Below are 922,746 nucleotides of genomic sequence, written 5' to 3'. Positions count from 1 at the left end.
CTGGGTGACGCACGAGGCGCCGCAGGGCGTCGCGGTCACGCACGACGACGGTCGGGGCGTCGGCGGTGCCGTCCGTCGGGCCGGCGGTCGTGCCGTCCCACGCCCGGATGCGGATCGGCAGCTTGCCACCGAAGAACGGCGAGACGAGGTCGGCGAGCTGGGGAGCGATGGCTCCGGTGCGTTCCGGAGCGACCGCTCGGGGGGTGGCGGCAGGACGGTCGTCGGTCGTGGTCATCGCGATGGCCTCTCAGCGGGGTCGGCTGGTGTGCGTCGTTCCCCGGAGGTTCGGTGCCGGGCCCGCCGCGGATGGGTGGCGCGACCCGGACAGGACGGCCGCTAGGCAGATACCCCGACCGCGGCCTCGCGTCGCGCGTCACCGGCGGCGATGAGCCCCTGGGGCCCGAGCTCGGCCGCACCGACGCCGCCGAAGTACATGTGGGGGCCGGGGTACTCGTGGGAGTCGAGACCGAGCTGCGCGATCCCCTCGGAGATCGTGGCGGACGGTTCGTGGTCGACGCGGACCCTGCCGTCGGGCATGAAGCGGACGTGGGCTCGCGGCTCGTCGATGGCCTCCTGCAGGGTGTCGCCCCCCAGCATCGTGTGCCCGAGCACCTGGAGCAGGGCCGTCGTGATGCGATCGGCACCGGGCGAGCCGACCGCGAGAGCGGACCCGGCCGCGCCCCGGGCGGTCGTCGGCGCCATGTTGGAGGCGAGGCGGGTGCCCGTGGCGACGGCGTGCAGGCCGAGCCGGTTGAGCTCCGGCTCACCGAGGGCGTTGTTGAGCAGGATTCCGGTTCCGGGGATCACCATGCCGGCGCCGTAGCCCGACGACATCGTGATCGCGCACGCGTTGCCCTGCTCGTCGACCGCCGAGATGTGGGCGGTCGACGCCGACGTCGGCAGGCCGACGAGCCCGTGCCGCTCGACCGCGGCCAGTAGGGCGTGCCCGTCGTGGTCGAGGTCGCGCGACTGGTCGTGCACCGTGAGGCGGTAGGAGAGGACGCGCCGCTGGATGTCGAGGACGTCCGCCCAGGACCGGTGGTCTCGGCGGGCCAGCTCGCCGAGCATGACCGCGAGCATCGGGCCACCGACCGACGGGGGCGGGTTGAGCGCGACGGTCCAGCCGCCGACGGCCCGCATCGTCGGCGTGCGCAGCGCGGGCTCGTAGGCCTCGAGGTCGGCACGGGTGATGAGACCGCCGTTGGCGGCCATGTCATCGACGAGCACCCGCCCGACCGCGCCCGTGGTGAACAGCGAGGGGCCCTGCACGGCGAGGAGCTCGAGGATGTCGGCGAGGTCGGGGTTGGTCGAGGTCTCGCCGGGCTGGATCGCCCCGCCGTCGGCTCCCGTGACGAGGGCGTGGGCCTCGGGGTCCGTGCCGAAGAGCGTGTCGCGCACGATGCCGAGGTAGAGCGCCGCCGAGGCACCGATGGGGTAGCCCTCGCGGCAGATGCGGGCGGTCGGCTCGACGAGGCGCCGCCAGGGGAGGTGGCCGTAGCGGTCGCGCGCGACCGCAAGCGCGTGGACGGCCCCGGAGTTGGCGACCGAGCCGTGCCCCGCGCCCATCGTGACGCCGCCTCCGTAGTCGGCGCGCACCTCGCGCACGCCGTGGCCGAAGGCGGACTCCGGCAGCCCGCGACCCGGCATCTCGACGTTGCCGTCGATGACGACCGGGTGCTCGCCCACCGGCCAGACGTTGACGAAGGCGCCGCCCATGAGGCTGACGACGCCCGGTTCGGTGCACATGGCCGCGAGGGCGGCCGCGATGGCGACGTCGACCGCACCACCGCCCTCGGCCGCGCACTCGAGGCCGGCTTCGAGCGCGGCGGGTCCGGTGGCGGCGAGGGCGACACGCGTCATGACGGCATTGTGTCGTCCGGGCGAGGCAGCGGCATACCGTCTCGCCTCACGGGCGACCCATCTGGTGGTACTCGGGGTTGGGCACGAAGCCCAGGGCGGTCGAGACGCGGTTGGTGAGGTTGAACATCCCGACCACCTGGACGAGCTCGACGATCTGGTGGTCGTCGAGCCCGACGGCCCGCAGCGGCTCGAGGTCGCCCTCGGTGACCTCGGCCGGGTGGAGCGTCAGCTTCTCGGCGTAGGCGCACATCGCGGCCTCACGGTCCGGCAGGTCGGCCTGGCGCCAGTTCGAGGCGACGAGGTCGGCGCGCACGGCGTCATCGGTGAAGGCGCGCAGGGCCGCGCCGTGGCTGATCTCGCAGTAGGTGCAGCGGTTGACGCTGCTGACGACGACGGCAAGCAGCTCGCGGTCGGCGTTGCTGAGGTGGCCTTCCTTGTTGACGAGGAGGTTGAAGTAGCCCCACCACGCGAGGAACTGCTCACCGTTGACGGCTTGCGCGCGAAAGACGTTGGGCACGAAGCCGAAGGCCTCCTGCGACTTCTCCCAGAGCCTCGCCACCCCGTCGGGCACGTCGTCGCGGTCGGGCAGGGGCAGGTAGGAGATGCGCGTCGGGTCACCCATGACGCCACCGTATGCCGGGTGGGCGGAGTCCGGCGCGTCAGGCGGGCGACGCGGCGAGCTCGGCGGGCGAGGTCGACGGGTCGGCGCCGGCCGCGGCGCAGAGCGCGTCCAGGGCTGCCGCCACGGCGGGCACCCGCAGCAGGTCGGGCGTCGTCACCGCGAGGATCTGGCGCTGCGAGACGGGCGAGAGCGAGAGCGTCGCGACGTCGTCGTGCTTGGCGGCGTTGAGGATGATGTCGGGCACGAGTGCGACCCCGAGGCCCGCGGTCACCAGGCCGAGCTGCGCGACGTAGTCCTCGATCTCGAAGGAGACGGTGGGCCGGAAGCCGGCCTTGTCGGCGAGGCCGACGAGGTGGGCGCGGCAGCGCGGACAGCCGGCGATCCAGTCCTCCGACGCGAAGTCCGAGAGGCTGGCGGTTCCGGTCTGTGCGAGGGGGTGGTCCTTGGGCGTGGCGAGGCGCAGCTCGTCGTCGAGCAGGTGGCGGGTGACGAGGAGCGACAGGTCCTCCACGAGCTCGCCGGCATCGACGTCCTTGGTGGCGAAGATGACTGCGACGTCGCAGTCACCGGCTCGCAGGGCCGCGAGCGACTGCGGGGGCTCCGCCTCGGTGAAGGTCATCGTGATGTCGGGGTGCCGGGAGCGCAGGATCGCCAGCGCCTTGGGCACGAGTGTCGCCGACGAGCTCGGGAAGGCCTGGAGGCGCACGCGACCTGCGCGGAGGCCGGCGATCGCGGTGATCTCCTCCTCGGCCGCGTCGAGAGCCGCGAGCACGCCGACGGCGTGGCGAGCGAGGACCTGACCGGCCTCGGTGAGTCGGACCTGACGGCCGTAGCGCTCGACGAGCACCGTGCCGGTGCGCTGTTCGAGGCGGCGCACCATCTGCGAGATGGCCGGCTGGGTGAAGCCGAGCGCGTTGGCGGCGCTCGTGAAGCTCCCCTCGTCGGCGATCGCCTTCATGACTCGGAGGCCGGCAGCATCGATCATGGCCTCATCATAACCGACACTTATGCATTACCGGCGGATCGAGCGCCGGAGTCATGGGTGGCGTGCGCGACGTAGGCTGGCGGCGTGCATCAGGCGGACGGCATACCCCCGCGGGGGCCGGGCGGGTCGACCCGGCTCGCCACCTCTCGCACCCTGCCACTCGAGACGCACGACCTCGGCACGTTCGACGACCTCGTCGACCTCGTGAGCGGGGGAGGAGTCGTCGTGCTGAGCGGCGCCGGCCTCTCGACGGAGTCGGGCATCCCCGACTACCGCGGGCCCGACGGCACGCGCCGCGTCGAGCCGATGACCTACGGCGAGTTCGCCGGCTCGAGCGACGCCCGACGGCGCTACTGGGCGCGCAGCTACATCGGCTGGCAGCGCTTCAACGCCGCGGAGCCCAACGAGGGTCACCGCGTCGTGACGGAGCTGCAGAGGAGCGGCTACGTCGACTCGGTCATCACGCAGAACGTCGACGGGCTGCACCAGGCCGCGGGAGCGAGTGACGTCGTCGAGCTGCACGGCTCGCTCGACCGGGCCGTGTGCCTGACCTGTGGTGAGGTGACCTCGCGGCTCGGGCTGCACGAGCGGATGACCGAGGCCAACCCCGGCTTCATGGAGCGCTTCGCCGAGGCGGCGGCAGCCGTGGGGTCCCAGTGGGGCGAGCAGGTGCGCCCCGACGGCGACATCGTCCTGCAGGACTCCCTCGTGGAGTCCTTCCACACGCCGCGCTGCCTCGTGTGCGGTCACGACACCGTCAAGCCCGACGTGGTCTTCTTCGGGGAGTCCGTGCCGAAGACCGTTGTGGAGCAGTGCTTCTCGCTCGTCGAGGCGGCGGGGGCCGTGCTCGTGCTCGGGTCGTCGCTCGCCGTGATGAGCGGCTACCGCTTCGTGCGCCGGGCCCACCAGCGTGGGGTGCCCGTCGCCATCGTCACGCGCTCGGCGACGCGCGGTGACGCCGAAGCGACCGTCCGGCTGCACGCGCCCCTGGGCTCCACCCTGACGCAGCTGCGCGGCGCTCTCGGTCACTGAGCCGCGCCTGCACGCCTCACGTGCGTCGGCGTGCCGCCGCCCACGGCCTGACGCCCGCGACCTCGCGTGCCTCGGGGTGCTGCTCGTCGCCGAGACCCCACAGCTCGACGGTCTGCACGACCCAGTACGCGCCGAAGAGCACGAGGATCACGACCTCGGCCACGAGGATTGTGAGTCCGAACCCGGCCACGGTCAGGTGCAGGACCACGGTGAGCGCCAGCAACACGCCGAGGACCACGGCGAGGGTGAGGTACGTGCGCCGGTAGGCGGTTGCCGTGGCCTGCTCGGCGGGGCTCTTGCCGTGCCGCTCGTCGACGCGCACGGCGCTGGACACCATGACCGCGATGGCCCCCGCCACCATGGTCGAGGCGGCGACGCCGTGGGCGACCGCGACGAGCGGTCCGCGCAGCACGGCCACGAGGACGAGCTCGACGACGACGACACCGACGAGGACCAGGGAGAGCGCCACGAGCCGTGACGACGGGGGCGCCTGCTGCCCGCCCCGAACCGCGCGCACCCGGATCGCGGCGATCACCACGAGGGCGACGATCGCGACGAGCACGAGCGTCGGCACGCTGACGCCGATGCCGGCCGCGATCTCGTCGGTGGACTCCTCGAAGGCGCTCGGTCCGCACCGCGCGTCCGGAAGGGTGGGCACGGCGGCGACGAGCAGCGCCATGAAGCCGGAGAAGTCGAGCAGGACGTTCTCCTCGGGGGAGTGCCCCTCGTAGGCGAGCAGGGTGATGCCCAGCGCGCACAGAGTGCCGACGAACGCCGTGCGTGCAGGGGTGAAGTAGTAGGCGCTGATCGAGCCGAGCCAGCACGAGCCGCCGGTGCCGAGCCACCACTGGAGCACGACGGAGACGAGCAGGGCGAGGAGCAGACCCACCATGGCGCCGCGCAGGTAGCGGTAGGTCTGCACCACGTCACGAGTCGGCGTCACGGAGGGCACCCGCGACGTCAGAGGCGGCGCAGGACGGCGGTCACCTTGCCGAGGATCGTCGCGTGGTCGCCGTCGATCGGGTCGAACGCCGGGTTGTGCGGCAGGAGCCAGACGTGGCCGTCCTTGCGCTTGAACGTCTTGACGGTGGCCTCGTTGTCGAGCAGGGCGGCGACGATCTCGCCGTTCTCGGCCGTCTGCGACCGGGAGACGACGACCCAGTCGCCGTCGCAGATCGCGGCGTCGATCATCGAGTCGCCGACGACCTTGAGGAGGAAGAGCTCGCCCTCGCCGACGAGCTGCTTGGGCAGGGGGAAGACGTCGTCGACGACCTCCTCGGCCGTGATCGGCACGCCGGCGGCGATGCGGCCGAGGACGGGCACGTAGGCCGCCTGCGGGCGGGCGTCGCCGGAGTCGGTTTCGAGATCGTGACGGCCGGCGTGCTCGGCGCTCGTGGAGGCGATGTCGATGACGTCGCCCCCGCGGTGGCGCAGCTCGGCAGCGGTGGCGTCGGGCGAGACGATCTCGAGGGCGCGGGGCCGGTTGGGGTCGCGGCGCAGGTAGCCCTTGGAGACGAGGGCGTTGAGCTGGTGGGAGACGCTCGAGGGGCTCGCCAGGCCGACGGCGTTACCGATCTCGCGCATGCTCGGCGGGTAGCCCCGGCGGTCGACCGAGTTGCGGATGACCTCCAGCACACGCCGCTGGCGGACGGTCAGGCCATCGCCCTTGTCGCGGTCGGGAAACTCGGTCACGCCCATGAACGTCCCCTTGCGGTGTGTGACGCCAGGCCTGAAACCGGCGGTGTGAGGCCAGTGTCAGTGGTGGCTGGTGAGGTGTGTGGTGTGAGGAAAGACTATGAGATTCGAACAGAGTTGCCAAACATCTGTTCGACGCGTGTCTCGACTTCCTCGAACAGGCGTGCTACAAATCGTACAGACGTTCGATCGAACACCCGTTCTCCGCAGCTCGCCGCTCCACCGCACAGGTCACACCACCGGGAGGTCACCATGAGCGCCATCGCACACCACGCACCGACCATCGAGCAGGGCGAGCGCCGTGCGCACCTCGTGCTGCTGCCCACCGGTCGCGACGCCGTGCGGGCTGCTCGGTCGGCTCGAGCGGCTCGGTCGGCTCGGTCGGTGCGCACGGCCCGAGCGGTCGGCCTGACGGACCCGCCGTTGCGGCTCACCCGCCTCGGGCGGCTCGTCGTGACGCTGCTCGTCGCGACCGCCGTCGCGGTGCTCGGTGTCGGCCTCGCCGGCCAGCTGGCGACGGCCAGTTCTGCGCCCCGCCCCGTGACCGTCGTGTCGGGCGACACCCTCTCCGAGATCGCTGCCCGCGAGCTCCCCGGTCTTCCGATCGCCGACGCCGTCATCGAGATCCAGCTTGCCAACGGGCTCTCCTCCAGCCAGGTCCACGCCGGTCAGACGCTGCTCGTCCCGACCCCGTGACCGGCTGACCCCCCCAACGGCCGCGTTGGCTCCACCATCAGCGGCTGGTGTGCGACGGCGATTCGACCCCGCCTCAGCGCGCCCGGGACGCCGCACCCTCCCCGGAGGGTGCGGCGTTCTGCTGTCCGTGTCCCGCTCGCCGAGAGGGTCAGCCTGTGGACGAGGTATGCCGTCCGCTCGAGTGCTGTGGACGAGGCTGAGCGCCGATTCCCTTGCCTCCCTAGCCTGCTCGCAAGTGGAAGGAGCAGGAGATGCAGTTCAGGGTGGAGACGGGCGGCCTTCGTGAGAGTGCGGCCGCCCTCGAGGAGGTGCTGGCCCGGCTCGAACGGGTGAGGGTCGTTGACGAGATCGCACCCGTGGGTTCGGCGTTCCGCGGCGGCGAGACCGCCGTTGCCTCTGGGCGGGCCTGCGCCGGGTGGAGCGCGCGTCTGTCGGCGCTGCGCTCGAGGGTGCGCGCCACGGGCGCGGCCGTCGACGTCGCGGCCGCCGGCTACGAGGCCGTCGAGGAGGTCGCCCGGCGAGCGATCGCGTCACCGTGACGGGGCTGGGGGTCGCGGCCCTCCGTGCCGCACGCCCGGAGCTCCTCTCGGCCGCCGCCAGGGGCATCGAGGAGCACCGGCGGACGGTGACGGGGGGCATCGAGACCGTGCTGCGCGGACGGTCGACGGCGCTGTCGGACGCAGGTGGCTCGCTCTCCCGGTGGTCCGGGCCGGCCTCGACCGCGGCCGCCGGCCGGTTCAGTGCCCTCGCCGCCGAGCTGACCCACGTCGGCCGAGACCTCGCCGTCTGCTCGCAGGCGCTGAGCCACGCGGGGCTGCGTCTGCGTTCCGCCCTCGGCCTGCTCACCCGGGCCGAGGCGAGGGCGCAGGAGCGGGGTGCTCGGGTCACGCAGGCCGGAGTCCTCGTCGTGCCAGCCCGGGTGCCCCGGGGTGACCCGGTGCTCGATGCCCATGAGGTGCGCGAGGACGCGCTGATGCGGGAGGAGGTGACCGCATACCTCCGCCAGGCCGGCCGAGTGGCGACTGAGACGGACGCCGACCTCGCGCGGCACCTCGTCGAGGCAGCCGGCGGCTGCCTCGCACCGGGGGAGCGAGGCGTCCTCACGTCGCTCCCGCCTCCGCCTGTCTCGGGGCCGGGCCACCCCTCGGCAGATGTCTTCGCCAACGCGGCGTGGTGGCGCAGCCTGACGAGCGAGGAGCGACGGCAGCTGGTGCAGGAGCGTCCGGAGTCGGTGGGGCCCCGCGACGGGCTGCCCGGGGCCGACCGTGACCAGGCGAACCGCATCCTCCTCGACCGGGTCGAGCGAGCGGCACGCGGCCGCCTCGCCGTTCTCGAGGCCGGTGGGGAGCCACTTCCCGAGGAGGTCGGGGCCGGGGGGTCGGCCGTGCTCGCGCTCGGACTGTCCGAACGCGCCGGGGCGCTCGAGCTCGTCAGGGGGCGGCTCGATGCGCTGCGTGCCGTGCGGGCCGTCCTGGGCCGTCAGGACGGCGCTCGCCGCCGGCTGCTGCTGCTCGACGTCGCGGGGCGACACCCGAAGGCTGCCGTCGCGATCGGCGAGGTCGACACCGCTCCACACGTCGCCACCTTCGTGGGGGGTTTCACGACGACCGTCGGCGGCGACCTCGACCGCTACGACCGCGAGCTCGCACGGCTGCGGTCGAGCTCGTCGGGGATGGCGCACGGAGACGTGGCGGTGGTGACCTGGCTCGGCTACGCGGCGCCTCAGGCCGACGAGGTGCTCACCCCGTCACGCACGGTCATGTCCTCAGGCGTGGCTGCCCGTGGGGGCGAGGAGCTCGCTGCGTTCGTGACGGGGTTGGACGCCTCTCGTGAGGTGCCCGCCGACCAGAGCGTCCTCGCTCACTCCTACGGGTCCGTCGTGCTCTCCTTCGCCCTGCGCCGCCCGACGGGCATCGACCGGGCAGCGCTCTTCGGGTCCCCGGGCACAGGCGGCGCCGTGCGCTCCGTCGTCGACACGGGGCTCAAGCCGGGCGCCTTCAACGTGCTCGGCTCCATCGACGACCCCGTCGTCGCGGGCGGGCGCGTCGTCCTCGGGCCGAGTGCCGCGTCGGTCGTGGGCGCGCGCACGCTGTCGACCTACGCACCCGGGGCCGAGGGTTCACCAGGGGCTCGCCGCACGTCGCGCGGTCACTCCGACTACCTCAAGGCCGGCAGTGACAGCGCCTTCAACCTCGCAGCCGTCGTCGCCGGGCGCGGGGATGCGACGGTCGCCGAGTCGGCGGCGGAGCGGGCCCGCAAGGCCTGGCGCTGACGCCAGATGAGGGGCGGCGTGGGCGGACGCACCCCTAGATGTTGTGGCGACACGCCGTGACGCCTGTGACTGCTGGTGCGTTTGTGCAGGTCAGCGACCCGACGCGCCGAATCGCTCGCGCGTGCTTGCGGTCTCGGTCACACCGCGCCTACAGTTACCCCTACATCTAGTAGTTGCACAGATGTAAGACGTCCACATGTAGTCCCCAGGTAGATGGGGGTTACCCACACGTCGTCCCCAGCTCATCCCCAGCACGACCCTCGATCTGTCCACAGGCCCGCGCCGGGCCCACGAACACCGGCGCGGGCCTGCGGGCCCGATCAGGAGCCGGGCGGGCGGCATACGGGGCGAGGTGAGGACGTTTCCACGAATGCACCACGGGGAAGGGAAGGTGGCCGACGTGCACTGCCCGTTCTGTCGCCACACCGACTCGCGAGTCATCGACTCGCGCACCACGGACGACGGCGCGGCGATCCGCCGCCGGCGTCAGTGCCCGGAGTGCAACCGCCGCTTCACGACGCTCGAGACCTCGAGCCTCAGCGTCATGAAGCGGTCGGGGGCGTCCGAGCCGTTCAGCCGGGCCAAGGTGCTCTCCGGCGTCCGCAAGGCCTGCCAGGGCCGACCGGTGACGGAGGACGACCTGGCGCTGCTCGCCCAGAAGGTCGAGGAGACCATCCGGGCGCAGGGCAACGCCGAGATCGAGGCGCACGAGGTGGGCATGGCCGTCCTCGAGCCGCTTCGCGAGCTCGACGAGGTCGCCTTCCTCAGGTTCGCCAGCGTGTACCAGGGCTGGGAGAGCCTCGAGGACTTCGAAGGGGCGATCGCCCTCCTTCGGGCCGAGCGTGACGCGGTGGGGGAGGAGCCCACGGGCTCTGCCCCGCTCGGCGCGCCACGGTAGCCGCTGCGACAGCGGGAGCACGCGCACCACCACCCTCCACGAACACAGCGCCGAACGGCCAAGGGGACTGTCAGACCCCGGCGAGACACTGGCATGGACGAGACGAGCACGAAGCCCATCGGGCCCCGGCGGGGGGCCCACCACGGTCAGGGAGGCCGCAGGACATGACGGAGATCGGTAACCGGAGCTCACGCTCGAAGGCAGGCGCCAAGGGCGTCAAGGTCGAGCGCATCTACACCACCCCCGGGGTTCACCCGTACGACGAGGTGACCTGGGAGAAGCGCGACGTCGTCCAGCAGAACTGGAAGACCGGCGTCACGATCTTCGAGCAGCGCGGCGTCGAGTTCCCCGACTTCTGGTCGGTCAACGCGAGCACCATCGTCACGACCAAGTACTTCCGCGGCGCCGTCGGCACCCCGGCCCGCGAGAGCTCGCTCAAGCAGCTCATCGACCGGGTCGTGCTGACCTACGTCGCCGCCGGCAAGAGCAACGGCTACTTCTCCTCGGCGGAGGACGCCGAGATCTTCGAGCACGAGCTGACGTGGGCGCTGCTGCACCAGGTCTTCTCGTTCAACTCCCCGGTGTGGTTCAACGTCGGCACCAAGAGCCCGCAGCAGGTCTCGGCGTGCTTCATCCTCTCGGTCGACGACTCGATGGACTCGATCCTCAACTGGTACAAGGAAGAGGGGAAGATCTTCCAGGGCGGCTCCGGCGCCGGCCTCAACCTCTCGCGGATCCGCTCCTCCAAGGAGCTGCTGAGCAGCGGTGGCACGGCCTCGGGCCCGGTCTCCTTCATGCGCGGCGCCGACGCCTCCGCGGGCACCATCAAGTCCGGCGGCGCCACGCGTCGCGCGGCCAAGATGGTCGTGCTCGACGTCGACCACCCCGACATCGAGGAGTTCGTCGAGACCAAGGCGCGCGAGGAGGACAAGATCCGTGCGCTGCGCGACGCCGGGTTCGACATGGACCTCGGCGGCAAGGACATCGTGTCCGTGCAGTACCAGAACGCCAACAACTCGGTGCGCGTCAACGACGAGTTCATGAAGGCGGTCGAGGAGGGCACCGAGTTCGGTCTGCGCTCGCGTCTCGACGGCTCGGTCATCGACACCGTCGACGCCCGTGAGCTCTTCGGCAAGATCGCCAAGGCTGCGTGGGAGTGCGCCGACCCCGGCATCCAGTACGACGACACGATCAACGCCTGGCACACGAACCCCGAGACGGGCCGCATCACGGCCTCCAACCCGTGCTCGGAGTACATGTCGCTCGACAACTCCTCGTGCAACCTTGCCTCGCTCAACCTGCTGAAGTTCCTGCGCGACGACGACACGTTCGACGCGGTGACCTTCCAGAAGGTCGTCGAGCTCGTCATCACGGCGATGGACATCTCGATCTGCTTCGCCGACTTCCCGACCGAGCCGATCGGCGAGACGACGCGCAACTACCGTCAGCTCGGCATCGGCTACGCCAACCTCGGCGCGCTGCTCATGGCGACCGGCCACGGCTACGACTCCGAGGGTGGCCGCTCGCTCGCCGCCTCCATCACGTCTCTGCTCACCGGCGCCGCCTACAAGCGCTCGGCCGAGATGGCCGCGGTCGTCGGGGCGTATGCCGGATACGCCCGCAACGCCGACGCCCACAAGCGCGTCATGCGCAAGCACCAGGCCGCCAACGACAACATCAAGACGCTCGACGCGATGGACTCCGACATCCACAAGCTCGCGACGAAGGCGTGGGACGACGTCATCAAGCTCGGTGAGAAGAGCGGCTACCGCAACGCCCAGGCGTCGGTGCTCGCCCCGACCGGCACCATCGGCTTCATGATGGACTGCGACACCACCGGCATCGAGCCCGACTTCTCACTCGTGAAGTTCAAGAAGCTCGTCGGCGGCGGTTCGATGCAGATCGTCAACCTGACGATCCCGCGTGCACTCAAGAAGCTCGGCTACCAGCAGGAGTCGATCGAGGCGATCGTCGAGTACATCGCTGACAAGGGCCACGTCATCGACGCGCCCGGCCTCAAGCCGGAGCACTACGAGGTCTTCGACACCGCCATGGGCGCACGCTCGATCTCGGCCATGGGCCATGTGCGCATGATGGCCGCGACGCAGCCCTTCCTCTCGGGCGCGATCAGCAAGACGGTCAACCTGCCCGAGGACGCCACGGTCGAGGAGATCGAGGACGTCTACCTTCAGGGGTGGAAGCTCGGCCTCAAGGCGCTCGCGGTCTACCGCGACAACTGCAAGGTCGGCCAGCCCCTGTCCGACGGTGGCTCGACCGCCAAGGACAAGAAGGACGCCTCCGACGCAGCGGCCGCCGAGGTCAAGGTCGAGAAGGTCATCGAGTACCGCCCGGTCCGTCGCCGTCTGCCCAAGCGCCGCACGTCGCAGACGACGTCGTTCTCCGTCGGTGGCGCCGAGGGGTACCTCACGGCCGGCACCTACGACGACGCCCAGCTCGGTGAGATCTTCCTGAAGTTCGGCAAGCAGGGCTCGACCCTCGCCGGCGTGATGGACGCCTTCTCGATCGCCGTCTCCATCGGCCTGCAGTACGGCGTGCCGCTCGAGACCTTCGTCGAGAAGTTCACCAACCTGCGCTTCGAGCCCGCCGGCCTCACCGATGACCCCGACGTGCGGATGGCTCAGTCGATCATGGACTACGTCTTCCGCCGCCTGGCTCTCGACTACCTCGACTTCGACACCCGCTCCTTCATGGGCATCCACACGGCCGCCGAGCGGGCCCGTCAGGTCGAGACCGGCTCCTACGAGGCCGAGGCCGACGACTCCGACGAGGACCTCGAGGACGAGCTGGAGACCCTCCAGCAGTCGGCTCCCGTCGCGAGGAAGGCGCCTGAGGCAAAGCCTGAGGACAAGGGAGAGCTCAAGGCTTCCGAGGTGAAGTCGGGGGCGGGTGCGGCCTCCGCTCGCGAGATCTCGAGCGAGGTGCACAGCTCGGCGGAGCTGCTCGAGAAGTTCGGCGGCATCACCGCCGACGCCCCGATCTGCATGACCTGCGGCACGAAGATGCGTCCCGCCGGCTCCTGCTACGTCTGCGAGGGCTGCGGAAGCACCAGCGGCTGCAGCTGATCAGGCCGGACCGGTGGTGAGGGGGTGGCCCGACAGGGCCACCCCCTCATGCGGTCGTCCGAGTACGTGTCCACGTGGCGCGAGGTCAGGACCGGCTCAGCTCAGGCGTGTGGGATGTCGAGGGCTCGCACGTCGTTCTTCGCAGCCGCGAGCATCTCGGCGAAGCTGCCCCGTCGTTTGGGTGCGGCTGCCTCCTGGGCCGCGAGGGCGCTGAGGACGAGCGCCGCGTCCGCCTCGCTGAGGGCGCCCGCCAACCGCGGGAGCTCCTCGGCCTCCTCGGCCCTGGCGTGATGCATGATCGCGTCCTCGATGAGGTCGAACTGCGTGCTGAAGGACGGCGAGGCCGGATCGAGCTGCTCGAGGTGCTCCAGCTGCTGCCCGACCCCTTCCTCCTCGAGCACGCGCTGCTGCGCGACCTCGTGGGCGTTCCCGACGCGAAGGAGGGGGTGGAGGAGTTCCTCCTCGACTGCCTCGTGCCCGGCCAGGTATCCCAAGAGGTCTCGAAGCCTCGCCGGCCGGTCGTCAGGTCCAGCGGTGCCCACCTGCGTGATGAGGGTGGTGATCCTCGCGTGCTGCGCTGCGATGGCGCCGATGACCTCGTCCGGCGTGGCGCGGCGGCGCGCGACAGGAGTGCCCGACGCTGCCGACGACACCGCGCTCGAGCCGGCCGTCGCCTTGGTGTCGTCGCTCCCACCGTGAGCTCGGCCTTCCATCGCGGCGAAGGCAGGGTGTCGGCTCGACACCTTGCGGACGGCTGTGAGGTGACCGCCGAGATAACCGGCGGCGCCAGCGGCGCCTGCTCCCGCGAGGGCCAGAACGGCACCCACCCGGTGTCGGTCACGGCGACGCGCCGACCACGACCCGGCATACAGCACGGCAGCGGTGGCGTTGAGGGCGGCGTGGGCCACTCCGACGCGCTGCGACCGGCGGTCGGCGCGACGCCACTCGGCCCACCCCGAAAGGGCCGTGGGTGCGGCGGCGAGCAGTCCCATGCCGACGAGACGGCGGGCTGCGTCCCTCGAGCCGGTGCCTCCGAAGAGGTCCAGGGCGGTGGTCGCGGTCCACATCCCGAGGGGCAGGTCGCTCAGTGAAGGGTGCAGCGCATGGCCCAGCCACTCACCTCGGAGCACCGCCCCGAGGGGCGAGGTGTCGAGGGGCGCTGTGACACTGCGCAGCGTGTCGACGGCGGGGTCGAGGCCGCCGTTGTCTTCCAGTGCCACCGCCGCCCGGGCGGGGGCCGGTAGCCGATGGGCGTGCTCGTCCGAGGAGGTCATGTGGGGGCCTTACCCAGCGCGCGTCACTCGATGCGTGCGATGGGCGCCCCCTGGGTGACGACGGCCTCCTCGGCCACGAGCAGGTGGATGGTGCCCGCCACGGGCGCTGCCACGTCGGCCGACACCTTGTCGACCTGCACCTCCGCGATGAGCTGGTCGGCGGCGACGACAGCACCGTCGCTGACGAACCAGGTGGCGAGGATGCCCTCGGTGTCGGGCTTCTCCACCGACAGCGGCGGGAAGAGAACGTCGGTCACAGCGCCAGCGACCTCCGGATCGCAGCCTCGATCCGATCGGGGCGGGGGAGCACGGCGTACTCCAGCCCGTGGGCGTAGGGGATCGGGACGTCGGGCACGGCGACCCGGTGGACGGGTGCCTTGAGCATCGTCGGGTCGTGGTCGGTCACCGTCGCGACGACCTCGCCGGACAGGCCGAAGGACAGGTAGTCCTCGTCGACGACAACGAGGTGACCGGTCTTCGCCACGGAGGTGAGGATGGCCTCCCGTTCGAGCGGCACGAGGCTTCGCAGGTCGATGACCTCGACCTCGACGCCTTCGCCCGAGAGCTTCTCGGCGACATCGAGGGCGTGGTGCACCGACAGCGAGAGCGTCACGACAGTGACGTCCGTGCCGGGCCGCGCCACCGCAGCCTTGCCGATCGGAACGAGGTGCTCGCCGTCCGGCACGTCGCCGACGGACCGCGCGTTCTTCGCCATCCAGGCGAGGCCCATCACGCCCTTGTGGAACATGTAGACGACGGGGTTGTCGTCGCGGATCGCGGAGGTCATGAGGCCCTTGGCGTCGGCCGGGTTGCTCGGCACGACGACCTTCATCCCGGGCAGGTGGGCAAACGTGCCCCAGAGGCACTGCGAGTGCTGCGCACCGTCGGAGTAGCCGCCGCCGACGGCGGTGGTCAGCACCATGGGCACCCTGACGTTGCCGCCGGACTCGAAGTGGATCTTGGCCATGTGGTTGTAGATCTGGTCGAGGCACACGCCCATGAAGTCGGCGAACATCAGCTCCACGATCGGTCGCATCCCCTCGACGGCCGCCCCGATGCCGAGGCCGATGAAGGCCGTCTCCGAGATGGGCGTGTCGATGATGCGTTCCGGGCCGAAGCGGGCGAGCAGGTCCGTGGTCGAGCTGAAGATCCCGCCGTAGGCGCCGACGTCCTCGCCGAGGTAGACGACCGCCGGGTCGCGCTCCATCTCCTGGGCGATCGCCTCGACCATGGCCTTCGACGTCGTGAGCCGGCGGCTGGCCTGGGGGGCGGGTGCGGTGGGGGTGTCTGTGATGGTCATCGTCGTCTCCTCAGGCGAACACGTAGGAGGTCGCCGACGCAGGGTCGGGCAAGGGGCTGGACTTCGCATAGGCGATCGCGTCCTCGACGCGCTCGGCAGCCGCGGCGCGGATGCGCTGCACGGCGTCGTCATCGAGCACGCCTGCCTCGCGAAGCGCCTTCTCGTAGCGGGGAATCGGGTCGTGGGAGGGCACTTCTGCCAGCTCCGGGCGGTAGCCCTGGGCATCGCCCTCGAAGTGTCCCCAGAGCCGCAGGGTGTGGATCTCGATGAGTGACGGGCCGGCGCCCGACCTCGCACGTTCGACGGCACGGGCCGCCGCGGCATACACCGCCTCGACGTCGTTGTCCTCGACGCGCTCACCTGGAATGCCATACGCCGCAGCGCGATCCGCGTTGGACGGGACCGCGGTCGCAGCGTCACGCGGCACCGAGATCGCCCAGTCGTTGTCCTCGACGACGAAGACGACCGGTAGCGACCAGCGGGCCGCGAGGTTGAGCGACTCGTGGAAGGCGCCCTGGTTGGCGGCTCCCTCGCCGGTCACCGCGACGGCCACGCGGTCGGTCTGCTTGCGCTGGAAGGCGAACGCCTGCCCGAGGGCCGGTGGGTAGCCCTCGGCGATGATCCCGGAGCAGGAGAAGTGGGTGGCGGGGTCGAAGAGGTGCATGTGGCCCCCACGTCCGCGCCCGAGACCCGTCTCGCGACCGAAGATCTCGGCCGTCATCGCGCGCAGGTCCATCCCGTGCGCGATCGCGAGGTGGTGCGGACGGTGCGTCGCCGTCACCGCGTCGTCGGTCGTGAGGTGCGCGCACACCCCCGCAGCCACGGGCTCCTGCCCGGCCGAGAGGTGCATCTCGCCGGGCACGAGACCCTTGCCGATGTCGAAGCCCGGCCCCTTGTCGGCGTGGTACTCCCGAAGGATCGCCTCCTCGTACGTTCGACAGAGCACCATCGTCTCGAAGAGGGCGGTGCGGGTGGGGGCGTCGAGGGCGCTCGCGGCTGTCTCCGCAGCCGGCGAGGTCGAGGGTTCGGCGTGCATCGTCATGACGTTCTCCAGATCCCCGGGGCTGGGGCTGGACGGCGTCGCTGTGCGAGGGGGAGCGACTCTCATCCACAACCAGCGCGGGCGTCCCGGAGGGCCGACTGGCCACCTCCCACACTAGGCACCACCTCGCGCGTGGTCCTCGAAACCGCAGACCGCGCCCCCTTTGTGGCGTATGCCGCAACGATCGTCGTGTTGCAGCGCGACGGTGCCGCCGTGGGTGGAGGATGAAGGTCCCGGGTCACTGTCGCCCGGGCGCCCCGCTGCAGGAGGACTGCTCATGGCCATGCCGAGTCCCGGCTACTCGATCACCGTCCGTGTGGAGCTGCCTGCAGGTGCCACCGCCACCGCCGCACTCACCACGGCCGTCGCTTCGGCCGGAGGAGCCCTGACGGCGCTCGACGTAGCGGAGAGCCGCACCGACCGGCTCGTCGTCGACGTCACGTGCGACACGCGCGACGAGGAGCACGGCGAGGGAATCACCGAGGCGATCGCGGGCATCCCGGGTGCGGTCGTGCGCAAGGTCAGCGACCAGACCTTCCTGCTCCACCTCGGCGGCAAGATCGAGGTCAACCCCAAGGTGCCGCTCAAGCACCGCGACGACCTGTCGCGCGCCTACACGCCCGGCGTCGCGCGCATCTGCCTCGCGATCGCCCGGCACCCCGAGGATGCGCGACGCCTCACGATCAAGCGCAACACCGTCGCCGTGCTGACGGACGGGTCCGCAGTGCTGGGGCTCGGCAACATCGGCCCCTTGGCGGCCCTGCCGGTGATGGAGGGCAAGGCCGCCCTCTTCAAGCAGTTCGGCGGGGTGGATGCCTGGCCGGTGTGCCTCGACACCCAGGACACCGACGAGATCGTCGAGATCGCGCGGGCCATCGCCCCGGTCTACGGCGGCATCAACCTCGAGGACATCTCTGCCCCAAGGTGTTTCGAGATCGAGGCGCGCCTGCGCGAGATGCTCGACATCCCGGTGTTCCACGACGACCAGCACGGCACAGCCATCGTCGTGCTCGCCGCCCTGACCAACGCCCTGCGGGTCGTCGGCAAGTCGATCGCGGACGTCCGGATCGTCGTCTCCGGAGTGGGGGCGGCGGGCCACGCCATCATCCGGCTGCTCCTCACCCAGGGAGCGCGCGACATCATCGGCTGCGGCCGAGACGGCGCGGTCCACAACGGCCACGAGGGCATGGAGCCCTTCCGCCAGTGGATCGCCGACCACACCAACTCTCGCCACGAGGCGGGCTCCCTCAAGGAGGTGCTCGCCGGTGCGGACGTCTTCATCGGGGTCTCCGCACCCGACCTGCTCACCGGCGACGACATCGCGACGATGGCACCCGACGCCATCGTCTTCGCCATGGCCAACCCGGTCCCCGAGGTCGACCCCATCGCGGCGAGCGAGCACGCGAAGGTCGTCGCGACCGGCCGCTCCGACTACCCGAACCAGATCAACAACGTGCTCGTCTTCCCGGGCTTCTTCCGTGGCCTGCTCGATGCCGGCGTCTCCGACATCACCGACACGATGATGGTTGCGGCGGCCACCGCCATCGCCGACTGCGTCGAGCCGGAGGAGCTCAACCCGAGCTACATCATCCCCAGTGTCTTCGACGCGTCGGTCGCTCCGGCCGTCGCCGCTGCCGTCCACGCCGCCGCACACGCGTCGTAGGGTCGAGGTCATGCAGACACGTCAGCTCGGTCGCACCGGTCGTCAGGTCTCCGTCGTCGGGCTGGGCTGCTGGCAGCTCGGTGGGGACTGGGGCGACGTTGACGACTCGGACGCCATGGCGGTGCTGCACGCTGCGGTCGACGCAGGCGTGACCTTCCTCGACACGGCGGACGTCTACGGTGACGGGCGCTCCGAGACCCTCATCGGGCGGCTGCTCGCAGAGCGGCGCGACGCAGGGCTCACCGTCGCCACCAAGATCGGTCGCCGCGCCGACCCCCATGTGCCGGGGGCGTTCACGCTCGAGGCCTTCCGTGGCTGGACGGACCGCAGCCGGCGCAACCTCGGGGTGGACCGGCTCGACCTCGTCCAGCTGCACTGTCCTCCCACACCGGTCTACTCCGACGATCGGGTCTACGACGCGCTCGACACGCTCGTCGACGAGGGAGCCGTCGCGGCATACGGCGTCTCGGTGGAGACCTGTGACGAGGCGCTCGTCGCGATCGCCCGCCCCAACGTGGCCACGGTCCAGATCATCCTCAACGCCTTCCGACGCAAGCCGCTCGAGCGCGTGCTGCCCGCAGCCGAGGCTGCCGGGGTGGGCATCATCGCGCGGGTGCCGCTGGCGAGTGGCCTGCTGTCGGGCAGGTACGACGAGACGACGACCTTCGCGGCGAGCGACCACCGCACCTACAACCGGGGTGGAGAGGCCTTCGACGTGGGGGAGACCTTCGCCGGGGTGCCCTTCGAGGTGGGGGTGCGCGCTGCGCGCCGCGTGAGCGAGCTCGCGGCGCCGCTGCCTGCCGCCCAGGTGGCGTTGCGCTGGATCCTCGACCAGCCCGGCGTCAGCACGGTCATCCCCGGCGCGCGCAACGAGAGCCAGGTGCGGGGGAACGTCGCTGCCGCCGCGCTGGATCCGCTGTCCGGCGACGTGCTCGACGGCCTTCGGGCGATCTATGACGACGAGATCCGCCGGCACGTGCACGACCGGTGGTAACGAGCGATCACGCTCTCAGGCGGCTCGCCGTCCGCGCCCGCCGGCGCGCACCACTGCTGCCGCCGGGATGATCTCGTCGCTCTCGACCCGCGCGCCGTCCCAGATGTGGGCGTCGGCGCCGATCTTGACGCGTGAGCCGATCTTGGCGCCACGACCGACCACGGCGCCCGGCCCGACGTGGGCACCGCTGCCGATGATCGCGCCCTCGTGCACCATGGCACCGCCGTCGATCCACGCACCGGACCCGATGCGCGCGTAGGCGCCGACGATGGCTCCCCGGTCGACGTAGGCCGACGGGCCGACATGCGCCGTCCTGGCGACGCGGGCGCGCGACTCGACGAAACCGCCGCCGTCGTCGTGGCGGCTGTAACGCAGCGCGATGCCGTTGTCGGCCTCGAACTCCTCGTACTTCCTCTGCCTCACGATGCCCCCTTCAGGCCGGTGGTGGACCTGGGGGTCCACATTCCTCACACGCCGTGAACGAGCAAGGACGCACGAAGATTCCGGGGCCGGAAAGCAACCTCGAGGGGCGTGGAACTCGTGGATCAGGAGGTCGATCAAGCACGTGCCGGCGCGCCACCCCCATGCCGCTCAGGATGCCCCTCACGACGCCGCCCACCACGTCGCCCGCCACGTCGCCCGCCACGTCGCCCACGTATGCCGTCCGCCACCTCGCGACCACGGCGCGCGCACCCGCTCCGGCTCAGAAGGGTGGAGGGTCGTCGGCGAGCGGCACGACGACCGCCTGCCTCGTCGTCTGCTCCCGCACCCCGTCGAGCCAGTCCTTGGGTCGGGTCTCGTAGGTGCGTCCCGCCTTGGTGCGCCAGCGGACGAGTCCCTCCGAGTCGCGGTCGACGCGCCAATGCCCGTGGGTGTGAGCGTTGTGGTGCTGTCGGTGCTTGCTCGTGAGGTTGGCGACGTCCGTTGGGCCGTGGGGCCACGGGATGTCGTGATCGAGGTCGCAGCGCGCCGCGGGCACCGTGCACCCCGGCGCGCGGCACGTGCCGTCCACGGCCTCGACGTGGGCGCGCATCGCGGCGGTGGGTCGGTAGGAGGTCGTCTCGAGCCGCACGGCGGCCCCGGTCTCGGCATCGACGGAGAGTCGGTGCCACGTCGACCCGGAGTTGAGGATGATCTTGCGGGCGTGGTCGGCCACGACCCAGCCGTAGCCCGGAACCTCGCACGGGCCATCAGTGACTCCGACCGCCGTCGTGAAGGGGACGACGATGCAGACCTTGGCCGCGGGCCGCTGACCGAGCCGGGTGAACCAGTCCTCGACGACCCGAGGCTGATCGAATCGGCCTGCAGGGCGGTTGGCCCGCGCAGCTGTAGCGGGTCCTGCGGCCGCTCCTGCTCCTCCGGCCGTGGCTTGCGGAGCCGTGGCCTCTCCGGCTACCCGTGATTCTCCGGTCGCCGCTGCATCTCCGGCTGGCCCTACGGGGGCCACTGCCTCTCCGCTCACCCTTGCTTCTCCGGCCGCCTCGGCTTCTCCGGCTGCTCGTTCAGCTGGGACCGGCCCCGTGGTTTCGGAAGGCACCGAGTCATCGTGGGACGCGGGCATCTCGGCGGTGCTCGGCCATCCGAACATGAGGATGTCGGTGATCACGTCGGCCCGCAGGCTGTCGAGGTCGCGGGAGTCCCCACCGTTGCGGGCGGCCCTCGCGATGGCATCGACCCGCTCCATGGCGCCGATGATCTTGTCGGCGTCGTTGGTGACGTGGAGTGCACCCAACCCGTCGGGCTCGATGAGAGCGAAGGCGCCGCGGCGCCTTCGCCGCGCCTCCCGGCGACGCTCGCCGGCCTCTCGGTCGGCTGCGAGACAGGCGCGACTGAGCCGCTGACGGAAGAGGGAGGGTGACGGGGGTGCGCCGTCCTTCTCGCGCAGAACGGTGTCGATGATCTCGAGCCCGACGTCGTCGGGCAGCCGGCGCGTCTCAGCATGGATCGTGCACGCTCGGTGCAGGCTCAGCGCTCCGGACTGCAGCCGCGAGCGGAGCTCTCTTGCGATGACGGTGCGGCAGGTGGCGAGTCCGAGGCGGGAGTGGATGTCGTGCGTGCCCAAGCCGGTCGCGGTGGTTACCTCCATCGCCGTGAGCTCGGCGGCGTCCAGCCAGCCCGGAGCCTCGCGACGACCGAGGTCGACGCTGCGGAGCTGCTCGCTCGACTCGATGTCGCCCTGGAGCCGGGCGAGAGCCTCGAGACCCACGGCGTCGAGGACGGCCTTGCACCGCTCGACCGCCTCGACCACTCTGAGGTCGGCGTTGACCTGCTGCTCGAGATCGGTCGAGCGCCTGGCAGCGACGTCGTCGGAGGCCGCCTCGACGAGCTCGGCGACGAGCACAGGCAGCCGTGCGCTGATCACGTGCTGGGCGACTCCGGTGCGAACCACCCGCTCGGCGAGCGACAGGTCCTGCTGGCGCAGGGCGACGCGATCGGCATCGCGCCGCCGGTAGAGGCCGACGAGGTCCTCGAGGTCGATCACGGCGTCGCAGGCCCGGTCCGACGACAGCTCGGCACCGGACGTCGCCCTTGCGCTCCGGAATGAGTGCACCCCCATCCCCTGACACCCCCTTGGTGAGAACCACTGACTCCATTCGAACACGTGTGCTACTCCTCACCTTCGTGTGGGCAGGGTGACGGTGATGCCACCGCAGCAGAGGTAGATGGTGGCGGCGAGGGCGTTGGGGTGGTGGTAGCCGTAGCCGCGGCGTTGGATGACGCGGATCTTGGCGTTGGTGCCTTCCAGGCGTGAGTTGGACAGGCCGAGCTCGATGCCGGCGATGATGCGGTCGGTGTGGGCCTCGAGGCGTTTGGCGAGGTTGATCATCGGGGTGATGCCGGAGCGTCGGGCGCGGGTGATCCAGCGGCGCAGGTAGGCGCTGGCCTTGGCCGGCTCGATGACGCGGAACAGGTCGCGCAGCTCCTCCTTCAGCAGCCAGGCGCGGTGGACGTTGAGGCGTTCGCGTCGCATCGCGGCGAGCATCTTCTGGTCGGCAGGGGTCAGCTTCTCCTTCGCGCGGCGCAACGCGAACCGGGCCGCGGTCCAGGGCGCGTTGGAGCGGGCGGCGAGGTTGGCGTGGGTGAGGAACTCGAAGCGTTCGGCGCGGAAGACCAGGTCCAGGGCCTCGCTGGCCCACTTGATGATGTGGAACGGGTCGAGGCAGATCTTCGCGTTCGGGGCTGCTTTCGCGGTGGCGCCGCGGAACGCCTTGGACCCGTCCATGGTGACCGCCTCCAGCTGCGAAGCGCGTTCTGGGCCAAGCAGATCGAAGAAACTGGCCAAGGATTCCTCGGACTTGCCCGTCGCCACCCAGACGACGTCGCCGGTGTCGTGGTCGGCGACCACGGTCAAGAACTTGCGGCCCTTGCGGTAGGAGATCTCATCGACCCCGATGCGGTACAGATGATCCAGTCGTGCCGTGTCCAGATGTTCGTCCACGACCCGGGTGATGGCCCGGTCCACCGACTTCCACGAGGTCCGCAGCAGCCGCGCCACGCTCGTCTTGTCCATCCGCTGGGCCAGCCAGGCGATCATGTCCTCGAAGTCCCGCGTGAACCTGGCCCCGTCCCGCGCCCACGGCACGGCCTCGGTGCGCACCCGCCGACACCGGGGGCACGCGACCCGCGCGATGCTCGCCTCGAGCAGGACCCGGCAGGTGCCGAAGTCCAGATGTCGCCACCGGCGGGTGCTGGCGTCATAGCGGCCACGGACACGGCGCCCGCACGGGCAGCGGTGCGTCCGCGCCCGGCGTCTGACCGTCAGGACCAGCCCCTCGTCGGTGAAGGCGACCGAGTCGACCAACGTTCCCTCGATCGCCAGGATCCGGTTGAATGCTGTGTTGACGCGCACGCGGATGGACCTCCCAGGTTCGGGCTTCGACACCACGAACCTAGGGGCCACACCGCGTGCGCGTCCCGCGTCCCCTGCCCCCTCGTCAAACCCGTTAAACCCGAATGCTCCCCGCCCTCAACGACGCCCAGCCTCGCCCACACGAAGGTGAGGAGTAGCACACGTGTTCGAATCGGCGTCAAGGACTGCGGGTGTCGAATGTGTCTACGTGTCAAAGCATTTCGTCTCAGGTTGTCCACAGGTCCGCCAGCCTGGGGACAACGCAGGAGCCGGATCGACGGCGACCGGGACGATGCCATGCATGACCTTCGAGGACCTGCCCCTGGACGTGAAGAAGATCCCGCTGACCGACCGCCGCGTCGCGGCCGACGTCATCGATCTCATCATCGGTGACGAGGCCCGGGCGGACGGGTGCGTCGGCCTCATGGTGTGCGATGAGCAGCATCGCGGCATCGTGCCCATCGTCCTGTCGGATGTGCCGCCCGACGCCGACGTCGGTGCACTGACCGCAGTGCTCGACATGATCCTGCCGCTCGTCGTCGCCCGAGGTGGCTCCCTCCTTGTGGGCCGCGGCCGACCCGGCGGCGGTGTGCCGACCGACACCGACCGGGCATGGCACCAGCAGACCATCGACTCGTGCCGGGCTCACGGTGTCCGGCTGCTCGGCTTCCACGTCGCGACGCGCGACGGGGTCACGGCCTTGCCGGAGCCGCTCACGGCAGCTCCGTGACGGCCGGCAGCGTGCCTTGCCGCGTCACCCTGCCCTCGTGTCCCGCGCACACGCAGCGCACAGGATGCACCCGGCATACCGCGGTTGGCTTGGTTGGGTACGTGCAGCACACGCGTTCGCCACTCGCCCCCAGGAGGATCCATGCGCATCGCCGTCACCGGCGGCACCGGCAAGCTCGGTCGCCACGTCGTCCGCCGTCTGACCGACAGCGGCCACACCGTCGTCAACCTCGACCGTGAGGGGGAGCGGGCCGACGGCTTCGTGCGGGTCGACCTCACGGACTACGGCCAGGTGATCGACGCCCTGAGCGGTGCGCGTGACGGCGACCAGCCTCCGGCCGTCGACGCGCTCGTGCACCTCGCGGCCATCCCTGCCCCGGGCTTGTCTGCCGACATCGAGACGTTCCGCAACAACATCGTCACGACGTTCGGCGTCTTCTACGCCGCGATCCGTCTCGGCATCCGCAACGTCGTCTACGCGTCGTCGGAGACCGTGCTCGGGTTGCCCTTCGACACGCCCCCGCCCTACGTTCCCGTCGACGAGGAGTATGCCGCGCGGCCCGAGTCCGTCTACTCCCTCGTCAAGCACCTCGAGGAGCAGCTCGCGATCGAGCTGTGCCGCTGGCACCCCGACCTCAAGATCATCGGTTTGCGCTTCTCCAACGTCATGGACGTCGAGGACTACCGAGCCTTCCCGTTCGACGCGGACGCCCGGGAGCGCAAGTGGAACCTCTGGGCCTACATCGACGGACGCGACGGCGCCCAAGCCGTCGAGAAGGCGCTGGAGCTCGACACTCCAGGCTTCGACCGCTTCATCATCGCCTCACCTGACTCGGTGATGACCCGGTCGAACGCCGAGCTGCTCGACGAGGTGTTCCCGGAGGTCGAGCGCAGAGGCGAGATCGGCGAGCACTCGACCCTGCTCTCCATCGACAAGGCACGGCGAGTGCTCGGCTACGAGCCCGAGTTCTCCTGGCGCGACACGCCTACGGTCAACGCCTGACGACGGTCGACGCCGGACGACGGGCGAGCACGACGGGTCGCGCCAGCGCACCTCAGCCGTCGGCGAGCTGGCGCCCTCGCTCCAGCTCGTCGGCGCGCTTCTGCTCCTCCTTCTCGATCTTCGTCGTGTCGCGAGGCGGCAGCTGGATCGACTCCTCGGCGGGCAGTCCGGCCTGAAGCTCGCGCGCCCGCTCCAGCTCCGCGTCGAGCTCGGCGCCGAAGAGCATGGCGAGGTTCGTGATCCACAGCCAGAGGAGGAAGACGACGACGCCCGCGAGAGTGCCGTAGGTCTTGTTGTAGTTGGAGAAGTTGGCGACGTAGACGCCGAAGATCGCGGAGGCGATGACCCAGGTGATGATGGCGACGAGCGCTCCGACACTGATCCAGCGGAACTTCGGCTGCTTGACGTTCGGTGCGGCGTAGTAGAGCAGCGCGACGATGAGCGCCACCGCGACCACCATCACCGGCCACTTGACGATGCCCCACACGGTCACCGCCATGCTGCCGAGACCGATGGCGTCGCCGATCGCCTGGGCAACGGGTCCGCTCACGACCAGGGCCAGAGCCACGGCCGCGGCGAGGACGACGGCCACCAGCGTGAGGAGCAGCATGAGGGGTCGCAGCTTCCAGAACGGCCGCCCCTCGGGAATCTCGTAGACGCGGTTCATCGCCCGCCCGAACGATGACACGTAGCCGGAGGCCGACCACAGTGCCGTCAGGAGTCCGAGGACGAAGGCGAGGCCCGCGCCGGACGAGCTGCTCAGCGACTCGAGAATGGGCTGCACCGTCTGCGCGACGCTGCCTGCCCCGACCTGCTCGAGCACCGAGGTGATCGTGGACACCGTCTGGGAGGACTGCCCGACGAGGCCGACGACCGAGAGCAGCGCGATCGCGGCCGGGAAGATCGCGAGCACGGAGTAGTAGACGAGGGCCGCGGCGAGGTCGGTGCACTGGTCCTTGGAGAACTCGCGCACGGTCCGCCGCGCCACGTAGCGCCACGAGTCCCGCCGGAGGTCGCGCAACGAGTCCGGCTTGGCACCCGCCTCAGGGTCGGCGGTCGGGTCCCGGTCGACCCGGCGCGAGCGACGGTCGTGCTCGTCTCGCGTGTCTTGGGCGTCCTGAGGTGGCTGAGGCTGGGGCGTAGTGCGCGTCTGCTCGTCCATGGGCCCGGAGTACCCGTTGTGACCCCGGGGGAACCACCCGATCCGTCACGGGGCAGGGCCGATGACGGCCCCGAGGGTGACGAAGGAGTAGCCGCGGGCTCGCAGCTCGCCGATCATGCGCGGGAGGGCGTCGGCGTCGAGCGTGGAGTGGTCGGTCGGATGCGCGCCCACGTGCATGAGCACGATCTGGCCCGGCACGAGCCGCGAGACCACCCGATCGACGACCGTCGACACGGACTGGCCGCCGGAGGTGCCCTTCCAGCCCAGGGTGTCGACCGTCCAGCGGAACGGCACGTAGCACTCGGCGTTGACGACGTCGATGGTGCGGGCGTCGACCGCGCCGAGCGGGAAGCGGAACCACGGCCGTGGATCCTGACCGGTGACGGCCTTGATGCGGGTGGCGGCCGAGCGCACCTCCGTGCGGATCGCTGCCGAGGAGAGCGTCGTCAGGTCGGGGTGGTGGTAGCTGTGGTTGCCCACGGGGTGGCGCGCCGCGATCGCCTGGGCGCTCGCGGGGAAGTCGTCGACGAACTCGCCGGTGAGGAAGAAGGAGGCCGGCACGCCCTGGGTCGACAGCGTGCGCAGGATCGAGGCGACGCCTTGGTCATCGCCACCGCCGTCGAAGGTCAGGGCCACGACCTTGCGTGTCGTGCCGAGCCTCTCGAGGTCGCGTCCCAGCAGCCGGGACGGGATGGAGCATGTCGACGGCGCAGTCGTCGGCGCCCTGGTGGTGACGCGGGGGCTGGCGCTCGGGCTGGAGCTGGGGCTCGGTCTGGGACTCGTGGACGTGGGCGCCGGCGTCACGGGTCTCCGGCCCGACGACGTGACGGCAGGCCGCGTGCTCGTGCCGGCCGTGCTCACCGCGGTCGTGGGCCGGGCGGTGCCCGTGGGGTTGGGCGTCGGCGTCGAGACGGTGGCGGTCGGTGACGTCAGTGAGGGCGTGGTCTGCGGTTCCGATCCCTGGCAGGCAGCGAGGGCCAGCACGATGGCGACGGCCACCGCGCCGGCACCTGCTCGTGTCCTCATGCATCCTCGGCGACCCACGACCCCTCCCACCTCCATGGAACACCCGTGACGGCGGCGCGGCGGCCGATTGTGCACGACGAGACAGCCGGTCAGAACGTTGTCAGCGCCGCGGCATACGGTGGGCAGCATGGAATTCCGATACCTCGGCAACAGCGGACTCAAGATCTCCGAGATCACCTACGGCAACTGGCTCACCCACGGCTCACAGGTCGAGAACGACGTCGCCACCCAGTGCGTGCAGGCAGCGCTCGACGCCGGCATCAGCACCTTCGACACGGCCGACGTCTACGCCAACACCAAGGCCGAGACCGTCCTCGGCGACGCCCTCAAGGGCGAGCGGCGCGAGAGCCTCGAGATCTTCACGAAGGTCTACTGGCCCACCGGCCCGGGCGGCAAGAACGACACCGGTCTGTCGCGCAAGCACATCATGGAGTCGATCAACGGCTCGCTGAAGCGCCTCCAGACCGACTACGTCGACCTCTACCAGGCCCACCGCTACGACACCGAGACGCCCCTCGAGGAGACGATGCAGGCCTTCGCCGACATCGTCCGCCAGGGCAAGGCGCTCTACATCGGCGTCAGCGAGTGGACCGCCGAGCAGATCCGCGAGGGCGTCAAGCTCTCCAAGGAGCTCGGCTTCCAGCTCATCTCGAGCCAGCCGCAGTACTCCATGCTCTGGCGCGTCATCGAGGGTGAGGTCGTGCCGACGTGCGAGGAGCTCGGCGTCAGCCAGATCGTGTGGAGCCCCATCGCGCAGGGTGTGCTGACCGGCAAGTACCAGCCGGGCCAGCAGGCGCCGGAGGGATCGCGGGCCGCCGACGAGAAGGGCGGCGCCGACATGATCAAGCGCTTCATGAACGACGACGTGCTGACGCGGGTGCAGAACCTCAAGCCGATCGCGGACGAGGCCGGTCTCACGATGGCGCAGCTCGCCGTCGCGTGGGTCCTCCAGAACCCCAACGTCGCCGCAGCGCTCGTCGGCGCCTCGCGTCCCGAGCAGGTCTCCGAGAACGTCAAGGCGGCCGGCGTGAAGCTCGAGCCCGAGCTCATGACGCGCATCGACGACGTGCTCGGTGACATCGTCGAGAAGGACCCCGGCAAGACGAAGGAGACTGCGCCGCAGCAGCGGGTCGCCTGATCCTCCGCCTGACCCTTCGCACGACACCGACGATGGGGGCCGTATGCCGTGCGGCCCCCGTCGTCTCTTGCGCTCCCCGTGCGACCCGGAGGAGCGTGCCTCCCATGGACGTCGACCTGCAGCAGCTCCTCACCAGCGCGGCCGAGGTGGGGGCGAGGCATCGCGCCACGGTGGGCAACCGGCCGGTCCAGCCGGTCACCGACAGGGACACGCTGACCTCGGCCCTCGGCGGCGACGGTGACCTGCAGGCAGGGCCGACCCCGCCCGCCGAGGTGGTCCGTCAGCTCGTGGAGGCAGCAGAGCCCGGGCTCGTGGGCACGGTCGGGCCACGCTTCTTCGGCTTCGTCATCGGCGGGTCCTCACCCGCGGCGACGGCGGCAGACATCCTCGCCACCGGGTGGGACCAGTGCGCCTACAACGAGGTGCTCTCGCCCGCCGCGGCGGCAGCCGAGCGCGCGGCCGGCAGCTGGGCCAAGCAGCTGCTGGGCCTTCCGGCGCAGGCATCCGTCGGCTTCGTCACGGGAGCCCAGGCGGCCAACACCGTCGGGCTCGCCGTCGGCCGTCACCGCGTGCTCGCCGATGTCGGCTGGGACGTCGAGCGCGAGGGCCTCTTCGGTGCGCCGCGTGTCGCGATCGTCGCGAGCGAGGAGCGGCACGCCACGATCGACCGCGCGGCACGGCTGCTCGGCTTCGGCACCTCGGTCATTCACCCCGTCCCGGCGACGAGCCAGGGGGCCATCGACGTCGAGGCTCTCGGCCGCGCCCTCGACGTTCTCGCGGGCGAGCCGGTGATCGTCTGCCTCCAGGCGGGAAACGTCAACACGGGCGCCTGCGACAACCTCAGCGCGGCGATCCCGCTGGCCCGTCGCGTCGGCGGCTGGGTGCACGTCGACGGGGCCTTCGGCCTCTGGGCCGCTGCCAGCCCGCGCACCGCTCACCTGCTCGACGGGGTAGAGGCCGCCGACTCGTGGGGCACCGACGCCCACAAGTGGCTCAACGTGCCCTATGACAGCGGTCTGGCCTTCTGCGCCGATGCCGCGCTCCACGCAGCCACGATGTCGTATGCCGCGTCCTACCTCACGGGGTCGGGCGCCGGCTCGGACTTCGTGCTCGGCGACCTCACCCCCGAGTCCTCCCGCCGGGCACGGGGGTTCGCGGTCTGGGCCGCCCTGCGCGAGCTCGGGCGAGACGGCGTTGCCGACCTCGTCGACCGGTCGTGCGCCCTGACGCGCCGGATGGCGGCGCGGCTCGAGGCCGGGGGCGCGACCATCCACAACGATGTCGTGCTCAACCAGCTGCTCGTGAGCGTCGGCGACACCGCCCACACCGACGCCGTCATCGCCGAGGTGCAGCGCGATGGCACGTGCTGGGTCGGGGGCACGACGTGGCACGGCCAGCGCCTCATCCGCGTCTCGGTGTCCAACGCGACGACGACCGAGGACGACATCGACCTGTCTGCGGACGCCATCCTCCGGGCCGCCGCCGTGGTGGGCGCCCGCGCCCCGTCCGCGACGTGACCGGAAGCACGAGGGGTGGGTAGCGAGCAGGAGGAAGCCAACGGCATACGGCAGGAGCAGTGTCATGCCCACGAAGCGCAGAGGTGACGACGACATGCCCTCGACGATCCAGCGGTCGTCGACCAAGGCTCAGGACACGTGGCGCGCGACGCACGACGCCGCGGTGGAGCAGTACGGCGAGGGCGAGCGGGCGCACCGCACCGCTTTCGCGTCGCTCAAGCACAGCTTCGAGAAGGTGGGCGACCACTGGGAGGAGAAGGCGCACAAGGGGCCGAGCGACGCGCAGGCCGCCCGGCGCGGCGCGGCCGCGCGAGCCCACCGCGACGACGGTGACTCCCAGGGCGGGGTCGATGCCTTTGCGAGCAAGGCCCACCTCTACGACATCGCCAAGCGGCTCGACGTCAAGGGACGCTCGTCGATGAGCAAGGACGAGCTCGTCGAGGCCATCCAGAAGGCGAACGACCGAGCGACGGCGGCAGCTCGCGACTCCTGAGGCTCACCGTGTCTGGCTCGTCACCACTTGCCCCACGCGGGTGCCGGACGCGCCATGATGGAGGTGGCCGGGAGCACGGTCCCGGCTCTCGCGAGGAGGCGTGCTCACCATGAACGGCCAGGAAGCGGACCGCACCACGGTCACCACCGATCACCCCACCGATGCTGCTGACACGACGTCCACCGACGAGTTCGGCGGCCACCACGTCCGCACGGCGGGCGTCGTCATCGGCTATGACGGCTCACCGGAGTCGCGGCTCGCTCTCAGCTGGGCCGCAGCCACGGCGCGACGGCGCGGGAGCCGCCTGACCCTCTTGCACAGCGTCAACCTCAGCTTCATCCCGGGCTTCCCGGCATTCGACACCTCGCAGGTGGAGCCCGAGCTCCAGGACGCGGCCAAGCGGCTCGTCGACGACGGCGCCATGCGTGCCGGCGACACGCTCGACGCGTCGCGGATCCAGACGCAGTACTGGCTCGGCAGCCCGGCTGCCCAGATCGTCGAGGCCTCCAATGACGCCGACCTCGTCGTGATGGGCAGCCGCGGACGCGGTCGCATCACGGGTGGGCTGCTCGGGTCGACGTCGTATGCCGTCGCCGCCCACGCGCACTGCCCCGTCGTCGTCGTCCGGCCGAACCACGAGCTCTCGCCGCCGGCGGACACCGAGAAGAGCGAGGTCGCCTCGATCAACGACGGCCTACCGGAGGTCGTCCGGCCGGATGCCTCGCATCCGGTGGTCGTCGGGTTCGACGACTCGGAGCCAGCCATGCGCGCCGTGCAGGCCGCCGCCGACATCGCGATGGAGGAGGGCGCCGAGCTGCGCATCGCCCACGTCGTGCAGGTGCCGTCGATCGACAGCTGGGCCTACGAGGAGACGGCCCACGCGGGCACGGTGCACGCGCACAGTCTTCGCGAGCACGCCGACGACGCGCTGGCAGCGGCGGTCCGCCTCGCCAAGGCGAAGCACCCCGATCTCGAGGTGTCGACGGAGGTGCTCTATGGGAACCCCGGGCGGGCCATCGCCGACCTCGGCTCGACCGCTGGTCTGGTCGTCGTCGGCTCGCGGGGCCGGGGAGGCTTCAAGGGCCTGCTGCTCGGCTCGGTCAGTCACAACGTCATCCACAATGCCGAGTGCCCGGTGATGATCGTCCGCTGAGGCGGTCTCGACCGGCTGCTCCCGATCGACCCGCGAGTCCGTCAGCTCCCGACGGGCTCGCGGCTCACGGCCTGCGGGTGCCTCGCTCGTGGGTGTCGTGCTCGGGGGTGTCGTGCTCGCCCATGACGGGATGGCCGGCGACCCAGACCCCGGCGACGTCGGCCGGACCGGCCAGGGCGAACACCCGGGCGACGGCCTCCGTTGCCGATCCTGCGTGCCGCAGCGCAAGGGCGAGGGGCGACGTCGCTGACGGCCGGAGCCAGAGCGCGTCGAATGCCTTGCCGACCGACAGGTCACCCACCTCACCATCGAGGCCGAGGGCGAGCGCGCCGGAGCGGGTCACGAGGTGCAGCAGGTCTGCCGGTGCGAGCGGCTGGCCCGCGTCACCGAGGAGCTGCTGCGTGAAGTACGCCTGCAGGCCCTCCTTGAAGAGCGAGAAGCCCGTGCCGGCCCCGACATCCGACCCGAGCGAGACGCGCACCCCGTGCCGCACGTGGTCGCCCAGCGGGAAGGGCCCACTGCCGAGGGCGGCATTGCTCGTGGGGCAGTGGGCGACCGTCGCACCCTGCCCCGCGAGGACGCGCAGCTCGCGGTCGGTCGGGTGCACGTCATGAGCCAGCACCGATGACGGTCCGATCACGCCGTGCCGGTCGTAGGTGTCGACGTAGTCGATGGCGTCTGGGAAAAGCGTTGCGACAGAGGCGATCTCGGCTTGGCTCTCATTGACGTGGGACGTGAACCGCGAGCCGGGCACATCCTTGAGCACCGCTTGGCACGACTCGAGCAGCTCGTCGCTCGCGCCGTACGAGAAGCGCGGTGTCACGGCATACCTCGTGCGGCCGGCGCGGCCCGGGCTCACGGGGCGGTGCCACCGTCGCGCGAGCGCGATCGACTCGTCGTAGGCGCGCTCGGGCGTCGTGAGCAGCGGCTCCGGGAGGCCGCGGTCGCTGACGACGAGCCCGGCCGTGACGCGAAGGCCGACGCGCTCCACCTCCTCGAAGAGCACGTCGACGGCGCTCGCGAAGTGCGCGCCGAAGACGAGTGCGGTCGTGGTGCCGGACGCCGCGAGCCCACTGACGAACTCGGTCGCGACGGCCCGGGCGTGGTCGGTCGACGCGAGGCGCGCCTCCTCGGGCAGGGCGACGGCGTCGAGCCACTCGAGCAGGGGCAGGCCGAGGCCGCCGATGACGCGCACCTGCGGGTAGTGGACGTGGGTGTCGACGAGACCCGGAAGCACGAGGCCCTCGCGCAGGTCGAGCACGTCGTCCGCATGCCGGCCGCTGAGCTCGGCCCACGAGCCACGTTCGACGATGGTGCCCTCGACGACGCGCAGCGCGGCGTCGGTCGCGACGCGCAGCTCGGCCCCCACGGCGCTCTCGCCCGTCGGGGTGTCGAGGAAGGTGCCCCTCACGATGGTCACGACGGGAGCACCGATCCGCCGGCGTGCGCGCCGCGTTGGCTCCGCAGCAGGAGGTCGGCGGCAACCGAGAGGGCCACGGTGGCGGGATCCTTGCCCGTCATGCCGGCCAACCCGATCGGGCTCTGGATGCGGCGCACCGCGTCGTCGTCGTGGCCCTCGCGGCGCAGGAGCGCCTCGAAGCGGGCCCACTTCGCCGTGGAGCCGATGAGGCCGATCGAGCCGAGGTGCCCACAACGGAGTGCGGCGTCGCAGAGGGCGGCGTCCTCGGCATGGTCGTGCGTCATGACGAGCACATGGGTGCCGGCCGGCACCTGGCCGAGCACGACCTCGGGCACGGGGGAGTGGTGGAGGTGGACCTGAGCCACGGCATCGTCGAGAACCGCGAGACGAGCGGGCTCGAGTGCTGCGGCGCGCGAGTCCACGAGGTGGAGGTCGAGGTCGTGCCGCGCGAGGATGCGGGCGAGCTCCAGCCCGACGTGCCCGACGCCGAAGACCGCCACCGCGGGCACGACGGGCAGCGGCTCCAGCAGGAGTGAGACCTCGCCACCGCAACACTGCTGGCCGTGCTCGCTCGGCGCCTTGTCGCTGAGCGACACGGTGAGGGTGACCGGCGCGGCGGTGGCGGCCTCGAGCATCGCGCGTGCCCGGGCCAGCGCCGTCGCCTCGAGGTTGCCCCCGCCGATCGTGCCCCACGCCTCGGCGGCGGATACGACCATCTTGGCGCCGGAGTCACGCGGGGCGTGACCTCGCACGTCGGCGACGGTCACGAGGACTCCGGGGTGGCGCTGGTCGCGCAGGGCCTGGACCGCCCGGAGCCAGCTCATCGGGGGCTCCCCGAGTCGGCGAGCCGCTCGGTCTCGGGGGCGATCGGCGGCGCGTCGGGCTCTGGTTGGTCCGGCGCGTGTGGGTCCTGACCGCCCACCTCTGCGCTGACGACAGTCACCCCTGCCCGCTCGGCGCGGCGGCCTGGGGAGTCATCGTCGCGCTGGGAGCGAGCCGACTCGATCGCCCACCAGACCGACTCGGGGGTCGCCGGTGTGGCGAGGTGGACGGCCGCACGCTCGGGCCCGAAGGCGGCGGCGGCCTGCCGCAGCGCCTCGCGCACCGAGAAGGCGAGCATGAGCGGTGGCTCGCCGACGGCCTTGGAGCCATACACGACGCCGTCCTCGTGGGCGTGCTCGAGCAAGGCGACGGTGAAGACCTCGGGCATCTCGGAGAGCGACGGCAGCTTGTACGTGCTTGCCGACTGCGTGGCGAGCCGGCCCCGGTTCGGGCCGTCACCCTCCTCCCAACGGAGGTCCTCGAGAGTGAGCCAGCCTGCGCCCTGGACGAATCCGCCTTCGATCTGGCCGATGTCGACCAGCGGCGAGAGGCTGTCGCCGACGTCGTGGACGATGTCGACGCGCCGGGTCCGGTAGGCGCCGGTGAAGCCGTCGACCTCGACCTCGCACGCGGCGACCCCGTAGGAGAAGTACTTGAAGGGCGAGCCCTGCATCGCGGTCGAGTCCCACTGCAGACCCTCGGTGCGGTAGAAGCCCGAGGCCCAGAGCTGGACGCGCTGCGCGTAGGCGAGCGCGACGACCTCCTCCCACGTGAGGGAGCCGCCGCCGCCCGAGACGACGCCCCCGGCGAAGGTGACCTCTGACGGGTCGACCGAGAGCTCGGCGGCAGCCACCTCGGCGAGCCGAGCGGTGATCTGCTCGCACGCGTGCTTGACGGCCCCGCCGTTGAGGTCGGCGCCAGAGCTCGCTGCCGTCGCAGAGGCGTTCGGCACCTTGTCGGTGCGGGTGGGCGCCAGCCGGACCCGCTCGAGGGGGAGCCCCAGGCTCGTGGCAGCCACCTGGAGCATCTTCGTGTGCAGGCCCTGGCCCATCTCGGTGCCCCCGTGGTTGATGAGGACGGAGCCGTCCGTGTAGACGTGGACGAGGGCGCCCGCCTGGTTGAACGTCGTGAAGTTGAACGAGATCCCGAACTTCACCGGAGTGATGGCAAGACCTCGCTTGGCATGGGGGTGCTCGGCGTTGAACGCCGCGACCTCCTCGCGGCGCTGCACGAGGTCGGCGCGAGCCGTGAGGTCGTCCCACGCGTGGACGAGGCGCTCGGGGTGGCGGACCGGCTGGCCGTAGGGGGTGGCCTGGCCGTCGACGTAGAAGTTGCGCCGTCGCAGCTCGGCCGGGTCGATGCCGAGCAGTGGGGCGCAGCGGCCGAGGATGTCCTCGATGACGAGCATCCCCTGCGGGCCGCCGAATCCGCGGAAGGCAGTCTGCGAGGTCTTGTTGGTTCGCGCGATCCGGCCGTTGACCCGCACGTCGGGGATCCAGTAGGCGTTGTCGACGTGGCACAGCGCCCGCGCGAGCACCGGCTCGGAGAGGTCCAAGCTCCAGCCGCCGTCGGACGTGAGGGTCGCGTCGAGCGCCGTGAGGTGGCCGTCGGCGTCGAAGCCCACTCGCCACTGCGCGTGGAAGCCGTGCCGCTTGCCCGTCATCGTCATGTCCTGCGTGCGGTTGAGCCGGAGCCGGACCGGCCGCCCCGTGAGGGTCGCCCCCAGTGCTGCCACGGCGGCGAGGCCGTGCGGCTGCATCTCCTTGCCGCCGAAGCCGCCTCCCATGCGCAGGGACTGGACCGTCACGGCGTTGCTCGGCAGGGCGAGCACCTGGGCGACCATGGCCTGGGTCTCGCTCGGGTGCTGGGTGCTCGACTGGACGAACACCTGCCCGGCCTCGTCGACGAGCGCGATGGAGACGTGCGTCTCGAGATAGAAGTGCTCTTGCCCGGCGATGTCGAGCTCGCCGGCGAAAACGACTGCCGCGTGGGCGAGCCCGCTCTCCACGTCGCCGCGCAGGAGGGTTGGCTGGCAGCCTTGGAACGCCTCGGCAGCGATCGCCTCGCGGAGCGTGATGATGGCGGGCAGCGGTGCGTAGTCCACCTCGACCGCAGCGGCCCCGAGCCGAGCCGCCTCGAGCGTCTCGCCGAGCACCCAGCAGATCGCATGGCCGACATGGCGGGCCTCGGCCGGGAAGAGTGGCTCGTCGCCCTTGACGCCGGCGTCGTTGAGCCCCGGCACATCAGCCGCCGAGAGCACCCGCACCACGCCGTCGATGCCGTATGCCGCCTCGACGCGGAGCGCTGTCACCGTCGCCCGGGCGTGCGGTGACTGGACCGGCCACGCGTGCAGCACGCCGGCAGTCCGGCCGACGAGGTCGTCGGTGTAGAGAGCGGAGCCGGTGACGTGCAGTGCTGCTGACTCGTGCGGGATCGCCTGACCGACAACGGCGTTCGCCGGGCGCTGCGAGAGACTGCTCATGCGCGAGCCCCCTCGGTGCGCCCCGGGTGCCCCTGCTCGGCATGCAGCCGCAGCAGGGAGGTGCCGAGCATGGCCCGGCGGTAGGCGGCCGAGGCGCGGAGGTCGTCGATCGGCGTGCCCTCGCCACGCAGCACCTCGGCGGCCGCCTCCACGGTCGACTCCGACCACGCGTGACCTTCGAGGGACCGCTCGGTCGCGAGAGCGCGGAGCGGAGTGGCGGCCACCCCACCGAGGCCGATGCGGGCCCGGGCGACCGTGCCGTCGCGAACGTCGAGGGCGAAGGCGATGGCGACGCCGCTGATGTCGTCGAATCGTCGCTTCGCGATCTTGTGAAAGGCGCTGATCGGGCTGAGCGGCAAGGGAATCCGCACGGCACGGATGAGCTCGTCCGCGCGGCGCACCGTCTGGCGATAGCCCGTGAAGAACTCGCTGATCGGGAGCGTTCGCTCCCCGCTCGAGGAGGTGAGGATCACCTCGGCCTCCAGGGCAAGCAGAACCGGTGCGGCGTCGCCGATCGGTGACGCCGTCGCGAGGTTGCCGCCGAGGGTCGCGCCGTTGCGGATGAGGCGCGAGGCGAACTGGGGCAGCAGCTCGGCCAGCAGGGGGACTCGCCCGCCGAGTCGCCGCTCGATCTCCGACAGGGTGAGGCCCGCACCGATGGTGATCGCGTCACCGTCCTCGTCGAGGTCGCGCAGCTCCGGCACGCGGTCGATGCCGATGACGAAGGCTGAGCGGGCCGCCCGCAGGTTGACCTCGACGCCCCAGTCGGTCGACCCCGCGACGAGCACCGCCTCGGGGTGCTCGGCCAGGAGCGTGCAGGCGTCGGTCAGGTCGGCGGCCCGGGCGTACGTGCCGGCCGCACCCACGAGCCGGGTCGGCACCGCACCGGGGGCCGGAGCCTCACGACGGCGGCCGAGCGGGTCGTCACCGGAAGGCATACCGAGGGCGTCTGCGGCGTCCTGGATCGGCCGGTAGCCCGTGCACCGGCAGAGGTTGCCGGACAGGGCATGGGCATCGCAGCCGGCGTCGGCGCGGTCGGCCCGGTAGAACTCTGCCGCGAGGCTGCACACGAAACCGGGGGTGCAGAAGCCGCACTGCGATCCGCCCCGAACTGCCAGCTCGCGCTGCACGGGATGCAGGTCATCGGGGGAGCCGAGGCCCTCGACGGTCACGACCTCCTGCCCGTCGAGGGAGGCCGCGGGCATGAGGCAGGAGTTGACGGCGGTCCACTCCGTGGTGCTGTCGCCGGAGCGACCGGGGCGTGCGACGAGCACGGCGCACGCTCCACACTCGCCCTCGGCGCAACCCTCCTTGGCGCCTGTGAGGCCGCGGGAGCGCAGCCAGTCGAGGGCGTTCGTCGTCGGGGACACCCCCTCGAGGCCGAGCGGGATCCCGTTGACGGTGGCGGACGGCATACGCGACGACATGTCGGGAGACGTACCCGATCGGGGCTCTGGACCGCGAGCGGCGCGCCCCGCGTGTGCGGGGGTCAGGGGAGCGTCGAGACGAACCGGCCCAGGGCGTCGTCCCAGCGTCGCTTGTCGCCCGCGCCGTCGTCGGCGATGCCCTCACCCTCGTGGTAGAGGTCGAGGCGGGTGCTGTCGCCGTCGCCCTTGAGCTGGAGGTCGACGATGCTGAGGGGGCCGTCCTCGTGCGGGTGCCAGGACACGCGGATCTGCTCCAGCGGGTGGAAGCTGCGCACGACGCCGTGAGGGCCGTCTGCGCTGTGCCACGACTCGCCCTTGCTGCCGAGCGTCACGCCGGGGCCGAGGAGGGCCTCGGTGCCTCGCGCGCTGATGAGGTGCTGCCACACCTCGTCGACGGGCTTGGCGACGGTCGTGGTGGCGTGCACGCCTGCGGGCGACCCCTCGAGCTCGGCGTCCTCTGCCTGCTCGGGGACCGACTGCGTTGAACTGCTCATGGGCACCTCCGGTTCGCTCGGACCGGCCCCGGATGGGCCGGACCCACCACCCACAGTCGATCAAAGGATGGCCCCGAGCACAATGCCTCGTGAGGGTGATCTCCGTCAGACCCGGAGTGTCGGTGGGCGGGGCTACGGTGCGGTCATGATCGATCATTTCGGCATCAACTGCTCGGACCTCGAGGCCAGCGCCAGGTTCTACGACGCGGTGCTCGGGGTGCTGGGCTACTCACGGCAGATGGACGTGGGCGTCGCCATCGGCTACGGCAGTGAGGGCCACCCGGAGTTCTGGATCTCGTCGTGGAGCGGCGAGGAGCCGAACCGCGAGATGCACTGCGCGTTCTCGGCCGAGAGCGTCGATGCGGTCCGAGCGTTCCACGAGGCGGCCGTGGGGGCGGGCGCCGAGTCCCTGCACGAGCCGCGCCTGTGGCCGGAGTACCACCCCGGCTATTTCGGCGCCTTCGTGCGCGACCCCGACGGCAACAACGTCGAGGCTGTCTGCCACCGAGGCGTGCCTCAGGGCTGACCGCGCCCGGGTGGGATCGGCCATGCCGGCCGCGCGGCTGCCGGTCCGTGCTGCTCGAACCAGTGCAGTGCCTCGAGCACGCCGACGTCGTCGAACCGGCGACCGGAGACCTGGAGCCCGACGGTGCGACCGTCCGCCGTGAAGCCCGCGTTGACCGTGCCGGCCGGCTGGCCCGAGAGGTTGAACGGCGCGGTGAAGCCGATATGGGGCATCGCCTCGTCGCCGTCTCCCCATGGCATGGGCCATTCCGCGGGAAAGGCCGCCATCGGTGCCACGGGGGAGAGGACGAGGTCGAAGGGCTCGGTCGCCGCGACCGTGGCCTGCTGGATGGCCATGGTCGCGGCGTAGTCGCGCATCAGCTGCCGGCCGTCGACGTCTCGGGCGGTCTCGGCCCACCGCCGGACGAAGGGCAGCACGCGATCCTGGGCCTCTGCGCTGAGGGCTTCGAGCTCGACGAGTGAGCGGACCCGCCAGAACTCGTCGAGCCGGGTGAGCCACTCGGGCGTCATGAACGGCTCGACGGGCACAACTTCGGCGCCGGCGGCGGCGAACACGGATGCTGCGGTCTCGACGACGGCCCGCACCTCCGGGTCGACCGCTGTGCCGCACCCGGCGTCGAGGAGCAGGCCGATGCGGGCGGTCTGCAGGCGGGGGCTGCCCAGGACGAAGGGTTCGGGCAGGGGCAGGCCCGGTGGTAGGGCGGTCCAGTCGCGGGGGTCCGGCCGGCTGATGACGGACAGGAGCAGGGCGGCGTCGGCGGCCGTGCGGGTCATGGGTCCGGCCACCCTGCCGAGGTAGGGCGTGTCGAGCGGCACGCGCCCGGCGCTGGGCTTGAGGGTGGTGAGCCCCAGCCAGGTGCCGGGGAGGCGGACCGAGCCACCGATGTCGGTGCCGACGTGGAGTGGGCCGTAGCCCGAGGCGGCCGCCGCGCCTGCGCCGGAAGAGGATCCACCGGTGGTCAGCCGCTCGTCCCAGGGGGAGCGGGTGCAGCCGTGCAGGCTGGAGACGCCGGAGCTGAGCATCCCTCAGTCGGGCATGACCGTCGAGCCGATGATGATGCCGCCGGCGTCCTCGATCGCCTCGACCACGGGTGAGCTGCGGGTGGGCACCGACGGTGTCGTGCCGGCGTTGCCCGCGGGCATGGGGACACCTGCCCGGGCGAGATTTTCCTTGACGGTGACGGGGATGCCGTCGAGCGCTCCGCTGGGCCCGCCCGCGGCCCAGCGACGCTCGCTCGCCCTGGCTGCTTCGAGCAGCTCCTCGCGGCGCGTCTCGAGGTCGTTGACCCACAGGGCGTTGAGGCCCGGCTCGCGCTCGCCGACGACGTCGGCCACGTCGAGGAGCACCTCGACGGGAGAGAGCCTCCGCTCGGCGTATGCCGCCAGCAGCTCGGTCGCGCACAGGGCGGCTGGGCGGCTCGGGGTCGTCACGAGGGGCCTCCTTCCACAGCGTGCCGACGGCAGGCTGTCCTCACGATAACCGTGTGGATATCTTCGACCGACTGTCACCGGCTCCCGGCATGCTCAAGGACATGAGCTTCGAGGACCTGCCCGCCGACTGGGCCCAGCGACCGATCACCGACCCCGACGTCTTCGAGGGCGTCATCGACCTCATCGTCACCGACCAGGCCCGGTGCGAGGGGTCGACATACGTCCTGCTGTGCCACGAGGGGGGCCGGCTCATGCAGCCGATCTGCCTGCCCGACGAGCCGCACACGGTCGACGTGGTGCGCGTGCAGAGCGGCCTGACGCGCCTGTTCACCGAGGCTGCCGGTGAGGGGGTGCACGACGTCGTCATGGCCATCGCGCGGCCTGGGCGTCCGGAGCCCACGCCGCGTGACCGCGACCTGCGGGCCGCCTTCGAGGGCGCGTGCAGCGTTGCTGGGGTGCGGCTGCTCGGGGTGGCCATCGCGGCTCCCACCGGCGTGACGGCCTTCCCGGCCGATGGTTCGGTCGCAGCCTGAGGCTGGCAAGGGCTGAACGTGTCACCGGGTGGCTCCCGTCTGTCCCACCCCGCGCTACCCCCGCCGCTGGAGCGGCGGGGGTAGCGTCGCTGGATCTGGCGCCGGTCGGCGTCGATGAGGACACGGGAGGCACTCATGGTCGCGAAACGGGATGACGTGGCGGACTCGGGAATGGGCTCGAACCCGGACGCCGGCAACGGCGAGGGCTTGACGGAGGGCTTCGGCGGCGAGGCGACGCGTGTGGTGCCCGACGATGCCCCGTCGTCCCGGTGGGACCGGAACGCCCAGGACGAGGACGCCCTCGTCGCCGACGGGCCGGAGGAGTCCTAGCCGCGCGGAGGCTGCGTGCTCGTCAACGGCTGACGAGCACGCCCTTGGCTTCTCGCACCGTGACCGTTGTCGCTGGCCCGGGCACGGTCACGGTCGACGGGATCTCGTCCCAGGCCGCCCCGTCGAGGCTGAAGTCGGCGCCGAACGTCGTGTCGACGCGGACCGGGAACTCGCCCTTGGCCCGGTAGACGTGCTTGACGTCGCCGTCGGGATAGACGCCCCCGGTCGAGGGGGTGGGTCCATAGCTCGTGCCGTCGCCGAAGACGTAGGTGAAGCCGATGAGCTTCGGTCGGATGCGGACCGGGATGCCCCGGAGAACGGACCGGTCGACCTCTCCGGGCGCAAAGCCGGCGGGAGCCCAGCTCACCTTGTAGAACGTCGTGAGGTTGACGAGAGTCGTGTTGCCCGCCGGCTGGCTCGAGATCTGCGGCTTCGCCCACGGCGTGCGCATGAACTGGGCCTTGATGTCAGCCATCGACAACGTCGGCCGCGCCCCCGGAGCCACATCAGCCGCACAGGTCAGACCACGGATGCTCCACGGTTCCGTGACCGCGTCTCCCTCCAACGTCCTGCGCCAGATGCGCAGAAGCGGGCCCACTTCACCTTCCGGGCAGTCTCTCAACGCATGCGCGCACGACACCTGCTCCGTCGGTGTGTCCGGACGGGCCGGTGCGCAGTCATTCAGAGACCGGTACTCATACCTCGGCGCGTCTGGCGACCTTTCGTCAACGAGCGCACCCCCGGAGTCCGCCGGGAATTTCTCTAAGGCGAGCACTTCGCTACGACTGAGCAGGCCGGCAGTGACCACCACCTGGTCCGTCTCACAGACGTCAAGTTGCGTGCAGCCTCCGCTGGCCCGCGCGACCGGGACCCCAAGACTCAACACAGCGAGGCTCATGCCAATGGCAGGTGTCCATCGCCGACGCAATGTCACGATGTTGCTTTCTGAAGGCGGGCGACGATCCAACGCTTGTCGAACGTCAATGTGGCGACGAAGGACAAGCTTGCTGCCCGGGTCTTGTCAACGGTCTTGCCTGCGGAGTTGACGATCGGCACACTCAATTGATCAAGACTTACCAGTACTTTTCGTGAGGACGGGGTGAATTCGCTCGCAGTCGCATAGTTGATCTGCGCCAGATCGCCTCCGTAATGGTTTCCGGCCGCGCGCACTTCCGACACGCCCTCGGCCAGAGAGTTGCACATCGCGCAGGAAGGACTTGAGAGCCCTTTCAACACCGATGGATCTGCCTTGCGGAACGCTTCATTGAGCGTGTCGAAGTAGAACTTGGAGAAGGCAGCGGCGCCCTCGATCGTCTCGGGGCGGGCGGCGGCGGGGATCTTGGCGATGACCGGATCCACCGACGGGGTGGGCGTCGCTGTCGTCGGTGTCGTCGTGGCGCTGGTCGACGTCGTCGTGAGCGCCGCGCTCGTGGGCGGGCTTTGAGCCGACCCGGACGTGCACCCGGCGGCCACGAGCAGCGCTACGACGCTGGCGACATACGGGAGGACTCGTCGTGCTCGCCCCTTCGGGACGAAACCACGGTCGGCGGAGGTCATCGGCATCCCCTCGTGCAGATCTCTGAGCCGTTCGGCATGACTCGGTGTCGGTGCTGGCCTGCGTGTTGGTGCTTCGGTGATGGTGCGTCCCGATTCGTTCCGCACGGTCTCATGATCTTGACGCAGTCGCACCCCGAGCCTCCGCCGCTGTCCACAGGCTCAGACCCGCCCCGGAACCCGTCCACAGCCACGCAGCGCCCCAACGCCCGAGTTCGGAGCATGGACGACTGGCAGGTAACCTTTGGGCCGGTCCTGCGCGGCCTCCACACGCGCAGCAACTGAGAACGCCCGAGACAGTGGCGTGTGCAAGGGAGCCCCATGACCCGCAGCGACAGCGTCGACGTCAAGCGTTGGCGTGCGAAGTATGCGCTCATCGAGCGTGCAGCAGAGTCGGACAAGGACGCCCAGGCCCTCTTCGCTGAGCTCGACTCCGAGCGCGCCGCCCGCAACGGCGAGCTGCGCGAGATCCTCGCCGACCTCGTCGCGAGCAGCGACCTGCTCGCCTTCAAGGAGGCGATGAACCACTGGGCGCGCAAGGACGGGCCCTATGTCGGCTTCGGCACCATCGGCAGCCCCTGGCTCGCGGCCCTCGTGCGGCGGGCGGAGGAGGAGTACGCCGAGGTCGTCGACCTGCTCAAGGCGACTCTCCAGACCCCGGCGTCGCCCCAGGACGCCGCCGACAAGCTCCAGTCGGTCGACGCCTTCCTCGCCCGGGGCGGCTCGCGCGGCCAGCGTGCCCCGGCACCCGGCCACACGGCATACGTGCTCTCCCTCTTCTGGTCGACCGACGATGCCGGCCACTGGCCGCTGATGTGGGAGAACGCCCCCCACATGCTCCAGCGGCTCGGCTGGCTCGAGCGCGGTCTCAGCCACGCCGAGCGCTACGTCGCCTTCGCCGACCTCTGCCACGCCCTGCGCCCCGACGACCCGCGGTATGCCGCCAGGATCCTCTGGCACTTCAAGGAGACCGAGGGTTTCGTCGGGATCGCCCCCAAGGTGCTCGACGTCTGTGTCGAGGCGGCCGAGCTCGCGTCGGAGTTCCGCCCTTCCTCCGGCTACGCGAAGCCGGCGCAGGAGGAGCGCGCCGCCGACCTCGCCCGTCAGCTGCGCGGCGAGGCCGACCACATCAGCGACAGCCTCATCGAGCGCCTCTCGACCGAGACCGGCCTGTACCTCGAGGCCCCCACTCTCGCGCTGCAGCAGCACGCGGGCGAGGAGAGCGCCTACCGCTCCGACCTGTATGCCGCGTGGATCCTCGTCGGCGGCGCGGGCGCTCCCGGCTTCCGGCTCTGGGTGACGCCCTCGGGGGTGGCGTTCGGGCTGCACGGTGGCTGGGAGGGTGAGAGCGAGCAGCAGCACCGCGAGGTGGGTGCCCTCGTGCAGGAGCACCTGCCGCGGGGACTGACCTTCTTCCGCGTCCACGAGGACGGCCGCGCCGACCGGCTCGAGCCGGCGGGGCGCGAGTACCCCAGTGGCGAGACCTTCGTCGGTCGCTGGTGGAAGGACGAGGAGGCCCTCGGCAGAGCTGATTTCGCCGACGACATCATCTCCACGGCACGCGCGCTGACGCCCCTGCTGCGCTTCATGAGCTCGAGCCAGCGCGGTGACGACCCCTCGCTCGAGCTCGCCTCGATGGTCGATCTTGGTGCCGAGGTCGAGATCTTCCGCACCGAGCGGCCCTATCCGACCGAGCGCGACGCCTGGCACCAGGAGCAGCGCCGGGTCTTCGCCGCGTGCCTCTCGCGCGAGGGTCTCGAGGACTTCGACCTGCCGACCTTCAAGCGCATCGTCTCGACCCGAGGCTACGGCGACATCGGCGCCCAGTCCGTGCTCATCAGCTCCATCAACGCGCTCGACGCCAGCGGCATCGAGCAGCTGCGCAACACGGTGCGCGAGCTGCTCTGGGGTGAGGGGCGCGACGAGGAGCGCATCAACCGCGTTCTGTCGACCGACGACGTGCCGGTGCAGGGCTTCGGTGAGACGGTCGTGCTCAAGCTCTTCGCGATCGCCCACCCCGAGCACTGGCTGCCGCTCTTCTCGCTCGGCGGCGACTCCGGCAAGGTGGCGATGCTGGCGCGCCTCGGCGGCCCGGCCCGCTGGACGGAGGGCAAGTCGCGCGGCCGCATGCACGTCGAGACGAACGCCCTGCTGCGCCAGACCCTCGACCCGCTGCTGCCCGACGACCCCTGGGGCCAGGGGCAGCTCGCCCACTGGCTCATGCGGCGCTCCGACAAGGCGCTCACGCCCGACAAGGACGCCCTCGGCGACGCTGCGGCCGACCTGCTCATCGAGGAGTCCTTCCTCCGCGAGATCAAGGGCTTGCTCGAGGAGAAGAAGCAGGTCATCTTCTACGGGCCCCCCGGCACCGGAAAGACCTACCTGGCACAGAGGTTCGCCTCGGCCCTCCAACCGGACCCGGCGAAGCGCGACATCGTCCAGTTCCACCCGAGCAGCAGCTACGAGGACTTCTTCGAGGGCTTCCGCCCGCAGATCGACCACCAGGGCCAGATGGTCTACGAGCTGCGCAAGGGTCCCCTCGCGCTGCTGGCCGAGGCGGCCGAGGCCGACCCCCTGACGCCGCACATCATGATCATCGACGAGATCAACCGCGCGAACCTCCCGCGGGTCTTCGGTGAGCTGCTCTTCCTGCTCGAGTACCGGTCGCACTCGGTGAAGACGTCCTACCGCCCCGACGAGGGCTTCGAGCTGCCCCCGAACCTCTACTTCATCGGCACGATGAACACGGCCGACCGCTCGATCGCGCTCGTCGATGCGGCGCTGCGCCGACGGTTCGACTTCGTGCCCTTCATGCCCCACGACGGGCCGATGCAGGGCCTGCTGCGCCGGTGGCTCGAGGCGCACGACGGACCGGTGTGGGTCGCCGACCTCGTCGACCGGGTGAACGAGGACCTGAGGCGCGCGCTGCGCGGTCCGCACCTGCAGATCGGGCACTCGTATTTCATGCGCCCCGGACTCGACGACGACGAGGCGACGTTGCGCCGCATCTGGGACTACAACGTCTACCCGTTCATCGAGGACCAGCTCTACGGGCGGGAGCATGAGCTCGCCCAGTTCCGTTGGGAGAACGTGCGATCCCGTTACGGCCAGATCGACCTTGCTCGCCCGTAGGCGTCACACAGGAGGCGTCACGCAGGAGGCCTCACGCCGTAAGGGTGGCACCGAAGGGGGGCGGCCTGCCGGCCCACCCGTCCTGGGCGTCTGGTCGACTGGGCGGTGGGCGAAGCCCCTCCCCGTCAGTCGGGACAGGGCGGGCAGTTCGGCGGCGTGTCGACCACATTCACCCGCGTGGTGATCGCCGGGTGGTTGTCCGGGTCGGGAGGCGTCGGGTTGTGCCCCCACGTGATGGTGATGTCGGCCGAGAACCCTTGCTGGGCACTGTTACCCGACGAGGCGACGAACTCCGTCGAGACGCTGCCATTGGCCGGCACGGTGATGGGCACCGGTGGCACGGAGAACTGGAACGACAGCGCCGAGCCGCTGAGGTTGGCGATGCTGACCGTGTAGACGTAGATCGTCTTCGAGGTCGGGTTCGCGATCTGGAAGTAGAGCGAGTAGCCCTTCGGGCGCGTGCTGCAGCTGTTGCCCGGGTACTTGCAGGCCGAGATGAAGGTCGGCACCGGTGCGGCGCCCGAGGCTGCCAGGGCCGGCGCCGCCGAGGCGACGGCGACCGCCGGCACGGACCAGGCGATGCCCTTGGCGACCGACCGGCGGGACACGCCCGAAGGTGGGCGTGACGGATCGTCATTCATGGTGTTGCCCCCGAGAAGTAGTCATCAGCACCAGGTGGTGCCACGCGCCACTCTAGTTGACAGGGGTTGCGCCCCGGGCCGGGCTATGCTCGACCCCGTCCCTCCACCCCTGCCGGATCGCCGTCGATGCCACCTGCCACGAGCACCACGCCCCCGTCCACCATCGAGCTTCCCGCCATCCCCGAGCACGGCCGCTCGGGGCCCGTGCGTCTTCCTCGTGACACCCGTGCCGCGCTCGTCGCGGCGGCGGGAGAGCGCCTCGTCATCCACGCCACCGCCGACCCCGACGTCGTCACGATCGGCGCGACGAGCTGGGTCGGCGCACTTGCCGTGCCCGGCCTCGTGGTGCGGGTCATGCCGCGCGTCTCGGTCACCAACTTCTTCGCGATGCTCGGTGCCGGCGTGTCCCCCGAGGCCTTCGAGCACGAGCACGTCACGTGGAGCGACACCGACGAGCTCATCGACGGGGTGGCCTACTTCGCGATCCGGCTCATCGACAGCGCCACGATGCGCGGGCTCGTCCACGGCTATGTCGCCCGCGACGAGCGGATGCGCACGATCCGAGGCCGGCTCATCGTCGAGGAGTTCGCTCGCCGTCCGTGGGCGGCTGCCGAGCCCCAGTGCCGCTACGACGAGTTCACGGCTGACATCGTCGAGAACCAGCTCTTCCGCTGCACCCTCCAGGCCATGCTCTCGTGGCCGCAGCTCGCGCCCCAGGTGCGCCGCGAGGCGCTTCGCGTCATGGGCCGGTTCGAGGGCGTCTCCGACACCCCGGCCACGAAGCACACGACCCCGGTCGCCGTGACGCGTCTCAACGAGCACTACGAGGACGCGATGCGGCTCTCGAGGCTTGTCCTGCAGGCGATGTCGCTCAGCCACGAGGCCGGTGACCAGCAGGCCAACAGCCTCATGGTCGACATGGACGACCTCTTCCGGCGCTGGATCGTCCAGGAGCTCGACCTGCGTCTCGCCCCGGACCTGCGCATCGACGGTGACGAGGACGTGTGGCTCGACGAGGGTCGCGCGGTCACGATGGCTCCCGACCTCGTCGTGCGGCGGGGGAGCGAAGTCGTGCTCGTCGGTGACGCGAAGTACTCCGTCGGTGCCGACGGATACCTCGCGTCCCGCGACTACCTCGAGCTCATCGCCTACACGACGGCGATGGGCCAGTCGACCGGACTGCTCGTGCACTGCAACAGCGACCGGTCGCCGGAGTCCGAGATCGTCATCCGCAACGCGGGCACGCGCATCCTGTGCCGTCCGATCCGTCTCGACGGGTCGTATGCCGCCGTGTGCCGTTCGCTCGACGGGCTGGCCGATCTCGTGCGTGAACTCGCCGACACGCCAACGGAATTCGAGGTTCCCGTCCTCGTCCGGGCTCGTCGCTGAACGCCGGCCGCCTGCTGGCGCATGAATACCTACGTGGCTCAACGGGTTTGATCCGTGACAGCGAGTGACCTCCGGTTCTACATTGGTGAGTACCGACAGGGATCTGCCGGAACGCCTTCGAGTTCTGGAGTTGATCGCATGAGCACGACCCATCGAGACGTCGCCGAACCCGTCGGCAGCTCTGCTGCCGACGGTGTCATCTACCAGGAGGACGTCGTCCGCTCCGTGTGGGCGCGCAGGCTCCTCGCGGGCCTCCGGCTCGTCCTCGGCTTCACCTTCTTCTGGCCCTTCCTCGACAAGCTCTTCGGCCTCGGCTACGCCACGCCGAGTGCGCGCGCCTGGGTCAACGGCGGCACCCCCGCCCAGGGCTTCATGAAGAACGCCGAGGGTCCGTTCGCCGGCCTCTTCAAGAGCATTGCCGGCCCTTGGGCCGACTGGCTCTTCATGCTGGGGCTGCTCGGGATCGGTGTGGCGCTGCTCGCCGGTGCGGGCCTCAAGCTCGCAGCCTGGACGGGAGCGCTGCTGCTGCTCATGATGTACCTCGCCGAGTTCCCGCTCGGTCAGGAGGGCATGACCAACCCGCTCGTCGACAGCCACTGGATCGAGGCGCTCGGCATCGCCGTGTGCGCCGCGACCTACTCCGGCGACACCTGGGGTCTCGGCAGGTGGTGGGGCCGCATCGTCGGCAACGGCATCCTGCGCTGAGGTCCGAGCTCACCGCACATCACACAGACCGCACATCCCCGGGCTCCGACAGCCCGGGGATGTGCCATGTTGGCGCCGCCAGCAGCCAGCTGCGCCGCGTGGCCGGGTGAATGACTGCCAGATCACACCCGGACGGGTCGCGCCCCTCACCCACCCACTACTACGCTGTGTAGTACCGACAGAGTAGCTGCCGGAACCACCCGAGTTCTGGAGTTGATCACCATGACCACCCACGACAACCGCCCAGGCACCACCGCCAGCGCCGACCTGCACGACCCCGCCAAGGGCGTCGTCACCTTCCAGGAGGAGGTCGTCCGCTCGAGCATCGCCCGCAAGTTCCTCGCCGGCCTGCGCATCGTGCTGGGCTTCACCTTCTTCTGGGCCTTCATCGACAAGATGTTCGGCCTCGGCTACGCCACCCCGTCCGCCCGCGCCTGGATCAACGGCGGCACCCCCGCCCAGGGCTTCATGAAGAACGCCGAAGGCCCCTTCGGCTCCTTCTTCAACAACATCGCCGGCACCTGGGCCGACTGGCTCTTCATGGCCGGCCTCCTCGGCATCGGCGTGGCCCTGCTCGCCGGCGCCGGCCTGAAGATCGCCGCCTGGACCGGCGGCCTGCTGCTGGCCCTGATGTACCTGGCCGAGTTCCCCCTCGGCGCCGAGGGCATGACCAACCCGCTCACCGACAGCCACTGGATCGAGGCCCTCGGCATCGCCGTCGTGGCCACGACCCTCGCCGGAGACACCTGGGGTCTCGGCAAGTGGTGGGGCCGCCATGTCGGTAACGGCTTCCTGAGGTGAGCGGGCCGGTGGCCGGGCCGTCCCTGACCCGGTCGCCTCGCGGGGAAGAGCACCCCGCAAGCGAGGCGGTCCTCTGGACCGCCTCGCTCCCTGCATGCCAGGAGCGAGTCCTCGTCAGCTCTCGGGGGTGAAGGCGCAGAACTCGTTGCCGGCAGGGTCGACCATCACGGTCCAGCCGATGCCGTCGTCGCCCTTCTCGCGCAACGGCATCGCGCCCTCTGACACGAGCGCGCCGAGGTCGTCGGTGACGACGTCGATGTGGATGCGGTTCTTGGCTGTCTTGTCCTCGGGCACCGGCTGGAAGACGATCGACTCGAAGGGCGCGCCGTCGATGTCCTCGACGCTGCTCCATCCCTCCTCACGCACGACTCTCCCGCCGAGGACCGCCGCCCACCACTGCGCGACGCGGTGGGCTTCCGCGACATCGCCCGTGACGTCCCACACGAGCTCGTAGAAGGGGTCGTCGACAGGGGCATCGCGCACGAAGACGCAGAACTCCTGGCCGTCGGGGTCTCCCAGCACGGTCCAGCGGGGCTGCTCGTCGACCACGTGCGCTCCCGCCGCCAAGGCCGCATCGAGCGACTCGGCGCGCACATCGAGGTGGAGGCGGTTCTTGACGGTCTTGGGCTCGCTCACCTCGTTGATCCACACGAGCACGTCGCCCCCGCGACGCAAGCTGGCGTCGCCGTCGTCGTGCAGGTGGGCGTCGAGCCCGAGCACCCCCGACCAGAAGCCGGCGAGCGCGTGGGCGTCGGAGGCGTCGATGCACAGGTCCTTGTACGTCGCGAGGGGCATGGCCCGACGGTAGCGCGGTCGTGCCGCGGTCGTGCCGCGGTCACTGTCGGAGCCGGACGGCATACTCGCTGGCATGCAGCGCATCGACGGCCACCTCGTGCTCAGTCCGACCGACCTGACCAAGCACGTGGCCTGCGCGCACATCACGACGCTCGACCTCGAGGCCCTCGACGCCGGGCACGCCCGGGCCACGGGCGTCGACGACTCGCTCAACCTCGTCTTCACCAAGGGGCTGGCGCACGAGCGCGACTACCTCGTTCGGCTGCGCTCCGAGGGCCGTCACGTCGAGGACATCGCGGCGCTCGGGCTCAAGGGTGGCGCTGCCGAGGCTGCGACGGTTGACGCGATGCGCCGCGGCGTCGACGTGGTCTACCAAGCGACCTTCTACGACGGTCACTGGGTCGGGCTCGCCGACTTCCTCCTGCGCGTCGACCTCCCCGCGGGCGAGCGCAGCCTCTTCGGCCCCTGGCGCTACGACATCGCCGACACCAAGCTCGCGCGCCGCCTCAAGGTCCCCGCCCTTCTCCAGATGGCCACGTATGCCGCCCGCCTCGAGACGCTCCAAGGCGTGCCGCCGCAGTGGCTGACCGTCGTCACGGGAGACCAGGAGCAGCACCCGTGGCGACTCGTCGACGTCGCGCCCTACGCGAGGCGGCGTCGGGCCGATCTGCTCGACGCGATCGCGAGTCCGCGCGCGACGGAGTCGGCGCGGGTCCAGCACTGTGGCCAGTGCCGATGGAAGGAGCGCTGCGCGCAGGAGTGGCTCGACCGTGACGACCTCATCCAGGTGGCCGGCATGCGACCGGACCACCGGGCGGCGCTCATCGACCTCGGTATCCCGACCCTGCGCGCGCTGGCTGAGTCCGATGACGACCAGCTCGCCGGCGCGCTGTCGGTGGCCACGCGCCGCCGGCTGCTCCAGCAGGCCCGACTCCAGCTCGCCGAGCGCGAGACCGGTGCTCCCCGGTTCGAGCTGCTGGAGCCGTTCTCGATCATCCATCAGCACGATGGGACGGAGCGACGCGTTCCACGAGGACTGGCCCTGCTGCCCGAGCCGCACGAGGGCGACGTCTACCTCGACTTCGAGGGCGACCCGTGGGCCGAGGGTGGTGCTGGCCGCGAGTACCTCGCCGGCATCTGGACCCGGCAGGGCGAGTTCGTCGAGTTCTGGGCCCACGACTTCGCGCAGGAGGGGCGCCTGACGACAGAACTTCTCGACTGGCTCACCGAGCGCTGGACCCGCTTCCCCGGCATGCACGTCTACCACTACGCGCCCTACGAGACGACGGCGCTCAAGCGCCTCGTCGGGCAGCACGCCACGCGAGAGGCGGAGCTCGACCAGCTCCTGCGCCACGAGGTGTTCATCGACCTCTACGCCGTCGTGCGCCAGGGCGTGCGCATCAGCAAGGGCTCCTACTCGATCAAGAAGCTCGAGGAGTTCTACTGGGGCCACGCGAGATCGAGCGACGGCGAGGGCGTGGCCGACGGTCTCTCGTCGGTGGTCGAGTACGAACGCTGGCTCGCCGGCCGCGACGACGGTGATCCCGACCAGTCGATCCTCGACGACATCCGTCGCTACAACGAGGAGGACGTCCGCTCGACCCTTGCGTTGCACGAGTGGCTCGAGAGCCGTCGCGCCGATCTCGAGGCCGCCGGCCACGTGCTGTCACGGCCGACACCGCAGGAGCCCAAGGAGATCGGCGAGGCGGAGCGAGCCGAGATCGAGCTCGCCGAGCGGCTCGTCGACAGCGGCCACGAGCTGCTCGCCGGTCTCGTCGGTTGGCACCGGCGCGAGAAGCGACCCGAGTGGTGGGACTACTTCCGCTACCGGGAGCTCGAGACCGGTGAGCTCGTCGAGGACCCGATCGCCATCGGTGGCCTCACGGGCGTGGAGCTCGTCGAGAAGGTGAAGCGCTCCAACGTCTGGCGGTACACCTTCCCTCCCCAGGACTGCCGACCGTCGCTCGGCCAGTACATCTCCGACGTCGACACGCACGAGACCGTCGGCAAGGCCCTCGACGTCGACGCGGAGGCCGGCTGGATCACCGTCTCGATGGGCGCAGCCAAGGAGCCGCCCATGCCCCGCGGCCTCGGCAAGCCGGGCCCGATCATGGACCAGGTCCTGCGCGAGAGCATCGCGCGCACCGGGCAGCTTGGTCTCTCCGGCGGCAGCTCCATGGCGACGCGGCTCGTCGACCGGGTCGTCCCGTCGGCGGCGGAGCTCCGGGCCCGCCCCGGTGAGACGCCGAAGGACGTCGTGGTGAGGGTGGGGCGCCACCTCGACGGAGAGGTGCTCGCCGTCCAGGGGCCTCCGGGCACCGGCAAGACGTTCGCCGGGTCGGCACTGATCCGCGAGCTGCTCGACGAGGGCCTGCGCGTCGGGGTGACCGCCCAGTCGCACGCCGTCGTGCTCAACCTGCTCGACGAGGTGGCCCGGCCGGCCTGGCACAAGGACGGCACCAACGTCGAGGACGGCGGCGACGAGCCGGACGACCCCAACGCCCTCATCCGCCACACGAGCGACAACGCCGCTGTCGCAGAAGCGCTCGCCTCCGGGGCAGCCACGCTCGTGGGAGGCACGGCCTGGCTCTGGTCGCGTGAGGACATGGTCGACTCCGTCGACGTCCTCGTCATCGACGAGGCGGGGCAGTTCTCGCTCGCTAACGCCGTCGCCGTGGCACCGGCCGCGAGATCCCTTGTCCTGCTGGGCGATCCGCAGCAGCTGACGCAGCCCACCAAGGCAGTCCACCCCTACGGCTCCGGCGTCTCGGCCCTCGACCACCTGCGCGTCACGGTAGAGAACGGGCACGAGGTCGTCCACGACGTCATCCCCGCCGACCGTGGTGTCTTCCTCGACTCCACCTACCGCATGCACCCGAGCCTCACCGTCTTCGTCTCGGAGCTCGCCTACGAGGGCCGCCTCGAGTCGGCAGCCGGTCGCGAGCACCTGTCGATCGATGCTCCGGGGTCGCTGTCGGGCGACGGGTTGCGCTGGGTCCCGGTCGAGCACACCGTGCTCTGCGACCAGTCGAGCACCGAGGAGGCCGAGGTCGTCCGCGACCTCGTCGTCGACATGCTGCAGGGGCAGTGGACCGATGCGTCTGGAGCCACGGCCCCGATGACGCTCGCAGACATCCTCGTCGTCGCCCCCTACAACGCGCACGTAGCTGCGCTGCGCGAGGCCCTTCCAATCGGTGCGCGGGTCGGCACCGTCGACAAGTTCCAGGGCCAGCAGGGAGCGGTCGTCATCTACACGATGGGCAGCACGAGCGCGGCTCTCGCGCCACGGGGCGTCGGCTTCCTCTACGACCTCCACCGCCTCAACGTCGCCGTCTCACGGGCGAAGGCGCTCGCCGTCATCGTCGGCAGCCCACTGCTGCTCGACGCCGAGGTGCACACGCCCGACGACCTCCGCGCGGTCAACGCACTGTGCCGCTACGTCGACGAGGCGAAGACGGTCCAGACGGTCTAGGGGCGGTGCGGCACCGTCTCGAGATCCTTCTCGATGACCTCGCGGTCCTCATCCGCGGCGATGGACCCGCACGCGGCGCGAGCACGGGCGACGAAGTCCTCGGCGGCGTCCCAGTCGCCCGCCACCGCGCACGCTCGAGCCGACGCCTCGTAGGCCGCGGCGAGGTCCCAGTCCGCAAGGGGGTGCGACTCGGCGATGGTGACGTAGCGGTCAGCGTGGTAGGCCGCCGCGTCGGGCTGGGCCATCACGGCATGGACCCGTGAGCAGAGCCAGTGCCCGCGGCCGAGGTTCTCCGGCTGCACGTCCGCAGCCTGGCTCCAGTGGTGCATCGAGGCGTGGGCGGCGGCGATCATCGCGTCGTCCTCCTCGGGCGTTCGATCGTCGCGGTCGAGCAGGGCCCACGTCGCGTTGTAGAGGTCGACACCCAGCCGACGGTGGTCGACCTGACTCGTCTCGGTCTCACTCATGGAGGGCACGCTAGTCCGTCGCCCGACCGACCCGCCCCACCCGCCCGGTTGGAGGTGATACCGAGACCGGGGTGGGGCCCGGAATCACCTCGAATCAGAGAGAGTGGTGCGCGGGTCGGGGACGGTCAGGCGCCGTGGGCGGCGACGTGCCAGAGCCGGCCCTCCCCGCGGATGTGGGGCATCGCCTGACGGATGGAGCGCTCGGCCAGCTCGGGAGCGACGCCCAGGTCGACGGCATACCGCAGCGCCACGGCGGGAGTGCGCTGACCGCCCTGGCGGCAGTGGACGAGCACCCGCTTGCCCTCGGCGCGGAACTGGCGCAGCGCCGACGACACGTCGTCGAGCACGAAGTCGAGGTGGGGGTTCGACTCCTCCTCGTCGTCGTCGTTGATCCAGAACTCGATGTGGTCGCGCGCGCTCATGCCATCGGCCGGGATGTCGTGCAGGCCGAGCGGGCAGAGGGAGACCACCGCGTGCACACCGAGCTCTCGCACGCGCGACAGGTCCGACATGGTGCCGAGCACGATGTCGGGGTCGATCGGGTGGGCCAGACCGAGCATCGGGATCCCGGGATCGCTCATCGAGGGCACTGACGGCCACTGTCCGTGCCGGCGGCCCCCGAGGGAGGTCGAGACGGCGAGCTCGACGAGGTCGTGCGCGCGAAGGCCTGGCCAGCCGTGGACCATGCGGCGCCACTGCGTGGGCACCGCCGACGCGCCGTAACGGGCCCCGAGCAGCGAGCCGGCGATGGCCGCGACCGTGTCGGTGTCGTGCCCGGCCCGCACGGCCGCCTGCAGGCCTCGCTGCAGGTGCATGGCCGACGCGTCACCGCGGTCGGTCGAGGTGATCGCGGCCCAGGCGGCCTGCAGGGCGGTGACGGTGTAGCCGTTGTTGGGGAACTGCCCCGGATCGGCCGCGGTCGCCTCCTCGATCCAGTCGCCCCAGCGGCCGGCATACGCGGGAGTGACGAGATCGAGCCCGGCTGCGAGATCGAGGCGCCCTTCGGTGACGGCGAGGCGGATGGCCTCGGACCAGAGCACCGACGAGTCACCGGCGAGCGGGTCTGCATGGGTGAGCTGCGCGACCGCCCGCGCCGCATCGGCCGTCGCCTGCCGGTCGTGGACGCGCGCCAGCCCGACGATAGACGTGCGCATCAGGGCGCCGTTGCCGGCCGTGCGGCCCGTGCGCTCGTGGAGCTGCTCGCTGGCCCGCGTGAGCCGTTCGTGCGGGCGCCCGGGCAGCTCGTGGGCTTCGGTGAGCACGGCCCGGGTCTGCGTGCCGATGTCGGTGGCACCCCCGGCGAGCCACGACGTGAACGCCTCCGCGATGTCGTCGAGGGCGTCCGGCGAGGTGAGATCGCCGCCCTGCGCCGCGACCTGGGCGACGCACAGTGTCATCTGCGTGTCATCGCTCCACTCGCCGGGGTCGTAGGGCCCGAGTCCGCCGCCCTTCATGACCGCCTCGCCGACGGGGGGAGCGGCCATCTCGTAGGGGACGCCGAGGGCGTCGCCACACGCCTGACCGAGCAGGACCCCGGCTGCGCGGTCGACGGTGATCGGGCGGATCGGCACTGCGGCTCCTGCGTGGTCGTTGCGGTCTGGTGGCGCGGTCGGCGCGGCTCTCGACCGTCCCGCTGCAAAATACCGCGTGCGGTCGGGCCGTCCGAGGCAGCGTCCGGCGCGCAGGTCCACGACGTAGGATTCCCGCGTGCTCCAACCGCTCACCGTGGTCGTCCTCGTGGCGACCGGCCTCCTCGCGATCCTGGCGGCCCACCACCTGCTGCGCCGCCGTCTCGTCGATGACCCCATCGTGCTCACGGGCGCGGCCATCGAGGTGGCGCTGCTCGTGCAGCTGGTCGTCGGTCTCGCCAATGCGTCGGCGATCGCCGACGGAGCGGAGCGGGCGACGTTCATCGCCTACCTCTTCACCGTCCTCGTCGTCATCCCGGTCACCGTCGTCATCGCCATCAAGGAGAAGACGCAGTGGGCCATGGCGGTGGTGCTCGGTGGCGCGGTCGTCGTCGCCATCCTCGTCGCCCGTCTCCAGCAGGTCTGGAGCCTCCATGGCTGAGCAGCCGGACACCGGGCAGTCGAACACCGGGCAGTCGAACACCGGGCAGTCGAACACCGGGCAGTCGAACACCGAGCAGCAGACCACCGAGCAACCGCCGCACACCGGGCACGGCTTCGGTCGTGTCCTCGTCGCCGTCTACGGGCTGCTGGCGCTCGCAGCGACCGGCCGCTCCATCCTGCAGATCACCGAGTACTTCGACCGGGCCCCCGTGCCCTACCTGCTCTCGGCGCTCGCCGCCGTCATCTACATCGTCGCGACGATCGGCCTCGCGCGGGGCGACCGCACCTCCGTGCGCCTCGCCACCATCGCACTCACCGTCGAGCTCGTCGGCGTGCTCGTCGTCGGCGCCATCTCGTATGCCGCCCGGTCGGCCTTCCCCGACAAGACCGTCTGGTCGCACTTCGGCCAGGGCTACGGCTACGTGCCGCTCGTGCTGCCGCTCGTCGGGCTGTGGTGGATCCACCGGACGAACCGCGCGTCCGAGGCGGCCTCACGGGAACCCGCGGCGGCGGCCGAGTCGGAGTCCTGAGCCCGCGTCGATAGGGTGGCGGCCATGACTGAGCAGACCCCGGCCCCGGGGGCCGGCGAAGCGACGGACCCGTCGGCGACGCCCGCCCGCCTCCCGTTGACGGTGCGACCCGTGACCGCCGACGAGGCCACCGAGACGCTGCTCGAGCTGGGTGGCAGCTTCCTGCAGACGCCCAACTGGGCGCGGGCCAAGCAGGGGTGGCGGCGCACGCACCTCGGGTGGTTCGACGCCGACGGACGCAGGGTCGGTGCCGGCCTCGTGCTCTCGCGCGCCATCCCTCGCCTCAAGCGGTCCTATGCCTACCTGCCGGAGGGTCCTGCCCTCCCGTGGGCGGCCGTCGCCGACGATCCTGCTGCCTGGCTCGACCCGCTCGTCGCCTGGGCGAGGAATGACGGCGCCTTCGCGCTCCGTCTCGGCTTCCCGGTGGTGTCACGGATCTGGGACCGGGAGCCGGTGAAGAAGCAGGTCGCCGAGGGCGGCCTGCTGAGCTTCACCACGATGCCGAGCGCCGTGGACAGTGCCGTGGCGAGACGCCTGGAGGTCTGGCTCGACGCCAACGAGTGGCTGTCGATCGGAGGCGACGGGGTGGCCGTCGGCCAGCCGCGCCTGCTCTGCATCGTCGATCTGCGCGGCCGGACCGTTCCCGAGCTGCTGAAGTCGATGAACCAGCAGTGGCGCCGCAACGTCAAGAAGGCCGAGAAGTCCGGTGTGGAGGTGCGCACCGCGCTCGCCGAGGGGCTCGACACCTTCTACGAGCTCTATGTCGAGTCCGCCGACCGCGACAACTTCCTGCCGCGACCGAAGGCCTACTTCGACCTCATGGCGCGCTCCTTCATGAGCGAGGGCGCCGGCAGCCCCGTCCAGGCGTGCTTCTACGAGGCCCACGTCGACGGCGACGTGCTCGCGTCGGCGCTGATGATCCGCTTCGGCCGCACGTTCTCCTACCTCTACGGCGGCTCCACCGAGCGCAACCGCGACGCCCGGGCCTCCAACGCGCTGCAGTGGCAGGCCATGCAGGACGCCGTGGCGGCGGGGTGCGACGCCTACGACTTCCGGGGGTTCAACACCTCGCTCGGCGCGACGAGCCCGCTGACCGGCCTGCTGCTCTTCAAGCTCGGTGCCGGTGCGGATGTCGTCGAGATGGTCGGGGAGCGCGAGCTCGTCATCAGCCGCTTCTGGCACTTCGCCTTCGAGAAGGCGATGGCCGCGCGGATCGCGATCAACAAGCGCCGCAAGGCATCTCGCGCCGCGGAGGATGGCGCTGACATCTGATGGCGAGGGCGCCTCGAGACCATCGAGGCACCCTCACCACGTGAGCTCGCAGCTGACCGACCCGGTGTCCATGGTGTGGATGGCAACGAGGTCCGTGCCCGCATAGACGCGGCACTGCAGGACGTCACCGGACCCGTCGGTGCTCGATGCCGCGACGGAGACGGAGCTCGGCACCGACCCCAGGTGGATCTCCCTCGCTAGCGGGGTGCGCTCCGAGCTCTCCTCGTGCAGCCCGGACGATGTGGAGACCGTCAACGAGACGTCCTGCGCAGAGGTGGACACGACCTCGACCCGGAGCATGGTGGTGTCCGGGGGGACCGGCGAGACGGGGGAGTCGAGGGGGAGAGGGTCGGTGGTGAGGCTCGGGTCCTCGACCGTGGTGACCCAGCCCGCCATCGACGGGTCCGGCGCCTGCTCACCCCACGGGTCTGACGAGCCACCCCACACCTGCTCGGAGGAACCGCTACCGGCGTCGACCACCACGTCGTGGCCGCCGGAGTTTCCCATCACCATGAAGATCCCGATGACGGCGGCATACGGGAGCCATGCCGGACGCCGGCCTCGCGTGACGGGCTCCGGCCTCGTGGGTGGGGTGCGGCGGACCGTCGGGTCGGGCTGCCAGCCGGTCGAGGGGGGAGGACCCGCGGGTGAGGCGTGGTCGGCCCAGGCGTCGGGCGGCGGACCGGGCGCAGGGGTCGACGGTGCGTCGACCGGTCCCTCGCTGGGCGACTCGGCGGGTGCGGCGGGAGTCAGGTCCGGGAAGGCGACGTGCCGGTCGTGCTGCGGGTCGGGCAGCTCGGGCCGCGACGTGGCGTCGTTCACATGTCCCCCTGAGTCCGTGCGGTGCGCCCATCCAACCACCGTCGTCGTCGACGGGCGCGGCGTCGCGACCCCGCTCTGAGCGATCGCGGAGCGTATCGGTTCCACCCGTCGAGCGGTCCGTGCAGACCCCGGGCCCAAACCCCCGCGACCGGCGCTGCGCCGCCCACATATCCTGACGGGCATGCCCGACGAGACCTCGACCTCCCGCGCCCGCGGGGGCGGTCGTCGCTCGCGCGGCAGACGCCCCGCGGCCGGTGCGCCCGGCACCCCACCGCGCCAGCAGCGAAGGCGGGCCGAGCCCACCGCCGACCAGCGGGCCGCCCGCAGGGCCGCCCGCGCGGCGACGGTGCCGCCCATCACCTACCCCGAGCACCTGCCCGTCGTCGAGCGCCGCGACGACATCGCCGCGGCGATCCGCGACCACCAGGTCGTCGTCATCGCCGGTGAGACCGGCTCGGGCAAGACGACCCAGATCCCGAAGATCTGCCTCGAGCTCGGTCGCGGGCTCGACGCCGTCATCGGGCACACCCAGCCGCGGCGCATCGCGGCCCGCGCCGTCGCCGAGCGGCTCTCCGAGGAGCTCGCGGTCGAGCTCGGCACGGCCGTCGGCTACCAGGTGCGCTTCACCGACCAGAGCAGCCGCGACACCCTCGTCAAGGTCATGACCGACGGCATCCTGCTCGCCGAGATGCAGCGGGACCGCGAGCTGCGCCGCTACGACACGATCATCATCGACGAGGCGCACGAGCGCAGCCTCAACATCGACTTCATCCTCGGCTACCTCAAGCAGCTCCTGCCGCGCCGCCCCGACCTCAAGGTCATCATCACCTCGGCGACGATCGACCCGCAGCGCTTCGCCGAGCACTTCGCCGATCCGGCCACGGGACACCCCGCCCCGATCATCGAGGTCTCGGGCCGCACCTTCCCCGTCGAGATCCGCTACCGCCCGCTCGTCGACCCCGACCGCCCGGAGGCGGAGGAGCGCGACATGGTGACCGGCGTGTGCGAGGCCGTCGAGGAGCTGTGGACCGAGCGGCACTCGGGCACGAGCAGCGACATCCTCGTCTTCTTCTCCGGTGAGCGCGAGATCCGTGACGCTGCCGATGCCCTGAACGGGATGAAGCTGCCGGTGACCGAGGTGGTCCCGCTCTACGGCCGGCTGTCTGCGGCCGAGCAGCACAGGGTGTTCTCGTCGCACACCGGACGCCGGATCGTCCTTGCCACCAACGTCGCGGAGACCTCGCTCACGGTCCCCGGCATCCGCTACGTCATCGACACCGGCACGGCCCGCATCAGCCGCTACAGCCAGCGCACCAAGGTGCAGCGCCTGCCCATCGAGCCGGTGAGCCAGGCGTCCGCCAACCAGCGCAGCGGCCGCTGCGGCCGCGTCTCCGACGGCATCGCCATCCGGCTCTACTCCGAGGACGACTACGACAGCCGCCCGGAGTTCACCGACCCCGAGATCCTGCGCACCAACCTCGCCTCGGTCATCCTCCAGATGACGAGTCTCGGCCTCGGCGACATCGCCCGCTTCCCCTTCGTCGACCCACCGGACTCGCGTCAGATCGCCGACGGGGTGCGGCTCCTCGAGGAGCTGCAGGCCTTCGCGCCCGAGGAGGAGACCCCGCCCAGCGGACGAGGGCAGCGCCGTGCGGGACGCCGCCTCACGGCATACGGCCGGACGATCGCGCTGCTGCCCATCGACCCGCGGCACGCCCGCATGGTCATCGAGGCGGACAAGCGCGGCGTGCTGCGCGAGGTGCTCGTCATCGTCTCTGCGCTGTCGATCCAGGACCCGCGCGAGCGGCCGCAGGACAAGCAGGAGCTCGCGAACGCCGCGCACAAGCGCTTCGCCGACGAGACGAGCGACTTCCTCACGTGGCTGAACCTCTGGGCCTACCTCAAGGAGCAGCAGGCGGAGCTGAGCAGCAGCGCGTTCCGCCGGATGTGCAAGGCCGAGTTCCTCCACTACCTGCGCATCCGCGAGTGGCAGGACCTCCACGGCCAGGTGAGGCAGGCGGCGAAGCAGGCGGGCCTCGACGTCAGCCGCGGCACCGTCAAGGTCGGGGAGGGCGAGGTCGACGCGGACGCGATCCACCAGTCGCTGCTCGCCGGGCTCCTCTCGCACGTGGGTGTCCGCGACGAGCAGAAGCGGGAGTATGCCGGTGCGCGGGGCACGCGCTTCGGCATCAGTCCCGGGTCCGCGCTCTTTCGCAAGCAACCGCAGTTCGTCATGGCCGAGGAGCTCGTCGAGACCAGCCGCCTGTGGGCGCGGGTCAACGCGCGCATCGACCCCGTGTGGGCTGAGCAGCTCGGCGAGCACCTTGTGAAGCGGCAGTACTCCGAGCCGCGCTGGTCGGGCAAGCGCGGCTCGGCCGTGGCGACCGAGCGGGTCACCCTCTACGGGGTGCCCCTCGTCGTCGGGCGGGTCGTCGGGCTCGGACGCATCGACCCAGAGCTGGCTCGCGACCTCTTCATCCGGCACGCCCTCGTCGAGGGTGACTGGCACACCGAGCACGCCTTCCTGCGCGACAACGCCGCCCTCGTCGAGCGCCTCGGCGAGCTCGAGGCGCGCACGCGCCGCCGCGACATCGTCGTCGACGACAGCACACTGATCGCCTTCTACGACAAGCGGATTCCGGCCGACGTCGTGTCGGGCCGGCACTTCGACACGTGGTGGAAGAAGGCTCGACGGCAGACCCCAGAGCTGCTGACCTTCACCGAGGAGCTGCTGCTGCGCGAGAGCACGGGGAGCATCGCCGACGAGGACCATCCGACGACCTGGACGCAGGGCGAGAACGTCCTGCCCGTCACCTACCAGTTCGAGCCCGGGTCGGCGCAGGACGGCGTGACGGTGCACATCCCGGTCGACCGGCTCAACCAGGTGACGCCGGAGGGCTTCGACTGGCAGGTGCCCGGCTTCCGTGAGGAGCTCGTGACGGCTCTGATCCGCTCACTGCCCAAGGGGATTCGCCGCAACCTCGTGCCGGCACCCGACCACGCCCGCGCCGTGCTGCCCGAGCTCGACCCGACGAGCGGGCCGCTGCTGCCTGCCCTGGCCGCCGTCCTGCAGCGCAAGGCCGGCGCGCCCGTCTCGCCGGCGGACTTCGAGGTCGAGCGGGTGCCGCCGCACCTGTTGGTCACCTTCAGCGTCGACGGGCCGAACGGGCAGCCGGTCGCGACGGGCAAGGACCTCGAGGCGGTCCGGGAGGCGGCCGCGCCACAGCTGCGGCGACAGGTGAGCCGCGCCGGGGCCCGCGTCGAGCGGGCCGGTCTCACGGCCTTCCCCGACGACGGGGTGCCCGAGACGTTCGAGAGCTCCGAGGGCGTCCAGGGCTACCCCGCGCTCGTCGACACGGGGTCGGGTGTCGACCTCCGCGTCCTGCCGACGCGGGCCGAGGCCGACGCCGAGCACCGCCTCGGTGTGCGACGGCTGCTCCTGCTCGGCATCACGCCGCCGTGGAAGCAGATCCTCTCGCGCCTCACGAACGCCCAGAAGCTGGCTCTCGGCCACAACCCGCACGGGAGCGTCCCCGCCCTGCTCGACGACTGCCTCGCGGCAGCCATCGACGCGATCCGCGACGACGCCGTCACCGACCGGAGCTCGGGTGGCGACCACGCCGTGCGCACCCGCGAGGACTTCGAGTGGGCGCTGTCAGCGGTGCGCACGCACACGACGGCGAAGGTGGTCCAGGTGGTCGGCCTCGTCGAGCCGATCCTCGCAAAGGACCTCGCCCTCACCAACCGGCTCGCCGACCTCGACCGCTCGAGCAGCCCGGCGATCCGCCCGATGCTCGCCGACGTGCGGGCCCAGCTGCGCGAGCTCGTGCGTCCTGGCTTCGTCGCGGACACAGGTCTGCGCCGCCTGCCCGACCTCGACCGCTACCTCCGGGCGATCGCCCACCGCCTCGACAAGGGGCCGGCCAACCTCGCCCGCGACACCGTGGCACTCGAGCAGGTCGACCTCGTCGAGGGCCGGTATGCCGACCTGCTCGACTCGCTGCGTCCCGCGCAGCGGGGCGCGGCCGAGGTCGCCGAGATCGGCTGGATGATCGAGGAGCTGCGGGTCTCGCTCTTCGCGCAGACGATCGGGACGGCATACAGCGTCTCGCCGCAGCGGGTGCTCAAGGCGATCGCCAAGGTGCGCGCCTGACCTGCTGACACGGCCCGCTGCAACCGTGGACGTGGGAATCTTGGGAACGGGCGGAGCGTTGCACGAGACGATCCCGGACGACGAAAGGCCAGACCCGTGCAGGACCCGACCGAGCTCTTCCAGTTCGAGAGCGACACCTCACCGAGCATGCTGCAGGAGCTGCAGGCCTCGGTGCTCATCGTCGCCCTCGGCGGATTCATCGACGCCGGCAACACCCAGCGCCTCATGGCGGACCACCTGCTCGAGGCGCACGAGTCGCGCGTCATCGCCTCCTTCGACGTCGACCAGCTCCTCGACTACCGAGGCCGCCGGCCCGTCATGGTCTTCGACCGCGACCACTGGAGCAGCTACGACGACCCGAGCCTGCTGCTGCACCGCGTCGTCGACAAGGAGGGCGTGCCCTTCCTGCTCCTCGTCGGGCCCGAGCCCGACTACCAGTGGGCGCGCATGGTCGAGGCGACGACGCAGCTCGTGCGCGCCTTCGGCGTGGGCCTCACCGTCAGCATCCACGGCATCCCCATGGCCGTGCCGCACACGCGCCCGCTCGGCGTGACCGCGCACGGCACCAACCCGCGCCTCATCTCCGGCAACGACCCGGCGTTCGGCACCGTCCAGGTGCCGGCCAGCTTCTCGTCGCTGCTCGAGCTGCGGCTCGGCGAGGCAGGCCACGACGCCATCGGCTTCGCCGTCCACGTGCCGCACTACCTCGGCCAGACGGAGTTCGGCGATGCTGCCGTCGTCGGGCTCGAGCGGGTGCGGGCCGCCACGGGGCTCGACCTCGACATCAGCGCCCTCGTCGCGACGGCGGGGCTCAACCGGGCCGAGATCACCCGGCAGATGGAGGAGTCCGACGAGATCACGGCTGTCGTGCATGCCCTCGAGCAGCAGTACGACACCTTCCTCGAGGGCCGTCAGCAGCGCAACCTCCTGGCCACGGACCTGTCCGACCTGCCGACCGCCGACGAGATCGGTGCGGAGTTCGAGGCCTTCCTCAAGGACGTCACCGAGGACGACGACCAGTCGTAGCGGCCCTCTCAGCCCGGGGCGCTGCGCCCCCAGCACGTCGAGTGCCCACTTTCCGACGCGGAAAGTGGGCACTCGTTGCGTCGGCCGGTCGAGTGCTCAGTTCCTGACGTGCCCCCTCGATCGAGTGCTCGTTTCCCCGCGCGGGAAAGTGGGCTCTCGACGGGGCGGGACGGGCGTCAGGGCTTGGCGTCGCTCCAGCGCCGGATGATCGACGTGTCGGCGACGAAGCGGACCTGGTCGGTGCCGGCCCACGTGCGGGCGGCGCCCGTCAGGGCGGCCTCGACCGCCTCGGCGGCGGCAGCCGCCTGCTGCTCCGGCACGTGCACGATGAGCTCGTCGTGGAGGCACAGCACGATCTGCCCGCCGAGCGGCCGCACCGCGTGACGCACGGTGGCGGCCCAGGCCTTGAAGAGCTCTGCGGCTGACCCCTGGATGATCGCGTTGCGCGCGTAGCGCCCTCGGGATGCGTCGGCTCCGGCCGAGGCGTCGGTCAGGGTGGTGCTCCCGCCCGGTGCCTCAGCTCCCTCACCCTGGCGAGGGGGACCCTCTCCGAAACGGATGAGACGGCCTCCCCACGTGCGTACGGACCGGCGGGCCACGCCGTCGTCGTAAGCCCGGTCGAGCAGGCCCATGGCCACCGGGTAGGCCCGCTCGAGATCCTTGAGGGCCTCACCGGCAGCGCCCGAGCGCTGGCCGTACATCGCCGCGAGGACGGCGATCTTGGCGATGGGCCGGTCGGCGCCCAGCTTGGCGGCGACGGGGGCGTAGAGGTCGTCACTGCGCGTCGCCTCCGCGAAGGCGCGGTCGCCGCTCACGACGGCGAGCACCCGCGGCTCGATCTGGCCGAGATCGGCGCGCACGAAGACGTGTCCGGGCGCGGCGGCGATCGCGGGCCGCAGGGGAGCGGGCAGGTTGTGCAGCCCGTTCTGGGCGGTCATGCGCCCGGCGGCGCCGTCACAGGCGGTCCAGCCCCCGCGGAGCCGGTCGTCGGGGCCGACGTGCTCGTCGAGCCACCGGTAGCCGTAGGTCGTGGCGATGCGCTCGTCCTTGCGCCACCGCAACAGGGCGTCGACGAGCGGGTGGGTGACGCGGTAGGGCTCGAGCATCCAGGCGCGGGTGTTGGGCACGTCGACCCCGACCGACGCGAGCAGCTCGCGCACCTGGGTCGGGTTGCGCAGGTCGGTCCGCTCGCGGCCAGGCGCGTGCCGCAGCACGGCGCGGTCGCGCTCGGAGCGGATGCGGGCGGCGTCGGCCTCGTCGCGGGCGCGCGGCCCGGCGGAGGCGGCGATGAGGTCCTCGGCGGCGAGCCGGTCGACGGGCAGGCCATCGCGCTCGAGCTCGAGACAGAGCACGGCCGCCGCCGACTCGGACCACACCGTGCGCTCCAGCCGGGCGAGGTGGCCGCCGCCGATGCGCCCGAGCGCGGCGAGCTGCGCCGCTTGGCACTCGAGCGCGAGCACCGCGAGCTCGCGCAGCTGCCGCTGGTCGAGGGCACGCGAGAGCGCATCGGCGCGGAGGTGCCCCTCGGCTGTGAGGAGCGGCCGGTCACCGGCATCGGCGAGGTCGAAGAGGTCGCCGTCGAAGCCGCTCAACCGCTGCGTGCGGGGGAGGGGCACAGCCGCCTCGTCTAGCCCCCGGCAAGCAGCGAGCACGTGACCGGGTGACGCCGCCCAGCCGCCGTGGAGGAGGCGGTGCGTCTCGGCGAGGTCCCACGTGCGCGCGACGTCGATGCCGGCGCCGACGACCTCGCGCAACGTTGAAGCGGCGGACCAGAGCACCCAGCGCGGTCCGAGTCGGGACGCGGCGGCGACGAACCGCCGGCCCACCTCCGCGAGCGGCCACGACTCGTCGATGCCCGGCCCCACGGCATACGCCCCCTGGGGGCCCACGACGAGGGCGACGAGGGGAGCACCGGCTGCCTTGTCAGCCAATGCAGCCCGCGATGCGTGCCACGGCTTCTCGCAGCACGTCGGGCGACGTGGCGAAGTTGATGCGCACGTGCCCTGCGCCGGCCGCGCCGAACATCGTGCCCTCCGAGACAGCGACCCGACCTCGCTCGAGCAGGGTGGCGGCCGGACGGTCGCCGAGCCCGAGTGGGCGCAGGTCGAGCCACGCGAGGTAGGTCGAGTCCGGCACGAGGAGGTGCGCCCCAGTGAGGTGCTCACGGACGAGCTCGCCGAGCAGAGCGCGGTTGGCGTCGAGCTCGCCGACGAGCTCGTGGACCCACTCGCGCCCGTGGCGGTAGGCGGCCGTCTGGGCGATGACGCCGAAGTGGCTCGCGCCGAAGGTGACGAAGGGATGCAGCCGCGCGACGTCAGCCCGCGCGTCCTCACCGGGCACGACGAGCGCAGCCTTGAGGCCGGCGAGGTTCCAGGCCTTGGAGGCGGACGTGACGGTGATGCCGCGCTCGCTGCCGGGCACCGTGAGGTAGGGGGTGAAGCGGTGCGGCGCGAAGACGAGGGGAGCGTGGATCTCGTCGGACAGCACGCGCACCCCGTGGCGCTCCGCGACGGCGGCGAGGCCCTCGAGCTCCGCGGCGCTGTGCACCGTGCCCGTCGGATTGTGCGGGTTGGAGAGGAGGTATGCCGCCCTCCCGCCCTGCGCCGTGACCTCGCCGAAGGTGGTGTCGAGCAGGTCGAGGTCGAGCCGGCCGTCCGCTGTCAGCGGCGCCTCCACGACCCGACGGCCGATCGAGGAGATGACGTCGTAGAACGCGTTGTAGACCGGGGGGCTGACGATGACCGGCCCGAGCGGATCGGTGAGCAGCCCGAGGAGGTGGGCGACCCCGGTCAGCACGTCGGTGACGCGGACCATCGCGCCGGGATCGGTCGTCCAGGCCCACTCGGCCTCGGCGAGCTCGGCGAGGGCTGCGGCATACCCCTCGTCGCCGGCGTAGCCGGTGTCTCCGCGCGTCATGGCCGCCGTGACGGCATCGACGACCGCGGGGCAGGGGCGGGCATCCATCTCGGCGATCCAGAGCGGCAGCACGTCGGCGGGGTAGCGGCGCCACTTGATGCTCGTCCGGTCGCGCCGCAGGACGTCGAGCGGCACGTCGAGGAGGTGCGTGGGCATGGCCCGACCCTACGAGACCACGCCGACAGGGAATCGCACCAGGACGACTGCCCCGCTCGGCATACGCTGACGACGACCGGCTGGGTATGGTCTGGGCGAACGCGACACCATCGGCAAGGGACGGCACCACGTGGGACTCCTGGGCATTGACAGCGACGAGGCGACGAAGGCGGCGGACGCCACCGCCACGCAGGTCCGCGCTGCGGCGAACGGCGGCGCGCTCGAGCGCGCCAAGCTGCCCGACGAGGGCGGGCTGACCGGAGCAGCGACCCGGCTGGTCGAGCGCCTGCTCGACATCGGCATCGACGGTCGGGGCCCCTTCGACTCAGCGGAGAAGGTCGCCGAGACGGCGCTCAAGCACGCGCGCGGCGACGTCGAGCAGGCGATCCGGATCATCCGCCGCGACCACCGTCAGATCGGGGCCGTGGGTGGCTTCGTGACCGGGCTCGGCGGCTTCTTCACGATGCCCCTCTCGCTGCCCGCCAACGTGCTCGAGTTCTATCTCGTCGGCACCCGCATGACCGCGGCGACCGCTAAGGTGCGCGGCTACGACCTCAGCCAGCCAGAGATCCGCTCGGCCGTGCTGCTCACCCTCATCGGCGCCGACAGCGACGACCTCCTCAAGAAGGCCGGCGTCGTCGCCTCGGGCGGCAAGTGGTCGAGCCTCGCCGCCGGACGCCTCCCGGCGCCCGCTCTCATGGTGCTCAACAAGGCGATCGGCTTCCGGCTGCTCGGTCGCATCGGAGGCAGCACCTTCGCCCGCTTCGGGCGCGCCGTGCCCATCCTGGGTGGCGCGCTGGGCGCTGTCATCGACGTCTACATGCTGGGTCGCATCGGCGCCCAGGCCGCCAAGGAGTTCCCACCGGTGGCCACCTACGGCAGGTGACGGCCGGTGAGCCACAGGTGACGACTCTGCAACGGCTCGGTGTGCCCGGAATCGTCGTGGCGGCCCGCTCGTTGGTGAGGGCATGAAGTCGGCATCCCGCATCAAGCTCGCAGCCACGGCTGCGTCGGTCGTCCGCGCGTCCATGCGGCCGGGGGGTCCTTCGGTCATGGAGCGCGTCCACGCGGTGCCGCGGCTCGTGCGTGCCACCCTCGACGGCACGTATGCCGGCACGACCGTCGCGCGCCTCGGGCTCGTCGCCGCTGCGGTGGCCTACGTCGCCTCGCCGATCGACCTGCTGCCCGAGGCCTTCCTGCCCGTGGTGGGCGCTGCCGACGACGCCGTCGTCATCGGGTGGGCGATCAAGGCCTTCATCGAGGAGACGGACCGCTTCGTCGCCTGGGAGCTCGGTCAGGGTGCGCGCCGGGGCCAGACGGTGCGGGGCGAGGCCACGTGGTCGACCCCTGCCGGTGGCGGGTGGGAAGGCGGGGCGAGCGACGGAGCCGCTCCGCGAGCCGACCGCGACACGACGGGCGCTGCTGCGCCACGCGCTGACGAGGACAGGACCGGGGCGGCTGCGCCGGGCGCCGCTCGCGCGACGCAGGGCAAGGTCGTGCTGCCCGAGGGTGTGCGCCAGGCGGCGACCGACTACGTGATGGAGACGGTCCGCAAGCGTCTCGAGCGCTGAGGCTCGGCGTCCCGCCGGGGGCCGGGTTCCTGCGCGCCGGCGTCGCCGCGCGCGCCGGACTTGTCCACACCTCCCTGCGACGGGCCTCCGTCGTCCACAGATGTCCTGCGCCCCCTCCCTGCGGCTCGAGCGGGAGACGAGGGTCGGGTCATGCCGAAGATCTCCCTGTCGGGGCCTGCCGACCTGCTGACCATCCTTCCCTTCCACCTCGGCTTCCAGCCGACCCGCAGCGTCGTCGTCGTGTGCTTCCACGGCAAGCGCATCGGCCTCGTCGCGCGTTTCGACATCGCCCCCGACCACCTTGCCGCGGACGCCGCGGCTGCGGGACTGCCCACGCTCGTGCGCGACCGGCCCTCGTCGGTGTGCCTCGTCGGCTTCGAGGAGGAGCCGGGGGAGTCCGACGCCCTGAGTGCCGCCCTGCGCGCCGGTCTCGAGCAGGAACGTGTCGTCGTCCAGGACCGCCTCGTCGTGCGCAACGGTCGGTGGTTCACCGTCGACTGCGACTGCTGCCCGCCGGGAGGCCGGCCGATGCCCCAGCCCGCCGACGTGCCCGCGGTGGCCGGCTACATCGCCCTCGGGCACTCGGTGCTGGAGGACCGCGACTCCCTCGCCGGGCTCGTGCAACCGCTGGCTGTCGACGACCCCCGGCATGACGACGTCGAAGCGGCCATCGACATCTGGCAGGCCCGCTACACCGTCTCGGTCGCCATCGACCGGATTCGGGCCGGAACGCTGCCCGTCGACGGCGACCTCGGGGATCTGGACCGGCTGCGAGAGCTCGAGCGGCTCGCCGCCGACCTGGACGATCTCACGGCCGATCTCACGGACGAGCTGGGGGAGGACCTCGCCGCGTTCGAGGACGAGGACGACGACGACGACGGGCTGGGCCACCTGGGTGACTTCGGTGACTTCGGTGACCTGGGCGAGGTCGGTGACAACGCCGACGGTGCCGTTGTCATCGACCTCGAGACCGGGCGGCGTCGTGCGGCGTCGTGGGGGAGCGCCGACGTCGACGACGACGTCGACGATGAGGATGACGATGCGGGTGCCGGAGTTTCCCCCGTATCGGTGCTCCTGCAGGCGGAGTCCCTCGCGGCGTGGAGCGAGGTCCTGCACGGAGAGGTCGGTGGCGAGAGGCTCGTCGAGCGGGTGCCGGCGCTCGTCGGACCGCTGCGCGACGTCGTCTTCCGCGACGCCCTCATCGCCTGGCTGTGCCCGGGTGCGGTTCCCCTCAGCGACTTCCCGCCGGGGCTCGTCGCGCTGTTCGAGGCCCTCGTGGGAACCGATGTCCGCTCGGCGGCTGCGGCAGAGTCCGTGCCGCCGCAGCCTCGCCCGCGCCGCGGACGGCGCAAGCGCGGCCGCCGTCTCGAGCGCCGTCTCGACCGCCACCGCGGTCGCCCGGACGACATCCGCATAGAGGGCCGCATCGACGGGCACGGGTCTGCGTGGGAGGACTGGCGAGCATGGGAGGAGGCGAGTGCGCCGCACCACGTCCACGCGCGCCTCGAGAGCGTCTGCCGGGTCGTTCCTGCCCCCCACGCCGCCCCGTTGCTCGCGGTCGTCGGCAACTACGCGTGGTGGAGAGGCGACGGCGCGCGCGCCGGCGTGGCCATCGACGCGGCGCTCGACCTCGAGCCCGACCACCGTCTCGCGGGGCTGCTGCGCGACGCGCTCGACCACGGGTTGCGCGGTCGGGGTGCGGACAATGCCCCCGTCGACGACCTCGCAGCGCACGGCCCGTCCGGCTCGTGGAACAGCCCATCGAGTGCGTGAGCGGTCTCGCGTATGGTGGTGCCTAGGTCATGAGTGCCAGCGACAAGCCCCGGCTCGCTGGCCGGCAACCCTCCTTCGCGGTGGGGTGCCCCGGGTGAGGACCTGGCATCCCTCAGACCGTGTGGGTGCAAGCGCGAGCCGAGGAGCATCCTCCATGACCGTCACCGACCGACACCCGGCCCGACCCGACGGCGCCGCCGACACCCACGGCGCGGTCGTGCCGGGACAGGCATCCGGCCAGACGACCTCGGGGTACGGCCCGACCTCGCGGCTGCGCTCGGTCCCGACCGGCACGGCCTCTCGTGGAGAGGAGGTCCCGCGGTCCAGCGGGGCCTGGCACGAGGGCGACCCCGTCGGCCAGCGTCGCTTCGTCGACATCGGCGGCCTCGACCTCGAGCGCGGCGGTCGGCTCTCGCAGGTCCGCATCGCCTACGAGACCTGGGGCACCCTCAACGCCAGCCGCGACAACGTCATCCTCGTCGAGCACGCGCTCACCGGTGACAGCCACGTCTCGGGCGAGGCGGGCCCAGGACACCCCTCACCCGGCTGGTGGAACGCGCTCATCGGCGCCGGACGTCCGGTCGACCCCGACGAGTGGTTCGTCGTCGCCTCGAACGTGCTCGGCGGTTGCCAGGGCAGCACCGGACCCTCGAGCCTGGCCCCCGACGGGCGCCCGTGGGGGAGTCGCTTCCCCTACGTGACGGTGCGCGACCAGGTCGCAGCGGAGGCGGCGCTGCTCGACGCCCTGGGCATCGACCGGCTCGCGGCCGTCGTCGGCGGGTCCATGGGCGGCATGCGGGCGCTCGAGTGGGCGGTGACCGAGCCCGAGCGCGTCGACCGGTGCCTCGTGCTCGCCTCGACGGCATATGCCACCGCCGACCAGATCGCGTGGTGCCAGCCCCAGCTCCTTGCCATCCGCCAGGACCCCGACTTCGCCGGCGGCGACTACTACGAGACCGGCCGCTCGCCCGAGAACGGTCTCGGACTCGCCCGACGGATCGCGCACATCACCTACCGCACCGAGACCGAGCTGAGCGAGCGCTTCGGACGGGAGGCCCAGCTCGGTGAGGACCCGCTGCGTGCGGGCGACCGAGGCCGCTTCGCGGTGGAGAGCTACCTCGACCACCACGCCGGCAAGCTGGCCCGTCGCTTCGATGCCAACTCCTACCTGCGCCTGACCGAGGCCATGAACTCCCACGACGTCGGGCGCGACCGCGGCGGGGTCGAGGCAGCGCTCTCGCGAGTGAGCGCCGACTGCACGGTCGTGTCGGTCGACACGGACCGTCTCTACCCGCCCCGTCTGTCCGACGAGCTGCACCGCGCCCTCCCGCGCTCGACACGCGCCCACATCACCTCCGACTACGGTCACGACGGCTTCCTCATCGAAGAGGACCAGGTCGGCGAGATCATCAGCGAGGCGCTGGCGCGCTGACGTCCACCCCGGCCCTCCGGGCCGGTCCTCGGCGACTCGCTTGCGAGAGTTCGCTGGTCGCGCCCTGGGGCGGGCTTTTCCGGTAGCGTGCGAGCAGGGGTATCACCGCACCAAGGAGGTCCGGACAAAGTGGCCATTGTCGTTGGTTACGTCGCAACGAAGGAAGGCCGCGCCGCCCTCAAGCGCGCAGCTGAGGAGTGCATGCTCCGGGGGACGCGGCTGATCGTCATCAGCTCGCACCGCGGAGGCAAGGACTTCGACCCCGACGAGGCCATCCAGTTCGAGAAGGAGCTCACCCGGGTGGGCGACCTGCTCGAGGAGAAGGGGCTCGAGCACGAGGTGCGTCAGCTCGTGCGCGGCAACGATCCCGCCGAGGACCTCATCAGTGTCGCCGACGAGGAGTCCGCTGACTTCATCGTCATCGGCCTGCGGCGCCGGAGCCCGGTCGGCAAGCTCATCCTCGGCTCGAACGCGCAGCGCATCCTGCTCGACGCCAGCTGCCCCGTGCTCGCCGTCAAGGCGGACTGAGAGCCCTCCGGCCAGGCGCCGTTCGTCGGGGGTCGGCACGCGCGGGCGGCTCGAGCCGGTCCGGGATATCACACCGGCGCGCCCGAAAGGGCGTTCTGTTCGCGGGCATCGCCGTTCGCGTTTTATAATGGTCGAGTACCGGATTGCACGAGGCGCACCGCGAGATCGCTCAGGGACCGACTCCACCAGGCCAAGCACATTCGGCACGAACCCCCACTCTCGTTCGTTGTGCTGGTGCATGCCCGGATCTGGTGCGCCCATCACGACGCACACAGCGACGAAAGGCGACTGCTTCCGTGCCGAAGGCAACAACCGCTGGAGCCCCCAAGACCCTGCCGAAGGTGTTCCAGCACGAGGCAATCATGCAGCTTCTCGTGAAGGGGAGCTCGAACGGGAGCATCACCGGCACCGAGATCGCCCGGGCCCAGGCCGAGGCCGCCCTCGACCTCAAGCAGATGAAGCCCGTGCTCACGACTCTCGAGGCCCACGACATCGAGATCGTTGTCGACGCGCCGCACACGAGCACCAACAAGACCCGCTCAGGGACCAAGGGAGGCACTGTGGCCACCGCTCGTAGCACCACGGCCGCGGCGACGAAGACCGCCGCCAGGACCACCACCTCGACCACGCGAAAGGCGCCGGCGAAGCGCGCCGCCGCAGCTCCGGCTGCCGCCGAGACCGACGCCGCAGCAGCTGCCCCCGAGGCGACGGTCCGCAAGACCGCCGCCAAGAAGGCCGCCACCACCGCTGGTGTCGCCAAGGCCGCCGCCGCAGCCCCCGCCAAGACGGCTGCCAAGAAGACCACGGCCCGCAAGGCCACGGCCAAGAAGGCCGTCGCCGGCGTGGACGACGCGGACGCGATCACCGAGGGCGACGACATCGTCGAGCCCGACGAGGCCGTCGAGACCGAGCTCGAGGAGGTCGACGTCGTCGCCGTCGCGGCCGAGGTGGCCGACGACGCCGACGCCGATGACACCGACGAGGACGGCGAGCCCAAGCCGAAGCCCGCGGCCGTGGCCGAGGAGACCGAGGAGTCCGGGTTCGTCATCCGCGACGACGACGAGGACGACGCCCCTGCGCAGCAGGTCGTCACCGCCGGCGCCACGGCCGACCCCGTCAAGGACTACCTCAAGCAGATCGGCAAGGTCGCACTCCTCAACGCCGAGCAGGAGGTCGAGCTCGCCAAGCGCATCGAGGCCGGCCTCTTCGCCGAGGAGAAGCTCAATGCCGAGGGCAAGATCGACATGAAGCTCAAGCGTGAGCTCTGGTGGATCGCCCAGGACGGCAAGAAGGCCAAGAACCACCTGCTCGAGGCCAACCTGCGTCTCGTCGTCTCGCTCGCCAAGCGCTACACCGGTCGCGGCATGCTCTTCCTCGACCTCATCCAGGAAGGCAACCTGGGCCTCATCCGTGCGGTCGAGAAGTTCGACTACACCAAGGGCTACAAGTTCTCGACCTACGCGACGTGGTGGATCCGGCAGGCGATCACGCGTGCGATGGCCGACCAGGCGCGCACCATCCGCATCCCGGTGCACATGGTCGAGGTCATCAACAAGCTCGCCCGCGTGCAGCGTCAGATGCTCCAGGACCTGGGCCGCGAGCCCACCCCGGAGGAGCTCGCCAAGGAGCTCGACATGACGCCAGAGAAGGTCGTCGAGGTCCAGAAGTACGGCCGCGAGCCGATCTCGCTGCACACGCCCCTCGGCGAGGACGGCGACAGCGAGTTCGGTGACCTCATCGAGGACTCCGAAGCCGTCGTCCCGGCCGACGCCGTGAGCTTCACGCTCCTGCAGGAGCAGCTGCACTCGGTCCTCGACACGCTCTCCGAGCGTGAGGCCGGCGTCGTCTCGATGCGCTTCGGCCTGACCGACGGCCAGCCGAAGACCCTCGACGAGATCGGCAAGGTCTACGGCGTGACCCGCGAGCGGATCCGCCAGATCGAGTCCAAGACGATGAGCAAGCTGCGCCACCCGAGCCGCAGCCAGGTCCTGCGCGACTACCTGGACTGACGGACTCGGCAGACATCGACGGGCCGCCTCGCTGGAGCGAGGCGGCCCGTCGGTCGTCCAGTGAGGCGAACGGCCGCGTCCAGTTTTCCCACGGAGTCCGCGCAGGGACCTTGTCCTCTGGCGGCCCGCGGTCCCCGCCACCCAGCATGGTGGGGAGGGATGGCCGGTCCACCTCGGGCTCGGCACCTCCGCGTGAAAGGAGAAGGCGATGCCCAAGCTGTCCAAGGCCAGCGCGTCGTCCCCCCAAGGTTTCCCGGGCTTCACGGAGTCATACGAGCAGGAGTTCGGCGACTGGACCGTGAGCATCGAGCGCGACTTCGTCGACATGGACCTCGCACCGTTCTTCAAGGGTGCACCCGACGACGAGTGCCAGGCGCACCACCTCGGCTACGTCGTGACCGGCACGTTCTCCATCCGCCGCCACGACGGCGTCATGGAGACATTCGAGGCCGGTGACGCCTTCGTCATCGAGCCGGGTCACGTGCCGGTGATGTCCGCCGGTGGTGAGTTCGTGGCCTTCACCCCGACCGCCGAGGCGAAGGAGCAGACCGCGGTGATGATGCCCAACATCCTCGCGTACGCGAAGGAGCACGGGATCGAGCTACCGGGGCTCACGACGCCTGCGTAGTCTTCGCCTGAGGCGGCGCGCCCGGGTGCCACCGCGAGCCGGCGACGGAGGAGTCTGGACGTGAGCGACACCGTGTTCGTGCTGCACACCGGTGGGACCATCGGCATGGTCGACACGGCTCAGGGCTCCGCGCCGGTCGCCGGGGCGCTCGCCCCCTACCTCGACTGGATCGTCGAGAACTCGAACGGTGAGCTGCCACCCATCGAGTTCCTCGAGCTGGACCCCCCGATCGACTCCGCCAACGCCACCCCCGAGGACTGGTGCGCGATCGCCCGGGTGCTGCACGAGCGCCGCGACGACCACCGCGGGTTCGTCGTCCTGCACGGCACCGACACGATGGCCTACACCGCGTCAGCGCTGTCCTTCCTGCTGCCCTCCTTCGGCAAGCCCGTCGTCGTCACCGGCTCGCAGATCCCCATCTCGCGCACTCGCAGCGACGGCCGGCAGAACTTCATCGGCGCCCTGCAGGTCGCCGCCCGCGGGGACATCCGTGAGGTGTCGCTCCTCTTCGGCGAGGTGGTGCTGCGCGGCAACCGCGCGACCAAGATCGACGCCTCGGGGCTCGACGCCTTCGACTCGCCGCGCCTGGCGGCCCTCGCCGACATCGGCATCGACATCGTCGTCAACTCCTCGATCGCACCCGCCGAGCAGGGTGAGGCGCGGCTCGTCGCGGGCCCGCTGGGCAAGGTCGCGGCGATGCGCCTCTTCCCCGGGTTCTCCGCGTCGATCCTCGCCAACCTCTGCCAGCCGCCCCTGCAGGGTCTCGTGCTCGAGGCCTACGGGGCCGGCAACGGGCCCGCCAATGACCGCGACTTCCTCGCGGCCGTCGAGGCTGCGACCGCGGCCGGCATCGTCGTCGTCGTCGTCACCCAGTGCGTGCGCGGGTCCGTCCAGCCAGGGGCGTATGCGACTGGCTCGGCCCTCCTGCGCGCGGGCGCGGTGCCGGGCTACGACCTCACGTCCGAGGCCGCCCTGAGCAAGCTCGCCGTCCTGCTCGGCGAGGGCCACGACGCCCCGACGGTCCGCGAGCTGATGCAACGCAACATCGCCGGCGAGCTCACGCGCTGACGCGCTCAGGCTTCGGGGGGCAGCTGGACCCCGAAGCCTGCGACGGCGAGGCGGAGCAGGACCTGTCCGGGCGCGAGCAGGTCGGCGATGCGAGCGGCGCTCAGCACCTCGAGCTCCGCCAGCCGGGCGGCATACGCCTCGGGGCCGCGCAGCCGGGCCTGCTGGAGCTCGAGGGTGTTGTGCCAGACCTTGCGCCTCGCCTCGCGCAGAAAGCGGGTCGAGGCGCGCCGGTTGAGCGGGGTGAGGACGCGGTCGAGGAGGCTCTTCGCCTGCTGCGACGCGAGCTCCGCGTCCTCCGCCGCGACGCGGCCCGAGAGCACCCCGTCGATCCGCTCGTGGTCGCGTGCCCGACCGGCCAGCACGACGGGGTCGGCGAACTCCGCGTCGCTGATCACGCCGAGGAGGGCCTGCGGGAGGTCGTAGTTGATGTGCGCGTTGATGCCGAGCAGCACGTGGCGCAGGGGCGCCAGCTCCTCCGGCGCACCGAAGGCGAGCCGCCACGGCCGCGGCGCGCTCCGGCCCGGGTCGCTCGACAGGTCGTTCTCGAGCGCGTCGAGGTAGAGGTCGGCGAAGACGACGTCCCACGCCTCGACCCAGACCGGGTCCTCGAACTCGCCGTCCCTGATGGCGGCGTCCACCGCGCGCGTCGTGCGCAGGTAGGTGGCGAGGAAGGAGCGTCGCGACTCCAGCGACTGCGGCATCGTGTCGAGCAGGCCCGTCATCCGGTCGATGACGTCGGCGATGCTGCGCTTGCCCTGCTGCGTCCCCACCGTCGGACCCCGCCCGCTGTCGGTCATGGTCGTTCTCCTCACGCCCGCGCCCCGCCGCTTCTAGTGTGGTGTGAGCTCCGCCCCGGTGTCCGTCGAATCCGACCGGACCAGGCGGCGCGTCGGGGCCGTCGGGCGCCCTCGGGCGCAGGAGGCGAGGCGCACATGGCGCAGGTGCGTGACGACCGAGTGCTGCCGGCCACGCGCGTGCTCGCCGTGGTGCTCGTCCCGATCCTCGTGGCCGCCTTCGTCATCCTCTACGGCTTCCCCGCGGACACCCGTCGCCTCTTCGCGTGGACGATCTCCCCGCAGCTGACGCCGATGGTGCTCGCCTCGGCCTATCTCGGTGGGGCCTGGTTCTTCGTGCGGGTGGCGCGTGAGCGGCGCTGGGCCGCGGTCGGCGCCGGCTTCCTCGCCGTCTGCCTCTTCGCCACGCTGCTCGGCATCGCGACCGTGCTGCACTGGGACCGCTTCAACCACGGGCACCCTGCGTTCTGGCTCTGGGCCACCCTCTACTTCGTGGCGCCGGTGCTCGTGCTCGGTGCGTGGCTGGCCAACTCCCGCGTGGCTGCGCCGCCCCGGCCGGACGAGCGCAGGATCGGGCCGGTTGCCCGAGCGGTCATCGCCACCGGCGGTGGGCTGGCGCTGCTCCAGGGTCTCGTGCTCTTCGCCGCGCCGTCCCTCATGATCCCGCTCTGGCCCTGGCAGCTCACCCCGCTGACGTGTCGCGTCGTCGGGGCGATCTTCTGCCTCGGCAGTGCGGGCCTCGTCGTCATCGGTGACCCGCGGTGGGAGAGGCTGCGGCTGCTCGTCGAGGTCGCGACCGTGATGCTCACGCTGATGCTCGTCGGCGCACTCCGCGCCCGGGGCGACCTGCACGGCGACCGGATGCTCACCTGGCTGCTCGCCGTCGGCTTCATCGGCGCCCTCCTCGGCGCGGTCTACCTCTGGTGGTCGATGCGCCGGCCGTCCGGCGCACCCCTCACGACCGGCGGCGACTGAGAACCTCCGAGAGGCGGTCGGGCAGGCTGCGCCAGTAGGCGACCCCGGTCTGTGGCCAGAGGAAGGAGCGCACCCGCGTCTTCCAGGCCCGCGTGCCGCCGACCTGCCGCCGGATCGAGCGGATGTCGTGGTGGAGGCGGACCGCCTCCTGCGGTGTCGTGCGCTCCGGCCGGTCGTAGCGCGACCTCTCGAGGGTCGCGGTGACGCGACGCATCGCCGACGCGCTCTCGGTGTCGAGGTGTCCCTGGGTGACGTAGCGCTCACGCAGCTGACGCAGGGTCGCCCCGGCGGGCGCCTCGAGGCCGAGGTCGCCGAGGTGGGCGGTGAGGTCGTCCCACTCGGCTTCGATGAGGTCCTGCTGCGTGACCGCGGCCCGCCGTCGTCGCACGCGCAGCGCCCAGGCCGTGATCGGCATGACGAGGACGGCGAGGACGATGACGAGCAGCGTCAGCATGATGACGAGGTTGCGCAGGGTGAAGGCCGAGGAGACCCGGTCGAGCACGCCCGTCGGCTCCGGCTCGGCGGCGGCGACCGCGGTCCGCGTCGGGGCGGCGCTGGTCGTCGCCCTGCCGGTCGACCCGCTCTCGGTGACCGAGCGGCCACCTCCCGTGGCGCCGGCGTCGCTGCCGAGCACGGCATACGGCGGCGGGGAGCCGGACCGCCCGCCCGGCGTGGGTTCGAAGCGCAGCCAGCCGTAGCCCTGGAAGAAGAGCTCGGGCCACGCGTGCGCGTCCGAGGCCTTGACGATGTACGTATCGGTGCCCACGGCCTCGCCCGGCAGGAAGCCGATCGCCATGCGGGCCGGGATGCCCTGGGCCCGCGCCATCATGATCATCGCCGTGGCGAACTGGACGCAGTAGCCCCGGCGCGTCTCGTAGAAGTTGCGGATCGGCTCCATGATGCGCCCGGTCTCGTCCCTCAGCGGCTCGCCGAGGTCGAGGCTGTAGGTGTAAGCCGGACCGCGCAGATGGTCCTGGATCGCGATGGCCCGGTCGAGCGGGTTGTCCTTGCCCGCTGTCACCTCGTCGGACCAGCGCTGTACGAGCGAACGCACCGTGTCGGGCAGCCTGAGGTCGTCCTCGGTGACGTCGGGGGAGTCCGGTGGCCCAGACTCGCGCAGCTGAGGCGGAGAGGGTGCGAGGTCGGCATACGTCACGCGGTAGGAGCTGACGGCCCGCCCGACCCGCACGTCGCGCGTCACGGGGTCGATCGCCCACGGCGTGCCCTCCATCGCGACGGCCACGACGGGGTAGGGCACCGCGATGCGCGGCGCCGCGAGGGTGTTGTCGGTGACGTCGATGACGTAGTCGCGTCGCTGCGACGCGGGGGGTAGGGGCTGCGGCTGGCCCGACCCGTTGCCGCCTCCGAGCTGGAGCCACTGTCCGCGGGAGTAGTAGGACGTGGCGAGCACTCGGAGCGGGGCCTTCGTGAAGGCCGTCGTCGTGTAGCTGAGGACCGGCGTCTGATCGCTGTTGTTGAGGCTCCGGCTGAGGTCGAGGGTGTCGTTGAAGCCCACCGACCCCTGTCCGCCGCCACCTTCCGAGCGTCCGAGCCCCTCGGTGAGGTAGCGCGGCGGGAAGTGGGGCACGACGAGGGGCACGGCGATCGCGAGCACGACGCCGAGGGCGCCGAGCTTGAGGGCGCCCGCGGAGAAGGAGCGCAGCGCCTCGCGGTCGTGCGCGGCCTCGTCGATCTCGCTCTCCTCGGCGGGGTTCGCGGTGCTCCATCGGGAGAAGGCGGCCCGGGCCGTCGTGTGCAGCATGAGCAGCCACAGCGCGGCGGGCACGACGAAGAAGCGCAGGGCAAGCGCAGCCTGACCGTTGGCCGCGGTGATGAGGTATGCCGTCAGGAGCGGGAGCCCCGCAGCCGCGGGGCTGCGCCAGGTGGCCGCCATGGCGTCGACGCAGATCGCGATGAGGCCGATCGCGACGAGGAGGCAGAAGGTGACGCCGTCGTTGAGGGGGGCGGGGGCGGTGTAGCGCTGGACCGTGTCGAGCGCCTGCAGGCCGAGGGAGTTGGCGACCTCGAGGCTGGCCGGCGTCGGTAGGAACCACGCGAAGGTGTCACCCGCGTAGCGGAAGAGCAGCACGTAGCCGACGACGAGCACCTGGGTGAGGACGACGAGCGCCTTGGACCGGGTCAGCCCTCGGGCCACGAGCCCCACGCCGGCGCAGAGGGCGATGACGACGACGGCCTGGGGGAGCCACGCGGAGTCGCGGAAGAGGCTCGTGATCGGGTAGACGGCAGCGAGCGTCGCGAGGGCCGCGAGGATCGTGATCCTCCAGCGTCGGCGGGTCATCGGCTTCCTCCGACTGCTGCGGCCGTGAGGACCGCCCACGCGTGGGCGACGTCGTCGTCGCGTCGCACCGCGACGGCCCGCCACCCGGCGAGCCGCAGGGCGTCGACGTGGGAGTCGACCGGGTCGGCCACCGAGTCGCCGAAGCTGTGGGCGTCGAGCACGAAGGCGATGCCGGTGGTGCCGGGCTGGCGCAGGCTCGCGAGACGCAGGGTGACGTCCTGCTCGTGCGGGCCGACGAGTGCCACGACGAGCCCACCCGAGGAGGCGAGCGCCTGGGCCGCGCGCAGGATCTCGTCCTCACCGCTGTCGTCGCGCAGCCTCGTGACGGCGAGGACGTCGAGGATCTCGTCGACGGTCAGGGTGTCGGCGGCGCGGGCGCTCTCGACGGTCTCGGCGCAGACGACGTGGACGGCATACCCCGACTCGAGCAGGTGCACGGCGACCGACGCGGCTGCGGTGACGGCCCACTCGAAGGACGACGAGGCGCCGCTGCCGCCGTGGGCGGTGGGGCGAGGGTCGAGCACGACGAGCGCGCGGCGCTGGGCGGGTCGGTCCTCCTGGCGGACCATGAGGTCTCCGGTGCGGGCGGTGGCGGGCCAGTGGATGTGGCGCAGGTCGTCGCCGTCGCGGTACTCGCGGATCGTGACGTCGTCCTCGCCGTGCAGGGCAATGAGGTGTGCATGCTCTCCCTCGGAGCCCACCCCTGCGCTCGGGTGCCTGCTCGAGGAGAGCGGGTGCACCGCGGGCAGGACGACGAGATCGGTCGTGCCCTCGAGCACGGCGTTGCGGTTGGCGAGGCCGAAGGGATCCTGCACCTGCACGCCGAGCGGGCCGAGCCGGTGCCGCCCGCGCAGGTGGGAGCGCACCTGGTAGTCGATGGCCCGCACCCGGCCGGGCGGGATGCGGCCGACGACGAAGCGCGGCCGGTCACCGAGCACGTAGTCGAGCCGCTCCTCGGCGAGGAAGATCGGGGTGGTCGAGGACGAGACGTTCTCGAAGGACAGTGTCACCGCGGCGTCCTGCCCGACGCTGATGCGCTCGGGCCGGGTGTGCCGCTCGATGCGCATGCGGGTCTTGCGGGTGCGCACGAGCGTCGCCGAGATGATAGGCAGCCCGATGAGCAGCACGCTGACCCGCGTGAGGTCGGGGAAGCCGAGAATGATGCCCGCGAGCAGCAGCAGGATGCCGGAGAGGAAGAAGGCGAGGCCGCGGGTGGTTAGGACGGCGCGAAGAGCGCGCATACCGGCGCCGCCTCAGCGGGAGGTCGCCGGCACCGGCACCTGGCGCAGCAGGTCGGCGACGACCTCGGCGGTCGTGCGGCGGGCGAGCTGGGTCTCGCTCGACGGTATGAGCCGGTGGGCGAGCACCGCCGACGCCAGCACCTGCACGTCGTCGGGGATGACGTGGTCGCGCCCCTCGAGCGCGGCGTGGGCCCGTGCGGCGCGCAGCAGGTGCAGGGCCGAGCGCGGCGACGCGCCGAGCCGCAGGGCCGTGGTCGAACGCGAGCGGGTGACGAGGTCGACGATGTACTGGCGCACGGCGGGGCTCGCGTGGACGCGTGACACGTGCTGCACGACGAGGTTGATCGTCTCGGCGTCGGTGACGGGCACGAGGTCGTCGAGCGGGTCGTGGGCCCCGTGGCTCTCGAGGAGGTCGAGCTCGGCGCGGGGGCTCGGGTAGCCCATGGAGATCCGCGCCATGAAGCGGTCGCGCTGGGCCTCGGGGAGGGGGTAGGTGCCCTCCATCTCGATGGGGTTCTGCGTCGCCATGACGATGAACGGCGCCTGCAGCGGGTAGGTCGTGCCGTCGACGGTGACCTGGTGCTCCTCCATCGACTCGAGCAGCGCCGACTGGGTCTTGGGCGAGGCGCGGTTGATCTCGTCACCGACGACGACGTTGGCGAAGATCGCCCCGGGGCGGAACTCGAAGCGGCGGGCGTCCTGGTTGAAGATGCTGACGCCCGTGACGTCGCTCGGCAGCAGGTCGGGCGTGAACTGGATGCGCCGGACCGTCGCGTCGATCGAGCGGGCGAGGGCCTTGGCGAGCATCGTCTTGCCGACCCCGGGCACGTCCTCGATGAGCAGGTGGCCCCCGGCGAAGAGGACCGTGACGGTCGTGCGCACGACGTCGGCCTTGCCCTCGATGACGCTCGTCATCGCGCCCGCCAGACGGTCGGCGACCCCGTGGACGAGGTCGAGGTCGGCGGTCTGCGACGCCGCGCTCGGGTCGAGGCCGGTCTCGGTCATGGTCACGCTGTCCTCCGATGGTTCGGTTGCCCCATGTCAGCGCGCGCCCGCTCATGACAGGCGCGCGTCCTCCCGTGATCTTCTCCCATGGACCCGTGCTTCGGAAGATCTCGTACAGCCCGGGCGGCACCGGCTGACGACCCGGAACCGCCTCACTCCACTTTCCTCCACGGTGAACGTGCGCGGGCGGCAATGAGTTCGCGCGCGGGTCAGATCCGCGCAGATTCGTGCATACGCGTCCCGTTTCGTCCCCTTCCGGTATGCCGTCCGGCGCAGTTGCGGACGGATGGCAGGCACGGGTGCCCCTCGGCACCCGCGCGAGCACTCGCCGAGCCCTCCACTTCACTCCACCGCCGATGACCTGCGCAAACGTGTGAGAGAAGTGCTCGATGTGGGTAATAGATCGTTGACGGTGGAGCAAAGTGGAGTACTGTGGGGAGCCAAGGAAGTGAGTGGTTTTCGCCAAGGGGTCGAGCTAGGGGAGGTGGCGAACCGTGTTCCTGGGGACGCACACACCTCGTCTCGACGAGAAGGGTCGGCTCTTCCTGCCGGCGAAGTTCCGCGAGCGCATGGCGTCCGGCCTCGTCGTCACGCGCGGCCAGGAGCGCAGCCTCTTCATCTACCCGATGGACGAGTTCGTCAAGGTGGCCGACCAGATGCGTCAGGCGCCGACGACGAGCAAGGCCGCCCGCGACTACATGCGCGTCTTCCTCTCGGGTGCCTCCGACGAGATCCCCGACAAGCAGGGCCGCTTCACCATCCCGGCCAACCTGCGGCAGTACGCCGGGCTCGACCGTGACGTCACCGTCATCGGTGCCGGGTCGCGCCTCGAGGTCTGGGACAGCGCGGTGTGGGACGCCTACCTCGAGCAGACCGAGCAGAGCTTCGCCGAGACGGCCGAGGAGGTCATCCCCGGACTCTTCTGAGCAGGACCAGCGAGCCCCGCAGTCACCCCGCAACGACCTGCACCGACCGCACGGCCACCGAGAACAGCCAGACCTGAGAGCCGGCCTCCAGCCGCTTCGCACCCGAGACGACTTCCCCCGTCGCGGGCGCCGCAGCGGATGGGGACCCGCCCGCAGGTCCGACCGCCACGAGAGCGCGACCGCCACCCCTCCACCTTCACACCGGCAGCGCACCTCCCTCACCGCATTCAAGTCACACCAGTCACACCAGCTCCACTGACAACACTTGCATCACCCGCCACACCAGCCGATCGTGAGGGACGCGCCATGACAGACCGAGGGGACCAGCCGGACGCGGCTGACCGCACGGCATCGGCTGACCGCGGTCCCGCGCGCGACCGGCACGTGCCCGTCATGCGCGACCGCATCCTCGACCTGCTGGCACCCGCCCTGGACCGGGAGGGCAGCGTGCACGTCGATGCGACGCTCGGCATGGGCGGGCACGCCGAGGGCGTGCTCGACCGCTTCCCGGGGGCGACGGTCATCGGCATCGACCGCGACCGCGAGGCCCTCGCCCTCTCCGGCGAGCGGCTCGCCCGCTTCGGCGACCGCTTCCGGCCGGTGCACGCCGTCTACGACGAGATCGCGGCTGTCGTCGCCGGCCTGGGACTGACCGCCGTCGACGGCATCCTCTTCGACCTCGGCGTCAGCTCGCTCCAGCTGGACGAGACCGACCGCGGCTTCGCCTACCGGGTCGACGCGCCGCTCGACATGCGGATGGACCAGTCGACGGGAATGACCGCGGCCGACGTCCTCAACACCTACGACGCTGCCGACCTCGCGCGCGTGCTGCGGGACTACGGCGAGGAGCGCTTCGCGCGCAAGATCGCCTCCGCCATCGTGCGCGAGCGGCAGATCGAGCTGTTCACCACCTCCGGGCGGCTCGTCGAGCTGCTCCGACGGGCCATCCCGATGGCGTCACAGCGTCAGGGCGGCCACCCGGCCAAGCGCACCTTCCAGGCCCTGCGCATCGAGGTCAACGACGAGCTCGAGGTGTGGCGTCGGGCCATCACCGGCGCGATCGACGTCCTCGCCGTCGGCGGGCGCATCGCGGTGCTGTCCTACCACTCCCTCGAGGACCGCACGACGAAGCAGGCCTTCGTCGCGGGCGCGACCTCGAGCACGCCGCCGGGGCTGCCCGTCGAGCTCCCCGAGCACGCGGCATACCTCTCACTGGTCACTCGCGGAGGTGAGGAGCCGCCCGACGCGGAGGTCGCCCTCAACCCGCGCGCCGCCTCGGCGCACCTTCGGGTCGCCGAACGGGTCCGGGCGACGCCACCCACCAGCGCCACGACGAGCGCCACCAAGAGCACGAAGAGCACGAAGAGCCGGAAGGGATCCACCCGATGAGCCAGATGACCGCCACAGCGCGCCCCCTGCGGGCCCCGCGTCGAGGGCCGGCCCCGGTCTCGTCCCTGCGGGTGCTGCCGGCTCGGATCGGCAGCACGGGCAGCGGGGCGTTCGCTGCCCTCTGCATCGTGCTGCTCACCGCCGGCCTCATCGCGCTGCTGCTGCTCAACACCGCGCTGGCCCAGGGCTCGCTCACGCTGGGGCAGCTCCAGCGCGACTCGGCCCGCCTCACCGACACCGCGAGCAACCTCCAGGAGGAGATCGACGCGGCCTCCGCGAGCGGGTCGCTCGCCAGGCGCGCCACCCAGCTCGGCATGGTGCGCATGAGCGAGCGCGCCTACATCGACCTCGCGAGCGGCACGGTCAGCGGCGAGGCCAAGGCGGCGACGAAGGACCTCGCGGTCCCGATCGTCACGAGCCCCACACCGCTCGCGGTGACCACGAAGGTCAAGGGCGTGCTGTCGTCGGCAACCTCGGTCGCGACCAAGGCCCAGACCTCGGCGCAGAAGGCGGCCGCGGCCGCCAAGGCCGCGGCAGCCGGCCAGGCCGCTGCGGGCACCACGCCGACGGGCGCCTCCACCGCGAACGCCACGCCGAGCGCGCCGGGTGCCGCGGCGACGCCGGCTGCGACGCCCACACTGGGAACGAGCGCCGGACCCTCCGCCCAACCAGCCCAGCCCACCAAGCCGGCGCCGACGACTGCGAGGTGAGAGCGTGACGCCGACTCGAGGCTCCGAGCCCGGCCGCTCGGGCGGACCGGGTTCCTCGGGCGCACGGCGGCCCTCGGGCGCCTCCGGCCGGTCCGGTACGACTGCCCGTCCGCCGCGGCCGGCAGCGTCCCCCGGCGGTCGGCCCAAGCCGGCTGGCACCGCCAAGCCCGGCGGCACCGCCAAGCCGGGCGCGAACGCCACGGCATCGAGGGGGCGCGGGGCCAGCGCAGCAGGTGCGTCGCGCTCCACCACAGCGCGGTCCACTGCGGCGCGGTCCACCGCGGCGCGTTCCACCTCGGGCGCCACCCCGCGCTCGGCCCCGCGCGGCCCGGCCCGAGCCTCGCAGCGGTCCGGCGCGGGCGCGTCACCGGCAGGCCGGGGTCGCGGCCCGGCTCCGAAGCGCGGGTCGACGCCCCGTCCACCGCGGCGGCCCCGTCGCGCGCTGCGCATCTCGACGGCGAACCCGCGCCGCCGGGCCCGGGTGATGTTCGCGACGATCCTCGTCGTCTTCACCGTCTTCGCCGGCCAGCTGCTGCGGATCCAGGCCTTCGACGCCTCGGCGACCCAGGAGGCGGCCCTCAACAAGCGCCTCGTGAAGACCCTCACCCCCGCCATGCGTGGCCAGATCCTCGACACGAACGGCCAGGTGCTCGCCACCTCCGTCGAGCGCTACACCGTCGCCGCCAACCCCAAGGCTGTCCCGGAGTACCAGGTCAGGGTCGACGGCACCCTGACGAAGGTCGGCGTCGCCGGGGCTGTGGCGGCGCTCGCGCCCCTGCTCGACATGAGCGCCCCCGACCTGACGGCGATCCTCACCCGCCCCAACACGCTCTACGCGATCGTCAAGAAGGAGGTCAACCCGGCCGTCTACCGCGAGGTGCGCGCCCTCGGCATCCCCGGCATCAGCGGCGAGAAGACGGCCGAGCGCATCTACCCGACCGGCATGGCGGCCGGTGAGATCGTCGGCTTCGTCAACCAGTCCGACCAGGCGGCAGCCGGTGGCGTGGAGCGCATGCTCGACAAGACCCTCGCCGGCACGCCCGGTCGCACCGTGGCCGAGCGCGCCCGCGACGGCTACATCATCCCCGGGTCACAGCGCGTCGACACCCCGGTCGTCAACGGGCGTGACGTCAAGCTGACGATCGACGCCGACCTGCAGTGGTATGCGCAGAACGCCCTCGCCAAGCAGGTCACCGGCGTCGGCGCCCAGTCGGGCACGGCCGTCGTCATCGAGGCGGCGACCGGAAAGATCCGGGCCGCTGCCAGCTATCCGACCTACGACTCCAACGACCCTGCCGCCTCGAAGAGCAACCTCGCGAACCGCGCGTTCTGGGAGGCCTTCGAGCCGGGGTCGACCGGCAAGCTCATGACGATGGCCGCGGCGCTCGAGCAGAAGGTCGTCACGCCCGACACCGGCGTCATCGTGCCGGTGCGGCTGCCACGAGCCGGAATCCGCTTCAAGGACAACGAGCCCCACGGCGTCGAGAACATGACGGCCACCGGGGTCATCGCCAAGTCGTCCAACATGGGCACGATGCTCATCGGCGAGCGCATCGCCCCGGACATCATGGAGGCCTACTACCGCAAGTTCGGTATCGGGCAGAAGACCCCCGTCAACTTCCCCGGCGAGTCGGCGGGCCAGCTCGCCAAGGCCAAGGACCTCAACGCCGCTCAGCGCTACACGATGCTCTTCGGCCAGGGCTACTCCCTCACCGCCGTGCAGGCGACGAGCGTCTTCGCGACCATCGCCAACAAGGGCGTGCGCGTGCCGCCGTCGCTCATCGAGGGGACCGTCGACGACAGCGGAAACCTCCTGCCGGCGCAGCCGACGACCCCGACCCGAGTCGTCTCCGAGGACACCGCCGTCAAGCTCTCGCGGATGATGGAGGAGGTCACCGGCGAGAACGGCACCGCGAGCGCAGCCCGCATCAAGGGCTACCGGGTCGCGGGCAAGACCGGCACCGCTGACCGCTACGACGAGAAGCTGGGCCGTTACAACGGCTTCACCGCCTCCTTCATCGGCTACGCGCCCGCCGACAAACCCAAGTACGTCGTCGGCGTCTTCATCCAGAAGCCCAGCGCGGGCATGTTCGGTGGCATGCTGGCGGGGCCGGTCTTCAACCAGGTCATGACCTACCTCATCGAGCGCACCGGAGCCCCGCCCAGCACGAAGTCCGACCTCGACTACCACGTGTGGGCCACCAAGCCGCTGTCCGAGAACGACCCGAACGTCATCAGCAATGCGCGGGCGAAGCGGGATGGCCTGTAAGTTGGGATGACGTGTCACCTTCCCCCCTCCGCCCCGCCACGTCGGGTGTGCCGCTCCGCGACCTGACGTCGAGGACCAGGGCCGGCGACCGGCTGCGGATCGATGCACCGGACCCCGCCTCCGGCGACGTCGTCGTGACCGGGGTCAGCCTCGACAGCCGGTCCGTCGTGCCCGGTGACCTGTATGCCGCACTGCCCGGCTTCCACGCGCACGGCGCCGACTTCGCGGCCGACGCCCTCGCTGCCGGCGCCGTGGCGGTGCTCACCGACCCGGCGGGTCGAACGCGGCTGCGTGCGCTCGACGAGCGCGCGCCATCGGCCTCCGTCGTGCCGGTGCTCCTCGCGGACCACCCGCGGGAGGTCCTCGGTGAGGTGGCGGCAACGGTCTACGGCCACCCGTCCGAGGCGCTCACCGTGCTGGGAGTGACGGGCACCAACGGCAAGACGACGACGGCATACCTCATCGAGTCGGCCCTGCGCGCCCGCGGACAGCGCACCGGCCTGATCGGAACCGTCGAGACCCGCATCGGCGACGAGCGGCTCGACTCCGAGCGCACCACCCCCGAGGCGACCGACCTGCACGCGCTCCTCGGCGTCATGCGCGAGCGGGGGATCGACGCGTGCGTCATGGAGGTCTCGAGCCACGCGCTCGCGCTGCACCGCGTCGACGGGGTCGTCTACGACGTCGCCCTCTTCACCAACCTCTCGCAGGACCATCTCGACTTCCACGCCACGATGGAGGACTACTTCGCCGCCAAGGCGTCGCTCTTCACGCCGGCCCGCTCCCGCGCCGCCGTCGTCTGCGTCGACGACGCGTGGGGAGCCCGGCTCGCCCGCGAGTCGAGCGTGCCGACGGTGACCTTCGCCTCCGCCCCGGCACGCGGTGTCGACTGGGTCGTCGACGAGGGAGAGGGCGGCGCCTTCGACCTGCGCGAGGTCGCCGGGGCGCGCGTCGTGTCGCTCGTGTCGCACCTGCCGGGTCACTTCAACATCGCCAACACGGCCCTCGCTGCCCTCGCCCTGCTGACGCTCGGCCTCGACGTCACCCAGGTCGAGGAGGCCCTCGCCGTGCCACCCGACGTGCCCGGCCGCATGGAGGTCGTGGCCCCCGGAGGGCCGGAGGGCCCCCGGTGCATCGTCGACTTCGCGCACACACCCGACGCCGTCGACGCCGCCCTCAGAGCGCTCCGGCCGTCGACGCGGGGCCGGCTCATCGCCGTGCTCGGTGCGGGTGGCGACCGCGACCGCAGCAAGCGGCCGGCCATGGGCGCTGCCGCGGCGCGGCAGGCCGACATCGTCGTCGTCACCGACGACAACCCGCGCAGCGAGGAACCGGCCGACATCCGCGCGGCCGTCGTCGCGGGAGCGCGAGAGACCGTGGCGTCGGGGGACGCCCGGGCGACTGAGATCATCGACGGCGGGTCGCGCTCCAGCGCGATCGCCGAGGCCGTCGCCATCGCCGTCCTCGGAGCCGGCTCGGGCGACGGTGTCGACACCGTCGTCGTGCTCGGCAAGGGACACGAGAAGGGTCAGGAGATCCACGGAGTGAAGCACCCGTTCGACGACCGCGAGGCCGTGCGCGCAGCACTAGGCGCCGCTCTCGGAGCCGCGACGAGCCCGGGCGTGGGATCGTGATCGCCCTCACCCTGGCGGAGATCCGCGACCTCACGGGCGGTCGCGTCACCGGCACCGACACCCCGGACGACATCGTCGTCGACGGCGTCGTCACCACCGACTCGCGCGACTGCACCCCGGGAAGCCTCTACGTCGCTCGCGTCGGTGAGCTCGCCGACGGCCATGACTACGTCGGCGCCGCCGTCGAGGCAGGGGCGGTCGCCGCACTCACCTCGCGCGAGGTCGAGGGAGTCGCGCAGGTCGTCGTCGACGATGTGCAGACCGCCTTCGGGGCCGTGGCACGCGGCGTCGTCGACCGCGCGCCCGAGCTGCGCATCGTCGGCATCACGGGCAGCTCGGGCAAGACGTCGACCAAGGACCTGCTCGCCGCCGTGCTCGAGTCGGTCGCGGAGACGGTCGCCCCCGTCAACTCCCTCAACGGCGAGATCGGCGTGCCGCTCACGGTGTGCCGGGTCACCCCGACGACGCGCTTCCTCGTCGCCGAGATGGGCGCCCGCGGCGTCGGCCACATCGAGTACCTCACCCGCATCGCCCCGCCCCAGGTCGCCGTCGTGCTCAACGTCGGCACGGCCCACCTCGGCGAGTTCGGCTCGCGCGAGAACATCGCCCTCGCGAAGTCCGAGCTGCCGCGGGCCGTCCCCGCCGAAGGCCTCGCCGTCCTCAACGCCGACGATCCGCTCGTGCTCGGCATGCGCGAGGGGCGCACGTGCCGCGTGCAGCTCGTCGGTGTCTCGCCCGAGGCGGATGTGCGCGCCGAGGACGTCGTGCTCGACGACCGCGGCAGGGCGGCATACACCCTCGTCTCGCCCGCTGGAACCGCACGGATCACGTTGCGCCAGAGCGGTGCCCACCACGTCGGCAACTCGCTCGCCGTCGCGGCGGCTGCGCTGGAGCTCGGGTTGTCGCTCGACCAGGTCGTCGCGGGGCTGTCCGTCGCCGAGGCCGTGAGCCGCTGGCGCATGGAGCTGACCGAGCGCCCCGACGGCGTCCTCGTCGTCAACGACGCCTACAACGCCAACCCCGACTCCATGCGTGCCGCCCTCGACGCGGTGGCCGCGATGGCCGTCGCCGGCCGTCGCTGGGCCGTGCTCGGCGGCATGCTCGAGCTCGGCGACGACAGCGAGGCCGAGCACGCAGCCGTCGGGGCGTATGCCGCGGGCCTGGGCATCGACCACCTCGTCGCCGTGGGGGAGGGGGCGAGGCCCGTCGCCGCGGCCTTCCCCGGAGCCGAGTGGGTGCCCGACACCGACGCGGCCCACGACCTGCTCGAGGGGCGGCTCGCCGCGGGCGACGTCGTCCTGCTCAAGTCCAGCCGCGACAGCGGGCTGCGGTGGCTCGGAGACCGCCTCGCGGGCCGGGACGTCGCGGTGATCGACGACGACAAGGTGGTCACCCCGTGAAGGGCGTTCTGCTCGCGGCATCCTTCTCGCTGCTGATCTCGCTGTTCGGCACGCCGCTCTTCATCAAGTTCCTCGTCAAGCGCGGCTACGGCCAGTTCATCCGTGACGACGGCCCGACATCGCACCACACGAAGCGTGGCACCCCGACGATGGGCGGCGCCGTCATCCTCGCGGCCACCCTCGGCGCCTACTTCCTCGCGCACCTGTTCACCCTCAACCCGCCGACGGCGAGCGGCCTGCTCGTGCTCTTCCTCATGGCGGGGCTGGGCTTCATCGGCTTCCTCGACGACTTCATCAAGATCAGCAAGCAGCGCAGCCTGGGCCTGCGCTCCAAGGAGAAGCTCATCGGGCAGACCCTCGTCGGTGTCGTCTTCGCGGGTCTCGCGCTGCAGTTCCCCAACGAGCAGTTCCGCACTCCCGCCTCGCTGCTCGTCTCCTTCGTGCGAGACACGAACATCAGCCTCGCGCTCGGGGGCAGCACCGTCGTCGGTGTCATCCTCTTCGTCATCTTCGCCAACCTCATGATCGCCGGGGCGTCCAACGGGGTGAACCTCACCGACGGCCTCGACGGCCTCGCGACCGGCGTCTGCACGATGGTCTTCGGCGCCTACGTGCTCATCGCCATCTGGACCTACAACCAGAACTGCCAGACCAACCCGGGCATCAAGTGCTACGAGGTGCGCGACTCCCACGACCTCGCGCTCGTCGCGGCAGCCGGCATGGGCGCCTGCTTCGGCTTCCTGTGGTGGAACGCGACCCCGGCCAAGATCTTCATGGGCGACACCGGCTCGCTCGCCCTCGGCGGCGCGCTCGCCGGCCTCGCGATCACGACGCACACCGAGCTGCTGCTCATCATCCTCGGCGGCCTCTTCGTCCTCGAGACGCTCTCGGTCGTCGCGCAGGTCGCGTCGTTCAAGACCACCGGTAAACGGGTGCTGAGGATGGCACCGCTCCATCACCACTTCGAGATGGTGGGGTGGAACGAGGTGACGGTCGTCGTCCGCTTCTGGATCATCGCCGGGCTCTTCGTCGCCTTCGGCCTCGGGGTGTTCTACGCCGAGTGGGTGGTGGGGTCCCAGTGAGCTTCGACCCGACGTACGAGCCCCGCGAGGGGCTGACCCACCGCGACGCCGACTGGTCCGGCATCGACGTGCTCGTCGTCGGCCTCGGGGTGTCGGGGTTCGCGGCTGCCGACGCGCTCGCCGAGCGTGGGGCCCGGGTCACCGCCGTCTCGCGCGATGTCACCGACGCGATTGCCGAACGGGCCACGATCCTCGAGATCCTCGACGTCGACGTGCGGCTCGGTCCCGAGCACGTGCACGAGCCGCCGGCAGGAACCCAGCTCGTCGTCACCTCTCCCGGCGTGCCCCCGCACGACCCGCTGATGCTCGCCGCCGCGACCTCCGGCATCCCCGTCTGGGGCGAGGTCGAGCTCGCGTGGCGCATGCGAGCGGCCGAGGGCGCCGCGCCGTGGCTCACGGTGACCGGCACCAACGGCAAGACGACGACCGTGGGCATGCTCGCCTCGATCCTGCGCGCCGGAGGCCTGCGGGCCACGAGCGCCGGCAACATCGGCACGCCACTGCTCGAGGCGGTCCTCCACCCCGAGCCCTACGACGTGCTGGCGGTCGAGCTCTCGAGCTTCCAGCTGCACTGGCAGCGCTCGATCTCGGCTGTCGCCTCGGCGGTGCTCAACGTCGCGCCCGACCACCTCGACTGGCACGGTGGCTACGCCGAGTACCTGCAGGCCAAGGGCAAGATCTACGAGAACACCCACCTCGCCTGCATCTACAACGTCGCCGACATCCAGACCGAGCAGCTCGTCATGGAGGCCGACGTCGTCGAGGGCTGCCGGGCCGTGGGATTCACGACCGGCATCCCGGCACCGTCGATGATCGGCATCGTCGAGGACGTGCTGGCCGACCGCGCCTTCGTCGAGCAGCGGCAGCGCTCCGCCGCCGAGCTGTGCACGCTCGCCGACCTGCAGGGCGACGGTCCTCCGCCGGCGCCGCACTACATCGCCAACGCCCTCGCGGCCGCGGCCCTGGCGCGCGCCTACGGGGTCGGGCCCATCGCGGTGCGCGACGGGCTGCGCGCCTTCCGGCCCGACCGGCACCGCATCGCCGAGGTGGCGACCGTGCGCGGGGTGCGTTTCGTCAACGACTCCAAGGCGACCAACCCCCACGCCGCCGCTGCAGCGATCCGCTCCTTCGACTCCGTCGTGTGGATCGCAGGCGGGCTGCTCAAGGGCGCCGACGTCGACAGCCTCGTCGAGGAGATGGCCTCCCGGCTGCGTGGGGTCGTGCTCATCGGGGCCGACCGGGCGCAGATCGCAGCCGCCCTCGCCCGACACGCGCCGGATGTCCGCGTCATCGACGTGCCCGACACCGACACTGGGGTCATGGACCGTGTCGTCTCGCAGGCAGCGCGACTCGCCCAGCCGGGTGACGTCGTGCTTCTCGCACCGGCAGCAGCGTCGATGGACATGTTCACCAACTACGGTGCGCGCGGCGATGCCTTCGAAGAGGCGGTGCGCAGGCACGAGGCTGCCGCCGGAGGGCTCGAGTGAGCACGACGACGGACAAGCCGGCGGCCAAGGCGCCGGCGGCCACGAAGGCTGTGGCGACGAAGGCTGCGGCCACGGCGAGCCCGGGCCTGCAGTCGCTGCCCGTCATCGGCAAGCTCGAGTCGCCCATCACGACGTACTACCTGCTCCTCGGCGCGACCGGGGCCCTCGTCGTCATCGGCCTCATCATGGTCTTCTCGGCCTCGAGCGTGGAGTCGCTGCTCGCCGACCAGGCGTCCTACGCGATCTTCGTGCGCCAGCTCGCCTTCGCGATCGTCGGAGGGCTCCTCGCGGCTGTCGCGAGCCGGCTCGACGTGCGGTGGTGGAAGCGCCTGGCGTTCCCCGTCCTCATCCTCTCGATCGTCCTGCTCGCGGCCGTCATCCCGTTCGGCAAGATGATCAACGGCAACCGCAACTGGCTGGCTCTCGGGCCGGTCCAGTTCCAGCCGTCGGAGTTCGCCAAGCTCGCGCTCGTGCTCGTCGGAGCCCTCATCTTCGCCAACAAGTCGGCCCGGATGGCGAGCACCCTGCATGTCGTGCTGCCCTACCTCGTGCCGATCTCCACCGTCGTGCTCGCGCTCGTGCTCGCCGGCCACGACCTCGGCACCGCCATGGTCTTCCTCGTCATCATCGCGGCGGTGCTCGCCGTCGCCGGTGCGAGCAAGCGCCTCTTCGCGATCGGCGGCCTCCTCGGCGCGGCGGGTGTGGCGGTCATGGTCTACACGAGCAGCAACCGCATGGGCCGCATCGCCGACTTCTTCGACCCGGCCTGCCAGTCCGACCCCAACGGCATGTGCGGCCAGTCGGTCCACGGCATGTACGCCCTCGCCGACGGCGGCTGGTGGGGCGTCGGGCTCGGCGCCTCCAAGGAGAAGTGGGCCTGGTTGTCTGAGGCCCACAACGACTTCATCTTCGCCATCATCGGCGAGGAGCTCGGCCTGCCGGGCACGCTCATGATCCTCGCGCTGTTCGCCGTGCTGGCCTGGGCCTGCTTCCGGCTCGTGAGCCGCACCCAGGACCGCTTCGTGCGCATCGCGGGCACCGGCATCATGGCGTGGCTCATCGGCCAGGCCATCATCAACATCGGCGCCGTCATCGGGCTCTTCCCCGTCATCGGCGTCCCGCTGCCCCTCGTCTCGGCCGGGGGGTCGTCTCTCGTGACGACCCTGCTCGGCCTCGGCATCCTGCTGTCCTTTGCACGCAACGAGCCCGGCTGCAGGGCTGTGCTCGATGCGCGTCCGAGCATGATCCGCCGGTCGCTCGCCGTGCTCCCGTCACGGCCCCTGTCGATCGCGTCCCGTCGCAGAAGTCGGTGATCCCGCTGTCCACCCCCACCTCCGTCCTGCTCGCGGGAGGGGGCAGCGCCGGCCACGTGTCGCCGCTGCTCTCGCTCGCCGACGCCCTGCGACGGCGCCACCCCGACGTGCGCCTCACCGCGCTCGGCACCCGTGAGGGGCTCGAGGCCCGACTCGTGCCCGCCCGGGGGATCGACCTGCGTTTCGTGCCGAAGGTGCCGCTGCCGCGCCGCCCGAGCGGTGACCTGCTCCGGCTGCCCGCCAACCTCAAGGCCGCGGTCGCCGCTGCGGGCGCCGCGATCGACGAGACCTCGGCGCAGGTCGTCGTCGGTTTCGGTGGCTACGTCAGCACGCCCGCCTACCTCGCGGCCCGCCGTCGGGGCGTTCCGATCGTCGTGCACGAGCAGAACGCCCGCCCCGGCATCGCCAACCGTCTCGGCGCCCGGTGGAGCACCCACGTGGCGACGACCTTCTCGGGCACGGCGCTGGCCCACTCCCGCCGCATCGGGATGCCGCTGCGCCGCGAGGTCGCCACGCTCGACCGGGCGGCGCTGCGATCCGAGGCGGCCGCGGCGTTCGGACTCGACCCGAGCCGCACCACGCTGCTCGTCACCGGCGGGTCGCTCGGCGCGCAGCGCCTCAACGACGCCTTCCGCGCCCGTGCGGCCCGGCTCGGCGACGTCGGCATCCAGGTGCTGCACGTGACCGGGCTCGGCAAGGAGTTCGACCCGGACCGGTCGCCGACGGGAGCGCGCTACGTCGTCGTGCCCTACGCGGACCGCATGGAGCTCGCGTATGCCGCCGCCGACCTCGTCGTCGCCCGCTCCGGTGCCAACACGGTGTGCGAGCTGACCGCCGTGGGGCTGCCGGCCGTCTACGTGCCGCTGCCGGTCGGCAACGGGGAGCAGCGGCTCAACGCGGCCGACGTCGTGGCTGCCGGCGGGGGGCTGCTCGTCGACGACGCAGACTTCACGCCGGCGTGGATCGACGCCCATCTGCTCGACCTCGTGGCCGACTCCGAGCGGCTCGCCGAGATGGGTCGCCGGGCCCGCGAGCTCGGCGAGCCTCGCGCCGACGAGCTGCTCGCCGACATGGTCGACGACGCGGCGCAGGGGACGGCATCGTGACCGCGACACCGACCGTCGAGCACCCCTTCGCGGGCGCCCGCTTCGACTTCGCCGCACCGGTGCCCGACGCGGCCGGCCTCGGACGGGTCCACTTCCTCGCGATCGGGGGAGCGGGCATGTCGGGCGTGGCCCGCATCATGCTCGCCCGCGGCATCGCCGTCACGGGCAGCGACGCCAAGGACGTGCCGGTGCTGCGCGCCCTCGAGGCCGAGGGCGCCTCGGTCTGGGTGGGATTCCACGAGGGTCACCAGGAGCGGGCCGACGCCGTCGTCATGAGCTCCTCGATCCGTGACGACAACGTCGAGCTCGTCGCGGCGCGCGAGCGGGGCGTGCCGGTGCTCCACCGCGCGCAGGGCCTCGCCGCGCTCATGGGCGATCGGCGCCCCGTCGCCGTCGCCGGCGCCAACGGCAAGACGACGACGACCTCGCTGCTCACCGTGGCCCTGCAGGGCTGCGGCCTCGACCCGTCCTTCGCCGTCGGGGGCGAGCTCGCCAAGCACGGCACGAACGCCCACGACGGCAGCGACGACATCTTCGTCGTCGAGGCGGACGAGAGCGACGGCTCGTTCGTCGTCTACCACCCCGAGGTGGCGATCGTGACGAACGTGCAGCCAGATCACCTCGACTTCTACCTCAACTTCACAGTTGTGGAGGCTGCCTACGACGCCTTCGTCGCGACGATCCGCCCCGGCGGCCTGCTCGTGACGTGCGCCGACGACGCCGGCTCCCGTGCCCTCGCCGACCGGGCGCGGACACGCGGCACCCGGGTCATCACCTACGGCTTCGACGCCGGAGCCGACATCGTCCTGGCCGACCACCGGGCCGACGGACTCACCTCGTCGGTGATCCTGACCGACGGCGGCGCCACGCGGCGGATGTCGCTCGGCGTGCCCGGGAGGCACAACGCGCTCAACGCAGCCGCCGCCTACGCCGCCGCCGTCCACGGGCTCGGGCAGGATCCTGAGTGCATCCTCGCGGGCCTCGCCTCCTTCACCGGCACGCGGCGCCGCTTCGAGCCCAAGGGCGAGGCGGGCGGTGTCGTCGTCATCGACGACTACGCCCACAACGCGGGCAAGGTCGCGGCGGTCGTCGAGACCGCCAAGGCCCTCGTCGGTGACACGGGCCGCCTCGTCGTCGTCTTCCAGCCGCACCTCTACAGCCGTACCCGTGACTTCGCGGCCGAGCTCGGAGCGGGCCTCGCGCCCGCCGACGAGGTCGTCGTGATGGACGTCTACGCCGCCCGTGAGGACCCCGTGCCGGGGGTGTCCGGCGAGCTCGTCGCGGACGCTGTGCGCCGGGCCCGCCCCGGCGCCGGGGTGCGCTACGTGCCGTCATGGTCCGACGTCGCCGCAGTCGTGGCCGACCTCGCGCGGCCCGGTGACCTCGTCCTGACAGTCGGGGCAGGCGACGTCACGATGATCGGCCCTGAGGTGCTCCGTTTGCTGCGGGGTGAGCCGTGATGCTCGACCGCTCCACCCGCGCGCCACGACCAACGACCGCCGCGCCCGCGTCGCGGACCTCCCGGGCGAGCGCCGTCGCCGGGCGGGGTCTCGCCTCCTCGCGACGTCGCTTCGAGCGGCGCGCCGCCGCCGCTCGCCGTCGTCCCCGGCTGCTCGCCGGCATCGGCGTGGGCCTGCTGCTCGTGCTGGGACTCGTGGCCTGGCTCGGGTGGTTCAGCACCGTCCTGACCGCGACGACGGTTGAGGTGCGAGGGGCCGCGGGCGCCGCAGCCGCCCAGGTGCGACAGGTCGCCGCGGTGCCCCTCGGCGGCCCCCTCATGCGTGTCGACACCGACGCTGCGCAGGAGCGGCTCGTGGCGGGCAAGGCGTGGCGCGAGGTGTCCGTCTCGCGCAGCCTGCCCCACACGGTCGTGCTCGAGGTGACGCCCCGCGTCGCGGTGCTCGCCGTGCGTGCGGCGGGCGGGCGCATCGACGTCGTCGACCGCGACGGCATGGTCTTCGCGACCGTGGCGGCACCTCCCGCCGGGGTGCCGATCGTGTCCTCCGGCGCCGCCACCGTGACCAAGGCCGGCGTCACCGCGGCCCTCCAGGCGCTCGGTTCGCTCGACCCGGCCCTGCGCCGCAACGTCTCGGGGGTCAGCGTCTCGGAGGCCGACCAGGTGAGCTTCCGCCTCAAGGTCAAGGACGCCACCAAGACGGTCGTCTGGGGCGGTCCGGGCGACGGTGCGACGAAGGCCAGGCTCGTCGGCATCCTTGTGTCGCAACCTGGTTCGACGATCGACGTGAGCGTTCCGTCCTCGCCGGTCACGCGGTGACGCGGGCTCCGAGCGGGCTCGGGCCCCGTGCCCCGGGCACGCGCCGGTCGGGTGCCGTGCGTCGGGGTGACCGGTGGCGGGCTAGGCTCGCCGCTGTGGCGAACGGGGTTTGAGGGGCTGGAGTGGCACCGCCTCTCGAAATGGGGCGATCCGCCCGGCGACACGCCGCACGGTGGGTTGATCGACGCCTCGCCCACGGCATACCGTCGGGGCACTGGTTCGTGACCAAACTGTAACTCTCACCTCCACGTTTAAGGTTTGGGTCGGCGTCCATCGAGGCCCGAGCGCCACGGCGGCGCAAACCAGCACGACCGACGCAGGCAGGACCGGCACCACCAGTCAGGAAGGCCCACTCCCGTGGCAGCAGCACCGCAGAACTACTTGGCCGTCATCAAGGTCGTCGGCATCGGCGGCGGCGGCGTCAACGCGATCAACCGCATGATCGAGGTTGGCCTCAAGGGCGTCGAGTTCATCGCCATCAACACCGACGCGCAGGCCCTGCTCATGAGCGACGCCGACGTCAAGCTCGACGTCGGCCGCGAGCTGACCCGCGGTCTCGGCGCCGGCGCCGACCCCGAGGTCGGCAAGAAGGCCGCCGAGGACCACGCCGAGGAGATCGAGGAGGTGCTCCGCGGCGCCGACATGGTCTTCGTGACCGCGGGTGAGGGCGGCGGCACCGGCACCGGCGGCGCTCCCGTCGTGGCCCGCATCGCCCGGGGCATCGGCGCCCTGACGATCGGCGTCGTCACGCGCCCGTTCACCTTCGAGGGCCGCCGCCGCGCCAACCAGGCCGACTCCGGCATCGGAAGTCTGCGCGAAGAGGTCGACACCCTCATCGTCATCCCCAACGACCGGCTGCTGTCGATCAGCGACCGCAACGTCTCGATGATGGACGCCTTCCGCTCCGCCGACCAGGTGCTCCTCTCCGGCGTGCAGGGCATCACCGACCTCATCACGACCCCCGGCCTCATCAACCTCGACTTCGCCGACGTCAAGTCGGTCATGCAGGGCGCCGGCTCTGCTCTCATGGGCATCGGCTCGGCGCGCGGTGAGGACCGCGCCGTCCAGGCCGCCGAGCTCGCGATCAGCTCGCCCCTGCTCGAGGCGTCCATCGACGGCGCGCACGGCGTGCTCCTGTCGGTGCAGGGCGGCTCCGACCTCGGCCTCTTCGAGATCAACGAGGCCGCGCGCCTCGTCCAGGAGGCCGCGCACCCCGAGGCCAACATCATCTTCGGTGCCGTCATCGACGACGCTCTCGGCGACGAGGTCCGCGTCACGGTCATCGCCGCCGGCTTCGACTCCGGGGGCCCGACCCACCGCGACGACGACCGCGCCCTCGGCCAGGTCATGGGGCGCACGGCCCCGCCGGCTCCTTCCGCCGCTACGCAGCGGCAGGCGCCGCAGCCGCCCCCGCAGCAGGCGCCCGCTCCGCAGCAGGCGGCGGCGCCCCAGCACCAGGGCGCACCGCAGCACCAGGGCGCGCCTCAGCCGGCCCAGGCGCACGCGGCGCCCGACGGGCGTCCGATGCAGCCGGAGCCGCCACGCCAGCAGCAGCCGCCGGTCCAGCAGCCGCCGCGTCAGGTCACCTTCGAGGAGGGCGACGACCTCGACGTGCCCGACTTCCTCAAGTAGGTCGCCGGTCCCGTCGTCCCCGGGTCGGGGTAGGGGGTCGGCACCGAGGTCACCGCGGCGTGCTCGGTAGGTTGGTCGTCGTGTTCCACTGGCGCTCGTCCGTCCTTCCGGCTCCGCACCCGCACCCCTCCTCGTCGTCGGTGTCGAGTCGCTCCGTCGACCTCGGGTTCACCGACCGCTCGGCCGGGCGGGGCACCGGGCCGTATGCCGGCCTCAACCTCGGTGGCCACGTGGGCGACGACCCGGCGGACGTCGAGGCCAACCGTGAGGCCCTCGCGACCGCGGTCGGGGTGCCGCGCGACCGCCTCGTCCTCATGAACCAGGTGCACGGTCGCGATGTCGTCGAGGTCCGGGGGCCGTGGGTCGGGGAGCCTCCGGAGGCCGACGCCGTCGTCACCCGCACGCCCGGTCTCGCCCTCGGCGTGCTCGTCGCAGACTGCGTGCCCCTGCTGCTGCACGACCCTGCGGCCGGGGTCGTCGGTGCCGTCCACGCAGGGCGCCCCGGCATGACCTCGGGCATCGTGGGTCGGGCCGTCGAGGCGATGCGAGACCTCGGAGCCGGCGCCATCAGCGCGACGGTCGGGCCCTCCGTGTGCGGGCGCTGCTACGAGGTGCCGCCGCAGATGGCGGCCGAGGCGGCCGGCGTCGCAGCCTCCGCCGCCGCCCGGTCGTGGACCGGCACGTCGGCGATCGACGTCGCCTCCGGTGTCGTCGAGCAGCTGGCGGCCGAATCCGTTGCCGTGCAGTGGATTCCCGGTTGTACCCGCGAGTCCGAGAGTCTCTACTCCTACCGCCGCGACGGCGTCACGGGCCGCTTCGCCGGCGTCGTGACCATGACCGAGGAGCACCCCCGATGAGCGACGACCAGCCCCGGCGCGACCAGCTGGCAGCCGGACTCGGCGAGGTCCGGGCCAGGATCGCCGCGGCGTGCGCCGACGCGGGGCGTGAGCCCGCCGAGGTGACCCTCATCGTCGTCACGAAGTACTTCCCCGCCTCGGACGTCCTGCTCCTCCACGACCTCGGCGTGCGCGACTTCGGCGAGAACCGCGACCAGGAGGCGGGGGAGAAGTTCGCCGAGGTGCGCGCAGCGCTGGGCGACGGGCCGGACGGCGTCGTGCTCCACTTCATCGGGCAGCTGCAGACCAACAAGGCGGGCCACGTCGCCGCCTACGCCGACGTCGTCCAGTCGGTCGACCGGCCCCGGCTCGTCAGCGCCCTCGACCGGGGCGCCCACCTGGCGAACCGTCGCCTCGACGTGCTCCTGCAGGTCGACCTCGACACGAGCCCGCAGGACGCGGCAGGGGGCGCCGGGCGAGGCGGGGTGCGCCCTGAGCAGGTCGGCGAGCTGGCCGACGCCGTCGCGGTGCGCGACCTCCTGCGCCTGCGCGGCGTCATGGCGGTCGCACCGCTCGGCGCCGACCCCGACGCTGCGTTCGCCCGGCTGCGCGAGGTCGCGGACGGCATACGCCGGCGCCACCCCGGGGCCGACTGGATGTCGGCGGGCATGAGCGGTGACCTCGAGGCCGCGGTGCGGCACGGGGCGACACACCTGCGTGTCGGAACCGCAATCCTCGGATCACGGCCGTCACTTCTGTAACGTCGAACCCACTGGATTCCGATCGGTTTGGGGAGTTGGCATGGCAGGGGCACTGCGCAAGACGATGGTGTACCTCGGACTCAGCGAGGAGGACCAGCGTCGTGACCGTGAGCGCTATGACGACTACGAGTCCTACGACGACTCCGACCACTACGACGACGAGTCCGACCGGTCCGGGGGGTCCGACCATGCCGACCACGGCGTGCACACCGCTGCCGTGACGCAGCTGCCGACCCGCCGCCCCGTCGCGGCTGTCGTGCGCGACCCCGAGGTGGGCTCGCTCAACCGGATCACGACGATCCACCCGCGCACCTACAACGAGGCCAAGAACATCGGCGAGTGGTTCCGTGACAGCGTGCCGGTCATCATGAACCTCAGCGACATGGACGACGCCGACGCCAAGCGCCTCGTCGACTTCGCCGCAGGGCTCGTGTTCGGCCTCCACGGCACGATCGAGCGGGTCACCTCCAAGGTGTTCCTCCTCTCGCCGTCGCACGTCGAGATCGCCGCCGATGAGCCCGAGACGCCCGCCGTCTCGACGCGCGGCTTCTTCAACCAGAGCTGACCCGGCCGCCCCCCGCCGTCGACTCGCCAAGATTCATCAGCGACACTGACGGGCATGGACGTGTTCTGGGCGATCTACGGCGTGGTCGTCTTCTCTTTCTTCATCGCCCTCATCGGCCGCTTCATCATCGACTGGGTGCAGGTGCTCGCGCGCTCCTGGCGTCCCAGCGGCCTCGTGCTCGTCCTCGCCGAGGCGATCTACACGGTCACCGACCCGCCGCTGCGGGCGCTGCGCAAGGTGATCCCCTCGCCCACCATCGGGGGAGTGCGCCTCGACCTCAGCTTCCTCGTCCTCATGCTCCTGACCTCGCTCGCCCTCAACGTGCCCAGCATCTTCTGATCGAGTTGTCCTGTCCGTATGGTGGATCGCGTGTCCGAGGCGTGGACGCCACAGGGTCACCGAGCCCCGAAGAAGGGTGCGGCTTTGGTTCGTGACCTGAACGTTAGATACCGTTGACCTGATCCACTCCGTCTGTATCGAGGTGACACATGGCGCTTACGCCGGAACAGGTGCTGAACAAGCACTTCCAAACCACGCAGTTCCGTCGTGGCTACGAGGAGAGGGATGTCGATGACTTCCTCGACGAGATCGTGGCCGAGATGCGCTCGCTCATCGAGCAGCGTGACGACTACCTGAAGCAGCTCAACGACTGCCGCGCGAGCAAGAACCAGGGCGCGGTTCGCGCCGATGGCGCGACTGCCGCGATGCCGGTCGTGGGTCGCCCCGGCGACGACGCGAAGCTCGGTGGCCTGACGGCGAAGATCCAGGACGCCGAGCGCGCCTTCAAGGCCGCCTCGGACCGCGCCGCCAAGGCGAAGGCCGACGCCGACAACGCCGAGCGCGCTGCCCGGGAGCGCATCGAGCGCGCCAAGGCCGAGGCCGAGCGCGCCGAGGCCGCAGCCAAGTCGGCGGTGGACAACACCGCCCTCGACGAGGCCCAGGCCAAGCTCACGCAGCTCAACACCCAGGTGGCCGACGCGGAGGCCAAGCTCACCAAGGCCCAGGAGAGCGCCCGCGCTGCCGAGGCCGAGGCCCGTGCCGCCGAGGAGCGCGCGTCGCGTGCTGCCACGAACGCCCAGGCCGCCGCCGCCTCGCCGGCCGCCGCGGCAACGTCGACCGGCACGGCCAACCTCGATGCCGCCGGCGTCATCGCGCTGGCCCAGCGCCTGCACGACGAGCACGTCGCAGCGGGAGAGTCCCGCCGCAACGAGCTCATCTCCGAGGCGGAGGGTCGCCACGCAGAGCTGCTCTCGACCGGGCAGGCGAAGCACGACGAGCTCGTCTCCACCGCCCAGGCGCGTCACGACGAGGTCACCCGACAGGCCGAGCAGATCGCCGCGGAGGCCGCGGCCAAGCGCGATCAGATGCTGTCGGAGGCCACCGCGCAGCGTGACCAGATGCTGACCGAGGCTGCCGCACAGCGCGACCAGATGCTGACGGAGGCGCGCGAGCGCTCCACCGGGATGGTCGCCGAGGCCCAGCAGAAGAAGGCCGCCCTCCTCGAGGAGCTCGACAAGCAGAAGGGGCTGCTCGACCGCAAGATCGAGGAGCTGCGCGGCTTCGAGAAGAACTACCGCAGCAACCTCAAGTCCTACATCGAGGGTCAGCTGCACGACCTCGACGGCAGCATGCAGGAGCCGGCCCACGCAGGCAACCAGAGCTGAGCCGTCGGGCTCAGTGCCCGAGCCGCACTGCGGCTCAGAGAGACAGCGATCACACCGACCGCCCGGAAACCCTCCGGGCGGTCGGTGTTTGTCCGTCACATGGCGAACTGTTCCGTCACTGCTGGCGTTTCACGTTTGTGCGGGGCGCGCTGGGGCCTTATTGTCGGCCCCACTTGTCAACGTCGACGGCGTGAGCGACGAAGGGGCTGTGGTCCGATGGTGGCTGAGAACGCAGGGTCCGGCACTACAACCGCACGGGGCGGGGCAGCCAGGAAGGCTCCCGCTCGGAAGACGACCGCGCCCTCCTCCGACAGCGCGCCCGCTCGGTCCACGACCTCTCGAGTCGGGTCGGCGGTGCGCTCCACCGTCAAGTCCGTCAAGGACGCGGTGACCCGGGCGACGACCTCGGGGGGCAGGCCGACCGCCCCGTCGGCGGCCCCGGCCAAGAAGGCGAGCGCGTCCAAGACCGCCACGACGAAGGCTGCGCCCGCGAAGACCACTGCGGCGAAGACCACTGCGGCGAAGACCACTGCGGCGAAGAAGGCGCCGGCCGCCAAGACGACCGCAGCGAAGAAGGCACCGGCCGCGAAGAAGGCGCCAGCCTCGAAGACGCCGGCCACGACATCGACCGCGAAGAAGCCCGCCGCCAAGAAGTCCCCGGCCAAGAAGGCCCCGGCCAAGGCCCCGGCGGCGTCATCGACCGCGAAGGCTGCGGCGAAGACGGCCCCCTCCACGTCTGCGGCCAAGACGGCCTCCAAGACGGCCTCCAAGACCGGCTCCAAGACCGCGACGAAGGCCGCGACGACTCGACCCGCACGACCTGCGGCGACGAAGGCCGCGAAAACGCCTGCGGCGCAGGCAGCGACGCCGGCCGCCCCCTCACCCGCCAAGACGGCCACGCGGGCGACGAAGACCTCCACGACGACGTCTGCTGCTCCGGCAGCGGAACGCCCGGCAACGGGTAAGAAGACCGCAGCCCCGTCCGCGGCATCGCCGCGAACCACCCGAACCACCAAGAAGGCATCCGTGACCACGAGCTCGACCGCAGCGCCCCGAGGCGCCAGCAGCACCGCCACGAAGACGACCGCCAAGACGGCCGGAACCGCGGCCAAGACGCCGACGAAGCGAGTCGCGTCGCGACTGCGGGTCAAGGACGACGAGTCACCGTGGAGCGAGGCAGAGATCGCCGAGGTGCGACAGATCCTCATCGACGAGATCGAGGAGCACCGCGCCGAGGTCGAGGTCGCCGAGCGCGAGCTCGACGAGGTCCTGCGGGCCAGCGGCGACGGCGCGGGCGACGACCAGGCCGATGCCGGGTCCAAGACCGCGGAGCGCGCCCATGAGATCTCCGTGGCCGCCAACGCCCGCGCCGGCCTGCTCCAGGCCGAGCACGCTCTCGAGCAGCTCGAGGCCGGCACGTACGGGATCTGCGAGAACTGCGGCAACCCGATCGGCAAACTTCGACTTCAGGCCCGTCCTCGTGCGACCCTGTGCATGCCATGCCAGGAGAAGCACGCTCGCCACTGACCCCGGACCACGCCACGTCGACGCCCCCCGAGGGCGTCGATGGCGCGTCCAGCCCCGACGACCAGCCCGCTGACGCGCCCGAGCGCGCCAGGCGGCATACCCCCGTGGAGGCCGGGCCGGCCCCCGACGACGCTCGCCCCTCGAGCCGCAGGCGGCGACGCCTCTTCGCGTTGCTCGCGATCGTCGCCGTGACCGCCTACGTCACCGACCAGGTGAGCAAGGCCGTCGCGCTGAACGCGCTCGCGGACGGCCTGCCCCGACCCTTCATCGGTGACTTCATCCGGCTCAAGCTGATCGGCAACCCGGGCGCAGCGCTCTCGCTCGGCGCCGGCAACACGTGGGTCATGACGGCGATCGCGGTGGGGGTGCTCGTCGCCATCGTGTTCGTCGCCAAGGGTCTCGGCTCGCGCGCGTGGGCGATCGCCCTCGGCCTGCTGCTCGGCGCGGCCCTGGGCAACCTCACCGACCGCTTCGTGCGTCCGCCGGGTGGTGGCCAGGGGCACGTCGTCGACTTCCTCGACTACAACCGGTGGTTCATCGGCAACGTCGCCGACATCTGGATCGTCAGCGCAGCCGTCCTCATCGTGCTGCTCGCCCTGCTCGGCATCGGGGTCGACGGCCGCCGCGACCGCGACGTGCGCGCTGCCAAGGCCGAGGCCGAGGCCGAGCGTGCCGAGGCACGCGCGGCCTCCGACGAGGGCTCCGAGGACGGTGGTGACCGTGCCTGACGTGCGCACCGTTCTCGTGCCCGACGGACTCGAGGGTGAGCGCGTCGACGCCGGCGTCGCCCGCCTCTTCGGGGTCTCCCGCACCAAGGCGGCAGACCTCGCCGCCGACGGGCACATCTACCTCGACGGCAAGAGCGTCAACAAGTCCGAGCGGCTCGTCGCCGGCTCCATGCTCGAGGTGTCGTTGCCCCGGGCCGAGGAGCGGCCCGGACTCGAGGTCGTCGCCCAACCGGTGCCCGGCATGACGATCGTCCACGACGACGACGACATCGTCGTGGTCGACAAGCCCGTCGGCGTCGCAGCCCACCCGAGCGTCGGCTGGGTCGGCCCCGACGTCGTCTCGGGCCTCGCCGCCGCGGGCTACCGCATCTCGACCTCCGGCGCGCCGGAGCGCCAGGGGATCGTGAGCCGGCTCGACGTCGGCACGTCGGGCCTCATGGTCGTCGCGAAGAGCGAGTCCGCCTACTCCCGCCTCAAGCAGGCGTTCCGCAGCCGCACCGTCGACAAGACCTACCACGCCCTCGTCCAGGGGCTGCCCGACCCCGTGGTCGGCACGATCGACGCGCCGATCGGCCGCCACCCCGGCCACGACTACAAGTTCGCGGTCATGAAGAACGGCAAGCCGTCGGTCACGCACTACGAGGTGATCGAGGCCTTCCGCCACGCGAGCCTGCTCGACATCCACCTCGAGACCGGCCGCACCCACCAGATCCGGGTGCACTTCGCGGCCCTGCACCACCCGTGCTGCGGCGACCTCATGTACGGCGCCGACCCCAAGCTCGCCGCGCGGCTGAAGCTCGAGCGCCAGTGGCTGCACGCCGTCGGCCTCGGTTTCGAGCACCCCGGCACGGGGGAGTACGTCCACTTCGAGAGCCCCTACCCGGAGGATCTCCAGCGGGCCCTCGACATCGTCGCGACCTTCTGATTCCTTCACCTTCGACCTCACCGTGAAGCCTGCCGGCGTATGCCGTCCGGTGACCGCGGTGGGGTCGACGCGCGTGGCGTCGCGGCGGGCCACGACACCCGGTCACGACACGCCGAAGGGTGTCCTCGGCGAGGCTTAGACTCATCCACGATGTCGACCCACGCAGCCCCGAAGCCCGACCAGAACTTCGTGCACCTGCACGTGCACACGGAGTACTCCATGCTGGACGGTGCGGCCCGCATCGGCGACCTCTTCAGCGAGGCGGCGCAGATGGGCATGCCGGCCCTCGCGACCACCGACCACGGCTACGTCTTCGGCGCCTACGAGTTCTGGAAGAAGTCGCAGGGCACAGGGGTCAAGCCGATCATCGGCGTCGAGGCCTACATCACGCCCGGCACACACCGCACCGACCGCACCAAGGTCAGCTGGGGCGACGGCGGCCGCGACGACATCTCCGGTGGCGGCGCCTACACCCACATGACGATGCTCGCCCAGAACAACGAGGGCATGCACAACCTCTTCCGCATGAGCTCGATCGCCTCGCTCGACCAGGTGTACACCAAGTGGCCCCGCATCGACCGAGAGCTGCTCTCCACCTACGGCAAGGGGCTCATCGTCACGACCGGGTGCCCGTCGAGCGAGATCCAGACCAAGCTGCGCTTCGGGATGTACGACGAGGCCCGCGAGGTGGCCGGCGAGCTGCGCGACATCTTCGGTCCGGAGAACGTCTACGTCGAGCTCATGGACCACGGCCTCGAGATCGAGCGGCGCACCCAGCGCGACCTCATCCGCCTCGCCCGCGACCTCGGCCTGCCGCTCGTCGCCACCAACGACCTGCACTACACCCGGGCCGAGGACGCCAAGGCCCACGCCGCCCTGCTCTGCGTCCAGTCGGGCTCGACCCTGATGGACCCCAACCGGTTCAAGTTCGACGCCGACGACTTCTACCTCAAGTCCGCCGCCGAGATGCGCCACCTCTGGCGCGAGCTGCCCGAGGCCTGCGACAACACGCTGCTCATCGCCGAGCGCTGCGAGGTCTCCTTCGAGGAGGGCGAGGGGCGCTACATGCCGCGCTTCCCCTGCCCTCCCGGCGAGGACGAGACGTCGTGGTTCATCAAGGAGGTCGAGACCGGGCTGCAGCGCCGGTTCCCCGAGGGGGTGCCCGACTACGCGCGCAAGCAGGCGGCCTTCGAGGAGGACGTCATCGTCTCCAAGGGCTACCCGGGCTACTTCCTCGTCGTCGCCGACTTCATCAACTGGGCCAAGCGCAACGGCATCCGCGTCGGGCCGGGCCGCGGCTCCGGTGCCGGCTCGATGTGCGCCTACGCCATGGGCATCACCGACCTCGACCCGGTGCCGCATGGCCTCATCTTCGAGCGGTTCCTCAACCCGGAGCGCATGTCGATGCCCGACTTCGACGTCGACTTCGACGAGCGCCGGCGCGGCGAGGTCATCCGCTACGTCACCGAGAAGTACGGCGAGGAGCGCGTCGCCCAGATCGTCACCTACGGCACGATCAAGGCCAAGCAGGCGGTCAAGGACGCGAGCCGCGTGCTCGGCCACCCCTTCTCCATGGGTGAGAAGCTCACCAAGGCGATGCCCCCCGCGATCATGGGCAAGGACATCCCGCTCGCCGGCATCTTCGACCCACAGCACAAGCGCTACAACGAGGCCGCCGACTTCCGTGCCGTGCACGACGAGGACCCCGCCGCCCAGGAGGTCGTCGCGACCGCCCTCGGCCTCGAGGGCCTGAAGCGCCAGTGGGGCGTCCACGCCGCCGGCGTCATCATGAGCAGCGAGCCGCTCATCGACGTCATCCCGATCATGCGCCGCCTGCAGGACGGCCAGATGATCACGCAGTTCGACTACCCGAGCTGCGAGTCGCTCGGCCTCGTCAAGATGGACTTCCTCGGCCTGCGCAACCTCACGATCCTCGACGACGCCCTCGAGAACATCAGGCTCAACCGCGACGAGGTCATCGACCTCGACGCGCTCTCCAAGGACATGTCCGACCCGGCGACCTACGCCCTGCTCGGTCGGGGCGACACCCTCGGCGTGTTCCAGCTCGACGGCGGCGGCATGCGCGCCCTGCTGCGCCTCATGCAGCCCGACAACTTCGAGGACATCTCGGCCGCGCTCGCGCTCTACCGACCGGGGCCGATGGGTGTCAACGCCCACACGAACTTCGCGCTGCGCAAGAACGGCAAGCAGGAGCTCATCCCGCTCGACCCGCAGCTGAAGGGCAAGCTCCAGCAGGAGATGATCGACGCCCTCGACCCCATCCTCGGCATGACCTACGGCCTGGTGATCTACCAGGAGCAGGTCATGGAGATCGCGCAGAAGCTCGCCGGCTACACGCTCGGCAACGCCGACCTCCTGCGTCGGGCCATGGGCAAGAAGAAGAAGGAGGTCCTCGACGCCGAGTACGTCCCGTTCAGCGAGGGCATGAAGGCACAGGGCTTCAACGAGGCCTCGATCGCCGCGCTCTGGGGCGTCCTCGTGCCGTTCTCGGACTACGCCTTCAACAAGGCGCACACGGCGGCATACGGCCTCGTCTCCTACTGGACGGCCTACCTCAAGGCCAACTACCCGGCCGAGTACATGGCGGCGCTGCTGACGAGCGTGCGCGACGACAAGGACAAGTCGGCGCTCTACCTCAACGAGTGCCGGCACATGGGCATCAAGGTGCTGCCCCCCGACGTCAACGAGTCGATCGCGAACTTCGCTGCCGTCGGCACCGACATCCGCTTCGGGCTCGCCGCGATCCGCAACGTCGGCCTGCCCGTCGTCGAGGCGATCATCCGCACCCGTGAGGAGAAGGGCGCATTCGCCTCCTTCAAGGACTTCCTCTCCAAGGTGCCGGCCGTCGTCTGCAACAAGCGCACGATCGAGTCGCTCATCAAGGGCGGCGCCTTCGACTCGCTCGGCGAGAGCCGCCGTGGCCAGGTCGAGGTGCACGAGCGCTACATCGACGCGCTCGTCGAGGTGAAGAAGCAGGAGGCGATCGGCCAGGACAGCCTCTTCGGCTCCTTCGGCATGGACGAGACCACCGACGCCGGTGGCCCCGGCGCCTTCGACGGCCTGCCCCCGGTGCCGTCCCTCGAGTGGGACAAGGCGACGCTGCTGTCGTTCGAGCGCGAGATGCTCGGCCTCTACGTCTCCGACCACCCGCTCTTCGGCATCGAGCACATCCTCGCGACGCACGCCGACACCCCGATCGCCTCCCTGCTCGGTGACGAGGGCAAGCCGGACGGCACCCCCGTGACGGTGGCGGGGCTCATCACGAGCCTCCAGCTCAAGCGCACGAAGAAGGGCGACCTCTGGGCGATCGCCACGGTCGAGGACCTCGACGGCGCCATCGAGTGCCTCTTCTTCCCGTCGGCCTACATGACCTACTCGACGATGCTCGCCCAGGACACCGTCTGTGCCATCAAGGGCCGGGTCAGCGCCCGCGACGACTCGATCTCGATCTTCGCCCAGGAGCTGACGATCCCCGACATCAAGGAAGGCCCGCGCGGTCCCGTCGTGCTGACGTTGCCGCTCAGCCGCGTCACGCCGCCGGTCGCCGAGAGCCTCAAGCGGGTGCTCGGCGAGCACCCCGGTGCCACGGAGGTGCAGGTGCGCCTGACCCAGCCCGGCCGGTCGGTGCTCATGTCGCTCGACGACTCGCTCCGCGTCAACGCGACCTCGGCCCTCTTCGGCGACCTCAAGGCCCTGCTCGGTCCGGCCTGCCTCACCTGATGACAGGGGACGAGCGGCGGCGCCTGCGTCGGGCGAGGATGGCCGCCCTCGGCCTCGCCCCCGCCCTCGGCTCGCCGCAGGCGCCGACCTCGGCCCTTGCCGTTGCCCGCGCCCTCGGCGCCCTGCAGGCGCAGGACTACGCGAGCGGCGCGTGGTCGCTCGGGGTGCGCTCCGGGCTCACGGCCGCGCAGGTCGAGGACGCGGTGCGGGCGCGGGAGGTCGTGCGCACCTGGCCGATGCGCGGCACGATCCACTGGGTGCCCGCCGAGGACGCCCGCTGGATGTGTCGCCTCCTCGCGGCTCCCACCGGCACGGCCCTCGCCACCCGCTACCGCCAGCTCGGCATCGCCGACACGCACGTCGAGCTCGCGGGGCGCATCTTCGAGGAGCACCTGGGCGAGCCGATGAGCCGGCCCGACGTCATCGCGCTCCTCGCCGAGCACGGCATCGACCCGAGCGACCAGCGCGCCTACCACCTCGTCGGCCACCACTGCATGACCGGCCTCATCTGCCAGGGCCCCCTCGTCGGCAAGCAGCCGAGCTTCGTGCTCATCGACGCCTGGGTGCCCCACTCGCGCACCCCCTCGCGCGAGGAGGCCCTCGCGACGGTGGCCGAGCGCTACGTGCGCAGCCACGGCCCGGTGACCGAGAAGGACCTCGCGGGCTGGGTACGAGGGCCGCTCCGTCTCATCCGTGAGGCGCTCGCACTCATCGCCGACCGGATCGTGCGCGAGGAGGTCGACGGCACAGAGTGGCTGACGCACGTCGACGCGCGCCCCGCGCCCGAGGGTCCGACGGGGGTGCAGCTGCTCCCGCAGTGGGACGAGCTGCTCCTCGGCTACCGGTCGCGCGACGTCAGCCTGCCGCCCGAGCACCTCGTCACGGTCGTCCCGGGCCGCAACATGGTCTTCGCTCCGACGCTCGTCGTCGACGGCGAGGTCGCGGGCACGTGGCGCAGGCAGGCTCGCTCTGCGCGCGTCGAGGTGCGGGTGACGCCGTTCGCCCCGCTCACGGCGGCACGGTGGCGCGAGGTCGAGACGGCGGCGGCGGCATACGGCCGCTTCGTGGGTCAGCCGGTCGAGGTCGTCCGCGTCGAGGAGCGCTGAGTGGCGCGCGGCGGCGTGCCCGCCTCTCCGCTCCCACCGCGCCACGGGGTCGACGCCCAACGCTTCCGTATGCCGCAGGGCGGGCCCTGGGAGTCCCTGCGCGACCACCTCGTGGAGCGGCTCGCGGTCGGCCTCACGGCGCAGGAGGTCGACCGCATGCTCGCGGCAGGCGAGTTCGTGGACTCGGCCGGTCGGCCGGTGCCTGCCGACGCGCCCTTCGTGCCGCGCTCGGTGGTGTGGGCTCATCGCGACCTCCCCGAGGAGCATCCGCCCCCCAGCGACGTCGAGGTGCTGCACCGCGACGAGCGCATCGTCGTCGTCGACAAGCCGCACCACATGTCGACGATGCCGCGCGGTCGCCACGTCGTCCACAGTGCGCTGGCGCGCACGCGGGTGCTGACCGGCCTGCCCCGGCTCGCGCCGGCGCACCGCCTCGACCGGCCGACCGCCGGGGTGCTCCTGCTGACGACCGAGCAGCGGTGGCGCGGCGCCTACCAGCAGCTCTTCGCTGCGGGGCTCGTCCACAAGACGTACCTCGCCGTCGCTCCGGTCCGCGCCGATCTCGACCTGCCGCTCGTGCGTCGCACGCACCTCGTCAAGGAGCACGGCGCCCACCAGGCTCGCGAGGTGGCGGGGGAGGAGCCCAACGCCGAGACCCTCGTCGAGCTCGTCGACACGGCAGGCGGGCTCGGCCTCTACCGCCTGACTCCGCGCACAGGACGCACGCACCAGCTGCGCTGCCAGCTCAGCGGTCTCGGCATCCCCATCACCGGCGATCCGCTCTATCCGCTCGACCGCGCCGTCGCCGACGACGACTTCAGCGATCCGCTCCAGCTGCTGGCGGCCGAGCTCGCGTTCGACGACCCCGTCGACGGACGCCCACGACGCTTCGTGAGCCAGCTGCGGCTCAAGGCGTGGCCGGGGCCCTGGCCCTCGCCCTCTCCCGTCACGTGACGTTCACCCACCGGTGCCGAAGTCACCCACTGCTCCGACGCGCGCACGTCTCCGCACCGGTCTAGGGTGACCGGCAGACCGTGCCGAGGAGCCGGTCACCAGGGAGGAAACCACATGCTCTTGTCACGTCCTGTCCTGCGTCGGGTCGCGGGGGCCACCGCCGCCGCGCTCGCCGTCGGGATCGTCCCCCTCGTCGCGGCCGCGCCGACCGCGTCGGCTGCCCCGAGCGAGCTGTTCATCAGCGAGTACGTCGAGGGCTCGAGCAACAACAAGGCGATCGAGATCTACAACGGCACCGGCGCGCCCATCGACCTCGCCGCCGGTGGCTACCGCGTCCAGATGTTCTTCAACGGCGGCACCGCTCCCGGCCTCACGATCAACCTGACCGGCACCGTGCTCAGCGGCGATGTCTTCGTCGTGGCCCCCACCAACGCCAACGCGACGATTCTCTCCGCGGCCGACCAGACCTTCGGCACCGCGTGGTTCAACGGAGACGACGCCGTCTCCCTGCAGAAGAACGGTGTCTCGGTCGACGTCATCGGGCAGATCGGGTTCGATCCCGGCACCGAGTGGGGCACCGGCCTCACTTCCACGGCCGACAACACGCTGCGCCGGAAGGCGTCGGTCACGGCCGGCGACCCGAACGGCGCCGACGCCTTCGACCCGGTTGCGCAGTGGGACGGCTACGCCGCCGACACGTTCGACGGCCTCGGCAGCCACACGGTCGACAGCGGCTCGTCCGAGGATCTCGCCCCCCGGGTCTCCGCGAGCTCGCCCGCGAGTGGGGCCACGGGTGTCGCGGTGACCTCGTCCGTGAGCGTCACCTTCTCCGAGCCCGTCACGGCGCCGCAGGAGGCCTTCGGCCTCTACTGCGCCGCACTGGGTGACGTGGACGCCGTGGTCTCTGGCGGCCCCACGACCTTCACCGTCGACCCGGCTGCCGACCTGGTTCCCGGCGACCGCTGCTTCCTCACGGTCTCTGCCGCGCAGGTGCGCGACGTCGACACCATCGACCCGCCCGACACCATGTCGGACGACGCGGTCATCTCCTTCACCACCACCCCTGCCGGCGACCCGTGCACGCTTCCCTACCAGCGCATTCCGGCCGTGCAGGGTGCTGGCGCGTCCGTGACCACGACGAACACCGTGACCACCCAGGGCGTGGTCGTCGCCGACTACGAGGGTCCCTCGCCGGCCCTGCGTGGCTTCTACATCCAGGACCCCACGGGTGACGGCGACCCCCAGACCTCCGACGGCATCTTCGTCTTCGAGGGCAGCAACGCCGACACGGTCAAGCCCGGCGACGTGGTTCGCGTGACGGGTCGAGCCTCCGAGAACCAGGAGCAGTCGCAGATCTCGGTCGGCACCGTCGTCGCCTGCGGCACCGGTTCCGTCGCCCCGACCGACGTCGTCTTCCCGGTCGAGAGCAAGACCTTCCTCGAGCGCTACGAAGGCATGCTCGTCCGGCTGCCCCAGACGATGTCCGTCACCGAGCACTTCCAGCTGGGCCGCTTCGGCCAGGTGACCCTCTCGCAGGGCGGCCGTCTCCAGCAGCCGACCAACGTCGTCTCCCCTGGCGCGCCCGCACTGGCGCTGCAGGCAGCGAACGACCTGCGCAAGATCATCGTCGACGACGGGTCGCAGGCGCAGAACCCCGATCCGATCCTGTTCGCCCGGGACGGAGCTCCCCTCACGGCGAGCAACACCCTTCGCGGTGGCGACACGGCGACCGGTGTCGTCGGCGTCATGACGTACACGTGGGGTGGAGCCTCGGCCAGCCCCAACGCCTACCGCGTGCGGCCCGTGGGCGCCCTCGGCGGCACGATCGACTTCGAGCCGGCCAACCCGCGCCCGACGAGCGTCCCCGACGTCGGCGGCACCACCCGCGTCGCCGGGATGAACCTGCTCAACTTCTTCAACACCTTCTCCGGCTGCCGCAGCGGCGTCGAGGGTGGCGCCACCGACTGCCGCGGCGCAGAGAATGCGACGGAGTTCGACCGGCAGTGGCGCAAGACCGTTGCTGCCGTCTCCGGCACCAAGGCCGACGTCGTCGCCTTCATGGAGATGGAGAACGACGGCTACGGCCCGGGCAGCGCCGTGCAGTTCCTCGTCGACAGGCTCAACGAGAAGGACGGCGCGGGCACGTGGGCGTTCATCGACGCCGACAAGGCCACCGGCCAGACCGACGCCCTCGGCGACGACGCCATCAAGGTGGGCATGCTCTACAAGCCCGGCGGGGTGACGCCGATCGGCCGCACGGCCGTGCTCAACACCGTGGCCTTCGTCAACGGTGGCGACCAGGCCCCACGCAACCGGCCCGCGCTCGCGCAGGCCTTCCGCGACAACGTCACGGGCGGCGTCTTCGTCGGGGTGGCCAACCACCTCAAGAGCAAGGGCAGCGCCTGCGACGAGCCCGACCAGAACGACGGGCAGGCCAACTGCAGCGCGGTGCGCACGCGATCGGCCGCCCTGCTGGCCGACTGGCTGGCCGGCGACCCGACGGGCACCGGTGACCCCGACGTCCTCATCCTCGGCGACCTCAACTCCTATGCCAAGGAGGACCCGATCACGATGCTCGAGTCGAAGGGCTTCACGAACCTCATCGAGAAGTTCAACGGCGCGGAGGCCTACTCCTACGCCTTCGACGGGCAGTGGGGCTACCTCGACCACGCCCTCGGCTCGGCATCGATCACCGCCCAGACCACGGCCGTGCGCGACTGGCACATCAACGCCGACGAGCCCAACGTCCTCGACTACAACACCAACTTCAAGTCGGCGGGACAGGTCTCCTCGCTCTACGCACCCGACGAGTTCCGGATCTCCGACCACGACCCCGTGGTCGTCGGGCTGGACCTCGCCGACGACGCCGCGGGCTTCGTCACGGGTGGCGGCTTCATCCAGTCGCCGGCCGGCGCGCTCGTCGCCGACCCGACCAGGATGGGCAAGGGCGCCTTCCAGATCGACCTCGACTACGCCGTCGGGGCAACGCATCCCACCGGCTCGTTCGTCTACAGCCTCGGTGGCGCCGGCTCGGCGTTCAGCCTCGCGGCCACGTCGTTCGACTTCCTCACCATCCGGGGTGACGCGGCCCGCTTCTCAGGGGCGGCGACGGTGAACGGCGCCGCCGGCTTCACCTACACCGCCGACGTCGTCGACCGGGGTAAGGCGGACACGTTCCGCCTCGTCGTGAGGGCGGCGGGCGGGTCGCTCGTCTACGACAGCGGCGTGCAGACGGCGCAGGGCCAGATCACGATCCACCCCTGACGGTCCCCGCCGCCGTGCTGCGTGGGGGAACCTAGACTGCGCGCATGCAGCCTCCGATCGCCCGCCGCTCCCCGGTCGCCCGTGTCCACCATGGCGACCGCTTCGAGGACCCCTACACGTGGATGGCGGACCGAGAGTCACCCGAGCTGCTCGAGCTGCTCGCGGCCGAGAACGCCTACGCGACCGAGCAGACCGAGCGGCTGAAGCCGCTGGCGGAGGAGATCTTCGAGGAGTTCCGCTCGCGCATCGAGGAGACCGACCTCTCGGTTCCCGTGCGCCACGATCGCTGGTGGTACTACTCGCGCACCATCGAGGGCGAGCAGTATGCCGTCGAGGGCCGGGTGGCTCTCGCCGACCATCCTGCGCGGCCGGCCCTCTCCGACGGCCGTCCGCCCGCCGGGGAGGAGGTGCTGCTCGACCAGAACGCCGCCGCCGCCGGTCACGACTTCTTCGGCGTGGGCGCCTCCGAGGTGTCGCCTGCCGGCGACCTGCTCGCGTATGCCGTCGACCTCGCCGGCGACGAACGCTACGACGTGCGCGTGCGGAGCATCGCGACGGGCGAGACCCTCGACGAGGCCGTGCGGTCGACGGGAGGCTCGCTCGCCTGGTCGCTCGACGGGCGACACCTCTTCTACACGCGGGTCGACGACGCCTGGCGCCCCTACCAGGTGTGGCGCCACGAGCTGGGCACCGCGGTGGAGGCTGATGCCCTCGTGCACGAGGAGAGCGACGAGCGCTTCTTCGTCGGGGTCGGATCCTCGCGCGACGACCACCACGTCATCATCGCGATCAGCTCGAAGACGACGTCGGAGTTCCGCCTGCTCGACGCCGCAGACCCGCTCGGGACGCCCCGCGTCGTCGCCGAGCGTCGCGCGGGCGTCGAGTACGACATCGAGCCGATGGGCGACCAGCTCCTCGTCACCCACAACGCGAACCGCACGAACTTCGAGCTCGCGATCGCGCCGGTGACCTGCACGTCGGCGCAGGAGTGGGTCGCTCTCGACCTGACCGCTGAGGACGAGTTCGTCACCGGGGCGGAGGGATTCGACGACTTCATCGCCATCTCGCTCCGGCGTGAGGGCGGCACCGGGGTGCGCATCGTGCTGCGTGACCCCGCCGCGCCGCACGGACTCGGCGCGGCGCACGACATCTCGGTCGGCGAGCCGATCGGCACGATCCACGTCGGGGTCAACCCGGAGTCGTCCACCCCGACGCTGCAGGTCGTGCACGAGTCGCTCGTCACACCTCGCACCGTCGAGGACTACGACGTGCGGGCCCGCACCTTCACCCTGCTCAAGGCTCAACGCGTGCGCGACGGCCACGACCTCGCCCAGTACCGCCAGCGCCGGGAGTGGGCCACCGCACCCGACGGCACCCGCGTGCCGATCTCGATCGTGCACCGGGCCGACGTCGTGGCCGACGGCACCGCGCCCGCCCTGTTGCACGGCTACGGCGCCTACGGCATCCCCAGTGACCCGTGGTTCTCCGTGCTGCGCCTCTCCCTGCTCCAACGCGGCTGGGTCTTCGCCATCGCCCACGTGCGAGGCGGCTCCGAGATGGGACGCTCCTGGTACGACGACGGCAAGCTCACCGCGAAGCCACACACGTTCTCCGACTTCGTCGCCTGCGCCGACCATCTCCGTGACACCGGCATCGTCGCCCCGGATCGCCTCGCAGCAGAGGGCGGCTCAGCCGGCGGGCTTCTCATGGGGGTCGTTGCCAACCAGGCTCCCGACCGCTTCCGCTTCATCCACGCGTCCGTGCCGTTCGTCGACGCGCTGACGACGATCCTCGACCCGTCGATGCCGTTGACCGTCGTCGAGTGGGAGGAGTGGGGCAACCCGCTCGAGGACCCTGCGGCATACGCCCTCATGAAGTCCTACACCCCCTACGAGAACGTCTGCGCCCAGCGCTACCCGGCGCTGCTCGTCACGACGAGCCTGCACGATACGCGGGTCTACGTCACCGAGCCGGCCAAGTGGGTGGCCGCCCTGCGTCACGAGACGCGTGACGTCGAGGGGGCGGCGCCGATCCTCTTCCGCACCGAGATGGCGGGTGGCCACGGAGGGCAGTCGGGTCGCTACGACACGTGGCGCCAGTGGGCGTGGGAGACCTCCGTGCTGCTCGGCGCCGTCACCTGAGGTGTCCAGAGCGGGTGCCGCACCCTGAGACGTGCACGGGGGCGCCCCCGGGGCCTTTTAGACTCGTACCCATGATGTCAACCCTCGACCTGCGCGGCCGCACGCTCGACGTGCGCTTCCTGCGTGGGGCCCTGCCCCGAGCCGAGTTCGATGTCACGGCCGCCCTCGAGCAGGTGCGGCCGATCTGTGAGGACGTGGCACATCGGGGCGCCGAGGCGCTGCGCGACCTCGGCGAGCGCTTCGACGGGGTGCGTCCGACCCACCTGCGGGTGCCCGCAGAGGTGCTCCGGGCCGCCCTCGAGGGTCTCGACCCCGACCTGCGTGCAGCCCTCGAGGAGTCGATCCGCAGGGCGCGGCTCGTGCACGCCGACCAGCGGCGCACCGACACGACGACCCAGGTCGTGCCCGGCGGCACCGTCACGGAGCGCTGGGTGCCGGTCGACCGGGTCGGGCTCTACGTGCCCGGCGGTCTCGCCGTCTACCCGAGCAGCGTCATCATGAACGTCGTCCCCGCCCAGCTCGCCGAGGTCGGCTCCCTCGCCGTCGCGTCGCCCCCGCAACGCGAGAACACCGGCCCCTTTACCGGCTACCCCAACCCCACGATCCTCGCGACGTGCGCGCTGCTCGGGGTCGAGGAGGTGTATGCCGTCGGCGGCGCCCAGGCGGTCGCGATGTTCGCCTACGGCTTCGTCGATGACACCCGGCTCGTCGACGGCGAGCCGGTCGTGTGCGACCCCGTCTCGCTCGTCACCGGGCCGGGCAACATCTGGGTGGTCGCGGCCAAGCGCCTCCTCAAGGGACTCATCGGCATCGACGCGGAGGCGGGCCCCACCGAGATCGCCGTGCTCGCCGACGACTCCGCCGACCCGGAGCACGTCGCGGCCGACCTCATCAGCCAGGCCGAGCACGACCCGCTCGCGGCGTCGGTGCTCGTCACCGACAGCGAGGAGCTCGCCGAGGGCACCCGCGCGGCCTTGCGCCGCCGCGTCCCCGCCACGAAGCACTCCGAGCGCGTCGTCGAGGCGCTCGAGGGCACGCAGTCGCGCATCGTCCTCGTCGACCACGTCGACGCCGGCCTCGACGTCGTCAACGCGTATGCCGCAGAGCACCTCGAGATCCAGACGCGCGACGCCGCCGCGGTGGCGGCGCGCGTACGCAACGCCGGTGCCATCTTCGTCGGACCGCACGCACCCGTGAGCCTCGGCGACTACGCCGCCGGCTCCAACCACGTGCTTCCCACCGCGGGCTGCGCCTGCCACTCCAGCGGGCTGTCGGTGCAGTCCTTCCTGCGCGGCATCCACGTCGTCGACTACGACGAGGCGGCGCTGCGCGGCGTGGCGCGCCACGTCGTCACCCTCGCCCAGGCCGAGGACCTGCCCGCCCACGGCGAGGCCGTGACCGCACGCTTCGGCGACGAGGTGCCGCGGTGAGCGGGGACGGCGCGCAGGCCGAGCAGCCCGAGACGGCCGAGCCCACCGAGCCCACCGAGCCCACCGAGCCCACCGAGCAGCAGAGCGAGGTGCAGAGCGAGGTGCAGCGGCTGCTGCGGCCCGACCTGCGTGGCCGCACCGCCTACGGTGCGCCGCAGCTCGACGTGGCCGTCTGCCTCAACACCAACGAGAACAGCTACCCCGTGCCGGCGCACGTCGTCGAGGCCATCCTCGCGGCGCTCGCGGAGGAGATGGCGGGTCTGAACCGCTACCCCGACCGCGACTTCACCGAGCTGCGCAAGGCGCTGACGGCATACCTCGAGAAGCAGTCGGGCGTGTCGGTGACGCCCGACCAGGTGTGGGCGGGCAACGGCTCCAACGAGGTCCTGTCGCACATCGTCCAGGCCTTCGGCGGGCCGGGGCGCACGGCGCTCGGCTTCACCCCGAGCTACTCGATGCACCCGATCATCAGCGAGACCCTCGGCACGACCTGGGTCGACGGACTGCGGGGCACGGGCGAGCCGGACACCTTCGACCTCAGTGCCGAGTCGGCGGTCGAGCAGGCGCGCCTGCACCGGCCCTCGATCGTCTTCCTCTGCTCGCCGAACAACCCGACGGGCACGGCGCTGCCGTTCGAGGTCATCGGAGCGGTGCTCGATGCCGCCCCGGACGCGATCGTCGTCGTCGACGAGGCGTATGCCGAGTTCGCGCGGCCGGGCACGCGGAGCGCGCTCACACTGCTCGCCGACCACCCGCGGCTCGTCGTGACCCGGACGATGAGCAAGGCCTTCGCCTTCGCCGGTGGGCGGCTCGGCTACCTCGTCGCCTCCGCCGAGCTCGTCGACGCGCTCCGCCTCGTGCGCCTGCCCTACCACCTGTCGAGCCCGACGCAGACGATCGCCCGGGTCGCGCTCGAGCACGCCGACGACATGCTCGGCACCGTCGAGGTCATCAAGCACCAGCGCGACCGCATCGTCGAGGTGCTCGCGCAGCTCGGCGCGACGCCGGTGGCGAGTGACAGCAACTTCGTGCTCTTCGGCGGCCTCGCGGACGAGAAGGCCACGTGGCAGGCTCTGCTCGATGCCGGCGTGCTCGTCAGGGACGTCGGCATCGCCCACCACCTGCGGGTGACCGCCGGAGACCCCGACGAGACCACCGCCTTCCTCGAGGCGATGACACGCCTGGCCCCCGACCACCTCCGGGTCGCCACCCACCTCCCCGCCGAAGGGACGCAGCCATGAGCCGCACCGCCACCATCACGCGGGCCACCTCCGAGTCGTCGGTCGAGCTGAGCCTCGACCTCGACGGCACCGGTGTCTCCGACGTCTCGACGGGCGTCCCGTTCTACGACCACATGCTCGCCTCGCTGGCGAAGCACTCGCTCATCGACCTCACCGTCAAGGCCACCGGCGACACCCACGTCGACGTGCACCACACCGTCGAGGACACCGCCATCGTCCTCGGGCAGGCGCTGCGGGAGGCGCTCGGCGACAAGAGCGGCATCTCGCGCTTCGGCGATGCCACCGTGCCGCTCGACGAGGCACTGGCGCACGCGGTGGTCGACGTGGCTGGCCGTCCCTACGTCGTGCACGAGGGGGAGCCCGAGGGCCAGCAGTACGCCCTCATCGGTGGCCACTTCACGGGGTCGATGACCCGTCACGTCTTCGAGTCCTTCGCCTCCAACGCCGGGCTGTGCCTCCACGTCCGCGTCCTCGCGGGCAGGGACCCCCACCACATCGTCGAGGCGCAGTTCAAGGCGGTCGCCCGCGCCCTGCGCGCGGCGGTCGCCCTCGACCCGCGCGTCGTCGGCATCCCGAGCGCGAAGGGCGCCCTGTGACCAAGGACGTCGTCGTCCTCGACTACGGCAGCGGCAACGTGCGCTCGGCCGTGCGCGCGCTCGAGCGCGTCGGCGCGTCCGTGACCCTGACGGCCGACCCCGCCGCGGCCCTCGCGTGCGACGGCCTCTTCGTGCCCGGGGTCGGCAACTTCCACGCCTGCATGGCAGGCCTTGCCGCAGCCCACGGGCCGCGCATCATCGACCGGCGTCTCAGCGGAGGGCGACCCGTGCTCGGAGTCTGCGTCGGCATGCAGGTGCTCTTCGAGGGCTCCACCGAGCCGTCGGCCACACCGGTCGAGGGGCTGGGGGAGTGGCCCGGCACCGTCGAGCGCCTCCCGGCCGCCGTCGTCCCCCACATGGGCTGGTCCGAGGTCGAGGTCCCGTCCGGGTCCGGCCTCTTCCGTGGCGTCGAGCACGAGCGCTTCTACTTCGTGCACTCGTATGCCGTGCAGCACTGGACGCTCGAGCCCTCGGGCGCGTTCGTCCGCGTCGCGCCCAAGGTCACGTGGGCGCGGCACGGCGCCCCGTTCGTCGCGGCGGTCGAGAACGGCGCCCTGGCCGCGACCCAGTTCCACCCGGAGAAGTCCGGTGACGCGGGCGCCACCTTGCTCGAGAACTGGGTCCGCAGCCTCTGACGGACGTGTGTGTGAGACCCGATCCGTCTGTCGCACAGGCGGATCGGCCGACGAGGGAGCAGCCGATGGCGACGAAGAAGACGCCCCGCAGCACGATGGGATCGAGCTCGCGGGCGACCAGCAGCACGGCACGCCGCACGAAGCGGCGCACCGCGACGACGAGGCGCCGGACGAGCAGCGCCCTCCAGCCGCGCCGACGCGCGAGCAGGCCCGGGCTGCCGACCACGGTGGGCACCGCCCTCGGCACGCTCGTCGTGACGACGCTGCTCGACCTGTCGTGGCCGGTCCGCATCGGCCTCATCGTCCTCGTCCTCGTCGTGGGCCTCGCCTACGTCGTGTGGAAGAACCGCGCGGAGATCACTGCAGGAGCCGCGGCTCAGACGGCGAGCCAGACGGGCACCGCCGACCCTGCGAGCGCGGTCGACCCGGGCGATCCAGTCAACCCGGTCAGCCCGGACGCCCCGGCGTAGACAAAGCAGGCAGCTTCCCTCCGCCCCCCGTCAATCGAAAGAGCAGTTCGTCAGGTGCGTCGCCGCCCGGCCGCAGCGTGCTCACCGGGCAGGCGGTTCGAAGAGCTCGACCGGGTTTCCCGCAGGGTCCTCCGCGAGGATCTGGCGGCCTCCGGCACCCGACGCGACGCCGCCTCGGAAGGTCACCCCGGCAGCCCGGAGGGTCTCGACGGTCTCATCGAGATCCGTGACCTCGATCTGAAAGCGGTTCCAGCCCCCCGGCGCAGGGGGTGACCCGGTGTCTTCGCCGGCATGACCGGCGCTGCCTGCTCCGGGCTCGTTGAGCAACAGGCGGAGATCCCCCCGAGTCAGGATGGCGAATCCCGGGAGGGGCCCCATCGTGATCCCGAAGCCGAGGTGTTCGGTGTAGAACGCCACCGCTGCGTTGACGTCGTCGACGATGTAGCGAACGGCCATGGCGACCAGCTCTCCTCGTGGCAAGGGGTGGGACTCTCGACGGTACGCCGCATCACCGACGCCCTGGGGCTGTCGCAGGCAGGTTCGTGGCAGCAGGCGGACCGCTATGACATGCGCCGACGCGGGGCTGCTGCGGTATGCCGGTTGATGGCGGTCCATCTCCCCTGGGGCAGCCGCCCCCACCCAATCGAAAGAGCAGTTCGTCGGGTGCGTGACCGCCTGACGGACTGCTCTTTCGATCGGGGTGGGTCAGGGGGTGTACGGGACTCGCTCCCACGCGAGCGCGGGACCGGTGGCGCGTACCGTCATCCGGAGCCAGTCGGTGTTGTTGGCCGACCCGTCGACGGTGATTCGCTGGAGGTTGTCGGCCGAGCCCGCGACGCCGTACGTCGTGAGCCAGGCCGAGCCGGCCGCCAGCGGACGGTCGGCGTTGTAGACGTGGCTGTCTCCGTTCAGCAGGTAGACGTCGCCGTCGAACGTCGATGACTCCTCCACGAGGGTCCGCACCAGGGGAGTGAACGCCGAGATGTCGCTCGAGGTCGGCGTGTAGGTCGGGTCGAACATGTCGGCCTGCTGGAGGATGACCACGGCCCGGTCGTGGTGCTCGCGCGCCGCGGCGAAGCTCGAGCGCACCACCGCGAGGGCGTTGTCCATGCGGGCCTGCTCGGCTGCGAGCTGCTCCGGGGTCGCCGTCGTCAGGCCCAGGCCGGTCCACGGCTGGAGCCCGTCGTTGCTCCCGACGACGTGGATCGCAGCGAACTGCACGCCGGCGCGGCGTAGCTGGACGTTCTCCGGGAAGCCGGCAGCCGCCTGGGAGGTGACCGGCGCGGGCGCCTGTCCGAGGGTCCGGCCGGGCCGGTCGAAGAAGACCGAGCGGTCGAAGGCGAGACGCTCGAGCGGGTGGTAGGCGCCGTTGTTGGGCCGGTGGCAGTCGGTCCACTCGTTGTCGCCCGGGGTGTAGATCAGCGGCTTCTCGAAGCGGTCGAAGTCGGCGCGGATCATCCGGTAGTAGGCGTCGTCGCACCGGCTGGAGCCGTTCTTGATGTCTCCGACGTGGAAGGTCAGCGACGGCTTGGCTGCGTTGATCTGGTCGATCCAGCCCGGGAAGGCCTCGATCTGGGGGGCGCCGTAGGGCACGTCGCCGATGACGGCGAACGAGAAGCCGCCGTTCGATCCGGACGGCGGCGGGGCGGCCGGGGCGGCCGAGGCTGCGGCGAGAGGGGCGACAGCGGCGGTCAGCGCTGCGACGACGAGGGCGAGCGTCGACGCGGCACGCCTCTGGGGACGGGTCACGAGTTCTCCTGGGGTTGCGCTGGTGTCGGTGTTTCGAGGGTCGGTCCCGAGCCTTGCGACAGCGGCCCGGCGCCGGGTGCCGACGGGGCCCCGCTCCGGTGGACGGATGGTGAACTCTCGGTGCACGCGGGCACCTCAGGCGCGGCGGCGCGCCACACGGCATACTCGGGGGTTGCTGCCCGACCTGCGCTGGGCGGCTGCCGATGCCACGACGACCGAACATCCAGACCGAGGAACCGAGGAGCCGTCCCGATGACCGGCCAGCAAAACGACCAGTCGACCGACGAGCAGGCCGCCGTGCCACGGCTCGAGCTGCTGCCGGCGGTGGACATCTCCGAGGGCCAGGCGGTGCAGCTCGTCCAGGGTGTCGCCGGCAGCGGTGGACGGTTCGGCGACCCGTGGGAGGCCGCGAAGGCCTGGCAGGACGCCGGAGCGGAGTGGATCCACCTCGTCGACCTCGACGCGGCCTTCGGCCGGGGGAGCAACCGCGAGCTCATCTCCTCGATCGTCGGACGCCTCGACCTCCAGGTCGAGCTCTCGGGTGGCATCCGCGACGCGCACTCGCTCGAGGCGGCGCTCGCGACCGGCTGCCGCCGGGTCAACATCGGCACGGCAGCGCTCGAGGACCCGGAGTGGACGGCCTCGATCATCGCCGAGCACGGCGACCGCGTCGCGATCGGCCTCGACGTGCGCGGGACCACCCTCGCGGCCCGTGGCTGGACGCGTGAGGGCGGAGACCTGTGGGAGACGCTGGCGCGACTCGACGCCGAGGGCTGCGCGCGCTACGTCGTGACCGACGTCAACAAGGACGGCATGCTCCAGGGCCCCAACGTGCAGCTACTCCGCGACGTCTGCGCGAGGACCGACCGTCCGGTCATCGCGAGCGGAGGTGTCTCCACCCTCGAGGACATCGCGACGATCCGCACCCTCGTGGGCGAGGGCGTCGAGGGAGCCATCGTCGGGTCGGCCCTCTACCGGGGCGCCTTCACCCTGCCGGAGGCGCTCGACGTCGCCGGCAGGCCCGGCCGATGAGCGACCTGCCCACCGACTCCGCCGGTCAGGCCTGGGCGGGCAAGTCGATCCCGTCGCACGGCTTCGCGGGCGACACCGGGGGCGCCGATCCCGCCCTCATGGCGACGCTCGCGGCCGTCCACGAGCACCCCGACGCCGACGCGGAGGTCGAGCTGCTCGGCCGTGCGGCCTCGGCGCGGTGGCTCGTGCCTGTCGTCGCGGTGGCCGACGAGGTGGACGAGTCGGGTGCCCACGTCGTCGAGACCCGCAGCGACATGGCCGCCGTCACGCTCACCTCACCAGACGGCGCGCGGGCGCTGCCGGTCTTCACCTCGCTCGAGAGCCTCGCTGCCTGGGACGCTCATGCGCGGCCCGTGCCGGTCACCGCCTCGGCCGCGGCCCAGGCCGCGATCTCGGAGGAGTGCCAGGTGCTCGTCGTCGACGTGGCCTCCCCACACGCGACCGTGCTGCGCCCGAGCATGCTCTGGGCACTCGCGCAGCAACGGCCCTGGCTGCCGAGCCACCGCGACGACCACGTGGCCGCCGCGGTGCGCACCGCCGTGGCGACGGAGCCCCAAGTCAACGGGCACCGGGTGGAGGCGGGGGAGCCGGTCGGCGCCGGGGTGCTGCGCATCGTGCTGCGCCTGCGGCCCGGGCTGGGCGCCGACGAGGTGGGGGCGATCGCCACCCGCATCGGGGAGCGGATCGCGACTGACGGCGAGACCCGTGCGAGGATCGATGCGCTGACCTTCGCGCTGGAGGCAGCGACCTGAGCACGACCCGCGACTGACACGAGAGGTGCCGCCCGTGACTACCGCCCCATCGGCAACCGATGTGCCGGCCGCTGCCCGGACCTCCGTGCCCAGCGGTCCGCTCGGCTTCATGGTCGACCCGGCGCTCGACGCCCAGCGACGTCGCGACCTCAGGAGGATGCGGCTCGTCGCCACCGGTCTGCTCGTCCTCGCCGCCATCGTCTACGTCCTGACCCGCGGCCACGACGAAGGGCTGCTCGGCTTCGTCAACGCCGGGGCCGAGGCGTCCATGGTCGGCGCCTGCGCCGACTGGTTCGCCGTGACGGCGATCTTCCGCCACCCGCTCGGCCTGCCGATCCCGCACACCGCCCTCATCCCGCGCAAGAAGGAGATGATCGGCAAGAGCCTCGAGGAGTTCGTCGGCGAGAACTTCATGCGCGAGGACATCATCCGCGAGCGCGTCCTCGATGCCGAGCCGACCCGACGGGCGGCGGAGTGGGCCCTCGCCCCCGGGCACGCCAAGCGCCTCGTCGACGAGGTCGCCACCGTCACCGTTCACGCCCTGCACCGCATCCCTGACGAGGACGTGCGGGCCGTCATCGAGCAGGCGGTGCTGCCCCGGCTCGTCCAGGAGCCGGTCAGCTCGCTCGCGGGAGGACTGCTCGACCAGGTCGTGCGCGACCAGGCCCACGTCGGCCTCGTCGACCTCGCCCTCGACGAGATGCGGGCCTGGCTCGTCGACAACGAGGACCTCTTCGAGTCCCTCATCACCCAGCGGGCCCCGACGTGGGTGCCGACGGCGGTCAACGACCTCGTCGCCCGCAAGATCCACACCGAGGCCCTCAAGTGGCTCGCCGACATCCGCCGTGACCCGGAGCACGACGTGCGCCGGGCTCTCGACAAGCTGCTCGTCGACCTCGCCGCAGACCTCCAGCACGACCCGGTGACGCAGGAGAAGGCCGAGCGGCTCAAGGAGCGGCTCCTCACCCACCCCCAGGTCGTCGACACGGCGATGTCGCTCTGGGGCTCGCTCCGGGCCGTCGCCATCTCTGCCCTCGAGGACGAGGCTGGCCCGGTGCGCACCCGCGCGGTGGAGGAGGTCACGGGTCTCGCGGAGCGGCTGCTCGCCGACCGCACGCTGCGCGACCGCATCGACACGCGCATCTGCGACGCGACGGTGTATGCCGTGGAGCGCTACGGCACGGAGCTGACGAAGATCATCAGCCACACCGTGGACCGCTGGGACGGCAAGGAGACCGCAGAGCGCGTCGAGCTGCAGGTCGGCCGCGACCTGCAGTTCATCCGGATCAACGGCACGCTCGTCGGCGGCCTCATCGGCATGCTCATCCACGCCGTGTCGATCCTGCTGCCCTCCTGAGGCGTCAGCGACGCGTGTCGATGTTGTAGCCGCGGATCTTGCGATAGATCGTCGCGCGCGACATGCCGAGGTGCTCGGCGGCCTTGCCCTTGTTGCCGCCGTGGTCGGCGAGGGCCCGGGTGATGGCGTCGCGCTCGAGCGACTCGAGCGGCGTCAGGGTGCGCCGCCCCACGGCCATGCACTCCGGCGGCAGGTCGGCGAGCTCGATCGTGCCGGTGCGCTTGGCGGCGAGCACGCGGCGCAGCACGTCACGCAGCTGGGTCGCGTTGCCCGGCCACGGGTGCCGGGCCAGCTGGTTGACCGCCCGCGGCGAGATCTGCAGGTCGCGTGACGGCGAGAGCGTGCGCAGCATCGCCGGGATCATCGCCCGGATGTCGTCCGGGCGGTGGCGCAGGGGCTCGACGTTGATCGTGCGGTCGAAGCACGGCACGATCTGCGACTCGAGGGCGTCGTCGACGACGGACGCCTCGCGGGTCGCGACGACCCACCGGGCCGGGGCGGAGTGCGACCGGTCCGACTCCTCGAGGAGGCGGCTCGACACCGACCCGACGAGCGAGGCCGGCAGCCGGTCGATGTGCCGGATGATGAGGGTGCCCTCCTCGCTCACGAGCTCGTCCTCGAGGTGCTGGAACCACTCGTCGGGGTCCAGGGCCGCCGTCTCGGCATCGAGCACCCGCAGGTGCCGGGCCGGTGACTCCGCCACGTGGACCGCACGGGCGAGGGCATGCTTGCCGACGCCCCGCTCTCCGACGAGGAGCACCCAGGTGCCGGCGCGATGCGACTCGCGCAGCTGGGCGCCCGCCCTCGTCCACTCCGGGCTCGTGCCCGCGACGCCGGGCAGCTGCGCCGACAGGGCACGCGAGTCGGACGAGCGAAGCGGCCGCGACGAGGCTTCCTGGATCTGCACCCGGAAGACGCCGCCGACGACGGCGGACCCGACCGAGGTCGGCCGGTAGTCGAGGCGGGCGATCGCACCGCTCGGCAGGTCGGCCACGAGGGTGCGGGGCAGCACCTCACCGACGGCATCGTCGGTGCGGGCGACGAGGGCAGTCCGGTCGGCGGCGTCGAGACGCTGCTGGGCGAGGTGGTTCATCATGACGATGTCCTCGCTGAGAGCGAGGACGGGGCCCGTCGCGTGCCGGCACGCCGCGAGGTAGTCGCGCAGGAGCGTCATCTCGCTGACCGACACCGTGGCGAGGATCTCGTCCTCGATGCGCTCGGCGATCGAGCGCGCGTAGGTCAGCAGCAGGGCGTTCGAGACCCCGGCCTCGCAGGTGAGGTCGAGCACCCCGACGAGACCGCCGCTGATCGGGTGGTGGACCGGTGCTCCGGCGCAGGCGAAGGCCATGAGCGGCTCGGTGAAGTGCTCGCTGCCGACGATGAGCGTCGGGGTGCGCGTCAGGAGCGCGGTCCCGATGCCGTTCGTGCCGACGCTGTCCTCGGCGTAGGTGAAGCCGGGCGCCAGGCTGACCTTCTCGAGCCGGCGGCCGAAGGTGGTGTCGGGGCAGATGCGATGGATGACGCGCCCGGTCGGGTCGGCGAAGATCATGCTCACCGGCTCGCCCGCGAGGCCGTCGGCCATCCGGTGCATGACCCGGCTCACAAGGGCGTTGAGCTGCTGCGACTTACCCAGCGCGCCGGCATACGACGGCTCGACGAGCGTGGGGCTCACCCCGGCCTGGGTGCTGCGCTTCCACGAGCTCCCGACGACGTCTCGCACCGACCGGTCGAGCACCCCGGACGCGATGAACGCGTCGCGAGCGCGGGGTCCCTCGTGGCTGTGCGTCATCGACACGCCTCCTCTCAGGTGAGCACGTCCCGCGCCAGTGCGGGCCGGTCGTCTCCCCTGAAGAGTCTCAGGTTCGACAGCCCCACGGTGCAATGCCCTGCTGTGGATAGCAGGGGACCGTCTCAAAGTGAGACGCACCCGGTGCGCACCGGCCCCACCTCTCACATTGAGACAGTCGCGCCGGCGGGGGGCTGTGAGTCTCCTCTCACACGGCGAGCGTCCTCGTCGTGACGGCTCGGTCAATGCCGACCGACCCGACACCCAGGAGGCAAGAGTGAGCAGACAGAGTCTGACGAAGGCCCACGCGAAGATCTCCGAGCTGACGTGGGAGCCGACCTTCGCGACACCCGCGACCCGCTTCGGCACGGACTACACGTTCGAGAAGGCCCCGAAGAAGGACCCGCTCAAGCAGATCATGCGGTCCTACTTCCCGATGGAGGAGGAGAAGGACAACCGCGTCTTCGGCGCGATGGACGGCGCGGTCCGCGGCAACATGTTCCGCCAGGTCCAGCAGCGCTGGCTCGAGTGGCAGAAGCTGTTCCTGTCGATCATCCCGTTCCCTGAGATCTCGGCTGCCCGCGCCATGCCGATGGCGATCGACGCGGTGCCGAACCCGGAGATCCACAACGGGCTCGCGGTCCAGATGATCGACGAGGTTCGTCACTCGACGATCCAGATGAACCTCAAGAAGCTCTACATGAACCAGTACATCGACCCCGCCGGCTTCGACATGACGGAGAAGGCGTTCGCGAACAACTACGCGGGCACCATCGGCCGGCAGTTCGGTGAGGGCTTCATCACCGGCGACGCGATCACCGCCGCCAACGTCTACCTCACGGTGGTCGCCGAGACGGCCTTCACCAACACGCTCTTCGTGGCGATGCCCGACGAGGCTGCGGCCAACGGCGACTACCTGCTGCCGACGGTCTTCCACTCGGTCCAGTCGGACGAGTCGCGGCACATCTCCAACGGCTACTCGATCCTGCTCATGGCCCTCGCCGACGAGCGCAACCGCCCGCTCCTCGAGCGCGACCTGCGCTACGCGTGGTGGAACAACCACTGCGTCGTCGACGCGGCCATCGGCACCTTCATCGAGTACGGCACGAAGGACCGTCGCAAGGACCGCGAGAGCTACGCGGAGATGTGGCGTCGGTGGATCTACGACGACTACTACCGCAGCTACCTGCTCCCGCTCGAGAAGTACGGCCTCACCATCCCCCACGACCTCGTCGAGGAGGCCTGGAACCGGATCACGAACAAGGGCTACGTCCACGAGGTCGCCCGCTTCTTCGCCACCGGATGGCCCGTCAACTACTGGCGCATCGACACCATGACGGACACCGACTTCGAGTGGTTCGAGGAGAAGTACCCCGGGTGGTACAGCAAGTACGGCAAGTGGTGGGAGAACTACAACCGGCTCGCCTACCCCGGCCGCAACAAGCCGATCGCCTTCGAGGACGTGGGCTACCAGTACCCCCACCGGTGCTGGACCTGCATGGTGCCGGCCCTCATCCGTGAGGACATGGTGGTCGAGAAGGTCGACGACCAGTGGAGGACCTACTGCTCGGAGACGTGCTACTGGACGGACGCCAAGGCGTTCCGGTCGGAGTACGAGGGTCGCGAGACGCCCAACATGGGCCGCCTCACCGGCTTCCGCGAGTGGGAGACGCTGCACCACGACAAGGACCTCGCCGACATCGTCAAGGACCTGGGTTACGTCCGCGACGACGGCAAGACCCTCATCGGGCAGCCGCACCTCGACCTCGACCCCAAGAAGATGTGGACCCTCGACGACGTCCGCGGCAACCGGTTCATGAGCCCCAACGTGCTCCTCAACCAGATGTCCGACGCCGAGCGCGAGGCCCACGTCGCGGAGTACCGGGCGAACGGCACGAAGGTCGCCTGAGCGACCTCGTCGACCGGGGCCGTCCGGCTCCACCGCCAGATCGGGTTGGCGGCGCTACCAGGGATGAGTGGCGCCGCCAACCCCCGGACCCCGAGCCGCCAGCAGCACCTGCACACCCACACCACCCGCACTCGAGAGGAGGCCCACCATGGCCGACACCCACAAGATCTACTTCGAACCCGTCGACATCGAGATGGAGGTCGGCGAGGACGAGAAGATCCTCGACGCCGCGTTCCGTCAGGGCATCCACCTCATGCATGGTTGCCGCGAGGGACAGTGCTCGGCCTGCAAGAGCTACATCCTCGAGGGCGAGATCCAGATGGAGCGCTACTCGACGTTCGCCTGCAACGACGCCGAGGTCGACGAGGGATACGTCCTGCTCTGCCGGGCCCACGCCTTCAGCGACTGCACGATCGAGCTGCTCAACTTCGACGAGGACGAGCTGCTCGGCGGCGTGCCGATCCAGGACGTGCGCACGAGGGTCACCGCCATCGAGCCGATGACCCGCGACATCGTGTCGCTCCGCCTGACGGCGATCGAGCCGGCGACCTACGAGTTCAAGCCCGGGCAGTACAGCGACATCTTCATCCCCGGGACGGACGAGCACCGCTCGTTCTCCATGGCGACGACGCAGTCCACACCCGGTGAGGTCGAGTTCCTCATCAAGAAGTACCCGGGTGGCCGGTTCTCGGCGCTGCTCGACGACGGCCTCGCGGTCGGCGACGAGCTGCACGTCAACGGTCCGTACGGCTCGTTCACGATCAAGGAGGGGCACGCCCTTCCCGTCGTGTGCATCGGGGGAGGGGCGGGGATGGCTCCCATCCTCTCGCTCCTGCGACACCTCAACGAGACCGAGAGCACCCGCCCGGTCCGCTTCTACTACGGCGCACGCACGGCGGCCGACCTCTTCTACGTCGACGAGATCCTCGCCCTCGGCGAGGGCCTTCGCGACTTCGAGTTCGTCGCCTGCCTGTCGGAGCCCCTCCCGGAGGCGCCCTCGCCAGACGGGGGCGGTATGCCGTCCGGCCTCCGTCCGGAGCTCGGCAACGTCACCGACGTGGTGGCGCGACGTGAGGAGGCGCTCGCCAGGTGCGAGGTCTACCTCTGCGGTCCGCCGCCCATGGTCGACGCCGCGCTGCTCTTCCTCGAGCAGCAGGGCGTGCCCAACGACCAGGTCTTCCACGACTCGTTCACGAGCCCCGTGACCGTCGTGACGACCTGAGCGCACCTGCACGGCACATCCACGAATCACCAACATCAACAACGGAGTTGACTGACATGGCGGACATCACCGACCAGAAGACGCGCAGCTTCCCCAAGATCGAGTTCACCGATTCCGAGGCCGGCGCCCTGGACTTCCCGAGCTCGAAGAGCCGCACGTACAACTACTACAAGCCGGCCAAGCTGCGGGCGACGATGTACGAGGACGTCACCGTCGACGTGCAGCCGGACCCCGACCGGCACCTCACCCAGGGCTGGATCTACGGCTTCGGCGACGGCCCCGGCGGCTACCCGAAGGAGTGGACGAAGGCCCAGTCCTCCAACTGGCACACCTTCCTCGATCCCAACGAGGAGTGGGAGCAGACGATCTACCGCAACAACTCGGCGGTCGTCCGCCAGGTGAGCCTCTGCCTGGAGAACGCGAAGCGAGCCGGCGCCTACAAGAACTGGAACCACGCCTGGGTGGTCTTCATCCAGCGCAACCTCGGCGCCTGGATGCACGCGGAGAACGGCATAGCGCTGCACGTCTTCACCTCGATCCAGCGGTCCGCGCCGACGAACATGATCAACAACGCGGTGGCGGTGGCCGCGGCGCACAAGATGCGCTTCGCCCAGGACCTCGCCCTCTTCAACCTCGACCTCTCCGAGGCCGACATCGACTTCGACGGCCCGGCCCACCGCGACGTCTGGCAGAACGCGCCCGAGTGGCAGCCCACCCGCCAGACGGTGGAGGAGCTGACGGCGGTCGGGGACTGGGGTGAGCTCCTCTTCGCGACGAACATCGTCTTCGAGCAGCTCGTCGGCCAGCTCTTCCGGAGCGAGCTCGTCATGCAGATCGCCGCCCGCAACGGCGACTACATCACCCCGACGATCGTCGGCACGGGAGAGAACGACTACGCCCGCGACCTCGCCGCCTCGCGCAGCCTCTTCCAGCTGCTCGTTCGCGACGAGGAGCACGGCGCGGCCAACAAGGAGCTCTTCGGTCAGTGGCTGTCCGTGTGGGTCCCGAAGTGCCTCGCCGCGGCCAAGGCCCTCCAGCCGATCTGGTCGCAGCCGGCCGAGAAGCCGATCACCTTCGCGACGTCCCTTGACGCGGCGAAGGACAAGTTCCGCAGCCTGCTCGAGGACCTCGAGCTCGACATCCCGAAGGAGTTGGACCAGTGAGCATGACATTCGGTTCGGAGGCCTCGTTCTCCAACATGTGCGGCGTCACGCTGATGAACACCCCGGTCGGCCGCGTCGTGGCCGAGGTCATGGGTCGCAAGGAGGGCGTCGAGCTCACCGAGTACCCGTCGATGATCCGGGTCGACGGGCCCAAGCTGCTCGACTTCGACTACGAGGAGCTGAGCGACGCCCTCGGCATCGACTTCGACGGGTCCGTCTTCGAGGAGATCAGCTCGACGCACTACGGCCGCATGGTCCACCTCGACGACAAGACGATCCTCTTCGCCAGTCCCGAGGACGCCGCGGAGTACATCGGCTTCGACCTCGTCGCCAACTGAGGCACGCACCACCTGAAGAAGACCGACGAGAACCGTTGGCGCACCAAGGCGTTCGTATGCCGCTGGGCCGGCACCCAGCCCGGCTCCACCACTGGCTCCGGCCCAGCGGCACACGCCTGCGTTTCATCCCGACACAACGAAGTGAGGAAGCCATGTACGAGAAGAACGGCGAGAAGTACTACGTCGTCGATGCGCACGTCGCCCTGTGGGACGGCCGTGAGTCGAACCTCAGGAACATCCACGGCAAGCAGTTCATCGACTGCTTCTACGACTACCACAAGAACCTCAGCCCCGAGGAGGTCGTCTGGGACTACGACACCTACACGTACTACGGCGGCGAGCGGCTCATGAGGGACCTCTTCGACGAGGGCTACGTCGACCACGCGATCTTCCAGCCGGCCTTCCTCGGCGACTTCTACGAGAACGGTTTCGGGCAGACCGAGGAGGCGTGGGCCCTGACCCAGGCCCACTCCGACAAGCTGACCTACAACCACAACTTCGACCCACGCAACGAGCAGGCCGGTCTCGACCAGCTGCGGCGGGACGCGGAGCGCTTCGGCCTCAAGGGTGTCAAGCTCTACACCGCTGAGTGGCACGGCCGCTCTCGCGGCTACAAGCTGACCGACCCGTGGACCTACAGGTACCTCGAGGCCTGCGAGGAGCTCGGGGTGAAGAACATCCACATCCACAAGGGCCCGACGATCATCCCGCTCGACCGCGACGCGTTCGACGTCGCCGACGTCGATGCGGTCGCGACCGACTTCCAGGGCCTCAACTTCGTCGTCGAGCACGTCGGCCTGCCGCGCCTCGAGGACTTCTGCTGGATCGCCACCCAGGAGACCAACGTGCACGCCGGCCTCGCCGTGGCGATGCCCTTCATCCACACCCGCCCGCGCTACTTCGCTCAGATCATCGGCGAGCTCCTCTACTGGGTCGGCGAGGACAAGATCCAGTTCTCCAGCGACTACGCCATCTGGACGCCGAAGTGGCTCATCGAGAAGTTCGTCGACTTCCAGATCCCCGAGGACATGACGGAGTACGCGCCGCTCACGGTCGCCCAGAAGAAGAAGATCCTCGGCCTCAACGCCGCGAAGATGTATGACCTCGACGTTCCCGCGCAGCTGCGGCTGCCCGAGGCCGAGATGGCCGAGCCCGGCCTCGAGGTCGCGGCGGGGGCGAAGGAGAGCGTGTTCTCATGAGCGCCGTCGCCACTCCGGCCGCGTCCCCGACGACCCGGACACGGGGAGCGGGGCCGCGGCAGGGGGCATCCCTCGCGCACGAGGTGCTCGAGGCGCTCGCCACCGTCATGGACCCCGAGCTGGACGAGCCGATCACCGGCCTCGGCTTCGTCCGGTCGGTGGCCCTTCACCCTGCCGGTGTCACGGTCCACCTGCGGCTGCCGACGTCGTTCTGCTCGCCGAACTTCGCCTATCTCATGGTCTCGGACGCCCAGGACGCGCTGCGCCGCGTGCGCGGCATCGGCAGGGTCACGGTCCTGCTCGACGACCACCACGACTCCGACAAGATCAACGCCGGGATCGCGGCCGACGCGGGCTACCTCGGCACCTTCGGGGCCGAGGCGGAGGTGGGCCTGGACGAGCTCCGGCGCACCTTCCAGCGCAAGGCCCACACGGCCGCGATGGAGCGATGCGTCATGGCAGCGCTGACGGCCGGGTCCGTGCGGGTCGAGGACCTCGGGCGACTGACGCTCGCCGACCTCCCGGCGGGTCGTACCAAGGAGGCCCTCCTGCGCCGCCGCACCGACATCGGCCTCGGTGTGGCACCGGGGGAGCGGGTGCTCGTGGACGACCACGGCGAAGCGGTGCCGGACGAGGAGCTGCCGCTCCGGCTCCGGCTCGCGACCTCGGTGCGCATCTCCATCGAGGGCAACGCCCACTTCTGCCGGGGCCTGCTCGCCACCCGCTACGCGGGCGGCGACGAGACCGCCATCACCACCGAGATCACCGAGATCACCGAGATCACCGACACGACCAGCCCGACCAGCACGACCCGCACCACCAGCACCGCACCGAGCGTTTCTCATCCCCGGGCGACTCGCCGTCCGAAACTCGATCCGAAGGACTGACAGACATGGCAAAGGAACTGCGCTTCAACGAAGAGGCCCGTCGCCTGCTCGAGGTCGGCGTCAACGCGCTCGCCGACGCCGTTAAGGTGACGCTCGGTCCGAAGGGACGCAACGCCGTCCTCGAGAAGCTCACCGGACCACCGACGATCACGAACGACGGCGTCACCATCGCCAAGGAGATCCAGCTGCGCGAGCCGTTCGCCAACATGGGCGCCCAGCTCGTCAAGGAAGTCGCGATGAAGACGAACGGTGTCGTCGGCGACGGCACGACCACCGCGACCGTCCTCGCCCAGGCGATGGTCCGTGAGGGCCTGCGCGCCGTCGACGCCGGCGCGAACCCGATGCGCGTGCGCCGCGGCATCGAGCAGACCGTGCCGGTGGTCGTCGACACGCTTCGCCGTCTCGCCACCGAGGTGACCGGCCAGGCCGCCCTCGAGCGGATCGCCACGCTTGCTGCGAACGACGACGACGCCATCGGCTCGGCCGTCGCCGAGGCCGTGACCCGCGTCGGCAAGAACGGCATCGTCGCCACGGAGGAGTCGGAGACCCTTGGCCTCTCGGTCGACGTCGTCGACGGCATCGAGTTCGACCACGGCTACATCTCGCCCTACATGGTCACCGACCGCGAGCGGATGGAGGCGGTCTACGACAACCCTGTCATCCTGCTGACGAACAAGAAGATCACGCAGGTGCAGGACATCATGCCGACGGTCGAGGCCGCCAAGCGTGCCGACCGGCCACTCGTCGTCCTCGCCGAGGACGTCGACGGGCCGGCGCTGCAGCTGCTCGTCGGGGGCAACATGCACGGCACGATGCAGTCGGTCGTCGTGCGGGCCCCGGGCTTCGGTCACCGCCGGCTCGCAGAGCTCGAGGACCTCGCCATCGCGCTCGGTGGGCGGGTCGTGGCCAACGACACCGGCATCGAGCTGCACGAGATCAGCGCCACCGACCTCGGCACCTGCGACCGCATCACGATCACCGAGAACGACACGACGATCGTCGGCGCCCATGGCGACCCGGCTCTCGTCGACGCGCGAATCTCGCAGTTGGAGAAGCAGTTCGAGCGCTCGAAGATCGAGGGTGACCAGGACAGCCTGCAGATGCGGCTTGCCCGCATGACCGGCCGAGTCGCCGTGATCAATGTCGGAGGAGCCACGAGCGTCGAGCTCAAGGAGCGCATGCTGCGCGTCGAGGACTCCCTGGCCGCCGCTCGCGCGGCGCTCCAGGAGGGCATCGTGGCCGGCGGGGGCACCGCCCTCACCCAGGCCCAGGATGCCGTGTCGCGCATCGAGCTGACCGGCGACGACGCCGTGGGTCGCGAGATCGTGCGCCGCGCCCTCGTCGAGCCGCTGCGGTGGATCGCCATCAACGCGGGCTACGACGGCGACGAGGTGGTGTCCCGCGTCGCGAGCCTGCCGATCGGGCACGGGTTCAACGCCGTGACCGGGGCCTACGGCGACATGCTCGAGGCCGGAGTGATGGACCCGCTCAAGGTGACCCGGGCGGCCCTCGAGGCCTCCGCATCCATCGCGGCGCTCATCATCACGACGGAGACCGCGATCGTCGAGGAGGTCATGGGCAACCCCGGCGCCATCTACGCGCCCGGGTTCGGCGACCTCGCCGAGGGCCTCGTCCGTCCGAGCAACATCTACTGACCGGCGGTCGGCCGATGATCATGCTCCTCGAGGTCACCGCCGCCCTGGCGCCTGTCGTCGTGCCCCGGATGGTGCTCGGGCGCAAGCAGCTGAGGCAACGTCTCGACGTGCTGCTCTATCGCTGCGAGTCCCCCACCTGACCCGACGACCCGTCACCCGATGCCGCTCCGCCACTCGCGGGGCGGCATCGTCGTGTCAGGGCCGTGCCGTCTCGAGCGTCGCGGTCAGCCGCTCGAGCGTGCTGCGCAGCTCGGCGAGCTGCGACAGGGTGAGGCCGCTGCGCGCCGCGATCGCGCGCGGCACCTCCGAGACGCCGGCGAGGCGGTCGCGCCCCAGGTCGGTGAGCGCCACGAGCACCCGGCGCTCGTCGGCGCGGTCGCGTGTGCGCCCCACGAGGCCCGCTGCCTCCATGCGCTTGAGCAGGGGCGAGAGGGTGCCGGAGTCGAGGCGCATGAGCTCGCCGAGGGCCCCGACCGTCAGCGGACCGTGCTCGCCGATGGCCATGAGGGCGATGTACTGCGGGTAGGACAGCCCGTGCTCCGCGAGCAGCTCCCGGTAGACGGCGTCGAAGGCGCGCACGGTGGTGTGCATCGCGTAGCAGATCTGCTGCTCGATCGTCAGGGCGTCGGCCGGTTTGGACGAGGTCATACCCCAAGCGTACTATCAAATTGTGCACAACAGAATTGTGCGCAACGAAACTGAACGACCACCCACCGAGGAGCAGCATGAGCACCGCCACCCAGACCGCCCAGTACGTCGCATCGGCTACGGCCTCCGGTCGCGAGGGCCGCGCCGTCACCTCCGACGGTCGCCTCGACGTCACGCTCGCCGCCCCGCGCGAGCTCGGTGGCAGCGGTGAGGGCACCAACCCGGAGCAGCTCTTCGCAGCCGGGTATGCCGCGTGCTTCGCGAGCGCTCTCGGGCTCGTCGCGCGCCAGCGCAGGGTCGACGACTTCGACGTCGCGGTCACCGCCGACGTCAGCCTGAGCGGCAACGGCCGGCAGGGCTTCGGCCTCGCGGTCGTGCTCCACGTCGAGCTGCCCGACGGGTTCGACGAGGCACTCGGCCGTGTGCTCGTCGACACCGCGCACCAGGTGTGCCCCTACTCCAACGCGACGCGCGGCAACATCCCCGTCGAGCTCGTCGTCGAGTGACCGGAGCATCCCCAGCGCACCACCCGACGCCCGTGCGACCCTGATCGTCGAACCGTGAAAAGCACTGCCACAGAAGGAGAACCGATGTCCAAACCCCGTGAGGTCCAGCTCGTGTCCCGCCCCGTCGGCTGGCCGACGCCCGAGAACTTCGCGCTCGTCGAGAGCGCCCCGACGCAGCTCGCCGAGGGCCAGATCCGTGTGCGCAACGAGGTCATGTCGGTCGACCCCTACATGCGCGGTCGCATGAGCGACGCCAAGTCCTACGCCGAGCCGTATGCGCTCGGCGAGGCGATGCACGGCGGCGCGGTGGGCGAGGTCGTCGAGTCCCGAGCCGAGGGCGTGTCGGTGGGCGACCACGTGCTCCACGGCCTCGGCTGGCGCGAGGAGGCCGTGCTCGACGCGGCGTCCGCCCGCGTCGTCGACACGTCGGTGGCCCCGGCCTCCGCCTACCTCGGCGTCCTCGGCATGACGGGCCTCACGGCATACGCCGGACTGACGCGGGTCGCGAAGCTCAAGGAGGGTGACGTCGTCTTCGTCTCGGGCGCGGCAGGCGCCGTCGGCAGCGCGGTCGGCCAGATCGCCAAGGCGCTGGGTGCGAGCCGCGTCATCGGCAGCGCGGGCTCGCAGGAGAAGGTCGACCACCTCCTCGGTGACCTCGGCTTCGACGCGGCCTTCAACTACAAGGACGGCCGCGTCTCCGACCTGCTGCGCGAGGCCGCGCCCGATGGCATCGACGTCTACTTCGACAACGTCGGGGGCGACCATCTCGAGGCGGCCATCGGCTCGCTGCGCCTCGGCGGCCGCATCGCGATCTGCGGCGCCATCTCCGTCTACAACAACACCGAGGCGGCGCCCGGACCGCGCAACCTCGCCCGGCTCATCCAGACCCGCGGCACGATCCAGGGCTTCCTCGTCGGCGACCACTACGACCTCGCGGGGGAGTACGCCGCCAAGGCCGCCGCCTGGATCGCCGACGGCTCGCTCACCTCGCGCGAGACCTTCGTCGACGGCATCGACCACGCCGTCGACGGCTTCCTCGGCGTCCTGCGCGGGCAGAACGTCGGCAAGATGCTCGTCCGTCTCTGACCGAGAGGCGCACCCCCGATCGAGAGAGCAGTTCGTCGGCTCGGCCCTGAGCGGCCTCCCCGACGAACTGCTCTGTCGATCGGTCAGGTCTTGAGGAGCTCCTTGACCTTGTCGGCGGGCAGCAGGTCGTGGCGCAGCGGCTCGCGCACGAAGGACCCGGTGCCGTGCGAGACCGACCGGAGGTCGATCGGGTAGCGCGACAGCTCGGCCTGCGGCACCTCCGCGTGCACGACGGTCCAGCCGCCCTCGGGACCCATCCCGTCGGCCGGCTCGGTGCCGACGACCTGCCCGCGCCGGCCCCGCAGGTCCGACATGACCGCGCCGAGGTAGTCGTCGGCGACGGTGATGTGGACCCGGTCGATCGGCTCGAGCAGCGCCATCGTCGACTCGTTCGCGGCCTCCTTGAGCGCGAGGGCCGCCGCGGTCTGGAAGGCGACGTCAGAGGAGTCCACCGAGTGGGCCTTGCCGTCGGTCAGGGTCACCCGCACGTCGACGACGGGATGCCCGGTGAGCAGCCCCTTCTCGAGCTGCATGCGGGCGCCCTTCTCGACCGACGGGATGAACTGCCGCGGCACGGCGCCGCCGACGACCTTGTCGACGAACTCGAACCCCGCGCCGCGGGGGAGCGGCTCGATCTCGAGGGAGCACACGGCATACTGCCCGTGGCCGCCGGACTGCTTGACGTGCCGGCCCTGCACCTGGCAGCGACGCACGAACGTCTCGCGCAGCGCGGTGCGGTAGGGCTCCGCGGTGACCGTGACGCCGTAGCGGTCGGCGAGCTGGCCGATGAGGTCGTCGACGTGGGCCTGGCCCATCGTCCAGAGCACGACCTGGTCGGTCTCGCTCGAGTGCTCCATGCGCATCGTGACGTCCTCTGCGACGAGTCGCTGCAGGGCGCCGCCGAGCTTGTCGTCGTCGGACTTCGTCGCCGCGCGGATCGCGACCGGCAGCTGCGGCTCGGGCAGCACCCACGGCGCGACGACGGCCGGGCGGTCGAGCGATGACAGCGTGTCGGAGGTCTCGGCACGGGTCAGCTTGGAGACGAGCGCGATGTCGCCGGCGATCGCCGTGCCGCGCGGACGGTGGGTGTCGACGAAGGGCGACGCGAGCGGCCCCACGCGCTCGTCGTCGTCGTGCGCGGGATGACCCGCGACCTCGTGCCCGACGAAGTCGCTGAGGTGCCCGGAGACGTGGACGGTCTCGTCGACCCGCAGCGTGCCGGCGAAGACCCGCACGAGCGAGAGGCGCCCGACGTAGGGGTCCGTGGTCGTGCGGACCACCTCGGCGACGAGCGGTTGCGAGGGGTCGCAGGCCACCCCGGTGACCACGCCGCCGACGGGCGTCGTGACCGCGGGGAGCGGGTGCACGGTGGGGTCCGGGAAGGCCCGTTCGATGATGCCGAGCAGCTCCTCGACGCCGGCTCCCGTGAGCGGCGCGACGGGCAGGATGGGGAAGAAGGTGCCCTGGGCGATCGCGGTGCGCAGGTCGGCGAGCAGGACCTCCGTGTCGATCGTCTCGCCCTCGAGGTAGCGGTCGAGCAGCGTCGCGTCCTCCGACTCCTCGATGACCGACTCGATGAGGGCGCTGCGCGCGTCGTCGTGCTCGGGTGACGTCTCACCGGTGAGCAGCCCGACGACACCGGTCACCTCACCGTCCTCGACGACCGGCCAGTGGGTCGCACGGGCGTCGCCGAAGGTGCGCCGGCAGGTCTCCACCGTGGTGGCGAAGTCGGCGCGCGGCTGGTCGAGGTGTGTGACGACCACGGCTCGCGGCATACCGACCGCGGAGCACTCGCGCCACAGCAGCGACACGGGCCGGTCGATGTCGTCGGCGCCCGAGACGACGAAGACGGCGGCGTCGGCGGCACGCAGTCCTGCGCGCAGGTCGCCGACGAAGTCGGGGTAGCCGGGGGTGTCGAGCACGTTGAGCGTCACGGCTCCGGTGTCGAACGAGGCCACCGTGAGGCCGGTCGTGCGCACGTGCTCGGTCGGTGCCGCCCGCTGGCCCGCGACGCGGGCCGCGAGGAGCGCGTCGAAGAGGGCGGTCTTGCCGGCCCCGCCTGGACCGACCAGGACGACGTTGCGGATGTCCTGCGGCGAGGCGGGGTTGGGGGCCGCAGGAAGGTCATTTCTGCCGGGCGTCTTTGCCATGCCCCCAGCCTTGTCCTCCGACACCACCGTCCACAAGAGCCCGTATGCCGCCCGCCCTGTCTCGCTGGTCACGTCAGGTCGCGTCGGGTCGCGTCGGGTCGCGTCGGGTGGGGTCGGGTGGGTCGAGCGGCTGCACGTCGGGGTGGGCGGGTCTACCGTTGATGCGACGGATCCGAGGGGGCGCCATGGCGGGCGAGACGGGAAAGTGGCTGGCCGGACTGCGACAGGTCTGCGCCGACGTGGCGGCGGGCCGGGCCAGCGTGGACGACGTCGACGCCGTGGCGCGCGGGGTGACCGTCGACGACGTCGTCGTCGCGGCCAACGTTTTCGGCGCCTACGACGTCCTCCTCTGGCTTGCCGGCGAGGTGTGGGACGACTCGGACCCCGATGCCGGGCTCGCCGTGCTCGCGATCGGCGGCAACCTCGCGTTGCTCGCGCAGCAGGTCACGGGTGAGCCTGCGGCGGCACTCACCTATGCCCGGCGCCTCGGGCGCCACGGCATGCAGGTCGCCGCGACGAACCTTCTCCGGGCGGCTGTCGAGGTGGGCGGCCCGCCCCTGCAAGGACGCCCACCGTTGCGACCCCAGTTGCTCAACCTCCTCGGGGACATGCTGCGCCAGCTGGGTGATCTCCGCGGGGCCGAGGAGGCGCTGGTCGACGGCCTCGACGACGTGCCCGCGGGTGTGTCCGACGGCGACGACGAGCGTCTGCGTGCCGCCCTGCTCAACAACCTCGCTCTCGTGCTGCAGTCACGGGGGGAGTTGACGCGGGCGGCCGAGCTGCTGCGTGAGGTGGTCGACATCGACCACCGACTCGGCGTGCCGGCGGCCGAGCTGGCGGTCTCCGTCGACAACCTCGGCAGCGTCCACCGCGAGATCGCCGACACCCACGGACCCCTCTGGCTCTCCGACGAGTACGTCAACGAGCCGACCTCGTCCGAGCTGCGCGTGGCGGAGACCTACTTCGAGCAGGCCCAGGAGCTCTTCCGCGCGGCGCTGCCCGACTCGGCTGACGACTACGCGATCTCCCTGATCAACTCGGCCGAGATCGCCGTCCTGCGCAAGGACGCCGCCGCCCTCGATCGGCTGAGCGCCGAGGCCGAGCGCATCGACGGCGAGCACCCGCTCACGCGGTCGACGAGCTGGCTCGTCCGGTCGATGCGGGGTCGGGCCCTGGCCGATGCGGGACGACACGGCGACGCCGTCGACCTCCTCCGTCCCTGGTTCGACGAGACCGAGGGCACGGCCGCCGCGCACGAGGTGCCCGAGCGCGCCCTCACCGTCCTGCTCGAGTCCGCGGCGGCCATCGGCGACGGTGCCCTCCTCGAGCGCGTCGCGCACGAGATCCTCGAGGTCGACGACGAGATGCTCGATCGCGCTCTTGTCGGGTCGACGAGCCGGTCAGCCCGCCATCAGCTGCGTCCGGTCCACCACCGCACCGAAGCCGTGCTCGGGGCCTGCCTGCCCGCGGGGAGCGGGGGTGTGCTTCCGGACTGGCTCTACGACGCGCTGCTCTCGCGCAAAGGGGTCCTGCAGGAGCGCGCGGGGAGCGCCTGGCTACGAGGCCTGGACGCGGGCTCCGTCGTCGACGAGGTGCGAGCGCCGCGCAGCGAGCTCGCGACGCTCGACCTCGACGGTGCCGAGGTGCGCACCGTGCGGGAGGCTCGGCGCCGGCGCGTCGAGGCGGCCGAGCGCCTCGAGGCCGCCGAGCGGGCGCTGCAACGCTCGCTGCCGGGGGGAGCCGTCGAGCGGGTCCGGTTGGGGGACGTGCAGGCCACCCTCGACGAGGGCACCCTGCTCGTCGACATCGTGCGCGAGCGGCCACCGGGCCCGAGGTCGGCGGCAGGCTACGTCGCCGTCCTCGTCAGGCGGCAGGGCCCGGCGCGCTTCATCCGCCTGGGAGGGGTGTCCGAGCTGGACGACCGGCTCGGTCGGGCTGCGCTCGTGCATGCCGCTCGTCTCCCCGCCGGCTCGCGCGACCCGGGGGCCGCGCGCCGGCTCACCCCGGTGGGACGCGGGGCCGAGTCTTCGCCGCCCACCTTCGCCGACCTCACCGAGGGGCTGCTGCCGCTCGCCGCCCACCTCGATGGGGTCTCGCGCGTCGTGGTCGCTCCGCACGGCCAGTGGGCGCGCGTCCCCGTCGCGCTGTTGCCGGGTGCGGACGGCGCGCCCCTCGTCACCGGCCTCGAGGTCACGCTCGTGCCGAGCGCACGATGGCTCGTCACCCGTCCGGCCGGGCCGGCGCAGCGAGACCCCGGTCCCGCTGTCGTCATGGGCGACGCCGACTTCGACCTCGGAGTCGCGCTCGCTCCCGGCGTGCTGCTCGAGATGCGTCCCGCCCCGCTGCCGTGGACGCGTGCCGAGGCGGAGGAGGTCGGTCGCGTGCTCGGGGTGGCGCCCCGACTCGGGGCTGAGGCCAGCAGGGGAGCGTTCCTCGCCGCGGACGGACCCGTCATCCTGCACGTGGCCAGCCACGGCACGTTCATCGACGCGTACGCGAGCGAGCGGGAGCAGCGCGAGCCCCGCACGCAGGTCGTGGAGGCGCGGGGCGACATCGTCGTGACCCGCGAGCCCGACGACGACGAGGGCATCGGCTGGTCGCCGATGGGCGAGGCGACGCCGGACGACCCGGCAGCGCGCCACCGGCGACGGGTGCAGTGGCTGCGCGAGGTCGGCCCGAGCGAGCCCTCGACCCGGTCCGCCCTGCTGCTGGCCGGCTTCAACGGGTGGCTCGCGGGAGCGGAGACCTCGCCCGACATCGGCACCGGGGTCGTCACCGCCGCCGAGCTCGCGCTGCTCGACCTCGAGGCAACCGAGCTCGTCGTGCTCTCCGCCTGCGAGACCGGGGTGAGCGCCGTCGACGACGTCGACGGCACCGTGCTCGGCCTGCGCACCGCGGCGCTCGCGGCCGGTGCCGACTGCTGCATCGCCAGCCTGTGGTCGGTGGACGACCGGGTGACGGCCGAGCTCATGACGAGGATGTATGCCGCCCGCGCCGACGGACACTCCTGGCCCGCCGCGCTGCGCGCCGCCCAGCTCGCCGTCCGCCGGCACCATCCGGATCCCTTCTACTGGGCGGCGTGGGTCGCCGAGGGCGGGAGCTGACCAACGCCGACTCCGCCCCCGCCCCGACCGCAACCCCGGTGCCGGCTGTCGGCGGCAGGTGAGACGCTTCTCTGATGGATGTGGGGCAGTACCGTCACGTGCTCGCGATCCGTGACACGCGCAACGCGCTGGCACTGGGTCTGCTCATCCGCATCCCGATGTTCGCCGGCACGGTGCTGCTCACGCTCCACGTCGTCACGGCGCTCGGGCGCAGCTACGGCGCTGCGGGCCTCGTCAGCGCCGCGGCCACCGTCGCGATCGCGATCTCGGGGCCCTGGCGCGGTCGGCTGCTCGACCGGCTGGGGCTGCGCCGCACCGTCGCGCCGTCGCTGCTCATCCAGCTCGTCTGCTGGTCGATCGCCCCGTGGGTCGGCTACGCGCCCCTCATGGCGCTCGCCGCGCTCGCCGGCCTCTTCGTCGTGCCGACCTTCTCGATCCTGCGGCAGGTCATCATCCGCTCGGTCCCGGAGCACCAGCGGCGTACGGCGCTCTCGCTCGACTCGGCCGCGACAGAGCTGTCCTTCATGGCAGGTCCGGCGCTCGGGGTCTGGCTCGCGACGACGTGGGACACCGGCTGGGCCCTCTTCACGGTCGAGATGGCCGCGGTCCTCGCCGGGTGCGTCCTCTGGGTCGCCAACCCCGCGATCAAGGGCGCCCCTGACACGACCGACGCGGCCGACAGGACCGACACGGCCGACGCGACCGATGCGAGCGGTGCCGCCGCTGCCTCGCCCGGGGTCGCTCCGGGCACCTCGCCGGAGCCCGTCCCCGGGGCCTGGCGCGGCTTCATCACGGTCCGTGTCGCCGCCGTCTACCTCGCCGCCGCGTGCACGACCCTGGTGCTCAGCGGCACCGACGTCTCCATCGTCGCTGCCCTGCGCTCCTTCGAGGCCACGGCAGCCATCGGCTGGATCCTCGCGCTCTGGGGTGCGGGCTCGCTCGTCGGCGGTCTCGTCTACGGCGCCTGGCACCGCTCGTTCTCCGTCTTCTGGCTGCTCGGTGGCCTCGCCGCGACGACCGCGCCCGTCGCGCTCGCGGTGGGCGTGCCGAGCTTCGCGGTGCTCGTCACGCTGTCCGGCTTCCTCTGCGCCCCGACGATCACTGCCACGGTCGAGCAGCTGAGCCGGGTCGTGCCCGAGCGCTTCCGCGGCGAGATGATGGGCTGGCACGGGTCCGCGATGACTGCCGGCTCGGCCGTCGGTGCACCGCTTGCCGGCTTCGCCATCGACCACGGCGGCTGGCGGTGGGGCTTCCTCGTCGTCTCGGCCCTCGGCGTGCTGGTCGCCGGTGCCGGCATGCTCGGCGGGGCCCGCGGTCGGGCGGCAGGTGCCGCCGCCGCCGCCTCGACCTCTGCGCAGGCGTCCCCGCCTGTCGCCGATTCGGAGCCTGGCGTGCCGGCTGCTAGAGTTGAGCACTGACCAGTCCTTCTCCTGCCACCGCTTCGGCGATGACGAGAGATCGACGTGCAAGAGAAGCTCGCTTCCACCCGCGCCGACCGTCAGGTCGCCGGGTCCAAGGTCGCACAGATCGACGGCTCCTCCGGGTGTCCTGCGGACTGTGCCGTACGCCGCGAAGGCCACCTTCCGGCATACGTCAACCTGGGCTCCTCGTGCACTCACGGGGAGCCTTTTCTCATGATGGTCGCGAGTAGCACCAGCACGGGAGCAGGACCCGCAGGTCACCCATTCACCGAACTTAGGAGCACCACATCAGCGAGCCTCGCATCAACGAGCGCATCCGGGTCCCGGAAGTGCGCTTGGTTGGCCCCAACGGCGAGCAGGTCGGCATCGTGCGCGTCGAGGACGCGCTTCGTCTGGCAGAGGAGGCGAACCTCGACCTCGTCGAGGTGGCGCCCATGGCCAAGCCGCCGGTCGCCAAGCTCATGGACTTCGGCAAGTTCAAGTACGAAGCCGCCATGAAGGCACGGGAAGCGCGCAAGAACCAGGTCAACACCGTCATCAAGGAGATCAAGCTCCGACCGAAGATCGACCCGCACGACTACGGCACCAAGAAGGGCCACGTCGAGCGGTTCCTCAAGGCCGGTGACAAGGTCAAGGTGACGATCATGTTCCGCGGCCGCGAGCAGAGCCGGCCGGAGCTCGGTCGCCGCCTGCTCGAGCGCCTCGCCGAGGACATCGTCGAGCTCGGCTACGTCGAGTCGGCTCCGAAGCAGGACGGTCGCAACATGATCATGGTGATCGGCCCGACGAAGAAGAAGGCCGAGGCCAAGGCGGAGCAGCGCCGCTCCCGCGAGCAGCGCGGAGCTGCCGGCGCCCACGGCGACGCTGCGCAGGCCGAGCACGCCGAGCAGACCGAGCAGACCGAGCAGATCGACGAGACCCCGCAGGCCGACCAGGCCCAGCAGGTCCCGACCGAGCAGGCCGCCGCCGAGTGACCGGCCGGCAGTGAGCACCGGGGGCGAGAGCCCCCGGGCCTGACAGACCACGTGCGCCCACCGGCGCACGCAACACGAAGGAGATCGGCCCCCATGCCGAAGATGAAGACGCACAGTGGTGCGAAGAAGCGTTTCCGCCTCACCGGCACCGGCAAGGTGATGCGCGAGCAGGCCGGCGGCCGTCACCTGCTCGAGCACAAGTCGAGCAAGAAGATGCGTTCCATCGCGAACGACGTCGAGCTCGCCAAGCCGGACGCCAAGAAGGTCAAGAAGCTCCTCGGCAAGTGAGCCGAAACCCCTACCCAGCATTCCGCTGAGCAGCCGGGTCCTCTCGGTTCCGCCAGCAGCACCACCTCGGTGCTTCGTACAGAAGGAGTATTCACGTGGCACGCGTGAAGCGGGCGGTCAACGCCCAGAAGAAGCGTCGCGTCGTTCTCGAGCGCGCAAGCGGCTACCGCGGTCAGCGGTCGCGTCTCTACCGCAAGGCCAAGGAGCAGGTCACCCACTCGCTCGGCTACGCCTACCGTGACCGTCGCGCCAAGAAGGGCGACTTCCGTCGCCTCTGGATCCAGCGCATCAACGCTGCGGCCCGCGCCAACGGCATGACCTACAACCGGTTCATGCAGGGCCTCAAGCTCGCCGGTGTCGAGGTCGATCGCAAGATCCTCGCCGACCTCGCCGTCAACGACGCCGCGGCCTTCACCGCGCTCGTCGAGGTGTCGCGCGCCAACGTCCCCGCCGCCGCGGAGGCCAAGGTGTCCGGCGACGCCGCCTGAGCGAGCCCACGCGACGCCCACGACGCGCAGCGACGCAGACCGAGCGCCGGGACCCCCCGTGCTGACCAACACCCGATCGGATCGGGTCAAGGCGGTGCGGGCGCTGTCCCGGCGCTCGGCGCGTTCGCGCACCGGAGAGTTCGTCGCCGAGGGCCCGCAGGCCGTCCGCGAGGCGATCGCCTTCCGTCCCGACCTCGTCCGTGACGTCTACGTGACGCCCGAGGCGGCGGCACGGCACACGGCCATCGTCGACGCGGCTCGCGCCGCTGCGCTGTGGGTCCACGAGGTGAGCCCCGAGGTGCTGGCCGCGATGGTCGACACCGAGTCCCCCCAGGGCATCGCTGCCGTATGCCGCGTGCTCGACGTCCCGCTGACCCGCGTGGTCGCGGGCCTCCCGCCGGACGCTCTGGTCTGCGTGCTCACCAACGTGCGCGACCCCGGCAACGCGGGCACGGTCATCCGCGGCGCCGACGCCGCGGGCGCCGACGCCGTGATCGTCAGCGACGCCAGCGTCGACGTCTACAACAGCAAGGTCGTGCGCTCGACCGTCGGCTCGCTGTGGCACCTGCCGATCAGCGTCGGCGCGACCGTTCCCGAGATCTTCGCCGCCCTGCGCGGGCACGGCCTGCGCCTGCTTGCCGCCGACGGCGCCGGCACGACCCTGCTCCACGAGCTCGACCTCGGGCGCGGCAGCCCCGGCAACGCCTGGGTCATGGGCAACGAGGCCTGGGGCCTGCCGCCGGAGATCAGGGACGCCTGCGACGAGGTCGTGCGGGTTCCCATCTACGGTCACGCCGAGTCGCTCAACCTCGCGATGGCGGCCACCGTCTGCCTCTACGCGTCCGCGGAGGCTCGCCGCGTCACGGGCTGACTCCCCGGGGCACGGTCGGGCGTGGTTATCCTTCCGAGCATGAGCACCGACGACGGTGAGCGCGTGCCGGCCACCCCGGGCTCCGTCGCGCCGGTCGCGTCGATGGCCGAGCTGCTGCCCGACGGGCTCGTCGTCATCGGTGCCGACCGTCGGGTGCGCCTCGTCAACGCCGAGGCACTGCGCGTGCTCGAGATCCCACGCGCCGACGACCTCGTCGGCCGGCTCGTCGACGACGTGCTGCCCCTCACCGACAAGTACGGCCGCGACTGGTGGGCCCACGTCGACCCGTGGCACGGAGCGCCGAGCCGCACCGGCCACCTGGAGAAGCTCCTCGTGGGTCCGCGTGGCAACGAGGTGCTCGTCACCGCACGCTATGTGCGCGCCGGCCAGGACGGCGACGACCACGTCGAGCGGGTGCTGCTGGGGCTGCGCGACGCCGAGGCGCGCCAGCGGGCCGAGCGAGACCAGGCCACGGTCCTGTCGACCGTCGCCCACGAGCTGCGCGCGCCCCTCACCTCGGTGACCGGCTTCACGAGCAGCCTGCTGCGACGCTGGGACCGCTTCTCCGACGAGCAGAAGCGCCTCATGATCGAGACGATCGAGGCGGATGCCAACCGTCTGACACGGCTCATCACCGAGCTGCTCGACATCTCGCGCCTCGACTCCGACAGCCTCAACCTGCGGCTCGGCCCCGTCGACCTCCACGACCTGCTGCGCACGCACGTCGTGCGTCACGAGCTCGGTCGCGCGCCGGGGGCCGTGCGCCTCGAGCTCGGTGAGACCGCGGCGGCCGACGGGCTGCCGGAGATGTGGGCGGATGCCGACCGCCTCGAGCAGATCTTCTTCAACCTCATCGAGAACGCGCTGCGCCACGGCGACGGCGTCGTCACGGTGACCCTCGACCGTCACGGCGAGTGGGTCGTCGTCCACGTCGACGACGAGGGCGACGGCATCCCGCCGTCCGACCGCGAGAAGATCTTCGGCCGTTTCTGGCACGGCCCGGGCAACGCGAGCACCGGCCTCGGGCTCTATGTCGTGCGGGGTCTCGTCGAGGCGCACGGCGGCACCGTGACGGTCGAGGACAACGCGGCCCGCGGTGCCCGCTTCACCGTGCGGCTGCCGTCCGGGCTGCCCGACGTCGTGGCCTCGTGACCGCCACATGACCGCCTCGTGACGGCCTCCTGACGACCTCGTGACGACCGGCTGCCACCGAGCAGCACCGTCACCGGTTCGACCCCGCCCCTAGACTGGGCCACGCTCGCACGAGCAGGAACGCGCGCGCCCGCGAGGCGCCCCAGCCAACGACCGACGAGAGCAGCGAACGCACCCCGATGTCCGGACCCAACACGAACTACGACCCCGTCGAGGTCGCGGCGCTCGACCCCGCGCAGATCGACGCCGCCGTCGAGCAGGCCCTCGCCGCGGCCGCGGCCGCCGGCTCCCTCGAGGAGCTCAAGGCGGTGCGCACCGCCCACCAGGGGGAGAAGAGCGCGCTCGCCCTGGCGAACCGCGAGATCGGCGCCCTGCCCCCGAGCGCGAAGGCCGAGGCCGGCAAGCGGGTCGGCCAGGCCCGCGGCCGGGTGGCGCAGGCGTTCGCCGCGCGTCAGGCCGAGCTCGAGGTGGAGCGCGACGAGCGCATCCTCGTCGAGGAGCGGGTCGATGTCACCGTGCCCGCGCTGCGTCGCCGGCCCGGTGCCCGGCACCCCATCGAGCTCACGGCCCAGCGGCTCGTCGACGCCTTCGTCGGCATGGGCTGGGAGGTCGCCGAGGGCCCGGAGCTCGAGAGCGAGTGGCTCAACTTCGATGCCCTCAACCTCGGCCCCGACCATCCTGCTCGGCAGATGCAGGACACCTTCTTCCTCGACCCCGTCGACTCCGGTCTCGTGCTGCGCACCCAGACCTCCCCGGTGCAGATCCGCACGATGCTCGAGCAGGAGCCGCCGATCTACGTCGTGGCCCCCGGCAAGGTGTTCCGCACCGACGACCTCGACGCGACGCACACCCCGGTCTTCCACCAGATCGAGTGCCTCGCCATCGACAAGGGCCTGACGATGGCCCACCTGCGCGGGGCGCTCGACGCCTTCGTGCGCATCATGTTCGGCGAGGAGACGCGCACGCGGGTGCGCGCCAACTACTTCCCGTTCACCGAGCCGAGCATGGAGACCGACTTCCTCTGCTTCGCCTGTCACGGCGCCGAGACCTGGGGCACGCCCGAGCAGTGCCGCACCTGCGGCGGGTCCGGGTGGATCGAGCTCGGCGGCTCCGGCATGGTCAACCGCAAGGTGCTGCGCACGTGCGGCATCGACCCCGACATCTACTCCGGGTTCGCCTTCGGGCTCGGCATCGAGAGGGCACTGATGCTGCGACACGGCGTCCAGGGCATGCACGACATGGTCGAGGGCGACCTTCGCTTCTCGCAGCAGTTCGGGATGGGGGCCTGACATGCGGATGCCGCTCAGCTGGCTCGCCGAGGTCACCGACCTGCCGCCCGGCGCCCGGGGCGCCGACGTCGCCGCCGGGCTCGTCTCGGTCGGCCTCGAGGAGGAGGACCTCCACGGCGGCGACCTCACCGGTCCGCTCGTCGTCGGTCGCGTCCTCGACTTCACGCCGGAGCCGCAGAAGAACGGCAAGACGATCCGCTGGTGCACGGTCGACGTCGGCCAGAACGGTCAGATGCTCACCGAGGGCAAGCACCAGGAGATCGTCTGCGGCGCCCACAACTTCGAGGTCGGTGACCTCGTCGTCGTCGTGCTGCCCGGTGCCGTCCTGCCCGGCAACTTCGCCATCGCCGCGCGCAAGACCTACGGCCACGTGTCCAACGGCATGATCTGCGCCGAGGACGAGATCGGCCTCGGTCACGACCACGAGGGCATCATCGTGCTCGAGCGGCTGCTCGGGGCCGAGAAGGCCGCGACGCTCCAGCCGGGTGACGATGCCATCGCCCTGCTCGGCCTCGCCGAGGAGACCGTCGAGACCAACGTGACGCCCGACCGGGGCTACTGCTTCTCCGTGCGCGGCCTCGCCCGCGAGTACTGGCACTCGCAGGGCAGCCCGGCCGGCGGCTACCGCGACCCGGCCGACGTCGCCACCCCGCAGGCCAACGACTCCGGCCACCCGATCCGTCTCGACGACGACACGCCGCTCGACGGCAACGTCGGCTGCGACCGGTTCGTCGCCCGCGTCGTGCGCGGCATCGACCCGACGCGCCCGTCACCCGCGTGGATGCAGAAGCGCCTGACCCAGATGGGGATGCGCCCGATCAGCCTCGCCGTCGACGTGACGAACTACGTCATGCTCGCCGTCGGCCAGCCGCTGCACGCCTACGACCTCGCCAAGCTCGACGGCCCGATCGTCGTCCGTCGCGCCCGCGCCGGCGAGGCCCTGACGACGCTCGACGACGTCGAGCGCACGCTGAGCCCCGAGGACCTGCTCATCACCGACTCCGGCGAGCGGCCGCTCGCCATCGCCGGCGTCATGGGTGGCTCCTCCTCCGAGGTCGACGACTCGACGACCGACGTGCTGATCGAGGCGGCCCACTTCGACCCCACGACGGTGGCTCGCTCCTCGCGCCGCCACCGCCTCGTCACCGAGGCGTCCAAGCGGTTCGAGCGCGGCGTCGACCCGCAGGTGACCGCGGCTGCCGCGCAGCTCGCCGTCGACCTCCTCGTCGAGCACGGCGGCGGCACGGCCGACCCGGGCGTGACCGACGTCGACCACACGACGCAGCGCACGGCATACCTCCTCGACGTCACGGAGCCGAGCCGCATCGTCGGCGTCGACTACCCCCGGGAGAGGGTGCTGTCGATCCTGCGCGACCTCGGCTGCGCCGTCGCCGAGTCGGGCGAGGGCACCGACGACGCCCACGTGCTCGTGACCCCACCGTCCTGGCGCCCCGACCTCGTCGACGCGCCCGACTACGCGGAGGAGGTCGCCCGGATCGACGGCTACAACAACATCCCGTCGATCACGCCGACCCCGAGCGAGGGGCGCGGGCTCACCCACGGCCAGAAGGCGCGGCGGATCGTCGCCGACGCTCTCGCCGGGGCGGGTTTCACCGAGGTGCTGAGCTACCCGTTCGTCGCCGCCGAGCTCGCCGACCAGCTGGGGTTCGCGCCCGACGACGACCGTCGCCAGGCCGTTCGCGTCGCCAACCCCCTGTCGGAGGAGCGTCCGCTGCTGCGCACCATGGTGCTCTCGAGCCTCGTCGACGTGTTGCGGCGCAACCTCGCCCGCGGTCACAAGGACGTCGCGATCTCGGAGATCGGGCTCGTCTTCCGGCCCGGTGGCCCACTCGGCAAGGCGCCGATCCCGAGCGTCGCGTCGCGCCCCGACGATGCCACCCTCGAGCAGCTGTATGCCGCCGTGCCCGACCAGCCGCGCCGCGCCGCGGTCGTCGCGTCCGGCCAGATCGAGCAGGCGGGGTGGTGGGGTCCCGGCCGCGCCGCCGACTGGAGCGACATGGTGGCTGCGGTGCAGTCCGTCGCCGCCGCGCTCGCCGTGCCGGTCGTCGTCGCCAACGACCCCGACCACGCGCCCTGGCACCCAGGCCGGTGCGCCCGGATCACCCTGGCCGACGGCACCCTCGTCGGGCACGCCGGCGAGCTCCACCCGAAGGCGCTCGCCGCCCTCGACCTGCCGCCGCGCACGGTCGCGGCGGAGTTCGACGTCGACGTGCTGACGGCTGCGAGCGAGGAGCCGGTGCAGGCGAGGGAGTTCTCGTCCTTCCCTCCCGCACTGACCGATGTGGCGCTGCTCGTGCGCTCGGAGGTCGCGGCCGGCGAGGTCGAGGCGGCACTGCGTCGGGGCGCGGGGGAGTCGCTCGAGTCGATCGTGCTCTTCGACGTCTACGAGGGGGAGCGGGTCGAGGCGGGTCACCGCTCGCTGGCCTACCGGCTCACCTTCCGGGCGCTCGACCGCACCCTGACGACCGACGAGGTCAACGACTTCCGCGACGCGGCCGTCGCCGCGGCCGCCCGGGCGACGGGAGCCGTCCAGCGCTGAGGCTTCGGCCAGAGACTTTCGGGTGAAGTGCATCCAGGAGCGGTGGGACGACGGAAGAAGTGGTGTCAGACCGACCACCACTTCCTAAGGACTCCGACATGCGACGCATTCTTCCCGTGGCCGCCGTACTGGCCCTCGCTCTCACCACCGCCGCCTGTGGCAGCGACAGCACCACGACCGCCACCCCCGCGGCGCCGGCCGCCACCTCGATGGCCTCCTCGCCATCGCCATCCGCGTCGACGAGCGAGGCCATGGCCTCGGCCGACATCGTCGACACCGCCGTGGCAGCCGGCGACTTCACCACCCTGGCGGCTGCGCTGACCGCCGCCGAGCTCGTCCCCACGCTCAAGGGCGACGGCCCCTTCACGGTGTTCGCCCCGACGGACGCCGCCTTCGCGAAGCTGCCGGCCGGGACCGTCGACACCCTGCTCAAGGACCCCAAGGGCGACCTCACCCAGATCCTCACCTACCACGTCGTGCCGGGGAAGGTGATGGCTGCCGACGTGCTGAAGATGGACGGCCAGAAGGTCAAGACGGTTCAGGGTGGCGAGCTGACGATCAACGTCGACGGTGACAAGGTCTCGCTCACCGACGCTGCCGGCGGCACGGTGAACGTGACGGCGACCGACGTGGAGTCCAGCAACGGTGTCATCCACGTCGTCGACTCGGTGCTCATGCCCAAGTGACCTGCGTGCCTTCCGCCCCGGTCTGAGGGCCCACCACGCGTACCCGCCCGGCACGGCCACCCGTGCCGGGCGGCCGCGCCTGCAGGAGCCTGGGTCCGGCAGTCGTCTGCACAAGTATTCATTCCTGTGTATACTCATGCATTGTGATCAGGGCAGCAGTGGCGGGGGCGAGCGGCTACGCCGGAGGCGAGATCCTCCGGCTGCTGCTCGCCCACCCGCAGATCGAGGTCGGGGCCGTCACGGCGGCGAGCAGTGCGGGTGAACGGCTCGGGGGCGTCCACCCGCACCTCGTCCCCCTGGCCGACCGCGTCATCGAGGACACCAGCCTCGAGACGCTGGCAGGTCACGACGTCGTCTTCCTCGCGCTGCCGCACGGCCACTCGGCCCGGCTCGCGGCGCAGCTGCCGGAGTCCGTCGTCGTCATCGACTGCGGTGCCGACTTCCGGCTCGAGGACGAGCAGGCGTGGACCGACTTCTACGACACGCCGTATGCCGGGTCGTGGCCCTACGGCATGCCCGAGCTCCCCGGCCCGGCCGGCACGGTCCAGCGCGAGCGGCTCACGGGGGAGCGCCGCATCGCCGTCCCCGGCTGCTACCCGACCGCGGTGTCGCTCGCTCTCGCGCCGGGCTTCGCCGCGGGGCTGCTCGAGGGCGACGACGTCGTCGTCGTCGCGGCCTCGGGCACGTCGGGCGCCGGCAAGGGACTCAAGCCGCACCTGCTCGGCAGCGAGGTGATGGGCTCGATGTCGCCCTACGGCGTGGGTGGCGTGCACCGGCACACACCCGAGATCGAGCAGAACCTCTCCCGCGCCGCGAGCGAGACGGTCACGGTGTCGTTCACGCCGACCCTCGCGCCCATGCCCCGGGGAATCCTCGCCACCTGCACCGCCCGGCTGCGCCCCGGCGTCGATCCCGCCGCGGTGCGCGCCGAGTGGCAGCAGGCGTATGCCGCCGAGCCCTTCGTGCACCTCCTTCCCGAGGGCGTGTGGCCGGCCACCGGCTCCGTCATCGGGAGCAACCACGTGCAGCTCCAGGTCGCCGTCGACGAGCGGCTCGGTCGCGTCGTCGTGGTCGCGGCCGTCGACAACCTCACCAAGGGCACAGCCGGCGCCGCCGTCCAGTGCGCCAACCTCGCCCTGGGTCTCGACGAGACCCTCGGCCTTCCCGTCGCAGGAGTCGCGCCGTGACCAGCGAGAGCCAGCCCGCCCCGCTGCCCGCGGGCTTCCGAGCCGCCGGTGTCACCGCCGGCCTCAAGGCGAGCGGCACCCCCGACCTCGCGCTCGTCGTCAACGACGGCCCCGACCACCATGCTGCCGCGGTCTTCACGACCAACCGGGTCGAGGCGGCGCCGGTCACCTGGTCGCGCCAGGTCCTCGTCGACGGCCGGGTCGACGCGGTCGTGCTCAACTCCGGTGGGGCGAATGCCTGCACCGGTGCGCAGGGCTTCCTCGACACCCACCGTACCGCCGAGCACGTGGCCGAGGCGCTCGGCCTGTCGGCCGGTGACGTCGTCGTCTGCTCCACCGGCCTCATCGGCGAGCTCCTGCCCATGGACAAGATCTTTGCGGGCATCGATGCCGCGGCCGCAGCGCTCTCACCGGCAGGGCTCGAGCCCGCCGCCATCGCGATCAAGACGACCGACACCGTGCACAAGGTCGCTGCCCACGCCGGCGACGGCTGGTCGGTCGCCGGCTTCGCCAAGGGCGCGGGCATGCTCGCCCCGGCGCTCGCGACGATGCTCGTCGTGCTCACGACCGACGCCGTCGTCGACCCGGGCGACCTCGACACGGCGCTGCGGGCCGCGACGGCCGTCTCCTTCGACCGCATCGACTCGGACGCGTGCATGTCGACCAACGACACGGTCGTCGTCCTCGCCTCCGGCGCGTCCGGGGTCGAGGTCGGCGCGGGCGAGCTGACCGAGGCGCTCACGGCCGTGAGCGCCGGCCTGGCGCGCCAGCTGATCGCCGACGCCGAGGGTGCTGCGCACGACATCGCCATCGAGGTCCGGTCGGCCGCGAGCGTCGACGACGCGCTCGAGGTCGCCCGCGCGGTGGCCCGCAACAACCTCTTCAAGTGCGCCGTCTTCGGCAACGACCCCAACTGGGGCCGGGTGCTCGCCGCCGTCGGCACGACGAGGGCTGCCTTCGATGCCGCCGGGCTCGACGTGACGATGAACGGCGTCCAGGTCTGCCGCGCCGGCGGGGTGGGCGAGGACCGCTCACTCGTCGACCTGACGGGCCGGGAGGTCCACGTCGTCGTCGACCTGCACGCGGGCTCCGAGGCGGCCACGATCTGGACCAACGACCTCACCCACGACTACGTCCACGAGAACTCGGCCTACAGCACATGACGACGACCCGTGCCCAGCAGAACCTCCGCGGCCTCATCGACGCAGCCGCTCTGCGCGTCGCCGCGGGCAAGGCCGCGACGCTCGTCGAGGCGCTGCCGTGGCTCGAGCGCTTCCGCGGCGCGCTCGTCGTCGTCAAGTACGGCGGCAACGCCATGGTCGACGACGCCCTCAAGGCGGCCTTTGCCGAGGACGTCGCCTTCCTGCGGTATGCCGGCCTGCGACCCGTCGTCGTGCACGGCGGCGGCCCGCAGATCAAGGCGATGCTCGACCGGGTGGGCCTCGCGAGCGAGTTCAAGGGCGGCCTCCGCGTCACGACGCCGGAGGTCATGGACGTCGTGAGGATGGTGCTCACGGGCCAGGTCGGCCGTGAGCTCGTCGGGCTGCTCAACCAGCACGGCCCGATCGCCGTGGGCCTCTCGGGCGAGGACGCCGGACTGCTCGGTGCCCGGCGCCGGGGCACCGTCGTCGACGGTGTCGAGGTCGACCTCGGGCTCGTCGGCGACGTCGAGAGCGTCAACCCCTCGGCCATCATCGACATCCTCGACGCCGGCCGGGTGCCGGTCGTCTCCACCGTCGCCCCCGACCTCGACGTCGAGGGCCAGGTGCTCAACGTCAACGCCGACACGGCAGCCGCGGCCATCGCCGTCGCCCTCGGGGCCGAGAAGCTCGTCGTGCTGACCGACGTCGAGGGCATCTACGCCGACTGGCCCGACCGCGGGTCCCTCCTGTCGACGATCGACGTCACCGCCGCGAAGTCCCTGCTCACCCGCGTCGAGGCCGGCATGGTGCCCAAGCTCGAGGCGTGCATCCGTGCGGTCGAGGGCGGCGTGCCCCAGACGCACGTCGTCGACGGGCGCAAGCCGCACTCGATCCTGCTCGAGATCTTCACCGACGAGGGCATCGGCACGATGGTCCTGCCCGACATCACCGCCACCGACACCACCGCCACCGACCTCACCGCCGGTGAGGGCCCCAAGCCCCCGAGCTCCGCCCCCGAGGAGGACGCATGACGAGCGACGACACCGGGTCCGGCAGCGGTTCCGAGCTGCTCGAGCGCTACGGCAGCGCCCTCGTCCAGGTCTTCGGCACACCTCAGCTCGTGCTCGCCTCCGGGCACGGCGCCTGGGTGACCGACGTCGACGGCAAGCGCTACCTCGACCTGCTCTCGGGCATCGCCGTCAACGCTCTCGGCCACGGACACCCGGCCCTGGTGCAGGCCGTCACCAAGCAGGCCGAGTCGGCCATCCACGTCTCCAACTTCTTCACGTCCGAGCCGGCCATCCTTCTCGCCGAGCGGATCCTCGAGGTCGCGCAGGCACCCGCGGGCTCCGGTGTCTTCTTCGCGAACTCCGGCACCGAGGCGACGGAGGCGGCCATCAAGCTGTCGAGGCGCACGGGCCGGCGCCGCATCATCGCCCTCGAGGGCTCCTTCCACGGTCGCTCCACAGGGGCGCTCGCGCTCACCCACAAGGCGGCATACCGCGAGCCGTTCGAACCGCTCATCCCCGAGGTCGTCTTCGTCGCCCCCGACGAGCCAGCGGCCCTGCGAGACGCGGTGGACGACACGACAGCCGCCCTCATCCTCGAGCCCATCCAGGGCGAGGCGGGGGTCCGGGAGCTCGCCGACGACTACCTGCGCCTCGCGCGCGAGCTGACGTCGCAGCACGGCGCCCTGCTCGTCGTCGACGAGATCCAGACCGGCATCGGCCGCACGGGCGACTGGTTCGCCCACCAGCGGTCGGGCATCGTGCCCGACGCGATGACGCTCGCCAAGGGCCTCGGCGGCGGGGTGCCCATCGGGGCTCTCGTGACCTTCGGGCCCGCGGTGACCGGACTGCTCACCGCGGGCCAGCACGGCACGACGTTCGGGGGCAACCCGCTCGCCTGTGCCGCGGGCCTGGCCGTGCTCGACACCATCGAGCGTGAGGGCCTGCTCGCCCACGTCCGCGAGGTCGGTGCCCTCCTCGACGACCTGGCGATCGACGGCGTCGCGGCCACGCGCGGTCGGGGACTCCTGCGCGCGATCGAGCTGGACGGCATACCCTCTGCTGCCGTCATGGTGGCTGCCCGGCAGGCGGGCTTCATCGTCAACGCCGTGACGCCCACCGCCATCCGCCTCGCGCCACCGCTCGTCATCTCCGCCGACGAGCTCCGCGGCTTCCTCGACGCCCTGCCGGGCATCCTCGCCACCGCCCGCGAGGCGAGCTCGTGAGCCGGACCCAGCGCCAGCGCCGCATCGTCGAGCTCCTGCGCCACCACGAGGTGCACAGCCAGGGCGAGCTCGCCGACCTCCTCGTCGCCGAGGGCACTGACGTCACCCAGGCCACGCTGTCGCGCGACCTCGTCGAGGTCGGCGCCGTCAAGGTGCGGCGCGGTCGCTCGCTCGTCTACGCCGTGCCGGGGGAGGGCACCGAGGTCGCGCCCATCGGCTCGCTCGGTGACTCCGCCTCGGCCCGGCTGCGACGCACGTGCGAGGAGCTGCTCGTCTCAGCCGCCCCTGCCGTCAACCTCGTCGTCCTGCGAACTCCTCCGGGGGCCGCCAACTACCTCGCGTCGGCCATCGACCAGACGCGCGACCCCGACGTGCTCGGCACCATCGCCGGCGATGACACGATCATGCTCGTGACCGCCAGCCCCGACGCCGCGGCCTCCGTCGCCGAGCGGCTCCAGGCGCTCGCCGACGCCCGCGACTGAACACCACCCCTCGAAGGAGCCCCATGACCCAGCACGAGCCCGCCCCGGCCGCCGACCGCGTGAGCCTCTGGGGTGGGCGCTTCGCCGGTGGACCCGACCAGGCCCTCGCGGCGCTGTCCAAGAGCACGCACTTCGACTGGCGCCTCGCCCCTCAGGACATCGCCGGGTCGCGGGCGCACGCGCGCGTCCTGCATGCCGCCGGCCTCCTCTCGGCCGAGCACCTGGCCGGGATGCTCGACGGCCTCGACCGACTCGAGGCCGACGTGCTCTCCGGCGCGTTCACTCCAGCTGAGGACGACGAGGACGTGCACACCGCGCTCGAGCGCGGTCTGATCGAGCGGGTCGGCGCAGACCTCGGCGGCCGGCTACGCGCCGGACGGTCGCGCAACGACCAAGTCGCAACGCTCTTTCGCATGTATCTGCGCGAGCACGCCCGGGTGGTGGGCGGACTCGTGCTCGACGTCGTCGATGCCCTTGTCGCACAGGCAGATCGGCACTTCGGTGTCGCGATGCCCGGGCGGACGCACCTCCAGCACGCCCAGCCGGTGCTGCTCTCGCACCACCTGCTCGCACATGCCTGGGCACTGCTGCGCGACGTCGACCGACTGCGCGACTGGGACGAGCGCAGCAACGCCTCGCCCTACGGCTCGGGTGCGCTCGCGGGCTCCTCGCTCGGGCTCGACCCCGAGGCGGTCGCCGCCGACCTCGGCTTCGCCCGTGCGGTCGAGAACTCCATCGACGGCACCGCGTCGCGCGACTTCGTCGCCGAGTTCGCGTTCGTGGCGGCCATGACGGCTGTCGACATCTCGCGCTTCGCCGAGGAGGTCGTCATCTGGGCGACGAAGGAGTTCTCCTTCGTCACGCTGCACGACTCCTACTCGACCGGCTCGAGCATCATGCCGCAGAAGAAGAACCCCGACGTCGCCGAGCTCGCCCGGGGCAAGGCCGGTCGACTCGTCGGCGACCTCGCCGGGCTGCTGACGACGCTCAAGGCCCTGCCGCTCGCCTACAACCGCGACCTCCAGGAGGACAAGGAGCCCGTCTTCGACGCCGTCGACACGCTCGAGGTGCTCCTGCCGGCCTTCTCGGGCATGGTCGACACCCTGACGTTCCACACCGAGCGCCTCGAGTCGCTCGCTCCCCAGGGGTTCGCCCTCGCGACCGACATCGCCGAGTGGCTCGTGCGCCAGGGGGTGCCCTTCCGCATCGCCCACGAGGTGGCCGGCGCCTGCGTGCGCGAGTGCGAGCCGCGCGGCATCGAGCTGTGGGACCTCACCGACGAGGACTTCGCGCGGATCAGCGAGCACCTGACCCCCGAGGTGCGCTCCGTCCTCTCGGTGGCAGGCTCGCTCGCATCGCGCGACGCCGTCGGGGGAACGGCGCCCGCGCGCGTGGCTGAGCAGCTCGAGGCGGCGCGTGCGCGCCTCGCCGCCGCGCGTGAGTGGGCGGCTGCCAGCGTCTGACGGAGGGCCAGGACGAGGCTGAGTGTCCGCCTGCGCGTCTGCGGCGACGGACGCTCAGCCGGTCGGTCCCCGGGTCAGCTGTCCTCTCGCTCTGCCGTGACGATCGCGAAGTCGGGGTCGCCGGGCGAGAGGACCGACAGGAGCCGTTGGAGGACGCCGGCGTCACCGGTCAGCTCGACGCCGGCCTGCGCCATCGCCTCGGGCGTCACCGACCCGCCGGCGAGAAACGGCAGCGCCGCCCGCGGCATCCGCAGCGTCGCGTCGGCGTCGTCGTAGCGGGCGACACCGCTGTAGGTCAGCACGCCGTTTGCGAGCCGCAGCCGGTAGTGGTCGTCGGCGTCGGTGAAGGCCACGTCGATGCTGAGGTCCTCGTCCCAGGCGCGTGGCCCGTCGACCTGGATCGCGATGGCGTCGAACAGCTGCGACGGTGACAGGGCCGCCAGGATGTCCGCGGACGAGGTGGCCGCCGGCGTGCCGAACGAGCCGCGACGCAGTTCCGTCGCGCCCGAGAGATAGAAGTTGCGCCACGTGCCGTTCTCCGACCCGTAGGCGAGCTGCTCGAAGGTATCGGCGAGCAGGTCGCGTGCCGCAGTGTGCTGCTGCTCGGCGAAGACGACGTGACTGAGCACCTCGGCCACCCACCGGTAGTCGCCGGCATCGAACGATGCCTGCGCCTTCTCCACCACCGCGTCGGCCCCGCCCATGAACTCGACATAGCGTCGGGCCTTCTCGACCGGCGGGTGCTGCCACAGGTGTGCCGGGTTGCCGTCGAACCAGCCCATGTAGCGCTGGTAGATCGCCTTGACGTTGTGGCTCACCGATCCGTAGTAGCCGTGCGTGCTCCAGGCCTGCTCGAGGGCCGGGGGCAGCTCGATGGCCTCGGCGATCTCCGGTCCGGTCATACCCTGGTTGAGCATCCGCAGGGTCTGGTCGTGGAGGTACGCGTAGAGGTCGCGCTGCACCGACAGGAACCTCACGATCCGGTCCCTGCCCCACGTCGGCCAGTGGTGAGACGCGAAAGCGACGTCCGTCCTGCCTGCGAACAGGTCGATCGCCTCCGTCAGGTACTTGGCCCAGGCGTTCGGGTCGCGGACGAGCGCGCCGCGCAAGGTCAGCAGGTTGTGCAGGTTGTGGGTGGCGTTCTCAGCCAGGCACAGGGCCCGGTACGTCGGGAAGTAGAAGTGCATCTCCGCGGGCGCCTCGGTGCCCGGGGTCATCTGGAACTCGATGGGGACGCCGTCGACGATCTCCGTGTGCCCCGTCTCGGACACCTCGATCGTCGGTTGGATGAGGGTCACCGTGCCCGACGACGTGGTCTGCCCGAGACCGGTGCCGACCTGACCGCGGACCCCCCGCTCGAGCGCGGCGCCGTACATGTACCCCGCCCGTCGGGCCATGGCCGTGCCCGCGTAGACGTTCTCGGCGACGGCGTGCTCGACGAATCCCTCGGGGGCGAGCACCGGGACCCTGCCCGAGTCGACCTCATCCTGTGTCGTGACGCCCTTGACGCCTCCGAAGTGGTCGATGTGCGAGTGCGTGTAGATGATGCCGGTCACCGGGCGGTCACCGCGGTGCTCGCGGTAGAGGGCGAGGGCCACGGCGGCCGTCTCCGCCGAGATGAGCGGGTCGATGACGATGACGCCCGTCTCACCCTCGACGAATGTCACGTTCGACAGGTCGAGGCCGCGCACCTGGTAGATGCCCTCGACCACCTCGAAAAGCCCCTGCATGGCCGCAAGGGTCGACTGGCGCCACAGGCTCGGGTTGACCGAGTCGGGAGCCTCGCCCGTGAGGAAGGAGTACGAGTCGCCGTCCCAGACGACCCGGCCGTCGGCGGCCCGCACGACTCCGGGATCGAGCCGTGCGATGAAGCCGTGGCTGGCGTCCTCGAAGTCCTGGGTGTCCTCGAACGGCCAGCGGTCGCGCAGGGCGCGCTGCTGGTCGGCGATGAACTGGCTCGGGTCCTTGCTCACGGTCATCTCTCGTCCTTCTGTCCGAACGGTGGCGACGCCGGCCGCCCCCACGACCACGGCCTCCGGCCGGGGAGACCGCAGGCCACGACGCGCTGACGGAGGCTGCTGCGAGCCTACGGCCGCCCGCCGCATACGACTCGGCTTTCCCGGGTGCGGCTCTCGTGGGTGACGGCCGCTAGCGTCTGGGGCGTGAGGACCGACGCCAGGCTGCCGCGCTCGTTCTTCGCGCGTCCGTCCGTCGAGGTCGCGCCGGAGCTGCTCGGGCGGCACCTGTCCTTCGGCGGGGTGACCGTCCGGCTCACCGAGGTGGAGGCGTATGCCGGAGGGCTCGATCCCGGGTCGCACGCCTTCCGCGGGCCGACCCCACGGACGGAGCCGATGTTCGGGCCCCCGGGGTTCACCTACGTCTACTTCACCTACGGCCACCACTGGTGCGTCAACCTCGTCGTCGGTGAGGTGGGGTCGGCGTCCGCCGTGCTGCTGCGCGCCGGCGAGGTCCTCGAGGGCCACGACCTCGTGCGCTCGCGGCGGGGTGGGGTGCGCGAGCGCGACTGGACGCGCGGTCCGGGTCGCCTGGGTCAGGCCCTCGCGCTGTCGGGGAAGCACAGCGGTCTCGACTTCTGCCTGCCATCGCTCGGCGCGCCGATCGACCTCGTCGTCTCGGAGGGTGCTCCGGTCCCACGTGCCGACGTCGCGGTGGGCCCCCGGGTGGGGGTGAGCGGCCCGGGTGGAGACGGGCAGGCCTACCCCTGGCGCTTCTGGGTCGACGGCGACCCGACCGTCTCGGCCTACCGCCCGGGCGTCGTGCGGCGCCGTTCGTGAGCCGACTGCCGCGCTCCTTCTTCGCGCGACCGGTCCTCGACGTGGCCGCCGACCTCCTCGGACGTCACGTCGAGCACGCCGGGGTCACGGTGCGCCTCTCCGAGACCGAGGCGTATGCCGGTGGCGTCGACCCCGCGTCGCGCGTGCTCAGCAGGCCGACGGGCCACAACGCACCCGTCTTCGGCCCGGCCGGACACGCCTTCGTCTACTTCACCTACGGACACCACTGGATGCTCTGCGTCGTGACGGGCGAGGAGGACGTGCCCGAGGTCGTCCTGCTGCGTGCCGGTGAGGTCGTGGGCGGGCACGAGCTCGCGGATGCCCGTCGGCCGGGGGTCAGGGAGCGGGACTGGTGCCGCGGTCCGGGCCGGTTGACGCAGGCCCTCGACGTCACGGGCGCGCTGTCCGGGCTCGACCTCTGTGCGCCCGCCTCGCCGCTCGTGCTCGGTGCGGGCGAGGCAGTGCAGACCGCGGACGTGCGAACCGGGGCGCGCGTCGGTGTCAGCGGGCCAGGCGGCGACGGCTCGGCCTACCCCTGGCGCTTCTGGGTCGACGGCGACCCGACCGTGTCGGCGTTCCGTGCCGGGGTGAGGCGCGGGCGGTGACGCCCGCCATGCGGGACCGGAGGCATCTCGGTGGAAGGGCCGCGGCGGCATACGGCAGGCTGTGACGCGGTGGGCAGGGTGCCCGCCGATGGCGAGAGGACACCGATACCCGTGACGGACATCTTCGACGAGCTGCAGTGGCGCGGCCTGGTGGCGCAGTCCACCGACGAGGCGGCGCTGCGCGAAGCACTCGCGGAGGGGCCCCTCACGCTGTATTGCGGCTTCGACCCGACGGCGCCGTCGCTGCACTTCGGCAACCTCGTGCAGCTCGTCGTGCTGCGGCACTTCCAGCGGGCGGGTCATCGGGTGATCTGCCTCGTCGGGGGGTCGACCGGCCTCATCGGCGACCCGCGGCCGACCTCGGAGCGGGTGCTGAAGAGCAAGGAGCAGACCGCCGACTGGGTGGCGCGCATCGAGCAGCAGGTGCGGCCGTTCCTCGACTTCGAGGGCGACAACCCGGCCCTGCTCGTCAACAACCTCGACTGGACGGCACCGATCTCGGCGCTCGACTTCCTGCGCGACATCGGCAAGCACTTCCGGGTCAACCACATGGTGCGGAAGGAGGCCGTCGCCGCCAGGCTCGAGAGCGAGCAGGGGATCTCGTACACCGAGTTCAGCTACCAGATCCTCCAGGCGCTCGACTTCCTCGAGCTCTACCGCGCACACGGGTGCACGCTGCAGACGGGCGGCGCCGACCAGTGGGGCAACCTCACGGCCGGGGTCGACCTCGTGCACCGGGTCGAGGGGGCGTCCGTGCACTGCTTCACGACGCCTCTGCTCACGGACGCCGCTGGCACGAAGTTCGGCAAGTCCGAGGGCAACGCCGTCTGGCTCGGCGCCGAGATGACGAGCCCCTACGCCTTCTACCAGTACTGGATCAACGTCGAGGACGCCTCGGTCGTCAAGCTGCTCAAGGTGTTCACCGACCGCACGCCCGAGGAGATCGCCGAGGCGGAGGCACAGGTCGCCCAGGAGCCGTTCCGGCGAACGGCCCAGCGCACCCTGGCGGCGGATGTGACGACCCTGGTGCACGGAGCGGAGGCGACGGCCGCGGTGCAGGCCGCCTCCGAGGCACTCTTCGGCAAGGGCGACCTGACGACCCTCGACCCGGTGACGCTGGGGGATGCGACCGCCGAGCTGCCGGGCGCTGACCTCGAGGTCGGAACAACGCTCGTGGACGCTCTCGTGGCCGTCGGCCTCGTGGACTCGCGCAACGCCGCCCGACGCACGATCGGTGAGGGCGGCGCCTCCCTCAACAACGTCAAGCTCACCGATCCCGAGCAGGTGCTGGGGGAGCGCGACTTCCTGGGCGGCCGCGTGGCGGTGCTCAAGCGAGGACGGCGAAACCTCGCTGCTGCACGCAAGGTCTGAGACACCCCTCTGATTGGCGCTCGAAGGGCGAATTCCGTTGTCACACAACGGGATCCGCCCTTCACCGGCTCTCCGGGCAGGCGGATTTGTGTTTCTCGGCCGGGCCCGGTTAATGTTCTCTTCGTCAGCCCGACAGGGAGGAACGGACGCCACGGCGGAGCGAGAGATCGCACCGCGAAGCAGGCCGGTCCCGGGGTTGGCAAACAGTCCGAAGCAGTCCGGTTGATCCGGTAGGCTTCGGAGAGCAGGAACCGCTGAACCAAGCGGGTCGGCTCGGACGCCCTGAGGGCGGATCGCGAGTTTGACTCCCAAGCTTGAAGCGGGTAAGTTTGAAGGGTTGCCCCGGAGCCCGGCCCACAGGGTCGTGTGACGGAGAGCGTCCGATTCTTGAGAACTCAACAGCGTGTCAGATAATCGATGCCAATTACCTCGTCTCGGGGCTGGCTGGTCGCATCGTTTGGTGTGGTTGGTTGGTTTCGGGGTGAATTATCCTTTGGTTGAACGAATGACCTAGCTTTTTGAGCTGGTTGTTCGGCTTCAGCTGGGTTTCGGACCCTTTTTGGGTTCAAAGTTTGCTCGCTGCCTTTTGGGTGGTGGGTGTTTGAACATCAACGGAGAGTTTGATCCTGGCTCAGGACGAACGCTGGCGGCGTGCTTAACACATGCAAGTCGAACGGTGACGATCAAGCTTGCTTGGTCTGATCAGTGGCGAACGGGTGAGTAACACGTGAGTAACCTGCCCCAGACTCTGGGATAACCCCGGGAAACCGGAGCTAATACCGGATATGACCCTCGTACGCATGTGCAGGGGGTGGAAAGTTTTTTCGGTCTGGGATGGGCTCGCGGCCTATCAGCTTGTTGGTGAGGTAGTGGCTCACCAAGGCGACGACGGGTAGCCGGCCTGAGAGGGCGACCGGCCACACTGGGACTGAGACACGGCCCAGACTCCTACGGGAGGCAGCAGTGGGGAATATTGCACAATGGGCGGAAGCCTGATGCAGCGACGCCGCGTGAGGGATGACGGCCTTCGGGTTGTAAACCTCTTTCAGCAGGGAAGAAGCGCAAGTGACGGTACCTGCAGAAGAAGCACCGGCTAACTACGTGCCAGCAGCCGCGGTAATACGTAGGGTGCGAGCGTTGTCCGGAATTATTGGGCGTAAAGAGCTTGTAGGCGGTTTGTCGCGTCTGCTGTGAAAATCCGGGGCTCAACCCCGGACTTGCAGTGGGTACGGGCAGACTAGAGTGTGGTAGGGGAGACTGGAATTCCTGGTGTAGCGGTGGAATGCGCAGATATCAGGAGGAACACCGATGGCGAAGGCAGGTCTCTGGGCCACTACTGACGCTGAGAAGCGAAAGCATGGGGAGCGAACAGGATTAGATACCCTGGTAGTCCATGCCGTAAACGTTGGGAACTAGGTGTGGGTCTCATTCCACGAGATCCGTGCCGCAGCTAACGCATTAAGTTCCCCGCCTGGGGAGTACGGCCGCAAGGCTAAAACTCAAAGGAATTGACGGGGGCCCGCACAAGCGGCGGAGCATGCGGATTAATTCGATGCAACGCGAAGAACCTTACCAAGGCTTGACATACACCGGAATCACTCAGAGATGGGTGCGTCTTCGGACTGGTGTACAGGTGGTGCATGGTTGTCGTCAGCTCGTGTCGTGAGATGTTGGGTTAAGTCCCGCAACGAGCGCAACCCTCGTTCCATGTTGCCAGCAACACTTCGGTGGTTGGGGACTCATGGGAGACTGCCGGGGTCAACTCGGAGGAAGGTGGGGATGACGTCAAATCATCATGCCCCTTATGTCTTGGGCTTCACGCATGCTACAATGGCCGGTACAAAGGGCTGCGATACCGCAAGGTGGAGCGAATCCCAAAAAACCGGTCTCAGTTCGGATTGGGGTCTGCAACTCGACCCCATGAAGTCGGAGTCGCTAGTAATCGCAGATCAGCAACGCTGCGGTGAATACGTTCCCGGGCCTTGTACACACCGCCCGTCAAGTCACGAAAGTCGGTAACACCCGAAGCCGGTGGCCCAACCCTTGTGGGGGGAGCCGTCGAAGGTGGGACTGGCGATTGGGACTAAGTCGTAACAAGGTAGCCGTACCGGAAGGTGCGGCTGGATCACCTCCTTTCTAAGGAGCATCTGCCCACACCGGTCCCTGCGGGGTCTGGGTGTGGTCCAGAGCCCGGTCTGTCCCCGAGTGTGGGGCAGCGGGTGCTCAAGGGTGGAACATCGATTATCGGCGCTCGTGATGGGGTGCTCCCGCAAGTACAGGCTGGTTTCAGCAGTGGAATCAGCAGTGGAACGTGGGGGTGGTTCGGAGTGGGTGCCTGACACGTTGTTGGGTCCTGAAGGATCGGGCGACGCGCACTGGCCGGCACGGCGGCACCTTGAGGGTGTGGTCGTGGTGGTGGTGTGTGCCGGCTGGTTTCTTCTGGTCGTGGGCCTCATCGATGGAGCGGCGTTGCTGCTTCGGGTGTGGGGTGCCGGTTGTATGTTGAGAACTTCACAGTGGACGCGAGCATCTTTGTAGTGTTCAAGTTTTTAAGGGCACACGGTGGATGCCTTGGCACCAGGAACCGAAGAAGGACGTAGGAATCTGCGATAAGCCTCGGGTAGTCGATAACCAGACTGTGATCCGAGGATTTCCGAATGGGGAAACCCGGCTGGAGGCAAGTCCAGTCACCCGCACCTGAATATATAGGGTGTGTGGAGGGAACGTGGGGAAGTGAAACATCTCAGTACCCACAGGAAGAGAAAACAACAGTGATTCCGTGAGTAGTGGCGAGCGAAAGCGGATGAGGCTAAACCGGGCGTGTGTGATAGCTGTCAGGCGTTGCATGTCCGGGGTCGTGGGACCCGCCAGCTGGCTCTGACAGGCCGGCAGGGAGTGAGAAATCTGCGTCATAGTCGAAGAGCATTGAATGGCTCGGCACAGAGGGTGCGACCCCCGTAGACGAAATGGTGTGGACTCCCGGTGGATTTCCCAAGTAGCACGGGGCCCGAGAAATCCCGTGTGAATCTGGCAGGACCACCTGCTAAGCCTAAATATTCCCTGGTGACCGATAGCGGACAAGTACCGTGAGGGAAAGGTGAAAAGTACCCCGGGAGGGGAGTGAAATAGATCCTGAAACCGTGTGCCTACAATCCGTTGGAGCCTCCCGCCGTTGGGCGTGTGGGGTGACAGCGTGCCTTTTGAAGAATGAGCCTGCGAGTTAGTGCTCAGTGGCGAGGTTAACCCGTGTGGGGAAGCCGTAGCGAAAGCGAGTCCGAACAGGGCGAATGAGTCGCTGGGTCTAGACCCGAAGCGGAGTGATCTACCCATGGCCAGGTTGAAGCGCAGGTAAGACTGCGTGGAGGACCGAACCCACTTAGGTTGAAAACTGAGGGGATGAGCTGTGGGTAGGGGTGAAAGGCCAATCAAACTCCGTGATAGCTGGTTCTCCCCGAAATGCATTTAGGTGCAGCGTCACGTGTTTCTTGCCGGAGGTAGAGCTACTGGATAGCTGATGGGCCTCACCAGGTTACTGACGTTAGCCAAACTCCGAATGCCGGTAAGTGAGAGCGTGGCAGTGAGACTGCGGGGGATAAGCTCCGTAGTCGAGAGGGAAACAGCCCAGATCACCAGCTAAGGTCCCTAAGCGTGTGCTAAGTGGGAAAGGATGTGGAGTTGCTGTGACAACCAGGAGGTTGGCTTAGAAGCAGCCACCCTTGAAAGAGTGCGTAATAGCTCACTGGTCAAGTGATTCCGCGCCGACAATGTAGCGGGGCTCAAGCACACCACCGAAGCTGTGGCATTGACATATTTGCTCGGCACCGACACCTGCGGGTTCGGTGTCCAGGCGTGTTGATGGGTAGGGGAGCGTCGTGTGGCCAGGGAAGCGGCGGTGTGAACCAGCCGTGGAGGCCACACGAGTGAGAATGCAGGCATGAGTAGCGAATGACGGGCGAGAAACCCGTCCGCCGAATAACCAAGGGTTCCAGGGTCAAGCTAATCTGCCCTGGGTAAGTCGGGACCTAAGGCGAGGCCGACAGGCGTAGTCGATGGACATCCGGTTGATATTCCGGAACCGGCGAAGAACCGCCCCTGATGAACCGAGTGATGCTAAGTGCCTGAAGCACGCCCATCGACCCTTCGGGGTCACCGGGTGTGTGGAGCGCACGACCCGACCTTGTAGTAGTCAAGCGATGGAGTGACGCAGGAAGGTAGCCTCCGCGTGGCGATGGTAGTCCACGTCCAAGGGTGTAGGGCGCGGTCCAGGCAAATCCGGACCGCATGAAGCCTGAGACCTGATAGTGACCGCGAATGCGGGAAGAGGGTGATCCTATGCTGCCGAGAAAAACTTCTAGCGAGGTTCGAGCCGCCCGTACCCCAAACCGACTCAGGTGGTTAGGTAGAGAATACCAAGGCGATCGAGTGAATCGTGGTTAAGGAATTCGGCAAAATACCCCCGTAACTTCGGGAGAAGGGGGGCCCTGATCGTGACCCCACTAGCTGGGTGAGCGTGATCGGCCGCAGAGACCAGGGAGAAGCGACTGTTTACTAAAAACACAGGTCCGTGCCAAGTCGCAAGACGATGTATACGGACTGACGCCTGCCCGGTGCTGGAACGTTAAGGGGACCGGTTAGCCTCACGGCGAAGCTGAGAACTTAAGCGCCAGTAAACGGCGGTGGTAACTATAACCATCCTAAGGTAGCGAAATTCCTTGTCGGGTAAGTTCCGACCTGCACGAATGGCGTAACGACTTCTCCACTGTCTCAACCACGAACTCGGCGAAATTGCACTACGAGTAAAGATGCTCGTTACGCGCAGCAGGACGGAAAGACCCCGGGACCTTTACTACAGCTTGGTATTGGTGTTCGGTACGGCTTGTGTAGGATAGGTGGGAGACTGTGAAGCCGTCACGTCAGTGATGGTGGAGTCAACGTTGAAATACCACTCTGGTCGTTCTGGATATCTAACCTCGGTCCGTGATCCGGATCAGGGACAGTGCCTGGTGGGTAGTTTAACTGGGGCGGTTGCCTCCTAAAAGGTAACGGAGGCGCCCAAAGGTTCCCTCAGCCTGGTTGGTAATCAGGTTTCGAGTGTAAGTGCACAAGGGAGCTTGACTGTGAGACAGACATGTCGAGCAGGGACGAAAGTCGGGACTAGTGATCCGGCGGTGGCTTGTGGAAGCGCCGTCGCTCAACGGATAAAAGGTACCCCGGGGATAACAGGCTGATCTTGCCCAAGAGTCCATATCGACGGCATGGTTTGGCACCTCGATGTCGGCTCGTCGCATCCTGGGGCTGGAGTAGGTCCCAAGGGTTGGGCTGTTCGCCCATTAAAGCGGTACGCGAGCTGGGTTTAGAACGTCGTGAGACAGTTCGGTCCCTATCCGCTGTGCGCGTAGGAAACTTGAGAAAGGCTGTCCCTAGTACGAGAGGACCGGGATGGACGAACCACTGGTGTGTCAGTTGTCCTGCCAAGGGCACCGCTGATTAGCTACGTTCGGAAGTGATAACCGCTGAAAGCATCTAAGCGGGAAGCACGTTTCAAGATGAGGTTTCCAGGCCCGCGAGGGCGAGAGGCTCCCAGCTAGACTACTGGGTTGATAGGCCGGACGTGGAAGCACAGTAATGTGTGGAGCTGACCGGTACTAATAAGCCGATGACTTGACTTACAAAGATGCTACGCGTCCACTGTGCAGTTCCCGAGATACAAACGGGAACCACCCACTGATTGATATCTCCATAGAGTTACGGCTGCCATAGCGAAGGGGAAACGCCCGGCTCCATTCCGAACCCGGAAGCTAAGCCCTTCAGCGCCGATGGTACTGCACTGGTGACGGTGTGGGAGAGTAGGACGCAGCCGGACATACTTTGAAACGAGAGCGCTCCAGACGGAACTTCACTGATCCGACTGGGGCGCTCTCTTTTCGTGTGCCGACCAGGTGAAGGTGGCGCCGAGACAGCTCGGCGCGGAAGGATGCAGACATGAGCGACCACGACGGCGACAAGAGCCGAGACGACCGACGCGATGGGCCGGGACGGGGTTCCCACCACGGCGCGGGCTCGGGGCGGTCGGGTGCTCCGCGTTCGACCGGCTCCGGCAAGGGCGACCGACGTGACGACCGCGGCGGGGCCCGTTCCGATGCCCGCAGCTCTTCGGGTGGGCGTGACGACCGGGGCGGGTACCGTTCCGATGATCGCCGCACCTCCGGGGGACGCGATGACCGAGGGGGCTACCGCTCGGACGACCGGCGCACCTCCGGGGGACGCGATGACCGGGGCGGCTACCGCTCCGATGACCGGCGCACCTCCGGGGGACGCGATGACCGGGGCGGCTACCGCTCCGATGACCGCCGCTCCTCGGGTGGACGTGACGACCGGGGCGGCTACCGCTCTGACGATCGGCGCCCGTCTGGTGACCGGGGCGGCTACCGCTCCGATGACCGCCGCTCCTCGGGTGGACGTGACGACCGGGGCGGGTACCGCTCTGACGATCGCCGCACCTCCGGTGGACGCGATGACCGAGGGGGCTACCGCTCCGATGACCGCCGCTCCTCGGGTGGACGCGATGACCGGGGCGGGTACCGCTCTGACGATCGGCGCACCTCCGGTGGACGCGATGACCGGGGCGGCTACCGCTCTGACGATCGGCGCCCGTCTGGTGACCGGGGCGGCTACCGGTCGGACGACCGCCGCACCTCCGGTGGACGCGATGACCGGGGCGGCTACCGCTCCGATGACCGCCGCTCCTCGGGTGGGCGTGACGACCGGGGCGGCTACCGCTCTGACGATCGGCGCCCGTCTGGTGACCGGGGCGGCTACCGCTCCGATGACCGCCGCTCCTCGGGTGGGCGTGACGACCGGGGCGGCTACCGCTCCGACGATCGACGTTCCTCCGACCGTCGCGATGACCGCGGTCCGCGGCGGGATGACCGACCGCGTGGTGGCACGGGACGCCCCCAGGACGGGGAGCGCGCCGGCGGCAGCCGTCTGACGCCGAAGTCGCCGCGCAAGCCGGAGCCGAGGATCCGTGAGGGAGTCACCGGCCACGAGGTTGATCGCGCCGTGAAGAGCCAGTTGCGCACTCTCTCCAAGGAGAATGCCGAGGGCGTTGCACAGCATCTCGTCATGGTTGCCGAGCTGCTCGATGTCGAGCCGGAGGCTGCTCTCGCGCACGCCGAGACCGCGGTCCGTCGGGCAGGTCGCGTTCCAGCAGCGCGTGAGGCCCTCGGCCTCGTCGCCTACCGCCTCGGAGACTGGGCCCGCGCGCTGGGGGAGTTCCGCACCGTCCGTCGCCTCTCCGGCTCCAACCACCTCATCCCGCTCATGGTCGACTGCGAGCGTGCCCTCGGGCGTCACGACAAGGCGCTCGAGCTCGCCCAGAGCCCCGAGGTCGAGGGCTTGGCCATCGATGACAAGGTCGAGCTCGCGATCGTCGTGTCGGGCATCCGTCGCGACCTCGGTCAGCTCGACGCAGCCGTGGCAGGTCTCAGTGACATCGTCAAGCGAATCAACCCGAACCGGCCGTCGGCTGCTCGCATCTATTACGCCTATGCGGACGCACAGCTGGCTGCGGGTCACGTGGAGGTCGCCCGCGACTGGTTCTCACGAGCCGTCGACGCCGACCACGAGCTCACGACGGATGCGGCAGAGCGTCTCGACGAGCTGGACGGCGTCGATCTCACCGACCTGCTCGAGGACGAGGCCGAGGACGTGGTCGAGGACGAGCTCGACGAGGACGAGCTCGACGAGGACGACTCCGACGAGGACGACTCCGACGAGGACGAGCTCGACGAGGACGACTCCGACGAGGACGAGCTCGACGAGGACGACTCCGACGAGGACGAGCCCTCGTCCCGCGACGACGACTGATCCGGCGGCACGGATGACGGACTCGCACGAGGTCGCAGAGCGACCCCACGGCCACGCCGTCGTCCCGATCAGGGCCTACGACGCGATCGTGTGCGACCTCGACGGGGTCGTCTACCGCGGCGACGGAGAGGTGCCCGGAGCCCCGACTGCCTTGCAGGACATAGCAGGCCGAGGCGTCCAGGTCCTCTACGCGACCAACAACGCGTCGCGGGTGCCCGCCGAGGTCGCCGAGCACCTGCGCCGCCTCGGTGCGCCGGCTCGCGACGTCGACGTCGTCACGAGCGCGGAGGCGGGAGCGGCGATCGTCGCCCAGCGGGTGCCCGCGGGCAGTCCCGTCCTGGCCCTCGGTGGCGACGGCGTCGCGTGGGCTCTGAACCAAGCCGGGCTGCGCCCCGTGGCGCCCCCCGAGGCCGTCGACCGGGGCGCCTCTGCCGTCCTGCAAGGCCTCGGGCGCCAGCTGACGGTGGCCGACTTCGAGGTCGCGGCCCGCCTCATCGCTGAGGGCGCCGTCTGGGTGGTGACGAACGGAGACACGACGCTGCCGCTCCAGTGGGGGACCGCCCCGGGCAACGGCGCCTACGTCGACCTCGTGCGCACCGCAACCGGACAGGAGCCGGTGGCCGTCGCAGGCAAGCCGGAGTCGCCGCTCTACGAGCTCGCGGTCGACCGCCTGGGCACTTCCCGCCGGCGCACGCTCGCTGTCGGTGACCGCCTCGACACCGACATCGCCGGCGCGCGGGCCGCCGGCCTCGACTCCGCCTGGGTGCTGACCGGGGTCGACCGTCCCAGCGCGCTGCTGGACACGGACCTGCTCCCCACCTTCGTCCTCAACTCGCTCTCCGAGCTCCTGGAGCCGTATGCCGTCCCGTCGCGACGCGAGGGCACCTGGCGTTGCGCGTCCGCCACCGCCCGGGTCGTGGACGGCGCCCTGCACGTGGATCGAGGTGACGCCGAGCCCGTCGAGGCGGTTCGCGCCGGTCTCGCGGCCCTGCTGGAGCGCCGTGTCCTCCACGCCGAGGCAGGCGCGGCGCACCCCTCCGCTCGTGCCCCCAAGACGTCGTCGACCACGGTTCTGCTGCAGGCCGGGGGCGCAGTGCTCGACGACCTGTTGGCCACAGCCGCCGGCAGGTGACCGCACGCCCGTGCCGGCAGGTAGCGTGACTGGCGTGGAACCACGCCCGATGCAGGAGACCGACATGGAGTCCCTCGACCCGCACGAGGACCGGCACGACCCCGCCCACGACGCCCACGACGCCCACGACGCGCACGACGCCAACGGCGACGCCGACGACGCCGGCCACGATGTCAGCGAGGACGAGGCTGGGGTCGACGAGACGGCATACCTTGGCGCCGGAGGACGAGACGTGCCGACTGCCCCGACCACCGGCGACGCCGTCGTCGACGCGGCCATGATCGAGCTCGCGGCAGCCGAGGCGGGCTCGCTGGCCGAGCGCATCGATGCCGGTGAGCGTGCCCACCGCGTGCTCCAGGGCCGCCTCAGCGACCTCGGTGGCGCGTGACCGCACGCCGACTCGACGCCGAGCTCGTCGCGCGGGGCCTGGCCCGGTCGCGCGGCCAGGCGCGTGAGCTCGTCGACGCAGGTGTCGTCCTCGTCGACGGCCGTCCCGCGGCCAAGCCGGCCCAGCCCGTGGGGCCGGAGGACGCCATCGTGCTGACGCGGCCTCCGGAGAAGTGGGTCGGCCGCGCTGCGTTCAAGCTCCTCCACGCGCTGCAGACCTGGCCGATCGCGGTCGAGGGCCGGCGCTGCGTCGACGTCGGTGCGAGCACCGGGGGGTTCACCCAGGTGCTGCTCGAGCACGGCGCCGCGCACGTCACGGCGCTCGACGTCGGCCACGACCAGCTCGCCGCCGAGGTGGCTGCGGACCCGCGGGTGACCGACCTGTCGGGCACCAACGTGCGCGACGTCGACGTGACCGCCCTCGGCGGCCCCTTCGACGTCGTCGTGGCCGACCTCAGCTTCATCTCGCTCACCGTGGTCCTCGCCCCGCTGCGCGCCCTGGTGCGGGAGGACGGCGACCTCGTCGTTCTCGTCAAGCCGCAGTTCGAGGTCGGCCGCGAGCGCCTGAGCAGGACGGGGGTCGTCACCTCGGTGCACGAGCGGCGCCGCGTCCTGCGCGCTGTCGTCGACGTCGCCCTCGGGCTCGGGCTGCAGCTCGAAGGAGCCGTCGCCAGCCCGATCGCCGGGGGTGAGGGCAACCGGGAGTTCCTCCTGTGGCTACGACCGGCGGGCCCCGGCGACGCACCGTCGGACCCGGATGACATGCTGGGGGCCATCGACCTGGAGGGAGATCCGTGAGTCGCCGCATCCTGCTCGTCGCCCACCCCCGTCGACCCGAGGCCCTCGCGCTCGCCAAGGGCGTCATCGAACGCCTCACCGGTCTCGGCATCGACGTCTCGCTGCAGGCTGACGAGGCGCGCGCCCTCGACCTCAAGGACAGCGCGCGCGTGCACGTCGCGCGGGTGCAGGAGCAGGCTGCCGAGGGCTGCGACCTCATCGTCGTGCTCGGCGGCGACGGCACGATCCTGCGCGGGGCGGAGTTCGCCCGCCGCGTCGACGCGCCCCTGCTGGGGGTCAACCTCGGTCACGTCGGCTTCCTCGCCGAGGCCGAGCGTGACGACCTCGACGCCACCGTCGACCACATCGCGCGCAGCAACTATGCCGTCGAGGAGCGCATGACGCTCCATGTCGACGCCAAGCTCGACGGTGAGCTCATCGCCAGCAGCTGGGCGCTCAACGAGGTGAGTGTCGAGAAGGCCGCCCGCGAGCGGATGCTCGAGGTCACCCTCGAGGTCGATGCCCGGCCGCTGTCGACCTGGGGCTGCGACGGCGTCATCGTCGCCACCCCGACCGGCTCGACCGCCTATGCATTCTCTGCGGGTGGACCCGTCGTGTGGCCCCAGGTCGAGGCCATCCTCGTCGTGCCGAGCGCCGCCCACGCCCTCTTCTCCCGCCCGCTCGTGCTCGGCCCCGACAGCCACCTCGCCGTCGAGATCAAGGCGGCCAACGAGGGCGCCGGCGTCCTGTGGTGCGACGGCCGCCGGCACGTCGACCTTCCGCCCGGTGCTCGCATCGAGGTCCGCCGGGGCAACCGGCCGATCCGCCTGGCCCGCCTCACCCGAGCCCCCTTCACCGACCGGCTCGTCGCCAAGTTCGACCTGTCCGTCGCCGGGTGGCGCGGCAACGGCCACCCGGTGAGCGCTCCCGGGCAGCCGGCCGAGACGCATACCGGCGTGGCAGGGGACGACGCGAGCCGCGCTGCGGGTGGCCGACCCTAAGGTGGACCCGTGTTCAGCCAGATGAGGATCCGGGGCGTGGGCGTCATCGACGACGCGCTGCTCGAGCTGAGCCCCGGGCTCAACGTGCTCACCGGTGAGACCGGGGCCGGCAAGACGATGATCGTGTCAGGCCTCGGCCTGCTGCTCGGTGAGCGAGCCGACTCGGGGCTCGTGCGCACCGGCTCCGACTCCGCGCTCGTCGAAGGTGTCGTCCAGCTGCCCCCCGGTCACCCGGCCCTCGTGCGCGCGGCAGAGGCAGGGGCCGAGCACGACGAGGGAGAGCTCGTCATCGCCCGCAGCATCGCCGCCGCCGGTCGCTCTCGTGCCCACGTCGGGGGGCGCACCGCACCCGTGGGAGTGCTCGCCGAGCTCGGCGAGATGCTCGTCGCCGTTCACGGTCAGGCCGACCAGTGGCGCCTGCGCCAGGGCGACGCCCACCGCGAGGTGCTCGACGCCTTCGGTGGACCCGAGCTCGCGAGCCGGCGCGACGCCGTCGGCGAGCTCTACGAGACATGGCGGGCCGCCGATCGCGAGCACGCCCGCCTCGTTGCCGAGGCGCGCGAGCGCGCGCGCGAGATCGACTCGCTGACGGCCTCTCTCGAGGAGATCGAGGCCGTCGACCCCCAGCCCGGTGAGGACGTCGCCCTGCGCGCCGAGGACGAGCGCCTCGCGCACGCCGACACCCTCCGCCTCGCCGCGAGCCAGGCGCTCTCCGACCTCTCCGGCGACGAGTATGCCGGTGAGCCCGTCAGCAGCGCCCGTGACCTCATCGGCTCGGCTCGGGCGGCCCTCGCCCCCGGGGCGCTCCACGACGAGGCCCTGCGCGGTCTCGACGAGCGGCTCCACGAGGTGGGCACCCTCGTCGGCGAGCTGGCTGCCGACCTCGCGGCCTATCTCGACGACGTCGAGCTCGACCCCGGACGGCTCGGCTACGTGCAGGAGCGGCGGGCGACGCTTGCGGGGGTGACGCGCAAGTACGGCGAGACGGTCGACGAGGTGCTCGACTGGTCCGGTCGTGCGGCCGCCCGGCTCGACGCGCTCGTGCAGGCCGATGACCGCGTCGCTGCTCTCGAGGCCGAGGTCGCCCAGCTGCGCGAGGAGCTCGTCGCCGCCTCGATGGAGCTCTCGCAGCTGCGGCGCAGTGCCGCTGCCGACTTCGGGGCACGCGTCTCGGAGGAGCTCTCGCACCTCGCCATGGGCAGCGCGGTCATCGAGGTCGACGTGCGTCACCGACTCGACCCCGACGGCGTCGCCCTGCCCGACGGAGAGCGAGTTCGCCTGTCGCGTCTCGGGATCGACGAGGTCGAGATCCTGCTCGCTGCCAACCGCGGTGCGCCGCCACGCACGGTGGCCAAGGCCGCTTCGGGCGGTGAGCTGTCGCGCGTGATGCTCGCCCTCGAGGTCGTCGGTGCCGACCGTGGCGTGCTCGGCGCCGCCGACGACGCAGCGCCGGGCGGCGCCGGCCGGGCGGGCGGGGCTGAGCGCACCAGTCCGCCGACCTTTGTCTTCGACGAGGTCGACGCCGGGGTCGGCGGCCGCGCGGCGCTCGACGTGGGTGCTCGCCTGGCCGCGCTCGCCGAGCACTCGCAGGTCATCGTCGTGACCCACCTCGCGCAGGTGGCGGCGTTCGCCGACCGGCACCTCGTCGTGCACAAGGCCGACGACGGGCGGGTCACCTCGAGCAGCGTCAGCATCGTCGAGGGTGACGAGCGGTTGCGCGAGCTGTCGCGCATGATGGGCGGCGACCCCGACTCCGAGGCCGGCCTCGCGCACGCCAGCGACCTCGTCGACCAGACGGCCGCAGCGCGTGCCGGTCGCGTGCCGACCGTGCGGCAGGGCGCGCGCTGAGGGACGTCTTGCGTCCGGCGAGCGGCGCCGTCCACACGGTGACGCGCCAGTCGTGGGGATGCTGCACCCCGACCCCCGGCACGTGACGTAGACTCAAAGCCCGTGGTGGATACGACGAAGCACATCTTTGTGACCGGGGGCGTCGCCTCTTCGCTCGGCAAGGGGCTCACCGCCTCGAGCCTCGGACGACTTCTCAGATCGCGGGGCCTGCGGGTCACGATGCAGAAGCTCGATCCCTACATCAACGTCGATCCCGGAACGATGAACCCCTTCCAGCACGGTGAGGTCTTCGTGACCGACGACGGTGCGGAGACCGACCTCGACATCGGTCACTACGAGCGCTTCCTCGACGTCAACCTCGTCGGTAGCGCCAACGTCACGACCGGCCAGGTCTACAACAACGTCATCGCCAGGGAGCGCCGCGGCGAGTACCTCGGTGACACGGTGCAGGTCATCCCGCACATCACCAACGAGATCGTCGCGCGCATGCGCGCCCTCGCAACGGGCACGCCCGACGCCCCGGACGTCATCATCACCGAGATCGGCGGCACCGTCGGCGACATCGAGTCGCTGCCCTTCCTCGAGGCCGCCCGTCAGGTGCGCCACCTCATCGGCCGCGACAACAGCTTCTTCCTCCACGTCTCGCTCGTGCCCTACCTCGCCCCGAGCGGTGAGCTCAAGACGAAGCCGACCCAGCACTCCGTCGCCGCCCTGCGCCAGGTCGGCATCCAGCCCGACGGTCTCGTGCTGCGGGCCGACCGCGAGATCCCCGAGCCGATCAAGCGCAAGATCTCGCTCATGTGCGACGTCGACGTCGAGGCCGTCGCGGCCGCCGTCGACGCTCCGAGCATCTACGACATCCCCAAGGTGCTCCACCGCGAGGGCCTCGACGCCTACGTCATCCGGCGCCTCGGCCTGGGCTTCCGCGACGTCGACTGGACCGAGTGGGACCAGCTCCTCCAGCGCGTGCACGACCCGGAGCACGACGTCGAGGTCGCCCTCGTCGGCAAGTACATCGACCTGCCCGACGCCTACCTGTCGGTGACCGAGGCGCTGCGCGCCGGCGGCTTCCACCACGACGCCCGCGTGCGCATCCGCTGGGTCGCGAGCGACGAGTGCCAGACCCCGGCGGGCGCCCAGCGGGCCCTCGGCGGCGTCGATGCGATCCTCGTGCCGGGTGGCTTCGGGGTGCGCGGCATCGAGGGGAAGCTCGGCGCCCTGACGTGGGCCCGTGAGAAGCAGGTGCCCACGCTCGGCATCTGCCTCGGCCTGCAGTGCATGGTGATCGAGTACGCCCGCTCCGTGCTCGGCGTCGGCGACGCGAGCTCGACGGAGTTCGACCCCGAGACCTCCCACCCCGTCATCGCGACGATGGAGGAGCAGAAGGCGTTCGTCGAGGGCGCCGGCGACCTCGGCGGCACGATGCGCCTCGGCCTCTACCCGGCGTCCCTCATGGAGGGCAGCGTCGTCCGCGAGACCTACGGCCAGGCCGAGGTGCAGGAGCGTCACCGCCACCGCTACGAGGTCAACAACGCCTACCGCGCCGACCTCGAGGCCGCCGGTCTCGTCTTCTCCGGCACCTCGCCGGACGGCACCCTCGTCGAGTTCGTCGAGCTGCCCCGTGAGACGCATCCCTACTACGTCTCGACGCAGGCACACCCGGAGTTCCTCTCGCGCCCCAACCGCGCACACCCGCTCTTCGCCGGCCTCATCGGTGCGGCGCTCGAGCGCCAGCGTGCGGGTCGGCTCGTCGAGGTCGAGCGCCAGCGCGCGCTGCAGGCCGAGGGAGAGGGAGGCGACGGGACCCAGACCCACGAGCACGACGACGCCCTGGCCTCCGTCTCGGCCTCCGGCGACCCGGCCTGACCGCGTGAGCCTCACTGCCCCCACGGGGACGGCCGCCGACCTCGTCGAGGTGTGGCACAGCGAGCCGGTGCTCGAGTCGTCGACGCCCTTCGAGGGGATCATCTTCGACGTGCGACGCGACCGTGTCGACCTCGGTGAGGGCGGCGTCGTCACGCGCGACCTCGTCACCCACCCCGGCGCAGTGGCCGTGCTCGCGCTGCGCACGGTCGACGGCGTCGACCAGGCCCTGCTCATCCGGCAGTACCGCCACGCCTGTGGCGCCCACGTGTGGGAGCTGCCGGCCGGCCTGCTCGACGTCGACGATGAGCCACCGTGGCAGGCCGCGGCGCGTGAGCTCGCCGAGGAGGTCGACCTCGTGGCCGAGCAGTGGCACGTGCTGGCCGACGACGTCACCTCACCGGGCGCCTTCCCCGAGACGGTCCGGGTCTTCCTGGCCCGGAGCCTTCGCGACGTGCCGCCCCACGAGGCGCACCAGCGCACGGCCGAGGAGCTGACCCTCCGGCCTCTGTGGGTCTCACTCGACGACGCCGTCGACGCGGCTCTTGCCGGCCAGATCAGCAACTCGGCCACTCTCGTGGGCCTGCTGAGCGCCCAGCTGTCCCGGGCGCGGGGATGGTCGACGTTGCGCCCGCACGATGCGCCGTGGCCGGCCCGCGACGCCCAGCGCACCCACCAGTCGTGACGTTCGCGGGCGAGGGAGCCGTCGTGGGGCAGGGGGAGAGCTGCCCCTGCGGCAGCGCCCTTCCGTATGCCGTGTGCTGCGGCCCGCTCGTCGCGGGCGAACGTCTCGCGTCCACGGCCGAGCAGCTCATGCGGTCGCGCTACACGGCATACGCGGTGGGGGCGACGGAGCACGTGTGGCGCACGTGGCACCCCGCGACGCGGCCCGAGCGGGTCGCCCCGGATCCGACGACGACGTGGTCGGGCCTCACCGTGCTGCGGGTCGAGGGTGGGAGCGAGGACGACGAGACGGGGGTCGTCGAGTTCGTCGCGCGCTATCGGGAGACGTCAGGGCGACGTGGACCGCGCAGGGGTGAGCTGCACGAGGTCAGCAGCTTCGGCCGCAGGGCGGGCCGCTGGCTCTACGTCGACGGTGAGGTCCGCTGAGCGACGCGGTCGCAGCACCGCGACCCCGACACCGGCGAGCAGCACGGCGCCGCCGACCGCTTCGAGCATCGTGGGCCGCTCACCGAAGGCCAGAGCCGCTGCGGCCATGCCGAAGACGGGCACGAGCATCGCGAAGGGCGTCACCGTGGCGACGGGGTGACGGCTGAGGAGCGTGTTCCAGATGCCGTAGCCGAGCAGGGACGAGAGGTAGGCGGTGTAGGCCGTCGACAGCACCGCCGACCACTGGACGTGGGCGAGGGGCGACCCGACGGCGTTCGGTCCCTCGATCGCGAGCGACAGGGCCAGGGCGGGCAGGGGGACGACGAGGCCTGACCAGACCGTGACCCCGAGGCCGGCGCTCGGGCCGGTGAGGCCCCCGGCACGGCGCGTCAGCACGTTGCCGACCGCCCACGACACGGCCGCCAGCACGAGCACGACGAGAGGCAGCACCGGCGCCGACAGCCCGCGCCCCACCGCGATCGTCACGAGGCCGGCACCGCCGAGGGCGACGCCGAGCCGCTGCGGGACGGATGGCCGCTCGCGGAGCCACAGGGCCGCGATGACGACCGTCAGCAGCACCTGGGCCTGCAGGACGAGCGACGACAGGCCGGGCGGCATGCCGAGGTGGAGGGCGAGGTACATGAGGGCGAACTGGCCAAGGCTCGTGAAGAGCCCGATGAGGGCGAGGTCGCGCCACGGCAACGCCGGGCGCCGGACGAGGCAGATGGCCGGCACGCAGACCACGACGAAGCGCACCGCGAGGAAGAGCAGGGGCGGCATCGAGTCGAGGCCGGTCCTGATCGCGACGAAGTTCGTGCCCCAGATCAGGGCGACGAGGACGGCGAGGGCGGAGTCACGCGAGCGCATGCGCCCATCGTCGAGGGTCAGGACCGTTCAGGTCCATCAAACAATAGTGGCCGTCACTGTGTAGCATCGCTTCATGATCGATCCCGTGGCACTGCGCTCCCTCGTGGCGGTCGAGCGGCACGGCTCCGTCGGAGCCGCCGCGGCGGCGCTCGACTACACCCCGAGCGCGGTGTCGCAGCAGATCAAGCGTCTCGAGGCTCAGACGGGGGCCGCCCTGCTCGAGCGGCAGGGCCGGGGTGTGCTGCTCACCGAGGCCGGGCGCACGCTGACCGAGTCGGCGCGCGACCTTCTCGCCCAGATGGAGCTGCTCGAGTCGCGGGTCCTCGGCGCCAGCGGCGAGGCGGTCGGGACCGTCCGCCTCGCCACCTTCGCGACCGCCTACCGCGGGATCGTCGTCGGGGCGTTGGCCCGGCTGCGAGAGCGGGCGCCGGACGTGGTGCTGCGTCCGGAGGAGATCGACCCGTGGGAGGCTGTCGACGCCGTCGCGTCCGGGTCGCACGATCTCGCCCTCGTGCACAACTGGGAGCCCCTGCCACTCGCCATTCCCGACCACCTCGAGGTGCGCCACCTGGGGCGCGACCGGGCCGACGTCCTCGTGCACCGCGGCCACCCGCTCGCGACGAGGACCAGCGTGTCGGTGCACGACGTCGTCGACGCCGGCTGGGTGAGCGTGGCGCCCGGCTCCATCTGCCACCAGTGGCTCCAGAAGATGTGCTCGGACATCGGCAGGTCGCCCCGCATCGTCCACGTCGCGATGGAGTTCGCGACCCACGTCGCCCTCGTGGCTCAGGGCGAGGCCGTCGCCCTCGTGCCACGGCTCGGACGAGGGCCGCTGCCCTCCGACGTCGTGGCGGTGCCGATCGTCGATCCCGTCTCCGAGCGCACCGTGAGCCTCGTCTGGCGGCGCACGATGTCCGACCGGCCCGCCCTGCTGTCCGCCGTGGAAGCCCTTGCAGCAGAAGCCTCCCGCGACCTGAGCTGACGAAATCGTTTCTGCTGTCTAGTTGCTCGTGAGGACGACAAGCTGCTGCGTGGCGCGCGTCATCGCGACGTAGTGGTCGACGGCCCCTTCGACCCCGCTGCCGAACGCGTCCGGGTCGGCGAGGACGACGAGGTCGAACTCGAGCCCCTTGGCGAGCTGAGGCGTCAGTGACCGCACGCGCGGTCGTGCGCTGAACGTGGGATCGCCGATGACACAGGCGATCCCGTCCGCGTGGGTGGCGAGCCAGCTGTCGACGACGGACTGCAGCTCGGCGATGGGTCCGCGCCTGACCGGGATGCCGGTGCGACGGACGGAGGTCGGCACGTTGGCGTCCGGGATCACGGCGCGGATGACCGGCTCCGCCTCCTCCATCACCTCCTCGGGCGTGCGGTAGTTGATCGTCAGGGAGGCCAGGGTCGCGCGATCGAGCCCGAGCCGGGCCAGACGCTCCGTCCACGACTCGGTGAACCCGTGCCGTGCCTGGGCACGGTCCCCGACGATGGTGAAGCTCCGCGACGGGCACCGGGCGAGGAGCATCTGCCACTCCGCATCGGTCAGCTCCTGGGCCTCGTCGACGACGATGTGCGCGAACGGACCGGCGAGCAGGTCGGGATCGGTGGCCGCACCGGCGGCGTCCGAGCCCCCGGCCTCGTCGACGAGGGCGCCGCTGAGGTCCTCACCCCGGAGCATCGACATGACGTGCATCTCGGAGTCGTCCGTCGCGATCAGGTGGTCGACCACGCGCGCCATCTCGGCGCGATGGGCGGACAGGGCGGCCTCGCGCCGGCGCCTGCGCCGGGACGCATCCGGGTCGCCGAGCCGTCGACGGGCAGCGTCGAGGAGCGGCAGGTCTGACGTCGTCCACTCGGTCGGTGCCGGGCGCTGGAGCAGGCGGACCTCGTCCGCCCCGAGACCGGGGGCGCACCGGCGCAGGTAGGCCGGCACCGACCACAGGTCTCCCACGAGGTCGTCGGCTGCGATGACCGGCCATGACCGGTCGAACGCAGCACGCAGGTCGCGATCCTGACGCAGGGCTCGACGGACCATCTCGGGAGTGGCACCCGGCTCGACGTCCTCGCCGTCGTCATCGAGCCGGTCGCCGAGGTCGTGCCGCTCGACGACGATGCCGAGCAGCGCCTCCCACACGTCCTCTCTGGCCTCGTTGTGCGGGAGGTTGGCGGCGGCGGCGAAGGCGTCGGCCCAGTCGTCGGGTGTGAGCCACACCTCGTCCCACGGCGTCGTGACGAGGATCGCCTCCCTCGGCGGCTCCTCGTAGAGCGCCACGGCGGGCTCGACGGCCTGCACGAGCGCGACGGACGCCTTGAGCCGGGCCACCTCCGGATCGACCTCCTCGGGTGCTGCCGCTCCTTCGGCGACGAGGTCGCGCAGCGTGCAGGTCTGGACGCCCTCCTCGCCGAGGCTGGGCAGGACGTCGGCGACGTAGGCGAGATAGGGCTGGTGCGGACCCACGAAGAGGACACCGCCCCGTCGGTGCCCGAGGCGGGGGTCGGAGTAGAGCAGGTATGCCGTCCGGTGGAGCGCGACGACCGTCTTGCCGGTGCCCGGGCCGCCGTCGACGACGAGCGCGCCACGCGAGCCCGCCCGGATGATGGCATCCTGGTCGGCCGCGATGGTGGCGAGCACGTCGCGCATCTGCGAGGACCGGCTCGCGCCGAGGGTCGCGATGAAGGCGGACTGGTCGTCGAGAGCCGCCTGGCCGGCGAGCCCGTCCGTCGTGAAGACCTCGTCCCAGTAGTCGGTGACCCGGCCCCGCGTCCAGCGGTAGCGCCGGCGGCTCACGAGGCCCATCGGTTCGGCATGCGTCGCACCGAAGAACGGCTCGGCTGCGGGGGAGCGCCAGTCGAGCAGGAGCCTCCTGCCCGTGTCGTCGGTGAGGCCGAGCCGCCCGACGTAGACGGGAGGGGCGCCGTCGGCGCGGACCATGCGGCCGAGGCAGAGGTCGAGGCCGAAGCGCTGGAGGGCGCGAAGTCGGCCCGTCAGCCGATGGACCTCCTGGTCGCGGTCGAGGGCTGCCTGCCCGGTGCGAGCCGGGGCCCGGCGCGCTGCGTCGAGGCGGGCGGTGAGGTCGGCGGTCGCGCGTTCGACGGCGACTGCGATTGCGGCGAAGTGCTGCTCGTCCTCGGTGATCAGCGCCGGGTCGGCCTTGGGAGAGAGGTGGTCGGGCAGGGCGAAGGCGTCGGTGGTCAGTGGGCTCACGTCATCAGCTCCGATCAAGGATTGAGGCCTCGGCCGGTGATTCTGTGCCAGGACGGGGGCCTTGCCGCAAGCCCCCCGCTGCGCTATAGGTTGGAAGTGGAGAGAGGAGAACCCTCTCCCGGGTCGCCCTCCCGCCGTGCGTTGGCGAACTCCTGCTGGCGCGCCGACGGCTGGTCGAGCCGCAGGGGGCCGCGCAACCGCATGGCGGGGCGCTCGACGAGGACCCACGACAGCCACGACACGAGGATCGCGGCCGCGATGAGCGCGAGGTTGCGTGGCGTCGTGTGCGCGCCGAGCAGCAGGCTGTTGATGAAGGTCTGGTGCCAGAGGTAGAGGGCGTAGCTGATCGTCCCGAAGAACACCATGACGCGGGAGGCCACGACGCGTGAGTGACCCGACACGGCGGCATACACGAGCCACAGACCGATGAGGGCGTGGACGGCGCCCAGCGGGCGGAAGAGCGGGTGGTCGATCTCGAGCCCGTGGCCGGGGAAGGCGGAGACCGCGATGAGGACGACGAACGGGACGATGGGGCTCGCGGCGGGTGGCTCCCAGCCGCGGGCGCGCACGGCGGCGAGCCCGAAGGCCAGTGAGACGCCGAGCAGCAGGGCGAAGGCGTTGGTCTCCGTCGAGATGTCGAGACGGATCGCGGAGCCCCGGGTCCACACGCTGTAGAACGTCGCGAGTGCCGCCAGCGAGAGGGCGATCGTCACCGCGCGCGGGCGCACCCACGTCATGACGGCGATGAAGACGAGGGGCCACACGACGTAGAACTGCTCCTCGACCGACAGCGACCACAGGTGGTTGAGCACGCCGAGGTCCGTGCCGTTGATGCGCACCCAGTTGCCGACGTAGAAGAGCGACGACAGCGCCGCGACGGGGTAGTCCGACAGACGGTCGTCGCCGGTTGCCCACAGCAGCAAGGGAGTCAGCGCGAGGAGCAGGAGCAGCGCCGGCAGGAGGCGGACCGCGCGACGGCCCCAGAAGCGCCAGAGGCTGATCGACCCCCAGCGGTCCCACTCGCGGATGAGCAGGCTCGTGATGAGGTAGCCGGACAGCACGAAGAAGAGCGTCACGCCCGAGAGTCCACCCCAGCGCATCGGCAGGCCGGAGTGTGCGGCGACGACGAGGAGGATCGCGAGCCCTCGGACGCCGTCGAGGTCGCGGTTGCGGGAGTGCTGCACGGCGAAGAGCCTAGGTGCAGGCGGTCTAGGATTGGTCCTCGGTGCCCGCGGCCGCCTCGCGGTCGGGCCCGTCTGCTCAGCGCTCAGCCCGGGCGGCCGTCGCGCCGTCCGCACCACGTCCCGGAAGGACCCTCCGTGCTCCGCACTCACGAGGCCGGCACTCTTCGTGCCGACCACGCAGGCCAGACCGTCACGCTCACCGGCTGGGTGGCCCGACGTCGCGACCACGGCGGCGTCGCCTTCCTCGACCTGCGTGACGCCTCCGGGGTGGCCCAGGTCGTTGCCCGCGACGAGGTGCTCGCCCGCGGCGGGGCGCACGACGTGCGCAACGAGTTCTGCGTCAAGGTGACCGGCGAGGTGCGCGTGCGTCCCGAGGGCAACGCCAACCCCGACCTGCCGACCGGTGACATCGAGGTCATCGTCGAGCAGCTCGAGGTCCTCAACCCGAGCGCCCCCCTGCCCTTCCAGATCGACGAGCGCGTCACGGTGGGCGAGGAGGCTCGCCTCAAGCACCGCTACCTCGACCTGCGCCGCCCCGGCGCGAGCTCCGCCGGCGCCGCCATCCGGCTGCGCTCGAAGGTGAACGCCGCAGCCCGCGAGGTGCTCGGCGCCCGCGACTTCGTCGAGATCGAGACGCCGACACTGACCCGCTCGACCCCCGAGGGGGCCCGCGACTTCCTCGTGCCCGCCCGCCTCGCTCCCGGTTCGTGGTACGCCCTGCCGCAGAGCCCGCAGCTGTTCAAGCAGCTGCTCATGGTCGCCGGCATGGAGCGCTACTACCAGATCGCCCGCTGCTACCGCGACGAGGACTTCCGCGCCGACCGGCAGCCGGAGTTCACCCAGCTCGACGTCGAGATGTCCTTCGTCGAGCAGGACGACATCATCGAGCTCGGCGAGGCGATCCTCGCCGCGCTGTGGAAGCTCATCGGCGTCGAGCTGTCGGCACCCTTCCAGCGCATGACGTATGCCGACGCGATGGCGCGCTACGGGTCGGACAAGCCCGACCTGCGCTTCGGCAACGAGCTCGTCGAGTGCACCGACTACTTCGCCGACACGACCTTCCGCGTCTTCCAGGCCGACTACGTCGGCGCCGTCGTCATGCCGGGCGGGGCGTCGCAGCCGCGCAAGCAGCTCGACGCGTGGCAGGAGTGGGCCAAGCAGCGTGGCGCTCGCGGCCTCGCCTACGTCCTCGTGCAGGAGGACGGCGAGCTGGGCGGCCCTGTCGCCAAGAACCTCACGGATGCGGAGCGCGCGGGCCTCGCCGCCCACGTCGGCGCCCAGCCCGGCGACTGCATCTTCTTCGCCGCCGGGGCGACCAAGCCGTCGCGTGCCCTCCTCGGCGCGGCCCGGCTTGAGATCGGCCGGCGCTGCGGCCTCATCGACGAGAGCGCCTGGAGCTTCCTCTGGGTCGTCGACGCCCCGCTCTTCGAGCCGGCCGCCGACGCCGTCGCCTCGGGTGACGTCGCCGTCGGGGCCGGCGCCTGGACGGCCGTGCACCACGCCTTCACCTCCCCGAAGCCACAGTTCCTCGACACCTTCGACACCGACCCCGGCTCGGCCCTCGCCTACGCCTACGACATCGTGTGCAACGGCAACGAGATCGGCGGCGGCTCCATCCGTATTCACCGCCGCGACGTGCAGGAGCGCGTCTTCAAGGTCATGGGCCTGTCAGAGGAGGACGCGCAGGAGAAGTTCGGCTTCCTCCTCGAGGCCTTCGCCTTCGGCGCGCCGCCGCACGGCGGGATCGCCTTCGGCTGGGACCGCATCGTGTCGCTGCTCGCGGGCACCGAGTCGATCCGCGACGTCATCGCCTTCCCGAAGTCGGGCGGTGGTTACGACCCGCTGACCGCAGCGCCCGCCCCGATCACGGCGCAGCAGCGCAGGGAGGCCGGCGTGGACGCCAAGCCGGAGGCGCCGGCACCGGCCTGACGGTCCTGCCCGGCGTCGGTGCGCAGTCCTCGGATCCGCCGGACGCGACCGCCTCCACGGCGGATACTGGAAAGGCCTCGTCCTGCAGGCCGAGGCCTTTCGCCGGTCGTCGACGGGGAGGTCACGATGAGTACGGTGACGGTGCTGGAGAAGAACGGCACGCTGCGGGCGGTCGAGGTCATCGAGCTGGCGGCGCTCGCCGGGCTCGAACTGGCTGCCGCCGCGACCCTGCTCGAGAAGGAGTCGGGCGGCGGGCGCAACGTCTTCGGTCACGACGGCGTGGACACGGGCGGTTTCTACACCAAGGGCGGCCCGGTGACCAAGGCGGCCTACCTGCTCTACCGCGAGCACCGGGCCGAGCTCGGTGCCCAGGGCGTCGGGCCCACGCAGCTGACCTACCCGCCCTTCCAGGACCGGGCCGACGCGCAGGGAGGCTGCTGGGACTGGCGCGTCAACACCCGGGTCGGCTTCGACATCCTCTCGGGTCTCATCAAGGCCAAGGGCGTCCGCAGCGGCTTCCGCGCCTACAACGGGTCGGGCCCCGCCGCCGAGGCGTATGCCGACGACGCGATGAAGAAGCTGCGTGTGTGGCGTGAGCGTCTCGACCCTGCAACGGTCCTCGGCGACCCGGGTCGTCCGACGCTTCGCGAGGGGGACACCGGCCCGGCGGTCCTCGCCCTTCAGAAGTTCCTCAACACCACCTTCCCCAGCTACTCGAGCATCGATCTCGCGCCCAAGCGCTACGGGCCCCAGACGGCCAAGGTCGTGGCGGAGTTCCAGCGGCGCGCAGGAGTGTCGGGCACGGGGGTCAGCGCGACGGGGAAGTTCGTCGGGCCGCCCACGTGGGTTGCCTTGGAGCACTTCGGCTTTCGCTGACGCGGCCGTGCGCGAGCGGCGTTCGCTGGCAGGATGAGCCCGTGGCCGAACCGATCACGCGCGCTCCGGACGACGTGCTCGTCCACCTCCGGCGTGCCCGCGACCTCGCCGACCGCGAGTATGCCGCGCCGCTCGACCTCGACCGCATGGCCGCGGCTGCGGGCCTCTCGAAGTACCACTTCCTCCGCGTGTTCCGCGCGACCTACGGCGTGACGCCCGCGGAGTACGTCTCACGCCGGCGCATCGAGCGCGCCCAGGACCTCCTGCGCGCCACGAACCTCACGGTCACCGAGGTGTGTCACGCCGTGGGCTTCTCCAGCCTCGGGTCCTTCAGCAGTCGCTTCCGCTCGGTCGTGGGGGAGAGCCCCAGCGACTTCCAGAGGCGGTATGCCGCGGCCGGGGCGCCGCACATTCCCGGCTGCGTCCTCTTCATGTGGGGACTCGTCGAGAGCTCCGCAACCCAGGAGAAGCGCCAGCCGCCGGACCCGTCCTAGCGTGGCTGCATGATCACCAACATCAGCATCGTCAGCGTCTTCGTCAAGGACATCGACGAGTCCAAGCGCTTCTACGTCGACATCCTCGGATTCGAGGAGAAGGACGACATCACCCTCGGCGACGGCTACCGCTGGTGCTCCGTCGTGCACCCCAACCAGCCGGAGCTGCAGGTGAGCCTCGCCATCCCCGGGCCGCCGTTCTCCGAGGAGCTCGTCACGGCGATGAAGCGGGCCCAGGACTCCGGTGGCCTCAACGGACTCGGCCTCACCGTCGACGACTGCGAGCAGACCTATGCCGACCTCTCGGCCAAGGGCGTGGAGTTCCTCCAGCCCCCGTCCGCCCGGCCCTACGGCACGGAGGCGGTGTGCCGAGACAACTCGGGCAACTGGGTCGTGCTCGTCGAGCCGTCCGACCGGACCGTCACCGCCGCCGACTTCGTCTGACCACGCCGAGCCGCCCGGGTCAGCGCTCGATGAGGACCGGGCGGCTCGACCAGGCACACAGCCGGTCGTAGCCGAGGGAGAGGTAGAGCCCCCGGGCGATCGCGTTGTGGGAGTACATGCCGAGCGTGCACACCCCGGCCTCGGCCACCGCCCAGCGAGTGAGCGCTCCGACGATCGTGCGCCCCAGCCCGCGCCCGCGCAGGCGGGTGTCGACCGCGACGGAGGACAGGTGCGGCGCTCCCGCGCGCGTCCTGCCCCAGGCGGCAACGGCGGTCAGGGATCCGTCGTCGCCCTCGACGGCGAACCACCGCTCACCGTTGCCGGGCATCGTGTCGGCGGTGGGCGAGTGGGCCGCGAGGAAGTGCGTGATCTCGGCGGCCCTCGTGCGGTCGTCGATCGGGCGCACCCGAGCGTGCGAGTCGTCCGGTGCCGGCGCGACCGTCGTGTGCAGCCACTCCCAGTCGCCGCCCTCGAGCACGCGGAAGCGCTCGCGCAGCCGCGCCTCGAGGTGCTGGGGGACGCTGACGGAGAGGGCACGACGACCCGGCGCCACCACCTCGGCGATGTGCGGCAGTGCCTCGAGCAGGGGGGTCACCCCGTCGTCGGCCCCGAGGAGGTTGACAGTGCGCCGGTCTGCCGTGCGCACGCGCTGGAACGCGACCGCCCGATCGTGGTGCCACCACGTGTCGGCGAGGTCGTCGGTCACCTCCCACCGGACGAACGGGTGGTGGCCGGTGGCGTCGAGGAGCCCGTCGAGGCCGTGCCGCATCTCGACTGTCGTGGCCCCTGACGTCACTCGGTGATCCCGAAGCGCTCGTGCAGGCGTCGAAGCGGGGCCGGGGCCCACCAGTTCCATCGCCCGAGCAGCGTCATCGTCGCGGGCACGAGCAGCATCCTCACGAGGGTGGCATCGATGAGGACGGCGGCCACGAGGGCCACACCCATCTGCTTGATGATGAGGATGTCGCCCGCGACGAAGCCGGCGAACACGATGCAGATGAGCAGCGCGGCGGAGGTGATGATGCGGCCCGTCCGCTGCAGGCCGAGCGAGACGGCGCGGTCGTTCTCGTAGCCCTCCCGGTGGAACTCGACGATGCGGGAGAGCAGGAACACCTCGTAGTCCATCGACAGGCCGAACCCGAACGCCAGCACGAGGAAGGGCACGATCGACTCCACCGCGCCGACCGACGAGAAGTTGAGCAGCCCCTCGAGGTGCCCCTCCTGGAAGATCCAGACGACGACACCGAGAGCGGCCCCGAGCGAGATGACGTTGAGCAGCAGCGCCTTGATCGGGATGATGACCGACCCCGTCATGAGGAAGAGCAGGACGAGCGTGCCGAGCACGACGAGCCCCACGGCATACGGCGCCCGTGCCGACATCGACGCGAGGAAGTCGATCTGACCGGCCGCCTGCCCCGTCGTGAGGGTCTCGAAGGGGGCGGGGATTGCGCGGATCGTCGTGACGAGCTCCTGCGCCTCGTCGGAGGTGGGCGGACCGGCGACGCGGATGTCGACCCGCTGGTCGGTCGTGCCGAGCGGGGTGACGGCGAGCGACTCGACGCCCGGGTCGTCGCGGAACTGCTGGGCCCAGGTCGTCACGGCAGCGGTGTCGGAGGACCTCGCGACGACGGTCACCTCGGGCGCCGAGAGTGCCGGGTAGTCGCGGGCGAGCTGCTCGAAGAAGACCCGCTGGGGGGCGTCGACCGGCAGCAGCTCGGTGCCCGACGAGGTGAGCCGCATCGACAGGGTCGGCAGGGCGAGGATGACGAGCACGCTGACGACGGCGATGATGACGGCGATGGGCCGCCGCTGCACCCCGACCGCCAGGCGCGAGAAGACGCCCGTGTCGGACGAGGGCGCGACCGCCTTGCGGGCCAGGCGCTTCGCACCGAGGACGCACAGGGCCGGCACGAGGGTGATCGCGACGACCATGGCGACGAGGACCACGCTCACCCCGGCGACCCCGATGGCACGCATGATCGACGCCTCGAAGAGCAGCAGGCCCGACAGGGCGATCGCGACGATGAGGGCGGAGAAGAGGACGGTGCGCCCGGCGGTGGCGACGGTGCGCTCGGCCGCGTGCGCCACCTCCTCGGGCGAGGGCACCCGATGCTCCCGGCTCGACAGCTCCTCACGGAAGCGACTGACGGTGAGCAGCCCGTAGTCGATCGACAGGCCGAGGCCGAGCAGCGTCACGATGTTGACGACCGTCGCGTCGAGCTCGACGAGGTGCGAGAACGCGAAGAGGGACAGCAGCGCGCCCCCGATCGAGACGAAGGCGCCGACGATGGGCATGCCCGCGGCGATGAAGCCCGCGAAGACGAAGAACATGACGATGAACGTCAGCGGCAGGGCGATGCCCTCACCGCGAATGAGGTCGCGCTCGACGGTGGTCGTGATCGCGGAGATGATCTTGCTCGGGCTGCCCACGGAGCCCTGGGCGTCCATCACCTTCGGCACCTCGAGGAGCGCCTTCTCGGCGGCCGCCTCGGCCGCGTCCTGCGCCTTCTTGTCGAGGCCCGGCTCGAAGTCGACGACCGTGACGAAGCCGCCCGCCGCGGGGGTGCCGCCCTTGAGCAGGGGCGCCGCGGCCGGGTCGGTGAGTCCGCCGGGGACGAGCAGCGGAGAGCGGACCTGCTTGACGCCGGGAACCTCGCCGACCTTCTTCGTCGCCGCGGTCCCGTCGGCGACGACGGTGGCATCGGTGAGGTCCGCTTCCGTCACCTGCATCGTCAGGGTCTCGAGGGCCGGCTGGGCCTGCTCGATGATCGTGCGGGCCTCGGTCGACTCCGAGTCGACGGTGGGGGCGCCCGAGTGGAGACGGTTGAAGAGCGACTCACCGGTGACGCCGCCGACGGCCACCGCGAAGCACGCCACGGTGATGAGGATCCAGGCGATGACCCAGCGTCCGGGGTGGCGGGCGATGAGCCTGCCGAGCCGAGCCATGCGCGTCGGTCTTGCGTCGGACGCGGCGGCCGTGCCGGTCGCGTCGGGGGCCGGGGCCCCGGAAGAGGGGTTCTGCACGTGGATAGCCTTCCACAGTGACCTCAGACGACCTCTTCGGTGCCGCCTCCGCCGCCGACCGCGCGGAGCAGCCGGCCTCGGCCGGACACGCTCCGCTCGCCGTGCGGATGCGTCCGCGCACGCTCGACGAGGTGCGCGGCCAAGGCAAGGTGCTGCGCCCCGGGAGCCCGCTGCGACGGCTCATCGAGGGGTCCGGGGGAGCAGCCGGACCCCTCTCGGCCATCATCTGGGGGCCACCGGGCACGGGCAAGACGACGCTCGCCCACCTCGTCGCCACGGCCGCCGACCGGCGCTTCGTCGAGCTGTCGGCGGTCACGGCCGGCGTCAAGGACGTGCGCTCGGTCATGGAGCAGGCGAGCCGTGAGCGCGACCTCTACGGTCGCCAGACGGTGCTCTTCCTCGACGAGATCCACCGCTTCACCAAGGCCCAGCAGGACGCCCTGCTCCCGGGGGTCGAGAACCGCACGGTGATCCTCGTGGCGGCCACGACGGAGAACCCGTCGTTCAGCATCATCGCGCCGCTGCTCTCTCGCTCGGTGCTCGTGACCCTCGAGTCGCTCTCCGACGAGGACGTCGCCGACCTGCTGCGGTCGGCGCTCGCCGACGAGCGAGGGCTGGACGGCGCGCACACGCTGACGGACGACGCGCTCGACCACCTCGTGCGGATCGCCGGCGGCGACGCGCGCCGGGCGCTGACCTCGCTCGAGGCGGCCGCGGGCGTGGCGCTCGACGCGGTGCCTCCCGGCCGCGACGACGCCGAACCGGTCGAGATCACCCTCGCCCACGTCGAGCAGGCCGTCGCCCAGGCGGCCGTGCGCTACGACCGCGCGGGCGACCAGCACTACGACGTCGCGAGCGCCCTCATCAAGTCGATGCGCGGCAGCGACGTCGACGCGTCGCTGCACTACCTGGCCCGGATGCTCGAGGCGGGCGAGGACCCCCGCTTCATCGCGCGGCGCATCGTCATCTCCGCCAGCGAGGACGTCGGGATGGCCGACCCCACGGCCCTGCAGACAGCGGTGGCTGCGATGCATGCGGTCGCCCAGATCGGCATGCCCGAGGCGCGCATCATCCTCGCGCAGGCCGTCGTGCACAACGCCATGGCACCCAAGTCGAACGCGGCATACCTCGGGGTCAACGAGGCGATCGCCGACGTGCGCGCCGGGCGAGGCGGCGCGGTGCCGGCGCACCTGCGGGGCAGCGGGTATGCCGGCGCGGAGCGTCTCGGACACGGCGCGGGCTACGTGTACGCCCACGACGAGCCGGACGGCGTCGCGAAGCAGCAGTACCTCCCGGACGACCTCGAGGGGAAGGTCGCCTACTACCGGCCGACGGACCGGGGGTTCGAGGAGCGGCTGCGGTCGCGTCTCGAGTGGCTCACGGGGCGGCTGGGGCGCAGACGCCCTCAGTGAAGGGCGTCCACCCGTGTGGAAGGTGTGGCGACACGCCGGCGCGAATTGCCCCGTCACATGGATTGTTTCGGGCGGGTGACGTTTTGCCCGGACGATGTTGGGCGAGCCGTGGTGGTCGGTAACGATTTGTCATCCAGCGCGTCTCGAGGCTTGGACCGGGCCTTTCCCTGTGGCAAGGTGACGTCGTCCCAAGGGGTGGTCAACGGTCTTGCCGTGCGCACCTTCCCGGGACCTGTGGACCGCCCCGCGGTCCGGATGTGATCCCCATCAGGATGGAGACGACGCGTTGAACGCCCTACCGGAGCCCGGTGCCGAAGCGGTCATCGAGCACACGGACGAGCAGATGGTCGAGCAGACCGAGCGCAACGAGGACCTGGGGGCGCCGGCACACCGTGACGTGCGCACCGGCCGCTCGCCGGGCCGGGTTGCCTGGGACCGACTGAAGAAGGACAAGGTCGCGATCTTCTGCTCGGTCATCATCATCTTCTTCATCCTCGTCGCGATCTTCGCGCCGCTGCTCTACTCGCTGCAGGCCGTGGACCCCATCACCGGGGCCAAGGCTGACCCGTACACCGTGCACACGGAGCTCGTCGACTTCAACGGAATCCCGACTGTCGGCGCCAGCTCTGCCCACTGGCTAGGGGTCGAGCCACGTCTCGGCCGCGACCTCTTCGCCCGCTGGGCGGTCGGCGCGCGGCCCTCGCTCGTCATCGGCTTCATCGCCGCCGGCGTCTCCACGGTCCTCGGTGTGACGCTCGGCCTCATCGCCGGCTACGCCGGCGGCTGGCCCGACCGCGTCATCACGTGGATCACCGACTTCTTCCTCAGCCTGCCGATCCTGCTGCTCGTCATCGCCATCGTGCCGATCGCCCAGAAGAGCATCGCCGGGGGCGCTGACCTCACGGCTGAGCAGACCTCGGCGATCCGCTTCTGGGTCCTCATCGTCATCCTCTTCGTCTTCGGGTGGATGGGGCTGGCCCGACTCGTCCGAGGTGAGGTCAAGAGCCTTCGGGAACGGGAGTTCGTCCAGGCTGCCCGCGCCATCGGTGTGCCCACCCGGCAGATCCTCTTCAAGGAGGTCCTGCCCAACCTCGTCGGCCCGATCATCGTGTCCGCGTCGATCGCCGTGCCCGCCTACATCACCTACGAGGCGACGCTCAGCTACCTCGGCGTCGGCCTCGTCGAGCCCACCGCGTCCTGGGGCCGCACCATCGCGGACGCCCAGAACCTGTTCGCCACCTACCCCCTGTGGTTGTGGCCATCGGTCATCGGTCTGTCGCTCCTCGTGCTCGCCCTCAGTCTGCTGGGCGACTCGATCCGCGACGCCTTCGACCCCAGCAGTCGCCGCTGACCCCAACCGGGTCTCGGCCGTACAGATGTTCCCGGCAAAGCGCTGGGACAAGCACAACAAAGGGAGCAAACAACAATGCGCTGGACCAAAGTCCTGACCGTCGGGGCCGTGGCCTCCCTCGGTCTTGTCGCGGCCTGTGGTGCACCGTCGACGAACGGCACCGGCACGGGCAACGCGAGCGGTGACACCGGCAAGGTGGAGGGCGCCGCGGCGACCCTCGACCCGACCGCCAAGGGCCCCGCCCCCGCGGTCCCCGGTGCGAAGAAGGGGGGCATCCTCACGGTCTCCTACGCGACGACGCCCGCCAACATGGACCCGAGCGACCAGTTCTACCAGGACACCGCGGTCATCTTCTCGCTGAGCCACCGCGCCCTGACGACCTTCGTCAGCCGCGGCGACCAGCAGGTGCTCGTGCCCGACCTCGCGACCGACCTCGGCAAGGCGTCCGAGGACGGCCTCACGTGGACGTTCACGCTCAAGGACGGCATCAAGTACGAGGACGGCACGCCGGTCAAGGCGCAGGACATCGTCTACGCCGCCAAGCGCTCGTTCGACCCCGACCTGGCTGCCAACGGCCCGACCTACCAGCGCGAGTTCTTCAAGGGTGGCGCCGACTACCAGGGCCCGTTCAAGGGCGACAAGAACTGGAACGGTGTCGAGGCCAAGGACGACAAGACCATCGTCTTCCACCTCGAGAAGCGCTTCGAGACGCTGCCGTACTTCGTCTCGTTCAACCAGTTCACGCCGATCCCCGAGGCGAAGGACACGAAGGCCGACTACCAGCTCCACCCGCTGGCCACCGGTCCCTACATGTTCGACAAGTACACCCCGGGCACCGAGCTGACGCTCAAGCGCAACCCCAACTGGGACCCCAACACCGACCCGGCGCGTCACAACTACCCGGACGGCTTCCACTTCAAGTGGGGCCAGGACACGGTCAAGACGCAGACGGCCATCCTCGCCTCCAACGGTGAGGACGCCACCACCCTCAACTGGGACGCGATCGACTCCTCGCTCATCTCGCAGATCGAGGGCGAGAAGAAGGCCCAGTTCGAGGAGGGGCCCTCCTCGTGCGTGATCATGGTCAACATGGACGCGCGGAAGATCCCGCTGCCGGTGCGCAAGGCGATCGCGGTGGCCAACCCGTTCGACTCGATCCACAAGGCCGGCGGCGAGACCTCGCACTCGTTCAGCCCCGCCTCGACCATCATCCCGCCGCAGATCCCGGGCCACCTCGACTACGAGGCCGAGGCCGCTCCCGGCTTCAAGATGAACGGCAAGGGCGACGGCGACCCGGCCAAGGCCAAGCAGATGCTGGCCGACGCCGGCTACGGCCCGGACAAGCCCTTCGAGCTCATCTACTACTACACGAACGACGACGACATCGCCCAGAAGGTCAACCAGGTGCGCAAGCAGGCCTACGAGAAGGCCGGCTTCAAGGTGACCGACATCGGTGCGCCGAGCGCCGAGCGTCGCAAGCTCGTGGGTGACCCCAAGGGCAAGATGAACATGCTCCAGTCGCCGCGCGGCTGGTGCTTCGACTGGCCGTCCGCCGACTCGATCATCCCGCCCACCATCGGCACGATCGCCCTCTCGCAGGGCGGCACGACCTTCGGCAACTTCTCCGACGCCAAGATCGACTCCGAGATCAAGCGCATCCAGCAGCTCTCGATCACGGAGCAGGGTCCGGAGTGGGGCAAGATGGACAAGTGGCTGACGGAGAACTACCTCCTGGCCATCCCGGACTACAACGACAAGGGCAACTCGGTGTTCGGCACCAAGGTGAAGAACGTCCACAACAACCCCAACAAGGGCATGCCCAACCTGACGGACGTCTGGCTCGACCAGTAAGACCGGCCGGGACCGCCCTCCCACCAGAGGGCGGTGACTGACCACAACCCGTGGTGGGGGCTCGGAGACCTTCGGGTCCCCACCACGGATGCCCACTCCTTGGAAGGTTTCCCTTGCTCACGTACATCCTCAGGCGCGTGGCTCTCGCGTTGAGCGTCATCCTGGCGACGCTCGTGTCGGCGTTCCTGCTCTTCTTCGCCGGGCCGTCCGACCCCGCCCAGGCCATGTGCCCGGAGACGCGGTGCAACCCGCAGCGCCTCGAGCAGATCACGAAGAGCCTCGGCCTCGACAAGCCGCTGTCGCAGCAGTTCCTCGAGTACTTCAAGGGCCTGTTCGTCGGCCGTGACTTCACCTACGCGGGCGACACGGTGCATTGCGGGGCCCCGTGTCTCGGGTACTCCTTCTCGACCCGCCAGTCGGTCAACACCGAGCTCTTCAGCCGCTTCCCGAACACCGTCGTGCTGGCCCTCATGGCCGCCGTCGTGTTCGTCACGGTCGGGGTGACCCTCGGGATCATCGCCGCGATCCGCCGCGGCACGCCCGCCGACCGGGGCATCATCGGCAGCTCGCAGACCTTCGGCGCGATCCCGTACTACGTGCTCGCGCTGCTCGTCGCGCTCTACCCCGTCGTGCTCTGGAACATCCTCCCGCAGTACGTACCGATATCAGCGGGCGTCGGACCCTATCTGTTGGGCATGCTCGCCCCAGCGCTGATCCTCGGCCTCTACACCTCGACGTCGTACACGCGCTACACGCGAAACTCGATGCTCGAGACCCTGTCGATGGACTACATCCGCACGGCCCGCAGCAAGGGCATCCCCGAGCGCACCGTGCTCGTCAAGCACGGCTTCCGTGCCGCGATGAGCCCCATCGTCACGATCCTCGGCCTCGACATCGCGGCCCTGCTGACCGGCACCCTCATCACCGAGCAGATCTTCGGCGTCGACGGGATCGGGCGGCGCACCCTCGCCGCCTTCCGCGCCCAGGACCTGCCCGTCATCATGGGCAGCGTGCTCATCGGAGCGGCGGTCGTCGTCATCATGAACCTCGTCGTCGACATCGCCTACTCCTTCATCGACCCCCGAGTGAGGCTCCAGTGACCGCCACGGCGAACGCCATCCCCACGCAGTCCGCGGAGGCCACGTCCGTCGGCGACGTCGTGCTCGACGTCCAGGACCTCTCGGTCGTCTTCCCGACCGAAGAGGGCCTCGTCAAGGCCGTCTCCAACCTGACCTACCAGGCCCGTCTCGGCCGCACGCTCGCCATCGTCGGCGAGTCCGGCTCGGGCAAGTCGGTCTCGAGCATGGCCGTGCTGGGCCTGCACAACCCGAAGCGCACGCAGATCACGGGCAGCATCAAGCTCGACGGCATCGAGCTCGTCGGTGCGCCGCAGTCGACCTTCCAGAAGGTCCGCAGCACCAAGGCCGCCATGGTCTTCCAGGACCCCCAGAGCGCCCTGCATCCGTTCCACAAGATCGGCAAGCAGATCGCCGAGGCCTACCTCGCGCACAACAAGGTGAGCAAGGCCGTGGCCCAGAAGCGGGCCATCGAGATGCTCGACCTTGTCGGCATCCCCAACCCGCAGCGGCGGGCGCTGCAGTTCCCGCACGAGTTCTCGGGCGGTATGCGCCAGCGCGCGATGATCGCCCTGGGCCTGGTCAACAACCCGAAGCTGCTCATCGCCGACGAGCCGACGACCGCCCTCGACGTCACCGTCCAGGCGCAGATCCTCGACCTCGTCAACGACCTGCAGAAGGAGTTCGGCTCCGCGGTCATCCTCATCACGCACGACCTCGCGGTCGTCGCCGAGACGGCCGACGACATCGTCGTCATGTATGCCGGCCGCGGCGTCGAGAAGGGTGACGCCAAGGAGGTGCTGGCTCAGCCCTCGCACCCCTACACGTACGGCCTGCTCCAGTCGCTGCCCTCGCACTCCGAGGACCTCACCGAGCTCAAGGCCATCCAGGGCACCCCGCCCAGCCTGCTCAACCTGCCGCCGGGCTGCTCGTTCCACCCGCGCTGCGACTTCAAGAGCCAGGTCCCCGGCGACGCCTGCTGGACCGAGCTGCCCGAGTGGCGCCCGACACCCGGGCTCGCCAACCGCCAGATCCGGTGCCACCTGACCGATCCGGTGGGGACGCTCCAGGAAGACGAGGGAGTCCGATGACCGCCCAGCCGAGCACGCAGACCCGAGCTGCGGCCGACAGCGCCGAGAAGCCGCTGCTCGAGGTCACCGACCTGCAGCGCTACTTCCCCTTCCGTGAGGTGCAGGGGCTGCGCATGGTCAAGGCGACGGTCAAGGCCGTCGACGGCATCAGCTTCACCCTCCGTCAGGGGCAGACCCTCGGCCTCGTCGGGGAGTCGGGCTGCGGCAAGTCCACGACCTCGCGCCTCGTGACGCGGCTCGACGAGCCCACGGGCGGATCGGTGGTCTTCGAGGGGCGCGACATCACGCACCTCAAGGAGCACCAGCTGCGCTCGATCCGGCGCGATGTGCAGATGATCTTCCAGGACCCCTACAGCTCGCTCAACCCGCGCCACACGATCGGCTCGATCCTCTCGACGCCGCTCAAGGTGCACGGGCTGCACAAGGGCAAGGAGAAGGCCCGGGTCCAGGAGCTGCTCGAGCTCGTCGGCCTCAACCCGGAGCACATCAACCGCTACCCGTCGGAGTTCTCGGGCGGCCAGCGCCAGCGCATCGGCATCGCCCGGGCCCTCGCGGTCGAGCCCAAGCTCATCATCGCCGACGAGCCGGTCTCGGCCCTCGACGTCTCGATCCAGGCGCAGGTGATGAACCTCCTCGCCAAGCTGCGCGACGACCTCGACCTCGCCTTCATCTTCGTCGCCCACGACCTCGGCGTCGTGCGCCACTTCTGCGACCAGGTCGCGGTGATGTACCTCGGCAAGATCGTCGAGTACGGCGACAAGAAGAAGATCTACGAGGCTCCCGAGCACCCCTACACCCAGGCCCTGCTCTCTGCGGCGCCCGACATCAACGTCGCCCGGGGCATCGCTCCCAAGGAGCGCATCCGCCTCATCGGTGACGTGCCGAGCCCGATCGACCCGCCGAGCGGGTGCCGCTTCCGCACCCGGTGCTGGAAGGCGCAGGACATCTGCGCCCAGCAGGAGCCGCCGCTCGCGACCTCGGTCGAGGACACGACGTCGGTCCGAGCGCGGCGTGACCGGGGCCTGCACCTGCAGGCGTGCCACTTCCCGGAGGTCAAGACGACGCTCGTCGCCGAGGTGCCGGCCGAGCCGGTCGCCTGAGGCACCGGCGCACGTCCGGCACGGGTCGATCAGACCCAGCCCGTATGCCGTGGGGCCGGCTTCCCGTCCGGGAGCCGGCCCCACGGCATACCCCTGCGTGTCGCCCGGCTGGCCCGGGGCCGGCGGCTGGGCCGCGTCCTGCTGCGCGGGAGCGCGCCTGCTCGGGGGTCGGTTAGGGTTGACGGCGGCGCGACGTGCGCGCCGACGAGCGAAGGACGATGCGTGGTGGACTGCGTGGTGGGCACGGAGCAGCGGATGACGGCGAGACCGCAGGTGCGGTCGCGAGCCGGCCGGGGGTCAGCCGCGCCCTGCTGAGGCGCCTCGGCTGACCCCGCCCCGACTCCCACCCCCGCAGCACCGAGCACGAGGACAACACATGGAAACCGCTGAGATCAGGCGTCGCTGGCTCTCCTTCTTCGGGGAGCGCGGCCACACCGTCGTGCCGAGCGCGCCGCTCGTGCACGAGGACCCCAACCTCCTCTTCGTCAACGCCGGCATGGTGCCGTTCAAGCCCTACTTCCTCGGGCAGGAGACGCCGCCCTTCAGCCGCGCCACGAGCGTGCAGAAGTGCGTGCGCACGCTCGACATCGAAGAGGTCGGCAAGACGACGCGCCACGGCACGTTCTTCCAGATGAACGGCAACTTCAGCTTCGGCGATTACTTCAAGGAGGGCGCCATCGAGCTCGCGTGGGAGCTCATCACGCGCAGCCAGCGCGACGGCGGCCTCGGCTTCGACGAGAAGGACCTCTACGCCTCCGTCTACCACGAGGACGACGAGGCGATCTCGTTGTGGAAGAAGGTCGCCGGCCTCTCCGACGACCGCATCGTCCGTCTCGGTCGCAAGGACAACTACTGGAACATGGGTGTCGCCGGCCCCGGCGGCCCGTGCTCCGAGATCCTGCTCGACCGCGGCCCGCAGTTCGGCGCCGACCGCGACTGGGAGGCGGGCGACCGCTACCTCGAGTTCTGGAACCTCGTCTTCATGCAGTACGAGCTCGAGAACGTCCGGTCGAAGGAGGACTTCGACATCGCGGGCGAGCTGCCCAAGCGCAACATCGACACGGGCATGGGCCTCGAGCGGGTCGCCTACCTCCTCCAAGGCGTCGACAACATCTACGAGACCGACGAGGTCTTCCCGGTCATCGCGGCCGCCGAGGACCTCACCGGACGTCGCTACGGCGCCGATCGCGACGACGACGTCCGCTTCCGCGTCGTCGCCGACCACGTGCGCAGCTCGCTCATGCTCATCGGCGACGGGGTGACCCCGGGCAACGAGGGCCGTGGCTACGTCCTGCGCCGACTCCTGCGCCGTGCGGTGCGCTCGATGCGCCTCCTCGGGGTCGATGCCCCGACGCTGGAGCACCTGCTGCCCGTCAGCAAGGAGCGGATGAAGGCGTCCTACCCCGAGCTCGAGCGGGACTTCCACCGCATCAGCCAGGTCGCCTACGGCGAGGAGGATGCCTTCCGGCGCACCCTCGCGGCCGGCACGACGATCCTCGACACCGCGGTGGCGAGCGCGAAGTCCTCCGGCCGCTCGACCCTCGGCGGCGCCGAGGCGTTCGCGCTGCACGACACCTACGGCTTCCCGATCGACCTCACCCTCGAGATGGCGGCTGAGCAGGGGGTGCAGGTCGACGAGACCGGCTTCCGTGCCCTCATGGCCGAGCAGCGCGACCGCGCCAAGGCCGACGCCCGCGCGAAGAAGTCCGGCCACGGCGACACGAGCGTCTACCGGCGCGTCTCCGACACCCTCGGCCGTGAGGTCGAGTTCACCGGCTACGACCAGGTCGTCACCGACAGCCGCGTGCGCGGCCTCATCCGCGGCGGCGAGGTGGTCGAGCGCTTCGGCCCCGGTGACGAGGTCGAGCTCGTCCTCGACCGCACGCCGCTCTACGCCGAGTCGGGCGGTCAGCTCGCCGACCACGGTCGCATCCGCCTGTCGGGTGGAGCCGTGCTCGAGGTGACGGACGTCCAGCGCCCCATCGCCGGTCTCGTCGTGCACCGCGCGACGGTGCTCGAGGGCGAGGGCGCCGTCGGCGAGGACGCCGAGGCCGAGGTCGACGTGGCGCGCCGCCGCTCCATCTCGCGCGCCCACACGGCGACGCACATGGTCCACCAGGCGCTGCGCGACGAGCTGGGCGACACGGCGACCCAGGCCGGCTCCGAGAACTCACCGGGACGGCTGCGTTTCGACTTCCGCTCCCAGCAGGCGGTGCCCGCGGGCGCGCTCGGCGAGATCGAGTCACGCATCAACGGCGTGCTGCTCGACGACCTGCCCGTCACGGCCGACATCATGGGGATCGACGACGCCCGCAAGCTCGGTGCGATGGCGCTCTTCGGGGAGAAGTACGGCGAGCGGGTGCGCGTCGTGTCGATCGGCGACTGGTCGCGCGAGCTGTGCATCGGCACCCACACGCCGCGCGTCGGCCAGATCGGGGTCGTCAAGCTGCTCGGCGAGAGCTCGATCGGCTCCGGGGTGCGCCGCGTCGAGGCCCTCGTCGGTGTCGACGCCTACACGCACCTCGCGCGTGAGGCCGCCATCGTCAGCCAGCTGACCGAGGTCGTCGGTGGCCGCCGCGACGAGCTGCCCGATCGCATCGCCGGCATCCTCGGGCGCCTCCGCGACGCCGAGAAGGAGATCGCCGCCGTCAAGCAGGCGCAGGTCCTCGGAGCGGCGGCCGGACTCGTCTCGAGCGCCCGCGAGATCGCCGGGGTGCGCTTCGTCAGCCACGACGCCGGCGACGGGGTGTCGGCCGACGAGCTGCGTGCCCTCGTGCTCGACGTGCGCACCCGCCTCGGCAACGAGCGCCCCACCCTCGTCTCGATGGCGTCCGTCTCCGGTGGACGGCCGGTCGTGATCGTGGCGACCAACGAGCAGGCCCGCCAGACGGGGCTGCAGGCCGGCGCTCTCGTCAAGGTCGCCGCGCAGGCCCTCGGCGGCGGCGGTGGCGGCAAGCCCGACCTCGCCCAGGGTGGCGGCACCGACCCGACGCAGGTCTCGCGAGCCCTTGGGGTCGTCGAGGACCAGCTGCGGGCCCGAGGCGCATGACGATGTCCGACGAGCCCCTGGTGCGGACGGTCCGCCCCGGGGTGCGCGTCGGTGTCGACGTGGGCAGTGCCCGCGTCGGGGTGGCCGCCTCGGACCCGACGGCCACCTTCGCGCACCCGGTGCGCACCCTCGCCCGCGATGAGCAGCACGGCACGGACCTCACGGAGCTCGTGACCCTTGTCGAGGAGCTCGCCGCCGTCGAGGTCGTCGTCGGGCTGCCGCTGCTGCTCTCCGGCCAGGAGGGCGAGGCGGCACGCATCGCCCGCGACTACGCCGTGGCTCTGGCGGCCCGAGTGGGTACCGTGACGGTGCGACTGGTCGATGAACGCTTGACCACCGTCGACGCGCACCGCAGACTACGCGACAGCGGCGTGCCGGGACGAGGCCAGCGCAAGGTCGTCGACCAAGCGGCAGCTGTCCTCATCCTGCAGACCGCACTCGACACGGAGGCTCGCTCGGGCAAGCCACCAGGGGAGCCAGTCACCACGGGGGGAAGACGAAAGAAGGAACGTCGCCGATGAAGGACCATCTCGAGTCATCGATCTTCGGTGACCACGATGACCACGCCGACGTCCACGACCTCGTGGAGCACGACGCGCACCCGGCTGCGCCGCCTGCGAGCCGCCGCGAGCTGCGCGAGGCCGAGCTGGCCGCCCAGCGCGCCAGCCGGCGCCGCCGCGGCCGGGGGAGCGCCGCCCGTGCAGGCCGTGGCAAGCCCCCGTGGTGGCGGCGCCTGCTCGTCATCGTGCTCGCCCTCGCCGTCATCGGCGGCGGCGCCGCGGTTGCCTACCAGGCACTGCGCCCGGTCGTGGAGGGCTTCCTCGAGTCCAACGACTACCCGGGACCGGGCCAGGGCAGCGTGCGCGTCACCGTCGAGCAGGGCGCCGGCGGCAGCGCCATCGCGCGTGAGCTCGTCGACGCCGACGTCATCAAGTCGACGAAGTCCTTCGTCGACGCGGCCAACGCCGACTCCAAGAGCAGCGGGATCCAGCCCGGCGTCTACGAGATGAAGAAGCAGATGCGTGCCGCGGACGCGCTGGCCGTCCTCGTCGACCCCAAGAACCGCATCGTCACCCGCGTCACGATCCCCGAGGGGCTCTGGGCCACGGAGATCTACGCCAAGCTCTCGAAGGCCTCAGGCATCCCCGTGGCGCAGTACGTCGCCGCGGCCAAGGACGCGGAAGCCCTCGGGCTCCCGTCGTCGGCCAGGGGCAACGTCGAGGGCTACCTCTTCCCGGCCAGCTACGAGTTCGCGCCCGACTCGAGCGCCGCCGCCCAGCTCAAGCAGATGGTGGGGGAGTCGGTCAAACGGCTCGATGCGCTCGGCATCACCCCGGACAAGATGGAGCGTGTGGTCATCCTCGCGAGCCTCGTCGAGGGCGAGGCGAGCACCGAGGCCGACCGGGGAAAGGTCGCCCGGGTCATCGAGAACCGTCTCGCGTCCAACACCTCCATCGGCTTCGACTCCACCGTCAACTACATCTTCAAGAAGCGTGGCGTGCCGACGCAGGAGATGCTCGACAGCGACAGCCCGTACAACACGCGCCGGTTCAAGGGCCTGCCCCCGGGGCCGATCGCCAACCCGGGCGAGAGCGCGATCCAGGCCGCCGCGGCCCCGCCGGCCGGTGACTGGTTCTACTTCGTCACCGTCAACCTCTGCACGGGAGAGACGAGGTTCGCCGTGACCGCCGCCGAGCACGCGAAGAACGTCGCGGCCTTCAACGCCTGGCGTGAGTCCACGGGGGGCAAGTGCTGACCATCTCGCCGGAGCAGACGAGGTGCGCGGTCTGGGGCTCCCCGGTCGCCCACTCGCTCTCGCCCGTGCTGCACCGCGCCGCCCACGTGGCGCTCGGCCTCACCACCTGGTCCTACGACCGCCGCGAGGTCGACGTCACGGCCTTCGCTGGCGCGCTCGAGGAGCTCGACGAGTCGTGGCGCGGGCTGTCCCTGACGATGCCGCTCAAGGAGGTGGCCCTGCAGGCCGCCGTCGAGGCGAGCGACCTGGCGCGTGCGACGGGCGCGGCCAACACCCTCGTGCGGGTCGACGGCGGCTGGCGCGCCGACAACACCGACGTGCACGGCATCACCGCCGCGCTGGCGGCCGTGGGCTGCGACCTCACCTCCGACGCGGTGGCCGAGGTCGTCGTCGTCGGGTCGGGCGCCACGGCGCGGTCGGCCGTCGCCGCTGTTGCAGGTGCTGCCGGTGAGGATGGCGCTACGGGTGTCGCGGGGCGTCGGGTGACGCTCATGGTCCGCGACGAGGCACGTGCCGAGACCGTGGCTCAGGCGAGGGCGATGGGACTCCAGGTGGCAGTCGCCCCACTGGGCGAGTGGACCGATGCCGACCTCGTCATCAGCACCGTGCCCGCGTCGGCCGGTGTCCCGCTCGACACGCTCCCCACGGCCGACGGCGGCCGACCCCGCGTCCTGCTCGACGTCGTCTACGGCGAGGGCCCCACCCCGCTCCAGCGCGGCGGCCAGCACCGCGGGTGGACGTTGGCTCGCGGCGTCGACATGCTCCTGCACCAGGCGACCCGCCAGGTGACCCTCATGACCGGCCGGCCGGCGCCGCTCGCCGCGATGGCCGAGGCGCTGTATGCCGTCGTCGACCCGGTCTGGGGGGTGCGGACCTCCGCCGGTGGCCGATGACGTGGACCGCCTTCCCGGCGACACCGTGGTGGTTCGTCGTGGTGCTGGCCCTCGCCGGGGCCGCTGTCGGTGAGGTGCTGCGTCGCCGGCTCGTGACGGGCGGCTACCGGCTCGACGACGAGACCGGGCCACCACCTCGTGCCCCGATCGTCGTCGTGCCCGTCGCGATGGCGCTGCTCTGGGGACTGCTCGCCTGGCGCTTCGGGCCCCTGTCCGAGTGGGCCCTCACCCCGGCCTACCTCGGCTTCGCCTTCGTCGCGGTCGCGCTCGCGTGGGTGGACGCGGACGTGCACCGGCTGCCCCGGGGACTCACCCGGCCGGCATACCCCTTGCTCGCGGGGCAGCTCGCACTCGCCTCGCTCGCCTCAGGGGACTGGGCGGCCCTGCGGCGGGCGGCGCTCGCCGGTCTCGTGCTGTGGGTGATCTACCTCGTGCTCGCCGTCGTCGCCGCGCTGCTCGGCAGCGGCTTCGGGCTCGGCGACGTGACGCTGGCCGGGCTCGTCGGCCTCGCGACCGGCTACGTCAGCCTCACGGCGACGCTCGTCGCGTCGTTCGCGGCCTTCCTGCTCGCCGGCGTCTACGGGGTCGGGCGCATCGTCCTGCGCAGGGGCGGCCGCAAGGACGACATCGCCTTCGGCCCGTGGATGCTCGTCGGCACCCTCATCGCGCTCGTCGTGGAGCTGGCGCCGTTGCTCTGAGCTGCCCCGGCGGTGCCAGCCCCTTCCGACGCGTGCCGAACCGAAGGTCGTGTCTGGCAGGTCGTGTCGCCAGGTGGTGTCCCTCGTCGTGTCGCAGGTGCCGTGTCGCAGTGCCGTGTCCCGCGTGCCGTGTCCCGGGTGCCGGGCGGCCGGGGGCACGTCCCGGGGTGCGTGGGAGGATCGGGGGATGTTGCGTTGGTTGACGGCCGGTGAGTCGCACGGGCCCGCACTCGTCGCCATGATCGAGGGCCTGCCCGCAGGTGTCGAGGTCGGGGCGAAGGACCTGCAGGCGGCCCTGTCACGGCGTCGGCTCGGCTACGGCCGGGGGGCCCGGATGAAGTTCGAGCAGGACGAGGTCGAGTTCCTCGGCGGCCTGCGGCACGGGGTGACCCTCGGCTCGCCCCTCGCCGTGCGCATCGGCAACAGCGAGTGGCCGAAGTGGACGACGGTGATGAGCCCCGAGGCCGTGAGCGAGCAGGACTACGCCGCCTCCGACGACGTCAACGCGGAGAAGGAGATCGCGCGCAACAAGCCGCTGACCCGCCCGCGTCCGGGCCACGCCGACCTCGTCGGCATGCAGAAGTACGGCCACGACGACGCGCGACCCGTCCTCGAGCGCGCCTCGGCCCGTGAGACGGCGGCCCGCGTGGCGCTCGGCGAGATCGCGGCCCGCTTCCTCGAGCAGGCCTACGGCATCCGCCTCGTCTCCCACACCGTCTCGATCGGCACGGCGGGCGTGCCCGAGAGCGCCGCCCTCCCGACGCCCGACGACGTCGAACGACTCGACGCCGACCCGGTGCGCGCCTTCGACCCGTCGGGCTCCGCGGCCATGGTGGCCGAGGTCGACGCGGCGAAGAAGGACGGCGACACCCTCGGTGGCGTCGTCGAGGTCCTCGCCTACGGGCTGCCCCCGGGGCTCGGCTCGCACGTGCACTGGGACCGCAAGCTCGACGGCCAGCTCGCCCAGGCCCTGATGAGCATCCAGGCGATCAAGGGCGTCGAGGTCGGCGACGGCTTCGAGACGGCCCGGCGCCGCGGCTCCGAGGCCCACGACGAGATGGAGCTGCTCGACGGCGTCATCACCCGTCGCACCGGTCGCGCGGGCGGCACCGAGGGTGGCATGTCGACGGGTCAGGTCCTTCGGGTCCGGGCCGCGATGAAGCCGATCAGCACCGTGCCGCGTGCGCTCGCGACGGTCGACGTCGCGACCGGCGAGGCCGCGACCGCCATCCACCAGCGCTCCGACGTGTGCGCCGTGCCGGCTGCGGGCGTCGTCGCCGAGGCGATGGTCGCGCTCGTGCTCGCCCAGTCGTGCCTCGAGAAGTTCGGCGGTGACTCGGTCACCGAGACGGCGCGCAACCACACGGCATACCTGGGCGGCATTCGTGAAGGGCTGCGGACGTGGTGAGCGATCCCGGAACGCGCCCTGCCGCCGTCGTCGTCGGTCCCCCCGGTGCGGGCAAGACGACCGTCGGCGCCCTGCTCGCCGAGCGTCTCGGCGTTCCCTTCCACGACGTCGACGCGGCCGTCGAGGCGGCCGAGGGTCGCTCGATCTCCGACATCTTCGTCGACGACGGCGAGGCGGCGTTCCGCGACCTCGAGCGGGCGGAGGTCGCGCGTGCGCTCGCCGACGAGCGGGGCGTCGTGGCGCTCGGCGGGGGAGCCGTCATGGACCCGCTCAGCGAGGCGGCGCTCGCCGGGCACACGGTCGTCTTCCTCGACGTCGCCATCGCCGACGCGAGCAAGCGCATCGGCTTCGACCGCTCGCGCCCGCTCCTCTCGGTCAACCCCCGGGCGTCCTGGATCGCGATGATGAAGGTGCGCCGGCCCACGTACGAGCGCGTCGCGACCGTGCGGGTCGACACCGCCGGGCGCACGCCGGAGGAGATCGTCGACGCCGTCATCGTCGAGCTCGCCGGGGCGCAGGCGTGAGCGCTGCGCTGGGCTCGACGACGATCTCCGTCGGAGGCGACTACGACGTCGTCATCGGCTCCGGCGTGCTGGGGCGGGTCGCCGACCTCCTCGGCGCCGACGTCGAGCGGGTCCTCGTCGTCCACCCGCCCACCCTCGATGCCCTCAGCGGCGCGGTCGCCGATGCGCTGCGCGATCGGGGGTATGCCGTCCACCCCGCCGAGGTGCCCGACGCCGAGGCGGCCAAGACGGCGTCCGTCGCCGCCGCCCTCTGGGCCCAGCTGGGGCAGGCCGGCTTCACCCGCACCGACGCCGTCGTCGGGGTCGGGGGTGGCACGGTCACCGACCTCGCCGGCTTCGTCGCGGCGTCGTGGCTGCGCGGCGTGCCCGTGGTCCAGGTGCCGACGACCCTGCTCGGCATGGTCGACGCGGCCGTCGGAGGCAAGACCGGCATCAACACCGCCGAGGGCAAGAACCTCGTCGGCGCCTTCCACCCGCCGGCCGGGGTGCTGTGCGACGTCGACGTGCTCGCGACGCTGCCGCAGGCCGACCTCGTCGCGGGGCTCGCCGAGGTCGTCAAGTGCGGCTTCATCGCCGACCCCGTCATCCTCGACCTCGTCGAGTCGGCTGTCGCCGACGACGCGGGCCGGGCGCGCAGCGCCGCGAACCCCCACCTGCGCGAGCTCATCGAGCGCGCGGTCCGGGTCAAGGCCGACGTCGTCGCCGCCGACCTGCGCGAGAGCTCGCTGCGCGAGATCCTCAACTATGGCCACACCTTCGGCCACGCCATCGAGCAGGTCGAGCACTACTCGTGGCGCCACGGTGAGGCGGTCGGTGTCGGCATGGTCTACGTCGCCGAGCTCGCCCGGCTCACCGGGCACCTCAGCGGTCCGGAGGGTGACGCACTCGTCGACCGTCACCGGTCGGTGCTCGAGTCGCTCGGCCTCCCGACGACGTATGCCGCCGGACGCTGGGACGAGCTGCTCACCGCGATGCGACGCGACAAGAAGTCACGCGGCTCGACGTTGCGCTTCGTCGTGCTCGACGGACTGGCCCGGCCCACCCGCCTGGCCGGGCCGGACGACGCGCTGCTCCAGGCGGCATACGGCCTCGTGTCGCGTCGCGACGCCAGCGGCGCTCACTAGACTCGCCGCATGACGGCTCCCCTCGTCTTCGTCCTCTCCGGGCCCAACCTCGACCGGCTGGGCACCCGCGAGCCGGAGGTCTACGGCTCCGACACGCTCGACGACGTGCACTCCGCGGTGTCGCGGGAGGCGGGGGCGCTCGGGCTGCTCGCCGACTGCCGGCAGACCAACCACGAGGGCGAGATGATCGACTGGCTCCACGAGGCGGTCGACGCGGGCGCTGACGTCGTCATCAATCCCGGCGCGTGGACGCACTACTCGTATGCCGTCCGTGACGCCTGCGCCATCGTGACCACGAGCGGTCGCAGCCTCGTCGAGGTGCACCTGTCCAACCCTGCTGCGCGCGAGGAGTTCCGCCAGACCTCCGTCGTGGCGCCCGTCGCGACGGGCACGGTTGCCGGCTTCGGGTTGCAGTCCTACCTGCTCGCCCTCCGCGCCCTCGTCTGAGGAGTTCAGCCGCGGCGGCCCCGCAACGCATCCACCAGAGCCGTGCGCACGAGCACGTGGGCCGGTGGAGGCAGCTCCTCGAGGCCGAACCATCCGATGTCGTCGTGCTCCTCGGGAGCGACGTTTGCCGGCGTCCCCTGCCAGTCGCGCACGAGCCAGGCGCTGAGGAGCGCCGGCCCTTCGGCTGGTCCCGCGGTCACCCGACACAGGTGAGACGCCGAGCTCGTCGCGATCTGCACGTCGAGCTCCTCGTGCAGCTCCCGTGCGAGGGCGCCGAGCTCTGACTCGCCAGCCTCCATGACCCCGCCGGGGAGGTCCCACACGTCGGGGTACGCGCGTTTGTCCGGCCTCCGATGCACGAGCAGGACTCGACCATCACGAACCAGCGCACCGACGACGACCTTGTCCATCCGCGGATCAAAGCACGGACGTCCGACAGGCCCACCAGGACACTATGTACCTTGACGGGTACGTACCAAGATCGTTACCTTGGATCTCATGGACGCTGTGGTGCACGCGCTGATCCACACTCTCCGCCGCGACGGCTTCCATACCGAGACCGCCCGAGGAAAGAAGGCACGACGATGACCACGAGCGCGACGATGCGCACACTCGACGAGACCCGCGGAGCAGTCCGGGTCGAGGACCTCTACGACACGGACATCGGCGACCTCTGGCAGGCGTGCACGACGCCCGAGCGGCTGGCTCGCTGGATCGCCCGGGTCGACGGTGACCTGCGGGTCGGCGGCACGGTCCAGTGCGTCTTCACGAGCAGCTGGACCGGTCCGGCGCGCGTCGAGGTGTGCGATGCGCCCCATCACCTGCTGCTGACGACGGAGGCCGGGACGGACGACGAGGGGCAGATCGAGGTGTGGCTGACCGAGGAGGGCTCAATGACCCGCCTGGTGGTCGAGGAGCGCGGGCTGCCTTTGAGCCATCTGCCGTTCCACGCCTCCGGTTGGCGGGTGCACCTCGAGGACCTCGGTCGGTCCCTCGAGATCGACGGCCCGGTCCACCCAGAGGGCTGGAGCTCCGACGCCGGGGCGCCCGGCTGGAAGGACCGCTGGGAAGAGCTCACTCCGACGTACCAGCGTCAACGCTGAACGATCCGGGCTGCTGGGTGATGACCGGAGTGTGATCGCCCGGTCGTCAGCTGCGCGAGGCGGGCGGCGGGAGCTTGCTCTGGATCCAGCCGATGAGGTCGCTGCTGCTGCGGGTCTGCAACCACACCCGGCCAGGACCCGTGAAGTCGGTCACGAGACCCTCACCACCGAGGATCGTGGACTTCCAGCTGCCGGCCTTGCGGACCGTGTACTGGACCGTGTCGTCGAAGGCGACGACATGGCCGGTGTCGAGCGTCACCTGCTCTCCTGCCGCCAGTGTGTAGGAGCGGATCGCGCCGTAGGCCGACATCAGCAGCTCGCCCTGGCCGGTGCAGCGCAGCAGCACCAGTCCTTCCCCACTGAAGAACGTCTTGCCGCCGCCCCACTTGGCATCGACGTCCACGCTGGTGTCCGAGGCGATCCACGAGCCGGACTGCACGAGCAGCGCTCCCGTGCCCTCCACGGTGACCAGGCTCATGTCACCTGGCAGGGCAGCAGCCACGGCGACGACCCCGCCGGTGGGAGAGGAGAAGTCGTTGACGAAGAAGCTCTCTCCGCCGAACGAGCGCTTGAGACCCTTGAGGAACCCCCCTCGCGTCGAGGTCGCTATCTGCACGTCGCCACGAGTCATCGCCATCGCGCCCGCCTCGACCCGGACCGCGCCACCGGCGGGCAGCGTGATCTCCCCGAATGCGAACGCCGGTCCCGAACTGATCTCCACCTGCATCTGATGCGCTCCATCTCCCGTGGGTGAGGCTGCCCCGGCAGCCACTGGGTCGATTGTCCCTTGCCACGGCTTCCTCGACCCGTGGAACCCGGCTCGTAACCGTTTCGTGGGTGCGATCGCGTCTTGATATCGTTCGCGCCACCAGCCCCCAACCCGAGGACGGCGAGTGCCCGAGCAACGTGTCGCGGCCGACCCGGACTCGCCGCTGCGCCCGCACGACGCATCCGAGATCGTCAGCGAGCTCACCAAGGTGCTGGGCAGCGCCACGATGAGCAAGTCGCCGCGCTCGCGCGAGTTCCTGGCCTACATCGTCACTGAAACGCTGGCCGGCCGGGCTGAGCGACTCTCCGAGCGGACCGTCGGCCGCAGGGCGCTGGGACGGGCAGACACCTTCGACGGCCGATTCGACGCCTCCGTCCGCGTGCGCGCCAGTCGGGTTCGCAAGTCCTTGGACGACTACTACGCCGTCGAGGGCCGTGCTGCTCGACTCCGCATCGAGCTGCCCTCGGGTGCCTACGTGCCGCGCTTCGTCAGATCGGCGCCCACGGAGCTGCCGTCCCCGGTGCAGGGCAAGGACGTCGACCTGACCGTCGTGGTCCTGCAGTTCGAGGTGTCCGGGGATGCCCGCGCCGACCTCGTTGCCACGACGATCAGCGAGCTGATCGCCCATCGCCTGGCCATGTTTCCCGGTCTGCGCGTCGTCGGGCCGGCCACGGCCCGATCGCAGAATCCCCGCGTGATCGGCCGGGAGCTCGACGGGCGGTTCGTCCTGCAGGGCTCGGTCGGATCGCGCGACGGGCTGGTGAGGCTCAGTGCCCGCCTGAGCGACTCCGACGGCGGTGACGTGGTGTGGGCCGCAAGTGAGACCGTCGACGCCGGGACGTTGCGCGGGTTCGAGGTGGAGGAGCGTTGGGCTTCCGGAGTCGCGGCCGAGCTGGGCGACTACGCCGGGGTGGTGTACCGCCGTGCGGCTCAGAAGCCCTCAGCGTCCGTGGAGCCCGGTGAGTATGCGGCGTGGCTGGCCTTCCAGGCCTACATCGAGGAAGGCAACCAGGCGACCCTACGTGCTGCTGACGAGGCGCTCGCGGCTGCGATGGAGGCGGGCATCCGCTCGCCAGTGATCCTCGCGATGCGTGGCAGCACCCGTGCCGTCAAAGCCGCCTACGGCATGTCCACGGACCCGCAGGCCGACCTGGCCGCGGCTGAGCAGCTGGCCCGTCGGGCCCTCGCCGAGGATCCGGGCAGCGCTCACGCGCACACGGTGCTCGGCACGGTCGCCCTCATCCGGCACCAGTGGGACCTTGCCAGGAAGCACGCGGCGGACGCGGCTCAGGCCAACCCGTTCCACCCGACCTTCCTGGCGACAGCCGGCACCCTGATCGCCAATTCCGGCGACTGGGAGCAGGGCATGGCACTGCTGCGGGAGTCCCTGCGGCTGAACCCCCTCCACCCGGGGTACATGCACACGCTCCTGGCCCAGGACCGGATCATGGTCGACGACGACGCTGCAGCGCTGGCCGAGGCCAGCCTCATCCATTCCCCAGGCGCGACCTGGGGTCCGCTGTTCCGTGCCATGGCGCTCGCCGGGCTCGGGCACACGGAACAGGCACGCCACGAGATGGATGAGGTGCTGGCGATCGACCCGACGTTCCTCGATGATCCGGTGGCAACCTTCACCACGTACACGAATCTGACCGACGAGCAGATCGGCGCACTGCTGCGTCACCTCGAACCCCTCCGGCCCGCAGCCCCCAGCTGATCAGACGGTCGCCTCGGCGTTGGCACCCTTGCGCTCGCCCACCTTGCCCCGGATGAAGAACGCGAGGATGTATCCGACAGGCACGAGCAGGAACAACGTGAAGCCCGAGGTCAGGGCGAGCAGGCCGTTGAACCCCGTGGTGTCCACCTTGCCCGGCAGGCCGCCGGTGGAGAGGAGCGTCGTGGGGTCGGTGAGGCCATGCAGGATCATCGCCGCCGCGATGAAACCGATCACGCGCATCGAGAGGTACATCAGCACACCGAAGGCCACGGTGTAGAGGACGGTGTAGGCCACGGGCCCCGCAGGCTCGCCGCTGAAGATGTTGAGGCCGTGGGACAAGCCGAACAACACCGAGGAGATCGCCGCGACGCTCCACTCACGCTGCCCACTCGAGCGCAGCATCTTCACCGCGATGCCCCGGTAGAGCAGTTCCTCGGAGAACCCGATCAGCGCACCGGTGGCCAGCACGAGCAGGACGACCGAGAGCGCGGGGCCGCCCCAGTCGATGGCGAGTACGCGCAGGGTGATCGGCACCAGCACGATGACCGGTGCGATCCACATCCAGCGGGAGCGGTAGATCGGCTGGCGGCCGAAGATCTCGGCGTTCCACCCCATGAAGGTGGTGAAGGCAAACAGCACGATCGATCCGACGATGAGAGCGGCCGTCAGTTGGACGAAGACGCTGCCCAGGCTGCTGAGCAGGTCGTCGTCGCTGTAGCTGCGGTCTGCCAGGCGCGCGACCACCTTGCCGGTGGGCAGGTAGATCGCGAAGTAGACGGCCACGACCAACAGCAGTCGCCAGAATCCTCCCTTGTTGAGGAAGCCCCGCAGGCCCCCTTGTGTCTGTGTCGGTGTCCGGGTCACGCTCGCCACCACGATCCCTCCAAGGTGTTGGTGTCTGCCACATCGCTTTCGAGAGGAAATCTAGTGACGCTGCTCGCGGCCCCGATGGGTTTCAGGCAGTCGTAACGGTTACGGCAATCAGGACCAGGTGGTTCGGGTTCTCATGATCATCCTCATCGGCGGTGACACCGCTCGCGAGACGTCCCGGTGTCGAAGGGCCCACCCACGCCGAAAGCGATCTCGGCGAACCGCTTCCCGATGAGCGTGTGCGCTGCCGTGTCCGGGTGGAGCCCGTCCGGAAGTGGCAGCGCTGTCGCGTCTGGCTCACCGTAGAGCTCGAGGCCGTCGAGGTAGTGCAGGTTGGGGTCGTCTGCCCGCGCCGCGACGATCTCCTCGAGCGCCCGGCGGACGACCCGCAGGGTCAGGCGCCCACCGGCGGTGTCACCCTCGGTGCCGGTGGCGATGAACCGCATGGCGCCGGACCCGAGGGCGGACGGATCCATGGCCCCCGGGCCGGGGGTGTTCTCGTGGATCCCGCAGAAGATCGGCGAGACGAGCAGGAGCGGGGTCTCGGGGTGGCCGTCGCGGACGGTGTCGAGGAAGCCGTGGACGGCGGGGACGAAGCTGCGCAGCCGCATCGAGTCGTGGCCCACGACGTTGATGCCGAGCTTGGCGCTGATGAGATCTGCCGGGGTGTCACGCAGGTGCCGGGCCATGAACGGGTCGACGAGGGCGCTGCCGCCGAAGCCGAGGTTGTGCAGCTGGGCGTGTGCTCTGCGAGCAGCGACGGACGGCCAGATGGCGGTCGGGCTGGTGGCGTTGGAGCCATGGCTGATGGAGCTGCCGTGATGGAGCCACACGGGTCCCCTGGGTCGTGCCGGGTGCACCGGCGCATCCGTGTGCAGGGCGACCAGGTCGACCTGCTCGTTGTGTGGCAACCAGATCTCGATCGTCTTCTCACCGGCGTCGAGGTCGTCGACCATGACGAGGTCGGTGTCGCCGCGCGCGAGGGTGCTCTCGCCTGTCCGCATGTCCAGCTCGATGGCGTCGCCCTGGGCCAGCGCGTGTGAGCTGTGCACGGCACCGTCGACCAGCACGTCGACAGCCCCCCTCGGGCGCGGCAGGCCCTGGTAGGCCACTCGCGTGGCGAGCAGCTCGAGAGCGAGGCGTCGTGCCGTCGTGCTGACCGCGATGCGCACCCCCGAGGGCTGGGCCTCCATGAGCGAGAGCTGGGGGTCGGCGAAGCGCTCCCGGATGGGTCGGGGGAGTCGGTGGGGGCACAGCCCTCGCTCCGTGCGTTCGAGCTGCGCCGCACCGACGATGATGTCGGCGGTGAGTGGCCTCGCGGTCATGGTCGTGGTCGTTCTCGTGGTCACGAAGGTTCCGTCCGGTCGAGTGGTGAGCGGTCATGCCAGTGCATGAGGAGGAAATGGAGCGAGTCGAGCAGCTCGGTCCAGGACTGCTCCACAGGGGGACCGCTGTGCGCGAAGCTCCCGATGCGCTCGAGGTTGAGGAAGCCGCTGATGGCCCCACCCACGATCCGCGTGGCGTGGGTGCGGTCACCCTCGCGGATGCCATAGCCCAGCAGGACCGCATCGATGACGTGGACCATCCGCGCAGCGGCGGGCGCGCTCACTGCGTCAGGCCCGGCCCGCCGCTGCAACGACTCCCAACACCCGGGACGAGTCTGCGCGTAGGTGCGATGCGCCGAGCAGAACCCGAGCAGGGCATCCTCCCGGGCGCGGCCGGCGATGGCGTCACTGATCAGGGTCGCCAGCTCATCCAGGGCAAGGGCCGTGACCCCGTCTCGGAGGGCAGCCAGATCGCGGACGTGCTCGTAGAGGCTGGGTGTGCGCACTCCGAACGACCGTGCGACCGCGGCGAGGCTGACGGAGTCGAAGCCCGAGGTGTCGGCCAGTTCTGCGGCGCGGGCGATCACCGTTGCCGTCGTCAGCTGCGCTCGTCCCACGGGTCAAACCTAACATGCAAAGGGTATCACCTATGAATCATAGGTTCTCGTCACAGTCGCCGCACAGAGCGGTCACGGGCGCGTCACGGGCGCAGCTCCCAGACTCGTCCCACGGAGGGCCCGCCGGGTCCCGCGACGAAAGGTCCGTCATGGCGGCGCACACACCCTCGGCTCCACAGCCCGAATGGCTCGACGAGGACGGCAAGGAGATCGAGGAGCACGACCGGGGCCTCGTCCACGACCTACGAACGCTCGTCGACCGGCGCCGGGCGCTGGCGCTCCTCGGTGGGCTCGGTGTCGCCGGTGCGCTCGCCGCGTGCAGCAACGGCACGGCGTCGGTGGCGACGGGCAGCCCGACGAACGCGCCCGCGGCCACGTCCGCCGGCACGAGCGCCGCCGGCCTCGTCGACGCACCGGACGAGACGGCAGGGCCCTACCCGGGCGACGGGTCCAACGGCCAGGACGTCCTCGATGACTCGGGCATCGTGCGCCGCGACATCCGCAGCAGCTTCGGGTCCTCCACGACGACAGCGCAGGGCGTGCCTCTCACCATCACGCTGACGGTGAAGGATCTCGCGACGAGCTCGGCCCTCGTGGGCGCCGCCGTCTACGTCTGGCACTGCGACCGGGAGGGCAACTACTCGATGTACAGCCAGGCAGCGGCCGATGAGAACTACCTCCGCGGCGTGCAGGCCACCGACGAGTCCGGGACCGCGACCTTCACCTCGGTCTTCCCTGCCTGCTACGCGGGTCGCTGGCCGCACATCCACTTCGAGGTCTACGAGAAGGTGAGCGACGCGACGTCGAGCGGACCCATCGTCAAGACCTCACAGATCGCTCTGCCCCAGGCCGCGTGCGAGTCGGTCTATGCCACCAGTGGCTACGAGCAGAGCGTCGGCAACCTGTCGCAGGTCAGCCTCGAGCGCGACAACGTCTTCGGTGACGACGCCGGCATCCACCAGCTCGCGACGATGTCGGGCAGCGCGTCGACCGGCTACACCGCGGCGTTGACCATCGGCGTCTGACCCACCCGCGCGCCGGGACACGTGGGAGCCTGCTCCCATGAGTGAGGACGAGGACCTCGACATCAGCGCGATGGCGGTCAACGTGACGATCCCCGAGTCGCTGCGCTGGAACGACAGCCGCCGGGGACAGGAGTTCCGGCTCGACACCCTCAATGTCCGGATGCTCCCCGACGGACACCTCGCGGCCAAGGCCTACGGCCGGCCGGTCGAGGGCGGCCGCGGGGCATACGTGTCGTTCACCGTGCCGGACCGCCCTGAGCTCGTCGCCCTGGTCGCCTCTGCGGCGGACCGCGCCGCCGAACGGTGGGCGGCCCATCGAGGACTCGGCTGAGGGCTCGGCTGAGCGAGCGTCAGGCCGCGCGGAGCGCCTCGGGCAGCGGCTCGGTGTGCACGATCGTCAGCTCCGACACGGCGCGGGTCAGGACGACGTAGAGACGTCGCAGGCCCGTGCGCTCGTCGGGCTCGGCAGCGGCGATGGCGGCCGGCTCCACGACGACGGTGCGGTCGAACTCGAGGCCCTTGGCGACGCTGGCCGGCACCACCTCGACCTGGTGGTCCTCGTCGTCGCCGTGGTCGCGGTCGAGCCGACCGTGGGAGACACCGGCGGCTCCGAGCGCCCTCGACACCCGGTCGACGTTCGCGTCCGCGACGATGACGCCGATCGATCCCGCCGCGCCGGCGGCCCGCTCGACCGCGGTCACGACCTCGCCGTCGAGTCCCGCGCTGTCCGCCGGACGGATCTCGAGCCGTCCGGGGTTGTCGCGCACCGACACCGGGGCACCGAGACCGGGGGCCATGTGCGGCAGGAGGCGGGCGGCATACTCGATGACGACGGCCGGCACGCGGAAGCCGCGGTCGAGCACCACGAGGTCGTGGTCGTCCTTGCCGAGATGGCGCATCGCGTCGTCCCACGACGCGGTCGCCCAGGGTGTCGTGCCCTGGGCGATGTCGCCGAGCACCGTGACCGACCCCGTCGAGCACCGTCGGCCGACGGCGCGCAGCTGCATGGGGGAGAGGTCCTGCGCCTCGTCGAGGACGACGTGACCGAGGCTCGGCAGGCGACGCAGCAGGTCGTCGAGCTCGTCGAGCAGGGCCATGTCGGCGCGCGACCAGCGGGCCGCTCCCTTGGTGCGGGCGGGCTCGGCCCACAGGAGGATCGACTGCTCGCGCTCCGTCAGGTCGTCGCCGGCCGCTGCGCGCAAGGCCCGGGGGTCGGACCACAGCCGGTGCAGCACACCCTGAGGGTCGAGGGCCGGCCACACGGAGGAGACGTACTTCTTCACCGCTGCGGACCTCGCGACGGCGTCCTGCACGCGGTCGTCGGGCGAGTCGCCCGCACGCTCCATCTCGAGCAGCACGTGGTGGGCGAGCCGCTGGGGCAGCAGGTCGCGCGCCGCCGAGTAGCGCACGCCCCGCGCGGCCAGCTCGTCGACGATGTCCCTGACCTCGTATGCCGGCACGCGCCACTTGCGCACGCCGCGCGGGACCACGAGCGCTTCCGTGGGAGGCACGAGGCTCGACCACACCGCGCGACGCAGGACGAGCGCGAGCCTCGCGTCGCCCTTCAGCGTCGCGACCTCGGGCGGCTCCTCGGCGCGCACGCGCCCGTGGTCGAGCAGGCTCTCGATGGTCGCGTGCCCGACCCGCACCTCACCCAGCGACGGCAGGACGGCGCCGATGTGGTCGAGGAAGGCGCGGTTGGGCCCGACGACGAGCACACCAGAGCGATCGAGCCGCCCGCGGTAGGAGTAGAGCAGCCACGCCGCACGGTGCAGCCCCACCGCGGTCTTGCCGGTCCCCGGGGCGCCCTGGACGCAGACGCTGACCGCGACGTCGCTGCGGACGATCTCGTCCTGCTCCGGCTGGATCGTCGAGACGATGTCGCGCATGGGACCGGTGCGCGGGCGCTCGATCTCGGCGGCCAGCAGCGAGCCGGCCGTCGCGGTCGACTGCTCGGGCTCGCGCAGGTGCTCGTCCTCGAGCGCGGTCAGCCGACCGCGGTCGACCCCGAAGCGGCGGCGCAGCACGACGTCCATCCGGTCGGCCGGCGAGGCGCGGTAGAAGGCCGTCGAGATCGGCGCACGCCAGTCGACGACGACGGGGTCGCCCGCTTCGTCCGAGACGTGCCGACGGCCGATGTGGAACTGCTCCGCCGGGCCGTCCGCGGGCTCGACGTCGATGCGCCCGAAGAAGAGCGTCGTGCGCGGGTCGTCCTGGAGCGAGGCGATGCGGCGTGCGAGGACCCGGCTCAGCACCTCCCCGGAGATCGCGTCGCTCGCCCGTGAGGCGTCGAGCTGCTCTGCCGACGTGCGCATCCGGGCCAGCTCGGCCCGGGCGGTGTCGAGGTAGGCCTGCTCGCGCTCGAGCTCTCCTGCGGGTGGGGCGGGCGCGGCCACGGCAAGACACCTCTCACGGGGAGCGGGGGCTGGAGGGAGCCGACCACGATACCGCGGCGCGGGCTCTCGCCGGACCCGCGCGATTCTTCGATCGGAGTGGGGCCCGGCTAGACTTGCGCGGCAACTCTCCCTGACTCAGCAACCGTCCCGACCGGGGCGCGCAGCGGCGTGCTCGACGGGCCGGACGGCATACGAAAGTGGTTTGACGACGATGGCTACGACCAACGACCTGAAGAACGGCATGGTGCTCAACCTCGAGGGGCAGCTCTGGTCCGTGGTCGAGTTCCAGCACGTGAAGCCGGGCAAAGGCCCCGCCTTCGTGCGCACCAAGCTCAAGGCCGTCCTCTCCGGCAAGGTCGTCGACAAGACCTTCAACGCGGGCACCAAGGTCGAGACGAGCAACGTCGACAAGCGCACGATGCAGTACCTCTACAAGGACGGCTCCGACTTCGTCTTCATGGACACCGACACCTACGACCAGCTGAACGTGTCGGAGACCGTCGTCGGCGGCGCGGCCGACTACCTCCTCGAGAACCAGAACGCCATCGTCGCGACGCACGACGGGGCGCCGCTCTACGTCGAGCTGCCGGCGTCGGTCGTCCTCGAGATCACGCACACCGAGCCGGGCCTTCAGGGCGACCGCTCGACCGGCGGCACGAAGCCCGCCACCCTCGAGACCGGCGCCCAGATCCAGGTGCCGCTCTTCCTCGAGACCGGCACGCGCGTCAAGGTGGACACCCGCGACGGGTCCTACCTCGGCCGCGTCAACGACTGAGCGGACGCGAATCCCCTTGTCAGCACGCAGCAAGGCCCGCACGCGGGCCCTCGACATCCTCTTCGAGGCGGACCAGCGCGGCATCAACGCCGAGAACCTGCTCGACGAGCGGCTGCGCGACCGCGAGTCACGTGCCGGCAACAACCCGTACACCGCTGAGCTCGTGCGTGGTGTCGTGGGTCGCTGGAACGACATCAACGCGGCCCTGACCGACTACAGCCAGGGCTGGACCCTCGAGCGGATGCCCGCCGTGGACCGCGCGATCCTCCGCCTCGGGGCGTGGGAGGTCCTCTGGAACGACGAGATCCCCGACGCCGTCGCGATCTCGGAGGCCGTGGCCCTCGCGACCGACCTGTCGACGGACGAGTCACCGGCCTTCGTCAACGGCCTGCTCGGTCGCCTCGCCGAGGTCAAGGCGACCATCGTCTGACGACGCACCTGCGGGCCTGCCGCTCGGACACGTGTCGGAGGCCCCTCGTGCCCGCGCTAGACTCCAGCGCGACGACATCCTTTAACCACCGTCCTGTGAGGCGGGGAAGGAGGTCCAGCGGCTATGACCTGCCCTGACCTGAGCGAGCCTGCCACCAGTTCGAGCACCCCTGCTGACGCGCGAGACGTCATGACGGAGGGCGACATCTCCCGGGCGCTGCGGCGCATCGGTCACGAGATCCTCGAGCGCAACAAGGGCAGCGAGGGGCTCGTGCTCCTCGGCATCCCGTCGCGCGGGGTCCCCCTCGCCCGACGCCTCGCGGCCTGCATCGAGGACGTCGAGGGCGCCGAGATCCCCGTCGGCGAGCTCGACATCACGCTGCACCGCGACGACCTGCGCCGCCACCCGGTGCGCACGGCCCACCGGTCGCGCATCCCGGCCGCCGGCATCGACGACAAGGTCGTCGTCCTCGTCGACGACGTCCTCTACTCCGGCCGCACGATCCGGGCAGCGCTCGACGCGCTGTCGGAGCTCGGCCGGCCCCGGGCCGTACGCCTCGCCGTCCTCGTCGACCGCGGTCACCGGGAGCTGCCGATCCGCGCCGACCACGTCGGCAAGAACCTCCCGACCTCGCGCGACGAGCGCGTGCACGTGCGGGTGGCCGAGCTCGACGGCATCGACGTCGTGCGCATCAGCGGGGGAGAGGGCCGGTGAGCAAGCACCTCATCTCCTCGGCCGACCTCAGCCGGGCCGAGGTCGAGGACATCCTCGAGACGGCGGCCTCGATGCACGACCTCCAGCGCCGCGAGGTCAAGAAGGTGCCGACCCTGCGGGGCCGGACCATCATCAACTTCTTCTTCGAGGACTCGACCCGCACCCGCAGCTCCTTCGAGATCGCGGGCAAGTGGATGTCGGCCGACACGATCAACCTCTCTGCCAAGGGCTCCTCGACGAGCAAGGGCGAGAGCCTGCGCGACACGGCGATGACCGTCGACGCCATGGCGGTCGACGCCCTCGTCATCCGGCACAACGCCTCTGGCGCGTGCCACCAGGTGGCCCAGTGGGTGCGCTGCAGCGTCATCAACGCCGGCGACGGCACCCACGAGCACCCGACCCAGGCGCTGCTCGACGCCTACACGCTGCGCACCCGGCTCGGTGACCTCGACGGCAAGCACATCGTCATCGTCGGTGACCTCACCCACTCCCGCGTCTTCCGCAGCAACGTCATCACGCTGAAGACGCTGGGGGCACGGGTCACGGTTGTCGCTCCGCCGACCCTCATGCCGAGCGGCATCGGCGCCTGGAGCGCCGCGGACGGCTTCTCCACGAGCTGGGACCTCGACGCGGTCCTCGGCGGGGACGACCCCGTCGACGCGGTCATGATGCTGCGGGTCCAGCGCGAACGCATGAGCGGGGGCTACTTCCCGACGGCCCGCGAGTACACCGTCGGCTACGGCCTCACCCGCGACCGGCTCGACCGGCTCGTCGCCCGCAACGCGGACGTGCTCGTGCTCCACCCGGGGCCGATGAACCGCGGTCTCGAGATCGCGCCCGAGGCTGCCGACGCACCCCAGTCGGTCGTCCTCGACCAGGTCTCGGCCGGTGTCGCGGTGCGCATGGCGGTGCTCTACCACCTGCTCGCCGGGGACGACGCGCCCGCCACGACCGCCACGACCGAGGGAGTCGTCCGATGAGCCGCCTGCTGATCCGCGGCGCCCGCCTGCTCGGGGCCGAGGCCGCCGACCTGCTCGTCGACGACGGCGTCATCCGCGAGGTCGGCTCGATCCGCGTGGGTAGCGACGTCGAGGTGCTCGACGCCGACGGGCTCGTCGCGCTCCCTGGCCTCGTCGACCTGCACGTGCACCTGCGCGAGCCCGGCCGTGAGGACGCCGAGACCATCGCCACCGGCTCTGCGGCCGCCGCGGCGGGCGGCTACACCGCCGTCTTCGCCATGGCCAACACGAGCCCCGTCACCGACACGGCCGAGGCTGCCGAGCGTGTGCTCGACCTCGGGCGCGCCTGCGGCCTCACCGAGGTGGTGCCGGTCGGCGCCGTGACCAAGGGCCTCGAGGGCGGGGAGCTCGCCGAGCTCGGCCTCATGGCGCGCTCCCGGGCCGCCGTGCGGGTCTTCTCCGACGACGGCCACTGCGTCCACGACGCCCGCGTCATGCGGCGGGCGCTCGAGTACGTCAAGACCTTCGGGGGCGTCATCTCGCAGCACGCGCAGGACCCGCGCCTCGCCGGACCCGACGCGTGCTGCCACGAGGGCGAGGTGTCCGGACGGCTCGGCCTCACCGGCTGGCCCGGCATCGCCGAGGAGTCGATCGTCGCCCGCGACGTCATGCTCGCCCGCCACACCGGCTCGCGGGTCCACGTCGCTCACGTGTCGACCGCCGGCACCGTCGAGGTCATCCGCTGGGCCAAGGCGCAGGGCATCGACGTCACCGCCGAGGTGACGCCGCACCACCTCGCGCTGACGACCGACCTGCTCGCGGGCTACGACCCCGTCTACAAGGTCAACCCGCCCCTGCGCCCGACAGAGGACGTCGAGGCGCTGCGCGCTGCGCTCGCCGACGGCACGATCGACGCGGTCGCGACCGACCACGCTCCGCACGCGCGTCAGGACAAGGAGCACGCCTTCCCGGATGCGGCCTTCGGCATGCTCGGCCTCGAGACGGCGCTCTCGGTCGTCAGCGAGGTGCTCGTGCAGCCCGGGCTGCTCGACTGGGCAGGTGTCGCGCGGGTCATGTCGAGTGCCCCGGCCCGCATCGGCGGCCTTGCGGCGCAAGGTCGCCCGCTGTCGGAGGGCTCACCGGCGCACGTCACCCTCGTCGACCCCGACCGTGAGCTCACCGTCGACGCGGCTGAGAGCCGCAGCCGTTCGCGCAACAACCCGTGGCACGGCCGAACCTTCCGCGGCGCCGTGGTGGCGACCGTCTACGGCGGCCGTGTCACCTTCGACCGCGGAGCGACCTCCCGCACCCACCGACCACTGACGACCGCTTCGACACCGGGGGCAGACCTGTGACCACCCAGACACCACTGACCGTTCCGGGCCGCGACGCACGGCCGGGGCGCCGGCGCGAGCCCGCCGTCCTCGTGCTCGAGGACGGCCGCACCTTCCGCGGCGCGTCCTACGGCGCCGTCGGCGAGACCGTGGGCGAGGCCGTGTTCTCGACGGGCATGACCGGCTACCAGGAGACGCTCACCGACCCGAGCTACCACCGCCAGGTCATCGTCATGACGGCGCCGCACGTCGGCAACACCGGCGTCAACACCGAGGACGACGAGAGCACCCGCATCTGGGCGGCGGGCTACGTCGTGCGCGACCCCGCGATCCGCTCGTCCAATTGGCGCGCGACACGCGACCTCGAGGACGAGCTGGCCGACCAGGGCATCGTCGGCGTCTGCGAGATCGACACGCGAGCCCTGACGCGCCACCTGCGCGAGCGGGGTGCCATGCGGGTCGGGCTCTTCAGCGGCGACGCGGCGGGCCGGCCCGCCGACGAGCTGCTCGACACCGTGCGCACGAGCCCCCAGATGACCGGTGCCGCGCTCGCCGCCGAGGTCACGACGAGCGAGCCGTATGCCGTCCCCGCCGTCGGCGAGAAGCGCTTCACCGTCGCGGCGGTGGACCTCGGGATCAAGGCGATGACGCCCCAGCTCATGGCCCAGCGCGGCATCGAGGTGCACGTGCTGCCGGCCAGCGCGACCATCGACGACGTCCTCGCCGTCGGCGAGCACGGTCCTGACGGCGTCTTCTTCTCCAACGGCCCCGGCGACCCCGCGAGTGCCGAGCACGAGGTGGCCCTGCTGCGCGAGGTCCTGTCGCGCCGCATCCCGTTCTTCGGCATCTGCTTCGGCAACCAGCTGCTCGGTCGCGCGCTCGGCTTCGGCACCTACAAGCTGAAGTACGGCCACCGCGGCATCAACCAGCCGGTCATGGACCGCACGACCGGCAAGGTCGAGGTGACGGCGCACAACCACGGCTTCGCGGTGGACGCACCCCTCGACAAGGAGAGCGACACGGCATACGGACGGGTGCGGGTGAGCCACGTGTGCCTCAACGACGACGTCGTCGAGGGCCTGGAATGCCTTGATCTGCCTGCCTATTCGGTGCAGTACCATCCCGAGGCCGCGGCCGGCCCGCACGACGCCGCCTACCTCTTCGACCGCTTCGTCGAGCTCATGGAACAACACCGTCTGACGACACCGAGCGCCGGACCCGCGACCGAGGGGAGCAACTGACATGCCCAAGCGCGACGACATCAAGAGCGTCCTCGTCATCGGCTCCGGGCCGATCGTCATCGGTCAGGCGTGCGAGTTCGACTACTCCGGCACCCAGGCGTGCCGCGTCCTGCGTGAGGAGGGCATCCGCGTCATCCTCGTCAACAGCAACCCCGCGACGATCATGACCGACCCCGAGTTCGCCGACGCGACCTACGTCGAGCCGATCACCCCCGAGGTCGTCGAGGCGATCATCGCCAAGGAGCGGCCCGACGCCGTCCTCGCCACGCTCGGCGGCCAGACGGCTCTCAACTGCGCAATCTCCTTGCACGACAACGGAGTTCTGGAGAAGTACGGGTGCCCGCTCATCGGCGCCAACGTCGACGCGATCCAGCTCGGCGAGGACCGCGAGAAGTTCAAGGGCGTCGTCGAGCGCTGCGGCGCGGAGTCGGCGCGCTCGATCATCTGCCACTCGATGGACGAGCTGCTCGCCGGGGCGGCCGACCTCGGCTACCCCGTGGTCGTGCGGCCGTCCTTCACGATGGGTGGCCTCGGCTCGGGCTTCGCCTACGACGAGGCCGACCTGCGACGCATCGGCGGCCAGGGCCTGCAGTACTCCCCGACGACCGAGGTGCTCCTCGAGGAGTCGATCCTCGGCTGGAAGGAGTACGAGCTCGAGGTCATGCGCGACCACGCCGACAACGTCGTCGTCGTCTGCTCGATCGAGAACCTCGACCCGATGGGCGTGCACACGGGCGACTCCATCACGGTCGCACCGGCACTCACCCTCACCGACCGCGAGTACCAGCGGCTGCGCGACATCGGCATCGCGGTGATCCGCGAGGTCGGCGTCGAGACGGGCGGCTGCAACATCCAGTTCGCCGTCAACCCCGCGGACGGCCGCATCATCGTCATCGAGATGAACCCCCGCGTCTCGCGCTCGAGCGCGCTGGCCTCGAAGGCGACCGGCTTCCCGATCGCGAAGATCGCCGCGAAGATGGCGATCGGCTACACCCTCGACGAGGTGCCCAACGACATCACCCGCGAGACGCCTGCGAGCTTCGAGCCGACCCTCGACTACGTCGTCGTCAAGGTGCCGCGCTTCGCCTTCGAGAAGTTCCCGGCCGCCGACCCGACGCTCACGACGACCATGAAGTCGGTGGGCGAGGCGATGGCGATCGGGCGCAACTTCACCGAGGCGCTGCAGAAGGCCCTGCGCTCGCTCGAGAAGAAGGGGGCCTCCTTCCACTGGGACGGGGAGGTCACCCCGCTCCACGCCGAGCGCGCGCTCGAGGAGGCCAAGGTCCCGACCGACGGGCGGATCGTCCTCGTGCAGCAGGCTCTTCGAGGCGGCTGCACCGTCGAGGAGGTCCACGAGGCCACCGGTATCGACCCGTGGTTCCTCGACCAGATCCAGCTCGTCAACGACGTGGCGGCGATGCTCGCCGAGGCCGACGAGCTCACCCCCGAGCTGCTCCGCCTCGTCAAGCGCCACGGCTTCAGCGACGCCCAGGTGGCCTCCATCCGTCGTATGCCGGAGGCCGTGGTCCGCGGCGTGCGCCACGCTCTCGGGGTGCGCCCGGTCTACAAGACCGTCGACACGTGTGCCGCTGAGTTCGCAGCCACGACGCCGTACCACTACAGCGCCTACGACGAGGAGACCGAGGTCGCACCGCGTGACCGGCCCGCCGTCATCATCCTCGGCTCGGGCCCCAACCGCATCGGCCAGGGTGTGGAGTTCGACTACTCGTGCGTCCACGCCTCGTTCGCCTTGCGCGACAAGGGCTTCGACACCGTCATGGTCAACTGCAACCCCGAGACGGTCTCGACCGACTACGACACGAGCAGCCGCCTCTACTTCGAGCCGCTGACCCTCGAGGACGTCCTCGAGGTCATCCACGCCGAGACGAAGGCGGGCCCGGTGGCCGGCGTCATCGTCCAGCTCGGCGGGCAGACGCCGCTCGGTCTCGCCAAGGCGCTCGCCGCCGAGGGCGTGCCGATCGTCGGCACCTCGCCCGACGCGATCCACCTCGCCGAGGACCGCGGTGCCTTCGGGCAGGTCCTGGCGCGGGCGGGGCTCGTGGCACCCAAGCACGGCACGGCATACAGCTCCGACGAGGCGCTCGAGGTCGCGCGCGAGATCGGCTACCCCGTGCTCGTGCGACCGTCCTACGTCCTCGGCGGCCGGGGCATGGTCATCGTCTACGACGACGACTCCCTCGTGACCTACGTCGAGAAGGCCACCGAGGCCTCGCCCGAGCACCCGATCCTCATCGACCGCTTCCTCGACGACGCGATCGAGATCGACGTCGACGCGCTCTTCGACGGCGAGGACATGTACCTCGGCGGCATCATGGAGCACGTCGAGGAGGCCGGCATCCACTCCGGCGACAGCTCGTGCACGCTGCCGCCCGCGACGCTCGGCGACGGTGAGCTCGAACGGGTGCGCGTCGCGACGCGCAAGCTCGCCGAGGGCATCGGGGTGCGCGGCCTCATGAACGTCCAGTTCGCCCTCGCCCAGGACATCCTCTACGTCATCGAGGCGAACCCGCGGGCCTCGCGCACGGTGCCCTTCGTCGCCAAGGCGACGGGCGTGCCGCTCGCGAGCGCCGCGGCCCGGGTCATGCTCGGTGCGAGCGTGCAGGAGCTGCGCGACGAGGGCATGCTGCCCCCGGTCGGTGACGGCGGGTCGATGCCGGACCACGCTCCGATGTCGGTCAAGGAGGCGGTCCTGCCGTTCAAGCGCTTCCGCACCAAGGAGGGCGTCGCCGTCGACTCCCTGCTCGGTCCCGAGATGCGCTCGACCGGCGAGGTCATGGGCATCGACCTCGACTTCGGGTCGGCCTTCTCCAAGGCCCAGCAGGGGAGCGGGTCGGCACTGCCTCGGTCCGGCGCCATCTTCGTGTCGGTGGCCAACCGTGACAAGCGCGCGATGCTCTTCCCGGTCAAGCGTCTCGTCGACCTCGGCTTCACGATCCTCGCGACCACCGGCACCGCCGCCGTGCTCCAGCGCAACGGCATCGAGGCCACGCTCGTGCGCAAGATCACCGAGCGCGGCGACGGCGACAAGGGCGAGCGCTCGATCGTCGACCTCATCCTCGACGGCACCGTCCAGATGGTCGTCAACACCCCGTCGGGCCAGGACGCCCGCGCCGATGGCTACGCCATCCGGGCTGCGACGACGAGCGCCGACAAGCCGATCATCACGACGATCGCAACGCTTGCCGCGGCCGTCCTCGGCATCGAGGCCCAGCTGACCGAGGAGGTCCGGGTCAAGTCGCTGCAGGACCACGCCCGCGACCTCGATCTCTACGGCCGCGGCACGTCGACGACGGCCGGTGCCGGACCCGCGGCGGCAGCCTCCACGGCGGCCCCGGCCGGGGTGGGCGCGTGAGCGCCTCACCCGTGCGGGCGCGCGTCGCGAAGGAGGTCGCCGAGGTCATCGCGACGCGGCGCGTCGGCGCCTACCAGCACCTCACCCTCGTGTCGCCGCAGATCGCCGAGCTGGCCCGCCCCGGGCAGTTCGTCGCGCTCGCCGTCGGTGATGAGTCGTCGGCCACGCTGCTGCGGCGCTCCTTCTCGATCCACAAGGTCAGCCCCAGCGGCACCTACGGCGGCACCGTCGAGATCGTCGTGTCGGCCGTCGGGCCGGGCACCCGCTGGATCGTCGGGCGCCAGCCGCACGACCCCGTCGACGTCGTCGGGCCGCTCGGCAAGGCGTTCCCGCTGCCGACGGAGCCGGTGCCCTGCGTGCTCGTCGGTGGCGGCTACGGCAGCGCTCCACTCTTCTGGCTGTCCAGCCAGCTGCGCGAGCGTGGTTGCCACGTCGAGATGGTGCTGGGTGCGGCCAGCGAGGACCGGCTCTTCGGAGTCGTCGAAGCGCGCCGCAGCTGCGATGGCGTCACGGTGACGACCGACGACGGGTCGGCCGGGCACCGCGGCTGGGTCAGCGACGTGCTGCCGGAGCTCATCGACCGCACGGGTGCAGGCGTCGTCTACGGCTGCGGCCCGATGGGCATGCTCCGGTCGATCACCGACATCGCGGGTCGGCACGGGGCTGTCGCCCAGGTCGCCGTCGAGGAGGCCATGGCCTGCGGCGTGGGCGTGTGCATGACCTGCGTCATGCCTGTCGTCGGCACCGACGGGCAGACCCGGATGGTGCGATCCTGCGTCGAGGGGCCGGTCTTCCGCGGTGACCGCGTGCGCTGGGATGCCTTCGAGGGCAACCACGCCCGCGTGCCCGACGACGCTGTCGGCGCACCGAGGGCAGGAGGCCACTGATGACAGACCAGCGCATCGCGCGGCCCACCGACGACCGGATCGATCTCAGCGTCGACCTCGGCTTCGGCAAGGTGCTGCCCAACCCGCTCATGACGGCCTCCGGCTGCGCCGCCAACGGGGCCGAGCTGCACCGCTTCTTCGACGTCTCCGAGCTCGGCGCCTTCGTCACCAAGTCGGTCATGGCCGACCCCCGATCGGGCCGGGGGACTCCCCGGATGGCCGAGACCCCGTCGGGCATGCTCAACTCGATCGGTCTGCAAGGGCCGGGAATCGCCGCCTTCGTCGACACCGACCTGCCGTGGCTGGCCTCGGTCGGGGCCCGGGTGCTGCCCTCGATCGCGGGCAGCTCGAGCACCGAGTTCGCCCACGTCGCGGCGACCCTGCGCGCGAGCCGCGCCTTCGAGGCCGTCGTCGGTGTCGAGGTCAACATCTCCTGCCCCAACGTCGCCAACCGGGGACTCGTCTTCGCCTGCGACCCCGGCGCGTCGGCCAAGGTCATCGCCCTCGTGCGGGAGCAGCTGCCACGTGACGTGCCGATCTTCGCCAAGCTGAGCCCCGACGTCACCGACATCACCTCCATCGCGGCCGCATGCGTCAAAGCGGGGGCCGATGGCCTGACGATGATCAACACCCTGCTCGGCATGGTCATCGACACCGATCTCATGCGCCCCCACCTCGGAGGGATCACGGGCGGTCTGTCAGGTCCCGCCATCCGGCCGGTCGCGGTCCGCGCCATCTGGCAGGTGCGCCAGGCCATGGCCGAGGGCCGCATCCCGGTCGTGCCGATCATCGGGGTCGGCGGGGTGCGCACGGGCCGCGACGCGCTCGAGCTCGTGGCTGCGGGCGCCAGCGCGGTGCAGGTCGGCACGGCGACGTTCAACGACCCCACGGCCCCGGTGCGGGTGCTGCACGAGCTCACCGACCTGCTCGTCGAGAAGGGCTACCGGCGCTTCTCCGACGTCGTCGGGGCCGCTCACGGCAGCCCCCTGCCGCCCCGTCCGGTCCCGGTGGACGAGAGGTCGCGGGCATGACGGACACGAACGTCGCGGGCGCCGCAGTGACAGGCCCGGGCGCACCGGGCTTCGGGCCCCGGCTCCAGGCGGCCATGCGCCGCCACGGCCCGCTCTGTGCCGGCCTCGACCCGCACCGTGCCCTCATCGAGCAGTGGGGCCTCACCTACGACGTCGCGGGGCTCGAGCGCTTCGCGCTCACCTGCGTCGAGGCGTATGCCGGTCGGGTGGCGGCGGTCAAGCCCCAGTCGGCCTTCTTCGAGGTCTTCGGCAGCCGCGGGATCGCCGTGCTCGAGCGCGTGCTCCACGACCTGCGCGACGCCGAGACGCTGACGATCCTCGATGCCAAGCGCGGCGACATCGGGTCGACGATGACGGCCTACGCCGAGGCGTTCCTCGGCCCCCACGCCGTCGCTCCGGCCGATGCACTCACCGTGAGCCCCTACCTCGGCTACGAGTCGCTGCGCCCGGCCATCGACCTCGCCGCGCAGAGCGGACGCGGCCTGTTCGTCCTCGCCCTCACGTCCAACCCCGAGGGCAGCAGCGTCCAGCACGCCGTCCACGCCGGCCGCTCCGTCGCGGCCTCCGTCGTCGAGGGAGCGCGCGGCGACAACGCCGAAGCGCACCTCCGTGGAGAGCTCGGGCACGTCGGCCTCGTCATCGGTGCCACCGTCGGCGATGCGGTCGAGCGGCTGGGCCTCGACCTCGTGAGGGCGGCCACCCCGGTGCTCGCTCCCGGCTTCGGCGCGCAGGGCGGCACCGCCGACTCCCTCGCGGCGACGTTCGGCCCCGCGCTCGACCAGGTGCTCGCCTCCTCGAGCCGTGAGCTCCTCGCGGAGGGGCCCGACCCCAGCCGGCTGGCAGCCCGGACCAGCTGGGTCGCGGGCGCGCTCGCCGAGGCCGTCGGCTGAGCTGTCGCACCGGTGCCGGGCGGTCCCGACCGACAGCCGCACCTGCACCTGCACAAGACGCGACAGGGCGCGCGGGGGACAATGGCGCATGACTCACATCGCCAGGACTCGCCGACTCCTCGTCGTCGTCGGCATGACCGCCGTCATGCCCTTCGCCGCCGCCTGCAGCTCCGCCACCGCACCCTCGACCGCGACCGCGAGCTCCGCCGCCTCGTCGGCTGCGGCCTCCGCCGCAGCCTCCGCCACGGCCGGCACCGAGGCCGCGGGCGACTACTGCGACGTCCTCAAGAACGGGCAGAAGGAGCTCGAGGGGCTCTCCGGGAGCCTCACCGACTCCGCTGCGCTCGAGAAGGGGCTGTCCGTCATCCGCAGGATCCAGGCGTCCGCGCCGCCGGAGGTCAAGCAGGCCTGGACCGACTTCGTCGGCTTCGTCGAGGCGGCTTCGTCGAGCAACACGAGCGCCCTCACCGACGCGATGACCAAGATGGAGGCCGCCGGCGCCACGATCGAGGCCCACGCCAAGACAGCGTGCAACCTCTCGCTCCAGTGAGGGGCTGCCGAGCCGCGACCCCGCACCAGCGAGGACCCGGCCACCGGATCGGCGGGGACGGCGGACGCGACGGGCCGGACGGCATACGGTGTGACCATGCTCAGCCCTGCTCACCGCGCCGCCGGCGCCCTGCTCGTCGTGACGACGGTCTCGACCCTCGTCGGCGGCTGCGGCACGTCGGACACGACGGCCTACTGCGCGGCGCTCAAGGCTGCCGACGCGCAGTGGGCTGAGGCAGGTGCCTCCCTTGAGGACAAGGCCGCGGCGACGCGCTTCGTGGCAACGGTGAAGGGGATCGAGCTCACGGCACCCGACGAGGTGAAGTCGGAGTGGGCTTCGCTCCAGACCCTGTTCGAGAAGTTCGCCACCGACACCCCTGACCTCTCGAGCGTCACGCCCGAGATGAAGGACTTCGAGCAGGCGGCGAAGCGCATCGAGGCGCACGCCAAGGCGACGTGCGGCATCGACCTCGGCACGTGAGCCTCGCGGGTCGGGGGCCGACGGCGGCTGGCCTGCACCCGCGTTGCGGGGCCCGCACGCGGGTCGCTAGGTTCGGCAGGAACACCCGACCCATCGACACGCAACGACAGACCGCACCGCACCAGGGGAGCGCCGGGCGCGCCCTGCGACCGCAAGGAGACCTGACACCGTGGCCCTTCCACCGCTCACGCCCGAGCAACGCGCAGCAGCACTCGAGAAGGCTGCGGCGGCACGTCGGGAGCGGGCCGCGGTGAAGAACCGCCTCAAGTACTCCAGCGGGTCGCTCGTCGAGGTGCTCGAGGACGGCAAGGTCGACCCCGTCATCGGCAAGATGAAGGTCACCGAGCTGCTCGAGTCGATGCCGGGCGTCGGGCGGGTGCGCGCCAAGGCGATCATGGAAGAGGTCGGCATCGCCGAGTCGCGCCGGGTGCGCGGCCTCGGAGCCAACCAGGTCGCGGCGCTGTTGCGCCGCTTCGAGCGGCCGTGACGCAGGAGCAGACCCCGGGCACGACGGAGCCGCGTCAGGTCGCCCCCACGCCGGGGCGGCTGACGGTGCTCGCCGGGCCCACGGCCGTCGGCAAGGGGACCATCGCCGCCTACGTGCGCACCTACTTCCCGGGGGTGTGGTTCTCGGTCTCGATGACGACGCGCCCGCCGCGGCCCGGCGAGGTCGACGGGGTCCACTACCACTTCGTCGACGACCGCGAGTTCGACCGGCTGGCCGAGGCGGGGCAGTTCCTCGAGTACGCCGTCGTCCACGGCGCCGCGAAGTACGGCACCCCGCGTGGGCCCGTCGAGCGCGCCATCCGTGAGGGCCGCGACGCGCTGCTCGAGATCGACCTCCAGGGTGCCCGCCAGGTGCGCGACACCTGGCCCGACGCGCTCTTCGTCTTCCTCGCCCCGCCGAGCTGGGAGGAGCTCGTCCGCCGGCTCGTCGGGCGCGGCACCGAGGGGGAGGCCGAGCGGGAGCGTCGACTCGACACCGCCCGCGCCGAGCTCGCCGCGCAGTCGGAGTTCGACCGGGTCATCGTCAACGACGATGTTCGTCGGGCGAGCGAAGAACTCGTATCATTGATGAGATCGGGACGCGCCGAGAGGTGAGTCCCGTCGTGGCGTGTGCCTCCGCCCGCCCCGCGCAGAGGCGTCGCACCCCCGCGCAAGCCCGCTGAAACCAACGAATCGAGATCACTGTGTCCGGTACCCAGGCTGCTCCCATCGGCATCACCAACCCGCCGATCGACGACCTCCTGGCGGTCGCCGACTCCAAGTACGCGCTCGTCATCTACTCCGCCAAGCGCGCGCGCCAGATCAACGCCTACTACTCCCAGCTGCAGGAGGGCCTGCTCGACTACGTCGGCCCCCTCGTGGAGACCGAGATCCACGAGAAGCCGATGTCGATCGCGCTGCGTGAGATCAACGAGGGCCTGCTGACTTCGACGCCCACCGAGGCCTGAGCACACCGGGAGGGCAGGGGCAGCCGATGCGTGTCGTGCTCGGGGTGAGTGGCGGCATCGCCGCCTACAAGGCCGCCTCGCTCCTGCGTCTCTTCACCGAGCACGGTCACGACGTGACCGTCGTGCCGACCGCGGCGGCCCTGGAGTTCGTCGGGGCGCCGACGTGGTCGGCCCTGTCGGGCAAGCCCGTCGCCACCGACGTGTGGACCTCGGTGCACGAGGTGCCGCACGTGCGCATCGGTCAGGGCGCCGACCTCGTCGTCGTCGCTCCGGCGACCGCCGACCTGCTCGCGAAGGCCGCGCACGGCCTCGCCGACGACCTGCTGACGACCACCCTGCTCACGGCCCGGTGCCCCGTCGCCTTCGCGCCGGCGATGCACACGGAGATGTGGGAGCACCCGGCTACGCAGGCCAACGTCGCCACGCTCCGCTCCCGCGGCGCCCACGTCATCGACCCCGCCGTCGGCCGGCTCACCGGCAAGGACACCGGCGCCGGCCGGCTCCCCGAGCCCGAGCAGCTGTATGCCGCGTGCCTCGAGATCCTGGGCGGTGCCGTTCCGGGGGTGGGCGGGTCGACAAGCCCCGTGCGCGACCTCGCCGGTCGCCGGGTCGTCGTGTCGGCCGGGGGCACGCGCGAGCCCCTCGACCCGGTGCGCTACCTCGGCAACCGCTCGTCGGGCAAGCAGGGCTGGGCCATCGCCCGCTCCGCTGCGGAGCGCGGCGCCGAGGTCACCCTCGTGGCCGCCAACGTGTCGCTGCCCGCACCCGAGGGGGTGCACGTCGTCGCGGTCGAGACCACGCTCGAGCTGAAGTCGGCCGTCGAGGAGGCCGCAGCCGGGTCCGATGTCGTCGTCATGGCGGCGGCACCGGCTGACTTCCGCCCGGCCAGCGTGAGCGAGAGCAAGATCAAGAAGTCGTCCGACCCGGCCGCCGGCCTGCGGGTCGAGCTCGTCGAGAACCCCGACATCGTGCGTGGTCTCGTCGAGCAGCGCGCTGCGCAGGGGAGCGACCGACCGATCGTCGTCAGCTTCGCTGCCGAGACCGGTGACGCGCAGGGCTCGGTCATGGACCATGCCCGCGCCAAGTTCGCCCGCAAGGGCAGCGACGTCCAGGTCGTCAACGAGGTCGGACGCGACCTCACCTTCGGCCAGGACGAGACGACGGTCCACGTGCTCCGCCGCGGCAGCGATGCTGTCGTGACGGTGGGGCCGGCATCCAAGGACGTCGTGGCCGACGCGCTCTGGGACACCGTCTCGGCGATGCTCGGCTGACGACTACACTCACGGGCCAGACCGGCCCGATCGGCCACACCCCGAGCTAGGGAGAGCAAGTGCCTGCACGTCTGTTCACGTCCGAGTCCGTCACCGAGGGCCACCCGGACAAGATCTGCGACCAGATCAGCGACTCGATCCTCGATGCCCTGCTCACCGTGGACCCGCAGGCGCGCGTCGCCGTCGAGACCCTCGTCACGACCGGCCTCGTCCACGTGGCGGGCGAGGTGTCGACGACGGGCTACGTCGAGATCCCCAAGCTTGTGCGCGAGACGATCCTCGAGGTCGGCTACGACGGCTCCCAGAAGGGCTTCGACGGCCGCACGTGCGGCGTCTCGATCTCCATCGGCGCACAGTCGCCCGACATCGCCCAGGGCGTCGACACGGCGCACGAGCACCGCTCCGGTGAGGTCGGCGACCTGCTCGACAAGCAGGGCGCGGGCGACCAGGGCCTGATGTTCGGCTACGCCTGCGACGACACGGCAGAGCTGATGCCGCTGCCGATCCACCTCGCGCACCGCCTCTCCGAGCGGCTCACGCAGGTGCGCAAGAACGACGAGCTCGCCTACCTGCGCCCCGACGGCAAGACCCAGGTCACCATCGCCTACGAGGGCGACCGCGCCGTCAAGCTCGACACCGTCGTGCTCTCGACGCAGCACGCGCCCGACGTCTCCCTCGAGGGCATGCTCGAGCCGGACATCCGGGCCCACGTCATCGAGCCCGTGCTCGCCGAGCTGCGCGAGAGTGGCACCGATCTCGACGTCAGTAGCTACCGCGCCCTCATCAACCCCACCGGCCGCTTCGAGATCGGCGGCCCGATGGGCGACGCCGGCCTCACCGGCCGCAAGATCATCGTCGACACCTACGGCGGCATGGCCCGGCACGGCGGCGGCGCCTTCTCTGGCAAGGATCCGAGCAAGGTCGACCGCTCGGGCGCCTACGCGATGCGCTGGGTCGCCAAGAACATCGTCGCCGCGGGCCTGGCCCGGCGCTGCGAGGTGCAGATCGCCTACGCCATCGGCAAGGCCCAGCCCGTGGGCCTCTACGTCGAGACCTTCGGCACCGAGACGGTGCCCGTCGACGCGATCCAGCAGGCCATCGGCGACGTCTTCGACCTGCGCCCCGCCGCCATCGTCGACGCGCTCGACCTGCTGCGTCCGATCTACAAGCCGACGGCGGCATACGGCCACTTCGGCCGCACCAAGGCCGACGGCGTCGAGAACCCCTTCACGTGGGAGCGCACCGACCGTGTGGACGCCCTGAGGGCCGCCGTCTCCGGCTGAGGCTAGATTCGCCCCCGTGGGCGACGACGATACGAACGACACGACGCAGCGACCGGCCGACCGGCCGGTCGCTGCGGTCGTCGTCGAGACCCCGCTCGCGCACCTCGACCGCGTCTTCGAGTACGACGTGCCCGACGACCTGCGCGCTGACGCGCAGCCGGGCGCGCGCGTGCGTGTGCCCTTCGCCGGGCGAGAGCTCGACGGTTACGTCGTCGAGCGTCGCGCGCATCCCGAGCACGACGGCAGGCTCACCCCGCTGCGCCGCGTCGTCAGTGCCGAGGCCGTGCTGACCCCCGAGGTGCTCGCCCTCTGCCGCGCCGTCGCCGACCGGTATGCCGGCACGATGAGTGACGTGCTCCGGCTCGCCGTGCCCCGGCGCCACGCGACGGCCGAGCGCAACCTCGCGCTCGAGGCCCCGCCGTGCGAGCCGGTCGCCGGGCCGTCCCCGGGCCCGTGGAAGGCCTACCCCGCCGGTCCGGCCTGGCTGCGCCGGGTCGCGTCGGGTGAGGGGCCGGCGGCCGCCTGGTCGGCGCTGCCGGGTCGCCGCCCCGACGAGGACTGGCCCGCGGCGCTGGCCGTGGCGGCGGCCACCGCCCTCTCGGCCGGCCGTGGCAGCGTCCTCGTCGTGCCCGACCACCGCGACGTCGACCGGCTCGACGCCGCGCTCACGCAGCTGCTCGGCAAGGGCCGGCACGCGCGCCTCACGGCCGACCAGGGGCCGCAGGCGCGCTACACCGCATGGCTCAAGGTGCTGCGCGGTCACGTCCGCGTCGTCATCGGCACCCGCGCGGCGGCCTTCGCGCCGGTGCACGACCTCGGCCTCGTCGCCTGGTGGGACGACGGCGACGACCTGCTCGCCGAGCCGCGCGCGCCCTACCACCACACCGGGGTCGTCCTCGAGCTGCGGGCGGCGGCCACGGGGGCGGCCGTGCTCGCCGGCGGCTTCGGGCGCAGCCTGCGGCTCCAGGTCGGCGTCGAGGACGGCACGCTCGTCCCCGTGGAGGCCGACGCCGCCACCCTGCGGGCAGCTGTGCCGCGGGTGACCGTCGCCGGTGAGGGTCTCGACGAGGAGCGCGACGGCCCTGCCGCGCGGGCCCACCTGCCCTCCCGCGCCTGGCGTGTCGCCAAGGACGCCCTCGTCGACGGTCCGGTGCTCGTGCAGGTGCCGCGGCGCGGCTACCTCCCCTCGCTCAGCTGCGCCGAGTGCCGCACACCGGTGCGGTGCACGCGCTGCCAGGGACCGGTCTCGGTCAGCGGCTCGGGCGCCGCTCCGTCGTGCCGGTGGTGCGGGCTCGGCGTGACCCCTGGCGCCTTCGCGTGCGCGAGCTGCGGCTCGCGGCGCCTGCGGTCGTCGGTCACCGGTGCCCGGCGCACCGCGGAGGAGATCGGGCGAGCCTTCCCCGGCACTCCGGTGCTCACCTCGGGATCCGGCGAGGTCCTGGCGCAGGTCGGCGGCGAGCCGGCGCTCGTCATCGCCACCCCGGGCGCCGAGCCGATCGCCGAGGGCGGCTACACGGCAGTGCTCCTGCTCGACGCGTGGGCCAGCCTCGACCTGCCGGTGCTCGACGCACCCCTCGAGGCCGTGCGCCGGTGGCTGGCCGCCGCCGCGCTGGCACGCTCCGGTCGCGCCGCGGTCCTCTGCGGCGCGCCCGAGGCGGTGGCGCTGCCCGCCGTCGAGGCGCTCGTGCGGTGGGACCCGGCCTGGCTCGCGGAGCGGGAGCTCGCGGAGCGGGCCGAGCTCGGCCTGCCGCCCGCCCTGCGCGTCGCCCAGCTGACGGGCAGCCGCAGAGCCCTCGAGGGAGCCCTCGCGCAGCTGGAGCAGCAGGGCCTCCCTCCGGGGGCCCAGGTGCTCGGGCCCGTCCCCGTCAGCCCGGCCGCGCACCGCGCCGTGACGCCACCTCCGCGGGAGACCGACGCGCCTGCTCGCACCCCTGCCGACCACCACGTCCTCGTGCGGGTGCCGCCCGTGGCCACCCTCGAGCTGACCCGCGCCCTCATCGCGCTCAAGGCGGTGCGGTCCGCGCGCAAGGAGGCCGAGGTCGTGACGGTGCGCGTCGATCCCCTCGAGATGTTCTGACCCGCCGTGGCAGAGTGACCGCATGCCCGACCGCCAGCGTGACCTCGACATCGTCCTCTTCGGCGCCACCGGCTTCGTGGGGGTCCTCACCGCGGCCCACCTCGCCGAGCACGCACCCGAGGAGGCCCGCGTCGCGCTGGCCGGACGGTCGCGCGCGAAGCTCGAGAGCACCCGGGCCGAGATCGGTGGACGGGCTCTCGACTGGGAGCTGGTCGAGGTCGACGCCACCGACGCCGTGCGGCTGCGCGCCGTCGCCGCGCGCACGATGGTGCTCGCCAGCACGGTCGGGCCCTATGCGGCATACGGCAAGGAGGTCGTGCGGGCGTGTGCCGAGGAGGGCACCCACTACGCCGACCTCACGGGCGAGGTGCTCTTCGTGCGGTGGTCGCTCGACGAGGTCGACGCCCGGGCACGCGAGACCGGGGCCGCGATCGTGCACGCCTGCGGGTTCGACTCGATCCCGTCCGACCTCGGGGTCCTCGTCACGGCCCAGCGCGCGGCCGCCGACGGCGCGGGCGAGCTCGGCGAGACGACGCTGCTCGTGCGCTCGATGAAGGGCGGCTTCTCCGGCGGCACGATCGACTCCGCCCGGCAGCAGGCCATCACGATGCGCGCCGACGCCGCTGCCCGCCGCACGGTGTCCGACCCGTATGCGCTGAGCCCCCGCCGCTCCGAGGAGCCGTCGGGCGGTGGCCGGGCGCGCGCCGGTGGTGTCGTGGGCACGCTGCGTCGACTCGTGCCGATCGACCGGGACGAGGAGACCGGCCGGTGGACGGGGCCGTTCGTCATGGCGGGGTTCAACACGCGCATCGTGCGCCTGTCCAACACCCTCTCCGACTGGTCCTACGGGCGCTGCTTCCGCTACCGCGAGGCGACCGACTTTGGCTCGGGACCGATGTCGCCGCTGCTCGCCGGCGGCATGGCGATCGGGCTGGGTGGGGCGGTCACCGGGCTGGCCTTCGGCCCGACGCGCGCCGTCCTCGACCGCTTCCTGCCGAAGCCCGGGGAGGGGCCGGGCCCCGAGGAGCGGGCGGCCGGTCGCTTCCGCATGGAGATCCGGAGCACGACGACGCAGGGCCGGCGCTACCGCACGAAGGTCGGGGCCGACTACGACCCCGGCTACGGCGGCACCGCGGTGATGCTCGGCCGAGCAGCCCTGTCGCTCGCCTTCGACGGCGGCGTGGGGGTGCCGCGCCGGACCGGCGTCTGCACGCCGGCCACGGCGATGGGGGAGGTCCTCGTCGAGCGACTGCGCGAGCACGGCTTCACCTTCGACGTCGAGGAGGTCACCGGCCGCTGAGCCGCCCGCCCTGGGTCGGGTGGCACGTGGATCCGACAACCCCCAAAGAGATGCTTGACGGTGGAGCCGGCGACACGGCATACTCCCAAACATGTCTTTGGAGGATGAGCGGATCAGTGACCTCAGGGCGACGGCCCACCCGCTGCGCCTGCAGATGCTCTCGCTCCTCACCGGCGCCGAGCTGAGCGCCGCTGAGGTCGCGCGAGAGCTCGACGTGAGCCAGGCCAACGCGAGCTACCACCTGCGCCTGCTGCTCGACGCCGGCCTGCTCGTCATCGCGAGCGAGGAGAACGTGCGCGGCGGCCGGGCGAAGCGCTACCGCCACGTGTGGGACGCCCCGCGCGCCCCCGGGGCCCAGCCCGACACCGAGGACGACGCCCAGCACTACGTCCGCGTCCTCGCCGACGCCATCCCGGCCCGCTTCGCCGACCGCCTCCCCGGTCGTCCCGGCGGCACGCACCTCACCGACGCCGACCTCTGGGTCGCGCCCGACGTGTGGGCGAGGGTCGTCGAGCTCGTCGGCGAGGCCAGTGCGCTCCTGCACGCGAGCGCGCAGCCGCCGCGGAGCGAGGGCACGGTGCGCGCGAACCTGTCGGTCGCCGCCTTCGAGCTGCGGCCCGAGAGCCGGGGCACGCGATGAGGGTCAAGGAGTCGCTCGGCGCGCTCGGCGACCCGCGGTTCGCGTGGTACTTCGCCGCCCGCACGGTGTCGACGGGCGGCTCGGTCATGGTGCCGGTGGCGCTCGCCTTCGCGGTGCTGCACATCGACGCGTCCGCCGGCGCGCTCGCCCAGGTGCTCGGCGTGCGCACCCTCGCCATGGTGGTCTTCCTGCTCGTCGGCGGGGTGGTGGCCGACCGGTTCTCACGCATCGTCGTCCTGCAGGTCTCGCACGTCCTCACCTGCCTCACCCAGGCGGTGGCCGCGGCCCTCATCATCAGCGGACACGCCACCCTGACGCAGCTGACGGTCATCGAGGGGATCAACGGCGCCGTCTCGGCCTTCACGATGCCGGCGATGATGGGCATCGTGCCGCTCGTCGTCGACCGCGCGCGGCTGCAGCAGGCCAACGCCCTGCTGTCCTTCAGCCGCAGCGGGCTCGCGGTCATCGGGCCGGCCCTCGCCGGCCTGCTCGTCGTGGGCGTCGGCCCCGGGTGGGCGCTCGCCGTCGACGCGCTGACGTATGCCGTCGCCATCGTCTGCCTCTCGCGCGTCGGTCTGCCCCGGGCCGAGCCGGGCCGCGTGCGGCGCCCCTCGATGGTGCGCGAGCTGCGAGAGGGGTGGTCGGAGTTCACCCGCCGGCAGTGGCTCTGGGTCGTCGTCCTCGCCTTCGGTCTGACGAACGCGATCCACGTCGGCGTCATCGGCGTGCTCGGACCGCTCATCGCGGCCTCGAGCGAGGCCATCGGAGAGGCGGGGTGGGGCCTCGTGCTGAGCGCCGAGGCCGCGGGCACGGTCATCATGACGCTCGTCATGCTCCGGCTGCGGCTCGAGCACCCGCTTCGTGCCGGCATGCTCGCCATCTGCGTCCTCGCGGTGCCGATGGTCCTCCTCGGGGCGCTGCCGGCCCTGCTGCCCGTGGCGATCGGTTTCTTCGTCGCGGGAGCCGCCGTCGAGGTCTTCGGCGTCGGGTGGAGCACGGCCCTGCACGAGCACGTGCCCGTCGCGGTGCTCTCACGGGTGTCGAGCTATGACGCCCTGGGCTCGTTCGTCGCGATGCCGATCGGGACCTTCGTCTACGGGTGGCTTGCCACCACCGTGGACCTCGAGACCCTCATCCTCGTGAGTGCCGCTGTCTACGTGGTGATCTCGCTCGCGGCCCTGCTCTCGCGGTCGGTGCGCGATCTCGGGCGGTCGTCCGAGGAACCCACCGAGGAACCCACCGAGGAACCCACCGACGAACCCACCGAGGTGCGCACCGTCGCGATGCCGGCCACGGCCGCCGGTCGGTCCTCGGCGCCGCCGCAGTCCTAGACTGGCGCTCGCCCCGTCCACCCCCGCACCCAGGAGTCTCGTGTCGATCAAGGACATCCGCCTCTTCGGTGACCCGGTCCTGCGCACACCCGCCGTCGACGTCGTCGACTTCGACAAGCAGCTCCGGGTCCTCGTCAAGGACCTCGAGGACACGATGCTCGATGCTCCGGGAGCGGGCTTGGCCGCCCCCCAGATCGGGGTGGGGCTGCGCGTCTTCACCTACTGGGTCGACGGAGTGCTCGGACACCTCGTCAACCCCAGCCTCGACCTGTCCGACGAGGAGCAGGACGGCCCTGAGGGCTGTCTCTCCATCCCCGGGGTCGCCTTCGACACGAAGCGCGCTCTCTCGGTCGTGGCGCGCGGCCAGAACATGTGGGGTGAGCCGGTCGTCCTCGAGGGCACCGAGCTGCTCGCCCGGTGCGTCCAGCACGAGACCGACCACCTCGACGGCATCCTCTTCCTCGACCGTCTCGACACGGAGTCGCGCCGCGAGGCGATGCGCGCCATCCGCGAGTCGGACTGGTTCGCCCAGAGCCCGACCGAGGTGCGCATCAGCCCGCACTCCACCTTCGGCCGGGCGATGTGACGTGAGAGTCGTCTTCGCCGGAACCCCCGAAGCCGCGGTGCCGAGCCTCGAGGCCGTGGCGGCGTCGAGCCACGAGCTCGTCGCCGTCGTCACGAGGCCCGACGCACCCTCGGGGCGGGGGCGCCGCCTCGAGGCCTCACCCGTGCGCCAGCGCGCCGAGGAGCTCGGCGTGCCGGTGCTGACCCCGACCCGGGTCAAGGAACCCGAGTTCCTCGACACCCTGCGCGAGCTCGCACCTGACGCCTGCCCGGTCGTCGCCTACGGCAACCTCATCCCGCCTGTCGCCCTCGGCATCCCGAGGCTCGGCTGGGTCAACCTGCACTTCTCCCTGCTGCCGGCGTGGCGCGGCGCCGCCCCGGTGCAGCACGCCATCATGGCCGGTGACACGGTGACCGGCGCCTCGACGTTCCTCATCGAGCAGGGCCTCGACACCGGTCCGGTCCTCGGCGTCATGACGGAGACGATCCGCCCCACCGACACCGCCGGAGACCTGCTCGGACGGCTGGCGACCGCCGGGGCCGGGCTGCTCGTGGCCACGCTCGACGGGCTCGAGGCCGGCGAGCTCGTGGCCCGGCCGCAGGCCGGTGAGGGCGTCTCGCACGCCCCCAAGATCGAGGTCGACGACGCCCGCATCCGGTGGGAGCACCCCGCCGCGGCCGTCGACCGCCGGGTGCGCGGGTGCACACCGGCCCCCGGCGCGTGGACGACCTTCCGGGGACAGCGCCTCAAGATCGAGCCGGTCACGCCGGTTGGCCCCAACGAGGCGGACGCCCTCGGCGGCCTCGCACCCGGCACTCTCCTCGTGTCGAAGAAGGCGGTCCACGTCGGCACGGGAACCGTGCCCGTGCGCCTCGGCACGGTCCAGGCACACGGCAAGAAGCCGATGGCCGCCGCCGACTGGGCACGCGGCACGCGCATCGAGGCGGGGGAGCGGGTCGGCGATGAGTGACGACGAGCACCGCGCCCGGCGCGGGGAGCGGCAGCGGCCTCCGGCCCGCGAGCGCTCGGCCCGGCACCGCTCCGAGCAGCGGCCGTCGGAGCGGGCCCGCCGCACCGACCCCGCCCGGCTGACGGCCTACACGGCGATGCGTGAGATCGCCGACGGCGCCTACGCCAACCTCGCGCTGCCGAGGCTGCTGCGCGACAAGCGACTCACTGGCCGAGACGCGGGCTTTGCGACTGAGCTCGTCTACGGCGCGACCCGCATGTCCGGTCTCTACGACGCGATCATCGCCTCGGCAGCGGGTCGGCCTGTCGGCAAGATCGACGCCAACGTGCTCGACACGCTGCGGCTCGGGGCGCACCAGGTCCTCGGGATGCGCGTGGCCACGCACGCTGCCGTCGACGAGACGGTGGCGCTGGCCCGTCAGGTCAACGGCGCCGGAGCGGCAGGCTTCGTCAACGCCGTCATGCGTCGCATCAGCGAGCGTGACCCCGACGAGTGGGTCGATCTCGTGACCCAGGGCATCACCGACCCGGTCGAGCGGCTGGCAATGCGCACCTCGCACCCCGTCTGGGTGGCGAAGGCCCTGCGTGCCGCCCTCATCGGGCACGGGGCTGCCACCCCCGACGATGTCGAGGCATCTCTCACCGCGCTGCTCGAGGTCGACAACGAGCCGGCCAAGGTCTCGCTCGTGGCACGGCCCGGACTCTCGTCGCTCGACGAGCTCGAGGGCTGGGGGGCGACGCGCACCGGGCTCAGCCCGGTCGGAGCTGTGCTCGACGAGGGCGACCCCGGCGCCATCGACGCCGTGCGCGACGGGCGTGCGGCGGTGCAGGACGAGGGCTCGCAGCTGCTTGTGCTCGCCCTCGCCAGCGCCAACGTCGAGGGTCCGGCTGCGGCAGACGAGCGCTGGCTCGACCTGTGTGCCGGGCCGGGTGGCAAGGCCGGACTGCTCGCCGCGCTCGCCATCGAGCGACGAATCCCGTTCGTGGCCAATGAGATCAGCGAGCACCGCGCCGATCTCGTCTGGCAGACGCTCGCTGCCGCGCGCGCCGCGGCACGGGACGCCGACACGAGCCTCAAGGTGCGCCACGGCGACGGGCGCGACATGGGCGAGGTCGACCCGGCGGCATACAGCAGGGTGCTCATCGACGCACCGTGCACCGGCCTCGGGGCCCTCCGTCGCCGGCCAGAGGCGCGGTGGCGCCGCTCGCCCGGCGACGTCGCGGCCCTCGCCTGGCTCCAGCGCGAGCTGCTGTCGGCGGGCATCGACGCGACCGCGCCCGGGGGCCTCGTCGGCTACGCGACGTGCAGCCCTCACCTCAACGAGACCCGCTTCGTCGTCGCCGACCTGCTCAAGCGGCGCGACGACATCGAGGTGGTCGACGCGCGGGGCCTCTTCGTCGACGCGTCGGGGGAGCAGCTGCCGGCCCTCAGGGAGGGCCCCTACGTGCAGCTCTGGCCGCACGTGCACGGCACGGACGCGATGTTCTTCGCGCTGCTGCGCAAGACGGGCTGAAACACGGGTCATCCCGCCGCCATGGTCTGGATCGTCGTCCCGTTCGACGTCGTCACCGGCTCGTCGGACGCGGCGTGCGAGCTGCCCGGACACGGCTGGGTCGCCGCTGCCCACGCTCGCGAGATCATCACGCGTCCCGGGTCCGTCTGGCGCACCCTCCCCGTCGACGTCTCCAGCGGGCGGGCCCTGTCCCGACCCGGCCTCGGCTACCGACCCACCGCCGCCATGGTGGAGCACGTCCAAGCCCTTGATGGCGTGTGCCGGGCGCCGGGATGCGAGGTGCCAGCCCTTCGTTGCGACCTCGACCACGAGGTTCCGTGGCCGGCAGGGCCGACCACCGTCGACAACCTCCACGCCAAGCACCGCTTCCACCACAACCTCAAGACTGACGGCGTCTGGACCTCCAGGCCCACCGGCGGCCGCGGCCTCGAGTGGACCACCCTCACCGGACGCACGTACGCGACGTGGCCCAAGGACTGGCAGGCGGGCGTCGACCAGCCGCGTGCCGACGAGGCCGCACCCGACGATCCGCCCCCGTTCTGAGCGACCGGTTCGAGGCGAGGACTGGCCCGACGGCACGGCCCCTAGGCTGTGCGCGTGCAGATCTCACCGAGCATCCTGTCGGCCGACTTCGCCAACCTCGAGGCCGAGCTGGGGCGCATCGCCAACGCCGACTGGGCCCACGTCGACGTCATGGACGCGCACTTCGTGCCGAACCTCACTCTCGGGTTGCCCGTCGTCGAGGCCCTCGTCAAGGTGAGCCCCGTGCCCATCGACGCGCACCTCATGATCGAGGACCCCGACCGCTGGGCACCCCAGTACGCCGAGGCCGGCTGCCAGTCGGTGACCTTCCACATCGAGGCCGCCCGCGACCCGAGGTCGCTGGCGCGCGCGCTCCGTGCCGCGGGCTCACGGGCATCGATGGCGATCAAGCCCGGCACGGCCTTCGCACCCTATGAGGACCTGCTGCCCGAGCTCGACATGGTGCTCGTCATGACCGTCGAGCCCGGCTTCGGGGGCCAGTCGTTCATGGCCGACCAGATGCCCAAGGTGCGGCAGGTCCGCGAGGCCGTTCGGCGTCACGGCGGCGAGATCTGGGTCCAGGTCGACGGCGGTGTGAGTAGCGACACCATCGAGCAGTGCGCCGAAGCCGGCGCCGACGTCTTCGTCGCGGGCTCGGCCGTCTACGGCGCGGAGGACGCCGCGGCAGCCGTCGACGAGCTGCGCTCGCTCGCGGAGCGGCACCGACACTGACACCGAGCTCGCGGTGGGACGCACCCTGAGGCGGCCGGGAGCCCGTGTGCGATCCGTCACCGGCGAGACGGTGTGCATCGTCGCACCGGCCGGGTGCATACTGGCCCTACGTGCTCCGGGGTCGGTGTAATTCCGAGCCGGCGGTTACAGTCCGCGACCCGGCCGCAGCCAGCGGCCGGTTGACCTGGTGAAATTCCGGGACCGACGGTGAAAGTCCGGATGGGAGGCAGCACGAGACAGGCCGTCACGGTCTGGGTTTTCGGCGTCCGCTGCCGGAGCCCGGCTCCCGGCGGCGTGTGGAGTTCCCCGGAGTTCGTCCGTGCACCGACGAACGACACGAGGTCGAACACCACATGCAGGCATCAGCCCTTGCCGATGGCACGCAGAACGTCTTCCAGCACGCGATCGATGCGTCGATCGCGATCGGCCCCTACCAGCTGCACTGGCTCGAGCTGATCGGCGTCCTCATCGGACTCGCCTCCGCCTACCTCGGCATGCGCCGGTGGGTGTTGGCCTGGCCCGTCGGGATCCTCGCCAACGTCATGCTCTTCTTCGTCTACCTCGGTGCCGTCTTCGGCGCCGACGAGCGCATCCCCCTCTTCGGCCAGGCCGGTCGCCAGGTCTTCTTCATCATCACGAGCATCTACGGCTGGTGGCGCTGGTCGCGACTGCGCCGGCTCAACCACGCGGGTGACCCGACCGGAGCGGCGATCACGCCGCGGTGGGCGACGGCCACGGAGCGCGCCGTCGTCATCGGCTTCTGGCTCGTCGGCACCGTCGTCGTCCACCAGGTCTTCGTCTGGCTCTGGAGCCTCGCGCCCAACCCCTACTTCACGCCACAGTGGTGGTTCTTCTGGTGCGACGCCTGGATCTTCGTGGGCTCCATCGTCGCCACCTACGCCATGGCGCGTGGGTGGAACGAGTTCTGGCTCGCGTGGATCGGGGTCGACCTCGTCGGCATCCCGTTCGGCTTCGCCACGGGCTACGTCCCGACAGCCGTGCTCTACACCTTCTACGGCGCCTTCGTGGTCTACGGCTTCACCCAGTGGGTCAAGGCCTCGAGGACCGAGCGGCCCGACTCCGAGTCGGAGCTCGCGCGAGCGACGGCGGGCTGACCCGTGGGTGACACGGCCGCCTCGACCTGGATGCGACGAGCCCTCCACCTCGCCGCATCCGGGCCGTGGCCGGACCCCAACCCCCGGGTGGGGTGCGTCATCGTCGCGCCCGACGGTGAGGTCGTCGCGGAGGGGCACCACCACGGCGCCGGCACCCCTCACGCCGAGATCGTGGCACTTCGCACCGCCGGCTCGCGGGCCCGGGGGGCCACTGCCTACGTGACCCTCGAACCCTGCGCGCACACGGGTCGCACCGGCCCGTGCGCAGACGCCCTCGTCGTGGCGGGGGTGGCGCGCGTCGTCTTCGCCCAGTCCGACCCGAACCCCGACGCGACCGGCGGGGCCGAGCGCCTGCACGCAGCCGGGGTCGACGTCATCGGCGGCGTGCTCGCCGACGAGGCCACCGCGCTCAACGCCCGCTGGGCGCGCGGCGTGGCTCTCGGCCGCCCGCTCGTGACGTGGAAGTTCGCGGCCACGCTCGACGGCCGCAGTGCCGCCTCCGACGGGACGAGCCAGTGGCTCACCGGCGACGCCGCGCGCGCCGACACCCACACCCTGCGGGCCACCCGTGACGCGGTGCTCGTCGGCACCGGCACCGTGCTCGTCGACGACCCACGGCTCACGGCCCGTATGCCGGACGGCGGGCTCGCGCCGCGACAGCCCCTCCGTGTCGTCATGGGCCTTCGCGACGTGCCCGAGTCCGCGCAGGTGCACGACGCGCCCGGTGAGGTGCTCCACCTGCGCACCCGTGATCCCGAGATCGCTCTCAAGGAGCTGTGGGACAGGGGAGTCCGCGACGTGTGGCTCGAGGGCGGCCCGACGCTGGCGGCGACCTTCATCACCGCTGGCCTCGTCGACGACGTCTACGCCTACCTCGCCCCGGCACTGCTCGGGTCGGGCCGCGCGGCCGTCGACGACCTCGGCATCACCACCATCACGGACGTCCGGCGGCTCGAGGTCGTCGACGTCGAGGTCATCGGCGGCGACGTCCGCGTGCACGCCCGGCCGAGTGACCCCACCGAAGAGGAGAAGTGATGACACGATGTTCACCGGAATCGTCGAGGAGCTCGGCACCGTCGAGGCCGTCGAGCACGGCGCGGACTCAGCCGTGCTCCGCATCAGGGGTCCGCTCGTCGTCAGTGACGCCGTGCACGGTGCGTCGATCGCGGTCAACGGAGTCTGCCTGACCGTGACCGAGCACGACAGCGAGCAGTTCGCCGTCGACGTCATGGCCGAGACCCTGAGCCGGAGCGCGCTCGGCGCGCTCCGACCCGGTGACCGCGTCAACCTCGAGCGGGCCATGCCCGCCGATGGTCGCTTCGGCGGTCACGTCGTGCAGGGCCACGTCGACGGCACGGCGACGATCACGCGCCGCACGCCCGGGGACCGCTGGGAGACGGTCGATCTCACACTCCCACCCGGCCTCGCGGCATACGTCGTGGAGAAGGGGTCGATCACCGTCGACGGTGTCTCGCTCACGGTGGCCTCGATCTCGGACGACGGCTTCTCGGTGTCGCTGATCCCCACCACGCTGGCACTCACGACCTTGGGCCACAAGGGAGTCGGCGACGTCGTCAACCTCGAGGTCGACGTCATCGCGAAGTACGTCGAGCGCCTCCTCGGCTCGCGGGCGGGGGCGGGACGATGAGCGGCCTGGCCACCGTCGAGCAGGCCCTCGAGGCGCTGCGCCAGGGTCGCCCCGTCCTCGTGCTCGACGACGAGGGGCGCGAGAACGAGGGTGACCTCGTGCTCGCCGCCGAGACCGCCACCGAGGAGTGGATGGCGTGGACCGTGCGGCACTCGTCGGGCTACCTCTGTGCGCCGATGCCGGCCGAGGTCGCCGACCGGCTCGAGCTGCCGCTCATGGTCACCGACAACCGCGACCCCCTGCGCACGGCCTACACGGTGTCGGTCGACGCGGCTCGTGGCGTCACGACCGGCATCAGCGCTGCCGACCGGCTGCGCACCGTGCAGGTGCTCGCCGACCCCGCCTCGGTGCCCACCGACCTCGTGCGTCCCGGCCACGTGCTGCCCCTGCGGGCCAGGCCGGGTGGCGTCCTGACCCGCCCGGGGCACACGGAGGCCGCCGCCGACCTCACGCGTCTCGCGGGTCTCGCCCCCGTCGGAGTCATCGGCGAGCTCGTGCACGACGACGGCACGATGATGCGCTACGACGCCGTGCTCGCCCTCGGCGCCGAGGCCGGCCTGCCGGTCATCACGATCGAGGCGCTGATCGCCTGGCGCCAGCGCTTCGACCGTGTCGAGCGGCTCGCGACGACACGCATCCCCACGGTCCACGGCACGTTCACCGCCCATGGCTACCGCGACACCCTCACGGGCGACGAGCACGTCGCACTCGTCAGCCCTCGCGGGCTGCAGGCGCTGGGACGCCCCGGCCCGGTGCTGACCCGCCTGCACAGCGAGTGCCTGACGGGCGATGCCTTCGGCTCACTGCGGTGCGACTGCGGCCCGCAGCTGCAGGCGGCGATGGCACGGGTCGGCCGCGAGGGCGGGGTCGTCGTCTACCTCGGCGGCCACGAGGGTCGAGGCGTCGGCCTCGTCGACAAGCTGCGTGCCTACGCCGAGCAGGACGCGGGCGCCGACACGGTCGACGCCCAGACCGCGCTCGGCCTGCCCGTCGACGCGCGCGACTACGCGGCCGGCGCCGCGATCCTGCACGACCTCGGGGCCGAGCACGTCGTGCTGCTCACCAACAACCCCCTCAAGGTGAGCGCCCTGCGCCACTTCGGTGTCGACGTCGTGGCCGTCGAGCGGCTCCACGGCCCGATGGGCGAGGACAACGCGGGCTACCTCATCACCAAGCGCGACCGGCTCGGCCACGACATCCCGGCCACGCCCCGAGAGCACCACGGCAGCAGCAAGGAGACAGCATGAAGGACGGCGCCCCCACCATCGCCACCGACGGCAGCGGGCTGCGCGTCGCGGTCGTGGCCGCGAGCTGGCACGACCGGGTCATGGGTGGCCTGCTCGACGGCTCGCTCCGCGGACTCGCGGAGGCCGGCGTCACCGACGTCGAGGTCGTCCGGGTGCCGGGCACCTTCGAGCTGCCGGTCGCGTGCGCGGCACTCGCCGACCGCTTCGACGCCCTGGTCGCGCTCGGGGTCGTCATCCGCGGCGGCACCCCCCACTTCGACTACGTGTGCCAGGCTGCGACCGTCGGCATCACCGAGGTCGCCGTCCGCACCCGGGTGCCGATCGGCTTCGGCGTGCTCACCTGCGACGACGAGGCCCAGGCCCTCGATCGCGCCGGGCTGCCCGGGTCCGCCGAGGACAAGGGGCACGGGGCCGCCACGGCTGCGGTGGCGACCGTGGTCGCGCTCCGCGACACCGCCACGACGTGAGCGGCATACGGACCACGTCGGCTGCCCCCGTAGGCTGGGTGACCGTGAAGAGCTTTGAGCAGCTGTATGCCGAGCTGGCCGAGAAGGCCACGACCCGACCCGAGGGCTCGGGCACCGTCGCGCAGCTCGACGCCGGCGTCCACGCCATCGGCAAGAAGATCGTCGAGGAGGCGGCCGAGGTCTGGATGGCCGCGGAGTACGAGTCCAACGCCGAGGCGGCCGAGGAGATCAGCCAGCTGCTCTACCATCTGCAGGTCCTCATGCTCGCCAAGGGCATCTCGCTCGACGACGTCTACGCCCACCTGTAGGACCCCAGTAAGACCCCCAGAGGACCCCATCCCCATGCTGCGAATTGCCGTGCCCAACAAGGGCTCCCTGTCCGACGCGACGGTCGAGATGCTCCGCGAGGCGGGCTACCGCGTGCGTCGCGACACCAAGGAGCTCGTCGTCAGCGACGTCGAGAACGACGTCGAGTTCTTCTACCTGCGCCCGCGCGACATCGCCGTCTACGTCGGCTCCGGCACCGTCGACGCCGGCGTCACCGGACGCGACCTGCTGCTCGACTCCGGCTCCAGCGCCGTCGAGGTGATGTCGCTCGGTTTCGGCGGCTCGACCTTCCGGTATGCCGCCCGCCCCGGTCAGGTGGCCACGGTCGAGGACATCGACGGCAAGCGGGTGGCGACGAGCTACCCCGGCCTCGTGCGCGCCGACCTCGCATCCCGCGGGCTGAGCGGTGAGGTCGTGCGTCTCGACGGGGCGGTCGAGACCGCCATCACGCTGGGGGTGGCCGACGTCATCGCCGACGTCGTCGAGACGGGGGCCACGCTGCGCAGCCAGGGGCTCGCGGTCTTCGGTGAGCCGATCCTGCAGTCGGAGGCCGTGCTCATCCGCGGTGACCGGCCGGGGGAGGAGCAGGCCGTCTCGGTGCTGGAGCGGCGCATCGCCGGCGTCATCACCGCCCGGACCTACGTCATGCTCGACTACGACTGCCCCAAGGAGCTCGTCGACAAGGCGACCGAGCTGACGCCGGGCCTCGAGTCGCCCACCGTGTCGCCGATGCAGGACGAGGCGTGGGTCGCCGTGCGCGCCATGGTGCCGCGGATCGGGCGCAACCGGCTCATGGACGAGCTCTACGACCTCGGGGCCCGAGCCATCCTCGTCACCGACATCGCGGCCTGCCGCCTGTGACGCCGTGAGCAGCCCGACCGGCCCGAGCAGCCGCGACGCCGACCCGGCGCCTGACGCCTTCGCCACCTTCCGGTCGCGACGGGGTCGCGCCGTGGCGCTCGGCGTCGCGTGGACCGCACTCATCGTCTTCGGCGGTCTCGCCGTGCTCATGCCCGTCGAGACCCTCGGCCACTGGAGCATCATCGACCGCCTCATGTTCTTCGCCCTGGGCGTCGTCATCGCGGTCGTGGCCTGGCGCTACGCGTCGATCTCCGCCGTGCCCTCGCGGGAGGGGCTCATCGTGCGCAACCTCGTCCTCACCCGCACCCTGACGTGGCCCGAGGTCGTCGGGGTGCAGTTCGGCGGTGGCGAGCCGTGGGTGACGCTCGACCTCGACGACGGTGACACCCTGGCCGTCATGGCCATCCAGAAGGCCGACGGCGAGGTGTCGGGGCGCGAGGCATCGCGCCTGGCCGCGCTCGTCCAGGCCTTCGGCGAGTCGCGCCACCGCGACGGCGACGGGCCGCAGCGCGCAGGCGGCGAGGGCTCGTGAGCGACGGCCAGGGCGGCGAGCTGCGCGGCGGCGACCCCACGCCCGAGCGCATGCGCCACGCGCTCGGGCACTTCGCCACGGGGGTCACCGTCGTGACCGGGCTGACGGCACAGGGCGATCCGGTCGGCTTCGCCTGCCAGTCCTTTGCCTCGGTCTCGCTCGACCCCCCGCTCGTCCTCTTCTGTGCCGACCACCGCGGACGGTCCTGGCCGCTCATGCGCGAGCAGGGCCGCTTCACGGTCAACGTGCTCGGCCACGCGCAGCGAGACCTCATCGAACGCTTCGGGTCGAGGGCCGGGCGACGCTTCGAGGGGCTCGACTGGCTGCCGGCAGGCGCCGGGGGCCCGGGGCTGCCCGGGGTGCTCATGCGGATCCACTGCGCCGTCGAGCAGGTGCACGTCGCCGGCGACCACGACGTCGTCATCGGCCGGGTCGCCGAGCTCGAGGACGGCGAGCTGGGCCGGCCGATGCTCTTCTACCGTGGCCGCCTCAGCGTGACCGAGCGTCGCACCCCGACCGGCGACGACGGCGGCGAGGCGCTCGACGACTACTGGGGTTGACCCAGCCCGTACCGTGGGGTCGCGCACCACGCCGAGGGGACGGAGACCTGATGAGCGCGACGACGACGACGAAGGCGGCCACGCACGTCGCTGACAGCCACGACCGCATCCGGGTGCACGGGGCCCGGGTCAACAACCTCAAGGACGTCAGCATCGAGCTGCCGAAGCGACGCCTGACGGTCTTCACCGGCGTCTCGGGCTCGGGCAAGAGCTCGCTCGTCTTCGCCACGATCGCTGCCGAGTCCCAACGGCTCATCAACGAGACCTACAGCGCCTTCGTCCAGGGCTTCATGCCGTCGCTGGCCCGGCCAGAGGTCGACCTCCTCGACGGCCTGACGACGGCGATCATCGTCGACCAGGAGCGGATGGGCGCCAACCCGCGATCGACCGTCGGCACCGCGACCGATGCGAACGCCATGCTCCGGATCCTCTTCAGCCGCATCGGCACCCCGCACATCGGGCCGCCGACCGCCTTCGCCTTCAACGTCCCGACGCGCGTCGCGAGCGGGGTCATGAAGACCGATCGCGGCAACCGGCAGGAGACCTCGATCGTGCGCGAGGCGGTCTACCAGGGCGGCATGTGCGCCCGGTGCGAGGGGATGGGCGCCGTCAACGACTTCGACCTCACCGCGATCTACGACGAGAGCAAGTCGCTCTCCGAGGGTGCCCTCCTCGTCCCCGGCTACAGCATGGACGGGTGGTACGGCCGCATCTTCGCCGGAGCCGGCCTGCCCATGGACAAGCCCGTCGGGACGTTCACGGCGAGGCAGCTGCAGAAGCTGCTCTACGGCCAGCCGGAGAAGATCAAGGTCGAGGGCGTCAACCTCACCTACGAGGGCGTGCTCACGAAGATCCAGAAGTCGATGCTCTCCAAGGACCTCGACGCCATGCAGCCGCACGTGCGCCGTTTCGTCGAGCGGGCCGTCACCTTCACGACCTGTCCCGAGTGCAACGGGACGCGCCTGTCCCGAGAGGCGCTGTCATCGACGATCAAGGGCAAGAACATCGCCGACCTGTGCTCGATGCAGATCAGCGACCTCGCCGAGTGGTTGCGCGGCCTGTCGGAGCCGTCGGTCGCGCCCCTGCTGCGAGGTCTGCAGCACCTGCTCGACTCGTTCGCCGAGATCGGCCTCGGCTACCTCTCCCTCGACCGTCCCGCGGGCACGCTGTCAGGTGGGGAGGCCCAGCGCACCAAGATGATCCGGCACCTCGGGTCGTCCCTCACCGACGTCACCTACGTCTTCGACGAGCCGACGATCGGCCTGCACCCGCACGACATCGCGCGGATGAACGCGCTCCTGCTCCAGCTGCGCGACAAGGGCAACACCGTCCTCGTCGTCGAGCACAAGCCCGAGACGATCGCCATCGCCGACCACGTCGTCGACCTCGGTCCGGGCGCCGGTTCCGGTGGCGGCGAGGTCGTCTTCGAGGGCACCGTCGAGGGGCTGCGCGCCAGCGACACCGTGACCGGTCACCACCTCGATGACCGGGTGCGGCTCAAGGCGTCGACGCGCACGGCGACGGGGGTCATGGAGGTGCGTGGCGCCAGCACGCACAACCTGCGCGACCTCGACGTCGACATCCCGCTCGGCGTGCTCTGCGTCGTCACCGGCGTCGCGGGCTCCGGCAAGAGCTCGCTCATCCACGGTTCGGTGGCCAAGCGCGAGGGGGTCGTGGTCGTCGACCAGGGCGCGATCCGGGGCTCGCGCCGCAGCAACCCGGCCACCTACACCGGGCTGCTCGAGCCGATCCGCAAGGCGTTCGCCAAGGCCAACGGCGTCAAGCCCGCCCTCTTCAGCTCCAACTCCGAGGGCGCCTGCCAAGCCTGCAACGGCGCCGGCGTCATCTACACCGAGCTCGGGGTCATGGCGACGGTCGAGTCGACGTGCGAGGAGTGCGAGGGCCGGCGCTTCCAGGCGGCGGTGCTGGGCTACGAGCTGGGCGCTCGCAACATCGCCGAGGTGCTGGCGATGCCGGTGACCGAGGCGCTGGACTTCTTCGCCGAGGGGGAGGCCCGCACCCCGGCCGCCCACACGATCCTCGGGCGGCTCGTCGACGTGGGGCTCGGCTACATCACGCTCGGCCAGCCCCTGACGACGCTGTCCGGTGGCGAGCGCCAGCGCCTCAAGCTCGCCGCCCAGATGGCCGAGAAGGGCGAGGTCTACGTCCTCGACGAGCCGACGACGGGCCTGCACCTCGCCGACGTCGACAACCTGCTCGGGCTGCTCGACCGACTCGTCGACTCGGGCCGCTCGGTCATCGTCATCGAGCACCACCAGGCGGTCATGGCGCACGGCGACTGGATCATCGACCTCGGCCCCGGCGCCGGGCACGACGGCGGGCGCCTCGTCTTCGAGGGCACCCCCGCCGAGCTCGTCGCCGACGCCAGCACCCTCACCGGGCAGCATCTCGCCGCCTACGTCGCCGGGTGAGCGGACCGCGCCCTACTCGATGCGGCGCAGGCCCGGTCGCAGGCGCAGGGCGACGAGTGCCTGCAGGATGCCGACGGCGGCGAGCACGGCCCAGACGAGGCTGAGGCCGCCGGTGACGTCACGGACGAGTCCCATCGCCACGGGCCCGATCGAGGCGATGCTGTAGGAGGCGAAGAACGCCATACCGGTGAGGCGACCGCTCGCCTCGGGCGTCGCGGAATACCGCACGAGAAGCACGAGACCGAGCGAGAACGCCGCGCCCTGCCCGAGCCCGACCACCGCGGCCCACAGCCACGGAGCCGCGAGGGGTGCGAGCCAGATGCCGATGCACCCGAGCGTGCCCAGCGCGGCGACCGGCAGCAGCAGCCGGCGCAGGTCGGCAGTGCGGTCGCTGAGCACGGGGCCGAGCAGCCCTGAGACGATCTGCGTGCCGCTGAAGACGGCGGCGAGGTAGCCCGCCGACGCCGGTGGCCAGCCCTGCTCGACGTACGTGGGCGCCAGCCACGTCACGGACGAGTAGAAGGCCCAGGACTGCAGGGCGAGGTAGGCGGCGACGAGCCACGCGGTGGGGTGGCGCCACGGCAGCCGACCCCGTCCGGCTTCGCCCGGGGTGTGGTGGGGGTTGGCCCGACGCGTGAAGGGCGCCCAGGCGAGGGCACCCACGAGCGCGAGCACCGACCACGAGCCGAGCGAGGCCTGCCACGAGCCGAGCCGGTCGGCCAGCGGCACCGACAGGGCCGAGCTGAGGGCCGCGCCGCCCATCATCGCGAGCATGTAGAGGCCCGTGATGAGCCCGGCCCGCTCCGGCGGGAAGAAGGTCTTGACGAGGCGGGGAAGCAGCGTGCCGGCGAGGGCGATGCCGATGCCGGCGAGCGCCGTGCCGAGGTAGAGGATCGGCCACGAGTCCGCGGCGAACCGGCTCGCCGTGCCGGCGAGGATGGCGAGGATCGCGCCGAGCACCGCGGCAACGGCGCCGAGACGGTGGGCGACGACGCTCGCGACCGGCGCGAAGACGCCCATGCAGAGCACCGGAAGCATCGTCAGGGCACCGGCGGCGGCGTGGCTGAGACCGAGGTCGGCCGAGATCACGTCGAGCAGTGGGGGCACGCTCGTGATGGCCGTGCGGAGATTGGCCGCGACCGCGAGCAGCGCGAGGGCCATGACCCAGACCGGAGGCAGGGGCCGCAGACGCGGCGCGGTCGCCGTCGCCTCGGACCGCTCTTCGTGGGACGGGGCGGGTCGGGACACCCTTCAGAGACTAGAGGTGTCGACGACGAGGTCGGCACGCTCCCTCGTGCCGTCGGCGGCGTAGAGCTGCGCCTCCTGCGCGGCCCAGCGCTGCCAGTTGGGCCGGTAGGCCTCCCCGTCACGGGCGATGCCGCGCTCCATGCGCAGCGCTCGGTCGGCCTCGACGAAGACCCGCACGGCCGCATACGCCCCGGCGGGCTCGACGCTGCACCCGCAGCCCTCGACGACGAGGAAGCGCGACGGCTCCACGGCCCGCGTGCCCTGCCACTCGTCACGCACCCAGCTCCACAGCCGGTATGCCGCCGGGCGCCCGTGCGCGATCGGCTCCAGCACCTGCGTGGTGAGCAGCCCGGGCGCCTCGGCGAGCCCGTCCCAGCCCGGGAAGATGAGGTCCATGTGCACCACCTCGACGGTGCCGAGAGCCTGGAGGGCGTCGGCGACGCCCTTGGCGAGGGTCGTCTTGCCGGAGCCGCTCGGCCCGTCGATCGCGACGACCACCGTTGCGCCACAACGAGGCTCGGCCACGGCAGCCAGCGCTACGACCGCCTCCACGTCGGACCGGCGAGCGGGGTCGGTGAGCTGGTGCCACATGGCGGCGACCCTACCCGTGCGGCTGCTCCCGGCCGCTGCCCTAGATTTGGTCCATGCCGGTTGCCACGCGCGTCATCGCCTGTCTCGACGTCGACGCCGGGCGTGTCGTCAAGGGCGTCAACTTCGAGAACCTCCGTGACGCCGGCGACCCCGTCGAGCTCGCCAAGGTCTACGACGCACAGGGCGTCGACGAGCTGACCTTCCTCGACGTCACCGCGAGCAGCGGCAACCGTGAGACGACCTACGACGTCGTGCGGCGCACGGCCGAGCAGGTCTTCATCCCGCTCACCGTCGGCGGGGGAGTGCGCACGGTCGACGACGTCGACCGTCTCCTGCGTGCAGGCGCCGACAAGGTCGGGGTCAACACCGCCGCCATTGCCCGCCCCGAGCTCATCGCCGAGATCGCCGAGCGCTTCGGCGCGCAGGTGCTCGTCCTGTCGGCCGACGTGCGGCGCCGCCTGGGCGACGACGGCAGGCCGACGGACGACTTCGTCATGACCACCCACGGCGGGCGTACGCCGGTCGACCTCGACGCGATCGAGTGGTGCGCCCGGGCCGCCGACCTCGGCGCCGGCGAGATCCTGCTCAACTCGATGGACGCCGACGGCACCAAGGACGGCTTCGACCTCGAGCTCATCCGCCGGGTGCGCGCGGCCGTGTCGGTGCCGGTCATCGCCAGCGGCGGCGCCGGGCGGGTGGAGCACTTCGCCCCGGCCGTCGAGGCCGGTGCCGACGCCGTGCTCGCGGCGAGCGTCTTCCACTTCGGCGAGCTCACCGTCGGCCAGGTCAAGGACGCACTGCGCGCGGCCGGGGTCGTCGTGCGCTGACACGCCGGCATACCACCTCGGGGTGCGGCGGTCAGCCGAGGCCGAGCTCTGCCTGCTGGAGGGCCGCGATGTCGTCGGCGTCGCCCGAGAGCTCCACCCGCGCGACGTCCTTGCGGCCGTAGGCGTAGAGCACGAGCTCGGCCGGCGTGCCGCGCACGACGACGGTGCCGTGGTCGTCGGGCAGCTTGGCGGAGTGCCGGCCGTGGCCGGGCGCGACGAGCACGATGCCGGTCGGCGACTTGCGGAACATCAGGCGCGAGCTGCGGCGGAGGGAGACCCAGAGCGCGTGCTGGAGGTTGGGCGCGAGGTCGCGCGGCTCCCAGCCGGGCTGCGCGCGGCGCACGTCCTCGTGGTGGATGAAGAACTCGACGAGGTTGGCGACCTCGTCGACCTTCTCGAAGTGCATGGGGTTCCAGACGGGCGCGCCGGCGCGCACCCGCTCGACGAGCGCTCCGTAGTCGCCGGCAGCCATGCGCGCGCGCTCACGCTCGAGCCTGCCGTGCAGGAACGGCAGGATGATGCCGACCGCGAGATCCGGGCGCCCCTCGCGGATGACGAGGTGGGCCGCGAGGTCACGCGTGTCCCAGCCCTCGCACTTCGTGGGGGCGTCGGGGCCGACGCGGAGCAGCTCGTCGCAGAGCAGGAGGCGTTCGGACAGGGCGTGGCGGGTCATGGCCCCATCCTCGCAGCCGCAGCGGCGAGGAACTCGGTGGCCCGTCGCCGGGGCACCTGCCTAGGGTCGTGGAGTGATCGAGCTCGTGCGCCCGTCCGTCGACCTCGCCGCCTCGTGGTGGGCGCTCGTCGAGGCGTTCGACGGTGCGACGATCCACGGATCGGGCCTGCGGCCCGGCGACGGCGACCGGCTGCGCGACCCGGAGGTCTTCGCCGAGTGGGTCGACTGGCTCGCGGGCATGGAGCGCTCGGACGAGCCGCTGCCGGAGGGGAGGGTGGCCTGCTCCTACCGCTGGGTGCTGGACGACGGGAGGGTCGTCGGCACGATCGCGGTCCGGCACTCCCTCACCCCCTCGCTGCTCGCCGAGGGCGGCCACATCGGGTATGCCGTGGGGCCGGGCGACCGCGGACGCGGCGTCGCGAGCAGCGCCCTCGCGCTCGCCCTCGACCTCGCGCACCGACGCGGCATCGACCTTGCGCTCATCACGTGCGACGTCGAGAACGTCGCGTCGTCCCGCACCATCGAGCGCGCCGTCCGGCAGCGCGGAGGCTTCCTCGAGGACGTGCGCGACGGCGTGCGGCGCTACTGGGTAGTCACCGATGAGGCGACTGTCGGTGGGGCGTGAGAGGCTCAGAAGTCGTGCAAGCGGGGCCACCGACGCGCCCCGACCGCCTGCCCCACCACCCTGACACGCGACCACCGGGAGCCCCACACGTGAACGACTTGCCGTCCTCGACCCTGCGCGAAGGCCTGTCCGTCATCGCCCGTGGCATCAAGGGGCAGCCGCGGTGGTTCGCGCTCGCGGTCCTCGGCAGCGTCATCTACGGCGTCATGACCGTCATGACCGCGTGGACCATCGGGTGGGTCGTCGAGCACGAGATCGCCCCGGCGATCGCCGCCGGCACCGTCACGCCGCAGCAGCTCTGGACCATCGGCGGCGTGCTCGCCCTCGTCGTGCTCGTCACGGTCACCGGCGTCATCGGCCGACGTCTGGCCGGCGGTGTCGCGATGTTCAACCTCGGCGCGATGTACCGCCGCCAGGTGACGCGCCAGTACCTCCGGCTGCCGCTCTCCTGGCACCACAAGCACCCGTCGGGCCAGCTGCTCTCCAACGCGAACGCCGACGTCGAGGCGACGTGGAACATCTTCGCCCCGCTGCCCATGGCGCTCGGCGTCATCGTCATGCTCGTCTTCGGCATCGTGCAGATGGTGATCATCGACCCGTGGCTGGCCGTCGTGGGGCTCACGGTCTTCCCGCTCCTCTTCCTTGCCAACGTCGCCTTCCAGCGCGCCATGTCACCGAAGGTCACGCTGGCCCAGCAGCTGCGTGCCGACGTCTCCGAGGTGGCGCACGAGAGCTTCGAGGCGGCGCTCATCGTCAAGTCGCTCGGTCGCGAGGACCACGAGGCCGAGCGCTTCCGCGAGGTGACGCACGCCCTGCGCGACGCCAACATCGATGTCGGCCGCACCCGCGGCCGGTTCGACCCGGCGATCGAGGCGATCCCGACGATCGGCACGCTCGCGGTCCTCTTCGTCGGCACGCTGCGGGTCAGCAGCGGCTATCTCACGGCCGCCCAGGTCGTGCAGATCGCCTACCTCTTCTCCATCCTCGCCTTCCCCGTGCGGGCTCTCGGGTGGGTGCTCGCCGAGCTCCCCCGCTCCGTCGTCGGCTGGAAGCGGGTGTCGGCCGTGCTCGACGCCGAGGGCAGCATGACCTACGGCGATCGTGACCTGCCCCATGGGCGATCGAGCCGCCTGCAGGCCGAGCGCGTCGCCTACGCCTACGAGGTCGAGAGCGAGTCCGGCGAGATCGACCACAACCCGGCACTCGTCGACGTGACGCTGGACGTGGCACCAGGGGCGACCGTCGCCGTCGTCGGGCCCACGGGCAGCGGCAAGTCGACGCTGGCCACCATCGTGATGCGCCTCGTCGACCCCGACACCGGTGCGGTGCTCGTCGACGGCATCGACCTGCGCGAGGTGCGTCGGGGCGGCGTCAGCGAGGTCGCCGCCCTCGTGGCGCAGCAGACCTTCATGTTCGATGACACCGTGCGCGGCAACGTGACCCTCGGCGCCCCGCACGACGACGAGGCCGTGTGGCGCGCGCTCAACGTCGCGCAGGGCGCCGGCTTCGTCGACCGGCTCCCCGAGGCGCTCGACACCCACGTCGGCGAACGCGGCGCGAGCCTCTCCGGAGGCCAGCGCCAACGCATCGCGCTCGCCCGCGCGATCATCCGCGAGCCGCAGCTGCTCATCCTCGACGACGCGACGTCGGCGGTCGACCCGAGCGTCGAGCAGGCCATCCTCTCCCGCCTGCGCGAGGCGAGCTCCGGCACGACCGTGCTCGTCGTCGCCTACCGGATGGCCACCATCCTGCTCGCCGACGAAGTCGTCTACCTCGAGGATGGCCGCGTCCTCGACCACGGCACCCATGCCCAGCTGCTCAGCCGGTGCGCCGGCTACGAACGCCTCGTGACGGCATACGCCCGCGAAGCGGCCGAGCGGGCAGCGCTCGCTGCCGAGGACGACGACATCGGGGCGGACTTCGACGACGACTACACCGATCGCGACCCCCGGCGCGAGCAGCAGGTCGAGGAGGTGTCGCGATGAGCATGCGGTCCCAGGCCCTCGTCGAGCACCACGGTGTCGCGACGGGCAAGGAGATGTCGACCGGTGACACCCTGCGGCGCGGGCTTCACCTGTCGCCCGAGCTGAGCAGAGGCATCTGGGTGACGGTGTGCCTCGCGGTCCTCTCGACCCTCGGACGCGTCCTCGTCCCCTTCGTCGTGCAGCGGATCACCGACCAGGGCATCCTCGCCGAGGGCGGCCCGGACGCCGAGGTCGTGGCCGTCTACATCGGCGTCGCGCTCGTCGGCGTCGTCGTCACCGCCGTCTCGGCCTACTTCGTCAACGTGCGGCTCTTCCGCGCGTCCGAGAACGGCCTGTCGACCTTGCGGCTCAAGGCGTTCCGCCACATCCACGACCTCGCGATGCTGACCCAGAACACCGAGCGCCGGGGCTCACTCGTGTCGCGCGTGACGTCCGACGTCGACACGATCTCGATGTTCGTGCAGTTCGGCGGGCTCATGCTCATGATCAACATCGCGCAGATCACGCTCGCGACGGTGCTCATGGTGGTCTACAGCCCGCCGCTCGCCCTCGTCGTGTGGCTCTGCTTCGTGCCGCTCTTCATCATCATCCGCAAGTTCCAGGGCATCGTCGGGCGCGCCTACACGAAGGTGCGCGAGCGTGTCGGCGACATGCTCGGCGCGATCTCGGAGGCCGTCGTCGGCGCCCAGGCCATCCGTGCCTACGGCGTCGAGGACCGCACGGCCGCGCGCATCGACGCCTCGGTCGAGGCGCACCGCAAGGCAGCCATCGGCGCGCAAGCGCGCTCGGTCGTCGCCTTCACCTCGGGACAGCTCGTGTCGGGGCTCACGACAGCAGTGGTGCTCGTCGTCGGCACGGTCCTGGCGGTGGACGGCCGGCTGACGCTGGGCGAGCTGCTCGCCTTCCTCTTCCTCGTCAACCTCTTCACGATGCCGGTGCAGCAGGCGACCGAGATCCTCAACGAGATGCAGAACGCCGTTGCCGGCTGGCGCCGCGTCATCGGCATCATCGACACCCCGGCCGATGTCTCCGACCCCGCTGACGACGGCGTCGAGCTGCCGCGGGGCCCGATCACGGTGCAGTTCAGCGGTGTGAGCTTCTCGTATCCCGGCGGCGCCCAGGTGCTGCACGACATCGACCTCACGATCGCCCCGCGCAGCCGGGTCGCGATCGTCGGTGAGACCGGCTCGGGCAAGTCGACGCTCGCCAAGCTGCTGACCAGGCTCATGGACCCCACCTCCGGGCGAGTCCTCCTCGACGGCACCGACCTCGACACGATCCGCTTCTCGTCGCTGCGCCAGCGCGTCGTGCTCGTGCCCCAGGAGGGCTTCCTCTTCGACGGCACGCTGCTCGACAACATCCGCTTCGGCCGGCCCGAGGCGAGCCAGGAGGAGGTCGAGCACACGCTCGCCGAGCTCGGGCTCGACCCGTGGGTCGCCTCGATGCCGCTCGGGCTCCAGACCGAGGTCGGCCAGCGCGGCGAGTCGTTGTCGGCGGGGGAGCGGCAGCTCGTGGCCCTCGCCCGGGCCTACCTCGCCGACCCCGACCTGCTCGTCCTCGACGAGGCGACGTCGGCCGTCGACCCGGGCACGGAGGTCCGCCTCCAGCGCGCACTCGACTCGCTGACCCGCGGCCGCACGTCGATCGCGATCGCCCACCGCCTCTCGACGGCGCAGGCCGCCGACGAGGTGATCGTCGTCGACGCCGGCCGCATCGTCGAGCGCGGCCCGCACGCCGAGCTCGTCCGGCTCGGTGGCGTCTACTCCAAGCTGCACGACTCGTGGGTGGCGCAGCAGCAGGCCGTCTGACCCCCACCCCGCTCTGTCGATCGCAGGGCGGGGAGACGGCAGAATGTCCGGGTGACCGACAACCCGACCCTCAGCCCCGACATCGCCGCCCTGCTCAAGCGCGACGCGCACGGCCTCGTCGCCGCGGTCGTCCAGCAGCACGACTCGGGCGACGTGCTCATGGTCGGGTGGATGGACGACGAGGCCGTGCGCCGCACCCTCACCGAGGGCCGGGTGACGTTCTGGTCGCGCAGCCGCCAGGAGTACTGGCGCAAGGGCGACACGAGCGGCCACGTCCAGTGGGTCAAGGGCGTGCGCCTCGACTGCGACGGCGACGCACTCCTCGTCTCCGTCGACCAGGTCGGTGCGGCGTGCCACACCGGCGACCGGACCTGCTTCGACGCGCGGGTGCTGCCCGCGACCGTCGGCGAGCCCGACCCGGCCACCCCCGCCACCTGACCACCCGCCGGCAAGACCGACCGGTGGAGGCGGCGACACGGCATACGGGCTGGTGGGCCAGAATGGCCGGGTGCCCGACTCGACCACCTCCCTCGCCCCTGCGCCCGCACCACACGCAGACCTCGCGTGGGGACAGACGTGGCCGAGCCTGCAGGTCTTCACGGAGCTCGCGCTCGAGCACCGTCGGGTCATCCCCGTCGTGCGGCGCCTCCTCGCCGACAGCGAGACCCCGGTCGGGGTCTACCGCAAGCTCGCCCGCAACGCGGCCGGCACGTTCCTGCTCGAGTCGGCCGAGCACGGCGGCGTGTGGTCGCGCTACTCCATCGTCGGGGCGCGCTGCGCCGCCACGCTGACCGAGCACGACGGCGAGACGCACTGGATCGGTGCCCCGCCCGTCGGTGTGCCCACCTCGGGTGACCCGACCGAGACCCTGCGTCGCACGGTCGCCGAGCTCGCCACCGATCGCATCCCCGGGCTGCCGCCGCTCACCGGGGGCATGGTCGGGGCCATCACCTACGACGCGGTGCGGCGGTGGGAGCGGGTGCCCGACGAGGGTCGCGACGAGCTCGACCTGCCGGAGCTCGCGATGATGCTCGCGACCGACCTCGCCGTCTTCGACCACAGCGACGGCTCCCTCCTGCTCGTCGCAAACGCCGTGAACCACGACGCGACCGACGAGCGCATCGAGGACGCCTGGGCCGATGCCGTCGCGCGCCTCGACCGGATGACGGCCGAGCTCGCCGAGCCGGCCCCGAGCACGGTGGCGACGATCGAGCCCATCGCGAGCGAGCCGCGCAGCACTCACACGCAGGAGCAGTTCGAGGCGATGGTCGAGGAGGCCAAGGAGGCGATCCGGGCCGGCGAGGCCTTCCAGATCGTCGTCTCGCAGCGCTTCACCGTGCCGTGCGAGGCCGACTCGCTCGACGTCTACCGCACCCTGCGGGTGAGCAACCCGAGTCCGTACATGTACCTCCTGCGCCTGCCGCACCCCGACGGCTCGGCCTACGACGTCGTCGGGTCGAGCCCCGAGGCGCTCATCAAGGTGACCGGTCGCCAGGCGATCACCCACCCCATCGCGGGCTCGCGTCCGCGCGGCAAGAGCCCCGACCACGACGCCCACCTCGCCGAGGAGCTGCTGGGCGATGCGAAGGAGCGGGCCGAGCACCTCATGCTCGTCGACCTGGCCCGCAACGACCTCCAGCGCATCTGCCGCGCCGGCACCGTCGACACCGTCGACTTCATGTCGGTGCGTCGCTACAGCCACATCATGCACATCGAGTCGACGGTCGTGGGCGACCTCCGCTACGACCGCAGCGCCTACGACGCGCTCGTCGCGACGTTCCCCGCCGGCACCCTGAGCGGGGCGCCGAAGCCGCGCGCGATGGCCCTCATCGACGGCTACGAGGGAGTGCGGCGCGGCCTCTACGGCGGGGTCGTCGGCTACCTCGACTTCGCCGGCGACCTCGACATGGCCATCGCGATCCGCACCGCCCTCATCAAGGACGGCCTCGCCCACGTGCAGGCGGGGGCGGGCATCGTCGCGGACTCCGTGCCGCACCTCGAGTTCGAGGAGACGGTCCACAAGGCGGCAGCCGCCCTGCGCGCCGTCGCCGCGGCCGCCGGGCTCCGGCCCGTGACGCAGGAGCGTGGTCGGTGACGCTCTCCAAGCGGTATGCCGCCCTCGCCGTCCTCGTGCCGGCCGCCCTCGCGCTCCTGCTGACGACGCGCCCGTGGGCGGTCGGCGAGTCACGCGACGTGCTGAGTGCCGGCACGACCGAGGTGACGGGGGGAGCGGCCGCGCCGGGTGTCGTGGGCCTCGTCGTCGTCACCGTCGTCGCGCTGCTCGGCCTCATGACCGGTGGCCGCATCATCCGTGCCGTCTCGGCTGTCGTGCTCGTGCTCGCAGCGGCCGGAGCCGCGGCACTGACGCTGCTCGTCGTGCTCCGGCCGGTCGACGCCGTGTCGGCTGCCGTCGCCAAGGAGCTGGCCCGCACGACCGCACCGGACGCCACCGGCGCGACGACCTTCTGGGGCTGGGCCGGTGCCGTCGTCAGCGTCGCGCTCCTCGCCGGGGCTGTCGCCGCAGCCCTGTCGAGCCGCTCCTGGGCGGGCTTGTCGTCGCGCTACGAGCGGGGCTCCCGCCCCGAGAGCGGGCCTCGCGGCCAGGTGCGCAGCGCGTGGGACGAGCTGTCGGACGGCGGCGACCCCACCCTGCGCGACTCGCCCGAACAGACCTGACACAATGGCGACGGTCGGGGCCCACGGTCGGGCCCCCTGCGCGACGAGAGAGGGCGACATGGAAGACGAGCACGAGGACCACGGACACAGCACCGCCGCGTGGACCGGGGTCGGCATCATCCTGCTCGGCTCTGCCGTCGCCGCTGTCGCCGTCCTGCTGCCCAGCCTCCTGCTCGGCATCATCGGCGCGGCCCTCATCATCGCCGGTGCGGGCGCGGGCAAGGTGCTGTCGATGGCGGGCTACGGCAGCAAGGGCCACCACGCCCAGGCCGGGTCGCTCGTCGACGCCCCCGACGAGTCGGGCGCCGAGACCCTCGGCAAGAGCTGAGATCGGTGCCGACGGTTCTCGACGGGATCATCGAGGGCGTCCGCGAGGATCTCGAGCGCCGTCGCGCCGTGACCTCCGGGGCCGAGCTCGAGGCGCGTCTCGCGTCGGTGGCGCCCGCCCTCGACCCGATGCCGGGCATCCGCTCCGCGCCCGGGGTGGCCGTGATCGCCGAGGTCAAGCGAGCGAGCCCCAGCAAGGGCGCGCTCGCCGACATCCCCGAGCCCGGTCGGCTCGCCCGGGCGTATGCCGCCGGGGGAGCGAGTGCGATCAGCGTCCTCACCGAGCAGCGCCGGTTCAACGGCAGCCTGGCCGACCTCGACGAGGTGCGCGCCGCCGTGCCCACTCCCTTGCTGCGCAAGGACTTCATGGTCGAGGCCTACCAGGTGACCGAGGCCCGGGCACACGGCGCCGACCTCATCCTGCTCATCGTGGCGGCCCTCGACGACGCCCTCATGCGCGACCTGCACGACCAGGCGCGCGAGCTCGGCATGACCGCCCTCGTCGAGGTGCACGACGCCGCAGAGCTCGAGCGCGCGCTGGCCCTCGACCCTGTCCTCGTGGGCGTCAACGCCCGCAACCTCAAGACCCTCGAGGTCGACCCCCGCACGGTCACCGACCTGCTGCCCCGCGTGCCCGAGGGCGTCGTCGGGGTGGCCGAGAGCGGCGTGACCGGACCCCACGACGTCGCGACGTACGTGCGTGCCGGGGCCGGTGCCGTGCTCGTCGGCGAGGCCCTCGTGCGTGACGGTGCCCCGGAGCGCACCGTGCAGGCCTTCATCGAGGCCGCTGCTGCCGTGCGCAGCGGCGCCACCCAGGAGTGAGCATGACCCAGCCATCGACCACCTCATCCGGCGTGCCGGCATACGGCCGCTTCGGCGGTTTCGGGGGACGCTACGTCCCCGAGGCGCTGATCCCTGCCCTCGAGCAGCTCGAGGAGGTGTGGCGCAAGGCCGTCGTCGACCCGGAGTTCGTCGGCGAGCTCGAGCGGCTCCAGCGCACCTACACGGGCCGGCCCAGCATCATCACCGAGGTGCCCCGCTTCGCCGAGCACTGCGGCGGCGCCCGGGTCATCCTCAAGCGCGAGGACCTCAACCACACCGGCTCGCACAAGATCAACAACGTGCTCGGCCAGGCGCTGCTCACCAAGCGCATGGGCAAGACCCGCGTCATCGCCGAGACGGGCGCCGGCCAGCACGGCGTCGCGACCGCCACCGCGGCTGCCCTCCTCGGGCTCGAGTGCGTCGTCTACATGGGCCGCAAGGACACCGAGCGCCAGGCCCTCAACGTCGCCCGCATGCGGCTGCTCGGCGCCACCGTCGTGCCGGTCGACAACGGCAGCAAGACGCTCAAGGACGCCGTCAACGAGGCCTTCCGCGACTGGGTGGCCAACGTCGCGACGACCCACTACGTGCTCGGCACCGTCACCGGACCGCACCCCTTCCCCGAGATGGTCCGCGACTTCCACCGGGTCATCGGCGTCGAGGCCCGCCAGCAGGTGCTCGACCTCGTGGGCCGGCTGCCGGACGCCGTGCTCGCCTGCGTCGGCGGCGGCTCCAACGCGATCGGCATCTTCCACCGCTTCATCGACGACCGCTCCGTGCGCCTCATCGGCTTCGAGGCCGGCGGCGAGGGGGTGGCGTCGGGCAGGCACGCGGCGCGCTTCTCGGCCGGCCAGCCGGGCGTGCTCCACGGTGCGTTCACCTACGTCATGCAGGACGTCGACGGCCAGACGGTCGAGTCGCACAGCGTCTCGGCGGGCCTCGACTACCCGAGCGTGGGGCCGGAGCACGCGCACCTGCTCGAGTCGGGCCGGGCCGAGTACCGCCCCGTCACCGACGAGGAGGCGATGGAGGCCTTCTCGCTGCTCTCGCGCACCGAGGGCATCCTGCCTGCCATCGAGAGCGCCCACGCCCTCGCCGGGGCGATGAAGGTCGGGCGTGAGCTCGGCCCCGACGCGGTCCTGCTCGTCAACCTCTCGGGTCGCGGCGACAAGGACGTGCACACGGCCGCGGCGTGGTTCGGCCTCATCGACGAGGACGGCGGCACCGTCCTGCCCGCGACGTCCGAGGCTGCCGACGGCGCCACGGACGACGACGGCGCCACGGGCACGGGGGTGCAGCTGTGAGCGTCGGCCCCATCCTCGAGGCGTGCCGGGCGGAGGGCCGGGCGGCCCTCATCGGCTACCTCCCCGTCGGCTTCCCGAGCGTCGAGGGCTCGATCGAGGCGATGAAGGTGCTCGTCGACAACGGCGTCGACATCGTCGAGATCGGCGTCCCCTACAGCGACCCCGTCATGGACGGGCCCGTCATCCAGGACGCCGCGGTCCGGGCGCTCGAGGCCGGCGTCCACCTCGGTGACATCTTCTCCGCGACGCGTGCGGTCTCCGACGCCGGAGCCGGTGCCCTCGTCATGACGTACTGGAACCCCGTCCTGCGCTACGGCGTCGACCGCTTCGCCGGCGACCTCGCCGCCGCCGGGGGTGCAGGCCTCATCACGCCCGACCTCATCCCCGACGAGGCCGGCGACTGGACCGCCGCGGCCGACGCCAACGACCTCGACAAGGTCTTCCTCGTCGCACCGAGCTCGACGCCCGAGCGCCTCACCAAGGTCACCGCCGCCTGCCGCGGCTTCGTCTACGCGACCGCCGTCATGGGAGTCACGGGGGCGCGCGCCAGCGTCGGCGAGGCCGCCGCCGACCTCGTCGCCCGGACCCGCGCCGCCACCGACCTGCCCGTCTGCGTCGGTGTCGGCGTCTCGACCGGCGACCAGGCGGCCGAGGTCGGCCGCTACGCCGACGGTGTCATCGTCGGTTCCGCGCTCGTGCGGTGCCTCACCGAGGCGCCCACCCCGCAGGAGGGCCTCGAGGCGCTCGGCGCCCTCGCCCGTGAGCTCGCCGAGGGCGTCCGGAGGGGGCGGGCATGAGCCTGCTCAGCGGCATACCGACGGCGGTGTCCACGCTGGCCACCGAGCTGCCGTCGCCGTCCGTCGGCGTCTGGCACCTCGGGCCGCTGCCGATCCGTGGCTACGCCCTCTGCATCCTCGCCGGCATCGTCGTCGCGGTCTGGCTCACCCAGCGGCGGCTGTCCGCGCTCGGCTACCGCCCCGGGGTCGCCATCGACATCTCCGCGTGGGCCGTGCCCTTCGGCATCATCGGTGGGCGGCTCTACCACCTCATCACCACGCCGCAGCCCTACTTCGGTCAGGGCGGCGACCCGTGGAAGGCCTTCGCCATCTACGAGGGCGGCCTCGGCATCTGGGGCGCGGTCGCGCTCGGCGCCGTCGGCGCGTGGATCGGCTGTCGCAAGAACGGCGTCACCTTCCGCGACTTCGTCGACGCAGCCGCACCGGGGGTGGCCATCGCCCAGGCGATGGGGCGCTTCGGCAACTGGTTCAACAACGAGATCTACGGCGCTCCGACCGACCTGCCGTGGCGGCTGCGCATCTACGAGTGGGACACCAGCGCGGGGCGGGCCGTCGTCGACGCGGCGGGCAACCCCGTCGTCAAGGGCTACTTCCACCCGACCTTCCTCTACGAGGCGATCTGGTGCCTGCTCCTCGCGGCCTTCCTCATCGGGATCGGCAGACGCTTCACGCTGAAGCCCGGCCAGGTGTTCGCGGCCTACGTCATGGGCTACCCGATCGGGCGCATCGTCATCGAGAACATGCGCAGCGACTCGGCCAACTACATCCTCGGCCAGCGGGTCAACACCTGGGTCTCGCTGCTCGTCTTCCTCCTCGGCGTCTTCCTCTGGTTCCGGTTCGCCTCGATGCCCGGTGGGCGCGGTCCGAGCGCCGCCGCGGGCCATGACGGCACCGACGGCACCGACGGCACCGACGGCACGGCTGGCACTGACGGCACTGACGGCACTGACGGCACTGACGGCACGGCTGGCACCGACGAAGATCCTCCGGCCGAGGCCTCCGCGGACGAGGCAAACGCCGCGTCCGGGGCGGCGACCACGCAGGAGCCCTCACCAGGCACCTGAGCCCGAGTCCGCGCAGGCGTGATCATCAGGCGAGCACGGCGTCTCAACATCCGGAATCCGTCGTATCAGCAGGTAGGACGGCGGCATGCTCCGATATCGTCGTAACCATCGCCTGTGGCCAGTGCCGTCCACATGCCATTCGTCATGCCGTCGGCCCTTCGTGGGATGTCCCGAGGCCCAGTCAGAAGGACGGTGGAGATGTCGCCGCACACCCGCACCCTCTTCAGCGCACAGCCGGAGAACTCCGGTCTCTACCGCCGGGAGTTCGAGCACGACGCCTGTGGCGTCGCGCTCATCGCGACGATGCGCGGGAGCGCCGGCCACGACATCGTCGAGCACGCCCTCACCGCACTGCGCAACCTCGACCACCGCGGTGCGACCGGAGCCGACCCGCTCGTCGGTGACGGGGCGGGCATCCTCCTGCAGATCCCCGACGAGTTCTTCCGCGAGACCGTGCCGTTCACGCTGCCGAACGTCGGGGCGTATGCCGCGGGCATGGCCTTCCTGCCCGCGAACCCGATCGAGCGCGCCGCCGCCAAGGCCCGCATCGAGGAGATCGCCGCCTCCGAGAACCTCAAGGTGCTCGGCTGGCGCGAGGTGCCTGTGGGCGCCGACCTCGTGGGCAAGGTGGCCCGCGACTGCATGCCGTTCTTCGAGCAGCTCTTCGTCAGCAGCTCGATGGGGCGCCAGGTCGCGCTCGGGCTCGACCGGCTCGCCTTCTGCCTGCGCAAGCGCGCCGAGCGCGAGGTGGAGGTCTACTTCGCCTCGCTCAGCTCGCGCACCATCGTCTACAAGGGCATGCTGACGACCGGCCAGCTCGAGCCGTTCTTCCCCGACCTGTCCGACCCGCGCTTCGCGACCGAGCTCGCCCTCGTCCACTCTCGCTTCTCGACCAACACCTTCCCGTCGTGGCCGCTCGCGCACCCCTACCGGATGATCGCGCACAACGGCGAGATCAACACCGTCAAGGGCAACCGCAACTGGATGCGGGCCCGCGAGAGCCAGCTGACCTCCGACATCATCCCGGGCGACCTCGAGCGGATCTTCCCGATCTGCACGCCCGACGCGTCCGACTCGGCGAGCTTCGACGAGGTGCTCGAGCTGCTCCACCTCGGTGGCCGCTCGCTGCCGCACGCGGTGCTCATGATGATCCCCGAGGCGTGGGAGAACCACGCGACGATGGACCCCGCCCGCAAGGCCTTCTACGAGTTCCACTCGACCTTCATGGAGCCGTGGGACGGCCCCGCCAACGTCTGCTTCACCGACGGCACGCTCGTCGGCGCGGTCCTCGACCGCAACGGGCTGCGCCCGGGGCGGTATGCCGTGACCGACGACGGTCTCGTCGTGCTCGCCTCCGAGTCCGGCGTCATCGAGCTCGACCCCGAGCACGTCGTCCAGCGCGGTCGCCTGCAGCCCGGCAAGATGTTCCTCGTCGACACCGAGCACGGCCGCATCGTCAGCGACGACGAGATCAAGTCCTCGCTCGCGGCGGCCAAGCCCTACGCCGAGTGGCTCCACGCCGGGCTGATCCGGATGAAGGACCTCCCCGAGCGCGAGCACATCGTCCACACGGCCGCCTCCGTGCAGCGCCGCCAGCAGACCTTCGGCTACACCTCCGAGGACCTGCGCATCCTGCTCACGCCGATGGCGAAGTCCGGCGCCGAGGCGCTCGGGTCGATGGGCACCGACACCCCGATCGCCGTGCTCTCGTCGCGGCCCCGGCTGCTCTTCGACTACTTCACGCAGCTCTTCGCCCAGGTGACCAACCCGCCGCTCGACGCGATCCGCGAGGAGCTCGTCACCTCGCTCGGTACCTTCCTCGGCCCCGAGGGCAACGCCCTGTCCGCGTCGCCTGCTCACGCGCGTCAGCTCGTCCTCGACTTCCCCGTCATCGACAACGACGAGCTCGCCAAGATCGTGCACATCAACGCCGACGGTGACCTGCCCGGCTACGCGACCCACGTCGTGCGCGGGCTCTACGACGTGACCGGCGGGGCGGCCGCGATGCGCGACCGGCTCGAGGAGATCTTCGCCGAGGTGTCGCAGGCCATCCGCCGGGGAGCGCGCTTCGTCGTGCTGTCCGACCGTGACTCCGGTCGCGACCTCGCCCCCATCCCGTCGCTGCTGCTGACGGCCGCGGTGCACCACCACCTCATCCGCGAGAAGACCCGCACCCAGGTCGGCATGATCGTCGAGGCCGGTGACGTCCGCGAGGTGCACCACGTCGCGCTGCTCATCGGCTACGGCGCCGCGGCGGTCAACCCCTACCTCGCGATGGAGACCGTCGAGGACCTCGTGCGCTCCGGCGAGATCGAGGGCGTCGAGGCCGACAAGGCCGTCAAGAACCTCATCAAGGCGCTCGGCAAGGGCGTGCTCAAGGTGATGTCGAAGATGGGCATCTCGACGGTCGCGTCCTACCGCGGCGCGCAGGTCTTCGAGGCCATCGGCCTGTCGCAGGAGCTCGTCGACCGCTACTTCACCGGCACGGTCTCGCAGCTCGGTGGTGTCGGGCTCGACGTCATCGCGCAGGAGACGGCCGAGCGCCACGCCCGGGCCTACCCCCCGGACGGCGTGCAGCAGGCCCACCGGGTCCTCGAGGTGGGCGGGGAGTACCAGTGGCGCCGCGAGGGCGAGCCACACCTCTTCGACCCCGAGACCGTCTTCCGGCTGCAGCACTCCACGCGCCAGCGTCGCTACGACATCTTCAAGCAGTACACCGGGCGCATCGACGACCAGACGTCGCGCCTCATGACGTTGCGTGGGCTCATGGGCTTCAGGCCGACCGGCGTCACCGGGCGGCTGCCCGTGCCGCTCGAGGAGGTCGAGCCGGTCAGCGAGATCGTCAAGCGCTTCAACACCGGGGCGATGAGCTACGGCTCGATCTCCAAGGAGGCGCACGAGACCCTAGCCATCGCCATGAACCATCTCGGTGGCCGCTCCAACACCGGTGAGGGCGGCGAGGACGTCGACCGCCTGCTCGACCCCGAGCGCCGCTCGGCTGTCAAGCAGGTCGCGTCGGGTCGCTTCGGTGTGACGAGCCTCTACCTCACGCACTCCGACGACATCCAGATCAAGATGGCCCAGGGCGCCAAGCCCGGTGAGGGCGGCCAGCTGCCCGGCCACAAGGTCTACCCGTGGGTCGCCAAGACGCGCCACTCGACGCCGGGCGTCGGGCTCATCTCACCGCCACCGCACCACGACATCTACTCGATCGAGGATCTCGCTCAGCTGATCCACGACCTCAAGAACGCCAACCCCGCGGCGCGCATCCACGTCAAGCTCGTCTCCGAGATCGGGGTCGGCACCGTGGCGGCCGGCGTCTCCAAGGCGCATGCCGACGTCGTGCTCATCTCCGGGCACGACGGCGGCACGGGTGCCTCGCCGCTCACCTCGCTCAAGCACGCCGGTGCGCCCTGGGAGCTCGGCCTCGCGGAGGCGCAGCAGACGCTCGTGCTCAACGGGCTGCGCGACCGCATCGTCGTGCAGGTCGACGGGCAGCTCAAGACCGGGCGCGACGTCGTCGTGGCGGCCCTGCTGGGCGCTGAGGAGTTCGGCTTCGCGACCGCTCCGCTCGTCGTCTCGGGCTGCATCATGATGCGCGTGTGCCACCTCGACACCTGTCCGGTGGGCATCGCGACGCAGAACCCCGAGCTGCGCGCCCGCTTCTCCGGCAAGCCGGAGTTCGTCGAGACCTTCTTCGAGTACATCGCCGAGGAGGTGCGCGAGCACCTCGCGTCGCTGGGCTTCCGCTCCATCGAGGAGGCCGTCGGTCAGGTCGGCAGCCTCGACCTCGAGAAGGCCATCGCGCACTGGAAGGCCTCGGGGCTCGACCTCAGCCCGATCCTCGCGGTGGCCGACAACCCGACCGGCGGCACCCTGCACCAGTCGGCGGTCCAGGACCACGGCCTCGACAAGGCCCTCGACAACGAGCTGCTCACGCGGTCGCTGGCCGCCATCGAGGACGGCGAGCTCGTGCGCACGCAGATCGCCGTCCGCAACGTCAACCGCACGGTCGGCACGATGCTCGGCCACCACGTCACCAAGGCCCACCCGAACGGCCTGGCCGACAACACGATCGAGCTGACGATGACCGGGTCGGGCGGGCAGTCCTTCGGGGCGTTCCTCCCGGCCGGCGTCACGATGAGGCTCTTCGGCGACGCCAACGACTACGTCGGCAAGGGCTTGTCCGGTGGGCGCATCGTCGTGCGTCCCGACCGCCGGGCCACGCTCGTCGCCGAGGAGAACGTCATCGCCGGCAACGTCATCGCCTACGGCGCGACGACCGGCGAGCTCTTCCTGCGCGGCACCGTCGGCGAGCGCTTCTGCGTCCGCAACTCCGGTGCCCGTGCGGTCGTCGAGGGCGTCGGCGACCACGGCTGCGAGTACATGACGGGCGGTGTGGCGGTGGTGCTCGGCTCGATCGGCCGCAACTTCGCTGCCGGCATGTCAGGCGGCGTGGCCTACGTGCTCGACCTCGACCGCGACCTCGTCAACCCCGAGCTCGTCGATCTCTCGCCGTTGCGACCCGACGACGAGACCACCCTGCACGAGCTGCTCGTCTCCCACCTCGAGTGGACCGAGTCGCCCGTCGCCGACGCGCTGCTGTCGGACTGGGAGAACGCGCGCCAGCGCTTCACCCTTGTCCTGCCGCGCGACTACCAGCGCGTCCTCGACGTCAGGGCCCAGGCCGAGGCAGAAGGCCTCGACCTCGACGGTGCCGACGTGTGGAACCGGATCATGGAGGCTTCCCGTGGCTGACCCGCAAGGCTTTCTCAACGTCCGCGAGCGCGAGCTCCCGGCCCGACGTCCGGTCCCGGTGCGCATCCGGGACTGGAAGGAGGTCTACGAGGAGCAGCAGCTCGGCCAGCTCCAGCGGCAGGCCGGGCGCTGCATGGACTGCGGCATCCCGTTCTGCCACTCGGGCTGCCCGCTCGGCAACCTCATCCCGGAGTGGAACAACCTCGCCTGGCGAGGCGACTGGTCCGATGCGATCGAGCGCCTGCACGCGACGAACAACTTCCCGGAGTTCACGGGCCGCCTCTGCCCCGCGCCGTGCGAGACCGCCTGCGTGCTCGGGATCAACCAGCCCGCCGTGACGATCAAGCAGATCGAGGTGACGACGATCGAGCAGGCCTGGGGCGATGGCCTCGTGCAGCCGCTGCCGCCGGAGCGACTCTCGGGCAAGACGGTCGCCGTCGTCGGCTCGGGCCCCGCCGGCCTCGCCGCGGCCCAGCAGCTGACGCGCGCCGGGCACACCGTCGCCGTCTTCGAGCGGGCCGACAAGCCGGGAGGCCTGCTGCGCTATGGCATCCCCGAGTTCAAGATGGAGAAGGCCGTCCTCGACCGCCGCCTCGAGCAGATGAAGGCCGAGGGCACCCGCTTCCGCAACAACATGAACGTCGGCGTCGACATCACGGGGCGCCAGCTGCGCGACCGCTACGACGCCGTCGTGCTCGCCCTCGGCGCCACCGTGCCACGCGACCTCGACGTCCCCGGGCGCGAGCTCGGCGGCATCCACCAGGCGATGGACTACCTCCCGCAGGGCAACCGCGCGGCGCTCGGCGAGCAGGTGGAGAACCAGATCCTCGCCACCGGCAAGCACGTCGTCGTCATCGGCGGCGGCGACACCGGCGCCGACTGCATCGGCACGGCGCACCGTCAGGGTGCCGCGTCGGTCACGAGCCTCGAGATCATGCCGCAGCCGGGGGAGGAGCGCCCGGCCTCGCAGCCGTGGCCCACCTACCCGATGCTCTACCGCGTCGCGAGCGCGCACGAGGAGGGCGGCGAGCGGATCTACGCCGTCAGCACGACGGAGTTCGTCGGTGACGACGAGGGCAACGTCGCGGCTCTCCGCCTCACGGAGGTCGAGTTCGTCGACGGCAAGCTGAGCTCCAAGCCTGGTACCGAGCGCGAGATCCCCGCGCAGCTCGTCCTCTTCGCCATGGGCTTCCTCGGCCCGGAAGGCCCGGGTGTCGTCTCGCAGCTCGGGGTCGAGCTCGACGAGCGCAGCAACGTCAAGCGCGACAAGACCTTCATGAGCTCGGTCCCCGGAGTGTTCGTCGCGGGCGACGCGGGTCGCGGCCAGTCGCTCATCGTCTGGGCCATCGCCGAGGGTCGGGCCGCAGCCGCTGGAGTCGACGCCTGGCTCACGGGGTCGAGCGCGCTCCCGCGCCCGATCGCCCCCACCGACCGACCGCTCACCGTCTGACCTGCGCCACCACCCGATCGAGAGAGCAGTTCGTCGCCCCTCGCCGTGAGCGGGGTTCTCACCGACGAGCTGCTCTCTCGATCGGGGCTGACCACAGGGCGAACCCGCCCGGTGACCCACGTCACAGCACCCCTAAGGTTGAGGTATGCGCCGCGCCAAGATCGTCTGCACCATCGGCCCCAAGACGTCGTCCCCCGAGCAGCTCCACGCCCTCGTGCTGGCGGGCATGGACGTCGCCCGCCTCAACCTCTCGCACGGTGACCACTCGGTGCACGACCAGGTCTGCCGCGACGTGCGCGCCGCGAGCGACGCCTCCGGCCGCGCCGTCGGCATCCTCGTCGACCTGCAGGGTCCGAAGATCCGGACCGGCCGCTTCGCGTCGGGCCCGGTCACGCTCCGGGTCGGTCAGCGCTTCACGATCACGACGCGTGAGGTCGAGGGCGACGACACGGTCGTCGGCACGACGTATGCCGGCCTGCCGGGTGACGTCAGCCCCGGCGACTCGCTGCTCATCGACGACGGCAAGGTCATGCTGCGCGCCATCGAGGTGAGCGACACCGACGTCCTCACCGAGTGCGTCGTGCCCGGGGTCGTGTCCAACAACAAGGGCATCAACCTGCCGGGCGTCGCGGTGAGCGTGCCCGCCCTGTCGGACAAGGACCGCGACGACCTGCGCTTCGCGATGCGACTCGGCGTCGACATGATCGCGCTGTCCTTCGTCCGCTCGGCCGACGACATCACCGACGTCCACGAGATCATGGACGAGTTCGGCATGCGCCTGCCCGTCATCGCCAAGATCGAGAAGCCGCAGGCGGTCGACAACCTCGAGGAGATCGTCGCGGCCTTCGACGGCATCATGGTCGCCCGTGGCGACCTCGGCGTCGAGATGCCCCTCGAGGACGTGCCGCTCGTGCAGAAGCGTGCCATCGAGCTCGCCCGCCGCGAGGCCAAGCCGGTCATCGTCGCGACCCAGGTGCTCGAGTCGATGATCGAGAACCCACGCCCGACGCGCGCCGAGGCCTCCGACGCCGCGAACGCCGTGCTCGACGGCGCCGACGCGCTCATGCTCTCGGGCGAGACGTCGGTCGGCGCGTGGCCCATCGAGTCCGTCCGCACGATGGCCCGCATCATCTCGAGCACGGAGCAGAACGGCTTCGACAAGATCGAGCCGATGCCCTCGAGTCCCAAGACCGTCGGCGGCGCGGTCACGAGGGCGGCCGTCCAGATCGGTGAGACCGTCGGGGCGAAGTTCCTCATCATCTTCACCGAGACGGGCGGCTCGGCCACCCGCATGGCGCGCCTGCGTCCGTGGCTGCCGATGCTCGCCTTCACCTCAGACCCCCGGGTGCGTTCACGCCTCGCGCTCGTGTGGGGCGTCGAGACCTACCTCGTGCCCCGGATGCAGCACACCGACCAGTTCGCCATGCAGGTCGACCTCAACCTCATCCCCGAGGGCAGGGTGGCCAAGGGTGAGCGCGTCGTCATTGTCGCCGGCTCGCCCCCCGGCATCCCCGGGTCGACGAACGCCCTGCGGGTGCACCGCGTCGGGGACGCGGTCGACGGCACGGCCCCCGCGTACCGGCCCGAAGAGGTCACCGGCTGACCGGTCGACGAGCAGGCCACCGACCCCGGCTATGCTGGCCCGGCACTCCCGCCGGGGTGGTGGAATGGCAGACACGGGGCACTCAAAATGCTCTGACCGAAAGGTCGTGCGGGTTCGAGTCCCGCCCTCGGCACGCGTCCTCACGTGTCACTGCTGCGAAATGCCCCCGAAACCTCACCCCGGATAGGCTTTGCCCGTGAGCACAGACGAGAGCACGACCCCCCAGCCCGCCGAGACGCCCGCCGCCGCAGCGACCGGCGGCACTCGCATCCTCGTCGCCGAGGACGAGGCCCTCATCCGCCTCGACCTCGTCGAGATGCTGGGGGAGCAGGGCTACGACGTCGTGGGTCAGGCCAGCAACGGCGAGCAGGCGGTCGAGCTCGCCAAGGAGGTCAAGCCCGACCTCGTCATCATGGACGTCAAGATGCCCGTGCTCGACGGCCTCTCGGCGGCCGAGCAGCTCCACGAGTCCAAGCTGTGCCCCGTCATCATGCTCACCGCCTTCTCGCAGACCGAGCTCGTCGAGCGCGCCCGTGACGCCGGCGTCATGGCCTACATCGTCAAGCCCTTCACGGCCGACGACCTGCGCCCCGCCATCGACATCGCGACCTCGCGCTGGCAGGAGCTCAAGGCGCTCGAGGCCGAGATCGCCGACCTCGGTGAGCGCCTCGAGACCCGCAAGCTCGTCGACCGCGCCAAGGGCGTGCTCATGACCCAGCTCAAGCTGAGCGAGGCCGACGCCTTCCGGTGGATCCAGAAGACGGCGATGGATCGGCGCCTCGGCATGAAAGAGGTCGCCGAGGCCGTCATCAACGGGTTCCCGTCGTCCTGAGCGCAATGCGCCGCAAATCGTTCGGCGCCACAGGTCACGACACGGTCACTCATCGCGAGTTTCTAATGACCAGATCCAGACTCTGGGCCTAGCCTTCGTCTCAGCCCTCGACTGGGGGATGTGTGACATCAGGAGGACATCCGTGCGTTCTACCCTCAAGTTCGCTGTGCCGCTCGCGGTCGCAGCCCTTGCCCTCGGTGCCTGTGGCACGACGGGCGGCACCTCGAACACGCCGGCCGCCAGCGGTGGCGCCGCGGCCTGTGGCGACTACAAGATCGGCATGTTCGGTGCCCTCACCGGCCCCAACGCCAACCTGGGCATCTATATCCAGAACGGCGTGAACCTCGCCCTCGACGACTACAACAAGAAGCACCCGGACTGCAAGGTCACGCTCGAGAACTACGACTCGCAGGGTGACCCGACGCAGGCTCCCGCCCTGGCCAAGAAGGCCATCGACGACAAGAAGGTCGTCGGCATCGTCGGTCCGGCCTTCTCGGGCGAGTCCAAGGCCGCCAACCCCGCCTTCGCCGAGGCCGGTCTGGTCCACATCACGCCGTCGGCCACCAACCCGGCTCTCGCCGAGAACGGCTGGAAGACCTTCTTCCGCGTGCTCGGCAACGACGCGACCCAGGGTCCCGCCGCCGCGAAGTACATCAAGGACACCGTCAAGGCGACGAAGGTCTTCGTCATCGACGACGCGTCCGAGTACGGCAAGGGCCTGGCCGACATCGTCCGTCAGGACCTCGGCTCCACGGTCGTCGGCAACGACACCATCCAGCAGAAGCAGACCGACTTCGGCGCCTCCGTCACGAAGGTGACGGCCTCCGGTGCCGACGCGCTCTTCTTCGGCGGCTACTCGCCCGAGGCCGCGCCGCTCATCAAGCAGCTGCGTGACGCCGGGTGGAAGGGCACCTTCGTCGTCGCCGACGGTGTCAAGGACCAGTCGTTCATCGACAACGCGCAGGCGGCTGCCGAGGGCACCGTCATCACCTGCCCGTGCGTCCCGGCCGATGTGGCCCCCGACTTCCAGGCGGCCTACAAGGCGAAGTTCAACGAGGACCCCAACACCTACTCGGGTGAGGGCTACGACTCCGCGACCATCCTGCTCGACGGCATCGCCGCCGGAAAGGACCGCGCGACGATGGTCGACTTCGTCAAGGCCTACGACAAGCCGGGCGTGACGAAGCAGCTGAAGTTCGACGCCAAGGGCGAAGTGACCGACGTCAAGGTCTTCGCTTACAAGGTCGAGGGCGGCAAGATCGTCTCCGTCGGCGAGATCAAGTAAGGATTCACCGTCACTCCGGGGGCGGTCGGAGCCCAGGCTCCGACCGCCCCCGGCCGGTTGACGGGCAGCGGTACTCGGTCTCATCTCGCTCCCCGGCCCGCAGGAGGTCTTGGATGCAGTTCCTCATCGACAACTTCTGGGCGTTGACGATCACGGGCCTCACGCTCGGTGCCGTCTACGCCCTCGTCGCTCTCGGCTACACCCTCGTCTACGGCGTGCTGCGACTCATCAACTTCGCGCACTCCGAAGTCTTCATGTACGGCACCTTCGCCGCCCTCTGGGTCGTGATGTTCCTCGGCGGCAAGGCCGGCGGCGGCACCGGCCAGGTGATCTTCTGGATCGCCATGATGTTCGTCGCAGCCATGACGATGTCGGGTCTGATCGCGGTGCTCCTCGAGCGCTTCGCCTATCGCCCGCTCCGCAAACGCAACGCCCCACCCCTCATCGCGCTCATCTCCGCCATCGGTGCCTCATTCGTCCTCGCGGAGATCATGGGCCTGCGCGAGAAGATCGTCGCCTGGGTGGGCCTCGAGGACAACCTCAGGGCGTACGTCCGCAACTCGCGCAATGCCGTGGGCCTGCCCGACATCGTGGCCAAGGAACCGGTCTTCACGATCGGCGGCTACGCCGTCACCAACGTCGACATCTTCGTCATCGTCGGCGCCATCACCATCATGGTGATCCTCGACCAGTTCGTGAAGCGCTCCCGCCTCGGGCGCGGCATCCGAGCGGTCGCCCAGGACCCCGAGGCTGCAGCCCTCATGGGTGTCAACCGTGACCGGGTCATCCAGGTCACGTTCCTCGTCGGTGGCGTCATGGCCGGCGCGGCTGCCGTGTTCTACCTCCTGCGCATCGGCATCACCCGCTACGACGCCGGGTTCCTCCTCGGCGTCAAGGCCTTCACCGCCGCCGTCCTCGGTGGCATCGGCAACCTGCGCGGTGCGCTGCTCGGTGGCTTCGTGCTCGGTCTCGCCGAGAACTACGGCTCCGCCATCGTCGGCACCGAGTGGAAGGACGTCGTCGCCTTCGTCCTGCTCATCGTGATCCTGCTGTTCCGACCCACCGGCCTGCTCGGTGAGTCCCTCGGAAAGGCCCGCGCATGACGACCACCACGAACGTCACGCAGAAGAAGAAGGACCGGCCCAACCTCAACGAGCGCATCGCGGACCTCCCGCTGCCGATCAAGGTCGTGCTCTGGATCCTCTTCGCGCTCTTCCTCTTCGCGCTGCCGCTGCTCAACATCCCGTTCATCACGACGCCGGACTCCGACTTCGGTGGAGTGCTCTTCACCGTGTCGACGTACGTGCTCGTGGCGCTCGGACTCAACATCGTCGTCGGGTATGCCGGCCTGCTCGACCTCGGATACGTCGGCTTCTACGCCGTGGGCGCCTACACCGTGGGTGTCCTCAGCTCGCAGCACGGCTCGCTGCCGTGGCTGTGGTGCGTCCCGGTCGCCATCGCCGTCGCCATGGTGTCGGGCATCCTGCTCGGTGCCCCGACCCTGCGCGTGCGCGGCGACTACCTCGCCATCGTGACGCTGGGCTTCGGCGAGATCGTCCGGTTGACACTCGTCAACTCGCAGTGGCTGGGCGGCGCCCAGGGCATCTCCAACATCCCAAGGCCGCCTGGCATCGAGCTCTTCGAGGTGCCGAGCATCGACTGGAGCACCGGGGTGCCCGTCGTCGACCTCGGCACGACGACGACGTTCCTCAAGTTCGGGATCAGTGACTTCATCCCGTACTACTGGCTCGCGCTCGTCGTCATCGCACTCGTCCTCGTCTTCGACATCCTCGTCAAGAACAGCCGGGTGGGTCGCGCGTGGGAGGCCACGCGAGAGGACGAGGACGCCGCCGAGCTCATGGGCGTGCCGACCTTCCGCTTCAAGCTGCTCGCCTTCGCACTCGGTGCCGCCATCGGCGGTCTGTCGGGAGCGCTTTTCGCGGGCAAGTCGGGCTTCATCAACCCGCAGAGCTTCGAGCTGCTCCTGTCGATCCTCTTCCTCGCGGCCGTCGTCGTCGGTGGTCAGGGCAACCGGTGGGGCGTCATCCTCGGCGCGATCGTCGTCAGCTACTTCCCCGAGCGGTTCCGCGAGTTCGCCGACTTCCGCGTGCTCGTCTTCGGCCTGGCGCTGATGCTCCTCGCGATCTTCCGTCCGCAGGGCCTCCTCCCACCGCGGCGCACGCTGCGGGCCAAACGAGCGGACGCCAGACAGCACGTTCTCGAGGAAGGAGAAGCCGGTGCCTGAGCCGACGAACCCAGAACCGGTCGGCGCCGAGCCGACCACGCCCACACCCGCATCGCGCCCCTCGACGCCGGCCACGACGCCGGTCGACGAGGTCACCGAGATCAACCCCGACGTCGACATCGCCCCCGAGGACATCGGGGTGCCCGTCGTCGCCGAGGGCGAGCGGCTCCTCGAGGTCGACACCGTGACGCTGCGCTTCGGTGGTGTCGTCGCCCTCAACGAGGTGAGCTTTCACATCAACAAGGGCGAGATCCTCGGCCTCATCGGGCCCAACGGTGCCGGCAAGACGACGTGCTTCAACGTCATGACCGGCGTCTACCAGCCCACCTCGGGGGTGGTGCGCTACCTCGGCAAGCCACTGGGCAAGCGCCACAAGTTCCAGATCACCAAGCTGGGCATCGCGCGCACATTCCAGAACATCCGTCTCTTCGCCAACATGACGGCGCTCGAGAACGTCCTCGTCGGTGTCGACGCGCACCACACGACTGGTGTCGTCACGGCGATGTTCCGCCTGCCGAAGCACCGCCGCGAGGAGGAGCAGGGCCGGGCGCGCGCCATGGAGCTGCTCGAGTTCATGGGCCTCGACGGCAAGGCCGACGAGCTGGCTCGCAACCTCCCCTACGGCGACCAGCGGCGGCTCGAGATCGCTCGAGCCCTCGCCACGAGCCCTCAGCTGCTCTGCCTCGACGAGCCGGCGGCCGGCTTCAACCCGGCCGAGAAGGTCAAGCTGATGGAGCTCATCCGCACCATCCGCGACCAGGGCTACACCGTCCTGCTCATCGAGCACGACATGAAGCTCGTCATGGGCGTCACCGACCGGATCGTCGTGCTCGAGTTCGGGCGCAAGATCGCCGAGGGCAGTCCCGCGGAGATCCGCGACAACCCGGCGGTCATCGCCGCCTACCTGGGAGTTGATGAAGAAGATGCTTCTTGAGGTCAAGGGACTGTGTGTCAACTACGGGCGCATCGAGGCGATCCGCGACATCTCCTTCACGGTCGACCAGGGTGAGATCGTCACCCTCATCGGGGCCAACGGTGCCGGCAAGACGACGACGATGAAGACGATCTCCGGGCTGCGGCCGGTGCGCGCCGGCACCGTGACGTTCGACGGCAAGGACATCACCGACCTGCCGTCCTACGAGCGTCCGGTGCTCGGCATCTCGCAGTCACCCGAGGGTCGTGGCTGCTTCGTCGGGATGACGGTGATGGAGAACCTCGAGATGGGCACCTACGCCCGTCCGGACCGCAAGAGCAAGGCCGTCAAGGACGACCTCGAGCGGGTCTTCGAGCTCTTCCCCAGGCTCAAGGAGCGGGTCAACCAGGCCGCGGGGTCGATGTCCGGTGGCGAGCAGCAGATGCTCGCCATGGGGCGCGCCCTCATGGCCAAGCCCAAGCTCCTCCTCCTCGACGAGCCGTCGATGGGCCTGGCGCCGAAGCTCATCCAGCAGATCTTCGACATCGTCACGGAGATCAACAGCCAGGGCACGACGGTGCTGCTCGTCGAGCAGAACGCCGCCCAGGCGCTCAAGCGGTCGCACCGTGCCTACATCCTCGAGACCGGCGAGATCGTGCGCGAGGGCACCGGCAAGGAGCTGGCCAACGACCCCTCGGTCAAGGCCGCCTACCTCGGTGGAGACGTCTGACGGCGCTCACCAGCGGGTGCCGGCCGGACGGCATACGGACGGCAGCTGACGGGGCGTCGCGACCACGTGGTCGCGGCGCCCCGTCCGCCGTCCACAGGCTCAGGGGGTGCCTTCCGCCCGGGCCGGTGATACCCGTAGTCTCGGGCGGGTGACCTCGGGGCCAGAATGGAGGGATCATGGGTCGCTCGATCGCCACCGTGCAGCGCGTCGATGAGAGCCTGCACTCGCCCTTCATCGAGCTGTGGATCACTCATCGCATCGAGGTCGGCACCACACCCGAGGCCGCGCAGCGACTAGCTCTCGACGGCACGCTGCGAAATGCCTTGCAGCGCAACGATGTTGCTGCGTTCATCGCCTTTGTCGACAACCGCCCGGCGGGCTATCTCGTGCTGTCGGACTCGACCCGCAGCCTGCTCGTCGACTCCCCGTGCGTGTCGATCGACATGCTCTACGTCGATCCCGAGCACCGACGCCTCGGGGTGGGCCGCGTGCTGCTCGCCGCCGCGTCGCGGTATGCCGACCGGCAGGGTGCCGAGCACGTCGCGAGCCTCGTGCCCGCCCAGGACCGCGACGCCAACCGCTTCTTCGCCCGCCTCGGCTTCGTGCCGGAGACGGTCCGCAGGGTCACCTCGTCCGCGACGCTGCAGCGCAAGCTCGCGGGGGAGCCGCGCCCGACCCGGGTCGCCATCGACCAGGTGATGGCGCGCCGTCGCGACCTGCGCCTGCGGCGCCGCCACCAGCCGCCGCAGGTGGCCGGCTGAGGGCCTCGGCTCAGGCGCCGGGCACCGCCTCGCGGAGCAGGCAGGTGATGCGCGACGTGCACGTGCGCCGACCGGTGTCGTCGGTCACGACGATGTCGTAGCTGACGAGGGTGCGGCCGGCGCTGAGGAGCGTCGCCGTGCCCGTCACGACACCGGAGCGCGCCGCCCGGTGGTGCGTGGCGTTGATGTCGAGCCCGACCGCGATGCGGCCCGGACCGGCGTGCAGGCCGGCGCCGATGGACCCGAGGGTCTCGGCGAGCACGACACTGGCCCCGCCGTGCAGCAGCCCGTAGGGCTGGGTGTTGCCCTCGACCGGCATCGTCGCGACGAGCCGCTCCGGCGTCGCCTCGAGCACCTCGATGCCCATCCGCTCGATGAGGGTGCCCTCGAGCTGGAGCCCCAGGTCGTCGAGGTGGGCGGTTCCGGTGGTCTGCGGTGCGTCGGTCATGTCGGCGATGCTATGCCGGGCCATGGCCCGACAGGGCCGTCGGTGGCTCGCACTAGGCTGCGCGTGTGAGCCGACTACTCCTCCTCGACGGACACTCGCTGGCCTACCGGGCGTTCTTCGCGCTCCCCGCCGAGAACTTCTCGACGAGCACGGGGCAGCACACCAACGCCGTCTACGGCTTCACCTCCATGCTCATCAACATGCTTCGTGACGAGCAGCCGACGCACGTCGTCGTGGCCTTCGACAAGTCCCGCCAGACGTTCCGCACCGAGCAGTACGCCGAGTACAAGGCGGGTCGTGCGCGCACGCCCGACGAGTTCTCCGGCCAGCTGCCGCTCGTCAAGGAGGTCCTCGACGCCCTGCGCATCCGCTTCGTCGAGCTCGAGGGCTACGAGGCCGACGACATCATCGCCACCATCGCGACCGACGCCGACGCCAAGGGTGTCGAGGTGCTCATCTGCTCGGGCGACCGCGACACCTTCCAGCTCGTCTCCGACAACGTCACGATCCTCTACCCGGTGCGCGGCGTCTCCGAGGTGTGGCGCATGGGTCCGGCTCAGGTCGAGGAGAAGTACGGTGTGCCGCCGCAGCGCTACAGCGACCTCGCGGCGATGGTCGGAGAGTCCTCCGACAACCTCCCGGGCGTGCCGGGCGTCGGCCCCAAGACCGCCGCGAAGTGGATCACGCAGTTCGGCGACCTCGAGGGCATCGTCGCGAGCGTCGACCAGATCAAGGGCAAGGCGGGGGAGTCGCTGCGTGCCCACCTCGACCAGGTGCTGCGCAACCGCAGGCTCAACCAGCTCGTCACGGACAGCCCGGTCGGCGTCACCGTCGACGACCTCGAACGCGCCCAGTGGAGCCGCGAGGAGGTGCACGAGGTCTTCGACCGCCTCGAGTTCCGGGTCCTTCGAGACCGGCTCTTCGCCGAGGTGGAGGCGAGCGAGCCCGAGGCCGAGTCCGGTTTCGACATCGACGGCACGGTCCTCGACGCCACCGCCGTGGCCGGCTGGATCGCCGAGCACCTGCCGTCCGGCGAGCGCGCCGGCCTGTCCGTGGCCGGCACGTGGGCCCGGGGTGTCGGTGACCCGACCGCCCTGGCGATCGCCGCCCCCGACGGCGCCGCCGCCTGGGTCGACCTCACGGCCCTGACCCCCGAGGGCGAGCAGGCCGTCGGAGCCTGGCTCGAGGACGCGGAGCGACCCAAGGCCATGCACGACGCGAAGGGGCCGATCGAGGCCCTCGCCTCACGGGGCTGGTCGCTCGCCGGGCTGACGAGCGACACGCAGCTCGCGGCATACCTCGTCAAGCCCGACCAGCGCACCTACCACCTCGACGATCTCGTGCTGCGCCAGCTGCACCGCGAGCTCTCCGGAGCGGCGCCCGCCGACGGCCAGGGCATGCTCGACTTCGGCGGCGACGCCGACGAGGTCGCGGCGCAGAAGGAGATGGTGCGCGCGACGGCAGTGCGTGACCTCGCCGTCGTGCTCGACGAGCAGGTCGCCGCGACCGGCGGCTCGGAGCTGCTCGCCGACGTGGAGCTGCCGCTCATCGGCGTGCTCGCCCGCATGGAGCGCACCGGCATCGCGGTCGACGTCGAGGGCCTCGACGACCTCGAGCAGGACTTCGCCGCCAAGGTCGCCCAGGCCCAGGAGGACGCCTGGGACGCCATCGGTGGCGAGCGGATCAACCTCGGCTCGCCCAAGCAGCTCCAGGAGGTGCTCTTCGGCCAGCTCGGCATGCCCAAGACGAAGAAGACCAAGACCGGGTGGACGACCGACGCGGACGCGCTCTCGGACCTCTTCACCAAGACCGGGCACCCTTTCCTCGAGGCGCTGCTGCGCCACCGCGACGCGGCGCGGCTGCGGGTCACCGTCGAAGGGCTGCAGAAGTCGGTCGCCGACGACGGTCGCATCCACACGACCTATCTCCAGACCATCGCCGCGACCGGCCGTCTCAGCTCGACCGACCCCAACCTCCAGAACGTCCCGATCCGCACCGAGGAGGGGCGCCGCATCCGCGAGCTCTTCGTCGTGGGTGACGGCTACGAGGCGCTGATGTCGGCCGACTACTCGCAGATCGAGATGCGCGTCATGGCCCACCTCTCCGGCGATGCCGGTCTCATCGAGGCCTTCCGCACGGGCGAGGACCTCCACCGCTACGTGGGCTCCAAGGTCTTCGGCGTCGCGCCCGAGGACGTCACGCCGGCCATGCGCTCCAAGGTCAAGGCGATGTCCTACGGCCTGGCCTACGGCCTGTCGGCCTTCGGCCTGAGCAAGCAGCTGACGATCAGCACCGAGGAGGCCCGGGGCCTCATGGAGGGCTACTTCGAGCGCTTCGGCGGTGTGAGCGACTACCTCAAGGAGGTCGTCGCAGAGGCCCGTGGCACCGGTTGGACCGCGACGATGTTCGGCCGGCGGCGCTACCTGCCCGACCTCACCTCGGACAACCGGCAGCGCCGCGAGACTGCCGAGCGGATGGCGCTCAACGCGCCGATCCAGGGCTCGGCCGCCGACATCATGAAGGTCGCGATGATCAACGTCGACCGCGGCCTCGTCTCCTCGGGTGCCCGGTCGCGCGTCCTGCTCCAGGTCCACGACGAGCTCGTCCTCGAGATCGCCCCGGGCGAGCGCGCCGACGTCGAGGCCCTCGTGCGCCACGAGATGGGGCATGCCGCCGAGATGGACGTGCCCCTCGATGTCAACGTCGGCGTGGGTCGTTCCTGGCACGACGCCGCTCACTGACCGAGGTGGGCCCGTCCTCGCCTCTGGCCTCACCCGGGTCGAGCAGCGACCGCCGCTCGATGACGAGGCCGACGACGACGAGCGCCACCGCGACGCCGAGCATGACGTCGACCACCGCGTCCACGTCGGCGTGGTGGCCGGACACCAGCGCCACCGCCAGGCCACCCGCCACCCACATCGCGAGCCCCATCCGGGTGGTGGCCGCGGCCACCCCGGCATACGCGATGACCTGGACGAGCGCGAGGCACACCCCGAGGGCGGTGAAGCGCCAGAGCCCGGGCCCGAGCGCGGCGTAGGCCGGGCCGCCGACGAGGGTGACGAGCCAGGTGCCGAGCAGCGCCGTGAGCGCCACGCCGATCGTGCCGGCCCCGGCCGTCACGGCGAGTGCCCGCAGCAGCGCGGCTCGGCGTCGGGACCGCTGGGCCATCGCCGGATAGAAGAGGGTCGCGAGGAAGCCGAGACCCCAGAACGCCGCCTTCTCGAAGAGGGCCCCCACGGTGTAGGCGCCGGACGCCTCGGGTGCGAGGTGGTGGCGGGCCAGCAGGACATCGAGGCTCGAGAGGAAGAGCAGCCCCGAGGTCGGCACGACGGCCGCCGCGACGAGGCGCGCGAGGTGCCGGGGCCGCTCGGGGTGGCGTCCCGACACCAGCAGTGCCGCGAGCGGCCGCCCGCCGCGCGGGAGCAGGGCGAGGGCGAGGCCGGCCACGACCACCCAGCCGAGCGCGAAGAGGGTGATGACCGTGCCGACGCCGCCGCCGGAGCGGGTCACGAGCCAGGCCGCCGCGAACTTCGCCACCCCCGCGGCTGCGAGGACCACCGCGAGTCGCACGAAGCGCTCGCTCCCCTGGAGGGCGCCCTGCGCTGCGAAGACGACCGCGGTCGGCAGCATGGCGGCGCCGACGACGACCACTGTGAGCGGGCTGAGGTGGAGCAGGTGCGCCAGCACGGGCGAGAGCGCGGCGACGGCGACCGCCGTGAGCAGTCCGAGCGCCGCGGAGGCACGCATCACCCCGTGGATCGCCGAGGCCGCCGCCTCCGCGTCCGGCCCGGGGCCGAGCCGACCCCCGTCAGCGGCGTCGCCGGACATCGCTCGCGACACGAGACGCGCCGCGACGAGCTGGAGGCCGAGGGCCGGCACCCCGGCGAGCACGGAGAGGTTGACGAGCGAGCCCACCGCCCCGAGGTCGTCACCGCTCAGGGTGCGGCTGAGGACCGCGAAGAACGCGTAGGAGAGGACGTTCGAGGTGAGCGTGCCGATGAGCAGCACGGCGCCCGACCGCGCGCCGGGCGGGCGGCGGGGGTCACCGGCAGTGGTGTCGGGTGAGGACGCCACGGGGCCCGGGGCCGCCTCCTCGCGATGTGCCATAGTGCCGTGCATGATGCCAGCCCGGCGGCCGACTGCGCTCGCCGTCGCGGCTGGGACGTGCGTCACGATTGCGCTCACGGCACTGCTGCTGTGGCCGGCGGCCGGCCGTGGCCAGCTGCTCTATCGCGACTTCGTCTCGGTCCCCGAGCCGTCGCTGACCTCCCGCACGCTGGGCCTCGAGGGGCCCGCGCCCCGAGCCGTGCCGCTCGACCTCGTCATCGCGCTCCTCGACCCGGTCGTGCCGTCCGGGATCTTCCAGCTGCTCCTGCTCGCAGCGACGCTCCTGCTCGCCGGTGTCGGCGTGACCGTGCTGCTGCGCCGGTGGGGCCCGGTCGCCACGGTGGTGGGCGCTGCGCTCGCCACGTGGTCGCCGTATGCCGTCGAGCGCCTGCTGCTCGGACAGCCCCCGACACTGCTCGCCGTCTCGACCCTGCCGTGGATCGTCGTCGTGGCCCGCGAGGCAGCCAGCCGGCGGCGCTGGCTCGTGCTCACCGTCGTGGCCGCGCTCCCGGCCGCCCTGACGCCGGTGGGCGGCCTCACCGCCGCTGCCGCTGCCCTCGTCGCTGCCGTCGCATTCCGTCGGGCGCCGCTCCGTGACCTCGGTGTGGTCGCGGTCCTCGCCCTGCTCTGGTGCTCGCCGTGGCTCGTGGCCGTCGTCACCGGGCACGCGGACGCCGGCCAGTCCGACGGGGCACAGGCGTTCGCGGTCCGGGCCGCGGGCGTGCACGGCGTGCTCGATGTGCTGACGGGCGGGGGCGTGTGGAGCGAGGGCGCGACCCCTGCCTCACGCCTACGCTGGTGGCCTCTCGTCGTCGGCTGCCTCACCCTCGGCCTCGCGATGGTCGGCGCCACCGGCCTGCGCCGTCACCGGCGCCTGGCGTTCACCTGCCTCGTGGCACCGCCGGTCGTGGCTCTCGTCCTGGCCACCCCGTTGGGGCTCGCCGTGATGGCGGCGGCGCAGTCGGTGCCCGGTGTGGCCCTGATGCGTGACACCCATCGTTGGGTCGGCATCAGCGCCATGACCGTGGCCGTGCTCGCACCACTCGGCCTCCGTGCGCTCGTGCAGCGAGCCGGCGCGTCGCACCGCGGACCGCGCCGGGGGCTCGGCATCGCGGTGGCGCTCTCGGCAGGGGTCCTCGGGGTGTCGCTCGCCGTGCTCGCGGTGCCCGACGCCGCGGCACGGCTGCACGCGGCATACCGGCCGGTGACCTTGCCGTCGTCGTGGCAGCGCGTCGTCGCGGCGGTGGGGGAACGGCACGCCCTCGTGCTGCCGTGGCAGCCCATGCGGTCTGTCGGCTGGGCCGGCCCGGAGCCGTTCCTCGACCCCCTTCCGCTCGCGCTGCGCGGCCCGGTGACCGTCGGGCGTGACCTGATCGTCGTCCGCGACGGGCGCCTGCTGCGCGTCGGGGGAGCCGACCCCGAGTCGTCGGCGTCCTGGGCGAGGGGGGAGCTCGATGCCGCGCAGCTGCGGCGGCTCGGCATCGAGGCGGTCGTCGAGTGGCTCGGCACCCCTGGACGCCTGCCGGTCACGCACGCGGGGCTCGTCGAGGTGCTGCGCGGCGACGGCTTCGTCGTGTGGAGGGTGCGTGACTGAGGACACCTGAGAACGCACCTGCCGCCGGCTTGCCAACCGGCCGCGCACCGCTACCATACTCACGAGTAAGTCACGCCATGGCGGCGTGCTGGGAGGAAGTCGACACCTGTGAAGTCCACCGTGCTGTCCCGAGTGCTGGCCCGACTGAACGCCACGCCGAGCAGCGGTCGTCGTGACCGCGGAGCGGTCTCCGGACTTCTCATCGGCCTCGCCTGCGTCCTCCTCGGAGGAGGGGCGGCAGCGGTCGCCGTCACCGCCGTGGTGACCGCGACGGGCCCCAACGACAGCGGGGCCGTGCTCAACGGTCCGCAGAAGCCCGTGTCGCCCACCGAGATCATCCGCTACGGCGGCTGACCGACCTGACGGGCGGGCCGGGCAGCTTTCGAGCAACCCTCGAGCAGCCCAACCCGCCGGCTCAGCCCAGCACGACGAACGACGAGGTTCCATGCGCATCGCCCTGCTCAACTGGCGTGACCTGACGCACCCGGAGGGCGGAGGCGCCGAGCGCTACGCCCAGACGGTGTGCGCGGGCCTCGCCCGCCGCGGGCACGACGTCACGATGTTCTGCGCGGCCCACCCCGGTGCGGCTCCCGTCGAGGAGATCGACGGCTACAGCATCGTGCGGCGGGGTGGCCGCTCGACGGTCTACCCCGCGACCCTGCGCGCCCTCGTCCGGTCGGGCCGCGCGCACGGCGACTACGACGTCGTCGTCGACACGCAGAACGGCCTGCCGTTCTGGTCACCCCTCGTCACGAAGACTCCGGTGGTCAGCCTCGTGCACCACGTCCACCGCGAGCAGTGGCCGGTCGTCTTCGGGCGCGTCATGGCTCGGGTCGGCTGGACGCTCGAGTCACGCGTCTCGCCCCGGGTCTACCGCGGCAGCACCTACGTCACCGTGTCGGGCCGCAGCCGCGACGAGCTCGTCGGTCTCGGGGTGCGGGCCGAGGACATCCACGTCATCCACAACGGCACCGACCGGCCGATGGCCCTCGGCGTGCCGCGCGCTGCGACGCCGACGGTGGTCGTCCTCGGCCGGCTCGTGCCGCACAAGCGGGTCGAGCTCGCCATCGACACCCTCCGGCTCCTGCGCGACCGCGTGCCCGGCGTGCAGCTGCGCATCGTCGGTGACGGCTGGTGGCGGCATCGGGTCGAGGAGCACGCCCAGGCGGCGGGTCTCACCGATGCGGTGCACTTCCTCGGCTACGTCGACGAGGTGACGAAGCACCGCGAGCTGTCGCGGGCCTGGGTCGCGCTCGCGCCGAGCGCCAAGGAGGGGTGGGGGCTGGGCGTCGTCGAGGCCGGCGCCCACGGCGTGCCGACCGTGGCCCACCACGGCGCGGGCGGGCTGGCGGAGTCGATCGTCGACGGCCGCACAGGGGTGCTCGTCGACGACGTCGAGGGCATGGCCCGCGCGACCGCACACCTGCTCCGCGACGAGTCGGCGCGCACGGCGATGGGGGAGCGGGCCCGCGAGCACGCAGCCCTGCACTCGTGGGAAGGGGCCGTCGCCTCGTGGGAGGCCCTGCTCGCGGCTGTCGTGGCCGGCGGCCTCCTGCAGGGCGCCCCGGAACCCCTGCAGCGCGAGGCCGCGAGCGCCTGATGACTGCGCCGCACCCGTCGTCGGGCGGCGACGCGCTGGCCCCGTCAGGCACGCTGCGACGCTCGGTCCAGCTCCTGCGCGCCTTCCGCGTCGAGCAGACCGACCCCGACCGCTTCTACTCGCTGCTCGCGCTCGACTCGATCCGCGAGGTGCGCCGATGGTGCGAGCTCGAGGGCGCAGCGGTGCTCGACGTCGGCGGCGGCCCGGGTTACTTCGCCGACGCCTTCGCGGCCGCCGGCGCCCGGTATGCCGGGGTGGACCCTGACGTCGGCGAGCTCACCGCCCGAGGTGGCGTGGGCACGAACATGATGCGGGCCTCCGGGCTCGCCCTGCCCGTCGCGACCGGGGCGCTCGACCTCGTCTACTCGAGCAACGTGCTCGAGCACGTGCCCCAGCCCGAGGTGATGGCCGATGAGATGGTGCGGGTCGCCCGTCCGGGAGGCACCGTCGTCATCTCGTGGACCCCGTGGCTCTCGCCGTGGGGCGGTCACGAGACGGCCCCCTGGCACTACCTCGGTGGTCGCCGCGCGGCCGACCGGTATGCCCGTCGCACGGGTCACCGGCCCAAGAACGACTTCGGACGCAGCCTCTACGCCTGCTCGGTCGAGCGGATGATGCGCTGGCTCGACGGCGCGCGGGCGGACGGCCGGGCCGAGGTGGTCGAGGTGCTGCCCCGCTACCACCCGGCCTGGGCGCGCTGGGTCGTGCACGTGCCGGGAGTGCGTGAGGTCGTCAGCTGGAACGCCGTCATCGTGGTGCGGAAGCGGTGACCCGGTGGGTCCACTCACCCTGACCTCGGCTCCGACCGACCGGCCCGAGGCAACCGCATCCGAGACCGCCCCGACTCCTCCGGGGTCCCCGGCGCCGCGCCTCGTCTGGCACCTGCGACTCGTCGCCGTCGTCATCGGGCTCGCCGCGATCTGCTTCCGCCAGTCCCCGGGGCTCATCGTGCCCGACACCAAGCTCGACCTCACGGCCGACCCGGCGGGCTTCCTGCTGCGTGCCCTCCACCTGTGGGACCCGCAGGGGGCGCTGGGCCAGCTCCAGAACCAGGCCTACGGCTACCTCTTCCCCGTCGGGCCCTTCCACCTGCTCCTCACCGGCGCGGGCCTGCCGGCCTGGGTCGTGCAGCGGCTGTGGTGGACGACGATCCTCGTCGTCGCCTTCCTCGGCATCTGGCGTCTCAGCCGGGCCATGGGGGTGGAGCAGCCCTGGGTGCGCCTCGTCATCGCCGTGGTCTACGCCCTCGGTCCCCGCATGCTCAGCGAGGTCGCCATCACCTCGGTCGAGGTGTGGCCGCTCGCGCTCGCGCCGTGGGTGCTGCTGCCGCTCGTCGTGCCCGACCGCTCGGTGCGCTGGCGCGCCACCCGCTCCGGGCTCGCCTTCGCGTGCGTCGGAGGGGTCAACGCCGTCGCGAGCGGGGCGGTCCTCGTGCTGCCACTGCTCTGGCTCCTCACCCGCCGCTGGGACCGCGAGCTGCTGCGGCTCGCCCTCGCCTGGGCACCAGCCGTCGTGGTCGCCTCGGCCTGGTGGGTGCTGCCGCTGCTCGTCCTCGGCCGCAACAGCCCGCCCTTCCTCAGCTGGATCGAGAACGCCGCGGTGACGACGGCCACGGCGAGCCCCTTCGAGGCGCTGCGTGGCACGAGCGCCTGGCTCGGCTTCCTCGCGACACCGGCGGGTCCGTCGTGGCCGGCGGCGTGGCTGCTGCTCACCTCGCCCCTGCTCGTCGTCGCGACGACGGTGGTGGCGGCGTGCGGCCTCGCCGGTCTCGCGCTGCGACGCACCCCGCACCGCGCCTTCCTGATGCTCGGGCTCGTCGTGGGTCTCGGCCTCGTGACCCTCGGCAACCCGGTCTCCGGCTGGTTCCCGGAGGCGGCTCGCCACCTGCTCGACGGACCGCTCGCACCGCTGCGCAACACGCACAAGTTCGAGCTCGTCGTGCGCCTGCCGCTCGTCATCGGCCTCGGCCACCTGCTGGCCCGGGCCCACGCCCTGCTCCGCTCCGGCCGGGTGTCGCTGCCCGCGTGGTCCGACGGCTGGGTGCGACGAGGGCTGCCCGCGCTCGTCGTGACGTCGCTGCTCGTCGTCGCCTGTGCTCCGGCCGTCGGCGTCGCGCTCGCGCGCCCCGAGGGCTATCGCGTCATCCCCGACCACTGGCGCCAGGCCGCGGCCTGGCTCGATGCCCAGGCAGCGCCGGGCGCCGTGCTCGTCGCACCGGCCGCGAGCTTCAGCGACCTCACCTGGGGCTCCACCAAGGACGAGCCGCTGCAGGCGCTCATGCACCGCCCCTTCGTCGTGCGCGACGCGGTGCCGCTCGGCTCAGCGGGTGCGACGCGGCTGCTCGACTCGCTCCAGGACCGCCTCGGATCGGGTCAGCGCGTCGACGGGCTGCGCACCGTGCTCGCGGGTGCCGGCATCGGATTCGTGCTCGTGCGGAACGAGATCCGCCTCGACGCGCAGGGCTCGCCCCCGGCGGCGGTGACGCGGGCGCTCGTCGAGTCCGGTCTGCGCCGGGTCGCGTCGTTCGGGCCGCTCACAGGCGCGTACGGAGAGTCCGACTCCCTCACGGTCGACCACCGCACGCTCGTGCAGCGGCCCGCGATCGAGATCTACGCCGTCAGCGGTGCCCAGCCGGCGCGGCTGGTGTCGACGGCCGACCTCGCGCGCGTCACGGGCGGACCCGAGAGCCTCCTCGGCCTCGCCGACGCGACCGGTCGTCGAGACGTGCTCGCGGGGACGGACGCACTCGCCGTGCCGACCTCGTCGACGAGCCCGTGGGTGCTGACCGACGGGCAACGACGGCGTGAGGTCGACTTCGGCTCCGCCGCCGACAACACGTCGCAGCTGCTGTCACCCGACGACCCCGGTCGGTCGGGACGCACGGTGATCGACTACACCTCCGATCCCGGCGCGGGCCAGACGGTGCTGCACTGGCGGGGGGTCCGGTCGGTGACGGCCTCGTCATCGGCGTCGGATGCCACCGCGACGTTGCGACTCGGCCCGGGCAACGGCCCCGCGGCGGCCCTCGACGCGGACCTGCGCACCCGCTGGGTGAGCGGCACGTACGGGTCTGCCGTGGGGGAGTGGTTCCGGGTCGACCTCGACGGCGAACGCGATGTCTCCGGGACGACGATCTCGGTGTCGGGAAACACACCTGTGGCGGCCGAGCCGGCCGTCCTGCGGGTCGAGACCGCCGCCGGCGCCACGACGAGCGAGGTGCGGCCCGGACCCATCCTTCCGCTGCTCACCCCGCCGGGCCGGACGAGCTGGATCCGCATCACCTTGGCTCGTGTGGGCGAGGGAGCACCGAACGGCTTCTCCATCAACGAGATCGGCATCCCGGGCGTCGATCCCGGGCCCACTGCAGTCCTCCCCGCGAGCGCCTCAGGTGCGTCCGGCACCCCCGACGCCGTCCTGCTGCAGGAAGGTGCCCGGGGTCGCAGCGCGTGCCTCACCCTCGACGCGGTCGCTCGCTGCTCCCCGACGCTCGGCCAGGAGTGGGAGGAGACGGGGTGGTCGCGACAGTGGAGCGCGGAGCGTCCCACGACGTATGCCGTGTCGGGCACCGTCCGCGCGCTCGACGGCCCGGCCGCCGAGCGCCTCCTCGCCCTCCCCTCGGGCATCGAGGCGGCGGCGAGCTCCCGCCTCGTCGACGCCCCCTCCGGCAGGCCCGAGGCCGCCCTCGACGGCGACCCCGGCACGGGCTGGGTGGCCGGCGAGATCGACCCCGCTCCGTGGTTCAGCCTCCGCCTCCCGCAGCCGCGGGTGCTGTCCGGGCTGACCTTCACGAAGTCCTTCGACCTCGCCGCGTCGACTCCGGTCGAGGTGCGCATCACCTTCGACGACGGCAGCACGGTGACGCGTCGCGCAGACTCCGAGGGTCGTGTCTCCTTCCCGAGCAAGCGAACCCGCACCCTGAAGCTCGCCTTCGGCGACGTGCGGCTGCTCGAGAACATCGACTCCGCAACGGGTCGTCGTACCTTTGCGCCCACCGGCTTCAGCGAGCTGAGGCTGAGCGGTGCGGCCGACCTGGTGCGGCCGTTGTCGCCGGACCGGTCGACGGGCGTGCCGTGCGGCTTCGGACCGCCGATCGACGTGGACGGGAGGCGGGTGCTCACCTCGGTCACCGGGCGGGTGGGTGACGTGCTCGAGGGCCGACCTCTGCGCTGGCAGGTCTGCTCCGACCGCTCGAGCCTCGAGACCCCGTCGGGCACCGTGCTCGTGCGCGCCCGCGCGACCGCCGAGTTCGCCCCGGTGACGCTCGAGCTGCTCGGGGCCGGCGCGCCGCGCCGGGCAGCCGCGCAGACCCCGGTCTCGCTCGAGCGGCCGACCCCGGCTCAGGTCGTCGCCACCCTCCCGCAGCGGTCGGCTCCGACGACGCTCGTCGTCGCCCAGAACTTCCACTCCGGGTGGGAGGCTGCGACGGCGGACGGGCGGACCCTCACCCCCGTGCGCGTCAACGGCTGGCAGCAGGGCTGGCTCGTGCCGGCCGGGTCGGCGACGGCCGTCTCGGCGAGCTTCACCCCCGACGTGCCCTACCAGCTCGCCCTGCTCCTCGGTGCCCTCCTGCTCGTCAGCGGTCTCGTGCTCACCGTCGCGCTCGCCCGTCGCGACGAGGACGCACGGCCGTCACGGCTGACCCCGGCCCGCCCGACCGTCGTGCTGGCCGTCGCCGCCGCGGCCGTCGCCGTCGTCGGGGGACCGGTGGCCGTGGCGGCGCTGCTCGTCGTCGGGGTCGTGGCACTGCTGCCCTCGGCGGGGCGGCACGAGCGGCCCGACCCCGTCGTCTGGTGGTCCGCCGGGCGCCGTCGGAGACGGGCCGTGCTGGCGCTCGCCGTGCTCGGTCCGGTCGCGGCCGCCGTCGTCGTGGCCGCGGACCCCTGGCCCGGAGGCCGGCTGGGCATCGAGGCGCCGGTCGTTCAGGCGGGCGTGTGGCTCGGTGTCGCGGCGTCGCTGTGGGTGGCGCTCGGCGACGGCCGCCGCCGGCCGAGGCTCGGCATGGTGCGGACCCGGCGCATGACCGGCCGCTCGAGCACGACGTAGCTCACCGTGGCGACGGCGACGGCGAGCGCCGCCGTCAGCAGCCAGCGCTCCCAGAAGCCGCCCTCGAAGGTGGCGAGCCCCAGCCACCGGCTCACGAGCTCGAGGATGACGACGTGGTAGGCGAAGACGCCGTAGGAGATGAGGCCGAGGCCGACGCCGACGCGCCCTGACAGGGCCCGCACCGCCGTGGGCTCGGGCGCAGGTGGCACGGCGAGCACCGTCGGCAGGACGACGAGCGCGCCGATGACGGCATACAGCAGCGACTTCGTGGCGGCCTGCAGCGGGGTGGGCTCGGTGAGGTCGAGCGGCCCGGCGACGGGCGTCGACGCGAGCACGAAGAGCGCGGCGGCGAGGCCCCACACGGTGCCCGGGTAGGCCGCGAGCCGGTCGAGACGTCCGGCCGGCAGCACCCCCGTCGTGCGCGCCGCGTGCCAGGCGGCGAGGAGCATGCCGAGCCCGAACCAGCCGACGAAGCCGGGCAGCCACAGGCGCGCCTGGCTCTGGCCGAGCACCGTGACGATCGCCATCCACGCCGGCCCGGCAAGGACGAGCACGCCGCCGGCCACGCTCATCCGCCGCACCCACCGGTGGTCGCGGGGGCCACGGCAGGCGAGCGCCGCGACGACGGGCAGGGCGAGGTAGAATGCGACCTCGGTGCAGAGGCTCCACAGCTGGGTGAGCCCCACGGTCTGCGGCGTGCCGACGTAGATCTGCACGAGGAAGGCGTGTGCGAGGTAGTCGCCGACCGGCGCGTCCTCGCGCACGAGCAGCCACGCCGCGGCCACGACGACCCACAGGACGGGGAGGATGCGCCCGGCCCGCCGCACGAGGTATGCCGCCGGGCGGGGTCGGTGGTGCCCCTGAAGGTGCGCCATGGCGTGCGGTCGGAAGAGCAGGAAGCCGGAGACGACGAAGAAGAGCGCGACGCCGACATCGAGCCGCGAGATCAGCCCCGCGAAACGGCCCTCCAGGGCGGCACCGCTCTCGAATCCGACGTGCGTGGTCAGCACCGCCAGCGCCCCCACGAGGCGCAGCCCGTCGAGCGCCCGGAAGCGCGTGGGGTGCGCGCCCGGTCGCGGCGTCATGAGGCCGCGGCCGGCGCCGGGAACCCGACCTGGGCGTCACCGACGCAGAAGTTGACGCCCGGGGAGATGCCGCTCACGGTGATCCGGTCGCCGGCCGAGACGAAGGAGAGCCAGACCTGGCCGACGCCCTTGGTGAACGGGACCGAGACGGTGTCGTCGCCGAGCGTGACGCTCGCGACGGTGGACTGGTCGGCGAGGTAGCCGAGCCGGACCGCCCACCCCCACTCGGCCACGCGCTGCGTGAGGGGCACCTCGATCGAGCCGCCCGTCGAGGTGTAGCAGCCCGTGTGTGGCACGGACCTCGCCACCTCCGACATCCCCATCGGCACGAGCGACCCGTCCTGGGAGAGGACGTAGGGGTTGGTGAAGGCGCGTCGGGTGCGGGCGTCGGCCCGGGTCTGCTCGTCCTGCAGCGGGGAGAGGTAGCGACTGGTGAGGTTGTACTGCGCGAAGAGTGGCCCGATGATGCCGCCCGGCACCTCAGTGTCCCAGACCCGGGCGTCGGCAGGGAGGCGCTCGAGGGAGGAGATCGTGTTGGTGACGAAGGCCCGGGCCGGGTTGCCGGTGCTGAACCTCGCGTAGCCGCCCATGGCGTGGAAGGAGATGCCGGTGACGACGACGGCCATGACGGCGACGGCGACCACCCCGACCCGGCGGGGCACGGCAGCGAGGAGGTCACGACCCGTCGACGTCCACGGGTGGGCCTCGCCGCGCAGCGGCATGAGGCAGGCCCCGAGGGTCACGACGAGCGGCACGGTGGCGTCGGCGAGGTAGCGGGTCTCGAGCGCCACGATGGCGCCGCCGTAGGCCACCCGCCCGGCGGCGATCGTCGCGAGCGAGCCGAGGAGGTAGACACCGAGCGCCAGCCAGAAGCGCCCGCCGTGGCGCCGCACGAGCAGCGAGCCGAAGAGGACGGCCGCGGCGAGGATCCACATCACCCAGTCGAAGGCCCTCGGGGAGTCGACGATCGCCAGCGCGTAGCTCGTCGGCTGCCAGTCCCAGGGGCCGCCGAAGGTGCCGGGGATGAAGGTGCGGAAGACGCTGAGGTAGACGAAGTCGGTGAGCGGGCCCGCGGGCGGCGGCGTGACCGGGGAGTCGTTGCCGGCGCTGCGCACCCCGGGCAGGTAGAGCACGAGGTAGAGAGCGAAGGCTGCGAGGTAGCCGATCCACACGGGGCCGGTGCGCCTGAAGATCGCCCACACCGACCGCACTCCGCGCCGGGCACCCGGGGTGATCGCGAGGGTGAAGAAGACGAGGTAGGGCAGGACGATGACGATCTTCTCGAAGCTGGCGAGCCCCACGACCAGCCACACGACGGCGAGCACGGCGTCACGGGGACGACCGTGGCGCACGTAGCGGGTGTGCGAGCGCAGCCCTCCCGCGATGGCGATCATGAGGGGCAGCCAGATGATCGCGGCGGACAGCCACGTGAAGGCGGGGAGGGTGAGCGGGGTGAGGCAGAAGATGCCGTAGGGGAGCAGGACGAGCCACCGGCGCCCGAAGAGCTCGACGAGCAGCGACCAGACGAGCGCGGCGAGCACGACCTGCCCCGCGACGAGCACGATGACCGCGACCGTCCAGTTGAGCGGCGCGAGGTGGGCGAGCAGCCACATCGTCGCGAAGCCGATGGGCTCGAAGTGGCCCGTGTGCACCCGGGTGAGGTAGTCCCAACCGAGCGTGTTCTCGACCGCCCGGGCGCTCAGCATGAAGTCGTCGGTGATGAAGAAGCTGTCCTTGACGACGCTGAGCCGCACGCCGAGGGCGATGACGGTCAGGACGATCGCGACGGCACGGAGCGGGTCGCGCAGCAGCCACGGCGCCTCGCCGGGCGCGTCGAGCGTCCCGTCGGCCGCATCCCCCTCGGGGCTGCCGTTCTCGGGTTCGCGGCTGGGGTCGCTGGAGGTCTCCGGGGATCCGTCCCGGGCTGACGCGAGATCGCCGGCACGGTGGCTGCCGGCCACCCCTGCTTCGGTCCCCATACCTGTTCAACCTCCGACACGCCCTTGTGGTGACGGCTCACCGTACACGCTGATAGGGTCCGCACCGAAGCAGCGGTTACCGGTGCGTAACCCTCGCTCTCTGACAGCGTCGTCACCATCACCGGGAGTCCTTCGTGCGTCGTGTTTTCGGAGCAGTTGCCCTCGTCCTCGGCGTCACTCTCCTCGTGCTCGGCGCGGTCTCGCGGCCGCTCATCTACGACAAGCTCGCGACGGTCTCGCTCGACCAGCGCTCGACGTCCGTCTCCGAGGGCCAGAACATGTCGGCGCTGCGGGTCTGGAGCGACGACACGGGCAAGTCCCACTTCGACCAGCTGACCGACGCGACCATCCGCAGCACGCGTCAGGTCGTCGGCATCCCGGGCGCCGTGCCCGAGGCGGAGCGCGACACCACGGCCGTCTGGCAGACCGGGGTCACGTCCGAGGCCGTCGGCGTCGGCTCGCTGACCTACAGCCAGGAGCTCGTGACCTTCGACCGCCGGAGCGGCCTGACGACGGGTGCCGCGCGAGACGAGCGCTCTGCGGGCGACCTCGACGACCCGGCGAAGATGGTCCCCGTGAAGCACGAGGGGCTCTTCTTCAAGTTCCCCTTCGCCGTCGAGAAGAAGACCTATCCCTGGTGGGACGGAGACCTCTCCCAGGCGGTCGACATCTCCTTCGTCAAGGAGGAGGAGCTCTACGGCACCAACACCTACGTCTTCCAGCAGGTCATCCCGCCCACCGAGGTGCCACCGACCCGCACGGTGCCGGCTGCCGTCTTCGGGGGGACCGGTGCTGACGTCCAGGCCACGGTGAGCTACGGCAACACCCGCACGCTGTGGATCGAGCCCAACACGGGCGTCATCATCAAGGGCCAGGAGCAGGTCGACAAGTCGCTCATCAGCACGCTCGGCACGGTGGCGACGACGAAGGGCACGATCGGCTACACCGACCAGACCGTGCGCGACAACGCCGAGACCTGGGGCTCGAAGGGCCGACTGCTCGGCTTCATCGGTGGACCGTTCCTGTGGGTCGGCATCGTCGCCGGCCTGGCGCTCATCGTCCTCGGGGCCGTGCTCATCGGCCGGCGCCCGGTGTCGACCGACCCCGGCGGCGCTCGTGGCCGTCGAGGCTCCGACGACTCCGACGACTCCGAGGGCGTGGACGGGCTCGGTCTCGACGGCGGCACCCGCCGCGAGCGGACCGGCGCCTGACGCCCCGCTCAGGCGGGCTTGCGGCAGACGTAGACCGCAGTACCCGGGAACAGGCGCCCGCGCAGGGGTGACCACGCACCCCACGTCTCCTCGTGACCCTCGGGCCACTCCGGCTCGACGAGGTCGAGGAGCACGAGCCCGGCCGCGCTGATCTCGCGCACCCGGTCACCCAGCGTCCGGTGGTGCTCGACGTAGGTCGCCGCGCCCGAGGCGTCCTGCTCGACGTAGGGCGTCCGATCGAAGTAGGACTGGCGCACCGTGAGCCCGTCGGGCCCCGGGTCGTCGGCGAAGGCCCACCGCATCGGGTGGGTCGTCGAGAAGACGAACCGCCCACCGGGCCGGAGCACCCGGGCCGCCTCGGCCATCACGACGTCGGAGTCGCCGACGAAGGGCACGACGCCGTATGCCGTGAAGACCGTGTCGAAGACGCCGCTGGGGAAGGGCAGGGCGCGTCCGTCGCACTGGAGGAACGGCACCCGGCTCGCCGGCGGCACGCGGCGGTTGACCTCGAGCCCCTCGAGCACCATGCCGGCCGACAGGTCGGTCGCGACGACGGTCGCGCCACGGGCCGCCAGCCAGCGGGAGCACTGACCGGATCCGGCCCCGATCTCGAGCACGACCTGGCCACGCGGTTCGCCCAGCAGCCCCGCCTCCTCCTCGCGGAGGCGCTCCGGGCCCCAGACGAAGTCGGTGTCGCCGAGGAACTCGCCGTGCTCGACGTAGTAGCCCGCGGCCTCGCCGTCCCACCACGTGCGGTTGGCCGTGACCGTCTCGGCGGGAGGCGCGACACGCCGGGTGACCTCGGACGGCGTGCTCACGGCATACGTCGTTCTCTTTGACCGGGTGCTGACAGCGCCGATAGGATTACCGGGCACATCCGTGTGCGCACGACACTGTTGAACCTGTCCACAAGATGCCGGGGCGCCGAGCCATGCTCACGCGCCGCGTCGTCCCCAATCAAACCGTCCACAATCGGAGTTCCTACTACATGACTGCCTACACGGTCGAAAAGACCGCGCCTGAGATCGCCATCAACGACATCGGCTCTCAGGAAGACATCCTTGCGGCGATCGACGCCACCATCAAGGACTTCAATGACGGCGACATCGTCGAGGGTCGCATCGTCAAGGTCGACCGGGACGAGGTCCTGCTCGACATCGGCTACAAGACCGAGGGCGTCATCCCCTCGCGCGAGCTGTCCATCAAGCACGACGTCGACCCCGGCGAGATCGTCAAGGTCGGTGACGAGGTCGAGGCCCTCGTCCTCCAGAAGGAGGACAAGGAAGGCCGCCTCATCCTGTCCAAGAAGCGTGCGCAGTACGAGCGCGCCTGGGGCACGATCGAGAAGGTCAAGGAAGAGGACGGCGTCGTCACCGGCACCGTCATCGAGGTCGTCAAGGGTGGCCTCATCCTCGACATCGGCCTGCGCGGCTTCCTGCCTGCCTCGCTCGTCGAGATGCGCCGCGTCCGCGACCTCCAGCCCTACGTGGGCAAGGAGATCGAGGCCAAGATCATCGAGCTCGACAAGAACCGCAACAACGTGGTCCTGTCGCGCCGCGCCTGGCTCGAGCAGACGCAGTCCGAGGTGCGCACGACGTTCCTCAAGGAGCTCCAGAAGGGCCAGGTCCGTTCGGGCGTCGTGTCCTCCATCGTCAACTTCGGTGCGTTCGTGGACCTCGGCGGCGTCGACGGTCTCGTCCACGTCTCCGAGCTGTCGTGGAAGCACATCGACCACCCGTCCGAGGTCGTCGAGGTCGGCACCGAGGTCACCGTCGAGGTGCTCGACGTCGACATGGACCGTGAGCGTGTCTCCCTGTCGCTGAAGGCGACGCAGGAGGACCCGTGGCAGCACTTCGCTCGCACGCACGCCATCGGCCAGGTCGTCCCGGGCAAGGTCACCAAGCTCGTCCCCTTCGGCGCGTTCGTGCGTGTCGAGGACGGCATCGAGGGCCTCGTGCACATCTCCGAGCTGGCCGAGCGCCACGTGGAGCTGCCGGAGCAGGTCGTCAACGTCGGCGACGAGATCTTCGTCAAGGTCATCGACATCGACCTCGAGCGTCGTCGCATCTCGCTGTCGCTCAAGCAGGCCAACGACCAGTCCGTGCCGGTGTCGGAGTTCGACCCGACCCTCTACGGCATGGCCGCCGAGTACGACGAGGCCGGCAACTACAAGTACCCCGAGGGCTTCGACCCGGAGACGAACGAGTGGCTCGAGGGCTTCGAGTCCCAGCGCGAGAAGTGGGAGCGTCAGTACGCCGAGGCCCACGCCCGCTGGGAGGCCCACAAGGCCCAGGTCGACGCCGCGACGAAGGCCGACGCCGAGGCTGCTGCCGGTGGCAGCACGTCGACGTCGTACTCCTCCGCCACGGGTGACGTCGCCGACTCGGGCGACGCCGACCGCGGCGACCGGAGCCAGCGCAGCGCGCCGGCCCCGGTCGAGGGCACGCTCGCTTCCGACGAGGCGCTCGCCGCGCTTCGTGAGAAGCTGACCGGCAACTGAGCCTCACCGCTCCGAAGGAGCCCCGGACCCTCGCGGTCCGGGGCTCCTTCGCTGTCTCACCGCAGATCGGCGGCGTGCCCCCCACCGCCGTGAGGCGGTGGCCGTAGGCTCGTGACATGGACTCGGCGGCAGCTGACGACCCCATCCGGCGATGGACCGCTCGAGGCTTCGACGTGCAGGGCCATCGCGGCGCCAAGGGACTCGTCGTCGAGAACACCCTCGAGAGCTTCAGGGCGGCCTACGAGGCCGGGGTGTCGGGGATCGAGCTCGACGTGCGCCTCTCGGCTGACGGTGAGGTCGTCGTCTGGCACGACGCGGTGCTGCTGACGCACAAGGCGTGGTCCGAGACCCCGGGACTCGTGGGGTCGCGGATCTGCGACCTGACGCTCGAGCAGCTGCGCTCCGTCGACGTCGGCAGCCAGACGCTCGAGGGGTTCCCCGACCAGCGACCGGCCACCGGGGCCCACATCGCGACGCTCGCCGAGGTGCTGGCGCTGGCGGTCGAGCACCCGTCCGACGTGTGGTGGACGGTCGAGCTCAAGGTCGACCCCACCGAGCCGACCGAGGTCGCGGGCCGGCGCCTCCTCGTCGAGAAGGTGCTCGAGTGCCTCCGTGGGGCAGGGCTCGAGAGCCAGAGCTTCGTGCACTCCTTCGACTGGGCGGTGCTCGAGATCTCGCGCGACCTCGCGCCGTCGGTTGCCCGGTCGGCCCTCGTCGAGGCGGGCGTCACGTGGGAGCCGGGCAGTCCCTGGACCGGCAGCGTCCGGGTGAGCGAGACCCACATCGACGTGTGCGCGGGTGCCGCGGCCGTCGGTGCCCACGTCGTCTCGCCCGAGCACGTGCTCGTCGACGACGCCTTCGTGTCCCGGGCGCGCGAGCTGGGGCTGGGAGTGCTCCCCTGGACGGTCAACGACCCCGGCACCATGCGTGCCCTCGTCGAGGCGGGGGTCGACGGGCTCGTCACCGACTACCCCGACCGGGCCGCGGCCGCGCTCGCCGACGTCGTCGGGGCTGGGGCCTCGCGACGCGCAGACGGGCGCGACGGCGGGCGGTGACGAGGGTCCGAACTCATGGTCCGGGCCCTCGCCACCCCTCCTGCACCCCTGCGGGCGGAGCCGGCCCGGCGTTCGTGGCACACTCGTCCGGTGGGCAGGTCGCCGCTGTCGACGACGAGACCGACGGGTGGAGTGACGGGGTGGGAACCCCTGCGCCCCCCCATTCACTGGAACGCCGTTCCAGCGAACGTCATCATCCAGTCGAAGGGCGCCGATGTCAACCGATCGGGCGTACGACATGAGCTCGAGGGCCGAGGCCGCGCAGGCCACCCGCCGTCGGATCATCGACGCCGCCGGTGACATGCTCCTGCGCGACGGCTACCACGCCATGTCGGTGAGCAGCCTTGCCGCGGCTGCGGGAGTCAGCGCCCAGACCGTCTACAACGCCATCGGCGGCAAGGCCGCCGTGGTCAAGGCGGTCTACGACGTCACGCTCGTCGGCGACGACGAGCCCATCGCGATGCCCGACCGACCCGAGTTCAAGGCGATGTCGTCGGCACCTGACCGCGACGCGTTCCTGCGGGCCTACGCCTCGCTCTGCGCGACGATCTACGAACGCACCGGCCCGCTCCTCGGTGTCCTCCTCGCCCAGGGCGCCGGCAACGACGCCGGACTGCAGGACTTCGTCGCGACGATCGAGCAGGAGCGCCGCACCGGCAACACGAACGTGCTCGCCGCGATGGAGCGCGTCCACGGCCTCCCGCCCGACCTCGACCGGGCCCGCTTCATCGACGTCGTCTGGGCCGTGACCGCACCAGAGGTCTACGACCGCTTCGTGCGCCGGTGCGGCTGGACACACGAGATGTATGCCGCTTGGCTGGCCGAGGCGCTCGTCGCGACGTTCCGCAGCGCCAGCGTCGCCCCATCCGTGACGTCCGACCCCGAGGAGTAGCCCGTGCCCCGCCAGATCGCCACGAACACGAGCGTCGACCGTGAGGCCCTGCTCGACTTCGTCCGTCCGCGCCACTCGATGGTGCTCATGACGGCCCGGTCCGACGGGCGCCCCCAGGCCTCACCCGTCACCGGCGGCGTCGACGAGCAGGGTCGCATCGTCATCTCGACCTACCCCGAGCGCGCCAAGGCGGCGAACGCCCGCCGGCGCCCGGAGGTGTCGGTGCTCGTGCTCTCCGACGACTTCGGCGGTGAGTGGGTCCAGGTCGACGGCGACTGCGAGGTCATCGACCTGCCCGACGCCGTCGAGCCGCTCGTCGACTACTTCCGCTCCATCTCGGGCGAGCACCCCGACTGGGACGAGTACCGCCAGGCGATGCGCGACCAGGGCAAGTCGCTGCTGCGCATCACGCCCACTCGCTGGGGCCCGGTCGCGCGGGGCGGCTTCCCGGCGCGGATGGCCGACTGACGCCGTGCTGCGTGTCGGTCTGACCGGAGGCATCGGGTCGGGCAAGTCGAGCGTCGCATCGCGGCTGCGGGCCCTCGGCGCGCACGTCGTCGATGCCGACGCCGTGGCTCGCGAGGTCGTCGAACCGGGCACGGAGGCCCTGCGCCTCATCCGGGACCGCTTCGGCAGCGCCATGATCCGCGAGGACGGCACCCTCGACCGAGCAGGGCTCGCCGCCGTCGTCTTCGGTGACCGTGACGCCCTTCGTGCCCTCGAGGCGATCACGACGCCGGCCATCACCGCGCGCGTCACGACGCTCCGACGTGAGGCTCCGGCCGACGGCGTCTCGGTCTTCGACATGCCGCTGCTCGTGGAGCGCGGGCTCTGGGTGCACGAGCATCTCACGCTCGTCGTCGACGTCGATGCCGAGACCCGGGTGCGGCGGCTCGTCGAGCAGCGTGGCCTCCCCGAGAGCGATGCACGGGCCCGCATCGCCGCCCAGGCGAGCGACGGCGAGCGGCGGGCCGTCGCCGACGAGATCGTCGACAACAGCGGCACGCCCGAGCAGCTGCGCGACGTCGTCGACGTCCTGTGGCGCAAGCGCATCGAGCCGTATGCCGCCAACCTCCGTGACGGCACACGGACTCGTCGCGTGGGGCGGGGAGCGGTGGTGCACCCGCGTGAGGACTGGGGGCGGGCAGGTGAGCGCGTCGTCGCCAAGCTCGCCGCGGCACTCGCGCCGACGGGTGTGGCGACCGAGGTCTCGCACATCGGGTCGACCGCCGTGCCGGGCCTGCTCGCCAAGGACGTCATCGACGTGCAGGTCGGCGTGCGGCACCTTGCCGAGGCCGACCGCGACGACGTCCGGCAGGCCATGCGCGATGCGGGCTACATTCTCTCCCAAGGCAACTCGGGCGACACCCCGAAGCCGGGCACCGACCCGGCCTCGTGGGGCAAGCGCTTCTACGGCGGTTGCGATCCGGCGCAGGTCGTCCACGTGCACGTGCGTGAGTTCGGCTCTCCCGGTTGGCGATTCGCGCTGCTCTTCCGCGACTGGCTCGTCCACGTGCCGGCGGAGCGAGAGGCCTACGCGACCGAGAAGCGTCGTCTCCTCGCCATCGACGACGACACCGACGCCTACGTCGCGGCGAAGGAGCCGTGGTTCGACGACGCGTGGCGGCGGGCGCAGGCCTGGGCCGACGAGACCGGCTGGCGCCCGTAGCGCGACCCGGCCGAGCGGCATACCCGGGGCGTCGGGGGTGTTGTGGTTGGCATGCGTGGTGAGTACAAGGTTCCCGGAGGCAAGCTCGTGGCCGTCGACCTCGAGGTCGACGGGGGGAGGCTCGGCGACGTCAGCGTGTCGGGCGACTTCTTCCTCGAGCCCGACGAGGCACTGGGCGACATCAACGCCGCCCTGCGCGGGTTGCCCGTCGACGCGGGGGTGGAGCAGCTCGCCTCCGCCATCCAGGGGGCGCTGGGCCCCGAGGTGGCGCTCATCGGTTTCACTCCGGAGGCTGTCGGCATCGCCGTGCGGCGCGCGCTCGGCAAGGCGACCGGCTGGCACGACCACGCCTTCGACGTCATCCCGGCCCGGGTGCTGCATCCGGCCGTGCACGTCGCGCTCGACGAGGTCATCGCCCACGAGGTGGGCTCGGGGGAGCGACCCCCGACGCTGCGCTTCTGGGACTGGGACAGTCCCCTCGTCGTCATCGGGTCCTTCCAGTCCGTGCGCAACGAGGTCGACCCCGAGGGCGCCGAGCGCCACGGCTTCGACGTCGTGCGCCGGGTCTCGGGCGGCGGCGCGATGTTCATGGAGCCGGGCAACTGCATCACCTACTCCCTCGTCGTGCCGGGCTCGCTCGTCGAGGGGCTGAGCTTCGAGCGGTCCTACTCCTTCCTCGACGACTGGGTCATCGGGGCGCTCGCCGACGTCGGCGTCGCCGCGCACTTCGTGCCCCTCAACGACATCGCGAGCGACCAGGGCAAGATCGGCGGGGCCGCGCAGAAGCGCTACGCCGACGGCACGGTGCTCCACCACGTGACGATGAGCTACGACATCGACGCCGACAAGATGCTCGAGGTGCTGCGCATCGGGCGCGAGAAGATGAGCGACAAGGGCCACCGCTCGGCCAACAAGCGCGTCGACCCGATGCGCTCGCAGACCGGCCTGTCACGCGAGGCCATCCTCGACGCCTTCACGGCGTCGTTCGCCGCACGGCACCGCACCCGGATCACCGACTACACGGACACCGAGCTCGCCGAGGCACAGCGCCTCGTCGACACGAAGTTCTCGACCTCGGAGTGGACCCACCGGGTGCCGTGAGCCGGCGCGGCACCCGGTGGGCGGGCCTGCCGCCGTTCCGGCGGTGTCAGCGCCAGGCGGCCTGCCGCACGGCGACGGACAGCGCGGGGGCGAGCGGGAGCCGGGGGACGAGCGTGGCACCGACCGCGTGGTAGAGGTCGGCCTTGCCGGGCCACACGGTGTCGGTGGGCACGTTGGCCGGATCGAGCTGGTGGTGCCACGACCCGTGCTCCTCGTCGATGAGCAGGAGGCGGATGTGGTCCCACCACGCCGCGTAGCGCTCGGCGTATGCCGGCTCGCCCGTGCGCTGGTGGAGCGCCGCAGCCGTCGCCGTCGCCTCGGCGGCGACCCAGTGCATGCGGTCGCGCACGACCGGTGTGCCGGACCAGTCGGTCGTGTAGACGAAGCCGGGATGGCCGTCGACCTCCCAGCCGTCTGCCACGGCCCGCTCGAAGAGCGACCTCGCCGCGTCGAGCGCGCCGGGGGGTGCCGCCTCACCAGCGGCCGTCGCTGCTGCCTCGCCGTGGAGGAGCAGCCGGGCCCACTCCAGCCCGTGGCCGATGGTCGCACCGTAGGGCTTGAAGGGGTCGTCGGGCCGGTCCGCGTTGTGCTCGAGCTGCGGCTGCCAGGAGTCGTCGAAGTGCTCGGGCACCCGCCAGTCGTTCTCGCGCGCCCAGCCGGCGACGCGTTCGAGGATGCCGAGCGCCCGCCGCCTGCACGTGGCGGCGGTCTCGGCGTCGTCGCCCACCTCGGCGAGCACGTCGGCCGCGGCGAGGAGCGCCTCGGTGGAGTGCATCGCGGCGTTGATGCCGCGGTAGCCGTCGAGCTGCTCGAAGGCGGTGTCCCAGAGGTCGACCGGCAGTCCTGCCCTGGCGTCCCAGAAGCGGCGGTCGTAGACGTCGAGCGCCTCCGCGAGGAGGGCGCTCGCCCCGGGTCGCCCGGCGGCGAGCGCCGTCGAGGCGGCGAGCACGACGAAGGCGTGGTCGTAGCAGGCCTTCCCGTCTGCGGGTCGGCCACCCGGCCCCACCGAGGGGAACCAGCCGCCGTGCTCGGCGTCGCGCAGCGGTCCGGTGAGCCCCGTCATCGCCGCGTCGGCGATCGGGGCGCTCCCCGGCACGCCGAGCAGGGCACCGAGCGAGTAGACGTGCACCGTGCGAGCGGTGATCCACGTGTGGATGCCACGGTCGGGCTCGGGTCGTCCGCGGGCGTCGAGCCAGAACGCGCCGCCACCGGGCGCCGCGCAGCGCTCGCCGAAGGCGAGCAGGGCCCGGCAGTGGTCGTCGAGCCAGGCCCGGTGTGTGGGCTGGTCGGGCCACGCGACCGCAGGCGTGGGCATGGGCGCGGCGTTCATGGGTGCCTCCGTCGGAGCCTCAGGGTCACGAGCTGGAAGGGTCGTAGCGCCAGTGTGCCATCGGCGTCCACGAGGGCCCGGGGCTCTGCGAGGGGTCGCTCGAGCAGGTCGGTCTCGACGATCTGCTCGACCTCGAAGCCGGGGACGAGCCGAGCGCGGGCCCGGCCACCGTGGGCCTCGTAGAGCCGGACGACGACGTCGCCGCTGCGGTCCTCGGCCAGCTTCACGGCCTCGACGACGACGGCCTCGCTGCCCTCGAGCCGCAGGACGGGCTCGGGAGCCGAGCCGCCGACGACCTCGCGCAGCGGGAGGTTGATGCGGTAGCCCTCACGCACGGCGTCCGGGATGCCGGCACCGACCACGAGCCCGACGCGGAGCCGGTGCGTGCCCTGATCGGCCTCGGGGTCGGGATACGCCGGGGCCCGCAGCAGCGACAGGCGAACCGTCGTCGTCGTGCCGCCGCCGTCACGCGTGGTGCGGCCGATGTCGTGGCCGTAGGTCGAGTCGTTGGTCACGGCGACACCCCAGTCGCGCTCACCGACGTGCACCCACCGGTGGGCGCACGTCTCGAAGCGAGCGACGTCCCACGACGTGTTGCTGTGCGTGGGCCGGTGGAGGTGGCCGAACTGGATCTCGGACGTCGCGCGGTCGGCGTGCACGTCGACGGGGACGGCGAGCTTGAGCAGCTTCTGGCGCTCGTGCCAGTCGATGTCGAGCTCGAGGCCGATGACGTCGCTGCCCGACTCCACGGTGATGAGCTGCTCCACCCGCGACGAGCCGAAGGACCGCTCGACGCGCACGACGACGCGCGCCGGGTCGGCCGAGACGACCTCGACGACGTCGGCCGACACGAGGTCGGTCGCGTGGCGGCGGTAGTGCTCGTCGATGTCCCAGGCGTCCCACTGCGTCGGGGTGTCGCGGTGCAGCTGGAGGAGCGCCCCGCGCGCCCCGGGGGGCAGCACCTCGCGCCCGTCCGCGCGCAGGTCGACGATCGAGGCGAGCAGACCGTCACCGTCGACGACGACGCGGATGATGCCGTTGTCGAGGACGATCTCGTCGCGGTCGCCACCGGACTCCACCACGACCGGAGCGGCGTGGGCCGCGCCGCCCGAGGACACGGCGCCGAGCGCGGGCGCCCCGGACGCCGCGTGCGGCGTGGCGTTGAAGACGATGCGCTGGTCGCCCGCCCCGGCGAGCTCACGGAGCGACGCGGCGACGAGGCCCTCGAGGACGTCGGCCACGGCGGCATACCGCTGCTCGGCCTCGCGGTGCACCCACGCGATGGACGTGCCGGGGAGGATGTCGTGGAACTGCTGGAGCAGGACGGTGTGCCACGCCTCTTCGAGCGCGTCGTAGGGGTAGGCCGTGCCGCTGCGCACGGCTGCCGTCGTGGCCCAGAGCTCGGCCTCACGGAGCAGGTGCTCGCTGCGGCGGTTGCCGCGCTTCGTGCGCGCCTGCGAGGTGTAGGTGCCGCGGTGGAACTCGAGGTACATCTCGCCGCTCCACACGGGCGGGTCGGGGTACTCGGCCTGGGCGTCGCGGAAGAACTCGTGCGGTCCGCCGAGCTCGACGCGCGGGGAGCCCTCGAGGTCGCGGGTGCGGGCGGCGGCCGCGAGCATCTCGCGCGTGGGGCCGCCTCCGCCGTCGCCGTAGCCGAAGGGGAGCAGGGAGGTGTTGGCGCGGCCCTTCTCGGCGAACTGGCTCTCGGCCCGGGCGAGGTCCTCGGCCGAGACCGTGGAGTTGTAGGTGTCGGCAGGCGGGAAGTGCGTGTAGATGCGGCTGCCGTCGATGCCCTCCCACCAGAACGTGTGGTGCGGCATCCGGTTGGTCTCGTTCCACGACGGCTTCTGCGTGAGGAACCACCGGGAGCCGGCCGCGACCGCGATCTGCGGAAGGGCAGCCGTGTAGCCGAACGAGTCGGGCAGCCACACGTCGAGCGGCTCGACGCCGAACTCCTCGGCGAAGAAGCGCTTGCCCGCGACGAACTGGCGGGCGAGGGCCTCCCCTCCGGGCATGTTCGTGTCGGACTCGACCCACATGCCGCCGACGGGCACGAAGCGCCCCTCGCGGACGCGCTCGCGGATCCGCTCGAAGAGCTCGGGCTGGCTGTCGCGGACCCACGCGTACTGCTGGGCGGAGGAGCAGGCGAAGACGAGGTCGTCGTCCTCCTCCATGAGGGCAAGGACGTTGGAGAAGGTGCGGGCGCACTTGCGGGCCGTCTCGCGGGTCGGCCAGAGCCACGCGGAGTCGATGTGCGCATGGCCGACGGCGACGATGCGGTGGGCCGTCGCGTCCGCGCGCGCAGCCAGCACGTCGCGCAGCACCGCGCGCCCGGCGGCGGCGGTGCCCGGCACGTCGTCGGGGTCCACGGCATCGACCATGTCCTCGAGCGCTCGCACGACCGCCGCCCGCCGGGAGGAGGCCGGCGGGAGCTGGTCGACGAGACCGACGAGGGCGTCGACGTCCTGGTGCAGCTCCCACACCGCCTCGTCGAGCTCGGCGACGTCGGCGGCTCGCCAGCGGTAGAGCGGGACGTCACCGGCGGTCGCGAGGTCGCCGAGGCGTGTCGGCTCGAAGGTGAACGCGCCGCCCCCGGCGACGTCGGGGTTCGACGAGGCCTCGAGGAGCAGGTCGACGCTCCCGCCGTGGGCCGCCTGCGCGAGGGGCACGTAGCGGTTGCGCGGGTGCAGCCCCTTGATGACCGTGCCGTCGGGGCGGTATGCCGTCGCCTCCGCCTGGAAGCCCGGCTGGGTGTCGGAGTAGCCGAGGTCGACGACGACCTCGAGCCGGGTGCCCTCGCCGCCCCACCCGTCGGGCACGCTGCCGGTGACCCGGAACCACGTCGTGCCCCACGGACGGCCCCACGGGGTGCCGGGCGCGACGGGCTCGTAGTCGTGGCCCACGGCCTCCGCGAACGGGACCGGCTCACCGGGGACGACCCACTGGTGGGCCGACAGCGGCGAGCGCCGACGGTAGAGCGCGGGGACGAGGCGCTCGCGGACGAAGCGCTCGACCCGCATCTCGACGAGCTTGGTGTTGTCGTGCACGACGGAGGATTCCTCTCAACCTTTGACGGAGCCGGCGAGGGCGAAGGAGCCGCCCGCAAGACGTTGGACCAGCAGGTACAGCACGAGCACCGGCACGGAGTAGATGACGGAGAAGGCGGCCAGCTGGCCGTAGGCGATCGCCCCGTTGGTGCCGAAGAACGTGTAGATCGACACGGCAGCAGGCTGCTTGGCCGGGTCGAGGAGCAGCACGAAGGGGACGAAGAAGTTCCCCCAGGCCTGGGTGAAGACGAAGATGAAGACGACTGCGAGGCCCGGCCGCATGAGCGGCACGACGATCCGGCGCAGGGCCTGCATCGCGCTCGCCCCGTCGACCCACGCCGCCTCCTCGAGCGAGATCGGCACGCTGTCCATGAAGTTCTTCATCATCCACACCGCCATCGGCAGCGACGTCGCGGCGAGGAAGAGGATCGTGCCCGGGAGCGAGTCCAGCAGGCCGAGGGCCACGAAGAGGGCGTAGACCGGCACCATGACCGCGGTGATGGGCAGGCAGCTCCCGAAGAGGATCGTGTAGAGGAACGCCCGGTTGAACCGCATCCTGTAGCGCGAGAGGGGATAGGCCGCGAGGACCGCGACGACGACCGTGATGCGCGGTCGACCCGGAGATGACGAGCGAGTTGAGCAGCGGCGTGTAGGTCAGCTCGGGACTCAGCACGGACCGGAAGTTCTCGAGGGTCGGCTCTGACGGGACCGTCACCGACACCGTGGCCGAGGGGTTGACCGAGGCCAGCAGGAGCCAGGCCAGGGGCACGAGGAAGGCGACGGCGACGAGGACGAGGGCGAGGCCCGCGGCGATGGCGGTCCCCTTCCGCGTCGGTGACGACAGCTGCGGCGGGGTGGGGCTCGGCCCCATGGGTCGGGCGACCGTGCCGGGCACGGCGATCGGGGAGCCGCCCCGTCGTGACGTCTGGGCGTCGACGGGCCGGCCCGCGCGGGTCGTGGACTCGGTCATCAGTCGACCTCCGGCTTGAGGGCCCGCACGTAGACGAGCGCGAAGACGGCGCCGATGACAAGGGTCACGGTGGCGATGGCCGTGCCGTAGCCCACCTGCGCGAACTTGAACGCCTGCTGGAAGGCGAGGACGGGCAGCGTCGTGCTCTGCGTGCCCGGGCCGCCTCCGGTCATGACCCAGATGAGGGTGAAGACCCCGAGGGTCTGCAGGGTCGTCAGCATCATGTTCGTCGCGATCGCCCGCCGGATCATCGGCAGGGTGATGCGGAAGAACCGCTGGAGCGTGTTGGCGCCGTCGATCTGGGCCGACTCCGTGATCTCCGGCGGCACCTCGGCGAGGGCCGCGTTGTAGACCATCATCGAGAAGGCGGTGCCGCGCCAGACGTTGGCGAGGATGACCGACAGCATCGGGAAGAGGATCAGCCACGACGGCCCGTCGATGCCGAGCCAGCCGAGCGCGGTGTTGAGGGTGCCCTCGGAGGAGAAGAACGCATACAGCGTGAACGCGGCGACGATCTCGGGAAGCACCCAGGCCATCACGACGAGGGCGCTGACGACCGACCCGAGGCGCTTCGGCCCGCTGCGCAGCAGCAGCGCGAGCGCCATGCCGAGGACGTTCTGGCCGATGACGGCGGAGGCGACGACGAAGAGCAGCGTGAGCCACGCGGCCTGCCAGAACTGCGCGCTCGAGAGGAGCCGGGTGTAGTTGTCGAGGCCGATGAACTCGGGATTGGCCGCCCGGTAGCCCGAGAGGGCCGCGTTGGTGAGCGAGCCGTAGAGGGCGTAGCCGATGGGGCCGACGAGGAAGATCGCCATGAGGGCGATGGCGGGCGTGAGGGGGAGCAGCCTCAGCGCAGTGCGGGCGGGCCCCTGCGAGGGGGCGCCGGGGCCGCCGGGCCGGGAGCGGAACGGAGCCCGCCCCCGGCGCGTCGAGCCCTGAACGTCCAGGGCGGTCATGTCACTGGGCCTGCGTCTTGTCCTGGCCGACGATGCCGACGAGCGACTGGTCGTAGGTCTGCGCGGCCGCCTCGGGGGTGGCGGCGCCGGTCGCCACGGACTCGACGGCCACCTGGATGTTGCCCGAGATCTGGCTGTAGTCGGGCGTCGCCGGGCGGAAGTGCGTGACCGGCACGAGGGAGGCGAAGAACTTGAAGGACGGGTTGTAGGACAGGTACTTCGGGTCCGTCGCCACGTCCTTGCGAACGGCGATCTGGCTGTTCTCGGTGTCGTACTTCAGCGCGTTCTCACGGCTCAGGGCGACGGCGATGAAGTCGACCGCGGCCTGCTTGTCGGGGGCGTTGGCCCCGACGGAGAGCAGCCACCCACCCGACATCGACGTCGCACCCGGTGCCTGACCCTTCTGGGTCGGCATCGGCGCGTAGCCGATCGTCTTCTCCCACTCCGGCCACGCGTTGTCGCCCTTGATCCACTGCCCGGGCAGCCAGGAGCCGTCGAGCGCGATGGCGAGCTTGCCCTGCGGCAGCAGCTCGGTCGAGACGCGGCTGCCGACGGTGGCGTCGAGTGCGAGGTCGAGGCTCGGGCCGAGCTTCTCGCCGTAGACGGTCTTGTAGAAGTTGAGGGAGTCCTTGAAGCCCTGGGAGCCGGTGACCCACTTCTTGGTGCTCGTGTCGTAGAGGGTGCTGTCGGTGCCGTAGAGGAGCATCTCGAAGCCCTGCATCGAGGTGCCCTCACCGGTCGACTTGCCGGCGTAGATGTTGAACGGCGTGACGCCGGGGACCTTGGCCTTGATGGTGCGGGCCGCAGTGAGCACGTCGTCCCACGTCTTGGGCTGCCACTCGGTCGGCAGGCCGGCCTTCGCGAAGAGCTCCTTGTTGTAGTAGAGCGCGCGGGTGTCGGTGCCCATGGAGACCCCGTAGGTCTTGCCGTCGTCGCCGAGGCCGGCCTGCTTGGCCGTGTCGTCGAACTGCGACCAGTCGCTCCACTTCGCCAGCTGCTCGTCGATGGGGGAGAGGTAGCCGGCGGCGGCGTCGGAGCGGACCTGGAAGCTGTCCTCGTAGATGACGTCGGGCGCGGTCGAGGGTGAGCGGTTCATGAGCGCGAGCTTGGTGAAGTACTGGTCCTGCTCGGCCTCGATGGGCACGAGCTTGACGGTCTTGCCCTGGTGGGCGGCCTCGTACTCCGCCTTCGCCTTCTTGAGGACGGCGTCGAGCTGCGTGAACTGGGAGGTGCGCTGGTAGGCGACGGTGAGGGCGTTGGTGTCGCCGCCGGCGCCACCTGACGCGCCCGAGCTGGAGGACCCGCACCCGGCGAGGGCGACGGAGATGGAGAGGGCGGCGGCGCTCAGCGCGACGGCACCGTGTCTGCGGTTCATAGTGGTGATGGCCCCTTTGCTATCGCCGAGTCCTCGTTGACTCGCGCTGCAGGCTTTTATACATCAAATGGAGTTATTGATGTCAAGAGGTCGCGATGAACTCACAGGGGGTGCGGCAGGGTGTCGACCGGCAGACCGCACCGTCGCGGGTCCGCGCGTGGCGGCCGGGGATCAGTGGGTGACGAGCAGGGTCGCCGAGCGCGGGCTGAACGCCTGGTCGAGCACGAGGCAGGCCGCGCCGACGGCCGCGACGTCGGCGCCGACACTCGTGCCGCGCACCGTGATCGGGTGGATCGGGGTGGCCACGGCGGAGCTGCGGACCAGCTCCGGCACGACGCGGAGGAAGACGGGCGCGAGGTGCTCCCAGAGCGGCCCGCCGAAGACGACCTGGTCGATGTCGAGCAGGTTGACGACGTCGGCCGCGGCCTTGGCGAAGCGGACCGCCATGTCCTCGAGCAGCTCCAGCGCGTCGGGGTCGCCCTGGGCGGCGACGGCGCAGAGCCGGCCCAGGGCATCGCCGACGACGTCGCGGTGGTCGGCGTCCTCACGGGCCGGGCTGCCCGGACCAGTCCGGTCGGGTGCGTCGAGCCCCGCGATGCCGCGCCGGCGTGCCGTCTCGACGACGGTCCGCGGCGAGCACACCTCTCCGATGCAGCCACGCTGGCCGCACGAGCAGGGTGGGCCGTCGGGGCCGGTGATGAGGTGTCCCATCTCGCCGGCGTTGCCCGACGTGCCGCGGTGCACCTCGCCGTGGAGCACGAGGCCCGCGCCGACCCCGGTGCCGATGTAGAAGAAGACGGCGCTGCCGGGCCCGCCGACCGCCCCGGCCCAGAGCTCGGCGACGACGGCCGCGACGACGTCCTTGTCGAGCAGGACGGACAGGCCGGTGGCATCGGCCAGCACGTCGCGCACGGCCACGCGGTCCCAGCCCGGGAGGTTCGGTGGGCGCATGAGCGTGCCCGTCGTGGCGTCGACCGGCCCGGGCGCGGCCACGCCCAGACCGACGATCCGGTCGGGGTCGACGCCGGAGGCGGCGACGAGGGCCGCGACCTCCTGGGCCACCTCACCGAGCACCTGCTCCGGGCCGAGCCCGGGTCGCAGGGGGCGGACCGAGCGCGCGACCGGACGCCCGACGAGGTCGAGCACGACGAAGGTCATGAGGGCGGGGTCGAGGTGCACGCCGACGGCGAAGCGGCCTCGCGGGGCGAGGCGCAGCAGCGTCCGCGGCTTGCCGGGCCCGACGCCGCGCTTGCCCGCCTCCTCGACGAGGCCGGTCTCGAGCAGCCGCCTGCAGATGTTCGACACGGTCTGGGGAGAGAGGCCCGTGAGCGCCGCGACCTCGACGCGGCTCAAGCCCTCGACGTTGCGACGGATGGCCTCGAGGACGACCACCTGGTTGTAGTCGCCGACGCGCGGCAGGTTGGAGCCACGGCGGGTCGTCGCCGGGGTCGTCACGGCCGAGGGGGCGTTCACCGCCTCATCGTGACACGCGCGCGGCGCGGGACGGACCCGCTTGCGCGAGTCGCCCCCGGGTCGAGGCGGCCCGGTCAGCGCGGGCGACACGGTCGCGAGGTCCGCGCTGCCGTGGCCGCCCGGACGTAGCCTCGGGGAATGGACGGGCCGCGACGGCGCCTCGCCACGGTGCTGCTCGGCTGCTGCCTCGCCGCAGACGTGGTCGCGGTGTCGTGGGCAGGAGCCGAGGCCGAGGGTCGAGGACCGACCCCGACGACAGTCACCCCGGCGTATGCCGCGTCGACCGGTTCGACGCCCCCCGCGCCCTCGGCTCGGGCCACCTCGACAGCCGGTGCCCAGGCGACCGGCCCGTCGACGCCCCAGCCGCCTGCGCCGGCGAGCCCGCGCGACCGGATCACGCTCGCCTTCGCCGGCGACGTCCATTTCGAGCGTCAGGTGCGCGCGCTGCTCGACCGGCCCGAGCCGCTGACGACCGCGGTGCGTGACACGGTGGCGCGGGCCGACTTCGCGATGGTCAACCTCGAGACCGCGCTCGGCGCCGGTGGAGCGCCGCTGCCGGGGAAGGACTTCACCTTCCGCGCTCCGGTCACCACCCTCGCCACCCTGGCCGGGGCCGGCGTCGACGCCGTGAGCATGGCCAACAACCACGCCGCCGACTTCGGCGACGCCGTGTTCGCCCAGACGCTCGCCGCCCGCCGCGACGGGCCCATCCCCGTCGTCGGGGTCGGGCGTGACGAGGCGGAGGCCTTCACGCCGCTGCGGATCGACGTCCACGGGGTGTCGGTCGCCGTGCTCGCCTCCTCGCAGATCCGCGACGTCACCTCGCGAGAGCACGCCGCAGGGCCGGGCTCGCCCGGAATCGCCACGAACCTCGACCCGGGGCCGCTGCGCCGTGCCGTGCGCGCGGCCGCGGCGACGAGCGACGTGGTCGTCGTCATGCTGCACTGGGGACCCCAGTACACGAGCTGTGCCGACGACGGGCAGCGCGAGACCGCCCGGCTGCTCGCTGCTGACGGCGCGGACGTCATCGTCGGCGGACACGCCCACCGGCCCCAGGGGGCGGGATGGTCGGGCCGGGCCTACGTGGCCTACGGCCTCGGCAACTTCGTCTGGTACAACAACGACGGTCCGGCCGCCGACACCGGCGTGCTGACCGTCACGATCGACGCCGCTGCAGCGCACAGCCGGCCCCGCACGCGGTCGGTCGTCAGCAGCGGCACGTGGTCGCCGATGCTCATCGGGTCCGACGGCGTGCCGCGAGCCGCCGCCGCGGGTGCGACTCGCGACCGGCTCCTCGCGGGCTGGGACGCCGCCACACGCTGCGCCGGGCTGACTGCACGACCCGGCTGAGCGGCATACCGCGGCGGTCACGGGAGGGCAGGGCCCGCGGCCGTGGGTGTTGTCAGTGGTCGGACGTACGGTTGACGCATGCGTCCCACGACTGACCTGCAGCGCACGGTGGCCCCTTTCGAGGTCATCTCGGAATACACCCCGAGCGGCGACCAGCCGACCGCCATCGCCGAGCTCGCCCAGCGGGTCCGGGCCGGGGTCCAGGACACCGTGCTGCTCGGCGCCACCGGCACCGGCAAGTCGGCCACCACGGCCTGGCTCATCGAGCAGGTGCAGCGGCCCACCCTCGTCATGGCGCCCAACAAGACGCTGGCCGCCCAGCTCGCCAACGAGTTCCGAGAGCTGCTGCCCAACAACGCCGTCGAGTACTTCGTCAGCTACTACGACTACTACCAGCCCGAGGCCTACATCCCTCAGACCGACACCTACATCGAGAAGGACAGCTCGGTCAACGACGAGGTCGAGCGGCTGCGTCACTCGGCCACCAACTCGCTGCTCACGAGGCGTGACGTCATCGTCGTGGCCTCGGTGTCGTGCATCTACGGTCTCGGCACGCCGCAGGAGTACGTCGACCGGATGGCCCGGCTGCGCGTCGGCCTCGAGATCGAGCGCGACCAGCTGTTGCGACGTTTCGTCGAGATGCAGTACACCCGCAACGACCTCGCCTTCACGCGCGGCACCTTCCGCGTGCGCGGCGACACGGTCGAGATCATCCCGGTCTACGAGGAGCTCGCGATCCGCATCGAGTTCTTCGGCGACGAGATCGAGCGCATCTACACCCTGCACCCGGTGACCGGCGAGGTCGTCAACGAGGAGCAGGAGATGTACGTCTTCCCCGCGTCGCACTACGTCGCCGGCCCCGAGCGGATGGACCGCGCGATCCGCGGCATCGAGCTCGAGCTCGAGGACCAGCTCGCGCTCTTCGAGAAGCAGGGCAAGCTCCTCGAGGCCCAGCGGCTGCGCATGCGCACGACCTACGACCTCGAGATGATGCGCCAGGTCGGCTTCTGCAACGGCATCGAGAACTACAGCCGCCACATCGACGGCCGGACGGCGGGCTCGGCCCCCAACTGCCTCCTCGACTACTTCCCCGAGGACTTCCTGCTCGTCCTCGACGAGTCGCACCAGACCGTGCCCCAGATCGGCGCGATGTACGAAGGCGACATGTCGCGCAAGCGGATGCTCGTCGAGCACGGCTTCCGGCTCCCGAGCGCCATGGACAACCGGCCCCTGAAGTGGGAGGAGTTCCTCGAGCGCATCGGGCAGACGATCTACCTCTCCGCGACCCCGGGCGACTACGAGCTCGCGAAGTCGGCCGCGGGCGGGCCACCCGTCGAGCAGATCATCCGCCCGACCGGGCTCGTCGACCCCGAGGTCGTCCTCAAGCCCACGAAGGGCCAGATCGACGACCTCATGCACGAGATCCAGGAGCGCACCAAGCGCAACGAGCGCGTCCTCGTCACGACCCTGACGAAGAAGATGGCCGAGGACCTCACCGACTACCTCCTCGACAAGGGCATCCGCGTCCGCTACCTCCACAGCGACATCGACACCCTGCGCCGGGTCGAGCTGCTCCGCGAGCTGCGCACCGGCGTCTACGACGTCCTCGTCGGCATCAACCTGCTTCGCGAAGGCCTCGACCTGCCCGAGGTCTCGCTCGTGTCGATCCTCGACGCCGACAAGGAGGGCTTCCTCCGCTCGGCCCGCAGCCTCATCCAGACGATCGGCCGCGCCGCCCGAAACGTGTCGGGCCAGGTGCACATGTACGCCGACAAGATGACCCCCTCGATGGAGCAGGCGCTCGACGAGACCAACCGGCGCCGAGAGAAGCAGATCGCCTACAACACCGAGCACGGCATCGACCCCACCCCGCTGCGCAAGAAGATCGCCGACATCACCGACCTGCTCGAGCGCGAGGACGCCGACACGCAGGAGCTCATCGGCTCCGGCCGCATGCAGTCGCGCGGCAAGAGCGGAGGGGGCCGCGGCGCCATGGCAGCAGACGTCGGGGTCTCGGCCGGCGGCCGCACGGACCGGCCCGCCGACATGGCGGCGTCAGAGCTCGCGGGCCTCATCCAGGAGCTGACGACGCAGATGCACCAGGCAGCGGCCGAGCTGCACTTCGAGCTCGCTGCGCGGCTGCGCGACGAGATCGGAGACCTCAAGAAGGAGCTGCGGCAGATGAGTGCGGCGACGCGATGACGGCGCGATGATGGAGCGATGACACGCACGGCGACGGCAGAGCCCGTCGGGGGTCTCGTGGGCGTGACCAGGGTCACGCGACCAGCCCCTGGTCCCGATTTGAGTGGCCGAGACCCCGGTGAGAGGATCAGGCGTTCACGGAGGGGAGTATCCCTACTGCGACGCGCTCGTCATCACGGATCGGTCTTCACCGCCGCTCCCGGGCCCGTCGGTCCACCACGAGGTGGGCGGGAGAGACCTCCGGTCATTCGTTTGGTGACCGGAAGGTTGTGCCCATGAACGTGCCCACCTGGGGCTGGATCCTGACGATCGGTCTGATGGCGGTCTTCCTCGCCGTCGACGTCTTCGTCATCGCTCGTCGGCCTCACGTCCCGTCGATGCGCGAGGCCGGACGCCACCTCGCCTTCTTCGTGGCCTGTGCCATCCTCTTCGGCCTCTTCGTGTGGTGGGAGTGGGGCGGTCAGTATGCCGGCGAGTTCTACGCCGGGTGGCTCACCGAGTACTCCCTGTCGGTCGACAACCTCTTCGTCTTCCTGCTCATCATGAGCAGCTTCAAGGTGCCGGCGAAGCTCCAGCAGTCAGCGCTCATGGTCGGCATCATCATCGCGATCGTGCTGCGCGGCGTCTTCATCGCGCTCGGTGCGGTCGTCATCAACGCCTACGCCTGGGTGTTCTACCTCTTCGGCGCCTTCCTCATCTACACGGCCGTCAAGCTGGCCCGGGGCGGCGAGACCGACGACGACGAGTACCACGAGAACCGCTTCCTCCTCTGGGTCGAGAAGCGCTTCCCGGCCACGAAGGAGTGGCACGGCACGCACCTGACGATCGTCGAGAACGGCAAGCGCCTCATCACCCCGATGCTCATCGTGATCCTCGCCCTCGGCACGACCGACCTGCTCTTCGCCCTCGACTCCATCCCGGCGATCTACGGGTTGACGAAGGAGCCCTACCTCGTCCTGACGGCGAACATCTTCGCCCTCATGGGTCTGCGGCAGCTCTACTTCCTCATCGGTGGCCTGCTCAAGCGCCTCGTCTACCTCAGCATCGGCCTGGCGGTGCTGCTCGGATTCATCGGCGTCAAGCTCTTCCTGCACGCGCTGCACGAGAACAACCTGCCGTTCATCAACGGCGGCCAGCCCTTCGACGTGCCCGACATCCCCATCCTCGTGTCCCTGGGCGCGATCGTGCTCATCCTCGGGGTCACGACCGTCGCGAGCCTGCTCAAGACCCGCAGCGACAACAAGAAGGACGCTGCTGCGGGCATCACCCGCGACTCCGATGGCAACGTCGTCGAGACGAGCGACACCAGCGCGACGAGCGCGTTGGAGGAGTCGCCGGTGCCCGAGGTGGCCGCCGAGCACACCCCCAAGGGCTGACCGACCCTTCGACGCCGCTCGTCACGCCTCGTCGACGGTCACCGCGTCGCCGACGCTGATCGTGCCGGAGCCGAGGAGGCGCAACACCGCCCCACCTCGGTCGTGCAGGGCGCGAGCGGCGCCCGGGCCGAGCGTGTCGTCGAGCAGTCGGCAGGGGGCTGCGACGCGCACGACCTCGAGCTCGACGTCACCGATGGTGACCCGGGTGCCGGGCTTCGTCGGCACCCACCCGCCCGACACCGTGATGTTGCGGCGGGTCAGCCCGGGGTCGACGGGGCGCCCGAGCTCGTCGGCCGCGGCCTAGAGCGCCTCGATCGCCTGGATCGTGACGTGCCGGTGCCTGCTGCCGTGGTAGCGGTCCCCGACGAGCCCCGCTCCCGCCTCAGCGACGACCTGCGGGACCGACCGGGTCGGCAGGCGCCGGCCGGGGGCCGTGTGGATCGAGAGCACGGTTTCCTTCACCGTCACAACCTAACGACGTGCCGTTGCCGGTCCTCGGGGCGGGAGGCACCTGACCCACTCAGCGCACGCGGTGGGAGACGAGCCAGCCGACGAGGGCGGGCAGTCCCATGGCGCCCAGCACGGCGACATACGCGGCCGGCACACCCGACCCGGCGGCGGCGAAGACGATCGCCGACAGCGCGAGGGCGGTCGCCGCCCCCGCCGAGTCACCGATCTGCAGGGCCGAGCTGACGAAGCCCTGCTCGGTGGCGCCGGCGCGGCCGAGCGCCTGCGCCGTGACCCGTGGGTAGAGGGTTCCGATACCGAAGCCGAGCAGCGGGAACAGCCCGATGACGACCCAGGCGGGGGCGGCCAGCGCAACCGAGGTCGCGAGGGCGGCCAAGGTCACGGTCATCAGCCCGAGCGAGGCGGAGGCGGTGCGGCCGATCTCGAAGCGGGTGTCCCACGCCCCCTGCACCCACGACCCGACGAACCACGAGACGCCGGTCAGGGTGAGCGCCACGCCGGCGACGCTCGGGGAGAAGCCGTCGCGGTCGGTGAGCAGCCGCGGCAGGTAGACCTCGGCCCCCGTGAAGGCGGCGAAGGCGAGGGCGCGCAGGAGCACGTCGGTCGGCAGGCCTCGCCCCGCGAGCAGCGTGCGCCGAGGGAGCAGCGGCAGCAGGGCCGCCACGACGACTGCGAGCGCTCCTGCAGCGAGCACCACGGTGACGCCGACGGGGAGGGCCTCGAGGCGCTCCGCGACGAGGTTGAGCACGAGCACCGCGATGGCGAGCACGGTCGAGGCCCCGAGGGCCCGCCACCGCCACGGCACGGCGACGACCTCCTGACCGAGCCCGCGCACGATCCGGGCGAGCAGCAGGGCCGCGCCGAGCAGCACGACGATCGCGAGCCCGAAGACCCACCGCCAGCCGATCGTCTGGGCGATGATGCCCGCGACGAACGGCCCGGCGATGGAGGGCACGACCCAGGCGGCCGAGAAGCCGGCGAGGATCGCCGTGTGCAGCCGCGGCGGGTAGAGCCGGGTGACGAGCACGTAGAGGGCGGTGCTCGTCATTCCGGCGCCGAGGCCCTGCACGATGCGCGCCCCGACGAGCACGGGCATCGTCGGTGCGAGCCCGGCGCCGACGAGGCCGACGGCGAAGAGGACGAGGCCGAGCACGAGCGGCGGTCGGGGGCCGCGGCGGTCCGCGAGGTTGCCCGACCAGACGATGCTGACGATGCCGGCCGCGAGCGTCGCCGTGAAGGCCATCGCGTAGAGCGACTCACCGTGCAGGTCGCGCGCGATCGTCGGCATCACCGTCGTCAGGGCGAGCGCCTCGAACGCGTGCAGCGACACGAGGGCGAGCGCACCGATCGTCGTGGCGCGCAGTGCGGGTGAGAGCAGGCCGCCCTCCCGGGTGCCGGCGTCCGGCGTCCGGTCGCCCCCGGACCGGTCGTGCGCGAGCTCGTCCCCCACCGCGGTCTGCACCTCGGGGGCGGAGACATCGCTTCCCGGGGCGGCGCTGGGAGTCGTCATGCCCACAGGCTAGGACTTCAGGTGCACTTGACCTCAAACGCTTTCCGCGGCGACTCGGTCCGCGGCCGATCGGCGAGGGGCGATCAGCCCGGGGCGATCGTCGGGTCGGGGGCCGTCGGCCCGGTCGGCCCGGTCGGCCCGGCACCGCCCGGCACGCCGGCGGCACCGCGCTGCGCGCCGAGCACGATGACGCTCGCGGTCACGACGAGCGCCATGCCCGCGACCTGCGCCGCGTCGAGCACCTGGCTGAGGACGACGAAGCCGGCGAGCGCGGCGACCGCGGGCTCGAGGCTCAGCAGCACGCCGAAGACGCGCTGCGCGAGGTGACGCAGCGCGACGAGCTCGAGGGAGTAGGGCAGCACCGACGACAGCACGGCGATGCCGAGCCCGAGCGCGACGTCCTGCCACGTCCAGCGGTCGACCGTCGTCAGGCCGAACGGCGCCACGAGCACGGTCGACACGACGAGTGCGAGGGCGAGCCCGTCGAGCCCCGCGAAGGCTCGTCCCGTGCGCTGGCTCAGCACGATGTATGCCGCCCACATCGCCCCGGCGATCGCGGCGAACGCGATGCCGACCTTGTCGAACCGGTCCCAGGCGCTGTCGAAGGCACCGGACACGAGCGCCACCCCGAGCCCCGCGGCAAGCACCGCGACGAGGTCGCGCGGGCGCCGCGAGAGGACGGCCGCCAGCGTGAGGGGCCCGAGGAACTCGATCGTCACGGCGACGCCGATGGGCAGGTGGGCGAGCGAGGCGTAGAAGCTGGTGTTCATCGCGGCGAGGGCCAGACCGAAGAGCCCGACGGTCACCCAGTCGGAGCGGGAGCGTCCGCGCCACGACGGGCGCGCGGCGGCATACAGGATGAGCGTGGCGAAGAGCAGGCGCAGCAGCACCGAGCCGGTGGTGCCGATGCGCGGCACGAGCGTCGCGGCGAAGGCGCCACCGAACTGCACCGAGACGACGCCGACGAGGACGAGCAGCGGCGCGGTGCGGTGGTCGACCCTCACGGGTGGGGCAGTCGGCCAGCCGCGACGAGCGTCGCGACGCGCTCGGGCGGGAGGTCCTCCTCGACGAGCACGCCGCCGGTCTCGGAGGCGTGGACCATGCGACCCGGGCGCACGACGATGCCGACGTGGTGGATGCGCCGACCGGGCCGTGCGAAGAAGTAGAGGTCACCGGACCGGACGGCGTCGAGCGCGACCGGCTCGGCCACCTCGGCCTGGGCATAGGCGTCGCGCGCGACGACGTGACCGAGCTGGCGCCACGTGTGCAGCACGAGTCCGGAGCAGTCGAAGCCGAGGGGGGAGATGCCGCACCAGAGGTAGCGCAGCCCGAGGTGGCGCCGGGCGAGGACGACGGCCGGGTGGTCGCCCTCGTCGCGCTCCCCGGTGTCGCCGAGGAGGTCCGAGAGGTCGGCGGGTCGAGCGGGCGGTTCGGCCGGCTCCTGCTCGGCCGCGGGGGTCAGGTGCGCTGAGGGCACCCAGCCCGGGTAGCCGCGCTCGTCCTTGGGCGAACGCTGCCACGGTGCGACGACGTGGGCCCACCGCCCGGACGCGTCCGACCCGACGACGACGACCGGCTCACCGGCGAGCAGCTGCGACTCGACGCGGCCGTGGAGGCCGAGCCGGCCGTCCCCGGACTCGTCGTCGGTGTCGTGCTCGTCGAGGGCTGCGAGCCAGGCCACGGCGTCGGGGCGGTCGAGGGTGATGGGGGCGTCGACCGGGCGGGGGCTGTCGGGTCGCACCCACAGGGTCGTCACGGCGACGCCCACGGTGTGGGTCGCGGCTGGGGGACGGTCGCCCTCGGGCAGGTCGGTGCTGGCAACGCTCACGCGAGCATCCTCGCACTCCGGTGCAACCCGAGGACGACGCCCCCGGTGCGCCCCCGGTGTGCCTCCGGTGTGTCTCCGGTGTGTCTCGGGGGCAGTGCTGCTGGACCTGTGACCAACTGATCGAGAGCAATCTCTGGCCGGGGGAGCGGTGCACCAGATACCGTCGAAGCATGGACGAGCGAATCACCGTCGAAGGATTCGATCCCCCGAAGAACAGACGTCACGGACCCGACGGCGACCTGGTCGACGTGCAGGGGTGGATCCACGCCCCCGTCGACTGGGAGGGCGGACCTCGCCTCGAGCGGGCCTGGCGGGAGAAACACGGACGGTCGCGCCTCGGCGTCGGCCTCGCGGTCGCGAACAACCCGCGCCGGCACATCCTGCTCACCAACGTGAGCCACGACGTCGACTACCTCCGCACGGAGCTCGAGACGCTCATCGCCGAGGTCCTGGCCGCGGGCGACGACCACGAGCACGAGCCGACCACCTGATCGACCCCGTCCTGCGATCGAGAGAGCACTCCGTCCGCCCCCGCGGGGCCGACGGAGTGCTCTGTCGGTTGGGCTGGCCCTCGGCGGATTGCTCCCATCGATCGCGGTGAAACCGCGGTCCCGCTGGCACGTGGGCTCCTAGGGTGTGCGCATGAGCAGGGCCACGATCGTGACGGTCGACGACGACCCCATGGTGTCGGCGGCGATCGCTCGCGACCTCCGGAGCCGCTACGGCGGCGACTACCGCATCGTCCGGGCGTCCTCGGGCGCCGAGGCCGTCGAGGTGATGCGCCGGCTGCTGCTCCGCGACGAGCCGATCGCCCTCGTGTGCGCAGACCAGCGGATGCCCGGGATGTCGGGCATCGAGCTGCTCGCCCACGTCCGTGAGCAGGTGCCCGACGCCAAGCTCCTGCTGCTGACGGCCTATGCCGACACCGATGTCGCCATCACCGCGATCAACGAGATCGGCCTCGACCACTACCTGCTCAAGCCCTGGGACCCCCCTGAGGAGCGGCTCTACCCCGTCGTCGACGATCTGCTCGGCGACTGGCGTCGCGCCCACCCGGAGCACACCTCCGACGTGAGGGTCGTCGGCCACCGCTGGTCCGAGCGCAGCCACGACCTCAAGACGTTCCTCGCGCGCAACCACGTGCCCTACCGCTGGTTCGACGTCGAGCGCGACGAGGAGGCCGCTCGTCTGCTCGGCCTCGCCGACGCGACGACCGCCGACCTGCCGCTCGTCCTCGTGCCGGACGGCGAGACCCTGCGGGCACCGACGATCCTCGAGCTCGCCGCTGCCCTCGGGCTGCGGACCACGGCCGAGCGCGAGCTCTACGACGTGTGCATCGTCGGTGGCGGTCCGGCGGGCCTCGCCGCCGCGGTGTATGCCGCGTCGGAGGGTCTGAGCACCGTCGTCGTCGAGCAGTCGGCCCCCGGCGGTCAGGCCGGCCAGAGCGCCTCGATCGAGAACTACCTCGGCTTCCCTCGGGGGCTCTCGGGCGCGGATCTCGCCGGTCGTGCGCTCGCCCAGGCGCGGCGCTTCGGAGCCGAGCTCGTGCTGGCCCGCGACGTCGTCGCCCTCGAGGCACGAGGTCCCGTGCGGGCCGTGCGCTTCGACGGGGGCGACATCGAGGCCCGGGCGGTCATCGTCGCGACGGGGGTCTCCTACCGGACCCTCGAGGCGGAGGGACTGCCCGAGCTCATCGGGCGCGGCGTCTACTACGGTGCCAACGCCAGCGAGGCGTCGCAGTGCCAGGACGACGAGGTCTACGTCGTCGGTGCGGCCAACTCGGCGGGCCAGGCAGCGCTCAACCTCGCACGGTTCGCCGCCCGGGTGCACCTCGTCGTGCGCGGGGCCGGCATCGAGGAGACGATGTCGGAGTACCTCGTCGAGCGCATCCTCGCGTCGGAGACGATCGAGGTGCACCTGCGCTCCGAGGTCGTGGCAGCAGCCGGGGACGGCCATCTCGAACGCCTCACGTTGGCCGACCGTGACACGGGCGAGCGGGTGGAGGTGGAGGCGAGCTGGCTCTTCATCTTCATCGGGGCCTCGCCACGCACCGACTGGCTCGGAGACGAGATCGTCAGGGACGACAAGGGTTTCATCGTCACGGGCAACGACCTCAAGGTGATGGAGGCGGCGGACCCCAGCCGCGCGGGCGCGGCGGTTCCGGCTGGGGCGGCCGGTGGGGCTGCCGTCCGGGCGCCCTTCGCCCTCGAGACGAGCCTGCCGGGCGTCTTCGCCGCCGGCGACGTGCGGCTCGACTCGATGAAGCGGGTGGCGTCCGCCGTCGGTGAAGGGGCCATGTCGGTCTACTTCGTCCACCGCTACCTGGCGACGATCTGATGCGGGCCGACGACCTGCGGAGCCTGCCGATCTTCGCCGGTCTCGACGACGACCAGCTCGGGTCGCTGCTCGCCGCCGGTGCCGAGGTCGAGATCCAGCCGGGCGAGGAGCTCTTCCGTGAGGGCGAGCACGCCGACCACTGGTGGGTCCTCGTCGACGGGGTCCTCGAGCTCGTGCGCCACATCGGCCGCGAGGACGTCGTCGTCGGCCGCATGGACGAGCCGGGCCGGTGGGCCGGCGGCTTCCGGGCCTGGGACGAGCACGGTGTCTACCTCGCCACGGCGCGCGGCGTCGAGCGCGGACGGCTGCTGCGCGTCCCCGCCGACAGGCTGCGGGAGCTGACGCACGCGTGGCTGCCGATGGCCGGGCACCTCGTCGCCGGCCTCTACGGCACGGCCCGGTCGATCGAGTCCACGGCCCGACAGCGCGGAGCGCTCGTCACCCTGGGCACCCTCGCCGCGGGACTCGCGCACGAGATCAACAACCCGGCCGCCGCGGCCGCGCGCGCCGCCGACGACCTCACGTCGGTGAGCGGGCGGCTGCTCACGTCCCTCGGCAGCATGGCCGGTCTGGGCATGACTCCCGAGCAGTTCAGCAGCCTCGACCGGCTCCGTCAGGAGGTGGACGCGCCGACCACCCTCCAGGACCCCCTCGAGGCCGCCGACCGCGAGGAGGAGCTGGCCGACTGGCTCCTCGAGCACGGGGTCGAGCAGCCGTGGGACGTCGCCGCCGACCTCGCGGCTGCCGGGGTGGGCCGCGACTGGTGCGACCGAGCCGCGGCCGAGCTGGGCCCCGACGTGCTCGGGCCTTCCCTGCGGTGGGTGGCGAGCACGATCCGCGCGACGACCCTCCTGTCCGAGGTGAGGGAGTCGACCCGGCGCGTGTCGGAGCTCGTCGCGGCGATCAAGTCGTACTCGCAGATGGACCGCGGGTCGCTGCAGAGCGTGGACGTGCGCCAGGGCATCGAGAGCACGCTCGTCATCCTGGCTCCCAAGCTGCGCGGTGGCGTCGTCGTCGAGCGAGACCTCGCCGACATCCCATCCATCGCGGCCTACGAGGGTGAGCTCAACCAGGTGTGGACCAACCTCATCGACAACGCCGTCGACGCGATGGACGGGGCCGGCACCCTGCGCGTGTCCACCCGACAGGACGGGGACGCCGTCGTGATCGAGGTCGCCGACACGGGCGAGGGCATGCCGCCCGAGGTGGTCGAGCGCGCGTTCGAGGCGTTCTACACGACGAAGCCGGTCGGCAAGGGCACCGGTCTCGGCCTCGACATCGCCCGGCGGATCGTCGTCGACCGCCACGGCGGCACCATCGAGGTGGACTCCGAACCGGGTCGTACGGTGCTGCGCGTCCGTTTGCCGGTCCGGCGGAGCTGAGCCCCCGGCACCCCGGACGGCGCCCGGACGACGCCCGGGCGACGCCCGGGCGGTATGCATTCGGTCGGCTACCAGCCGCGTGCGCGCCACTCCTGCAGGTGCGGTCGCTCGACGCCGAGGGTGCTGTCGTCGCCGTGGCCGGGATAGAACCACGTGTCGTCGTCGTAGACGTCGAAGACGCGGGTCGTCACGTCCTCGATGAGGGAGTCGAAGCTCTGGCCCGGCTGCTTCGTGTTGCCGATGCCTCCGGGGAAGAGGCTGTCGCCCGTGAAGAGGTGGGTGCGTCCGTCGGGGTCGTCGGCGTCGCGGTAGGCGAGGGCGATCGAGCCCGGAGTGTGTCCCCGCAGGTGCACGACGTCCAGGGTGACGTCGCCGAAGCCCACCGTGTCGCCCTGCCGCACGGTCTCGTCCACGGGCACGGGCAGCGCAGCCGCGTCGTCGGCGCCCGCGATGGTGCGCGCCCCGGTGGCCGCCACGACGTCCGCGAGGGCGCGCACGTGGTCCCAGTGCTGGTGCGTCGTCACGACCGCGTCGAGGCCCTCGCCACCGGTGCGCACGAGGGCGAGCAGGGTGGGGGCGTCGTCGGCAGCGTCGATGAGCAGCTGGCGTCCGGTCGTGCGGCACGTCAGCAGGTAGGCGTTGTTCGACATCTCCGACACCGCGAGCTTGCGGATCGTCAGCCGGGGCAGCTCACGCACGTCGGCGGGGCCGCCCGGCTTCACCGCACCGGTGTAGCCGTCGCCGGCGGTGTCCGGGGTCGATCCGTGGTGGGTCATGCTCAGCCTCCGAAGGGAAGGGTGGGTGGGGGTCCGTCGATCGTCACGTCGTCGGTGCGGCCGCGAGCGACCCACAGCAGCAGGCCCGCCGGGCTCCCCGTGACGAGCGTGCGTCCGTCGCCGACGACCCAGGACCCACCCTCCGGCGTGGCCAGGCGCACCGACGGTGCGTCGGCGTGACGACGCAGCCGCTCGACGGAGTCGGCGAGGAGGAGGTCGAGCACCTCCGGTGCCACGCGGTCGAAGCGGAAGCACGCGTCGAGGTCGACGTGGTGGAAGACGAGCTCGCGCAGCCGCATGAAGGGCACTGCCCCGACCGTGATGGTCGGCCCGCCGGGCACCCGCTCGACCTCGACGTCGGCGTGCTCTGGTCCGAGAGCACCGAGCAGCGCCTCGAGACGTCCGGCCGACCCGAGGATGTCGGCGGCCTGGGCGGCGGCCGGGCGGCGAGCGCCCGCCTCGATCTCGGCGTCGCGAGCCTGCTGCGACGCATACATCGTGCCGGGGTCACCCGTCAGCGCGACGTTGCACACGCGGCCGAGGGCGTCGGCGTTGCGCGCGAGGTGGGAGAGCACGTGGCCGCGCGACCAGCCCGCGCAGAGCGAGGGCGCGAGGACCGCGTCGTTGCGCAGGGAGGAGGCGGTCGCGACGACCCGCTCGGTCTCGACGGCGATGTGCTCCACGTTGACGTCGGTGACTCTCACAACGATCCTCCCCGGGTGCGCCGGGCGGTCGCCCGGTCTCCGCTCGCCTCGGCGAGCGACAGGGCCGCGCCGACGAGAGCCAGGTGCGAGAACGCCTGCGGGTAGTTGCCGATCATCCGGCCTCCGACGGGGTCGTACTCCTCAGAGAGGAGCCCGAGGTCGTTGGGGATGCCGACGAGCCGGTCCATGAGCGCCGTCGCCTCCTGGGTCATACCCGCCTTGGCGTATGCCGTGACGAGCCAGAAGGAGCACGCGAGGAACGGGTGCTCGTCGCCCGGCAACCCGTCGACCCCGCTCTGGGTGCGGTAGCGCAGGACGAGGCCGTCACGCAGCAGGTCCTGCTCGACCGCGCGGATCGTGCCGAGCATCCGGGGGTCGTCGCCGTCGACGATGCCGATCGAGCCGAGGGTGAGCAGCGACGCGTCGACCTCCGTCGTGTCGTAGTGCTGGACGAAGGTGTTGCGGTCGGCGTCGAAACCGCGGGTCAGCACCTCCTCGCGCACCTGCTCGCGCAGCGCACGCCACCGCTCGACCGGGCCGGGGAGCCCGTGCACCTCGACCCCGCGGACCGCGCGGTCGAAGGCCGCCCACACCATGGCCCGCGAGTGCGTGAAGTGGCGCAGCGGGCCGCGGATCTCCCAGAGCCCGTTGTCGGGCTGCTCCCAGTGGTCGGCGAGGTTGTCGACGAGGGCGCACTGGAGGTTCCACGAGTCGGCCGACTCCTTGAGCCCGCGCGAGCGGGCGTGCTCGAGCGAGATCATCACCTCGCCGAGCACGTCGGTCTGACGCTGGGAGACGGCCCCGTTGCCGATGCGCACGGGCGACGACGCGGCATACCCCGGCAGGTGGGGGAGCTCGCGCTCGAGGATGTCCCTCCCGCCGTCGATGCAGTAGAGGATCTGCATGTCCTCGGGGTCGCCGGCGACGGCACGCAGCAGCCAGCCGCGCCACGACTGCACCTCGTGGAGGTAGCCGCAGCCGAGCAGCGCCTCGAGGGTGAGGGCGGCGTCGCGCAGCCAGCAGAAGCGGTAGTCCCAGTTGCGCACCCCGCCGAGGTCCTCGGGCAGGCTCGTCGTGGGGGCGGCGACGATGCCGCCGGTGACGCCGTGGCTGAGGATGCGCAGGACGAGCAGCGAGCGGGTCACGGCGTCGAGGTACGGCCCCTCGTAGTCGCTCATCGCCGTCCACGTCTGGCTGAGGCGCAGGGTGTGCTCGATGCGTGAGTCCACCTCGAGCGGCGCCGGCACCGGCTCGTGGCTCGGGAACCACGTCGTCGAGAAGGTGAGCACCTCGCCCGCTGCGACGTCGAACTCGTCGACATGGCGGCCGTCGCTCGAGCGGGGGAGCCGCTGGCCGCGCAGGACGAGCATGTCGGGCCCGGCCACGGCGCTGATGATGGTGTCGGTGCGGCCCTCCCGGTCGTCGGCGCGGCGGCTGACCCAGGGGCGGGTCGCGCCGTAGCCGAAGCGGACGACCCACTCGTGGACCATCCGCACGGTGCCGTCGAGACCCTCGACCCGGCGCAGCACGTCGGCCCGCCGGTCGGCGATCGGCATGAGGTCGGTCACCCGCACGGAGCCCGTCGCGGTGCGGTGCACCGTCTCGAGCACGAAGGAGCCGTCGACGTAGCTGCGCGTCGAGACGGCGTCCTCGTCGACCGGTCCGAGCAGCCACCGGCCGTGCTCCGGCGTGCCGAGCAGGGCGGCGAAGCAGGCGTGCGAGTCGAAGCGCGGGAGGCACAGCCAGTCGATCGAGCCGCGCCGGCTGACGAGGGCGGCCGTGCCGAGGTCGCCGAGGACGGCATACTCCTCGATCGGCGTGGGCGCGCGCTTGTGCTCGGGCTCGTGCGGGGGCGCCGGCTCGGGGCTCATGCGCCCGAGTATGCCGTCCACGGCGAGTTCGGAGGGGGCGGGGCGCAGGGTCCACGCGCTGTCGAGGGTGACAGGACTGTCGGAGGTCCCACCTAGCATGTCGGGGTGACTGTTACGCCCACCGGCTCCTCCCACTCACTCGTCGTCCGCGGCGCGCGCGAGCACAACCTGCGCGACATCTCGGTCGACCTGCCCCGCGACAGCCTCATCGTCTTCACCGGCCTCTCCGGCTCGGGCAAGTCGAGCCTCGCGTTCGACACGATCTTCGCCGAGGGCCAGCGGCGCTACGTCGAGTCCCTGTCGGCCTACGCCCGGCAGTTCCTCGGGCAGATGGACAAGCCCGATGTCGACTTCATCGAGGGCCTCTCGCCCGCGGTCTCGATCGACCAGAAGTCGACCAACCGCAACCCGCGCTCCACGGTCGGCACGATCACCGAGGTCTACGACTACCTTCGCCTGCTCTTCGCCCGCGCGGGCCGCCCGCACTGCCCGGTGTGCGGCGAGCCGGTCACCCGGCAGTCGCCCCAGCAGATCGTCGACCAGCTGCTGACGCTCGAGGACCGCACCCGCTTCCAGGTGCTCGCACCCGTGGTGCAGGGCCGCAAGGGCGAGTTCGTCGACCTCTTCGCCGAGCTCCAGACCAAGGGCTTCTCCCGGGCGAGGGTCGACGGCGAGGTCGTCTCGCTCGCCGAGCCGCCGGCCCTGGAGAAGCAGCGCAAGCACACGATCGAGGTCGTCGTCGACCGCCTCGTCGCCAAGGGTGACGACACGAGCGCGAAGCGCCGGCTCACCGACTCGGTCGAGACCGCGCTCGGTCTCGCCGGGGGCATCGTCATCATCGACTTCGTCGACCGTGACGCCAAGGCCAAGGACCGCGAGCGGCGCTTCTCCGAGAAGATGGCCTGCCCCAACAACCACCCCCTCGGCATGGACGAGATCCAGCCGCGGTCGTTCTCGTTCAACTCGCCGTTCGGCGCCTGCCCGGAGTGCACCGGCATCGGCACCGAGCTGGAGGTCGACCCCGAGCTCGTCGTGCCCGACGACGACCTCAGCCTCGCCGAGGGCGCCATCCAGCCGTGGGCGCAGGGGTCGGGCTCGGCCGAGTACTTCCAGCGGGTCATGACGGCCCTCGCCGAGGACATGCGGTTCTCGATGGACGCGCCGTTCCGGTCGCTCCCGTCACGCGCCAAGGAGGCGCTGCTCCACGGGCAGAACTACAAGGTCCACGTCAAGTACAAGAACCGCTACGGCCGCGACCGCTCCTACACGACCGGCTTCGAGGGGGTGGTGCCCTTCATCAAGCGGCGCCACGGCGAGACCGACTCCGAGTGGAGCCGCGAGCGCTACGAGGGCTACATGCGTCAGGTGCCCTGCCCGGTCTGCAAGGGTGCCCGCCTCAAGCCCGAGTCGCTCGCCGTCCTGCTCGGTGGCAAGAACATCTCCGAGGTGTGCGCCCTCGCCATCAACGAGGCGGCCGGCTTCCTCGACACCGTCGACTTCACGGCGCGCGAGAAGCAGATTGCCGAGCGGGTCATCAAGGAGATCGACGCCCGGCTCGGCTTCCTGCTCGACGTCGGTCTCGACTACCTCTCGCTCGACCGCCCCGCCGGCACGCTCTCGGGCGGCGAGGCGCAGCGCATCCGCCTCGCCACGCAGATCGGCTCCGGGCTCGTCGGCGTGCTCTATGTCCTCGACGAGCCGTCGATCGGGCTGCACCAGCGCGACAACCACCGCCTCATCGAGACGCTGACCCGGCTGCGCGACCTCGGCAACACGCTCATCGTCGTCGAGCACGACGAGGACACCATTGCGACGGCCGACTGGGTCGTCGACATCGGCCCCGGCGCCGGCGAGCACGGGGGCCACGTCGTCTACTCCGGCGCGGTCAAGGGCCTGCTCGAGCACCCCGACTCGGTCACCGGCATGTATCTCTCCGGCCGGCGCGAGATCCCGACACCGGTCGTTCGGCGGGGCCACGACGGGCGTCAGATCACGGTGTCCGGTGCCCGCGAGAACAACCTCCAGAACGTCTCCGTCGACTTCCCCCTCGGCAACCTCGTCGCGGTCACGGGAGTGTCGGGCTCCGGCAAGTCGACGCTCGTCAACGACATCCTCTACAACGTGCTCGCCAACAAGCTCAACGGTGCGCGCCACGTGCCGGGCCGGCACAAGACCGTCACCGGCCTCGACCAGCTCGACAAGGTCGTCCACGTCGACCAGAGCCCGATCGGGCGCACGCCGCGATCGAACCCCGCGACCTACACCGGCGTCTTCGACAACATGCGCAAGCTCTTCGCCGAGACGACGGAGGCGAAGGTGCGCGGCTACCAGCCGGGCCGCTTCTCCTTCAACGTCAAGGGCGGGCGCTGCGACGCCTGCTCCGGCGACGGCACCATCAAGATCGAGATGAACTTCCTGCCCGACGTCTACGTCCCGTGCGAGGTGTGCCACGGCGCGCGCTACAACCGCGAGACGCTCGAGGTGCACTTCAAGGGCAAGACGATCGCCGACGTGCTCGACATGCCGATCGAGGAGGCCGCCACGTTCTTCGAGGCGGTGCCCGCGATCGCGCGTCACCTCAAGACGCTCAACGACGTCGGCCTCGGCTACGTCCGCCTCGGTCAGCCGGCGCCGACCCTCTCCGGAGGTGAGGCGCAGCGCGTCAAGCTCGCGAGCGAGCTGCAGAAGCGCTCCACCGGACGCACCATCTACGTCCTCGACGAGCCGACGACCGGTCTGCACTTCGAAGACATCCGCAAGCTACTCGACGTGCTCCAGGGCCTCGTCGAGAAGGGCAACACCGTCATCGTCATCGAGCACAACCTCGACGTCATCAAGAACGCCGACTGGATCATCGACATGGGGCCCGAGGGTGGCTCGCGCGGCGGCATGGTCATCGCCGAGGGCACCCCCGAGCACGTCGCCGAGGTCGAGGCGAGCCACACCGGACGATTCCTCAAGCCGATCCTCGAGCGCACGGCCCGCACGACGACGCGCACGTCGACCCGCACGTCCGCCGGTCGCGGTGCCTCAGGCGGCTCCCAGCGATCCGGTGGCGCGTCCACAACCACCGGTACGACGATCGCCAGGAAGACCGGGGCGGGCACTGCCACGGCGGGCACGGCGGGCACGACCACCGGCACGACCACCGGCACGAAGGCGGCTGGCCGCGCGCGCGGAGGCGCCACCACGGCCGCCGCGAAGAAGTCCACGTCGAGCACCACCGTCAGCAAGACGAGATCCGCCCCGAGCACGACGACCCGGAAGAGGAACGGATGACCGAGCGCACGCACTCCCGCACGACCGAGCCGACGGCCCACATCTCCGAGCGGATCGCGCAGCTGACCGACCGGCGCGGTGTCCTCCGGGCAGCCGTCGTCGTCGCCGGCGCCGGCGCGCTCGCGGCCTGCAGCAGCCCTCCCGTGCCCGAGGCGCCGTCACCGTCCTCCAGCGCCGCCGGGGCGGCCTCCGGCACCCAGGCGGGCGGGGCCTCCTCGGCCGCGCCCGGCGGCATCCCGACGTCCGAGATCCCCGTCGGCAGCGGCAAGATCTTCGCCGACACCAAGACGGTCGTCACCCAGCCCTCGGCGGGCACCTTCAAGGCCTTCGACGCGATCTGCCCTCACCAGGGCTGCACGGTCGCGTCCTTCGAGGGCAACCAGATCGTCTGCCCGTGCCACCAGAGCCACTTCGACATCACGACCGGCGACCCGGTCTCGGGGCCGGCCCCGACGGGGCTCACCCCCAAGACGGTCACCGTCTCGGGGAGCACACTGACGGTGAGCTGACCCGCCCGCCCCGTCGCCCATCCCAGACGGTCGACGTCCCCGGAGCGGACCGCGCAGAAGAGTCCCCTTCGACCACCGCACCTTCGGTCGCCCGGGTGACCAAACGTGCGGTAAACCCGACCGCCGGCGGACATCTGGTCGCCCGGGTTACGGAACGTGCGGCATACCGGGCGGTCGGCGCGGTTCTGGTCGCCCGCGTTACGGAACGTGCGGTAAACCCGGCCGCCGGCGGACATCTGGTCGCCCGGGTTACGGAACGTGCGGCATACCCGGCGGTCGGCGCGGTTCTGGTCGCCCGGGCTACCGAACGTGCGGTAAACCCGACCGCCGGCGGACTTCTGGTCGCCCGGGCTACCGAACGTGCGGGCTGACACGGCGGTCGGCGCGGTTCTGGTCGCCCGGGCTACCGAACGTGCGGGGGTGGGTGCCGCCGATCGAGCGTGCATGGCGTTGAGCGGATGGCGGTGGCCGTCGCTCCTGTGCGGCCCCATGGGGTGACGTCGGGGTGTCGGTGCGCCGACATAGGGTGGAGCCGTGGCCGACCCGAGGACCTATCGCCCCAAGCCGGGGGAGATCCCGACCGATCCGGGGGTCTATCGCTTTCGTGACGGTCACGGGCGCGTCATCTACGTCGGCAAGGCGAAATCCCTTCGGCCGCGGTTGTCCTCGTACTTCCAGGACATCACCGCCCTCCACCCGCGCACCGCGACGATGGTGACGACGGCCGCGTCCGTCGAGTGGACCGTCGTGCGCACCGAGGTCGAGGCACTCCAGCTGGAGTACTCCTGGATCAAGGAGTTCGATCCCCGCTTCAACGTCAAGTACCGCGACGACAAGTCCTACCCCTTCCTCGCCGTGACGATGGGCGAGGAGTTCCCGCGGGCGCAGGTGATGCGCGGGGCCAAGCGCAAGGGCACCCGATACTTCGGCCCCTACGGGCACGCGTGGGCGATCCGCGAGACCCTCGACCTGCTGCTGCGCGTCTTCCCGGTGCGCACCTGCTCGTCCGGTGTCTTCAAGCGGGCCGGTGCGAGCGGCCGCCCGTGCCTGCTCGGCTACATCGACAAGTGCTCGGCGCCCTGTGTCGGCCGGGTGACGGCCGAGGAGCACCGGGCCATCGCCGACGACTTCTGCGACTTCATGACCGGCAACACGACCCGCTTCGTCAAGCGCCTCGAGACCCGCATGCGCGAGGCAGCGGCCGAGCTCGACTTCGAGCAGGCGGCCCGGCTGCGTGACGACATCGGGGCGCTGAGCAAGGCCCTCGAGAAGCAGGCCGTCGTCCTCGGCGACGCCACCGACGCCGACGTGTTCGCTCTCGCCGACGACGACCTCGAGGCGGCCGTCCAAGTCTTCCACGTGCGCGGTGGTCGCATCCGCGGCCAGCGTGGCTGGGTCGTCGAGAAGGAGAGCGAGGACATCCCCTCCCTCGTCGAGCACCTGCTGCTCCAGGTCTACGGTGACGCCGAGCGCGAGGGGGTCCCGCGCGAGGTGCTGGTGCCGGCCGAGCCCGCCGACCTCGAGGCGGTCACCGAGTGGCTGTCATCGGTGCGGGGGTCGTCGGTCAGCGTGCGGGTGCCGCAGCGCGGCGACAAGCGCACCCTGATGGAGACGGTGCGCCGCAACGCCGAGCAGTCCCTGGCTCGGCACAAGGTGGCCCGCGCCGGCGACCTCACCCTGCGCAGCCGTGCGCTGCAGGAGCTGCAGGACTACCTCGAGCTCGACGAGGCACCGCTGCGCATCGAGTGCTACGACGTCAGCCACGTGCAGGGCACCAATGTCGTCGCCTCGATGGTCGTCTTCGAGGACGGGCTCGCCCGCAAGAGCGAGTACCGCCGCTTCATCGTCCGTGGCGCCACACCGGGAGCGACACAGGGAGCGACACAGGGCGCGACTCAGGCCGCGACTCAAGGCACGGCGACCGACGAGCCCCTGACCGTCGACGACACGGCCGCGATGCGCGAGGTGCTGACCCGTCGCTTCCGCCGCTACCTCGAGGACGCAGAGGGCGCCGGGGACCTCGACCTGTCGACGGGCGTCGTCAGCGATGGCGCCGCAGGTGAGGGAGAGGGTGCAGCCGGCACGTCCGACGACTCCGCAGGCGCAGGTGACGACGACCGCTCGGCCTCGGGCCCGATCGACCCCGAGACCGGCCGACCCCGCCGGTTCGCCTACCCGCCGAGCCTCGTCGTCGTCGACGGCGGTCTGCCGCAGGTCAACGCCGCCCAGGCCGTGCTCGATGAGCTCGGCATCGAGGAGGTCGCGCTCGTCGGGCTCGCCAAGCGACTCGAGGAGGTGTGGCTGCCCGGTCTCGAGCACCCGGTCATCCTGCCGCGCACGAGCGAGGGGCTCTACCTGCTCCAGCGCCTGCGCGACGAGGCGCACCGCTTCGCCATCACCTTCCACCGCCAGCGGCGGTCCAAGGCGATGACGACGAGCCAGCTCGACGGCATACCCGGTCTCGGAGCGAGCCGCCAGAAGGCCCTCCTGCGGCACTTCGGGTCGGTCAAGCGCCTGCGCCAGGCGAGCGCCGAGGACATCGTCGCGGTGCCCGGAATCGGACCGTCGCTTGCACGCGCGATCGTCACCCACTTGGCTGAGGGTGCAGCGCCGGAGCCAGCCGTGAACCTCACGACGGGAGAAGTCCTCGAATGACCGCCGACCCCAACCCCACGCCAGGCAGGTCGCTGGCTGACGCGCCGATCGTCATCGTCACCGGCATGAGCGGTGCGGGTCGCTCGACGGCGGCCAACGTCCTCGAGGACCTCGGCTGGCTCGTCGTCGACAACCTGCCGCCGCAGCTGCTCTCGGCCCTCGCCGACCTGCGCGACGAGGCCCGCGAGCGCAACCCCGAGGCCTCGATGCAGCAGGTCGCCGTCGTCGTCGACGTGCGGTCCCGCGGCTGGTTCGGCATGCTCTCCGAGGCCATCGCTGCCGCCCGTGAGCGCGGTGAGCACCCGAGTCTCGTCTTCCTCGACGCGACCGACGAGGCGCTCGTGCGCCGCTTCGAGAGCGTGCGCCGGCCGCACCCGCTCCAGGCCGACGGCCGCCTGCTCGACGGCATCCAGCTCGAGCGCAGGATGCTCGTCGACCTGCGTTCGAGCGCCGACGTCGTCATCGACACCTCGGGCCTCAACGTGCACCAGCTGACGGCAAAGCTGTCCTCCCTCTTCGCCGGCGACCGACGCGCGCAGCTGCGCATCGCGGTCATGTCGTTCGGTTTCAAGTACGGCCTGCCCCTCGACGCCGACGTCGTCTTCGACATGCGCTTCCTGCCCAACCCGTTCTGGGTGCCCGAGCTGCGGCCGCTGACGGGCCGCGACGGCCCGGTGGCCGAGTTCGTCATGGCGCAGCCCGGCGCCGAGGAGTTCATCGACCGTGCCGCCGGCCTGCTGGAGACGATGATCGAGGGCTACGTGCGTGAGGGTCGCCGCTACGTCACCGTCGCCGTGGGCTGCACGGGTGGCAAGCACCGCTCTGTCGCCACGGCGGAGGCGCTCAGCACCCGGCTTGCGCAGATCGACCGGGTCGACACCTTCGTCGTGCACCGCGACCTCGGGCGTGAGTGACACCGGTCGGCAGCGCTCGTGACACCACCGCCTCCGCCTCCACCGGGGCCCCTGGTCCCCGCCCACCACCGGAGCATCGTCGCCCTCGGTGGTGGCCACGGCCTGTCGGCTGCCCTGACCGCGCTGCGCCTGCTCACGGACAGCGTGACCGCCGTCGTCACGGTCGCCGATGACGGCGGCTCGAGCGGCAGGCTGCGCGAAGAGTTCGACGTCCTGCCGCCCGGTGACCTCCGCATGGCGCTGTCGGCGCTCTGTGACGACAGCGACTGGGGGCACACGTGGCGTGACGTGCTCCAGCACCGCTTCTCGGGCGCGGGCGATCTCGCCGGACATGCCCTGGGCAACCTCATGATCGTCTCGATCTGGGAGCTGCTCGGCGACACCGTGCAGGGCCTCGACCTCGTCGGCCGGCTGCTCGGTGCCCGCGGGCGCGTGCTGCCGATGGCGGGCGAGCCGCTGCAGATCGTCGCCGAGATCCGAGGGCACGACCCCGACCGTCCCGACGAGACCGTCGAGGTTCGCGGCCAGCACCGCGTCGCCTCCTCGCCCGGCATCGTCTCCTCGATCGGCATCCTGCCCACGTGCCCGACCCCGTGCCGCGAGGCCATCGAGGCTGTCGGGCGGGCCGACTGGGTCATGCTCGGGCCGGGGTCGTGGTTCACCTCGGTCATGCCGCACCTGCTCGTGCCCGACCTTGCCGACGCGCTGGTCGCCACCCCGGCCCGGCGCCTGCTCAACCTCAACCTCGAGGTGCACAAGGGCGAGACCCGTGACTTCCGGGCCGAGGACCACCTCGCGTCGTTCGCGTCCAACGCTCCTGACCTCCGCCTCGACTACGTGCTCGCCGACCCCAGCGTCGTGCCCGACGTGCCGGCCCTGCGTGCGGCCGCCGCCGACCTGGGGGCCGAGCTCGTCGTCGCCCCCGTCGAGGCGCGGCGCCAGCCCGGCGTCCACGACCCGCTGCGGCTGGCCGCCGCGCTGCGCGACATCATCGCCTGACCGACCCTCGCCCCGGCTCGGCGCGAGGGTGCTTGATCGGGGTGGCAGGATGAGCCGCATGGCGATGACAGCGAAGGTGAAGGACGAGCTCTCGAGACTCGAGGTCACCAAGCCCTGTTGCCGCAAGGCCGAGGTGTCGACGATGCTGCGCTTCGCCGGTGGGCTGCACATGATAGGCGGACAGATCGTCGTCGAGGCCGAGCTCGACACCGCGAACGCCGCGCGACGCCTGCGCCGCAACATCACCGAGGTCTACGGTCACCGCAGCGACGTTCTCGTGCTCGCCGCCGGAGGCCTGCGGCGGGGGTCTCGCTACGTCGTGCGGGTCGTCGAGGACGGTTCGACGCTGGCCCGCCAGACCGGCCTCGTCGATGGTCGCGGTCGCCCGGTCCGAGGCCTGCCGCCGAAGGTGGTGAGCGCCTCGACGTGCGACTCCGAGGCCGCCTGGCGCGGAGCCTTCCTCGCGCACGGGTCGCTCACGGAGCCCGGACGGTCGTCGGCTCTCGAGGTGACCTGCCCTGGTCCCGAGGCCGCGCTCGCCCTCGTCGGCGCGGCCCGCCGCCTCGGCATCCAGGCGAAGGCGCGCGAAGTGCGCGGCGTCGACCGCGTCGTCATCCGCGATGGCGACGCCATCGGTGCCCTTCTGACCCGCCTCGGCGCCCACGACGCCGTGATGGCCTGGGAGGAGCGCCGGATGCGCCGTGAGGTGCGCGCGACCGCCAACCGGCTCGCCAACTTCGACGACGCCAACCTGCGCCGCTCCGCGCGCGCCGCGGTGGCGGCCGGCGCCCGGGTGGAGCGCGCGATGGAGATCCTCGGCGACGAGATCCCCGACCACCTGCGCGAGGCCGGCACCCTGCGTCTCGAGCACAAGCAGTCGAGCCTCGAGGAGCTCGGCCAGCTGGCCCAGCCGCCGATGACGAAGGACGCCGTGGCGGGGCGCATCCGGCGCCTGCTCGCCATGGCCGACAAGCGTGCCGAGGAGCTGGGAGTGCCCGGCACGGAGTCGAGCCTCACGCAGGACATGCTCGAGTCCTGACGGTCCTCGCCTCGACCCCGTGCCGCACGACGCCCGTGCGACACGAGTCAGGTGGCGCGGGGGAGCAGCGGCCGAGCACGGTGAGCGATCGCTCACCGCTACCTGAGACTCGCGACTCGCGTGCGAGAGCGACGCACTAGGGTGGAGGCTGATCAAGGCCGCCCGATGTCGCGCGGTCCCAGGTCTGACACACCGTCCGACACAGTCTCACCCGAAGAGGTGCTCAGCAGTGACCGTTCGCGTTGGTATCAACGGCTTTGGCCGCATCGGCCGCAACTTCTTCCGAGCCGTCCTGGCATCCGGAGCCGACATCGAGGTCGTCGCAACGAACGACCTCATGGACAACAAGACCCTCGCCCACCTGCTCAAGTACGACTCGATCCTGGGCCGTTTCCCCGGCGAGGTCACCTACGACGAGACCTCGATCATCGTCGACGGCAAGGCAATTCGCGTCTTCGAGGAGCGCGACCCCGCCGCGATCGACTGGGCCGGCGTGGGTGCGGACGTCATCGTCGAGTCCACGGGCTTCTTCACCGACGCGCAGAAGGCCAAGGCGCACATCGACGGTGGGGCCAAGAAGGTCATCATCTCGGCGCCGGCCAAGAACGAGGACATCACGATCGTGATGGGCGTCAACCACGAGCTCTACGACCCGGCCGCCCACACCGTCATCTCCAACGCCTCGTGCACGACGAACTGCCTCGCGCCGATGGCCAAGGCCCTCAACGACGAGTTCGGCATCGTCAAGGGCCTCATGACGACGATCCACGCCTACACGCAGGACCAGAACCTCCAGGACGCGCCGCACAAGGACCTCCGTCGCGCCCGCGCCGCGGCCCTCAACATCGTGCCGACGACGACCGGCGCCGCGAAGGCCGTCGCTCTCGTCCTGCCCGAGCTCAAGGGCAAGCTCGACGGCTACGCGCTCCGCGTCCCGGTGCCGACCGGCTCGGCCACCGACCTCACGTTCGAGGCCGGCCGCGAGACGACCGTCGAAGAGGTCAACGCCGCCGTCAAGGCCGCCGCCGAGGGCCCGATGAAGGGCTACCTCGTCTACACCGAGGACGAGATCGTCTCCAAGGACATCGAGACCGACCCGGCCTCCTGCATCTTCGACGCCGGCCTCACCAAGGTCATCGGCAACCAGGTCAAGGTCGTCGGCTGGTACGACAACGAGTGGGGCTACTCCAACCGCCTCGTCGACCTCGTCGCGCTCGTCGGCAAGTCTCTCTGACGCACCCGGCCACCGCCCCGGCACGCGCCGGGGCGGTGGCCGCAGCCATATCTCCACCCCATCGCTACCGGAAGAGGCAGACCGCGTGAAGACGACCGGTGACCTCGGGGACCTGCGCGGCAAGCGCGTCCTCGTCCGCTCCGACCTCAACGTGCCGCTCGACGGCACGACCATCACCGACGACGGCCGCATCCGCGCGTCGGCACCGACGATCAAGGGCCTGGCCGACGCCGGCGCTCGGGTCATCGTGTGCGCGCACCTCGGCCGCCCCAAGGGCGCCCCCGAGGCGAAGTACTCCCTGGCTCCTGTCGCCACGCGTCTCGGCGAGGTGCTCGGCACCGACGTCGTCTTCGCCGACGACACCGTGGGCGAGGACGCCAAGGCCAAGGCTGCCGCGCTCGAGGACGGCCAGGTCCTGCTCCTCGAGAACCTCCGCTTCAACGCCGGCGAGACCGCCAAGACCGACGACGAGCGCGCTGCCTTCGCGGCCGAGCTCGCCTCTCTCGCAGACGTCTTCGTCTCCGACGGCTTCGGTGTCGTGCACCGCAAGCAGGCCTCGGTCTACGACGTCGCTCGCCTCCTGCCGCACGCGACAGGCGACCTCGTGTCGGCCGAGGTCGACGTGCTGCGCCGGCTGACCAAGGACCCCGAGCGGCCGTATGCCGTCGTGCTCGGCGGCGCGAAGGTGTCCGACAAGCTCGGCGTCATCGGCAACCTCCTCGGCACGGCCGACCGGCTGCTCATCGGTGGCGGCATGGTCTTCACCTTCCTCGCCGCGCAGGGTCACGAGGTGGGCAAGAGCCTCCTCGAGGCCGACCAGATCGAGACGGTCAAGGGCTACCTCGACCGCGCCGAGAAGAAGGGCGTCGAGATCGTCCTGCCCGTCGACGTCGTGGCCGCCGACGCGTTCAGCGCCGACGCCGCGCACGACGTCGTCGCTGCCGACGCCATCCCCGCCGACCGGATGGGCCTCGACATCGGGCCCGAGTCCAGCCGCCTGTTCGCCGAGAAGCTGGCCGACTGCCGCACCGTCTTCTGGAACGGCCCCATGGGTGCGTTCGAGATGGCGCCGTATGCCGCGGGCACCAAGGCACTCGCCCAGGCCCTCGTCGACGTGACGTCGGCCGGCGCGCTCACGGTCGTGGGTGGAGGCGACTCCGCCGCAGCCGTGCGCCAGCTCGGCTTCGAGGACTCCGACTTCGGCCACATCTCCACCGGTGGTGGTGCGAGCCTCGAGTACCTCGAGGGCAAGGAGCTGCCCGGTCTCACGGTCCTCGAGGAGGGTGACGCCTGATGGCGAAGAACACCGCTGCCCCCACGAGCGGCCGCGTGCCGCTCATGGCCGGCAACTGGAAGATGAACCTCGACCACCTGCAGGGCACGCACCTCGTGCAGAAGCTCGACTGGACCCTGCGCGACGCCAAGCACGACTACTCCGCCGTCGAGGTCGCGGTCCTGCCGCCCTTCACCGACCTACGCTCCGTCCAGACGCTCGTCGAGGGCGACAAGCTCGACCTCAAGTACGGCGCTCAGGACCTCTCACCGCACACCTCCGGCGCCTACACCGGCGACATCTCCGGTGCCTTCCTCAAGAAGCTCGGCTGCACCTACGTGTGCATCGGCCACAGTGAGCGCCGCGAGGGCCACGGTGAGACCGACGAGGTCGTGGCCGCCAAGGTCAAGGCGGCGTACCAGCACGAGCTCACGCCGATCCTCTGCTGCGGCGAGGCCCTCGACGTGCGCAAGGAGGGACGTCAGGTCGAGCACGTCGTGGCCCAGCTGCGGGCAGCGCTCGACGGCGTCTCCAAGGAGCAGGCGGCCTCGATCGTCATCGCCTACGAGCCCATCTGGGCGATCGGCACCGGCGAGGTCGCGACTCCCGAGGACGCCCAGGAGGTGTGTGCGGCCATCCGCACCCTGCTCGCCGAGCTCTACAGCGGCGACGTCGCCGACGGCATACGCGTGCTCTATGGCGGCAGCGTCAAAGCCGGCAACGTCGCGGCCATCATGTCGCAGGAGGACGTCGACGGCGCCCTCGTCGGAGGCGCGTCGATCGACCCGGCGGAGTTCGCGGCGATCTGCCGCTACCGCGACCACCTCGCCACGAGCTGAGCCTTCCGCACCTCACTCGCTCGACTGCGCTGCGCCGTCTGCCACGGCGCAGCGTTCGGTCGATCGGGTGGGGGGAAGGTATCCTTGCCCGAGCCCTTGATCGAGCTGCGGTGGTGACGCCGTGGCTGACGACGTCCCGACGATTTGGAGTGACCACGTGGATGCGGTTCGCATCGCCCTTCAGGTCCTGCTGGTGCTGTCCAGCCTGGTCCTGACCCTCTTCATCCTGCTGCACAAGGGCAAGGGTGGTGGCCTGTCCGACATGTTCGGTGGCGGCATGTCGACCTCGCTCGGCGGGTCGTCGGTTGCCGAGCGCAACCTCGACCGCTTCACCGTGGCCGTGGCCGCGGTGTGGGCGACGGCCATCATCGGACTGGGCCTGCTGGCCCGTTTCGCGAGCTGAGAGGACGACACCATGGCGAGTGGTAACGCGATTCGCGGAAGTCGGGTCGGCGCCGGCCCCATGGGCGAGGCGGAGCGCGGCGACGCCGCTCCCCGCGTCCACATCTCCTACTGGTGCTCCAACGGGCACGAGACGCGCCCGAGCTTCGCGCAAGAGCCCGGCATGGTGCTGCCCGAGACGTGGGACTGCCCGCGCTGCGGCTTCCCCGCCGGCCAGGACAAGGAGAACCCTCCCGCCCCGCCGAAGGTCGAGCCCTACAAGACGCACCTGGCCTACGTGAAGGAGCGGCGCAGCGACGCCGACGGCGCGGCCATCCTCGACGAGGCCCTCAGCACGCTTCGCGAGCGCGGCCTCATCCAGTGAGCTGAGCGGTCGTCGCCACGGCGGCCGCACGACGAAGGGCCCGGGAGGATCTCCCGGGCCCTTCGTCGTTCCCGTTCGCAGGCGCTGCGCGACCCGATGGCGTATGCCGTGCGGCGGGGTCGTCAGCCCAGCGCCGAGGCCGCGTCGGCGTCGACGAGCCACAGGGTGGCGTCGGTGCCCCGCGGCCCGGCTGCCGGAACGTCCCAGCGGTCGGCACCGGGAGCGAGCGCAGCCGCAACGGCCTGCGCCTTGTCGCTGCCCGCGACGAGGAACCACACCTCGTGGCTGCGTTCGAAGCACTCGAAGGTGAGGCTCACGCGGTCCGGCGGCGGCTTGGGGGAGTCGTGCACCGCCACGGCGATGGCGTCGGTCTGGCGCTGCGCCGGGTGGTGCGGGAAGAGCGAGGCCACGTGCCCGTCAGGACCGACGCCGAAGAGCACGACGTCCCAGGCCTTCTGGCCGTGCGCCCTGATCGTCTCGCCGTAGGCCTGCGCGCTGGCCTCGGCGGTGTCGGACGTGTCGGGCCCGGCGACGCGGTGCACCTTCGCCGGGTCGAGTCCCAGGGCGCTGAGGCCGGCCTCGTCGTTCTGGGTGTCGTTGCGGTCGGGGTCGCCCGCGGGCAGGTAGCGCTCGTCGCCCCACCAGACCCGCACCCTCAACCAGTCGACGGCGGAGCGACCCGGTGTGCGCAGCACCGACGCGATGATCGCCGAGCCCATCGAGCCACCGGTCAGGGCGACCTGGGCCTCCGGGTTGCGGGTCTGCGCGTCGACGAGCGCGGTCACGAGACGAGCCGCGGCCGCATCGGCGAGGGACTGCTTGTCCGGGTGGACGACGACGCGGGGGGCCGCGGTCACGAGGTGGCCGCCTTCTTCGTCGCTGCCTTCGTCGTCGGAGCCTTGGTCGGCGCCTTCGTCGTTGCCTTCCGTGCCGAGGCCCTGGCGGGGGCCTTGGCAGGGGCCTTGGCAGGGGCCTTGGCAGGGGCCTTGGCAGGGGCCTTGGCAGGGGCCTTGGCAGGGGCCTTGGCGGTCCGCTTCGTCGACGACGTCCCGGCCGCCGCCTTCGTGGTGGACGTCTTCGTGGTGGCTGCCTTCGTCGCAGCCGCCTTCGTCGTCCTCCGCGAGGTCGTCGTGGCGGTTGCCTTCGAGTCGGCCGTCGGAGCGCTCGGCGCCGTCGAGGCCGACGCCGCGCTGGCCTGCTTGCGCGCCTTGGCGGCCTGCTTCTCGCGCGGCGTGCGCTTTCCGGCCAGCTTGCGCACCGTGGCGGCACGCACCTGCTCGGTCTCGGCATGCTCGGGCGCGGGCGGGGCAGTGATCATCGCGCTCGCCTCCTGGGCCGACTCGTCACGGCCCAGTCGTGCCGCGATGCGGCGTGACTCGGCCGGGTCCGGCGCCTTGCCGGCCTTGGCTGCCGCGGCGGCGGTGAGCCGCACCGGCTGGAGAGCCTCGAGTCCGTGCAGCAGCGCGTCCTCGTAGGCGTCGTCGGGGTCGAGACGGCGCAGCTCGTCGGCGAGGCACTCCGGCAGGTCGCGACGCGGCAGGCTGATCCGCCGGTCGGGCTGGCCGGGCTGCGACAGGGTGGCCACGACGTCACCCGGCCGCACGAGGTCGATCGGGCCGCTCTTGCGGTCGAGCCGCACCGAGCTGATGCCGGACCCCCGGGGGGTCGAGACGCGGTGGACCGGCACCTTGAGCCGGCGCTGCAGCCACGCGGCCAGCAGGTCCGACGAGGGGGAGTCGGGCGCGCCACTGACGACAGCGCTCGTGATCGGCTCGTAGGGAGGCTGGTCGAGCGCGGCGGCGAGCAGACCGCGCCAGTGCGTGATCCGCGTCCACGCGAGGTCGGTGTCACCCGGCGCATAGGTCGCGACCCGCTTCTTGAGCATGAGCCGCGGGTTGCGGTGCTCGGCCACGTCGGTGATGCGGCGCTGGGCCATCGCCCCGATGGGGTCCTTGCCCACGTCGGCGGGCGCCTCGCCCGGCCACCACGCGACGATGGGCGAGTCGGGCAGCAGCAGCGGCACGACGACGCTGGGGCCGTGGTTGGCGAGCGTCCCGTAGAGGCGCAGCACGACGATCTCGCTCGCCCCGGCGTCGCCGCCGAGGCGGATCTGGGCGTCGAGCCGGTTCTTGCCGCGACGGTCGCCGGGGATGACGACGATGATGCGGCAGGGGTGCTGCCTGCTCGCCTGGTTCGCCACGTCGATGGCGTGGCCGGCGTCGGTGTCCTCGACGACGATGACGAGCGTCAGCACCCGGCCGAGCGCCATGGCGCCGACCTCGTTGCGCAGGCGGACCAGCGTCTTGCTGATGCCCGTCGTCGTGGTGTCGGTCAGGTCGCGGATCACGGCATCCTCCACGTGCGTCCGTCGCGTTCGAGCATTCGGTCGGCGGATGCCGGGCCCCACGTGCCGGCGACGTACTGCTCCGGCTTCCCGCCCTTGGCCCAGTGCTTCATGAGCGGGTCGAGGATCCGCCACGAGGACTCGACCTCCTCGTGGCGGGGGAAGAGCGGGGGCTCCCCGAGCAGGACGTCGAGGATGAGGCGCTCGTAGGCCTCGGGGGAGGCCTCCGTGAACGACGAGCCGTAGCCGAAGTCCATCGTCACGTCGCGCACCTCCATCTGCGCACCCGGCACCTTGGAGCCGAAGCGGATGGTCACCCCCTCGTCGGGTTGCACGCGGATGACGATGGCGTTCTGCCCGAGCTCCTCGGTGGCGGTGTGCTCGAAGGGCAGGTGCGGGGCGCGCTTGAAGACGACGGCGATCTCGGTGACGCGCTTGCCGAGCCGCTTGCCGGTGCGCAGGTAGAACGGCACCCCGGCCCAGCGCCGCGTGTCGACCTCGAGGGTCACCGCGGCGAAGGTCTCGGTGGTCGACGCGGGGTCGACGCCGTCCTCCTCGAGGTAGCCGACGACCTCCTCTGCACCCTGCCAGCCGGCGGCATACTGCCCACGAGCGGCACCCTTGTCGAGGTCCTTCGGCAGACGGACGGCCGAGAGCACCTTCTCCTTCTCGGCCCGCAGGTCCTTCGCGTCGAAGGAGACGGGCTCCTCCATGGCGGTGAGGGCGAGCAGCTGGAGGAGGTGGTTCTGGATGACGTCGCGGGCCGCGCCGATGCCGTCGTAGTAGCCGGCGCGGCCGGCGATGCCGATGTCCTCGGCCATCGTGATCTGCACGTGGTCGACGTAGTTGGCATTCCAGACCGGCTCGAAGAGCTGGTTGGCGAAGCGCAGCGCGAGGAGGTTCTGGACCGTCTCCTTGCCGAGGTAGTGGTCGATGCGGAAGACCGAGTCGGGCGGGAAGACCCCCTCGACGATGGCGTTGAGCTCCTGAGCGCTCTTGAGGTCGTGGCCGAAGGGCTTCTCGATGATGACGCGTCGCCAGCTGTCGCCCTCGGCCGTCGTCAGGCCACACCGTTCGAGCTGCTCGCACACCGTCGCGAAGAAGCCGGGCGGGATGGAGAGGTAGAAGGCGTGGTTGCCACCGGTGCCGCGGTCGCGGTCGAGCTCGTCGACCGTCTTCGCGAGCAGGTCGAACGCGGCCGGGTCGTCGAACGTGCCGGGCACGAAGCGGAAGCCCTCGGAGAGGTTGCGCCAGACGTCCTCGCTGAAGGGCGTGCGCGCGTGCTGCTTGACGGCGTCGTGCACGACCTGACCGAAGTCCTGGGTGGCCCAGTCGCGGCGGGCAAAGCCGACGAGAGAGAAGCCCGGCGGAAGGAGACCCCGGTTGGCGAGGTCATAGATCGCGGGCATGAGCTTCTTGCGGGCGAGGTCACCCGTCACGCCGAAGAGCACGAGGCCGCACGGGCCGGCGATGCGGGGGAGTCGCTTGTCCTGTGCGGTGCGAAGGGGGTTCTCCCCGTGGGCGATTCGCGCCGGGGTCATCCACGCCCTCCCTGCGACAACGCGGCTGTGACCTGGGCGAGGCCGGCGTCGTGGTCGGTCAGGTGGAGGCGCAGGACCGGCCGGCCGTGGTCGGCGAGCACCTGGGCGTCTCCGCCGGCCTGCGAGGCGATGAAGTCGCCGAAGGTGAACTCGCGACCGGGGATGGACAGGTCCTGACCGGGAGCCGTCGTGATCTGCACGTAGACGCCCACGCCGGGGCCGCCCTTGTGGAACTGACCCGTGGAGTGCAGGAAGCGGGGCCCCCAGCCCAAGGTCGTCGGGCGGCCCGTGCGCTCGGCGATCCGGGCCCGCACGGCGGCGAGGTCGGCGTCGCCGAGCCGGTCGAGGTAGGCCATGACGGCGACGTAGCCGTGCTCGGGGTCGAGCTGACCGAGCAGCGCGTCGACCGCCTCGGCGACCGTCGAGGCGGAGCCCAGCCAGTCGCCGCCCATCGCGCGGATCTCGACGGCACCATCGGTGGCCGCGGGGTCCTCGCTCGCCGCGGTGCCCTGGTCGAGCAGGGCGCGGGCGGCCTTCTTGGCCGACTCGACGTCGGGCTGGTCGAAGGGGTTGATGCCGAGCAGGCGCCCGGCGACGGCGGTCGCGGCCTCCCAGAGGAGCAGCTGGGCACCGAGGGCGCCGCTCACGCGCACGTCATCGCCTGACGCCGCGGCGTCGTCGTCGACGGACGCGAGCCGGGCCACGAGCACGTCGGCCGCGGGGGAGCGCACCTCGGGTGCGTCGCCACCCTCGACGACGACGGGCAGCACTCCCGTGCCGTCCTTGCCGGTGGACTCGGCGATGAGCTGCTCGGCCCAGTCGGCGAACCCGACGATCCCCGAGCCCTCGTCGACGAGGACGAGCTTGTCGCGCAGCGGCACGGTGCCACCCATCGCGGCCCCGAGGCGCAGCGCGGGGTTGGCCTCGTCATCCTCGGCGAGGAGGTCCGCCACGGACTCCGCCTCGTCGAGAAGGGCACCGACGTCGACGCCGGCGAGCCCGCTCGGCACGAGGCCGAACGCCGTCAGGGCGCTGTAGCGGCCGCCCACGTCGGGGTCGGCGTTGACGACGCGGTAGCCCTTGGCCCGCGAGTCCTGGTCGAGCGGGCTGCCCGGGTCGGTGACGATGACGATGCGGGTGGCGGGGTCGATGCCGGCGTCGGTGAAGGCACCTTCGTAGGCCCGGCGCTGCGAGTCCGTCTCGACGGTGGAGCCGGACTTGCTCGACACGACGACGACCGTGTGCTCGAGGTCGTCGCCGAGCGCGCGCCGCACGTAGTCGGGGTCGGACGAGTCGAGCACGACGAGGTCCTTGCCGGCCGTCGCGCAGATCACCTCGGGCGCGAGCGAGGACCCTCCCATGCCGCAGAGCACGACGTGGGTGAGGCCCCGGGAGGCGAAGTCGTCGCGCAGCGCCTCGATCTCGCCGACGAGCGGCCGGGACGAGCGCGGCAGGCCGACCCACGAGAGACGGATGCGCGACTCGGACTCGGCCTCGGGTCCCCACAGCGTCGCGTCCTGCGCGAAGAGCCTGCTCGCCACCTGGTCGGCGACGAGCGCGGGAACGTGGGCTGCGATGGCATCGGCGGCTGCGCCGGAGGCGCTCACCGACAGCGAGCTCATGCCGAGACCTTCGCCATCTCGGCCTTGACGCCGTCGAGCAGCTCGCCCCAGGCCTTCTCGAACTTGTCGACGCCCTCCTCCTCGAGCAGCTCGACCACCTCGGTGTAGGAGACGCCGATGCGCTCGAGGTCGTCGAGCAGGTTGCTCGCCAGCTCGTAGCCACCGGTCACGGTGTCACCGTGGATGTCGCCGTGGTCGGCGGTCGCCTCGAGCGTCTTGCCGGGCATCGTGTTGACGACGTCGGCGGCGACGAGCTCGGTGACGTAGAGGGTGTCGGGGTAGGCCGGGTCCTTGACTCCGGTGGACGCCCACAGGGGGCGCTGCGGGTTGGCGCCCTCGTCGGCGAGCGAGCCCCAGCGCGGCGTCGAGAAGACCTCCTCGAACGCCTGGTAGGCGAGCCGCGCGTTGGCGAGTCCGGCCTTGCCCTTGAGCCCCCGGGCCTCGCTCGTGCCGATGGCGTCGAGGCGCTTGTCGATCTCGGTGTCGACGCGCGAGACGAAGAAGGATGCGACGGAGTGGATCGTGGAGAGGTCCTTGCCCGCGGCGTGGGCCTTCTCGAGGCCCTCGAGGTAGGCGTTCATGACGGCGCGGTAGCGCTCGAGGGAGAAGATCAGGGTCACGTTGACGCTGATGCCCTCGGCGATCGTCGCCGTGATGGCCGGCAGGCCGGCCCTGGTCGCGGGGATCTTGATGAGGACGTTCTCGCGGCCGACCGCGTCGTGCAGCTGCTTGGCCTGCGCGATGGTCTCGTCGGTGTCGTGGGCGAGCCGGGGGTCGACCTCGATCGACACGCGGCCGTCGACGCCCTTCGTCGACTCGTAGATCGGCAGGAAGATGTCGCACGCCTCGCGGACGTCGGAGGTCGTCAGCTCGAAGACGACCTCCTCGACGTCCTTGCCGGCCGCCGTCAGGGCCGCGAGGTCCTTGTTGTAGCGGTCGCCCTTGGAGAGCGCAGCCTGAAAGATGGACGGGTTGGAGGTGAGGCCGACGACGTTGCGCTCCTCCACCAGCTGGGCGATCTCGCCGGTCTCGATCAGCTCGCGCGACAGGTCGTCGAGCCAGATCGAGACGCCGGCGTCGGAGAGGGCCTGGGTGTTCGGGTTGGACATGCTGTTCACTTCCCCTTGCTCGTGGCGGATGCTGCCGACTGCGAAGCCCGGTCACTGGCCTCCACGTCGGAGCCCATGACATCGGTCGAGGCGCTCTGGGCGGCGCGGCTCGGGTTGGTCTCGGTGACTCGCGGGGCCGTGCGCGCCGAGGCACCGGCGGCCTTGATGGAGTCCTTGGCGGCCTTGACGACGGCGTCGGCGGTGATGCCGAACTCGCGGTAGAGCGTCGCCTGGTCGGCCGACGCACCGAAGTGCTCGATGCTGACACTGCGGCCGGCGTCGCCGACGATGTCGTGCCAACCCATCGAGACCGCGGCCTCGACGCTGACCCTGGCGCGCACCGCGGGGGGCAGGACCTTGTCCTGGTAGGAACGGGACTGCTTCTCGAACCATTCCCGGCAGGGCATCGACACGACGCGCGTCGAGACCTTCGACTTCTCGAGGCGCTCGGCCGCCTGGACGGCGAGCTGCACCTCGGAGCCGGTGGCGACGATGATGACGTCCGGCTCGCCCGTGCGTGACTCCTCGACGAGGACATAGGCCCCCTTGGCGACACCGCTCGTCTTGCCGTACTTCGTGCGGTCCCACGTGGGGACGTTCTGTCGAGTGAGGCAGAGGGCGGCCGGGCCGTCGGTGTTCGTGAGGATCTGCGCCCACGCCGCCGCGGTCTCGTTGGCGTCCGCGGGGCGCACGACGTCGAGCCCGGGAATCGCACGCAGGGCCGCGAGGTGCTCGATCGGCTGGTGCGTCGGACCGTCCTCGCCGAGGCCGATCGAGTCGTGCGTCCAGACGTAGGTGACGGGTGCCTGCTGGATCGCGGCGAGGCGCACCGCGGGCCGCATGTAGTCGGAGAAGACGAGGAACGTGCCGCCGTACGGACGGGTGAGCCCTTCGAGCGCGATCCCGTTGAGGATCATGCCCATGCCGTTCTCACGGATGCCGAAGTGGAGCGTGCGGCCGAAGGGGCCGCCCTTCCACGTCGAGGTCTGCTTCGAGCTCGGGATGAAGGAGGGCTGGCCCTCCATCGTCGTGTTGTTGGACTCGGCGAGGTCGGCCGAGCCGCCCCAGAGCTCGGGCATGACGTCGGCGATCGCCGTCAGCACCTTGCCGCTGGCCGCGCGGGTCGCGAGCCCCTTCTCGTCGGCGGGGAACGTCGGCAGGGCCTTCTTGAGGCCGGCCGGGGCCGTGCCGGCGAGGATGCGATCGAGCAGGGCCGCGCGGTCGGGGTTCGCCTTGCGCCAGGCCTTGAAGCCCTTGTCCCACTCGCGGTGCGCGGCCTTGCCCCGCTTGACGACGTCGCGCGCGTGCTTGAGGACGGCGGGCTCGACGACGAAGGACTTCTTCGGGTCGAAGCCGAGCAGCTCCTTCGTCGCGCCGATCTCCTCGTCGCCGAGGGCGGAGCCGTGCGACTTGCCGGTGTTCTGCTTGGTCGGCGCGGGCCACGCGATGATCGTGTGCAGCACGACGAGGGTCGGCTTGCCTGCCACCTTGTCGCCCGAGCGGATCGCTGTGAGCAGGGCATCCACGTCCTCGACGTAGGTCGCGCCGTCGGCGTCCTTGCGCCAGTCGACGTCCACGACGTGCCAGCCGTATGCCGCGAAGCGGGCTGCGACGTCCTCGCTGAAGGCGATGTCGGTGTCGTCCTCGATCGAGATCTGGTTGGCGTCGTAGACGACCGTGAGGTTGCCGAGCTCCTGGTGGCCGGCGAGCGCGCACGCCTCGTGGCTCACGCCCTCCTGCATGTCGCCGTCGGAGGCGATGACGTAGACGTGGTGGTCGAACGGGCTCGTGCCCGGCTTGGCGTCGGGGTCGAAGAGCCCGCGCTGCCGCCGTTGGGCCATCGCCATGCCCACGGCGGAGGCGAGGCCCGAGCCGAGCGGTCCGGTCGTGATCTCGACGCCCCTGGTGTGGTGGACCTCCGGGTGGCCAGGGGTCTGCGATCCCCAGGTGCGCAGCGCCTTGAGGTCGTCGAGCGAGAGGCCGTAGCCGGAGAGGTAGAGCTGGATGTACTGCGTGAGGCTCGAGTGCCCGCACGACAGGACGAAGCGGTCGCGCCCGAGCCACGACGGGTCGCTCGGGTCGTGCGTCATGACGTTCTGGTAGAGCAGGTAGGCGAGCGGAGCGAGCGACATCGCGGTGCCCGGGTGCCCGTTGCCGACCTTCTGGACGGCATCCGCCGCGAGCAGGCGCGTCGTGTCCACGGCACGCACGTCGAGGTCGGACCAGCCCGCCTTCTTCGCCACGGGCCGGGGGAGACCGGGATCACGACCAGCCAGCGGTCCGTCTGCTTTCCCCTTCCCCGCGGAGCTGGAACGGGTGGGCTTCTTCGCCGACGTGGCGGTGCTGGTCACGAACGGGTCTCCTTCGCCAGAAAGGTGGATCTCACGTATGCCGCGAGCCTAGTCCCAGCACGGATGCCGCTGTCAGCACGACCGGTTCGTGAACGACTGCATTGCGGGCGCGGGAGGGGTGGCACTGCGGCAGGGTGAGGGGGTGGGCAGACCGGCCGACGGGCGAGCGAGTGAAGCCCCGCGCGAGTGACGGTCTAGACTTGCGACGCCATGCTCCGTACCCGACCGTCGGAGCGACGAACCCAGCGATGAGGATCTCAGTGACAACGGTGGACCCCCGCGCCGACCTGTCGGCGCTGCACGGTCCCGACGGCAGTGGACCCACGTTCGTCCTCGGGCAGTACGTCTCCCTCATGAAGCCGCGGATCATCGAGCTGCTGCTCATCACGACGATCCCCGTCATGTTCCTCGCCCAGCAGGGTGTGCCCGACCTCTGGCTCGTCGTCGCGACGGTCGTCGGGGGCACGCTGTCGGCCGGGTCGGCGAACACCCTCAACTGCTACATCGACCGCGACATCGACGCCGTCATGCACCGCACGAGCAACCGCCCCCTCGTCACCGGCACGGTGACGCCGCGGGGAGCGCTCCTCTTCGGGGTGACGCTGGCGGTCGTCTCGACCGTCTGGCTCGGGGTGCTCGTCAACTGGCTGAGCGCGTGGCTCGCCCTCGCGGCCCTGCTCTTCTACGTCGTCGGCTACACGCTGCTGCTCAAGCGGCGCACGGCGCAGAACATCGTCTGGGGTGGCGCGGCCGGCTGCATGCCGGTGCTCATCGGGTGGTCGGCCGTCACCGGCTCGGTCAGCTGGTCGGCGTTCATCCTCTTCATGGTCATCTTCTTCTGGACCCCGCCGCACTACTGGCCGCTCTCGCTGCGCTACAAGGACGACTACGCCACAGCCCACGTGCCGATGCTGCCCGTCGTCGAGCGCTTCGTCGTCGTGGCCAAGCAGATCGTGGCCTACTCGTGGGCGATGGTCCTCACCTCGCTCGCCCTCATCCCGGTGCAGTCGATGGGCTGGGTCTACACCGTCGCGGCCGTCGTGTCGGGTGCGCTCTTCCTCGCTGAGGCCCACCGCCTGCTGTCGCGGGCCCGCGCCGGAGTGGCCGAGGAGGCGCTGCGCCCCATGCGCCTCTTCCACTTCTCGATCACCTACTTGACGATCCTCTTCGTCGGCGTTGCCCTCGACCCGATCTGGCACCTCCCGCTCCCCGGCCTGGGCTGAGCCCGCTCTGTCGAGAAGTGGGCACTCGACTGGTTGGGTGCCCACCACCACACGGTCGAGTGCCCACTTCTCGACGAGGCGGTATGCCGGCCGGCTGGCTCGGCGGGTCAGCGCACGGGGAGGCCGTCGGCGAGCTCGAGGGTCGCGTGGCCGGCACCGGCAGAGGCCAGGCTCGTCAGCATCCGCTCGTTGTAGGGCGCGACCCGTCCGCTCAGCTCGTGCGGCGCGACCCAGTGGACGGCGCGGATCTCGCGCTCGAGGAGGCGTACGCGCGCCAGGGCCGCGGGAGTCGGCGTCTCGACCTCGTAGACGAAGAGCACCGCGTCGCCCCATCCGAGCCAGGGGGCGAGCCAGTTCGTCGCGAGCAGGCGGCCGACCGTCACCTCGAGGGCGAGCTCCTCACGGATCTCGCGGGCCACGCAGTCGCGGGGCGGCTCGCCCGGGTCGACGACGCCTCCGGGCAGGTCCCAGTCGCGCTTGTAGACCGGCTCGCAGAGCAGCACGTTGCCGGCCGCGTCTCGGATGAGTCCCTGCCCGATGACCCGCTTGGTCGGCAGCACGGAGTCGAGCATCGCCGTGAAGCCCTCTCGGGTGCCGGGCGCCGGGTCGTCGGCCAGGCGACCGAGGACGACGGTGTCGTGCACCTCGCCGCCGAGCGTCGTGTTGCCGCGGAGCAGCCCCTCGCGACGCAACCCGGCCCATAGCGCCGTCCGGAGCGAGGCGCGGTTGAGCGGGTTGACCTCGGCCTCGACCCGGCGCAGGCCGAGGTCCGTGAAGGCCCAGTCGACGAGGAGGCGCACGGCGCGGGACGCGACGCCCCTGCCGCGGTAAGGGGCATACGTGACCCACGAGAGCACACCGACACCGTCGGAGCGCCGGCGCACGTCGACGGAGCCGGCGGGAGCGCCGCGCCACTCGACGAGGAAGGTCACCTTGGCGCGGGCGTCCGACCACTCGGCGTGGGTCTGCTCGACCCAGGAGCGGTGGTGCTCGCTCGTGGGCGGCGTCGCGGCGACGTCGAACCAGTGGGCGATCTCCGCGTCGTGCAGCAGCCGGGTGGCCTCGACGTCCGCCACGGTCCACGGCCGCAGTCGCAGGTCGCCATCGTGGAGGGCCGGCTGCTCGTCACTCACCCGGTCCACCCTACGGTCGCCGTCGGGTCAGACGGGATGGCGCCGCGTCGCGAGCACGCCCCAGGTGAGGGCGGCCACGAGCAGGCTCGCCCCGAGCATGTGGAGCAGCACGAGGACGATCGGCAGGGCGGTGAAGTACTGCACGTAGCCGATGACGCCCTGCGCGAGCGTGACCGCGAGGACGGCCCACCAGGCCCGGCGCACCTCGTCGGTCTTCGCGGTGATGAGCACGGCGACGAGGGTCGCGACGACGAGGCCGGAGAAGAGCATGACGGCGTCGGCGTGCAGCCACGACACGACGCGGGGGTCGAAGCCGGTGCGGGCCGGGGTGTCGGCGTCACCCGAGTGCGGACCCGATCCGGTGACGATCGTGCCGAGCACGACGACGACGGCCCCGACGAGGCTCGTGACGAGTGCGACGACGCGGGCCAGGGGGTGCACGAGCAGCTCGCCCGGACCCGACACGTCGTCGCGACTACCGCGCACGAGCGCCGTGGACAGTGCGACGAGCACCATCGAGAGGAGGAAGTGGCTCGCGACGAGCCACGGGTTGAGACCGGTCAGCACGGTGATGCCGCCGAGGATGGCCTGCGCCGGGATGCCGGCGAGGACCCCGACCGCGACGAGCTGGAGCCGCCCGCGCTCGGGCCACGCCGTCACGACGGAGTAGAGGGCTGCGAGCGCGAGGATGACGACGGCGAAGGTCAGCAGCCGGTTGCCGAACTCCACGAGGTCGTGGATCTGGCTCTCGTCGGTGCGCACCGGGGTGAACGAGCCGGGCACGCACTCCGGCCACGTGGGGCAGCCGAGACCGCTGCCGGTGAGGCGCACGACGCCTCCGGTGACGACGATCCCGATCTCGCCGACGAGGTTGGCGATGAGGATGCCGCGGGCCCAGGGGCGCGGCACACGAGGCAGCCGGGAGGCGACGGAGGAGACGAGCGACACGAGGGAAGCGTAAGCGCTGGCGGCTGACCCTCCGGCACCCGCCCCCGAGCGGGAGCGCAGCGGCCGGTCAGGCGAGGCCCGCCCACGTGACCTCGGCTCCGGCGTGCCCGGCCAGTACGACGGTGATGAGCGCTGCGAGTGCCGACACGACGAGCAGGATCGCGAGCGGCACCTCGAGCATCCGGCGGCGCGGCTCGTCCTCGTCGGGCGCCCGCAGGAACCATGCCGCCACGAGGCAGAGCACCATGAAGAGCAGGCAGATGATCTTCGCCCGGTCGCCCCACTCGACGTGCTCGCGCAGCAGGTCGAAGTCGGTCGTGGCGGCTCGGACCTGCGTCACCCGCCGCTGCAGGGCCTCACCGCTCTCGGCCGCGACGAAGGCCGTGACCCCCGAGATGACCCCACCGATCGCGACCGGCCAGCGGAGCAGGTGGCGCCACACGGGCCGCACCGCGAAGGCGATGGCGACGAGTGCCGACAGCGGCACGAGGACGACCACGGCGTGGATGATCAGCGCGTGCATCGGCAGGCCGAAGATGTAGTCGAACACGTCGCCTCCATGCGGTCGGGGAGCGGGCCGGGGTGCCCTCAGCCCGAGTGTGCCCTAAGCGTCAGTCGTCGAAGCGGAAGAAACGCGCAGCCAGGGCGCTCGCCAGCACTCCCCAGACGACGACGACTCCGAGGGCGGGGAGGTTCAGCGTGCCGTCGACGAGGGCCGAGCGCAGCCCGTCGGCGAGCCCGGCCGACGGCAGCAGCGCCGCGACGCTCGCCAGGCCGTCGGGCAGCTCGGTGCGCGGCACGATGACGCCACCACCGACGAGCAGCAGCACCCAGATGAGGTTGGCGAGCGCGAGCACGGCCTCGGAGCGCAGCGTGCCGGCGAGCAGGAGGGCGAGGGCCACGAAGGCCCACGTGCCCACGATGACGAAGAGGACGGCATACGGGATGCCGCCGAGGTCGGGCTGCCATCCGAGGGCGACCCCGATGACCGCGATGACGGCGATCTGGATGATCTCGATCGCCAGCGTGGCGAGCACCTTGGCCGCGATGAGCCCGCCCCGCCCGAGGGGCGTCGTGCCGAGGTAGCGCAGCACGGCATACCGGCGGTCGAAGCCCGTCGAGATGGCCTGCGACGTGAACGAGGCCGAGATCACGCACAGCGCGATGACCCCGGGCACCGCGACGTCGATGCGGCGCCCCGGCCCGAGGGAGGGGGAGCCGGTGGCGTGGAGGCCGACGAGCACGAGCGCGGGCAGCACGAGCGAGACGAGCAGCTGCTCGCCGTTGCGCAGCAGCGTCGAGGTCTCGAAACCCGCCTGGGCGAGGACGCGCCGCCGAGGGGCCGCGGCCCGGGTGGCGGGGCGGGGCGGCGCGGTGGTCATGCGGCCCCCTTCCGCGTGAGGCTGAAGTAGAGCTCCTCGAGCGAGCCGGCACCGACGACGTCGGCCAAGGGGCCTTCGGCGACGGTGCGCCCGGCGCTCATGATGACGAGGTGGTCAGCGAGCCGCTCGGCCTCCTCGAAGGAGTGCGTCGTCACGACGGTGGTCGTGCCCTCGTCTCTCAGCTCTCGGATGAGGTCCCACACGTCGAGGCGACCGTGGGGGTCGAGGCCCGCCACCGGCTCGTCGAGGAAGAGCACCTCGGGCCGGCCGAGGAGGGCGGCGGCGAGGGCGAGGCGCTGCTTCTGCCCACCCGAGAGCCGGCGCACCGTGGTGCCCGCGAAGTCGGGGACCCCGAGCCGGGCCGCGACCGCGTCGACGTCGGCGGGCTCTGCGTAGAAGCGCGCCAGGTGCTGGAGGAGGCGCATCGGCTTCGCGCCGTTCGGCAGGCCGCCACTCTGGAGCATCACCCCGACGCGGGCCCGGTGGTCGGGCCCTGCGGTGCCCGGATCGGTGTCGAGCACCCGCACGGTGCCGGAGTCGGGTCGCTGCAGGCCGACCGCGCACTCGATGGCCGTCGTCTTGCCGGCACCGTTGGGGCCGAGCACCGCGGTGACGGCGCCGGAGGGGGCCGTCCAGGACAGTCCGTCGAGGGCGTCGACGGCTCCGAACCGGCGACGGACGTCGGACAGTGTCACCGCTGCGGTCATGGCTGATGAGTCTAGGCTCGGTGTCACCACACCCGATGACCGCCCGGGTGAGACGAGGCCGCGACACCCGGCCGCCCCGCCCCCGCCGACGACCCCAGACTGGGAGAGCCCGACCTGTGAAGATCGACCCGGCCGCTCGGCCGTTCACCGTCATGGCAGCCGTGCCGACGGTGGTCGCCGCCCTTGCCCGACGCCCGCGCACGACCCTGGCCCTGGGGCTGCTGACCGCGGGAGTGACGCTCTTCTTCCGCGACCCGGACCGCACCCCCGACCGGTCGCCGGTCACCGACCCCGATGTCGTGCTCGCGCCGGCCGACGGCATCGTGACGCACGTCGGTGCACCCCAGCCCGGCATCGCGCCGCCGGGGGAGTGGCAGCAGGTGAGCATCTTCCTCTCGCTCCTCGACGTGCACATGAACCGCTCGCCCTACGGCGGCCGCGTCGTCGACGTCACCCACACCCAGGGCCGCTTCCTCGCCGCGTACCGCGCCGAGAGCGCGATGAAGAACGAGCGCAGCGAGGTCATCGTCGAGCAGGTCGTGCGCGGGCGCACCCGCCGCGTCGTCTACCGCCAGCTCGTCGGCCAGCTCGCGCGGCGCATCGTCACGCGCATCGAGCCCGGCGACGAGATCGCGACCGGGGAGCGCATGGGCCTGATGAAGTTCGGGTCGCGGATGGACGTCTTCGTGCCGCCGGAGGTCGTGCTCGAGGTGACCAAGGGCAAGCGCGCGGTCGGCGGGGAGACCGTGCTCGGACGCTTCCCGGCCACGGACCCGTCGTGACCGGCGGCGCGACCCCGAGCCGGCGCGAGCGCATCGGGCGCCGCTTCCAGCTCGTCTCCGCCACCGGCGCGCGCGTCGTGCCGTGGAGCCGGCTCAACCCTCGGGTCCGCGCTCGGGCGGTGCTGCCGAGCCTCTTCACCCTCGGCAACATGATCTGCGGGTTCTCGTCGGTGCTGCTCTCCTTCCAGACGCACTACCGCGCTGCCGCTGTGCTCATCGCGGTCTCGATCGTGCTCGACATCGCCGACGGCGCCGTCGCGCGCGCGGTCGGGGCGATCACCCCCTTCGGCCTGCAGTTCGACTCGCTCGCCGACCTCATCTCCTTCGGCATCGCGCCGGCCGTGCTCGTCTACACGTGGGCCCTGCCCGCCTACCCCGTGTGGGCCTGGGCCGGTGCGATGTTCTGGCTCGCCTGTGCGGCCTACCGCCTCGCCCGCTTCAACGTCACGATCGACCCGCTCGCCGACAAGCGCTACTTCGTCGGGCTCGCGAGCCCCGGTGCGGCGGGCGTCGTCATCGCGACCGTCCTCGCGATCGGCGACCCGCTCTACGACTGGGCGCCCCTGCTGCCGGTCGCCGCCGGGGTGCTGCCGGCTGCCCTCATGGCCACGTCGTTCCGGTTCCGGTCCTTCCGTGACCTGCTCTCGCCGCGTCACCTTCGCATCTCGGTGCCGCTCGGGATCCTGCTCGTCCTCGGCCTCATCTTCTTCCCCGGCGCGACGGCGCTCACGGTGGCCTACGGCTACGTGCTCACCTGCCCGCTGGGCTGGCTCACCGCGCCGCTGCGGCGGCGCTGGTTCGGGCCTGAGGCGGTCGCACCGCCGCGCCGCCGGCTGCCGTCGGTCATCATGCCGCCGGAGGCGGACCCGGACTACATGGACCCCGACGACGACAGCGACGACGTCTCCGCCCACGGGTCCGGCGAGGCACCCACGGGGGCCGACGACACGGTTAGGGGACCCTGACTAGAAGTCCTCGGGGTAATTAGGTCACAATGGTGTGGTGTTTTTCCCTGAGCAGTCGCAGCGCGAGACGAGGGACGGCGAGCACGTCTCGCCGCTCGAGTCGCGCACGCGCTCCCGGGTCCTGCACATGGTCTCCTCCGACGGCCCTGTCACCGCTGCCGAGCTGGGGCGTCACCTCCAGCTGACCCCCGCTGCCGTCCGCCGTCACCTCGACGTCCTCGTCGAGCAGGGCGCCGTCGTCGAGCACGAGCCCACCGCCGCGCGCCGCGGCCGCGGGCGTCCCGCCCGCGCCTACGTCGTCTCCGACGCCGGGCACGGCGCCCTCGAGGCCGACTACGACTCGCTCGCCGTCGAGGTGCTGCGCTACCTCGAGACCACCGCAGGCCCCGCCGCGGTCGCCGACTTCGCCCGGAGCCGCGTCGCGACCCTCGAGCAGCGGTATGCCGTCCGGCTGGCCGACGCGGGCACCGACCCCGCCGCCCGCACCGCGGCCCTCGTCGAGGCCCTGAGCGAGGACGGCTTCTCCGCCACCGCGCGACCCGTCGGCGCCGGTGGCCTGACCGGGGTGCAGCTGTGCCAGGGCCACTGCCCGGTGCAGCACGCCGCAGCCGAGTTCCCCGCCTTCTGCGAGGCCGAGACCGACGCGTTCTCGCGCCTGCTCGGCGTCCACGTGCAGCGCCTCGCCACCCTCGCGGGCGGCGACCACGTGTGCACGACCTTCGTGCCGACCGTCGTCCCGGCAGGTGACCTGACCCGCCAGGTGCGGAAGAGCCCCGTCGCCAGCGGTGTTGACGCACCCGTGGGCACCGGACGGCATACCACCGACACGACAGACACCAACGGCACCACTGGCACGACCGGCACCACCGACCGACCCACCCCCACGACGCGAACCCCACGGAACGACCGCACGCACGTCAAGGAAGGTTCCTCATGACCACTCACATCGAAGAGCTCAACCCGGGACTCAAGGGCATCGGCACCTACGAGTACGGCTGGGCCGACAGCGACGCCGCGGGCACCAACGCGCGTCGCGGCCTCAACGAGGACGTCGTGCGCGACATCTCGGCCCGCAAGGGTGAGCCCGAGTGGATGACGAAGCTGCGGCTCAAGAGCCTCACGCTCTTCGGCAAGAAGCCCATGCCGTCGTGGGGCTCCGACCTCACCGGCATCGACTTCCAGAACATCAAGTACTTCGTGAAGTCGACGGAGAAGCAGGCGGCCACCTGGGACGACCTGCCCGAGGACATCAAGAACACCTACGACCGGCTCGGCATCCCCGAGGCCGAGAAGCAGCGCCTCGTCTCCGGCGTCGCCGCGCAGTACGAGTCCGAGGTCGTCTACCACCAGATCCGTGAGGACCTCGAGCAGCAGGGCGTCATCTTCCTCGACACCGACACGGCGCTCAAGGAGCACGAGGACATCTTCCGCGAGCACTTCGCGACGGTGATCCCGGCCGGCGACAACAAGTTCTCGGCGCTCAACACCGCGGTGTGGTCGGGTGGCTCGTTCATCTACGTGCCCAAGGGCGTTCACGTCGACATCCCGCTGCAGGCCTACTTCCGCATCAACACCGAGAACATGGGCCAGTTCGAGCGCACCCTGATCATCGCCGACGAGGGCTCCTACGTGCACTACGTCGAGGGCTGCACCGCGCCCATCTACAAGTCGGACTCGCTGCACTCGGCCGTCGTCGAGATCATCGTCAAGAAGAACGCCCGCGTGCGCTACACGACGATCCAGAACTGGTCCAACAACGTCTACAACCTCGTCACCAAGCGCGCCACGTGCGAGGCCGGGGCGACGATGGAGTGGATCGACGGCAACATCGGCTCCAAGGTGACGATGAAGTACCCCGCCGTCTTCCTCATGGGCGAGCACGCCAAGGGCGAGACGCTCTCGATCGCCTTCGCCGGGGAGGGCCAGCACCAGGACACCGGCTCCAAGATGGTGCACGCCGCTCCGAACACGAAGAGCTCGATCATCAGCAAGTCGGTCGCCCGCGGCGGTGGACGCGCGAGCTACCGCGGACTCGTCCAGGTGCTCGAGGGCGCCTCGCACTCCGCCTCGACGGTCCGCTGTGACGCCCTGCTCGTCGACACGATCAGCCGCTCCGACACCTACCCCTACGTCGACATCCGCGAGGACGACGTCTCGATGGGGCACGAGGCCACCGTCTCCAAGGTGTCCGAGGACCAGCTGTTCTACCTCATGTCCCGTGGCATGGCCGAGGACGAGGCCATGGCGATGATCGTGCGCGGCTTCATCGAGCCCATCGCGCGTGAGCTGCCGATGGAGTACGCCCTCGAGCTCAACCGCCTCATCGAACTCCAGATGGAAGGAGCCGTCGGCTGATGCCCGTTGCCGACACGCTCGTCGACACGGATGCCTCCGTGACCGACGCCAGCCGCACCACGCACGTCGACCCGCAGACCGCCTCGGCGGCCGGATTCGTCCCGCAGCAGTCCCGCGCCGAGCGCGCCGCGTCCTTCGACATCGGGGCGTTCCCGCTGCCGTCCGGACGCGAGGAGGAGTGGCGCTTCACCCCGGTGAAGAAGCTCGCCGCCCTGCTCGCCGAGGGCGCCACCGGGCACCTCGACTGGACGACGAGCCTGCCCGAGGGGGTCACGACGTCGACCATCTCGGCCGGCGAGGCCCGCGACCTCGGCATCCTGCCCCCGCAGGACCGGGCGGCGGTCCTCGCGGCTGCGTCGGCCGGCGGCGCCGTCCTTGTCGACGTGCCCGCCGAGGCCGAGCTCACCGAGCCGGTCCGCATCCGTCTCGACGGCTCCGGCTCCGACCCGGTGCACGCCCACGTCGTGGTGCGCGCCGGCCGCTTCTCCAAGGCCGTCGTCGTCGTCGAGCACGCCGGCAGCGCCCGGGTCTCCGAGCTGCTCTCCGTCGTCACTGGCGACGGGTCCGACGTCACCGTGGTCTCCGTGCAGCGCTGGGCCGACGACGCCCAGCACCTCGCGCAGCACGACGCCCTCGTCGGCCGTGACGCGCGCTTCACGCACGTCTCGGTGACGCTCGGCGGCGCGGTCGTCCGCGTCAACGCCAACGTGCGGTATGCCGGTCCGGGCGCCGACGCGACGCTGCTCGGCGTCTACTTCGCCGATGCCGGCCAGCACCTCGAGCACCGCTCGTTCGTCGACCACAACGCCCCCCACTGCAAGAGCCGCGTCACCTACAAGGGCGTTCTCCAGGGCGAGACGGCTCGCACGGTCTGGGTGGGCGACGTGCTCATCCGCGCGGAGGCCGAGGGCACCGACACCTACGAGCTCAACCGCAACCTCGTGCTCACCGACGGAGCCCGCGCCGACTCGGTGCCCAACCTCGAGATCGAGACCGGCGAGATCGAGGGAGCCGGGCACGCCTCTGCGACAGGGCGCTTCGATGACCTGCAGCTGTTCTACCTGCAGGCGCGCGGCATCCCCGAGGACGAGGCCAAGCGCCTCGTCGTGCGCGGCTTCTTCGTCGACGTCATCCGCGAGATCCCGCTCGCCGACCTGCGTGACGAGATCACCGCAGCGATCGAGGAGGAGCTCGCGACGACCGACTACGCCGCCCCCATCCAGCAGACCCCCAGCCAGCACGCCAGCAAGGAGAACTGACCGATGAGCACCCAGCACACGCTTGAGATCAAGGGACTCACCGTCTCGGTCGAGACCGAGGACGGTCCCAAGGAGATCCTGCGCGGGGTCGACCTCACCGTGAAGTCGGGCGAGACGCACGCCATCATGGGCCCCAACGGCTCCGGCAAGTCGACGCTCGCCTACAGCGTCGCGGGCCACCCGAAGTACACCGTCACCGGTGGCACCGTGACCCTCGACGGCGAGGACGTCCTCGCGATGTCCGTCGACGAGCGCGCCCGGGCCGGCCTCTTCCTCGCGATGCAGTACCCCGTCGAGGTCCCCGGCGTCACGGTCAGCAACTTCCTGCGCACCGCCAAGACCGCCGTCGACGGCGAGGCCCCGAAGCTGCGCACGTGGGTCAAGGACGTCAAGACGGCCATGGGCAACCTCAAGATGGACCCGGCGTTCGCCGAGCGCAGCGTCAACGAGGGCTTCTCCGGTGGCGAGAAGAAGCGTCACGAGATCCTCCAGATGGAGCTGCTCCAGCCGAAGATCGCGATCCTCGACGAGACCGACTCCGGCCTCGACGTCGACGCCCTCAAGATCGTGTCCGAGGGCGTCAACCGCGCCAAGGACGCGAGCGGGCTCGGCGTGCTCCTCATCACCCACTACACGCGGATCCTGCGCTACATCAAGCCCGACTTCGTGCACGTGTTCGTCGACGGCAAGATCGTCGAGGAGGGTGGCCCCGAGCTGGCCGACCGCCTCGAGGAAGAGGGCTACGACCGCTACGCGACCGTCCCGGCTGTCCAGGCCTGAGGAACGCCCCGAGATGACTTCTGCGACAGCGTCGTTCACGGATCAGGAGCTCACCGCACTGCGCGGCGAGTTCCCGATCCTGACGCGCACCGTGCGCGACGGCCGGCCCCTCGTCTACCTGGACTCCGGGGCCACCTCGCACAAGCCGGTCGCGGTGCTCGACGCCGAGCGGGCCTTCTACGAGCAGCACAACGCGGCGGTCCACCGTGGCGCACACCAGCTGGCCGAGGAGGCGACCGACGACTTCGAGGCCGCTCGAGCGACGATCGCCTCGTTCGTCGGGGCCTCGGCGGACGAGGTCGTCTTCACGAAGAACGCCACCGAGGCGATCAACCTCGTGGCCTACGCCTTCTCCAACGCGTCGCCGACCGGCGGACCCAAGGACGAGCGCTTCGTGCTGGGCCCGGGTGACGAGATCCTCGTGACCGAGATGGAGCACCACGCCAACCTCGTGCCGTGGCAGGAGCTGGCTCGCCGAACGGGCGCCACGCTGCGCTGGATCCCCGTCGACGCCGCCGGCGCGCTCGACCTCAGCGGTCTCGACGACCTGCTGACCGAGCGCACGAAGATCTTCGCCGTCACCCACGTCTCCAATGTGCTCGGCACGGTCAACCCTGTCACCGAGCTTGCTGCCCGGGCGCACGCCGTGGGAGCCCTCGTCGTCGTCGACGCCTGCCAGTCGGTGCCGCACCTGCCGGTCGACGTCGCGACGCTCGGCGCTGACTTCATCGCCTTCAGTGGCCACAAGATGTACGGCCCGATGGGTGTCGGAGTGCTCTGGGGCCGGGCCGAGCTGCTCGAGGCCATGCCGCCCTTCCTCACGGGCGGCTCGATGATCGAGCTCGTGACGATGGAGCGCTCGACCTATGCCCCCGCCCCCCAGAAGTTCGAGGCCGGCGTGCCCAACGCCGCCCAGGCGGTCGGTCTGGCGGCTGCGGTCCGCTGGATCGAGGCCGTGGGCATCGAGCGTGTCCACGCCCACGAGGCCGCCCTCGTGGCGCGCCTCCTCGCGGCGCTCGCCGAGCGGCCGTGGGTGCGCACCGTCGGGCCCGCAGCAGGTCAGCTCCGCGGTGGAGCCGTGGCCTTCGTCGTCGACGGGGTGCACGCGCACGACGTCGGCCAGGTCCTCGACGACGCCGGCGTCGCCGTGCGGGTCGGTCACCACTGCGCGTGGCCGCTGCACCGTGCTGTCGGCGTCGCAGCCACGACGCGTGCCTCGTTCGCCGTCTACAACACGCCGGCCGAGGTCGACGCCCTCGTCGAGGCGCTCGACCGGGTGCCCGTGGTCTTCGGTCTCGACCTCGAGAGGGCGGCCAGCTGATGGACCTCTACCAGGAGCTCATCCTCGAGCACTCCAAGCGGCCGCACCACGCCGGCCTCCGCGAGCCGTTCGACGCCGAGGTGCACCACATCAACCCGACGTGCGGCGACGAGGTCACCCTCCGCGTCGAGCTGACCGGCACAGGTGACGACGCCGTCGTCCGCGACGTCTCCTATGCGGCACAGGGCTGCTCGATCTCCGTCGCCAGCGCCTCGGTGCTCGCCGACGAGGTCATCGGCCACTCGGTGGGCGAGGCCCTCGAGACCTTCGCGGCCATGCGCGACATGCTCACCTCGCGGGGCAAGGTCCCAGGAGACGAGACCGTCCTCGGCGACGGGGTGGCCCTCTCCGGCGTCTCGAAGTACCCCGCCCGCGTCAAGTGCGCTCTGCTCGGCTGGACCGCGTTCACCGACGCCCTCGCCCGCAGCGGCGTCGACATCAGCACGACGACCACCGATTCGACCCCCAGACAAGGAGTCTCGTCATGAGCCAGACGAGCCAGCAGTCCCCGACCAACGTCGCCGACATCGAGGAAGCCCTGCGCGACGTCGTCGACCCAGAGCTCGGCATCAACGTCGTCGATCTCGGCCTCATCTACGGCGTCACCGTCGACAGCCAGTCGCACGCCGTCATCGACATGACCCTGACGTCGGCGGCCTGCCCGCTCACCGACGTCATCGAGGACCAGGCGGCCCAGGCCCTCGAGGGTCTCGTCGCCTCCCACCGCATCAACTGGGTGTGGATGCCGCCGTGGGGCCCCGACAAGATCACCGAGGACGGCCGCGACCAGCTGCGCGCCCTCGGCTTCAACCTCTGAGCCGGCTTCACCCGCGCTCGTGACGACGCGCGTCATCGAGGTCGATCCCGAGCGGCTCGACCGTTGGCTCGCCGGCTTCGCCGAGCGGCACGGCCCCGCCGACGCCACCGAGGAGTTCAATCCCGGTGGCGTCGTCGTGTCTGCGCGCGCTGCTGACGGATCCACTGTGGTGGCAACGCCGTTCGCGCATGAGCCGCTCGGCGTCGTCCTCGTCAGACGCGGTGGGTATGCCGTCGGGCTGGCGTCGCGGGGCACGTTCGCCTCGTCCAAGGTCGGCAGCCGTCACGTGCAGTCGCGCACCGCCGCCGGTGGCTGGTCGCAGCAGCGCTTCGCGCGTCGACGGGGCAACCAGGCCGATGCGCTGGTCGACGCCGTCGTTGGCCACGCGCGACGCATCCTCCTCGGCGACGACGAGTCACCCCGCGAGGGAGCGGACGGCATCCCTCGCGGTCTCGTCGTCGGGGGAGACCGCGCGCTGGTGCGCGAGGTGCTCGAGGCCTCCGCCCTCCGAGCCTTGCGAGGGCTACCGACGCGTGAGCTCTACGACCTGCCCGACCCGAAGCGCGACGTGCTCGAGACCGCACTGCGGCGCGGACGTGCCGTCCGCGTCGCCCTCACCGAAACGTCCTGACCCACTGACGGCAACGGCCTCTCCCGCGCAGGATCGCGCGGGAGAGGCCGTTGCCGGTCAGCAGGACGGGGTCAGACGAGCGCCTCGCGCCGGCCGTCGTTGCCGGCCCGGGCGCCGCCGCGGCCGACGAACTGAGCGCTGCCGTAGCCCACGACGAAGTAGCCGATGATCGCGAACATCCACAGCAGGAAGAAGCTGAAGGCACCGCCCTTGCCGAAGGCGCGGCCGAGGCCCAGGGCGACCATGATCGAGAAGATGAAGTTCACGATCGGGATGAGGAACAGCAGGAACATCCACGGGTTGTACCCGGCGATGCGCGTGAGGACGTAGGCGTTGTAGAACGGCACCCAGGCGGCCCAGGCGGGCTCGCCCGCCTTGCGGAACACGCCCATCAGCGCGATGGCGCCGATGACGTAGCCGAGAAGGCCACCGACGAGCGCCGGACCGGTCTGGGCAGAGGTCGTGGTGGTGTCGGCGACGAGGGTCGCGACAGTGGACAGCGAGGCCATCAGAAGAGTCTCCAGTTGTCGAGGGCCCACTCGTGTCGGGGCCAGCGGGAGAACATTAGGGACTTCGATGCCCCCCTGGGGCGCAACGCCGGTCGTGTCAGGTCACGACACGGTTTCGACTCCGAAGGTGTTGCACTGGTTGATGTCTCCCGTGCGGTAGCCCTGCGTGAACCACTTCATCCGGGCCTCGGCCGAGCCGTGAGTCCAGTTCTCGGGTGTGACGCGTCCCTGCATCTTCTCCTGGATGCGGTCGTCGCCGACGGCGGAGGCTGCGGAGAGGGCCGACGTGATGTCGTCCTCCGTGATCGGCTGGAGCAGCGGCTTGCCCGAGGCGTCCGTCGTCTCGGTGGCGTGGTTGACCCAGGTGCCCGCGAGGCAGTCGGCCATGAGCTCGACCCGCACGGCGCCGGAGTTCGGGCCCTGGGGGTCCTGCTGGGCGCGGTTCAGGATGCCGAGGAGGTTCTGGATGTGGTGGCCGTACTCGTGGGCGATGACGTACTCCTTGGCCAGCTGGCCGCCGTCGGCGCCGAACTTGCTCTGGAGCTCCTGGAAGAAGCTCGCGTCGACGTAGACCTTGCTGTCGAGCGGGCAGTAGAAGGGGCCGACCTGCGAGTTGGCCGTGCCGCAGCCCGACCGCGTCTGGCCCTGGTAGATCACCGTCTTGGCCGGCTCGTAGTTCATCTGGTACTTCGGCAGCTGCTTGGTCCAGTAGTCCTGCACGCTGTTGACCGTGCCGACGATGAGGCACACGTCGTTCGTGTTCGCGTCGGCGCCCGACTTGCAGGCGGCGAACGCCGAGTCCGGCACCTGACCGGCCGCCGTCACCTGGTCGGTCTGGAGCTGCTGGGAGGAACCACCAGCGGAGCCGGAGCCGCTCGAGTCGCTGCCTCCGCCCAGCACGTTGCCGCCGAAGATCAGCGTGAGGATGAGCAGGATGAGGCCACCGATGCCGCCGCCGACCTGGATGCCGCCGGGGAAGCCACCACCGCCGCCACCACGGCTGCCGCCGCCGGACTCGACCTGCGACGTGTCGAGCTGCGCGTTGTCGTTGAAGGTCATCGGGTGCTCCTCGTGCTGGGGACCATAGGCCTCCCGGGTCCGGTCGAGATCACCATAGTGTGCGAGTGCGGGTCGCCGAATGCTGCCATGAGGGTGTCGTACCCGCGGGGCCGTCCCTCCGTGCGCCGCACTGTCCGGCCCGGCCTGCGCCGGCTCGGTCAGCCGACCGGGCGTCAGCGGCTGACGCGGGCCAGCTCGTCGGCGAGGGCTGCGGTGAGGACGTCCTGGTCGGGCACCACCGCCGGATCGGCGACGACGGTGACGGCCAGCCGGCCGGCATACGACAGCACGTCGAAGCTGACCCCGACGTTGCCGGGGGTGACCGCGACCGGGACGACCGTGGTGACCTCGTGGCCGCCGACGTGCCACGGCAGGCGGGGTCCCCGAACGTTCGTCACGAAGGTGTGGACCAGCCGCTGGTGGTCGATGAAGAGCTGGAAGGCGCCCACCCGGGCCAACGCCCTGAAGGCCAGTCCGAGCGGACCCGACGACGTGCCGCGCTGCGGCGCCTTGCGGTCGGAGGTGAGCGCGACGATCCGCCGCAGGCGCTCGTCGCGGTCGACGACGAGCGGCAGTGCGAGCGCCATGACGCCGTTGTGGTTGCCGAGGCCGTCAGGGGAGGCCGAGCTCCGCGCCGACACGGGCACCGAGACGACGAGATCGCTCACCTGCTCCCCCCGGGCGCGCAGGAGGCCGCCGACCGCTGCAGCGACGCTGCTGAGGACGAGGTCGTTGACGGTGCAGCCACGCGAGTGGGCGGCCGCGACGAGCTCGGGCAGGGTCGTGGAGACGACGGTCAGCCGACGAAGCGGGCCGGTCGGCCGGTTGAGCGAGGTGCGCTCGGCGAGCCGCGGGCGACGCGGTGTCCCGGCCAGCTCGCGGATCCCGGCGGCCGTGTCGGCCAGCCGTGACGGCATACGCCGAAGCGCACGCAGGCGGCCCTGCCAGGCGTCCAGAGCTACGTCGCCCGTGCGCGGTGCCGCGGTCGGGAACGGCCCGGCCGGGGGTGCGCCGGAGGACCCCTCGTCGGAGAGTGCGGCGAGGACGGCGAGCCCACCGATGCCGTCAGCGAGGCAGTGGTGGGCGCTGAGGACCAGCGCGGCCGACCCGCCGTCGAGGCCGGTGACCCAGCGGGCGGCCCAGAGCGGCCGGTCGCGGGGGAGCGGGGTGCAGACGAAAGTGGCTGTGGCAGTGAGCAGCTCGGCGGTGCCAGCGCCGTTCTCGAGCACGGTCTGCTCGAGGTGGTCGCCGACGTCGAAGTCGGCCGCGTCCACCCAGAGGGCACGTCCGCAGCCCGGCGGAGTGCGCTCCAGGCGCTGGCGCAGGCGTGGCACGAGCGTCACCCGTGAGGCGACGAGCCCGCGCACCTCGTCGAAGGACAGCACGGCACCGGCCTCGACACGCAGGACGACGCCGATGTTCATGGGGGCTGGTCCCCGATCGGTCGCCAGCGTCGTCGCGTCGCTGGCGCTCACACGTTCGATGGTCATCGGCGCGGTCACCGACCTCTCGCTCCCTCTCAGGATACGGAGCGGTGCAGGACCTGCGGCCCATGAGGGCCAACCGCAGCTCGGACCCACAAAGCCTCTGCGGCCTCGGGTGAGCCCGCACGCGAGGCTCGGCGCCGCGGACTTCGGGGGTCCGACGTGCCGCCCGCCCGCCCGCTGGCGAGGTCAGGAGACGACGACGGCGTCCGGCGTGGTCGTCGTGAGGCGCATCCGCACCGTCACCTCGTCGCCGACCCGTGGCGGAGCGACGCCGTCAGGCAGCACGAGCAGGCTGCACTGCATGTGCGGCGGCTCGGCGAAGCGCGGCATCGTGCCCGACACGGTGAACGGCGACCGCACCCGGTGGGCCGCCTCGAGCACGCCCTCGGCGACGGCGATGGCCCGCGTGCGCGCGGTCGCAGCCGACGACGGGCTCTCCATCGCCACGCCGTGCGACGTGCCGCCGCTGACGACGACGAGGTGGCCGCTCGGCAGCGACCGCTGGCGGTAGCCGGCGTGGTCTCCCTTGACGACCGGCCGCACGTCGAGCACGTGGGCGCGCACCTCGTAGGAGGCCGGGTCGGCGTACCAGAGCGCCGTGCCGATGCGCGGCAGCAGCTCGAGGTCCGTATGCCGTCCGGCGAGGGTCGCGAGCTCGGCCGCTGACACGTGCGAGACGAACCAGCGCCGGATCCCGGGCACGGCAGAGATGAAGCGGCTGATCTCCTCGACGTGTCCCGTGCCGAGCGGCAGGTGGAGCGTCACGCCCTCGGCGCCGGCGTCGGCCGCGAGCGCCCCGACCTCGTCCACCGGAGCGCCGAAGCGGTTCATCGACGTGAGCCCCTCGACGACGACCCGGGCGTCCGGCTCCACCCCCCGCAGCGCCCCGAGGTCGTCCGCCGCCGTCACGGTGTGCACAACCCGGCGGTTCGCGAGGTCGGGCACACCGCCGTGCACCGCCGCGCGGAAGGGCTCCATGACGAGCACGTCGTGCCCGAAGGCGGCCAAGGCGGTGGGCAGCTCGGCATACGTGCCCACGGCGATCATCGGCACGCCCAGCCGCGAGGCCTCGGCGCAGAGCAGGTCGCGGCCGAAGCCGTAGCCGTTGCCCTTGATGACCGGCACGACACCGGGGTGCGCGGTGACGAACCGGTCGAGGCCGGCTCGCCAGCGCGCACCGTCAACGTGCAGCACGAACGACACGGGAGCTCACCGCCGCTTCATGTAGAGGTCGAAAGCCTTGTAGAGCAAGCGATTCAGCGGGAGGTCCCACTCGCCTGCGAGACGCACGGCCTCACCACCGGTGCCGACCTTGAAGCGGATGAGGCCGATGTGCGGGTTGTCGGCGGCGACGGTGTTCGTGATGCCGCGCAGGTCGTAGACGGTCGCCCCGGCCGCAAGGGAGTCGCGCATCATCCGCCACTGGATCGCCGTCGAGGCCTGCAGCTCCCGCTTGGCCGCCGTCGACGCACCGTAGGAGTACCAGGCGTGCTCGCCGACGCGGATCCAGATCGTGGCCGCGAGGACGTCGCCCTCGTGCTCGGCGAGGTAGACGCGGATCCGCTCGGGGTCCTCGGCCGACATCACGGCGTACATGTGCTCGAAGTACTCGCGGCCGCGCGGGGTGAAGCGGTCGCGCTCGGCGGTCTCGACGTAGACGCGGTGGAAGGCCGCGATGTCGCTCGCGTCGCCGACCCGCACCTGGACGCCGTTGCGCTCGGTCTTCTTGATGTTGCGCCGCCACAGCTGGTTCATGCCGGCGAGGAGGTCGGCCTCGGTGCGCCCCTCGAGCGGCACCTGGAAGACGTACTCCGGCTGCCCGGCCGTGAAGCCGTCGTCAGCTGACAGGTGCCGGAAGCCCAGCCGCCGCAGCGTGTCGACGACGGTGACCCCGACGGCGTCGGTGCTCGTCGGCGGTGCCTCGTCGTAGCGCCGCACGATGTCGCTCGCGATGGCCTCCTTGATGGCGGTGGCACCCCAGCGGTGCGTCGCCACCGGTGGCCCGATCCGCAGCGCGAAGGCGCCCTTGCCCCTGAGGTGGTCGCGCAGCGCGCGGAGCAGCTCGACGAGCCGCGGGGAGTCCCAGTCGATGCACGGCCCCTCGGGCACGTAGGCGAGCGACCGCTTGACGCGCGGCAGCGACCGGTGCAGCACGAGCGCGGCGCCGACCATCTGCTGGCCCTCGAACCACCCGACCGACTCGTGCCGCCAGTCGCGCTTCACCTCGCCCCACGCGGGGGTCTGCAGGAAGCTCGCCGCCGGCTGTGTGCGCAGCCAGGCGCGGTGCTCCTCCGCGGAGATGTCACGGACCGTGATGGGGGCGTTCACGGTCGCTCACGCTACCCGAGCGCGACCGCGCCGTCGGACACCTCACCCGGCCGGGCGGCATACCGCAGGCGTCGCACGCGGCGCCGCGGCCCCACGACCCGCTGCGGTATGCCGCGTGCCTCAGCCCCAGCCCATCGTGCGGGGGTCGGGCGGCAGCCGCGGGTTGAGCAGGTGGGAGACGAGAGCGGTCCAGCCCGTCTGGTGCGTCGCTCCGAGGCCCTCGCCGGTGTCACCGTCGAAGTACTCGGAGAAGGTGGGGTGCTGGCTCCACAGCGGGTCCGGGGACGACTCGATGCGCTTGCCGTCGGACGGGCGCCGGCCGTCGACGGGTCGGAAGAGCGCTGTCAGGCCGCCGTCGATGAGGTCGGCGGCGTCCTCGAGGGTGCCCCAGTTGCCCGACCCGGTCGGCAGCTCGATGGTGAAGGAGTCGCCGAAGTAGCGCCCGTAGGTGCGCAGCTTGTCGGCGAGCAGCACGTTGACGGGGAACCACACGGGCCCGCGCCAGTTGGAGTTGCCGCCGAACATGCCGGTGCGCGACTCACCGGGCTCGTACTCGATCGAGACGGTCCGGCCGCCCACCGTCGCCGTCACGGCCTCGCGCGTGGCCGCCGACAGCGAGCGGATGCCGAAGGGGGAGAGGAACTCGTCGGTGTCGAACATCCGCTCGAGGATGCGCCGCAGCCGCTTGGGCGGCACGAGGGTGAGCAGCATCTTGCCGTCGTCGCGGCCGAGCATCGGCTTGACGAGGTCGGGCCGGCGCTCCTGCAGCCACCGGAAGTTGCGCGTCACGTCCGGGCACTCGTCGACGACCCACGGCGGCACCTCCGTCGCGCCGAGGATGGGCAGCAGGCCGACCATCGAGCGCACCCGCATGTGCGGCGCGGTGCCGTCGGGCTGCACGAGGACGTCGTAGTAGAAGCCGTCCTCCTCGTGCCAGAGGCTCTTGTCGCTCGAGCCGAAGTGGCGCATCGCCTGCGCGATCGAGAGGAAGTGCTCGAGGAACTTCGTCGCGACGTCGTCCCACGCCTTGTCGGTGCGGGCGAGCTCGAGGGCGATCTTCAGCATCTGCTGGCAGTAGAACGCCATCCAGCTCGTCGCGTCGCTCTGCTCGAGCCGGAAGCCGGGCGGCAGGGGAGCGGAGCGGTTGAACAGCCCGATGTTGTCCATGCCGAGGAAGCCGCCCTCGAAGAGGTTGGAGCCGTTGGCGTCCTTGCGGTTGACCCACCAGGCGAAGTTGAGGAGCAGCTTGGCGAAGACGCGGGTGAGGAACTCGCGGTCGCGGTAGCCGTCGATGCGGTAGACGTGCCAGGCCGCCCAGGCGTGCACCGGCGGGTTGACGTCGCCGAACTCCCACTCGTAGGCCGGCAGCTGGCCGTTGGGGTGCATCGCCCACTCGCGGCACATGAGGACGAGCTGCTCCTTGGCGAACGCCGCGTCGACGTGCGCGAGCGGGATCGTGTGGAAGGCGAGGTCCCACGCAGCGAACCACGGGTACTCCCACTCGTCGGGCATCGAGATGACGTCGGCGAGGGCGAGGTGCTTCCAGTGCTCGTTGCGGCCCCTCTGGCGCGAGGCGGGCGGCGGTGGGGCGGCGGGGTCGCCCTCCATCCACCGGGCCACGTCGTAGCGGTAGAGCTGCTTGCCCCAGAGCAGGCCGGCATACGCCCGACGCGCGACGTGCCGGTCGCCCTCGCTCAGCGAGGGGTGGATGACGTGACCGTAGAACTCGTCGGCCTCGGCCAGGCGGCTGTCCATGACCGCATCGAACTGCTCGCCGAACCACTCGAGGCTCGGGTCGGTCGTCGCGAGCCGCAGGTCGACGGTGACGGTCTCGCCGGGTGCGATCGAGTCGAAGCGGTACCAGAAGGCGCACTTGCTGCCGTAGCCCGCGGGGTTGACCGCCTTGGCGCGGCCGTGCACGACCCGTTGGTTGATGGCGTCCTTGGGATAGAGCGACTGGTTGGCGAGGGCCTGCTCGCCGAAGAGGTGCTTGGCGTTGGTCTCGTTGTCGCAGAAGAGCGCCGTCGGGGAGCCCGCGGCGGCGATGACGTAGTGCCCGAGGAAGCCGTGCGAGACCTCCGCCGCGCGGAAGCCGCGCGGCGGGCGGCCGTTGCGCCGGATCTCGTGCAGCTCGGTGACGCGGTCGTCGAGGCCCCAGGACCACGTGTTGCGCAGCCAGATGGTGGGCAGGACGTGCAGCGGCGCGGCCTCGGGGCCGTGGTTCGTCGCGGTGATGCGGATGCAGACGTCGTCGGGGCCGGCCTTGGCGTAGGTCATCATGACGTCGAAGAACTCGTGGTTGTCGAGGATCCCCGTGTCGCCGAGCTCGAACTCCCGCTCGTCACGGGTGCGCTCGCGGTTCTCGCGGCGCAGCTGCTCGTACGGGAACTCCTGCTGCGGGTAGCGGTAGAGCCACTGCATCCACGAGTGCGTGGGCGTGCCGTCGACCGCCCACCAGTACTCCTTGGCGTCCTCACCGTGGTTGCCCTCCTCGTTGGTGAGGCCGAAGAGGCGCTCCTTGAGGATCGGGTCCTTGCCGTTCCACAGCGCGACGGCGACGTTGAGGAAGCCGAAGCGGTCGCTGATGCCGCCCAGCCCGTCCTCGCCCCAGCGGTAGGCCCGCGACACCGCGTGGTCGAACGGGAACTCCGACCACGCGTTGCCCTCCGCCGAGTAGTCCTCGCGCACGGTGCCCCACTGACGGCCGGAGAGGTAGGGCCCCCAGAGGCGCCACGGGGCGTCGGCACCTGCAGACTCGTTGAGCCGGGCGTGCTCGGCACCCAGCGGTTCACCGGGGGGCAGGGGGCTGTTCATGCGCACATCGTCGTGCATCCGTGTGTCGCCACGGTTACGGGTCTTGACCTTCGACCCGGTGCAAGGCCCAGTGTTCTCGTCATGCCAACCACCTCCGCACCGCATGCCGACCCCGACCGACTCCTGACGATCGGCGAGCTCGCCCGTCGCAGCGGACTTCGCGCGAGCGCACTGCGCTTCTACGACCGCGAGGGTGTGCTCGTGCCGGCGTCCGTCGACGCCGTGACGGGCTACCGGAGGTATGCCGCCGCGCAGGTCCGCCCCGCACGCCTGCTCGCGTCGCTCCGCCGGGTCGGTATGCCGCTCGCCGAAGTCGCGCTCGTGCTCGACGAGGACGAGCGGGGTGCGTCCGGGGCGGCCGGTGACGTCGTCGTCGCCCACGAGCAGCGACTCGTCGACGGGCTCGTCGACGCGCGGGCGGAGATCCGTCGCACCCTGGCGCTGCTGGCCGAGCGCGGCCGGGGCGACGGCGTGGGCGACCGGAACAGGGTGCGAGCGGGCGAGCTCGCCGCTGCGATCGGCTCGGTCCGGTTCGCCGTGGCGCCGGGGGAGCCGACCGCGGGCGCGCCGGGCGGTGCGGACCTCACGGTGCTGACGGGCATGCTCATCGAGCTCTGCGGCGCCGAGCTCCGATGCATCGCGACCGATCGCTACCGTCTCGCGGTCGGGTGGGCGCCCCTCGTCGGTGCTCCCGCGGCGTCGGTGCCCGTGGGCGCCGTCGTGCCCGCCGGATGGGCCGACCGGGTCGCGGACGCCTGCCGCGCCGTCGGCCCGGACGACGAGGTGGTCGTCGAGGTGAGCGAGGACGGCGTCGGTGTCGTCGTCGACGGTCAGCTGGTCGCCACACCGGTGCTCCCGGGCAGCTTCCCCGACTACCGGAGCATCGTCGCCATCGACCCGCAGCGGCCCCCCGTCGACGCCGACGGCCTGCAGGCCCTCCTGCCGGTCGAGCAGGAGTCGGTCGGCCTCGTCGTCGGCGACGACGCTGTCGGCCTCCTCGTCGCGGACGGGTCGGGCGGCGATGCCGTGGCCGACCTCTACGTCGACCCGGAGTTCCTCCACGAGGCGCTCGCCGTGGCAGGGCCTCGGCCCACCCTGGTGCTCGACGGGCCCCACCGGCCGCTCGCGATCCGCGGCGACGGCGCCGGCTTCTCGGTGCTCATGCCGGTCGCCGCACCCGGCTCGAGGTGATGCCGCCGCCGACGTGGGTGCTGCGATCACCTGGACCTGGTGCGTCCGAGTGAGCGGGAGGGCGGATAACGCGTCGAGAGCACCCCTCGGGCGCTGGCAGAATGGAGGGGTCATTCGGCCGCTGACGTAGTGCGGCACCAGAGAGGAACTGCCGTGATCGTCGCCACCGGGATCGAGCTGCGCGCTGGGGCGCGCCTGCTCGTCGAGGACGCCAGCTTCCGCATCGATGCCGGCGACCGCATCGGGCTCGTCGGGCGCAACGGAGCCGGCAAGACGACCCTGACCAAGGTCCTCGCCGGCGAGGCCATGCCCGCTGCGGGCACGGTCACCCGCACCGGCGCCGTCGGCTACCTGCCGCAGGACCCCCGCACCGGCGACCTCGAGATGCTCGCCCGTGACCGCATCCTCTCCGCACGAGGGCTCGACGAGATCGTGCGCCAGCGCGCCGAGACCGAGGCCCGCATGGGCAGCGACGACGAGGCCGTGCGCGAGAAGGCGATGCGCAGGTACACCCGGCTCGAGCTGGAGTTCGAGGCCCAGGGTGGCTATGCGGCCGAGTCGGAGGCCGCAGCGATCGCGAGCGCGCTCAACCTCGAGGAGCGCATCCTCGGCCAGCCCCTCGGCACCCTCTCCGGTGGTCAGCGCCGCCGGGTGGAGCTCTCGCGGATCCTCTTCTCCGGCAACGAGACCCTGCTCCTCGACGAGCCGACCAACCACCTCGACGCCGACTCGATCGTCTGGCTGAGGGAGTACCTCCGCGCCTACAAGGGCGGGCTCATCATCATCAGCCACGACGCCGAGATGCTCGATGCGGTCGTCAACAAGGTCTACCACCTCGACGCGAACCGCTCGGCGCTCGACGTCTACAACGTCAACTGGAAGACCTACCTCCAGGCCCGCGAGACCGACGAGAAGCGCCGCAGGCGCGAGCTGGCCAACGCGACGAAGAAGGCCGGTGCGCTCATGGCGCAGGCGGACAAGATGCGCGCCAAGGCGACGAAGGCGACGGCAGCCCAGAACATGGCCAAGCGGGCCGAGCGGCTGCTCGCCGGGGTCGAGGGGGAGCGGCAGACCGACAAGGTGGCCAAGCTCCGCTTCCCCAAGCCCGCGGCCTGCGGCAAGACGCCGCTGCGGGCGTCCGGGCTGTCACGCTCCTACGGGTCGCTCGAGGTCTTCACCGACGTCGACCTCGCCATCGACCGCGGGTCGAAGGTGGTCGTGCTGGGTCTCAACGGCGCCGGCAAGACGACCCTGCTGCGGATGCTCGCCGGGGTCGACGCCCCTGACACCGGCGAGGTCGAGCCCGGCCACGGGCTGCGCCTCGGCTACTACGCCCAGGAGCACGAGAACCTCGACGTCGGCCGCACGGTGCTCGAGAACATGAAGTCGGCGGCTCCTGAGCTCGGCGAGACCGAGGTGCGCAAGGTGCTCGGCTCCTTCCTCTTCTCCGGCGACGACGTGCACAAGCCTGCGGGCGTGCTCTCCGGCGGCGAGAAGACCCGGCTCTCGCTCGCGCTGCTCGTCGTCTCGGCCGCCAACGTGCTGCTCCTCGACGAGCCGACCAACAACCTCGACCCGGCGTCCCGGGCCGAGATCCTCGGCGCCCTGTCGACCTACGAGGGCGCGGTCGTGCTCGTCACCCACGACGAGGGCGCCGTCGACGCGCTGGAGCCCGAGCGCATCCTGCTCCTGCCCGACGGGGTCGAGGACCTCTGGGGTCCGGACTACATGGACCTCATCTCGCTGGCCTGACGCCCCGGCGCCTGTCGGTCGGGGACGCGGTGTGATGCAGGCGTCGCCGCAAGCATAATCAAACAGTTTGGATCACATAATGGATGCTTATTGTATTTGGGGGACCCGCTCGGCACACTGACTGTCATGCCCAGCGACCACCACCTCACCTGCCCGTTCTGCGCGGGTGACGACGTGACACCCTTCCCCGACCCCACCTCCGCGTGGTCGTGCCTGGACTGTGCCCGCGTCTTCCGGGTCGAGCTGGTCCAGCCGGCCTCGGTGACCGGCTGGGGCGTGCTGCGGGTCGTGCCGCCCGTGCGGGTCGCCGCGGCCGCTGCGTGAGCTCGGCCACCGGCGCCCCGAGGCGCCGGAGGCTCCCGCGGCTCCCGCGGCGGGCCGAGCCCCGCAGGTAGCCTGCCTGCCATGATGACTGACGCCACCCACCCCCACCCGCACCTGCGCGTCGAGACCGACGGTCCGGTCCGCGTCGTCACGCTCGACAGGCCAGACAAGCGCAACGCGCAGACGCCCTCGCTCTGGCGTGCGCTGGCCGAGCAGGCCCGCAGCGTCCCCGAGGAGGTCCGGGTCGTCGTCATCCGCGGTGCGGGCGAGGCCTTCTCCGCCGGCATCGACACCGCGATGTTCACGCCCGCCGGCATCGAGGGCGAGGAGAACATGGCGGAGCTCGTCGCGACGCACGGCCCCGAGGCCATGGACCGGGCCATCGCGGCATACCAGGAAGGTTTCACGGCGTGGGGGGAGTGCCCGGCACTCGTCGTCGCCCAGGTCCACGGCTATGCCATCGGCGCGGGCTTCCAGCTCGCCCTGGCCGCCGACCTGCGGGTGGCCTCGCTCGACGCGTGGTTCGCGATGCGTGAGACGAGCCTCGGGCTCGTGCCCGACCTCGGCGGCACCGGGCCGCTCGTGCACCTCGTCGGCTACTCGCGCGCCCTCGAGATCTGCGCGACGGGCCGCCGTGTCAGTGCCCCCGAGGCCCACGCGATGGGTCTCGTCAACGCGATCGCTCCCGCGGCAGACCTCGACGAGGCGACCTTCTCGCTCGTCCAGCACGTGCTCTCGGCGCCCGAGCCCGCCGTGCGGGCGCTCAAGGCGCTGCTCCGGTCGGCCGTGACCGCCGACCGTGACACCCAGCTGGCGGCCGAGCGCTCCGCCCAGAGCGGGCTGCTGCGTGCCCTGATGGGCGGCGCCGCCGGCTGACGGCGGGAGCGCGACGCGACCCCGGGGGAATCGCTGTCACCACCGCGCGGTTGGATCGGGGGAGGACAGGAGGTCACCCGATGGGCATGCAGCCGTGGATGGCGATGCGGTCGATGTCACGCGACTCGTCCGTCGCCGAGCGCCGTCTCGCGCCGGGCACGCGGCGACGTGTGCTGGCGTATGCCGGCCCCTACCGTCGGGCGATCATCGCCTTCCTCGCCGTCGTGGTGCTCGACTCGGTGCTCGTGGTCACGGTGCCCCTCCTGCTCAAGAGCCTCGTCGACGACGGTGTCATCCCCAAGGACTCCTCCGTCGTCATCCGGCTGTCGCTGCTCGTGGCGGTCATCGCCGTGCTCGACGCCGTGCTGACCGTCGTCTCCCGGTGGTACTCCTCGCGCATCGGTGAGGGGCTCATCAACGACCTGCGCACGCAGGTCTTTGCGCACGTCCTGCGCCAGCCCATCGCCTTCTTCACCCGGGCCCAGACCGGGTCGCTCGTGTCGCGCCTCAACAACGACGTCGTCGGTGCCCAGCAAGCCTTCACCTCGGTGCTGTCCAACGTCGTGTCCAACATCGTCTCCGTAGCCCTCGTCATCGCGGCGATGCTCGCCCTCTCGTGGCAGCTGACCCTGGGGTCGCTGATGCTCGTCCCCCTCTTCCTCATCCCGGCCAAGCTCATGGGCAAGCGACTCGCCGAGCTCGCCCACCGTCAGATGACGCTCAACGCCGACATGGGCACGCGGATGACGGAGCGCTTCAACGTCGCGGGTGCGCTCCTCGTCAAGCTCTTCGGCTCCCCGGCCCGCGAGGAGCAGGAGTATGCCGAGCGCGCCGGCCGGGTGCGTGACATCGGGGTGCAGATCGCCTTCAACCGCACGATCTTCATCGCAGCGCTGAGTCTCGTCGCCGCTCTGGCCACCGCCATGGTCTACGGCTTCGGTGGCGTCATGGCGGTGAACGGCAGCCTCTCGGTCGGCACCCTGCTCGCGCTCGCCGCGCTGCTCGCCAGGCTCTACGGGCCGTTGACGTCGCTGTCCAACGTCCGCGTCGACGTCATGACGGCCCTCATCTCGTTCGAGCGCGTCTTCGAGGTGCTCGACCTCGAGCCGCTCGTCACCGAGAAGCCCGGCGCCGTGGACCTCCCCGCCGGTCCGCTGGGGGTCGAGCTCGACCACGTCGGGTTCCGCTACCCCTCGGCCGACGAGGTGTCGCTCGCCTCGCTGGAGTCCGTCGCCTCGGGCGACCGGCGCGGTAGCGGGGTCGTGCTCCAGGACATCACCGTCTCGGTGCCTGCCGGTGCGCTCGTCGCCCTCGTCGGGCCCTCCGGCGCCGGCAAGACGACGCTCACCTCGCTCGTGGCACGCCTCTACGACCCCACGTCCGGGGCGGTGCGCATCGGCGAAGTCGACCTGCGCGACACGACGATGACCTCGCTGCGCGACCGGGTCGGGGTCGTCACCCAGGAGGCCCACCTCTTCCACGACACGATCCGGGCCAACCTGCTCTATGCCCGCCCTGACGCCACCGACGAGCAGATCCGCGCCGCCCTGACGGCCGCGCAGATCAGCGCCCTCGTCGATGAGCTTCCCGAGGGCCTCGACACCGTCGTCGGCGACCGCGGTCACCGGCTCTCGGGCGGCGAGAAGCAGCGCCTCGCCATCGCGCGGCTCCTCCTCAAGGCGCCCGACGTCGTCGTCCTCGACGAGGCGACGGCCCACCTCGACTCCGAGTCCGAGGTCGCGGTGCAGCGCGCCCTCGATGCGGCCCTCGAGGGCCGCACCTCCATCGTCATCGCCCACCGGCTCTCGACGATCCGCCAGGCCGACCTCATCGTCGTGCTCGACCACGGCCGCGTCGTGCAGACCGGGCGGCACGCCGAGCTGCTCGCGGCAGGTGGGCTCTACGCCCTCCTGCACGCGACCCAGTTCGACGAGGGCCGCGCCGACCAGCTGGCCGGCTCGGGAGCGCTCGACCCCGTCTGAGCACGGCGCCCGCGGGTCACGCGGCCGGACGTCAGGCGTCCTCCTCGTCCCAGATGCGCACCTTCTTGGCCTTGACGGGTCGTCGCGCGGCGGCCCGTCGGCCGTCCGGGTCCCCGGCGCCGTCCGCGTCCCAGCCGTCGCCCCCCGCCGGGCCGTCGCCCGCCTCGCCGGCCGCGAGCTCGCGACGCATCGCGAGGACGACGAAGACGAGCGCTCCGGGCATGAAGAGCCACCACTGGTAGGCATAGGCCTGGTGCGGGCCGAGATCCTCCTCCGGACGGGGGAGCGGCAGCACCGGGTGCTCCCCGGCGAGGACGGGCGGCTGCTGCGCACCCAGCACGACGTAGACGTCGTCGGCGGCGAGCTCCGGTCGCAAGGCCCGGGCGTCCGCGATGCTGATGCTCGCGAGCTGCGGGGGTGGCAGGTCGCGCCCGAGCTGCGGCTCGCCCGTGCGCAGCCAGCCCGTCAGGGCCACCTGCCCGGACGGGGGTGGGTCGACCGGCGGGGCCGTCTCGGCGTTCTGGGCGTTGGCCACCCAGCCGCGGTCGACGAGGATGGTGCGCCCGTCCGTGGTGAAGGGGGTCAGCACCTCGAAGCCGACGGTCTGGTCGAGCGTGCGGTTGCGCACGAGGAGGTCCTGCCCGGCGGCATACGTGCCCGTCAGCGTGACGCGGGTCCACTGCTGCTCCGGCGTCAGCGGACGCAGCGGCTCGAGGCGGGTGAGCGGCACGGGCACGGCGTCGTAGTTGGCTCCGATGGCCTCGACCTTGGTGCGCTGCTCGACGTGGCGGTGCCACTGCCACAGTCCGAGGTAGAAGCACGCGACGGCGAAGAGGATGCCGATGAGGGTCCCCAGCAGCCACCGCCGCGTCAGCCAGAGTCGAAGCACGCTTTGACGGTACCCCGGCCTACAGTGGAACCCATGACCCGCCTCCCCGACCCGACCTTCCGGTCGGCCGCGCCGCGTCCTGAGGGCCTGACGGGGCTGGCCGACCAGTTCGGGCGGGTGGCCCGCGACCTGCGCGTGTCGGTCACCGACCGCTGCAACCTGCGCTGCACGTACTGCATGCCGGCAGAGGGCCTGCCGTGGATGCCCAAGCCCGACATGCTGACCGACGACGAGCTCGTCCGCATCGTCGGCCTCTTCGTTCGTGACGGCATCACCCAGGTCCGCCTCACCGGGGGCGAGCCGCTGCTGCGCCGGTCGCTCGTCGACGTCGTCGCGGCCATCTCTGCGCTGCGCCCGCGTCCGAAGATCGCCATGACGACCAACGGCGTCGGGCTCGACCGGCTGGCGCGCCCCCTTGCCGCCGCCGGCCTCGACCGCGTCAACGTCAGCCTCGACACCATCGACTCCGAGACCTTCACCCGGCTCACGCGTCGCGACCGGCTCTCCGACGTCGAGGCGGGCCTCAAGGCAGCCGCCGACGCCGGCCTCACGCCGGTCAAGGTCAACGCGGTCGCGATGCGCGGCGTCAACGACGCCGACGTCGCCGACGTGCTCGCCTGGTGTCTCGATCGCGGCTACGAGCTGCGGTTCATCGAGCAGATGCCGCTCGACGCCCAGCACGCCTGGGAGCGCAGCGACATGGTCAGCGCCGCCGAGATCCGCGAGCGGCTCTCGGAGCGCTTCACCCTCACCCCGCTGCCGGCCGCCGACCGCGGCAGCGCGCCGGCCGAGCGCTTCCTCGTAGACGGCGGTCCGGCCACGGTGGGCATCATCGCCAGCGTCAGCCAACCCTTCTGCGCCGCCTGCGACCGCACTCGACTCACGGCCGATGGCCAGGTGCGCAACTGCCTGTTCTCGACGACCGAGACCGACCTGCGCGGCCCGATGCGCGACGGCGCCACCGATGACGAGCTGCTCGGGCTCATGCGGGGCGAGATGTGGCGCAAGCGCCGCGGCCACGGCATCGACGCACCCGACTTCGTGCAGCCCGACCGGCCGATGTCGGCCATCGGGGGCTGACCGGCTCCGCGTCGACGCGGCATACGGGAGGGGGGTCGGACCTGCGCTCCGACGTGTCGAGCGGGCACCGGAGCAGCTCCCGCCCGTAGGCGGCAGTCCTCGGGCGACGCCCACGGCTCATCGCGTGCTTGTGTACGATGCCCGCAATTGGCTGGCTGCCGCGCTCGGGACGGGGACCGCGTGGACCCGTCAGCCGTACGGCAACTGCGTCGCCCGGAGGCCGCCGTGGAGCAAGAGCCAGACCATCCATCCCGCCCCATGGGCCCCTATGAGCGAAGCCTGACCGAGAAGCTCGCCGGCTCCGCTGCGGGTTCGACCCCTGAGCGCCGAGGCGGCGGGCGCCACCGAGCCCCCGGGCGCGGGCCGCGACGCTCCGTCCGGCTGGTCATCCTCGGTGTGGTCGCCGCCCTCGTCCTCGGTCTCGGCGCGTTCGCCCTGCTCCGGCCCGACGACGAGAGCGCGGACGCCGCGCTGGCGTGCGGCCCGACGCGCGTGCCGCTGACGATCGCCGCATCCCCCTCGCTCGCGCCCGTGCTCACCAAGGCCGCTGCCGACTTCGACCGGGGCACCGAGTCGCTCGTCGACGGGCGGTGCACGACGACGAAGGTCGTGGCCACCGAGCCGGAGGCGTTCGGCGACACGCTGCGCACCGCGCTCGAGGCGGGCGGCGGGGCCAACGCACCGACCGCGTGGATGCCTGACGCGAGCATCTGGAGCGAGGTCCTGTCTCGGCGCCCGGAGCTGGCCAAGGCGCTCTCGCCGTCGTTCCCGGTCGTCGCCGTCAGTCCGGTCGTGGTCGCGGCCCCGCGGCCGATGGCCGAGGCCCTCGGGTGGCCCGCCACCCAGCCGAGCTGGGCGCAGCTGCTCGAGCTCGGACGCAACCCCGCGGGTTGGGCGGCGCACGGGCACGCCGACTGGGGGCGGGCTCGGATCAGCTGGCAGGATCCGCTCACCGACGCCGCCAGCCTCAGCGCGATGGTGAGCCTCACCGACGGTGTCGTGCCCGAGGCCGACACCGCCGATGCCACCCGCCGGAGCCTGCTCCGGACCCAGAGCTCCCTCGCCACCCTCCACGCCGACGCGGAGAAGGTCTTCGCGCCCCTGCGCGACTCGTCGAAGCCGCTCCCCGAGGTGCTTCGATCCGCCTCCCTGATGCCCACGACGGAGCATGCCGTGCGGACCTTCAACGCGTCGTCACCGCGCGTTCCGCTCGTCGCCCTCTACCCGACCGACGGGATCTATCCCAACGAGGTCCCGCTCATCACGGTCCGCGCCGGCTGGGTGACTCCGCAGCAGCAGGCCGCCCTCGACCGGTTCGCGGTCTTCATCGTGTCCGGTCAGGCCAGCGGTCAGTTCGCGGCAGCGGGGTGGCGCACGCCGCGGCTCGAGACCGAGTCGGACATCAGCGACGGCGCCGTGGCGTCCGAGCCGCGCTACACCCCGGCCGGGCCGAGCTCGTGGAAGCTCGCGCGGGCACTGCAGGGGTGGACGGCCGTCGACCGGCAGGGCTCCGTCATGGTGGTGCTCGACACCTCGGGGTCGATGAACGAGCGAGTCGCCGCCGCCGGCAACGCGACCCGCCTCGACCTCGCCAAGCAGGCCATCTCGGCGTCGCTGCCGCTCTTCTCGGATCGCACGAACGTCGGGCTGTGGACCTTCTCGCGCAAGGACAACCGGGCCGACTACACGTCGGTCCTCGACCTCGGTCCACCCTCGCGGACGATCGGGGGGACGCCCGCCATGCAGGCGCTGCAGAAGTCGGTCTCGGGCCTGCGCGCCGATGGCGCAACCGGGCTCTACGACACCGTCATCGCTGCCGCCGACGCCGCGCAGCGCGGGTGGCGCGCGGGGGACAACACGATCATCCTCATCAGCGACGGCAAGAACGAGGACCCCGGCAGTGCCAGCCTCGAGCAGGTGCTCACCAGGCTGAGGTCGCTCGGCGGCGGTGACCGCCCCGTCAGGATCCTCAGCATCGCTCTCGGCGGCGCGGCCGACGCGGCGACCTTGCGCAAGTTCTCCGACGTGACCCGCGGCGAGGCCTATGTCGCCCGGCAGCCCGAGGACCTCGACAAGGTCTTCCTCGCAGCCCTCACCGGCTGAGGAGTGCGTGCCGGTCGCGGCGCCGGCTCGAGGGTGCCGCGACAGGCTCGCGGACGCCGAGGCCCACGCCCGGCGCGCAGCTCACCCGTCGGCGTCGGTCAGGTCCGCGACGCCGACGACCTCGATGAGGAAGCCACGCAGTGCGAGGAAGTCGGCCAGCGACTGGCGGTGCTCGTCGCAGGCCAGCCATACCTTGCGCCGCTCCGGAGTGTGCAGCTTGGGGTTGCGCCAGATGACGGCGTGCGCGGCGGCCTGCCGGCACCCCTTGGCGCTGCAGACGTGCTCGCCGTCAGGTGCGACGTCGGGTCCGGTCACCGTCCGAGGCGGGGGGTGCGGTCGATCGGCGGCGTGACGGCCTGGATCGACCCGGCCTGCCGCGGCCGGACCGCATTCGCGACGATGACGGCGAAGTAGGGGATGAGCACCGCACCGGCGACCGCAGCCCAGCGCAGCCATCCCGTCGTGACGAAGACGAGGCCGAAGCAGAGCACGCGGATGCCCATCATCGTCAGGTAGCGCTTGACGCGCTGGTCCTGGTCGTCGGTGGAGGAGCTGGCCGCCGACGTGACGCTGTGCACCACGGGCTCGTTCTGGGGTCTTGCCACCTCTCTACGATAGTTCGATGCCCGGTGGTCGGCCACGAGGCTGTCTACCCTTCGGTAGTCCGTTAGGTTGCGGGTCAGGCATCGACCGCCGGCAGGCCCGGCCGAGGAGGAGCGCAGTGACCGCAGAGGCGCAGGAGAAGACCCCCCGCAACGTGCTCGTCACGGGAGGCAACCGCGGAATCGGACTGGCCATCGCCCGGGCGTTCGTCGCCGGCGGCGACAACGTCATCATCACCCAGCGGTCGGGGGAGCCGCCGGAGGGGTTGACCGCGGTGCGCTGCGAGGTCACCGACTCCGCGTCGGTCGACGCGGCCTTCACGGAGGCCGAGCAGGTCTTCGGCGGTCCGGTCGAGGTGCTCGTCGCCAACGCCGGCATCACGAAGGACACCCTCCTCATGCGCATGACCGATGAGGAGTTTGACAGCGTCATCGACACGAACCTCGCCGGCTCCTTCCGCTGTGCCCGCCGCGCGGCGACGGGCATGATCCGCAAGCGTCGCGGCCGCATCGTGCTCATCAGCAGCGTCGTCGGCCTCTACGGCTCGCCCGGCCAGACCAACTACGCCGCGTCCAAGGCGGGCCTCGTCGGCCTCGCCCGGTCGATCTCCCGAGAGCTCGGCGGCCGCGGCATCACCGCCAACGTCGTCGCGCCCGGCTTCATCGACACCGAGATGACAGCGGTGCTGCCCGACGACCAGAAGAAGGCCTACCTCGCCAACATCCCCGCGGGCCGCTTCGCCACGCCGGAGGAGGTCGCCTCCGTCGTGCGCTTCGTCGCGAGCGACGATGCTGCCTACATCACCGGCGCCGTGATCCCCGTCGACGGCGGGCTCGGCATGGGGCACTGACCCCCACCCGCGGCATACGCCCGTATGCCGTGAAGCCCGTTGTGCAGCAAGCCTCCTCACCACACGAGAAAGTCGCAGGCATGGGAATCCTCGAAGGCAAGAAGCTCCTCATCACCGGCGTCCTCATGGACAGCTCGATCGCTTTCCACGTCGCGAAGATCGCGCAGCAGGAGGGTGCGACCGTCGTGCTCACCTCGTTCGGCCGGACGATGAAGATCACGCAGACCATCGCCAAGCGGCTGCCCGAGACGCCTGTCGTCATCGAGCTCGACGTCTCCGACCAGGAGCACCTCGACACGCTCGCCGACCGGCTCCGCGAGCACGTCGACGGCCTCGACGGCGTGCTCCACTCGATCGGCTTCGCGCCGCAGGGCGCCTTCAACTTCCTCGAGGGCACGTGGGAGGACGTGTCGACAGCGGTGCACATCTCGGCCTACAGCCTCAAGTCGCTCGCCGTCGCGTGCCTGCCCCTCATGCCCGAGGGCGGCAGCGTCGTCGGTCTCACCTTCGACGCGAAGTTCGCCTGGCCCGTCTATGACTGGATGGGTGTCGCCAAGGCCGCCTTCGAGTCGACGAACCGCTACCTCGCCCGCGACCTCGGGCCGAAGGACGTGCGGTGCAACCTCGTGGCGGCGGGTCCGATCCGCACGACCGCGGCGAAGTCGATCCCGGGGTTCGAGCAGTTCGAGCAGATCTGGGACGACCGAGCCCCGCTCGGCTGGGACGTCAACGACCCGGTGCCGGCCGCGAAGGCCTGTGCGGCCCTGCTGTCCGACTGGTTCCCGGCCACGACGGGCGAGATCGTGCACGTCGACGGCGGCGTCCACGCGATGGGTCAGTGACCCTGCCGGTGCGGCGTGGGCGCGGCGCAGCGGGCACGCCTGCGGCTCGCTAGAGTCCTGCCCATGCCCGACGCCGGTAGCCCCTCCACCCCTGCCCTGACGTCCGAGCCAGGCAGCGTCTCGGACACCGCCTCGGACACCACCGCACCATCCGGCGCGAGGCCGCCGACGGCCCCGTCGGGCGGCGAGATGACCGCCGACGTGCCTGCCGAGGTGCCCGCCGTGCGGGTCGACGAGGTGCGCGTGCTCGAGGGGCCCAACCTCTACTTCCCCCGCCCCACGATCAAGGTCAGCCTCCACCTGCACGGCTACCTGTCGATGCGGCGCACCGAGGCCGAGGCGCTGGCCCGGCGCCTCGGGATGCGCGCTGCCCGTCCGGGTCGTCGAGGCAGCGCTCTGCGCCAGCGGTTCGTCATGCGGGTGATTCGCACCGTGACCAAGCGGGTCGGCTCCGAGATCGGGGTGGGGCGCCTCGGAGTGCGCGTGCGCGCCGGGCAGACCGTCGACGACGTCGTCATCGCCTTCCCCTGGGTTCACCGCACCCGCGGACAGGTGGCGGGTGAGCAGATCGGCGCCATGCTGGCAGGGCTGCTCGACCCGTCGCGGCGACCGGACGAGGTCATCGAGGCGGCGGGCGCCGTCATCCTCGCCTCGCCCGACGGTCCCCCGCCGAGCGTCATCACGCCGCGGGTCCCGGTCGCCTCCGTCACCGGCACGAACGGCAAGACGACGACGACGCGCCTCATGGCGCACATGTGCATGACCGCGGGCCTGCGCACCGCGTGGAGCTCGACCGACGGCGTGGTCGTCATGGGCGAGACCAAGGAGGCCGGTGACTTCTCCGGCCCGGCCGGCGCCCGGGGAGTGCTCGAGACGCCCGGTCTGGAGATCGGCATCCTCGAGACCGCCCGGGGCGGGATGCTCCTCAAGGGCATGGGCGTCACCGCCAACGACGTCAGCGTCGTCACGAACGTCAGCGCCGACCACCTCGGCCTGCAGGGGATCGACACCCTCGACCAGCTGGCTGAGGTCAAGGCCATCGTCACGACCGTGACCAAGCCGGAGGGGTGGGTGGTCCTCAACGGCGACGACCCGCGCGTCTGGGCGATGCGGCACGGCATCAAGGCGAAGCCGTGGGCCTTCAGCCTCGACCCTGCATCGCCCGCGCTGTGGGAGTCGATCAACCAGGGCGGGCGCGGCATCACCGTGCTCGACGGCGAGATCGTCGTGCTGTCGCAGAACGGCGACCCCGACCGCCTCGTCAAGATCGTCGACGTGCCTATGACGCTGTCCGGCCTGTCGCACAACAACATCGCCAACGCCCTCGCCGGCGCTGCGGCGGCCCTGGGCCTCGGCGTCGCGCGCTCTGCCGTCATCGAGGGGCTGCGCACCTTCGCGCCCGACCCCGAGCACAACTGGGGGCGGCTCAACACCTACTCGCTCCCGCTCGAGACCGGTGGCCGGGCCACGGTCATCATGGACATGGCCCACAACGAGGCCGGCCTCGAGGCCCTGCTCGAGGTGGCCCGGGGCCTCGTGGCGCCCGGAGGGGCGGTGCGGCTCAGCCTCGGGTGCGCCGGTGACCGCACCGACGAGGCCATCATCGCCATGGGCGAGATCGCCGGCCGAGGCGCCGAGGAGGTCGCCCTCAAGGTCGCCCGGCACTACCTGCGCGGACGCGAGGCCGACGACCTGCTCGACCTCTTCCGGGAGGGGCTGGCCAAGGTCGGCGTCCTCGACGTGCCGGGCTACGGCACGGAGCTCGCCTCGCTGGAGGCCCTCGCTCCGCACGCCCACGCCGGTGACGTCATCGCGTTGATGTGTCACGCCGAGCGCGCCGAGGTCGACGGCTGGATCCGCGAGCACGGCGGCACGGTCGACGACGCGCGCACGATCCGCCGCAAGGTCGTCGCGGCGCGCGGCGAGCACGAGCTCGAGTCGGAGATCGCCGCCCTCTGGAGCATGGACGACGCCGCAGCGCTGGTCGCCGAGGCGCAGCACCTCGTCGACGACCACCCCGGCGACGCCCGCCTCGTCTTCGAGCTCGCCGGCGCCAAGGACTCGGCCGGCGACGAGCAGGAGGCGATCAGCCTCTACGAGGACGCGCTGGCAGCCGGCCTCAAGGAGCCGCACCGTCACCGCGCCCAGCTCCAGCTCGCGTCCAGCCTGCGGGTCGTGGGCCGTGCCGCCGAGGCCGCGCCGATCGTGGACGAGGTCCTGGAGGCTCGACCGCACAACACGGCGGCCATCATGTTCCGGGCGCTCGTGCAGGCCGACCTCGGTCAGGAGCGGCAGGCGGTCGCCGACCTCATCCGGGCATCGCTCGAGGCGACCACGGACGTCGACACGCAGTCCTACCGTCGAGCCCTGCGCGCCTACGCGGACGAGCTGGCCCCGCCGCGCGCCGACTGAACCCATGTCCCGAGGTCGAGTGCCCAGTTCTCGACGTGACCGGGGCGTCAGGAAGTGGGCACTCGACGAGAATTCACCGTCGAGTGCCCAGTTCCCGACGGGGTCGAGGTCAGATGGCGGTGTCGTCGAGGGGCGGGTGGGTCTCGCCCGGGACGACCGCGAGGGCCTCGCCCTCGGCCTCGGTGCCCTCTGCCTCCGCGGTCGAGGTGAGGGTCGTCGGGTCGAGGTCGGGGTCGCTCGTGGCGGCGCTGGGCAGCCCGATGCGGGCGCCGGCCTGCGCGTGCTTGGTGCGCTCCTCGAGCTCGGTGACAACCATGGCGTGCTGGTCGACGCACATGACGACGAGGTCGCCGGGGTTGGTGCGGGCGAGGACGTGACGGGTGGCCTCGAGCTCGTCGAGGACGACCTCGACCTGCCGGCAGCGGGCCCCCTCCTGCATCGCCGTGTGGGCTCCCTCGGCGATGAGCCCCGCCGTCTCACCGGGCTTGCGGCCGCGGAGCCGCTCGTCCTCGCGGATGACGAGCACGTCGAAGTGCTGGGCCGCGACGTGGCCGAGCTCGCGCATGTCGTCGTCACGCCGGTCGCCGGCGGCGCCGATCATCCCGATGCGGGAGGTCTTCGTCAGGTCGTGCTGGCCCTGCTTCTGCGCGGCGTAGCGGTCGACGAAGGCGCCGAGCTCCTTCATGCCGGCCGCGTTGTGGCAGTAGTCGACGAAGACGTCGGCATTGCCCACCTCGATGAGGTTGAGGCGACCGGGGGAGAGGTAGTAGGTCGTGGCGAAGGTCCGCAGGCCCTGGCGGATGTCGTGCAGCGGTGCGCCCGCGGCGAAGGCGGCACCGGCGGCCGCCAGCGAGTTGGCCACGTTGAAGCGGGCGGCTCCGCCGAAGGTGGCCGGCAGCAGGTGGGTCCAGGCGAGCTGCATGCTCCGCCGACCGTGCTTGATGACGATCATCTCGCCGCGCTCGCTCGGCTCGAGCACGACGGCGCGGCCACCCCGACGGCAGTAGTCGTCGACGAACTCGCGCACCTCGCTGCCCGGCTCGGCCATGGTGAACCAGACGATGCCTCCGGAGCACCGGCGGCGCATGTTGCGCACGTGCGGGTCGTCGGCGTTGAGGACGGCGAAGCCGTCGCGCGGCACGGCCTCGACGATGACGGCCTTGACGTCAGCGAGCTGGCGCAAGGTGTCGATTCCCTTGAGGCCCAGGTGATCTGGCTGGACGTTCGTCACGACCGCGATGTCGTTGCGGTCGTAGCCGAGGCCCTCACGCAGGATGCCGCCACGAGCGACCTCCATGACGGCGAAGTCGACACGGGGGTTCTGCAGGACCATCCGCGCGGAGCGCGGCCCCGACGCGTCGGCCTTGATGACGAGGCGCTCGTCGATGACGACGCCATCGGTCGAGGTCATGCCGACCTTGCGCCCGAGGCCCTTGAAGATGTGGGCGATCATGCGCGAGGTCGTCGTCTTGCCGTTGGTACCGGTCACCGCGACGATCGGCACCCGCGACTGCGCGCCGGGCGGGAAGAGCAGGTCGACGACCGGCTTGGCGATGAACTGGGGCTCACCCACCGTGGGATGCGTGTGCATGCGGAAGCCGGGCGCAGCGTTGACCTCGCAGATCGCGCCACCCGTCTCACGCACCGGGTAGGTGATGTCGGGGCAGATGAAGTCGATGCCCGCGACATCGAGACCGACCATGCGCGCGGCTTCCTCGGCGATCTCGACGTTGTCGGGGTGCGCGTCGAAGGTGCGGTCGATCGAGATGCCGCCCGTCGACATGTTGCCCGTCAGCGCGAGCTTGACCATCTCGCCCTCGGGCGGCACGGAGGAGAGGGTGTAGCCCTGCCCCGCGAGGATCTCCTCGGCGTTCGCGTCGACACGGATCTTGGTCAGGACCTTCTCGTGGCCGACGCCGCGGCGTGGGTCGGCGTTGGTGAGGTCGACGAGCTCGGACACCGTGCTCGTGCCGTCGCCGATGACGTGGGCCGGCACCCGCTCGGCGATCGCCTGCATCTTGCCGCCGACGATGAGGCAGCGGTAGTCGCGCCCGGTGACGAAGGACTCGACGATGATCGTGCCGCGGCGCGACTCCGCCTTGGCGATGTCGTAGGCCTTCTCGACGTCGGCGTCGCTCATGAGGTTGAGGCAGACCCCGCGTCCGTGGTTGCCGTCGAGCGGTTTGACCACGACGGGGAAGCCGATGCGTCGGGCCGCCTCGACGGTGCCCCGCAGGGTGCGGGCCGACTCCTGCTTCGGCACGGGAAGCCCCGCCGAGCCGAGCAGCTTGGTCGTGAGGTCCTTGTCGCTCGCGATGTCGACCGCGAGGGCGCCCGTCTTGGAGGTCATCGTGGCCCGGATGCGCTGGGCGTGGACGCCTTGGCCGAGCTGGACGAGCGAGGCCGAGTTGAGCCGGATGAAGGGGATGTCGCGAGACGCCGCCTCCTCGAGGATCGCGGCCGTCGACGGTCCGAAGGCCACGCGCTCTGCCTGGCGCAGGAAGGCGTTGAATTCGGTCTCGAAGTCGAAGCCGTCCTCCGGCGCCACGAGGTGGTTGAGCAACCGGACCGACAGCTTGCCGGCCGCGACCCCGACGGTCTCGTCGGTGTAGCTGTAGATGACGTTGTATCGGCCCCGCACCCCCTTGACCGCGCGCGTCTTGCCGCGCCTCGACTCGTGGCCGGCGAGCGTCTGGAGCTGGAGGGCAACGTGCTCGGCGACGTGCCCGAGCCAGGTTCCCTCGTGGAGCCGCTCGACGAAGCCGCCGCGGCGTCCGCGCGAGCACGTGTGGTTGTGCAGCCCGGGCACGGCCTCGAGCAGCTGCTCGGTGAAGCCCGGGAGCGAGACGGTGGGGTAGTCCTCGAGGGAGCCGAGGTCGACGACGAGGTGGATGGCCTGCTGGTAGGACCAGACGTTGGGGCCCCGGTAGATCCGCGTCTCGAGGATCGTGAGGTCCGGGCGCGCCGGACCGGTGGGGGTGGGGACCTCGACGGCCATGGGACTCCTCCTGCGGGTCGTCTGAAACGGACTGCTCGTGGGACTCAGTGGGCAGCGCTGCTCGGGGCGGAGCGCGCGGCGCGGACCTTCGCGGGAACGACCGCACCCTCGATGTCCGGGTGGCGCTCGACGAAGGCGGTCAGCTCCACGTGCTGCAGGTCGAAGGTACTGCCCGTGGGCAGCGTGTGCACCACCGCTCCCGAAACGAGCAGCGGGGCACCGCGGCGCGCGTCCGGGGCGTCGGTGATGGCGTTGCGGGCGTTGACGACGAAGATCGCGCCGGCCCCGATGACCGACATGACCTTGGCGTCACGGATCTCGGCGGCGGTGTTCTCGTCGATGCCCATGCCGAGGAGGTTGGGGGAGGCCGCGACCATCGACATGAGACGGCCGTAGCGACCGCGCTGGTCGAAGTGCTGGTCAATGATGACGTCCTCGACGAGCCCCAGACCCGCCGAGATCTGGCTGGCACGCTGTCGCGGGGTCAGGCCCTCCTCGCCGAGCGAGATCATGTAGCGGCTCATGATCGAGGCGCCGGCGGAGGTGCCCGCCACGACGGCGCCGCGCTCGTAGGCGCGCACGATCGCGTCGCCCACCGGGGTGCCGACGACGTTCTGGGCGAGCTTGACCTGGCTGCCGCCGGTGAGGAAGACACCCGTCGCCGAGTCGAGGGCAGCGACGAGTGCCGGGTCGCTCGCCTCGCGTCGCGTGGCCGGGTGGACGACCGACACGTCACCGCCGCGCAGCCGGGTGAAGACGTCGCGGTAGGCCTCGGAGACCTCCTGGGCGAAGGACGACGCGGTCGGGATGACGACGATGTGCGAATGGCGCCCGCCGGCGAGCTTGACGAAGCGCTTGAGGACGACCGACCGCCCGATGCGGTCCTCGGCGCCCCCGATGATGAGCAGGGTGCGGCGTGGGGTGGACCCCTGGCTCGATCCGGACGATGTCACGCTCTGCATCGGGCCAGCCTAGTGAGACGCGTGAGGGACCGGAGGAGCGTGGGTCGGCGTGCCGTCGTCGAGATCGGCTTCCTCGATCTCCTCGCGCGAGATGCCGAGCAGGTAGAGCACCGAGTCGAGGTAGGGCACGTTGACCGAGGTCTGCGCCTGCTCCTGCACGATCGGCTTGGCGTTGAAGGCGACGCCGAGCCCGGCGGCGTCGAGCATGTCGAGGTCGTTGGCGCCGTCGCCGATGGCCACGGTCCGGCTGAGCGGCAGGCCCTCCTGCTCGGCGAACTCGCGCAGTGCGCGGGCCTTGCCGGCCCGGTCGACGACCTCGCCGACGACGCGCCCGGTGAGACGGCCGTCCTCGATCTCGAGACGGTTCGCGCGCGCGTGGTCGATGCCGAGGTCGTCGGCGAGCCTCCCGACGATCTCGATGAAGCCGCCGCTGACGAGGCCCACGGTGAAGCCGAGTCGCTTGAGGGTGCGCACGAGCGTCCGGGCTCCCGGGGTCAGCTCGATGGCGTCCCTGACCTCGTCGAGCACCGAGGCCGGCAGACCGGCGAGGGTGGCGACGCGCGCCCGGAGCGACTCCTCGAAGTCGAGCTCGCCGGCCATCGCGCGCGCCGTGACCTCGGCGACCTCGGCCTCGCGTCCGCAGTGGGCCGCCAGCAGCTCGATGACCTCCTGCTGGATCAGCGTCGAGTCGACGTCGAGCACGACGAGGCGACGGCCCCGGCGGGCCAGCCCACCGGGTGCGACGGCGATGTCGATGCCCTCGCTCGTCGCGACGAGCGCGAGCTCGGTGCGCAGCGACGGCACGTCGGCACCGGAGATGTCGAACTCCACCGTCGTCACGGGGTAGCGCGAGAGGCGCCGGATGCGGTCGATGTTGGCGCCGTGCTCGGCGATCCGGGTCGTGACGAGCGAGACCGCGTCGGCCTGCAGCGGAGCGCCGAGCACGACCACGGCCGCACGGCCCTGGCGTGGCCGGGCGTTGTCGCCGCTGCCCTCGGTGACGGTCAGCACGAGGCCGAGGCGGTGGGCGGCGACGGCGGCGGCGTCGCGCAGCTGCTCGACGTGTGCGCCGGGCCGCAGCAGCAGCGTCAGGGTGAGGTGACCGTGCACGACGACCTGCTGGATGTCGAGCACCTCGGCGCCGATGCCGGCCACGGCTCCGAGAAGGGTGCCCGTGACTCCCGGGCGGTCCTCACCCGTCACGGTGATGCTGAGGGTGTGGCCCTCCCACCCGTCGTCGGCGGGCAGGGACGATGCGCTCGCTTCGCTCACCCGGATCAGGGTAGTGAGCGCGCCTACGCGCTTGCCCGGCCATCCGGCATACGGCCCGAGGGGTATGCCGCGCGGCCGGGGCCGCTCAGGCCGTGGGCACTCCCTCGGCCCGGTTGACGTCGTCACGCCACTGGAGGAGGTCGCGCACGCGCGCGAGGTCGGGGTCGGCGGCCGCGACGCTCGCCGTGAAGAGGCGCGTGCCCACGTCGTGCAGCTGCTGGGCGTTGCTCGCGTAGTCGCCCGACTGGTTGGGGTTGCGACCCGGCACGAAGGCCACACCGGCAGAGCGCTCGATCTCGAGCGGGTCGCGTCCCCGACGCGCGCACCAGTCGTCGAGGACACGGTGCTTGTGCGCGATCTCCTCGGGGCCGCCGAAACCGTGCCAGATGCTCGCGTGCTCGGCGACGATGCGCAGGGTCTTCTTCTCGCCGCCGCCGCCGATGAGGATGGGGATGTCGCGGGTGGGCGCCGGGTTGAGCTTCGTCCAGCGCTCGCGGATGATCGGCAGGTCGCGGTCGAGGTCGTCGAGGCGGCTGCCGGCGGTGCCGAACTCGTAGCCGTACTCGTCGTAGTCGAGCTGCGCCCAACCCGACCCGATGCCGAGGATGAGCCGCCCCTCGCTCATGTGGTCGACGGTGCGTGCCATGTCGGCGAGCAGGCTGGGGTTGCGATAGCTGTTGCACGTCACGAGGGCGCCGATCTCGACACTCTCGGTCGACTCGGCCCACGCGCCGAGCATCGTCCAGCACTCGAAGTGCAGGCCGCCGCGGTCACCGCTCAGGGGGAAGAAGTGGTCCCAGTTGAGCAGGACGTCGACCCCCATCTCCTCGAGCGTCGAGGCGGTGCGACGGATCTGTGCCCACGTGGCGTGCTGCGGTGGCACCTGGATGCCGACGCGGGCCGGCCGCGGGTCGGATGTGCTTGCGGGAGAAGCCTGCTCGTCGATCGTCGTTCCTCCGGTCTCATCTCTCATGTGGACGTGTGGCGTCACCGCGTGACGGTCTGGCCCTTGCCGACGACGACGATGCCCGTCTCCGTCACGTGGAAGCCTCTCGCGCGGTCGTGCTCGTGGTCGATGCCGATCTGGGCGCCCTCCGGCACGACGACGTTCTTGTCGATGATCGCGCGCCGGATCTGGGCGTGCCGGTGCACCTCGACGTTGTCGAGGAGCACCGAGCCCTGGAGGCTCGCGTAGGAGTGCACCTTGACGAGCGGGGAGAGGACCGAGGCGTAGACGTGGGCGCCCGAGACGACGACGCCGGGCGAGACCGCCGAGTTGAGGGCCTCACCGATGCGGTCGCCGCTGCCGTGCACGAACTTCGCCGGCGGGTACGGGCTGTGGCTCGTGTAGATCGGCCAGTCGTAGTTGTAGAGGTTGAAGACGGGGTGGATCGAGATGAGGTCCATGTGGGCGTCGTAGTACGACTCGATCGTGCCGACGTCGCGCCAGTAGCCGCGGTCGCGCTCGGTGGCGCCCGGCACCTCGTTGATGCCGAAGTCGTAGACGGCCGCCTCGCCGCGGCTGACGAAGTCGGGGACGATGTCGCCGCCCATGTCGTTCTTGCTGCCCTCGCGCTCGTGGTCGCGGACCACGGCCTCCTCGAGCGCCGACGCCGTGAAGACGTAGTTGCCCATCGACGCGAGGATCTCGCCCGGGTTGTCGGGCAGGCCCTGCGGGTCCGACGGCTTCTCGCGGAACGCGGCGATGCGCATCGGGTCGTCGGGGTCGACCTCGATGACGCCGAACTGGTCGGCCATCGAGATCGGCTGGCGGATCGCCGCGACGGTGCACGCGGCGCCGGACTCGATGTGCTGGTCGACCATCTGGCTGAAGTCCATGCGGTAGACGTGGTCGGCGCCCACGACGACGACGATGTCGGGACGCTCGTCGTGCACGAGGTTGAGGCTCTGGTAGATCGCGTCGGCGCTGCCGAGATACCAGTTCTTGTCGACGCGCTGCTGCGCCGGCACGGTGGTGATGTAGTTGCCGAGCAGGGTCGACAGGCGCCAGGTCTTCGTCACGTGCGCATCGAGGCTGTGCGACTTGTACTGCGTCAGCACGACGACCTTGCGGTATTCAGAGTTGACGACGTTGGACAGGGCGAGGTCGATGAGGCGGTAGATCCCGCCGAAGGGCACGGCCGGTTTGGCACGGTCGGCCGTCAACGGCATGAGCCGTTTCCCCTCACCCCCCGCGAGGACGATCGCGAGGACCTTGGGACCACCGGCAGCGCTTCGTCGGGCCATGGACGCCACCCTAGGGCCAACATCGGCGCATCGGCAGGTCCAGAGCGCGGAATGGCGTCGGCTTCCCGCGCCTCGGGATGGTCTGCGGGCTAGGGTCGGAGCGTGCGCGTCGACATCCTCAGCAAGGAATACCCGCCGGCCATCTACGGAGGCGCCGGCGTCCACGTGGCCGAGCTCGTCCGGGCCCTTCGCGAGCGTGGTGACATCGACGTGCAGGTGCGCTGCTTCGGCGCCCAGCGCGACGAGGCCGGCACGACCGCCTACGCCGACCTGCCCGAGCTGGCACAGTCCAACGCCGCCCTGCAGACGCTCGGGGTCGATGTCAGCATGGCCGGCGACTGCGTCGGCGCCGACCTCGTGCACTCCCACACGTGGTACGCCAACATGGCCGGGCACCTCGCCTCGCTCCTCGGCGGTATGCCGCACGTCGTGACCGCCCACTCTCTCGAGCCCATGCGCCCGTGGAAGGCCGAGCAGCTGGGCGGTGGTTACCGCGTCTCGTCGTGGGCCGAGCGCACCGCCTACGAGGGCGCGGCCGCCGTCGTCGCGGTGAGTGCCGGCATGCGCGAGGACATCCTCAAGAGCTATCCGTCGCTCGACCCCGACCGAGTTCACGTGGTGCACAACGGGATCGACTCGAAGCTGTGGGCGGCCGACCGGTCCGCGGCGGCGACCGAGACGGTGCGCCGTCACGGCGTCGACCCCGACAAGCGCTCGGTCGTCTTCGTCGGGCGTATCACGCGCCAGAAGGGCCTGCCCTACCTCCTGCGCGCCTGCGCCGAGCTGCCTCCGGACGTGCAGCTCGTCCTGTGCGCCGGCGCGCCCGACACCCCCGAGATCCTCGCCGAGGTCGAGGGGCTCATGAACGACCTGCGCTCGAAGCGCGAGGGCGTCGTCTGGATCCCCGACATGCTGCCGCGCGCCGAGGTCATCGCGCTGCTGAGCCACGGCACGGTCTTCGCCTGCCCCTCGGTCTACGAGCCGCTCGGCATCGTCAACCTCGAGGCGATGGCGTGCGAGCTGCCCGTCGTCGCCACCGCGACAGGCGGCATTCCCGAGGTCGTCGTCGACGGCGAGACGGGGTGGCTCGTGCGGATCGAGCAGGTGCAGGACGGCACCGGCACCCCCGTCGACCCGGAGCGCTTCGTCACCGACCTCGCAGCAGCACTCAACGAGGCCGTGTCCGACGTCGACCGGGCGGCCGCCTTCGGCAGGGCCGGCCGCACCCGGGCGGTCGACTCCTTCTCGTGGGCGTCGATCGGCGACCGCACGCTCGAGGTCTACCGGTCGGTCCTCGGCGACTGACGGGCTGACCGGCCCGCCGGCCGAGGGGCCGGCGGGCGCTCGCGCGTCAGCCGATGAGCCGGCCCGTCACGGCATACGGCACGCCGACGACCTCTGCGGGCCCGCCGAGGATGTTGCCCAGCAGTTCTGTGGGAGAAGGGTATTCAGGGCCGAGCGCCTCGAGGTAGGCGGCGTGGGCCGACAGCGACGCGACCGCGGCGTCGAAGTGGTCGGACACGTCGATGAAGTGCGACGGCTCGGGATCGACCGCGATGAGCAGCTGGCGCACCTGCCACGGATCGAGGCCCTCGTCGACGAGGTCGGGGAAGATCCACCGGTTGCCGGCGTCGGCCTTCGCGTCGAGGACGGCGAGCCCGACGGCGCGGTGGTCGGCCTGGTTGACCTGCCCGCCCGGGAAGCGGTCGGCATACGTCAGCGTGACGAGCAGGTCGGGGCGGCGGATGCGGATCTCGCGGGCGATGGCCCGGCGCAGCGGCAGCCCGTGCTCGACGACCCCGTCGGCGAAGCCGTCGAGGAACTCCACGATCTCGACACCCACCCGTGCCGCGCCGTCGCGCTCCTCCTGCTCGCGAGCGGGGCCGGCCTCCGCGGGAGCCATCGTGTCGATGCCGGCCTCGCCCCGGGTGGCGAGCAGGTAGGTGACCGTCTTGCCGGCGGCCACCCACTTGTCGACGGCCGCGGCCATGCCGTACTCGAGGTCGTCGGGGTGTGCGGCGACGCACAACACGGTCTCGAAGGTCGACTCGTCGAGGGGCTGGAGCGTCGGCGCATCGGTCATGCCGGCGAATCTAGCCGACCTTGAGGCGAGGCCGGGCGGATGTGAGGATGAGGCATGCTGCCGATCGAGCTCGCCCGACGCCTGCGCACCGCCGGCCTCACGTGGACCCCGCGCGCCGGTGACCGCTTCGTGCTCCCCGTCGCCGGCATGGAGGAGGAGGTCTTCGTCATCAGCGACCTCACCGTCGACGTCCACCACTTCAAGACCGGCGACGTCATCGGCTTCAACGGCACGACCGAGTGGGCGCTCGACAGCGTCGAGCAGGACAAGGTCGTGTGGCTGCCGCGCGAGGACCAGCTGCGCGACCTCCTCGGTGACACCTTCGTCATGCTCGAGCAGCTAGAGGGGGGGTATGCCGTGTCGGTCACTCGCGCCGACGGCTCCGTCGAGCGGCACGCCGACATCGAGGCCGAGCGCGCTTACGCCAGAGCGCTGCTCGCGGCTCTCGACGAGAGCTAGGCCGGCCGCCAGCCGGCGAGCGTCATGACGGCGACGTTCGTCGCCTCGGCGAGCGCGGTGTCGGCGTCGCCACCCAGCGAGCGCAGAGCGGCCGACCGGGACGACATCGTGGCCGTGTCGACGCCGCTGGAGCCGAGCGCCGTGAGGCTCGCGGCCCGGTCTGCCAGCTGCGACGCGGTGCCGGCCAAGGACATGAGTCGTAGGGCTCGTCCGGGGGTCGTGCGGGGCACACCCCAGAGCCGCGTGTCGAGGTCGGACTCCGCCGCCGCGCGGGCCTCCTGACCCCAGGGCTGGCCGCCGATGCCGGCGAGCCTCGCCGTGTGCTCCGCCAGTCGCGTCATGAGCGTGCGCTCGACGTCGCGCAGGTCGAGCATCTCAAGTCGGTGGCGGGGCACCGGGTCGGCGTCGTAGGCCGTCCAGTCGACGCGGTGACCCGTGTCTCCCTCGGGCCCGAACGACGTCAGGGTCGGCACGAGAAGCCCGCCGATGCCTGCCACGTAGACGCATTCGCCGGCTTCGGCGGCGTGGGCTGTGGCGGCGGTGGACGCCCGCGGCATACCGCTGACGTCGCCCGGGCGGGGGAGGGCGACGAAGAGCGCGCCCTCGCCGAGGTCACGCCAGACGTCGAGGCGCGCGAGGTCACCGGCGACGTGGTCGAGGTCGGGGAACGACTGAGCCAGCGCCTCTCGCGTGGGCAGGTCGCCGCGCCACGCGGCCGTCACCCAGAGGGCGAGGCGGACGGAGGCGGGCAGCTCAGACACCCCGTCATCGTAGGTCGGCGCGCGAACCACGGCAGGAGGGCGGTGTCGGAGGCGAGACGGCCGGGGCCGTGCCATAGGGTCGGGGCATGAGCGACGTCCTCGCCTTCGCCGGTGTCACCGTCCGTCGTGGACCGTCGACCCTCATCGAGGACGTCACCTGGGAGGTCGAGGAGGGCGAGCGCTGGGTCGTGCTCGGCCCCAACGGCGCCGGCAAGACGACGCTGCTGCAGATCGCCGCGGCGCGCATGCACCCGACGACCGGGGTCGCCGGCATCCTCGGCGAGGTGCTCGGCGCCGTCGACGTCTTCGAGCTGCGCCCCCGCATCGGGCTCGCGAGCTCCGCCATGGCCGAGCGCATCCCGGGCGACGAGGTCGTCGGCAACGTCGTCGTCACGGCCTCCTACGGCATCATCGGACGCTGGCGCGAGCAGTACGACGACCTCGACTACGCACGCGCCATGGAACTGCTCAAGGCGCTCGGCGCCGAGCACCTCGCCGACCGGCACTACGGCACGTTGAGCGAGGGGGAGCGCAAGCGGGTGCAGATCGCCCGTGCCCTCATGACCGATCCGGAGCTCATGCTCCTCGACGAGCCGGCTGCCGGCCTCGACCTCGGCGGCCGTGAGGACCTCGTGCGTCGCCTCGGTGACCTCGCGGCCGACACGGAGGCCCCCGCGATGGTGCTCGTGACCCACCACGTCGAGGAGATCCCACCCGGCTTCACCGATGTCCTCATGATCCGCGGCGGGCGGGTGGTGGCGGCCGGTCCGATCCCGCTCACGCTGACCGCGGAGAACCTCAGCGAGACCTTCGGCCTACCGCTCCTGCTCGAGCAGCACGGCGAGCGCTACTCGGCGCGCGCCCGGACCTGACCCGAATGGCCCCCCACTCAGCCGCGGCGGCGGAGGGGAACTGAGGCACAATCGGAGTCGTTACAGAAGTGACGAGGGGGACGTCGGTCGTCGGCGTACCGTCGCGAGGAAGGCAGGGTGGCCACAGTGGGCGCGGAACAGGCATGGATGGTCTGGCTCGGGGTGGCCCTGGTCCTGGTCGCGATCGAGGCGGTCACCGTCGACTTCACCTTCCTCATGCTGGCGGGCGGCGCGGTCGGGGCCTCCGTCGCCGCGGCCTTCGGTGCCGGGCCGGTCGTGCAGGCCGTCGTCGCCGCCCTCGTGGCGGTCGCGCTCCTCGCCATCGTCCGCCCGTGGATGAAGCGCCGCTTCACCGCCAATGCACCTGAGCTCATGGGAGCCGCCGCCCAGGTCGGGCGCTCGGCCTACGCGATCGACCGGGTAACGCCGGCGGGCGGTCGCGTCAAGCTCTCCGGCGAGACGTGGTCGGCCCGCACCCTCCGAGACAGCATCGAGCCGGGGGAGGAGGTCGTCGTCGACTCGATCGACGGCGCGACAGCCATCGTCAGCCGGGCCCACGTCGTGGGCAGCTGACCCGGCAACGACTCACCGGCCGGCTGCCCCGGCAGCCGACCGGGCAAGCGATCCGTTGGCACCACACAGACACCCGGACGGTCCACCCGGCCCGTCCGACCAGCCGCACCCTCGGGGGAGCGGTCCTCACACAGGGAGAAGGTCGAGAAGGTCGTGGACCCGCTACTCATCATCCCGCTGCTCATCGTCATCGTGGCGATCATCGTGCTCGTACGCACGGTGCGCATCGTGCCGCAGCAGACAGCCCAGATCGTCGAGAGGCTCGGCAGCTACAACAAGACGCTGACGGCGGGGATCCACTTCCTCATCCCGTTCGTCGACAAGGTGCGCGCCAACATCGACCTGCGCGAGCAGGTCGTCACCTTCCCGCCGCAGCCGGTCATCACGAGCGACAACCTCGTCGTCAACATCGACACCGTCATCTACTACTCCGTGACCGACGCCAAGGCCGCCGTCTACGAGATCGCCAACTTCATCCAGGGCATCGAGCAGCTGACCGTCACGACGCTGCGCAACGTCATCGGGTCGCTCGACCTCGAGCAGGCGCTGACGAGCCGCGACCAGATCAACGGCCAGCTCCGCGGTGTCCTCGACGAGGCGACCGGCAACTGGGGCATCCGCGTCAACCGCGTCGAGCTCAAGGCGATCGACCCGCCCCGCTCCGTCCAGGAGACGATGGAGAAGCAGATGCGCGCCGAGCGCGACCGCCGTGCGGCCATCCTCACCGCGGAGGGCTTCAAGCAGTCGGCCATCCTCACCGCTGAGGGTGAGAAGCAGAGCCAGATCCTGCGCGCGGAGGGCTCGGCACAGGCCCGCATCCTCGAGGCCCAGGGGCAGGCCCGGGCGATCCAGCAGGTCTTCGCCGCCATCCACCGCGGCAAGCCGACCCAGAAGCTGCTCGCCTACCAGTACCTCCAGGTGCTGCCCCAGCTCGCCCGCGGCGACTCCAACAAGATGTGGATCATCCCGTCCGAGCTGACCGATGCCCTCAAGGGCATCGGCAACGCGCTCGGAGGCACGGCTCCGCGGCCCGAGCCCGACGTCGACGACGAGAGCTGGGAAGGGGAGCACGAGCTCGAGGATGCCTTTGCCGGCACGGTCCTCGAGGACCCCGCCAAGGCGCTCGCCGAGGCCCGGGGTCAGGCCGCTCAGGCCAGCGCCGAGTCGACAGAGCACGCGGCACCGGCCGGACGGCAGCAGCCGCCCATCCGACCGCCGGCCGGCCAGGTGCCTCCGCCCTCGGGGGGTTCGCCCTTCTCGCAGGCTCCGCATGTCACCCCGGTGACCCCCGCGCCCCCGGTGCCCCCGGCACCCCCGGTCGCGCCCACCCGGGGCGACCTGCCCGAGCCCGCGCAGCCCCCGCAGACGCCGGAGGAGCCGACCGCGCGCTGACCTCATGGCGTCCGGCGGTCCGTCCTCCGATTCGGGGCGAACTGCACGAGAACGACATCCGGCACCCTTGTAGGGTGACCGGGTGTCGTTCTGGTCCTACCTCGCCATCGCGCTGGCGGGCACCGGGGCCGGCCTCATCAACACCGTCGTCGGGTCGGGCAGTCTCATCACCTTCCCGACGCTGCTCTTCTTCGGCGTCAACCCGCTCGTCGCCAACGTGTCCAACAACATCGGCCTCGTCGCCGGGGGAGTCACCGGGTCCTGGGGCTACCGCCACGAGCTGACCGGTCGCGCGGCCACCATCCGGCGCCTCATCCCGCTGTCGTTCGTCGGCTCCGTCATCGGCGCCTCGCTGCTGCTCGTCCTGCCGGCGAGCGCCTTCCAGGCGATCGTGCCGGTCCTCATCCTCATCGCACTCGTCCTCGTCGTGCTCGGTCCGCGGATCCAGCAGTGGGCGGCCCCCGACGAGGGTGAGCCCGTGCCGGCGTGGCACGTGCCCGCGATGGGGGCCGGTGTCTTCGTCGCCGGGATGTACGGCGGCTACTTCGGTGCGGCGCAGGGGGTCCTGCTCATGGGCATCCTCAGTGCCCTCAGCACCGAGCCGCTCCAGCGCCTCAACGGCTACAAGAACGTGCTCGCCCTCGTGGTCAACGTCGTGGCCGCCGCCGTCTTCGTGCTCTTCGCCCGCGACGAGATCGACTGGGTCATCGTGCTGCTCATCGCCGTGGGCTCCTTCGTCGGCGGCATCATCGGCGCGCACGTCGGCCGCCGCATCCCGCCCACCGCGCTACGGGCGCTCATCGTCGTCATCGGCGTCGTCGCCATCGTCAAGCTCGTCTGGTTCTCCTGACGGCGGGCCCGACGTCGTGCCGCCGGAGCCCGGAGGCTGCACCGAAGGCCGCTCAGTGCCAACTACGGTGTGGGGGTGCCGATCGCGATCACCGACTCCTCCGACCCGAGGCTCGAGGACTACGTCTCGCTGACGGACGTCGCCCTGCGCCGTCGCACGGAGCCCGAGCGTGGGCTCTACATCGCCGAGAGCCAGAAGGTCATCCGCCGAGCCCTCGCCGCGGGGCACCGGCCACGTTCCTACCTCATGGCCGAGCGGTGGGTCACCGATCTCGCCGATCTCGTCGAGGCCGCCGAGGCCGACGGCATCCCGGTCTACGTGGCGGCGCACGACGTCATCGAGGCGCGCACGGGCTTCCACCTGCACCGGGGCGCCCTCGCCTCCATGCAGCGGCCCGAGCTGCCGAGCGTCGAGGCGGTCGTGGCAGGTGCCCGCCGCGTCGTCGTCGTCGAGGACGTCGTCGACCACACGAACGTCGGTGCGATCTTCCGCAGCGCGGCCGCCCTGGGCGCCGAGGCGGTCCTCGTGTCGCCCCGCTGCGCCGACCCGCTCTACCGCAGGTCGATCCGCGTCTCGATGGGCACGGTCTTCCAGGTGCCGTGGACCCGCGTCGACCCCTGGCCGCAGGGGGTCGACCGGTTGCGCGGGCTGGGCTTCACCGTCGTGGCCATGGCCCTCAGCGACGACTCGGTGTCGCTCGACGCCCTCGAGGTGGACCCGCCCGAGCGCGTCGCGCTCGTCGTCGGCGCCGAGGGTGACGGCCTCTCGGCCCGGACGGTGGCGTCCGCGGACGTCACGGTGCGCATCCCGATGGCTGGCGGGGTCGACTCCCTCAACGTCGCAGCAGCAGCCGCCGTCGCGATGTGGTCGCTGCGCGTCCGGGACTGACCGCCCCGACCTGACGCCGAGCATCGGCGAGCATCGGCGAGCATCGGCGAGCATCGGCGAGCGCCGCCGAGCGCCGCCGAGCGCCGCCGAGCGCCGCCGAGCCCCCCGGCCGGCCTTAGGCCGTGCGGACGAGCCGCTCCATGAGCCGCTCGAGCTCGGTCGCCGGGTCCTCGCAGAGACCTCCGTGCACCGGGCCGGGCTGCACGACGGTCGATCGTGGCGCGATGATCCAGCCGAAGCGCTGCCCCCGCTTGTCGAGGCTCGGCAGCCCGCGGCCCGTCTCGCCGCGGCAGACCGCACGCACGCGCTCGAGCATGGCCCGCACCCCGTCGAGGTCGCAGGCCGGGGCCAGGGCGGCGGCCCGGGCCGGGTCGAGCTCCCACGCGGCGTCGAGGTAGTCGGCGTCCTGGCAGTAGAGCACGACGCCGACGTTGATGAACTCCTCGCGGTCGACGCGGGGCACGAGGCGCAGCAGGACGTACTGGTAGCCCTTCACGCCGCGACCCCGTCCGGCAGCCACGCGGCGGGCGAGCCCAGCCGCGCCCGGAGCATGAGCAGGTATGCCGCCCGCACCGCAGCCACGTCCGCGAGCTCGGCGGTGGGCTCGAGCCACTCGTCGGGCACGTCGGCGACGACCCGCTCGATCGCGTCGTCGCTGAGCACCACGGCCAGCTCGTCGTGCCTCCGAGCGACATCGCCGGCGACGTCGCGCAGCACGTGCCGACTGGCGTCGAAGGGCTGTGCGGCGAAGCGCTCCGGCGAGGGTGCGCGCCCCGGCCAGGAGTGGTGGAAGTAGAGGGCCGCGCCGTGGTCGATGGCCCACGTGCGGCCGTGCCAGACGAGCAGGTTGGGGTTGGACCACGTGCGGTCGACGTTCGCGGTGAGGGCGTCGAGCCAGATGATCCGCTCGGCGAGGTCGGCGGACGGCGGCCGGGACCCGTCGTAGCCGAGCGAGCCAGGCAGGTAGTCGACCCCGAGGTTGGTGCCGACCGAGGCGGTGAGGAGGTCCTGGACCTCCTCGTCGGCCTCGTAGCGGGCGATGCGCGCGTCGAGGTCGATGACTGCGAGGTCCGGCACGGGCACCTCGATGAGGCGGGCGATCCCGGCCACGATGACCTCGGCCACGAGGACCTTGAGGCCCTGACCCGCGCCGCGGAACTTCAGGACGTAGGTGCCGTCGTCGTCGGCCTCGACGATGCCGGGCAGCGAGCCGCCCTCCTTGAGCGGCGTCACGTAGCGGATGGCGGTGAGCTCGGGCAGCACCCGGTCAGCCTAGTGTCCGGGCGTCGTCGAGCCGTCCGACCCGTGCCCACTGCCGCGGGAGCAGGGTCGCCGTCGCGCCGTAGATCACGGCGAAGCCGATGAGCGGCCACCAGACGAGCCCGGACGGCGGCAGGAGCAGGGCGCCGAGCGCCGCTGCCGCCACCATGCCGGCGTTGTAGACGACGTCGTAGGCCGAGAACGCCCGCCCGAGCAGGTGGTCGGGCACGTGCGTCTGCATGAGCGAGTCGACGGTGATCTTGACGCACTGCGACGTGAAGGAGACGACGAAGCCGATGACGATGATCGCCCACGGGGTGAGCAGCAGACCCAGGGCGACGCAGACGAGCGCGCCGAGCGCGAGCATGCGGGCGGCATACGGCACGGGGCCCAGACGGGGAGCCAGCCACGGGGTGATGAAGGCGGCGAGCGAGAAGCCGACCGCCGCGCCCACCGCGGCGATGGTGAAGCCGAGGGCGCCGTGACCGTGCTCGAACGGCCCGCGGAAGAGCAGCAGCGACTGGAGGAGGAAGAAGCCGAACGGCAGGCGGGTGACGAAGACGAGGACGAGGAGCAGGCGGGCGCGGTGCGGACCCTGCACGACCGCCTCGACGATGCCGGAGAGCACCGACCCGGCGAGGTCGCGCAGGGCAGGCGCGTCGCTCGTGTCGTCGGGGCCGATGAAGGGCAGGCGGCTCGCGGTCCAGGACGCGCAGAGGACACCGGTCGCGGCAGTGAGCACGACGACGAGGTCGCTCGCTCCGAGAGCGCGCACCCCGGTGCCGACGGCGCCGCCGAGGAGGTAGGCGATCGAACCACAGGTCGGCGCGACGGAGTTGGCGCTGACGAGGCGGTCGCGGCTCACGACGTGCGGCATGGCCGAGGCGAGGCCCGCGAGGATGAAGCGGTTGACCGAGAACACGAGCAGCACGAGCGCGAAGAAGAGGATGCCCGTGTCAGGGCTCATGACGAGGGCGGCGACCCCGACCATGGCGACGACGCGGATGAGCTGGCTCACGACGAGCACCCGGCGCCGGTTCCAGCGGTCGAGGAGCACGCCGACGAACGGTCCGAGCACGCTGTAGGGCAGGAGGACGACGGCGAAGGCGAGCGCGATGCTCCGGGCGTCGGCGGCCTTCTCGGGGTTGAACAGGACGTGGCTCGCCAGTGCCACCTGGAAGACGCCGTCGCTGAACGACGACGTGATGCGCGCGAGGAAGAGCCTGCGGAAGCCACGCAGGTGCAGCAGCGTCCACACTGCGCGCAGGAAAGTCACGCGGCACAGCGTACGGTGCGCGACGGGCGCGGCCCGCGCCCGTCTGCCAGCGCGGCGCGCCCGGGGTGGTGGCGGATTCGCTGGCTGCGGTTCAAGGCCTTTGCATCGTCGTGGGGCATTCGCGCCACCGAACCGTGAGACGGTCCGCGGTTGTGCGGCTTTCGTCCTCTTGCCGGATCTGCTGGTGGTTCCTAGCGTTGGGGCGTGCGGGCAGGGACGTCCGCGCACCGCAACCTTTCATGGCCGGGTCGGTCGGGAGGCGGTCGGTCGTGGAGACGTCTCCGAGGAGATCCCATGGCTCCATCACCCACCCTGCTGCGCATCGATGCCAGCATCCGCGCGACCGACTCCGTCACCCGCGAGATCGCGGACACCTTCGAGCGCCACTGGTGCGAGACCCGGCCGGAGGCGCGCGTCGTGCGCCGCGACGTCGGGCTGTCGCCGCCGGCCTACCTATCCGAGCTCGAACACACCGCGATGTTCGTGCCGAGCGAGTACCGCACCCCCGAGCAGGCTGCGGCACAGGCGGAGGCCGCGGCGCTCGCCGACGAGCTCTTCGCGGCCGACACCGTCCTGCTCTGCGCCCCGCTCTACAACCTCGGCATCCCGGCGGGCCTCAAGACCTGGCTCGACCGCATCTACACCGACATCCGGCTCTTCCCGGGCTTCGGCATCACGCGCCCCCTGTCGGGTCGCCGCTGCGTCGTCGTGAGCGCCCGGGGCGGCGCCTACGGCCCGGGCACACCCATGGATGGGTGGGACTACGAGGAGCCCTACCTGCGCCGGCACGTCGTCGACATCCTCGGGATGGAGCTGTCGGAGATCTTCGTCGACCTCACCCTCGCGCACATCAACCCCAAGCTCGCCCACCTCGCGGACATCGCGGTCCAGAGCCGCAGGGCCGGTCACGAGGTGGCAGAGCGCATGGCCCACGAGCACGCCGAGGCCGCCCTGGCCTAGGCGTCGCACGACGAAGGACGGGCACGACGAAGGGCCCGGGTCTGTGACCCGGGCCCTTCTGTGGTGTCGAGGGGGGGACTTGAACCCCCACGCCCGTTAAGGGCACTAGCACCTCAAGCTAGCGCGTCTGCCATTCCGCCACCCCGACAAGGTGATGTGCAGGGGACCCGTGGGAGTCCCTTGCGGCGAGTGGAAACGTTAGCACGGGGCTTGTGCGGGAGACGAATCGGCCGGCTGAGCACGCCGAGGTGAGCGACCCCGCGCGGCGGCATACGCTGATCGGCATGACGACCGCCGAGCGCGCCGACCTCGCGAGCCCCGACGACCGCAGCGCCGGGGCGGTGGCGCCCGAGGACGAGGTGGTGCGCCTCTGCGCCGACCTCATCCGCATCGACTCGACCAACCCCGGTGACGGCACCGGACCGGGGGAGCGGGCGGCAGCGGAGTACGTCATGGCCCAGCTCGCCGAGGTCGGCCTCGAGGGGGAGCTGCTCGAGAGCGCCCCCGGCCGGGCCAACGTCGTGGTGCGCCTCGAGGGCGCGGACCCCGCCCGCCCGGGGCTCGCGGTGCACGGACACCTCGATGTCGTGCCCGCGAACGCCGCGGACTGGCAGGTCGACCCCTTCGCCGCGGAGGAGCGTGACGGCTGCCTCTGGGGCCGCGGCGCCGTCGACATGAAGGACATGGACGCGATGATCCTCGCCTCCATCCGCGACTTCGCGCGCACGGGCACGAAGCCGGCGCGCACGACGACCTTCGTCTTCTTCGCCGACGAGGAGGCGGGCGGGACGATGGGCAGCCACTGGCTCGTCGACCACCACCCGCAGTGGTTCGAGGGTGTCACCGAGGCGGTGAGCGAGGTCGGCGGCTACAGCGTCACCCTCCCGACGCCCGAGGGCGAGCGCCGCGCCTACCTGCTGCAGACGGCCGAGAAGGGCATCGCCTGGCTGCGTCTGCGAGCGCACGGACGCGCGGGGCACGGCTCCGTGCCGAACGACGAGAACGCCATCGTGCGACTCGCCGGCGCCATCGGCCGGATCGCCGCGCACGAGTGGCCCCGGGAGTACATCGCCTCGGTGCGCCAGCTCCTCGAGGGCGTCAGTGAGATCACCGGCATCAGGTATGCCGCGGACGACCTCGAGCCGCTTCTCGCGACGTTGGGCGGTGCCCAGGGCTTCGTGCGAGGCACCCTGCGCGACACCGCGAACGTGACGATGCTCGAGTCGGGCTACAAGCACAACGTCATTCCCCAGACCGCTTCGGCCGCCGTCGACTGCCGCTTCCTGCCCGGGCACGAGCGAGACCTCATGGACACCATCCGGGCGCTCGCTGGTGAGCACGTCGAGGTGGAGGTCGTGCACCGGGACGTCGCGCTCGAGGCGCCCTTCGACGGCGACCTCGTCGAGTCGATGAAGCAGTCGCTGCTGCGGGAGGACCCCGGCGCGGCGATCCTGCCCTACTGCCTCTCGGGCGGCACCGACAACAAGGCGCTGGGCAGGCTCGGCATCACCGGCTACGGCTTCGCACCGCTGCGGCTGCCTGCGGACCTCGACTTCGCGCCGATGTTCCACGGCATCGACGAGCGCGTACCGACCTCGTCGCTGCGCTTCGGGGCGCGGGTCCTGTCGGACTTCCTGCGCACCTGCTGAGCGAGGATGCGGCAGAGCGGGCGCAGGTGCGCGGTGCAGGGGCGCGGTGCGGTCGCGCGTCAGGCCGTACGGTCGACGCGCATGATCCGCCGGCGCAGCCACATCCGGCGGACGCCGCCCTCGTAGACGACGCTGCGCGCGAGCTCCCACCGGCCGTACTCGGCGTGCTCGCGGATCTCCTGGCGGGCCGCGGCCTTGGACGTGTGACGGTCGAAGGTCAGCACCCGGTACTCGTACTCCAGCATCGCGGCCATTCTGACATCGATCCGTGACCGCGTGCATCAGGTCGGCGCGATAGCCTCGCCCTCTGTCGGCCGACCGGCCGGCACCCACAGGGGGACCGGCAGCGACCCGCGCCGACGTCCACGGCCCAGGAGATCGACGACATGACTCTCACCTTCCGCCGCACGGCGGCAGCCCTCATCCTCCCCGCGGTGCTCGCCACGGCAGCCTGCGGCAAGCAGGCCGAGCCGGCTCCGGGGGGCACCACGGCCGCCGGCGCCACGGCCTCGGCCGCCGCTACCTCGGACGCAGGTGCGACGACCGCGCAGCCCTACCAGGACAAAGCCGCCCTCATCGCCGGCCTCAAGTCGGGCGCGACGTCCGCGACGACGGCGCACGTCGTCATGGACATGACCGCCGCGGGCGAGAAGATCTCGATGCAGGGCGACACGAAGATCGATGCGACGAACCCCGCCATGCAGGTGTCGATGGACATGGGCTCGCAGATGAAGCTGGACATGCTCCTCGTCGACAAGAAGATCTACCTCAAGGGCATGCCCGGGCTGCCGGCCGGCAAGTGGGCGGTCGTCGACAGCAGCTCCGACGTCGGCAAGCAGATGGAGAGCTCGCTGGCGCAGGCCGACCCGACGAAGATGTATGACCAGTTCGAGAAGGCCGTGACCGACGTCAAGCCGATGGGCGAGGACCCGGTCGACGGCGACAAGGCGTACAAGTACGAGCTGACCCTGGACACCAAGGCGATGGGTGATTCGCTCGCGAGCAGCAGCGGCGTAAAGGTCCCCGACACGATCACCTACCTCGCCTGGGTGGACGAGGCCAACCACCTGCGCAAGGTGACCTTCGACATCATGGGCTCCAAGGCGACGATGACGATGAGCAAGTACGGCGAGCCGGTCGACATCACCGCGCCGCCGGCCGCCCAGACCGTGAAGGCGCCGATGTGACCCGGTGGTGACCTCTCGCTGACGTCGGCACGAACCCTCGTCGACGGCCCGGCCCCGAGCTCCGCTCGAGGCCGGGCCGTCGCTTTTTGCGCACGACAAACGGCTGTCCGCCGGGTGGGGCGTCGACTACGGTCGTGGCATGGCCCAGGACCCACGCTCTGCCCTCGAGTCGCTCGTCTCAGCGCTCGAACGCCACTTCGAGGCGGCCACGGCCAATCGCGACCCCGACCACCCGATGGTGATCGCCGCCGCGACCGATCTCGCCGACGCCTTCGACGACTATGACGAAGCCCTCTTCGTCGCGACGGAGGTCGCCACGCCCCTCGCCATCTACGGCGAGGAGCTCGAGGGCGACGACAACGAAGAGGACGGCGGGGTCTACGCCGGTCTCGAGTCCGACGAGTACGACGAGGACGACGAGGACGACGAGGACGACGAGGACGACGAGGACGACGAGGACGACGAGGACGACGAGGACGACGAGGACGACGACGACGACGAGGACGACGAGGACGACGAGGACGACGAGTCCCCGACTCCGCGGCGCTGAAGGCCTCGGCGTACCTGCCTGAGCGTGCTCAGGCGGAGACGTCGTCCAGGGCCGAGACGATCTCGTCGGGCAGCACGAGGTCGAGGCTGCCGAGCGCTGCCCGCAGCTGGCTCGTCGTGCGCACCCCGACGATCGGCGCCGCGACCGCTGGACGGTCGCGCACCCAGCTGAGGGCGACCTGAGCGGCGCTCACGCCGAGACCTCGCGCCGCCATCGTGACCGCCTCGGCGACCTGCACGCTGTGCTGGTCGAGAAAGCGGTCGACGAAGCCCGGGAAGTGGTCGGACGCGGCCCGCGACCCCGACGGTATGCCGTTGCGGTACTTCCCCGTGAGGACGCCGCGTCCGAGCGGAGACCACGCCAGCAGGCCGAAGCCCAGCGCCTCGGCAGCGGGCGCCACCTCGTCCTCAGGCGAACGGCATACGAGGGAGTACTGGACTTCGTTGGCCACCAACGGAACTCGCGACTGCTCGAGAAGGCTCGCCGCGCGTGCGGACTGCCACCCGCTGTAGTTGGAGACGCCGACATAGCGGGCGCGTCCCGAGGCGGCGGCCCACTCGAGGGCCGACAGGGTCTCGGTCAACGGCACCTCGTCGGACCACGTGTGGACGAGCCACAGGTCGACGTGGTCGGTCCGCAGGCGGGCCAGCGACGTCTCGAGCTGGCCCATCAGCGCGCGACGCGACACGTCGACCCGGCGCGTGCCGCCGGAGCGCGAGATGCCGGACTTCGTGCAGAGGACGAGGTCGCTGCGGTCGACCGTGTCGTCGAGCAGCTCACCGAGGATCGTCTCCGACTCGCCCCCGCCGTAGCCGTAGGCGGTGTCGACGAGGTTGCCGCCGGCATCGAGGAAGGCCCGGAGGTGGTCGCCGGCATCGTGCCGGTCGACGGCGTTGCCCCACGTCATCGTGCCGAGCGCGAGCGGGGTCACCGAGAGCCCCGAGGTGCCGAGTCGCCTACGCATGGGCTGAACGCTAGCCGGTGGCGGAGGCGCCGCGCGGGTGCCCCGCGCAGGCCCACCACCGGCCAGCGTTCCGTGCCGGCCGGGAGAGCCGGCCGGGAGAGTCGTCAGGGAGAGTCGTCAGGGAGAGTCGTCAGGGACTGACCGGACCCTGGTGGCGTGGGTCTCCCATCCGCACCGCGGCGCTGAGGTCGGTGGCACCCGCATCGCGAGGCGCCACGGGGGCCAGCCCGAAGCTGTGCTCGATCGTGGCCATGATGGAGGTCGTGTCGTAGGTCGTGCTGTCGACCCCCGACTTCACCATGCCCGCCGAGAGGACGAGGGCGGGGATGCGCGTGCCGGGCCCCCACTTGTCCACCACGGGCGGCGAGACGTGGTCCCACTGGCCGCCGAACTCGTCATACGTCACGACGACGAGCGTCTGTTTGGCCTGCGGGCCCGACATGATCGTCCGGAGCAGATCGACGAGGTGGTCACTGCCGTCGGGCTCGCTCGCGTAGCCGGGGTGCTCGTTCTCGGCGCCGTAGGGCTTGACGAACGAGACCTGCGGGAGCGTCCCGGCCTTGGCCGCCGCGACGAACGTCGTCTCGTCCTGCAGGTGCGAGCGGCCGGGGGCGCCGACGGCGTAGTTCTTGAAGTAGTTGAACGGCTGGTGGTGGTACTGGAAGAGCGGGCCGGGGTGGCCGGCAGCGGCGTCGTCCCAGCCTCCGGAGTACCAGTTCCACGTGACGCCGGCGTCGCTCATCCGGTCGCCGATGTTGGGGTAGACGGCGTCGTCGATGAGCGGGATCTTTGCGCCTCCGCCGGACGGGGCGCTCGACGGCTGCACGGTGTTGACGGCGATGTTGCCGCACGCAGCCGTGTAGTCGAAGGCAGCGCCGTTGGTGCACGCCCGGGTGAGCTGGGCGTCCTTGACGGCAGAGGTGGCCGTGTAGAGCGGGTAGGAGGTCGGCATCCCCGCACTGTCGAGGACGGAGTTGCTCGCGACCGGGGTGGCGCCGCCGGTGTCGACGGGTGCTCGGGCCGCGATGAGGTACTGGTGGTTGAGGAAGGAGCCGCCGAAGGCCGCCTGGAAGAAGCGGTCGGCCACGACGTAGTTGGGGGCGCCCTTGCTGTGGAGGTAGCGGTAGATCGGGAGCGAGGTCGTCGCATACCGCCCCATCGTCAGCCCCACCGCGTCGGAGCCGGTGACGTAGCGGTCCTGCTTGCCGCCGTCGATCTGGTACTGCTCCTGGTAGAACCGGTGCACGATGTCGCGGGTGCAGCCGCCCGGGAGGCCGGTGCCGGCGAGCACTCCGGTCGGGGCGAAGACCCCGGGGGCCGGGCACGTGGTGTCGGTCGGCCGGATGTAGTCGTCGATGGTCCACCAGCTGTTGCCGAAGTGGCTCGCCGGCACCCCGTGGGCGGGGTCGCTGCACGTCGTCGAGAGCGGCTTCGGCGACGTGAGGTTCACGTCGTTCTGCAGGAGGCAGCCGTATGCCGTGCCGTCCTGGGCCACCTGGGTCGTCGAGTCGCCCGCGTTCTGCAGGCCGTCGACCACCTGCCCGCCGACCCGGCCCCACTGGCCGTAGAGGTTGTCGAACGAGTGGTTCTCCTCGTAGATGACGACGAGGTTGGTGTAGCCGCCCGGCAGCGGACCGCGCTGGGGTGCTTTCGTCGGTGGGGCGGCGGCCGCGGGCACCGCCGCGACGAGCGCCAGACCCAGGGCCGCGCTGCGAAGGCTGATCGCGGACCATGACGTCTTCGGGTGTCTCATGGATTCCCTTTCCTCGGTTGAGGCTGCCCGGAGCCCCCGCGCGGACCAGCCTTCCGAGACTCCCACCGTCGGCCCCAGACGGCGCGGCGAAATGGAGCGGGCACGGGGCTAGGGTCGCGTCATGAGACTCGGTGTGAACCTCGGCTACTGGGGACGTGGCGTGACCGGAGCCGACCAGGTGGCACTCGCCCGCGAGGCGGACCGGCTCGGCTACGACAGCGTCTGGGTCGCCGAGGCCTACGGTTCGGACAGCCCGTCGGTGCTCGCCTGGATCGGAGCGCTGACCGAGCGCGTTGGGCTCGGCTCTGCCGTCATGCAGATCCCGGGACGCACCCCGGCGATGACGGCGATGACCGCCGCGACCATCGACACGCTCTCCGGCGGCCGCTTCCGCCTCGGCCTCGGGGTGTCGGGACCCCAGGTGAGCGAAGGCTGGCACGGGGTGCCCTTCAAGAGCCCTCTCGGACGCACGCGCGAGTACGTCGAGATCGTCCGCACGGCGCTGCGCCGCGAGACGGTCAGCAGCCCGGGGCCGCACTACCCGCTGCCCCTGCCCGGCGGACCCGGCAAGCCGCTGCGTCTCTCGGCGCGCACCGTGCGGCCGGACGTGCCGGTCTACCTCGCGGCCGTCGGCCCGAAGAACCTCGAGCTCACGGGCGAGATCGCCGACGGCTGGCTCGCCATCTTCTTCAGTCCGGAGCACGCCGGCGACCTGCTCTCGACCATCGAGCGCGGGCGACGCCAGGCGACACGTTCTTCGGACGCGGAGCCCGGCGGGGGAGCCACCTCCGGGCCCGCGAACGTCATGGCCGGGTTCGATGTCGTCGCCACGACTCCCGTCGTGCTCGTCGACGACGTGGAGGAGGCCGCGTCGTACGTGCGTGACTACTGCGCGCTCTACATCGGCGGCATGGGCTCGCGCGAGCAGAACTTCTACAACCAGCTCGCCTGCCGCATGGGGTTCGAGCGCGACGCCGAGCGCATCCAGGACCTCTACCTCGCCGGCCGGCCACGTGAGGCGGCGGCAGCCGTGCCGATCGAGTTCATCGACGAGACAGCGCTGCTCGGCTCTCCGCAGCGCGTCGCAGAGCGGATGAGGCGCTACGAGGAGGCGGGCGTCACGACGCTCTCGATCGCCACCGGTGGCGGCATGTCGCGCGAGCAGGCGCTGGCCACGCTGGGTGCGGTCGCCACGATCGCCGACCTGACACCGTCCGGCCGAGCCGACCGGCCGAGCTGACCCGGGGAGCGACCAACCGAGCCGGCGTGCGGCGGCTCGCCGGACGGCATACCTGCTCGGGGCTGTCAGCCGGCCGTCGGGATAGGCTGCCACACTGTGCCCGCCAGGCCGCCCGTCCACGATGACGCGCGGCCGTCCTCGTCCCCAGCGCAGAAGGCTCTCCCTGACCCATGGCTGACCTCAGCTACCTCGACGCCATCATCCTCGGCATCGTCGAAGGCCTCACCGAGTACCTCCCCGTCTCCTCCACCGGGCACCTCACGATCACCGAGAAGCTCCTGGGCCTCGAGGTGGACGACCCCGCGGTGACGGCCTACACGGCCTTCATCCAGATCGGGGCCATCGCCGCCACGCTCATCTACTTCTTCAAGGACTTCGTGCGGTTCGCCCTCGCGTGGTTCCGTGGGCTGCGAGACACCGAGGCGCGCAAGGACCCCGACTACGGCCTCGCCTGGGCCGTGATCATCGGCTCCATCCCGGTCGGCGTCGTCGGCTTCCTCGCCCGGGACATCATCTCCGGCCCGCTGCGCAGCCTCTGGGTGGTCGCCGCAGCGCTCGTGCTCTGGAGCATCGTCATCGTCGTTGCGGAGCGGATGCACACGACGTTCGAGCGGCAGGGCCGACTGCGCGGCGAGCACTCGGTGCGCCCCATCGACGGACTCATCATCGGTCTCGTCCAGTGCTTCTCGCTGATCCCGGGCGTCTCCCGCTCCGGTGCCACCATCTCGGCGGGTCTCGCCCTGCGCATCGACCGCGTCACGGCGACCCGGCTCAGCTTCTTCCTCGCCATCCCGGCCCTGACGGCGGCCGGTCTCTTCCAGGCGGTCGAGGAGAAGGACGGACTCAGCGCCCTCGGCATCGGACCGGTCATCGTCGGCCTCGTCGTCGCGTTCCTCGTCGCCTACGCCACCATCGCCTGGCTGCTGCGCTTCGTGGCCAACCACAGCCTGCTGCCGTTCGTCTGGTACCGCGTCATCCTCGGCGTGCTCCTCGTCGGCGTCCTCGGTGCGGGCCTGCTCAGCGCCACCTGATCGCGGCACCTGCTCGACCTGCGGGCCTGCTGGCCTGCGGGCCGTGACGTCTGCGGCACACGCCCGCTCGCTGCCCCGTCGGGGAGTAGCGTCGGACACGAGAAGCACCGGCGCCGCAACGCTGACGGAGGAGGTTCGAGATGATGGGGACGACAACGGGCGGCCCGGTCCAGCCGGGTGACGAGGTCGAGCCCGAGTGGGTGGCCGAGGAGGTGCTTCCGGACGAGGTGCCCGAGGAGGGCGAGCCGCTCGGAGACCAGGGGCTGGGCAGCCTGCCCGACGCGGCTGACGAGGCCGACGTCGTGGACCAGCACACCGAGGTTCCCGACGAGGACGACGACCTCGATCGGGCCGCCCTGGAGTGACGCCGCGACGCGCGGTTTCGCAGTCTCCGGACCGGCGCCACAGGGAGCGGCGCTACAGGGACCGGCGCTAGAGCCACCCGGAGCGCTTGAACGCGCGGTAGAGGCCCGTGCACGCGGTCGCCATGACGAGCAGCACGACGTAGTAGCCGTACTGGAACTCGCCGTTGCCGACGTGCACGCTCGCCGACAGCTCGGGCATGTGCTCGAAGTTCATCCCGTAGATGCCGGCGATCATCGTCGGAACGGCCGCGATCGCCACCCACGCCGAGATCTTGCGCATGTCCTCGTTCTGCTTCACGGACACGCTCGCGAGGTGGGCCGACAGCACGTCGGTGAGCAGCCGGTCATAGGACTCGACGTGGTCGTTGACGAGGCGCAGGTGGTCACCGACGTCGCGGAAGAAGGGCAGGATGGCGTCCGGCAGCCGTCGGCCGCTGCGCTCCATGTACGACGCGAGCGTGTCGGCGAGCGGCTGCGTGGCGCGGCGGAACTCGAGCACCTCCCGCTTCAGCCGGTACATCGTGTTGGCGTCGCCGCCGGCGGCCGAGGCGAAGACCTGCTCCTCGATCTGCTCGAGGTCGCGCCGCACCTCGCGGTCCACGACGATGTAGTTGTCGACGACGGAGTCCATGACGGCGTGCAGCACGGAGACGGGACCGTGCTCGAGCCGCTCGGCCTCGTTCTCGAGACGCTGACGCACCCCCGCGAGCGGGTTTCCCTCGCCGTGGCGCACCGTGACGACGAAGAAGTCGCCGATGAAGAGCATCACCTCGCCCGTCTCGATGTCGCTGGTCGACTCGATGTAGCGCAAGGTCTTCAGCACGACGAAGGTCGAGGACTCGTACTGCTCGATCTTGGCGCGCTGGTGGCCGTGGACGGCGTCCTCGACGGCGAGGGGGTGCAGGTGCAGCTCCTCGTTGACGAGGTCGAACTCCTCGTCGGTGGGGTCCTTGAGACCGATCCAGAGGAAGCCGTCCTGGGTGAGGCGCAGCACGTCGAGCTCGTCACTGAGGTCGCCGCAGCCCTGGCGCCGGCCCTTGCGGTAGATGGCCTTGTCCACGATCACAGCCCTACTTCACCACGCGCGCGAGGCTGCGGCACGCACCTCGCCGCACCTTTGGCAGCCCGGGCGACGAGAAGGGCGCGGTTCGGTGGTGGGGCCCGCACTTTTCGTAGCCCGGGCGACGAGGGTGGCGCGGTTTTCGTGTCGGGCCCGCACGTTCGGTAGCCCGGGCGACGAGGGTGGCGGGCGGCATACCGGCGCCGCACGTTCGGTAGCCGGGGCGATGAGAGTGGCGCGGTTCGGTGGTGGGGCCCGCACCTTCGGTAGCCCGGGCGATGAGAATGGCGCGGTTCGGCGGTGGGGGCCGCACCTTCGGTAGCCCGGGCGACGGGAAGGGCCGCGTGCCGTCACCAGCTCGAGGCGGTATGCCGTCCGGTCGGGTGCGGCGTCTACGCTGGCCGACGTGCCCACCGTGATCTTCGTGCGCCATGGGCGCTCGTCCGCCAATACCAGTGGCACGCTTGCCGGCTGGATGCCCGGGGTCTACCTCGATGAGACCGGCGAGGTGCAGGCCGACGGCGTCGGTGTGCGTCTCGCTGCCGCCTCGCTGCCCGTCGTCGAGGTCGTGTCGTCGCCGCTCGACCGCTGCGTGCAGACCGCCGACCGGCTGTCGGCTCCGCTGCCCGGCACCGTGCGCCGCAGTGTGCACGCCGGTCTGGGGGAGTGCCGCTACGGCGCCTGGACCGGACGGCCGATCAGCGAGCTCGTCTCCGAGGAGCTGTGGAAGGTCGTGCAGGACCGACCGAGCGAGGCGCGCTTCCCCGACTCGGCGGCATACCCCGCTGAGTCGCTGAGCGAGATGCAGGCGCGTGCCCTCGACGCGGTCCGGGAGATCGATGCCCGCGTGCTCGAGGCGCACGGCGCCGACGCTGTCTGGGTCGCGGTGTCGCACGGCGATGTCATCAAGTCGATCCTGTCGCACGCCACCGGCGCCCAGCTCGACGACTTCCAGCGCATCAACGTCGACCCGGCATCGGTGAGCGTCGTGCGCTACACGAGCCGCAAGCCCTTCGTGCTCCGGCTCAACGACGTCGGCGGCGACCTCGCGGGCCTGCGCCCGCCGGAGCGGCGGGCGGTCGCCGAGGGCGACGCGGAGGTTGGCGGAGGAGCGGGAACCGGCGGCATCACCGGCGGCACCACCACCGGCGGCGCAGACCGCGAGGAGCCCGCAGACCGCGCGGACGGGCCGGGATCCGGTGCACCGGATCCGGTCGGCTAGGGTCGATTCATGACGCTCCAGGACTTCGATCCCGCCGAGCGCTTCGTGGCCGGCACCGTCGGACCTGCCGGGCAGCGAGCCTTCTACCTGCAGGCGAGCGACGGCCCACGGGTCGTGACGGTGGGTCTCGAGAAGCAGCAGGTCTCGGTGCTCGCCGACCGGATCAACGACGTGCTCGACCAGCTCGCCCCGACCACCGCGATCGAGCCGGGTCAGCCCGGTGGCGCGCCGGAGGACACCGACCCGCTGCTCACACCGTTCGACGAGGACTTCCGCGTGCAGACCCTCTCAATCGCGTGGGACGAGGATCGGCAGCGGCTCGTCATCGAGTGCCACGACCACGACCCCGACGAGCTCGACGAGGACCCGCCGGTCGAGGACGTGCCGCTCGCGCTCAACACCCTCCGGGTCAGCCTCGAGCCGGCTGCGGCGCGCGCCTTCGCCCGCCGGAGCAACGCGCTCGTCGCGGCAGGGCGGCCGCCGTGTCCGTTCTGCGGTGGGCCCCTCGACCCGAACGGGCACATCTGCCCCCGGGCCAATGGCTACAAACGCTGACCCGACGCCCCCACCCCCTGACCTCACCGGTGAGATCGAGGTGGTGGGCCGGATCTCCGGCTCGTCGAACCTCGCGGTCCTGGCGCGGCTCGAGTCGGCGAGCGCCGCAGCCGTCCACGTCATCTACAAGCCGGTGCGCGGCGAGCGGCCGCTCTGGGACTACCCCGACGGCACCCTCGCCGGCCGCGAGGTCGCCGCGGCCGTCGTCTCCGAGCTCGGCGGGTGGGACCTCGTGCCACCGACCGTGCTGCGCGACGGTCCGCTCGGCCCCGGCTCCGTGCAGCTCTGGATCGGTGACCCCTACGCGCCGGTGCCCGACGACCTCGTCGTCGACCTCGTGCCCGAGGGCCGGACGCCCCCGGGCTGGCACGCGGTGCTCGACGGCGAGACCCCGAGCGGATCGTCCGTGACTGTCGTGCACTCCGGCGCCGACGACGTGCGCTCGCTCGCCGTGCTCGACGCCGCACTCAACAACTCCGACCGCAAGGGCGCGCACTGCCTGCGTGACGGGTCGGGTCGGCTCTGGGCCATCGACCACGGGGTCAGCCTGTCGGCCGAGCCCAAGCTGCGCACCGTGCTGTGGGGATGGGCAGGGGAACCGCTGCCCGACGCCGAGCTCGAGCGGCTCGAGAGGCTGTCGGACGCCCTCGCCACGAGTGAGGGCCTGGACCGGCTGGACGCCCTGCTCCCCGAGCACGACGTCGCGGCTCTCGTGGGGCGGGTGCACCGCCTGCTCCGGGTCCGAGTCCACCCGCACCCGAACCCAGGGTGGCCCTCTGTCCCGTGGCCGCCGCTGTGAGCGACGATCCTCGGGGATAGAGTCCTGCCGTGAGAAGCTGGCCGACGCCGTTCATCCCGCACCTTCCCGGCCAGGCGCCCGAGGTGCGCGTCCGCGACACGGCGACCGGGCAGCTGCTGCCCGTGGCGACGCGCGACGAGGTCTCGCTCTATGTCTGCGGCATCACGCCCTACGACGCGACGCACCTGGGCCACGCGGCCACCTACGTCACGTTCGACCTGCTCGGCCGGGTGCTGCGCGACAGCGGCCACACCGTGCGCTACGTGCAGAACATCACCGACATCGACGACCCGCTGCTCGAGCGGGCCGAGCGCGACGGCATACCGTGGGAGCAGCTCGCGACGCGCGAGATCGCGCTCTTCCGTGAGGACATGACGGCGCTCGCGGTCATCCCGCCCGACGAGTACCTGGGCGCCGTCGAGAGCATCCCGACCTTCGTGGCCCCGATCGAGAAGCTCGTCGCCGACGGCCTCGCGTATGCCGTGCCCGCGCCCGACGCGTCGCGCGAGGGTGCGCAGGACTACTACTTCGAGGTGGCTCTGGATCCGCGGTTCGGCTCGGTCAGCCATCTCGACGAGGACGGCATGATGGCGGTCTTCGCCGAGCGGGGCGGCGACCCCGACCGCGAGGGCAAGCGCGGGCGGCTCGACGCGCTGCTGTGGCGCGCGCACCGCGAGGGTGAGCCGGAGTGGGATGGCGGCTCGCTCGGCTGGGGCCGGCCGGGGTGGCACATCGAGTGTGCCTGCATCGCGTGCGACCACCTCGGGCTGCCGGTCGACGTCCAGGGCGGCGGCACCGACCTCATCTTCCCCCACCACGAGATGAGCGCGGCCCACGGGCGTGCCCTCGCCGGCACCGCGTCCTTCGCCGGCGTCTTCGTCCACCAGGGCATGGTGGGTCTCGACGGCGAGAAGATGAGCAAGAGCCGGGGCAACCTCGTGCTCGTCTCAGAGCTGCGCGCCCAGGGCGTCGACCCCATGGCGATCCGGCTGGCGCTGCTCGCGCGGCACCACCGCGACGACTGGATGTGGGAGGCGGACCAGCTCGCCGAGGCCCAGCAGCGGCTGGCCACGTGGCGGGAGGCACTGTCGGGCAACGGTGGGCCGGTCGCCGACCAGACCGTCGACGACATCCGGGCGGCGCTTGCCGACGACCTCGACAGCCCGCGGGCGCTCGAGGCGGTCGACCGCTGGGCGACGCAGTCGCTCACGCGCGGCGGCGAGGACCCGGGCGCTCCGGGCGTGCTCGGCCGTGCGCTCGACGCCCTCCTCGGCATCCGCCTCTGAGGCCTTCGCGGGCCCGGCAGCGGATCAGTCGGCACATCAGTCGGCGGTAGGTGCTGTCCTGACGACACCGAACGCAGACTGATCCGCAGACTGATGCCATCCGAGGTCAAGCGGCGGATCAGTCGGCCCATCAGTCGGCGTTAGGTGCCGTCCTGACGACACCGAACGCAGACTGATCTGCCGCGTGAACGGGGCGGGGCGGCATACCGCAGGGGTGCGTCAGCGGCCGGTCTGGTCGTCGTCGCGGCCGCGAAGGTAGCGCTCGAACTCGCGCGCGATGGCGTCGCCGCTCGCCTCGGGGAGCTCGGCCGTGTCCTGGGCCTCCTCGAGCGACTGGACGTACTCGGCGACCTCCTCGTCGGACTGCGCGAGCTCGTCGACGCCGCGCTCCCACGCGCGCGCCTCCTCCTCGAGCTCGCCGTGCGGCACGGTCACCCCGAGCAGCGCCTCGATGCGACGCAGCAGGCTGAGGGTGGCCTTCGGGGAGGGCGCGCCCCCGGCATAGTGCGGCACCGCTGCCCAGGCCGAGACCGTCGGGATGCCGGAGTCGGTGGCGGTGTGGCTGAGGACTCCGACGATCCCCGTCGGCCCCTCGTAGCGCGAGGCCTCGACGTCGAAGCGGTGGATCGCTCCCTCGTCCTCGGCGGTGGCCGTGACGGGGATGGGCCGGGTGTGTGGCACATCGGCGAGCAGGGCGCCGATGGTGAGGATGGTCGTCACCCCGAAGCGCTGTGCGAGCTCGACCAGCTCGAGGGAGAAGGCCCGCCAGCGCATCGACGGCTCGATGCCCTGCACGAGCACGACGTCGCGCTCGAAACCGGTCTCGGTGGCGACGAGGATGCGGGTGGTCGGCCACGACAGCATGCGCCGACCCTCGTCGAGCACGACGCGGGGGCGGTTGACCTGGAAGTCGTAGTACTCCTCGGGGTCGTACGCGGCGACGACCTCGGCGTCCCAGGCGTCGGCGAGGTGTCGCACCACGCTCGTGGCGGCCTCGCCCGCGTCGTTCCAGCCCTCGAAGGCGGCGATGAGCACGGGCTCGGTGAGCTCCGGGACATCCTCGAACTCCAGCACGCGGCCTCCTTCACCGTTGGTTGCCGATCGGCTGCCGATGGGTCCCAGGTGACCCACACCTCCAGCCTATGGGGTCGGGCCGTCGTCGTGCTCGATCTCGGCGGTACGTCCGAGCGCGGCCGTGACCACGGAGTAGGCGCGCACGTCCCGTGTCGGTGCAGATCCGTAGAATCTTGCGGGTCCGCCCTCACCCGCTCCGCCACCACCGGCCATCCGGCCCGCTAGGAGTCACGTTGCCCCTGTCGTCGCACCAGCGACCCGACGTCACCGAGTCACTGACCGCTGCCCTGGGCGAGCGGATCATGATCATCGACGGCGCGATGGGCACCGCCATCCAGCGGGACCGGCCCGACGAGGCCGGCTACCGCGGCGAGCGCTTCGCCGACTGGCCGAGCGACGTCCAGGGCAACAACGACCTCCTGACCCTGACGCAGCCGCAGATCATCGCCGCCATCCACCGCGAGTACCTCGAGGCCGGCGCCGACATCATCGAGACCAACACCTTCAACGCCAACGCCATCTCGTTGTCCGACTACGGCATGGAGGAGCTCGCCTACGAGCTCAACCACGCGTCGGCGGTGCTCGCCCGCCGCGAGGCCGATGCGATGGCCGCCCGCACGCCCGACCGGCCGCGCTACGTCGCGGGGGCACTGGGGCCCACGACGCGTACGGCCTCGATCTCGCCCGACGTCAACGACCCCGGTGCCCGCAACGTCTCCTACGACCAGCTCGTCGCGGCCTACCTCGAGGCCGCGCGCGGCCTCGTCGACGGCGGCAGCGACCTCATCTTCATCGAGACGATCTTCGACACCCTCAACGCCAAGGCGGCGATCTTCGCCGTCGAGACGCTCTTCGAGGAGCAGGGCCGGCGCTGGCCCGTCGTCGTCTCCGGCACGATCACCGACGCGTCGGGTCGCACCCTCTCCGGACAGGTCACCGAGGCCTTCTGGGACTCCGTGCGCCACGTGTCACCGCTCGCCGTGGGGCTCAACTGCGCCCTGGGGGCCAAAGAGATGCGGCCCTACATCGCCGAGATGGCGAGGATCGCGGACTCCTTCGTCTCCTGCTACCCCAACGCGGGCCTGCCCAACGCCTTCGGCGAGTACGACGAGGCGCCCGAGGAGACCGCCGCGATCATCGCCGAGTTCGCCGACTCCGGGCTCGTCAACCTCGTCGGGGGGTGCTGTGGCACGACGCCCGCGCACATCGCCGCCATCGCCAAGGCCGTCGACGGCAGCCCGCGCCGCGAGTTCGGCCCGCTCCCGCCGGCGATGCGCCTCTCGGGCCTCGAGCCGTTCACCATCACCGACGACAGCCTCTTCGTCAACGTCGGCGAGCGCACGAACATCACGGGGTCCGCCCGCTTCCGCAAGCTCATCAAGGACGGCGACTACGACACGGCCCTGTCGGTTGCCGCCCAGCAGGTCGAGAACGGCGCCCAGGTCATCGACGTCAACATGGACGAGGGCATGATCGACGGCGTCGCCGCCATGGACCGCTTCCTCAAGCTCGTCGCGAGCGAGCCGGACATCAGCCGGGTCCCAGTCATGATCGACTCCTCGAAGTGGGAGGTCATCGAGGCCGGGCTCAAGTGCGTGCAGGGCAAGGCGATCGTCAACTCGATCTCGCTCAAGGAGGGCGAGGAGGCCTTCGTGCGGCAGGCCCGTCTCGTGCGCAAGTACGGCGCCGCGGCCGTCGTCATGGCCTTCGACGAGGACGGCCAGGCCGACTCCCTCGAGCGGCGCCAGCAGATCTGCGCCCGCGCCTACCGCATCCTCACCGAGGAGGTCGGCTTCCCGGCCGAGGACATCATCTTCGACCCCAACGTCTTCGCCGTCGCGACCGGCATCGAGGAGCACGCCTCCTACGGCCTCGACTTCATCGAGGCCACCCGCTGGATCAAGGCCAACCTGCCGGGGGCCAAGGTCTCCGGCGGCATCTCGAACGTCTCGTTCAGCTTCCGCGGCAACAACCCGGTGCGCGAGGCGATCCACGCCGTCTTCCTCTACCACGCGATCGCGGCGGGCCTCGACATGGGCATCGTCAACGCGGGCGCGCTCGTCGTCTACGACGAGGTCGACCCCGAGCTGCGCGAGCGGATCGAGGACGTCGTGCTCAACCGCCGGCCCGACGCGGCCGAGCGGCTGCTCGAGATCGCCGAGGAGCACAACCGGGCCGGCCAGGCGGCCGAGGTCAGCGAGGAGGAGTGGCGCGCCCTGCCGCTCGGCGAGCGCATCACCCACTCGCTCGTCAAGGGCATCGACGCCCATGTCGAGGCCGACACCGAGCTGCTCCGAGCCGAGATCGCGGCCCGCGGAGGTCGGCCGATCGAGGTCATCGAGGGTCCGCTCATGGACGGCATGAACGTCGTCGGCGACCTCTTCGGGGCAGGCAAGATGTTCCTGCCCCAGGTCGTCAAGAGCGCCCGGGTCATGAAGAAGGCCGTCGCCTACCTCATCCCGTTCATCGAGCAGGAGAAGATCGACGACCCGTCCCTCGCGACCCAGAAGGACACCAACGGCACGATCGTCATGGCCACGGTCAAGGGCGACGTCCACGACATCGGCAAGAACATCGTCGGCGTCGTGCTCCAGTGCAACAACTACGAGGTCATCGACCTCGGCGTCATGGTGCCGGCACAGAAGATCATCGACGCCGCGAGGGAGCACGACGCCGACCTCATCGGGCTCTCCGGTCTCATCACCCCCTCGCTCGACGAGATGGTCGGCTTCGCGGCCGAGATGCAGCGCCAGGGCCTGACGATCCCGCTCCTCATCGGCGGGGCCACCACGTCGCGCGCCCACACCGCCGTGAAGGTCGACAAGCGCTACGACGGCCCGGTCGTCTGGGTCAAGGACGCCTCGCGCTCGGTCCCGGTCGCCGCGGCCCTCCTCAGCGACGAGCAGCGACCGGCCCTCATGGCGAAGGTCAAGGCCGACTACGACTCCCTGCGGCTGCGGCACTCGGCGAAGACCGACCGGCCGCTGCTCACCCTCGAGCAGGCTCGCGAGCGCCGCACCCCGATCGAGTGGCAGGGCTACGCCCCGCCGCACCCGCACCTGCTGCTCCAGCAGGACCACGACGTCTCGACGATCACGCGGTCACGCCGCTCGTCGCAGCACGTCCGGGTCCTGCACGACTACTCCCTCGCCGAGCTGCGCCGCTACATCGACTGGCAGCCGTTCTTCAGCACGTGGGAGCTCAAGGGGACCTTCCCCGAGATCCTCAACAACCCGACGAGCGGTCCGGCCGCCCGCAAGCTCTACGAGGACGCCCAGGTGATGCTCGACCGCATCATCGACGAGCGCTGGCTGCGCGCGAACGGCGTCGTCGGCCTCTTCCCGGCCAACTCCGTCGGCGACGACGTCGAGGTCTACGCCGACGAGGCGCGGCAGACGCCCCTCGAGGTGCTCCACCACCTGAGGCAGCAGGGTGACCACCGCGCCGGCGTGCCCAACCGCTCGCTCGCCGACTACGTCGCCCCCAAGGGCACCCGCGACTGGGTCGGCGCCTTCGCCGTCACCGCGGGGCTCGGGGCCGCCGAGCGCGTCGCGGCGTTCCGAGCCGAGCTCGACGACTACAGCGCGATCCTGCTCGAGTCGCTGGCCGACCGGCTCGCCGAGGCCTTTGCCGAGCGGCTGCACGAGCGGGTCCGCAAGGAGTTCTGGGGCTACGCACCCGACGAGCACCTCGACAACGCGGGGCTCATCAAGGAGCAGTACGCCGGCATCCGCCCCGCACCCGGCTACCCCGCGTGCCCCGAGCACACCGAGAAGCAGACCCTGTGGCGCCTGCTCGACGTCGAGGCCAACACCGGGATGACGCTGACCGAGAGCATGGCGATGTCGCCCGGCGCGTCGGTGTCGGGCTTCTACTACTCCCACCCGCAATCGCAGTACTTCGTCGTCGGCCGGCTGGGACGCGACCAGGTCGAGGACTACGCAGCACGCAAGGGCTGGACCCTCGTCGAGGCCGAGCGTTGGCTCTCGTCCAACCTCGCCTACGACCCGGAGGACTGACCCGTGGCCCCCGATCTGCCCGCGGCCGTGCTGTGGGACATGGACGGCACGCTCGTCGACACCGAGCCCTACTGGATCGCCGCCGAGCACGAGCTCGTCGCGGCCCACGGTGGCGAGTGGAACGACGAGTACGCCCACCAGCTCGTCGGCAATGCCCTCGAGGTCTCGGCCCAGCTCATCATCGACAAGTCCGGCATCGGCCTCACGGTCCCCGAGATCGTCGACGCGCTGCTCGACCGGGTCGTGCGCCACGTCGAGGACGCGGTCCCGTGGCGACCGGGCGCCCGCGAGCTGCTCGACGAGCTCGGCGCGCTCGGCGTGCCCTCCCTGCTCGTCACGATGTCGTGGCGCCGCCTCGCCGACACCGTCGTGCGCAACCTGCCGGAGGGGGCCTTCACCTCCCTCGTCACCGGTGACGAGGTGGGCCACGGCAAGCCCCACCCGGAGCCCTACCTCGCCGCGGCCGCCCTCATCGGCGCCGAACCCGCCGACTGTGTCGCCCTCGAGGACTCCCCGGCGGGCGTTCGGTCGGCGACGGCGGCCGGCGTGCCGACCCTCGCGATCCCGCACGTCGTGCCGGTGCCCGAGATCCCGGGTGCCGTCCAGATCACCAGCCTCGACGGGGTGCGCGCAGCCGACCTGCTGCCCCTCACGGCATCGGTGCGCGCCACGCGCTGATCGCGGTCGTCGCGAGCCCGCGGTCGTCGCGAGCCCACGGTCGTCGCGACCCGGCGGACGGCATACCCCTGCTGGGAGGCCCCGGTCGCCGGCTCAGCGACCCTTGCGCCCCCGACCGCGCCGAGGTGCCGCTCCCCGTTGCGGCAGCGTGCGTCCGGAGGACCGCCGCGCCGCCCCGGCCCGCCCCGAGGCGGTATGCCGTCCGGTGCCCTTCGCGTCCGCCGACCCACTCGTCGGGGTGGCGTTCTCGGGCGCCCGCCCCCGGCTGGAGCGCTCGGTGCGCCCCCGGACGACGCCGATGAAGTCCTCGATGCGGGGGTCGTCGTCGTCGGCCCGCCAGGCCAGACCGATCCGGGAGCCGTCGACGCCGGTCACCTTTCGGTGCACGACGTCCTTGCGGTCGTGGACGCGGGCGACCGACATCGGCACGACGACGAAGCCCGACCCGGCGGCAGCGACGGCGATGGCCTCGACGACGCTCATGGGCGGCATCGCGGCGGCACGCTCACGCACCTCGGCGGACGCGGCATCGCGCCAGGCCGGCACGGTGTCGGCCGGCTGGAGGAGCACCTCGTCGGCGAGGTCGGTGACGTCGAGCTCGTCGAAGGCGGCTGCCGCATGCTCCTTGGCGACGACGACGACCGGGGTCTCCTCGTAGAGGGGGATGACGTGGAGGTCGGTGCGGTCGACGGGCAGGCGCAGCAGGCTGAGGGTCGTCGCTCCCGAGCGCAGGCGTGCCTCCGCCTCGCGGTCGTCGACGGGCGTGAGCTCGAGCGCGTCGTCAGGCCGTCGCTCGGCCCACGTGCGGGCCCACTTGTCGGGCGTCACGCCGGTGACGAAGTCGACCCGGAGCGGGCCGATCGGGTGCTCCGGCATGGCTGCCCCTTCGGTCGGGTGACGGGTGGTCCGAGGCTAGCCGACCTCCCGGACGCGCCGAAGTCTGGGAGCGCCCTGTGAGTTCCTTTTCGGGTGAGTTAACTCTGGGCCGACCTCATTGCGGGGCCGCATCCGGCAGACGACGATGCGCACATGACCACCCCCACGGCCGAGGCCGACATCGACGCCCTGATCGACTACGGCACCGCAGCGGGCAAGGTGGAGCCCGGGGGCATCGAACGCATCCCGATCGAGGAGCGGCACGGCAAGCCGTGGCACCTCTTCGCCACCTGGATGAGCCCCAACCTCGAGTTCGCCACCGTCTTCGTCGGCGTCATCGGGGTGCTGTACTTCGGGCTGTCCTTCTGGCAGGCGCTCGCGGCCGTCACCATCGGCAACGCGCTCGGCTCCGTCACGCACGGCGTCCTCTCGGCGTGGGGCCCTCGGCACGGCCTCGCCCAGATGGTGCTCAGCCGCACCGCCTTCGGCTACCGCGGCAACATCCTGCCCGCGACGCTGATGTCGCTCATGGCCGGCATGGGGTGGTTCGCCGTCAACAGCATCAGCGGGGCCTACGCCCTCGCGACGCTCTTCGGCTTCTCACCCCAGCTCGCCCTCGCGCTCGTCATCGCCGCCCAGGTGCTCGTCGCCTTCTTCGGTCACAACCTCATCCAGCTCTTCGAGCGGGTCGCCTTCCCGGTCCTGCTCGTCGTCTTCGTCATCGCGGCGACCAGCACCTTCGGTCACGCCGACCTGTCGACGCCGGGCACCGGCGGCACCCCCACGACGGGGGCGTTCATCATCACGCTCGCTGCGGCCTTCGGCTACGCGGCCGGCTGGAACCCCTACGCCTCCGACTACACGCGCTACCTGCCCGAGGGGCAGGGCCGGATGGCGGGTGTCTTCGCCGGGCTCGGCGACTTCGTCAGCTGCACCTTCCTCATGGCGGTCGGCGCCGCGTCCGCCACGATCGTCAACACCGGCCTCAGCAAGGACGCCTCGCCGACCGACGCCTTCACCCACTCGATGCCGGGCTGGGTCTCGGCGATCACCCTGCTCGGCATCGCCCTCGGCGCGGTCTCGGCCAACGTGCTCAACATCTACTCCGGCGCGATGTCGTTCCTGGCCATGGGGATTCGCATCGGCTACCGCCTGCGGCGTGCCATCGTGGCAGCAGTCTTCGGGGTGGCCGGCGGCATCATCGCCTACGCCTACCTCGGCGACCCGGCTGCCTACGAGAACTTCCTGCTCATCATCGCCTACTGGATCGGGCCGTGGCTCGCCGTCGTCTTCGTCGACCGGTGGATGCGCCGCGGCGACGACGAGGCCATCACGACCGTCGCCGAGGACCCGACGTCGACGAACTGGGCGGGGCCGATCGCGATGCTCATCGGACTCGTCGTCTCGGTGTGGCTCTTCTCGAACCAGACGAACTACGTTGGCCCGGTGCCCACCGCGAACCCCGACTTCGGCGACAGCACCTTCTTCGTCGGCTTCCTCCTGTCGGCCGTGTGCTACGCCGGCCTCGTGCGCGTGCTCAAGCCGACGTCCGTCCTCGACCGACAGGTGGCGTGACGTGATCGCGATCGACGACGCGACGGCTCGCGCCTGGCTCGCGACCGCGGTGGGGGAGGCGCGTGCGGGCCTCGGGGAGGGCGGCATACCGATCGGCGGGGCGCTCTACTCGGCCGACGGGGTGCTGCTCGGCAGCGGCCACAACCGCCGCGTGCAGGACGACGACCCCTCGGTGCACGGCGAGACCGACGCCTTCCGCCGGGCCGGCCGACAGAGCACGTATGCCGGCACCACGATGGTCACGACGCTGTCGCCCTGCTGGTACTGCTCCGGTCTCGTGCGCCAGTTCGGCATCTCGCGGGTCGTCGTGGGGGAGGCGACGACCTTCGTCGGCGGGCACGAGTGGCTCGCCGAGAACGGCGTCGAGGTGCTCGTGCTCGATGACCCCGAGTGCGTCCAGATGATGACCGACTTCATCGCGGCGCGCCCCGACCTCTGGAACGAGGACATCGGGGTGCCGTCAGGTGACGAGCAGGACGGGAGCAGCTGACATGGGCCACGTGCCGGTCATCGACATCGGTCCGTGGTGGAGCGGCTCGGCCTCCGATCGCGCCGCTGTCGTCGCCGCGGTCGACGACGCCCTCAGCTCGGTGGGCTTCATGCTCATCACCGGGCACGGTGTGCCGAGAGACGTTGCAGCACAGGTGCGCTCGCAGGCGCGGGCCTTCTTCGCGCTCCCCGAGGAGCTCAAGCAGGCGTATGCCGTCACCATCGCCGGGCGCGGATGGTTGCCTCCCGGGGTGGAGGCGAACGCCTACTCGGAGGGCACGCAGACGCCGCCCGACCTGAAGGAGACCTTCGCCGTCGGGGCCGACGACAAGACGGGCGACGCCGAAGTCGACGGCTACTGGTTCCCCGACAACGTCTGGCCCCACGAGGTCGCCGAGCTGCGGGCTGTCGTCGAGGACTATCTCGTCCGGATGCGGGTCCTCGCCGACGAGCTGCTGCGCATCTGCGGAGCTGCGCTCGGGGACGAGGACCTCTTCACGCGCCACACCGGCCACTCCACCTAAACCCTCAACCTCAACTGGTACCCGCCGCTCGTGCACGTCGGCGAGGCGGCCGAGGGGCAGTTCCGCATCGGGCCGCACACCGACTTCGGCACCGTGACGATCCTCGACCGCGAGCCGGGCGCCGGGGGGCTTCAGGTGTGGACCGAGCAGGACGGGTGGGAGGACGCGCCCTGGGATCCCGAGGCGCTGACGATCAACACCGGCGACCTCCTCGAGCGGTGGAGCGGGGGCCGTTGGAGGTCGAACCGCCACCGCGTGCTACCGCCGCAGCAGGCTCACCCCGACGAGGATCTCGTGTCGCTCGTCTACTTCTACGAGGCCGACCACGACACCGTCGTCACCCCGCTCGAGCCGCCGGTCGGGCGGGTCGGTGGCCTCGAACCCGTCGTGTCGGGGGAGTTCATCAAGGAGCGGCTCGACGCCATCACCGTCGGCTGAGCGGCTCGGCCGGTCGCCGTCGGGGTCGTCCGGGCTCGGGAGTCAGCGCTGCTGGGCGGCCCAGGCGCCTGCGCGGGAGGCGTCGGCGATGCGTTCGGCGAGGGCCTCGTGCTCGTCGCGGACGAGCCCGGTCGTCACCCGCACGTGACCCTCCGGCCCCGGTCGGGGCTCGACCGCGAAGGGCGAACCGGGGGTGACCGCGATGCCCTGGCTCGCGAGGCGCAGGACGGCGGCGGCCTCGTCGCGCACGGCGACCCAGATGTTGAGCCCGTCGGTGCCGGGCACCTCCACGTCGAGGGCGCGCAACCGGCTGACGACCAGGTCGCGGCGACGGGCGTACTCCGCGCGCGCCCTGCTCACCTCGCGGACGGCGTCAGGGTCCTCGAGCAGCGCGGCGAGCACGTGCTGGAGCAGACGGCTCGACCAGCCCTGACCCAGGGCGCGAGCATGGCGCACGGGGGACAGGAGGGCCTCGGGCCCGCTGACCGCGGCGAGGCGCAGGTCGGGACCGTGCGACTTGCTGTAGCTGCGGATGTGCAGCACCTGGTCGGGGATCCACGCCCCGAGGCTGATCGGTGTCGACGACGAGATGGGGCCGCTCGAGTCGTCCTCGACGACGACGACGTCATGCCCTCCCAGGAGGAGGGCGAGGCGGCGGGCGCGGGTCGGCGTCATCGAGATTCCGGTGGGGTTCTGCCCACGCGGCTGCAGGAAGAGCGCCGCGGGGCGGCGCGAGAGCGCTGCCTCGACCACGTCGAGGTCGAGACCGGTCTCCGTGAGCGGGACCCCCACGATCTCGACCCCCCGGTGCTCGAGCAGGTCGAGCATCGGAGGGAAGCCGGGACTCTCGACGAGGACGGTGTCTCCGGGTCGCAGGAGGGTGCGGCTGATGAGGTCCAAGGCATCCATCGCGCCGTCGACGACGACGATGTCGTCCGCGTCATACGGCCAGTCGCGCGCGAGGACCTCACGCAACCGCGGCAGCACGGGGTCATCGAGGTAGCTCGTCGGCGTCGAGCGTCCGGGCAGCCGCGCGAGCACCGGCGCGAGCGCGGGCAGCAGGTCGGGGTCGGGCACTCCCGTCGAGAGGTCGAGAGCGACGTCCGAGTCGTGGTGCAGCGCCCGGGAGTAGCGCTCCCCGCCTCGCCCGGTAGGAGCGACGGTCGTGCCCCGCCGACCGTCGGAGCGGATCGTGCCAGAACGGGCGAGCAGCTGCCAGGCAGAGCTCACCGTCGTCGGCGAGATCATCAGCTCCTCGGCGAGCCGCCGGATCGGGGGCAGCTGGTCGCCGGCGGCCAGCTCGCCGTCGCGGATGGCACGCGAGACCGCCTGGGCCAGGCCCTTGGCGGTCGGTGCGTCGAGGCGCTCCTCGAGCGCGGAGATGAGGCTGCGCACATTTGCACCATAGCAATAGAATCTTTGTGTGGCATAGGGGTGTGACGTAATCTTCGACCATGACCACCTCTCACGTCACGGCCATCGACCACTGGATCTCCGGAGCCCGCGTGCCCGGCACGTCAGGACGCACGGCGCCCGTCCACGACCCCGCGACCGGCCGGCAGACCGGAGAGGTCGCGCTCGCCTCCGCCGGAGAGATCGACGAGGCCCTGAAGACGGCCGTTGCCGCCGGGCGGGAGTGGCGGGCGAGCTCGCTGTCGAAGCGCGCGGCAGTGCTCTTCGCCTTCCGCGAGCTGCTGCACTCGCGCAGCGACGAGCTCGCCGCCATCGTCACGGCCGAGCACGGCAAGGTGCTCTCTGACGCGGCTGGTGAGATCGCGCGGGGCCTCGAGAACGTCGAGTTCGCGACCGGAGTTCCCCAGCTGCTCAAGGGCGGCTTCTCCGAGCAGGCCGCGAGCGGCGTCGACGTCTACAGCATCCGTCAGCCGCTCGGTGTCGTCGCCGGCATCACGCCGTTCAACTTCCCCGTCATGGTGCCCCTCTGGATGTGCGCCAACGCCATCGCCTGCGGCAACGCCTTCGTGCTCAAGCCGAGCGAGAAGGACCCCTCCGCCTCACTCTTCCTCGCCGAGCTCTGGAAGGAGGCCGGCCTGCCCGACGGCGTCTTCACCGTCCTGCACGGCGACAAGGAGGCCGTCGACGCGCTGCTCGACCACGACGACATCGCCGCCGTGAGCTTCGTCGGCTCCACGCCGATCGCCAAGTACATCTACGAGCGCGGCACCGCGAACGGCAAGCGCGTCCAGGCCCTGGGCGGCGCGAAGAACCACGCACTCGTCCTGCCCGACGCCGACATCGACATGGCGGCCGACGCCATCGTCTCGGCGGCCTACGGCGCCGCGGGCGAGCGGTGCATGGCCCTCTCGGTCGCCGTCGCGGTCGGTGACGTCGGCGACGACCTCGTCAGCGCCATCAGCTCTCGACTGCCGAAGCTCACCGTCGGCCCCGGCGCCGCCGCGGGCACCGACATGGGTCCGCTCATCACCCGCGAGCACCGTGACAAGGTCGCCGGCTACGTCGCCGCCGGTGCCGCGGCGGGCGCCACCGTCGTCGTCGACGGCCGTGAGCAGCAGGTTCCCGAGGAGGGCTTCTTCCTCGGCATGACCCTGCTCGACGACGTGACGCCCGACATGACCGTCTACCGCGACGAGATCTTCGGCCCGGTGCTGTCCGTCGTGCGCGTCGCGACGTACGACGAGGGCCTCGCCCTCATCAACCGCAACCGGTATGCCAACGGCACCGCCATCTTCACCCGCGACGGCGGCGCGGCCCGCCGCTTCCAGAACGAGGTCGAGGTGGGCATGGTCGGCATCAACGTGCCCATCCCCGTGCCGGTGGCCTACTACTCCTTCGGCGGCTGGAAGGACTCGCTCTTCGGTGACACCCACATGTACGGCCCCGAGGGCATCAACTTCTTCACCCGTGGCAAGGTCGTGACACAACGCTGGCCCGACCCAGCCACGTCGACCGTCGACCTCGGCTTCCCCCGAACCCGCTGAGAGAGAGAAGGATCCCGCCATGACAGATCTGACCGACCTCGACCAGCACACCGTCGTCGCGGGCCTGCTCGACGCGATGAGCGAGCAGCAGGTGCGCACGCTCGACCGCGACCACGTCTTCCACTCGTGGTCCGCCCAGGGGCTCATCGACCCGCTGCCCATCGCCCGGGCCGAGGGCTCGTACTTCTGGGACTACCAGGACAAGCGCTACCTCGACTTCAGCAGCCAGCTCGTCAACGTCAACATCGGCTACGGCCACCCGAAGGTCGTCGCCGCGATCCAGGAGCAGGCCGCCCGCCTCGCGACGATCCAGCCGGCCTTCGCCAACGACGCCCGCAGCGAGGCCGCCCGGCTCATCACGGAGGTGGCGCCGGACGGACTGTCGGCGGTCTTCTTCACCAACGGAGGCGCCGAGGCCAACGAGAACGCCATCCGGATGGCGCGGCTGCACACCGGCCGGCACAAGGTCATGGCGACCTACCGCAGCTACCACGGCGCCACGGCCGCGGCGATCACCCTGACCGGCGACCCCCGTCGGTGGCCGTCCGAACCGGGTCAGCCGGGCATCGTCCACTTCTGGGGTCCCTACACCTATCGCTCGGCCTTCCATTCCGAGACCGACGAGCAGGAGCGCGACCGTGCCCTGCAGCACCTGCGCGACACGATCATGGTCGAGGGCGCCCACACGATCGCGGCGATCATCCTCGAGACGGTCGTCGGCACCAACGGCATCCTCGTCCCTCCGGACGGCTACCTCCAGGGCGTGCGCGACCTGTGTGACGAGCACGGCATCGTCCTCATCGCCGACGAGGTCATGGCCGGATTCGGCCGCTGCGGTGAGTGGTTCGCCGTCGACCACTGGGGCGTCCGCCCGGACCTCGTCACTTTCGCCAAGGGCGTCAACTCGGGCTACGTGCCCCTCGGCGGTGTCATCATCTCCGACGAGATCCGCGCGACCTTCGACCAGCGTGCCTTCCCCGGTGGGCTGACCTACTCCGGCCACCCGTTGGCGTGCGCCTCGGCGGTCGCGTCGATCAACGCCTTCCACGAGGAGGGCATCATCGAGAACGCGCGCCTGCTCGGCACGGACGTCATCGGTCCCCGCCTGCGCGAGATGGCGTCGACGCACCCCAGCGTCGGTGACGTGCGGGGTCTCGGCGTCTTCTGGGCGCTCGAGCTCGTGCGCGACCGTGAGACGCGCGAGCCGCTGGTGCCCTTCAACGCCGCGGGTGATGCGGCCAAGCCGATGCTCGCCTTCGCCGCGGCGTGCAAGGAGCGCGGCCTCTGGCCCTTCACCCACTTCAACCGGACGCACGTCGTGCCCCCGTGCACGACGACGCCGGACGAGGTGCGTGCGGGCCTCGACATCCTCGACGAGGCCCTCAGCGTCGCCGACGAGTTCACCGCCTGAGGTATGCCGTCGGGTCGGGCGTCCGGGTCCGGGCGCCCCCCGCCGGCGTGCGGCGCGCATGCGTCACGACCGCATGCTGCGCGGCCCGATGGTGAGTCGCTGCAGGGGAGGTGCCGGCCTCCGTGGTCGTCTCGACCTCGGCGACGACGGCGAGGGGCGTCTGCTCCGTGCCCTGGCCCAGCGGGTTGTCGGAGAACATCTCCTCGAAGCGAGCCCAGGGCCCGGGCGCGTCCGTGCCGAGCACGTTGCAGCCGAGGTCGTTGGCGTCGATGACCACCGTGCCGCGGAAGGAAGAGCGGAACGGCTCGGGCAGTGCCGCCCTGACCGCTGCGGACAACGCGGTCGCGGCAGCGACCGGATGGGCCGGCGCCAGCATGGCCGACATGTTGGCCGGCGGGACGGAGTACTCCGTCGGCCCGTCGATGGCCCGCACGTCACTGCCGACGAGGTCATAGAAGAGCCCACGACGGCCGACGAGACGACCTGCCGCTGCAGCCGCCGAGGCGAAGAGGATCCGCGGGAGGCCGGCCTCGTCGATCGCGAGCTGCATCGTGAAGGGCGAGCCCAGCCCGATGCCGGCCGGGGTGCGGGTGACGTGCCTGCTGAGCAGGCGTGCGGCGGGCTTGACGTCGATGTCCCACAGATAGTGCGACCGGTGCTGGGTGGTCGCGACGATCTTCTCCGACACGAAGAGGTACCACGGCCGGCCCAGGATCGCCTGGTGCTCGGCGCCGGCGTCCGCGAGGCCTGCGACGAACGGCTCGAGGTGACGCAGCACCGTCGCGTGGAGGTCGTCGTCCTCCGTCACGCGAGAGGTGGCCACGGGGTAGCGGCGCACCGTCCCTCCGTCCTCGAGGACGAGGTCGATCTGCTTGCCGGGGTTGGCTCGGTAGCTCGGCGGGCCGGGGTGCTGGCCGCCCTCCATGGTGGGGTGGTCGCGCCCGGCCCCCGCCTGCGGCAGGTCCGAGGGGGCGTCGATGAACTCGCGCAGCCACAGCTCGACGTTGAGGACGCGCCAGAAGACCATCGAGTCGTGGCCACCGGTGCCGCTCAGCCACGCCTCGAAGGCGCCGAGCACCTCGGTGCGGTCGAAGTACGGGCGGCGCGCGAACGACTCGGAGAGGAACACGGCGTAGATCTGCTCACGCAGCTCGTGGAACCACTCGTTCTGGGGCGTCGTGAACCCGATCTTGTTGCGGCGCCGCGTGATCGACGCCGGGAGCAAGTCGGTGACGGCGTCGCGCAGCATCCGCTTGTTCCACCCACCGCCGATGACGGCGTCGTCCGGCTGGGCGAAGACGAAACGCACGAGGTCGAGGTCGAGAAAGGGGACGCGTCCCTCGAGGGAGAAGCGCATCGCGTTCTTGTCCTCGTAGCGCAGCAGGGCCGGGAGGGACCCCTCGAAGAGGTCGTGCACGAGGCGTTCGCGCAGGGTGGTGGTCGGCACGGCATACGTCTGCTCCCGGTGGGCTGCGACGAAGGTGGGCCGCAGCAGCGAGGTCACCGCCCCGCGACCCCGGGTGGGCAAGGCCGCGAGAAGACGCCCGCGGACGCGTCCGCGGGCCAGACCGGCGAGCACGTCGCGCTGCGCCGCCACCTCGCGCAGCCCGGCGCGGCGGTCCTGCTCGACGAGACGTCGCAGGTGGACGACGAGCTGCGGCACGTAGCCGGCGAGCAGCTCGTCGGCGCCCTGGCCGTCGAGCATGACGGTGACGTGCCGGCTGGCCTCACGCATGACGCAATACTGCGCGTAGGGGCCCGACGAGATGACCGGCTCCTCCTGGGTGCGGACGAAGTCGGTGAGGTCGGCGACGAGGTCGGCCGACCCGGGGCGCACCTTGTGCCCGTTGACCCGTGACTCACGCCCGGCGAGCGCGTCGTCGACCCAGCGCTCCTCGTCGTTGCGGTAGCCGCGGAAGACGGCCGAGAACGTGTTCTGCGCAGACCCGACCGACCGCGCCGCCGCCTCGGGCAGCAGCTCGTCGATGAGCGCGACGACGGCAGAGCTGTCGAGGCCCCCGGACAGGGAGGTTCCCACGGGGACGTCGGAGCGCAGGCGGATCCGGACGGCCTGGACCAGCCGCTCGCGGAAGTCGACAACCATGGACGGGTCGTAGTGGGGCCGGGCCGGGACGGTTGACAGCAGGTCCTCGCGGAGCGAGGTGAACAGCCGACGCTCGACGCCGCCCGGCGCGATCGTCATCATCTCGCCCGGCAGCAGCCGCTCGATGCCGTCGAAGAAGGTCTCACGGCCGTCGTCGTGGATCCGGAAGCGCAGGTAGCGGTAGAGGGTCTGCTCGTCGGGCCGCGCCTCGATCAGGCCGGTTGCGAGCAGCGGCCGGATCTCACTCGCGAAGAGCCACGCGTCGTCGTCGTCGGGCGCGGCGCCGGGCACCCGGGCCAGGTAGAGCGGCTTGATGCCGAAGTGGTCGCGCGCGAGCACGAGCGTCTGCTCGTCGCGGTCCCACACGGCGAGGCCGAACATCCCGTTGAACCTGTCGAAGGCGTCCGCGCCCCACTCGGCATACGCCTGGAGGACGACCTCAGTGTCGCTCTCGGTGTGGAAGGTGCGCCCGAGGGCGATGAGCTCCTCACGGAGCTCTGGGTAGTTGTAGACCTCACCGTTGTAGACGAGCGTGAACCGGCCGTCGCCGGTCGTCATCGGTTGGCGACCACCCTCGGCGTCGATGACCGACAGTCGCTGGTGGGCCAGCCCGACCGCGCGGTCGACGAAGGTGCCGTGGGCGTCAGGCCCACGATGCCGTTGGGCGATGTTCATCCGTCGCAGGAGGTCCGGGTCGGCCTCGAGGCCGATGTAACCAGCGATGCCGCACATGCCACGTTCTCCTTCGCTTCCCGCGGGGCGACCGCGGGATCGAACGGCTGCCGACTGCAACCACCTCGAGGGTGCCGGGCCGCTCTGGGAGATTTCTGAGCGAAGGGTGGCTGTGGGCCGGATGTCAGTCGTCGATCTCCACCTGGCCGGTGACCGTCGGGTCGACGGCGCGACGGGCCGCGTCGTCGGGCAGCGGGGGAGGTGTGCCGCCCCACGCCGGGCAAAGCGGCTTGTGGTCGCACCAGTCACAGAGGCGGCTCGGGCTGGGTCGCCAGTCGCCGGTCGTCGCCGCGCGCTCGATGGCGGCCCACAACGCCTTGACCTTGCGCTCGGTGCCGAGCAGGTCCTGCTCGTCGGGCTCGTAGGCGACGATCTCGCTGTTGCCGAGGTAGACGAGCTGGAGCCGTCGCGGGATCTCGCCGCGCAGTCGCCACAGGACGAGTGCGTAGAACTTCATCTGGAAGAGCGCCTTGGCCTCGAAGTGCTCCGAGGGCGAGCGACCCGTCTTGTAGTCGACCACCCGCATGGCACCGCCGGGGGCGACGTCGAGACGGTCGACGTAGCCGCGCAGCACGAGGCCGTCGATCTCGGTCTCGACATAGAGCTCGCGCTCCGCGGGCTCGAGACGAGTCGGGTCCTCGAGCCCGAACCAGGTCTCGAGCAGCGCGTGAGCACCAGCGAACCAGGCGTCGGTGCTGCCGTCGTGCTCGGTCAACAGGTCGAGCATCGCGGGCTCCTCGGCAGCGAGCCGCTCCCACTCCTGGGGCACCAGTCCGACGGCCGCGTCGATGGTGCGCTCGGTCGCGGGCAGGTCGAAGAGTCGCTCGAGCACGGCGTGCACGAGCGTGCCCCTCGCCGTGGCCGGGGTGGGCGGCGAGGGGAGCTTGTCGATGACCCTGAAGCGATAGAGCATCGGACAGGTCATGAAGTCCGAGGCTCGGCTGGGTGAGAGGGCTGCGACCATGGGGCGACTGTATGCCGCGGCGGCGACAGCGCCCGACCGCTCCCCACAGCACGAGGGCATAGGCTCTGAGGATGTCCACACCCGCCGGCCGCCGATCGCCGTACGGCTGGCAGATCGGGTCGCTGGCGGGCTCGCCGATCTACCTGGGCCGGTCGTGGCCGGTCATCGCCGTCGTCATCGTCGTCGTCTTCGGGCCCAACCTCGCGCGGCCCGACCGCGGCCCGGAGTACGGCTACCTCGCCGCCGCGGGCTACGCCCTGCTGCTGCTGCTCTCGGTGCTCGTCCACGAGGCGGCGCACGCCCTGGCGGCCCGCTGGAGCGGCCACCCCGTCGATCGCATCGTCGCCGACGTCTGGGGCGGTCACACGGTCTACGACTCCACGCGCACCTCGCCCGGCACGACCGCTCTCATCGCGGTCGTGGGGCCGCTCGCCAACCTCGCTCTTGCGGTCGTCGGCTTCCTCCTGCACTCCGTCACGACGAACGACACGGCGCTGCTCCTGCTCGAGATCATCACGTTCGCGAACCTGTTCGTCGGTCTGTTCAACCTCCTGCCGGGACTTCCCCTCGACGGGGGTCAGATCGTCAGCGCGCTCGTGTGGCGGGTGACGGGTCGGCGCGGCGCGGGCTTCGTCGTCGCGGGCTGGCTGGGCCGCGTCGTCGCGGTGGCGACCGTCGCGTACTTCGTGCTCGTGCCGTTCCTGCGCGGGCAGCCCGGTGACGCCTTCGGGATGATCTTCCCGATCGTCATCGCGGCGTTCCTCTGGCAGGGCGCCACCGGCGCCATCCGTGCCGGACACATCCACGAGGCCACGGCGCAGCCGGCCGCCGAGGTCCTCGAGCCCGTCGTCGTGCTCCCGGCCACCACGACGGTGGCCCAGGCCGACGCGGCGCTCGCCTCGGGTGCCCTCCGCCCCACCCCGGACCGCCGAGGACCTGACGACCGGGTCTGGCTCGTCACCTCGGACGACCGGGGGTGGCCCGTCGGGGTCGTGGAGACCGGTGCGGCACAGGCCGTCCCGCATGAGGCGCGTCCGCGCACCACCCTGTCGTCGGTCACGGTCGCCCAGCCGGGCGCCTGGGTCGTGGGCCTGTCGGCGTCCGACGTCCTCACCGACCTCATCCGGGTCATGAGCGAGCGCAGCCTCTCGTATGCCGTCGTCGTCGACTCGACGTCCCGCTCGGTGCTCGGCCTCGCGACGGCCGATCGCATCAACGCGGTCGTCGGCGCCCAGCTCGCCCGACGCGGCCGCCGCTGACCCCCGCGCACCACCGCCGCTTCCGTCCACACCTCCCGGGCATCGCCCGCACGTCGTCCACAGGTTCGCGGCCGGTCCCGTGCGAGCCGATCGCACCGGTGATGCTGGCCCCGGAGGGCTCGCGACGGTCGGGCCGGAAGGGATGGCGAGATGAGCAGGGGTGGAGGCGACGAGCCTGGTGGGGCGCCGGCGCTCAACGAGGTCGCGTTGCGGGGCCGGGCCTCGGCGCCGGGGGAGGAGCGCACGCTGCCGAGCGGCGACGTCATCGTCACGCTGCGGGTGATCGTCTCCCGGGAGGGCGCGGCGGCACGGCGAGCCACCGGGGGCGCCGAGGTGCGGCGAGCCCCCGTCGACACCATCGACGTCGTGTGCTGGACGGCGCGCACCCGTCGGGCCGCGCTGCGTCTCGCCGCAGGCGACGGCGTCGAGGTGGGTGGGGCGCTCCGGCGGCGCTTCTACGGTGGGCCGGCGGGGCGACAGAGCCGCTACGAGGTCGAGGCGGCATCGGTCCGCAGGGTGGCGAGAGGGGCGCCCGTGGCCTCCTAGACTGTGCTCCCATGAGCGAAGCCGCGCCGACCATCCCTGCCGGGAGCGCCCACAACCGACGCGGTGTGTTCGAGGTCGGCGAGCGGATCCAGCTGACCGACCCCAAGGGTCGTCTGCACACGATCACCCTCGAGCCGGGGCGCGAGTTCCACACCCATCGCGGTTTCCTTCGGCACGACGACCTCATCGGGGCCCCCGACGGGTCGGTCGTGACCAACACCGCCGGAGTCGAGTACCTCGCCCTGCGACCGCTGCTCAGCGACTACGTCATGTCGATGCCTCGCGGGGCCGCCGTCGTCTACCCCAAGGACGCCGGCCAGATCGTGACGATGGCCGACATCTTCCCGGGCGCGACGGTGGTCGAGGCCGGCGTGGGCAGCGGCGCGCTCTCGATGTCGCTGCTGCGGGCAATCGGCGAGCACGGGCGGCTGCTCTCCTTCGAGCGCCGCGAGGACTTCGCCGAGATCGCCAAGGGCAACGGCCGCGCCTTCTTCGGCGGTGACCACCCGGCGTGGACCGTCACCGTGGGCGACCTCGTCGAGAGCCTCCCCGCCACGGTCGCGCCGGGCACGGTCGACCGTGTGGTGCTCGACATGCTCGCGCCGTGGGAGTGCCTCGACGCGGTCGCCGACGCCCTCATCCCCGGTGGTGTCCTCATTTGCTACGTCGCGACCACCACCCAGCTGAGCCGAGTCGCCGAGGGCATGCGCCTGCACGGTGGGTTCACGGAGCCCAGCGCCTGGGAGTCGCTCGTGCGCGGCTGGCACCTCGAGGGGCTCGCGGTGCGCCCGCAGCACCGCATGCACGGCCACACCGGCTTCCTCATCACGACGCGGCGGCTCGCGCCGGGCGTCGTGCCCCCGGAGCGCACGCGCCGACCGGCGAAGGGCTCCCACCCGGTGGTGGATGGCGTCGCGGTGGGTACGCACACCACACCGGCGGCCGAGTCTGCCGGGGCGACACAGCCCGGTTCGCTCGCGGCCCTCGACGTGCCCGACGACGCGTGGACACCCGAGGCGATGGGCGAACGAGTCAAGAGCGACAAGACGATCCGCCGTGTCCGGCGATCACTGACTGAAACATCTGACGACAACTGACGACCTCGGGTTAGGGTCGAATCGTCACGGTGTGCGAGTGACGGATGAGGAGGCCGAGATGTCAGACGACGTCAGCAGCTGGAATCACGGGGGCGACGGCGGCTCCGAGGCCACGGGCTCGTCGAGCCCGGGCACGAGCGAGCGCGAGCTCGCCGCACTGCGCTCCGAGGTCGAGGCGTTGCGCGATGCGGCACGGGTCTCCCCGCAGCGCACGCGCGAGCTCGAGGCCCGCCTGGCCCACGTGCAGACGAGCCTCTCGACCCTGTCGACGCAGAACGAGCGCCTCGTGCGCACGCTCAAGGAGGCCCGCGAGCAGATCGTCACCCTCAAGAAGGAGGTCGACCGTCTCGCTCAGCCGCCGAGCACCTACGGGCTCGTCATGGACGAGCCGGAGGACGGCGCAGTCGACATCCTCACCGGCGGCCGCAAGATGCGCGTGGCCGTGAGTCCATCCGTCGAGGTCGGGGAGCTCGGCCTCGGCCGCGAGGTCATGCTCAACGAGGCGCTCAACGTCGTGTCGGTGCACGGCTTCGAGCGGGTCGGCGAGGTCGTCACCGTCAAGGACAAGCTCGACGCCCATCGGGTCGTCGTGGTGACGCACGGCGACGAGGAGCGGGTCTGCCGGCTCGCCAACCCCCTGCTCGGCGAGCTCATCCGGGTCGGCGACTCGCTGACGCTCGACCCGAGGTCCAACTTCGTCCACGAGGTCATCCCGAAGCTCGAGGTCGAGGAGCTCGTCCTCGAGGAGGTCCCCGACGTCGCCTACGAGGACATCGGCGGCCTGGCCGGTCAGATCGAGCAGATCCGCGACGCCGTCGAGCTGCCGTTCCTGCACCCCGAGCTCTACAAGGAGCACGCGCTCAAGCCGCCCAAGGGTGTGCTGCTTTACGGCCCTCCCGGCTGCGGCAAGACGCTCATCGCCAAGGCCGTGGCAGCGTCGCTGGCGCGCAAGGTGGCCGAGCGCACGGGCAAGCAGACCGAGAAGAGCTACTTCCTCAACATCAAGGGCCCGGAGCTGCTCAACAAGTACGTCGGTGAGACCGAGCGGCACATCCGGCTCATCTTCCAGCGCGCGCGCGAGAAGGCCTCCGACGGCACCCCGGTCGTCGTCTTCTTCGACGAGATGGACTCGCTCTTCCGCACTCGCGGGTCCGGGGTCTCGAGCGACGTCGAGACGACGATCGTGCCGCAGCTGCTCGCCGAGATCGACGGCGTCGAGCGGCTCGACAACGTCATCGTCATCGGTGCGTCGAACCGCGAGGACATGATCGACCCCGCGATCCTGCGCCCTGGCCGTCTCGACGCGAAGATCAAGATCGAGCGGCCCGACGCCGAGAGCGCCCGTGACATCTTCAGCAAGTACCTCACCGAGACCCTGCCCCTGCACGAGCACGACCTCGCCGTCCACGGCGGCGATCGCGAGGCCACCATCGAGGCCATGATCACGGCCGCGGTGGAGCGGATGTACTCCGAGATGGACGAGAACCGCTTCCTCGAGGTGACCTACCAGGGCGGCGACAAGGAGATCCTCTACTTCAAGGACTTCAACTCGGGCGCGATGATCCAGAACATCGTCGACCGGGCCAAGAAGCTCGCGATCAAGGACTTCCTGACGACAGGGCAGAAGGGCATCCGGATCGAGCACCTCATGAGCAGCTGCGTCGACGAGTTCAAGGAGAACGAGGACCTGCCCAACACGACCAACCCCGACGACTGGGCGCGGATCAGCGGCAAGAAGGGCGAGCGCATCGTCTACATCCGCACGCTCATCAAGGGCAAGGACGGCACCGAGCCGGGCCGCTCCATCGCCACGGCCAACACCGGCCAGTACCTCTGATGCCCAGGGTGCGCCAGCTCCTCACGCGGACGGCCTCGACCGCCTGAGGAGCTGCGCCTCGAGGGCCCGCCAGCCGATGAGGAAGAAGGCGAGCACGACGGCGGCCACGAGGACGAAGCTGACAGCCGTGCCGTGACCAGTGGCCTGTCGCAGCACCATCCCGATGAGCAGGGTCGAGAACCATACGGTGATGCCCGGCCCCACCTCGAGCGGCCACGCCTTGCGCAGGACGCGGACGACGGCCCACCCGACCAACGTGCCCACGAGGAAGGGCCACGCGGTGAGGAGGGCACCGATGACGGGGTTCGCCTCGTCGTGGCTGGCCCTCCCGACCGCCGCGAAGACGATGACGAGCACCACGTCGAGCGCGAACGCGACCGGTGGACGGCGCAGGAGGGCCGCAGCGGTGCTCATGACGGCGTGTCGTCGAACGGGAGCCGGGCCTGTGGGGGTGCGTGGGTCGGGTCGACGCCCTCGAAGAGCGAGCTGACCGACCGGCCGTGGTGGATCCGGCTGATCGCCTCGGCGAAGAGGGCCGAGACCGAGCGCACGGTGAGCTCGGGCCACCCGGGTGGCGGCGGAACGGTGTCGGTCGTGACGACCTCCGTGACGAACGGGTGGTCGCGGAGGCGCTCGACGGCCTTGCCCGCGAAGAGCCCGTGCGTGCAGACGATCGACGCCTCGGTGGTGCCGGCGTCCTTGAGGCGGTCCATGAGCTCCAGCATCGAGCCACCGGTCGCGATCTCGTCGTCGAGCACGATGGCTCGCCGACCGGCGACGTCTCCCACGATGGAGTCGATGACGACGCGGTCGTCGGAGATGCGCTGCTTCGCGCCGGCGGCCACGGGCAGCCCCAGCAGCCGCGCGAACTGCGTCGCCACCTTCGCGTTGCCGAGGTCGGGGCTGACGACGATGCAGTCGGTGAGGTCGGTGCCGCGGTAGTGGTCCGCGAGCACACCGATGGCGGTGAGGTGATCGACAGGGGTGGAGAAGAAGCCGTGCACCTGTGGCGCGTGGAGCGCCATCGTGAGCACGCGGTGCGCCCCGGCGGTCGAGATCATGTCGGCGACGAGCCGGCCGCCGAGGGAGATGCGCGAGGCGTCCTTCTTGTCGGAGCGGGCGTAGGCGTAGTGCGGCATGACGGCCGTGATCTGCGCGGCGGATGCTCCTCGGGCGGCATCGATCATGAGGAGCAGCTCCATGAGGTGCTCCTGCGTCGGTGGCACGAGGGGCTGCACGATGTAGACGTCGCGCTGGCGGCAGTTGGCCAGCAGCTGCGCCTGAAGGCAGTCGTTGCTGAACCGCTTGATGTCGACGGGCGACCGGCTCACCCCGAGGTGGCCACAGATCCTGTCGGCGAGGGCCGGGTGTGCCGACCCGCTGAACACGACGACGTCATTCACTCCGAGCCAGCTCTCTCGAGGTTCGCGTGCGCTTCGACCCTAGCCGACACGCGGTCGGTGCGCGTGCCGCGCGACCCAGGTGATGAGCTCGTCACACGGTGCCCACCGGGCGGCCGTCGCCCCCGGGAAGCTGAGGAAGCCGTGGGGGACGCGGGGGTAGTTCGTCAGGGTCACCTCGACGCCCGCATCGCGCAGTGCCCTGGCGTAGACCGCGCCGTCGTCGCGCAGCGGGTCGAGGTCGGCCGTCTGCACGAGCGCCGGGGGCAGCCCGGCGAGCTGCGCGGCATACAGCGGCGAGACGAGCGGGTCGCGTCGGTCGAGGGCGTCCGGGCCCTCTCCGAGGTAGTACGAGAGGAAGGCCTCCATGTCGGCTCGCGTGAGCACCGGCGCGTCAGCGTGCTCGGCGATCGACGGCTGGCTCATCGTGGCGTCGACAGCGGGGTAGACGAGGCTCTGGTGGGTGAGCTGCGCTCCGCCCTCGGACTGCACGACCTGGGCGACGACCGCAGCGAGGTTGGCGCCCGCCGAGTCGCCGGCCACGCCGATCCCCTCCGTGCGAGCCCCGAGTGCCGTCCCTGCCGACGCCACCCACCGCACGGCGTCGACGCAGTCGAGCGCCGCCTGCGGGGCGCGGAACTCCGGGGCGAGCCGGTAGTCGACGCTGACGACGAGCACCCCGGCGTCGTGGGCGACGGCGCTGCACACCGGGTCGTAGGACTGCGTGTTGCCGAGCACCCACCCGCCACCGTGGAACCACACGAGGACCGGCAGCGGCGCGGCTCCCGTGCCGGTGGGGCGGTAGGTGCGCACGGCGACCTGGTGTCCGTCACGGGCACGGAAGGCGGTCGCGCCGATGGTGACGTCTCGACGGACCCGCCCCGTGATCCAGCTGTAGGGCGGCCGCGCGGGCGCGGTCCAGGCACGCACGATGGGGATCTCGCGGGGGTCGAGGGTGGCGATGGATCCTCGTTCGCGAGCGACCGCCCGGACGACGAGGCGGGTGCGCAGGGGCATGTCCCACGAGCTGCTGCGTGTCACGCTGCGCAGTCTCGCACGGCGCGCAGGGCCCGCCTGCAGGTTTGCCGCCCCCCGGTCAGGCAGGATGATGGGGTGCCCAGCCCAGACGAGCCCCGCGAGGGCGGCGAACCCGACGCGGACCACGGCGTGCGGGTCGAGCCAACCGAGCCCGTCACGGCCGTCACGGTCGTCGAGCCGGTCGACGCCGATCAGCCCGCCCAACCGGACGAGCCGGTCGACCCCGCGGCCGCGGTCGAGGTCATCGAACCCCCGATCCCCGATCGTGTGCGACGGCCCGCCGACGCGATCCGGCTCGCCGTCGTCACCCTGTTCCTCGTGCTCGGCTTCGTCCTCGCCGACCTCGCGGTGGGCACCCGCGGCGCGGTCGAGCAGGACCTCGCCGAGGCGACCGGAGGCCTGCCGCGCATCCTGCTGACGCTGCTCGCGTGGCTGAGCGGTCTCGGGGCGGTGCTCCTGCCCATCGCGGTGGGTGCCGACCTGCTCGTGCGCCGCCGTCCGCTCCAGCTCGTGCAGGCCCTCGGAGCCGCGGTCGTCGGCGGCATCCTCGTCATCATCTGCGTCGCGCTCGTGACGACCGGGCACGGCGGCTTCCTCACCGACGTGCTCTCGCGTCCGACGTCGACAGGTCAGAGCCCGCCCCTCGACATCGTCGTCGTCTCGATGATCGCGCTGCTCACCGTCGCCGACATCGCCGGGCGCAAGTGGATCTCGCCGATCGCCACGACCGTTGTCGCCGCCACGGTCCTCACGACCTTCCTCTCCGGCCTCGTCACGCTGACGGCTCTCATCTGCTCGCTCCTGCTCGGCTGGCTCGTCGGCCTCGCCTTCCGGGTCGGCTTCGGCGCTGTCTCGACCCGGCCCCCCGGGGTCGACGTCGCCCGGGTGCTGCTCGACACCGGCGTGCCGCTCGAGCGACTCCGGCTCGTCGACGCCAACGCCGCCGGCGACAGGCGGTATGCCGGCACGACCGAGAGCGGGTCGGTCGACGTCCACGTCATCGACCGAGACACCTTCGGCCTCGCCTCGGGGCGGCGCCTGCTGCGTGCCGTCCGCCTCCGAAGCGGCTTCTCCCGGCCTCCTGCCGTGACCCTGCGCGCCGAGCTCGAGCACCGCACGCTCATGGGGCTGCTGCTCGCGGACGCCGGTGTGCACGCACCCCGGCCGGTGGCCGTCTCCGAGGTGGGCCCGTTCGCCGCCGTCATCGCCTACGTCGAGCCGCAAGGCGTGACCCTGGCCGAGCTCGACGACCTCGACGACGAGCAGCTGGCCCAGGTGTGGCGGCTCGTGCAGACCCTGCACCGTCGCCGGATCGCCCACCGCGGCCTCAGCCGCCGGGCCGTGCTCATCGACGCCGAGGGGCGGGTCGGGCTGCGCACGCTCGGTGCCGGCGACCTCGCGGCCGACGACATCACCCTGCGCATCGACCTCGCCCAGCTGCTGACGAGCGTCGCGATCGTCGTGGGGCCCCAGCGGGCTGTCTCCTCGGCCGTCAACGCGCTCGGCAAGGAGGCCGTGGTGCGTGCGGTGCCGGTGCTCCAGTCGGTCGCGCTCACCCCCGACACCCGGTCGGCGCTCAAGGAGCGCAAGGGCCTGCTCGGAGAGCTGCGCGACGAGCTCATGACGCTGCGGCCGTCGACGGAGGAGGTCGCCCCCGTCGAGCTGCGCCGGGTCACCCTGCGGTCGGTCGTCACCCTCATCGGTGGGGTCGTGGCGGGCTACCTCGTGCTCACCCAGCTGGCCCAGGTCGACCTCGGCGAGGTGATCAGGACGGCGCAGTGGGAGTGGGTCATCGTGCTCGTCGTCTTCGCCGCGGCCACGTTCGCCGGTGCGTCGATCGCCCTCGCCGGCGCGGTGCAGATCCACCTGCGGTTCATCCGCACCTACATGACCCAGCTCGCCGTCGCCTTCAGCGGGCTCGTCGCGCCTGCGGCCGTCGGCAACATCGCGCTCAACACCCGCTACCTGCAGACCTCGGGTCTTCCGCCTGCGGTCGCCGGCGCGAGCGTGGGTGTCGCGCAGGTGGCCCAGTTCTGCTCGTACTTCGTGCTCCTCGTCGTCGCCGGCGTGCTCGCCGGCACCGGGCCGGCGGTCTCCTTCAGTCCGTCGCCCGTGCTCGTGGCGGGGATCCTCGCCGTCGTCATCGTCGCCATCGGGCTGCTCGCCGTGCCCAAGGTGCGCGGCGTCATCACCGACCGGGTGATGCCGCAGGTCCGCTCCGCGGTGCCCCAGGTGCTGGCGATCTTCCAGCACCCGAAGAAGCTGGCGCAGCTGCTCGGTGGAGCCCTGCTGCTCGACGTCTCCTTCGTCGCCTCGCTCGTCTGCGCCACCCGGGCCTTCGGCTCCGACGCGCCGATCCCCGCCGTCGCGGTCGTCTACTTCGCCGGCGCCATCATCGGCTCCGCGGTGCCGACCCCCGGTGGTCTCGGCGGCATCGAGGCGGCGATGTCTGCGGGTCTCATCGCGATCGGCGTGCCCGGCGGCACCGCGGTCTCGGCCGTCCTGCTCTACCGCCTCGCGACCTACTGGCTGCCGATCCCGTTCGGCTGGTTCTCGCTCAACCGCCTCCAGAAGATCGGCGCCATCTGACCCCGGCCCGGCGGCATACGGCGGGCGGGGGAGAGGGAGCCACCCGGCGCCGGTTATCGTCCTGACCATGACGGTGCGGCGGATCATGGGGCTCGAGACCGAGTACGGCATCTCCGTGCCGGGCGACCCGATGGCCAACCCGATGTTCCTCTCGGGGCAGGTGATCAGCGTGTATGCCGCCGCGCAGGGCATCCGCTCCAACCAGTCGAGCTGGGACTACGCCTTCGAGGACCCCCTGCGCGACGCTCGCGGGTGGCAGCTCGACCGGCTGTCCGCCGACCCCAGCCAGCTCACCGACATCGAGGACCCGACCCTCGCCAACGTCGTGCTGACGAACGGCGCGCGCTACTACGTCGACCACGCCCACCCGGAGTACAGCTCGCCCGAGGTGACCCTGCCGCGCGACGCCGTCATCTGGGACCGCGCCGGTGACGCGATCGCGCTCGAGTCCGTGCGCCTGCTGGCCTCACGCCCGGGGCAGCCGCCGGTCAACCTCTACAAGAACAACGCGGACGGCAAGGGCCAGTCCTACGGCACCCACGAGAACTACCTCATGCCGCGACGCACGGCCTTCCCCGACATCGTGCGCCACCTCATCCCGTTCTTCGTCACCCGGCAGGTCGTCTGCGGCGCCGGGCGGGTGGGCATCGGCGTCGACAGCAGGGGAGCGGGCTACCAGATCTCCCAGCGGGCCGACTTCTTCGAGACCGAGGTCGGTCTCGAGACGACGCTCAAGCGACCCATCATCAACACCCGCGACGAGCCGCACGCCGTCGCCGACCGCTACCGCCGCCTGCACGTCATCATCGGCGACGCCAACCTGCTCGACGTCGCGGGCCTGCTCAAGGTCGGCACGACCTCGCTCGTGCTCGGCATGATCGAGGACGGGCACCTGACCGAGGACTGGTCGATCCGTCGTCCGGTGGCGGCCCTGCAGACCGTGTCGCACGACCCCACCCTGCGCGCCACCGTCGAGCTCGTCGACGGCCGGGTCATGACCGGGCTCGACGTGCAGTGGCTCTACCTCGAGGCGGCCAAGCGCTGGCTCGAGCTGCGGGGCGACGATCCCGAGCCCGAGGCCACGACCGAGGTGATGACGCTGTGGGAGGACGTGCTGACCCGGCTCGGCCACGACGTCATGTCGTGCGCGGGCATGCTCGACTGGGTGACGAAGCTCCAGCTCCTCGAGGGCTTCCGAGCCCGTGACGGCCTGGCTTGGGACGACCACCGCCTCGCAGCCGTCGACATCCAGTGGGCCGACGTGCGCCCCGAGAAGGGGCTCGTGCACCGCCTTCGCGACCGGGGCCGCACCGTCGACCTCGTCACTCCCGAGCAGGTCCGCGCTGCCCAGACGACGCCGCCCGAGGACACCCGTGCGTGGTTCCGAGGCAGCTGTGTGCGTCGCTTCGGGTCCGAGGTGTTCTCGGCCAGCTGGGACTCCGTCGTCTTCGACGTGCCCGGTCACGCGAGCCTGCAGCGCGTGCCGATCCTCGAGCCCGAGCGCGGCACCCGGGCGCAGGTCGGGACGCTCCTCGAGGAGAGTGCCGACGTGACCGCCCTGCTCCGCGGGCTCGCGACACCCGACTGAGGCGGGACGGCGCGTCTGCCTGGCAACCGGACTCCGGTGCGGCATCCCTGAGGGTGAGGGCCGGGCGCCCGTGGTGCACGGGGGTTCCCGGGGCGAGGACGAGCCCCTCCGACCCCGCCCGTATGCCGTCCGCGACCTCTGCCCGGTGCTCGGTCACGACGGGCTCACGCGTTAGGGTCGGGGGAAGAGGTCACACGTCCCAGGAGGTAGCCATGCCGGGTCAGGAACACGCAAAGCCGCAGCGCCGTGAGGACGAGGTGCCCGACGCCCCCGAGGCACCGCCCGCGGCGCCGTCGGGAGCCGCCGTCAAGGAGGGCCTGAGCGACGACATCGACAGCGTCCTCGACGAGATCGACGGGGTGCTCGAGTCCAACGCCGAGGAGTTCGTGCGCGGGTTCGTCCAGAAGGGCGGAGAGTGACGGCCGACCCCACGGGGCGGGCCCGCCGGCTCGACGACGCCTTCCTCGTCGCGGGCAGCTCGTCCTTCACCGACTTCGTCAGCGCCTACCGCCCCGAGCTGCTGCCCTCGGGCCGCCCCCTGCCGTCGGGGGCCAGCCTCGAGGCGCCGCACGGGACGACGATCGTCTCGCTGCTCTTCGACGGCGGCGTCATCATGGCCGGCGACCGCCGGGCGACGATGGGCAACGTCATCGCCAACCGTGACATGGAGAAGGTCTTCGCCGCCGACAGCTACAGCGTCGTCGGCATCGCCGGCACCGCCGGGGTGGCCATCGAGCTCGTCCGCCTCTACCAGGTCGAGCTGGAGCACTACGAGAAGATCGAGGGCGCGATCATGTCGCTCGAGGGCAAGGCCAACCGCCTCGCCTCGATGATCCGGGGCAATCTCGCGCTCGCCATGCAGGGCCTGACCGTCGTGCCGACCTATGCCGGTTTCGACCTCGAGACCGACGCGGGACGCATCTACTCCTATGACGTTACGGGCGGCTGCTACATCGAGGGAGGCCACCACTCGACCGGCTCCGGCTCGGTCTTCGCCCGGGGCTCGCTCAAGAAGCTCTGGCGCCCGGGCCTCGCCGAGGAGGCGGCCGTCGGCATCGCCGTCGAGGCGCTCTACGACGCCGCCGACGACGACTCGGCCACCGGTGGCCCCGACCTCGGCCGCCAGATCTGGCCGACGGTGGCTGTCGTCGACCGGATGGGCTCCCGCTTCGTCTCCCAGCCCGACCTCGAGGCCCACGTGCAACGGATCGTGGCCGCGCGACGCGACAACCCCGGGGGTGCCCGATGAGCATGCCGTTCTACGTCCCGCCCGAGCAGGTCATGAAGGACCGGGCGGACTTCGCGCGCAAGGGAATTGCGCGTGGACGCTCGGTCATCGTGCTCGGCTACGACAAGGGCATCGCCTTCGTCGCGGAGAACCCCTCCCGTGCCTTGCACAAGGTGTCCGAGATCTACGACCGGATCGCCTTCGGCGCGGTCGGCCGCTACAACGAGTTCGAGAGCCTCCGGGTCGCGGGCATCCGCTACGCCGACCTGCGGGGCTACTCCTACGACCGCACCGACGTCACCGCGAGGGCCCTCGCCAACACGTATGCGCAGACGCTCGGAGCCGTCTTCACCCAGGAGTCCAAGCCCTTCGAGATCGAGATCGTCGTGGCGGAGGTGGGGCTCACGCCCGAGGAGGACCAGATCTTCCGCCTCACCTACGACGGGTCCGTCGCCGACGAGCAGGGTTTCGTCGTCATGGGCGGAGCGAGCGAGAAGGCCGAGGAGCGGCTCGGGGCGGCCTGGCGGCCGGGCCTCTCGCTCGGCGAGTCGCTCCGGCTCGCGGTCGACGTGCTCGCCGCGTCGGGCGACAACGGTGAGCGCCGCGAGATCGGGGCCTCACAGCTCGAGGTCGCGGTCCTCGACCGGGAGCGTCCGCGCCGCACCTTCCGGCGCATCGTCGGGCCCCTGCTGACCAGCCTGCTGAGCCACGTCAACCCCACGTCAGACGCTCCGAGCACGGACGAGGGCCACCCGGGCCATCCCGAGGTGCTGAGCGGTGACAGCGCCGACGACGGCACCTCCTCGCCGAGCGACCCGGGGCCCGCGGTCTGACGACCGTCCCCCCGAGGCAGGTGTGGCCGGGCGCGGACCGATGCCCGGGCACGCGGCCGGGCCACCCGGCACACGGCAGCAGATGACGGAGGCCGTCCACCTGATGGGTGGACGGCCTCCGTCGTGCAAGCCCTGGGACGTCAGTTCGTCGAGGCACCCACGGGCGCGTTGCCGCGCTGGTAGTAGGACGACGCGGTCGAGCCGTAGGGCTGCTCGCCCTCCTGCTCAGCGGTGTCGTCAGCCGCGGCGTCTCCGGACTCCTGCGCCGACTCGTCGACCGGCTCCTCAGAAGCGTCCTCGTCGCCTGAGCCGGGCTGACCGTTGTCGCCGGCCGAGTCGTCCTGCTGCGCCTGCTGCGCCTGCGGCTCGGCCTGCTGCTCGGACTCGGGGGCGGCTGCAGGAGCCCGCTCCTCGGCCTTCGGAGCGGCCGTCTCACTGCCGAGGACGTCGGCGAGGGCGCCGCCACCGAGGGTCGAGAGCATCTGACGGACGTTGGCCAGCTGGGCGGTGATGCTGTTGCGCTGCGCCGTGGCAGCCGCCAGCTCGCGGTCGGACTCCTCACGCAGGCGCGAGGCGTGGTCGCGGGCCTCGGAGACGATCTGGTCGGCCTGCGACTGGGCGTTCTCGAGCGTGCGCTCGGCCCTGGCTCGCAGGTCGGCAGCCTCGCGCTCACCGCGCTCGGTGATCTGGCGCAGCCGCGTCTCGGACTCGGCGAGCAGCTGCTCCTGCTGCTTGCGGCGCTGCTCGAACTCCGTGTCGGCCTGCTCACGGCGGGCGGCGAGCGACATCTCGAGCTCGGCGGACGCGGTGGAGGCGCGCAGGCGGTGGGCCTCGAACTCGGCTGCCGCCTCCTGGCGCTGGGCCGCGGTGACGCTCTGGGCCTCGGCGACGATGGCCTGGGCCTCGCGGTTGGCCTGGGCGATGATCCGCACGGCCTCCTCGTCGGCACGGGCCCGGGCCTGCTCCGCATACGTCGTCGTCGTCGACTTGAGCTCAGCGGCCGACCGGTTGGCGCGCTCGCGGATCTCGTCGGCCTCGGCGACCGCACGGCTCTTCATGTCGGCGGCCTCCTGCTCGGCGAGCGTGAGGATCTGGGCGATCCGCTCGCCCAGGTCGGCGAACGTCTGCGCAGGAGCCGGCGTGTTCTGCTTCTTGAGGTCGGCCATCACGCGCGACTGCTGACCGAGCTGTCCCCGGAGGTCGGTCAGGGCGGCGTTGAGCTTCGTGAGCTCGACGCTGCGCTCGGCAGCGTCCTTCTTGGCGGCTTGGAGGGTGCGGTTCTGCGACTCGATGAAGGAGTCGACCTCTTCGGGCTCGTAGCCGCGACGGGAGAACTTGAAGTGTGGTCTGTCGATCATGACCGTCCAATGCAGGGGGTGGAGCTGGGAGGGGTGGACAGCCGCCATTTTGACAGGCCACACCCCAACACGCCCAAGCAGGTCGGCTTCGGCACCGTCACGATTGAGGCACGGGTGGGTCTGGCCCGGTTTGAGGTGACCTCACTGCGGAGCGGCTCAGTGGAGCCGCACGCGGGGGTCGAGCACGGCATAGAAGATGTCGACGACGATGTTGGCCACGACGACCGCGAGCGAGGCGAACAGGACGATTCCGATGATGACCGGCAGGTCCTGCTGGTTGATGGCATCGATCGAGGTCTTGCCGAGGCCGGGCAGGCTGAAGACCGTCTCCGTGACGACGACGCCTCCGACGAGCGCGCCCACGTCGATGCCGAACTGGGTGACGATCGGGGTCAGGGCCGCGCGCAGGGCGTGCCGCGTGATGACGCGGCTCTCGCGGATGCCCTTGGCTCGGGCGGTGCGCACGTAGTCCTCGCCGAGGACCTCGAGCATCGAGGCGCGGGTGAGGCGGGTGTAGGTCGCGGCCGAGACGAGGGCGAGCGTGAACCACGGCAGGATCATGTGCTGCAGCCACGGCCCGAAGCCTTCGCTCAGGGGCGCGTAGCCGCCCGGCGGGAAGATCGGGTAGCCGGCGACGGTCAGCTGGTAGTAGAGGAAGTAGAGCAGGAGCAGGCCGAGGAAGAAGGTCGGCATGGAGTAGAAGAAGAGTGCGAAGGCGGTGAGCGAGCGGTCGGTGACCGACCGCGGGCGGATCGCCGAGACGACGCCGTTGAAGACGCCCATGACGAGCCAGATGATGGCGCCGCCCACGACGAGGCTCAGGGTGATCGGCAGCGCCTGCGCCATGATCTCGGTGACCGGCACCTGGTGGTAGTAGTCGTAGCCCAGGTCGCCGTGCAGCGCCTTGCCGAGGAAGTCGAGGTACTGCTTCCAGATCGGCTGGTCGAGACCGAGCCGCGCCGAGATGAGCGCGACCGTCTCGGGGGTCGCCTGGCGGCCGGCCAGGGTGCGCGCGACGTCGTTGGGGGCGATGAAGAAGAGGGCGAAGACGGCCAGGGAGATGAGCCACATGATGAGCAGGCCCAGAGCCAGTCGGCGGAGGAGGAAGCGTGCCATCGACTCAGCCCCTCACTCGAAGATCCGGTCGCTGCGCGGGTCGAACGCGTCGCGCACGCCGTCGCCGAACAGGTTGAAGGCCAGGGTCGTCATCAGCAGGGCCAGTCCGGGGAAGACCATGAACCACCACGCCGTCGTGTAGTAGTTCTGGGCGTCGCTGATCATGCCGCCCCAGTCGGCCGTCGGCGGCGCGAGCCCGAGGCCGAGGTAGGACAGCGTCGCCTCGACGACGATGACGACCGGGATGAGCAGGGACGCATAGACGATGACGGGGGCGAGGATGTTGGGCATGATGTCGACGAACATGATGCGGCGGTCGGAGGCCCCCAGCGAGCGCGCCGCCTCGACGAACTCCCGTTCGCGCAGCGACAGCACCTGACCTCGGACGATGCGGGCGACCGCCGCCCAGCTGAAGAAGCCGATGACGAGCACGGTCACGGCGAGGCTCGGCCCGGTGATCGACACGAGCGCGATGGCGACGAGCAGGAACGGGATCGACAGCACGAGGTCGATGAGGCGGGCGAGCAGCGTGTCGACGGCGCCCCCGAGGAAGCCGGCCGCCAGCCCGACGACGACGCCGATCAGCACCGTCATGAGCGTGGCTGCGACACCGACGAGGAGCGAGACCCTGGCGCCGTAGGCGATCCGCACGAAGATGTCGCGCCCGAGGTCGTCGGTGCCCAGCCAGAACTCCGAGCTCGGTGGGAGGGGGAGGCCGTCGGGGGACAGGCCGGTCTCGCGGTACTGCTCGTTCGGCGGGTGTCCCGTGATCGCCGTCGTCACCGGGGCGAAGATGGCGAGGAGGATGATGAGCCCGATGACGACGAGGGAGCCCATCGCCACCCGGTCGCGGCGCAGCCGCTGCCACGCGAGGAGCCACGGGCTGCGCCCTTCGATGTGACGGGCCTCGAGGGGCCGCTCGTCGACGTCCTCCGGGGTGAGGAAGGCCGGCGCCTCCGCCTGGGGTTCGAGGTCGGTCAGCCGGGGGGCCGTGGGGTCCGTGGGGTCGTGGGGAGGAACGATGCTCATCGGGACTCTCCACCGGGCTCGGTCGGGGCCGCGGCCCCGAGTGGGACGGCGTCGTCGTCGACCGTCTGCGCGGCGTCGATGTGAGGACGGGCCAGGGAGAGGTCCTCGCCGATGGTCAGCGGGTGGTGGCAGGCGGTCGGGTGCTCGACCGTGTCACCGAGCACCGGACGCAGTGCCGGCTCCGTCGCGACGCAGTCCTGGCGCGCCTTGGGACACCGCGTGTGGAAGCGGCAGCCCGAGGGCGGGTCGGTGGGAGTCGGCAGGTCGCCGGAGAGGACGATCTGCTCGCGGCTGTCGGCGAGGTCCGGGTCGGGCACGGGGAGCGCCGACAACAGGGCACGCGTGTACGGGTGCCGGGTCGTGCTGAAGAGCGCGGGGGTGGGTGCCGTCTCCACCACCTTGGCGAGGTACATGACTGCGATGCGGTCGCTGACGTGGCGCACGACCGACAGGTCGTGGGTGATGAAGAGGTAGGTGAGCGAGAACTCGTCCTGCAGGTCGATGAGCAGGTTGATGATCTGGGCCTGGATGGAGACGTCGAGCGCTGAGACCGGCTCGTCGCAGATGACGAGCTTGGGACGAAGGGCCAGCGCCCGCGCCACGCCGATGCGCTGGCGCTGGCCCCCCGAGAACTCCGCGGGGAATCGGTTGTAGTGCTCGGGGTTGAGCCCGACGGTTGCCATGAGGTCCTGCACCTTCGTCTTCAGCTCGCGCCCCGTCGCGGTGCCGTGGATGACGAACGGGTCCCCGATGATCGCGCCGACCCTGCGCCGTGGGTTGAGCGAGCCGTAGGGGTCCTGGAAGATCATCTGGACGTCACGGCGCACGACGCGCATCTCGCGCCGGTCGAGATGGGTGATGTCACGGCCGTCGAACCACACCGTGCCGCTCGTGACGTCGTAGAGCCGCGCCATGCAGCGCGCGAGGGTCGACTTGCCGCAGCCGGTCTCGCCCACCAGGCCGAGGGTCTCGCCGGCATCGATCTCGAGCGTGACGTCGTCGACGGCGTGCACCTTGGCGGTGTCGCGGCGCCAGCTGCCGGAGCTGACGGGGAAGGACTTCGTGAGCCCCTCGACGCGGAGCAGGGGCTCGGTCATGGGCCGACCTCGACACGCGGCGCGGGGGTGCTCGCCCGCGGCTGGTCGAGCTCTCGCTGGACGCGGGCCGCGCGCAGCGACTCCCGATCGCCGAGGACCGTCGTCAGCCAGCAGGCCGAGGTGTGGGCGGGGTCGTCGAACACCATGCGCAACGGCGGTGTCTCGCTCCAGCACCGGGCGAACGCGTACGGACAGCGAGGCGCGAAGGGACACCCGGCAGGCAGGCCGATGAGCGACGGGGGGACCCCGAGGATGGGCGTCAGGCGGTCGCGCGCGCCGCCCCTCGCGGGGAGCGAGCCGAGCAGGCCCTCGCTGTAGGGGTGGTGGTTGGCGTAGAAGAGGGTGCGCCGCGCGGCGCGCTCCATGGCCGACCCGGCATACATGACGACCACCTCGTCGGACATCTCGGCCACGACCCCGAGGTCGTGGGTGATGAGGATGATGGCGGTGCCGAAGTCCTCCTGCAGCCGCCGCATCACGGCGAGCACCTGCGCCTGCACCGTGACGTCGAGCGCCGTCGTCGGCTCGTCGGCGATGAGCAGGACGGGATCGAGCGCCATGGCCATGGCGATCATGACCCGCTGGCGCATCCCGCCCGAGAACTGGTGGGGGTAGTCGTCGATCCGGGTCCGGGCGTGGGGGATGCCCACGACGCCGAGCAGGTCCGCAGCGCGTCGTCGGGCCGCCGCCGTCGACACGCTGCGGTCGTGGGCCCGGATCATCTCGACGATCTGCCAACCCACCGTGTAGTAGGGGTGCAGGCTCGAGAGCGGGTCCTGGAAGATCATGCCGATGCGGGCGCCCCGGATCGTGCGGAGCACCTCCGAGGAGGCTCCGATGAGCTCCGTGCCGTCGAAGCGCGCCGACCCGCTGACCCGTGCGCCGCTCGTCAGCCCGGTGATGGTCTGGGTCGCGACGCTCTTGCCCGACCCGGACTCGCCGACGATCGCGAGGGTCGAGCCGCGGTCGACGTCGAAGGAGAGCCCCCGCACCGCCTCCAGCACCCCGTCGGGGGTGTTGAAGGCGACGCGGAGGTCACGGACCTCGAGGAGAGCCATGGTGTCGGCGTCTGGTTCTCGCTCAGCCGCCCTGCTTGTCCGGGCTCAGCCAGACGTTGGTCGGGTCGAAGTTCTGGATCGCCGGCACGTAGACGGCGCCCTGCACCTGGCTCGCGCGGTAGTTGGCCTGAAGCGGGTTGGTGATGGGGAAGAAGGGGGCGTCCTTCATGACCGCCTGGTCGGCCTGTGCCCACATCGAGGCGGCCTCGTCCTGCGTCTTCGCGGAGCCGGCCTGCTGGATGAGCGCGTTGGTTGCCGGGTTGTCGTAGAGACCGAAGTTGCTGCCGTTCGGTGGGAAGGCCGGCTTGCCGTAGAAGAGCGGGTTGAAGAACGACAGCGCGGCGTTGCCGTACCAGTCGGAGCCCCAGCCGGCGACGGCCAGGTCCCAGACACCACGTTGCGCGACCGTGGGCACCTGGAGGTACTTCGTGTAGAAGTCGGCATTCGGCGACGGCACGCCGACGACGGTGACGCCGATCTTGGAGAGGTCCTGCTGGACGGTCTGGAAGGTCTTGCTGCTGCCCTGCGACGAGTTGCGGTAGAGCATCTTCAGGGTGAGCCCGTTGGGGTAGCCGGCTGCGGCGAGGTCGGCCTTGGCCTTGGTCGCGTTGTAGGGGTAGAGGTCGAAGTTGTTCTCACCGCCGATGACGTTCGAGGGCACCACGTGGGTCAGGGCCTCGTTGAGCTTCGGTCCGCCGAGCACCTGGATGATGTTGGTGCGGTTGATCGCCTCCGACAGCGCCTGGCGCACCTTGACGTTGCCGAGCGCCCCGTTGGTGTTGGGGGAGACGGTGTTGAAGACGACGTAGGGGTTGCTCGACGAGGTCGGACCGAGGCTGAGGTTGGGATCGTTCTTTGCGATCAACGCCGGCAGCTGCGAGGGCGGCGGGAAGTTGTCCCATTCCATGTCGGCAGTCGGCGTGCCGGTCTGCAGCTGCTGCTGGGTGGAGTCCTGGGTGACCGTCTCGTTGATGACGATCTTGTCGACGTAGGCCTTGCGGATCGGGTCGGAGCCGGCGGACCAGGCCGGGTTGCGCGTGAAGGTGATGTTCTTGGTGGGGGAGTACGACTCGATCATGTAGGGCCCGTCGGAGATCGTGTGCGACGCGAGCTCGGCGCTCGCCGGCACGTAGGCGTCGTACTCCTTGGGCGCGGGCGAGAAGGCGGGCAGCGTCAGCATGTCGGGGAAGTAGCTGGCGGGGTGGGTCAGCGTGAACTTCACCGTGAGATCGTCCTTGGCGACGACTCCCGGCAGCGGGGTCGAGTCCATGTATGCCGTCATGGCCGCCGGCGTGTGGCCCACCTTGGCGAAGCCGTCGCAGAAGCTCTTGAGCCCCACGATGAGGTCGAGGTAGTCGGGCAGGCCGCCGAAGGGCTGCGCGGGGTTGCAGGTGCGCTTCACACCGCGGACCAGGTCCGCGGCCGTCACTTGGCGGGCCGGCGAGGTGTTCCACTTCGCGCCGGACCGGATCGTGATCGTGTACGTGAGACCGTCGGCACTCAGCCCCTTTCCGGTCGTCGGCATCTCGGCGGCAAGGTCGGGTACGGCGTGCGTCGTCTCGCCCGCCCTGGCCGGGTAGGTGAACAGCTGCCGGCTCCACTCCCGCAGGCCGAGGTAGCCGATGCTGTAGTAGCTGATGTTGGGGTCCATGTAGTCGACGTCGCCGCTGCCGAGCATGTTGAGGGTTCCGCCCCTCACGGCCGCGGCGCCGGCGGAGCTGCCGGGTGCGGTGCCCCCGGTGCCACCGGTCGACCCGGTGCTGCACGCCGTCAGTCCCAGCCCGACGGCTCCGATGGCGGCCACCCACGTGAGCGCCCTGGTGTTCCTGGTCATGAGGTCCCTCTTCCGTGACGGGCACGAATGCAGATTCGGCAGCCCCTCGAGGAGGCCGCCCGATTCACGCTAGGCACGGCCGACGCGCGCCGGACGCTTCAGCGGCAAGGTGACACGGGAGCGCAAAGACAGAGTCATCAACCGCGACCGTGTGTGACGGTTCGGTGACGGATGTCATCGTGCGGTCGGAGCCGGCGTGATACTGGCCTCATGACGCGGCGCGTGCTGCTCGTCGAGGACGACGCAAGGGTTCGGCGCGTCCTCCGGCTCGCGCTCGAGGACGAGGGCTTCTCCGTGAAGGAGGCGGCCGACGGGGGGCAGTGCCTCACCGACCTGCCCGAGGTGGACCCCGACGTCGTGCTGCTCGACCTCATGCTCCCGGACACTGACGGCTTCTCGGTATGCCGTGAGATCCGCCGAACGAGCAGCGTGCCCGTCATCATGGTGACGGCTCGCACCGACAGCCACGACGTCGTGGCGGGCCTCGAGTCCGGCGCGGACGACTACGTGACCAAGCCGCTCGTCGCGCGGGAGCTGACAGCCCGCATACGGGCGATGCTGCGACGGGTCGAGCCTGCGGTCGACCACCGGCCACGGCGCGTCGTCGTCGGCGAGCTCGCGATCGGGCTCGACGACGGGGTCGTCACCCGGGCCGACCGGCGGATCTCGTTGACCCGCACGGAGTTTCGCCTGCTCGTCGAGCTGGCTGTCGCTGGCGGCAGGATCCGCAGCCGCGAGGAGCTGCTCGACCGGGTCTGGGGCTACGGCTACTTCGGCGACAGCCGCATCGTCGACGTCCACATCCGCCGGCTCCGGCAGCGCATCGAGCCGGACCCCGCCAACCCGAGGTATGTCGTGACGGCGCGCGGTCTGGGATATCGGCTGGCGATCTGAGTGCACGGCCTGCGGTGGCGGGTGACGGTGGCCTTCGGTCTGCTGTCCCTGGCCGTGTCGGCCGTGCTGTCGCTGCTCATCTGGTCGGTCCTGTCGAGCTATCTCGTGACCCAGCGCGAGTCGATGGCGGTGGCCGAGGGTGAGCTCGGTCGCACGGTCATCGAGGAGGGTCTCGTGTCGCGGGCCGGACTCGTGACGGCGCCCCTCGACGGGTTGCCGACGACCCAGTCGTCCGCGTCGCTCTGCCTCGTGGGCGGGCAGTGGTACTCCACCTCGCCCCGGGTCCCCGCCGCAAGCCTGCCGACAGCGCTCGTGGACGCCGTCACGAGCGGCCAGGAGTCGACCCAGCGGGTCGAGCTCGGAGGGAGCCTGGTGCTCGCCGTCGGCGTGCCGCTCACGCCGGCCCACTCCGGCTTGTTCGAGGTCTTCCCCCTGACCGACCTCGACCAGACACTCCGGACGCTGTCGACCGCGCTGGCGCTCGGTGCGGCGGCGACGGCCCTCCTCGGCGCGGCGCTGGGGCGCGGCGCGAGCCGGCTCGCCCTGAGACCGCTGGCAGAGCTGGGGAGCGTGGCAGCCGCGGTCGCCGAGGGACGTCTCGACGCGCGTCTGCAGACCGACCGGGACCCCGATCTCGGCCCGCTCGGGGCGTCGTTCAACCGGGCGGTGGCCGAGCTCGAGCACCGGGTCGAGGCAGACTCGCGCTTCGCGGCCGACGTGAGCCACGAGCTGCGCACACCGCTCACGACGATGCTCAACTCGATGCAGGTGATCAAGAACCGGGAGGCCTCCCTGCCCGCCTCCGTGCGTGAGCCGCTCGACCTGCTGGCCGAGGAGCTCGAGCGGTTCCGACGGCTCGTCGTCGACCTGCTCGAGATGGCTCGTCACGATGCCGGTCAGGGCCTCGTGCTCGAGGAGGTCAACCTCGCAGACCTCGTGCGGACGGCCGCAGACCACACCGCCGGGCGTCCGGTGACCGAGCCCGCGCACCCCCTCATGACACGGGTCGACAAACGCGGACTCGAGCGGGTCGTGGCCAACCTCGTCTCGAACGCCGAGCTCCACGGCGGGGGCGTGCTCGCGGTGCGCCTCTCGCGGCGCGGACCGATCGCCCGCATCGAGGTCGACGACGCCGGGCCCGGCGTTCCCGGGGAGCAGCGCGGCCGCGTCTTCGACCGCTTCTCGCGCGGCACAGCCCCGTCCGAGCGAGCCGGCCTGGGGCTCGGGCTCGCCATCGTGCAGCGCCACGTCGCGCTGCACGGGGGATCGGTCGCCGTCGAAGACCGCCCGGGAGGAGGCGCGCGGTTTGCCGTCGAGCTGCCGATCACGGACGTCTGAGCGGCGTCCCCGACCCCGGGTCGAGGTGGTGGCGTGGCTCGTCGTGGGGCTGGCCGCCCTGGTCGGGGTGTCGGCCTGCGGCCTCGGCGCGCAGGACGCCCCCGTCCCGGTCCAGGGGGCGAACGTCAGGAGCACCGGGCCGGGCCTGGGGTCGGGCTCGCTCACACCCACGGCGGTGCCGTTCACGATGCAGGCCTACCTCCTGCGGGGCGACCGGCTCGTCCGGGTCGAGCGCGAGGTCGCGGAGGGATCCGGTATCGGTCCACCGCTCGCCGCCCTCTCCCTGCCCCTGACGAGGGACGAGGTGGCGCAGGGGTTGCGGACCGCCCTGCCGACCACGGCGGACGCCGTGCCCCTGACCGGCCGGCTGACGCCGACGGGGGTGGCCGAGGTCGACGTGCCACCGGGCTTCGACCGCCTCTCCCTGCGCGAGCAGGAGGCCGCGCTCGCCCAGCTCGTCTTCACCCTCACGGCCGACACCATCGCCACCGGGGTGCAGGTCGCCTCGGACGGCAGGGCGCTGTCGATGCCCGACGCGACGGGCCAGCTGCTCTCCAGGCCGCTCGAGCGCACCGACTTCACCGCCCTCGCTCCGGCATCCTGACCGGCATCCTGACCGGCATCCTGACCGGCTCCGCGCCGGTCCTCAGCGGCGAGCGCAGGTGAGCCGCCTACAGTTGGTGCATGGAGCGGCGGATCTTCGGGATCGAGAACGAGTACGGCGTCACCTGCACGACGCAGGGGCAGCGTCGGCTCACGCCCGACGAGGTCGCCCGCTACCTCTTCCGTCGGGTCGTCGCGTGGGGTAGGTCGAGCAACGTCTTCCTCGGCAACGGCGCCCGGCTCTACCTCGACGTGGGCTCCCACCCGGAGTACGCGACCGCCGAGTGCGACTCGGTGCGCGAGCTCGTCATCCAGGACAAGGCGGGGGAGCGGATCCTCGAGGGTCTCGTCGAGGACGCCCAGAGCCGGCTGCGAGACGACGGCGTCGAGGGCGAGATCTTCGTCTTCAAGAACAACACCGACTCGGCAGGCAACTCCTACGGCTGCCACGAGAACTACCTCTTCGGCCGGTCCGGGGACTTCACCCGCGTCTCCGACATGTTCATCCCGTTCCTCATCAGCCGCCAGATCGTCTGCGGCGCAGGCAAGGTCGTCACCACCGCCCATGGCGCCAGCTACGCCGTCAGCCAGCGGGCCGACCACATCTGGGAGGGCGTCTCCTCCGCGACGACCCGCAGCCGGCCGATCATCAACACCCGCGACGAGCCCCACGCCGACGCGGAGAAGTACCGCCGCCTCCACGTCATCGTCGGCGACTCGAACATGTCCGAGACGACGACGCTGCTCAAGGTCGGCAGCGCCGACCTCGTGCTTCGGATGATCGAGGCGGGCGTCGTCATGCGCGACCTCACGATGGAGAACCCCATCCGGGCCATCCGCACGATGAGCCACGACCCAACCGGCCGCGCGACGGTGCGCCTCGCGAACGGCCGCGAGCTGTCGGCCCTCGACATGCAGCGCGAGTACCTCGACAAGGCCCTCGACTTCGTCGACCGCGAGGGGATGACGAGCGCGGACACCAAGCAGGTGCTCGACCTCTGGGGTCGGGCCCTCGATGCCATCGCGACCGGCGACCTCGACGCCATCGACACCGAGATCGACTGGGTCATCAAGCACCGGCTCATCGAGCGTTACCGCGAGCGCCACGGGCTCGCCCTCACCGACGCCCGGGTGCAGCAGCTCGACCTCGCCTACCACGACATCAACCGGCGACGCGGCCTCTTCTACCTCCTCCAGCGGCACGGGAGGGCAGCCCGCGTCGCGACCGATGTCGAGGTCTTCCAGGCGAAGGTGCGCCCGCCGCAGACCACGAGGGCCAAGCTGCGCGGCGACTTCATCCGGGCCGCGCAGGCGCACGGACGGGACTTCACGGTCGACTGGGTGCACCTCAAGCTCAACGACCAGGCCCAGCGCACGGTGCTGTGCAAGGACCCCTTCCGGGCGGTCGACGACCGGGTCGACCGGCTCATGGACACCATCGAGCGCTCGCCGTCCATCCAGCGTCCGCTCTGAGGTGTCCGCCACCTGTGAGGTGCTGTCCGCCGGCTGTGAGTGGCCGGCGCCGGGGACTCACGGGAACTCACGGGTGCTCGCCGGGGGTTAGAGTGACGGGGTTTGCCGAGCGGACCCCTGTGCCGCCCGCCCCCGATCCGAAAGTGCTCTCGTGCGCCCCTCCCGTCCAGCCCTGACCGTCGCCGCCTCACTGTCCCTCGCCCTGTTGGCCGGGTGCGGCAGCACCAGCACCCCGAGCGCGGGTGGCACGACCGCGGCCACCTCGGCTGCTCCGTCGGTCGCCCTCAAGGGCGTGACGGCCACGGGGGCGGTCGACCTCAAGACGGCGCCCAAGGTGGCCCTCGGCAAGACGCCGATCAGCTCCACCGCCGTCGAGCGCAAGGTGCTGACGCCGGGCACCGGCTCGGCCGCCACCAAGGCCGACACCGTGAGCCTGCGCGCCCAGATCTACAACGGCACGAGCGGCAAGCTGCTCGACGACGGCTACGCCGCCGGCCGTAACCCCGAGGGCTACCGGCTCGGCCGCACCGACCTCATCGCGGGCTTCACCGAGGGCCTGCTCGGAGCGACGAAGGGCTCGCGGGTCGTCTTCACGATCCCGCCGGCCAAGGGCTTCGGCGAGCAGGGCAACAGCCAGCTCGGTGTCGCGGGCACCGACACGATCGTCGTCGTCGCCGACATCGCCGACGTCCACCGCGGCCTCACGCAGGTCGACGGCACCCAGGCCGCCAGCCCGGCCGGCCTGCCGACGGTGGCCTTCCCCAACGGCCCCACCAAGGAGCCCACGGTCACGGTGCCGAAGTCGGCGGCGCCGACGGAGACCAAGGAGGCCACCCTCATCGAGGGCAAGGGCGCCACGGTCCAGAAGGGCCAGACCATCTCGGCGCAGTACCACGGCGTCCTCTGGCGCGACGGCAGCGTCTTCGACTCCTCCTGGCAGCGCGGCGCCGCGGCCGACTTCCCGATCGGCGTCAACGCCGTCATCCCCGGCTGGGACAAGACCCTCGTCGGCAAGAAGGTCGGCAGCCGCGTGCTGCTCGTCATCCCGCCGAAGGATGGTTACGGATCCGCCGGCACCGGGGACAAGATCAAGGGCACCGACACGCTCGTCTTCGTCGTCGACATCCTCGACGCGTACTGAGCCCCGGCAGCCACCGGAAGTCATCGGCAGTCACCGGCGGGGACCGACTCCGCCCCAACGAAGGGAACACGCAGCATGGCACTCGACCCGGACCGCACGAAGCCCGAGATCGACTTCCCCGAGGGCGAGGCTCCGGCTGACCTGCTCATCGAGGACGTCATCGTGGGCGACGGCCGCGAGGCCAAGGCCGGCGACACCGTGAGCGCCCACTACGTCGGTGTCGCGCACTCCTCGGGCGAGGAGTTCGACTCCTCGTGGAACCGCGGCGCGCCGCTCGACTTCCGGCTGGGCGTCGGCATGGTCATCTCGGGCTGGGACAAGGGCATCGAGGGCATGAAGGTCGGTGGTCGCCGCAAGCTGACGATCCCGCCGCACCTCGCCTACGGCGACCGTGGGGCGGGCGCCGCCATCGCCCCCGGTGAGACGCTGATCTTCGTCGTCGACCTCGACGACGTGCGCTGACCCAGCCTTCGCCACACGTACGACACGCAGGTATGCCGTGGGGCCGCGGCCCCGCGGCATACCTGCGTCTGCGTCGGGTAGCGTCGGACTGCCCACCCGTCCAGCGACCCCCGCCACCCACCCAGCGGGCTCCCCAGGAAGGTCGTGATGAGCCCCGCGTCTGCCTCGGCCGAGAAGACCGAACGGCTGCTCAACCTCATCCTCGCGCTGAAGTCGGCGAGGCGACCGGTGTCGAAGCATAGGATCCGCGAGTCGCTGCCCGCCTATGCCGCGGCGACCTCCGACGAGGCGTTCGACCGGATGTTCGAGCGAGACAAGGACGAGCTGCGCGAGATGGGCATCCCCATCACGACGACCGTTCTCGACGTCCTCTTCGACGACGAGGTCGGCTACCGCATCGACTCGAACGAGACGACCCTGCCGGCGATCAGCTTCGAGCCCGACGAGGTCGCAGCCCTCGCACTCGCCGCGCGGGCGTGGTCGACGGCGAGCATCTCGGGGGCCGCGTCGGCGGGGCTGCGCAAGCTGCGCCTGTCCGGCGTCGAGATCGACGAGTCGGTCGCTGCCGGGGCCGAGCCGCGCATCCGCACCAAGGAGCCGGCATTCGATGCCGTGCATGCGGCGCTGTCGGCGCTCCAGCCGATCACCTTCGACTACCGCAAGAACGACGGTGAGCTGACGACCCGACGGGTCCAGCCGTGGGCCCTCAAGAACTGGCACGGCCGGTGGTACCTCACGGGCTACGACCTCGACCGCGAGGACGACAGAGCCTTTCGCCTCAGCCGCTTCGAGGGGGCCGTGCGCAAGCTCGGCCGTGCCGGCAGCTACGCCGTGCCCGAGGGCTACGAGCCGGACGTCGCCCTCGAGCAGCAGGCGGCGGCCTCGGTGGGCACCGCTCGCGTCCGGCTGCGCCACGGGAGGGGGCACACCCTGCGTCGTCACGCGCTGTCGGTGACCGAGCTCGACGAGCGCTGGTCGGAGGTGGAGGTGCCCTACTGGCGTGGCTCGACGGAGCGCGACGTCGTCGCCCTCGGGCAGCACGCCGTCGCCGTCTCGCCGCCGGAGCTCGTCGACGCCGTCCGCTCGACGCTCCTCGCGGCTGCCGAGGCCAACGAGAGGACGCCGGCATGAGCGCGGCCCGCCCGGCGCGCAAGCCGCCGGAGACCGCGACCCAGCGGCTCGGCCGGCTGCTCGACATGGTGCCGTGGCTCATCCAGCACCGCGGGGTGCCGATCGAGGAGGCGGCGAGCGAGTTCGGTGTGAGCACCGAGCAGATCGTCGAGGACCTCGAGCTGCTCTTCGTCTGCGGCACGCCGGGCTACGGTCACGCCGAGCTCATCGACGCCTCGTGGGAGAGCGGGCACGTCTACCTCGACAACGCCGACGACATCGCGGCCCCGATGCGCCTCACGCGTGACGAGGCCGTGACGCTCACGGCGGGGCTGCAGGCGCTCGGTTCGAGCCTCGTCGGCTCCGACGTCGCCGAGCGCACGCTGGCCAAGCTGCGGGCCGCGGCTGCCACGACGGTCGACGAGAGCGTGGGCCGCATCGAGCTCGATCTCGACGACGGCAGCCAGCATCCGGCGATGGCCACGCTCAAGGACGCCTTCGCCCGGGGCCGACGGGTGCACCTGGGCTACTACGTCGCCACCCGTGACGAGTCGACCGAGCGCGACGTCGACATCATGCGCATCGTCAACCTCGACGGGCAGTGGTACGTCGAGGGCTGGTGCCACCGGGCCCGGGGGGTGCGCCTCTTCCGCCTCGACCGGATCGAGCACGCCGAGGTCCTCGACGTCGACGGCACCCCGCCGCCGGAGGCGCGACCTCGCGACCTCGACGACGTCTTCGTCCCCGGTGAGAACGACCTCACGGTCGTGCTCGAGGCCAGCCGCTGGGCCGCCTGGATCGCCGACTACTACCCCAACGAGGGGGTCGAGCGCGGCCCTGACGGGTCGCTCCGGGTGACGCTCAAGGTGGCCGACCCCGCCCTCGTGCGCCGCCTCGTGCTGCGACTCGGGGGGGAGGTGCGGGTCGTGGAGCCGGCTGAGCTCGCACAGGCCGTCGCGCAGGAGGCGCGCTCCGCCCTCGAGGCCTACGACCGTCTCGACACGTGATCGGCGAGATGATTACCCGGGGTGCACCGGGGTGAGCCACCGCACACCAACGTATGCTGGTGCCTTGCAGCGAGGATGCTGCGCCGACCCGGCCGACCGGACCGGACTTCGACGAGGAGTAGAGACATGCCCAACCTGGGTGCCCCCGAACTGATCATCATCGCGATCGTCATCATCGCCCTGTTCGGATGGAAGAAGCTCCCCGACATGGCGCGCAGCCTGGGCCGCTCGGCCCGCGTCTTCAAGTCCGAGGTCGACGAGCTGAAGAAGGACGGCAAGCCCACGACGCCGAGCGAGGCGTCGCGCACGACCGTCCCCGGCGACGTCGTCGACCCCTCCGCCGAGGAGCGCCGCGTCGCGGACGAGCGGGTCGCCGAGGCCGAGCGCCAGGCCGCTGCTGCCCGGGCCGAGGTCGAGCGCCTCCGTGCCGCGAGCGCCGAGCCGACCGACATCCGCCGCGACACGACCCTCTGAGCGGGGCGCCCACCGCGCCCGCTTCTGCACGGACGGACCTGAATGCCCTCGTTCCGACGTCACCGCGACCCCGAGGGTCGCATGTCGCTCGGCGACCACCTCCGGGAGCTGCGCAACCGCGTCACCATCGCGGCCGTCGCCATCCTCCTCGGCGCGGTCGTCGGGTGGGTCTACTACAACCAGATCATCAACGCGCTGACCAAGCCGCTCCAGGATCTCCAGGCGAGCCGCGCCGACGGCGTCGTCAACATCAACTTCGCGGGCATGACCGATGCCTTCGCCCTCCAGCTGACGACCTCGCTCTTCGTCGGCGTGATCCTCGCGTCGCCGGTCTGGCTCTTCCAGATCTGGGGCTTCATCGTCCCCGGTCTGACGAAGAAGGAGAAGCTCATCGCGCGGCTGTTCGTCGTCGCCGCGGTGCCACTCTTCCTCGCCGGATGCTTCTTCGCCTTCATCATGGTTCCGAAGGCCGTCGCGGTGCTGCTGGGCTTCACCCCCGAGGGCGCCTACAACCTGCAGGACGGGTCGCAGTACCTCAACTTCGTGCTGAAGTTCATCGTCGCCTTCGGCTGCGCCTTCCTGCTGCCCGTCTTCCTCGTGGCCCTCAACCTCGTCGGCATCCTGCCGGCACGCGCGATGCTGAGGAGCTGGCGCCCGGCCGTCATGATCATCTTCGTCTTCGCCGCGATCATGACGCCGACGCCCGACGCCTACACGATGATCTTCCTCGCCTCACCGATGATCGCCCTCTACTTCGCCTCGATCGGGGTGGCCTTCCTCCTCGACCGGCGCAAGGAGGAAACGAAGCCCGACTGGCTGGACGTCGCCGACGACGAGGCCTCGGCCCTGTAGCGTTCGAGTGTGTCCCACCAGACCGACCGCGTCGCCCTGATCGTCAACCCGACGGCCGGCAAGGGCTCGGGCCGGCGGTTGGGAGAGCTGACCCGGGCGGCCCTCGTCGCTCAGGGCCACGAGGTCATCGACGTGTCCGGGGTCGACTACGCAGCCGCTCGTGATCGCGCGCAGCGCGCTGTCGCGGACGGGGTCGAGACGCTCGTCGTCGTCGGCGGCGACGGCATGGCGCACCTCGGCACCAACCTCGTCGCGACGACTCCGACGCGCCTGCTCGTCGTGGCTGGCGGCACGGGCAACGACGTCGCGGCCAACCTCGGTCTCCCCGTCAACGACCCCGCGGCCGCGGTCGCGCTGCTCCGGCACGGCACGACCCGGGCCATCGATGCCGGTCTCGTGCGCAACGGCGAGCGCGGCGACCGGTGGTTCGCCGGCGTCCTCGGCGCCGGCTTCGACGCCGTCGTCAACGCCCGCGCGCAGCGGATGCGCTGGCCCCGCGGGCAGATGCGCTACAACCTCGCCATCCTGCGGGAGCTGCCCGTCTTCCGTCCCATCCCGTATGCCGTGGAGCTCGACGGCGAACGCATCGAGACCCGTGCGATGTTGGTGACCGTCGCCAACACGACGTCCTTCGGTGGCGGCATGCGCGTCTCCCCGGACGCCGACCCGGCCGACGGCCTGTTCGACGTCATGATCGTCCACGAGCTGTCGATCCCGGCCTTCCTGCGGGTCTTCCCGAAGGTCTTCTCCGGCACCCACGTGACCCACCCGGCGGTCGAGATGCACCGGGCCGCCCGGGTGCGGCTGGAGGCGGACGGCATACGCTCGCAGGCCGACGGTGAGTCGTTCACCGACCTGCCCATCGACGCCGAGGTGGTGCCGGGGGCGCTCCGCGTGGTCGTGCCCGCCCCCGTGGGTACGCAGTCCGAGAAGGAGGTGGGGTCGTGATCGCGTCGTGGCCGCAGCTGGCCGAGTTCGCGGGGCAGCTCGACTTCCCGCTCGACGACTTCCAGGTCGAGTCGTGCCGCGCCGTCGAGGAGGGGCGTGGCGTGCTCGTCGCGGCGCCGACGGGCGCCGGCAAGACGGTCGTCGGCGAGTTCGCCGTCCACCTCGCCCTCGCGACCGGCCGGAAGGCGTTCTACACGACGCCGATCAAGGCGCTGTCGAACCAGAAGTACGCCGACCTCGTGCGCCGTCACGGCGCCGACAAGGTCGGGTTGCTGACGGGAGACGCCTCGATCAACGGTGAGGCGCCGGTCGTCGTCATGACGACCGAGGTGCTGCGCAACATGATGTATGCCGGCTCGACCACCCTGCGCGGGCTCGGCTGGGTCGTCATGGACGAGGTTCACTACCTCGCCGACCGCTTCCGCGGCGCGGTGTGGGAGGAGGTCATCATCCACCTGCCCCCCGACGTCAGTGTCGTGTCGCTCTCGGCGACCGTGAGCAACGCCGAGGAGTTCGGGGCGTGGCTCGGCGAGGTGCGCGGCGACACGGAGGTCATCGTCTCGGAGCACCGGCCCGTGCCGCTCTGGCAGCACATGATGGTCGGCCAGTCGATGTACGACCTCTTCGTCGAGCAGGTCGACGACGACGCCCTCGATCTCGACGACGCGGGCGCCTCGTCCGTGACCCCGGGCATGGTGCCGGTGACCGTCAACCCCGACCTCGTGCACGCCATCCGCGGCACCGAAGGACGCGGGGCCTGGGACTCGCACTGGGTGAGCAACCGGGGCGGCAGGCAGAAGGGCCGCGGCAAGAACGGCTCACGCGGACGCGACGACTGGTCGGGCCGTGGCCGTCGCGACGCGGGTCGGAATGGCCAGAACGGCGAGCGCCAGAACGGCCGCGGCGGCCAGAATTCCCGGGGCAGTCAGGGCGGTCAGGGCGGGGGAGGTGGCGCCTTCGTGCGCGGTGGCCGGCCCGGCGGCGGTGCGAGCCGCTTCGAGGTCATCGACCGGCTCGAGCGTGAGGGGCTGCTGCCGGCGATCACGTTCATCTTCAGCCGCGCCGGGTGCGAGGCGGCGGTCGGTCAGCTGCTCGCGAGCGGGATGCGCCTCATCAGCGAGGTCGAGGGGGAGCGCAACCGTCGCGTCGTCGAGGAGCGCATCCAGGGGCTCGCCGACGAGGACCTCTCGGTCCTCGGCTACTGGGACTTCGCCGACGGCATCGCCCGGGGCTTCGCGGCCCACCACGCAGGCATGCTGCCGACCTTCCGCGAGATCGTCGAGGAGCTCTTCACCGAGGGCCGTATCAAGGCGGTCTTCGCCACAGAGACGCTCGCCCTCGGCATCAACATGCCGGCGCGCACGGTCGTGCTCGAGAAGCTCGTGAAGTTCAACGGCGAGAGCCACGTCGACATCTCCCCGGCGGAGTACACCCAGCTGACCGGGCGCGCCGGGCGGCGCGGCATCGACATCGAGGGCCACGCGGTCGTGCTGTGGAACCGCGGCCTCGACCCGGCTGCCGTCGCCGGTCTCGCCTCGACGCGCACGTATCCGCTGCGCTCGAGCTTCCGGCCGACCTACAACATGGCCGTCAACCTCGTGCGGCAGTTCGGCCGCGACACGGCGCGCGAGATCCTCGAGACGTCGTTCGCGCAGTTCCAGGCCGACCGCGCCGTCGTCGGGTTCGTGCGCACCGTGCGCCGCAACGAGGAGGCGCTGGCCGGTTACGAGGAGTCGATGCGCTGCCACCTCGGCGACTTCGCCGAGTACGCCGCCATCCGCGACGAGATCCGCGAGCTCGAGCGTGACGGAGCCAGGCGCCGGTCGGCCTCGATGCGCGAGGACGCGGCCGGCTCTCTCGAGGCGCTGAAGATCGGTGACATCGTGCGGATCCCGGCGGGGCGGCACAGCGGCCTTGCGGTCGTCGTCATGCCCAACCGGGGCGGGCGCGGTGAGGCTGCCTCGCCCGCCGTCGTCACCGAGGACCACCACCTGCGGCGGCTCACGCTGCACGACGTGCCCACCCCCCTCGAACCGCTCGGCACGATGCGGGTGCCCAAGCAGTTCAACGCGCGCAACCCCAAGGCCCGCCGCGACCTCGCGGCCACGCTGCGCGCCCAGCTGCCGCACGACCCGCCGCCGCGACGCAGGGCGGCGGTCGACGTCACCGACCCGGGCTCGGACCGCATCGACGAGCTGCGACGCGAGATGCGGGCACACCCCTGCCATCGCTGCCCCGACCGCGAGCACCACGCGCGGTGGGCGGAGCGGTGGTGGCGGCTGCGCCGCGAGACGGACGGCCTGCAGCGCAAGATCGACGGGCGCACCAACTCGGTCGCGAAGACCTTCGACCGCATCTGCGAGCTGCTCGTCGAGATGGGCTACCTCGGCGAGGGTGGCACGACGATCACGGCCGAGGGCGACCGGCTGCGCCAGCTCTACACGGAGAAGGACCTGCTCGCCGCCGAGTGCCTGCGCGAGGGGCTGTGGAACCGCCTCGACGCGCCCTCGCTCGCTGCCGTCGTCTCGACGCTCATCCACGAGCCGCGCCGCGAGGAGGGCGGCCTGACGCCCCGGTGGCCCAACGACGACGTGCGCGAGGCCTACGACCGCATGATCACCGTCTGGAGCGACCTCGAGGACGCCGAGGGCGCCCTCGCCCTTCCCCGCACCGGTATGCCGGACGGCGGGCTCGCGTGGGCCGTGCACCGGTGGGCGAGCGGCCAGCGTCTCGAGGACGTCCTGCGCGGCACCGACCTCGCGGCCGGCGACTTCGTCCGTCGCTGCAAGCAGGTCATCGACCTGCTCGGTCAGCTGACCGACGCCGCCGATCCGGCCCTCGCAGCGATGGCACGCTCCGCGAGCGACAAGGTGCTGCGCGGCGTCGTCGCCGCCGACCGCCTGGACTGATCACAGACGTCCCCAGCCGCCGCCCCTCGATCGAAAGAGCAGTCCGTCGTCCCGATCGAAAGAGCACTCCGTCGCCTCCCGATCGAAGGATCAGTCCTGGCTGCGGGATCCGCGATCGCTACGCGCCGTGCGGCACGGTCGGGGTCCATCCAGCCGGCGGGTCCTCACCGACGCGTCCGTCGACGGCCTCGCGGATGAGATCGGCATGGCCCGTGTGGCGGCCGTACTCCTCGACGAGGTCGCAGAGGAGCCGGCGCAGGTTGGCGTGGTCACCGGCGTCGTTGTGGGCGGCGATCGGTTGCTCGAGCCCACCCTCCGCCAGGGCCGCAGCCAGGCGCCTTCGGGAGCGGGCGACGGCACCGTCCCACACGGCATACAGCTCGCTCGGCGTGTCGTCGGCGGCAGACGTCAGCTCCCAGTCGTCACTGCCGTCCCATCCCCAGCCCTCCCAGGGCTGCCCCAGCGGCTCGCCGCGCAGCTTGCGGGTGAAGCAGTGGTCCTCGTTGGCAGCGAGGTGCTTGAGCAGCCCGCCGAGCGTCAGCGTCGAGGCACCGACCGTGGTGCGCAGGCCGTCGGCGTCGAGCCCGTCGGCCTTCCACCGGAAGGTCGCGCGCAGGCGCTCGAGGGCGCCGACGAGCTGCTCCGTCTCGGTGCCGGCGAGGGGCGGCTCCCACGGGGTATCGGTCACGGGAGGCACGGGAGGCACGGGAGGCACGGGAGGCTCGGAGGAGGTCATCACTCCACGCTAGGGCGCGACACCGACAGCCGGTCGCTTGCGACTCACCCGATGCGCAGGGCGGTGACGACGCGGTCGAACGAGGAGGTCAGACCGTGCTCGATCGCGAGGCGCGACATGAGCGTGGGGTCGGCGACCGCGCTGGGCAGAGCCATGTCGACCTCGGGCAGGGTGGCGTCCCGAACGACCTCGACGACCCGAGGAGCCACGTCGAGGTAGGCCGCGCCGGCTTCGAGCCGCGCCCGCTGGGCACCCTTGAGTGCCGGGTCACCACCGTCGAGGGCGGCACGCAGGGCCGCGAGTGAGCCGTAGGTCGTGATGAGCTTGGCGGCGGTCTTCTCACCGATCCCGGCGACACCCGGCAGGCCGTCGCTCGCGTCCCCGCGCAGGACGGCCATGTCGGCGTAGGCGGCCCCCGTGCTCACGCCGTACTTCTCCGCGATGAAGGCCTCGTCGACGACGTCGGGGGAGCGCACCCCACCACGGGCCGTGTAGAGCACCCGGATCGCGTTCGCGTCGTCGACGAGCTGGAAGAGGTCGCGGTCACCCGTGACGACGTCGACGGGCATCTGGCCGGTGAGGGTCGTCGTCAGGGTGCCGATGACGTCGTCAGCCTCGTGCCCGTCGATGCCGACCCGTGCGATGCCGAGGGCCGCGAGCGCGTCGACGATGATCGGCACCTGCACCGAGAGCGCCTCGGGCACGGTCTCGCCGTTGAGCGCCTCGTCGCTCGCACCGGCCACCCGGTGCGCCTTGTAGGACGGGATGGCCTCGACACGGAAGGCAGGACGCCAGTCGTTGTCCCAGCAGGCGACGAGATGGGTCGGCCGCCCCCGCTCGACGAGAGAGGCGATCATGTCGAGGAAGCCGCGCACCGCGTTGGTGGGCACGCCGCTCGGGCCGATCACCTCGGGAACCCCGAAGAAGGCGCGGAAGTAGAGCGACGCGGAGTCGAGGAGCAGGGCGCGCTGGTTCGGCATGGGCCGAGACTACCGAGGTGTCCTGCGGTCCCGGACGCCACGAGGAGTACCGCGATGAGGGATGTGCCAGCGGGGCGCCCACGGCGTGGTCTACCCTCACGCGCATGGAGGAACTCGACCGCCGCCTCGTGGGACTGCTGCTCGCCGACGGACGGATGAGCTACACCGACCTCGGCAAGGCCACGGGCCTGTCGACGTCGGCCGTGCACCAGCGCGTTCGCCGGCTCGAGGAGCGGGGTGTCATCACCGGCTACGCCGCCACCGTGTCACCCGAGGCGCTGGGCCTGTCACTGACCGCGCTCATCTCCGTGACGCCCTTCGACCCGAGCGCGCCCGACGACGTTCCGGAGCGCCTCGCCCACATCAGCGAGATCGAGGACTGCCACTCGGTCGCCGGTGTCGAGAGCTACATCCTCAAGGTGCGGGTGGGCACCCCGAGCAACCTCGAGGACCTGCTCGCGCGCATCAGGTCCGCTGCCAACGTGTCGACCCACACGACGGTCGTGCTGTCGACCCCGTGGGAGGGGCGCAGCGCCTCCGCCACGCCGCGCGACAAGGGCTGACCCGTCCCGCTGGGGTCTCCCGCAACGAGCCCCGACGACGCCCCCGAGAGACCCGTCCCCGCCGATGACCTTCACCGACGTCGCCCCGCTGTCTCCGCGGCAGGCGCAGCTGCTCGACGGCTGGTTGCCGGGGGCCGAGATCGTGCGCGACCACGGCTGGGGCCTCGTCGCCACGACAGTGCTCGAGATCGTGCACGACGGCCACCGCCTCATCGTCAAGGCGGGGGGGTGAGAGCGACGGCCACATCCACCGGGAGGTGCGGGCGCACCGGGAGTGGCTGCGCCCCTGGCTGGCTGACCGGCGTGCGCCACGGCTCGTGCACGCCGACGTCGGGGCCAAGGTCCTCGTCACCCGCTACCTCCCGGGCCGTCTCGTGCTCGGCCACGGGGCCGCTGACGAGCCGGAGACCTACCGGCAGGCGGGCGCCCTCCTCGCATCACTGCACGCGCAGGACCCTCACCCCGACCCGGACCACGAGCGCCGCGAGAACGCCAAGGCTCTCGCCTGGCTCGACGGGACCCATCGGATCGACACCCGCACCGAGCAGCGACTGCGGTCGCTCGTCGCGTCGTGGCCCGCCGAGCCGGTGATCGTCGTGCCGACCCACGGCGACTGGCAGCCGCGGAACTGGCTCGTCGACGACGGGACAGTGCGCGTCATCGACTTCGGTCGAGCCGACCTGCGGCCCGCGATGACCGACCTCACCCGGCTCGCGGCCCAGGACTTCCGCCGCAACCCGTCCCTCGAGGAGGCGTTCCTCGACGGCTACGGCAGCGATCCGAGGGAGCCCGCCGCGTGGCTGCGCACCCGCGTGCGCGAGGCCATCGGCACCGCCTGCTGGTCGTATGCCGTCGGCGACCCGGCGTTCGAGGAGCAGGGTCACCGGATGGTGGCCGACGTGCTCGACGAGGCGTGACGACTGCCTCGCCGCCGAACGCTCAGCGTCGAGGGCGCCCGATCGGCGCGCGCACCGCTCTGGTGACCGAGGCGAGGTCGGTGGGGGAGAGGCCCAGGTCGAAGCCGCGCCGGCCGCCGGACACGTAGACCGTCTCGTGCGCGTATGCCGTCTCGTCGAGGACGGTGGGAAGTGGCCGCTTCTGCCCCACCGGGGAGATGCCGCCGACGACGTAGCCGGTCGACCGCTCGGCGGCCGCGGGGTCGGCCATGAGGACCGACTTGACCCCGAGCGCCGCGGCGACGGCCTTGAGGTCGAGCTCCCCGCCGACGGGAACGATGCCGACCGCCAACCCACGACCGGTGTCGACGAGAAGGGTCTTGAAGACCGTGGCCGGGTCGAGGCCGAGGGCCTCGGCGGCTTCGAGCCCAAAGCTCGGCGCCGACGGGTCGTGGTCGTAGGGATGTCGCGTGAAGGTCACCCCGGCGCGGTCGAGCGCGAGCGTCGCCTGGGTCGTCGGGCCCTCCGCGTCCTTGGCGCGCGCGCGAGCCATGCGTCAGACGAGCTGCGACTCGGACGCATGGCGGCTCGTCGCCGCCTGCTCCGACGAGTCGGCGAGCAGGGCCTCGCGGTCGATCGACGTGTGCCACCACTGCTGACCCGACTCGGGCAGCGTGTAGATCGGGTCGTAGTAGACGTACTCGCGCGACAGGGCCTCGGTGTCGTCCCCCTCGATCGAGGTGCGGTAGTTCTTGCGCCAGTAGGAGATTCCGCGCTCGGTGTCGTACTCCTCGACCTGGTGCACCCAGCGCTTGCCGACGAAGGGTACGTCGCAGACGATGCGCGGGGTGGAGAAGCCCGGGAGGTAGCCCATCATCGAGTGCTGGAGGTGCTGGGCCTCGGCGAGCGAGAGCCGCCAGTGCTCGGCGAACGGGATCATGTCGCACATGTAGAAGTAGTACGGCGTGATCTGCGCGCCGTCGGCGAGGCCGAAGCAGAGGTCGAGCAGCTGCTCCGAGGTGTCGTTGACCCCGCGCATCAGCACGCCCTGGTTGCGCACGTCGCGGACACCGGCGTCGAGCATGGCCTTGGCGGCCCGGGCGACCGAGGGGGTCAGCGACTGAGCGTTGTTGACGTGGGTGTGGATCGCGAGCGAGACCCCCCGCGCCCGAGCCTTGGCCGACACGCGGGCCACGCCCTCGACGACGTCCTCGGCGAACCAGTGCTGGGGCAGGCCCATGAGCGCCTTGCTCGCCAGGCGGATGTCGCGGATGTTGTCGATGTCGAGCAGCTGGTCGACGAACGCCTCGAGGTTCTTCCACGGCATGTTCGCGACGTCGCCACCCGAGACGACGACGTCGCGCACGACCGGGGTGGAGCGCAGGTAGTCGAGCATCGCGGCATACCGGTCGACGGGCTTGAGGTCGAACTTCAGCTTGGCGACCTGGGGCGTCGAGTTGCCGACGAGGTCCATGCGGGTGCAGTGCCCGCAGTACTGGGGGCACGTCGGCAGCAGCTCCGCGAGGACCTTGGTCGGGTAGCGGTGGGTGAGGCCCTCGGCCACCCACATGTCGTGCTCGTGGAGGGAGTCGCGCGATGCGTGCGGGTGCGACGGCCAGTCGGTGCGGCGATCGGAGAAGACCGGCAGCATGTAGTTGCGGATGGGGTCGGCGTAGAAGGCCTCGGTGAAGTCGTCGCCCGCCGACGGCATGGGCGCGTCGGTCGAGGGGACCATCGTGTTGAGCATCTGCGGCGGCACGAGCATGGACATCGTCGCGCGCTCGGCCTGGTCGCGCGCGAGGTCGTCGTAGAAGCGGTCGTCGAGCAGGTCGCCCATCAGGGCTCGCAGCTGCTTGATGTTCCTGACACAGTTGACCCGCTGCCACTGAGCGTCGTCCCAGTTGGCCTGCGTCACGCCGCTCCACCCCGGGAAACGCGTCCAGTCAGGCTCGAGGAGCTCGCGACGGCGGTACTCGTACGGCTGCTCAACCATGCCCATGCGCGACACAGTAACGTCAGCATGGGGACCGCTCAAACATGTCCATACCACGGTTTCGTAAAGAATTGCCGAGAGCGCCCCTATGCTGACGGATGTTCTGCGCCCCAACAGTGCTGAAACAGAAGGATTTGTGATCGTGTCGCACCCGCTGCCCGCTGGGGCGGACCTGCCCGCCAACCTCTGCGTGTCGTCGTCCCCGGTGGGCCTGCACCGGGTTCTCGAGCCCACCGGCGACGCGATCACGCTGCCACAGGCGGCCCGCCGCCTCGACGCGCGAGCGGAGCTGTGGCCCGACGAGGTGCGCATCAGCGTCGAGACGCTCAACCTCGACGCCGCGAGCTACCGGCAGCTCGCCGAGAAGCACACGACCGACGGGATCGTCGACGGCGACGCGCTGCGCGACGAGGTGCTCGACATCGTCGCGACCCGCGGCAAGATGCAGAACCCCGTCACGGGCTCCGGCGGCATGCTCATCGGCACCGTCGACGCCGTCGGACCGGAGAGCCGCCTCGGCCTCACCGTCGGCGACCGCGTCGCGACGCTCGTGTCGCTCTCGCTGACGCCCCTGCGGATCACGGACGGGCTGGCCCGGTGGGACGGGCTCTCCGAGCAGGTGCCGGCTGCGGGCCACGCCATCCTCTTCGGCCGTAGCATCGCCGCCCGGCTACCCGACGACCTCGACCCGCTCCTGTCGCTCATGGTCATGGACGTGTGTGGAGCGCCCGCGCTCGTCGAGCGCGTCGTGGGGGAGTATGCCGCCCGCCACGTGGCGCCGACCGTCGCCGTCCTCGGGGCTGCGGGCAAGTCGGGCTCCCTCTCGCTCGCCGCGGCACGGCGGGCAGGTGCCGGGCGTCTCATCGGGGTCGTGCCCGTGGAGGCGGAGCGCACCCTACTCGAGCCGACCGGTCTCGCCGACGAGGTCGTGCTCGCCGACGCCCGGTCGCCGCTCGGACTGTCCTCCGCCGTCGAGGCGGCCGGCGGTCCGGCCGACGTCACGGTCGTCTGCGTCGACGTGCCCGGCTGCGAGCAGCCGGCGATCCTCGCGACCGCCCAGGGCGGCACCATCATCTTCTTCAGCATGGCGACGAGCTTCGCGGCGGCCGCCCTGGGCGCCGAGGGCCTGGCGGCCGACGTGCGGATGATCGTCGGCAACGGCTACGTGGCGGGGCACGCCGACCTGGCTCTCTCGCTCCTTCGCGAGGTGCCGGCGGTCCGGGCCCTCTTCGAGTCGCGCCTCGCGGCCGAGAGGAGCACGCGATGAGCCGCACCGAGCCGTTGCTCCACCTCGACCCCGCCGTGGTGCGCCAGGCGCGGTCGCTCGCCCGCAGGGCCGCCGCGCCGGTCGTGAAGATCGCGCAGAGCCACACGACCGTCTCGGTGGAGCGGGCGACGCTGCGCCTCGCCGGACTCTCCGGTGCCGACCACGAGCGGGTGCCGTGGGTCAACCACCTCGTCACCGCGGTGCGTGACGAGGTGGGGCTCGAGCACGGCGTCACGACGCCGGTCTACGACGCCCTGCTGCGCGGCGAGGCCCCTGACCTCACGACACTCGCCCAGAAGGCCGCGAGCGGCAACGTCTCCTTCCGCCTCCCGGCCGGTCGGGAGGCCCAGGCTGCGCGGCGGGCGGCGACGAAGGGTGTCGGGGCCGGTCTGCGCACGATCGACCGCTCCCGCGCCACGCGCGAGCGGCTCATCCGGCGTCACGGCGACCCGACGTCACGGCCGTGGATCTACCTCATCGTCGCGACCGGGGACATCTACGAGGACATCCCGCAGGCCCAGGCCGCCGCCCGCGAGGGCGCCGACGTCATCGCGGTGATCCGCTCGACCGGCCAGTCGCTGCTCGACTACGTGCCCGAGGGTGCGACCCGTGAGGGCTTCGCCGGAACGTATGCGACCCAGGAGAACTTCCGTCTCATGCGCGCCGCTCTCGACGACGTCAGCAAGGAGCTCGGTCGCTACGTCCGGCTGACGAACTACGCGTCGGGCCTCTGCATGCCCGAGATCGCGGCCCTCGCCGGCATGGAGCGTCTCGACATGATGCTCAACGACTCGATGTACGGCATCCTCTTCCGCGACATCAACCCGATCCGGACCTTCGTCGACCAGCGGTTCTCGCGGCAGGTCCACGCCCGCGCCGGCATCATCATCAACACGGGCGAGGACAACTACCTCACGACCGCCGATGCCGTCGAGGCGGCCCACACCGTCACCGTGAGCCAGCTGCTCAACGAGTGCTTCGCGAAGGAGGCCGGGCTCGAGGACTGGCAGCTCGGCCTGGGGCACGCCTTCGAGATCAACCCCGAGATCCCCGACAGCTTCCGGATGGAGCTCGCCCACGCGCTGCTCGCCCGCCAGCTCTTCCCCGACGCGCCCCTGAAGTGGATGCCGCCGACGAAGCACATGACGGGCGACGTCTTCCGGGGCTACCTGCTCGACGGGTTCTTCAACCTCGTCGGGGCGATGACCGGCCAGGGCATCCTGCTCGTCGGCATGATGACCGAGGCGGTCGTCACGCCCTTCCTCTCGGACCGCGACCTCGCGCTCCAGAACGTCCGCTACGTCATGAACGCCGCGAGCGGTCTCACGGAGGACTTCCACCCGCCGCGTGACGGCTTCATCCAGACCCGGGCCCGCCAGGTGCTCTCGGAGGCGGTCGACCTGCTCGACCGCATCGTCAACGACTCCGACGCGGCCGGTGACCCGCCGCTGCTGGCCGCGATCGCCGACGGGACCTTCGGCCTCATGAAGCGACCGGCCGACCGCGGCAAGGGGCTCGAAGGCGTCGTCGTGCGCGCCGACGACTACGACAACCCGGCCATCACCGCCCTCGATGCGGGGATGCCGGCGAAGAAGGGCGAGAAGCGTTGAGCAGCAACATCATCCGCCCCTACGGCGACACAACCGGTGACGGCATGGTCCAGATGTCGTTCACCCTCCCGCTGCCGCACGACAAGCGGGCCGAGGGCGCGGCCCTCCAGCTCGCCCGCAAGATGGGCCTCGACCCGGCGCTGCTCGTGCACGCCAAGGCCATGGGGCCCGACTTCACCTTCTTCGTCGTCTACGGCAGCTCGACGCACCTCGTGAACCTCGACGAGGTGCACGTCGTCGAGCGCGAGTACCCCCTGCTGTCGGCCAAGGACGCCAACCTCGCGATCCGCAAGCAGCTGCGGCGCAAGCTCGTCGTCGTCGGCGCGTGCATCGGCACCGACGCGCACACCGTCGGCATCGACGCGATCCTCAACATCAAGGGCTTCGCCGGCGAGAAGGGCCTCGAGTACTACCGCGAGATCCGAGTCGTCAACCTCGGCGCGCAGGTCCTCGTGCCGGATCTCGTGGCCCGCGCGCGCGCCGAGAAGGCGGACGCGGTGCTCGTGAGCCAGGTCGTCACCCAGAAGGACGCCCACATCCACAACACGACCCAGATGTCGGCCGCCTTCCGCGAGGCCTACCCCGCGGGCCAGGTGCCGATCCTCATCGCCGGCGGCCCACGCTTCGAGGAGGGCTCCGAAGGGGCCCTCGGCGTCGACCGCATCTTCGGGCGTGGCACGACGCCCGGTGAGGTGGCGAGCTACCTCGTGCACGAGATGACCCAGAGAAGGGGGCGATGAGAATGGGGGACGCGCAGTCCCAGGGCGCCGCCGCGCGCCGCACCAAGGCCGAGGTCGGCTTGCGGGTCGTCCACCGCCGCTACGTGCCCTACGCCCACGCGCACTACGCCGGCAACCTCGTCGACGGGGCCTACTCGCTCGCGGCGTTCGGCGACGTCGCGACGGAGATGTGCATCCGCACCGACGGTGACGAGGGCCTCTTCGCCTCCTACAGCGACGTGCAGTTCCGCGAGCGCATCCAGGCCGGTGACGTCATCGAGATCAGCGCCGAGATCGTGCGCGTCGGCGGTCGGTCGCGCGAGCTCGTCTTCGAGGTGCGCGTCGTCGGACGAGGGCACCCGGAGCGCAGCGAGTCCGCCGCCGAGATGCTCGACCCGCCGGTGGTCGCCACGACCGCCCGCGGCACCGTCGTCGTCCCCTGAGCACCGACCTCCCGGCCGCACGGCATACGGTGAACCCCGTGCGGCGTCTCCTCGTGTCCCTGATCGCCGGTGGGCTGCTGTGCCTCGCGTTCCCGACGTTCGACGTGTGGGTGGCGGCGCCGCTCTCCCTCACCCTGCTCGCCTGGGCCGTGACCGGCCTCGGCGCCGGTCGGGGACTGCTCGCCGGAGTGCTCTTCGGCCTCGCGTTCTTCGTGCCGACGCTCAGCTGGTCGGGCATCTACGTCGGCGCCCTGCCGTGGCTGGCTCTCGCCACCCTCGAGTCGCTGTTCATCGGGATCGCGGGAGCCCTCTACGGCTGGCTGAGCCGGGCCGGCCGGGTGCGACCGCTTGCCTTCGCGCTGGTCTGGGTCGTCACCGAGGGCTTCCGGGCGCGCGCGCCCTACGGCGGCTTCCCGTGGCTCAAGCTCGCCTTCAGCCAGGCCGACTCGCCGGTGGGGCGCCTCGTCGCGCTCGGTGGCGCGCCGTTCGTCGGCTTCGTCCTCGCTCTCCTCGGTGGTCTGCTCGCGCTCGCGGTCCAGCGCCTCCTCGCCTCACGCCGGGCCGGGTCCCTCGGGGCCGGTATGCCGTGGGGCCCGGTCGCGCTGCCCGTCGCCGCCGCGCTCGTGCTCGGGGTTGCCGGTCTCGCCGTGCCGCTGCCGACCGACGGCCAGGCAGCACAGTTCCTCGGCGTCCAGGGCAACGTGCCCAAGGCAGGGCTCGACTTCAACGCGCAGCGGCGTGCGGTGCTCGACAACCACGTCGCCGCCACGTGGCAGGCGCAGACCGACATCGAGGCAGGGCTCGCCCCGACGCCCGACCTCGTCGTGTGGCCAGAGAACGCCTCCGACATCGACCCGGTGCGCAATGCCGACGCCCGTGACGAGATCGCCGCGACCGTCACGCGCCTCGGGCGACCGCTCGTCGTCGGGGGCCTGCTGGAGGAGCCCCCGGGGATGGTCTCGAACGTCTCCCTGCTCTACGAGCCGGGCCAGGGGATCACCGACCGCTACGTCAAGCGTCACCCGGTGCCCTTCGCCGAGTACATCCCCAACCGGTCCTTCTTCCGGATGTTCAGCGCCGAGGTCGACCGGGTCAGCCGCGACTTCGTCGCCGGACCGTCCGTGGGCGTCTTCGACGTCACTGGCACCGCCGGTCAGCAGATCAGGGCAGGCGTCGCGATCTGCTTCGAGGTGGCCTACGACGACATCATGCGCGACGCCGTGCAGGCGGGCGCCAACGTCCTGCTCGTGCAGACCAACAACGCGACCTTCGGCTACACGGCCGAGTCGCCCCAGCAGCTGGCGATCAGTCGCGTGCGCGCCATGGAGTTCGGCCGTTCGGTGGTGCACGTGTCGACCGTCGGCCAGAGCGCCCTCATCACGCCCGACGGAACTGCGCACCAGGTGACAGCGTTGTTCACACAGGCCCTCGTTCGCGGGGCTCTACCATTGCGGGACGCCACGACCGTGGCGACTCGTCTGGGGGAGGCCCCGGAGTGGGCGGCCGCCGCGGCGCTCGCGCTGCTCCTCGTCCTTCAGGCCAGGGGCGGGACCCACCGATCCGGTCCGGCGCCCCGGGCGGACGACAGCGAAGACAGCACAGAGGACAAGGAAGCGCATGACCGTGACGCAGCGTGAGCCGGTGACGAAGGTTGCCGTGCTCATCCCGACCTACAACGAGCGGGAGAACCTGCCCGGGATCGTCGCACGCGTGCGTGCGAGCGTCCCGACGGCCGACGTCATCGTCCTCGACGACAACTCCCCGGACGGCACGGGGCAGCTCGCCGACGGCATCGCCGCGGACGATCCCCATGTGCGGGTCGTGCACCGCCCGGGCAAGCAGGGCCTCGGCCAGGCCTACCTCGCCGGTTTCGCGATCGCGCTCGACGAGGGCTACGACGCCGCCGTCGAGATGGATGCCGACGGCTCCCACCAGCCGGAGCAGCTGCCCGCGATCCTCGCCGCGCTCGCCGATGCCGACCTCGCCATCGGGGCCCGCTGGGTCAAGGGTGGGCAGGTGCGCAACTGGCCCCTGCGCCGAAAGGTGCTCTCGGTCGGGGCGAACGTCTACACGAAGGTCATGCTCGGCATGCACGTCAACGACGCGACGGCCGGCTACCGGGCCTACCGCACGAGCGCGCTGCGCACGATGGGCCTCGCCGGCGTCGAGTCGCAGGGCTACTGCTTCCAGATCGACCTCACGCTGCGCGCGGTGCGCGCCGGCCTGCGGGTCGTCGAGGTCCCCATCACGTTCATCGAGCGCGAGGTCGGGGTGTCCAAGATGGGCAAGGACATCGTGCGCGAGGCCCTGACGAACGTCACGAAGTGGGGCATCGAGCACCGGGTCGGCCAGCTGCGCGGCGTCGTCGGCCGTCCGCGTGAGCGCGAGACGGTGGGGGAGCGGCCATGACGACGGCACCTGGGGCCCGACGCCGACGCCTGCGCCCCACCCGGGTCGCCGCGGTGCTGCTGCTCCTGGTGCCGATCCTCGAGATCATGGTGATGATCGCCGTCGGCCAGGCGATCGGCGGCTGGTGGACCTTCCTGCTCGTCATCGCCACCTCCGCCCTCGGCGCGTGGCTCATCATGCGGGAAGGCGGCCGCGCCTGGCGGGCGCTGGGCCAGGCGCTGCGCGAGGGGCGGATGCCGGCCCGCGAGCTCGCTGACGGCGTCGTCGTGCTCGTCGGCGGGACCCTGCTGCTCATCCCCGGCTTCATCACCGACGTCGCCGGGCTGCTCCTCGTCCTGCCGTTCACGCGCCCGGTCGCCCGTGCCCTGCTGGCCTCCGTCATCGGGCGCCACCTCGTCGCCCAGGTCGAGGTCTTCGGGTCGACGACGACCGTCGCCGACCGCCCGGCCTGGGAGCAGCAGGAGCCGCCGCGGGGCCCACAGCGCTCCGAGTCGAGCAGCGAGGTCGTCGAGGGCGAGATCATCGACGAGGACTGACCCGGCGCACCGGGTCAGCCGGGGCACACGGCCCGCTCGGCGCGGTGCGAGGCAACGGGCCCACGGGGCCGAGCCCTCAGCCGCACCCTCCGTCGCGTCCTCCGTCGCGCCCTCCGTCGCGCCCTCAGTCGCGCACGGTGTCGGCGTGGCGGTGTGCCACGCGCCAAGCCCCGTCCTCGCGCCGGTAGACCTGCGTGACGCGGAGGGTGTAGCTGCGCGGCTCACCGTCGACAGAGGCGGACGTGTGCTCCAGCCCTGCGCTGTAGGCGAGGTCGCCCACCACGTCGCAGGTCTGCACCTCGATGTCGAACGACGTGCAGTCCGAGAAGCTCTGCTCCAGCGAGGCGAAGAGCGCGTCGAGCTCCTCCTGACCCGTGGCGTTGCGCCAGGCGCCCAGGACGCTGACGGGCTCACAGCGCGACCAGAGCGCCCGTCGGGGAGCGGCGTCGCCGTTGTGCAGGGCCAGCTCCGCCGGGCGGAGCGAGGTCGCGATCCAGTCGAGCAGGTCGTCTCGCGCGGTCACGGATCCAGCATGACCACGCCCGAGCGCTCCTGCACGGTTATCGGCGGGACGGGCCGGGCGGCATACCCCCTTGGGGGCAGCGAAAAGCCCGCCTCCACGAACGAGGCGGGCTGATCGATCGTCTGGTGGCCGGGCGTGCTGCGGCCGGTGGTCAGGCCGTCTTGCGCCGGCGTGGCTTCTCGCCACGGGACTCGCGCAGCAGCGTCAGCCGTTCCTCGAGGAGCTCCTCGAGCTCGGGGATCGATCGACGCTCGAGCAGCATGTCCCAGTGGGTGCGCACGTGCTTGACGGGCTTGGCGTCGGGCTCGGGTCCACCGCCCTGCAGCTTGGCGTCGAGGCCGCAGCGGCACTCCCACGTCGGCGGCACGTCGGCCTCGACCGAGAACGGCAGCTCGGTGCGGTGCCCCTGCGCGCACACGTATGTGGTGAGCTGACGCTCACTGGGGATGACGTTCTCGTCGGACTCCATGCTTCTGGAACCGAGGTTGGAACCGCGTAGTGCTCGATCGGCCATGTGGACCCCTCCAAAACTCCTGCCACTGGTCGACACCGGTTTGGTGCCCTACCCTCACAGTCGCTTGAACGAGCAGGATGGCCCCGTTGTTCCCGAGGGGTCCGCGGGATTGTAAGCGACGCCTGACGTCACACGACAGCGGGAACCGGATTGCCGGCTTCGATGATGCCGCGGCGCATGTCGACCCGGGAGAGCAGGTAGCCGCCGATGACGAAGAAGGCGATGAGGCAGATGATCGCCCAGCGGTAGCTGAGGGTCAGCTGGTAGACGAGACCGAAGATGAGCGTCCCCAGCCAGCTCGTGCCGCGCTCCATCGCCTGGTAGAGGCTGAAGTACTCCGCCTCGCGCCCGCGGGGGATGAGCTGGCTGTAGAGCGAGCGCGACAGGGCCTGGGTGCCGCCGAGGACGATGCCGATGAGCAGGCCGAGACCGACGAAGACGGCGAGCGACTTCGAGGGCGTGACGAAGGCGATGACGACGACCACCGTCCAGAGCGCGATGCCGTAAAGGACGGTGCGCCACGCCCCGATGGAGGCGGCCACCCGGCCGAAGAGCCTGGCCCCGAAGAACGCGACGAACTGGACGAAGAGGAAGACGCCGAGCACCGTCGACTCGGAGAAGCCCAGCTCCTTGCTGCCGTAGATGCTCGAGCTGCCGATGACGGTCTGGATGCCGTCGTTGAAGAAGAGGTAGGCGACGAGGAAGGTGAGCGTCTGCGGGTAGTGGCGCAGGTCGCCGAACGTGCTGCGCAGCTGCTCGAGGCTGCCGCGCACGACACCCGCCTGCTTGTCGATCGGGGTTGCGACCGTGCCCGTCAGGTGGCGCAGCCCGAGGTAGGGGATGATCGTGAACCCCGCCCACCAGAGGCCGGCCGACAGGATGCTGATGCGGGTCGACATCGCCCGGTCGAGGCCGAGGTCCTTGTGGAAGATGTCGAGGGCGAAGTTGAGCGCGAGCAGCGTGCCGCCGCCGAGGTAGCCGAAGGCCCAGCCCTTGGAGGAGACCCGGTCACGCTCGTTCTCGTTGGCGATCCGGCAGAGGATCGAGTCGTAGATGACGAGTGATGCCCCGAGACAGATCCCGGCGATGACGACGAGGACGCACCCCAGCTGCCAGTTCGTGCCCGCGATGAAGAACATGAGGCACGCGGCCAGTGCGCCCGCCCACGCGAAGCCGGCGAAGAGCCGTGTCGGCCTCGGGCTGCGGTCGGCGATCGCGCCGATGAAGATGAGGACGATGGCGGAGACGATCGTCGTGAAGGTCACCGTGTAGAACCAGAGGCTTCCCGGCGACACCGGGATGCCGAGGACGGAGAGGTTCGTCGTGCAGTCGGCGCCGTCGGGCAGGTCGGGGCAGGCTGCTGCCGTCGCCACGGTCGTGAGGTACGGGCTGAGGAGCACGGTGGCGGTCGTGGTGACGTAGGCGGAGTTGGCCCAGTCGTACCAGTACCAGGCGCGCTGTTCCTTGGTCTCTGGACGCGCGGCGTTGACGGCGACGGACGACATGGCAGGACTGTCCCACACGCCGGGGCTGCACGGAGCGGTCCGCGACGTGAACACGCCGGGCCGACCGGGCGGCATACGGCAGCGACGGGGAAACGTCCCGTATGCCGCCCGGCGGGCCGGGGGAGGGGAGGGGCTCAGCCGTCGTGGTCGGCGTCCTGCACAGGCGGTTCGTCACTCGTCGTCAGCAGCTCCCACGCGAGCCCGTGGGCGAGCACGACGAGACAGACGACGGCCAACGCGGCTGCCTGCAGGCCGGTGAGGTGGAACGTGCCGGCGAGCTCGGGCGCGACGCCGAGCAGCACGATGAGAAGGTAGAGCACGCCGACGAGCCACCGGTTGCGCCGGAACGGCCCACGGGCGCCGGAGCCCCGGTCGGCCCGGACGAGCCCGAACGTCGACCAGGCCCCGACGATGGCGACGAGCCCGAACGTCGTGCGCCACAGGCCGGTCGCGGCGGGGGCGACCTGGGCGAACAGGCCCATGACGCCGGGGAGCAGGAAGGTGAGGTAGACACCGCCGACGAGCCGGCGGGTCTCGGGGGAGCCCAGCAGGTCTCGGCGCCGGTCGACGGCCGACCACCAGAGCCCGACGAGGGTGAAGCACGTGGCCGAGACCACGGCATAGAAGGTCGAGAGGTCCATGGCGCTCCTTCGAAGGTGCACACGATCGTGCCACCAGATCGCCCCCACGGAAGCGATTTAGCCCTAAAGTATTAGGGTGAACGCATCATCGGGGGATGAGATCGATGACGTCGTGGGCGCATGGCGCCGCGAACGTCCGGACGTCGACGTGAGCTCGATCGGCATCGTGGCGCCGGTCCTTCGGCTGGCGGCGCTCGTCGCGGAGCGCCGAGCCGGCGTCCTGGCCGCCCACGAGCTCGACCAGAGCCATCTCGACGTGCTCGGCGTCCTGCGCCGCAGCGGCCCGCCGTACCGGCTGACGGCCGGCGAGCTCTCTCGCCGATGCCGGGTGACGCCGGGTGCCACGACGCAGCGCGTGCAGTCCATGGAGCGCGCCGGGCTCGTGGAGCGCGTCCGTGAGGAGCCGGACCGGCGCACGGTGCACGTGCGGCTGACGACGTCAGGGCTGCGACGGCTCGACGAGGTCTTCGCCGAGGTCGTCGCGGCCGACGAGTCGTTGCTGGCTGGGCTCACGCCGCCGCAGCGCGCGGCGTTGGAGACGGCATTGCGGGGATGGCTCGACGTCGTGCAGGCGGGCCTGCCGGCCACCCGTCCAGAATCTTCGTAACGCCGATAATCGACATTATGTCACTTTGCTCATTGTCGCGGGTCCCCCGTGAGTCAGTGCCAGTCGCTGATCTGCACGTCTCTCGGTGACGGCGATCCTTCTCCCGTCTCGACCAGCGCCTTGAGGCTCAGCAGGAACGTGCCCCACTTCGTGCTGCAGTGGCTCATGAACTCGACGGGCTCCCTCCAGCCGGCGTGACGGAAGAGCACGATCGTGTAGTCGTCATCCTGGCGCAGCTCCCAGTCGATCGTCGTGCCGAGCCATTCCTCCGGTCCATCGACGACCCGCCATGCCACCCGTTCGGACGGCCGGGCCTCGACGACCTCCATGTCGAAACCGCCGGGTGGAAAACGAAACTCGAGAACGCCCCCGACCTCGCCCCTCCCCCGTGTGTCGTCGGTCCACCAGCCGGCCAGACCGTCGACGGTCGTCAGCGCCTCGTAGACCTGCTGCGGGCTCGATGTCCTGACCCCGATCCGGTGCAGGATGTCCACCATCTCTACTCTCCCTCTCTCTGTGACTGCCGCCGTGACGTGTGCTCGGACTCGCCCCGTGGCGGCCGTGGCGGCCGTGGCGGCTGTGGCGGCCGTGGTGACTCCTCGTGGGTGCGCTGGATCGCCTCGGCGATGCGCTTGATCCGCTGCAGTCGGGCATCCCACGCCGTGCCCACGGAGGCCAGCTGGGCCGCCGCCCGCGCGAGCTGGACGTCGTCCACCCGATAGCGCCGCTCCCGGCCCGACGCCGTCGCGCTGACCAGGCCGACCCGGTCGAGGACGTCGAGGTGCTTGGCGACGGCCTGACGACTGACCGGCAGCTGCCGGCCGAGCGTCGTCGCCGTACCGCCGCCCTCGACGAGGAGCAGGTCGAGCATCCGCCGTCGGGTGGGGTCGCCGATGGCCGACCAGAGGTCGTCGTCGACCAACTCGGCCAGGCGGGTGCTCATGACCGCACCGCCAACTGGGCCGCGTACGGGGCGACTCGCGGGAGGTAGAAGTCCCAGCCGGTGAGGTGCTCGTTGTACTGCTCCTCGAGGACGGCGACCTCCCAGCCCATCTCGCGGAAGCCGGTCTCCGTCATCCGCAGGAGCGTCCCGCGGCCCGAGGGGGTCAGCTCGAAGGTGACGAGCAGGGAGTTGCCCTCCGTCGGGGTCTCGTTGGCCGGATGCGCCCAGCGGAAGGAGAACGTGCCCGGTGGGCGCGCCTCGACGACGGTGAAGGCGACCACTGCCCCGCCGGCCCGAGGATCGCCGAAGACGATCTCCCCACTCGATCCCGGCACTGGCTCGTAGTGAGCATCGTCCGGCCACCACTTGCTCAGGTGGTCGGGACTGCTCACCACCTCGAAGACGACGTCGGGCGGTGCCTCGACGAAGATCTCTCGCTCGATGGTTCCGAACTCCATGACATCCTCCTGCAACTTTTGGTTGCGCATCAGGCTAGCGCGATGTCATGCGATGCGCAACCATCGGTTGCAGATCGTCCGCACGGCTTCCGGGCGCCGTAGCCTTGCTCTCGATGCAGTGCGACTACTTCGATGCCAACCGGTGCCGCTCGTGTGCGCTCATGGGCGTGCCGTATGCCGTCCAGCTCACGGACAAGCAGCGGCACTGTGCCGACGTGCTCGCGCCGGTGGCGCCTGGGGCGGTGTGGACGGATGCCTTCGCGTCGCCCGAGTCGGGCTTTCGCAACAAGGCCAAGCTCGTCGTCGGCGGTGAGCCGGGCGCGGTGACGCTCGGCATCCTCGACCCGAGCGGCCGCGGCGTCGACCTGCGCGACTGCGGGCTCTACGAGCCAGGGCTCCATGAGCTGATCCCCCGCCTTGCCGAGCTCGTCGACGACCTGGGGCTCGAGCCCTACGACGTGCCGTCGCGTCGCGGCGAGCTCAAGCACCTCATCGTCACGCATTCCCCGGCCGGTGCCGTCATGCTCCGTTTCGTCCTGCGGTCGCAGAAGCAGCTGGCCCTGCTCCGGTCGCGCCTCACCGTCGTCACGGAGCGGGTGCCCGAGGCGACCGTCGTCTCGGTCAACCTCCAGCCCGAGCACAAGGCCGTCCTCGAGGGTGACACCGAGCTCGTGCTGACAGTCGCCGAGGTGCTGCCGATGGAGGTCAACGGGATCACTCTCAACCTGCGCCCCAACAGCTTCTTCCAGACCAACACGGCAGTCGCTGCCGGTCTCTATCGTCAAGCGCAGCAATGGATTTCGGCTGCTGCGCCCCGCACGGTGCTCGACCTCTACTGCGGGGTGGGTGGATTCGCGCTTCACGCGGCCGTCCTCGGTGACCGTGGGCCGTCTGAGGTCGTCGGCATCGAGGTGTCACCCGAGGCCGTTGCGAGCGCTGAGCACACGGCAGAGGAGCTCCGCTCCGAGGGCCGACCCATGCCGCCCACGACGTTCCGCGTGGGCGATGCGACCGATGTCGCGGCCTTGGACCGGCTCGAGGCAAGGTCGTTCGTCGTGGTCAACCCGCCGCGACGTGGCATCGGCTCGCACCTTGCCGGCTGGGTCGAGCGGTCAGGGGCGGATCACGTCGTCTACTCGAGCTGCAACGTCGCGAGCCTCGCCAAGGACCTCGCCCTCCTGCCCTCCTACGCGGCGCGGTCGGCGCGCCTCTTCGACATGTTCCCGCAGACCGGCCATCACGAGGTCATGGTTCTGCTCGAGCGCTCCGACGGCCGGCAGCTCTCTGCCGCAACGGAATCGCGCGCACGATGACCTCCGAGAGGCTGGCGCGCGTCCAGCGCCGCTTTGCCGAGTTCGGGCAGGAGTACGCCGCCCTGCAGCTCTACGGCGCGGTGGCCCGGGCCGTTGCCGGCGACGCCGAGGCGGCAGCCCTGCTTCTCGTCGCCCGACCCGGTCAGGCCCGCCCTGTGCTGTGGTTCGCGGCGCTGCACGACCTCGTGCTGCGACACCCGGAGGTGCCCGCGGCCCGGTGGTACGCCAGCGTCGTCGGCCGCGAGCACCTGCCCACCGGTGACCCGTGGCCGGAGGTGCGGGCGACGGTGATGGAGCACCGCGGCGAACTGACCGATCTCATGGCGACGCGGTCGACGCAGACCAACGAAGTCAACCGGAGCGTCTACCTCGCAGCCGGACTCGCGATCGTCGGGTCCGACGGCGCACACCACGACGACGGACACACCCCGATCGCCCTCGTCGAGCTCGGAGCCAGCGCAGGACTGCTCCTCGGCGTCGACCGCTACGACATCGAGCTGGTGTCAGCTGCAGGCACGACGCGGCTCGGCCGCCCGGGGTCGGCCGTCCGCTGTCGCGGCGAGGACCGCGGCCGACCCGCACTGCCCGGGCTCACGCTCCCCCGCGTCGAGGGCCGGGCGGGCGTGGACCTCCATCCCGTTCGCCTCGACGACGTCGACGGCGTCCGGTGGCTCATGGCCTGTCTCTGGCCCGACGTGCCCGGACGGGTCGAGCGTTTCGTGGCTGCCCGTGACCTCATGCTGCTCGACCCGCCGCACATCGTCGCCGGTGACATGGTCGACGCGATGCCGAGCGCGGTGTCCTCGGCACGGGCCGGCAGCCGCGCTGACGTCCACGTCGTCGTCTTCAGCTCGTGGGCACTGACCTACGTCGCGCCGGAGCGGCGTGCCGACCTGGAGGCCGCCCTCGAACAGCTGTCGCGCGAGGTCGCCGAGCTGTCCTGGCTCACGGCAGAGCCGGAGGGGTGCGCCCCCGGTGTGCGGCTGCCGGCGCCCCGCCGCCTCGGAGCGGGCGGAACCGTGATGGGGCTGCGCCGCTGGCGGTCCGGGCGCGAGTGTCCCCCGGTCGCGCTGGGCACCTGTCACCCGCACGGCGAGTGGCTCGACCTGGACCTGGCGTAGGTCGCCGGGGCCGCTGCCCCTGTTCCTTTCGACACAGATTCCGCCATTCCGGCGCGCGTATCCACGCACGGCCATAGCGTTCATGGCGAGCGGTTCCGGGGGTGGATTGTTCTGGCACAGACAAATCCGGCATAACGTGTCGCCTCGCCCATAAGGGCGATAGGGGAGGAAATATGAATATCAGACGACGAGGTCTTGTCGCAGCATTGGCCTCAATGGCACTGCTGTTTCCGGGAACGGCTGCGCTGGCTCAGACGTCAGCGACCGCTGCGGCACCCACAGTTGCGTCCGCGGTGGAACCCCTCAGCAACCTCCCGCTCATCTCGGTGGTCCTCGCGGATCCCGACCCCACACACAACACCATCACCTACCTCAACGCGTCCAAGGACAACGTGGTCCCGTCCACGGTTGATCTCGTAGGCGCCCAGGACCCTGCGCAGAACCTCACAGCACTGTCGGCAGAGATCAAGGGCCGAGGCAACTTCACCTGGACCCTGGCCAAGAAGCCGTACCAGCTGAAGTTCTCCTCCGCCCAGTCAGTGCTCGGCATGGCGCCGGCCAAGACCTGGGTCCTGCTTGCCAACCACGCCGACACGGCGCTGCTGCGCAACAAGGTGGCTTTCGACCTGGCTCGTGAGCTGGGCCTGCCCTACTCCCCGGAGTCGCGATTCGTCGACCTCGAGATCAACGGTCAGGACCTCGGCAACTACCTCATCACCGAGAAGGTCGAGGTGAAGACCAACCGGGTCGAACTGCAGGACGACGCGGGGCTGCTGCTCGAGCTCGACAACAACTACGGGCTCGCGGAGGACTACCACTTCTACACCAAGACGAGCAACACACTGTTCGTGCTCAAGGACGCCAAGGGCGGCGTCAGTGTGCCCCTCAGCCCGACCGTCCAGACGGCCTACACGGACATCCAGACCTACCTCAACACCCTCGAGTCGCTGCTCTACGCTCCCAAGCCGGACTGGACCAAGATCAGCTCGATGATCGACGTCGAATCGTTCCTCAAGTACTACTTCGTCTTCGACCTCACCGAGAACCCGGAGATCGTTGCGTCGAGTGTCTACTTCTACAAGGACGGTCCGAACGACGTCCTCCACGCCGGACCCGTGTGGGACTTCGACAGTTCAGAGGGCAGCTACGCCGTGGAGCACCTCGGAGGCGACCCCGAGTCGGAGTACGTCAAGAATGCCAGCGTCTTGAGGAGGCGCGGCAACGGGTGGTTCGGTGAGCTGTTCCGCAACCCGCAGTTCGTGACTGCAGCCAACCAGATGTACACCGGTGAGGTCAGGGCCAAGATCGACGCGCTGACGAGCAAGATCGACGGCTACGCGGCTGAGATCAAGCAGTCCGCGAACCGCAACTTCCAGATCTGGCCCGTCCTCGGCAAGCCGTCCGTGTTCCCCGCCGGCAACGGCCACCTCGTACGCAGCACGTGGGCCGGCGAGGTCTCCTACCTCAGGGACTGGGTGGCCCAGCGGGCCGGCTTCCTCGACGGTTCCTACGGCGAGACCGTGCCCATCGTCCGGTACTCGACACACGTATCGACCATCGGTTGGCAGCCGACGATGAGCACGGGCCAGATCGCCGGGACGATCGGGCGCTCGCTTCGGGTCGAGGCCATGGTGATCTCGCACCAGAACGCGACGGTGCCGGGCTCGATCCAGGGCAACGCCTATGTGCAGAGTCTGGGCTGGCAGGGCTGGAAGGGCCCAGGCAGCACGATCGGCACGACCGGTCGTGGCCTGCGCATGGAAGGCGTGCAGCTGAGGCTCACGGACCAGCTGGCCGCCAAGTACGACATCTCCTACCGGGCGCACGTCCAGAACAACGGCTGGATGCCGTGGGTGAGGAACGGCGCCACCGCGGGCCTGCCGGGCCAGGGACTGCGGATCGAGGCGGTTCAGGTCAGGCTCCTGCCCAAGGGTCCCAACGCGTCCTACCGGAGCCACGTCCAAGGCATCGGGTGGATGCCGTACGTGACCAACGGCACGAGCAGCGGCACCACGGGACGATCCCTGCGGATCGAGGCTCTTCAGCTCAAGGTATCCGCAGGCCCGTACACGGGTGACATCTCCTACCGCGGGCACGTGCAGAGCATCGGTTGGCAGAGCTGGGTCGGATCCTCGACCTTCATCGGCACGACCGGTCGGGGACTTCGGCTCGAGGCCCTCCAGATCAAGCTGACCGGTGAGCGCGCTGCTCACTACGCCGTCCGCTACCGGGCGTACGTGCAGGACGTGGGCTGGCAGCAATGGGTCTGGGACGGTGCCACTGCTGGGACGACGGGCCTCGGCAAGCGGATCGAGACGGTCCAGATCGAGGTCATACCCAAGACCTCGTAGCCAGCCCAGGTGGCATCGGCGCACCCGTGCAGCGGCACGGGTGCGCCGATGGCGTTCTCGGGCAATTGCATAATGTCGATTACCGGCGAATTCCCTTGCAGCACAAGCGATTCCGTCAGCCCAAGCGCCGGCCAAGCCCGGCGGCATACGCGTCGAGGGCGCTGAGCACGTCGGCCGCGCGATAGACGCGGTTGCGGCGGTGCCCGGTCGACTCGAGGAGGATGCCGTCCGCGACGAGACGCTGCAGGGCCGACTGCGCCGTGGGCGCGGTGACCCCGAGCTCGCGGACGACGACGCGGGCCGTGACCACTGGCTGTCGCAGCAGCAGGTCGAGCAGACTCCACGACGCGGACCCGGCCCGGGCCGTGAGGCGGCCGGCCCACTCCTCACGCACTTCGCGGAGCGTGCCGACGAGCCGCTCCCCGATGTGGGTGCCGCTGCGAGCCGCCTCGGCGACACAGCGCAGGATCGGCTCGGCGTCACCGGCGCGGTAGGCCGTGAGGGCCGCGAAGTAGTCGTCACGCAGGGCGAGCAGACCGGCGGAGATCGGCACCGTCACCCGGTGGATGGCACCGGTGTGGAGCAGGACGGAGTGCAGGAGTGCCCGCCCGGTGCGGCCGTTCCCGTCGGTGAACGGGTGGATCGTCTCGAACTGGGCGTGCGCCAGTGCAGCGTGCGCCAGCGGTGGAAGGTCGTCGCGGTCCATGAAGGTCACGAGGTCGGCCATGAGCGCGGGCACGTCGGTCGCGAGGGGTGGCACGTAGTGCGCGTCACCCGGGTGCAGGGGCGAGCCGCCCACCCAGACCTGCTGCTCGCGCCAGGCGCCCGCTGCGTGCACCGACTGCTGCGACATGAGCGCGCGGTGCATGGCGAGCACTGCCGACTCGTCGAGGCGGCCGGCCAGGTCGAGCGCCGCCTGCATCGTGCGGACGTTGGCGAGGATCACCGCCGCGTTCGCGCGGGATCCCTCACCGATCTCCGCCTCCGCCAGGGCCCGCGCCGACGACGTCAGGTTCTCGATCTGCGAGCTCGCTGCGCTCTCGGAGCGCAGGAGCACCGACGCGAACGGCGCGATCTCACCCGCTCCCCCGGCGTCGAAGGCGGCGAGCAGCCGGGTCGCGTCGTCGAGGTCGGCCGCGAGGTCGCCACCCAGCACGAGCGCCACGTCGGCGACAGGCGGCACCAGTGCGGCGGCATACGTGCGGGGAGTCGTGCGCAGGGCGCGACGGGACAGGTCGAAGAGACCTTCGACGGGCTGCCAGGGCACCGTCACGCTGCCGAGTGCGGGCCAGTTCACCGGGGCCATGCCACCTCCTTGGTAAAGGTTAGCGCACAACCTTTACCAAGGACCTCAGGCCGTTTCGATGACCCACCACGCGGCATACGGGCTCAGGGCGACCTGGCCGTCAGCGCCCGCGTAGACCGCGTGGCCCCCGATGGCGTCGGCGGGCTGTCGGATGCCGGCCCCGCGGAAGAGGTCGAGAGAGACGTGGCGCCACTCCCCCGTGACGTTGTAGACGCACACCATGGGGCCGCTCGGGTGCCCCCGGCGGACGGCGAGCACGCCGTCCTCGGTGTCGGCGACCACGTCAGTCGTGCCGGACGCGTGCAGCTGCGGCAGCCCCGCCCGCACGCGGGCGAGGTGCGCGAGGCCCTGGAACACCCGGCCCGCGCGCGTGCCGGGATCGCGGCTCAGGGCGGCCTCGGTCCAGTCGATCCGCTCGCGGTGCGCCCAGCGGTTGTCGTCCTCGTGGCCGGGCTCGTCGGCCCAGTGCGGGTCGTTGGGAAGGCCCAGCTCGTCGCCGCTCCACACGACCGGTATGCCGCCCCACCCGGCGACGATGGCGTGGGCGAGGAAGAGGCGTGCGAGGGCCGCGCCCTCGGCGTCCGCGTCCGGCGCGTCGGAGAGCCCGACGAGGGCGGCCGCCGTGCCGCTGATGCGCTTGTCGCCCGTGGCGGGGTTGTGCTGGAAGACGAGGCCCCGCGCCCACGAGCCCGGGAAGTCACCGGCATACCAGTCGGAGAGGAACCGCCGGTGCTCCCAGCCGTTGAGCCCGACGGCCGCAGCATCCCCGTCGTCGATCGCCCACCCGATGTCGTCGTGACAGCGGATGTAGCAGATCCACGTGCCGCTCGGTGGGGTCGTGGGCAGGGACCGCAAGGCCTGCTTCGCCAGGAGCGTGCTGCCGGTCGCGAGCATCGACCACACCTGCACCATGAGGCTGTTGTGGTAGGCGAGATCGCTGACCCGCCCGGAGTGGCGCCCCTGACCGAGGTACTGCACGAGGTCGCGCGGGCCGACGATGGCCTCGGCCTTGAAGGCGAGCGCGGGGGCAGCGATGCGGGCCACGGTGCGCAGGGCCTGCGTGATGGCGTGCACCTCGGGCTGGTTCTGGCAGTTGGTGCCCAGGCGCTTCCACGTGAACGCGATCGCGTCGAGGCGCAGCACCTCGACCCCGAGGTTGGCGAGGTAGAGCACGACGTCGGCGAGCTCGACGAGGACGTCGGGGTTGGCCCAGTTGAGGTCCCACTGCCACTCGTTGAAGGTCGTCCAGACCCACCCGTCGAGCTCGGCGTCCCACGTGAAGTTGCCCGGCGCGAAGTCGGGGAAGACCTCGGGCAGCGTGCTCTCGTAGGCGTTGGGCATCTCACGGTCGGAGAACACGTGGAAGTAGTCGCGGTAGTGCGACTCCCCCGCCCGCGCCCGACGGGCCCACTCGTGCTCTCGGGCGACGTGGTTGAGCACGAGGTCGAGCACGAGCGAGACGCCGTGACCGCGCAGCGTGCGGGTGAGCTCGCGGAGGTCGTCGACGTCGCCGAGGTCGGCGCGCACCGTGCGGTAGTCCTGCACGGCGTACCCGCCGTCGTTGTCGCCCTCGCGCGGCTGCAGCAGGGGCATGAGGTGCAGGTAGGTGACACCCAGGTCGCGAAGGTAGGGCAGACGGCTCGGGATGCCCGCCAGGGTGTCGGCGAATCTCTCAGTGTAGCAGGCATATCCGAGCATGTCCGGTTGCTGGAGCCAGTCCGGGCGGAGGAGGCGACGCTGGTCGAGGTGCCTCAGCTCGGGCTCTCGCGCGCGAAAGCCGGCGATGGCGGACTCGACGAGCCGCAGCGTCAGCGCCGAGACGTCGTGGCCCGGGTAAAGCACCGCCAGCGCGTCGACGAGGTCGTCGGACCAGCGTTCGAGGCGCAGCTCGATAGTCTCCCGCTCTTGCTCGTCGAGGTCGACCAGGAGGGAGGAGACCGACTCCGACGTCGGTCCGGTGCGGGGTCTCATGGCCAGATTGAACAGCAGTCGGGCCGGGTGCGACAGAGGGTCACGCGGACGAGTTCGCGCCGGGTTCGGTGACGCGGTGCTGCCGTGCTCACTCGAAGGGCGTCGGGTCGCCGGCCCCGACCCTGGTCACGACCGGATAGCCGTCGGAGTAGTCGACGACCGTCGTCGGCTCCAGGCCGCACTCCCCCGAGTCGATGACGGCGTCGATGACGTGGTCGAGACGGTCCTTGATCTCCCAGCCCTCCGTCATGGGCTCGTCGTCGTCGGGCAGGAGCAGCGTGCTCGAGAGGATCGGCTCACCCAGTGCCTTGAGCAGCTCACGGACGACGGGGTGCTCGGGGATGCGCACGCCCACCGTCTTCTTCTTCGGGTGCAGCAGGCGCCTCGGCACCTCCTTCGTCGCGGGCAGGATGAACGTGTAGGGGCCAGGCGTCACGGACTTGATGGCGCGGAAGACCGAGTTGTCGAGCTGCACGAACTGGCCCATCTGCGCGAAGTCGGAGCAGACGAGGGTGAAGTGGTGCTTGTCGTCAAGGTGGCGGATGCGCAGGATCCGCTCCTTGCCCTCGGGGTTGTCGAGGGAGCACCCCAGGGCGAAGCACGAGTCGGTGGGGTACGCGATGAGGCCGCCCTCACGCAGGATCGCGACCACCTGGGCGATCGCCCGGGGCTGTGGGTCCACCGGGTGGACGTCGAAGTACCTCGCCATGCGTCCACCCTGCCATGCTGGCGCCATGGGTGAGGACGTGGGCCAGAACGTGAATGACGATGCGACTGACGACGTGGGTGACGGCGGGAAGGACGGCGGGAGCGAGGTCGGGAGCGAGGCCGGGGACGCGATCGAGATCTCCGACAACCCCGCCGCCGGCGCGTTCGAGCTCCGCGACGCGGGCCGGCTCATCGGCATCGCGCGGTATGCCGTCGTGCCGGCTTCCGAGGGCCACGCCGAGCGGGTGGTCTTCTTCCACACGGAGGTGAGCAAGGCCTTCGAGGGCCAGGGACTGGCCGGCCGGCTCGCAGCCACGGCGCTCGACCGGACCGTGGCCGCCGGGCGCACCATCGTGGCGCTCTGCCCCTACATCAAGGCCTACCTCAGGCGGCACGAGGCCGACTACGCCGGTCACGTGGCGCAGCCCCAACCTGCCGACCTCGACGCCGTGGACCGGGCCGTCGACGGCTGAGGACGTCGGGACGTCGGGCCTCTCAGCGGCGGCCGAAGTAGTCGCTGGCCTCCATCGCATCGAGGACGGACGGCGTGCCGTGCTGGTCGATCGAGTAGCGGCCGATGTCGACGGCTGTGTCGACGACGAGACCGACCGGGTTGGCGAGGTCCCACGGCGAGACGTGGATCTCTGGACCGGTCGCCGGATCGAGGGCGATCTGCGTGCCGAGCGCGTTGGGCAGGATGGAGTCGCCGATGACCGGCACGTGGTCGGTGAAGGACCCCAGGGGATGTTGCAGCGTCGTCAGCACCTCACCCCGCACGTGGTAGTTGCGCACCTGGTCGGCGGGCAGGACGGGGCTCTCGTTCCCGACGCTCGCGGCCGCGATGACGGTATTGGGGTGCACCCCGGCAGCGTTGAAGGTCACAGCGGGCAGGTCGGTGGCCACCGAGGCGGTGCTCGCCAGCCCGCCTCCGAGTGAGTGGCCGGTGAGTACGACGTTGTCGGCACCGACGGCGCGGGACAGCTGCTCGGCGAGGACGATGGCCTGGGCGTGCTGGGCGCTGAGCGCCCCCATGCCCTGCTGGAGGTTGGTCCCCCAGTCCTCGAGGCTCGAGGGATCGGTGCCGGCGAAGGCGAGCACGTAGCCGTCGTCGGCATCGCGGTAGATGGCCGCCTGGAAGCCGCCGGGCCCGTCGAGTGAGCCGGGATCGATGCCGAGCGCCTCGAGCTCAGCGGCGCCGACGGGGTGGAAGTGCTCGCTGCCCGTGCCGTCGTAGACCCCCGCCGCGAGCTCGGCGAGCTCGACGTCGATCTGCTGCGGGACCGTGCCGCGGGTCTCCTCGGCGATGCCCGGCTCTGCGGTCGTGCCGCCCGGAGCGGCGCCACCGAGCCTCGAAGACGGGCCGGGAAACCCCGGGATGCCGGGCAGGCCGGGCAGGCCGGGCAGGCCGGGCAGGCCAGGTAGCCCAGGCGGCCCAGGGAGGGCTGGAGCCGACGACCGCGCGCTCGCGGTGCGCTGGGCGCGGGCGTTCTCGCGCAGCCTGGCAGCCAGCATCTCCAGCGACGACGAGAGGCCCGTGAGGGCGGCTGCGGACCGGCGCCACTCGGCGTCGACGGCGTCGGCGTCGCCACCACCCCATGACCGGGCGATGACCGCCATCGCCTGGGTGCTCGAGTCCCGCACGCCGTCGACCCCGCGGGCACAGGTCACGAGCTCGCCCGCGACCCGGTCCAGCACCTCGGGGTCGCCCCCCTTGCGATAGAGCATCGCCACCTCCTCCTCGACGAGCCCTCACGCTAGGACAGGAGGCGGGGCGGGTCGATGGGGAGCACTCCCCGACCGGCACCTCAGGCTGCGGTCCGACCGCCCCGGGCGCCGCGCCCGACGAGGCACCCGAGCCCGCGGGCTAGACCCGGCGGGTCAGCCCGCGGGCTCGACCCGGCGGCTCAGCGTCGCGCGCCCGCAAGCGGCGCCGCGAACGGCGTCACGTCGGCGAACGGGTCGATGCGCTCGGCACGGGGCTGGCCCGTGACGAGGGCGGCGAAGGAGCGCCCCGCCCGCTCGATGCGCTCGCCGAGACGACCGGCCTCGGTGCTACCCCAGTCCTCACTCGCGGCGAAGACCGCGACCGGGGCCACGAGCGCGCCGAGGTGTGCGAAGAGCGGCCGGAGGGCGTGGTCGACGGCGAGCGAGTGGCGCGCCGTGCCGCCCGTGGCGCCGAGCAGGACGGGTGTGTCGCGCAGGGCGTCCGTGGGCAGCACGTCGACGAGCATCTTGAAGAGGCCGCTGTAGGACGCCGCGTAGATCGGGGTCGCGACGACGACCGCGTCGGCTTCCGTGATCGCGTCGAGCCGCACCTGCAGCTCGGGCGACGCGAAACCGGTGAGCACGGTGTTGGTGAGGTCGTGCGCGACCTCACGCACGTCGACGACCTCGACGACGACCTCGCGGGGCGCGAGCGCGGCCACGGTCGCCGCGGTCAGGCGGTCGGCGAGCAGGCGCGTCGACGACGGCTGGGTCACTCCGGCCGTGATGACGGCGAGGTGGAACGGGTTCACTTCGACACCTCCAGGGTGGATCGCGTGCGGTCGAGAGTCGTGGGCTGCGTCGCCTCCGGCGAGGCTCCGGTCACGTCGTCGACGGCGTGGACGGTGGAGTCGTGGCCTCCCCCGGCGGCGGCGAGCAGGCTGGCGTGGGTCGGGGCGTCCGGCACGTGGGCCGGCTTGAGGGCGGCGAACTCCTTGCGGAGCACCGGCACGACCTCCTCGCCGAGGATGTCGAGCTGCTCGAGGACGGTCTTGAGGGGCAGGCCCGCGTGGTCCATGAGCCACAGCTGGCGCTGGTAGTCGCCGGCGTAGTCACGGAAGCTCAGGGTGCGCTCGATGACCTCCTGCGGGCTGCCGACGGTCAGCGGTGTCTGCCGCGTGAACTCCTCGAGGGAGGGGCCGTGGCCGTAGACGGGGGCGTTGTCGAAGTAGGGCCGGAACTCGCGGACCGCGTCCTGGCTGTTCTTGCGCATGAAGACCTGGCCACCGAGTCCCACGATCGCCTGGTCGGCGCTGCCGTGGCCGTAGTGCTCGAACCGGCGACGGTAGAGCTGGACCATCTGCTTCGTGTGGCTGGCAGGCCAGAAGATGTGGTTCGAGAAGAAGCCGTCGCCGTAGTAGGCCGCCTGCTCGGCGATCTCGGGGCTGCGGATCGAGCCGTGCCAGACGAACGGCGGGATGCCGTCGAGCGGGCGAGGCGTCGAGGTGAAGCCCTGCAGCGGGGTGCGGTACTGGCCCTGCCAGTTGACGACCTCCTCGCGCCACAGCCGGTGCAGCAGCGCGTAGTTCTCGATCGCCAGGGGGATGCCGTCGCGGATGTCCTTGCCGAACCACGGGTAGACGGGACCGGTGTTGCCGCGCCCCATCATGAGGTCCATCCGGCCGTCGCTCAGGTGCTGGAGCGTCGCGTAGTCCTCGGCGATGCGCACCGGGTCGGTCGTCGTGATGAGGGTGGTCGAGGTGGACAGCAGGATCCGCTCGGTCTGAGCGGCGATGAAGGCCAGCGTCGTCGTCGGCGCCGACGGGACGAAGGGCGGGTTGTGGTGCTGCCCGGTCGCGAAGACGTCGAGCCCGACCTCCTCCGCCTTCTTGGCGATGGCGACCGTCGCGGTGATGCGCTCGTGCTCGGTCGGCGTGCGGCCCGTCGTCGGGTCGGTGGTCACGTCGCCGACGGTGAAGATGCCGAACTGCATGGATCCCAGCTCCTTTGTGATTGAGAATTCAATCATATCAACAGGATGGCCCCCTCGGTCATTCCCGCCCCCGCGTGCCTCCGCCGGCTCCTTCCCCCTGCGCGCCACCATGGTGATGGTCCGCGAGGAGGCGGACCGGGAGGGAGCGGTCATGCAGCTCGTCGCACCGCCTGCCGGCTTCGTCGCGCCGGAGCGTGTCACTGCTCCTGCCCGCCTCAGCCAACGGGTCCCCGCGGTCTATCCCCTCGCCGTCTGGGCCCATCGCGCCAGGCGCCGGCTCGAGTGGATGCGCTCCGACGCCGTCTGGGCCTCCGCGCGCTCCTCGTCGCCTCTTGCCCACCGGGTCAAGGCGCACAGCTCGCTGCTCATGCGCGAGCTGAGCGAGGACGAGATGCACCTCCAGCGCAACAAGGTCGTCAACCTGCGACTGGCCGCTGCCCGCGTCGACGGCATCCTCGTCGGCCCCGGCGAGACGCTCTCGTTCAACCGCGTCGTCGGCAGCTGCACCCGGCGCCGGGGCTACCTCGACGGCATGCGCCTGTCCAACGGCGAGGCGCGTGCGGGTGTCGGTGGCGGCATCTGCCAGCTCGCCAACCTCCTGCACTGGATGGTGCTGCACAGCCCGCTCACCGTCGTCGAGCGGTCCGAGCACTCCTTCGACCCCTTCCCCGACAAGGCCCGCGTCCTGCCGTGGGGAGTCGGGTGCTCGATCGTCTACAACTACGTCGACCTCGTCGTGCGCAACGACACCGACATCACCTTCCAGGTCTCCTGCTCCGTCGGCGAGCGCCACCTCGACGGTGAGCTGCGCTCCGACCGCCCGACGCCTCACTCGTACCGCGTGCAGGCCCGTCACGAGGCCTTCATCAAGGCCGGTGACGACCTCTTCCGGCGCAACGAGATCTGGCGCACGGTCATCGACAAGCGCACCGGTGACGTCGTCGGTGAGGAGCTGGTCAAGCACAACTGCGCGCTCGTGCGCTACGAACCGCTCGACGACGTGCCGGTCATCGACGCCTCTCTCGCCGACGCCTCGGCCCGTCACTGAGCCATCACGCGCGTCCACGCCGCGCCCCGGGTCCGGGCGGCATACGTGATTGGGTGAGGGCGTGCGGATCGGAGAACGGGCTCACGCGGTGGCTGCCGCCCTCTGGCGGCGCGCTGGCGGACGCCTGCAGTGGCGCCTCGTGCGCTGGCGCAGCGCCACCTTCCTCGTCGGGCTGACGGGCGTCGTCCGCGACCCGGCCGGTCGCGTGCTGGTGCTCGAGCACCGCTACTGGATGGGCAACGCGTGCGGCCTCCCGTCGGGGTATGCCGTCCGGCGCGAGACGTGGGAGGAGGGCCTCGCGCGCGAGGTGCGTGAGGAGACCGGCCTCGAGGTGTCCGATGTCGCGGTGGTGCGCGTGCGGTCCGGCTTCGAGGGACGCATCGAGGTGCTGCTGACGGCGACCGCCCCGGCAGGTGCCACACCCCGAGCCGACGGCGGCGAGGTGCTCGTCGCCGCGTTCGTCGAGCCGTCCGAGGCACGGGCCCGGCTGCGCGCCGAGCACGTGCGGATGCTCGACCACGTCGTGGGGGCAGACGAGCCCGCATGACATCCTGATGCCGTGACGGCTGACATCTCTCCCAAGGACCGCTTCATCACGGTCTACGGTCGCAACCCGGTGCATGAGGTCCTGCTCGACGACACCCTCGTCGTCGACAAGGTCGTCATCGCCGAGGGCGCCCGGGGCGAGGGCATCCGCGAGATCAGGGCGGCCGCGCGCCGCCGAGGGATCGAGGTGCAGGTCGCGAGCCCTGACCGGGTCAAGAAGCTCGCAGGCAACGGCCGGCAGGACCAAGGGGTCTTCGCCGACGTGGTGGCGCCGCGGATGCGCCCGCTCGACGCCGCCCTGGCCGGGGATGCGACCGGCCTGCGCACCGTCCTCGTCCTCGACGGCCTGACGACCCCGGCCAACGTCGGCATGATCCTGCGCACCGCGACGGCCGCCGGACTGGACGGCATCGTCGTGCCACGTCGCGGCGTCGCCTCCATCGACCCGCTCGTCGTCAAGGCCTCCGCCGGGGTCGCCTTCCGGGCGCCGATCCTCAAGGCGTTCACGGCTGGTGAGGCCGTCGCCGCCCTCAAGGCGCACGGCTTCCACGTCGTCGGGCTCGATGCCGACGGCGACGACGACCTCTTCACCGCGCACCTGCCCGAGCCGGTCGCATTCGTGCTCGGCAGCGAGAGTGCCGGCCTCTCCCCCGAGGTCGAGCGCCTCGTCGACACGTGGGTGTCGATCCCCATGGCTGCCGGCGTCGAGTCGCTCAACGTCGCCGCGGCCGGCGCCGTCGTCTGCTTCGAGCTCGTCCGTCGCGACCGCGCCTGACCACCCGCCCGTGCGGCCTGCCGCTCGCGGGGAGCGACCGTCGGACCGCCAGGGAGCGCCACCGCCGGCTCCGCTCAGGCGTGCCGCGGCATCGGCGGCCCAGTCGTGGCGGTCCGTCGGTCGCGTTGACCCACGGGGCCGAGGGTGTCAGTCGCCCCACTTCGCCGCGAGCGCGCGCACGACGGTGAGGTTGCGCGCCGTGCCGACCGCGCCGGTCAGCTTCTCGATCCGCGTGTTGCTCAGCCTCGCGCCCTGCACGCCCGCCGCGAGGAAGAGCACGATGTCGTTGCCGACGACGCGGGCTGCCTCGGTCGGGGCGGCCCAGGCGTGCAGGGCCTCGACCCCGGCAGGGTCCAGCTCGCCGGACATGAAGGTGACGTAGCGCCCGGCGTCGGCGGCGATCGGCGACTCCAACGCGTCCGCCTCGTGGGCCACCCGGCGCAGCTCTGCTGGGGTGCGCACGACGACCGGCACGTCGAAGCCGAACCCCTCGCTGATGACGGTCCGGAGCTCGCTCTCCATGCGGGCGCTGCTGCGCGTGGCCGACCGCACCCTGAGGTTGCCGCTCGCGATGTGGGTCTCCACCTCGTCGAACCCGTTGTCCTCCAGCAGGTCTCGCAGGGCCTGCATCTTCATCTGCCGCTTGCCGACGTTGACGGCCCTGAGGAAGCCGATCCAGGTCGGCATGGTCAGGCGCCCGTCCCGTCCGAGACGGGCACGTCGCGGGCGACGCAGGTGCCGGAGCCCACGTGCTCGACCCGGCCCCCGACGTGCACCGTCCCCTCGGGGTCGATCTCGAGCAGCAGGACGGACGGTCGCCCGACTGCAGTGCCCTGGCTGACGTCGACCGACACGTCGCGCGACCCTTGGTGCACGAGCCAGGCGCCGAGGTTCGCACAGGCCGAGCCGGTCGCCGGGTCCTCGTGGACCGCGCCGTCCTGGGTGTAGAAGAGCCGGGCCTCGATCGACCTGGGCCCCGTCCAGGCCCAGACGTAGACGTGGGGTGGCCGCCCCGGGGAGGTCATGTGCTCGGCCATCGCGACGGCATCGGGGCGGCACGCCCGCACGCCGGCCACCGAGTCGACCCGCACGATGAGCTGCTCGACGCCCGCACCGACCCACAGGGCGTCCGAGCGCACGACGACGTGGGGGTCGACGCCCAGCCCGGCGGCGAGGTCGGCCTGCGACGAGGTCACCGCCCTGGTCGTGGCGACCGGTGCGGTCAGGCTCCAGCCGGCCCCGAGCCGCGTGACGGGGATGTCGCCGGCGGGCACCGTCAGGGTCACCTCGTCGAGCGGGGCGGAGGCCAGCGAGGCGATGACCGCCGCGGTGCCGAGGGTCGGGTGCCCCGCGAAGGGCATCTCGTGGCCCGGCGTGAAGATGCGGGCGCTCGCCCGCCCCGCACCGTCGTGCGACGTGACGAAGGCGGTCTCGCTGAGGTTGAACTGGCGGGCCCACGACTGCATCTCGGCGTCGGAGAGGCCACCGGCGTCGGTGAGGACCGCGAGCGGGTTGCCCGAGAACGGGTCGCCCTCGATCGAGAAGACGTTGAGCAGGCGGAAGGGCAGGTCCATGTGCCGAGTGTGCCCGAGACCGCGCCCGGGGACCACGGCCTGCGCGGCCCGTCGGCGCGCAGGGCTCCACGCCGATACATTGCTCCCATGGCCTCCCCCGACGGTGTCGTCCCCGGCAACATCTACCTCTTCCGGCACGGCGAGACCGAGTGGTCGCTCTCGGGTCAGCACACCGGCACGACCGACCTCCCGCTCCTGCCCGAGGGTGAGGCGGCGGCGCGCGAGCTCGCCGACGTGCTGCGCAAGAAGCGCTTCGAGCGCGTCCTCGTCTCGCCGCTCCAGCGGGCGAGGCGCACGGCCGAGCTCGCCGGGCTCGGTGACTTCGAGGTCGAGCCGTTGCTCAAGGAGTGGGACTACGGTGCCTACGAGGGCATCACGACCAAGGAGATCAGCGCCGAGATCGGGCGCCCGTGGGAGGTCTTCGCCGACGGGGTCCGCCCGGGCGTGACGCCCGGCGAGACGGTCGAGCAGGTCTCGGCCCGCGCCCAGCAGGTCATCGACAAGGTGTGGCCGGACCTCGAGCACGGCGACGTCGCCCTCTTCGGCCACGGCCATGCGCTCCGTGTGCTGACGGCCACCTTCCTCGGCCTCGACCCCCGTTTCGGTCAGAACCTCATCCTCGACGCCGGGTCGATGAGCGTGCTGACGCACCACCGGTCGACGCGCTGCATCGGGATGTTCAACCTCTCCCCCTGGCGCCTGCTCTCCGAGGACTGAGCGCCCCACCAGCGGGGCGTATGCCGTGTCGCCGGCCTCACGGCATACGTGAGCGGGCTTGTGGCACAGTCGCGCCCGAGTCACGCGCTGGGGAGCTCCCACGTGTGGACGGGCTCGTTGGCGCTCTGACCCTCCATGTAGAGGCGCAGCATCTCGCGCAGGGCCTTGTCGCGGGTCAGGCCGCGAGCCTCGAGTCGCTCGACGCACGTCGTCTGCCACGAGGCGCCGTTGACACCCTTGAGGCAGCGCTGCTCGACGATGCCGAGGAAGCGGTCGCGAACCGCCGCGGACACGCCCCACTTCGACAGGCCCTCGTGGGCCATCGGCAGGAGACGGCGGAGGATGAGCTCGCTCGCCGGCACGTCGCCGAAGCCGGGCCAGAAGGCGCGCGCGTCGATGCCGAGCCGGGCGCCCTCCTCGAAGTTGGCCTCGGCGGCCGAGAAGCTCATCCGGGTCCACACCGGGCGGTCCTCCTCGGCGAGCACCCGCATCGTGCCGTAGTAGAAGGCGGCGTTGGCCATGACGTCGGCGATGCTCGGGCCGGCCGGCAGCACGCGGTTCTCGACGCGGAGGTGGGGGCGCCCGCCGTGGGTGTCGTAGATGGGGCGGTTCCAGCGGTAGACGGTGCCGTTGTGCAGGCGCAGCTCCTTGAGCTCGGGAACCTCGCCCCGCTCGAAGACCTCCTCCGGCTGCTCGTCGTAGATCTCGGGCAGCAGGGCCGGGAAGTAGCGGACGTTCTCCTCGAAGAGGTCGAAGATCGAGGTGATCCACCGTTCGCCGAACCACACGCGCGGCCGGACGCCCTGGTTCTTCAGCTCGACCGACCGGGTGTCGGTGGCCTGGGTGAAGAGGGGGATGCGGGTCTCGGCCCAGAGCCGCTGGCCGAGGAAGAAGGGCGAGTTGGCGCCGAGGGCGAGCTGCGGGCCCGCGAGCACCTGGGCGGCGTTCCAGTGGTCGGCGAAGCGGTCGGGGTGCACCTGCAGGTGCAGCTGGATCGAGGTGCAGGCCGACTCGGGTGCGAGCGAGTCGGAGTAGCGGGCGATGCGCTCCCCCGTCGGCCCCTCGAGCTCGAGCCAGACGTCCTCGCCACGGGCGTCGAGGACCGCGTTGTTGAGGGCGGCGTAGCGGATGTTCTCGCTGATCCAGTCGCCCTCGAAGTGCTCGGGCATGACCGTCGGCAGGATGCCGATCGCGACGATGCCCGTGTGCAGCTCGGCGGCACGCTCCGACGCGCGGTTGAGGGAGCGGCGCAGGTCCGCCTCGAGCTCGAACGCCGAGTCGCCCGGAAGCGGGCGCGGCGGGACGTTGAGCTCGATGTTGTAGCGCGCGAGCTCGGTCTGGTAGTCGGGGTCCGCGATCTGCTCGAGGATCGCCTTGTTGTCGAGCTTGGGGCCGAGGTCCTCGGACACGAGGTTGAGCTCGACCTCGATGCCGGTCATCGGCCTGTCGAACTCGAACTGGCTGTGGCTGAGCATGCGTTCGAAGACGTCGAGGTCGCGACGAACCTTCTCGCGATACTGCTGTCGCTGCTCGCGCGTGTACCTGGCCTGCTCGACATCGGCGCCCACGAGCCGAGACAACCACACTCCGGCCACCAACGCGAGGACAACCGGCGAGGTGACCAGCCCTCGAACAACAGGCTCAGCTCTCGAAGGCCTCCGGCGGCGGGCACGAGCAGACGAGGTGCCGGTCGCCGTAGGCGCCGTCGATGCGGCTGACCGGCGGCCAGTACTTGTCGGCGGCGTCGACACCCACGGGGAAGGCCGCGTCGACCCGGTCGTACGGGTGCTCCCACGGGCCCGCGACGTTGAGCGCGGTGTGCGGGGCGTGGCGCAGCATGCTGTCGGCGACGGCCACCTCGCCGCGGCGAATGGCCTCGATCTCACCGCTGATCGCGATCATCGCGTCGCAGAAGCGGTCGAGCTCGTGGCGGTTCTCGGACTCGGTGGGCTCCACCATGAGGGTGCCGGCGACGGGGAAGCTCATCGTAGGGGCATGGAAGCCGTAGTCGATGAGGCGCTTGGCGATGTCGTCGACGGTGACCCCGGTCTCTGCCGTGATCTGGCGGACGTCGAGGATGCACTCGTGCGCGACGAGGCCGTCCTGGCCGGAGTAGAGCACCGGGAAGTGGTCGCGCAGGCGAGCGGCGATGTAGTTGGCGCCGAGCACCGCCATCTGGGTCGCGTGCCGCAGGCCGTCGCCGCCCATGAGCCGCACGTAGGCCCACGAGATCGGCAGGATGCCGGCGGAGCCGTACGGGGCGGCGGAGATCGGGCCGACGCCCGTCTCGGGGCCGGCCTCGGGCGCGAGCGGGTGGTTGGGCAGATGCGGTGCGAGGTGGGCGCGCACGGCGACCGGGCCGACTCCGGGGCCACCGCCGCCGTGGGGGATGCAGAAGGTCTTGTGCAGGTTGAGGTGGCTGACGTCGGCGCCGAACGTGCCCGGCTGGGCGAGCCCGACGAGGGCGTTGAGGTTGGCGCCGTCGACGTAGACCTGGCCCCCGGCCTCGTGGACGAGCTCGCACAGCTCGGTGATGGTGTCCTCGTAGACACCGTGCGTCGAGGGGTAGGTGACCATGATCGCGGCGAGGTCGTCGCGGTGCGTCTCGACCTTGGCGCGCAGGTCGTCCATGTCGACCGTGCCGCCCGGTGCGGTCTTGACGACGACGACCTTGAGGCCGGCCATGACGGCCGACGCGGCGTTCGTGCCGTGGGCGCTCGCGGGGATGAGGCAGATCCGACGGTGACCCTCGCCGCGCGCCTGGTGGTAGGCGTGGATCGCGAGCAGCCCGGCGAACTCGCCCTGCGAGCCGGCGTTGGGCTGGAGCGACACGGCGTCGTAGCCGGTGATCTCGCACAGCCAGGCGGCGAGCTGGTCGATGAGGTCGCGGATGCCCTCGGTCTGGTCAGCCGGTGCGAAGGGGTGCAGCCCGGCGAACTCCGGCCACGTGATGGCCTCCATCTCCGTCGTCGCGTTGAGCTTCATCGTGCAGGAGCCGAGCGGGATCATGCCGCGGTCGAGTGCGAAGTCGCGGTCCGAGAGCCGGCGGAGGTAGCGCAGCATCGCCGTCTCCGAGTGGTGCGAGTGGAAGACGGGGTGGGTGAGGAAGTCCGACGAGCGCTCCAGCCCAGCTGGTATGCCGGTCGCGTCCGAGGCCCCGATCGTCTCCTTGTCGTCCGGCGAGCTCACGCCGAAGGCGTCGAGGATCGCGAGAACCGTTGTGGCGGTTGAGGTCTCGTCGAGGCTGAGGGAGATGCGGTCGTCGTCGACGCGGTGAAGGTTAATGCCGCGGTCGGCAAAGCCGGTCGTCACCGCGTCGGCGCGGCCGGGCACGACCACCGTCAGCGTGTCGAAGAAGGCGGTGGTCTCGACGTCGAGGCCCGCAGCGACGAGGGTCGCACGCAGGTCGGCCGTGAGGCCCGCGACCCGCCGCGCGATGCCGGCGAGGCCCGCGGGACCGTGCCACACGGCATACATGCTCGCCATGACGGCGAGGAGCACCTGTGCCGTGCAGATGTTGGAGGTCGCCTTCTCGCGCCGGATGTGCTGCTCGCGGGTCTGCAGGGCGAGGCGGTAGGCCTGGTGGCCCTCCGCGTCGACCGAGACGCCGACGAGCCGGCCCGGTAGCTGCCGCTCGAGACCGCGGTGGACGGCCATGTAGCCAGCGTGTGGGCCGCCGAAGCCCATGGGCACGCCGAAGCGCTGGGCGCTGCCGACGGCGATGTCGGCGCCCCAGGCGCCGGGCTCGGTGACGAGGGTGAGGGCGAGCAGGTCGGCGCAGGCGGTGACGAGCGCACCAGCGGCGTGGGCGGCGGAGGCGAGCGGTGCCCAGTCGACGATCTCGCCGGAGGCGTCGGGGTACTGCACCATGACGCCCACGACATGCTTGCCGTCGGCGGCTGCGGCGAGTGAGGCCTCGTCCGTGACTCCGCGCAGGTCGGCCACGACGAGCGGCAGCCCGATGGCTTCGGCCCGGGTGCGCATGACGGCGATCGTCTGCGGGAAGAGGCGGGTGTCGAGGAGCACGACGGCGTCGGCGGGGGCCTTGCCGACCCGGTGCATGAGCGACATCGCCTCGGCTGCGGCGGTCGCCTCGTCGAGCAGCGACGAACCGGCGACGTCGAGGCCGGTGAGGTCGGTGACGACGGTCTGGAAGTTGAGCAGCGCCTCGAGACGGCCCTGGGAGATCTCCGGCTGGTAGGGCGTGTAGGCGGTGTACCACGCGGGGTTCTCGAGGACGTTGCGGCGCACCACGGGCGGGGTGACGGTGCCGTAGTAGCCGAGTCCGATGAGCGAGGTGAGCACGGTGTTGCGCGAGGCGAGCGCCCGGAGCTCGTCGATGACGGCGGTCTCGCTCGCGGCCGCCCCGACGCGCAGCGGCGACTCGGATCGGATGGCGCCCGGGATGGCGCGGTCGCACATCGCGTCGAGGCTCGGCTGCCCGATGACGGCGAGCATGTGCTCGGTGTCCGCGGAGTCGGGGCCGACGTGGCGGCTGACGAAGTCGGCCAGCGGGGCGCCGGCGGCGCCGCCGGGTGAGCTGCCGGGTGAGGCGGACGCGGTGGCGGAGAGGTGGTCGATCGACATGCGGGCTCCTGACGGGATTCGAGCGGACGACACACGCTCCCCGTCTGTTGGGCTCCGACAGGTGCCCTCCAGAGTTGCCTCACCCGCGTGGTCCTGGCGCCTGAGAGGTTCCGGGGATGTTGCCCCTTCGGCGCCTCGTAGGTGCTGCGCACCCCGAGGACTCTCCCACGCAGGGTCGATCGGCAGACCAAATCTACCAGCAGACCGCGCCGTGCCGGCCGCCTTCCCCGGCGGTCGGGGTCGACCGGTCGCGTCAGGCCATGCGGCGTGCAGCGCGGCGGGCCGTCAGCTCGTCGCCCGGGTGCTCTGTCACGGTGTCGTCCTCGGCCCGCTCGCTCGGCAGGTGGGCCAGCTCACCCTCGACCTCGCGCCAGACCCGCCCGACGGCGATGCCGAAGACGCCTTGGCCACCCTGGACCAGGTCGATGACCTCGTCGGCGGACGTGCACTCGTAGACCGAGGCGCCATCGCTCATGAGGGTGATCTGGGCGAGGTCCTCGACCCCGCGCTCACGCAGGTGCTCGATGGCCACGCGGATCTGCTGGAGCGAGACGCCGGTGTCGAGCAGGCGCTTGACGACCTTGAGGACGAGGATGTCGCGGAAGCCGTAGAGGCGCTGCGTGCCAGAACCGGTGGCGCTGCGCACCGACGGCTCGACGAGCCCCGTGCGAGCCCAGTAGTCGAGCTGGCGGTAGGTGATGCCGGCCGCTCGGCAGGCGGTGGGCCCGCGGTAGCCGGAGTCCTCGTCGAGAGTCGGCAGGTCGTCGTCGAAGAGCAGTCCCTGCGAGCCCGTCGGCAGCACGGCCCTCGGGCCGGGCACATCCTCGATGGCAGCCATGTCGTCCTCCTCCTGGGCACGCGATCAGCCGATGACAACCGGATAACTACAGTCGCGTCGTTCATCTGACGGTAGGCGCCTCGCCGGGACTGGTCAATCACCCTCCTCGCGCAGCGGCGTGTCGCGGGAGGTGGCGACCAAACCTTGAGTCTCAGGTCGAAGGTGAGGGTCCGGGCCCGCATCGGGCTCGGCGGCTCAGCTGCCGTGCTCCTCGGTGTCGGTGTCGGGCGCCTCGAAGTCCTCGGCCGACACCTGGTCGAGGAACTCCTTGAACTTCTCGACCTCGTCGTCCTCCTCGGACGACACGACGATGGCGGCCTCGTCGAGGATGGCCGGGTCGACGAGGACCTTGGCTCCGGTGCGCAGGGCGAGCGCGATCGCGTCACTGGCACGCGAGCTCACCTCTGCCGTGCCGTCGATGATGAGCGCGGCGTGGAAGACGGAGTCCTTGAGGGCGACGATGCGCACCTCCGTCAGGGTGTGCCCGAGGACCGTGAGCACGTCACGCATGAGGTCGTGCGTCAGTGGTCGTGGCGGCACGACCCCCTGCTGGGCATACGTGATGGCAGCGGCCTCGGCCGCGCCGATCCAGATGGGCAGGTAGCGCCCGCCGTCGCGCTCGCGCAGCAGCACGATCGGCTGGTTCGTCGGCATCTCGACGCGCACGCCCAGGACATCGACCTCTATCACCCGACCACCGTACCCCGCGCCCGGCCGGAGCCGGAGCGGGCCTCAACGAGAGAGGCCGGAACGCACGAGGGCGACGTGGAGCGCCAGGCATGCCGAGACGATCTCGGCCGCGCGCTCCTCCCGTGTGCCGCCGCCGTGCCGGGTGGCGAGGACCTGCTCGGCGAGGCCGATCTCGCGGTCGGCCGCGGTGCGGAACGGACGCAGATGGCGCGCTTCGAGTCCGTGCGCCGCGAGGGCGCGCGCCGCGCCGGCCACGGCGAGGGCGTCCTCGCCGTAGTGACCGTGGGCGTCGCTCTGGAGCAGGCCGTAGGTCTCGAGCGCCACGAAGGTCTCGGGGTCGAGCCCGGTGGCCTCGCGCACCTCGGCGCCGGTCAGCGAGACGGTATGCCGTTCGAGCAGGCTCCGGGGCGACGGCACTTCCGGATCGGGGCGGGGTGACGGTGGGCGAGGTCGACCGGGTCGCGTGGTGGCGGCAGAGCCCGGGGCGCCGGGTGAGTCCGGGGAGGTGACGGGGCCCGGGTCGTCGGTGAGGCCGCGGTCGAGGGCGTCGAGGGCCTCCCCGATGACCTTGAGCGGCCAGAACCGGTCGCGCTGCGCCTGCAGGATGTAGCGCAGGCGCTGCACGTCGGCCTGGCTGAAGGTGCGGTAGCCCGACGCCGTGCGCTGCGGCGTGACCAGGCCCTCCGCCTCGAGGAAGCGGATCTTCGAGGCGGAGACGTCCGGGAAGTCGTCAGCGAGCGCTGCGAGGACCTTGCCGATCGTCAGCCGGTCGGACGCCGCGGCGCCCGGACCGGTGCCGCCGACCCCCGGGGTGCTGCCCTCACTCACCTCGACGCCCCGAGCGCCCAGCCGGTCAGGCGGCGTAGTAGACGAGACGGAACTTGCCGATCTGCACCTCGTCGCCCGTGTGCAGGGCTGCCTCGTCGATGCGCTCACGGTTGACATAGGTGCCGTTGAGCGACCCCGAGTCACGCACGACGTAGCCGTCGCCGGCGAGCACGAAGACGGCATGCTTGCGCGACACCGTGACGTCGTCGAGGAAGATGTCGGAGTCGGGGTGGCGCCCCGCTGCGACCTGCTGGTCGTCGAGGAGGAAGCGGGCGCCGGTGTTGGGGCCACGGAGGACGACGAGCAGGGCGGTGCCCGGACGAAGCGCCTCGATGGTGGCCTGGTCCTCGGCCGTGAGGCCACGACCATCGACATCGACGTGCTCTGGCTCCTGAGCCGGAACACCCTGGAACCGCATGGTGCGCGGCTCGGTGTTCATCTCGTCGTGGGACGGCTGGTCGCTCGACATGCGCTCCTCCTCGTGCGGGTCGGGCTGGTCACTCGACATCAGGTCCTCCTCGTCGTGCGGGTGGGCCACGGCTCCCCCACTCTAGAGGACGACCGTGCGGCCGATCCGCTCGGAGTGGGGTCACCGTCACCCGGGGCCGGGCTGGTGCACGTGCAGGTCAGGACAGCGAGGCCTTGTAGCCCTCGGCGTCCAGCAGCGCATCGGCCGCGGCGGCGTCGGTGGGTCGCATCTCGAACATCCAGCCCTCACCGTAGGGGTCGGAGTTGATCAGCTCGGGCGCAGCGTCCAGCGCCGAGTTGGTGGCCGTCACCTCGCCCTCGAGAGGAGCGAGGACATCGCTCACCGACTTCGTCGACTCGACCTCGCCGCAGGAGTCGCCGGCCGTCACCGTGTCACCCACGGCAGGCAGCGACACGTAGACGACGTCGCCGAGCGCGTCCTGGGCGAAGGAGGTGATGCCGATGCGGACGACGCCGTCATCGCCGACGCGGACCCACTCGTGGTCGCTGGTGTAGCGCAGGTCGGAGGGGTACTCGAGGTCGCTCATGTCGCTCCTGTCATGACGGGTCGGTGCTGGGGTGGCGCGCACCCGCGAGGTGCTCGTGGGCGCGCGGGCGGGGACTGTGCTGACCACGCACCTGAGAGGATGCCACCTCTGCCCCCTCGGCGGACACCGGGTGGCCGATCCCGTTCCGACGCGGTGGTTCTCCGGCCCGGATCCGGTGCCTCCCGCCGGCCGCTTCGAGGTGCTCGCGCTACTCGACCGGCTTGGCGTGGGTCAGCTCGGTCGGGGTGTGGGTCGAGGCGATCTCGACCGACTCCGACTCCGTCACCGTCGCGTTGGCACCCTTCTGGCGCACCGACTCGACGATGCCGCCGGGGATGGTCATCGCCGAGGCCAGGGTCTTAGAGTCGCCGATGGCCTTGATGACGAACGGGCGCGAGACCGGGGTGCCGTCGATCTTGACCTCGCCGCCGGACTCGCCGATGAAGCTCGAGGCGACGACGCGCACTCCCCCGACGTCGATGGCCTCGGCCCCGCCGTCGCGCAGCTCCTGGATGAGGTCGAGGATCACCGGGCCGGTGACCTGGTTGTCGGGGTCGCTGATGCGCAGCGTGATGCCGGGACCCTTGGCGCCCACGGTGCCGGCGAGGATGCTGAGGGTGTCGAGCCGCTTCTGGGCCTGCTCGAGAGCCTCGGCAGACGTCCCGGTGCCGCTCTTCAGCCGGTCGCGGGTCGCCTCGAGCTCGCGGACCTGCTGGTCGAGTCGCGCGGAGCGCACCGAGACGTCGTCGAGCACTCGCACGAGGTCGGTCTGGCTCAGCTCGGCCAGGCCTCGCTCGTTGGTCAGCTGGACCTGGGCCGCGATGGCAGCCCCCAGGACGACGGCGAGGAGCAGGACGAGCAGGTTGGCTCGCGTCGCCCGCGGCTTGCCCATCGTCAGCAGACGCCCCCACGCGGCGCGGCCCTCGACAGGGTCGACGTGGTGGCCGTGGGCCGCATCCGCGACGACGAAGGGGTCGTCCACGAGCTCCGGCCCGCTCGGCGACGGTGAGCCGGACGACGCCGTCGGCGGCGTCGTGGACGGCGACTCAGCGGTTGGGGACTTAGCGGTTGGGGACTCAGCGGTTGGGGACTCAGCGGTTGGGGACTCAGCGGTTGGGGACTCAGCGGTTGGGGACTCAGCGGTTGGGGACTCAGCGGTCGGCGGCACGGCGTCGACAGGCTCGGGCACCGTCGCCTCCGAGGGCTCGGCCACCGTCGCCTCCGCGGGCTCGGGCACCGTCGCCTCCGCGGCGTCGGGCACCATCCCCTCCGCGGCGTCGGGCACCGTCGCCTCGACGGCCTCGGGGGCCGCTGTCTCCTCAGGCGTGTCCGCTCCGGGCGGCTGCTCGGTGGTTGCCGGCACCGTCGGTACGGCCGACGCCTTTTTCTTCTTCTTGTCCTTCTTGGGCTTCGGCACGTCCGGCACGTCCGGCGCGTCCTCGACCAGGGGTTCTTCGCTCGACATCGTCACGCCTTGAAGAGGTGGCGTCGGATCGAGGCGACGTTGGAGAAGATGCGCACACCGAGCACGACGACGACGCCGGTGGACAGCTGGGCACCGACACCGAGCTGGTCGCCGAGGAAGACGATGAACGCAGCGACGATGACGTTGGAGAGGAACGACACGACGAAGACCTTGTCGTTGAAGATCCCGTCCAGCACGGCCCGAACGGCGCCGAAGACGGCGTCGAGGGCGGCGATGACCGCGATCGGCAGGTAGGGCTGCAGCCACACCGGCACGGAGGGGTCGATGACCAGTCCGATCGCGAGTCCGGCCAGCAGGCCGAGGACGGGTATCACTGCGTGGTCTCCTGGGGGTTGGGGGTCGGGCCCGACGTCGGGCTGCTCGGCACACTCGTCGGGGAGTCAGAGCCGGAGCCCGTCTGCGTCGAGGTCGACGACGGCGCCGAGCCTACGGCGCCCGAGAGCGGTTTCGCGTGGTCGAGCCTGGCGGATGTGTCACCGGGCACCGTGAGGTCCTCGGACGTCGCCAGCGACGACCGGATCTGGTACTCCTGCCGGAGCTGGTCGAGATACACACCGGCGAAGGACGGCTCGAAGATCTGCTGCATGCCCTGGGGGTCACCGAGCGCCGTGATGACGTAGGGCCGTGACAGCGGTCGGAAGTCGACGATGATCGCCTGCCCGGCGAAGCGGATCGCCGCCGTCGAGCTGAGCCGGTGACCGTTGATGGCGATCGCCTCGGCGCCGGCTCCCCAGAGCCCGTTGACGACGATCTGCAGGTCTCCCGAGGTCACCCGCCCCTCCTGGAAGCCTCCGCTCGGGCGGTTGCCGGCGTTGGCGTCCGCATCGGCAGAGGCCGCGTCGTCGATGGTCAGCGTCAGTCCCTGGCCCCGCAGCGGCACGGCCGCAGCACCGACCTCGAGCTGCTTGATCTGCGACGTGAGGTCGTCGCTGCCGGACTGCTGCAGCGACAGGTCCTCGAGATCGCGCACCTGCTTGCTGACGGCGGCGAGCTTCGCCTCCTGTGCCGAGCTGTGGCTCTGGAGGGTCTCGATGCGGGAGACGAGCTCGTCACGGACCGTTGCGGCAGCCGTGGGCTTGGGCCGCAGGGCCTGCGCCCCGATGGCGAAGAGCAGCCCGGTGAGCAGCATCATGACGAACACGAGGACTGTGCGTGTCGACGTCGCCGGCGCCTCCCCCGCCACCCGGCGCCGGTCGGCCGCCGCCTGGTAGCTCGGGTCGAGCGGCCGCTCGAGCATCGAGGTCAGCAGGGTCATCGACGCGTCCGGACGTCGCTCCTCCGGGGTGCGGTCGTTCGGCCGCTCGTCCATCACGACAGCACCACCCGGGGGCTGCGCTCGAGCACGAGACGGGCCTGGACGGCATACAGCACGACGGCGAACCAGTAGAGCGCGACGCCCCACCACGCGAAGCCCCACCCGATCGGCTCGGCCAGCCGGCCGACCCAGTCGTCACGGTCGGCGAGCAGCAGGAACGGGAAGGCGTAGAGCAGGTTGAAGGTGGCGGCCTTGCCGACGAAGTGCACCGGCATGCCGACCTGGCCGCGGTGGCGCAGGTAGAGCAGCATGCCGGCCATCACCACGTCGCGCAGCAGCAGCACGACGACGAGCCACACCGGGATGATGTCGCGCCAGGCCAGGCCCACGAGCGTCGTGACGATGTAGAGCCGGTCGGCGATCGGGTCGAGGAACTGCCCGAGGCGGCTCTCCATGTGGAAGCGCCGCGCGATCTTGCCGTCGAGGTAGTCGGTGAGCCCCGACAGCAGGAGGATGACGAGCGCGAGAATGTCGCGTTCGGCGACGATGGCCCAGAGGAAGACGGGCAGGCCGATGAGCCGCAGCACCGACAGGGCGTTGGGAAGGGTCAGCAGACGGCCGGACACCACGTGCCCGGCGGTTGGCTGCTGCTCCACGTCCACGCCCCAGAGCGTAACGAAGCGGGCTGGGTGCTGATGTCAGGCCGCGGCATCGATGACGACACGTGACAATCCGGGAGCACGTCCCCTCTGGCACACTCTCCCCCATGCCGGGCGGACATGGACACAGTCACTCCCACGGCGGTAGCGGATCGCCGAGTGTGGTGGCGGTCAGCACGGTGGCTCGAGTGGGGCTCACGGTCTTCCTCGTGCTCTCCGCCGCCGCGACGGTGTTCGGCCTCGTCCGGCTATGGCCCGACGACACCGGGGCGTCCCACCGGGTCGCGAGCAGCGAGTACGCGGCCCCCGGCGTCACCTTCCCGATCGCCGTCGTGCAGGCGGTGCTGCCGCCCTGCGAGGGCGCGGACGCTCAGACGGGGGCAAAGCCCGCCGAGGGACAGTCGGGCGACGTCGTAGCCTCCGACGCGACGTGCGGGGCCGTCACCGTGCAGCTCGAGCAGCCGACGCCGAGCTCGGGCGACGTGCGCCCCATCGTGTCGGTCTCGGTGCCGCCTGCCATCTCGACGTCGGGGCTGCGCGACGGCGACACGGTGCAGCTGCTGCGCATCCCGCCCCGTGACGGCAACCCCGAGTCCTACTCCTTCCTCCAGGTCCAGCGCGGCGCGCCCCTGTCGCTCATGCTCGTGCTCTTCGTCGTCGTCGTGGCGCTCATCGCCCGCTGGCGCGGCATCCTCGCGCTCGTCGGGCTCTGCTTCGGCGGCCTCGTGCTCGTCAGGTTCATGCTTCCGGCACTGGTCGGGGGTGCGTCCGGCCTGCTCGTGGCGCTGGTCGGCTGCTCGGCCATCATGTTCGTCGTCCTCTACCTCGCCCACGGGCTGTCGGTGCGCACGAGCACGGCCCTCGCGGGCACCCTCTTCGGGGTCGGCATCACGGCAGGTCTCGGAGTCCTCGCCGTGGGCGGTGCCCGGCTGAGCGGTGTGGCCGACGACGAGGGCGCGACGCTGGCGTCCTTCATCCAGACGATGGACCCCAAGGACCTGCTCACCTGCGCCATCATCGTGGCCGGTCTCGGCGTCCTCAACGACGTGACGATCACGCAGTCGTCCGCCGTCTGGGAGCTGCGCGCAGCGGCTCCCGGGCTCGGCCGGCGCGAGCTCTTCCGCTCCGGCATGCGCATCGGTCGCGACCACATCGCCTCGACGATCTACACGATCGTCTTCGCGTATGCCGGCGCCGCCCTCCCGGTGCTGCTGCTCCTCTTCCTCTATGAGCGGCCCGTCCTCGACATGCTGCAGACCGAGTCGCTGTCGGAGGAGATCGTGCGCACCCTCGCGAGCGCCATCGGACTCGTCCTCGCCGTCCCCGTGACCACGCTCATCGCGGCGCTCACGGTCGGCGGGGCGAAGGCTCCCGCAGTCCCCGGCGGGCCGTCGCCCGAGACACCGGCCCGCCGGCCGGCGCCCGGCGCACTGCCCACGGCGGCCGACCTGCAACGCGCGGCCGAGGGTGCGCCTGCCCCACGCACCCGCGCCGAGGCGCGAGCCCGAATGTCGGACTGACCCGAGCCACCGGCCCACCCCGTCGACGAAGGGGGACCTAGGCCTCTGGTGGGTCGGTGACCGCAGTCCGACGCTGAACGTGTGAGGAACAGGCCCGGCCGGATACTCGGGGTCGTGGTGGGGGCGGTCATCGCCCTGACCGTCCTCGTCGTGTGGCTGTCCACCTCGCGCTCGACGACCGAGCTCGCCGTGGGCTCGCCCGAGCAGACCGTGCAGTCCTACCTCCAAGCCCTGACCCGTCACGACGCCGTCGAGGCGGCGCGCTACCTCGACCCGTCGAGCGGGTGCGAGGTCGCCGACCTCGAGCAAGACGGGCTTCCCGAGGGGCTGCGGGTGACCCTCGCCGACTCCACCGTGGCACCCGGCACCGGAGCACCCTCGGCCCGGGTCACGGTGCTCGTCAGGTTCGGTGACGGCCCCTTGGGCGGCTCGGGCCCGGGCACCTCGGAGACCCATCTCTTCCAGCTGACCCGACCGGGCCAGCAGTGGTTGATCAGCGGCACCCCGTGGCCGCTCTACGCATGCAAAGGAGTGCCGAAATGATCATCGGACTGCTGGGTCTCGTTGTCATCGTCGTGGGTGTCGTCGCCGTGGTGGCGGCGGTCCGCAAGGCATCGAGCCATGACCGGGCGGCGCCGGGTGACGGGCACGCCATCCGCCGCTTCTTCCAGTACCTCGTGCTCTTCGGCCTGCTCGTCGTGACCGCCAACGGCCTCACCGGGCTGCTCGGCCGGGCCTTCGGCGCGGAGGCCTTCCTCGTGGACGACGCGGACCTCGCGCTCAGCCTCGCCTTCACCGTCGTCGGGCTCCCGCTGTTCACCGGCGTCGCGCTGTGGTCGAGACGCAACCTCAAGAGAGACCCGGCGGAGGCACAGTCCTTCGGCTGGGCGGCATACGTCACCCTCGCGGCGCTCCTGTCGTTGACGATGGCGGCGGACGCCTTGAGCGCGACCGTCCAGGGCTGGCTCGGCGCGCGGCCCAATGGGGCCGAGGCCCTCGCGGCCCTCGTCGTGTGGGGGGCGATCTGGGGTGCCCACTGGTGGATCCACCTGCGTCTCGTGCCGGCGCCGCACTCGCGGGTGCACCACCTCGGTGGCTCGCTCGTCGGGCTCATCACGGCCGTGACCGGACTCGTCGTCCTCGCCGGGGCCGTCCTCCAGCAGCTCGTCGGCATGGGCTCGCAGATCGTGCCCTCGCTCCGTGACCAGCTCATCAGCGGAGCCGTCGGCCTCGTCGTGGGCGCCCTCGTCTGGGCCCTCTACTGGCTGCGGACGGCGTCGCGCGAGGAGCGCTCCCCGCTGTGGTTCGGTTACGTCCTGCTCGTCGGAGGTGCGGGCCTCGTGATGGCCATCGTCGCCGCGAGCACCGTGCTCTACACGACGCTGGTGTGGCTCATCGGGGACCCGGAGTTCACCGATGCCCTCCGCCACTTCGTCGACGCCCCGACGGCCGCGGCGGTCGCCCTCGTCGGCGTGGCCGTGTGGTGGTACCACCAGTCGGTGCTGGGGCAGTCCCCCGTCACGGCTCGCACCGAGGTCCGCCGGGTCTACGAGTACCTCATGTCGGCCATCGGTCTGCTCGCTGCGGGAGTGGGTCTCACCCTGCTCGTCGTCGCGGGCATCGAGGCCGCGGTGGGGTCCGAGGTCGTCGTGATCGGCAGCAGCGCCGTCAACACCCTGCTCCTCGCCGGGACGCTGCTCGTCGTCGGGGCACCCGTGTGGTGGTTCTTCTGGCACCGGATCCAGCGGTGCGTCGCGGCCGACCCCGCCGCGGAGCTCGCTTCCCCCACGCGCAGGATCTACCTGCTGCTGCTCTTCGGCCTCGGCGGGGTGGCCGCGGTGGTCTCCCTGCTCGTCGGCGTCTACCTGCTGTTCCAGGACCTCGTGCAGGGCACCTTCGGCCCCGAGACGATCCGCGCCATGCGCATCCCGATCGGCATCCTGCTGAGCACCGGAGCCATCGCGGGCTACCACGGAGCGGTCTACCGCTCGGGCCGCGAGCTGGTGCCGCACGCCGGCGCCCACGGCCCGCGGTACGTGCTCCTCGTCGGACCTGCCGACCCCGAGATCGCGCATGCAGTGGCGCACGAGACGGGCGGCCGGGTCCAGGCGTGGACGACGGAGACCGGTGGCGAGGCCTGGTCGATCGAGGACGTGATGACGGCCATCGGCACCAGCCCGGAGGCGTCGGAGGTGCTCGTCCTCTCCGACCCGTCCGGGGTGCACGCGATCCCCGTCAGCCGGTCCTGACCCGGGTGCGGGTGCCATGCCCCCGACCCCGGCCTCGGCTGCTGCCGGGGTCAGGGACGGGGCCGTGGTCAGGGCCGGGCGGGCAGCTCGAGGACGACGCCCGCATCGGGGTGCGCCGGATCGGGGAAGTTGGCGGTGTGCCCGTAGCGACCGGTCAGCGCCGGTTCCGCCCACCGCTCCGTGCGGGGGTTGCGGTAGTTGAACCACAGGGCCGGAGGCATCGGGGCACCCGTGACGACCCGGGCCAGCGCGATGTCGTCGGGGTGGTGGAACACGTCACCGTTGCTGGAGACGAGGTAGTTGCCGGCCGGGGCGGCGGCGAGCAGGGCGCCCGTCACGTTGGCCTGGCTGCCGTGGTGGGGCAGCTTGAAGGCGTCGACCTGCAGCCGCTTGACCCCACGGGCCCTCGCGATGCCGGACAGGCCCGCTGCGAGCACCGGCCCGAACGCATCACCCGCGAACACCGCACTGGCACCTCGGTGCTCCACGAGGAGCGCGATGCTGCTGCCGTTGGCGACCGAGGTGTCCTTGACGCTCTTGCGGCTCGCGAGCGCCTGCAGGTCGACGAGGGGCTCGAGGACGTCCGGTTGCGGGAGCGGCCGCTCCTCACGCTGGGCCTGCGCGACGACCTGGGTCCACTTGGCGCCGAGCTTGTGCAGCTGTGCGAGCGTCGGCGACACGACCGTGATCGTGGGACCCTCGGGGATGCTCACCTGGACGACCCCGGCCGGGGCTGAGCTGTCGATGGCCGTGCCGCCGAACGCGGAGTTCCACGGCAGAGGACCGCCGGCCCGTCGGCCGGCGGCGAGGCCCTGCCCGGCCGCGCCCATCAAGGTGGTCACGACGGTCTCGCCCTGGTCGATGCTCCGGGGCTTTCCCCGGTCGTCGGGCAGGTGCGTGCGCCCGTTGAACCACACGTCGCCGATGCGGGGTGCAAGGTCGCTCGACAGCAGCGGGATCATCCCGCCGATGTGGTCGCTGTCGATGTGGGTGATGACAGCGACGTCGATGGCCTGGTCGTCAGCGGGCATGCGGCGCAGCCGCGCCTCGAGAAGCGGCCACGTGTCGGGCGGGCCACCGTCGATGAGCATGCGCCATGGCCGGCCGTCCTCTCGCAGGCACTCCACCATCAGGCAGTCCCCGAGTCGTGCAGGGAGCAGCTCGATCCGCATGGCACCTGGCATGGCGGCCCCTCCGTGTCGTCTCACTGTGAAGTTATGGCCGCGCGCCCGCCGTGTCCGGCAATTGGATGCGATTGCGCCCGCGGGCTCGACACCTGCGAACTTGCTGGGAATGCCGGTCGCGGCGCTCGGGAGCGGTCGTGCGTGCCACGATGAGCGCGTGACGTCCGAGGGCGAAGCGACAGCGCCTGCGGCCCCTTCGTCCGGTTCCGGGGCGGGCGCTGAGCACGCCCATCGTCCCCGGGGCGGCCGAACGCTCCCCCTCGCGCTCGGGGCCCTCGGGATCGTCTTCGGTGACATCGGCACGAGTCCGCTCTACGCGATGCAGACCGTCTTCAGCCTCGAGCACAACACGGTGCAGGCCACCCGGGGCGACGTGCTCGGCGTCATCTCCATGGTCGTGTGGTCGATCACGCTCGTCGTCTCGATGAAGTACGTGGCGCTCGCCATGCGGGCCGACAACGACGGTGAGGGCGGCATCCTCGCGCTCGTGGCCCTGCTGCGCCGCCACCTGCACGGCACCCGTCGTCTCGCTGTGGTGATGGCGATGGGCGTCCTCGGCGCCGCCCTGTTCTACGGCGACGCCGTCATCACGCCCGCCATCTCCGTCATGTCGGCGATCGAGGGCCTCGAGGTCGCCCAGCCCTCCCTCGCCGAGCTCGTCCTCCCCCTCGCGGTCGTCGTGCTCTCCGGACTGTTCGTCATCCAGCGCTGGGGCACGGGTGTCGTGGGGAAGGCCTTCGGCCCGGTCATGGTGCTGTGGTTCGCGGTGCTGCTCGTGCTCGGACTGCCGCACATCGTCATGAACCCCGAGATCCTCGAGGCGCTCTCCCCCACGTATGCCGTGGCGTTCGTCCTCGAGAACCCGTTCATCGCCTTCGTCGCCATGGGCGGGGTGGTGCTGACGATCACCGGCGCCGAGGCGCTGTATGCCGACATGGGGCACTTCGGGGCCAGGTCGATCCGCCTCTCCTGGTACCTCGTCGTCTTTCCCGCGCTCGCCGTGAACTACCTCGGACAGGGAGCGATGATCCTCGAGGACCCGTCCGTCGTGTCGAACCCCTTCTTCCTCCTCGCCCCGTCATGGGCGACGTTGCCCCTCGTCGTGCTGGCGACGGTGGCAACCGTCATCGCCTCGCAGGCGGTCATCTCCGGCGCCTTCTCCGTGTCGCGCCAGGCCGTCCGGCTGGGGATGCTGCCCCGGCTCGCCGTGCGCCAGACCTCTCGCGAGGAGGGGGGCCAGATCTACGTGCCGGTGATGAACTGGATCCTCTTCGTCGGGGTCATCGTGCTGACCGCGTCGTTCGGCAGCTCGAGCCGGCTGGCTGCGGCATACGGCCTGGCGGTCACGGGCACGCTGCTGCTGACGAGTGCGCTCTTCCTGCTCCTCGCGAAGTATGTGTGGCGCGTGGAGACGTGGAAGGTCGTCGTCTACGTCGTGCTGGTGGTCGCGGTCGAGCTCACCTTCCTCGGAGCCAACATGACGAAGGTCGTCAGCGGCGGGTGGCTGCCGCTCGTCATCGCGACCTTCGTCGTGGCCCTGATGACAACGTGGCGCCGCGGCGCCGAGGCGCTGCACGCCGAGGAGCGAGTCCTCGAGGGGCCGCTGCCCTCGTTCCTCAGGATCGTGCGTGAACATCCGGAGTTCATCCGGCGCGTCCCCGGCGTCGCGGTCTTCCCGCACGCCAACGCGACGACGACGCCGCTCGCCCTGCGCGCCAACGCCGACTTCAACCAGGTGGTCCACGAGCGGGTCGTCCTCGTGCAGATCGTCAACGAGAACGTGCCGCACATCCGCCATGTCGACCGGGTGGAGGTCGACGACCTCGGCGACCCGGGCGACGGCTTCGTCCATGTCACGGTGCACGTGGGCTTCACCGACAGCCAGGACATCCCCAAGGGGCTCGCGCTCGCCGTGGGCATGACACCCGAGCTCGACATCGACCTCGACGAGGCCCACTACTTCCTCTCGGTGATCACCGTGCAGGCGACCGGTCACCGCGGCCTTCGCACGTGGCGCAAGCGGCTGTATGCGTGGATGTACCACAACGCTGCCAACCGGACCGAGGTCTTCCACCTGCCTCCCGACCGCACCATCGTCATGGGTGCCCACATCGAGCTCTAGGTCCCCGGACGAACAGCTAACCGCGTGCAGGGGGGACGGAGCCCGTGCCGGGGGAAGGTCGAACGCGCATACCGGCAGTGACGATCGCCGTCGCGACATCGTGCAGGCTCGCGTTGTGGGACCTGGCGTAGGAACGGATGATCTCGAAGGCCTCGTCGACGCCCACGCCACGATCGTTGGCGGTGATGCCCTTGGCCTGCTCGACCACAACGCGGGACGTCAAGGCATGCTGGAGCTGCTCGCTGAGGCGCTCGCGCTGATGAAGCTTGACGGCGTTCACGACGTATCCCGTCGCAGCGTCGGCGAGCACCTGGGCGATGTCCACATCTTCCGTGCTCCACGCCCTCGCTGTGGTGCTGTAGAGGTTCAGCGCGCCCACCGGCACCCCGGCCAGCCGCATCGGCAGACCGGCCACGGCCCGGATACCCAGCGCAGCGGCTCGGGCGCCGTAGTGCGGCCAGCGATACGCATCCGTCGTGAGGTCGTCCGTGGTCACCGGCACGCCCTGTCGCAAGGCGTCGTGACACGGACCCTCCTGGAGTCGCTCCTGAGCGAGCTCGAGCTCTGAAGCCGTGTGGTCTGAGGCAGTGACGAAGCGGAGGTGACCACCTTCCTCCAACGAAACCCCGCTGCTGGAGAGATCGAGCAGATCGACAGCGGTGTCCGTGAGCTCCTCGAGCGCCATGGCCGCGTCGTACGCGCTCGGCAACACGGTCGCGAAGCGACACAACGCCTCGAGGAGGGCAGCTTCGCGGGTCATGTGATCACCCTTCATTGCGTCCCGAGGCGATGGCCATTCCTGGCACGCAACAAGGCGGTGTGACGACCCCTAAGTTTCGCCAGAAGGCTAACACGTCGGCAGGGGCACTCGAAGATCCGGGTTCTCTGCAGAAGAGCTGCAGAGAACCCCAGACAGACTCACGCCTGCTACCTACAATCGGGAGCAGAATGGCGGCCCCTGCCCCCGGCTGTCCCTCACCGGCCCCAGACCCAGGTCGATCGAGAAAGGTCGACCTGTCATGTGGGAGGGGCCTCCCGGCGCCACTGCGCGTGTCACGGACCAGATCAAGACGTTTCGTCTCGGCGAGTTCGCCCTCATCGACATGCCCGACCTCGCAGCGTCGCGCTGCTCACAGATGCGGTCGACGCTCTCGGCTGAATGGGCGCTGTCCCCCAGCGGCCTGATGGTCCGGGTCACCCGGATCGAAGGCTACGACGCCGCGACGGTCCGTGCCCTCGCTGGCTTCGGAAGCATGGTCAAGCACTGGCCCGGCACGCCGATGGGTATCGTCGCGCCGTGCCCCTCCGTGCACGATCTCGTCACCCAGCACCCGTCTGGCCGCTTCCTGGCGACGGGACAGACCATCCCGGCTGTCTTGAAGCAGATGTGGGGCGCGGGCGTGGCATCGACCGTGACGATCGAGCTCGCGCCCACCCTTCGCTCCGTGGATGGCGCCCGCTCCACCGTGACGATGGCCTGCCTTGACTGGGGCCTCGCCAAGCTCATCCCCAAGGTCTCCCCGGTGGTTGGGCAGCTGGTCGCTCGAGCGGTGCTTGAGGGTGCCGGTGACCTCCATCTCTCGCTCTCTCAGCACAAGGCGCGAATTCGCGTGCTCGTGGAGGACGACGTTCCCCGGGCGTCCCACGGCGCGCGGGAGGACGGCACTGGCCGCCGTTCTCCCGCGACCACGCTCGGCGAGCATCTCGGCGCGCGAGGGGAGTTCAACGCGGGAGGGCGCCACTTCGCGTGGGCTGTGGTGGAGGCCCAGCGCCCTGCATTGGCAGGGATGGTCCCCCGTAACCGTCGAGCCGACCTAGCTCATCCATGCGCCCCAACGGTCGGACGCGTGGACACCAGAGCTGGGGGTGAGGACTGGGCCGAGCCCGGCTGGGAACCGGGATGCGGGGATGGGGGGATGGGGGGATGGGGATGAGGGACCGGAAGGCACCGACATCGCGGCGGCCCTCGTCCCGTGGCCGCCTCGCGCACCGGCGCGGGGCGGCCACGGCGAGCTCTGGCCTGCCGGGGGGCGGGGTGCACCTCAGCCGGCGCTCTCGGGTGGGCGCTCCGGTGGTGCGGTCGGAGGACGTTCGGCCCTGTCTGCCGCGGTGCCGCTGACCCATCCTGAGGGTGGAGCCTCCCGAGAGCCGAGGGCCAGGGCATGAACCACGACGTCTTCATCTGTCACTCGTCCAAGGACCGGACGATCGCGAACGCCATCTGCTCGACGCTCGAGCAGAACCGGATCCGGTGCTGGATCGCTCCGCGTGATGTCCTGCCGGGCACCGACTACGGCCAGTCGATCATCGAGGCGATCGCCGGCTCCGCGTTGACCGTGCTCGTGTTCTCGGACAGCTCCAACCACTCCCCCCACGTCAAGCGGGAGATCGAGCGGACGGTCAGTCACGGCATCCCGATCCTTCCCTTCAGGGTGGACGACGTCATCCCGTCGCCATCGCTGGAGTACTTCATCTCCGATGCCCACTGGCTCGACGCGATCACCCCGCCCATGGAGCAGCACCTGTTGCACCTCGTGGGCACCGTCCGGCTGCTGCTGGGCCGAGCGGACGCCAGCTCGACCGTTGAGTCTCCGACCGCGGACGTCCCGGCGCCGTTGCCGGTCCCAGTCACGACGGGCCAGCTCCCGGTGGGATCTGCCTCGACGGCGGTCAGACTCCCGTCTTGGTGGCGGTGGGCTGCCCTCGCAGCGGCGATCATCGTCACCCTCGCTGTCGTCGGCGTTCTCGTGCTCGGGCGCAACGACGGCGGCGCCGGGGCCTCGGGCGCCACATCATCCAGCGGGGCGCCCACATCATCGGCCTCCGGGACGACACCATCTACGCCAGACGGCCCGTCGGCGCGGGCCGCCCAGCTCGGGCAGGCCATCACGCTCACGGGCATCGACCCCGCGACGACGGCAGCCGTGACCGTGACGAAGGTTGTCGATCCGACGACCGCCACCGATGGCATCAGCAGCCCGTCCCCCGGAAGCCGCTTCCTGGCCGTCGAGATCACGATCAAGAACGCCGGCACCGCGGCGTACGAGGAGACTCCCGCCAACTGCGCCCGGCTCGTCGACGGCTCGGGCCGCGGTTACGACACGGAGACCGTCCTGTCCGTGGCGGCGGGCCCCGTCTTCGACACCTCGGTCAGGCTGCGCCCGGGTGAGCAGGCGACGGGCTACGTCGTCTTCGACATCCCGACGTCGGCGGAGGCCGCCTACGTCCAGTTCGCGTTGGACAGCGGTGTCGCAGACGACTCGGGAGCCTGGGCGCTGCCGGCGCCCTGAACGCCGCCACGGCTCGCGACGGGTCACCCGGCCGGACGAGAAAGGGGCCGGTAGACCCGGCCCCCCTCTCGCAGAGAAGCCTGCACGATCTCGTCTTCACGTGATTGTGCAGGCTTCTGACCTGCTGATTCTTCGGTCGGGCTGACAGTGTCTGATCTCAAGACATCCCGGACAGGTGTCTCACGACATGCCGGACAGGTGTCTCGGGTGATCCCGGACCCGCCGGGCAGGCTCGGGCATGTCCAAAGCGCGTCTGGTGATCACTGCTGTCGTTCTCGAGAAGCGTCCGGCCGCGCAAGTGGCCGCCGAGTACGGGGTGTCCCGGTCCTGGGTGTATGAACTGGTTGCCCGGTACCGGGCCGAGGGGGACGCCGCGTTCGAGCCACGCTCACGCCGCCCACGCTCCACCCCGAATGCCACCACGGAAGCAACGATCGAGCTGATCCTGCAGCTACGCGACCGGCTCGCCACCGCCGGGCTCGACGCCGGCGCTGACACGATCGGCTGGCACCTGGCCCGCCAACACCGGATCACGGTGTCCCGCGCCACCGTGCACCGGATCCTGACCCGGCACGGGAAGGTAAACCCCCAGCCGCAGAAACGGCCCCGATCCTCGTACACGATGTTCCAGGCCGACCAGCCCAACGAGTGCTGGCAGTCCGACTTCACCCACTACCGCCTCACCTGCCCTGACGGCAGCCCCGGCGCCGACGTCGAGATCATCACCTGGCTCGATGACCACTCCCGCTACGCCCTGCACGTGTCCGCCCACCCACGGGTCACCGCCACGATCGTGCGCGACACGTTCCGCGCCAGCTGCGCCGAGCACGGCACCCCTTACTCGACCCTGACCGACAACGGCATGGTGTACACCGTCCGGCTCGCCTCCCACCGCGTCCGCGGCGGACGCAACGCCCTCGAGACCGAGCTCGCCGCCCTCGGCGTCATCCAGAAGAACTCCCGCCCGAACCACCCCACCACCTGCGGCAAGGTCGAACGGTTCCAGCAGACCCTCAAGAACTGGCTACGCGCCCAACCCGACCAGCCCACCACCATCGCGCAGCGCTGCAGACCCTGCTCGACCGGTTCACCCTCGAGTACAACACCCAGCGCCCCCACCGCTCCCTCGCGCACCGCGCCACCCCGGCCGCCGCGTACACCACCCGACCCAAAGCCACCCCGGGCGAACACACAGGCGAACCCACAGGCCGCACCCACGACCGCAGCCGCGAGGACCGGGTCAGCAAGACCGGCAACGTCACCCTGCGCCATGACGGCCGCCTGCACCACATCGGCATCCGGCGCGCCCACGCCGGGACCCCCATCGTGCTGCAGATCCAGGACCTCAACATCCGCGTCGCCCACGCCATCACCGGCGAACTCCTGCGCGAGCTCACCCTCGACCCCACCAAGGACTACCAGCCCCAACACCCCAAATAGCAACAGCCGGACCTACATTCCGTAGGTCCGGCTGTCCACGATGTCTTGAGACATCACACGGTCGGGCTGACAGGATTTGAACCTGCGACCCCTTGACCCCCAGTCAAGTGCGCTACCAAGCTGCGCCACAGCCCGAATGCCCCTGCGGGCGAACGAAACCCTAGCGCACACCCGCTCGCAGTTCCGAATCGGCCCCCAACTTCCGGCGCGTGCTCGCCCCCGCAGGGCGTCCCAACCGCGTAGGTTCGCCTCACAGCAGGGATCGCAGGTGGCAGGGGATCGTCGCCACCGCGGGTCGGGGGGCCCGATCCACCACTGAAAGGCAGCTCATGCTCCGTCGTCCACGCGCACGCCTTCGCGGCTCCGTGCGCACCATCCTGCTCGCCGTCGCCGCGGTCGCCGGTCTCGTGACCGTGCCGGCCCTGACAGCGACCGCCATCACCGGCGGTGCGCCCGACGGCGAGGGACACCCGAACGTCGCGATCATCCTCTTCTACGACGAGGCCGATCACTTCCGCTACCGGTGCACCGCGACGCTCGTCACCCCGACCGTCCTCGTGACGGCCGCGCACTGCACCGCCGGCACCGCGGGCAAGACGATCGCGTCGTTCAGCTCGACCATCTCGGAGACCGCTCCGTCCAACATCCCGACGGCGCCGGACGTCGCCGCTGACGGCACGAGCCAGACGGGCTACACGCAGTCCGGTGTCTTCACCGACACTCGGGGGCGCACGTGGCACGTCGGTGCCCCGCACGCGCACCCGCAGTACTCCGACTTCACGGACCTCAAGAACTGGAACGACGTCGGCGTCGTCGTGCTCGACACCCCCGTCACGGGCATCGCTCCCGCGAAGATCGCGCCCGCCGGCTACCTCGACACGATCGCGAAGTCGACGCTCGCGCACACGCTCTTCACGATCGTCGGCTACGGCACCGAGGTCCGCAAGCCCGACAGCGGCCCGCAGAAGCCGACGGCGCTGTCCTACCCGCTCATCCGTCGCGTCGCCGACGCGCCGGGCCAGAAGCTGACGCCGCAGATCCTCCAGGTCAACGGCAACATCAACGACACCCGTGGCACCGGCGGCTCCTGCTTCGGCGACTCGGGCGGCCCCACCTTCCGTGGCGGCTACCAGGTGACCGTGACGAGCTACGGCTACACCGAGAACTGCCGCTACCTCGACGGCCTCCAGCGCATCGACATCCCCGTCGTGCAGAGCTGGCTCGCCACCTACGGCGTGCGCCCCGCCGCCTGACCCCGCACAGACCGAAGGGCGCCCATGACGTGAGTCGTGGGCGCCCTTCGCGCGTCACCGGCCGGCCGCTTGCGGTATGCCGCGTGGCCGGCAGGCGTCGTGAGTGCGGTCAGCGCTTGCTGCGCTTCTCGCGCACGCGCACCGAGACCTCGATCGGGGTGCCCTCGAAGCCGAACTGCTCGCGCAGGCGACGCTCGAGGAAGCGGCGGTAGCCCGCCTCGATGAAGCCCGACGCGAAGATGACGAAGCGCGGCGGTCGGGTGGAGGCCTGCGTGGCGAAGAGGATGCGCGGCTGCTTGCCCCCGCGCACCGGGTGCGGGTGCGAGGCCACGATCTCGCCGAGGAAGGCGTTGAGCCGTCCGGTGGGCACGCGGGTGTCCCACGACTCGAGGGCGGTCTCGATCGCCGGCACGAGCCGGTCCATGTGGCGCCCGGTGCGGGCCGACACGTTGGCGCGCGGCGCCCACGGCACCTGGACGAGCTCCTTGTCGATCTCGCGCTCGAGGTAGTGGCGACGCTCCTCGTCGAGGGTGTCCCACTTGTTGTAGGCGATGACGAGCGCCCGGCCGGCGTCGATGACCTGCTGCACGACGCGGACGTCCTGCTCCGCGATCGGCTGGGAGGCGTCGATGAGCACGACGGCCACCTCGGCCTTCTCGAGCGCCGTCTGGGTGCGCAGGGATGCGTAGAAGTCGGCGCCGCGGGACTGGTGGACGCGCCGGCGGATGCCGGCCGTGTCGACGAAGCGCCACGTCTTGCCGCCGAGCTCGATGAGCTCGTCGACGGGGTCGCGCGTCGTGCCCGCGACGTTGTCGACGACGACGCGCTCGGAGCCGGCGAGCCGGTTGAGCAGGCTCGACTTGCCGACGTTGGGCCGCCCGACGAGCGCGACCCGGCGCGGCCCGCCCTGGGCATACGCGCCGGTGGCGGACACCTGCGGGAGGACCTCGAGGACGGCGTCGAGCGCGTCGCCGCTGCCGCGGCCGTGGACCGCGGAGACAGGCCACGGCTGGCCGAGGCCGAGGCTCCACAGCATGGCGGCGTCGGCCTCGCCGCGCTGGTCGTCGACCTTGTTGGCGATGAGGACGACGGGCTTGCCCGACTTGCGCAGCAGCTTGACGACGGCCTCGTCGTCGTCGGTCGCACCGACGGTCGCGTCGACGACGAACATCACGACGTCGGCGAGGTCGATGGCGATCTCGGCCTGCTCGGCGACCCGCAGGTGGATGCCGGTGGCGTCGGCCTCCCAGCCGCCGGTGTCGACGACGGTGAAGCGGCGACCCGCCCACTCGCCCTCGTAGGACACGCGGTCGCGGGTGACGCCCGGCACGTCCTCGACGACGGCCTCGCGCCGGCGCAGGATGCGGTTGACGAGGCTCGACTTGCCGACGTTGGGTCGGCCGACCACGGCCACGACGGGGAGCGGGCCCTGCGGAGTGCTGTCGGCGGCATACGGCCCCTCGGCATCGAGCAGCGCCTGGTCCTCCGGGCTCAGCTCGAAGTCGGAGAGCCCCGCGCGCAGCGCGCGCTCCACGGCGGCGTCGTCGACGGGAGCGGTCGAGATCGGAGCGCCCTCGTCGGTGGGGCGGGCGGTCTCGTCAGTCACGGTGTCCTCGAATCAGTGAAACGTCTTTGAGCGACCATTCTCCACCCCCGCGGGGGGCGTCCGTGACGCGAGCGGCGTGGGATCACGCCTGAGCGGCCCCCACGACCTGGAGCACGGCCCGGACCGAGCCCTCGAAGTCGAGGTGCGAGGTGTCGATGGTCGTGACGCCGTCGGCCGCGACACTGAACTCCGAGACAGCGGAGTCGGCCTTGTCACGGTCGACGATCTGCGCCCGGGTGGCCTCGACCGAGGCCTCGTCGGCGTCGCCGTGCAGCTCGGTCGAGCGGCGGGCGAGGCGGGCCTCCTCCGAGGCGGTGAGCAGGATGCGTACCGGTGCATCCGGCGCGACGACGGTCGTGATGTCGCGTCCCTCGGCGACGACTCCCCCGTCGGCGGCGCCGGCCTCGGAGATGAGCCGGCGCTGGAGCACGCGCATGAGCTCGCGCACGGGGATGACGCCGGCCACGGCCGAGACGTTGGTCGAGATGCGCGTCTCGCGGATGGCCGCGGTGACGTCGACACCGCCGACGGTGACGGTGGGGTCGTCGGGGTCGGTGCCGATCGAGAGCGGCAGCCGGTGGGCCGCGGCGGTGACGGCCTCCGGGTCGGTGAGGTCGACGTTCTCGCTCAGGCACCACCACGCGAGAGCGCGATACATGGCTCCGGTGTCGAGGTAGCCGTAGCCGAGCGTGCGAGCCACCTGCTTGGAGACGCTCGACTTGCCCGACCCCGAGGGGCCGTCGATGGCGACGACGAATCCGGACAGGTGGTCCTCGGGGGCGCTCGGCATGCGCCGAGGATAGTGGCACCCGTGGGCACCGGCCGACCGCGGTCAGTCGTGGACGCGCCAGCCGAGCCGCTCGAGCTCGGCCCGCAGCGGCTCGACGGAGGCCGGCACGACCGCGATCTCGGCGATGCCGACGGCCTGGCCGAGCCCGTGCTCGAGGTGGAGGTCCTCGAGGTTGATGCCGGCCGCACCGACGTCGGTGAGCAGGCGCGCGAGGGCGCCCGGCTCGTCGGGCACGACGACCGACACGAGCTCGTATGCCGCCGGGGCGGCGCCGTGCTTGCCCGGGATCCGTGCGTGGCCGAGGTTGCCGGCCTCGAGGAGCCGGCTCAGCGTGCCGAGGGAGCCCTCTCCCCCGTCGTCGACGAGCCCGTCGAGGGCCACGACGACGGCAGCAACCTGGTCGCGCACCTCGCGCAGCACGTCGCGCACCGCCTGGGCGTTGCCCGCAAGGATCTGGGTCCAGAGGCGCGGGTCGCTCGCCGCGATGCGGGTGACGTCGCGCAGGCCCTGCCCGGCGAGGCCGACAGCGCTCTCGGGGAGCTCGCGCAGCCCGGCGGCGACGATGCTCGCAGCGATCTGCGGCACGTGTGAGACCGCGGCGACCGCCTCGTCGTGCTCGTGGGCGGGCATCACCCGCACAGCCGCGCCGACGGCGGTCGCGAGGTGCGTGACCTGGTCGGTCGCGGTCGCACTCGATGCCGGATGAGGGACGACGACCCAGGCCCGCCCGTCGAAGAGGTCGCCACGTGCTGCCGCCGCGCCCGAGCGCTCGCGCCCCGCCATCGGGTGCGATCCGACGTAGCGCGAGGCGTCGGCGCCGGAGGCCAGCACCTCGCGCAGGATCGACTCCTTGACCGAGGCGACGTCGGTCACGACCGCACCGGGCCACTCGCGCAGCGCCTCGACGACGACTCGCGAGGCGACGTCGGGCGGGGCAGCGACCACGACGACGTCGGGCGCGTCGCCCTCGACGGCGAGCCGGCCCGCGCCGAGGTCGCGTGCGAGGCGCACCGCCGTGGGTGAGGGGTCCTCGAGCGATACCTGAAAACCTTTGTTGGACAAGGCGATTCCGAGACTCGTGCCGATGAGCCCCGTTCCGACGACGCGAACGTGCGTGGTCACAGCCCCGCAGCCTTGTAGAGGGCGCCGATCTCGGCCTTGTTGAGCCGGCGCATCCGGCCGGACTTGAGGTCCGCGAGGCGGATCGGCCCGACCTCGGTGCGCACGAGCTCGAGCACGGGATGCCCGACGGCCTCGAGCATGCGCCGCACGACGTGCTTGCGCCCCTCGTGCAGCACGACCTCGACCATCGCCTTGCCGGGCTGGTGGTCGACGATGCGGAAGGAGTCGACGCTGACGGGCCCGTCCTCGAGTTCGACACCCTCACGCAGCCGCTTGCCGACGTCGCGCCCCACCGGGCCCCGGATCGTCGCGACATAGGTCTTGAGCACGCCGTATGCCGGGTGCTGGAGCCGGTGGGCGAGGTCGCCGTCGTTGGTCAGCAGCAACAGGCCCTCGGTGTCCGCGTCGAGCCGCCCGACGTGGAAGAGCCGCTCCTCGCGGTTGCCGACGTAGTCCTCGAGCGAGATGCGGCCCAGCTCGTCGTGCATCGTCGTGACGACACCCTTGGGCTTGTTGAAGGCGAGGTAGACCCGGTCCTCGTCGAGGTTGATCCGCACACCGTCGACGTGGACGACCTGGGACTTCGCGTCGATGCGCACGCCGAGCTCGGTGACGACCTGCCCGTCGACCTCGACGCGGCCCTGGGCGATGAGGTTCTCGCAGACCCGGCGCGATCCGACGCCGGCGGCGGCCATGAGCTTCTGCAGGCGGATGCCGTCGGGGTCGTGCACGTCGACCGGTGCGGGCGCGTCGCGGTCGGGCAGGCGGGTGGGCTGGCTCGGCTTCGTCGACCCGGCGAAGCGCGCGGTCGAGCGGCTGCCGCCCTGGCCGTCGCTCTTGCCCGACGCCTTGCCGGGTGCCTTGCCTGACGGCTTGCCGCCGGACCTGCGGGGTCCCGCGGGCGCGGCACCGCCCTTCTTGCGGGGCTGGCGGGGTGACCTCGAGTGCTCGGTCATCGGTGTCCTTCCTCGATGAGCTCGTCGATGACGTCGACATCGGGTAGGTAGGGCGCGAGGGCGGGGAGCTCGTCGAGCGACGAGAGGCCCAGGCGCTGGAGGAAATAGGTGGTGGTGCGGTAGAGCAGGGCGCCGCTCTCGCCCACGTCGTCGACCTCCTCGATGAGGCCGCGCGAGACGAGGGTGCGCACCACGCCGTCGACGTTGACACCGCGCACGGCACTGACTCGCGCCCGCGACACGGGCTGGCGGTAGGCGATGACGGCGAGGGTCTCGAGCGAGGCCTGGGTGAGCCGGGCCTGCTGGCCGTCGAGGACGAACTTCTCGACGACGGGAGCGAATTCGGGACGGCTGTAGACCCGCCAGCCGCCGGCGACGCTGCGCAGGGTGAAGCCGCGCTGCTGGGTGGAGTACTCCTGCTCGAGAGCGTGGAGGTGCTCGACGACGTCCTCGACGGGCAGCTCGAGGGCTGAGGCGAGCGACAGCTCCGTCACCGGCTCGTCGACGACCATGAGCACCGCCTCGATGGCCGAGCGGGCGCCGCCCGGGAAGGTCGACAGGTCGAAGGCGATCTGCTCGTCGGCCGCCTCGGGAGTGCCGTCGGCAGACCTCTCCCCCGCGCTCGCGACCGTCTCGGGCGCGTGCTCGGACGCGTCACTCATCGTCGTTCTCCCTCGTGCCCACGTCGCCATCATCCCTGCCGGGCCGGGGGCGCCCGGCGGCGGGCCGGTCGTTGTCGACGTCGCGGTCGACCTCTTGGTCGACGTCCTCGTCGACCGCCTGGTCGTCGTCCTCGTCGAACTCGTCGTCGATCGACACGTCGTCGCGGTCCCCGCCCGTCCACCTCACGTCGAGCTCACCGAGCGCCTCGGCCTGCTCGAAGGCGATGGCCGACTCCTTGAAGAGCTCGAGGAGCGCGAGGAAGCGGGCGACGATGACGAGGGTGCTGTCGGCGTCGGCGACGAGACTGCGGAAGGAGGCCTGTCCGCGGGTGCGGAGCCGTTCGACGATGATGGCGGCCTGTTCGCGCACGCTGACCTGCGGGGCGTGCAGGTGGTCGAGGCCCACGGTGGGGGCGACCTTGGGGGTCATGGCGCGGGCGGCGATCATGGCGAACTGCTCGGGAGTGACGGCGATGACGAGCTCGGGCAGCAGGCTCGCGAACTCCGGCTCCATGCCGGCCTGGCGCGGGGTGATGCGGCCCGCCGTCGCCATCCGCTCCCGGAACACCCCGGCGATCTGCTTGTAGGCGCGGTACTGGAGGAGCCGTGCGAAGAGCAGGTCGCGGGCCTCGATGAGCGCGAGGTCCTCGTCGTCCTGTGGCCCGAAGGAGGGCAGGAGGCGGGCGGCCTTGAGGTCGAGCAGGGTTGCGGCCACGAGGAGGAACTCGGAGGCCTGTCCGAGGTCCCAGTCGTGGTCGCTGGCCTGAGCGGCCTTGATGTGGCTGATGAACTCGTCGGTGACCTGGGCCAGCGCCACCTCGGTGATGTCGAGCTTGTGCTTGCTGATGAGCCCGAGCAGCAGGTCGAAAGGGCCGGAGAAGACGTCGAGGTGCACCTCGAACGGCACGACCTGCCGGCGCGTGAGGATGCCGCCGGGCGTGAGGTCAGATCCCGTCGGCGGCACGTCGACGAGCGGCACCGCGTCGGCAGCGGCCTCCGGTGCCGTCGCTGCCGCAGCCACCTGCGTGGCGGCAGCATCGTCCGCGTCGACCGCCGGGCGGTCGACGATGCCCTGCTCGGTCATCGCACCGGGCCGGTCAGGCGGCGTCGCCGCGGGCGATGAGCTCCCGTGCGAGCTGGCGGTAGGCATTGGCGCCGGAGTGGTCCGAGGAGTACGTCGTGATCGGCTCGGCGGCCAGGGTCGCGTCGGGGAACTTCACCGTGCGGCTGATGACCGTGTGGAAGACCTGGTCGCCGAAGTGGTCGACGACCGATCGCACGACCTCGCGGCTGTGCAGGGTGCGTGAGTCGTACATCGTCGCGAGGATGCCGTCGACCTTGAGGCGCGGGTTGAGCCGGTCGGTGATCTTGTCGATGGTGTCGATGAGCAGTGCGACGCCGCGCATCGCGAAGAACTCGCACTCGAGCGGGATGAGCACGCCGTGCGCGGCCGTGAGCGCGTTGACGGTGAGCAGGCCGAGAGAGGGCTGGCAGTCGATGAGGATGACGTCGTACTCGTCGAGAACAGGCCGCAGCACGCGCGCGAGCACCATCTCGCGGGCGACCTCTCCGACGAGCTGGACCTCGGCGGCGGACAGGTCGATGTTGGCCGGCACGAGGTCGAGGCCGGGGGTGCTCGTGGGCGTGATGACCTCGTGGATCTCGTGCCCCCGCTCGACGAGCAGGTTGTAGATCGTGAGGTCGAGCTCCTGGGCGTTGACCCCGAGGCCCACCGAGAGGGCGCCCTGCGGGTCGAAGTCGATGACGAGCACCTTGCGCCCGAGCTCGGCCAGCGCGGCGCCGAGGTTGATGGTCGTCGTCGTCTTGCCGACGCCACCCTTCTGGTTGCACATGGCGATGATGCGGGCGGGACCGTGGCTCGTGAGCGGCTCGGGGTCGGGGAACTCGACGAGGGGGCGACCGGTCGGGCCGAGGGCGGCGCCGCCGGCCCCACGCACTGGAGCGCTCTCGTCGCGCTCACGTGCGTCGGCGCGCGGGGCGGCGGGCGGCACGGGCCCGGCGCTGCGCGCTCGAGGCACGGCGTTGCTGCGCTCGTGCGACGGCTCCGACGGCTGCGACGGCTGCGACGGCACCGACGACTGCAGGGACTCGCTGGTCTCCATGGTCTCGTGTGACTCCTCGTTCACCGGCTGTCCCACTCCGCTCGGCTCGCTGCTGGTGCTGCGTTCAGCCTCTCGCTGATCACTCGTGACCCTATCAGCGGGCCCGGGGGTGGGCGCCCGCGTAGACCTCGCGGAGTCGGTGCACCGAGACCATCGTGTAGATCTGCGTCGTCGTCACCGAGGCGTGCCCGAGCAGCTCCTGCACGACGCGCACGTCGGCGCCGCCGTCGAGCAGGTGGGTGGCGAAGGAGTGGCGCAGCGTGTGCGGCGACACGTGCTCGGACAGGCCGGCTCGCTCGGCCGCGCGCTGGAGGATCGCCCAGGCCGACTGGCGCGAGAGCCGGTTGCCACGCGCGTTGAGCAGCAGGGCCGGCCCCCCGCGACCGTGCGCCGCGAGCACGGGCCGGGCCCGCACGAGGTATGCCGTGACGGCCTCCACCGCGTACCTCCCGACCGGCACGACGCGCTCCTTGCCGCCCTTGCCCCGCAGGCGCGTGGCCGCTGTCGTGAGGCCCGGGGTCGCGTCGCCGGTGCCCGCCGGCCCCGTTCCGGGGTCGGCGTGGCGCGCGCCGAGGTCGAGGTCGTCGACGTCGAGCCCGACCGCCTCGCTGATCCGGGCGCCCGTGCCGTAGAGGATCTCGAGCAGGGCCCGATCGCGCAGCGCCTCGGGCGTGTCGCCGACCGACGCCGCGGCGAGGAGCCGCTCGACTGCGTCGACGGGGATGGCCTTGGGCAGGCGTGAGGGTGGCCGCGGCGGGGGGACCGCAGCGGCCGGGTCGGTGGCGACCTGCCCCTCGAGCGCGAGGAAGCGGTGGAAACCGCGCACGGCCACGAGGGTGCGCGCCGCCGATGACGGCGCGAGGCCCCGCTCGCTCAGCGAGGCGAGGAAGTCGGTGACGTCGGCCTCGGTGACCTGTGCGGCATCCCCGATGTGGCGGCCCGCGAGGAAGGCGATGTAGGCGCGAAGGTCACGGGCGTAGGAGGACAGGGTGTTGTCGGAGGCGCCGCGTTCGACCCGGACGTGGTCGAGCCACCCACGGACGTCACGCTCGAGAGGCGTGAGGCGCACCGTGGGTGGCCCGGTCGTGACGTCCTGGGTCAGGAGAGGGCCTCCTCCAAGGAGATCGAGGTCATGCCGTGAGCCTCGGCGACGGGGCCGTAGGTGACGTGGCCGTCGTAGGTGTTGAGGCCGAGGCCCAGGGCGTGGTCGCTCCGCAGCGCGTCGCGCCATCCCTGGTTGGCCAGCTTCACGGCATACGGCAGTGTGGAGTTGGTGAGGGCGTAGGTCGACGTGTTGGGCACGGCGCCCGGCATGTTGGCGACGCAGTAGAACACCGAGTTGTGCACCTGGAAGGTGGGGTCGGCGTGCGTCGTGGGCCGTGAGTCCTCGAAGCAGCCGCCCTGGTCGATGGCGATGTCGACGAGGACGGAGCCGGGCTTCATCTGCGCGACGAGGTCGTTCGTGACGAGCTTGGGGGCGGCGGCACCGGGGATGAGGACGGCACCGATGACGAGGTCGGCCTGCAGCACCTGCTCCTGGACCGTGAGCTTCGAGGAGGCGAGGCCGTGGACCTGGTTGTCGTAGCGCCAGAACGACATGCGCAGCTTGTCGAGGTCGGTGTCGAGCAGCGTCACGTCGGCGCCCATGCCGAGGGCGATGTTGGCGGCGTTCTGGCCGGACACGCCGGCGCCGAGGATGACGACCTTGGCGTTCTGCACACCACCGACGCCGCCCATGAGCACGCCGCGGCCACCCTCGGCCCGCATGAGCGAGTGCGCGCCGACCTGGGGCGCCAGGCACCCGGCCACCTCGGACATCGGGTAGAGCAGCGGCAGGGCGCCGGAGGTCAGCTGCACCGTCTCGTAGGCGATGCCGGTGACCTTGCGGGCGGCGAGCTCCTCGGTGAGGGGCTTGTCGGCGGCGAGGTGGAGGTAGGTGAAGAGCGTGAGGCCCTCACGCATGCGGTGGTACTCCTCCGCCACGGGCTCCTTGACCTTGAGCACCATGTCGGCCTCGCCCCACACGTCGTCGGCCGAGCCGATGATGCGGGCGCCGGCGGCGACGTACTGCTCGTCGCTGATCTGCGACCCGACGCCGGCGTCCTTCTCGACGAAGACCTCGTGTCCGTGCTCGGTGAGCTCGTGCACGCCTGATGGGGTGATGGCCACGCGGTACTCGTGGTTCTTGACCTCGCGTGGAATGCCGACCTTCATGCTGCACATCCTTCCGGACTCACCACGTCGCGCCGGGCGTCGTTGCCTGGCCGGCGACCGTGTGCAGGGCCGCGAGGCCACTCTAACGGCGTGTGATCGATGGCCAGACCACTTCTGCACCAGCACGATCCGGGGCCAGTAGGTTGGGCCGCGTCGATCGGTTCCGACCGACCCCCGCGTGACTCCGAGAGGCGCCATGAAGCTGTATGCGGACACCCCGACCCGCCGGACGCGGCAGCTGCTCGCCGACGCCTTCATCGTGCTGTGGGTGGGCCTGTGGGTGTATGCCGGCCGTCAGGTCCACGACCTCGTGACCAGCCTGCGCTCCCCCGCCGACTCGATCACCTCGGCCGGGCAGTCGGTCAACGACTCGTTGACCGGCGCCGGCGAGCAGGCCGGGCAGATCCCGCTGGTCGGCGACCAGCTGCGCACGTGGCTGACGCAGGCCGCGGGCTCCGGCACGACGCTGCGCGACGCGGGCGCCTCGATGGCCGACACGATCGACCGGCTCGCGCTCGGGCTCGGGCTGGCGACAGCGCTCGCACCGATCTCGATCGTCGTCGCGGTCTGGCTCTACGTGCGGATCGGCTTCGTGCGCACGGCCAGGCAGTCGCAGCGCTTCATCGACGCGGGTGAGGACCTGGACCTCTTCGCGCTGCGCGCCATGGCACGACAGCCGATGCGGGCGCTCGCGAAGGTCTCGGACGACCCCGCCGGCGCGTGGCGCCGGCAGGATCGTGCCGTCATCCGCGAGCTCGCCCTGCTCGAGCTGCGCGACCAGGGCCTGCGCCCGCCCCCGCCCCGGTCTGCCCCCTGACCCGACGCCCCCAGTCGAGTGCCCACTTCCAAGCAGCCCGGCCCATTCGAGTGCTCATCTCTCGACGCCCCGGCATGTCGAGAACTGGGCACTCGACGAGAGGGGTGCGGGCCGGGCGGGCACCTCCGAGGTCGAGTGCTCATCTCTCGACGCCCCGGCATGTTGAGAACTGGGCACTCGACGAGGGGGGGGTCGGGCTTTGGGGGTTATCAGGGGGTGTCGGTGCGGGTGACCTGGGGGTGGAGGTCCTCGGCCGGAGGGGTCCACGTCGCGGGGTCTGCGGGCACCTGCTCACCGGAGCGGATGTCCTTGACCTCGCCGTGCTCCCCCGCTGCGGGGAACCACACGAAGGGGATGCCGCGCCGCTCGGCGTAGCGGATCTGCTTGCCGAACTTGGCGGCGCTCGGCGCCACCTCGCAGGCGATACCACGGCGGCGCAACGCCGTCGCGATCTCGACGGCCTCGTGCCGCGCCTCGTCGTCGGTGAGCGCGACGAGCACGGCGGCAGGCGTGGACCGCGAGGCGGTGACGAGCCCGCGCCCGATGAGCAGGCCCAGGATGCGGGTGACGCCGATCGAGATGCCGACGCCCGGGTAGGTCGTACGGCCATCGCTCGCCAGGGCGTCGTAGCGGCCGCCGGAGCAGAACGAGCCCCAGTCCTCGTGGCCGATGAACTGGGTCTCGTAGACGGTTCCCGTGTAGTAGTCGAGACCGCGGGCGATCCGCAGGTCGGCGACGAGCGTGCCCGGCGCGTTGGCCATGCCCGTGCGGATGACGTTGGCGAGGGACTCGAGACCCTCGTCGAGCAGCGGGTGCTCGACACCGAGCGCGCGCACCTGGTCGACGAAGCCCAGGTCGGTCGAGCGGATGGCGGCCAGGGCGAGGCACTGGTCGGCCTGCTCCGGCGTCGTGCCCGACTCGACGAGCAGCGCCTTGACCTTGTCGGGTCCGATCTTGTCGAGCTTGTCGACGATGCGCAGCGTGCCGATGACGTCGGTGATGCCGATGCCCTGGTAGAAGCCGTTCGGGATCTTGCGGTCGTTGACCTGGATGACGAACTCGCCGACCGGGAACTTGCTGAAGACGTCCGCGATGACGAGCGGCATCTCCGCCTCGAAGTGCGCCGAGAGCTGCCCGACGTCGACGACGTCGATGTCGGCCTGCGTGAACTCGCGGTAGCGGCCCTCCTGCGGTCGCTCGCCGCGCCAGGCCTTCTGGATCTGGTAGCGCCGGAACGGGAAGGCGAGCTTGCCGGCGTTCTCGAGCACGTAGCGCGCGAAGGGCACCGTCATGTCGAAGTGCAGACCCCAGCGCGCGTCCTCGTCACTGCCGCCGGCGAGGCGCGAGACCGCGTAGATCTCCTTGTCGGCGTCCTCGCCCTGCGCGCTGAGCCGCTCGATCGGCTCGATCGAGCGGGTCTCGATCGAGCTGAAGCCGTGCAGCTCGAAGGTCTCGCGGATGACGTCGAGGAAGCGCTGCTCGACGATGCGCTCGGACGGGAGGTACTCCGGGAAACCGCTGATCGGGGTGACCTTCACGGCGGGACGGGACGGGGTGCTCACGCGGACAGGTCCTTCAGGTAGGGGTTGGTCAGGCGTTCGTGGGCCATCGTCGTGGCCTGGTAGTGGCCGGGCAGCACGAGGGTCGTGTCGGGCAGGGGCAGCACGACGTCGCGCAGGCTGCGCTGCATGGCGGCCGGGTCACCGCCGGGCAGGTCCGTCCGTCCGATCGAGCCGGCGAAGAGGACGTCACCCGTCACCATCGTGCGGTCGACGTCGACCTGCTCGGCGATGCCGTCGGGCACCCGGTCGAGGCCGAACATGACGGAGCCCTCGGTGTGGCCGGGCGCGTGCAGCACGTCGACGTCGAGGCCCGCGAGGGTCAGGCGCGTGCCGTCGCCGATCTCGACGACGTTGGTCGGCTCGGTCCAGGTCGCCGCCGTGCCGAACTGCTGCTCGAGCATCGCGATGAGACCGGGGTTGCTGCGTCCGAGCAGGTCGTGGAGGCGGTAGCGGTCGTCGGCATGGATGTAGGCCGCCGTGTCGGTACCGCATACCGGTGTCACGGAGTAGACGTGGTCGACGTGACCGTGCGTCAGCAGCACGGCGGCCGGCCGCAGCCGTTGCTCGGTCAGCACCTCGCGCAGCGTCTCGACGACGCCGATGCCGGGGTCGACGATGACGCACTCCTCCCCCGCCTGGGTGGCGAGGACGTAGCAGTTCGTGTCGAAGGCCTGGGCCGGGAACGCGATCGTCAGCACGCTGGGAGCCTAGTGCGCGAGCGTCGGGAGGCGGACGGCATACCGCGTCGGGGGGCACTCCAGCGTGCTGAGCGGGGAGATGTCACGTACTCGTGACCCCCTCCGGCACGAGCCCACCGTGCAGTGTCCATAAAATGACCGAACGCCCGGGGAGAGCCCACGCGGCCCGTTCGAGGAGAGGTTCGTGACCAAAGAGCAGGAACGCGCACGTGCGCGCCGCCGCTACGAAGAGCACCAGAAGACCGAAAAGCCCCCGGTGGGCGACGCCACGCGCGACAAGCAGGTCTTCGGCGTGATCCTCGCGGTCATCCTCGTCCTCGCTGCCGTGATCATCGTGCCGCAGTTCTTCGGGCGCGATGACACCCCCACGCCCGCCGCGGCCTCGACCACCCCGGCGACGACCCCGGCCACGGCGGCGACGGGCGCGAACGGCCTCCTCGAGGGGCAGAAGCTCGCAGCCGGCTGCACGAAGCCCCCGCCCGCGCAGACGGCCCCGAAGCAGCAGACCGCGGTGCCGGCCAAGGCGGCCGCGGCCGGCAAGACGTTCGTCGCCACGGTGAAGACGACGTGCGGCGACATGGTCTTCGAGCTCGACGGCGCGGCGGCCCCGCAGACCGTCGCGTCGTTCCTCAACCTCGCCAAGACCGGCTTCTGGGCGCCGAGCCCCTGCCACCGGGTCACGACCGAGGGCATCTACGTGCTCCAGTGCGGCGACCCCACGGGCACCGGCCAGGGCGGCCCCGGCTACACCTTCGGCATCGAGAACGCCCCCAAGGACGGCACGTACCCCACCGGGGCGCTTGCCATGGCCCGCACCCAGGACCCCAACTCCAACGGCGGCCAGTTCTTCATCACCTACAAGGAAACCCAGTTGCCCACTGACGGCGGCGGCTACACGATCTTCGGGAAGGTGACCAAGGGCCTCGACATCGTCGACAAGATCGCCGCCAACAAGGCCCTTCCGCCCACCCCGACGGACGGGACCCCGGTCTCCCCGATCAGCATCCTCAGTGTCAGCGTGACGGAGAAGAAGGCATGACGGACACCACCCAGCACCCCGGCCCGGACGACAGCGAGCGGGAGACCGCAGCGCCGACGGACACCCCGGAACAGACCGACACGCCCGACGAGGGCGCTCAGACCGGTGCCGACGCCGCAGCGGTGGAGCCGGCCGCCGCCGAGGTGGCTGATGTCCTCGAGTCGGTGGAGTCCACGGAGGCCCCCGCTGCCGAGGCACCGGTCGCCCAGGAGGCACCGGTCGCCGAGGAGGCACCGGTCGCCGAAGAGGCTCCCGTCGCCGAAGAGGCTCCCGTCGCCGGAGAGGCACCCGTCGAGGAGACTACCGAGGCGCCGGCGGAGACCCCCGTCGAGGAGGGCCCCTCCGCCGAGGAGGAGGCCCCCTCCCCCGCTGCCGTGGCTGTGCCGAAGCCGAGTGCCATCCCCACGCCCGCAGCTCTCGCTCGCACGGCGCCGCACCCGGTGGCGCCGGTCGCCCCCGCGGTCCCCGAGACCGACCACTCGGCCTCGGCTGCGTTCGGGCGCGTCGACGAGAACGGCACCGTCTTCGTGCGCACCCCCGAGGGTGAGCGCGAGGTGGGCTCCTACCCCGGCGCCACGGATGCCGAGGCCATCACCTACTTCGCCCGCAAGTACGACGAGCTGTTCGCCTCGGCGGTGCTGCTCGAGCAGCGGCTCGCCCTGCCCGAGGTGCCCTCCAAGGACGTCGCCGACGGCCTCAAGACGCTGGCTGCGCAGGTCAAGGACGCAGCCGTCGTCGGTGACCTCGACGCCCTCGCGGCCAAGCTCGACGAGATCCAGTCGGGCATCGCGAGCAAGCGCACGGTCGAGCAGCAGCACCGGGCCGAGGCCCGCGCGGCCGCAACGGCCGAGCGCGAGGCGATCGTCGCCGAGGCCGAGAGCATCGCCGGCCAGCCGGAGAGCAAGATCCAGTGGAAGACGAGCGGCGCCCGTATGCGTGAGCTGCTCGACGAGTGGAAGGCGCACCAGCGCTCCGCCACCCGACTCGACCGCGAGACCGAGTCGAACCTGTGGACCCGCTTCAGCGCGGCCCGCAACGGCTTCGACAAGGCGCGTCGCACCCACTTCGCGGGCCTCGACGCCGCCCACGGAGAGGCCAAGGCCACGAAGGAGCGCCTCGTCGCCGAGGCCGAGCGCCTCGCCTCGAGCACCGACTGGGCCGCGACAGCCGGCGCGTTCAAGCGCCTCATGGACGAGTGGCGCCGAGCCGGCCGGGCGAGCCGGGCCGACGACGACCGCCTCTGGAGCCGCTTCAAGGCGGCCCAGGACAGCTTCTTCGCCGCCAAGGACGAGGTCGTTGCGGCCGAGGAGGAGGAGTTCAAGGGCAACCTCGCCGTCAAGGAGGCCCTGCTCGTCGAGGCCGAGGCGATCCTGCCGGTCACCGACCTCGAGAAGGCCAAGGCACAGCTGCGCGCGATCCAGGACAAGTGGGATGCGGCCGGCAAGGTGCCCCGCGCCGACATGGAGCGGGTCGAGAAGGCGATGCGCCGGGTCGAGCAGACCGTGCGCGATGCCGAGGACCGCAAGTGGAAGTCGAGCAACCCCGAGGTCGCAGCCCGTGCCCGGGCGATGGTCGACCAGCTCGAGCGCGCAGTCGCAGACCTTCAGGACGACCTCGCCAAGGCGGAGGCGTCCGGCAGCGCGAGCAAGGTGAAGAAGGCCCGCGAGGCGCTCGAGGCGCGGCAGGTCTGGCTCGACCAGGCCCGCGCCGGCGTGGCCGAGTTCGGCGGCTGACACCAGCCACCCGTCGACGAGGCCGGTCCCTGCTGGTGCAGGGGCCGGCCTCGCGCGGAGGGTCAGGGGCGCGTGCGCAGGACGGCGTCCGTCGACTTGCTGCCGTTGACGCGGTAGACGTCGAAGACCCCGTCGATCTTGCGGACCGCCTTGATGACGTGGTCGAGGTGTGCGGGGTCGCCCATCTCGAAGGTGAAGCGCGAGATCGCCACGCGGTCGCGGGAGGTCTGGACCGAGGCCGACAGGATGTTGACGTGCTGGTCGGAGAGCACGCGCGTGACGTCGCTGAGGAGGCGGTTGCGGTCGAGCGCCTCGACCTGCAGCTGCACGAGGAAAACGCTCGCCGAGCTCGGGGCCCACTCGACGTCGATGAGCCGTTCCGGGTTGGCGGTCAGCTGTGATGCGTTCGTGCAGTCGACACGGTGCACGGAGACGCCGTCGCCGCGCGTGACGAAGCCGAGGATCGGGTCACCCGGCACCGGCGTGCAGCACTTCGCGAGCTTGACCCACACGTCGGGAGTGCCGACGACGACGACGCCGGGGTCACCGGGACGCCGGCGCGAGGCCGCACGGGTCGGCACGGTCGCCTCGGCGAGGTCCTCGGTGGCGCCCTCGACGCCACCCATCGAGGCGATGACCTTGCCGACGACGTGCTGGGCGGAGACGTGGCCCTCGCCGACGGCGGCATAGAGCGCCTCGATGTCCTGGTACCGCAGGTCGGTCGCGACGGCCGTCATCGAATCGTGGCTCATGAGGCGCTGGAGCGGGAGGTTCTGCTTGCGCAGCGCCTTCGCGATCGCCTCCTTGCCCGCGTCGATGGCCTCCTCGCGCCGTTCTTTGGAGAACCACTGCTTGATCTTGTTGCGGGCCCGCGGGCTCTTGACGAACTGCAGCCAGTCACGCGAGGGGCCGGCGCCGTCCGCCTTGGAGGTGAGCACCTCGACGACGTCGCCGTTCTCGAGGGTCGACTCGAGCGGCACGAGCCGGCCGTTGACGCGCGCACCGATGCAGTGGTGGCCGACCTCGGTGTGGACGGCATACGCGAAGTCGACGGGCGTGCCCCCCACGGGCAGGGCGACGACCGAGCCCTTGGGGGTGAAGACGTAGACCTCGCTGCTGCCCATCTCGAAGCGCAGCGAGTCGAGGAACTCACCCGGGTCCTCGGTCTCGCGCTGCCAGTCGAGCAGCTGGCGCAGCCACGCCATGTCGTTCTGGGGCGTGATCTCGCCCGGCCGCGCCCCCCCGCCGTTGCCCGCGGTGTCCTTGTACTTCCAGTGGGCGGCCACGCCGTACTCGGCACGCCGGTGCATCGTGTGGGTGCGGATCTGGATCTCGACCGGCTTGCCCTGCGGGCCGATGACCGTCGTGTGCAGGGACTGGTACATGTTGAACTTCGGCATCGCGATGTAGTCCTTGAACCGGCCCGGCACCGGGTTCCACCGCGAGTGGAGGGCACCCAGCGCCGCGTAGCAGTCGCGGACCGTGTCGACGAGGACGCGGACCGCGACGAGGTCGTAGATCTCCTCGAAGTCACGGCCCCGCACGATCATCTTCTGGTAGACGGAGTAGTAGTGCTTGGGCCGGCCCGTCACGACCGCCTTGATCTTGGCGCCCGTCAGGTCGTCCATGACCTGACTGCGCACCCCGGCGAGGTACTCCTCGCGGGCCGGCGCCCGCTCGGCCACGAGCCGCACGATCTCGTCGTAGACCTTGGGGTAGAGGGTCGCGAACGCGAGGTCCTCGAGCTCCCACTTGATGGTGTTCATGCCGAGCCGGTGCGCCAGCGGGGCATAGATCTCGAGCGTCTCGTTGGCCTTGCGCTTGGCCGACTCCTCGCTGACGTAGCGCCACGTGCGGGCGTTGTGCAGCCGGTCGGCGAGCTTGATGACGAGGACCCGGATGTCGCGGGCCATCGCGATGACCATCTTGCGCACGGTCTCGGCCTGGGCGGCCTCGCCGTAGGTCACCTTGTCGAGCTTGGTCACGCCGTCGACGAGCATCGCGATCTCGTCGCCGAAGTCGGCGCGCAGCTCATCGAGGCTGTATGCCGTGTCCTCGACGGTGTCGTGCAGCAGCGCCGCCGCCAGAGTGGGCGGTGTCATGCCGAGCTCGGCGAGGATCGTCGTCACCGCGAGCGGGTGCGTGATGTACGCGTCGCCGCTCTTGCGCATCTGGCCGTCGTGCGCGCGCTCGGCGACGGCATACGCCCGCTCGATGATCGAGACGTCGGCCTTGGGGTGGTTCTGCCGCACCGCCGTCATGAGCGGCTCGAGGACAGGGTTGCCCGCGGGCCTCGTGGCCCCGAAACGGGCAAAGCGGGCTCGCACCCGCGACGGGGTGGAGAGCTCGCTGCGGACGTCCTCGCTCATGAAGAGAGTCTAGGCGCCGTGTGCAAGCTCAGACCGTCAGGATCGCGTTGACCACATGTCCGTCGAGGCGCGAGCGGCCGCCGAGGAAGGCCAGCTCGAGGACCACCTCGATCGCGGCGACGCTCGCCCCGGCCCGCTCGACGAGCTGTGCACACGCCTCGGCGGTGCCTCCGGTGGCGAGCACGTCGTCGAGGACGAGCACCCGCTGACCGGGCTCGAAGGCGTCGGTGTGCACCTCGATCTCGGCGGTGCCGTACTCCAGTGCGTACGACTCCTTGAGGGTCTCGCCCGGCAGCTTGCCGGCCTTGCGCACCGGGACCATGCCGAGACCGAGCTCGTAGGCGACCGCTGCGGCGAGGATGAACCCCCGCGCCTCGATGCCGACGAGCACGTCGACCGTGCCGCGGTAGCGCTCAGCGATGTCGCTGACGAGGGTGCCGAAGGCGGCCCCGTCGGCGAGCAGCGGCGTGAAGTCCTTGAAGACGATCCCCGGTTGGGGGAAGTCCGGGATGTCACGCAGCCTGCTCGCGACGAGGGCGGCCATGTCGCTCACGGCGGTCAGCGCTTCGACTTCGGGGCGCGCTTGGGCTGGTTGCGTGGGCCCGCCTGCGCATACCGGTGCACCGGGCGGTATGCCGCGTCGACCGGTTGCTCGTCGGCGGCACCCGTGCTGTCGGCTCCGACGACGGCCGGCTCCGGGGCGCCCTCCGGGCGCGTGCCCATGAGCGCGTCGCGGCCGGTGCCCTTGGACCCGTGACGGGCGACGTAGCGGTCGAGGTCGACCACGGCCTTGTCCTTGCGCCGGAGGTCGACGAGCAGCGGCGTCGCGATGAAGATGGACGAGTAGGCGCCGACCGCGATGCCGATGAAGAGGGCGAGCGACAGGTCGAGCAGGGTGCCCGGGCCGAGCATCGTGAAGCCGACGAAGAGGACGGCGGCGATCGGCAGCAGGGCGACGACCGTCGTGTTGATCGAGCGGACGAGGGTCTGGTTGACGGCGAGGTTGGCGGCCTGACGGTAGGTCATCCGCTTCGACGCGAAGGCCTCGGCGGTGTTCTCGCGCACCTTGTCGAAGACGACGACGGTGTCATAGAGCGAGTAGCCGAGGATCGTGAGGAAGCCGATCATCGACGACGGCGTGATCTCGAAGCCGAAGAGGGCGTAGATGCCGACCGTGATGACGAGGTCGTGCAGCAGGGCCACGAGACCCGCCACCGCCATCTTCCACGTGCGGAAGTAGAGGCCCATGACCAGCGTGACGAGCACGAGGAAGACGATCAGACCTCTGATGGCCTGTTGACTGACCGTCTCACCCCAGCTCGGACCGATGAGCGAGGCGCTGACGGCCCCCTCCTGCACCCCGAAGGTCCTGGCGAGGGCGGCGCGGGCCTCCCCGGTGCGCTCCGACGCGGCCTCCGTCTGGACCCGGACGGTGTCCTGGCCGACGACGGTCGCGACGACGTTGCCGCCGATGCCGGCCTCGCCGACAGCGGACTGCGCCTTCTGCTCATAGTCCTGGCTGTTGCTCACGCCCTGGACGCGGAACTCCGAGCCACCGCTGAACTCGATGCCGAAGTTGAGACCGCGGGCGAAGATGCCGATGAGGGCGAGGATGACGAGCACGCCGGAGATGGCGTACCACGTCTTCTGCCGGCCGATGAAGTCGATCGACCGCTTGCCGGTGTAGAGGTCGTTGCCGACCTGCGAGAAGTTCAGCATGCTCACGCCTTCCGCTGGGAGAGTCGGCTCGAACCGGCCGGCGCGGCAGCGCCCGCGGGTGCGCCGGTGCCCGTCTGGCCGGAGGCCTGGCCCGACGTCGGACGGGCCGGACCGAAGCGGCCGGCGCCGCGGTAGCGGACCTCCTCCTTCGCGCCGAGGCGCTGCGGGTCGAGCCCCGACCACTTGTGGCCGCCGCCGAAGAACTTCGTGCGGGCGAGCAGCTGGACCGTCGGGTGGGTGAAGAGGATGACGACGAGCAGGTCGATGAGCGTCGTGAGGCCGAGCGTGAACGCGAAGCCGCGAACGTTGGCCGACGCGAGGAAGTAGAGCACGGCGGCAGCGATGAAGTTCACCGTGTCGGCCGCGATGATCGTGCGTCGGGCGCGCTTCCACCCGGTCTCGACGGCCGCGACGAGCGGGCGCCCGTCACGCACCTCGTCGCGGATGCGCTCGAAGTAGACGATGAAGCTGTCGGCCGTGACACCGATGGCCACGATGAGACCGGTCACCCCCGCCATCGTCAGGCGGAAGCCGTGCGTCGTGCCGAGGACCGTCACCGCGAGGTAGGTGATGATCGAGGCCACGATGAGCGAGGCCACCGTGACGAGCCCGAGGGCGCGGTACTGGAGGAGCGAGTAGACGACGACGAGCATGAGGCCGATGAAGCCGGCGAGCAGGCCGATGCGCAGCTGCTCCTCGCCGAGCTGGGGCGTGATGTTGTCAGAGGTCTGCAGCGCGAACGAGATCGGCAGCGCACCGAACTTCAGCTGCTGGGCGAGCTGCTTGGCGGAGTCGATGGTGAACGAGCCGGTGATGGACGCGCGACCGTCGCTGATCACGGCGCGCGCCTGAGGCGCCGTGATGACCGACTTGTCGAGGACGACGGCGAACTGGTCGAGCGGCGGCTGGCTCTGGAGGCCGTAGAGACGCTTCGTGACCTCGGCGAACTTCTTGGCGCCGGCCTGGTTGAACGACAGCGCGACCTCGACGATCGAGGTGGGCTGGCCGTTGGGGCCGGGCTGGAAGCCGCTCGTCGCGTCGGCGATCTCGCTGCCGTCGATCTCGACGGGGCCGAGGACGTACTTCGTGACGCCGTCGGCGCCACAGGTCGCCATCGGCGCGTCCTTGAGGTCGGAGACGCGCTCGAGGGCGCCCGGCTTCGTGCAGTCGAGGGCGACGTACTCCTTGGCGACCTTCGCGGCGGCCTCGTCGGCCTTCGCCTTGTCCCAGCCCATCGTCACGAGACCGGAGCTGACCTGGGCCTTGACCGCGGCCTCCGTCTCGGCGGCGGTCGGAGCGGGCGCGGTGGTCGTCGGCGCGGTGGAGGCGGCAGGCGTCGTCGCGGAGGCGGTGCCCGTGGGCGTCGCCGGCGTCGTCGCCGCGCTGAGGGCGGGCGGGACCACACCGTTCTGGGCCGTCGCACTGGTCGAGGGTGTCGCGGCGGTCGGCGTGCCCGTGCCCGTCGGCGTGCCCGTCGACGTGCCGGTCGACGTGCCGGTCGAGGTGCCCGTGGGGGTGGTCGACGGCTTCACCGCGGAGCCCGGGTCGCCGTAGGCCTGGACGAAGACCGGGCGGAAACGCAGCTGCGACGGCTTGCGGATCGCGTCGAGCTGCTCGGTGGTCGGCGTGCCCGGGATGGACACGACGATGTTCTTGCCGCCCTGGGTCGCGATCTCCGCCTCGGACACGCCGTTGGCGTCGATGCGCTGGCGGATGATGTCGACGGCCTGGTCGATCTGGCCGGCGCTCACCTGCTGGCCGCTCTCGAGCACGGGCTCGAGGACCATCTCGGTGCCGCCCTCGAGGTCGAGCCCGAGACGGGGGGTCGTGGAGCCGCCGCCCCAGACGGCGAGACCGCCGGCGAGGACGCCGAGGCTCAGGATGACGACGAGCAGGCCGAGCAGGTGCCGGACTGCGGACTTCTTCGTGTTCGTGCGTGCCACGAAGGTCTCACTGACCTGACTGTGACGAGCCGGGGGTCGAACCGGGAGTCGAACCGGGAGTCGAACCGGGGGTCGAACCGGGGGTGCGGTCGGTGTCGGCGTCGTTCGTGGGGTCCACCGAGCCGGTCGCCGTGTCAGCCGAGCCGGTCGTGCCCGTCGACGTCGTGGCCGTGCCGGCGCCCGCGAGCGCGTCGCTCTGCTTCATCGCGATGGCGCGGCGGTCGACGCGGATCGTCACGCCGTCGGCGATCTCGAGCCAGCCGCTGGCGTCGTCGAGGTGCCGGATCGTGCCGAAGATGCCGGAGGACGTGATCACCTGGTCGCCGACGTTGAGGGAGCTGCTGAAGTTGCGCATCTGCTTCATCCGCTTGTTCTGGGTGTAGAACAACCAGCCGAGCAACAGCAGCGGCAGGGCGAAAATCAGCAACGAGAAAGTCCCGTTGTTGCTCATATCAGGCTCGATCCTTCGTGTCTTCGTCCGCTGCGCCGTGCGGGCACGGTGCAGCCGGGCGGGCGGCGCAGGGGGCCACCTCGAGTGAGTTCGTCGCGTCAACGACCAGGCGCACCGGATAGTGCCGCGGCAGCGGCAATGGTGCCCGCAGGAGTCTACGTGCGACGGTGCAGTTTGTCAGACTCCACGGGGGCCTCGGGACCGCTCGCTGGGTCACGTTTTGGATGCAGAACGCGGTGCCGGCGCCGGCACCGCGGGTGAGGCCGTCATCCGTCGAAGCGTCCCGACGAGTCGTCACCGAGCGGCAGGCGGGCCGACCAGAGACTCTGGGCGTCGCGGGGCGGGGTCAGGCCGAGGTGCTCCCACGCCTGGGCGGAGGCGGCCCGCCCCCGCGGGGTGCGGACCATGTAGCCCTCGCGGACGAGATAGGGCTCGGCCACGGTCTCGACGGTGTCGGGCTCCTCCCCCACCGCGACGGCCAGCGTCGACAGGCCCACCGGCCCCCCGCCGAAACGGCGGCAGAGCGCCTCGAGGACGGCCCGGTCGAGCCGGTCGAGCCCGCGTTGGTCGACGTCGAAGAGCTCGAGGGCGTGGCGGGCGGCCTTGAGGTTGACGTGGTGCTCGCCGTGCACCTGCGCCCAGTCACGCACCCGACGCAGCAGCCGGTTGGCGATGCGGGGGGTGCCGCGTGAGCGCAGGGAGATCTCGCGCACGGCGTCCTCGTCGGCGTCGACGCCCAGCAGGCGCGCGGATCGGTGGAGGATCGTCACGAGGTCGGCGGCCGCGTAGTAGTCGAGGTGCCCCGTGAAGCCGAAGCGGTCGCGCAGTGGAGCCGGAAGCAGCCCAGCCCGGGTCGTCGCCCCGACGACGGTGAAGGGCGGCAGCTCGAGCGGGATCGCGGTCGCCCCCGGACCCTTGCCGATGATGACGTCGACGCGGAAGTCCTCCATCGCGAGGTAGAGCATCTCCTCGGCCGACCGCGACATGCGGTGGATCTCGTCGAGGAAGAGCACCTCACCCTCGGCCAGCGAGGACAGCACCGAGGCGAGGTCGCCCGCGTGCTGGATCGCCGGGCCCGAGGTGATGCGGATCGGCTGCTCGAGCTCGCCCGCGACGATCATCGCGAGGGTCGTCTTGCCGAGCCCCGGTGGCCCGGAGAGCAGGACGTGGTCGGGCGGGGTGCCGCGCCGCTTGGCAGCGGTGAGCACGAGGCTCAGCTGCTCGCGCACGCGGTCCTGGCCGGGGAAGTCGTCGAGCCGCTTGGGGCGTAGCGCGACCTCGACCTGGCGCTCGTCGGTCTCGGCGTCGTCGTCGAGGCGTGCGTCGACGACCCGGGCGGTCGCATCGAACGACCCGTCGGCCCAGCGCTCGGTGTCGGTGTCGCCGACCTCGACGGCGCCGTCCCACGTGCCCGCGCCGTCCCAGCTGCCCCCGCCGTCCCCGCCGCCGCGGCCTCCGGGCGCCGCGCGGGTCATCGACCGAGCTCCTGGAGGGCGGCCCTCAGCAGCGCTGACACGCTCGCGCCCTCGGCAGCCCTGGGGGCCACGCGGTCGAGGGCGTCGTCGGCCTGGCGCACCGTCCACCCGAGGCCGACGAGCGCCTCTCTGACCTGCTCGCGCCACACCTCCCCCGTGTCGAGCGGCACTGCTGCCGACGTCGCCGCCGACCCGGGCAGCGCGCCGAGCTTGTCCTTGAGCTCGAGGACGAGACGCTCCGCGCCCTTGCGCCCGATGCCGGGCACCTTGGTCAGGGCCACGAGATCGCCCGTGCCCAGCGCGACCCGCACCGCGTCGGGCGAGTGGACGGCGAGCATCGCGAGGGCGAGGCGCGGGCCGACGCCCGACACCGTCTGGACGGTCTCGAAGACGAGCTTCTCGTCGTCGGTCGCGAAGCCGTAGAGCGTGAGGGAGTCCTCGCGCACGACGAGCGAGGTGGCGAGCTCCGCGGGCTGGCCGAGCCGCACCGACGTCGCGGTGGCCGGTGTCGTGTGCACGAGCATGCCGACGCCGCCGACACCGAGGACGAGGGTGTCGAGGCCGACCTTGAGCACGGTTCCGGACAGTGAGGCGATCATCGTGGCTGGGCTCCAGGAAGGGGTCGGGCTGAGCGGGCGCCGGGGGGCACCCGTCGGGGTATGCCGCCCGGCCGGGTCCCCGTGCGGGCGAGGACGTCGGCGCGGGCCTGGTCGAGACGGGTCTGGGTGCCGCCGCGCCAGACGTGGCAGATGGCGAGTGCGAGGGCGTCGGCGGCGTCGGCGGGCTTCGGAGCCTTGTCGAGGCCGAGCAGACGCGTGACCATCGTCGTCACCTGGGCCTTGTCGGCGCGGCCGCTGCCGCTGACCGCTGCCTTGACCTCGGTCGGGGTGTGCAGCGTGACGGGCAGCCCGAGGCGCTCGGCCATGATCATGACGATGCCGGTCACCTGGGCGGTGCCCATGACGGTCGAGACGTTGGTGTCGGCGAAGACGCGTTCGATGGCGACGCTCTCGGGCCGGTGTCGGGCGAACCAGAGGCGCATCTCGTCCTCGACGGCGACGAGCCGCTTCGGCGTCGGGTCGCCGGAGGGCGTGCGGATGACGCCGACCTCGACGAGCGTCAGCTTGCGCCCGGGCACCCCGTCGACCACCCCGACGCCGCAGCGCGTGAGCCCGGGGTCCACGGCGAGGACACGCACGGCATACCTCCTGGGTGACGGGATCGGGCTGGGAGCGAGCGGGAACCGAACAGGTGTTCGGGAGCCACGCTAACGCCGCTCCCCCGTGACGCGCAGGAGGCACGCCGTCACCGGCGTGCCTCCTCGTGAAGCGGCGAGCGAACCGCCGCTGCGCCGCGCGTCACTCCTCGTCGGCGTCGAGCTGCGCGAGCACGTCGTCGGGGATGTCGCCGTTGGCGTAGACGTTCTGCACGTCGTCGCTGTCCTCGAGGGCCTCGATGACCCGGATCATCTTCTTGGCGCCGTCGAGGTCGAGCGGCACCTGGAGGTTGGGCACGAAGGACGCCTCGGCCGAGTCGTAGTCGATGCCGGCATCCTGGATCGCCTTGCGGACCGCGACGAAGTCGGACGCCTCCGACACGATCTCCCACGTGTCGCCGTTGTCGTTGACCTCCTCGGCGCCCGCGTCGAGCACGACCTCGAGGAGGTCGTCCTCGGAGCCGGCCTCCTTGGGCACGGTGACGACACCCTTGCGGTTGAAGACGTAGGACACCGAGCCCGGGTCGGCGAGCTGTCCGCCGTTGCGCGTCAGGGCGGTGCGCACCTCGGCAGCGGCGCGGTTGCGGTTGTCGGTGAGGCACTCGATGAGCACGGCGACGCCGTTGGGGGCGTAGCCCTCGTACATGATCGTCTGCCAGTCGGACCCGCCGGACTCGGCGCCCGAGCCGCGCTTGACGGCACGGTCGATGTTGTCGTTGGGGACCGAGGTCTTCTTCGCCTTCTGGATGGCGTCGTAGAGGGTCGGGTTGCCCGCGGGGTCACCGCCGCCCTGACGGGCAGCGACCTCGATGTTCTTGATGAGCTTGGCGAAGAGCTTGCCGCGCTTGGCGTCCTTGGCCGCCTTCTGGTGCTTCGTGGTGGCCCATTTGGAGTGGCCGCTCATGCAGGTTCCCTCACGTTCCGTTGCTGGCGGTGTGATCTGACGATCTCGACGAACTCGGCGTGGACCCGGCGGTCTGCTCCCACCTCGGGGTGGAAGGACGTCGCCATGAGGTTTCCCTGCCGAACCGCGACGATCCTACCGGCGGCCGGTCCGCCGCTCACGCGCGCGAGCACCTCGACGCCGTTGCCGGCCTCCTCGACCCAGGGGGCCCGGATGAAGACGGCGTGCACGGTGCCGGCCCGCGAGGGGTCCGACCAGGCGAAGTCGAGGTCCTGCTCGAAGGAGTCGACCTGCCGGCCGAAGGCGTTGCGTCGCACCGTGATGTCGAGCCCGCCGAGGGTCTGCTGGTCGGGCCGGGCGTCGGCGATGCGGTCGGCGAGCATGATCATGCCGGCGCAGGAGCCGTAGACGGGCATGCCCGCGGCGATCCGCGCGCGGAGGGGGGCCTGGAGCTCGAAGGCGCGCACGAGCTTGTCCATGACCGTCGACTCCCCGCCGGGGATGACGAGGCCGTCGATCGCGTCGACCTCCGCCGGTCGCCGGACGGTCGACGCCTCGGCGCCGAGCTCGGTGAGGGCCGCGAGGTGCTCGCGGACGTCGCCCTGCACGGCGAGCACGCCGATGCGGGGCCGGGGACTCGCTGCTGCCATGGCCGCGAGCGTATGCCGCCCGGCGGGCTCTCCCCCAATCGGTCCCCGGCCACCCGGCTGCGTCTCGGATCGGAGACACCGCCCGCGCCCGGGCCTGACGTCAGCGGTCACTGACCGGATACGTTGCCGCTATGACGACGGTGCACACCCACGACGCCCTGACCGCACGCGCCGAGACCCTCGACGCGCAGTCGCCGCTGCACGGCACGCGCGACCGGTTCACCCTCCCCGACGGGGTGATCTACCTCGACGGCAACTCCCTCGGGGCGCTGCCCTCGGCGGTGCCGGCGGTCGTCGGCGACGTCGTGCACCGGCAGTGGGGCGAGCGGCTGATCCGGTCGTGGAACGAGTCGGACTGGTGGTCGGCCCAGACCCGCGTCGGTGACGCCATCGGGCGTCTCGTCGGCGCGGCGCCCGGCCAGGTCGTCGTCACGGACTCGACGTCGGTCAACCTCTTCAAGGCCGTCGTCGGCGCGGCCCGCCTGCGTCCGGGCCGCACCGTCGTGCTGACCGACCCCGACTCCTTCCCGACCGACCTCTACATGACCGACTCGGCAGCCCGCCTCGCCGGCCTCGAGGTGCGACGCGTCCACCCCCGCGACGCCGTGGCTGCCATCGCGGAGGCGGGTGAGGACCTCGCCCTCGCCTCGTACTCGAGCGTCGACTACCGCACGGGCGAGCTGTGGGACCTCGTCGCGATCACCGAGGCCGCCCACGCTGTCGGCGCCCTCGCCTGCTGGGACCTCTGCCACTCGGCCGGGGTCCTCGACATCCGGCTCGACGCGGACGGCGCCGACCTCGCGATCGGGTGCGGCTACAAGTACCTCAACGGCGGCCCCGGCGCCCCCGCCTTCATCTACGTCGCCGAGCGCCACCTCGCAGACTTCGACCAGCCGCTGACCGGGTGGCACGGGCACGCCCGTCCGTTCGAGATGAGCGGCACCTACGAGCCGGCGCCCGGCATCACCCGGGCCCGGGTCGGCACGCCGCCCCTGCTGTCGGTCCTGGCGCTCGAAGCAGCCCTCACGGCCTACGACGGGCTCTCCCCCGCCGACGTGCGAGCCGCGTCGCTGTCGGTGACCGGCCTGTTCATCGAGGCCCTCGACGCCCTCGGGGTCGACCTCCCCCTCGCGACGCCGCGCGACGACGACCATCGGGGCTCGCAGGTGTCGCTGCGCCACCCGCAGGCCTTCGCCGTCGTCCAGGCGCTCATCGCGCGTGGCGTCATCGGCGACTTCCGCGAGCCCGACATCATCCGGCTCGGCTTCGCCCCGCTCTACGTCACGCACGTCGACGCGGTCGCGGCGGCCGAGCACGTGCGCGCCGTCATCGCCGATCGCGAGTTCGAGCGGCCCGAGTTCACCGAGCGCGGCGCCGTCACCTGAGCGGCGACCCTCACGCTTGCGGCGGCCGGCGGCGATGGGAGTCAGTGAGCAGGTCGACGTTGTCGCTCCACTGCTCCGCCGCACCGACACCGCGCGGCAGCACCAGCACGGCCGGGTCGCGGATGCTGTCGGACACGACGGTGACGGCGTCCTCGCGCACACCCCGGTAGGGGCGGTCCCAGAACGGCGCGACGGGGTCGTCGACGGTCGGCAGCCCGACCTCGGCCTGCACGCGGCTGAGCTGCCGCAGTGCGTCGACGAGGCCCTGCTCGCGGTCGCGCCAGTCCCCGGCCGCCACCGCAGCGTGCAGTGGCGGGGTCGCCGATCCCGCTCGCGCCAGCCCGGCGAAGCTCGTGCCGAGCCACTTGGCGTAGGGCGGCCACCGACGCTCGAGCAGGTGCCCGAGGTGCAGGGCGACCCCGACGAGACGCGCCGCCACGACGCGTGACCCCAGCTCGTCGCCGCGCTCCCCCGTGCGTCCGACGAACGGCAGCTCCTGGGCGAGCCGGGCCCAGTCCGTCGCGACGACGTGGCGCCACACGTCGTCGGGATACCACTCGAGCCGCTGCCGTATGCCGTCAAGCTCGCCCGCGTGGTCGGCGAACACGACGCCCCCGGTGACCTCGAGGACGGCCTGCCCCGTCACCGACAGCCAGTCCGCAGGCGTCAGGTCGGCGGTGGGATCCACACCGAGACGCGTGACGGCGAGGTCACGAGCCGTCTGGATCTGCACGCGGTGGCGGATGACCGGGTCCCAGGTCGTCGCGAAGCGGACCGGGTGGGCCGCGAAGGTCTCCGGCAGGTGCTCCGCCAGGTGCCGGTCGACGGTCGCCACCAGCGTGGCGGGGACGAGCAGGTCGAGCCGTAGCCCCCAGTCGTGGTCGCGCGACATCGCGTCGTCGAGGCCGAGGACGTCGGAGCCGCTGCCGAGGCGAGCGGCGGCATACGGCAGCCCGGGCCAGCGGGCCTCGACGAGCGGCCTGACGACGCGCTGAAAGTAGGAGCGTGAGAGCTGCGCCCCAGTGAGGTCCACGCCCTCGATCTTGTCAGGGTGGGCGTCCCGACGCGCGTATGCCGCCGCGCCCGGTGGGGCACGGCGGCATACGTCAGCGGGTGGCTGGGAGGGCGGAGGTCACCAACCGCGCTCGGCGAGCCGGTGCGGCTGCGGGATCTCGTCGACGTTGATGCCGACCATGGCCTCGCCGAGGCCGCGCGAGACCTTGGCGATGACGTCGGGGTCGTCGTGGAAGGTCGTCGCCTTGACGATGGCCTCGGCGCGCTGCGCCGGGTTGCCCGACTTGAAGATGCCCGAGCCGACGAAGACGCCCTCGGCGCCGAGCTGCATCATCATCGCCGCGTCGGCAGGGGTCGCGATGCCGCCGGCGGTGAAGAGCACGACGGGGAGCTTGCCGGCCTCGGCGACCTCCTTGACGAGGTCGTAGGGCGCCTGCAGCTCCTTGGCCGCGACGTAGAGCTCGTCCTCGGGGAGGTTCTGGAGGCGGCGGATCTCCTGGCGGATCTGGCGCATGTGCGTCGTCGCGTTGGAGACGTCGCCCGTGCCGGCCTCACCCTTGGAGCGGATCATGGCCGCGCCCTCGGTGATGCGGCGCAGCGCCTCGCCGAGGTTCGTCGCACCACAGACGAAGGGCACGGTGAACTGCCACTTGTCGATGTGGTTGGCGTAGTCGGCGGGCGTCAGCACCTCGGACTCGTCGATGTAGTCGACGCCGAGGCTCTGGAGCACCTGGGCCTCGACGAAGTGGCCGATGCGGGCCTTGGCCATGACGGGGATCGAGACGGCCTCGATGATGCCGTCGATCATGTCGGGGTCGCTCATGCGCGACACGCCGCCCTGGGCCCGGATGTCGGCCGGCACGCGCTCGAGGGCCATGACGGCAACGGCGCCGGCGTCCTCGGCGATCTTGGCCTGCTCGGCCGTGACGACGTCCATGATGACGCCGCCCTTGAGCATCTCGGCCATGCCGCGCTTGACGCGCGTCGTGCCCGTGGCGGCGCTGCCGGGGATGGAGGGGGTGGTGCTCACGATGTCCTGCTTTCACGCGATCGCGGGGTGGGTCGAGATCAAGGGTAGGCCCCGGTGCGCGGTCGTTACGACAGCGCCCGTCCGAGGCGGCGGTGGACGGCGCCCGGGAGGGCACCGACGTCAGGTGGCGAGCGGCGAGGGCATCTCGTCGTCGAACTCGACGGTGCTCGGCAGCGGCGTGTGCCCGGCGAGGTGGAAGGCCCGGATCGTCCACTTGTGCCGCACGCGTCGCACGTCGGTGACGGCGTCGTTGTGGAAGCGCCGGGCGAGCTGCACGCGGGTGCAGGCCGACCCGACCTTGTCGACGAGGTCCTGCCCGTGCGGGGTCTCGCGCAGGGCCTCGACCACCGCAGGCGTCAGTGCCAGCTCGAGCGCCTCGGTGAGGTCGCTCTCGGCCTGCTCGCGCGCCTCGCCGTGCTCGGAGGGTGACTCGAGCGACTCGCCGGCGGCGGTCGCGAGCAGCAGGGCGGTCGCCCCGTCGAGCAGGCCGCTGTTGGCGAGCTCGACGGCGGCCTCGGCCCGGCGCACGAGGCGCGCGTCGAGGGCGGCGAGCGTGCCCCCGAGCCGCACGTGAAGGCGGTCGAGCCGGGCGGCGGTGTAGGAGAGGTACCAGGCGATGATGACGAGGACGAAGAGGGCGGCGAAGATCCAGGTGAAGAGCTCGGTCACCGGTGGGTCCGCCCCGGCAGGAAGCGGCCCCAGCGCCGCTCCGGCTCCCACTGCGAGGCCATCCGGCCCTCGATGACCGTCTCGTAGACGGCCATGATCTTGTCGGCGACGACCGACCAGTCGAAGATCCGGGCCCGCTCCTGGCCTGCCTTGGCGAGCTCCCCGCGGTGCTGCGGGTCGCCCAGGAGCGACACGAGCGTGCGGGCGAGGTCGTCGGGTTGCTCGTTGGCGAACATCGCCCCCGCACTGCCGCCGTCGAGGACGCGGGAGAACGCGGGCAGGTCGCTGGCGAGCACGCAGGCACCGGCCGACATCGCCTCGATGAGGATGATGCCGAAGCTCTCGCCGCCGGTGTTGGGTGCGACGTAGACGTCGACCGAGGCGAGCAGCGAGGCCTTGTCGGCATCGGACACACCTCCGAGGAACTCGCAGGCAGCCGCGACCTCCGGCGGCCAGCCCGCCGTGATCTCCTCGGGGTCGCCCGGACCCGCGACGAGGACGCGCAGGCCCGGCACCTCGGCCAGCACCGCCGGCAGCGCAGCGGCGAGCACGGGCAGGCCCTTGCGCGGCTCGCCCATGCGTCCGAGGAAGGCGATCGTCGGGGCGTTCGGCCGGCCGATCCACTCGGCGCGTCGCGGCGCCTCGGCGAAGCGGTCGACGTAGACCCCGTTCGGGATGACCACCGCGTCGCCGCCGACGTGGGTCGTCACCGTGCGCCGGGCGTCCTCGCTCACGGCGATGCGCCCGGCGATCTTCTCGAGCGAGGGCCGCAGGAGGGGGTATGCCGTCTGCATCGTCCGCGACCGGAGCATGGAGGTGTGGAAGGTGGCCACGATCGGCCCCTCGGCGGCCATGAGGGCGAGGACGCTGACGCTCGGTGTCATGGGCTCGTGGAGGTGGAGCACGTCGAAGTCGCCGTGCTCGAGCCAGCGGCCGACCTTGGCCGCCGTGACGGGGCCGAAGCTGAGGCGGGCGACGGAGCCGTTGTAGCGCACGGCCGTGGCGCGCCCGGCCGAGGTGACGTAGGGGGGCAGCTCGGTCTCGCTGTCGGCCGGCGCGATGACACTGACGTCGTGGCCCTCGCCGATGAAGTGCTCGGCGAGGTCGCGCACGTGGAACTGCACTCCTCCCGGCACATCGAGGGAGTAGGGGCAGGCGATCCCGATCCTCACGTCGCGCTTCCCGGGGAGGAGGCGGACGGCATGCCGGCGGTGGAACGGGTGGCGGCGCCTGCGGGGTCCGGTCGGACGTCGAGGTCCTGGACGAAGACCTTCTGGAGCATGTGCCAGCTCGACGTGTGGGCGCGGATCGTCGGCGCGAGGTGGTCGGCGCACTGCTGGATGAGGTCCTGCGCCCGCTCTGCCGTCGAGCCCTCGACCCGCGGGGTCAGCCGGTCGCTGAACTGCACGACGGTGCGGTGGCCCCCCAGCCCCTCACCCCGGGCCACGGGCTCGTAGTGGATGGACGCGGCATAGAGCGGCGCCCCGGTGAGGAGGGAGAGGACGGCAGGCCCCTTGGCCATGCGGGCGCGGTGGCCGAGCAGGTCGACCTCGACGCCGTTGGAGGTGAGGTCGCGGTCGCTGGCCAGCGCGATGACCCGACCGCCCTCGCGGGTGACGCGGACGAGGGCGCCGAAGGGGTCCTCGCCCCCCGTGAGCGGGATGATGTCCATGTCGATGCTGCGGCGGAAGGCGACGAACTCCTGGTAGACCTCCTCGGGCTTCAGCCGCTCGGCGACGGTCGTCACCGGCCCGATGTTGCTCGCCGACCACGCCGCGGCGAGGTCGAAGTTGCCGAGGTGCCCGACGAAGACGACGACCGGCTTGCCCTGGGCGGCGAGGGCCTGCGGCTCCTGCGCACCCTCCGCCACGACGGCCCGCTGGATGTCGGTCCGCGCCAGGCCGGGCAGGCGGAAGGCCTCGCAGTAGTAGCGCATGTAGGAGCGCATGCCGGCGTGCACGAGGTCGTCGAGCTCGGCCGCCCCGAGCTCGGGCCGCACGCGCGCGTAGTTGGCGCGCAGGCGCTGGACCCCCTTGCCGTTCCGGCGGTAGGCGACGTCGGCGACGCGGTCGAAGAGCCCGTATGCCGCCCGCTCGGGCAGCGCGCGCAGGGTGCGCCAGCCCAGCTTGAAGCCGAGCACGCTCACCGAGTCGGTCGCCCGGGCCGAGAGCGGGCGAGGGTCGGTCACGGCGAGACCTCGCCGGACGACACGTCTCCGGGGACATCACCACGGCCGTCACCGGCGACCTCGCCCGGCACGTCACCGGGGACGTCTCGCGAGGAGACCTCGCCCGAGGAGAGTGCCTGGCGCCGCACGGTGAGCATGCGCTGGAGCACGGTGATGAAGCTCGCGATGGCGAGCAGGGCGAGGACGACGCCGAGGAGCAGCGTCGAGCCGAAGAGGTCGGCGAAGAAGGCTGCCACGAGCACCGCGACGAGCCGGTCGGCGCGCTCGGCGATGCCGACGTTCGCGGTGTAGCCGAGGCCCTCGGCGCGCGCCTTGGCGTAGGAGACGACCGAGCCGAGGATGAGGCAGGCGAGGGCCAGCCCCGCCATCCAGCGGTTGTCGCCGGGGCCGGCGTAGTAGAGCACGAGGCCGCCGAAGATCGCCGCGTCACCCATCCGGTCGAGCGTCGAGTCGAGGTAGGCACCCCACTTGCTCGAGCGGCCCGACTCGCGCGCCATGATCCCGTCGACCGTGTCGGAGAAGACGAAGGCGGTGATGACGAGCACGCCCACCCAGATCTCCCCGCGCGGGAAGAAGGCCAGCGCCCCCACGCAGACGCCGATCGTGCCGACGACCGTCACGACGTCGGGACTGATGCCCAGGCGGAGGAAGAGGTGGGCGACGGGAGCCAGGATCTTGGTCATCGTCGCGCGGAGGAGTCTGTTGAGCATGGTGAGCACAGCGTACTGACCCCAGGGCCTCCTCCGGCCCACGCGCTCACGGCCGGCGGGTGCCCTCAGCCCCAGCTGGCGACGAGGCGCCTGCGGGTCTCCTCGAGCAGCACGGGCAACGCCTTGGTCTGCCCGACGATCGGCAGGAAGTTCGAGTCGCCGCTCCACCGGGGCACGATGTGCTGGTGGAGGTGGGCGGCCACCCCCGCGCCGGCCACGGCGCCCTGGTTCATCCCGAGGTTGAAGCCGTGCGGCCCCGACGCGGTCTGCAGGGCCGTGATCGCCTGCTTGGTCAGTGCCGTGAACTCCTGCGTCTCCTCGTCGGTGAGGTCGATGTAGAGCGAGACGTGGCGGTAGGGGCACACGAGCACGTGACCGGGGTTGTACGGGAAGAGGTTCATCACGACGTAGCAGTGCTCGCCGCGGTGGACGATGAGACCGTCGGCGTCGGACTTGGCCGGCGCGGCGCAGAAGGGGCACCCGGTGCCGGCCTCCTCGGTGGGCCGGTCTCCGAGGATGTAGGCCATCCGGTGAGGCGTCCACAGCCGCTCGAACCCGTCGTCGACATGGGCGAAGTCGTGCGCGCTCTCGACGGCGTCCCCGGCCTGCTCGGTCATGGTTGTCGATCCTAGGGCGGTGGGAGCCGGAGAGGTGAAGGCCCTGCGGTCTCACACACCGCAGGGCCAAGACCATTGAACCGTGTCCGTTGGTCAGGCTGAAACCCGACACGCCCGCATGCAGATCAGCCCCGCGGGTGTGAGAGCCGCGGGGCCGAGGTGCCTGGGGGCGCGCCGGACCGGTCACAGGGCGCCGTGAGAGAGGTGAAGGCCCGGGAAGTATGAGTTCCCGGGCCTTCGTTCTCCCGTCACGTGAATGATGGGAGAAACCGTTTCGCCGAAGCGATCCGGTACTTCAGTTGTAGCCCCCCGGAGGGCGGCGCGCAAGGGTTTCCCCGAAACTCGCGGCGCGGCATACGCGAGCGTCGGTATGCCGTGCCGCGGGGTCGCGTGCGACCCGCCGGCTCAGACCTGGGCGCGGGTCTCGATCGCCTCGAGGATCTCGGCCATGGCGTCCTCGATCGGCACGCCGTTCTTCTGCGAGCCGTCGCGGTAGCGGAACGACACCGCCCCCGCGGCTCGGTCCTCCTCGCCCGCGATGAGCACGAACGGCACCTTCGACTTGCTCGCGTTGCGGATCTTCTTCGGGAAGCGGTCGTCGCTGTCGTCGAGCTCGACCCGCACCCCCTTGCGCTTCAGCTGGTCGAGGACGCCCCGCAGGTGGTCGGCGTAGTCCTCGGCGACGGGGACACCGAGGACCTGCACCGGCGAGAGCCACACCGGGAACGCGCCGGCGTAGTGCTCGACGAGCACCCCGAGGAAGCGCTCGATGGATCCGAACTTCGCCGAGTGGATCATCACCGGCTGCTGGCGGGTGCCGTCGGCCGCCTGGTACTCGAGGCCGAAGCGCTCGGGCTGGTTGAAGTCGTACTGGATGGTCGACATCTGCCACGTGCGCCCGATCGCGTCGCGCGCCTGGACCGAGATCTTCGGCCCGTAGAACGCTGCGCCGCCGGGGTCGGGGACGAGGTCGAGGCCGGACGCGACGGCGACGTCCTCGAGGACCTTCGTGGCCACCTTCCACTGCTCGTCGCTGCCGATGAACTTGTCCTTCTTGTCGCCGTCCTCGTCGCGAGTCGACAGCTCGAGGTAGAAGTCGTCGAGCCCGAAGTCCCGCAGGAGGGAGAGCACGAAGTCGAGCAGGTGCTGGATCTCGGCGGGCGCCTGCTCCTGGGTCACGTAGCTGTGCGAGTCGTCCTGCGTCATGCCGCGCACGCGGGTCAGGCCGTGCACGACACCGGACTTCTCGTAGCGGTAGACGGAGCCGAACTCGAAGAAGCGCAGGGGCAGCTCGCGGTAGGAGCGGCCGCGCGAGGCGAAGATGAGGTTGTGCATCGGGCAGTTCATCGCCTTGAGCTGGTACTTCGCGCCCTCGAGCTCCATCGGCGGGAACATCGTGTCGGCGTAGTACGGCAGGTGGCCCGAGGTGTGGAAGAGGCCGTCCTTGGTGATGTGCGGCGTGCCGACGTAGTCGAAGCCCTCCTCGATGTGCCGGCGGCGGACGTAGTCCTCCATCTCACGCTTGATGACACCACCCTTGGGGTGGAAGACCGGCAGCCCGGAGCCCAGCTCGTCGGGGAAGCTGAAGAGGTCGAGCTCGGCGCCGAGCTTGCGGTGGTCGCGCCGCTCGGCCTCGGCGAGCCGGTCGAGGTAGGCCTTGAGCTCGTCCTTGGTCGGCCACGCGGTGCCGTAGATGCGCTGGAGCTGGGGGTTCTTCTCCGACCCGCGCCAGTAGGCGGCAGCGACCCGCATCAGCTTGAAGGCGTTGCCGATGAGCTTGGTGCTGGGGATGTGGGGCCCGCGGCAGAGGTCGCCCCACGCGCGGGTGCCGTCGCGGCGGATGTTGTCGTAGATCGTCAGCTCTCCGGCGCCGACCTCGACGCCCGCACCCTCGGCGGCCTCGTCGGCGTTGCCGCCCTTGAGCCCGACGAGCTCGCACTTGAAGGGCTCGTGGGCGAGCTCCTCGAGGGCCTCGGCGTCGGTGACGACCCGGCGCGCGAAGGTCTGCCCCTCGTTGATGATGCGCTGCATCGCCTTCTCGAGGGCCTTGAGGTCGTCGGGGTGGAACGGGGTCTCGACGTCGAAGTCGTAGTAGAACCCGTCACGCACGGGCGGCCCGATGCCGAGCTTGGCGTCCGCGTTGATGGACTGCACCGCCTGGGCGAGCACGTGGGCCGTCGAGTGGCGCAGCACCGCGAGCCCGTCCTCGCTGTCGATGGTGACCGGCTCGACGACATCGCCGTCGGCGAGCGGGTGGAAGAGGTCGCGCAGCTCGCCGTTGACGCGGGCGACGACGGCCCGCCCAGCGGGCCCGACCTCCTCGAAGAGCTCACCCGCCGTCGTCTGCTCCGCGACCGATCGCTCGCTTCCGGCGACGGTGACGGTGATCTGTGCAGACACGGTTGGTGCTCCTTCGTGGCGGGGTGGTGCCGCGTGGTCGCGGCCGACCCAGCGTAACGACAGCGCGCGCCGGCCTGCGACGCCCGTTCGCCCCGAGGCTCCCGGGCGGACAGCCGCCTCATCGAGGTCGCACGGTGGCGGGTCGGGGCGCAGCCCGGCCCCAACTGGGTCTGGCGCGCGCCATGACTTAGCGTGGGACGAAACGGGCGCGGCCGCGCCTGGTGACTCAGGGGGAGCCCACCATGCGACGAACGGCGCTGGCGGCCGCGTCGGCGGTGCTCGTCTGCCTGACCGCGTGCGGAGTGGCGTCCACGCCGTCGACCGCGCCCTCCTCCCCCGCGCCGACGGCCGGCGCCGGGGCGACGTCGGGCACGACGCGGGGGTCCGCCTCCAGCGCACCGACACCGTCCGCGACGTCTGCCACTGCTGCGTCGCTCCCCCAGCTGCCGCGCGGCGGACGCACGATCTTCCCGCAGCATCGCCTCGTCGGATTCGTCGGTTACCCCGGCTCCTCCGCACTCGGACGGCTGGGCGTCGGCGACCTCGACACCCGCGCCCGCGAGATCGAGCGCTTGGCCGAGCCGTATGCCGCGGGCCGCACGGTGCTGCCGGTCCTCGAGCTCATCGCCACGGTGGTCCACGGCGAGCCCGGGTCGGACGGCCTCTACCGCAGCCGGACGTCCGACCGCGTCATCGCGGCCCACCTCGCAGCCGCACGCAAGGTCAAGGGCCTCCTCCTGCTCGACATCCAGCCCGGCCGGGCCGAGGTGCTCGACGAGGTTCGCGCCTATGCGCGCTGGCTCGGCGAGCCTGACGTCGGTGTGGCGTTCGACCCGGAGTGGGCGATGGGTCCCGGTCAGGTGCCCATGAGGGCCTTCGGTCACACCACGGGCGACGAGGTCAACGAGGTGTCCGCCTACCTCGCTGACCTCGTGCGCGCGAAGAAGCTGCCGGAGAAGGTGCTCGTCGTCCACCAGCTGTCGCCGTCGATCCTGCGTGGCGAGAAGGCGATTCGCGCTCGCTCCGGTGTCGTCCTCATCAAGTCGGTCGACGGCATCGGGTCGCGCGAGATGAAGGAGTCGACCTACCGCAAGCTCACGACCGGCCTGCCGAAGCCTCTGCACGCCGGCTTCAAGCTCTTCTACTCGGAGGACCGGCGGTTCGGGCCGCTCATGACCCCGACCCAGGTGCTGGCCCTGCGCCCGCAGCCCGAGTACGTTCTCTACGAGTGAGACCGATGCCTGCAGTGACGGTGCGGCCGCTCGAGACCGAGCGGATCGCCGATGCGATCGAGGTGGTCTGCGCACGGCTGCCCGACCTGCCCCGCGCCGAGGCCGCGATGCCCTTCGAGAGCCCTCAGCTCTTCCCCCTCCTCGTGCGCCACGCGGCCCATGACAGTGACGATCGCATCGTCGGGGTCGGTCTCGTCCAACGCCCCGGCTTCGCCCCGCCCGACCGCTGCGGCCTTCGTGTCATCGTCGCCCACGACGTCGAGGGTTCGGGCGTCGGGGCCGCGCTCCGTGACTCCCTGCTGCCCCTGGTGCCTGCCACGATCGCCAGGCTCGGCACCGGCGTCTTCGACGACGACGCGCGGTCGCTCGCGGTCGCCCGGCACTGGGGCTTCGAGATCGAGAAGCACGGGATCGAGTCGAGTCTCGACCTCACCGAGGTCGCGGCGCCCTCTGCCCTGCCGCCGGGGGTGACGCTCGACGAGGTGCCGGACCTGCGGTTCGCCGACCGTGACGCCGTCGAGAGCATGCTCCGGGCCAGTCAGACGAACCCGGAGGCCGCGCTGGGATTCGTCATGAGCCTCGAGGTGTTCTCGACGATGCTCACCGCCGACGAGCAGCCGGTCTGCGTCGTCGCGCGCGTCGACGGCGTGCCCGCGGGCATCACCTTCGGTGGCGTGCAGTCCGGAGCGCTCTCCATCGCGTACAGCGGCGTCGACCCGGCCTACCGCGGGCGCGGCATCATGCGCGCGGTCAAGGAGCGCGCCCACGTCGTCGCGGCCCGCCTCGGCGCTACGGTGTCGAACACGACGAACGAGGAGCAGAACGTCGGCATCCGTCGCGTCAACGCGGAGCTCGGCTATGTCGTGCGCAGCGGGATCTACCGGATGGTGCAGGCGCACCATCCGGTCTGAGCATCACGGCGCCCAGGTGTTCTCGACGACGGCATGCTCGGTGTCGTCGCTCACCGACTCGAGCACCGAGAGGGTGGCCCCCGGCGAGAAGGCCGTGCGCAGGCGCACGGTCGAGGGCAGCGGCACCGGCTTGCGGAACCAGACCCGGCTCGTCAGGCCCTCCGCGGGAAGGCGTGAAGCCAGGGAGCCGATGGCCCGGGCGTAGGAGTACATCCCGTGCGCGATGGCGCCGGGGAAGCCGAGCGGCCTCGCGGTCAGGGCATGGAGGTGGATCGGGTTCCAGTCACCCGACACGCCGGCATACGCCCGACCCGTGTCGCCACGAAGGCGCCACTGCGGCCCACCGGTGACCGCGTCGAGGGGGGCGGTGGACGGCGCCTCGGACCGGGGTGCGTCGGGGTGCTCGGCGCCCCGGGCGAGGTAGGTGCTGACGCCGCGCCAGACGAGCTCGCCCCGGGTGCTCACCTCGGAGACGAGGTCGACCTGGGTGCCGCGCCGGTGCGGCCGCAGGTCCTCGGCCCACACGTCGATGTCGAGGACCTCGTCCACCGCGACCGCCCGCGTCACCTCGATGCGGTTCTCGACGTGGACGGCCCCGAGAAGCGGCAGCGGGAAGCCGTCACCCGCCATGACGACCATCTGCATCGGGAAGGCCAGCAGGTGGGGGTACGTCAGCGGCAACGACGGCCCGAGGGGCAGTCGGCACACCCGGGCGTAGGCCGCGAGGGCCGGCACGTCGACGGTGACGCCGGCCCGGGCGACCCGCACGTCCGGGAGGGTGTCGCCCACCCGCCTGCGCCTGAGTGCCGCCGAGACGTAGATCTGGCGGAGGTCGGGGGCCGTGTCGAGGGTGATGACCTTGGGCATCGTCAGGCCCCCAGCAGGCTCTGGCCGCAGACCCGCACGACCTGACCGGTGACCGCGGCTGCGCCGGGCTGGGCCAGCCAGGCGATGGTCTCGGCGACGTCCCGGGGTGTGCCGCCCTGCTGCAGGGAGTTCATCCGGCGACCGAACTCCCGTGTCGCGAAGGGGATCCGCGCCGTCATGTCGGTCTCGATGAAGCCCGGAGCCACGGCGTTGACCGTGATGCGGCGCGGCCGGAGCTGGGTCGAGAGGGCGTCGACGACGCCGATGACCCCGGCCTTGCTCGCGCCGTAGTTGGTCTGGCCACGGTTGCCGGCGATGCCCGCGATGGAGGCGACGCAGACGATGCGCCCGTCGTCCGGCATCGCCCCCCGCTCGAGGATCGCCTCGTTGAGCTGGAGGATGGACCTGAGGTTGACCGCCATCACACTCCCCCAACGGGATTCGTCTATGTTGACGAGGAGCTTGTCGCGGGTGATGCCGGCGTTGTGCACGACGATGTCGATCGCCCCGTGGCGCGACAGGGCGTGGTCGACGATGCGCCTGCCTGCCTCAGCCGCAGTCACGTCGACCTGCAGCGCCGTGCCACGGATCTCGTTGGCCACGGCCGCGAGCGAGTCGCCGGCGGTCGGCACGTCGACGGCCACGACGGTGGCTCCGTCACGAGCCATGACGCGGGCGATCTCGGCACCGATGCCGCGGGCTGCGCCGGTGACGACCGCGACCTTGCCGGCCAGGGGCCTGACGGCATCGGGGTTCGCTCCGGCTCGGTCGTCCACCCGGATGACCTGGCCGTCCACATAGGCCGAGCGGCCCGAGAGGAGGAACTCGGCCGCGGATCGAACGCCATCTGACGAGTCACGGTGCGCGAGAACGAGATTGGCGGTCGCTCCGTGACGAAGCTCTTTGCCGATCGAGCGCACGGCCCCTTCGAGCGCTCGCTGTGTGGCGACGTGCGAGACCTCGGTGAGGGTGCTGGGGTCGGTGCCGACGACGACGACACGGGCGTTGCGGGCCAGTGACCGGAGGGCTGGTGCACCGATGACGCGCAGGGCGTCGAGGTCACCGGGGTCGCGCGCCTCACTGAGGTCCAGGACGACCGCGCCGAGTCGAGCCGCCGTGTCGTCGTCGTCGGAGCGGCCCGAGCCGTCGGCGCCGTGGGAGCCGTCGGGCTCGGGGGCCTGTGGGTCGAAGGCGCGGATCGTCGTGATGCCGAGACCGTCGAGCCAGCCGGCGATGCCGTCGGCGAAGCGCCCGCCCCCGGCCACGAGCACCGGCGCCTCGCAGAGCGGCGCACCGGGGTCGTAGCGTCGCAGGCGTGTCGGCTGGGGCACCCCCACACGTCGGGCGACGGACGAGCCGATGATGGTCGAGAAGAGGTCGGTCACGGCTCACGCCTCCAGGATCGCGACGACGCCCTGCCCACCGGCAGCGCAGATGGAGATGAGGCCCCGGCCGCCGCCCGCCTCCGACAGCTGCTTGGCGAGGGAGGCGAGGATGCGCCCGCCCGTCGCGGCGAACGGGTGACCCGCCGCGAGCGACGAGCCGTTGACGTTGAGCCGGGTGCGGTCGATGGAGCCGAGCGGCTCGTCGACACCCAGACGGCCCCGGCAGAAGTCGGGGTCCTCCCAGGCCGCGAGCGTCGTCAGGACGGTCGCGGCGAACGCCTCGTGGATCTCGTAGAAGTCGAAGTCCTGCAACGACAAGCCGTTTCGGGCCAACAGCCGCGGGACGGCATACGCCGGGGCCATGAGCATGCCCTCGTCACCGTGCACGTAGTCGACGGCGGCGGTCTCGGCGTCGACGAACCACGCGAGCGGGGTCAGGTGGTGCTCCGCTGCCCACTCCTCTGTGCCGAGCAGCACCGCGGAGGCGCCGTCGGTGAGCGGGGTGGAGTTGCCGGCCGTCATCGTCGCCCCCTCCCCCTTGCCGAAGACCGGCTTGAGCGCGGCGAGCTTCTCGGTGCTCGTGTCAGGCCGGAGGGTCGTGTCCTTCGACACGCCGAGGTAGGCCGTGACGAGGTCGTCGAAGAAGCCTCGCTCGTAGGCAGCGGCGAGGTGCTGGTGGCTGGCGGCGGCGAGCTCGTCCTGCGCCTCGCGGGTGATGCCCCACTGGGCTGCGGTCTGCGCCATGTGCTCCCCCATCGAGAGCCCGGTGCGCGGCTCGACGTTCTGAGGGATCGCCGGGATGAGCTGCGTCGGGCGGATGCTCGCGAGCGCCTTGAGTCGCTGTGCCGTGCTCTTGGCGCGGTTCGCGGCGAGCAGGCCCTGGCGCAGCCCCTCGCTGACCGCGATGGGCGCATCGCTCGCGCTGTCGACCCCACCGGCGATGCCGGAGTCGATCTGGCCGAGGGCGATCTTGTTTGCCACGAGGATCGCAGCCTCGAGCCCGGTGCCGCAGGCCTGCTGCACGTCGTACGCCGGCGTCGTCGGGTGCAGCCGTGAGCCGAGCACGGTCTCACGGGTGAGGTTGAAGTCGGCGCTGTGCTTGAGCACGGCGCCGGCCACGACCTCGCCCACCCGCTCCCCCGCGAGGCCGAACCGGGCGACGAGCCCGTCGACCGCGGCGGTCAGCATGTCCTGGTTGGAGGCCAGCGCGTACGGGCCGTTGGCGCGGGCGAAGGGGATGCGGTTGCCCCCGAGCACGGCGACCCGCCGGGTGTCACGAGCGGCGGCGCGGGGGGAGGCAGGGGCGGCCATGGGATCTCCTCGGGTGGGGACGGTCGTGGACAACATAACCGAAACGTGCTGTAGCCGATACAGGTCGTACCTGTTAGGTTCGGCGCATGGCCGACCCGAGGACTCGAGCCGCCCCAGCCGTCCAGGGCGAGGCGCCGACCGCGGGCGACGCTCCCAACGCTCCCGACGATGATGACGGGCGCGACGGGCGCGACGTGCGGTGGGAGCGGCACCGCGAGGAGCGCCGCTCGGCGCTCGTCGACGCGACGATCCGCGCGATCCGGCGCCACGGCCCCGGTGTCGGGATGGACGACATCGCCGCCGAGGCGGGCACGAGCAAGACCGTCGTCTACCGCCACTTCGACGACCGTGCGGGGCTCTACCGGGCCGTCGTGGCACGCATCGAGAGCCGGGTCGTCGGCAGTGTGGCAGGGGTCCTGTCGACCGGCCCCGCACCCGCTGGTCCTGACCTGCGCCGCCTCATCGCCTCCACCGTCGAGGCCTATCTCGCACTCGTCGAGTCCGATCCCGATCTCTACCGCTTCGTCGTCACGAGACCGCTCGTCGACCGGCCCCTGCCGGATGACCCCGTCGGCGGCACCGTCAGCCACGTGACCGCGATGCTGTCGGGCGTGCTCGAGGCCGCCCTGCCGGCTCCCGGACAGGCCCACATCCTGGCAACCGCACTCGTCGGCTCGGTGCAGGCGGTCGCCGACGACTGGCTCGGCTCGTCCGACCGGGTGCCACGCGACACGCTCGTCGCAACGCTCACCGACCTCGCGTGGAGCGGACTGGCTCCCCTCGTCCGGTAGCCCTGCCGCGCAAGGACGCTCGCGGCATACCTCCGGCTCAGCCGGGCGGACGCTGGTAGCGACCACGCCGGTGCACGAGGGGCTCGGCGTCGTCGCCGAGCTCGACGTGCTCGATCACCGCCTCGACGAGGCGGGACCACCCCACGTCGCGCGTGGCGCCGGCGTCGAGTCGCACCCCCGCCCACGTCGAGAGGGAGGGCCGGCGCGGGCCCCAGGCCGTGTCCTGCCACTCCCCCGACCGGAAGGGGCCTCCGGGTGAGGGCATGACTCCCGCGAAGACGTCGGCGAGGTCGCGGTGGCGCCAGTCGAGCAGGGCGACGACGGCAGTGCCGGTCTCCTCGAGGCGCTCGAGGAGCTCCGACTCCGGATGGAGCACGGCGACGATCCGCGACGGGTCACCCGCGGCGACGAGGTAGGACGAGACCGTGAGGCCGGCACGGTCGCGGCCCGAGCCGGCGGTCCACAGCGAGACCGTCGCCCCGACCCGACCCCGAAGCCGCCTGGCCGGGTCGCGGTCGGCATCGGGCGAGTCGAAGGGGTGGCTCGAGTGGATCGTCACGGTCGTGACGCTACGCCGTGGCCACCTGCAGCTCGTCGTCGACCGTGATCGTTCCGGGGGTCACGACCTCGGCGTACACACCAGCACACTGTGAGGGCGACTGCGTCACGCGAAGGGTGCAGGCGCCCAGACGCACGACCTCACCAACGAGGCGGGCGAGGACGCTCGCGTCCATGTCGAGCACGATGTTGGCCTTGGGGTGCGTGGCGACGAAGTCGTCGACGCTCACGAGGTGCACGGCGTGCTTCTTCGAGCGGTTGCCCTCCGGACCCGAGGGGGTCACGTCGACGGAGTCCACCTCCTGCCCGGGAGAGTCGGAGTCGGGGTAGATGTAGAGGCTCGAGACCGTCGCATTCATGGACTCACGCTAGTGCGTCGGGCCTCTGCCGTGGCCCGACGCGCCTGCCTCAGAACCCGGTGGGTTCGGTCTCCAGCTCCGGCTCCGTGGGTCGGGGCTCGTGGTGCAGCGGACGCAGCGCCGTGGTCCGCTCGAGCCAGAGGAGGGCGTCGTAGCGGCCACCGATCCTCGTCGGCACGTAGTTGCCCGTCTCGTGGTGCGGGTTGTAGACGACGCCGATGGCGCGGTGACCCAGCCACGACGAGAGCCACGGGCCGGAGCGGTCGTCCGGAAAGACGAGGACGGCGGGCTCCCCGAGCGTCTCGTGCAGGAGCGCCTCGAGGGTGCCGGACTGCGCCTCGGGCATGACGAACGCCTCTTCTGGTGCTCCCCACGAGCTCGCGGCGAGGACCGTCCCTCGGTGCGATGCGAACCCGATGAGAGCGACCGAGCCATCGGGTTGGCGTTCGCGGAGCAGCTGACCGACGTTGACCATTCCGGCACGCGACATGTCGGTCGCACGCGCGTCGCCGACGTGCGTGTTGTGCTCCCACACAAGGCCTTTCGCGTAAGGTCCCGCGTGCGAGGCGACCCGCTCGATGGTGTCGACCATGTGTCGGTCGCGGATGTTCCACGACTCACGGTCACCCCGCACCATCGTGCGGTAGTAGTGCTCGGCGTTGGCGACGACCTCGGCGTTCTGCACGACGTCGAGCATCTCCTCGTCCTGCGACCGGGCCCGGCTCCGTCGCCGCACCTCGACGAGGAGGTCGACGACGTCGGACTCGCACGTCACAGGCACGAGCCGCGTGCTGCGCGCGTACCGGTGGGGATCCTCGCCGAAGGGCAGGAAGCACTGCCAAGCGCGCATGGCGGCCGGAAGGGAGTCCGGTGCGTTGCTCTCCAGCCAGGTCATGATCTCCCAGAGCGAGTCCCAGAGGGAGTAGACGTCGAGGCCGTAGAAGCCGACCCGGTCACCGGCGGGACGGGAGAGGTTGAACGACTTCAGCCAGGTCAGGAAGTCGGCGACGTCGTGGTTCGCCCACATCCACGTCGGCCAGCGCTCGAAGTGGGCCAGGAGACCGAGGGCATCGAGGTCGTCGTCGGCCTCGCCGCGCACCCACCGGTTGATCCGCCAGCAGTCGGGCCAGTCGCCCTCGACCCCGATCCAGCGGTAGCCGTGGTCCTCGATGAGTCGACGGCTGAGCAGCCCCCGCCATCGGTAGAACTCGCTCGTGCCGTGAGAAGCCTCACCGATGCACACGAACCGTGCCGCCTGCACCCGTTGGACGAGCTCGTCGAGATCACTCGACCGAGTGAGCGGCTTTGCCAACGAACGGATCTCGGCCGCGATGCGGTCGTCGTGGCGCGCGCGTGACCTGGCGCTCATGACGACTCCTTGCCGATCGCCGTGGCGCTCGACAGCGTGAGGTGGCGCACGAACCAGTCCCGCGCGAGGGAGGCGGCCTCGGACAGCGTGCCAGGCTCCTCGAAGAGGTGCGTCGCACCCGGAACGACCGCCAGCTCGGTCACGCAGCCGACGAGCTGCGCGCGCGCCTGCCGGTTGAGGCGCAGCACGACGTCGTCTGCGCCGCCGACGATCAGCAGGGTCGGTGCCCGCACCGCCGCGAGACGCGGGCCGGCCAGATCCGGGCGACCGCCCCGCGACACGACGGCCGCCACCCTCGACCCCGGCTCGGCGGCCGCCCACAGGGCGGCGCCGGCTCCGGTGCTCGCGCCGAACCACCCGATGCGACACGAGGCGGTGTCGGGTCTCGAGGCGAGCCACGTCGTCGCCGCCTCGAGACGGTGCGCGAGCAGCGGGATGTCGAAGACGTTGCCTCGGTCACGCTCCTCCTCCGGGGTCAGGAGGTCGATGAGCACCGTGCCGAGCCCGGCGTCATGCAGCACGTCGGCGACGAAACGGTTGCGGGGACTGTGCCGGCTGCTCCCGCTGCCGTGGGCGAAGACGACGACCCCGGTGGCTCCGACCGGCACGCGCAGGTGACCCTCGATGGTCTCGCGGCCCGTCGGGACGAGGACCTGCTCGTCGATGTCGCGGGGCGCGCCGGCAGCAGGGTGGCCCTGCGGGCCTGCCGCCAACCGGGCACGATGGCCGGCACGGTCGAGCAGGGCGACCACCTCGTCGTCGCTCGTCGGGGAGAAGTCGACGTAGTGTGCGCCCACCGCCCGGAAGTGCTCGGGCGCCGACACGCAGACGACGTCGTCCGCCTCGGGCAGGTGTGCCGCCGTGTGCGCGGGGGCGACGGGCACGGCGAGCACGACCCGCGCGGCGCCGAGTCGTCGGGCGACCTGACAGGCGACCCGTGCGGTCGCCCCGGTCGCGATGCCGTCGTCGACGACGACCGCGACCCGGCCGTGCAGGTCGACCCTCGGGCGGCCCCGTCGCAGCCGGTCGACACGAGCATCGAGCACCGCTCGCTCTCGTCGCTCGACGTCCTCGATCTCCTCGTCGGTGACGCGGGCACGCGTCACGAGGGTGCGGTCGAGGACCCGGACCCCACCCTCCCCGATGGCCCCCATGGCCAGCTCGGGCTGGAACGGCACGCCGAGCTTGCGCACGACGATGACGTCGAGCGGCGCGTCGAGGGCCTCGGCCACGACGGACGCGACCGGCACCCCGCCCCGCGGCAGCCCGAGCACGACGACGTCCTGACCGCGGAGGCTCTCCAGCTCGCGGGCCAGCCGGGTGCCGGCGTCGACCCGATCCTCGAACACGACCATGACAGCCTCCCTCGCCACCTGCAGCGCGCAGGTGTCCCGAGGCCATCGTGACCATCGGCTGCCGGTGCAGGGCAGGGTCGATGGTCCCGGTGCGTCAGTGACTGGAGCGGTCCGCCTCGCGGGCCGCGAGGAGCTGCGCGAGCTCGCCCGGCGGCATACCGGACTCGAGTGCGGCAGCGACGCGCTCCGCCTGGGTCTGGGGCGAGAGCCCGTCGAGGGGCTGGTCCCGGTCGAGGTTCGTCGGGAAGGCGTAGCCCTCGGCGGTGGCGGCGATGACGTTCGCGACCGCGCGCGCCGGCATACCGGCAGCGTGGGCGGAGACCAGCGCGGGGTAGGTGGCCGCGACGACGCGGGCGCGGTCGACGGTCTCCATGGCACGGCCGAAGGCCGAGCTGACCTGCAGGAGGTTTGCCATGCGGCGCACGTCGGTCGTGTGGTTGGTGCCGGCAGCGTGGAAGAGCGCAGGGTTGAAGAAGACCGCGTCGCCGGCCGACAGCGGCAGCTGCACGTGGTGGGCGAGGAAGTAGCTCTGGAACTCGGGCTGCTGGTAGGCGACGTAGCCGTGCGCGTACTTCTGGCTGTGCGGCAGGTAGAGCGTCGGGCCGGACTCGACCGGCATGTCGACGTGCGCGACGGCTCCCTGGAGCGTGAGCACCTGCGAGAGGGCGTGCACGTGGGCCGGGTAGCGCGCGCACGTCCCGGCGGACTGGAAGCCGAGGTGGTAGTCGCGGTGCACCGTCTGCCCGGCGCCGCCAGGGTTGACGACGTTGAGCTGCGAGGTGACCTGGTAGCCCGGCCCGAGCCACGCCTGCGCAGCGAGCGCGACGGCGTCGTTGGCGTAGTAGTCGACGAAGGCGACGGGGTCGGCGACGGCGAGCTTCTCGAGGGCGTTCCAGATGCGGTCGTTGGCGCCAGGCTTGGCGAAGTGGTCGCCCGCCGTGGTGCCGCTCTCACGCTGCTCGACGATCATCCGCTCGAAGGCCGCCGTCGCGCGCCCGAGGGGCTCGGCGTCGAAAGCGCCTGCCAGCACGATGATTCCGGGTCCGTCGGAGAGCGCCCGCGCCAGCTCGGCCAGCACGTCGCGCCGGGTCACCTCGTCAGCTGCGGTATGCCGCAGGGTGGCCCAGTCGTAGACGAGCACCTGCTGCTCGACGCGGCTCGCGTGCGGGTAGTCGGCGAGGTCGGTCTGCTCGCGGAGCACCTCGAGCAGGTCGGACAGTCGGGCATCCTCGGGTCGGATCCAGCGCAGCTGCGAGCTGGTCGAGGTGATGGTCATGGTGCCCTCCTCGGGCGGAACGGCGTGGACGGGACGTCACGGTGAGCTGGTGCTGGACGCGCGAGTGCTCCCTCAAGGATGCGCGACCGCGTGTGAGAGGGGCAGGGACTGAAGACCTCAGAAACACCTCAGTGGCGTTCACGCGGGCTACCCTTCAGCGCATGGCCCCGCGACGCCCGACCTCGCACCGGGTGCGCGACATCGCCGAGCAGTCCGGTCTCTCCGAGGCGACGATCGACCGGGTGCTGCACGGTCGTCCGGGTGCGAGTGCCCGTGCGGTGCGAGCGGTGGAACGCGCTGTCCTCGACCTCGACCGTCAGCAGACCCAGCTGCGTCTGGCTGCCCGGACGCTGCTGCTCGACGTCGTCATCCAGGCCCCACCACGCTTCAGCGGAGCCGTCCGGTCGGCGCTCGAGGACGAGCTCCCGGCGCTGCGGCCGGCGGCGGTACGGGCGCGGTTCCATCTGCGCGAGAACGCCGATGTGGACGCCGCTGTCGAGGTGCTCGACGGCCTCGGCCGTCGGGGACGCGTCAGCCACGGAGTGGTGCTCAAAGCGCCGGACCACCCCGCAGTTGCGGCGGCGATCGGCAGGCTGACGGACCGGGGCATCCCGGTCGTCACGCTGGTCACCGACGTGCGCGACAGCACGAGGGTGGCCTACGTCGGGCTCGACAATGCCGCGGCCGGGGCGACGGCCGCCTATCTGGTGACCCAGGTGCTCGGCGACCGCACCGGCGACGTGGTGTTGACGCTGAGCCGGTCTCTCTTCTTCGGCGAACGCGAGCGGGCCGACGCCTTCACGACGGCGCTCGCACGTCTCGCGCCCGGTCGGGCGGTCCACACCATCACCGACAGCGACGGACTCGACGTGACGATGAGCGCCCTGGTCTCCGATCTGCTCGCCTCCCACCCGAACGTGCGGTGCGCCTACTCCATCGGCGGCGGCAACCGCGCCATCGCCGGGGCCTTCGCTGCCGCGGGGCGACCCGCGACCGTCTTCATCGCGCACGACCTCGACGAGGACAACCTCGAGCTGCTCCAGTCGGGGGTGCTCACCGCGGTGCTGCACCACGACCTGCACGCCGACATGCGCACGGCTGTCCGCCAGATGATGCGCGCCCACCGACTCGTGCGCGGGGCGCCCACCTCGGTCGCTGCCAACGTCGAGGTCGTCACGCCCCACAACATCCCGCCGCGCATCCGGGCGCACTGACGCGGTCTCCCGCGTGCCGCCCCGCGGACGAAGAACGCGTCACGTGACCGGCTGCGCCGGGATGCTCGGGATGTTGTGGGGCGTGACGACGTTGATCTGTGACGCGACAGACTCGATGGGCCCCTCGAGCGCTCCGCTCGACTGCATGATCACCTGGCAGGCACGACGCATGTCCGCTCGCAGGTCGTGGTGGAGCACCGCGGTGATCCTGCGGTCCTGGATCAGCGACAGGTTGTCGCGATCGAGGTCGTGGGCGATGAAGGCCCGGCACTGCCGCCCGACGATGTCGAACGCGTCGAGGATGGCCCTGTTGCCACCGCCCATGGAGTAGACCGCCGTGACGTCGGGGTGCTCGCGGAGGATGGAGACGGTCTGCAGGCGCACGGCCTCGTCGAGGCCGTCGGTGTCGGTCGCCTCGATGAGGGTCCGACCGCCGGAGCGCTCCCGCATCGTCGTGCGGAAGCCCATCTCCCGCTCCTCCTCACCGCGAAATGCACTGCGGCTGAGGGCCATCAGGATCGCGTCGTCGTCGAGCCACTGGTCGATGAGGTAGGCCGCCGTGGCGCCCGCTGCCCGGTTGTCGATGCCCACGTAGGCGACTCGTTGGCTGAGGGGAAGGTCGCTGACCAGGGTGACCACGGGGATCCCCGCGTCGTGCAGCCGGCCGATCGCCTCGACGATCTCGGGCTCGTCCGGCGCCTTGAGGATGACCCCCATGGACCCGCGCCTGCGGATGCCGTCGAGAGTCTTGACCAGCTCGCCCGGTTGGGCCTTCTCACGGAAGTCGAACCTCGACCTGACGACCGCCGGGCGCAGCATGGGCAGCTCTGCCTCGAGGGCGGCCTTGACCGCGGCAGAGAACCGGTCGGGGGTCTGCATGACGAGGTCGACGATGAACGTTCGGCCGGTGAGACGGATCTGGCTCCGCTGCCGGTCGAGGTCGGCGATCGCCTGTTCGACGTTCGCCGCTGTGCTGGGGCGCACTCCGGGTCGCCTGTTGAGGACGCGGTCCACCGTCGCCTCGCTGAGGCCGGACTGGCGGGCGATCTCCCGGATCGGATACGGGTGGGGCATGCACCCATCATGCTGGATCGGTGATGGATTCGTTGGGGTTCCAGGGCTCCATCTCGGCTGTGCTCACACTGCGGTGGCGTCATCCCTGATGGCTTTTTGATGGCCTCACATTGCTTGACCGGCCGGAGTGCCGACCGTCACGCTGAGTCAACTTGACCGGTGCCGGAGCGCGTGAGTCGCCACGGCGGTCTTCCCTCAATGTCGATGGATGGAGTCCAGCGTGAAGCTGTTGATCGGAGGCCAGTGGGCTGAGGCTTCATCGGGTCGTCGGGAGGACGTGACGTCGCCGTTCGACGGGTCTGCCGTCGGGTCGGTGTCGCTCGCAGGTCGTGACGATGTTGACCGGACGCTCGCTGCGGCGGTCGAGGGCGCCAGGGTCTGGCGCCGAACCCCCGCGCACCAGCGGATGCAAATCCTGCTGAGGGCGGCAGCGCTCGCCCAGGAGCGGGCGGAGGTCATCGCGCAGACCATCAGCGCGGAGGCCGGCAAGACCATCACGGAGGCACGGGGCGAGGCATCTCGATCCGGAGAGCTGATCCGACTGGCGGCCTTCGAGGGGACCCAGCTCTACGGCGACTCCTTGCCGCTCGACGCGAACCCCGGAACGGGTTTCGACAAGGTGGGCTTCACCGTGCGTCAGCCGGTCGGAGTGGTCGTGGCCATCACGCCCTTCAACTACCCCTCGCTGCTCGTCCTCCACAAGGTGGCGCCGGCCCTGGCCGCCGGCAACGCCGTGGTGCTCAAGCCGGCCCGCACGACCCCGTTGACAGCCCTGGCCCTCGCCGCATGCTTCGTCGACGCCGGACTCCCCGAGGGGGTCCTGTCGGTGCTGACAGGGCCGGGCGGGGACCTCGGGGACGCCCTGGTCAGCGACCCTCGGGTCAACAAGATCTCGTTCACCGGGTCGACCCTCGTCGGCACGCGCATCACGCAGCTCGCCGGAGTCAAGAAGCTCTCCCTCGAGCTCGGCGCCTCCTGCCCCGTGGTCGTGCTGCCCGATGCCGACATCGACGCGGCGGCGGCGGCCATCGCTCTCGGCGGCTTCGTCAACGCCGGGCAGGTGTGCATCTCGGTGCAACGCGTCATCACCCACCCGAAGGTGACGGGCGACTTCCTCGACGCCCTGGTCCCTCGGGTGCAGCAGATCAGCACGGGAGACCCGGGTTCCACGGCCACCGGCATGGGCACCTTGATCACCGAGCAGGAGGCTGCGCGCGTCGAACGGTCGATCCGCGCGGCCGTGCACGACGGTGCCACGTTGCTCACGGGTGGGGAGCGGGACGGCGCGATCGTCTCTCCGGCTGTCGTCACCGGCGTCGATCCCAGCTCAGCCTTCAGCCAGGACGAGCTGTTCGGGCCCGCGGTGGCGGTGTCGACCGCCGAGGACTGGCAGTCCGCGATCGCCCAGGCCAACGGCACGGCATACGGGCTGGGCGCAGGCATCTTCACCTCCGACGTGTCAGGGGCGGTGCGCGCCATCCGCGAGCTCGACGCCGGCACCATCCACATCAACTGGACCCCGCTGTGGCGCGCCGACCTCATGCCCTACGGCGGGTTGAAGGGCAGCGGCATCGGCAAGGAGGGACCGCGCTCCGCCGTCGCCGAGATGACCGATGTGAAGACCGTCATCCTGCACGGTCGTCCCTGGTAGCGCTCCCGTACTCCCCTGCACCCCAACGGCCTTCGGTCGGCCGTCCTCGTTCCACCGCCCCGTCGTTCCCCCTGATGAGAAAGAGCCCGGACGATGTCTCCTGCCGCCACCATCCGATTGACCGCCGCGCAAGCCGTGGTGACCTACCTGTCCCGGCAGTACTCCGTTGCGGACGGCGAACGCCGCCGGCTCATCCCCGCCACCCTCGGCATCTTCGGCCACGGCAACGTCGCCGGTCTGGGTCAGGCCCTCGACCAGCTGAGCGAGACGATGCCGTTCATCCAGGGTCGCAACGAGCAGGCCCTCGTCCACGCGGCGGTCGGCTTCGCCAAGCACTCCCGACGGCGCGCCACGCTTGCAGTGACCGCCTCCATCGGTCCGGGCGCGATGAACATGGTCACCGGCGCGGCGCTGGCCACCGTCAACCGACTGCCCGTGCTCCTGCTGCCGGGTGACACCTATGCCACCCGCCACCAGGGCCCGGTGCTCCAGCAGCTGCAGCACCCCATCGATGCCGACCTGACCGTGAACGACGCCTTCCGGCCGGTCAGCAGGTTCTTCGACCGGATCACCCGTCCCGAGCAGCTGCTGACCGCCCTCCCGGCGGCGATGCGGACCCTCGTCGACCCCGTCGAGACCGGCGCCGTCGTCCTCTCCCTCCCGCAGGACGTGCAGTCGCATGCCTACGACTTCCCCGCCGAGCTCTTCGCCGAGCGGGACTGGGTCATCCGTCGCCCGGCGCCGGACGCCGACGAGATCGAAGCTGTCGCAGCGCTGCTCGCGTCGGCGAAGCGGCCGGTCATCATCGCCGGGGGCGGCGTGATCTATTCGGACGCGACGGCCGAGCTCGAGAGTCTTGCCGCGGCCGTCGGGGCACCCGTCGCCGAGACCTTCGGTGGCAAGGGTGCCGTCCAGACCGCCGCGTGGTGGCAGGTGGGTGGGATCGGGCTCGAGGGGACGCCAGCCACGAACACCCTGGCCAACGAGGCCGACGTGGTGCTCACGGTCGGCTCCCGACTGACCGACTTCGCCACGGGGTCGCACTCGATCTTCGCCAACCCCGACGTGCGGTTCGCGAGCATCAACGTCAACGTGCACGACGCCGACCGTCTCGGTGCCGTTGGTGTCATCGGCGATGCCAAGCGCAGCCTCGCCGCCCTCACCCGCGCGCTCTCCGAGCGCGACCTCCACCCGGAGCCGGCGTGGAGGAACCGCGTCGAGGAGCTCGCCGACGCTTGGGCGATCGAGCGGTCGGATGCGCTCGACCCGGACCAGCTGTTCGACAAGTCTGCGGTCAGCGAGGACTCCGACGTCGTCACCACGACCGACGCGGTCCTGACCCAGGGACAGGTCATCGGCGTCCTGCAGGAGCATGCCCGTGCGGGCGACGTCATCGTCGCTGCCGCCGGCGGCCCTCCCGGCGACCTCCAGAAGGTGTGGGACGCCACCGACGGACGGACCTGCCACCTCGAGTTCGGATTCTCCTGCATGGGATTCGAGATCCCAGCCGCCATGGGGATCCGGATGGCCCACCCCGACGCCTCCGCTCGCATCACGGCGTTCCTCGGTGACGGCACCTTCCTCATGTCTCCCACCGAGCTGGTCACCGCCGCTCAGGAGGGCCTGCCGATCACGGTGGTCATCCCCGAGAACCATGGCTACCAGGTGATCCACCGCCTGCAGATGTTCCGCAACGGGCGCGAGTTCGGCAACGAGTTCCGCTACCGCACAGGGCCACTCGAGCTCGCCGACGCCACCGAGGTCACGGAGGCGCCCCGCCTCAGCGGCGACTACCTGTCCATCGACCTCGTGCAGATCGCGGCTGGCCTCGGCGCAACAGCGCTGCGCCCCAGCACTGCTGACGAGCTGCGCCAGGCACTGGACGACACGCGCGGACACGACGGCACCGTCGTCCTCGTGGTCCCGGTGATCCCCCACGCGGACCTGCCCCCGGCTGGTGTCTGGTGGGACGTCGCCCCGGCAGAGGTCTCCGAGGTCCCCACCGTGCCGGCGCTGCGCGCCGAGTACGAGCAGGACCGCGCGTCCCAGCGGTGGTTCGGATGACCGCCACGGGGGCCGGCCCCCTCAACGGCGGCGCCCTGGCCCGGGCCGTCCGCCACGGCGAGGCCACGCTCGGGACCTTCCTCGGCACCGCCTCTGCCGTCACCGCTGAGGTCTGTGCCGCTGCCGGGTTCGACTGGCTGCTGCTCGACCTGGAGCACGGCGCCGGCGGTGAGGAGCAGGTCCGCGATGTCGTCCCGGTGGCCGGCGCCTACGGGGTGCCCACCGTCGTCAGGGTCGAGACCGACGCCAGGATCCGCATGGGAAGGGTGCTGGACAACGGCGCCGCGGGAATCATGCTGCCTCGCATGGACAGCGCGGAGCAGGTCCGTGACGCGCTGACCCACCTGCGGTTCCCCCCGAACGGGGACCGCGGCGTCGCCACCTACAACCGCGCCTGCCGGTTCGGGCTCGACCCGAGCGCCCTCGACCGGGCCGACGAGGAGATCCTCGTCGTCGTCCAGATCGAGTCGGTGGCAGCAGTCGCTGCCGCTGACGAGATCGCCGCCATCGACGGTGTCGATGTGCTCTTCATCGGTCCGCGCGACCTCAGCCACGACCTCGGCGTCCCCGGGGACACCAGCGCCCCCTCGTTCGTCGCGGCCCTCGAGACCGTGCTGGCCGCAGGGCGGCGGCACGGCAAGGCCTGCGGCCTTCTCGTCAACGACGGCGAAGCCGCCGCAGCACGCCTCGCCCAGGGCTGGTCCTTCGTGGCGATCGGCTCGGACTCCACCCTCCTCGCCGCAGCCTCCCGCTCCGCGCTGACGCGGGCGCGGCAGCACGCCACGACCTGAGGCGATGCCGTCCGGCACCCCCGGCTCCGGCGAGCTCTCCCCTCCCGACCTCTCTCCAGAAAGCGACATCGTCATGGTTGGACACATCAACGACAAAGGCGTCACCGAGCTCGGTGTGGGCCTGATCAGCGTCGGCTGGATGGGCAAGCTGCACAGCCGCGCCTACCAGGCCATCCCGCTCGTCTACCCCGAGCTGGGCATCCGACCGCGGCTCGTGCACGCTGCGGACACGGCCCCCGACCGGGTCGACTACGCCCGCGAGGTCCTGGGCTACTCCCGCGGCAGCATCGACTACCGCGACGTCCTCGCCGACCCCGAGGTCGACGTCGTCTCCATCTGTGCACCGAACCTGTTGCACCGCGAGATCGGCGTCGCCGCGGCGGAGGCCGGCAAGGCGTTCTGGATCGAGAAGCCCGTCGGCCGCGATGCCATCGACACGGCCACCGTCGTGGCCGCGGCCGAAGCAGCGGGCGTCACGACGTCGATCGGCTACAACTACCGGCATGCGCCCGCCGTGGAACGCATCCGTGAGCTCATCGCGAACGGCGAGCTCGGCCGCATCACCAACGTCCGGGCGGTCTTCTTCAACGGCTATGCCTCCGAGCCGAACGGGGCGTTGTCCTGGCGGTTCAAGCGTGACCTCGCCGGCAGTGGCGCGCTCGGCGACCTGCTCAGCCACGTCGTCGACCTCATGCAGTACGTCGTCGGCCCGATCACCGACGTCAGCGGAGTGCTCTCCACGGTGCACCAGCAGCGACCCATCCTCCCGATGGGGCAGGCCACCCACTTCGCGGTGATCGAGGACGGTGAGCTCGGGGACGTCGAGAACGACGACTACGCCGCGGCGCTCGTCCGGTTCTCCGCCGACTCCCCCGGCGCCGGTGCGGTCGGCACCCTGGAGGCGTCGAGAGTCATCGTCGGACCCCAGTGCGGGCTGGCGTTCGAGGTGTACGGCACCGAGGGCTCCGCCTCGTGGAACTTCGAGCAGATGAACGAGCTCAAGCTGGCGTTGGGTCGCACCGGCCCCAACCAGGGGTACACGACCATCCTGGGCAACGCATCGCAGGGCGAGTACGCCGCCTTCCAACCAGGACCCGGCAACAGCCTGGGCTACGACGACCTCAAGGTGGTCGAGGCCAAGAAGTTCCTCGTCGCCGTCACGGGCGGACAGCAGCGCAACTCCACCATCCAGGAGGCGCTCGCCGACGCCGAGGTCATCGCCGCCACGGCAGCGTCCGCGGTCGACGGGCAGTGGCACAAGGTGCCGCACGTCCCCGGAGCCACCTTCGGGCACGACCCGGGTCCGGCGGTCGGCAATGCCTGAGGTCGCCGAGCTGCCGGTGGTGGTCGGCCTGGGTCAGGTCGACCCCGACCTGGTCAGTCCCGTCCTCGGTGGGCGCTGCCGGTTCGTCCCGAACCCGACGGATGCGGACCTCGCGCTCGCTCAGGGCGCCATCGCCCGGGCCGACGCCGAGGTCGACCAGGAGTTCCTGGCCCGCGCGCCGCGCCTGCGTGTCGTGGCGCGGACCGGCGTCGGTGTCGAGCGGGTCGACCTCGACGCCGCGACCGCTCGGGGCATCGCGGTCGTGACCACGCCCGGTGCGGGAACGAACGCGGTGGCCGAGGGTGCCATCGCCATGGCCATGCACCTGGTGAAGCGCTTCGGCCCCCTCACCACCCTGGTCCGGTCGGGCCGGTGGGCGGCGCGCGGCGCGGTCTCCGTCGGTGACCTCGGCGGCTCGGTGCTCGGGGTCGTCGGCTACGGGCGCATCGGCCAGCGGGCCGCGGTTCTCGGCGCCGCGCTCGGCATGACGGTCCTCGCCCACGACCCCGTGAGCGAACCCCCCGCCGACGTGCGCTGCGTGGACCTGCGTGATCTCGTCAGCAGAAGCGACGTGATCACGCTGCACCTGCCGCTCCTCGAGTCCACCCACCACCTGATCGGGGCCGATCTGCTGCGTCACGTCAAGCCCGGCGCGGTCCTCGTCAACTGCGGCCGGGGTGGCCTCATCGACATCGACGCCGTCCACGCGGCGCTGGAGGACGGCCGTCTCGGCGGTGTGGGGCTCGACGTCTTCGACCCGGAACCCCCGGTGCACCATCCGCTCTTCGACCATCCCGACGTCGTGCTCACGCCACATCTCATGGGGCTCAGCCGGCAGGCCACGGCGGCCACCTTCGGCGACGCCGCTCAGGGCGTCCTCGACGTGCTCAGCGGCCGGTCCCCGGAAGCAGTCGCCAACGCCGGGTGGGATCACGCAGCCACCGTCCCGACCACCGGGAAGGAGTCGACATGAATGACCTCCTGACAGGCAAGGTGCTGCTCATCAGTGGCGGCACCCAGGGCCTTGGCGCCGGCATCGCCCGGGCTGCCGCCCGTGAGGGCGCCACGCTGGTGCTGGCCGGCCGCAACGCCGAACGCGGCGAAGCGGTCGCTGCCGAGCTCCGCGACACGGGTGTCGACGCCAGCTTCGTTCGTGCCGACATCGTCAACGTGCCGGAGGCTCAGGCCGCCGTCGCAGCCACCATCGAGCGTCACGGCCGCATCGACGGCCTCGTCAACGCCGCCGGGCTCACCACTCGGGGCACGATGCTCGACACCACGCCAGCGCTCTTCGACCAGCACATCGCCGTGAACCTTCGGGCCCCGTTCTTCCTCATGCAGGCAGCGATCGCCGACATGGTGCGCCGGGGCGAGCCGGGCACCATCGTCAACGTGATCTCCATCGACTCGCACGGCGGTCAGGCGTTCCTCGCGCCGTACGTCGCGGCCAAGGCCGGGCTGGCGGGGCTGACGAAGAACGCCGCCCACGCCCACCGCTGGGACCGGATCCGGATCAACGGCCTCAACATGGGCTGGTCCGCGACCGACGGCGAGGACGTCACCCAGCAGCAGACCCAAGGTGTCGGCCCCGACTGGCAGGAGCGCGCCGCGGCACAGCTCCCGATGGGCAAGCTCGGCCAGGTCGACGAGATCGCCGACTTCGTCGTCTTCCTGCTCTCCGAGCGCAGCGGCGTCGTCACGGGCTCGGTCATCGACTGGGACCAGAACGTCATCGGTGGTCTCGGCTGACCGGAACACCCCGTCATCAGCACGTCCCAACTCGTATCGAGGAGATAAACCATGCGCCTTGGCCTGATCGGTCTCGGCAGAATCGGCTCGTTCCACGCCGACACCCTGTCCCAGCTTCCCACCGTCGAATCCCTGGTCGTCACCGACGCGGTCCCTGCTGTCACGCGCGCCGTGGCGGACCGCGTCGGCGCGGACGTGGCGGACTCGCCCGAGAGCCTCATCCGCAGCGGAGTCGACGCCATCGTCATCGCCGCCGCGACGAACGCCCACACCGAGCTGATCCGGGCCGGGATCGACGCCGGCATCCCCGTGTTCTGCGAGAAGCCACTCTCCGGCGACCTCGCGGAGGCCGTCGCGGTAGCCCGCTACGTGACCGACAGCGGGATAGCCGTGCAGGTCGGCTACCCCCGCCGCTTCGACCCCGCGTTCAGCGCAGCCCGCGCGGCCGTTGAGGCCGGGGAGCTGGGTTGGGTCCACACCGTGCGCTCCACGACCCTCGACCCCGCGCCTGCACCACGCGCCTACATCGAGGCGTCCGGCGGGATCTTCCGGGACTGCAGCGTCCACGACTTCGACACCGTCAGGTGGGTCACCGGCCGGGAGGTCGTCGAGGTCTACGCGACGGGCAGTGCGAAGGGGGATGACTTCTTCGCCGAGTTCGGTGACGTGGCCACGGCCGCCACGGTGCTGACCTTCGACGACGGCGCCACCGCGGTGGTGTCCAACACCCGCTACAACCCTCGCGGTTACGACGTGCGCCTGGAGCTCCACGGCACCGGCGACAGCGTCGCCGCGGGGTGGAGCGACACCACTCCCCTGCGCAACCTCGAACCCGGCGTCAGCTGGCCGGCCGGCCCCCCGGCGACCTTCTTCATGGACCGGCTCGCCAGCGCCTTCCAGGCCGAGCTGCACGCCTTCACCGATGTCGTCGCCGGGCAGCGCACGTCGCCCTGCACCGTTGACGACGCCCTCGCGGTGGCCTTCATCGCCGAGGCCGCCACCCTGTCCGTGCAACAGCACCGTCCGGTGCAGATCGACGAGGTCCGACAGTCATGACTGGCCCCACCCTGAACGCAGCTTCCCCCGCGACGACAGCGGCCGACAACAGGATCGCCGGCGCCCCCATCTCGTGGGGTGTGTGCGAGGTCCCGAACTGGGGCTATCAGCTCACCCCGGAGCGGGTGCTCGCCGAGATGCAGGAGGTCGGCCTCTCCGCGACCGAGCTCGGCCCGGACGGGTTCCTGCCGGCCGATCCGACCGAGATGGCTGCGGTGCTCCGGAGCCACCAGCTCACCGCGGTCGGCGGCTTCACCCCCGTGCTGATGCACCAGGCTGCGCACGACCCGCTTCCCGAGATCAGCCGGATCCTCGAGGGCTACGACGCCACCCACGCAGAGGTCCTCGTTCTCTCCGCCGTGTCGGGACTCGACGGCTACGACACGAGGCCGACCCTCGACGAGGCAGGCTGGAAGCTGCTGCTCGACAACCTCGACCGCATCGCGCAGATGGCGTCCGAGCACGGCGTCCGAGCGGTGCTCCACCCGCACGTCGGCACGATGGTCGAGTCCGGTGCCGAGGTGCAGCGGGTGCTCGAGGGATCCTCCATCGCGCTCTGCCTCGACACGGGGCACCTGCTGATCGGCGGAACCGACCCGGCCGAGCTGACTCGTCAGTCGCCCGACCGCATCGCGCACACGCACCTCAAGGACGTGGACAGCACGATCGCAGACCAGGTGCGCGCCGGGCGACTCACCTACACCGAGGGCGTCGTCCGAGGCATGTACCGCCCGCTGGGGACCGGGGACGTCGACTTCGGGTCGATCGTGGACACCCTTCAGGGCAACGGCTACACGGGGTGGTACACCCTCGAGCAGGACACCATCCTCACGGAGGAGCCCTGCGGCGAGGGCCCGATCCACAACGTGCGCATCAGTGCCGACCACGTGCGGCACCTGCTCGCCCGCTCGACGGCTGCGACGCCGGGGTGAGCGCCGTGGAGCCACTGAGGCTGGGCCTGCTCGGTGCGGCCCGGATCACCAACCTGGCCGTCATCAAGCCGGCGCAGATCACCGGCACCCGACTGGTCGCCGTCGCGGCGCGGGACCCGGCCCGTGCCGCGGCCTTCGCCGACACCCACGGCATCGAGCGGGTCCACGAGTCCTATCTCGACGTCATCAACGATCCCGAGGTGGAGGCGGTCTACAACCCGCTGGCCAACAGCCTGCACGCCCCCTGGAACACGGTCGCCCTCGCCGCAGGCAAGCACGTCTTCACCGAGAAGCCATCTGCCAGCAACGCGACCGAGGCCGCGGACGTCGCCAGCCTGGCGAGCAGGACCGATCGGCAGTTCTTCGAGGGATTCCACTACCTTTGGCACCCCCTGGTCGCGCGGCTCCACGCCATTCTCGCCAGCGGGGAGCTCGGTGAGCTGCGGCACGTCGAGACCGTGATGGACATGCCGGCCCCGGACGCGAGCGATCCGCGCTGGTCGCTGGAGCTCGCCGGCGGTGCGCTCATGGACCTCGGCTGCTACAGCCTGCACTCCATGCGTGTCCTGGCGCCGTTCCTCGGCGGTGAGCCCGCGCTCGTCAGCGCGAGCGGAGGCGAACGCCAAGGGCACCCTGGGGTCGACGAGTGGGTGACCGCCGAGCTGGAGTTCCCGAACGGCGTCACCGGGACCGCGGGCTGCAACATGGCGAGCGACCACCACCAGATGAGCCACCGTCTGATCGGCACGGCGGGAGAGGCTGTCATCACCGACTTCGTCAACCCGCACAACGACGACCGGCTGATCGTCACCACCACCAAGGGCACCCGCACCGAGCGCCTCGGCACACGCTCCTCGTACACGTACCAGCTCGAGGCGTTGACGACGGCGATCCGCACCGGCGTGCCCGCCCGCACCGACGCGGCAGACGCGGTCAGGACGATGCGCCTGATCGACCAGTGCTACAAGGCAATCGGTATGACACCACGGCCAGCTGCCGTCGACTCCGAAAGTGATGAGACATGACAGTGCCCACGGACGAGCTGCTCGCCACCTGTTGGACGACCGCAGGCGACGCCGCCTCGGACCGGCCCGACCTGCGCAGCCCGTTGACCCTGCGCGAACGGATCGAGGCCGCATCCGCGGCCGGCTTCCGGGGCTTCGGCCTGCTGTCGGACGACCTTCCCGCCGCCGTGGCCGCCTACGACCTCGAGGGAATCCGAGCGATGCTCAACGACAACGGCATACGGCACCTGGAGCTCGAGGGGATTCCGTACTGGTGGGATGACGGGGCGCACCAGCAGGAGTCGGACCGGGTGCGCCACGCCCTCCTCGGGGCGGCAGAGGCGCTCGGGGCCCGGCACATCAAGGTCACCCCCGACGGCGACGACGGCCCGTGGGACCGCAGCCTCTGGGCTGCCAGGTTCGCCGAGCTCGCGGCGCAGGCAGAGGGGGTGGGTGCCCGACTCGGGATCGAGTTCTTCCCGTGGTCGAACGTCAAGACCCTGAGTGATGGACTGCAGCTCGTCGAGGACGCGGGCCATGAGGCGGGAGGGGTCGTCATCGACACCTGGCACATCGCTCGCGGGCACACGCCTGCGTCTGACCTGGCGACCGTGCCGCGGCACCGGATCATCGGCGTCGAGCTCAACGACGCCGACGAGCAGGTCATCGGGACGCTGTTCGAGGACACGGTCCATCGGCGCCGCTACTGCGGTGAGGGCAGCTTCGACCTCACCGCCATGATCACCGCACTGCGGACGGCCGGCTGGAACGGTCCCTGGGGCGTCGAGATCCTGTCCGACGAGCACCGCTCCACGCCCGTCGAGGAGGCCGTTGCCCGTGCCGCTGCCAGTGCCCGCACCGTGCTGGGCTCCTCACCGGTCGGCTAGCCGGCGGAGCGTGCCGTCGACCACGTGCGTCACCCGGTCGGCGGCCTGGAGATGACGCTCGTCGTGGGTCACCATCAGCGTCGTGAGGTCACGCTCGACCGTGAGCCGCCGCAGCAGCTGCACGATCGCCTCGCCCCGCTGGCTGTCGAGGGCGCTCGTGGGTTCGTCGACGAGGAGCAACCTCGGGTCGTTCATCAGGCCGCGGGCGATCGTCACGCGCTGGCGCTGACCACCGGACAGCTGGTGAGGGCGCCTGCCCACACAGTCGCCCATCCCGACGGCGGCGAGCAGCTCCGTCGCTCGCGGGTGCGCAACCGAGAGGGGTGTGCCGTTGAGGTGAGCGATGACGAGAAGCTGGTCGAGAGCCGTGAGCGACGCGAGCAGGTTGGAGCTCTGGAAGACGATGCCGATGCGTTCGCGGCGCACCGCGGCCGTCTCCTTCGGGCTGAGTCCCGAGAGGTCCCGCCCGTCCAGCAGCACCCGCCCGGAGTCGGGAGCGATGAGCGTCGCCGCAACCGCAAGGAGACTGGACTTGCCGGAGCCTGAGGGACCCGTCACGGCGGTCAAGGTGCCGGGTTGCGCTGTGAGAGAGACCCGTTCGAGGGCAGTGACGCGCTGAGTGCCATCGGGGTAGGTCAGGGTGATGTCGTCGAGCTGAAGGGTCATCGTGAACTTCCGAGAGCAGTGAGAGGGTCGACGGTGGTGACGGTGCGCAGCGAGAAGGCCGCTCCCGCGAGGCCGAGCACGGTCATCACGACAACCGGCACCAGGAGCGTCGGCAGGTCGAGGACGAAGGGCACGGCCGAGCCGACGGTGGCGGTGATCACCGACCCGACGGCTGCCGCCACTGCGGAGCCCAGAGCGGTGCCGACGAGCAGCAGGACGAGCGCCTGCCCGAGGGCGTCCCCGAGGAGGTAGCGCGTGGACGCGCCGACGGCCTTGAGGATGGCTATCTCACCGCTGCGCTGGACGGTCCACACGGTGAAGAACGCCCCGATGACGAGAGCGGAGATGGCGAAGAGCAGGGCCCGCATCAGCTGCAGCGAACCGTTCTCGGACGAGAAGGACCCGATGGCCGAGACGGACTCCGCCGGGGTGAGGGTGACGGTGCCCAGCCTCTGGTCGGCGGCGGCAAGATCGGCGCCGAGGTTCGCGCCGGCATCGGAGCCGACACCCGCTGAGCCATCCGCGCCATCTGCGCCCTCCGCGCCAGCCGCGGGCCGCTCCGCGTCGCCCGTGGTCAGGGCGAGGAACGTCGCATGGCCCGGCTCGAGACCGGAGGCAGGCGCGTTCGCCGTCGCTGCCCAGACGACGGGCGCGTGCGAGAACTCGTCGGTGCCGGAGACCTCCCCCACCGTGACCGACTGCCCGTCCAGGTCGATACGGTCGCCCGCGGTGACATCGAGCGCTGCCGCTGCCCCGGCCGACAGGACGACCCGGTCGGCAGCCACTCCGCCGGGCGCACCCGCCTCGCCGGCCCCGTTGACCCCGCCTGGAGCGAGCGACGACCCATCCGGCACGGCGAAGACAGCGACCGCAGTGGTGCGCCCACCGCCGCTCGCGCGGGTCATCGACACGACGACTGGCTCGGCCCTGCGGACGCCGGGGACGTGTGACCACGAGGCGCGCACCGAGGGCCCGACCGACGAGGTGGTGAAGTCGAGCTTCTGCCCGGCCGGGGGCGCCTCGAACACGAGGTGGTCGGCGGTGAGGTTGGTCACCGCAGAGGTGTTGCCGCGCCCCAGGCCGACCGTGAGGCCCGAGAGCAGGACGACGAGCAGGGTGATGAGTGCCACGACGGCGCCCATGAGGGCGAACCGGCCCTTGGCAAAGCGAAGATCTCGGATGGCGACGAACACGCCGGTGCTTCCTTTCCACGGGTTGCGCGACCCGCCTCCGCGCCGGGTGGGTCGCGTGCAGGGTCGACGCGCTGCAGCTGCAGCGCCGGTCTCCACCTTCCTCGAGCGCCACGTGGTGGCACATCGAGCGGGAGGAGGGTCTCCCCGCAACGATCGGCGCACCTGACGGTCAACCTTTCGGTGGATGCTGGCGGCCGGCGCGCCGCCGTAGGGTTGCCGGGACATGTCCTCCGGTGCCCCCTCCCATCCACCCTCCGCCCACGCGGCGTCCCCCTCCCCAGCGTCCCGATGGGGCACGACCCCCGTGCCCACTCCGTTGCGGTGGGGACTGCACCTGTTGGTGGCGGCCCTGCTCGCGCTCGCCGCCGTGCGCAGCGTCCTCGATGGAAGTGATGGCTGGCCGTGGGTGGTCGCGTGCTCGGCTCTGGTCGGCGCCGTGTATGCCGTGGGGCCACGGTGGAGCGCCTTCGCCGGGTCCCGGCGTGGGCTCCATCGCTGGCTCGCCGTGCTGCTCGGGGCCTGGGGCGTCCTGCTGGTCCTCAGCCCAGAGGCCGTCTACCTCGCGTTCCCGTGGTTCCTCCTGTTGCTCCACCTGCTCCCGCGCGCTGCTGGGCTCGTGGTCGTGGCGTTGACGACTGCCGCCGCGGTCGTTGGGTTCGCTTGGCATCAGGACACGTTCACTGCCGCGATGGTCATCGGTCCCGTGATCGGGGCCGCTGTGGCGATCGCCACGGCGTACGGCTACCACGCGCTCCAGGCCGAGTCCGAGCAGCGGCGGCGACTCATCGTCGAGCTCGACCGGACCCGTGCAGAGCTCGCAGCCGTGCAGCACCGGACGGGGGTCCTCGACGAGCGGGAGCGGCTCGCCCGCGAGATCCACGACACCCTGGCGCAGGGGCTGTCCAGCATCCAGCTGTTGCTTCGCGCGGCAGGCCGGGCGCTGGACCCCGCCCCGCAGGTGGGCGTGGCGTCGCAGGTCGACAGAGCCAAGGCTGCGGACCTGGTCGAGCAGGCCCGCCAGACCGCCCAGGAGAATCTCGCCGAGGCGCGGCGCTTCGTGCGCGAGCTGGCTCCGAGTGATCTGGAGGAGTCCACCCTGCCTGCCGCCCTGCAGCGGCTGTGCGACACGACGTCCGCGCGAACTGGCATACGCGTGTCGTTCCACGACGAGGGCGAGGCGGCCTCGCTCGGCACGCCCGTCGAGGTCGCCCTGCTCCGCATCGCCCAGACCGCGCTCGCCAACACGGCCCAGCATGCTCACGCCTCCCGGGCCGACGTCACGCTGACCGTCATGGACAGCGCGGTGACCCTCGACGTCGTCGACGACGGCACGGGCTTCGACACGCGTGCCCCACTCCAGGGGTCTGCTCGGGGCTCGGCGCAGGCCGGTTTCGGCCTGCGCTCCATGCAGTCCCGGGCCGCCGAGCTCGGTGGTGTGCTGACCGTGGAGTCCGAGCCCGGGCGGGGCACCGCCGTGTCTGCCCAGTTCGCACGTGCGGCTGCGACACCGTCGGCCCAGGATGTGGTGGGCGAGGACGACGTGCCTTCAGCACCGGCGGATGAGCCGGCCCGATGACGTCGATCCGCCTCCTCCTCGCCGACGACCATCCCGTCGTCCGCGCCGGGCTCCGTGCGGTGCTCGAGCCGGAGCCCGGCATCCTCGTCGTCGCTGACGTCGCCACCGCTGAAGCTGCAGTCGCGCGCGCCGCGACCGGAGACGTCGACGTGGTGCTGATGGACCTGCAGTTCGGCCCGGGCATGAGTGGCATCGAAGCCACCCGGCAGCTCACCGGCTCACCTGCCGCCGCCCGAGTGATCGTGCTGACGACCTACGACACGGAGGCGGACATCATCGCCGCCGTCGAGGCCGGCGCCTCCGGCTACCTCCTCAAGGACGCGCCGCCGGAGGAGCTGGTGGCGGCGGTGCGAGCCGCGGCTGCCGGTCAGTCCGCTCTCGCGCCGGCGGTGACCGAGCGCCTCGTCGAGCGCCTGAGGGCGCCACGCACCGCCCTCAGCAGCCGCGAGACGGAGGTGCTCACGCTGGTCGCCGACGGCCTCTCCAACCAGCAGATCGCCGCGCGCCTCTACGTCTCGCAGGCCACCATCAAGTCCCACCTCGTGCACATCTTCGCCAAGCTCGACGCGGACTCACGCACGTCGGCTGTCGCGATCGCGGTCGCGCGAGGGCTGATCCGCCGCAGCGGCCCGCCGCCGCTGCCCGAGGCCTGACCCGGCTGTCGCGCACAGGACACTCCCAGCGTCGCTCCGGCCCTCTGCCCGAGCACGGGTCTACCGTTTCTGCATGCCCGGTCGTTCGTCAGGGAGGGGCAGGCCAGAGCCGCGATCGTCCGCGGGCGAGAACCGGCTCCCGCCCGCGGCTGCCGTCATCGTCGCCGTCATCACGTATGCCGCCCTGCCGGAGAGCCTGCTCGTCGGTCCGCGGTTCGCCATCCCCGTCGTCGAGCTGGTCCTGTTGTGCACGCTGCTGGTCACCAACCCGCGGCGACTCGTCAGGCAGACGAGGTGGTCGCGCGCGGCTTCCATCGCGCTGGCCTGCGTCGTCATCGGCACGAATCTCGTGGCCCTGGGAATGCTCGTGAACGCCCTCACCTCGTCGAAGGCAGAGGGCACCTCACTGCTGCTCGCAGGCATGCAGGTGTGGGTCACCAACGTCATCGGCTTCGGGCTGCTCTTCTGGGAGGTCGACCGCGGTGGGCCGGTGGCGCGGCACACCCTCGCTCGCAACCAGCTGCTACCCGCCGACTGGCGCTTCTCCCAGGACGAGAACCAGGACGCGGTGCGCGAGGTCTCGGCGAGCTCGAGCGTCTCCAGCAACTGGAGGCCGGCCTTCATCGACTACCTCTACGTCTCGCTCACCAACTCGAGCGCCTTCAGCCCGACGGACACGATGCCGCTGACGGGTCGTGCGAAGGCCCTCATGGGCCTCGAGGCCACTGCGGCGCTGCTCACGTCGCTGCTCGTCGTGGCTCGCGCTGTCGGGGCTCTGGGCTCGGGTGGCGGGTGATCTCGGGATGCCCGGACGCGTCGGGCTGTCGCCCGAGCCGGTGGAGCCGCCAGCCGACGATGGCCATCCAGATCGGCAGGAGCACGCCGAAGTAGCCGAAGAAACCTCGAAGACCATGCGCAGCGCCTCGGTGGTGACGGTGCTGCGGTTCTGTGCGACGAGCGCCTCGGCGGCGGCAGCGTGTCCGGTTCCCAACGCCCCCTCCAAGAACGTCGGGAACCGGAACGTCATTGTGTCGCCGCACCGCGTGATGAAGGATCATCCTCAGGATGACCCAGGCATCAGCCTCGGGCGGAGTGATGTGCGGAAGGAGCACGAATGCCGTTGAGCGACCCGGTGGTTCGTGCGTTGCGCCATGCCGACCAGATGATCCGCGAGGCCGAGCGGGGCGATGCCTTCGGCGTGTACGACGCTTGCCGGGCGGCGGTCGCCGCCATCTCGAGACTCGACGACTTCTACATCGCTCTCGTCCAGGAACGCGACCGTCAGATCTCCTACCCCTACATGTTCAGCAACGGACGGTTCCTCGAGACGGGGACCGTGACCTACGGGCCACGGGGCGTCGTCGCCTGGGTCGTGGCGTCACGCAAGCCCTACCGCTACCGCGACGACGATGGCGCCCTGCTCAACCATGGAGTGCGCTTCGGCGACGGAGAGCTGTCTGCCGACGCCGTCGTCGTGCCGATGGTCGACGAGCACGGGGTCATCGGTCTCATGGGGGCACTGTCGGACTCGCCGGACTCGTTCAGCGACGAGGTGGTGACGGCGATGGCCTGGCTGGCCGGACACGTCGTCGATCGCGTTCTCGCCGCGTCACCGAGCCGCCGGCTGGACCTCGGTCTCGTCTACCCCGAGCTGCTCGACACGGGGCGGGCAGGCACGCTGATGGCGGTGAACCACGTGGCATCGGCCCTGACGGAGATGGCCTCGGAGATCGAGGGGCTGCGCAGCGTGCTGGAGCGCAGCGGCGTGGACGGATCCACCTCGGAGCGGCTGACGGCGCTGGGTCGCCGCTGCTTCGAGGTGCAGGCTGCACTCGTCACGCGTCTCGGGGCTCACGCCACGCCCGAGGTGGCGACCGCTCCACCGCCGAACCCGCTCGACGGACTCTCACCCAGGGAGCGAGCCGTCGTGGAGCTGGTCGTGAGCCCCACGGGCGATCCCGGCAACGCCGGCATCGCGAAGGCCCTCGGCATCGGAACCCCCACGGTGAAGTCGCACATGGCGTCCGCCCTCGCCAAGCTGGGCCTGCGCAACCGCAGTGAGCTCCGCTGGCTCGTCAAGGGGTCGGGACCCATCGAGTAGCAGCTCATGTGGCAGCCCGGCCCCTCGTGTCCTGCGCGGTCCGAGGTGGACCTCTCCCGTGTTGCAGGGAGGTGATGACCGATTGTTCATCCCCGTCGGATGAGGCGCAGCCGACGGCTCGTCCCTAGCGTGATGACCAGTGCTCGTGCAGGACTGGGGGTTCCCGGGCCTGGCACGAAGCATCCCGGAGTAGCGAACATCACGAATGGAGAAGGAGCGAATGACATGACGGTCAACATTGACGAGCTCGGCCCGGTCGACTGGATCGTGCTGGAGTTTCCCGGCGCAAAGCTCAACGGTGAGATCGCACCGGTTCTCAAGGACTACGTGGATCGCGGACTCATTCGCGTGCTCGATCTGCTCTTCCTCAAGAAGGACGAGAACGGCGATTTCGAGGCATTCGAGGCTGCCGACATGGAGGACAGCGAGATCGGCGAGCTGCGCAGCTACGAGACCGAGCTGGCCATGCTGTTGAGCGAGCAGGATGTGGCTGATCTCGTCGAGACCATCGAGCCCGGCAGCGCGGCTGCCGTGCTCGTGTGGGAGAACCTGTGGGCCGCTCCGTTCGGTGCAGCCGCACGCCATGCTGGCGGCCAGCTGGTCGCCAGCGGACGCATCCCCATCCAGGCGGTCATCGCCGCCATGGAATCCGACGCAGAAGAACTCGACGCAGAAGAAGGAGCATGACATGCCACTCGCAGCCCGACGCAGGAGAAGGACCGTCGCAGCCGTCGGCGGGGCCGTGGTCGTCGCCCATGGCGTGAACCGCCGCCACGACCGGCGTGAAGACCGCAGGGAAGACCGCCGCGACCGCAGGTAAGACCGCCGCGACCGCTGCTGATCCGGACGTCGAGCGGGGGTGGCCAGCGATGAGCTCGCCCCCGCGCTCGACCCGTGGCTGAGGAGGTCGCTGGGCATCCCACGCCTACGAGACGGTTGCCCTTATCGTGGCCGCGTTGTCGCGATGGACGTGGAGGTGGAGGTGGTCATGGTGACGGATGCGGCTGCCAGGGGCGGACCCGGGCGGTCGACGATCCATCGGCCCCGTTACCTCGTCGCCATGGACGACCAACCTCGGGTCCGACGGGCCAGCGACCTCACGACGGTCATCATCGGCATGGCGCTGCTCGGCTGGAGCATCGCCAGCCTCGACCAGACCAGCGACTCGACCACCGCGGCCCCGCCGCCCACGACCGCCCCACTCCCGACCTGGGCCCTGTCGCTGCTCCAGCTCGTCAACACCCTGGCGCTCGTCTATGCGCTCGGCGTCGTCGTCGTGCTGGCCCTGGCGCATCGAAGGTCGGCTGTCCGCGACGTCCTCGCGGCAGGGGCGCTGGTGGTGCTGGTGACCTGGGGGTGCGTGGCGGTCTTCGACCAACCGTGGCCGGCGCCGCTTCCGGAGTACGTCCCCGGAGGAGTGCCGCCGCAGTTTCCCGTCCTTCACGTGGCTATGGTGACGGCGGTGCTCCTGGCCGCCTCCCCCCACCTGGCCAGGCCCATCCGCCAGTTCGGCTGGGCCCTCGTCGTCATGGCGGGAGTGGCCGCGCCCGCGCTCGGGTTCGGCAGTGTCAGCGGCGCGATTGCCGGTCTGGGGATCGGGATGGTCTGTGCGGGTGGCGTCCTGCTCGTCTTCGGGTCGCCGCGCGGCTACCCGGCCGTCGCGTCGGTCGACGAGGCGCTGACGGATCTCGGCCTCCCCCTGACGGACATCCGGGTCGACCCCGACCAGTCGTGGGGAGTGCGCCGGATGATCGGGGTGGCAGCCGACGGTGGACTGGTCGAGATCAAGGCCTTCGGTCGCGACGCGACCGACTCCCAGCTCGCGGCGAAGGTCTGGCGGCCGATCGTCTACCGGGGCGAAGGGGTCAGCCTGAGCCTCTCCCGGTTGCAGGCCGCGGAGCACGAGGCGCTCGTCACGGTGCTCGCACGACGGGCGGGTGTTCGGGTGCCGGAGGTGCTGGCTGCGGCCAGCACCTCCGGCGAGGTGGCGGTCCTGGCGCTCTCCCGTGACGGGATCCGGTTGGACACCCTCGACCCGGAGAGCGTGTCGGACGCAGAGCTGGTGCACCTGTGGCGCGACGTCGCCAGGCTGCACGATGCGGGTATCACCCATGGGTCGCTGGACCCGGCAGCGGTGCGCCTCGACGAGGGTGCACCGATCATCACGAACTTCTCCATCGGCTCCCTCCACCGGCGTGAGCGCGACGCCCAGCTGGACGTCGCCCGGCTCCTCTTCGGTCTGGCCCAGCTGGTGGGCGTCGATCGCGCCGTCTCCACCGCCCACGAGGCCCTCGGCAGCGAACGACTCGGCGCCGCAGTCGCCTACCTCCAGGCCCCGGCGCTGCCGACGTGGGAGCGACGACACTCCCGCGCGGTCGCACGAGAGCTGAAGGCCCTGCGTGCCGGCGTCGTGGAGCGCACGGAGGTGCAGGTGCCCGAGCCGGTCAAGCTTCGGCGGGTCGGGCCCCGAGATGTGCTGACCCTGGTCGTGCTCCTGCTCTTCGTCAGTGCCTTCATCCCCGTCCTGGCGGGGGTGGACTACGAACAGCTGTGGGCCGAGCTTCAGGATGCGATCTGGTGGATCGTCGTGGCGACAGTCCTGCTGGGCCAGCTGGTCTTCGTCCCCCAGGCCGCCTCGATGATGTTCGCGGTCGGTCGGTCGCTGCCGCTGAGGCCGGCGACGATCCTGCAGAGCGCCATCGCGTTCATCTCGTTCGCGATTCCCGGGGTAGCCGGGCGCGTCACGATGAACGCGGCATTCCTCTTCAAGTACGGGGTGACACCGGCAGTCGCAGTGACGCAGGGGGCCATCGACGGACTGTCGGGCTTCATCGTGCAGGTGATCGTCGTGCTCCTGGCCTTCGCAACCGGGTCGGTCTCGTTCGACATCGCCGCGACCTCGTCCAGCGACATCGACCTGTGGCTGGTGCTCGCGGTCGTCATCCTCCTCGTGGGCGCTGCCCTGTTGGCGGTCTGGAAGGTGAAACGCCTGCACGAGCGCGTGGTGCCGGTCGTGACCTCCGCGTGGAGAGCCCTGACCGACCTCATGAAGGCACCATCGCGAGCCCTCGGCCTCTTCGGGGTCCAGCTGATCATCCAGCTTGCCTGGGGCCTGATGCTGTCAGCCGCGCTGTATGCCGTGGGGTCACCGCTCGACCTGCTCCCCTGCACCGTCGTGGTCGTGGCGACCAGCCTCTTCCAGGGAATCGTCCCGGTGCCCGGTGGCATCGGCGTGTCGGAGGCGCTCATGGTCGGTCTTCTCGTGCCGCTGGGAGTGCCGAGCGAGGCGGCGATGGCGGCCACCGTGGTCTGGCGCGTGGGGACGTTCTACCTTCCCGCGGTCGAGGGATTCTTCGCCTCACGGTGGCTCGAACATCGCGGCTACCTCTGACCGTCACTCCCCGGGGCCCTTGAGCTGCACGGTGATCCGCTCGTCCACCAGCCGCTCCTGCTCGGTCGCGAGACGCGTGAGGGCACGGATGTCCGCCGGCGTCGGCCGAGAGGTGTCGAGGGCCCGGGGCCACAGACGGCTGCTTCGCACGACGGCGGTCTCGGCGGCATACAGCAGCGTCTGGCTGACGACGTAGAGCAGCGCGAAGATTCCGGCGACGGTGGCGAAGCTGCCGTAGACGGGGCCCGACTTGGTCACGAGGAGAGCCAGCAGCCGAGCCCCGACGGAGAGCACGAGGGCGACGGTCACCGCACCGGTGACGGCGGCCAGCCAGCTGCTGCGCCACGACACCGGCCTGGCCACGAGAACTCTCCCCGCGGCGAGGAGGACGCCGAACACCACGAGCGCAGACGACGCCCCCGCCGCAAGGCGCTGCAGCTGACCGATGTCCGGAAGGGCCCCGGCGGCAACGGTGAGCGCGGCCACGAGCAGACCGCCCGTCAGCACGACGATGAGCATCAAGACGATCCGGGCGTAGCGTGCGACGAAGCCGAAGCGGGACCGCAGCGGCACCGCGGCCACGTGGTTGAGGGTCTCGTAGGCGGAGCGGACCACTCCCGTGGCGGAGAACAGCAGGCCGATGATGCCGACGGCAAGAGGGAGCCCGGACGTCGGCATCGCGACCAGGGCGGCGTTGACGGTGTCCTGCAGCGCAGGTGGAACCAGCGCCTCGACCATCTCCGTGCGCAGGGCGGGGTGGTTGGCGAGCGCCCAGCTGAGCACCGCCACGGCGACGAGGAGGAGCGGGAAGATGCTGAGGAACCCGTAGTACGTGATGAGGGCTGCCTGCCGCCCTCCGGCGTCGTCGCCGTACTTCTTCACCACCGCATACGGGAAGCCGAGCATGCCGTGGCGTTGCTGCACGGTGTCGGCCCACGCGAGCATCCGCGCCCCGATCGAACTGGCACCCGTCGGCACGTCACCTCCTCATCGCCTCGTCGCGCCGTGGCAGTCTGCCCACGGCCGTCCGACCCCGCACGTGCACGGGTCGTCGGGGCCCCGCTTGGCGTCCGCAGCGGCATACCAGTCCCGCAGGGCGGTGGCGTCTCTGCCTCGCCTCAGCAGGGCTGCCATGACCCGCATCGGCGCGTCGACGTGGCGGAAGAAGAGCTGGTAGCCCTCGCAGAGGTAGTGCAGACCCGGCTCGCCTTCGGGTGTCGTGATGAAGCGGTCCTTGGGGCAGCCGCCGTTGCACGCGAAGCGGACGTCGCACGACCTGCAGTACTCCGGCAGGGTGTCGAGTTTGGCCTGTCCGAAGGCCCGCTGCCGGGGTGAGTCGACCAGCTCGAGCATCGTCCGTCCCTGCGTGATGTTGCCGAGCAGGTAGTTCGGCTCGACGTAGTGGTCGCACGAGTAGAGGTCGCCGTTGTGCTCGAGGGCGACGGCGTCCCCGCAGGTGCGGGCGTGGACGCACAGGCCCACCTGGTCCATGCCCATCCAGTGCGCGAGGGCCGTGTCGAACATCGAGACGAAGACGTCGCCGACGTCGTGGCGGGCCCACTCCTCGAAGACGTCGACGAGGAACCGTCCGTACTGCTCGGCACCCACGGTGCGATGGGTGACGAGGTCGCCCTCCTGGAGGTAGAGCGGCCGGTCACCCGACCGCGCCCCCCACCCGGACTCGGCCAGGGGCAGCAGCTCAGGGGTCACGCGTTCCACGATGGGGATGAGCTGCACGAACGTGGCCCCGAGCTCGTCGCGCAGGAACGTGTAGACCTCGCGGCCGTGGTCGCCGTTGGCGGCGTTCACCGTCGTCAGGGCGTTCCACTCGACGCCGTTGCGCTTCAGCGCCTCGAGGCCGCGGATGACCCGGTCGAAGGTGGGCTTGCCGCCCTTGTCGACGCGATAGGCGTCGTGCATCTCGCGCGGCCCGTCGATCGAGACCCCGACGAGGAAGTCGTTGTCGCGCAAGAAGGTGCACCACTCGTCGTTCAGCAAGGTGGCGTTGGTCTGCAGGGTGTTGAGGATCCGCTGGCCCGGCGCGGCGAATCGCTGCTCCAGCTCGAGGGTGCGGCGGAAGAAGTCGATGCCCATGAGCGTCGGCTCGCCGCCCTGGAAGGCCACGACCACCTCCTCGGCACCACGCTGGGCGGCGAGGAGCTGGCTGATGTAGGCCTCGTGGACGTCCGCGTCCATCCGGAAGCCGCTGCCCGGGTAGAGCTCGTCCTTGGAGAGGAAGAAGCAGTACTCGCAGTCGAGGTTGCAGATCGCCCCGGTGGGTTTGGACATGACGTGGAAGGACCGCGACGCCGTCAGCGGCGGCGCCGCAGCCCTTCCTCCGTCACGACCCGGGTCCACGGTCACCCACGGACAACCGCGTCAGTCGAGCAGGAACCATCCCCGCACCTCCGCCTCCTGGTCGACGTACCTCTCTCCGGACACGTCGACGACGACCTTGTCGATGCTCCCACCCGTGAAGCGGAAGGGCGCCGTGTAGCTCGGCGACACGGCGGAGGCGTCATCACGGCCTACACAGAGCCCGTCGCCCACGGCGCAGAAGAGGCCCGGCTGGGTCACGATCGGCGCACTGCCCACGACGTCGGCGTCGACGTAGAGCGTCAGTGTCCCCCGCGCACCGGCCATCATCGGGTCCTCGCTTCGCCCCTCGGCGACGAACTCCGCGGTCACGACGTGCGCGCCCGGCTCCAGGACCCGGTCAGCGGTCACGGTCTGGACGTGCGTGCCCACCCAGTTGAACGCATACGTGAGCCGGTGGTCCTGGACGAAGAGGCTGTGCCCGCCTGCCAGACCGCCGTGGGCGAAGATCACTCCCTCGGTGGACTCGGAGGCAGCGTGGATGCCCGCTGCGATCGTGTAGGACCGGCCGCTGATGAGAACGGCGGACTGCTCGGGCACGGGTGCACAGTCGGGGTAGTAGACGTAGCGCTCCCGCGGCGGGGAGCCACTGGGGCGCTCTGCAAGCGTCTGCTCGAGAGCGGTGCGGTCATCGAGCGGCAGGCCGTTGTACTGCTCCGCCAGCTCGAACCAGCGCGCCGTGAGCTGCTCCAGGCGCTCCGGCTCGTCAGCAGCCAGGTTCGTCGCCTGCGCCCGGTCGACCTCGATGTGGTAGAGCTCCCACACGTCCTGGTCGAACGTGCCCCAGCCACTCAGTGGCGGGTGGAGCGTGCAGGCGAGCCAGCCGTCCTCGTAGATCGCCCGTTGGCCGAGCATCGCGTAGAACTGCGTGCGCTTCGCAGGAGCGTCGAGCTGCGTCAGCGACGCGGCAAAGCTCTCGCCCTCGAGGGCGCGCTGCTCGAACCCGCCCAGGGTCTGCGGTGGCGTGATGCCGATGAGGTCGTAGATCGTCGGGACCACGTCGACGGCATGCACGTACTGCGACCGCGGGATCTCGTTGGCGGGCACCGTGGCCGGCCACGACACGATGCACATGTCGGCGATCCCGCCCTCGTAGCCCGCCCAGCGCTTCCAGTACGGGAACGGCGTGTCGAACGCCCATGCCCAGCCCGTGTTGTAGTGGTTGTAGGACTTGGGGCCGCCCAGCTCGTCGATGTGCTGGAGGGTGAGCTCGGTCGGGGTGGGCACGCCGTTGAAGAAGCGCCACTCGTTGAACGTCCCGTTCGGGCCGCCCTCGCCGCTCGCCCCGTTGTCGGAGACGACGACGATGATCGTGTTGTCGAGCTCGCCGGACGACTCGAGGAAGTCGACGAGCCGACCGACCTGGTCGTCCGTGTACTCCACGTAACCGGCGAACACCTCCGCCATCCGGGCGAAGAGCCGCTTCTCGTCAGCGCTGAGGGACTCCCAGGGCCGCACGGTGTCGAGCATCGGCCACGGCTGCCCGTCCGGGCCGGTCGCGGCCGGCTCACCGCGCGGGTTGATGCGGGAGAGCACGGTGTCCTCCGGGAGGAGCCCCAGCTCCTTCTGCCGAGCGAGGATCCGGTCACGGATCGCCTCGTACCCCTCGTCGAAGACACCCGTGTACTTGTCGGCCCACTTCTGGAAGACGTGGTGCGGCGCGTGCGCCGCATCGAGGCTGAAGTAGAGGAAGAACGGCTTGTCCGGCTCGACCACCTTGGCGTCGCGGATGAACTGGATCGCCTTGTCCGAGAGGTCTTTTGCGATGTGATAGCCCTCCTCCGGCGTCGCCGGCGGCTCCGTCGGGTGGTTGTCGTGGATGAGGTCGGGATACCACCCGCTCGACTCACCACCGAGGAAGCCGTAGAACCGCTCGAACCCGCGACCGAGAGGCCACCGCTTCTTCCACGCGGCCATGCCGGTCTCCTCACCGGGCGTGAGGTGCCACTTGCCGACGCAGTACGTGTTGTAGCCGTGCTCCAGGAGCACCTCCGAGATGAAGCCGTTCTCGAAGGGGATCCGCGTCGAGATGCCGGGGAAGCCCGAGCTGAACTCCGCGATCGTCGCCATGCCGTTGGACGTCGCGTTGCGCCCCGTGAGGAGCGAGGCACGTGTCGGCGAGCACAGCGCCGTGGTGTGGAAGTTGGCGTAGCGCACGCCCGTGTCGGCGATGCGGCTCATCGTCGGAGTGTGCACGGGACCGCCGAAGCAGTCCATGGTCCCGTAGCCCACGTCGTCCCACACGACGAACACCACGTTCGGGGCTCCGGCGGGTGCCTTCGGCGCGAGATAGGGCTCCCAGTCCGGCACGGAGTCCCTGATGTCGAGCTCGATCTTGCCCTTGAAGTCCTGTGACATGGTGCCGCCTCTCCTCCTGACCACGACCGGAGAAGTCGTGGTGGCACGTCTGGGTGGCGCGGTGAAGGCACGAACCGATCACCGCGCGGGGGTCGTATGCCGCTCGCCCCCCGCCACGGGTACCTGCTGGACGAGGTCCACAGGATGAGGCATCCAGCATCAGCGTGGCAGGGGCTCAGCCCCCGGTCGTCATCCCAAACGGATGACCTCCGCTCGGGCGCGTCACAGTCGCCCAAAATGTCATCCGGGAGGGGTGATCCACTCACTCGCGACGTGGCGCGACGATGGTCTCCGGTGCCCCGGCGCCGTTTCGTCACGTGACGGGCGGGCAAGGGCACCGTCCGACGAGGAGCCCTCACGTGGACGGTATTGCCGCAGTCCTCCCCTTCGCCGTCGGCGTCGCGATCAGCCCGGTCCCGATCATCGCGGTGATCCTCATGCTGTTCTCGAGCCGAGCCAAGGTCCACGGTCCGATGTTCGCGCTCGGCCTGCTGCTGGCGGGCGTGAACCCGAAGAACCTCCTTCTCGCGGCCGGCGCCGGCGCGGCCGTTGCCGGTCTGGCGCTCCCGACGACGAACGCCGTCATCGCCGTCCTGGTCTTCGTCGTCGCCAGCCTGACGATCGCCGGCCCGGTCACCTACTACCTCGTGGGTGGCGAGTCCGCCCGCACCAGGCTCGACGCGACCAAGGACTGGCTCGCCCTTCACCACGATGCTGTCATGACCGTGCTCTTCCTCGCGCTCGGTGTGGACCTCATCTCGAAGGGCATCCCGCCCCTCACCTGATGCACCGACCCCTGCAAAGGAACGGCCATGAATACCAGCGCTCTCGTCATCGTCGCGGCCACCCTGTTCGGCTGGGGACTGGTCTCCAAGCGCCTGGCCCGCGCTGACCTGACGGCACCGATCGTCTTCATCGCCGTCGGTGCCGCGCTCGCGTGGGTAGGGGTGGTCGAGGGACCCGAGGAGCCCGCCGCGCTCACCCCCCTCCTCGAGATCACCCTGGTCTGGGTGCTCTTCTCGGATGCCGCCCGTCTGCCGATGCGCGAGCTGCGCCCTGACGTGGGGCGTTACCTGCGCCTGCTCGGCGTCGGCCTGCCGCTGACGGTCCTGCTCGGCTGGGCCCTGGCTGCGTGGTTCTGGCCCGGGCTGGGGCTCTGGTTGGCACTCTTCGTGGGAGCCGCCCTCGCGCCGACCGACGCAGCGCTCGGGATCCCCGTCGTCACCAATCCGGTCGTGCCGTCACGCATCCGTCAGCTCATCACGGTGGAGAGCGGCTTGAACGACGGGATCGCCACGCCCATCGTCATGGTCGCCATCGCGGGCGCGGCGGCCGCGGCCGGTCTCGAGGGCGACGAGGGCGCCGGCCGCGCCCTCGTCCAGCTGGCCCTCGGGGTCGTGATCGGGGCCGCCGTCGGCGCTGCGGGTGGCTGGCTCCTGCGCCTGGCCCGGAGGCACGACCTGGCAGCCGAGGACTTCACGGGCATCGCCGTGCTCGCCCTCGGTCTGCTGGCGTATGCCGCCTCCCTCGCCTTCGACGGCAACGGGTTCGTCGCCGCGTTCTGCGGAGGGCTGGCCTTCGGCGCCTGCGCCGGGCGCCGGGGGCCCGAGGAGCTGGTCTTCCTCGAGCAGGCGGGTGCACTGGTCTCGTCCCTCGTGTGGCTGGCGTTCGGCGCCATCGCCGTCCCCATCATGCTCGAACGCGTCGACCCACTCATGCTCCTGTATGCCGCGTTGAGCCTCACCGTGGTGCGGATGCTGCCCGTGGCGCTGTCGCTGCTCGGCAGCGGACTCGACCGCAGGACAGTGCTGTTCGTCGGGTGGTTCGGCCCCAGGGGGCTGGCCTCCCTCGTCTTCGCGCTCCTCGCCCTCGAGTCCCTGGGGCCGGTGTCGGACGAGGCGGTGGCCATCGTGACGGTCACCGTGCTCGTCAGCGTGCTGGCCCACGGGCTCAGCGCGGCACCGCTGGCCGGGCGCTACGGCCGGGCTGCCACGGCCGCCGGTCCGGAGCCCGGTGGACCAGTCGATGTCATCGAGCTTCGCCCCGCGGCTGCGGCTTTGCATCGGGCAAACCGGATGTCCGACGAAACCTCCCCAGGCCTCCGCGACTGAGACAGGCCCACCGATCGCACTTTCGATCTCCCATCGTGGCGGGTCGTTTCGCGAGTTCGCCCACGCCGTGGGCGAGGGGTGTGCCACGGTGACGCCATGGCGCTCCTGACGGGATACCGGAGGCAGTGGCTCCGTGGCGACCTGGTCGCCGGCGTCACCGTCGCTGCGATCGCCATTCCCGAGTCACTGGGCTATGCCAGCATCGCCGGTCTGCCGGTGCAGACCGGTCTCTACTGTGCATTGCTGCCTGCCATCCTCTTCGCGCTCATCGCCTCGACGCGACAGCTCGTCGTGGGAGCTGACTCCGCGACGGCAGCGCTCGTCGCGGCCGGCGCCGGCGCCGTCGTCGCCGCGGGGAGTCCCACCTACGCGAGCACCGTTGCCGTGCTCGGCCTCATCACCGCCGCGATCCTGCTCCTCATGGCGATCGCGCGCCTCGGGTTCCTCGCCGACCTCATCTCGCAGCCCGTGCTGGCCGGGTTCCTCAGCGGGGTCGGCGTCTCGCTCATCATCGGCAAGCTACCCGGGATGCTCGGCATCACGGCCTCGGGGACGACGTGGGACAAGCTCGTCGCCACCGTGACCAACCTCGGACACATCAACGTGACCTCTGCCGCGCTCGCGCTCGGGGTCGTCGTGTCGATGCTCTTCATGGAACGGGTGCTACCCAAGCTCCCCGCAGCCCTCCTCGCGGTCGTGGTCTTCAGCGTGGTCGCAGCCCTCATCGGCGCCGAGGGCCGCGGCGTGTCGATGGTCGGGGACGTGCCGGCGGGACTGCCCAGCCTGACCCTCCCGACCTTCGACGCCGGTGAGCTCACGCGGCTCACGGCAACCGCCGCTGCCATCGCAGTCGTCATCCTTGCGCAGAGTGCGGCCGTTGCCCGCAGCTTCGCCACCAAGAACGGCTACCGCGACAACACCAACCAGGACCTCTACGGGCTCGCCGCGGCCAACACCGGCAGTGCCCTCACGGGTGGCTTTGCCATCAACGGCAGCCCGCCGCGGACCTCCGCCGGTGACGGCGCCGGCAGCCGGAGCCAGCTCGTCAACATCACCATGGCGCTGGTCATCGGCATCGTCCTGCTCTTCGCCACGGGGTTGTTCGAGTACCTGCCCTCCCCCGTGCTGGACGGCGTCGTCTTCGCGATCGGCGTCGGTCTCGTCAAGGTCGGCCAGCTCCAGGCGGTCCGGCGCACCCGACTGTTCGAGTTCGGCGCGGCGATGCTGGCCCTCGTCGTCGTCGCCTTCGTCGGCGTGGAGCAGGGCATCCTGCTCGCCGTGCTCGTCTCTCTCGTCGACCGGCTCCGGCGCCAGCACCAGCCGCACGACGAGGTGCTCGTCTCCGACGGCGACGTCGCGCCGCGCCTCCTCGGCCGGGTGCAGCCTGGCACCCCGATGGACGGCATCCTCGTCTACCGATTCGGCACCGGGCTCTTCTTCGAGAACGCCGCCTACTTCGACGAGCGAGTGCGCGACCTCGTGGCTGCCGCGACCGCCCCGGTTCAGGCCGTCGTCCTCGACGCGGCGGCCATGGACGACATCGACTTCACGGGCACCGAGGTCCTGCGTCGACAGGCCACAGACTTCGCCGCTCGCGGCATCCGCGTCTTCCTCGCCGAGCTCTCGACGGATGCCGAGAACATCGTTCTCCGAGCGGGGCTCGGCAAGGTCCTCACGGTCGTCCCGCGTCTTGAGCAGGCCATCATCGCCGCGTCATAGGTGAATCACGACCTCTGGGAGGGGTCGGTCATGCCGTGCTGCCAGCCGGCGAGGAGCTGGTCGATGGCTCCGTGGATCAGCTCGCCGGCGGATGCGGGGACGGAGTCTGGGAGCTGGCCGAAGGCAGAGAGTCGGGAGATGCCGTACACCGTCGACCAGGCCACGGCCGCCCGGCACAGGACCTCGGCCTCGGAGGTTCCCTGCGGTTGACAGGACGCGATCGTGTCGTGGAGCAGGTCCCAGTACTGGATCGCGGCCCGCTGGAGCAGGGGGTGGTCGGCCTTGGCGACGGTGGGCCCGTGTGCGAGGTCGTGGACGTGCGGGTGCTCGCGGATGAAGTCCAGATACGCATCGGCCAGAGCGTGCAGACGGGCCGGTGGGCGGTCCCCCGCGGCCTCCACCGCCGCACGGGCCCGTGCCGTCGCCTCGGCCAGGCCGGTCCCTGCCACAGCCGCCAGGAACCGTTTCCTGCTACCGAAATGCACGTACGGCGCCTGGTGGCTGACCCCGAGCGACTGCGCGACGTGGCGCATGCTGAGTTGCTCCACCGGTGCGTCCGCCAGCTCCTTCAAGGCGGCGCGCAGGAGCCTCGATTCCAGCCTGTCCTCGGCTTCGGATGCCGTATCGGCCATCCCTCACCCCAATCTATTGACAGTGTCAACCTGTTGCGGATAGTAATGGTTGACACTGTCAACAGGAGGGATCATGACGCATCAAAACGCGATCGACACCGTGGTCGGGCCCCTTGCAGTCCGGGTGGTCGGTAGCGGCCTCCCAGCCGTGCTGTGGCCGAGCCTGTTCATGGATGCGCGTTCCTGGGATCGGGTTGTTCCCGCCCTCGCGCAGGACCGCTGCCTGGTCATCATCGACGGACCCGGCCACGGCGCGAGCGGAGATCCCGGACGCCGGTACACCTTGCGCGACTGCGTGACCGGGGCACGGCAGGTCCTGCACGCGATGTCAGTGACCGAGCCGGTGGACTGGGTCGGCAACGCGTGGGGCGGGCACGTCGGCCTCCAGCTCGCGGCCGACCACCCGGAGCAGTGCCGAACGCTCGTCACGCTCGGAACACCGGTCGCGTCCTTGTCTCCAGCGGAACGTCGGCGGACCTACCCGCTCCTGGCCCTTCACGGGGTCCTCGGGCCGATCACGCCCGTGCTTTCCGGCGTCACGAAGGTGCTGCTGTCGACCCACACGCGAGGCCACGACCCCGAAGCCGTCGACCTCGTGTGCGACAGCCTCCGCCACGCCAGGCGCCGGATGCTGCGCAATGCCGTGCTCTCGATTTCGCTGGGGCGCGAAGACCTGACCCCCCAGCTGACGCAGATCACGACCCCGACCTTGATCGTCACCGGCAGTGAGCACGCCGGATTCACGCCCGATCAGGCCGAGGCCGCCGCCCGCCTCCTCCCGCACGGGCGCACCGCCATCGTGCCTGACGCCGCCTACCTCGTGCCGCTCGAGGCGGCGGCGGCCACCGCCACGCTCATCCGTGAGTTCTGGGCGCACCCTGTCAACGGCGTGGACAACCCGGCTCCGAGGGAGAACCCGACCACCCATGAACCAGTCGCGGCGCCCAGCCCGAACGACAGGCGTCGCTCGGGCTGACGGCCGCCCCGCGCATCCGGAGCTCGCTCTCAGGCGGGGTGCCGGACGGCGTAGCGCACGTAGACCACGCCGTTGTCGAATCGACGCTGGTCACGCAGCTCGAGGTCGAGTCGTATGCCTCGAGGTAGAGCCGGCTTGCCGCCACCGACGAGGACCGGGCAGAGGAGCAGGACGCACTCGTCGACCAGGCCGTGTCGGAAGGCCTCGGCCGCGATCCCCGCACCTCCGATGCTGAGGTCGGAGCTGGAGGTCTCCTTGAGCCGTCGCACAGCCTCGGGCTCGAACTGCCGCTCGATGCGTGTGCGGGTGGTCGACACGTCGGCGAGCAAGGTGGAGTAGACGACCTTGTCGGCGTCACGCCAGATCTCGGCGTACTCGCGGACCACCGGGGACTCGTCCACCAACCAGTCGTCGCTCTCCCAGACACTCATCGTCTCGTACATGCGTCGCCCGTAGAGCGACGTGCCGATGTGCCGCTCGTGCTCGTTCCAGAACGCGTGCACGTCCTCGTCCGGCACGGACCAGTCGAACGACCCCGTCTCGTCCTCGAGGAAGCCGTCGAGTGAGGTGTTGGCTGCGTAGATCAACTTACCCATGGAGCCCTCCGCCCAGGCGCGTGCACCGGCGTGCGACGTCACACTGAGCAGTCAACAGTACCGACCGGCAGCCGCGGAACGCGCCGTCGATGACCCGTGGGCGGCCCATTCCAACGTCACTGTCACCGACGGAACACCATGTCGGCCACCACCTGGCCGAGGCTGTACCGGTCCGGTTCGGCATGCACTCGGCCAGGAGGACGGACTGCGCGACTCACCTCTTCGTCATCGTCTGGAGGAACCTGTCGGACCAGCGCAGCTAGCAGCTGGAGGTGGTCGTGTTGGTGCTGTAGCGGTACGTGATGCTTCCATGGGCGAAGCGGTTGCGGCGGCCGTCGGTGATGGCGTACTCGTCGGTGGTGGGAAACCCGAGGCAGGAGGTCTGGTAGCCCATTGACGCGTACTTCGTGCGGATCGCGCCGTAGACGAGGTGCGCTCCGGTCGTGCCGGAGTAGAAGATGCTGCGTCCGCCGGTGAAGTGGGCGTACCACCCACCGGTCACCGCGGTGACGTCGGTCGTGGGTAGCCCGTACCGGTCGGGGCCGCCGGCCGCGAGGTACTTGGTGAGGATCGCGCCGTTGACGAGGCGCGCTCCGGTTGTCGACGACCAGTAGATGCGGGCCTTGGTGAAGTACGTGGCCAGCCCGGCGGTCACTCCGATCTCATCGGTGGTGGGGAATCCGCGGACCGTCGGTCCCCCAGTGGCGAGGTATTTGGTCCGGATCCCTCCCTTCACGAGGTGCGCTCCGGTCGTGGCGGAGTAGTAGATGCTGCGTCCGCCGGTGAAGTGGGCGTACCACCCACCGGTCACCGCGGTGACGTCGGTCGTGGGTAGCCCGTACCGGTCGGGGCCGCCGACCGCGAGGTACTTGGTCAGGATCGCGCCGTTGAGCAGGCGCGCTCCGGTTGTCGACGACCAGTAGATCCGGGCCTTGGTGAAGTAGACCGCCAGGCCGCCGGTGACGGCCACCTGATCGGTGGTGGGGAACCCGAGGACCGTCGGTCCCCCGGCGGCGAGGTACCTGGTCAGGATTGCGCCGTGCGCCTCGTGGGCGCCGGTGGCAGCGCTCCAGTACAGGCGACCGCCCGTGTAGTTGCGGGCCCGACCCCCGGCGACGTCGTACTCGGGTGTGGTCGGACTCCCCAGGAAGGCGGAGCTCCCCCCCAGCGCGGTGTACTTGGCGTCGATCGCGGTCGTGTACCGAGCGCTGACACTGAGGTCAACGTTGGGCATGGTGATGGCGTGGGCGGCCGCACCCCCGTCGCTCCAGTCGGCGAAGGACCAGTAGGTGGAGGTCACCGGGGCGACGAGCTCCACGCTGGAGCCAGCAACCACCTGGGCTGAGGCAGCAGTCACCCCGTTGATGTTCACGGCCACCGGGCTGTCCACCGCGATGGTGCGCAGCGTGGGCTCGGCTTCATAGGTGGTCGTCGCCGTGGCGCCCTTGGAGTCCACGACGTGGGCGGTGACCAGCATGGTCGTGTCCGCGCCGTGGTCGGTGAACGGCTTGCTGTATGTCGGGCCCGTCACCGGGTCGCCGTCGGGGTGCACGTGGCAGCTGCCGGCGAACGGGCAGTGCAGCAGGCTCGTGTCCCAGCTGACCGTCACCGGGCCGTCTTCAGCGTCAGTGGCGGTCGCGGACAGCTCGACGACGTCCCCCACCGCGTAGGTGGTTGACGCGGCAGGGGCGGTGAGGGTGAGCAGTGGGGTTTCGTTGTCGGGATAGATCGTGGTCGTAGCGGTGGTCGTGGCCCCCAGCTGGTCACGGACGGACAGGGCCACCGTCATGGGGTCCGCTGTCACGTACGTGTGCACGGCGGTCAGCCCGGTCGCGCTCGCGCCGTCCCCGAAGTCCCAGCTGTACGTCAGCGCGTCACCATCCAGGTCGTAGGAGTCTGCCGCTGAGAAGGCGACCGTCTTGGTGGCCGCATCGGTGTTTGAGCTGAACGTGGCCACCGGGGCGCGGTTGCCGACCTGGTAGACGAGGCGCCGGACCTGGCCGCTGAGGAGGTCGGCGTAGGTCACGTCGCCGTTCGGGCCTGTGTGGAAGGCGACCGGGCCGCCGGCGTCGGTCGCGAAGCCGGCGCTCTCCGGCGCCCTCGTCATCGCGCCGGCGGTGTCGGTCGCCAGGGTCCACAGGTTGTGGCGGGCGTAGTCGCCGAAGAAGAAGGAGTTGCGGTACTGACTCGGATAGGACGTGCCCGTGTAGTGGACACCGCCCACCACCGCGGCCCCCGCCTGCACACCCGACTCGTCGTGCCGGTAGGACCAGATCGGCATCCGCGCCGAGCCGGCGGCGTAGAGCGCCTGGCAGACGCTGTAGGTCGAGAACGTGGTCTGGGCAGGCCCTTCATAGCACGGCCAGCCGGCGTTGGCTCCCGGCACCAGGGTGTTGACCTCCTCGGTGGTGCTCCAGCCGACGTCACCCAGATGCGGCACACCGGAGCGCGGGTCGAGGGCGAAGCGGAACGGGTTACGGAAACCGTAGGCATAGATCATGCTGCGCCACGACGAAGGAGCAGCGGAGGAGTAGAACGGGTTGCTGGGGACGCCCTGACCATCCGGGGTGAGATGCAGCACCTTGCCGTACGGCTGGTTCAGGTCCTGAGCGCGCAGGGTCGTGGGGTCGCCGTTGTTGAGGGCGTCATCTCCGATGCTGACGAACAACGTGTCGTCCGGGGCCACCACGACAGAGTCGATACCGTGGGTGTGCTGAACCTGGGCCAGCTGCGGCGAGGTCTGACTGCCATCGATCAGGGTGCGGACCCGGGTGAAGCTGGTGGGACTGTCAGCGGGGAGCGCCTTCCACTCCTCCACCATCCCGAAACCGGTGCCCGCCGGATCGCCCTTGTCGTACGACACGAACACCCGACCCGTGGACGAGTAGTCGTTGGCCGGCGCAAAGCCCAGGAAGCCGTGGTCGCCGAGTGCCCTCACGGATGGTACCTGGCCCACGACGCGTGCCACCGTGCCGCCTGGAGGCAGGAACGTGATCAGGCCGTTCTTGCCGCTCGTCAGCAAGCCACCATCATCCAGCCAGGCGAAGTTCGTCAGGTTGTATGCCGCCTGCCCCGTGGGGTAGTCCACGAGCTGGAAACCTGCCGGCAGCGTCAACGCAGCAGCCGCTGTCGCGAAGGCGCCAGCGCGGCCACTGAGGGCGGCTGACGTCACGGACGCGGCGTTCGCGGCAACGCCGGGCCCAGTGGCCAGGAGCGTGATGGCGGCAGCCGTGGCAGCCAGGACCCTACGAGTGGGCACGGTCGTGGTTCCTCCCCTTCGGTCGCCGACACCTACGCCCCCCGAGGGGTCGGCGTGCCCAAGGTAGCGACCAGGTGGGGACGGCGTCTCGCGACCGAAAGGACGAGTTCGACCGTGACCAAGGTTCTTGTCGTGAATCCCCCAGTTGTCCCTTACACGCTCTCAGACGCTGGCTCGCGCGCCTACCCCCCCGCCCGACCACTACCGGCTGTCTGGGTCAGGCTTCGGGGATCGGGCGGCCGAAGGCTTCAAGGGTGATGTCCTCGGGCTCTGGGCCGCCCCGGACGCCGGTGTCGAGGGCGTCGATCGCGGTGAGCTGCTCGCTGCTGAGCTCGAAGTCGAAGATGTCGAGGTTCTCCGAGATCCGTGACGGCGTCACGGACTTGGGGATGGCCTGGCGTCCCTGCTGCAGGTGCCAGCGCAGCATGGCCTGCGCGGGCGTCTTGTCGTGCGCGGCGGCGATGTCACCGATGACGGGGTCCTGCAGGGTGCTGCCGTGGGAACCGTCGCGGTAGAAGGTGATCCCGCCGATCGGCGACCATGCCTGGTTGAGGATGCCGCGCTGCTCGTCGTAGGCGAGCAGCTCGGACTGCCGGAAGTAGGGGTGGACCTCGATCTGGTTGACGGTCGGGACGACCGACGTCTCGGCAAGGAACCGGTCGAGGTGGGCCGGCATGAAGTTCGAGACACCGATGGCGCGGACCCTGCCGTCGGCATACAGCTGCTCGAGCGCCCGGTAGGCGGCGATGGTCCGGTCGAACGCGCCGGGCAGCGCCTGGTGCAGGATCAGCAGGTCGATCTGCTCGACGCCGAGCTTGCCGGCGGACTTGTCGAACGCGTGCAGGGTCTCGTCGTAGCCGTAGTCGCTGATCCAGATCTTCGTCTCGAGGAAGAGCTCGTCGCGCGCCACCGAGGCGCGGCGGATCGCCTCCCCGACCTCGCGTTCGTTGCCGTATGCCGCTGCGGTGTCGATGTGCCGGTACCCGGTCTCGAGCGCCGTGGTGACGGCGGCGATGGTCTGCTCGGGCGGGGTCTGGAAGACGCCGTAACCGAGCGCCGGGATCTCGATGCCGTTGTTCAATGTCATCGTTGGTGTGCTCACCTCAACCACGCTAGAGGGAGTCGCGCCGGGCCGGGAGTGCCTGCCGTTCGGGGTACTGCGAGTACCCCCCCACACACCCTCGGCTCGCCTGATGTGGGTCGGTCACCGGCGCAGCCCAGCGCGCCCCAACCAGGCCGCAACCTCTGGCCGAGCCGCACGTACCTGCTCCCCTTGGACGGCAAGGCCCTCGCCGACCTTCGCTCCGCCGAGCAGCTGCGCGTACTCCTCGGCGACGCGGCCCATGGCGCTGACGGCGTGGGTCACCAGGGGCAGGACGGTGTGGCTGGTGACGTCGACGGACTCCACGAAGGTCCGCATGATCATCGGCGCCCGGACGTTCCAGACGGGGCTGGCGAGCACGATCGTGCCGTATGCGTCGAGCGCGGGCAGCGGGTCAGCGATGGGTGGCCTCGCGTCGGTCTGTTGTTCTGTGAGGTTGCGTGCGACGGTCGCGTCGTAGTCGTGGGGGTACGGCTCCGCGGCGCGGATCTCGTAGAGGTCGACGTCGGTCAGCTCGGCGATCATCCGGGCGACGACGGCGGTGTTGCCGACGTCGAGATCGACCCGTCCCCCGTAGTGGTAGTTCTCGCGGCTCGCGAGAAGTAGGCCACGAGCGTGCGCCCGGCTCGCGTGCTGGGACTGACGTCGCTGGTCGCGCCCGTTGCGGGGACGCTTCGTGCGCTGGCGTCACTCGCCGTGTGCGTGGCAGGTCGGCCGGTGCACGCGGCGAGCGTGGACGCGGCGACGGCGGCGATGCCGGAGGCCACCAGGGCGCGTCGCCCGATCTGTCGGCGCCAAGCGGGTCTCATGCCCGGTACCGCGCCGCGCCGCTCGAGGTCCGGGCAGGCGAGGCAGCGCGCTGACGCTTGGGCAGCACGACAGTCAACGCGACCAGCAGGGAGGCGGCGAGCAGCACGGCGGCGCCCGTCAGGGCGACCTCGACCTGGGCGGCCACTGCCGCTGGCCCGTGCAGGCCCGCGCCGGCGTGGGCGGAGACGGCGACGAGCACGCCGAGGCCGAGAGCCATGCCGAGCTGGTGGGCGGTGTTGACCAGACCGGATGCGGCTCCCGCGTCCTGCGGTGCGACTCCGGCCAGGCCGGCGTTGGTCAGCGGCGCGAATGCGAGGCCCTGCCCGGCGCCGATCAGCGCCATCGGCAGCGCCACGGAGACGAGGTACGAGCCGTCGATTCCGGCCCTGCTCAGCCATGCCATTCCCACGAGGGTGAGCGCGATGCCACTGCAGAGCAGGACCGCGTTGGAGACCCGGGTGCTGAGCCGGGGGATCGACAGGGCGACCGCAAAGTTCACGAGCGACATGGGCAAGAAGCCGAGTCCCGCCTGCAGCGGGGTGAACCCGAGCCCGTCCTGCATGAGCTGGGTGCTGAAGAAGAAGAACCCGATCATGGCCCCGAGATAGAGCATGCGAGCGCCGTAGGCACCGCTGCGCTCCCGGCTGGCGAAGAGCCGCAAAGGCATGATGGGCTGCTCCGCGCGGGCCTCGTTCGCCACCAGCGCGACGAGCAGGACCACGCCAAGACCCAGAGAGGCGATGACGACGGGCGAGGTCCAGCCGGATTCGGAGGACTCGATGATCCCGAAGACGAGAGCGCCCATGCCCAGCGTGGCGAACACGGCCCCCGGCACGTCGAATCGACCGCGTTGGCGAGGGGTCTCGGTCAGTACCACCTTGGCGCCGATGATCATCGCGACAGCGATCGGGACGTTCACGAGAAAGGCGGCTCGCCAGGAGATCCAGGTCGTCAGGGCGCCGCCGACCAAGAGGCCGAGGCTGGCGCCGATGCCGGCGGTCGCGCCGTACCAGGCGACGGCCCTGTTGCGCTCCTGGCCCTGGAAGTAGGCGGTGATGAGGGCCAGGGAGCTCGGCGCCACGATCGCAGCGCCCACCCCCTGCACCGCTCGGCCGGCGATCATCCATGACCCCGTGGGTGCGAGGCCGATGAGCAGAGAGGCGGTGCCGAAGATGGCGAGACCGACGATGAAGAGTCGGCGACGCCCGACGATGTCCCCGGCGCGCGCCCCGAGGAGGAGCAGGCCGCCGAAGACCAGCGTGTAGGCGTCCTGGACCCAGGTCAGCTGCGTGGCTGACATGTCGAGACTGACGCGGATGCTCGGCAGACCCGTGAAGATCACCGAGTTGTCCAGCAGGATCATGAAGTAGCTGATCAGGATGATCGCGAGGATGGCGCCCGTGCCAGCAGCGTGTCGGGTGCCGGCTGCCGACCTGGTGGCGAGGGTCTTGACGTCGCTCATGGGCGGACCATCACTTTCGGGGCGGTGCGGTCATCCATGGCCGCACCGCCGTCGGGTGTCTGCTCCAGTGACACGGTCCGGTCGAAGGTGACGCGGACGTCGTCCGCGCCATACAGGAAGGTTGCTCGCATGTCGCCGATTCAACGCGGCATCCGCGAGCGGGGGGAGTCCCTGTCGTTCGGGGTACTGACAGGACCTCCCTGTCGCTGCGCACGACACCTAGCGTGGAGCCATGGTCCCTGCGCACACGACAGGACACGACATGGACAAGAACCCCGCCACCGCCACGGTCAAGACCCCGGCCGCGAGCTTCACCGGCGACGTGTGGATGAACCCGGTCTTCAACGGAGACGGCACCTCCCGGCTGGTCGTCGGGCTCGTCCGCTTCACGCCGGGTGCCCGCACCAACTGGCACTCGCACGCCAACGGCCAGTTGCTGGTGTGCACCGACGGCATCGGGCTCGTCGGCACCCGCGACGGCAAGACCGTCGTCCTCCGCCCCGGCGACAGCGTCTGGACACCGGCCGGAGAGGAGCACTTCCACGGCGGCACCAGCGAGAACATGATGTGCCACTACGCCATCCTCGACGCCTCCGGAGACGGCGAGGCCACCACCTGGCTCGAGCCCGTCACCGACGAGCAGTACTCGATAGCCCACCGCACGGCCGGGGTGTAGCACGGCCTTCAGGCCCGTTTCCGCAGGTCAGGTGCCATTTCTCTTCGGTGGACGTGAAGGGACTCGAACCCCTGACCTCTCGCGTGTGAAGCGAGCGCTCTAACCAACTGAGCTACACGTCCGGGCGCCCCAGCCACGTGGCTAGATCGGGGCGACGAGGGGAAACAATAGCCGGTCCGCGGCCCGCCGCGGAAATCGCCCCGCGGAACCGCTCCCGGACCTCAGTCGATGCCCGGAACCCGGGTCAGCACATCCTCCGCCCACTGCGGCAGGAACGCCGGAATCCCCTGCCACGCGAGGTAGCTCCACACCACGACCCACACGATCGCGAGGGTGCCGAGCGCGACGGCACCGCGCACCCAGAGGGCCTGTGCCATGATCCAGTCGTTCCACCGGCTGACGTGCCGCTTCGCGTAGTCGAGCAGGCGCTGGGCGAACTCGAACTCGCTCGCGAGGATGAGCAGCCCGAAGAAGACGACGAGCCAGCCGGGCCCCGGGGCGGGCACCATGACGAGCCCCGCCACCGTCACCACCCCCCCGACGACGCCCACCGCGATGCGCCACGCGAGATGCGTGACCTTGTTGCTGCGCAGCCGCGCCCGCCAGGCCCACCGGTCCTCGTCGACGTCGAGCGTCGCGTTGAGGTCGGAGTAGTCGACCGCGCCGGTATGCCGGCCGCCCGGCTCGCGCGTGGCGCCGGGCTCCCCGGTCACCACCGTCTCGTCCTTCGCCGGGACAACGGGCTCGCGGGCGTTCACGGGTCGAGGGTCCGATCGGCGTTATGGCGGAAGATCTCCTGCAGGGCCGTCGTGACCGGTCGCGCAGGGGGCAGCTCACGGTCGTCGATCGCGTCGATGGGGAGCACGTCCTTCGTCGAGCTCGTGATGAACACCTCGTCGGCGGTCGTCAGGACGTCGAGCGGAAGGACCTGCTCGCGCACCTCGACCCCGCCCTCGCGGCCCCACTCGATGACGAGCTCACGGGTGATGCCGCAGAGCAGGCCCGAGTCGCCCGGCGGCGTGAGCACGACACCGTCGACGACGACGAAGATGTTGCTCCCGGTGCACTCGCACAGCTCGCCGCGCGTGTTGGCGAAGACGGCTTCGATGGCTCCCACCGCCTTGGCCCGGGCGAGTGCGACGACGTTCTCGGCATACGACGTCGTCTTGAGGCCGACGACCGCGGACCGCTCGTTGCGCGTCCATGGCACGACGGTGAGCCGGCCGCTGGCCGGCGGCCGGGCCTGGGGCGCGGCGAGCACGATGGTCGTCAGCGAGGCCTCGTCGCGGTCGGAGCCGAGCGGCCCGACCCCTCCGGTGACGCTGTACCGCAACCGGCCGAAGGCGATCGGCTCGCCCTCCAGGACGGCCGCGACACCCTTGTCGACGAGTGCGAGGTCAGGGACGGGCAGCCCGAGGCCGGCCGCGGAGTGCAGCAGACGGCGGTGGTGCCGGGTCAGCGCGAAAGGTGCCCCGTCGACGATCTTGGCCGTCTCGAAGACGCCGTCGCCTACCGTGACGGCGTGGTCGAGGGCGCTCACGGCGGGGCCCTCAGGCTCGACGAGGTCGCCGTCGACCCACACCCGGATGTTCGTCCCCGTCACCGCTGCCCCACTCCGTCCCGTTCGTCTGCACGCGTCGCCACCGACCAGAGGTGCCGCGGTCGGCCCTCGCGCGCGCGTGTGTCGATCGCTCTCATGGTGTCACAGTGCCCGCGGCCAGCCCGATGAGCCGGGTCGCCTTGAGCTGGGTCTCGAGCCACTCACCCTCGGGGTCGGAGTGCCACGTGATGCCGGCCCCCGTGCCGAAGCGCAGGTGCCTCCGGCCCGCGTCGTCGCGGTCGGCCCAGAAGGTGCGGATGCCGACGGCGAGCTCGGCCGTTCCCCGGTCGGCGTCGACCCATCCGATGGCCCCGCAGTAGGGACCGCGAGGTGCCGACTCGAGGTCGGCGATCGTTGTCAGCGCGCTCGACTTCGGGGCTCCCGACACCGACCCCGGTGGGAAGGTGGCGCCGAAGATGCCGGGCCACTCGACCCCCGCCCGCAGCTCTCCGCTCACCGTCGAGACGAGGTGCACGAGCCCGGGGTGGGCCTCGGTGACGCACAGCTCGTCGACCGAGACCGTGCCGGGCTCGCAGACACCGGAGATGTCGTTGCGCATGAGGTCGACGATCATGACGTTCTCGGCGTGGTCCTTGGGCAGCATCAGCTCCGGCGTGGGTGCCGTGCCCTTGATCGGCCGGGTGACGAGGCGACCCTCGCGTCGCCTCAGGTAGAGCTCGGGCGAGGCACACACGAGGTCGATGCCGGCCTCGTCGCATCTGATCCGTGCGGCGTGCGGTGCAGGATTACCTTGTCGCACAAGAAGATCCAGCCCGTCGAGATCAGCCTCGTCGGACAGCTCGTGGGTCAGCACCCGACAGACGTTGACCTGGTAGACGAAGCCGGCTGCGATCCGCTCGCGCACCTCCGCGACCGCCGAGACGTATGCCGTCCGGTCGAAGGAGCTGGTCCAGCTCCCGTCGAGCGGCGTCCACCGTGGCACCTCGGGCTCTGCGGACTCGTCCTGCTCGACGACAGCGAAGCGGATCGCCGTGACCTCGCCCTCGAAGGTCGCGACGACGGCCCAGAAGCCGTCACGCGAGATCGCCTCGAGGGCGTCTTCGCCGCGTCGCACGTCGACGACCTCACGGGCACGCCTGTCGGCGAAGCGGGCTCGGTCCACGGCAGCGATCCTAGGCGCCACCGCGCCGGCCCTCAGTCGGCGAGCGCCTTCTCGATGGGGGTGCTGAGGTCGGCCGGCTCGGTCTGCGGCGAGAAGCGCTCGATGACCTGGCCGTCGCGACCGACGAGGAACTTCGTGAAGTTCCACTTGATCCGGGCGCCGAGCAGGCCCCCCTTCTCGGACTTCAGCCACGCCCACAGCGGGTGCTCGTCGTCGCCGTTGACATTGACCTTGGCGAACATCGGGAAGCTGACGCCGTAGTTCTTCTGGCAGAACTCGCCGATCTCCTCCTCGGTGCCCGGCTCCTGGCCGCCGAACTGGTTGCACGGGAAGCCGAGCACGGTGAAGCCACGGTCACGGTAGGTCTCGTAGAGCGACTCGAGACCCTCGAGCTGCGGGGTGAACCCGCACTGGCTGGCGGTGTTGACGACGAGCACAACCTGCCCCGCACAGTCGGCGAGCGAGCGCTCCTGCCCGTCGATCGTCGTGGCGGTGAAGTCGGTGAGAGCCGTCATGGCTGTTCTCCTCTGGTCGTCGGTGATGGAGCCGTGGGGCACGCCGTCGAAGCGCCCCGGTCGGGGCGGTCCGATGGTGCGGCGCTTCGCCCATCATCACCCGCCGCTGAGGAGGACACTGTCGGGGGTAGGGGTATCAGCGCGGAGACCCGGCCGCTCCGTCCCCCGAGAGATGCCCGTCCAGACGCTGGTGAGGGGTAGCAGGTGAACGATCCGTACGTCGACTTCGACGTCGTCATCAGTCGCGACGACGCCGGCTACTCCGTGCGCGTGCCGGACCGCAACGGCCCCGGTGGTGAGCCGCTGGCCGCACCCTTCTCACTGCCCTTCAGCGCGACCGAGCTCGCGGGCTTCATGGTGGCCGTCGGCCCACCGCGGGTCGCCTCCCGCCGTCTCGTGCCGGTCTCGGAGCGGGTCGGTGACGTGAGAGAGCTGGGCCAGCGCCTCGGTGACGCCCTGCTCAGCGGCGCCATCGGCTCGGCCTTCCGGTCCGAGGTCGAGGCAGCAACGCGGTCCGGCCGCGACGTGCGCCTCCGGCTGGATCTCGAGGGAGCCCCCGACCTGCAGCCCGTGCCGTGGGAGTACCTCTACTCCGCTGAGCTCGGACGCTTCGTCACCCTGTCGAACCGCACGCCGATCATCCGTCAGGTCAAGGCCTTCGGCGTGCCGCCGCCTGTCGTCGTCAACCCGCCGTTGCAGGTGCTCGTCATGATCTCGAGCCCCAGCGACGTGCCCCGGCTCGCCGTCGACCGCGAGCGGCAGCTGCTCGAGGCGACGACGAAGGACCTCGTCGACGCGGGCCTCATCGAGCTCGTCGTCCTCGACGACGCGACGCTTCCCGCACTGCAGCGCGCCCTGCTCGACCCGTTCCACGTCTTCCACTTCGTCGGCCACGGCGGCTTCGACCGCGAGCTCGACCAGGGCGTGCTCGTTCTCGAGCGCGACGACGGCACCGCGCATCGCGTCACGGGTGCCCGGCTCGGCACCCTGCTCCACGACGCGCGCGACATGCAGCTCGCCGTCCTCAATGCCTGCGAGGGCGCCCGCAGCTCCGGCCGTGATGCCTTCTCGGGCGTCGGGCAGGCCCTCGTGCGGCAGGGCCTGCCGGCGGTCGTCGCCATGCAGACCGAGATCAGCGACCGGGCTGCGCTCGTCTTCAGCCACGAGCTCTACTCCTTCCTCACCCGAGGCCTCGGCATCGACGCCGCCATCTGCGAGGTGCGCAAGGCGATGGCCACCTCCGACGAGGCGTCCGAGTGGGGCACGGCTGTGCTCCTGCGGTCGACCGGCGGCTCCGACGAGCCCTTCACCTTCGTGCATTCCGGTGTCGCCCAGCCCGGGGAGCAGCACCGCCGGGACTCGCTCTATGCAGCGGCGAAAGCGGCGCTGGCCACCGGTGCCACGGAGACGGCGGCGCCCATCCTCGAGCAGCTCGCCGCGGAGAAGCCCGACGACGCCGAGGTGACGCAGCTGCTCGAACAGGTCCGTCCGGATGACACGAGCGCCCCACCGGAGACGCCGACGAGCCCGGTCGCGTCGACCGGCCCCACCACGCAGGCCGGCCCCACCACGCAGGCCGGCCCCACCACACAGTCCGGCCCCGCCACGGCGACGACTCCCCCGGCTCCGCCCAGCACCCCAGGGGCGGCGGCCCCGCCCCGTCACCAACGCCGGGTGCTCGTGGCAGCCGCAGCCGCAGCGCTCCTGCTCGTCACGGCTGTGGGTGCCATCGTGTGGCGCAACCAGAGCGAGAGCCCCACACCGACACCGTCCGCCGGTGTCACGGGGTTCCCGCAGGCGACCGGCTCACCGACGACGATCTCCGGCATCCCCACCGTCGACCTGCCGACCACAGGCGAGCCCACCGGCGCGCTCGTCCTGCCGTATGCCGTGGACGGCGACTTCCACAGCGCGGCCGGCAGCAACCAGAGCGGCTCGGACGGGAGCACCCTTGACGTGCTGCGCCTCCCTGGTGGCAACCGCGTCGTGACAGTGACGTCGAACGGACTCGTCAAGATGGTGCTCGAGGACCCCGGCGGCACGACGATCGAGGACCTCGGCCACTTCAGGAGCCGCGTCGAGGCGAACCGTGGCGGTCGCTTCGCCTACGTCGACGGCGACGACGGCCGCCTCAGCGTGCGTGACACCGACGGCCGCGAGGTCGCCAGCCTGCCGGGCGTGGGAACGGGCGCCGAGGTGGTCGGCTTCGCCGGCCCGGCGGTCTTCTTCACCGACAACGGCACGACGTTCCGCTGGGACACGACGACGAGCAAGGCCGCCGAGTGGCGCCAGAGCGAGATGGTCGCCTTCAACGACTCGACGAGGACCGCCGTCGGCGGTTCCGGAACAAAGTGCTTCGCCGTCGTCGGTGTCGACACCCCGTCGCAGGCGACGAAGGACCTCGACTGCCAAGGACTCGAGCTCAAGGGTGTCACCGGCGACGGACGCTACGCCATCGCCTGGAAGGCCCCGACCGGTCCCGAGCAGAGCCGTGTGCTCCTCATCGACACCACGACGGGCAAGCCGGCCTTCGCGGTGCGCGTGCCGTCGGGCTCGACCGTCGTGCAGGTCGGCTATCGCACGCGCCCCGTCCCCCGCACGCTCGTGCTGAGCACCGTCACACCTGACGGGCGCAACCGCCTCGTGGGCTGCCCCACCGACGGCACCTGCGAGATCCTCACGGAGCCCAAGCCCACGGTCGGAGACCCCGAGGCTCCCCCGCCCTACGTCATCGCCCGGGACTGACGGTCACCGGCCTGAGTGCCCGCGCGCACCAGACCGCGGTATGCCGCCCGGCCCGCTCCACGCATACGGCTCAGGAGGGCTCGGGCTCGGGCTCGGGCGGCGTGTCGCGGCCGTCGCGCTCGTCGCGCTCGGCCCACTCGAGCAGGGGCGCGAAGTCGAAGATGGCGTCGTCGATGCCCGCGTGGAGGTCACCGAGCTCCGCGAAGCGCGCCGGCATCGTGGCGATCGTGAAGTCGTCGGGCAGGGCGTCGGCGACCTCGTCCCAGCGCAGGGGTGCCGAGACGGTGCCGCGCGGGTTGCCGCGCACGCTGTAGGCAGCGGCGATCGTGTGGTCGCGAGCGTTCTGGTTGTAGTCGACGAAGAGGTCGGAGGGCGAGCGGTCCTTGCGCCACCACGTCGTCGTGACGTCGTCGGGGAGCCGGCGCTCGACCTCGCGGGCAAAGGCGAGGGCGCCTCGCCGCACGTCCTTGAAACCCCAGCGCGGCTCGATGCGAACGTAGACGTGCAGGCCGGAGCCGCCCGACGTCTTGGGCCAGCCCACCGCCCCGAGCTCGCCCAAGACCTCGTGCGTGACCTCGGCGGCGCGCCGCACCCGGTCGAAGGGGCACTCCGGCATCGGGTCGAGGTCGATGCGCCACTCGTCGGGGCTCTCCGTGTCGGCTCGACGGCTGTTCCACGGGTGGAACTCGACGGTCGACATCTGCACCGCCCAGATGACGTCGGCGAGCTTGGTCACGCAGAGCTCGTCGGCGTGGAGCCCGTAGCGCGGAAAGTGGAGGCGCACCGTCTCGACCCACGGCGGCGCGCCCGCGGGCAGGCGCTTCTGGTGGACCTTCGGGCCATCGACACCCTTGGGAAAGCGGTGCAGCATGCACGGTCGCTCCCGCAACGCGTTGACGATGCCCGGGCCGACCGACTCGTAGTAGCGGGCGAGGTCGAGCTTGGTCTCGCCGCGCTCGGAGAAGTAGACGCGGTCCGGGTTCGAGAGTCGTACGGGCAGCCCCTCGATCTCGAGCTCGACCGCAGGGGTGCCGCGGGATGCCGCCATGTCGTCACTCTAGGCGGGGAGCCCGACCGCCGGGCGGCTGTCGCTCCGGCGAGCGCTGTTCAGTCGGGGAGCTGGCGCATCTCGAGAACGGTCAGGCCGTAGGCGTGGAAGCGGTCGAGGAGGCCGTGCAGGTGCGCCCGGTCGGTGATGGGGCCGTAGAGGACGGTGCCGCGGCTGCTCGTCGTCGTCGACTCCGTCAACTCCGGGAAAGCTGCCGCCACAGCTGGAGGCAGCGGCTCAGCGAGCACGAACTCGTAGCGCATGACACCCCTTCGGATCGCATCGGCTGGCGTCCCCAGCCTGTCGCGACCGTGCTGCTCCGCGCGTCACCCGGTGCAGGTGACTCCGGTGACTCCGGGTGACTACGCGCGGGCTCCTGCGTGAATCCGGGTCGAGCCGTGTGGCGTGCAGGCCCTTGGGCTCAGATGAGTCCCTCGCGCCTGCCCTCGGCAACGGCTTCGCGGCGGTTGCCGACGCCGAGCTTGGCAAACAGCGAACGCAGCTGTGTCTTCACGGTGTTCGGGGAGACGGCACGGGCCCGGGCGAGCTCGGGCACGGTGAGCATCGACGGGAGGTCCTGGAGGAGGCTGAGCTCGCGGGGGGTGAGCACCGGGGCGGCAGCGGGGCCCCGCGAGACGGCATACCGGTGGGTCGGCTCGTGAAGTGCCGCGACGGTCAACGCGGACTCGATGACGTGCTCGACGAAGTCCTCCTCCGCGCCGAAGCGACCGCGGCCCTCGACGAGCAGCTCGAAGACCTCGGGTGCCACCTCGAGGACGAGGCGCACCGAGCCCAGGCGGCGGGCGATCGCCAGCCCGCGAAGGAGCGCGTCATGGGCCACCGTCGGCTGGTCGTTGCGGTGGGCCAGGGACGCCTCGAGGAGGAGCCCGACGACCCGGAGGTGGACCACGGGCACGCGTTCGGGTCTCGCGAGCACTCCCTGGAGGAGATGACGCGCTTCCTCCTCCCGGTCGAGCCGGACGGCGAGCTGCGCCGCGAGCACCGCTGTCTCACCGCCCGCTCCGAGCCGTCGCTCCGCCAGCTCGACGCTGGCGCGCGCGGCGTCGACCTCTCCACACGCCAGTGCCATTCGGTGGTGCTCGGCGACCTCGAAGGCGACGAGTGTCCGTGAGAAGCGCTCCGATGCGAGCGCGAGCACCTCGTCATGTCGCGCCCGCACGATGCGGCGCTGCTCGGCGGGGTTGCCCGCGGCACGGTCGAAGTCGATGAAGGACCGGACCGCGCGCACCGAGCGGACGACCTCCGGAGCCACGATGACACCGGTCGCTCCACTCGGCGCGTCGAGCGGGGCAGCCCCGCTCTCGAGGATCGCCTCGGCCACCCCGATGAGCTCCGCTGCCCGCCCGGGGTCGAGCCCGTCGTGGGCGGTGGCCGCGGCGCACACATAGGCGGGCACCAGGCGCGGGGAGGCCGCCCACCCGCGAGCTGTGGCGTAGTCGATGGCGTACTGAGCCCACTGCCTCATCTCGGCGAAGGTGCCGAGCGCCGTGTGTGCCGTCGACAGCGCCGCGGCGCACGTCATGACGACGAAGTCGTGACCTCGCACATCCGCGTCGACGAACACGGACTCGAGCACCGCCACCGCTTCGTCGAAGCGGCCGAGCCAGATGAGAGCGATGCCCGCCGTGACGTGCTCTAAAGCGCGCAGGTCGGACTGCCCCACCGCTTCGGCACCGCCGAGGCGGCTCGCCGACGAGAGCACGGCGTCGACCACCGCGGGATCCAGGTCGCCGCGCAGCCGGTCGCGGTAGAGCCAGGCAGCCGACAGAAGGCGGTCGAGACGTCTGGGCAGCACGGCAGACGGCGCTGCAGGCGCGGTGGGCTCCCGGTAGCGTCCGCCTGCACTCTCGAGGTGCGCCTCGGCCCGAGGCAGGTCACCGAAGTCGAGGGCGATGATGGCCGCGAGCACGTGCAGGAACCGTCGACGCGGCTGCTCGTCGCTCGGGCTCTCGAGCAGGTGCCCGATCGCGCGGTCGACCACGTCGTGATGGCCTTCGAGCAGGAGCCGCAGCCCGTCCTCGTGCAGGAGCGTGAAGACGGTGGACCGATCGCGCGACGAGATGGCGTGGTCGAGTGCCTCGGCGTCGTCGCCCCGGGCGTGGAGAAAGCGAGCGATGCGCAGGTGTTGAGCCCTGCTGCGCTGCCCGCTGAGGTCGGCGAGGCGGGCGACGAGGTAGCCGCGCAGCAGCGTGTGATAGCGGTAGCTCCGGTCCTCTGCACCGAAGACCGACACGAGCGAGTTGGTGTCCGCGAGGTGGTGGAGCAGCTGTCCGGCATCGTCACGGCCGCTCAGCAGCTCGGCCATCTCGGTGGACAGGCGCTCCGGAAGGCAGGTGTCGAGCAGGAAGGTGTGGGTCTCCTCGGGCAGCTCGTGCAGCACCTCCTCGATGAGGAACCAGAGTCCGCCGTCGGTGCCGAAGCCGTCGAGGACGCCGCCGACGTCGCGGCCCGATCGCAGCGTCATGGCGGCGAGGGCGACGCTGGCGACCCAGCCCTCGGTCAGCTGCCAGAGCCGGTGGACGTGCTCGCCCGACAGGTCGAGGCCTTCGGCCGCCAGCAGCTGCGCGGTCTCGTCCTCGTCGAGACGGAGCTCTGCATCGCGGATCTCGAGGAGCCGCTCCTGCAGGCGCAGGCGCCCGAGGGAGACCCGGGGATCCGACCGGGCCGCCATCACGATGTGCAGGTTGGGCGGCGCCCACTGGAGGAGTCGGTCGAGCGCGAGCACCGCGCCGTCCGACTGGATGACCTGGACGTCGTCGAGCATGAGCCAGATCGGCGCGCCCGCCCTGCGCACCGCCTCGGCGACCTGCCCCGTCAGTCCACGCTCGGCCTCCGTGCCGTCGCCGTCCTCGGCTGTCGAGCCGGGCTGAGCCAGCTGCTGACGCACCCGTGCCGGCAGCGCGTCGTGCAGGGCTCCGAGCACGAGGTCCTGGAGCACGACCGGGTCGTCGTCCTCGTCTTGCAGGGACGCCCATCCGGCGCCCTGACCCGCGGCCCGCAGGTCCGCGGCCCAGCTCGACAGCAGCGTCGACTTGCCGGCTCCGACCAGACCGGTGACGACGACGACGGTGCCGTGACCTCGCAGCGTCGCCCTGGACCGCGGCGTCGGCGCAGCGAGGCGGTCGCGGCGCAGCAGATGGGTAGGCGGCAGTGGCGGCTCACGACGTGGTGAGGGCCACGTCCAAGCCGGCGTGTGCGTCCCACCGCTCACAACCGCTACCCCCAATGGCTTAAGGAGTCACGGTTGATCATGCCTGCAGCCCGGCGATCAGTCAGCGGTTTCTCAGGATCGACACGCTGGGAGACAGCTGGAAACGGCGTTGGGCCCCCTCGACCTGGTGGTCGAGGGGGCCCAACGTCACACGGAGCGGACGACCGGGCTCGAACCGGCGACCTCAACCTTGGCAAGGTTGCGCTCTACCAACTGAGCTACGTCCGCACTCACCGGCCAGAGCGAGGCTCCGTCCGGTGCGAGCAAGACCATAGCGGAGACGACGTCGATCCGCGAAACCGCTCGGAGGCGGCCGCCGGTGCGTCTCCCGGGCCCGGTCAGCGGGCGAGGATCCGCTCCTTCTGCACCTGGAACTCGGCCTCCGTCAGGACGCCGGCGTCACGCAGCTCGCCGAGCTGCTTGAGAGCGTCGAGATCCACGCCCGTGTTCTCCTCGGCGGGCTCCGGCGGCGGGGCGTACTGCTGGGGCGGCGGCTCCGCATACTGCTGCTCGGGCGGGGCGGCCTGCTGGTCCTGGGCGGCCCACCTCCCGGCCTGACGGCGCGAGACGCGGTTCGACACCGCGGTCGCGGTCCCCGCGACGACGGCGGTCCTGGCAACTCCACGTAGAAGTCCCATGGTGTGCTCCTTCGATCTGACGTAGGGGTGGCTCGAGCGTGCGCCGACCGGTTCGGTCTGCGCGAGGGTGTGGGTCAGTCGGCGTCCGTCGCCTGCTCGGCGGAGCCGGCGCCTTCTGCGGCTTCGAGGGCTTCGAGGCGGGCGATCACCTCGTCGGCGGGGATGCGGGCGCTGGCGACCACGGAGGCCCCGGCGCGGCGCATGGCCGACACGAAGGGACCCGCCCACGTGTTCTCGTAGACGAGCAGCGCCACGGCGTCACCGGGCTGGACGAGCTCGCCGGCCTCGTTGATGTCGTCCTCGTCGATGAGGCCGGACTCGGCGCCCTCGAAGACCGCGAGGTCGAGGACCCCGTCGCCGTCCAGATCGGTGATGGCGGCAGCCGTGATGGTGCCGTCCTCGCTGCGCAGGACAGCCCTCATGTCGAGGACGCGGATGATGCCCCGCTCGACGAGATCGACGATGATGGCCATCCCCTCACCGTTCAGACGGGCTCCGGGGAACTCGAGGGCCAGGAAGTCGATCGGCCCCACGTCGACGTTCACACTCATGTCTTGCCTCCTTGACGGATGTGGTTGACGTCCCGAGCGTCACTCACCGCCGGAATGCATGGCATCACCCGAGGGGGATGACTTGGGCTCGGCGTGATGGTGGGACGCCCGGGCATCAGCCGTCGGTGTGGCCCGGGGACGCGTGCGGCTCGGGTGGAACCTCGACCTCCTTCATCGCCGTGATGCCGATGCCGAGCGACTCGAGCAGCCCGAGGACGGCGTCGAGTGTCGCCTTCTCACCGACGGGAACGCTGAGGACGCTCGCGCCTCGCTCCTGTCGCCGGACGACCTCGCCCACGGAGGCGGGCAGGTCCGAGGTCAGCTGACCGTCGAGGACGATCTCGTACATCCGCATGACTCACCTCACACAACCGCGGTCCCGGCAAGATGCCCGTTCGGCATGCTCGGGACTTCCTCGCGTCATAGTCTCGAGGCACGAGGCATTCGCCGCGTCAACCCGTGAGGATGACTCTCGCCGGCGGCATTCGGAGGAAAGCGCGATGGTCGTACCACGCCAGCTACGGATGACCCCGCCCGGGGTGTCCGTGGGGCTCATCGAGAGGCCCCGTCTCGCGACGCTCATGGAGGCGCGTCCCGTGACGGTCCTGGCGGGTGTCGCGGGGTATGGCAAGTCGACCCTGCTGGCAGCCGCAGCCGAGCGGCGGCCACCGGGGGGCACCGTGTGGCTCACGCTCGACGACACCGACAAGGATCCAGTGCGCTTCGTCGGGGACCTCCTCACTGCCACCACGCTGGCAGGGATCGAGCCTCTGAGCGACCAGGTCGAGCAGCTGCGGGTCTCGTCGTTGCGGGCCGAGCCACTCAGCCTCGTCGACTCCTTGCTCGAAGCGCTCTACGACTCCGCCCAGCCACACCTGCTCGTCCTCGACGACCTTCAGCACCTCGCCGGATCGGTCGCCTCGACCACGATCGTCGACCACCTGCTGAGGTGGGCGCCGGCCAACCTGAGGATCTCGATGGCGGCTCGGGTCGTTCCACCACTGCGCCTGCAGCGCCTGAGACTCGAGGACCGGCTCACCTACCTCGCCCACGACGACCTTGCCTTCAGCCTCGAGGAGTCCACAGCAGCGGTCCGAGCGGCGCAGCTCGACCTCGACCTCACCACGGTCACGGCCATCCAGCAGGCCACGGACGGCTGGCCTGCCGGAGTGCGGATGGCAATTCTCGCCGCTCGCCACCGAGGCACGGCCACAGATGTGTCGGTGGAGCTGCGGCGCGACCAGGCCCTCGCGGACTATCTCGCCACCGAGGTCCTCGCCTCACTGGCACCGGACCTGCGGAACTTCGTCCTCGAAGCCTCCCTCGACGAGCAGGTCTGCCCGTCGCTCGTCGACGCCGTGCGCGGCACCTGCACAGCTGAGGCACTTCTCGAATCATGCGTGAGCGCAGGGCTTTTCCTCTCCCGCGGCGTTCCGGGTACACACGGACAGTGGTACCAGTGGCATCCCCTCTTCGCCGCGCACACCCAACGTCGCCTGGCGGCCGATCACCCGAGCCTGGCGTCTCGGCTGCACGCCTCCGCGGCATCGTGGTGGAGCAGCGTCGATGCCCCGACGGCCATCGGGCACGCGCTGGCCGCCGGCGACGGGGAGGCGGCTTCGCGCATCTTCTCCGAGTCCTGGCTCGAGCTGCTGCTGCAGGGGCGCGTCGATGCGGTGCTGTCCGCCGTCGACCGGCTCCCCCACGTGTCGGCCTACCGCGGCGACGCCCACCTCGCCAAGGCGCTCGTCTCCGTGCAACGTGGCGAGACCGGTCTGGCGCGGGCCGAGCTCGACGCAGCACGCATCTCGGCGGGCACGCTGTCCGAGGTGGAGCGGACCCGACTCGAGCAGCGGACGGCGCTCGTCGAGCTGCTCGTCACCGGCTGCGACCTGGGTCTGGGCGAGGCGGCCCGGGCCGGCGTGGCGATGCTCGAGGAGCTCGCCGACGCGCGCACGGGACTCGATCCTGTTGTCATGGCGTCGGTGCAGGTACTCGTGGGCATGGGCGAGGCGCGGGTCCAGCAGCATGTCGAGACGGCCCTCGACCTGCTCCGCACCGCCGCACGGACAGCAGGGACGGCCGGCCTCTCCGCTCTCGAGCTCACGGCGCTCGCGGAGTCCTGCATCCCGGCGATCACCGAAGGGCAGCTGACCGAGGCGCACGACCGGGCGGTGGATGTGCTGGCGAAGGCAGAGGCCAACGGCTGGGTGGGCCTGACGACGCTCGCGCCCGCAGTGGTCTACCTCGGCTGGCTCGACTACTGGCGCGGAAACCTCCACGAGGCCCGGGCTCAGCTGCAGCGCAGCCTGTCGATGTTGTTCCCCTTCGACTGGGAACTGCGCGGTCTCGCTCTCCACTTCCACGCCAAGACCTGCCTCGCGCTGGGAGACCTCGCCGCGGCACGCGCCAGCATGACCCAGATCGCCGCGCTGATCGACGCAGGCGGGGCACCGGCGTGGTGGCCCAGGATGCTGGCAGCCATCGAGGGACTGCTCCTGTGGGCGGAGCACGAACCTGGTCGTGCGGTCGAGCTCGCCCTCGATCCCCCGTCGGGCCCGGACTACCCAGCCGCCCCGGCCCTGCGCGCGACGGTCCTGCTGCGGGCCGGGCGCCCGGTGGAGGCCCTGTCCCAGCTGGAGTGCGCGGACTCGTCAGATGCTCCCATCCAGGTCGAGTGCCTGTCGCGCTGCGTCGAGGCCGAGGCACTGGCCGTGCTCGGCAAGGAGGACGCGCACCTCGCCCTCGAGAAGGCCCTCGCTGCAGCCGAACCCGACGGCCTCTTCAGGCCGTTCCTCGCAGGCGGCGCCGAGCTGACGGCGCTGTTGAGGGAGCACCTGAGCCATGGCACGAGTCACCCCGAAGTCGTGACGCAGGTGCTGGCTCGCCTAGCCGACCCCGCGCAGCACCACACCACGATCTGGTCCGAGCAGCTGACCGAGCGTGAGCACGTGATCCTGCGTTACCTCGCCACCAACCTCACCAACACCGAGATCGCGGATGCGGAGTTCATCTCCGTGCACACGGCCAAGACCCACATCGCGCACATCTACCGCAAGCTCGGCGTCAACAACCGGCGCTCAGCGATCCGGCGCGCAGCGGAGCTCGACCTCTACTGACGACGTGCGCGGCGCGGGGGCGAGCCGATGCCATTGGCCGATCTCGTCTCAAAGGAATGACGCGGCGACACGGCGACCACGCGATGCTGACCAGACGGGGGACGTCCCCGTGCAGCAAACGGAGGTCGAGCATGCGAGCAGTCGTCGTCGTCCGAGGTGTCGTCGACGAGCGTGACGTGTGGCCGTATGCGTCGTGCTCGGAGAGCGACGGGGAGCGCACGACCCTGTCGGTGACCGTGCACGACAGCCAGGAGCTGGTGGGGGTCATCTCGACCCTCACCGCCCTCGGCCTCGAGGTGGTCTCGACGCGTCTCGTCCAGAGGACGGGCACAGCGCAGCACCCGGAGGACGAACAGGACGAGGCGATCTCGTCCTCGGAGAATGACGACCCGGCGCATCTGTCTGATGACAGTGAGGAGCTGTAGGAGCTCGTTTCCCGACCGCGGCCGTCGCAGGCCGCATCGAAAGGATGGCATCGTCATGGACTTCTGGAGCTATTTCTGGTTGCTCGTCTGGTGGTTCTTCTTCATCGCCTACCTCATGGTGCTGTTCCAGATCTTCGGCGATCTCTTCCGTGACCACGAGCTGGGCGGGTTTGCCAAGGCGCTGTGGGTGCTCTTCCTCGTCTTCGTCCCCGTCATCGCCTCTCTCGTCTACCTCATCGCCCGAGGCAAGGGCATGACGGCTCGCGCGATGCAGCGCAACGCCGAGGCGAAGGCGGCCCAGGACGCCTACATCCGCAGCGTGGCTGCACCGTCCGCGGGATCGTCGGGTGTCGATCAGCTCGCCCAGGCCAAGAGCCTGCTCGACTCCGGCGCCATCACTCCCGAGGAGTTCGCGGCGATCAAGGCCAAGGCCCTGGCCTGAGCGATGTCGTCCCCGGTGAACCGTGACACCGTAGGCCGGCTGGCAGCTGCTGCAGCCATCGCCACGAGCCTTGTCGTGGCGGGCTGCAGCGGCGCCACGCCGTCGGCCCAGAATCTCTGCGCAAAGGCCAAGGACCTCACCGCTGCAGTCGCACAGGTTCAGGCGGTCAAACCCGACGGCGCCGCGCTTCGGCAGCTGAGTGCCAAGGTAGACGCGGCGCTGGCCAAGCTCGACCGGCTGCAGGCCGTCACCGAGGGACGCTACGACACCGCCATCTCCGACCTGCGGGCAAAGCTCGTGACCTTCAAGGAGTCCGTCGACTCCGCGAGCAACGCGTCCCTCGAGACGGTGGCCCCGCAGATCAACAGCGCCCTCACCGATCTGCGCGGTGCCGTCGCCAGCCTCAACGAGAAGATCGCGACCCAGTGCCCGGCCGGCTGATGCCGCCCCGGCACCCCTGCAGGAAGGAATCGAGATGAGCGTTCAGTTCGTGCTCGAAGCACTCGTGGTGCTCGGGGCGATCGTCATGGGTACTCGGGCCGGCGGCGTGGGCGTCGGTCTCTGGGGCGGCCTCGGCACGTTCGTGCTCGTCTTCGTCTTCCGTGAGCCGCCGGGCGAGCCGCCCGCCGCGGCTCTGGCGATCATCCTCGCCGTGGTCACCTCCGCCGCCATGATGCAGGCCGCAGGCGGTATCGACTGGATGGTGGCGGTTGCGGCGGGAGTCATCGAGAAGCGACCCAAGCAGATCACCATCATCGCCCCGTTGACGGCGTTCCTCTTCTCCATCGGAGCCGGCACGAGCAACATCATCTACCCGCTGCTCCCCGTCATCTACGACGTCTCGTACAAGAACCGCATCCGTCCCTCGCGCCCGCTCACCGTGACGGTCGTGCAGTCGGGCATGGCGCTGGCGGCATCGCCCGTGTCGGCCGCGATGGCGGCGATGCTGACGCTCACCGACGTGGAGCCGTACAACCTCGGGCTCACCCAGATCCTCGCGATCACCATCCCGGCCTGTGTCGTCGGCATCGTCGTCACCTCGCTCGTGGTCAACCGGATGTGGAAGAACCTCGACGACGACCCCGAGATCCAGGCGAAGATCGAGTCCGGGCAGCTCGCCGCGCCGCAGCTGCTTGCTGATGGCGAGTCCGCGGCCTCACGTCTCACCTACACCAAGGAGGGGCGCAACTCCGCGTTGGCATTCCTGCTCGGCGTCGTCGCGATCGTCATCTTCGGCCTCTTCCCCCAACTGCGACCGGCGTTCGGTGCGGAGGGCGAGGAAGCCGTGCCCATCGACATGACGACGACGATCGTCATGGTCATGTTCGTCGTCGGCGTGGCGATCCTCTTCCTCGGCCGCCCCGACGTGAAGACGGTTCCCGACCAGTCGGTCTTCAAGGCCGGCATGATCTCGGCCATCGCGCTCTTCGGGATCGCCTGGCTGACAGCGACCTTCATCTCCGCGCACGAGGACTACATCGTCAGCACCATCGGAGGCTGGGTGACGAGCTGGCAGTTCATCTTCGCTCTGGCCGTCTTCCTGGTCGCAGCACTGACCACCAGCCAGTCGACCGCGACACGGACCATCGTGCCGATCGGGCTCGCCGCAGGGCTTCCTGCCGGCGTCGTGACCGGTATGTGGGCCGGCGCCCTCAGCGGCGTCTACACGCTGCCCGCCAACGGCACGCAGATCGCGGCAGCCAACTTCGACCTCACGGGCTCGACCAAGCTCGGCACGAAACTGCTCGACCACAGCTTCTTCGTCCCGATGCTCATCATGTCGGTGGTCACCATCGCCGTCGGCGCACTCATCGGCGCCGTCTTCTTCTGACGCACGCGCGAGCCGACCCTGACGTCGGGACCTCGAGACATCGACAAGGAGCAAGCATGCACATGGACAAGGACCAGATCGCCCAGCGCGTCAGCGAGCTGATGCCCGGAGTCATCGAGGACCTCGAGACACTGATCGCGATCCCGGCCATCGCGTTCCCCGGCTACCCCGAGGAACCGGTGCGCCAGATGGGCGAGGTGGCGTTGCAGATGTTCCGCGACGTGGGCTTCACCAATGCGCAGCTGATGGACGTCCCCTCGGGCTACCCCCCCATCTACGGCGAGATCGAGGGTCCGCCCGGATCGCCGGTCGTCGTCCTCTACGCGCACTACGACGTGCAACCCGCTCCCCCGGAGCAGGGTTGGACGAGCGACCCCTGGACGCCCACGCGCAAGGAGGACGGCCGCATCTATGGACGCGGGGCCGCCGATGACATCAGCGGTCTCGTGAGCCACCTCGGCACGCTGAGAGTGTTCGACGGCAAGCCGCCGTGCACGGTCAAGCTCATCCTCGAGGGCATGGAGGAGACGGAGAGCAACCTCGAAGCCTTCGTCGAGGCTCACCCCGAGCTCTTCGCCTGCGACCTCTTCGTGATCTGCGACATGGGCAACCTCCGTGTCGGCGAACCGGCCCTCACGACCGCCCTGCGCGGCGATGTGGCGTGCATCGTCACGGTGCGCACGCTCGAGCACCCTTTGCACTCAGGCGTTTTCGGCGGACCTGCACCCGATGCCATGATGGCGCTCGCTCGGCTCCTGTCGACTCTGCACGACGACGACGGCAACGTGACCATCGCTGGCGTCTCCGAGACGGTCTGGGACGGCGCCGACCTCAGCGAGGACGACCTCCGGTCGAGCGCCGACGTGCTCGAGGGAGTCGCTCTCACCGGCAGCGGTCCCGTGGGAGCCAGGCTGTGGGCCCGCCCCTCGGTCAACGCCATCGGCATCGACATGACCGACATCGCGTCGTCGTCCAACGTGCTCATCCCCGAGGCCAGGGCCAAGATCTCGATGCGCATCGTCCCCGGCTCCGAGCCCACGAAGGAGCTGGACGCGCTCGTCGCACACCTCGAGAGCCATGTGCCGTGGGACGCCAAGGTCGAGGTGCAACGCACCAAGGAGGCTCCGCCGTTCCTCTGCAAGACGGACGGGCCGGGGTATGCCGCGGCGCGCGACGCGCTGTCGGAAGCCTTCGGCAGGCCTGCCGGCGAGGCGGGCTGCGGAGGCTCGATCCCCCTGCTGCGCACTCTCGAGAAGGCAGCACCCGGGGCGGAGTTCGTGCTGTGGGGCCCCGAGGACGTCGCCGCTGCTCGCATCCATGCATCTGACGAGAGCGTCGACCCGGTCGAGATAGAGAAGCTCATCGTGGCCCAGGCTCTGCTGCTCCAGCGTCTCGCTACCGGCAGCGGGTCCGGCTGACAGCGGTGCCGCCGGCTGATGGTGCCAGTCGTCGTGCGGGTGCTCGTCAGCCGAGGCCGACGAGCACCTGCACGATGACGATCTTGGCGATCATCGCGATCGGATAGACGAGCACGTAGCCGAGGCCCACCCTCGTGTCGAAGCCGGTGCGGTCGTTGGCGAAGGCGAGGATGGCCGGCTGGGTCTGCGCGCCCGCGAGCATGCCGGCGTGCTGGGTGCCGCCCATCCGGTGGATGAGGCGACCGGCGACGAGCAGCAGGAGCGCCGCCCCCGTCGTGATGAGGAAGCCGAGAACTGCCACCTTCCACCCGAGGTCGGAGCCGATCGCCGCGACGATGCGCTCCCCCGCCCGCGTTCCGGCATACGCGAGGAAGGTGATCATGCCGAAGTACGAGAGCGACTGTGCGGCCCCGTTGGACATCGAGGTGACAACCGGACCGATGCGTCCCAGTCGCCCGAAGACGAGCCCGGTGAGCAACGTGCCCGCGGCCGCACCCAGCGCGAACCCACCTCCGGGCAGAGGGATGTGGACCAACCCGATGAGCAGGCCGAGGGAGAGCCCGAGCGCAAAACCACCCGGGTTGATGTCGGACATCCCCCGGTCTGAGTCGCCGAGGAATGCGCTGACGTCCTTCATCCGGTCAGCAGGGGCCGTGACTCGCACCCGGTCGCCCATCTGGAGCACGAAGTCGGGCGACGCCACGAGGTCGATGTCGGCACGCCGCACCCGGCTGATGTGGGCGCCGAAGCGGCCCTCGAGGTCCAACGCTCCGATGGAACGTCCCGCAAGGGGGGTGTTGGAGACGGTGATACGGCGGTAGTCGAGCTCCCCGGGCCCGCTGACGATGTCGTGGGACGACCGGTGGCCCAGCTCGGCGGTCACCTGGTCGACGAGGTCACGCGGACCCACGACCGTGACGAGGTCGTTGGGGCCGAGGCGTTCGTCCTCGCCTGCCACCACCGTGGGGTTGGCAAAGTGCCCGTGCTTGAGTCGCGAGAACGTCACCCGCTGCTGGTACCGCTCCTCGACGTCCGAGAGCAGCAGGCCGTCGGCCAGCTCCGTCCGGATGGTCTGGTTGACGAGCGGCTCGCTCGGCGGCGCCTCCTGACCGCGGTGTCGCAGTGACCACGACGCTGCGAGAAGCATGCCGACGACACCCCAGAGGTAGGCGATCGAGTAGCCGATCGTCGGGCCAGCCGGATCGGGTGCGAGCTCTGTCGCGGCCGCAAGGGCCGGGGTGTTGGTCAGCCCGCCGGCGAAGGTGCCGGCGACGACCGACGACGTCAGGCCCAGGGCCTGTCCACCGAGGACGGCCACGACGGCCACCACGACGAAGCTCGCCACGACCGAGAGCATGACCGGCCAACCGTGGCGGAGCGAGGCGAAGAAGCTCGGGCCGGAGACGATGCCGATCGTGTAGGTGAAGAGGACGAGGCCGAGCGTGCCGACCGTCTCGGGGATCTGGAGCTTGACCCCGTTGGCGACGCCCAGCGCGGACACCGCGATGGCCGCGAAGAGCACCGCGGCCGGGCCGATGGCAACGCCCCCGATCTTGACGCGGCCCAGGACGGCGCCGAGCAGCAAGAGCAGGGCAAGGAGCAGGACGGGTTGCCCCGACAGCGTGGTGAGCACGTCTCATCCTCTCGTCCGGCGAGGGCCGCCGTCAGACCGTTGGTTCACGACACGGCGCGATTCGCGTCACGGCGGGGCCATTCCGGGTGTCTGGGCACTCTCGCGGCTCTACCGTCAGAAGGTGACCACCACTCCCTCAGCCCAAGACAGGTCGCTGCGCCGACTCAGCACCCCGAGAGCGGCCGGCCTCGCTGGTGTCGCCTTCGCACTGCTCTTCGCGACGAGTCTGGCTCTGCTGCGGTCCGTCACGCCGGAGGATCCCTTTGCCGGAACGCCATGGACCGACGATGCAGGTGGGCGGATCCGAGTTGCGCTGTCCCTCATGCCTTTTGCGGGCATCGCGTTCCTGTGGTTCATCGGTGTCATCCGCGACCAACTGGGTGAGCTGGAGGACCGCTTCTTCGCCTCGGTCTTCCTGGGGAGCGGACTGCTCTTCCTCGCGATGATCTTCGTGTCCTTGGCGGTCGCCGGCGCTCTCCTCGCGGGTATCGGTGCCGGCGGCGGTCTCTACAGCGGCGACACCGTCTCCTTCGGCCGTGCCGTGATGCTGCAGATCGGCAACGTCTACGCCTTGCGCATGGCGGGCGTCTTCATGATCTCCCTGGGGACGATCTGGATGCGCACGGGCCTCATGCCGCGATGGTTGGCCGCGGTCACCTTCGTTCTCGCGGCGCTGCTGCTCTTCGTCATCAACCTCAGCCTGTGGACCGGGCTCGTCTTCCCCGGCTGGGTGCTCGTCGTCAGCCTCCTGATCCTCGCTCGGCAGCGGCGCGCCTGACTCGACGTTCGCGTCGCGTCGCGACATTCATCCTCGGAGGGTGAGTCTCCGGAGCGCCTCCCGCCCTAGGTTCGAGGCGAAGGCAGCAGCCTGTGTCCGGATGAGGGGAGCACCACGATGTCGGGGGCCACATCGTCAGCAGCGCGCGACGGCGCCACGGCTGCGGCCGGTGGCGTTCTCGCCGCGACGTGCCTGTCCACGTTCGTCGTCAATGCCAACACGTCCGCCGTCAGCATCCTGTTGCCGGCCATCAGCGCTGATACCGGCACGGACGTCACCACCCTGCAATGGGCCGTGACCGGATACTCCCTCGTCGGTGCCGCTGTGATCGTGACCGCCGGCTCCATGGGTGACGTCTTCGGGCGGAAGCGCGTCTTCCAGCTCGGCCTGCTGCTCTTCGTCGTGTCCTGCGTCTTCATCGGCCTGTCGTCGTCCGGCGGGGCCGTCATTGCCGGTCGCTTCATCCAGGGTGCGGCGGGGGCCACGATCCTGGCGTGCGGCCTCAGCCTGCTCTCGGTGGCGAACAGCGGCCAGGCCCAGCTGCGGGCCGTGTCGCTGTGGGGGGCAGCGGCCGCCGTCGGGGCGGCCGCCGGCCCGCTGATGGGTGGCGTGCTCGTCACGGTGATGGGCTGGCAGGGCCTCTTCTGGGTCGACGCCGTCATCGGCGGGGTCTGCATCCTCATCACGGCCCGCAAGGTGTCGGAGTCGCGCGACACCACACGGTCGCGCTCGATCGACTATGCCGGTTCGGCGCTCATCGCCCTGACTCTCGGACCTCTCATCCTGGCTCTCAGCAAGGGCAGCGCGTGGGGCTGGGTGTCTGTCGCGACACTCGCGTGCGTCGCTGTCGGCGTGGCGTCAGGCTTCGGTTTCATCGCGGTCGAACGGCGGGTGGCCGTCCCGATGCTCGACCTCGCCCTCCTTCGCAACCGGGTGCTCGTCGGTGCGACGGTCGCCATCCTCATCGGGTCCGGAACGATCAACGCCTTGATGTACCTCCTCAGCCTCTACTTCCAGAACCCGGACGCGCTCGGCTTCACGACGTTGCAGGCGGGACTCGCCACCCTGCCGGCCACGGTCGGCCTGGTCGCCATCGCCGCGGCCGTGCCACGGCTGACGGCTCGTCTGGGTGGGCGACAGGTGATCGCCATCGGCTTCCTGCTGACCGCGATCGGCTTTGCGGCGGTCGGGTTCGTCGATGCCGACTGGGCGTACCGCGCCTTCCTGCTCCCGCTGCTGGCGGTGGCCGTGGGGATGGGGCTCTCGAACGGGCCCGCCTCGTCAGCCTCCACAGCCTGTGTCCCCGAGAAGCAGGTCGGCTCAGCCTCCGGCATCTCGAACATGGCCCGCTACGTCGGTGCAGCGGTGGCGACCGCGCTGGCTGCGACGATCTACGGGGGCGTCATCGCCAGCCGCACAGAGCAAGGAGCCTCAGCCTCTGACGCGCTGGCTGCGGGCTTGGCGACGGCGTCGTGGGTCATGGCCGCGATCAGCTTCGCGGGCGTCGTGATGGCGGTCGTGATGGGCCGCCACCCGCCTGCCCGAGGAACACTCGAGGACTCGGCCGCAGCGGCTTCGGCCTCGACCTCGGTCACACTGCCGACGACGGCTTCCGCCGCCGCACCGAAGGGCGCCTGAGTTCGCACGACTGCCTGCGGCGACGCCCCAAGCGGACGTCGCCGCAGGCTGATCGCCTGGCTCAGAACGCGCCGTGTGCCTCGGCGGTGGGCAGGCCCGCCGTCTTCCAGGCGTTCATGCCGCCAGCGAGGTTGACGACGTCGGTGAATCCGAGCTCCATGAGGGTCGCTGCGGCCAGGGTTGCGCGCGTGCCGCTACGGCACACGACGATGACCCTCCGGTCCGGTGCGAGGGCCGGGTTGTGGGCCGGCGAGGCCGGGTCGGCCTGGAACTCGAGGATGCCGCGCGGGATCTGCACCGCGCCCTCGATGTGCTCCTCCCACTCGATCGGCTCACGGACGTCGAGCACGACGACGCCACCTCGCGCGACCTCCTCTCGAGCGTCCTCCGGGGTGACCGTGGCCACCCGGGCCCTGGCACTCTCCACCATCTGTGCTGCCGTTGTCGCGGTCATGTCGTCCTCCTCTCGTCGTCGGGCTCAGCCGAGCCGCGTGCCCTCGACATCGAGCCCTCCCCCGGCCGGGAGCTTGCTCCAGCTCCGCCGCTCCCACTCCTCGGCGAGGACCTCTTCGGCCGCCTTCTCGAGGAACTCCGGGCGGGCCCACTCGTCGACGTCGAAGTCGTTGTGGATGTAGCCGTGACTGACCATGAAGTCCTTGCCGATCTTGATGCACTCCAGGTTCTGAGCGCTGAGGCTCGGCACCATGTCGACGTCCTTGATGCCCTGGTAGGTGTCCTCGGCATCGCGGTAGAAGGTCTGGTGGTTGAGGATGTAGGCCGCTGCACGCTTGTTGTCGTTCGCCCACCGCCCCACCTTGACCATCGCCTTCATGTAGGCGACAACCAGCTCGGGGTGCTCATCGGCCATGACCTCGGTGCACGTGATGACGGCGGGGGTGTTGGCGACCTGGATCGTCCAGTCGGGGTACCTCGACAGATCCTCGATCATCTTGATCCGGCCCGTGGCCTCCTGAAGGTGCTGGAAGACCTTGCTCTGCGTGTAGATGGCATCGACGGTGCCGTTGAGCAGTGCCGTCTCCAGCGGACGGAAGGCCAGGTCGTGCTTGTGGTCGCGGCGCATCCACAGCTCGGACGGGTTGTTCATGGGCGGGACGAGCATCTCGGGCTTGTCGTACCAGTCGTCCGGGTAGGGGAACTCGACCAGCTCGATGTCGTCCATCGTCAGGTCGTGCAGCCTGAGCATCGTCTCGATGCCCATGTGCTCCTGGATGCGCCACCAGTCGTTCTTGACGGTGTTGAGGCTCTTGCTGATGCCGATCTTCTTGCCCTTCAGATCCTCCATCCGGAAGAACGGGTCGCGAGCGCGCACCGCCATGCACCCGCCCTCGGAGACCCACGTCGCGCCGAGCAGGACGGTGCGACGGATGTCGGCGTTGACGTGGATCGGTGGGTAGAGGCCACCGAAGCGGATCAGGTTGTCGAGGTTGTGGATGTAGTGCGGGTACCAGTTGTTCTCTGGCGCGTGGCGGAAGTACGCATACTCCACGCCGATCTTCTTGAACTCCTCACGGCACCACCCCAGCTCCTGGTCGATGTTGTTGGCGGAGACCATCGGGCAGTTCGTGAACCAGACCTCCTTCCAGTCGAGGGGGACGGTGGTCGATCGGCGCTCTGGCGCTGCAGTGCTGGTCATGACGCGTTCCTTCCTTGGGGCGGGGCCGGCCGCGGTGGTCGGGTGGCCCAAGGACCAGCGTCGCGGGCGGTCCGAAAGGCTCGCATCATGCTTCGGGATGACCTCTCGGATGATCCTCGACCTCGGTCAGATCAGCCCGAGCTGGGTCGCGTGACGCACGGCGGCGCGCCGGTTGGCGACGTCCAGCTTGCGGTAGACGTGGGCGAGGTGCGTCTTGACGGTGTTCACGGAGATGAACTCGGCCGTCGCGATCTCGGAGGGCGACATGTCGGTTGCGAGGTAGTGCAGGATGGTCCGCTCGCGCTCGGTGAGGGTCTCGCCCCAGTCGTTGACCGACGTGGGCAGGTTGCTCGACAGGTGGGCGAGGACACGGAGGACGAGGTCGCCGTGTCGGGTCCCCGTGCTGCTGTGCTCGGTCAGCAACGGGGTGAGCACGTCCCCGACCAGTCGGAACGGCTCGAGGAAGCCGTACCGCTGCGAGGTGTCGAGGGCCCGCTCCAGCGCCTCGTGGGCCAGCTGCCTGTCGCCGAACTCCGCGAGGGCCTGGGCACGCAGGGTGTCGACGACGCCGCTGACGTGCGGGAACATGCGCTCCGCCGGGATCGTGTCGAGCACGTCGAGCGTCTCCTGGGGGCGACCGCTCCTCAGTAGCACGCAGCCTCGGAAGCACGTCGCGAGGTGGAACTCGGGTCCATCGGCAGGATGCTGCGCCATGACCCGGGCCTCCTCGACGTGACCACGCTCCATGAGCACCATGGCGTCGAGGGCCAGGACCAGCGAGGGCCACCACGGCGGCATACGGTCATGAGTGGCGAGTTCCCGACCTCGCTCGGCTGCGCGCTCTGCGCCCTCGACGTCCCCCGCGCTCAGACACGCCTGGGCGAGCACTGTCGTGACCAGGCCGAGCATTGCCCAGTCATGCGGGAGCAACGTCGCCTCGCACCGGTCGAGAAGTGCGATCGCTCGGCGTGGTTCCCCCTTCCACAGCGCCAGCCACCCCAGGTAGCCAGAGGCCATCGCGATGCCCGGCAGGTCGCCCCAACCCTTGGCGTTGGCCTGTGCGAGCACGTCCCTCGCCAGCGCCTGCGCGTCGTCGAGGCGACCGGTCGCGATCGACGGGATGCAGGTCTCGGCCTGCGCCATGAGCCCGAGCGCGGTGTAGCCCGACTCGTTCGCGGTCAGGTGAGCCTGGCGCAGCAGCCGCACGGCTTCGAGGGGTCGGTCGAGCAGACGCGCCTCGCTCATCCCCACGTAGAGCTTGAGGAGCGCCATCGTGGCACGGTCCAGGGAGACCGAGCCTGCCTCGGACTCGACGACCAGCCGGTGCCCGCGCGCCAGGGACTCCGTCAACGCCACCCGGTCTCGGACGACGAAGAGCTCGATGACGGTGGCCCTCATCTCGAACTGGGTGCGAGCCGACGGGGGCAACCGATGCGACAGTTCTCGGGCCCGTTCGAGCTCCAACCTGGCCACGTCGACGGCCCCTTCCTCCGCCGTCACGAAGGCCGTGGCGAGATGGAGCTCCGCGGCGTCCGTCACGTCGTCGGGAACTGCTGCCGCGAGCCTTCGTGCCGTGTCACTCTGGCCCGCGAGGACGAGGTCGAGCCACACGGAGGCGGCGATCTCGCCGGCCAGCTCGTCGTCACGCGCTGCCAGGGCATGGCTGACAGCGACATCGGGATCGACGCTGCGCCACCACAGGGCTGCTCGCCGCTCGGCTGCCTGGGCGGAGTGGGGGCGAGCCAGCCGGGGAAGTCGAAGGTTCGAGGCGAAGAGTCCGTGCCAGCGGAACCACGGCTCGTCGCCGGCACCGGACTCCCGGTTGAGGAACAGCCCGTCCTGGGCACACCGCTCGAGCAGCGCTGCCGAGTCCGTGCTCGAGCGCACCGCATCCAGGAGGGACGGGCACACGAGCTCGTCGATCGTTGCATCGAGGACGAACTCGCGAAGGTCGGGATCGAGAGAGCCGAGGACCTCCGTCGTGAGGTACTCGGCGAGCGCGTCGTCGCGACGGACGTCGTGCAGGTCGGTCCGGGCTCCGGCGCGAACGGCGAGGACCGCCAGGCGGGTCGCCGCCGGCCAGCCCTGGGTCAGCGTGTGCAGCTCGGCGACGGCGTCGGGTCCGAGCCCCAGCCCCCAGAGCCCCACCGCGACGGCGGTCTCCTCGCGAGTGAAGGCGAGGTCGCTGTGCCCGACGAGCTCGAGCCGCCCGTCGAGGCGCAGCTTCTGCAGCCGCAGCTGTGGCATCGAACGGGACGCGAGCAGGACCCTGCAGGAGGGCGGCGCCCACGCCATGAAGTGGTCGACCAGTTCCAGGGCGCGCGGTGAGCCCACGAGGTGGTGGAGGTCGTCGAGGACGAGCGTCAGTGCGACCTCCTCGTCCACGAGGGTCTGCTGAAGGGTATCGACGAAGGCCAGGTGGTCGGCGAAGAGCGGGGGATCCTCCAGGCGCTCGAGCAAGGTCGCGAGGTGCCCGGCCCCAGGCGTGCGCATCGCCGTCAGGAGGTCCGCAGCCAGGCGCCCCGGGTCGCGGTCCGACGGGTCGAGGGTCAGCCAGACGACCGCTCCCTCCGGCCGGGCCTCGGCCAGCCATGAGGCGAGGAGCACCGACTTGCCGTATCCGGCAGGTCCCAGGACGAGGACGGCCGAGCGCGCGGCAAGGCGGTCGAACAGCCGCCGTCGCCTGACCACCTGACCGGTCAATGGCGATGGCGAGAAACGACCTCCGCGAGGGCGTTGCACCGTTGCCCCTCCTCCCCAGCCGGGCCCGCCACTGGCGGTAACTCTCACTGTGCCCATTCGATCAGAGGTGCACCCCAGGCGAGAGGCGATCGCGGAAGTCGTGCCTGCCACCACACGGCGAGCGACGTCTCGGCTCGGCCGGGGACTCCCTCGTCCGCTGCTCAGCGGGTTGACTGGATGCCATGAGAGCGAGCCACTACACCGGCGGGCGGGCGGCATTCGCGTCGTCTGCCTTCGACGCTCCGTCCTCCGAGAGGGAGATGCCATGAGCAGGTGGGACCCCGACCGCCTCGCCGTCGTCGACGCCGACGAAGAGATGACCGTCGCAGCACACCGCCCTGACGGAACGCTCCGCACGCCGCGGATCGTCTGGCAGGTCATCGTCGACAACGGCCTCTGGATCCGTTCGGTCCGAGGCGCCTCCGGCGGCTGGTACCGGGGCGTACGGCGCACCGGCACCGGTCGCATCGAGGCCGGCGGCGCCACCATCGACGTCACCTTCACGCCTGACCAGTCGCATGACGACGCCATCGACCGCGCCTACCGGGAGAAGTACGGCAACGGCAGCGCCGTGCGCGCGATCACCAGCCCTCTGGCACGCGCGACAACCTTGCGCGTCGAGCCGGCCTGACCCACAGCAGTTCCACACTCCACCAGGAGAGGACCCGAGATGCAGGTCGAGGTCCGCTGGACGGAGGGTCTGGTGCCCCCCGAACGAGGAGCACTGGCACGTCACCTCCCCCGGCTCCTTCATCACGGCGGCGCACCGGCGCCGGCGTGTCAGGGATGGAGTCTCGGGGCGAACTCCCCGGTCTCGGCGAGATCACGCGCCAGCTCCACCAGCTTCCGGTTGGAGTTCTGGCTCGCCTCGCTGAGCTCCCGGAAGGCTTGTTCCGGTGTCATCTTGTAGCGCTCCACGAGAACGCCGATGGCGAGCCCGATGTCCCGGCTGTTGCCGAGGGCGCGTGAAAGGTGGTCGGCGCGCTCCGCAGCGAGCGAGGCATCGACGGCGACCGCTGCGAGGTCCGCCAACTCCGTGGCGCGCTGGATCGCACCCTCGTCGAAGGCGCCGGGGGTGGCGGCATACAGGGTGAGCACCCCGAGCGTCTCACCGCGCAGGTGCAACGGCAGCGAGAGGACCGACAGCACCTCCGTGTGCGCCAGCATCTCGGCGGAGTAGTCGGCAAACCTCGCCTCGCACGAGAGGTCGGGGCAGTGCACCACCTCGCCGGAGCGGAAGGCGAGGATGCCGGGACTCGCGCCCGCGGCAGCGGCGATCTGTGCCGTGAGCACGGCCAACGACGCGTCGGTGGCGGCGGACAGTCGCGCGGGGCGGTCTCGGACCTCGTCCATCACAGCGGCCGCTGCCCACCCACACGGCACCGCGACGACCGCGGAATCGAGGATGTCAGCCAGGGTGCCCGTCACGCCCTCGGTCTCGACGAGCCGCCGTGTCAGCTCGGTCAACGGCTCGTCGATGACATCCTCCAGCCGGGCGGGAGGCACTCCGGCCCCCGAGGCGCTGGAGGCGGCAGGTCTCGGGGCCTGGGCCCCGGTGCTGGTGTCGTCGGCTGCGATGGCCATGGCTCCATCTTGTCACCGGTCACGCCACAGGGCAGGCGAGCAGGAGGTGCTCAGTCGCCCGGGCGACTTCTTCGTCCCGAGGTGCGTCGGGACCCGAGGGACGGGGTACGGGCCGGACGTGCACGCAGCCCCGCTGTCCGGCCTCCTCGCCACCCTCGTCGGCGCCGCGGCGCTGAGCGGATGCTCCGGCCAGGGCAACCCGGAGGTCGATGCTGCGGGCGCTGCGGCCCTGAGATTCAGCTCCGTCGCACCGACCGACGCGGCCACCGCCTGCAGCCTCCTCGCGCCGCAGACGGCCAGTGAGCTGGAGCAGGGGTCGGGCAGCTGTGCCCGAGGGCTCTCCGACGCGTCCCCGCCTGCGGGAGGAGGTCTGCGTGAGGTGGAGGTCTACGGTCTCGACGCCATGGTCCGACTGGACCGCGACACTGTCTTTCTCGCGCGCTTCGAGAAGGGCTGGAAGGTGACCGCCGCGGGGTGCACGCCACGGCCCGACGGTCCGTACGAGTGCGACATCAAGGGAGGCTGACGTGCGGGCCCTCTTCATCGGCTTCCTCGTCTTCATCGCGAGTGGGCTGGCCTACTGCATTGCCATCGGGCTGGTGCACCGATGAAGCGGCTGCGTGACCACGGTCTGAGCCTCGCGTTCACGACGCTGCTCCTCGCTGCGCTCGTGGGCCAGGCCCTGACAGGTCGGGCCGACTACAACGAGCAGGCTCTCGGGGCGGGACTGCCGCAGATGGATCTCGGCCAGTACGTGACGTCCTCACAGTTCACCGTCGACGTCGCCGAGAACTGGCAGTCCGAGTACCTCCAGTTCCTCCTCTACATCCTCCTGACGGTCTGGCTCGTGCAGAAGGGCTCGCCGGAGTCCAAGCCACTCGACAAGGTCGGGCGCGAGACGGACGAGGAGCAGAAGGTCGGCGCCTACGCGATGGACGACTCGCCGGCATGGGCCAAGGCCTCGGGCTGGAGGCGATCGCTCCTGTCCCGGTCGCTCGGCCTGACGATGGGCCTGATCTTCCTGCTCTCGTGGCTCGCCCAGTTCATTGCGGGCCGCAGCGCGTTCAACGCAGACCAGATCCAAGGGCTCGAGGCGCCGGTCGGCTGGGGGGAGTACCTGGCCTCCCCCGACTTCTGGAACCGAACCTTCCAGAACTGGCAGTCCGAGTTCCTCGCCGTGGGAAGCATGGTGGTGCTGAGCATCTACCTGCGGGAGCGCGGCTCACCCGAGTCGAAACCCGTCGGGCAGCCGCATACCTCGACGGGTGTGGAGGGCTAGCAGTCGAAGCCCGCAGAGTTGATCCCCGTCAAGGACGGGCAGCCGCCTCCGGCCTAGTTTGGAACCACTCAGCGAACGGAGGAACCCCAGATGTTCATCAACCGCATCATCACCAGGCTCTCCGCTATGTGGCCGGTCACCGTGCAGGCCCACTGCGACACCGCCGAAGGTCCGGCGGTCACCGACGGACGCAAGGCGTTGGAGACGGGCAACATCAACTACGCCCTGAAGTGGGTCCCTGCCGACGGTGAGGCCGAGGTGCGCGACGTCTTCGACAAGGTGCTGAAGGTTCGCGGCCTCGGTCCGGTCGCCGCCGACGTGGCGGATCGGCTCTTCCTCGAGACGTTGGTCCGCGTCCACCGGATGGCCGAGGGTGCCGGCTTCACCGGCATCCAGCCCGCCGGCACCCGGATCGACCCGGTGGTCGAGGCCGCGGACGAGGCGATCGCGTCGGGGTCGGACGCGGACCTGCTGCTCATGGTGGCACCGGAGCGCCGCATCGAGCTCCATCGGAGGTTCCAGGCTGCGCTGGGCCTCAGGGACTTCGACGTGGACGACCTCGAGGCTGCTCGGCGCTACATCGCCGCGTACGTCAGCTTCTTCACGTACACCGAGGGTGAGGAGCACGACCAGCACGCGCAGGTGAGCCCCGGTTCGACCGAGCACCACAGCCACGCGCACTAGGACGCTGGTGTGATGCGCGTGGTCAGGGTGGCCGGTGAGTCCATGGCCCCCACCTACCGTTCGGGCGACCTGCTGCTCACTCGAGGCGTTGGGTGGTCCCGGCTGCCGCGGAGGGGCGAGGTCGTGGTCTTCCGGCACGGTGGGGCCCGGATGCTCAAGCGTGTTGCAGGGGTCCCGGATGACCGTGTGGAACTCGAGGGCGGCCGCCTGTTCGTCAACAGCGAGTCCGTCGATGGGCGGCCCCGGATCCCGGGCGCCTACACCGCGGCATGGCGGGTGCCGATGGGCAGCTACTTCATGTCTGGTGACAATCCCCATGTCTCGGACGACTCCAGGGTCTGGGACGAGCCGTTCGTCCCGGTGGCCGACGTCGACGCGGTGGTCATCCGACGACTGACCGGTGCACGCCGCCACGCGGGCCTCAGACCAGGTGGGCTGCCCGCCGCAGCCGATCTGGTTGGGTGATCGCGACCGAGCGGCCCGGGCCGATCGAGATCAGCCCTTTGTCGGAAAGGCTCCTCAGGGACCGGCTGAGGCTCTCCGGGGTCGTGTCGAGCAGGGCGGCGACGTCCTTCTTGGCCAAGGGCAGGGTAACGGTGGCAATGCCGCCCCGCCATGAGCCCGGCAGGCCGAGCAGGTAGTCGGCTACGCGGCTCTCGACGTCGTGCGAGGTCAAGGAGCTGAGCCGCTGTTCGGCGTCGGAGAGTCGGGCGCTGACCGTGGCCAGCATCCGCAGGGCAATCTGCGGGTGCCGGTTGATCAGGGTCCTCAGGTCGTCGTGGCGGAACACGCAGAGCTGGCAATCGTCCAGTGCCATGGCGTGGTCCTCAGGTGCCCGGTCCGTGAACACCGACGCCTCGCCGACGAACTCGCCGGGCCCCAGCACGCGGAGGAGTTGTTCAGACCCGTCTGAGGAGACGCGATAGATCTTGAGGTGCCCCGTGTGCAGCACGATGAGACGCGACGGGCCACCACCGGCCGAGTACGCGAGCTCGCCGGCCGCCAGGCGGATCGGATGCGCCAGCCCCGCCACGCGTCGTTGGTCTTCCGCCGACAGCCCGGCGAAGACCGGCACACGCGAGACGCAGGTGTCTCCCATGACCTGAGTCTAGGAACGAAGGGAGGGAGCCAGCCCGCCTGCCTCGACTACCGTCACCACACCGAGTTGGGGACGGTGCGTGAGCGCGGAAGGCCGGGCTTCCAGGACCGAGACCGGGACTCGCGGCCCGATGCTGTCGCCACACTGGTCCTTGGAGCAGTCGAAGCAGTCGGGCGAGCACACCTTTCCAGCCGTATGCGGTGTGGCGCGGTCCCGTCGGCCGCGCCACACCGCTGGTGCCGGCGGCTCAGCCCACCTGCAGTCGGCGGTAGGACCCGTGGGCGAGGTCCTCGAGCGCGTTCGGGTGCCGAGGCTGCCAGCCCAGAGCGTGTCGGGTGCGTACGGCGGAGACCACCTGGTCGGTGGCGAGCGCCTCCGCGAACGACTGGCCGAGGGCCGCGGCCGCCTCCGTGAGCGACCACGGCCGGGTGCCGCTGACACCTGCGGCGACAGCCACTGAAGCCGCGAGGTCGCGCGTGTCCACACCCTCGGACACGCCGTGGAAGATGCTGCGGGCGGCTCCGTCGCGCAGGGCCAGGACGAAGAGCTCGGCCAGGTCGTCGACGTGCACCATCGGCCAGCGCACCCGCTCCTCCCCGACGTGGAGCGCCTCGCGGTGCTGCTGGGCAAGGTCAAGGAGCAGCGCCGGGATCCCGCCAGCACGCCCATGCGCCACGCCGGGGCGGATCACCATGCCGCGCACGCCCTCATCCGCCGCGGCCAGCACGCGTTCCTCCAGCCTGTGGCGGTAGCCCACGAGTGCGAGGGGTCTCGGGGGCGCGTCCTCGTCGAAGGGTTCCGCACCCGCTGGGGAGGGCCCCAGCACCCAGACCCCGCTGGTGTAGAGGAAGGGTCGCCCAGAGCCGCTGAGCTGCGTGATGATCGCTTCGAGCGCGGCGAGGTCGGCGGCCTCGTTGCCCAACGGCGTGGCCAGGTGGATCACCGCGTCGACGTCAGGTGTCACCGCCGCGCGGAGCGAGTCGGGCTCGCGCAGGTCGCCGCGCACCGTGTCGCCATGGTGCACCGGAGTCGTCTCTGCCCGCTCGCGGGTGAGGGCGACGACATCGTGGCCGGTTTCGACGAGGCGTTCGGTGACTGCTCGGCCCAGGTAGCCGCTTGCTCCGATGACGAGCACGTGTGGGTGGGCTCCTGCGCCGAGGCTCATCGCGTCCCTCCCTTCGTGAGGGTGCCGCCCAGGAGCTTGCCCAGGTCGGCCTCGAGGGCGTAGCGGGGCTTGGCCCCGTGGATCGTTCCGATGACCTCGCCCCCGCGGTAGAGGTTCATCGTGGGCATCCCGGTGATGCCGTAGCGCGCTGCGGTCACGGGGTTGTCGTCGACGTCGAGCTTGACGACCCGGAGCGTGTCGGGGTTGTCGGCGGCGATCGCGGCGAGCACGGGGGCGACCTGCAGGCAGGGGCCGCACCACGGTGCCCAGAAGTCGACGAGCACGGGGGTGTCGGACTGCAGCACCTCCTTCGCGAAGTCGGCGTCTGTGACGTGCTGGAGCTCGGTCATGGCTTTCCTTTCAGCGGTTCGGGGAGGCACCGGGTCCGGCGGCTGGCCGCCGCCGGACCCGGCTGGTCAGTGGTCGGCGAGGGAGTAGCCGGCCTCGGTCACGGCGGCCCGCACGGCGGACTCGTCGACCGGGCCGGCGCTGGTGACGGTGACCGCGCCGGTGGCGAGGTCCACGGCCACGTCGCTCACGCCCGGGATCTGCTCGATCTCCTCGGTGACCGAGGAGACACAGTGGCCGCAGGTCATGCCGGTGACGGTGTAGGTGTTCTGACTCATCGGTTTGTCCTCCTGTGGGAGTGGTGGATGGTGACGGTCCTCGCGGACCGCCGCACGCCACGGTTGCGGCGTGGGTCTGAAAGCCCGGGCTCGCCGAGGCGTTGGCTTCTCAGCCCTGGACGGGCTCAGAGACGGGCTCGGAGACCGTCTCGGAAACCTGCTGCGGCGCACCGGTGCGCAGGAAGGCTGCGGCGGCCAGCGCCCCGACCAGCGCGATGATGGCTGCGCCGACGAAGGCCGCCGAGAAGCCGTCGGTGAGCGCCGACCGGTCACCGGTCTCGCCCGCCCCGGCCGCGGCAGCGATTGCCGTCATGGCGGCCAGTCCGAGAGCCGAGCCGACCTGGTAGCTGACGTTGACGATGCCGGAGGCGAGACCACCCTCCTCGGGACGGGCGGAGCTGATGGCTGTGCCGAGGGAGGGGATGAAGGCCAAGCTCATTCCTAGTGCGGCCACCAGCGACGCGGGCAGCACGTCTACCCAGAAGGAGCCGTCGGGCCTGACGAGGGAGAGCCAGCCCAGGCCCGCGGCCAGCAGGAGCATGCCGGAAACGATCATGGCCCTGGGGCCGTACGCGGACATGGCCTTGGGTGCCAGCGCGATCATCCCGACCATGATGAGCGCGGTCATCGGCAGCAGGGCCGCCCCCGACGGGAACGCGCTGTAGCCGAGCACCTGCTGGAGGTAGAGGTTCAGGAAGAACCACATCGGGATCCAGGCGCCACCGAGGAGCAGCTGCGCGAGGTTCGCCGCGCCGAGGTTCGGCGTGCGGAAGATGCCAAGCCGCACCAGCGGCTCACGACGCGAGGCCTGGACCGCGACGAAACCGACCAGGAGGGCGGCTGCCACGGCCAGCGCCACCCAGGTGGACGCCGATCCCCAGCCGACCTCGGGAGCGCGCACGACGGCATACACCGCGGCGCCCAGGCCCAGCGTCACCATGAGGGCGCCGACGACGTCGACCGAGCCACGGCGTGCGCCACCGGCCGGCAGGAGCGCCGGCGTCGCCAGCAGGACCAGCACGGCGATCGGCACGTTCACGTAGAACACCCATGGCCACGACAGGTACTCGGTGATGATGCCACCCAGGAACACGCCGACCGTGCCCCCCGCCGGCGCGGCAGCGCCGTAGAGCGCCAGGGCCTTCGTCAGCTCCTTGGGGTTGGCGCCGAACGTCATCATGAGCAGCGTCAGCGCCGACGGTGCGACCAGTGCCGCACCCGCGCCCTGGACCGCACGACCCGCGAGCTCCGCCGCCGGGCTCCCCGCCGCGCCGGCGAGGACGGACCCGGCGAGCAGGACGGCCCAACCGGTGGTGAAGACCTTCCGCGCTCCGAACAGGTCGGACAGGCGGCCGCCGAGGAGGAGCAGGCCCCCGAAGGCCACGACGTACGCGTTGAAGACCCAGGACAGGTCCTCCTGGGTGAAGCCGAGGTCCACCTGCATCTCAGGCAGGGCGACCCCGATGATCGAGGTGTCCATGATGACCATGAACTGGGCCGCGGCGATGAGGGCGAGGCCCTTCCAGCGCCGCGACGCGGTGGTGGTGCTCATCTCTTTCTCCTAGTCGTTGACATGACTGCCGGGGCAGTGTCTGGTTGTATACCCCATGGGGGTAACAAGAAGAAGGCTGCCGGACGCCGTTTGTCGATCGCTGTCCAAGTGCTGTCTGTTCCGTTGCGGTCAGGTTGATTTGGGCTGTCCGCGCATCCGGGTGGCTTGTTCCGGCGTCATGTGACACATACCGTACGGGGGTATCTACAGACCACGGGCAACGGCGCGTCACCCCCAAGAGCACTCGCTCGCTGCCTGACCTGCACGAGGAGGAAGTCATGAAGCCAGTCACCACCATCGGCGTCTTCGCGTTCGCCCTGGCCGCGGTCTTCACCGGCGGAGCGGTCGCCGGCAGGGCTCTGGAACCCCGGATCGAGCCGCTCGGCGAGCCCGTCACCGACCACCGGAGCGGCTCCGGCGACGACCATGGAGCCAGCCTTGGCGCCGGCGACGATGCGACCACCGACCCACAGGGCTCGAGCGGGGTTGGCGCACCACGGGACGTGCCCGGCGGCGTGATGGTCTCCGCCGCCGGCTACCGCCTGCAGCTGGCCGCCGAGACCGTGCCGGCATCCCCGGCAGCCACCATGTCCTTCACGATCCTGCGCCAGGACGGCTCGGCGTTGCAGGACTTCACCCCGGCGCACGGCAAGGAGCTCCACCTGATCGTGGTGCGTCGCGACCTCGGCGGGTACCAGCACCTTCACCCGGTCCGAGACAGCGCCGGGACGTGGTCGAGCCCGGTGAACCTGTCGGTGCCTGGCGCCTACCGGGTCTTCGCCGACTTCGTACCGGCAGCGGGCGACCCCGTCACCCTCGGCGCCGACCTCGCGGTACCCGGCGACTACCGGCCCATCCCGCTGGCACCCGCGACCGCCACGGCGACCGTCGGCGACTACACCGTCCGCCTGACCGGCCGGCTGGCACCCGGCCAGGACTCACCGGTCACGCTCTCGGTGCTTCGCAACGGCACGCCGGTGAGCGACCTCGAGCCCTACCTCGGCGCCTACGGGCACATGGTGGCCCTCCGAGCCGGCGACCTCGCCTATCTCCACGTGCACCCGGCAGGCCACCCGGGCGACGGGAACACCCTGCCCGGCCCGCGCGTGGACTTCGCCGCCACCGTCCCGAGCACCGGCACGTACCGCCTCTACTTCGACTTCAAGCACCGCGGAGTGGTGCGCACGGCGGAGTTCACGGTGCCCGCCGGCGCAACGAGCACGCGTGGCGCGTCGCCGACGCCCGCCGCGACACCCACACCCGGCACAACAGGCCACACGGCCGCATCACACGCCCACTGAACCGTGTCCTCGAGAAAGGAAGACACCATGAGCACCACGCAGGACACCGCCCACGTCGTCGACGTCGGCCAACCGGTCGAGCTGTTGATCGGCGGCATGACCTGCGCCTCATGCGCATCCAGGGTCGAGCGACGGCTCAACAAGCTCGAGGGCGTCACGGCCACGGTCAACTACGCGACGGAGAAGGCCCGCGTCGTCGTCGGCCCCGGCGTCAGCACCGCGGACCTGCTGGGCGCCGTCGAGCAGGCGGGCTACACCGCTCGCCTGCCCGGGCCACCCCGCGACGACCACGTCCGCGACAGCGGCACCTCCCGCGACGAGGACGAGCCGGTGCGGCAGCTGCGTCGACGGCTCGTGGTGTCGGCGGCACTCTCGCTGCCCGTCGTTGCGCTCGCCATGGTGCCCGCCTGGCAGTTCACCTACTGGCAGTGGCTCTCCCTGACCCTCGCCGGCCCCGTCGTGGTCTGGGGAGCCTGGCCGTTCCACCGGGCCGCCTGGGCCAACCTGCGCCACGGCGCCGCGACCATGGACACCCTCGTGTCCGTCGGCACCCTCGCCGCGCTGGGGTGGTCGCTCTACGCCCTGTTCCTCGGAGACGCGGGGCTCCCCGGCATGACGCACCCCTTCGAGCTCGCCATCCGTCGCACCGACGGCTCCGGGAACATCTACCTCGAGGCGGCCGCAGGCGTCACGACCTTCATCCTCGCCGGCCGCTACTTCGAGGCCCGCTCCAAGCGGCGTGCGGGGGCCGCACTGCGCACTCTGCTCGAGCTCGGCGCCAAGGACGTCGCCGTGGTCCGTGGCGGTGCAGAGACACGCATCCCCGTCGACCAGCTGCAGGTGGGCGATACCTTCGTCGTTCGCCCGGGCGAGAAGATCGCCACCGACGGCACCGTGGTAGAGGGCTCCTCGGCGGTGGACGCGTCCATGCTGACAGGTGAGTCGGCGCCCGTCGAGGTCGGTCCGGGCGATGCCGTGGTCGGGGCGACGGTCAATGCCGGCGGGCGCCTGCTGGTCACCGCCACCCGGGTCGGCACCGACACCCAGCTGTCGCAGATGGCGCGCCTGGTCGAGGACGCCCAGAACGGCAAAGCCGCTGCCCAGCGGCTGGCCGACAGGATCTCCAGGGTTTTCGTGCCGATCGTCATCGCCCTGTCGGTCGCGACGCTCGGTTTCTGGATCGGCACAGGCAGCGGCGCCTCGGCGGCTTTCACGGCCGCCGTGGCTGTCCTCATCATCGCCTGCCCGTGCGCCCTCGGCCTCGCCACCCCGACCGCGCTCATGGTCGGGACCGGTCGCGGCGCCCAGCTCGGCATCCTCATCAAGGGTCCGGAGGTGCTGGAGTCCACCCGCCGGGTCGACACGGTCGTCCTCGACAAGACCGGCACCGTCACCACAGGGCGGATGACGCTCGTCGGGGTGCGCGCCGCCGACGGCGAGGACATCGACGAGGTGCTGCGGCTCGCCGGGGCGCTGGAGGACCACTCCGAGCACCCGGTCGCCCAGGCGATCGCGAAGGGCGCCACTGCGGCCCTCGGTGCGCTGCCGTCGACAGAGGACTTCGTCAACATCGAGGGTCTCGGGGTCCAGGGCATCGTCGACGGGCACGCGGTCCTCGTTGGCCGTCCGCGCCTGCTGAAGCAGTGGGCGCAGGAGCTGCCTCCCGAGCTCGAGGCTGCCATGGCGTCGGCGGAGAAGAGCGGGCAGACGGCGGTGGCCGTCGCCTGGGACGGGAGAGCGCGTGGAGTGATCGCCGTGGCCGATGCCGTCAAGCCGACGTCCGAGCAGGCGATCAGGCAGCTCAAGGCGCTCGGCCTCACGCCCGTGCTGCTGACCGGGGACAACCAGACGGTGGCGCGGGCGGTCGCGGCGGCCGTCGGGATCGACGAGGTCATCGCCGAGGTGCTGCCCGCTGACAAGGTGGCCGTCGTCAAGCGGCTGCAGGAGCACGGGAAGGTCGTGGCCATGGTCGGCGACGGAGTCAACGACGCCGCCGCCCTGGCCCAGGCGGACCTCGGGCTGTCCATGGGCACCGGGACCGACGCCGCCATCGAGGCCAGTGACCTCACTCTCGTCTCCGGCGACCTCCGGGCTGCTGGAGACGCCATCCGGCTCGCCAGGCGCACGCTGGGGACCATCCGCGGCAACCTGTTCTGGGCGTTCGCGTACAACGTCGCCGCGCTGCCGCTGGCGGCGGCCGGGCTGCTCAACCCCATGATCGCCGGTGGCGCCATGGCGTTCTCGTCCGTCTTCGTGGTCTCCAACAGCCTGCGGCTGCGTGGCTTCCGTTCCGCCGCGAGCGCGCGGTGAGGACGATCGACGTACGACCGACGTGGAAGGAGCCGCAGTGAGGTGGCGCGAGATCACCCTGCTGGTCGACGGGATGGGGTGTCGCCGGTGCGTCCGCGAGGTGTCGCGCTGGCTGCGGGACGTGCCGGGCGTGGCGACCGTGGAGGCCGATGCCGCCAGCACCCGGGTCCGGGTCACGGGGACCATGGCGTTGGGCGACGTGATCGCCGTCTTCGACGGCACGGCATACGCCCCCCACCCCGGTGCCGCGTCGGGCCCCGCCCGCAACCGGTGACCGCCGCCCTCGATCGGCGGACGCCCCAGGTGACAGCCGGGACGCTCCGTCGACCGTTGCCGGTCCGAGCGGGCTCCGGCACGATGGCCGTGTCGAAGGGTGGTGTGGCGGTGGACGAGGTGCGCTACCTGCTGCTGGGACCGATGGAGGTGCACGTCGGCGGTCATCCCGTCCGGCTGCCGGGTCCCGCCGAACGGGCACTGCTGGCGCAGCTGCTGCTGACTCCTCGACGCACCGTCCCCGCGACGACGCTGGTCGACCGTCTCTGGTCGGGCTCGTCGCTGCCGGTCGACCCGCTCAACGCGTTGCAGGTTCGCGTCTCGAAGCTGCGGCGTGCCCTCACGTCCGTGGGGTTGCCCGACGTGGTCGTCCGCCAGGGCACCGGCTACCGGGCCGATGTGGAGCCCGAGAGCGTGGACGCTGTGGCATTCACCTCCGCGATCGGCCGAGCCCGCACGGCCGGGGCTGCCTCGCTCCACCCCGACGAGCAGCACCTCGCCGGCTACGACGAGGCACTCGCCCTGTGGCGCGGTGAACCGCTGAGCGACTTCATTCATGAACCCTGGGCAACCGTGGAGGCGGGCCGACTCGCCGAGCTGCACCTGGCATGCGTCACCGAGCGCGCGCAGATCGCCCTCGGCCTCGGACGCGCCCTCGAGGTCGTCGCCGATCTCGAGCCCCTGGTGGCCGCCGACCCCACGCTCGAGTCGCTCGCCGGGCTGCTGATGGTGGCGCTGTATCGGGCCGGACGCCAGACCGAGGCGCTGGAGGTCTACCAGCGCACCCGGAAGGTTCTGGACGAGTCGCTCGGGCTGGAGGCGTCGGTGTCGCTGCGGTCCCTCCACGAACGCGTCCTGCGGCAGGACCCGTCGCTCGGGAGGCAGGCCGACCTGGTCCCGCCCGCCGTGGCTGCGCCGCGGCAGCGGGTGGCGGAGGCGCCGCGACTCGCGGCCACCAGCCTTCCCACCGTCGCCCGCCCGCTCGTCGGCAGGGGGGAGGAGCTCGGCACGCTCCGCGAGCTGCTGCGCGACGCGCGCCTCGTCACGCTGGTCGGCCCGGGCGGCGCAGGCAAGACGTCCCTCGCTCTGGCCGTGGCGGCCGGAGCGGCCGACCGCTTCCCCGACGGCGTGCACGGAGTGCGCCTCGCGTCCGTCCGGTCCGCCGACCAGGTCCCCTGGGCCGTCGCCGAGGCCGTGGGGGTGCCCCTCGATGGAGCCGCTGCCGACCGGGACGTCCGCAACCGCCTCTTCGCCTTCCTCGGCAACCGGCGCGCCCTGCTGCTGATCGACAACTGCGAGCACGTCGTCGATGCCGCGGCCTCACTGGCCGACGACATCCTGGCCCGCTGCCCCCAGGTGACGGTGCTGGCGACGAGCCGCGAGGCCCTCGCGGTGCGCGATGAGGTCCAGGTCACCGTCGGTCCCCTCGAGACCCCACCGGCGGACGCCCCGCCGCACCAGATCCTGGACCACGCGGCCGCGCAGCTGTTCGCCCAGCGGGCTCGCGCCCTGGTTGCCGACGCGGTGTCATCCGAGCAGGACCTGGCCGCCGTCGGCGCGATCACCCGAGCCCTGGACGGCCTGCCGCTCGCCATCGAGCTCGCCGCCGCTCGGGTCACCTCCCTGTCCCCCGTGGACATCGCCGCACGGCTGGGTCACCGCTTCAGCCTGCTCACCTCGGGCAACCGAACCGCCGATGAGCGCCAGCGCACCCTGCGGGCCGCAGTGAGCTGGAGCTACGACCTGCTGGACGTCGACGAGCGCCGGGTATTCGACCGCCTCTCGGTCTTCCAAGGAGGGTGGACGCTCGAGGCCGCAGAGGCGGTGCTGGCCGAGAGCGACCTTCCGGCGGGTGAGGTGCTCGACATCGTCGGACGTCTGGTCCAGCGGTCCATGGTCGTGGTCGAACGAGGGGCCACGACCCGTTACCGCATGCTGGAGACCCTCCGCGAGTACGCGTCCGAGCGCCTCGAGGCGGGCGGGGACATGAATGCGCTCCGACGTCACCACGCGGGGCACTACAAGCAGGTGGCCGAAGAGTGTGAGCGCCTGCTGCGCTCCGGCGCGCAGCGCGAGGCGTTGGCGGTGCTCCGCGACGAGCAGCCGAACATCCACGCCGCCCTCTCGTGGTGGGCCGGGGCCGGCGGCGACCGCGACGCCGCACTGGAGATGGCGGGCTCGCTCGGCCTGTTCTGGCACCTAGGGCGCCACCTCGAGGGCCGCGAGGTGCTCCGGGGACTGCTGGACTCGCCCACCGGCTCCCCCGCGGCGCGCGCCCGTGCCTTGCAGGCGTTCTCCCTCGTGGAACGACCGCGGGCCTGCCTGGTCCACCCGAGCCCCGAGTGCGCGGCGGCTGCCGCCGAGAGCCTGGCGGCGTTCGAGGAGGTGAGCGACGTGTCACGGGCGGCCCTGTCGAAGGTGCTGCTCGCCGTCGAAGGCGTGCCGGGCAGCGCCGGCGGCATGGAGGACGCACGGTACGAGTCCCTGCTCGAGGAGGCCGCCGCCCAGTTCGCCGCCGACGGCGACGCCTGGGGCGCGGCGGTCATCGGCTTCGTACGAATGGAGACCGCTCTCAAGCGCGGTGACGAGGCCGCCGTGCGCCTCGGGCGTTCCACCGCTGCCGCCTTCCGTCGGCTCGATGACCCGTGGGGGCTGTCCGCCACGCTCTACCACCTCGGATGGGGACTGCGGCAGTTCGGACGCTTCGAGGACGCCGCCCGCGTGCTCGAGGAGGCTGTCGACGTCGCTTCTTCGGCGGCCCTGTGGAACACCGTGCAGTGGGCGCTCGCCGACCTCGGGGTCGCCCAGCTCGACCTCGGACGACCCGAGATGGCGCAGGACCTCTTCCAGCGCGCGGCGGGCGCCTCACGGAAGGTCGGTGACGGAGCCGGCGTCGTGCTGTGCGACTACGGCCAGGGGTTGGTGTCCCTGCTCCGCAGCGACTGGGCCGCGGCGCGCGCCCGCTTCGACGCGGCTGTCGCCGGGTTCGAGCGGCTTCGCACGCCCGTCATGCGGGGTCTCGCCCTGCTGGGCGTGGCCCGCTGCGACGAGAACGGCGGTGCGGTGGCCCTCGCTCACGACGCCTACGTGGAGGCGGTGGCGCTGGGGCGCTGGGGAGGTGAGCCGGGCCTCACCGCCGGGGGCCTGGAGGGGCTCGCCCGCGTGTCGCGGCTGGCCGGCGAGCTGGGTGAAGCCGCCGACCTGGCCGCCGAGGCACGCATCCTGCGGTCCGCGACCAACCGGCCCCTCCCGCCGCACCAACGGGTGCCGGTGGACGTCGTGGAGGGGCGTTGATGGGCTGGCCCGGCTTCGGGCCACATCCGGGGCGCCGGCACCGTCAGCCGCGCTCGTCGGCCTCTGGGCCCTCACGTGGGCTTGGTTGCCCACGCATGAGCAGGGGTATGCCGCCGGGTGCGGCACCCGACGGCATACCTCCTTCAGACGAACCGAGGGTCAGAGCTGGTCGCGCCCGTCGTAGGTTCCCCCGTAGTAGGTCCCCACGCGGTCGCGGTACCCAGGATCGGACAGCTGGTCCTCGCCGAGCTCCGGCGAGGCCTTGATCTGGTCCTTGGTCCGGTCGACGTAGACGCTGTTGGCGTCCCAGTCGACCTGCTCCACCGTCCCGGCCGGCAGCATCACCTTGCGGCCGAAGATCCAAGGCCCGGTGTCGACCACGATGTAGCCGGCACCAACGTCGCGGGTGGCGGCATCGATCTTGCCGATGTCACCGTCAACCGCGTGCACCTTGAAGCCCGTCAGGTCCTCCTGACGAGTTGAGATCCCCGTGCTCTCCCGATAGTTCCAGGCGTCCCAGTGGTGGGTCGTCATGGTGTCTCCTCTCGTTCGAGTTGGTACTGCGCACCCCTCCTACCCGCCCACCCGCCCGGCAAACACAACAAGACGTCTTTACGCGGCCAAGCCGGCGGCTTTGCTCGTCGCCGCCGCAGTCGGCATGAGCATGGCCACGGCAGAGGGTTGCCGATCGGTCGCACGACGACGCGAGTCTCGGGTTCGTGGAAAGGGCCGGTGCGACGTAGCTCATACGACCAGCGCCTGGGTCGAGGACTCCTTGATCTTCGAGTTCGCCCACGTGGCCTGTCTTTTCGTCTCCGCCTGACACCGCTGTGCGAGCTCGAGGAGCTCATCGTCGACGATGGCCTGCGCCGCCTGCCCGATCATCTCCCAGTCCGTCAGCACCGACGAGGCTCGCAGATAGAGCTCGCGCAGGTCGCGCACCATGACGAGCTCGACCTCGGCAGAGCGTCCCCCGCGCTCGGAGAGCCATCGCCGAGCACTATCGACGACCGGGGCGGAGTCTGCCGGCTCCGGGTCGAGCTGCTCACCGAACCGCACTGCCATGGCAGCGATCTCGCGCACATGCCTCATGGACCAGGCCGCCAGGTCGTGCCCGAGGTGGAAGAACTCATGGTCGGCCCGATGCTTGTCGGCCATCCGCAGCAGGGCCCGGGCGAGCTCGACCTCGTCGTGGTGCAGGTCTCTCAGAACCACCCCGATCTTCATCGGATCCCTCCTCGGCCGGTCGGGATGGCACTCTCGGAGACCGGTCCGGATGCCGCGGTCGTCGGCGCCGGCGACGGAATGCCCTCTGCCGCAGCGACCTTGCGGACCGCACACGCCGCTGTCTTGAAGATCGGTTGCTTGGAGGCGGGGTCCCAGTCGGTGAGGGTGAGCTCGTTGGCCGCTCGCCCGTGGTCGCCCGGCCGCCAGCCCTCCGGGGTGTCCCAATAGCCGTAGTGGAAGGGCAGGAAGACGACCCCCGGTCGTATGCCGCTGACCCGCACGCGCGCCTGCACCTCCCCCCGGGGGGTCCGCACCTCCGCGAGGTCTCCCTCGTCGAGGCCGTACGTCGAGGCGTCGTGGGCCGACACCTCGACCCAGACCTCGGGAGCGGCCGACTGCAGCTCCGGGGCGCGGGCGGTCCGGGTGCGGGTGTGGAAGTGGTAGACGGTGCGGCCGGTGATGAGCTGGAGCGGGTGGTCTACGTCCGGCAGCTCGTGGGCCGGGCGGTAGTCGGCGGCCTTGATGACGGCACGTCCCTCGGGGTTGAGGGCGCGGTACTCCTGCTCCTCGAGCGGAGCGCCCGTCTCGAGGTCGCGACCGTAGGACTCGCAGTCGTCAGGCGACGCGCAAAAGACGCCACCGGCATACAGCCGCTCAGTGCCCTCCGGGCTCTCGTCAGTGCACGGCCACTGGATCCCACTGTCACCGCGCAGCTTCTCGTAGCTGAGCGCGCTGTAGTCGCACAGGCGTCCGCGACTGCACTCCCTCCAGGCATCGAATGCCTCCTCGGGCGACGACCACTTGACGAGGGGCTCACCGTCCTTGTCCTGCAATCGCATCCGCCGAGCGAAGTCGACGAAGATCTCGAGGTCGGGACGGGCCTCGCCCGGTGGGTCGACGGCCTTCTCCGAGAGGTGGACGGTGCGATCGGCGTTCGTGAAGGTCCCGGTCTTCTCCCCCCACGCCGCGGCGGGCAGCACGACATCGGCCAGCTGCGTCGTCTCCGTGGGGAAGATGTCCTGGACCACGAGGAAGAGGCGGTCCTGCGCCAGGATCGAGCGCATCCGAGCGAGCTCAGGCATCGATACCGCGGGGTTGGTCCCGGACACCCAGAGGAGGCGGATCGAGCCGTCCTCGACGTAGCGCATCATCTGCATGGCATGCGTCGGCGGCGTGGCATGCGGGATCTGCTTCGGCTCGACGTTCCAGTGCCGGGCGAGCTCAGCCACGTGCGACGGGTTGTTCCAGTTCCGGAAGCCCGCCATGTCGCCGTCGGCCCCGCACTCGCGGGTGTTCTGGGCCGTCGGCTGCCCGTTCATCTGCAGGATGCCGCACCCGGGCCGACCGATCATGCCCCGCAGGAGGTGCAGGTTGTTGACCTGCACGGCGGCGGCGGTCGCCTGGTGCGACTGGTAGAAGCCCTGCAACACCGTTGAGACCAACGCCTCGGCCTCGCCCACGAGGCGTGCCGCAGCCCGGATGTCGTCCGCCGGCACGTCGCAGATGGCGCTGACGACCTCCGGCGAGTATCGCGCGACGAGCTTCTCGAGGTCCTCGTAGCCGACCGTGTGCGCCTGCACCCAGTCCTCGTCCACGTGCCCCGAGGCGACGACCTCGTGGAGGATCCCGTTCATCAGGGCGACGTTCGTCCCGGGTCGCGGCGCAAGATGGACGGTGGCAGCCCTGGCGACCGGCGTTTGCCGGGGGTCGACGCACAGCACGGCCGGAGGGTCATCCCCGGCAAGGCGATCGAGCATCCGCATCCACAGCACCGTCTGGGTCTCCGCGACGTTGTGGCCGAAGAGAGCGTTGACGTCCGCATGGTCCACGTCGGTGTAGGAGCCGGGCTGGCCGTCACACCCGAACGACTCCTTGAGGGCCTCGGCCGCCGTCGCGGTGCACAGGCGCGTGTTGCCGTCGACGTGGTTGGTCCGGATGCCGCCGTGCGCGACGATCGCCAACGTGTAGTACTCCTCCAAGGAGAGCTGCCCGGTGGTGTAGAACCCCACGGCGCTGGGACCCTGCTCGTCGAGCAGCTCGCGCATCCGGCGCACGACGAGCTCCATCGCCTCGTCCCACGAGGCCTCGACGAGCCAGCGTCTCTTTCCGTTTCACCCGTTGCCACTCGGGTACCGGGTGGACATGGCCAGGTCGACCCGGGATCTCATCTCCGAGCTGGCGCAGGTGGAAGACGCCCTGCGCCATGTCACGATGCACTCGCGAACGGGAATCACCGTGGCGGGCCCGCAGCCAGCGGCTCTTGCCGACCTCATTCGGCGTGAGGAGGAACTCGTGGAGGAGCTGCGCCGGCGGGCCATCCCGGTCCAGACGTCGGACGATCCGCCGACAGGAGAGCCTTAGTCTGGCCCGCGCCCGCCGGTCGCGGCGGGGCACATCCCGCGCGCATACTCGACGGGTGGCTCACACGATCCTCTGCCTCCTTCTCGGGCACCGCTGGGACCGGCCGGGTGTTCTGGGCCGGGCCGTCGAGGTTCGTTGCCTGAGATGCGGCACCGTTGACGAGATCGACCAACGGCCAGGCAGGCCAGGAGGAGGGCTCGAGGACGGAGCCAGGTGAAGCGTCTACTTCCGGTGCGCGTCTCGGACGATGTTCTTCGCTGTCTCCGTCAGGGTGGTTCCTTCCCTCACAGCGCGCTCGCGCAGCGTTGCGTAGGCGTCCTCGACCGTGATCGTGTTCTGGTGTGCGAGAACTCCCTTGGCCTGTTCGATGATGGTTCGCCCGGCGAGGGCAGCCGCGGTGCGATCGCTGACCTCAGGAATCCCGAGGTCGTCGGGGGTGACCAGAACGAGGGTGGCGATGTCGGCGAACGCCTGTGCCAGCGTGACGTCGTCCGCGGTGAGCCGCGCCTTGGCGTGGAAGATGTTGATCGCCCCGACAGCCTAACCGTGCCAGCGCATGGGGTGGGCCTGAACTGCTCGGTAGCCGGCTGCGTGCATCTTGGCCGCCAGGTCAGGCCAGCGTCGAGCCAGGTCGGGGCCACCATCCTGCAGCACGGGCGCGCCGCCGGACACCGCGTCGGCACAGGGCCCGTGCTGTTCCTGTGCCTCGTAGAGCTCCAGGTCCAAAGCGTGGTGTGAGGTGGCCGCAAGAACGTCCAACCCCCCGAGGGGAGTGGTCACGAGCAGCCCGGCCGCTGCAGCATCCATGGCCTGCTGGGCATCGCCCAACAAGGTAGCCATCACGTCCATGACGTCGTGCCGGGACACGAGCGCCGACGTGGCCCGGGCAAGGGCTTGAATCGGGGTGAGTGTCATGGCTGGTCGGTCCCGTCGCGGTTTGGGGTGCTACCAGATCGCTCGGGGCTGCGCCGGCTGGGCTCGGTGTCACGGTCGGAAGCGGCGAAGTCGAGCTCCCTCGTCACGACCGCAGCTGCGACCCGCGCCAAAGGCCAGGTGTGGGCGAAGGCGTGTGCGCGGAGCAGGGCCAACGCTTCGTCCGGGCTGAGCCGCAGCTGCGAGACGACCATCCCTGTTGCCTGATGGATCTGGGCACGGCTGGCCCAGGGCCCGCTCAAGTCCGTGGCCAGCGCGTCAGGATCCTTGAGAATGCTCACCCCGATCGCGTCGGCGAGGAACTGGGCGGCGTCCTGCTCGAGCCGTGGGGTGGAGTCGGCAGGCTGGTGGCAGGTGAGCACACCGAGAATCTCGCCGTCCGGGTGAACCGGGATCGCGGTCATCCGCACGGCGCCGAACGCGTCTCGGACCGCCTCATCGAACTGAACCCAGCGGGCGTCCACGGGCTCTCCCCACACCCCGATGCCGGCCCTGAGCTGGAGCCCGGTGCGATATGCCGTCGGTCCCGGCCCCTGACCCAGCACGTCCTGCAGGTCCTCGAGCCGGGCAGCCTCGTCGTCGGTCGAGCACAACGTGACCCGATGAGGCGCCGTGTAGGCGATGGTGAGCGAGGCGCCACGGGCTCCCATGATGGAGACGGCTGCATGGCAGAGACGTTCAGGAAGGGGCATCGCTCGCTCTTGGACGGCCACCGCCTTCGCCAGCTCGCTGAGGATGGAGGCCCTGTCCCTCATGCCGTCCTCCCGAGGTCAGAGTGGCCCGTCACGATCGACGCCTCGCGTACGGTGAATGTGGCCTCTGGCGCAACCGAGCGGCTGCCTCGAGATAAGCAGGCCGACAGCTCAGAAGGACGTCCGTGGCGATTCGGCAGCCCCGATTGCAGACCGGTGCGCATCCTGCTCCGGCCGCCTCCCCCGTCACGTGCGGAAGCCTGCTCCGGGACGTGCGAGCCACTCTGCAACGGACGGGTCTCGCGTGCCATGGCTCCTCTTCGGCGAATCCCGAACTGGTCAGGCTGGCCAGCTCATGACTCCTCCGCCTCACCTCAGTATGGGCTGGATCACGCCTCCTGACGATGAGGCGTTGCGCCGCTCTGCGTGGAACACCCGTGTGGCCGAGCTCAGGCGGGCGGCTTCTCGGCTACCGGCATCGTCCCGGTTTCGATCACCTGACGGGCAACCACGTAGAGCTTGCGGTTCTGGTTCTGACTGATCGTCGACAGCATTCCGAAAGCGCAGTCCCGCGTCACCTTCTCGGTAGCCATCAGGATGCCCATCGCAACACCAATGTCCCGGCTGTGCTCCAACGCGAGCTCGAGGTTGGTCACCTTGTTGCGCAAGAGCGCGACGCGCTCAGCCATCTGGGCGTCGGCGTCCTGCTGCCTGGTCACGATCCTGAACAGGCCCCCGCGTCCTCCCATCGGGTCACCTCCGGGTGTCATCGAAGCCGTACGGCCGCTTCATGACCTATGTGGCAATCACTGACTTTACGCCAGTTCTCCGGAGAAGAGGCGGTCAGAGTGGGCACTGTGGGTGTGCTCGAACGCCCCGGTCGCACATGGAAACGACGCCGGTCCGACTGTTTGACCCGACGTCGCTCCGTCAGGCTCACACCTGACGCCGTCCTGAGCCTCGACGAGGCGCCCAAACCGGCACTTGCAGACTACGCCGCCCAGATCGACAAGATCTGGATCGGTGAGGGACCCCCATCGACGGGCACGGCGCTCTGGAGAGGGTGTCTGGCGGAAGCCGACCTGCTCACCGGTGGTTGGCCACGAACCGGATCGCACCTGCATCGCACGCGGGTCGCACGAAAACGGCCCCCGAACCGCGTCTCCGCAGGTCAGGGGCCGTTCTGTGATGGTGGGCGATACTGGGTTTGAATTTCATTCCAGCATAATCGTGAAATCTGGCGCTGACCTCACAATATGGCGTCTGACCTGCGGCGATGACAAACAGTGGCGCGTTCCTATTGTGGACACGAATCCCCAGAGAAGTACTCTGGTGGTCCACGTCTGGTCCACGAAAGGCGAATCTGTGTCCACCCCGAAGCGTCAGTTCGGCGCGATCGAGCGGCTCCCCTCCGGCCGCTACCGCGCCAAGTACCGGGGGCCGGACCTCAAGCGCCACAACGCTCCACACACCTTCGACTCAAGGATGGACGCCGAGGCCTGGCTCACTGACGAGCGCCGAAGGATCAGCCGAGGCGAGTGGGCTCCCCCGGTAAAGCCACGAGATGCACCTATGGCGGAGACCTTCGGAACCTACGCCGAGAAATGGCTGCGGCGACGCGACCTCAAGCCGCGCAGCCGCGAGCACTACAGATCCATCCTGAACCGCCACATCCTGCCGACGTTCGGCGACGTGCCGCTGAAGGCAGTGACGAGCGAGGTCGTCCGCGACTGGTATGCAGACCTCGAACCAGATCACCCGACATTGCGAGCACATGCCTACTCGCTACTGCGGACCATATTCTCCACCGCAGTCACCGACGAGAAGCTCACATCTAGCCCATGCCACATCCGCGGCGCGGGCACGACGAGACGCGCCCGCAAGATCCAGCCGGCGACGCTGTCCGAGCTCGAGGTCATCACGGCGTCACTCCCGGTGAAGTACCGGCCGCTGCTCATGCTGTGCGCCTGGTGCGCTCTCCGTTTCGGAGAAGCGACCGAGTTGCGCCGCAAAGACCTTGACCTCACAAACGGCGTGATCCACGTCCGACGTGGCGTCGTCCGCGCCGAGGGCCAGACGATGGTTGGCTCCCCCAAGTCCGAGGCCGGTGTTCGCGACGTCGCCATCCCACCTCACCTGATGCCAATGCTCAAAGCCCACGTCACGGCGATGCCGATGCGAGGCAAGGACGCACTGTTGTTCCCCGCCACCGATGGCGTCTCGCACATCGCGCCCAGCACCCTCTACAGGGTCTTCTACCCCGCCCGGAAGGCTGCCGGACGGCCGGATCTTCGGTGGCACGACCTGAGGCATACCGGGGCGACATTGGCGGCACAGACCGGTGCGACGCTGGCCGAGCTCATGGGCCGTCTCGGTCACTCAACGCCGCAGGCCGCTCTGCGCTATCAGCACGCCGCCCAAGGCCGCGACGCCGAGATCGCCGCCGCGTTGTCACGGATCGCCCAAGCCACCAAGTGAGCTCCCGCAGGCCCCGCCCCGGACCAGGCCGCCGACGGGGTGACATCCGCGCGCAGAACGGTGCCTCCCTTCAGCTACCTGCCGGGCCCGAGCGCGACCCGGCCCCTGAGAAGCCGACAGACCCGTGTCCTTTGGCCGCCTGTCGACCATCCGGCCGAGGCAGATCCGGACGTTGGACGCTTCCTCCGCCCCGCACTCTTCTCAACTGGTGCGGGCGATTGTCGGCCGGGTCGTGTCGCCGAGAGGTACGGGCGTTGCCTTCTCCGATACCGGCTGGCCCGACGGGCCGACGTACGCGTAAGCACGGCCGGGTGAGGGGCGAAGAACGTGAGTTCGGGCGAACTTCAAGACCGTGGCGGCATCCGGCCCGCGGAGGTACATCGTCAACTCCTGACCCTCAAGGAACGGGCCGTACACGTTCACGCCCGCTTGTCGGCCCGCTTCCTCAGCTCGCCCGAGGGTCTGCGGCAGGACCCGCCACCACGCGACCACCGGGTCTGCCGGCTGGTCCGGCACCACCTCGAGGAGGACTTCCACGTGGTCTGGGGGCACCGGTTCTCGCTGGTAGCGGGGCGCCGCGGACAGGCCTTGCCCGCTGATAGTCCACGTGTCTGACTTGCAGTCACCCACGCGACGGGCTACCACCGTGCCCTGCAGGTCGCGAGCGACGAGGCGGTTCTGCTCACACTGGTCCCCGCCCGCTGGCCATGACGCATTGTTGCGCCACACGACAACGCTGTAGCTGTAGCCAGCCGCGCCGGGGAGGCGTTGGGTGTCCTCGCGCTCGATGAGCACCGGCCGACCGCTCGCGTTGTGGACGTTCAGGGTGTGCGGGCCGGGCTCCTGCATCGAGTAGAAGAGCAGGACCATCAACGCGAAGTATCCTGCGACGCCTACACCGAGCATGATGAGGGCAACCTGCAGCGCCTTGCCCAGCGCCGTCTGAGTCCTTCCCATCGCATCCCCCTGTCTTTGCTAAGGAGACTAGGAGGGGCGTGGCGCTAGGTCCGCGGACGACCCAACAGAGTGCCGCAATCGTGACGTACATGCCGGTAACGGGGGATCGCGCATCACTACTTCGAGCGCAAACCAAACGACCTGTCATCGGCAGAACCGGGTTGATCATGCACCTCAAGAGGTGGCCGCGCGCGTCGGCACCGACGCGCAACAGGGTGCGACTCTCTCGCCGCCTGCCGGGGCGTGGGTCTCGCCCACATGCCGAGGGCGCGTCACGTGGGGCGTTTCCCTGTTCCCACCATCGACGCAACGCGCGAGACTGGTGCATGACCACCGAAGGTCAGCCGATCGATCGACAGCGCATCCACGACGAGCTGGAGAGAGCGCGCGCCGACCTGCAAGACATCGTCTCGCACGCCACGCCCGCCGAGCTCCGTCGCCGGACCCAGGGAACCAAGTGGACCAACGGCCAGATGCTGTGGCACATGACGTTCGGCTTCCTCATCGTGCGCCGACTTCTGCCGCTGGTCCGGCTTTTCGGCCGCCTGCCGGACCGGGCCAGCCGCACTTTCGCCGACGTGCTCAACGCTGCCACCCGGCCGTTCAACCACATCAACTACCTGGGCTCGGTGGGCGGCGCCCTCGTCTTTCGTGGTCCACGACTGACTGCACAGCTGGACCGCACGATCGCCCAACTCCACCGACGGCTGGACGCCGAGGACGAAGATGCACTCGATCGACGGATGCACTTCCCCGTCGGCTGGGACCCGTTCTTCCTCGACTCGATGACCCTGGCCGAGGTCTACTCCTACGCCACCGAGCACTACGACTACCACCAAAGTCAGCTCACGCTAACGTCCTCGTGAGGCCCAGGCCCTCAAATGCACATGGGTTCGCCCGCGGAGGCGGAGTCGCCGGTGGGCAGCCGTCGCTGACCGTCCTCAGCTCCCGCGATCCCGTCGGCTAGGAGGTGCGTCTATCCGCCGCCCTCTGACGTCAAGGGGCCGGGATCGGCGCTTTGGAGGGTGCGCCGGCGCTGGTCGCCGTCAAGGTCGTTCGTCCGGTGGGGCGCTGCACCTTGACGGCTCCGGCGCGTCGGCGCGGCTGTTGGGGAGCCGAGCCCGGGCGGGGGTTCGCAGGGGTCGCGGCGGCGGGCAGCGTCGTGGGTGCGGGTCCGGGAAGTGGCTGATCCGAAGTGTCGATGTGCGGGGGCAGGTCGACCGCGCTGGATATCAGAGTCGCCCCGCAGTGCCCTTCCGGGCCCGTTTCACCTGCACGGGCATCGGCGAGCAGCTGCCGATAGAGGGCGTCGGAGATCCTCGCTTGAGCTCTCTTGGTCAAGTCACGCGGCGAGCAGCCGCTGTTCGCCGCGGTGTCGGCCTGGGTCGTAGGGGGTGTCGGTGGTCCAGCATGCCCAAATCACCCGCACCCAGCCCCGGGCGAGGATCCGGATGGCGTGTGGGTGTCGAGCACCACGCGCTCGAGCTCGGCGGTAGGAGTCGGCGGCCCAGGCGGAGCGGTGTCGAGAGTTGTCGGCAAAGCTCGTGATGGCGACGCGGGCTGGCTTGTTCACGGTGTAGCGGAAGCCGACGTTGCGGGACTTGCCTGATGCCTTGGTCACCGGCGCGGCGCCGCACATGGCGGCGACCTGCTCGGGGTTCTCGCATCGCTCCAGCAGCGGGCCGATCTCGGCGATCAACGCGGCCAGGCTAACGGTGGCCACGCGCGGCAGGGTCTTGAGCAACGCCCCCTTGGGGTGCGTGGTCAAGGCGGCCGCGAGTTGGCCTTCAAGACCGGCGATCTCGGCGTTCAGCAGCCCGATCTGGGCGACGGAGGAACGAACGATCGCCTCGAGCACATGGTCCGAGATCGGATCCGCGCTGACGGGCGCTGCCCGGAGCCGACTGACTAGCTCCGCGGGGGACTTGCCGCCTCAATAGCTGTGCCGACGGCAGAACTGGTGCATGCGTCCCTCCCCAAGCCGGGCCGCTGACCGGGGGGTGGGGTAGTTGGCCAGGAACGCCAACGTGATCTGCGCAGTCAGCTTGTGGAAGAGCATCGCAGCGCCCGGCCAGTGCTCGGCGAGGATGGCCCACAGCTGGTTGGACGCTGCGGTGCGTGCCTCAACCAGCGAGGTCCGGGCCCGGACCAGGGCGGCAAGCTCCCTCGTGGCCCGCTCCAGGGGTTCCACCCGGCGCAGCCGGTGCCCATCGGTGCGGGCGTAGTCGGCGAGCATGAACGCATCCGCGGCGTCGGACTTCGCGCCGGCTGCGCCCCACCGCGGACGCGAGGCCTTGAAGGCTGCAGGCTCGACCATCAGGACGGGATGGCCGGCCCGCGCGATCAATCCGACGACCAGACCCTCACCGCGTTCGATCGCGACCGGGATCAGCGCCGGGTCGCCCAGTTGTGCGAGCTCGACAAACAGCGCCGCGAGCTCGGTATCGGCATGGTTGACCATCCAGGTCTTGACTGTCACGCCGTTGTCATCGAGGAGGCACACCCCGTGAACCGTTGAACCCCAATCCCATCCGCAGAACACTTGCTGACCTCCCGGCCGGACATCGCCGCTGGTAGCCGGGACGACAGTCGGTTCCTCATTGTTCGGCCCTCGTTGGGGCTGCTCTCTCGCGCCGATCACGCCTCCCGGCAACGACGAGGGCGACCAGCTCAAACAGGCCATCCAGTGGCGAGACATCGAGGCCGTCCCTCGCCGTTCCCGACGAACAGGTCAAGGTGACCCGCGTCCCCATACTCATCCAATGAGGCAGCGCAGCGCCTCGAGGGGCTTCTTGCCCTCGGCGCGCTTGCGTCGGTAGTAGGCGCGGCCGGGGGTGTCGAGGCGGATCTGGCTGATCGCGGCGATGTGGATCATGTGGTTCATCCGCCGGTCCCCGGCGCGGGACAGCCGGTGCCGGTCCTGCTCACCCGAGGACGCGTCCAAAGGTGCGGTACCCGTCCCGTCGATCAGCAGGAGGCGAACCGGTTCCGGTCGGCGAACCGGGCCACGTCACCGACGTCGGCCAACGTCCGCGCGGCCACGACCGGACCGACGCCACGCAGGTCCATCAGGTGCGACCCGCGGGACAGCACGATCGCCTTCAGCTCCTTGGTGAGGACCTTGGTCTTCTTGTCGACCTCGACCAGCTCGGTCAGCTGCTCGACCGCGAGCCTCTTACGGGTCTTCCCGGCCAGGTCCCGCGGCCGCACCGAAGCGAGGATTGCCTTGGCCTGCAAGGCGGTCAGGTCCTTCTTCGCCTTCCCGGGGGTGAGCTCGGACAGCAGCCGCTGCAACCGGTTGACGGTCTGGACGCGTTGCCGGGACAGCTCATCGCGTCGGTCAGCGAGCATCCGCAGCGCCTCGAGCTCGCCGTCGTAGGACAGCACCCGCAGTCCCTTGGTGCGTGCAGCGACGACCGCGACGGCGTGCGCGTCGTGGGCGTCGGTCTTGCGGTTGTGCCCGGTGTCGAGCAACCGGGCCCGGGCCGACAGCTTCGCGGGGACGTCGACGACGTACTCCCCGTCGGCGAGCAGCCGCTGCGCCAGCGGACGGCCCGCGCCGTTGCTGCCCTCGACCGCCCAGACCCGCTCCGGCCAGGCCCGCACCTGTTTGCGCATCGCGGCGTAGCCGGCCCGGTCGGTATCGAACCGACCCGAACCGAGCAGCTTCTCGTGGTTGTCGACGACCTCGATCGTCACCGACAGCTTGTGGGGATCGACCCCGATGAACACCGTCGCCATGTCGCCACCTCGTCCTCGTCTCGTCCTTGGACCTGCCGGGATCGCGAGGCGGGCAATGCTGTTGAGAGCAGGGCAGTCCCTTCTGGAGCCACACCTCGTCACGGCACCCAGCGGGATGCAAACCGGAAGAGAGCCACACCGATCACACTGGTGGGCAGCCGCGAGAAGAGCACCCCGCCGGGCACCTGGAACCGAGTCTGGCTGGACACCGGTCCTACCGACAATCGTCTAACAGGCTCCTGTCGGACGCGTCCCAGCCGCGGGCCGGTCAGCGGTGAATGCGCGGCTCAGGTCGATTGCGAGGCGGCCACGCGTAGGCGCCAACCAGCGCAGACGGCGCCGAAGGAGTCACCTCTCTGCGTCAGCGGCGGCCATCATGGCGTCGCGAACCACTGGAAAGAAGTCTCCCCAGCACTGGACGATCTTGCCGTCGGCAAATCGGTAGATGACCAGCTCTTGGGTGCTGATCCTTCGGCCCGTGGGAGCCATGCCGTCGAAGGGGCCGGTGTGCGTTCCCTGACCGATCAACCGTGCGGCGATCATGTCCTGCTCGACGACCAAGTCTTGCAGTTCCCAGCGGTAGTCGGGGAAGGCTGTGTGGACGGTCTCGAGCCTGTCGATGTAGCCGGCCAGCCCATCGGTGGCACCGGAACCACTCACCTGCTCGCACACGAAGTCGCCGAGCTGATCAAAGCGGTGCTCGTTGCAGCGGTCGAGGTACCGCGCGTACAGGGCGACGATCTTGGCGCGCTCGAGTCCCATGGGCGCATAGTGACACGCCGCGCTGGTGCACCACGCCCGCGACTTTAGGTCAAGAAGGTGACGAGCGCCCTCATCGCGGAATCTGACGGTCGCAATGGCGGGCGTTCACCCGCGCCCTGAGCGGCGACTCTGGCGGGCTTGCCTGATTCCGGTCCCCCACATCGACGGTGCAGCATGGACAGGGCGTCCCCGGGCAGCGTGGTTCTGGTTCACGGTCTGTGGGGGAACCCGGAGGACTGGCGGTGGGTCGGTGAGCTCATCGAGGACGCCGGGGCCGTGGTGGTCGCGCCTGACCTTCCCTCTCACCGCTCTCCCGAGGCCGGCACCGGCGCAGTGCTACCGATCTGGGCGGCCCTGACTCTGCTCGGTGCGAGCGTCTCCTGGCCGCTGCTGGCTCGCCTGCCTAGTGGCGGGCACACGTAAGCGCAGGGCCCTCGACAGGGAACCCGCCAGACCACAGAGCCGCCGGACGCCCGCCTGCCAGCGTCACGCCTCAACTCACGGGTTGCGGGTCACCTCTGCCTCGCCGTCTGGCCCTGTTGAGCTCCCGAGCCGCCAAAATGCGAAGAAGCCTGACCGGAACCGGCGTTCCCTGCCTCTGGTCCTCGTTCGAGCCGAGTCCGAAGCCGTGCGGTCTCGTCACCTCTTGGCCGCATCGGCAGCCCGGATGCAGGACCATCCGCTGACGCACGGCCCCCACGTGGCTCCGCACCGGAGACCAGCGGGCTCTCGGACTGCACAGGTCCAAGAGCGAGGAGTACGGTGAGACTTCAAGGCTTCAGAGGTGAGGCCCCTCTCTCCGAGTACGTCACGGAGGTAGGCCATGACCGATACCATTCCCGCTCGGGCCCTGACAGACGTCCCTGCCCAGACCGGCACACGCCTCTCGAGAGCCTCGAGAGGCGCCCCGGCCAACGACACCGCTGCTGCCGGCCGAGAGCAGATGCTGTTGGCGAAGTTCGACCTGCTTGACGAGCTCTACGCCAACCCTGACCGCAGCGCCGGGTCACTGGCGGAGGTCGCCGCCAAGGCCATCGCGGGGATCCGCTCCGCGTCCTTCGCCGCCATCAGCATCCGGCGCGCAGGCACGCTCCGGGTGCAGGCAGCCACCCACCCCCTCGCCGGCGAACTCGAACGCCTGCAGCGCCAGCTCGGGCAAGGCCCCAGCATCGAGGTCCTGACGCACGGCCGGTCCCACAGTGCCCTGTTGTCCATGCCGACCACCGACGCCTACGACGGCCCGTTCCCCGACCTGGCCCCACGCGCCCGCGACCTGGGAGTAGGCGCTCTGTTGTCGCTGCGGATCGCCACCGGGCTCCAGGACACCAAGGCGGCGCTCACCGTCACCGCGCCCAGCGGCCGCAGCTTCAGCGAGGACGACTTCCTCGACGCACTGACCATCGCCCACCATGCCCAGGGCGCGGTCGGCGCCGACCACGTCACCCACCTCACCCGTGCACTCGACAGCAGCCGGGACTTCGGCGTGGCCATCGGCATCCTCATGAGCCACTACCGCCTGACCCGCGACGCCGCGGTCGAGCTCCTCAAACGAACCAGCCAAGACCGCAACCACAAAGCCCACGTCCTGGCCATGCAGATCATCGAGATCGGCCAGCTCCCCGAGCGCTGACAAACCGTCGCGCTGGCGTGACCACCGTCCCGGCGCAACGCTGCAGGGCCGCGCAAGCATCCCGCCACCTAAGAACCGCCCCGGTGTGGAGGACGGTTTGGAGTGTCCCGGGCCTCATGGAGTCACTGCGCCGGATATGGGGCCCGGTGATCGATGTCTGCACTCCGAACTGTTGCGGCGTCAGCATGCCGAACGAGGAGGGTCGGCGTTGGCGGTGGTGCCGAGATCTCGATGTGGTCGAACATGGCGTTCGCCAGCTCAAGGTCACTGGACGCGAGGGAGGATGCCGTCGTCGTCGGAGAGCCCGCCGGCGGTATCCACGGTCTGCGCTCCGGCGCTGGCGGTCGGAGACCCCAGTGCGGCACGCGCGATCCGCCGCCGGGATGGCGCAGCGGGCTGGCCAGCAGGTCCATCCGCCAGCGGCGTGAAGGGCTCCTCGCGACCCCGGTCGTCTGTGAATACCGCAGCGCTGCCTGTGAACGCCACTTGCGCAGGCTGCGTCGAGTTGCCCAACCTGCCGCAGGGTTGCCGTCGTCACCCAGCAGGCCTCAGTTGAGTCCCTGATAGTGGTGTAGCGCGGTCGTCGAGTTCGTCCCGAGCGTGGACGCAGGAGCGGCCACCGCGTGATCCTTCGAGTTCACCTTCCACAGATCTCTCGAACGGAACCATCACGATGACCGCACCACACATTGTCGACCCTGCCGGCCTGCTCGGCGAGGCACTGGCCGAGGCGAGCCCGGACCTGATGCGTTCGCTGCTGCAGTCGATCATCAACGCCCTGCTCTGCGCCGATGCCGACGCCGTGGTCGGCGCCGAGTGGGGCCGCCCTACACCCGGACGCTCGAGCCAACGCAACGGCTACCGGCACCGCGACCTGGACACCCGGGTCGGCACCATCGACGTCGCGATCCCCAAGCTGCGCAAGGGCACCTACTTCCCCGAGTGGCTCCTCGAGCGCCGCAAACGGGCAGAGTCCGCGCTGATCACCGTGGTCGCTGACTGCTACCTCGCCGGCGTCAGCACCCGCCGCATGGACAAGCTCGTCAAGACCCTCGGGATCGACTCGCTGTCGAAGTCGCAAGTCTCGCGGATGGCCACCGACCTGGACCAGCTCGTCGAGGACTTCCGCCACCGACCCCTCGGCGCGGCAGGCCCCTTCACATTCGTCACCGCCGACGCACTCACGATGAAGGTCCGCGAGGGCGGCCGCGTCGTCAATGCCGTCGTGCTGCTCGCGACCGGCGTCAACGGCGACGGACACCGCGAAGTGCTCGGCATGCGGGTCGCCACCGCGGAAACCGGTGCCGCCTGGAATGAGTTCTTCGCCGACCTGGTGGCCCGCGGCCTGACCGGCGTCCGGCTCGTCACCTCCGACGCGCACGCCGGGCTGCGCGAGGCCATCGCGGCCAACCTTCCCGGCGCCGCGTGGCAGCGCTGCCGCACCCATTACGCCTTCAACCTGATGGGAGTGACCCCGAAGGCGATGTGGCCCGCGGTCAAGGCGATGCTGCACTCGGTCTACGACCAGCCCGACGCAGCCGCCGTCCACGCCCACTTCGACCGGCTGCTCGACTACGTCCAGGACAAGCTCCCCGCCGTCTTCGAACACCTCGACCGCGCCCGCGAGGACCTGCTGTCCTTCACCGGCTTCCCCAAGGAGATCTGGACCCAGATCTGGTCGAACAACCCGACCGAACGGCTCAACAAAGAGATCCGCCGCCGCACCGACGCCGTCGGGATCTTCCCCAACCGCGAAGCCATCGTCCGCCTCGTCGGAGCCGTCCTGGCCGAGCAGACCGACGAATGGGCCGAAGGCCGCCGCTACCTCGGACTGGACGTCCTGGCCCGCTCCCGCATGAACCTCGTCCCCACCACCGAACCCGAGATCGGAGCCGATAACCTACCCGCCCTGACCGCCTGACCCATCACCAAGAATCACGCAGCGCTACACCACCACCGGGGACTTGACCCAGGCCTCCGACGCGCTCTACCAGGTGTCGCCGATCTGTAGGAAACGGATGCCGCAACGGGTGTACAGGTCCACGGCGACGGGTCCCGCAGCGGTCCCGGAGGGCTGGTTCGTGCGGGTCCAGGGGCCTCCGTCGTGCGGGCCTCAAGGGCGAACGACGTGACGCATGCCAACGCCATCACCAGGCACCGGACCGAGCGCATGGATGACCCCCTCGAAGTACGCGAGAGGTCCATCAATCGCAGACACCGGGTCGGTTCGAGCCCCGACTGTTGACCATCAGCTCCAAGGCCCCTGTGATTGCCCCACTTCGCCGCGAAGCGGCAGTGTCGTTCCGCCGCGAAGCGGCAGTGTCGTTCCGCCTGCCGGGCGCATGGGCGCTACCGCATGCCGATGTCCGGCCCAAGTGCGAGGATCCACGTTGTGGAGGCGCAGCTCACTTCCCGCGCGATGGCCGCGGCCACAGCACTGGCTGCCGAGTGAGAGCTGCACGTCGACGACGGCGGCCCACGCCCACGGGCCGGAGGTCACGGCGAGCGCCACCCTGCGTGCCGTCGGTCCCGTGGACAGGCGGCATCAGTCGCGGGTCGGCAGCTCCCCGGTGTCGATCACGGCCAAGGCCAGGTCGTAGAGCTTGCGATTCTGCTCCTGACTCGTCTCGCGCAGCAGCTCGAACGCATCCGCCTGCTTGAGCTTGTGGCCTGCCATCAGCACACCCACGGCGGCGCCGATGTCACGGCTGTGATCGAGAGCCCTCTCGAGGTGGCCCACCTTCGTGCCGGCGTCATCCAACTGTTGCAGCATCTCAAGAATCAACGCTTCGATCTCCGTCTGGCCTCCGGCCGCCGGCCAGGGCGCGGCCGCAGACTGGCTCTGGTGAGCGTGGTCGGGACTTGGGTGATGAGTTGTCGTCATCGTTCCGCTCCTGCAACGGTCGAGTGGCTCGGCCCGGCTCACTGCACAACCGGCCCCTTCAAGAATATCCAGCATCAACCCCACCCACGAGGCCGTTGCTCGGACACACCCCGCGCTTCTCGAGGTGGCCAGCCATGTCCTCTGTCCCGCCGTCTTCGATGCCCTGGTCGTGCTCGGTGCCGCGCCCGGAGCGGACGCCGTGCCGGGTCTGGACGCTCGCGCTAGCCAGCCGAGCCTGCCGTCAGCTGCTCCGACGGATCCGCGAATCGGCGTCGTCGTCGGCGAGATGTGGCGTCACTGCAAGGCTGTCGTCACTCTGCGTGAGGGACAGGCCGCGCTGGGGGAGCTGGCTCAGCTCCTCGCGCTTCACCGGGTGTGGGACCACGTCACCACCATGGGTGACTGACGTCTGGCACTGACGAGGCCCGTGCCCTCAGGGGAGGGACGCGCGTTCACCTGCGCACAGCACCGCAATGGAGGTGATGGTGCTGTGAATGGCCCGCTTACACGTGTGATGTCGGGGTAGGAGGAGGGTGTGGAACCGATCCCTGAAACCCGGGCAGCACTCCATCAGTTGTCGCAGCACCAGGACGAGGACGTCGAGGCGCAGATGTTGCAATTGGCCGAGGCCGCAAGGCGCCTCGTGCCGAGCCTCGTCGGAATGAGTGTCACTCAGATCAGCGAAGGGGTGACGTTGACCTACGTGTCAGCACCCGACGTCGCTGGCGCGCTCGATGGCCTGCAATACGTCGATGCCGGCCCCTGCGAGGCCGCGATCCAGCGAGGTGAGCACGTCGCGGTCGACCACAGCGAACTGCTCGACGAGGGTCGCTGGCAGCTGTTCGCCCAGGCCAGCGCCGCCACGGGTGTCCTCAGCACCCTGTCTCTGCCCATCTTCGGCGGGTCCACCGTGACCGGAGGGGTGAACCTCTACGGAGGTCGCAATGACTCCTTCGCTGGCCATCACGAGGCCTTGGCCAAGCTGTTCGGGGCATGGGCCGCCGGCGCCATCAGCAATGCTGACCTCTCCTTCAGCTCACGCCTCGAAGCCGTCAAGGCGCCTGCCCGCATTGAAGATGCCAACACCATCAGCACCGCCATCGGTGTCCTCATCGAGACCCACCACGTGAGCTTCGAGGAGGCGGAGAACAACCTCCGGCAGGCAGCTGCCCGAGCAGGAGTCCCCGTCGTCTCGCTTGCGCTGTTCATCGTCCATCCTCCCCCTCCCCGTGATGGTGGCTGACGCGCGACCATGAATCCGAACAGGTGGAATGAGGGGTGGACGGGTATGGGAAGACGGGCCGGTGCACCTGGTCCGGTCGCGGAGACATCCACCTCGAACTCTCTACACACTGACCTCGCCTGAACTGTGGGATACCGACGGGAGCCTCATGAACGAGACGGACACCATGGCCCGCATTCCCGGCCACTTGCGCCGGGTTGCGGTCGACTACCAACGTCTGGGTCAGCAACTCCTGCACTCTTCGGAGGCCAACCCCTTCGACGCGGTCACCCAGCTCGCCGTGGACCGCATTCCCCACGCGGCGGCGGCGAGCATCACGACGCTGAAGCATGATCGCTTTGTCACGTCAGCAGCAACCGACGATGTCGCCAGACGAGCCGATGCCATCCAGTACGCCCTGGGCTCGGGTCCGTGCGTCGATGCGATCGTCGACCAGGCGATCTACAGCCCCAGGGACCTCGCGTCTGACGACCGCTGGCCGGAGTACGGTCATCGCGTGCAGGCCGAGCTCGGCCTGAGCAGCATGTTGTCCTACCGGATGAACCTCGAGTTCGCCGGAGTGATTGCAGGCCTGAACCTTTATGGACGCTTGCCTGACGCGTTCGACGACCACGACCTTGCTGAGGGGCTCCTTCTGACCACCCACGCAGCGCAGGCCGTGTCGGCCGCCCATCTTCGCGACCGAGCGGAGAACCTCGAAAGAGCGCTGTCGTCCAACCGGGACATCGGCACGGCAGTTGGTGTGCTCATGGGCCAACACAAGCTGACACGCGATCAGGCCTTCGACCTGCTGCGGATCGCCAGTCAAAACACCAACCGCAAATTGCGAGACGTGGCCCTCGACGTCATCGACACCGGCGATGTGGACGTCACGCCGCACCAGCGACGTTAGGGCGTTTCCTGGTCGCCCTCGGCAGCGACGAGCGGCAGCTCGCCCGTGCTTGACCAGGTTCCTGGACACCCTCCACCGGGCCCGGCCCCTCGCAGGGCTACTCCTCGACCCCCACCACCCCGGTCGAGGCGACCGGGCGTTCGTCGAGTCCGAGTTCGCCGGGTCCGAGACGGCCAGCGGGCTCCGGTCCGGCGCAGCGCTGCAGCAGCGAGCTTGGGTCAACGCACCGCCGCCGGGTCGAGACTCCGCCCGCCGCTGACCTAGACAGTCGACGCGGCACGGAAGCGGCTGCAGCGCTCGAGGGATGCCAGTTCCCCGGTTGCGTGCCTGACAGGTGGACAGCGACGTGTGGACATGCACGGAATCGTGGTTCAGACCTGGCCCGCACACCGTCGGTGATGTGCGCGACGATCCAATCACAGGCTGCTCACGCCGTGTACGGTCACCCCCGGAGCCATATCATCCTTCGTAGGCGCGTCCACAGCGCCGCCTATCGCCCACCTTCTCAGCCGGTCGGGGGCCGTGGTCGTTGCGGTAGGTGCGCAGCTGCGTGATCCGGCCGTCCTCGACGGTGAAGATGTGGCAGACCATGCTGACGTGGTCGTCGTCGGCAAGGGTGATGGTGGACAACTGCTCGACGAGGACGTCCTTGCCAACCTGGACCACATTCGTGTTCTCTGTAGTCAGGGTGGATCCCTGATTGATCGGGGCGGTGAGCCGCTCGACCATTTGGTCAGCGCTCGTGTACGCGATCCGCCAGGGCGAGTCCGTCCACGGACTGGCTAGTTTCACTTGGACATCGTCGGCGAGGAATGGGCGCAAAGCCTCGAAGTCCTGGCGCGAGTTCCGGGCGCGCTGGCTCGCCTCGATCCACGCCAGGACGAGGGCGACATCGTCGGACATGGCTCGATTGCAGCAGGCTGGACCGACTCGGTTGTTGTTCATGGCGCAAGTTGCGATGACGCGGCGGCCCTGGACCAAGACGTGGCAGGGCGTACGCAGAACTTGCGTGGCATCACGTCTTCCATCTGGCATCAGGCCGAGAAGTCCGTACTTTCGCCGCCTGCGGGGGTACCGACGGGGTCGTATTCGCTTATGAGGAACCGACTCCGTTTGCTGCAGAAGTGTGCGTCGTTGGCTCTGGGGCGGGTTGGCATCGGGCCGCCCCCGGCCCCGTGGCGCGTGCTCGTGGCCTGAGCCAGGACGCTCCCTGGGGGGCCGGTGCAGGTAGGGTCGGGCGACCGCACTCGAACGCAGTCGGGCCGGGAAGGATCCGCCCTCGTGCCGCATCAGCCGAGCCACGCCCAGACATACACGGTGACCATCCCCGAGGAGGCCGATGCCCGCCTCCTCGCCGACCAGCTCGCCGCCCGCGGGCACGCCCTGGTTGCCGTTCGCGAAGTGGACTGGGCGCGCCGTGACCCGTCGAGTTACTGGTTCGGCAAGCCGGCGCTGCGACCGCACGAACAGGGCCGGTGGGACGTTACCTCGGTCGCGACCGGCCCCCTGCCCGACGCCGACGAATCGTGGTGGCACGCGCAAGAGGATGCCGCGGTGCGGCGGCTGGCACAACGATTCGGCGGCCGTTCCAGCCGCAGCGGCGGTGGCGACACCGCTACCATCCTGCGGGTGTTCACGCGCGTGGGGCTCTCTCACGAGCTCGACGACGCCACAGTGCGCGAGCGCCGGTTGGCCTGCCTGGCCAACAGCCCAGCCCGGGTCCGCACCGTCGAGCGGGACGGCCCGGACGACTCGGGCGACGTGGACGAGGATCTGCCCGGCGGGCCGGGGGACCCGGTGAGGCTCCCTGCAGCCGACGCGGTGGACTGGGCGAAGCTCGAGCACGCCTACGGTGCCGCCGATGATGTTCCGCGGATGTTGGCCGGGCTCGCAGCCAACGACGATCAGTGGGGCGGGCACCTTGATGACCTCGTCGGGTCCGTTACCCACCAAGGCAGCAGCTACAGCTCGACCGCACCCGCCCTGCGGGTGGTCGCCGGACTGGCCCTGGCGCCCCAGCTGGCTCCGAAGCGACGGCTGGATCTGCTCTACACGCTCTTCCTCGCGGCCGCTGCGCTGGACCAGGCACTCGCGTACGGGTACCGGGCGGAGCCACATCACGGACAGGTGCGCGCGACTCTCGTCGCGGCATCCGATGACCTCCTGGCCCTGTGGCCGAGCGTCTCGCGCGCCGAGCAGCGCCTCCTGCTCCTGCTCGCCACCGTCGATGGCCGCCCGGTTCCTCCGCACGACCTGGCCGACCCTGCCAGCAGGCTGGCTGCGACCATGATCCGCGACGAGGACGAAGCATGCGACCTAGTGGACAAACTCGCCAGGAGCAACGAGAACGTCATCGAGCTGGCCGAGGGAAAGGCCCCGCTGCACTCCCGCCTGGTAGCCGCCCTTGAAGTCCTCCTCTGGGAGCGCTGACCACTCTCGCTGTTCGATGGGTCGGCAACCCGATAGCGCGCCCTGCGGGCAAGTGGTAGCCCGCTCGAAGGTCAGGACCAAGGCCTGGGCATGACAGCCGCACGTCGAAAACTCTGCGGCGGCGTCGACGTCCAGAGCGTGCGCGCTGGCCAGGGTCCCGACGGTCCGGTCCACATACCCCTGCCCCCTCAGTCGGCCCGGACCCTTGGCCGCCTCGAGCCGGGTGTTCATGGACAGGTCAACGTTCGCGATGCTCCGGGAGCTCGAGCCGCGAAGAGGCAGCGAGACCCTCCACATGACCATAGAAGGTGTCCGAGCCTGCACCGTAGAGATTCCCCCGCCGGTGACCACGCCGCCGGGGGCCGGCGGGCATGGACAGGGTGCTCCTGAAACCCGCCCCTGCACTGGCCTGTGCGAACAGCTGCCACCCATTCTCGTCAATAGGGCCATCCGTGCGCCCCTGGACCATCTCTGCCTCTCGGATGGCCTGCATACAGGGCCCGTCGTCGGCGTAACGCACGCCGCCCAGGACTGTCACGTCGACGTCGCAGGAGACGCAGGTCATTACCAGGTCGCAACGACCGCGCTACTTGGCGACGAAGGGGCGATGTCAGGTCCTCCTCAAGACGGCATACACCCTCGGTCCGAGAGCCGCGAGAGTGCGGCTCTTCGGGCCGGGGCGAGTCTCTAGGAACGCTGGATGCCAGTCACCCGTAGCCGGTCCCGGGTAGGTGGCCCGAAGTCGCTCCAGAGCAGGGATCGTCGCGACGACATCGCCGATCCCGGAGGCGCTGAGCACTCCGACAACATGCACATCTGGGAGACAAGCGGACCTTAAGCGCGGCGTCACCGGTGATGTGCCTGTCCGGCTTCAGCAACCTCCTCCGGCAAGAGAGACGGGCGGAAACGATCCTGCGACATCCCGATACCCTCAGCGATGCGAGAGACACCCGGCCCCCTACAAAGGCGGACGGTCGGACCGGCGATGCAGCGCGGGGCTGATGACTCACCTTGTGGGTACGGGAGCACCATGAGTGATCACGTGGTGTCGAGCACTGAGCCGTACGACCCCGATGTGGACTCTGACACGGACTCCACCATGACCGCGCCCGAGGGTGGGCGCCCCGATGGTGCGCCGCCCATGGCCGGTGCGGAGGCGGGGGGCCTGAAAATGACGATGCGCCGGCAGAGGAGTGACACGGCCTGCAGCAACGCCGTCACTCCCACTCGTCGCCGCCCCTGGGCAGAGATGTGCATGGCTCCTCAGGTAAGGGTGTGAGACCGACGGGCATGCGCCATGTCTCTGTCGGCCGCAAGCTCCGCTGTCGGCTGCTCGGTCACCGATGGGACCGCTCGGGCGCCCTCGGTCAAGCGGTGAGAGTGCAGTGTCTAAGGTGCGGTGCCGCTGCTGTCATCGACCAGCGACCGGGCACGCCGGGAGGCGGGCTCGCAGGAGGCTCGACCTAGACCCTTCGGACGTCGCGCCTCACGCCCGATGGTTCGGTTAGCGTCTAGGTACCTCGTGAACGTGCCTTCCTCATGGGTACAGAACGACTATGACGTGGGTCAGTTCCAAGTTGAGTCCATAGCGTTGGTGTACGACGACACCGGTGGCGTGTCCCTGCTGGATGCAGGTGCGGTCACCGCGTGATCCTTCGAGTGAACCTCTCACAGCACCCTCGAACGGAGCATCGCGATGACCGCGAACACCAGTATCGACCCTGCCGTCTTCCTGCACGACCAGCTGGCCCAGGCCAGTCCCGATTTGATGCGGGAGCTGTTGGGCACGTTCATCAATGCGCTGTTGTCGGCGCAGGCCGACAGCGTGTGCGGCGCCGAGTACGGCACCCGTTCCGCCGAGCGGGTCAACTCCCGCAACGGCTACCGGCACCGGGACCTCGACACCCGCGCCGGCACCCTCGATGTCGCGATCCCGAAGCTGCGCGAGGGAACTTTCTTCCCTGACTGGCTCCTGGAGCGGCACCGCCGCGCGGAGGCGGCGCTGAGCACGGTCGTGGCGACCTGCTACTTGCTCGGCGTCAGCACCCGGCGGATGGACAAGCTCGTCAAGACGCTCGGAATCACGGGCCTGTCCAAGTCGCAGGTGTCGGTGATGGCCCGCGACCTCGACGAGCAGGTCGCCGCCTTCCGCACCCGCCCACTGAACGACGGGCCGTACACGTTCCTCGCTGCGGATGCGTTGACGATGAAGGTCCGCGAGGCCGGCCGTGTCGTGAAGGTCGCGGTCATGGTCGCGACCGGCGTCAACGCCGACGGCTACCGGGAGGTCCTCGGGATCCACACCACCACAACAGAATCGAGCGCCGGCTGGCTCGCGTTCTTCCGCGACCTGACCGCCCGCGGCCTGTCCGGTGTCGCGCTGGTGACCTCCGACGCGCACGCCGGCCTGGTCGAGGCCATCGGGGCAACCCTGCCGAACGCGTCCTGGCAGCGGTGCCGCACCCACTACGCCGCGAACCTCATGTCGGTGACCCCGAAGTCCCAGTGGGGCTGGGTCAAGGCGCTGCTGCACAGTGTGTACGACCAGCCCGACGCCGACAGTGTCAACGCCCAGTTCGACCGGGTCCTGGAGGGCCTGTACGAGAAGCTCCCGGCCGTGGCCGAGCACCTCGAGCTCGCCCGCGCCGACATCCTCGCCTTCACCGTGTTCCCGAAGGAGATCTGGCGCCAGATCTGGTCGAACAACCCGAACGAGCGGCTCAACCGAGAGATCCGCCGCCGCACCGACGTCGTCGGCATCTTCCCCAACCGCGAGGCGATCATCCGACTCGTCGGCGCGGTCCTGGCCGAGCAGCACGACGAGTGGGCCGAGCAACGACGCTACCTCGGCCTCGAAGCCCTGAAGAACGCCCGAGCCGTCCTCACCGCACGCACCACCGACGACCAGCCCGAGGAGGCGACCACCGCCCTGATCGCCGGCGCGATCAACGCCTAACCGAACCACCACGACGGATCACCGTCGTACACCACCGATCCGGACTTGACCCAGTTCCACGACCTGGACCGAGACCACCCTGCTGGGCCTAGCCTTCGTGCTGTCTGCAGTCATCGGTCTCGAGCGCCACCGACGGTTCAAGAGCGCCGGGTTGAGAACGCACACGCTCGTCGGCGTCGGGTCAACGGTCTTCACGCTGGTGTCGGCCTACGGTTTCACAGACGTCACTGGCCGCGGTTGAGCCGTCGACCCGTCACGGATCGCGGCACAGGTCGTGACGGGCGTCGGCTTTCTCGGAGCCGGGGTCATCTTCGTTCGCCGAGGTAGTGTCTCCGGCCTGACCACGGCTGCCTCGGTCTGGCTGACGGCCGCCGTCGGGATGGCCTGCGGCGCAGGTCTGCCCGCGCTCGCTGTCATGGCCACCGGCTGCCACCTGCTCACGGTGACGATCTTGGCGAAGCTGGGCCGTCGGATGCAGTCGGAGCCCGGCAGCACGACCCTCATCATGCGCTACACGGCCGGTGAAGGGGCGCTGCCGCTCGCCCTGGGGCTGGCTGCCGAGCACGGCGCGACCGCCACCGTTCTCGGCGCCAAGACCGTGCATGAGGACGGGGCCCGAACGACGGTTCGTGCAGTGGTGCAGCTCGAGGCGAGCCCTCAGGTCGTCAGCAACCTCGTGGAAGAGATGACGGACATCGCGAGCGTGCAGTCCCTCCGTGTCCTGACCGAGGAAGAACGGCCCGGCTAGAGTCCACACGTACCCCAGGTGCTGCTGCAGGGGTTGGCCGCACCCACGGTGAGCCCCGCGGGCATCCACGCCGCGGAAGACGTGTCGCCGCCGGGGGCGAATCGCCGACCGGATGTCAAGCGTGTAGCCCACGCCGCCTCGGCGGCCGACGCTGGAACTAGGGATGTTCCCCGAGCGGGGTGTCGAACCCGCCGGTGTCGATCACGGTCTCGGCGAGGGCGGACACCTTTGCGTTGCGGTGCTGGCTCTCCTTGACCATGAGGCGCCAGGCGTCGTCCAGCGACAGCTGTCTGGTGGTCACGACGTAGCGACAGGCATGACCGTCTCTGTCGTCGTGATGTTCGCCATCATGCTGACGACCAGCGCCACCATCGGGCGCCATCCCACCGACATCAACTCCGCGGCTGACGCCGCCCAAGCTCCGCGCCCGGTCGCCGGACCACTCGAGGGGATGGTGTTCGCCCTCGGGTTCATCGGCACGGGACTGCTCGGAGTTCCCGTGCTTGCGTCCGCCGCCTGCATCGGCATGAGCGGGCTGACCGGCAAGTCCTGGGGTTTCGACCGCAGCATCCGCAAAGCACCGCTCTTCTACGGCCTCCTCGCGGTGAGCCTGACCCTCGGGCCCGTGCTCGCAGCAGTCCTCAACGATGCCATCGCCATGCTCGTGCTGTCCGCCACCATCACCGACATCTCTGCTGCGCCCTTCCTCGCCGTCGTCCTGCTCGTCGCAAGTGACAGGCGCATCATGAAGGACCGCACCAACGGCGCGTTGGCCACCCACACCGTGGGATGGCTCACCGCCGTCGTCATGGCTGCGCGCGGAGTCATTGCTATCGCGGCCCAGTTCATCGGACCATGAGACCCGACCACGACCGCAAGGTCGTCGCGCTCGTCGGCCGCCACCTCAACAACAAGCTCAGTGACAGGGCTCTTCGTCCGGCCCGTCGCGGCGAGGACCACTCGGTGTGAGCCGGTTCGGCGGCCTCTCAACCTTCCACGCCCGTCGAGGCATGCGGCTGCCCGACGGGTTTCGACTCCGGTGAGCCGCGCTCGCGCAGGTAGATGCTCAGCACCACCATGCTTCCGACCGCGAGGAACTCGGACTGCCAGTTCTGGAACGTCCGGTTCCAGAAGTCCGGTGCCGTCAGGTACTCCCCCCACCCGAGCGGCGCCTCGAGACCCTGGATCTGAAGGGCGTTGAAGGCGCTGCGTCCAGCAACGAACTGCGCGAGCCACGAGAGCAGGAAGATCAGGCCCATCGTCAGGCCCAGTGACCGGGAGAAGAGGGAACGCCTCCAACCCGAGGCGCTGGCCCACGCCGGCGAGTCGTCGACGGCGTGGGCGCCGACCTTCTGCTCCTCGTCCGTCTCTCGACCGATCTTGTCGAGCGGCTTGGACTCCGGTGAGCCCTTCTGGACGAGCCAGACCGTGAGCAGTATGTAGAGAAGGAACTGGAGATACTCCGACTGCCAGTTCTCGGCGACGTCGACGGTGAACTGCGAGGAAGTCACGTAGTGGGCGAGATCCATCGTCGGCAGCCCGGCCCCGCGAGCCTGCTCGTTGTAGTCCGCTTGACCCGTGAACGCCTGACCTACTAGGGCGCCGAGGAGCAGCGCCGTGAACGCCAGGCTCAGGCCGTGGTCGCGAAGCCGACTCACCGGTGCACCAGCCCGACGGCGATGCAGTAGGTAAGACCCGCAGCAATGAAGACGAGGTAGCCGATGAACAGGGCCCGCACGTCAGCCTCCCTTGATATCGCACTCGTAGGGACCGTTGGGCTGTGGGGTGCAGCCCGCGGCGGTGACCCTCCAGCCCTTCTCGAAGCGCGCGAGGAAGACGGTGTCACCGTCCAGGCGCACGATGGCGTCGAGACCATAGACCTCCACCGCACGCAGCGCTCCTCCTGCGGGCGGATCCGCGGCGGTGAGGCCTCGGCCGCAGCTGCCAGACCCCTTCTCCAGCTCACTCGCCGTCTGCGGCGCGAGGAGGTGGCAGGCGGTGGCGGCGTCGGTCTGGGTGACGGAGCTGAACCGGACGGCCGCAGCGCCCGCGGCATCGCTTTCCGAGTTCCCCTGCGCGGAGCACCCGCTAAGCGCCGACGCGCCGACAAGGGCTGCGAGGAGGGCACCGGACAGTTGGTTTGCATGCACGACCCTCCCCTACCCCCGCGAACGGGCGTCGACGCACATCGGGACGGTCCGGCCCATCTCAGCGATCCAGCTTCAGCCACAGGTCAGCTCACCCCGGTGGTCACTCAAGAGACTGCTCCACCACCCGGGTCCGCAACCCAAGCAGAGGTATGCCGCCGGGTGAGCACCCGGCGGCATACCTCACTTCAGACGGGCCGGGCGGTCAGAGCTGGCCGCGCCCGTCGTAGGTCCCCCCGTAGTAGGTCCCCACCCGGTCGCGGTAGGAAGGATCGGACAGCTGGTCGTCGCCGAGCTCCGGCGAGGCCTTGATCTGCTCCTTCGTCCGGTCGACGTGGACGCTGTTGCCGTCCCAGTCGACCCGCTCGACCGTCCCGGCCGGCAGCATCACCTTGCGGCCGAAGATCCAAGGCCCGGTGTCGACGACGACGTAGCCGGCGCCGACGTCGCGGGTGGCGGCATCGATCTTGCCGATGTCCCCGTCCACGGCGTGAACCTTGAAGCCCGTCAGGTCTTCCTGACGCGCTGAGATCCCCGTGCTCTCCCGATAGTTCCAGGCGTCCCAGTTGTGGGTCGTCATGGTGTCTCCTCTCGTTCGAGTTGGTACTGCGCCCCCCTTTTACCCGTCTGCCCGGAGCCCAAACGCCTCGGCTCAGATCCCGCGACGAGCCGATTCCGCTCGGCGATCAGCACTCGCGCGGATGGGTAAGCGGGAGGTGATGCCGACGAGACGAGAGGGTGCCCGATGCCACTGACGGGGATGACGGGAGAGGTTGCGCAGCTTTTTCTCGTGCGCCACGGGCAGAGTCTGGGCAACGTCGCCAACGACGACGCGCACCGGAGCGGGCTGGAACGGCTCGACCTCGCCACCCGTGACGCCGACACGCCACTGTCGCCTGCGGGCGAGGACCAGGCGCGCGCTGTCGGCCAGCACCTGAAGGACCTGGCCTGGGACGACCGGCCCGAGGTGGTCCTCAGCTCGCCCTACGAGCGGGCGGCCCGCACGGCCGGGCTCGCTCTGGCACCCATCGGCGGGGATGTCATTCTGGACGAGCGCCTGCGCGAGCGCGACCTCGGCGCCTTCGACGGCCTGACCGGTGAGGGCATCCGAGCCGCATTCCCGGAGGAGGCCGAGCGCCGCTCTGTCACGGGCAAGTTCTACTACCGGCCGCCGGGCGGGGAGAGCTGGACCGACGTCGCGCTGCGCGTCCGCCAGATGCTGACCGAGCTGAGACAGGTCCACCCCGACCGCAGGGTGTGGATCTTCACGCACCAGGCCGTCATCATGAGCTTCCGCCTCGTGGTCGAGCGGATGGACGAGCAGCGCCTCCTCGGGATCGACCTCTCGGAGGCCCTCGCAAACTGCTCTCTGACGACGTATGTGCGGGAGCCCGACGGGCCGTTGCGGCTCGAGGCCTTCGGGTCCACGACGCACCTCGACCAGCTCGATGCCCCGACGACTCACGAGACGCCGCGGCACGGCCCCGGTGACCCGGGGGCCCGGGGCGCTGGTGGCACGGGAGAAGGAGCGCCTTCGGATGCCTGACAGGGAGCCGGTCACCCTCACCACTGCCGTGCTGCGCGAGTGGCCGCTGCCCCGGCCGGGGGGTGACAAGCACGCGCGCGGCACCGCCCTCGTCGTGGGCGGCGGCCGGCAGACTCCGGGAGCCGTGCTGCTCGCCGCCGAGGCGGCCTTGCGTCTCGGCGCGGGCAAGGTGCAGATCGCCACGGCCGCCTCGACAGCGGCGCACGTGGCCGTGACCCTGCCGGAGGCGTACGTCGAGGCGCTGCCCGAGTCACGAAAGGGCGAGCTGCTCCCCGCCGGCGGCGCCCGCATCCTCGAGCTGGCCTCGGATGCCAAGGCCGTGCTCATCGGCCCCGGCCTCGCCGACCCGCTCGCGAGCGCGTTGCTGCTCGGCGAGGTCGTGCCCCACCTCGACTGCACTCTCGTGCTCGACGCGCTCGCGACCGCCTACCTGACACCCGACCTGCGTCGCGTCTCGCACCTCTCGGGTCGAGTCCTGCTCACCCCGAACGTCTCCGAGCTGGCCGCCACCCTCGGGGCTGACGTGGACGGGGTGCGCGGCGACCCCCAGGGTGCAGCTCGCGCCCTGGCCCGAGAGACACGCGCCACCGTCCTCAGCGGCGACGAGACGTCGCACGTCGTGACACCGGATGGACGCTGCTGGACCACGGAGTCCGGGCCACGCTCCCTCGCGACTGCCGGCTCGGGCGACGTCAAGGCCGGAGCCGTCGTGGCGTTCTGCGCCCGAGGCGCTCCCGCCGAGCAGGCCGCGGCGTGGGCAGCCCACTGCCACGGCGTCGCCGGTGAACGGCTGGCCAGTCGTCTTCCCGGCTTCCTGGCCCGGGACATCGTGGGCGAGCTGCCGTCGGCCCTCGCTTCGATCGAGGCCGGCTGACCGTTTGAGCCCAGCCATCTCGGGGAAGGGAAGGAGCAGCGGTCGACCGGGAGGTGGCACAGTGGTTGAGATAGAGCGGCGAGCCTTCGGCCTGCAGCACGGGTCGTCGAGGCCCGCTGACGCCGCCCTCACCTTCATCGGAACGGCGACCACGCTCCTCGAGCTGGGCAGCTTCACCCTCCTGACTGACCCCAACTTCCTGCACCGCGGACAGCGGGCCTACCTGGGCAAGGCATTGTGGTCGCGGCGCGTCACGGAGCCCGCCCTGTCGCCGTCCGACCTGCCGCCCCTGGACGCCGTGCTGCTCTCGCACCTCCACGGGGACCACTTCGACCGCGTCGCGCGGGCCGAGCTCGACCGCTCGGCGCCCGTCCTGACCACTCCGGCCGCGGCACGCCGTCTGCACAGCTGGGGCTTCGACACCGAGGGCCTGCAGCCCTGGCAGGAAATCGTCCTTCACCGTGGCGGCGAATCGCTCACCATCACGTCGGTGCCCGCCGTCCATGCGCGAGGAGCATTGCGGTCACTGCTCCCTCCCGTGATGGGCACCGTCCTCGAACACACTGCCGACGGCCATCGGCGACGGGTCTACGTCAGTGGCGACACCTTGACAGGGCCGCACCTCAACGAGATCCACGCCCGCTACCCCGACATCGACACCGCTATCGTCCACCTCGGCGGCACCCGCATCCTGCTGCACACAGTGACCATGGACGCCGACCAGGGCGTGGACTTCCTCGACCGCATCCGTCCGCACGAGTCGGTGCCCGTTCACCACAGCGACTACCCCGTCTTCCGGTCGCGCGTCTGGGACTTCGTGAGGGCCGCGCATAGGGCGGGCCACGACCGCGTCCGGGTGGTCAAGGCGGGGCAGCGAATCGACCTGTGCTCGCGGCCCGCAGCGGCCGGGCGTCCATCGGCAACCTCCGCATGACCTTCGCCCGTCTGCCGTCCGGCCCGCCCTACGGCGGCTCTGGCCTACGAGCGTTTCGAGGACGTGCCCACAGACGTGTTCCGGGCCGCTCCGAGGCCATGTTGAGTGGACCGTGCATGTGGCGCGGGCCGCCCTGAGGTGCTTCCACGCACACGGAGACCGCGGGTCCCTCGCCGTCGTGGGCTCGCTCCTCGGCAACATCGCAGCTCCGTTCATGAGCACCTACGTCACGTCGAGCGGTGCACGGCCTCGCGAGGACGCTGCAGGTCGAGGCCCGCGCCACCCCGGGCATCTCCGTCTCCCACGTGTCACCGGGCGGGGTGGACACGCCCGCTACGGACAGGCCGGGAGCTATCTCGGCGTCCACGGCCGGCCCCCAGACCGCATCTCGTCGCCCGATTGGGTGGCGCAGGCGGTCGTGAGATCGATCGAGCAGCCCTCACGCGAAAGGTCAGTCGACTTGGCCAATCCCCTTGTCGTTCGGCTCTTGTGACGTATGCGTGGGCCTGCGCAGCGGACCCGGGGGGGCACTATGGCGTCGTATCAGCTGCGGAGACACGTGTCCCAGGGGATCTCGACTACAACTGCTGGCGGACCCCGGCTTCTCGCCCCACTGAGCCTAGCTGCACCTGAGCCGGCGCAGTCATGGTGTCGGCACCCATGGCCCGACGACCGACAGGGAGCACGCTCGCGTGGCGTACGTCCTCGAGCTCGAAGGCCAGAGCCGCATACGCGGCGACGGCGCCGAGCACCACGCCGGTCCACCCGGCGACGGTGAACCACGCTGGCGCCCCGGTCAGCTGGGCGAGGCCCGTTAGCGCGAAACGCGCTGCACTCAGGCCCATCACGACCATTCCGGCCAGCTTGCTCGACGCGGCAGCGGTCGGCACGAGCATGGCGACCGCTGAGCACAGCAGGAGAACCCCGAGTCCGAGAGAACGCGTGCCGGGCGGGGAGCTGAGGAGGGCGAGCGCGACTCCGGCCCAGGTGCCGGCGAGGATGCCCATGCCCGTGCCGGCGACCGGGTCGCGTGCGAGAAAACCCAGCACGCAGGCGATGAGCTGCAGCGGCACCGTGAGTCCGAGGATGCCCAGCGCGACCACCCGGCCATCCGACGGCGCGAGCACCTGGAGTTGGAGCATGGCCACGGCGAAGGTCGCTACCGTGAGAGCCAGGAAGCCAAGTGGCAGAGGATTGCCGAGCGGGCGAACGACGATCCGGACTCCTGGGTCCGCGCCCGGCCGTTCCTCGACGACACTCATACGACCAGCGCCTGGGTCGAGGACTCCTTGATCTTGGAGTTCGCCCACGTGGCCTGCCTCTTCGTCTCCGGCTGACACTTCTCAGCCAGCTCGAGGAGCTCCTCGTCGACGATGGCCTGCGCAGCCTGCCCGATCATCTCCCAGTCCGTGAGCACCGAGGATGCTCGCAGGTAGACCTCTCGCAGGTCGCGCACCATGACCAGCTCGACCTCGGCAGAGCGTCCACTGCGCTCGGAGAGCCATCGCCGGGCACTGTCGACCACCGGGACGGAGTCGGCGGGCTCAGGGTCGAGTTGCTCATCGAACCTCGCTGCGATCGCAGCGAGGTCGCGCACGTGCCTCCTGGACCAGGCCGCGAGGTCGTGCCCGAGATGGAAGAACTCGTGGTCGGCCCGGTGCTTGTCGGCCAGCCGCAGCAGTGCTCGGGCGAGCTCGACCTCGTCGTGGTGCAGGTCTCTGAGAACCATCCCGATCTTCATCGGACCCCTCCTCTGGTGGTCGCTGACGCATTGTCGGAGACGGGTGCGGACGCCGTCGTCGTGGGCGCCGGCGAAGGGATACCCTCTGCTGCAGCGACCTTGCGGACCGCGCAGGCTGCAGTCTTGAAGATCGGTTGCTTGGAGGCGGGGTCCCAGTCGGTGAGGGTGAGCTCGTTGGCCGCTCGGCCGTGGTCGCCCGGTTGCCGACCGTCCGGGGTGTCCCAGTAGCCGTAGTGGAAGGGCAGGAACACGACCCCGGGTCGTATGCCGCTCACGCGCACGCGCGCCTGCACCTCCCCCCGCGGGGTCCGCACCTCCGCGAGGTCTCCCTCGTCGAGGCCGTACGTCGCGGCGTCGTAGGCCGAGACCTCGACCCAGACCTCGGGGGCGGCCGCCTGCAGCTCTGGGGCGCGGGCGGTCCGGGTGCGGGTGTGGAAGTGGTAGACGGTGCGGCCGGTGATGAGCTGGAGCGGGTGGTCGACGTCGGGCAGCTCGTGCGCCGGGCGGTAGTCGGCCGCCTTGATGACGGCCCGTCCTTCGGGGTTGAGCGCGCGGTACTCCTGCTCCTCCAGTGGCGCACCGGTCTCGAGGTCGCGACCGTACGACTCGCAGTCGTCAGGCGACGCGCGGAAGATGCCATCGGCATAAAGCCGCTCGGTGCCGTCGGGGCTCTCGTCGGTGCACGGCCACTGGATGCCACCGCCACCACGCAGCTTCTCGTAGCTCAGGCCGCTGTAGTCGCACAGCCGGCCCCGACTGCACTCGCGCCAGGCGTCGAACGCCTCCTCCGGGGTGGACCACGGGACGAGGGGCTGACCGTCCTTGTCCTGCAGGCCCATTCGGCGGGCGAAGTCCACGAAGATGTCCAGATCCGAGCGTGCCTCGCCCGGCGGCTCCACCGCCTTCTCTGAGAGGTGCACGGTGCGGTCCGCGTTCGTGAACGTTCCCGTCTTCTCTCCCCACGTGGCGGCGGGCAGGACGACATCGGCCAGCTCGGTCGTCTCCGTGGGAAAGATGTCCTGCACGACGAGGAAGAGTCGCTCCTGAGACAGGATCGAACGCATCCGGGCGAGCTCAGGCATCGACACGGCAGGGTTGGTGGCCGAGACCCAGAGGAGCCGTATCGAACCGTCCTCGACGTAGCGCATGATCTGCATCGCGTGAGTTGGGGGCGTGGCGTGCGGAATCTGCTTCGGCTCGACGTTCCAGTGCCGTGCGAGCTCGGCCACGTGCGACGGGTTGTTCCAGTTGCGGAAGCCCGCCATGTCACCGTCGGCACCGCACTCCCGGGTGTTCTGGGCGGTGGGCTGTCCGTTCATCTGGAGGATGCCGCACCCGGGGCGGCCGATCATCCCGCGCAGCAGGTGCAGGTTGTTGACCTGAACGGCAGCGGCCGTCGCCTGGTGCGACTGGTAGAAGCCCTGCAGGACGGTCGACAGCAGCGCCTCCGCTTCGCCGACGAGGGCAGCCGCCGCTCGGATGTCGATCGCCGGTACGTCGCAGATGGGGCTGACGAACTCCGGCGAGTAGCGGGCCACGAGCTTCTCGAGGTCCTCGTAACCCACCGTGTGCGCCTGCACCCACTCCTCGTCGACGTTGCCGGAGGCGATGACCTCGTGGAGCAAGGCGTTCATGAGCGCGACGTTCGTGCCTGGACGCGGAGCGAGGTGGATCGTGGCGGCCCGGGCAACCGGCGTCGGCCGCGGGTCGACGCACAGCACCGCCGGAGGGTCGTCACCGGCCAGACGGTCGAGCATCCGCATCCACAGCACCGTCTGGGTCTCGGCGACGTTGTGCCCGAAGAGCGCGATGACGTCCGCGTGGTCGACGTCGGCGTAGGAGCCGGGCTGCCCGTCACACCCAAAGGACTCCTTGAGGGCCTCGGCGGCCGTCGCCGTGCACAGACGCGTGTTGCCGTCGACATGATTCGTGCGGATGCCGCCGTGCGCGACCAGGCCGAGCGTGTAGTACTCCTCAAGGGAGAGCTGCCCCGTCGTGTAGAAGCCGACAGCACTGGGCCCCTGCTCGTCGAGCAGCTCCCGGGTCCGGCGCACGACGAGCCCCATCGCCTCGTCCCACGACGCCTCGACGAGGCGGCCGTCTCGCCTGATGAGCGGCTGAGTCAGGCGGTCAGGTGACTGGATCGCCTGCCACCCGAAGAGGTCCTTGGGGCCGAGCCGGCCGCGGTTGACCCGGTCACTCCTGCCCCGCACCCCGACGATCCGGCCGTCGCGCACCGCGAGGTCGTAGGCGTCGCCGTTGGAGTGCAGCGTCGAAGCGGTCTGCACCCACCTGTCGACGTCGTGCTCGCTCACCCCAGAGGCGAGATGCTGGTCGACCCGCACCGGCCAGGATCCCCCGCGGGGGTACGGCGAGCGGTCACCCCAGATGTCGGTGATCCGGTTCTCGGTCGGCATGGGCGTCCTCCCTCTCAGGCGTGCGCCGTCGGCGAGCGGTCACGTGACACGGATCAACGAGTCGAGATCCGTCACGGCCCCCTTACCCTCGTCGGCGCGGACTAACGCCCGATGGGCCACGTCACCAGGGGGTGCCTGCGTCGCTCTAAGCGGCACACACTGATGGCAAGACGCCCGACGCCATGGGAGGGAGGGCATGCCCGTCACGGCACCGCTCGTGCGGAACGAACGCAGCCTCACCGGCTGGGCCATCAGCTCCCGCTCAACCCTGCTTCGCCGTCGTGGCGAGGCCCTCCATGAAGTAACGCTGGCCCACGGCGAACACGATGATCATCGGCAGCGTGGCGACAAGCGTGGCCGCCATCGCGATCTCCCAGTGGTACTCACCCGAGAGCGCGAAGCCGTCGACGATCTGCTTGAGGCCGCGGGGCATCGTGAAGTACTCCTCTGACTGCAGGTAGATGAGGGGCTTAAGCAGGTCGGACCAGCTCGCCTGCAGCTCGAAGATGAAGACGATGATGAGGGCCGGCCGGCAGAGCGGGAGGGCAATGCGCCAGAAGAGTCCGACGTTGCTGCACCCGTCGATGCGGGCCGCCTGGAAGAGCTCCCTGGGGATGCCGAGGAAGAACTGCCGCATGAGGAAGATGTAGAACGCCGAGCCGAAGAGGTTGTTCGCCCACAGGGGCACCTGCGTGTTGACGAGACCGAGCTGGTGCCAGATGAGGTAGACGGGGATCATCGTCACCGCCCCGGGCAGCATCATCGTCGCGAGCACGAGCCCGAAGAGGACGCCGCGCAGTCGGAAGCGGAAGTAGGCGAACCCGAACGCGACGAAGGCACTGGACAGCGTGACGGTCAGGGCGGCCATGAGCGAGACGAGCCCGGAGTTCATCAGCCAGCGCAATACGGGCCCTGCATCCCACACTTCGACGAAGTTCGACCACTGCACGGTCTCCGGCACCAGCCGGTTGTCGAAGACCTGGCTCTTGGGCTTGAGCGACGCGCTGACGAGCCAGACGAGCGGATACGCGAAGGCGATGCTCGCCGCCAGCAACAGCACCCAGCGGCCCGCGAGGCCCACCGTGAGACGACGCCTCTGGGGCCGGCGTCGCACCTCGAGGTCCGATGCGTCGGGAGGCGGTGGAGTCTCAATACTCGGCAGGCCCGTTCTCGTCTCGATGCTCATCGGGTCGACCCTCCTTCGTAGTAGACGAAGCGGTTGCCAACCCGCACCTGGATGACCGTGATGACGAGGATGATGAGGAAGAGCACCCAGGCCATGGCCGAGGCGAAGCCCATCTTGAAGAACTGGAATCCGTTCTGGAAGAGATAGACCATGTAGACGAGCGACTCGTCGGATGCCGTGGCCTTCTGCTGCGGCCCGTAGAACATCGTGTAGGCCTGGTCGAACATCTGCATGGCCGCGATCGTGTGGGTGATCACCGTGAAGAAGAGGGCCCCGGAGATCATGGGCAGCGTGATGCTGACGAAGCGGCGCACCGGCCCGGCGCCGTCGAGCAGGGCCGCCTCGTAGAGCTGCTTCGGCACGTTGTTGAGTGCAGCGAGGTAGATGATGATGCTGCCGCCGACGGTCCAGAGGCTGACGAGGGCGAGCGACGGCTTGAGCCACGCAGGGTCGGTGGTCCAGTCCGGACCGGTGATGCCGACCCAGCCGAGCACCTCGTTGACGAGTCCCCTCTGTCCGTTGAGCAGCAGGAGGAACATCGCTCCCGCTGCGACGGCCGGCGTCATGACGGGCAGGTAGAAGACGCTGCGGAAGAAGCCAGAGGCCCGTCCGACCTTAGTGAGGAGCATGGCCAGCGCGAGCGCGACGACGGTGCCCAGCGGCACGAAGAGGGCGGCATACACGAAGGTGTTGGACAGTGACGTCGCGACCTTCGGGTCCTGCACGAGCTGCTCGTAGTTGACCAGACCCACTGGCTTCGTGTCGCCGACGAGGGAGTAGTCGGTGAAGGAGAGCCACAGGCTCGCGATCATCGGGCCCGCGGTGAAGACGAGGAAGCCGATGAGCCACGGCGCGATGAAGAGGTAGGCCGAACGCGCCTCACGACGCTGCAGTCTGCCCCCCGCAACTCGCCTAGCCATTGCCGTTCGCCTTGCTGAAGGCCGCCTCCGCCTCCTTCTGCGCCTGGTCGAGGGCCTGCTGCGCGGGCTGGCCCGCGAGGGCACGTGCGGCCGCGCTCTTCCACGCCGCGTCGATCTCCGCACCGGCCGGCGAGGGGTTCAGCGCCGTCGCGGTGTCGAGGGTGGCGTAGTAGCTCTCGATCGCCTGCTTGAACCCCGGGTCGGGAGCATCCGTGAGATACGTCGACCGGATGCGCTCGTCGGCGACCTTGTTGGCGGTGAAGAGACCCGTGAAGAAGCTCTTGTCCTTCTTCACCTTGGCCATGCGGGCTTCGGCAGCCGTCATCCACGTCGCAGTGTCCGTCATCGTCTTCGCCCAGGCACACGCTGCCACCGGGTTCTTCGCGCCCTTGGGGATGGCCCACGCGCTGCCGCCGACCATGCTGATGGGCTTGCCCTCGTGGTCGGTGAACGGTGCCGCGTCGAGCTGGAGCCCCTTGGGGATGAAGTCACGCAGCACGTTGACGTACCAGTTCTCCATGGGGAACGCGACGACGGTCCCCGCCGACAGAGGGTTCTGCTCGCCGAAGATGTCGTAGGCGTCGCGGAACGACTTGAACTTCGTCCACCCGCCCTGGTCGTTGACGAGGCCGACGGTGTAGCTCAGCGCCTCGACCGCCTTGGGATCGTTGAGGTTCGGCGCGCCGTCGTCCTTGATGAGGGTCGCCCCGTTGGCCGTCGCCCACAGCGGGAACATCTCGGGAAGCTTGGGGTCGAAGCCGATTCGCTGGATCTTGTTGCCGTCCTGCTTGAAGAGCTTCCCCGCCGTCGCCTTCAGCGCAGGCCAGTCCTTCGTCTGGATGTCCTTGGCCCCCAGACCCGCCGCCGCAAGCGACTTGCCGTCCACCAGGTTGGTCGTGACGACGTAGAACTCCGGTATGCCGTAGAGCTTGCCGCCCAGCGTCACCGACTTCAGCGCCGCTTCCCGGTACTGGGAGGTGTTGATGGACTGACCGGACACACAAGCCTCCAACGGCTGCACCGCGCCCTTCTTCGCATAGGTGCCGATGAGGTTGCGGTCCATGTAGACGAGGTCCGGTGGATTCGAGCTGGCGAGCGCGGTCAGGAACTGCTGGGCGTCGAACTCCCCCTTGCTGTTGCTGACGCTCACGTCGGTGTATGCCGCCTTGAACGCGTTCACTCGAGCCTGAGCAACTTCGTCCTCCCCGCCGAAGCCCATGATTCGCAACGTGCCCGAGGGTTTGCCCGAGAAGCCTGAGGCTCCTTGCGACGGCGCAGCGCCGCCCGAGCCCCCCACCCCAGCGCACCCTCCAACCATCCCGCACACCAGTACCAACGTCATGACTCGACCCGCGACCATCGATCCCATCGTCATCTCCTGTCTGGGGCGCGAGGGGCGCCGTCGGAACGCACCTACCCACGCTTAGATCGTCGAAACGCTTTCACAGCAAAGCGATTCGAGGGTGCTGCGCGTTAGCTTCACCGTGCGGCGGGTATCGCCCTTTCATGGGAACGTCGATTCGAGCTCTGATCTCCGAGCTGGCCCAGGTGGAAGACGCGCTTCGTCACGCCACGCTCCACTCTCGGGCGGGCACTATCCCGGGCAGCGGGCAATCTGCGGCCGTTGCTGATCTCAGACGACGTGAGAAGCAGTTGGTGGAGGAACTGCACCAGCAAGCGGAAACGGGGATGAATTCGTCTGGGGACCAGCTTGATCCGTGAGGGCACCCGGCTGTCGAGGGCGCGTTACCAGCGCGGTGCGCCAAGGATCGTGTCTCATCCCCTGCCACTTCGTTTTTCGGCTTTCCACCCGAGCGCTTCGATGGGACGGTGGAGGATCCGAGCGGTCCAACCTGCGTGCCGGCTCTGTCTCATAGATGAGGACGGAGGAGCGGCATGCCTGCTCACGCTGGGTCCACTGTTGTCCGGGCGGTGTCGCCCACGCCAACCCCCACCACCTGCCCCGCGACCAGCCCAACCACCGACCGCTCGAGGAGCTGGTGCACATCTCGCGGGGAGCGGATGCGCATCCACCAGGAGCGGGACGCTCGCACCAGCACGCTGCTGGCCGCGTTGGCCGGCGACATCGATCTTGACAGCCCGGAGGGCCACCACCTCGTGGAACAGGTCTTTGTCCTGCACCTCGACCTGTGTGATGCCCTGGCTCGGCGCTACTTCAACCGGGGCATCGAGCGAGACGACTTGCTGCAGGTTGCTCGGTTGGGCCTGCTGAAGGCGATCCGTCGCTACAGCCCGGAAGAAGGCAAGAACTTCGCGGGCTTCGCGGTGCCGACGATCACCGGCGAGCTGAAGCGCCACTTTCGGGATCTCGGCTGGGTCGTGCGGCCGTCACGCCGGGTACAGGAGTTGCGCTTCTCGCTGCGTCAGACTCGCGAGGTGATGACGCATGAGCTCCAACGCGCGCCGACACGCGCCGAGCTCGCTACATGCCTTGGGGTCGCGGTGACTGACGTGAGCCATGCCGACGAAGCCGACTCGAGCTTCCGACCAGCGTCCATTGATCAGCCGAGCTCGACGGCCGAGCACAACCCCCTGACGGACGCGGTTTGCGTGAGCGATCGTGCGCTCGAGGCCGTGTGCGACCACGTCGACCTGCGCCGTGCCCTCGAGGGCTTGTCGTCGGAAGCGCGCCGTGTCCTGCAGCTGAGGTTCGTCGAGGATCGCAGTCAACGCGACATCGCCGACGAGATCGGGGCGACACAGATGCAGGTGTCGCGAATGCTGGGAAGGATCCTGCGGCAGCTGCGGTCCGAGCTCGAGGAGGCATCGACGATTGCCAGTTGAGCGGGTCCAAGAGATTTGGCGCATGCCGTTACGCGTGTCTCTGTGTTGCTCAGGTTGCGTCACGGCCGTGGAGTGTCAGCGCTGGAGGCGGGCACAGCGGCACCCCGGACGCCCGTACGGAGCAGCTCGTCCGCGACATCCCCGATTCTTCGGCGGCTGTTGCGAGTTGTGGAGCGCAACAGTGCGAAGGCTTGCGACTGACCCAGGTGCCGCCGCGCCATGAGGAAGCCCACTGCGCGTTCGATCGGAGCCCGGTGCTCGATGGCATAGGTCAACTGAGCGGCAAGCTCGCCGGCGTGCTCGGCTGCGACGGAGGCCCGTATGAGTTGGGCTGCCACGTCGGCGAAGCCGAGCAATCCCGCCGTGACGTCGGTTCCCCATCTCGTTGGTGCAGACCGATAGAGGTTGAGCGTCCCGATGGGGCTGTCGTCGAGGAGGATGGGCTGGGCGACGACGCCGCGTATCCCTGAGCCGCCCAAAGCGGCCCGCAGCCTGATGAGGGATGGTGGAAGGTTAAGTGCCGATTGCTGGCCACCGGCGGTCGCCTGCGAGGTCCTGGACGGTGACCGGTTGCTGCCCTGTGAAACTGTCGATGCTTGGGCTTTCGTTCGCCTCAAGCTGCCTGTGTTCGAGACGCCGTCCGATGTCATCGGTGGCAACGACGTAACGCAGCGAACCCATGTCATCGGTCAGCATGATGCCGGCGCCGTCCACAGCGAAAAGGTCGAGGCAGGCCTGCGCCACCCTGTCCAGTTTCGGCGACAGCATGGCGCCCTTCGCGTCCTGGGACACGGCCGCGAGCCTGGCTGCGAGTGCCGCCGCATCGACGGGCAGGCTCGACGCGACTGGTCCTGCGTCACTGCTGGTCCACAGATTGCTTCCTGTCATCCCGACCTTGTACCCCGGCTCGCCGGCCCGAGACGTGCCTAGTGACCCTTGCCGTTCGGTAAAGCACCGGTCTCGAGGACGTCCGCTGCCACTTCTCGAAGTTTGCGGTTGCGCGTCTGGCTGCAGTCGAGGAGAAGCGCATACGCCTCGTCGTAGGTCAGTTGCCTCAGTGCCATCAGAATCCCGACCGCCGCAGCGATGACCCTGTTGGTCATGAGGGCCACGCGGAGATGGTCGCGCTCGCGGCGCAGGAAGACGGCGCGGTCCACGAGCCTGAGCACCGGCGGCGCGGCTCCGTCCACGACCGCCAACGCACGCGCGACCGCATCTCGTGACTCCCGAAGTGCGTCATCTGCCTCGGACCAACCCATCTGGGGGTCGACCTGAGGCTGTGGCTCCTCGAGCTCGGCAAGCAGGCGGTCGACTGCCTCCAGGGCCCCGTCGGCGACAGCGAGCGACGCGTGCCCTGAAAGCGAGATTGTGACTTGAGGTGCGCGATCGCGTCCGCCGGGCGCCACAGCGCCATCAGCGGCCCGATCATCACCCGTCACGGGGTTCGCTCGAACATGGATGTCTCCGATCCTGGGCACACCTCTCACGGAGGCGGAGTCAGGACCGCGGACACAGGGCGGCCTTCGAGTGGATGAGCGCATTCACGACGCGCTCCAGACGACCCTAGGCGACGAGCAACGTGGCGGCAAAGCGACACGACACCCCGCGAGATGCGGATTCGCCCACGTGGCGGCCGCGCCGCCGTCAGCAAGCTTCGGAAAGGGGTACACACACCGCGACGACAGGACGTCAGACCCCGGCGGCCCTGTCTCCCTCTCTGGTGGCCATCAGCCGACTCGGGTGGCGCGAACGGATTTGTCATGAAGAACCCAAGCCCAATCACGTGTCAACCCCGACGGGACCTGGTGTCCACGGCACACGAGTGCCAGACGTCGGCCAGCGAGCATGCCAACGAGACGGACGTGAACCGGGGCCGCGGCGTGGAGTCCGACACCATGGTTCGGGCTCTGGACTTCATCGAGAACCACTGTGCCCAACCACTGTCACTAACCGACGTCGCAGAGGCGGCGGGCGTGACGCCCAGAGGGCTGCAGTACGCCTTCCGGAGGATGCTTGGCACGACCCCGATGGAGTACCTGCGAGGGGTTCGGCTCGACAGGGCTGCTCGCGAGCTCTCGCTCGGGGATCCTGACAGGGCCCTGACGGTCACCGAGACTGCGATGCGATGGGGCTTCTACCACCCGGGTCGGTTCGCAGCCGCCTACCTCGAACGATTCGGCGAGGCACCGCACGAGACCTTGACGGCCAGCCGAGAGAGTGCCGACTGACCTGCTGTCGACCTGGCTCAGATTGAGCCACCGCTCGCCGACTCAGACTCCCTCGCCACTGCCCGCTGAGACCCTCCACCGGAAGGTCGCGACCTCGGGGCAGTCATGACCGCTCCCGACCGCGGCCGTGCTGGCACGTGCGTCCAGCTCCAGCCTGCATCTTGACCGGCGACAAGGGCGACACCTTCATGAGCAAGGCGCGCGCACGTGAGGGCCAGGAGACCCACCGACACCATCTCACCAGGACAGCGGTGCCCGCTCTCCGGCCGCCCACCGCCCTGAGGAACGAAGCTGTCGTCCCACTCGGCCCCGGTACCGAGGAAACGAGAGGGATCGAAGGTGTTGGGTTGGGGCCATTCGGACGGGTCATGGTCGGTGGCCATGACGTCGAGCAGGACACGCCTACCGGCAGGGATGTAACAGCCCTCGAATTCTGTGTCGCGGGTGGTGATGGCCGCAAGCGCCGGGACGAAGGGATACAGCCGTCGTATCTCCTGGGCGAAGGCGACCGCCAGGGGTCCCCCGACGACAGTAAGGCGCTCGCCGGCCTCGGTGGCGAGGCTAGCGCGCCAGTCCTCGTGGAGCTGAAGTGCGATTGCCGCGAACGATGCGAAGCGGGCCACCGCGACGGTCGGGCGCAGGACGTTGAGCAACTCGACGCCCGCGGTGCGGGGGTCGAGGAGGGCGTCGTTCGTACCGCGGTGAAGGCTGATGCGTTCGAGCACGGACCCTTGGGGAGCGAACCGGCGTCCGTCCCGGACCTCCCGAACCAGCTGAGTGGCCCACCGGTCACAGGCAATGCGAGCCCGCCACGCGCGAGCGTAGGGCCATCCGGGGGTCGCGAAGTCCTCGACGATCGTCGCCATGTCCTCGGCCCTTCGGACCTCGTCGTCCGGCGACACGTTGATGCCGGCCCAGCGGATCACCGCTCGACCGTAGACGCGGGTCGCGGTGGGGTAGACAACTCCCCGGCCGGCGAGCTGCCACTGCTCCAGCTCGTCAGCGAGGAGGTCATCGGCGAGATGGAGCAGTGAAGCGACGCGTCCTTCGTCCATCAAGAGGGATACGAACAGCGACTTTCTCTGCCTGTGGGCATCACCGTCGAGGCTGTGAACGGCCCCGCGTCCGAAGAGCGGCAGCGCGATGGCGGGCGGCATCGCCCCGGCCCGTTTCATGATGGACTGGTCGTAGAAGAGCCGCACGCCGGCAGCTCCGCCGACGACGGTGGCACGACGCCCCATGAGCCGGACCGTGGTGGAGTATCGATCACGAGGCCCTGCGCGCCGGCCTTTTCTTCGTCGGGCCCACGCGGTGAAGAGGTAGCCGCGACGCATGAGATCGATCGTCTGGTCGAATTGCATGGCGCCTCGGTACCCGATCGCCCTCTGCCGAAACGGCGCTCAACGGTTTCCGCGTCCGAGATGGCTGGGTCAGGTGAGGACGCGACGGGCCACGGGACCACGCAGAAGGGCATTGCGCGTGCCGTCTACGACCGTCCTGGGTCGCAGTGCGGACGAGCCCCCGCCAGCTCCGTCCGCCATACCGCGAACCAGCTCATGGAGCACGTCTCGGCCCGAGTGCACCGGCCGCCAGCCCAGCACCGACCTGGCTCGCACGCTGTCCACCCATGGCGCCTGCAGGGCCATGTCCACCCAACTAGGGTCGAGTGGCTGGAGATGCGCGTGCCAGGCCGCCGCAAGCGCCGACCTCACGACCGTCTGGCGCAGCTCGACCGGGCGCGCTCCGAGGGCAAGCGCGATGTCATTGCCGGTCACCAGGCCCTCACCTGCGACGTTGAAGGAGCCGCTCGCCCTCTGCTCGACGATGCGTACGAGTGCTTCCGCGACGTCGTCAGCATGGATGAACTGCAGCCCGAAGTCGTCGTCGACGGGAACGAGCGGCAGGTGCTGGAGGGTCCGACTGGGTATCCATGCTGGAACGCCACATCTGAGCATGGGGCCGCCGGCGGCATACTGACCCACGAGGCAGGGCCGGACGACCGCCACTCGCGCTGCGGCACCGACCCCGCCCGCGTGGGCCGTCAGGACGCGCTCGGCCTGCACCTTGAGCTCGCTGTAGGTCGCGCCCGGGATGCCTTCTCGCGGCCATGTCTCGTCGACAAGGTCCCGGGTTTGCCGAGGTGAGTATGCGGCCACCGAGGACACGTGGACCAACTGGGCTTCGCTGTGGTCGAGGACGATGCGGGAGACGCGGTCCAGCACTCCGACGCAGGCCTGGCGCAGGTACTCCCGTCGGCGCATCGGGTGGAATGCCCACGCGAGGTGGATGAGGGCGTCGGCCCCCGACACGAGATCCCGAAGGGCGTGCGCGCCGCCTCGGTCGGTGAGATCGACATCGACCCACTTCACGCGCCCGTGTGCCCAAGAGCGTGGGACGGCTCCGCCCTGAGTGCGGGTGCGGCGGGCGAGCCCCACGACCTCATGATCACGGTTCAGGAGCAGCGAGACCACAGCGCTGCCGAGATTGCCGGTCGCTCCTGTGACAACCACCGTGCTCATCGGTCGCCCGTGACGTCCACTCCGACGGGGGGCTGCGCTCGCACGGTCCGGGACGTAGCCGCCTCGGGATGGTGGAGGTCGAACGCAGGACGCTCAGACTGGATCCGAGGCAGTGAGCGGAAGTTGTGGCGCGGTGGCGGGCACGACGTTGCCCACTCGAGGGACATGCCGTAACCCCACGGGTCGTCAGTCTGCACGGGCACCCCCCGGCGTGCGGTCTTCCACACGTTCCACACGAACGGAATCGTCGAGGCACCGAGCAGGAAGGCGCCGAGGCTGGACACGTCATTTGCCCATTGGAACCCTTCGGCGGGCAGGTAGTCGGCGTAGCGGCGAGCCATGCCCTGGACACCCAGCCAGTGCTGGATGAGGAAGGTGGTGTGGAAGCCGATGAAAAGCATCCAGAACTGGATCTTGCCGAGAAGCGGATCCAGCATGCGGCCCGTGAACTTCGGCCACCAGAAGAAGAATCCGGCGAACATCGCGAAGACAACCGTGCCGAAGACGGTGTAGTGGAAGTGCGCCACGACGAAGTAGTTGTCGTTCATGTGGAAGTCGAGAGCCGGGCTCGAGAGGATGATCCCCGTCAGGCCGCCGAACAGGAAGGTCACGAGGAAGCCCATGGCCCAGAGCATGGGTGGCTCCATGGCCACCGAGCCGCGCCACATCGTGCCGATCCAGTTGAAGAACTTGATGCCGGTCGGCACGGCGATGAGCATCGTCATGACCGCGAAGAACGGCAGCAGGACGAAGCCGGTCGCGAACATGTGATGCGCCCAGACGCTCGCAGACAGGGCGGCTATGGCGATGAGCGCCATGACCATGGACTTGTAACCGAAGAGCGGTTTGCGCGAGAAGACCGGGACGACCTCGCTGATGATGCCGAAGAAGGGCAGTGCGATGACGTATACCTCGGGGTGGCCGAAGAACCAGAAGAGGTGCTGCCACAGCATCGCCCCGCCGTTTCTCCGGTTCGAAGATCCGGCCCCCTGCGATGCGGTCGACCCCGAGGGCGAAGAGTGCGGACGCAAGAACCGGGAAGGCGATGAGCACGAGTAGAGACGTGACGAGAACGGACCATGTGAAGAGTGGCATCCGGAACATCGTCAGACCCGGCGCCCGCATGCAGATGATCGTCGTGATGAAGTTGACGGCGCCGAGAATCGTGCCGAAGCCCGTAAGAAGCAGCCCGAAGACCCACAGGTCCCCCCCTACCTCAGGGCTGTATCTCACGTCAGACAACGGCGCGTACGCGTACCAGCCGAAGGTCGCCGGCCCCTCAGGACTGAGGTAGCCCGAGACGACGATGAGGCCGCCGAAGAGATAAAGCCAGTAGGCGAACATGTTGAGGCGCGGGAAGGAGACGTCCGGCGCGCCGATCTGCAACGGCATGATCGCCTTGGCAAAGCCGGCGAAGAGCGGAGTCGCGAAGAGCAACAGCATGATCGTTCCGTGCATGGTGAACATCGCGTTGTACTGGTTCGGATTGTCGACGATCTGCAGCCCGGGCGCGAACAGCTCGGCCCTGATGAGCATCGCGAGGATCCCACCGATGAGGAAGAAACCGAAGGACGTGACGAGGTAGAGGTTGCCGATCACTTTGTGATCGGTCGTCGTGACGATGCCGACAAGACGCAGCGGTCGTCGAGTTGCCACGACCGGCCCGCCCTCGGGTGCCCCTTGGCGGCCTTGGTGGGTGTAGCGGTCCGTCGCCGGTCGCGTGGTACTGGTCATGCGGTCCTCCTCGGACAACTGGTCGATGCGGTCCCGGATGCCAGCTGACGCCGCGAGTGCGCGGCGGTGCGCAGGCGGGAGCCGCGGTAGCGCACCCCACCACGGGCTCGTGCGCCGAGGGCCAGCCACACGCAGATGCCGCGCTCCAGCAGCCAGACCGGTGCGGCGAGGGAGACGAGGGGTGGCACGAGGCCGGCGCCGATGCGCCGGCGCCCGATCTCGGCCACGCCGACAGTCGCGGCCAGCAGCAGCCCCCCGACCCCTCGCCTACGGCGTGCCGCGATGAGCAGCATCGGGAGGATTGCCAGCTCCGCAGCCAGTCTGCCGGGCTGTGCGAGATCGTCATAAGCTTGACGCACCCGCTGTGACCAGAAGTCCGAGCTCGACGGCGGCACTCGCACCACCACGATGTCAGGGGCGACCGTCGTGCGGAATCCTCTGGCCTGCAGTGTCCGCCACAGCTCGAGGTTCTCGAAGAGCACGTGCGGGCTCCAGCCTCCAGCAGCGAGGACGGCGGATCGGCGCAGAGCGAAGACACCGGGCCAGTCGTGGACCGCCGCCGCGTTGAGCAACGTGCGACCGCCGTCCCACCAGGCATGCCACGGCCAGCTCTCGAAGACGTTGACCGGCTTGACGAGGTCGCTGTCCTCGAGCCGGTCGACGAGCGACCGGAGCTCACCTGGGCCCAGCCGCACGTCGTCGTCGGCGAGCACGACCCGCTCGCAGCGCGCCCGACGAATGCCTGTCATGGCACCGACCACCTTGCCGTTCACGGCCGGGGAGGAGTCATCAGTTGACGTGATCTGGGCCCCGGAGCGGCAGGCGTCGACCTCCGGGCGAAGCATGCGGACGTCACCGGGCCACGCCTCGCGATGGCGGCGAGCGTGCCGAGGCGGGCTGCCGTCGACGACCGTCACGGCCTGCGCGCACGACAGGAGACGCTCGAGGTAGGCGCCCATATCGGACGTGCGCCGCAGGTGCTCCACGTCGTCGCCATCCCAGCGCACCGGGATGACGACCTCGACGTCGACGCATTTCACCTGCGCCTCTGGACCACTCACCACGGCGTCGCGGTACCCGAGCAGCCGCCGCCGAAACAGTTGCGGCACATGCCCCGTCCTGATCGCCCGGCCCCGTCTCGCCGACGGCGCTCGGGGTAGTGGATGCGCAGGAACGCTCACCCCGAGAGGAGCCACAATGGAAGAGCACGACGCACCGGGCACCGCTCCGGACGGGGCGCACCTCGCGGCAGCAGCGCACACGGGCCCCGTGGCGGCGTCGGCCATTGACCTCAGGAACGCGCCTGCCACCGAGGTGTACCGAGCGCTCGAGGAGATGGTCGGGCACGCTGCATACCCGTGTCTGGGAGCCAAGTCGGTGTATCGGCGCCACGGCGTCGCGCATCTCGTGCTCCGCGACATGGACGACCCGGGAACGACTGTGGTGCTGCTGCGGCATCTTCGCGCCTTCGGAGAGCACGCCCTGACGCCCGGCATCTTCCGCTCATTCATCGTCTCGTTCCGGGCTCCGGCTCACAGCGATGAGGCCGCGTTCGAGGAGTCGCTCTTCAGCCTGCTCCAACGCCTTCACGACAACGATGCGCTGCCCTGGGCCGAAGGGGTCGATGCGGACCCGGGCAGTCCGCACTTCGCCTTCAGCGTCGCAGGCACCGCGTACTTCCTCGTCGGGCTGCACCCTGCCGCGTCCCGCGTCGCGCGGCGTTCTCCGCTGCCGACCGTCGTCTTCAACCCCCACGTCCAGTTCCAACAACTGCGCGACCAGGGACGCTACGACGGCATGCGGACGCGGATCCGTGCACGCGACGAGCACTTTCAGGGCAGCGTGAACCCGATGGTGGCAGACCACGGCGAGTCCAGCGACGCACGCCAGTACTCAGGCCGGTATCACGGTCCGGACTGGATCCCGCCCCTCAGCGTGCGTTCCCCCGAGCCGGACGGGAGACGAGCAGAGGGCTGAACCGGCCGTCTCTTGCTCACCCCTCCTTGACGACCCGGAACGACGTGAGCTCCGGGTCCGAGGCGTCCGGGATCGTGGCACCGGCCGCCTTGGCCGCGCGCAGGTAGGTCAGGACCGGGTCCGTCCACCGTTCGCCCGGCAGGACAGTAGGCACCCCGGGCGGGTACGGGCTGACCATCTCCGCACTGATCCGGCCGACCGGATCCTGTACCTGGTCCGTCTCGGCGAAGAAGGCGTCCCGGGGGCTCATCACCTGTTCGAGCTCGAGCTGCTCCAACGGCGGGATCTGCGGTGGGGGTGCGTCGGAAGCAGGCGGGTCCTGCGCGAGCTGCACCATCGCTGCAAAGAGCCGGTCCACGGCCGCGTCGTCGTCGGCATAGGTCAGCGAGAAGACGACCCGACGCGAGTCGCCGAGCTGGGCGGCGATCCGACGATGCTCCTGCAACCAGCTCTTCGCGAGGTAGCCGGTGATCCCGAGTCCGCTGACGTCGACGCAGAGCTTCAGCGGATCCCACTCCGAGACTCCCTCCGTCTCGAGGATGCGCTCGTCATCGACGTGCAGTCCCTCGAGCTTCGCCAACCGCCGGCGCAGTTCGGCCGCGCGACGGAGCGCACCGTCGATGATCTCTTTGCCGTCGAGAGCGAGATGTCGGCGCCATCCGTCGATGGAACCGTAGATGAGTGCCGAGGGACTCGTCGTCGTGATGAGATCCAGCCGCAGGCGAAGGTCGACGGGGTCCACCAGGTCTCCGGCGACGAGGATCATCGACGCCTGGCACAGTCCGCCGTCGGCCTTGTGCAGGCTCTGGACGGCGAGGTCGGCGCCCGCCTTCACCGCAGCGGTCGGCGGATCCGGGTGGAAGCCGAAGTGCCCTCCCCACGCCTCGTCCACCATGAGTGGCACCCCCCGCGCATGGCAGAGCTTCGCGGCAGCGGCCACATCGGCCCCGGTGCCGTACTCCGTCGGCGTGATGAGCAGGACCGCCTCCGTGTCGGGATGCTCCTCGAGCGCGCGCTCCACCTCAGTCGAGGTGGCGGGGTGGGCGACTTGGCGCTCCTCGTCCCAGGACGGGTGCAGCCACACCGGATTGGCCCCGGACAGGATGAGTGAGGCAACCACAGACTTGTGCACGTTCCGGTCCACCAGGATGGTGCTGCCCGGGCCCGTGATCGTGAGCAGCCCCACGTGGATGGAGATGCTAGAGCCGCACGTCGTGAAGACGGCCTGCCGGGCCCCGACCGCGGCGGCGTAGAGCTCCTCCGCCTCACCCACCGATGACTTGGCCATGATGACGTCGGCGCCGAAAGTGTCGCGCGAGATCACCCGCGCGGTGCCGTCGTCGATGCCCGCCCCGAACCTGTGGCCGGGAAGCGAGAAGGTGTAGGTGCCGATGTCACGGAAGCGCTCGATCGTCTCGAGCACCGGCGCCTTCGTCTGGTCATGATCCATGAGACGCCACTACCCCGGGGGCTTCGGCTCAGTCGCCTGACAGGCCGCGGCGTTTCACGCCGGTCACGGGGGGTACTCCGGCGCTGTGAAGAACTCCACACGTCGTGCCGTTGTGACGGGCGGTGCCGGCTTCCTCGGTGGCTGGCTGTGCCGGGCGCTGCTCGACGACGGCTGGCAGGTCTTAGCGGTTGACAACTTCCTCACCGGCTCCCCGTCCGTCGTGAAGGACCTCGAGCCGCACCCGGACTTCGCCTTCCTCGAGGCCGACGTGACAGAGGTCCTCGACGTCCCCGGCGAGGTCGGCCTCGTCATGCACCTTGCCTCGCCGGCCTCCCCTGTCCACTACGGTTCCCTGCCCCTCGAGACGATGCTCGTCGGCAGCCAGGGAACCATGCATGCCCTGGACCTGGCCCAGCGGGAGGGCGCCCGTTTCGTCCTCGCCTCGACGTCCGAGGTCTACGGCGACCCCCTCGTGCACCCCCAACCCGAGACCTACTGGGGAAACGTCAACCCCGTGGGGCCGCGCAGCGTCTACGACGAGGCCAAGCGGTATGCCGAGTCCCTGACGACGGCCTACCGGACCAGCCGCGGTGTCGACACCGCGATCGCGCGGATCTTCAACACCTATGGGCCCGGCATGCGCGTCGACGACGGCCGCATGATCCCCGCCTTCATGATGCAGGCGCTTCGTGGCGAGCCGATCCAGGTTGCCGGGGACGGCAGCCAGACACGATCTCTCTGCTACGTCACGGACACAGCCCGCGGCCTGTGCGCTCTGGCAGACAGCAGTCACGCCGGTCCGGTCAACCTCGGCGGTCAGCAGGAGCTCACCGTTCTGCAGGTGGCAGAAGCCGTCCGCAGACTGACCGGCTCTGCCTCGACAATCGAGTTCGTCGAGCTCCCCGTCGACGACCCGAAGGTCCGGCGTCCCGACATCACACGGGCGAGGGAGCTGCTGGGCTGGCAGCCGGTCGTGCCGCTCGAAGAGGGCCTCCGCTGCGCGTTGGAGTGGTTCGAGAGCCAGCTCGCACCTGACGGCCAGGCGAAGGCTCACGTCCAGAGTGGCGCGGCTGCAGCCCGCCTCTCGTCGTGAATCCTGCTGCCCTCCAATCGGTCTCGGATGGCTGAGATCACCTCGCTCACACCAGTGGCTGCGAGGGCGGAGTCGAGGTCGGTGCCGTGGGGGTCGCCGCCACCCCCGGCGGCCTGCCGCGACTTCCCCTTCCAGACGACGGTGTGAGGACCTGACGCGGGAGGACCCCACTCGTCGGGAGAGGTGGGGCCGAAGACCACGACCGAGGGCGTTCCGTGCGCGTACGCCAGGTGGGCGACTCCGGTGTCGCCAGACACGACGAGTCGTGCGCCGGCGACGAGGGCCGACAGCGCCGCCAGATCGGTCCTTCCAGCGAGCACGGCCCGAGATGGCAGCCCGGCTTGCGCGGCCACCTGGTCAGCGAGCTCGACCTCATCGGGTGAGCCCGTGACGACGACGCGATGATCACGATCCTGCAGCCAGTTCGCCACGCGCGCAAAGCGTCCCACCGGCCAACGCCGGGACGGCGCCGCCGCCCCCGGGTGCACCACCACGGCCCCCGGCGCCGGGTTCGTCGCCCTGGGCGAGTCCAGGCGCAGGTCCCGTGGGTCAACCGCCCAACCGGCGCTGCTCACGAGGCGGCACCACCGGTGCACCTCGTGCTCGCCGCTCACCCACGCCGGCCCCGCGACTCCCAGCTCGGCACGCGCAAAGGCGACGAGCCGTCCGGGATCCAGGTCCCGCAGCAGCAGATGGCTCTCGGGCCCGCAGCCGTGGAGGTTGACCGCGACATCGGGCGGCGGCCCCTTCCAGCCCAGCGGGCCGAGCCCGTATGCCGGGTGCACCCGGTCCACGAGACCGGCCCCCTTCACGAGCGCGTCCATCGGAGCGGGCGCCGCGAGCACCAGCTCGTGGTCGGGCAGGCCTCGCCGGACAGCACGGAGTGCCGGCACCGCCGTCAGCACGTCCCCGAGCCCCAGCGCGCGCAGGACGAGGACGCGACGCCTCACGGCCAGGAGCCCTCCACCGAAGGGGTGACGACGAGTTCACGGACCTCGCAGCCTTGCGGCTGTTGCAGCGCGAAGAGCACTGCAGCTGCGACGTCTTCGGGCCGGTTCAGCTTGGCATCCGGTCCCGGTCGATACTGCTCCGGGCGCCCGTCGAAGAACGCGGTGTGCATGCCTCCGGGCACGAGCGTCGTCACCCCGATCCGTCCTTGCGTCTCCACGGCGAGCGCTCGGGAGAACCCGACGACGCCGAACTTCGAGGCGCAGTAGGCCGTCGCATCGCTGAACACGCGCAGGCCCAGGGTGGAGGCGACGGTGACGACCCGTCCGTGGCGCTCGACGAGGGACGGGAGCGCCGCTCGGATGACGGCTGCGGTGCCGAGCAGGTTGACGAGGACGACTCGGTCCCAGTCCTCCCCATCCACCTCGTCGAAGCGCCCACACGCATCCGTGCCTGCACATGTCACGACAGCGTCCACACCACCGGCTCGCCCCACCAGCTCCCGCACGGCCTTCTCCGCCGAGCGGGAGTCCCCCAGATCGACCACCCCCACGTCGGACTCCGGCACCTCGAGCACCTCTGGATCGGGGGGCCGGCGGTCGAGGACGAGCGGTCGCCCACCTTCGGCTGCAACAGCTCGGGCAACGGCCGCGCCGAGGCCCGAAGCTGCTCCCGTCACGAGCACGGTTCCTGCAGTCCACGTCGTCATGCACCTCTCCTGACATCGGTTGATCCGTCCTGACCGGCGTTCCGCCCCATGGCGACCCCTGCCTTCGCAGCGACACGGTTGGACCCGTGGGACCCGGCGTGGCTGGCGGCCGCCTCGACGAGGCCCGTCGTAGAGCGCCCTTCGACGTAGGGCAGGACGACGGCCTGCCCGCCCCACTCCTCGAGCACCGCGAGCTCCGGCACCTCCGCCCCGACGTAGTCACCGCCTTTGGTCCAGATGTTGGGCCGCACCCGCCGAAGCACCTCGACGGGAGTGTCGTCGTCGAACACCACGACCTCGTCGACGCACTCCAGGGCGCGCAGCACGTGGGCACGATCGGTGGCGGGCACGATCGGGCGCCCCGGACCCTTGAGGCGGCGCACCGAGTCGTCGGAGTTGAGGCACACGACGAGCCGGTCGCCGAGTGCACGGGCCGCACGCAGCGTCGCGACGTGGCCCGCGTGTAGGAGATCGAAGCAGCCTCCGGTCGCCACGACGACGGGCCGCCCGGCGCTCCCTGGGCTGTGGTCCCCCAATGGAAGGGACCAGGGAGAGCGCAGGCTCTCGGCGTCCACCCGGGCGGCGCCACCGGCGGCGACGAACTCGGCTGCGCGGCATACCCCCTCGGCGACGGCGTCCGTGATGACACGGCCCTGCCCCAGCGCGAGCGCGGTGGAGACCGCAAGCCTGTCGCCGGCACCGCAGGGGTCGACGCAGTGCACGTGGGGCGCGGGGACGAGCATCGGCACCCCCTCGCCGTAGGTGAGCAGGGCCCCGCGCTCCCCCAGGGTCACCGCGACGGCCTGGGCCCGCCACGCCCGGGCGAGCGCCTCGGCGCGACGGCGGATGCCCGCCAGCGACTGCCGCGTGTCCCCGCCGTCGAGCCCCAATCGGGTGACCATGGCCATGGCCTCCCCCTCGTTGGGCGTCACGAGACGGGCTCCGGGCACGGGCTCACCACCACGAGGGTGGGGGTCCCACGTGAGCGGGACAGATCGCGCCGCGGACGAGATGGCCTGCCGCAACCCCTCGGCCTCGAGCGTCCCACGGCCGTAGTCGGCAGCGAGCAGCGACCCAGCATCGTTCACCGCCCGCAGGACCGATGCGCAAGCACGTCCGACGCCACCCGGTGGCCCGCCCGTGTCGAGCCGGACCAGCGACTGGCCACCCGCCCGGACGCGCCTCTTGACGGGGGTTGCGCCGCGGGAGGGAAGACCGATGACCGTGACGCCGGCCAGCAGCTCCCGCAGGCGAGCCGCTGCGGCATCGTCGCCGAGCGCCGTCACGAGCACAACCTCCGCACCGTCGGATGCGGCGAGGGCGGCCGCGAGGCCGGCACCTCCGGGACGCGCGCGCTCGACGAGCTCGTCGAGCACCGGCACGGGGGCGTCCGGCGACAGCCTGCCTGCGCGGCCCTCGAGGTCGATGTCGAGCATCGCGTCACCGACGATGACGAGCGGCCCTTTCACGCCAGCCTCCTCACGGGCTCGACGTCCTCGGACGTGCGCGCTGGATGCACTCCGAGCGCGTGGTCGAGACCAGCGCAGAGGATGTGGACGGCGACGAGGTGCAGCTCCTGCACCGTGGCCGTGAAGTCCGCGTCCACGCACAGGGTCTCGTGCGCGACGTCTGCCAGCGGGTTGGGCGTCGGCCCGGTCATCGCCCACACGGTCGCCCCACACGCCCGGCCACGGCGTGCCGCCTCGACGACATTCGGGCTGCGGCCGCTCGTCGAGAGCAGGATGACGACGTCTCCTTCTCGAGCGTGGGCCTCGACCTGGCGGGCGAAGAGCTCCTCGCCCGGGTAGTCGTTGCAGATCGCGGTGAGGCTCGACGTCTCAGCACTGAGGCAGATCGCCGAGAACGGTCGCCGGTCGAGTCGATAGCGCCCGACGAGCTCGGCGGTGAGGTGCTGCGCCTGGGCAGCGCTGCCACCGTTGCCCGCCGCGAGGAGCCGGCCACCGTGCTCCAGCACCTTCGCCAGCGTGCGACCCCAACGATCCGCCACGTCAACGCACGGCTCGAAGTCGCGCAGGGCATCCACGAGGGCGCCGAGGTGGGCTCGCTCGCACGGAGTGACCGCAGTGGGCCGGGAGGCGGCCGTTCCTGCTAAGGGACTCGTCGAAGCTGCCCTCTGCTCGGCGGCGCTGGATGACCCCGAGTTCAAGCCCTGTGTCATGGCGCAACCGCCTTCCGCGTCGCGGCGGCGACGATCCGCTCGTAGACCTCCTCGGTGGCCTCGGCCACCCGCGACCACCGGTAGAGCGCCACGGCCCGGTCTCGTCCCGCTTGTCCGTAGGCCACACGACGGGCGGGGTCCTCCAGGAGGCGCCGGACGGCGAGCGCGATGACGTCGGGACGTCGCGGAGGCACGAGCTCGCCGGTGACTCCCGGCAGCACCGTGTCGAGCAGGCCGCCGACGGCAGACCCGACGACCGGACGTCCGCACGCCATCGCCTCCACAGGCACGATGCCGAAGGGCTCGTACCACGGGACGGCGACGACGAGATCCGCCTCGTTCATGAGCTCCGGCACGCGCTCGCGCCCCACGCCACCGAGGAAGTGCACGCGCTCAGAGACGCCCGACCGGGTTGCGACCTCGCGCAGGCGTCGCACTTCTGGGTCGTCGTGCAGTCCGGAGGGAGCCGGCCCGCCGGCGACGCGGAGCTCGACACCCGGCAACATGGCGAGGGCCTCGATGGCGTTGCCCACTCCCTTGCGCTCGACGAGCCGTCCGATCGAGAGCAGCGTGCGGTGTGGTTTCGGCGGAACCTCTTGTGGCCGGAAGAGGTCGGTGTCGACGCCGCACGGCACGACGGTGGCGCGTCGAGCAGGTAGGCCCATCGCTGCCAACTCCTCCACCTCGTCCGTGCAGGTCGCGATGACGTGGTCGACACGGCGGCACAGCCCGCGCTCGAGGCCGAGGCGCTCGGGCGGGCTGGTGTCGTGATCTCCCTGCTGCCGTCGCTTGACGGTGCCGAGCGCATGGAACGTCTGGACGACCGGAAGGTCGACGCGCCGAGCCGCTCTCGTGCTCGCGACTCCGCTCATCCAGAAGTGGGCATGGACGATGTCGACAGGCCGCTCGGACCAGCGCATCTCGAGGTAACGCGCGAAGGCCGGCATGTACTGGAGCAGGTCGTCCTTGGGCACCTCTTCCGGCGGCCCGACGGGCACGTGCTCGACGGCATACCCCTCGTCGGTGACGACCCGGACCGGCACGCCCGTTGCCGTCCAGCGGCTGTAGACCGTGACGTCGTGGCCGCGAGCGGCCAGCTCTGCGGCGAGGGCCCCGACGTGGACGTTCTGGCCCCCGGCATCGGCACCTCCGAGCACGGCCAGCGGGTTGGCATGCTCTGACACCAGCGCGATCCTCATGTGACACCTCCAAGGGCGGAACGGGCTGAGGTCCACAGGGCCGGGACCTGCCTCTTGACGGGAAGGGTGCCGGCCGGCGGCAGCAGCGACTCGACAGCGCGGACGACATCGGTTGGGGTGACCTCGGACAGGCAGGGGTGGCCGGCGACCGGGCAGGTGGTGGCGCGGGTGTCGCGACAAGGCGCGTCCCCGCGTCCGAGAGTGACCACCGGAACGCCCCAGGGGCGCCAACACTCGAAGGGCACCGTGGGCGCGAAGAGCGAGACAACCGGCGTGCGGACCGCCGCCGCCAGGTGAGCGGGGCCGGTGTTGGCTGCGACGACGACGGAGGCGGCAGAAAGCACGCCGGCCAAGGTGGCGAGCGTCGTCGCCCCCCCGAGGTCGAGCACCTGGCCACCTGCTCCTCGCCTGCTCCCGAATGCCGCACCGGCCACCCGGGCAGTGAGCGCTCGCTCCTCGGGCCCGCCGGTCACGACAACGCGGTGGCCCTGGTCGACAAGGGTCTCGACCAGACGCTGCCAGCCGGTCTCCGGCCACGCCCGCGCGGCCACCGACGCTCCCGGGTGGACCGCCACGTAGGCGGGGGCTCGCGCGTGGGACGGGCCCTCGGGGATGTCCTGCCACGGCAGCCAGGGGCTGACTGCCGTGCGGACCGCGAGACGTCCGTCGTCATCCGGCGGGAGGTCGTACCCGGCGGCACGGACGAGCGACAGGGATCGCTCCACCTCGTGGATGCGGCTGGGCACGTGGTGACGGAGGTCGAGCAGGCTCCCCGGGTAGTCCTCGCTCACCGCCCCGACCCAGGGGACGCCGGCGAGGCGGAGCACGAGCGCCGTCGGCAGTGGGGACTGGTGGAAGGAGGTGAGCACGAGGGCCCGGTCCGGTGACCGTTCACGCACGGCGGAGACGAGATCCTCGACGTCCTCGCTTCTCACCGGCTGAGGGTGCGGATCGACCCACGGGCTGTGCCACGTGATGACCTCGTCGACGCCCGGAAGCAGGCGCCCGGCCTCCGCGCCTCGCGGCCCGCAGAGAAGCGTCACCCGCCGACTGCCGGCCGCGACCGCACGAATGGCCGGGCCGGCGAGGAGGACGTCGCCCGCGCTGTCGAGTCGCACGACGAGGCTGTGGGTCACCAGTGCCCTCCAAGGAGATCGTCGACCACAGCGCCCAGGTCGCGGCGCACGTGTGCCGCCGCCGTCACCTCCTCGGGTCGCGTCTCGGGTGTCGGCACGAGGACGCCCCGGGCGCCCGCCCGCTGCGCGGCAAGGAGGTCGGCGCCGATGTCACCGACGAGGACGGTGCGCGTCGGATCGACGTCGAGCCGGTCGCAGGCCTCGATGACGAGCTGGGGCGAGGGCTTGCGACAGTCGCACGAGTCCTCGGGGGCGTGCAGGCACTGGCACCAGACGTCGAAGGGCCCGAGCAGGTCGGCCACCCGCTGGTTGACCGCGTCGAGCTCCGCCGGGGAGATGAGCCCGCGACCCACCCCAGACTGATTCGTCACGACACCGACGCGGATCCCGTTGTCGCGCAGGCGATCCAGGGAGTCGCGAGCACTGCCGAAGGGATGCACGGCGTCCGGGTCGGCGTTATAGGGCACGTCGTGGACGATGGTGCCGTCGCGATCGAGGAGCACGAGGTCAGGTGGGCCGGTCCACGGTGCGGCGTGGCGGTGCCGCACCCTGCCGAGCATCGAGTGAGCGACAGCCGCAAAGGGGATGGCGGCGCTCGTCGCGACCATTCGCCGCACCTCCGGACCGCTCCTCGGGCCGGGCAGGATGCGCGCTGTCGCGAACTCCGCCGTGAGAGCGGCCGACAGCAGCGCAGCGGGCACCGCAACACGACGGCGGCCGTGCGCTGCAGCGAGGGCGGCAACCGCCGCTGACCCCACCGTCACCGCATGACGGCGGAACCGACCGCGGGGGACCTGCGCGCGCCTGCGCCAGTCCGCTCCGTGCAGCCGGCGCATGAGAGCGTCGTCGGCGTTGCCCGACTGCCGGCGGACGCTGACCCAGCCGTCTACCGGACGCACCGGGTGCTCGACGGTTCGCTGTCCCCACTCGATGCGCCCACCAGCGGCGGTGATCCGCAGCCCGAGGTCGACGTCTTCGCGGTAGGCGCGGGGGAACCGCTCGTCGAAGCCTCCTACGCCGACGAGCGCGGAGCGGCGGTAGGTCAGGTCCGCGGTGATCCAGGGAGCGTCCTCGAGGCCGGCGGTTGCTCGCTCCCAGTCATCGGGCCGGCGGTGGGCGGGCAGCGGTACGTGGAGCCGTCCCTGACTGCCGTGGACGTCGGCAGGAAGACCTTCTAGGTCTGCCAGGAGACTTGCGTACCAGTCGATTGCGGGGACGACGTCGTCGTCGACGAACGACACCCACGGCGTGCGGGCGTGTCGCCACCCGAGGTTGCGGGCAGCGGCCGGACCGCGCCCCCCGCTGACGAGGAGCTTCACGGCATACGGCAGCTCGTCGAACCACGCGGGGACGGCGCCCCCCTTCTCGGCCGCCCGGTCATCGACGACGATGACGGGCGAGGAGACGGGCAGCGACTGGTGGGCGAGCCGATCGAGGAGGATGACGAGCGATTCACGGCCCACCGTGGGCACGACGATCGTCGTCACCGCCCCGGGCCTGTCGGAGCGTGCCTTGGTCGGGGCCGGGCGGCTCATGTCGGCCGCCTGACGACGAAGGGCCCGAGCGCCAGCAGGTCGACGGGTGCGGAGCCGAAGCACTCGAGCGCGTCGCGCGGGCTGTCGACCATCGGGCGGCCAGCCGTGTTCAGGCTCGTGTTGACGACGACCGGCAGGCCGGTGAGCGACTCGAAGCCGGTGAGCATACGGGCGACGAGGGGCTCCTCGGCAGGGTCGACGGTCTGCACCCGCGCCGTGCCGTCCACGTGCACGACCGCTGGGATCCGCTCGCGCCAGCTCCGCTCGACGTCGTGCACGAAGAGCATGTAGGGCGAGGGTAACGGTCCACGGCCGAAGATCTCCGGGGCGCGGTCCGCGAGCACCATGGGGGCGACCGGACGGAACTGCTCCCGTCCCTTGACGTCGTTGAGCCGCTCGAGGTTCTCGGAACGGCCCGGGTGGGCGAGCAGCGATCGGTGGCCGAGCGCTCGAGGTCCGAACTCGCTGCGGCCCTGGAACCAGGCCACGATGCCGTCAGACGCGAGGCAGTCGGCCACGGCGAACGCCACGTCACCGGGACGCTCGTAGGGCAGCCGGGCGGTGCGCAGCACCTGCTCGAGTTCAGCGTCGTCCCAGCGGCGCCCGAGGTCGGCGCCCGGCATCGCGGTGCAGCGGTCTCCACCGGCCGACGCGACCGCCAGGGCGGCGCCGAGGGCCGTCCCGGCGTCGCCGGCGGCGGGCTGGACCCAGAGCTGCTCGTAGGGGCCGTCGCTGTGCAGCCGGGTGTTGGCGACGCAGTTGAGCGCCACCCCGCCGGCAAGCGCGAGGTGAGTGGCGCCGGTGCGGTCGTGCAGCCAGTGGACGAGCTCGAGAAGGACCTCTTCGAGGCGGTGCTGCACGCTGGCCGCGAGGTCGGCGTGCTCCTGGGTCCAAGGATCGTCGGCCGCTCGCCGCTTGGCGAGGGCGCCCCACTCGACACGATCGGTGCGAAAGCCTCCGTCCGCCGTTGACGACACCGCTCGCCGCAGCTCGTCCGCGAACTGAGGCGTCCCGTAGGAGGCGAGTGCCATCACCTTGTACTCGTCACTGCTGCGCAGGAAGCCAAGATGGGCCGTGACATCCTCGTAGAGCAGACCCAAGGAGTGCGGAAGCCGTTGCGTCGCAAGCGTTTCCAGGACGCCACCGGCGTAGTGTCCAGCGAGGTGACTGGACCGCTCACCACGGCCGTCGAGGACCAGGACGTCGCTGTCCGGTGCCGGCGAGGCGAGCGCTGCGGACGCAGCGTGGGCCACGTGGTGCGGAACGAACTGCACGCACGCCGGGTCGAGTCCGGGCAGCATCGTGGAGATGAAGCCCGGAGCGCGACGTGCATACTCTTGGCGCAGGCCGTCCCACGGGTCGTCGAGCCCCAGCTCGCGTGCCGGTTGGGCGAGCTCCGGATCGTAGGAGTAGGCGACGGCGTCGAGGTCGGCTGCCTCGAGCCCGGCCTGCTCGAGGCACCAGCGAGCCGCGCCCTCGGGCAACTCCCAGGCCGCGAAGGGCACCGGCCGGTGACCGTGCTTGCGGCGTGACAGCCGCTCTTCCTCGAGAGCGGCAACGGTGACTCCGTCGACAACGAGTGCCGCCGCCGGGTCGTGGAACAGCGCGTTGATGCCGAGAACCTTCACGAGGACTCCGATGCCGTTGGGGAGACTGCGCCGTCGCAGCAGGAACTGGTACCTCGCTAAGGCGGTGCCCACTTCTCGAAGAGGCGAAACACTTCGACCGGGAGAAGTGTCTGAACCAGCGAGAGAAGGGGCGCGGGGGTGCTCAGTCGTTCGTTTTGCCCGGCGCCAGGCCGTTTCAGCGTCCGTTCCTCGGGCAAGAACTGCTCGTGCGCATCTCCGTCTTCGGCACCGGCTACCTCGGCGCCACACACGCCGCGACGCTGGCCCATTGGGGCCATGAGGTCGTCGGCATCGACGTCGACCCGCATCGCGTCCGCCGCCTCGCCGCAGCCCGGCCGCCCTTCCACGAGCCGGGTTTCGCCGAGCTGCTCACCGGGGGCGTCACCTCGGGGCGTCTCACCTTCAGCACCGAGTTGGATGCTGTGGGTGATGCCGACCTGCACTTCCTGTGCGTCGGGACTCCCCAGCTCGACGGATCGCGTGCCGCCGACCTGCGGGCCGTCTGGTCAGCAGTCGACGCTCTCCTGCCCAGGTTGGGTGCGGGCGCGCTCGTCGTCGGGCGATCGACGGTCCCGGTGGGCACGGCAACACTGCTCCAGCAGCGCCTCGACGAGGCCCTCGGAGCCGGCCGCGCCGAAGTGGCGTGGAATCCCGAGTTCCTCCGTGAAGCCCATGCCGTCGAGGACTCCCTGCGCCCGGACCGGCTCGTGGTCGGAGCCGGGTCCGATGACGCGGCCGACAGGATCTGCGCGGTGTACGCCCCGCTCATCGACGCGGGCGTGCCGGTGGTGCGCACCGACCCCTGCACCGCAGAGCTCGCCAAGTCCTCCGCCAACGTCGTGCTCGCCAGTCGCATCTCCGTCGTCAACGTCCTCGCCGAGGTGTGTGAGGCCGCAGGAGCCGACATCGAGCGCTTGACGGAGGTGCTGGGCCTCGACCCGCGCATCGGGCCGCACTACCTCTCCCCTGGCCTCGGCTTCGGGGGCGGCTGCCTCCCCAAGGACCTGAGGGCCTTCGCGAGCCGGGCCGCGGAGCTCGGTGTATCCACGGCGGCCCAACTGCTCGATGCCGTCGATGAGGTCAACACCCACCAGCGCCACCGAACGGTCCAGCTCGCCACGGACCTGCTCGGCGGAACCGTCCGTGATCGACACATCGGCGTCCTGGGGGCTGCGTTCAAGGCGGACTCCGACGACATCCGCGACTCGCCCGCACTCGCCGTCGCGTCCGCCCTCGCGGCTGCGGGTGCCTGCGTCACGGTCCACGACCCCAAGGCCGCCCACCACCTGGCCCACCGCCGCGACCTCCGCGTCGCTGACGGGATCGACTCCGCCTGTGCAGGAGCGGACCTCACCATGGTGCTGACCGACTGGCCGGCCTTCGCCGCGGTCGATCCGGCAGCCCTGTCGGCCGTCGTGCAGCGCCGCGTGGTCGTGGATGCCCGCCTCAGTCTGGACGTGGAGCGCTGGCGGGCCGCGGGGTGGGACGTGCGCGCCCTCGGGAGACCCCGAGAGGTGAGCCTCGGGGGCACAGAAGGGAGTGCCGACGACGGCGTCGGTCTGGCTGACCCCCGGGCCGTGGACCGCGACCTCAGGGCGGGGTGAGCTCGGTGCGCATCCTGCTCTGGCACGTACACGGTTCCTGGACGACGGGATTCGTCCAGGGACCACACGACTACCTCGTGCCCGTGCTCCCTGGCCGTGGCCCCGACGGGTTCGGGAGGGCACGGTCGTGGCAGTGGCCCACGTCCGTGCGGGAGCTGTCTCCCGACCAGCTGCGCCATGAACCCTTCGACGTCGTCATCCTGCAGCGACCGCACGAGCGAGACCTGCTGTGGGAGTGGACGGGGCGTCGCGCCGGTGAGGACGTGGCCACGATCTACCTCGAGCACAACGTTCCCGGTGGACGAGTTCCCTTCGACCGCCATCCGATGTCCGATCAGAGCCTGATCCCGATCGTCCACGTGACACCGTTCAACGCCCTCATGTGGGACTCCGGCTCAGCGCCCACGCACGTCATCGAGCACGGTGTCATCGACCCCGGTGACCGCTACACCGGTGAGGTCAATCGGGCTGCGGTCGTCGTGAACGAGCCGGTGCGCCGCGGCCGGGCGGTCGGGACCGACCTGATCCTCCGCTTGGCCGAGGCGGCGCCCGTCGACGTCTTCGGCATGGGCGCGCACGCGCTCCGCACTGAACCGCCCCGAGCGCGCGGCCTGCGAACGGTCGAAGGCCTGGACCAAGAGCGCCTCCACACGCAGATGGCACGGCGGCGGGTCTATCTCCACCCCAACCGCTGGACGTCTCTGGGCCTCTCGCTCATCGAGGCCATGTTGCTCGGCATGCCGGTCGTGGCCGTTGCCAGCACTGAGGTCCCCTTGGCCGTGCCGCCGGAGGCCGGGGTGGTCGCGAGCCGGCCGGACCAGCTGGCAGACGGTATGCGCATGTTCTTCGCCGACGCCGCCGCGGCGCGTGCGGCGGGGGCTTTCGCTCGCGCCCACGCACTGCGCCGGTTCGGTCTCCAACGCTTCCTCGATGAGTGGGACGTCGTGCTGAGAGCTGCTGTCGCCGAGCAGGCCACCCGCCCTCATACGCCCCTCATGAGCGGCTCGTGAGCCGCTCATGAGGGTCAAGGCCCGAGTTCCTTCCCCGCGGGTGAGCGTCGTCGTCATGACCCGCGACCGGTGGCCCGATCTCCAACGATCCCTCCCTCGCCACGAGGGTCCGGTCGTGCTCGTCGACAACGCATCCAGCGACCACACCGTCGAACGCGTTGGAGAGTGCTTCCCCGACGTCACGGTTGTGGCGCTGCCTCACAACGCCGGCGCACCCGCGCGCAACGCGGGGGTGCGCCGCGCCACGACGCCGTACGTGGCCTTCGCCGACGACGACTCGTGGTGGGAGTCGGGTGCACTGGAGCGGGCCGCCGAGCTCTTGGACGCCCACCCGCGGGTCGCTCTGCTGGCCGCACGCGTCCTCGTCGGAGACGACGGGGCGCTCGACGGCGTCTGCGAGCAGATGGCACGGTCACCGCTCGGCACACGTGCCGGAGAGCCGGGTCCGCGCGTTCTTGGCTTCATCGCCTGCGGTGCGGTCGTGCGCCGGACGGCCTTCCTCGAGGCCGGCGGCTTCGACGACGTCGTCTTCTTCCCCGGTGAGGAGGAGCGCCTCGCGCTCGACCTCGCCGCCAGAGGTTGGGGACTGTGCTATGCGCCCGAGCTCGTCGCCCGGCACGTACCGTCGGTCGTGAGGGAAGGCAACGCAGCGCGCCGGGCGATCATCGCCCGCAACGCCCTGCTGACTGCCGTCATGCGCCGTCCCGTGACCTCCGTCCTCGCAACCGTATGCCGCCTGGCGAGCGACCGTTGTGGGCGTCGCGGCGTCGTGGCTGCTCTGCCGAGACTTCGGATCGCCCTGCGCGAGCGCAGCGTCCTGCCGCCCGCGGTCGAGGCGCAACGACGGGCGCTCGACGACTGACATTGTCGGCCGTCGTGACGCATCCGCCGCGTCGTCGGGCCGCTTGAACCCCCGCGCGGTGGCAGGACTGACACGAGCCGAGCCACCTGGGCGAGAAAACCGATCGGCGTCGTGACGTGCCCGGTTGACCTCGTCGGGGTCGGTACGGCGACCGCGTGGGTGGGTGACGTGGCGCGCAGCACCGGGCCTTAGGACCCGATCACGACCCGGATAAAGAGCCCATCATGACGGCATCGGAGGAGGGCCGCCCTGACGGTGGTCACTTGGGAAAGCGGCTGGTGTACATGCTGGTACGAAGTCGACGGGTCAGGAGTCAGCCAGGGGGTGGTCGCCGTGAGCTCCCCTGATGCGCACCGTGTGCGCCTTCCAGTCGATGTCGATGACGTCTGACATCGGCACGAGTCGGTCGTGACGGTGCCACCACCTGGCGACCACTCCGACCGCGGCCGGACCTTGGCGAGCGTCGCGTTCGTAGCCCAGACGAGAGCCCATACCATGCGAGGTGTGCTGCAGGTGCGTGATCTCCGCGGTGGAGGCTCTCGCGGTGATGCCGCTGCTGCACCGCAGCTCACAGACGACGCCGAGGTCGGAGTTCTGCGGCCCGAGCACGCGTGCACCGATGAGGTCGCTGGCTGCCCGGCCGTCGGAGCGCGGTGCGAGCAGTCGTTCCGCGTCCTCACGGGAAGGGGCGTGCACCGCTGGCGGTGTGTCCTCGTCGCCGCCGCCTGTCGCCCCGGGGATCCGGGCGACGACGTAGCGACGCAGCCACCGTTCGAGACCGGAAGCCCCGAGCAGGGCCGAGGCTGCGCCGGCATCGACCTCGACCGCAGAACCGATCGTGGTCACGTGGCGAAGCGGGACGACGACAGGCTTCGGATCCTGCTCGGGGTGCAGCCGTCGCCAGATCGCAACCATCCAGTCCCCCAGTTTGCCCGGGAGGCGACCGCCGAGCGCGGCGGGACCGACCATGAGGCCGGTGACGAGAAGGTGCTCGTCGCGCTCGACGAGCTCGAGGTCGTCGACGTTGCCGAGGAGTTCGCCGTGTGGGCCCGTGATCTGATGGTCGAGCAGCCGCAGCGCCACGTCGAGGGTGCTGCGGGCCTGGGGGTCGGGCAGCCTGCTCATCTCACTCCCCCGCCCGAGTGATGATCATGAGCGGGATCGCGGCGGTCGCAGCGACGACGACGAGGACGAGGTAGACCGTCCCCAACGCGTTGGCCACTCGCCCGTTCACGTGGCGGCCCATGTAGGTGCGGTCGTTGGCCACGACGAGGATAGGGAAGTACGTCAGCGGCAGGGCGATCGCGCTGAAGACTACGGAGTACTCCGTCAGCATGATGGGGTCCACCGTCGTGAGGAGGACACCGATGGCGAAGATGGCCGACAGCAGCACGACGGTGTGGAACCGAGCGGCTCGAAGCGGCTCGACGTATTTGCCCCATTGCCAACCGAAGTACTGCGCGATGCTGTAGCCGACCGAGAGGCCTGTCTCGCACGCTGCTCCGAACGTCGCAGCGAAGAAACCGAGCAGCACCGCAGCCAGGCCCAGCTGTCCGAGAGCGAGCGGCACGGGCAGCCCGATCTGACCCAGTGACCCCACCTGGATCCCTTGGGGCAGGAAGACCACCGCGGCAACCGCGGCGATCGTCAGCGAGAGCGCGCCCCCGAGTGGGAAGCCGATGAAGACGTTGGCCCGCATCGTGCCGAGATCCTTCTCGGTCCAACGCTCCTCCACACCGCCGGAGGAGAAGAAGAACACCTCGTAGGGCGTCATGGCAGCACCGAACAGCGCGATGGCGTAGTAGAAGTAGGTCGTGTGGCTCTCCTGCGACGGCACGGACGGCCGCGAGGCCTGTTGCCAGAGGGATCCCCAGTCCGGACCGAGCTTCCACAGGGCCACGGCGAAGACGACGAGCGCAAGGCCGGCCAGCCCGAAGGCGTTCTCGAGGATCGCGAATTTCACGCGCCACAGCACGAGCCAGACGGCGAGCCCGACGACCGGGATCCACAGGTAGCGGTTCACGTTCGTCGTGAGCTCGAGCGCGAGCGCGACACCGCCGATCTCTGCCATGAACGTCAGCAGGGTGACGGCCATCGACGCCCCGAGGTTGGCGAGCCCCATCCGCGGACCCAGCCGCTCGCGCACGAGGTCGAAGGTCGCTCGGCCACTCACGGCTGCGACCCGGCCGCTCATCTCGGCGAAGACACAGATACCGACGATCCCCACGAGCACCACCCAGGCGAGGGACAGCCCGAATCGCGAGCCGACGAGACCGTTGGTTACGAGGTCACCGATGTCGACGAAACCGCCGATGGCCGTGAGGACTCCGAGGGCGATGGCGAAGAGCTTGCTCATGACAATGCCTGCTGCGCCTGGTCGAGCTGATTTCCGAGGCGCGCGAGCTCGCGCACGCTGGCTCGCATGCCGGCTCGGTCCTCGCGGCGCACCGCGATGCGTGCTGCGCTCAAGGCGTCGGCCGTGTCGCTCAGCATCGTGCCTACGTGGTCTCGCAGCTCATCATCGCGCCGGCTGGGAGGGTCGACGCTTCCGAAGCTGTCCTCGATGGGGCCAAGGGCGGACTCACTCTGCGTGACGACGGTGTCGACGAAGGCGTTCGTGACCTTGCCGTCGAGACGGGCCTGCACCGCGAGAGCTCCGGTGCGCGCCTCGCCGAGCGCCGAACGGAGTGCGGCAGTGGCATTCTGCCGGTAGGCGCCCGAGTCGGTTGCCGGCGCGACGCACCCACTGACCGCAACGAGCGCCATCAGCGTCACGAGGACCGCGTGAGCTAGCCGGCCCATCCTGCCGATGCTCAGCAGATCCATCGTGCGGTTCATGACCGCCCTCGGAGGAGGACGTACCCGAGGACGGCCAACAGGGCGGCGAACATCAGCCAGCCGAGTGCCAGAGCAAACCCTTCGGTCATGTGCGACCTCTCTCGTGCAAGCCGCTCGATCGGACGGCGAGCCCCCGCGCCCGAAGGCGCGGGCACGCGCCCTCAGTCGTTGCCGTACCCTTCGCTCCCGCGATGAGACCGCTGAACACTGCTACGACCCTTCGCTGCATGAGGCGCCGGCAGAGCTGGGCGTCCGTCTCGTACGTGATGCGAGGGCATGTCGCCAAACACAGGACATTCGCGCCCTTGGCGACCGACACTGGAAGACAGCCAGAACGGCGCGCGTGACCGAACCGGGGGCGCCGTCGTCGATGGGACGAGCGGAGCATCGCCATGAGTCACTCACCAGGCCACGGAATGCATCACGGGTCGGACACCACGGGCGTGCACGGCATGCTGCTCTTCGGTGACGGTCCGTTCTACCTATCCCACCTGCCGATGTTCAGCCCACCCCACAACTACCAGGCGATCCTGCAGGTCACTCTCGAGGACGACGCCGCAGGCCAGATCCGCAACATCCACGCGCACTTCGGGCGTGACCGGCTCCTCACCGTGCGCCCGGAGACGTTCGCCATCACGGACCTGTCGCCGATGGACTCGTCGCAGCCGCGCACGGAGTTTCGAGGCGACGTCGTCCACGGTCACTTTGAGCATGGCGGTGACGTCGTGGCAGCGAACACGCTGATCCGCGTCGACGAGGTCGTCACCTTCCGCGAGCTCTCGGTGGGCCCCTCCGGGTCGAGGACCTCCGCTGGTGAACGGGATGAGCTCGCGTACCTGCCGGTCGGCGACGCCGACGAGGAGCTCTTCCTGGCCCACGTCATCACCGCTGCACCGGACTTCGACCAGGTGCTGCGCGTCTCCGTGTCGGGAGGGCATTTCACCCGCACCGAGCTCGAGCGACAAGGGCGCCCGACCATCACGATCGGCCGCCCGGACCTGCCCGCCAACCGCCTGGACGCGGAGGAGACGGTCGCCGGGCGCAGCAGTGCCGGCCAGCACTTCCATACCGAGGTCGAGGTCGAGGTGCTCTCCGAGGTGTACTTCATGGAGGACGAGCTGCGCTGACTCCCGCCCTGGGCGCGTCGTGCATGAGGGCGGCACCCGAACTGCATCACAGGCAAGCCGCGGTCTCGCGCCGCGAGGAGGTTTGCGCGACAACGGCGCCCGGCCGGCACGACACATCACTCGCGGGCCGATGTCGGTAGCGCTCCCTCTTCGACCGATGCGGCGTGCACGGTTCGCCCGGAAGAGGGAGCCTCTGGGGCGTCTCCGTCGGGCGCGCCGCCGAGCCTCCGGGGCCACGCGCTGTAGCGTCCCAGCAACGTGAGCAGTGTCGGCACCAGCACCGACCGCACGATCAGCGCGTCGATGAGCACACCGAGGGCCATGACGAACGCCAGCTCACGGAACTGTCGCAGCGGCACGAGTGCCAGCATTGCGAAGCTCGCTGCCAGCGTCAGGCCAGCCGCCGTGATCGCTCCGGAGGTCTCCGGAACGCGCTCGGCTATGGCTGTGCGCAGCGGGACGTGGTCGGCGCGGGTCCAGACGTGACCAACACCGTAGATGTTGTAGTCAGAGCCGAGCGACAGGAGCAGGACCGAGGCTGCGAACGGGACGTAGAAGGCGACGCCGTCATGGCCCAGCCGATCTTGGAGCACCAACGTCAGGCAGCCCAGCGAGGCCGCGAGGGCCAGGATGCTGCAACCGAGGAGGAGCACAGGGGCGACGACGGCACGGAGAAAGACCATCAGCAGAATAAGGTTCACGGTGAGGACCGCGATGGCGATGCGGCGCAGGTCCGCGTCGGTGGCCGTCACGAGCTCGCTCGCAATGGCCGTGTCACCCGCCAGCCCGGCCCGGGCGCCGGCGAGACCTGAGCGCTGCACGAGGTCGGGGAGAGCAGCGGAGAGCTGGTTCACGTCCTGGATGGCGATGGCCCCCAGGGGGTCGTGATCGAAGATGACGAGGAACCGCGCTGCGTCTCCATCGGGGGTGACGAGGAGCTTGTGCGTGACCTCGTCGGGAAGGGCACCAGGACTCACGACGCCGGCGACTCCTGGTTGCCGGGCGAGGTCCCGACCGAGGCGAGCGAGCTTCTGCGTGTCTGCTCCGACGCGCTGCGCCTGCAGCAGCACCTCGGTCGGCGCGACGATGCCTGGCGCGAAGCCCGAGGCGGCCTCGTCGGCCGCCACCCTTGCAGGATCGTCGGCGGGGAGTGCGGCGACGAAGGAGACACCGAGACGCAGGCGCTCGGCGCTCGTGCCCAGCATGGCGAGGCCCAGAACGCAGGCTGCACCGAGCACGAGGGCCACCACCCTGACGGTCAGCACCCGGGCAGCGGCACGTCCGACGGCGCCGGACCTGCGACTCGTCGGCCGGGCGGGCCAGAACAGGACTCGTCCGAAGATGGCCTGTAGGGCCGGCAGCAGGGTGACCGAGACGACGAGCGAGACGAGGACGGAGAGCGAAAGCACCGGGCCGAAAGCGCGGAAGAAGCTGGCTGCGCGACCAGCATGGCGGCGGTTCCCGCGGCCACCGCGACACCAGCCACGAGCACGATCCGCCCCGTCTGCGCGGCCGACGCCCTGGCCGCCGTCAGCCGGTCCGCCCCCTCCTCGAGGCCGGTTCGCATGCTCGAGAGGAAGAAGATGGCGTAGTCCGTGACGATGCCGAGCACCAACGCCAGCACCAGTGGTCTGAGCTGCTCGCGCACGCCGCCCTGCACGAAACGGCCGACGTAGTCGGTGGCCCGCACAGCCATGAAGTATGCCGCCGGAGCTGTGAGGAGCGCGACGATAGGAGCAACGACCGAACGGAACTTCACGGCGACGACCGCAATGATCACGAGCAGCGTGACCACCTCGAGAAGGGGCAGGTGTCCGTAAAGGATCTCGGTCTGCGTGACCTGGGCGGGGATGGTCCCGGTGACCCCGACAAGGTGATCGTCCGGGTTGCTCACGTGCTCGCGGGCGAAGCGCTCCGCGGCAGAGACCTCCTCGCCGACAGTCGTCCCGGGCTTGCTGAAGACGTAGGTCAACGCCGTGGTCCCGTGCTCCGACGAGGAGGGAAACGCGGCCGGAGTGTTAAAGATCGGCACGACAGCGGCGATGGGGCCGACGTCGCCCGCTCGCTTCTGCGCCACGGCAACTGCCCGCTCCGCCACCCTCCGCTGCGCTGACGTCGACAGTCCACGGGCGTCGCGCCGGACGATCATGTTGCGCGAAAGGATCGAGAACCCGAAGGCCTTGGCGGAGGCGCTCTCGGTCTGAATGGCTCGGCTCCCGGGCGGGGCGAATCCGCTCAGACCGGCGTTCGAGGTCGCGGCAGGGAGCCACAGGAATGCTCCCACGACGCCTGCCGCCCATCCCAGGACCACGAACCATCGCAGCTTCACCACGAGCCACGCGTAAGCCCTGGAAGGCGCGCCCACCTCCGACTTGCGCCAAGACCTCATACGCGCTCACCCACTTCACACGAGGAATACCCTCCTCGCAGGCGGGCAACGCCCAAGGTTCGTGTACTTTCCCGACGAGGAGGAGCGCCTCCCGCTCGATCTGTCTGCCCGTGGGTGCGGTCTCCGTACGCCCCAGAGTCTGTCGCTCGCCGCACCCCGTCCAGCCGACGGGAGAGTAGTGAGGCAGGTCTGACCGTCATCGCTCGCAACGAGCCCGTGACGGCGGTGATACGCCGCCCTGCGACCTCCGTGCTGGCGACCGTATGCCGTCTGGCCCGAGAACCCTGCGGCCGGCGTGGGATCGTGGCCGCCGGGCCCCGGCTTCGCCGCGATGGCGGCGCGACAGGTACTTGGCCAGTGCCATGACGGAACGGCACGGCCTCGAGCCCAGTGAGCGCCGTGCGGGGTCGCTGCTTCGTCCAGCGGCGCGGATGGCGTTTGAACGGCTTGTCCATGGGCAGAGGGGACGTACGAGCGCGGGGCACCCCGAGCAGAGAGGAAGCCTCATGTCCACACGATCTGACCGCTCCACCACCCGTCCGTCCACCATGACCTCACGTCGCAGCTCCGTGCAGGGAGCCTGCCTGTTCGTCGGTCTCGTCTTCCTGATCGTGGGGATCGCCGGCTTCATACCGGGGTTCACGACCCAGTACTCCTCGCTCGGCATGGCGGGCCACGAGTCAGACGCGATGCTGCTCGGGCTCTTCCAGGTCTCCATGCTCCACAATGCGGTCCACCTGCTCTTCGGCGTCGTCGGCATCCTCGCGGCACGCACGTGGAGCGCGTCACGGGCCTACCTCATCGGGGGCGGAGTCGTCTACCTCGCACTGTGGATCTACGGGCTCGCCATCGACAAGACCTCAGCGGTCAACGTCGTGCCGCTCAACCGAGCGGACGACTGGCTGCACCTGCTTCTGGGCGTCGGCATGCTCCTCCTCGGACTCGTCCTCGGACGCCGTCGCAAGCCGGTCGCCGCGGGGCACGACGCCGAGTACGGCGACTGGCGTCGTGACTCTGCGTCGTCCTGAAGAATGCCGGGTACGTAAAGGAAGTGGCATTCGGTTCATCGGCGTAAGGTTTCTGGTGGGAAGGCTGCATCCATGTCCGGACGTCGAGAGCATGACGAGCGCGACTGGGCCGCCGAAAAGCGGGACTTTGTCGCTGACCGCCGAGATGACCTCGCTGACGCACGCGACGCCGCTGCAGACCTGAGGGATGCTGTCGCGGACGCGCGCGACCTCGCGATGGACGATCGAGAGAAGGCCTTCGACCAGTACCAGCACGCCCAGGGCTCGGCCGCACCCACATCTGGGCCGGCCCGTACCTGCAACAGCCCGCCGGCGGCATCGATGTTGTCGCTCGAGAAGTCCTCGCGTCAGGAGGCACGCTTGGCGCGAGAGGAGCGGGCAGCCGAACGGGACATCGCTGCCTTGGAGCGGGCAGCTGCCGCAACACGGCGTATGTCGACAAACGCGTCCACCCAGCTGGCGGCAGTATTCGCGGAGATCGCGGCGCAGCTTCATGCCGACGGTTCGTTCGACCAGGTGCTCCAGCACATCGCGGAAACGGCCGTCGCCACGGTCACCGGCTGCGCCATGGCCAGCGTCACCCTCAGTCACCACAGTCTGCCCGAGACAGCGGCGACAACATCCCCGGCCGCCTCGGCAGTCGATCAGGCGCAGTACGAGGCCGGGGAAGGTCCCTGCCTCGACGCTCTTGTCACGCCTATGGTCTCCGCTGCCTCTTTCCCTGACAGCCGCTGGCCCAGACTCGGGGCGCGTCCGGCGGCGCTCGGCGCAGGGTCGGCAGCCTCGTACCGCCTGACCTTCGATAGCTCGCGTTCTGGTGGTCTCAGCGGATCGCTGAACACCTACGGCAAGGAGTCCAATGCCTACACCGATGAGGCCACCCACATCGGCATCATCCTTGCTGCCCACGCGTCCGTAGCTGGCGCCTCGGTCCGCGAGCGTTCGGAACTGGAACACCTTGCCGACAACTTGAGCACTGCTCTGCTCAGCCGGGACGTCATCGGACAGGCCAAGGGCATCCTGATGGAGCGGCTCAAGCTCACCCCCGAAGAGGCCTTTGACGCGCTGAGGCACTCGTCACAGCACCTCAACGAGAAGTTGCGACTCGTGGCCGAACGTCTCGCGCAGACAGGCGAATTCGATGAGGCCGAGGCAGCGGGACCTTGACGCCGCGTGCCGCGGCGACGATGACTAACCCCGCCAATCCTGTTTCTACCCAGCAGCGTCCACGGTGTCCACGCCGTGAAGCCGGTGGAGCGCAGCCGCCAATTCCCCGTAGCGTTCCGCCGGCCAGCAGCGCCGGGGGTCCCGAGCGCCAGGGTGGAGCACGACGAAGGCGTCCTCACCAGCCCATGAACGCCGGCTCTCTTGCAGGTCCCGCTCGGTGACCACGAGCGAGGTCTGCAGTTGACGGTGGTCAGTCCAGACCTTGAACCCGCCAGCTCGGCGATCTCGAGGCAGCGCAGTATCTCCGGCCGACTTCCGACATATCGGACGCTTCGTTCGAGACCCGGAGCGCCGGGTGCCGACGCGCCGACACTGTGACGAGGCCGGAGGGCGGCGACAACCTCGTTGCTCTGCGCACCGCCACCGTGCAACTGGACGAGCAGATCGTGGCGTCCGCGATACTCCTCCACGAACTTCCGTAGGGGTGACGTCGGGTCCTCGTCGAGACGGCATACGCCCTCGGTGCGCGGCACCGCGATCGCTCGGGTCCCCGGCCCGGGCCGCTCATCAAGGAAGTGTGGGTGCCAGACGTCCCCGAGGACTTCGAGCTCGGCCTCCGGGTAGGTGACGTGAGGGGCGGTCAGAGCCGGAACGGTCGCGAGGAAGTCCCCGATCCCCGAGGCCGTCAACACCCCGATGCGGTGCACATCCTCGAACGCCGTGAAGGGCAGGACGTCGACGACCAGGTCCTCGGTCATGGTCGATCTCCTCCGAGGAACTAGCACCGCATGGGCTGCCGCTGCGGACAGATACCCTCAACCGCAGACTCCACACATCGAGCCCACTCCGATTCGAGGGCCGCTGGAGCAGATGCGGCAGCGGGACGTTGACTGCCCCGACTTGGGGTACGGGACTCGCATGAGCGATGACGTGGTTCCTAGCACCGACCCATATGACCCAGATCTCGACCCGGACACGGAGTCGACGATGACCGCACCACCCGGTGGCCGGCCCGATGGGGCGCCCGCTCGGACCGGGGGTGAGGCGGTGACGCCATCAGACGACGATGCGCCCCCTGACGAGTGAAGCGGAGCCGACTCTCCCCTGGTGATGGCGAGAGAAGCGGCGGGCGCAGGGGACGTCCGGCTCGATCCCTCCGGTGCATCCTGCCGGGGGATCGGTGGGACCACTTCGGAGTTCTCGGTCGGGCGGTGTCGGTGCACTGTCTGAGCTGCGGCACGTCCGCCGTCATCGACCAGCGTCCAGGCAGGCTAGGGGGAGGGCTCTTTCGGGGCTCGCGTTGATGCCGTGGTTGCAGGTGCTCCGCTCATCGGAGGCGGGGCCGTGTCGGGGGGTGGGCATCAGCCCTGGTGATCATGGCGCCGGCGTGGGTACGAGGCGCACATGAGGTGGGTCAGCGCGACTACCTGGACAGAGACGGGCCTGCTGGGCTTGGCGTTCGTGCTGTCTGCAATCATCGGCCTCGAGCGTCACCGTCGGTTCAAGAGCGCGGGCCTGCGGACGCATACGCTCGTCGGCGTCGGATCGGCCGTCTTCACCCTGGTGTCTGCCTACGGATTCGCGGACGTCACCGGCCGCGGGGTCGTAGACCCGTCGCGCATCGCCGCTCAGATCGTCTCGGGAGTGGGCTTTCTCGGCGCGGGAGTCATATTCGTGCGCCGTGGGAGCGTCTCCGGTCTGACCACGGCAGCCTCCATCTGGTTGACGGCCGCGGTCGGTATGGCCTGCGGGGCTGGCATGCCGGCGCTTGCTGTCATGGCCACCGGATGTCAACTGCTCGCGGTAACGGTGTTGGCCAAGCTTGGGCGGCGGATGGCTTCCGATCCCGTTAGCACCAGACTCCTCATGCGCTACACGGCAGGACGAGGAACGATGCCGCTCGCACTGGGGTTGGCGGCGGAGCATGGGGTCCCAGCGACTGTCATCGATGCGAAGACCTCTGAGCAGGACGGCAAGAAGACGACAGTGCGCGCGATCGTCCAACTCGAAGGCAACCCACAGCTCGTCAGCGACCTTGTCGAGGAGATCTCCGATCTGGCGAGCGTTGAGTCACTTCGCGTCCTGACCGATGAGGGGTTATCGAACTAGCCCGCAGGACGAGGAGCCTCACGAGCGCTGGCGAGGTCCCACGCGGAGATGAGGACGGGTCCCCCCGGGCACGGTTTCAGTAGCTGGGGGCCACCATCGGTCGGCCGCCGAGGCAGGGAACCCCTCCGCCTCGGCGGCCGATCGGAGCGCCGATGGTCGGCTCTCTAGTGGCGCCACCCTGCGGGTTGAAGTTGGACGCCGCCCAGCGGACTGTCCCACAGGGCTGGTCCCCTTGGAAGAGTTCTGTCGACGGTTATTGACGGGGAGCTCACCACCTCGGGCCCGAGAGGCAGCCCAACTGACTCGGAGGGTCCGCAGCAGTTGGATGGCGAGATGCGCCGCGCCGGGGCCGTTGACCTCCAAGTACGGCGTGCGGCGACCCTCGAGTCGTGAACTGGAGGGCACCGAACGGTGCAGTCAACGCCTGATAGTTGCACCGGTGGAGCGTACTCGCGTCATTTCGTCTGCCTGCGTCTCCACGGTCCGGGTACAGATCGCTCGGCGGCGTCGCGAACGGCTTGAACAGACAGGTGTGCGCGGCGACCGTCCTCTGAGCCCTGCCCAACGAGAGCCCGGAGCATGTGTCGCCCCCGCGATCCCCCTGCGTTGCTGTGTGCAGTAGGCGATGAGCGGCCCATACGGAACGGCACGGTCAACGAGACGCAGGGAAACGACTCCGAACTGCAGGGGGAGGTGAAGGAGTAAATCGCCCCGGGTCTGGGAACGGTCTGATTCCGTGATTGCGGCACCGGTTGGCACAAACGTCAGGGACGCCTCGGGACGTCGCGGGAGGCACCCAGCATGGAGACGGGAGCGCCGGCAGGGCCGGCCGTCGTGCGACGGCCGGAGCGTGCGCGGTCACAATCCGTCAGCCGGCGCGTCGTGCGGGCTGCTCTGCTCGACCCCCGCTGATCCTCCACGTCACGGTACGGGTCGCGTCCTGGGCTCAACTCTGCGGCATGTTCGCGGTCACCGCGAGGATCCATGCAGCGTGCTGCAAGCAGGTTCACTCGAAGAATCACGCTGTGACCGCACCTGCACCCAGCAGGCACACGCCACCCGTGTCGTCGTACACCAAGGCTACGCACTCGACCACGGACGCATCTTGAACACTCAGCTGCCTCCCTGAGCTCCGTGCCGCAAGTCAAGGTAAGAGCAGCATGATCTTTCGGGCTGCGCGTGGTCTCGCCGCCGAGTCGCCACGTGCTATCGGTGGCTCACACGACGCCTTACGTTTCTGCCTCGTTATCGGCGCACAGTCCGATGAGTCCGGGCACGGGGTACGTCCCATTCGTGATGCGGCCTTCGTGGGCCTGCATCAGTGCTCGGTGATTCAAACCGGAGTTGCCGCACCCCACTCATCTCGAGCGCCATGCGCAAGATGTGAGTCGTAGGGGCAACCGCAACGGAACCCGGACACCACATGAATGACACCATGCCCCAGCACCTGCGCGAAGTAGCCCAAGACTTCGAACGCCTCGGGGAGCAGATCGCTCTATCACCACATGCAGATCCCTTCGAGGTCGTCGCTCGCCTCGCACTGGAACGCTTGCCGCACGCACGCGCGGTCAGCATCACCACAGTCAAGAACGACCGCTTCGTCACCGCCGCGTCCACCGACGAGCTGGCCGTGCGGGCGGACGCGATCCAGTACCAGCTGGAGTCCGGTCCGTGCATCGATGCCATCAGGGACCACGCCATCTACTACCCGAGGGATCTGGCCCTCGACCATCGGTGGCCCGAGTACGGCCAACGGGTGGTGGCTGAGCTCGGACTGCGAAGCATGCTCTCGTTCCGGATGAAGCTCGAGTTCGCTGAAGTGATCGCCGGAATGAACTTCTACTCCGCCGAGACCGACGCCTTCGATGACGGCGACCTCGCCGAGGGTCTGCTGCTCACAACGCACGCAGCCCAGGTGGTCGCGGCCGCGCAGCTGCACGACCGCTCCCTCAATCTCGAGCGCGCGCTCGCCACGAGCAGGGACATCGGCGTGGCGATCGGCGTCCTGATGGGCGTGCACAAGCTGGGACGGACGGAAGCCTTCAACCTCCTAAAGATCGCGAGCCAGAACACCAACCAAAAGCTGCACCGGGTCGCCCTGGGTGTCATAGAGACGGGAACCGTGGACGTCATCCCTGAGGGCCGCCCCTGACACCGCAGAGTCGTGAACCACCGCACTCCCGAAGGTGCGGTGCTCTAGCCGGCGCTCGCATAGAACACAGGTGGTGCGAATGTGGTCGTGGGGTAGTGGCGTATCAAGTGATGCCGCCCAGAGCGCCTCCCCGCGCCTGCGCGGGCGGCTCGAGTGACGTCGTCGCCCAGCCCGGCTCGACCGCGGCAGGAGCCGACGCGACGAGCACCGTCAACCTCTACGCGTATGCCGTCCCGAAGGTCGCCCTCGACGCGCTGATCCCCGCCTTCCAGAAGACCGACGCCGGCAAGGGCGTGCAGTTCCAGCAGAGCTACGGCGCCTCGGGCGACCAGAGCCGCAAGGTCGCCGCGGGCGCCGAGGCCGACTTCGTCAACTTCTCGGTGGAGCCCCACGTCACCCGCCTCGTCGACGCGGGTGACGTCGACGCCAACTGGAAAGCCGCCTTCAGATGCCCCACGGTGGTCGCCGCGATCGTGAGCTGCCCGAGCCGCTTGCCGACCTGGTCGACCGCGGCGAACGTGTGCGTGCGCTTGTGCACGTCAGCGCCAACAACAACCATGGTGGTTGCCTCCTTCACCTGATCAGTGACTGGATGGTTGGGCTGGTCGGCGGACACATCTCAGTGGGGGCGGTTGCCACGCTCCTATCAAGTCACGCCGGCCGGTCCGTCGCACCGGCCGCGGGCAAAACGCATGCCCGCCAACCCGAAGGCGGCATCCACGGTAAGAGCCAGACGACCGATGATCAGGACCCAACCACCGCTAGAGCGGTGCTGTGACCCTGACACTGAGTCCACGGTATGCCGCAGCATCGGCCACGCTGTCGGGATCGTCGCGCACGTCACCATGTAGCCGTAGAGCATGGAGCCGGGCTGGTTTACGGTTCCAGGCATGTCCGCCGCGCAGCTGCCGCCCACGGGGACCTGCGAGCTGACCACCGTCGGGCGCCGCAGTGGAGCGCCGCGCCGCGTGGAGCTCTGGTACGTGCTCGTCGACGGCGAGATCGTCCTCACCGGGACCCCGGGGCCTCGGCATTGGCTCGCCAACCTGCGCGAGCACCCGGCCGTGGTGCTGCACCTGAGGGACCCCGACAGGGACTTGCCCGTCACCGCCAAAGACGTCACCGATGAGGCTGCGCGACGCAAGGTTACGCAGGAGGCGTGGCGTCTTCAGCCCTGGTATGCCGAGCAGCCGTACACCCTTGCGGACTGGGTCGCGCACTCCCCGATGGTGGCGCTCACCCCCTGCACGTGATCCCGTGGTGGCTGGCACTTCGTCATCCCTACCGTCGTCCCCCGCGCGGGTTGCGTGGCGGGGTGGAAGTCGGTGCCGGGCGGTCTAGCGCGGCGCCCCGCTCGGGGGATCGGGACGCCGCGCACCTCCTCCATCGCGACGCCGTGGCGCGTCGTTACCGCGCTTCGTCAGTGCCGGGGTCGTGGGTGCTCAACGAGGTGGCGGGTCGAGTGCGGCTCCTGTCTCCGTCAGGGCGCGGAGGGTCTCGGTGAAGCGCGCGGCGGGCGCGCCGTCGATGACGGCGTGGTCGAAGCTCAGCGTGAGCGGCAGCATCAGTCGGGGCACGATCTGTCCGTGGTGGACCGCGGGTCGCTCCACGACGCTGCCCACGGTGACGATGAGGGTCAGCGGTGCGACCGGGATGGCCCAGCCCCAACCGTGCGTGAACATCCCGATCGAGGTGACCCCGACCGCTGGTCCGAACGTCGCCGCGATGCCCGGTCTGGTGGATGCCATCCGGATGGCCGTGCGCCTCAGCGGCCCCGGGAGTCGCACCAGCGCAGCCGTGAGACGGCTCTGAGGGTGGGCCCGTGCCGGCCCGTACTTGGCCCGGTGCAGCTCGTCCGTGATCTCAGCACTCGACTTGCGATCCGCTGCCCGGATGATGGCGATGTCGAGGACCGCGCGTCCGTTCTCTACACGCTCCACCGTGGCGCCGACGTCGACATGGTCGAAGAGCAGGAGCGTGTTGCCGGCCTTTCGCGCGTTCACCTCGGGATGCTCGACGACCGCCCGCGCCACGGTGGCGATCACGAACCCCGTCCACGAGACCGCAGGTCGCGCCTCACGGATCCGTTCGCCGGCGTCCGTCACGTCGAGCTCGACCAGCGCATGGACCTGGAACCGTCTGCTGGCGCTGGTCAACCGGTCCAGGACCGGTTGCCGCTCCTTCGGGATCGGCCGCAGCACGTAGCTCGCGCCCGCCGCCCCATTCATGGGTGCGCCGGCGGTCAGCGGATGCCGTGCCACAGCGCGCGCTCCCACGAGCGCGGGTCGTCCACGACCACGGAGGTGGTGTCGAACCGCATGGTCGCTCGCCGCTTCAGGTCGTAGGCCGGCCAGCCCGGATCGCCGGTCCGGGCGAACGACACCCACGCAGCGTGCATGGTGTCTGCCAGCGCCTGCGGTGGGTCGGCGCCGAGCAGCGGCCCGAAGAGCGGCGCGTCCGGGCTCACCGTGTCGAAGACGAACGGCACCTCCAGCGCGTGCACCGCGCCCAGCCCCGGTGAGGCCCAGGCGAACTCATACATGTACGTGCTGGCGGCCGGGCTGACGTGCGCCTCGGCCAGGGCAAGTGCAGGGATCCGCATCCACCAGTCGGTCTGCACCTTCGCAAGGAGGTCACCGGGGCTCGAGCCCGGGTACCTCGCCCGGTAGGCGGCAAGGGCCGTGGCCGGGGCGAGACCGTAGGCGGCGAGCGACTGGTGCCCGTAGGCGGTGACCGGCCCGGTCAGGATCTCCTCGGTGATGCTCGCGATGGCGCCGCTGACCACAAGCCACAGCCTCCAGTCGTCGGTGTTGGTCCCGATCACGACGTCGACGTCCCGACCGGACCCTGCGCGGATGCGCTCGATGGGCAGGCTAGGCAGGACGTCCCCGTCGACCACGGGCTGCCAGGGCATGGTGCTCGTCGCGACGGCCTCACCCCAACGGTCCGGGTCCGGGTCGGTGAGCAGCTCCGCTTTCAGGCCCGCTTGCGCGGCCAGCAGCCGGGGGACCCCGACGTCCGCGATCGCCTCGCGGGTCGGGGCGACGCCGAGCCGATCCGCCAGTCGGTGGGCGATTCGCAGTGCGTCCTCGGCGGGCGTCACCTGGTGCGCGGCCCCGCTCTGCAGAATCGCCCGTCGAAACAGGCCCTCGGCGCAGGGCATGGCGAGCAGGGTGCCGATGCTCATGGCGCCAGCCGACTCACCGAAAACGGTGACGTTGTCAGGGTCGCCGCCGAACGCGGCGATGTTCTCGCGCACCCACTCGAGTGCCGCGACCTGGTCGAGCAGCCCGAGGTTCGCGACGCCGTCATCGAGGAAGAGGAACCCCTCCGCGCCCGGCCGCCAGTTGATGACGACGCAGACCACCCCGTCGCGAGCGAACCGACTCCCGTCGTATGCCGCCGTCGAGCTCAGCTCGAACATGCCGCCCTGGATCCACACCATCACCGGCAGACCCGACCCGGGCGGGTCGGGCGTCCAGAGGTTGAGGTTGAGGCAGTCCTCGGACACCGCGGCACGCTTCACGGCCTCGAACGCCCCTCCGACGGCCTCCCAGTCCTCAGCCGCTCCCGACGGCGGGCCGGTTGGAGTCGGCGGCGCCACCTGCGGCGGCTCTGCCCCCAGCGTCACCGCGCCGCGGACCCCCGCCCACGCCGCCACCGGCTCAGGGGGACGGAGCCGGTTCGCGCCGAACGGCGGCGCCGCATACGGCACGCCGAGGAAGGACGCCACCCCATCGGCAACGTTGCCGCGCAGCAGTCCGCTGACCGTCCTCACCACAGCATCCATCTGTCCACGATTGAGGCCGGTCACGACAACGGCTAGAGTCGAAAGTCCCGGGCCGGCCACTGATACGGGCCACGCGTCCTTGGTGGACGACAACCGCGGTCCACGGCGACTGTGGCACGCGGTCGCTGGGGTGACTGCACGATCGGAGCGCCGCCGGGCGTGGAACGTGATCCGCTTCCCGCGCCGGCGCAAGCGTTAAACGACATGATGCCGATGAGCGAGCGTCCTTACGCCCAGTTAGGGCGTGTCCGGTATCCGCTGCCTCGCGCCGCCAGGAGATAGCGGTTGGTTGCTTTCGGGCATCCGTCGCCAGAGAGAGTGGGAGCGCCTGAGTGCTGCGTTCGTCTCGGTGATTGTGACCGGTCATCGTGGCGACCCAGCGACGTCTCTGAAGTCGACGTGCGGCCTACAGCGTGGGCCCGGTTGTCGGGGCCGGCTGCGGGTGTTGGTGAGCGGCGTGGACGAAGCGGCGGTACCTCTCGAACCTGGTCAACTCTTCTGACGCGAACCGGTAGGGCGAGTTCTTGTCGGCCAGCCACACGTAGGTCACCAGGCCCAGGAATACGATGAGCCAGGCAAAGAGGTAACCGATCCCGATCCACCAGTCGTTGGCGGTGATCAGGTTCTGCTGGTTGACCTCGATCAGGTACCAGATGCTCAAGACGAGCCACGGAACCACGGACAGCAGGCCGGGGCTGTACAGCGCCCGGGCCTTGCCGAACCCGCCGCCGCAGTGAAGGAGAACTTCGAGGAAGTTGAACAGGACGGGTGCCAGGGCAAGCCAGATGACGTCGGGGAACAACACCGGCAGCAGGTAGAACGGGTAAGCGGCCAGGACGTTGACAACCATCGAGTTCATCTGGTTCAGCGGGTAGCGATCAGGAGTCCTACTGGCGCGGACGACCTCGTTCATGAATGTCGGCAGCCCGCCTGGCCACCCGTACTCCTCGAACTCGTGCAGCATCAGCACGGCGAAGCTGAGTAGGAGGATCCGCTGCAGCGTGTTGAGCTCGATGAGCACACCGCAAGCCAAGGCCAGGATGCAGACCGCGATCCCGACGTCGTACCAGTGCCTGAGATACCACCGCATGGTGTCTTGCCTCCAACGAGTGGGAGCCAGGAGCCGCGTCCCTGGCTGCGGCTCGGAAACACGCGACAAGAAGTAGTCGTGTGACTAAATGTAGGGATGGATAATCCTGTCCGGCAAGGTCCAACTGCCACGCTCACCCCTGGGTGGGTCGGGACGGACGAGCGGGAGAGGAGCACCGGATGGCGAAGACTGGGCGCCGGCCGGGCACGCCAGAAACCCGCGCACACATCCTGCGCGTCGCCCGTGACCAGTTCGCCGAGCGGGGTTACACCGAGACCACCATCCGGTCGGTTGCCGAGGCCGCGCGCGTGCACCCCGCGTTGTTGCATCACTACTTCGGCACCAAGCAGCAGCTATACCGCGAAGCCCTCGACTTTCCAGTCGACCCTTGGGCCGTCCTTGACCGGCTGCTCAAAGACACCGCGCTAGAAGACCTCGCCGCCCCGCTGGTCCGACACTTCGTGCGCACTTGGCGAGACCCGGACACCGGCGCCTGGCTACGAGCGAGCACCCGGCAGGTCTTCAGCCAGAGCGACAGCGTCCGCCTCATGCGCAACCACTGGGACACCGTTGTTCTCGTACGGATCGCGGCGACCTACGACCTACCCCAGAAGCAAGTGGCGATCGCCATCGCAAGCCTGTTCGGGGTGACCCTGGCCGACTCCTACATCGGCCTCGCCGCGCTCCAGGAGCTCGATGATGAGGAGCTGGTTGCGATCGTGGCACCAGTGGTCGACCGCTGCCTCAGGCCAGCCCCCTGACCAGTGCGACTTCGAGGCCGAGTGTGTCCCAGCACCGCGTCGGGCTCGCCATCCATTGCGCCGACTGCTCGCGTCAAGACTTCCGGGAGTCGCCCTAGCAGGTCACCTCCAGGCTCATGCGAGTATCGGCGCCATACCGAACCCGGGATCGAGTTCCGCGCTCACGCGATTAGGGCCAAGGTCTACTTCGGCTCAGCGTGCAACGCCGCTCTGTATCGCGGTTGCCCGATCGGCGGTGAATACCCCCGCCTCCAGCAGGCCGACGTACGCGAGGCTGGGCTGGCGTACGTCGGCAGCGAGTTCCAGTTGGCCCTGGACGTGCGGTTCGCTTCCAAGGAGCTCGCCGCGAGCAGACCACATCGAGGGCGCATTCGCTGGAATGCTCCAAAGCCGGAGGGCACGGCGGCTTGATGATGCTGGCCCGTTCAGTGTTGCGCGAGGTGGAACAACATCTGTTGTTCGGGAGTGATGAGGTGGGAGTGGTCGTCGTCTCCGGTCTCGATGAGCACCCAGTTGACGGCTCCTGTGAAGGTGAAGCCGGCGGGGTAGTCGGGGACGACGGGTGAGCCGGTGTCCTTGCCGACGTCGCTGGTCTCGTCGGCGGTGAACCCGATCGGGATGGACGCCTCGATCCTGCCCTGGCCGACCTGGATTCCGTCGACGAACAGGGTGATGGTCGCGCCCTTGGCGAGTCCGCCGCCGTCGTAGGCGGACTCCATGCGGACCTGGTGAGTGCCGGCCGGCACGGGGTCGGCGGCTTCGACGTAGCTGTAGGCGAGGCTGGCGAGGTTGTAGCCGAACTTGAGCCGGCCATCTTTGAGGTAGACCGTCCAGCCGGCAGAGAAGCCGCCCTGGTTCACGATCACGCCCTGGGCGCCACCCTCGGGGATCTCCACCTCAGCGGTGACCGAATAGGACTTGTTCTTGACGTTGAGGATGCCTTCTTGCGGCAGGCCGCCCATGCCCGGGTAGAGGGTCTGTCGGTTGCCCTTGACCGGTTCGGGGCGCCCTGCCATCTCGGAGTTGAACCGTTCGGCCAGGCGCCCGTCGAGGGGAAAGACGTTGTACTTCGACGCCTCGAGGATGAACAGTCGCTGCAGCTCGGCCAGCTTCTCGGGCTGTTCGGCCGCGAGATCGCGGGATTGGGCCTGGGTCCAGTTGGTACGCGTGTCGTAGAGTTCCCAAGTGTCGTCGTCCAACGACCCCAAGTCGGCGAGCGGCTCCCAGGGGACCCGGTGGCGGGTGGAGCCGATCCAGCCGTCGTGGTAGATCCCACGGTTGCCGTACATCTCGAAGTACTGGATGGTGTGCCGGTCCGCGGCACCGGGATCGTTGAACGTGTACGTCATCGAGGTGCCCTCCAGCGGTGCCTGGGTGACGCCGTGGACCATCGTCGGTTGCGGCAGGCCGGCGACCTCGAGCACGGTGGCGGCGATGTCGATCACGTGGGCGAACTGCTCGCGCGTCTCGCCCTTGCCGGTGATCCCGGTCGGCCAGTGCACGATCGTGCCGTTGCGTGAACCACCGAAATGGGAGGCGACCTGCTTGGTCCACTGGTACGGCGTGCACAAGGCGTGCGCCCAGCCCACCGCGTACAGCGGGTAGGAGTCCGTGCTGCCCCACCGGTCCAGACGTTCCATTAAGAACTCCGGTGTCTCGCGATCGGCCAGCCCGTTGGCCATGATGTACTCGTTGAACGAGCCGTTGATCGTGCCCTCACCCGAGGCGCCGTTGTCGCCGATGATGTAGAAGACCAGGGTGTCGTCCAGTGCCCCGAGGTCCTCCAGGGCTTGGATCACGCGGCCGACGTGGTGGTCGGTCTGCTCCAGGAAGCCGGCGTAGTTCTCGATCTGGCGGCGCAGGATCGGCTTGAGGTCCTCGGGCATGTCAACCCAGGCCGGGATCTCGTCGTGCCGGCTGGTCAGCTCGGCGTCCGGCGGGACGATCCCTAGGTGCTTCTGGGCGGCGAACGTCCGCTCCCGCAGGGCGTCCCAGCCCTCGTCGAAGACCCCCTCGTACTTCTCCCGCCACTCTGCAGGCACATGGTGCGGGGCGTGGGTGGCACCCGGGGCGTAGTAGATGAAGAAGGGTTGGTCCGGGGCCAGGGCCCGGTTCTGCCGAATCCAGGCGATCGCATGATCGGCGAGATCCTCGTTGAGGGTGTAGCCCTCTTCCGGTGTGCGGGGCGGGTCGACCTGGGAGGTGCCCTCGTGCAGAGCCGGGTAGTACTGGTTGGTCTCACCGCCGACGAACCCGTAGAAGTATTCGAAGCCGCTGCCAGTGGGCCACCTGTCGAAGGGCCCCACCGGGCTCGACTCCCACTGGGGAACCTCGTGGCATTTACCGAACATCGCTGTGGCGTACCCGTTCAGGCGCAGCGTCTCCTGGACCGTGGCCTTCGTGTTCGGCCGGGTCGTGTTGTACCCGGGCGCAGCGGTCGCGGTCTCGGTGATCGACCCGAACCCCACCGAGTGATGGTTACGGCCAGTCAACAACGCCGCTCTCGTCGGCGCGCACATCGCCGTCGTGTGGAACCGGGTGTACCTCAGGCCCCCGCCAGCGAGCCGCTCAGCGGTCGGCATGTGCACCGGCCCCCCAAATGCGCTCGACGCACCGAACCCGACGTCGTCCAACAGGATCACCACCACGTTCGGCGCACCCGCAGGCGGCCGCAGCCGCGTGATCGGATCGAAGTGCGTCCCCGGATCGGTCGCCGCGTACGTCGTCACCCCCAGCACCGGTCGATCCGGAATGGGCAGAACCTCACGCGGCACATCACTCACCATCGGACCCAAACCTCCTGCTATCGCCTATCACTTATTCCAGCCATCCCAACAGCTACCGAACTTCGACCAGCCTCCACCTGCATCGCCTCGCCCGACAACAGCACTGACCGACGGCGAAGCGTCTGCCCCGACCCAGCGTCACGACGAGGGCCAACAATCCAATCGGGCCCGGCGCGCTGATCTGTGGGGGTGCGAGGCTCGGCTTGCTTTTCGGCTCCCTCGGCGCTGGCGTTCGTGAAGAGCCGCCGAAGGACACAGAGAGGGTTCGGCAGCGGTGGTCCCTCGTGGGAGTTCGCCGGTTCACGCCGGAATCTGCCGTAGCTCGAGAAGTGTCAGCCCGAGGTCGTCCAGGGTGGAGATGACGGCGCGCACGGCGGCCTGGTCAGTCAGCTCGCCGTGTAGCGACATGCCGCCCAAGTCCGATGCGGGCTGGACTGTGAGCTGCGGGAAAGCGGCCGCTACGCGGTCGCTGGGGCTGCCTGCCACGATGAACTGATAGCGCATTTGCCTCTCCTCAGCACGAGTGTCACCTCTGGTCGACACGCCTTGCTCACATGAACTGGGTGAGCTGAAGGACTTGTGTGTGCCACGCTGGAGCAATGGCGTATCGGTCTGGCCTGGTTCCATCACAGACCCGGCGTCCGAACCACGCCGCTCCCGTGGTGGACCGTGGAGGGCTGCGAGCCGTTCTGGGCGTACGTGATGCCCAGGGCAGGCGGGTGCTGCTCGTGTCTGCCGGTGCCGGTTGGGGCAAGTCCACTCTGCTCGTCCAGCGCACCGAGGATCTCGAATCCGACGGAGTCCAGGTCGCTTGGGTGACCGTGCCGGCTCACGCGTCGGCCCAGTCGGTGTGGTCCTCGGTCCTGGTGGCGCTGCAGGAGCGTTTTGCCGGCTCGTTCCCGGAGGCGGCAGCTGCCCTGGGGGACCTTGCCCTGCCTTCTGCCCGCTCCACCGACGAGTTCGTCAGCGCACTGGCCGGCGTGTTGGCAGGCGCCGCACCGATTGCCCTAGTGGTCGACGAGCTCCAGCACGCCCCCGCGGATGCGGTGGCCCTGCTCTTCCGGGTCGTCGAGGAGGTGGGCCCCGAGACAAGGTTTCTGTTCGGGACCCGCTGGGATCCGAACGTTCCGTTGGGCCGGTGGCAGGCGCAGGGGATGCTCCACCAGGTCAGGGGCGCCGATCTCGCGTTCGACGAGCAGGAGACCGCCGCGGTCTTGGCTCTGCACGCAGCCGGCATAGACGACGACGTCGCTGTCGAGGTCCACAGACTCACCGAGGGTTGGCCCGTCGCCGTCGCGCTGGCCGGGAGTGCGCTGGAGCACCACACGGACCCGCACCTGTTCGTCAAGGAGTTCGCCACCGACACCCGGCCGATGGCCGACTATCTCGTCACGGAGCTGTTCGGCGACCTGGGCGACGAGCTGGCGCAGTACCTCCTCGATGTCTGCGCCCCGGACGAGGTCACCGTGGATCTCGCCCTGGCGCTCACGGGTCGCGCCGATGGTGGCGCCGTCCTGGCCAGGTGGGCGACCACCTCGGCCATGGTGGCCCGCTACGACCACGAGCCGGTGACCTACCGTCTGCACTCCCTGCTGCGCGCGTACCTGCGCGCCGAGGCCCGCCGCCGCGACCTGCCTCGATGGCGACGGTCGAACCGCATCGCGGCGCAGTGGTTCGCCGACCGCGGGTCGCTGACCCCGTCGCTCGCCGCAGCAGGAGAGTCCCACGACTGGATGCTGCTGACCGACCTCCTGGAACGGCACGGTCTCGAGCTCGTGATGGGCGGCGAGATCGACGCCGTTCGTGGCGCACTGGCGGCCCTGCCGCACAACGATGACGCAACGCGCCTCGCATCCCGGCTGGAGGGGGTCGCGGCAATGCTCGGCGGCGACCTGCCTGGGTTGCGACGGTCGCCGCCGCGCTTGCGTCCGCGGACCCGAGGTCTGCGGCGGCTCGATGGGCGGAGCTGTTCGACCTGGCGGGCGCGCGACTGGCCGGTGGTCGACCGTCATCGCTCAGCACCCGCCTCGCGACCCAGGACCCATCCCGCATCACCGACCCCGACGAGTCGCTGCTCACCTACCTGTGCGCGGGTCGTGGAGGCTCGAGCTCGGCGACTTCCCGGCAGCAGAGAACGACCTTGAGAGCGCGCTGCGGCTGGCGACCGAGTCCAAGCGCGACCTGGCCGCCTTGGACTGCCAGTCGCGCCTCTGCCTGGCGGCAGCAGCGGACGGCGACTTCCGCCTCACCAAACAGCGGTGCGACGAGGCCACGGTCTGGGCGACCAGGCGCGGCCTGGCCCACCAAACACCGATGATTCCGGTGCTGCTCATGCAGGCCTGGGCCGGATGGGATTCCCTTGACGACCCTGCTACGCGCGGACACGTCGACGCGCTACGCGCGTTTGGGGGGTCGAGTGACCCCCAAGTGGAGGCGTCGGTGAACTGGCTGGACTTGGTGCTCGGGCTCGGAGCCACGCGTGACCGGCAGCGCTACCACCGCGACATCAACGCCTGGTGGGGGCGCCATGATGCCTTGCTGACCGCGGCGACGGGTCTGAGCGCCTACCTGGTCCACGAGCTGCACGTCGCCAACGAAGCACGCGACGGGGACTGGACCGACGACGTCCTGCGCCGCGCTGTCGACCTGCATCCCGGCACGGGTGATGTCGCCGTCCTGCACGCGATGCGCGCCTTTGCCAACGACGACACCGACGGCGCCCAGCGGGCCGTCGGCTCCTTCCTCAAGACCGGGGCGTACCCGATCGCGGCGACCACCGGCTACCTTCTCGCGGCCCTGCTCGCCGACCGCGAGGGCAGCCACCGCGACACCGGACACTGGCTGCGTGAGGCGCTCCGCGTCGTCGAGCGTCGACTCAGCTACCGACCACTGACCTTCGTACCTCGCCACGCGACGGCGCTCCTACGCGCCCGTATCGGCACGTTCGGGCCCCTGGACGACGTCGCTGCTCAGGCGATCCGAGCACTGGACCTGACCCCCAAGAAGGCGTCGGTCCCCCTGACCACCCAGGAGAGGGCTGTCCTGGAGCTGCTGGTCTCCCAGCTCACCGTGCCCGGCATCGCCATGGAGCTCGCCGTCAGCCCCAACACCATCCGGACCCATCTGAAGTCCCTGTACCTCAAGCTCGACGTCCACACCCGCGCCGATGCGGTCGCCCGGGCGCGACTGGCGCGCCTGCTGTAGCCCCGCGGGTCCCCTCACCCAGTTCATGTGAGGCGATCCCTTGCACCCGGCGGGACGGTTGGTCCGCACGAGGACCCCAAGGAGGACCGGTGGGAAACGAACAGCCACAGGTCAGTGCCGTACGAGGGCACGCCATCACGTTCACCGGTGACCCGTTCTTCGACGACGGCGCCTTCGTCGACGTACCGGACGGCCTGATCGTCAGCGAGGGTGGCCGGATCACGGCGTTCGGCTCCTTCGATGACACGCGCCACGCCGTGCCAGATGGTGTCGAGGTGACCCATTACCCCGATCACCTGATCTGTGCCGGGTTCATCGACACCCACATCCACTACGTGCAGACCGGCATCATCGGCGCCTTCGGGTCCCAGCTCATCGACTGGCTCAACCACTACACGTTCATCGAGGAGCAGAACTTTGCCGACCGGGCGCACGCCGACGACGTCGCCCGCCGCTACTTCGACGAGCTGCTGCGCAACGGCACGACGACCGCGGTCACCTTCTGCGCGGTCTACCCCGAGTCGGTGGACGCCTTCTTCGAGGAGTCGGTGCGTCGCGGCACCCGGATGGTCGGCGGCAAGGTCCTGATGGACCGCAACGCCCCCGACCATCTCCTGGACACCGCGCAGAGCGGCTACGACGAGTCCAAGGAGCTCATCGCCCGCTGGCACGGCAACGGGCGACAGATGTACGCCATCACCCCCCGCTTCGCCCCGACCTCGACCCCGGAGCAGCTCGAGGCGGCCGGGACCCTCTGGGCGGAGTCACCCGGCACCTTCGTGCACACCCACGTCTCGGAGAACACCGGCGAGATCGCCTGGGTCCGCTCGCTGTTCCCCGACCGCGCCGGCTACCTCGACGTCTACGACCACTACGGCCTGCTCGGGCGACGCAGCGTGCTGGCCCACGGGGTGCACCTCACCGACCGCGAACGCGCCCGGGTGGCCGAGACCGGCTCGGCCGTCGCGCACTGCCCCACGTCCAACCTGTTCCTCGGTTCGGGCCTGTTCCACGTCCACGACGCCAAGGACCCCAAGCGCCCGATGCACGTGGGCCTGGGCACCGACGTGGGCGCTGGCACCAGCTTCTCGCTGCTCGCGACGATGAACGAGGCCTACAAGGTCGCCGAGTTGAACAACTACCCGATGAACGCGATCAAGTCGTTCTACCTGGCGACCCTTGGCGGCGCGGAGGCGCTCGACCTAGCCGATGACATCGGGTCTCTCGCCGTCGGCAAGGAGGCCGACTTCGTCGTGCTCGACCCCAACGCCACGCCGTTGCTGTCCTACCGTTCCGGTCGGGCCAAGACCACCGAGGAGCTGATGTTCGTGCTGTCGATCATGGCCGACGACCGATCCGTTGCCGCCACCTACGTGGCCGGCGCCATCGCCCACGCCCGAGAAGAGGACCGGTCCGGTCCAGCCGACGCCGCAGGCACCACGGGAGGAGGAGCCTGATGTCCACCGGCCACGCGGGGTACGCCCACGCCACCACGACGATGTTCGGCAAGGCGCACGACCCCAAGGCGCCCTCGCGCAAGGGCGGTACAGAGGCCTGGACCATCTGGGTGCTGGCCACCCTCTTCGTCGTCTGGCTCTTCGCCATCCAGACCGGCTACGGCATCGTCTCGCCCGACATCCAAAAGGATGCCGGGCTGTCAATCGGTCAGATCTCGCTCGCCGCGTCGATCTACACGTGGGCGTTCGCGCTGTGCCAGTTCTTCTCCGGCTCGCTCCTGGACCGGTACGGCACCCGCCCGCTGCTCGCGATCGCCGTCGGTTTCGTGACCGCCGGTGCGTTCCTATTCGCCGCCACGACCAGCTTCGGCACCCTCGTGCTCGCCCAGGTCGTGCTCGCGATCGGGTCCAGCTTCGGGTTCGTCGGGGCTGGCTACGTCGGCGGGACCTGGTTCCTGGCCGCGAAGTACGGGCTGATGTTCGGGCTGGTGCAGTGCTTCGCCTCACTCGGGTCCGCGTTCAGCCAGCCGATGATCTCGGCAGCGCTCGGGGTCATGTCGTGGCAGCAGCTGCTGGCCGGGTTCGGGGCGTTCGGTGTGCTGCTCGTCGCAGCCTTCGCCTTCGTCGTCCGCAACCCCGTGAGCACGCCCGAGGAGGCCGCAGCGGCGGCCGAGGCCTCCGCGGGCAAGAACGTCTTCGGCGAGATCTTCTCCGACCTCGGCGGCTGCTTCCGCAACTCCCAGGTGGTGCTGTCCTCCCTGTTCGCCGGCGCCTCGTTCGGCACCATGCTCGCCGTGGGTGTCCTGTGGGGACCGCGCGTTCAGGAGGCCCGCGGCGCATCGGTCGGGTTCGCCGCCGTCCTGTCTGCCCTGGCCTGGCTCGGCCTGGCCGCCGGCGCACCACTGGTGAACGTGGTATCCAACCGGTGGCACTCGCGCAAGAAGCCCGCCGTCGTCGGGATGCTCCTGCAAACCGTCGCCGTGGCCCTGTTCATCTACGGCCCGGCCAACGGCAAAGGCGCCGCAGCCGTTGTCATGCTCGCCGTCGGGCTCTTCGCCGGCACCCACATGCTCGGCTTCACCATCGCCGGGGAGTCGGTGTCGCCGAACCTGATCGGTTCAGCCTCGGCCATCGTCAACGGGGTCTGCTTCATCATCGGCGGAATTCTGGAGGCCGTGCCCGGCAAGCTCCTACCCGCGGGCACACCGACGCTATCCGACTACCAAGGCGCCCTGTGGATCATGCCGGTCGTCCTCCTCCTCGGCGCCGGCGCAGCCCTAGCCCTCAAGGAGCGTCCAGCAGCCGAGCCCGCCACCAGCGCCGGCACCAACGCCGTCTCGGCCGGCTGACCCGGCCCACATCGGCCACGACCCGTGACGACGGTCAACGCAGACGCACCGACACGGGCCGTCGTATGGTCCTGGCCGGATGCCGCCCGCGGCCTGCTCTACGCCGTGCCGGCGGCCGCCGCCACTGCCGTCGACCCAGCCAACGGGGTGCCCCTGGCCCTCGGTGTGCTCCCGGCCTGCCTGCTCCCGCTCCCCGGACCCCGGCGCGCGCGACTCGTCATCGCGCTCGTCGGGGTCGTCTGCGGGGCCTCGCTATTCGTCGGTGGCGCGTTGGCACACCTGCCCGCCGTCCCCACCGCCCTCGCGCTGGTCGCCGTGGTGCTGGCAGCCGCGGACGCCTCCGCCAGGCGGGCAGGGGGCCGGCTGCTGCTCGTCCTCGCCGCACCCCTCACCGCCGCCGGCCTGTCGTACGACGACTGGGCCACCTCGGCTGCCGCCGCGCTGCTGCTCACGGCCGGGGCCACATACGCCTGGGCCGTCTCCCTACTCTGGCCCGCACGCCCTGGCGCCCGGCGACCCCCGGCCGACCTGCCGGCCCGTCACGAAATGGTCCGCTACGGGCTGCTCCTGGGCACAGGGGCCGGACTTGCCTACCTAGTCGCGTCCAGGCTCGGCGTCGACCACCCCGGCTGGGCGCCCGCGGCCTGCCTCCTTGTCGCACGACCAGATGCCGGGCTCCTGTGGTTACGCGCGGTGGGCCGGGTCATCGCAGTGATCATCGGCGCGCTGGGCGCCGTGGCGGTCCTCGCGGCCGAACTGCCCCCAGCAGTGCTCGCCGTCATCGTGGCTCTGGTAGTGAGCATCGCCGCCGCCACCCGGGCCAGCCGGTGGTACATCACATCAGCGTTCACCACGTTCTTCGTCTTCGTCATGCTCCTGCAATCGCACCCCGAGCAGGCCTCGCAGAAGGTCGGCGAGCGGGTCGGCGAGACCGTCATCGGCGTTGGCCTGGCCGTCCTCTTCGGCATCGGTTTGCCGGCCCTATTCCTTCGCACCCGTAAGGTCTGAGCGGCGCCGTCTCCGAGTCGGTTTCAAACTCGCCGATCGGCCACTCGAGAGGATCCCCAGGTCCGTCATAGCGCCGCATATCGCCCAGTGAGGGGCCGGCGTCACAGTGCCTGGTTAGATCGCAGCCTCAGGGCCGGGGCCGGGTCTGCGCAGGGCGGCGGCACGGTGTTCGGGGTGCCGAGCGCGGCGAGCCGGGGAGGGGTGAGAAGCCGGTAGCGGTATAGCGGACATGCGGTGGTTACGAGCGACTCGGCTCGGCCGGGCCGGGCTTGTTCAGGCTGGTGGCGGACTTCTCGATACGGGCGGGGACGTGCTTGTGCCAAGGGTTGCCAGCGAACGCGTCGCGCAGGGCCGAGTCGGTCAGCTCGTTCAGCGCTACGCCTATCCGCTGAGTGCCTAGGTCCGAGTCGATGAGGGGTCGGCCGTCGGCGCTCCCGACGCCGTCAGATTGGGTGGCGGGAAGGTCGAGGCCGAAGCCGTTGGGAAGCGCAGCGTGTCCGCGCTGGAGACGGTCGTCGATTTCGACGGTTGCCTCTGCCGTGCCGCGGCGGGTGTAAATGCGTGCTCTGCCGCCTTCGTCGAGGCCCCAGGCGTGCGCGTCCTCGGGGTTGACACGCAGTGCGCCGGTCGAGCCGTTCTTGCGCCAGCTGTTGTCGCGGATGATGGTGTTGGCCGTGAAGGAGCGTCGCTGGCCGGCGACGACGATGACGGGGTACTCGGTACTGGTGTGGGTGGCCGGGGTCTGCGGCAGTTGTGCGAGGGCCTCGATAACGGGTGGGATGTCCAGGGAGATCTTCTGGTTATTGCGGTTCCCGTACCGCCAGCTCGCGTCGTAGCCGTCGCGGGTGAAGTCGACTCCGGAACGGTTGGTGATGATGGCGTCGAAGAGGTCGTTGAAGGTGTGGTGCCCGGCGCGCTTTGCGGCGTCGGGGTGGGTGCGGAACAGCTTGAGGCTCAGGCCCCACAGCGCGGCGGCCTGGGCTGCTCCCTCAGGCAGGGTGGGGCCCAGCGTGCGATATAGCAGGTAGGCGGCTTTGGACATCACTGTTTTGTCGAGGGCCGCCATGGCGGCGAAGGCGGCGAAGTAGGGACGTCGACCGAGCCGAGCGGCCGTGCGGAGCACGGCGAGCCGACGGCGCGGTACACCGGCGATCTCTTCGTAGAGCCTGCTGTAGATCTCGGCCTCGGGCATCGTGCCGGGCAGGGGGTCAAGCAGCGGCTTGCGGAGCTGGAAGCTGTTGACGGGGAACTCGAAGTTGAAGAAGGTGGTCTCCCACTTCTCGAACTGCGATGCGGCGGGCAGGACGTAGTCGGCCAGACGTCCGGTCTCGGTCAGGGCGACGTCGACGACCACCACGAGCTCGAGCTCGGCCAGCGATGCTCGGAACCTCTTCGAGTCGGCGAGGGAGTGCGCCGGGTTGGCGGAGTCGATCATCATGGCCCGGAACCGGTGGGGGTGGTCGGTGAGGATCTCCTCGGCGATGACGTTGCAGGGCACCAGGCCAGCTGGCATGAGGGCGCCGCTGACCGGTGTGCGCCGCAGCTCGGTCTCGTAGCTGCCGATGGCTGCCAGTGACGAGTGGACGTTCATCGCGCCCTGCTTGGCGAAGTTCCCGGTCAGCAGCCAGGTGAGTTTGTTGAGGTAGGAGACCACGGTGCTGTTCGGGCCCTGCTGCACCCCGAGATCCTCGTAGGTGGACACGCTCGTCGCGGTGGCGATCCGCACCGCCACGGCTCGGAGTACGCCCTCCTCAATGCCGCAGGTCCTCGCGTAGGCCGCGATGTCCACGGCCCGGAGCGTGGCGAGAATCTGCCGGTCGTCCGTCAGGTGGGCCGAAGCGAACTCGTGGTCGATGAGGTCGTCTTGCACGATGGCCCCCACGATCGCGGCCAGGCACCACGCATCGGTGCCGGGTCGCACCTGCAGGTGGATGTCGGCCAGGTCCGCGGTCTCCGAGCGGATGGGGTCGATCACGATCATGGTGCGAGTCGGGTCCTTGGAGATCTGCTTCAAGACGGTTCGGGCACGGGCCACCCCGTGGCTCTGCCACGGGTTCTTGCCGATGAACACCGACACCTCGGCGTGTTCGAAGTCCCCGACGGTGTGTCCGCCGGCGAGATGGGCGTCGACCCATGCCTCGCCGCACTTCTCCTGCGCGAGCGGGTTTGAGCGGTATCTCGAGCCCAGGATGTGCTGGAGCGGGCCACGATAGGCTCCGCCGAGGTGGTTGCCCTGACCTCCGCCGCCGTAGAAGAAGATGCTCGGCCCGCCGTGCTGGTCGCGGATCGCCTTCAGCTTGGCGCCGATCTCAGCCAGCGCGGTGTCCCAGCCGATCTCGCGGTAGGACCCGTCGGCCTCGCGTCGTAGCGGGGTCGTGAGTCGGACGCCGCCGTTCTGATAGTGGTCGAGACGCAGGGCTTTGTTACACGTGTAGCCGTGGGTGTGGACGTGCTCCTTGTCGCCGCGGATCTTGGCGAGTCGGCGACGGTCGAGCTGGACCTGGATGCCGCAGTTGTTCTCACACAGGATGCACGCGGTCTTGTGCCAGCCGTCCTCCGAGTCTGTGGATGCGCCGCCGCCATGTGCGGTGCGGTCTACGGCAGTGGCCGAACCGGTTGCAGTGATCGCCGGCTCTTGCGCCGTGGCGTCTTGGGGCATGTGAGGCACCGTTCGTCATAGGCTGGATGGCTCTCATCGACCCACCACGACACTAATAGAGCACACGCTCTGATATTTTGCTACTTCTGGGTAGCGAGAGTGCTGCTCCAGCACAGACGAAGGAGCGAGCAGTGCCGGCACTTGCCCAGGAGGGTCCCACGTGGACCATCAGCTTCGGAGACGACGAGAACCGCTTCTCGCCGTCGTTTCTGAACTCGGTGACCGAGTTCCTCGACGACCTGGCGAGCTCTTCGGAGCCGGCGGTGCTGCTCACCACAGGTGGGGGGAAGTATTACTCGAACGGTCTCGACCTCGACTGGCTCGGCGCGCACCCCGATGAGATGGGTGCCTATGTCCGGGACGTCCAATTGCTCTTCGCGAAGATACTGACCCTGCCTGTGCCGACGGTCGCCGCCCTGAACGGGCACGCCTTTGGGGCGGGAGCGATGCTGGCCATGGCGCACGACTACCGCGTCATGCGCGAGGACCGGGGCTACTTCTGCTTCCCCGAGGTTGACATCAAGATCCCGTTCACGCCGGGCATGAGCGCGCTGATCATGTCCAAGCTAAGCGCTCGGGCTGCCGTCGACGCCATGACAACCGGGCGGCGCTACTCCGCTGCCGAGGCCCTGACAGCCGGGCTCGTCGACGCGACTGCCGCGTTCGACGACCTGGTTGCCACGGCGTCGGCCCTGGTGGTAGATCTCGCCGGCAAGGACCGCGCCACGCTGGGCAAGATCAAGGCCACCATGTTCGCCGACGCGGTCACGGCCCTGCAGTCCACCGAGAGCTGAGCCTCATGGGTCGCCCTCGCGAGCACGACCTGGACGTGCTGCTGGACCACGTCAAGGCCCTGTGGGCCGAGCACGGCGTCAGCTGTGTCACCATCCGGGCGCTCAGCAAGGTCTCTGGGGTCTCGAACGGGGCGATCTACAACGCGTTCGGCTCGCGCGACAATCTGCTCGCCCGCACCTGGTCGCGCGAGGCAGAACAGTTCCTCTCCTTCCAGCGCGAGGCGGTCGACACCGCCCTGACGAACGGGGACGCAACGTCGGCGGTCGTTGCCGCCGCGCTTGCACCCTCTGACTACTTCTCCCACGACGCCCCAGGAGCACGGCTGCTGTTGACCGTGACCCTTGACGAACTGGCTAGAGCCAACGTCGGCGCGACGGAGCGTCAGCAGCTGCGGGCGAGGCGCCGCAGCCTTGGGCTCCTCATAAACCAGCTTGCGCGCGAAGTCTGGGGCAGCGCCGACGACGCCTCAGTGACCTTCATCAAGCTCTGCCTGGTTGATCTGCCCTCTTCCCTGCTCCTCGCGGGCGACCGGATCACCGACCCGCTGGCGAGGGTCGCCCTCGAGCGCGCTGTGCGCGGTGTGCTCGCCACGCCACCGCCCGCAGGCTGACCCCGATCGGGCTCAGTCCGACTGTGCCAGCCCCGACGCCCGGTCGCCGGCAACGACCAGCGGTATGAGAGGAGAGTGCTGCCACCGGGCTTGGGACGCGTCGGCAAGGCGGCGTCTCACCAGGCTTAAGCCTGCGGCGCTCCGCCGGGACCCGGTCAGATGTCCTCTACCCTCTGGACGACCTCCGCCACCGACATCACCGAGACTGCGCCAAGGTGGGATGTGCCCGAGCGGCAAGGACATGACCAGCGACACTCTTCGTGCCGTGCTCGAAGGTCTTGAGCTCGAGGGCGCTGTCGACGCGTTGGCGAAAGCGTCTCAGCCCAGCCGCGGTCAGTAGGCGCAGCCCTACTTCCGGGGGCAGAAGGTTACTGTGGGCGTGCGACGCTCTCGGTCCTCCCCTGTGCTGAGGGCGTCGTGCTGGCAGAGATTACCTGCGGAGCGGGCCGACGGGTGCTGCTGCCTGAAGGGCGGGGAGCCGTTGATCCCCATACCCGTGCGAATCCGTGCTTCTGGCAAGGGTTTTCGCTGCTGGCATGCCGTCCGGGGTGGCGAGAGAGGCGGCTGCTCCAGCCGCAGTCGCAGCTGCCCGTACGGCGTGGTCAGCTGCTCGCGTGACCGAGTCCCGGACCATGTCGGGGAGCGGGATGGGGCGGTCGTGGGCGTGGTCCGCGGGCCGAACCCACGCCTCGGTTGAGACGTTGCCATACGGGCCGCGCGCCTCCAACGCCATCGCCATCGCGTTGACGCCGCGGGAGGAGGCGCGCAGCTGCGGGTCCCCCGTAGCCTCTCGGAGGGCGTACGCGAGGTCCGTGGCAGTCGCGAGTCCCAGTTGCAACGTCCGGGACACATGTTTCAGATCGTCTGTGGCGGCGAGGGTTTCGACGCTCGCCACGCCTGAGCGGTCGTGAATGATCTCGAGCATCGCGGCGCGGATCTCGTTGGCTGCCGTGACGAGGTTAGGGTCCAGTTGGCGTCCGCGCTGCGGTGCGAGCTGCGCCCACGTTCTCGCGAGTGCGACCCAGCTCGCTTGGGCGGACTCGAGCGCGGGCGCGAGGCGGGTGCGGTACTGGCCGGGTTCGATCGAGCCGGTCTCGGCGGCGGCGCGCAGGATCGTCTGGCTGGCGAAGGCGGTGTGGCCCTGGGTTTGCGCGATGAGCATCATCGTCGCGGCTGTTGGGGTTCCGGCGAGGGCGCGGTGGGCCTGGATGTCCCAGGTGGCCAGCGCCTGGGGGAGCCGGTCGGGTTCCGCGGGTGGTTTGTGTTCGCCGTGCAGGGCTGCGGGGAAGGTGCCCGAGACGTAGGCGCCGGCGAGCTGCTCGAAGGCGGCCATTCGGTCTCGCGCCTCGATGGTGCGCTCCACTGACTCGCTCGGCAGGGCAGCGCGTTTCGTTGCGGGGAGGACGGCGAGGTCGCGCAGGTCGCGGTTCAGGGCGACCTGCACGCCGTGGGCGCCGACGTAGAGGACGTGCATCAACCGTGCTTTGGCCGCGTCGAGGTCCGCTTCGACCCCGGGCCGCATCGGGCGGACATCGGTGCGGCGACGCGCCAACAGCTCCGCAGCCGTCGTGAGGTTCTCGCACACCGTGAGCAGCCGATCGTCGCCGGTGCCGGTCCCGGGCCACTGGCGCCTCCGAGCCGCCTTCATCAGGTTGCTGTTCATCGTCTGGAGCTGCTCCATCAGGACCTGGCCAACGTCCCGGCGCTCGGGTTGGGCTGCCCTTGGGGACGATTCGGGAAACGCGCGCCACAGGTCGGCGGCGGCTTCGACGACCTCGCCCCAGGTTCGGACCATGACCCGGCCGTCCATCAGCGGGGTGTCCATCAGCACCTCGCGCACGAGCAGGTCGCAGTCCAGCAGCAGCTCCCCGACGCTGCGGCCGTCGAGGGCGGGCATCAGCCGTGCTCGCGAAGGATGTCGCAGAGCGCGACGACGACGCGGGAGCTGCCCCGGGGCAGCGCCTCGATCGGGACCGTGCGAGTCAGGGCCTCCGCCGCGCGCACCAGCTCGATCGGGTCGTCACGGTCCAGGCTCGACTCGGCGATCTGGACGTCGAGGAGCTCGATGTCGACGGGCAGCAGGGCGCGTGCCTGGCTGGCGGCGAGCCGGGCGACCAAGCCGAGATCCGACAGGGCGAAGGACTCCTCGAGCCCGGGCGCCGGGTCGGCGGCCAAAAGGCTCAGGCAGCGATCGGCTGCAGCCTCCAGGAGCAGGATCACCCCGCCGATGACCGCCAGGCCGTCCGTACCCGGGGTCATCGTCTCCGGTGTCTTCGACGTCATGGCGCGTCCCCTCTTCGTCGGATCTGATTGCCGTCTTCATCCACGCAGACAGCGGCCGTGGCGGGCCACCTCGGTGCGGGCCTGTGGATAACCCACGGGGGTGTCGGTGCGTGGTCGGACACTGGTCTTACGGACAAAAGCCGGGCAGCCGGCGGCTGACGATCAGCCGGAGCACGACGCGTCTGGCGTCGTTGTCGCACAGCTTGGGGGTGGGTGTGATGCGAGTACCGCTGACCAGGGTGCTGGCGCAGACGCCGGGCATTGCCGTCAGCACCGTTGTGACGGCGGCGCTGGCCGCGTCGCTGCCGGGCCCCCTCGGTTGGGTCGTCTTCCTCGGCGTCTTGTCTCTGGCGCTCGTGCTGCTGGCCGGCGCCGGCGAACCCGCCGCGCTACGTGGGCTGTTCGGTGCCCGGGCGTTGACGCCAGCCGAGGCCACCGCGCTGGCACCCGCGATCGTCCTGCTCTGCCAGCGCGGCTTGGGGCCGCCGCTGGTTTGCCTGTACCTGTGGCCCGGGGTGCGGACGGTGTCCGCGGCAGGAGCCGGCCGCCGGTCCGTTCTCGTCTCCGCGGAGCTGGTGTCGCAGGTTCGTCTGGGCCGGCTCCCGCCTGATCAGGCGGCTGCCGTGATCGCACACGCTGCGGGCCTCGTCCGGGTCGGCGCGCTCCGGTCCGAGCTGGGGATGCAGCTGTGGACCATCCCGTGGCGGTTACTGCGGGCCCTCGCCCGCGGCGTCGGCGCCGCCGGTGGGCGTCTGCCGCTGGTGGCCCTGATGTGGCGGGCCCGTTTCGTCGTTGGCTTGATCGCCCTCGGCCAAGGCGTGAGCGCCGGTCAGGTCGAAGCTGTCGTGGCCGGCGCGTTGAGTGCGGCTGTCGTCGGGCTGAGCTACCTCGTGCCCCGGTGGGAGAAAGCGTGGGCCGCCGGGCTGCAGGCCTTGGGGGACAAACAGGTCGCTCGCGCCGGTCTGGCGCCGGCGTTGGCTGATTTCCTGCTGCGGCAGTCACGCTCGGCCGCCACTTTTGAACGGGTCCACGCTCTCGAGCTCGCTCACGCCTCCCTGCAGCCGCCGAGTCCACCGGTCAGGTCGACGCGACATTGACAGGCGACTCGAGCGATACCGAGCGCGCGGTCTGGCACGCCGGGCCATCGAACCTCCGCCCCACGCCCGACCGCACGGGGCAACGGTGATCGTCGTCAGTGACACCCACGTGGAGGGTGGGACCTCGGAGGCTCGATCGCGTTCATCACGAGTCGATGCCTTATGCCCGGCACACCGGTCTCGCCGCGGCGCCCCGGGCGTCCTGTGCCACCGGCTGGCTGGCGACCAGCTCTCCGCGTCTCACCGGGGTGGTCCAGCAGGGCCGCGGCCGGGTGGGGCCTTCGGCGGCTCGTGGATCGCGTGGCCCAGCCCCACGGACTTGGGCGATGCGGACGGGTCATGGTGGGGTCCGTCCAGGTCGTCCAGGTCGTCCGGGGCGGCGGTCCAGGTCCGTGGGTCCATCCCGAGCTCCAGGGCCACGTCGATGAGGCGCGCCATCTGGTAGGCGGTCCCCGCCGGGACGCGTTCCAGGGCGACGCGTGCCTTGACGGCGTCGCCGTCGAGCCAGTGCGCGAACGCGGTCAACGACGCCACCGGCGCTAGGGGGGCCACGTTGGACTCGGGTGACGTGGCGCTATCGGGGCACCGCGTCAGCAGGTCGCGCCACAGCTCGGCGTGTCTGGGTGCCGTCGAGCGTTCGATCGATGCCCAGGCATGATCCCGGAGCGGGGTGTGCTGCACGTCGGCGATCAGGCGTGCCGCATCAGCGTCAGGCAGGACGGTGTGGCCGACCGCCGCACGGTCCAGCGTGGTGGTGATCCACTCCCGCTCGACCGCGCCTACACGGCCGCCGCTGCGCGCGGCCGCTGCGGCTCGCTCGGCCGCGAGAAGCATCAGCTCGTCCGGGACGGGGCGGCCGGACGCGTAGGCCTGCCGCAGCTGCCCTTGCGTCGCGAACGGTGTCGGACGCTCCAGCAGGAGGAACTCCGCCGTCATCAGGTCCCGGTCGCTCTGGGTCACCTCACCGTGGTGCGGTCCGTCCAGGCGCACCCAGCCGTCGCCGTCAACCGCCACCACGCCGATTACCGGGATCGCCGGCTCGAGCCGCTCCCGGACGGTGTCGCACACCTCGCGTGCGAGGGCCGGCTGGTCGGTGTACGCGAGCAGCACGACACCCACGCCCGCGCCGGCATACGCCCGGGCGAGCCCCTCAGCGACCGCCAGCGTCTGGGTTGCGCCATGGGGCAGGTTCACTCTCGCGACCGGGGCGCCGCCGGTCACTTCGGGGACGACCACGAGGGAGTCCTGCGGGTGCACTCCGAGGAAGTGCGGGACCGCGGCAACCACTTCGCTCATGTTGTGCAGCACGAGGTTTTCCTGGCTCACGATGCTCTCCTTCGCTCCGGACGACACGGTCACCTCCCAAAGCCACGCGGTCGCGCGTCGGCGATCACCTCGGACTCGGCTGCCGCGGCATCACCCCTGGGTCACGGATGAGGGTCACGGATGAGGGTCACGGCTGCGGGCGGTCCAGACCTGAGGAACTCTCGGGCGCCGGGTCGCCGACCTGCTTCCGCGCAGGGTTCCGGTCGGGGCGCTGCAGGTCGCCACCGAGCCGGCGGATCCGCGCGATCTCCTGCCGGGTCAGGCTGGGGCCGCACCACTGCGTCACCTCGGCCGGCGTGAGGTGCTCATCGACGAGCAGCTGCCGCAGCGCTGCACCCGCGCGCTGCTCGTACCTGGTGACAGCGGCGTCCCGCTCCCCCAGTGCGACGAGCACCTCTGTCGCACTGGCAGCTAGCCGCTTGTCCCGCTCCTGCCGCTGCGCCCGTAGCTTCGCCTGCGCATCGAGCGCAGCGCGGCGCGCCGCCTGCCGCACCGACGGCCGCACCTGTCGCTCTTGCCCCGCAGTGGGTTCACTCATGATCGGCCCCTTCTCGCGCACGGCATCTGTCATCGACGTAAGCCGCAGGCTCGTCTCCCGGCGATCACTCCCAGGGAATGGACCCCGCTATTCGATGTCGTCACCAGAGACGACGAGCTGCCGTCCCGGCTCACCCGCCACACCCGACGTCCCAGATCCCCGACGTGATCGACGCCGCCGTGCGAGGCGCGTACCCCCAGCAAAACCGCAACCGCCCAAGTCACACACACCTCATGCATTCCCGGTCGTTTCAGTTTCAACCACCTGATCGCCGAGGGCGACCGTGGGGGCTTTGGTCGGTGTGACGATGTCCCTCCACAAGCTCACGGCCGGGAGCGGGTACGACTACCTGACCCGTCAGGTCGCGGCGCAGGACGCCACCGACAAGGGCCACACCGGCCTGGCCAGCTACTACGCCCAGAAGGGTGAGACGCCCGGGGTGTGGGTCGGCTCCGGGATGGCCGGCCTCGACGGCCTCGATGCCGGGGAGGTCGTCACCGCGGAGCAGATGCAGGCCCTCTTCGGCTCTGGCCACCACCCGCTCGCGGCGCAGCGACTGGACCGGCTCGCCGGGCCGGACCTGACCGTCCGGGACTACCAGGCGGTGACCCGGCTCGGTCTGCCGTTCAAGGTCTATGGCGGCGATGTCAGCGCGTTCCGGGTCGAGGTGGCCCGCCGGGTAGGCGAGCTGGCATCCGCTCTGGGTGACGGCTCGGACGCGGTGGTTCCGCTAGAGGAGCGGGCGCGGATCCGGACCGAGGTGGCGACCGAGTTCTTCCGTACGGAGCACGGCCGGGACCCGGCGAGCGGGTCGGACGGCGCCCGGGAGATCGCCGCCACGATCGCGAGACACTCCCGCCCTCGGACGACCGCGGTCGCTGGTTATGACCTGACCTTCTCCCCCGTCAAGAGCGTCTCCGCCCTGTGGGCCGTCGCCGATCCGGCGACCGCCGCCGCGATCGAACGGGCCCACCTGGCGGCCGTCGGGGACGCGCTGCGGTTCCTCGAGGAGCACGCGCTGTTCACCCGGACCGGAACTAACGGGGTGCGTCAGGTCGACGTCCGGGGGCTGGTGGCGACCAGCTTCACGCACCGTGACTCCCGCGCCGGGGACCCCGACCTGCACACCCACGTCGCCGTCGCGAACAAGGTCCAGACCCTTGACGGGCGCTGGCTCAGCATCGACGGGCGGGTGCTGTTCAAGGCCAACGTGTCCGCCTCCGAGACCTACAACACCGCCCTGGAGAAGCGCCTCCACGCCGACCTCGGCCTCCGCTTCACCGAGCGCGACACCGAACATGTCCAGGCGCCGGACACAGCCAACGTCCGGGAGCGTGCGGTCCGTGAGGTGGTCGGGGTCGACCCCCGGCTGAACGAGCGCTGGTCGGCCCGCCGGGCGGCCGTCGTGGCCCGCCGCGGCGAGCTTGCGCAAACCTTCCAACGCGACCATGGTCGACCCCCGACCGCGGTGGAGTCGATCCAGCTCGCGCAGCAGGCCACCCTGGAAACGAGGGAGGCGAAGAAGGCCCCGCGGACCCTGGCCGAGCAGCGGACCACGTGGCGGCGCCAAGCCGTGGAGGTGCTCGGCGACGAGCACGCGCTCGACGCCATGCTCCGCGCAGCGACCGCCCCAACCGCCTCACGACGAGCCACAGGACGAGCCACCGCGCGGGCCGCCGGCGAGGCGGCCGGAGGGGTGGCCGGGGGACGGGTCGACGCCGGCTGGATCGACGCGACCGCAGCCTCGATCATCACCACGTTGCAGGCCTCCCGGAGCACGTGGCAGGTGTGGCACGTCCGCGCCGAGGCTCAGCGCCGTCTCCGCGCCGCCGACTCGGTCGAGGTCGCTGCGGGGGCTGTCGACGCGGTGGTGGGGCTGCTCGTCGACGAGGTCCTGGACCGCCGCTCGGTGCGCCTCACCGACCAGGGCGACGGCATCGCTGAGCCGGCGCAGCTGCGGCGCCGGGACGACTCCAGCGTCTACACAGTCCACGGCGCCGAGCTGTTCACCTCCGCCACGGTCCTCGCCGCCGAACAGCGCCTCCTCGCCGCGGCCGCCCGGCACGACGGGGCCACGGTCAACAAGCACGATGTCGAGCTGGCACTGCTCGAGTCGACCGCGAACGGGGCCACCCTCAACGCCGGCCAGACTGCCCTGGTGCGCGGCATGGCGTCCTCCGGGGCCCGCCTACAGCTCGCGATCGCCCCCGCCGGGGCGGGCAAGACGACCGCCCTACGCGCGCTGGCCACCGCGTGGGCCAACGGCGGCGGCCACGTCATCGGCCTCGCCCCCTCAGCGGCCGCCGCAGCCGTCCTCCGCGACCAGATCAGCACCCCCACACCCACCCGCACACCGACCTCTGGTGTTACTCGCAACCTCGGCAGCACCGAGACGGTCGGGCAGGCGTCCGCGGTCACGGACACCCTCGCCAAGCTCACCTGGTCCATCGCCCGCGGCGACCTGCCCGACTGGGCCGCCCGCATCGACGCCGCCACCCTCGTCCTCGTCGACGAGGCCGGCATGGCCGACACCCTCACCCTCGACACCGTCGTCCAATTCGTCACCGACCGCGGCGGGTCCGTCCGCCTCATCGGGGACGACCAGCAGCTCGCCGCGATCGGCGCCGGCGGCGTCCTGCGCGACCTGCAACACACCCATGGCGCGCTGCGCCTGACCGAGCTGATGCGCTTCACCGACCCCGCCGAAGCCGCCGCCACCCTCGCACTGCGCGACGGGGCGCCGGAGGCGCTCGGGTTCTACCTCGACCAGCACCGCGTCCACGTCGGCGACCCCGCCACCACCACCGAGGACGTCTTCGACGCGTGGCGCGCCGACGCCGACCGTGGCCTGGACGCCATCATGCTCGCCCCCACCCGAGAGCTCGTCGCCCAGCTCAACCAACGCGCCCGCACCCACCGACTCGACCGTCAGCAGCCCTGCGCTGACCCAAAGGCTCAGGTCACTCTCGCGGACGGGAACGCCGCCTCCGTCGGGGACCTCGTCATCACCCGCTCCAACGACCGCCGGCTCCGGTTGACCGCGTCGGACTGGGTCAAGAACGGCGACCGCTGGACCGTCATCGACGTCGGCGACGACGGCGGGTTACGGGTTCAACACACCCGCCACCGGCACACCATCACCCTCCCCGCCGGCTACGTCGCCGCATACACGGAGCTGGGCTACGCCACCACCGTCCATGCCGCCCAAGGCGTCTCCGCGGACACCATGCACGGCCTCGCCAGCGGGCAGGAGTCACGCCAGCAGCTCTACACGATGCTCACCCGCGGCCGGGTCGCCAACCACGTCTACGTCCAGGTCGTCGGCGACGGCGACCCCCACACCGCGATCCACCCCGACACCCTCACCCCACCCACCGCCACCGACATCCTCGAAGCCATCCTGGCTCGGGACCACTCCCCCACCTCCGCAACCACCCAGCTCGGCGACGCCGCCGACCCCACCCTGCTGCTCGGGCAGGCAACCGCCCGCTACACCGACGCCTTGCACGTCGCCGCCGAAGACCACCTCGGCCCCGACACCGTCCGCAGCCTCGAACGTGATGCAGAACAGGCCGTCCCCGGACTGGCCGAGGCACCCGCCTGGCCCACCCTCCGCGCCCACCTGATCCTGCTCGCCGCCCACGACCGCGACCCCATCGCCGCGCTCCGCACCGCCGCCAGCAGCCGGGAGCTCGACACCGCAGACGACCCCGCCGCCGTCATCGACTGGCGCCTCGAAAGCCCACTCCCAGGAGGCGCTGGCGGAGGACCGCTCCCGTGGCTCCCCGGCATCCCGCCAGCGCTGGCCCTGCACCCGAGCTGGGGCGAGTACCTCACCCGCCGAGCGGAGCTCGTCACCATCCTCACCGACCAGGTCAAAGACGCCGCCGTCATGCACACTCCCGTGTGGGTCACCCACGCTGCTTCCCGCCCTCACCCCGACGTCCTCGCCGACGTCCAGGTCTGGCGGGCCGCGACCCAGGTCCCCGAGCAGGACCGGCGGCCCACCGGGCCACCACAGCCGCAGAAGGCGGCCGCCCTGTGGCAACGCCGGCTCACCACCGCGCTGCACGGCACCCGCGCCCCCGCCCTGCAGGAATGGGAACACGTCCTGCACGCCGCATCACAAGGTGTCCGCCGTGACGACTTCACCCCGATCCTTGCCGAACGGCTCGCCGCCATGTCCAGGGCCGGGCTCGACGCGCGCGGCCTGCTCCGCCGCGCCACGGTCGTCGGGGCGCTGCCTGATGACCATCCCGCTGCCGCCCTGTGGTGGCGCCTGAGCCGGCATGTGTCACCGGCCGTCGCCGCCGACCCCGAGCACCGCGCCGACCATCAGCATGACGCGCTCATGGCGTCATGGGTGCCCCGTCTCACGGACACCTACGGCCCCACCCGGGCCGAGGGGCTGCAGTCCAGCCCGTGGTGGCCGGCCCTGGTCACGAGCATCGACCACGCCCTGCAACGCGGCTGGACCCTCGGCGGCCTCCTCGACACCCACCCAGGCCACGACGCTGACCCTCAGCTGACCGACGACCTCGACGACTGCCAAGCCATGGTGTGGCGCATCACCGTCCGCACCGACCCTCCCCCACCGGCCGAGGACCTCGACGAGGACCCGTCCCCCGATGACGACCGGTCCTGGGTCGACCACCCCGCCGACCACGCCATCGACCGCGAAATCGACTACGGGACAGAGCGCCTCAGCGAGGCGCCCACCCCGGAGCAGTGGCGTGACCTCCTCGACCCGAACCCCCACCCAAGCACCGACCCCCATGCCACCGACCCTGAGGACCGCGACGGGGCCGACCAGGTCGCTGCTGCTGTCGAGGTGCGGCTGCAGCTCGCCGCAATGGTCCGCGACGCGATGGGACCACTGCCTCCCGACGACGATGACGTCGAGGCCATGGTCTCCCGGGCCGCACTCTGGGACGACCGTCCGGTCAGCCGCGAAAGGCTGCTCGAGATCAACCAGATCACCCTGGACTACTTCCGTAGCCAGCTACCCGGCAGCTGGGCCGACACCTACCTGCGCGAACGCTTCAGCCCCGCAAACGAATCAGCGACCGGGCGCCCCACCGGGCCCCTTGCGACTGTCCTGTCCGGGTTCGCGCCGGGGTACGCGCCCGCCGGGTGGACCACCCTCGTCACCGCCCTACGGCGCGCCGGCGTCACCGACGAGGAGATGCTCGCCGCCGGCGTCGCCAGCCGGGCCCGCACCGGCAGGGTCATCGACCGGTTCCGCGACCGCGTCATGCTCCCGATCACCCGCGACGGCGACGTACTCGGCTTCGTCGGACGCCGCCACCCCGGCCTCGACCACACGCCGCCTGCTGGACCGGCCGGCGCCACCCGACCGGCTGTGCCGAAGTACCTCAACACCCCCGACACTCCCCTGTTCCACAAGGGCGCCCAGCTCTACGGCATACCGCCCTGGCCCCTGCCCGACGACGCGGCCCTCGTGATCGTCGAGGGCCCGATGGACGCCATCGCGGTCACCCTCGCCGGCAGCGGAGCCTACGTCGGCGTCGCCACCCTCGGTACCTCCCTCACCCACGAGCAGACCGCGCAGCTAACGGCGATGGGCCGACCTCTGGTCGTGGCCACCGACGGGGACCTGCCCGGCCGGGTCGCCGCCGAACGGGACTTCTGGCTGCTCGCACCGCACGGATTCTCCCCCGCCGTAGCCACCTTCCCCGACGGGTCAGACCCCGCCGCCGTCTACAGCCGCGAGGGCCCACAGGCACTGCTCGACACCCTCCAACGGGCTCGGCCCCTCGCGGCGCTGCTCATCGAGGAACGCCTTACCAACCTCCCCCAAGAGACGGCGCTGCAGCAGGCCAGCCAGATCCTCGCCGCTCAACCCGCCACCGCATGGGACGCCGGCACCCGCCACATGGCATCGCGGCTCGGGGTCCCGCTACAAAACGCCCGCGCCAGCCTCGTTGGCTACGCCGCGGAATGGAACCGCGGCCCGCGGGCCGCGGCCCAGCAGCAGCTGACCGCCCTCCGCGAGGTCCGCTCGCGGCTCGAGAACATCGCGGAGCAGCAGCCGGCCGACCGGTGGCTCAAGCTGGCCCGGGAACTCGACCCCCGCCTCCCCGCCCAGAGCGACTGGCCCGCCCTGGCCAGCATGCTCGACGACGCGCACCACGGCGGACACGACGTCGGCGGGCTCTGCCGACATCTCATCGACGAGAAGCCGCTTCAAGACCGGCCGGCTCAAGAACTCCGCCACCGCCTCGCCGTCCGGCTGCCTGACGACCCTGCGTTCGACGAGGCGTCGTTCAACGAGCCCGAGACTGCGAGCCATCACCGGACCGGTGCGGCCATGCAGCAGCTGGCCGGCGGCGACAGACCGCCGCACGGACGAGGCTCCATCCGGCGCTGAGATCACAACCCCGGAGAGCACCCTGGACGGAGCGATGACCACTGCCAGCGCCTATCGCCGGACGCACGTTCCGTGATCGGGCCAGGTCCGGATGACCGCAAACGTTGATGCTCGCCATTCCAGATCTCCGCGGACGCACATGTGAGTGACTGGGTCATCGGCGTACCGAAAGCCGAAGCGCCCAGACCATCGTCGACCCAGGCGCTCTGAGGCATTGCGCGTCTTTAGTGGGCTGCGTCGAACGCGGCCACAATCCGCTGCGGGATCCGTCCACGAGCGGGCACATCATGCCCGTTGCTGTGCGCCCAGGCGCGGATCTCCGCGTTACGGGAGGCGCCCGCGGCCGCGAGCCGCTGACGGGTGCGTGCGGGCCGGCCTGAGGTTCGTGCCCGGTCGGTCCAGTGCCCGAGGTTCTTGCGGAGCTCCTTCGCATTCTTCTCCGAGAGGTCAATCTCGTAGGCCTTGCCATCGAGGGCGAACGAGATGGTCTCGGCTGCCTCAGTGCCGTCAATGTCGTCAACCAGAGTGGTGATCACTTGTTGGGCCATGACGAGATGGTAGGGGCGGTTGGCTCCGGTGGAGCGCCGCCTCTCTGAAGGAAGGTCGTTCTGCGGCGAAATCTCGCGACTTTATCGGCGGTCGGCTCTCCGCTGGGGGGCGTTCACCGTACGGTGAACGCGTGGACGGGGGGACCGACGATACGCGCATTCTCCTGCGCTACGCCGGCTCTTGCCGGATCTGTGGGGTACCGCTCCCCGCCCGGGCCGAGGCGGTCTATGAACCGACGACGAAGACGGTCCGATGCATCAGCCACGACGAGAGCTCGCCAGTCGAGACCTCAGTCGCGAGTGTCGTCGAACCTGCTGCCGTGGCCGTCGTGGAGTCCGGTACCGCGGGAGCGTCAGCGCGTCGCGAGTTCGAGCGGCGCAAGACCAAGAGGGAAGAACGCATCCGGACCAAGCACCCGAAGCTCGGCTGCCTGATCCTCGCGCTCGCCGACGAGCGACAGTCAACGACCGCCTGGGACACCGGCGCAGCCGGAGAAGAGCGACTCGGCAAGGGCCTGGACCGCCTCGCCTCAGACACGCTCCGGCTGTTGCACGACCGGCGGATCCCGAGAACACGGGCGAACATCGACCACCTGGCCGTGACTCCCGGCGGCGTCTACGTCATCGACGCCAAGAAGTACCGCGGCCGTCCCCACCTCAAGATCGAGGGAGGCATCTTCCGGCCCCGTATTGAACGACTGCTCGTCGGGTCCCGCGACTGCACCAAACTCGTGGACGGAGTGCTCAAACAGGTCGACGTGGTGCGCGGGCTGCTCGACATCGACGTCCAGGTCCACGGGGTGCTCTGCTTCATCGACGCAGAGTGGCCCCTGATCGGCGGCACCTTCACCACCCGGGGCGTGCAGGCGTTGTGGCCCAACAAGCTCCACCCCCAGCTCCAAGCAGAGGGCCCATACACCCGCGAAACCATCGCCGAGATACACCGCAAACTCGCCCACGCTCTCCCATCTGCCTGAAGCACCCACCACGCCGAAACGCGGCGATATGACGCTGCAAGGACTGTCGAAAGCCCGCCATCTGGACGGGCTACCAGTCCTCGTCTTCTTCTCGCCGGTGCTCTTCGGCCATCTGGTCGATCTGCGCCTGGAAGCGATCTCGAGCCGCCAGAAATTCGGTGCGTAGCTCGTCGTCGACGGTCTGCTCGGCGGCGTTCGCGGAAGCGTCTCGGGCGCGGTTCAACTCCTCGGAGACGCCGTTTGTCCATCCCCAGCCTCGGAGACCCATTCCGTCGCGCCGGATGCGCTCGAGGACTTCCTCTCCCGTGTTGGTTTCGCGTGCGCCTCGCATTGCGGCTTCTGCCAGGCCGGGCTGGTTGGGGGCCCAGAGCGGAATCGGGGCGAGGCAATCGAGGAAGGCAATCAGCTCGGGTCCGGTGAGGTTCTCGCACAGGCTGGCGAGAGCGTTAGCCTGGTTCTCGGTGAGGTGATGGTTGACGGCTGCGTCTATGACTTGACCGATGGTGGTCGTCTCCTGACCGAGGTGGTCGTGGACCCAACCGGCGAGCGTGTCGGCGTGTTCGTCGAACGCGTGCCTGAGCTCGTGGATGTCAGTAGGGACGGGTTCTTCTCCATGCGAGAGCTCGACAAGGTAGTCGAGGACGAGTTGGGGGTGCACGGTCGCGATCCCGGTGAAGATCTCCTGCACGGCGTAATTGTCGAGGCCGGCGCGGGTGATGAGAGGTAGGAGCCTGATGGCTGTTTCCGCATCCAGGCTCGACCCGTACTTGCGGCCGTCGTAACTGCACGAGTCCTCGAGTACACGGGTGGCTCCTAAGGGCGAGATGTCGTGTCCGAGTAGAACGTCGACAGCTTCGACCGGGTTGGTGCGCAGGTAGCCGCCGGCCGCGCGTAGGAAAGCCTGCACTACGTCGGGATCGTCGTCGGTGAGACCGTGGGTCCAGACGGTGGTGAACTCCTCGGCGTGGGGGTCCCATCCCGCGCGGGCGAATCCGGCAGCGATGGACAGGCGCACCTCTTTGCGGCCGGTTCGGACCGCGCCCCGTACCCAGGCGATGGCTTCGTCTGGGCTGGTCCGCACCCATCGGTCGATGAGAAGGTCCAGGGCCTCGTCGAGTGGCCCGGGCTCGTTGCCGGCGATTCCGGTGGCGATAGCTCCCAGCAGTTCGGGTGCTTGCTGTGCGAACTGGTTCCACAGGCCCATGAGGATGATGTGCTTGTCTGCGCGGATCTGTTGGACTTCGCGAGCGGTCCGGTCTAGGAGTCCGAGAACGGCGTCGGCGTCACCGAACTGGATGAGGCGCCGCGTGAGGTTCTCGTTGCGGGCAGCGACGTGCTGGTCTCGGGCCTCAATCTTGGCGCGGATGGCGGCATGCTGTTCCGCTTGTCGCTGCTCGTCGGTGAAGTCCCTGGTTCGCTCCTGTTCTGCGTATCGCTCGGCTTCGAGATCTTCGATCGGCGGCACGTGCAGGATGCGCTTGGGCGGCCTACCCCACTCTCCGCTGAGGATGAGTTCGGCCATCTGGTCTTCCAGGTCGTCGTTCGCATCCAGGCGTGCTCCGAGCGCCATCGCGGCGTGCTGGAGCCGCAGAGATGTCGCGTGCTCGGCGCTCCACGAGACGACTTCGCGGACCTGGCGTCGTACGACCGCCGATGGAGTCTGGTCGGCGATCTGCTCGAGAACGGCGATAGTGGCAAGGTCGTCGTCCTCCCAATTCAGGATTGCGTCAGTGCCGACGGATTGTCCGAAGTAGCCGTGAGGTTGGTGCAGGGCTTCGCCGAGGAGAGCCAGTGCCGCCCCGGCCAAGTGGAGGTTGGTCGACACTGCTTGCGCGAGGAGCAGTTCACGAATCTGATCGCGGACTGGCCGCACCGCGGTGGCAGAGATGAGGTGGGGCCGGAACTGGAGGGCACGAATGCTCGATTGAACTGTCTCGAGATCCTCCTTCGCGAGCAGAGGTTTGAGCGCGAACAGCGGGGTCGTGACCTCGTCGCCATCGGCAGGTTCTTCCAGCCAGACCGCTACGCGGGCGACGATGCGTCGAGGGAATGAGGGGTCGGGCAATGTGGCGAGCTTCGCGAGGCGGTCAGTGACCATCCGGTCGGCGTGGTCTGGGTTGGAGTTGGTTGGCCGTGCGTCCTTCTTGCGGAGGGCCCACAGTGCATCGAGCGCCCGCTCGAGAACCTCTGGGTCGTGGGCGGCGGCTCGTGCATAGAGCTGGGGCATTCTGGCGCGGACGTCGTCGCGGTCCCGTGGCCTTAACCGCGACCAAGAAAACCGGTAGGCCGGGTCTTCAGGATCCTCTGGCACGGGTACGCCCGCGGCATCCTCCTTGTCGAGGCGGTGCCGCAGCTCGTCGAGCACCTCGATGAGCGCCGTCGGCTGGGTAGCCGCGAGCTGCTCGAGCTGGTCGAGCTCGCTGCACAGCCGCGAGCAGTAAGGGCTCTTCAGGCGATCGCGGATGGCATCCCAAACGCGCGCCATCACGTTCGGGCCGTGATTGTGGGTCAGACGCCAGTCAAGTTCACCTAGGGACAGCGCGAGGCGGTGATGGTGGTCGGCACCGAACTCGTTCCATAGTTCGCCGACAAAGCCGCTGTCGTACTTCTCGAACGCGGCAACCATCTCGACGATCCGGTCGGCGAGTACTTCGGGGACAACGCGCACATGGTCGCTGTGGTTGACCAAGATGCCGCGATCCGTGAGCACGCGAACGAGTTGAGCGAGCTCGATGACCGTCAGGGCGCAGAACGCGGCGATGCGCGCCTGGAGAGCCTCGCTCTCGTGGACTGGTTGCAAGCATGCGTAGGTCGCGATGACTCGGCGGGTGGTGCTGGCGTCAAAACCTTCAACGACGCCGGGCACCAGAAGTTCTTGGTAGCGGGCGAGGACCAGTTCCCGGAGGTTCGAGTTAACGGCGATGGCGCCGTTCAGCTGGTGGGTGCGGATGAGATTTGTCAGGATGACGGTCACGTGGGGGCTGTGCGTGGCCTGGTCGGCGAGGTAGTTTCGTAGTTCGAAACTCAGGTCGAGGTCTTCGACGAGGCCTCTCACGAGTCGTCGCGCGTCAGCCAGCTTGAGCTCTCCGACTTCGATGGTGGTGCGCTCGTCCGGTCCGAACGGCGCGAGGGAAACGCGTTCCGCGACGGCTCGGAGCGCGCTGGGCCGGGTAGCGAGGATGACTTGGATGTCGGGTTCGCTGCGCGCGGCGGCCAGCAAAGGCGCGAGTGCGGCCGGGTCATTGTGTGCGTCGTCGATGAACACGATGGACGGCGCAGCCCGCAGCTCGGCCATCGCCGCCGCGTCGAAAGTGTGATGGGCAGACAGGCAGGCGATGGGAACCGTGGGGTCGTGCTCCCGCTGGCCGGCGAGTGCCTCGGCGATCAGACGGGACTTGCCGCGGCCGCCGGGAGCGCTGACCACGACGACCTGCCGGAACGTCTCCGAGTTCCGGTCCAACGCATCAGCCAGGCCCTTCAGCTCGGATTCGCGCCCAGCCAACGGTCCGAGGTCGTTCATCAGCGAGTCCGGGTTGCGCCGGCTAGACCTGAACACATCGAGGGACACGAACGCGTCACCGGGTGAGTTGACGAACATTCGGCGTACGTCGACACCCCAGAACCGCTCGATGAGTTCACGCTGGACGTGCGCAGGGAGCAGCCGGACCATCTCGGTCAGGTTCCGGCGGTCCAGCAGCGTCCATCCGTCGTGCCTGAGCATCTCCTCTCTGGCTTGCTGCTTCGCGATCCCTCCGTAGACCAGGTACAGCTCGTCGGCGTTCTTGAACGTGACCGCGTCGACCGCGTCGCGGACGTCGGCAACCGTGAGCTTCTCGAGCTGTTTGACCTGCCAGGCGGCGGGGACGTCGTCGTTGAACCTGCCGAAGAAGTCAATGCCGTCCTGCTTGTCGCCGGGCACCCCCCACCGTTCGACGTGGGCGACGTGGCGGACGCCTATACCGAGCAGACGCTGGGCTACTAAGACCGCTTCGGTGAAGTCCTCGAGCTCTGCGTCAGTGAGCCAGGGGGTGGGAAGCAGTTTCGGCTGCTTATGGGACATCAGCCATTCGAGCGCCGATGGACGCTCATCCGGGTTACCGTGCTCGCTTGTCTTCCTCTGCGCCATTGAGGGTGTCCTACTTCTTGGCTTGGCCTACTTCCGTGGTGATCCCGGCGCCGGGTCTGGCGCCGGTGATGGAGTAGGCGTCGTGGTGGCGGGGAGCATCACCCTAAGGGACGAGGTCGCCACGTGCTGAGCTTGCCGCTCGACCTGAACGATTCACATGCCTCTGCTCGGGAGTGCGGAGAACGAGTTCTCCCTTCAAGGCTATCGAGCGGGCAGGAGTAACTGCGGCTCGGTGCAGACGCAGAGGAACGACAACGTGGAGAGGCCCGCCGCCGGGCTGAAATCATCGGTCCGCAGGGCAGATCGCCGGAGTGCTGCAGCATCTATTAGTCAGCTGGGCTGACTGAGCAGACCCGCATCACTCTGGGCGATAGGGGCGCCCAGAGCGGGCAATATGCCGCACCCACTCGAGGGTCACTGGGCGCGTCGATGGGGCAAGACGTCGCGCGACAGGGTGCGCCCTCGTGCGCAGGGGACGCTAGTCGCGAGCTTCACCAAACTATGGCCAGTGGGGAGGCAGCCTTGGCTGTCCGGCTCCAGCGTGCGTGAGGTGGTCAGTTGGGCAGCCCCCACGGGACCGCCGACGTGGTCATTGGGATCGACCAAGGCGATCTCGTGGCGTGACGCCTAGAACTTGGCCAGCTCGCGGAGAAGGGTGCTGTGAGGCTGGGGTGGAGGTGGCGCCTCCACCCCAGCCTGTCTACACCTGCTGCTCGATGGTCCCGCCGGGGTTCCGCTTCGCAGTCCCCGGAGTTACGAATCGGCCGGTCGAGGCGGATCGGTAAACTGAGCGGTTGTTCGCGGATCCGGACCCGACCTGCTCGGTCGTGGTCTTCGATGGCCACCGGGCTGCGGCGGCCTTGCTGACGAACCGGCCCGAGCCGGCACTGCGATTCACTGAGCGTGCCATTGTTCCCTCCTGGAACATGGATCCCGAGGTTGAAGGGCCGAGGCTGTTCCTGGGCCGTGTACGCCACTACGCTCGCCGGACCACTAGTCATGGTTGCCGTCGTCGTATGACCTCGGTGCTGGGGCAGGTCCGCGTGTCGGCGGGTCTGCCCGTTCTGTCAGCCCAGGTGGGCTGGCAGAGGATCAGGGATACGGTCTCGTTCTTCCTCATGACCCCGTGCGCCGTGTGTCTCGCCGCTAGTAGCGGTCTAGCTGGTCACCGTCACCGTCTCCGTGAGGAACCTAGTCAGGCGTGTCGTGGTGCACCCGGCTACGAGATGCGGTCGACCTCGAGGGCCGCCCTTCGGCGACGTCGTGCACCCAGAAGTGATCATTACAGTCCGCCGTCGGCCGGCGTCGGCTCAAATTTGAACGTGCCCGCGTCGGCGTCGAACACGATGCGTCCGCGTCCGGCCGCTCGCACCCGACGCCAGACGGTAAATGCAGTGAGGATGGCGTGCTCCCACTGCGCCGGGGTGCGCACCCCGACCTCCATCTGCCCGGTGAGCTGCTCGACCTGCAGTAGCAGCGACTGGTCCAGCCGCTCGACTCCCTCGAGGTAGTCGTGCTGCGCCGCGTACGCGAACACCGCGGCGGACAGTCCCTCCTCGATCGCCACGGCGCGGCCTCCGTCCTCCTGCTCGTCTACGACTGGGTTGCTGCGCCGCTTACGACCCATCAGGGCTCGGGTGACGGGCGACCATCCGAGCAGGGTGGCGAACGCGAGATGGAAGACATCGTGGTACCGATAGCCATCGTCCACGGCGGAGGCATCGGTCAGATCACTGCCGATCTGGACGCCGTCCACCATCATCCGCACAACGTCGCTGCCGTCGTCGCGCTGGCCGACGACGAGGTCGACGACGCCGCGGCGCGGCAGCCGCTCACCGGGCGGGTAGTTCGCGTCGAGTTGGTCACACGTTGTGAGCTGCCAGCGGGCTTTGGTCTTCTCCAAGTTCGCGGTGGCGATCTCGTTCAGGTCCAGGCCGAGGTCGTTGGCCACCGCGGCGACGTACCAGAGGACGTCGCCGAGCTCCAAGCGCATCCGTGCCTTCCAGAACGCGTGGGCCTCGCCGTCGCGGAGGTGCTTCTTGTACTCGCTGGCCACCGACCCGGCCTCCCCGGCCAAGCCGAGCAGATGCACGACTAGTGCATCTTCGCCGTCAGCACGGTCACGCTGGTCGGTCCCAAGTGCCTTCTGCTGGAAATCCCGCAGGTCCATCGTCCCTCCCTTGGCATTCCGACACGTTGTCGGATAACCCAACACTGTTGTACCATCCGACAAGGCAGTCGGCAATTCCAACACAGAACTGGTCATCCTAGGAGGGCTCGCGTGGACGTTGAGGACATCGAGAACATCATCATCGAGCTACTCGCGCAGGAGCGTGGCTGCCCCCCGGCAGATCTGCGGCAAGAGCTGTTGGCGGGTGGGGCTGACATGCCGGTCGACTCGCTGCTCGCGGTGGAAGTGCTCGTCCGGGTCGAGGAGATCATGGGGGTGCGCTTGGAGGCCAGCCCGGCCAACGGGGAGGCGATGCGGTCAGTGCGAGCGTTCGCACAGGCGATTGCGGACGCGGCAGCGCCCGCGGCACCTCAGTCACCTGCTGCCGGCGGAGCGCCGGCGTGAGCACCGAGGCGCAGGAGTGGAAACGGCTGGGCGCCCGGCTCAAGGGCGTCCGGGAGTACCTGGGTCTGTCCCAGCAGCATGTCGCGCAGGTCACCGGTATCTCCCGCTCGGCCATATCCGAGATCGAGCACGGTCGCCGAAAGGTGGACAGCCTCGAGCTGCGCAAGTTCTCCAAGCTATATAAGTACCCGGTCTCGGCGCTGCTGGGCGAGCAGCCCGGCGGTGACGAGGAGTCCCTTGACGCGATAAGCGCCCTGGCCCGGGCGGTAGGTGACCTGACCGACCAGGACATGACCGAGTTGCTCCGGTACGCGCAGTTCCTGAAGTTCAACGGCCGGCCGGGGGTCGAGTAGCCGTGAACGACCGGGGTCGTCAGGAGGAGGACGGTCGCGGGGCAGCACACCCTCGCCCGCGGGTTGTGCTGCCACGAGGGGCGGCACGCCCGACGTCGATGACGTGGCAGCAGGCGCAGTCGGCCGCAATGCTTGCGGCGGCTCAGGCGCACGCCGACCTCCGCGTGAACCGGCGAGAGCCGTTCGTCGACGTGGTCGGGGCGCTCGCGGCGTCCGGGGTTGCGCACCTTATGTGGCGGCCGATGGGGACGTTATTCGGTGCGTACTTGAAGCAGCCGGGCGTTCCAGTCGGGGTCCTCGTCAACAACGGCATCCCGTTCCCAGCCCGCCGGATGACGCTGGCGCACGAGCTCGGCCACCACTGGTTCGGCCACTCCACGAGCCTGGATGACGAGCACACCGCCGGTGGGTCTGGTGGAGGTCGGGCCCGCCGGTGGAGCGACCGGGAGAAACTCGCCGAGTCATTCGCCGCATGGTTCCTCATGCCGGCCCCGGCCGTGCAGGCCGCGGTCCGGCTGGTGACCGGTGGGCCGCCGTTGAGCACCCCGGAGCAGGCGTACCAGCTGTCGCTGCTGATGGGTGTGCCGTACCGGACACTTGTGCGACAGCTGCAGACGGTGCGACAGGTTTCGTCGCAGACCGCCCGAGCGTGGGCGGCTGTCCAGCCCGGGCGGCTGAAGGCCCGTGCCGTCGCCGGCTTTCCGGCGCAGGCGAGCGGCCGCGCCGACGTGTTTGTCGTCGCGCCGACGTACGACCAAGTGACGTTGGTGGTCAAACAAGGGGACCGGGTGTTGTTCGACGCTCGCCCGGCACCTGCTCCCGCGTCTGGCGTGGGTGCGTCGCAGGGGTGGCCGCAGTGGCTGGTGCCCGTCGTAGGCTCCGGTGAGGGGACGTCGGTGGCGTTCGACGTCTTGGCCAGCTCACCGGATTCCGGTAGCGCGCGGGAGTGCGAGATCGAGGTCGAGGCTGACCCGGAGTTGAAGCTGGTGACGCTCACTATGGCCAGCGGTGGAACGGTGCAGGTGCGGGTGGCGTCGCGACCTCGCGGACTGGAGCAGGGTAGGAGTCTCGGATGAGCACGCAGGTAACCACGACCAGTTCGAGCCTGAGCGAGGGATGGGCCAAGACAGTGCGCAGCCTGCTCGGCTGCCCGAAGCGCAAGGCGTTCCACACGGTGACGGTGATGACTGACCCGACCAGCGAGGACCCGGACCTGCGTGCCGGACTCGATCGGCTCCTGGCCCGTCACCACATGCAGCCGGTGGTCGAGGTGGCCAACACGGTGTTCCCGCAGGCGCTCGCAGAAACGTCGACCGACGCCTACCATCTCGGGCGGCGGTACCGGGCCATATACCCGCGGCTGCGCCAGCTCGACCGGGACAACGTATCCGGCACTTACTTCGGTCGCCTGGTCCAGTACCCAGCATCCCGCGGTTCGGTGGACCAGTTCGCAGAGGTGGTGGCACGGATGAAGGTGCAACGTGCCGCAGGTGCCGCCGGGGTCAGAAAGGGCGTGATGGGTGCGGCGTACGAGACGACGTTGCACGAGCCCGGCGACGCGGTTGCGTATCTGGCCACACAGGTCCCCGGGACCGACCACCGGTACCGCGGCTTCCCGTGCCTGACGGGGCTGAGCTTTCAGCTCATCGACGACCAGGTGCACCTTCTGGCCCAATACCGGTACGAGTACCTGTTCGCCAAAGGGTACGGCAACTATCTCGGTCTGTCCCAAATGATGACTTTCGTCGCCGACGAAGTGGGTGTGCTGCCGGGCCAGCTCACCGTCGTGACCGGCCGAGCCCACGTGGACCTGACCGCCAAGCACATCGGCCCGCTGATTGACGGGTTCGTCCTGGACGTCTGAGCCCGGCGGCGGGCGGAGGCCTGTCAACTGGCCAGTGCGGGCTCACCCACCTTGTCGTTCAGACCCCACTTGGGTGGGAACCACGGCCGCATCATTGAGGGGTTGGCGGTGAACTTCTGCTTGATGCGGGTCCTACCGGAGTGCCCGACGTGGTCGGGATGGACGACCCGCGCATACTTGTCGACCTCGCAGAAAAGGTTCTGGCAGTCGATGAGCTGCAGTGGACGCCCGTAGAGACCGCCGAAGGTCAGGCCTAGCCGGGTGAAGTGCTCGTCCTGGTGCTCGGCCATGTAGGCGATGATGTCTGCTTCGATGCCGCGAGCGCTGTCACCGAAGCACTTGCGGATTCCGTCGCGCGCCCCGGGGCCGGGGACGACGAAGTCCATCTCATCGAACGACAGGGCGGCCGAGTAGTTGAGGTCGATGAGGAATTGGTATGCAAGGAACGGTCCGATACCGGGCAGTTCCGCCAGGAGTCGGTACGCGTCCCGCATCGTTGGTGCGTGCCGCACGTGTTCGAGGACGCGCTGGTGAAGAAGGTACGCGAGCAGACGGAGGTGGTTCGTGTGCTTGCGCACAGCTCCGAATGGTGGGGGCGGGACTATGTACGCGGCGGAGTACAGGCGGGTGCCCGCCTCGATTCGTGAGCCGAGAATGCGGTTGTACACCTCGACGTCGAACCCCTTGTGTGTGGGCGTCTCGTCCAGCGCCTCGCAGAGCGCCTGCCAAGTCTCGACCTTGTTGAACATCTTGAACAACAGGATGCGGAACATGACTTCGATCGGGTCGTCTGTGTCAGGTAAGTACGCGACGTTGGATATGAGGTACTGGCTGACCCGATCAGCGGCCCGGTAGCAGTTCGTGAACCGGTGCCCGGCAATGACCTTGTCCTGGGTCCATGGTCCGTCCTCACCGCGGATGCGGGCCTGGTAGACCGCGTGCCGTTCGGCAGCGAACCGCCAGTACGTGTCGAACACCGGAGTCGGTGTCAGCCTGCGGTCCGCCACCAGGATGGCACCTGCGCTCCGGTACTTGCCGTCTTCAAGGGCTAAGGCGCGGCTAGACGCATATGTCCCGCGCTTCGTCGGGGGGTTCGCCGCTGTCTGCGCACTGTGCTTCATGGACGCTCCTGATTGGTCCGGATGCCAAGACACCCTAGGGGTAGGTGGGGCGCCGGCCGCGCAGGCGGTGCCGGTGTCCGTTCGGGGCGTGCGAAGTGTCCTGTGCGGTCGGAGTTCTGGCTCATTCGTCGGCGTCGTCAAGGATCTCGCCGGTCTCGAGGTCGACGACTTCGGGGGTGAGGTGTCCGGTGTCGACGAGGTGCAGTCGCATGGTCTCGCTGGGGTCTCGGCGTGTGGGCTTGAGGAGGGCTTCGTCGTGGGCGTAGACGGTGTCTCGTTGCTGGACGGCCCGTTCGGCGCCGTGGCGGTTGTAGCGGCCACGGGCGGGCCAGTCACTGTGGCCTTCCTCGCAGTGGTCCTTCAGGCGGGTCCGAAGTCGTTCGGTGAAGGCGGGCAGCGCGTAGCGGTGCCACTCCTCGAGTGCGTCGCTGGTGAACCCGAGGCCGGCGCGGCGGCGTTGGTCGGCCAAGACAGCGATCTCGTGCACGAGGTGCGGGTGCTGGGGCCAGCAGGGCGGGATGATGCCGACGATATCCCAGACGTACTCGAGGTTGAGCCAGGCGACGACCTGGTCGAGCCAGAGCCAGAGTTCGCGCCGGAGCTGAGGGTCCCTGATGCTGGTCGGGTCCCAGGGTCTGGGCAGCATACGCAGGTCGCCGAGGGCTTTCTTCTGCTCTGCGGTGCCGTTGGCGGCGAGGTGCAGCTCGCGGTAGCAGTGCGTCAGTCCCCGGCCCGGTTCCGGGAAGGGTCGGACCATGGGGGTCGGCGGGAGCTGTGGCTCGGAGGTGACGCTCATCGCCGCACCGTGAACTGCGGCGTCATGTTCGAACCCTCGGTCGTGTCACTAGACAGGCCGTGACGTCGCGCTTCGACGAGCGCTGCGGTGGAGCGGGCCTCCGGGGTGACCACCAGCCGGCGTCCCTCCCCCAGCCGGGCACGGGCTGCGGCCTGCTCGGCGAGGAGCCGCCGCCCGGTGCGCCCGTCGACGCACCGGTGCAGCGCCGCGATGATCGGTTTGCCGTTCTCGGCGACGACGAGAGCGTGCCGTTCCTTGAGCTGGCGGACCTCGGCGCCGGTGAGGATGGGGATGTCTTCCCCGGCGACGTTCCGGCCACCGCGGTGCCCGCTCTGCCAGCTGGTGCGGGCGACCCGGACGGGTCCGAGAAGGTCGCTGATCTCCTGGTTGAACGCGACGTCCTTGGAGCCGCCGAAGAGGACGAGGGTGTTCGTCAGCCCGAGCAGCGTCCGGGCCTCCTGGTCGCCGAAGATCGCGGTGAGCTGGGGCCGGGTCTGCGCGGCCCAGATGAAGGAGATCCCGAGGGCGCGCTCGTTGGCCATCCGGGTACGTAGCGTGGGCAGCGGCGCGGTGGAGGGCAGCTCGTCGAGGCAGGCGAGCATCGGCGGGCAGAGCCTGCCCCAGCGGGACTGGTTCGCGGCTGCGAGTGCCGTGTCGAGGACGTGCTCGGCGACGGCTGTCATCAACGGGGACGCGCTGGCGTACGGGTCCTCGCGTCCGAGCAGGTAGATGGTGCCGCGCCGCGCGATGACGTCGGCGACATCGGTCGCGGGCCGTCCGGGCCCAGGGACGCAGCGGCGCCTGATCGGCTCCTGGAAGAACAGGCTCATCGTCTGCTGCACGGTGGTGATCGTGTTCCCGGCGGTCCGTTCATCGCCGCGGAGCGCCCCGAACAGCAGCCCGTGCCAGAACGGCGCGGCGTGCGGGTGCTCCCGCAGGATCTCCGTCGGGTCGGTGGCACTGAGCGGGTTCGCGACCCAGCGCAGCACGTCCTGCAGGGTGCGACCCGTCAGAGCCGCCGCGTGGAAGTAGGCCTGCAGGACCTTCGCGGCCTCGGCCGCGTAGAACCGGGCGGCGTCGTCACCGTGTCCGCCGGCGACGGCGCCCTTGACGGTGCCGGCCGTGAACGCCTTCGCGCGCCGCTCGGCCAGCATCGGGTCAACGCACCCGTCGATCGGGTCCCAGACCAGCTCGGGCAACCCGGACGCGGCACCGAACGGGTCGAGCACGACACACGGCCGGTCGTCGGTCGAGCGGGCCGTGAGACTCAGCAGCAGGTCGTCCAGCTTCGTCAGCGTCACCAGGGCCGCGCCGGGCGCCTGCAGCAGCGCGGGGATCAGCGCGTCGAGGGTCTTGCCGCTGCCCTGGGGGCCGATGACCCCGGCGGTGCGGTCCCACGGCACCCACAGCTGCCCGCCGCGGGGCTGGGACGAGGTGCCGAGCCGCCATCCCACATCGGTCGGCTCGAACCGCGCCCTGGACGGAGACCGGGGCCAAGACAAGAACCGCGACCGCACTCTTGTCGTCTCGGTCGGCATCATGACCGCTCCTTCCCGTAGAGGTCTGGGCGGATAATGCCGCGGACGCGGTGCAGCCGCCGGTGCCCGAGCAGCGTCTGCGCCTCGGCCTTGCTGGCCATCCCGTAGACACGGTGCGGTCCCCACCGCAGCCACAACGCCCTCCCCGCCCAGCACAGCACCACCAGGATCATCAGCTCGGCCCCGGTGACCCACGCCCGGACCGCGGCTGGTGACGCCCGGCCCGTTGTGCCCGACGGCAGCCCGGCGCTGGCGTCTCCGGCGAGGATCACGGGCACGCTGGTGAGAAACTCGTCTCTCGGCGGGAAGGAGAAGCCACCGCCGCCGGCGGCGAGGTTCGCGCCGGCCCGGCCTGCCTGCACCCCGAGCACCAGCAAAAGCAGCACCGTGACGGCGAGCATCAGCGGGATCTCCCACGTGAACGGGTACGGGTTCGAGCGGCGTGACTGCTGCATGAGGGTCTCCTTCACCGACCAAAGCCGTCTGCGCCCGGGTGGGCGTTCACCGCCGCGGCCGGTCTCGCCCTTCTTGCGTGGCTGCGGACCGTCCGGGCGTTTCGTGGAGGCGTTGGTGGCGCCACAGCCAGGCCGCCGGGTCCTGCCCGCCGTTGCTGCCGTCGAGGGTGGGCTGCGCCCAGCCGCGAGCCCGGACGGCGCTGTGCCAGTGGAACGCCGGGTCGGACGGGCCGGGTTCGCGTGGCGTCGATTCGGTCTCGTTGCCACTCCCATCTGGGTCCACCGGGGCATCCAGCGCGGTGTCGCAGGACAGCTCCCACGGTGCGGGCTGCCTGGGGTCGTCGGCCGACTCGTCGGGGATGTTGCTCATCCGGGTCACCTGAGTCACCTCAGCCCCTTGGTCACGGTCGGGTGGTCGGCCATGTTGCCGACCCGCCAGATCTCGAAGATGTGGTGGCTCGGCCCGCCGGCATAGGAGAAGTGCCTGACTCCGAGGGATCTCGACCTGGCCTCGATGGTCGTCCGGGTCGCGGGGTCCCACACGAGCATCACGTGCCCGATCCGGGACGGGCCGAGGTAGGAGTCCCAGAAGATGACGTCGCCGGGCCGCTCCGTCCCGGGCCTGATGCGGAAGCCGTTGCCCTTGGCCAGCCAGGCCCGCTGCGCGCCGGCGGTGCGGGGCATGCTGATCCCGATCCGCGCGAACGCTGTCTGGACGAGGGAGGAGCAGTCCCACGCGTCAGGGCCGTTGGCGCCCATGACGTACGCGTCGCCGGCCTGGCTGCCGGCCCACTGCAGCAGCTGCCGCACCCGGTCGCTGGTCAGCGGCGGCAGCGAGGCGTCGCCGCCGCCGCCGCCGTTCCCGTCGACCGGGCCGTCGCATCCGGTTGGGTCTCCGAGGACGATGCCGCCGCCGTACGCGTGGGCGTAGTGCAGGACGTCGTTGACGTACCAGCTGGCGTGGTTGTACGCATACAGGGCCTTGGTGACGCCGTCGGGTCCGTCGGTGACGCCGGAACGCACAAGGTAGTTCGCGGCGGAGGTGATGCTGTCGGCGTCGTTGCGGATGTCGACGAGACCGTCGCCGTCGCCGTCGACACCGACCGCCGCGAACGTGGCCGGCATGAACTGCATGAGCCCTTGCGCGCCGGCGCTCGAGGTGGCGGTGGTGCGCCCGTGCCCGGTCTCCTCCATGCCGATGCCGGCGAGCAGCGTCCACGGGATCGCGTACCTCGCGGCCGCAGCCTGGTAGAGCGCCTTCACCTTGGCGGGTATCGGCAGGGGCTGGTTGCGCAGCGACGCCTGCCGCGGGCTGCCGGGCGCGGGAAGCCCGAACCCGATCCCGCCCTCCATCACCGTGTCAACTGAGTCTCCCGCTCTCCCAGTCGCCGCGCCGTTGCCTGCCCCTCTTCCTCCGGCGGCGGCTGCTGATGTGACGGTCGTGCCGGCTGTGACGGCTTTGCCGTTGAGGGGTGCGCCGTGCGAGAGCATCCACGGGACGGGGTCGGTCGCGACCCCGCGCACGAGGATCTCGAGGTGCAGGTGGTTGCCGGTGCTGGTGCCGGTGCTGCCCTCGAACCCGAGCCGCTCGCCCGCCCTGACGGGCTGCCCCTGCCGGACGTCGATCCGGGCCAGATGGGCGTACCTGCTGGTGACCCCGCCGGCGTGCGCGACGTCGACATAGTTGCCGTAGCCGCCCCGGGAGACCCCCGCGAAGGCGACACGGCCGGGGCCGATCGCGACGACCGGGCCGGGCCCGGGCTGGGAGACGAGGTCCTGCCCGGAGTGGTGCTCCCACCGCAGGTGGATGGGGTGGAACTCGCGCCCGAAACCGCGCCGGCTGACGGTATACGCCTGGGTGAACGGTGGCCGCCACTCCCCCGTCCCTGGGATCCCGGTGCCGCAAGCGACGGTCCTCAGCTGCTCCCCTGCCGCCGGGCCGGCGACCGCCATCACCAGCACCGCGGCCGCGATAGGGATGCAGGCCAGCGGAACCAGGGGCAGCAGGATCACGGCAATCTTCTTCACTACCAGTGCCTTTCAGCCCGCGGCTTCGAGGGCCTGGTTCGTGAACGTAAGCTTCCGTTCGATCGGGTGCAGGACGGTGGCGACCTTGTAGTGCTGGTCGCCGACGCACCACAGGGCGCGGCCCTTGCCCTGCATCGCCCAGCCCGTGACGAGGTCGCGGGCGATCGGGCCGAGGCCGAGCATCGTCTCGAGCTCGGCCGCGACGGCCCGGTCCTGCCCGTGCAGGATCTTGATGTCGGCCAGGTGCAGCAGGTCCTTGGCGATCGCGACGGCCTGCGATCCGCTGTCACCGGCGGAGAGCAGGTCCGAGGGTTTGTGGGCGATCGCGAACTGGACGTCCCCGTCGCGTCGGGACAGGCGCAGGTCCGCGTCGAAGCTCTTGACGGCCTCCGGCCCGAGCCGCAGCTGCTTCCACGACTCGTCTCGGACCACGACCCGCACATCCCCGGGCGCTGCGAGCTCCCGCATCCCGCGGCCCCACGAGTTGAGGCAGGTCAGCGCGATGCCGACAGCCTCGTCACCAAGGGGTTCGAGCCGGGACAGGCTCAGCGACTGGATCGGGGCGGCCCAGTCCAGTCGATGCTCGTGTGGTCATCGAACAGGCCGGCCAGCGCCCCGGAGACGAGCTGCCCGAGCGCGTCCCGCAGCATCCGGGTGTCGTCCAGGAAATGTCGTTCGTCGGCGTACCGGCACTGCGCGACCAGCTCGCTCGTCGGGGCGTCGAGCAGCCGCCACAGGTGCGGGATGGTCGTCTCCCGCATCCGGGTGTTGCCGTGGGCGTAACCGGTCAGGTGCGCCAAGGCGGCCTTGACGACGACCTCGTCGGTGGGCCCGAACGGCACCCGGTGCTCCCCGATGCGTTGGGAGCCGACGAGCCCCCGGACGAGGGTCAGCCAGCGGGCGAACACGATCGCCGCGCGACCTTGAGCGGCCTCGGCGCTGAGCTGGTCCCAGCCGGTGATCAGTGGCCCGAACGCGAGCGGGTTGATCCGCGCCGGCAGGCCGTGCCCGATCGCGAACGGTTCCACGTCGAGGAAGCGGCACAGCGGCTCGTACTCGTCCTTCGGGTCGCCGAGCACGAGGACCCGGTAGCCGAAGTCCATCATCCGCAGACAGAACGCCTTGGTCGTGGCGGACTTGCCGCGGCCAGGTTTGCCGAGGCTGAAGATGTTGGGGTTGGTCACCGGGACGGTGTCGTCGAGGACCCAGCCGAGCGGGTCGGCGTAGAACGATCCGCCGGAGAGCAGGTCGATCCCCATCTGCGCTCCGGTCGGCGGCAGCCCGGGGGTGGAGATGAACGGCCACAGCACCGGCGCCTGCTCGGAGGTCATCCTCCAGGTCGAGACCGGCGCCGCCCCTGATGCCCACCCCCGGCCGGGGCGGCGGGCCCCCCGCGGCGGGACGTGCCGGAACAGCCGGGCGTCCTTGGGCGGGTGCAGGGCGGGTGCGGCGGAGGGCAGCTCGTGTCCGAAGTCCGACAGAAGTCGCGACATATCCCTACCCTCGCCGCCCCGACCGCGCCGTTTGCTCACGTCGATCGACCTCACGTCAAAGGGATTCATGTCGCGCGGTTTCATGTCAGTCCGCCCCCCTTCAATCGGCTCGTCGGGTGAGGCTGACCCCGAGCGGGGCGGTCGACGCGGCGAACGCGACGTCCTGGGCGAGGTCGAGCCGCAACGGGGCGAATCCGGCCCGCCGCACGGACGCGTCCAGGTCGCGCCCGAACGCGGAAACCCGGGCGGTCTTGGCGACGGTGACAGTGACGACGGCATACGGGCGGGTGAGGCTGTTGCCGCGGGCGAGCTTCGCGTCGAGGCGACGGACCTTCTCGCTCTCTTCGCTCGCCTTGGCCCGCTTCTTGACCTTGGCCCGGTGCCGCAGCTCGTCGCCGATGTCGGCGGCCCACTCGCTCGTGGCGCTCTGCCGGTTCGCGACCGACTGCGTCAGGATCGGGTAGCAGACCATGAAGGAGCGCCGCTCCCCCGGCGCGGTCGGGCGCGAGGGCTCCCATCGCGGCGCCCCGGACGGGCAGCTTCACCGTCGAGGAGATCGAGTTCCACGCGTCGTGGCTGTAGTGCCGCACGGCCGGGTCCGCCCCGGAAGGCCCGGCCATCGCCCACGGCACATCCGCATTGATCCCCGGGTTGGTCCCAGGGTTGGTCCCAGGGTTGGTCGCCCGGTTGGTCGCTGGGTTGCCCTGAGACGTGGTGGTGGTGTCAGCGGTGGGGTTGGTGTCGCGGCCGGCGAGGGCGTCGATGATTCCGGCCCGGTCACCGGGCGCGAAGCCGGTGCGGCAGGCCAGCGCCAGCTCTGGGCTGGTGAGCCAGGCGACGCTGGTCATCCCCATGCCGCCGCGCAGCTGCGCCTCGATCTCGTCGGCGAGGCTGTAGAGCACGCGGGCGCGGCCGTCGAGGCCGCCGCCGGACTCCTTGGCCTCCCGGGCGAGCCGGCCCTCGGGAACGACGACGGTGACGAACGCCTCGGTCCGGACGCTGGCCCGGGTGAGGTTCGCCTGCAGCTCATCGTTGACCTGACGGGATGCCTGGGGTCCGGTGGCGCGGCGGTGCCTGGCGATCCACTGGTCGCGTTCGGCGCCGTCCTCCGGGACGGTCCGCACCAGGAACACGACCGCGTCGATCAGCTCGGTCCGGGCGGCGAGGTCGAGCAGCTCCCCCAGCCCGGCGCCGAGTCGTTCGCGCTGGTCCAGTTCGGCCAGGCCGATGCCGGGGTGGATCACAGACGCGGTCAGCGCCCACGTCCGGCAGCGGTGGTCCTGGATGATCGCGGTCCTGCTGGAGGTGGCGCCGCGCGGGGGGCCGTCGTGGATCCGGACACCCTGGAGCACCCCCGGCAGGTCCGGCTCCTCGAGCGAATCCGCCTCTCCCGTTGAGGCTTTCGACCGGAACCGGGTCCACCCGGCGAGGCCCCCGACGGCGAACGACAGCGACGCGAAGACCCAGCCCATCGCCGACCGTCCACGGACCGGCGTGACCGTCACCAGCACGATGACCGCCCACAGCAGCGTGAAGAGGGCAACCGAGGTCCACGCCGTCTGCTGCATCGCCCACGCGATCGGCAGGAAGGTCAGCGCGACCGTGGTCAGCTGCCACCCGGACAGGCCGAAGAACCACCCGATCCGGGCCCTCGAGTAGTCGGAGTAGATGACACCCATGACACGCTCCCTCTCTCTTATGCCGGGACGGCGGGCACAGCGCTCGCGGCAGCCGCTCCACCTGTTCCACCGGCGGCGCCCGCAGCGCCGGCGCCACCAGCAGCGCCCGCAGTACCAGCCGGTATCCCGCTGCTCCCGCTGCCTTCGGACATCCCCTTCGCGCCGGGGCCGGTCCCCGACGGCGTTGCGGGCATGGACGGTGTGCTCGGGGACGAGGGCTGACCTCTGCCATCCGTACCGCCGGTGCGGCCACTGCCGTTGCTGCCGTCGGTCCCGTTGCCGTCGGCGCCGTTGACCGCTGGGTTGTCGTCGTCGCGCCGCTGGTTGGGCTGCTGGTTGCGCTGCTGGTTGTTGCGGCGGTCGGAGCTGAAGTCCGGGACGTAGCTGGAGTCCCCGACGCCCATCTGGTTGGTCAGGTCGGCGCCCATCGCCGCTCCCCTGGCGCCGACGGTCGCGACCAGACCCAGACCGGCTGCGGCGAGGCCGCCGAAGCGGCTGCTGGTGGAGCTCTCACCGGCGCCCTCGGCCTGGGAGCGTCCGTGCTCGTCCGTGCTCGAGGCCGCCGTCGACGTGGAGTCGCCTGCGCTGCTCTTGCGGGCGAGGACTCCGCTCAGGCCGCCTTGGGCGGCCATCCCGGCGCGGAGCGCGGCGCCGGAGGAGGTGCCCGGGTCGGTGAACGCGAGCAGCTTGAACAAGGCGAGCGGGCTTGCGCAGCCGATGCAGATGAGGATGACGCCCGGAACGGCGGTGCCGATGGCCTTCTGCAGGTCGTCGGTCATCCCGGTGGCGACCCCGGAGGTCATCTGCACCCCTACCCCGAGGACGAGGACCATCAGGACCGGGGTGAACGCGGCGGCGTGGAACCAGCGGAAGCTCTTCCAGAACCAGCTGCGCCCGAAGTCGGAGGACAGCCCGGCGGCGGAGATCGGTGTCGTCGCGGCCAGGACCATGAGCGCCCCGGCGCGGGTCAGCAGGACGAGTAGGTGCCCGATGGCGGCGAAGACCAGCACGATGCCCATCAGCCCGAGAACGGTGGCGACGGTGCCGTCGGAGATGTCGGCGACGTCGATCGGGCTGCCGAGGGGGCTGAACTGCGCCCAGCTGTCGACGTGGAGCAGCGTGGTCATGAGGGCCTTGGTCAGGCCGCCGCAGGCGGCGAGGACCGCGATGCCGTAGCCGATCCAGGCGACCCACACGAGCAGGAACTGGCCGGTGCCGACGAGCACCTGCCCGACGCTGCGGCCGTCTCGGCGGAAGGCGGCGATCCCGAGCTGTGCCACCGTGAGGATGAGCATGAGGCTCAGCCCGATCCAGGACGTCACCCGGTAGAGCGACCCGGCGGGGCCGCCCTCGCTCAGGTCCGGGGTGGTGAAGTCGTCGACGATGCCCAGGACGAGCTTGAGCAGCCACAGGCCGGCGTTCCACAGGCCGAGCATCGCGGCCGTCCAGCCGTCGGCGATGACCTTGCCGGCAGCCGACGCGAGGTAGGAGAACGGGTCGAGCATGCTCAGGACCTCGCGCTTCCGGCAGCCGCCCCGGCAGCGGGTGCAGACCCAGGCGCCGCGACGGGCGCAGCACCAGTGTCGGGACGGGCGTCGGGTGCGGGGGCGGTGTCGACCCAGGTCCGCCACCCCGCCTTGATGGCCAGGTCGGTGCCCGGCCACGTCGACGGCGCCGGTGCTGGGCTTGGTCCGGGAGCGATCATCCACCGGCCCCCACTTGTCCCAGGTCCCCCCGGATCCCCCGCTCCATCGGTCCCGTCGGTCCATTGCATGCGTTCACAGTGGCCGTAGGCGACCCGCGCGTCGGTTGTGATCACGGCCTGCACGTCGAGCAGGACGCAGGCGAGCACCCAGTCGTCGCCCTCGACGCCCTTGACCATCCCGGCGACCGGGGTGACCGTGACCGTCACCAAAGTGTCCTTGCTCTGCCCTTGTCGGGCGGCGGCGAGGAAGGCCTGGACGTTGCGGGTGAGCGGCCAGTCGGCCACCGCGACGGCCCCGGTTCGGGTCCATCGGTGGTGGACGTCGTTGACCTGCGGGATGGACATGCCTTGCAGGACGGTGGATTCGATCGCGGCGAGCTGGGCCACCGCACCTGCCGTGGTGTGCGGGAAGCCGGTCGGGACGTCCGCGGGCCCGGTCCGCGTCACCGCCGGGACGAGCAGCGTCGGGGCCGGGTGGGCCGAGGGGACGCCTCGTCGGGCACTGTCCGGGTCGACATCGAGCATCGGTGCGGCGGCGACACGGTCGCGGTACGCCTGCCCCCTCGCCGGGCCGGCTGGCACGTCGCGACCGGCATCGCCGGGGATCTCGGCTCGAGTGGTTTCCCCGATGGCCGGGGATCCGGGTGAGGGGGATGCGCCGAGGGAACCGAGCGCGTAGTAGACCGCCAATCCCAGGCCGACGAGGAAGACGAGCGCAGCCAGCACACCGCCCGCGAGAACGGTCAGCAAGCGTCGCCGGTCCCAGCCGCCCGCTGCGCCGTCGTGCAGATCAGCGGATCGAGCGGGAGGTCGGATGGTGGGTCGCATCAGACGCACCCGTTGCCGGTCATGGCGCTGACGATCCCCGGGAGGATGAGGTAGCCGATGACGGCCACGAACACCATCGCGAGGCCGACGACGCCGGCCTTGCTCGCGTGCGGCATGCCGAAGATGCGGCCGCCGACGACGGCGCCGATGCCGACCACGATCCCGAGGGTGAAGAGGATCCCGACGCCCCACAGCACGTAGCCCATGAGCTGGTCGGCGTAGACCTGGGCGCCCGGTGGGGCCACCGGGCACACCTTGTGCGGCAGGGCGGCATACGCGGCCGCCGCGTTCTGGGCGGTGGTGGCGTTCATGATGGGAGGTCCTTCTCGTGGGTGTCGGCCTGGGCGAGCCGGAGCAGGGTGGCCGCCGCGCTGAGCAGCGCCGGCGGGAGCGGCTGGGAGTCGAGGCCTCGAGCGGCCAGCCCGGTGTCGGTCGGGACGTCGACGAGCCGGCCGCACCGGTCCAGCTCCCGCGTCCTGCGGCCCACGGACGCTGCGACCCCGCGCGGCCAGCGGCCGCGCCTGGGACCGACCACACCCGCGACCACGTCCGCCACGTCGTGGTCATCGAGCAGGGCGAGTACGCCCTCGAGGCGGCGCAGGCCCGGCACGGTCGCCGAGGTGACCGCGATGACCACGGGCACGCGGCGAACCTGGTCGGCCAGCCAGCACGACCCGACCAGCAGCTGACCGAGCTCCCACGAGACGTCAAGGACGTTCAGACCCACAGGTCGTGTCGGCTCGGTCGGCCGTGGCACGTCCTGCGGGCCGGTGACGTTCGCGGTGATGCGCTCGAGCAGGACCCGGTCGCGGCGGCCCTGCGACCAGCCGGTTCCGGTGTGGCCCAGCTCCGCGGTGGGTGCCGCGGCCAGGCCTGAGGCGGTGGCGGTGGCGCACTCGATGACCCGCGCGGCTCCGGCGGCCGTCGCGACTGCGACGGCGACGGTGGTGGCGCCGGCGCCGCCGTGGCAACCGATGACCGGCAGGACCGGTTCGGTCGGCTCCCACACCACATCGGGCGTCGACGTGCCAGGCCGGCGCGAGGTCGCACGCCGGAGGTGGCTGCCGCTGCGGAACTGGCCGGACTGGACGGCCAGCCACGCCCGCTTCAGCTCGTCAGTGCTCACCGCCCGGCGCGGGCCGGGAGTGGTGGTCACGACGCTCCTCCATCGAACGCTCTGCGGCGCGCGTCGAGGGCCTGCCGAAGTGCCTCGGAGTCGAGCCGTGAGAGCGCCACCTTGGCGCGCTGCACCTCGTGCAGACGCTCGACACACGCAGCGAACTCGTCGATCGTCGCCACCTCCGTGCTGGCGAGGTCCATCAGGCGCTCGGCGTCTGTCGGGTCTGTCTCTGTCACGGTTTCTCGCACGGTCACTGTCATCACCTCGCCGCCTAAAGCCCGCCCGCCCCGGCTGGCGGTCACTGGTCACGCCGGGACCTGCGCGGTCGTGGCACCCACCGCGTCCCGCAGGGCTTGGATGGCGCGGCTGGTGTGCCGGCGCACCGTGATCGCGGCGACTCCCCGCCGCCCGGCGACCTCGGCGGAGACGTCGTTGCCGAGCAGCCCCGCGTGGCCGCGCCCCGACCTCACGGTCCGCTGCCGGTCAGCGGTCTGCGCGACGTCGACCAGCAGGGACCGGTCCTCGTCGGTGATGACGCCGCCGGCGCTCGCCCAGTCCAGCAGCTCGGCCAGCTCCTGCTGCGCCGAGGTCTCTGGAGTCTCGGCGCTCTCGGAGGGCTCGGCCGGCATGGCCTCCCAGATCCTCTCGGTGGGCGCGACCGGGATGGTCCGCGCCCACGTCGGGTCCGCCGCCGCCCCGACACCGAGGTCGCGCATGACCGCCTTGCGAGCATTCATCAAGACGTTGGCCGCGACCCGGTGCCCCCGCTGCCACCGGAAGGTCCGAGCCTCCATCCACAGCGCGGCCGCCAGCATCTGGTCGATCCGCGGGGACAGCGTGAACATCCGGGAAGCCAACAGACTCACCCCGGGAAGCAGCACCCACGCCAGAGCCCCAGTCGCGGCGACATCGTCCCCGCCCTCGGGCGAGGACAGCTCCGCCAACGTCAACAGCACCATGTCGGCGTCATCGCGATCGGCCTGCCGCAACCACGCCGGCAGCTCCAGCAGGTCCTCCACCACCCCGAGCACCGGGTGGGCCGACACCCAGCCGGGCCACCGAGACCGGGCCATTGCCAGGACATGACTCTCCGGGTCACCCAGACCCAGCTGCGTCGCGACACTCATCATGAGCTCCTTCCGCCGTGTAGACACGGCAGGAAGGTCGCTCTCAGACGTCCCCGGGAACGTCACCCACCAGGGCCGTCGCAGCGGGGGTACGGGTCCCCGGCGAAGGGGGTACAACACCCTGACCTGCGACGATGCGACGTACCCCAAGAATCTGAAGGTGCCGATGCGTGCGGGTGTTGTCGGGGATGACGACGTGCAACCGCGAGCCGTTAGGGCCGGACGGGTCGATGACAAGGCGGCCCAGGTCTACGCCGGAGAGACCTACCGCTCCCATCAGGCGAGCACGTGGCATCGAGGCGCATCGCCGGGAGCTCCCGGCGGAAGACCTGACTCGCGGACTCGGCCGGCCGCTGCTCGACGTGATGCGTGGCTTGGTGCAGCTGCGCAGCGCCGCGAGATGGGGCGGGCGATCACTCATCCTCGAGTCGAGCCGGACGGACCCGCGTCCGCATCGCCTGCCGGTGGTGGTTCCTGCAGCCTCCCGCTCTTGCCTGCAGCCTTGGGACCAACGGCTCTACAGCTCGGGCACCGGAGAGAGACACGATGGCCTCATGAGAGGTACCGAGATGAAGCCGGTGCTGTGGATCGCGGTGGTCTTGATGCTGGGTGGGGCCTTCCTGCTCGCGACAGAAATCGGCGCACCGGGCCTCTGGATTTTCGTCATCGCGGTGGGCATCGCACTGGTGGTTGTGGACCGGGTCCGCTCGCGCACCAGACAGGGAAAGTGAACCCTCCCAACACCGGGCGTCCGTGGGACCAGTGGGTCGGCCATCGGTCGCGCGCTTGTCAACCCCACGACCCGCTGCGGGAAACGCAAGGCTCGCTCTGTGGCCATCTACGGGACCGGGGGCTGAGCAGGGAGACGAGGGCGGGTATGGCGGAGATGACCAGGACGGCAAGCAGGATCAGCCCGAGGTTGCCGGACACCGCCGGGATGACGCCGAGCCAGGAGCCTCCGCCGAACATCACCACAGCCCATAACGTGGCGCCGGCGAGGTTGTGGACCAGGAACCGCCGTCGATCCATGCCGGCGACGCCGGCCAGGACGGGAGTGAGGGTGCGGGCCGGCGGCATGAACCGTGACAGGACAACGGCTTTCGCCCCGTGCCGGTCGAAGAGCCGGCGGGCCCCGTCGAGGCGCTCGGGCGAGATGAACCGCGACCCGCGGACCTGCTGCAGCCCGGGGCCCAGACGCCGGCCCAGCAGATAGGCCACCTGGTCACCGGCGGTCGCGGCCAGGGTGACAGCGACCAGAGAGAGCCACACGGGCAGCTGCAGCGCGCCCGCGGCGACGAGGACGCAGGCACTGACCAAGAGTGTGTCGGCTGGCAGGAGGAAGCCGGCAAGGAGCCCGGACTCGGCGAAAGCGACCCGCCATGAGCAGCAGGGCGAACGGCCCCAGAGGCGCGAGCAGTGCAAGCAGAAAGCCATTCAGGGCGACACCTCGGTGCGTTCGGGCCCGGACCGCGCCTGGTCGGTGGCCGGGTGTCCGCGGGGCGAGCCCTCCCGACGATCGTGCTGGCGGCGGCTGTGCTGGCCACCGCGTCACCCTATGCGGCGACCGCGGCTCTGGGGCGTCCGAGTCGCCGAGGGTCAGCTGGTGGCGGCAGTCGTGGAGACGACGATGGAGGCGATCACCGCGGCCTGGACCTGCCTGACGGCCTGTGCGACTGCCTCTGCGCCCCAGCCGAGTTCACCGATCTGCTCGGCCAGATGCCGCATCGTCTTCTTGTCCCGCTGGGGGAAGAGCTTGGGCAGCAGGTCGATGGCGTTCAGGATTCCGACCAGGGCGGCCGTGAGGGGGTCGGGCTGAGCACCGTCGAGGACGGCCGCGATCCGCGCCTGGATGTCGGAGCGCACCTCGGGTCGGCGTATGGGCCAGGAAGTGGACGTGAACACGCGCAGTTGCCGGTGCTGGAAACGCTCGAGCACACGCGCTGCGGCCAGCTCCTCGAGGACGCACTCCTGGATGTCGTTGGCTCTGCCCTTCCAGTCGGATGCTCCGCCGATCCGGGCGACCGCGTCCTTAGGCGTGTGGCCGACGGCCCGGTCCCGTGCCTGCTCGAGCACTCCGGACTGCGGCGCAGCCACGCCAGGTCGTGCGACCAGACGGGCTCGGCTCGGCTCTCCGGGCTCGAGGTCGAGGACGCCGTCGAGGACCAGCTGCAGGACGGCGGCACCGGCCACCGCCGCCTTGCGTTTGGTGGAGTCGACTCGCAGCCTGCCCTCATCGTCGAGCATGAGCAGGAGCAGCTCCGCCGGGAGCGGCCATACGTATGAGGAGGTCATGACTCGGTCAACTCCTTGGTCTCCGCGTTCAGCGGGTTCGTGTCGTGCATGGCTACCCAGGAACGGGTACGCGGGCCCAACCGGGGCTTCGCTGTGCAGGTCAGTGAGCACCGTGGTCTGCACTCCAATCCCCTCTCCTCCTCATCCTTCGCTCGGGTCCAGGCGAACCTCAGGGCCGAACGTCCCTCAACGCCAGTCGCCCCGTGGAGGCGGGACCTCTGGCACTGGGTCGGTTCCCTGCGCGGCGAGACGATGCTCGTGACCGCCCGCGGGCCGTGACCCACTCGGGGGCGGACGGAGCGCACCAGCTGGGACCGAGGAGGTTGCCTTGACGTCCACGCACGATGGCCATCGCATCGAACTTCTGTACCGCGCCACGACCACACCGCGGCTCGTGCAGGTGCCCTGCCTGAGGTTCTTGTGCCTGGACGGTTACGGCGACCCCAACACGAGCCCTCCGTACGCGGCTGCGGTCAAGGCGCTGTACTCCGTGTCCTACGCAGCCAAGTTCGACGTCAAGAAGGTCGGAGGGCCAGACTTCACCGTCTCCGCGCTGGAAGGACTCTGGTGGGCCGAGGACTTGAGCACCTTCCTGACCGGCGACAGGTCGCACTGGCACTGGACCCTGATGATCCGCCAACCCGAGTCCGTCACCGACGACCGGCTCGCGCACCTCGCGCACGAGGCGGCCGCCAAGAAGTCGCTGCCCGCTGCTGCCGGGCTGGGGCTGATCTCCTTCGAGGAAGGCCCCGCCGCGCAGGTGCTGCACGTCGGGCCGTACGCTACCGAGGCGACCACGACCGCGAAGCTGCACGACTTCATCCGAGAGCACGGGTTCGCCTTCGACGGTCATCGCCACAAACACCACGAGATCTACCTCGGCGACCCACGCCGCTCAGCCCCCAATACCCTGCGCACCATCATCCGACAGCCCTACACCGGGCCTTAGAACGATGGCTCTCGCTGACGGCGTGACCGACGTGTCTCTAAGCTTCGCCGGACAGATCCAGCGCGTCACGGGCGAGTCCTCCACGACCGTGGCCAGCGTCGACCTGGGAGGCAGCTCGCTAGTGACCCGCGTCGCCGTTGTCTGGGCGGCTTGTCCTGGAGTCCCGCAGGAAACGGACGAGGCAATCGCAGAACCTGAGCGGTGCGGCTCCTCGGCTACGCGCCGCAAGCGTCAACCAGAACACCCCACACGGGGTGCATCCAGGTGCAGCGGCCGCAGCCAAGGCTTGGGTGCTAGAGAGCCCCCTCAGGCTCGTCCACGAGGGGCTGTGGCTTCAGCCCCAGCGGGTTGACCCGTAACCGGTCCGCGGTGACCGAGGCCCAGTCTGGGCGGCTGGCCAGCATCCGGGCGCGGTCGATGGCCACACCGAGTGCCTGCTCGCGGATCTCGGGCGTGATGTCCATCGGCTGCGCCGTGATGAACTCGACGTCGGTGACACCGATGAACCCGAAGATGGCGCGCAGGTAGGGCTCCTGGAAGTCGAAGGCGTTCATCGGCGACCCGGGCGAGTAGTCCCCTCCACGCGAGGACACCACGATCATCTTCTTGCCGTGGACCAACGGCACGGCCTGCCCGATCTCGTTGTAGCGGAAGACGTATCCGGGCTGGATGATGCAGTCGATGTAGTACTTCAGGGCGTAGGGGATGCTGAAGTTCCACATGGGGGTGGCGAGCAGGTACGCGTCGGCGGACAGAAAGTGTTCGATGGCGCGCTCGATCTGCGCCCACGACTCGGCGTGGTCCCTGCTGATCGGCCGGCCGACCATGAGCGTGTACTTCGCCTCGATGTTGTCCCCCGCGATGGCCGGCAGGTCGTCGTTGTAGAGATCCACGGTGTCCACCTGGGCATGAGCGTGGTGCTCCTTCAGGCTTGCCAAGAATGCCGCCGCGACACGCTCGGTGTTGGACTTCTCCCCCCGAGGGGATGCGTTGATGTGCAGCAGCTTCATGTGGGTCGCTCCATCTGTGGGTGCAGCCTCTCGACTCAGCTGGCGGCGGCATCCACAGAGTCGCGCCAGGCAGAGCGCGCTGATGCAAGCGTATGGCGGCAACGGGGACTGGACGCCTGTTGCCTGAAATGACCGTTCCGAACTTTTCCCCTCAACACCAGCCTGGGCCGGGGCTTCCCGCCGGTGCGTGCCGAACATCCCCCACGGGCAACGCTGGGCATGCAACGAAGTGGGCGCTAAAGCCCAAGAACCTCGCGGTCCACGGCCGACAGCACCACCGTGCGCGGCGTCCAGGCCGGCGGCTTCGTCTGTTCGGCCAAACGATCGCTCGCCAGAATTGAATCGTCGTATCTCCACCGGCCGGACACGGGCGCCGATAGCCTCAAGCGTTCGGAACGGGGGCCGGACCTCACCAACCGACAGGTGGATTCATGCGCAAGATCCAAGGCTTCAGCATGCGTACGGCGGTGGCTCTCTCGGCATTCGGGGTGATCGCGGCCGGCGGCCTGACCGCCCCCCAGGCGCTCGCGGCGCCCAGCGCCGCGGCGAGCCCTGCGAAGGCGTCCCAGCTGGGCAAGCATGATCGCGAGCTGCTCGCCACAGCCCGCGCCAACGGCTCACCCACGGTGACGCTGCTCATCGCCGCTGTCCCCGGGCAGAACAGCTCCGTGACCAGCGCTCTGAAGTCCTTGGGCGCGGTCATCAGCAAGGCGGACAGCGACATCAGCTACATCCGCGCCGTCGTGCCGATCGACAAGGCCCAGACCGCCGCCAACCTGAGCGGCATCGTCGCTGCCGACCTCGACGAGGTCATCCCGCTCGACGACCCGACGCCCCAGGGCTCGCAACCCGCCACCCCCCAGACGCCACCCGGTCCTGACACTCCTCGGGACAACCCTTACATGCCGATTCGCGACACAGGTGCGGCCGCTTTCACCGCGGCTCACCCGACATGGGACGGCCGAGGCACCACCATCGGCATCGTCGACTCCGGCATCGACCTCGACCACCCGGCCCTGGCCACGACGACCACCGGGGAACGCAAGATCACCGACTGGGTCACCGCCACCGACCCAATCACCGACGACGACCCGACATGGCTGAACATGTCCACCCAAGTCACCGGGCCGAACTTCACCTTCAACGGCGGCAGCTACGTCGCACCAGCCGGGAGCTACCGGATCGCGCTCTTCAACGAGGGCGACCCGCGCCTGGGAGGGGAGGTTGGCAGCGACGTCAACCGCGACGGCGACAGCACCGACAAGTTCGCCGTCCTGTGGGACCCCGCCGCGGGCACCGTCCGGGTCGACACCAACCAGGACAACAACCTGAGCAACGACCAGGTCCTGACCGACTACGCCAAGAAGTTCGACGTCGGCCACTTCGGCACCGACAACCCGGCCACCGCCGTCCGCGAGTCGATGCCCTTCGTCGTGCAGACCGACGGCAAGAACAAGGTCGTCAACATCGGCATCGTCTCAGGCGAACACGGCACCCACGTCGCCGGCATCACCGCAGCGAACCAGATGTTCGGGGGCGCCATGTCAGGCGCCGCCCCCGGCGCCAAGCTGAAGTCCGTGCGCGTCTGCATGTTCATCACCGGGTGCACCTCACACGCCCTGATCGAAGGCATGACGTTCATCGCCAAGCAGGGCAACGTCGACGTCATCAACATGTCCATCGGCGGACTGCCCGCGCTCAACGACGGCAACAACACCCGAGCCGTCCTCTACAACCGGCTGATCGACCAGTACAACGTCCAGATGTTCATCTCCGCCGGCAACAACGGGTCCGGCCTCAACACCATCGGTGACCCAGCCGCCGCCTCCAAGGTGCTCGCGGTCGGCTCCTACATCAGCAAGGAGACGTGGCAGAAGAACTACGGCTCCGACTCCACCTATGTCGACAACCTGCACGGCTTCTCCTCCCGCGGCCCCCGCGAGGACGGCGGCTTCAAGCCCGAGATCGTCGCGCCCGGCGCCGCGATCTCCACCACCCCGATGTGGGAGACCTCCTCACCGGTGCCCGGCACCTACACCCTCCCGGCCGGCTACTCGATGCTGCAGGGCACCTCCATGGCGTCCCCACAGGCCGCCGGCGCCGGTGCGCTGCTCGTCAGCGCCGCCAAGCAAGCCGGAGTGCAGAGCAAACCCGCGCAGCTGCGCGAAGCCCTGACCTCCTCCGCCCGCCAGCTCGACCGCTACGGCGCCTACGAGCAGGGCAACGGCCTGATCAACGTCGGCGCTGCCTGGGAGCTGCTCAAGACCAACCTCAAGCCGGTCGACATCAGCTCCTCCGTCGAGGTCCACACGATCCTGTCGGGGTTCCTCGCAACGCCGGGTCGAGGCGAAGGCATCTTCGACCGGGAGGGAGTGGCGGCCGGCGACAGCTACACGCGCACCTACACCTTCACCCGCACCACGGGTGGCGGCGGCAGCCGGACCTACAACCTGGCTTGGACGGGCAACGACGGCACGTTCGAGTCGCCGGCATCCGTGGCGCTGCCCCTCAACACCCCAACCACTGTGGCCGTCAGCGTCCACCCGACCAAGGCCGGTACCCACTCGGCCATCCTCAACCTGGACGATCCGTCCACGCCCGGCATCGAGAAGCAGACCCTGAACACTGTTGTCGCGGCAGAGGCCTTCACGGCTGCCAACGACTACACCGTGGCGCACTCGGGAACCATCGGTCGCAACCAGGTGACCAGCTACTTCTTCAAGGTGCCCGCGAACACGCCGGCGTTCAAGGTCGACCTTGTCGGCGGTGGCACCACCCCCGGTGCTGGGCAGATCCGGTTCCTGCGGTTCCACCCCTACGGCGTCGCCATCGACGACAACTCCTCGCTCAGCTGCTACACCCCGACCTCGGGCGGCTGCTCAACCGGGTCGCCGACCAGCCGCACCACCAGCAACCCGCAAGCCGGCGTCTGGGAGGTCACCGTCGAGGCCCGGCGCACCTCCGACGCCGAGAACGCTCCCTACACCCTCACCGCCTCCATCCTCGGCGCGAGCGTCACACCCAACCCTGACACCATCGCCTCCGCGACCATCGGGACCCCGGTGGCGCGCAGCTACACCCTGACCAACGGCTTCGGCGCCTTCACCGGCCGCGCCGTCGGGACCACCTTGGGCAGCGCCAAGGTGCTGACTCCGACCATCGCCAACGGTGCTCAGCAGCAGCGCGGATTTGTCGTCACGGCCGGTTCGACATCGCTGAGGGCAACCATCGGTTCCACCAGCGACACCGGAGCCGACCTCGACCTCTACGTCTACAACTGCACCAGCGGCTCATGCGTGCTCGCGGGACAGTCAGCCGACGGAGACAGCGAGGAGTCCGTGACGATCACCAACCCAGCAGCCGGCACCTGGGTGACCCTCGTCGACGGCTACGCCGTCCCGTCCGGGTCGACCACGTTCAACTACGTCGACGTGTTCACCAACGCGGCGTTCGGCGCCGCCGCCGTCACCGACGCCAACGCGCTCCGCCCGGCCGGATCGTCGTGGACAGTGCCCGGCACCGTGACCGCCAACGCGGCCCCAGCCGCCGGTCGGGTCCTGCTCGGCAACGTCCAAGTGCGCACCGACACCAACATCCTGGTCGGCAGCGGCGACGTCGTCATAGAAACCATCACCCCCTAGCGCCCAACTCGGCCGCCGCAACCACAAGGAAGGGCCTCGCCGGAACAATCTGGCGAGGCCCTTCGTGCTCGCTGCCGCCCCCGGCGTGATCCCACTCACCGGTACGCCCGCAGCCTGATCGATGGCGCAGCCCATTCGGATGGACAATCGACGCCGGAGCCGGCACGGCACGGCACGGCACCGGTCGACGCCCAGGGGCCGCGACAACGAGCAAGCCACTCCCGCGCAGAAAGGGTATGTCTGCGGGCTGGCCAAGGTTGTAGCGCCGGGGCCGGCCTGGCATATGTATAGGGTGCGAGGCGCCGTTGGGACCCCCGAGCCGATGGCGCCTCGCCTGCAGACTGGCTTCATACGTGCCTCCCTCGGGTCCCTCTCGGTTCGGGTGCGCTGCCAGTCAGCGCAACAGCGTGACGGTCACGGTGCGGGGCGTCGCCGTGCCGGACGCGGTCGCGGGCGAGACGACGAGCAGTCCGCCACCCCCGACCCACGTCTCCAGATCCACGAGGGCGGCATCCCTCTTCGGGGTGCCGTAGGCGGCGTCGAACTCGCACGCGACCGTGTACGCCCCGAACCGCCGTCGCAAGGGGGGCTCGACTCGGAGGCCGGTGGAGGGGGCCTCCGAGTCGAGGGTGCGAGGCGGCGTCCTCCTTGGGAGTCCGTGACGCCGCGCAACATGCCCTATATCGTCCGTTTCCCCCTGGTCGTTACAACTGACAGCTGGCGGGTGATAGCAGGCACGCTTCGTGTTTCGTGTGTCGAACCTGCAGTCGCGCCGTCCCCTCAAGCGACGATGGCAACCTAAAGAAGGCAACCCAACGTCACAGCCCGAGCGCTTCCCGCTCCTCTTTCCGGAGAACGACGGTTCGAGGCGTGGCCGCGGCCGGGGCCGTCCGTAGGTCCAGACTGAGAAGCCGGCACCGGGCCTGGATGATCTGGATGATCACCTGCCCAGCGCCGACGTCGCCGCCCATGGCCTTGTCCCAGAGGGCGTGCTGCACGGCGTCGAGACGGGCCACCTCGAGCTCCTGGAGGCCCTCCACGGCCTCTCTGCGGTTCCGGGCGAGAGCCTGGTGCACCATCCGGTAGACGGTGCCCTTGTGGGCGTACCCGAGCTCGTCGGCGATCGCCTGGTACGTCAAGCCCTGGGTGGCGAGCTCGACCGCACGGGCCTGACGGGCAGCCGCCAGGGCCCGGTTGCGATGCTGCCCGGTGACCAGAGGAAGAACTGCTGGGACGCTCATGAGAACCATTCACGCGCAAACCCGCCCCTATTGGTGAGGGCTCGCCCGCGTGGTGTTACGCCGCGGTCGCCCGGGCACATCAAGAGTGCGAGAACGCGACCCCCGAGCCGGTGGCGTCCCGCCTGCAGACTGGCTACAGACTCCCGTCCGTTGCGTTCTCTCGTTCCTTGTGTTCTGCCGGTCAGCGCATCAGGGTGACGGTCACGTTGCGTGGCGTCGCCGTGCCGCTTGCGGTCGCGGGTGAGATGACGAGCAGTCCCCCACCCCCGGCCCACGTCTCGAGCTCCACGAGGGCGGCATACGTCTTCGGCGTGCCGTAGGCGTGGTCGAACTCGCACGCGAGCGTGTACGCCCCCGACCCGCTGTCACTGGAGACCCACAACACGGCAGAGATCGTGCGGACCAGGCTCAGCCGCTGACTGCCGCGCAGCGTCGCACCATCGAGGACCTTGAGGTTGAGGATGACCTCGGCCGAGGCATACCCCCAGATGGCGCCGATGTTCGTCCAGTAGGACGCATCGACGATCGTCTCGACCCGGATCCGGCGCACCGCGGCATCGGCCGCGAACGAGCCACCCACCGACGCCAGCTGCTGCTGCGAGCCGACCATCACGTTGTTGTAGCTCGACAACCGGCCGGTGTTGCGGTCCGCGGTCGCGCTGCCTGTCGTCGATCCGAGCGTGTAGGGCTTCGGGATCGTGAGCGTCGAGACCGACGGCGGCGGAGGCGGAGGCGGGGGCGGCGGGATCCACCACGAGCCGATGTTGATCGAGTAGCCGACGAGTCCGGTCGCCGACAGCAGCCGGTCGGCGTCGCGCGTGCCTGCCACGTCGAGCTCCTTGGGCACGTCGTCGCCCAGCACTGCCTTGGCCTCCGCCGCACCCTGTTTCGGGTCGACGCCTGTGGCCGTGACCGCCTTGTCCAACCGAGTCGCCCACGTAGCCCGCGCCTTGTCGAACCGCGCCAGGGCGCCGTCCTGGTCCCCTTCGGCTGCCGCCTGGAAGTCGGCTCGCATCGCCTCGACGTCGAGGCCCGCGGCGTCGGCGCCCTTGCGGGCAGCCTTCTCGTACTTCTGGGAGAGCTTCTCGAGGGCCTTGAGCTGACCGTCGAGCTTCTGGCCGTGATCCGCGCGAGCCTTCTCCAGGTGCTTCTCGTAGCCCTTCTGCGCCGTTCCGACGTCCCCAGCGTCGGGGCGCTCTTGTGCGCCGGCCTTCGTGTCGTCCTTGTCCATCCTGGCCATCCCCTTCTCTTCAAGGCCCCGGTCGCGCACTTCGGTGGCCGCGACTACGGCGGGGGTGAAACATGCACTCTCCACGCTGACAGATCAGCGCCAACGCGACAGCAGAAACAGCCGCAAGAAGTGGCAAAAGCCGAGAGGGGTGATGAAGAGGTTGAAGACCATTCAATTGGACGGCCCGGCTCCGGCCGGCCGCAGGACAGTCAGGGGGCTGGCGCCGAGATCTGCGGAACCAGACTCTGCGAGGCGGCGTTCGACAGCAGGTGGCCCTTCTCCCAAATTCATACGAGCGGAGCTCCGAGAGTCCCTCAGTGACGGTCACGCAGACTCATGCGGCGACGGTCCGTCCCTAACGGAATCGGCACACCTTTCACACCGGCCCCACTAGTGCTCATTTCTGGTCGTTCTATATGGTGAATTTGGTGTATCGGAGCGGCTCGAGTGCCACTGTGGTCAGTGGGATAAGAAAAGGCGCAGGCCGACTTATCAAGGGTGGACCCGCTGAGCAGTCCCAAGGGGATTTCCGCATGCACGCAATAGTTCGCAGGCGCAAGCCTGCCTTGAAACGGTCTCTTACCGCCCTCGCGGCAACACTGGCCCTCGCGGCGACCGGCTTGGCCGGTGCGCCAACGGCCGCTGCCGCCATGAGCCCTGGTGCGTCGGTGAGTCCGACGTCGATCAACCCGGGCGGCACCTCGACGGTGACCCTCACCCTTCAGGGTGAGACCAGCGTCCAGTCGACGCCGACGGACCTCGTCCTGGTCCTGGACGAGTCGGGCAGCATCAGCCCGACCGACTTCACCACGTTGAAGTCGTTCGCCAACGACGTTGTCACCGAAGTGGCGAACGCCGGCCTGTTCGCCCAGGGCGGCCGCGTCGGCGTGGTGAGCTTCGCGTCCAGCCAAGAACTCATCATCGGCCTGAGCAACAACCAGATCGCCGTCAACACCGCGATCACGAACAACCCGCAGTCGGGAGGCACCACGTGCATCTCCTGCGGCCTGAACGAGGCGGCGTCAATCCTTCCCCATGCCGCAGGGCGTAACCAGGTGGTCATCGTCATCACGGACGGCAACGCCAACGGCGGCGACCCGACGTCCGCAGCAGCGACGGCCCTGCAGTCCGAGGCCGAGGTCTTCGCCGTCGGTGTCGGCAGCGGGATCAACCAGACAACGCTGAACATCATCGCCTCCGCACCGGATGCCACACACACCTTCCCGGTGGCGGACTTCAACTCGCTTGCCGCGATCCTGCAAGCGCTGGTCGCGGCAGTCAACGTGCCAGGCGCTACCAACCCGCAGATCGTCGTCACCGTGGCAAACGGCTGGGACTACGTCTCCGGCACCGCAGCGGCCAACCTCGGCGCTGCCGTCTCCGGGGAGGCTCTGGCCGGTTTCACCGTCAAGCGGGCGAACCTCGGTGCCGAGCTGCTGACCATCACCTACGACGTGGTGCACGAGGGGACGCCGTGCGGGTCGCTGCCCGTCAACGAGTCCGTCGCGTACACCGACGACGAGGGCGCGACGGTGAGCTTCCCGGCCGTCAACGTCTACGTCAACTGCGCCCCCGTGGCCGACGCCGGCCCGGACGTGTCGGTCCCCGAAGGATCCACCGTCGCGTTGGACGGCACCGGTTCGTCTGACACGGAAGGCCCGCTCGCCGCCTACGCGTGGAGTGGCGCCGACGCCGCTGTCGGCTCCATCACCGACGCCGGCAGCGCCATCGCGACCTACAACGGTCTCGACGACGGCGTCGACACGGCCACCCTCGAGGTGACCGACGCCGGCGGCCTGACGGACACCGACACCGCCACCGTCACCGTCACCAACGTCGCGCCCAGCCTGACGCTCACGACGTGCCCGACGGACCCGAACCAGATCGGCACCAACGTCAGCTTCGCTGGCTCCTTCACCGACCCGGGCACGGCCGACACGCACACGATGACGGTCAACTGGGGCGACGGCACCAGCACCGGCCCGAGCGCTGCGACCTCGCCCGTGGGCGGCACCCACCCATACGCCACCGCAGGAATCTTCGACATCACGGTCACCGTGGCCGACGACGACGGCGGCAGCGACAGCAAGACGTGCGCGTTCGTCGTGGTCTTCGACCCCAACGGCGGCTTCGTCACCGGCGGCGGCTGGATCAACTCCCCGGCCGGCGCCTACCCCGCCGACCCGGGCGCATCCGGCCGCGCGAACTTCGGCTTCGTCTCGAAGTACCAGAAGGGCGCGACCGTCCCGACCGGCAGCACGGAGTTCCAGTTCCAGGCCGGCAACCTGAACTTCCACTCCGACGCCTACCAGTGGCTCGTTGTGGCCGCTGACAAGGCGCAGTACAAGGGCACCGGCACCGTCAACGGCGCGAGCGGCTACGGCTTCATGCTCACCGCGACCAACGGCAGCCCCGACAAGTTCCGGATCAAGATCTGGAAGACCGCGGACAGCACGATCGTCTACGACAACCAGATCGGTAGCGGCGACACCGCCAACCCGACCACCGCCCTCGCAGGCGGCTCGATCCAGATCCACAAGGGCTGACGCCCACCGCACGACGAGAGGGGCCGGTGCGCCAGCACCGGCCCCTCCCACGCCCACACCGTCTCCCGTTCGGCGCAAGCGGCGATGTGCGCGCGGAACACATGGCCCGAACCGGCGCGGAGCGAGTCGATCTGCCCCTGAGTCACCACCTGTTCGTGGCCTCAGCGCGAGCCCTCTTCAGCGGCTCGAACGCGCGCACGGCGTACCGCGCTGGCCGCGCTGGCCGCGCTGGCCGCGGCGCACCTTCCTCGACTTCCATTCTGCCGCAACCTCATTCGTAGTATATTGGGCACTACGAGGCATCGGGATAACCACGTCCGAGACTGGGCTGGAGAAACCCCCTCGCACGAGTTTCACGAAGGGCCCGTCACATCAGTGGCGGGCCTTTTCGCTTGCCCGGACACCGCTCCGGGTCCATCCCTGAAAGGAACCACCATGACCGCACCACCGATCACCCTGCGCAGCCTCGCGGAGCTGCTCGCCGTCATCCCGCACCTGCTCGGCTTCGAGCCCGCACACTCGATCGTCGTCATGGCGCTGCGGGACACCAAGCTCAGCCTCACCCAGCGGATGGACCTGCCCGATCCCGACCGCGCCACCGAGGTCGCGCACACCCTCGCACGGCACGTCCTCAAGGACGAGGCCGAAGCCGTTCTGCTCGTCGGCTACGAGACCACTCGGGGCGAGAGCCTGCCGCTCCTCGAGGCCCTCAGCGAGCAGCTGCGCACCGACGGGATCGCCACCCGGGACCGGCTCGTCGTCCACGACGGGCGGTGGCGATCCCTCGACTGCGACCGGCCGACGTGCTGTCCACCCGACGGCAGGCCGCTGCCAGCCCCCGCCGAGGTCGCCTCCACCCTCGCCGAGTTCGTCGGACACGGCAGCGCTCCCCTACCGAACCGGACCGCCCTCGCCCAGCTCCTCGAGCCCGGACCCGCAGCGGCCGAGTTCACCACCCTGCTGGACCGGGGCCGCAAGGCGCGAACCACCCTGACCCGCGAGCAGGCCCTGCGCCGGCTCGCGGACGTGTGGGCGCGCATCCTCACCATCGACACCGACCCGATCAGTCTTGGGGACGTAGCCGTGGCCTTGCAGTCCCTCACGGCCATCCCGGTGCGGGACGGGATCATCGCCCTGCTCGTGCCGGGCACGCTGGCACGGGATGCCCTCTCCGAGGACGTGGGAGCCCTGCTGGAGCAGATCACAGACCGGCTGGACGCTCAGGGCCAAGGCCTCGAGGATGCGGATCGCCCAGCGGTGCAGGCCCGGCTCGTCCTGCTGTGCCAGCACGCCACCGACTGGCACGCCGCACCGGTCCTGACCGTCCTCGCCGCGTACGCCTGGTGGCACGGCGACGGCGCCATCGCGCGGGTCGCCATGGACCGGGCCCCGCGCGCCGACCCCGGCTACCGCCTCGCCCGGCTGCTGCAGCTGATGCTCGACGAGCGCATCCGCCCCGACCGCCCCTGACACCTCACCACCCGAAGAACCCAGGCCTGCCGCACAACGCGGCGGGCCTTCGTCATGCCCGGCAGCAGATGCCACCGGGCCTCACCTAGAAGGAGATCCACCATGTCCGCTACACCTATCGACCGGACGCTCTACGCCGTCCCGGCCCCACCCCCGAAGGAACGGTTCGCGCTCCTGCTGCGCCTCAAGAGGACAGCACGGCGCGCCCTCCACACCGTTCTCGCGCTGCCCCGCGGCGCCGCCGGCTGGGTCCTGCGCCAAGCCCGCACCGCCCTGTCCGCGCTCGGCAGCAACCCCGTCCTCGCCGGCCTCGGCGGCCGACTGTCGAGCCTCAGGCAGCTCATCCGATCGGTCGGGCCGATCCCCGCCACAGCCGCCGTCCTGAGCATCCCCGCCGTCTGGCGGGCCACCGTCCGGACCGCACAGTTCGTCGGCTCCAAGATCGCCGGCGGCGCGAGTGCCCTGTGGCGGCAGACCCGCTCGCTGCTCGGGAAGCTCGGACCGAGCGGGACCCGGATCGCGACCGGGCTCGCCGACGCCGGCAGCATGGTTCGCGGGGTCTTCGTGAGTTTGGCCGTCCACCCGGTCAGCCAGACCATCACCCGGGCTGTCACCTCCCTGGCTGGCCTGGTCCGGCCGGCCAGCCAGAGCGTCGTCGTCCACCGGCTCCTCGGCAGCTCGTCGGCTCCTCGTCGCTGCGCTGGGCCATCGAGCTGGTGGCGCTGCCGCTGGTCATCGCCCCCCGCCTGGCCGTGAGCGTCAGCCATGCTCTGCGCCCCGCGTCACCGGCCGTGTCCACGGCTCACGCGGCTCAGACGGCCCAAGCAGCGCAGGGCCAGGCACCCGCGAACGAGACGCCCTTCGTCGCCCCAAAGCCGACCGTCGTCACGCAGGACCCCGAGAGTCCTTCCGTGCCAGAGGAGTCCGACGACTGGGATGCGGCCTACGAGCCTCAGAACCGGGCCGAACGCCGCGCCCAGCAGCAGGCCCAGACCCACGCCAAGCGCGCCCGCGCCCGGCGCTGAGCATCCACACGAACCACCCGTCGCAGGAGGCCCGTCGAGCAGTCGGCGGGCCTCCTCCCCTCTCGCAGAGGAGAACCCATGCTCATCGTCCTATCCATCGCCGCAGCCGCGGCACTCGTCGTCGTCGCCTACTCCAAGCTCCGACAACACTCACCCGAAACCGGCACCGCCGGCCTCCGCGCCGTCCGCGACCTCGCCGACGTCGTCATCGTCTGCGTCAAAGCCGTCGAAGGCGTCGTCGACGTCCTCTCCCGGCCGCCCCGTCTCGCCACCGGATCGACCTCGCAGCGCTGGGCCTACCCCTCCGCGTACGACTCCGGCTACGAGCTTGAGGATGAGGAACTGTGACCGCGCGAGTTCCTCGGCAACGTGTGTCCACCGGGGTAGACCCCAACTGGACGGGGAGCTCGAAGGCCCCAGACCGTCCGGCTGAGGTCCCTTACCGCCCGGTTGGACAGAAGCGAAGGGAGGTCTAGAGGTGCCTGGACAGGTCCTTGCCTACATCCGCGTCTCGTCCGCCGACCAGAACCCGGAGCGACAGGTGACCGCGATCCATGAGGCCCTGGGCGGGAAGCGGGATCGCTGCTTCACCGACCACGCGTCCGGCGTCAGCACCGACCGACCCGCTCTGACGTCCATGCTGGCGCATGTCCGCGACGAGGACGTTCTCGTCGTGGCGTCGATGGACCGTCTCGCCCGCAGCGTCATCGACCTCGACCAGCTCGTCACCCGGCTGACCAGTGAGGGCGTCACAGTGCGGTTCCTCAAAGAAGGCCTCACGTTCCAGCCCGCGGTCCTGGCCGACCCGCTCGCCGTCTTCCAGCTGCAGGTCATGGGTGCGTTCGCCCAGCTCGAGCGCGCGCTCATCCGGGACCGACAGCGCGAGGGCATCGCTGCCGCCAAGGCCCGTGGCGTATACCGAGGCAGGGCACGGCGTCTTGGCGTAGAGCAAGTGGAGCAAGCCCGCGCCGACATCGAGGCGGGTGTCCCGAAGGCGGTGGTCGCCCGGCGGCTGGGCGTCGCGCGGCAGACCTTGTACACCGCGCTTCACCCCGACCCGGCCTCGACGTCCACAGCATCCTGAGCCAAGGCTCGGCCCTACTGCCCGGCGAGTACGAGCCAACGCGCCCCCTCCCGCCACCTCGACGGGAGGGGGCCAACAGCGCTTCTTCTGCGTCCGAAGGGTCTTCCATCATGTCGGGATGGCGCCAACGGAGCGGTCGCTTCGGCGCGCGGAACTCCCGATGACAGGATGTGCGCGAGCCACCGCGCGGTGTGCTTGTCTTCTGGGCGCGATACGGCAGCCAAGAGCGAGAAGGCGGGCGCGGTCCAGTAGCCTGACTCCTGTTGGCCGGCACGGGCGGCCTCGTTATACGAGGGTTGAAGCGACCCTTGCAGCGACGTTCCCATCGAGGGTTCAGCCATTCCCAGTACCGGGGCGAGCGTGCCCGGGTCGCCGCCATCTGAGTCCCCGGCCCACGCCATGGGCTCAAACCGGTAAGGGTCGCCGCCCGCGCGACCCCAGATTGCCTGAGGGCCACCGCGACGAGGTTCAGGACGTCCACCGCTTGGATAGGCCGCCCGGGCAGCAGCGGCCAGCAGTGGTAGAGGGTGGGCTGTTTCTGCCACCCCGTCACCCACTGCGGGGCAACATCCCGGTTGACCACGTACGTGCCGTTCAGCGTCGGCGACGCCGTCCAACGCCCCCAAGTGCTGTACCCGGCCGTCTCATCACCGTTGATTCACCCCGGGTTTGATGGAGGCCTTCAGGGTGTTGCCCCCACGAGCTGTGAGGGCTGTTGTGCAGCGTAGTGCTTGGTCTCGTACTCGATGGGTGGGATGTCGCCGAGGCTGCCGTGGAGGCGGCTGGTGTTGTACCAGTCGACCCACTCAGCGACGGCGATCTCCAGGTCGTCGATGCTCTTCCACGGTCCGCGTCTCGACAGCAGCTTAGGATTACGGATCAGTTCGGTCTTGAACGTCGAGTTGAATGCCTCGGCGGCTGCGTTATCGTACGAATCGCCTTTACTGCCAACGGAAGCGACGAGCTCTTCCTCTTCCAGCCGTTCGGTGTAGCGGACCGCTCGGTACTGCACGCCGCGGTCGCTGTGATGGATCAGGCCGGTCAGGTCGCGGCCGGCCCGCTGCCGCGACCAGATGCCCATCTCGAGGGCGTCCAACGCGAGGGTCGTGTGCAGCGAGGTCGACACCTGCCAGCCAACGATCCGGCGGGAGAACATGTCCATCACGAATGCCGCGTACACCCAGCCCGAGCAGGTCCGGACATAGGTGATGTCCGCGACCCAGAGCCGGTCGGGTGCATCGGCGGTGAAGTTGCGCTCGACGAGGTCGTCGGGGTGCCCGGTGCGCGCGGGCAGCGTGGTGCGTGGGCTCTTGGCCTTCATCAGCCGGGAAAGAAAAGAAGGTCTAACGGATGAGATCTAAGTGTTCGATCTATATTCCGCATGGACGACATTGACCTACCAGGCTCAGCTGGCGTGACGTGTTCGTTCCAGCCAGTCCTTGCCAGCGATGACCTGCTTGGTGCGGTCGTTGAGCTCCGGCGGCGCACCTTCGTGGTCCGAGCGGCTGAGAACGTCATCGCGCAGGATCCGGTCCGCCTCTGCATGGTGGCCCTCCGCATCAGCGACGGCAGCGAGGTCAAGCCTGGGGATCTCCTCGTCGGGTGCGGCGAGTGCGGCGGTCTCCGCGGCGAGCCTGGCCCGTCGGAGGTCGCCTGCTCGCAGGCTGTGGGTGGTGACGAGGTGGGCGACGTCGACGATGGCGCACAGCAGGTGCTGGTCGATCCGGTCTCCGTCGACGAGCCAGTACCAGCGGTCTTCTTTGAGGCTGCTGAACGGTTGGCCCTGCACGAGCCGCAGCGCGGCGTCGAGGTCCTCGATCCCTTCGGGTCCGCGTGCCTCTCCACGGACACGGAGGCGGCGGAAGAGGTCGGCGTCCACGAGGACGTCGACGACCTGGTAGACGCCGACGCCGCGGGCGAGGGCGGCGGGTGCCTTCCGGGCGTCGGGGAGGTGCTTGTCGCCGGTGCGGGGGTTCGCTCCGAGCCAGTCGCGCAGGATCCGGATGTAGTCGCGGGCCTTGGCCTGGGTGATGTTGAAGGTGTCGGCGAGCTCGGCGGGGGTGGCGCCGTGGGGGCGGGTGGCGAGGTAGGTGAGCATCTCGGTGAAGTAGTGCTTGCGCTTGGTCAGCGGCGTCCCCCGGGTCCGGGCGCTCACCGGCCCGAGCAGGGTCAGGCGTGGCAGCCGGCAGTCGTCTGACCACCATGCGGCGAGGTCCGCGTCGAGGGTGGGGTCCGCGGCGAGCACGGCGTCGCTGACCTGGGCGGTGACCTTGGGTGCGAGTGCTTGCAGGTCCTCTCGGGTGGTCGCGCCGTCGCGGAGGTACTCCTCGTCGGCGAGGTCGAGGACGGTGGTGACCGGTTGGCCGAGGCTCTGCTCGTCGACGGTCCGGGGCAGGGTGTGTTCGTTCCGCAGAGCGCCGGCCTCGTTGCTCCAGGACCGCCAACCCTCCCCGGCATCGGTGGTGGTGGGGATGGGGATGGGGACGTCGTCGAGGTCCTCGCTCTGGGCGAGCAGGACTGCGCAGCCTTGGGCTTCGTCCGGGGTGAGGCCGACCGCGACGAGGTCGAGCCCAACGGCCGGCAACAGGACCCGCCCGTCCGACGTCACGGTGATCTCCATCGTTGGGTCTGTGCTGCTGGCGCTGCTGTTGGTGCGCTCGCCGCAGACGACAACGCTGGTGGCGGTGCGGCCGGCGTGTCCGTGGATGAGCTCGAGCAGCTGCGTCAGGGCGGGGGTGACCGGCGCGGCGTCGGCTGCGGTGTCGAGGATGAGCAGGCGTGCCGGCCAGGCGTCGGCGCCGGATTGAGCGGCCCGGGCGGTGGCCACGTCGTCGTCGCCAAGGTCGTGGACTCGGTCGAGGGTCGCGATGGCGTCGGTGAACACGTCCGCGGCCGGGTCGCCGCCGGCATGCACGCGGAGCCGGTCAGGATTCATGGCGGCCACCTCGGCGCCAACCCCGATCATGTCGACCCGCACGCCGTGTGACCACGGGTTGCAGGCGATCTCGGCGAGCAGGTACCTGGCCAGGTCGCGGCTGAAGTCGGCGTCGCCGGTGATGCTGACGTCGAGGTCCTCGAGGTTGAGCAGCCAGGGGTCGCCGGTGTCGCTGGCGCCGATCGTGACGAGCAGGGGGTAGGGAGCGGGCTGGTCGGGCACGGCTGGCCCGACCTTGTCGAGCGGGGTGCCGGTGGGCAGCGTCCAGTGCAGCTGGTCGGGTGTGCCCTGCCAGGGCGCGGCGATTCCGGCCGGGCTGATCAGGTGCAGGCGGATCGTCGACTTGGTCAGCTCGACGGCCGCGAGCTGCGGGACGGCGCCGCCGGTCCGGGTGTGGGCGGCTGCGAGGCGGCGGAGCATCTCGTCGAGGTAGTCGACGGTCGGGGCGCTGTCGCCGCCGACGGCGATGACGGTCTTCTCCACCGGCGCGAGGGCCGGCTCGGGTGTGGCGATCGTCCGGCCGGGGCGTCGTGCCCTGAACTGGGCTGTCCGTCGTCTGCGCAGGCTCAGGAGCATCGACCCTGCAAGGAGCGCTCCCGCGCCGGTTAGCCCGGTCAGTACCCAGGAGGCCGGCACCTCACCCTGCTCATCTACGGTCGTCGGCGCTTCGAGCGACGACCCGGGAGTTGCTGTCGGTACGGATCTGCTTGTGGCTGTTGGGCTTTCGGCTGGCCGAGGGGCTAGGGGTGTCGTCGGTGTCGCGCCCTCGGCCGCGGTCGTTGTTGAACCGACCGCGTCGGCGGATCCCTCGGCAGACGCAGGCGGTGGTGGATGGATGCCGTGCTCGGGCGCCGACCGGAGTGGCACGTGGCGCTCGGATGAGTGGGCCGGCTCGGCGGGCGCCTGCGGGGTGGCCTGCTCGTCGGCTGGGGGGATGGTCAGGATCCATCCGGGGCGGATGAGGTCCAGGTCTCGCAGCTGTTCGCCGTCCGCCTGCCGGGTGTTCGTGGAGGCGTTGAAGATCTCGGGGTAGCGGCTGGCGCTTCCCAGCTCTTCCTTCGCGATACCGGAGAGGGTGTCTCCCGGTCGCACGGTGACGGTCCGCTCGCCCGTGTCCGCTGCCTGGTCGCTCTCGGGCGCACGGGTCGCTGCTCCATCTGCGGGGGGCATGGTGAGGGTCCACCCCGGCTGGATGAAGTCCGGGTCGGTCAGTTGGGCGCCGTCGGGCTGAATGGTGTCCTTGGAGGCGTCGAAGATCTCTGGGCACCGGCCCGCGGCCCCCAGCTGCTCCTGTGCGATCTGCGAGAGCGTGTCCCCCGGCTCGACGGTGACCGTGTTGACGGTGTCTGTCGTGGCCTCCCTGGGGATGACGAGCAGGGTGCCCGGCGTGAGGAAGCCGGGCTTGTCGCCGAGCACCTCGGTGTTGAGGGCCGCGATCTCACCGAAACGCGCCCCGGAGCCGAGCCGCTGTTCGGCGATCGACCATAGCGACTCGCCCCGCTTGACGGTGTGTGTCAGCAACGGCGGAGCACTCCCCCGCTGACTCGGGCGGCCAAGAGTCAGTTTGTCTGCCGTCGCGGCGCCGCTTCCCGTGGCGACTTGGGCGGGACGCCCTTCCTGGGGTGTGGCGTTGCTTTCCGCGTGGGCCCCGGCGGGGATCTCAACCGTGGCAGTGACAACCGCAGGGGATCTCGGGATGGTGGCGGCCCTGGCCGGCTGGGCGCCGACGGGCGCGGTGATGAAGAGCAGCAGCGCGGCGCTGACCAGGTTCCGTGCGGCCACCTGGGGCATCGCCAGCCCCGGGAGCCGGGGAGCGCGGACCCCGCGTAGCCGGGAGATCACCTCGAGGACAATGGAACCCGCCAGGAAGAGCCAGGCAGCCCAGCCGACGATCGTGAGCACGCTCAGCACGAGGGACCCGTCGTCCGGGCTGGTCAGCGCCGCCCACAACCGGCTCATCGAGGGCACGGAGGGGATCGTGTCCGGGATGAGGTCGGCGCCCACGGTCAGCAACGCGGCGGGGAGGCCGAGCAGGATCGCGGTCAGCCCGGCCGCCGCGGCCAGGCCGATCAGACGGGCCCGCAGCCGGGCGCCCCGCTCAGTCCCAAGGGTCATCGCTCGACCCCGTCGACGGAGCGGGTGGTGCGGGAGTCGGCGGCCCCGTGGACGGTGAACACGCTCAGCCCGATGATGCCCAGGAACGTGCACTCGTAGGTCGCCGTGGTGCTGACGTGCACGGTCTGACCGTCCACGACCGTCGCGGTCCCGGTCAGGCCCGACCCGGCGAGGTAGGTCTGGGCGGCTCTTCGGGCGGCCGTCGGGTCGACGGTGACCCCGTCGCCGCGGACCGCTGCCGCCGCCTGCAGCTGCTGGCCGCCGGCGCGGGCAGCCTGGCGGGCGACGTCCTGGGCGCGCTGCTGGGCGCCGACCTTGCCTCCGAGGTCGACGGCGAGCCCGACGAGGATGATCATGACGAGGCCGCTGGCTGCCAGCCAGATGCTCACCGAGCCGCAGTCGCGTGCCATCCTCGTAAGTTGGCGGCGTTCACGAATTGTCCAGCGCTCAGGGCTCGGTCGCCGTGTCGCCGTGCTCGTCGTCCACCTCGTGCTCGTCGTGCTCCTCGTGCTCCTCGTGCTCGTCGTCATGGTCATCACCGTTCTCGGTAGGTGTCGATGGCGGACCGCGTCGTGGCGGTGACGGTCTTGCTGCCGGGGACGCCGGGCGCGGACAGGTCGGCGAGGTTGACCTCGCAGGTCACGGTCGCGGTGACCTGGGCGGGGGTGCCGACCGGGGCGGCGAACCCGGTCGTGTCGACCGACACGGCCGTGCTGGCGCAGGTGAGCCCTTGGCTCGCCAGCGCGGAGCTGGCTGCAGACGACGCGGCCCCTTCCGCGTCTCCTTGGGTTCGGGAGATCGATGCCGAACGGGCTGCGCTGTTGGCGGCCGCCTCGACGGCCTGGTGCGCGATGGCCATCCGACCGGCGAAGATGATGAGCCCGACGAAGAGCAGGAACGCGGGGACGCCGATCACGGTCTCGATGACGGCCGAGCCACGTTCGGTGCCCTTCTGACGGCACTGGAGACGGGGGCACCGGGGGTGTGGAGGGCTGCTCATCGGGTGATCCGTTCGACGGGCACCGTCGCCGACTGCCGCACGAAGGGCGACCAGCCCGGGATGACGCTGAGCGAGGTCCCGGTGACGGTCACGGTCGCGACCTGCGTCGTCCGGCTGCTTGTGACGTGGGTGCTCTTGAGGACGTCGTCGCCGCCGGCCGCGGCGACGAAGGATGCCGCCGCGGCCGTCCCCGCTCCCCCGCTGCCGTCCTCGACCGAGGAGGCCCTCGCTCCCTCCTGCGCTGCGGCGATCGCGACGGACCTCGCGTGGTAGAACAACGCCGCCTGCATCCCGAGGAACATGACCGCGAAGAGCACCGGCAGCAGCAGCACCATCTGGATCGAGGCGGAGCCGCGCTCGGATGGCCCCGCCGCGGTGCGGCGGCGCTGTCTGGGCGCGCGGGTGCTGCTCATCGCCGGTCTGCGGATCCGGTGGCTGCTATCTGATGCTGCCGGCCTTGGAGGTCACGTAGTTCGTGATGGCTGCGACCACGATGCCGACGATGCCGATGATCGCGACCGCCCAGATCACCATCTCCATGGTGACCGCACCCCTGTCTGAGTCGCGGCCCGCGCCTCCGTCCGGGTTGGGGTTTCGTCTGAGCCTGGCGTCCAGCGTCGTCTCGGCCTTGTCCGTGAGGGTGGCGCTGAGGATGTGCAGGGTCGCTGCGAGGTAGTGCATGGGCCTCTCCTGTCTTCGTGTGTCTGCCGGGTGGTTCCGAGTTCTCCGGGTTGTTCACGTGCGCTGGGGGGGTGCAGGGTGATGCGAATTCGGTTGCGGTGCAGTGGCGTTTGAGTCCTTTAAGGTCAGGTGTCGCCCATTGCCCGCAGCAGCGCGGGCGCGACGAGGATGGCGAGGAAGATGACGCCGAGCAGGCTCATCGGGATGGACATGCGTTCGCCGACCTCGTTGGCCTTGGCCTTCTCGGCGCCGAGCATCGCGGCGCGCATCCCCGCGGACCGGGCACGCAGGTTGGAGTAGATCTGCGCGCCCTCCTCCCCGGAGAGGCGCATGATGTCGGCCAGGTCCTGCAGCTCGGGCAGGCCGAGCTCGTCGGCGAGGTTGCGCAGCGCGTCCCACGGGGTCAGGCCGGACCAGCGGGTCCGGGCGAGCTCCTCACCGAGGCGCCGGAAGACCCAGGAGTCGCCGACGTCGGCGGCGGCTTCCATCGCCTGCCGGGGACCGGCTCCGCTGTTGCGTTCGAGGGCGACGAGGTCGATGTAGGCGCCGAGGGCGCGAGTGAACTCGGCACGGGCCTTCTTCGCGTCGTCGCGGGCGTTGTAGTCGGGCAGGAAGAAGAAGACCACCGCGGCTCCGAGCGAGGCGAGGACGGGGATGACGACGGGGACGGGCAGGCGCAGCAGGGTGAAGAAGGCTGCGAGCAGGGGCGGGGCCAGCAGCCCCAGCCCGGCGAACATGAGCTTCTCGCCGTAGAAGCGGCTCACCGGGATCCGCAGGATCGCCAGCTCCTTGACGGGGACGCTGCCCCACGCCCCGGCGGGCAGCGTCTTCATCCCCCACAGCCCGAGCCGTTCCCGCGCGTCCGCTGCGACCACACTGTCCGCGCCGGCTTGGCCGAGGTCGCCTCGTGACCGACTGTTGTTGGGTGAGAGCCGCTTCAGGGCGTCGCCCAGGTCCGGGTCGGCTGGGGTGAGCCGCCACACGATCAGGGCGACGCCGAGCCCGACGAGGCCGCCCGCGAGGATCGCCAGCTGCAGTCCCGTAGGCATCATCGGGCCGCCTCCTTCGCGGCCGTACCGATGAACCGCGGGAGGCTCTGCCCGATGGCCATCCGCTTCATCCAGATCAGCGTCGCCACGTAGAGGCTCAGCATGACGACGAGGATGATCTGTCCGAACGGGGTCGCGTAGGGGGTGATGTAGTCGCCGGTCAGGGCGAGGACCGCGAGGACGCCGATGGTGATGATGGTGACCCAGCGGGCCGTCGAGCGCGGTTTGGCCCGGTCGGCCTCGATCTCGCGTCGAGCCCGGACGTCGGCGGCGACGGACTCCGCGAGGGCTTCCAGGACGCTGGCGACGCCGGCGCCGCGGCGGCGGGCGCCGAGGATGAGGTTGGCGGCGACGAGGTCGCCGGTCGCGTCGTCGAGCTCGTCGGCGAAGGCCCGCAACGCCCGTTCGGTGCCCCACCGGGCCCGCAGCCGGGACGCGAGCCGGGTGACCTCGGGCCGGATCTCCTCCGGTGTCGAGCGCAGGGTGGAGATCAGGGCCTGCTCGAGCCCGACGCCGGCGGTGAGGATGCCGGACAGGGAACGGGTCCACTCCTCCATCGCCTCGAGGCGCTCGATCTTGCTCGCCGACTCCAGGGAGGACAGCAGGTAGGGCAGCCCGGCCAGTGTCGCTGGCACGATGAGGATCGCGACGACCCACCCGGTCAACACTGCCGCCAGGACACCGATCGCGAGACCGGCCAGGAGCAGCCGCTGGCTGCGCCGACTCACCCCCGCGAGCCGTGGCCGGCGTGACCCTGGCGACCCGGGCGACCCGGGCGGGCGCCGCCGGCAAAGCGAGTCTGCTTCGGCCGGTCGTGGCCGGAGGCCCAGGACGAGCCCGAGCAGGCCCGCGACGACGAGCGCGCCGGCCACGGCCGGGATCAGCGGCGTCATGACGCGGCCTCGTCCCCGAGCCCGTGACCCTGCCCGTAGAAGCCGGGCAGGTCGAAGCCCCACTGCTGCAGGTCGCGGTAGTCGTCCGGGAGCACGTTCGGGGTTGCCATGCGCGCCCCGGGCGTGGTCGCGAAGACCTTCTGTACGGCATACCCCTTCTCTCGCTCGCCCGGGGTGACGGTGATGACCTCAGAGACCCAGCGGGCGCGTTGCGCGGTGCCGTCTGCCAGCGGGCTGGTCTCCAGGTGGACGTGCACGACGAGGTTGATGCTGGCGGCGATGGCGCGCACCGCGTAGTCGTGGGTCACGTGCGGCCCGGCTTCCATCGCGCAGGTGACGAGCTTGTTGATCGCCCCTTCGGCGTTGACGGCGTGCGTCGTGCTGATTGACCCGGCGCCGGACTCCATCGCTTTGAGCATCGCGAGGATCTCGTGGCCGCGGACCTCGCCGACGATCTGCCGGGAGAGGTTGAACCGGAACGAGTCGAACAGTGCCTCGCTGAGGGTGAATTCGCCCGCCTGCCGGCCGTCCGCGCCGCGCTCGCCCGACCCGGGCCGGGCCTCCCACGCGAAGACGATGGGGTGGGTCTCGGTCAGCTCGTGCAGGTGCAGCTCGTACTCGGTCTCGAAGGTGCCGATGATCTCGTGCCGCGGGATCTCGGCGCACAACGCGCGCACCAACGTCGTCTTCCCCGCGCCCTGCGCCCCCGACACGACGATGGACTTGCGGGCCCGGACCGCCGCCCGCAGGAACGAGGCCGCCGTCTCGGACAGGTTGCCCCGCGCCACGAGATCCGCCAGCGTCACCTGCCGCAGCCGGTGCCGCCGGATCACCATCGACGGTCGCGGCATCACCCACGCGACCGCGGCCAGCCGCGCCCCACCGTCCAGGCGCAGGTGCAGCTTCGGCTGCGCCTCGGAGAACGGCCGCGCGTTCGCCTCGGACCGGCTCGCCAGGAACACGAGGAAGTCGATGAGCTCCTGGTCGCTGTTCGCGACCGCCGGACCGGGCACCATCCGCCCGTCGGTCAGCTCGAGGGTCACCCGGTCGCAGCCGGTGACGATGATGTTCTCGACCCGGTCGTCATCCACCAGCGGCTGCAGCCGCCCAAGCCCGAACAGCGCATCGTCCAGGGCCTGAGCCATCTCGTCCTGCTCGGCCACGCTCCACTGGGCCTGCCCCGCCTCGACCCGGGCCACCGACTCGTCGTTGAGCAGGTCCAGGATGATCGCGCGCCCCCGCTCCCGCTGCACGAGCTGCGATAGGTGCGCCCGCTCCTCCCCGAGAGCGGCGCTGAGCCGGTCGGAGGCCTGCTGGCGCAGCGCCGCCACCAGCTCCCAGTCCAGCTCGTTCCCGTATGCCGCCCGCACCGGACGCAGGTCCCCCCGAGTCCGCTCGGGCAGGTCTGGCGACGAAACTCGCTCTGGGTCACGCTCAGGCGTCGGCCGCATCGTGAAGGTGCCCCGCACGCGCCCAGGCCGCGACGGCGCCGAGGTCCCTGCCGGTGGTGACGCGGGCGTCTGCACTGATGTCGGTGTCGGTGTCGCGAACAGCGGCAGCGATGTCGGATCGGTCGGGTCCATGGACACGCTGTGGTCCGTCGACCGTGCAGGGCTCGGGAAGCCGGCGTGCTCGTTCATGACCGGGCTCCCATCGAACTGCGCAAGGGCTGGCCTGCGAGCTCGGCCCGGTTGGCGGCGACCGTGGAGTCGATCGCGTCCCGGGCGGCGGTCAGGCTTCGCACGAGCGGTGACGTGCCGAACTTCCGCGGCGCCTTTGCGCCCCTACCGAAGACCCGGGCGGCAGCGGGCTCCCATGCGAGAGAGGCGATCACGGGGATCTGCAGCACCTTGTGGACCTCACGGGCGGTGTACGGGTGGCCCTCGCCCACCATCAGCACCGCCAGGGACGCGGAGCCGCCCACGCGCTCGAAGCCGGCCCGCAACGTCTGCGCCCAGGACCGGGCCCCGGACAGGGACACCAGATCCGAGCGCATCGTCAGCAGGCACAGGTCGGCGGCGTACAGCAACGGCTCCGGGAACCCCGTGAGGCCCAACCGGCCGGCGTCCACGATGACGTCCTGCCCCGTCGGTTCCAACGTCTTGAGGGCGGCCGCGAGAGGCTCCCACAGCGGCACGAGGCTGGGCGCCTGCGTGTGCGAGCGGGTCCCCGGCAGCAGCGCGGCCGAAGTCCCGTTGATCCGCACTGTCGCCTTGGGTACTGCCTGCTCCAGCTGGCCGTGCCGGTGGGCCAGCGCGAGGTCGATCAGTGAGGCCGTCGGGGCGGTCTGGCCGCGCAGATACCCAGCGAGGACCGAGGACCCGCCCGTCGGGTCCGCTTCGACGAGCAGCACCGGCCGCGGCCAGGTCAGCGCGAGGCCCACCGCTGACGTCGTTGTTCCCGGCGATCCGGAGGCTGAGGTGAGCACGATCAGGGCCATCAGGTCACCGCTCCCGACTGTCCAGCACGAGCGCGACCCTGCCGGTCGCCGCCCGCGCGGCGAGCTCGCCGGCCTCATCCTTGGGGACCAGGACGGACACGACCGTCTTGTCCTGCTCCGCGCCGGGGTGCAGGCCCACGACCGTGGCCGTCACCTCGACCGTCGGCCCGTCGGTGACCTCGCCCTGCGCGCCCGGAGTGGCGACGATCCGGACGGTGTCGCCGGCCTGCACCGGTTCGCCCGGCATCAGGGAGGGCGGCAGGGCGACACCGACGACCGACTGACCTGCGGGAGGGATGACCGAACGCGTGACGGACTCGGCTGTCACGAGGCTCCCGGCGGCCATGTCCATCGCGGCCCGCTGGCCCACCAGGTCAGGCAGGCTGTCCCCGGCGACGGTCCGCAGGCCGGGGTCGACACCGACCTGGACCGTCATCAGGTCGGCTCGGTCGATCGTCTCGCCACGGGCGATGGTCGCCCGGACCGCGACCACGTCGTGGGTGTTGCTCGTCGACGTCCAGGCCCAGGCACCGAGCAGGGCGCCCAGGCAGACGGCTGCGACCGAGGCCACGACCAGGATGGGACGGCGACGCAGCTTCGGCGCCGGGGACAGCGGGGCCGCCGGGACTGGCGCGGGCGTCGCGTGTCCATTCTGTCGGACAACGTCGGTGCTGCCCGTACGTGCTGTTGTCCCGGCCATCTGCGTTCCCCTGTCGAGAGTGTTACCGGTTGATGACTTGGGCCTCGCCCATGGTGATGTTCGTCGTGCGGGACAGGTCCAGCGGGATGACGCCGCTCTCCCCGACCCCGGTCCAGGTCACGCTCCAGTAGCTCGTCGCCGTGACGGCATACGAGCCCTGGCGGGTGTAGGTGTGGCCGCAGTCCGGGCTGGACTGTCTCCCAAAGGAGTCCGCGTACGGCGTCCCCTTAGTGAGACACACGACCTGCGTCCCGTCGCCCATGTCCCACACGATCTTCTTGACCTTCGCCGTCGCACGGACCGTGAAGCCACCCGCTGACGCGGTACGCGTGATCGGCCCCCAGGTGTTCTCCGCCGGGCCGTCCACCCACATCCACGTCGGAAGCCCGATGATCCCGACACTGCCCGGCCGCGGCTCAGGGACAATACCGATGGTGACGGCCTTCAGCTGCATCGCCGTCACGGCCTGACGCGCCAAGACACGCGGGTCCGGCGGCGGCGCAGCCGGAGGCGGACCGCCAGCCCAGAACAGCAGCACCCGATCACCATTGACATCGCTGCCCGCGACGAGACACTGATAGATCGCCCCGTCGTTGTGGCCACCCCAAACAGCGTCGCTCTTGGGGGGCGTAGGCACGAGGGCGCCCATAAAGAGGCAAGCAACCCCGTTGACGCTGAGCAGATTGGTGGCCTTGCCCGAAGAGCCAGCGCCTGAGTTGGCCTTGGCGGGGGTTCCATCCGAGGGCACGCCGCCCCCACTCCCCCCGGGTGACACGCCGGGGACTCCGACCCCGCTTGCCCAAAGAATGCAAAGGCCGTTGTCGTTGAACTTCTTGCATGCCGGCGCGTCTGCCACGGCGGGAGCCGCGACGGCGAGGGAGCCTAGGACGAGCGCGCCCGCGAGTAGACTACGGCTGCTTAGCATTTGTCCGCCTTCGGTTGGACGTACGCCACCCGCCAGCCGTCGGGGCTCGGGTACTCGTAGTTCACGACGCCGAGAAGCCGCAGGCCGGTAGCCTTCCGGCTGGTTGGGACTATCGACTTTCCAGATCTATCCAGGACGTTGACGCCGGTGACGTCGTAGCAGACGAGGAAAGTCACCACCGGGACTGTGGGGGGCGAAGCCTTCAGATCCTTGGCAAGGTCAGTGTCTACGTGCTGGACCGACTTCAGCTTGGTCTCCCCCGTTAACCTCGCCTTCTGCGCCTTGGCAGCGTTTAGGGCATTCACATTGTCGACCAGAGCCGAGCCGATTGACGACGCCTCGAAGAACGAGGGGTTGGTCTTGGCTGGGTCGTACAGGCCTTGCACCGAGTCCCTGTAGTACCTCGACACCATCCCCCGGGCATCTGCCTCGGCGATCTGCGCGGGGCTCTTCGTCGTTGGCGTCGGTGAGCTGGAAGTTGAAGCCGACACGCTCGCCGTTCCGGAAGTAGAAGGCGTCGACGGAGTGGACGCACCGGTGCACGCAGCCAGCGCAGCCAGGGCGATGGCGGCAACGGCCACCCCGCGGCCTCGCCTAGATGCTCGAGTCATGTCGTCTCTCCCCGGGTCTCAAAAGATAAAGCCCGCCCACCTGCGCCTGGCGATCAGCGTCGGGTAGGCGTTTTCACGATATGGCGGGTTTGCGCCCATGAGCAGACCAGGCGGCTACCTGTGGATAACTACCTGCAACCGTCCCCGGCCTGGGGATTCGCCCGTTTTGCACCTCATGCCAGTCCATGGCACCACACCTACGGTCATCACGCAGTTCAAGACCTCCCAGACCAGCACATCGCGGAAGGGGTTGCAGGACCGCATCACCCAGCGGCCACCTTGGGAGCCATGGACCGTGTCGATGACATCGCCTCGTCGAGGAGGCGACGGATCCGAGGTGATCGCCCAGACCTCGTGCCACGGCTTTGGAGACTGGGAGGTCACCATGAACCAGAAGAACCGCCGCGAGTTCGAGTCACTCGCCGAAGCAGCCGAGCGCACAGGCTTGAGCACGAAGACGATTCGACGGCGCATCGCCAGCGGCGTGCTCGCCGCCTACCGCAGCGGCCCCCGCGTCCTTCGAGTCGACCCGTACGACGTCGACCAGATGATGGTGCGCCTGCCGACCATGTCTGCAGGACCGGAGTCCATGCGGGCGCCACACGCTTCCCGCTGATCCTCCACCCAGCGAGGGAATCCACTTGCCCGGGGACTCCGACCTGCCCCTCCGGCTTCGTAGCGGCATGATCAGTCGGGTGGCCCCTTACGACGACACAGGTGACCCGACCCAGGTGGGAGAGCCGGACGGGCACGGCCTGTTCGGCGTCCTCGACGAGGACGCCGATGGACTCCTATGCCACATCTGCGGCTGGCGAGGCCCACACCTCGGCCTCCACGCATTCAAGGCTCACGGCATGCACGCGCGGCAGTACAAGCTCGAGCACGGCCTCCGCCGCTCCAAAGGGCTCGTAGCCGCAGGAGTGCGCGAAAAGCTCGCCACTCGCGGCACCGCCCAAATGTCCACACGGACAGGTCTCATCGCTGCCCGTGATCCCAAGAGAGCCACCGCTGCACGGCTCGCTCGCGGGATGCCCCTCTCCCCTGCAGGGGCAGTAGCTTCGCTGTCCGGTCTGCAGACGCCACAAGCGAGTCGGCGTGTCGTCATCGTCGTCACCTGCGCAGAGTGCGGCGCGGAGTTCTGCCCGTTCCACATGGCGCGCCGGCGAAAGTTCTGCACACGGTCCTGCGCCAGCCGGTACATCCGCCGGCGTCGGAGTGAGCTCGCACGCAGGTCAGTCACGGGAACTGGCACGGTCCCTGAGTCGGCGGCCGAGTCCCCCGACGAGCTCGGCAGAGGACATGCATAGCGGCGGGACCGCCGTGCGGGTTTGCATCGACGTGTGTCGAGATCGGCTTGGGAGACCCGAGCGGGAGCCCAAGAGTCCCGCCCGATGTCGGGACCCGTGGTCCACGACGTCGGTGACAGGACTCGTCGAGCGAGATTCGGCGTCGGACCACGTACATCTTCAGGCTCGGGGTGGTCCACGTCTGGTCCACGTAGGGGGAAAATGGAAGGCCCCCAACCGGCGTTTCCGCTGGTCAGGGGCCATATTCCGGTGGTGGGCGATACTGGGTTTGAACCAGTGACCTCTTCCGTGTCAAGGAAGCGCGCTACCACTGCGCCAATCGCCCTGGGTGTTGCTGTGTGGTGCTGTACCGAGGTGGAGACGGGATTTGAACCCGTGTACGCGGCTTTGCAGGCCGCTGCCTCGCCTCTCGGCCACTCCACCGTGGAAGGCAAGTGGAACTATTGCCTCCGAGCGGACGACCGGGCTCGAACCGGCGACCTCAACCTTGGCAAGGTTGCGCTCTACCAACTGAGCTACGTCCGCGGGAACACCAGCGGTGTAACTTCCCCGCTGCGTGCTTGGTAGACATTAGCGGATCGATCTGCGACATACAAAACGGCCCCCACGCCCCGACGATGCGCCGGCGCACCGGCGGTCAGTCGTCCTGACGGTGGCTGCGCAGGGCGGCCTCGCCGGTCTGCGGCGCGTCACCCGAGCGCCCCTCACTCCCCTGCCCTCCGTGCTCGCCCAGCTGCCGCTCGGCGTCGGCGAGCTCGTCCTCGATGGCGACCTGGAGCACTGCCCTCTCGCTCCACGGGTGCCAGTGCACGGCGCTGCTGGCCCCGTCGCTGAGGACGACCGGCCAAATCGTCCGCGTCGCCGCGTTGAGCCCCGACCCGATGAGGATCGCGATGGCGAGCGCGTAGAGCCAGATGAGCAGGACGATCGGCGCGCTGAGGGGTCCGTAGATGGTCGACCCGCCGAGCGAGGCCTCGAGCGACACGCGGACGACGTAGGAGGCCGCCAGCCAGATCGTCATCGCGAGCACCGCACCGGGGATGTCGCGCACCCACGGCCCGCGTCGCGGTGTCGACACGTGGTAGAGCGACGTCAGGGCCAGGACGCTGACGACGAGGACCGCCGGCCAGTAGAGGTAGCGCAGGAAGTCGAGCTGCGGCGGCAGCCACGCGCTGATGATGCTGGGGCCGAGCAGGACGATCGGCAGCAGGACGATCCCGGCGACCGTGCCCACGGTGTAGAGCGACAGCGACAGCGCGCGCAGCTGGATGATCCCGCGAACGTCCTTCTGCCCGTACATGATCGACACAGTGTCGATGAAGACGTTGAGCGCCCGCGACCCCGACCAGAGCGACAGCAGGAAGCCGACCGACACGAGCTCGGGGCGGCCCCGCGAGAGGACGTCCTGCACGGTCGGCACGAGCAGCTCGGTGATGCTGGCCTCGGTGAGGAACTGCGCGGCATACGTCTGGATCTCGGCGACGACGCGCGCCACGGCGTCGGGGCCGATCCACGCGCTGACGTAGCCGAGACCGCCGAAGAGGCCGAGCACGAGCGGCGGCAGCGAGAGCAGCATGAAGAACGCCGCCTCGGCAGCGAGCCCGGTGACCCGGTAGTCGAGGCAGACGTCGACCGTGCGCAGCGTGAGGCGGGCCGCCGTCATGCCGCCCGGGACCCGCTCCAGGGCGGCCTGAAACCTCTCACGCACAGTCATCAGCCCCGAGGCTAGTGGGGCCCGACCGGGTGACCGGCGCGACACGGGGAGGCAGGTCACGCCAACCGGGCCCGCACCTAGGCTCGGGAGGGTGAGCACACACGAGGTGACCAACCAGGTGCCCCCCTTCGCCGGCCGCGACCTGCTCGCCGACGACCCCGCGCTCGCCGAGGCGCTGGAGCGCTGGGGCGGCGACGGAGCCACCGAGCAGCTGCGGCCGCTCGGTCGCCTTGCCGGCTCGGAGGAGGCCCAGGAGCACGGCAGGCTCGCCGATGCCCACCCGCCGGTCCTGCGCACCTTCGACAGCCGCGGCAACCGCATCGACGAGGTGGAGTTCCACCCGTCGTGGCACTGGCTGCTCACTCAGGCCGTCGGAGCGGGCCTCACCGCCGGCCCGTGGACGGCTCCCCCGGGCACCGGCGCCCACGTGCGCCGCGCCACGGGTTTCGTCGTGTGGTCGCGGGTCGAGGCGGGCCACGGGTGCCCCGTCTCGATGACGTATGCCGCCGGCTCGGCTCTCCGGCACCATCCGCAGCAGCGCGACCGCTGGCTCCCCGCCCTCGCGAGCCGCACCTACGAGCCCGGCATCCGGCCGGTCGGCACCAAGACGGGCGCCCTCGCCGGCATGGGCATGACCGAGAAGCAGGGCGGTTCCGACGTGCGGGCCAACACGACCCGCGCGGTGCCCACCCCCGGCGGACCCGTCGACGGCGAGACCTATCGCCTCACCGGCCACAAGTGGTTCTGCTCCGCGCCGATGAGCGATGTCTTCCTCGTCCTCGCGCAGGCTCCCGGCGGTCTCACCTGCTTCGTCGTGCCGCGCGCGCTCGGCGACGGCAGCCGCAACGCCTTTGCCCTGCAACGCCTCAAGGACAAGCTCGGCAACCACTCCAACGCGTCGAGCGAGGTCGAGCTCGATGGCACCTGGGGCGTGCGCCTCGGTGACGAGGGCCGCGGCGTGCGCACCATCATCGACATGGTGAGCGCCACCCGGCTGGACTGCGTGCTCGGCTCGGCGGCGACGATGCGCGACGCGGTCGCCAGGGCCGTTCACCACGCGCGCCACCGCTCGGCCTTCGGGGCGCTCCTCGTCGACCAGCCGCTCATGCGCAACGTGCTCGCCGACCTCGCCCTCGAGGCGGAGGCCGCGACGGTGCTCGGCCTGCGCCTCGCCCACGCCTTCGACACCGGTGAGAGCGACTTGGCCCGCCTCGGCGTCGCACTCGGCAAGTTCTGGGTCTGCAAGCGCACGGCGCCGATGGTCGCCGAGGCGCTCGAGTGCCTCGGGGGCAACGGCTACGTCGAGGAGAACGGGCTTGCCCGGCTCTACCGGGAGGCGCCGCTCAACTCCATCTGGGAGGGCTCGGGCAACGTCAACGCCCTCGACGTCCTGCGCGCAGTCTCCCGCGAGCCGGCGACGCTCGAAGCCCTCACCAAGGAGCTGCATCGCGTGCGCGGGCGTAGCGTCGATCTCGACCGCCACATGGATTCGGCTGTCGCACAGGCCCGCTCGCTCGATCCGGCGTCGCCGGAGGCCGCCTTCGTCGCCCGCTCGGTCGTCGAGAAGCTGGCTCTCGCCCTCCAGGCGAGCCTCCTCGTCGAGCACTCCCCTGCCGCTGTTGCCGACGCGTTCGTGGCGAGCCGCATCGCCGACCGACGGGGCCACACCTTCGGCTCGCTCGACGTCGACCTCGCGGCGTCTGCCGGCGCCCTCATCGAGCGCGCCGGCTGACGTCAGGCAGCGTGACCGTGCCTCAGCTCTCGGCGAGCCGCTTCTTCTCCACCTCGATGTCGAAGTCGGCCGGCGGCCACGTGAGGTTCATCGACCGCAGCGCCTCGAGGAGGAGCTGCTGCACGGCGAGCCGGGCGTACCACTTGTGGTCGGCGGGCACGACGTGCCAGGGCGCGACGACCGTGGACGTCTTGTCGAGAACGACCTGGTAGGCCTCCATGTAGTCGAGCCAGTGGCTGCGCTCGTCGACGTCGCCGGGGTTGTACTTGTAGTACTTGTCCGGCCGGTCGAGCCGCTCGAGCAGGCGTTCGCGCTGCTCCTCCTTGGAGATGTGCGTCATGACCTTGATGATCGTGGTGCCCGACCGGTCGACCCGCCGCTCGAAGGCGTTGATCTGCGCGTAGCGCTTCTGCCACACCTCGGGCGGCACGATGTCGTGCACGCGGACGACGAGCACGTCCTCGTAGTGCGAGCGGTCGAAGACCCCGAGCTGGCCCGCCGCGGGCAGCGCCTTCTCGACGCGCCAGAGGAAGTCGTGGGCGAGCTCTTCGGGGGTCGGCTGCTTGAAGGCCGTGGCTCGGACGCTCTGCGGGTTGACGGAGATGACGTGCCGCATGAGGCCGCCCTTGCCGGAGGTGTCCATGCCCTGCACGACGAGCAGCAGCGCCCGCTTCGAGCCCGCCGTCGACTCGGCGAAGAGCCGCTCCATGAGGTCCGACAGCTCGGCGTGGCCTGCCTCGAGGGCCGCCTCGCCGTCGTCCTCGTCACCGTCGAAGGCCGGGGTCGACCCGGTGTCGACGTCGACGAGCGAGAAGCCCTTGCCGACGCGGAGCGCGTCGGAGAAGCCGCCGAGACGCGCGCCGTCGTCGCTGACCTCCTCGCGCGCCTCGGAGACCTTGGCGGCCTTCTTGGCCGCCTTCTGCTCGCCCTTGCCCGAGGTGTCCTTCTGCTTCTTCTTCTTGTCCTTCTTGCCCTTGCCCATGGGGGTCATCCTGCCGGACGCCACCACCCCGGAAGGGGATCCGCCGCGCCCGACCTCGCGGACGGCATACTGAGCCGATGCGCCTGCTCGTCTCAGGGTCTCCCGCCGTCGCCGCGCCTGCCGACCTCGACGCCCTCGGCGACGCGGCCCTGTATGCCGTCTACGCACCTCCGCGCGTGCCCTGGCTCCGCGCCAACATGGTCTGCTCGCTCGACGGGTCCGCGACGGGGGCCGACGGCCGCTCGGGGGGCATCAACACGGACGCCGACCACGTCGTCTTCGAGCTGCTGCGCGCCCAGAGCCATGCGGTGGTCGTGGGCGCGGGCACCCTTCGCGACGAAGGGTATTCGCCGATCTCGGTCGACGATCGCTGGCGCGGCCTGCGGCAGGGCGACGGCCTTCCGCCCAGCCTGCCCCTCGTCGCCGTCAGCAACCGCGGCCAGGTGCCACCACGGCTCGACGGCGTCGACGACGGCTCGGTTCTGCTGGCCACCGCCGCGTCAGCGCCGGGTCTCGAGAAGGCCCGGTCGAGCCTCGGCGAGCAGCACGTCATCGTCTGCGGCGACGAGCGCGTCGACCCCTCTCAGCTCGTCGAGGCCCTGGCTCGCCGCGGCTGGACGCGCCTGCTCACCGAGGGTGGCCCCTCCTGGCTGTCGACGCTCGTGGGGCAGGGCCTGCTCGACGAGCTCTGCCTCACCCTGGCACCGACCCTCGTCGGCGGTGACCACCCCCGCACCCTCAGCGGTCCCGAGGTCGCCGTCGACCTCGACCTGCACGCCCTTCTCGAGCAGGACGGCACGCTCCTCGGCCGGTGGCTCACGCGCCGCTGAGGGTCACACCGATGCGAGGAAGTCGGCCACAGCCCGCTCCCACCGCACGGAGTCCTCGTTCCACTCCCGGCAGTGCCGCGCCACCTGCCACCGCTCGAACCGCACGAGGTCGGGCCGCCGGCCGGCGATCGCGACGGCCGGCCCGATCGGCACGAAGTCGTCTCCGTCGGAGGCGATGACGAGCATCGGCCGGGTCAGCTCGTCGGCCCGGGCCACCCAGTCGGTGCGCGCGACGTCGAGCGGCTCGTGGACCCCGACGAGCCGACGGCTACCGCGTGAGCCCATGAGGTCGGTGGCCATGCGCGCGAGCGGGCCCGGCACCCGGTGCACGTGGGCGTGGTGCCGCAGCACGACACCCCAGTCGAGCACCGCCGAGTCGAGACACACCCCGACGACCCGCTCGGCGAGCGGTGACCGGTCGAGAGCCTGGAGCACGACGGCGCCGCCCATCGACCACCCCATGAGGACGATGCGGCGCGCACCGTGCGACACGGCATACCCCATCGCCGCCTCGATGTCGCGCCACTCCGAGAGGCCGAGGTTGTAGCGCCCGTCGGGGCCCGGAGGGGCGTCGCGGTCGTTGCGGTAGGCCGCGACGAGGCTCGTCCAGCCCGCCCGACGGAGCACGGGGACGGCCCGGAGCGTCTCCTCCTTGCGGGCGCCGCGGCCGTGCACGAGCACCGCCCAGTCGCCCGTGGCAGGCACGGCCGGCTCGGGCCGCACGACCCAGCCCGGGAGCCCACCGACGTCGGAGAGCACGCTGACGTCCTCCTCGGGCAGGCCGAGGCTCACCGACGGGCGGTCCCAGTAGTAGTACTGGTTCCAGCGGGCCGGGCCGGGAGCGAGCTCGCCCCGGTCGACCGCGATGAGCTCGCGAGTGACCGTCATCGGGTCCTGCAGGAGCACCTCGCCGACGCGGGCGTGGCCGAGGCCGCCGGAGAGCCACACGCCGTAGCGACCCGGCCCGGTCGTGTCGAGCGTGGCCCTGAAGGTCACCGAGTCGGCGTCGTGGTCGAGGATCATGACGTTGTCGGGCTGGAGCTCGTCGGGGGTCAGCACCCGACGGGCGAAGTACGCCGCAGCCGCCACCGAGCCGGCGGCGGCGCCCACGGCGGACCCGCTGCCCACCGCCGCGGCGACGAGCGCGGGACGCGAGACCACCCTTCGCCACTGCACGGGCCCCATCGTCGCAAACACCGCGCCCGCACCGGCGCAGGTGCCCACCGCGGCGAGCCGGGGCCGCCCGCACCCCCCCTGAGGGCTCGAGGGGCATGACGGGCACAAAGTCGGGCCCCGTGGCGTTGGTCCGGACATGAGCGACAAGACGACCTCCAGCAAGCCGTATGCCGTCCAGCGCAGTGAGCAGGAGTGGCGCGAGTCCCTGACCCCGGCCGAGTTCAAGGTCCTGCGTCAGGCCGGCACCGAGCCCGCCTTCCGGGGTGAGTACACCGACACCAAGACCCAGGGCGTCTACGCGTGCCGCGCGTGCGGGGCCGAGCTCTTCCGCAGCGACACGAAGTTCGAGTCGCACTGCGGCTGGCCGTCGTTCTACTCCCCCCTCGCCGGCGACACGGTCGAGTACATCGAGGACCGCACCTTCGGGATGAAGCGTGTCGAGGTGCGCTGCGCGACCTGCGGCAGCCACCTGGGCCACGTCTTCGAGGGCGAGGGCTACGACACGCCCACCGACCAGCGCTACTGCATCAACTCGATCTCGCTGCGCCTGCAGCCCGACGAGCCGAGCGATCCGTGCGCCTCAGCGTGAGCAGGCGGTTACTCGCCTAGATTGGGAGCATGAGCGGCGACGGCGACATCCGCATCGGGACCCGCGAGCGCGACGACGCGCTCGCGGCCCTCGAGGTGCACCATGCCGCAGGGCGGCTCGACGCGTTCGAGTACGAGGACCGGCGGGGGCGCGCTCGCGACGCGGTGACTCGCGCCGACATCACGGCCCTCTTCGCCGACCTGCCCGAGCCGCAGCCCCGCTTCGAGGCCGACCCGGCTCGGCGCAACCTGCCGGCCAAGCGTGCCGCGTCCTCTCACCGCCGGCTCAGCTCGACCCTCAGTGCTCTCGCCCCGTTCATCGGCATCGCCGCCTTCGCGCTGACACGGTCGTGGCTTGCGCTGCTGCTCATCCCCGCGATCGTCATCATCGCGAAGAACCTCGACAGCTGAGCCGAGGCGCGGTCGCCGAGGCTCCGGCTGCCCTCAGCGCAGGTTCGCGACGAGGTGGGCGGGGTCGACGAGCGGCCCGGTGAAGAAGGGGATCTCCTCGCGCACGTGCCGGCGAGCCCCCGAGGCGCGCAGCTCGCGCATGAGGTCGACGATGCGGTGGAGCTCGTCGGCCTCGAAGGCGAGCAGCCACTCATAGTCGCCGAGCGCGAAGGACGCGATGGTGTTGGCCCGCACGTCGGGGTAGTCGCGCGCCATCTGCCCGTGCTCGCGCAGCAGGTCGCGGCGCTCCTTCTCGTCGAGGAGGTACCACTCGTAGGAGCGGACGAAGGGGTAGACGCAGACGTAGCGGCGGGCGTTCTCGTCGGCCATGAACGCGGGGATGTGGCTCTTGTTGAACTCGGCCGGACGGTGTAGCGCAGCGTTGCTCCAGACCGGCTCGAGGTGCTGGCCGACCTCCGTGCGCAGGAAGCCGTGGTAGGCCGACTGGAGCTGCTCGATGGTGGCCGCGTGCCACCAGATCATGACGTCGGCATCGCCTCTCAGCCCGGCCACGTCGTAGAGGCCGCGCACGACGACTCCCTGCTCGGCGATCTCGGCGAGGAACGCCTCGAGCTCGGAGAGTGCCTTGTCGCGGTCCTCACCCAGCGGGGTCGCCGAGGCGAAGACGGACCACATCGAGTAGCGGATGGTCTCGTTGATCTCACGCATCTGTGCCGGGGTCAGTCGATCGCTCATGAACCCATCATGACAACCGCTCCTGACCGCGGGCTCAGGGGGTGAGCAGCGCTCGTGCGGCCGCGCGTCCCGACGCGATGCAGGCAGGGATCCCCACACCGTCGTATGCCGCCCCGGCCAGGGTGATCGTCGGCGGCAGGTCGCGCCGGGCGACCTCGACGACGCGACGATGACCGACGGCATACTGCGGCAGTCCCCCGCCCCAGCGCTGCACGTGGGCGTCGATCGGGTCGGGCAGCTCGCCGAGCACGGCCCGAAGGTCGGTGAGGGCGGTCTCGACGAGCGCGGCGTCGTCGTGCTGGAGCGAGGCCTCCTCGCCGTGGCGGCCGATCGAGGCGCGCAGCCAGGTGCGGTCCGGGTGCGCGTCGGCGAGCCAGGGCCACTTCGACGTGCTGAACGTCGCGGCCTTGATCGTCAGCCCCTCGACGGGTGGCACGAGGAAGCCGCTCGTGCCGGTGAGCGCCTCGGGGCGACCGTCGACCGCGAGCGTGATGATCGCCATCGAGGCGTAGTCGACGGCGGCCAGCCGAGCCGCCGCCGTCGGCGCGACATCGGTGAGCAGGCGTGCGGTGGGGTGGGCGGGGACGGCGACGACGACGGCGTCGTGTCGCTCGTGGACCACGTCGGTCGTGGGACCGGTCGCGACGACCCAGCCGTCGCCGTCGGGCCGGAGCTCGCGGACGACGGCCCGGGTGCGCACCTCGACCCCGGCGTCGACCAGGGCTGCCTCGAGCGCCGGCGGCAGGGTGCCGAGACCTCCGACGAGCGTCGCGAAGACGGGAAGGACCGCGGTCGGCGCCGACCGGGCCGCGAGCTGGGCCTCGCGGGCGACCTCGAGCAGCGAGCGCCCGTCGTGGGCAGCGCGGCGCAGAGCCGGGACGGCCATGTCGAGCGAGATGCGTCGGGCGTGGCCGGCATACACCCCGGCAAGGAGCGGCTCGACGAGCTTGTCGGTGACGGCGGGCCCGAGCCGGGCGTCGACGAAGTCGCCGACGGAGACGTCGTCGGTGACGAGGGGGGCCAGCGGCTCGTCGCGGAGCCGGTGCACCTCGGCGTCGGTCAGCAGGCCCCGCACCGACTCGGGGTCGGAGGGCACGCCCATGACGGTGCCCGACGGCATCGGCCAGCGCCGGCCACCGGCGACGATCGTCGCCCCGACGGCAGCTGGGTAGGTGGTGCGGCCGTCGACACCGATCTCCTCGAAGAGCGTGAGCGCCTCCGGTCGGCGGGCGAGGACGGACTCCGCGCCGACGTCGACGAGGGCTCCACCGACCTGCTCGAGTCGCAGCTTGCCGCCGACCCGGTCGCTGCCCTCGTAGACTGTCACGGAGACGTCGGCCTCGTGCCCGGCGAGCTCCCACGCGGCCGCCAGTCCGGCGATCCCCCCACCTATGACGGCGACCTTCCTGCGCATGGCCCCACTCTGTCACTGCCTCCCACGGGCGTGAGGAGCGGGGCGGAACGGGGAATGACACTCCCATGACCTCCGGCACGATGCTCCTGCTCACCCCCGCTGCACTGGCCCAGGCCGAGCTCTCGGGCCTCGTGGGCGTCGCGACTCGAGTCATCACCGCCCTCGGGGAGTGGGGCGTCGGCGCGCTGACCTTCGTCGAGACCGTCGTGCCTCCCCTGCCCAGCGAGGTCGTCCTGCCCCTCTCCGGATTCATCGCCCGTCAGGGGCAGATGGAGCTGTGGCTGCTGCTCGTCACGAGCACCATCGGCTCCTACCTCGGTGCGCTCGCGCTCTACGGCCTCGGGCGGCGGCTCGGGCACGAGCGGGCCGTCACCCTGCTGGCGAGGCTGCCGCTCGTCGACCGGCAGGACTTCGAGCGCTCGTCGGCGTGGTTCCGCCGGCACGGGCGAAGCTCGGTGTTCGGGGCCCGGCTCGTTCCCGGGGTGCGCAGCCTCGTGTCGCTGCCGGCGGGCGCCGAGCACATGCCGCTGGCGCGCTTCAGCGTCTTCACCATCGCCGGCAGTGCCCTGTGGAACGGCGTGCTCATCGGCCTCGGCTGGCTGCTGGGGTCTCGCTACGACCTCGTCGACCAGTACTCCGGTTGGCTCAACTGGATCGTCGTCGCCGCTGTCGTCGGGCTGGTGGCGTGGTTGGTCGTGCGCCGGGTGCGCCACGGGTCGAGAACCGCCTCAGCAACCACGCCCGGCCAGCCCAATGCGGCGGCCGAGCAGCGAGAGCACGGGCACCAGCATCCGCTCGAGCACGAGCACGAGCACCGACGGCGGTCCGCGCTGATGCCGGAGCAGCTCCCCGACTGACCCGCACCACGGTGCGCGGCCACCGGGACGCGTGCCGTCGTCGAGCAGGGTGCGGTGGTCGCACGGTGCAACGTTCCCGCGCTGCCAGGTGTCTCACGGTCAGAGCGGTGTGACAGCAGGGCCCACCGCCCCCGCGAGAGGCACTCCGATGACGATCACGACCAGCCCCGGCGCGACGACGGGCGCGCAGCACAGCTCGACGCCGACCTCACCGCAGAGCTCCCGGACAACCGGCGAGGGCGGCCCGGGGGCGCGCCCGCCACGGAGGGGACCGTCGTGGCTCGACCGGCGACGGTCCTTCAGCGGCAAGCACGGTCGGGCCCTCGCGATCACGCTCGTCGCGCTGGCCGTGATCGCGCTCGCCGTCCCGATCGGTCTGGCCCGGCTGTCGACCGGGGGTGGCTCGGGCTCAGAGGCATCGGTCGCCGGCGGGGCGCCGGCTCAGGTTCAGCGCGACGCGAGCGGAGCAGCCGGATCGGCAGGCTCGTCGGGCTTGTCGGAGGCGCCCGGAGCCTCGGGATCTGCCGGATCCGCCGGGTCTGCAGGGTCGGCAGGGTCGGCAGCGGGCAGTGGCACGGCCGCTTCCCCGCAGGCGTCGAGCGACTCCTCGAAGGCGGCCGGCGGACCGCTGCTGTCACCGGAGGCCGCCGCCGCCCTCGACGCGACGAAGATCGTCCGCACCGCGTGGATCGGCCTGCAGGTGACCGACCTCGCCACCTCGGCGGGCCGGGCCCGGATCATCGCCTCGGGCGCCGGGGGCACCGTGCTCAGCGAGGACGTCGTGACGGCCCTCGACCCCGTCGGCTCCGCGAAGGGCGCCTCGGGGACCGGCCCGGACGGCATACCGACGACTGACGTCGGCGGCGTCGGAAGCTCCGGGTCCGCGGGCACGTGGCCACCGGTGGGGCTGAACCAGGCGCGGCTGACCCTCAGCGTCCCGGCCGAGAAGCTCGACGCCGTGCTCACCCAGCTGTCGGCGCTCGGCACCGTGTCCTACCGCTCCGCCCAGGCCGAGGACGTCACCGCGACCTACATCGACACGCAGGCGCGGATCGGACCGGCTCGCGACAGCATCGAGCGGGTGCGCGCCCTCATGGCCAAGGCCACCGACCTCCAGCAGCTGCTCGTCCTCGAGGGCGAGCTGACCCGGCGCCAGTCCGATCTGGACGCGCTCACCCAGCAGCTCGCCGACCTCGAGAAGCGCACGACGATGTCGCAGGTCACCGTCGCGATGTGGACCCCGGCTGCTGCAGCAGTGGTCGACGAGGGCTCCGGCGTCGTCGGTGGGCTGCGCGGCGCGTGGGAGGCCCTGCTGAGCTCGCTCACCGTCATCCTCACCGGCCTCGCGGTGCTGCTGCCCTGGCTGCTGCTCATCGGCCTCGGCGCGCTCATCGCCCTCCGCGTCGTGCGCAGGCGTCGCCGCACAGCCACCGCGACGGCTCCCGTCATGAGCCCTGTGGCGGCGTCGAGCCCGACCGCGCCTGCTTCGACACCGTCGCCAGCCCCTTCAGCGACAACACCGTCGTCGACCGACTGAGGCCCCTATCCTCGAGGGGAGCAGGACCCGACAGAGCGAGGACGCATGCCAGGTCACCCGATCGACGTCATGGTCGACGAGCTCGTGCGGGCTGCCGTCCGCGTCGCGCCCGGGCTGGAGGCGCCGCTGCGCCAGCTGTCAGCGGGTGACCGGCACGCAGCGACCCGGGCGCTGACCGACCCGGCGAGGCCACTCGGGGTCGGTGGCTCGGCCGACGAGGCCGCAGACGAGGCCGCGGTGGCGGCGGCGTTCGCCCGGTTGTCACGGCTGCTGGCCCTCGTCGGGCTGCCGGACGGCGGCGCCCGGCAGATGGTGCAGCTCGCGGGGTCGGTCGGTGAGGTCGACGCCGACCTCGAGCCGACGCTGCGCGCCATGTCGCTCGCGACGCCGCCGGTGCGCACGCTCTGCGAGCTCGCCGCCCTCGAGGTGCCCGGGCTCCTCCAGTGGCAGGCGATGCTGCCCCCCAACAACCCCTGGGCCGGTGAGACCAGCCTTGCCGTGCTCGATCGGGTCGCCGCCGCCGGCGCCTCGCTCGTCGCCTCGGCCGAGGCCATCGACCCGCGGACGGGTCAGATCGCACGCCTGTGGCTGGCCGACATCGACCGTCGGGCGGCCCGGTGGGAGCAGGCCATGGCAGCCGCACGCTCGGTGGAGTCGGTGGCAGCCGACCGCGAGGTGCAGGGTTACGTCGAGCTGCTGCGTGGTGACTGGGCCGCGGCGCCGTTGAGCAGCCCTGCGGCGTGGAACTGCTCGTTCCAACCGGTCATCGGGCAGGACGGCAGCATCGGCGGGCTCGAGGATCGTGAGGGAGCGGTAGGGCTCGACCTCGGTGCGGCAGCGCAGGCGTGGGACCGTGCCGCCGCGCTGCTCGTCGGCCCGACGTGGACGGCGCGCCTCGCGCTCCGCCGGACGTGGCTGCGAGTGGCCACGGGTGACGCCGTGGGTGCCGTCGAGCAGGCGGAGGCGAGCCTTGCCGCCTACCGCACGGCCGGAGACCCTGCCGGCCGCGCCGTGGCGGCGGCGCACCTCTGCCTCGCCCGACTCGCCGCCGGTCGCCTGCCCGCGGACACCGCCCTGGCCACCGACACCGCGACCGGTGCCGCCCAGCGCGTGGGGGCGGCAACGGTGCTCGGGCTCGCCCAGCTCTGCTCGCGCGTGAGCCGCCTGTGGCGGGTCTCGGCAGTTGCCGCGGAGCCGGCCCTCGCAGCCCTCGACCTCTCTGAGGCGCTCGCTCGTCCAGCGGGCCTCACCGAGCACCTCACCCGGTGCACGATCGACCGCGCCCAGGTGCTCGCGTCCGTGGGCTCCACCCGCCGCGCCCGCCTCCTCATCGAGGAGGCCATCTCCTCCGTGGCCGGCGCAACGTCCGAGGCCGCCACGTCGGCCCTCAGCACCGAGCTCGGCCTCCTGCTGCTACAGCTCTACGGCATCGCCGTCGTCGACCGGGACGGTGCGCAGATGCATGCTGTCGCGCAGCGCTACTACTCGGAGCCGTCCGTTGTCGCAGCGCTGGGCGCACAGCTGCCGCAGGCGGGCACCGACGCGGTCGCCCTCGCCTATGAAGGAGAGCGCCGCAGCGAGGAGGGCGACGAGGAAGGGGCGTCACGGCTCCTCGACAAGGCGCTCGGAGTGGCGACGACGACCAACCCCGGAGCCCTGCTCGCCGTCCTGGCGAGCCGGCACGAGCACGCCGCGGCCGCGGACGTCATGGCCGCGTCGGTGCAGGCGCAGCTCGCGGCGAACGCCGCAGGCGACCTCGGCATCGGCCACGGTGACGGGGCCGGTGGGGCGCTGTCGAGCCTGCCGGCCGAGGTCATCGCCTCGATGCTCGAGCTCCAGCGCCGGAGGATCCTCCTGCAGGGCTTCTCGGCCCTCGTCCGGCTGCGCGACCCCGATCGCGCCGCGCCCCTGCTCGCGGACCTCGAGGCGTCGGCGCGTGACGCGCCGTGGTGGTCCGGCATCGCCGACGAGGTCGAGGCGCGACTCGCGGCCGGGCTGCTCAAGGAAGGGCAGGGTGACCGGGCAGCCGCCTCGGTCGAGCTGCTCGCGGGGCTGCGCGCGGCAGACCTGCGCCGCAGCACCATCTCCGACGACGAGCTGCGCACGGCCGTCAGCAGCCAGGTCGTCGTCGCCGATCTCGTGCGCACCGCCGCCAGGGTGGCCCTCGACGACGGACGGCCCGCCGAGGCCGCCGAGCTCGCGATGCGCGGCCAGGCCCGAGCCCTCGTCGACCTCGTCTCCCGTGGCACGGCCCGTCGCCGGAAGCCGGTGGCCGACGGCGACCCGCCCGACAGTGCCGCCGCCGGAGCCGACGCCGACGCCGACGCCGACGAGGATGACGCGGTGGCCACGTGGCGGGGCGCGAATGCCGACCTCGAGATCGCCAGCCGCCGCCTGCTCTTCGCCATCGCGGCGGACGCAGGTCCCGACGCGCTGGCCCGGCTGCGCGCCGAACGCGACGAGGCCCAGCGCGCAGCCCGCTCGGCCCAGGAGCAGCTCGCGGGTCTCGACCCCGACCACTGGCGCACGGTGAACCCCGCCGCAGCGCCGGTGTCCGTCGAGGACGTCGCTGCCTCCCTCGCCCCCGACGCCGTGCTGCTCCAACTGCTCGTGGCGGCCGGAGAGGTGCTCGTCTGGGTCATCGGTCCGGCAGGGGTCCTCGCCACCCATCACGCGCGTGACGTGTGGTCACTCGCCGGTGCCGCGAGCCGCTTCCGCGCCGCCTGCGCCGACGGACTGCCGTCCACGACCGATGCGGAGGCGCTCGCCGAGCAGCTGCTCGTGCCGGTCGCCGACGCGCTGCGGGCCGCTCGTGAGGTCGTCGTCGTCGCCTCGGGCCCCACCACCGGTATGCCGTTCCACGCGCTCCCCTTGGACGGCGCGCCCCTCGGTGACCGCCACGTCGTGCGCTACCTGCCCAGCGCGAGCCTCGTCACCCTCACCGGCGCGTCCGCCGCCGGTCCGGACCCGACGTCGTGGGAGGGCGCGCTCGTCGTGGGCGACCCCGAGGCGATGAGCCTGACCGACCCCGTCTCGGGGCTGAGCGCGCCGGCGTCCCCGCTCCCCGGCGCACGCGTCGAAGCCGCCCACGTCGCCGCCACCCTGCCCGATGCGCACCTGCTGCTCGGACCCGAGGCGACCGAGGACGCCGTACGCGCCGGGCTCGGCGCCGCACCCGTCGTGCACCTCGCGACCCACGGACTGCTCGACCGCGACAACCCGCAGGCCTCGTGCGTGCTCCTCGCGGACGGGGCGGCGCTCGAGGCGGGCGAGATCGCCGGGCTCACGCTCCGTGCGCGCCTCGTGGTGCTCAGTGCCTGCCACTCGGGCGAGGGTGGTCCGGCCGGGGGCGACGAGCTGCTCGGCCTCGCGAGGGCCGTGCTCTCGTCGGGGGCCGGGGCCGTCGTCGTCACCCTGTGGGCGGTGGACGACCGGTCCTCCGCCCTGCTCATGGGTCGTTTCTACGAGCGCCTCCTCGCGGGCGCCGACCCGGCAACCGCCCTGCACGATGCGCAGCAGTGGCTGCGCGGACTCGACAGCGCCGCGGCCCGGACGGCATACGGCAGGCTGAGCGAGGAGGTCTCGACCCGCCCGGGCGTCGATGCGACGGCAGTGGCGCAGCGTCGCGTCACTCCCGTGGGGTCGTCGCGGGAACCGGCGCGTGGACCGGTCGGCTACGCCCACCCGCGGCACTGGGCCGCGTTCGCGCTCGTCGGCGGGTAGCTAGCGGACGAGGCGCTGGCGCACCATCGCCGAGAGGTCGCGGATCTCACGCACGTGCAGGGCGTGGGCGAGGCCGACGTAGATGACCACGAAGACGAGCCCGACGAGCCCGATCTCGAAGCTCGCGGCGAACATCCGCTGGAGGATCGTCGACGAGCCGGTGATCGTGCCGCCGAGGATGGGCTCGAGCACGGTCGTCGCGCCCCACGCGACGAGCCCGGCGACGGCAGCGGCGATCCCGATGCGCGATGCCGTCACGACGACGCTCGAGAGGCCGAGCGCGCCGATGCGACGCCGCAGCAGCATCAGCCCCGCACCCGAGCTGGCGACGTTTCCGATGGTCTGGCCGAACGCCATGACGCCGATGGCCCAGACCGGGTTGACGTAGAGCGTGAAGAGGCCGGCAAGGAGGCTGATGCCGGTGAGCAGCACCTGCATGGCCACCGTGGGTCGACCGTCCTCGAGCGCGAAGAACATCCGGTAGCAGAGCAGGTCGATGCCGAAGGGCACGAGGCCCAGGATCATGATGACGAGCACCGATGCCGACACCTGGACCGACCGCGGGTCGAGCCCGGGGTTGAGCAGGGCCACGATGGGCCCGGCGAGCACCATGACGAACGCCATGATCGGCACGTTGGCGACGAGCGGCATCGTGAGGCCGGTGCGGAAGTCGCGCTTGAGCGAGGCGTCGTCACCCGAGGCTGCGGCCGCCGAGAAGCGGGGGAAGAGCGCGGTGATGATCGAGACGGTCACGAAGGCGTGCGGCAGCATGAAGAGCGTGAAGGCGACGGCGTAGGCGGCCGGACCGCGCACGATGTCCTCGAGACCGAGCTGCTCGCCCGACGCGGTGGCGTTGTTGAGCGCTCCCTGGCTGATGAAGAAGCCGAGCTGCGAGATCGCGAGGCCGTAGAAGGCCCACATCGCGAGCCGGCTGACCCCGCCGAGCCCCACGCCACGGATGCCCCAGCGGGGCCGGTAGTGGAAGCCGGTGCGGCGCAGCGCCGGCACGAGCGAGAGTGCCTGGACGATGACCGACAGCGTCGCCGAGCCGGCGAAGAGCCAGATCATCGGGCCGGTCCACTCCTCGGGGGTGCGCGGCGCCGGCACCGCCTCGCCGCGAGCGCGGTTCGGGAAGAGCACGATGAACAGGAGCAGCCCCGCGACCGCCACGACGTTGGCGAGGAACGGGGCCCACGCGAACGCCCCGAAGCGACCTCGGGCGTTGAGGATCTGGCCGAGCAGGGCGAAGAGCCCGTAGAAGAAGATCTGCGGCAGGCAGATGAGCGAGAAGGCGAGGGCGAGGTCCTTAAACTCCGGCGAGGAGTTGCGCGCGAGCAGCCACACGAAGCCGCTCGCCCCGGCCATCACGGCGAGGGTGATGAGGGCCATGCCCGTCAGCGCCACCGTGATGACGCGGTCGGTGAACTCCTGTCCGCCGTCCTCGAGCTTCATGGCCCGCGCGAGCGACGGGATCAGCACGGCGTTGAGGATGCCGCCCGCCGCGAGCACGTAGAGCACGTTGGGCAGGGTGTTGGCGAGCGAGAAGGCGTCGCCGGCGAAGGAGGCGCCGATGATCGCGGTGATGAGGCCGTTGCGCACCACTCCGAGCACGCGCGATGCGACGGACCCGCCGAACATCGTGAGGCTCGAGCGGGCGACGGAGGGTGCGGTGGCCAACGTCATCGGCGGCTCGAGCACTCGTGGACGAGTGCGGTGACGCGCGTCAGCACGTCGGGGTCGACCTCAGGCAGCACGCCGTGCCCGAGGTTGAAGATGTGTCCGGGCGCGTGACGGCCCTCCTCGACGATCTCGCGCACCCGGCGCTCGAGCGCGTCCCAGGGTGCGAAGAGCAGCGCCGGGTCGAGGTTGCCCTGCACGGCATACCCCGGACCGAGCCGGTCGACCGCATCGGTGAGCGACGTGCGGTAGTCGACCCCGACGACCTCGGCGCCCGCCTCGCCCATGAGCTGGAGCAGCTCGCCCGTGCCGACGCCGAAGTGGATGCGGGGCACGTCGAGGTCCGCGACCGCGGCCAGCGCGACGGCCGAGTGCGGCATCGCCCGGGCGGCGTAGTCGGCCCGCGACAGGGCGCCCGCCCAGGAGTCGAAGAGCTGCACCGCGCTCGCGCCCGCCTCGGCCTGGACGCGCAGGAACGCGCCCGAGATCTGGGCGAGCCGGGCGCAGAGGGCGTCCCAGAGCTCCGGGTCGCCGTGCATGAGCGCCTTGGTGCGCACGTGGTTCTTCGACGGGCCGCCCTCGACGAGGTAGGAGGCGAGGGTGAAGGGGGCGCCGGCAAAGCCGATGAGCGGGGTCTCACCGAGCTCGGCGACGAGCATGCCCACGGCCTCGGTGATGAAGGGGACGTGCTCGGGCGTGAGCGGGGGAAGCTGGTCGAGGTCGCTCCACTGCCGGATGGGCCGGGCGACGACGGGCCCGACACCCGGCACGATGTCGAGGTCGACGCCGATCGCCTTGAGCGGCACGACGATGTCACTGAAGAAGATGGCGGCGTCGACGTCGTGCCGGCGCACCGGCTGCAGCGTGATCTCGGTGACGAGGTCGGGTCGCATGCACGACTCGAGCATGGGGATGCCCTCGCGGATCGCGCGGTACTCCGGCAGCGAACGCCCTGCCTGCCGCATGAACCAGACCGGCGTGCGGTCCACCGGCTCACGGCGCGCAGCCCGCACGAGGTCGCTCGTACGGGTGGGTCGGGTGGTGGTCTGGACGGGGGTCGGCACCGGTCAATCCTGCCACGGTGCGGCCACTCGGCCCGTCACGCGCCCAGCCACGCGCCCGGCGCGCCCTCGGGACAGATGGCGCCCGGGCGGCATACCCTCGGGTAGTGCACACGAGAACGTTGCCGGGCAACCACGGCGCGGTCTTCGCGAGGACCCTCTCAGCCCTCCGCGACGTCCGGGTGCGCTCCGAGGTGCGCCTGACCGAGGTCCCCGCGCCCACCCGCATCGCCCCGTATGCCGCTGCCCTCACCGCCGACGTCATCGACGTGAGCGACCCTGAGGCCGACCTCGCGACCGGTCGCTTCGTCGTGCTGCACGACCCGAGCGGCCCGGAGACGTGGGACGGCCAGTGGCGCATCGTCACCTTCGCGCGCGCCGAGCTCGAGGCGGAGCTCGCGGGCGACCCCATGCTCGGCGCGGTCGGCTGGTCGTGGCTCACCGAGTCGGTCGGGGCGCGCGACCTCACGTGGACTGCCGAGGCCGGCACCGTGACGCGTGTCGTCAGCGAGAGCTTCGCCGGGCTCGCCGACCGCGAGGCGAGCGTCGAGATGGAGATCCGCGCGTCGTGGACGCCCGTCCAGGGCGAGATCGTCGACCACCTGCGCGCCTGGGCCGACATGCTCTGCACCATCGCCGGCATCCCTCCCCTGCCCGACGGCGTCGTCCCCCTGCCGGGGCAGCGGCGGTGACGGCTCTGCAGGATCCTCCCGTGCCCGATCCCGCGGGCAGCCGGGAGGAGGCGGTGATGACGCTCACCCCGCTCACGGTGCCGCGAGACGGCGTGCCCGATGTCGTCGTCGACGAGCGCGTCCTCTCGCGAGCCGCCGACGACATCGCCCGTGGCACCGGCCCGGTCGCGATCGACGCAGAGCGCGCCTCCGGCTACCGCTACGGCCAGCGCGCCTACCTCGTGCAGCTGCGGCGCGAGGGCTCCGGCACGTGGCTCATCGACCCCATGGCCGTGCCCGACCTCTCCCCCGTCGGCGAGGCCCTCGGCGACGCCGAGTGGATCCTCCACGCCGCCACCCAGGACCTGCCCTGCCTCACCGAGGTCGGCCTGCGTCCCCAGGCGCTCTTCGACACCGAGCTGGGTGGGCGCCTCGCCGGCCTGCCTCGGGTGGGGCTCGGCGCCATGGTCGAGTACTACCTCGGGCTCTCGCTCGCCAAGGAGCACTCAGCCGTCGACTGGTCCGTCCGCCCGCTCCCCGAGCCGTGGCTGCTGTATGCCGCCCTCGACGTCGAGGTGCTCGGTGACCTTCGTGACGCGGTGGCGGCCGACCTCGAGTCGCAGGGCAAGGCCGGCTGGGCGGCCGAGGAGTTCGAGCACCTGCTCTCGTTCTCCGGGCCGGAGCCTCGCACCGACCCGTGGCGCCGCACGTCCGGCATGCACAGGGTGCGCGGCCGGCGCGGCATCGGCATCGTGCGCGCCCTCTGGGAGTGGCGCGACGCGCTGGCCCAGCAGCTCGACGTCTCCCCCGGACGCGTGCTGCCCGACGCGGCCATCAGCGAGATCGCGATCGCGAACCAGCGTGCGACGACCGCGCCACGACGCATCACGGTGACCGAGCCGCGGCTGTCGCGGTCGGTGCGCCGCCACCAGGAGGCGATCGTCGAGGTCGTCGCGGCGGCCCTCGCGCTGCCGGAGGACGACCTGCCGGTCGTCTCGCTGCCGCCCTCGGGGCCACCACCGCCCAAGGCCTGGGCAGACCGCGACCCCGTGGCGGCGGCTCGGCTGGCCCGGGCCCGTGAGCTGCTCATCGCCGTCTCGGCCGAGCTCGCGGTCCCCGTCGAGAACCTCCTGACCCCCGACCTGCTGCGCCGCTACCTCTGGGAGGGGCCGCCCGCGCCCACGACCGAGGAGGTCGCGGCATCGCTGCGCGAGCTCGGCGCGCGGCAGTGGCAGACGACGATCACCGCGCCGCTCATCTCCCTCGCCTGCACCGAGCACCCCGCCACCTGACGGCCCCACCCCCATCGACAAAGCACTCCGTCGGCGTGCCTTTCTGACCTAGGGCAATCGAGAGAGCAGTTCGTCGCCCTTTCCTGGGTCCGCGCGGGCCGCTCGACGGGCGACGAACTGCTCTGTCGATTGGGGAGGAGGTGCGCTCGCGATGGACCGGTGCTCGGCTGCGGCGACGAACTGCTCTTTCGATTGAGGGTGCGCGTGAGGATGCTCACCCGAGGGGTCGTTGGACCGGAAGTTACCGGGAAGTAGGATCGGAGGCGGTGGCCAGCACGGCCATGCCCGCCGGCAGTGACGTCGGCCCGGGCTCCCGAGCGATCCAGGAGGCATCGTGCCCCGCGCACTCAATGAGGTCGTCTTCGTCGACGGCGTCCGCACGCCCTTCGGCAAGGGGGGCGAGAAGGGCATGTATGCCCAGACCCGCGCCGACGACCTCGTCATCCGGTGCATCCGCGAGCTGCTCCACCGCAACCCGAGCCTGCCCAAGGACCGCGTCGAGGAGGTCGCCATCGCCGCGACCACCCAGATCGGCGACCAGGGGCTGACCCTCGGGCGCACCGCCGCGCTCCTCTCGGGCCTGCCCAACACGACGCCCGGCTACTCCATCGACCGGATGTGTGCCGGGGCCATGACCGCCGTCACGAACACGGCGAGCTCGATCGCCTTCGGCGCCTACGACATCGCCATCGCCGGCGGGGTGGAGCACATGGGCCGCCACCCGATGGGCGAGGGGGTCGACCCCAACCCCCGCATCCTCTCCGAGCGGATCGTCGACCCTGACGCGCTCGTCATGGGCAAGACCGCCGAGAACCTCCACGACCGGTTCCCGCAGCTGACCAAGGAGCGTGCCGACGCCTTCGCCGTCGGCAGCCAGGACAAGCTCGCCAAGGCGTATGCCAACGGCCAGATCCAGCGCGACCTCGTGACCGTCGCGACGCGACACGCGGAGCTCGGATGGGGTCTCGCGACCACCGACGAGCCACCGCGTCCCGGCACGACCGTCGAGGAGCTCGCCGCCCTCAAGACCCCCTTCCGCGCTCACGGCAACGTCACCGCGGGCAATGCGGCCGGCCTCAACGACGGCGCCACTGCCTGTCTCCTCGCCTCGGAGCAGGCCGCCACGGACCTCGGCCTGCCGGTGCGCATGCGTCTCGTCTCCTACTCCTTCGTCGGCGTCGAGCCCGAGGTCATGGGCGTCGGCCCCGTGCCGGCCACCGAGAAGGCCCTCGCCAAGGCCGGCCTCTCGATCGCCGACATCGGCCTCTTCGAGCTCAACGAGGCCTTCGCCGTGCAGGTCCTCGCCTTCCTCGACCACTTCGGCATCGCCGACGACGACCCGCGCGTCAACGAGTACGGCGGAGCCATCGCGACCGGGCACCCGCTCGCCAGCTCGGGCGTGCGACTCATGACCCAGCTCGCGCGCCAGTTCGAGGAGCACCCCGAGGTGCGCTACGGCCTGACCGCCATGTGCATCGGCATCGGCATGGGCGGCGCCGTCATCTGGGAGAACCCGCACCACGCGGACTACTCCCCCACCGCCATCGCCGCGACCACCGAGGAGTCCGACAAGTGAGCACCACCACGACCGAGAAGCCCACGGCAGCAACCGATTTCGCGTCCGAGGTCGTGACGAGGACTCTCGTCCACGACGTCGCCCTGCCGGACGGGGCGGGCACGCTTGCCCTCATCACCCTCGACAACGGCTTCGACCACACGAAGCCCAACACCTTCGGCCCCCGGTCGATCGCCGGCCTCGCGACCACGGTCGAGCACCTGCGCGAGCGCGCCCAGGCCGGCGAGATCGTCGCCGTCGCCGTCACCGGCAAGCCGTTCATTTTCGCGGTCGGCGCCGACCTCACGGGCGTGCCGTTCATCGGCTCGCGGGACCAGGCGCTCGAGGTCGCCCGCGCCGGCCACGCGGCATACGCCGCCTTCTCCGACCTGCCCGTGCCGACCTTCGCCTTCGTCAACGGGGCGGCCATGGGCGGTGGCGTCGAGCTGGCGCTGTCGGCCACCTACCGCACCATGAGCGCGGGCGTCCCGGCGGTCGCGCTGCCCGAGGTCTTCCTCGGCCTCGTCCCGGGCTGGGGCGGCTGCTGGATGCTGCCCAACCTCGTCGGCATCGAGAAGGCGCTCAAGGTCATCATCGACAACCCGCTCAGCCAGAACCGCATGATGAAGGGCGTCGAGGCCTTCCAGCTCGGCATGGCCGACGCGCTCCTCGAGCCGGCAGACTTCCTCGAGGAGTCGATCGCCTGGGCTGCCAAGGTGATTCGCGGCGAGATCACCGTGGAGCGTCCCGAGGTCGACCGCGACGAGACGACGTGGAGCGCGGCGATCGCCAGGGCCAAGGGCCTCGCCGACGTCAAGACCGGACGTCAGGCCAGGAGCCCGTATGCCGCCCTCGACCTGCTCGCCGCCGCGCGCACCGCGACCCGCGAGGAGGGCTTCGCCGCCGAGGACGAGGTGCTCGCGGACCTGCTCATGAGCGACGAGCTGCGGGCCGGGCTCTATGCCTTCGAGCTCGCGACGAAGCGCGCCAAGCGACCGGCGGGCGCGCCGGACCAGTCCCTCGCCCGCCCGGTGACCAAGGTCGGCATCGTCGGCGCCGGGCTCATGGCGAGCCAGCTCGCACTGCTCTTCCTCCAGCGGCTCCAGGTGCCGGTCGTGCTCACCGACATCGATGACGAGCGGGTCGCCAAGGGCGTCGGCTACGTCCATGCCGAGCTCGACAAGCTCGCGGGCAAGGGCCGGCTGAACCCCGACAAGCTGAACCGCTACAAGGCCCTCGTCACGGGGGCGACGAGCAAGGACGGCTTCGCCGACGCCGACCTCGTCATCGAGGCGGTCTTCGAGCAGATGTCGGTCAAGCAGCAGGTCTTCGCAGAGGTCGAGGCCGTCGTGTCGCCCGAGTGCGTGCTCGCGACGAACACCTCGAGCCTGTCGATCGCTGAGATGGCCTCGCAGCTCACGCACCCCGAGCGGGTCGTCGGCCTGCACTTCTTCAACCCGGTCGCCGTCATGCCGCTGCTCGAGATCATCCCCGGCGAGCGCACCGACGACGCCACGCTCGCAACGGCGTTCGCCGTCGGCAAGGCGCTGAAGAAGACGTGCATCCGCGCGGCCGACCGTCCCTCGTTCATCGTCAACCGCCTCCTCGGCCGCTTCATGGGCGAGGCCGCGAAGATCCTCGACGAGGGCACGCCGATCGAGGTCGTCGACCGCGCCTTCGCCGGTCTCGCGCCGATGCCGCCCTTCGTCCTCATCGGGCTCGTCGGGCCGGCCATCGCGCTGCACAACGGCGAGACGCTCGTCGCGGCGTTCCCCGACCGCTTCTACGCGTCGCCGACCCTCCAGCGGATCGTCGCCGCCGGCAAGCGCGGCTTCTACGACATGAGCTCGGGCCGCCCGGTCCTCGACCCCGAGGTCGCCGAGCTCATCGAGAAGCCGGCCGAGCCGGTGGTGCTCGAGCTCCCACAGGTGCGCGAGCGGGTGCTCACCGTCCTCGCCGACGAGACGCGTCGCATGCTCGACGAGGGCGTCGCGCAGGCCCCGATGGACATCGACCTCGCGATGATGACGGGCGCCGGCTTCCAGATGTGGAACGGCGGCATCACCCCACTGCTCGACCGCACGGGAGTCGCCGAGCGCGTCACGGGCTCGCGCTTCCTGCCCCAGGGCGTCGCGAACGTGCGCCGCTGAGCGTGCGCCGAGCGGGCGCTGGGCGGGCGCTGAGCCCTCCCCACCGACCCCCCGACTCCTTCACGACGACCCCTCCACGGGCGCGCCCCGGGTGCGACGGCACCCGGGGCGTCAGGCCGTCCGGCACCCAGCGCGGGAGGGCGGCATACCCCCGTTCGGGTGGGGTCGAGGGCGCGTCGACTTGCCATAACTCATATATGAGTTAACCTCGACGGCGTGACCCAGACCTACCTCACCCGGATCGGCGGCCTCATCCGCGACGCCCGACGCCACAAGGGAATGACGCAGAGCGAGCTCGCCGAGCTGCTCGGCACCTCCCAGGGCGCGGTGACGCGCATCGAGCAGGGCAAGCAGAACCTCAGCCTCGACATGCTCGCCAAGATCGGCGACGCCCTCGACTCCGAGTTCGTCTCGCTCGGCCACTCCGGCCCCCAGCACCTGCGCATCGTCGGCGGGCAGAAGCTCAGCGGCTCGATCGACGTCAAGACGAGCAAGAACGCCGCCGTCGCCCTCCTCTGCGCCTCGCTGCTCAACCGTGGCCGCACGACCCTGCGCAGCCTCGCCCGCATCGAGGAGGTCAACCGCATCCTCGAGGTGCTCGCCTCGATCGGCGTGCGCACCCGCTGGCTGCCCGGCACGAGCGACCTCGAGATCATCCCGCCGGAGACGCTCGACCTCGAGCACATCGACGTGGACGCGGCCCGGCGCACCCGCACGGTCATCATGTTCCTCGGCCCGCTCCTCCACTCGCACGAGAGCTTCCAGCTGCCGTATGCCGGTGGCTGCGACCTCGGCACCCGCACCGTCGAGCCCCACCTGGCGGCGCTGCGCGCCTTCGGGCTCGAGGTCACCGCGACGCACGGCTTCTACGAGGCGAAGTCGGACCGCTCGGTCAACCCCGAGCGCGCCATCATCCTCACCGAGCGCGGCGACACGGTGACCGAGAACGTCCTCATGGCCGCCGCCCGCCACGCGGGCACGACGGTGATCCGCAACGCCAGCCCCAACTACATGGTGCAGGACCTCTGCTTCTTCCTCGAGAAGCTCGGCGTGCGCATCGAGGGCATCGGCACGACGACGCTGACGGTGCACGGCCTCGCCGACATCGACGTCGACGTCGAGTACTTCCCGAGCGAGGACCCCATCGAGGCGATGAGCCTGCTCGCCGCGGCCGTCGTCACCGACTCCTCGATCACGATCCGCCGCGTGCCGATCGAGTTCATCGAGATCGAGCTCGCGACGCTCGACGGCATGGGAATGAAGTACAACCTCACGCAGGAGTACGTCTCGGGCAACGGCAAGACGCGGCTCGTCGACATCACGACGATCCCCGGCCCCCTCCACGCGCCCACCGACAAGATCCACCCGATGCCCTTCCCGGGGCTCAACATCGACAACCTGCCGTTCTTCGCCCTCATCGGGGCCGTCGCCGAGGGCAGCACGATGATCCACGACTGGGTCTACGAGAACCGCGCGATCTACCTCACCGAGCTGACGAAGGTCGGCGCGAAGGTCCAGCTGCTCGACCCGCACCGCGTCATCGTCGAGGGACCGACGCGCTGGCGTGCCGCCGAGGTCGTCTGCCCGCCGGCGCTGCGTCCGGGGGTCGTCGTCCTGCTGGCGATGCTCGCCGCACCGGGCACGTCGGTGCTGCGCAACGTCTACGTCATCAACCGCGGCTACGAGGACCTCGCCGAGCGTCTCAACGCCCTGGGAGCGACGATCGAGGTCTTCCGCGACATCTGAGGCCGCGATCTCGGGCCTCCTGGGCTGGTGGCGAGCCCTGCAGCCATGCGCCCTCAGCGGGGAGCCCGGCCCAGCTCCAGATGGCGCGTCGACGTGTGGCGCGCGAGGGGGGTCGGGCTGGTCGGCACTGCCGTGACCGGGGAGGCTCCGCTTCCGCTGTCGTCGCTTCCGCCGCTTCGGCGCGGGTGGTCCTTGCGGTACTGGTTGACGACCTTCTGGAACTGCGTCCACGCGGCCTTGCTCGGATCTGCCCTGAAGTTGGTCGATGCCCACAGGATGTTCATGAGTTCCCCCTCGACGCGGCCCTCGAAGAGGTGGAACTCGTAGAGGTACTTCGTGGTCTCACCGTTGAAGTGGTGCAGGAACAGGTCCACGTCACCGTGCTTCGCCGCGGTGACGGTGTGTCTGAAGGTGACGACCTCTCCGTCGGTGCTGCGCATCGTGAACGTGTGGCACGTCTTGGCCTGGGCGGCGTTCTCGGCCATCACGTCGCGGGCCTCGGCGACCGTCGGGTAGGACTCGGCGACCTCCTCGAACCAGGCCGACTTGTTCGACATCGAGACGTCCGCGAACGCCTCCGGACTCGGCGTGTGGGCGTTGAACATCGTGATGCAGGACCGGTCGCCGGAGACGTACTCCCCCACCAACGAGATGTCGAGGCCCCCGGTGGTCGAGTAGTCCCCGGAGTCGGAGAAGTCCGCGGAGTAGGACTTGGCGAGGACCTTCGTGGCCAACGAGGTCTCGAGCACCGAGGCCGGCACGATGACGTCGGCGGCGACCGTCGAGGTCGGCGAGGGACTCGATGGCGTCTCGGACGAGCTCGACGATGGGGGCCATCCGGACGCTGTCGAGGCTGTCGAGGCGTCGCCGGCGGAGCCCGGGACAGCCTTACCGCACGCCCCCAGCCCGGCCGCCAGCCCGGCCGACAGGACGACGGCCAGTACGGCCGCCGGCGCCCCTGCTGCTGCACGTGTTCGGCCCGGCGTCCTCCTGGATGCCTCCTCCGGAAGTCCTGCGTCTCGCCCTCGAGGCTGACCTTAGGAGGACGTGACAACGCACGACAGAGGCATTGGTCCCCGTTCGGCGTGTCTGTCACAGCACTCGGCGATCCGTGAAGCGTGGTGCAGCGGCTCAGAGTGCAGCCCGGGTGCCGCAGGCCGCGGTCCCGGGCCGCAGGACCCCTCGCTCACCGTCCCATCTTCACCTGCTTCTCGGTGCCGAGGCTCGCGAACTCGAGGTCGGCCGCGCTGAGGGCGCCGTCGAGGGAGCCGGTGGCCAACGCCTCACGGTTCGTCCACAGGACGTGGAGCCTCGTCATCGAACCTCCGATGGTGACGTGCTCGTTGTAGGAGCCCTTCATCATCGCCCCCTGGCCGGACCACGTGACGTTGACGTCGACGGTGGTGTCGGTGCAGTCACCGACGAGCTCGCCGTTCTCGTCATAGGTGCACAGGGTGGCCGGCAGGTCTGTCGCGGAGAGCGAGGCGCTACCGAGGCGCTTCGCGTCGATCGTCAAGGCGAATCCTGTCGTGACGTCAGCGTTGATGCTGGTCGTCGTGCCCCCGTTGGTGCCGACCGTGTGCCAGAGGTGCAGCTCGGACCCGGACCCCCACAGGGACTTCACCGCCGACACCCCGGACGCCCAGTACTGGTCGCCCGACTCCTTGAACCAGTTGGCCTGGGCGGATGCCGTGTTCGATCTGACGTGTGTGACCGGTGAGCTCGCAGCGCCGGCCGTGCCGGTGAAGCCCAGCAGGCTCACTGCCGCTACTGCAGCCACAGCTAATGCACGTTTCATGTCGCGTCCTCTCGTGTGCACCGAAAGGGGCCGCGGGATGGTGCGTGAGGCCCCTCTTGACCTAGCCCTTCCATGACAGCGGGTATGCGTGAGGAGCGTCAGTGCCGAAAGTCCTGATTGTGCTTCTTTGTCGGCAGGTCCCGGGCCATCTGGTGGTGCCGGGTCCTCCAGAAGGGCCGGTCGGCCCAGCGGAGCTCGGTGCCGTAGATGTGGCGGGCCGTCTCGCGGTAGGCCGACCACACCGGCTCGAGGGAAGGGGCGGCCTCGGGGCTCGCTCCGGCCTCTGGCTCCACGGCTCGCGCCACCGCCTCGGCCGAGGTGAGTCCCGTGTAGAGCGCGTGGAAGAGCCCCTGCGACGACAGCGGGTCGAAGGCCATCGCCGCGTCACCGACGGCGATCCAGTCCGGTCCGGCGACCGTGGGCATCCGGCTCGTGCCGGCAGCGCACACCCGCAGGCTCGTGCCCTCCTCGAGACGAGAGTCGGCCAGCTGCTCGGTCAGCCCTGCCGAGACAGCGGCCCGCTGCCCCAGTGTCGCGCCGACCGTCCTGACGTCGACGACCTCGGGGTCGGTGTGGAAGGCAAGCAGGCGTCGACCACCCGGCACGGGCGCGGTGAACCACCACCCGTCGGCAGCGCTCTCGACGTAGGAGGTGCCCTGGGCCGCATGCCGCACCGGCAGGAGCGTCCACACGCAGACGAGGCGGTCGACGACGGTGCGGTGCCGGCCGATGGGAGCCAGCAGCCTCGAGCCGCGACCGCTCGCATCGGCGAGGAAGCGAGCGCGCACCTCCAGCCGTGACGTCGCACCCCCGGTGCCGACGCGCAGCCTCCAGCCACCCTCATCGTGCCCGATGACGCCGGCCCGACCGTCGAGGACCACCGCCCCCCGAGACAGGGCACCCGAGAGCAGCAGCTCGTCGAAGGCCGTGCGGTCGAGGCTCCAGCCGGCTCCGTCGAGGTCGCGCAGGGCGTCCTGCACGAGCAGCTCCGGGCCGCCCCAACGGCTGAGCCGTGCGTGGCAGGGAGGATGGCCCTGCGCGACGAAACCGTCCCAGGCGCCCAGCTCACGCAGCAGCCGTGCGGCCGCACCGGGAAGGGTCTCACCGAGCCCAGGGCGGCCGGTGCCCCGCTCCCGTCCCGGCGCGCCGCGGTCGACGACGAGCACCCGGAGCCTCGAGCCGGGACGGATCGCCAGCCCGGTCGCCAGGGCGGCACCGGCCGGACCACCGCCGACGACCACGACGTCGGCATCGAGGACGGTCATCGTCGACAGCTCAGGTGCGAAGGCCGCCGGGGAAGCGTCGCACCTTCTCGATGCCGGACACGTCGACGTCTGCGGCCGAGCGCCCCACCCGGTGACTGGCGCCGAGCGAGCTGAGGGCGGGAGCCCCGGAGGCGTCTCCCGTCGCCGCACCGGTGCGCGCCTCGATGGCTGCGGCGTCGTCCCCGCTCTCGACGGGGATGAGCCGGTGGCTGTCCTCCACCTCGATGACGGCCGGGAACGCGCCGTCGGCCGGGCCGGGCAGCACCTCCACGACGCCGAGGTGGTCGAAGGCGCGCACCATGTTGTTGATCTGGCTCGTGTAGCTGTCGGCGCCGAGGGGCTCGATCCACGCCGCCCGGTTGGCGAAGGCCGCCGCCCGCTCGTCCGGTGAGCGCGACTCGTCCATGACGACCTCGTAGTTCTCGCGGGTCAGCACCTGGTTGGGCACGCGAGCCGGCCAGAAGGTGGGCACGTAGGGGTCGTAGGCCGTCGAGTAGCCGGACCGGCAGCTGGCCGTGTCGGTCTGCCACGGCACTGCCATCCAGCGGGTGATCGAGCCGGGCTCCTGCGCGCAGAGCGGCCCGTTGGGGATCGTCACCGAGTCCGAGGTGAGGACGGCGCCCAGCGTGGGCGGCTCCCAGCCCGGGGCCGCGTGCGCGAAGCGGAAGGGCGCGAGGTACATCGTCGCTGCGCGCACCGGCCAGGTCATCTCACAGCCGGGGTGGAAGGCGTCGGCCAGGCAGAACTCGAGGGCGGCCCTCGTGAGCATGTCGCCCTGCTCCTCGACCGGCAGGTCGTCGACGGTGCGCGGCCCACGCCGCGGGAGCGTGACCTCACCCCCGCCACCATCACCGTCGAGCCCGTCGAGATCGAGGTCCGCATCGAAGCAGCCCTCCGCCCACTGCTCGAGCATCCACATCTGGGTCGCTGTCAGTGCCGCGTTCTGGCGGGGCGACGACACGGGCGGGATGTTCATGGCGTCGCCGTAGAGCCACGGCCAGGGCTTGGGCGACATGCCGTCGACGTCGAAGTCGCGGAACGACCGCGCCACGGTGCGACGCACCTCGCGGTGGGCAGGCAGCGGGCTCGCGAGCCGGGCCAGGGCTGCAGCAGACGTGAGGTCGAGGGCGCCGTCGAAGCCGAAGCCAGCAGCAAAGCCGGCATTGACCCACTGGAGGCCGGAGAGCCGCTCGAAGAGGGGCAGGATGTCGTCGCGGAACGACGGGCGGGCGGGCCGCGCCAGGGTCCCCGCCTGGATGGCCACGTCGCGCATGAGGTCCCACATGGTGCGCACCGACGTGCGCTGGGGCGCGTAGTTCGGGGGCGCCACGACGACCCACGACGGGATCACCTCGAGCGGGAGCCCGTCCAGGGTCACCGTCGCCGTGACCGGCCCGTCCGAGACGTCGTCGTGCCATCCCTCGTTGTTGGCGAAGGTGATCGCGCGGCTGCCGTCGGACGACGCCGAGCAGCCACTGCCACCGAGCACGACGAGCCGGCCGTCGTCATCGGTGCGGATGTCGCCGAGCGGAACCGGCGTGCCCATGAAGGCGCCGCCGTCGAAGGGCACCGGTCCCTCGCCCCGGCCGGAGACCGACCGGCGCCCCGGCCGGATCTCGAGGGTCGACCGGTCGCTCACCGTCGGGTTGCGCAGGGTCGTGGCCGGCGCGGAGCTGGCCTCGGGGATGTCGAGGGCCAGCTGGAAGCCGTACCAGGAGGACTTCGTGTTGGCGAGCTCGACGTGCCACGTCAGCTCGACGTCGGTCTGGGCGGGGGTGAGCTCTCGCACGATCGTCCCGAGCGCGTTGACACCGAAGATCCGGAACCGGGCGCCCTGCCGCTTCAGCCGGCCCTCCGCGTCGCGGTAGGAGCCGGGCGGCAGCGGGTCGGGGTCGACGACCTCCGGCCCGATGACGTACTCGTCAGGGCTGTTGCCCACCCGCGCGATGCCGATGGCGGGGTGGATGACCGCCTGGACGATGCAGTCGTCGACGTCCGACGGTGCCGTCCCGGTGGGCCGAGCCACGGTGGGGTCGGTCAGCGGCTGCCCGTTGGCGGTGTGGCGCAGAGCCGCCCCCGCGGCATACACCTGCTGGCGGACCGCGGCGATCGAGGACTCGGCGACGGGTGCGTTCTCCGCGGGCACCCGCCAGATGTTGAATGCGAGGCTCTGCCCGTAGTCGCACTGGCCCCGCGCGTCGACGTCCTGACGGGCGAGCACGAGACGGGCGACTGGGACGTAGGGGCTCGCCTCCTCCGGCCACGGCACGGTCGCCCGGTCGAGCGGCATCGCGACGGGGTCGGTGCGCACCTGGACCGAGAGCACGAGCGCGTGCTCGCGCTCCCTCAGCCGCCGCGCGAGGTCGGTCGCGAGGTAGTCGGGGTCGTCGTCGGGGATGTTGACCGGCGGGGTCTCCGGGTCGAGGCGGTACTTCACGATCTCGCTGCCGAGGTGGAAGGGCAGCACGCCCCAGTAGCTCGCGGTGAGCACGCTGCTCTCGGGCGCGGTCATGTCGTCGAGGATGCGCTGCGTCTCGGGGTGGGCCGCGAGGTAGCCCGGGTAGTCCTGCTGCACGACGCCGGCGTAGGTGAACTCGACCATCTCCTTCGCGTCGTCGACGAAGAAGACGTCGTGGTTCTGCAGGACGAGGTCTGCCGTTGCGCCGTCCTCGCCGAGCGCCGTCACGCCGGGGATGCCGAAGAGCTTCACGCCGATGCCGAGCGTCGTGCCGAGGTCGGCCGTCGTGGGGCTCGCATCGCTCGAGAACCGCACCCACGCATCCAGCCGGTCGTGCGCGAGGAAACCGACCCGCCACTCCTCCGGCACGGAGTCGAGGCGCTCGAGGCGCCCGTGCGCCACGCCGTGCACCTTGCGGAAGACCGCCCGCTCCGCGGGGACCTGGCCGGTCGCGATGCGCCGCGCCTGCCCCGTCCTCACGAACATGTCGGTGAGGCGCTCGGTCGCAGACCCCGGGTCGTCGAAACAGGGCGGGACCGGGAAGTCCTGGTCGTCGGTCATCTCGGGTCTCCGATCGCGAGGCGGTGCTGCGATCGTTTCCCGCCCCCGTCCGAAGCGAGGTGATTTGACCAATTCTTTGCCGACTCCCGAACATCGCCATACGCACGACGTCAGCGGCCGGCGGACACCGCGAACGGCGGCTTCGGCGCCTCCGTGGCCATGTCGTCGGGCGCCACATGACTCCCCCGCTTTTGTGGGTGTCGGCCACACAGGGGGTTCCGTGCGCGCTCCCTAGTCTTCCCGCATGCCCGACGCCCGCCATGACGCTCGCACCGATGCTCGCGAGGACGCGCCGCCCGACCCTCACCGGGGTCCAGCCGCCGTCAACGCCCCGATCGACCTCACCGGCCGGACCGCCCTCGTCACGGGTGCCGCGAGCGGCATCGGTGCCGCCATCGCCGTCGCCCTCGAGGCCGCCGGAGCCAAGGTGCACGCCGCCGACCGCGACGAGGCGGGGCTCGCCAGACTCGCCGGGACGACCTCGATCAACCCCCTCACTGCCGACCTCAGCGATCTCGACTCCCTCGCGTCGCTGCCGACCGACGTCGACATCCTCGTCAACAACGCCGGCATCCAGCACGTCAGCCCCATCGAGGACTTCCCGCTCGAGCGCTTCGACCTCATCCTCGACCTCATGCTCGTGGCGCCCTTCCGCCTCATCCGCCAGAGCCTCCCCCACATGTATGCGCAGGGCTGGGGCCGCGTCGTCAACGTCTCCAGCGTCCACGGCCTGCGCGCCAGTGCCTTCAAGGCCGCCTACGTCACGGCCAAGCACGGCCTCGAGGGCCTGTCCAAGGTCGTCGCCCTCGAGGGCGCACCCCACGGCGTGACGTCGACGTGCATCAACCCCGCCTACGTGCGCACGGCCCTCGTCGAGAAGCAGATCGCCGACCAGGCCCGCACGCACGGCATCCCCGAGGCCGAGGTCATCGCCAGGGTGATGCTCGAGCCGGTCGCCGTCAAGCGGCTCGTCGAGCCCGAGGAGGTCGCCGCGCTCGCCCTCTTCCTCTGCGGACCGGCCTCGGCGTCGGTGAGCGGCACGTCCTTCTCGATGGACGGTGCCTGGACCGCTCACTGACCCCCTGCCCGAGGCCCTTTCCGGGCGCCCGACTGCCTAGGATCTGCGAGTGCCCACCGACAGCCAGATCGACGCCGAGGCCGCCGAGCAGGTGATGACCCTGCTCGAGCTGCTGGCGTCCGGCGCCCCGGTGGCACAGATCGCCGCTGCTCCTGCGCCCGCGGCGGCGCGTGACCTCGCCCTGCGCATCACCCAGACCCGTGAGGTGCACCAGCAGCGCGAGGCGGGGCTCGCCGCCCTGCTCGACACGGCGCGCGAGCTGTCGACGGCCGACGACCCTGGCGAGGTGCTCGACGCCATCGTGCGACGAGCCCGGAGGCTGCTCTCCACCGACCTCGCCTACCTCACGCTCTACGACCCAGAGGCCGGCGACACCTTCATGCGCGCCACGGACGGCTCGGTGTCGGCCGCCTTCCAGTCGGTGCGCCTCGCCCTCGGCGCCGGACTCGGCGGCCTCGTCGCCTCGACCCGCAAGCCCTACTGGACCGCCGACTACTGGTCCGACGAGCGCTTCCGCCACACGAGCGCCATCGACGGCGCCGTCGGGGAGGAGGGCATCATCGCGATCTGCGGCACCCCGCTCATCGTCGAGTCCCACTTCGTCGGCGTGCTCTTCGCCGCCAACCGGTCATCGCGCCCCTTCACCCGTGAGGAGGTCGCCCTCCTCGGCAACCTCGCCACGCTCGCGGCCGTGACCCTCGTGCAGACCCGCGCCCTCGCCGACGCCGAGAACGCGCTCGCCGCCCTCTCCGAGGCCCACGAGACCGTGCGGCAGTATGCCGCCGGCATCGAGAAGGCGGCCGCCGCGCACGACCGCTTCGCCTCCCTCGTGCTCCACGGAGGTGGCGTCGACGACATCACCCATGCCCTCGCCGAGCTCCTCGGCGGCTGGGCCGTGCTCGTCGACGAGGCGGGTGAGCGGCGCAGCTCGGCCGGCCCCGCTCCCGATCCCGACGACTCGGGTCGTGGGCCCTTCGAGCGCCTCGACGCGCTGCCCGGCCTCGCCTCGGGCCGGCTCGTCGAGCGGGACGGCATCTACGCCGTCGCCGTCACCGCGGCCCGTGAGCGCCTCGGCACGATCTACGTCGGGTCCGTCGGAGCCCTGGGTGACTCCGACCACCGCACCCTCGAGCGGGCCGGGGTCGTCACGGCCCTCGTCATGCTCTTCGAGCGGCAGGCGGCGGATGCGCGGCAGTCGGCCCGCAACCGACTCGTGAGCGACCTCGTCGCCGCGCGCGGCTCGACCGAGGAACGCATGCAGCTCGCTGGGGCAGCAGGCTTCGATGCGCGACGCCCCTTCTGCCTGCTGGTGATTCGCGGTGACAGCCCGTCGGGCCACCGGGCGCTGCTCATCTCGGCCAGCGCCGCCAGCGGGCCCGGCGCCCTCGTCGGCTCCCACGACGGCGATGTCGTTGCGCTCGTGCCCGATGACGAGAGCGACGACGCGGCCAGCTTGGCGAAGGCCGTCGCCGCGCGCATCGGCAAGCGCACGTGTGTCACCGTCGCGGGCGTCGGGCCGATCAGCGACCTCGCCCGCATCCCCTCCGCCCACGAAGAGGGCGCCCGCACCGTCAGTGCGCTCATCGCCCTCGGCCACCGGGGCATCGGTGCAGCCGCCACCCAGCTCGGGTTCGCCGGGCTCATCGTCGGCTCGGACCCCGACGTGGACGCCTACGTGCAGCGCCTCCTCGGGCCGCTGCTCGACTACGACGCCCGCCGCGGCACCGACCTCGTCGGCACCCTCGCGGCATACTTCGCGGCCGGCAGCAGCCCGCGACACGCGGCCGGCACGCTGCACGTGCACGTCAACACCGTGTCGCAGCGCCTCGAGCGCATCTCGGCCCTGCTCGGCGAGACGTGGCAGCAGCCCGACGACGCGCTCGAGCTCCAGCTGGCCCTACGCCTCCGAGCCCTCCAAGCCCCCCGCTGACCACGCTGACGACGCTGACGACGCTGACGACGCCGACGACGCTGACGACGCCGACCAACGCCCTCGGGTGGCCGCGCAATCCCAGCCGGCGTGAGGCGGCTGAAGCAGCGCGGCTCTTCGAGGGGCGGGCGGCAGGTCAGGCGCCGAGCTGCCGGTCGATCGCGTCGGCGACGGCGGTGTCGCCGAGCACGATGTCGTAGTGGTTGGCGTCGACCTCGGTGACCCGGACCTGCTCCGGCACGTCGAGCGCTGCCAGCCGCGCGGGGTCGTAGAGGCCCTGCGGCTCGTCGAGCAGCCCGCGGCGAGCCCACAGCAGCTCGACCGGGACGCCCTTCGCGGCCAGGTGGCGCACGGCGGCATGGGCCTGCGGATCGGCGAGCACGTCGGCCCCGTCGGCCCGCACCGCCTCGAGGACGCAGGTGCTGCGCCACTGCCCGACGCCGTCGTCGACGAGGTCATGCTCGATGTAGCGGCGCGCAGCCTCCCCACCCGGTCCCCGCAGCACCGGTCCGAGCGCCGGGTGCTGGGCCCAGAAGTCGAGATAGGCCTGCGGGTCCGCGAAGCGCATCGAGAGCCGGTCCATGGCGGGGCCGATGACCGCCTTGAGCGTGGCGTCGATGTCGAGGTCCGGCGCCACGGGGAAGGCCAGACCGCCGTCGACGAGCACGACCCCCGTGAACCGGTCGGGGTGCAGGTCGGCGGCGAGGGCGGCGACGAAGGCCCCCATCGAGTGACCGACGAGGACCGGGGCCGCGGCGAAGACCGACGCGATCGACGCCAGGTCGTCGGCGTGCACGCGAAGGCCGTAGGGCCCGGGGGCGCTGCGGCTGTCACCCCGGCCGCGGAGGTCGGGCGCGAGGAAGCGCACCGCCCCGGACCCGTGCCGCCGGTCGACCTCGTCGGCCACCCGCTGCCACGACAGACCGTTGGCCGTGATGCCGTGAGCGGCCAGCACGACGGGGGCATCAGGGCGGGCCGCACCGACCGTGAGGTCGTGGATGGCGAGATGACCCTCCGCGAGCTCGATGACGAATGTGGACTCCGTGCTCACGAGGAACCAGCCTTCCGGATCAGCCTGCCGCCGAGGCCGGTGAGGCCCGAGGGTGCGAAGTAGACCACGACGATGAACAGCACGCCGAGGATGAACAGCGGCTGCGAGAGTACCTGCCGCACCACCTCGGGCAGCGGCTCGAGCCATGCAGCCCCGCTGACCTCGACGAGCCGGGCGTCGGCGTAGGCGTAGAGGAACCCCCCGAGCAGGGCACCCCACCGGCTGCCCGCACCGCCGAGCACGACCATGACGAGGAGCGACAGGGTGAACTCCGAGGTCGTCAGGTGCGGGTTCGAGCCGCCGAGCACGAGGGCGTGGACGATGCCGCCCAGCGCGCCGAGCACCGAGGCGACGACGATGGCGAGCAGCTTGACCCGGTAGGTGCCCAGCCCCAGCACCGCAGCCCGGGACTCGTTCTCGCGCACGGCCGCCATCGCCCGACCGGCACGGGAGCCGATGAGGAGCGTCACGACGACCCAGGCGAGCACGACGAAGCCGAGCGCGAGCCAGTAGCGGTAGGGCGCGTTGGCCACGCCGACGAGCAGCGCTGGCACGGCGTCACGGTCGAGCACCTTCCCCTCCTCGCCGCCGGTCACCCCGCCCGGGTTGCGCATGACGATGATCGAGGCGGCTTGGGCGAACGCGAGAGTCACCATGGCGAATGCGATGCCGCCCACGCGCAGCGCCACCGCCCCGACGACGAGCGAGAGCACCGTCGAGGCGATGAGGGCGAGGGCGACCGCCGCTGGCAGGGGCAGCGACCACGTCGAGAGCGAGATCGTGAGCAGATAGCTGCCCGACGCGACGAAGAGCGCGTGCCCGAAGCTGAGCAGGCCCGTCCGCCCGAAGAGCACGTCGTAGGACAGCGCGATCCCGGCGACGACGAGGCAGGTGGCGAGCAGCTGCATCGAGCCCGGCCCGTTGACCCGACCCGGCAGGATGCCCGGCAGCTCGGCGGCCACGTAGGGCAGGTACGCGAGCACCCCCAGGACGACCAGCGGCAGCACGACCTTCCACGGTCGACGCCGGCGGCCCCGTGCCACCTCCGGCTCAGCGGTATGCCGGGTGGCCGGCTCCGCGTCCTCGGGCGCCTCGGTGAGGTGGCTGGCCTGGGAGGTCATGCGCTGGCTCCCTTCAGGGACGACGGCCGCAGGAGCAGCACGAGGGCGAGCAGGAGCACGACCGACAGGTCACCGACTCCGCTCGCGGCGTAGTAGTTCGCCAGCTGCTGGACGAGGCCGACGACGACAGCGGCGACGGCGGTGCCGGTCAGCGACCCCATCCCGCCGATGACGACGACGATGAAGGCGTAGATGAGGAGGGACCCGCCCTGACCGGGCGAGACGGCACCGGCGTACTGCGAGTAGAGGACCCCTGCGAGCCCGGCCGCCGCTCCCCCGATGGCGAAGACGATCGTGAAGGTGCGCTGCACGTCGATGCCGAGGGCTTCCACCATCGTGCGGTTCTCGACGCCGGCGCGGATGACGAGACCGAGCCGCGTGTAGCGCAGGAGCGCGAGGAGTCCGGCGAGCAGCATCAGCGCGACGGCGATGTAGACGAACCGGTCGTTGGGCAGCCGCGCCCCGAGGATCACCGTGGTGCCGCTCATCCACGCCGGCGTCTCGACGGGACGCGGGTCAGCGCCCCAGATGCCCTGTGCCGCAGCGACTCCCGCCAGTGAGAGGCCGACCGTCACGAGCACCTGCTGGATGTGGTGGTGGTAGAGCGGCCGGATGAGCACGACCTCGACGACGAGGCCGATGACCGCTCCGACGAGCACGGCCACGACGACGGCGACGGCGAGGCGCGCCCCGATGGGAAGGGACTGCGGCAGGTCGCTCATCGTCAGCCACCCGGCATACGCGCCTGCGGTCATGAAGACGCCGTGGGCGAAGTTGAGCACCCCCATGAGTCCGTAGATGAGGCTGAGCCCGCTCGCGGCGAGGAAGTAGAGCGCGCCGAGGCCGAGGCCCGTGACGAGGAGAAGGAGCAGGTCGCTCACGCCGCGCCCTTCCGCCGCATCGAGACCCCGAGCAGCTCTCGCGTGAGCGCCGGGTCGGCCACGAGAGCCGCCGCGTCCCCGTGATGGACGACCCGGCCGGCGTCGATGACGACGACCTGGTCGGCGATGCGTCGCACGAGCGGGAGGTTCTGCTCCACGAGGAGGAGCGGCGTCGTGCGCGCGACCTCGGCGAGCACGTCGGCCACCTCGGTCACGAGCTTGGGGGCGAGGCCCTTGGTCGGCTCGTCGATGAGGAGCAGGTCGTTGCGCCGGAGGAGGACCCGCGCGAGGGAGACCATCTGCTGCTGGCCGCCCGAGAGGGTGCCGGCCTGCTGGTCCCCGCGCCCGACGAGGTCGGGGAAGAGCTTGGCGACGACCGGGGCATCGACGCCTCGGTCGGGGTCCACGAGGCGCAGGTTCTCATCGACGGTGAGACCGCCGAAGACCTCGCGGTCCTCCGGCACGTAGCCGATGCCCCCGCGAACGATGCGCGAGGTGCGCTGGGACTGGATCTCGTTGCCTCGCAGAGTTATTCGACCGGTGCGGGGGGCGAGGCCGATGATGGCCTTGAGCGTCGTCGTCTTGCCGACGCCGTTGCGACCGAGCAGGGCGGTCACTCCCGTCGCGGGCACGTCGAAGGTGACGCCCTGGAGGACGTGCGAGCCGCCGTAGCGCACGTGGAGGTCCGCGACGGAGAGGATGGCTGCGGCAGGTGGTGTGTCGTTCACAGTGCTTCTCCCAGGTAGGCCTGCTGGACCCGCTCGTCGGAGGTGACCTCGGCCGGCGCCCCGACGGCGAGCAGCTCGCCGTGGTGGAGCACCGCGACGCGGTCGGCCAGACCGAGCACGACGTGCATGTGGTGCTCGACCATCGCCACGGCCACCCCGGAGTCACGCACCTCGCCGATGATCTCCGTGAGGCCGTCGACGTCCTCGGCCGAGACCCCCGCCATCGGCTCGTCGAGCAGGAGGGTGGAGGGTGAGGAGGCGAGCGCCATGGCGAGCTCGAGCTTGCGCCGGTCGCCGTGCGACAGGTCCCTGGCGAGCGTCGCCCCGCGACCCGGCATACGGACCCGGGCGAGCAGGTCGTCGACGCGCCGGCCGGAGGCCGGCCCCGCGGCCCGGAACGGGCTGAACGGGGCCGGTCCGGCTGCCTGGACGGCGAGCCGCACGTTCTCGCCGGCAGTGAGGCCGTCGAAGAGCGCCGAGGTCTGGAACGAACGGGCGAGGCCCATGCGGGCGCGAGCCGTCGCGCTCGACCTCGTCACATCCCTGTCCTGCACCGTGATCCGGCCCGAGCTGGGCCGTGTCACGCCGCTGAGGATGTTGACGAGCGAGGACTTGCCGGCGCCGTTGGGGCCGATGATGCCGAGCAGCTCACCGGTGCCGACGGTCAGCGAGACGTCGTGCAGGATCTGGGCGCCGCCGACCTTCCAGCCGACACCGGTTGCGGAGATCACGTCGCGTCGCCGCCGGTCACTTGAAGGGGGTGACGGGAGGCGCCACAGCCTCGGCCGAGAGCGTGTCGACGAGCTGCGGCACGACGTTGCTGCCCTCCTTCTCGAGCGAGGCGGTGAACATGGGCTGGAGGAGGGCGTGGTCCTCGGGCCGGATCGTCAGCTGCCCCTTGGGTCCCTCGAAGCTCCAGCCCTCGAGAGCCGAGACCATGGAGTCGACGTCGCCGCCCGCCTCGAGGGCGTGGACGATCATCTGGCCAGCGACGAAGCCGTCGTTGGTGAAGAGGTCGACCGCCCCGCCCTCGGCCTTGAGGCCCTTGTCGAGCGCCTGGTACGCGGCGTTGTCGGCCGCCCCCTCGAAGAAGTGGGACAGGAAGTTGATCTTCGTGCCGACCTCGCCGAAGAGCGCGTGCGTGGGCTTGATGTCGAGGCCGGTGACGACCTTGGTCGTCTCGAACACCCCCTGCTGCCCGAGCGTGGTCCACATCGCAGTGGCGTTGGCGCCTGCCCAGGCGACGAAGAGCAGGTCGGGGGCGGCAGTCTTGACCTTCGTCGCGAAGGGCGTGAGATCCGTTGCGGCTGCGGGCACTTCGACGGAGTCGACCGTCGCACCCTTGGCGCCGAGCACCGCGGTGACGGCCGCGACGTTGGCCTTGCCGAAGGCGCTGTCCTGCGCCAGGACGGTGACCTTCTTGCCCTTGACGTCGCCGAGCATCGAGCCTGCGGTGGCGACGTCCTGGTAGGTCTGCCGACCGGAGCGGAAGGTGTACCTGTTCGCGCCGGTGACGGCGTCGGCTGCGGCCGGGCCCGAGATGAAGAGGACCTTGTTGTCCTCGGCGAGCGGGGCGACCTGGAGCGCCACGCCCGACGACGTGGAGCCGGCGATGATCGTGTTGCCCTGGCCGATGAGGTCGGTCGCCGAGGCGACAGCCTTGGCGGGATCGCCTGCGTCGTCGGCCTCGGTGATCGTGATGGCCCGACCGCCCACGGCGCCCGTGCCCTTGGTCGCGTAGTCGATACCGACCGTGAGGCCTTGGCGGTACTGCGTGCCGTAGGTCGCGAGCGGCCCGGACTTCGAGTAGACGAGCCCGACCTTGAACGGCCCCCCGGATGCGCCACCGGACGCGGCAGCCGTTCCGTCGCCCGCAGGGGCGCCGGGCTGGCCGGGCGAACCACACGCCGCGACCGACAGGGTGATCAGTGCGCTCGCGAGCGCAAGGCTCCATCGCTTGGACACCGGTGTCCTCCACCTCTGGTGGGCGCTCGCGCCTTTGCTGCAACGAGATTCGTTGACGCCCAACCGTTTCGGCGAAAGTAGTTGAGCCTCCCGCAGACCGTGGTGGGAGCCGGAACCACAAAGACCGAGCCCGCATGTGGCACGCCGCCACCCTGGACGCCCAGAGCTTGATGCACCGAGGTGTCACAAGACCGGCAGCTGTCTCGTCTGTAAGGGGGTACGCAGGCAACGAGAGAAGGAGCGCGAGATGAGGGTTCTGGTGGCAGGTGCGACGGGGGCCATGGGCCGACAGCTCGTCCCCCGCCTGGTGGCAGCCGGGCACGAGGTCCACGGGATGACACGCAGCGAGTCGAAGCACGCGCTCCTGCGTGGTCTGGGGGCGGTCCCGGTCGTGGCTGACGCCCTCGCCCCCGAGGAGGTGGCGCGGGTGGTCGCCGAGTCGCGCCCGGAGGTGGTCGTGCACCAGCTGACCGCCATCGGGCCGATGGACATGAGGCACTTCGACCGCGCCTTCGCCCAGACCAACCGGCTCCGGACCGAGGGCACCGACCACCTCCTGTCGGCTGCCCGGGCGGCCGGCGTGAGGAGGTTCGTCGCCCAGAGCTTCTTCGCCGGCTACGACCGGGTCGGTGGCCCCGTGAAGACCGAGGACGACCCGTTCGGCACCGCACCGCCGCCCGGCATGGAGCAGACCGTGGCCGCGATCCGGCACGTCGAGGACAGCGTGCTCGCCGCGTCGTGGACCGAGGGTCTCGTGCTGAGGTACGGAGGCTTCTACGGCCCGCACACCTCGCTCGGCCCGGACGGGGAGCAGACCGAAGCCGTCCGGCGGCGGAAGTTCCCGGTTGTCGGGGACGGTGGCGGGGTGTGGTCGTTCGTCCACATCGCCGACGCGGCTGAGGCGACGGTTGCCGCCGTGGAGCAGGGCGCACCGGGGGTCTACAACGTCGTCGACGACGAGCCGGCGAGCGTGGCGACGTGGCTGCCGGTGCTCGCCGAGGCGCTGGGGGCCAAGGCGCCGATGCACGTTCCCCGGCTGGTCGGTCGGCTTCTGGCGGGCGAGACTGGCACGGTGATGATGACTGAGCTCCGGGGCGCGTCGAACGCCAAGGCGAGGCGCGGTCTGGGCTGGACCCCGGCGCACGCCACGTGGCGTGACGGCTTCCGCGAGCTCGGTGAGCAGGTGCGCGCCGAGGGCGGTGCGGCGGCGTGACCGCCGAGGGTGGCGTGCCCGCGGCAGCGCTCGACCGGGAGCAGCTGCTGGCGTCGCTGCGCCCCGTGGCCTTCGGGATCGCGTACCGCATGCTCGGCAGCGTCACCGAGGCGGAGGACGTCGTCCAGGAGGCACTGCTCCGGGTGCACCGTTCCCTCGAGGCGGGCGAGCAGATCGACTCTCCGCGAGCGTTCACGGCCACCGTCACCACGCGGCTCGCCATGGACGAGCTGCGCTCGGCGCGAGTGCGTCGTGAGCGCTACGTCGGCGACTGGCTGCCGGAGCCCATCCTCACGGATGGCCGGGGCGCCGACGAGGACCCGGCTCGGCAGACGGAGACCGCCGACGCGCTTTCCATGGCGCTGCTCGTGCTGCTCGAGAGCCTGTCACCGGAGCAGCGGGCGGTGCTGCTGCTCCACGATGTCTTCGGCTACGGCTACGGCGAGGTCGCGACGATCGTCGGCAAGGGCGAGGCAAACGTGCGCCAGCTCGCGGTGCGTGCCCGACGCCACGTCGAGGAGCGCCGGCCACGCTTCACGACGACCCCGGCGCAACAGAGCGACCTGGCGAGCCGGTTCTTCGCGGCAGCCCGGACGGGCGACCTCGCCGGTCTCGAGTCGCTCCTCGCCCACGACGTCGAGCTGGTCGGAGACGGCGGTGGCAAGGCGCCGTCGCTCGCGCGCTCGCAGCACGGCCGCAGCCGGGTCGCTCACACGCTCACCAACTGGCTACGCGCGCTGCGCCACCTGCCCGAGATGGAGATCCGGCTCGCCGAGGTCAACGGCGATCCTGGCGCGATGTTCCTCGTCGAGGACCGGCTGCTGGCGGTCTGGGCCCTCGACATCCGGGACGGCCAGGTCGCGGGCGTCCGCGCGGTCGTCAACCCCGACAAGCTCGCCCACCTCGGGCCGGTCGGTGACGCGGGCGCCCTCATCCGCCGGCTGGGTGGCGCCCGCCCAGACAGCTGAGGGCTGTCAGCGCCTGCGGTCGGCGACGACCCACGAGGCGGCGGCGCTGACTGCCGCCACGACGAGGACGGAGGGCCAGGCGCCGACCTTCTTCGCGAGGGGGTGCGAGGCCGCGAAACCACCGAGGTAGACAGCGGCAAGGCCGGCGGCGCCGGCTCCCCCGGCCGTGGCGACCCACGTGCGGCCGGCATAGAGCCCGGCTGCGGCGAGCACGACGCCCCCGAGGGGACGGATGCCGGTCTCGCGGGCGGCGACGTAGCCGCCGACGAGCCCGAGGGCTGCGATGGGGGCCGTCGTCACGTCTGCTGCGTCTCGAAGCTGCATCCCCCGATCGTAGGCAGCCGTCCTGTGCCGGGCCCGGGCCGGGCCCCTGAAGGGGCGGCGCTGAGCCGCCGGCCTCCCGTCAGAGGCGCGGCTCGAGCTCGGCGACGAGCTGGTCTGCGGTGAGTCCGAGGTCCTCGAGGATCTGGCCCCGCGACGCGTGCTCGAGGAAGCGCTTGGGGATGCCGTAGGTGTGCACCGGCACCTCGACCTCGGCGTCCCGGAGCGCACGGGTGACCGCCGACCCGACGCCACCGCTCACGAGGTTGTCCTCGACGACGGCGACGACCCGTGCCTGGCGGGCGAGCGCGACCACGTCGTCACTCACCGGCACGACCCAGCGCGGGTCGACGACCCGGACGGTGCGGCCGTGGGCGGCGATCTTCTCCCCGGTCTCCGTCGCGAGGCCGGCGAAGGCCCCGACGCCGACGACGAGCAGGTCGACGTCCTCGCCGGCGTTCTCGAAGAGCACGTCGACGTCACCGGCCGAGCGCACGGCGACGAGCGGGTCCGCGACGTCGCCCTTGGGGAAGCGCAGGACGGTCGGGCCGTCGGAGACGTCGAGGGCCTCGCGCAGCTGCTTCTTGACCTGGTCACCGTCACGCGGCGCCGCGAGGCGCAGCCCCGGCACGATCGAGGTGAGCGTCATGTCCCACATGCCGTTGTGCGAGGCGCCGTCGCTGCCGGTGACGCCGGCCCGGTCGAGCACGAACGTCACGCCGGCCTTGTGGAGGGCGCAGTCCATGAGCACCTGGTCGAAGGCCCGGTTGAGGAACGTCGCGTAGACGGCGACGACGGGGTGCAGGCCGGCATACGCGAGGCCGGAGGCCATCGTCACGGCGTGCTGCTCGGCGATGCCGACGTCGAAGACGCGGTCGGGGTAGGCGGCGGCGAAGCCGTCGAGCCCGACGGGGATGAGCATCGCCGCGGTGATGGCGACGACGTCGGGCCGCTCGGCCCCGATGGCCACCATCTCCTCGTTGAACTCGTCGGTCCAGATGCGCCCGGCGACCTCGAAGGGCAGGCCGGTCTCGGGGTTGAACTTGCCGACGCCGTGGAACTGGTCGGCCGCGTCGTCGATGGCGGGCTGGTAGCCGCGGCCCTTCTGGGTGATGACGTGCACGATGACCGGTGCGCCGAAGTCGCGTGCCTTGGCGAGGGCGCGCTCGACAGCCGGCTCGTCGTGGCCGTCGACCGGGCCGATGTACTTCAGGCCGAGGTCCTCGAACATGCCCTGCGGGGCGACGATGTCCTTGATGCCCTTCTTGACGCCGTGGAGGGTCTCGAACATCGCACCGCCGACGACGGGGGTCTTCGCGAGCGAGCGCTTGCCCCAGTCGAGGAAGCGCTCGTAGCCACGGGTCGTGCGCAGGGTCGCGAGGTGGTCGGCGAGGCCGCCGATCGTCGGGGCGTAGGAGCGCTCGTTGTCGTTGACGACGATGACGAGCGGCAGGTCCTTGTCGACGGCGATGTTGTTGATCGCCTCCCACGCCATGCCGCCGGTGAGGGCGCCGTCCCCGATGACCGCGACGGTGTGCCGCCCGGTCTCGCCGCGCAGACGGCGTCCCTTCGCGATGCCGTCTGCCCACGAGAGGGCCGTCGACGCGTGCGAGTTCTCGACGACGTCGTGCTCGGACTCGGCGCGGCTCGGGTAGCCGGAGAGGCCGCCGCGCTTCTTCAGCTTGCTGAAGTCGTGCCGCCCGGTCAGCAGCTTGTGCACGTAGGCCTGGTGCCCCGTGTCGAAGACGATCGTGTCGGTCGGGGAGGTGAAGACTCGGTGGAGCGCGATGGTCAGCTCCACGACTCCGAGGTTGGGCCCGAGGTGGCCACCGGTCTTGGAGACCTCGGTGACGAGGAACTGGCGGATCTCCTCGGCCAGAGGTGCCAGCTGGTCCTCGGGGAGCGCCTTGAGCGCCGCAGGGCTCGTGATGGTCTCCAGCAGGGCCACGCTGCCTCGTCCTCTCGCTACGGGTGGGTCGATCGAGTCTAGGGTGAACGCCCGCCGTCACGGAAACGTGCGCGAGGGCGAGGCGCTGTCGCGGGTGTCACAGCCGGGGGGCGAACACCTTGCCCTGGAGCGCCTCGTGGAGCAGGTGCGTGGAACGGGAGGCCGCGCGCAGCCGCATCCCCTCGGCCTCGATCTCGCCGAGGATCTCCTCGAGCGCGTCGGCCGGCACGTGCGGGCCGACCGCCACCCGCGCCTCCCGCCACGCGTCTCGCATGGCGACGACCTGCCCGTCGAGGTGCCGACCGGCCAGCCAGGCGAGCGCGATCGGGTGCCGCCGCCACCCGGCATACCCGCGGTAGTCGGGCGGGCACTGGTCGAGCAGCCAGAGCACGGCGCGATCCTCCCAGCCGGGGGTGTGCGCCGGCGGCACACCCTTCGGCCAACCGGGTGGGGTGTGCGCAGTCATGGCTCCAGTGTGCCTCCCCTACGCTCGGGCCATGATCCGGGTCATGTGGCTCACCGCCTTCCTCGACCTGCCGCCGGACGGGCACGGGGCAGGGTCGCGCTTCTGGTCCGCCGTGACGGGGTATGCCGTCTCGCCGGCTCGTGGGGAGGACGCGGAGTTCATGACATTGCTACCTCCCGCTGGTGACCCCTTCGTCAAGGTGCAGCGCACCGTCGCCGTGCGCCGCCCCGACGGCTCGTCACCGGACCGTCCGTCGATCCACCTCGACGTCCACGTGCCGACCGCCGCCGACATCACGCCGGCTGCCGAGACGGCGGTGTCACTGGGCGGACGCATCGTGCACCGCTCACCGCACGGCTACGTCGTGCTGCACTCCCCCGGCGGCCTCACTTTCTGCCTCGTGCACGAGCGGCTGCGCGAGCGTCCGGGCCCGTCGCGGTGGTCCGGCGACGACGGCGACCACGAGAGCCTGGTCGACCAGGTGTGCCTCGACATCCCGGCGGATGCCTTCGCGACCGAGTGCACCTTCTGGGCCGACCTCACCGGGTGGGAACTGCGCACGTCGGCCGCCCACCCCGAGCTGGCCCACCTGGCCCGGCCGGACGGCATACCGCTGCGGCTGCTGCTGCAGCGGCTGGGTGACGACCCCCGCGACGTCGTCACCGCGCACCTCGACCTCGCGAGCAGCGACCGGGGCGCCGAGACGAGGCGGCACGAGCGGCTCGGCGCCGTCGTCGAGCAGGTGCACCCCGCGCTCGGCTGGACCGTGCTGGCCGACCCGACCGGGGCGCGCTACTGCATCACCGACCGCGACCCCCGCACCGGCCTCGTCCCGTGAGCCCCACCTGACCGGCCGGCCTACCAGTTGGCCTCGGCGGGAGCCGGCGGCAGGGGGTGGCCGGCGGGCGCGATGACGTAGGCGATGCCACCACTGTGGGGCACCCAGACGTTCTCGAACTGCTCACGGTCGTAGACGACCCGCACCTGCGTGTCGTGGGCGATGAGGTGCGACGCGGGGTCGTTCGCGATGACGTCGCCAGCGGTGGTGAAGCCGCGGATGACCATGAGGTGGCCGTTCGTGCTGTAGCCAGCCCCCTGGAGCTCGCCCTTGCTGAACGAGACCGACACGACGAGCGGGATGCCTGCGGCGATGAAGGCCTCGGCCTCGGTGAGGCTGCGCAGTCGGGTGACGAAACCCCGCAGCCCCGGGCGCGTCGCGGCGTAGGCGGTGTTGAAGGGCCAGTTGCCCGCGCCGTCGTAGGTGTAGTCGAAGACGTTGCGGGCCGTGAAGTCGACCTGTGGGTCGACGGGCGGCGTGACCCACGCCGTCTCCGCGGCCGTGGGACCGGCGCCCCAGAAGTCGACGACCATCGCGGTGGAGGTCGGCGAGCACCAGGCCTCTCCCCCGTTGTCCCACTGCGGGTAGTGGCCGACGTGCACCTCCTGCGAGTAGGCCGGCACGGGCAGCTCCATGCCGCAGGCCGGCCCGTTGGGGCTGCGTGGCACCTTCTTCGTGTCGGGCAGGGCAGAGGCCATCGCCCCGACGGCCGACAGGGTCGGCTCGTGCGTCGTGCCGTGCGGGCGCAGGAGGCGCACCTCGAGCTGCCAGTCGGTCAGGGTGTAGCCGGTCCGCGTCGCCAGCGTGTCGGTGTAGACCGTGGCGACGGTGTCGCCCTGGCCGGCGAGGGAGGTGCGGTGGATGCCGCCGCCGTCGGCCGGGTCTTCGGCGCACCAGCGACCGAGCACGTAGTCCTTGGTCAGCGTGCCCGCGCTCGTGCCTCGCACCCGGATCTCGATCCACGACCCGCCCGGCGTGGCGGCGTTCCACGACGCGACCAGCTCGGTGAGGCCGAAGCCAGGGGTCACGACCGGGGAGGTCCACGTCGCGACGTCGTAGGTCACCGGTGCGCCCGAGGGGGCGTGCGGGTCGACGTAGTCGACGGTCGAGTCGAAGGGCCCGACAGCGAGCTCCGCCCCCGACCACGAGGTGAAGGCGACGTGCCGTGCAGGGTCGGCCTTCTTGCTCGTGTCTGCGGCGCGGGCGGCACCGGCTCCCGAGACACCGGCGAGCCCGGCGAGAGCCGTGCCGGCGGCCGCAGAAGCGAGTAGCGCGCGGCGGCTCGGCCGGATGGGGACAACGGGCACGTCGGGGGTGTCCGACAGGGTGGAACGGCTGGGCATGGCGCACCTTTCGCGAGGGACAGGGCGGCCAGTCAACTCCCGTCGCCGCGGCGATGGGGTCAAGCGGTCGTAAATTCTCGCGTCGTCGCGGTGGGATGGCGCGAGTTCGCCTGCGCGACAGGGGGTCAGCCCCAGTTGGCCTCCGCCGGAGGCTCCGGCAGGCTGACCCCGGGCGGCGCCATGACGTAGGCGAGCCCACCGTCGTCGCCGACCCAGACCCGCTCGAACTGGTCTCGCCGGAAGACCGTGCGCACCTGCTCGTTGCTCGCGACGATGTGGCTGTTGGGATCGTTGGAGACCACGTCGCCCTCGGCCGTGAAGCCGACGATGGTCAGCAGGTGACCGTTCGTGTCGTAGCCCGCGCCGTCGAGCTGGTTGCGGTGGAAGGTCACCGACACGACGAGCGGTATGCCGGCCGCGACGAACCGCTCGGCCTCCGTGAGGTCGCGCAGGCGCGTCACGTACGCGCGCAGGCCCCGCGTCGCGGCATATGCCGTGTTGAAGGTCCAGTTGCCGGCGCCGCGGTAGGCCGGGTCGTAGACGTGACGGACGCCGTGGACGACGGCGGGGTCGGTGTCGTGACCGACCCACGCGGACTCCTCGGGGGTCGGGGCCACCCCCCAGTGCTCGAGGAGCATCGTCGTCGACGTCGGCGAGCACCAGCTCTGGCCCCCGTTGTCCCACTGCGGGAAGGTGCCGACGTGCAGGCGCTGCGAGTGCGGGGGCACCGCGACTTCGACGGCGCGGCCGAGGGTCGGTGCGCTCGTGGGCTCGTCATCGGGCACGGCGAACGCGAGGGCCGCGCCGGCGACGAGGGTCACCTCGGGCCAGCCGCCGTCGTGGGTGTCGTCGGTGGCGTCGGTGGCGTCGGTGGCGTCGGCTGCATCGGGCGCCCGGAGCCCGGTGACGCGGATCTGCCAGCGGTCGAAGCGGTGCGGCGCGGTCGCGCGGTAGCAGTCGGTGGCGACCCGCCCGACGTCGAGCACCTGGCCCGGCACGGTCGTGCGCGTGATGGGCGACCCCTCCTCCGGGTCTCCCTCGGCCCATCGAGCGAGGACGAGCCACGGGGTCCACGGCTCGCCTCGCTCCTCGGACGCGACGCGCACCTCGAGGCGGAGCCACGTGCCTGCCGGCGTTCGGGCGTTCCACGACGGGATGAGCTCGCTCGCCCCGAAGTCGGTGGCGACGACCGGCGACTCCCACGACCGGGCCACGTAGGTGAGCTCAGGTGCCCCCGGGACGTGCGGGTCGGCATACGGGACGGGCTCGCCCGGAGCCCAGTCGAACCCGTCCTCCCAGACGGCGAAGGTCGCGTGTCGCTCGGTCACGGCAGGAAGCATGCCATGGGCCCAACCGCTTCTCGCGAAGAGGTCGGGCCCATGGTGTGGCCGCCGTACCTGCGGCTGCGACTCGCTCCGGCGTCAGCTCGCGACGAGCGAACGCAGGACGTACTGGAGGATGCCGCCGTTGCGGTAGTAGTCCGCCTCGCCGGGGGTGTCGATGCGCACGACGGCGTCGAACTCCGCCGTCTCGCCGGACTCCTTGGTGGCGACGACCTTCACGGTCTTCGGCGTCGTGCCCTCGTTGAGGGCCGTGATGCCGGTGATGGCGAAGGTCTCGGTGCCGTCGAGGCCGAGCGAGTCGGCGTTCTGGCCCTCGGGGTACTGGAGCGGGATGACACCCATGCCGATGAGGTTGGAGCGGTGGATCCGCTCGTAGCTCTCGGCGATGACGGCCCGGACGCCGAGCAGGCTCGTGCCCTTGGCGGCCCAGTCGCGGGAGCTGCCGGAGCCGTACTCCTTGCCCGAGAGGATGACGAGCGGGACGCCGGCCGCCTGGTAGGCCTGGGACGCCTCGTAGATCGTCGTCTGCTCACCGCCGTCGAGGAAGTTGCGAGTGAAGCCGCCCTCCACGCCGTCGAGGAGGAGGTTCTTCAGACGGATGTTGGCGAACGTGCCACGGATCATGACCTCGTGGTTGCCGCGGCGCGAGCCGTAGGAGTTGAAGTCCTTGCGCTCGATGCCGTGGGCGGCGAGGTACTTGCCCGCGGGGCTGTCGTTCTTGATGGCGCCGGCCGGGCTGATGTGGTCGGTCGTCACCGAGTCGCCGAGCTTGGCGAGCACTCGGGCGCCCTCGATGTCGGAGACGGGGGTGGTCTCCATCGTCATGCCGTCGAAGTACGGGGGCTTGCGGACGTAGGTCGACTCGGCGTCCCAGGCGAAGGTGTCGCCGACCGGCGTCTGGAGCGACTGCCAGCGCTCGTCACCCGCGAAGACGTCGGCGTAGTCGTCGGTGAACATCTGCTGGTTGATCGACGTGGCGATGGTCGCCTCGACGTCGGCCGGGGCCGGCCAGATGTCCTTGAGGAAGACGTCGTTGCCGTCGGTGTCCTTGCCGAGGGCCTCGGTCTCGAAGTCGAAGTCCATCGTGCCGGCGAGGGCGTAGGCGATGACGAGCGGCGGGCTCGCGAGGTAGTTCATCTTGACGTCGGGGTTGATCCGGCCCTCGAAGTTGCGGTTGCCCGACAACACCGAGGTGACGGCGAGGTCGGCCTCGTTGATCGCGGCACTGATCTCCTCGTTGAGGGGGCCGCTGTTGCCGATGCAGGTCGTGCAGCCGTAGCCGACGAGGTGGAAGCCGAGCTTCTCGAGGTAGGGCCACATGCCGGCCTTCTCGTAGTAGCCGGTGACGACCTTGGAGCCGGGCGCCATCGAGGTCTTGACCCAGGGGGCGACGCTCAGGCCCTTCTCGACGGCGTTCTTGGCGAGCATCGCGGCGGCCATCATGACGGAGGGGTTCGAGGTGTTCGTGCAACTCGTGATGCTCGCGATCGACACGATGCCGTGGTCGATCTCGAAGGTGCGGCCGGTCGCGTCGGTCACGGAGACCTTCTTCGAGGGGCGGCCGGTGCCGTCGCCCTCGTCGGCCGGCTTCGAGCCGCCGTTGGTGCCGTCGGTCGCGCCCTGGGGCGACGGGTCGCTGGCGGGGAACGACGACGCAGCGCCCGCGTCACCCTCGTCGTGCGCGACGTAGGTCGGCAGGACCTTGCGGAAGGCCTCCTTCGCGTCGCTCAGCGCGATGCGGTCCTGGGGACGCTTCGGGCCGGCGATGGAGGGCACGACGGTCGAGAGGTCGAGCTCGATGTACTCGCTGTAGCGGGCCTCGGGCTGGTCGGGACCCGCCTTGAGCCACATGCCCTGCTCCTTGGCGTAGGCCTCGACGAGCGCGACCTGCTCGGCGGAGCGACCGGTGAGGCGCAGGTAGTCGAGGGTGACCTCGTCGATCGGGAAGATGGCGCAGGTCGAGCCGAACTCCGGGCTCATGTTGCCGATGGTGGCGCGGTTGGCGAGCGGCACCTGGGCCACGCCCTCGCCGTAGAACTCGACGAACTTGCCGACGACGCCGTGCTTGCGGAGCATCTCGGTGATCGTCAGGACGACGTCGGTCGCGGTGGCCGCCGTGGGGATGGAGCCGCTCAGCTTGAAGCCGACGACGCGCGGGATGAGCATCGAGACGGGCTGGCCGAGCATGGCCGCCTCGGCCTCGATCCCGCCGACGCCCCAGCCCAGCACGCCGAGGCCGTTGACCATCGTCGTGTGGGAGTCGGTGCCGACACAGGTGTCGGGGTAGGCGACGCCGTCGCGCACCATGACCGTGCGAGCCAGGTGCTCGATGTTGACCTGGTGCACGATGCCGGTGCCCGGGGGCACGACCTTGAAGTCGTCGAAGGCGGTCTGGCCCCAGCGCAGGAACTGGTAGCGCTCCTGGTTGCGCTGGTACTCGATCTCGACGTTGCGCTCGAAGGCGTCGGAGCGGCCGAAGACGTCGATGATGACGGAGTGGTCGATGACCATCTCGGCGGGCGCCAGGGGGTTGATCTTCGCGGCGTCGCCACCGAGGGCGGCCACGGCCTCACGCATCGTGGCGAGGTCGACGATGCAGGGCACGCCGGTGAAGTCCTGCATGATCACGCGGGCGGGCGTGAACTGGATCTCGGTGTCGGGCTGCGCGTTCTCGTCCCACGACCCGAGCGCACGGATGTGGTCGGCCGTGATGTTGGCGCCGTCCTCGGTGCGCAGGAGGTTCTCGAGGAGCACCTTGAGGCTGTAGGGCAGCGTCTCCTGCCCCTCGATTCCGGCGAGGCGGTAGATCTCGTAGGACTGACCACCGACCTCGAGGGTCCCCTTGGCCTTGAAGCTGTCAACACTGCCCACAGCGGGCTCCTTCCAGCAACTCTGTTGGATGTCGCGGTGCTCGATATATCTTGACGTCAAGATATATCTAACCACACGACCCAGTGGTTGTCAGGCCACCGTCTTGCGCCCATCCTTCACCGCCCGGGCTCGCCTGTCTGCCCGGGACCACGGGCGATTTTTGGGCCTTCGGCCCCGCGAGAAGCGGAGGTCACGCCGCCTCGGCACGTCAAGCGGCACTGACCCTGACGTCCGCGGGGCGCGTCACGTAGCTGCGGCCGGTGGGCGAGGTCCAGGTGCAGACGCCGTCTGCGTCGAGCACGAGGAGCCAGCCGGCGTGGTGCTTGAAACCGTGGTGGGTGCGGCAGAGGCACAGCAGGTTGTCCTTCGAGGTCGGGCCGTCGGGAAAGCGCACGACGTGGTCGAGGTCGCACCGCTGCGCCGCAACGGAGCACCCGGGAAAGCGACACGTGCGGTCGCGGTCTCGGACCCGGCGTGCGAGCGCGGCATGAGGCCGGTAGACGGACGGGTCCCGTGCCACGGTCACGCCCGTGAGGGCGTCCGCTCGCGTCACCCTCAGGCGGATGTCCGGGTCGCTGAGGATGTCGACGAGCGTCGAGGAGAGGATCCACCCCGCCCGTGGGTCGCGAACGCCCACGGTGGGTGGCCGCCACGGGCCGAGCCGCAGCCGGTAGCGCTCGAGCATCCCAGCCGGCAATCGCTCCCACTCGCGACGCGCCACCTCCTGCTGCTGGAGGACGAGCAGGTGGACGGCTGACTCGTCCGGGAGCCCTCCGAGGGCAGGGCTCCCCCGTGGCGCCAGTTCTGAGCCGATCGCGTGCCACGGGGCCAGAGCCGGGCCGACGACGTGCTCCAGCCCGTCGGGGTCGCCACCCGCCGGATGCGACTCAGCGGTCGCTGGGTCAGTGATCGGAGCCAACGGAGACGCGGCAGGCTTCGGGTCTGCCGGTGACGGGTCTGCACGGGTCGCGCCGGCCGGGTCGCTGCCGCCCAGCGGTGTCGCTCCGCCGACGACCGCGTGGAGTCCGGCCCCGTCGGTGTCGGTGGAGGTCGGCACCACGAGCTCGACGGTCGTCGTCACGTGCGCGGACCCGAGGAGGAGGTCGGCGAACGCATCGGCCCGGGCCTGGTCGATGGTGCGGCCTGGGTCGGCGCGGACGTACTCGTGGGCAAGCTCGTCGATCGCGGCCCAAGCCTGCATCGACACGTAGGACGGGAGCGACGCGGTCCACCACGCCATGCCGGGATCAGCCCCAGGGGTCACCCGGACGAAACGGTCGGCCACCGCCCGCTCGGCTCGCTGCTCCATGGAGCCTTCGTCGATGAGGGCCGCGGTGCGCTCGCAGAGCCGCCGCAGCCGAGCAGGTGTCAGCTCGGCCAGACCCGGGACACTCGTGATGGCGGCGTCGAACAGGGGGCGGGCGCCCACCTGGACGAGCTGGGCGACGTCGACGATGACCCGGCTCTGCCGACTGTCGAGCAGGCCCTCCAGCGTCATGCCGCGCGTGCGGGGCAGCTCGTCGACGAGACACAGGGCGTCGGCCACCCGCGACTCCGCCGACCGCGGGGTCAGCCGCAGGAGCGGGGCCACGCTCGACGCGACGATCTTCACGGAGCTCGGCCGGTGCTCGCTGCCGTCTGACCAGCCCCCGTCGAGGTCCGAGAGGTCCAGCTCCTCGCTCCGGACTCCTGCCGCCAGTGCGAGGTCCTGCATGGCGGCCAGCACGTTGGTTGCCCGCTGGGTGACGGCGAGGACGGCCTCGGCCCCGGCGTGGTCGAGGCTGCGCAGTCGCTCCGGCACGATGCGCGCCACCACTGCCGCCTGCGCCGTCGCGGGGAGCGCGTCGAACACGGCCGCGGGCACCAGCGTCACGGCCTCGAGCGCAGCGCCTGCCGAGACCCGTGAGGTCTCTGGGGCGGTCGTCGCGCTGTCCATGATCGAACACTAGTACGAACCACCGACAGTCCTCGGGCGTCATCCACACCCCACGCGCGCGTACCACCCACGCCGTCAGTCCACGGCGAGTTGGCTGACCTTCGTCCTCTCAGGCGCATCCTGAACGGCCCCACGCGGGCGCCACAGCCACGCGTCGCGGAGCACGGAGACCGTCACCATGACGAACGTCGCGCCCACCACCGTGACGTATCCGGTCCGCCCCTGGTCGAGCGTCCGGAAGGCGATCAGCCACCACGCTGCCACCACGAGTCCCGCACCGAGCATGCCTGCGGTCACGCGGCCACTCACCAGCCGAACCACGTGTATCCAGGCGATCGGCACGAGGAGGATGAGGTAGAACCAGTGGCTCACGGGCAGGAGCAGCAGCCCACAGCCGACGAGATGCCAGAACGCCAGCCGCTCGTCATGGGGCCGGCGGAGAGCGACGAGCCCGATGGCGATTGCCCAGAGGCTCAAGACCGCCGTGGCCGCCCACCGCAACCACGGTGAGACCACCAAGGGCTCGAACTGGGTGCCCTCGGCGAAGAGATCGCGACCGACCCCGAACGCGGAGTACGACAGGTAGGGCTGCACGGAGTTCCGCCGCGTCGCGAGGTACCAGTCCGGCACGAACGACGGACCGAGGAACGCAGCGAAGGCGAGCGCGCCCCCCAGGAGAACGGCGCACATGGCCACGACGGCCGAGGGCCGGCTGGTCCCACCGCGTCGAAAGACCCAGATGACGGCGATGAGGGGCCAGGTCTTCACGAGCCCGGCGAGACCGATGAGCGCACCGAAGACCCAGGCACGACCCCGACGCGCCGCGAGAACGGCCGCCGAGAACAACGCGAGCACCAGCAGGTCGCTCTGTCCGTAGAACAGCTCCAGGGTCACGGGCCAGGTCCAGAAGAGGAGCCCGGCACCCACGATCACGAATGCAGGCGCGCGCCAGCTGCGGAGCTCGACCGTGAAGGTGCGCCAGGTCGCGATGAGCGCGATCACCCCGCACGTCACGGCGATGAGGTTCCACCACAGCAGTGGGCCGCCCGTGTGCAGGAGTGCGGCGACGACGAGCGCGACGAGCGGCGAGTAGACGTAGCCGTCCACCGCATACGGCGTTCCGAGGTCGGTCAGCGCCCTGGCCGCCGCGGAGTAGTACGTCTGGAAGTCATGCCCTGCGTTGTCACCGGCGAGGGACGCCTGCAGGCGCGTCCACGACGCTCCCGCGACCACACAGGACGCAACGATCCAGAGCAGGGCAGTCGGCAGCCTGCGGGTCACCGCTGCTCATCGACGGAGGACGCCGGCTCGAGCACCGCGATGCACTCCACGTGGTGGGTCATCGGGAAGGCGTCCCAGGCCTCGAGCGAGGCCATGGCGTAGCCCCGCTCCCCCGCCGCCCGCACGTCGCGGGCCAGCGCCGCCGGGTCGCACGCCACGTAGACGACGCGTCGAGGCTGCAGCTCGGCCACCAGCCGCATGACGTCCTTGCCGGCCCCGGTGCGCGGCGGGTCGAGGACGACGAGGTCGGCGCGCACCCCCTGCGCCACGAGCGAGCGCAGCTCGCGGTCGACGCGGTTCGCCCGCCACTCGACACCCTCGAGGTGCTCCGTGTTGCGTATGCCGTTCTCGACGGCCCGTGCGTCGCCCTCGACTCCCAGCACGGACCCTCCGGGGGCGACGAGCTCGGCGAGGCGCATGGTGAACAGGCCCGATCCGGCATAGAGGTCGGCGACGAGGTCACCGGGCTCGGCTCCGAGCAGTGCGACCACGCGCCCGAGGAAGGTCGACGCGGCGCCGGGGTGCACCTGCCAGAAGCCGCGCGCCGAGACGACGTACTCACCCTCCCAGTCGCCGTCTCGCACGAGCTCGCCCACGAGGCCACCGGCCGCGTCGGAGCCCGAGGCGACCGGCAGTGGCACGAGCACCGGCTCGTCGGGGTGGGCTGCGTCGATGACGTCGACCGACTCGACGTCGGGCCAGTCGGTGTCGAGCACCCCCGAGTCGATGACCCCACGGGTGGCGATGAGGCAGTCGTCGACCGGCACCACGGTGCGCGACCGGTGCGCGCGCAGCCCCGGCCGTCCCAGGTCGTCGACCGCGAACTCGACCCGCGTGCGCCAGCGCAGCCCTTGCTCGTCGCCAGGCACCGGCCGCACCGAGACGTCCACGTCGAGCTGGGCGAGACGCGCGAACTGCTCGCGCACGACGGCAGCCTTGAGCGCCCGTTGGGTGTCGAGGGACGCGTGCTGGAAGTCGCAGCCCCCGCAGAGGCCGGGGGCGGCATACGGGCAGGGGGGCGCGACGCGCCCGGGAGCGGGCTCGAGCACGGTCACCGCGTCGGCGCGCACGAAGGAGTCGCCCACGCGCCCCTCGGTGATGCGCGCGACGACGCGTTCGCCCGGGAGGGTGTGGCGCACGAAGACGACCTGTCCCTCGTGCCTCGCGACGCAGTGGCCCCCGTGCGCGACCGGGCCGACGTCGACCGTCCACTCGCGGCCGACGAGCGACTCGCCACCCTCGGCGCGCTCCCGCGTGCGGCGCTCGCTCACAGGGCTCCCCCGCGCACGGAGCCCGGGATCGGCGGCTCGTCGATCCATTCCCGCTCGGCGCCCTCGGACGACTGGAGCTGCCACGGCACGCTGACGACCATGACTCCGGGGGTGAAGAGCAGGCGTGCCTTGAGCCGCAGGGCGCTCTGGTTGTGCAGGATCTGCTCCCACCACCTGCCGAGGACGTATTCCGGCAGGTAGACGGTGACAAGGTCGCGCGGGTTGCCGCTGCGGATCGAGCGCACGTAGTCGAGCACCGGCTTCGTGATCTGGCGATAGGGCGACGCGAGGACCTTGAGGGGCACGGGGATGTCGCGGCGGTCCCACTCGTCGAGCAGCGCCTGGGTCTCCTCGGGGTCGACGTCGACCGTGACGGCCTCGAGGTAGGACGGGCGGGTGGCGCGGGCGTACGCCAGGGCCCGCATCGTCGGCTTGTGCACCTTGGAGATGCAGACGATGGCGTGGACGTGGCTCGGCAACGTCGGACGGTCGACCTCCCAGTCGATCGCGAGCTCGTCACGCACGCGGGAGTAGTGCTTCTTGATGCCGAGCATGAGCAGGAAGAGCACGATCATCGCGAGGATGGCGTACTTGGCGCCGGCCTGGAACTTCGTCAGCAGGACGACGACGAGCACCGTCGCCGACATCGCGGCGCCGACCGCGTTGATGACCCGCGAGCGCTGCATCCGAGCGCGCTCCTTGGCGTTGCGCTCGAGCCGCAGGTGGCGCGTCCAGTGCCGCACCATGCCGACCTGCGAGGTGGTGAAGGAGACGAACACGCCGACGATGTAGAGCTGGATCAGCGCCGTGACCTCGGCCTTGAAGACGATCACCAGCAGGATGGCCGCCCCGGAGAGGATGAGGATGCCATTGCTGAAGGCGAGCCGGTCACCGCGGGTGTGCATCTGGCGCGGGAGGTAGCCGTCCCTCGCAAGGATCGAGCCGAGGACCGGGAAGCCGTTGAAGGCGGTGTTGGCGGCGAGCACGAGGATCAGCCCGGTGACGATCGAGACGAAGATGACGCCGAAGTGGAAGTTCGCGAACACCGACTCGGCGAGCTGTCCGATGGCTGTGTGCTGCACGTAGGAGTCACCGACGGGCTGGCCGTCACGCAGCAGCTGGGCGCCCGGGTCGTCGGCGATCTTGACGCCGGTCCACTGACTGAGCGCGATGATCGACCCCAGCATGACGACCGAGAGCGTCCCCATGAGCAGCAGGGTCGTCGCGGCGTTCGTGCTCTTCGGCTTCTTGAAGGCCGGCACGCCGTTGCTGATCGCCTCGACGCCGGTGAGGGCCGCGCAGCCGGACGAGAAGGCCCGGAGCAGCAGGAACGCGGCGGCGAGCCCCGTCAGGCCCTGGCCCTCCTCCGGCAGGAGGGTGAGGCTGGCGCTTTCGGCCGGCGCCAGGGTGCCGGTGAAGTGCTGGATGAAGCCGTAGATCCCCATGCCGATGATGGCGAGCATGAACGCGTAGACCGGGACGGCGAAGGCCTTGCCCGACTCGCGCACGCCACGGAGGTTCATCGCGGTGAGGAACGCGATGAGCGCGACCGCGACGATGACCTCGTGGCCGCGCACGAAGCCGAGCACGGTAGCGGCGTTCTGCACACCTGACGAGATCGACACCGCCACGGTCAGCACGTAGTCGACGAGCAGGGCGCTCGCGACGGTGAGGCCGGCGCGGGGGCCGAGGTTCACCGTCGCCACCTCGTAGTCGCCACCGCCGGACGGATAGGCGTGGACGTTCTGGCGGTAGGACGCGACGACGACGACCATGACGAGGACGACCGCGATGGTGACCTGCCAGCTGTGCGACGCCACGAAGGCACCACCGGCCAGACCCAGCATGAGCAGGATCTCGTCGGGCGCGTAGGCCACGGACGAGAGGGCGTCGCTGGCAAAGATCGGCAGCGCGAGCCGCTTGGGCAACAGCGTCTCGCCCAGCTTGTCGCTGCGCATCGCGCGACCGAGGAGAAGTCGCTTGAGCAGCGATCCCGAACGTGGCACGGACGACACTGTATGCCGGAACGCCCCCTCCCACAGACCATCCCCGGAGGGCGTCCGCGGGGTGGTCACCGCCACGCGCCGACCCACGATGGCGGGCCCCGGCACGGTGTAGCGTCGCGTCCGTGCACTTCGTGATCATGGGTTGCGGCCGCGTCGGGTCGACGCTCGCCCGCACCCTCGGCCGCAGCGGCCACGACGTCGCCGTCATCGACTCCGATGCGTCTGCGTTCCGGCGGCTCGGCACGTCCTTCGACGGGCAGACCGTGACGGGCATCGGGTTCGACCGTCGCACCCTCGTCGCGGCGGGCATCAAAGAGGCCTACGCCTTCGCCGCGGTGAGCAGTGGCGACAACTCCAACATCCTCGCAGCCCGGGTGGCTCGCGAGACGTTCGGCGTCGAGCACGTGGCAGCGCGCATCTACGACCCTCAACGCGCCATGGTCTACCAGCGCCTCGGCATCCCCACCGTCGCGACGGTGCGCTGGACGGCCGACCAGATGATCCAGCGGCTGCTCCCCCAGGGCGCGGTGCCCGAGCTGACCGACCCCAGCGGCAAGATCGTCATCGCCGAGGTGCCCCTCGCCGAGCCCTGGATCGGGCGGCGCATGACCGACATCGAGGAGCAGACGGGCGCCCGCATCGCCTACGTGACGCGGCTCGGCGAGGGCACCCTGCCCAGGGCCGACATGATGATCCAGCAGGGCGACCTCGTGCACCTCGCCGTGCCGCGCGACGACCTCGCCCGGGTCGAGCGCCTCTGCGACCAGCCGCCCGCGGCCCACTGACGGACTGACGGATTCAGGAGAAGGAACCGCATGCGCGTCGTCATCGCCGGAGCCGGGAGCGTCGGCCGGTCCATCGCCCGCGAGCTGCTCGCCAACGGGCACCAGGTGCTGCTCATCGACAAGGACGCCGACGACGTGCAGGCCTCGCGCGTGCCCGAGGCGTCCTGGCTGCTCGCCGACGCCTGCGAGCTGGCGGCCCTCGAGGAGGCCCGGCTCGAGGAGTCGGACGTCTGCGTCGCAGCGACGGGTGACGACAAGGCGAACCTCGTGCTCTCGCTCCTCGCCAAGACCGAGTTCGGCGTGCCGCGCACCGTCGCGCGCGTCAACAACCCCAAGAACGAGTGGATGTTCGACGAGTCGTGGGGCGTCGACGTCGCCGTGTCGACGCCGCGCCTCATGACGGCGCTCATCGAGGAGGCCGTGAGCATCGGCGACCTCGTGCGCATCTTCGAGTTCCAGCAGGGCCGGGCTTCGATGGTCGAGATCACGCTGCCCGAGGGCAGCCCGTTCGCCGGGCGCCGGGTCGGTGACGTCGACTGGCCGACCGACACCGTGCTCGTCGCCATCATCCGCGAGGAGCGCCCGCTCGCCCCGACACCCGACGATGCGATCGAGGCCGGCGACGAGCTGCTCTTCATCACCACGACGGAGCAGGAGGACCGGCTCCAGGAGCTCGTCGCGCCGGGCACCCAGCACCACCGCTCAGCCGACGACGACGAGGTCTGACGGGCCGACCACGCGCCGGTCGGCACCGACCGGGCGCTGGGCGCACGACCGTCAGGGAGCCGGGCGGGCGATGCCGTTCGGGTCGATCGGGGTGCGTCCGCGCACGAGGATGGCGCCCATCGCGGTGATGGCGAGCAGGTAGGCCGGCCAGCCGAGCACGACCTTCGCGACCCCGAGCGCCGCCACCTGCTCGGCGAGGTAGAGCGGCACCATGATCGCGAGCCGCACGATGTTGAGGGCGATGAGCACCCAGGCGAGGCGCATCGCGACGGTGACGATGCCGCGGTGGCGCCGCCACCACGTCGGGTCCTCCGCAAAGGCCTCGGGCTCTGCCACCCCGACGACGAAGCCGAAGACCGGCCACCGCGTCAGGTTGGTCACGAGCAGCAGGACGAGCAGACCGGCGTTCTGGAGCATGCCGGGCAGGAAGGCGTCCTCCGCCTTGCCGGACCGGAGCGCGAAGAAGGCCGAGATGCCGATGCCGACGGCGGCATACACGATGAAGCGGGGGTCCTGCCGCTGCGCGAGACGCACGAGGAGGAAGACGGCGACGCAGGCGCCGGCGACGAACAGCGAGGTGCGCAGGTCCTTCGTCACCGACCAGGTGAGCGCGAAGGCCAGTGTCGGCACCGCCGACTCGACGGCCCCGCGCCACCCGCCGATGGCCTCGGAGAGCTTGTCGCGCAGGAGGTCCTCGACGGTCTCGTAGCGGCGCAGGTCGGCCTCGGAGCGGGCGACCGCGTCACCCTCCGCGCCCATCGTCGGCTCCGGCTCGGCGCCGACGATGGGCGCTCGCGGCTGCGACGGGGACGGGGACTCGGCGTCACTCATGGGTCTGCCCCACCCGGCCGAGGATCTCGTAGGCCGGGTTGAAGATGGTGGTCACCTTGCGCTGCCTCGTGACGCGCCCGGTGGCCTGGATCTTGATGCCGGGCACGATGCCCGCGATGCGCCGACGGCCCAGCCAGATGAGGTGCAGCGAGTCGCTGCCGTCCCACAGCTCCACGTCGAGGGCCGGGGTCTCGTGGCGCGGGCGCAACGTGACCGAGCGGACCTCACCGCTCACGGTCACGCGGGTGCGCTGGACGATGTCGCCGATGTGGCTGACGCCGAGGTCCTCGGACTCGCGGCGCAGCTCCGCCGCCTCGAGCTCGTGCGCCGGGCTGGTGAGCCGGTCGGAGAGCCGGCGCAGGACACCCGGCTTCGTCGTGCTCACCGGGGACTCCGGGGACTCCGGGCGCCCCGGGCACCCCGGTGACGCCGGGACATCAGCGGACCTCGGTGATCTCGGGGCCGCGCTCGAAGGGGTTGAGGTCGTCGAGTCGGGGCGCGCCCGGCTCGACCGGCTCGGCGGCCTGGGCCGCCTCGGCGGGCACCTCGGGAAGACGGAGCGGGAGCAGCTCGCGGGGCGGCATCGCCTCGTCGCCGCGGTCGATGACGGTCGTCCGGATGACGTCGTGGACTGCCTCGGCGGCCTCCGGCTCGATGGCGGCACGACCGCTGACGACGGCGCGGAGGAACCAGCGCGGCCCGTCGATGCCGACGAAGCGTGCGGGCATGAAGACGGTGCGACCGTCGGGGCCGGCCTGGGGCATGCGCGTCAGCAGCTCCTCACCGAACTCCCCGGTGACGACCTCGGCCGTGCCCCCGGAGTCGACGATGCTCGCCGCGATCTCGTTGCGGATGTCGACCCATACGCCCTCGGTGCGGGGAGCGGCGAAGGCCTGCAGCTGCACGGCCGACTCGCCGAGGACGGCGGTGACACCAGTGATCTGCTGCTCCTGCTCGTTCACCTCGAGGCGCAGCTCCATGCCCTGGCTCCCCCGGAGCCAGATCGCGCCGAGGTTGAGGTAGTCGGAGTCGTCGTCGACCTCGCTGCGGTCGAAGGGACGAGAGGTGGGCTCGACCGGGTCGGAGGCGGCCTCGTCGCCGAGCTCCACGTCGTCCTGGGTCTCGTCGACCTGACCGTCGACCGCGTCGTCGACCGGACGGTCCTTCGACCGGCCCCTGCTGAAGAGTCCCACGTCCCTCATCCGTCCTTCGTGCTGTGCCGTCACCCGGCGCACTCCGTGCGCCCGGCGAACCGTATCCGATGATCGCTGCTGGATCAGTCCCGGATCACGCGGACGGCGGGGGCGTCGGCGCCGCGAACCCTGCCGCGGTCGGAGGCACCCCACCGAAGCCGCCGGTGGATCCGTGTCCAGTGTCCCCCCTGCTGGTCCCGGTGAGCGAATCGACCGCGACGAAACGAGGGCGCTCCACCCGTTGCACGACGAGCTGGGCGATCCGGTCGCCCCGTCGCACCGTGAAGGCCTCGCGGGGGTCGAGGTTCACGAGGTTGACGAGGATCTCACCGCGGTAGCCCTCGTCGACGGTGCCCGGAGCGTTGACGATCGAGATCCCGTGTCGAGCAGCCAGCCCCGAGCGAGGATGCACGAAGCCGGCGTGGCCGGCCGGCAGGGCGATCGCCACGCCCGTCGGCACGAGAACCCGCTCACCGGGGGCGATCGTGACGTCGACTGCGGAGCAGAGGTCGGCGCCGGCGTCGCCGGGGTGAGCGTAGGCCGGCAGCGGCAGCTGGGGGTCGAGAACCTTGACGGCGACCTCGAGCGCCACGTCCCCGGCGGTCTCGAGGTCGTCGGTCCCGAGGTCGTCGGGGGCAGCACAAGGGTCGGTCACGAGGACCGACCCTACTTGCTTGCTGCCATGCTGCACGGCACCGCTCAGGCGGCGCACTCCGTGCAGATCATCATGCCGTTGCTCTCCTTGGCGAGCTGGCTGCGGTGGTGGACGAGGAAACACCGTCCACACGTGAACTCGTCGGCCTGCTTGGGCAGGACCCGGACCGACAGCTCCTCACCGGAGAGGTCTGCGCCGGGCAGCTCGAAGCCCTCGGCCTGCTCGGTCTCGTCGACGTCGACGCTCGACGAGGACTTGTCGACCCGCCGTGACTTGAGCTCCTCGATGGAGTCCTCGTTGAGCTCGTCGTCGGTCTTCCGAGGCGCGTCGTAATCGGTTGCCATCGTGGTGTCTCGCTTCCCCTTCGTAGGGCGCCATGCGCTCTGTGACGCCAAGAACGCTCGTGGTCGTCCGCTTGTTCCCGCTGCTCCCGCTGAGTTAACAGCCGCGAAACATGTCAGCGTGCGCGTATGGTGCCCGATCCGAAGGTGCGCTGTCACTTCCGTCCGGCCAAGGTCTGAGACAAGTGAGCCCACGTGACCGTGCGCCTGTCCTTTTCGGACCAATAGTTCACCTCTCCTTTGCCATCTGCGTACCGTCCGACGTGCACAGTGGGGGTCCTACGACGCGGTAGGGTCGCCGGACCCACCGATCGATTTCCGGCCCGGAGGTGCACATGACCGAGTTCGTCGACCAGATCCGCCTACGCGTCACCGACGCCCTGAGTGACCTCAGCCAGGCCCGCGCCGCGGGTGACGACTACCGGGTGCAGGTGCACACCGGTGAGCTGGAGTCCTTCGCCCGCCTCGCCGAGGAGAACGGCGTGCGCGTGCCGGAGCTCGAGCCCTTCAGGGCCGCCTGAGCTCAGCCCTGCACACCCGCAGGGCCGTCCACCCCCCTCGAACCCGCCTGGCACATGCGTCGGGCGGGTTCGACCGTGAAGCCCGTATGCGTCGGGCGGGCTATGTCGTGAAGAGCGGGGCCACCTGCTCGACGAGGGCCGGCCCGGCGGCCACCGTGAGCGCCTTGCCGGGGGCGCCCCCGTCGCGCCCGACGACGACACCGCCGGCCTCCTCGACGACGATCCAGCCGGCGGCGAGGTCCCAGGCGTTGATCCCCGACTCGGCGTAGGCGTCGACGGAGCCGTCCGCCACCCGCACGAGGTCGAGGGCTGCGCTGCCGATGCGCCGGATGTCGCGCACGAGCGGGAGGACCCGGGTGAGGACCTCCGCCTGCCGCGCCCGCACATCGGCCGCGTAGCCGAATCCGGTTGCGAGCAGGCTGCGCCCGAGCCGATGCTCGGATGAGACCGCGAGCCGCCGTGGCAGGGCGGGGTCGCCCGTGGCCTCCGGCCTCGTCCATGCCCCGGAACCACGCCGGGCGTGGTGCACGAGCCGCAGGCACGGGTCGGAGACCGCACCCGCGACCGGCGTCCACCCACCCTCTCGGGAGGGGTCGCCGACGACGACAGCCACCGACACGGCATACGCCGGGATGTCGTAGAGGTAGTTGACGGTGCCGTCTATGGGGTCGATGACCCAGGTGAGCCCCGAGGTGCCCGTGACGTCGGCACCCTCCTCACCGAGGATGCCGTCGTCGGGGCGGGCCTCGAGGATGAGCCGGTGGAGCAGCTCCTCGGAGCGCCGGTCCATCACGGTGACGACGTCGGTGTCCGTCGACTTCGTCTGGGCCACCCCGAGGCGGTCGGGGCGCTCGTCACGGATGAACCTGCCTGCGGTGACAGCGAACTCGATGCAGAGCTGCTCGAGGGCCGTGAGCTCGTCGTCGCCGGGGATGGCGGTCGTGGTCGATGCATCCATGTCAGTCACGCCCGCACAGGGCGGGACGCGCCTGGCGGAGGTTCGGGCAGCAGCCCGGCTCGCACACGGACGGGCGCCGACCCTCGTAGTCGGGGACGGCCTCGCCCCGCGCCTCGGCGGCGCGCTCGACGAGTGCGTCGACGAGGTCGGTGACGAAGCGCCCATCGGTGCCGACCGTGGGCACGCGCACGAGCTCGACGCCCACCCGGTCGGCCGTCTCCTTCGCCTCGGTGTCGAGGTCGTAGACGACCTCCATGTGGTCGGAGACGAAGCCGATGGGGGCGACGACGACCGTCGTGGTGCCGGCTGCGGCCAGCTCCTCGATGCGGTCGTTGACGTCGGGCTCGAGCCACGGCTGGCTCGGCGGACCCGAGCGGGAGCAGAAGACGAGCTCACCGGTGAGGTCACGGCCGAGGATGCGGTTGGCCTCGTCGGTGATGGCAGAAGCGAGTGCGAGGTGCTGGCGCTGGTAGAGGTGCCCCTCGCCGTCGCCGGGTCCGGCCGTCTCGTCCATCGCCGTGGGGATCGAGTGGGTGACGAAGAGGAGGGCGACCTCGTCGTCGGGCGCCCCGTCGAGGGCTCGCATCGCGTCGACGACCCTGCCGAGGTTGGCCGCCGCGAAGCCGGGCCGCGGCGCATACGGACCCACCTTGTCGATCTGCAGCTCGATGCCCTCCTCCGCCACCGCGGCGACGGCGTCGGCGAGGTTCTCGCGGTACTGCCGGCACGAGGAGTAGCAGGAGTAGGCACTCGTCGTGATGACGAGGAGGCGTCGGTGGCCCGCGGCGTGGGCCTCGCGCAGGGCGTCGTCGAGGAACGGCGGCGAGTTCCGGTTGCCCCAGAGCACGGGCCGCTCGATCTCTCGTGCGTCGAGCTCGGCCCGCAGCGCGGCGATGAGCGCACGGTTCTGGTCGTTGATCGGGCTCCGGCCGCCGAAGTGGTGGTAGTGCTCCCCCACCTGCTCGAGGCGCTCGTCGGGGATGCCGCGACCTGCGGTGACCCGCCGCAGGAAGGGCATGACCTCCTCCGGCGCCTCGGGTCCCCCGAAACTCAGGAGGAGGACGGCGTCGTACGGGTCGAGGGTGTTCTGCATGCCAACACTTTCGCGTGGTGTGGGTCCGGCGTCGAGGGGAGGTCAGGTGCGCGTGCCCGACCGCAGTGGTGTAGGGGCGTTGAGGTCGAGCCGCACCGCGATGAGCCGCACGGCGAAGACGAGACCGGCGGCGGCCCAGAGCATCCACATGCGCAGGACGCCCTGCTCCACCAGCACGACGACGACGACCGAGCCGAGGAGCGCGGGCAACGCATACAGCTCGCGGCGCAGCACCTCGGGCACCTGGCCGGCGAGCAGGTCGCGGATCACCCCGCCGCCGACGGCGGTGATGAGACCCACGAGGACGGCGGCGATCGGCGCCACCCCGAGGGTGGTCGCGGCCTTGAGGCTGCCGGAGACGGCGAACGCCGCGAGGCCACCGGCATCGAGCACCTTGACGAAGCGGCCGATCCGCTCGATCGCGGGGTGGAGGAAGAAGGTCGCCAGACCGCCGAGGGCCGCGGCGCTCAGCAGGCGCCAGTCACTGATGCCCACGGGCGGCACGACACCGATGAGGACGTCGCGCATGATGCCGCCGCCGAGGGCGGCCGCACACGCGAGGACGAGGACCCCGAAGAGGTCGAAGCGCTTCTTGACCGCGACCAGGCCACCCGAGAGCGCGAAGACGAAGACGCCGACGAGGTCGAGGGCCAGCTGGGCGGAGGCGAAGTCGGTGGGCATGGCAGAGCAAACGCTACCCGCGCGGCGTGGTCGCTTTGGTGGGCACCCGGCACGGTGGCATGCTCGACGCGTTCCCTTCACGATCCGTGACAAACCACAGGCACGCAGACGTCCGCTGATCCGCTCGACCGGGAGACCCACCCATGCAGGACCTCACGCTCATCGGCGTCCACGAGGACGGCCTGCACCTGCTGCTGGCCGATGCCGAGGGCAACCGCTACACGGTGCCCCTCGACGACTCGCTGCGCGCCGCGGTGCGACGTGATCGCCCCCGGCTCGGGCAGCTGCAGAACGAGCTGACGGGCGGACTGCGGCCGGCGGCCGTCCAGTCGATGATCCGCGCCGGCCTGTCGGCCGAGGAGGCCGCGGAGCGGGCCGGGTGGACGGTCGAGAAGGTGCACAAGTACGAGGGGCCGATCCTCGCCGAGCGAGAGCACGTGGCCGGCCTGGCGCGCCAGGTGCGGCTGCGCTCGCGCGGAGCCTCCCACGGGGCGTCGACGACGCTCGAGGCACGGGTGACCGAGCGCCTCCTCAGCCGTGAGATCGACCCCGCCGCCGTGGCCTGGGACTCACGCCGCGCCGACAAGGGCGAGTGGATCGTGTCGCTCGCCTTCGCAGCAGGCGGTCGCGAGCGAGAGGCGGCGTGGCGCTTCGACCCGCTCGCGCGCATCGTGTCCGCGCTCGACGACGAGTCGCGCTGGCTGAGCGAGGACGACGACACCCCCGCACCCGGTCCCCTGCCCGCTCCCCATCTGTCCACCCCCGCCCGTCCGGCCACGGTCTATGACGTCGAGGCCGAAGGCGGCGTGGGCGCCCCGACGGCACGGGGCCGCTCGGGCCGCTCCGCGCGGCCGTCCGCGTCGACGAGCGCCACGCGACCTACGGCCGACTCGGACGTCGCGGCGTCGCGCTCGTCCTCCTCGGCCGGCGAGCCCCCGGAGGGCGGCGAGCCGCTCGACCTCGTGGCCGCGATGCGCCAGCGCAACGCGCAGCGTGGTCGGCGACGCCGGCCTCGCGGCGCCGACGTGCCGGGGCTCGACGAGGCGCCGGAGGAGGCACTCCCCCTCGAGGAGCTCGCCCTCGACCCGCGTGACCACGTGCCCCCGCCGGCCCAGCACCCGCGCCCCGAGGACGAGGCGGAGCAGGCGGCCGACACGAACGACACGGATGACGTGGCCGACACCGACACCGACGACACGGCCGGGGTGGCTGACGTCGACGAGGTCGACGAGCTGGACGACGGCCTCCCGGGCGACTCGCTTGTCGAGGACGACGGTCACGACGACGACGTCGACGACGTCGATGCGGTCGACGACACCGGCGGTGCCGCACCCGACGAGGCCGTGCCCGAGCGCGCGACGCCACCGGTGGCCCCACCGAAGCCCGGCCCGCGACCGCGTCCGGCCGAGCGCACCCAGCCCGTGCGCCAGGGCGCGCCCACCAGCACGTCGTCCGCTGCCCGGGCCGACGACGCGCAGGACGACGGCAGCGAGCTCATCGAGGAGCAGGTGCCCGCGCCCGCGGCGGCGAGCCCCAAGCGCCCGGCGCCGGCACGACCCGCCACCCGCAAGGGTGGGCGTCCGAGCGTGCCGAGCTGGGACGACATCATGTTCGGCCGCAAGGGCGACTGACCGACCGACCGACGCCGGCCACCCGCACACGGCACGGCGCCCCCGGACCCACAACCCCACCGCCGAGCCCGTATGCGGGCGGCCGGCACCGCTCTCACGGGCACGTTGTGGGTCTGAGGGTCTGCCCGGACCGGCCCGCTCGGGACGCTAGTCGGCCTGGGTGATCGGCAGGGGCGGCAGCGGGCACACGTCGAGCTCGAAGGGCAGGACCTCGGCCGACTGCGCGCTCGCCCGGGCTGCGTGCGAGGTCATGCGCCGCATGTAGTGCCGGCGGCAGAGCACCTCGTACTCGACGACGCCCGGCTCGGCGGCGTTCGTGTCGCCGACGACGACCTGCTCGCCCTCGACGACCATCGACCCGTCGACGACGCGGGCGTTGGTCGTGGCCCGCCGGCCGCACCAGCAGAGCGCCTCGACCTGGAGCACCTGCACCCGGTCGGCGAGCTCGATGAGCCGCTTGCTCCCGGGGAACAGCTCGGTGCGGAAGTCGGCGGTGATGCCGAAGGCGAAGACGTCGACGTCCATCTCGTCGACGATGCGGGCCAGCTGCTCGACCTGCTCGCAGGTGTAGAACTGCGCCTCGTCACAGATGAGGTAGTCGATGCGCTGTCCGGCGGTGGCCCGTGAGACCACGCCCTCCCAGAAGTCGAGGTCGTCGCCGACCTCGAGCGCGCCGGTCGAGAGTCCGAGTCGCGACGAGAGCACGTTGCTACCGGCGCGGTCGAGCTTGGTGAAGATGAGGCCCACGCGTCCGCGGGCCGCGTGGTTGTGGTCCATCTGCAGCGCGAGGGTCGACTTGCCGCAGTCCATGGTCCCGGAGAAGAAGACGAGCTCAGCCACGGTGCACCACCCTAAGCGCCCCGGCGGGGTGGGACGACGATGACGGGCACCGCGAGCTCGGCCTCGCTCGTCGAGCCGTGCAGGCCGAGCAGGCGCACGATCTCGGGACGCATGAGCCCCGAGTGCACGACGGCGAAGGACGGCTCCGTCATGACGACGAGGTCGCCGATGCGCGGCTCGACCTCGCGCCGGACCGCGCCGAACCACCCGTCGTCGAGCAGCTGCTCGCGCGTGCGGACCGTGGCCGACCCGCGCAGCCGCGAGCTCCAGAGCGCCGCCACGGCGTCGCGCTCCCCCGTCTCGGTGTAGAGCTGGAGGCACCGCGGCTCCCCGCCGAGGTGGCGTATGCCGTGCATGAGCTCGGGCTCGTGGGCGAGGTCGATGCGCGACTCGAAGGGCACGTCGACCATGCCGTGGTCGGCGGTGATGACGATCGACGTGTCGTCGGGCACGCGAGCGGCGAGGCGCGAGAGGGCGCCGTCGACCGACTCGACCTCGTCGCCCCACTGCCACGACTGGCACCCGTGCACGTGGCCGACCTTGTCGACCTCGCCCCAGTAGAGGTAGACGAGCGAGCGGTGCGACTCGCGCACGGCCGAGGCGACGGCATCGACCCGGTCGTCGAGGCTGAGGCCCGACCGGAAGCCGCCACCGCGCAGGGCCGCGGTCGTCAGGCCCGAGCCCTTGAAGTACCACGGCCCGACCATCGTCACGGCCACGCCGGCGTCCTCGAGCACCTCGAAGACCGTCTCGTGGGGCTGCCAGCGCACCGGGTCGGGGCCGTCCTCCCACGACAGCTCGTTGACGAGACGGTCGGTGTCCGGGTCGAGCACCTGCATGCCGACGAGGCCGTGGGCCCCGGGGAGCAGGCCGGTGCCGAGGGTGCCCATGGAGGTCGCCGTCGTCGTCGGGAAGCCGCACGGGATCCGGCGCGCCGACGCCAGGTGGGACCGCAGGAAGGGAGCGTGCCCGCTGCGCTGGAGCAGCAGGTCGTGCCCGAGGCCGTCGACGAGCACGACGACGGTGCGCGGCACCGCGGGCAGGTCGAAGAGGTCACGGCCGGCATACCGGCTCACCCCGAGGCGGTCGGCGACGGAGGGCAGCACGTTGGCGAGGCTGCCCTGCGACCAGTCGGGGGCCGTCTGCGTTGCGGTCATCGCCGTCGGGTCAGGGCCGGCGCGCGTGGCCGCCGCCGATGCTCGCGGAGAGCACCCGCGCGAAGGCCAGGGCTCGCCCGACGGCGTCCTCTCCGTCGGCCGCCGAGCTGACCCGGAGCGAGATGTCGTCGGAGGCGATCGTGCCCTCGAAGCCGTGGTCGGCGGCGCACTCGGGGTCGCCGCACTGGGCGGGGATCATGTCGAGGCGGCTCACCGCTCCCCAGCCGAGGGTGAGCGTGATGTCGCGACCGTGTGTGCCCGGGGTGAACGTGTCGGGCTCGGCCACGACGTGCGTCAGCATGACGCCACGCACCGCAGTGAGCGGCACCGTCTCGGTCGTCGCCGTTGCCATGAGCTTCTCGTCGGGCTCGGCGTGGTCGTCGGCGTGCGCGATGACGAGCCGGTCGGGCGTGACGACGAGCACGGTGACGTGCCGACGTACCGTCTCGCTGTCGAAGGTCGTCTCCTGGTGGACGAGGTGCGACACGACCTCGTCACCTGCGATCGCGGACTCCACGACGTCGACGACGAGCGACGGGTAGTAGCCGGCCCGGTTGATCGCCTCGGTGAGGTCGGCGGGCAGGGTACGCACCGGCTCCTGGCCGGACTGCTGGGTCGCACGTCGCATGCCCCCCATCCTTGCACCAGCGGGCGGGTTGGCCCGCCGGGCATCCTCAGGTCATGCGGCGGCGGCCGGGGTCCTTGCGCACGAGGGCGGGGCGCACGACGACGTCGGCGCCGAGCACGTCGACGCCACCGGTCCACGCGTTGACGGGGTTGAGCTCGACCGACGCCATCTCGGGGTGGTCGTCGGCGAGCACCGAGAGGCGGGCGATGAGGTCGGCGAGCGCCGCCCGGTGCACGGGCGCGGCGCCACGGTGGCCGGCGAGCAGGGGCGCGGCCTTGACCCCGTCGATGAGGTCGGTGACGTCGACGTCGGTGAGGGGCGGGATGCGGTGGGCCACGTCGCCGAGCAGCTCGGTCGGCGGCCCGGCCACGGAGAAGCTCACGACGGGGCCGAAGAGCGGGTCCTCGCTCGCCCGCACGACACAGGAGACGCCCGGCACGGCCATGCGCTGCACGACGAAGCGGTCCGCCCCGAGCGGGCCGAGGCGGCTCGACAGCGAGGTGTAGGCGTCGCGGACCGACTCGGCGTCGACGAGGTCGCCTCGCACCCCGGCGAGGCCCGGCTGGTGACGCACGAGCGGCGAGGTGGACTTGAGGATGACGGGGTAGGTCAGCGTGTCGGCAGCCCGGACGGCGGCCTCGACCCCGGTGACCTCGATCGCGGGCCAGAGGCGGATGCCGTAGGCCGCGAGCAGCTCGCGGGACTCGTCTCTCGTGAGGGCCCGGCCCTCGGGATGGGTCGCGAGGACCGCCTCGGTGAGCCGCTCGACCTTCGCCCGGTCGATGCCGACCGGCGACACTGCCGAGCCGCGGTCGCGCGAGCGCCACTGGGCGTAGCGGGTGACGGCGTTGAGGGCCCGGATGCCATCCTCGGGCATCGCGTAGGAGGGCACCGAGCGCGTGACGTCACCCTGGACGTAGGACAGCCCGTCGCCGACACCCCGCATGCCGAGGAAGGTTGCGACACAGGGCTTCTCGTACTTCGCGACGATCTCACGAACGGCCGTGTGCACCTCCTCGTCCTGGGTGACGAGCGGCGGGATGAAGGCGGCGACGACGCTGTCGACCTCGGGGTCCGCGAAGGCCGCGTCGAGGGCGGTCGCGAACTCCTCGGCCGACGCCTGGGGCAGCAGGGAGACCGGCCCGTGCGTGACCTTGAGCCCCCAGCTGAGGCAGGCACTGGCACTGAGGGCACCCAGGGCGTCGGAGTTGCCGACGATGGCCACCCGGTCGCCCGCGGGCAGGGGCTGGTGCAAGGTCAGCTGGGCGACGTCGAAGAGCTGGTGGACGTTCTCGACACGGATGACACCGGCCTGACGCAGCAGCGCGTCAAATGCCTGCGGCGGAACGTTGGTCATCCGCGTGCGGTGCCCGGGCGGCGCGGCGAAGCTCGAGACACCCGAGCTCACGACGATGACGGGCTTGACCTTGGCGAGCTGGCGCGCGATGCGGGAGAACTTGCGCGGGTTGCCCATCGACTCGAGGTAGAGCCCGACGGTGTCGGTGTCCTGGTCGTCGATCCAGTACTGCATGAGGTCGTTGCCGGACACGTCGACCCGGTTGCCCGCCGAGGCGAACACCGAGATGCCGAGGCCGCGGCGAGCAGCCGAAGCGAGCACCGCGACGCCGAGCGCCCCGCTCTGGGCGAAGAGCCCGAGACGCCCGCGCTGCGGCACGACCGAGGCGAGGGTGGCGTTGAGCTGCACCTCCGGGTCGTTGTTGATCAGGCCGAAGCTGTTGGGCCCGATGACGCGCATGCCGGCCCGGCGCACGCGCCGACGGAGCTTCTCCTGGAGCTTGATGCCCTCCTCGCCCGCCTCGGCGAAACCGGAGGACAGCACGAGCAGGGCCTTGACGCCGGCCTTGCCGCACTCCTTGACGACGCCGACGGTCTGGTCGGCCGGGATGACGAGAATCGCGAGGTCGACGGGCTCGGGCACGTCGCGGATGCTCGGATAGGTCTTGAGCCCCTGGATCTCGTCGGCCTCGGGGTGGATGGGGTAGAGCTCGCCGCGGAAGCCGCCCGCGATGATGTTGGACAGCAGGACCGCGCCGATCGAGTGTGCCCGCCGGCTCGCACCGATGATCGCCACCCGCTCGGGGAAGAGGATGGTGCGCATGCTGCGCGCCTCGGCGCGGTGCTCGCGCGAGAGCTGCACCTCCTTCGACCGCTCGGTCGGGAGGATGTCGAAGGACACCTCGATGACGCCGTCCTCGAAGTGGTGCGAGACCTCGTAGCCGGCCTCCTTGAAGACCGTGAGCATCTTGCGGTTCTGGGGCAGCACCTCGGCGGTGAAGCGGGTGATGCCGAGCTCCTGCGCGATCGCGGCGAGGTGCTCGAGCATCACCGACCCGATGCCCTTGCCCTGGAAGTGGTCGGAGATGTTGAAGGCCACCTCGGCCGAGGTGGGGTCGATGCGGTCGTAGCGGCCGATGCCGATGATCTCGCCGTCGAGGGTCGCGACGAGCGCGACCCGGTCGTGGTGGTCGACGTGGGTGAAGCGGTAGAGGTCGCGCTGGCTCAGCTCGCGCAGCGGCGCGAAGAAGCGCAGGTAGATCGACTCGGGCGACTGCCTCGAGTGGAAGAGCTGGATGCCCTCGGCATCGTCGGGCGAGATCGGGCGCACGTGCGCGACGGTGCCGTCGCGCAGCACGACGTCGGCCTCCCACTCCACCGGTGCGCCGGTGGCCTTGGCCGACACCCGCTCCAAGGCGCCGGTGTCGTCAGGTGCGCTGTCCTCCACCATGCGCTCATCGTGTCACGTCCCACCGACCGGCCCGCCGAAGATGCGACGCTGGCCTCATGGAGTTCACCGAGGTCGTCCGCCGCCGCCGCATGGTCCGTCGCTACGACCCCGACCGCGCGGTGCCGCGCGCCGTCGTCGAGCGGTGCCTCGAGAACGCCGTCCGCGCCCCGAGTGCCGGTTTCAGCCAGGGCTGGGACTTCCTCGTCCTCACCACGGACGAGGAGCGTGAGGGTTTCTGGAACTCCACCACCGTCCCGGGGGCGCCCGTCGACGCCTGGCTGGACGGCATACGGGCGGCGCCGGTGCTCGTGCTGTGCCTGTCGCACATGGACGCCTATCTCGAGCGCTACGCGGCGGAGGACAAGGGCTGGACCGACCGCGACGAAGCCCGCTGGCCGGTGCCCTACTGGGACGTCGACACGGGCATGGCGTCGCTGCTCATCCTGCTGACCGCCACGGACGAGGGCCTGGGCAGCCTCTTCTTCGGAGTGCCACCGGAGCGGCACGCGGCGGTGCGCGAGGCCTTCGCCATCCCGCCCAGCCGCACCATCGTCGGCGTCGTCTCCCTGGGGTATGCCGTCCCGGGGCCCAAGAGCCCCAGCCTCCGTCGACACCGCCGGACCGGCGAGGAGGTGGCCCACTGGGGTCGTTTCGGCGTGGCAGGTGACGACGCATGAGCGGCCTGCGCGAAGATGAGACGTTCACCCGCTAGCGGCAAGGAGCACCAGCCGGCATGGCCCGTCGCACGACCACCCCGCCTCCCCCCGAGGACTTCGAGGAGAAGATCGTCGGCATCGACGTCGAGGAGGAGATGCAGAACGCCTTCCTCGAGTACTCCTACAGCGTCATCTACTCCCGGGCCCTGCCCGACGCACGCGACGGGCTGAAGCCCGTGCAGCGCCGAATCCTCTACGGCGCCAACGAGCTCGGGCTGCGGCCCGACCACGGGCACGTGAAGAGCCAGCGCATCGTCGGGGAGGTCATGGGCAAGTACCACCCGCACGGCGACCAGGCGATCTACGACGCCCTCGTGCGCATGGCGCAGCCCTTCACCCTCCGGCTGCCCCTCATCGACGGCCACGGCAACTTCGGCTCGCTCGACGACGGCCCCGCCGCCGCCCGCTACACCGAGGCGCGCATGGCGCCCGCCGCCCTGCTCATGGTCGGCAGCCTCGACGAGGACACCGTCGACTTCGTGCCCAACTACGACGACACGCAGTGGCAGCCCGAGGTGCTGCCGGCCGCCTACCCCAACCTCCTCGTCAACGGCGCGGCCGGCATCGCCGTCGGCATGGCCACCAACATGGCGCCGCACAACCTCGTCGAGGTGATCGGCGCGGCCCGGCACCTCATCGCGCACCCCACGTGCTCACTCGAGGACCTCATGAAGTTCGTGCCCGGGCCCGACCTGCCCTGCGGCGGCAAGATCGTCGGCCTCGAGGGCATCCGAGACGCCTACCTCACCGGCCGCGGCAGCTTCCGCACCCGGGCCACCGCCCGCATCGAGGCGCTCACCCCGCGCCGCAAGGGCATCATCGTCACCGAGCTGCCCTACCTCGTCGGGCCCGAGAAGGTCATCGACAAGGTCAAGGACCTCGTTCAGTCCAAGCGGCTGCAGGGCATCGCCGACCTCAAGGACCTCTCCGACCGCCAGCACGGCCTGCGCCTCGTCATCGAGATCAAGAACGGCTTCGTGCCCGAGGCCGTCCTCGAGCAGCTCTACAAGCTGACGCCGATGGAGGAGAACTTCGGCATCAACAACGTCGCCCTCGTCGAGGGCCAGCCCCGCACGATGGGGCTCAAGGACCTGCTGCGGGTCTACGTCGACTTCCGCACCGACGTCGTGCGCCGCCGCAGTGCCCACCGGCTGCGCAAGCGCGAGGAGCGCCTGCACCTCGTCGAGGGCCTGCTCATCGCCATCGTCGACATCGACGAGGTCATCCAGGTCATCCGCACCTCCGACGATGCCGACATCGCCCGCACCCGCCTCATGGACGTCTTCGACCTCGACGAGATCCAGGCCAACTACATCCTCGAGCTGCGCCTGCGCCGCCTGACGAAGTTCTCGCTCATCGAGCTCGAGACCGAGAAGGCCGAGCTGGAGCGGGCCATCGAGGAGCTGCGCGCCCTCCTGGCAGACGAGAAGCTGCTCCTCAAGCTCGTCTCCGACGAGCTCGCCGCCGTCGCCAAGGCGCACGGCACCCCGCGGCGCACGGTCCTGCTCGAGAGCTCGGGTCAGAGCGCCGCAGCGACCGCCAGCAGCCCCCTCGAGGTCAGCGACGACCCCTGCTGGGTGCTGCTCAGCTCGACCGGCCTGCTCGCCCGCACCGGCAGCGCCGAGCCAATCCCCACCGAGGGCTCCCGCTCGAAGCACGACGTCATCGTCGGCGCCGTGCGCACGACGGCCCGTGGGGAGTTCGGTCTCGCGACGACCGCCGGCCGGATGATCCGCCTCTCCGCGCTCGACCTGCCGACGCTCCCGCCGACCAACGGCGCACCCAGCCTGTCGGGCGGCGCTCCCCTCGCGGCCTACGTCGACCTGCCGAAGGGCGAGGAGCCGCTCACCATCCTGCCGATCGGCGCCGAGGCGCCGGTGCTGGCTCTCGGTACCGCGAGCGGGGTCGTCAAGCGGGTCACTCCCGAGGCGCCGAAGAGCGACGAGTGGAGCCTCATCAGCCTCAAGCCCGGCGACCGGGTCGTCGGCGCGGCCGTCGCCGACCGCGATGACCTCGACCTCGTCTTCGTGACGAGCGACGCCCAGCTGCTGCGCTTCGCGGCGCGGTCGGTGCGGCCCCAGGGCCGGTCGGCGGGCGGCATGGCCGGCATCAAGCTGTCGCCCGGCGCGACGGCGGCGTTCTTCGGCGTGGCCGACCCGGCGCGCCACGGCGTCGTCGTCACGTCGTCGGGCAGCTCCGACGCCCTCCCCGGCACCCAGGGCGGCTCGCTCAAGGTGACGCCGTATGCGGAGTACCCACCGAAGGGACGGGCCACCGGAGGTGTGCGCTGCCACCGCTTCCTCAAGGGCGAGGACACCCTCGTGCTCGCCTTCGCCGGGAACGCTCCGGCCAAGGCCGCTGCCGCGAACGGCGTCGCCATCGAGCTGCCCGCTGCCGACGGGCGCCGTGACGGATCGGGGGTGCCGGCCACCGCCGTCATCGCCCACGTCGCGTCGGCGCCCTCGGAAGGCGCCGACACCAACGGGGCCGTGTCTCCCGGGGAGTCCGAGTGAGCAAGCGACGCGTCGCTGCGGAGGCGGAGGTCGTGCAGGCGGAGGTCGAGGCGGTGGAGGTCGAGGCGGTGGAGGTCACGGAGGCCAAGGCCGAGGTCGCCGAGGTCGCCGAGGCCGAGGTCGAAGAGGCCGGGGTCGTGCAGGCGACGGCCCTCGACGAGCACCCGTCGACGACGGGGCACGGTGCGCCGGCGGAGGATGCGTGCTCGGTGCAGTGGGACCACGACGGCACGAGCGCCTACGGCACGGCCGCAGGCGCCGCCTTCTTCGTCATCGTCGAGCAGTCGGGGCCCTGGGGTCGGGACGCCGCCCGGGAGTCCCACCTCGACCCGTTGCTCGGCGCCGAGCTCGACGCCCGCACGAGCCGAGCTGGCGGCCGCTTCATGCTCGTGCGGCGCCCCGGTGGCCACCCGGCACAGGACGGCCCCCGCCGCGTGCTCCTCGCGCACGCCGGGGCTGCGCCCGATCTGGAGCCGTGGTTGCTCGAGGCGGAGGTCGCCGACCCCGGAGAGCTGCTCGGTCTCGACTGGGGCGCCCTCGCCCGAGGTAGCCGGGCGCTCGTGGCAGCCTCGTTGCCCGGCGCCCACGACGCGGAGCCGACGCTGCTCGTGTGCACGAACGGCCGCCGCGACGTCTGCTGCGCGGTGCGCGGCCGGCCGCTCGCCGCCGCAGCCGCGCGGGTCGCGCCGGGGCGCGTCTGGGAGGTCTCGCACACGGGCGGCCACCGCTTCGCCCCCACGGCGGTGCTGCTGCCCTGGGGCCAGACCTACGCGCGCCTCGACGAGCAGGGCGTGGCTTGGGTGCTGGAGGCGAGTCGGACCGGCCACACGCCGGCCGAGCTGCTCGGTCCGCTCCACGACCGTGGCCGCTCACCCCTAGCCCCCGCCGCCCAGTGCGCCGAGTCGCACGTGCGGGCGCAGCTCGGCGAGACGCACCTCGCCTCCCTCCGGGCATCGACCCCGACCCCCTCGTCCGACGGCGCCGACGTCGTCGTGGGCCATACCGACGGGCGCAGCTGGCGCGTCCACGTCGTGCGCGTGCCGACGGCCCGTGTCCGCCCGGAGTCGTGCGGCAAGAAGGGCATCGAGGTGCTCGAGCACCAGGCGACGCTCGTCACCCCCCTCTGACGGGTGGAACCCGCCCGGCCCGGCCGTTCCGGTGCGAGACTGGTGAGGAGAGCCCGGTCGAGCAGGGAGGCTGTCGTGTCCCGCGTGGTCCACTTCGAGATCCAGGTCGACGACGTCGACCGCGGCAAGGCGTTCTACGCCGCTGCGTTCGGCTGGTCCTTCGAGGACTACGGCCAGTTCACCGGCTCCCCCTACTGGGGCATCGTGACCGGACCCGGCGACGAGCCCGGCATCGGCGGGGGCCTGCTGCCGCGCGCGGTCCCGGCACCAGCTCCGGGCCAGGGGGCGAACGCCTTCGTCGCGACGATCGGGGTCGACGACTACGACGACACGGAGCGGCGCATCCTCGCCGCCGGTGGGCAGGTCGCGCTGCCGAAGACGGCCCTCACGGGCATGGCGTGGCAGGGCTACTACCTCGACACGGAGGGCAACACCTTCGGGATCCACCAGCCCGACCCCGACGCGGCCTAGGCAGCCCTCACACCGGGCGCCGCCCGTCACCGACCTCGGGCGGGCTCACCACGGTTTGGGGTAGGTCGGACCATCGCCTCCCGTGGCGTCGCGCTGGTCCTCGCCGAGCTGCTGGTTGCGCTCGATGGTGTTCTGGCGCTGCTGCTCCTGGAGGAAGTCCTGCTGCTCCTGGCTCGGGGTGTTGTCGGGGTCCGGTGTCGGGTCCGGCGCGGGGGTCGGCTGCTGGCCCGGGGTGTCGCCCGGCTGCTCCGGAGGCGTCTCCGGCTGCGGCTGCGGGTCGGCGCTCTTGTCCTCCATCCGCTGCTGCGCCTGCTGCAGCTGGTCTCCTGTCTGACCGCCTTCGGGGGCGTCGCAGAGTGGCGGCCGTTGGCTCGTCGTCTGGATCCCCTTCTCGTAGAACTGCTTCCACTCCGTCGTGCGCTCCTTGGCCTTGGCCGCGTCACCGAGCGCCTCGTAGGTGAGCCCGAGGTTGACCCGGACCTTGCACTCGTCGATGCCGCCCTTGGGCACCTGCTCGAGGGCCTGCTCGAACCATGGGCGCGCGTGCTCGAAGTTGCCGGTCAGCACGTGTGCGTCGCCGATGGCGAAGGGTGACCGGAACTGCTCGACCATGTTGACCCACCCCTGCCGCTCCCCCCACTCCTGCGTGGCGGCACGGTCGCCGGCCTCGTAGGCCGCGAGCGTCTGCCCCGCGACGACGTTGAGACTGAGCAGGCGCAGGGCGGTCAGGAGGAGCAGCACGACGACGGGCAGGCTGGCGAGCAGCAGCGTCCGGCGCCGCCGGCGTTGCCGTGGGCTCATCGGAGGGCGTGGCCCCTTCTCCGACCCGTCCTTGCCCCGTCGCCACCCCGAGGGGGTATGCCGCGTGGCACGGCTCTGCGCATCCCCGACCCCACCGCGCGTGGGCAGGTCGGCGAGCAGCAGGTCGGCGTCGTCGTCGCGCGCTCGGGAGGGCTGCGACGGTGACGGGGGTCGGGCTGCCTCGGGGAGGTCACGGCTCTGGTCGGCGCTCACAGCGGGGCCTCCTTGCGTCGACGGGCCTGGGCGAGGGCGGCGAGGCTCGCACCGAGCTCCCACACGGCGAGCCCGGCCACCCCGATGAGCAGCGGCCAGTAGAGCTCCTGGCGTGCGCGGACCCGCTGCTGCTCGACCTCGTCGCTCGTGCCGAAGCGGTCGAGATCGATGCCGGCCACCACGGGATCGATCGGGTCACCCGAGTCGCGGTGGACGTAGGGCAGCCCCAGCTGGTCGCCGACGGCGCGCAGGTTCTTCTCGTCGATGACCGACCGGGCGTCCTCGCCGGTCGCCGGGTCGATGATGTAGGAGGCGCTCGTGTCGAAACGCGACCGGGTGGCCTTCATCCGGCCGCCGTCGGTCGTGCCGTAGCCGAGCACGGCTCCGCCGCCGACGAGCCGCTTGTCGATGGTGAAGGGGGCGGGTGGCTCGGGGGCGGTCTGCTCACCGTCACCGAGGTAGAACACGAGCCTGCCGCGATCGGGGGTGCGTTCCTCGGCCTGCTGGAGCATCCGCCCCAGCCGCTCGTCGGCTGCCGTGATCGACGAGCCGCGGGAGTACTCGGACGGCTCGGGCAGCAGCGTCTCGAGCGCGGCCTCGAGAGCGTTGGAGTCGGTCGTCAGCGGCAGACGCACGCGGGTGGCCTGGTCGAAGGTGATGACGGAGTACCGCGCACCGGGCAGCGCCTCGGTGATCGCTGCGATGTCCGCCTGCACGCCGGCGATGCGGGGCCGCTCGTTGCCGTAGTCCTCGGCGATGATGCTGCTCGTCGTGTCGACGACGAAGTAGACGTTGAGGTTCGCAGCCGAGGCGTTGACCTCGTCACCCGGCACGGCCGGTCGGAGCGCGGCGATGCCGAGGAGCACGACCATGGCGGTCAGGCGCCAGTGGGTGGCGCGTGACTCCCCCGGCACCGAGCGCGACGTGGGGTTCCACCACACGGCCACGAGGGCCGCCACGACGAGGACGAGCAGCACCGGCCACGGGCCCACCGGGAGGAAGGTCACGACGACCACCTCCGGCTCGCCCCGATGACCCCGACGAGACCCAAACCGGCCAGTGTGATCGGCACCACCGGGTTGTCGGTCTGCAGGGCCCGGGCGGACGAGTCGATGAGCGCGGCCTCCTGCGCCTGGACGGCGTCGACGATGCCGCCGATGGCGCTCGTGTCGCTCATCGCGAAGTAGCGACCCGCCGTGCCCTCGACCACCTGGCGCATCTCCACGGCCTCCCGGTCGACGCCGTCCTCCTCGGGGTTGAGGCCGTAGACGCGCACGCCCTTGGCCTTGGCCAGCTCGCCCGCTTCGACGACGTCGATGATGGGTCGCCCCGCGAGGTGGTTGTCGGTCGCGAAGACGAGCGAGCGTGGCCGCTGGGTGTCGATGCGGTCGAAGCTCGAGACGCAGGTGGCGAGGCCGTCGCCGATGAGCGAGGTGCCCCTGCCGTTGAAGGTGCCGGCGAAGAACGACTCGAGGTCAGGGTCGCCTGCGAGGGCCCGCCCGGCGACGTCGAGCTCCTCGTTGATGAAGTCGTAGTCGTCGGTGAGGGGGAAGACCGTCGCTGCCGAGGAGTTGAAGATGACGAGGCCGATGCGCTCGCCCTCGAACCGCGTGACGAGACGCTTGAAGGTCGAGACCAGCTCGGCGTCGTAGGCCGCCATCGAGCCGGAGATGTCGAGGCAGAGCATGATGTCGCGGTTGCGGGTCTCCGGCCGCTCGACCGTCGTGTCGACGGGGCGTGCGGCGCCGACCAGGGCCGCGCCGCCGAGGAGCACCGCACTCGCGGCAAGGACGGCCATCCGGATGCGGTGGGTGCGCAGCGCCCGGCGGTACTCCGGCAGCGCGGTCAGGGCCGACGTGTTGGCGACGGCGGCGGTCGCATGCGCCGACCGACGCGCGAGATGCCGCGTCACCGCAACCGTCGCGACGACGGCCACGAGCAGTCCGACGACGAGGACCGCGGGGAACCTCAGGTCGAGGCCGGTCAGCTCCATCGACGCACCACCTGCTTGGCCACGTCGCCGGCACCGGCCAGGGTCTCTGCCTCGTGCGGACCGAACTCACCGGGGTAGAGCTGGCCCACGACCTGCGACACCGGCGTGAGGCGCTCCCCCGTGGCCGTCAGCTCGGTGAGGGTCATCGTCGGTGCGCGGATGCCCGAGACCTCCTGCACGAAGTGCCGCACGAGGACGCTCAGCTGCTGGTGGCCTGCCCGCTGGGTGATCTCGCCCCGCGCCGCCCGGCCGAGGACGAGGTCGATCTGGCGCGTGTAGTCCTCGCGCAGCCGCGACAGTCGGTCGGACGTGACACGCGCCGGGATGCGCACGCGGGCGGGCCGGGTCGAGGTCCACACGAAGACGTACCAGAGGACGACGAGCGCGAGCAGGGCGACCCCGATCCACAGCCACCGGCCGGCATACAGGTCAGGGGCGTAGAAGCCCGGCGGTGGGGCGTCAGCGGCGCGCACGGCGCTGCCTCTCGAGCAGGCCGAAGACGGCGGTCACGACCTCGTCCGACGAGCCGATCCGGGCATGGTTGATCGACCGGCGGTCGAGCAGCTCCGCCGTGCGGCGCACGCGCTGCTCCACCGATGCGGCATACGCCTCGCGCACCTTGGGGTCGAGGCGTACGAGCGTCGGCAGCGGCTCACGGTCGGAGACGTCGTATGCCGTCCGGTCGCCCCCGATGGCCGTCGGGTCGGCGTCCTCGACCGTGATCCAGAGGATCTCGTGCTGCACGTGGAGGCGGCGCAGCAGCTCGTCCAGGGCGGGGTCGAGGTCGCGGTCGTCGGCGACGACGACGAGGAAGAGGCGGCGACGGACGTTGCTGACGATCCAGCGCAGTTGGGTGGCGAGGTTGCTCTGGTCGGCGTCGAGGGCGGTGGCTGCGTCGATCGCGCGCAGCAGCAGCTCGAGATGGGTCTCGGTGCCGCGCAGGTCGTGGGACACCGTCGAGGTGGCCGTGCCGCGGACGAGGCCGACGAGGTCACCGTGCCGCTGTGCGAGGTAGCCGATGAGACCGGCGGCGCAGATCGCCACGGCCGACTTCGGCTCTCCGCTGCGCGTCGTGGCCGCCATGCCGCGGCCGGTGTCGACGACGAGCACGAGGCTCTGCTTGCGGGTCGCGACGTAGCGCTTGACGAGCGGGGAGGCGTGCCGGGCGGTGGCCTTCCAGTCGATGTCGCGCACCTCGTCGCCCGGGACGTAGGCGCGCAGGTCGTCGTAGTCGAGGCTGCGCCCGTGGAACGCCGAGGCGTACTCCCCCTCGAGCATGCTGCGCGAGCGCCGACGAGCGTGGACGAAGAGCTTGCTCTTCACCCGTGTCAGCAGCGTCGTCGTCACGGCCACGTCCCCCTTGCGCCAGCCCGTCAGGGCGTGCGGATCCCGCCGACCATGGCGTCGATGACGTGCTCGACCGGCACGTCGTCGGCGGCGGCCTCGAAGCCGAGCGACACCCGGTGCCGCAGGACGCGGTGGGTGAGGGCCTTGACGTCGTCGGGGACGACGTGGTTGCGCCCGTCGACGAGAGCCCGGGCCCGGGCCGCGGCCATGAAGGCGATGCTCGCGCGCGGGCTCGCGCCGTAGTCGACGTAGGCGGCCAGGCGCGCCTCGATGTAGTCGCGCGGGTGGCGGGTGACGTAGCCGATGCCGACGATGTAGTTGACGATCGCGGGGTCGACGTAGACCCGCGAGACGAGGCCCTGGAGGCGCTTGACGTCGGGGATGGACACGACCGGTCCCGAGGGGCCGTCGAAGACGCCGGAGTCGATCCGGCGCAGCACCTCGGCCTCCTCGGCGGGTGACGGGTAGTCGAGCACGTCCTTGAGGGTGAAGCGGTCCATCTGTGCCTCGGGCAGCGGGTAGGTGCCCTCCTGCTCGATGGGGTTCTGGGTCGCGAGGACGAGGAAGGGATCGGGCAGCGCATAGCTGCGGTCGCCGATCGAGGTCTGCCGCTCCTGCATCGCCTCGAGCATCGCCGACTGTGTCTTGGCACTGCTGCGGTTGATCTCGTCGAGGAGCACGACGTTGGCGTGCACGGGGCCGAGCTGGGTCTCGAAGGTGCCGCTCACCTGGTTGTAGACCTGGGTGCCCACGATGTCGCTCGGCAGCAGGTCGGGCGTGCACTGGATGCGGTGGAAGGTGCCGCCGACGGCCTGGGCCAGGGTCTGCGCGGCCGTCGTCTTCGCGAGGCCGGGCACGCTCTCGAGCAGCACGTGCCCACCGGTCAGCAGGGCGATGAGGAGGGTCTCGTGCAGCCGCGCCTGGCCGACGACCTTGGCCGTGAAGGCGCCGGAGATGGAGCTGATCGTGTCCTGCGCCCACCGCAGCTCGTCGCTCGTGAGATAGGGGCTGGGCGGGGCGTTGTCCGCGCTGTCGGCCGGCGTCCGCTGGGCAGGGGGCACCTGGGCATCGTCGACCCGGCCGGTCGGGACCTCCACCGTGTAGGTGTCGACCCCGGCGCCGTCCTGGGCCGACGGTGCGTGATGGGCGTCGGGGGCCGACTCCCCGGTGTTCGCGTCTCCCACGTTCGACTCCCCTTCCGGCGACGTCCGGTGTCGTGAGTCACACCGGACGCTCATGGTAAGCACGGGTTGCTGTGCCGCGCGCTGCCACCCGGTGCGTTCTCAGGCGTCGATGCGCTCGCGGTCGATCTCGGTGGCGGACTCGATGATGAAGTCCTTGCGGGGCGCGACGTCGTTGCCCATGAGCAGCTCGAAGGTGCGCTCGGCCGCCTCGAGGTCGCGCATCGTCACCTGGCGCAGGGTCCGGTGGCGCGGGTCCATCGTCGTGTCGGCGAGCTGGTCGGCGTCCATCTCGCCGAGACCCTTGTAGCGCTGCATCGGCTGCTTGACCTTCTTGCCCGACCGCTCGAGCCGGGTCAGCGTGCGCCGCATCTCGAGCTCGTTGAAGGTGTAGATGAGGTCGTTCTTCTTCGACCCGGCGTTGATGACCTCGATGCGGTGCAGCGGCGGCATCGCGGCGAAGACACGGCCTGCCTCGACGAGCGGGCGCATGTAGCGGAAGAAGAGGGTGAGCAGCAGGGTGCGGATGTGCGCGCCGTCGACGTCGGCGTCGGTCATGATGATGACCTTGCCGTAGCGGGCGGCCGCGAGGTCGAAGCTGCGGCCGGAGCCGGCGCCGATGACCTGGATGATCGAGGCGCACTCGGCGTTCTTCAGCATGTCGCTGACCGAGGCCTTCTGGACGTTGAGGATCTTGCCGCGGATCGGCAGCAGCGCCTGGAACTCCGAGGACCGCGCCTCCTTGGCAGTGCCCATCGCGGAGTCTCCCTCGACGATGAACAGCTCGGAACGCTCGACGTCGGTCGTGCGGCAGTCACGCAGCTTGCTCGGCAGGGTCGAGCTCTCGAGAGCGTTCTTGCGGCGCTGCGTCTCCTTGTGCAGCCGCGCGCTGATGCGCGACTTCATCTCGGAGACCACCTTCTCGAGCAGCAGGGCGGCCTGGGCCTTGTCGCCGCGCTTGGGCGAGGTGAGACGCGCCGTCAGCTCCTGCTCGACGACCTTGGCGACGATGGCCCGCACCGCGTTGGTGCCGAGCACCTCCTTGGTCTGACCCTCGAACTGCGGCTCGGCCAGTCGCACGGTGACCACGGCCGTCATACCGGCGAGGATGTCGTCCTTCTCGGGCTTGTCGCCGCCGACCTTGAGCCGCCTCGCGTTGAGCTCCAGCTGGCGGCGGAAGACCTTGACGATCGCCTGCTCGAAGCCCGCGACGTGGGTGCCGCCCTTGGGGGTGGTGATGATGTTGACGAAGGACTGCATGCGCGTGTCGTAGCCCTGACCCCAGCGCAGGGCGATGTCGACGCCGCACTCGCGCTCGAGCTCGGTCGGGGTCATGTGGCCGTTGACGTCGAGCACCGGCACGGTCTCGGTGAAGGTGCCGGAACCCTCGAGGCGCCACACGTCGGTCACGGCCGTGTCGGGGGCGAGGAACTCGACGAAGTCGGTGATCCCGCCGTCGTGCTGGAAGACCTCCTCCACGGGCCCGTCGGCACCCGGGGTGCCGGGGATGCGGCGCTCGTCACGGATGACGAGGCGCAGGCCGGGGACGAGGAAGGAGGTCTGCCTGGCGCGGCCGGCGATGGCGTCGTAGTCGAGCTCGGCGTCCTTGAGGAAGATCTGCCGGTCGGGCCAGAACCGCACGCGCGACCCGGTGACGCCGCGCTTGGCCTTGCCGACGACGGGCAGGGCGCTCTTCTTCTCGTAGGGGGTGAAGTCGGAGTCGGGAGAGTGCACCGGAGAGCGGTCGGTGAAGGTGCCGGGCTCACCGCGGCGGAAGCTCATGCCGTAGGTCTTGCCGGCGCGGTCGACCTCCACGTCGAGGCGGGCCGACAGGGCGTTGACGACCGAGGCGCCCACCCCGTGGAGGCCACCCGTGGCGGCATACGACGCGCCGCCGAACTTGCCACCGGCGTGCAGCTTCGTGAAGACGACCTCGACGCCGGACAGCCCGGTGCGCGGCTCGATGTCGACGGGGATGCCGCGCCCGTCGTCGCGCACCTCGATGGAGCCGTCGCCGCCGAGGATGACCTGGATGTCGGTGCACACCCCCGCCAGCGCCTCGTCGACGGCGTTGTCGATGATCTCCCACAGACAGTGCATGAGGCCGCGCTGGTCGGTCGAGCCGATGTACATGCCCGGGCGCTTGCGCACCGCCTCGAGGCCCTCGAGGACCTGGAGGTGGCGGGCGGTGTAGTCGCCGGTGCCGTTCGGTGCGGGGCGTGAGGCGGAGGCCACAGTCGATCTCTCTCGTTTCGGTCTGACGGCCGGGTCGCCGGCCGCACCCGAAGCCTAACGACCGCAGGCGACGACACCCGGATGCCACGCGGGTCCGGGCGGTTCCGGGCGGTCACGGGGCGGTTCCGAGGGTGGTTCCGAAGGCGGTTTCGAGGTGCCGCAGGGGTGGACACGACGTAACGATCCGGGCATGACGGAGGTCTCACTGATCGAGCCTGCCAATGGGGAAGGTTCGAACGTGATTCACTGTTGGAACATCCGCGACAACGAATCGGGCGCCGCAAGGCAATCACGGTGTCGCGGGTAACTGGCAGGGTCACCCTTCGGGGAGACCCTCGACGGGTAGAGAGAAGGCGAGCACAAGATGACGACAGCACTGGCACCCGAGTTGACTGCGGCTGACCGCTGCGACCGGTGTGGAGCCCAGGCCTACATCCGCGCCCGCCTTGTGACCGGCGGTGAGCTGCTGTTCTGCGCCCACCACGGTCGTGAGCACCTGCCGGCGCTGATGGACAAGGCCGTCGACGTCCTCGACGAGACGGAGCGTCTCCAGGAGACGCGCATCTCCTCCATGGACGAGCACTGAGCGGACCGAGGCACGACCCCGGCAAGGACGCCTGCGACTGTCCTGACGCACTGAGCGCGCGACGGTGATCACCGGATCGAACGTTCTGGTGGGCATCGTCATGCTCATCGGCACCGTCGGGATCGTCGTTCCCGTCCTTCCGGGGCTGTTCCTCGTCTGGGCGGCCACGCTCCTCTGGGCGATCGAGGTCCACTCCAGCGCAGGCTGGATCGTCTTCGCGATCGCGACGCTGCTGTATGCCGCCGGGCTCGTCGCGCAGTACCTGCTGCCCGGGCGACGGATGAAGCGTGCGGGGGTCGACTCGAGGTTCGTCGCGGTCGCGCTCGTCGTGGCCGTCATCGGCTTCTTCGTCATCCCGGTCATCGGGGCGGCCGTCGGCTTCGTCGCGACGATCTTCCTGCTCGAGCTCGCCAAGCATCGCAGCAGAGGTGCCGCCTGGCGGGGGACGGTGCACGCCATCAAGGCGGTGGGGCTCAACATCGGCCTCGAGCTGGCGACGGCGTTCGCCATCATCACGACCTGGGCGATCGCGGTCTACCTCACGCGCCCCTGACGGCGCGCCTGCCTTCGCCCCTGATTCCCCTGATCCGGCTCCACAGGCTCGCGCCTGAGCGTGGTCCGTCAGGCGGGTCACCGAGCTTACGGGTTCATACCAGCGCAGGCCCATGGGCCGGGACAGCGATGGCGAGGGTCACCACTGATCGCGACGGCGCTTCTCCCAGCGCTCTTCCATCCGCTCCATGAAGGTGCCGTGCTTCGTCGCACCGGCGTTGGGCTTGCCCGCCCGGGGCTTCGGCGTGCCGTCGGAGCCGACGGCGGCGAGCTTGGTCTTCGAGGGGGTGATGGCGTAGACGATGCCGGCCACCATGACCGCGAACCCGACCGCACCGAGCCAGATGAGGCTCGACATCGCCGATACGACCACCAAGGCGAGCCCGGCGACAGCGGCGACGACACCGATGACAACGCGACCGCGACCCACCCCTCGCGACTTGGTCTTCTCGATCCGCGACGCGAAGCGCGGATCCTCGGCGTAGAGCGCCTCCTCCATCTGCTGGAGAAGAGCCTCTTCGTGTTCCGAGAGTGCCACGTGGCACCTCCCTGTGCGATCTCGACTACTCGAAGCCTAAGGCGGGAATCGTCGACGCGGACGTGTTTCCCTCAGGATAATTCGCGTCGCTCCCGTTGGGAACCCGAGGGTCGGTCAGGCATGAGGCTCGCCGGCCTCACGGAGCCGGCACCGAAACGCGCGCTGGCCCGGTCGACGGCACGATCTGCGTCTCGCCACCCGTGCTCGGGCTCGTCGAGTCGTGCTTGGATCGGCGCCTGAGCGGCGGGAACGAGCCCTTCGAGGCGCACGCCGACGAGTCTGATCCGTGCCCGCTGCAGACCGAGCCGGTCATAGAGCTCACGGGCTGTGTCGAAGATCTCACGCGAGACGTCGGTGTGATGGCGCAAGGTCTTGGCCCGAGTGATGGTCGTGAAGTCGGCAAATCGCACCTTGATCGACACGGTGCGCCCTGTCATGCCGGCCGAACGGGCCCGCGCGGCGGTGCGGTCGGCGAGCCGGAGGAGCTCGCGATGGATCCGCACCGGGTCGTCGATGTCGTGCGCGAAGGTCTCGTCGGCGCCGATGGACTTCTCGCGTCGCTCGGGCACGACCGCCCGTGGGTCGCGCCCCCAGGCGAGGTCGTGCAGTCCTCGCCCCGCGCTGTCGCCGAGGGCCCGCTGCAGGGTCTCGACCGGGGTGTGGGCGAGGTCGGCGACGGTGCGCAGCCCGAGCCGGTGCAGCTGCTCCTCAGTACGGTCACCGACCCCCCAGATCGCCCCGACCGGGAGCTGGTGCAGGAAGGCGACGACCTCGTCGCGAGGCACGACGATGAGGCCATCGGGCTTGGCGAGGCTCGAGGCCAGCTTGGCGACGAACTTCGTCGGCGCGATGCCGACGGAGCAGGTGATGCCCTGCTCGTCGGCGATGGTGTCGCGCAGCTGCTCGCCGATCTGGGTGGGGCGGCCGAGGCGGCGCACGGCGCCGGAGACGTCGAGGAAGGCCTCGTCGAGCGACAGCGGCTCGACGCTGTCGGTGATCGAGGCGAAGGTCGCCATGATCGCGTCGGAGATGGCGGCGTAGCGCCGGTGGTCGGGCTCGATGACCACCGCCTGTGGACAGAGGCGCCGGGCCCGGGCCATCGGCATCGCCGACGTGACGCCGAAGGCGCGGGCCTCGTAGGTGGCCGAGAGCACGACGGATCGTCCGCTCGCCCCGCCGATGATGACCGGCTTCCCCCGCAGCTCGGGCCGGGAGATGAGCGAGGCCGAGGCGTAGAAGGCGTCCATGTCGACGTGCAGGACCGTGCACCCGGTGTCGTCGGGCGGCTCGGCGTCGGTCCTGGTCGGCGCGGTGAACTGGCGGCGGCTCATCGACGGCCCCCGTCGACAGCGCCGCTCGGTCGCACGGTGGGGTCAGTCGCGGCGCGCCAGGACGTGCAGGCCATTGCCCAGGGTCCGGAGGAACTCACGGCCGGGACCGGAGACGAGCAGCTCGTCGAGCTCGGCGAGTGCGACCCGGTCGGCCTCGGAGTCGATGTGGGCGGCCGGCACGAGGTGCCCGAGGATGCCGGTGCCACGCACGTTGACGTCGGTGAAGCCGGCCTCGGCGAGCAGGGCCTCGATCTGGTCGACGTCGAAGCGTCGCGGCAGCGGGTCGGTGCTGCCCCATCGGCCGGACGGGTCGGTGAGGGCAGCGCGCGCCTGACCGAACTCGCCCGCGATGGCCTTGGCGAAGACGACGGCGAGACGGCCCGACACGAGCAGGGAGAGCCGCCCGCCGGGACGCAGGGCATCGGCGGCGGCGCGCAGGGTCGCCGCCGGGTCGTCGACGACCTCGAGCGTGCCGTGGCAGCAGACG

General features: G+C 70.9%; 799 protein-coding genes, 8 tRNA genes, 3 rRNA genes, 13 pseudogenes and 3 riboswitches (1 of these 826 only partly in view). Of the genes and pseudogenes, 450 read left to right on the top strand and 373 right to left on the bottom strand.

Annotation, left to right across the window (positions count from 1 at the left end; genetic code table 11):
- The 4 genes from FBY41_RS19220 to FBY41_RS19205 all read right to left on the bottom strand — a co-directional run.
- Positions 1-235, bottom strand: partial view of an SAM-dependent methyltransferase gene (locus tag FBY41_RS19220; RefSeq protein WP_141846014.1) — the beginning only. Its footprint begins 1,121 nt before the window's first position; the window shows 235 of its 1,356 coding nt (coding positions 1-235); the start codon lies at positions 233-235; its stop codon lies beyond the left edge, outside the window.
- A 101-nt stretch (positions 236-336) separates the two neighbouring features.
- The gene (locus tag FBY41_RS19215) at positions 337-1,860 is read right to left on the bottom strand and encodes a gamma-glutamyltransferase (RefSeq protein WP_141846012.1); all 1,524 of its coding nucleotides are present in this window, start codon (positions 1,858-1,860) and stop codon (positions 337-339) included.
- Between the two features lie 46 nt (positions 1,861-1,906).
- Positions 1,907-2,482: a peroxidase-related enzyme gene (locus FBY41_RS19210; protein WP_141846009.1), complete on the bottom strand. Its 576-nt coding sequence runs from the start codon at positions 2,480-2,482 to the stop codon at positions 1,907-1,909.
- Between the two features lie 37 nt (positions 2,483-2,519).
- Positions 2,520-3,467, bottom strand: a complete 948-nt coding sequence (locus tag FBY41_RS19205) for a LysR family transcriptional regulator (protein ID WP_141846007.1) — start codon at positions 3,465-3,467, stop codon at positions 2,520-2,522.
- A gap of 84 nt (positions 3,468-3,551) precedes the next feature.
- On the opposite strand from FBY41_RS19205, the gene FBY41_RS19200 reads away from it, so the two are divergent.
- Positions 3,552-4,499, top strand: coding sequence for a Sir2 family NAD-dependent protein deacetylase (locus tag FBY41_RS19200; RefSeq protein WP_221629348.1), 948 nt, complete (start codon positions 3,552-3,554; stop codon positions 4,497-4,499).
- A 16-nt stretch (positions 4,500-4,515) separates the two neighbouring features.
- Here the strand turns inward: FBY41_RS19200 and FBY41_RS19195 are convergent, their stop codons facing one another.
- Together FBY41_RS19195 and lexA are read right to left on the bottom strand one after the other, a co-directional pair.
- Positions 4,516-5,442 carry a hypothetical protein gene (locus FBY41_RS19195; protein WP_141846006.1) on the bottom strand — a complete coding sequence of 309 codons (927 nt, stop codon included), beginning with the start codon at positions 5,440-5,442 and terminating at the stop codon, positions 4,516-4,518.
- A gap of 17 nt (positions 5,443-5,459) precedes the next feature.
- Entirely contained in the window at positions 5,460-6,197 is a 738-nt protein-coding gene (lexA, locus tag FBY41_RS19190; protein ID WP_141846004.1) for a transcriptional repressor LexA, read from the bottom strand.
- 249 nt (positions 6,198-6,446) lie between these two features.
- Between lexA and FBY41_RS19185 the strand changes: the two genes are divergently transcribed.
- The 5 genes from FBY41_RS19185 to FBY41_RS19165 all read left to right on the top strand — a co-directional run bounded on the left by FBY41_RS19185 (position 6,447) and on the right by FBY41_RS19165 (position 13,143).
- Positions 6,447-6,890 (top strand): LysM peptidoglycan-binding domain-containing protein, encoded by a 444-nt coding sequence (locus tag FBY41_RS19185; RefSeq protein WP_141846002.1) that lies wholly within the window; start codon positions 6,447-6,449, stop codon positions 6,888-6,890.
- Between the two features lie 251 nt (positions 6,891-7,141).
- Positions 7,142-7,429 carry a hypothetical protein gene (locus FBY41_RS19180; protein WP_141846000.1) on the top strand — a complete coding sequence of 96 codons (288 nt, stop codon included), beginning with the start codon at positions 7,142-7,144 and terminating at the stop codon, positions 7,427-7,429.
- Positions 7,426-9,162, top strand: a complete 1,737-nt coding sequence (locus FBY41_RS19175) for an alpha/beta hydrolase (protein WP_141845998.1) — start codon at positions 7,426-7,428, stop codon at positions 9,160-9,162. Before FBY41_RS19180 ends, FBY41_RS19175 begins: the two co-directional genes overlap by 4 nt.
- Positions 9,163-9,562: 400 nt before the next feature.
- Entirely contained in the window at positions 9,563-10,060 is a 498-nt protein-coding gene (gene nrdR, locus FBY41_RS19170) for a transcriptional regulator NrdR (RefSeq protein ID WP_141845996.1), read from the top strand.
- 164 nt (positions 10,061-10,224) lie between these two features.
- Positions 10,225-13,143 carry a vitamin B12-dependent ribonucleotide reductase gene (locus tag FBY41_RS19165; protein WP_141845994.1) on the top strand — a complete coding sequence of 973 codons (2,919 nt, stop codon included), beginning with the start codon at positions 10,225-10,227 and terminating at the stop codon, positions 13,141-13,143.
- 101 nt (positions 13,144-13,244) lie between these two features.
- On the opposite strand, the gene FBY41_RS19160 is transcribed toward FBY41_RS19165, so the two are convergent.
- Genes FBY41_RS19160 through FBY41_RS19145 form a run of 4 tightly spaced genes read right to left on the bottom strand, consistent with a single transcriptional unit; the run spans position 13,245 to position 16,759 of the window.
- Positions 13,245-14,417 (bottom strand): hemerythrin domain-containing protein, encoded by a 1,173-nt coding sequence (locus FBY41_RS19160; protein WP_141845992.1) that lies wholly within the window; start codon positions 14,415-14,417, stop codon positions 13,245-13,247.
- Positions 14,418-14,440: 23 nt separating this feature from the next.
- Positions 14,441-14,674 carry a lipoyl domain-containing protein gene (locus FBY41_RS19155; RefSeq protein ID WP_141845990.1) on the bottom strand — a complete coding sequence of 78 codons (234 nt, stop codon included), beginning with the start codon at positions 14,672-14,674 and terminating at the stop codon, positions 14,441-14,443.
- Positions 14,671-15,717 carry an alpha-ketoacid dehydrogenase subunit beta gene (locus FBY41_RS19150; RefSeq protein WP_141845988.1) on the bottom strand — a complete coding sequence of 349 codons (1,047 nt, stop codon included), beginning with the start codon at positions 15,715-15,717 and terminating at the stop codon, positions 14,671-14,673. Before FBY41_RS19150 ends, FBY41_RS19155 begins: the two co-directional genes overlap by 4 nt.
- Positions 15,718-15,727: 10 nt before the next feature.
- Positions 15,728-16,759 carry a thiamine pyrophosphate-dependent dehydrogenase E1 component subunit alpha gene (locus FBY41_RS19145; protein WP_260439900.1) on the bottom strand — a complete coding sequence of 344 codons (1,032 nt, stop codon included), beginning with the start codon at positions 16,757-16,759 and terminating at the stop codon, positions 15,728-15,730.
- A gap of 277 nt (positions 16,760-17,036) precedes the next feature.
- Between FBY41_RS19145 and FBY41_RS19140 the strand changes: the two genes are divergently transcribed.
- Positions 17,037-18,422, top strand: a complete 1,386-nt coding sequence (locus FBY41_RS19140) for an NAD-dependent malic enzyme (protein WP_141845986.1) — start codon at positions 17,037-17,039, stop codon at positions 18,420-18,422.
- Positions 18,423-18,432: 10 nt separating this feature from the next.
- Complete coding sequence (locus FBY41_RS19135) at positions 18,433-19,416, top strand: aldo/keto reductase (RefSeq protein ID WP_141845984.1); 984 nt, start codon at positions 18,433-18,435, stop codon at positions 19,414-19,416.
- 15 nt (positions 19,417-19,431) lie between these two features.
- Here the strand turns inward: FBY41_RS19135 and FBY41_RS19130 are convergent, their stop codons facing one another.
- The 3 genes from FBY41_RS19130 to FBY41_RS19120 form a co-directional block, all read right to left on the bottom strand.
- The gene (locus tag FBY41_RS19130; protein ID WP_185749156.1) at positions 19,432-19,839 is read right to left on the bottom strand and encodes a transferase; all 408 of its coding nucleotides are present in this window, start codon (positions 19,837-19,839) and stop codon (positions 19,432-19,434) included.
- Between the two features lie 280 nt (positions 19,840-20,119).
- On the bottom strand, positions 20,120-21,967 hold the full coding sequence (locus FBY41_RS19125; protein ID WP_185749155.1) for an HNH endonuclease signature motif containing protein: 1,848 nt from the start codon (positions 21,965-21,967) through the stop codon (positions 20,120-20,122).
- Positions 21,968-22,030: 63 nt separating this feature from the next.
- Positions 22,031-23,266 (bottom strand): ISL3 family transposase, encoded by a 1,236-nt coding sequence (locus FBY41_RS19120; protein WP_141845978.1) that lies wholly within the window; start codon positions 23,264-23,266, stop codon positions 22,031-22,033.
- A gap of 301 nt (positions 23,267-23,567) precedes the next feature.
- Here FBY41_RS19120 and FBY41_RS19115 point away from each other — a divergent pair, with 301 nt between their 5' ends.
- Positions 23,568-23,996, top strand: coding sequence for a hypothetical protein (locus FBY41_RS19115; RefSeq protein ID WP_141845976.1), 429 nt, complete (start codon positions 23,568-23,570; stop codon positions 23,994-23,996).
- Between the two features lie 141 nt (positions 23,997-24,137).
- Positions 24,138-24,998, top strand: coding sequence for an NAD-dependent epimerase/dehydratase family protein (locus tag FBY41_RS19110; RefSeq protein WP_141845974.1), 861 nt, complete (start codon positions 24,138-24,140; stop codon positions 24,996-24,998).
- Positions 24,999-25,050: 52 nt separating this feature from the next.
- Here FBY41_RS19110 and FBY41_RS19105 read toward each other — a convergent pair whose 3' ends face one another.
- Together FBY41_RS19105 and FBY41_RS19100 are read right to left on the bottom strand one after the other, a co-directional pair.
- Entirely contained in the window at positions 25,051-26,160 is a 1,110-nt protein-coding gene (locus FBY41_RS19105; protein WP_141845972.1) for a YihY/virulence factor BrkB family protein, read from the bottom strand.
- 45 nt (positions 26,161-26,205) lie between these two features.
- Positions 26,206-26,964 carry a polysaccharide deacetylase family protein gene (locus tag FBY41_RS19100; protein ID WP_260439926.1) on the bottom strand — a complete coding sequence of 253 codons (759 nt, stop codon included), beginning with the start codon at positions 26,962-26,964 and terminating at the stop codon, positions 26,206-26,208.
- Between FBY41_RS19100 and FBY41_RS24060 the strand changes: the two genes are divergently transcribed.
- The 5 genes from FBY41_RS24060 to FBY41_RS19080 all read left to right on the top strand — a co-directional run bounded on the left by FBY41_RS24060 (position 26,852) and on the right by FBY41_RS19080 (position 31,487).
- Positions 26,852-27,235 carry a hypothetical protein gene (locus FBY41_RS24060; RefSeq protein WP_260439931.1) on the top strand — a complete coding sequence of 128 codons (384 nt, stop codon included), beginning with the start codon at positions 26,852-26,854 and terminating at the stop codon, positions 27,233-27,235. The genes FBY41_RS19100 and FBY41_RS24060 overlap by 113 nt on opposite strands.
- 78 nt (positions 27,236-27,313) lie before the next feature.
- The gene (locus tag FBY41_RS19095) at positions 27,314-28,324 is read left to right on the top strand and encodes an aldo/keto reductase family protein (protein ID WP_141845970.1); all 1,011 of its coding nucleotides are present in this window, start codon (positions 27,314-27,316) and stop codon (positions 28,322-28,324) included.
- 104 nt (positions 28,325-28,428) lie between these two features.
- A complete protein-coding gene (locus tag FBY41_RS19090; RefSeq protein ID WP_141845968.1) occupies positions 28,429-29,841 on the top strand; it encodes a pyridoxal phosphate-dependent decarboxylase family protein in 1,413 nt (470 codons plus the stop codon).
- A gap of 64 nt (positions 29,842-29,905) precedes the next feature.
- Positions 29,906-30,334 carry a ChaB family protein gene (locus FBY41_RS19085; RefSeq protein ID WP_141845966.1) on the top strand — a complete coding sequence of 143 codons (429 nt, stop codon included), beginning with the start codon at positions 29,906-29,908 and terminating at the stop codon, positions 30,332-30,334.
- A gap of 109 nt (positions 30,335-30,443) precedes the next feature.
- A complete protein-coding gene (locus FBY41_RS19080) occupies positions 30,444-31,487 on the top strand; it encodes a universal stress protein (RefSeq protein ID WP_141845964.1) in 1,044 nt (347 codons plus the stop codon).
- 64 nt (positions 31,488-31,551) lie between these two features.
- Here FBY41_RS19080 and FBY41_RS19075 read toward each other — a convergent pair whose 3' ends face one another.
- The 5 genes from FBY41_RS19075 to FBY41_RS19055 form a co-directional block, all read right to left on the bottom strand.
- Positions 31,552-32,907, bottom strand: a complete 1,356-nt coding sequence (locus FBY41_RS19075; RefSeq protein WP_141845962.1) for a guanine deaminase — start codon at positions 32,905-32,907, stop codon at positions 31,552-31,554.
- Complete coding sequence (xdhC, locus tag FBY41_RS19070) at positions 32,904-33,731, bottom strand: xanthine dehydrogenase accessory protein XdhC (RefSeq protein ID WP_141845960.1); 828 nt, start codon at positions 33,729-33,731, stop codon at positions 32,904-32,906. The genes FBY41_RS19075 and xdhC overlap by 4 nt, the downstream gene beginning before the upstream one ends.
- Positions 33,728-36,211: a xanthine dehydrogenase molybdopterin binding subunit gene (gene xdhB / locus FBY41_RS19065; protein WP_141845958.1), complete on the bottom strand. Its 2,484-nt coding sequence runs from the start codon at positions 36,209-36,211 to the stop codon at positions 33,728-33,730. The genes xdhC and xdhB overlap by 4 nt, the downstream gene beginning before the upstream one ends.
- Entirely contained in the window at positions 36,208-37,638 is a 1,431-nt protein-coding gene (locus FBY41_RS19060; RefSeq protein ID WP_260439899.1) for a xanthine dehydrogenase small subunit, read from the bottom strand. The genes xdhB and FBY41_RS19060 overlap by 4 nt, the downstream gene beginning before the upstream one ends.
- A gap of 62 nt (positions 37,639-37,700) precedes the next feature.
- Positions 37,701-38,132: an SRPBCC family protein gene (locus FBY41_RS19055; RefSeq protein WP_260439898.1), complete on the bottom strand. Its 432-nt coding sequence runs from the start codon at positions 38,130-38,132 to the stop codon at positions 37,701-37,703.
- Positions 38,133-38,277: 145 nt separating this feature from the next.
- Here FBY41_RS19055 and FBY41_RS19050 point away from each other — a divergent pair, with 145 nt between their 5' ends.
- Complete coding sequence (locus tag FBY41_RS19050; RefSeq protein WP_141845956.1) at positions 38,278-38,658, top strand: VOC family protein; 381 nt, start codon at positions 38,278-38,280, stop codon at positions 38,656-38,658.
- On the opposite strand, the pseudogene FBY41_RS19045 reads toward FBY41_RS19050, so the two are convergent.
- Positions 38,649-39,992 (bottom strand): annotated as a pseudogene (locus FBY41_RS19045) (amidase). The gene FBY41_RS19050 and the pseudogene FBY41_RS19045 overlap by 10 nt on opposite strands.
- A gap of 149 nt (positions 39,993-40,141) precedes the next feature.
- Between FBY41_RS19045 and FBY41_RS19040 the strand changes: the two are divergent.
- Positions 40,142-40,621, top strand: coding sequence for a hypothetical protein (locus FBY41_RS19040; RefSeq protein ID WP_141845954.1), 480 nt, complete (start codon positions 40,142-40,144; stop codon positions 40,619-40,621).
- Positions 40,622-40,777: 156 nt separating this feature from the next.
- Positions 40,778-40,951, top strand: coding sequence for a hypothetical protein (locus FBY41_RS23525; RefSeq protein WP_185749154.1), 174 nt, complete (start codon positions 40,778-40,780; stop codon positions 40,949-40,951).
- A 22-nt stretch (positions 40,952-40,973) separates the two neighbouring features.
- Here FBY41_RS23525 and FBY41_RS19035 read toward each other — a convergent pair whose 3' ends face one another.
- Both FBY41_RS19035 and FBY41_RS19030 read right to left on the bottom strand, forming a co-directional pair.
- Positions 40,974-41,426, bottom strand: coding sequence for a hypothetical protein (locus FBY41_RS19035; protein ID WP_141845952.1), 453 nt, complete (start codon positions 41,424-41,426; stop codon positions 40,974-40,976).
- Between the two features lie 455 nt (positions 41,427-41,881).
- Positions 41,882-42,310 (bottom strand): DUF6318 family protein, encoded by a 429-nt coding sequence (locus FBY41_RS19030; RefSeq protein WP_141845950.1) that lies wholly within the window; start codon positions 42,308-42,310, stop codon positions 41,882-41,884.
- A 516-nt stretch (positions 42,311-42,826) separates the two neighbouring features.
- Between FBY41_RS19030 and FBY41_RS23675 the strand changes: the two genes are divergently transcribed.
- Positions 42,827-45,637: an McrB family protein gene (locus FBY41_RS23675; protein WP_221629347.1), complete on the top strand. Its 2,811-nt coding sequence runs from the start codon at positions 42,827-42,829 to the stop codon at positions 45,635-45,637.
- Between the two features lie 125 nt (positions 45,638-45,762).
- Here FBY41_RS23675 and FBY41_RS19020 read toward each other — a convergent pair whose 3' ends face one another.
- Complete coding sequence (locus tag FBY41_RS19020) at positions 45,763-46,245, bottom strand: hypothetical protein (protein ID WP_141845948.1); 483 nt, start codon at positions 46,243-46,245, stop codon at positions 45,763-45,765.
- A gap of 159 nt (positions 46,246-46,404) precedes the next feature.
- Here FBY41_RS19020 and FBY41_RS19015 point away from each other — a divergent pair, with 159 nt between their 5' ends.
- From FBY41_RS19015 to FBY41_RS19005, 3 genes are all read left to right on the top strand, one after another.
- Positions 46,405-47,667: an McrC family protein gene (locus FBY41_RS19015; RefSeq protein ID WP_141845946.1), complete on the top strand. Its 1,263-nt coding sequence runs from the start codon at positions 46,405-46,407 to the stop codon at positions 47,665-47,667.
- A gap of 138 nt (positions 47,668-47,805) precedes the next feature.
- Entirely contained in the window at positions 47,806-48,372 is a 567-nt protein-coding gene (locus tag FBY41_RS19010) for a DoxX family protein (RefSeq protein WP_221629346.1), read from the top strand.
- A 222-nt stretch (positions 48,373-48,594) separates the two neighbouring features.
- Positions 48,595-49,173, top strand: a complete 579-nt coding sequence (locus FBY41_RS19005) for a DoxX family protein (protein WP_221629211.1) — start codon at positions 48,595-48,597, stop codon at positions 49,171-49,173.
- 114 nt (positions 49,174-49,287) lie between these two features.
- Here the strand turns inward: FBY41_RS19005 and FBY41_RS19000 are convergent, their stop codons facing one another.
- Positions 49,288-49,968 carry a VOC family protein gene (locus tag FBY41_RS19000; protein WP_141845944.1) on the bottom strand — a complete coding sequence of 227 codons (681 nt, stop codon included), beginning with the start codon at positions 49,966-49,968 and terminating at the stop codon, positions 49,288-49,290.
- Positions 49,969-50,041: 73 nt separating this feature from the next.
- Here FBY41_RS19000 and FBY41_RS18995 point away from each other — a divergent pair, with 73 nt between their 5' ends.
- Positions 50,042-53,440 carry a TM0106 family RecB-like putative nuclease gene (locus FBY41_RS18995; RefSeq protein WP_141845942.1) on the top strand — a complete coding sequence of 1,133 codons (3,399 nt, stop codon included), beginning with the start codon at positions 50,042-50,044 and terminating at the stop codon, positions 53,438-53,440.
- Here the strand turns inward: FBY41_RS18995 and FBY41_RS18990 are convergent.
- Positions 53,437-53,907 (bottom strand): hypothetical protein, encoded by a 471-nt coding sequence (locus FBY41_RS18990; RefSeq protein ID WP_141845940.1) that lies wholly within the window; start codon positions 53,905-53,907, stop codon positions 53,437-53,439. The two genes, FBY41_RS18995 and FBY41_RS18990, sit on opposite strands and share 4 nt — an antisense overlap.
- 125 nt (positions 53,908-54,032) lie before the next feature.
- On the bottom strand, positions 54,033-55,478 hold the full coding sequence (locus tag FBY41_RS18985) for an ADP-ribosylglycohydrolase family protein (RefSeq protein WP_141845938.1): 1,446 nt from the start codon (positions 55,476-55,478) through the stop codon (positions 54,033-54,035).
- A gap of 136 nt (positions 55,479-55,614) precedes the next feature.
- Here FBY41_RS18985 and FBY41_RS18980 point away from each other — a divergent pair, with 136 nt between their 5' ends.
- Genes FBY41_RS18980 through FBY41_RS18970 form a run of 3 tightly spaced genes read left to right on the top strand, consistent with a single transcriptional unit; the run spans position 55,615 to position 57,781 of the window.
- Complete coding sequence (locus FBY41_RS18980; RefSeq protein WP_141845936.1) at positions 55,615-55,977, top strand: hypothetical protein; 363 nt, start codon at positions 55,615-55,617, stop codon at positions 55,975-55,977.
- Positions 55,970-56,509 (top strand): hypothetical protein, encoded by a 540-nt coding sequence (locus tag FBY41_RS18975; protein WP_185749153.1) that lies wholly within the window; start codon positions 55,970-55,972, stop codon positions 56,507-56,509. The genes FBY41_RS18980 and FBY41_RS18975 overlap by 8 nt, the downstream gene beginning before the upstream one ends.
- A 24-nt stretch (positions 56,510-56,533) precedes the next feature.
- Positions 56,534-57,781: a lipid II:glycine glycyltransferase FemX gene (locus tag FBY41_RS18970; RefSeq protein ID WP_141845934.1), complete on the top strand. Its 1,248-nt coding sequence runs from the start codon at positions 56,534-56,536 to the stop codon at positions 57,779-57,781.
- A gap of 33 nt (positions 57,782-57,814) precedes the next feature.
- Here FBY41_RS18970 and FBY41_RS18965 read toward each other — a convergent pair whose 3' ends face one another.
- Entirely contained in the window at positions 57,815-58,603 is a 789-nt protein-coding gene (locus FBY41_RS18965; RefSeq protein ID WP_141845932.1) for a hypothetical protein, read from the bottom strand.
- Positions 58,604-58,784: 181 nt separating this feature from the next.
- Here FBY41_RS18965 and hrpA point away from each other — a divergent pair, with 181 nt between their 5' ends.
- Complete coding sequence (hrpA, locus tag FBY41_RS18960; RefSeq protein ID WP_141845931.1) at positions 58,785-62,756, top strand: ATP-dependent RNA helicase HrpA; 3,972 nt, start codon at positions 58,785-58,787, stop codon at positions 62,754-62,756.
- Between the two features lie 96 nt (positions 62,757-62,852).
- Positions 62,853-63,782 (top strand): PAC2 family protein, encoded by a 930-nt coding sequence (locus FBY41_RS18955; protein WP_141845929.1) that lies wholly within the window; start codon positions 62,853-62,855, stop codon positions 63,780-63,782.
- 176 nt (positions 63,783-63,958) lie between these two features.
- Here the strand turns inward: FBY41_RS18955 and FBY41_RS18950 are convergent, their stop codons facing one another.
- Both FBY41_RS18950 and FBY41_RS18945 read right to left on the bottom strand, forming a co-directional pair.
- The gene (locus FBY41_RS18950; RefSeq protein WP_141845927.1) at positions 63,959-65,713 is read right to left on the bottom strand and encodes a DNA polymerase; all 1,755 of its coding nucleotides are present in this window, start codon (positions 65,711-65,713) and stop codon (positions 63,959-63,961) included.
- Positions 65,706-66,854 (bottom strand): MalY/PatB family protein, encoded by a 1,149-nt coding sequence (locus tag FBY41_RS18945; protein WP_141845925.1) that lies wholly within the window; start codon positions 66,852-66,854, stop codon positions 65,706-65,708. The genes FBY41_RS18950 and FBY41_RS18945 overlap by 8 nt, the downstream gene beginning before the upstream one ends.
- A gap of 130 nt (positions 66,855-66,984) precedes the next feature.
- Between FBY41_RS18945 and FBY41_RS18940 the strand changes: the two genes are divergently transcribed.
- From FBY41_RS18940 to FBY41_RS18905, 8 genes are all read left to right on the top strand, one after another.
- Positions 66,985-67,740 carry an EcsC family protein gene (locus FBY41_RS18940; protein WP_141845923.1) on the top strand — a complete coding sequence of 252 codons (756 nt, stop codon included), beginning with the start codon at positions 66,985-66,987 and terminating at the stop codon, positions 67,738-67,740.
- Between the two features lie 82 nt (positions 67,741-67,822).
- On the top strand, positions 67,823-68,425 hold the full coding sequence (locus FBY41_RS18935) for a YkvA family protein (protein ID WP_141845921.1): 603 nt from the start codon (positions 67,823-67,825) through the stop codon (positions 68,423-68,425).
- 150 nt (positions 68,426-68,575) lie between these two features.
- On the top strand, positions 68,576-70,198 hold the full coding sequence (locus FBY41_RS18930; protein ID WP_141845919.1) for a DUF4192 family protein: 1,623 nt from the start codon (positions 68,576-68,578) through the stop codon (positions 70,196-70,198).
- Between the two features lie 25 nt (positions 70,199-70,223).
- Positions 70,224-70,338, top strand: a riboswitch (SAM riboswitch).
- 14 nt (positions 70,339-70,352) lie between these two features.
- A complete protein-coding gene (metX, locus tag FBY41_RS18925; RefSeq protein WP_141845917.1) occupies positions 70,353-71,630 on the top strand; it encodes a homoserine O-acetyltransferase MetX in 1,278 nt (425 codons plus the stop codon).
- A gap of 129 nt (positions 71,631-71,759) precedes the next feature.
- Entirely contained in the window at positions 71,760-72,158 is a 399-nt protein-coding gene (locus FBY41_RS18920; RefSeq protein ID WP_141845915.1) for a universal stress protein, read from the top strand.
- 341 nt (positions 72,159-72,499) lie between these two features.
- Positions 72,500-74,167 (top strand): RNA polymerase sigma factor, encoded by a 1,668-nt coding sequence (locus FBY41_RS18915; protein ID WP_260439925.1) that lies wholly within the window; start codon positions 72,500-72,502, stop codon positions 74,165-74,167.
- A 208-nt stretch (positions 74,168-74,375) separates the two neighbouring features.
- On the top strand, positions 74,376-74,795 hold the full coding sequence (locus FBY41_RS18910; RefSeq protein ID WP_141845911.1) for a hypothetical protein: 420 nt from the start codon (positions 74,376-74,378) through the stop codon (positions 74,793-74,795).
- Positions 74,796-74,855: 60 nt separating this feature from the next.
- The gene (locus FBY41_RS18905; protein ID WP_141845909.1) at positions 74,856-75,863 is read left to right on the top strand and encodes a type I asparaginase; all 1,008 of its coding nucleotides are present in this window, start codon (positions 74,856-74,858) and stop codon (positions 75,861-75,863) included.
- A gap of 5 nt (positions 75,864-75,868) precedes the next feature.
- Here FBY41_RS18905 and FBY41_RS18900 read toward each other — a convergent pair whose 3' ends face one another.
- A complete protein-coding gene (locus FBY41_RS18900; protein ID WP_141845907.1) occupies positions 75,869-76,660 on the bottom strand; it encodes a DUF5995 family protein in 792 nt (263 codons plus the stop codon).
- Positions 76,661-76,795: 135 nt separating this feature from the next.
- Between FBY41_RS18900 and FBY41_RS18895 the strand changes: the two genes are divergently transcribed.
- Positions 76,796-77,632, top strand: coding sequence for a hypothetical protein (locus FBY41_RS18895; protein ID WP_141845905.1), 837 nt, complete (start codon positions 76,796-76,798; stop codon positions 77,630-77,632).
- On the opposite strand, the gene FBY41_RS18890 is transcribed toward FBY41_RS18895, so the two are convergent.
- From FBY41_RS18890 to FBY41_RS18880, 3 genes are read right to left on the bottom strand one after another with little or no spacing between them, the layout of a single operon-like run.
- Positions 77,613-79,931, bottom strand: coding sequence for a transglutaminase family protein (locus FBY41_RS18890; RefSeq protein WP_141845903.1), 2,319 nt, complete (start codon positions 79,929-79,931; stop codon positions 77,613-77,615). The genes FBY41_RS18895 and FBY41_RS18890 overlap by 20 nt on opposite strands.
- Positions 79,928-81,172, bottom strand: coding sequence for a DUF58 domain-containing protein (locus tag FBY41_RS18885; protein ID WP_141845902.1), 1,245 nt, complete (start codon positions 81,170-81,172; stop codon positions 79,928-79,930). The genes FBY41_RS18890 and FBY41_RS18885 overlap by 4 nt, the downstream gene beginning before the upstream one ends.
- A gap of 12 nt (positions 81,173-81,184) precedes the next feature.
- A complete protein-coding gene (locus FBY41_RS18880) occupies positions 81,185-82,177 on the bottom strand; it encodes an AAA family ATPase (RefSeq protein WP_141846341.1) in 993 nt (330 codons plus the stop codon).
- Between the two features lie 494 nt (positions 82,178-82,671).
- Here FBY41_RS18880 and mraZ point away from each other — a divergent pair, with 494 nt between their 5' ends.
- The 18 genes from mraZ to FBY41_RS18790 all read left to right on the top strand — a co-directional run bounded on the left by mraZ (position 82,672) and on the right by FBY41_RS18790 (position 103,226).
- Complete coding sequence (mraZ, locus tag FBY41_RS18875) at positions 82,672-83,103, top strand: division/cell wall cluster transcriptional repressor MraZ (protein ID WP_141821127.1); 432 nt, start codon at positions 82,672-82,674, stop codon at positions 83,101-83,103.
- A gap of 306 nt (positions 83,104-83,409) precedes the next feature.
- Positions 83,410-84,492 carry a 16S rRNA (cytosine(1402)-N(4))-methyltransferase RsmH gene (rsmH, locus tag FBY41_RS18870; RefSeq protein WP_260439897.1) on the top strand — a complete coding sequence of 361 codons (1,083 nt, stop codon included), beginning with the start codon at positions 83,410-83,412 and terminating at the stop codon, positions 84,490-84,492.
- Positions 84,489-85,202, top strand: coding sequence for a hypothetical protein (locus FBY41_RS18865; RefSeq protein ID WP_141845900.1), 714 nt, complete (start codon positions 84,489-84,491; stop codon positions 85,200-85,202). The genes rsmH and FBY41_RS18865 overlap by 4 nt, the downstream gene beginning before the upstream one ends.
- A 484-nt stretch (positions 85,203-85,686) precedes the next feature.
- Positions 85,687-87,471 carry a peptidoglycan D,D-transpeptidase FtsI family protein gene (locus FBY41_RS18860; RefSeq protein ID WP_141845898.1) on the top strand — a complete coding sequence of 595 codons (1,785 nt, stop codon included), beginning with the start codon at positions 85,687-85,689 and terminating at the stop codon, positions 87,469-87,471.
- Positions 87,472-87,482: 11 nt separating this feature from the next.
- Positions 87,483-89,105 carry a UDP-N-acetylmuramoyl-L-alanyl-D-glutamate--2,6-diaminopimelate ligase gene (locus FBY41_RS18855; protein ID WP_375869888.1) on the top strand — a complete coding sequence of 541 codons (1,623 nt, stop codon included), beginning with the start codon at positions 87,483-87,485 and terminating at the stop codon, positions 89,103-89,105.
- Positions 89,102-90,505 (top strand): UDP-N-acetylmuramoyl-tripeptide--D-alanyl-D-alanine ligase, encoded by a 1,404-nt coding sequence (locus FBY41_RS18850; RefSeq protein WP_141845896.1) that lies wholly within the window; start codon positions 89,102-89,104, stop codon positions 90,503-90,505. Before FBY41_RS18855 ends, FBY41_RS18850 begins: the two co-directional genes overlap by 4 nt.
- A complete protein-coding gene (gene mraY, locus FBY41_RS18845; protein ID WP_141845893.1) occupies positions 90,502-91,587 on the top strand; it encodes a phospho-N-acetylmuramoyl-pentapeptide-transferase in 1,086 nt (361 codons plus the stop codon). Before FBY41_RS18850 ends, mraY begins: the two co-directional genes overlap by 4 nt.
- Positions 91,584-93,074, top strand: coding sequence for a UDP-N-acetylmuramoyl-L-alanine--D-glutamate ligase (murD, locus tag FBY41_RS18840; protein ID WP_141845891.1), 1,491 nt, complete (start codon positions 91,584-91,586; stop codon positions 93,072-93,074). The genes mraY and murD overlap by 4 nt, the downstream gene beginning before the upstream one ends.
- Positions 93,071-94,387, top strand: coding sequence for a putative lipid II flippase FtsW (gene ftsW, locus FBY41_RS18835; RefSeq protein ID WP_141845889.1), 1,317 nt, complete (start codon positions 93,071-93,073; stop codon positions 94,385-94,387). The genes murD and ftsW overlap by 4 nt, the downstream gene beginning before the upstream one ends.
- Positions 94,384-95,493 (top strand): undecaprenyldiphospho-muramoylpentapeptide beta-N-acetylglucosaminyltransferase, encoded by a 1,110-nt coding sequence (gene murG / locus FBY41_RS18830; RefSeq protein ID WP_141845887.1) that lies wholly within the window; start codon positions 94,384-94,386, stop codon positions 95,491-95,493. The genes ftsW and murG overlap by 4 nt, the downstream gene beginning before the upstream one ends.
- Positions 95,487-96,953: a UDP-N-acetylmuramate--L-alanine ligase gene (gene murC / locus FBY41_RS18825; RefSeq protein ID WP_375869894.1), complete on the top strand. Its 1,467-nt coding sequence runs from the start codon at positions 95,487-95,489 to the stop codon at positions 96,951-96,953. Before murG ends, murC begins: the two co-directional genes overlap by 7 nt.
- Positions 96,953-97,768, top strand: coding sequence for a cell division protein FtsQ/DivIB (locus FBY41_RS18820; RefSeq protein ID WP_141845883.1), 816 nt, complete (start codon positions 96,953-96,955; stop codon positions 97,766-97,768). Before murC ends, FBY41_RS18820 begins: the two co-directional genes overlap by 1 nt.
- Positions 97,769-98,125: 357 nt before the next feature.
- Positions 98,126-99,400: a cell division protein FtsZ gene (ftsZ, locus tag FBY41_RS18815; RefSeq protein WP_141845881.1), complete on the top strand. Its 1,275-nt coding sequence runs from the start codon at positions 98,126-98,128 to the stop codon at positions 99,398-99,400.
- A gap of 80 nt (positions 99,401-99,480) precedes the next feature.
- Complete coding sequence (gene pgeF / locus FBY41_RS18810) at positions 99,481-100,257, top strand: peptidoglycan editing factor PgeF (RefSeq protein WP_141845878.1); 777 nt, start codon at positions 99,481-99,483, stop codon at positions 100,255-100,257.
- A complete protein-coding gene (locus tag FBY41_RS18805; RefSeq protein ID WP_141845876.1) occupies positions 100,254-100,997 on the top strand; it encodes a YggS family pyridoxal phosphate-dependent enzyme in 744 nt (247 codons plus the stop codon). The genes pgeF and FBY41_RS18805 overlap by 4 nt, the downstream gene beginning before the upstream one ends.
- A 40-nt stretch (positions 100,998-101,037) precedes the next feature.
- Positions 101,038-101,562, top strand: coding sequence for a cell division protein SepF (locus tag FBY41_RS18800; protein ID WP_141845874.1), 525 nt, complete (start codon positions 101,038-101,040; stop codon positions 101,560-101,562).
- 54 nt (positions 101,563-101,616) lie between these two features.
- Positions 101,617-101,901, top strand: coding sequence for a YggT family protein (locus FBY41_RS18795; RefSeq protein ID WP_141845872.1), 285 nt, complete (start codon positions 101,617-101,619; stop codon positions 101,899-101,901).
- Positions 101,902-102,050: 149 nt separating this feature from the next.
- On the top strand, positions 102,051-103,226 hold the full coding sequence (locus FBY41_RS18790) for a DivIVA domain-containing protein (RefSeq protein WP_141845870.1): 1,176 nt from the start codon (positions 102,051-102,053) through the stop codon (positions 103,224-103,226).
- 176 nt (positions 103,227-103,402) lie between these two features.
- Here FBY41_RS18790 and FBY41_RS18785 read toward each other — a convergent pair whose 3' ends face one another.
- Positions 103,403-104,242 carry a hypothetical protein gene (locus tag FBY41_RS18785; RefSeq protein ID WP_185749151.1) on the bottom strand — a complete coding sequence of 280 codons (840 nt, stop codon included), beginning with the start codon at positions 104,240-104,242 and terminating at the stop codon, positions 103,403-103,405.
- Between the two features lie 10 nt (positions 104,243-104,252).
- Between FBY41_RS18785 and FBY41_RS18780 the strand changes: the two genes are divergently transcribed.
- The 13 genes from FBY41_RS18780 (at position 104,253) to FBY41_RS18720 (ending at position 121,984) form a co-directional block, all read left to right on the top strand.
- Positions 104,253-104,753 carry a TraR/DksA family transcriptional regulator gene (locus FBY41_RS18780; protein WP_141845866.1) on the top strand — a complete coding sequence of 167 codons (501 nt, stop codon included), beginning with the start codon at positions 104,253-104,255 and terminating at the stop codon, positions 104,751-104,753.
- Positions 104,726-105,481: a signal peptidase II gene (locus tag FBY41_RS18775; protein ID WP_141845863.1), complete on the top strand. Its 756-nt coding sequence runs from the start codon at positions 104,726-104,728 to the stop codon at positions 105,479-105,481. Before FBY41_RS18780 ends, FBY41_RS18775 begins: the two co-directional genes overlap by 28 nt.
- The gene (locus tag FBY41_RS18770) at positions 105,474-106,406 is read left to right on the top strand and encodes an RluA family pseudouridine synthase (protein WP_141845861.1); all 933 of its coding nucleotides are present in this window, start codon (positions 105,474-105,476) and stop codon (positions 106,404-106,406) included. Before FBY41_RS18775 ends, FBY41_RS18770 begins: the two co-directional genes overlap by 8 nt.
- Before the next feature lie 150 nt (positions 106,407-106,556).
- Positions 106,557-110,147, top strand: a complete 3,591-nt coding sequence (gene dnaE, locus FBY41_RS18765; RefSeq protein ID WP_141845859.1) for a DNA polymerase III subunit alpha — start codon at positions 106,557-106,559, stop codon at positions 110,145-110,147.
- Positions 110,147-111,253: a winged helix DNA-binding domain-containing protein gene (locus tag FBY41_RS18760; RefSeq protein ID WP_260439896.1), complete on the top strand. Its 1,107-nt coding sequence runs from the start codon at positions 110,147-110,149 to the stop codon at positions 111,251-111,253. Before dnaE ends, FBY41_RS18760 begins: the two co-directional genes overlap by 1 nt.
- Complete coding sequence (locus tag FBY41_RS18755) at positions 111,254-112,207, top strand: pseudouridine synthase (RefSeq protein WP_260439895.1); 954 nt, start codon at positions 111,254-111,256, stop codon at positions 112,205-112,207.
- Positions 112,208-112,321: 114 nt separating this feature from the next.
- On the top strand, positions 112,322-115,471 hold the full coding sequence (locus FBY41_RS18750) for an ExeM/NucH family extracellular endonuclease (protein WP_141845857.1): 3,150 nt from the start codon (positions 112,322-112,324) through the stop codon (positions 115,469-115,471).
- A 44-nt stretch (positions 115,472-115,515) separates the two neighbouring features.
- Positions 115,516-117,612, top strand: a complete 2,097-nt coding sequence (locus FBY41_RS18745; RefSeq protein WP_141845855.1) for a S9 family peptidase — start codon at positions 115,516-115,518, stop codon at positions 117,610-117,612.
- A gap of 71 nt (positions 117,613-117,683) precedes the next feature.
- Positions 117,684-119,042, top strand: a complete 1,359-nt coding sequence (gene hisD / locus FBY41_RS18740; RefSeq protein WP_141845853.1) for a histidinol dehydrogenase — start codon at positions 117,684-117,686, stop codon at positions 119,040-119,042.
- 89 nt (positions 119,043-119,131) lie between these two features.
- Positions 119,132-120,283: a histidinol-phosphate transaminase gene (locus FBY41_RS18735; RefSeq protein WP_141846330.1), complete on the top strand. Its 1,152-nt coding sequence runs from the start codon at positions 119,132-119,134 to the stop codon at positions 120,281-120,283.
- Complete coding sequence (gene hisB, locus FBY41_RS18730; RefSeq protein WP_141845851.1) at positions 120,280-120,879, top strand: imidazoleglycerol-phosphate dehydratase HisB; 600 nt, start codon at positions 120,280-120,282, stop codon at positions 120,877-120,879. The genes FBY41_RS18735 and hisB overlap by 4 nt, the downstream gene beginning before the upstream one ends.
- Positions 120,876-121,514, top strand: a complete 639-nt coding sequence (gene hisH / locus FBY41_RS18725; RefSeq protein ID WP_141845849.1) for an imidazole glycerol phosphate synthase subunit HisH — start codon at positions 120,876-120,878, stop codon at positions 121,512-121,514. The genes hisB and hisH overlap by 4 nt, the downstream gene beginning before the upstream one ends.
- A gap of 65 nt (positions 121,515-121,579) precedes the next feature.
- Positions 121,580-121,984: a hypothetical protein gene (locus FBY41_RS18720; protein ID WP_141845848.1), complete on the top strand. Its 405-nt coding sequence runs from the start codon at positions 121,580-121,582 to the stop codon at positions 121,982-121,984.
- Positions 121,985-122,065: 81 nt separating this feature from the next.
- Here the strand turns inward: FBY41_RS18720 and FBY41_RS18715 are convergent, their stop codons facing one another.
- Positions 122,066-122,440, bottom strand: a complete 375-nt coding sequence (locus FBY41_RS18715; RefSeq protein ID WP_221629345.1) for a VOC family protein — start codon at positions 122,438-122,440, stop codon at positions 122,066-122,068.
- Positions 122,441-122,689: 249 nt separating this feature from the next.
- Positions 122,690-123,733: a metallophosphoesterase family protein gene (locus FBY41_RS18710; protein ID WP_221629344.1), complete on the bottom strand. Its 1,044-nt coding sequence runs from the start codon at positions 123,731-123,733 to the stop codon at positions 122,690-122,692.
- 252 nt (positions 123,734-123,985) lie between these two features.
- Here FBY41_RS18710 and priA point away from each other — a divergent pair, with 252 nt between their 5' ends.
- From priA to FBY41_RS18695, 3 genes are read left to right on the top strand one after another with little or no spacing between them, the layout of a single operon-like run.
- Positions 123,986-124,765 (top strand): bifunctional 1-(5-phosphoribosyl)-5-((5-phosphoribosylamino)methylideneamino)imidazole-4-carboxamide isomerase/phosphoribosylanthranilate isomerase PriA, encoded by a 780-nt coding sequence (priA, locus tag FBY41_RS18705; RefSeq protein ID WP_141845846.1) that lies wholly within the window; start codon positions 123,986-123,988, stop codon positions 124,763-124,765.
- Positions 124,762-125,517, top strand: a complete 756-nt coding sequence (locus tag FBY41_RS18700) for an SseB family protein (RefSeq protein ID WP_141845844.1) — start codon at positions 124,762-124,764, stop codon at positions 125,515-125,517. The genes priA and FBY41_RS18700 overlap by 4 nt, the downstream gene beginning before the upstream one ends.
- A gap of 34 nt (positions 125,518-125,551) precedes the next feature.
- A complete protein-coding gene (locus FBY41_RS18695) occupies positions 125,552-126,874 on the top strand; it encodes a DUF445 domain-containing protein (RefSeq protein ID WP_260439894.1) in 1,323 nt (440 codons plus the stop codon).
- A 4-nt stretch (positions 126,875-126,878) separates the two neighbouring features.
- Here the strand turns inward: FBY41_RS18695 and FBY41_RS18690 are convergent, their stop codons facing one another.
- The gene (locus FBY41_RS18690; RefSeq protein ID WP_141845843.1) at positions 126,879-128,663 is read right to left on the bottom strand and encodes a sigma-54-dependent Fis family transcriptional regulator; all 1,785 of its coding nucleotides are present in this window, start codon (positions 128,661-128,663) and stop codon (positions 126,879-126,881) included.
- Positions 128,664-128,937: 274 nt separating this feature from the next.
- Between FBY41_RS18690 and FBY41_RS18685 the strand changes: the two genes are divergently transcribed.
- The 8 genes from FBY41_RS18685 (at position 128,938) to FBY41_RS24055 (ending at position 137,173) form a co-directional block, all read left to right on the top strand.
- A complete protein-coding gene (locus tag FBY41_RS18685; RefSeq protein WP_141845841.1) occupies positions 128,938-130,569 on the top strand; it encodes a methane monooxygenase in 1,632 nt (543 codons plus the stop codon).
- A 148-nt stretch (positions 130,570-130,717) separates the two neighbouring features.
- Positions 130,718-131,791: an FAD-binding oxidoreductase gene (locus FBY41_RS18680; RefSeq protein WP_141845839.1), complete on the top strand. Its 1,074-nt coding sequence runs from the start codon at positions 130,718-130,720 to the stop codon at positions 131,789-131,791.
- A gap of 56 nt (positions 131,792-131,847) precedes the next feature.
- Positions 131,848-132,954 carry an aromatic/alkene monooxygenase hydroxylase subunit beta gene (locus FBY41_RS18675; protein WP_141845837.1) on the top strand — a complete coding sequence of 369 codons (1,107 nt, stop codon included), beginning with the start codon at positions 131,848-131,850 and terminating at the stop codon, positions 132,952-132,954.
- Between the two features lie 2 nt (positions 132,955-132,956).
- Entirely contained in the window at positions 132,957-133,292 is a 336-nt protein-coding gene (gene mimD, locus FBY41_RS18670) for a propane 2-monooxygenase effector subunit MimD (RefSeq protein WP_141846322.1), read from the top strand.
- Between the two features lie 152 nt (positions 133,293-133,444).
- Positions 133,445-134,491 carry an amidohydrolase family protein gene (locus tag FBY41_RS18665; RefSeq protein WP_141845835.1) on the top strand — a complete coding sequence of 349 codons (1,047 nt, stop codon included), beginning with the start codon at positions 133,445-133,447 and terminating at the stop codon, positions 134,489-134,491.
- Positions 134,488-135,378 (top strand): iron-sulfur cluster assembly protein, encoded by an 891-nt coding sequence (locus tag FBY41_RS18660; protein WP_141845833.1) that lies wholly within the window; start codon positions 134,488-134,490, stop codon positions 135,376-135,378. Before FBY41_RS18665 ends, FBY41_RS18660 begins: the two co-directional genes overlap by 4 nt.
- A 5-nt stretch (positions 135,379-135,383) precedes the next feature.
- Complete coding sequence (groL, locus tag FBY41_RS18655; RefSeq protein ID WP_141845831.1) at positions 135,384-137,033, top strand: chaperonin GroEL; 1,650 nt, start codon at positions 135,384-135,386, stop codon at positions 137,031-137,033.
- 14 nt (positions 137,034-137,047) lie between these two features.
- A complete protein-coding gene (locus tag FBY41_RS24055) occupies positions 137,048-137,173 on the top strand; it encodes a hypothetical protein (RefSeq protein WP_260439893.1) in 126 nt (41 codons plus the stop codon).
- Positions 137,174-137,228: 55 nt separating this feature from the next.
- Here the strand turns inward: FBY41_RS24055 and FBY41_RS18650 are convergent, their stop codons facing one another.
- Positions 137,229-137,681 (bottom strand): MarR family winged helix-turn-helix transcriptional regulator, encoded by a 453-nt coding sequence (locus FBY41_RS18650; RefSeq protein WP_141845828.1) that lies wholly within the window; start codon positions 137,679-137,681, stop codon positions 137,229-137,231.
- Positions 137,682-137,758: 77 nt separating this feature from the next.
- On the opposite strand from FBY41_RS18650, the gene FBY41_RS18645 reads away from it, so the two are divergent.
- Together FBY41_RS18645 and FBY41_RS18640 are read left to right on the top strand one after the other, a co-directional pair.
- Positions 137,759-138,187: an organic hydroperoxide resistance protein gene (locus FBY41_RS18645; protein WP_141845826.1), complete on the top strand. Its 429-nt coding sequence runs from the start codon at positions 137,759-137,761 to the stop codon at positions 138,185-138,187.
- An 84-nt stretch (positions 138,188-138,271) separates the two neighbouring features.
- The gene (locus tag FBY41_RS18640) at positions 138,272-139,273 is read left to right on the top strand and encodes an NADP-dependent oxidoreductase (RefSeq protein WP_141845825.1); all 1,002 of its coding nucleotides are present in this window, start codon (positions 138,272-138,274) and stop codon (positions 139,271-139,273) included.
- Positions 139,274-139,356: 83 nt separating this feature from the next.
- Here the strand turns inward: FBY41_RS18640 and FBY41_RS18635 are convergent, their stop codons facing one another.
- Entirely contained in the window at positions 139,357-141,423 is a 2,067-nt protein-coding gene (locus FBY41_RS18635) for an elongation factor G-like protein EF-G2 (RefSeq protein ID WP_141845823.1), read from the bottom strand.
- A gap of 185 nt (positions 141,424-141,608) precedes the next feature.
- On the opposite strand from FBY41_RS18635, the gene FBY41_RS18630 reads away from it, so the two are divergent.
- From FBY41_RS18630 to argH, 16 genes are all read left to right on the top strand, one after another.
- A complete protein-coding gene (locus FBY41_RS18630; RefSeq protein WP_141845820.1) occupies positions 141,609-144,527 on the top strand; it encodes a CHAT domain-containing protein in 2,919 nt (972 codons plus the stop codon).
- Between the two features lie 74 nt (positions 144,528-144,601).
- Positions 144,602-145,945, top strand: a complete 1,344-nt coding sequence (locus FBY41_RS18625) for an MFS transporter (protein WP_141845818.1) — start codon at positions 144,602-144,604, stop codon at positions 145,943-145,945.
- 338 nt (positions 145,946-146,283) lie between these two features.
- Positions 146,284-146,922, top strand: coding sequence for a translation initiation factor IF-3 (gene infC / locus FBY41_RS18620; RefSeq protein ID WP_375869887.1), 639 nt, complete (start codon positions 146,284-146,286; stop codon positions 146,920-146,922).
- A 93-nt stretch (positions 146,923-147,015) separates the two neighbouring features.
- Entirely contained in the window at positions 147,016-147,210 is a 195-nt protein-coding gene (rpmI, locus tag FBY41_RS18615; RefSeq protein WP_141845814.1) for a 50S ribosomal protein L35, read from the top strand.
- A 95-nt stretch (positions 147,211-147,305) separates the two neighbouring features.
- Complete coding sequence (gene rplT, locus FBY41_RS18610; protein WP_141845812.1) at positions 147,306-147,698, top strand: 50S ribosomal protein L20; 393 nt, start codon at positions 147,306-147,308, stop codon at positions 147,696-147,698.
- 58 nt (positions 147,699-147,756) lie between these two features.
- On the top strand, positions 147,757-148,569 hold the full coding sequence (locus FBY41_RS18605) for a TrmH family RNA methyltransferase (protein WP_141845810.1): 813 nt from the start codon (positions 147,757-147,759) through the stop codon (positions 148,567-148,569).
- A gap of 39 nt (positions 148,570-148,608) precedes the next feature.
- Positions 148,609-149,721, top strand: coding sequence for a sensor histidine kinase (locus tag FBY41_RS18600; protein WP_141845808.1), 1,113 nt, complete (start codon positions 148,609-148,611; stop codon positions 149,719-149,721).
- A 179-nt stretch (positions 149,722-149,900) separates the two neighbouring features.
- The gene (pheS, locus tag FBY41_RS18595) at positions 149,901-151,010 is read left to right on the top strand and encodes a phenylalanine--tRNA ligase subunit alpha (protein WP_141845806.1); all 1,110 of its coding nucleotides are present in this window, start codon (positions 149,901-149,903) and stop codon (positions 151,008-151,010) included.
- Between the two features lies 1 nt (position 151,011).
- Entirely contained in the window at positions 151,012-153,570 is a 2,559-nt protein-coding gene (gene pheT, locus FBY41_RS18590) for a phenylalanine--tRNA ligase subunit beta (protein ID WP_141845804.1), read from the top strand.
- Positions 153,571-153,668: 98 nt separating this feature from the next.
- On the top strand, positions 153,669-154,256 hold the full coding sequence (locus FBY41_RS18585; RefSeq protein ID WP_141845802.1) for a fasciclin domain-containing protein: 588 nt from the start codon (positions 153,669-153,671) through the stop codon (positions 154,254-154,256).
- Positions 154,257-154,399: 143 nt separating this feature from the next.
- Positions 154,400-155,443 carry an N-acetyl-gamma-glutamyl-phosphate reductase gene (gene argC, locus FBY41_RS18580; protein WP_221629343.1) on the top strand — a complete coding sequence of 348 codons (1,044 nt, stop codon included), beginning with the start codon at positions 154,400-154,402 and terminating at the stop codon, positions 155,441-155,443.
- Complete coding sequence (gene argJ, locus FBY41_RS18575) at positions 155,440-156,606, top strand: bifunctional glutamate N-acetyltransferase/amino-acid acetyltransferase ArgJ (protein ID WP_260439891.1); 1,167 nt, start codon at positions 155,440-155,442, stop codon at positions 156,604-156,606. The genes argC and argJ overlap by 4 nt, the downstream gene beginning before the upstream one ends.
- Positions 156,603-157,616 (top strand): acetylglutamate kinase, encoded by a 1,014-nt coding sequence (argB, locus tag FBY41_RS18570; protein ID WP_141845800.1) that lies wholly within the window; start codon positions 156,603-156,605, stop codon positions 157,614-157,616. Before argJ ends, argB begins: the two co-directional genes overlap by 4 nt.
- Positions 157,613-158,818: an acetylornithine transaminase gene (locus FBY41_RS18565; RefSeq protein ID WP_141845798.1), complete on the top strand. Its 1,206-nt coding sequence runs from the start codon at positions 157,613-157,615 to the stop codon at positions 158,816-158,818. The genes argB and FBY41_RS18565 overlap by 4 nt, the downstream gene beginning before the upstream one ends.
- A complete protein-coding gene (argR, locus tag FBY41_RS18560) occupies positions 158,815-159,300 on the top strand; it encodes an arginine repressor (protein WP_141845796.1) in 486 nt (161 codons plus the stop codon). The genes FBY41_RS18565 and argR overlap by 4 nt, the downstream gene beginning before the upstream one ends.
- A gap of 23 nt (positions 159,301-159,323) precedes the next feature.
- A complete protein-coding gene (gene argH, locus FBY41_RS18555; RefSeq protein WP_141845794.1) occupies positions 159,324-160,763 on the top strand; it encodes an argininosuccinate lyase in 1,440 nt (479 codons plus the stop codon).
- Between the two features lie 74 nt (positions 160,764-160,837).
- Here argH and FBY41_RS18550 read toward each other — a convergent pair whose 3' ends face one another.
- A complete protein-coding gene (locus FBY41_RS18550; RefSeq protein ID WP_141845792.1) occupies positions 160,838-162,742 on the bottom strand; it encodes an alkyl/aryl-sulfatase in 1,905 nt (634 codons plus the stop codon).
- A 183-nt stretch (positions 162,743-162,925) separates the two neighbouring features.
- Between FBY41_RS18550 and FBY41_RS18545 the strand changes: the two genes are divergently transcribed.
- The 16 genes from FBY41_RS18545 (at position 162,926) to FBY41_RS18475 (ending at position 181,521) form a co-directional block, all read left to right on the top strand.
- The gene (locus FBY41_RS18545; protein WP_185749149.1) at positions 162,926-163,558 is read left to right on the top strand and encodes a DNA-3-methyladenine glycosylase; all 633 of its coding nucleotides are present in this window, start codon (positions 162,926-162,928) and stop codon (positions 163,556-163,558) included.
- Positions 163,555-164,163, top strand: coding sequence for a DNA-3-methyladenine glycosylase (locus tag FBY41_RS18540; protein ID WP_141845786.1), 609 nt, complete (start codon positions 163,555-163,557; stop codon positions 164,161-164,163). The genes FBY41_RS18545 and FBY41_RS18540 overlap by 4 nt, the downstream gene beginning before the upstream one ends.
- Positions 164,164-164,274: 111 nt before the next feature.
- Entirely contained in the window at positions 164,275-165,534 is a 1,260-nt protein-coding gene (tyrS, locus tag FBY41_RS18535) for a tyrosine--tRNA ligase (protein ID WP_141845782.1), read from the top strand.
- A gap of 608 nt (positions 165,535-166,142) precedes the next feature.
- Positions 166,143-167,670: ribosomal RNA gene (locus FBY41_RS18530) — 16S ribosomal RNA — on the top strand.
- A gap of 403 nt (positions 167,671-168,073) precedes the next feature.
- A 23S ribosomal RNA gene (locus tag FBY41_RS18525) occupies positions 168,074-171,203 on the top strand.
- Between the two features lie 77 nt (positions 171,204-171,280).
- A 5S ribosomal RNA gene (rrf, locus tag FBY41_RS18520) occupies positions 171,281-171,397 on the top strand.
- The 16S, 23S and 5S rRNA genes sit together here, the layout of an rRNA operon.
- A gap of 327 nt (positions 171,398-171,724) precedes the next feature.
- A complete protein-coding gene (locus tag FBY41_RS23520) occupies positions 171,725-172,525 on the top strand; it encodes a hypothetical protein (RefSeq protein ID WP_185749148.1) in 801 nt (266 codons plus the stop codon).
- Between the two features lie 134 nt (positions 172,526-172,659).
- A complete protein-coding gene (locus FBY41_RS23515; RefSeq protein ID WP_185749147.1) occupies positions 172,660-173,403 on the top strand; it encodes a tetratricopeptide repeat protein in 744 nt (247 codons plus the stop codon).
- Between the two features lie 13 nt (positions 173,404-173,416).
- A complete protein-coding gene (locus FBY41_RS18510) occupies positions 173,417-174,535 on the top strand; it encodes an HAD-IIA family hydrolase (protein WP_141845776.1) in 1,119 nt (372 codons plus the stop codon).
- Positions 174,536-174,569: 34 nt separating this feature from the next.
- Positions 174,570-174,923 (top strand): hypothetical protein, encoded by a 354-nt coding sequence (locus FBY41_RS18505; RefSeq protein ID WP_141845774.1) that lies wholly within the window; start codon positions 174,570-174,572, stop codon positions 174,921-174,923.
- On the top strand, positions 174,920-175,720 hold the full coding sequence (locus FBY41_RS18500) for a TlyA family RNA methyltransferase (protein ID WP_141845772.1): 801 nt from the start codon (positions 174,920-174,922) through the stop codon (positions 175,718-175,720). Before FBY41_RS18505 ends, FBY41_RS18500 begins: the two co-directional genes overlap by 4 nt.
- Positions 175,717-176,700 carry an NAD kinase gene (locus FBY41_RS18495; RefSeq protein WP_141845770.1) on the top strand — a complete coding sequence of 328 codons (984 nt, stop codon included), beginning with the start codon at positions 175,717-175,719 and terminating at the stop codon, positions 176,698-176,700. Before FBY41_RS18500 ends, FBY41_RS18495 begins: the two co-directional genes overlap by 4 nt.
- 9 nt (positions 176,701-176,709) lie before the next feature.
- On the top strand, positions 176,710-178,548 hold the full coding sequence (locus FBY41_RS18490; protein ID WP_185749146.1) for a DNA repair protein RecN: 1,839 nt from the start codon (positions 176,710-176,712) through the stop codon (positions 178,546-178,548).
- Positions 178,549-178,650: 102 nt separating this feature from the next.
- Complete coding sequence (locus tag FBY41_RS18485) at positions 178,651-180,414, top strand: CTP synthase (RefSeq protein ID WP_260439890.1); 1,764 nt, start codon at positions 178,651-178,653, stop codon at positions 180,412-180,414.
- Positions 180,415-180,418: 4 nt separating this feature from the next.
- A complete protein-coding gene (locus tag FBY41_RS18480) occupies positions 180,419-181,096 on the top strand; it encodes an NUDIX domain-containing protein (RefSeq protein WP_141845768.1) in 678 nt (225 codons plus the stop codon).
- Positions 181,093-181,521, top strand: a complete 429-nt coding sequence (locus tag FBY41_RS18475) for a YchJ family protein (RefSeq protein ID WP_260439889.1) — start codon at positions 181,093-181,095, stop codon at positions 181,519-181,521. The genes FBY41_RS18480 and FBY41_RS18475 overlap by 4 nt, the downstream gene beginning before the upstream one ends.
- Here the strand turns inward: FBY41_RS18475 and FBY41_RS18470 are convergent.
- The gene (locus FBY41_RS18470) at positions 181,423-182,388 is read right to left on the bottom strand and encodes an EamA family transporter (protein ID WP_141845766.1); all 966 of its coding nucleotides are present in this window, start codon (positions 182,386-182,388) and stop codon (positions 181,423-181,425) included. The two genes, FBY41_RS18475 and FBY41_RS18470, sit on opposite strands and share 99 nt — an antisense overlap.
- A 73-nt stretch (positions 182,389-182,461) precedes the next feature.
- Here FBY41_RS18470 and FBY41_RS18465 point away from each other — a divergent pair, with 73 nt between their 5' ends.
- Positions 182,462-183,370, top strand: a complete 909-nt coding sequence (locus FBY41_RS18465; protein ID WP_260439888.1) for a LysR family transcriptional regulator — start codon at positions 182,462-182,464, stop codon at positions 183,368-183,370.
- An 18-nt stretch (positions 183,371-183,388) separates the two neighbouring features.
- Here FBY41_RS18465 and helR read toward each other — a convergent pair whose 3' ends face one another.
- Entirely contained in the window at positions 183,389-185,587 is a 2,199-nt protein-coding gene (gene helR, locus FBY41_RS18460) for an RNA polymerase recycling motor ATPase HelR (RefSeq protein WP_141845764.1), read from the bottom strand.
- 83 nt (positions 185,588-185,670) lie between these two features.
- Complete coding sequence (locus tag FBY41_RS18455; protein WP_141845762.1) at positions 185,671-186,771, bottom strand: acyltransferase family protein; 1,101 nt, start codon at positions 186,769-186,771, stop codon at positions 185,671-185,673.
- Positions 186,772-186,906: 135 nt separating this feature from the next.
- Between FBY41_RS18455 and aspS the strand changes: the two genes are divergently transcribed.
- From aspS to FBY41_RS18435, 4 genes are all read left to right on the top strand, one after another.
- Positions 186,907-188,700: an aspartate--tRNA ligase gene (gene aspS / locus FBY41_RS18450; protein WP_141845760.1), complete on the top strand. Its 1,794-nt coding sequence runs from the start codon at positions 186,907-186,909 to the stop codon at positions 188,698-188,700.
- 126 nt (positions 188,701-188,826) lie between these two features.
- Positions 188,827-189,576 carry a peptidoglycan-binding domain-containing protein gene (locus tag FBY41_RS18445; RefSeq protein ID WP_141845759.1) on the top strand — a complete coding sequence of 250 codons (750 nt, stop codon included), beginning with the start codon at positions 188,827-188,829 and terminating at the stop codon, positions 189,574-189,576.
- 41 nt (positions 189,577-189,617) lie between these two features.
- Positions 189,618-190,070 (top strand): helix-turn-helix domain-containing protein, encoded by a 453-nt coding sequence (locus FBY41_RS18440; protein WP_141845757.1) that lies wholly within the window; start codon positions 189,618-189,620, stop codon positions 190,068-190,070.
- Positions 190,071-190,079: 9 nt separating this feature from the next.
- Positions 190,080-190,514, top strand: coding sequence for a VOC family protein (locus FBY41_RS18435; RefSeq protein WP_141845755.1), 435 nt, complete (start codon positions 190,080-190,082; stop codon positions 190,512-190,514).
- 19 nt (positions 190,515-190,533) lie between these two features.
- Here the strand turns inward: FBY41_RS18435 and FBY41_RS18430 are convergent, their stop codons facing one another.
- Positions 190,534-191,310, bottom strand: coding sequence for a GNAT family N-acetyltransferase (locus FBY41_RS18430; protein ID WP_141845753.1), 777 nt, complete (start codon positions 191,308-191,310; stop codon positions 190,534-190,536).
- On the bottom strand, positions 191,307-193,538 hold the full coding sequence (locus FBY41_RS18425; protein WP_311769423.1) for an MMPL family transporter: 2,232 nt from the start codon (positions 193,536-193,538) through the stop codon (positions 191,307-191,309). Before FBY41_RS18425 ends, FBY41_RS18430 begins: the two co-directional genes overlap by 4 nt.
- Positions 193,539-193,555: 17 nt before the next feature.
- Between FBY41_RS18425 and FBY41_RS18420 the strand changes: the two genes are divergently transcribed.
- From FBY41_RS18420 to FBY41_RS18350, 15 genes are all read left to right on the top strand, one after another.
- A complete protein-coding gene (locus FBY41_RS18420) occupies positions 193,556-194,950 on the top strand; it encodes a replication-associated recombination protein A (protein WP_141845751.1) in 1,395 nt (464 codons plus the stop codon).
- Between the two features lie 286 nt (positions 194,951-195,236).
- Positions 195,237-196,301 carry an ABC transporter permease gene (locus FBY41_RS18415; RefSeq protein WP_260439887.1) on the top strand — a complete coding sequence of 355 codons (1,065 nt, stop codon included), beginning with the start codon at positions 195,237-195,239 and terminating at the stop codon, positions 196,299-196,301.
- A gap of 75 nt (positions 196,302-196,376) precedes the next feature.
- Entirely contained in the window at positions 196,377-198,152 is a 1,776-nt protein-coding gene (locus tag FBY41_RS18410; protein ID WP_141845749.1) for an ABC transporter substrate-binding protein, read from the top strand.
- Between the two features lie 53 nt (positions 198,153-198,205).
- Positions 198,206-199,252: an ABC transporter permease gene (locus FBY41_RS18405; protein WP_260439886.1), complete on the top strand. Its 1,047-nt coding sequence runs from the start codon at positions 198,206-198,208 to the stop codon at positions 199,250-199,252.
- Positions 199,249-200,319 carry an ABC transporter ATP-binding protein gene (locus tag FBY41_RS18400; RefSeq protein WP_141845745.1) on the top strand — a complete coding sequence of 357 codons (1,071 nt, stop codon included), beginning with the start codon at positions 199,249-199,251 and terminating at the stop codon, positions 200,317-200,319. Before FBY41_RS18405 ends, FBY41_RS18400 begins: the two co-directional genes overlap by 4 nt.
- Positions 200,316-201,419, top strand: a complete 1,104-nt coding sequence (locus tag FBY41_RS18395; protein ID WP_141845743.1) for an ABC transporter ATP-binding protein — start codon at positions 200,316-200,318, stop codon at positions 201,417-201,419. The genes FBY41_RS18400 and FBY41_RS18395 overlap by 4 nt, the downstream gene beginning before the upstream one ends.
- A 376-nt stretch (positions 201,420-201,795) precedes the next feature.
- A complete protein-coding gene (gene alaS, locus FBY41_RS18390) occupies positions 201,796-204,468 on the top strand; it encodes an alanine--tRNA ligase (RefSeq protein WP_141845741.1) in 2,673 nt (890 codons plus the stop codon).
- A gap of 2 nt (positions 204,469-204,470) precedes the next feature.
- Positions 204,471-204,989 carry a Holliday junction resolvase RuvX gene (gene ruvX / locus FBY41_RS18385; RefSeq protein WP_141845739.1) on the top strand — a complete coding sequence of 173 codons (519 nt, stop codon included), beginning with the start codon at positions 204,471-204,473 and terminating at the stop codon, positions 204,987-204,989.
- Entirely contained in the window at positions 204,986-206,224 is a 1,239-nt protein-coding gene (gene mltG, locus FBY41_RS18380) for an endolytic transglycosylase MltG (protein ID WP_141845736.1), read from the top strand. Before ruvX ends, mltG begins: the two co-directional genes overlap by 4 nt.
- Positions 206,218-207,117: a shikimate dehydrogenase gene (locus tag FBY41_RS18375; RefSeq protein ID WP_260439885.1), complete on the top strand. Its 900-nt coding sequence runs from the start codon at positions 206,218-206,220 to the stop codon at positions 207,115-207,117. The genes mltG and FBY41_RS18375 overlap by 7 nt, the downstream gene beginning before the upstream one ends.
- Positions 207,114-207,815, top strand: coding sequence for a prepilin peptidase (locus tag FBY41_RS18370; protein ID WP_141845734.1), 702 nt, complete (start codon positions 207,114-207,116; stop codon positions 207,813-207,815). The genes FBY41_RS18375 and FBY41_RS18370 overlap by 4 nt, the downstream gene beginning before the upstream one ends.
- Before the next feature lie 187 nt (positions 207,816-208,002).
- Positions 208,003-209,223, top strand: a complete 1,221-nt coding sequence (aroC, locus tag FBY41_RS18365) for a chorismate synthase (RefSeq protein ID WP_141845733.1) — start codon at positions 208,003-208,005, stop codon at positions 209,221-209,223.
- Entirely contained in the window at positions 209,217-209,747 is a 531-nt protein-coding gene (locus FBY41_RS18360) for a shikimate kinase (RefSeq protein ID WP_141845731.1), read from the top strand. Before aroC ends, FBY41_RS18360 begins: the two co-directional genes overlap by 7 nt.
- Positions 209,744-210,871, top strand: a complete 1,128-nt coding sequence (gene aroB, locus FBY41_RS18355) for a 3-dehydroquinate synthase (RefSeq protein ID WP_141845729.1) — start codon at positions 209,744-209,746, stop codon at positions 210,869-210,871. The genes FBY41_RS18360 and aroB overlap by 4 nt, the downstream gene beginning before the upstream one ends.
- 9 nt (positions 210,872-210,880) lie before the next feature.
- Positions 210,881-211,318: a type II 3-dehydroquinate dehydratase gene (locus FBY41_RS18350; RefSeq protein ID WP_141845727.1), complete on the top strand. Its 438-nt coding sequence runs from the start codon at positions 210,881-210,883 to the stop codon at positions 211,316-211,318.
- Between the two features lie 5 nt (positions 211,319-211,323).
- Here the strand turns inward: FBY41_RS18350 and FBY41_RS18345 are convergent, their stop codons facing one another.
- Positions 211,324-211,728, bottom strand: coding sequence for an NUDIX domain-containing protein (locus tag FBY41_RS18345; RefSeq protein ID WP_141845725.1), 405 nt, complete (start codon positions 211,726-211,728; stop codon positions 211,324-211,326).
- A 174-nt stretch (positions 211,729-211,902) separates the two neighbouring features.
- Between FBY41_RS18345 and FBY41_RS18340 the strand changes: the two genes are divergently transcribed.
- Positions 211,903-212,421, top strand: coding sequence for an SRPBCC domain-containing protein (locus FBY41_RS18340; protein WP_141845723.1), 519 nt, complete (start codon positions 211,903-211,905; stop codon positions 212,419-212,421).
- A gap of 46 nt (positions 212,422-212,467) precedes the next feature.
- Here FBY41_RS18340 and FBY41_RS18335 read toward each other — a convergent pair whose 3' ends face one another.
- Positions 212,468-213,142: a TIGR00266 family protein gene (locus FBY41_RS18335; protein ID WP_221629340.1), complete on the bottom strand. Its 675-nt coding sequence runs from the start codon at positions 213,140-213,142 to the stop codon at positions 212,468-212,470.
- Between the two features lie 256 nt (positions 213,143-213,398).
- Here FBY41_RS18335 and FBY41_RS18330 point away from each other — a divergent pair, with 256 nt between their 5' ends.
- Positions 213,399-214,907, top strand: coding sequence for a hypothetical protein (locus FBY41_RS18330; RefSeq protein WP_141845720.1), 1,509 nt, complete (start codon positions 213,399-213,401; stop codon positions 214,905-214,907).
- Here the strand turns inward: FBY41_RS18330 and FBY41_RS18325 are convergent, their stop codons facing one another.
- From FBY41_RS18325 to FBY41_RS18315, 3 genes are all read right to left on the bottom strand, one after another.
- On the bottom strand, positions 214,908-215,771 hold the full coding sequence (locus FBY41_RS18325; protein ID WP_141845717.1) for a CPBP family intramembrane glutamic endopeptidase: 864 nt from the start codon (positions 215,769-215,771) through the stop codon (positions 214,908-214,910).
- A gap of 152 nt (positions 215,772-215,923) precedes the next feature.
- Entirely contained in the window at positions 215,924-217,102 is a 1,179-nt protein-coding gene (locus tag FBY41_RS18320; protein WP_141845715.1) for a GDSL-type esterase/lipase family protein, read from the bottom strand.
- Between the two features lie 20 nt (positions 217,103-217,122).
- Positions 217,123-217,719 carry a TetR/AcrR family transcriptional regulator gene (locus FBY41_RS18315; RefSeq protein WP_141845713.1) on the bottom strand — a complete coding sequence of 199 codons (597 nt, stop codon included), beginning with the start codon at positions 217,717-217,719 and terminating at the stop codon, positions 217,123-217,125.
- Positions 217,720-217,868: 149 nt separating this feature from the next.
- Between FBY41_RS18315 and FBY41_RS18310 the strand changes: the two genes are divergently transcribed.
- A complete protein-coding gene (locus tag FBY41_RS18310; RefSeq protein ID WP_141845711.1) occupies positions 217,869-218,744 on the top strand; it encodes an intradiol ring-cleavage dioxygenase in 876 nt (291 codons plus the stop codon).
- A 37-nt stretch (positions 218,745-218,781) separates the two neighbouring features.
- Positions 218,782-219,075 (top strand): hypothetical protein, encoded by a 294-nt coding sequence (locus tag FBY41_RS18305; protein ID WP_141845709.1) that lies wholly within the window; start codon positions 218,782-218,784, stop codon positions 219,073-219,075.
- A gap of 19 nt (positions 219,076-219,094) precedes the next feature.
- On the opposite strand, the gene FBY41_RS18300 is transcribed toward FBY41_RS18305, so the two are convergent.
- Positions 219,095-221,140 carry a HelD family protein gene (locus FBY41_RS18300; RefSeq protein ID WP_141845707.1) on the bottom strand — a complete coding sequence of 682 codons (2,046 nt, stop codon included), beginning with the start codon at positions 221,138-221,140 and terminating at the stop codon, positions 219,095-219,097.
- A gap of 211 nt (positions 221,141-221,351) precedes the next feature.
- Between FBY41_RS18300 and efp the strand changes: the two genes are divergently transcribed.
- The 36 genes from efp (at position 221,352) to FBY41_RS18120 (ending at position 256,651) form a co-directional block, all read left to right on the top strand.
- Positions 221,352-221,915, top strand: a complete 564-nt coding sequence (gene efp, locus FBY41_RS18295; RefSeq protein ID WP_141845705.1) for an elongation factor P — start codon at positions 221,352-221,354, stop codon at positions 221,913-221,915.
- Positions 221,916-221,931: 16 nt separating this feature from the next.
- Positions 221,932-222,345 carry a transcription antitermination factor NusB gene (nusB, locus tag FBY41_RS18290; protein ID WP_141845703.1) on the top strand — a complete coding sequence of 138 codons (414 nt, stop codon included), beginning with the start codon at positions 221,932-221,934 and terminating at the stop codon, positions 222,343-222,345.
- Positions 222,346-222,468: 123 nt separating this feature from the next.
- Positions 222,469-223,059, top strand: coding sequence for a bifunctional pyr operon transcriptional regulator/uracil phosphoribosyltransferase PyrR (pyrR, locus tag FBY41_RS18285; protein WP_141845701.1), 591 nt, complete (start codon positions 222,469-222,471; stop codon positions 223,057-223,059).
- Complete coding sequence (locus FBY41_RS18280) at positions 223,056-224,039, top strand: aspartate carbamoyltransferase catalytic subunit (protein ID WP_141845699.1); 984 nt, start codon at positions 223,056-223,058, stop codon at positions 224,037-224,039. The genes pyrR and FBY41_RS18280 overlap by 4 nt, the downstream gene beginning before the upstream one ends.
- A complete protein-coding gene (locus FBY41_RS18275; protein WP_141845697.1) occupies positions 224,036-225,373 on the top strand; it encodes a dihydroorotase in 1,338 nt (445 codons plus the stop codon). Before FBY41_RS18280 ends, FBY41_RS18275 begins: the two co-directional genes overlap by 4 nt.
- Complete coding sequence (gene carA, locus FBY41_RS18270) at positions 225,370-226,593, top strand: glutamine-hydrolyzing carbamoyl-phosphate synthase small subunit (protein WP_141845695.1); 1,224 nt, start codon at positions 225,370-225,372, stop codon at positions 226,591-226,593. Before FBY41_RS18275 ends, carA begins: the two co-directional genes overlap by 4 nt.
- 1 nt (position 226,594) lies before the next feature.
- Entirely contained in the window at positions 226,595-229,966 is a 3,372-nt protein-coding gene (carB, locus tag FBY41_RS18265; RefSeq protein WP_141845693.1) for a carbamoyl-phosphate synthase large subunit, read from the top strand.
- Positions 229,963-230,853 carry a dihydroorotate dehydrogenase electron transfer subunit gene (locus tag FBY41_RS18260; protein ID WP_141845691.1) on the top strand — a complete coding sequence of 297 codons (891 nt, stop codon included), beginning with the start codon at positions 229,963-229,965 and terminating at the stop codon, positions 230,851-230,853. The genes carB and FBY41_RS18260 overlap by 4 nt, the downstream gene beginning before the upstream one ends.
- Positions 230,853-231,884, top strand: coding sequence for a dihydroorotate dehydrogenase (locus FBY41_RS18255; protein ID WP_141845689.1), 1,032 nt, complete (start codon positions 230,853-230,855; stop codon positions 231,882-231,884). The genes FBY41_RS18260 and FBY41_RS18255 overlap by 1 nt, the downstream gene beginning before the upstream one ends.
- Positions 231,881-232,774, top strand: coding sequence for an orotidine-5'-phosphate decarboxylase (gene pyrF, locus FBY41_RS18250; RefSeq protein WP_141845687.1), 894 nt, complete (start codon positions 231,881-231,883; stop codon positions 232,772-232,774). The genes FBY41_RS18255 and pyrF overlap by 4 nt, the downstream gene beginning before the upstream one ends.
- A gap of 88 nt (positions 232,775-232,862) precedes the next feature.
- Positions 232,863-233,324 carry a hypothetical protein gene (locus tag FBY41_RS18245; RefSeq protein WP_141845685.1) on the top strand — a complete coding sequence of 154 codons (462 nt, stop codon included), beginning with the start codon at positions 232,863-232,865 and terminating at the stop codon, positions 233,322-233,324.
- A 96-nt stretch (positions 233,325-233,420) separates the two neighbouring features.
- Positions 233,421-233,804 (top strand): hypothetical protein, encoded by a 384-nt coding sequence (locus tag FBY41_RS18240; protein WP_141845683.1) that lies wholly within the window; start codon positions 233,421-233,423, stop codon positions 233,802-233,804.
- 169 nt (positions 233,805-233,973) lie between these two features.
- Complete coding sequence (gene mihF, locus FBY41_RS18235) at positions 233,974-234,291, top strand: integration host factor, actinobacterial type (RefSeq protein ID WP_141820939.1); 318 nt, start codon at positions 233,974-233,976, stop codon at positions 234,289-234,291.
- Positions 234,288-234,905: a guanylate kinase gene (gmk, locus tag FBY41_RS18230; RefSeq protein WP_141845681.1), complete on the top strand. Its 618-nt coding sequence runs from the start codon at positions 234,288-234,290 to the stop codon at positions 234,903-234,905. The genes mihF and gmk overlap by 4 nt, the downstream gene beginning before the upstream one ends.
- Before the next feature lie 89 nt (positions 234,906-234,994).
- Positions 234,995-235,258 (top strand): DNA-directed RNA polymerase subunit omega, encoded by a 264-nt coding sequence (rpoZ, locus tag FBY41_RS18225; RefSeq protein WP_141820936.1) that lies wholly within the window; start codon positions 234,995-234,997, stop codon positions 235,256-235,258.
- 26 nt (positions 235,259-235,284) lie between these two features.
- Positions 235,285-236,529, top strand: coding sequence for a bifunctional phosphopantothenoylcysteine decarboxylase/phosphopantothenate--cysteine ligase CoaBC (coaBC, locus tag FBY41_RS18220; RefSeq protein ID WP_141845679.1), 1,245 nt, complete (start codon positions 235,285-235,287; stop codon positions 236,527-236,529).
- Positions 236,530-236,588: 59 nt separating this feature from the next.
- Positions 236,589-237,812, top strand: a complete 1,224-nt coding sequence (gene metK, locus FBY41_RS18215) for a methionine adenosyltransferase (protein WP_141845677.1) — start codon at positions 236,589-236,591, stop codon at positions 237,810-237,812.
- A 16-nt stretch (positions 237,813-237,828) separates the two neighbouring features.
- Positions 237,829-239,889 (top strand): primosomal protein N' family DNA-binding protein, encoded by a 2,061-nt coding sequence (locus tag FBY41_RS18210; RefSeq protein WP_141845675.1) that lies wholly within the window; start codon positions 237,829-237,831, stop codon positions 239,887-239,889.
- A 22-nt stretch (positions 239,890-239,911) separates the two neighbouring features.
- Positions 239,912-241,189 (top strand): saccharopine dehydrogenase family protein, encoded by a 1,278-nt coding sequence (locus FBY41_RS18205; protein ID WP_141845673.1) that lies wholly within the window; start codon positions 239,912-239,914, stop codon positions 241,187-241,189.
- A gap of 91 nt (positions 241,190-241,280) precedes the next feature.
- Positions 241,281-241,829 (top strand): helix-turn-helix domain-containing protein, encoded by a 549-nt coding sequence (locus tag FBY41_RS18200; protein ID WP_141845671.1) that lies wholly within the window; start codon positions 241,281-241,283, stop codon positions 241,827-241,829.
- Positions 241,826-243,160 (top strand): MFS transporter, encoded by a 1,335-nt coding sequence (locus FBY41_RS18195; RefSeq protein WP_141845669.1) that lies wholly within the window; start codon positions 241,826-241,828, stop codon positions 243,158-243,160. The genes FBY41_RS18200 and FBY41_RS18195 overlap by 4 nt, the downstream gene beginning before the upstream one ends.
- 40 nt (positions 243,161-243,200) lie before the next feature.
- Positions 243,201-243,746, top strand: coding sequence for a peptide deformylase (gene def, locus FBY41_RS18190; protein ID WP_141845667.1), 546 nt, complete (start codon positions 243,201-243,203; stop codon positions 243,744-243,746).
- A 1-nt stretch (position 243,747) separates the two neighbouring features.
- Positions 243,748-244,695: a methionyl-tRNA formyltransferase gene (fmt, locus tag FBY41_RS18185; RefSeq protein WP_141845665.1), complete on the top strand. Its 948-nt coding sequence runs from the start codon at positions 243,748-243,750 to the stop codon at positions 244,693-244,695.
- Positions 244,688-246,208: an RsmB/NOP family class I SAM-dependent RNA methyltransferase gene (locus tag FBY41_RS18180; protein WP_141845663.1), complete on the top strand. Its 1,521-nt coding sequence runs from the start codon at positions 244,688-244,690 to the stop codon at positions 246,206-246,208. The genes fmt and FBY41_RS18180 overlap by 8 nt, the downstream gene beginning before the upstream one ends.
- 21 nt (positions 246,209-246,229) lie before the next feature.
- Entirely contained in the window at positions 246,230-246,751 is a 522-nt protein-coding gene (locus tag FBY41_RS18175; RefSeq protein ID WP_185749145.1) for an HNH endonuclease signature motif containing protein, read from the top strand.
- A gap of 54 nt (positions 246,752-246,805) precedes the next feature.
- Positions 246,806-247,462, top strand: a complete 657-nt coding sequence (rpe, locus tag FBY41_RS18170; RefSeq protein WP_141845661.1) for a ribulose-phosphate 3-epimerase — start codon at positions 246,806-246,808, stop codon at positions 247,460-247,462.
- 107 nt (positions 247,463-247,569) lie between these two features.
- A riboswitch (FMN riboswitch) is annotated at positions 247,570-247,698 on the top strand.
- Positions 247,699-247,815: 117 nt separating this feature from the next.
- Positions 247,816-248,577: a nicotinamide riboside transporter PnuC gene (gene pnuC, locus FBY41_RS18165; protein ID WP_141845659.1), complete on the top strand. Its 762-nt coding sequence runs from the start codon at positions 247,816-247,818 to the stop codon at positions 248,575-248,577.
- Positions 248,578-248,580: 3 nt separating this feature from the next.
- Complete coding sequence (ribD, locus tag FBY41_RS18160) at positions 248,581-249,612, top strand: bifunctional diaminohydroxyphosphoribosylaminopyrimidine deaminase/5-amino-6-(5-phosphoribosylamino)uracil reductase RibD (RefSeq protein WP_260439884.1); 1,032 nt, start codon at positions 248,581-248,583, stop codon at positions 249,610-249,612.
- Positions 249,613-249,619: 7 nt separating this feature from the next.
- Positions 249,620-250,225 carry a riboflavin synthase gene (locus tag FBY41_RS18155; RefSeq protein WP_141845657.1) on the top strand — a complete coding sequence of 202 codons (606 nt, stop codon included), beginning with the start codon at positions 249,620-249,622 and terminating at the stop codon, positions 250,223-250,225.
- On the top strand, positions 250,222-251,472 hold the full coding sequence (gene ribB / locus FBY41_RS18150) for a 3,4-dihydroxy-2-butanone-4-phosphate synthase (protein WP_141845656.1): 1,251 nt from the start codon (positions 250,222-250,224) through the stop codon (positions 251,470-251,472). Before FBY41_RS18155 ends, ribB begins: the two co-directional genes overlap by 4 nt.
- Positions 251,469-251,939 carry a 6,7-dimethyl-8-ribityllumazine synthase gene (gene ribH / locus FBY41_RS18145; protein WP_141845655.1) on the top strand — a complete coding sequence of 157 codons (471 nt, stop codon included), beginning with the start codon at positions 251,469-251,471 and terminating at the stop codon, positions 251,937-251,939. The genes ribB and ribH overlap by 4 nt, the downstream gene beginning before the upstream one ends.
- 44 nt (positions 251,940-251,983) lie before the next feature.
- Positions 251,984-252,247, top strand: a complete 264-nt coding sequence (locus FBY41_RS18140; protein ID WP_141845654.1) for a phosphoribosyl-ATP diphosphatase — start codon at positions 251,984-251,986, stop codon at positions 252,245-252,247.
- A 34-nt stretch (positions 252,248-252,281) separates the two neighbouring features.
- Positions 252,282-253,127: an ATP phosphoribosyltransferase gene (hisG, locus tag FBY41_RS18135; RefSeq protein ID WP_141845653.1), complete on the top strand. Its 846-nt coding sequence runs from the start codon at positions 252,282-252,284 to the stop codon at positions 253,125-253,127.
- A gap of 4 nt (positions 253,128-253,131) precedes the next feature.
- Positions 253,132-253,659, top strand: a complete 528-nt coding sequence (locus tag FBY41_RS18130; RefSeq protein WP_141845652.1) for a PH domain-containing protein — start codon at positions 253,132-253,134, stop codon at positions 253,657-253,659.
- Entirely contained in the window at positions 253,656-254,219 is a 564-nt protein-coding gene (locus FBY41_RS18125) for a flavin reductase family protein (RefSeq protein ID WP_260439883.1), read from the top strand. The genes FBY41_RS18130 and FBY41_RS18125 overlap by 4 nt, the downstream gene beginning before the upstream one ends.
- A 50-nt stretch (positions 254,220-254,269) precedes the next feature.
- Entirely contained in the window at positions 254,270-256,651 is a 2,382-nt protein-coding gene (locus FBY41_RS18120) for an ATP-binding cassette domain-containing protein (protein ID WP_141845651.1), read from the top strand.
- A gap of 12 nt (positions 256,652-256,663) precedes the next feature.
- On the opposite strand, the gene FBY41_RS18115 is transcribed toward FBY41_RS18120, so the two are convergent.
- Both FBY41_RS18115 and FBY41_RS18110 read right to left on the bottom strand, forming a co-directional pair.
- A complete protein-coding gene (locus tag FBY41_RS18115; RefSeq protein WP_260439882.1) occupies positions 256,664-257,899 on the bottom strand; it encodes an MFS transporter in 1,236 nt (411 codons plus the stop codon).
- 3 nt (positions 257,900-257,902) lie between these two features.
- Positions 257,903-258,490, bottom strand: coding sequence for a uridine kinase family protein (locus FBY41_RS18110; RefSeq protein ID WP_141845650.1), 588 nt, complete (start codon positions 258,488-258,490; stop codon positions 257,903-257,905).
- 53 nt (positions 258,491-258,543) lie between these two features.
- On the opposite strand from FBY41_RS18110, the gene hisF reads away from it, so the two are divergent.
- A complete protein-coding gene (gene hisF / locus FBY41_RS18105; RefSeq protein ID WP_141845649.1) occupies positions 258,544-259,317 on the top strand; it encodes an imidazole glycerol phosphate synthase subunit HisF in 774 nt (257 codons plus the stop codon).
- Between the two features lie 31 nt (positions 259,318-259,348).
- Here the strand turns inward: hisF and FBY41_RS18100 are convergent, their stop codons facing one another.
- Positions 259,349-259,990 carry a TIGR03085 family metal-binding protein gene (locus tag FBY41_RS18100; protein ID WP_141845648.1) on the bottom strand — a complete coding sequence of 214 codons (642 nt, stop codon included), beginning with the start codon at positions 259,988-259,990 and terminating at the stop codon, positions 259,349-259,351.
- A gap of 73 nt (positions 259,991-260,063) precedes the next feature.
- Between FBY41_RS18100 and FBY41_RS18095 the strand changes: the two genes are divergently transcribed.
- The 22 genes from FBY41_RS18095 to FBY41_RS17990 all read left to right on the top strand — a co-directional run bounded on the left by FBY41_RS18095 (position 260,064) and on the right by FBY41_RS17990 (position 285,975).
- Complete coding sequence (locus tag FBY41_RS18095; RefSeq protein WP_141845647.1) at positions 260,064-260,615, top strand: GNAT family N-acetyltransferase; 552 nt, start codon at positions 260,064-260,066, stop codon at positions 260,613-260,615.
- An 89-nt stretch (positions 260,616-260,704) separates the two neighbouring features.
- Positions 260,705-262,600 (top strand): ABC transporter ATP-binding protein, encoded by a 1,896-nt coding sequence (locus FBY41_RS18090; RefSeq protein WP_141845646.1) that lies wholly within the window; start codon positions 260,705-260,707, stop codon positions 262,598-262,600.
- Positions 262,597-264,408, top strand: a complete 1,812-nt coding sequence (locus tag FBY41_RS18085) for an ABC transporter ATP-binding protein (RefSeq protein WP_141845645.1) — start codon at positions 262,597-262,599, stop codon at positions 264,406-264,408. Before FBY41_RS18090 ends, FBY41_RS18085 begins: the two co-directional genes overlap by 4 nt.
- A gap of 51 nt (positions 264,409-264,459) precedes the next feature.
- On the top strand, positions 264,460-264,846 hold the full coding sequence (gene hisI, locus FBY41_RS18080) for a phosphoribosyl-AMP cyclohydrolase (RefSeq protein WP_141845644.1): 387 nt from the start codon (positions 264,460-264,462) through the stop codon (positions 264,844-264,846).
- Positions 264,847-264,916: 70 nt separating this feature from the next.
- Complete coding sequence (locus tag FBY41_RS18075) at positions 264,917-266,503, top strand: anthranilate synthase component I (protein WP_141845643.1); 1,587 nt, start codon at positions 264,917-264,919, stop codon at positions 266,501-266,503.
- Complete coding sequence (locus FBY41_RS18070) at positions 266,500-267,084, top strand: Trp biosynthesis-associated membrane protein (RefSeq protein WP_141845642.1); 585 nt, start codon at positions 266,500-266,502, stop codon at positions 267,082-267,084. Before FBY41_RS18075 ends, FBY41_RS18070 begins: the two co-directional genes overlap by 4 nt.
- A 58-nt stretch (positions 267,085-267,142) precedes the next feature.
- Positions 267,143-267,412 (top strand): HGxxPAAW family protein, encoded by a 270-nt coding sequence (locus FBY41_RS18065; RefSeq protein ID WP_141845641.1) that lies wholly within the window; start codon positions 267,143-267,145, stop codon positions 267,410-267,412.
- Positions 267,413-267,417: 5 nt separating this feature from the next.
- A complete protein-coding gene (trpC, locus tag FBY41_RS18060) occupies positions 267,418-268,233 on the top strand; it encodes an indole-3-glycerol phosphate synthase TrpC (protein WP_141845640.1) in 816 nt (271 codons plus the stop codon).
- Between the two features lie 2 nt (positions 268,234-268,235).
- Positions 268,236-269,537, top strand: a complete 1,302-nt coding sequence (trpB, locus tag FBY41_RS18055; protein WP_141845639.1) for a tryptophan synthase subunit beta — start codon at positions 268,236-268,238, stop codon at positions 269,535-269,537.
- Positions 269,534-270,334 (top strand): tryptophan synthase subunit alpha, encoded by an 801-nt coding sequence (gene trpA / locus FBY41_RS18050; protein WP_141845638.1) that lies wholly within the window; start codon positions 269,534-269,536, stop codon positions 270,332-270,334. Before trpB ends, trpA begins: the two co-directional genes overlap by 4 nt.
- Positions 270,331-271,398, top strand: a complete 1,068-nt coding sequence (gene lgt / locus FBY41_RS18045) for a prolipoprotein diacylglyceryl transferase (RefSeq protein ID WP_260439881.1) — start codon at positions 270,331-270,333, stop codon at positions 271,396-271,398. The genes trpA and lgt overlap by 4 nt, the downstream gene beginning before the upstream one ends.
- A 198-nt stretch (positions 271,399-271,596) precedes the next feature.
- Complete coding sequence (gltB, locus tag FBY41_RS18040; RefSeq protein WP_141845637.1) at positions 271,597-276,156, top strand: glutamate synthase large subunit; 4,560 nt, start codon at positions 271,597-271,599, stop codon at positions 276,154-276,156.
- Entirely contained in the window at positions 276,149-277,606 is a 1,458-nt protein-coding gene (locus tag FBY41_RS18035; RefSeq protein WP_141845636.1) for a glutamate synthase subunit beta, read from the top strand. The genes gltB and FBY41_RS18035 overlap by 8 nt, the downstream gene beginning before the upstream one ends.
- Positions 277,607-277,751: 145 nt before the next feature.
- The gene (pyk, locus tag FBY41_RS18030; RefSeq protein ID WP_141845635.1) at positions 277,752-279,209 is read left to right on the top strand and encodes a pyruvate kinase; all 1,458 of its coding nucleotides are present in this window, start codon (positions 277,752-277,754) and stop codon (positions 279,207-279,209) included.
- 50 nt (positions 279,210-279,259) lie between these two features.
- Positions 279,260-279,342, top strand: a tRNA-Leu gene (locus FBY41_RS18025).
- A gap of 63 nt (positions 279,343-279,405) precedes the next feature.
- Positions 279,406-280,041, top strand: coding sequence for an ANTAR domain-containing response regulator (locus FBY41_RS18020; RefSeq protein WP_375869886.1), 636 nt, complete (start codon positions 279,406-279,408; stop codon positions 280,039-280,041).
- A gap of 142 nt (positions 280,042-280,183) precedes the next feature.
- Positions 280,184-281,326: a branched-chain amino acid ABC transporter substrate-binding protein gene (locus FBY41_RS18015; RefSeq protein WP_260439880.1), complete on the top strand. Its 1,143-nt coding sequence runs from the start codon at positions 280,184-280,186 to the stop codon at positions 281,324-281,326.
- 113 nt (positions 281,327-281,439) lie between these two features.
- Complete coding sequence (locus FBY41_RS18010; RefSeq protein ID WP_141845634.1) at positions 281,440-282,429, top strand: branched-chain amino acid ABC transporter permease; 990 nt, start codon at positions 281,440-281,442, stop codon at positions 282,427-282,429.
- Entirely contained in the window at positions 282,426-283,571 is a 1,146-nt protein-coding gene (locus tag FBY41_RS18005) for a branched-chain amino acid ABC transporter permease (protein WP_141845633.1), read from the top strand. The genes FBY41_RS18010 and FBY41_RS18005 overlap by 4 nt, the downstream gene beginning before the upstream one ends.
- Positions 283,564-284,505, top strand: a complete 942-nt coding sequence (locus FBY41_RS18000) for an ABC transporter ATP-binding protein (RefSeq protein WP_141845632.1) — start codon at positions 283,564-283,566, stop codon at positions 284,503-284,505. The genes FBY41_RS18005 and FBY41_RS18000 overlap by 8 nt, the downstream gene beginning before the upstream one ends.
- Positions 284,495-285,214 carry an ABC transporter ATP-binding protein gene (locus tag FBY41_RS17995; RefSeq protein ID WP_141846293.1) on the top strand — a complete coding sequence of 240 codons (720 nt, stop codon included), beginning with the start codon at positions 284,495-284,497 and terminating at the stop codon, positions 285,212-285,214. The genes FBY41_RS18000 and FBY41_RS17995 overlap by 11 nt, the downstream gene beginning before the upstream one ends.
- A 176-nt stretch (positions 285,215-285,390) precedes the next feature.
- On the top strand, positions 285,391-285,975 hold the full coding sequence (locus FBY41_RS17990) for a GNAT family N-acetyltransferase (RefSeq protein ID WP_141845631.1): 585 nt from the start codon (positions 285,391-285,393) through the stop codon (positions 285,973-285,975).
- Positions 285,976-285,985: 10 nt separating this feature from the next.
- Here the strand turns inward: FBY41_RS17990 and FBY41_RS17985 are convergent, their stop codons facing one another.
- On the bottom strand, positions 285,986-286,423 hold the full coding sequence (locus tag FBY41_RS17985; protein ID WP_141845630.1) for a PaaI family thioesterase: 438 nt from the start codon (positions 286,421-286,423) through the stop codon (positions 285,986-285,988).
- Positions 286,424-286,488: 65 nt separating this feature from the next.
- On the opposite strand from FBY41_RS17985, the gene polA reads away from it, so the two are divergent.
- Positions 286,489-289,164, top strand: coding sequence for a DNA polymerase I (gene polA, locus FBY41_RS17980; protein WP_141845629.1), 2,676 nt, complete (start codon positions 286,489-286,491; stop codon positions 289,162-289,164).
- Here the strand turns inward: polA and FBY41_RS17975 are convergent.
- The gene (locus FBY41_RS17975) at positions 289,121-290,530 is read right to left on the bottom strand and encodes a lipopolysaccharide biosynthesis protein (RefSeq protein WP_185749144.1); all 1,410 of its coding nucleotides are present in this window, start codon (positions 290,528-290,530) and stop codon (positions 289,121-289,123) included. The genes polA and FBY41_RS17975 overlap by 44 nt on opposite strands.
- 10 nt (positions 290,531-290,540) lie before the next feature.
- Between FBY41_RS17975 and FBY41_RS17970 the strand changes: the two genes are divergently transcribed.
- The 5 genes and pseudogenes from FBY41_RS17970 to FBY41_RS24050 all read left to right on the top strand — a co-directional run.
- Positions 290,541-292,124 (top strand): hypothetical protein, encoded by a 1,584-nt coding sequence (locus tag FBY41_RS17970; protein ID WP_141845627.1) that lies wholly within the window; start codon positions 290,541-290,543, stop codon positions 292,122-292,124.
- A gap of 108 nt (positions 292,125-292,232) precedes the next feature.
- A complete protein-coding gene (locus FBY41_RS17965; RefSeq protein ID WP_141845626.1) occupies positions 292,233-292,478 on the top strand; it encodes a hypothetical protein in 246 nt (81 codons plus the stop codon).
- Positions 292,479-292,569: 91 nt separating this feature from the next.
- Entirely contained in the window at positions 292,570-293,724 is a 1,155-nt protein-coding gene (locus FBY41_RS17960; protein WP_141845625.1) for a glycosyltransferase family 4 protein, read from the top strand.
- The gene (locus FBY41_RS17955; protein WP_141845624.1) at positions 293,724-294,494 is read left to right on the top strand and encodes a class I SAM-dependent methyltransferase; all 771 of its coding nucleotides are present in this window, start codon (positions 293,724-293,726) and stop codon (positions 294,492-294,494) included. The genes FBY41_RS17960 and FBY41_RS17955 overlap by 1 nt, the downstream gene beginning before the upstream one ends.
- Positions 294,448-297,738 (top strand): annotated as a pseudogene (locus FBY41_RS24050) (alpha-(1->3)-arabinofuranosyltransferase domain-containing protein); the annotation flags it as partial. The gene FBY41_RS17955 and the pseudogene FBY41_RS24050, both read left to right, overlap by 47 nt.
- Before the next feature lie 905 nt (positions 297,739-298,643).
- Here the strand turns inward: FBY41_RS24050 and FBY41_RS24045 are convergent.
- The gene (locus FBY41_RS24045; RefSeq protein ID WP_141845622.1) at positions 298,644-299,852 is read right to left on the bottom strand and encodes an acyltransferase family protein; all 1,209 of its coding nucleotides are present in this window, start codon (positions 299,850-299,852) and stop codon (positions 298,644-298,646) included.
- Entirely contained in the window at positions 299,849-301,831 is a 1,983-nt protein-coding gene (locus FBY41_RS17940) for a hypothetical protein (protein ID WP_141845621.1), read from the bottom strand. Before FBY41_RS17940 ends, FBY41_RS24045 begins: the two co-directional genes overlap by 4 nt.
- Positions 301,832-301,965: 134 nt before the next feature.
- On the opposite strand from FBY41_RS17940, the gene FBY41_RS17935 reads away from it, so the two are divergent.
- Positions 301,966-303,042: a DUF3068 domain-containing protein gene (locus tag FBY41_RS17935; RefSeq protein ID WP_141845620.1), complete on the top strand. Its 1,077-nt coding sequence runs from the start codon at positions 301,966-301,968 to the stop codon at positions 303,040-303,042.
- Positions 303,043-303,050: 8 nt separating this feature from the next.
- On the opposite strand, the gene FBY41_RS17930 is transcribed toward FBY41_RS17935, so the two are convergent.
- Positions 303,051-303,860, bottom strand: coding sequence for a class I SAM-dependent methyltransferase (locus FBY41_RS17930; protein WP_141845619.1), 810 nt, complete (start codon positions 303,858-303,860; stop codon positions 303,051-303,053).
- A 170-nt stretch (positions 303,861-304,030) separates the two neighbouring features.
- On the opposite strand from FBY41_RS17930, the gene rpsA reads away from it, so the two are divergent.
- The 6 genes from rpsA to FBY41_RS17900 all read left to right on the top strand — a co-directional run bounded on the left by rpsA (position 304,031) and on the right by FBY41_RS17900 (position 310,259).
- Positions 304,031-305,542: a 30S ribosomal protein S1 gene (gene rpsA / locus FBY41_RS17925; protein WP_141845618.1), complete on the top strand. Its 1,512-nt coding sequence runs from the start codon at positions 304,031-304,033 to the stop codon at positions 305,540-305,542.
- A 116-nt stretch (positions 305,543-305,658) separates the two neighbouring features.
- A complete protein-coding gene (locus FBY41_RS17920) occupies positions 305,659-306,597 on the top strand; it encodes a glycerophosphodiester phosphodiesterase family protein (RefSeq protein ID WP_141845617.1) in 939 nt (312 codons plus the stop codon).
- Positions 306,598-306,835: 238 nt separating this feature from the next.
- Entirely contained in the window at positions 306,836-307,489 is a 654-nt protein-coding gene (locus FBY41_RS17915; protein WP_221629338.1) for a TetR/AcrR family transcriptional regulator, read from the top strand.
- A 3-nt stretch (positions 307,490-307,492) separates the two neighbouring features.
- Complete coding sequence (locus FBY41_RS17910) at positions 307,493-307,957, top strand: PPOX class F420-dependent oxidoreductase (RefSeq protein WP_141845615.1); 465 nt, start codon at positions 307,493-307,495, stop codon at positions 307,955-307,957.
- 4 nt (positions 307,958-307,961) lie between these two features.
- A complete protein-coding gene (coaE, locus tag FBY41_RS17905; RefSeq protein WP_141845614.1) occupies positions 307,962-309,158 on the top strand; it encodes a dephospho-CoA kinase in 1,197 nt (398 codons plus the stop codon).
- A gap of 51 nt (positions 309,159-309,209) precedes the next feature.
- Positions 309,210-310,259: a lipoate--protein ligase family protein gene (locus FBY41_RS17900; protein WP_141845613.1), complete on the top strand. Its 1,050-nt coding sequence runs from the start codon at positions 309,210-309,212 to the stop codon at positions 310,257-310,259.
- 46 nt (positions 310,260-310,305) lie between these two features.
- Here the strand turns inward: FBY41_RS17900 and FBY41_RS17895 are convergent, their stop codons facing one another.
- From FBY41_RS17895 to FBY41_RS17870, 6 genes and pseudogenes are all read right to left on the bottom strand, one after another.
- Entirely contained in the window at positions 310,306-311,589 is a 1,284-nt protein-coding gene (locus FBY41_RS17895) for an AGE family epimerase/isomerase (protein ID WP_260439879.1), read from the bottom strand.
- Positions 311,586-314,636: a glycoside hydrolase family 38 N-terminal domain-containing protein gene (locus tag FBY41_RS17890; RefSeq protein WP_141845612.1), complete on the bottom strand. Its 3,051-nt coding sequence runs from the start codon at positions 314,634-314,636 to the stop codon at positions 311,586-311,588. Before FBY41_RS17890 ends, FBY41_RS17895 begins: the two co-directional genes overlap by 4 nt.
- 15 nt (positions 314,637-314,651) lie before the next feature.
- A pseudogene (locus tag FBY41_RS17885) lies at positions 314,652-315,507 on the bottom strand (carbohydrate ABC transporter permease).
- A gap of 98 nt (positions 315,508-315,605) precedes the next feature.
- Positions 315,606-316,562, bottom strand: coding sequence for a carbohydrate ABC transporter permease (locus FBY41_RS17880; protein WP_141845611.1), 957 nt, complete (start codon positions 316,560-316,562; stop codon positions 315,606-315,608).
- 1 nt (position 316,563) lies between these two features.
- On the bottom strand, positions 316,564-317,937 hold the full coding sequence (locus tag FBY41_RS17875; protein WP_141845610.1) for an extracellular solute-binding protein: 1,374 nt from the start codon (positions 317,935-317,937) through the stop codon (positions 316,564-316,566).
- Positions 317,938-318,108: 171 nt separating this feature from the next.
- Positions 318,109-319,410: an ROK family protein gene (locus FBY41_RS17870; RefSeq protein ID WP_260439878.1), complete on the bottom strand. Its 1,302-nt coding sequence runs from the start codon at positions 319,408-319,410 to the stop codon at positions 318,109-318,111.
- 138 nt (positions 319,411-319,548) lie between these two features.
- Here FBY41_RS17870 and FBY41_RS17865 point away from each other — a divergent pair, with 138 nt between their 5' ends.
- The 3 genes from FBY41_RS17865 to FBY41_RS17855 all read left to right on the top strand — a co-directional run bounded on the left by FBY41_RS17865 (position 319,549) and on the right by FBY41_RS17855 (position 324,338).
- Positions 319,549-320,760: a CapA family protein gene (locus FBY41_RS17865; RefSeq protein ID WP_141845609.1), complete on the top strand. Its 1,212-nt coding sequence runs from the start codon at positions 319,549-319,551 to the stop codon at positions 320,758-320,760.
- A gap of 78 nt (positions 320,761-320,838) precedes the next feature.
- Positions 320,839-322,962, top strand: coding sequence for an excinuclease ABC subunit UvrB (gene uvrB, locus FBY41_RS17860; protein ID WP_141845608.1), 2,124 nt, complete (start codon positions 320,839-320,841; stop codon positions 322,960-322,962).
- A 275-nt stretch (positions 322,963-323,237) separates the two neighbouring features.
- Positions 323,238-324,338, top strand: coding sequence for a TerC family protein (locus tag FBY41_RS17855; protein WP_141845607.1), 1,101 nt, complete (start codon positions 323,238-323,240; stop codon positions 324,336-324,338).
- A gap of 21 nt (positions 324,339-324,359) precedes the next feature.
- On the opposite strand, the pseudogene FBY41_RS24040 reads toward FBY41_RS17855, so the two are convergent.
- The 5 genes and pseudogenes from FBY41_RS24040 to FBY41_RS17835 all read right to left on the bottom strand — a co-directional run.
- A pseudogene (locus FBY41_RS24040) lies at positions 324,360-324,620 on the bottom strand (MOSC domain-containing protein); the annotation flags it as partial.
- An 18-nt stretch (positions 324,621-324,638) separates the two neighbouring features.
- On the bottom strand, positions 324,639-324,800 hold the full coding sequence (locus tag FBY41_RS24035; RefSeq protein ID WP_260439876.1) for a hypothetical protein: 162 nt from the start codon (positions 324,798-324,800) through the stop codon (positions 324,639-324,641).
- 58 nt (positions 324,801-324,858) lie between these two features.
- Positions 324,859-326,316 carry an MFS transporter gene (locus FBY41_RS17845; protein ID WP_141845606.1) on the bottom strand — a complete coding sequence of 486 codons (1,458 nt, stop codon included), beginning with the start codon at positions 326,314-326,316 and terminating at the stop codon, positions 324,859-324,861.
- A gap of 83 nt (positions 326,317-326,399) precedes the next feature.
- Complete coding sequence (locus FBY41_RS17840) at positions 326,400-327,320, bottom strand: EamA family transporter (protein ID WP_141845605.1); 921 nt, start codon at positions 327,318-327,320, stop codon at positions 326,400-326,402.
- Complete coding sequence (locus tag FBY41_RS17835) at positions 327,317-328,144, bottom strand: C40 family peptidase (protein WP_221629337.1); 828 nt, start codon at positions 328,142-328,144, stop codon at positions 327,317-327,319. Before FBY41_RS17835 ends, FBY41_RS17840 begins: the two co-directional genes overlap by 4 nt.
- A gap of 170 nt (positions 328,145-328,314) precedes the next feature.
- Here FBY41_RS17835 and FBY41_RS17830 point away from each other — a divergent pair, with 170 nt between their 5' ends.
- The 3 genes from FBY41_RS17830 (at position 328,315) to FBY41_RS17820 (ending at position 331,863) form a co-directional block, all read left to right on the top strand.
- Complete coding sequence (locus FBY41_RS17830; RefSeq protein WP_141845604.1) at positions 328,315-328,635, top strand: hypothetical protein; 321 nt, start codon at positions 328,315-328,317, stop codon at positions 328,633-328,635.
- Between the two features lie 151 nt (positions 328,636-328,786).
- Positions 328,787-330,481 carry an FAD-dependent oxidoreductase gene (locus FBY41_RS17825; protein WP_141845603.1) on the top strand — a complete coding sequence of 565 codons (1,695 nt, stop codon included), beginning with the start codon at positions 328,787-328,789 and terminating at the stop codon, positions 330,479-330,481.
- Positions 330,481-331,863 carry a sensor histidine kinase gene (locus FBY41_RS17820; RefSeq protein WP_141845602.1) on the top strand — a complete coding sequence of 461 codons (1,383 nt, stop codon included), beginning with the start codon at positions 330,481-330,483 and terminating at the stop codon, positions 331,861-331,863. The genes FBY41_RS17825 and FBY41_RS17820 overlap by 1 nt, the downstream gene beginning before the upstream one ends.
- Positions 331,864-331,931: 68 nt before the next feature.
- Here FBY41_RS17820 and FBY41_RS17815 read toward each other — a convergent pair whose 3' ends face one another.
- From FBY41_RS17815 to FBY41_RS17805, 3 genes are read right to left on the bottom strand one after another with little or no spacing between them, the layout of a single operon-like run.
- Positions 331,932-332,639 (bottom strand): MBL fold metallo-hydrolase, encoded by a 708-nt coding sequence (locus FBY41_RS17815; protein WP_141845601.1) that lies wholly within the window; start codon positions 332,637-332,639, stop codon positions 331,932-331,934.
- A gap of 2 nt (positions 332,640-332,641) precedes the next feature.
- Complete coding sequence (locus FBY41_RS17810; protein ID WP_185749143.1) at positions 332,642-333,343, bottom strand: maleylpyruvate isomerase family mycothiol-dependent enzyme; 702 nt, start codon at positions 333,341-333,343, stop codon at positions 332,642-332,644.
- On the bottom strand, positions 333,340-335,214 hold the full coding sequence (locus FBY41_RS17805) for a glycoside hydrolase family 15 protein (protein WP_141845599.1): 1,875 nt from the start codon (positions 335,212-335,214) through the stop codon (positions 333,340-333,342). The genes FBY41_RS17810 and FBY41_RS17805 overlap by 4 nt, the downstream gene beginning before the upstream one ends.
- Before the next feature lie 105 nt (positions 335,215-335,319).
- Here FBY41_RS17805 and uvrA point away from each other — a divergent pair, with 105 nt between their 5' ends.
- From uvrA to FBY41_RS17750, 11 genes are all read left to right on the top strand, one after another.
- A complete protein-coding gene (gene uvrA, locus FBY41_RS17800) occupies positions 335,320-338,493 on the top strand; it encodes an excinuclease ABC subunit UvrA (RefSeq protein WP_141845598.1) in 3,174 nt (1,057 codons plus the stop codon).
- Positions 338,490-339,002, top strand: coding sequence for a Rieske (2Fe-2S) protein (locus tag FBY41_RS17795; protein ID WP_221629336.1), 513 nt, complete (start codon positions 338,490-338,492; stop codon positions 339,000-339,002). Before uvrA ends, FBY41_RS17795 begins: the two co-directional genes overlap by 4 nt.
- A gap of 534 nt (positions 339,003-339,536) precedes the next feature.
- Entirely contained in the window at positions 339,537-341,657 is a 2,121-nt protein-coding gene (uvrC, locus tag FBY41_RS17790) for an excinuclease ABC subunit UvrC (protein ID WP_141845597.1), read from the top strand.
- Positions 341,654-342,571, top strand: a complete 918-nt coding sequence (rapZ, locus tag FBY41_RS17785; protein WP_141845596.1) for an RNase adapter RapZ — start codon at positions 341,654-341,656, stop codon at positions 342,569-342,571. Before uvrC ends, rapZ begins: the two co-directional genes overlap by 4 nt.
- Positions 342,572-342,589: 18 nt before the next feature.
- Positions 342,590-343,570 (top strand): gluconeogenesis factor YvcK family protein, encoded by a 981-nt coding sequence (locus tag FBY41_RS17780; protein WP_311769422.1) that lies wholly within the window; start codon positions 342,590-342,592, stop codon positions 343,568-343,570.
- A gap of 58 nt (positions 343,571-343,628) precedes the next feature.
- Positions 343,629-344,609: a DNA-binding protein WhiA gene (whiA, locus tag FBY41_RS17775; protein ID WP_141845595.1), complete on the top strand. Its 981-nt coding sequence runs from the start codon at positions 343,629-343,631 to the stop codon at positions 344,607-344,609.
- A gap of 229 nt (positions 344,610-344,838) precedes the next feature.
- Positions 344,839-345,843 (top strand): type I glyceraldehyde-3-phosphate dehydrogenase, encoded by a 1,005-nt coding sequence (gene gap, locus FBY41_RS17770; protein ID WP_141845594.1) that lies wholly within the window; start codon positions 344,839-344,841, stop codon positions 345,841-345,843.
- A gap of 85 nt (positions 345,844-345,928) precedes the next feature.
- Complete coding sequence (locus tag FBY41_RS17765) at positions 345,929-347,137, top strand: phosphoglycerate kinase (RefSeq protein WP_141845593.1); 1,209 nt, start codon at positions 345,929-345,931, stop codon at positions 347,135-347,137.
- Complete coding sequence (gene tpiA, locus FBY41_RS17760) at positions 347,137-347,955, top strand: triose-phosphate isomerase (protein WP_141845592.1); 819 nt, start codon at positions 347,137-347,139, stop codon at positions 347,953-347,955. The genes FBY41_RS17765 and tpiA overlap by 1 nt, the downstream gene beginning before the upstream one ends.
- Before the next feature lie 157 nt (positions 347,956-348,112).
- Positions 348,113-348,358, top strand: a complete 246-nt coding sequence (secG, locus tag FBY41_RS17755; RefSeq protein ID WP_141822052.1) for a preprotein translocase subunit SecG — start codon at positions 348,113-348,115, stop codon at positions 348,356-348,358.
- 12 nt (positions 348,359-348,370) lie between these two features.
- Positions 348,371-348,721 carry an RNA polymerase-binding protein RbpA gene (locus FBY41_RS17750; RefSeq protein ID WP_141845591.1) on the top strand — a complete coding sequence of 117 codons (351 nt, stop codon included), beginning with the start codon at positions 348,371-348,373 and terminating at the stop codon, positions 348,719-348,721.
- Between the two features lie 122 nt (positions 348,722-348,843).
- Here the strand turns inward: FBY41_RS17750 and pgl are convergent, their stop codons facing one another.
- From pgl to tkt, 6 genes are read right to left on the bottom strand one after another with little or no spacing between them, the layout of a single operon-like run.
- Complete coding sequence (gene pgl, locus FBY41_RS17745) at positions 348,844-349,578, bottom strand: 6-phosphogluconolactonase (RefSeq protein WP_141845590.1); 735 nt, start codon at positions 349,576-349,578, stop codon at positions 348,844-348,846.
- A complete protein-coding gene (locus tag FBY41_RS24030; RefSeq protein ID WP_141845589.1) occupies positions 349,575-351,068 on the bottom strand; it encodes a glucose-6-phosphate dehydrogenase assembly protein OpcA in 1,494 nt (497 codons plus the stop codon). Before FBY41_RS24030 ends, pgl begins: the two co-directional genes overlap by 4 nt.
- Positions 351,065-352,606: a glucose-6-phosphate dehydrogenase gene (zwf, locus tag FBY41_RS17735; protein ID WP_141845588.1), complete on the bottom strand. Its 1,542-nt coding sequence runs from the start codon at positions 352,604-352,606 to the stop codon at positions 351,065-351,067. The genes FBY41_RS24030 and zwf overlap by 4 nt, the downstream gene beginning before the upstream one ends.
- Entirely contained in the window at positions 352,603-354,228 is a 1,626-nt protein-coding gene (locus FBY41_RS17730) for a glucose-6-phosphate isomerase (RefSeq protein WP_141845587.1), read from the bottom strand. Before FBY41_RS17730 ends, zwf begins: the two co-directional genes overlap by 4 nt.
- Complete coding sequence (gene tal / locus FBY41_RS17725; RefSeq protein WP_141845586.1) at positions 354,225-355,337, bottom strand: transaldolase; 1,113 nt, start codon at positions 355,335-355,337, stop codon at positions 354,225-354,227. Before tal ends, FBY41_RS17730 begins: the two co-directional genes overlap by 4 nt.
- Before the next feature lie 5 nt (positions 355,338-355,342).
- Positions 355,343-357,688 (bottom strand): transketolase, encoded by a 2,346-nt coding sequence (tkt, locus tag FBY41_RS17720; RefSeq protein ID WP_375869885.1) that lies wholly within the window; start codon positions 357,686-357,688, stop codon positions 355,343-355,345.
- A 260-nt stretch (positions 357,689-357,948) separates the two neighbouring features.
- On the opposite strand from tkt, the gene FBY41_RS17715 reads away from it, so the two are divergent.
- Positions 357,949-358,911, top strand: coding sequence for a heme o synthase (locus tag FBY41_RS17715; RefSeq protein ID WP_375869884.1), 963 nt, complete (start codon positions 357,949-357,951; stop codon positions 358,909-358,911).
- A 107-nt stretch (positions 358,912-359,018) separates the two neighbouring features.
- Here FBY41_RS17715 and FBY41_RS17710 read toward each other — a convergent pair whose 3' ends face one another.
- The 5 genes from FBY41_RS17710 to FBY41_RS17690 all read right to left on the bottom strand — a co-directional run bounded on the left by FBY41_RS17710 (position 359,019) and on the right by FBY41_RS17690 (position 363,081).
- A complete protein-coding gene (locus FBY41_RS17710) occupies positions 359,019-360,044 on the bottom strand; it encodes an NUDIX hydrolase (RefSeq protein WP_141845585.1) in 1,026 nt (341 codons plus the stop codon).
- 27 nt (positions 360,045-360,071) lie between these two features.
- Positions 360,072-360,992: a COX15/CtaA family protein gene (locus FBY41_RS17705; RefSeq protein WP_141845584.1), complete on the bottom strand. Its 921-nt coding sequence runs from the start codon at positions 360,990-360,992 to the stop codon at positions 360,072-360,074.
- Positions 360,993-361,059: 67 nt separating this feature from the next.
- Entirely contained in the window at positions 361,060-361,542 is a 483-nt protein-coding gene (locus FBY41_RS17700) for a DUF2231 domain-containing protein (protein ID WP_141845583.1), read from the bottom strand.
- Positions 361,543-361,603: 61 nt separating this feature from the next.
- Entirely contained in the window at positions 361,604-362,374 is a 771-nt protein-coding gene (locus FBY41_RS17695; RefSeq protein WP_141845582.1) for an ABC transporter permease, read from the bottom strand.
- On the bottom strand, positions 362,371-363,081 hold the full coding sequence (locus FBY41_RS17690) for an ABC transporter ATP-binding protein (RefSeq protein WP_141845581.1): 711 nt from the start codon (positions 363,079-363,081) through the stop codon (positions 362,371-362,373). The genes FBY41_RS17695 and FBY41_RS17690 overlap by 4 nt, the downstream gene beginning before the upstream one ends.
- A 116-nt stretch (positions 363,082-363,197) precedes the next feature.
- On the opposite strand from FBY41_RS17690, the gene FBY41_RS17685 reads away from it, so the two are divergent.
- Genes FBY41_RS17685 through FBY41_RS17640 form a run of 10 tightly spaced genes read left to right on the top strand, consistent with a single transcriptional unit; the run spans position 363,198 to position 371,991 of the window.
- Positions 363,198-363,863: a phosphatidylserine decarboxylase gene (locus FBY41_RS17685; protein WP_141845580.1), complete on the top strand. Its 666-nt coding sequence runs from the start codon at positions 363,198-363,200 to the stop codon at positions 363,861-363,863.
- Positions 363,860-364,828, top strand: a complete 969-nt coding sequence (locus FBY41_RS17680; RefSeq protein ID WP_141845579.1) for a CDP-alcohol phosphatidyltransferase family protein — start codon at positions 363,860-363,862, stop codon at positions 364,826-364,828. Before FBY41_RS17685 ends, FBY41_RS17680 begins: the two co-directional genes overlap by 4 nt.
- A gap of 37 nt (positions 364,829-364,865) precedes the next feature.
- Complete coding sequence (locus tag FBY41_RS17675) at positions 364,866-365,765, top strand: helix-turn-helix transcriptional regulator (RefSeq protein ID WP_260439875.1); 900 nt, start codon at positions 364,866-364,868, stop codon at positions 365,763-365,765.
- Positions 365,762-367,183 (top strand): Fe-S cluster assembly protein SufB, encoded by a 1,422-nt coding sequence (gene sufB, locus FBY41_RS17670; protein WP_141845578.1) that lies wholly within the window; start codon positions 365,762-365,764, stop codon positions 367,181-367,183. Before FBY41_RS17675 ends, sufB begins: the two co-directional genes overlap by 4 nt.
- Entirely contained in the window at positions 367,183-368,442 is a 1,260-nt protein-coding gene (gene sufD, locus FBY41_RS17665; RefSeq protein ID WP_141845577.1) for a Fe-S cluster assembly protein SufD, read from the top strand. The genes sufB and sufD overlap by 1 nt, the downstream gene beginning before the upstream one ends.
- A gap of 3 nt (positions 368,443-368,445) precedes the next feature.
- Positions 368,446-369,222: a Fe-S cluster assembly ATPase SufC gene (gene sufC / locus FBY41_RS17660; protein WP_141845576.1), complete on the top strand. Its 777-nt coding sequence runs from the start codon at positions 368,446-368,448 to the stop codon at positions 369,220-369,222.
- A 13-nt stretch (positions 369,223-369,235) separates the two neighbouring features.
- Positions 369,236-370,543, top strand: coding sequence for a SufS family cysteine desulfurase (locus FBY41_RS17655; protein ID WP_141845575.1), 1,308 nt, complete (start codon positions 369,236-369,238; stop codon positions 370,541-370,543).
- A complete protein-coding gene (sufU, locus tag FBY41_RS17650; protein WP_141845574.1) occupies positions 370,543-371,031 on the top strand; it encodes a Fe-S cluster assembly sulfur transfer protein SufU in 489 nt (162 codons plus the stop codon). The genes FBY41_RS17655 and sufU overlap by 1 nt, the downstream gene beginning before the upstream one ends.
- Complete coding sequence (locus tag FBY41_RS17645) at positions 371,028-371,360, top strand: metal-sulfur cluster assembly factor (RefSeq protein ID WP_141845573.1); 333 nt, start codon at positions 371,028-371,030, stop codon at positions 371,358-371,360. The genes sufU and FBY41_RS17645 overlap by 4 nt, the downstream gene beginning before the upstream one ends.
- A gap of 19 nt (positions 371,361-371,379) precedes the next feature.
- Complete coding sequence (locus FBY41_RS17640; protein WP_141845572.1) at positions 371,380-371,991, top strand: acVLRF1 family peptidyl-tRNA hydrolase; 612 nt, start codon at positions 371,380-371,382, stop codon at positions 371,989-371,991.
- Positions 371,992-372,062: 71 nt separating this feature from the next.
- Here FBY41_RS17640 and FBY41_RS17635 read toward each other — a convergent pair whose 3' ends face one another.
- The 6 genes from FBY41_RS17635 to FBY41_RS17610 all read right to left on the bottom strand — a co-directional run bounded on the left by FBY41_RS17635 (position 372,063) and on the right by FBY41_RS17610 (position 380,188).
- Complete coding sequence (locus FBY41_RS17635) at positions 372,063-372,500, bottom strand: DUF5684 domain-containing protein (protein ID WP_185749142.1); 438 nt, start codon at positions 372,498-372,500, stop codon at positions 372,063-372,065.
- A gap of 102 nt (positions 372,501-372,602) precedes the next feature.
- Positions 372,603-373,559, bottom strand: a complete 957-nt coding sequence (gene ypfJ / locus FBY41_RS17630; RefSeq protein ID WP_141845571.1) for a KPN_02809 family neutral zinc metallopeptidase — start codon at positions 373,557-373,559, stop codon at positions 372,603-372,605.
- Positions 373,560-373,732: 173 nt separating this feature from the next.
- The gene (locus tag FBY41_RS17625; protein ID WP_185749141.1) at positions 373,733-375,034 is read right to left on the bottom strand and encodes a wax ester/triacylglycerol synthase domain-containing protein; all 1,302 of its coding nucleotides are present in this window, start codon (positions 375,032-375,034) and stop codon (positions 373,733-373,735) included.
- A 198-nt stretch (positions 375,035-375,232) separates the two neighbouring features.
- Complete coding sequence (locus FBY41_RS17620; protein WP_260439874.1) at positions 375,233-376,240, bottom strand: alanine racemase; 1,008 nt, start codon at positions 376,238-376,240, stop codon at positions 375,233-375,235.
- 15 nt (positions 376,241-376,255) lie between these two features.
- Complete coding sequence (locus tag FBY41_RS17615) at positions 376,256-377,374, bottom strand: lipid II:glycine glycyltransferase FemX (protein ID WP_141845568.1); 1,119 nt, start codon at positions 377,372-377,374, stop codon at positions 376,256-376,258.
- 120 nt (positions 377,375-377,494) lie between these two features.
- Positions 377,495-380,188 (bottom strand): MGH1-like glycoside hydrolase domain-containing protein, encoded by a 2,694-nt coding sequence (locus tag FBY41_RS17610; RefSeq protein ID WP_141845567.1) that lies wholly within the window; start codon positions 380,186-380,188, stop codon positions 377,495-377,497.
- 81 nt (positions 380,189-380,269) lie between these two features.
- Here FBY41_RS17610 and FBY41_RS17605 point away from each other — a divergent pair, with 81 nt between their 5' ends.
- From FBY41_RS17605 to FBY41_RS17585, 5 genes are all read left to right on the top strand, one after another.
- Positions 380,270-381,379, top strand: coding sequence for a DNA polymerase III subunit beta family protein (locus FBY41_RS17605; protein WP_141845566.1), 1,110 nt, complete (start codon positions 380,270-380,272; stop codon positions 381,377-381,379).
- A gap of 153 nt (positions 381,380-381,532) precedes the next feature.
- Entirely contained in the window at positions 381,533-383,131 is a 1,599-nt protein-coding gene (locus FBY41_RS17600) for an ABC-F family ATP-binding cassette domain-containing protein (RefSeq protein WP_141845565.1), read from the top strand.
- A 126-nt stretch (positions 383,132-383,257) separates the two neighbouring features.
- Positions 383,258-383,455: a hypothetical protein gene (locus FBY41_RS17595; protein ID WP_141845564.1), complete on the top strand. Its 198-nt coding sequence runs from the start codon at positions 383,258-383,260 to the stop codon at positions 383,453-383,455.
- Positions 383,456-383,536: 81 nt separating this feature from the next.
- Complete coding sequence (locus FBY41_RS17590) at positions 383,537-384,331, top strand: enoyl-CoA hydratase/isomerase family protein (RefSeq protein ID WP_141845563.1); 795 nt, start codon at positions 383,537-383,539, stop codon at positions 384,329-384,331.
- A gap of 80 nt (positions 384,332-384,411) precedes the next feature.
- Positions 384,412-386,313, top strand: a complete 1,902-nt coding sequence (locus tag FBY41_RS17585) for an ABC transporter ATP-binding protein (RefSeq protein WP_141845562.1) — start codon at positions 384,412-384,414, stop codon at positions 386,311-386,313.
- 31 nt (positions 386,314-386,344) lie between these two features.
- On the opposite strand, the gene FBY41_RS17580 is transcribed toward FBY41_RS17585, so the two are convergent.
- Positions 386,345-387,202 (bottom strand): SURF1 family cytochrome oxidase biogenesis protein, encoded by an 858-nt coding sequence (locus tag FBY41_RS17580; protein ID WP_141845561.1) that lies wholly within the window; start codon positions 387,200-387,202, stop codon positions 386,345-386,347.
- 33 nt (positions 387,203-387,235) lie between these two features.
- On the opposite strand from FBY41_RS17580, the gene moaA reads away from it, so the two are divergent.
- Both moaA and FBY41_RS17570 read left to right on the top strand, forming a co-directional pair.
- Positions 387,236-388,282 (top strand): GTP 3',8-cyclase MoaA, encoded by a 1,047-nt coding sequence (gene moaA / locus FBY41_RS17575; protein WP_141845560.1) that lies wholly within the window; start codon positions 387,236-387,238, stop codon positions 388,280-388,282.
- 258 nt (positions 388,283-388,540) lie between these two features.
- On the top strand, positions 388,541-390,385 hold the full coding sequence (locus FBY41_RS17570) for a VWA domain-containing protein (RefSeq protein ID WP_141845559.1): 1,845 nt from the start codon (positions 388,541-388,543) through the stop codon (positions 390,383-390,385).
- Positions 390,386-390,466: 81 nt separating this feature from the next.
- Here FBY41_RS17570 and FBY41_RS17565 read toward each other — a convergent pair whose 3' ends face one another.
- Positions 390,467-390,700, bottom strand: coding sequence for a hypothetical protein (locus FBY41_RS17565; RefSeq protein ID WP_141845558.1), 234 nt, complete (start codon positions 390,698-390,700; stop codon positions 390,467-390,469).
- Entirely contained in the window at positions 390,697-390,990 is a 294-nt protein-coding gene (locus FBY41_RS17560) for a DUF3099 domain-containing protein (protein WP_141845557.1), read from the bottom strand. The genes FBY41_RS17565 and FBY41_RS17560 overlap by 4 nt, the downstream gene beginning before the upstream one ends.
- A gap of 116 nt (positions 390,991-391,106) precedes the next feature.
- Between FBY41_RS17560 and fabG the strand changes: the two genes are divergently transcribed.
- The 3 genes from fabG (at position 391,107) to FBY41_RS17545 (ending at position 395,092) form a co-directional block, all read left to right on the top strand.
- Positions 391,107-391,838: a beta-ketoacyl-ACP reductase gene (gene fabG, locus FBY41_RS17555; protein ID WP_185749140.1), complete on the top strand. Its 732-nt coding sequence runs from the start codon at positions 391,107-391,109 to the stop codon at positions 391,836-391,838.
- 80 nt (positions 391,839-391,918) lie between these two features.
- Positions 391,919-392,680, top strand: a complete 762-nt coding sequence (gene fabI, locus FBY41_RS17550) for an enoyl-ACP reductase FabI (protein ID WP_141845556.1) — start codon at positions 391,919-391,921, stop codon at positions 392,678-392,680.
- A 63-nt stretch (positions 392,681-392,743) separates the two neighbouring features.
- Positions 392,744-395,092: a tetratricopeptide repeat protein gene (locus FBY41_RS17545; RefSeq protein ID WP_260439873.1), complete on the top strand. Its 2,349-nt coding sequence runs from the start codon at positions 392,744-392,746 to the stop codon at positions 395,090-395,092.
- Positions 395,093-395,201: 109 nt separating this feature from the next.
- Here FBY41_RS17545 and cphA read toward each other — a convergent pair whose 3' ends face one another.
- The 5 genes from cphA to glgC form a co-directional block, all read right to left on the bottom strand.
- Positions 395,202-398,090 carry a cyanophycin synthetase gene (gene cphA / locus FBY41_RS17540; protein ID WP_141845555.1) on the bottom strand — a complete coding sequence of 963 codons (2,889 nt, stop codon included), beginning with the start codon at positions 398,088-398,090 and terminating at the stop codon, positions 395,202-395,204.
- A 44-nt stretch (positions 398,091-398,134) separates the two neighbouring features.
- Positions 398,135-399,052 (bottom strand): cyanophycinase, encoded by a 918-nt coding sequence (locus tag FBY41_RS17535; protein ID WP_141845554.1) that lies wholly within the window; start codon positions 399,050-399,052, stop codon positions 398,135-398,137.
- Positions 399,053-399,061: 9 nt separating this feature from the next.
- Complete coding sequence (gene serB, locus FBY41_RS17530) at positions 399,062-400,324, bottom strand: phosphoserine phosphatase SerB (RefSeq protein WP_260439872.1); 1,263 nt, start codon at positions 400,322-400,324, stop codon at positions 399,062-399,064.
- A gap of 85 nt (positions 400,325-400,409) precedes the next feature.
- The gene (locus FBY41_RS17525) at positions 400,410-401,297 is read right to left on the bottom strand and encodes an LLM class F420-dependent oxidoreductase (RefSeq protein ID WP_260439871.1); all 888 of its coding nucleotides are present in this window, start codon (positions 401,295-401,297) and stop codon (positions 400,410-400,412) included.
- Between the two features lie 14 nt (positions 401,298-401,311).
- A complete protein-coding gene (glgC, locus tag FBY41_RS17520; RefSeq protein ID WP_141845553.1) occupies positions 401,312-402,571 on the bottom strand; it encodes a glucose-1-phosphate adenylyltransferase in 1,260 nt (419 codons plus the stop codon).
- Between the two features lie 102 nt (positions 402,572-402,673).
- Here glgC and glgA point away from each other — a divergent pair, with 102 nt between their 5' ends.
- Positions 402,674-403,876 carry a glycogen synthase gene (gene glgA / locus FBY41_RS17515; RefSeq protein WP_141845552.1) on the top strand — a complete coding sequence of 401 codons (1,203 nt, stop codon included), beginning with the start codon at positions 402,674-402,676 and terminating at the stop codon, positions 403,874-403,876.
- A 46-nt stretch (positions 403,877-403,922) separates the two neighbouring features.
- On the opposite strand, the gene FBY41_RS17510 is transcribed toward glgA, so the two are convergent.
- Positions 403,923-404,654, bottom strand: coding sequence for a PIG-L deacetylase family protein (locus FBY41_RS17510; RefSeq protein WP_141845551.1), 732 nt, complete (start codon positions 404,652-404,654; stop codon positions 403,923-403,925).
- Between the two features lie 54 nt (positions 404,655-404,708).
- Between FBY41_RS17510 and FBY41_RS17505 the strand changes: the two genes are divergently transcribed.
- Positions 404,709-405,113 (top strand): pilus assembly protein CpaE, encoded by a 405-nt coding sequence (locus FBY41_RS17505; protein ID WP_141845550.1) that lies wholly within the window; start codon positions 404,709-404,711, stop codon positions 405,111-405,113.
- On the opposite strand, the gene FBY41_RS17500 is transcribed toward FBY41_RS17505, so the two are convergent.
- A complete protein-coding gene (locus FBY41_RS17500) occupies positions 405,110-405,874 on the bottom strand; it encodes a hypothetical protein (RefSeq protein ID WP_141845549.1) in 765 nt (254 codons plus the stop codon). The genes FBY41_RS17505 and FBY41_RS17500 overlap by 4 nt on opposite strands.
- A gap of 86 nt (positions 405,875-405,960) precedes the next feature.
- Between FBY41_RS17500 and FBY41_RS17495 the strand changes: the two genes are divergently transcribed.
- From FBY41_RS17495 to FBY41_RS17475, 5 genes are all read left to right on the top strand, one after another.
- Positions 405,961-406,746, top strand: coding sequence for an ABC transporter ATP-binding protein (locus tag FBY41_RS17495; protein WP_141845548.1), 786 nt, complete (start codon positions 405,961-405,963; stop codon positions 406,744-406,746).
- A 117-nt stretch (positions 406,747-406,863) separates the two neighbouring features.
- Positions 406,864-407,319, top strand: coding sequence for an NfeD family protein (locus FBY41_RS17490; protein ID WP_260439870.1), 456 nt, complete (start codon positions 406,864-406,866; stop codon positions 407,317-407,319).
- Positions 407,320-407,472: 153 nt separating this feature from the next.
- Complete coding sequence (locus FBY41_RS17485) at positions 407,473-408,711, top strand: SPFH domain-containing protein (protein ID WP_141845547.1); 1,239 nt, start codon at positions 407,473-407,475, stop codon at positions 408,709-408,711.
- An 82-nt stretch (positions 408,712-408,793) separates the two neighbouring features.
- Positions 408,794-409,561, top strand: coding sequence for a sulfite exporter TauE/SafE family protein (locus FBY41_RS17480; RefSeq protein ID WP_141845546.1), 768 nt, complete (start codon positions 408,794-408,796; stop codon positions 409,559-409,561).
- 75 nt (positions 409,562-409,636) lie between these two features.
- Complete coding sequence (locus FBY41_RS17475; RefSeq protein WP_141845545.1) at positions 409,637-410,449, top strand: TrmH family RNA methyltransferase; 813 nt, start codon at positions 409,637-409,639, stop codon at positions 410,447-410,449.
- 115 nt (positions 410,450-410,564) lie between these two features.
- Here the strand turns inward: FBY41_RS17475 and FBY41_RS17470 are convergent, their stop codons facing one another.
- The 3 genes from FBY41_RS17470 to FBY41_RS17460 are packed head-to-tail and all read right to left on the bottom strand — an operon-like array spanning position 410,565 to position 412,985.
- Positions 410,565-410,945, bottom strand: a complete 381-nt coding sequence (locus tag FBY41_RS17470; RefSeq protein ID WP_141845544.1) for a DUF3037 domain-containing protein — start codon at positions 410,943-410,945, stop codon at positions 410,565-410,567.
- Complete coding sequence (locus FBY41_RS17465) at positions 410,942-411,712, bottom strand: HipA family kinase (protein WP_141845543.1); 771 nt, start codon at positions 411,710-411,712, stop codon at positions 410,942-410,944. The genes FBY41_RS17470 and FBY41_RS17465 overlap by 4 nt, the downstream gene beginning before the upstream one ends.
- A 4-nt stretch (positions 411,713-411,716) precedes the next feature.
- Positions 411,717-412,985: an MFS transporter gene (locus FBY41_RS17460; RefSeq protein ID WP_141845542.1), complete on the bottom strand. Its 1,269-nt coding sequence runs from the start codon at positions 412,983-412,985 to the stop codon at positions 411,717-411,719.
- Positions 412,986-413,279: 294 nt separating this feature from the next.
- Here FBY41_RS17460 and FBY41_RS17455 point away from each other — a divergent pair, with 294 nt between their 5' ends.
- Entirely contained in the window at positions 413,280-413,945 is a 666-nt protein-coding gene (locus FBY41_RS17455; protein ID WP_141845541.1) for an FMN-dependent NADH-azoreductase, read from the top strand.
- A 61-nt stretch (positions 413,946-414,006) separates the two neighbouring features.
- Here the strand turns inward: FBY41_RS17455 and FBY41_RS17450 are convergent.
- Positions 414,007-414,093 (bottom strand) — tRNA-Leu (locus FBY41_RS17450).
- A 136-nt stretch (positions 414,094-414,229) separates the two neighbouring features.
- Between FBY41_RS17450 and FBY41_RS17445 the strand changes: the two genes are divergently transcribed.
- A complete protein-coding gene (locus FBY41_RS17445; protein WP_141845540.1) occupies positions 414,230-415,594 on the top strand; it encodes a M20/M25/M40 family metallo-hydrolase in 1,365 nt (454 codons plus the stop codon).
- Between the two features lie 59 nt (positions 415,595-415,653).
- Here the strand turns inward: FBY41_RS17445 and FBY41_RS17440 are convergent, their stop codons facing one another.
- Positions 415,654-415,839: a DUF5703 family protein gene (locus FBY41_RS17440; RefSeq protein ID WP_141845539.1), complete on the bottom strand. Its 186-nt coding sequence runs from the start codon at positions 415,837-415,839 to the stop codon at positions 415,654-415,656.
- Positions 415,840-415,980: 141 nt separating this feature from the next.
- Between FBY41_RS17440 and FBY41_RS17435 the strand changes: the two genes are divergently transcribed.
- Both FBY41_RS17435 and FBY41_RS23510 read left to right on the top strand, forming a co-directional pair.
- On the top strand, positions 415,981-416,781 hold the full coding sequence (locus FBY41_RS17435) for an LppX_LprAFG lipoprotein (protein ID WP_141845538.1): 801 nt from the start codon (positions 415,981-415,983) through the stop codon (positions 416,779-416,781).
- 139 nt (positions 416,782-416,920) lie between these two features.
- Entirely contained in the window at positions 416,921-417,331 is a 411-nt protein-coding gene (locus FBY41_RS23510) for a hypothetical protein (RefSeq protein ID WP_185749138.1), read from the top strand.
- Positions 417,332-417,359: 28 nt separating this feature from the next.
- Here the strand turns inward: FBY41_RS23510 and FBY41_RS17425 are convergent, their stop codons facing one another.
- The gene (locus FBY41_RS17425) at positions 417,360-418,295 is read right to left on the bottom strand and encodes an aldo/keto reductase (RefSeq protein ID WP_141845537.1); all 936 of its coding nucleotides are present in this window, start codon (positions 418,293-418,295) and stop codon (positions 417,360-417,362) included.
- 130 nt (positions 418,296-418,425) lie between these two features.
- Positions 418,426-420,048 (bottom strand): alkaline phosphatase family protein, encoded by a 1,623-nt coding sequence (locus tag FBY41_RS17420; RefSeq protein WP_141845536.1) that lies wholly within the window; start codon positions 420,046-420,048, stop codon positions 418,426-418,428.
- A 121-nt stretch (positions 420,049-420,169) separates the two neighbouring features.
- Here FBY41_RS17420 and FBY41_RS17415 point away from each other — a divergent pair, with 121 nt between their 5' ends.
- The 3 genes from FBY41_RS17415 to FBY41_RS23505 all read left to right on the top strand — a co-directional run bounded on the left by FBY41_RS17415 (position 420,170) and on the right by FBY41_RS23505 (position 422,684).
- Entirely contained in the window at positions 420,170-421,288 is a 1,119-nt protein-coding gene (locus tag FBY41_RS17415; protein WP_141845535.1) for an LLM class F420-dependent oxidoreductase, read from the top strand.
- Between the two features lie 170 nt (positions 421,289-421,458).
- Positions 421,459-422,319: an undecaprenyl-diphosphate phosphatase gene (locus FBY41_RS17410; protein WP_141845534.1), complete on the top strand. Its 861-nt coding sequence runs from the start codon at positions 421,459-421,461 to the stop codon at positions 422,317-422,319.
- 140 nt (positions 422,320-422,459) lie between these two features.
- Complete coding sequence (locus FBY41_RS23505) at positions 422,460-422,684, top strand: hypothetical protein (protein WP_185749137.1); 225 nt, start codon at positions 422,460-422,462, stop codon at positions 422,682-422,684.
- A gap of 67 nt (positions 422,685-422,751) precedes the next feature.
- Here the strand turns inward: FBY41_RS23505 and FBY41_RS17405 are convergent, their stop codons facing one another.
- Positions 422,752-423,750 (bottom strand): magnesium and cobalt transport protein CorA, encoded by a 999-nt coding sequence (locus FBY41_RS17405; RefSeq protein WP_141845533.1) that lies wholly within the window; start codon positions 423,748-423,750, stop codon positions 422,752-422,754.
- 400 nt (positions 423,751-424,150) lie between these two features.
- Here FBY41_RS17405 and FBY41_RS17400 point away from each other — a divergent pair, with 400 nt between their 5' ends.
- From FBY41_RS17400 to mshC, 4 genes are read left to right on the top strand one after another with little or no spacing between them, the layout of a single operon-like run.
- On the top strand, positions 424,151-424,966 hold the full coding sequence (locus FBY41_RS17400; protein WP_185749136.1) for an MSMEG_4193 family putative phosphomutase: 816 nt from the start codon (positions 424,151-424,153) through the stop codon (positions 424,964-424,966).
- A gap of 9 nt (positions 424,967-424,975) precedes the next feature.
- A complete protein-coding gene (locus FBY41_RS17395; RefSeq protein ID WP_141845531.1) occupies positions 424,976-425,521 on the top strand; it encodes a DUF3090 domain-containing protein in 546 nt (181 codons plus the stop codon).
- Complete coding sequence (locus tag FBY41_RS17390; protein ID WP_141845530.1) at positions 425,505-426,320, top strand: SCO1664 family protein; 816 nt, start codon at positions 425,505-425,507, stop codon at positions 426,318-426,320. The genes FBY41_RS17395 and FBY41_RS17390 overlap by 17 nt, the downstream gene beginning before the upstream one ends.
- A gap of 29 nt (positions 426,321-426,349) precedes the next feature.
- Positions 426,350-427,606 carry a cysteine--1-D-myo-inosityl 2-amino-2-deoxy-alpha-D-glucopyranoside ligase gene (gene mshC, locus FBY41_RS17385; protein WP_141845529.1) on the top strand — a complete coding sequence of 419 codons (1,257 nt, stop codon included), beginning with the start codon at positions 426,350-426,352 and terminating at the stop codon, positions 427,604-427,606.
- A gap of 219 nt (positions 427,607-427,825) precedes the next feature.
- Here the strand turns inward: mshC and FBY41_RS17380 are convergent, their stop codons facing one another.
- Entirely contained in the window at positions 427,826-428,680 is an 855-nt protein-coding gene (locus tag FBY41_RS17380) for a PAC2 family protein (RefSeq protein ID WP_141845528.1), read from the bottom strand.
- Positions 428,681-428,919: 239 nt separating this feature from the next.
- Between FBY41_RS17380 and metH the strand changes: the two genes are divergently transcribed.
- Both metH and FBY41_RS17370 read left to right on the top strand, forming a co-directional pair.
- Positions 428,920-432,699, top strand: a complete 3,780-nt coding sequence (gene metH / locus FBY41_RS17375; protein ID WP_221629360.1) for a methionine synthase — start codon at positions 428,920-428,922, stop codon at positions 432,697-432,699.
- Positions 432,700-432,702: 3 nt separating this feature from the next.
- Entirely contained in the window at positions 432,703-433,377 is a 675-nt protein-coding gene (locus tag FBY41_RS17370; RefSeq protein ID WP_260439869.1) for an HAD family hydrolase, read from the top strand.
- Positions 433,378-433,470: 93 nt separating this feature from the next.
- On the opposite strand, the gene FBY41_RS17365 is transcribed toward FBY41_RS17370, so the two are convergent.
- Positions 433,471-434,253 carry a LysR substrate-binding domain-containing protein gene (locus tag FBY41_RS17365; protein ID WP_141845526.1) on the bottom strand — a complete coding sequence of 261 codons (783 nt, stop codon included), beginning with the start codon at positions 434,251-434,253 and terminating at the stop codon, positions 433,471-433,473.
- Between the two features lie 153 nt (positions 434,254-434,406).
- On the opposite strand from FBY41_RS17365, the gene FBY41_RS17360 reads away from it, so the two are divergent.
- The 4 genes from FBY41_RS17360 to FBY41_RS23660 are packed head-to-tail and all read left to right on the top strand — an operon-like array spanning position 434,407 to position 437,279.
- Positions 434,407-435,828: a purine-cytosine permease family protein gene (locus tag FBY41_RS17360; RefSeq protein WP_141845525.1), complete on the top strand. Its 1,422-nt coding sequence runs from the start codon at positions 434,407-434,409 to the stop codon at positions 435,826-435,828.
- Position 435,829: 1 nt separating this feature from the next.
- Entirely contained in the window at positions 435,830-436,318 is a 489-nt protein-coding gene (locus tag FBY41_RS17355; protein WP_141845524.1) for a nucleoside deaminase, read from the top strand.
- A 1-nt stretch (position 436,319) separates the two neighbouring features.
- Positions 436,320-436,841, top strand: a complete 522-nt coding sequence (locus FBY41_RS23665) for a 2-oxoglutarate and iron-dependent oxygenase domain-containing protein (RefSeq protein WP_221629335.1) — start codon at positions 436,320-436,322, stop codon at positions 436,839-436,841.
- Positions 436,842-436,871: 30 nt separating this feature from the next.
- The gene (locus FBY41_RS23660; protein WP_221629334.1) at positions 436,872-437,279 is read left to right on the top strand and encodes a 2OG-Fe(II) oxygenase family protein; all 408 of its coding nucleotides are present in this window, start codon (positions 436,872-436,874) and stop codon (positions 437,277-437,279) included.
- A 42-nt stretch (positions 437,280-437,321) separates the two neighbouring features.
- Here FBY41_RS23660 and FBY41_RS17345 read toward each other — a convergent pair whose 3' ends face one another.
- A complete protein-coding gene (locus tag FBY41_RS17345) occupies positions 437,322-438,674 on the bottom strand; it encodes an aminotransferase-like domain-containing protein (protein ID WP_141845523.1) in 1,353 nt (450 codons plus the stop codon).
- Positions 438,675-438,733: 59 nt separating this feature from the next.
- Between FBY41_RS17345 and FBY41_RS17340 the strand changes: the two genes are divergently transcribed.
- Both FBY41_RS17340 and FBY41_RS17335 read left to right on the top strand, forming a co-directional pair.
- Complete coding sequence (locus FBY41_RS17340) at positions 438,734-440,236, top strand: CoA-acylating methylmalonate-semialdehyde dehydrogenase (protein WP_141845522.1); 1,503 nt, start codon at positions 438,734-438,736, stop codon at positions 440,234-440,236.
- Between the two features lie 19 nt (positions 440,237-440,255).
- The gene (locus FBY41_RS17335) at positions 440,256-441,647 is read left to right on the top strand and encodes an aspartate aminotransferase family protein (RefSeq protein WP_221629333.1); all 1,392 of its coding nucleotides are present in this window, start codon (positions 440,256-440,258) and stop codon (positions 441,645-441,647) included.
- On the opposite strand, the gene asnB is transcribed toward FBY41_RS17335, so the two are convergent.
- Both asnB and FBY41_RS17325 read right to left on the bottom strand, forming a co-directional pair.
- Positions 441,637-444,483 carry an asparagine synthase (glutamine-hydrolyzing) gene (asnB, locus tag FBY41_RS17330; RefSeq protein WP_141845521.1) on the bottom strand — a complete coding sequence of 949 codons (2,847 nt, stop codon included), beginning with the start codon at positions 444,481-444,483 and terminating at the stop codon, positions 441,637-441,639. The two genes, FBY41_RS17335 and asnB, sit on opposite strands and share 11 nt — an antisense overlap.
- 124 nt (positions 444,484-444,607) lie before the next feature.
- The gene (locus FBY41_RS17325) at positions 444,608-445,447 is read right to left on the bottom strand and encodes a RecB family exonuclease (protein ID WP_141845520.1); all 840 of its coding nucleotides are present in this window, start codon (positions 445,445-445,447) and stop codon (positions 444,608-444,610) included.
- A 71-nt stretch (positions 445,448-445,518) separates the two neighbouring features.
- Here FBY41_RS17325 and FBY41_RS17320 point away from each other — a divergent pair, with 71 nt between their 5' ends.
- From FBY41_RS17320 to arc, 4 genes are all read left to right on the top strand, one after another.
- Positions 445,519-446,706, top strand: coding sequence for a site-2 protease family protein (locus FBY41_RS17320; protein ID WP_141845519.1), 1,188 nt, complete (start codon positions 445,519-445,521; stop codon positions 446,704-446,706).
- A gap of 150 nt (positions 446,707-446,856) precedes the next feature.
- The gene (locus FBY41_RS17315) at positions 446,857-447,252 is read left to right on the top strand and encodes a single-stranded DNA-binding protein (protein WP_141845518.1); all 396 of its coding nucleotides are present in this window, start codon (positions 446,857-446,859) and stop codon (positions 447,250-447,252) included.
- A gap of 11 nt (positions 447,253-447,263) precedes the next feature.
- Complete coding sequence (locus tag FBY41_RS17310) at positions 447,264-448,349, top strand: tRNA (adenine-N1)-methyltransferase (protein WP_141845517.1); 1,086 nt, start codon at positions 447,264-447,266, stop codon at positions 448,347-448,349.
- Positions 448,350-448,407: 58 nt separating this feature from the next.
- Positions 448,408-450,186 (top strand): proteasome ATPase, encoded by a 1,779-nt coding sequence (gene arc, locus FBY41_RS17305; protein WP_141845516.1) that lies wholly within the window; start codon positions 448,408-448,410, stop codon positions 450,184-450,186.
- Positions 450,187-450,207: 21 nt separating this feature from the next.
- Here the strand turns inward: arc and FBY41_RS17300 are convergent, their stop codons facing one another.
- The 3 genes from FBY41_RS17300 to FBY41_RS17290 are packed head-to-tail and all read right to left on the bottom strand — an operon-like array spanning position 450,208 to position 452,627.
- Positions 450,208-450,600 (bottom strand): DUF3054 domain-containing protein, encoded by a 393-nt coding sequence (locus tag FBY41_RS17300; protein WP_141845515.1) that lies wholly within the window; start codon positions 450,598-450,600, stop codon positions 450,208-450,210.
- Positions 450,597-451,589 (bottom strand): ribose-phosphate diphosphokinase, encoded by a 993-nt coding sequence (locus tag FBY41_RS17295; RefSeq protein ID WP_141845514.1) that lies wholly within the window; start codon positions 451,587-451,589, stop codon positions 450,597-450,599. Before FBY41_RS17295 ends, FBY41_RS17300 begins: the two co-directional genes overlap by 4 nt.
- A 39-nt stretch (positions 451,590-451,628) precedes the next feature.
- Complete coding sequence (locus tag FBY41_RS17290) at positions 451,629-452,627, bottom strand: alpha/beta hydrolase (RefSeq protein WP_141845513.1); 999 nt, start codon at positions 452,625-452,627, stop codon at positions 451,629-451,631.
- A 72-nt stretch (positions 452,628-452,699) separates the two neighbouring features.
- On the opposite strand from FBY41_RS17290, the gene FBY41_RS17285 reads away from it, so the two are divergent.
- The 5 genes from FBY41_RS17285 to prcA all read left to right on the top strand — a co-directional run bounded on the left by FBY41_RS17285 (position 452,700) and on the right by prcA (position 458,862).
- Complete coding sequence (locus tag FBY41_RS17285; RefSeq protein ID WP_141845512.1) at positions 452,700-455,213, top strand: lysylphosphatidylglycerol synthase transmembrane domain-containing protein; 2,514 nt, start codon at positions 452,700-452,702, stop codon at positions 455,211-455,213.
- A gap of 67 nt (positions 455,214-455,280) precedes the next feature.
- Positions 455,281-456,801 carry a depupylase/deamidase Dop gene (gene dop / locus FBY41_RS17280; RefSeq protein ID WP_141845511.1) on the top strand — a complete coding sequence of 507 codons (1,521 nt, stop codon included), beginning with the start codon at positions 455,281-455,283 and terminating at the stop codon, positions 456,799-456,801.
- A 212-nt stretch (positions 456,802-457,013) separates the two neighbouring features.
- The gene (locus FBY41_RS17275) at positions 457,014-457,220 is read left to right on the top strand and encodes a ubiquitin-like protein Pup (protein ID WP_141845510.1); all 207 of its coding nucleotides are present in this window, start codon (positions 457,014-457,016) and stop codon (positions 457,218-457,220) included.
- Positions 457,217-458,050, top strand: coding sequence for a proteasome subunit beta (prcB, locus tag FBY41_RS17270; RefSeq protein ID WP_141845509.1), 834 nt, complete (start codon positions 457,217-457,219; stop codon positions 458,048-458,050). Before FBY41_RS17275 ends, prcB begins: the two co-directional genes overlap by 4 nt.
- A complete protein-coding gene (prcA, locus tag FBY41_RS17265; protein ID WP_141845508.1) occupies positions 458,047-458,862 on the top strand; it encodes a proteasome subunit alpha in 816 nt (271 codons plus the stop codon). The genes prcB and prcA overlap by 4 nt, the downstream gene beginning before the upstream one ends.
- A 140-nt stretch (positions 458,863-459,002) precedes the next feature.
- Here the strand turns inward: prcA and FBY41_RS17260 are convergent, their stop codons facing one another.
- The 6 genes from FBY41_RS17260 to FBY41_RS17235 all read right to left on the bottom strand — a co-directional run bounded on the left by FBY41_RS17260 (position 459,003) and on the right by FBY41_RS17235 (position 466,354).
- Positions 459,003-460,220, bottom strand: coding sequence for a hypothetical protein (locus tag FBY41_RS17260; protein ID WP_141845507.1), 1,218 nt, complete (start codon positions 460,218-460,220; stop codon positions 459,003-459,005).
- A gap of 156 nt (positions 460,221-460,376) precedes the next feature.
- Positions 460,377-461,336, bottom strand: a complete 960-nt coding sequence (locus FBY41_RS17255) for an ABC transporter permease (protein ID WP_141845506.1) — start codon at positions 461,334-461,336, stop codon at positions 460,377-460,379.
- Positions 461,337-461,348: 12 nt separating this feature from the next.
- Positions 461,349-462,365 carry an ABC transporter permease gene (locus FBY41_RS17250; RefSeq protein WP_141845505.1) on the bottom strand — a complete coding sequence of 339 codons (1,017 nt, stop codon included), beginning with the start codon at positions 462,363-462,365 and terminating at the stop codon, positions 461,349-461,351.
- Positions 462,362-463,462: an ABC transporter ATP-binding protein gene (locus FBY41_RS17245; protein WP_141845504.1), complete on the bottom strand. Its 1,101-nt coding sequence runs from the start codon at positions 463,460-463,462 to the stop codon at positions 462,362-462,364. Before FBY41_RS17245 ends, FBY41_RS17250 begins: the two co-directional genes overlap by 4 nt.
- Positions 463,459-464,520, bottom strand: coding sequence for an ABC transporter ATP-binding protein (locus FBY41_RS17240; protein WP_141845503.1), 1,062 nt, complete (start codon positions 464,518-464,520; stop codon positions 463,459-463,461). The genes FBY41_RS17245 and FBY41_RS17240 overlap by 4 nt, the downstream gene beginning before the upstream one ends.
- Positions 464,521-464,542: 22 nt before the next feature.
- The gene (locus tag FBY41_RS17235) at positions 464,543-466,354 is read right to left on the bottom strand and encodes an ABC transporter substrate-binding protein (protein WP_141845502.1); all 1,812 of its coding nucleotides are present in this window, start codon (positions 466,352-466,354) and stop codon (positions 464,543-464,545) included.
- Between the two features lie 210 nt (positions 466,355-466,564).
- Here FBY41_RS17235 and FBY41_RS17230 point away from each other — a divergent pair, with 210 nt between their 5' ends.
- From FBY41_RS17230 to FBY41_RS17175, 12 genes are all read left to right on the top strand, one after another.
- The gene (locus tag FBY41_RS17230) at positions 466,565-467,248 is read left to right on the top strand and encodes a response regulator transcription factor (RefSeq protein WP_141845501.1); all 684 of its coding nucleotides are present in this window, start codon (positions 466,565-466,567) and stop codon (positions 467,246-467,248) included.
- A 21-nt stretch (positions 467,249-467,269) separates the two neighbouring features.
- Positions 467,270-468,586 carry a HAMP domain-containing sensor histidine kinase gene (locus FBY41_RS17225; RefSeq protein ID WP_141845500.1) on the top strand — a complete coding sequence of 439 codons (1,317 nt, stop codon included), beginning with the start codon at positions 467,270-467,272 and terminating at the stop codon, positions 468,584-468,586.
- Positions 468,587-468,614: 28 nt separating this feature from the next.
- Positions 468,615-469,190 (top strand): GerMN domain-containing protein, encoded by a 576-nt coding sequence (locus FBY41_RS17220; protein ID WP_141845499.1) that lies wholly within the window; start codon positions 468,615-468,617, stop codon positions 469,188-469,190.
- A gap of 80 nt (positions 469,191-469,270) precedes the next feature.
- Positions 469,271-470,662, top strand: coding sequence for a Pup--protein ligase (gene pafA / locus FBY41_RS17215; protein ID WP_141845498.1), 1,392 nt, complete (start codon positions 469,271-469,273; stop codon positions 470,660-470,662).
- A gap of 151 nt (positions 470,663-470,813) precedes the next feature.
- Positions 470,814-471,803 (top strand): FKBP-type peptidyl-prolyl cis-trans isomerase, encoded by a 990-nt coding sequence (locus FBY41_RS17210; RefSeq protein WP_141845497.1) that lies wholly within the window; start codon positions 470,814-470,816, stop codon positions 471,801-471,803.
- 75 nt (positions 471,804-471,878) lie between these two features.
- Complete coding sequence (locus FBY41_RS17205) at positions 471,879-472,265, top strand: FKBP-type peptidyl-prolyl cis-trans isomerase (RefSeq protein ID WP_141845496.1); 387 nt, start codon at positions 471,879-471,881, stop codon at positions 472,263-472,265.
- Between the two features lie 147 nt (positions 472,266-472,412).
- Positions 472,413-473,396 carry a helix-turn-helix transcriptional regulator gene (locus tag FBY41_RS17200; RefSeq protein ID WP_141845495.1) on the top strand — a complete coding sequence of 328 codons (984 nt, stop codon included), beginning with the start codon at positions 472,413-472,415 and terminating at the stop codon, positions 473,394-473,396.
- On the top strand, positions 473,393-474,382 hold the full coding sequence (locus tag FBY41_RS17195) for a helix-turn-helix transcriptional regulator (protein WP_141845494.1): 990 nt from the start codon (positions 473,393-473,395) through the stop codon (positions 474,380-474,382). The genes FBY41_RS17200 and FBY41_RS17195 overlap by 4 nt, the downstream gene beginning before the upstream one ends.
- A 126-nt stretch (positions 474,383-474,508) precedes the next feature.
- A complete protein-coding gene (gene tatA / locus FBY41_RS17190) occupies positions 474,509-474,856 on the top strand; it encodes a Sec-independent protein translocase subunit TatA (RefSeq protein ID WP_141845493.1) in 348 nt (115 codons plus the stop codon).
- Between the two features lie 42 nt (positions 474,857-474,898).
- Entirely contained in the window at positions 474,899-475,708 is an 810-nt protein-coding gene (tatC, locus tag FBY41_RS17185) for a twin-arginine translocase subunit TatC (RefSeq protein WP_260439868.1), read from the top strand.
- A gap of 9 nt (positions 475,709-475,717) precedes the next feature.
- Positions 475,718-476,656 carry a diacylglycerol/lipid kinase family protein gene (locus tag FBY41_RS17180; RefSeq protein WP_141845492.1) on the top strand — a complete coding sequence of 313 codons (939 nt, stop codon included), beginning with the start codon at positions 475,718-475,720 and terminating at the stop codon, positions 476,654-476,656.
- Entirely contained in the window at positions 476,653-479,565 is a 2,913-nt protein-coding gene (locus FBY41_RS17175) for a DEAD/DEAH box helicase (RefSeq protein WP_141845491.1), read from the top strand. Before FBY41_RS17180 ends, FBY41_RS17175 begins: the two co-directional genes overlap by 4 nt.
- Positions 479,566-479,683: 118 nt before the next feature.
- On the opposite strand, the gene FBY41_RS17170 is transcribed toward FBY41_RS17175, so the two are convergent.
- Positions 479,684-480,253, bottom strand: coding sequence for a mycothiol transferase (locus FBY41_RS17170; RefSeq protein WP_141845490.1), 570 nt, complete (start codon positions 480,251-480,253; stop codon positions 479,684-479,686).
- Positions 480,254-480,345: 92 nt separating this feature from the next.
- A complete protein-coding gene (locus tag FBY41_RS17165; RefSeq protein ID WP_141845489.1) occupies positions 480,346-481,281 on the bottom strand; it encodes a 5'-3' exonuclease in 936 nt (311 codons plus the stop codon).
- 104 nt (positions 481,282-481,385) lie between these two features.
- On the opposite strand from FBY41_RS17165, the gene FBY41_RS17160 reads away from it, so the two are divergent.
- The 3 genes from FBY41_RS17160 to FBY41_RS17155 all read left to right on the top strand — a co-directional run bounded on the left by FBY41_RS17160 (position 481,386) and on the right by FBY41_RS17155 (position 482,761).
- Positions 481,386-481,844 (top strand): Lrp/AsnC family transcriptional regulator, encoded by a 459-nt coding sequence (locus tag FBY41_RS17160; protein WP_141845488.1) that lies wholly within the window; start codon positions 481,386-481,388, stop codon positions 481,842-481,844.
- A gap of 64 nt (positions 481,845-481,908) precedes the next feature.
- On the top strand, positions 481,909-482,076 hold the full coding sequence (locus FBY41_RS23655) for a hypothetical protein (RefSeq protein WP_221629330.1): 168 nt from the start codon (positions 481,909-481,911) through the stop codon (positions 482,074-482,076).
- A gap of 25 nt (positions 482,077-482,101) precedes the next feature.
- Positions 482,102-482,761, top strand: a complete 660-nt coding sequence (locus FBY41_RS17155) for an aminoglycoside phosphotransferase family protein (protein ID WP_221629329.1) — start codon at positions 482,102-482,104, stop codon at positions 482,759-482,761.
- Between the two features lie 22 nt (positions 482,762-482,783).
- On the opposite strand, the gene ybaK is transcribed toward FBY41_RS17155, so the two are convergent.
- Positions 482,784-483,293: a Cys-tRNA(Pro) deacylase gene (gene ybaK / locus FBY41_RS17150; RefSeq protein WP_141845487.1), complete on the bottom strand. Its 510-nt coding sequence runs from the start codon at positions 483,291-483,293 to the stop codon at positions 482,784-482,786.
- A 3-nt stretch (positions 483,294-483,296) separates the two neighbouring features.
- Positions 483,297-484,739 carry a KamA family radical SAM protein gene (locus FBY41_RS17145; RefSeq protein WP_141845486.1) on the bottom strand — a complete coding sequence of 481 codons (1,443 nt, stop codon included), beginning with the start codon at positions 484,737-484,739 and terminating at the stop codon, positions 483,297-483,299.
- 136 nt (positions 484,740-484,875) lie between these two features.
- Here FBY41_RS17145 and kdd point away from each other — a divergent pair, with 136 nt between their 5' ends.
- Genes kdd through FBY41_RS17110 form a run of 7 tightly spaced genes read left to right on the top strand, consistent with a single transcriptional unit; the run spans position 484,876 to position 491,717 of the window.
- Positions 484,876-486,000: an L-erythro-3,5-diaminohexanoate dehydrogenase gene (gene kdd / locus FBY41_RS17140; RefSeq protein ID WP_260439867.1), complete on the top strand. Its 1,125-nt coding sequence runs from the start codon at positions 484,876-484,878 to the stop codon at positions 485,998-486,000.
- Entirely contained in the window at positions 485,997-487,610 is a 1,614-nt protein-coding gene (kamD, locus tag FBY41_RS17135) for a lysine 5,6-aminomutase subunit alpha (protein ID WP_141845485.1), read from the top strand. Before kdd ends, kamD begins: the two co-directional genes overlap by 4 nt.
- Positions 487,607-488,350: a lysine 5,6-aminomutase subunit beta gene (gene kamE, locus FBY41_RS17130; protein ID WP_141845484.1), complete on the top strand. Its 744-nt coding sequence runs from the start codon at positions 487,607-487,609 to the stop codon at positions 488,348-488,350. The genes kamD and kamE overlap by 4 nt, the downstream gene beginning before the upstream one ends.
- Positions 488,347-488,772 carry a 3-aminobutyryl-CoA ammonia lyase gene (gene kal / locus FBY41_RS17125; RefSeq protein WP_260439866.1) on the top strand — a complete coding sequence of 142 codons (426 nt, stop codon included), beginning with the start codon at positions 488,347-488,349 and terminating at the stop codon, positions 488,770-488,772. Before kamE ends, kal begins: the two co-directional genes overlap by 4 nt.
- Positions 488,773-488,810: 38 nt before the next feature.
- A complete protein-coding gene (gene lnt, locus FBY41_RS17120) occupies positions 488,811-490,409 on the top strand; it encodes an apolipoprotein N-acyltransferase (RefSeq protein WP_260439865.1) in 1,599 nt (532 codons plus the stop codon).
- On the top strand, positions 490,390-491,181 hold the full coding sequence (locus FBY41_RS17115) for a polyprenol monophosphomannose synthase (RefSeq protein WP_141845482.1): 792 nt from the start codon (positions 490,390-490,392) through the stop codon (positions 491,179-491,181). Before lnt ends, FBY41_RS17115 begins: the two co-directional genes overlap by 20 nt.
- A complete protein-coding gene (locus FBY41_RS17110) occupies positions 491,178-491,717 on the top strand; it encodes an FxsA family protein (RefSeq protein WP_141845481.1) in 540 nt (179 codons plus the stop codon). The genes FBY41_RS17115 and FBY41_RS17110 overlap by 4 nt, the downstream gene beginning before the upstream one ends.
- A 124-nt stretch (positions 491,718-491,841) precedes the next feature.
- On the opposite strand, the gene FBY41_RS17105 is transcribed toward FBY41_RS17110, so the two are convergent.
- From FBY41_RS17105 to FBY41_RS17090, 4 genes are all read right to left on the bottom strand, one after another.
- On the bottom strand, positions 491,842-492,240 hold the full coding sequence (locus FBY41_RS17105; protein WP_141845480.1) for a nuclear transport factor 2 family protein: 399 nt from the start codon (positions 492,238-492,240) through the stop codon (positions 491,842-491,844).
- A 151-nt stretch (positions 492,241-492,391) separates the two neighbouring features.
- Complete coding sequence (locus tag FBY41_RS17100) at positions 492,392-492,754, bottom strand: RNA polymerase-binding protein RbpA (protein WP_141845479.1); 363 nt, start codon at positions 492,752-492,754, stop codon at positions 492,392-492,394.
- A gap of 128 nt (positions 492,755-492,882) precedes the next feature.
- Complete coding sequence (locus FBY41_RS17095; RefSeq protein ID WP_141845478.1) at positions 492,883-494,259, bottom strand: MFS transporter; 1,377 nt, start codon at positions 494,257-494,259, stop codon at positions 492,883-492,885.
- 134 nt (positions 494,260-494,393) lie between these two features.
- On the bottom strand, positions 494,394-494,900 hold the full coding sequence (locus tag FBY41_RS17090) for a hypothetical protein (protein ID WP_141845477.1): 507 nt from the start codon (positions 494,898-494,900) through the stop codon (positions 494,394-494,396).
- A gap of 76 nt (positions 494,901-494,976) precedes the next feature.
- On the opposite strand from FBY41_RS17090, the gene FBY41_RS17085 reads away from it, so the two are divergent.
- Positions 494,977-495,507 carry a MarR family winged helix-turn-helix transcriptional regulator gene (locus FBY41_RS17085; RefSeq protein ID WP_185749135.1) on the top strand — a complete coding sequence of 177 codons (531 nt, stop codon included), beginning with the start codon at positions 494,977-494,979 and terminating at the stop codon, positions 495,505-495,507.
- A 53-nt stretch (positions 495,508-495,560) separates the two neighbouring features.
- Here FBY41_RS17085 and FBY41_RS17080 read toward each other — a convergent pair whose 3' ends face one another.
- Genes FBY41_RS17080 through FBY41_RS17070 form a run of 3 tightly spaced genes read right to left on the bottom strand, consistent with a single transcriptional unit; the run spans position 495,561 to position 496,908 of the window.
- A complete protein-coding gene (locus tag FBY41_RS17080; protein WP_141845475.1) occupies positions 495,561-496,004 on the bottom strand; it encodes an SRPBCC family protein in 444 nt (147 codons plus the stop codon).
- Positions 496,005-496,006: 2 nt separating this feature from the next.
- The gene (locus FBY41_RS17075; protein ID WP_141845474.1) at positions 496,007-496,450 is read right to left on the bottom strand and encodes an ArsR/SmtB family transcription factor; all 444 of its coding nucleotides are present in this window, start codon (positions 496,448-496,450) and stop codon (positions 496,007-496,009) included.
- Complete coding sequence (locus FBY41_RS17070; RefSeq protein WP_141845473.1) at positions 496,447-496,908, bottom strand: SRPBCC family protein; 462 nt, start codon at positions 496,906-496,908, stop codon at positions 496,447-496,449. The genes FBY41_RS17075 and FBY41_RS17070 overlap by 4 nt, the downstream gene beginning before the upstream one ends.
- Before the next feature lie 113 nt (positions 496,909-497,021).
- Between FBY41_RS17070 and FBY41_RS17065 the strand changes: the two genes are divergently transcribed.
- The 3 genes from FBY41_RS17065 to FBY41_RS17055 all read left to right on the top strand — a co-directional run bounded on the left by FBY41_RS17065 (position 497,022) and on the right by FBY41_RS17055 (position 501,693).
- Positions 497,022-498,221, top strand: a complete 1,200-nt coding sequence (locus tag FBY41_RS17065; RefSeq protein ID WP_141845472.1) for a methyltransferase domain-containing protein — start codon at positions 497,022-497,024, stop codon at positions 498,219-498,221.
- Positions 498,218-499,342, top strand: a complete 1,125-nt coding sequence (locus tag FBY41_RS17060) for a DUF2332 domain-containing protein (protein WP_141845471.1) — start codon at positions 498,218-498,220, stop codon at positions 499,340-499,342. The genes FBY41_RS17065 and FBY41_RS17060 overlap by 4 nt, the downstream gene beginning before the upstream one ends.
- A 293-nt stretch (positions 499,343-499,635) precedes the next feature.
- Positions 499,636-501,693 carry a CotH kinase family protein gene (locus FBY41_RS17055; RefSeq protein WP_185749134.1) on the top strand — a complete coding sequence of 686 codons (2,058 nt, stop codon included), beginning with the start codon at positions 499,636-499,638 and terminating at the stop codon, positions 501,691-501,693.
- A 115-nt stretch (positions 501,694-501,808) separates the two neighbouring features.
- Here FBY41_RS17055 and FBY41_RS17050 read toward each other — a convergent pair whose 3' ends face one another.
- The 3 genes from FBY41_RS17050 to FBY41_RS17040 all read right to left on the bottom strand — a co-directional run bounded on the left by FBY41_RS17050 (position 501,809) and on the right by FBY41_RS17040 (position 505,679).
- Positions 501,809-502,999, bottom strand: a complete 1,191-nt coding sequence (locus FBY41_RS17050) for a Fic family protein (protein WP_141845469.1) — start codon at positions 502,997-502,999, stop codon at positions 501,809-501,811.
- Positions 503,000-503,044: 45 nt separating this feature from the next.
- Positions 503,045-504,970, bottom strand: a complete 1,926-nt coding sequence (locus tag FBY41_RS17045) for an alpha-amylase family protein (RefSeq protein ID WP_141845468.1) — start codon at positions 504,968-504,970, stop codon at positions 503,045-503,047.
- Between the two features lie 88 nt (positions 504,971-505,058).
- Positions 505,059-505,679, bottom strand: coding sequence for an L-threonylcarbamoyladenylate synthase (locus FBY41_RS17040; protein WP_141845467.1), 621 nt, complete (start codon positions 505,677-505,679; stop codon positions 505,059-505,061).
- 25 nt (positions 505,680-505,704) lie between these two features.
- Between FBY41_RS17040 and FBY41_RS17035 the strand changes: the two genes are divergently transcribed.
- Complete coding sequence (locus tag FBY41_RS17035) at positions 505,705-506,151, top strand: GNAT family N-acetyltransferase (protein ID WP_141845466.1); 447 nt, start codon at positions 505,705-505,707, stop codon at positions 506,149-506,151.
- Between the two features lie 22 nt (positions 506,152-506,173).
- On the opposite strand, the gene FBY41_RS17030 is transcribed toward FBY41_RS17035, so the two are convergent.
- From FBY41_RS17030 to FBY41_RS17020, 3 genes are all read right to left on the bottom strand, one after another.
- Entirely contained in the window at positions 506,174-507,403 is a 1,230-nt protein-coding gene (locus FBY41_RS17030) for an Mbeg1-like protein (RefSeq protein WP_141845465.1), read from the bottom strand.
- 179 nt (positions 507,404-507,582) lie between these two features.
- The gene (locus FBY41_RS17025) at positions 507,583-508,194 is read right to left on the bottom strand and encodes a CE1759 family FMN reductase (RefSeq protein ID WP_141845464.1); all 612 of its coding nucleotides are present in this window, start codon (positions 508,192-508,194) and stop codon (positions 507,583-507,585) included.
- On the bottom strand, positions 508,191-509,375 hold the full coding sequence (locus tag FBY41_RS17020) for an LLM class flavin-dependent oxidoreductase (RefSeq protein ID WP_141845463.1): 1,185 nt from the start codon (positions 509,373-509,375) through the stop codon (positions 508,191-508,193). Before FBY41_RS17020 ends, FBY41_RS17025 begins: the two co-directional genes overlap by 4 nt.
- A 151-nt stretch (positions 509,376-509,526) precedes the next feature.
- On the opposite strand from FBY41_RS17020, the gene FBY41_RS17015 reads away from it, so the two are divergent.
- The 3 genes from FBY41_RS17015 (at position 509,527) to FBY41_RS17005 (ending at position 511,744) form a co-directional block, all read left to right on the top strand.
- Positions 509,527-510,423 carry a VanW family protein gene (locus FBY41_RS17015; RefSeq protein WP_141845462.1) on the top strand — a complete coding sequence of 299 codons (897 nt, stop codon included), beginning with the start codon at positions 509,527-509,529 and terminating at the stop codon, positions 510,421-510,423.
- 88 nt (positions 510,424-510,511) lie between these two features.
- Positions 510,512-510,970, top strand: a complete 459-nt coding sequence (locus tag FBY41_RS17010; RefSeq protein ID WP_185749133.1) for an NUDIX domain-containing protein — start codon at positions 510,512-510,514, stop codon at positions 510,968-510,970.
- Between the two features lie 12 nt (positions 510,971-510,982).
- Entirely contained in the window at positions 510,983-511,744 is a 762-nt protein-coding gene (locus tag FBY41_RS17005; RefSeq protein ID WP_141845460.1) for a TrmH family RNA methyltransferase, read from the top strand.
- 147 nt (positions 511,745-511,891) lie between these two features.
- Here the strand turns inward: FBY41_RS17005 and FBY41_RS17000 are convergent, their stop codons facing one another.
- Positions 511,892-512,431: a DUF1697 domain-containing protein gene (locus tag FBY41_RS17000; RefSeq protein ID WP_141845459.1), complete on the bottom strand. Its 540-nt coding sequence runs from the start codon at positions 512,429-512,431 to the stop codon at positions 511,892-511,894.
- A 2-nt stretch (positions 512,432-512,433) separates the two neighbouring features.
- Entirely contained in the window at positions 512,434-513,318 is an 885-nt protein-coding gene (locus tag FBY41_RS16995; protein WP_141845458.1) for a PhzF family phenazine biosynthesis protein, read from the bottom strand.
- Between the two features lie 87 nt (positions 513,319-513,405).
- Between FBY41_RS16995 and FBY41_RS16990 the strand changes: the two genes are divergently transcribed.
- Positions 513,406-514,035 (top strand): histidine phosphatase family protein, encoded by a 630-nt coding sequence (locus FBY41_RS16990; protein ID WP_141845457.1) that lies wholly within the window; start codon positions 513,406-513,408, stop codon positions 514,033-514,035.
- 80 nt (positions 514,036-514,115) lie between these two features.
- On the opposite strand, the gene FBY41_RS16985 is transcribed toward FBY41_RS16990, so the two are convergent.
- From FBY41_RS16985 to FBY41_RS16935, 11 genes are all read right to left on the bottom strand, one after another.
- Positions 514,116-515,603, bottom strand: coding sequence for a glutamate--cysteine ligase (locus FBY41_RS16985; protein ID WP_141845456.1), 1,488 nt, complete (start codon positions 515,601-515,603; stop codon positions 514,116-514,118).
- 73 nt (positions 515,604-515,676) lie between these two features.
- Positions 515,677-518,622, bottom strand: a complete 2,946-nt coding sequence (gene gcvP, locus FBY41_RS16980) for an aminomethyl-transferring glycine dehydrogenase (RefSeq protein ID WP_141845455.1) — start codon at positions 518,620-518,622, stop codon at positions 515,677-515,679.
- Positions 518,623-518,700: 78 nt separating this feature from the next.
- Positions 518,701-518,800, bottom strand: a riboswitch (glycine riboswitch).
- A gap of 75 nt (positions 518,801-518,875) precedes the next feature.
- A complete protein-coding gene (locus FBY41_RS16975) occupies positions 518,876-519,460 on the bottom strand; it encodes a MerR family transcriptional regulator (protein ID WP_141845454.1) in 585 nt (194 codons plus the stop codon).
- A 195-nt stretch (positions 519,461-519,655) separates the two neighbouring features.
- Positions 519,656-520,150 (bottom strand): bifunctional nuclease family protein, encoded by a 495-nt coding sequence (locus tag FBY41_RS16970; RefSeq protein ID WP_141845453.1) that lies wholly within the window; start codon positions 520,148-520,150, stop codon positions 519,656-519,658.
- A gap of 42 nt (positions 520,151-520,192) precedes the next feature.
- Positions 520,193-520,978 (bottom strand): transcriptional regulator FtsR, encoded by a 786-nt coding sequence (gene ftsR, locus FBY41_RS16965; RefSeq protein ID WP_260439864.1) that lies wholly within the window; start codon positions 520,976-520,978, stop codon positions 520,193-520,195.
- A 25-nt stretch (positions 520,979-521,003) separates the two neighbouring features.
- Entirely contained in the window at positions 521,004-521,447 is a 444-nt protein-coding gene (locus tag FBY41_RS16960) for an FHA domain-containing protein (protein WP_141846252.1), read from the bottom strand.
- A gap of 157 nt (positions 521,448-521,604) precedes the next feature.
- Positions 521,605-521,994, bottom strand: coding sequence for a glycine cleavage system protein GcvH (gene gcvH, locus FBY41_RS16955; RefSeq protein WP_141845451.1), 390 nt, complete (start codon positions 521,992-521,994; stop codon positions 521,605-521,607).
- A gap of 208 nt (positions 521,995-522,202) precedes the next feature.
- Positions 522,203-523,459, bottom strand: coding sequence for a DUF881 domain-containing protein (locus tag FBY41_RS16950; RefSeq protein WP_260439863.1), 1,257 nt, complete (start codon positions 523,457-523,459; stop codon positions 522,203-522,205).
- Between the two features lie 2 nt (positions 523,460-523,461).
- Positions 523,462-523,794: a small basic family protein gene (locus tag FBY41_RS16945; protein WP_141820447.1), complete on the bottom strand. Its 333-nt coding sequence runs from the start codon at positions 523,792-523,794 to the stop codon at positions 523,462-523,464.
- Complete coding sequence (locus tag FBY41_RS16940) at positions 523,791-524,789, bottom strand: DUF881 domain-containing protein (protein WP_260439862.1); 999 nt, start codon at positions 524,787-524,789, stop codon at positions 523,791-523,793. Before FBY41_RS16940 ends, FBY41_RS16945 begins: the two co-directional genes overlap by 4 nt.
- Positions 524,789-525,391, bottom strand: a complete 603-nt coding sequence (locus tag FBY41_RS16935) for a CDP-alcohol phosphatidyltransferase family protein (RefSeq protein WP_375869883.1) — start codon at positions 525,389-525,391, stop codon at positions 524,789-524,791. The genes FBY41_RS16940 and FBY41_RS16935 overlap by 1 nt, the downstream gene beginning before the upstream one ends.
- A gap of 191 nt (positions 525,392-525,582) precedes the next feature.
- On the opposite strand from FBY41_RS16935, the gene FBY41_RS16930 reads away from it, so the two are divergent.
- The 3 genes from FBY41_RS16930 (at position 525,583) to FBY41_RS16920 (ending at position 529,163) form a co-directional block, all read left to right on the top strand.
- The gene (locus FBY41_RS16930; RefSeq protein WP_260439861.1) at positions 525,583-526,914 is read left to right on the top strand and encodes a YibE/F family protein; all 1,332 of its coding nucleotides are present in this window, start codon (positions 525,583-525,585) and stop codon (positions 526,912-526,914) included.
- 81 nt (positions 526,915-526,995) lie between these two features.
- Entirely contained in the window at positions 526,996-527,457 is a 462-nt protein-coding gene (locus tag FBY41_RS16925) for a hypothetical protein (protein WP_141845448.1), read from the top strand.
- Positions 527,454-529,163 (top strand): DUF5671 domain-containing protein, encoded by a 1,710-nt coding sequence (locus FBY41_RS16920; protein WP_141845447.1) that lies wholly within the window; start codon positions 527,454-527,456, stop codon positions 529,161-529,163. Before FBY41_RS16925 ends, FBY41_RS16920 begins: the two co-directional genes overlap by 4 nt.
- A 68-nt stretch (positions 529,164-529,231) precedes the next feature.
- Here FBY41_RS16920 and FBY41_RS16915 read toward each other — a convergent pair whose 3' ends face one another.
- Positions 529,232-530,347 carry an MBL fold metallo-hydrolase gene (locus FBY41_RS16915; RefSeq protein ID WP_185749132.1) on the bottom strand — a complete coding sequence of 372 codons (1,116 nt, stop codon included), beginning with the start codon at positions 530,345-530,347 and terminating at the stop codon, positions 529,232-529,234.
- A 157-nt stretch (positions 530,348-530,504) separates the two neighbouring features.
- On the opposite strand from FBY41_RS16915, the gene FBY41_RS16910 reads away from it, so the two are divergent.
- Positions 530,505-532,469 (top strand): potassium transporter Kup, encoded by a 1,965-nt coding sequence (locus FBY41_RS16910; RefSeq protein WP_260439860.1) that lies wholly within the window; start codon positions 530,505-530,507, stop codon positions 532,467-532,469.
- Positions 532,470-532,485: 16 nt separating this feature from the next.
- Here the strand turns inward: FBY41_RS16910 and FBY41_RS16905 are convergent, their stop codons facing one another.
- Entirely contained in the window at positions 532,486-533,229 is a 744-nt protein-coding gene (locus tag FBY41_RS16905; protein WP_185749131.1) for a GAF and ANTAR domain-containing protein, read from the bottom strand.
- Between the two features lie 259 nt (positions 533,230-533,488).
- On the opposite strand from FBY41_RS16905, the gene FBY41_RS16900 reads away from it, so the two are divergent.
- The 3 genes and pseudogenes from FBY41_RS16900 (at position 533,489) to FBY41_RS16890 (ending at position 537,199) form a co-directional block, all read left to right on the top strand.
- Positions 533,489-534,403, top strand: coding sequence for a hypothetical protein (locus FBY41_RS16900; protein WP_141845443.1), 915 nt, complete (start codon positions 533,489-533,491; stop codon positions 534,401-534,403).
- Positions 534,404-534,631: 228 nt separating this feature from the next.
- Positions 534,632-535,759 carry a TIR domain-containing protein gene (locus tag FBY41_RS16895; RefSeq protein WP_141845442.1) on the top strand — a complete coding sequence of 376 codons (1,128 nt, stop codon included), beginning with the start codon at positions 534,632-534,634 and terminating at the stop codon, positions 535,757-535,759.
- Positions 535,760-535,997: 238 nt separating this feature from the next.
- Positions 535,998-537,199: pseudogene (locus FBY41_RS16890) on the top strand (IS481 family transposase).
- 61 nt (positions 537,200-537,260) lie between these two features.
- Here the strand turns inward: FBY41_RS16890 and FBY41_RS16885 are convergent.
- Positions 537,261-537,334: transfer RNA gene (locus FBY41_RS16885), tRNA-Pro, on the bottom strand.
- 194 nt (positions 537,335-537,528) lie between these two features.
- On the opposite strand from FBY41_RS16885, the gene FBY41_RS16880 reads away from it, so the two are divergent.
- A complete protein-coding gene (locus FBY41_RS16880; protein WP_141845441.1) occupies positions 537,529-538,452 on the top strand; it encodes a trypsin-like serine protease in 924 nt (307 codons plus the stop codon).
- Positions 538,453-538,561: 109 nt separating this feature from the next.
- Here the strand turns inward: FBY41_RS16880 and der are convergent, their stop codons facing one another.
- The 9 genes from der to ald form a co-directional block, all read right to left on the bottom strand.
- Positions 538,562-540,058 carry a ribosome biogenesis GTPase Der gene (der, locus tag FBY41_RS16875; RefSeq protein WP_141845440.1) on the bottom strand — a complete coding sequence of 499 codons (1,497 nt, stop codon included), beginning with the start codon at positions 540,056-540,058 and terminating at the stop codon, positions 538,562-538,564.
- 82 nt (positions 540,059-540,140) lie between these two features.
- The gene (gene cmk, locus FBY41_RS16870) at positions 540,141-540,848 is read right to left on the bottom strand and encodes a (d)CMP kinase (protein WP_141845439.1); all 708 of its coding nucleotides are present in this window, start codon (positions 540,846-540,848) and stop codon (positions 540,141-540,143) included.
- A gap of 42 nt (positions 540,849-540,890) precedes the next feature.
- Complete coding sequence (locus tag FBY41_RS16865; protein ID WP_141845438.1) at positions 540,891-541,970, bottom strand: prephenate dehydrogenase; 1,080 nt, start codon at positions 541,968-541,970, stop codon at positions 540,891-540,893.
- Positions 541,967-542,926, bottom strand: coding sequence for a pseudouridine synthase (locus FBY41_RS16860; protein WP_141845437.1), 960 nt, complete (start codon positions 542,924-542,926; stop codon positions 541,967-541,969). Before FBY41_RS16860 ends, FBY41_RS16865 begins: the two co-directional genes overlap by 4 nt.
- Positions 542,923-543,588: an SMC-Scp complex subunit ScpB gene (scpB, locus tag FBY41_RS16855; RefSeq protein ID WP_141845436.1), complete on the bottom strand. Its 666-nt coding sequence runs from the start codon at positions 543,586-543,588 to the stop codon at positions 542,923-542,925. The genes FBY41_RS16860 and scpB overlap by 4 nt, the downstream gene beginning before the upstream one ends.
- Complete coding sequence (locus FBY41_RS16850; protein WP_141845435.1) at positions 543,581-544,672, bottom strand: segregation and condensation protein A; 1,092 nt, start codon at positions 544,670-544,672, stop codon at positions 543,581-543,583. The genes scpB and FBY41_RS16850 overlap by 8 nt, the downstream gene beginning before the upstream one ends.
- 13 nt (positions 544,673-544,685) lie before the next feature.
- On the bottom strand, positions 544,686-545,711 hold the full coding sequence (locus FBY41_RS16845; protein WP_260439858.1) for a ParA family protein: 1,026 nt from the start codon (positions 545,709-545,711) through the stop codon (positions 544,686-544,688).
- 94 nt (positions 545,712-545,805) lie between these two features.
- Positions 545,806-546,780, bottom strand: a complete 975-nt coding sequence (xerD, locus tag FBY41_RS16840) for a site-specific tyrosine recombinase XerD (protein WP_260439857.1) — start codon at positions 546,778-546,780, stop codon at positions 545,806-545,808.
- A 29-nt stretch (positions 546,781-546,809) separates the two neighbouring features.
- Positions 546,810-547,925 (bottom strand): alanine dehydrogenase, encoded by a 1,116-nt coding sequence (gene ald, locus FBY41_RS16835; RefSeq protein WP_260439856.1) that lies wholly within the window; start codon positions 547,923-547,925, stop codon positions 546,810-546,812.
- Positions 547,926-548,121: 196 nt separating this feature from the next.
- Between ald and FBY41_RS16830 the strand changes: the two genes are divergently transcribed.
- Positions 548,122-548,742, top strand: a complete 621-nt coding sequence (locus FBY41_RS16830) for a hypothetical protein (RefSeq protein WP_141845433.1) — start codon at positions 548,122-548,124, stop codon at positions 548,740-548,742.
- A 209-nt stretch (positions 548,743-548,951) separates the two neighbouring features.
- Here the strand turns inward: FBY41_RS16830 and hisS are convergent, their stop codons facing one another.
- The gene (gene hisS / locus FBY41_RS16825; protein ID WP_260439855.1) at positions 548,952-550,304 is read right to left on the bottom strand and encodes a histidine--tRNA ligase; all 1,353 of its coding nucleotides are present in this window, start codon (positions 550,302-550,304) and stop codon (positions 548,952-548,954) included.
- A complete protein-coding gene (locus FBY41_RS16820; protein WP_141845432.1) occupies positions 550,301-551,002 on the bottom strand; it encodes an MBL fold metallo-hydrolase in 702 nt (233 codons plus the stop codon). The genes hisS and FBY41_RS16820 overlap by 4 nt, the downstream gene beginning before the upstream one ends.
- 184 nt (positions 551,003-551,186) lie before the next feature.
- Here FBY41_RS16820 and FBY41_RS16815 point away from each other — a divergent pair, with 184 nt between their 5' ends.
- A complete protein-coding gene (locus FBY41_RS16815; protein ID WP_141845431.1) occupies positions 551,187-552,041 on the top strand; it encodes a peptidylprolyl isomerase in 855 nt (284 codons plus the stop codon).
- Positions 552,038-553,774, top strand: coding sequence for a DUF349 domain-containing protein (locus FBY41_RS16810; protein WP_260439854.1), 1,737 nt, complete (start codon positions 552,038-552,040; stop codon positions 553,772-553,774). The genes FBY41_RS16815 and FBY41_RS16810 overlap by 4 nt, the downstream gene beginning before the upstream one ends.
- Before the next feature lie 62 nt (positions 553,775-553,836).
- On the opposite strand, the gene FBY41_RS16805 is transcribed toward FBY41_RS16810, so the two are convergent.
- From FBY41_RS16805 to pdxT, 10 genes are all read right to left on the bottom strand, one after another.
- On the bottom strand, positions 553,837-556,143 hold the full coding sequence (locus tag FBY41_RS16805; RefSeq protein ID WP_141845430.1) for a RelA/SpoT family protein: 2,307 nt from the start codon (positions 556,141-556,143) through the stop codon (positions 553,837-553,839).
- A 28-nt stretch (positions 556,144-556,171) separates the two neighbouring features.
- Positions 556,172-556,687 (bottom strand): adenine phosphoribosyltransferase, encoded by a 516-nt coding sequence (locus FBY41_RS16800; RefSeq protein WP_141846240.1) that lies wholly within the window; start codon positions 556,685-556,687, stop codon positions 556,172-556,174.
- A 14-nt stretch (positions 556,688-556,701) separates the two neighbouring features.
- On the bottom strand, positions 556,702-557,862 hold the full coding sequence (secF, locus tag FBY41_RS16795) for a protein translocase subunit SecF (protein WP_141846236.1): 1,161 nt from the start codon (positions 557,860-557,862) through the stop codon (positions 556,702-556,704).
- 2 nt (positions 557,863-557,864) lie between these two features.
- The gene (gene secD, locus FBY41_RS16790; RefSeq protein WP_141845429.1) at positions 557,865-559,805 is read right to left on the bottom strand and encodes a protein translocase subunit SecD; all 1,941 of its coding nucleotides are present in this window, start codon (positions 559,803-559,805) and stop codon (positions 557,865-557,867) included.
- Between the two features lie 7 nt (positions 559,806-559,812).
- Positions 559,813-560,256 (bottom strand): preprotein translocase subunit YajC, encoded by a 444-nt coding sequence (gene yajC / locus FBY41_RS23650; RefSeq protein ID WP_221629328.1) that lies wholly within the window; start codon positions 560,254-560,256, stop codon positions 559,813-559,815.
- A 266-nt stretch (positions 560,257-560,522) separates the two neighbouring features.
- On the bottom strand, positions 560,523-561,731 hold the full coding sequence (gene ruvB / locus FBY41_RS16780) for a Holliday junction branch migration DNA helicase RuvB (RefSeq protein WP_260439853.1): 1,209 nt from the start codon (positions 561,729-561,731) through the stop codon (positions 560,523-560,525).
- On the bottom strand, positions 561,728-562,330 hold the full coding sequence (gene ruvA / locus FBY41_RS16775) for a Holliday junction branch migration protein RuvA (protein WP_141845428.1): 603 nt from the start codon (positions 562,328-562,330) through the stop codon (positions 561,728-561,730). The genes ruvB and ruvA overlap by 4 nt, the downstream gene beginning before the upstream one ends.
- Positions 562,327-562,929 carry a crossover junction endodeoxyribonuclease RuvC gene (ruvC, locus tag FBY41_RS16770; protein WP_141845427.1) on the bottom strand — a complete coding sequence of 201 codons (603 nt, stop codon included), beginning with the start codon at positions 562,927-562,929 and terminating at the stop codon, positions 562,327-562,329. Before ruvC ends, ruvA begins: the two co-directional genes overlap by 4 nt.
- Before the next feature lie 160 nt (positions 562,930-563,089).
- Entirely contained in the window at positions 563,090-563,851 is a 762-nt protein-coding gene (locus FBY41_RS16765; RefSeq protein ID WP_141845426.1) for a YebC/PmpR family DNA-binding transcriptional regulator, read from the bottom strand.
- Positions 563,848-564,501 carry a pyridoxal 5'-phosphate synthase glutaminase subunit PdxT gene (pdxT, locus tag FBY41_RS16760; protein ID WP_141845425.1) on the bottom strand — a complete coding sequence of 218 codons (654 nt, stop codon included), beginning with the start codon at positions 564,499-564,501 and terminating at the stop codon, positions 563,848-563,850. The genes FBY41_RS16765 and pdxT overlap by 4 nt, the downstream gene beginning before the upstream one ends.
- Positions 564,502-564,632: 131 nt before the next feature.
- Here pdxT and kynU point away from each other — a divergent pair, with 131 nt between their 5' ends.
- Positions 564,633-565,886 carry a kynureninase gene (kynU, locus tag FBY41_RS16755; RefSeq protein ID WP_141845424.1) on the top strand — a complete coding sequence of 418 codons (1,254 nt, stop codon included), beginning with the start codon at positions 564,633-564,635 and terminating at the stop codon, positions 565,884-565,886.
- A gap of 10 nt (positions 565,887-565,896) precedes the next feature.
- Here kynU and FBY41_RS16750 read toward each other — a convergent pair whose 3' ends face one another.
- The 8 genes from FBY41_RS16750 to thrS all read right to left on the bottom strand — a co-directional run bounded on the left by FBY41_RS16750 (position 565,897) and on the right by thrS (position 574,514).
- Positions 565,897-566,919: a DUF4037 domain-containing protein gene (locus tag FBY41_RS16750; RefSeq protein WP_141845423.1), complete on the bottom strand. Its 1,023-nt coding sequence runs from the start codon at positions 566,917-566,919 to the stop codon at positions 565,897-565,899.
- Positions 566,920-567,018: 99 nt separating this feature from the next.
- A complete protein-coding gene (gene pdxS / locus FBY41_RS16745; protein ID WP_375869893.1) occupies positions 567,019-567,912 on the bottom strand; it encodes a pyridoxal 5'-phosphate synthase lyase subunit PdxS in 894 nt (297 codons plus the stop codon).
- A gap of 138 nt (positions 567,913-568,050) precedes the next feature.
- Complete coding sequence (locus FBY41_RS16740; protein ID WP_141845421.1) at positions 568,051-568,599, bottom strand: hypothetical protein; 549 nt, start codon at positions 568,597-568,599, stop codon at positions 568,051-568,053.
- The gene (locus FBY41_RS16735) at positions 568,596-569,771 is read right to left on the bottom strand and encodes a glycosyltransferase family 4 protein (protein ID WP_141845420.1); all 1,176 of its coding nucleotides are present in this window, start codon (positions 569,769-569,771) and stop codon (positions 568,596-568,598) included. The genes FBY41_RS16740 and FBY41_RS16735 overlap by 4 nt, the downstream gene beginning before the upstream one ends.
- On the bottom strand, positions 569,768-570,787 hold the full coding sequence (locus tag FBY41_RS16730; protein ID WP_141845419.1) for a phosphatidylinositol mannoside acyltransferase: 1,020 nt from the start codon (positions 570,785-570,787) through the stop codon (positions 569,768-569,770). The genes FBY41_RS16735 and FBY41_RS16730 overlap by 4 nt, the downstream gene beginning before the upstream one ends.
- Complete coding sequence (gene pgsA, locus FBY41_RS16725; RefSeq protein WP_141845418.1) at positions 570,784-571,497, bottom strand: phosphatidylinositol phosphate synthase; 714 nt, start codon at positions 571,495-571,497, stop codon at positions 570,784-570,786. Before pgsA ends, FBY41_RS16730 begins: the two co-directional genes overlap by 4 nt.
- Before the next feature lie 65 nt (positions 571,498-571,562).
- The gene (locus FBY41_RS16720; protein ID WP_141845417.1) at positions 571,563-572,114 is read right to left on the bottom strand and encodes an HIT family protein; all 552 of its coding nucleotides are present in this window, start codon (positions 572,112-572,114) and stop codon (positions 571,563-571,565) included.
- Positions 572,115-572,519: 405 nt separating this feature from the next.
- Entirely contained in the window at positions 572,520-574,514 is a 1,995-nt protein-coding gene (gene thrS, locus FBY41_RS16715) for a threonine--tRNA ligase (protein ID WP_141845416.1), read from the bottom strand.
- Positions 574,515-574,756: 242 nt separating this feature from the next.
- Between thrS and FBY41_RS16710 the strand changes: the two genes are divergently transcribed.
- The gene (locus FBY41_RS16710; RefSeq protein ID WP_141845415.1) at positions 574,757-575,746 is read left to right on the top strand and encodes a hypothetical protein; all 990 of its coding nucleotides are present in this window, start codon (positions 574,757-574,759) and stop codon (positions 575,744-575,746) included.
- Positions 575,747-575,751: 5 nt separating this feature from the next.
- Positions 575,752-576,657: a GNAT family N-acetyltransferase gene (locus FBY41_RS16705; RefSeq protein ID WP_141845414.1), complete on the top strand. Its 906-nt coding sequence runs from the start codon at positions 575,752-575,754 to the stop codon at positions 576,655-576,657.
- A gap of 3 nt (positions 576,658-576,660) precedes the next feature.
- Here FBY41_RS16705 and FBY41_RS16700 read toward each other — a convergent pair whose 3' ends face one another.
- The 3 genes from FBY41_RS16700 to FBY41_RS16690 are packed head-to-tail and all read right to left on the bottom strand — an operon-like array spanning position 576,661 to position 580,220.
- Entirely contained in the window at positions 576,661-577,524 is an 864-nt protein-coding gene (locus FBY41_RS16700; protein ID WP_141845413.1) for a MaoC family dehydratase, read from the bottom strand.
- A gap of 2 nt (positions 577,525-577,526) precedes the next feature.
- Positions 577,527-578,909 (bottom strand): 3-oxoacyl-ACP reductase, encoded by a 1,383-nt coding sequence (locus FBY41_RS16695; RefSeq protein ID WP_141845412.1) that lies wholly within the window; start codon positions 578,907-578,909, stop codon positions 577,527-577,529.
- Between the two features lie 3 nt (positions 578,910-578,912).
- The gene (locus tag FBY41_RS16690; protein WP_141845411.1) at positions 578,913-580,220 is read right to left on the bottom strand and encodes an acetyl-CoA C-acetyltransferase; all 1,308 of its coding nucleotides are present in this window, start codon (positions 580,218-580,220) and stop codon (positions 578,913-578,915) included.
- A gap of 86 nt (positions 580,221-580,306) precedes the next feature.
- Between FBY41_RS16690 and FBY41_RS16685 the strand changes: the two genes are divergently transcribed.
- Positions 580,307-581,011, top strand: a complete 705-nt coding sequence (locus FBY41_RS16685) for a TetR/AcrR family transcriptional regulator (RefSeq protein WP_141845410.1) — start codon at positions 580,307-580,309, stop codon at positions 581,009-581,011.
- Between the two features lie 37 nt (positions 581,012-581,048).
- Here FBY41_RS16685 and FBY41_RS16680 read toward each other — a convergent pair whose 3' ends face one another.
- The 5 genes from FBY41_RS16680 to FBY41_RS16660 form a co-directional block, all read right to left on the bottom strand.
- Complete coding sequence (locus FBY41_RS16680) at positions 581,049-581,570, bottom strand: flavin reductase family protein (protein ID WP_141845409.1); 522 nt, start codon at positions 581,568-581,570, stop codon at positions 581,049-581,051.
- Positions 581,571-581,580: 10 nt separating this feature from the next.
- Complete coding sequence (locus FBY41_RS16675) at positions 581,581-581,928, bottom strand: MOSC domain-containing protein (RefSeq protein ID WP_141845408.1); 348 nt, start codon at positions 581,926-581,928, stop codon at positions 581,581-581,583.
- A 49-nt stretch (positions 581,929-581,977) separates the two neighbouring features.
- The gene (locus FBY41_RS16670; RefSeq protein WP_141845407.1) at positions 581,978-583,297 is read right to left on the bottom strand and encodes an erythromycin esterase family protein; all 1,320 of its coding nucleotides are present in this window, start codon (positions 583,295-583,297) and stop codon (positions 581,978-581,980) included.
- Complete coding sequence (locus tag FBY41_RS16665; protein ID WP_141845406.1) at positions 583,294-584,652, bottom strand: phosphoribosyltransferase family protein; 1,359 nt, start codon at positions 584,650-584,652, stop codon at positions 583,294-583,296. Before FBY41_RS16665 ends, FBY41_RS16670 begins: the two co-directional genes overlap by 4 nt.
- A 94-nt stretch (positions 584,653-584,746) precedes the next feature.
- Entirely contained in the window at positions 584,747-585,928 is a 1,182-nt protein-coding gene (locus FBY41_RS16660; RefSeq protein WP_141845405.1) for a phytanoyl-CoA dioxygenase family protein, read from the bottom strand.
- Between the two features lie 161 nt (positions 585,929-586,089).
- On the opposite strand from FBY41_RS16660, the gene FBY41_RS16655 reads away from it, so the two are divergent.
- Positions 586,090-587,142 (top strand): LacI family DNA-binding transcriptional regulator, encoded by a 1,053-nt coding sequence (locus tag FBY41_RS16655; RefSeq protein WP_141845404.1) that lies wholly within the window; start codon positions 586,090-586,092, stop codon positions 587,140-587,142.
- Positions 587,143-587,181: 39 nt separating this feature from the next.
- On the opposite strand, the gene FBY41_RS16650 is transcribed toward FBY41_RS16655, so the two are convergent.
- Complete coding sequence (locus FBY41_RS16650) at positions 587,182-588,216, bottom strand: LacI family DNA-binding transcriptional regulator (RefSeq protein ID WP_141845403.1); 1,035 nt, start codon at positions 588,214-588,216, stop codon at positions 587,182-587,184.
- Between the two features lie 220 nt (positions 588,217-588,436).
- Between FBY41_RS16650 and FBY41_RS16645 the strand changes: the two genes are divergently transcribed.
- From FBY41_RS16645 to FBY41_RS16600, 10 genes are all read left to right on the top strand, one after another.
- Positions 588,437-589,867 (top strand): aldehyde dehydrogenase family protein, encoded by a 1,431-nt coding sequence (locus tag FBY41_RS16645; RefSeq protein ID WP_141845402.1) that lies wholly within the window; start codon positions 588,437-588,439, stop codon positions 589,865-589,867.
- Between the two features lie 117 nt (positions 589,868-589,984).
- The gene (iolD, locus tag FBY41_RS16640; protein WP_260439852.1) at positions 589,985-591,931 is read left to right on the top strand and encodes a 3D-(3,5/4)-trihydroxycyclohexane-1,2-dione acylhydrolase (decyclizing); all 1,947 of its coding nucleotides are present in this window, start codon (positions 589,985-589,987) and stop codon (positions 591,929-591,931) included.
- The gene (locus FBY41_RS16635; RefSeq protein ID WP_141845400.1) at positions 591,928-592,722 is read left to right on the top strand and encodes an HpcH/HpaI aldolase family protein; all 795 of its coding nucleotides are present in this window, start codon (positions 591,928-591,930) and stop codon (positions 592,720-592,722) included. The genes iolD and FBY41_RS16635 overlap by 4 nt, the downstream gene beginning before the upstream one ends.
- Positions 592,723-592,726: 4 nt before the next feature.
- Positions 592,727-594,046: a Gfo/Idh/MocA family protein gene (locus tag FBY41_RS16630; protein ID WP_311769420.1), complete on the top strand. Its 1,320-nt coding sequence runs from the start codon at positions 592,727-592,729 to the stop codon at positions 594,044-594,046.
- Complete coding sequence (locus tag FBY41_RS16625; RefSeq protein ID WP_141845398.1) at positions 594,039-595,019, top strand: NAD(P)-dependent oxidoreductase; 981 nt, start codon at positions 594,039-594,041, stop codon at positions 595,017-595,019. The genes FBY41_RS16630 and FBY41_RS16625 overlap by 8 nt, the downstream gene beginning before the upstream one ends.
- Positions 595,016-595,795 (top strand): SDR family oxidoreductase, encoded by a 780-nt coding sequence (locus tag FBY41_RS16620; protein WP_141845397.1) that lies wholly within the window; start codon positions 595,016-595,018, stop codon positions 595,793-595,795. Before FBY41_RS16625 ends, FBY41_RS16620 begins: the two co-directional genes overlap by 4 nt.
- Before the next feature lie 51 nt (positions 595,796-595,846).
- Positions 595,847-596,851, top strand: a complete 1,005-nt coding sequence (locus FBY41_RS16615) for a Gfo/Idh/MocA family protein (protein ID WP_141845396.1) — start codon at positions 595,847-595,849, stop codon at positions 596,849-596,851.
- Entirely contained in the window at positions 596,848-597,783 is a 936-nt protein-coding gene (locus FBY41_RS16610; RefSeq protein ID WP_141845395.1) for a sugar phosphate isomerase/epimerase family protein, read from the top strand. Before FBY41_RS16615 ends, FBY41_RS16610 begins: the two co-directional genes overlap by 4 nt.
- A gap of 5 nt (positions 597,784-597,788) precedes the next feature.
- On the top strand, positions 597,789-598,808 hold the full coding sequence (locus tag FBY41_RS16605; protein ID WP_260439851.1) for a Gfo/Idh/MocA family protein: 1,020 nt from the start codon (positions 597,789-597,791) through the stop codon (positions 598,806-598,808).
- The gene (locus FBY41_RS16600) at positions 598,805-599,674 is read left to right on the top strand and encodes a sugar phosphate isomerase/epimerase family protein (protein WP_221629327.1); all 870 of its coding nucleotides are present in this window, start codon (positions 598,805-598,807) and stop codon (positions 599,672-599,674) included. Before FBY41_RS16605 ends, FBY41_RS16600 begins: the two co-directional genes overlap by 4 nt.
- Here FBY41_RS16600 and FBY41_RS16595 read toward each other — a convergent pair.
- Entirely contained in the window at positions 599,660-600,340 is a 681-nt protein-coding gene (locus FBY41_RS16595) for an ABC transporter ATP-binding protein (RefSeq protein ID WP_141845393.1), read from the bottom strand. The two genes, FBY41_RS16600 and FBY41_RS16595, sit on opposite strands and share 15 nt — an antisense overlap.
- Positions 600,337-601,533 (bottom strand): ABC transporter permease, encoded by a 1,197-nt coding sequence (locus tag FBY41_RS16590; RefSeq protein ID WP_141845392.1) that lies wholly within the window; start codon positions 601,531-601,533, stop codon positions 600,337-600,339. Before FBY41_RS16590 ends, FBY41_RS16595 begins: the two co-directional genes overlap by 4 nt.
- 304 nt (positions 601,534-601,837) lie before the next feature.
- Between FBY41_RS16590 and FBY41_RS16585 the strand changes: the two genes are divergently transcribed.
- From FBY41_RS16585 to FBY41_RS16555, 7 genes are all read left to right on the top strand, one after another.
- A complete protein-coding gene (locus FBY41_RS16585) occupies positions 601,838-603,109 on the top strand; it encodes a sensor histidine kinase (RefSeq protein ID WP_221629326.1) in 1,272 nt (423 codons plus the stop codon).
- On the top strand, positions 603,106-603,762 hold the full coding sequence (locus FBY41_RS16580; protein ID WP_141845390.1) for a response regulator: 657 nt from the start codon (positions 603,106-603,108) through the stop codon (positions 603,760-603,762). The genes FBY41_RS16585 and FBY41_RS16580 overlap by 4 nt, the downstream gene beginning before the upstream one ends.
- 73 nt (positions 603,763-603,835) lie before the next feature.
- Positions 603,836-604,558 (top strand): hypothetical protein, encoded by a 723-nt coding sequence (locus FBY41_RS16575; protein WP_141845389.1) that lies wholly within the window; start codon positions 603,836-603,838, stop codon positions 604,556-604,558.
- Between the two features lie 7 nt (positions 604,559-604,565).
- A complete protein-coding gene (locus FBY41_RS16570) occupies positions 604,566-604,886 on the top strand; it encodes a hypothetical protein (RefSeq protein ID WP_141845388.1) in 321 nt (106 codons plus the stop codon).
- Positions 604,877-605,863 (top strand): LuxR C-terminal-related transcriptional regulator, encoded by a 987-nt coding sequence (locus FBY41_RS16565; RefSeq protein ID WP_141845387.1) that lies wholly within the window; start codon positions 604,877-604,879, stop codon positions 605,861-605,863. The genes FBY41_RS16570 and FBY41_RS16565 overlap by 10 nt, the downstream gene beginning before the upstream one ends.
- Before the next feature lie 225 nt (positions 605,864-606,088).
- Positions 606,089-606,550, top strand: coding sequence for a DUF6325 family protein (locus FBY41_RS16560; RefSeq protein WP_141845386.1), 462 nt, complete (start codon positions 606,089-606,091; stop codon positions 606,548-606,550).
- Positions 606,551-606,923: 373 nt separating this feature from the next.
- The gene (locus FBY41_RS16555) at positions 606,924-609,254 is read left to right on the top strand and encodes a lysylphosphatidylglycerol synthase domain-containing protein (protein WP_185749130.1); all 2,331 of its coding nucleotides are present in this window, start codon (positions 606,924-606,926) and stop codon (positions 609,252-609,254) included.
- A gap of 3 nt (positions 609,255-609,257) precedes the next feature.
- On the opposite strand, the gene FBY41_RS16550 is transcribed toward FBY41_RS16555, so the two are convergent.
- The 3 genes from FBY41_RS16550 to FBY41_RS16540 all read right to left on the bottom strand — a co-directional run bounded on the left by FBY41_RS16550 (position 609,258) and on the right by FBY41_RS16540 (position 613,988).
- Positions 609,258-610,232 carry a YihY/virulence factor BrkB family protein gene (locus FBY41_RS16550; RefSeq protein ID WP_221629325.1) on the bottom strand — a complete coding sequence of 325 codons (975 nt, stop codon included), beginning with the start codon at positions 610,230-610,232 and terminating at the stop codon, positions 609,258-609,260.
- 9 nt (positions 610,233-610,241) lie between these two features.
- Positions 610,242-611,543: an anaerobic sulfatase maturase gene (locus FBY41_RS16545; RefSeq protein WP_141845384.1), complete on the bottom strand. Its 1,302-nt coding sequence runs from the start codon at positions 611,541-611,543 to the stop codon at positions 610,242-610,244.
- A 90-nt stretch (positions 611,544-611,633) separates the two neighbouring features.
- Complete coding sequence (locus FBY41_RS16540; RefSeq protein ID WP_141845383.1) at positions 611,634-613,988, bottom strand: arylsulfatase; 2,355 nt, start codon at positions 613,986-613,988, stop codon at positions 611,634-611,636.
- Positions 613,989-614,347: 359 nt separating this feature from the next.
- Here FBY41_RS16540 and FBY41_RS16535 point away from each other — a divergent pair, with 359 nt between their 5' ends.
- From FBY41_RS16535 to FBY41_RS16525, 3 genes are all read left to right on the top strand, one after another.
- Positions 614,348-614,773, top strand: a complete 426-nt coding sequence (locus FBY41_RS16535; protein ID WP_260439850.1) for a GAP family protein — start codon at positions 614,348-614,350, stop codon at positions 614,771-614,773.
- 27 nt (positions 614,774-614,800) lie between these two features.
- Positions 614,801-616,099 carry a cation:proton antiporter gene (locus FBY41_RS16530; RefSeq protein WP_141845381.1) on the top strand — a complete coding sequence of 433 codons (1,299 nt, stop codon included), beginning with the start codon at positions 614,801-614,803 and terminating at the stop codon, positions 616,097-616,099.
- 96 nt (positions 616,100-616,195) lie between these two features.
- A complete protein-coding gene (locus tag FBY41_RS16525; protein ID WP_141845380.1) occupies positions 616,196-617,818 on the top strand; it encodes a SulP family inorganic anion transporter in 1,623 nt (540 codons plus the stop codon).
- Between the two features lie 5 nt (positions 617,819-617,823).
- Here the strand turns inward: FBY41_RS16525 and FBY41_RS16520 are convergent, their stop codons facing one another.
- Positions 617,824-618,450, bottom strand: a complete 627-nt coding sequence (locus tag FBY41_RS16520; protein WP_141845379.1) for a TetR/AcrR family transcriptional regulator — start codon at positions 618,448-618,450, stop codon at positions 617,824-617,826.
- A 73-nt stretch (positions 618,451-618,523) separates the two neighbouring features.
- Here FBY41_RS16520 and FBY41_RS16515 point away from each other — a divergent pair, with 73 nt between their 5' ends.
- A complete protein-coding gene (locus FBY41_RS16515) occupies positions 618,524-619,426 on the top strand; it encodes an alpha/beta fold hydrolase (protein ID WP_141845378.1) in 903 nt (300 codons plus the stop codon).
- Between the two features lie 29 nt (positions 619,427-619,455).
- Here the strand turns inward: FBY41_RS16515 and FBY41_RS16510 are convergent, their stop codons facing one another.
- From FBY41_RS16510 to FBY41_RS24020, 6 genes are all read right to left on the bottom strand, one after another.
- Entirely contained in the window at positions 619,456-620,022 is a 567-nt protein-coding gene (locus FBY41_RS16510) for a dihydrofolate reductase family protein (RefSeq protein WP_141845377.1), read from the bottom strand.
- Between the two features lie 259 nt (positions 620,023-620,281).
- Entirely contained in the window at positions 620,282-623,281 is a 3,000-nt protein-coding gene (locus FBY41_RS16505) for a PQQ-dependent sugar dehydrogenase (RefSeq protein ID WP_141845376.1), read from the bottom strand.
- Between the two features lie 217 nt (positions 623,282-623,498).
- The gene (locus FBY41_RS16500) at positions 623,499-624,368 is read right to left on the bottom strand and encodes an aldo/keto reductase (RefSeq protein ID WP_221629354.1); all 870 of its coding nucleotides are present in this window, start codon (positions 624,366-624,368) and stop codon (positions 623,499-623,501) included.
- A gap of 117 nt (positions 624,369-624,485) precedes the next feature.
- Positions 624,486-624,908, bottom strand: coding sequence for a flavodoxin (locus FBY41_RS24025; protein ID WP_260439849.1), 423 nt, complete (start codon positions 624,906-624,908; stop codon positions 624,486-624,488).
- A 280-nt stretch (positions 624,909-625,188) separates the two neighbouring features.
- A complete protein-coding gene (locus FBY41_RS16490) occupies positions 625,189-626,655 on the bottom strand; it encodes an MFS transporter (RefSeq protein ID WP_141845374.1) in 1,467 nt (488 codons plus the stop codon).
- Positions 626,652-626,786 carry a hypothetical protein gene (locus FBY41_RS24020; protein ID WP_260439848.1) on the bottom strand — a complete coding sequence of 45 codons (135 nt, stop codon included), beginning with the start codon at positions 626,784-626,786 and terminating at the stop codon, positions 626,652-626,654. Before FBY41_RS24020 ends, FBY41_RS16490 begins: the two co-directional genes overlap by 4 nt.
- 131 nt (positions 626,787-626,917) lie before the next feature.
- Between FBY41_RS24020 and FBY41_RS16485 the strand changes: the two genes are divergently transcribed.
- Entirely contained in the window at positions 626,918-627,331 is a 414-nt protein-coding gene (locus FBY41_RS16485) for a (R)-mandelonitrile lyase (RefSeq protein ID WP_141845373.1), read from the top strand.
- A 48-nt stretch (positions 627,332-627,379) separates the two neighbouring features.
- Here the strand turns inward: FBY41_RS16485 and FBY41_RS16480 are convergent.
- The 5 genes from FBY41_RS16480 to FBY41_RS16460 all read right to left on the bottom strand — a co-directional run bounded on the left by FBY41_RS16480 (position 627,380) and on the right by FBY41_RS16460 (position 630,569).
- Positions 627,380-627,453 (bottom strand) — tRNA-Val (locus FBY41_RS16480).
- 99 nt (positions 627,454-627,552) lie between these two features.
- On the bottom strand, positions 627,553-628,089 hold the full coding sequence (locus FBY41_RS16475; protein ID WP_260439847.1) for a TIGR02611 family protein: 537 nt from the start codon (positions 628,087-628,089) through the stop codon (positions 627,553-627,555).
- Complete coding sequence (locus FBY41_RS16470; RefSeq protein ID WP_141845372.1) at positions 628,086-628,934, bottom strand: aminotransferase class IV; 849 nt, start codon at positions 628,932-628,934, stop codon at positions 628,086-628,088. The genes FBY41_RS16475 and FBY41_RS16470 overlap by 4 nt, the downstream gene beginning before the upstream one ends.
- Before the next feature lie 91 nt (positions 628,935-629,025).
- Entirely contained in the window at positions 629,026-630,054 is a 1,029-nt protein-coding gene (locus tag FBY41_RS16465; protein ID WP_141845371.1) for a chorismate-binding protein, read from the bottom strand.
- A 32-nt stretch (positions 630,055-630,086) separates the two neighbouring features.
- Positions 630,087-630,569, bottom strand: a complete 483-nt coding sequence (locus FBY41_RS16460; protein WP_141845370.1) for a glutathione peroxidase — start codon at positions 630,567-630,569, stop codon at positions 630,087-630,089.
- A gap of 204 nt (positions 630,570-630,773) precedes the next feature.
- Between FBY41_RS16460 and FBY41_RS24015 the strand changes: the two genes are divergently transcribed.
- On the top strand, positions 630,774-633,314 hold the full coding sequence (locus tag FBY41_RS24015) for a CHAT domain-containing protein (protein WP_185749129.1): 2,541 nt from the start codon (positions 630,774-630,776) through the stop codon (positions 633,312-633,314).
- Positions 633,315-633,384: 70 nt separating this feature from the next.
- Here FBY41_RS24015 and ligD read toward each other — a convergent pair whose 3' ends face one another.
- From ligD to FBY41_RS16420, 7 genes are all read right to left on the bottom strand, one after another.
- Positions 633,385-634,362, bottom strand: coding sequence for a non-homologous end-joining DNA ligase (ligD, locus tag FBY41_RS16450; protein WP_141845369.1), 978 nt, complete (start codon positions 634,360-634,362; stop codon positions 633,385-633,387).
- A gap of 59 nt (positions 634,363-634,421) precedes the next feature.
- Positions 634,422-634,625, bottom strand: coding sequence for a hypothetical protein (locus tag FBY41_RS16445; RefSeq protein WP_141820228.1), 204 nt, complete (start codon positions 634,623-634,625; stop codon positions 634,422-634,424).
- A 158-nt stretch (positions 634,626-634,783) separates the two neighbouring features.
- A complete protein-coding gene (locus FBY41_RS16440) occupies positions 634,784-637,594 on the bottom strand; it encodes a LuxR C-terminal-related transcriptional regulator (protein WP_141845368.1) in 2,811 nt (936 codons plus the stop codon).
- 155 nt (positions 637,595-637,749) lie between these two features.
- Positions 637,750-637,822, bottom strand: a tRNA-Gly gene (locus tag FBY41_RS16435).
- A gap of 110 nt (positions 637,823-637,932) precedes the next feature.
- A complete protein-coding gene (locus FBY41_RS16430; RefSeq protein ID WP_141845367.1) occupies positions 637,933-638,232 on the bottom strand; it encodes an SHOCT domain-containing protein in 300 nt (99 codons plus the stop codon).
- A gap of 74 nt (positions 638,233-638,306) precedes the next feature.
- On the bottom strand, positions 638,307-638,783 hold the full coding sequence (locus FBY41_RS16425; protein WP_185749128.1) for a DUF6325 family protein: 477 nt from the start codon (positions 638,781-638,783) through the stop codon (positions 638,307-638,309).
- Positions 638,784-638,898: 115 nt separating this feature from the next.
- On the bottom strand, positions 638,899-639,138 hold the full coding sequence (locus FBY41_RS16420; protein WP_141845366.1) for a hypothetical protein: 240 nt from the start codon (positions 639,136-639,138) through the stop codon (positions 638,899-638,901).
- Between the two features lie 145 nt (positions 639,139-639,283).
- Between FBY41_RS16420 and FBY41_RS16415 the strand changes: the two genes are divergently transcribed.
- The 6 genes from FBY41_RS16415 to FBY41_RS16390 all read left to right on the top strand — a co-directional run bounded on the left by FBY41_RS16415 (position 639,284) and on the right by FBY41_RS16390 (position 646,018).
- Positions 639,284-641,902: a LuxR C-terminal-related transcriptional regulator gene (locus tag FBY41_RS16415; protein ID WP_141845365.1), complete on the top strand. Its 2,619-nt coding sequence runs from the start codon at positions 639,284-639,286 to the stop codon at positions 641,900-641,902.
- Positions 641,903-642,033: 131 nt separating this feature from the next.
- A complete protein-coding gene (locus tag FBY41_RS16410) occupies positions 642,034-642,327 on the top strand; it encodes a hypothetical protein (RefSeq protein ID WP_141845364.1) in 294 nt (97 codons plus the stop codon).
- A 55-nt stretch (positions 642,328-642,382) separates the two neighbouring features.
- Positions 642,383-642,769 carry an SHOCT domain-containing protein gene (locus FBY41_RS16405; protein ID WP_141845363.1) on the top strand — a complete coding sequence of 129 codons (387 nt, stop codon included), beginning with the start codon at positions 642,383-642,385 and terminating at the stop codon, positions 642,767-642,769.
- Between the two features lie 15 nt (positions 642,770-642,784).
- On the top strand, positions 642,785-643,210 hold the full coding sequence (locus FBY41_RS16400; protein ID WP_141845362.1) for a hypothetical protein: 426 nt from the start codon (positions 642,785-642,787) through the stop codon (positions 643,208-643,210).
- Positions 643,211-643,244: 34 nt separating this feature from the next.
- Positions 643,245-644,600, top strand: a complete 1,356-nt coding sequence (locus FBY41_RS16395; RefSeq protein ID WP_141845361.1) for an anaerobic C4-dicarboxylate transporter family protein — start codon at positions 643,245-643,247, stop codon at positions 644,598-644,600.
- Positions 644,601-644,656: 56 nt separating this feature from the next.
- On the top strand, positions 644,657-646,018 hold the full coding sequence (locus tag FBY41_RS16390) for a M20/M25/M40 family metallo-hydrolase (RefSeq protein ID WP_260439846.1): 1,362 nt from the start codon (positions 644,657-644,659) through the stop codon (positions 646,016-646,018).
- A 46-nt stretch (positions 646,019-646,064) separates the two neighbouring features.
- Here FBY41_RS16390 and FBY41_RS16385 read toward each other — a convergent pair whose 3' ends face one another.
- On the bottom strand, positions 646,065-647,651 hold the full coding sequence (locus FBY41_RS16385; RefSeq protein WP_141845360.1) for an aspartate:alanine exchanger family transporter: 1,587 nt from the start codon (positions 647,649-647,651) through the stop codon (positions 646,065-646,067).
- 121 nt (positions 647,652-647,772) lie between these two features.
- Between FBY41_RS16385 and FBY41_RS16380 the strand changes: the two genes are divergently transcribed.
- Positions 647,773-648,429 (top strand): hypothetical protein, encoded by a 657-nt coding sequence (locus FBY41_RS16380; protein ID WP_141845359.1) that lies wholly within the window; start codon positions 647,773-647,775, stop codon positions 648,427-648,429.
- Positions 648,430-648,546: 117 nt separating this feature from the next.
- Complete coding sequence (locus FBY41_RS16375) at positions 648,547-650,067, top strand: MFS transporter (RefSeq protein ID WP_141845358.1); 1,521 nt, start codon at positions 648,547-648,549, stop codon at positions 650,065-650,067.
- Positions 650,068-650,128: 61 nt separating this feature from the next.
- Here FBY41_RS16375 and FBY41_RS16370 read toward each other — a convergent pair whose 3' ends face one another.
- From FBY41_RS16370 to FBY41_RS24185, 3 genes are all read right to left on the bottom strand, one after another.
- Positions 650,129-650,521 (bottom strand): rhodanese-like domain-containing protein, encoded by a 393-nt coding sequence (locus tag FBY41_RS16370; protein WP_141845357.1) that lies wholly within the window; start codon positions 650,519-650,521, stop codon positions 650,129-650,131.
- Positions 650,522-650,545: 24 nt separating this feature from the next.
- Entirely contained in the window at positions 650,546-651,721 is a 1,176-nt protein-coding gene (locus FBY41_RS16365; RefSeq protein ID WP_141845356.1) for an ABC transporter substrate-binding protein, read from the bottom strand.
- A 126-nt stretch (positions 651,722-651,847) separates the two neighbouring features.
- On the bottom strand, positions 651,848-654,412 hold the full coding sequence (locus tag FBY41_RS24185) for a LuxR C-terminal-related transcriptional regulator (protein ID WP_141845355.1): 2,565 nt from the start codon (positions 654,410-654,412) through the stop codon (positions 651,848-651,850).
- Positions 654,413-654,728: 316 nt separating this feature from the next.
- Here FBY41_RS24185 and FBY41_RS16355 point away from each other — a divergent pair, with 316 nt between their 5' ends.
- A complete protein-coding gene (locus FBY41_RS16355) occupies positions 654,729-655,094 on the top strand; it encodes a DUF2255 family protein (RefSeq protein ID WP_141845354.1) in 366 nt (121 codons plus the stop codon).
- Positions 655,095-655,243: 149 nt separating this feature from the next.
- On the opposite strand, the gene FBY41_RS16350 is transcribed toward FBY41_RS16355, so the two are convergent.
- Positions 655,244-656,047, bottom strand: coding sequence for a GAF and ANTAR domain-containing protein (locus FBY41_RS16350; protein ID WP_141845353.1), 804 nt, complete (start codon positions 656,045-656,047; stop codon positions 655,244-655,246).
- A 118-nt stretch (positions 656,048-656,165) separates the two neighbouring features.
- On the opposite strand from FBY41_RS16350, the gene FBY41_RS16345 reads away from it, so the two are divergent.
- The 4 genes from FBY41_RS16345 to lepB all read left to right on the top strand — a co-directional run bounded on the left by FBY41_RS16345 (position 656,166) and on the right by lepB (position 658,475).
- On the top strand, positions 656,166-656,573 hold the full coding sequence (locus FBY41_RS16345; protein ID WP_221629323.1) for a hypothetical protein: 408 nt from the start codon (positions 656,166-656,168) through the stop codon (positions 656,571-656,573).
- A gap of 81 nt (positions 656,574-656,654) precedes the next feature.
- Positions 656,655-657,326, top strand: a complete 672-nt coding sequence (locus FBY41_RS16340) for a DUF6766 family protein (protein ID WP_141845352.1) — start codon at positions 656,655-656,657, stop codon at positions 657,324-657,326.
- Positions 657,327-657,416: 90 nt separating this feature from the next.
- On the top strand, positions 657,417-658,010 hold the full coding sequence (locus tag FBY41_RS16335; RefSeq protein WP_141845351.1) for a DUF6448 family protein: 594 nt from the start codon (positions 657,417-657,419) through the stop codon (positions 658,008-658,010).
- 12 nt (positions 658,011-658,022) lie between these two features.
- Positions 658,023-658,475: a signal peptidase I gene (lepB, locus tag FBY41_RS16330; protein WP_260439916.1), complete on the top strand. Its 453-nt coding sequence runs from the start codon at positions 658,023-658,025 to the stop codon at positions 658,473-658,475.
- Here the strand turns inward: lepB and FBY41_RS16325 are convergent.
- The 5 genes from FBY41_RS16325 to FBY41_RS16305 form a co-directional block, all read right to left on the bottom strand.
- A complete protein-coding gene (locus FBY41_RS16325) occupies positions 658,432-659,109 on the bottom strand; it encodes a Crp/Fnr family transcriptional regulator (RefSeq protein WP_141845349.1) in 678 nt (225 codons plus the stop codon). The genes lepB and FBY41_RS16325 overlap by 44 nt on opposite strands.
- Before the next feature lie 247 nt (positions 659,110-659,356).
- Entirely contained in the window at positions 659,357-660,274 is a 918-nt protein-coding gene (locus FBY41_RS16320) for an NAD-dependent epimerase/dehydratase family protein (protein ID WP_141845348.1), read from the bottom strand.
- Complete coding sequence (trxA, locus tag FBY41_RS16315) at positions 660,271-660,624, bottom strand: thioredoxin (protein WP_141845347.1); 354 nt, start codon at positions 660,622-660,624, stop codon at positions 660,271-660,273. Before trxA ends, FBY41_RS16320 begins: the two co-directional genes overlap by 4 nt.
- A gap of 66 nt (positions 660,625-660,690) precedes the next feature.
- Positions 660,691-660,900 carry a heavy-metal-associated domain-containing protein gene (locus FBY41_RS16310; RefSeq protein WP_141845346.1) on the bottom strand — a complete coding sequence of 70 codons (210 nt, stop codon included), beginning with the start codon at positions 660,898-660,900 and terminating at the stop codon, positions 660,691-660,693.
- Positions 660,901-661,009: 109 nt separating this feature from the next.
- Positions 661,010-662,452 (bottom strand): MFS transporter, encoded by a 1,443-nt coding sequence (locus FBY41_RS16305; protein ID WP_141845345.1) that lies wholly within the window; start codon positions 662,450-662,452, stop codon positions 661,010-661,012.
- A gap of 278 nt (positions 662,453-662,730) precedes the next feature.
- Between FBY41_RS16305 and FBY41_RS16300 the strand changes: the two genes are divergently transcribed.
- From FBY41_RS16300 to FBY41_RS16285, 4 genes are all read left to right on the top strand, one after another.
- Positions 662,731-663,753, top strand: coding sequence for a hypothetical protein (locus tag FBY41_RS16300; RefSeq protein ID WP_141845344.1), 1,023 nt, complete (start codon positions 662,731-662,733; stop codon positions 663,751-663,753).
- A gap of 27 nt (positions 663,754-663,780) precedes the next feature.
- The gene (locus tag FBY41_RS16295; protein ID WP_141845343.1) at positions 663,781-666,063 is read left to right on the top strand and encodes a heavy metal translocating P-type ATPase; all 2,283 of its coding nucleotides are present in this window, start codon (positions 663,781-663,783) and stop codon (positions 666,061-666,063) included.
- Positions 666,064-666,100: 37 nt separating this feature from the next.
- Positions 666,101-666,337: a heavy-metal-associated domain-containing protein gene (locus FBY41_RS16290; protein ID WP_141845342.1), complete on the top strand. Its 237-nt coding sequence runs from the start codon at positions 666,101-666,103 to the stop codon at positions 666,335-666,337.
- An 89-nt stretch (positions 666,338-666,426) separates the two neighbouring features.
- Positions 666,427-669,630, top strand: coding sequence for an AfsR/SARP family transcriptional regulator (locus FBY41_RS16285; protein ID WP_185749127.1), 3,204 nt, complete (start codon positions 666,427-666,429; stop codon positions 669,628-669,630).
- A 159-nt stretch (positions 669,631-669,789) separates the two neighbouring features.
- On the opposite strand, the gene FBY41_RS16280 is transcribed toward FBY41_RS16285, so the two are convergent.
- The 4 genes and pseudogenes from FBY41_RS16280 to FBY41_RS24295 form a co-directional block, all read right to left on the bottom strand.
- Positions 669,790-670,164 (bottom strand): PRC-barrel domain containing protein, encoded by a 375-nt coding sequence (locus tag FBY41_RS16280; RefSeq protein WP_141845340.1) that lies wholly within the window; start codon positions 670,162-670,164, stop codon positions 669,790-669,792.
- Positions 670,165-670,374: 210 nt separating this feature from the next.
- A complete protein-coding gene (locus tag FBY41_RS16275; protein ID WP_141845339.1) occupies positions 670,375-670,857 on the bottom strand; it encodes a hypothetical protein in 483 nt (160 codons plus the stop codon).
- Positions 670,854-672,950 (bottom strand): annotated as a pseudogene (locus FBY41_RS16270) (molybdopterin oxidoreductase family protein); the annotation flags it as partial. The pseudogene FBY41_RS16270 and the gene FBY41_RS16275, both read right to left, overlap by 4 nt.
- A gap of 490 nt (positions 672,951-673,440) precedes the next feature.
- Positions 673,441-673,587, bottom strand: a complete 147-nt coding sequence (locus FBY41_RS24295) for an ANTAR domain-containing protein (protein WP_375869892.1) — start codon at positions 673,585-673,587, stop codon at positions 673,441-673,443.
- Between FBY41_RS24295 and FBY41_RS24005 the strand changes: the two genes are divergently transcribed.
- Positions 673,558-673,956 carry a hypothetical protein gene (locus FBY41_RS24005; RefSeq protein WP_260439845.1) on the top strand — a complete coding sequence of 133 codons (399 nt, stop codon included), beginning with the start codon at positions 673,558-673,560 and terminating at the stop codon, positions 673,954-673,956. The two genes, FBY41_RS24295 and FBY41_RS24005, sit on opposite strands and share 30 nt — an antisense overlap.
- Positions 673,957-674,129: 173 nt before the next feature.
- Here FBY41_RS24005 and FBY41_RS16260 read toward each other — a convergent pair whose 3' ends face one another.
- Both FBY41_RS16260 and FBY41_RS16255 read right to left on the bottom strand, forming a co-directional pair.
- Positions 674,130-674,906, bottom strand: coding sequence for a GAF and ANTAR domain-containing protein (locus tag FBY41_RS16260; RefSeq protein WP_141845337.1), 777 nt, complete (start codon positions 674,904-674,906; stop codon positions 674,130-674,132).
- 386 nt (positions 674,907-675,292) lie between these two features.
- Positions 675,293-675,562, bottom strand: a complete 270-nt coding sequence (locus FBY41_RS16255; RefSeq protein ID WP_185749126.1) for an ANTAR domain-containing protein — start codon at positions 675,560-675,562, stop codon at positions 675,293-675,295.
- A 646-nt stretch (positions 675,563-676,208) separates the two neighbouring features.
- Between FBY41_RS16255 and FBY41_RS16250 the strand changes: the two genes are divergently transcribed.
- Positions 676,209-677,321: a tyrosine-type recombinase/integrase gene (locus FBY41_RS16250; RefSeq protein ID WP_221629322.1), complete on the top strand. Its 1,113-nt coding sequence runs from the start codon at positions 676,209-676,211 to the stop codon at positions 677,319-677,321.
- A 201-nt stretch (positions 677,322-677,522) separates the two neighbouring features.
- Here the strand turns inward: FBY41_RS16250 and FBY41_RS16245 are convergent, their stop codons facing one another.
- Positions 677,523-678,278 (bottom strand): hypothetical protein, encoded by a 756-nt coding sequence (locus FBY41_RS16245; protein WP_141845335.1) that lies wholly within the window; start codon positions 678,276-678,278, stop codon positions 677,523-677,525.
- A gap of 326 nt (positions 678,279-678,604) precedes the next feature.
- Here FBY41_RS16245 and FBY41_RS16240 point away from each other — a divergent pair, with 326 nt between their 5' ends.
- The gene (locus tag FBY41_RS16240) at positions 678,605-679,144 is read left to right on the top strand and encodes a DinB family protein (RefSeq protein ID WP_185749125.1); all 540 of its coding nucleotides are present in this window, start codon (positions 678,605-678,607) and stop codon (positions 679,142-679,144) included.
- Between the two features lie 476 nt (positions 679,145-679,620).
- Here the strand turns inward: FBY41_RS16240 and FBY41_RS23635 are convergent, their stop codons facing one another.
- The 5 genes from FBY41_RS23635 to FBY41_RS16220 all read right to left on the bottom strand — a co-directional run bounded on the left by FBY41_RS23635 (position 679,621) and on the right by FBY41_RS16220 (position 682,781).
- Positions 679,621-680,136, bottom strand: a complete 516-nt coding sequence (locus tag FBY41_RS23635) for a transposase (protein ID WP_221629321.1) — start codon at positions 680,134-680,136, stop codon at positions 679,621-679,623.
- Between the two features lie 75 nt (positions 680,137-680,211).
- A complete protein-coding gene (locus FBY41_RS23630) occupies positions 680,212-680,961 on the bottom strand; it encodes an IS110 family transposase (RefSeq protein ID WP_260439915.1) in 750 nt (249 codons plus the stop codon).
- 72 nt (positions 680,962-681,033) lie between these two features.
- A complete protein-coding gene (locus FBY41_RS24000) occupies positions 681,034-681,222 on the bottom strand; it encodes an IS110 family transposase (protein WP_260439844.1) in 189 nt (62 codons plus the stop codon).
- Positions 681,223-681,245: 23 nt separating this feature from the next.
- Positions 681,246-682,019 carry an IS110 family transposase gene (locus FBY41_RS16225; RefSeq protein WP_260439843.1) on the bottom strand — a complete coding sequence of 258 codons (774 nt, stop codon included), beginning with the start codon at positions 682,017-682,019 and terminating at the stop codon, positions 681,246-681,248.
- Between the two features lie 348 nt (positions 682,020-682,367).
- Positions 682,368-682,781, bottom strand: a complete 414-nt coding sequence (locus FBY41_RS16220; RefSeq protein ID WP_141845334.1) for an ester cyclase — start codon at positions 682,779-682,781, stop codon at positions 682,368-682,370.
- Between the two features lie 174 nt (positions 682,782-682,955).
- On the opposite strand from FBY41_RS16220, the gene FBY41_RS24290 reads away from it, so the two are divergent.
- From FBY41_RS24290 to FBY41_RS16210, 3 genes are all read left to right on the top strand, one after another.
- A complete protein-coding gene (locus tag FBY41_RS24290; RefSeq protein WP_375869882.1) occupies positions 682,956-683,204 on the top strand; it encodes an alpha/beta fold hydrolase in 249 nt (82 codons plus the stop codon).
- Positions 683,205-683,604: 400 nt separating this feature from the next.
- On the top strand, positions 683,605-684,411 hold the full coding sequence (locus FBY41_RS16215; RefSeq protein ID WP_141845333.1) for an ANTAR domain-containing protein: 807 nt from the start codon (positions 683,605-683,607) through the stop codon (positions 684,409-684,411).
- 673 nt (positions 684,412-685,084) lie between these two features.
- On the top strand, positions 685,085-686,332 hold the full coding sequence (locus FBY41_RS16210; RefSeq protein WP_141845332.1) for an IS256 family transposase: 1,248 nt from the start codon (positions 685,085-685,087) through the stop codon (positions 686,330-686,332).
- Positions 686,333-686,956: 624 nt separating this feature from the next.
- On the opposite strand, the gene FBY41_RS16205 is transcribed toward FBY41_RS16210, so the two are convergent.
- Entirely contained in the window at positions 686,957-687,295 is a 339-nt protein-coding gene (locus FBY41_RS16205; protein ID WP_185749124.1) for an ANTAR domain-containing protein, read from the bottom strand.
- A 124-nt stretch (positions 687,296-687,419) separates the two neighbouring features.
- Here FBY41_RS16205 and FBY41_RS16200 point away from each other — a divergent pair, with 124 nt between their 5' ends.
- The 3 genes from FBY41_RS16200 (at position 687,420) to FBY41_RS16190 (ending at position 689,430) form a co-directional block, all read left to right on the top strand.
- Positions 687,420-687,701 carry a hypothetical protein gene (locus FBY41_RS16200; RefSeq protein WP_141845330.1) on the top strand — a complete coding sequence of 94 codons (282 nt, stop codon included), beginning with the start codon at positions 687,420-687,422 and terminating at the stop codon, positions 687,699-687,701.
- 129 nt (positions 687,702-687,830) lie between these two features.
- Positions 687,831-688,538, top strand: coding sequence for a GAF and ANTAR domain-containing protein (locus FBY41_RS16195; RefSeq protein ID WP_141845329.1), 708 nt, complete (start codon positions 687,831-687,833; stop codon positions 688,536-688,538).
- Between the two features lie 148 nt (positions 688,539-688,686).
- Positions 688,687-689,430, top strand: coding sequence for a GAF and ANTAR domain-containing protein (locus FBY41_RS16190; protein WP_141845328.1), 744 nt, complete (start codon positions 688,687-688,689; stop codon positions 689,428-689,430).
- A gap of 459 nt (positions 689,431-689,889) precedes the next feature.
- Here the strand turns inward: FBY41_RS16190 and FBY41_RS23495 are convergent, their stop codons facing one another.
- Positions 689,890-690,333 (bottom strand): nuclear transport factor 2 family protein, encoded by a 444-nt coding sequence (locus tag FBY41_RS23495; protein ID WP_185749123.1) that lies wholly within the window; start codon positions 690,331-690,333, stop codon positions 689,890-689,892.
- 414 nt (positions 690,334-690,747) lie between these two features.
- On the opposite strand from FBY41_RS23495, the gene FBY41_RS16180 reads away from it, so the two are divergent.
- The 3 genes and pseudogenes from FBY41_RS16180 (at position 690,748) to FBY41_RS16170 (ending at position 695,564) form a co-directional block, all read left to right on the top strand.
- Positions 690,748-691,860, top strand: coding sequence for a hypothetical protein (locus FBY41_RS16180; RefSeq protein ID WP_141845326.1), 1,113 nt, complete (start codon positions 690,748-690,750; stop codon positions 691,858-691,860).
- Between the two features lie 1,696 nt (positions 691,861-693,556).
- Positions 693,557-694,816 carry an IS256 family transposase gene (locus FBY41_RS16175; protein ID WP_141845325.1) on the top strand — a complete coding sequence of 420 codons (1,260 nt, stop codon included), beginning with the start codon at positions 693,557-693,559 and terminating at the stop codon, positions 694,814-694,816.
- Between the two features lie 97 nt (positions 694,817-694,913).
- A pseudogene (locus tag FBY41_RS16170) lies at positions 694,914-695,564 on the top strand (MgtC/SapB family protein).
- A 157-nt stretch (positions 695,565-695,721) separates the two neighbouring features.
- Here the strand turns inward: FBY41_RS16170 and FBY41_RS23490 are convergent.
- Positions 695,722-695,865 carry an ANTAR domain-containing protein gene (locus tag FBY41_RS23490; RefSeq protein WP_185749122.1) on the bottom strand — a complete coding sequence of 48 codons (144 nt, stop codon included), beginning with the start codon at positions 695,863-695,865 and terminating at the stop codon, positions 695,722-695,724.
- Here FBY41_RS23490 and FBY41_RS16165 point away from each other — a divergent pair.
- Positions 695,803-696,423, top strand: a complete 621-nt coding sequence (locus FBY41_RS16165) for a divalent metal cation transporter (RefSeq protein WP_260439842.1) — start codon at positions 695,803-695,805, stop codon at positions 696,421-696,423. The genes FBY41_RS23490 and FBY41_RS16165 overlap by 63 nt on opposite strands.
- A 127-nt stretch (positions 696,424-696,550) precedes the next feature.
- Here the strand turns inward: FBY41_RS16165 and FBY41_RS16160 are convergent, their stop codons facing one another.
- The 3 genes from FBY41_RS16160 to FBY41_RS16150 form a co-directional block, all read right to left on the bottom strand.
- Positions 696,551-697,222, bottom strand: coding sequence for a DUF6766 family protein (locus FBY41_RS16160; RefSeq protein WP_141845323.1), 672 nt, complete (start codon positions 697,220-697,222; stop codon positions 696,551-696,553).
- Positions 697,223-697,303: 81 nt separating this feature from the next.
- Complete coding sequence (locus FBY41_RS16155; RefSeq protein ID WP_141845322.1) at positions 697,304-697,714, bottom strand: hypothetical protein; 411 nt, start codon at positions 697,712-697,714, stop codon at positions 697,304-697,306.
- Positions 697,715-697,916: 202 nt separating this feature from the next.
- Entirely contained in the window at positions 697,917-698,291 is a 375-nt protein-coding gene (locus tag FBY41_RS16150) for a PRC-barrel domain containing protein (protein ID WP_141845321.1), read from the bottom strand.
- A 210-nt stretch (positions 698,292-698,501) separates the two neighbouring features.
- Between FBY41_RS16150 and FBY41_RS16145 the strand changes: the two genes are divergently transcribed.
- From FBY41_RS16145 to FBY41_RS16135, 3 genes are all read left to right on the top strand, one after another.
- A complete protein-coding gene (locus FBY41_RS16145) occupies positions 698,502-699,257 on the top strand; it encodes a histidine phosphatase family protein (protein ID WP_260439841.1) in 756 nt (251 codons plus the stop codon).
- Positions 699,250-700,131, top strand: coding sequence for an NAD(P)H-hydrate dehydratase (locus FBY41_RS16140; RefSeq protein ID WP_141845320.1), 882 nt, complete (start codon positions 699,250-699,252; stop codon positions 700,129-700,131). The genes FBY41_RS16145 and FBY41_RS16140 overlap by 8 nt, the downstream gene beginning before the upstream one ends.
- Before the next feature lie 61 nt (positions 700,132-700,192).
- Entirely contained in the window at positions 700,193-701,065 is an 873-nt protein-coding gene (locus FBY41_RS16135) for an MBL fold metallo-hydrolase (protein ID WP_260439840.1), read from the top strand.
- Between the two features lie 578 nt (positions 701,066-701,643).
- Here FBY41_RS16135 and FBY41_RS16130 read toward each other — a convergent pair.
- The 6 genes from FBY41_RS16130 to FBY41_RS16105 form a co-directional block, all read right to left on the bottom strand.
- Positions 701,644-702,213: a hypothetical protein gene (locus FBY41_RS16130; protein WP_311769418.1), complete on the bottom strand. Its 570-nt coding sequence runs from the start codon at positions 702,211-702,213 to the stop codon at positions 701,644-701,646.
- A 110-nt stretch (positions 702,214-702,323) separates the two neighbouring features.
- Positions 702,324-702,806, bottom strand: a complete 483-nt coding sequence (locus tag FBY41_RS16125) for a hypothetical protein (protein WP_141845318.1) — start codon at positions 702,804-702,806, stop codon at positions 702,324-702,326.
- Entirely contained in the window at positions 702,803-705,223 is a 2,421-nt protein-coding gene (locus FBY41_RS16120; RefSeq protein WP_141845317.1) for a molybdopterin oxidoreductase family protein, read from the bottom strand. Before FBY41_RS16120 ends, FBY41_RS16125 begins: the two co-directional genes overlap by 4 nt.
- 262 nt (positions 705,224-705,485) lie before the next feature.
- Positions 705,486-706,409, bottom strand: a complete 924-nt coding sequence (locus FBY41_RS16115; protein WP_141845316.1) for a carbohydrate ABC transporter permease — start codon at positions 706,407-706,409, stop codon at positions 705,486-705,488.
- On the bottom strand, positions 706,406-707,329 hold the full coding sequence (locus FBY41_RS16110; protein ID WP_141845315.1) for a carbohydrate ABC transporter permease: 924 nt from the start codon (positions 707,327-707,329) through the stop codon (positions 706,406-706,408). Before FBY41_RS16110 ends, FBY41_RS16115 begins: the two co-directional genes overlap by 4 nt.
- Entirely contained in the window at positions 707,322-708,548 is a 1,227-nt protein-coding gene (locus FBY41_RS16105; RefSeq protein ID WP_260439839.1) for an extracellular solute-binding protein, read from the bottom strand. Before FBY41_RS16105 ends, FBY41_RS16110 begins: the two co-directional genes overlap by 8 nt.
- Positions 708,549-709,351: 803 nt before the next feature.
- Here FBY41_RS16105 and FBY41_RS16100 point away from each other — a divergent pair.
- Positions 709,352-710,134, top strand: a complete 783-nt coding sequence (locus FBY41_RS16100; protein WP_185749119.1) for a sigma-70 family RNA polymerase sigma factor — start codon at positions 709,352-709,354, stop codon at positions 710,132-710,134.
- A 59-nt stretch (positions 710,135-710,193) separates the two neighbouring features.
- On the opposite strand, the gene FBY41_RS24285 is transcribed toward FBY41_RS16100, so the two are convergent.
- The 3 genes from FBY41_RS24285 to FBY41_RS16090 all read right to left on the bottom strand — a co-directional run bounded on the left by FBY41_RS24285 (position 710,194) and on the right by FBY41_RS16090 (position 711,573).
- On the bottom strand, positions 710,194-710,472 hold the full coding sequence (locus FBY41_RS24285) for an ANTAR domain-containing protein (RefSeq protein WP_375869891.1): 279 nt from the start codon (positions 710,470-710,472) through the stop codon (positions 710,194-710,196).
- Between the two features lie 175 nt (positions 710,473-710,647).
- A complete protein-coding gene (locus tag FBY41_RS23485; RefSeq protein WP_185749117.1) occupies positions 710,648-710,926 on the bottom strand; it encodes a hypothetical protein in 279 nt (92 codons plus the stop codon).
- A gap of 134 nt (positions 710,927-711,060) precedes the next feature.
- A complete protein-coding gene (locus FBY41_RS16090) occupies positions 711,061-711,573 on the bottom strand; it encodes an ANTAR domain-containing protein (protein ID WP_185749116.1) in 513 nt (170 codons plus the stop codon).
- A gap of 321 nt (positions 711,574-711,894) precedes the next feature.
- Here FBY41_RS16090 and FBY41_RS16085 point away from each other — a divergent pair, with 321 nt between their 5' ends.
- Positions 711,895-712,362 carry a helix-turn-helix transcriptional regulator gene (locus tag FBY41_RS16085; RefSeq protein ID WP_185749115.1) on the top strand — a complete coding sequence of 156 codons (468 nt, stop codon included), beginning with the start codon at positions 711,895-711,897 and terminating at the stop codon, positions 712,360-712,362.
- Positions 712,363-712,379: 17 nt separating this feature from the next.
- On the opposite strand, the gene FBY41_RS16080 is transcribed toward FBY41_RS16085, so the two are convergent.
- The 4 genes and pseudogenes from FBY41_RS16080 to FBY41_RS16065 form a co-directional block, all read right to left on the bottom strand.
- Positions 712,380-713,603 carry a cytochrome P450 gene (locus FBY41_RS16080; protein WP_185749114.1) on the bottom strand — a complete coding sequence of 408 codons (1,224 nt, stop codon included), beginning with the start codon at positions 713,601-713,603 and terminating at the stop codon, positions 712,380-712,382.
- Between the two features lie 189 nt (positions 713,604-713,792).
- On the bottom strand, positions 713,793-714,881 hold the full coding sequence (locus tag FBY41_RS16075; protein ID WP_141845308.1) for an NAD-dependent epimerase/dehydratase family protein: 1,089 nt from the start codon (positions 714,879-714,881) through the stop codon (positions 713,793-713,795).
- Positions 714,878-716,615: pseudogene (gene ctaD, locus FBY41_RS16070) on the bottom strand (aa3-type cytochrome oxidase subunit I). Before ctaD ends, FBY41_RS16075 begins: the two are co-directional and overlap by 4 nt.
- Positions 716,612-717,679 (bottom strand): glycosyltransferase, encoded by a 1,068-nt coding sequence (locus FBY41_RS16065; RefSeq protein WP_185749113.1) that lies wholly within the window; start codon positions 717,677-717,679, stop codon positions 716,612-716,614. Before FBY41_RS16065 ends, ctaD begins: the two are co-directional and overlap by 4 nt.
- A gap of 205 nt (positions 717,680-717,884) precedes the next feature.
- Between FBY41_RS16065 and gntA the strand changes: the two genes are divergently transcribed.
- Entirely contained in the window at positions 717,885-718,592 is a 708-nt protein-coding gene (gene gntA, locus FBY41_RS16060; protein ID WP_185749112.1) for a guanitoxin biosynthesis heme-dependent pre-guanitoxin N-hydroxylase GntA, read from the top strand.
- A 16-nt stretch (positions 718,593-718,608) separates the two neighbouring features.
- On the opposite strand, the gene FBY41_RS16055 is transcribed toward gntA, so the two are convergent.
- Positions 718,609-720,042 carry an aminotransferase class I/II-fold pyridoxal phosphate-dependent enzyme gene (locus FBY41_RS16055; RefSeq protein WP_141845306.1) on the bottom strand — a complete coding sequence of 478 codons (1,434 nt, stop codon included), beginning with the start codon at positions 720,040-720,042 and terminating at the stop codon, positions 718,609-718,611.
- A gap of 85 nt (positions 720,043-720,127) precedes the next feature.
- On the opposite strand from FBY41_RS16055, the gene FBY41_RS16050 reads away from it, so the two are divergent.
- On the top strand, positions 720,128-721,135 hold the full coding sequence (locus tag FBY41_RS16050; protein WP_141845305.1) for a UDP-glucuronic acid decarboxylase family protein: 1,008 nt from the start codon (positions 720,128-720,130) through the stop codon (positions 721,133-721,135).
- Here FBY41_RS16050 and FBY41_RS16045 read toward each other — a convergent pair.
- Genes FBY41_RS16045 through FBY41_RS16010 form a run of 8 tightly spaced genes read right to left on the bottom strand, consistent with a single transcriptional unit; the run spans position 721,093 to position 730,541 of the window.
- Positions 721,093-722,085 (bottom strand): glycosyltransferase family 9 protein, encoded by a 993-nt coding sequence (locus tag FBY41_RS16045; protein ID WP_260439838.1) that lies wholly within the window; start codon positions 722,083-722,085, stop codon positions 721,093-721,095. The two genes, FBY41_RS16050 and FBY41_RS16045, sit on opposite strands and share 43 nt — an antisense overlap.
- On the bottom strand, positions 722,082-722,792 hold the full coding sequence (locus FBY41_RS16040) for an SDR family oxidoreductase (RefSeq protein WP_141845303.1): 711 nt from the start codon (positions 722,790-722,792) through the stop codon (positions 722,082-722,084). Before FBY41_RS16040 ends, FBY41_RS16045 begins: the two co-directional genes overlap by 4 nt.
- The gene (locus FBY41_RS16035; RefSeq protein ID WP_260439837.1) at positions 722,789-724,261 is read right to left on the bottom strand and encodes a PfkB family carbohydrate kinase; all 1,473 of its coding nucleotides are present in this window, start codon (positions 724,259-724,261) and stop codon (positions 722,789-722,791) included. The genes FBY41_RS16040 and FBY41_RS16035 overlap by 4 nt, the downstream gene beginning before the upstream one ends.
- Positions 724,258-724,971 carry a D-sedoheptulose-7-phosphate isomerase gene (locus tag FBY41_RS16030; RefSeq protein WP_141845302.1) on the bottom strand — a complete coding sequence of 238 codons (714 nt, stop codon included), beginning with the start codon at positions 724,969-724,971 and terminating at the stop codon, positions 724,258-724,260. Before FBY41_RS16030 ends, FBY41_RS16035 begins: the two co-directional genes overlap by 4 nt.
- Positions 724,968-726,170 (bottom strand): glycosyltransferase, encoded by a 1,203-nt coding sequence (locus FBY41_RS16025; protein WP_141845301.1) that lies wholly within the window; start codon positions 726,168-726,170, stop codon positions 724,968-724,970. Before FBY41_RS16025 ends, FBY41_RS16030 begins: the two co-directional genes overlap by 4 nt.
- A complete protein-coding gene (locus tag FBY41_RS16020) occupies positions 726,167-727,306 on the bottom strand; it encodes a glycosyltransferase family 9 protein (RefSeq protein ID WP_141845300.1) in 1,140 nt (379 codons plus the stop codon). Before FBY41_RS16020 ends, FBY41_RS16025 begins: the two co-directional genes overlap by 4 nt.
- Positions 727,303-728,841, bottom strand: coding sequence for an HAD-IIIA family hydrolase (locus tag FBY41_RS16015; protein WP_141845299.1), 1,539 nt, complete (start codon positions 728,839-728,841; stop codon positions 727,303-727,305). Before FBY41_RS16015 ends, FBY41_RS16020 begins: the two co-directional genes overlap by 4 nt.
- Positions 728,838-730,541 carry a carbamoyltransferase family protein gene (locus FBY41_RS16010; RefSeq protein WP_260439836.1) on the bottom strand — a complete coding sequence of 568 codons (1,704 nt, stop codon included), beginning with the start codon at positions 730,539-730,541 and terminating at the stop codon, positions 728,838-728,840. The genes FBY41_RS16015 and FBY41_RS16010 overlap by 4 nt, the downstream gene beginning before the upstream one ends.
- 134 nt (positions 730,542-730,675) lie before the next feature.
- Between FBY41_RS16010 and FBY41_RS16005 the strand changes: the two genes are divergently transcribed.
- The 3 genes from FBY41_RS16005 to FBY41_RS15995 all read left to right on the top strand — a co-directional run bounded on the left by FBY41_RS16005 (position 730,676) and on the right by FBY41_RS15995 (position 733,945).
- Positions 730,676-732,073: a UDP-glucose dehydrogenase family protein gene (locus FBY41_RS16005; protein ID WP_221629318.1), complete on the top strand. Its 1,398-nt coding sequence runs from the start codon at positions 730,676-730,678 to the stop codon at positions 732,071-732,073.
- Positions 732,074-732,150: 77 nt separating this feature from the next.
- Positions 732,151-733,083, top strand: a complete 933-nt coding sequence (locus FBY41_RS16000) for a glycosyltransferase (protein ID WP_311769416.1) — start codon at positions 732,151-732,153, stop codon at positions 733,081-733,083.
- 55 nt (positions 733,084-733,138) lie between these two features.
- Positions 733,139-733,945: a glycosyltransferase family 2 protein gene (locus FBY41_RS15995; protein WP_221629317.1), complete on the top strand. Its 807-nt coding sequence runs from the start codon at positions 733,139-733,141 to the stop codon at positions 733,943-733,945.
- Between the two features lie 306 nt (positions 733,946-734,251).
- On the opposite strand, the gene FBY41_RS15990 is transcribed toward FBY41_RS15995, so the two are convergent.
- Genes FBY41_RS15990 through FBY41_RS15980 form a run of 3 tightly spaced genes read right to left on the bottom strand, consistent with a single transcriptional unit; the run spans position 734,252 to position 736,771 of the window.
- Positions 734,252-735,070 (bottom strand): hypothetical protein, encoded by an 819-nt coding sequence (locus FBY41_RS15990; RefSeq protein ID WP_141845296.1) that lies wholly within the window; start codon positions 735,068-735,070, stop codon positions 734,252-734,254.
- A gap of 1 nt (position 735,071) precedes the next feature.
- Entirely contained in the window at positions 735,072-736,301 is a 1,230-nt protein-coding gene (locus tag FBY41_RS15985; RefSeq protein ID WP_141845295.1) for an NRAMP family divalent metal transporter, read from the bottom strand.
- Entirely contained in the window at positions 736,298-736,771 is a 474-nt protein-coding gene (locus tag FBY41_RS15980; protein ID WP_141845294.1) for a hypothetical protein, read from the bottom strand. The genes FBY41_RS15985 and FBY41_RS15980 overlap by 4 nt, the downstream gene beginning before the upstream one ends.
- Positions 736,772-737,199: 428 nt before the next feature.
- On the opposite strand from FBY41_RS15980, the gene FBY41_RS15975 reads away from it, so the two are divergent.
- The gene (locus tag FBY41_RS15975; RefSeq protein ID WP_185749111.1) at positions 737,200-737,910 is read left to right on the top strand and encodes a hypothetical protein; all 711 of its coding nucleotides are present in this window, start codon (positions 737,200-737,202) and stop codon (positions 737,908-737,910) included.
- Positions 737,911-738,026: 116 nt separating this feature from the next.
- On the opposite strand, the gene FBY41_RS15970 is transcribed toward FBY41_RS15975, so the two are convergent.
- Together FBY41_RS15970 and FBY41_RS23995 are read right to left on the bottom strand one after the other, a co-directional pair.
- On the bottom strand, positions 738,027-739,319 hold the full coding sequence (locus tag FBY41_RS15970; protein ID WP_141845292.1) for an MMPL family transporter: 1,293 nt from the start codon (positions 739,317-739,319) through the stop codon (positions 738,027-738,029).
- A 38-nt stretch (positions 739,320-739,357) separates the two neighbouring features.
- Positions 739,358-740,059, bottom strand: a pseudogene (locus FBY41_RS23995) (MMPL family transporter); the annotation flags it as partial.
- Between the two features lie 746 nt (positions 740,060-740,805).
- On the opposite strand from FBY41_RS23995, the gene FBY41_RS15960 reads away from it, so the two are divergent.
- From FBY41_RS15960 to FBY41_RS15940, 5 genes and pseudogenes are all read left to right on the top strand, one after another.
- On the top strand, positions 740,806-741,327 hold the full coding sequence (locus FBY41_RS15960) for a DUF4383 domain-containing protein (RefSeq protein ID WP_260439835.1): 522 nt from the start codon (positions 740,806-740,808) through the stop codon (positions 741,325-741,327).
- 72 nt (positions 741,328-741,399) lie between these two features.
- Positions 741,400-742,494, top strand: a complete 1,095-nt coding sequence (locus FBY41_RS15955) for an ANTAR domain-containing protein (RefSeq protein ID WP_141845290.1) — start codon at positions 741,400-741,402, stop codon at positions 742,492-742,494.
- 1,404 nt (positions 742,495-743,898) lie between these two features.
- On the top strand, positions 743,899-744,603 hold the full coding sequence (locus FBY41_RS15950) for an MgtC/SapB family protein (protein ID WP_141845289.1): 705 nt from the start codon (positions 743,899-743,901) through the stop codon (positions 744,601-744,603).
- Between the two features lie 1,435 nt (positions 744,604-746,038).
- A complete protein-coding gene (locus FBY41_RS15945) occupies positions 746,039-746,755 on the top strand; it encodes a GAF and ANTAR domain-containing protein (protein WP_260439834.1) in 717 nt (238 codons plus the stop codon).
- A 110-nt stretch (positions 746,756-746,865) separates the two neighbouring features.
- Positions 746,866-747,249, top strand: a pseudogene (locus FBY41_RS15940) (substrate-binding domain-containing protein); the annotation flags it as partial.
- Here FBY41_RS15940 and FBY41_RS23990 read toward each other — a convergent pair.
- Positions 747,195-747,332, bottom strand: a pseudogene (locus FBY41_RS23990) (IS110 family transposase); the annotation flags it as partial. The pseudogenes FBY41_RS15940 and FBY41_RS23990 overlap by 55 nt on opposite strands.
- Before the next feature lie 313 nt (positions 747,333-747,645).
- On the opposite strand from FBY41_RS23990, the gene FBY41_RS15930 reads away from it, so the two are divergent.
- Entirely contained in the window at positions 747,646-748,008 is a 363-nt protein-coding gene (locus FBY41_RS15930; protein ID WP_185749110.1) for a nitroreductase family deazaflavin-dependent oxidoreductase, read from the top strand.
- Between the two features lie 189 nt (positions 748,009-748,197).
- Here FBY41_RS15930 and FBY41_RS15925 read toward each other — a convergent pair whose 3' ends face one another.
- The 3 genes from FBY41_RS15925 to FBY41_RS15915 all read right to left on the bottom strand — a co-directional run bounded on the left by FBY41_RS15925 (position 748,198) and on the right by FBY41_RS15915 (position 751,635).
- Positions 748,198-748,983 carry a 2-oxo acid dehydrogenase subunit E2 gene (locus FBY41_RS15925; protein ID WP_141845286.1) on the bottom strand — a complete coding sequence of 262 codons (786 nt, stop codon included), beginning with the start codon at positions 748,981-748,983 and terminating at the stop codon, positions 748,198-748,200.
- A gap of 14 nt (positions 748,984-748,997) precedes the next feature.
- Complete coding sequence (locus FBY41_RS15920) at positions 748,998-750,545, bottom strand: carboxylesterase/lipase family protein (RefSeq protein ID WP_141845285.1); 1,548 nt, start codon at positions 750,543-750,545, stop codon at positions 748,998-749,000.
- Positions 750,546-750,951: 406 nt separating this feature from the next.
- Positions 750,952-751,635, bottom strand: a complete 684-nt coding sequence (locus FBY41_RS15915; RefSeq protein WP_141845284.1) for an HXXEE domain-containing protein — start codon at positions 751,633-751,635, stop codon at positions 750,952-750,954.
- Between the two features lie 179 nt (positions 751,636-751,814).
- Here FBY41_RS15915 and FBY41_RS15910 point away from each other — a divergent pair, with 179 nt between their 5' ends.
- Positions 751,815-752,396 carry a TetR/AcrR family transcriptional regulator gene (locus tag FBY41_RS15910; protein ID WP_141845283.1) on the top strand — a complete coding sequence of 194 codons (582 nt, stop codon included), beginning with the start codon at positions 751,815-751,817 and terminating at the stop codon, positions 752,394-752,396.
- Between the two features lie 425 nt (positions 752,397-752,821).
- Here FBY41_RS15910 and FBY41_RS15905 read toward each other — a convergent pair whose 3' ends face one another.
- Positions 752,822-755,182 carry an arylsulfatase gene (locus FBY41_RS15905; RefSeq protein WP_141845282.1) on the bottom strand — a complete coding sequence of 787 codons (2,361 nt, stop codon included), beginning with the start codon at positions 755,180-755,182 and terminating at the stop codon, positions 752,822-752,824.
- A gap of 300 nt (positions 755,183-755,482) precedes the next feature.
- Positions 755,483-755,686, bottom strand: a complete 204-nt coding sequence (locus tag FBY41_RS15900; RefSeq protein WP_141845281.1) for a hypothetical protein — start codon at positions 755,684-755,686, stop codon at positions 755,483-755,485.
- A 95-nt stretch (positions 755,687-755,781) separates the two neighbouring features.
- On the opposite strand from FBY41_RS15900, the gene FBY41_RS15895 reads away from it, so the two are divergent.
- The 5 genes from FBY41_RS15895 to FBY41_RS15875 all read left to right on the top strand — a co-directional run bounded on the left by FBY41_RS15895 (position 755,782) and on the right by FBY41_RS15875 (position 762,200).
- Complete coding sequence (locus FBY41_RS15895) at positions 755,782-757,326, top strand: AAA family ATPase (RefSeq protein WP_141845280.1); 1,545 nt, start codon at positions 755,782-755,784, stop codon at positions 757,324-757,326.
- Between the two features lie 295 nt (positions 757,327-757,621).
- Positions 757,622-758,386, top strand: a complete 765-nt coding sequence (locus FBY41_RS23480; RefSeq protein ID WP_185749108.1) for a helix-turn-helix transcriptional regulator — start codon at positions 757,622-757,624, stop codon at positions 758,384-758,386.
- An 89-nt stretch (positions 758,387-758,475) separates the two neighbouring features.
- Positions 758,476-759,843 (top strand): guanine deaminase, encoded by a 1,368-nt coding sequence (guaD, locus tag FBY41_RS15885; RefSeq protein ID WP_141845278.1) that lies wholly within the window; start codon positions 758,476-758,478, stop codon positions 759,841-759,843.
- The gene (locus tag FBY41_RS15880) at positions 759,843-761,192 is read left to right on the top strand and encodes an MFS transporter (protein ID WP_141845277.1); all 1,350 of its coding nucleotides are present in this window, start codon (positions 759,843-759,845) and stop codon (positions 761,190-761,192) included. The genes guaD and FBY41_RS15880 overlap by 1 nt, the downstream gene beginning before the upstream one ends.
- Before the next feature lie 24 nt (positions 761,193-761,216).
- Positions 761,217-762,200: an FUSC family protein gene (locus tag FBY41_RS15875; RefSeq protein ID WP_141845276.1), complete on the top strand. Its 984-nt coding sequence runs from the start codon at positions 761,217-761,219 to the stop codon at positions 762,198-762,200.
- Between the two features lie 238 nt (positions 762,201-762,438).
- Here the strand turns inward: FBY41_RS15875 and FBY41_RS15870 are convergent, their stop codons facing one another.
- Positions 762,439-764,859 (bottom strand): molybdopterin-dependent oxidoreductase, encoded by a 2,421-nt coding sequence (locus FBY41_RS15870; protein ID WP_141845275.1) that lies wholly within the window; start codon positions 764,857-764,859, stop codon positions 762,439-762,441.
- 131 nt (positions 764,860-764,990) lie between these two features.
- Between FBY41_RS15870 and FBY41_RS15865 the strand changes: the two genes are divergently transcribed.
- Entirely contained in the window at positions 764,991-765,653 is a 663-nt protein-coding gene (locus FBY41_RS15865) for an enoyl-CoA hydratase-related protein (protein ID WP_141845274.1), read from the top strand.
- Positions 765,654-765,688: 35 nt separating this feature from the next.
- Positions 765,689-766,264, top strand: coding sequence for a TetR/AcrR family transcriptional regulator (locus FBY41_RS15860; RefSeq protein WP_185749107.1), 576 nt, complete (start codon positions 765,689-765,691; stop codon positions 766,262-766,264).
- 430 nt (positions 766,265-766,694) lie between these two features.
- Here FBY41_RS15860 and FBY41_RS15855 read toward each other — a convergent pair whose 3' ends face one another.
- Positions 766,695-768,161 carry a hypothetical protein gene (locus FBY41_RS15855; protein ID WP_141845272.1) on the bottom strand — a complete coding sequence of 489 codons (1,467 nt, stop codon included), beginning with the start codon at positions 768,159-768,161 and terminating at the stop codon, positions 766,695-766,697.
- On the bottom strand, positions 768,161-768,547 hold the full coding sequence (locus tag FBY41_RS15850) for a hypothetical protein (RefSeq protein WP_141845271.1): 387 nt from the start codon (positions 768,545-768,547) through the stop codon (positions 768,161-768,163). The genes FBY41_RS15855 and FBY41_RS15850 overlap by 1 nt, the downstream gene beginning before the upstream one ends.
- Positions 768,548-768,786: 239 nt before the next feature.
- On the opposite strand from FBY41_RS15850, the gene FBY41_RS15845 reads away from it, so the two are divergent.
- Complete coding sequence (locus tag FBY41_RS15845; protein ID WP_185749106.1) at positions 768,787-769,644, top strand: hypothetical protein; 858 nt, start codon at positions 768,787-768,789, stop codon at positions 769,642-769,644.
- 240 nt (positions 769,645-769,884) lie between these two features.
- On the opposite strand, the gene FBY41_RS15840 is transcribed toward FBY41_RS15845, so the two are convergent.
- Together FBY41_RS15840 and FBY41_RS15835 are read right to left on the bottom strand one after the other, a co-directional pair.
- On the bottom strand, positions 769,885-771,003 hold the full coding sequence (locus FBY41_RS15840; protein WP_141845269.1) for a DUF4192 domain-containing protein: 1,119 nt from the start codon (positions 771,001-771,003) through the stop codon (positions 769,885-769,887).
- 94 nt (positions 771,004-771,097) lie between these two features.
- Complete coding sequence (locus FBY41_RS15835; RefSeq protein ID WP_141845268.1) at positions 771,098-771,508, bottom strand: hypothetical protein; 411 nt, start codon at positions 771,506-771,508, stop codon at positions 771,098-771,100.
- A 307-nt stretch (positions 771,509-771,815) separates the two neighbouring features.
- On the opposite strand from FBY41_RS15835, the gene mobF reads away from it, so the two are divergent.
- Positions 771,816-777,899, top strand: coding sequence for a MobF family relaxase (gene mobF / locus FBY41_RS15830; protein ID WP_141845267.1), 6,084 nt, complete (start codon positions 771,816-771,818; stop codon positions 777,897-777,899).
- Positions 777,900-778,123: 224 nt separating this feature from the next.
- Here mobF and FBY41_RS15825 read toward each other — a convergent pair whose 3' ends face one another.
- On the bottom strand, positions 778,124-778,447 hold the full coding sequence (locus FBY41_RS15825; RefSeq protein ID WP_141845266.1) for a histone-like nucleoid-structuring protein Lsr2: 324 nt from the start codon (positions 778,445-778,447) through the stop codon (positions 778,124-778,126).
- 131 nt (positions 778,448-778,578) lie between these two features.
- Between FBY41_RS15825 and FBY41_RS15820 the strand changes: the two genes are divergently transcribed.
- On the top strand, positions 778,579-779,424 hold the full coding sequence (locus tag FBY41_RS15820) for a nuclease-related domain-containing protein (protein WP_260439833.1): 846 nt from the start codon (positions 778,579-778,581) through the stop codon (positions 779,422-779,424).
- 70 nt (positions 779,425-779,494) lie between these two features.
- Here FBY41_RS15820 and FBY41_RS15815 read toward each other — a convergent pair whose 3' ends face one another.
- Both FBY41_RS15815 and FBY41_RS15805 read right to left on the bottom strand, forming a co-directional pair.
- On the bottom strand, positions 779,495-783,550 hold the full coding sequence (locus FBY41_RS15815) for a hypothetical protein (RefSeq protein ID WP_141845265.1): 4,056 nt from the start codon (positions 783,548-783,550) through the stop codon (positions 779,495-779,497).
- Between the two features lie 1,282 nt (positions 783,551-784,832).
- Positions 784,833-785,720, bottom strand: a complete 888-nt coding sequence (locus FBY41_RS15805) for a nucleoside triphosphate pyrophosphohydrolase family protein (RefSeq protein ID WP_141845263.1) — start codon at positions 785,718-785,720, stop codon at positions 784,833-784,835.
- 111 nt (positions 785,721-785,831) lie between these two features.
- Between FBY41_RS15805 and FBY41_RS15800 the strand changes: the two genes are divergently transcribed.
- From FBY41_RS15800 to FBY41_RS15785, 4 genes are all read left to right on the top strand, one after another.
- Entirely contained in the window at positions 785,832-786,125 is a 294-nt protein-coding gene (locus FBY41_RS15800) for an acyl carrier protein (RefSeq protein WP_185749105.1), read from the top strand.
- The gene (locus FBY41_RS15795; RefSeq protein ID WP_141845262.1) at positions 786,122-786,478 is read left to right on the top strand and encodes a helix-turn-helix domain-containing protein; all 357 of its coding nucleotides are present in this window, start codon (positions 786,122-786,124) and stop codon (positions 786,476-786,478) included. The genes FBY41_RS15800 and FBY41_RS15795 overlap by 4 nt, the downstream gene beginning before the upstream one ends.
- A gap of 98 nt (positions 786,479-786,576) precedes the next feature.
- On the top strand, positions 786,577-787,554 hold the full coding sequence (locus tag FBY41_RS15790) for an ImmA/IrrE family metallo-endopeptidase (protein ID WP_141845261.1): 978 nt from the start codon (positions 786,577-786,579) through the stop codon (positions 787,552-787,554).
- On the top strand, positions 787,551-788,342 hold the full coding sequence (locus FBY41_RS15785) for a hypothetical protein (protein ID WP_141845260.1): 792 nt from the start codon (positions 787,551-787,553) through the stop codon (positions 788,340-788,342). The genes FBY41_RS15790 and FBY41_RS15785 overlap by 4 nt, the downstream gene beginning before the upstream one ends.
- Before the next feature lie 23 nt (positions 788,343-788,365).
- Here the strand turns inward: FBY41_RS15785 and FBY41_RS15780 are convergent, their stop codons facing one another.
- The 15 genes and pseudogenes from FBY41_RS15780 to FBY41_RS15715 form a co-directional block, all read right to left on the bottom strand.
- Entirely contained in the window at positions 788,366-789,463 is a 1,098-nt protein-coding gene (locus tag FBY41_RS15780; protein ID WP_221629316.1) for a nucleotide kinase domain-containing protein, read from the bottom strand.
- A gap of 121 nt (positions 789,464-789,584) precedes the next feature.
- Positions 789,585-790,259, bottom strand: coding sequence for a hypothetical protein (locus FBY41_RS15775; RefSeq protein WP_141845259.1), 675 nt, complete (start codon positions 790,257-790,259; stop codon positions 789,585-789,587).
- Positions 790,256-791,713, bottom strand: coding sequence for a type IV secretory system conjugative DNA transfer family protein (locus tag FBY41_RS15770; protein WP_260439832.1), 1,458 nt, complete (start codon positions 791,711-791,713; stop codon positions 790,256-790,258). The genes FBY41_RS15775 and FBY41_RS15770 overlap by 4 nt, the downstream gene beginning before the upstream one ends.
- Positions 791,714-791,796: 83 nt before the next feature.
- Positions 791,797-792,252, bottom strand: coding sequence for a hypothetical protein (locus tag FBY41_RS15765; RefSeq protein WP_141845258.1), 456 nt, complete (start codon positions 792,250-792,252; stop codon positions 791,797-791,799).
- Positions 792,253-792,298: 46 nt separating this feature from the next.
- Entirely contained in the window at positions 792,299-792,622 is a 324-nt protein-coding gene (locus FBY41_RS15760; RefSeq protein ID WP_141845257.1) for a hypothetical protein, read from the bottom strand.
- A gap of 14 nt (positions 792,623-792,636) precedes the next feature.
- Complete coding sequence (locus FBY41_RS15755; RefSeq protein ID WP_141845256.1) at positions 792,637-794,265, bottom strand: peptidoglycan DD-metalloendopeptidase family protein; 1,629 nt, start codon at positions 794,263-794,265, stop codon at positions 792,637-792,639.
- Between the two features lie 27 nt (positions 794,266-794,292).
- Positions 794,293-794,712: a hypothetical protein gene (locus FBY41_RS23625; protein WP_221629315.1), complete on the bottom strand. Its 420-nt coding sequence runs from the start codon at positions 794,710-794,712 to the stop codon at positions 794,293-794,295.
- Positions 794,713-794,825: 113 nt separating this feature from the next.
- Positions 794,826-795,773, bottom strand: a complete 948-nt coding sequence (locus FBY41_RS23620) for a hypothetical protein (RefSeq protein ID WP_221629314.1) — start codon at positions 795,771-795,773, stop codon at positions 794,826-794,828.
- A 100-nt stretch (positions 795,774-795,873) separates the two neighbouring features.
- Positions 795,874-797,452: pseudogene (locus tag FBY41_RS24180) on the bottom strand (SCO6880 family protein).
- Positions 797,453-797,469: 17 nt separating this feature from the next.
- The gene (locus FBY41_RS15740; RefSeq protein ID WP_141845255.1) at positions 797,470-798,957 is read right to left on the bottom strand and encodes a type IV secretion system protein; all 1,488 of its coding nucleotides are present in this window, start codon (positions 798,955-798,957) and stop codon (positions 797,470-797,472) included.
- A gap of 2 nt (positions 798,958-798,959) precedes the next feature.
- Positions 798,960-799,985, bottom strand: coding sequence for a hypothetical protein (locus FBY41_RS15735; RefSeq protein ID WP_141845254.1), 1,026 nt, complete (start codon positions 799,983-799,985; stop codon positions 798,960-798,962).
- On the bottom strand, positions 799,985-800,296 hold the full coding sequence (locus FBY41_RS15730; RefSeq protein WP_141845253.1) for a hypothetical protein: 312 nt from the start codon (positions 800,294-800,296) through the stop codon (positions 799,985-799,987). The genes FBY41_RS15735 and FBY41_RS15730 overlap by 1 nt, the downstream gene beginning before the upstream one ends.
- The gene (locus FBY41_RS15725) at positions 800,293-801,141 is read right to left on the bottom strand and encodes a hypothetical protein (RefSeq protein ID WP_141845252.1); all 849 of its coding nucleotides are present in this window, start codon (positions 801,139-801,141) and stop codon (positions 800,293-800,295) included. The genes FBY41_RS15730 and FBY41_RS15725 overlap by 4 nt, the downstream gene beginning before the upstream one ends.
- Entirely contained in the window at positions 801,138-801,341 is a 204-nt protein-coding gene (locus FBY41_RS15720; protein WP_141845251.1) for a hypothetical protein, read from the bottom strand. Before FBY41_RS15720 ends, FBY41_RS15725 begins: the two co-directional genes overlap by 4 nt.
- 69 nt (positions 801,342-801,410) lie before the next feature.
- Complete coding sequence (locus tag FBY41_RS15715; protein ID WP_141845250.1) at positions 801,411-802,232, bottom strand: hypothetical protein; 822 nt, start codon at positions 802,230-802,232, stop codon at positions 801,411-801,413.
- A gap of 554 nt (positions 802,233-802,786) precedes the next feature.
- Between FBY41_RS15715 and FBY41_RS23475 the strand changes: the two genes are divergently transcribed.
- Positions 802,787-802,963, top strand: coding sequence for a hypothetical protein (locus tag FBY41_RS23475; protein WP_185749104.1), 177 nt, complete (start codon positions 802,787-802,789; stop codon positions 802,961-802,963).
- A 58-nt stretch (positions 802,964-803,021) separates the two neighbouring features.
- Here the strand turns inward: FBY41_RS23475 and FBY41_RS15710 are convergent, their stop codons facing one another.
- Together FBY41_RS15710 and FBY41_RS15705 are read right to left on the bottom strand one after the other, a co-directional pair.
- Positions 803,022-803,549 (bottom strand): DedA family protein, encoded by a 528-nt coding sequence (locus FBY41_RS15710; RefSeq protein ID WP_185749103.1) that lies wholly within the window; start codon positions 803,547-803,549, stop codon positions 803,022-803,024.
- A gap of 279 nt (positions 803,550-803,828) precedes the next feature.
- Positions 803,829-804,524: a GOLPH3/VPS74 family protein gene (locus FBY41_RS15705; RefSeq protein ID WP_141845248.1), complete on the bottom strand. Its 696-nt coding sequence runs from the start codon at positions 804,522-804,524 to the stop codon at positions 803,829-803,831.
- 328 nt (positions 804,525-804,852) lie between these two features.
- Here FBY41_RS15705 and FBY41_RS15700 point away from each other — a divergent pair, with 328 nt between their 5' ends.
- Positions 804,853-805,473: a GyrI-like domain-containing protein gene (locus FBY41_RS15700; protein ID WP_141845247.1), complete on the top strand. Its 621-nt coding sequence runs from the start codon at positions 804,853-804,855 to the stop codon at positions 805,471-805,473.
- A gap of 293 nt (positions 805,474-805,766) precedes the next feature.
- Here FBY41_RS15700 and FBY41_RS15695 read toward each other — a convergent pair whose 3' ends face one another.
- Positions 805,767-806,483 (bottom strand): FMN-dependent NADH-azoreductase, encoded by a 717-nt coding sequence (locus FBY41_RS15695; protein WP_141845246.1) that lies wholly within the window; start codon positions 806,481-806,483, stop codon positions 805,767-805,769.
- A gap of 431 nt (positions 806,484-806,914) precedes the next feature.
- Between FBY41_RS15695 and FBY41_RS15690 the strand changes: the two genes are divergently transcribed.
- Positions 806,915-810,124 (top strand): S8 family serine peptidase, encoded by a 3,210-nt coding sequence (locus tag FBY41_RS15690; RefSeq protein ID WP_260439831.1) that lies wholly within the window; start codon positions 806,915-806,917, stop codon positions 810,122-810,124.
- A 394-nt stretch (positions 810,125-810,518) separates the two neighbouring features.
- On the opposite strand, the gene FBY41_RS15685 is transcribed toward FBY41_RS15690, so the two are convergent.
- The 3 genes from FBY41_RS15685 to FBY41_RS15675 form a co-directional block, all read right to left on the bottom strand.
- Positions 810,519-810,707, bottom strand: a complete 189-nt coding sequence (locus tag FBY41_RS15685) for a hypothetical protein (RefSeq protein WP_141845245.1) — start codon at positions 810,705-810,707, stop codon at positions 810,519-810,521.
- Positions 810,708-810,942: 235 nt separating this feature from the next.
- On the bottom strand, positions 810,943-811,365 hold the full coding sequence (locus tag FBY41_RS15680; RefSeq protein WP_141845244.1) for a helix-turn-helix domain-containing protein: 423 nt from the start codon (positions 811,363-811,365) through the stop codon (positions 810,943-810,945).
- 181 nt (positions 811,366-811,546) lie between these two features.
- Positions 811,547-812,596 carry a hypothetical protein gene (locus FBY41_RS15675; protein ID WP_185749102.1) on the bottom strand — a complete coding sequence of 350 codons (1,050 nt, stop codon included), beginning with the start codon at positions 812,594-812,596 and terminating at the stop codon, positions 811,547-811,549.
- A gap of 668 nt (positions 812,597-813,264) precedes the next feature.
- Between FBY41_RS15675 and FBY41_RS15670 the strand changes: the two genes are divergently transcribed.
- From FBY41_RS15670 to FBY41_RS15650, 5 genes are all read left to right on the top strand, one after another.
- Complete coding sequence (locus tag FBY41_RS15670) at positions 813,265-815,142, top strand: vWA domain-containing protein (protein ID WP_185749101.1); 1,878 nt, start codon at positions 813,265-813,267, stop codon at positions 815,140-815,142.
- Positions 815,143-815,577: 435 nt separating this feature from the next.
- On the top strand, positions 815,578-816,612 hold the full coding sequence (locus tag FBY41_RS15665; protein WP_141845241.1) for a DUF4192 domain-containing protein: 1,035 nt from the start codon (positions 815,578-815,580) through the stop codon (positions 816,610-816,612).
- A 102-nt stretch (positions 816,613-816,714) separates the two neighbouring features.
- Complete coding sequence (locus FBY41_RS15660; protein ID WP_141845240.1) at positions 816,715-817,368, top strand: hypothetical protein; 654 nt, start codon at positions 816,715-816,717, stop codon at positions 817,366-817,368.
- 347 nt (positions 817,369-817,715) lie between these two features.
- A complete protein-coding gene (locus tag FBY41_RS15655) occupies positions 817,716-817,985 on the top strand; it encodes a hypothetical protein (protein ID WP_141845239.1) in 270 nt (89 codons plus the stop codon).
- 130 nt (positions 817,986-818,115) lie between these two features.
- On the top strand, positions 818,116-818,721 hold the full coding sequence (locus FBY41_RS15650; RefSeq protein ID WP_141845238.1) for a recombinase family protein: 606 nt from the start codon (positions 818,116-818,118) through the stop codon (positions 818,719-818,721).
- Between the two features lie 682 nt (positions 818,722-819,403).
- On the opposite strand, the gene FBY41_RS15645 is transcribed toward FBY41_RS15650, so the two are convergent.
- The 13 genes from FBY41_RS15645 to FBY41_RS15585 all read right to left on the bottom strand — a co-directional run bounded on the left by FBY41_RS15645 (position 819,404) and on the right by FBY41_RS15585 (position 832,040).
- The gene (locus FBY41_RS15645) at positions 819,404-820,042 is read right to left on the bottom strand and encodes an IS3 family transposase (RefSeq protein WP_141845237.1); all 639 of its coding nucleotides are present in this window, start codon (positions 820,040-820,042) and stop codon (positions 819,404-819,406) included.
- Between the two features lie 84 nt (positions 820,043-820,126).
- Complete coding sequence (locus FBY41_RS15640) at positions 820,127-823,771, bottom strand: LysM peptidoglycan-binding domain-containing protein (RefSeq protein WP_141845236.1); 3,645 nt, start codon at positions 823,769-823,771, stop codon at positions 820,127-820,129.
- Complete coding sequence (locus FBY41_RS15635; RefSeq protein WP_141845235.1) at positions 823,768-824,181, bottom strand: pilus assembly protein TadG-related protein; 414 nt, start codon at positions 824,179-824,181, stop codon at positions 823,768-823,770. Before FBY41_RS15635 ends, FBY41_RS15640 begins: the two co-directional genes overlap by 4 nt.
- A 125-nt stretch (positions 824,182-824,306) precedes the next feature.
- Positions 824,307-824,771: a TadE/TadG family type IV pilus assembly protein gene (locus FBY41_RS15630; RefSeq protein WP_141845234.1), complete on the bottom strand. Its 465-nt coding sequence runs from the start codon at positions 824,769-824,771 to the stop codon at positions 824,307-824,309.
- On the bottom strand, positions 824,768-825,184 hold the full coding sequence (locus FBY41_RS15625; RefSeq protein WP_141845233.1) for a TadE family protein: 417 nt from the start codon (positions 825,182-825,184) through the stop codon (positions 824,768-824,770). Before FBY41_RS15625 ends, FBY41_RS15630 begins: the two co-directional genes overlap by 4 nt.
- Positions 825,185-825,209: 25 nt before the next feature.
- Complete coding sequence (locus FBY41_RS15620) at positions 825,210-825,452, bottom strand: hypothetical protein (protein WP_141845232.1); 243 nt, start codon at positions 825,450-825,452, stop codon at positions 825,210-825,212.
- Positions 825,453-825,577: 125 nt separating this feature from the next.
- The gene (locus FBY41_RS15615) at positions 825,578-826,504 is read right to left on the bottom strand and encodes a type II secretion system F family protein (RefSeq protein WP_260439830.1); all 927 of its coding nucleotides are present in this window, start codon (positions 826,502-826,504) and stop codon (positions 825,578-825,580) included.
- A complete protein-coding gene (locus tag FBY41_RS15610; protein WP_141845231.1) occupies positions 826,501-827,394 on the bottom strand; it encodes a type II secretion system F family protein in 894 nt (297 codons plus the stop codon). The genes FBY41_RS15615 and FBY41_RS15610 overlap by 4 nt, the downstream gene beginning before the upstream one ends.
- A complete protein-coding gene (locus FBY41_RS15605) occupies positions 827,391-828,845 on the bottom strand; it encodes a CpaF family protein (protein ID WP_141845230.1) in 1,455 nt (484 codons plus the stop codon). The genes FBY41_RS15610 and FBY41_RS15605 overlap by 4 nt, the downstream gene beginning before the upstream one ends.
- Before the next feature lie 185 nt (positions 828,846-829,030).
- Positions 829,031-829,834 (bottom strand): hypothetical protein, encoded by an 804-nt coding sequence (locus FBY41_RS15600; RefSeq protein WP_141845229.1) that lies wholly within the window; start codon positions 829,832-829,834, stop codon positions 829,031-829,033.
- A 4-nt stretch (positions 829,835-829,838) separates the two neighbouring features.
- Positions 829,839-830,405, bottom strand: coding sequence for an SAF domain-containing protein (locus tag FBY41_RS15595; RefSeq protein WP_260439829.1), 567 nt, complete (start codon positions 830,403-830,405; stop codon positions 829,839-829,841).
- 151 nt (positions 830,406-830,556) lie between these two features.
- Entirely contained in the window at positions 830,557-831,183 is a 627-nt protein-coding gene (locus tag FBY41_RS15590; protein WP_185749100.1) for a PKD domain-containing protein, read from the bottom strand.
- A gap of 269 nt (positions 831,184-831,452) precedes the next feature.
- On the bottom strand, positions 831,453-832,040 hold the full coding sequence (locus tag FBY41_RS15585) for a hypothetical protein (protein ID WP_141845226.1): 588 nt from the start codon (positions 832,038-832,040) through the stop codon (positions 831,453-831,455).
- 367 nt (positions 832,041-832,407) lie between these two features.
- Here FBY41_RS15585 and FBY41_RS15580 point away from each other — a divergent pair, with 367 nt between their 5' ends.
- Positions 832,408-832,686, top strand: coding sequence for a helix-turn-helix domain-containing protein (locus FBY41_RS15580; protein WP_260439828.1), 279 nt, complete (start codon positions 832,408-832,410; stop codon positions 832,684-832,686).
- A gap of 941 nt (positions 832,687-833,627) precedes the next feature.
- Here FBY41_RS15580 and FBY41_RS15575 read toward each other — a convergent pair.
- The 4 genes from FBY41_RS15575 to FBY41_RS15560 all read right to left on the bottom strand — a co-directional run bounded on the left by FBY41_RS15575 (position 833,628) and on the right by FBY41_RS15560 (position 835,091).
- Positions 833,628-833,702, bottom strand: a tRNA-Val gene (locus tag FBY41_RS15575).
- 27 nt (positions 833,703-833,729) lie between these two features.
- Positions 833,730-833,800 (bottom strand) — tRNA-Cys (locus FBY41_RS15570).
- Between the two features lie 29 nt (positions 833,801-833,829).
- Positions 833,830-833,902, bottom strand: a tRNA-Gly gene (locus FBY41_RS15565).
- Between the two features lie 112 nt (positions 833,903-834,014).
- Positions 834,015-835,091: a YihY/virulence factor BrkB family protein gene (locus FBY41_RS15560; protein ID WP_141845225.1), complete on the bottom strand. Its 1,077-nt coding sequence runs from the start codon at positions 835,089-835,091 to the stop codon at positions 834,015-834,017.
- 91 nt (positions 835,092-835,182) lie between these two features.
- On the opposite strand from FBY41_RS15560, the gene FBY41_RS15555 reads away from it, so the two are divergent.
- Positions 835,183-836,823, top strand: a complete 1,641-nt coding sequence (locus FBY41_RS15555) for an acyl-CoA dehydrogenase family protein (protein WP_141845224.1) — start codon at positions 835,183-835,185, stop codon at positions 836,821-836,823.
- Positions 836,824-836,845: 22 nt separating this feature from the next.
- Here FBY41_RS15555 and FBY41_RS15550 read toward each other — a convergent pair whose 3' ends face one another.
- A complete protein-coding gene (locus FBY41_RS15550) occupies positions 836,846-837,805 on the bottom strand; it encodes a polyphosphate kinase 2 family protein (protein WP_141845223.1) in 960 nt (319 codons plus the stop codon).
- 77 nt (positions 837,806-837,882) lie between these two features.
- Here FBY41_RS15550 and FBY41_RS15545 point away from each other — a divergent pair, with 77 nt between their 5' ends.
- Complete coding sequence (locus FBY41_RS15545) at positions 837,883-838,635, top strand: dihydrofolate reductase family protein (RefSeq protein ID WP_141845222.1); 753 nt, start codon at positions 837,883-837,885, stop codon at positions 838,633-838,635.
- A gap of 3 nt (positions 838,636-838,638) precedes the next feature.
- On the opposite strand, the gene FBY41_RS15540 is transcribed toward FBY41_RS15545, so the two are convergent.
- Complete coding sequence (locus FBY41_RS15540) at positions 838,639-839,811, bottom strand: alpha/beta hydrolase family protein (protein ID WP_141845221.1); 1,173 nt, start codon at positions 839,809-839,811, stop codon at positions 838,639-838,641.
- A gap of 136 nt (positions 839,812-839,947) precedes the next feature.
- Between FBY41_RS15540 and msrB the strand changes: the two genes are divergently transcribed.
- Positions 839,948-840,400 (top strand): peptide-methionine (R)-S-oxide reductase MsrB, encoded by a 453-nt coding sequence (gene msrB / locus FBY41_RS15535; protein WP_141845220.1) that lies wholly within the window; start codon positions 839,948-839,950, stop codon positions 840,398-840,400.
- Between the two features lie 29 nt (positions 840,401-840,429).
- Positions 840,430-840,810, top strand: a complete 381-nt coding sequence (locus FBY41_RS15530; protein ID WP_141845219.1) for a DUF1707 SHOCT-like domain-containing protein — start codon at positions 840,430-840,432, stop codon at positions 840,808-840,810.
- Between the two features lie 33 nt (positions 840,811-840,843).
- Here FBY41_RS15530 and hemQ read toward each other — a convergent pair whose 3' ends face one another.
- The gene (gene hemQ, locus FBY41_RS15525; RefSeq protein ID WP_141845218.1) at positions 840,844-841,545 is read right to left on the bottom strand and encodes a hydrogen peroxide-dependent heme synthase; all 702 of its coding nucleotides are present in this window, start codon (positions 841,543-841,545) and stop codon (positions 840,844-840,846) included.
- A gap of 34 nt (positions 841,546-841,579) precedes the next feature.
- Entirely contained in the window at positions 841,580-842,959 is a 1,380-nt protein-coding gene (hemG, locus tag FBY41_RS15520; protein ID WP_141845217.1) for a protoporphyrinogen oxidase, read from the bottom strand.
- A gap of 65 nt (positions 842,960-843,024) precedes the next feature.
- Between hemG and FBY41_RS15515 the strand changes: the two genes are divergently transcribed.
- The 3 genes from FBY41_RS15515 (at position 843,025) to FBY41_RS15505 (ending at position 849,076) form a co-directional block, all read left to right on the top strand.
- The gene (locus FBY41_RS15515) at positions 843,025-843,816 is read left to right on the top strand and encodes a DedA family protein (RefSeq protein ID WP_141845216.1); all 792 of its coding nucleotides are present in this window, start codon (positions 843,025-843,027) and stop codon (positions 843,814-843,816) included.
- A 148-nt stretch (positions 843,817-843,964) separates the two neighbouring features.
- On the top strand, positions 843,965-845,353 hold the full coding sequence (locus FBY41_RS15510) for a DUF4349 domain-containing protein (protein ID WP_141845215.1): 1,389 nt from the start codon (positions 843,965-843,967) through the stop codon (positions 845,351-845,353).
- Between the two features lie 45 nt (positions 845,354-845,398).
- Positions 845,399-849,076, top strand: a complete 3,678-nt coding sequence (locus FBY41_RS15505; protein WP_141845214.1) for a CHAT domain-containing protein — start codon at positions 845,399-845,401, stop codon at positions 849,074-849,076.
- Here FBY41_RS15505 and murJ read toward each other — a convergent pair whose 3' ends face one another.
- Together murJ and hemE are read right to left on the bottom strand one after the other, a co-directional pair.
- Positions 849,077-850,759 (bottom strand): murein biosynthesis integral membrane protein MurJ, encoded by a 1,683-nt coding sequence (gene murJ, locus FBY41_RS15500; protein WP_260439827.1) that lies wholly within the window; start codon positions 850,757-850,759, stop codon positions 849,077-849,079. It abuts the gene before it with no gap.
- Positions 850,756-851,718, bottom strand: coding sequence for a uroporphyrinogen decarboxylase (gene hemE / locus FBY41_RS15495; protein WP_375869890.1), 963 nt, complete (start codon positions 851,716-851,718; stop codon positions 850,756-850,758). Before hemE ends, murJ begins: the two co-directional genes overlap by 4 nt.
- A gap of 203 nt (positions 851,719-851,921) precedes the next feature.
- Between hemE and FBY41_RS15490 the strand changes: the two genes are divergently transcribed.
- The 5 genes from FBY41_RS15490 (at position 851,922) to FBY41_RS15470 (ending at position 859,228) form a co-directional block, all read left to right on the top strand.
- Positions 851,922-852,506, top strand: coding sequence for a DUF3000 domain-containing protein (locus FBY41_RS15490; RefSeq protein ID WP_141845211.1), 585 nt, complete (start codon positions 851,922-851,924; stop codon positions 852,504-852,506).
- Positions 852,507-852,526: 20 nt separating this feature from the next.
- Positions 852,527-853,777 carry an HRDC domain-containing protein gene (locus FBY41_RS15485; protein WP_260439826.1) on the top strand — a complete coding sequence of 417 codons (1,251 nt, stop codon included), beginning with the start codon at positions 852,527-852,529 and terminating at the stop codon, positions 853,775-853,777.
- Between the two features lie 334 nt (positions 853,778-854,111).
- A complete protein-coding gene (locus tag FBY41_RS15480; RefSeq protein ID WP_141845210.1) occupies positions 854,112-855,353 on the top strand; it encodes a thiolase family protein in 1,242 nt (413 codons plus the stop codon).
- A complete protein-coding gene (locus tag FBY41_RS15475; RefSeq protein ID WP_141845209.1) occupies positions 855,350-857,482 on the top strand; it encodes a 3-hydroxyacyl-CoA dehydrogenase NAD-binding domain-containing protein in 2,133 nt (710 codons plus the stop codon). The genes FBY41_RS15480 and FBY41_RS15475 overlap by 4 nt, the downstream gene beginning before the upstream one ends.
- Positions 857,483-857,698: 216 nt before the next feature.
- Positions 857,699-859,228 (top strand): helix-turn-helix domain-containing protein, encoded by a 1,530-nt coding sequence (locus FBY41_RS15470; protein WP_141845208.1) that lies wholly within the window; start codon positions 857,699-857,701, stop codon positions 859,226-859,228.
- 53 nt (positions 859,229-859,281) lie between these two features.
- Here FBY41_RS15470 and FBY41_RS15465 read toward each other — a convergent pair whose 3' ends face one another.
- The 4 genes from FBY41_RS15465 to FBY41_RS15450 all read right to left on the bottom strand — a co-directional run bounded on the left by FBY41_RS15465 (position 859,282) and on the right by FBY41_RS15450 (position 865,310).
- Positions 859,282-859,989: a hypothetical protein gene (locus FBY41_RS15465; protein ID WP_141845207.1), complete on the bottom strand. Its 708-nt coding sequence runs from the start codon at positions 859,987-859,989 to the stop codon at positions 859,282-859,284.
- Positions 859,990-860,414: 425 nt separating this feature from the next.
- Complete coding sequence (locus FBY41_RS15460) at positions 860,415-860,990, bottom strand: hypothetical protein (RefSeq protein ID WP_185749098.1); 576 nt, start codon at positions 860,988-860,990, stop codon at positions 860,415-860,417.
- A 134-nt stretch (positions 860,991-861,124) separates the two neighbouring features.
- Positions 861,125-862,291 carry an NAD(P)/FAD-dependent oxidoreductase gene (locus FBY41_RS15455; RefSeq protein WP_141845205.1) on the bottom strand — a complete coding sequence of 389 codons (1,167 nt, stop codon included), beginning with the start codon at positions 862,289-862,291 and terminating at the stop codon, positions 861,125-861,127.
- 10 nt (positions 862,292-862,301) lie between these two features.
- The gene (locus FBY41_RS15450; protein WP_141845204.1) at positions 862,302-865,310 is read right to left on the bottom strand and encodes a LodA/GoxA family CTQ-dependent oxidase; all 3,009 of its coding nucleotides are present in this window, start codon (positions 865,308-865,310) and stop codon (positions 862,302-862,304) included.
- 244 nt (positions 865,311-865,554) lie between these two features.
- On the opposite strand from FBY41_RS15450, the gene FBY41_RS15445 reads away from it, so the two are divergent.
- A complete protein-coding gene (locus FBY41_RS15445) occupies positions 865,555-866,388 on the top strand; it encodes a 3-hydroxybutyrate dehydrogenase (protein WP_141845203.1) in 834 nt (277 codons plus the stop codon).
- A gap of 49 nt (positions 866,389-866,437) precedes the next feature.
- Complete coding sequence (locus tag FBY41_RS15440; RefSeq protein WP_260439825.1) at positions 866,438-868,318, top strand: helix-turn-helix domain-containing protein; 1,881 nt, start codon at positions 866,438-866,440, stop codon at positions 868,316-868,318.
- Positions 868,319-868,454: 136 nt separating this feature from the next.
- On the opposite strand, the gene FBY41_RS15435 is transcribed toward FBY41_RS15440, so the two are convergent.
- From FBY41_RS15435 to FBY41_RS15410, 6 genes are read right to left on the bottom strand one after another with little or no spacing between them, the layout of a single operon-like run.
- Positions 868,455-869,369, bottom strand: coding sequence for an alpha/beta hydrolase (locus tag FBY41_RS15435; RefSeq protein ID WP_260439824.1), 915 nt, complete (start codon positions 869,367-869,369; stop codon positions 868,455-868,457).
- Positions 869,366-870,490, bottom strand: coding sequence for a branched-chain amino acid ABC transporter permease (locus FBY41_RS15430; RefSeq protein WP_260439823.1), 1,125 nt, complete (start codon positions 870,488-870,490; stop codon positions 869,366-869,368). The genes FBY41_RS15435 and FBY41_RS15430 overlap by 4 nt, the downstream gene beginning before the upstream one ends.
- Positions 870,487-871,371 (bottom strand): branched-chain amino acid ABC transporter permease, encoded by an 885-nt coding sequence (locus FBY41_RS15425; protein ID WP_141845201.1) that lies wholly within the window; start codon positions 871,369-871,371, stop codon positions 870,487-870,489. Before FBY41_RS15425 ends, FBY41_RS15430 begins: the two co-directional genes overlap by 4 nt.
- The gene (locus FBY41_RS15420) at positions 871,368-872,099 is read right to left on the bottom strand and encodes an ABC transporter ATP-binding protein (RefSeq protein ID WP_185749097.1); all 732 of its coding nucleotides are present in this window, start codon (positions 872,097-872,099) and stop codon (positions 871,368-871,370) included. Before FBY41_RS15420 ends, FBY41_RS15425 begins: the two co-directional genes overlap by 4 nt.
- The gene (locus FBY41_RS15415) at positions 872,096-872,830 is read right to left on the bottom strand and encodes an ABC transporter ATP-binding protein (protein WP_141845200.1); all 735 of its coding nucleotides are present in this window, start codon (positions 872,828-872,830) and stop codon (positions 872,096-872,098) included. Before FBY41_RS15415 ends, FBY41_RS15420 begins: the two co-directional genes overlap by 4 nt.
- Before the next feature lie 16 nt (positions 872,831-872,846).
- Positions 872,847-874,064, bottom strand: coding sequence for a substrate-binding domain-containing protein (locus FBY41_RS15410; RefSeq protein ID WP_141845199.1), 1,218 nt, complete (start codon positions 874,062-874,064; stop codon positions 872,847-872,849).
- 247 nt (positions 874,065-874,311) lie between these two features.
- Between FBY41_RS15410 and FBY41_RS15405 the strand changes: the two genes are divergently transcribed.
- Together FBY41_RS15405 and sigJ are read left to right on the top strand one after the other, a co-directional pair.
- Positions 874,312-875,277 (top strand): NAD-dependent epimerase/dehydratase family protein, encoded by a 966-nt coding sequence (locus tag FBY41_RS15405; protein WP_141845198.1) that lies wholly within the window; start codon positions 874,312-874,314, stop codon positions 875,275-875,277.
- Complete coding sequence (sigJ, locus tag FBY41_RS15400; protein ID WP_260439822.1) at positions 875,274-876,245, top strand: RNA polymerase sigma factor SigJ; 972 nt, start codon at positions 875,274-875,276, stop codon at positions 876,243-876,245. Before FBY41_RS15405 ends, sigJ begins: the two co-directional genes overlap by 4 nt.
- A gap of 6 nt (positions 876,246-876,251) precedes the next feature.
- Here sigJ and FBY41_RS15395 read toward each other — a convergent pair whose 3' ends face one another.
- The 3 genes from FBY41_RS15395 to FBY41_RS15385 form a co-directional block, all read right to left on the bottom strand.
- On the bottom strand, positions 876,252-876,569 hold the full coding sequence (locus FBY41_RS15395) for a hypothetical protein (protein WP_141845197.1): 318 nt from the start codon (positions 876,567-876,569) through the stop codon (positions 876,252-876,254).
- Positions 876,570-876,648: 79 nt separating this feature from the next.
- Positions 876,649-878,514, bottom strand: a complete 1,866-nt coding sequence (gene dxs / locus FBY41_RS15390) for a 1-deoxy-D-xylulose-5-phosphate synthase (protein ID WP_141845196.1) — start codon at positions 878,512-878,514, stop codon at positions 876,649-876,651.
- Positions 878,515-878,611: 97 nt separating this feature from the next.
- Positions 878,612-878,980: a hypothetical protein gene (locus FBY41_RS15385; protein ID WP_260439821.1), complete on the bottom strand. Its 369-nt coding sequence runs from the start codon at positions 878,978-878,980 to the stop codon at positions 878,612-878,614.
- A gap of 31 nt (positions 878,981-879,011) precedes the next feature.
- On the opposite strand from FBY41_RS15385, the gene FBY41_RS15380 reads away from it, so the two are divergent.
- Positions 879,012-879,818 carry a VOC family protein gene (locus tag FBY41_RS15380; protein ID WP_141845195.1) on the top strand — a complete coding sequence of 269 codons (807 nt, stop codon included), beginning with the start codon at positions 879,012-879,014 and terminating at the stop codon, positions 879,816-879,818.
- A gap of 20 nt (positions 879,819-879,838) precedes the next feature.
- On the opposite strand, the gene FBY41_RS15375 is transcribed toward FBY41_RS15380, so the two are convergent.
- The 7 genes from FBY41_RS15375 to FBY41_RS15345 form a co-directional block, all read right to left on the bottom strand.
- On the bottom strand, positions 879,839-881,161 hold the full coding sequence (locus FBY41_RS15375) for a peptidase C39 family protein (protein WP_141845194.1): 1,323 nt from the start codon (positions 881,159-881,161) through the stop codon (positions 879,839-879,841).
- Positions 881,162-881,286: 125 nt separating this feature from the next.
- Entirely contained in the window at positions 881,287-882,489 is a 1,203-nt protein-coding gene (locus tag FBY41_RS15370; RefSeq protein ID WP_185749096.1) for a C39 family peptidase, read from the bottom strand.
- A 93-nt stretch (positions 882,490-882,582) separates the two neighbouring features.
- Positions 882,583-885,375, bottom strand: a complete 2,793-nt coding sequence (gene acnA, locus FBY41_RS15365) for an aconitate hydratase AcnA (RefSeq protein WP_141845192.1) — start codon at positions 885,373-885,375, stop codon at positions 882,583-882,585.
- A gap of 208 nt (positions 885,376-885,583) precedes the next feature.
- Complete coding sequence (locus tag FBY41_RS15360) at positions 885,584-887,311, bottom strand: HNH endonuclease signature motif containing protein (protein WP_141845191.1); 1,728 nt, start codon at positions 887,309-887,311, stop codon at positions 885,584-885,586.
- 75 nt (positions 887,312-887,386) lie between these two features.
- A complete protein-coding gene (locus tag FBY41_RS15355; protein ID WP_141845190.1) occupies positions 887,387-888,592 on the bottom strand; it encodes a glycosyltransferase family 87 protein in 1,206 nt (401 codons plus the stop codon).
- Positions 888,589-889,863: a class I SAM-dependent RNA methyltransferase gene (locus tag FBY41_RS15350; protein WP_141845189.1), complete on the bottom strand. Its 1,275-nt coding sequence runs from the start codon at positions 889,861-889,863 to the stop codon at positions 888,589-888,591. The genes FBY41_RS15355 and FBY41_RS15350 overlap by 4 nt, the downstream gene beginning before the upstream one ends.
- A complete protein-coding gene (locus FBY41_RS15345) occupies positions 889,860-891,821 on the bottom strand; it encodes an APC family permease (protein WP_260439914.1) in 1,962 nt (653 codons plus the stop codon). Before FBY41_RS15345 ends, FBY41_RS15350 begins: the two co-directional genes overlap by 4 nt.
- Before the next feature lie 170 nt (positions 891,822-891,991).
- Here FBY41_RS15345 and FBY41_RS15340 point away from each other — a divergent pair, with 170 nt between their 5' ends.
- Positions 891,992-892,654: a potassium channel family protein gene (locus tag FBY41_RS15340; protein ID WP_141845187.1), complete on the top strand. Its 663-nt coding sequence runs from the start codon at positions 891,992-891,994 to the stop codon at positions 892,652-892,654.
- 30 nt (positions 892,655-892,684) lie between these two features.
- The gene (locus tag FBY41_RS15335) at positions 892,685-893,380 is read left to right on the top strand and encodes a potassium channel family protein (RefSeq protein ID WP_141845186.1); all 696 of its coding nucleotides are present in this window, start codon (positions 892,685-892,687) and stop codon (positions 893,378-893,380) included.
- A 51-nt stretch (positions 893,381-893,431) separates the two neighbouring features.
- Here the strand turns inward: FBY41_RS15335 and FBY41_RS15330 are convergent, their stop codons facing one another.
- The 5 genes from FBY41_RS15330 to FBY41_RS15310 all read right to left on the bottom strand — a co-directional run bounded on the left by FBY41_RS15330 (position 893,432) and on the right by FBY41_RS15310 (position 896,403).
- Positions 893,432-894,211 carry a DUF3159 domain-containing protein gene (locus FBY41_RS15330; RefSeq protein WP_260439820.1) on the bottom strand — a complete coding sequence of 260 codons (780 nt, stop codon included), beginning with the start codon at positions 894,209-894,211 and terminating at the stop codon, positions 893,432-893,434.
- On the bottom strand, positions 894,204-894,596 hold the full coding sequence (locus tag FBY41_RS15325; protein WP_141845185.1) for an OB-fold nucleic acid binding domain-containing protein: 393 nt from the start codon (positions 894,594-894,596) through the stop codon (positions 894,204-894,206). Before FBY41_RS15325 ends, FBY41_RS15330 begins: the two co-directional genes overlap by 8 nt.
- A gap of 52 nt (positions 894,597-894,648) precedes the next feature.
- Positions 894,649-895,413 carry a DUF3710 domain-containing protein gene (locus tag FBY41_RS15320; RefSeq protein ID WP_260439819.1) on the bottom strand — a complete coding sequence of 255 codons (765 nt, stop codon included), beginning with the start codon at positions 895,411-895,413 and terminating at the stop codon, positions 894,649-894,651.
- Positions 895,414-895,498: 85 nt separating this feature from the next.
- Complete coding sequence (dut, locus tag FBY41_RS15315) at positions 895,499-896,059, bottom strand: dUTP diphosphatase (protein ID WP_375869881.1); 561 nt, start codon at positions 896,057-896,059, stop codon at positions 895,499-895,501.
- Positions 896,060-896,103: 44 nt separating this feature from the next.
- Positions 896,104-896,403 carry a DUF4193 domain-containing protein gene (locus tag FBY41_RS15310; RefSeq protein WP_141819966.1) on the bottom strand — a complete coding sequence of 100 codons (300 nt, stop codon included), beginning with the start codon at positions 896,401-896,403 and terminating at the stop codon, positions 896,104-896,106.
- Positions 896,404-896,735: 332 nt separating this feature from the next.
- Here FBY41_RS15310 and FBY41_RS15305 point away from each other — a divergent pair, with 332 nt between their 5' ends.
- Entirely contained in the window at positions 896,736-896,921 is a 186-nt protein-coding gene (locus FBY41_RS15305) for a hypothetical protein (RefSeq protein ID WP_141845184.1), read from the top strand.
- Between the two features lie 100 nt (positions 896,922-897,021).
- On the opposite strand, the gene FBY41_RS15300 is transcribed toward FBY41_RS15305, so the two are convergent.
- The 3 genes from FBY41_RS15300 to FBY41_RS15290 are packed head-to-tail and all read right to left on the bottom strand — an operon-like array spanning position 897,022 to position 899,653.
- Positions 897,022-897,879 (bottom strand): inositol monophosphatase family protein, encoded by an 858-nt coding sequence (locus tag FBY41_RS15300; RefSeq protein ID WP_141845183.1) that lies wholly within the window; start codon positions 897,877-897,879, stop codon positions 897,022-897,024.
- A 1-nt stretch (position 897,880) separates the two neighbouring features.
- Positions 897,881-898,972, bottom strand: coding sequence for a ferrochelatase (locus FBY41_RS15295; RefSeq protein WP_141845182.1), 1,092 nt, complete (start codon positions 898,970-898,972; stop codon positions 897,881-897,883).
- A gap of 42 nt (positions 898,973-899,014) precedes the next feature.
- Positions 899,015-899,653: a trimeric intracellular cation channel family protein gene (locus FBY41_RS15290; RefSeq protein ID WP_141845181.1), complete on the bottom strand. Its 639-nt coding sequence runs from the start codon at positions 899,651-899,653 to the stop codon at positions 899,015-899,017.
- A 143-nt stretch (positions 899,654-899,796) separates the two neighbouring features.
- On the opposite strand from FBY41_RS15290, the gene sepH reads away from it, so the two are divergent.
- On the top strand, positions 899,797-901,284 hold the full coding sequence (gene sepH / locus FBY41_RS15285; protein ID WP_141845180.1) for a septation protein SepH: 1,488 nt from the start codon (positions 899,797-899,799) through the stop codon (positions 901,282-901,284).
- 147 nt (positions 901,285-901,431) lie between these two features.
- Here the strand turns inward: sepH and FBY41_RS15280 are convergent, their stop codons facing one another.
- The 4 genes from FBY41_RS15280 to FBY41_RS15265 are packed head-to-tail and all read right to left on the bottom strand — an operon-like array spanning position 901,432 to position 906,655.
- Positions 901,432-902,124 carry a thymidine kinase gene (locus tag FBY41_RS15280; protein ID WP_141845179.1) on the bottom strand — a complete coding sequence of 231 codons (693 nt, stop codon included), beginning with the start codon at positions 902,122-902,124 and terminating at the stop codon, positions 901,432-901,434.
- A gap of 11 nt (positions 902,125-902,135) precedes the next feature.
- A complete protein-coding gene (locus FBY41_RS15275) occupies positions 902,136-903,281 on the bottom strand; it encodes an alkaline phosphatase family protein (RefSeq protein ID WP_141845178.1) in 1,146 nt (381 codons plus the stop codon).
- Positions 903,282-903,291: 10 nt separating this feature from the next.
- Positions 903,292-903,909, bottom strand: coding sequence for a DUF5998 family protein (locus FBY41_RS15270; RefSeq protein ID WP_141845177.1), 618 nt, complete (start codon positions 903,907-903,909; stop codon positions 903,292-903,294).
- 46 nt (positions 903,910-903,955) lie between these two features.
- Complete coding sequence (locus FBY41_RS15265; RefSeq protein ID WP_141845176.1) at positions 903,956-906,655, bottom strand: bifunctional acetate--CoA ligase family protein/GNAT family N-acetyltransferase; 2,700 nt, start codon at positions 906,653-906,655, stop codon at positions 903,956-903,958.
- A 56-nt stretch (positions 906,656-906,711) separates the two neighbouring features.
- Here FBY41_RS15265 and FBY41_RS15260 point away from each other — a divergent pair, with 56 nt between their 5' ends.
- From FBY41_RS15260 to FBY41_RS15245, 4 genes are all read left to right on the top strand, one after another.
- Positions 906,712-907,332, top strand: a complete 621-nt coding sequence (locus tag FBY41_RS15260; RefSeq protein ID WP_141845175.1) for a nitroreductase family protein — start codon at positions 906,712-906,714, stop codon at positions 907,330-907,332.
- Positions 907,333-907,388: 56 nt separating this feature from the next.
- Positions 907,389-909,884 carry a DNA gyrase/topoisomerase IV subunit A gene (locus FBY41_RS15255; RefSeq protein ID WP_141845174.1) on the top strand — a complete coding sequence of 832 codons (2,496 nt, stop codon included), beginning with the start codon at positions 907,389-907,391 and terminating at the stop codon, positions 909,882-909,884.
- The gene (locus FBY41_RS15250; RefSeq protein ID WP_260439818.1) at positions 909,881-911,011 is read left to right on the top strand and encodes a sucrase ferredoxin; all 1,131 of its coding nucleotides are present in this window, start codon (positions 909,881-909,883) and stop codon (positions 911,009-911,011) included. The genes FBY41_RS15255 and FBY41_RS15250 overlap by 4 nt, the downstream gene beginning before the upstream one ends.
- A gap of 75 nt (positions 911,012-911,086) precedes the next feature.
- Entirely contained in the window at positions 911,087-911,482 is a 396-nt protein-coding gene (locus tag FBY41_RS15245; RefSeq protein WP_141845172.1) for a VOC family protein, read from the top strand.
- 45 nt (positions 911,483-911,527) lie between these two features.
- Here the strand turns inward: FBY41_RS15245 and FBY41_RS15240 are convergent, their stop codons facing one another.
- The 7 genes from FBY41_RS15240 to FBY41_RS15210 all read right to left on the bottom strand — a co-directional run bounded on the left by FBY41_RS15240 (position 911,528) and on the right by FBY41_RS15210 (position 919,252).
- Entirely contained in the window at positions 911,528-912,496 is a 969-nt protein-coding gene (locus FBY41_RS15240; RefSeq protein WP_141845171.1) for a tetratricopeptide repeat protein, read from the bottom strand.
- Complete coding sequence (locus FBY41_RS15235) at positions 912,493-913,503, bottom strand: vWA domain-containing protein (RefSeq protein ID WP_141845170.1); 1,011 nt, start codon at positions 913,501-913,503, stop codon at positions 912,493-912,495. The genes FBY41_RS15240 and FBY41_RS15235 overlap by 4 nt, the downstream gene beginning before the upstream one ends.
- Complete coding sequence (locus tag FBY41_RS15230; protein ID WP_141845169.1) at positions 913,500-914,489, bottom strand: VWA domain-containing protein; 990 nt, start codon at positions 914,487-914,489, stop codon at positions 913,500-913,502. The genes FBY41_RS15235 and FBY41_RS15230 overlap by 4 nt, the downstream gene beginning before the upstream one ends.
- Positions 914,480-914,962 (bottom strand): hypothetical protein, encoded by a 483-nt coding sequence (locus FBY41_RS15225; protein WP_141845168.1) that lies wholly within the window; start codon positions 914,960-914,962, stop codon positions 914,480-914,482. The genes FBY41_RS15230 and FBY41_RS15225 overlap by 10 nt, the downstream gene beginning before the upstream one ends.
- On the bottom strand, positions 914,949-915,836 hold the full coding sequence (locus FBY41_RS15220; RefSeq protein WP_260439817.1) for a DUF58 domain-containing protein: 888 nt from the start codon (positions 915,834-915,836) through the stop codon (positions 914,949-914,951). Before FBY41_RS15220 ends, FBY41_RS15225 begins: the two co-directional genes overlap by 14 nt.
- A 26-nt stretch (positions 915,837-915,862) precedes the next feature.
- Complete coding sequence (locus tag FBY41_RS15215; protein WP_375869880.1) at positions 915,863-917,020, bottom strand: AAA family ATPase; 1,158 nt, start codon at positions 917,018-917,020, stop codon at positions 915,863-915,865.
- Between the two features lie 99 nt (positions 917,021-917,119).
- Entirely contained in the window at positions 917,120-919,252 is a 2,133-nt protein-coding gene (locus tag FBY41_RS15210) for a DNA gyrase/topoisomerase IV subunit B (RefSeq protein WP_141845167.1), read from the bottom strand.
- Positions 919,253-919,616: 364 nt separating this feature from the next.
- Between FBY41_RS15210 and FBY41_RS15205 the strand changes: the two genes are divergently transcribed.
- Together FBY41_RS15205 and FBY41_RS15200 are read left to right on the top strand one after the other, a co-directional pair.
- Positions 919,617-919,838: a DUF7455 domain-containing protein gene (locus FBY41_RS15205; RefSeq protein WP_141819929.1), complete on the top strand. Its 222-nt coding sequence runs from the start codon at positions 919,617-919,619 to the stop codon at positions 919,836-919,838.
- Between the two features lie 64 nt (positions 919,839-919,902).
- Positions 919,903-920,391 carry a DUF456 domain-containing protein gene (locus FBY41_RS15200; protein WP_141845166.1) on the top strand — a complete coding sequence of 163 codons (489 nt, stop codon included), beginning with the start codon at positions 919,903-919,905 and terminating at the stop codon, positions 920,389-920,391.
- A 138-nt stretch (positions 920,392-920,529) separates the two neighbouring features.
- Here FBY41_RS15200 and FBY41_RS15195 read toward each other — a convergent pair whose 3' ends face one another.
- From FBY41_RS15195 to FBY41_RS15185, 3 genes and pseudogenes are all read right to left on the bottom strand, one after another.
- Positions 920,530-920,928: a DUF3040 domain-containing protein gene (locus FBY41_RS15195; protein ID WP_141845165.1), complete on the bottom strand. Its 399-nt coding sequence runs from the start codon at positions 920,926-920,928 to the stop codon at positions 920,530-920,532.
- Between the two features lie 71 nt (positions 920,929-920,999).
- Positions 921,000-922,259, bottom strand: coding sequence for a DNA polymerase IV (dinB, locus tag FBY41_RS15190; RefSeq protein ID WP_141845164.1), 1,260 nt, complete (start codon positions 922,257-922,259; stop codon positions 921,000-921,002).
- 42 nt (positions 922,260-922,301) lie between these two features.
- Positions 922,302-922,746, bottom strand: a pseudogene (locus FBY41_RS15185) (methyltransferase domain-containing protein); the annotation flags it as partial.

This window comes from Humibacillus xanthopallidus (assembly GCF_006716675.1).
Taxonomy (GTDB): Bacteria; Actinomycetota; Actinomycetes; order Actinomycetales; family Dermatophilaceae; genus Humibacillus; species Humibacillus xanthopallidus_B.
Note: the sequence above shows the minus strand (reverse complement) of the source record. Positions and strands in the feature narration are given on the sequence as shown.

Bases quoted from the DNA above. Each gene is read 5' to 3' on its own strand.
- FBY41_RS18195 (WP_141845669.1), top strand. From the start codon at position 241,826: ATGAGGGTCAAGGAGTCGCTCGGCGCGCTCGGCGACCCGCGGTTCGCG.
- FBY41_RS15995 (WP_221629317.1), top strand. From the start codon at position 733,139: ATGACCCGCGACCGGTGGCCCGATCTCCAACGATCCCTCCCTCGCCAC.
- FBY41_RS15960 (WP_260439835.1), top strand. From the start codon at position 740,806: ATGTCCACACGATCTGACCGCTCCACCACCCGTCCGTCCACCATGACC.
- FBY41_RS18065 (WP_141845641.1), top strand. From the start codon at position 267,143: ATGGAAGACGAGCACGAGGACCACGGACACAGCACCGCCGCGTGGACC.
- FBY41_RS17090 (WP_141845477.1), bottom strand. From the start codon at position 494,900: ATGGACCTCTCGACCTTCTATGCCGTGGTCTCGGCCACGTGCTTCACC.
- secF (WP_141846236.1), bottom strand. From the start codon at position 557,862: ATGCTGAACTTCTCGCAGGTCGGCAACGACCTCTACACCGGCAAGCGG.
- FBY41_RS16030 (WP_141845302.1), bottom strand. From the start codon at position 724,971: ATGACACAGGGCTTGAACTCGGGGTCATCCAGCGCCGCCGAGCAGAGG.
- FBY41_RS16405 (WP_141845363.1), top strand. From the start codon at position 642,383: ATGGACTTCTGGAGCTATTTCTGGTTGCTCGTCTGGTGGTTCTTCTTC.
- FBY41_RS16690 (WP_141845411.1), bottom strand. From the start codon at position 580,220: ATGGCCGCCCCTGCCTCCCCCCGCGCCGCCGCTCGTGACACCCGGCGG.
- FBY41_RS18600 (WP_141845808.1), top strand. From the start codon at position 148,609: ATGAGCACCGACGACGGTGAGCGCGTGCCGGCCACCCCGGGCTCCGTC.
- FBY41_RS18895 (WP_141845905.1), top strand. From the start codon at position 76,796: ATGGCGCAGGTGCGTGACGACCGAGTGCTGCCGGCCACGCGCGTGCTC.
- FBY41_RS19090 (WP_141845968.1), top strand. From the start codon at position 28,429: ATGGACGTCGACCTGCAGCAGCTCCTCACCAGCGCGGCCGAGGTGGGG.
- FBY41_RS15605 (WP_141845230.1), bottom strand. From the start codon at position 828,845: ATGCGGCCGACGCCTGAGCGTGACCCAGAGCGAGTTTCGTCGCCAGAC.
- FBY41_RS17815 (WP_141845601.1), bottom strand. From the start codon at position 332,639: ATGACCCACCACGGATCGACCCCGGACACCGCCGGCGACGGCTACACC.
- tatA (WP_141845493.1), top strand. From the start codon at position 474,509: ATGCCCAACCTGGGTGCCCCCGAACTGATCATCATCGCGATCGTCATC.
- FBY41_RS24060 (WP_260439931.1), top strand. From the start codon at position 26,852: ATGGAGCATGTCGACGGCGCAGTCGTCGGCGCCCTGGTGGTGACGCGG.
- msrB (WP_141845220.1), top strand. From the start codon at position 839,948: ATGAGCGACAAGACGACCTCCAGCAAGCCGTATGCCGTCCAGCGCAGT.
- FBY41_RS18660 (WP_141845833.1), top strand. From the start codon at position 134,488: ATGAGCGCCGTCGCCACTCCGGCCGCGTCCCCGACGACCCGGACACGG.
- mltG (WP_141845736.1), top strand. From the start codon at position 204,986: ATGAAGGACCATCTCGAGTCATCGATCTTCGGTGACCACGATGACCAC.
- FBY41_RS23475 (WP_185749104.1), top strand. From the start codon at position 802,787: ATGAGAGGTACCGAGATGAAGCCGGTGCTGTGGATCGCGGTGGTCTTG.
- FBY41_RS17570 (WP_141845559.1), top strand. From the start codon at position 388,541: ATGGGCCCCTATGAGCGAAGCCTGACCGAGAAGCTCGCCGGCTCCGCT.
- pyk (WP_141845635.1), top strand. From the start codon at position 277,752: ATGCGCCGCGCCAAGATCGTCTGCACCATCGGCCCCAAGACGTCGTCC.
- FBY41_RS15945 (WP_260439834.1), top strand. From the start codon at position 746,039: ATGCCCCAGCACCTGCGCGAAGTAGCCCAAGACTTCGAACGCCTCGGG.
- FBY41_RS18510 (WP_141845776.1), top strand. From the start codon at position 173,417: ATGACGGACTCGCACGAGGTCGCAGAGCGACCCCACGGCCACGCCGTC.
- rpmI (WP_141845814.1), top strand. From the start codon at position 147,016: ATGCCGAAGATGAAGACGCACAGTGGTGCGAAGAAGCGTTTCCGCCTC.
- FBY41_RS16665 (WP_141845406.1), bottom strand. From the start codon at position 584,652: ATGGTCGTGTTCGAGGATCGGGTCGACGCCGGCACCCGGCTGGCCCGC.
- FBY41_RS19085 (WP_141845966.1), top strand. From the start codon at position 29,906: ATGCCCACGAAGCGCAGAGGTGACGACGACATGCCCTCGACGATCCAG.
- FBY41_RS16900 (WP_141845443.1), top strand. From the start codon at position 533,489: ATGTGGGAGGGGCCTCCCGGCGCCACTGCGCGTGTCACGGACCAGATC.
- FBY41_RS16425 (WP_185749128.1), bottom strand. From the start codon at position 638,783: ATGAGTGTGAACGTCGACGTGGGGCCGATCGACTTCCTGGCCCTCGAG.
- FBY41_RS17920 (WP_141845617.1), top strand. From the start codon at position 305,659: ATGGACTCGGCGGCAGCTGACGACCCCATCCGGCGATGGACCGCTCGA.
- FBY41_RS23495 (WP_185749123.1), bottom strand. From the start codon at position 690,333: ATGTCCGACGATGTCGCCCTCGTCCTGGCGTGGATCGAGGCGAGCCAG.
- FBY41_RS16600 (WP_221629327.1), top strand. From the start codon at position 598,805: ATGACAGTGCCCACGGACGAGCTGCTCGCCACCTGTTGGACGACCGCA.
- FBY41_RS16845 (WP_260439858.1), bottom strand. From the start codon at position 545,711: ATGGAGACCAGCGAGTCCCTGCAGTCGTCGGTGCCGTCGCAGCCGTCG.
- FBY41_RS23675 (WP_221629347.1), top strand. From the start codon at position 42,827: ATGACCCGCAGCGACAGCGTCGACGTCAAGCGTTGGCGTGCGAAGTAT.
- ruvX (WP_141845739.1), top strand. From the start codon at position 204,471: ATGTCCGACGAGCCCCTGGTGCGGACGGTCCGCCCCGGGGTGCGCGTC.
- FBY41_RS18340 (WP_141845723.1), top strand. From the start codon at position 211,903: ATGACCACGAGCGCGACGATGCGCACACTCGACGAGACCCGCGGAGCA.
- FBY41_RS17360 (WP_141845525.1), top strand. From the start codon at position 434,407: ATGACCACCCCCACGGCCGAGGCCGACATCGACGCCCTGATCGACTAC.
- FBY41_RS17995 (WP_141846293.1), top strand. From the start codon at position 284,495: ATGCTTCTTGAGGTCAAGGGACTGTGTGTCAACTACGGGCGCATCGAG.
- hisB (WP_141845851.1), top strand. From the start codon at position 120,280: ATGAGCCGCACCGCCACCATCACGCGGGCCACCTCCGAGTCGTCGGTC.
- FBY41_RS17690 (WP_141845581.1), bottom strand. From the start codon at position 363,081: ATGACCGCAGCGGTGACACTGTCCGACGTCCGTCGCCGGTTCGGAGCC.
- zwf (WP_141845588.1), bottom strand. From the start codon at position 352,606: ATGACCCCGGCGCGAATCGCCCACGGGGAGAACCCCCTTCGCACCGCA.
- FBY41_RS18625 (WP_141845818.1), top strand. From the start codon at position 144,602: ATGGATGTGGGGCAGTACCGTCACGTGCTCGCGATCCGTGACACGCGC.
- FBY41_RS24020 (WP_260439848.1), bottom strand. From the start codon at position 626,786: ATGCGAGCAACCTTCCTGTATGGCGCGGACGACGTCCGCGTCACCTTC.
- FBY41_RS19000 (WP_141845944.1), bottom strand. From the start codon at position 49,968: ATGCCCCTCGCGACGTACAAGGACCTGTGCATCGACGCCTCCGACGCC.
- FBY41_RS16765 (WP_141845426.1), bottom strand. From the start codon at position 563,851: ATGAGCGGCCACTCCAAATGGGCCACCACGAAGCACCAGAAGGCGGCC.
- sufC (WP_141845576.1), top strand. From the start codon at position 368,446: ATGAGCACCCAGCACACGCTTGAGATCAAGGGACTCACCGTCTCGGTC.
- FBY41_RS19135 (WP_141845984.1), top strand. From the start codon at position 18,433: ATGCAGACACGTCAGCTCGGTCGCACCGGTCGTCAGGTCTCCGTCGTC.
- FBY41_RS19050 (WP_141845956.1), top strand. From the start codon at position 38,278: ATGATCGATCATTTCGGCATCAACTGCTCGGACCTCGAGGCCAGCGCC.
- FBY41_RS18120 (WP_141845651.1), top strand. From the start codon at position 254,270: ATGAGCGCGACGACGACGACGAAGGCGGCCACGCACGTCGCTGACAGC.
- FBY41_RS16275 (WP_141845339.1), bottom strand. From the start codon at position 670,857: ATGAAGATCGGGGTGGTTCTGAGAGACCTGCACCACGACGAGGTCGAG.
- FBY41_RS18715 (WP_221629345.1), bottom strand. From the start codon at position 122,440: ATGGCCGTTCGCTACATCGTCGACGACGTCAACGCAGCGGTGGCGTTC.
- FBY41_RS17415 (WP_141845535.1), top strand. From the start codon at position 420,170: ATGAGACTCGGTGTGAACCTCGGCTACTGGGGACGTGGCGTGACCGGA.
- FBY41_RS18760 (WP_260439896.1), top strand. From the start codon at position 110,147: ATGACAGGGGACGAGCGGCGGCGCCTGCGTCGGGCGAGGATGGCCGCC.
- FBY41_RS18910 (WP_141845911.1), top strand. From the start codon at position 74,376: ATGCCCAAGCTGTCCAAGGCCAGCGCGTCGTCCCCCCAAGGTTTCCCG.
- FBY41_RS18675 (WP_141845837.1), top strand. From the start codon at position 131,848: ATGGCGGACATCACCGACCAGAAGACGCGCAGCTTCCCCAAGATCGAG.
- FBY41_RS15920 (WP_141845285.1), bottom strand. From the start codon at position 750,545: ATGGATGCTGTGGTGAGGACGGTCAGCGGACTGCTGCGCGGCAACGTT.
- FBY41_RS18820 (WP_141845883.1), top strand. From the start codon at position 96,953: ATGCTCGACCGCTCCACCCGCGCGCCACGACCAACGACCGCCGCGCCC.
- FBY41_RS17390 (WP_141845530.1), top strand. From the start codon at position 425,505: ATGGCTACAAACGCTGACCCGACGCCCCCACCCCCTGACCTCACCGGT.
- FBY41_RS18310 (WP_141845711.1), top strand. From the start codon at position 217,869: ATGGCGGCGCACACACCCTCGGCTCCACAGCCCGAATGGCTCGACGAG.
- FBY41_RS16805 (WP_141845430.1), bottom strand. From the start codon at position 556,143: ATGAGCGAGGACGTCCGCAGCGAGCTCTCCACCCCGTCGCGGGTGCGA.
- FBY41_RS17655 (WP_141845575.1), top strand. From the start codon at position 369,236: ATGACTTCTGCGACAGCGTCGTTCACGGATCAGGAGCTCACCGCACTG.
- dop (WP_141845511.1), top strand. From the start codon at position 455,281: ATGACGGTGCGGCGGATCATGGGGCTCGAGACCGAGTACGGCATCTCC.
- FBY41_RS16540 (WP_141845383.1), bottom strand. From the start codon at position 613,988: ATGTCACAGGACTTCAAGGGCAAGATCGAGCTCGACATCAGGGACTCC.
- FBY41_RS18565 (WP_141845798.1), top strand. From the start codon at position 157,613: ATGACGAGCGACGACACCGGGTCCGGCAGCGGTTCCGAGCTGCTCGAG.
- carB (WP_141845693.1), top strand. From the start codon at position 226,595: ATGCCCAAGCGCGACGACATCAAGAGCGTCCTCGTCATCGGCTCCGGG.
- lgt (WP_260439881.1), top strand. From the start codon at position 270,331: ATGAGCCTGCTCAGCGGCATACCGACGGCGGTGTCCACGCTGGCCACC.
- FBY41_RS17250 (WP_141845505.1), bottom strand. From the start codon at position 462,365: ATGAGCATCGTTCCTCCCCACGACCCCACGGACCCCACGGCCCCCCGG.
- FBY41_RS19210 (WP_141846009.1), bottom strand. From the start codon at position 2,482: ATGGGTGACCCGACGCGCATCTCCTACCTGCCCCTGCCCGACCGCGAC.
- FBY41_RS16350 (WP_141845353.1), bottom strand. From the start codon at position 656,047: ATGGCCATCGCAGCCGACGACACCAGCACCGGGGCCCAGGCCCCGAGA.
- ruvA (WP_141845428.1), bottom strand. From the start codon at position 562,330: ATGATCGCCTCACTGTCCGGAACCGTGCTCAAGGTCGGCCTCGACACC.
- FBY41_RS23515 (WP_185749147.1), top strand. From the start codon at position 172,660: ATGGTTGCCGAGCTGCTCGATGTCGAGCCGGAGGCTGCTCTCGCGCAC.
- FBY41_RS19185 (WP_141846002.1), top strand. From the start codon at position 6,447: ATGAGCGCCATCGCACACCACGCACCGACCATCGAGCAGGGCGAGCGC.
- FBY41_RS18345 (WP_141845725.1), bottom strand. From the start codon at position 211,728: ATGGACAAGGTCGTCGTCGGTGCGCTGGTTCGTGATGGTCGAGTCCTG.
- FBY41_RS17750 (WP_141845591.1), top strand. From the start codon at position 348,371: ATGGCGAGTGGTAACGCGATTCGCGGAAGTCGGGTCGGCGCCGGCCCC.
- FBY41_RS17300 (WP_141845515.1), bottom strand. From the start codon at position 450,600: ATGAGCACCGCTGCGGCCCTCCTGCGCCGTCCACCGGTCGCGTTCGCG.
- FBY41_RS18690 (WP_141845843.1), bottom strand. From the start codon at position 128,663: ATGACGCACAGCCACGAGGGACCCCGCGCTCGCGACGCGTTCATCGCG.
- cphA (WP_141845555.1), bottom strand. From the start codon at position 398,090: ATGGCCGTCGAGGTCCCCACCCCCACCGGTCCGGCGCGCCCGGACCTC.
- FBY41_RS18110 (WP_141845650.1), bottom strand. From the start codon at position 258,490: ATGTGGCACCAGCTCACCGACCCCGCTCGCCGGTCCGACGTGGAGGCG.
- FBY41_RS15955 (WP_141845290.1), top strand. From the start codon at position 741,400: ATGTCCGGACGTCGAGAGCATGACGAGCGCGACTGGGCCGCCGAAAAG.
- FBY41_RS23505 (WP_185749137.1), top strand. From the start codon at position 422,460: ATGATGGGGACGACAACGGGCGGCCCGGTCCAGCCGGGTGACGAGGTC.
- argB (WP_141845800.1), top strand. From the start codon at position 156,603: ATGACGACGACCCGTGCCCAGCAGAACCTCCGCGGCCTCATCGACGCA.
- FBY41_RS16960 (WP_141846252.1), bottom strand. From the start codon at position 521,447: ATGTCGAGCGACCAGCCGTCCCACGACGAGATGAACACCGAGCCGCGC.
- FBY41_RS16355 (WP_141845354.1), top strand. From the start codon at position 654,729: ATGAGCAGGTGGGACCCCGACCGCCTCGCCGTCGTCGACGCCGACGAA.
- FBY41_RS18860 (WP_141845898.1), top strand. From the start codon at position 85,687: ATGTTCGCGACGATCCTCGTCGTCTTCACCGTCTTCGCCGGCCAGCTG.
- FBY41_RS17445 (WP_141845540.1), top strand. From the start codon at position 414,230: ATGACGACCGCCGAGCGCGCCGACCTCGCGAGCCCCGACGACCGCAGC.
- FBY41_RS15790 (WP_141845261.1), top strand. From the start codon at position 786,577: ATGACGTGGCAGCAGGCGCAGTCGGCCGCAATGCTTGCGGCGGCTCAG.
- FBY41_RS16490 (WP_141845374.1), bottom strand. From the start codon at position 626,655: ATGAGCGACGTCAAGACCCTCGCCACCAGGTCGGCAGCCGGCACCCGA.
- FBY41_RS19005 (WP_221629211.1), top strand. From the start codon at position 48,595: ATGACCACCCACGACAACCGCCCAGGCACCACCGCCAGCGCCGACCTG.
- FBY41_RS16260 (WP_141845337.1), bottom strand. From the start codon at position 674,906: ATGAGGGACAGGGCCTCCATCCTCAGCGAGCTGGCGAAGGCGGTGGCC.
- FBY41_RS15675 (WP_185749102.1), bottom strand. From the start codon at position 812,596: ATGGACAAGGACGACACGAAGGCCGGCGCACAAGAGCGCCCCGACGCT.
- FBY41_RS16100 (WP_185749119.1), top strand. From the start codon at position 709,352: ATGCGCATCCACCAGGAGCGGGACGCTCGCACCAGCACGCTGCTGGCC.
- FBY41_RS17235 (WP_141845502.1), bottom strand. From the start codon at position 466,354: ATGACCAGGAACACCAGGGCGCTCACGTGGGTGGCCGCCATCGGAGCC.
- FBY41_RS16710 (WP_141845415.1), top strand. From the start codon at position 574,757: ATGCGACGAACGGCGCTGGCGGCCGCGTCGGCGGTGCTCGTCTGCCTG.
- FBY41_RS18445 (WP_141845759.1), top strand. From the start codon at position 188,827: ATGAGTACGGTGACGGTGCTGGAGAAGAACGGCACGCTGCGGGCGGTC.
- FBY41_RS17645 (WP_141845573.1), top strand. From the start codon at position 371,028: ATGAGCCAGACGAGCCAGCAGTCCCCGACCAACGTCGCCGACATCGAG.
- coaBC (WP_141845679.1), top strand. From the start codon at position 235,285: ATGCGTGTCGTGCTCGGGGTGAGTGGCGGCATCGCCGCCTACAAGGCC.
- FBY41_RS16575 (WP_141845389.1), top strand. From the start codon at position 603,836: ATGCCCGGTCGTTCGTCAGGGAGGGGCAGGCCAGAGCCGCGATCGTCC.
- FBY41_RS16365 (WP_141845356.1), bottom strand. From the start codon at position 651,721: ATGACCAGCACTGCAGCGCCAGAGCGCCGATCGACCACCGTCCCCCTC.
- FBY41_RS17100 (WP_141845479.1), bottom strand. From the start codon at position 492,754: ATGGCCGATCGAGCACTACGCGGTTCCAACCTCGGTTCCAGAAGCATG.
- FBY41_RS16530 (WP_141845381.1), top strand. From the start codon at position 614,801: ATGAATACCAGCGCTCTCGTCATCGTCGCGGCCACCCTGTTCGGCTGG.
- mobF (WP_141845267.1), top strand. From the start codon at position 771,816: ATGTCCCTCCACAAGCTCACGGCCGGGAGCGGGTACGACTACCTGACC.
- FBY41_RS18200 (WP_141845671.1), top strand. From the start codon at position 241,281: ATGTCTTTGGAGGATGAGCGGATCAGTGACCTCAGGGCGACGGCCCAC.
- FBY41_RS18395 (WP_141845743.1), top strand. From the start codon at position 200,316: ATGACCGCCCAGCCGAGCACGCAGACCCGAGCTGCGGCCGACAGCGCC.
- FBY41_RS18805 (WP_141845876.1), top strand. From the start codon at position 100,254: ATGAGCGACGACCAGCCCCGGCGCGACCAGCTGGCAGCCGGACTCGGC.
- FBY41_RS18275 (WP_141845697.1), top strand. From the start codon at position 224,036: ATGAGCCGCCTGCTGATCCGCGGCGCCCGCCTGCTCGGGGCCGAGGCC.
- FBY41_RS16860 (WP_141845437.1), bottom strand. From the start codon at position 542,926: ATGACCGAGCACTCGAGGTCACCCCGCCAGCCCCGCAAGAAGGGCGGT.
- FBY41_RS17535 (WP_141845554.1), bottom strand. From the start codon at position 399,052: ATGCAGAGCGTGACATCGTCCGGATCGAGCCAGGGGTCCACCCCACGC.
- scpB (WP_141845436.1), bottom strand. From the start codon at position 543,588: ATGAGTGACGCGTCCGAGCACGCGCCCGAGACGGTCGCGAGCGCGGGG.
- FBY41_RS15780 (WP_221629316.1), bottom strand. From the start codon at position 789,463: ATGAAGCACAGTGCGCAGACAGCGGCGAACCCCCCGACGAAGCGCGGG.
- FBY41_RS19180 (WP_141846000.1), top strand. From the start codon at position 7,142: ATGCAGTTCAGGGTGGAGACGGGCGGCCTTCGTGAGAGTGCGGCCGCC.
- FBY41_RS15560 (WP_141845225.1), bottom strand. From the start codon at position 835,091: ATGACTGTGCGTGAGAGGTTTCAGGCCGCCCTGGAGCGGGTCCCGGGC.
- FBY41_RS17880 (WP_141845611.1), bottom strand. From the start codon at position 316,562: ATGACCGCCCTGGACGTTCAGGGCTCGACGCGCCGGGGGCGGGCTCCG.
- hisG (WP_141845653.1), top strand. From the start codon at position 252,282: ATGCTGCGAATTGCCGTGCCCAACAAGGGCTCCCTGTCCGACGCGACG.
- FBY41_RS15950 (WP_141845289.1), top strand. From the start codon at position 743,899: ATGAGGTGGGTCAGCGCGACTACCTGGACAGAGACGGGCCTGCTGGGC.
- FBY41_RS16420 (WP_141845366.1), bottom strand. From the start codon at position 639,138: ATGCGGATGTACGAGATCGTCCTCGACGGTCAGCTGACCTCGGACCTG.
- FBY41_RS16055 (WP_141845306.1), bottom strand. From the start codon at position 720,042: ATGGATCATGACCAGACGAAGGCGCCGGTGCTCGAGACGATCGAGCGC.
- FBY41_RS16975 (WP_141845454.1), bottom strand. From the start codon at position 519,460: ATGGCTGCCATCGAGGATGTGCCCGGCCCGAGGGCCGTGCTGCCGACG.
- pnuC (WP_141845659.1), top strand. From the start codon at position 247,816: ATGCAGGCATCAGCCCTTGCCGATGGCACGCAGAACGTCTTCCAGCAC.
- FBY41_RS15640 (WP_141845236.1), bottom strand. From the start codon at position 823,771: ATGACCCTTGGGACTGAGCGGGGCGCCCGGCTGCGGGCCCGTCTGATC.
- FBY41_RS17985 (WP_141845630.1), bottom strand. From the start codon at position 286,423: ATGACCGACGCACCGCAGACCACCGGAACCGCCCACCTCGACGACCTG.
- FBY41_RS18865 (WP_141845900.1), top strand. From the start codon at position 84,489: ATGAGCCAGATGACCGCCACAGCGCGCCCCCTGCGGGCCCCGCGTCGA.
- FBY41_RS15655 (WP_141845239.1), top strand. From the start codon at position 817,716: ATGCTCATCGTCCTATCCATCGCCGCAGCCGCGGCACTCGTCGTCGTC.
- FBY41_RS15760 (WP_141845257.1), bottom strand. From the start codon at position 792,622: ATGAGCAACATCCCCGACGAGTCGGCCGACGACCCCAGGCAGCCCGCA.
- FBY41_RS16655 (WP_141845404.1), top strand. From the start codon at position 586,090: ATGGCCCCGCGACGCCCGACCTCGCACCGGGTGCGCGACATCGCCGAG.
- rsmH (WP_260439897.1), top strand. From the start codon at position 83,410: ATGACAGACCGAGGGGACCAGCCGGACGCGGCTGACCGCACGGCATCG.
- FBY41_RS16650 (WP_141845403.1), bottom strand. From the start codon at position 588,216: ATGCCCCACCCGTATCCGATCCGGGAGATCGCCCGCCAGTCCGGCCTC.
- FBY41_RS15360 (WP_141845191.1), bottom strand. From the start codon at position 887,311: ATGGACAGCGCGACGACCGCCCCAGAGACCTCACGGGTCTCGGCAGGC.
- FBY41_RS15975 (WP_185749111.1), top strand. From the start codon at position 737,200: ATGCATCACGGGTCGGACACCACGGGCGTGCACGGCATGCTGCTCTTC.
- FBY41_RS16205 (WP_185749124.1), bottom strand. From the start codon at position 687,295: ATGACGACAACTCATCACCCAAGTCCCGACCACGCTCACCAGAGCCAG.
- FBY41_RS16565 (WP_141845387.1), top strand. From the start codon at position 604,877: ATGCCGTTGAGCGACCCGGTGGTTCGTGCGTTGCGCCATGCCGACCAG.
- FBY41_RS17095 (WP_141845478.1), bottom strand. From the start codon at position 494,259: ATGTCGTCCGTCGCCGTCAACGCCGCGCGTCCAGAGACCAAGGAACAG.
- FBY41_RS16220 (WP_141845334.1), bottom strand. From the start codon at position 682,781: ATGGGACTCGAGCGCGCCAAGATCGTCGCCCTGTACGCGCGGTACCTC.
- pheT (WP_141845804.1), top strand. From the start codon at position 151,012: ATGCGGATGCCGCTCAGCTGGCTCGCCGAGGTCACCGACCTGCCGCCC.
- FBY41_RS16660 (WP_141845405.1), bottom strand. From the start codon at position 585,928: ATGACCATCACCTCGACCAGCTCGCAGCTGCGCTGGATCCGACCCGAG.
- pyrF (WP_141845687.1), top strand. From the start codon at position 231,881: ATGACGGACACGAACGTCGCGGGCGCCGCAGTGACAGGCCCGGGCGCA.
- FBY41_RS17895 (WP_260439879.1), bottom strand. From the start codon at position 311,589: ATGAACGCCGCGCCCATGCCCACGCCTGCGGTCGCGTGGCCCGACCAG.
- FBY41_RS17505 (WP_141845550.1), top strand. From the start codon at position 404,709: ATGCTGCCGATCGAGCTCGCCCGACGCCTGCGCACCGCCGGCCTCACG.
- FBY41_RS15730 (WP_141845253.1), bottom strand. From the start codon at position 800,296: ATGAACGCCACCACCGCCCAGAACGCGGCGGCCGCGTATGCCGCCCTG.
- FBY41_RS16570 (WP_141845388.1), top strand. From the start codon at position 604,566: ATGCCCGGACGCGTCGGGCTGTCGCCCGAGCCGGTGGAGCCGCCAGCC.
- FBY41_RS23665 (WP_221629335.1), top strand. From the start codon at position 436,320: ATGGGCCACGTGCCGGTCATCGACATCGGTCCGTGGTGGAGCGGCTCG.
- kynU (WP_141845424.1), top strand. From the start codon at position 564,633: ATGACGACGGTGCACACCCACGACGCCCTGACCGCACGCGCCGAGACC.
- FBY41_RS16190 (WP_141845328.1), top strand. From the start codon at position 688,687: ATGAACGAGACGGACACCATGGCCCGCATTCCCGGCCACTTGCGCCGG.
- FBY41_RS17310 (WP_141845517.1), top strand. From the start codon at position 447,264: ATGAGCGAAGCCGCGCCGACCATCCCTGCCGGGAGCGCCCACAACCGA.
- FBY41_RS19165 (WP_141845994.1), top strand. From the start codon at position 10,225: ATGACGGAGATCGGTAACCGGAGCTCACGCTCGAAGGCAGGCGCCAAG.
- groL (WP_141845831.1), top strand. From the start codon at position 135,384: ATGGCAAAGGAACTGCGCTTCAACGAAGAGGCCCGTCGCCTGCTCGAG.
- FBY41_RS16040 (WP_141845303.1), bottom strand. From the start codon at position 722,792: ATGACGACGTGGACTGCAGGAACCGTGCTCGTGACGGGAGCAGCTTCG.
- FBY41_RS15230 (WP_141845169.1), bottom strand. From the start codon at position 914,489: ATGGAGCTGACCGGCCTCGACCTGAGGTTCCCCGCGGTCCTCGTCGTC.
- FBY41_RS16370 (WP_141845357.1), bottom strand. From the start codon at position 650,521: ATGACCGCGACAACGGCAGCACAGATGGTGGAGAGTGCCAGGGCCCGG.
- rpsA (WP_141845618.1), top strand. From the start codon at position 304,031: ATGACTGCCTACACGGTCGAAAAGACCGCGCCTGAGATCGCCATCAAC.
- FBY41_RS17035 (WP_141845466.1), top strand. From the start codon at position 505,705: ATGGGTGAGGACGTGGGCCAGAACGTGAATGACGATGCGACTGACGAC.
- FBY41_RS16460 (WP_141845370.1), bottom strand. From the start codon at position 630,569: ATGACGGCTCTCACCGACTTCACCGCCACGACGATCGACGGGCAGGAG.
- FBY41_RS15895 (WP_141845280.1), top strand. From the start codon at position 755,782: ATGGCGTATCGGTCTGGCCTGGTTCCATCACAGACCCGGCGTCCGAAC.
- FBY41_RS16410 (WP_141845364.1), top strand. From the start codon at position 642,034: ATGCGAGCAGTCGTCGTCGTCCGAGGTGTCGTCGACGAGCGTGACGTG.
- prcA (WP_141845508.1), top strand. From the start codon at position 458,047: ATGAGCATGCCGTTCTACGTCCCGCCCGAGCAGGTCATGAAGGACCGG.
- FBY41_RS16025 (WP_141845301.1), bottom strand. From the start codon at position 726,170: ATGAGGATCGCGCTGGTGTCAGAGCATGCCAACCCGCTGGCCGTGCTC.
- FBY41_RS16210 (WP_141845332.1), top strand. From the start codon at position 685,085: ATGACCGCACCACACATTGTCGACCCTGCCGGCCTGCTCGGCGAGGCA.
- FBY41_RS17240 (WP_141845503.1), bottom strand. From the start codon at position 464,520: ATGGCTCTCCTCGAGGTCCGTGACCTCCGCGTCGCCTTCAACACCCCC.
- FBY41_RS15690 (WP_260439831.1), top strand. From the start codon at position 806,915: ATGCGCAAGATCCAAGGCTTCAGCATGCGTACGGCGGTGGCTCTCTCG.
- FBY41_RS16225 (WP_260439843.1), bottom strand. From the start codon at position 682,019: ATGGCGACGGTGTTCATCGGGGTCGATCCCCACAAGCTGTCGGTGACG.
- FBY41_RS18995 (WP_141845942.1), top strand. From the start codon at position 50,042: ATGCAGCGCATCGACGGCCACCTCGTGCTCAGTCCGACCGACCTGACC.
- FBY41_RS17070 (WP_141845473.1), bottom strand. From the start codon at position 496,908: ATGGAGTTCGGAACCATCGAGCGAGAGATCTTCGTCGAGGCACCGCCC.
- FBY41_RS17020 (WP_141845463.1), bottom strand. From the start codon at position 509,375: ATGCAGTTCGGCATCTTCACCGTCGGCGACGTGACCACCGACCCGACG.
- FBY41_RS17610 (WP_141845567.1), bottom strand. From the start codon at position 380,188: ATGAACAGCCCCCTGCCCCCCGGTGAACCGCTGGGTGCCGAGCACGCC.
- FBY41_RS17230 (WP_141845501.1), top strand. From the start codon at position 466,565: ATGACGCGGCGCGTGCTGCTCGTCGAGGACGACGCAAGGGTTCGGCGC.
- FBY41_RS18650 (WP_141845828.1), bottom strand. From the start codon at position 137,681: ATGACCTCGTCCAAACCGGCCGACGCCCTGACGATCGAGCAGCAGATC.
- FBY41_RS16670 (WP_141845407.1), bottom strand. From the start codon at position 583,297: ATGAGCGCCAGGTCACGCGCGCGCCACGACGACCGCATCGCGGCCGAG.
- FBY41_RS16310 (WP_141845346.1), bottom strand. From the start codon at position 660,900: ATGAGTCAGAACACCTACACCGTCACCGGCATGACCTGCGGCCACTGT.
- FBY41_RS15405 (WP_141845198.1), top strand. From the start codon at position 874,312: ATGAGGGTTCTGGTGGCAGGTGCGACGGGGGCCATGGGCCGACAGCTC.
- FBY41_RS16500 (WP_221629354.1), bottom strand. From the start codon at position 624,368: ATGACATTGAACAACGGCATCGAGATCCCGGCGCTCGGTTACGGCGTC.
- FBY41_RS17395 (WP_141845531.1), top strand. From the start codon at position 424,976: ATGACGCTCCAGGACTTCGATCCCGCCGAGCGCTTCGTGGCCGGCACC.
- FBY41_RS16880 (WP_141845441.1), top strand. From the start codon at position 537,529: ATGCTCCGTCGTCCACGCGCACGCCTTCGCGGCTCCGTGCGCACCATC.
- FBY41_RS17425 (WP_141845537.1), bottom strand. From the start codon at position 418,295: ATGCGTAGGCGACTCGGCACCTCGGGGCTCTCGGTGACCCCGCTCGCG.
- FBY41_RS16105 (WP_260439839.1), bottom strand. From the start codon at position 708,548: ATGGGCTTCGGCGGGGAGGACGAAGTTGCTCAGGCTCGAGTGAACGCG.
- FBY41_RS17065 (WP_141845472.1), top strand. From the start codon at position 497,022: ATGCAGTGCGACTACTTCGATGCCAACCGGTGCCGCTCGTGTGCGCTC.
- alaS (WP_141845741.1), top strand. From the start codon at position 201,796: ATGGAAACCGCTGAGATCAGGCGTCGCTGGCTCTCCTTCTTCGGGGAG.
- tal (WP_141845586.1), bottom strand. From the start codon at position 355,337: ATGTCCAACCCGAACACCCAGGCCCTCTCCGACGCCGGCGTCTCGATC.
- FBY41_RS17050 (WP_141845469.1), bottom strand. From the start codon at position 502,999: ATGGCCCCGGTGAACTGGCCCGCACTCGGCAGCGTGACGGTGCCCTGG.
- FBY41_RS17420 (WP_141845536.1), bottom strand. From the start codon at position 420,048: ATGAGACACCCGAAGACGTCATGGTCCGCGATCAGCCTTCGCAGCGCG.
- xdhC (WP_141845960.1), bottom strand. From the start codon at position 33,731: ATGAGCTGGCTCCGGGCGGTCCAGGCCCTGCGCGACCAGCGCCACCCC.
- FBY41_RS18930 (WP_141845919.1), top strand. From the start codon at position 68,576: ATGCCGAAGATCTCCCTGTCGGGGCCTGCCGACCTGCTGACCATCCTT.
- hisD (WP_141845853.1), top strand. From the start codon at position 117,684: ATGATGTCAACCCTCGACCTGCGCGGCCGCACGCTCGACGTGCGCTTC.
- FBY41_RS17255 (WP_141845506.1), bottom strand. From the start codon at position 461,336: ATGGCACGCTTCCTCCTCCGCCGACTGGCTCTGGGCCTGCTCATCATG.
- FBY41_RS15270 (WP_141845177.1), bottom strand. From the start codon at position 903,909: ATGCGACGTGCGACCCAGCAGTCCGGCCAGGAGCCGGTGCGTACCCTG.
- FBY41_RS16305 (WP_141845345.1), bottom strand. From the start codon at position 662,452: ATGAGCACCACCACCGCGTCGCGGCGCTGGAAGGGCCTCGCCCTCATC.
- FBY41_RS16395 (WP_141845361.1), top strand. From the start codon at position 643,245: ATGAGCGTTCAGTTCGTGCTCGAAGCACTCGTGGTGCTCGGGGCGATC.
- FBY41_RS15290 (WP_141845181.1), bottom strand. From the start codon at position 899,653: ATGCCCACCGACTTCGCCTCCGCCCAGCTGGCCCTCGACCTCGTCGGC.
- cmk (WP_141845439.1), bottom strand. From the start codon at position 540,848: ATGCCGAGCGCCCCCGAGGACCACCTGTCCGGATTCGTCGTCGCCATC.
- FBY41_RS18410 (WP_141845749.1), top strand. From the start codon at position 196,377: ATGCGCTGGACCAAAGTCCTGACCGTCGGGGCCGTGGCCTCCCTCGGT.
- mimD (WP_141846322.1), top strand. From the start codon at position 132,957: ATGACATTCGGTTCGGAGGCCTCGTTCTCCAACATGTGCGGCGTCACG.
- FBY41_RS18550 (WP_141845792.1), bottom strand. From the start codon at position 162,742: ATGACCGTGAGCAAGGACCCGAGCCAGTTCATCGCCGACCAGCAGCGC.
- whiA (WP_141845595.1), top strand. From the start codon at position 343,629: ATGGCGATGACAGCGAAGGTGAAGGACGAGCTCTCGAGACTCGAGGTC.
- FBY41_RS16595 (WP_141845393.1), bottom strand. From the start codon at position 600,340: ATGACCCTTCAGCTCGACGACATCACCCTGACCTACCCCGATGGCACT.
- FBY41_RS19215 (WP_141846012.1), bottom strand. From the start codon at position 1,860: ATGACGCGTGTCGCCCTCGCCGCCACCGGACCCGCCGCGCTCGAAGCC.
- FBY41_RS15985 (WP_141845295.1), bottom strand. From the start codon at position 736,301: ATGAGCAAGCTCTTCGCCATCGCCCTCGGAGTCCTCACGGCCATCGGC.
- dnaE (WP_141845859.1), top strand. From the start codon at position 106,557: ATGTCGACCCACGCAGCCCCGAAGCCCGACCAGAACTTCGTGCACCTG.
- FBY41_RS16340 (WP_141845352.1), top strand. From the start codon at position 656,655: ATGAAGCGGCTGCGTGACCACGGTCTGAGCCTCGCGTTCACGACGCTG.
- FBY41_RS17455 (WP_141845541.1), top strand. From the start codon at position 413,280: ATGGCTCCATCACCCACCCTGCTGCGCATCGATGCCAGCATCCGCGCG.
- FBY41_RS16125 (WP_141845318.1), bottom strand. From the start codon at position 702,806: ATGAAGATCGGGATGGTTCTCAGAGACCTGCACCACGACGAGGTCGAG.
- FBY41_RS18630 (WP_141845820.1), top strand. From the start codon at position 141,609: ATGGCGGGCGAGACGGGAAAGTGGCTGGCCGGACTGCGACAGGTCTGC.
- sufB (WP_141845578.1), top strand. From the start codon at position 365,762: ATGACCACTCACATCGAAGAGCTCAACCCGGGACTCAAGGGCATCGGC.
- FBY41_RS19010 (WP_221629346.1), top strand. From the start codon at position 47,806: ATGAGCACGACCCATCGAGACGTCGCCGAACCCGTCGGCAGCTCTGCT.
- FBY41_RS15715 (WP_141845250.1), bottom strand. From the start codon at position 802,232: ATGAGTGTCGCGACGCAGCTGGGTCTGGGTGACCCGGAGAGTCATGTC.
- FBY41_RS17260 (WP_141845507.1), bottom strand. From the start codon at position 460,220: ATGATCGACAGACCACACTTCAAGTTCTCCCGTCGCGGCTACGAGCCC.
- FBY41_RS16245 (WP_141845335.1), bottom strand. From the start codon at position 678,278: ATGGGAAGGACTCAGACGGCGCTGGGCAAGGCGCTGCAGGTTGCCCTC.
- ald (WP_260439856.1), bottom strand. From the start codon at position 547,925: ATGAAGGTCGGCATTCCACGCGAGGTCAAGAACCACGAGTACCGCGTG.
- FBY41_RS17495 (WP_141845548.1), top strand. From the start codon at position 405,961: ATGAGCGACGTCCTCGCCTTCGCCGGTGTCACCGTCCGTCGTGGACCG.
- FBY41_RS16515 (WP_141845378.1), top strand. From the start codon at position 618,524: ATGACGCATCAAAACGCGATCGACACCGTGGTCGGGCCCCTTGCAGTC.
- FBY41_RS15205 (WP_141819929.1), top strand. From the start codon at position 919,617: ATGACGACAGCACTGGCACCCGAGTTGACTGCGGCTGACCGCTGCGAC.
- FBY41_RS19160 (WP_141845992.1), bottom strand. From the start codon at position 14,417: ATGACCTCCTCGGACGAGCACGCCCATCGGCTACCGGCCCCCGCCCGG.
- FBY41_RS18880 (WP_141846341.1), bottom strand. From the start codon at position 82,177: ATGACCGAGACCGGCCTCGACCCGAGCGCGGCGTCGCAGACCGCCGAC.
- FBY41_RS15905 (WP_141845282.1), bottom strand. From the start codon at position 755,182: ATGGTGAGTGATGTGCCGCGTGAGGTTCTGCCCATTCCGGATCGACCG.
- FBY41_RS17820 (WP_141845602.1), top strand. From the start codon at position 330,481: ATGCGGGCCGACGACCTGCGGAGCCTGCCGATCTTCGCCGGTCTCGAC.
- FBY41_RS17510 (WP_141845551.1), bottom strand. From the start codon at position 404,654: ATGACCGATGCGCCGACGCTCCAGCCCCTCGACGAGTCGACCTTCGAG.
- FBY41_RS23520 (WP_185749148.1), top strand. From the start codon at position 171,725: ATGATCGCCGCACCTCCGGGGGACGCGATGACCGAGGGGGCTACCGCT.
- tatC (WP_260439868.1), top strand. From the start codon at position 474,899: ATGCCCTCGTTCCGACGTCACCGCGACCCCGAGGGTCGCATGTCGCTC.
- FBY41_RS15530 (WP_141845219.1), top strand. From the start codon at position 840,430: ATGAGCGGCGACGGCGACATCCGCATCGGGACCCGCGAGCGCGACGAC.
- pyrR (WP_141845701.1), top strand. From the start codon at position 222,469: ATGACCTGCCCTGACCTGAGCGAGCCTGCCACCAGTTCGAGCACCCCT.
- FBY41_RS18790 (WP_141845870.1), top strand. From the start codon at position 102,051: ATGGCGCTTACGCCGGAACAGGTGCTGAACAAGCACTTCCAAACCACG.
- FBY41_RS15925 (WP_141845286.1), bottom strand. From the start codon at position 748,983: ATGAATGGGGCGGCGGGCGCGAGCTACGTGCTGCGGCCGATCCCGAAG.
- FBY41_RS15310 (WP_141819966.1), bottom strand. From the start codon at position 896,403: ATGGCAACCGATTACGACGCGCCTCGGAAGACCGACGACGAGCTCAAC.
- FBY41_RS18720 (WP_141845848.1), top strand. From the start codon at position 121,580: ATGGCGACGAAGAAGACGCCCCGCAGCACGATGGGATCGAGCTCGCGG.
- FBY41_RS15330 (WP_260439820.1), bottom strand. From the start codon at position 894,211: ATGAGTGACGCCGAGTCCCCGTCCCCGTCGCAGCCGCGAGCGCCCATC.
- FBY41_RS15880 (WP_141845277.1), top strand. From the start codon at position 759,843: ATGTCCACCGGCCACGCGGGGTACGCCCACGCCACCACGACGATGTTC.
- gcvP (WP_141845455.1), bottom strand. From the start codon at position 518,622: ATGTCGATCGACCACCTCTCCGCCACCGCGTCCGCCTCACCCGGCAGC.
- FBY41_RS15450 (WP_141845204.1), bottom strand. From the start codon at position 865,310: ATGACCGACGACCAGGACTTCCCGGTCCCGCCCTGTTTCGACGACCCG.
- FBY41_RS24055 (WP_260439893.1), top strand. From the start codon at position 137,048: ATGATCATGCTCCTCGAGGTCACCGCCGCCCTGGCGCCTGTCGTCGTG.
- uvrB (WP_141845608.1), top strand. From the start codon at position 320,839: ATGCGTCCCACGACTGACCTGCAGCGCACGGTGGCCCCTTTCGAGGTC.
- FBY41_RS15740 (WP_141845255.1), bottom strand. From the start codon at position 798,957: ATGCTCGACCCGTTCTCCTACCTCGCGTCGGCTGCCGGCAAGGTCATC.
- sepH (WP_141845180.1), top strand. From the start codon at position 899,797: ATGCAGGACCTCACGCTCATCGGCGTCCACGAGGACGGCCTGCACCTG.
- FBY41_RS17830 (WP_141845604.1), top strand. From the start codon at position 328,315: ATGGACGAGCGAATCACCGTCGAAGGATTCGATCCCCCGAAGAACAGA.
- FBY41_RS16610 (WP_141845395.1), top strand. From the start codon at position 596,848: ATGACTGGCCCCACCCTGAACGCAGCTTCCCCCGCGACGACAGCGGCC.
- FBY41_RS16560 (WP_141845386.1), top strand. From the start codon at position 606,089: ATGACGGTCAACATTGACGAGCTCGGCCCGGTCGACTGGATCGTGCTG.
- FBY41_RS17165 (WP_141845489.1), bottom strand. From the start codon at position 481,281: ATGCCGAACCAGCGCGCCCTGCTCCTCGACTCCGCGTCGCTCTACTTC.
- FBY41_RS16175 (WP_141845325.1), top strand. From the start codon at position 693,557: ATGACCGCGAACACCAGTATCGACCCTGCCGTCTTCCTGCACGACCAG.
- FBY41_RS15615 (WP_260439830.1), bottom strand. From the start codon at position 826,504: ATGATGCCTACGGGACTGCAGCTGGCGATCCTCGCGGGCGGCCTCGTC.
- FBY41_RS16240 (WP_185749125.1), top strand. From the start codon at position 678,605: ATGACCACCGAAGGTCAGCCGATCGATCGACAGCGCATCCACGACGAG.
- FBY41_RS16545 (WP_141845384.1), bottom strand. From the start codon at position 611,543: ATGTCCAAACCCACCGGGGCGATCTGCAACCTCGACTGCGAGTACTGC.
- rapZ (WP_141845596.1), top strand. From the start codon at position 341,654: ATGACCGCCGACCCCAACCCCACGCCAGGCAGGTCGCTGGCTGACGCG.
- FBY41_RS16905 (WP_185749131.1), bottom strand. From the start codon at position 533,229: ATGACCCGCGAAGCTGCCCTCCTCGAGGCGTTGTGTCGCTTCGCGACC.
- FBY41_RS16150 (WP_141845321.1), bottom strand. From the start codon at position 698,291: ATGACGACCCACAACTGGGACGCCTGGAACTATCGGGAGAGCACGGGG.
- trpB (WP_141845639.1), top strand. From the start codon at position 268,236: ATGACCCAGCCATCGACCACCTCATCCGGCGTGCCGGCATACGGCCGC.
- FBY41_RS16675 (WP_141845408.1), bottom strand. From the start codon at position 581,928: ATGAATGCGACGGTCTCGAGCCTCTACATCTACCCCGACTCCGACTCT.
- FBY41_RS16630 (WP_311769420.1), top strand. From the start codon at position 592,727: ATGCCGTCCGGCACCCCCGGCTCCGGCGAGCTCTCCCCTCCCGACCTC.
- FBY41_RS18700 (WP_141845844.1), top strand. From the start codon at position 124,762: ATGAGCGACCTGCCCACCGACTCCGCCGGTCAGGCCTGGGCGGGCAAG.
- metX (WP_141845917.1), top strand. From the start codon at position 70,353: ATGACCGTCACCGACCGACACCCGGCCCGACCCGACGGCGCCGCCGAC.
- ruvB (WP_260439853.1), bottom strand. From the start codon at position 561,731: ATGACCCGCGCGGCGCCCGGAGGCCGCGGCGGCGGGGACGGCGGGGGC.
- FBY41_RS23510 (WP_185749138.1), top strand. From the start codon at position 416,921: ATGGCCCAGGACCCACGCTCTGCCCTCGAGTCGCTCGTCTCAGCGCTC.
- FBY41_RS18665 (WP_141845835.1), top strand. From the start codon at position 133,445: ATGTACGAGAAGAACGGCGAGAAGTACTACGTCGTCGATGCGCACGTC.
- FBY41_RS18205 (WP_141845673.1), top strand. From the start codon at position 239,912: ATGCCCGACCGCCAGCGTGACCTCGACATCGTCCTCTTCGGCGCCACC.
- FBY41_RS18435 (WP_141845755.1), top strand. From the start codon at position 190,080: ATGATCACCAACATCAGCATCGTCAGCGTCTTCGTCAAGGACATCGAC.
- FBY41_RS16895 (WP_141845442.1), top strand. From the start codon at position 534,632: ATGAACCACGACGTCTTCATCTGTCACTCGTCCAAGGACCGGACGATC.
- FBY41_RS17825 (WP_141845603.1), top strand. From the start codon at position 328,787: ATGAGCAGGGCCACGATCGTGACGGTCGACGACGACCCCATGGTGTCG.
- FBY41_RS15930 (WP_185749110.1), top strand. From the start codon at position 747,646: ATGTCCGCCGCGCAGCTGCCGCCCACGGGGACCTGCGAGCTGACCACC.
- FBY41_RS15835 (WP_141845268.1), bottom strand. From the start codon at position 771,508: ATGAGTGAACCCACTGCGGGGCAAGAGCGACAGGTGCGGCCGTCGGTG.
- FBY41_RS19115 (WP_141845976.1), top strand. From the start codon at position 23,568: ATGACCTTCGAGGACCTGCCCCTGGACGTGAAGAAGATCCCGCTGACC.
- FBY41_RS18305 (WP_141845709.1), top strand. From the start codon at position 218,782: ATGAGTGAGGACGAGGACCTCGACATCAGCGCGATGGCGGTCAACGTG.
- FBY41_RS16325 (WP_141845349.1), bottom strand. From the start codon at position 659,109: ATGGGAGACACCTGCGTCTCGCGTGTGCCGGTCTTCGCCGGGCTGTCG.
- FBY41_RS17015 (WP_141845462.1), top strand. From the start codon at position 509,527: ATGCAGCTCGTCGCACCGCCTGCCGGCTTCGTCGCGCCGGAGCGTGTC.
- ribB (WP_141845656.1), top strand. From the start codon at position 250,222: ATGAGCGGCCTGGCCACCGTCGAGCAGGCCCTCGAGGCGCTGCGCCAG.
- FBY41_RS17245 (WP_141845504.1), bottom strand. From the start codon at position 463,462: ATGACCGAGCCCCTGCTCCGCGTCGAGGGGCTCACGAAGTCCTTCCCC.
- FBY41_RS19060 (WP_260439899.1), bottom strand. From the start codon at position 37,638: ATGTCGTCGCGTATGCCGTCCGCCACCGTCAACGGGATCCCGCTCGGC.
- argH (WP_141845794.1), top strand. From the start codon at position 159,324: ATGACCCAGCACGAGCCCGCCCCGGCCGCCGACCGCGTGAGCCTCTGG.
- FBY41_RS15300 (WP_141845183.1), bottom strand. From the start codon at position 897,879: ATGGATGCATCGACCACGACCGCCATCCCCGGCGACGACGAGCTCACG.
- FBY41_RS16390 (WP_260439846.1), top strand. From the start codon at position 644,657: ATGCACATGGACAAGGACCAGATCGCCCAGCGCGTCAGCGAGCTGATG.
- FBY41_RS18645 (WP_141845826.1), top strand. From the start codon at position 137,759: ATGAGCACCGCCACCCAGACCGCCCAGTACGTCGCATCGGCTACGGCC.
- FBY41_RS16620 (WP_141845397.1), top strand. From the start codon at position 595,016: ATGAATGACCTCCTGACAGGCAAGGTGCTGCTCATCAGTGGCGGCACC.
- FBY41_RS18255 (WP_141845689.1), top strand. From the start codon at position 230,853: ATGACAGACCAGCGCATCGCGCGGCCCACCGACGACCGGATCGATCTC.
- FBY41_RS15775 (WP_141845259.1), bottom strand. From the start codon at position 790,259: ATGAGCGTCACCTCCGAGCCACAGCTCCCGCCGACCCCCATGGTCCGA.
- FBY41_RS15765 (WP_141845258.1), bottom strand. From the start codon at position 792,252: ATGCAGCAGTCACGCCGCTCGAACCCGTACCCGTTCACGTGGGAGATC.
- FBY41_RS15735 (WP_141845254.1), bottom strand. From the start codon at position 799,985: ATGCGACCCACCATCCGACCTCCCGCTCGATCCGCTGATCTGCACGAC.
- FBY41_RS17205 (WP_141845496.1), top strand. From the start codon at position 471,879: ATGGCACTCGACCCGGACCGCACGAAGCCCGAGATCGACTTCCCCGAG.
- FBY41_RS15680 (WP_141845244.1), bottom strand. From the start codon at position 811,365: ATGAGCGTCCCAGCAGTTCTTCCTCTGGTCACCGGGCAGCATCGCAAC.
- FBY41_RS18470 (WP_141845766.1), bottom strand. From the start codon at position 182,388: ATGCGCTCGCGTGACTCCGCCCTCGCCGTCCTCGTCGCCCTGATCTGG.
- FBY41_RS18085 (WP_141845645.1), top strand. From the start codon at position 262,597: ATGAGCATGCGGTCCCAGGCCCTCGTCGAGCACCACGGTGTCGCGACG.
- FBY41_RS19140 (WP_141845986.1), top strand. From the start codon at position 17,037: ATGGCCATGCCGAGTCCCGGCTACTCGATCACCGTCCGTGTGGAGCTG.
- FBY41_RS18180 (WP_141845663.1), top strand. From the start codon at position 244,688: ATGAGTGACGACGAGCACCGCGCCCGGCGCGGGGAGCGGCAGCGGCCT.
- FBY41_RS15850 (WP_141845271.1), bottom strand. From the start codon at position 768,547: ATGACGTCGAAGACACCGGAGACGATGACCCCGGGTACGGACGGCCTG.
- FBY41_RS17060 (WP_141845471.1), top strand. From the start codon at position 498,218: ATGACCTCCGAGAGGCTGGCGCGCGTCCAGCGCCGCTTTGCCGAGTTC.
- FBY41_RS18800 (WP_141845874.1), top strand. From the start codon at position 101,038: ATGGCAGGGGCACTGCGCAAGACGATGGTGTACCTCGGACTCAGCGAG.
- FBY41_RS16920 (WP_141845447.1), top strand. From the start codon at position 527,454: ATGATCATCGGACTGCTGGGTCTCGTTGTCATCGTCGTGGGTGTCGTC.
- FBY41_RS18240 (WP_141845683.1), top strand. From the start codon at position 233,421: ATGCTCAGCCCTGCTCACCGCGCCGCCGGCGCCCTGCTCGTCGTGACG.
- FBY41_RS15380 (WP_141845195.1), top strand. From the start codon at position 879,012: ATGATCCGGGTCATGTGGCTCACCGCCTTCCTCGACCTGCCGCCGGAC.
- FBY41_RS16580 (WP_141845390.1), top strand. From the start codon at position 603,106: ATGACGTCGATCCGCCTCCTCCTCGCCGACGACCATCCCGTCGTCCGC.
- kal (WP_260439866.1), top strand. From the start codon at position 488,347: ATGAGAATGGGGGACGCGCAGTCCCAGGGCGCCGCCGCGCGCCGCACC.
- FBY41_RS15445 (WP_141845203.1), top strand. From the start codon at position 865,555: ATGCCCGACGCCCGCCATGACGCTCGCACCGATGCTCGCGAGGACGCG.
- FBY41_RS16110 (WP_141845315.1), bottom strand. From the start codon at position 707,329: ATGGCTAGGCGAGTTGCGGGGGGCAGACTGCAGCGTCGTGAGGCGCGT.
- FBY41_RS17590 (WP_141845563.1), top strand. From the start codon at position 383,537: ATGATGACTGACGCCACCCACCCCCACCCGCACCTGCGCGTCGAGACC.
- FBY41_RS16320 (WP_141845348.1), bottom strand. From the start codon at position 660,274: ATGAGCCTCGGCGCAGGAGCCCACCCACACGTGCTCGTCATCGGAGCA.
- aroC (WP_141845733.1), top strand. From the start codon at position 208,003: ATGTTGCGTTGGTTGACGGCCGGTGAGTCGCACGGGCCCGCACTCGTC.
- FBY41_RS16510 (WP_141845377.1), bottom strand. From the start codon at position 620,022: ATGGGTAAGTTGATCTACGCAGCCAACACCTCACTCGACGGCTTCCTC.
- FBY41_RS18155 (WP_141845657.1), top strand. From the start codon at position 249,620: ATGTTCACCGGAATCGTCGAGGAGCTCGGCACCGTCGAGGCCGTCGAG.
- FBY41_RS18640 (WP_141845825.1), top strand. From the start codon at position 138,272: ATGTCCAAACCCCGTGAGGTCCAGCTCGTGTCCCGCCCCGTCGGCTGG.
- hisF (WP_141845649.1), top strand. From the start codon at position 258,544: ATGCCGGTTGCCACGCGCGTCATCGCCTGTCTCGACGTCGACGCCGGG.
- FBY41_RS23620 (WP_221629314.1), bottom strand. From the start codon at position 795,773: ATGTCGCGACTTCTGTCGGACTTCGGACACGAGCTGCCCTCCGCCGCA.
- gcvH (WP_141845451.1), bottom strand. From the start codon at position 521,994: ATGAGCGACCTCGAGTACCCCTCCGACCTGCGCTACACCAGCGACCAC.
- FBY41_RS17970 (WP_141845627.1), top strand. From the start codon at position 290,541: ATGATGCCAGCCCGGCGGCCGACTGCGCTCGCCGTCGCGGCTGGGACG.
- FBY41_RS18320 (WP_141845715.1), bottom strand. From the start codon at position 217,102: ATGACCGCGAGGCCACTCACCGCCGACATCATCGTCGGTGCGGCGCAG.
- FBY41_RS15550 (WP_141845223.1), bottom strand. From the start codon at position 837,805: ATGGGCAAGGGCAAGAAGGACAAGAAGAAGAAGCAGAAGGACACCTCG.
- tpiA (WP_141845592.1), top strand. From the start codon at position 347,137: ATGGCGAAGAACACCGCTGCCCCCACGAGCGGCCGCGTGCCGCTCATG.
- FBY41_RS15600 (WP_141845229.1), bottom strand. From the start codon at position 829,834: ATGGCCCTGATCGTGCTCACCTCAGCCTCCGGATCGCCGGGAACAACG.
- FBY41_RS16555 (WP_185749130.1), top strand. From the start codon at position 606,924: ATGGACGACCAACCTCGGGTCCGACGGGCCAGCGACCTCACGACGGTC.
- FBY41_RS15625 (WP_141845233.1), bottom strand. From the start codon at position 825,184: ATGAGCAGCACCCGCGCGCCCAGACAGCGCCGCCGCACCGCGGCGGGG.
- FBY41_RS17410 (WP_141845534.1), top strand. From the start codon at position 421,459: ATGGCTGACCTCAGCTACCTCGACGCCATCATCCTCGGCATCGTCGAA.
- FBY41_RS17195 (WP_141845494.1), top strand. From the start codon at position 473,393: ATGAGCGCGGCCCGCCCGGCGCGCAAGCCGCCGGAGACCGCGACCCAG.
- FBY41_RS15990 (WP_141845296.1), bottom strand. From the start codon at position 735,070: ATGAGCAGGCTGCCCGACCCCCAGGCCCGCAGCACCCTCGACGTGGCG.
- FBY41_RS17845 (WP_141845606.1), bottom strand. From the start codon at position 326,316: ATGACGACTCCCAGCGCCGCCCCGGGAAGCGATGTCTCCGCCCCCGAG.
- FBY41_RS18585 (WP_141845802.1), top strand. From the start codon at position 153,669: ATGCGACGCATTCTTCCCGTGGCCGCCGTACTGGCCCTCGCTCTCACC.
- FBY41_RS15805 (WP_141845263.1), bottom strand. From the start codon at position 785,720: ATGGACCTGCGGGATTTCCAGCAGAAGGCACTTGGGACCGACCAGCGT.
- FBY41_RS18970 (WP_141845934.1), top strand. From the start codon at position 56,534: ATGACTGAGCAGACCCCGGCCCCGGGGGCCGGCGAAGCGACGGACCCG.
- FBY41_RS16830 (WP_141845433.1), top strand. From the start codon at position 548,122: ATGAAGCTGTATGCGGACACCCCGACCCGCCGGACGCGGCAGCTGCTC.
- trxA (WP_141845347.1), bottom strand. From the start codon at position 660,624: ATGACCGAGCTCCAGCACGTCACAGACGCCGACTTCGCGAAGGAGGTG.
- FBY41_RS18005 (WP_141845633.1), top strand. From the start codon at position 282,426: ATGACGACCACCACGAACGTCACGCAGAAGAAGAAGGACCGGCCCAAC.
- FBY41_RS15980 (WP_141845294.1), bottom strand. From the start codon at position 736,771: ATGGATCTGCTGAGCATCGGCAGGATGGGCCGGCTAGCTCACGCGGTC.
- FBY41_RS19080 (WP_141845964.1), top strand. From the start codon at position 30,444: ATGAACGGCCAGGAAGCGGACCGCACCACGGTCACCACCGATCACCCC.
- FBY41_RS16335 (WP_141845351.1), top strand. From the start codon at position 657,417: ATGTTCATCAACCGCATCATCACCAGGCTCTCCGCTATGTGGCCGGTC.
- hrpA (WP_141845931.1), top strand. From the start codon at position 58,785: ATGCCCGACGAGACCTCGACCTCCCGCGCCCGCGGGGGCGGTCGTCGC.
- FBY41_RS15320 (WP_260439819.1), bottom strand. From the start codon at position 895,413: ATGAGGGACGTGGGACTCTTCAGCAGGGGCCGGTCGAAGGACCGTCCG.
- FBY41_RS18885 (WP_141845902.1), bottom strand. From the start codon at position 81,172: ATGCGCGCTCTTCGCGCCGTCCTAACCACCCGCGGCCTCGCCTTCTTC.
- FBY41_RS18010 (WP_141845634.1), top strand. From the start codon at position 281,440: ATGCAGTTCCTCATCGACAACTTCTGGGCGTTGACGATCACGGGCCTC.
- pdxT (WP_141845425.1), bottom strand. From the start codon at position 564,501: ATGGCAGCAGCGAGTCCCCGGCCCCGCATCGGCGTGCTCGCCGTGCAG.
- arc (WP_141845516.1), top strand. From the start codon at position 448,408: ATGTCAGACGACGTCAGCAGCTGGAATCACGGGGGCGACGGCGGCTCC.
- FBY41_RS15610 (WP_141845231.1), bottom strand. From the start codon at position 827,394: ATGACGCCGCTGATCCCGGCCGTGGCCGGCGCGCTCGTCGTCGCGGGC.
- FBY41_RS18635 (WP_141845823.1), bottom strand. From the start codon at position 141,423: ATGGCAAAGACGCCCGGCAGAAATGACCTTCCTGCGGCCCCCAACCCC.
- hemQ (WP_141845218.1), bottom strand. From the start codon at position 841,545: ATGAGCGATCGACTGACCCCGGCACAGATGCGTGAGATCAACGAGACC.
- FBY41_RS18945 (WP_141845925.1), bottom strand. From the start codon at position 66,854: ATGCCCACGCACCTCCTCGACGTGCCGCTCGACGTCCTGCGGCGCGAC.
- ligD (WP_141845369.1), bottom strand. From the start codon at position 634,362: ATGGCGGCATCCCGCGGCACCCCTGCGGTCGAGCTCGAGATCGAGGGG.
- FBY41_RS17960 (WP_141845625.1), top strand. From the start codon at position 292,570: ATGCGCATCGCCCTGCTCAACTGGCGTGACCTGACGCACCCGGAGGGC.
- FBY41_RS18245 (WP_141845685.1), top strand. From the start codon at position 232,863: ATGACTCACATCGCCAGGACTCGCCGACTCCTCGTCGTCGTCGGCATG.
- FBY41_RS15855 (WP_141845272.1), bottom strand. From the start codon at position 768,161: ATGCCCGCCCTCGACGGCCGCAGCGTCGGGGAGCTGCTGCTGGACTGC.
- dinB (WP_141845164.1), bottom strand. From the start codon at position 922,259: ATGAGCCGCCGCCAGTTCACCGCGCCGACCAGGACCGACGCCGAGCCG.
- FBY41_RS18465 (WP_260439888.1), top strand. From the start codon at position 182,462: ATGATCGATCCCGTGGCACTGCGCTCCCTCGTGGCGGTCGAGCGGCAC.
- FBY41_RS19095 (WP_141845970.1), top strand. From the start codon at position 27,314: ATGGAATTCCGATACCTCGGCAACAGCGGACTCAAGATCTCCGAGATC.
- FBY41_RS17110 (WP_141845481.1), top strand. From the start codon at position 491,178: ATGACGACGGCACCTGGGGCCCGACGCCGACGCCTGCGCCCCACCCGG.
- FBY41_RS19150 (WP_141845988.1), bottom strand. From the start codon at position 15,717: ATGACCATCACAGACACCCCCACCGCACCCGCCCCCCAGGCCAGCCGC.
- FBY41_RS15335 (WP_141845186.1), top strand. From the start codon at position 892,685: ATGCGCGTCGTCATCGCCGGAGCCGGGAGCGTCGGCCGGTCCATCGCC.
- FBY41_RS15635 (WP_141845235.1), bottom strand. From the start codon at position 824,181: ATGGCACGCGACTGCGGCTCGGTGAGCATCTGGCTGGCAGCCAGCGGC.
- FBY41_RS16800 (WP_141846240.1), bottom strand. From the start codon at position 556,687: ATGGCCGCCCTCGTCGCGAGCAGGCTGCGTGACATCCCGGACTTCCCC.
- pafA (WP_141845498.1), top strand. From the start codon at position 469,271: ATGGAGCGGCGGATCTTCGGGATCGAGAACGAGTACGGCGTCACCTGC.
- FBY41_RS17605 (WP_141845566.1), top strand. From the start codon at position 380,270: ATGCCAACCACCTCCGCACCGCATGCCGACCCCGACCGACTCCTGACG.
- FBY41_RS18100 (WP_141845648.1), bottom strand. From the start codon at position 259,990: ATGACCCGCCACGCCCTGTCCGAACGCCTCCTGCTCTGCGACGAGCTG.
- asnB (WP_141845521.1), bottom strand. From the start codon at position 444,483: ATGTGCGGCATCGCTGGTTACATCGGCCTCGAGGCCGACCCGGACCTC.
- FBY41_RS15375 (WP_141845194.1), bottom strand. From the start codon at position 881,161: ATGCCCAGCCGTTCCACCCTGTCGGACACCCCCGACGTGCCCGTTGTC.
- hemG (WP_141845217.1), bottom strand. From the start codon at position 842,959: ATGCGCAGGAAGGTCGCCGTCATAGGTGGGGGGATCGCCGGACTGGCG.
- FBY41_RS17730 (WP_141845587.1), bottom strand. From the start codon at position 354,228: ATGAGCTCGCTGTCGGTGAGCGCCTCCGGCGCAGCCGCCGATGCCATC.
- FBY41_RS16850 (WP_141845435.1), bottom strand. From the start codon at position 544,672: ATGACCGAGCAGGGCATCGTCGACCGCCCGGCGGTCGACGCGGACGAT.
- FBY41_RS15900 (WP_141845281.1), bottom strand. From the start codon at position 755,686: ATGCGCTATCAGTTCATCGTGGCAGGCAGCCCCAGCGACCGCGTAGCG.
- FBY41_RS16415 (WP_141845365.1), top strand. From the start codon at position 639,284: ATGGTCGTACCACGCCAGCTACGGATGACCCCGCCCGGGGTGTCCGTG.
- FBY41_RS18990 (WP_141845940.1), bottom strand. From the start codon at position 53,907: ATGAGTGAGACCGAGACGAGTCAGGTCGACCACCGTCGGCTGGGTGTC.
- FBY41_RS15275 (WP_141845178.1), bottom strand. From the start codon at position 903,281: ATGACCGCAACGCAGACGGCCCCCGACTGGTCGCAGGGCAGCCTCGCC.
- FBY41_RS17440 (WP_141845539.1), bottom strand. From the start codon at position 415,839: ATGCTGGAGTACGAGTACCGGGTGCTGACCTTCGACCGTCACACGTCC.
- FBY41_RS15295 (WP_141845182.1), bottom strand. From the start codon at position 898,972: ATGCAGAACACCCTCGACCCGTACGACGCCGTCCTCCTCCTGAGTTTC.
- priA (WP_141845846.1), top strand. From the start codon at position 123,986: ATGACCGGCCAGCAAAACGACCAGTCGACCGACGAGCAGGCCGCCGTG.
- FBY41_RS15590 (WP_185749100.1), bottom strand. From the start codon at position 831,183: ATGGGCGCCCTCGTGCCTACGCCCCCCAAGAGCGACGCTGTTTGGGGT.
- FBY41_RS15345 (WP_260439914.1), bottom strand. From the start codon at position 891,821: ATGCGCAGCGACAAGCTGGGCGAGACGCTGTTGCCCAAGCGGCTCGCG.
- FBY41_RS23630 (WP_260439915.1), bottom strand. From the start codon at position 680,961: ATGGCCTGTTTGAGCTGGTCGCCCTCGTCGTTGCCGGGAGGCGTGATC.
- FBY41_RS16995 (WP_141845458.1), bottom strand. From the start codon at position 513,318: ATGGACCTGCCCTTCCGCCTGCTCAACGTCTTCTCGATCGAGGGCGAC.
- FBY41_RS15705 (WP_141845248.1), bottom strand. From the start codon at position 804,524: ATGACCTCCTCATACGTATGGCCGCTCCCGGCGGAGCTGCTCCTGCTC.
- FBY41_RS17805 (WP_141845599.1), bottom strand. From the start codon at position 335,214: ATGAGCCCCGAGCCGGCGCCCCCGCACGAGCCCGAGCACAAGCGCGCG.
- FBY41_RS17585 (WP_141845562.1), top strand. From the start codon at position 384,412: ATGGGCATGCAGCCGTGGATGGCGATGCGGTCGATGTCACGCGACTCG.
- FBY41_RS15255 (WP_141845174.1), top strand. From the start codon at position 907,389: ATGGCCCGTCGCACGACCACCCCGCCTCCCCCCGAGGACTTCGAGGAG.
- FBY41_RS16950 (WP_260439863.1), bottom strand. From the start codon at position 523,459: ATGTCGAGCGAAGAACCCCTGGTCGAGGACGCGCCGGACGTGCCGGAC.
- sufD (WP_141845577.1), top strand. From the start codon at position 367,183: ATGCCCGTTGCCGACACGCTCGTCGACACGGATGCCTCCGTGACCGAC.
- FBY41_RS15910 (WP_141845283.1), top strand. From the start codon at position 751,815: ATGGCGAAGACTGGGCGCCGGCCGGGCACGCCAGAAACCCGCGCACAC.
- ybaK (WP_141845487.1), bottom strand. From the start codon at position 483,293: ATGGCTCGCGCGCGCGCCAAGGACGCGGAGGGCCCGACGACCCAGGCG.
- FBY41_RS18775 (WP_141845863.1), top strand. From the start codon at position 104,726: ATGCCAGGAGAAGCACGCTCGCCACTGACCCCGGACCACGCCACGTCG.
- FBY41_RS17865 (WP_141845609.1), top strand. From the start codon at position 319,549: ATGGACGGGCCGCGACGGCGCCTCGCCACGGTGCTGCTCGGCTGCTGC.
- FBY41_RS17900 (WP_141845613.1), top strand. From the start codon at position 309,210: ATGCGTGGTGAGTACAAGGTTCCCGGAGGCAAGCTCGTGGCCGTCGAC.
- FBY41_RS17080 (WP_141845475.1), bottom strand. From the start codon at position 496,004: ATGGTGGACATCCTGCACCGGATCGGGGTCAGGACATCGAGCCCGCAG.
- glgC (WP_141845553.1), bottom strand. From the start codon at position 402,571: ATGGCCCGACGAAGCGCTGCCGGTGGTCCCAAGGTCCTCGCGATCGTC.
- FBY41_RS24290 (WP_375869882.1), top strand. From the start codon at position 682,956: ATGGACAGGGCGTCCCCGGGCAGCGTGGTTCTGGTTCACGGTCTGTGG.
- gltB (WP_141845637.1), top strand. From the start codon at position 271,597: ATGTCGCCGCACACCCGCACCCTCTTCAGCGCACAGCCGGAGAACTCC.
- FBY41_RS19110 (WP_141845974.1), top strand. From the start codon at position 24,138: ATGCGCATCGCCGTCACCGGCGGCACCGGCAAGCTCGGTCGCCACGTC.
- FBY41_RS18745 (WP_141845855.1), top strand. From the start codon at position 115,516: ATGCAGCCTCCGATCGCCCGCCGCTCCCCGGTCGCCCGTGTCCACCAT.
- FBY41_RS15695 (WP_141845246.1), bottom strand. From the start codon at position 806,483: ATGAAGCTGCTGCACATCAACGCATCCCCTCGGGGGGAGAAGTCCAAC.
- FBY41_RS15545 (WP_141845222.1), top strand. From the start codon at position 837,883: ATGCGCCTGCTCGTCTCAGGGTCTCCCGCCGTCGCCGCGCCTGCCGAC.
- FBY41_RS17040 (WP_141845467.1), bottom strand. From the start codon at position 505,679: ATGGCGAGGTACTTCGACGTCCACCCGGTGGACCCACAGCCCCGGGCG.
- FBY41_RS17160 (WP_141845488.1), top strand. From the start codon at position 481,386: ATGGAGGAACTCGACCGCCGCCTCGTGGGACTGCTGCTCGCCGACGGA.
- FBY41_RS15305 (WP_141845184.1), top strand. From the start codon at position 896,736: ATGACCGAGTTCGTCGACCAGATCCGCCTACGCGTCACCGACGCCCTG.
- FBY41_RS17325 (WP_141845520.1), bottom strand. From the start codon at position 445,447: ATGGTCGCAGCCCTCTCACCCAGCCGAGCCTCGGACTTCATGACCTGT.
- FBY41_RS16080 (WP_185749114.1), bottom strand. From the start codon at position 713,603: ATGGGGCGTCGTGCCACCGTCGTCGGCGGAGCTGCCGGCGTGCGGCTC.
- FBY41_RS16940 (WP_260439862.1), bottom strand. From the start codon at position 524,789: ATGGACGAGCGGCCGAACGACCGCACCCCGGAGGAGCGACGTCCGGAC.
- FBY41_RS16700 (WP_141845413.1), bottom strand. From the start codon at position 577,524: ATGCCCAAGGTCATCACCCTCGACACGGCCCCCGACCTCCGCCAGATC.
- FBY41_RS24025 (WP_260439849.1), bottom strand. From the start codon at position 624,908: ATGATCGCCGAGCTGACCGACGTCGACCTCTACGAGATCCGCGCCGCG.
- FBY41_RS16085 (WP_185749115.1), top strand. From the start codon at position 711,895: ATGAAGAACCCAAGCCCAATCACGTGTCAACCCCGACGGGACCTGGTG.
- FBY41_RS16430 (WP_141845367.1), bottom strand. From the start codon at position 638,232: ATGGGACTTCTACGTGGAGTTGCCAGGACCGCCGTCGTCGCGGGGACC.
- FBY41_RS18935 (WP_141845921.1), top strand. From the start codon at position 67,823: ATGAAGTCGGCATCCCGCATCAAGCTCGCAGCCACGGCTGCGTCGGTC.
- FBY41_RS19035 (WP_141845952.1), bottom strand. From the start codon at position 41,426: ATGGCTGACATCAAGGCCCAGTTCATGCGCACGCCGTGGGCGAAGCCG.
- FBY41_RS16635 (WP_141845400.1), top strand. From the start codon at position 591,928: ATGACCGCCACGGGGGCCGGCCCCCTCAACGGCGGCGCCCTGGCCCGG.
- FBY41_RS16115 (WP_141845316.1), bottom strand. From the start codon at position 706,409: ATGAGCATCGAGACGAGAACGGGCCTGCCGAGTATTGAGACTCCACCG.
- FBY41_RS15455 (WP_141845205.1), bottom strand. From the start codon at position 862,291: ATGACCGTCCTCGATGCCGACGTCGTGGTCGTCGGCGGTGGTCCGGCC.
- FBY41_RS17545 (WP_260439873.1), top strand. From the start codon at position 392,744: ATGCCCGACGCCGGTAGCCCCTCCACCCCTGCCCTGACGTCCGAGCCA.
- sufU (WP_141845574.1), top strand. From the start codon at position 370,543: ATGGACCTCTACCAGGAGCTCATCCTCGAGCACTCCAAGCGGCCGCAC.
- lepB (WP_260439916.1), top strand. From the start codon at position 658,023: ATGCGCGTGGTCAGGGTGGCCGGTGAGTCCATGGCCCCCACCTACCGT.
- FBY41_RS16625 (WP_141845398.1), top strand. From the start codon at position 594,039: ATGCCTGAGGTCGCCGAGCTGCCGGTGGTGGTCGGCCTGGGTCAGGTC.
- FBY41_RS15385 (WP_260439821.1), bottom strand. From the start codon at position 878,980: ATGACTGCGCACACCCCACCCGGTTGGCCGAAGGGTGTGCCGCCGGCG.
- xdhB (WP_141845958.1), bottom strand. From the start codon at position 36,211: ATGAGCAGTCTCTCGCAGCGCCCGGCGAACGCCGTTGTCGGTCAGGCG.
- lexA (WP_141846004.1), bottom strand. From the start codon at position 6,197: ATGGGCGTGACCGAGTTTCCCGACCGCGACAAGGGCGATGGCCTGACC.
- FBY41_RS17855 (WP_141845607.1), top strand. From the start codon at position 323,238: ATGAACGTGCCCACCTGGGGCTGGATCCTGACGATCGGTCTGATGGCG.
- FBY41_RS17695 (WP_141845582.1), bottom strand. From the start codon at position 362,374: ATGACCACCGCGCCGCCCCGCCCCGCCACCCGGGCCGCGGCCCCTCGG.
- FBY41_RS17365 (WP_141845526.1), bottom strand. From the start codon at position 434,253: ATGCCGGAGCACCCGATCGGCCCGCTCCGGGTCGACTTCGTCACCGGC.
- FBY41_RS15265 (WP_141845176.1), bottom strand. From the start codon at position 906,655: ATGGTGGAGGACAGCGCACCTGACGACACCGGCGCCTTGGAGCGGGTG.
- FBY41_RS17940 (WP_141845621.1), bottom strand. From the start codon at position 301,831: ATGGGGACCGAAGCAGGGGTGGCCGGCAGCCACCGTGCCGGCGATCTC.
- FBY41_RS15870 (WP_141845275.1), bottom strand. From the start codon at position 764,859: ATGCCCCAAGACGCCACGGCGCAAGAGCCGGCGATCACTGCAACCGGT.
- FBY41_RS17275 (WP_141845510.1), top strand. From the start codon at position 457,014: ATGCCGGGTCAGGAACACGCAAAGCCGCAGCGCCGTGAGGACGAGGTG.
- FBY41_RS16485 (WP_141845373.1), top strand. From the start codon at position 626,918: ATGGACAAGAACCCCGCCACCGCCACGGTCAAGACCCCGGCCGCGAGC.
- FBY41_RS17635 (WP_185749142.1), bottom strand. From the start codon at position 372,500: ATGGCCTCGCTGTCCACTGTCGCGACCCTCGTCGCCGACACCACCACG.
- FBY41_RS17435 (WP_141845538.1), top strand. From the start codon at position 415,981: ATGACTCTCACCTTCCGCCGCACGGCGGCAGCCCTCATCCTCCCCGCG.
- FBY41_RS16120 (WP_141845317.1), bottom strand. From the start codon at position 705,223: ATGCCGACCGAGAACCGGATCACCGACATCTGGGGTGACCGCTCGCCG.
- FBY41_RS15395 (WP_141845197.1), bottom strand. From the start codon at position 876,569: ATGCAGCTTCGAGACGCAGCAGACGTGACGACGGCCCCCATCGCAGCC.
- FBY41_RS15825 (WP_141845266.1), bottom strand. From the start codon at position 778,447: ATGGCCCAACAAGTGATCACCACTCTGGTTGACGACATTGACGGCACT.
- FBY41_RS17320 (WP_141845519.1), top strand. From the start codon at position 445,519: ATGTCCACACCCGCCGGCCGCCGATCGCCGTACGGCTGGCAGATCGGG.
- FBY41_RS16280 (WP_141845340.1), bottom strand. From the start codon at position 670,164: ATGACGACCCACCACTGGGACGCCTGGAACTATCGGGAGAGCACGGGG.
- FBY41_RS16075 (WP_141845308.1), bottom strand. From the start codon at position 714,881: ATGAGCACGGTGGTTGTCACAGGAGCGACCGGCAATCTCGGCAGCGCT.
- FBY41_RS19205 (WP_141846007.1), bottom strand. From the start codon at position 3,467: ATGATCGATGCTGCCGGCCTCCGAGTCATGAAGGCGATCGCCGACGAG.
- FBY41_RS15815 (WP_141845265.1), bottom strand. From the start codon at position 783,550: ATGGCGCAGAGGAAGACAAGCGAGCACGGTAACCCGGATGAGCGTCCA.
- FBY41_RS15915 (WP_141845284.1), bottom strand. From the start codon at position 751,635: ATGCGGTGGTATCTCAGGCACTGGTACGACGTCGGGATCGCGGTCTGC.
- FBY41_RS17955 (WP_141845624.1), top strand. From the start codon at position 293,724: ATGACTGCGCCGCACCCGTCGTCGGGCGGCGACGCGCTGGCCCCGTCA.
- FBY41_RS16300 (WP_141845344.1), top strand. From the start codon at position 662,731: ATGAAGCCAGTCACCACCATCGGCGTCTTCGCGTTCGCCCTGGCCGCG.
- FBY41_RS17795 (WP_221629336.1), top strand. From the start codon at position 338,490: ATGACCGAGCGCACGCACTCCCGCACGACCGAGCCGACGGCCCACATC.
- FBY41_RS15515 (WP_141845216.1), top strand. From the start codon at position 843,025: ATGACCTCCGGCACGATGCTCCTGCTCACCCCCGCTGCACTGGCCCAG.
- FBY41_RS16520 (WP_141845379.1), bottom strand. From the start codon at position 618,450: ATGGCCGATACGGCATCCGAAGCCGAGGACAGGCTGGAATCGAGGCTC.
- pgsA (WP_141845418.1), bottom strand. From the start codon at position 571,497: ATGCTCAACAGACTCCTCCGCGCGACGATGACCAAGATCCTGGCTCCC.
- FBY41_RS16525 (WP_141845380.1), top strand. From the start codon at position 616,196: ATGGCGCTCCTGACGGGATACCGGAGGCAGTGGCTCCGTGGCGACCTG.
- FBY41_RS17000 (WP_141845459.1), bottom strand. From the start codon at position 512,431: ATGCCGACCTGGATCGGCTTCCTCAGGGCCGTCAACGTCGGCAAGCGG.
- pheS (WP_141845806.1), top strand. From the start codon at position 149,901: ATGTCCGGACCCAACACGAACTACGACCCCGTCGAGGTCGCGGCGCTC.
- yajC (WP_221629328.1), bottom strand. From the start codon at position 560,256: ATGAGCAACAACGGGACTTTCTCGTTGCTGATTTTCGCCCTGCCGCTG.
- FBY41_RS17915 (WP_221629338.1), top strand. From the start codon at position 306,836: ATGAGCTCGAGGGCCGAGGCCGCGCAGGCCACCCGCCGTCGGATCATC.
- FBY41_RS15785 (WP_141845260.1), top strand. From the start codon at position 787,551: ATGAGCACGCAGGTAACCACGACCAGTTCGAGCCTGAGCGAGGGATGG.
- hemE (WP_375869890.1), bottom strand. From the start codon at position 851,718: ATGCGGCAGGCAGGGCGTTCGCTGCCGGAGTACCGCGCGATCCGCGAG.
- FBY41_RS17045 (WP_141845468.1), bottom strand. From the start codon at position 504,970: ATGAGACCCCGCACCGGACCGACGTCGGAGTCGGTCTCCTCCCTCCTG.
- FBY41_RS19055 (WP_260439898.1), bottom strand. From the start codon at position 38,132: ATGAGCAGTTCAACGCAGTCGGTCCCCGAGCAGGCAGAGGACGCCGAG.
- FBY41_RS16140 (WP_141845320.1), top strand. From the start codon at position 699,250: ATGCCTGACAGGGAGCCGGTCACCCTCACCACTGCCGTGCTGCGCGAG.
- FBY41_RS17525 (WP_260439871.1), bottom strand. From the start codon at position 401,297: ATGAGAGATGAGACCGGAGGAACGACGATCGACGAGCAGGCTTCTCCC.
- FBY41_RS18975 (WP_185749153.1), top strand. From the start codon at position 55,970: ATGGCTGAGCAGCCGGACACCGGGCAGTCGAACACCGGGCAGTCGAAC.
- FBY41_RS18350 (WP_141845727.1), top strand. From the start codon at position 210,881: ATGACGGCTCCCCTCGTCTTCGTCCTCTCCGGGCCCAACCTCGACCGG.
- FBY41_RS15660 (WP_141845240.1), top strand. From the start codon at position 816,715: ATGTCCGCTACACCTATCGACCGGACGCTCTACGCCGTCCCGGCCCCA.
- FBY41_RS17335 (WP_221629333.1), top strand. From the start codon at position 440,256: ATGACAGATCTGACCGACCTCGACCAGCACACCGTCGTCGCGGGCCTG.
- FBY41_RS15510 (WP_141845215.1), top strand. From the start codon at position 843,965: ATGACGATCACGACCAGCCCCGGCGCGACGACGGGCGCGCAGCACAGC.
- FBY41_RS15645 (WP_141845237.1), bottom strand. From the start codon at position 820,042: ATGAAGGCCAAGAGCCCACGCACCACGCTGCCCGCGCGCACCGGGCAC.
- moaA (WP_141845560.1), top strand. From the start codon at position 387,236: ATGACCCGCCTCCCCGACCCGACCTTCCGGTCGGCCGCGCCGCGTCCT.
- FBY41_RS17075 (WP_141845474.1), bottom strand. From the start codon at position 496,450: ATGAGCACCCGCCTGGCCGAGTTGGTCGACGACGACCTCTGGTCGGCC.
- FBY41_RS17145 (WP_141845486.1), bottom strand. From the start codon at position 484,739: ATGGGCATGGTTGAGCAGCCGTACGAGTACCGCCGTCGCGAGCTCCTC.
- FBY41_RS17115 (WP_141845482.1), top strand. From the start codon at position 490,390: ATGACCGTGACGCAGCGTGAGCCGGTGACGAAGGTTGCCGTGCTCATC.
- FBY41_RS16615 (WP_141845396.1), top strand. From the start codon at position 595,847: ATGCGCCTTGGCCTGATCGGTCTCGGCAGAATCGGCTCGTTCCACGCC.
- FBY41_RS16015 (WP_141845299.1), bottom strand. From the start codon at position 728,841: ATGAGCCGCCCGGCCCCGACCAAGGCACGCTCCGACAGGCCCGGGGCG.
- FBY41_RS16375 (WP_141845358.1), top strand. From the start codon at position 648,547: ATGTCGGGGGCCACATCGTCAGCAGCGCGCGACGGCGCCACGGCTGCG.
- FBY41_RS16810 (WP_260439854.1), top strand. From the start codon at position 552,038: ATGACGGACACCACCCAGCACCCCGGCCCGGACGACAGCGAGCGGGAG.
- FBY41_RS16915 (WP_185749132.1), bottom strand. From the start codon at position 530,347: ATGCCAGGTGCCATGCGGATCGAGCTGCTCCCTGCACGACTCGGGGAC.
- FBY41_RS16720 (WP_141845417.1), bottom strand. From the start codon at position 572,114: ATGACCGAGCAGGCCGGGGACGCCGTCGAGAGCGCGCACGACTTCGCC.
- FBY41_RS18175 (WP_185749145.1), top strand. From the start codon at position 246,230: ATGGTCTGGATCGTCGTCCCGTTCGACGTCGTCACCGGCTCGTCGGAC.
- FBY41_RS16295 (WP_141845343.1), top strand. From the start codon at position 663,781: ATGAGCACCACGCAGGACACCGCCCACGTCGTCGACGTCGGCCAACCG.
- FBY41_RS15260 (WP_141845175.1), top strand. From the start codon at position 906,712: ATGGAGTTCACCGAGGTCGTCCGCCGCCGCCGCATGGTCCGTCGCTAC.
- FBY41_RS17875 (WP_141845610.1), bottom strand. From the start codon at position 317,937: ATGAACCGCAGACACGGTGCCGTCGCGCTGAGCGCCGCCGCCCTCTCC.
- FBY41_RS18680 (WP_141845839.1), top strand. From the start codon at position 130,718: ATGGCCGACACCCACAAGATCTACTTCGAACCCGTCGACATCGAGATG.
- FBY41_RS17200 (WP_141845495.1), top strand. From the start codon at position 472,413: ATGAGCCCCGCGTCTGCCTCGGCCGAGAAGACCGAACGGCTGCTCAAC.
- FBY41_RS17595 (WP_141845564.1), top strand. From the start codon at position 383,258: ATGCCCAGCGACCACCACCTCACCTGCCCGTTCTGCGCGGGTGACGAC.
- FBY41_RS17975 (WP_185749144.1), bottom strand. From the start codon at position 290,530: ATGGCACATCGCGAGGAGGCGGCCCCGGGCCCCGTGGCGTCCTCACCC.
- ypfJ (WP_141845571.1), bottom strand. From the start codon at position 373,559: ATGACCTTCAACGACAACGCGCAGCTCGACACGTCGCAGGTCGAGTCC.
- FBY41_RS19105 (WP_141845972.1), bottom strand. From the start codon at position 26,160: ATGGACGAGCAGACGCGCACTACGCCCCAGCCTCAGCCACCTCAGGAC.
- FBY41_RS18890 (WP_141845903.1), bottom strand. From the start codon at position 79,931: ATGACCCGCCGACGCTGGAGGATCACGATCCTCGCGGCCCTCGCGACG.
- FBY41_RS15665 (WP_141845241.1), top strand. From the start codon at position 815,578: ATGACCGCACCACCGATCACCCTGCGCAGCCTCGCGGAGCTGCTCGCC.
- FBY41_RS16215 (WP_141845333.1), top strand. From the start codon at position 683,605: ATGACCGATACCATTCCCGCTCGGGCCCTGACAGACGTCCCTGCCCAG.
- FBY41_RS15505 (WP_141845214.1), top strand. From the start codon at position 845,399: ATGCCAGGTCACCCGATCGACGTCATGGTCGACGAGCTCGTGCGGGCT.
- FBY41_RS24045 (WP_141845622.1), bottom strand. From the start codon at position 299,852: ATGACGCCGCGACCGGGCGCGCACCCCACGCGCTTCCGGGCGCTCGAC.
- FBY41_RS15630 (WP_141845234.1), bottom strand. From the start codon at position 824,771: ATGAGCAGCCCTCCACACCCCCGGTGCCCCCGTCTCCAGTGCCGTCAG.
- ribH (WP_141845655.1), top strand. From the start codon at position 251,469: ATGAAGGACGGCGCCCCCACCATCGCCACCGACGGCAGCGGGCTGCGC.
- FBY41_RS15620 (WP_141845232.1), bottom strand. From the start codon at position 825,452: ATGCACTACCTCGCAGCGACCCTGCACATCCTCAGCGCCACCCTCACG.
- FBY41_RS18795 (WP_141845872.1), top strand. From the start codon at position 101,617: ATGGACGTGTTCTGGGCGATCTACGGCGTGGTCGTCTTCTCTTTCTTC.
- FBY41_RS19145 (WP_260439900.1), bottom strand. From the start codon at position 16,759: ATGACGATGCACGCCGAACCCTCGACCTCGCCGGCTGCGGAGACAGCC.
- FBY41_RS17340 (WP_141845522.1), top strand. From the start codon at position 438,734: ATGACCACCTCTCACGTCACGGCCATCGACCACTGGATCTCCGGAGCC.
- FBY41_RS17990 (WP_141845631.1), top strand. From the start codon at position 285,391: ATGGGTCGCTCGATCGCCACCGTGCAGCGCGTCGATGAGAGCCTGCAC.
- fabI (WP_141845556.1), top strand. From the start codon at position 391,919: ATGGGAATCCTCGAAGGCAAGAAGCTCCTCATCACCGGCGTCCTCATG.
- FBY41_RS18900 (WP_141845907.1), bottom strand. From the start codon at position 76,660: ATGACCGACAGCGGGCGGGGTCCGACGGTGGGGACGCAGCAGGGCAAG.
- FBY41_RS17315 (WP_141845518.1), top strand. From the start codon at position 446,857: ATGAGCAGGGGTGGAGGCGACGAGCCTGGTGGGGCGCCGGCGCTCAAC.
- FBY41_RS17030 (WP_141845465.1), bottom strand. From the start codon at position 507,403: ATGCTCTATCGCAAGGGGGGCGACCCCGAGGTGCTGGACCGGGTCGCG.
- FBY41_RS23655 (WP_221629330.1), top strand. From the start codon at position 481,909: ATGACCTTCACCGACGTCGCCCCGCTGTCTCCGCGGCAGGCGCAGCTG.
- FBY41_RS18750 (WP_141845857.1), top strand. From the start codon at position 112,322: ATGCTCTTGTCACGTCCTGTCCTGCGTCGGGTCGCGGGGGCCACCGCC.
- kamD (WP_141845485.1), top strand. From the start codon at position 485,997: ATGAGCCGCACCGAGCCGTTGCTCCACCTCGACCCCGCCGTGGTGCGC.
- FBY41_RS19015 (WP_141845946.1), top strand. From the start codon at position 46,405: ATGCCACCTGCCACGAGCACCACGCCCCCGTCCACCATCGAGCTTCCC.
- FBY41_RS16990 (WP_141845457.1), top strand. From the start codon at position 513,406: ATGGCCTCCCCCGACGGTGTCGTCCCCGGCAACATCTACCTCTTCCGG.
- FBY41_RS16705 (WP_141845414.1), top strand. From the start codon at position 575,752: ATGCCTGCAGTGACGGTGCGGCCGCTCGAGACCGAGCGGATCGCCGAT.
- FBY41_RS15430 (WP_260439823.1), bottom strand. From the start codon at position 870,490: ATGACCTCCCAGGCCAGCCACCTCACCGAGGCGCCCGAGGACGCGGAG.
- efp (WP_141845705.1), top strand. From the start codon at position 221,352: ATGGCTACGACCAACGACCTGAAGAACGGCATGGTGCTCAACCTCGAG.
- FBY41_RS16685 (WP_141845410.1), top strand. From the start codon at position 580,307: ATGGCCGACCCGAGGACTCGAGCCGCCCCAGCCGTCCAGGGCGAGGCG.
- murJ (WP_260439827.1), bottom strand. From the start codon at position 850,759: ATGACGTTGGCCACCGCACCCTCCGTCGCCCGCTCGAGCCTCACGATG.
- FBY41_RS16445 (WP_141820228.1), bottom strand. From the start codon at position 634,625: ATGCGCTACGAGTTCGTGCTCGCTGAGCCGCTGCCTCCAGCTGTGGCG.
- FBY41_RS18370 (WP_141845734.1), top strand. From the start codon at position 207,114: ATGACGTGGACCGCCTTCCCGGCGACACCGTGGTGGTTCGTCGTGGTG.